Origin of the sequence: Pseudoxanthomonas sp. UC19_8 (assembly GCF_042700505.1) — a bacterium.
Taxonomy (GTDB): Bacteria; Pseudomonadota; Gammaproteobacteria; order Xanthomonadales; family Xanthomonadaceae; genus Pseudoxanthomonas_A; species Pseudoxanthomonas_A winnipegensis.
The window spans coordinates 2501-925246 of the sequence record NZ_CP170559.1 but is presented as its reverse complement, the minus strand read 5'-3'; the positions used below and the strand labels follow the sequence as shown (position 1 = coordinate 925246).

Sequence of the window (922746 nt, the reverse complement as noted above, 5' to 3'; positions counted from 1 at the left end):
CACACCCCGGTCGCTGCCGCTGAACGCGCCACCGAGGGAGATGGAAATGTTCTTTTTCTCACCCACGATCCGCTGGTAGCCCACCGCCAGGGCGCTGCGCCCGTTCTGCGATCCGACGCCCGCGCCCAGCCGGTTGTCGCCCGCCAGTCCGGCCGTGTTCAACGCCATGCCCGCGTAGGCCGCACTCATCGCGCCCATCCTGTCGATCCTCTTGTCGACCTCCCGGAAACGCTGCGAGGCCCAGTCGCGCTCCGCCTGGATGACCTCGTGCATCTGCTGAAGGTTGACGGCGTCGGTGGGCGCCACGCCCGCAGCGACGTTGGAGACCCGGCGTTCGGCACCGCTCGCGCCGACGGAGACTTCTCCCTCGCCTTCCGCGACCGAGCCTTTCCCGATGGCGACCGAGTTCGTTCCGGACGCGCTCGCGCCCTCGCCGATGGCGACCGAGTCCTGACCACCGGCCTGGATCAGTCCTTCGTCTTGCCCGGCAGGCCCGGAGCCGGGCCCTGGAGCCGCGGCGTTCTCGACGGCCTCCATGCGACCGCTCAAGCCGTCGATCCGGCCTTCGAGCAAGGTTTTGACGTCGAAGAGCTGACCGCCGTTCACAGCCTCCATGCTGCCCGCAGCGATCAGGCCCGCACCCACATTGGCGAGCACGGTCCCTCCCATGCCTCCTAATGTCGCCCGGCTCAGCGTGAGATCGTCGTAGGTCAGGACGGCGAGCGGCTTCCCGGAGACCGGATCGAGCGCGCCAGCGGCGCGCAGCTGGGCCATGGTCACGACATCCTCGTCCTTCACGCCGTTGGCCACGCCCGTCAGGCGTCGATAGCCTTCGGCGCCGGCGAGGTCGACTGCCTTGCCCGCACGCTCCGCGCCGACCCTGATGCTGTCCTCGGGCTCGGCCTGCGTGACCAGCCCCAGACCGCCTCCGGTCAGGCTGGAAACCGTATCGACAAGGTGGTTGACACTGGATTCGGCGTGACCCAGGCGTCCATCCATGCGGCCTAGCGCATCCTCTGCGCTGCGCATGCGGACGTTCGTTTCGGCAAGCTGCGAACCATTGACGGCATCGGCGCTGTCGGCGGCCACCTGTCCGGCAGCCACACCGGTCAGCACGCGCGCACCCGCCGTACCGCTGAAGCTCACCCGGTCGCCGCCGCTCACCGCGCCCACCGTCAGGACGTCCCCGGGCGAGAGCTGCTGCACCAGACCGGCGGCGCCGTGGGCCAGGCCATCGAGACGGCTGTTGATCGTGGTGATGCTACTGGTGTTGCTGGTGGTTCGACCGTCCAGATTGGTCAGCGCGGCACCCACACTCGACATCGTCTTGCCGTCCAAGGTGTAGCTCGGCGCCGTCACCGCACCGGTGACCGGATCGACGCTGGCACCGCCGCCCAGGGCGGTGGCCATGCCGTTGGCAATGAGGTTGGTACGGACGACCTGAGCGCTCAGCGAGGCGGCATTCGATGCGACATCGGCCTGGGTCGCAGCAAGCTGCGCGCCGTTGACGGCCTCGGTGCTGTCGGCATCAACCTTGCCGGCCGCGACGCCGGCCAACGTGCGCGCACCGTCGGTGCCGGTGAAGTTCACCTGACCGCCCCCCGTACTCGCACCGACCATCAGCCCCGCACCCGGCGCGGCCTGCTGGACCAGGCCAGAGGTGCCGCTGGCCAGGCCATTGAGCCGGCCGTTGAGGGTCGTGATACTGCTGGTGTTACTGGTGGTTCGACCATCCAGATTGGTCAGCGCGGCCCCGACGCTCGACACTGTCTTGCCATCCACGAGGTAGCTGGGCGCCGTCACCGCACCGGTCACCGGATCGACGCTGGCGCCGCCGCCCAGGGCGGTGGCAATCCCATCGCCCAGGCGAGTCGTGCGGATGGTCTGGACACCAAGCGAGGCGGTGTTCGACGCCACATCGGTCTGGGTGGCGGCAAGCTGGGAGCCGTTGACCGCATCGGTGCTGTCGGCGTCGACCCTGCCGGCCGCGATACCGGCCAGCGTGCGCGTCCCGGTCGTGCCGGCGAAGTTCACTCGATCCCCATCCGTCGCGGCGCCCACCGTCAGCGCCGCGCCGGGCGCAGCCTGTTGGACCAGGCCAGACGTGCCATCAGCCAGGCCGTCGAGACGGCCATTGAGCGTCGTGATGCTGCTGGTGTTACCTGCGGTTCGACCATCCAGATTGGTCAGCGCGGCCCCGACGTTCGACACTGTCTTACCGTCCAAGGTGTAGCTCGGCGCCGTCACCGCACCGGTGACTGGATCGATGCTGGCACCGCCACCCAGGGCGGTGGCGATCCCATCGCCCAACCGCGTCGTGCGGGCGGTCTGGACACCGAGCGAAGCGGCATTGGCGGCCACATCGGCCTTGGTGGCAGCAAGCTGCGCGCCATTGACCACCTCGTCGCTATCGTCCGCAACCTTGCCAGCCGCGATGCCGCTCAGCTTGCGAGAACCCGAAGTGCCGGTGAAGTCCACCCGATCCCCGCCGGTACTCGTACCAACCGTCAACACCGCGTCCTTTGCAGCTTGCTGCACCAGACCGGACGCGCCGCTGGCCAGGCCATCGAGGCGGCCGTTGATCGTCGTGATGCTGCTGGTGTTGCCTGTGGTTCGACCATCCAGGTTGGTCAGTGCAGCCCCAACGCTCGACACCGCCTTGCCGTCCAAGGTGTAGCTCGGCGCCGTCACCGCACCAGTGACCGGATCGATGCTGGCACCGCCGCCCAAAGCGGCGGCCAGGCCATCGGCGGTGGCCGCGGCACGAGCGGCCTGTGCGGTCAGCGAGGCGGCATTCGATGTCACATCGGCCTGGGTGGCGGCCAGTTGCGCGCCGTTGACGGCCTCGCTGCTGTCGGCGTCGACCTTGCCGGCCGCGATACCGGTCAGCGTGCGCGTCCCGGCCGTGCCGGTGAAGTTCACGCGATCGCCATCGGTCTTTGCACCCACCGTCAGCACCGCGCCGGGCGCGGCCTGCTGGACCAGACCGGACGCGCCGCTGGCCAGGCCATCGAGGCGGCCGTTGAGCGTGGTGATACTGCTGGTGTTGCTGATCGTGCGACCGTCCAGGTCGGTCAGGGCCGCTCCGACGTTCGAGACCGTCTTGCCGTCCACGGTGTAACTGGGCAATGTCACCGCGCCGGTCATCGGATCGACGCTGGCGCCGCCGCCCAGAACGGCGGCCAGGCCATCGGCGGTGGTCGTGGCGCGAGCGCTCTGTGCGGTCAGCGAGGCGGTGTTCGACGCCACATCGGCCTGGGTCGCGGCCAGCTGCGCGCCGTTGACAGCCTCATCGCTGTCGGCCGCAACCTTTCCCGCGGCGACGCCGGCGAGCGTGCGCACACCGGACTTCCCGGTGAAGTTCACTCGATCCCCATCGGTCGTAGCGCCCACCGTCAACGCCGCGCCGGGCGCAGTCTGCTGGACCAGGCCGGCCGCGCCGCTGGCCAAGCCGTCGAGCCTGCCGTTGAGCGTGGTGATGCTGCTGGTGTTGCTGGTGGTTCGACCGTCCAGGTTGGTCAGCGCAGCCCCGACGCTTGACACCGTCTTGCCGTCCACGGCGTAACTGGGTGCCGTCACCGCACCGGTGACCGGATCGATGCTGGCGCCGCCGCCCAGGGCGGTGGCCATGCCCTTGGCGATAGTGGTGGTGCGAGTGGACAGAGCGCTCAACGAGGCAGCATTCGACGCCACATCGGCCTGTGTCGCGGCCAGCTGCGCGCCGTTGACGGCTTCGGTGCTGTCGGCGCCGACCTTGCCGGCTGCAACGCCATTGAGCTTGCGAGAACCGGTCATGCCGGTGAAGTCCACGTGGTCCCCGCCTGTGCCCGCCCCGACCGTCAGCACCGCGCCGGGCGCAGCCTGTTGGACCAGACCGGAAGCACCGCTGGCCAGGCCATCGAGACGGCCGTTGATCGTTGTGATGTTGCTGGCGTTGCTGGTGGTTCGACCGTCCAGATTGGTCAGCGCAGCCCCGACGCTCGACACCGTCTTGCCGTCCACGGCGTAACTGGGTGCCGTCACCGCACCGGTGACCGGATCGATGCTGGCGCCGCCGCCCAGGGCGGTGGCGATCCCATCGCCCAGACGCGTCGTACGCCCGGCCTGGGCGCCGAGTGAAGCGGTATTGGTCGCCACCTGCGCGTTGGTCGCGGCCAGCTGCGCGCCGTTGACAGCCTCATCGCTGTCGGCCGCAACCTTTCCCGCGGCGACGCCGGCGAGCGTGCGCATACCGGACTTCCCGGTGAAGTTCACTCGATCCCCATCGGTCGTAGCGCCCACCGTCAGCGCCGCGCCTGGCCCAGCCTGCTGGACCAGGCCAGATGTGCCGCTGGCCAAGCCGTCGAGCCTGCCGTTGATCGTGGTGATGCTGCTGGTGTTGCCGGTCGTACGGCCGTCCAGATTGGTCAGCGCGGTACCCACACTCGACATCGTCTTACCGTCCAAGGTGTAGCTCGGCGCCGTCACCGCACCGGTGAGTGGGTCAACGCTGACGCCGCCGCCCAGCGCGGCCGCGATCCCCTCGCCAAGACGGGTCGTGCGGACAGTCTGGACACCGAGCGCAGTGGCATTGGCGGCCACATCCGCGTTGGTCGCGGCAAGCTGCGAGCCGTTGACCGCATCGGTGCTTGAAGCCGACAACTCCGCTGCCATGACGCCTGTAACACGGTTGTTGCCAAAGCTGGCGGCCGAATCGAAGCTGGTCGCCCCGATAATGCTCACACCGCCATTCCCCTTCAGCACCAATCGCCCATCGCTGTATCCGGCGACCTGCGCACTTGAACGGCCGAAACCGGATCCACCTGTTTCGTCGCCGCTATTGTTGAGCGCGAAGGAGGCGTTGCCCTTGACGCAGTTCAGTGTCGACGGTGCGGCGGAGCCGATGCCAAGCATCTTTCCCGAGCCGCCCGTCGTGCCTGGCGGACACAGCTGAAGCGATCCGTTTCCGTTCGCCTGAGCGAAGGCGGGCCCGGCACTAAGCGCCAACGCGATGAGTCCCAGTGATGACAGTGCCACCGCCGATGTCTGGCCCCGATCGGACCCGTTGGAACCGGAGGCGACGGCCTTGAACAGTAAGGTCACCTGTATTTCTCCATTCTGATTGACGAACCCCGCTCGGCCGCGCCTTGCGACCCCGGGGCCGGCTCATCACCGGAAATAGCCGGGATGCCGGATGAACACCCATGACCTGCGGCATGGATGCGCGCCAGGCGGATGGATTGCGCAAGCTAGTCGTCGTCCGGGCCCGGGGACATCAGGCGATTCCTATTTATCGCCACTCGCGCTACCAGCGACGGACATGACGCCGCGCTTCGCGCATCACCGCTGTGGCGACCGCCTGGGCAGGGCAAGCGCAACTCCATGCGGCAAAGGACTGCAATCCTAAGAAAGCCACGCGCGAACCTATAGCGCGAGCCTGAGCAGATTCCACGCCGCCAGAAGCGCCAGCCCCAGATCCAGCCAGCTCCTCGAACCGATGAAGGAGAAGAGTGCGTACAGCAGGCCGTATCCCCCAAGGACGAGCGCCACCGCGGTGAACCACCCCTCCGCGGAAGACGCCCACACCGACAGCGCCAGCGCCGTCGCGGCGATGCCGCGCAGGATCATGGTCAGCGCAGACGCTGCGCGAAGGCCCGCGGCGCGCCTGGAGAGGTCATTGTTCCGTACCGATTTCATGAGGGACGTGTCCGGTCTGGTGCGACGCCAGCCCCCTGAGGCGTGCATTCGTGTTCGCGTGACTACCCTACGGTCGCCGTCGAGGCGCCGGCAATCGGACGATCCCTAGAACCGCTCCCGATCCTGACATCGCGCGCCAGGGTGGCTGCGGCGGGCGCGGATTCAAGCGGCGATGCGCCAGAAAATCTAGGGATCGTCTGATGGGCCGGATATCGGGGCGGACCTATCCTCGGTCGATGTTCAAGATCCGCGCGCGATTGCTGCGCAGCCTCAAGTTCCCCGCCATCGCCTCGACGCTGCTGCAGCTGCTGACAGGCTGCGCGTTCCTTTGCCTGACGTGCGCCACGGGCCTGTTCCTGCTGGCCAGATTCGCCGACGACGTGTCGATGCACCGCCGGGACATGAACGCGGCCGCATACGAGGCGCAGCTCTACTTCGACCAGCGCGAGGCGTTGTTGCGCTACCTGCGCGACTCCGCGCTTCCAGGCGACCAGATCCGTCCCGTCGCGCTGGGCTATGGCGCCCGCGAGGTCGTCCTGGGCGGAGCGGACGGCGCGCGATTGTTCCTGTCCTGGCGCGCGGAGCACACATTGCGGTATCTGCGCACGCAACTCTTCTTCGTCGATGCGCATGGCGTACATCGCGTGGCCGGCGACGAGATCGAGATCGATCCTGCGCGCATGCCATCGCGGCGGCAGCTCCAGGCGCGCCTGCGTCGGCCCGAAGCCGCCGACCATGTGTACTGGATCCGCCTGGGGGGAGAACGGCCTTGCGCTGGCGCAGCCGGTCCAGGCCGATGGCGAGGCGACCGACTGGCTGTTGCTCGTCCTGGACAGCGCCGCGACGCAGGCCATGCTCGAGGCGGCGGAGATCGGCGACTACGCGCTGATCGACGGCCAAGGCAGGTGCGCGCTCGGCTCACACACGATCCGGAGCGAAGACGCGGGCTGGAGGACGCTGCGTCAACAGGAAGGCGACCACTTCGGAGCGCTGTGGAGCGGCGGTCTTCCGCGCGGCCTGGCCCTGGTGAAGAGCCTGGGCAACGATGGTTGGCGCGTCGTCTACCATCTGCCCCCACGGCTGCTGCTCGACGACCTGTCCGTCCCGTTGCTGGCGTCGGCGTCGATGCTGCTGCTCGCGGGCATCGTCCTTCGGCTGTTGCGGCGTTGCATCGACCGCCAGGCGATCCAACCGGCGCTGCAGCAGCATCGACGTCTGCTGGAGAACCTGGACTTCAGTTCGACGGTGATCGACATGGCGCCCGCCGGCATCTGCGTACTGCAACGCGACGACCGCCGCCTGCTGCTCGCCAATCAGTTGCTGCACGACTGGCTGGGCGAGGATGGCGAGCACAGCGACTGGCGCGCGCCATGGCGTGAACACGCGGGCGAGCACGGCCGTGGTCTGGAATTCACCACACGCGAGGGCCGGCAGCTACAGGTACTGCACGCGGCCTGTCGTTATCAGGGCGAGGACGTGCTGCTCTGCGTGTTCCACGACATCTCCCGGCATCGCCAGGCGCAGGCGGCGCTGTCGTCGGCGCGCCAGGCCGCCGACGCGGCCAATCAGGCCAAGAGCGCGTTCCTGGCCACCATGAGCCATGAGATCAGGACCCCGCTGTACGGCGTGCTCGGCACGCTCGAACTGCTTGGCCGCACTTCGCTGGACGCACAGCAGTCGCAGTACCTGCGCACCATCGGCAGCTCATCGTCGGTCTTGCTCCAGTTGATCAGCGATGTGCTGGACGTGTCCAAGATCGAATCGGGCCAGCTCAGCCTCAAGCCCGCGCCACTTTCGCCGCGCGAACTGACCGAAAGCGTGCTGCGCAGCTTCGCCGCGGCCGCGATCCACAAGGGACTGCATGCCCTCGTCTGCACCGATCCGGCCCTGCCCAGCTGCGTGCTCGGCGATGCCGACCGCATCCGGCAGGTCCTGGGCAACCTGCTCAGCAATGCCATCAAGTTCACCGAGCATGGCCGCGTGGTGCTGCGCGTGCGCCAGGTCCAGCGCGAGGGAGAGTCGAGCGTGTTGGTCTGGCAGGTGACCGACACCGGCGTGGGGATCGCCGCCGAAGAACAGGCCCGGCTGTTCGAGCCCTTCCGCCAGGTTCGCGGCGATAGCAATGCGCAAGGCACGGGCCTGGGCCTGTCCATCAGCGATCGCCTGGTGCGGCTGATGGGTGGAGAACTCCAGGTGGTCAGCGAGCCGGGCCTGGGCAGCAGCTTCAGCGTCCGCCTGCCGCTGCAGGTCCTGGAAGCGGCCGAGGATGGTCCGACGCTGCTGCCCGACCCGCCGATTCTGGTGCGCGGCCGCGACCGCGAACTGGTCGACAGCGCCTGCGGCTGGCTGCGCCGCTGGGGCGCCAACGCACAGCCGTTGCAGGGCGATCCCGCCCTGTTCGACCGCGACGGCGCGATCCTAATGGACGGCGAGGCCGAGATGCCCCTGGCGTGGGCCGGACCGCGCGTGGTGGCTTCGATCGACGGCGGCGACCAGCCCAGCGTCGCCGCCGACGGCAGCCTCGTGGTCACCCTGCACGGCATCACCGCGATCGGCCGGGCGCTGGCCTGCGTCCAGCAGCAACGCGCGACGCTGCCGACGCGCGCGCGCGCCACGCCGGCGCCGCCACTGGGCCTGCGCGTGCTGGCCGTGGAGGACAATCCGATCAACCGGGTGATCCTGGCCGAGCAGCTGCGTGCGCTGGGCTGCGAGGTGGAACTGGCGCAGGACGGCGTGGAGGCGCTGCAACTGTGCCGGGCCCAGTCCTTCGACCTGGTGCTGGCCGACATCAACATGCCGCGCATGGACGGCCATGCGCTGGCCCGCCAGTTGCGCGAGGACGGCAACCCGGTGCCGGTGGTCGGCGTCACCGCCAGCGTCGCCCCCGAGGAGCGAGAGCGCTGCATGGCCAGTGGCATGCAAGGTTACCTCGGCAAACCCATCGATATCGCCCACCTGCGCAAGGCGCTCACCGCCCTGCGCCAAGGAGATCCCGCATGACCCAGCGAGTCCTGATCCTCGAAGACCAGCCATTCCAGCGCGGTTATCTCGCCAACCTGTTCGGCAACCGCGCCGGCGTGCAGGTGGATGCCTGCGAAGACGTGGATGCCGCCATCGCCTTCTGCGCCTGCAGATCCTACGACCTGGTGCTCAGCGACCTGCTGATGCCCGGCCAGGACGGGATCCAGTTCATCCAGGCGCTGGCGGCGCAGTCGCGACCGCCGCGCCTGGCCGTGGTCAGCGCGGCCCCCAGGCGCATGATGACCTCTGCGCGGCTGATGGCCGAATCGCTGGGGCTGGAAGTGATCGGCCTGTTGTCCAAGCCCGTGGCGGAGAACGACGTGGAGGCGCTGTTCCAGGCGCTGGCGCGAGACCGCGTGGCACCAGCGGCGGCCGCGACGGTGGTGGAGCCCGATGCGCAGCAGTTGCGCGAGGCGATGGCCGACGGCAGCCTCACCGCGTGGTTCCAGCCCAAGAAGTCGCTGCAGTCGGGGCGTGTGGTGGCCGCCGAAGCGCTGGTGCGCTGGCGCCATCCGCAGCTGGGGACATTGGCGGCGGGCAGCTTTCTGCCGGCGATCTGCCGTTTCGGGATGGAGGGCGAACTGCTCCGGATGGTGCTCAGGGCCAGCATCGGGGCGCAGGCGCGCTGGCGCGGACATGGCTTCCGGGTGCCGGTCTCGATCAACCTGCCACCGCACCTGCTGGAGCAGGCCGATCTGCCCGATGAACTGCTGGCACTGACCCTGTCCCTGGGCGGTTCGCCCGGGGAGTTGTGCTTCGAGTTGATGGAGAGCAGCACCACCCGGCACGTCAGCGACTTCTACGCAGGCACCTGCCGCCTGCGTATGAAGGGGTTCGGCCTGGCACAGGACGACTTCGGCCAGGGACTGAGTTCGGTCCGCAACTTGGTCAACACGCCTTTCACCGAAGTCAAGATCGACCGTGTGCTCGTCAACGGCTGCGCCCGCGATCCCGCCCTGCACTTGACCCTGTCGACCATCGTCAGCCTGGCCAGGCAGCTGGGCTTGACCATCGTGGCCGAAGGCGTGGAAAGTGATGCCGATCTGGCGGCGCTGAGGCAGCTCGGTTGCAACCAGGTGCAGGGCTTCCTGATCTCTCAGGCGGTCCCTTCGGACGACTTCACCCGCCTGCTGGAGGACGAAGTCCCCCCATGATGCCCCTTGAGGGCGCCTGGCGCCGCTTCAAAGGCGTGCGAAGCCGCCTGGTAAGCGCCGGATTGCCATGCGGCCAAGCGCGATCCATGCTTGCCGTATCCACCCCGTGGCATTGACGATTCGCCTGTGCAAGAACGCTGACAACTTTCCTGCGCCGCCAAGTCGTGCTGCTGCTCCGCCGCTCCGAGACCCGCCATGCCGGCCGAGGCCGCTCCCGTACGCCGACTCGCACGCCGCTCCCTGCGCGTCCACGCCCTGCTGATCGGCGTGGTGGCGCTGGCCACGCTCCAGGCCGGGCTACTGCTGTCCACCGGCACGCAGTTGCTGAACGCAGGAGCGCGACAAGATCGAGTACCACTTCCGTCGCCTCGACGGCACGCTGCGCGAGCAGGAGCGCTTCCTACGCCAATGGCGCTTGCACGATGTCGGCTCGCAGGGCCGACCGGTTGCCGATGCCGGCGCGGCCCGCCAGCGCGGTCCGCTGTTCGCCGATTTCGCCATGATCGAGACACCGGGGTCCGACGCATCGCCTCCGACAGAACTGGGCGATCGCTTCCTGCGCTTCTATGGCACGTTCTGGTCGGCGTCGCACTACCCGCCGCCGCAGTGCCTGCTGGTCGATGGATCCGGCACGCGCGGACTGCTAGCGCCCGTGCAGATGAGCGATGCCGATGCGAGCCAGAACAGTCCTCATCACCTGCGACCGACGATCGCCGAGATCCATCGGGCGATGGAGATCCAGCCCATCCTGAAGCGCGGCGGCATCGTCTGGCTCGCCGTGCCCTGGCGCGACCGGCGGACCCGCCTGCTGGCCATCGCCCATGCGCCTCAGGACGCGCGGCTGTGGGGCGAGGCGGAAGAAGGCTCGCTGGGGGCGTTGGCCTGCATGCTGGATCCCGGTCGCATCGACGACTACCGGCAGGTGTTGGGCGTGCCCGTCTTCCAGCGCCTGTCGCTGTTCGATCCTGACGGCCGGCGGCTGCTTGGGGAAGATGCCGAACTGGGCGGAACAGGCGACACCTGGCAGGCCGGACGCGATGGACTGCGTTTCTCCATGCGCAGCGAGCGTGGTTGGCACGCGGTCTACCAGGTCGGCTGGCGACAGCTCTGGCAGAACCCACAGGGTCCCATCCTGGGGGCGATGCTGGTCGCGCTGGCCCTGGCGCTGGCAGGCGTGCTCATGCTGCGCGGCTACCGGCGATCGGTGATCGAGCCGCTACGCGACAATCACGCCCGCCTGCTGGAAAACGAAGCGTTCATGCGCACCATTCTGGACAAAGCGCCGATCGGGCTGTGTCTACTGCGAAGCGCCGACGGCGAGGTCCTGCTGGACAACCGCCTTGCTCGCCAATGGCTGGGCGAGGCGCATGACGCCGGTGGCTGGTCCGGCCCCTGGCGACGGAGCGCCCTGCAGGCCCAGGCCGCCCTGGCCGGCGACGGGCTGGCCTATACCACACCAGAGGGCCAGCACCTGTTGGTGACGGCGACGTCGGCGCGCTATCGCGGAGAACCGGCCGTGCTGTGCCTGTTCATCGACCTCAGCAGTCAGCGCGAGGCAGAGCGGGTGCAGCAGCAGGCGCGCCTGGCCGCCGACGAGGCCAACCGTGCCAAGAGCCAGTTCCTGGCGACCATGAGCCACGAGATACGCACCCCGTTGTACGGCGTGCTCGGCACCCTCGAACTGTTGGGATTGACGCCGCTCAACGCACGCCAGCAGGACTATCTGGCCACCATCCAGCGCTCGTCCTCGACGCTGATGCAGTTGATCAGCGACATCCTCGACGTGAGCAAGGCCGAGGCAGGGCAACTGAGCCTGGAGCCCAGTCCATTCGACCCTGCGCGATTGACCGAGGATGCGATGGACTCCTACGCCGCCGCCGCGGCGAACAAGGGCCTGCAGTTCTATGCCTGCATCGATGCGGACGTCCCCACCTCCGTCTGCGGCGACGCCGCGCGGATCCGCCAGATCCTCAACAACCTGATCAGCAACGCACTGAAGTTCACCTACAGCGGGCGCGTGGTGGTGCGCGTTTCCGGACGCCGGCAGGACGAGCGCTGCTGGCTGCAGTGGCAGGTCGCCGACACCGGCATCGGCATCGCCGGCGAGCACCAGGCGCACCTGTTCGAACCCTTCTTCCAGGCCAACCCGAGCACCGATGCGGCGCAGGGGACCGGCCTCGGCCTCTCCATCTGCGCGCATCTGGCGGCGCTGATGGAGGGGCGTCTGCGCGTGGTCAGCGAAACCGGCCTGGGAAGCAGCTTCAGTATCGAACTGCCACTGGCGGTGGTGCCACCGGATCCGCAGCGGTCGCCGGCCCAGCATCTACCGGCGGGCGCGCAGATACAGGTTCGTGGCGATGTGCGAGAGCTGGTGCAGTCGCTGTGCGAGCGTCTGCACCAGCGCGGCGCGCACGTCAGCGTGTACCGCGAGGACGCCGCCGCCGGTCCGGCGACGCCGGTGCTGCTGGAGGTGGTCCTGGACGGCCCGCCGCCAGCCTGCCAGGGCGGTCCACGCGTGGTCGCCTGTCCTGAAGGCGGAGTGCGGCCGCAACGGACGGACGACGGGTGGCAGGTAGGCCTGCACCGGCTCGATGCCATCGTAGCGGCGCTGGTGGCCGCCAGCGGCCCGTCGGCGGCGGCCAGCGTCGAAGGCCGCTTGCCCGAACCGCCTCATTTCGGCCTGCAGGTGCTGGTGGCCGAGGACAATCCGATCAACCAGGCGATCCTGCGCGACCAGCTCGAACAGCTCGGGTGCCGCGCCGTGGTCGCCAGCGACGGCAATGAAGCGCTGGGCTACTGGCAGCAGGGCGCGTTCGGCCTGGTGCTGACCGATCTGAACATGCCTGCGCTGGACGGCTATGGCCTCACCCGCGCCCTGCGCGCGCGCGGTGTGGATGTGCCGATCCACGGCGCCACCGCCAATGCCGACCCGGCCGAGCGCCAGCGCTGCCAGGAAGCGGGCATGCAGGGCGTGCTGGTCAAGCCGATCTCCCTGGAAGCGCTGCAGCGCCTGCTGACCCGGATCACGAACGGGAGCACGTCGGCATCGTCGCACCCGGAGAACCCCACGCACTCCCCGCCGGCCCCTGACGATCCCGCGTTGCGGGTGCCCGACAGGACTCGGACGCTGTTCGTGCAGAGCATGCAGGCCGATCTGGACAGCCTGCTTCAGGCGATCGCGGAGGCCAAGCCCGAACGCGTGGTCCAGATGCTGCACCGCATCCGCGGCGCACTGGCCATCGTCGGCGCTCCCGCGTTGGCCGACAGCGGCCTGGAGATCGAAGAGCGTCTCACCCAGGGCGCGGAACTGACCAGCCAGGCGGCCGTGTTGACCGCTTTTCAGCGACGGCTGCGAAAGCTGCTGGATCCGCTGATCGACGATGGCTCCTCCCCTCCGCACACCGGCTCGACACCGCCATGACCACACCGATCCTCATCGCCGATGATCATCCGATCGTCCTTGCAGGCATCCGCGATGTGCTGGCCGGCGAACTCGACCTGGAAGTCGTCGGCGAAGCGGCGGACCCTGCCACGCTGATCGAACTGATGGCGCGAACAAGGCCGCGGGCGGTGATCAGCGACTACAGCATGCCCGGCGACGAGCGCTTCGGCGACGGCATCAAGCTGATCTCGTTCCTGCGCCGCCGCTTCCCGGAAACCCGCCTGCTGGTGCTGACCATGGTCTCCAACCCGTCGCTCGTGTCGGCGATGTATGCCGCGGGCGCCGGAGGCGTCGTGCTCAAGAGCCATGGCCTGGGCAGCCTGGTGCAAGCCCTGCGCGTGGTGCTCGCCGACCGCATCTACCGACCAACAGGACTGTTGCAGGAGGCGGCAAGTGAACCGACCGGGGCCGACGCGGCGCGCGCGCGCCTGTCGCCGCGCGAGCTGGAAGTCATCCGCCTGTTCACGGGCGGCATGAGCGTGGGCGATATCGCGCGGCAGCTTCAGCGCAGCGCCAAGACGGTCAGCACGCAGAAGATCAACGCGATGCGCAAGCTGGGCGTGGACAGCGACCAGGCGCTGATCGCGTACTGCCTGCAGACCTCGCTGTTCGCCTGAGGCCCACCACCAAGGTGCGCTCGCGGGCCGCTGACAGGGCCTGCGGCTGCTTCGGAAAGCGCCCGACTCCTCGGATCGTCACGACTCCAGGGCGGGGCCTGCGTGGGAACCCTCCAAGCGGCGGGCGACGGCCACCCGCTGTCCCATCAGGGCGAAAAAAATCCCGGAAGGAGTCGGGGCCTACCGGGATGCTGTTGAAGCAGGTGTACGCAAGGCTCAGAACGGAATGTCGTCGTCGGCGAAGTCGTCCATCGGCGCCGGCTGCTGGGCCGGGGCCTGGCGACGCGGCTGCTGCTGGCCGCCGCCGTATCCACCACCACCGCCGCCACCGCCGCCGTACTCCTGGCGCGGGGCACGCTGCGGACGGTCGCCGCCACCCATGCCACCGCCGCCTTCGCCGCGGCCGCCGAGCATCTGCATCTCGTTGGCGACGATGTCGGTGGTGTACTTCTCCACGCCGTCCTGGCCGGTGTACTTGTCGTAGCGGATCTCGCCTTCGACGTAGACCTGCGAGCCCTTGCGCAGGTACTCGCCGGCGATCTCGCCGAGCTTGCCGAAGAACACCACGCGGTGCCACTCGGTGCGTTCCTGCTTGTTGCCTTCACGGTCATTGCGCACGCTGGTGGTCGCCAGGCTGATCCGGGTGACGGCCATGCCGCCCTGCGTGTACTTGGTGTCCGGGTCGTTGCCCAGGTTGCCCACCAGGATGACCTTGTTGATGCCGCGTGCCATGAGGATTCGTCCGGTTGCGAAGCGCCCGCCGAATGCGGGCTGCGGACAGTGGATTATAGCCGGCCCGTCCGGTCTACCGGAAAACCCCGCGCCGGCGTGTAGGACATCGCCGACCGGAACTCACCCCGGCCCACCTATAATCGCCGTTCTCCTTGGAACTCCCAGGCCGCATGTTCCGCCGTTCAGCTCCCCTCCGCCGCCCTGGCGCTGCCGCAGATCCAGTCCCTCGCCGCGGCGGACATGGCGGCCATCGACGCCCTCATCCGCCGTCGCCTGGCCTCGGACGTGGTGCTGATCAACCAGATCGCCGACCACATCATCTCCGCCGGCGGCAAGCGCCTGCGGCCGATGCTGGTCGCCCTGGCCGGCCGCGCCTGCGGCGTGGACGCCGGCCCGGAACACCACCAGCTGGCGGCGATCATCGAGTTCATCCACACCTCGACCCTGCTGCACGACGACGTGGTGGACGAATCGGACCTGCGCCGCGGCCGCAGCACCGCCAACGCGCTGTGGGGCAACGCGCCCAGCGTGCTGGTCGGGGACTTCCTGTATTCGCGCAGCTTCCAGCTGATGGTGGAACTGGACCGCATGGCCGTCATGCGCATCCTGGCCGACACCACCAACCGCATCGCCGAGGGCGAGGTGCTGCAGCTGCTGCACGTGCACAACCCCGACACCGACGAGGCCGCCTATCTGCGCGTGATCGAGCGCAAGACCGCGGTGCTGTTCGCCGCCGGCACCCAACTGGGCGCGCTGGCCTCCGGCGCCGATGCCGCCCTGCAGCAGCGCCTGTACGACTACGGCATGCAGCTGGGCTACGCCTTCCAGATCGCCGACGACGTGCTGGACTACACCGCCGACGCAAGCGATCTGGGCAAGAACCTGGGCGACGACCTGGCCGAGGGCAAGGCCACGCTGCCGCTGATCCACGCCATCGCCCATTCCGACGCGACCACCCAGTCGCGCCTGCGCCAGATCGTAGCCGACGGCCAGACCGACGCCATGCCCGAAGTGCTGGCCGCGATCCACGCCACCGGCGGCATCGCCTACAGCCAGCGCCGCGCCACCGAGTACGCCAGCGCCGCCGAGGCCGCGCTGGAAGGCCTGCCGGAAAACGATGCCGTCGCCGCCCTTCGCGGCCTGGCGCGTTACGCGGTCGAGCGCCGCCACTGAGGCCGAGAAGCGAGGCGTGAGCAAGCGCGGCCGCGTGCCCGCGCTCGATCACGCCTCATGCTTCTTCGCTAGTCCCGCTTCGAAAACACCTCCTCGAAGAAGTCCTGCGCCATCCGATAGGCGCGCTTGGCCGCACGCGCATTGTAGACGCAGCCGGGCGGGCTGTTCGCGCCGGGGATGGCGAAGCAGTGCACCGCTCCGCTGAAATCGACGAACTGCCAGTCCGCGCCGGCCGCGTCCATCTCCTTGCGGAAGTCGGCGATGCTCTGGGCCGACACGCCGCGGTCGTCCGCCCCGTTGAGCACCAGCACCGGCGTCTTCGCCGAACCCGGCTTGGCCGGCGTGCTGCCCGGCTCCAGTCCGCCATGGAAGGTGACCACGCCGGCCAGCGCATCGCCGCCGCGCACCAGTTCCAGCACCGTGGTGCCGCCGAAGCAGAAGCCGAAGGCGCCGATCCGCGCCACATCCAGCGGCGCGGCGCCGGCCTGCGCCTTGAGCACCTCCACCGCCTTGCGCACGCGGGCGCGCAGCGCTGGCCGATCGCCCTTGAGGCCACCCGCCAGCTTGCCCGCCTCCTCGGCGTTCTTCGGCCGCACGCCGGTGCCGTAGACATCGGCCACCAGCACCACATAGTCGTCGCCGGCCACTTCACGGGCCCGATCGACCGCCGCATCGGTCACGCCCATCCAGTCCGGCACCATCACCAGGCCCGGACGCCTGGCCTTGCCCGCATCGTCGTAGACCAGCACGCCGGAGAACGCCTGATCGCCGACCTTCCACTGCACCGGCCTGGCCACCTCCTTGGCCGCCGCCGGCAGCGCGGCCCCCAGCAACGTCGTGGCGACCAGCAGCATTGCCGAGAATCTGCCCATGTCCTGCCCCTCCCGTTCGTTTCGGATGCCGGCGAGTGTAGGCCCGCGACCGCATCGGCGATGCAAAGGCGCCCCCCGCATGCACAAGCGGGCCCACCAACCGGGCTCCTCGCCGGAACGCCGATATATGAACCTGCAGACCGCATGAGCTCGGGCCGGAGATTGCACTTCCCCGCCAGCCTCGACCCAGCCAGGCGCAGCTGCCCGGCTCGCTCCGCCATCCCTGGCCGACTCGCCGCCGCGGGCCCGCCCAGGTCGAAGCCCTGCGGCGAATGGATCAGGACTTCTTCCAACTCGAAGGCATCAAGCAGCGCCTTGCCCCCTCCCTTTCGCCGCAGGCGAAGGGGAGGGCCGGGGTGGGGTGCTTTTGCTCTTCGCTTCTGTGGCTCGCCCGGGAAAGCCCCGACCCCTCCCCATCCCTCCCCTGCGCTGCGCGCAAGGGAGGGGGCCTCAAGTCGGCGTCCTCCGGTCACTGATCGCGCTCACTCCTCTCTCCTCTCCTTCGCCTGCACGAAAAGAGAGGAGGTCGAACGACACCGCAAACCGAAGCCCTGTGACCTGACGCGCGCGGCAGCGGGCCGGCGGGCGGTGGCCGCGCCCAGCGAGGCAGGAAGCCGAGCGCCCGAATCAGGGCAGGATGCCCTGATTGAGGGATAAGCGGACGCCGCCCGCCGGACCGCTGCCCCTCCGAAGCCAACACGCCCACCCGCCGCAATCCCGATCTACGACCCAGCAAAAACAAAGGCCGCACTGAAAGCGCGGCCTTTGCCAGAGTCGAAAGCGGCGACAGCGCTTAAGGGCGGCGCGCCAGCGCCTCCACATCCTTGGCCTTGGGCAGCAGATCCTGCTTGGTGACCTTGAACGGACCGATGCTCAGCAGCGGCACCGCCACGATCACCGAGGACACCACCACGATCACCGCACCGACCATATGCGTCTCGGCCAGCCCTTCCATCGAACGGCCGCCATACAGATACAGCGCCAGCGCCGACAGGAAGAACATCACCGCCGTGATCACCGTGCGCGAGAGCGTCTGGTTGATCGAACGGTTGAGCACTTCCAGCGGCTCCACGCGCAGACTGCGGAAGTTCTCGCGCACACGGTCGAAGACCACGATGATGTCGTTGATCGCAAAGCCCATCACCGACAGCAGACCGGCCAGCACCGTCAGATCGAACTCACGGCCCAGCAGCGACATGTAGGCCACCGTCAGGATCAGGTCGAAGAACGCCGTCAGCGAGGCGACCACCGCGAACTTCCACTCGAAGCGGAACGCGATGTAGATCAGGAAGCCCGCCAGCATGAAGATCGTGGCGTACAGACCATTCTTGGCCAGGTCCTTGCCGACCTGCGGACCGACGAACTCACCCGGCTGCACCGTGGCCGGATTAGCGTCGCTGGTGACGACCTTGCGCACCGACTCGGCCACGACCCGGCCCGCGTTCTCGTCGTTGTTGTGCTCGCCATGCGGCTGCAGGCGCACCATCACATCGTTGGCGCTGCCCACGTTCTGCACCTGGGCGTTCTCGAAGCCGTTCTGGTCCAGCAGCGTGCGCAGATGGTCGACGTCGACCGGCTTCTCGAAGTGCGCGCGCACCACGGTGCCGCCGGTGAACTCCAGCGCGTAGTTGAAGCCCTTCAGGCCGATGATGGCCATCGAGGCGATCAGGAGCACCACCATCAGCACCAGCACCGGCTTGCGCGGGCGCATGAAGTCGATCTTGGTGTCGTTGGGAACGATGTGCAGCGGGAAAAGTTTCATGCCACGTTTTTCCTTGAGAAGTCCGCACACGCAGGTGCGGGCTTTTGCGCGGGACGCGCGTACTGGCGCAGGCGCTTGCGAGGGCCTGGCGTCAGATCGCGACCGAGTTGAGCTTCTTGCGGCGACCGTAGATCAGCGTGGCCAGGGCGCGCGAGACGGTGATCGCGGTGAACATCGAGGCGAAGATGCCGATGATCATCGTCAGCGCGAAGCCCTTGAGCGGACCGGTACCGAAGGCGAACAGCGCGATGCCCACGATCAGGCCGGTCAGGTTGGCGTCCAGGATGGTGCCGCTGGCGCGCTCGTAGCCCTCGGCGATGGCCTTCTTGGCCGGCACGCCCAGACGCAGCTCCTCGCGGATGCGCTCGTTGATCAGCACGTTGGCGTCCACCGACAGGCCGACCGACAGCGCCAGACCGGCGAAGCCCGGCAGGGTCATGGTCGCGCCGAAGATGGACATCACCGCCACCACGATCAGCAGGTTGAACAGCAGCGCCACCGAGGTGATCGCGCCGAACACGCGGTAGTAGATGGTGAAGAACACCAGGGTGAACAGGAACGAGTACACCACCGCCTTGATGCCGCGCTCGACGTTCTCCGCGCCCAGGCTGGGGCCGATGACGTATTCCTCGACGAAGCTCATCGGCGCGGCCAGGGAGCCTGCGCGCAGCAGCTTGGCCAGGTTGTCGGCCTCATCCTTGGTCAGGCCGGTGGTCTGGAACTTGTTGCTGAAGACGCCGTTGATGGTCGAGGGCTGCAGCGCCTCCTCGCTCACGCGCACGCTGCGCACCTCCTTGCCATCGACCATCTTCACTTCCGGAATGCGCTCGATGTAGACCACCGCCATGCGCTTGCCGACGTTGACGCTGGTGAAGTCGAACATGCGCTGGCCGGCGACGCTGTTGAGCGTGATGTCCACGGCCGGCTGGCCGTTCTGGTCGACGTTGGAGACCGCGTTGACCATCTGGTCGCCCGAGGCCAGCACGCGCTTGTTGAGCAGGACCGGGCCGCGGTTGTCGCGCAGCTGGTAGAGCTTGGCTTCCGGCGGCACGTTGCCGGTGCGCATGGCCTCCAGCGCGTCGCCTTCGACCACGGCGCGGAACTCGATGGTGGCCGTGGCGCCGATCATGCGCTTGGCCGCGGCGGTGTCCTGCACGCCCGGCAGCTCGACCACGATGCGGTCGCTGCCCTGCTGCTGGATCACCGGCTCGGCCACGCCGAGCTGGTTGACGCGGTTGCGCAGGGTGGCGATGTTCTGCTGGATCGCATCGCCGGAGATGCGGGTCAGCTCGCTCTCGGGCAGGCCGATGACGATGCGCTGGCCCTGCACGTCGTAGGTCAGCGCCGAGGCGCCGACCAGCGCGCCGGAGGCGCTGGCGTTGGCAGGCGCCAGCACCTTCATCAGCGCATCGCGCGCGGCGGTGGCGCTCTGCCCCTCGGCCACGTTGACCACGATGGTGTTGTTGGCGCCGCGCAGCACCGAGTCGACGCGGATCTTGGCGTCGCGCAACGCGACGCGGGCGTCTTCGGCGTAGGCCTCCACGCGCTTGTCCAGCGCGGCCTTCTGGTCCACCTGCAGGGTGAAGTGCACGCCGCCCTGCAGGTCCAGGCCGCGCACCATCGGCTTGGCGCCCAGCCTGGACAGCCAGGCCGGCACGGTCGAGGCCAGGTTCAGCGCCGGGGTGTAGTTCTCGCCCAGCGATTCGCGCAGCGCGTCGTTGGCCTTGGCCTGCGCGTCGGGCGTGGACAGGCGCACCAGCAGGTCGCCGTCGCGCTTCTCGATCTGCTTGGGCGTGATGCCCGCCGCCTTGAGCGTCTCATCGACCTTGGCGCGCAGCGCATCGTCGATGGCCGCGCCGCGACTGGCGGTGATCTGCACCGAAGGATCCTGGGGATAGATGTTAGGCAGCGCATAGATCGCGCTCACCACCAGCACTACCAGGATCAGGACGTATTTCCAGCGGGGAAACTCGAGCATTGCTTGGCACCCGCGCCGAGCAGGCGCGCATTTGGTTGATCGAACCTGTGGCCACCGGCCCCGGATCTCGGGACCGCCGGCACGGCGTTGAACAGCAAGACGGACCGCGCCGGGCGGTCCGTCGGATGAAGCGGGTGTTTCAGACGGCGGACTTCAGAGTGCCCTTGGGCAGCACGTTGCCGACCGCGCCCTTCTGCACCCGCACCTTGACCCCGTCGGCGACTTCGACGGTGACGAAGTTGTCGCCGATCTCGGCCACGGTGCCTGCGATGCCGCCGGAGGTGATCACCTCATCGCCGCGCGAGAGCTTGTCCAGCAGGGCCTTGTGCTCCTTCTGGCGCTTCATCTGCGGGCGGATCATCACGAAGTACATCACCGCGATCAGGACGATCGGGAACACCAGCATCGACAGGCCACCGCCCTGCGGGGCGGGCGCGCCGGCGGCCTGGGCGTGGGCGGCGGGGATCAGGAAATCGAGCAGATTCATGTCAACAAGGTCCATGGTTGGGCCGAAAGCAGCCGGGAATTATGCCATGTGGCCGCCAGCGCGTGGCCGCAAGGCCCGCGTGCGTGCGATTCACCCCAATTCCCCGCATCGTGCCCTGATCGGACAGCGCCGGCGGGCAAAAGTTTCCCCGGCGTGCGCGGTGACAATCCGGTCACCCCGGCACGGCCATCCCGCGCTCCGCATAGAACGCGGCGCGGAAGGCCTGGAACCGCCCCTGCTCGATGGCCTGGCGCATCTGCGCCATGAGCCACTGGTAGTACCACAGGTTGTGCAGGGTGCCGAGCATTGGCCCGAGCATCTCGTTGCAGCGGTCCAGGTGGCGCAGGTAGCTGCGGGTGAAGCCGTTGCGGCAGGCGTAGCAGCCGCAGCCCGGCTCGATCACGTCCAGGTCGTGCTCGTACTTGCTGTTGCGGATGCGCACCGTGCCGAAACGGGTGAAGTAGTGCCCGTTGCGCGCGTTGCGGGTCGGCATGACGCAGTCGAACATGTCCACCCCGCGCGCCACGCCCTCGACCAGATCCTCGGGCCTACCCACGCCCATCAGATAGCGTGGCTTGTCGCCCGGCAGCTGCGGATGCAGATGGTCGAGCATGGCGTTGCGCTCGTCTTCGGTCTCGCCCACCGCGAGCCCGCCGATGGCATAGCCGTCGAAGCCGATGTCCTGCAGCCCCTGGGCCGACTGCGAGCGCAGATCGCCGTGCACGCCGCCCTGGACGATGCCGAACAGCGCCGCGTCGTTGCCCAGCCCATCGTGAGCCTGCCGCGAGCGCCGCGCCCAGCGCAGGGACAGCTCCATCGACTTGTGCACCACCCGCTTGTCGACCGGCTTGCCGTCCACGTTCACCGGCGGGCACTCGTCGAAGATCATCACGATGTCCGAGTCGAGCACGCGCTGGATCTTCATGCTCTCCTCCGGGCCCAGGAACACCTTGGCGCCGTCGGTCGGCGAGGCGAAGGTCACCCCCGCCTCGGTGATCTTGCGCCGGTGCGCCAGCGAGAACACCTGGAAGCCGCCCGAGTCGGTCAGGATCGGCCTGTCCCAGCGCGCAAAGCCATGCAGGCCACCGTGCTGGCCGATGACCTCCAGGCCCGGGCGCAGGTACAGGTGGAAGGTGTTGCCCAGGATGATCTCGGCGCCCAGGTCCTTGATGTGCTCGGGGAACACGCCCTTGACCGAGCCATAGGTGCCCACCGGCATGAACGCCGGGGTCCGCACCGTGCCGCGCGGAAAGCTCAGCTGGCCGCGCCGGGCATTGCCGTCGGTGGCCTTGAGCGTGAAGTCCATGCGGCTCATGCTGACGCCTCCTGCGCCTGCGGGAACAGCAGCATCGCATCGCCGTAAGAGAAGAACCGGTAGCCCTGCGCCACCGCATGCCGGTAGGCCTGCAGGATGCGCGCCTTGCCGGCGAAGGCCGAGACCAGCATCAGCAGCGTGCTCTCGGGCAGATGGAAGTTGGTGATCAGCGCATCGACGCTGGTGATGCGATAGCCGGGGAAAATGAAGATGCGCGTCTCGCCAGCGAAGGGCTGCAGCTGGCCCTCGCGGGTGGCGCTTTCCAGCGCGCGCACGACCGTGGTGCCGACCGCGATCACCCGGCCGCCGGCGGCGCGGGTGCGGCGGATCTGCTGCACCAGTTCGGCGCCGACGTTGAGCCATTCGCTGTGCATGCGGTGCTCGCGCACGTCGTCAACGCGCATGGCCTGGAAGGTGCCCGCGCCCACATGCAGGGTGATGTGGCCGAACTGCACGCCCTGGGCCTTCAGCCGTTCCAGCAGCGCTTCATCGAAATGCAGGCCGGCGGTCGGCGCGGCGACCGCGCCCAGTTCGCGCGCGAACACGGTCTGGTAGCGCTCGTCGTCGTCCTGGCCCGGCTCGCGGGTGATGTACGGCGGCAGCGGCATGCGCCCGGCCTTGAGCAGCCAGCTGTCCAGCGCATCGCCGACCTCGAAGCGCAGCTCGTAGAACTCGCCCTCGCGGCCCAGCACCTCGCAATGGCCGCCGGCGTCCAGCGCGATGCGGCCGCCCGGCTTGGGCGACTTGCTGGCGCCGATCTGCGCATGGGCGCGGTTGTCGGGCAGCAGACGCTCGATCAGGATCTCGACCCGTCCGCCGGTGTCCTTCTGGCCGAACAGCCGCGCCGGGATGACGCGCGTGTCGTTGAATACCAGCAGGTCGCCGGCGCGCAGCTGCTCCGGCAAATCGCGCACGTGCAGGTCGGCCAGCGGCGCATCGCCTGGCGGGACGATCAGCAGACGGCTGGCGGAACGCTCGGGCAGCGGCGCCTGGGCGATCAGCTCGGGCGGCAGGTCATAGTGGAAATCGGACTTCTTCAACGCGGGCAGTCGGTGTCGGGTCAGCCGCGTATTCTAGCGGGCCGGCGAGGCCGGCCCCGCCGTGGCGCAGGCTCGCCCCTGCGAAGGGGGCGCCCGCGCCGGACGCGCTCAACCCATCACCGGGCCCTGGACCACCGGATTGGCGCGCTCCTGCGCCTGCTGGCGCGCGTGCGACTGGGCGAGCTGGTCGGTGGCGAGCTGCCATTGCGCGGTGCTGGCCTCGACCGGGCGCTGCACGGCGCTGGCCACCTCCACCTGCGCCCGCTGCCGGGCTTCGGCCGGGCCATTGGAGGCCTCCACGGCGAAGGCGCGGCTGCCGTCCGGGCTCAGGCCCACCCGATCGATCGAGGACAGATGCGGGCTGGCGGCGGTCAGCGCCGCGGCCAGGCGCTCGCTGCTGCCATCGGGCGCGCGCCCCATGCCCTGATCGATCCGCGCGACCCCGGCGTAGGCCTGCTGGTAGCGGCCGTTGGCCGGGTGGCCCGGGTCACGCATGTCGGGCGGCGGCACCGCGCCAGGCGCGAGCGAGGCGCCGTGCTGGCGATGCTGCTCCCGGCGCGCGGGCTCGCCCGCGGGCAGGGACGGCTCGATGAGTTCGCGGATCCGGTCGACGGCCGGACCGGGGCCTCGGAGCATTTCGCCTGCATCGCCCAACGCGCTCGCGCCGCGGCGAATCGCCCGGACATCGCTCCGGTAGCTTTCGATCATGTGCTCGTGTTCGCGCGCCCGCGTCCGCGCTGCCGGATCGCTCAGCGCCGACACGTCGGGCTTGTAGTTGCCATCGACGTTGAGGAAGTTGTGCATCATGTGCGAGGTATTCACCGACGCCGCGATCGGGTTGTCAGGCGTCAGCGCATCGGCGATGACGCCATCCCGATAGCCGGATACGCGCAACTGCGTGATCTCCGAGGCCTTCGCATAGACGCGGACCCGCCCGTAGTGCGGACTGGCCGAACTGACCACATCGGCCGCCATGACGTGATTGATGAACTTCGGCGTGGCTTCCTCGGGAATCCGCAGTCCCAGGCTTGCGGCGCCATAGGGGTTGAAGGCCTCGCCGCGCAGATCGAAGTGGTGCGCGGTGATCTGCGCGAGCGTGCCGCCGAGGGAGTGGCCCGTGACGGTGACTTCGGGCGCCTTTTCGTGGCGTTTCTTCGCATCCACCTCGGCAAGGTCGAGCGCCCTGCCCGTCAATGCGATCGCGTCGGCAGCCTGCTGGTTCACCCGGCCGAAGACCATGCCGCCGTCAGTTAGCAGGCCATCTCTGAGCGGCTCCCGCGTGAACTCGGTTCCGCGATGCGCCACGATGATTTCGTGCGTATCTTCCCGCTGGAAGATGGTGCCTTGATAGCCCGATGGCTTGTCGACGTAGGCCAGTATCTTGTAATTCGTCCCATCCGGCATGGTGACCGACTTACCCACCAGCGAGGCGATATCGATCTCCTCATTACCCTTCTGATCTCGGCCGTAGCTGAAATCCGCGAGATCGGCGTACTGCTGGCTCTGCATTTTCTTCATTTCGCGTCATCCTTGACTGGCGTAAATGTCACCGTGAACAGATCCTGGTCTTGAACCGACGGACCATAGTCCGATCGGCCACCGCCCGTATCAGGATAATCTTCGACTCCCTCTGCTTCAGGGTATGTAACCCTGTTGAAGTACACGTTCTCGGGCGAGCCGGCCAACAGCTTGTCGTCGGGAATGCTCGGAATGAACAGCGTCTCGGCGTGCGCGCCAGTGGCCTTCATATGCACCCGGAACTGGATCAGCTTCCAGTGGCAGACGCCGCGCCCCGTGTAGTCCTGATCGAGCATCTGGTCGGCGTAGACCGTTCCCACGTACTCGGTTTCGGAGATCTTCTGCAGCGGGATCTCCACGTCGTCGGTCGGCACCGGGGCGGTGCGGCCGCCGGGGTTGTCCTTGGGCGGACTCAGGCATTCCTTGTTGACCACGTCGTACTGCGCCAGCGCCTTCATCCAGGCGAAGGGACCTGGCGCATCCTTGATGGTCATGGTGATGCGGTAAGCATCCTTGGGCGCGGGGTTGCGCGCGGACGCGACGGCGCCGCCGTGTTCGGCAGGCGAGGAGGTCACAGCATTCATATCGGTCCTTGAATCTGAAGGAGAACAGGCCGCCAGGGCAAACAACAGCGCGGGCGCGGCAAGCAAGCGGGGCTGGGTGCGCGTCATGGGGTCCTTCCACGGGGGAATCGGCAAGCCTTGCCGGAATGGTCCCCAGCGCAGGCGGGCCTGTCAAATCGGGATGCAGTGCAAGAAGCGGCGGGGCGATCGAACGCAATCCGGTCGAGTCGCCTCGCTGCGGGTGGCGCAACGAAACGAAATCGCGCGGCAAGCGCCCGCAATCCAGCCCCTCAGCGCTCGAACTTGGTCGACAGCACGATCGAGGAGGTGGTGCGCTCGACGCCCTCGATCGCGCCGATGCGGTCGGTGAGCTCGTCCATCTCACCTACCGTGGGCGCCATGCCGATGGCGATCAGATCGTGCGGGCCGCTGACCGAATGCAGGGCACGCACCTGGGCCATCGCGCGCAGCGCATTGGTCACGGCAACCATCTGCTTGGGCCGCACGGTGATCAGGATGTGGGCGCGGATGTGGCCGTGTTCCACATCATCGCGCAGGCGCACGGTATAGCCGGCGATCACTCCCTGGCGCTCAAGCCGTTCCAGCCGACTCTGCGCGGTGGTGCGCGACACGCCCAGGCGGCGGGCCAGCTCGGCCACCGGCGCGCGCGCGTCCTCGCGCAACAGGGCCAGCAGGGCCTGATCGGGGGCGGATACCGTCATTGTGCGCAGCTCCCTTCGTCGATACGACGAAAAAACCGGTGGATTCGCCAGGATCATACCTGTCGAATCGACGGTCGTTGCTTCAATAATGCAGGCATCCCCGTGTTTCCCTGGCGCCTCGCCCTGCTGCGCTGCGCCACGCCCGCCCGTTCGCCCCAGGAGACCTGCCGATGTCCGTGACCGCTCCCCTCGCCCCGCTGCGCGCCCGCGCCGGCACCCGCCTGACCGAAGGCCTGGACGAGGCCACCCTGGCGCGACTGGCCTCCGGCCATCCTGACCTGGGCCGCGCCATCGCCGCGGCCGCCGCGCAGTTCGCCGCGCTGGAGGACAGCTTCGATGCGCTGCTGGACCTGGACGAGGCCGAACAGGTCGCGCGGGTGCAGGAGGGTTACGTCAACTTCTACGCCGACGATGCGGTCAACCCCTATGTCGCCCTGGCCGCCTGCGGGCCGTGGGTAGTCACGCTGAAGGGCGCGGTGCTCTACGACGCCGGCGGCTACGGCATGATCGGCTTCGGCCATACGCCCGATGCAGTACTGGCGGCCATGGCCCAGCCGCAGGCGATGGCCAACATCATGACGCCCAGCCTGTCGCAGCTGCGCTTCGATGCGGCCCTGCGCGCCGAGATCGGCCACACCCGCGCCGACGGCTGCCCGTACGCGAAGTTCCTGTGCCTGAACTCGGGCTCCGAGTCGGTCGGCCTGGCCGCGCGCATCGCCGACATCAACGCCAAGCTGCTGACCGACCCGGGCGCGCGCCATGCCGGCGCCGCGCTCAAGCGGGTGGTGGTCAAGGGCAGCTTCCATGGCCGCACAGACCGGCCCGGGCTGTATTCGGATTCCAGCCGCAAGACCTATACCCAGCACCTGGCCAGCTATCGCGGCGAGGATTCGGTGATCGCCGTGCCGCCCTACGACGAGGCGGCGCTGCGCAAGGTGTTCGCCGACGCGCAGGCCAACGGCTGGTTCATCGAGGCGGTGTTCCTGGAGCCGGTGATGGGCGAAGGCGACCCGGGCCGCGCGCTGCCGCCGGCCTTCTACGCCGCCGCGCGCGAGCTCACCCGCGTCCACGGCAGCCTGCTGCTGGTCGACTCGATCCAGGCCGGTCTGCGCGCGCATGGCGTGCTGTCGGTGGTGGACTACCCGGGCTTCGAGGGCCTGGAGGCGCCGGACATGGAGACCTATTCCAAGGCGCTCAACGCCGCCCAGTACCCGCTGTCGGTGCTGGCGGTGACCGAGCACGCCGCCCGGTTGTATCGCAAGGGCGTGTACGGCAACACCATGACCAGCAATCCGCGCGCCCTGGAGACCGCCTGCGCCACGCTGGCCCTGCTCACCCCGCAGGTGCGCGAGAACATCCGCACCCGCGGCGCGCAGGCGGTGGCCAAGCTGGAACAGCTCAAGGCCGAGCTGGGCGGGCTGATCACCAATGTGCAGGGCACCGGCCTGCTGTTCTCGTGCGAGCTGGCGCCGCAGTTCAAGTGCTATGGCGCCGGGTCGATCGAGGAGTCGCTGCGCATGCGCGGGCTCAACGTGATCCACGGCGGCGCCAATTCGCTGCGCTTCACCCCGCACTTCCTCATCGACGCCGACGAGTTGGACCTGCTGGTGTCGATGGTCGGCCAGGCCCTGCGCGAAGGATCGCGTCAGCAGCAGGCGCAGGCGGCCTGATCCGCCCAGCCCCATGCAGCAGGAAGGCCCGCGCGAGCGGGCCTTCTTGTTTGGTTCTTCGCCGAAGCAAGTGGTTAGTGAGCGGGCTTCGCCCACCCACCTCGAACGACGGACGGATGGATCGGCGCCTCTTTCGACTTGCGACCCGAAGCCTCTTGACCTGACGCGCGCGGCAGCGGGCCGGCGGGTGGTGGCCGCGACGAGCGAGGCAGGATGCCGAGCGCCCGAATCAGGGCAGGATGCCCTGACTGAGGGACAAGCGGCCACCGCCCGCCGGACCGCTGCCCACTCCGAAGAAAGCCAGTACGACAGGAAGCTAGGACTTGCAGCCCGGCAGCGCCAGGGCCTTGGCGACGTCGCGCCAGTCGAATGCCGCCACCGCCTGGTCGTCGTGCAGCGCATAGAACGCGCCCTGCGGGAAGCGCGCGTCGCCGCGCGCGTCCATCCACACCCCGTCGGTGTTGGCCGTGACCTTCCCGGCGAAGGCGCCCAGATGCCGCAGCGTACTGCGATCGAACACATGGAACAGGCTGCGGTCCTTGAACTGGTCGGTGCCGATCCAGTAGCCGCTGCCGTCCGCGCAGGCCAGCAGCGCGATGCCCTCGGCCTGGGCCTTGTACAGGCCCGCGCCGATGTCGCGGCCGGTGTAGGTGCCATCGGAGAGCCGGTACTCGCGCAGGCGCGTGCCGGTGGGCACGTCCTCCTCGGCCAGCAGCAGGCGGTCGTTGTCCGCGTCGCCATAGACCGACTCGGCGATGCGGATCGCGCCTTCCTGCGCGGTGTCGCCGAAGGTCTGGCGCAGGGTCGCTTGCCACTGCCCGCCTTCGCGGCTGAGCTGGTAGCGACGGAAGCGCTGGCCCAGCTGCGCCAGCGGCGGCACCGTGTCCTCGTCGGCGCCCAGCATGTAGTTATCGCTGACGATGACCTCGATGCCTTCGTCCTTGGGGTGCGCCCACAGGCCGTAGGGTTTCTTGAGCTCCTCGCTGCCGAACACCCCCACCGACTTGAAGTCCGGCAGCGAGAACGCCTGCACGCGGTGGTTGTCGCGTTCGACCACCAGCGCCAAATCGCCCACCACCGACACGCCGTTGGGCCGGTCCAGCTGGCCCGGCGCGGCGCCCTTGCCGGCGACGGTGCGCAGGCGCTTGCCGGTGTCGCCGTCGAACACCACCAGCTCGCCGGTCTTCTTGGCGGTGGTGATGACCCAGCGCGCGCCGTCCGGGGCGGCCCACACCGCCGGCGAATCCAGATTGTCCTGCGGCGTGGCGGCGGTGACGAAGGCCTCGGCCACCACCTGGTGCGGCACCTTGGCCGTGGCCAGCAGCGGATCGCCGGTGCCGGCCTCGTCGGGTTCGCGGTCGCTGGTCGCGGATGTGGCTGGCGGCGCGGACGCCGCGGGCGCTGCGACCGGCGCTCGATCGCAGGCCGACAACAGCGCGCACGCTAGCGCCAACGCGGCCGCGCCTCGCGGGAGATGCACGGCGGCCATCACAGCTTCACCTTCAGGCCGACCGCGAAGCTGCGGCCGTATTCCTCGAACTGCTGGGTATGGGCGCGATCGCCCTGGTAGCGCTCCAGCGGCTTGTCCAGCAGATTGGAGGCATCGAAGAACAGCTGCACGCTATCGCTCAGCTGCACGTCCAGGCCGAAGTCCAGCTGCGTATTGGGCGCCACGTAGATGTCGTACGGCGCCGAGGCGCCGAGCTCGTCCAGGTACGCGCTGCGGTACACCGCCGACACGCGCGCGGACACGCCGTACTTCTCGTAGCCCAGGTAGCCGCTGTACACGTGCCGGGATGCGCGCGGGAGCGTGAAGTCCTCACCCTGGCGCGTGGCCACGCCAGGATCGAAATCGGTGTCCAGCCAGGTGCCGCTGGCGCCGACCAGCAGGCCGTTCCAGCCCTCGGGCAGGAAGTCGAGCTGCTGCTGGTAGTTGAACTCGGCGCCCAGCACCTTGGCGTCATCGCCGTTGATGGCGCGGGTGACGTCGAAGCCGGCATAGGCCGGATCGTTGTTGCTGACCGTGTCGACGATGTAGCCGTCGATCCACTTGCGGAACAGGCCCAATGAGACGATGCCGCTCTGCCCCAGATACTTCTCGAAGGACAGGTCCAGATTGGTCGATTCGTAAGGATCGAGGTCGGGATTGCCCAGCTCGACCCGCCCGTCGTCGCGGTCGATGGTCGCATGCGGCGCGATCTGGCCGAACCCGGGCCGCGAGACGGTCTTGTTCAACGCCGCGCGCAGCGTCCAGCCCTCCCCGCCGTCCCAGCGCAGGTGCAGACCCGGCAGCACGTTGGTGTAGCTGCGGTGGGCCTTCAGCGGCGTGGCGCTGAAGGTCCCGTCGTCCTGGATCTCGATGCTGTTGCCGGTGGCGGTGAAGCTGGTGTTCTCCACGCGCACGCCGGCAATCGCGCGCAGCGCGCCGATGTCCCAGGTGCCCATGGCGTAGGCGGCCAGGATGTCTTCCCTGGAGGTGTAGTCCTCGGCCAGCGCGGCGACGGCGTTGCTGGCCACATCGCCGGCGGCGGCGCTGTAGCCCGCGCCGTTCTGCGCCCAGTAGGCGCGCATGGCCGAGGAACTCAGCGCCTGGCCCAGGCTGTTGTGGCGATGCTCCGGCGCGGCGACCGTCCAGGTGGTCGGGTCGATGGCCGGACCCTTGGACAGCTCGGGCTCGTTCTTGTCCACGTCGCGGTCGCGGAAGCGGCCGAGCAGGCCCAGCTTGTAGCTGGCGTGGTCGCCGTCAAAGCGCGCGTTGATCTTGGCGCCGACTTCCTTGTCGTCCGTGCTGCCCGGCGAGAGCACCCACTTGTTGAAGGCGTAGTTGGCGTTGTCGGCCCAGCGCTCGCTGGAGAAGTCGATGTCCGGCAGGTGATCGGTCTGGTCGATGCTGGCCGTCAGCCCCTTCTTGGCGGCCTTGGTGATCTTGAAGCGGGCCTCCTGCTCGTCGGGCACGCGCTCCTCGGTCTTGGTGTAGCCGACTTGGTAATCCAGCACCGCGCCGCTCAGCCGGTTCTCGCCGCCGAAGCTGGCGGCGGCGGTGTTCTCCTTCTTGGTGCGGAAGCGCACGCGCTTGCTCAGGTCGTCCACCGGCGCCAGGTAGGTGCCGTCGCCCCGGGCCACGACGGTGTCCGGGTCGAAGTCGATGACGGTGTTCTGCCGGGTCTCGGCGTCCTGGTAGTCGCTGTAAAGCGTGCGCAGGTAGTAGCGGTTGTCCGCGTCCGGGCGCCAGTCCAGGTTGAGGTTGGCGCCCCAGCGCTTGCGCTCGATGAAGTACTTGCGCCGCTGCTGCTGGACCATGAACAGTTCTCCGCTGTCCAGCGCGTCGTACTCGCCCTCGGTGTTGTCCGACTCGAACTTGCGGTCCTGGTAGTTCAGGCCCAGCGCCACGCCGAAGGTGTCATCGGCGAAGCGCTCACTGTAGTTGAAGGCGGCCCGCGGGCTGGTGTGCCCGCTGAGCTGCTGGTGGTCGGCCTCGATCCTGCCGCGCACGCTGCGGCCGTCGCGGTCGAAGGCCGAGGCCGATTCGACCTCGATCGCCCCGCCGATCGAATCGCCCGGCATGTCCGGCGTCGGCGACTTGACCACCTTCAGGCGTTCGGTCGAATCGGACGGGATCAGGTCCAGCGGCGTGGCGCGGTTGTCGCTTTCGGTCGTGCCGATGGCGATGCCGTCGATGGTGACGCTGTTGAGCGCCGCGTCCAGGCCGCGCACGACCACGTAGCGGCCCTCGCCCTGGTCGCGCGTCACGCTGACGCCGGGCAGGCGCGAGACCGACTCGGCCACGTTCTGGTCGGGGTAGTCGCCCACGTCGTCCGCGGCGACCGCGTCGAGGATGGCGTTGCTGTCGCGCTTGAGGTCGATCGCGCGCACCTGCGCCTCCAGCTGCGGGCGCACCACCAGCCGGTCCATGGTGGTGGCATCGGCCGCAGGCGCGGCCGCGGCCGGTGCGTCGGCGGCGGGATCGGCCAGCACGGGCGGGGCCGCCAGCGCGGTCAGCGTGAGCGAAATGGCGCAGGCAAGGCGATGGCGCGTCAGCACGGTGTGTCGTTCCCCAACGAACAAAGATGGGGCGGCACGGTATTGCGGCGAGATTTCCGCACCGTGACACGCGCGGCAAAGTGACGGAGCAGTCACTTCCAGCACCCAGCGCCTGGGGGCCCCGACGCGTCCGCGACTGGGCCGGCACGCGGGCGATGCGGCACACTGGTCCGCCCGCCTTCGCTCACTGCCAGACATGAAAACCGTCGAAGTCCGTCACCCCCTGGTCCGCCACAAGATCGGCCTGCTGCGCGATGCGTCCTTGAGCACCAAGGGGTTCCGCGAGCTGGTCACCGAACTGGGCACGCTGCTGGCCTACGAGGCCACCGCCGACCTGCACACCGAGACCGAGACCATGCAGGGCTGGGCCGGCCCGGTGGAGGTGCAGAAGATCGCCGGCGCCAAGATCACCCTGGTGCCGATCCTGCGCGCGGGGCTGGGCATGCTTCCCGGCGTGCTGGCGCTGATCCCGGCCGCGCGCGTGAGCGTGGTCGGCCTGCAGCGCGACGAGGAGACCCTGCAGCCGGTGCCCTACTTCGAACGCCTCACCGGCCGCCTGGAGGAGCGCGATGCGCTGATCCTGGACCCGATGCTGGCCACCGGCGGCACCCTGATCGCCACCATCGACATGCTCAAGCGCGCCGGTGCACGCCGCATCAAGGGCATCTTCCTGGTCGCCGCGCCCGAGGGCCTCAAGGCCCTGGAGGCCGCGCACCCGGACGTGGAGGTCTACACCGCCGCCATCGACGACCATCTCAACGAGAAGGGCTACATCCTGCCCGGCCTGGGCGACGCCGGCGACCGCATCTTCGGCACGCGGGTAGGCTAACCAGGAAGGCTGGAACGGTCTGTGGGAGCCACTGCCCCTCTCGATCAGGCCGCGGCCGCGTTGTAGAGCGGAGCTTGCTCCGCTGCTCTTCGTTCGGTTCCTGGCGAAAACCCCAGCGGAGCAAGCTCCGCTCTACAGGTGGGGGCTGAACGCCGCTCAGCCAGGCTGCGCCATGTCGCAGCGCTGCCACACATCGGCACCGGGGCCGGGCGTAGGATCCGCCCGCGTCACCCATCTTCCTTTTCGGAGAGCCACGCCATGACCCGTTCGATCCTGCTGGCCTGCGCGCTGCTGGCCGGCGCCGTGAGCGCCAACGCCCTTGCCGCGCAGTCCAGTTCCCAGACCCGCATGGCCGAGTGCTCGGCCCAGAACAAGGGCAAGAAGGGCGATGAGTACAAGGCGGCGCAGAAGGCCTGCCTGAGCGCCAAGCCGGCCGCCGCCGCCACGCCGCAGGAGCGCATGAAGTCCTGCAACGCCGACGCCTCGGCCAAGAAGCTCGCCGGCGACGCGCGCAAGACCTTCATGTCCAGCTGTCTCAAGAAGAGCTGAGCGCTCGCGCCCAAGCGGCGCGGACACCGCAGGCGCATCGTCCCGGCAATCGCAGGGACGATGCGAACTCAGTGTGGGAGCAACTGTCTCCTCAAATCTCGCAGCGGCCCGCCTGTAGAGCGCAGCTTGTGGCAATCACCTCTTGGGGACTCCGCTGCTCTTCGTTCGGCTCGTGGGGAAGGCCCCAGCCCCGCCTGTAGAGCGGAGCTTGCTCCGCTGCTCTTCGTTCGGCTCGTGGGGAAGGCCCCAGCCCCGCTTGTAGAGCGGAGCTTGCTCCGCTGCTCTTCGTTCGGCTCGTGGGGAAGGCTCCAGCCCCGCTTGTAGAGCGGAGCTTGCTCCGCTGCTCTTCGTTCGGTTCGTGGGGAAGGCCCCAGCGGAGCAAGCTCCGCTCTACAGGGGGGGGCCAAACAACTCCCATCCATGCAGCTGGGGCTCCCACCGGGAGGGCCCACTGGCGGCTCAGGCCGCCAGCGGCCTGGCGTGGAGCTCGGCCACCTCGTGCGTCGTACCGAAGCGGCCCTGCGCGTCGCGGGTGACCTGGGCCAGGGCGCAGTCGGTGTCGTGGGTGAAGAACAGCCGCACCCCGCGCGCCAGCGCATCGTCCAGGAAGGCGCGCTTCTCGTCGATCAGCAGTTCGGCGTGGCGGTCGTAGCCCATGGTGATCGGCACGTGCACCCAGAAGCGCCCCGGGATCAGGTCGGCGCAGAACGCCACCCCGCCGTGCGCCTGCCCCTGCGCGTCGCGCTGCGGTCCGACGATCTCCGACAGCATCAGCCCCGGCGTGTGGCCGTCGCTGAAGGTGAAGCGCACTGTCTCGCCCAGCGCCCGCGCATGCGGGCCCTCCACCAGCTCCAGCCGGCCGCTGGCCTCCAGCAGCCCGGGCAGCTCGGGGATGAAACTGGCCCGGTCGCGCGGATGCGGCGCCCGCGCCCGCTGCCAGTGCGTCGCACCGACCACGAAGGTCGCCTTGGGAAACAGCAGCGCCGGCGCCTGGCCTTCCTGCCATGGCGCCAGCAGGCCGCCGGCATGGTCGAAGTGCAGGTGGCTCAGCACCACCACATCGATGTCCTCGTGCGAGAAGCCTGCGCGCGCCAGGGAGTCGAGCAGCACATGCTCCGACTCGACCACGCCGTAGCGCTCGCGCAGTTTCGGCTCGAAGAACGCGCCGATGCCGGTCTCGAACAGCACCGTCCTGCCATCGAGGCCCTCGACCAGCAGCGCGCGGCAGGCCAGGGCGATGCGATTGCCCGCATCGGGCTCCACCCAGCGCGCCCACAGCGCGCGCGGCGCGTTGCCGAACATCGCCCCGCCGTCGAGCTTCTGCGAATTGCCCAGGATCGACCAGAGTTTCATGCCTGCCTCCTCCCGAAGGCTGTGTTGCGCGGCGCCTTGCGCGCCGGAAGCGAAGAAGGCGACGCAGCCGCGTCGCCTTCCTCATCGCACGACGTTGCCGATCTTCAGGGCGTCGTCGTGGTCAAAATCTCCGCGGCGCCGACCGGATTGCGCGGGTCGCTGCCGCCGCTGAGGGTGTTGGTCTTGCGATCCCATTCCACCGTCTGTAGGTTGCCCCAGACGTGGCTGGAGCCGCGACCGCCGGCGGCCTCGTCGCCGGGCTGTTCGACCTTGTGGCCCATCGCCTCCAGCGCCTTGATCGTCTCCGGCGAGAAGGTGCCGGTCTCGGCGTCGATGACGTCCGGCAGCCACTGGTGGTGGTAACGCGGCAGCGCGGCGGCCTGCTGCGCGCTCAGCCCATCGTCGTAGCCCAGGATGCCCAGCAGCACCATGGTGATGATGCGGCTGCCGCCCGGCGTGCCCAGCACGATGGTCTTGTCGGCGTTCTCCATGAAGGTGGGCGTCATCGAGCTCAGCGGGCGCTTGCCCGGCTTGGGCGCATTGGCCTCGTAGCCCATCACGCCGAAGGCGTTGGGCGTGCCGGGCTTGAGCGCGAAGTCGTCCATCTCGTCGTTGAGCAGCACGCCGGTGCCCTTGGGAATCAGGCCCGAGCCGTACAGCAGGTTGACCGTCTGGGTCGCGCCGACGCGGTTGCCCTGAGCGTCGATGATCGAGAAGTGCGTGGTCTCGTCGTCTTCCAGCGGCGTCGGGTTGCCCGAGAGCAGGTCGCTGGGCGTGGCCTTGTCCGGGTTGATGGTCGAACGCAGCCCCAGCGCGTAGTCCTTGCTCAGCAGGACCTTCTGCGGAATGGTGGTGAAGTCCGGATCGCCCAGGAAGAAGGTGCGGTCGCGGTAGGCGCGGCGCATGGCCTCGACCACCAGGTGGGCGCGGTGGGCCGGGTCCATCGCCTTGAGGTCGTAGCCCTCGACGATCTGCAGCATCTCGGCCAGCGCGATGCCGCCGGAGGACGGCGGCGGCACGGTGGTGATCTTCCAGCCCTTGTAGTCGAACTGGATCGGCGCGCGCGTCTTGACCTGGTAGCCGGCCAGCTCCTGCGCCGTCCACTGGCCGCCGGCGGCCTTGACCCCGGCCAGCAGCTTCTTGGCCGTCTCGCCCTTGTAGAACCCGTCGCGGCCCTTCTCGGCCAGCAGGGTCAGGGTGTGGGCCAGTTCGGGCTGCTTGAAGATCTCACCGGTCTGGATCGGCTTGCCGCCGCGCAGATAGACCTCGCGCGTGCCTGGGTACTTCTCCATCTCCTTGGCGCGCTGGGCATAGCCGCGGGCCATGCGGTCATAGACCGGGAAGCCCTCGGTGGCGATGCGGATGGCCGGCGCCAGCGACTGCTTGAGCGGCAGCTTGCCGTGCTTCTCGGCCAGTTCCACCAGCGCCGCCGGCAGGCCGGGGATGCCGGCCGACCAGGGGCCGTTGATCGACTTGGACTGGTCGAGCTTGCCGTCCTTGTCCAGGTACTTGTCCGGCGAGGCCGACTCGGGCGCGGTCTCGCGCGCGTCGATCATCGTGTCCTTGCCGGTGGCCGCATCGTGCAGCAGGAAAAAGCCGCCGCCGCCCAGCCCCGAGCTGATCGGCTCGACCACGCCCAGCGTGGAGGACACCGCCACCGCCGCATCGAAGGCATTGCCGCCCTGGCGGATGATCTCCAGTCCGGCCTCGGTGGCCAGCTTGTGGCCCGAGGCGATCGCCGCGCCGGGAGGATGGGTGGCCTGCTGCGCGCTGGCAGCGACCGGCAAGAGGACCGTCAGGGCGACGGCGAACAGGCTCGAACGTTTCACGCGCTCTCCAAAGGGTTGAGGAATCGGATCATTCACCCTGCAGGCGCTGGAGCTTGGCCAGCAGGTCCTCCCGGCTTTCAGGATACGCCGGGTCGGGATCGATGCACTCCACCGGGCACACGACCACGCACTGCGGCTCGTCGAAATGACCCACGCATTCGGTGCAGCGCGCCGGGTCGATGACATAGATCTCCTCGCCCATCGCGATGGCCTGATTGGGACAGGCCGGCTCGCAGACGTCGCAGTTGACGCACAGGGAGTTGATCTTCAGCGACATGGAAGGCGATGGGGCGCGGCGGGCACGCAGCGATGGGGAACCCGCATTATCGCCCAGGTCCGCCCCCAGGCCGCGCCGCGGACCGCAGTGCACCGTCCCGCTGACGACACGCTGGTGCTGCGCCCCTCCCCTTGCGAAGCAGGGGGAGGCCGGGAGGGGGTTGGATCAGGCCGCGGGTTGCCTTAGCCGCAGGCATGCAAAGCAACCACAACAGCAAAAGCTGGATCCCCGCGTGCGCGGGGATGGAGGAGGCGTGCCTCCTCCGGTCATGGCAAAGGCGGCCGTGCTACGCACGGCCGCGCCATGAGGTCACTTGGCTTCGACGAACACGTAATCCGCGCCGGACGGCGCCACCGCCGCCTTGACGCGGTCGTTGTCGGCCGCGGCGCCGACGAACAGCACGCGCGCGCCCTTGAACGAGCCGGCCGAGGCCTTGCCGAAGGCGGCCACGATCAGGTCGGCCATCTTGGCGCTGACCGGCGAGCCGAAGGCCACCATGTTGCCGGAGGTCACGCCGCGCTGGGCGGCGTTGCTGACCTGCTCGGCCAGGCGGTCGTACTTGCCCTGGAAGTCCGGGTCGGTCTCGGCCGGCAGGTAGTACATGATCGGCGGGTTGGAGATGTTGCCCATGTTGCGCGGCACGACGTCCTGCAGGTACTTCTTCCACGCGGCATCGTCGCTGGTGGTCGGCGCGGTCATCGCGGCGGCTTCGGCCGGCTGCGCGGGCGCGTCTTCCTTCTTGCACGCGGCCAGGGTCAGGCTCATGCCCAGGCAGGCGGCCAGGAGCAGGCGGTTGGTGGACTTCATGGTGCAGTCTCCGGTTGGATCGTTCGGTTCAAGGGGCGGGGGAAAGCGAAGCGCGGCGCACGTCCTGCAGCGCCTTGGCGACCGAGGCCGGCACGAAGCCGGACACGTCGCCGCCCAGGCGCGCCACTTCGCGCACCAGGGTCGAGGAAATGAAGCCGTATTGCTCGGCCGGAGTCATGAACAGCGTTTCCACGTCGGGAATCAGATGCCGGTTCATGCTGGCCATCTGGAACTCGTACTCGAAGTCGGACACCGCGCGCAGCCCGCGCAGCAGCACCCGGCCGCCGACCTGGGCGACGAAATCGGCCAGCAGGCTGTCGAAGCCGATCACCTCCACGTGCCGGTGATGGGCCGTGGCGGCGCGCGCCAGTTCCACGCGCTGCTCCAGCGGCAGCGCCGGCCCTTTCTTCTGGCTGGCGGCCACGCCGATGACCAGGCGCTCGAACAGCGGCGCGGCGCGGTCGATCAGGTCGATGTGACCGTTGGTGATCGGATCGAAGGTGCCCGGATAGACCGCCGTCCGGATGGGCGACACGCTCATGCTGCAAAACCCGTGGAAATTCGCGGGCCGAGTGTAGCAGCGCTCCTTTCAGCCCGGCGCACGCGCCAGCGCATAGCGCACCTGGCGGGTCTGGCCCTCGCGGTGCAGGACAAAGCCGGGCGGCAGCGCCGGCGCCTGCTCGAGCGGGGCCTCCAGGTACAGCCAGGCGCCGGGCGCGAGCAGCCGCGGCAGGCGTTCCAGCACGCGCGCATGCAGCCCGTCGGCGAACGGCGGGTCGAGGAAGGCGATCTGGAAGCCGCCATCCGGCTGCCCCTCCAGCCAGGCCAGCGCGTCGCCCTGCACCACCTGGGCGATGTGGTCGGCTTGCAGTCTTGTCACCGTCTGCGCCAGCTGGCGGGCCGCGGCCGGGTCGCGTTCGACCAGCACCGCGCCGGCCGCCCCGCGCGAGAGCGCCTCCAGCCCCAGCGCGCCGGTGCCGGCGAACAGGTCCAGCACCCGCGCCCCGGCCAGCTGGCCGGTCAGCCAGTTGAACAGGGTCTCGCGCACCCGGTCGCTGCTGGGCCGCAGGCCGGCCACGTCCGGCACCGCCAGGCGCGTGTTGCGCCAGCGCCCGCCGACGATGCGCACCTGGCCGGCGCCGGCGTTGCGGGACGAGGGAGGGGGCGGTCGGGACATGGCACGGCGCGGACGACGGGGCTGGCGATGATGGGGAAACCGGGGCCGGAGCGCAATTTCGCCCACTGGCCTTGCTTCTGTAAGAGCCGCCATGGCGGCGATGGGCTCTACCGGTAAAGCCCCATCGCCGCCATGGCGGCTCCCACAAAAGCCGGGCCGTCAATCGCCTGCCCGCCTTGAAATACTCCCCTGCGCCCACACCCGAAGAAGCCATCGGCGGCCGATCAGGCCGGTCCCACCACGGAGCAAGACGACCCATGACCACCGACACCCATCCGGAGACCCACAAGGAAACCCGCGGCTTCCAGACCGAGGTCAAGCAGCTGCTGCAGCTGATGATCCACTCGCTGTACTCCAACAAGGAGATCTTCCTGCGCGAGCTGGTCTCCAACGCCGCCGACGCGGCCGACAAGCTGCGCTTCGAGGCGCTGACCGACGCCTCCCTGCTGGAAGGCGACGGCAGCGACCTGCGCATCCGCATCTCCTTCGACAAGGACGCGCGCACGGTCAACATCGAGGACAACGGCATCGGCATGAGCCGCGAGGAGGCCATCGCGCACCTGGGCACCATCGCCAAGTCCGGCACGGCCGACTTCCTCAAGAACCTCTCCGGCGACCAGAAGAAGGACGCCAACCTGATCGGCCAGTTCGGCGTGGGCTTCTATTCGGCCTTCATCGTGGCCGACCAGGTCGACGTCTACAGCCGCCGCGCCGGCCTGCCGGCCAGCGAGGGCGTGCACTGGTCGTCCAGGGGCGAGGGCGACTTCGAGGTCGCCACGATCGACAAGCCGCAGCGCGGCACCACCATCGTGCTGCACCTGAAGGAGGGCGAGGAAGGCTTCGCCGACGGCTGGCGCCTGCGCGGCATCGTCAAGAAGTACTCCGACCACATCGCCCTGCCGGTCGAACTGCTCAAGGAGCAGCCCGCCCCGGCCGAAGGCGAGGCCCCGGCCGCGCCCGAGTGGGAAGCGGTCAACCGCGCCAGCGCGCTGTGGACCCGACCCAAGTCGGAGGTGACCGACGCCGAGTACCAGGAGTTCTACAAGCACATCGCCCACGACCACGCCGACGCGCTGGCCTGGAGCCACAACAAGGTCGAGGGCAAGCTCGAGTACACCTCGCTGCTGTACACGCCCTCGCGCGCGCCGTATGACCTGTACCACCGCGACGCGGCCAAGGGCCTGAAGCTGTACGTGCAGCGCGTCTACATCATGGACCAGGCCGACCAGTTCCTGCCGCTGTATCTGCGCTTCATCAAGGGCGTGGTGGATTCCTCCGACCTGCCGCTCAACGTCTCGCGCGAGATCCTGCAGAAGGGCCCGGTGATCGACTCGATGAAGTCGGCCCTGACCAAGCGCGCGCTGGACATGCTGGAGAAGCTGGCCAAGGACAAGCCCGAGGACTACGCCAGGTTCTGGAAGGAGTTCGGCCAGGTCCTCAAAGAGGGTCCGTCTGAGGACTACGCCAACCGCGAGAAGATCGCCGGCCTGCTGCGCTTCGCCTCGACCAAGTCCGGCACCGACGCGCAGGACGTGGCGCTGGCCGACTACGTGGCGCGCATGGTCGAAGGCCAGGACAAGCTGTACTACCTGACTGGCGAGAGCTTCGCCGCGGTCAAGGACAGCCCGCACCTGGAGGTGTTCCGCAAGAAGGGCATTGAGGTGCTGCTGCTGACCGACCGCATCGACGAGTGGCTGATGAGCTACCTGACCGAGTTCGACGGCAAGTCCTTCGTCGATGTCGCCCGCGGCGACCTGGACCTGGGCGCGCTGGAGTCCGAGGAGGACAAGAAGGCGCAGGAGCAGATCGCCAAGGACAAGGAGCAGCTGGTCGCGCGCCTGAAGCAGGCGCTGGGCGAGGACGTGTCCGAGGTGCGCGTGTCGCATCGCCTGACCGATTCGCCGGCGATCCTGGCCATCGGCGAGGGCGACTTGGGCCTGCAGATGCGCCAGATCCTGGAAGCCAGCGGGCAGAAGGTGCCCGAGGGCAAGCCGGTGTTCGAGTTCAACCCGGCCCATCCCCTGATCGAGCGCCTGGATGCGGAAAGCGACGAGGAACGCTTCGGCGACCTGAGCCGCGTGCTGTTCGATCAGGCCGCGCTGGCCGCGGGCGACAGCCTCAAGGACCCGGCCGGCTACGTGCGCCGCCTCAACAAGCTTCTGCTCGACCTGTCCCGCTGACCCACCCCAACCCCTCTCCCTCCGGGAGAGGGGTTGGGGTGAGGGTACGGCCAGCCCGCGGCATTCCCCACCTTCATTGCATCCCGTCGCAGCCCGCACACCAGGCCTTCCAGACCCCGGTGTTAGCATCTGCGCCCTCATTTTTCGCATTGCGAAGGCTGCACATGGTCAGTTTCTTCCGCCGCAAGAAGCCGCAGGACGCAGCGTCCGCCCAGGACGGCAGCACCCGCCGCTACAGCGTGGAAGAGCTGGCCGCCGCCTTCCCCGAGGCGCGTCCGGTCACCTCCGATGCCGCCGACGCGGCCGCCGCGCTCGAACAGGCGCGCGAAGTCGCCGACACCCTGCAGGCCGCCGAGCCCACGCCCGCACCGGTCACGCCCGAGCCCCAGCGCTTCGCGCCCGTCGCGCCGGCCCAGCCCGACGTCGTCGTGCCCGGCCCATCGCCACGGCAGCTGATCGATACGCCGGTTCCCGCCGCACCGGTGGCCGACGCGCCCGTCGCGGTCGCCGCCCCGCCCGCGCCGGCTCCCACACCTGCTGCACCGATCGCGCCGCCGCCCGTCGAAGCGCCGGTTCCCGCGCCCGACACCGCGCCCCGCCCCACCTCCATCGACAAGCCCGCCGCCGCCCCCGGCAAGACCGGCTGGCGCGAACGCCTGCGTGGCAGCGCCTTCGCGCGCAGCTTCGGCGGCCTGTTCTCGCGCAACCCCAAGCTCGACGACGACCTGCTCGACGAGATCGAGACCGCGCTGATCACCGCCGACGTCGGCGTGACCGCCACCACGGCCTTGGTCGAGTCCCTGCGCAAGCGCATGAAGGCGCGCGAGTTCGCCGATGCCAACGCGCTGCTGGCCGCCCTGCGCGCCGAGCTGATCGCCATCCTCCGGCCGGTCGCCGTGCCGCTGGCGATCGACCGCGACGCCAAGCCCTTCGTGGTGCTGACCGTGGGCGTCAACGGCGTCGGCAAGACCACCACCATCGGCAAGCTGGCCAAGCGCTTCAAGGACGACGGCTTCAGCCTGATGCTGGCCGCCGGCGACACCTTCCGCGCCGCCGCCGTGGCCCAGCTGCAGGCCTGGGGCGAGCGCAACGGCGTGACGGTCGTGGCCCAGGGCCAGAACGCGGATGCGGCCTCGGTCGCTTTCGACGCGCTGCAGGCCGGCAAGGCGCGCGGCACCCAGGTGCTGATCGCCGACACCGCCGGCCGTCTGCACACCCAGACCGGCCTGATGAACGAGTTGGGCAAGATCCGCCGCGTGCTCGGCAAGGTCGATGCCAGCGCGCCGCACGAGGTGCTGATGGTGATCGACGGCACCACCGGCCAGAACGCGCTCTCGCAGCTGCGCCAGTTCCATGCGGCCGTGGGCGTGACCGGCCTGGTGGTGACCAAGCTCGACGGCACCGCCAAGGGCGGCGTGGTGTTCGCCCTCGCCCGCGAGTTCAACATTCCGATCCGCTACGCCGGCATCGGCGAACGCCCGGAGGACCTGCGCGTCTTCGACGCCGAAGCCTTCGTCGACGCCCTGCTCCCCGAAGCCCTGGGCAGCGCCGCCTAATCGCAGTGCACTTGTAGAGCCGAGCTCGCTCGGCTGGGGCTGTCCGGTAGAACCCCAGCCGAGCAAGCTCGGCTCTACAAACCGCCGCTGAGCGCCAGCATGAGCCAGCCCATCGACACCTTCGCCACTCCGCTCCTGACCTGGTTCGACCAGCACGGCCGCCACGATCTGCCCTGGCAGCATCCGCGCACGCCGTACCGCGTGTGGCTGTCGGAGATCATGCTGCAGCAGACCCAGGTGCGCGTGGTCATTCCGTACTTCGAGCGCTTCCTGCAGGCGTTTCCCACGCTGCCGGACCTGGCCGCCGCAAGCTCGGACGAGGTGATGGCGCAGTGGGCGGGACTTGGCTACTACGCCCGCGCCCGCAACCTGCATGCCGCCGCAAAGCGCTGTGTCGAACTTCACGATGGCGAGCTGCCGCGCGACTTCGAGGCCTTGCATGCCCTGCCCGGCATCGGCCGCAGCACCGCCGGCGCCATCCTCAGCCAGGCCTGGAACGACCGCTTCGCCATCATGGACGGCAACGTCAAGCGCGTGCTGTCGCGCGTGCACGGCATCGCCGGCTGGCCGGGCCTGCCGGCCATCGAGAAGCAGTTGTGGGCGCTGGCGGTCGAACACGTCCAGCACGTGCCGCAGGGTCGGCTGGCCGATTACACCCAGGCGCAGATGGACTTCGGCGCCACGCTGTGCACGCGCGCCAATCCGGAATGCCTGCTGTGCCCGGTCTCGCCGCAGTGCGTCGCCTTCCGCGACGGCCTCACCGAGGCCCTGCCCACGCCCAAGCCCGGCAAGCCGCTGCCCGAGCGCAGCGCGGTGATGCTGATGGCCTTCGACGCGCAGGGCCGTGTGCTGCTGCAGCGCAGGCCACCGGTGGGCATCTGGTCCGGCCTGTGGTCGCTGCCGCAGGCCGACAACACCAACGCCGCGCGCGCCTGGTTCGACGCGCACCTGGCCGGCGACTTCGACGCCGCCGACGAACTGCCCGACACTCCGCACACCTTCACCCATTACCGCCTGCACATGCAGCCGCTGCGCTGGGCGCGCCTGTCGCCGCGCGATGCGGTGGGCGACAATGCGGACCTGCGCTGGGTCGCCCCGGCCGAACTGACCACGCTGGGCCTGCCTGCGCCCATCCGCAAACTCCTGGATGCCTGACATGCCCCGCACCGTGTTCTGCCAGTACGAGAAGAAAGACGCCGAAGGCCTGGACTTCGTACCCTATCCGGGCGAGCTGGGACAGCAGGTGTTCGCCCATATCGGCAAGGCCGGCTGGGCGGCGTGGCTGGCGCACCAGACCATGCTGATCAACGAGAACCGCCTCTCGCCGCGCACGCCCAAGGACCGCGCCTTCCTGGAAGCCGAGCTGCGCAAGTTCCTTTTTGGCGGCGACGCGGAAAAGCCCGCCGGCTACGTCGCGCCAGACCCGCAGGCCTGAGCCTCAGCTGCCGGCGTCGGCGGCCTCGCGTTCGGCCAGCCTCGCCTCGCGCAGCGCCTGTTCCGAGGCGCGGATGGCCTAGGTGTCGAGCCTGCGGATGCTTTGGATCCGGCAGCTGACGTGAAAGCCGGCCGGGCGGTCGATGACCGTCACCCGATCCATGCCCGCCGACACCTGCCCAAGCAGGTTGCTGATCAGGATCGTGGTCGCGTTGTTCAGCCCGTTGCAGCTGTTGCCCAGATCCAGCAGATAGGCCTCGTTGGGGCGGGTCCAGACCGCCACGGCCTCATCCCCCAGCGCGGTCCAGCCGATCAGGCGGTCCGCATTGCTCAGGTCCTTCTGCGGCGCGCCGGCGTGGGCGCGGTACAGCGCCAGGCGCTGGCTGTCGCTCAGCCCGGTGGTGGCGCAGCCGGCCAACAGCAGCGTGGCCGCAAGCGCCAGCGTCGGCAGGGATGTCCATCGGCTCATGGCGGATCTCCTTCTTGCGTGGCGGATGCCAGGGGTCGATCAGAGCGCCGAGCGCGCAAGCGCGCCGTGATGGCCGCCGGTCATGGGTTACCCGCCGGCGGCGTGCCGGCCTGGCGTTCGGCCGCGTTGGCCTGGCGCAGCTGTTTCTGCGCCTGCCGCAGGGCCTTGACGTCCAGCGGCCGGATCTCGGCGATCCGGCACGGCATGCGGAAGCTGTTCTGCAGCCCGCCCAGCACCAGCACGTCGTCGAACTTCGCGTAGACCCGGCCGCCCTGGCTGGTCACGGTGATGGCCGGCGCCGAATCCAGATCGACGCAGCGCCCGGTCAGCTCCAGCAGGTAGGCCTCACTGGGCCGGGCCCACACCGCCAGCGCCGCATCGCCCAGCGGCGACCAGCCGTTGAGCTGGCCGAAGACGGTGAAGCTCTTGACCGGCTCGCCGGCGTGGGCCTGGTACAGCGCCAGTTCCTGCGCATCGGTCAGCCCGGTGGTGGCGCAGCCCGCGCCGAGGGCGGCCAGCAGGCCGGCGGCGAGCAGGCGGGCGAATCGCGGACGTTGCATGCGGCGTCTCCGGTGGCGAACCGTGTCGGGGACAGCGATGATGCACCCGGCCCCGCCGGGTCGGCACGGCCGCGCGGCGACACGTTCAGTGATCAGGCGTCTTGCCGGATCGGGAATCCATCCGTATCATGCGCGCCTCGCTTCGGCTCGGCCGCAAGTGCAGCACTGGCCGGGTAGCTCAGTTGGTAGAGCAAGGGATTGAAAATCCCTGTGTCGGGGGTTCGATTCCCTCCCCGGCCACCATCTAGGTGGCGAAAGTTGTAGCGATTCAATTACTTAGGCCATCCGCGAGGGTGGCCTTTGTCGTTGTACGAACATCAGCACGAAAAAGCCACTTCTGATCGCGCTGATTGTCACGAGTCTCGGTGACTCCCGCTTCGATCAAGCCAATGAGCTTGACTTAGCCCAAAGCGCCGCTCGCTACGCTGATAAGTTGAGCAAACGCGTCTCTTTCAAGAGATGGCGCATGGCCATACTCGCTCCCAGATCCAGGACAAGCCGGCGGGAAGGGAGCCCAGCCTCTTACATGTGTTGTTGTGGACGCCATATTGGCACTACAGCCATCTTGATGCTTATTACGGCCTACTTGGCCTACTTGAATTGGCATGGGCTGCACCCTGCTTGTCAGATGGTCGCAACTTCGAAAGGACGCGGCGAATAAGGCTATAACTGAATGGCCTCAACCATGAGGCGAACTAAAGGAGTAGTGAAATGTTCCTCAGGACCATTGTTATGACCGCCGCTGCCATGGTTGGCTTCGCCGGTGCTGCATCAGCGGCCACTCCAAGTCCAAAATGCGATGGATGTATCCAAGGGTACCGGGACTGCGTCCGTGAATTTGGCGAGTCCGCACCGGTGTGTGTCCGAAAGCAAGCCACCTGCGTGATGATCTGCGAATGGGAAGTGCCGTATGCAAAAGCATTGCCCAAACAGAATCCAGTTTCGCGCGGGCCAGGTTTGAGCCTCTCGGAAATGGCACTGAGCCAGCCTTCGCAGCAGCCCTCAGTCGGCTCCTGATAGCAACGCGCCTTGGTCTCACGACCAAGGCGTTTCATTGAGAGTGGGTCACTCTTTTTCTGACCTAGGACAATGTCCTTGCCATTCAGGCCCTCGGTGCCGGTTTTGGTGTGCGGGTTCTACCCCGAAATCACGGACGGTTGTAAAAGGGCTGAGAACTTCTGGTCTTGCCTGGCGACCCTTCGTCGCATCCTCGGGTTGTGGAACCGCTCGATGTATTCGAACACATCCGCCCTCGCGGCATCGAGCGTTGGGTAGGTCATGCGGTAGACCCGCTCGCGCTTGAGCAGGCCGAAGAAGCCTTCGCACGCGGCGTTGTCACCGCAGTGGCCCACCGCGCTCATCGAGCACACCAAGCCGTTGGCCGCCAGGTAACGCTGGTAGTCGCCGCTTCGGAACTGGCTGCCACGGTCGGAGTGCAGGATCAGTGGATGGCTGCCTTGGCGCTGCCAGACCGCCATCTGCACGGCCCTGATCACCATCTGACGATCCTGACGATGATGCATTGACCACCCCACCACCCGCTGGTCAAACAGGTCCAGCACGATGCACAGATACAGCTTGCCTTGCCGGGTCTTGAGCTCGGTGATGTCGGTGACCCACCTGGTCTCCGGCTCCAACGCGGTGAAGTCCCGCTCCAGCAGGTTGCGCACACCCGGCGGCGTCAGCGCCGGCTTGCCGCGCTGGCCTCGCCGCTTCGGTCGCGGCCAACCCTGCAGGCCATCGGTCGCCATCAGACGCGCCACCCGGTTCAGGCTCGCCGTCTCGCCTTCCTCGGCAAGGTCTTCATGCATCCGGCCGGCGCCCAATGTGCCCCGGCTGTCCTCATGCAACTCACGGATCCGGCCGAGCAAGCGCTGGTTGTCGCGCTCCCGGGCACTGGGCAAGCGCTTACTCCAGTCGTAGTAACCGCTGGCCGAGACCCGCAGGCAACGACACATCAGTCGCACTGGAAACTCATCGCGGCAACGTTCGATCACCTGATACCTCAGGATGATCCCTTGGCAAAGAACGTCGCCGCTTCTCGCAAAAAATCCCGCTCCTTCTTCACCCGGGCCAGCTCGCGCTTGAGCCGCGCCAGTTCCTCGTCCCGGGGCGTCCCGGTGCCACCGAAGGCCACCTGGCCCCGGCTCTGGGCCTCCCGCTTCCAGCGGGTCAGCAATGCATCCCGGATCCCCAGCTCCCGGGCCACCTGGGCACAGCTGACGCCCGGCTGGCTGGCCTGCTCAACCGCACCGCGCTTGAACTCGGTGCTGAACTTCCTTCGCTTCGACATGAACACTCCTCATGGCCTTGATCGGCCTTCTCGTAAGTGTCCGTGAAAACGGGGGTGAACCCTGCTCAGTACCAACCGGCATCGCAGTCCCGACAATGATGGTCCTCATTCGAATCTCTTGTGCGGAAACTATCCCCCGGTGGCTTTAGGCCGTACGGTCGGCTTGGACGCAAATATCCTCACGCTTGGCTCAGTTACCAACGCTCACGAAGGTCAATGCCTTATCGCAGGCACGACGCGCCACTGGCCCTCATAGCACCATAAAAATCCACCTTGGCGAGCTGGTCCCCATCGCTTCACGGATTGAGCCCCCCCCTGACGCCACCGCACATTGGCACACACGCGCCTGGGCGAACCGCTCGACGATAGCTGCCATTCCCTTCTGCAGCCTCAGATCCAAGGGATTTGCCATCTCGCCCTAACACCGTTAGAGTCCGCAGCCTAACGCTGTTAGACGCCACGCCACGCCCATGCGCAGCCCGCTCACCCAGGACCACATTCTCCAAGCGGCGTTTCGCCAGCTCGACGAGGCGGGCATGGAGGGCATCAGCCTGCGCAAGCTGGCGTGCAATCTGGGGATCCGTGCGCCGTCGCTGTATTGGCACTTCAAGAGCAAGCAGGCGCTGATCGATGCGCTGGCCGATGCGCTGATCGCCGAGGTGGCGCGCGACATCCCACAAGGACAGGACTGGCGGACCACGATGCATCAGATCGCAAGCGAGTTCCGCACCGCGTTCAAGGCGCATCGCGATGGCGCGCGCGTGTTCGCGGGCACCTTCCTGGCCACCGAGAACATGCTGCGCGTGGGCGATGCGACCATCGCGGCGCTGATGCAGGCCGGCGCGCCGGTGGCGTTCGCCGCGAGCACGGCGCTGGATTCGGTCTACTACGTCATGGGCTTCGTGATCGAGGAGCAGTCGCTGCCGACCCACCCCGACGCGCTGGAAGGCGTGCAGCAGGCGTTCTTCGAACTGGCCAGGGCGCGCTTCCCGCACTGCTGGGAGGCGCGCGAGGTGCTGGCCGAGCCAAACTTCGACGCGCGCTTCCGCAACGGCATCGACCTGCTCCTGGACGGGGTCGAGCAACAGATCCGCCGGCAATCCGCCGTCTCAACCTGACGCCATCCGGGACCCATCCCGGACCAGCGCTGTTTCCACCAGCCATGTGCGGGCCGACCGGCGCCCAAGCACCAGCCAGCACTCCACCTCTTGCCTCTGGTTCCTCTATGCGTGCGCCACTCCTGCGTTGGTCCCTGCTGTTCGCCGCCCTGCCCCTGTTCGCCGCCTGTGGCGGCGGTGCCAAGGACAAGCCCGTGGAGGGCTCCTCGGCACTCGCCGTTGCGCTGACGCCGGCACGCATCTATCCGCTGGCGCGCAGCGTGATCGTGTCCGGCCCGGTGTCGGCGTATGAGGAGATGCAGCTCGGCGTCGAACTGAGCGGCCAGCGCATCACGCGTCTCAACGTCGATGTCGGCCAGACGGTGAAGCGGGGCCAGGTCCTGCTGGAGCTGGACCATCGAACGCTCGACAGCGAGGTGGCCCAGGCCGATGCCGCCGCCCAGCAGGCCAAGGCCGCGCTGGAACTGGCGCGGGCCAAGCAGACGCGTGGCGAGAAGCTCGCGGCCTCGCAGCTGATCAGCGCCAGCGACCTGGACGAGCTGCGCGCCACCGCGACCCAGGCCCGGGCGCAGCTGGCGACCGCGCGCGCCGCGCTGGACGCGGCGCGGCTGCAGCGCGATTTCGCCGAGCTGCGTGCGCCCGCCGATGGCGTGATCTCCAAGCGGCTGATCCAGCCCGGCCAGGTCGTCGCGGCCGGCAGCGAGCTGCTGCGCCTGATCCGCGACGGCCGCCTGGAATGGCGCGCCGAACTGCCCGAAGCGCAGCTGGCCGACGTGGCCGTCGGCAACCCGGTCGCCCTGACCTATGCCGGCCAGCCGATCGCCGGCCGCGTGCGCGCGGTGACCCCGGGCGTGGATGCGCAGACGCGCACCGGCACGGTGTATGCGGACCTGCCCGCGCCCGGCCCCCTCAAGCCGGGCACCTTCGTCGAAGGCCGCATCCTCACCGGCGATGGCCAGGCGCTGATGGTGCCCAGCGCGGCCATCGTCCAGCGCGACGGCCACAGCTATGTGTTCACGCTCAAGGACAAGGGCAGCGTGGCCCGCCGGCGCGTGCGCACCGGCCAGACCGTGCAGGCCCGCACCGAGATCGTCGAAGGCCTGAAGGACGGCGAGCAGGTCGTGTCCGAGGGCGCGGGCTTCCTCGGCGACGGCGACCGCGTGCGCGTGGTCGAGGCCGGCAAGGGGGCGCGCGCGCCATGAACTTCTCCGCCTGGGCCATCCGCCGGCCGCTGCCGGCGCTGATGCTGTTCTTCGTGCTGTGCGTGGCCGGCCTGTGGGGCTTCCACGCGCTGCCGGTCGCGCGCTTCCCCGACATCGCCTTTCCGATGACCACCGTCACGGTGACCCAGCCGGGCGCCTCGCCCAGCCAGCTGGAGGCCGAGGTCACGCGCAAGGTCGAGGACTCGGTGGCCACGATCAACAACGTCAAGCGCGTGATGTCCACGGTCAGCGAGGGCGTCAGCACCACCAGCATCGAGTTCCAGCTGGAGGCCGATCTCGGCACCGCGCTGGACGATACGCGCGATGCGGTCACCCGCATCCGCACCGACCTGCCGCAGGACATCCAGGAGCCGGTGATCTCCAAGGTCGACATCGGCGGCTCGCTGATGACCTACGCGCTGGTCGCCCCGCAGATGAGCCCGGACGAAGCCAGCTGGTTCGTTGACCGCGAGATCTCGCGCGCGATGTACGGCGTGCCCGGCGTGGCGCGGGTCACGCGCGTGGGCGGCGTCGAGCGTCAGGTGCGCGTGGACCTGGATCCCAACGCCCTGCTCGCCTTCGGCATCACCGCCGGCGCTGTCTCCCAGCAGCTGGCCAAGATCCAGGTCGAACGCGCCGGCGGCAAGGCCGAGCTGGACGGCGCGCAGCAGACCATCCGCACGCTGGGCACGGTCGCCGACGCGCAGGCGCTGCGCGACTACTCGATCAGCCTGCCGGACGGGCGCTCGGTGCGCCTGTCGGCGCTGGCCACGGTCACCGACGCGGCGGCCGACCCCACCCAGGCCGCGCTGCTGGATGGCAAGGAGGTGGTGGCCTTCTCGATGTCGCGCACGCGCGGCTCCAGCGAGGTCAAGGTCGAGGCCGGCGTGCACAAGGCGCTGGACGCGCTCAAGGCGTCCCACCCCGGCGTGGACTTCCGCCTGGTCACCACGGCCATCGACGAGACCCATCGCTCCTACGATTCGTCGATGACCATGCTCTACGAAGGCGCGCTGCTGGCGCTGCTGGTGGTGTGGGCCTTCCTGCGCGACTGGCGCGCGACCTGGGTCTCGGCGCTGGCCCTGCCGCTGTCGATCATCCCGACCTTCGCGGTGATGCACTGGTTCGGCTTCACGCTCAACATCATCACCCTGCTGGCGCTGTCGGTGGTGGTCGGCATCCTGGTCGACGATGCGATCGTGGAGATCGAGAACATCGTGCGTCACCTGCGCATGGGCAAGGCGCCGCTGGAGGCCGCACGCGAGGCCGCCGGCGAGATCGGCAACGCCGTCATCGCCACCTCGCTGACGCTGGCGGCGGTGTTCGTGCCGGTGGCCTTCATGCCGGGCATCGCCGGCAAGTTCTTCCGCGAGTTCGGCTGGACTGCGGCCACCGCGGTGCTGTTCTCGCTGCTGGTCGCGCGCCTGCTCACGCCGATGATGGCCGCCTACCTGCTCAAGCCGCATGGTGAGGAAAAGGGCGAGTCGCGGCTGATGACCTGGTACCTGGGCTGGGTGGACGCGGCGCTGCGCCATCGCGGGCGCACGCTGTGGATCGCGGCCGGGCTGTTCGTGGCCTCGCTGGCGCTGGTGCCGCTGATCCCGGCGACCTTCATCCCGCAGTCCGACCTGGGCCGCAGCAACCTCAGCCTGGAACTGCCGCCGGGCACGCGGCTGGAGGACACCGTGGCCGTGGCCGAACGCGCGCGCGCCCTGCTCAAGGACATGCCCGAGCTCAAGCAGGTCTACACCGCCGTGGGCAGCGTGCTGGACCTGGGCGACCCCTCCACCACCGGCGTGGCCGATCCGCGCAAGGCGACCCTGGTGCTGGATTGGGGCGCGGCCGATACGCGCAAGCGCGACCAGCGCGCGCTGGAGCGCGACGCGCGGGCGCGGCTGGCCGATCTGCCCGGCGTGCGCGTGAGCTATGTCAGTTCCGAACCGGGCAACCTGCTGCAGCTGGTGCTGTCCGGCGACGATCCGCAGCACCTGCAGGACGCCTCGCTGGCGCTGGAACGCGACCTGCGCGACATCCCGGGGCTGGGCAGCGTGACCTCGACCGCCTCGCTGCTGCGCCCGGAGATCCAGATCGTGCCCAACCCGGCGCGGGCGGCGGACCTGGGCGTGTCCACCGCCGACATCGCCGAGGCGGCCCGCATCGCCACGGCGGGCGACTACGAGCAGCGCCTGGCCAAGCTCAACCTGCCCGATCGCCAGGTGCCGATCCGCGTCGGATTCTCGCAGGCCACGCTGTCCAACCCCGCGCTGATCGGCCAGCTGCGCGTGCCCGGCCGCTATGGGTCGGTGCCGCTGGCGGCGGTCGCCGACATCGAGCTGGGCAGCGGCCCCTCGCAGATCTCGCGCTACCAGCGCCAGCGCAACGTGACCCTCACCGCCGAGCTCAACGGCCGGCCGCTGGGCGATGTGATGGAGACGGTGCAGAAGCTGCCCAGCGTGCAGCACCTGCCGCCGGGCGTGAGCTTCCTCAACACCGGCGATGCGGAGGTGTTCGTGGAACTGTTCGTCGGCTTCCTGCTGGCCATGGCCGCCGGCATCGCGTGCATCTACATGGTGCTGTTGCTGCTGTTCAACCACGCGCTGATGCCGCTGACCATCCTGATCGCTGTGCCGCTGTGCGCGGGCGGTGCGTTCGGCGCGCTGCTGCTCACTCAGAACATGCTCTCGCTGCCGGCCCTGATCGGCCTGCTGATGCTGATCGGCATCGCCACCAAGAACTCGATCCTGCTGGTGGATTACGCGGTGATCGCCGAGGACGAACACGGCCTCAGCCAGCACGACGCCCTGATCGATGCCTGCCGCAAGCGCGCCCAGCCGATCATCATGACCACCCTGGCCATGGGCGCGGGCATGATGCCGATCGCGCTGGGCTTCGCTGGCGATTCCAGCTTCCGAGCGCCGATGGCCATCGCCGTGATCGGCGGTCTGGTCACCTCCACCCTGCTGAGCCTGATCGTGATCCCGGCGGCCTTCACCCTGATCGACGACATCGGCGAATGGCTGTCGCGCAAGCTGCGGCGGCGCTCTTCGCATCCGGACGCCAGCGCGGCCTCGCAGCCGGGCGCCTGATGGCGGCGGGCGGCGGGGCGCCGGAGTGGCCCCGCCGCCCGGACTTCGCTTCCCGCGATCGCACTGTCCATCGTCACCCGCTCACCACCAAACTGTGACGGGTTTTTCGCATGAGCGGGCTTACGCTGGAGCCTGGGTTCAACTGCGACGGGGGAACGATTGGAACGCAGGGTCGGGGACTACGAGGTGGTGACCTCGTTTCTGGTGGACACGTCGAATCGCTGCCTGCGCGGCGTGCTGATGGTCTATGGGCCAGACGGCGCGCTGCTGCGCACGATTCCCTCCACCGCCCCGTCCGTGTCGCGCGCGGACATGGAAGAGCGCATGCGCCGCCTGCTGGAGTCCATCGACAACATCTCCCCGGACGGCACCCCGCGCTACCGCTGATCGCCGGCGGCGTGACGCCATCCGGCCCCTTCCGCTACCCGCCTGATCCAGAGACGTGGGCACCCATCAGCGTCTCGCTGTTGGGGCGACGCCCGTGCCGACCGCAATCGCCTTGAAGTCGTGCAGGTGCGCCTCGCGGGCGAGCCCTCGCTGGGCCAAACTGGGCGTCCCCGACGGAGGCCCGCATGTTCCGCATTCCCACCCCGCTGTCCTGCCTGGCATTGCTGGCGCTGTGGCTGCCCGGCTCGTCGCCTGCCGCCGAGCCGGCGCTCTCCTCGGTGCCCGCGCTCGACATCTCCCGTTACGCCGGGCAGTGGCACGAGATCGCCCACCTGCCCAACCGCGTCCAGGAAGATTGCGCAGGCGAGATCACCGCCACCTACACCCTGCGCGCCGCCGGGCACCTGGGAGTGCGCAACGCTTGTATGGGCAAGGACGGCCACCGGATCGTGGCCGACGGCGAGGCGCGCCCGGTCGCCGGCCAGCCCGGCCAGCTGCAGGTGCGCTTCGCGCCCGGCTGGCTGTCCTGGCTGCCGTGGGTGTGGGCGGACTACTGGGTGATCGACCTGGACCCGGACTACACCTGGGCCGTGGTCGGCGAGCCGGGCCGAGACTACTTTTGGATCCTTTCGCGCGAGCCGACCATGGACCGCACACTGTTCGAGGCGATCAAGCTGCGCGCCGGCCAGCTCGGCTACGACCTGTCCGACCTGGTGGTCAGCGCGCCCCTGCGCTGAAGGCCGGCCACCCCCGCGTGTATCCTCGCCCGCGTCCTGATCACGCCGGTTCCTGCCCATGCCCCGTGCCCATCGTTTCCTGCTGCTCCTGCTCTGCGCCATCGCCCTGACCGCCTGCCACCGCGGCCTGGTCAAACGCGTGTCCGAACCGGCCGTCAGCCTGCAGCAGGTGACGGTCGGCACCGACGGGCGCTGGCAGGTCGAACTGCGCCTGCAGAACTACAGCAGCATCCCGATGCGCTTCGAGGACATCGACCTGGCGGTGACCGTCGCCGGCCAGGACGCCGGCCCGCTGCGCGCCACCCCCGGCTACACCATCGGACCCGAGGCGGCCGACGTGGTCGGCGTGAACTTCATCCCCTCGGCCAACGCGCGCATGGCCGTGGCCGGCGCCCTGGCCAGCGGCCAGCCGCTGCCCTACACCCTCAAGGGCACGGTGCGCGCCACGCCCGAGGACCAGAGCGTGCGCAGCTTCGAGCTGGACATGCACAGCAGCCTGAGCGCCGCGCCGGGCCTGGCTGGCGTGCTGCGCTAAGCAGCGGTTCTTCGCTGGGGCGCGGCGAAGCGGTAGAGCGGACTTCGCCAGGCGGCGTGCCTGGCCGGGCGCGGCGCTCGGCTCGGCGATTCCTTCATGGCTGACGCTTGGGAAAGGCCTGACTGCGCCTCCTGCTTCGGTGGAAGCAACTGTCTCCTCAAATCTCGCAGCGGCCTGCCCGTAGAGCGGAGCTTGCTCCGCTGCTCTTTGTTCGGTTCGTGGGGAAGGCCCCAGCGGAGCGAGCTCCGCTCTACAGGTAGGAGCGGGTCGGCGATCCGCGTGGATGTTTCGCATGCCATCGCTGCCGCCGGCCATCCTCGCCGCTCTCCGCGTGCCCAGCTGGGCCGAGGCTCTGCGGTCGGAAGAGTCAGGGCTTCTTACGATCCGAACGCATTAAGCAAGCGCTCTGCCCCTCCCTTTCGCCGAAGGCGAAGGGGAGGGCCGGGGTGGGGTGCTTTTGCTCTTGCTTCGGTGGCTAGACCGGTAAAGCCCCGTCCCCTCCCCATCCCTCCCCTTCGCCTACGGCGAAAGGGAGGGGGCCTCAAGTCGATAACGTTCCGTCACTGATCGCCTTGTGCGCGAGGAAAGGGTTCGAACGCCCTCGCAAACCGAAGTGCTGTGACCTGACGCGCGAGGCAGCGGGCCGGCGGGCAATGGCCGCGCCTAGCGAGGCAGGAGGCCGAGCGCCCGAATCAGGGCAGAACGCCCTGATTGAGGGATAAGCGGCCACTGCCCGCCGGACCGCTGCCCTTCCGAAGCCAACGAGGGCCACTCGCCACAGTCGCCTCTCATAAGAAGCACTCCCAAAAAAACGCCCCGCACTAGGCGGGGCGTTTCGCGCGCCATCCATGGCGCCGCAGTATCGCGTCGCAGGCCCGATCAATCCTCGGTCGGGCGGCTGACGTCCAGGAAGCGCCCCGCCGTGACCGCGTAGGCGCCACGCGTGACCAGGCTGGTCGGGTCGAAGTAGGCGTGCAGCGTCGGCTGCAGATCCGTCGCCCCCTGCGTCACGGTGTAGCGCGCGTTGAGGATGCCGTTGTCCAGCGCCGACTGGACATAGCCACGCAGGCTGGCCGGGATGCTGCCCACGTCCTCGATCGGCAGCTGCTTGCCGTTGTAGGTGACCGACAGCGTGCCATTGAAGTTCACCGCCGTGTCCTGCAGACCCAGCGACTGCACCAGCGAATAGGCCAGCTGCAGCTTGGTGACCTTGTCGGCCGGCTTGAAGTTGCCGCTGACCAGGCCCATCACCCCGGCCTGACTCTGCGACAGGTCACGCAGCACCGCCCCCTTGGCCACCACCGCCTCGGCCGCCGCATAGCTCGGGTCCTTGGTCGACAGTCCGGTGAAGCTGACCTTGCCCGGCGCCGGCAGCGATTGGCGAATACCGGCCCCCATGACCAGATACTGCGCCAGCTCGGCACGGGTCAGCGCATCGTTGGGACGGAAGTTGCCGTTGGACGAACCGTCCATCATGCGGTTGGAGACCGCGTACTCCACCGCACCACGATAGGCGCTGGAAGTCGGCACATCCTTCAGACCGCTGAAGCCGGCGCTGTTGGTGAACTCGATCGTGCCCGAGACCACGCCCGGCGCCGACACACCGTTGGTGACGCGCAGCGGATCGACCGCCACGCCGCCGATCGAGCCGATGCCGCTGACGCTGATCTTCCAGGTGCCCTTCTTGCCCGGTGCGCTCGCCTTGACCGTGCTGCCCAGCACCGGCAGGGCGATGGACGAACCGTAGCGCTCGCCGTCCGGATCGGTCAGCACCAGGGCGGCGGTCGTGCCAGTCATGGTCGCGCTGGCGGTGACCCAGGCCACGTTGTCGCCGACCTCGAAGGTCTGGTACTGCGGCTCGCCCACCGGCGTGAACAGCACCTCGAACGGCTGCGAGCTGCCCGGCGACAGCAGCGCGTTGCTGTTGAAGGTCTTCAGCGAATTGACCGTGCTGCCATAGCCCGAGCGCAGCTTGGCGGCCTCCATCAGCGCGTCGTAGGCATTGACGTAACCGGCGCCGGCCTCCCAATAGGCGCGGCCGGGCATGTTGGTCGCCGTGCGCTCCAGGATGTCCTTGACCTGGGCCGGGGTCAGGTCCGGGTTGGCCTCCAGCATCAGCGCGATGATGCCGGCCACGTGCGGGGTCGCCATCGAGGTACCGCTCATCACCGTGTAGAACGGCAGCTGCGCCGGCGACAGGGCGGCCACGTCGTCCTGCGCGGCCAGCGGCGGCAGCGCGCCGGTCAGCGCGCGGGTGGAGATGATGTCCACGCCCGGCGCGGTGATGGTCGGCTCGTTGAAATAGGTCCACTGCTTGCCGTCGGCCATGGTGAAGGTGCCGCTCTCGCCGCGCTTGCCGCGCGAGGAGAAGCCGGCCAGCGTGCCGTCCTTCTCGCCGGCGGCCACCGAGATCACCCACGGCGCCTGCGCATAGGGATTGTGGGTGTCCTCGCTGGGGCCGTCGTTGCCGGCGGCGAACACGCTGACGATGCCGTGCTTGTACAGCTCGTAGGTGGAGACCGACACCGGATCGGTGGGATCGAACTTGCCCGAGGTGCCCCAGGAGTTGCTGACCACGCGGATCGGGTCCTTGAAGCTGAACTGGTGCACCAGCGCATAGTCCAGGCCACCGACCGCATCGAGGATCAGCAACACCGCGCCCGAGCCGTAGCCGACCAGGCTGGCGCCGGGCGCCACGCCCCGGTAGACGCCATTGGAGTGCCCGCCGGTGCCGCCGACGATGCCGGCGCAGTGCGTGCCGTGGCCCGAGCCCAGATCGGTATTGGGCACGTTCTCCACATAGGTGATCGGCAGCATCGAATCGAACGTGGCCAGGTTGGTGTTGGCCAGCACGTTCTGCACCACGTGCGAGCCGTAGGCCACGTCGGTATTGGTGCCGTCGATGCCCGAGTCGTTGATCACCACGCCCACGCCACGGCCGCTGTAGGGCACCGCACGGCCGAAGTCGCCCGGGTTGTCGTAGGCGCGCGTGACACCGGTGATCTTGTTGGCCTCCACGTCGTAGTACTTCAGCGGCGCGTTGTAGTAGATCGAGGCCACGTCGTCGCGCGCGGCCAGCGCCTTGATCTCGGCCGGCGTGGCCACCGCGCCGGCGATGGGCAGCGCGCGCATCGCCACGCCCTCGGTGATGCCCAGCGCCTTGAGGTCGGCCAGCTGCGAGGCGGTCGGCGCGGTGCTCTGCTTGTAGGTGATGACCACCTGCAGCGGCGCGTCGGCCGCGGCGCTGGTGATCTTGGACTGCAGCTGCGCGTCCAGGCGCGCGGCGGCGTGGGCGGTGGAGAAGGCGCCCATGGCGCCGAGGACTGCACAGACGCTCAGGGAGAGAACGGGGCGGGACAGGGACATGTGCGTGGCTCCGAAAAGTGGGACCCGTAACGGGGTGAGCACACGTTGCCCCCGGGCTCCGGGCACGCCAATCCGGTATTGCCCCCAGCGGCCCTGGGTAAAAACCCTCAGTGACGCGCATCCCTGTTCTTGGCTGGTTATGATCCTGACCACTGGCCCCGCGGGGCCTTCCGCCCGTAGCCGGTCCAGGGCCGGCTGCACGCCATCGACAAGGTTCGCGCCATGACTCGATTCCCGCTGTTCGCATCTCGCCTGCTGCTGGTCGCCGGGTTGCTGCTCTCGGGGGCCGCCGCCGCCCAGATCGTGCCGGTCAACGTGGCCATCGCCGGCGATACCGCCACCGTCGCCATCGGAGCGCCGAACGCACCGCTGGCCGACCTGACCATCAACTTCGACCAGGCCAGCAACCTCAGCGCCGAGAACCTGGGCATCAGCGCCCGGCTGCTGAGCGGGCCGGAACTCGGCGCGCTGACCGCCCGCCTGCCCGGCACCGTGGTCCAGCTGACCCAGCCGCTGCCGCTGCTGATCACGGTCGAACCGCCGGTGGCCGGGGGCTTAAGTTTCAAAAAGCTGGTGCGCGTGGAGCTGCATACCCACGTGCTGCCCTACACCGCCGGCTCGACGCTGCGCCTGTTCAAGGCCCCGCTGGGTGGCGCGTTCCGCGACATCACCGACGAAATCTCCCCCGGCAGCGTGCGCTCGCGCGGCACCACCGACGGGTTCTCGCAGTTCCTGCTGGTCAGCGACCTGCGCCCCACCCACACCGTCGTGGCCGACAAGCTGAGCAAGCTGCGCGAGCTGGTCGATGCCCTGCCGCCGCAGGCCGGCCCGCTGGACGGCTATCTGGACACGATCACCGCCGCGCTGGCCGCCGGCGACTTCACCGCCGCGACCGTGGCGGTGGACAGCTTCCGCGAACGCGTCTCCGCGCAGGCCGGCACCGGCATCCCGCAGGTGTGGAGCGCCGGCGACCATGCCGGCAACCCGGCCGGCGCGCTGCTGGCGGGCGCGGCCACCCTGCGCTTCTCGATCGACTATCAGCGTCTTTACGATCCTTAGAGCGTGTCATGGGCTTTGACGTGAGATGCGTTGGCCATCAGCGGTGCGGAGCCGGTGTCGCGTGGCGCAGCCTTGGCTGGGCGCCAAGGTAAGCCGCGCGGCGCCGGCTCCGTGCCGCTGATGGCCAACCCTCCGGGAAGTCGCCTGGGGCGCGCCGATCCTGTGTTGCGCACCTTGCCCAGGCGGCCAGCCTGGGCGGCGTCGCGCGCCTTGACTCGACGCGCCCCAGGCGGCTTCGCACCCACGTCAAAGCCCATGACACGCTCTTCGGGCGCTTTAGCAGCGCCGCATTGCTTTACGCTCGCGCAATGCCCGCACGCCTGATCGCCTACCTGCCCGATGCGCCCGCGCCTTCGCTGCTGCTGCGCGAAGGCGCGGCCTTGACCATCGGCCGCGCCGAGGGCAACGGCCTGCAGCTCTCCCATCCTTCGGTCTCGCGCAGCCACGCCCGGCTCTGCAGCGACGGGCTGGGCTGGGAGTTGAACGATCTGGGCAGCAAGAACGGCAGCTTCCGCGACAGCCTGCGCGTGGAAGCGCCGGCGCGGCTGGCCGGCGCGGCGTGGCTGCGCTTCGGCGACATCTACGTCGAGTTCACCCCGCTGGGGGACGAGGACGCCGCGCGCGAGGCCGGCCGCGCCCAGGCCCGCCGCACGCGCGCCACCGCCCTCACCCATGGCGTCGGCCAGGCGCTGGATCTGGACGACATGCTCAGCGCCAGCGTCCACGCGGTGACCGAACTGGCCCAGTGCGACCGCGGCTATCTGGTGCTGGCCGGGCAGGAGGCGCCGCGCGTGGCCGCCGCCTGCGGCACGCGCAGTCCGCGCGACTTCGGCGGCAGCACCGGCGCGCTGCAGCGCGCGCTCGAGCAGGGCCTAGGCACCGTGGCCCACGACATCGGCCACCTGCCCTGGCTGTCCACGCGCGAATCGGTGATGGCCTCCGGCATCAGCGCGCTGGCCTGCCTGCCGCTGTGCGACGGCGAGCGGGTGATCGGCGCGCTGTACGCGGACAGCACGCGCCCCGGCGCGGCCATCACCGCCCTGGACATGGAACTGCTGCAGGCCTTCTGCGAACGCTGCGCGCTGTGGCTGGTCGCACGCGGCGCGCGCGACCGCACCGAACACGCCTCGGCCTGATGTCCGACGCGCCCACCGCCACCGGCCTGCACCTGCACGATGTCCTGGCGAGCGGGCAGGTGCTGGCCGGCCGCTTCCGTGTCGAGCGCCTGCTCGGCATGGGCGGCATGGGCATGGTCTATCTGGCCAACGACCTGACCCTGGAGGTCCCGGTCGCCATCAAGGTGCTGCGCCCGGAGCTGGCCGAGCGGCCGCAGGTGTTCGAGCGTTTCCGCCAGGAGCTGCTGCTGGCGCGCCAGGTCTCCAGCCCGCACGTGGTGCGCATCCACGACCTGGCCGAACACCAGGGCCGCTGGCTGATCAGCATGGACTACGTGGCGGGCGAATCGCTCGAGGCCCTGCTCGCACGCGAAGGGCCACTGCCCATCGAACGCGCCCTGTCCATCGCGCGGCAGATCGCGCTGGGCCTGCAGGCCGCGCATGCGCGCGCCGTGGTCCATCGCGATCTCAAGCCGGCCAACGTGCTGCTCGATGCGGAGGGCAATGCCTCGATCAACGATTTCGGCGTCGCCCGCTCGATGGCCAGCAGCGGGTTGACCCGGCACTCGGGCGCCATCGTGGGCACGCCGGACTACCTCTCGCCGGAGCAGGCGCGCGGCGAGACGGTCGACCCGCGCAGCGACCTGTACGCGCTGGGGTTGATCCTGCACGAGATGCTGACCGGGCAGCTGCCCTTCGCCAACGGCACCATGGCCGAGGTGCTGGCTCAGCGCATGCTGCGCACGCCCGAACCGGTCAGCCGCGCCCGCCCGGAGACTCCGCCGTGGGTCGTGCGGCTGGTCGACCGGCTGCTGCGTTCGCAGCCGCGTGCGCGCCTGCAGGACGCGGCGCAGGTGGTGGCCGCCATCGACCGGCGCCATGTGGAACGGGAGGCCCCGGGCTGGCGACGCATCGCGCTGGTGGCGGCCGCGGTGGTCGGCGTGGCGCTGATCGGCTGGGCCGGCTGGTCGTGGCAGTACGCGCGTGCGCCGGCCGCGGCCGCGGCCCCGGTCGTCGCGCCGCTGGCGCGCACGCTGGTGCTGCCGCTGGCCGGCGACCTCGACCCGATCCTGCGCGAAGGTCTCGGCGCCTGGCTGCGCGATGCGCTGGAAGCGCGCACGGCCGTGGTCGATGCGGACCGCACGCTGCAGGCGCTGCGCTCGGTCGACCCGACCGGCCAGGCCAGACCGGACCTGCCCGCCCTGCGCCGCGCGGCCGCCGCGCGCCAGGTGATCGCTCCACGCGTACGGCACGACGCGCAGGGCTGGCGCTTCAGCGCCACGCTGGACGGCGCGGACGGCGCCCCGCGCACGCTGGCAGGCCCGATCGCCGGCACGGCCAGCGCCGCGGCGGCCGGCTGGCTGGCCACGCTGGGCGCGGCGCTCGGCCTCGATCCCACGCCCTGGCCCGCCCCGCCGTCGGACACCGCGCTGCAGGCCTTGGGCCGCGCCGGCATCGCACGCGCGCAGAGCCAGGGCGCGCCGCGCCTGACGGCCCTGACCCAGGCCGCCGATGCCGCGCCGGACGTCCTGCCGCTGCGCCTGGCCCAGGTGCGCGCCGCCGAGGCGATCGGCGAGGACGATCAGGCCGATGCACTGCTGGCACGCCCGTTCGATTCCAGGACCTGGCCGCGCAGTGCGCAGATGCTTACCGCCATGCGCGCCAGCGCCGAGGGCGATGCGGAGGCCGCGCTGACGGCGTGGCAGGCCATCGCCGATGCCAGGCCCGACGATGCCCAGGCCCAGCTCGACCTGGCCCGCGCCCAGGCCGCCGCAGGCCAGGGCGATGCGGCGCGCGCGCGGCTGCTGGCCCTGAGCAAGCGCGACCCGAACGACCCGCGGGTGTGGTTCGAGCTGGGCAAGCAGTCCATCCTCGCCGGCGACGCCGCCAAGGCCGTGGACGACTACCTGCTGCGCGCCCAGCTGCTGTTCCGCCGCGGACGCGATCTGGCCGGCGAGGCCGAGACCGTCAACGCGCTGGGCGTCGGCTACGGCCGCCTGGGCCAGAGCAAGGCCGCCGAGGAGCAGTACACCCGCGCGGTCGAACTGCGCACCCAGGTCGGCAACCGCCGCGGCGTGGCCACCAGCCTGCGCAACCTGGCCGGCATCGCCAGCGTGCGCGGCGACTTCGCCGCCGCCGCCGCCCGCCTCGAGCAGGCGCGCACCCTCTACCAGGCACTGGGCGACCGCGGCGGCCTGGCCGCGACCCACAACGAAGCCGGCCTGCTGGCCGAGGAGCGCGGCGACTATGCGCAGGCGCTGCAGGCCTTCCGCGACGCCCTGCAGGCCTGGCAGCAGGTCGGCAATGCGCGCGGCACCGCGCAGACCTACAACAACATCGGCTTCGCCAACTTCCAGCTCGGCGACTACGACAGTGCCGCTGCTTTTTGGCAGCAGGCCGCCTCGGCCTACCGCGCGCTGGACGATGTCACCGGCCAGGTGCGCATCGAACAGAACCTCGGCCTGCTGGCCACCGCGCGCGGCCAGTGGCAGGACGCGGCCACCCGGCTGCAGTCCGCGCTGCGCACGGCCGAGGCGCACCAGATGTTCGAAGAGGTCGCCGTCACCCGCCGCAACCTGGCCGAGTTGGCCTACTGGCAGGGGCATCTGGCCGAAGGCCTGGCCCAGGCCGACCAGGCGGCGACGCTGTTCGAACAGCGCGACGACCAGCGCGGCCGCGCCGATGTGGCAGTGCTGCGCGCGCAGCTGTGGCTGGCGGCCGGGCAGCCGGCGCGGGCCACGACCGAGCTGGAACAGGACGCCAAGCTGTTCGACGAGGTCTCCGAAGAGCAGCAGGCCGCCCGCGCCCTGCTGCAGGCGCAGCTGGCCAGCCTGCGCGGCGATGCCCGCGGCGCGCACCAGGCGCTGGCCGAGGCCACCCGCCTGGCCGATGCCTCCGGCGTGCGCCTGCTGCAGCTGCAGGCGCGCCTGCAGGGCGCGCACGACGAGGCGGCCCTGGCCGCGCTCGACGACGATATCGCCCGGCTCGGCCATGTCGGCCTGCGCCTGCAGTTCCTGCTGAGCGCGCTGCGCGACGGCGCCGATGCCCAGGTGCAGGCGCGCTATCGCGAGGCGCAGCAGCTGCTGCGCCGGGGCGATGTGCTGTTCGCCGCCGATCTGCATGCCCAGGCCGCGCAGCGCCTGGCGCGGCTCGGCCAGACCGATGCCGCCGCGCGCGCCGAGGCCGCCGCCGACGCCGCGCGGCGCACGCTGCTGGCCGGCCTGCCGGCGCAGGCGGGTGCGCGATGAGCGGCACCGACGACGCCGCGCGCTACCAGGCCCTGCTCGACCGGCTGGAAGCCAACGAGCGCGAGTTCCGCCGGCTGGGCCGCGCGGTGGTCAAGGTGCAGGAGGACGAACGCCGGCGCCTGGCGCGCGAGCTGCACGACGGCGTCGGCCAGAACCTCACCGTGCTCAAGCATCGCCTGGCCCTGCTCGGCACCGCGCTGGGGCCGGCGCAGGCGCCGCTGCGCGCGCAGGTGGAAAGCGCCATCGCGCTGTGCACCCAGACCCTGGAGGACACCCGGCATCTGTCGCGCCTGCTGCGCCCGCCGATCCTGGACGACCTGGGCCTGGAGGCCGCGCTGCGCTGGCTGGCGCGCAGCCAGTCCGAGGCCGGCGGGCCGCAGGTCAGCCTGGAGATCGGCCCGCTGCCGGCCATGGACGACGCGCGCCAGACCCTGCTGTTCCGCGCCGCGCAGGAGTCGCTCAACAACGCGCTCAAGCATGCGCGCTCGCGCTCGATCCTCCTGCGCCTGGTCGCGCACGACGACTGGGCGCACATGCAGATCGTCGACGACGGCGTGGGTTGCGACCCGGCGCTGGCGTTGACCAGCGGCGGCAGCGGGCTGGGCGGCCTGCGCGAGCGCCTGCGCCTGGGCGGCGGCAGTTTCCGGCTGGTGTCCTCGCCCGGCGCCGGAACCTGCGTGCAGGTGCGCGTGCCGCTCTCGGGCGAATGACTCCATCGCCCAATTGACAAATCCGCGTCCGCATACGACAAACGCAGGACATCGGATGTCACGTGCGCCGAACGATTTGGCATCGCTCCCTACCGGTCCCGCATGCCAACAGCTCCGATCCGCGTCCTGCTGGCCGACGACCACACCCTGGTCCGGGAGAGTCTGGCCAGCCTGTTGCAGGCGGCCGGCGGCATCCAGGTCGTGGCCCAGGCCGCCGACGGCGTCGCCGCGGTCGCGGCCGCGCAGACCTGCCAGCCCGACGTGGTGGTGGTGGACATCTCGATGCCCCGGCTCAACGGGATCGACGTGATCCGCCGGCTGCGCAGCGACGTCCCCGAGGCGCGCGTGCTGGTGCTGACCATGCACGAGGAGCACGAATACGTGCTGCACGCCGTGCGCGCCGGCGCCGCCGGCTATCTGCTCAAGGAGGCCGCCACGGCCGAACTGATCGCCGCCGTGCGCAACCTGCACGCCGGCCAGGGTCACTTCAGCCCGCAGGCCGCGCTCGCCCTGGCCGCGCAGATCCAGCAGCCCGGGCGCGAGCTGGACGACCCCTACCAGGCGCTGACCTCACGCGAGCGCGAGGTGTTCCACCTCATCGTCGAGGGCCAGACCACCAAGGAAATCGCCCGGCGCCTGGACATCAGCACCAAGACGGCCGAGAACCACCGCTTCCGCGTGCTGAACAAGCTGTCGGTGCGCAACACGGCCGAACTGGTGCGCTACGCGGTCCGCCACGGCCTGCTGGACTGACGGCGCCGCGTCCCCGCACCGCGCCGGAGCCGCGGGGTCGGCGCCGCTCCATACGCAGTAGTATGCTTGGCGGCCGAAGCGGGCCGGGAGGCGGCCCGCGCCGCCACCAAGAGCATCCGCATGAGCAGCTACCGCGCCCCGTTGAAAGACGTCCGTTTCGCCCTCTACGACGTGCTGGACGTCGAGCCCCTGTTCGCCCGGCTGGGCTTCGCGGACGCCAACGCCGAGCTGATCGACGCGGTGCTGGAGGAGGCTGGCCGCTTCACCACCACCGTACTGGCCCCGCTCAACCGCGTCGGCGACGAGGAAGGCTGCACCCTGTACGCGGCCACCGGCGAGGTCACCACGCCGACCGGCTTCAAGGAGGCTTATGCCCAATTCGCCGAGGGAGGCTGGACCGGCCTGACCGCGGCCACCGAATTCGGCGGCCAGGGCCTGCCGCACACCGTGGGCGTGCCGCTGGGCGAGATGATCAACGCCGCCAACCTGGCCTGGGCAACTTCCCGCTGCTCTCGCACGGGGCGATCGAGGCGCTGAAGTTCCACGGCCAGCCCTGGCAGCAGGAGGTGTTCCTCAAGCCGCTGGTCGAGGGCCGCTGGACCGGCACAATGTGCCTGACCGAACCGCACTGCGGCACCGATCTGGGCCTGCTGCGCACCCGCGCCGAGCCGCTGGGCGATGAGCGCTACGCCATCACCGGCACCAAGATCTTCATCACCGCCGGCGAGCATGACCTGGTCGACAACATCGTCCACCTGGTGCTGGCCAAGCTGCCCGACGCGCCGGCCGGGGCCAAGGGCATCTCGCTGTTCGTGGTGCCCAAGTTCCAGGTCGCCCGCGACGGCACGGTCGGCGCGCGCAACGCACTGCGCTGCGGCTCGATCGAGCACAAGATGGGCATCAAGGGCTCGGTGACCTGCGTGATGAACTTCGATGGCGCCGAGGGCTATCTGGTCGGCCAGCCGCACAAGGGCCTGCAGGCCATGTTCACCATGATGAACACCGCGCGCCTGGGCGTGGGCCTGCAGGGCATCGGCCTGTCCGAGCGCGCCTACCAGAACGCCCTGACCTATGCGCGCGAGCGTCTGCAGACCCGCTCGCTGTCCGGTCCCAAGTTCCCCGACAAGCCGGCCGACCCGATCATCGTCCACCCCGACGTGCGCCGGATGCTGCTGTCGATCAAGGCCCTGACCGAAGGCGCGCGCCTGCTCGCCCTGCACGCCGGCACCCAGGTCGACATCGCCCATCACGCCACCGACCCGGCCGAGCGCGAGCAGGCGGACGTCCTGGCCGGCTTCCTCACCCCGATCTCCAAGGCCTGCCAGACCGAGTGGAGCATCGAGAACACCTACAACGCGCTGCAGTGCTTCGGCGGCCATGGCTACATCCACGAACACGGCATGGAGCAGCTGGCCCGCGATGCGCGCATCACCACCCTCTACGAAGGCACCACCGGCATCCAGTCGCTGGACCTGATCGGGCGCAAGACCGCCGCCAGCGGCGCGGCCGGGCTGAAGCTGTTCCTGGGCCTGATCGAGCAGTTCGCCAGCGCCCACCAGGGCGATGCGGCGGTGGCCGAGTTCCTCGGCCCGCTGCGCGAGAAGGCCGCCGAATGGGGCGCGCTGACCCAGGACGTGCTCAAGCGCGCGGCCGCCAATCCCGAGGAGCTGGGCGCGGCCAGCACCGACTATCTGTTCTATTCGGGCTATGTCGTGCTGGCCTACTGGTGGGCGCGCAGCGTGGTGGCCGCGCAGGCCTCGCAGCACGATGCGGCCTTCAGGCAGGCCAAGCTGGAAACCGCGCGCTTCTACTACGCGCGCATCCTGCCGCGCACGCTGGCCCACGCCGCCGCCATTCGCGCCGGTGCCGACTCGCTGATGGCCATGGACGCGTCACGCTTCGACGCCTGAGGGCATCGCGCCAGCGCGCTCCGGGGAAACTCCGGAGCGCGCTGCGTTGGGGCCAGTACACAATTCGTCATCCATCGGGTATAAGCTGTTTCCCCGATGGAAGCAGACACCGCTCAGCTTCATTCGGACGACTCCGGCAACCCGGTCCTGATCGACGGCGCCCTGCCGGATGCATCGTCCCCGGCCGATGGCCTCCCCGCCTCTCTCTCCGCACTGGCGCGTCCTTCCAGCGTGCGTTTCCTGTCGCTGGATGCGCATGGTCGCGTGCGGGACTGGATCAACTGGCAGGACGCGACCTGCCTGTACGCGCGCGATGCGGTGGCCTGGACCCTGGGCGATCCCTGCCTGACCGTGCGCGGCGGGCTCAACCGCCTGACCGGCCAGCAGAGCTATATCGAGCTGCATCCCATCGTCGCCTCGCGCGGCCATGCGCGCGCGGCCGGGCTCTCGCCCACGCCCGCGCTGACCAACCAGGCGCTGTTCGCACGCGACGACCACCTGTGCCTGTACTGCGGCCAGACCTTCTCGCGCCAGCTGCTGACCCGCGACCACGTGCTGCCGGTGTCCAAGGGCGGACGCGATGTCTGGGAAAACGTGGTCAGCGCCTGCTTCCACTGCAACTCGCGCAAGGCCAACCGCACCCCGCAGCAGGCGCACATGCCGCTGCTGGCCGTGCCCTACCGGCCGAGCTGGATCGAGCACCTGATCCTGTCCAACCGCAACATCCTGGCCGACCAGATGGCCTTCCTGAAGACGCACCTGCCCAAGCGCTCGCGCCTGTCGGCCTGAGGCCGAAGCGGGCCAGCGGGGTCGTACTTCACGCGCCGCGTCCCGGGATGATCCCAGACTGACCGCCTTGCTTGCCCCTCCCTTCCCGGGGGAGGAAAATGCGCAACTGCATTGCCGACGGCCACGATGATCGACGCTACCCGCTATCCCCGCCTGTCAAGGATCGAGACGCCCGCCGACCTGCGCCGCTTCGACGAGGCCGAGCTGACCGCCATCGCCGACGAGCTGCGCGCCTACCTGATCGAGTCGGTCGGCCGCAGCGGTGGCCATTTCGCCGCCGGCCTGGGCGTGATCGAGCTGACCGTCGCCCTGCACTATCTGTACGAGACGCCCAACGACCGCCTGGTCTGGGACGTCGGCCACCAGACCTATCCGCACAAGATCCTCACCGGCCGCCGCGACGCGATCCACACGGTCAAGCAGGCCGATGGCGTGGCGCCGTTCCCCAAGCGCGAGGAATCCGAGTACGACACCTTCGGCGTCGGCCATTCGTCGACCTCGATCTCGGCCGCGCTGGGCATGGCCATCGCCAACGCGCGCGCCGGCAACGGCCGTCGCACGGTGGCGGTGATCGGCGACGGCGCGATGACCGCGGGCATGGCCTTCGAGGCGCTCAACCATGCCGGCGGCATGGAGGAAGAGCCCGACCTGCTGGTGATCCTCAACGACAACCAGATGTCGATCTCCGAAAACGTCGGCGCCTTGACCCAGCTGCTGGGGCGGATGAGCTCCTCGCGCACGCTCAACGCCCTGCGCGAGGGCGGCAAGAAGCTGCTCGGCGACAAGCGCAAGCCCCCGGCGCGCTTCATGCGGCGCTGGGAGGAGCACTGGAAGGGCATGTTCGTGCCGTCCACGCTGTTCGAGCAGATGGGCTTCCACTACACCGGCCCGATCGACGGCCATGACGTGCCGGCGCTGGTGGGCGCGCTGAAGACGCTCAAGGGCCTCAAGGGGCCGCAGCTACTGCACGTGATCACCACCAAGGGCAAGGGCTACGAGCGCGCCGAGGGCGACCAGATCGGCTATCACGCGGTCGGCCCCTTCGACCCGACCAAGGGCCTGCCCACCGTGGCGCCCGCGAAGAAGTCCACCTACACCGACGTCTTCAGCGACTGGCTGTGCGACATGGCCGCCGCCGATCCGCTGCTGCTGGGCATCACCCCGGCCATGCGCGAGGGCTCGGGGCTGGTGCGCTTCTCCAAGGAATTCCCCGATCGCTATTTCGACGTGGCCATCGCCGAACAGCACGCAGTGACGCTGGCTGCGGGCATGGCCTGCGACGGCGCCAAGCCGGTGGTGGCGATCTACTCGACCTTCCTGCAGCGCGCCTACGACCAGCTGGTGCACGATGTGGCGATCCAGCAGCTGGACGTGCTGTTCGCCATCGACCGCGGCGGCGTGGTCGGCCCGGACGGCGCCACGCATGCGGGCAACCTGGACCTGAGCTTCCTGCGCTGCGTGCCGCACATGCTGATCATGGCGCCGGCCGACGAGAACGAATGCCGGCAGATGCTGTCCACCGGCTTCCGCCATCCCGGCCCGACCGCGGTGCGCTATCCGCGCGGCACCGGCCCCGGCGTGGCGGTCGAACCGACCCTGGACACGCTGCCGATCGGCAAGGCGCAGCTGCGCCAGCGCGGCCGGCAGGTCGCGCTGCTGGCCTTCGGCGCCATCGTGCCGGCCGCCGAGCAGGTCGCGCGCGAGCTGGGCCTGACCGTGGTCAACATGCGCTTCATCAAGCCGCTGGACCGCGAGCTGGTGCTGGAACTGGCGCGCAGCCACGACGGCCTGGTGACCCTGGAAGACAACGTGGTGGCCGGCGGCGCGGGCTCGGGCGTGGCCGAACTGCTCAACGCCGAGGGCCTGGTCGTACCGATGCTGCACCTGGGCCTGCCCGATGCCTTCCAGCACCACGCCAGCCGCGAACAGCTGCTGGCCGAAGCCGGGCTGGACGCAGCCGGCATTCGCCGCGCGTTGCTGGCGCGCTGGCCGCAACTGCAGGCCGGCGCGACGCCGCTGACCGCGGCGCGCTGACGCCGCCCTGCCGGGCGCGCGATCGGCGCGCGCCCGGCGACCTCACTGCGCGTCGGGCGCCTCGACCGTGTAGCCGCGCGCCTTGAGCGCGTCGATCAGATTGTTGCGGCCCAGGATCAGGCCCATCGGCAGCAGCGCCACGGTGCCCTGATGCTGGGCCAGCGCCGCCTGGGCCTTCTCCAGCCACAGGTCCAGCGACTGCTGGCGCAGCGTGCTGAGGCCCAGCTTGCGCGCCAGGCCGCTCTCGCTGATCGCCGCCTGGCACACGCCGTACTGGGTCGCCTGCGGGGCGATGCGCAAGGTGTCGATGTCGCCGACCGCCCAGGCGTTGGCCTGGGCGCGCATCGCACCGATCTCGTGCTCGAGCACGTCCAGCGTACGGCTGAAGCAGCTGCGGTCGTCGAGCCCGGTGCGCTGGAATTCGCGGATCGCCGCCTTGGGATCCTCCAGCCTGGCGGTCGCCACCACGGAGGTGACCTTCAGGCCGGCGCGCTTGGCCAGGGTCTGCACCCGCTCGGCCACGATGTTGTCGGTGCTGAGCGCGGCGTCCTTCATCGCCGCCTTGTACAGCTCCAGCGCGGCGAAGATCGGACGGCGCTGCTCGACGCTGCGGTCGCGCCCCAGGTAGCGCGCCTTGAGCGCGCTCCAGCGCGCGTACTCGGACGCCGGAACGACTTCCTGCAGGGTCTGGCCGTCGGGATTCTTGGCCGCCTTGAACAGCGACGGCAGCAGGAACAAGTTGCCGAACATGCCGCGCCCGGTGTCCAGCGACATGCTCGGCGGCAGCAGCAGCTCCTGCGAGCCGGCGATGGCCGATTCCACCTCGGTCGAACGCCAGTCCATGCGCTTGGGCAACGGCGTCAGCGTGCCCAGCACCCACAGCACATGGCCATCGCGGCTGATTTTCCACAGGCCCGGGCCCGGCTGCACGCCCGAGACCGTCATCGGCGCCAGGTCGGTGATCGCAGGCTCGCTGGCCGGCGGCGGCGTCGCCTGCTGCGCGGAGGCAGACAGCACGAATAGCAACAGCGGCGCGACCAGACTCAGGCGCAGCTTGCGCATACAAGGACCTCCTGCAGGGACGCCGGCCGGCGCCGATGGCCGGATCTTACGGGGCGCGCCCGCGTTTCAATCCAGGTCCGGCGCGCCCAGGGCGTGCAAGCGTTCAGCGATCTGCGGCGCGGCATCGAGCAGCGCGAAGCCTTCCCAGACGAAGCCGGGCGCGACGGTGCAGTCCACCAGCGCGTAAGGCGCCTCGGTCCACGCACGCTGCCAGTGCCCCGCCGGGACGACGGCCATCGCGGAAGCATCAGCGCTCAATGCGAGCGTCTGCAGCGTATCGTTCTCCGGATCGAAGATCTGCAGCTGCAGGGGCCCGCCCTGCCGCCAGTGCCAGCCCTCGTCCGCATCGACCCGGTGCCAGCGGCTGCGCTGGCCCCGGCGCAGCAGGAAGTGGATGGCCGTCATGGCCGGGCGCAGGCGCCCGGCGTGCAGCACTTCCAACTGCGAGGCGTGGATGCGCCGGTAGTAGCCGCCTTCGGGATGCGGCGCGAGCTGCAGCGCGGCGATGAGCTGATCGATGTCCTGCGTCATGGCGGCATGCTAGCAGCGGCGCGCATATGCCTCCCCTGCGCCCGGCGCGCGCCGCGACACCTTGCGGCTGCGCTTCACTGCGCGGACAGGGTTGCCTTCAGTCCGCGCGATCGGCCCGCGCCGCGCGCAGGCAGACGCCGAAGAAGGTGAACAGATCCACCGAATACCGCTTGATCAGGCGCCGCGGCTCGTGCAGCAGGCGGTAGGCCCACTCCATGTGCAGCTTCTGCACCCACTGCGGCGCGCGCTTGGCGTTGCCGGAAAGGAAATCCAGCAACGCCCCCACGCCGAAGGCGAGCGGCACCTGCAGCGCGGCGCTGTGCTCGAGGATCCACCGCTCCTGGATCGGATTGCCCAGCGCGACCAGCAGCACGTCCGGCGCCGCGGCGTTGATGGTGTCCACCAGGCCCTCGCCCTGGGCGCGCATCTGCGCATAGCCGTCGCAGACGCCGACGATCTGCTGACCGTGCACGCTCTCCAGCGCGCGTGCGGCGGCCTCGCCGACGCCCGGCTTGCCGCCGAGCAGGAAGAAGCGCAGCGGCCGGCTGCTGGACTGGCACAGGCGCGGGATCAGGTCGGTGCCGTTGAGGTTCTCGGCGAAGCGACGGCGATGCACCAGCATCGCGGCCAGATCCATGCCGATGCCGTCGTTGACGATGGTCACCCCGGCCGCATGCATCTGCGGGCGCAGCGCCTGGCACTCGACGACGAAGTTGGTGTTGGCGAAGAACACCCGCTGGCGATCGCCCAGTTCCAGGGCGCGCAGCAAGGCGGCGGTGAACACCGGCAGGCGCGTGCTGATGACCGGATAGCCGCCCAGAGGCAGGCGCTCGGCCTGTGCATCGAGGTCGTTGGGATGGCTGGGAAAAACGAGCATTCAATCACCGGGGGGAAATGGGCGATGCGTGGCGCACCTCGGATGCGGCCACATCGAAACAGGGATCCGGGCAGGACGTCCGTGTGCGCACTGGGCCCCGGACGGCCGATCCGGCGCCGGGGTCATCCCAATGAACGCAAACCCCTCACGGCGCCGGTCACCCTGTTCAGGCCGTGACGCGGATTTCCGGATAGCGCTCGGGTTCGAGCAGGCGATCGGTGGTCTGCGGCCAGTCCAGGCACTGGCGGTGGCGCACGTGCGGGGCGGCCAGGGCCTGTTCGATGGCCGCGCGGATCGAGCCCGCATCGCCCGGCGTATAGCCGAAGCGCGAGGCGTAGCCGCCGACCACCGCATGCGGGCAGACCGCCGGCAGTCCGAAGAAATCGTACTGCAGCAGCTTCATCGAACTGTCCGCCAGATACGCGGGCACCTGTTCGGAGGCATAGGGCGCGATGCCAAAGCGCGCGTGCTTCATGTAACGCACCACGTCGGTGTGCTTCATCTCGCCGTAGACGATGACGTTGTCGCCATAGTCCGGATCGCGCCCCTGGCCCGAGCCGATCACATGGAAGGTCACCTGCGGGAAGGCATGGCTGGCCTGGGCAATGAAGATCGGATCGAACAGCATCGAGCCCACCGAGACCGCATGGATGCCGGTGTCCGGATAAGGATTGGGATCGCCCAGCTTGTCCAGTCCGGGATCGACGCCATGACCGACGTGATAGACGTTGTGCTGGCTGTTGATCTCCTCGGCCATCACCGGCGATACCAGCGCGATCGCGTCGAGCATGCCGCAGACGTTGTCGAACTCGCGTGTGATGTACTGCGCCACCTCGATCGTGCTCAACCCGTCGGAGGCGCGATACACCAGGCGCGCGTTCGGATTGAGCTGCTTGCACAGGCGGATGAAGGCCACGGCCGTGCCGCTCTCCAGCACGATGACATCCGACTCGCGGATCCACTGCACCAGCTGCGCCGGCGGGCGCGCCGCGTAGGCGCGGAACATCAGGTTCTCGATCGGACGCAGCCACGCGCGCCGGGTATTGAACGGATGCACCAGCGTGCGCCACAGATAGCACTCCACGCCCTTGTGGAGGACGACCTGATTGGCGGTCGCGTCCAGCGGCAAGCGAAGATCTTGCTTGTACTTGGACAGGCGGCTGTAACGCAGGGAGAAGAAGCGCGTGGGGCCGCGCTTGGCCAGCTCGTCGGCGATGAAGTGGATATTGGCGCGTCGCGGGGTGCGGTAGTCGTGAGCGGACAGCACCAGATAGCGCGTCTGCTCTTGGCCCGACCGCGGCTTGGCGGTGGCGGAGGCGGGGATCGTGCGCGCGGTGGCGGAAGGCGAAGCGTCGAGGGCCGGCATGGCAACTCCAGTGGGGGGATGGAGAGCGGATACGGTCGCTACAGCGGCGTGGCCTGCAGCGACAGCAAGCATGTGTCGGCCGCCACATCCAAGTCCGGGTGCTGCGTCGCAAAAATCACGGCCCGGGGCCTGGAATCGGCCGGTCACACCAGCGAGGCTGACCTGCGGCGCGTTCACCGAACATGAGCCAGGAGGCGTTATCGACGCCGAAACTGAACCCGCGCGGCCTTAAATCGAGCGCGAGATGCGAAGTGGGAACTCCATCACGCGGCCGAGCCGCGCCGACGCAGCAGCTCGCGGCTGCTCAGGATCGTGGCCACGTCCCGCCGGAACGCCGGCCACAGCAGGCACACCAAGCCGAACGCCAGCACGATCGCCACGAAGCCGATCGCCAGCTCCAGCACCGGCGTCTGCGCCCAGTGCCGCGCCGCCGCCCACGAGGCCGCGCCGCACAGGCCATAGCCGACCAGCGCCCGCAGCCCGTTATTGAACATCGCCCTGCCCGGCGCCTGGCCGACCCGGGTGACCCAGATCACCGACATCGGCCACATCAGCGCCAGTCCCAGCGCATAGCCGATCGCCACGCCCAGCGCGCCCCAGTGCGATCCGACGCAGGATGCACACGATCAGCAGCGCGCGTGCGATCACCGAGTAGATCAGCTGCGCGCGCATCAGGCCCAGCGACAGGAACACCCAGTAGGTCGCATAGGCCACGACCTGGAACACGCCGCCCAGCGTCAGCACCTGGAAGATCGGCACCGCCCCGCACCACTGCTCGCCCAGGAACAGCCGGATCAGCGGCTCGCCCTGCGCGCAGGCGAAGGCGAAGATGGCCACGATCAGATGGACCATCACCGTCTGCCCGCGCAGCAGGAAGGTCGAATAGCGTTCGCGCTCGTCCTGCAGCTTGGACAGCACCGGCAGGGCCACGGTGGTGGCCGGCGCGTTGATCTGGTTCAGCGGCATCATCAGCAGCTGGAAGGCGCGGTTGTACAGGCCCAGCGCCTCGGCGCCGAGGCGATAGCCGATCAGCACCTGACCGATGTTCTGGCTGGCGTAGCCCAGCGCCTGGGCGGCCATCAGGTTCCAGCCGAAGCTGAGGAAGTGGCGCATCTCCACGCCGCGCTGCGGGCGCCCGGGCAGCCAGCGCGCGGCGACCATCGCGACCAGCAGGCCGACCGCGCCGCCGACCACCTGCTGGATCACCAGCGCCCAATAGCCCAGGCCGGCCAGCGCGGCGATCACCGCCGCGATCAGTCCCAGCGACTGTCCGCCGACATCGCTCAGCGCCAGGCGACCGAACATCAGCTCACGACTCAGATGCGCGCGGTACTGGGTGTTCATGCCGCTGAGCAGGAAGGTCACCGACATGACCTGGCTGACCGCCGCCAGGCGCGGCTCGTGATAGAAGCGCGCGATCCAGCCGGCGCCCGCGAACACCGCCAGGCCCAGCATCAGGCCGATGGCGCTGTTCATCCAGAACAGGTTGTCGCGCTGCGCCTTGGACAGGCTCTTGGCCTGGATCGCGGCCGAGGACAGACCGAAGTCGCGCAGGATCTCGCAGATGCCGACCAGCGCGGTCACCATCGCCATGACGCCGTAGTCTTCCGGGCTCAGCAGGCGCGCCAGCAGGATGATCCCGCCGAACTGCACGACCATGCGCGCGCCCTGCCCGGCCATGGTCTTGGCCGCGCCGGCCGCGGCCCGGCTGCCCAGGCCCGGATGCGACGCGCCCGCGTCCGACTTCACGGCCACCGACACGCCCTCACCGGCTGCGGTCGTCCGCCGCGCGCCGATCGCGCGCGGGGTCGGTGTCGGCAGCCTGCGTCTGGCCACGGCGCTGGCGGAGCGCGGCGAGATAGCTGCGGTAATGCAGCTGCCCGGCCTGCGACCAGTCGCGCCGCGACAGATCGGGCGTCGGCGCGCGGGGCGTGTTACGCGCCTGCGCCATGCCCCACTGGATCACCTGCGCATCCAGCTCGCCCTCGTACATGAAGACCCAGCCAGGCCCGACTTCGGCGGCGACGGCCGCGTTGTTGGCCGTGCGCGGCACCAGCACCGGCCGACCCAACGACAGGGCCAGCAGGAGCGTGCCGGAGTTGTGCATCTCCTTGTAGGGCAGCACGACCAGCTCGGATTCGGACACTTCCAGGGCCAGCGTCGGATCGTCGACGTACTGAAGCAGGGCGCTGACCCGCGGATCGCGTGCGCAGGCCGCCTCCACCAGCGTGCGCATCTGCGGACTGGCCGGGTTGCCCACCACGCGCAGGCTGCAGCCGGGCTCATTGAGGCCGGCCATGGACGTCAGCAGCCCTTCCACGCCCTTGTAGGGCCGGATCAGGCCGAAGTGCAGCAGGCGCCCGGCCACCGGCCTGCCCTGCGGATGCGGAGCGAACCAGTCGACGTAATGGCCATGCAGCGCGGTATCGGTGCCCGGCGCGCGCGGCTCGGTGATCTCGTTGATGCGGATCCAGCGCGAGGTCATGCGGTCCATGCGCCGCAGCAGCCAGCGCTCGACCGCGCCGCCCTGCTCGTGCGGGGCCAGGTTGTGCAGCGTGCGCACGATCGGCGTGCGCAGCACGGTCCAGCGCAGCAGCAGCAGCGCGACGGCGCACTGGCGCAGGGCGCGCCCCAGCGCGGTGGCATGCCGCATCGTGTATTCGGGCCAGTGCAGATGCACCACGTCGTAGCGCGAGAGCATCGCCGTGCGCAGCGACCAGAAGCGCACGCGCACCAGCGGCGACAGGGCCGCCAGCAGCTGCACCAGGTAGGGGTTGGTCTTGGGCGTCGGCGCGTTGAACTGCTGCAGCACGGTCAGCAGCGGCTTGCCGGTGTCGCGCGCCTGCGCGTCCTGGTCGTGCGTCGCCATCACGCGCGCCCCGCCGTGCTAAGCGCGGCGTGATACTCGTCCACGTAGCGTCCCACCACGTGGCGCCAGTGGTAGCGCTGCACGAAGTCCATCGCCGCCTGACGGCGCGTGGCGAATGCCTCTTCGGGCACGGCCGTCAGCGCCTGCGCCGCCTGCGCACCGGCCTTGGAGTCCATCGGGTCGACCAGTACGCCCAGCCCGGATTCCTCCACCAGCCGCCGGAACGGCGGGATATCGCTGAGCACTGGGATCAGTCCAGCGCTCATCGCCTCCACCGGCGCGATGCCGAAGCCCTCGTGCCGCGACAGGCAGACGAAGTACTGCGCACGTTCCAGCAAGGCGGCCAGCTCCGCCTCGGAGGGCGAGGCCACCACCTGCACATGATCGGTCAGCCCGCGCGCGGCGATGTCGCGCGCCAGGCCGTCGGCGGTGAGGTCGTATTCGCGCCCGGCGATGATCAGCTTCCAGTCCGGATCCAGCGCGCGCAGCGCTTCGAACAGCGCCAGCGTCTCCAGCAGCCCCTTGTTGACCGACCAGCGCCCGAAATAGATCAGCGTCCGACCCGGCGTCTGGCTGCCGCGACCGGCGAACTTCTGCACGTCCACGCCGTTCTCGATCACGCGCAGGCGCTTGGGCGCCACCACACGGGAGAACAGGCTGCCGTCGTTCTCGCTGGTCGCCACCACGCGCTGATAGGCGTGGGCCGAAGCGCGCGTGATGCTGGAAAACCACAGCTGCTTGAGCCGCGAGGCATAGCCGGTGTGGAAGAAGCCGCCGTGCGTGGACACGATCATCGGCTTGCGATGCAGCAGCCGGGTCGCGGCCAGGTAGTCGAAGAAGAAATCGATGCCGTGCACATGGACCACGTCCGCCGACCTGATCGCGCCCAGCACGCTCGGCGTGAGCGGATAGCGGCTGGACCCGGACCACGGCAGGCGCCTGACCGGGATCTCGCGATGCGCGGCCTGGGCAGGCAGGCGCACCTCGGGCTCGCTGAAGATGCGATCCAGCGTCACCACTTCCACCTGGTCCTGGCTGTTGTCGCGATGATGCAGGGCGACGTTCAGCACCACGTCTTCCAGCCCGCCGACGGAGGGGTGGAACTGGCGCACCACATGGACGACCTTCATCGCGCGACCTCCGACGATGGCGCCACGGGGGGCCCCATCGCATGCGCCTCCTGCGCAAGACCGGTCGGCGTGCGCCAGGGCACGCCCTTGAGCTGCCACAGCGCACCGCAGACGAACCACCACAGCGCCGCGGACTTGACCGAGAACAGGCTGTTGGACACCAGCAGGCCGACGGAGAACGCCAGCATGAAGAAGTTCTTGAACGCCTGACCGTCCTCGGTCGGCATGTCCAGGCCGAAGGCGTAGGCCAGCAGGAAGAAGCCCACCACCATGATCGACTGCGAGGCGATGAAGTAGGCGATGCCGCTGTCGAAGTACTTGTAGGGCGCGTCGAAATCCAGCCCCATCCAGGCCTCGGCCGGCATCTGCAGCATCGCGTTCACGGTGAGGTAGACGCGGCCCAGCGTGTTGTCCTGGTAGGCGCTCACGCCCGAGATCCAGACGATCGCCGCCGCCCCCAGCAGCACCAGCGGCATGATCAGGAACGAGAGCCGTTGATCCAGGCGTCTGAGAAACGGAGCACTCAGGATCAGCAGGAGACTGGTGCCCACCGCAAGCCGTCCGTCGGTGGCCACGATCAGGAACAGCAGCAGGCCCACCGACAGCGCCACCTGCCCTAAGCGCATCGAGCGCCAGAACGTCAGCAGGATCGCCACGAAGAACACGATGAAATTGCCGGCGGTCACCGGCTCGACGAAGATCGAGGACGCGCGCGGCAGGTTGCTGCCCGGCAGGAAGTTGCGCTCGCCCGGACGCGTCGCGCTGACGAACAGGTTGCTGTCCTCGTTCCAGAAGCCGCCCTCGTCCAGGCCGCGCGTGTTGACGTAATAGCTCTTCGGGTTGACCCAGTCGCCATATAGATCCGGCGCGGCCAGCTCGAAACCGGCCACCAGGCTGATGATGACGGCCATGCGCACGAACAACTTCGGCAGCGAACCGCCGTACGCCGATCCGAGCACCAGGAAGGCGAACGGAATGATCGCGTCGCGAATGAACTTCGCGTCCACCCGCCACTCGATCAGATAGCGGAACAGCAGCACCGCGACGATCACGGTGATCCCGGCGATCAGCGCGACGACCTTGGAGCGCTCCAGGGTCCAGATCCCGATGCCGAAGCAGCCGGCGTAGATCAGCAGCTCGGCGACATAGGTCAGCGCCGGCGAGACCGGCGTGACCTTCGCGTTGACGAAGGCGAGCAGGAAGTTGTAACCGACGGCGAACAGCAGCAGCAGCTCGATCAGCAGATCGCGTTGCCGGTGCGTGGCCCGCGCGTGCGTGGCAGCGCGCACCGGCACGGCCTCATGGGGAACTGCGGCCATGGATCAGTACGCGGTCTTCTGGCCAAGCACACGGACGGCCGTGAGCACGATGATCTTGCAGTCCAGCCACAGCGACCAGCGGCGGATGTAGTCCAGGTCGTACTGCACGCGCTTCTTCATGGTGCGCAGCTCCGGCGTCTCGCCGCGGAAGCCGTTGACCTGCGCCCAGCCGGTGATCCCCGGCTTGACGTAGTGGCGCTGCATGTAGCGGTTGATCAGCTTCTCGTAATGGCTGTTGTGCTGGGCCGCATGCGGGCGCGGCCCGACGATGGACATGCTGCCGCCGAGCACGTTGAAGATCTGCGGCAGCTCGTCGATGCTCGTGCGGCGCAGGAACCCGCCGAAGCGCGTGATGCGCGCATCGCCCTTGGTCGCCTGCTTCACCTCGCCCTTGCCCACGTCCGGCTGGTCGACATACATCGAGCGGAACTTGAGCATGTAGAACTCGCGGCCACCCAGGCCGTTGCGCTTCTGGCGGAAGAACACCGGGCCGGGCGAGCTGAGCTTGACGCCGATCGCCACGGCCAGCAGCAGCGGCCACAGCACCAGCAGCGCGCCGATGGCCACGATCTTGTCCTGCAGCGACTTGGCCACCACGAAGTAGTTGTTGCGGTCCACGCCGCCCTGGCGCAGGTTGATCACCGGCACGTTGCCGATCTGCTCGCCCTGCTGGTTGAGCATGCCGAAGTCGAACAGGTCGGGCACCAGCTTGACCGTGATCGGATAACGGTCCAGCACCTGCAGCAGCGCCTTGATGCGGTCGCGGTCGCCCAGCGGCATGGAGATCCACACCTGCTCGATGGTGTTCTCCTGCAGGTAGCGCTCGAGTTCCTCCGGCGCGGAGATGCCCAGGCACGGCAGACGGCTGGACGCGGCGCTGGGCACCATGTCGTAGCGGCTCTGGAAATAGCCGACCAGCTGCAGACCCACCCAGCTGTTGCGCGACAGATAGTGCTGCAGCTTGAACACCGGCGTGCGCAGGCCGATCACCACCACGCGCTGGGTATCCAGGCCGCTGCTGCGCAGCGCGCTCAGCACGTTGCGCAGGACGGTACGGGAGGCCACCAGGCCGACGAACCCCAGCAGATACCAGGCGCCAAGCCAGCTGCGCGAGACAAACTGCCCCATCTGCACCACCAGCGCATGCACGGCGAACAGCGCGAACACGCCACTCCAGGCCACGCCCAGCACCATTACCTCGCGGCCCAGGCCGCGCCCGCGCCAGCTGCGATACAACGGGAAGGCGGTGAAGCAGATCACCGCATAGAGCAGCGTGGTGCCGATCACGCCGCGGTAGCCCACCGCCGGCAACCAGGTGTCAAACCGCAGCCGATAGGCGATCAGGGCCGCCGCGACCACCACCACGATGTCCGAGACCCGCAGCAAGACATCCGCCGCCGCCGAATACTTGGAAAGCAGACGCGGCGAGGTGCTTGTATCGGTACCGCTACTGAGGTCAGCAAGAAGCATGGCGCTCTCCAATCTGGTGCTTCACTGGCATGGCGCCTAGGCGCGCATGCCGGGAAACGATGCTCGATGTGGTGGACCGTCTGGTTAACGCGCGAAACGCTTGAGAGCGTCCCGGACGTCAGGCCGACGGCCACCACCTCGCACTGGAGCACTGCATGTCCCCCTGTTCACCGAAAACTTCCCGGCGAACAAACCAGTTGCTGCGGTGCAACACTCGCAGAAAGACTGCGAAGGTTCTGTGCACCAGCTCACGGGTCGGGGCTCGAATGCAGGCTCCTCGTCTATTCAGTTTTAATGCGTCGTGTGGGGCTGCGAGCGTCGCAGCGAACCGGCCAGATGCAGCAGCAGCGCGAGCACCAGGCCGAGGAAGAAACCGAACACCAGGCCCAGCGCCAGATTCACCACCAGCCGCGGCGAGCTGGGCGTGCTCGGAATTTCCGCCTTGTCGATGACCGAGATATTGTTGGCCCCGACGTTACCTGCGACGCCGATCTCCTTGAAGCGCTGCAGTAGCGCGTCGTACAGCTGACGGTTGGTGTCCACATCGCGCTTGAGCATGTTGTAGCGGATGCTGCGCTCTTCCAGATCCAGCTGGTCGTGCTTGAGCGCGCTGATACGCTGCTCGGTGAGCTGCTCCTGCTGGGCCGCCGCATCGTATTGCGACTTCAACGAGGCCCGGATGACCGCCACCTCGCGGCGGATCTGCTGGTTGCCCGCGTCGATGCGGCTCTTCAGGCGCTGCATCTCCGGATAGTCGGGCTTGTAGGTGGCCAGCTTCTGGTTGTACTCGGTCTCCATCTCCGATTGCGCTTCGCGCAGGTTCTGGATCAGCGGGCTGGAGACCACCTGCGGCAGGTTCATCCCGTCGCCGGCGCGCGCCTCGTTCCAGGCGGCCTCGGCCTGCAGCTTGGCCGCCTGCGCGGTGGCCAGCATGCCGTTGAGCTCGCTCAGGTTCTGCGCGGGCAGCGAGGGCTGGTTGTCGCCGATCGAGACGATCTGCTGATCGCCCGAGTAGTCCACCAGCGCCCGCTCGGATTCCTCCACCTTGCCGCGCAACTGCTCCAGCCGGTCGGACAGATACTTGACCGCGAAGGTCGAGGCATCGAGCTGGCGCTGCAGGTTGTCGGCGATGAAGGTCGAGGCGTAGGCGTTGGCGACCTGGGCCGAGAGCGCCGGGTCGGGCGAGCTGAAGTGGACCTTGGCCAGACGCGAGTTGCGCACCGGCTCCACGTCCAGCCCGGCCAGCACGTTGTCGGTCAGCGCACGTTCGACCGCCTCCTGCTGCCGCTTGCGCACCGTGGCCTTGTCGCCCTCGGCGCCGTCGGCGGCCTGCGCGGCGACCTTCTCGGCCAGCTCCTTGTAGGCGGGATGCTCGGCCAGATGGGTCGTGCGGATGACCTGCTGGGCCAGCGAACGGCTGCGCAGCAGCTCGTACTGCGTGTCGTAGAAGTCGCGGTCCATCGGCGACTCGGCCGGCATCAGGTTCTCGATGTTGACCACATTCATCGCGTCGCGATTGATCTGCAACGTGGTGGTGGCCTGGTACTTGGGCGTCATCAGCAGCGTGACCACCAGCACCAGGGCGGCCACGGCCAGCGTCACGCCCGCGATCAGCCAGCGGCGGGTGGTGATGGCGTGCCAGTACTCCAGCAGGGTGACGTCGGCGTGTCTTGCGTTGAGATGACCGGAGTGGTGGTCGACCGTACTCATCGATAAGCCCTGAAAACCATGACGAAGGGGGTCAGCTCAAGCACGGTGCGCAGGAGCAGGCGTGCGTCGGAGCGATAGACCACGACGATGTCGCCTCCGTAGATTTCCGGATCGGGGTTGGCGCCCTTCTCGATCTCGGTCAGATCGAAGCGCGCGATCATCTTCTGCCCGCCGATCTCGCGGAACACCACCACGTTCTTGCGGCTGGCCAGATCGCTCACGCCCTGCGCCTCGGCCAGGGCCTGCTGCAGGGTCAGCTGCGTGGCGCCGTTGAGCGGATAATTGCCCGGCTTGGACACCGCGCCGGACACGGTGATGCGCTGGCTGGTGAACTCCTGGATCAGCACCGAGACCTGCGGGTCCTGCAGGAAGCGGGCGCCGTAGCGCTGGGTGATCTCGCCCTCCAGCTCGCTGCGCGTCAGCCCGGCCGCCTTGAGGTTGCCGATCAGCGGCAGCGAGATCATGCCCTCGTTGTCCACGCGCACCTGGCGCTCGAGATCCTCGATCTGGAAGACCTTGATCTCGATCAGATCGCCGGCACCGATGCGGTACTCCGGCGTTTCCTTCAGCTCGCCCAGCGGATCAGGGGCCGGCAGCGAGGTCGCGACCTCCTTGGGCACGGAATTGCAGCTGGTCAGAAACAGCACGCACGCCAGCGCGAGCCATGCCAACAAACTTCGAACAGAGGGCGATGAGGCCATAAAACGGTCGTCTACCTTTGGGTTGGGGGGAGGCCCGCGGGTGCCCAACCGGACGGGTGTTCCGGTGTGGCGAGAGTTTCGTGACGTGGTCCGACGATGTGACCTGTCGAACTCAAGGTCACCAGCCGAATGTGAATACGGCCTGCGATCGACTATCGCATAGCGATGCGTCGGCCTCCAGACTGACATCCCAACGAACGATGCCCCCAGTCACGAACCGCGTGCCGGCCTCCCCGGCGCATTTCCTGTCGTTTCCCGGCAAAACCCTTTGCTGCTGCTGCTTTGCACAAATGGGATAACGCGGGTCGTGCGCGACACCGGACAGACTTTTGTGACAGAGCGCGCGTCTGCGGCTTCAGGTCGCAGTTACTCCATGCTCAGCTAGCTCAAGGCGGTTTAACGCCATGGGCCGCGAGGCAAGTAAATCGAGTGGGCATGGCCACAGCGCAGAAACGCAAAACGCCCGGAAGGCCGGGCGTTTGTCTGGAACTCCACTGCGATTGGTCGGGACGGCCGGATTTGAACCGACGACCCTCTGCCCCCCAGGCAGATGCGCTACCAGGCTGCGCTACGCCCCGACGTCGCAAAGAACTTCACCCACCGTCGCGGTGGGCCGCGCATCATACCGGATTCATCCGCGGGCGGGCACCCCACCGCGCTCCTTCGATGGCGTAAGCCGCGGCTGCGCCTTCAGCGGCGCAGCAGCTGCAGGACTTCTTCCAGCTCCAGGCGCACCTGACGCACGATCTGGTTGCTCAGGGCCGATTCCTGCTTGGCGCCCTCGCCTTCCAGGCGCAGGCGCGCGCCGCCGATCGTATAGCCCTGTTCGTAGAGCAGGCCGCGGATCTGGCGGACCATCAGCACGTCGTGGCGCTGGTAGTAGCGCCGGTTGCCGCGGCGCTTGACCGGCTCCAGGCTGGGGAACTCGGTCTCCCAGTAGCGCAGCACGTGCGGCTTGACGTCGCACAGCTCGGACACCTCACCGATGGTGAAGTAGCGCTTGGCCGGGATCGGCGGCAATTCCTTGTTGCTGCCGGGATCAAGCATTCGGGTTGCCTCCTGCGTACGCCTCGACGCGTTCCTTGAGTTTCTGGCCCGGGCGGAAGGTGACCACGGTGCGGGCGGAGATCGGGATCTCCTCGCCGGTCTTGGGGTTGCGGCCCGGGCGCTGGTTCTTGCGCCGCAGGTCGAAATTGCCGAAGCCGGACAGCTTGACCTGGCGCCCCTGTTCCAGGGCGTCACGCAGCACGTCGAAGTACGCGTCGACGAATTCCTTGGCCTCGCGCTTGTTCAGACCGACTTCGTCGAACAGGCGTTCGGCCATCTCCGCTTTGGTCAATGCCATTGGTATTTCCCCGAGAGCCTCATCCGCGGATGCGGGCGCCGTGTTCATGCGCCAGGGCGGCCACCGTTGCGGCGACCACCTCGTCCACATCGCGATCATTCAATGTGCGCGTGTTGTCCTGCAAAATCAAGCCCATAGCGAGGCTCTTTTGACCGGTTTCGACCCCGGCGCCGACGTAGCGGTCGAACAGCAGCACCTGCCTGAGCAGCGGGCCGGTCGCCTGCCGCACGGTGCGCTCCAAGGTAGCGAAGGGCACCGCCTCGGCCACGGTGAAGGCCAGGTCGCGGCGCACCGACGGAAAGCGCGAGAGCTCGCCCGCACGCGGGATCTGGCGCTGGACCAGCGGCGCCAGGTCCAGTTCGAACGCCAGCACCGGCAGATCCAGGTCCAGCGCCTTGAGCAGGCGCGGATGCAGCTGCCCGATCCAGCCGATGACCCGCCCCTCGCGCAGCACCCGCGCCGAACGACCCGGATGGCCGAAGCCCTCGCTCGCCGGCTCGAACGTCAGCGCCGCGCCCGACGCCGCCGCCGCCAGGCTCTCCAGGTCGCCCTTGAGATCGTGGAAATCCACCGCGCGCGCCGGCACGCCCCACTGCTCGGCATGCGCGTCGCCGCAGACCGCGGCGGCGATGCGCAGCGTCTCGCGCGGCGCCTCGCCCTGCCCGGCCGCGGCGAACACGTTGCCCAGCTCGAACAGGCGGATCCGGCTGGTCTGGCGCGCCGCATTGCGCTGCAGGGCGGCGACCAGACCGGGCAACAGGGAGGTGCGCATCACGCCCAGCTCGCTGCTGAGCGGATTGGCCAGCGGCACCGCGCCTTCGGTCAGCCCCCAGCGCGCCAGCAGTTGGGCGTCGACGAAGGCGAAGTTGACCGTCTCCAGCAGGTCGCGCGCGGCCAGCTGGCGGCGCACGGTGGCCTGGTCCAGCCGGGTCTCGCTGTCGGCGGCGATGCGGGTGGCGCCGCCGGGCAGCGTGGCTGGGATGCGGTCGTAGCCGTGGATGCGGGCCAGTTCCTCGATCAGGTCTTCTTCGATGGCGATGTCGAAGCGCCGGCTGGGCGCGACCACCGACCAGCCGGCGTCGGTGGCATCGACCCGCATGCCCAGCGCGCGCAGGATGCGCTCGATTTCGGCGTCCGGGATCTCCAGACCGAGCACGCGCGCCACGCGGGCGCGGCGCAGGGCGATCGGCGCCGGCGCGGGCAGATGCTGATCCAGCGCCGCCTGCACGACCGGGCCGGGCTGGCCACCGGCCAGCTCGACGATCAGACGCGTGGCGACCTCGATGGCCTGCGGCGCCAGCGCCGGATCGACGCCGCGCTCGTAGCGATGCGAGGCATCGGTATGCAGGCCCAGGCGCCGGCCCCGGCCGATGATGGCGGCCGGCGCGAAGTAGGCCGACTCCAGGAACACGCTGCGCGTGGCGCCGGAGACCTTGGTGTCCTGCCCGCCCATGATGCCGGCTAGCGCGACCGGACGATCGGCATCGGTGATCACCAGGAAGCCATCGTCCAGCGCCGCGGTGCGGCCATCGAGCAGCTGCAGCGACTCGCCGCTGCGGCCGTGGCGCACGCCGACCGGACCGGTCAGCAGGTCGCGGTCGAAGGCATGCATCGGCTGGCCCAGTTCCAGCATCACGTACTGGGTGATGTCCACCAGCAGCGACACCGGGCGCACGCCGCTGCGGCGCAGGCGCTCGGCCATCCAGATCGGCGTGACGCGGGTCGGATCGACGCCCTCGATGACGCGACCGCAGTAGCGCGGCGCATCGGCGCCGGCGTCCAGCGTCACCTGCAGCGCATGCTCGTGCACGGCGGGCACCGGCGTGGCGTCGAAGGGCACCACGTCGCTGCCGCTGGCGGCGGCCACGTCGAAGGCGATGCCGCGCACGCTGAAGCAGTCGGCGCGGTTGGGCGTCAGCTTGATCTCGATGCTGGCATCGGGCAGGCCCAGGTAGTCGGCGATCGGCGTCCCCAGCGGCGCATCGTCCGGCAGCTCGAGCAGGCCGGAGGCGTCGGCATCCACGCCCAGCTCCTTGGCCGAGCAGAGCATGCCGTTGGAGTCCACGCCGCGCAGCTTGGCGGCTTTGATGGAGATCTCACCCAGCCTGGCGCCGACCATCGCCAGCGGCGCGACCAGTCCGGGGCGCGCATTGGGCGCGCCGCACACGATCTGCAGGCGCTCGCCGGCGCCGGCATCGACCTGACAGACCTGCAGACGGTCGGCTTCCGGATGGCGGGCGCAATCGACGATGCGCGCCACCACCACCTTGTCCAGGCCTTCGCCCAGCGCGGTGACGTCCTCGACCTCCAGGCCGATGGCGGTCAGCGTCGCCGACAGTTCCTCGCGCGTGGCGCCGGTGGGGACGTGGCTGCGCAGCCAGTTTTCGCTGAATTTCATAGGGACTGGGAATGAGGAATGAGGAATGGGGAATCGGAGGCGCGAACTACTGGGGCGGAGACGGTGAGGGGGACTGGCATTTGCTCTTTTCCATTCCCGATTCCCGTTTCCCGACTCCCAGCCTCAGGCGAACTGCCTGAGGAACCGCACATCGTTCTCGAAGAACGCGCGCAGATCGCTCACGCCGTAGCGCAGCATCGCGAAGCGCTCCACGCCCATGCCGAAGGCGAAGCCGGTGTAGCGCTCCGGGTCGATGCCCACGCTGCGCAGCACGTTCGGGTGGACCATGCCGCAGCCCAGCACCTCCAGCCAGCGCGTGCTGCCGTCGGGCTGCTGCCAGGCGATGTCCACTTCCGCGCCGGGTTCGACGAAGGGGAAGTAGCTGGGGCGGAAGCGCATCTCGAAATCGCGCTCGAAGAAGGCCCGCACGAACTCGCTCAAGGTGCCCTTGAGGTCGGCGAAGGTCGAATGCTCGTCCACCAGCAGGCCCTCGCACTGGTGGAACATGGGCGAATGGGTCTGGTCGCTGTCGCTGCGATACACCTTGCCCAGCGCGATCATGCGCAGCGGCGGGGCGTGTTCGCCCATGTAGCGCACCTGCACGCCGGAGGTGTGGGTGCGCAGCAGGCGGCCATCGCCGAAATAGAAGGTGTCGTGCATGGCGCGCGCCGGATGGTGCGGCGGGAAGTTCAGCGCCTCGAAGTTGTGCCAGTCGTCCTCGATCTCCGGGCCGTCGGCCAGCTCGTAGCCCAGCCGGCCGAAGATCTCGGCGATGCGCTCGATGGTGCGGCTGATCGGATGCAGGCCACCGCGCGTGCCGTCGCGGCCCGGCAGGGTCACGTCGATCGCCTCGCCGGCCAGGCGCGCGTCGAGCGCGGCGTCCTCCAGCACGGTCTTGCGTTCGGACAGCGCCTGGGCGATGGCGTCGCGCGCGCGGTTGATGGCTTCGCCGGCGGCCTTGCGCTGGTCGGCCGGCAGCGTGCCGAGCGCCTTGAGCTGGGCGGTGACCTGGCCGTTCTTGCCCAGCAGCGCCACGCGCAGGGATTCGACCGCATCGGGCGCGGTGGCGGCGGCGATGTCGGCCAGCGCCTGCGCGGTGAGGGTTTCGATTTGGCTCATCGGTCCTTGGAGGTCCTGGTAGGAGTCCGGCGGCGACCCGGCTCACGCCTTCGGGTCGCCCAAAACAAAATGGGGAAGGACTCGCGCCCTTCCCCATGCATGCAATGCTGTTTCCGCCGAAGCACCGCACACGGCGGCCACTTCGATGGATCGACACTTATGCCGCGAGCGCGCCCTTGGCCTTTTCAGCCAGCGCCGCAAAACCGGCGGCGTCGTGGACGGCGATGTCGGCCAGGACCTTGCGGTCCAGGGTGATGCCAGCCTTCAGCAGGCCGTTCATGAAACGGCTGTAGCTCAGACCGTTGATGCGGGCCGCCGCGTTGATGCGGGTGATCCACAGCGAACGGAAGTTGCGCTTCTTCTGCTTGCGGCCGATGTAGGCGTACTGCTGGGCCTTGATGACGGCCTGCTTGGCGACGCGGAACACCTTGCGGCGCGCGTTGTAGTAGCCCTTGGCCTGGCTGATGATCTTCTTGTGACGGCGACGTGCGGTCACACCACGCTTGACTCGTGCCATGGTCTAGTTCCTCAGAGGTAGGGCAGCATGCGGTTCAGACGGCCGGAATCTTCGGCGCGAATGATGTTCGTCGCACGAAGACCACGCTTCCGCTTGGTCGCCTTCTTGGTGAGGATGTGGCTACGGTTGGCGTGGCCAGCCTTGAACTTGCCGGAGGCGGTCTTGCGGAAACGCTTCGCCGCCGCCCGGTGGGTCTTGATCTTGGGCATTGCTAGATCCTTGTGGGTTTCGATAACTGGTCTGGGCGGTGGCCTACGCCACGCTTTCCGTCCTGCCCCAACCGGCTGGTAAGTCGCTGATCCGAAAGCGGATCCGCGACAGGTTCCTATGGCTTTTTAGGCCGCCCGGCGATAAACCGGGCCGCGCATCATACATGGCCGGCGATTTCCTTGCAAATCAGCAGGTTCGCAAAGGGCCAGTTTGATGAACCGGGCGCGGGCCCGGTCAGGCGGCTTGCGCCACACGGCGCCCGCGAAGGGGCGCCAGGGCAGGCTTACTGCTTCTTCTTCGGCGCGATCATCATGACCATCTGCCGGCCTTCCAGGCGCGGACGGGACTCGATGATGATGTCCTCGCCCAGGTCGCGCTCGATGCGCGAGGCCATCTCGCGCCCCAGCTCCTGGTGGCTCATTTCACGGCCACGGAAGCGGATGTTGACCTTGACCTTGTCGCCCTCTTCCAGGAAACGGCGCATGTTGCGCAGCTTGATCTGGTAGTCGCCCTCGTCGGTGACGGGGCGGAACTTGAGTTCCTTGATCTCGACCTGCTTGGTCTTCTTCTTGGCCTCGTTGGCCTTCTTCTGGGCTTCGAACTTGAACTTGCCGAAGTCCATGATCTTGCACACCGGCGGATCGGCCTGCGGCTGGATCTCGACCAGGTCCAGACCCTCGTCCTCGGCCATGGACAGCGCCTCGTCGCGCGAGAGCACGCCGATCATTTCGCCGTCGCTGCCGATCACGCGCACGCGCGGGACGCGGATCTCCTGGTTCTTGCGGTTTTGCTTGTTATCGGGGGTACTGATGTTGCAGTCTCCGTGATGGAATGGGGCCGGCACCCCTGACGTGCCGGTTCCTTAAGGTCAGGCCGCTTGCTCGGCCGCGAGGCGTTCGGCGAAGGCCTGGACCGACATTGTGCCCAAATCCTCGCCTGCGCGCGTGCGCACGGCCACGGCGCCATTGTCCCTCTCGCGGTCTCCGACCACCAGCAGATACGGCACCCGCTGCAGCGTGTGTTCGCGGATCTTATAGCCGATCTTTTCGTTCCGCAAATCCGAAACCACGCGGAAACCTTGATTTGAAAGGGTTTTCGCCACCTGCTCGACGTACGGCGCCTGGGCGTCGGTGATGTTGGCGACCACCGCCTGGACCGGGGCCAGCCAGGCCGGGAAGGCCCCGGCGTGGTGCTCGATCAGGATGCCGATGAAGCGCTCCATCGAGCCGACGATGGCCCGGTGCAGCATGACCGGGTGCCGTTTCTGGCTGTTTTCGTCCACGTACTCGGCGCCCAGGCGGCCGGGCATCATGAAATCGACCTGCATCGTGCCCAGCTGCCAGGTGCGGCCGATGGCGTCGCGCAGGTGGTACTCGATCTTGGGGCCGTAGAAGGCGCCCTCGCCCGGCAGCTCCTGCCATTCCACCCCGCAGCTGCGCAGGGCCGAACGCAGCGCGTCCTCGGCCTTGTCCCAGGTGGCGTCGTCGCCCAGGCGGGATTCGGGGCGCAGGGCGATCTTGATCTGGATGTCCTCGAAACCGAAGTCGGCGTACACCTTCAGCGCCTGCTGGTGGAAGGCGGTGACCTCGGCCTCGATCTGCGCCTCGGTGCAGAAGATGTGGCCGTCGTCCTGGGTGAAGCCGCGCACGCGCAGGATGCCGTGCAGCGCGCCGGAGGGCTCGTTGCGGTGGCAGGCGCCGAACTCGCCGTAGCGGATCGGCAGGTCGCGGTAGCTGTGCAGGCCCTGGTTGAACACCTGGACGTGGCCCGGGCAGTTCATCGGCTTGACCGCGTAGGTGCGCTTCTCCGACTCGGTGAAGAACATGTTCTCCTTGTAGTTGTCCCAGTGGCCCGACTTCTGCCACAGCGACACGTCCAGGATCTGCGGACAGCGCACCTCGCCGTAGCCGCTCTCGCGGTAGACCCGGCGCATGTACTGCTCGACCACCTGCCACAGCGCCCAGCCCTTGGGATGCCAGAACACCAGGCCCGGGCCCTCTTCCTGCAGGTGGAACAGGTCCTGCTGCTTGCCGATGCGGCGGTGATCGCGCTTCTCGGCTTCCTCGATGCGCTGGATGTAGGCGTCCAGCTGCTTCTTGTCGGCCCAGGCCGTGCCGTAGATGCGCTGCAGCTGTTCGTTCTTGGCATCGCCGCGCCAGTAGGCGCCGGAGATCCGGGTCAGCTTGAAGGCCTTGAGGAAGCGCGTGTTGGGCACGTGCGGGCCGCGGCACATGTCCACGTATTCCTGGTGGTAGTACATGCCCATGGCCTGGATGTCCTCGGGCATGTCCTCGATCAGGCGCAGCTTGTAGTCCTCGCCGCGGGCCTTGAAGATTTCGATCACCTCGGCGCGCGGGGTCATGCGCTTGATCACGTCGTAGTCCTGCGCGATCAGCTCGGCCATGCGCGCCTCGATGGCGGCCATGTCCTCGGGCGTGAAGGGGCGCTCGGAATAGATGTCGTAGTAGAAGCCCTCGGCGATCACCGGGCCGATGACCATCTTCACGTCCGGGTAGAGCTGCTTGACCGCATGGCCGACCAGATGCGCGGCGGAGTGGCGGATGATCTCCACGCCCTCCTCGTCCTTGGGCGTGATGATGCGCAGGGTCGCGTCGTGGTCGATGACGTCGCTGGCATCGACCAGCACGCCGTCCACGGCGCCGGCGACGGTGGCCTTGGCCAGGCCCGCGCCGATCGACTGGGCGACCTGCATGACGGAAACGGGGGCATCGAACTGACGGCGGCTGCCATCGGGGAGCGTGATCGTAATCATGGGCTTTTCAGGGGCTTGGGGCCGCGCCGACGACCGGGCGTCGGGGGGCGAGGACATCTGGGGACGGGTCTGCGCAAACACAAAGGGCGCCACACGGGCGCCCTTGCAGGTGACCATGTGCGTGGATCAGCGGTGGGCGGTGGTAGTGCTCATGTCGCACGCTCGGCCGGCGCGGGGCGCGGGCCACCTGGACTCATCGTCGAAACGGACCTGCATGGTAGCGCAAAGCCCGCCGCCGCGGGCAACGAGGCCCGCGGACGCCGCCGCTATACTGCCGGCCCACCCGCCCGCCCGCGCCCGCCCGTGTCCCCCGAACCCGTCGTCGCCGAACTGATCGAACTGCTCAGCCTGGAGCGCCTGGAGGAGAACCTCTTCCGCGGCCAAAGCCGGGACATCGGCACCAAGTACGTGTTCGGCGGCCAGGTGCTGGGCCAGGCCCTGTCGGCGGCGCAGGCCACGGTCGACCCGGCCGCCCAGCGCCGTGCGCACTCGCTGCACGCATACTTCCTGCGCGCCGGCGATGTGGAGGCGCCGATCGTCTACGACGTGGACCGCACCCGCGACGGCGGCAGCTTCTCGGTGCGCCGGGTCACGGCGATCCAGCACGGCAAGGTGATCTTCTTCTGCGCCGCGTCCTTCCAGGGCGACGAGCCCGGGGTCGAGCACCAGCCGGAGATGCCGCAGGTGCCGGCGCCGGAAGACATCGACGAGCAGCCCTCGGTGCCGCCGCAGGTGATGGCCACCCTGCCGCCCAAGGTGCAGCGCTGGCTCAACCGGCTGGGGCCGTTCGAGTTCCGCCACGTGCAGCCGCGCAACGAGCTGGACCCGCAGCGCCTGCCGCCGCGGCAGCAGTTCTGGTTCCGGCTGTCCGAGCGGGTCGGCGACTCGCCCGAGCTGCACCGCACGCTGCTGGCCTATGCCTCGGACTACCAACTGCTGGGCACGGCCAACTTCCCGCACGACATCAGCTACTACCAGCCGAATGTGCAGATGGCCTCGCTGGACCATGCGATCTGGTTCCATCGCCCGTTCCGCGCCGACGACTGGCTGCTGTACGCCATCGACAGCCCGACCATGCAGAACGCGCGCGGCATGGCGCGCGGGCTGATCTTCGACCGTGCCGGTCGGCTGGTGGCCAGCACCGCGCAGGAGGGCCTGATCCGCGTGGTTCCCAGCGCCGGCGATGCGGCCCACGTGCCGGCCAAGGAATAAGGCAGCCCCGTGCGCCAGATCTTCACCAGCCAGCGCGTGGAAACCGTCGAGGGCGTGGCCCAGCTGCTCGAGCAGGCCGGCATCGCCACCTACATCAGCAACGGCCGCTCCTATCACGGCCGGCGCGGCAGCCAGTTCAAGTATTCCGAGCCCACGCCCAAGGCCAAGCAGCCCACCGTGTGGGTGCGCCATGCCGACGACCAGCTGCGCGCGCGCGAACTGCTGCGCGCCCAGGGCCTGCTGGAGACCACCCGCCCCGGCGTGGCGCAGCCGCTGGCCTTCGCCGAGCCGGACCAGGATGTCCACAACAAGCGTCGCTGGGCGCTGCGCATCCGCCTGGTGCTGCTGGCGCTGATCGTGGCCGCGGCGGCGTTCACCTTCCTGCACCACCGTGCCCTGCGCCAGCAGGCGCACGCAGAAGCGCAAGCGGCCGCCGCCGCGCAGGCGGCCGCCCGCCAGGCACGCACGCCGCAGGACGATGGGCTGAAGGACGACGAGCAGCGCGTGCGCATCCCGATGCTGCCGCCGGCTTCGCCGCCGCGCTGATCCGGTCACATCCGCCGGGCCGGCGCGTCATGGAACGAGGATTTCGACCGGAAGCCTTGCCATGCACGCCCTGACCCTGGATGCCACGCTGCACCACGAACTGCCCGCCGCCCGGCGCGGCGACAAGGCCGCCTACGGCCGGATCGTGTCGGCCTGCCAGAACACGATCACCGCCATCGCCCTGTCGATCACGCGCGATGTGGCGGCCAGCGAGGACATCGCCCAGGAGGCTTTCCTGCGCGCCTGGCAGCGGCTGGACCGGCTGAAGAACCACGACAGCTTCCTGCCGTGGCTGCGGCAGATCACCCGCAATCTGGCCCGCGACCACCTGCGGGCGCGCAAGCACGCCGCCATGACCGGGCAGGACGCCGAACTGGCCATCGCCATCGCCGCCGACCCCGCGCCCGAACCCGGCGAGCGGCTGCTGGTCACCGAACAGGAGACCGCCGCGCTGGAACTCATCGACGCCCTGCCCGCCGAGAGCCGCGAGACGCTGCTGCTGTACTACCGTGAGGGCCAGAGCTCGCAACAGGTCGCCGCGCTGCTGGGCTTGTCCGATGCCGCCGTGCGAAAGCGCCTGTCGCGGGCGCGCGAGCAGGTGCGCAGCGAGCTGCTGGCGCGCTTCGGCGAATTCGCGCGCGGCTCGGCGCCGGCGGCGGCCTTCGCCCTGGTCGTGACCAGCGCGCTGACGGTCGGCACGCCGCCGGCCGCGGCGGCCACCGCGCTGGGGCTGGCCGGGTCGGTCGGCGCCAAGTCCGTGGGCAAGCTGCTGCTGGGCGGCCTGGGCAGCATCGGGATCGGCGCGGCCGGCGCGGGCCTGGGCGTCTGGCTGGGCCTCAAGCGCAACCTGCGCGGCGCCCTGGATGAGCGCGAGCGCACGCAGCTCAAGCGCAGCGCGGCGCTGAGCGCGCTGCTTTCGCTGGCCTTCGTCCTGGGCATGCTCGCCTATGCGTCCTGGGGCCATGGCTGGCTGGTGCCGCTGCTGCTGACGCTGGGACTGTTCGGCGGCGTCAGCTACCTGGGGCTGGTGGTCGAGCCGCGCATCAAGGCGCGGCGCCATGCCGTGGAAGCGCAGCGCGATCCGGTCAAGGCCGCGCGCGATCGCCGCCGCGAACGCTGGATGGCCTGGGCCGGCTTCGTGCTGGGCATGGCGCTGGGCGGCGGCGGCCTGGTCTGGGGGATGATGGCCAGCGGTCGCCTGCCGTTCTGAGGCAGGAGCGCCGGGGAAGGACCGCGCCATGCGTCAAGGCGTGGTCGTCCTGAAAAACAGAACCCCGCGCCGTTACCGGCGCGGGGCTGCTTGAACCGCAATCGACCGGTTACGACTTGGCCGGTGCGTCGGCCGGCGGCGGCGGGGGCGGCGGCACACCATCCGGGCCACCGCGATGCCCACGCGGACCGCGCTCGTCGCCCGGACCATGCATCGGGCGGTCCGGCTTGGCCGCGTCGAACTCGGCCTTGCTCAACAGGCCGTCCTTGTTGGCGTCTGCCTTGGCGAACCATTCGTCACGACGCTGCTTGATCTTCTGTTCGAAGTCGGCCTTGTCGACGAACCCATCCTTGTTGACGTCCATTTCCGCGAAGCGGGCGGCGAACTTGGGATCGGCCTTGGCTTCGGCGGCGCTGATGCGGCCGTCGTGGTTGGTATCCAGCCTGGACAGCCAGCCATCGGGGCCCGGGCCGTGGCCGCGTTCACCGCGCGGCGGGCGCGGCAACTCGTCGCGGCTCAGGAAGCCGTCCTTGTTCTTGTCCAGGGCGTCGAACTGCTTGGCCAGCCAAGGGTTGGCGGCGGCTTCGGCACGGCTGATCTTGCCGTCCTGGTTGGTGTCCAGGGCCTTGGGCGACGGGGGCGGCGGCGGGGGCGGTGTGCCGGCGTCCTGGCCAGCGGCCCAGGCCGTGCCGGCGCCCAGCGCAGCGACGATGGAAAACGCGATCAGGGTCTTGCGCATGCGTGCTTCCTTCCAGTGTCGTGGCAACGTGCCACTGGCAAGGAGAACGCCGCATCGCGGCCCGCGTTGACCCCAGGCAAGGGCGCATTAAGACGGCGGACAGCCGCGTCAAGACGAGGCGCCGACCAGCGGCGATGGCGGCGGCGGGCGGCAGGTCGTCTGCCCGCGCCCCGACGCGGGCCCGATCTCACATGGCGGGACGGCGAGGGCACAGTATGCTGCGGCCATGCCGATGCCCCTGCCCCATCCGCTCTGCACCGCCGCGCCGCCGCGGCGCGCGTGCGGCGCGCGGGGAGAAGGAGGCGCGGCATGATGGGCAGCGGCGCCCTGCCGCCGCGCGACGACGTGCGGCTGTTCCATACCGGCGAACATGCCTGCGGCTACTGGCCCGAGCGCACGGCGCGCGACCTGGTGCTCGACCCGCGCGATCCGCGCCTGCCGATGTTCTACCCGACCGCGCTGTCGTGGGGCTTCCGCCGCTCCGGCGATCTGGTCTATCGCCCGCATTGCCATGGCTGTCGCGCATGCGTGCCGGTGCGTATCCCGGTGGCGCATTTCACGCCAGACCGCAGCCAGCGTCGCTGCGCGGCGCGCAATGCGGGGGTGGAGGCGCGGGTGGTGCCCGCCCAGCGCAGCGAGGAGCATCTGGCCCTGTACCAGCGCTACCTCACCAGCCGCCACGTCGGTGGGGGCATGGACGATCACGGCGCGAACGAGTTCGAACAGTTCCCGGTCGGACGCTGGTCGCAGACGCGCTTCCTGGAACTGCGCGAGGACGGCCGGCTGATCGCGGTGGCCGTCACCGACCTGGTGCCCGGCGCGCTGTCGGCGGTGTACACCTTCTTCGACCCGGACCTGGCCGCACGCAGCCTGGGCACGCTGGCGATCCTGCGCCAGATCGACTGGGCCCGACGCGACCTGCGCACGCATCTGTACCTGGGCTACTGGATCGATGGCCACCGCAAGATGGCCTACAAGCGCCGGTTCGCGCCGCTGGAAGCTTTCGACGGGCGCACTTGGGACCGCATCGAGGATGTGGCGGGCTAGCCGCTGACCCGCCCAGTCGTCGTTCCCGCGAAAGCGGGAACCCAAGGACGTTGGCGCTTACGTGCGAAAGTCGCTGGAGTCCCGCCTTCGCGGGAATGACGGGCGTTGAAGGCTAGCCAGGCGCCGGGTGTCATCTGCGGCGCATAGAATCCTGCGATGCGACTGACTTCCCTGCTCTGCCTGATGGCCCTGTCCACGCTTGCCGGCTGCGCGCACGATGCCGCCGTGCCGCCCACCCCCTCTGCCCCGCTGCGTGTGGCGACCTACAACACCTCGCTGTATTCGGACCAGGCCGGCGGGCTGATCGCCGAACTGGAAGGCGACAGCGCACACGCGCGCAAGATCGCCGCGGTGCTGCAGGTCGTGCGGCCCGATCTGGTGCTGCTCAACGAGTTCGACTACGACCCGGCGCAGCGCGCGGCCGACCTGTTCCAGCATCGTTTCCTCGAAGTCGCCCAGCCCGGCGGCGGCGCGCCGCTGCGCTATCCCTACCGCTATCTGGCCGAGGTCAACACCGGCGTGCCCAGTGGCCTGGACCTGGACAACGATGGCCAGGTCGGTGGACCGGGACGCGCGGGCGGCAACGATGCCTGGGGCTATGGCCTGCATCCGGGGCAATACGGGATGCTGGTGCTTTCAAAGTATCCGATCGATGCGGATGCGGTGCGCAGCTTCCGCCTGCTGAAGTGGTCACAGGTGCCCGGCGCCGCCAATCCGATCGATCCGCGCAACGGCAAGCCCTGGTATTCGGCCGTGGCCTGGCCGCAGCTGCGGCTGTCGTCCAAGTCGCATTGGGACGTGCCGGTGCGCACACCGGGCGGCGTGGTCCACTTTCTGGTCTCGCATCCGACTCCGCCGGTGTTCGACGGGCCGGAGGACCGCAACGGCGCGCGCAATGCGCAGGAAATCGCGCTGTGGCGTCATTACCTGGACAACGCGCCTGGCGCCGCCTGGCTGTGCGACGACGCCGGCCGCTGCGGCGGGCTGGAGGCGGACACGCGGTTCGTCATCGCCGGCGATCTCAACAACGACCCGGTCGACGGCGACGGCCACCACGAGTCCATCGTCGAACTGCTCGAACATACGCGCGTGCTGCGCCATCCCACGCCGACCAGCGCCGGCGGCGAGGCGACCGCGCGCGCCTATGCCGCCAAGGGCATCGCCCATCGCGGCGCCCCGGCCCAGGTCACCGGCGACTTCGGCCCCAAGGCCGGCGCGATGCGGCTGGACTACGTGCTGCCGTCGGTAAGTTTCTCGTACCTGGGCGGCGGCGTGTTCTGGCCCGCCAGCGACGATCCGCACGCGGCCATCGCCGATGGCAGCGACCATCACCTGGTGTGGGCGGATATCCAGATGTAACCCCGAAGTACCGCTGACCCGCTTGGCAGGTCAGCGGGTGATGTCACCACCCTTCCAGCCTATGACTAACTGGTGTGACATGCATTGGCGCACCAATAGCAACCATTGATCCTGTCTGATGGATAGCGGCGCTTGGCTTCAGCAACCGCGCCCTGGCAGCCAGCATGCCATCCAAGGTCGATTTGATTTGAGGCAGCCGGCATATAGAGACAACCGTTAGTGACGTTGTGAACCTCATGATCGCCGTTGGCTTGGGCGTTTCTGTTGAGAACAAAGTTTGGCACTGTGGCATCCTCGTTCAGGTTCGCGGGCGGTTCCGCGCAACTGCTGTGTAATGCAGCCTGATGGCGCCGCATCTCACAAACTGCGACACCTCCCCACGCTCCTGACGAGCCGGAAATCCGACCTCAATAACTAGATTGTCCGAGCCGCTTCGCGGCGATCAGCGACGCCGGTAAAGCCCATCGCCGCTGAAGCGGCTCCCACATGAGTTCGCAGCGAGGCGCGAGCTACTCCAGCGTGATCTCGATCGCCGCCGCAGCCTCGCGCGCCTTGGCGCGGGCGGCGTCGATGTCGGCGCCGCGGGCCAAGGTGACGCCGACGCGACGCTGGCCCTCCACGCGCGGTTTGCCGAACAGGCGCAGCGCGGTGTCGGGCGCGGCCAGGGCGGCCTCGACGTGGGCGAACACCGGCACGCCGTGGCCTTGAGCCAGCATCGCGCACGAGGCCGAAGGCGCGACGGTCGCAATCGTCTCGCCATCGCCCGCGCCAACCGGCAGGCCGAGGATGGCGCGCGCGTGCAAGGCGAACTCGCTCAGGTCCTGCGACGCCAGCGTCACCAGACCGGTGTCGTGCGGGCGCGGGGACACCTCGGAGAACCACACCGCATCGCCCTTGACGAACAGCTCCACGCCGAACAGCCCGCGCCCGCCCAGGTCGTCGGTCACCGCGCGGGCGATCTGCTGGGCGCGCGCCAGCGCGGCCGCGCTCATCGGCTGCGGCTGCCAGCTCTCGCGGTAGTCGCCGTCCTTCTGCCAGTGGCCGATCGGCGCGCAGAAGCTGGTGCCGCCGGCATGGCGCACGGTCAGCAGGGTGATCTCGTAATCGAAGTCGATGAAGCCCTCGACGATGCAGCGACCGGCGCCGGCGCGACCGCCGGTCTGCGCGTAGTCCCAGGCCGGGGCGATGTCGGCCTCGCTGCGCAGCGTGCTCTGGCCCTTGCCCGAGGAGGACATCAGCGGCTTGACCACGCACGGCAGACCGATGGCCGCGACCGCGGCGAGATAGTCCTCGCGCGTGTCGACGAAGCGGTACGGCGAGGTCGGCAGGCCCAACGTCTCGGCCGCCAGGCGGCGAATGCCTTCGCGGTCCATGGTCAGGCGCGCGGCGCGCGCGGTCGGGATCACCTGCAGACCGTCGGCTTCCAGCTCGACCAGGGTCGGGGTGTGGATGGCCTCGATCTCCGGCACCACCAGATGCGGCCGCTCCTGCGCGATCAGCGCGCGAAGCGCGGCCGGGTCGAGCATGTCCAGCACATGGCTGCGGTGGGCGACCTGCATGGCCGGCGCGTCGGCATAGCGGTCGGCGGCGATGACCTCCACGCCGAAGCGCTGCAGCTCGATGGCCACCTCCTTGCCCAGTTCGCCCGAGCCGAGCAGCAGGACGCGGGTGGCGGAAGGCGAGCGCGGCGTGCCGAGCGTGGTCATGGGCGGCGGATCCAGGCAGAAGGGGCGGCCATTCTAGCCAGCCCGTCTCTCCGTCCCCGGCCCGCCTGCGCCGACGGACGGCGCCTGCAGGACGATATCAATTTGATATCTTTCTCTCGACATCCGAGGACACCGCCATGAAAGAACAACCCGTCCGTTCCCTGCCCGGCCTTCCCTTTCTGCTAGTGCTACTGGTGCTGCTGGCCGGCGCGGTGTGGCTGTTCGCCACCGGCCTGGGCCCCGACCCGGACGGCGCCGGCGTGGCCTCGGCGGCGCGGGTAGTGGTGGCCATCGTGCTGGCCGCGGCGCTGCTGTTCTGCCTGATCGGCCTGTACACGCTGCAGCCCAACCAGGCGGCGGTGATCAGCCTGTTCGGCAAGTACGTGGGCACCGACAAGCAGTCCGGCCTGCGCTGGAACAACCCCTTCTACGCCAAGAAGAAGGTCTCCCTGCGCGTGCGCAACTTCGAGAGCGGCCGGCTGAAGGTCAACGAGCTGGACGGCTCGCCCATCGAGATCGCCGCGGTCATCGTCTGGCAGGTCAGCGTGGCCTCCGAGGCGGTCTACAACGTGGACGACTACGAGAGCTTCGTGCACATCCAGTCCGAGGCGGCGCTGCGCGCGATGGCCACCAGCCATCCCTACGACCAGCACGAGGACGGCCAGGTCTCGCTGCGCAGCCATCCGGCCGAGATCAGCGAGCAGCTCAAGCACCACCTGGACGAGCGCCTGACCCAGGCCGGCGTGGACGTGATCGAGGCGCGCATCAGCCATCTGGCCTACGCGCCGGAGATCGCCCAGGCCATGCTGCAGCGCCAGCAGGCCAACGCGGTCATCGCCGCGCGCACGCGCATCGTCGCCGGCGCCGTGGGCATGGTCGAAATGGCCCTGGCCGAGCTGGAAAAGAGCGGCACCGTGCAGCTGGACGAGGAGCGTCGCGCCGCGATGGTCAGCAACCTGCTGGTGGTGCTGTGCGGCGATCGGGCCACCCAGCCCATCGTCAACGCCGGCAGCTTGTACTGAGCAACGCCAGTGCCTGCCCACGTCTCCGCAGCCGTCCTCGTCGCCTCGATCGTCGTGTTCGTCGTCCAGCGTGGGCGCCGGAACCAGGACGGCTGAACCCGCATGGCAGAGAAGAAGGCCTACCCGCTGCGCATCAGCGCCGAGGTGCTCGCCGCGGCCCAGAAGTGGGCCGACGACGACCTGCGTTCGCTCAACGCGCAGATCGAGTACCTGCTGCGCGACGCGCTGCGCAAGGCCGGCCGCCTGCCCAAACCCCCGATCCCCGATCCACAGGAAGACGACGCATGAGCACCGACCGCCGCTGGAGCTATCTCACCGTGGAAGTGAAGCCCAGCCTGCTGGGCGCCCTGAAGACCGAGCTGGTCCAGGAGGAACTCACCAGGCAGGGCAACCAGGGCTGGGAGCTGGTCAACCTGATCGTGCCGGCGCCGGCGCAGCCGGTGGTGCTGGTCTTCAAGCGTCCGCAATGAACGCCGCCCCCGCACCGGCCGCGCCGCGCGGCGTGGACGATCTCAAGCTCGCCGCGGTCTGGGGCGTGCTCGCCGCGCTAGCGGTGGTGGCGCTGATGCCTTATCTGGCGCAGACCATGCCCGAGCGCTTCGCCAGGCTGCCGGTGCCGCTGGGGCTGGTCATGGTGCTGCAGGCGCTGCAGACCGTGGTGCTCATCGGCGCGATGGCCTGGCTGGGCCTGCGCATGGGCCACCGCGTCGGCCTGGGCAGCCCGGTGCTGCGCGCCTGGCTGGTCGATCACACCCCGCTGGACTGGACGCGGCTGCGCCCGGCGACCAGCGCCCTGCTGGGCCTGGGCGCGGGCCTGGCGATCGTGGCGCTCTCGCCGCTGTCCGATCGCTGGCTGCCGCCGATGGCGCATCCCCCGGCGCACATCGGCGCGCAGGCCTCGGCCATCAACGGCGCGCTGGCGTCGTTCTATGGCGGGATCGCCGAGGAACTGCAGCTGCGCCTGTTCCTGATGACCCTGTTGGTCTGGGGCGTGGCGCGCCTGCGTCGCGCCGTGCCCGGTGCCGGCGTGTACTGGGCGGCGATCCTCGTCGCGGCGCTGCTGTTCGGCGCCGGCCACCTGCCGACGGCCGCCCAGGTCTGGGGTCTCACGCCCGGCGTGGTGGCGCGCACCCTGCTGCTCAACGGCGTGGGTGGGATCGTGTTCGGCTGGCTGTACTGGCGGCGCGGACTGGAGATGGCGATGCTCGGCCACTTCTGCGCCGACCTGGTCCTGCACGTGGCCATGCCGCTCATCGGCCTGGTGCGGCCATGACATCGCACGCACGATCGCATGCGGCGGGCGCGGCGCCGGCCCTCACGCCGCCGCCCGGCAGCGCGCGGCTCTGGCTGTTCGTGCTGGTGGTCGGCCTGCCGCTGCTGCTCAGCGCCGCAGCGCTGGCGATCGCGCCTCTGACGGGTCGGGCGACCCCGCAGCCGGCCGGTGGCGTCCTCGGCGCCATCGCCCTCCAACTGGCGTCGGTGGCGATGTTGACCGTGCCGCTGTGGGCCGCGCTGGACTGGGCGCTGCGCCGGCAGGCGCTGCGCATCGACCACGGCGAACTGGACGTGCGCAGCACCTTCTTCCGCAGCCGCGTGGCCCTGGCGCAGCTGCAGCTGGCGCAGGCGCGCGTGATCGACCTGGACGAACACCTCGAACTGCGCCCGCAGCTCAAGACCCGCGGCTATTCCCTGCCCGGACTGCGCAGCGGCTGGTACCGGCTGCGCAACAAGCGCAAGGCCTTCGTCGCCACCGCCGACAGCCGCCACGTGCTGTGGCTGCCCACCGCGGCCGGCCACGCGCTGCTGCTGGACGTGCGCGATCCGCACGGGCTGCTGGCGCTGCTGCACGAGCGCTGCGGGCACGCACGCTAGAGTGGCGCGCATGTCTGCTCACCCCCTGCCCCAAACCGGCCTGCTGCTCAACACCGCCGAGGTGGAACTGTGGCCGGCGCCGCTGCTGCGCGCGCGCGCCAACGCCGATGCGCGCGTGCTGGCCCGCGCCTCGCGCGTCCTGCGGCGCAAGGACGACGGTCGCTATCTGGCCGCCGTGGTACCCGAGGGCCTGGTCGGCCTGTTGCCCGGCTGGAGCCGCACGCCGGGCATCGACGAGGCGCTGGACCGCCTGGAGGCCATCGAGCAGGCGCGCCCCCTGCCCGGCGCCGGCGAGGCGGACCTGCCCCTCACCGGCTTGCGCAGACGCCTGGACCGCCTGGGCCTGGACGCCGACGACTATGCTGCGCGCACCGGCCTGGAGCTGATCGCCGAACCGGCCACGCTCTGGCTGGCCGGGCGTGATCGCTATGACCGTCCGCTCTGGCTGACCCGCGCGGCCGGCCGTGCGTGGCGCGCCATGCAGACCGCGGCATGGGAGGACCAGGTGCGGCTGGACGCGATCTCCGGCTATCGCAGCCATGCTTACCAACTGGGCATCTTCGAGCGCAAGCGCGCGCGCGGGCAGACGGTCGAGCAGATCCTCACCGTCAACGCCGCCCCCGGCTACAGCGAACACCATGCTGGCACCGCGCTGGACATCGGCACGCCCGGCGAGGCGCCGGCCGAGGAATCCTTCGAACGAACGCCCGCCTTCGCCTGGCTGGGCGCGCATGCCGGCCGCTTCGGCTTCGCCATGAGCTATCCGCGCGACAACCCGCACGGCATCGTCTACGAGCCCTGGCACTGGCGGCACCAGGGCTGAGGGCCGACACCCGGCGCGGCGCCCTCAGCGCCGCAGCACGTCCACCGCCCAGAGCAGCCAGGCCAGCATCATCGCCACCCCGCCTGCCGGTGCCAGCCCACTGCTAACCCCGGCCAGATGGTGCGCGGCGATGCTGCCGGAAAACAGCAGCGTGCCGACCAGCAGCAGGCGCAGCGCCCACTGGCCCAGCGCGCGCCGGGCGCGCGGCGCCAGGGCCGCCAGCGCGATGCCATGGCCGAAGCCGTACAGGCAGGCGCTCTGCAGCGCGGCCTGCGCCTTGGCGTCGGTCACGCCGTGGGCGGCGTAGGCGGCCAGGCCGATGGACAGCGCGCACAGCACCGCGCCGATGGCCGCCAGCGGTGAGGGAACGGGCGAACGAAGCAGGATCATGCGACACCCCTGTCGAAGGCGCGGCCAAGCCGGCCGCAAATGAAAACGCCGCGCCTTCGGGATGCGAAGGCGCGGCGCGTGGACATCGAAGCGGGCGCCCGTCAGGCGCCGGCGATCAGTACTTGATCGCCCAATAGATGTCGTAGGTGGAGCTCTCGTCGGTGAACGACTTGTCCACGCCGCTGTTCCAGGTCTCGTACGGACGGTCGGTCATGGCATGGCCGTTGGTCAGCGCCCAGGCACGCAGGCCGTTGCGGGCGGCGTCCAGCTCGGACATGTAGCCGGTGTACTTGGCGGTGGCGGCCTGGTGCGCATCGGTGTGCACGTAGGTCACCGGGGTCCCGGCGGTCTTCACCTGCAGCTGCGCCGCATCGCCCGCCGGCGCCGGCGTCGCCGCGGCGGCATCGTCGGTCTTGGCGTCGTCGGCCTTGGCCGCGCCGCCCTTCTTGCGGACCGGCTGGACCACGTCGAAGGTGTAGGTCTGCGTGGCCAGTTCCGTGGTGACGATGCGGAACGGACCGGCGGGCTCCAGGTCGTTGGCGTCCATCACGCGCTTGATCCACTCCTGGTTGGCCAGGATCGACTTCTTGATCGCGTCGTTGCTGCGCTCGATGCTGCCGGCGTTGACCACCAGCAGGTTCTCGGCGGGCACCTCGGTGATCTTCAGGTCGGTCAGCTTGGTCCCCTCGACGCGATAGTCAAAGTTGGGGATGGTCGCCAGGTTGGACGAGAGCTTGGCCAGGCCGGCATCGAGCGAGTCGCCGATCTGGCTCTTGATGTACATGCCCAGGAAGCGGCCGTAGAGGTTCCAGCCGTAGTCCACGTCATAGGACTGGCTGATGCGCACGTTGCGGTTGTTGCGGCCGGTCGGGGTCAGGTTGATCTCCGAGGACTTGTTGCTGCCCGGGGTCTGGTCGACGATCGCATAGACCACCTTGGCCGGGCCGCCGCCAGCGGGCGGGGCCTGGCTGTCGGTGATTTCCCAGCTGCCGCTCTTCCAGGCGCTGGCCACGTCCGAGGTGAACTCGACCTTGGCGCCCTTGCCGACGTTGCCATCGGCACCGCCGGAATACTTCAGGTGGGCCGGGTCACCCGGCAGCATCAGGCTCCAATCCTTGAGGCGCCGCACGTTGTTCACCGTGTCGTACACGATGGTCATCTTGCGGTTGCTTTCCACGCTTCCTTCGAGGTGCCGATGGGACGGCAGGACCACGCCGATGACCAGGAACAGCGCCAATACCAGCGCCAGGGCGATCAAGAACTCGAGCAAACGGGTCATTCAGCGGTCTCCGGGGCCGGTGAGAGGCCATGGGGGGTTAAGGAACAAGTCAGTCCTGAATCGTAGCAGGCTTGGATCGAGACGGTCAGCCGAAAAATGCACCGGAATCATTGCCTTCTGCCGCGAGAACGAAGTCTTAACAGACCAAGGGCATACCAGCTGGAGTGTGAGCGCTGTCGAAGGGCGCCTGTGTGGTGTGGTGGCGCGGTCGGAGACTGGCCCTGTGGGAGCAACTGTCTCCTCAAATCCCGCAGCGGCCTGCCTGTAGAGCGGAGCTCGCTCCGCTGCTCTTCGTTCGGTTCTTGGGGACGGCCCCAGCGGAGCAAGCTCCGCTCTACAGGTGGGCGCCATGGCGGCGAAGGGCTTTGTCGGGAAAGCTTCTTCGGCGCCATGGCGGCTCCCGCGGGGGATTGGTGCGGGGTCATGCTCTTTTGCGGACCTGCCAACTCAAGGCGAAGGCCGGAGCTGAATGGGCGCGCCTGCGTGCCAAGAGGCTGGATAGAACGGCTAACAAGAAAAGCCGTCGTTCCCGCGAACGAGGGAATCTATGGACCCTCACGCGGTAGAGCCCCGAAGTCCCTGGATTCCCGCGTTCGCGGGAATGACGGTGGCGTGGGATGTCGGCGGCGTTGAGGGAAAGACCCGTTAGCCCCTCGGCCTCAGACCAGCTGCAGCTCGAAGGCCTTCAGCACCGCCCGGGTGCGGTCGCGCACGCCGAGCTTGGACAGGATGTTGGAGACGTGGTTTTTGATCGTGCCCTCGGCCACGCCCAGCGAATTGGCGATCTCCTTGTTGGAGAAGCCCGAGGCCATCAGGCGCAGGATCTCGGTTTCGCGGTCGGTCAGCGGGTCCGGGCGGTCCAGGCTGACGAACTCGTTGCGCATGTGCTCCAGGCCCGAGAGCAGGCGCTGGGTCACCGCCGGCTGCACCAGCGAGCCGCCCTCGGCCACGGTGCGGATGGCGCCGACCAGCTGTTCCAGCGAGACATCCTTGAGCAGATAGCCCTTGGCGCCGGCCTTGAGCCCGGCCAGCACCAGCTGGTCGTCGTCGAAGGTGGTCAGGATGATCGAGGGCGGCAGCTGGCCGGCGCGGGCCAGCGCCTGCAGCGCCTCCAGCCCGGACATCACCGGCATGCGCATGTCCATCAGGACCACGTCGGGTCGGACCTGCGGGATCAGCTCGACCGCCTGACGGCCGTCGGCGGCCTCGCCGACGACCTCGATGCCGTCGTCCAGGGCCAGCAGCGAACGGATGCCCTGGCGGACCAGGTTCTGGTCGTCGACCAGGCAGACGCGGATCATGGAAGTTCTCCGGAAGAAATCAGGGGCGCCGAGGCCGGCGTCAGCGGGCCGGACAGCAGCGGATCGTCGCTGGCCGCCGGCAGGCGCAGGGCCAGGCGGAAGCCCGCCCCCGGCGCGGTGTCCAGCTGCAGCTGGCCGCCATACTGACGCAGGCGCTCGCGCATGCCGCGCAGGCCGTTGCCGCCGATCAGCTCGGCCGCGCCGCGGCCGTCGTCGCGCGCGTCCATCACCAGCTCGGCGCCCTCGCGCCGGCAGCGGATCCACAGATTGCGCGCCGCGGCATGGCGCACGGCGTTGGTGATGATCTCCTGGGCGCAGCGCAGCAGCACGTGGGCGCGCTCGGGATCCTCCAGGGTCAACGGCTCGTGCAGGTCCAGATGGATGTGCAGCGAGGGCACGTGCTCGGCCAGCGGGCGCAGGGTGGCGGCCAGGTCGATCGAGCCGGACTCGCGCAGCTGGCTGACCGCCTCGCGCACGTCGTTGAGCAGCAACCGCGCCAGGGTGTGCGCCTGGCGCACATGCTCCTGCGCGCGGCCCTCGGTGATGTGGCTGGCCACTTCCAGGTTGAGGCTGAGCGCGGTGAGGTGGTGGCCGAGCAGGTCGTGCAGCTCGCGCGAGATGCGGGTGCGCTCGTTGACGCGCGCGCTCTCGGTCAGCAGCACGCGGGTAGCGCGCAGCTCGGCGTTGAGCCGGCGCTGCTCCTCGCGCGCCTGGGCCTGCTGCCGGGCCACATAGGCGGTGACCAGCACGAAGGCGGCGAAGCCCACATAGAAGGAGGACTGGAACACCGACTCCCAGAAGTTGAAGTCGTCCAGCGCCATGAACGAGGGCACCAGCGGCACGTGGGCGAACATCAGCCACAGCACCGCCCAGCGCAGCTCCAGCATCCACGGCAGCACGCCGGCCACCACCGCCAGCAGCAGCGCGCCCAGGCCGGTGCGGGTATAGAAGCCCACCGCCACGGCCGAGGAGATCATCACCAGCAGCAACAGCACGCTGGACAGGCTGTGATGCTGCGGCGGGCGCTCGTGCAGGGTGCGGGTGGCCAGCCAGTAGCACAGGCCGAAGGCCAGATAGGCCAGCAGCGACATCGGCACGTTCAGGCTGGCGCCCTCGGCCCCGCGCGAGGGCGGCAGGAACCAGGCGTTGAGCACGATGGGAATGCCGACCAGCGCCCAGGTGTAGAGCCCGGCGGCACGCAACAGGCGGGTGTGGGCGATTCGTCCGAGCATGGCGGCATCTTACGGGCGTGCCGCGACCCGCGACCCGGCCTGAAGTCATGCCTGCGCGCATCCGACCTGCCGCAGCGGCCAGCCACCCATGCGATAATCGGCCCGCCCCGGCGGTGTCGGGCGCAGTTTTCCCCCGGAGTTGAAGCCCGATGTCCATCGTCATCCGCGACGTGCGCGAGCGCGAGCTGGATTCCGTCCTGGCCCTGAACAACAACGCTGGTCTGGCGATCCTGCCGCTGGACAGCGCCCGTGTGCACGAGTTCTACGAGCGCGCCGAGTATTTCCGCGTCGCCGAGCGCGATGGCAACCTGGCCGGCTTCCTGGTCGGCTTCGGCGCCGGCCAAGAGCACGACAGCAGCAACTACCGCTGGTTCCAGGAGCGCTATCCGGCCTTCTTCTATATCGACCGCATCGTGGTGGCCAGCCGCCGCCGCGGCGGCGGCGTGGGCCGGGCCTTCTATGCCGACGTGCAGAGCTATGCCGAGCTGCGCTACCCGCAGCTGGCCTGCGAGGTGTTCCTGGACCACGGCGCCGACTCGGCGCTGCTGTTCCATGGCAGCTTCGGCTTCCGCGAGGTCGGCCAGCACGTCATGGCCGGCGTCAAGGTCCGCGCCAGCATGCTGATGAAGGAGTTGTGCAGCTATCCCTGGGTGCTGGAGACCTACGGCGGCAAGCTGCCGCAGACCCCGTGGACGCGTACCCGCGCCTTCACCCCCGCCGGCGCGCAGGGGGCGAGCAACGCATGAGCAGCCCGTCCCCCACCACCCCCAACTACGAGCAGGCCGGCGAACTGAAGATCGGCCAGGTCGGCATCGCCAACCTGCGCGTGCGCACGCTGGACGTGGCCGCGCTGGTGCGCGAGATGCGCGAGCGTGTGGACCGCGCGCCCAAGCTGTTCGGCCGCGCCGCGGTGATCGTGGATTTCGGCGGCCTGATCCAGGCCCCTGACCTGACCACCGCCCGGGCGCTGGTCGACGGCCTGGCCGGCGCCGGCGTGCTGCCGGTGGCCCTGGCCTACGGCACGGCCGAGATAGAAGCGCTGGCCGAGCAGCTCGGCCTGCCGCTGCTGGCCAAGTTCCGCGCCCAGTACGAGCGCAGCGAACCGGTCCAGGCCGCGCCGCCGCCTCCGCCTCCCCCGCCCGCCCCGGAGCCGCCCAAGCCCAAGGCCGTCGCGCAGCCCGGCATGGTGCTCAAGACCGCGGTGCGCTCGGGCCAGCAGATCTATGCCGAGCAGCGCGACCTGACCGTGCTGACTTCGGTCGGCGCCGGCGCCGAGGTCATCGCCGACGGCTCTATCCACATCTACGGCCCGCTGCGCGGGCGCGCGCTGGCCGGTGCCCAGGGCAACGAGGACGCGCGCATCTTCTGCAGCGCCTTCCACGCCGAACTGGTCGCCGTGGCCGGCCACTACAAGGTGCTGGACGACGTCCCGCGCGCGCTGCACGGCAAGCCCGTGCAGGTGTGGCTGGAAGACGGACAGCTGAACATCGCCGCGCAGACCTAGCGCGGCAAAGATGGCCCCTCACCGGGCCGTTCCCGCAACATGGCAACGCTCCACCGCATTTCACATTCCAGGAGAACACCATTGGCTGAGATCATCGTCGTCACGTCCGGCAAGGGCGGCGTAGGCAAGACCACCACCAGCGCCAGCCTGGCCGTCGGCCTGGCCCGGCGCGGCAAGAAGGTCGCCGTCATCGACTTCGACGTGGGTCTGCGCAACCTGGACCTGATCATGGGCTGCGAGCGCCGCGTGGTGTACGACTTCATCAACGTCACCCAGGGCGAGGCCTCGCTCAAGCAGGCGCTGATCAAGGACAAGCGTTTCGACACGCTGTATGTGCTGGCCGCCTCGCAGACCCGGGACAAGGACGCCCTGACCACCGAAGGCGTGGAGAAGGTGCTCAAGGACCTGGACGCCGACGGCTTCGACTTCGTGGTCTGCGACTCGCCGGCCGGCATCGAGAAGGGCGCCTTCCTGGCGATGTACTTCGCCGACAAGGCGATCGTGGTGGTCAATCCGGAAGTGTCCTCGGTGCGCGACTCCGACCGCATCTTGGGCCTGCTGGATTCCAAGACCCGCAAGGCCGAACAGGGCGGCACGCTCAAGCCCAACCTGCTGCTGACGCGCTACAACCCGGCGCGCGTTGAGACCGGCGAAATGCTCTCGATCAAGGACGTGGAAGAGGTCCTGGGCCTGAAGACCATCGGCGTGATCCCCGAGTCGGGCGATGTGCTCAACGCCTCCAACAAGGGCGAGCCGGTGATCCTGGATCTGGAATCCCCGGCCGGCCAGGCCTACGACGATGCGGTGGCGCGCCTGCTGGGCGAAGACCGCCCGATGCGCTTCACCACAACGGAGAAGAAGGGCTTCTTCAGCAAGCTGTTCGGAGGTTGAGCATGGGCATGTTCGATTTCCTCAAGGCCAAGAAGAACACCGCCGAGACGGCCAAGAACCGTCTGCAGATCATCATCGCCCAGGAGCGCACCCAGCGCGGCGGGCCGGACTATCTGCCGCTGCTGCAGCGCGAGCTGCTGGAAGTGATCAAGAAGTACGTCAACATCGACGCCGACGCGGTCAAGGTCGACCTGCTCAAGGAAGGCGATCACGACGTGCTGGACATCTCGGTGGCCCTGCCCGAAGGCAAGGCCTGATCCAACCCGGCGCGGGCCGCCATGCCCGCGCCTTGCGCACAAGCACCGCCCCCATGTCGTCCCCGCACAACGCCCTGCCCGCTTCCGATTCCGCCCCGCCGCCCGGCAGCGAGGCGGCCATGGCCACGGTGCTGCGCGTGGACGCGCTGCCGTTCGACACGCTGGCCGCGCTGCTGGCGCGCTTCGACCTGGTGCTGCACCGGGTGCCCGACGGCGTGCCGATCCCGGGCAGCTTCTGGGGCGATCCGGAGGCCGGGGTGATCGCGCACAACGTCTACGTGCGCGGCGACACGCCGGTGCATTCGCTGCTGCACGAGGCCTGTCATCTGATCGTGCTCACGCCCGAGGCCCGCGCACTGGTGCACACCGATGCCACCGATTCGGACATCGAGGAAGACGCCACCTGCTACCTGCAGGTGGTGCTGGCCGACGAGCTGCCCGGCGTGGGCCGCGCGCGGCTGATGGCCGACATGGACGCGTGGGGCTATTCGTTCCGCATGGGCTCCACCGCCGGCTGGATGCAGCACGACGCCGAGGACGCGCGCCGCTGGCTGGCCCAGCGCGGCCTGCCGCACTGACGGCGCGCGGCTTCGACGACCCACTTCTTCGCGTTCAGGGACGCGCATGGACACCACTGCCGCTCCCAGGCCCGGACAGGCCTGGAACCACATGATCGTGATCGGCCGCGGCGCCAACCGCGTGTGCGTGATCGACCGGCGCGACACGCGCCAGTGCCTGAAATTCATGCTGCCGCCGGCGCAGCGCACGCGCGTGGGCCTGCGCCAGCGGCTGGCGCGCTGGCGCGCGCAGCGCAAGCCCGCGCGCGATGAGAACCACGCCGAGCTGCGCGCCTGGCTGCAGCTGTCCGCACGCATCCCGGCCGAGGATCTGGCGCCGCATCTGGCCACCGTGCTGGGCATGTTCCGCACCGTCTACGGCCAGGCCCTGTGCTGCCAGCGGGTGACCCTGCCCGAGGGCGGCGACGCGCCCAGCCTGTATGCGCTGCTATTCGAGGCACCGCGCTATCCGGCCGCGACCCTGTGCGCGGCGGTGAGCGTGTTCGAGCAGTGGCTGCTGCGCCATCGCATCCCGCTGTTCGACCTCAACGCCGGCAACCTGCTGGTGCTGCCCGACGGGGACGGCGTGCGCCTGGTCTGCGTGGACGCCAAGTCGGTGGTGGCCGGCAAGGAGATCGTGCCGTTCTCGCGCTGGGTCGGCGCGCTGGGCCGGCGCAAGATCCGCCGCCGCGCCGAGCGCCTGCGCGCGCGCATCCGCGCCGCCCTGCCCGACCCCGGCGCGCCCGCAAGCGCGCCATGAGCCGTGCTTGCGGCGCCTGGTCGGCTTCTCTAGCCTGCGGGTTCACCGCCTGAAGCAAAGGAAGCGCTCCGTGCCGCCACGCCACCTCGTGTTCGCCCTGGGCGCCGTGTCGCTGCTGGCCCTGGCCGGCTGCGGTTCGGACCAGCCGCCGGCCGGTGGGATCCACGCCGCGCCCGAGGGCGAGACCGCGCAGGCCTTCGTCGCGCGCGTCAACGCCGGCCTGCGCGAGAGCGCGCCGGAGGTGAGCGCGGCGCAGTGGCTGTCCTCGACCTACATCAATCCGGACAGCCAGCGCCTGGCCGCCAAGGCCAACGAGCGCGCGCTGACCCAGCTCAATGCCTGGATCGCGCAGTCGCGACGCTTCGAGGGCCAGCACATAGCGCCCTCCGATGCGCGCGCCATCCACCTGCTCAAGCTGATGAGCGCCATGCCCGCGCCGCAGGACCCGGCCAAGCTGGCGCGTCTGACCCAGCTGTCGACCGAGCTGGAAGGCATGTACGGCGCCGGCAAGGCCTGCACCGGCGACGGCCCGACGCGCAACTGCCGCAGCCTGGGCGAGCTGGAACAGGTGCTGGCCCACAGCCGCGACTACGACGCCCAGCTGCAGGCCTGGAGCGGCTGGCACGACGCGGCCACGCCGATGCGGGCGCGCTATGGGCAGTTCGTCGACCTGATCAACGAGGGCGCGCGCGATATGGGCTTCGCCGATGCCGGCGAGCAGTGGCGCAGCGGCTACGACATGGCCCCGGGCGAGATCGCCGCGCAGACCGATCGCCTGTGGAACCAGGTCAAGCCGCTGTACCAGCAGCTGCACTGCTACGCGCGCACCCGGCTGGAGGCGCGCTACGGCATGCGCGGCCAGGTCGACGGCGGCCTGCTGCCGGCGCATCTGATGGGCAATATGTGGCAGCAGGACTGGAGCAACCTGTGGGACCTGCTGCAGCCCTATCCCGAGGCCGACGCGCTGGACATCACCGGCGCGCTGCAGGCGCGCAACGATGCGCAGTACGAACGCACCCTGACCGACGCCGGCCTGGACACCACCGACCCGTTCGAATCCGCGCGCGATGCGGCCTACGGCGCGCAGCTGCGCGCCCTGGGCCACGCGCCCGACGCTAACGAACGCGAGCGCCTGAGCCGCAGCGCCTACGATGCGGCCATCGCGCGCCTGGGCGACCTGCGCCGCGACGCGGACCTGGCCAGCGCCAAGGACATGGCCCGGCGCGCGCAGGACTTCTACACCTCGCTGGGCATGCCGCCGCTGCCAGAGAGCTACTGGACCCGCGCGCAATTCATCAAGCCGCGCGACCGCGAGGTGGTCTGCCACGCCAGCGCCTGGGACATGGACATGGCCGGCGACGTGCGCACCAAGATGTGCATACGGCCCGACGAGGACAGCTTCACCACGCTCTACCACGAGCTGGGGCACCTGTATTACGACCTGGCCTACAACCAGCAGCCGCCGGTGTTCCAGGCCGGCGCCAACGACGGCTTCCACGAGGCCATCGGCGACACCATCGTGCTGGCGATGACGCCCCGCTACCTGGCCTCGATCGGCCTGGTGCGCGAGGCGACGCAGGACGAACCGGCGCTGGTCAACGCGCAGATGCGCATGGCGCTGAGCAAGGTGGCCTTCCTGCCGTTCGGGCTGATGATCGACCGCTGGCGCTGGGGCGTGTTCGACGGCTCGATCAAGCCGGACCACTACAACCGCGCCTGGTGGCAGCTCAAGGCGCAGTACCAAGGCGTGGCCCCGGCCACGCCGCGCGGCGAGGAGTACTTCGACGCCGGCGCCAAGTACCACGTGCCGGCCAACACGCCGTACACGCGCTACTTCATGGCGGCGATCCTGCAGTTCCAGTTCTACAAGGCGCTGTGCGATGCCGCCGGCCACACCGGCCCGCTCAACCAGTGCAGCTTCTACGGCAACAAGGTCGCCGGGCAGAAGTTCTGGGCGATGCTGAGCCAGGGCGCCAGCCAGCCCTGGCCGCAGACGCTCAAGGCGCTGACCGGCAGCGAGACGATGGACGCCGGCCCGATGCTGGAATACTTCCAGCCCCTGCAGGCCTGGCTCAAGCAGCAGAACGAGGGGCGCAGCTGCGGCTGGCAGGTGCCGGCGGCCGCTGCGGCCGACACCGCGGGCTGAAGCCGCTAGAAACCGGCCTCGTCGGCCAGCAGCGCCCAGCGCTCGTGGTCCTGCCAGATGCCGTCGATGCGCAGATAGCGCGGCGAGAAGCCTTCCAGGCGGAAGCCGGCGCCGCGGGCCAGCGCGATCGAGGCGGCGTTGCCGGGCTGGATGTTGGCCTCGAGGCGATGCAGGCCGACCTCGCCGAACAGATGCGCGGCCACCTGCGGCAGCGCCTCGCGCATCAGGCCGCGCCCGGCGCAGGGCACGCAGGCGTAATAGCCCAGGTAGGCGCTGAGCAGGTTGCCGCGGCTGATCTGGCTGGCGTTGAACACCCCGACGATGGCGCCGCCGTCGCGTTCGCGCGCGATCAGGCTCACGTAGTCATCGGCCAGGGTGCGGGCGAACCAGGCCTCGAACCCGGCCTGGTCCAGGCAGGGCGACACCCAGGGACGATGCAAGGCCACGCTGGCACGGTGCGCGGCGATCAGCGCGGTCGCATCGGTGCGCAACAGCGGCCGCACGCCGACGCGCGAGGCGGAAACGGCCATGCGGCTCAGTGGGTCTCCGGCTCGCCCTGCAGGCCGGCCACCAGCTGCTGGCGGAACTGGTCGAAGCTCAGGCCCTGGCCGGCGGCCTCGGCATGGGCGGCATGCTTGAGATCGTCCGAATAGACCAGGCGCACGTTGGTGCCGGCGCGGTCGTGCAGTTCGGCCGCGCGCAGGATCAGCGCCAGCACGTGCGCGGCGCTGTCCGATTCGCCGGCGATGCGCCCGTCCATGCCCAGCACCCACTGCCCGTCGCGGCGCACGATCCCGGCCAGCAGCTGCTTGTCGTCGTCGCGCAGCTCGGCATGCGGTTCGATCGGCGAGGCCGCGCCAAGGCCGGCGGCGGCCTGGTTGCGGGCCCGCTGCTCGCGGCGCTTGCGCGCATCGCGCCGCTGCTTGGAGGTGATCGACATGGCATCGGCCCGGGACGATAAGGGGCCGATAGGGTACCGCGGCGGGGTCTGGCCCGGGTCTGCCGACAGGCTCTGGGACGCCATGGGAAGTGCCCGAACCGTCGTTCCCGCGAAGGCGGGAACCCGGAACTTCGAGGGTTAGGCGTCGTGTCTCGATGACGACAGGGTTCGCCCCAAGAAACGGCAGGGCACGCTCGTAAGAACGAGCCCGTTCCGCTTCCCGCCCTAAGCCGCCTTCGCCGGCGCCAGCGCCTCGGCGGCCAGCCGATACGAATGCTTGCGCGCCCCGTGGTCGTAGATGTTGGCGACGATGATCAGCTCGTCCGGGCGGTGGCGATCGATGAAGGCCTCCAACCCCTCGCGCACGGTCGCCGGCGCGCCGACCACGCTGCAGGCGAGCGCGCGCTCGACCCCGGCCTTCTCGTGCGGCTGCCAGTAGGCCTCGATATCGTCGATCGGCGGCGGGATCTTGCCCGGCCGGCCGCGGCGCAGGTTGACGAAGGCCTGCTGGGCGGTGGTGAACAGCCGGCGCGCCTCCTCGTCGGTGTTGGCGGCGATCACGTTGAGGCCGAGGGCGGCATAAGGCTGCTGCAGATGGCGCGAGGGCCGGAAGTCGCGGTGATACACCGCCAGCGCCTGGTCCATCGCATCGGGCGCGAAGTGAGAGGCGAAGGCGAACGGCAGCCCCAGCTGCGCGGCCAGGGTGGCACTGAACAGGCTCGAGCCCAGCAGCCACACCGGCACGTCCAGGCCGGCGCCGGGCACGGCCTGCACCAGCTGTCCGGGCTCGGCCGGGGCGAAGTAGCGCAGCAGCTCGGTCACATCGGCCGGGAACTGGTCGGCGCTGTCGAAGTAGCGGCGCAGCGCGCGGGCGGTGGGCTGGTCGGTGCCCGGCGCGCGGCCTAGCCCCAGGTCGATGCGTCCGGGATACAGCGAGGCCAGCGTGCCGAACTGTTCGGCCACCTGCAGCGGTGCGTGGTTGGGCAGCATCACCCCGCCCGAGCCGACCCGGATGGTCGAGGTGCCGCCGGCGACATAGCCGATCAGCACCGCGGTGGCGGCGCTGGCGATGCCGGGCATGTTGTGGTGCTCGGCCAGCCAGTAGCGGGTATAGCCCAGGCCTTCGGCGTGGCGGGCCAGATCCAGCACGTTGGCGAAGGCCTGGCTCGGCGTGCTGCCCTCGCACACCGGGGCCAGGTCCAGGACCGAATAGGGAATGATCGGGGAAGAGGTACTCATGCCCTTGGAGATGGGGCCAGGGCGCCCGGCTTCCAGCCCTGCCGGTGCGATGCTGTATTCAGCTCAGCAGGTCGTACGGCCCGCCCTGGGCCAGCGCGCGCTGGTAGGCGGGCCTGGCGTGGATGCGCTGGATGAAGCCCGCCAGCAGCGGATGGCCCTCGAAGCCGTAGCGCGCCTGCGCGGCCTCCAGCGGGAAGCTCATCTGCACGTCGGCGGCGCTGAAATCCTCGCCGGCGAACCAGGCGTGGCGGCCCAGCTCCTGCTCCAGATAGTCCAGATGCAGCTTGATCTGCGGGCGGGCGAAGCCGGCCATCGCCTTGTCGGCGATGCCACGGGCGATGGGCTTGGCGAAGAACGGCATCGGCGCGCTGCGGATCCGGCTCAGCACCAGGGTGATCAGCAGCGGCGGCATCAGCGAGCCCTCCGCATAGTGCAGCCAGTAGCGGTAGCGCAGGTGGGCATCGGTGCCCGGGGTCGGCGCGAAGGCGCGGGCCACGTCGTAGCGCTCGACCAGGTATTCGATGATCGCCCCGGATTCGGCCAGCAGCCGTCCCTCGTCCTCGATCAGCGGCGACTTGCCCAGCGGGTGGATCCTGCGCAGTTCCGGCGGCGCCAGCATCGTGCGCGGATCGCGCTGATAGCGGACCACGGTGTAGTCGAGGCCCAGTTCCTCCAGCAGCCACAGCACGCGCTGGGAGCGGGAATTGTTGAGGTGATGGACGGTGATCATGAACGGGAGGCTTCCAGGGCGGGCAGTCGGTCAGGATAGCCTCGGACCCCGCTGCATCGCGTCGTCGTCAATTTGAGTATCGTGTCACCCTGGAATCAGGGGGCTGGTCACGGATGGGTTGGTTCAACGGTCGGGTCGATGACCTGGCTCCGGAGCAGCGCAGCGCGCTCATCGAGCAGCAGCAGCGCGAATCCGGGCGCTATGTCGAAGTGCTGTTCGTGGCGACGCCGCTGGTGTTCGTCATCAGCGGCATGCGCGACCTGCTGACCGGACAACCCGACGCCTGGCGGCTGATGGCCGTGCGCGGCGCCACCGCGGTGGCGGTCCTGATCATCGGCTGGGTCGTACGGATGCGCGGGCTGCGCTCGGACACGGCCGGAAGCCTGGCGGTGCTGGGCGTGCTGATCGCCAGCGGCGCGCTGGCCTACAGCGTCACCCTCGACCCGCACGGCCTGGGCCTGGCCCATGTGGTCCTGCTGCTGATGGCCATGCACGCCCTGCCGCTGAGCCTGCGCCTGCGCGATGCCATCGGCATGGGCGCGGCGCTGCTGCTGCCGTCGCTGGCGATGCTGGTGCTGGTGCACGCCTCGCTGGCGAGCTGGCTCCCCGACCTGGCCCTGCTCGTGCTGGGCATCGGCGCGGGCCTGATGCTGCGCCGGCGGCGCCTGGACATCGCCCTGGAGCTGTTCGAACTGCGCAGCAAGCTGGAGCTGCGCGTGGACATGGACATGCTGACCGGCCTGCTCAACCGCGAGGGCTGGTTCCGCGCCGCGCGGGTGGCGTTCACACTGACCCGCGATGCGCGCCGGCCGATGACCCTGGCCTACCTGGACCTGGATCACTTCAAGCGCATCAACGACGAGCTGGGCCACGACGCCGGCGACCGCGCGCTGGCGCTGGTGGCCGACGCGATGCGCCGCTACGCGCGCCGCCAAGACATCGTCGGGCGCCTGGGCGGCGAGGAATTCGTGCTGCTGATGCCGGGCCTGCCCGAGATGCAGGCCGTGCGCCAGATCCAGGACCTGTGCGAGGCGGTGCGGCGGATCGAGTTCGGCCGCAGCATCACCTTCAGCGCCGGCCTCAGCCAGGTGCGCACCACCGACCGGCTGGAGGACACCATGCGCCGCGCCGACCACGCCCTGCTGCAGGCCAAGCGCGACGGCCGCGACCGGGTGCTGCGCGCGCCGGCCAACTAGGCCTAGCCGGCCGCGACAGGGCGCAGATCCGGCGTCAGCGCCAGGCGGTCGTCGAACACGAAGCAGGCGCCGTCGTAATGCCGCCCGCCGACCTGCTCGAAGTAACCCAGGATGCCGCCCTCCAGCTGCAGGACGTTGGCCATGCCGGTGTCGTGCATCCACAGCGCGGCCTTCTCGCAGCGCACCCCGCCCGTGCAGAAGCTCACCACCGTCGCGTCGGCCAGCGCCGCGCGGTGCGGCGCCAGCGCCTCGGGCAGCTGGGTGAAGTCTGTGATCGGCAGGGTCAGCGCGCCGGCGAAGGTGCCGTGGCCGACCTCCTCTTCGTTGCGGGTATCGAGCAGCCGCACCGGCTTGCCCGCGTCGTCGTGGCCCTGGTCCAGCCAGCGCGCCAGCGTCTGCGGCGTCACCGCCGGGGCGCGGTCGCGGCCCAACGGTTCGCTGCCGGGATGACGGAAGGTGATGATCTCCGGCTTGACCTTGGCCTTGAGCCGGGCGAAGGGCACCGCCTCGCTCCAGCTCTCCTTGATGACGATCTGCGCCAGGCCCGGCTCGGCGCGCAGCGCCTGGACGAAGTCGCGCACCGCCGGCGCCTGCCCGGCCAGGAACACGTTCAGCCCCTCCGGCGCGACCAGCAGCGTGCCGCGCAGGTCGGCGGCCTGCGCGCGCGCCAGCAGCGCATCGGCCAGGGCCTGCGGGTCGTCGATGGCGACGAAGTGATAGGCGGCGATGTTGAGGATCATGCCGGCCATTTTACGGGGGCTCAGCGCAGCAGCCACCACGGCAGCGCCAGGGTCAGCGCCAGGATCGCGACGATCGCCAGCAGCATCCCGGCCACGTACAGCGGCCGCGCGCGCAGCTGGCGGGCGAAGGTGTCGGCGGTGCCGTCCTGCTGCGCCTGCTGGCGCGCCTCCCGGGCCCGTTCGCCACGCTCGGCCTGGTACTCGGCCATCAACGCCTTGGCGCGCGGCAGGTCCGCATCGTCCTTCAGCCAGATGCCGCCATGGCTGATGCCCCAGCTGCTGGGCGCGGTCTCGTAGAAGGCGATGCCCGCGCGCGTGAGCCATGCGCGCACCTCGCCGGCTTCATCGTCGGGCACGTTGCGCAGGTTGAGCAGGAGCTTGGCCATGCGCACAGGATAGCGGGCTGCTAACGTGGCGCGCCTTCTCACCTCTACAGGAGCGCACGATGCGCCGATGGATTCCTCTGGCCCTGACCCTGGCGCTGGCCGCCTGCACGCCGCCGCGCCCACCGATCGAACTGCACGGCGGCGTGGACACGCTGCAGGTGCATGAGATCAGCGTCGGCCAGGGCGCGCAGGCCAAGCCAGGCGACAACGTCAGCGTGCACTACACCGGCTGGATCTACGACGACACCAAGCCGGACAGGCACGGGCCGAAGTTCGACAGCTCCATCGATCGCGGCACGCCCTTCACCTTCCCGCTCGGCGGCGGCCAGGTCATCAAGGGCTGGGACCAGGGCGTGGCGGGGATGAAGGTCGGCGGCAAGCGCACGCTGATGATCCCGGCCGCGCTGGGCTATGGCGACGAGGGCGCCGGCGGCGTCATCCCGCCGGGCGCCTCGCTGGTGTTCGATGTGGAGTTGCTGGACGTCAAGGCGCCGTAGGCACCCAGCGCTTGGTGGGAGCCGCCATGGCGGCGCTGGAGCTTTCCCGGTAAAGCCTCATCGCCGCCATGGCGGCTCCCACATGAAAAGCCTAGTAAGCACCTGCTTTTCGTGGCGGCCGCCCCTGCGGCCTTCTCGGCCTATGGCGGATCCCACCTGTAGAGCGGAGCTTGCTCCGCTGTGGCTTCCCGACGATCCGTCCGAAACGCAGCGGAGCAAGCTCCGCTCTACAGAGTGGCTGCGACTCGATCTGAGAGACTGTTGCTCCCACATAAGGCCTATTGCGCCTTCGTCGCCTTCACCGGCTTCAGCGCCAGATCCTGGAAATCGAAGCTGAAGTCGGTCAGCGGCGAGATCGGCTCCATGCCGGCGCTGGTGATCTGGCCGTCGGCATCCAGCTGGAAGGTGAGGAAGGTATCGGCGTTGAGCCAGCGCTCGCGCCAGCGCACCACGAAGGTGTCGTGCTGCCAGTGGCTGAGCTCGCCGACCAGCTGCGGCGTCTTGGTGAAGCGGATCACCAGCTTGCCGTTCTCCTGCGCGATCACGATGTCGCCATACCAGGCATCGCGATAGGTCTGCGCGTAGCGGGCCAGCGGCAGCGAGGGCTTGGAGCTGGCGTCGCGCGCGGCCTGGTGCTTGGCCCAGCTTTCGTCGGCATCGCCGTGCGACTTGGCCACGGCCTTGGCGTAGGCGGCGTTCCAGTCGGTCTTCGGCGCGTCCAGGTAGGCGTCCAGCGCGCGCAGGGTGACCGCGTTGAAGGCGGCGCCGACCTCCTGGTTGGTCAGCACGATCACGCCCAGCTTCTCCTGCGGGACCAGGGTGATGCGCGAGACCATGCCCGGCCAGCCGCCGGTGTGCCAGACCAGCTTGCGGCCGCGATAGTCCGAGAGCATCCAGCCCTCGCCATAGCCGAAGTAGTTGGGCTTGACCGCGGCCAGCTCCGGTACCGAGGGCTCGGACACCGGGATGGGCGTGAGCATGGTCCACATGTCGGCCTGGCGCTTGGCGCTGAACAGGCGCTTGGCGCTTTCGCCCTCTCCGGAGATCACCCCGCCGTTGAGCTGGGCGATCACCCACTTGGACAGGTCGTGCACGCTGGAATAGATCCCGCCGGCGCCGCCGACATTGGACCAGGTCATGCGCGGCGCGGGCACCAGCCGGGTGAAATCCTCCTTGGAATGCCCGGTGGCCACATCGTCGCCGGGCTTGAGGTCGTCGCTGTTGTAGACCGTGTCGTCCATGCCCAGCGGCTTGAAGAAGCGCTGCTGCAGGAACTGCTTGTACGGCATGCCCGAGGCCTGCTCGATCACCAGCTGCGCCACGCCGAACAGGATGTTGTCGTAGGCGTACTGATAGCGGAACCCGCCCTTGATCGGCACGTCCTTGAGCCGCTGTGCGACCTCCTGGTTGGTGTAGGTGGTCGTCGGCCAATACAGCAGGTCGCCGGCGCCCAGCGACAGGCCGCTGCGATGGGCCAGCAGGTCGCGGATGCGCAGCTCGTGGGTGACCATGGGATCGGACATGCGGAACCACGGCAGGTGGTCGATGACGCGATCGTCCAGGCTCAGCTTGCCCTCGTCGGCGATCATGGCGATGGAGGCGGAGGTGAAGGCCTTGGTGTTGGAGGCGATCGCGAACAGCGTCCTGGCGTCCACCTTCTCCGGCTTGCCCAGCTCGCGCAGGCCGTAGCCGCGCTCGAGCACCACCTGCCCGTCCTTGACGATGGCCACCGCAATGCCGGGCACATCGAAGGTCTCGCGCGTCTTGTCGACATAGGCGTCGAAGTCCACCAGCTGCGCCGGCGGCGGCTCGACGGACAGCGCCTGCCCGGAAGAGGCGGCGCCCAGCAGGCCAGCAGTCAACAGCGCCCCCGCAAGGGTCGGCATCACGCGCATCGAAGTTCCCCGGTTGGAAAGAGACAGCCTCGCACGATAGCCGCCGCGCGCGACGACGTGGCCTGCCATCGGTCATGCGCGCGGCCCTTCATAATGGCGCGATGTCCCAAGCTCGCTCCCCTGCTCCCACCCTGGCCGTGATCGGCGGCGGCCCGGCCGGCCTGATGGCGGCCCAGACCGCGCGGGAGGCAGGCCTGGAAGTGGCGGTCTACGAGGCCAAGGGCTCGGTCGGGCGCAAGTTCCTGATCGCCGGCAAGGGCGGCATGAACCTCACCCATTCCGAGCCGCGCCCGCAGTTCGATGCCCGCTATTTCGAGCGCGCCGCGCAGGTCGGCGCCTGGCTGGACGACTTCGATGCCGATGCGCTGCGCGCCTGGGCGCGCGGACTGGGCGTGGACACCTTCGTCGGCAGTTCCGGGCGCGTGTTCCCCAGCGACATGAAGGCCGCGCCGCTGCTGCGCGCCTGGGTGCGCCGGCTCAAGGACCAGGGCGTGCGCTTCCACGTCCAGCATCGCTGGACCGGCTGGGAAGCGGACGGGGCGCTGCGCTTCGACACGCCGCAGGGCCCGCTGCGGGTAGCGACCGATGCGACGGTGCTGGCCCTGGGCGGGGCGAGCTGGCCGCAGCTGGGCTCGGACGGCGCCTGGCAGCCGTGGCTGGCCGCGCGCGGCGTGGATGTGGCGCTGCTCAAACCCGCCAACTGCGGCTTCGACATCGCCTTCAGCGCGCACATGCGCCCGCACGCCGGCGCGCCGCTCAAGCCGGTGGTGGCGCACTGGCGCGACGCGGACGGCGCGGCGCACGCGCTGCAGGGCGAATGCGTGCTCACCGAGACCGGCATCGAAGGCAGCCTGATCTACGCCCTCGCCCCGGCCCTGCGCGAGGCGATCGCGCACGAGGGCCAGGCCACGCTCGAACTCGACCTGGCGCCGGGCCGCGACCTGCCGCGCCTGATCGCCGAGCTGTCGCGGCCGCGCAAGGGCCGCTCGGTGGGCGAACACCTGCGCCGGGCCGTGGGCATCGAGGGCGCCAAGGCCGCGCTGGTGTTCGAGACCGTCACCGGTGCCGCCCGTCAGGACGCCACCGCATTGGCCCAGGCGATCCACCGCCTGCCGCTGACGCTGCTGCGCCCGCGCCCGGTGACCGAGGTCATCAGCAGCGCCGGCGGCGTGCGTCTGGAGGCGCTGGACGCGCAGGCGATGCTGCAGGCGGTGCCGGGCACGTTCTGCGCCGGCGAGATGCTGGATTGGGAAGCCCCGACCGGTGGCTATCTGCTCACCGCGTGTTTCGCCTCGGGCCACCGCGCCGGCATGGGCGCGGCAGCCTGGGCGAAAGGTCGTCGCGTCGGGGACTGACGACCGTATTGGTCGTCCGCGAGGGCCGGAAGGAAGTCTTGCTTCAACCCCGGCGGTCGCGGAACGTGGGCGCATGATGCGCAGCCAAGTGTTCAAGTCCGGTGACGCGGACCGGTCGTGAACATGACAGATCGCGTGTGCGGTGCAGCAAAGCCTGCAGTGGCGCGGGCTGCGCCGATGAACGTTCGCGGGTGACGATGTTGATGTGGTTAGGCGCGGCCAACCAAAGCGCGCCGCGGACTGATCCAACCCCTTCCCGGCCTCCCCCTGCTGCGCAAGAGGAGGAGCTGAGCGCGGGCGCCAAGCGTCGTGGCGAGGCCTGACTCAGCGCGTCGCGCGCCGCAGGTTCGCGCGCGCGGCCGCGTCCAGGCGCGCGTGGAAGAAATCGCTGAGATAAATGCGCTCGCGCTGCAGCAGATCCTTGAGGAACTGCTTGCGCTTGCGACGGAAGATGAAGCCCGGCACCACGCCCGCGTATTCGCTGGCGATGCCGCGGTCGTAGGCGTCGAAGACCTCTGGCGCCGCGCCCAGGATCGCCATGTCGCAGTCCAGGAACAGCGCCGCCTCGGCATCCACATCGCCGGGCGAGAGGGTGCCATGGCGCGCGGTGAGTTCGATCAGCTCGACCACGCGGGCCGCGTCCACGCCCGGCTGCGGCCACTGTTCGAGATGGGCCTGCGCCAGCTGCGCCGAGCGCGCCTCGTTGTCGCCGCGCCCGGCCACATAGATCGCGTCGTGGTACAGCGCGGCCCACTGCACCTCGCCCGGCAGGCGCCAGCCGGGCCCCTGCGCGACCGCGTCGACCTGGCGCAGCACCTCCTGCACGTGGCCGATGGAGTGATAGGCGCGCGGCGGCGTGGCATAGGCCTGTTCGAGCGCCTGACGCTGCGCCGGCGGCAGCTGCGCGAGGATCGGGTGCATGGCGGACTCCTGTGTGGCGGCAGCCTACACCGCCGGTGTGCGGTGGTTGCGCATGCGGCGGGTTGGCTCGTGAAGGCTATAAAGACCGTCGCTCCCGCGAAAGCGGGAGCCCAGCGACTTTCGCGCGGAGGAACCAAGGCACTGGGTTCCCGCTCTCGCGGGAACGACGGTAGAAGTTTTTCGCGCAGCCTGACGCGCTGTCCACTGCCGTCTTCTTACCGCACTCTTCTTACCGCCCGCTTCTTGCTCCCCGCCGCCTGTTGCCTGATCGACCTCAGGCATCCGCACCGCGGCTCAGCCCGGCGCGTGCTCCTGACCAGTCGCCGGCGGCGCCGCATCGACAATCCGCACATCCTGCGGCGTGACCAGCGCGATCTGCGCATCGGCCAGGGCCTGCAGCAGCTGGAAGAACAGGTCGCTGCGCGTGCCATAGGTCGCGCGCGGGCTGGGCACGTAGGCGAAGCTGTTGATGGCGATCATGCCGCCGGCGATCGAGTCGATGAACACCGACGGCGCCGGCTCGGCCAGCACGTTCTCGTGCACGGCGTACAGGTCCAGCAGCATCGTGCGCACCGCGGCCACGTCGGTGCCCAGCGGCACCGAGAACTGCAGCTGCACGCGGCCCAGCGGGCCGGCCATGGTCATGTTGCGGATGGTCTTGGTGATCAGGTCCGAGTTGGGCACGATCAGCGTGGAGCGGTCGGACACCTGGATCTCGGTGGAGCGCACGTTGATGCGGCGCACGTCGCCCTCGGCATCGCCGATGCGCACCCAGTCGCCGATCTTCACCGGACGCTCGGCCATCAGGATCAGCCCGGAGATGAAGTTCTGAGTGATCGCCTGCAGGCCGAAGCCGATGCCCACCGACAGCGCGCTGGCCACGATCGCCAGCTTGGTCATGTCCAGGCCCAGGGTCACCAGTACACACAGCGCGACCACGGTGATGCCCAGGTAGCGCATCACCGCGGCCACCGAGGCGCGCGTGCTCAGCTCCAGCTCGGTGCTCGGCAGGTAGGTGCGCACCAGCCAGCGGTGCGCGGCCTTGACCAGGGCCAGGCCGATCAGCGCCACCAGCACCGCGCGCAGCACATCCCAGGGCTGCAGCGGCAGGCCGCTGGCTGTCCACGCCTTGCGCGCCTGCACGATCCAGTCGGTGATGCTGGTGAAGTTGGCGCCGTAAGGCACCAGCAGCGCGCCGATCACCATCAGCACCAGCCACAGTCGCGCCACCGCCGCGGTCAGCACGGCGGCCTGCTCCATGTGGCTGGAGCGCAACCCCAGGCCCACGCTGGCGGCCTTGCCGAAGCGGCTGTCGGGCTTGAACAGCCACTGCGACAGGTCGTCGGCGAACATCATCAGCAGCCCGCCGGCGCCGCAGACCACCACGGCCCAGATGATCTGCTGGGTCGCGGCGCGGGCGAAGTTGACGTAGCCCAGCACCGCGCCGACCAGGGCCGCGGCGACCACCAGCTGCGCCAGCAGCGAGATCAGCACCACCACGCCGGAGCGGCGCTGCGGCACGGCCGGCGCGGTGGCCTCGCCGCCTTCGACCGCGGCCTCGACCGGCCCGCGGTGGATGCGCAGCAGGCTTACCAGCATGGCGATCACCAGCGCCACGAACACCAGCGCGATCACCCCATCCACGCCCACCCCGGTCACCGGATTGGTGCGCGCCACGCGGTTGAGCGCGGTCAGCATCCCGCTCAGCCACACCGCCACCGAGGTCAGCCAGGCATAGCGGCCCAGCTTGACCGCCGTGTCGTCGTCGAACGGCAGCAGGCGCCACGACGGCTGGCGCGGCAGCAGCAGCGCCGCGCTGGTGGCGCCGACGAAGGCGGAGAAGAAGGTCACCCGAACCACCGCGTCGGCCAGGCCGTCCAGGTCCTCGGGGATGGCCTGGATCGCGCGCAGCGTATCGATCAGCACCCAGGCCGCGATCGTCGGCAGCGCCGTGCCCAGTACCAGCGTCCAGACCGCCAGCGCCGAGCGCCGCAGGCGCCCGCCCGGCGTGCGTTGAATCACATAGCGCTGGCCGACCCAGCGCAGCGCCAGCGCACCGGGCAGAAGGATCAACAGCGCGATCGCGATGCCGGTGGCCAGCGGCGCGGTGCCATGGGTGGCCACGCCCTGCTGGAGCGCCTGCGTGAGGTCCTGGCCGACCGCGCGCAGGCGCTGCAGGTCGTCGGGCCGGGCCTGGGCCATCTGCCGCCACAGGGTCGGCGAGAGCGGCGAGGCGACGCGGGCGAACAGCTGCTCGCTTAGCTGGCGCGCACGCGCCTTCTCGATGGCATCGCCCAGCTGCTGGGCCTCGACCGAGAGCAGCTTGGCGCGCTTGATCGCCCCGTCCAGGCGGTCGTGGCTGGCCTGCAGCTGCTTGCGCTCGGCGGCGATGTCGCTGGCCTCGCGCGTGCCCGGCGCCAAGTCGCCCAGCTGCTTGAGGCGCTCGTCGATCTCGTCCAACTGCGGCTGCAGGGCAAGGGCCTGGGCATCAGCCTGACGCTGGGCGTCGGCCACCTGCAGGCCCAGCGCGTGCAGGTTCTCGGGGACCTGCTCGTCCTTGGACTGGTCCTGCAGCGTGCTCAGCGCATCGTCGATCTGCTGCAAGGCCTCATCGACGCTGGGCGCCGGCGCGGCCGGCCCCTGCGCCAGCGCCTGGCCGGCGGCCAGGACCAGCAGCGCACTCAGCAGCCACAGCCGCCGGGCGGCACGCGAAACGGAATGGAAGGACACGATCACGACACGGACAACGCGTGGACGCCACGCACCGGCGCCGATGATAAGTCAGCGCCCGTCGCCGGCCCGGCGGCGCGTGCCGCCGGCTTTCACCACCGGCTCAGGCGCCGGCCAGGACGTGGCCGACCAGGGCCTGGTAATCGGGCCCGATCGGCTCGGCGTGGGCCGGGCGCAGCAGCAGGTCGGCCAGGGCCGGTGGCACCCCGATCGGGCCGACTAGCGGCTCGACCACGCTTTCGAACTTGGCCGGGTGCGCCGTGGCGGCCACCGCCCAGTCGCCGCCCTCGCCCTGGTTGCGCAGGTCCTCGAGCACCTTCACCGCCGTGGCCGTATGCGGGCAGAACACCTCGCCGAAGTGCCGATAGCGGCGCGCGATTACCAGCCGGATCGCGTCGTCGTCCACGCTGGCCGAGGCGAAGGCCGCGCGCAGCGCCGCGTCGTCGCCGCGATACAGCCAGCGCAGGCGCTCGAAGTTGCTCGGCGCCCCCACGTCCATGGCGTTGGCGATGGTCGCCACACTGGGCTGTGGCGCGTACTCGCCGCCGTCGAAATAGTCCGGCAGCACATGATTGGCGTTGGTCGCCAGCACGATGCGGCCGATCGGCACGCCCATCGCCCGCGCCAGGATCGCGGCCATCGCATTGCCGAGGTTGCCGGTGGGGATGACGAAGTTCAGCGTGTTGCCGCTGCGGGCGTGGTGGCCGAGCGCGGCGTGGGCGTAGTAGCTCATCTGCGGCAGCAGGCGCCCCAGGCTGATCGAATTGGCCGAACTCAGCGGCGCGCGCGCCTGCAGCTGTGCGTCGTTCAAGGCGCGCTTGACCAGCGCCTGGCAGTCGTCGAACGAGCCGGCCACGCGCAGGGCGGTGATGTTGTCGCCGAAGCAGCCCAGCTGATGCGCCTGGCGCGGCGAGACGCGCCCGTCCGGATACAGCACGATCACGCGCAGGTTGGGCTGGCGATGGAAGGCGGCGGCCACCGCCGCGCCGGTATCGCCGGAGGTCGCCACCAGGATAGTCAGCGGCGGCTCCTGCGCGCCGCGCAGGCGGGTCAGGCACTGCGCCAGGAAGCGCGCGCCGAAGTCCTTGAACGCCGCGGTCGGGCCATGGAACAGCTCCAGCACATGGTCGTTCGGCGTGGCCAGCGGCAACAGGGGCGCGGGGAAGTCGAAGGCCGCCTCGCAGATGTCCGGCAAGGCGCCCTCCAGGCCGTCGCCCTCGAAGAACGGCTGCAGCAGCGTGGCGGCAGTGCCGGCCAGCGACTCGCCGGCGGCCAGCGCGCGCACCGGCGGCAGGGCCTGGGGCACGTACAGGCCGCCATCGGGCGCCAGGCCGGCGGCGATGGCCGCGCTCAGCGAAGCGGCGGGCGAGGCGTTGCGGGTGGAAACGAAGTGCATGGGTGAGGTTTTCCGAAAAGCTGGGGGATTGGCGATGGATGCGGTTGTTTCTGTGTGGGAGCCGCCATGGCGGCGATGGGCTCTACCGGTAAAGCCTTATCGCCGCCATGGCGGCTCCCACAGGCAAGCAGATGATTTTCTGGAGTGCCAACAAGAAGGTCAGAGCACGCGCGCCCCCGGCGCGGCGATGCGCGAGACCCAGGCCTGCGAGGTGAAGCCGGCCTGTTCGAAGGCCGCCTGCACCGCCGGCGCCGCGGCCTGCGCCTCGGCGCGCGTCTCGAACCAGCCGAAGATGCTCGGGCCGGCACCGGAGATGCTCGCCCCCATCGCCCCGCCGGCGAGCATCGCCGCCTTGGCCGCGTCGAAGCCGCCGATCAGCGGCGCGCGGCGCGGTTCGACCAGCACATCGGCCAGGCCGGCGCGCACCAGGGTGGCATCGCCTTGATAGCAGCCGGCCAGGACCAGGGCCAGATTGGCGCTCTGGTGGACGAAGTCCTTCAGCTCGTACGCGCCGGCCAGCGCGGCGCGCGCGCGGCGCGTCTCCAGCACCGCATCGGGATGCACCAGCAGGCTGTGCCAGCCCTGCGGCACCGGCACGCTGGCCAGATGCTCGGCCGTGGCCAGCACCAGTCCGCCCAGCAGCATCGGCCCCAGGTTGTCGCCATGCTGACCACCGCTGGCCACCGCCTCGCCGACCAGGGTGAACGGGTACAGCGCCTGCGGGCTCAGCGGTTCGTCGAGCAAGGCATTGGCCGCGACCACCGCGGCCACACAGGAGGCGGCCGAACCGCCCATGCCCGAACCCAGCGCGATGCCCTTGTCGATCTCCGCCTCGAAGCCGAACGGCAGCTCCAGCGCCTCGCGCATCGCGATCAAGGCCGCGCCCGCCGTATTGGCCGGTGCATCCAGCGACAGGTCGAGCGTGGTGCCGCGGATGGCGGCGATCCGCACCACAGGCTCCTCGATGCGGCGCACGGTGACCGTATCGCCCGGGCCTTCGATCACATGGCCCAGGATGTCGAAGCCGACCCCGACATTGCCGACCGAGGCCGGCGAGAACGCGCGTGCCTCCCGCCTCACAGGCGCGCCCCCTGCCCCGCCGCCACGCGCAGCACATCGGCGAACACGCCGGCCGCGGTCACTTCCGGGCCCGCGCCGGGGCCCTGCACGATCAGCGGGTTGTCGCAGTAGCGACGCGTGGTGAACTGCACGACGTTGTCGGTCTGGCGCAGGTTGGCGAAGGCATGGTCGGCGGGCAGCTCGACCAGGCCGACGCTGGCACCGTCCTGGTCCAGTCGCGCAACGTAGCGCAGCACCTTGCCGGCCGCCTTCGCCGCGGCCAGGCGCTGGGCGAAGTCGGCGTCCACCTCGTCCAGTCGCGCCATGAAGTCCTCCACGCTGGCCTGGCGCAGCGCCTGCGGCACCAGGCTCTCGATGCGCACGTCTTCCAGCGACAGCGCACGGCCGGCCTCGCGCGCCAGGATCACCAGCTTGCGGCCGACATCGGTGCCGGACAGGTCGTCGCGCGGATCCGGCTCGGTATAGCCCATCGCCCGCGCCTGCCGGACCAGTTCGGAGAACGGCACGCTGCCGTCGAAGCGGTTGAACAGCCAGGCCAGCGTGCCGGAGAAGATGCCTTCGATGCTGGTCACCGCATCGCCGGTGTCCACCAGGTCGCGCAGCGTGGTGATCACCGGCAGGCCGGCGCCCACGGTGGCCTCGTAGCGGAAGCGCGCCCCGCTGGCGGCCGCGGCCTCGGCGATGGCCTCGAAGCGCTGCAGCGAGCCCGAACCGGCCTGCTTGTTCGGCGTGACCACGTGGATGCCGGCGGCCAGCCAACCGGCGTAGCGATCAGCCACGGCCGGGCTGGCCGAGCAGTCCACGATCACCGTATGCGGGAGGTGCGAGGCCAGCAGGTGTTCGGTGAAGCGGTCCAGGTCCAGCGGCTCGCGCGCCTGGGCGAAGACGCCGCGCCAGTCGTCCTCGATGCTGCGTTCGGCCAGCAGCATGCGGTGCGAGGAGGCGATCGCGCGCAGGCGCAGGTCGACATTGGCCTTGCCCAGCAGCTGCGGCTGCGCCGCGCGCAGCTGATCCAGCAGCGCGCCGCCGACATGGCCCGGCCCGATCACGCCGACCGCGAAGGTCTGCGGCGAGAGCCAGAAGCCGGCGTGCGCCGCGCGCAGCGCCTTGGTCGCATCGCTGCTGGCGATGGCCACCGAGATGTTGCGCTCCGACGAGCCCTGGGCGATGGCCAGGATGTTGACCCGCGCGCGGCCCAGCGATTCAAACAACCGCGCCGCCACGCCCGGCAGGCCGGCCATGCCGTCGCCCACCGCGGCCAGCACGCTGACCCCGTCGGTGAGCTGCACGCGCTGGATCTGGCCGATCGCCAGCTCGTGGGCGAAGGCGGTGAGCAGGGCGGTGCGCGCACGCGCGGCATCGACCGCCTTGACCACGCAGCAGATCGAATGCTCCGAGGAGCCCTGCGAGATCATCACCACCGACACGCGCTCGGCACGCAGCGCCGAGAACACGCGCTCGGCCGTGCCCGGCACGCCGATCAGGCCGGTGCCTTCCAGGTTGACCACCGCCAGGTCGGGCGAGAGCGTCAGGCCCTTGACCGGGCCGGCCGCGTCCTTGCGCGCGGTGATGCGCGTGCCCGGATGCTCGGGCTGGAAGGTGTTGCGGATGATGATCGGCAGGCCGCGCTCGATCGCCGGCGACATGGTCTGCGGATGCACGACCTTGGCGCCGAAATAGGCCAGTTCGCAGGCCTCGTCGTAGCTGAGCGATTCCAGCTGCACCGCCTCGGGCACCACGCGCGGATCGGCCGAGAGCACGCCGTCCACGTCGGTCCAGATATGCAGCTCGGCGGCGTTGAACAGCGCGGCGAAGATCGCCCCGGAGTAGTCGCTGCCGTTGCGGCCCAACGTGGTGATGCGGTTGGCGCGGTCGCGCGCGACGAAGCCGGTCACCACCACGCGCCGGGCCGGGTGGCTGGCACGCCACTGCGCCAGGCGCTGGGCGCTGGTCTCCCAGTCCACGTCCACGCCCAGCTCGCCGCGATCGACCACCAGCACCTCGCGCGCATCGAGCACCGCGCAGTCCTGGCCGCGGCTGCGCAGGTGGTCGCCCAGCAGCCGCGCCGAATACACCTCGCCCAGGCCCTGCACGCGTTCGAGCACCTCGCGCGGCAGCTCGCCGATCACCGACAGCGCCTGCAGCACCTCGGCCAGCGTGTCGAACTGCCCGTCCAGCCATTCCACCGTCGCGCCGGAATCCTCGCCCAGCAGCGCCACGGCCGCGCCGCGATGGCGCGCGCGCAGCTCGTGCCAGCGCTCGCGCCAGTCGGCCAGGTTGCCGGCCGCACGCCCAGCCAGGTCGATCAGCGCATCGGTCACGCCCTTCATCGCCGAGACCACGGTGACCTGCTCGTCCTCATCGCGCGCCAGCAGCAGGTCGGCCACGTGGCGGTAGCGCGTGGCATCGGCCACGGAGGTGCCGCCGAACTTGTGGGCGACGGTTTTCAGCGGTTGGGCGGATGCAGCGGGCGACGACATGGAGACCTCGGGTGGGGAGAAGGCCTCGCGCGCATCAGGATGTGGGGCTCCCGCATCCTGATCCGGGTGCGGGGCGGTGTTTGCGAAGAACCTACGCTTGCACGGCCACCAGCACCCGGGTCCGGGTGATCGTGGTGGTGGTAATCGTGCCGATGCCCGCCGCGCCCGCGACGAAGCCCGCGCAAGTTGCGCTGGCGGTCACGGCAGGGGTGGGCAGGTGCGTCATGGGCGGCTAATGAACCGCATGCACCGCAAGCCTGTCAAGCGCTGTGAAACAAGGCATCTCATGGTTTCACGCGCAACTTCGAAGGCCGGCACGGCGCTGGTGAAATTTTCGCCACGCTTGGCTGCACGATGGTGACCCCGGCCCGATTCGAACGGGCGACCTTCCCCTTAGGAGGGGCAAAGGTCTGCCCAAAAACCGCTTAGGGCCTGTTATTTTTAGATCGGTTGGGACACTTCTGGGACAAATCGTCCCGGACGGTGGCGGCCCCGGCGGGGTTCGAACCCACAACCTCACCCTTAGGAGGGGTGCGCGCTATCCAGTTGTGCCACGGGGCCATATCTCAACCGATCACGGGAATAGGATACCTGTTGCCATGTCCAAGGCCAAACAAACCAGCGCAGTTCCGGGCGTTTACTACCGTGAAGATGGGCAACCCCGATGGGAAGTGAAGGTCCGATGGACCGACAAGAAAGGCAATAGACACCACCTGCGTACCGTCCGCTATCCGGTCAATCCCAAGGCGCAGACCGGCGATGTTGACCACATCACCAGGGCCCGCCTGGACGCCGAAGCCTACGCAACGCGCGAACGACAGCACATCAAGACCTACGGCAAGCCTCATGCCGCCCGCGCCGACGCCTGGACGCTGCGCGCCCTGCTGCAACGCTACCTGGAAGACCTGGACGCCGGGCAAATCAGGCACAAGGCGATCAGGACCGAGCGAAGCGCCATTAGAACCATGCTGGGCCTGGGCAAGGGCCAGAACGCCAAAGGCTTTCCGCACCTGACCGACAAATGGGTGGGCGACCTCGAATACACAGATTTCGTCGGCACCCAGCCGCACTCGCTCCAACAAAAACTGAAAGACCGCGAAGGAAACCCAGCCGGAGCCGGAGCGTTGAAGCGTCTGCTGACGGTCGTTCGTGGTGTCTTCGTTCGCGCACAGAACGACTGGCAGATCGAACTGGTCAATCCCCTTCAATCCATCAAGGGCTTGCCCGTCAGCGACGAGCGCGAGCGCGTCATCACAGACACGGAATGGGAGAAGATCACGAAGGAGCTGAAACAGCACGAGCAGGGGACGCAAGACGCCATCGTATTCGCCCGGTTCACCGCTGCCCGCCGCTCCGAAGTGGTCAAACTCGACTGGCCGGACATTGATTTCAGCCGCAAGACTGCGCGCCTGCGCGAAACGAAGTCGCGTGCGGGCAAGGTCGTCGAGCGCGTCATCCCGCTGCCCGCTGCCGCCCTATCCATTCTCGTTCGGCGCGCCCAGCCGCAAGGAAGCAAGCGAACGAAGTCCGCAGAACAGTTGGCCGGAATCGAGAGGGAGGGGCCAGTTTTCACCTCGGACCAAGGCGAACGCCTGCGCGCAGACACCATCACTCAGGCCTGGTCGCGCGCTTGCGACCGGGCTGGCGTGAAGGGCGCGCGCTTCCATGATCTGCGCCACACCCGTATCACGGAACTCGGTCGCTTCCTCTCTGCTGCCGAGGCCGCGCGTGTATCGGGGCATACCGACCTCGCCACATTCTTCCGCTACTTCAATCCTGACCCAGCCGAAACGGGCCGGAAGATCGACGCAATGGAGCAAGGCCAGAGAGGCGACGCGAACGCCATTCGCGCCGCCGCGAAGGCATTGGCCGCCCTTCCTCCCGACGATTTTGCCGCCGCGATCGCTGCCGCTATCGAAATGCGAGGCAGGAGCGTGGCGGGCAGATAGCCCTCCCCCCGCACATTGTCGGCAGTCACTGGCCGACAATGTGCCCTCTCGCAGCCCTGGCCGCGCCAGCGGCAGGGCGCAGAGAGGCCGCCCGGCCCGTTGCCGCGTCCAGCGGCGACGGGAAAGCGGGAGCGACCGGGCGACGGCTCCGCGCCAGCGGAGCCGCTGGGCTGATGGCGGGAGCCGCCAGCCTGTCGCCGGCTTGCCCGGCGACGCGGGGTGGTTAGGGTGTCTCGATGGAGAGGGACAACCCACCGCCCCGCCTGCCCGACAACCTCCGCCAGCGGTTCGCCGCCGTGCTGGCCGACGCCCATGCCCGCGCCCAAGCCGAAGGGCTGCGCCTGCGCCAGCCTGTTGGCGTGGCGATGGATCGGGCCGTGCGGGCGGTACTGGACGAAGCCGCCAGCAGCGGGGCCAATCCTTCCCCCGCCACCGTCGCGGCGTACCGGCGCGACCATGCCCGGCTGTGGGCGGCAGGTGCGACGCCGCTGGAAGCGGCCAGCACCCGCGCCCACTTCGACCGACTCCGGTCGGCCTGCCGGTGGGCAGAAGCCGAAGAACTCGCACGGCTCCGGTCCCTGGCCGAAGTCGCCAGGAAGGCCAAGGACATGCCCGCCATGCGCGAGTTCACCCGGCAGGCGTTCGAGCGAGCGGTCGTGTTCCACGCCTTGTACCTTGACCCCGACCGCCCCACTTGGGCGGACAAGGCCGCCGCCCTGCGGGCGGCAGGCCAACGCCCGGCCAGCAAGAGCAAGCGCCGCGCCGGGCGCGTGGCCCTGACTCCCGACCAACTCATGGTGGCCTTCGGCAATCAGCGCGGGCGCTGTAAGCGTGTGGAGTTGTTCGCCGCTGTGTTCGCGGTCTTCGGCATACGCCCCGCCGAACTGGCGCGTGGCGTGCGACTGGAAGTTATGCCGGATGGGCTGCGCCTTCATGTTGCCGGGGCCAAGGTGGACGCGGTGCGCGGCCAGCCGCAACGCGTGCTGTCGGTTGCACCCACCCGCCTGGGCCTGTCGAAAATGGCCGTTGGCCTGCTGACGCTCGCGGCGGCGCAGGATGGCGGGCGGCTCCAAGCCAGCCCCGCCGATATCGTTGCCGTGCGTCGCGCCATGCGTAAGGCGCAACCGGGCCTGTCACCCTATGCGTATCGCCATGCCCGCGCCAGCGACGCGAAAGCGACGCAAGGGCGCGAAGGTGTCGCGGCATGGCTGGGCCACTCGAATGACAGAACGCAACAACACTACGGCCATGCGCGAAGCGGGCGCGGCGCTGTCGCGGTGAAAGCGGCAACCGCAACGCGTCCCGTTCGACATACCAAGACGCTGCCGCCCACTACCGCCCAGCGATTCGCAAAGATCGCGGCGCGGTTGGCCGAACGCCTACCAGCGCAAGCGGCAACGCCTGCGCCGCGTAGTCCTCGACCGCGCTGGTAGTCAGCGCAACCGGCGTTTCGCGCGGGATTTCGGACGCGGACGCAGGCCAATGAAGGCGTCCTCATCGCCGCCATCCTTCCACCAGTTCTCACCCTCCTGCTGGGCCTTGTTGAACTCTTTCACATTGACGCGCGTCCGGCGCGTTCCTGGCGCGGGCGGCTCCTGCGCTTTGGGCGCTGCTAGTGACTTCTCCATTTCGCGGAGAAGTGCGCGAAGTAGCGCCTGGGTGGTGGTCTTGCTCTCGTCGGCCATTGGAATGCCTCGCTGTGGAGGCATTCACTGATAACCGACGATGGCGCAGGCGCAAGTGCGGAGGTCTCACCGCTCACCGGAGACGATGTATGCGCCGCGCCGCTGCCCACACATGACGCGCCATCGAAGCGGCACTTATTCCGTGCAGGAATATGTTTCGATTTGCGAAGAAATAAATATCCCCACACAAACAAACATTTACGGGACGCGCGGCTTTTCCCATCTCTCCATCTCAAATCTAAATCTCTCTGTATTAGGGGCGTCTCCACTGGACAGCGTTGGAATATCCGTTATCGGTCACCCACCTTCACAACGCCCCCAGTGCCATGCCCCTCGATACTGCCATTGCCGAGATTAGCGACGCGATCCACACCGTACAGGAGCGAGACGACCTCCCCGGCGAGATCAATGTGTACGTGTCCAAGAAGCGCAAGAGGATCGACCCCATCAACGCGTTTGCGCTCTGCTTCACCGGCTCGCTGTCCGCGATCATCCTGGACAAGAAGCTGTCGCCGACGGCGATCGCGTTGCTGCTCCTGCTACTCGACCTGGCGAAGTACGGAAACCTCGTTTCCGTCAACCAGAAAGGTCTGGCTGCGCGACTGAAAGTCAAACAGCCTGCGATCTCGAAGGCCCTGTCGAAACTCGTGGACGCGGCAATCATTATCGAACTGCCGGAGGGGCAGTTCTTCAACCCGCAACTCATCACGCGCCAGGGGCTGGATACCGTTGCACGCAATCACCCCGCAGCGGTCATCGCTGGGATAGAAGCCTTGCGCAGTATCGGCATGAAGCCGAACTGGAAGCCGCATAGTCCATGAGGCGGATACATCGTATCCGCAAGCAAGAAGACGACAGCAAAAACATATTTTATTCGATTGATGAACGCATTTTCCGACCAGACAATGGTCACTCACCCCACACAGGATAAGCGCATGGAAAAGATCACGATTGAACACCTCAACGCCTTGGCCGCAGACATTGCCGCAGAGATCAGCAAGAAGCGCGGCGCACCCACTGAGGTCCACATTCACAAGCAGATTTCGCACCGCTCCATCTGTCTCGGCAAGTTTGGCGCTCATCCCCTGGTAGTGGGCAAGACGCCGAGCGAACTCCACGCACGCGGCAGCGCGTATCTGGACGGCCTGCGGTTCCAGTGATGGCTACTGTTGTCGGTCCAGCGCCAGCCTGGTAAACGCTCCGACATCAAACAACCACGCCTGCTGTTCCGCGTTGTAGGTGTCATGTAGCCCGCGCGGGACCACCAGTTGGAGGTGCTTAGCCTTCATCTCGGAAGTCTGGTTCGCGCTGATGGCCGTTTCGAGGGTAAGCAGGTGCTTTTCCTCGATCCGGTCAGCCTCAGCCAGCACCTGCCGCCAGCGATCTTTACAGGTGCTCTTTACTGCCAGCATGGAAAGCCGCGCTGCCGGGAACGCGGCGTTGTGATACTCATCCTGGCCGGGAAACAGGAAATCGGGCTTGCTCTTGTTCTCGGTAACAGCCGTCCGCTTGTAGCGCAGCCCCAGGGATGTGAATACAACCTCCATGTGGTTTTCCAGCGCGAGGCCAACACGGCTCTTTCGCCGGTTCTGTACAGACAGCGAAAACCGGATGAAGTCCTCCGTTGCCTGATCTCCTGTGAAACCGGCTTGTAGGCGCTCGGCGATCAGATGGCGTTCAAGCGTGCGAAACAGGATTTCCTCCCGCTCCATCCATGCGAGCAACACTCCATCAGGGTCGTCGCGGACGTCTAGATCTTTCAGTGTGCTGCGTGCGTACCCGGAGAAGTCGATTGTTCGGGGGAACCGTCCACCAAAGCGGGCCAGCATCTCGTCAAGGAACGTCTCTGCGCGTTCTTCAACCTCCACCCCAATGCTTTCCAAGATGATCGCCGCCGCGAAGCCGACTCGATCCTGCTCGGTTTCCAGCTCGGAGCGCACGGAGAACTTCGGAAACAGTTCATCTCCGGAGAACCCGAACAGCCATGCCATCTGGTTCGCCACGCTGGAACCATTCTCGGCAACCACTACCAGAAGACCCGGATCAGTGTCGCCGTCATCCACCTTGCGGCGCTTGGCGATCAGCAGTAGATCGCCCTCGCTCGCCATCTGCGATACCTGCGTGTCGGGGAAGTAGAAGCGGTACTCCGACCGGGTGGGGTGTGCTGCGCGTGCGTCGTAAAGCGTAAGCGTCGCGTCCTCAACGATTGGCTCGTCATGGTCATCGTTGAGGTAGATGTATCGGGCTGGATAGCGCGTCTTCTCCGAGGGTCGCCCCAGAAAGTTCAGCATAGCCAACGTGGCGTTGAACTCATGCTGGTGCGAGCGCGTCGGGTCGATTTCGACTGCCGCAAGGCGCTTTATTGCCACACCTTCAAAGTATTCGGAAAGGTAGCCTCGTTTCATCTCACCCCCTGATTTCGCACGCAACCCTGTCAGAGTCAATCCATTCTGCGAGTATCACGCCCACGTCCACATACTGCCGCAGCGCGCACTCCCACACGATACCAACACGCCATCCATCTGCACGCAACTCCGACTGGTGCTTAGTATCGTTGGCGCGGTTGCGATTGATCTTGGCCTGCCAGAACTCTGGCCGGGTTTTCGGCCATCGAAACAGCGGACAGTCATGCCCGTGCCAGAAGCAGCCGTGAACAAAAATCACAGCGCGGTGCTTCGGCAGTACGATATCGGGGCGACCCGGCAGATCCCGCACATGAAGCCGATAGCGGAAGCCGCGCGCGTGTAGGGCGCGGCGTACAATCCATTCTGGCCGGGTGTTCTTGCCGCGTATGCCAGACATCATCCGGCTTCGTACATCAGGCGGCACAATGTCCGCCATACAATCAGGCAGCGTTCGCCATCAGCGGATGTTGAACTGCGCCGCCTTCGTCCTTGGCTTTGAGGTAGGCAATGCGCGGGGCCATTATCTTTGCGACCGCCTCGATCATAGGCACACAGACACTGTTGCCGAACTGGCGGTATGCCTGTGTATCGCTCACGACAATCTGGAAATCGTCAGGGAAGCCCATCAGGCGTGCGCATTCACGCGGTGTCAGCCGCCGCGGCCGCTTACCTTTGCCACGATGGATCAGGATTTCGCTTCCGTCCTTGTAGTAGCGAGCGGACAGTGTGCGGGTGTGGTGATCCACGCCAGGCTTCACCAGCCCGAACCCGAAGCCATTGCCTGCTGCCTGGTGCTTGGCCGCATAGTCTTGTAGGTACTGCCACAGCCGGGCCGTTAGCGTGTATTTCGGCGACACCTTGGCCTGCGGTCCAGTGGTGTAGTGGCCTTCGGCCCGTTCTGTTCCGTCTTCGGGGTGAAGGATGGAACAGATATCCGGCCCTAGTTCAGGCAGCCGCAGATCATCCCAGGTGAAATCTGTATCTTCGCGGAAGCCAACGATGAGAATGCGTTCGCGGTGCTGTGGCACGAAGTGCTTCGCGTCGATCACGCGGGCGAATACCTTGTAGCCAAGTTTGTTTTCCAGCGTGTCCATGATGACGCGGAACGTGTTTCCCTTGTCGTGGCTTTTCAGGTTCTTCACATTTTCGAGCAGGAATGCCTTCGGGCGTTTCTCGCGGATAATGCGCTCGATGTCGAAGAACAGCGTGCCCTGCGTCGTACATTCAAAGCCATGCGCCCGGCCCAAGGCATTCTTCTTGCTTACGCCTGCGATGGAGAAGGGCTGGCATGGGAAGCCGGCCAGCAGCACATCGTGGTCAGGGATATCCTTCGCCTCCACCTTGGTGATATCACCGGCAAACTCGTGTCCTTCGCCGAAGTTGTGCTGATAGGTCTTTTTCGACCACTCATTCCATTCACTGGTGAACACGCATGTGCCACCAGCACGTTCAAACCCCATGCGAATGCCGCCGATCCCGGCGAACAGGTCAATGAAGGTGAAATCGTTACTGCGGGGTTCGCCGGGCTGGTTCATTCGCAAAATCTCTTGTAACGCCGGAGCGATCATCTGAGGGCAACGGGTTTCGCCGCGCTCCCAGCGTGAGATGGTCTTGGCGGTCGTGGACAGGAGGCCGGCCAGCGTCTCCTGGGTCATTTTTCTTTTCCGGGCCAGCCGCAGCAGAGCCAACGCGTCGCTCTGGGACATACCTGCCTCCCTGGGAACTTTACCGGACATTCTGTCCGATATTGTTCCCACCGGCAAGGCCGACAGGCACCCCTGCCACCACCCGGAACGGGAGGTTGGCAGGGGGCCGTCGCAGGGGCTGCGACTACCAGGCTGCCGAAGGGGTGGGCTAGACCCACCCCCGCGCGGCAAGGCTGACGCAGGTTTCGGCGACCACGATGTGGTCCAGCACCCGGACGTCCACCAGCGCCAGCGACTGCTTCAAGCGGGCAGTCAACGCCCGGTCGGCTGCGGACGGTTCCGGGTTCCCGGACGGGTGGTTGTGGCAGAGGATCAGGGCGGCAGCGTTGTGTGCCAGCGCGGCCTTGACGATTTCGCGCGGGTGGACTTCGGCACCGTCCACGGTACCGCGGGCCAGCGGCTCCACCGCAATGATCCGGTGACGCGCGTCGAGGAACACGACATGGAACTCCTCGTGTTCCAGCCCGCCCAGACGCATGCGGAGGAAGTCAGCGGCCTGCATGGGGTCGGTGATGGCTCCAAGCCGTTCCAGCCGGCGGCGCAGGATCGCTTCGGCCTGCGCAAGGATCGTGTCGTCGTTGGCCCGGTACTCGGCGCGGGTGTCTTGTGCTTCGCGTTGACGCATTGGTGTTCTCCCCGGCAGCACCATGCCGCCGTGGGCCACCCCGACGCCGAGCGGCCAGCGCCCGGCGCACCCGCAGGGGCGCAACACCGTGGAGCAGCGAACGCTTGCGCCGGACGCAGCGCGGCGTCTACTGGCCCACTGCTAGGAGGCATGGTGCTGCCGGGGACTACTGCGCCCACGCGTGAGCACAGCACAAGACACGCGCGCCGATTGCCAAGCACTACGGACTACATTCGCCGTTGCTCCTCGCTGCTTGCCGCTGGCGTGCGCCTATTGCCGGCCAGACTGCTTGCCGCAACGGCGGTAAGGCCACCCCGACGCCGGGCTGCGTCATGCCTCTTCAACACATTACAGACAGCAACGTAGCCTGCCGCAATGGCAACGTCGTAAGCAGTGTCACCATCGTCCGTCTTTGCGTCCACATTCGCGCCACGATCAAGCAAGAACTCGACCATATCGGCGCGCCCCATTGCCGCGTGAACCAGCAAAGGCGTTCCGCCATACGCGGCCTCCCTGGCTTCAATATCAGCGCCGCGCAACAGCAGCAGCCTCGCAACGCCCACATTGGCATTATGGAGTGGGGTAAATCCCGCAGTGTCCCGTGCACTCGCGTCTGCTTTCGCGTCAAGCAGCACCTTGGCAACACTGTCCGGCAGATCATGCCAGAACAACAGTGAGCGCATGAAGTTGCCGCGCTCCGGGCTATCCGGGTTGACGCCTGACAACAGACAGGCTCGCAGCGGTTTCAAATCGCCGGTGATGGCGGCGATGAGCGCCGCTGCGAACAGAGCGTTGAAGTCGTTGCGCGGCTTGCGGAGTTTTGATTTGGGCATGGCACGCTCCAGTAGTTGAGATGGGTTGAAAACACAGTCGTTCCGGGGATGAAACACAACCCGGAGACTGGCCATCTCCTGAAACGGCAGAGCGTGATATGCCTCTCCGCTACCTTTTCACCTCGTCCAGCCGATACACAGGCTGCGGCGCGTGCCACTCGATATATTGGGTGAAACCGTCGCTGCCGGCTGGCCTCCTGGCCCACCGCGAAGCGAAGTGTAGCGCAGCCTACCTCCTGCGGTGGACGTATCAGCCACCGCCCGGTTATGGAATCGACAGGCTATGGCTGGACCAGCGCAAGCCGTTGAAAATCAAAGCCCGCCACCCTTCGACGGCGCATCAGGAATCATGCGCTCGCCAAGGTGGGGCAAGCCCATCAGGCGCGCCCGACGCTCCCGCGCCCGTTCCAGGGCGCGGGCCTGATTGCCTTCGTCGCGCATGGTCTGGGCTTGCTCGTCGAGTTCACGCGCTTCATCGCCGAAACCCAAACCGCGAAACACCTGCGACCAAAACACGGCTTCCCGAATGAAGGTCAGGCGCGGTCCGATAGCCGATCTCCGCCGTCCCGTTTTTGACGGCGCGGCGGTGGTGCTTGTGGATGGCACCACCGGCGTAGCGACCGGCTTTGGATCAACGATTTCGCCTAACGCGTCCAAGGGCAGTTGCCAGTGTCCGTCGATCTTGCGGGCACCCGGATAGCGACCGGTCTTCATTCCTTCCCTGACACGCTGGACAACACCGCGCGTGTCGCGTCCCTTCAACACCAGCGCGACCTCATCAGCCCTCAACGCATACCGCCCAGGGAAGATTTCGCGCAGTTTTTCAAGGGTTTCCGTTGCCATGAGAATCCTGGGACAAATCTGGGACAAGCGGGTGATGTTTCGGGGTGTTTTCCGGTGTATTCGCCCTACCGGGAAACCCCTAAAAACTGGCCGAAAAGCGCTTATTTCCTGCGGTCCAAGCCTGAACGCACTAAGAACAAGACCCTTAGGAGGGGGACGCTCTATCCAGCTGAGCTACGGGGCCATGCGCGGGGAGCGATTGTACCGGCTGGACGCGGGCTGCGGGCCGCGGGTCACAGCGGCAGGTAGAGCGTCATGGCCGCCGAGGCCGTGCGGCGAAAGCCGAAGCCCTCGTAGAACGCCGCGGCGCGCGCGTCCTTGGCGTCGACGACCATCACGCGCACGCCCAGCGTGGAGCGCACCGACAGGGCGAGATTGACCGCATGGCCGAGTAGCAGCTGGCCGTGGCCACGCCCCTGCTCGGCCTGCGCCACCGCCAGCCGGCACAGGCGGATCGCCGGCACCGGATAGGCGGGCAGACGCTCGCGATCGGCCGGCTTCAGTTCGGTCAGATGCAGCTGCGCGGCCGACAGCGCGCAGTAGCCGAGCAACCGCGCGGGGGCGGCATCGTCGATCAGGACATGGGTGGTGGCGATGCCATCGCGCTGGTGCTGCCCCGCGCGCTGGCGCAGGTAGTCATCCAGCGCCGCCACGCCGCAGCTGAAGCCGTCGCGGTCGTGCCGCTTGCCGTCCAGGACGGCGAAAGCCAGCGCCACGGATCAGCGCTTGGCCACGCGCGCCGCGGCGTCCATCGCCTTCTTCAGGCGTGCGTTGGGGCGCAGCGGTGCATCGAGCGCCTCCAGGAAGTGGCGCGATTCGGTCCTGGACAGGGTCACGACCGCGTCGGCCGCGATGGCGGCATCGGCCTCGCGCAGCACGGCGTCGCGCACGAAGGATGACACCGGCATGCCGCGCAGCGCGGCGGCGCGGGCGATGCGTTCCTTGTCGTGCGTTGCGAGACGCAGATCCAGACGGGCGGGTGAGACGCTCATGACAGGGCTCCTGTACTTGTACGGAAGTATACCGTACGACCGGTCTGCGCGTGGATCGCAGTTCAGGGCGCATCCGTGGCCATAACCGGGCCTTAGTCCTATATCGAACGTCCCGGCCCGGCTGCCCACCCAGGCGAACGGCCACGCGCTCGACGCCGCGGCCGCCGGTCACCCCGCGGACAGCCCGCCCACACCGCGCGTGCTACGTTGCCCGGCCTGTTTGAACGGGCGAGGAGCGGCGGCGTCATGTGTCCGAGCAAGGTGGCCGAAGGCGCGGCGCGGGGCTGGCTGGTGCCGATCGGCGGGGCCGAGGACAAGGGGCGCGATGCGCGCATCCTGCGCCGCTTCGTGGCGCTGGCCGGGGGCAAGGCGGCACGGATCGCGGTGATCCCCACGGCCAGCCAGTCGCGCGAGGCCGGGCCGCGCTACGAACAGCTGTTCGACGAACTCGGTGCGCGCCAGGTGGAGGTGCTGGACTTCGGCACCCGCCGCGACGGCCAGGACCGTGCGCGGCTGGCGCGGATCGAGCAGGCCAGCGCGATCTTCTTCACCGGCGGCAACCAGCTGCGGCTGTCCACGCTGCTGGGCGGCACGCCGGCCGCGCAGCTGATCCGCGCGCGCAACGCGGCCGGGATCCCGGTCGGCGGCACCAGCGCCGGGGCGGCGATCCTGTCCGAGCACATGATCGCCTTCGGCCGCGAAGGCGCGGCGCCGCAGGCCGATTCGGTGCGCCTGGCGCCCGGCCTGGGGCTGACCAACCGCTTCGTGATCGACCAGCACTTCCGCCAGCGCGACCGGCTGGGCCGGCTGCTGGCGGCGCTGGCCTACAACCCCTTCGCCATCGGCATCGGCCTGGACGAGGACACCGCCGCCTTCATCGGCCCGGACAACACGCTGGAAGTGGAAGGCTCCGGCGCGGTCACGGTGGTCGATGCGGGCGAGCTGGAGTTCTCGTCCATGGCCGAGGCCAGCGAGCGCGACCCGGTGTGCATGCTCGGCCTGAAGATGCATCTGCTGCTGGCCGGGGCCACCTACAACCTGGCCACGCGCACGGCCTCGCCCGGCACGCTGGCGCGGGAGCCGGCATGAGCCGGTCCCTGCGCATCGTCGAACGCGCGGTCTATCTGGGCCCCTCGATCTACGCGCACGAGCCGGTGATCCGGCTGGACCTGGACCCGGGCGATCTGCGCGACTGGCCCAGCGGCCGGCTGGGGCCGGACTTCGCCGAGGCGCTGCTGGCCGCCCTGCCCGGCCTGGCCACGCACGGCGACTTCGCCCAGCACCTACGCGCGGGCGATGGCCTGCCGCTGAGCGAGGTCCTGCAGCACATGGCGCTGGCGGTGCAGGCCATGGCCGGCGAGGACGTGCGCTTCGGCGCCACCCTGCTCGGCGAGGACGCGCCGCCGGGCCTGGACCGGGTGGTCTACGCCTACACCCAGCGCGAGGAAGGCCTGGCCGCCGGCGAACTGGCCCTGCGCCTGCTCACCTCGCTGCTGCCCGCGCCCCTGCGCGGCGACACGGCACCGGACGATGGCTGGAGCTGGGACGCAGCCAAGGTCGACTACATCCTCTATGCCCAGCGGCGCGCACTGGGCCCGTCCACCGCCGCGCTGGTCGCCGCGGCGCAGGCGCGCGGGATCCCGTGGCTGAGGCTGGACACCCATTCGCTGATCCAGTTCGGCCACGGCCGCTATCAGCAGCGCATCCAGGCCACGCTGACCGGGCGCACGCCGCATCTGGCGGTCGAGCTGGCCAGCGACAAGGAGGCCACCAATCACCTGCTGGCCGGACTGGGGCTGCCGGTGCCGCAGCAGCGTCTGGTCACCACGCTGGAAGGCGCGGTGCGCGCCGCGCGCGCGCTGGGCGGCCCGGTGGTCACCAAGCCTTACAACGGCAACCACGGCCGCGGCATCAGTATCGACCTGTCCACGCCGGAGGAGATCGCCGCCGGCTTCGAGGCCGCGCGGGAACACGCGCGCTCGGTGATCGTGGAGACCTACATCGCCGGCGACGACCACCGCCTGCTGGTGGTGGACGGCGCGCTGGTCGCCGCCACCCGGCGCACGCCCGGGCATGTGGTCGGCGATGGCGTGGCCGACATCGCCGAGCTGGTCGATCGGGTCAACGCCGATCCGCGCCGCGGCATCGGCCACGAGAAGGTGCTGACCCAGCTGGAGCTGGACGAGCAGGCCGACGCCATGCTCGAACGCGTCGGCTACGGCCACTTCAGCGTGCCGGCGGCCGGCGAGGTGGTGTACCTGCGCGCCACGGCCAATCTGTCCACCGGCGGCACCGCCACTGACGTCACCGACCTGATCCACCCCGACAACCGCGACATGGCCGTGCGCGCGGTGCGCGCGATCGGCCTGGACGTGGCCGGCGTGGACTTCATCAGCCCGGACATCGCGCGCAGCCATCGCGAGGTGGGCGGGGCGATCTGCGAGGTCAACGCCGCGCCCGGCCTGCGCATGCACGTGGCGCCCAGCGAGGGCCGCCCGCGCGATGCGGCCGGGCCGGTGCTGGACATGCTGTTCCCGCCCGGCACGCCATCGCGCGTGCCGATCGCCGCGCTGACCGGCACCAACGGCAAGACCACCACCGTGCGCATGCTGGCGCACATCGCCAAGATGGCCGGCCACGTGCCGGGCATGACCAGCACCGACGGGGTGTACATCGACGGCCAGCGCACCGTCGAGGGCGACATGACCGGCCCGCTCGCCGCGCGCATGGTGCTGGGCGATCCGCAGATCGACATCGCCCTGCTTGAGACCGCACGCGGCGGCCTGCTGCGCGCCGGGCTGGGCGTGCCGGAGGTGGACGTGGGCGCGGTGCTCAACGTCGCCGCCGACCATCTTGGCGCGCGTGGCGTGGACACGCTGGCGCAGCTGGCGCGGGTCAAGCGCATCGTGGTGGAGGTGGCGCGCGACTGCGCGGTGCTCAACGCCGACGACCCGCTGGTGCTGCGCATGTCCGCCTACACGCAGGCGCGCAACGTCTGCTACGTCACCGCCAACCCTTCCCATGGGCTGGTGCGTGCGCATATCCGCGCCGGCGGCCGCGCCTGCGCGCTGGAGGACGGCGTCAACGGCCAGATGATCACGCTCTACGACAAGGGCGCGCATCTGCCGCTGCTGTGGACGCATCTGATCCCGGCCACGCTGGAGGGCCGCGCCACGCACAACGTGTCCAACGCGATGTTCGCCGCGGCGATGGCCTTCGCGCTGGGGCTCAGGCTCGAGGCGATCCGCCAGGGCCTGCGCACCTTCGACACCACCTTCTTCCAGTCGCCAGGAAGGCTCAACCTGTTCGAGGAACATCCCTTCAAGGTGCTGATGGACTACGCGCACAACGCGCACGCCGCGGCGACCATGACCGACCTGGCGCGGCGCATGGACGTGGACGGCCGGCGCATCGTGGTGCTGAGCGCGCCGGGCGATCGCCGCGACACCGACATCGACGCGGTCGCCCGCGCGGTGGCCGGGCAGTTCGACCACTACATCCTGCGCCGCGACGACGCGCTGCGCGGACGCGGCGAGGACGAGGTGCCGCAGCGCCTGGCCCGCGCCTTGCGCGCGGCGGGCGTGGACGCGGAGGCCATCGAACTGATTCCCGACGAACAGCAGGCGGTGGACGCCGCGCTGCGCATGGGCCGGCCGGACGACCTGGTGCTGATCTTCGCCGACCAGCTCAGCCGCACCTGGAAACAGATCACCAAGTTCCGCGCCGAGGGCAGCGCCGCGCCTTCGCCCGTGCTGCGGAGCACGCACGCGCAGGACGACGAGGAGACGCCCGACGCACTGCCCGAAGGCGTGGTGCAGGACGCGCGGGGCCTGGTGTTCCGCCGCGAGACCGACTGAGCCGCGCCATGCAGGCCCTGCCCTATCGACACGCGCGTCGGTTGACCGGTCCCAATGTCTACTTCGCCGACACCGGCACGGCGCTGGAAAGCGCGGCCGGGCAGGCGTTCGACCTGGACGCGCTGCGGCGCTGGGACGCGCTGGTGCGCGAGGCCGTGGCGCTGCTGGGCTGGCCGGCCGGCGCGCGCTATCGGCATCGCCATGCCAGCGGCGCCACCCTCGCCTTCTCCGCGCCGCTGGATCAGCTGCACACCGCCACCGCGCTCAACATCTGGGCTTGGTGGATCGCCAGCAACAGTCCGGCCGAGCCGCTGCACGCGCCCGGCGATGCGGCCACCTGGGACATCGCGCTGGCCACGCGCACGCTGCAGGCCAGCGCCGCGGCCGAGGCACGGCCGACCCTGCTCGCGCTGCAGCGCAAGGCGCGCGCCCGTGCCCTGCCCTTCCTGCTGGACGAGGACGAGCTGACGCTGGGCAGCGGCAGCGGCGCGCGCAGCTGGTTCGTCGACGAACTGCCCGACCCGGCACACGTGCCCTGGCCGCGCCTGCATCGCATCCCGGGCGCGCTGGTGACCGGCTCCAACGGCAAGACCACCACCACGCGCCTGCTGGCCGCGCTATGCCAGGCGCATGTCGGGGACACCGCGTACAGCTGCACCGACGGCGTGTTCTTCCAGGGCCAGGCGCTGGACAGCGGCGACTTCTCCGGGCCGGCCGGCGCGCGCGAGGCGCTGCGCCAGGGGCAGGCCCGCGCCGCCGTGCTGGAGACCGCGCGCGGCGGCCTGCTGCGCCACGGCTTGGCGATCGAACAGGCCGATGTGGCGGTGGTGACCAACGTGGCGCACGACCACTTCGGCGAGTTCGGCGTGCATGACCTGCACATGCTGGCGCAGGTCAAGCTCAGCGTGGCCCGCGCGGTGGGCGTGGGCGCGCACCTGGTACTCAATGCGGACGATGCGTTCCTGCGCACGCAGTCCACCGCGCTGTCGTGTCCGCTGGCGTGGTTCGCGCTGGATTTCGACCAGCCGCTGCTGCGGCTGCATCGCGCGCTCGGCAAGCCGACCTGCGGCGTGCGCGAGGCGCATCTGTGGCTGGCGCTGGCGGGCATCGAACACGACCTCGGCCCCACCGCCGCGATGCCGCTGAGCCTGGGCGATCGCGCGCGCTACAACCTGGGCAACCTGGCGGCGGGCGCTCTGGCCGGCGCCCTGCTGGGTATCGCGCCGGGGACCATTGCGCGGGTGCTTGCCTGCTTCGGGCAGGACCCGGACGACAATCCCGGGAGGCTGCAGCAGTGGATGTTCGGCAGCACGCGCGTGGTCGTGGACTATGCGCACAATCCTGAGGGCCTGCGCAGCTTGCTCGATGCGCTCGACGCTTCGCGACGCGACGGCCGGCTGGGGCTGCTGCTGGGCCACGCCGGCAATCGCCAGGACGAGGATCTGCGCGCGGTCGCGCATGTCGCGGCGGCATACGCGCCGGAGCGGGTGATTCTCAAGGAGCTGCCGGGTTATGCCCGCGGTCGTGATGCCGATTCGGTACCGGCGCTGATGCATGCGCAGCTGCTGGCCGATGGCCTGGATCCGCAACGCGTGCAGCTGCGGGCAGATGAGGTGCAGGCCGCGCGCAGCCTGCTCGCCTGGGCCAGTGAAGGCGACTTGCTGGTGCTGCCTGTGCACGAGCTGGCCAATCGCGCGCAAGTGGTGGCGCTGCTGGATGAGATGGCCGCTTCGGGGTGGCGGGCGGGGGCGCCGGTGCCAGAGCAGGCGCTGGATCGAGTCGGGTAGAAGGACGGTCCAGCAACTGCGCATCTCGGACTCGCCGGTCTCGCTGATTGATCGATTGATCGAGCAGCAGAGTGTGAAGCTGCGGCTTTGCCCATTGCCGTGCATAGCAAGTTGAGGCCGGAAGTAGGTTGCGCCAGCCGAGCATGGCGCGAAGAGCACCCATCCCCAGCCCTCCCCTTCGCTTCGCGAAAGGGAGGGGGCCGATCATGCGATCGGCAAGGACTACTGGGCAGTGTTGCTGTCCGCTTGATTCGCGAGCAGCAGTGCCGATCGTCGATCTTAGGAATGACGGGCTGTGCTTCTGCTCCCTCCCTTTGGCCGCAGGCCAAGGGGAGGGCTGGGGAGGGGTTGCTCCGTTGCCGTTGCCGTTGCCGTTGCCGTTGCCGTTGCCGTTGCCGTTGCCGTTGCCGCTGCTGTCGCTGCTGTCGCTGCTGTCGCAAATGCTCTCGCTGCCACGCTCCTGCACGAACGAGCGAACCAGCGCCAAAAAAGCAGCCAACCAAACCCCATATCTGGCTAACCGTCATCGCCCCCGCACGGCCACCGGCATGCCATCCTGATGCCCTCATGAACCCTGCCCCGCAGTTCTGGCGCGATCCGGCGATGCCGCATGTCGAGAGCAGGCGTGCGTGGCAGAGCCGCGCCTGTTACCGGCCGCATAGCCATCCGACCTTTTCCATCGGCGCGGTCGATGAGGGCACCAGCGTCTTTACCGGCGCGGCCGAGGGGCCGGTCGTGCTGCAGCCGGGCTCGCTGGTGCTGGTCCCGCCTGCGCGCGTGCATGCCTGCAATCCTGCGCCGGGCAGCGCCTGGAGCTACCAGATGCTGCATCTGGATGCGCGCTGGCTGCAGCGCGTGCTGCAGGCGCAGCGGCCGCAGGCGCAGGCACTGGAGCGCGCGCCGATCCGGGTGAGCGCTGAGCCTGCGCACTACCAGGCCTTCTGCCGGCTCAACGCGCTGCTGTTTTCCGCAGCCTCGATCCAGGAGAAGGAGGCCGCCCTCCTCGCCTTCGTCGCACGCTTCTGCCGCCTGCCGGCACAACGCGTCTTCCCGCCGCGGGAAGCCGGCGCGAGCCGCCAGCGGCTGCGGCCGGTGCTGGACGCGTTGCACCAGGCGGGCGCCGAGATACGCTCGCTGCAGGAGCTGGCGGACATGGCGGGCCTGAGCCGCTACCAGATGATCCGCCTGTTCCGCGCCGCGACCGGCCTCACCCCGCATGCCTGGCAGTTGAACCAGGCGATCAACCAGGCGCGCACGCGCCTGCAGGCAGGCGACGCGTTGGCCGACGTCGCCGCCGATCTCGGCTTTGCCGATCAGAGCCATTTCCAACGGATCTTCAAGGCCCATACCGGCACCACGCCGGGCCGCTACCGGGACTGATCCCGGCGCAATTTCGTTCAAGACGCGCGCCGTCGGCATGCACAGACTCGGATGTCCTTCGAGCACCGATGTCCGCATGCAGCAGTTCCTGATCATCGCCGCGGCCCACTTCCTGGCGCTGCTCTCGCCCGGCCCCGACTTCTTCCTGGTCGCGCGCACCTCGCTGCGCGCCGGCTGGCGGCTGGCCAGCGGCGCCTGCGTAGGAATCGCCGTGGCCAACGGCGTCTTCATCCTAATCGCCTTCGCCGGCCTGTCGGCCTTGCGCCCGGGCAGCGCGCTGTTCGTCGGCCTTCAGCTGATCGGCTGTCTGTATCTGCTGTATCTGGGCTGGCTGTTCCTTGTCCATGCCGGCAGAAGCGACCTGCAGGTGATGGACGGCGTCCAGGCGCCGCGCAGCGCGGCGGCCGGCGCGGCGTCCTGGCTGCGCGCGATGGGCATGGGCTTTCTGTCCGGCATCCTCAATCCGAAGAACGCCCGGTTCTACGCCAGCCTGGCGGCGATGCTGACCGGGGCGCAGACCAGCGCAGGCTGGAAGCTGTTTTACGGCGTGTGGATGTTCAGCGTGGTCCTGCTGTGGGACCTGCTGGTGGCCATGTGCATCGGCAATGCGGCGGTGCTGCGCCGCTTCGCGCGGGCGCTGCCGTGGCTGGAGCGGGTCTCCGGCGCGGTGCTGATCCTGTTCGCGCTCGGGGTCATCGTCATGCTCGTCGTGCGCTGAATCCCGACCGGCGCGTCCATGCCCAAGCATGGCGCGCGTCGGCCCGGTCCAGCGGACTGCGCGCCGCGTCGCCAGGACGCGACGCGCGGCCGTCTTACTCCTCGATCACGTCCTTGCGCGGCAGCGGCGCGTCGCGCATCGCCGCCTGGTAGGCGAAGGTGGCGATGATCGCGGCGGCCTGCTGCAGGTCGGCGGGAACGGCGTGGTCGTAGGTGTCCAGATCGCTGTGGTGGACCTGGGTGCCGTAGTCCAGCCGGTCCTGCACGAACTGGAAGCCCGGCAGGCCCACGCGGTCGAACGGGATGTGGTCGGTGCTGCCGGTGTTGCGGCTGGTGACGATGCTCGCGCCGATGTCCTCGAACGGCGCCAGCCAGGCCTTGAAGATCGGCATCACCGCCTGGTTTTCCTGCGCGTAGATGCCGCGGATGCGGCCTGAGCCGTTGTCCAGGTTGAAGTAGGCCGACAGCTTGCCCCAGTCCTTGGTCTTCTGCAGCGGGCCGGTCGGCGTGCGCAGCGAGGACGGCAGTTCCTTCTGCGCCGGGTCGGTCGGCTCGGGATAGCGGGCGAAATGGCGCGAGACGTAGTCGGTCGAGCCGATCAGGCCCTGCTCCTCGCCGCTCCACAGCGCCACGCGGATGGTGCGCTTGGGTTTGGCGCCGACCGCCTTGAGGATGCGCATGGCCTCCATCATCACCGCCACGCCGGCGCCGTTGTCCGAGGCGCCGGTGCCGGCGTGCCAGGAGTCCATGTGCGCGCCCAGCATCACCACCTCGTCGGCCTTGCCGCTGCCCTTGAGCTCGGCGATGGTGTTGTAGCCCGGGTCGTTGCCCTGGCTGGTGAAGCGCGCATCGGAGCGCACGCGCAGGCGCACGGTGTCCTTGCGCTCCAGCGCGCGCATCAGCGGGTTGTAGTGCTCGGCGGCGACCACCAGTTCGGGCACGCCGACCGGCTCGCCGGCCTTGCGCGAACCGCCGCCGCCCACGCGCAGGATGCCGTCGTCCCAGCCGGAGATGCTCAGCGCGGCCAGCGCGCCTTCGTCGATCAGGAACTGGTTGGTGGCCTTGGCCAGCTCGGTGCGCTCGCGGTATTCCTTCAGGCGCTTGTCGCGCGCGGCCTTGTCGGTGGGCGCGGGGATGGCGAAGTCCAGCAGCTCGTGCAGGCCGGCCTCGTCATAGCGCTTGGAGGCGGCCTCGGTGTTGGGCTTGTACGGACGCGCCTCGCTGAGCAGCACGATCTTGCCGCGCAGCTTGCCCTTGTACTTGTCCAGGTCGGCCTTGGTCTTGAGGTTGAGCGCGATGGCCTCGCCCTCGACCGTGCCGTTGGTCGCCGGCGTCCAGGCCTTGGGCACGGCGTGCAGCGGTGCGGCGCGCGGGCTGAGCAGCTCCAGGCTGGCGCTGCTGAACTCCCAGCCGCGGCCGAAGTCGTCGAAGGCCTCGTCGTGGACGTTGCTCAGGCCCCACTCGGTGAATTTCTCCCGGGTCCAGGCATTGGCGCGGCCCATGGCCGGCGAATTGGTCAGGCGCGGACCGATCTGCTCGGTCAGGTACTGCAGCGTGTCGGCCACCTGCGAGCGATGGAAGGCTTCCTGCCGGATCTTGCCGACCATCGCCAGGTCCACCGTTTCCTCGGCCTGGGTCGCGAAGGCCATCCCCAGCCCCGCGACCAGCGCCGCCCATTTCATCCGCCTCATGCCTGCTTCCCCATCTGCGTTGTTGAAGGTTGTGTCGTGCAACCTACCGAGTCTGCCAGCGCGTTGTGCGCCTGCAGCAGGCCACAGGTCATGGCCGCCGATGACAAACCTGTCAGGCCAGCGGCGTCAGCCGGGCGCGGCGCAGCGCCGGGGCGTCCTGGCCGGGCCAGTCGCGGTCCACCGCCACCTGCGCGCGGGCCGCGCTGGCCTGCAGCGCCGCGAAATCCAGCTCGCCGATCGCCCAGATCTGCTCACCTTCCGTCTGCGCGATCACGCCGTCGGCGGGCAGGTCCACATCCATCGGCGCGAACAGCGCGGCCTCGCCCGTGTTCTCGTCCAGCGCCGGGCTCCACGGCGCGCTGCCGGCGGTCACCGACTGGGCGACGAACAGGCGGTTCTCCAGCGCGCGCGCCAGGCAGCCCACGCGCACGCGGGTGGCGCCGGCAGCCGTATCGGTGCAGCTGGGCACCACCAGCAGACGCGCGCCGGCCTGCTGCTGGGCACGCACCGGCAGCGGGAACTCGGCGTCGTAGCAGATCGCGATGCCGGCGCGGATCTCGTCGGCGGCGAACACGCGCAGGTCGTCGCCGCCTTCGATCACCTGGGCGTTCTTCTCGAAACCGGTGAGCTGCAGCTTGTCCTGCCAGCCGCGGCGCCCGTCCGGGGTGAACCAGTGCGCGCGGTTGCGATAGCGTCCGTTGCCCACTGCGGTGAGGAAGCTGCCGGCGATCACGTGCAGGCCCATGCGTTGGGCCAGCGTGGCGTAGAGATGCAGGAACGCCTCGGCGTACTGCTGGGTCGCTTCCAGCGAGGCCAGCAGGTCGGCGCTGATGGCCACCGGGAAGGTCGCGGCCAGCTCCAGCGACAGGTATTCGGGCAGCACGGCGATGCGCGCGCCGGCGTCGGCGGCCTGCTGGAGCAGATGCACCTGCTTCTCGGCGAAGGCATCGAAATCGCGCGGCTGGCCGATCGGGTACTTGGCGACGGCGACCCTCATGCCCGCCCCTCCAGCGCACGGGTCCAGAAGGTCAGCGTGTGCGCGACCTCGCCGTGCCCGGCCTCGCGCCAGGGCAGACGCAGCTGCAGCCCGTCGCGGCGCGTGTAGCCGCGCTTGCGCCAGAACGCGTCGTTGTCGCGATGCCCGGCCGGGCGGCGCGGATCGGTCAGGTCGCGATCCACCGCGCAGAAGGCGGTCGTGTCGAACCCGCCCAGCGCGCGTGCATGGGCCTCGCGCGCATCGAAGAAGGCATGGCCGATGCCGCGCCCGCGCCACTGCGGCAGCAGCACGGACTCGCCGAAGTAGAAGACGCGGCTCGCATCCAGACCCTGGGCAATGAACGGCGCGGAGAAGGCCTCGGTGTCGTCCAGCAGCGGCAGGCCGGTGGAAGCACCGATGACCTCCTCGCCCGCCAGCGCCAGCACGAACACGCTGCGCGGCGAGCGCGCATAGGCGGCCAGGTAGTCGCACTCGTAGGCGTGGCTGCCCTGGTACAGGTAGGGCCAGTGCGCGAACACGGCGATGCGCAGGCGCGCCACATCGTCCAGGTAGGGCGCGATCTCGGCGCCGCGCACCACCGCGATGCGGTGCGCGGGCAAGGCGGAAGCAAGCGAGGTCATGGGCCTAATTTACCGCACCCCGCCGTGCGCTTCCGCCACAGCAGGACCGCGATGCCCTGCTCCGGCACCAGCGCCAGCCACGCGGCGCGATCGCACCGCGCACTGAGCCACACCAGCCCGCCCTGCACGCCGCGCAGGCAGCGCCACGGGCGCCAGGCCGGCAGCTGCGGGCGACGCGGCCAAAGCGCCGCGTTCAGCAGCTCGGTCGGCCGCTCGCGCAGCGCCTGCGCGGTCGCCTGGGCCAGTTCGAACACCAGCGCACCACCCACGCCGCGCCGCAGCGGCGGCAGCGGCGGCCCGTCCGGTCCGGCCCGCAGCCCGCACACCGACAGCGCCGCCGGCAGACGGCGCGCCGCGTGGCGCACCGCGCGTCCGTGCAGGAGCATCAGCGCAGCTCCGTGGACAGCGCATACCAGTCGATCCTGCGCGTGATCCACATGATGGCCGCCAGGATGGCGAACAGCAGCAGCGAGCCCATCAGCAGCGCGTTGTCCTCGGACATCAGCAGGCCGTACAGCGCGCCGTACAGCGCGGTCAGCGCCAGGGCGAACCCGCCCGCCAGCCAGGGGCTGCGCAGAACGCCTGCGAGGTACACGAACTGCACGCCGATGCAGGCCCCGGCCGCGATCAGATACGCCAGCCAGAACGCGATGTGCTCGGACAGGCTGAACAGCAGCAGGAAGAACATCGCCAGCGCCAGGCCCACCAGCAGGTATTGCAGCGGATGGATCCGCATGCGCCGCACCAGTTCCAGCAGGCCGAAGCCGACGAAGGTCAGCAGCACGAACAGCAGCCCGTACTTGCAGGCGCGATCGGCCAGCGTATACGCGTCGACCGGATCGACCAGCTCCACACGCAGGGCGTCCAGCGCGGCCCCGTCTTCGGACTGCAGCTGCTGCAGCTGGGCCTGCGCCTGGCTGGCCAGCGAGGACACCGCCCACTGCGCATCGAAGCCGCGCGCGCCGACCGTGCGCTGCACGGGCAGGAAGTCGCCGCCGAAGGCCGGATGCGGCCACGGCGAGGCCAGCCGCACGCGGCTGTCGTCGGCCACCGGCACCACCTCCAGCGCCTGCGTGCCGGCCAGCGCGAAGGCCAGCGTCACGCTGCGTCCCGGCACGCGCCCATCCACCACCTCCGGCAGGAGCGCGCTGACGCCGGCCAGGGGTGCGTTGAAGGCGCGCGTGCCGGGCTGCAGGCGCAGGGCCGCGCCATCGACGCGCAGGCTCGGCGCGCCCTGCAGACCGCGCACATCGCGCAGGCCCAGCACCAGGTAGGGCGTGCCATAACGACGCACCACCCCGGCCGGCGCCGGCGGCAGCGCGGTGGAGAACTGCGCCGACAGCTGCCCGTCCCAGACGTAGGTCGGCACATCGAACAGCCCGACCCTGCGCGTCTGCGGCCGCAGCTGGCCGCCGACCTGCAGCGACAGCGGCGCCTGCAGCAGCGTGCCTTCGCTGCGCACCTGCCGCGTGCGCGCCTGGCCGGTGGCATCGGTCCACGCCTGCTCGCGCACATCGACATAGGGCAGCGCGCGCAGCGGCCCGACCAGCCGCTGCGCGCCGGCGCTGCTGCGCGCCACGCGCTTGACGGCCTGTTCGCGGTAGGCGGTGCGCTCGGCGATCAGGCTGCGGGTCATGCTCAGGGGAATCAGCAGCGCCAGCACCAGCGCGCCGACGATGGCGAAACGCGACAACAGCTTCAGGGATTTCATGCACGGCTCCGGCCGGTGGTCGATGCCGGACAGGCTGCGCGGGCCATGTGGGGCGCGGTTGAGCGGTGCTTGAAGCCAATGTGAAGTCCGCCGGCGGGCTGCTCGCGTTGATCGGGATGACAGGTCGCGCCGACTAGACTGACGGCTCCGTCAGTTTCAACCGGAGCGTCGCCTTGGACTTCACCACCGTGCACTGGGCCACGCACGATTCGCGCCTGCTGCTGTGCGCCCTGGCCGGCATCGTCTGCATCGTCGCCCTGATCAGCCTGCTCCGGCTGCCGCCGTTCCTGTCGATCCTGGTCGGCAGCTTCGTGGCCGGGCTGGGCATCGGGCTGCCGCCCGAACAGCTGGCCAAGTCCTTCAGCACCGGCGCCGGCCACCTGCTGGGCGACGCCGGCCTGATCATCGCCCTGGGCGCCATGCTGGGGGCGATGCTGGCCGATACCAGCGCGGCCGACCGCATCGCCTCGACCCTGCTCGGCATCGGCAAGGGCAAGGCGCTGCCCTGGGTGATGGCGCTGGTGGCGATGGTGATCGGCCTGCCGCTGTTCTTCGAGGTCGGCCTGGTGATGATGGTGCCGATCATCTTCGTCATGGCGCGCCGCGCGCAGCAGCCGCTGCTGCGCATCGCCGTCCCGGCACTGGCCGGCATGACCACCCTGCACGCGCTGATGCCGCCGCACCCCGGCCCGCTGATCGCGGTCAGCACGCTGCATGCGGACCTGGGGCTGACGATGCTGTTCGGCTTCCTCATCGCGGTGCCGGCGGTGATCCTGGCCGGCCCGCTGTACGGGATCTGGCTGTCGCGGCGCATGGACATCGCCGTGCCGGCCAAGATGGAGGCGCTGTTCTCCGCGCGCGAGGCGCCGGCGCATCCGCCCGGCTTCGCCGCGAGCCTGTCGATCATCCTGCTGCCGGTGGTGCTGATGCTCGGCGCCACGCTGGCCAAGATCGCCCTGCCGCCGGACGCGCCGGCTGCCACGGCGCTGCGCTTCCTGGGCGAACCGATGGTAGCCCTGGCCCTGGCGGTGCTGGCCGCGGTGGCGCTGCTGGGCTGGGGCGGCGGGCTGGGACGCGCGCGGGTCAACCAGGTGCTGCTCAAGAGCCTGCCGCCGATCGCCGCGCTGCTGCTGACCATCGGCGCCGGCGGCGGCCTGAAGCAGGTGCTGCTGGATGCCGGCATCAGCGACACCATCGCCAAGGTCGCCCAGGGCGCGCACCTGCCCTATCTGCTGCTGGCCTGGCTGATCGCGGTGGCGCTGCGCCAGGCGACCGGCTCGGCCACGGTGGCCACGACCACCACCGCCGGCATCCTGGCGCCGCTGGTCGCGCACCTGCCGCCCACGCAGGGCGCGCTGATCGCGCTGGCCATCGGCGCCGGCTCGGTGTTCTTCTGCCACGTCAACGACGCCGGCTTCTGGATGGTGCGCGAGTACTTCGATCTCAAGCTCAAGCAGACGGTGATGGTGTGGTCGGTGCTGCAGACCATCGTCTCGCTGGTCGGACTGGCCGGCACCGCGCTGCTGTGGCGCCTGCTGGCGTGATCGCAGGGGCTTTGCAGGACACGCGCTAGGCTTTGCCCTATGACTGAACCGCTGACCGGCCCGGCCGACGATCCCCGCCGCATCCGCCTGCGCCGCATGAAGCTGGCCGCGTTCGGCCTGCTGGTGCTGATGCTGGCCGGCTTCGGCTTGAGCCATGCGATGGGGCTGCGCGGCGGCTGGGCATGGCTGGCCGCGTTCTGCGAGGCGGCGGCGGTGGGCGCGATGGCGGACTGGTTCGCGGTGGTGGCGCTGTTCCGCCGGCCGCTGGGCCTGCCGATCCCGCACACGGCGATCGTGCCGCGCGGCAAGGCGCGGCTGGCCGACAGCCTGGCGGTCTTCGTGCGCGACCACTTCCTGGCGCCCGAGGCGCTGCTGGAGAAGCTGCGCGCGTTCGACCCGGCCGCGCGCCTGGGCCAGTGGCTGGCCGAACCGGCGCAGGCGAAGCTGCTGGCCGGCATGGCGCGCGGCTGGGCGCTGCAGGCGCTGGACCTGCTGGACGAGAGCGCCGTGCGCGCGGCGATCCAGCGCTTCGTGATCGCCCGCCTGCGCGGCTGGAACGCCGCCGGCACCGCCGGCCAGGTGCTGGGCCTGCTCACCGCCGACGGCCGCCACCAGGCACTGCTGGACGCCGCGCTCAAGCGCATCGCCCGCTGGCTGGACGACCCGGCGCTCAAGGCCCGCGCCTCGGCGCTGATCGTGCGCTACGCGCGGCGCGAATGGCCCAAGCTGATGGGCACGGTGGACCTGATAAAGCCGGTGGACGAGATCGGCGACGCCCTGGCCCAGCGCATCGCCGCCGCGGCGCTGGAGGAGCTGCAGACCGTGCTGTCCACGCCTGGCCATCCGCTGCGCCAGGACTACGAGGCCTGGCTGTCGCGCTACGTGCAGCGCCTGCGCGAGGACCCGGCGCTGGTGGAGCGCGTGGAGCAGATCAAGCAGGACCTGATCGACCACCCGGCCGTGCAGGACTACGTGCGCGGGCTGTGGGACCAGGTCCATGCCGCCCTGCGCGCGGACCTGGAGAACCCCGACTCGCGCCTGGCCGCGCACCTGGAGCGCCTGCTGCAGACCCTGGGCGAGGCGCTGGGCCGCGACGCCTCGCTGCGCGAGGCGCTCAACGCCCACCTCACCACCGCCGCCGAGAGCCTCACCACCCGCCTGCGCAGCGGCGTCACCCACCACATCGCCCAGACCATGAAGGGCTGGGACGAACGCCAGCTGGTGGACGTGCTGGAACTGGCCGTCGGCCGCGACCTGCAGTACATCCGCTTCAACGGCACGATCGTGGGCGGGCTGATCGGGCTGGTACTGCATGCGGTGGTGGTGTTCTGGGGCTAGCCCGAGCGGGCGCGGAACGGGCTTCTGGCGACACGCAGCGCTCGCGCGTCAACGCGTTTCACTCCGCCCGCGCGTGCCCTCCACACCTCGCCCCCCCTGCCTTGTGGCACTGTGCGCCCCGCCGCCGGCGCTTCAGCCTGCGCAGTCCTTTTTTGACCGGAGCCTTGCCCATGCGTCGTCTGACCCGTTCCGTGCTGGCCCTCGCGCTGGCCAGCGCCTGCTGCGGCGCCTCCGCCGCCGACGAGGCCGTGCCCACCGGGCGCCTGCCCACCTGGGCCCAGCCGCAGGAATACGCGCTGGACCTGAAGATCGACCCCGCCCAGGACAGCTTCAGCGGTACCACCACGATCAAGGTCAAGCTGACCCAGGCCAGCGACCACCTGTGGATCGACGGCAAGGAGCTCAAGGTCGGCAAGGTCACCGTGACCGACGCCGACGGCAAGGCCGCCGCGGCCAAGTACACCGTGGCCGACGCGCAGGCCGGCGTGGCCCGCATCGATTTCGGCAAGACCCTGCAGCCGCAGGAACTGACCCTGTCCATCGCCTACACCGCGCCGTTCAACCAGGCGCTGGAAGGCCTGTACAAGGTCACCTACGAAGGCAAGCCGTATGCGATGACGCAGATGGAGCCGATCAGCGCGCGCTTCGCCTTCCCCAGCTTCGATGAGCCGGCGTTCAAGACGCCCTACGACATCAAGCTGACCATCCCGGCCGACCTGCAGGCCGTGGCCAATACCGCCCAGGTGCAGGAGGCGCCCACGACCACCAGCAAGCGCTGGAAGACGCTGACCTTCGCCCGCACGCTGCCGCTGCCGACCTATCTGGTCGCCTTCGCCGTGGGCCCGTGGGACATCGTCGACGGCCCGGGCATCACCGCCACGCCGCAGCGCGCTGGCACCCTGCTGCTGCGCGGCGTGGCGCCCAACGGCAAGGGCCCGCGCATGAAGATCGCGCTGGATTCCACGCCGGTGATCATCCACACGCTGGAGGACTACTACGACTTCGGCTATCCCTTCGACAAGCTCGACCAGCTGGCCGCGCCGGACTTCTCCGCCGGTGCGATGGAGAACGCCGGCCTGGTGACCTACCGCGACTATCTGCTGCTGCTCGACAAGGATTCGGCCACCAGCTACAAGCGCTCGTCCTTCAACGTGATCGCCCATGAGCTGGCCCACCAGTGGACCGGCGATACGGTGACCATGTCCTGGTGGAACGACCTGTGGCTCAACGAGTCCTTCGCCACCTGGATGCAGCAGAAGGTCACCATGAAGGTGCATCCGGAATACCGCGCCGACCTGGACCGCGTGCAGGGCGCGCAGGGCGCGATGTCCGGCGATGCGCTGGTGGCCACGCGCAAGATGCGCCAGGAGATCACCGGCAACGGCGACATCGAGAACGCCTTCGACGGCATCACCTACCAGAAGGGCGCCGCGGTGCTGGGCATGTTCGAGGCCTATGTGGGCGAGGACACCTTCCGCACCGGCATGCGCCAGTACATCCAGCGGCACAAGTTCGGCAACGCCACCGCCGACGACCTGGTCAGCGCCATCGCCACCGCCGCCGGCAAGGGGCCGGAGTTCACCGCCGCGTTCAACAGCTTCCTCGACCAGCCCGGCGTGCCCTATGTGCATACCGAGGTCACCGACGCCAAGGGCCAGGTGGTGCTCAAGCTGACCCAGCGGCGCTACCTGCCGCTGGGCAGCACCGGCGATTCGGCCAAGACCTGGGGCGTGCCGGTGTGCGTGCGCTACCAGACCAGCGCCGGCAGCGACAAGGCCTGCACCCTGCTGTCGGCCGCCAGCGGCACCCTGGCCCTGCCGGGCGCGAAGCAGGGCGGCTGGGTGATGCCCAACGCCGGCGCCGCCGGCTACTACCGCATCGGCCTGGATGCCAAGGCGCTCAAGACGCTCACCGCCGATGTGGCCCAGCTCACCGATGCCGAGCAGCTGGCCTACGGCGACGGCGTCAGCGCCGCCTTCGACCTGGGCGAGTTGAACCCGGCCCAGCTGCTGGCCGCGCTCAAGCCGCTGACCGCCTCCAAAGTCTCCGAGGTCGCGACCGTGCCCACCGAACACGTGGGCTGGCTGTACGGCCGCCTGGCCAGGACCGACGCCCAGCGCGCGGCACTGACCCAGTGGGCCGAGGAGGCCTATCTGCCGCGCATGCAGCAGTTGGGCTATGTGCGCAAGGACGGCGAGGAAGGCAGCGATGCGCTCGAGCGCGCCGAACTCGCCGGCTTCCTGGCCCTGACCATGAAGGTGCCGGCCGCGCGCGCCGAGCTGCTCAAGCAGGGCGATGCAGTGCTGGCCGGCGGCAAGACGCTGGCCTTCGACCAGGCCAACCCCGACCTGCTCGCCGCCGCGCTGTCGGTGAGCGTGCAGGAGCACGGCGCTCCAGCCGTGGACCAGCTAATGGCCGCGCTGCCCGGCGTGATCGATCCGGCCCACCGCAACGCCATGCTCTCGGCGCTCAGCCGCACCGAGGACCCGGCGCTGGCCGCCAAGGTGCGCAGCTTCGGCCTGGGCAAGGACGTCAAGGTCGGGGAGATGCGCTACCTGCTGACCGCCGGCAAGCACGCCACCGTGGCCGATCGCGACACGCAGTGGAGCTGGTTCACCCAGAACTACGACGCCATCCACGCGCGCATCGGCGCCTTCGCCGGCGGCTCGCTGCCGCGCATGGCCTCGGCCGGCGCCTGCACCCCGGCCGAGTCGGACCGCCTGCAGGCGTTCTTCGAGCCGCGCCTGAAGGACCTGCCCGGCGCCATCCGCGGCCTGCAGCAGGCGCGCGAGAGCATCGCCCTGTGCGCCGCCCTCACCGCCAAGCAGGACCCGGTGACGCTGGTGAAGTAAGCGCCAGCGCTCGCTGCAGCACCTGGACGCCGCCGCAGGAAACTGCGGCGGTTTCTTTTTGGGCGCTTTGCCGAACTGCGGATATCGATGAGTGCGGCTTTGGTGAGCGGACTTCGCCCACCAGCCTCGACCCGGCCAAGTGCAACTTCTCGGCTCGGTTTCCACTGATAGCCGGCGCTTGGATGGTAAAAGATTGACCGCGCCTAATGCTTCCGGTGGGAGCCGCCCTTGTGGCCTTTTCGGCCATGGCGGCTCCCACGGGATTCCGCGAGGACTATGTGCACCCGTACACCAGCCTGGCCCGCGCTGTGTCACGCCCTGCCGGGGCGAGGCCGTGCGATCGAAAAGAACAGGATTTCTTTCGATCCAAAGGCGTTGGGTGAGCGCTCTGCCCCCTCCCTTTCGCCGCAGGCGAAGGGGAGGGCCGGGGTGGGGTGCTTTTGCTCTTCGCTTCGGTGGCTTGCCCGGGAAAGCCCCGCCCCCTCCCCATCCCTCCCCTGCGCTGCGCGCAAGGGAGGGGGCGCAAACCGAAGTCCTGTGACCTGACGCGCGAGGCAGCGGGCCGGCGGGCGGTGGCCGCGCCTAGCGAGGCAGGAGGCCGAGCGCCCGAATCAGGGCAGGATGCCCTGATTGAGGGACAAGCGGCCGCCGCCCGCCGGACCGCTGCCCCTTTCGAGGCCGACACGCTTCTGCCTTGCGCCCACCCAAGCCGCAGAAGAAACCTTTTCGCAGGCAATCGAACGCTGCGGGATGCTTCGCAGTCCGGGGGTAATCGATTCAAACCGAGAAGTCGGATTCAGAAAGCTGAGCAATGACAGTGGACACCTCAGACCCAACCATCCGCCCGTGCCCCGCTCGGCGGCTTGTGGCACAGTCCGCGGGCTCGCAATCACCCCTGATAGGAAGGAAAGCCCGATGAAAAGGATCCTGTTGAGCCTGACCCTCTGCCTGCTGGCCGGCACGGCGCTGGCGGCCGGCAGCGTGCGTTTCGGCAACAAGCTGGTCAGCACCGGCGACAGCGCCGGCAAGGTGACCCAGGTGGCCGGCAAGCCCGACCGCGTGATTCCGCTGCAGAACGAGTACAGCGCCAATATCGGCGAGCGCTGGGAGTACGACCAGTCGCAGAAGACCATCCAGATCATCTTCAAGGATGGCCGGGTGACTGATATCCAGGAGATCTACAACTAATCACCCCGCATCGCAGCGGCCGACGCTGCGATCGCCCGTGAATCTCGCCCCGGCCCCGGTCGAGGCCCGCCGCTTGTGTCCCACCTCGCGGGAGGCTGCGCCCCGCGCCGGTTGTCCGGCCTCCACCACAGGCGAATAATCCGCGTGTTGCGGTGCGCAACTCCCGCGCGCACCGGCCCTTCGACGCGTGTTCACCGCCGCCAGGCTCGCCTGCCGGGACCGTGAGGCCGCGTCGGTCAGGACCCGATCGCTGTGACTGCTGCTTCCCAGGCCCGGCCGCCCGCGCCGGCGCGCCCGCCCCGCAAGACGCCCGACTACCGGGTCATCTCGCTGATCCTGGCCTGCGCCATCTTCATGGAGCAGCTGGACGCCACCGTGCTGGCCACCGCGCTGCCGGCGATGGCGCGCGACTTCGGCGCCAGCGCCCCGGCGATGAGCATCGCCATGACCAGCTACCTGCTGGCGCTGGCGATCGGCATCCCCGCTTCGGGCGCGATGGCCGACCGCTTCGGCGCGCGGCGGGTGTTCAGCGCCTCGATCGTGGTGTTCGTCGCCGGCTCGGTGCTGTGCTCGCTGGCCACCAGCGTGCCGACCATGGTGGCCGCGCGCCTGCTGCAGGGCGCGGGCGGGTCGATGATGGCCCCGCTCGGCCGGCTGATCCTGCTGCGCACGGTCGAGCGCAGGCATCTGGTCTCGGCCATGTCCTGGACGCTGGTGCCGGCCTTCCTGGGGCCCTTGCTGGGGCCGCCGCTGGGCGGCCTGCTGGTGACGCACGCCAGCTGGCATTGGATCTTCTACATCAACGTGCCGATCGGGATCCTGGGCTTCGTGCTGGTGCGCGCGGTGATCCCTTACATCGAGGCGGCCGACGAACCCCGGCCGTTCGACCTGCCGGGCTTCGTGCTGTGCGGGCTGTGCCTGGGCTGCGGCCTGTTCGGCCTGGAAAGCGTGGGCCAGCCGGGGAACCTGATCACCGGCCTGGCGCTGATGGCGGTCAGCGCCTCGGCGGCGGCCGGCTACCTGTGGCACGCGCGGCGCGCGGACGCGCCGCTGCTGGACCTGGACGTGCTGAAGATCGACTCGTTCCGGCTCTCGGTGATCGGCGGCTCGCTGATGCGCATCACCCAGGGCGCGCAGCCGTTCCTGCTGCCGCTGCTGTTCCAGCTGGGCTTCGGCTACAGCGCCGCGCACGCCGGCCGGCTGGTGCTGGCCACCGCGCTGGGCGCGCTGCTGATGCGCCTGTGCACCCCGATGCTGCTGCGCCGGGTCGGCTATCGCAACGGCCTGCTCGCCAACGGCGTGCTGTCCAGCCTGGGCTATGCGGTGTGCGCGCTGTTCCGTCCGGGCTGGCCGGACTGGTTGATGTTCGTGCTGCTGGTGGGCTGCGGGGCGTTCATGTCCTTCCAGTTCGCCGCCTACAACACGGTGGCCTACGAGGCGGTGCCCACGCGCCGCATGAGCCACGCCTCCAGCCTCTACAGCACGCTGCAGCAGCTGATGCTCTCAGTTGGCGTGTGCGTGGGTGCGCTGGCGCTGAAGACCGCCATCGCCGTCGGCGGCCATGGCAGCGCGCAGCTGGGCGACTTCTCGGCGGCCTTCGTGCTGGTGACGCTGATCTCGCTGTCCTCGACCTGGTGGCATCTGAAGTTCAGCCACGACGTCGGCGCCGAGCTGTCCGGGCATCGCGCCCGCGCGACGGCCTGACTCACACCGCGACCTGGCGCTTCCCCAGATACAGCGCCAGGCCGACGTTGACCAGGGCCACCAGCGCCACGTAGTGCGCCGGCGCCAGCGCCCCCACACGCGCGGCCAGGTAGGCGATCAGCGGCGGCGTCACCGCCCCGGCGATGGCATAGGCCAGGTTGTAGGACAGGGCGAGGCCGGTGAAGCGCACCGGTGCGGGGAAGGCCGCGGTCATCACCCCTGGCGCGACGCCGGACACACCGGCGGTGAAGCCGGCCAGCGCGTACAGCGGCAGGAAGTAACGCCCGCCGTGGGCCAGGTCGAGATACAGCAGGTAGACGCCCACCATCAACGCCAGCGAGGACACCGCCAGCGCCGGCGCGCGGCCGATCCGGTCCGACAGCAACCCGGTCCACAGGCAGCCGACGATCAGGCAGACCGAGGCCAGCACGCTGCCTTCGCTGGCCCGCGCCGCCGAGATGCCGAACGAGGACTGCACCAGCGTCGGCGTCATCAGGATCACCACCACGATGGCCGCGGTCAGCGCCCAGGTCGCCCCCATCGACACCAGCACACCGCCGCGATGCTCGCGCAGTACGTCGCGGATCGGCAGCTTGGCCAGCCCCTTGCGCGCGCGCATCTGCGCGAACACCGGTGTCTCGTCCAGCCAGCGGCGCAGCCACACCGAGACGAAGCCGAACACGCCGCCGATCAGGAACGGAATGCGCCAGGCGTAATCCAGCAGCTGCGCCGGGGTGAACCAGTGCGCCATCGCCGAGGCGGCCAGCGCGCCGAGCAGCAGGCCCAGGCTCAGCCCCGCCGACAGCGTGCCGATCGCGAAGCCCACCTTGCCGGCGGGCGCGTGCTCGGCCACGAACACCCACGCCCCCGGCATCTCGCCGCCGATGGCCAGGCCCTGGGTCAGGCGCATCACCAGCAACAGCAGCGGCGCGGCGATGCCGATCTGCGCATAGGTCGGCAGCAGGCCGATGCACAGCGTCGGCAGCGCCATCAGGAACACGCTGAAGGCGAACAGCCGCTTGCGCCCGATGCGGTCGCCGAAGTGCGCCATCAGCACGCCGCCGATCGGCCGCACCAGGTAGCCGGCGGCGAAGATCGCGAAGGTCTGCAGCTGCTGCAGCCACGCCGGCATCTCCGGCGGAAAGAACAGCGCGCCCAGGGTCTTGGCGAAGAACACGAAGACCACGAAGTCGTAGAACTCCAGCGCCCCGCCGAGCGCGGACAGCGACAGGACCTTGGCATCGTTGCGCAGCGGCGCGGCGGCGGTGGACATGGCAGGGACGCTCGGGCGAAAGGCGGCACACGATAACGGGCCCGCCGCCCGGATGCGCGAAGCGGCTTACTCGACCGCCGGACGCTTCCACAGGTACAGCGCCAGGCCGACGTTGACCAGGGCCACCAGCGCCACGTAATGCGCCGGCGCCAGCGCGCCCACGCGCGCGGCCAGGTAGGCGATCAACGGCGGCGTCGCCGCACCGGCGATGGCATAGGCCAGGTTGTAGGACAGCGCCAGGCCGGTGTAGCGCACCGAGGCCGGGAACGACGCCACCATGATCGCCGGGGTCACGCCCGCCACGCCAGCGGTGAAGCCGGCGAAGGCGTACAGCGGCAGGAAGTGCGCGCCGCCGCGGGCCAGATCGAAGTACAGCAGATACACGCCGACCAGCAGCGCCAGCGAGGCCACCAGCAGCGCCGGCGCGCGGCCGATGCGGTCGCTCAGCACGCCGTTCCACACGCAGCCGATCACCAGGCAGATCGCGGCCAGCACATTGCCCTCGCTGGCCAGCGCCGGCGCGATGCCGAACGAGGACTGCACCAGCGTGGGCGTCATCAGGATCACCACCACGATGCCGGCGGTCAGGGCCCAGGTCACGCCCATCGACACCAGCACGCCGCCGCGGTGGTCGCGCAGCACGTCGCGGATCGGCAGCCTGGCCAGCGCCTTGCGCGCGCGCATCTGCGCGAACACCGGTGTCTCGTCCAGCCAGCGGCGCAGCCACACCGAGATGAAACCGAACACGCCGCCGATCAGGAACGGGATGCGCCAGGCGTGATCCAGCAGCTGCGCCGGGGTGAACCAATGCGCCATCGCCGAGGCCATCAGCGAGCCCATCAGGGTGCCGACATTGATGCCGGCCGACAGGCTGGCCACGGCGAAGCCGACCTTGCGCACCGGCGCATGCTCGGCCACGAACACCCACGCCCCCGGCATCTCGCCGCCGATCGCCAGGCCCTGCAGCAGGCGCAGCAACAGCAGCAGCAGCGGCGCGACGATGCCGACCTGCGCATAGGTCGGCAGCAGGCCGATGCACAGCGTCGGCAGCGCCATCAGGAACACGCTGAAGGCGAACAAGCGCTTGCGCCCGATGCGATCGCCGAAGTGCGCCATCATCACCCCGCCGATCGGCCGCACCAGATAGCCGGCGGCGAAGATGCCGAAGGTCTGCACCTGCTGCAGCCAGGCCGGCATCTCGGCCGGGAAGAACAGCGCGCCCAGGGTCTTGGCGAAGAACACGAAGACCACGAAGTCGTAGAACTCCAGCGCCCCGCCCAACGCGGACAGCGACAGGACCTTGGCATCGTTGCGCAACGGCGCGGTGGGAGCGGGCATCGGGCGGGCGTAGCGGAGGGGGCCGCACACCATAGCGGCCCAACGCCGCGCCTGCGCGCGTGCAGTGATGCGTCAGCCGGATGCAGCTTTCCGCACGCCCCGCCTCAGTCTTGCCGGGCCAGACCGGCGGCCAGCACCTCGAAGATCCGCGGCGCGCCGCACTGGGCCACGTTGAAGCGCATGCAGTCCTCGGCGCGCTGGGCCGGGCTGAAGGCGTTGCCCGGCGCCAGCACCACGCCATGGGCCAGGCCGTGCTGGGCCAGCGGCGCGGCCAGCCGCCCCTGCGGCAAACGGCACCAGAGGAACATCCCGGCGTCCGGCACATGCCACGGCACGATGCCCAGCGGCGCCAGCCGTTCGATCACCCGGCGCCGCTCGACCGCCAGGCGCAGACGCAGACGCTCGATATGACGCCGGTAGCCGCCATCGGTGAGCGCGGCCAGCAGCACCTCCGAGGCCAGCCGCCCGCCGCCGAAACTGGTCGCCACCCGCAGGTCGGCCAGGTCGTCGATCCAGTCCGCGCGCGCGGCGATGTAGCCGCAGCGCATCGACGCCGACAGCGTCTTGGAGAAGCTGCCGACGTGGATCACGCGCGCCAGGCCATCGAACGCCGCCAGCCGCGCGGCCGGCGTGGTTTCGAAGTCGGCGAAGATGTCGTCCTCCACGATCCACGTCCCGGCCTGCTCGGCCAGCTTGAGCACCTGGTGCGCGATGCGCGGGGCGAGCGTGGCGCCGGTCGGGTTATGCAGGCCGGAATTGGTGATGTACAGCCGCGGCGCGTGGGTGCGCAGCACCTCGGCGAAGGCCTCCAGCGCCGGCCCCTCCGGCGTGTAGGGCACGCTCACCACCTGCACGCGATGCGCGCGCAGCAGCGCGTGGAAGTTGAAATAGCAGGGGTCGTCGACCAGCACCGTGTCGCCCGGCTCCAGCAGGAAGCGGCACACCAGATCCAGCGCCTGAGTGCCCGACTCGACCAGCAGCACCTGCTCGGGGCGCGCGGCGATGCCGGCGCCGACCATGCGCCGCGCCAGCAGCACGCGCAGCGCCGCCAGGCCGAGCGGGCTGCCGTAGTCGCACAGCGTGGCGGCGTCGCCGCGCGCGACCTGGCGCAGCGCGCGGCGCATGCTGGCCTCGGGCATCCACGACGGCGGCAGCCAGCCGCAGCCGGGCTTGAGCACGCTCGGGTCGGCCTCCAGCGATTGCCGCGACAGCCACAGCGGATCGACCTGGTGATCCAGCCGCGGCCCCAGGCCCGACAGCGCCAGCGGCGCGACCGGCCCCTGCACATAGAAACCCGAGCCGGCGCGTGGCTGCACCAGGCCTTCGGCCGCCAGCCGCTCGTAGGCCTCGACCACGGTGGACACCGACACGCCGAGCCGGCGCGCCTGCTCGCGCACCGAGGGCAGCCGCGCCCCGGGCGGATAGGTGCGCGCGGCGATGCCCTGCCTGACGGCCTCGATCACCTGGTCGATCCGGATTGCCTGCCGCGCCATGTCCCAACCGTTCTGGTCAAAAAGGAAAACAGTTCCCGCGGATCGTACTGGATTGTGTCTGGGTCGCCCGGCGCGGCGCTGGCCTACTGGCCCGCCCTCCCCAAGACAAGACAAGACGAGACGAGACGATGGACGACAGCACGCGCGGCTGGATCAACGGCGGGATCGGCGTGGCGATCTTTGCCGGATCGCTGCCGGCCACGCGGATCGCGGTGGCCGGCTTCACCCCGGTATTCCTGACCTGCGCGCGCGCCAGCATCGCCGCCGCGCTCGCCGTGGCGCTGCTGATGCTGCTGCGCCAGTCGCGGCCGCAGCGCCAGCAGCTGGCCAGCCTGGCGGTGGTGGCGCTGGGCGTGGTGGTCGGCTTTCCGCTGCTGACCGCGCTGGCGCTGCAGCAGGTGACCTCGGCCCATTCCCTCGTGTTCGTGGGCCTGCTGCCACTGTGCACGGCGATCTTCGGCGTGCTGCGCGGGGGCGACCGGCCGCGGCCGGCGTTCTGGGCGTTCTCGCTGCTGGGCAGCGCGCTGGTGGTCGGCTACGCCGCCATGGGCGGGCTGCAGGCCTCGCTGCGCGGCGACCTGCTGATGCTGGCGGCGGTGCTGGTCTGCGGCCTGGGCTATGCCGAAGGCGCGCGGCTGTCGCGCCGGCTCGGCGGCTGGCAGGTGATCAGCTGGGCCCTGGTGCTCGCGCTACCGCTGATGCTGCCGCTGGCCTGGCTGTCGCGTCCGGACAGCCTGGCGTCTGTCACCCCGCCGGCCTGGCTGGGGCTGGGCTACGTGTCGCTCTTCAGCATGCTGATCGGCTTCATCTTCTGGTATCGCGGACTGGCCCAGGGCGGCGTGGCCGCGGTCGGGCAGATCCAGCTGCTGCAACCGTTCCTGGGCCTGGCGCTGGCCGCCGGCCTGCTGCACGAGCCGGTGCGCGCGAGCATGCTGTGGATCATGGCCGGCGCGGCGATCTGCGTGGCCGGCGCGCGCCGGTTCGCGCACTGACCGGCCGGCGGGCGATCAGGCCCGCGTGAGGCGCCAGGCGCGGTGGATGCGGGCGTTGCGCTCGAAGTCCGGGCCGATGGTGCTGGCGCTGATCTCCTCGCACACCGCGAACTCCACCACCGCCGCCTCGTCCAGCCTGAAGCGGCGGAAGTTGTTGGAGAAATACAGCACCCCGCCCTGCGCCAGCCGCGCCACCGCCGCGCGCAGCAGGCGCACGTGGTCGCGCTGCACGTCGAAGTCCTCGGCGCGCGCGGAGTTGGAGAAGGTCGGCGGGTCGCAGAAGATCAGCTCGTACTGGCCGCGGTCGGCCTCCAGCCAGGCCAGCACGTCGGCCTGCACCAGCTGGTGCCGGGCGCCGCCCAGGCCATTCTCGCGCAGGTTCTCGGCGCACCATTCCAGATAGGTCGCCGATAGGTCGACGCTGGTGGTGCTGCTGGCGCCGGCCACCGCCGCCTCCACGCTGGCCACGCCGGTATAGCTGAAGAGGTTGAGGAAGCGCCGGCCGCGCGCCTGGGCGGCCATCTGTCCGCGCAGCGGACGGTGGTCCAGGAACAGCCCGGTGTCCAGGTAGTCGAACAGGTTCACGCGCAGCCGCGCGCCGTGCTCGCGCACGACGATGAACTCGCCCTGCTGGCCCATGCGTCCGTACTTGCTGCCGCCCTTGCCGCGCGCGCGCGACTTGATCGCCACCTGCTCGCGCGGCACCTCGAACACCGCACGCACCGCCGAGAGCAGTTCGTTGAAACGACGCTGCACGTCGGCCTCGGGGATGCTGGCCGGCGCGGCGTATTCCTGCACGTGCAGGAAAGTGCGCTGCGCGCCCTCGGCCTCGGTGTAGACGTCCACCGCCGCGGCGTATTCGGGCAGGTCGGCGTCGTAGGCGCGGTAGCAGCTCACGTCCTCGCGCTGGCGCCAGGCCTTGAGCTTCTTGAGGTTCTTGCGCAGCCGGTTGGCGACCATCTGGGCGCCGTCGTTCAACTCCGGTGGCGCGTCGGGCACCACGCGCTGCGGCGGCGCGATCGGGTCGACGAAGATCAGCGCGCACTCAATGGCGCCGTTGAACAGCTGGTACTTCTTCTGCGCGCGCAGGCCGGTGGCCATGGCCAGATCGGCGCTGCCGCACAGCAGGCTGGCGCGCCAGTCGGGCACGGCCTGGCGCAGGCCATCGCCCAGCGCGCGGTAGAGCGCGGCGTCGGCCGCCAGGCGTTCGTCGTAGGGCGGGTTGCACACCACCACGCCGCGGCGGATCGGCGGCGCCGACAGCTGCGCCACGTCGCTCACGCCGAAGGCGATGGCGTCCTCGACGCCGGCCTCGCGCGCGCTGGCGCGGGCGGCCTCGATGGCGCGCGGATCGATGTCGCTGCCGAAGGCGACCTGGCCCAGTTTGGCGCGACCGGCCGCTTCGCGCGTGCGCGCCTGGTCCAGCAGCACGCGCCACTGCTCGGCATCGAAGCCCAGCCAGCGCGACGGCGGCAGGCTGCCGTGGCGCTGCAGGCCCGGCGCCACGTCGGCGGCCATCAGCACGCCTTCGATCAGCAGCGTGCCGCTGCCGCACATCGGGTCGAGCAGGCCGCCCCCGCCGGCGTAGGACTGCAGCCAGCCGCCGCGCAGCAGCACGGCGGCGGCCAGGTTCTCCTTCAGCGGCGCCTCGTTGCGCACCTGGCGCCAGCCGCGCCGGTGCAGCGGCCCACCGCCCAGGTCGATCGACACCGTCGCCCGGCCCTTGCGCAGCGAGAAGTTGATGCGCACGTCCGGCTCGTCCACGTCCACCGACGGCCGTTCGAAGCCTTCGGCGCGCAGATGATCGACGATGGCGTCCTTGATCCGCTGCGCGGCGAAGCGCGCATGCGTGATCGCCTCGCCGGACACGTGCGCGTCCACCGCCAAGGTCAACTCGGAGGTCAGGTGCCGCGTCCACGGCAGCGCGAAGATGCCGTCGTACAGCGCGTCCTGGTCGGGGCATTCGAACTCGCCGATCGGCCACAGCACGCGGCTGGCCAGGCGCGACCACAGCACCGCGCGCTGCGCATCGTGCAGCGTGCCCTCGGCGTTGACGCCCGAGACGGTGGCCGTGGCCTTGGCCGCACCCAGCGCGGTCAGCTCGTCGACCAGCAGGTACTCCAGGCCCTTGGCGCAGGAAACGTAGAACTTCATAAAAAGCCAGGCGTGAGTGAAGAGGGGTGAGGCATGAGTGAGATCGAGCGCGAGGGAGGTAAAGAAGACTGTTGCCGTTGCTCGCTCCTCACTGCGCTCCGCTCACTCCCGCCTAGAGCCCGGCCAGCAACTCGCCGAATGCGGACGCGGCCGCGTCGACGTGGTTGGCCAGGCGGTGGTCGTCGTTGACCAGCAGCAGGCGGGCGCGGCGGGCCTGGGCCCAGTCGATGACGTTGCGGGCGGGGATCAGCTCGTCGTCCCAGCCGTGGATGACCGACAGCGGCACCTGCGCCGCGTCCAGCGCGGGCATCGGCCCCAGCGCGGTCGGCGGCGCCATCAGGAACAGGCCGTGCACCGGCACCTGCAGCGACACCTGGGCCGAGGTATAGGCGCCGAGGCTGGAGCCGACCAGCACCAGCGGCCCCTTGCGTGCGGCGGCCTCGGCCAGCGTGCGCAGGCGCGCCAGGCGCGCGCCGACGTCGCCGAGCTGGCTCAGGTCGCTGCGCGCGTCCAGGTCGGTGAAGTCCGGCCGCTCGCTGGTCCAGCCGGCGGCCTGGGCGACCTGCGCCAGCGCGGTGACCTTGGTCGCGTCCGGCCCGCTCTCAAAGCCGTGCGAGAGGATGACGTGGCCGCGGATCACAGCGGCACCACCGCGTCGCCCACCGCGAAGCTGCCGCCTTCGATGATGCGCGCGCACAGGCCGCCATGGCCGCGCATGGCGTTGTAGCCGCCCGCGCCCAGCGCGTCCTCCATGCGCGAGCACGGATCGCACGGCTCGGTGCCTTCCAGCACCACGCTGCCGATGCGGAAGCGGCGCTCCTTCAGCGCGATCAGCGGCAGGCCGCGCACCACCACATTGCGCCGCAGGGTGGCCGCCTGCACCGCGTCCAGCCCGGCCAGCGTGGCGATCACCGGCAGATGCTCGGCCTGGATCAGGGTCAGTCCGCGCTTGCCGCTGCCGCCCTTGTAGCGATCGCCTTCCAGCCCGCCGCCGGTGCTGGCCTGGACGCGCGCGACCGCCTGCATCGGCACATCGCGCGCCGGGCGCAGCCCGATCCATTCCACCGTGCCCGGGCGCGGCAGGGTGGCCATGAGCCTGGCCAGGGGGGAATCGGGATTGAGCGGCATGCGGATCGGACGCGACAGGCGGCGCCTGGCGCCGGGGACGCGCAGTTTACCCCGCCCTCGCCCGCGGCCCGCCGTGTAGCATCGGCGCCCATGCCCGATGCCTTGCCGATCACCGCCGATCCCCTGCCCTACCAGGACCTGCTGGAGGCGCGGCCGCTGGACCGGATCGACCTGGTGGTCATCCACTGCACCGAGCTGCCGGACCTGGCCACCGCGCGCCACTATGGCGAACAGCCGCGCTATGCCTCGGGCACCGGCAACAGCGGGCACTGGTACATCGACCGCGACGGCGGCGTGCAGCAGTGGATCGCGCCCGAACGCGTCGCCCACCATGTGCGTGGCCTCAACGCGCGCAGCGTCGGCATCGAACTGGTCAACCGCGGGCGCTACCCGCACTGGCTGCACGCCGACCACCAGGCGATGGACGAGCCCTATCCCGACGCCCAGATCGAGGCCTTGCTTGCCCTGCTCGACCGGCTGCGGCAGACGCTGCCGGCCCTGCGCTGGATCGCCGGACACGAGGATCTGGACACCGCCCAGGTGCCCGCCGAGGACGCCCCCACGCGGCTGGTCGCACGCAAGCGCGACCCGGGACCGCTGTTCCCGTGGGAACGCGTCCTGGCGCGCGCGGGGCTGGAGCGGTTGGTGCCCTGAGCGATGGGCGGTGGCGTTGCGGTTGCGCTTCGCGCTGCGAACCCGACGCTCGTCATCCCCGCGAACGCGGGGATCCAGGGACTTTCGCGCAGGCCGCGAAACGTCCATGGGTCCCCGTTTCCGCGGGAACGACGGTAGGAAGATTCGCTCGAGGCTTCGCGCCGCAAACTCAACAGCCGTCATCCCCGCGAACGCGGGGATCCAGCGACTTCCGTGCAGGCCACCGCAAAGTCCCTGGGTTCCCGCGTTCGCGGGAACGACGGTAGAAGGATTCGCTCGCGGCTTGGCGCCGCGAACCCAACAGCCGTCATCCCCGCGAACGCGGGGATCCAGGGACTTCCGCGCAGGTCGCGCAACGTCCATGGGTTCCCGCTTTCGCGGGAACGACGCTAGGGAGATTGTTGTGGCGCCAATGCCGCTTCGCTGCCCGACCCGACTCAGCCCTGCGCCACGCGCCGCGCCCATTGCACGATCTGCGCCGCCTGCAGCGCGCCCGACTGCCGGCCGAGCTCGCGCCCGTGCAGGAACACCGCCATCGTCGGAATGCTGCGGATGGAAAAGCGCGCGCCCAGCGCCGGCTGCGCCTCGGTATCGACCTTGGCCAGGCGCATGCGCGGCTCCAGCTGCTTGGCGGCGGCCTCGAACTGCGGCGCCATCACCCGGCACGGCCCGCACCACGGCGCCCAGAAATCCACCAGCAGCGGCAGATCGCTGTCGCGCGCATGCAGGTCGAACGTGCCGGCGTCCAGCGCCAGCGGATGCCCGGTGAACAAGGCCTGGTGGCAGCGCCCGCAGGTCGGCGCCTCGCCCAGGCGCTCGGCCGGCACGCGGTTGCGTGCCTGGCAGTGCGGGCAGGCGATCAGCAGCGGCGCGCTCACAACACCGCCTCGGTCGGCGCCTGGCCCAGCAGCAGCTGGCCCTGCGCGTCGCGCACCTCGACCTGCACATCGATGCCCTGGCGCACGCTCTGGGTCACGGTGCAGAAGTCCTCGAAGGTCGCCAGCACGCGCTCCAGATGCGCATAATCCGCGCTGCCTTCGGGCAGCTGCAGCGTCGCCAGGGCGCGCGGCAGGCGCAGCCGGCCGTCGGCGTTGCGCTCGGCGACCGCGCTGATCGAGGCACGCAGTCGGCCCGGCGCGTTCTTGTACTTGCGCAGCGCGAACAGCAGGCTGGCCGAGAGGCAGTTGACGATCGCGGCCAGCAGCAGATGCGAGGGCCGCGGCCCCTGGTCATGGCCCAACGGCGCGCCTTCGTCGGACAGCACGTCGGGCGCATCGAGGCCTTCGAAGTGGAGCCGGAACACGAAGTCCTGCTCCTGCTCCAGCACGACGGTGATCGGGGTGGCGGTGCTCATGGCGGGCCTCGCCTGGCGATGCGGGAGGCCAGCCTACTCCGCTCACCGGGTGACCGACGCGCAGCCGGGCGAACGCTCCGTCGCATGCGCTCTCACCTCCGGCGCGACCGTGGCGCGCGATACTCCGCGCACATGCCCGATCGAGAGACATCCTCGCGATGACACGCCTGCTCCCCCGCCTGCTGCGCGCAGGCCTGGTCCTGTTCGCCGCCACCGCCGCGCTGGCCGCGCAGGCGGCCGCCCCCGCGCCGGTCACCGTGTTCGCCGCCGCCAGCCTGAAGGAATCGATGGACCAGGCCGCCGCGCTCTACCAGAAGACCACCGGCACGCCGGTCACCGTGTCCTACGCGGCCAGCTCGACGCTGGCGCGCCAGATCGAACAGGGCGCACCGGCCGACGTGTTCGTCTCGGCCGACCTGGAATGGATGGACTATCTGCAGCAGCGCGCGCTGATCGACCCGGCCAGCCGCCGCAACCTGCTCGGCAACACCCTGGTGCTGGTCGCGCCCAAGGCCAGCACCGCGCAGGTCAGGCTCACCCAGCCCGGCGCGCTGGACAAGGCGCTGGGCGATGGCCGCCTGGCGGTCGGCCAGGTCAACGCCGTGCCCGCCGGCAAGTACGCCAAGGCGGCGCTGACCTCGCTGCGGCTGTGGGACGGCGTGGAGGGCCGGCTGGCCGAATCGGACAGCGTGCGCTCGGCGCTGCTGCTGGTCTCGCGCGGCGAGTCGCCGCTGGGCATCGTCTACGGCTCCGACGCGGCGGCCGATGCCAACGTGCGCGTGGTCGATACCTTCCCCGCCTCCAGCCATCCGGCCATCGTCTATCCGGTGGCCACGCTCAAGGCCGGCACCGCGCCGGCGCGTGCGGCCTTCGTGCAGTGGCTGGGCACCGCGCCGGCGCAGGCGATCTTCCGCCAGCATGGCTTCACGGTCCTGCCGTAACGCGTGTTCGGTTTCTCGCCCGAAGAACTCACCGCCATCGCCCTGAGCCTGAAGGTGGCGGCCGTGGCCGCCGTCTGCAGCCTGCCGGCGGCCATCGCCGTGGCCTGGCTGCTGGCGCGCCGACGCTTCCCCGGGCGGGCGCTGCTCGACGCGCTGGTGCATCTGCCGCTGGTGCTGCCGCCGGTGGTGGTGGGCTATGCGCTGCTGGTGACGCTGGGCACGCGCGGGGCGATCGGGGCCTGGCTGCTGGAGCACGTCGGCCTGCGCTTCGCCTTCCGCTGGACCGGCGCAGCGGTGGCCTGCGCCGTCATGGGCTTCCCGCTGATGGTGCGCGCCATCCGCCTGTCGATCGAGCAGGTCGACCGCCGCCTGGAGCACGCCGCCGCGACCCTGGGCGCGCCGCCGTGGAAGGTGTTCGCCACCATCACCCTGCCCCTGGCCTGGCCCGGGCTGGTGGCCGGCGCGGTGCTGGCCTTCGCCAAGGCCCTGGGAGAGTTCGGCGCCACCATCACCTTCGTCTCCAACATCCCCGGCCAGACGCAGACCATGTCCGCCGCCATCTACGGCCTGCTGCAGGTGCCCGGCGCCGAGGCCGGCATCTGGCGCCTGGCGGCGGTGTCGGTGTGCATCTCGCTGGCCGCGCTGGTGCTGTCCGAGTGGCTGGTGCGCCGCCAGCGCGGGCGCGAGACCGAGGTGCTGTGATGCTGGATGCGGACCTGCAGCTGCAGCGCGACCCGTTCACCCGCCATGTGCGCATCCACAGCGATGCGCGCCTGCTGGCGCTGGCCGGGCCTTCCGGCGCGGGCAAGACCAGCGTGCTCAACGCCATCGCCGGGCTGCTGCGACCCGTGGCCGGGCGCATCGTGGTCGATGGGACGGTGCTGTTCGACAGCGCGCGCGGCATCGACGTGCCGGTGCACCGGCGCCGCATCGGCTATGTGTTCCAGGATGCGCGCCTGTTTCCGCACCTGGATGTGCGCGGCAACCTGCGCTACGGTACGCACGGGCGCAGCGCCGGTGCGCGCTTCGGCTTCGAGGCGGTGGTCGAGCTGCTGGGCATCGGCCCGCTGCTGCAGCGGCGGCCGCGCAACCTCTCCGGCGGCGAGGCCCAGCGCGTGGCGATCGGCCGCGCCCTACTGTCGCAGCCGGCCCTGCTGCTGCTGGACGAACCGCTGTCCGCCCTGGACCCCGCGCGGCGCGGCGAACTGATCCCCTATCTGCGCGGCGTGCGCACCGAACTGCAGCTGCCCATGCTCTACGTCAGCCACCAGCCCGACGAGGTGCAGCAGCTGGCCGATGCGGTGCACGTGCTGGACTGACACGCCGTGAACGGCCGGCGCGGTGCAATGGCGGTCCGCTGTCGCTGTGCAAGGCCCCGCATGAAAACGCCCACCAAAGAGGACTTCCCCGTACACCAGGTGCGGCGCTTCCTCGAGCCCGGGCCGGTGGTGCTGGTCAGCAGCGCGCACGCCGGCGCACGCGACATCATGACCATGGGCTGGCACATGATGGTGGAGTTCTCGCCCTCGCTGCTGGCCTGCGTGATCGCCAACGGCAACCGCAGCTTCGAGCTGGTGCGCGCCAGCCGCCAGTGCGTGATCAATCTGCCGACCGAGGCGCTGCTGGACACGGTGGTGCGCATCGGCAACTGCAGCGGCAACGAGGTCGACAAGTTCGAGGCCTTCGGCCTGACCGCGCAGCCGGCCAGCCAGGTCCAGGCGCCACTGATCGCCGAGTGCCACGCCAGCTTCGAGTGCCGCCTGCACGATGACCGCCTGGTGGAACGGCACAACCTGTTCGTCTGGGAAGTCGTCAAGGCGCACGTGGCGCCGACGCCGAAGATCCCGCGCACCGTGCACTATCGCGGCGACGGCAAGTTCATGGTGTCCGGCCCCGAACGCTCGCGCCGCGGCCTGTTCAAGCCGGAGATGCTCTAGCTGCGCACGAGATCGCCTGTGGGAACCGCACTTGTGGCCTTTTTGGCCAATGGCGGCGATGAGGCGTTCCCGGTAAAGCCCCTCGCCGCCATGGCGGCTACCACCTGTAGAGCGGAGCTCGCTCCGCTGGGGCCTTCCCCACGAACCGAACGAAGCGCAGCGCAGTCCCCAAGAGGGGATTGCCACAAGCTCCGCGCTACAGACGGTCGGCTGCTGGAGTTAAGGAGACCAGTTGCTCCCACCCAGCCGCACAAAGACGGTCACCGCCCTCCCACACCGCCTCGCTCCACACGCACGCGCCCCTGTTCCACCTCGAAGGTGAAGGCATACAGCAGCGTCACCGGCACCGGCTCGACCGACTGCGCGCCATCGCAGCGCTCCGGATCGGCCGGCGGATGCTCGGCGCTAAAGTGGCAGACGGCGGCCGGCTCGAAGCGCCATTGCCGCACCTGGGCCAGCATCGCCTGCACCAGATCGGCATTGTCCGGCTGCGCGCCGGCGGCGCATTCGGCGCGGTCGGCGAGCGGCTCGGCACGCAGCACCTCGCCGCGCGCATCGAGGATCACGCGCGCGCAGACCGTGGTTGGTGCCATCGTCTGCCGCGGTGAGTCGGCGGGCAGCGCGGGGTTGTCGGCCCGCACCGGCTGCGGCATGCGGAACACCTCGGTCGGCGCCAGCGCATAGCGCTCGATCTTGCCGGCGCCGTCGCCGCCTTCCGGCGTCAGCATGCGCTGATCGACATTGGCATTGCGGACCAGGGTGTCCTCCGCCGGGTCGAGCGGATGCGTGGCGCAGGCGGAGAGCAGCAGCGTCGCCGCGGAAATCGTGGCGAAGTGCAGAGGCCACGATGGGGCTCCGCTGGTAAGGCCCCGATCGCCGCCTTGGCGGCTCCCACGACAGCGGGTGGGCCGGAGGCTGTTGGGGTGCGTGCTCATCGGCGGCCCGCCATGAAGCCCGCGGGCGCCGGGCGGGTCTCGAATGCGACGGTGGCGGCATCCACGCCCTGGCGCTGCAGCACCCACTTCAGATTGGACTTCGCGACGGTCTTCATCACTTCCCGCTCCAGCGCGGTCGGCTTGCGAGCCGTATCCAGGCGCACGCGGGAAACACCACCATCGGCTGCGACATCGGCCAGCACGCGCCCACGATCAACGGACTCATGCGAGCCGGCAGGCGCTGACGCGACGCCTTGGTGCGACGCAGAGGGCGCGGATGGCTCATCCAGATCGAAGTCGATCGGCACGCGCATGCGATGGGCGACCGGTCGCCCCTGCTCCAGGACCGGCTTGAACTTCCACTTGCGGACCGCTTCCACCGAGACGGCGTCGAACACGCCCGCAGGCCTGGATTCTTCCACCTGCACGTCCTGCACCGAACCGTCGGCCGCCACATCGACCAGCATCACCACACGCCCGGAAATGCCGTTGTTCGCGGCATCTTTGGGATAGCGCGGCGGCGCATGCTGGGAATAGTCGAAGGGCGATGGCTCTTCCGCTTGCGCCTGCTCAGGCGCAGGCGCCGCCTGCTTGCGCGATACCGGCGTTGCCGCCGCAGCGCGACGGGCAGGGACATCCAGCGCGCGCACCCGCACCGACAACGCCACATCGTGCGGGGCACCCTGCACCGGGCTTGTCGTCAGCTTGAGCGAGGCCGTTTCGCCAAGGCGCGCGATCAGCAGCACCGGCCCGGTCATGTCGGCACCGTCCCGCAACAGCCGGGCATGCACCTTGGCTTGGCCAGGGGCGTCGGGCTCGACGCTCAGCTCGCCGCTCCAGCGGTGTCCGGCCTGGGTGTCGATGGCAAACGCGAACGGCACACCGGCCGCGCTGTGCATCTCCAGCGCGTGGCGCTCGCCGTCCACCTCGATCTGCAGGTTCGCGCCGTACTGCGCGGCGGTGGGCGCCGCCGCATGCGCCGACGGCGCAGCGGCCGGCTGCTGCGCCCAGGCTACATAGCCACCGCCGGCGAACAGCGCCAGCAGCAGGACAGCGGACAGACGCGTCTGCCAACGACGGGGACTGGGACGTTTCAGCATGGCGATCCGCTCCTTGATCGGGTGTGTGTGCCAGTGGCAGCCCACCGGCAGGGCAAAAACATCCAGCTGCGTCTTCAACATGGCCTGCGCATACGCCCGCCGCGCCCTCGGATGCAGTCGCAGCACGCGCGCGTCGCAGGCCAGCTCCTGGTCCTGCCGATAGCGCGCCACCGCCCAGTGCAGCAGCGGGTTGAACCAGTAGGCGCAGCGCAGCAGCGCCACCAGCGCATTGCAGGGCAGATCGCCGCGGGCGATGTGCTGGCGCTCGTGCGCCACCACCAGGGCGCGTTCGTCCGCGTCGTAGCGATGCAGGAAATCCGCCGGCAGCACGATGCGCGGGCGCAGCACGCCGGTCACCGCCGGCAGCCCCGCGCTGATCGCGGCCACGCGCACGCCGTGGGCATGGACGCGCAGCCGGCCGAGCCGGTGCAGGAATCTGCGCTGCTGCCACAGCTGCAGGCCGGCCATCGCCAAAGCGCCGGTCAGCCAGAGCACGAGCAGCACGGGCATCCACGGCACAGCCGCATCCGCAGGCGCGACGGCGACGGACTGCACGCCGCCGACCCGCACGGCCATCGGCATCAGCGCCATCGAACGCACCGGCGCCGGCAGCAGCACGGCGATCAAGGCCACGGGCGCCAATGCCCACAGCGCGTAAGCGGCCCCGGCGCCGAAGGCGGCGCGCATCGGTCGGCGCAGCAACAGCACCACCACCAGCGCGGCGCTGGTGGCCAGCGTCGTCTCGCCCAGCCACGCCATCAACTCACTGCTCATCGTCCAGCTCCTGGACCAGGCGCTTGAGCTCGGCGATGTCCTGCGCCGAGAGCTTGCCGCGCTGCGAGAAATGCGCCACCAGCGGCGCCACGCGCCCGCCGAACACCCGCTCCAGCAGGCCCTCGCTCTGCTGCTGCACCCAGGCCTGGCGCGTGAGCACCGGCGAGTAGAGATAGCGCCGCCCTTCCTTGGCCGCCTGGATCGCGCCCTTGTTGAGCAGGCGGTTGAGCAGGGTCTTGATGGTCGGCTCGGCCCAGTCGTTGCGGCTGGCCAGCGCGGCGACCACCTCGTCGGCGCCCAGCGGGCTGCGCTCCCACAGCACTTCCATCACCACTGCCTCGGCCTCGCTGATCGCCATGTCGTTTACGCCTGTAATTTTTATTGAAATTACGCGCGTAATCGAACCACTGTCAAGCGTCTCGGGCGACACCCGACGAACGGCGATGTGCATGGACCTGAAACGCGAAAGCGCCGGACCAGCCGGCGCTTTCGCGGACAGGAGGCGGACCGACCGCGTCGGCCGAATCAGCTCAGAAGCGCCATTCCAGGCTGGCCGTGGTGTTGCGCGGCGCGCCGTAGTAGCCGATCTGGTAAAGGCTGCCGATGTACTTGCGGTCGGTGATGTTGCGCGCATTGACGCGCAGGGTGAGGTCGCGGGTGATCTCCCAGCCGACGAAGGCATCGAGCACGGTGTGCGCGTCCTGGCTGACCGTATAGCCGGTATAGCTGTCCGGGCCGGAGACGGTCTTGTCCTGCCAGCGGCCGCTGAGGCCGAAGGACAGCGCGCTGTAGCTGGGCAGGCGCGCGCTGATGGCCAGGTTGGCCGTGTTGCGCGGCACCCAGGGATAGGTGTCATCGCCCTGCTCGCCATCCATCTTCAGGTGCGTATAGCCGAACACCAGGTCGAGGTAGTCGTTGACCTTGCCGGTGACCTCCAGCTCGACGCCCTTGGATTCCACGTCGGAAGGCTCGTAGTAGTAGTTGCCGCTGGCCGGGTCCAGCCCGCGGTAGACCGCCAGGCCATCCTGCTTGGCATCGAACACCGCCAGCGTGGTCAGCAGGCGCTGGTCCAGCCAGTTGGCCTTGACGCCGACCTCGTAGTTCTTGCCCTTGGTCGGCGGCAGGTAGTTCTGGTTGATGTCCTGCTGGTCCTGCGGCTGGTAGATGTCCGAATAGCTGACATAGCCCAGCACATCCGGGGTGAAGTCCCAGGTCAGGCCGGCATAGGGGCTGGTATGGCTGTCGCTCTGCTCGAAGTACGCCCCGCCGGCCAGGCCGTTGCGCGAGAACGAGGTGTAGTTGAAGCCCAGCACCGTCTTCAGGCGTTCGGTCAACGAGACATGCGTGGCGCCATAGGCGCGCTTGATGTGCTGGTTGAGCGAGTCCTGAGGCGCCGGCGCGTCCCAGAGCGGCTCGGGCACGACATCACCGGCATAGGGGAAGCCCGGCAGCGCGCCGAAGCCGGACAGCGCCGACCAGTAATGCCCACCGCTTTCGCTCTGGGCCAGGCTGAAGCCCAGCATCGCCTCCTGCGGACGACCGAACAGCGCGTAGGTCCCGTTGAGTTCGACCGTGCCCAGGTTGGCGGTGACCTTGTCGCGCCCCTTGTACGGCCAGCCGTTCAGGCCTTCGCCGGTGACCGGATCCAGGCCGGTCGTGGTGTAGGCGAAGAACAGCTGATCGTCCTCGGTGCTGCGCCGGTAGTTGTAGGCCACCTTCAGCTTCCAGTCCGGGCTGAGCTGCTGGGCGTACTCGACGAAGCCGGTCTGGTTGTTGGTGTTCCAGTAGGTCCAGTCCTGGGTGGTGGAGGCGCTGCGCGGCCAGCCGATCTGGCCGCCGCCGACGGTGTTGAAGGTCAGCGCGCCCCACATGTTGCCGGTGCTGTTGGCCTGCTGCCACGAGTAGCCCGCGGTCAGCGTGCCGTTCTCGCCGATCTGGCCGTCGACCACGCCGTAGAGGAAGGTGCGCTCCTTGTCGTAGTCGCGCAGGTAAGAGCCGCCGTCCTCGTGCGCGGCGACCACGCGCACCGCCCAGCTGCCGTCGGTGGTGATCGGCGAGGAGTAGTCCACCTGCTCGCGCCTGGTGTTCCACGCGCCGTAGCTGATCCCGACCGAGCCCTGCTCGTCGTTGGTCGGCCGCTTGCGCACGTAGTTGATCGTGCCGGCCGCATTGCCCACGCCGGTCAGCAGGCCGTTGGCGCCGCGGATCACCTCGATCTTGTCGTAGCCGTAGGAATCCATCGCACCGGTGACGATGCCCCAGCCGTTGGGCAGGCCGATGCCGTCGATCTGCGTGTTCTCGATCTCGAAGCCGCGCGAGAGATAGTTGGTGCGGTTGGTCTCCCACTCCTCCACCTGGATGCCGGTCGCCAGGCGCAGCGCATCGTTGAGCGTGTTGGCGCCGAAGGCGTCCATCTGCTCGCGGCTGATGACGCTGATCGACTGCGGCGTGTCCTTGATCGCCAGGTCCAGGTTGGTGGCGCCGTTGCTGACGCGCTGCGCGCGCTGGGAGACCACCAGGATCTTGTCAAGGTCCTGGGCCTGGTCGGCATCGGCCGGACCACCCTGCGTCTGAGCCTGCGCGGACAGCGCCAGGGCCAGGCCCGCGGCCAGGACGGAACAGCGCGGCAGCGGCCGGCGGGGAAGGCGAAGGGAGGCGCGGGCGAAAGGCATGGGGACGATCCGATGGCTGAGGCAGGACGCACCGGGCCGGGCGTCGTGCCAGCCGGGGCGAGAAGGGGTTGGGCGCGCAGGCGGGCGAGCGGCTGGCCGGCGCGGGCCGGGGCCGCGTCCATGGCGGCGCCCGGGATGACAGTATCTTAATGAAAACCATTCGCATTTTACAGCGCGCCGTGGCAGGCACTGCCTGGACAGCCCGGCACACGGTCCTGCACGGCCGCTCGGCTACCCTCGTCCCACCGCGATCCGATGTCCCTGCATGCCCCAACACCTCGCCGAACTGTCCGATGCCGTCGATCTGATCCTGCAGCGCGTGCCCGGCCCGCTGCGCGTCGCCGCGCCGCTGGGCATCGGCAAGCCGCATCGCCTGCTCAACGCGCTCTACGCGCGCATCGAACGCGACCCGTCCCGTCCGCTGCTGCTGTTGACCGCGCTGTCGCTGGATCCGCCCGCGCCGAAGGGCGACGGGCTGGAGGCACGCTTCTTCAAGCCGTTCGGCGCGCGCCACTTCGGCGAGGACTTCCCGCGGCTGCGCTATGTGCAGGCACTCAAGGCCGACGCCCTGCCGGCGCATATCCAGGTCGAGGAGTTCTACATGCAGTCCGGCGCGCTGCTGCACTCGCGGCAGATGCAGCGCCGCTACGTCAGCCTCAACTACACCCACGCCGCCGACGGCGTGGCCCAGCGCGCGCCGAACGTGATCGTGCAGAAGGTCGCGCGCGACCCGCAGGCCCGGCCCGGTGATCCGGTGCGCCTGTCGCTGTCGTGCAACAACGACACCACCCAGGACACGCTGGAGGCGATCGCGCGCCGCGGCCTGCCGCGCCCGTTGCTGGTGGCCGAGGTCGATCCGCAGCTGCCGTGGATCGGCGGCACGGCCAGCGTGGCCGAGACCTTCTTCGACGTGGTGATCGACCCGCCCGGGCCGTATCCGGCCTTGTTCGCCCTGCCGCGCCAGCCGGTCAGCGACACCGATTACGCCATTGGGCTGTACGCCAGCACCCTGGTGCGCGACGGCGGCACGCTGCAGATCGGTATCGGCACGCTGGCCGATGCCCTCAGCCACGCGCTGGTGCTGCGTCACACCGACAACGCCGCCTATCGCCGCGCGCTCCACGCCCTGGACCCGGAGCTGGTGCATCACCCGGCGGTGATCGAGAGCGGCGGCATGGCGCCGTTTCAGATCGGCCTGTACGGCTGCAGCGAGATGCTCAACGAGGGCTTCCGCCTGCTGGTGCAGCGCGGGGTGATCAAGCGCCGGGTGCTGGACGATGCGGCGCTGATGCAGCGCCTGGCCGAGGGCCGCGCCGACGCGCAGGACCATGCGCGCCTGCGGGCCGAGGGCGAGTACCTGCACGGCGCCTTCTACCTGGGCTCGCCTGAGTTCTATGACTGGCTGCGCAACCTGGACCACGACCAGCGCCGCGGCATCGGCATGCTGCGCATCAGCCAGATCAACCAGCTCTACGGCGGCCACGAGGCGCTGGAGCGCCTGCAGCGCGTGCAGGCGCGCTTCTTCAACAGCTGCATGATGGCCACCGCGCTGGGCGCGGCGGTGTCCGACGGGCTGGACGATGGCCGCGTGGTGTCGGGCGTGGGTGGGCAGCACGACTTCGTCAGCATGGCCCACGCCCTGCACGATGCGCGCAGCGTGCTGATGCTGCGCGCCGTGCGCGGCGAAGGCGAGCGCGTCGAATCCAACCTGCGCTGGAACTACGGCCACACCACCATCGCCCGCCATCTGCGCGATGTGTTCGTGGACGAGTACGGCATCGCCGACCTGCGCGCGCAAAGCGACGAGGACTGCATCATCGCCATGGCCGGCATCGCCGATGCGCGCTTCGCCGCGCCGCTGCTGGAACAGGCCAAGGCCGCCGGCAAGCTGCGGCGCGATTTCAGCGCGCCGGCGCACTGGCAGCGCAACACGCCGCAGCGCCTGGCGCAGGCCCTGGCGCCGTTCCGCCGCGATGGCACCCTGCCCGACTATCCGCTGGGCAGCGACTTCACCGACACCGAGCAACGCCTGGTGCGCGCCCTGACCTGGCTGAAGGCCGGCACCGGCACGCGCGGCGGCAAGCTGCGCACGGTGGCCCGCGCGGTGTTCTCGCGCACGCCGGTCGATGCGATCGCGCTGCGGCGCATGGACCTTGAGGCACCGCGCGGCATCGGCGAGCACTTGATGGCGCGTCTGCTGCGCCTGGCACTGGCACAGACCGCCTGACGGCGGACGACCTCACACGCAGCCGACGCCAGCGCTACGCGAACGCGCCGAATGCGCGTCCGCATGGAGGCCAAGCGTGCCTACCCTGCGCCGCCCGCGGGAAACCTCAGCGCTTGCCTTCGGCCGCGTCGGCCGCCGTAAGGATGATGTCGGCCAGATGCGCGTAGTCGCCGTCGAAGTGGTGGCCGCCGGTCAACGCCTGCACGCGCAGATGGCCCGGCGGGACCTTGCTGCACACCTGCTCGTCGTCGCCTTCGCCATAGACGCAGAAGTTCTGCGCGGCCTTGAGCTTGAGGATCTCCGGCATGGTCGGTATGGCGTCGGCCACGTCGTCGCTCATCCAGTTGGTGACGTGGAACTCGAACGCGGCGTTGTTGCTCAGCGCCAGGTACACGGCCTGCAGGAGCTGGGCGCGCGTGTCCGGCGCCAGCCGGTTGACCGCGAACGGCAGCACGTCGGCGCCCTGCGAATAGCCGATCAGCATCACCTTGGCCTTGCCCCAGTGCGCGCCGTAGTAGCGGATGATGCGATCCAGGTCGCTGGCCAGGCCCTGCGGCGTGCGCTTCTTCCAGAAGTAGCGCAGCGAGTCGAAGCCCACCACCGGGATGCCCTTGGCCGCCAGCGCCTTGGCCACTTCGCGTCCAGGCCGGCCCAGCCGCCGTCGCCGCTGAGCAGGATGGCGTAGGTGTCGCTGCGGGCGCCGCCGGTGGCCGCAACCTCATTCAGGGGCAGGCCGGACAGGTCCTGCGGCGGCGGCGGCGGCAAGGTCGCCACCTGCTCGCGCGCCAGCATGTGCGCGGCGGTGGTCAGCGCGGCGCGGCGTACCGCGGCCTGATCGCCGCCGGTCGCCAGCTGCACGAACGAGGAGCCCTTGACCTGCGCGGCGAAGGGCTTGGCGTCGAAGCCCTTCTTCGGCCCGTCGGTGTCCAGGGTCAGCCAGGGCACGGCCAGCTTGTTGCGCGCCGGCACCAGGGTAGTGGTCGCCCCGCGCGCGGGCAGGGTGTCGAAGATGTTGCCCTTGCCCTCGCAGGGCACCCGGCCCAGGTCCAGCGCAGGGGTGAAATCCAGGGTCAGCGCGCCGGCGAAGATTCCCGGATCGCCCGCCGCGACCATGGCATAGGCGATGGCCGCGCCACTGCCCTCGCCGATCAGCAGCGGCGCACGGTAGCCCGGCAGCTGCGCATAGCCCTGCAGATAGTGCGAGAGATTCTCCAGGTCGCCATCGGGGAATACGCAGCCCTTGCCGTCGCCGGTGAACTGCCGACGCATCTGCGGCGTATCGATGCCGGCCACGAAGGTGCCGTTGGCGGCCAGCGCCTGCGCATCGGCGTCCATGGTCGCGTTCCAGCCGCCGTCGCCGGAGAGCATCAGCACCACCTGCTTGAGCGGGCCGACCGGCCGGTACAGCGCCACGTCGCGGAAATTGCCGTGCGAGATGCGCTCGGGCGTGGGACGGGGCTGCTGCGCGGCCAGCGGCAACGCACAGGCCAACAGCAGCAGACAGCTTGCCAGACGGATCATTTGCGGATGACTCCCTTGTAGCCACCGCTGATCAGCGCGGCGACATCGCCCATCACCAGCAGCGGGGCCATGCCGCCTGGAGCGGCCAGGTAGCGGGCTTCCCACTGCGGATCGAATTTTTCCTTGAAGGCGCGCAGCCCCCGGAAGTTGTAGAAGTGCTCGCCGTGGGCGAACAACAGGCGCCCGATGCGATGCCAGCGCGGCGCCAGCGCGTGTCCGGCCATGCCCGACAGCGGCGCCATGCCCAGGCCGAAGCGCACGTACCCGGCCTGGGCGAAATGCAGCATCAGCTTGGAGAACAGGAAATCCATCGTGCCGTTGGGTGCCTCTTCCAACTGGCGCATCAGGTCGATGCTGGCCTCCTGCTGCACATCGGTCACCAGCAGCGAGGCGAAGGCGATCACCTTGCCCTCGCGTCGCACCACCGCCACCGGATTGCGCACCATGTAGGCATCGTCGAAGGCGCCGACCGAGAAGCGCTTCTCGGCGGTGTTGTGCTTGGCCAGCCACGCATCGGAGACCGCGCGCAGCTCGGGCAGGATCGTGGCCACCTCGTCGCGCTCGACCAGGCTGAAGCTCAGGCCCTCGCGCTCGCTGCGGTTGACACCGTTGCGCAGGTTGCCGCGACGCTTGCCCTGCAGGCTGAAGCCGGCCAGCGGCACCCAGGCGTATTCGCCCAGCTTGAACAGGCGCAGGCCCGCGTCCAGGTACAGCGGCAGCGCGTCCGGGCGCACCTGGTAGAAGCAGCCGCGCGCGCCCGATTCGCGGGCGCGTTCGAGGAAGCGCCAGACCAGCTCGGGCCAGGCCTCGCGCGGGCCGACCGGATCGAACAGCGCCACCCAAGACTTGCCCTTGCGTCCGAACATCACGAACGCATCGCCCTTCTCGGAGAACAGCAGCGGCTTGTCGCCGGTCAGCGCCAGCGCCGCGTCGGCCGAAGGTTGGCGACGCAGGATCTCCTGGGCGCGCGCCAGTTCCTCGGCGCTGGGCAGCGGCAGCGGCGGCGCCGGCGGGCGCAGCAGCTGGCGCAGCGCCAGCACCAGGGCCAGGATCGACACGCCGACCATCGCGCGCAGCGAGCGCGGCGCGTTGCCGTCGAACTCGAACTGCCACCACAGACGGTTGGCGTAGGCCACATCGCGATAGACGAAGAACAGCAGCGCGGTCACCGCCACGCACACCACCACCATCGCCAGCAGCCAGCCGCCGCTGAAGGGCACGGCCAGCAGCGAGGCCTTGCGCGTGAACTGCTTGCGCGAGAGCAGCAGGACCGCCATCAGGCTGCCCAGGATCAGCGATTCGTCCACCGCCAGGCCCTTGGGCAGGGCCAGCACCAGCGCGGCCAGGGTCAGGCCCACCGCCGCCCACCAGGCCGCGTCCAGCCGGCGCAGCAGCGCGCGCGCGACGAACAGCATGGCCACGCCGGCGATCGAGCTGAGGAAGTGCGAGGCCTCCACCAGCATCAGCGGCACGTGCATCGCCAGCAGGGCGGTGGCCTGGTCGGTGGCCGGGGTCACGCCCGAGACCAGCAGCATGATCGCCACCACCGCGGTGAAGGCGGCCAGCAGATGCGGCGCCAGCCCGACCACCGCGCGGCCGACCGGCGCGGCCGGGCTGAGGCGCAGCTCGTGCACGGCCAGCACGACCATGGCCAGCAGCAGCGGCAGCACGTAATAGATCAGCCGATACAGCACCAGCGCGCCGGCCAGCTGGTCCGAGGGCACCGTGCCCTTCAGCGCCAGCAACATCACCGCCTCGAACACGCCCAGGCCGCCGGGCACGTGGCTGATCACGCCCAGCACCATGGCCGCGGCATAGAAGCCGACGAAGGCCGGGAAGCCGATCGCCCCGTCCGGCAGCAGGAACCACATCACCGCGGCCGAGGCGACGATGTCCACCACCGACACGCCCAGCTGCTGCCAGGCCATGCTCGGCGCCGGCAGGCGGATGCGGATCGGGCCGAGCCTGAACTCACCGCGCCGGCAGGCCCACATCAGCGCGCCGGCCAGGGCCAATGCCCCGATGGCCAGCGCCTGCAGCACCCACACCGGCATATGCGCCAGCGGCGCCAGCTCGCGCGCGTCCAGCAGCACACCGCCTGCACCGACCACGCTGATGCCCAGGCCGAAGGCCAGGGCGTTGAAGGCGATCGCCCGGGTGATCAGGCCGGCCTCCACGCCCGCCGCGCCGTACAGGCGCAGGCGCACCGCGCCACCAGTGAACACGCCCAGCCCGATCATGTTGCTCAAGGCATAGGCGATGAACGCGGTCTTGGCGACCACGCGGTACGGCACGCGCGCGCCGGCATAGCGCAGCGCCGAGGCGTCGTAGCCGGTCAGCGAGAAGAAGCTCAGCGCGGTGGCCGCCAGCGCCAGGCCCAGCTTCCAGCCCGGCACGCCGCGCACCGAGGCGACCACGCCGTCGTAGGTGATCTGCCGCGACAGGTCGACGAAGGCATCCACCACCAGCGCGGCCACGATCAGCGCGGCCAGCCCCAGCAGCCAGGGGCGGGCACGCTGCAAGCGCGGCAGCCAGGTGTCCACGAAGGCACCACGGGCGCGCAGCTGCGACAGGGTCATGCGACGTCCAGAACGGGGCGGCGGGAAAGCCGCGCATGATGCGCGTGCGGGCGCGAGCGCCGCAAGCCGTCGGGAAATGCCGGTGTCATACCTCGATCCATCGTCGCGCCAGTCAGCGTCCAGTCGGGATTTTCACACGGATGCCCCATACCGCGTGCGCATGGTGCGGCCATTCCCATGACTGGAGGGTTGCATGACCCGTGCCGTATCGCTACTTCCCAGCCTGCTCGCGCTGGCCCTGATCGCCCCGCTGCAAGCGCACGCCTTCCAGGCCAGCGCGCCGGCCGCCAGCACGCCCGCCGCCACGACGCCCGACACACCGGATGCGGCGCGCGCCAACGATGCGGCCACGGTCGACGGCGCCTCGGGCCTGCTGCGCCTGCAGGTGCTGCTGGACCGCGCGCACTTCTCCCCGGGCGAGATCGACGGGCAGGCTGGCTCGAACCAGCAGCGCGCCCTGCGCGGCTACCAGGCCGCCCATGGCCTGCCGATCACCGGCCAGCCCGATGAGGCGACCTGGCAGGCCTTGAACGCCGACACCAAGCCGGTCGTCGCCAGTTACACGCTGACCGCCGAGGACGTGGCCGGCCCGTTCGTGCAGATCCCCAAGCAGATCGCCAAGCAGGCCGGCCTGGACGCGCTGGGCTATACCTCGCTGGTCGAGGCGCTGGGCGAGCGCTTCCACGTCGGGCCACAGACGCTGCAGCAGCTCAACCCCGGCCTGGACTTCGCCACGGCCAAGGCCGGCACCGTGGTCAAGGTGACCAATGTGCTCGGCGCCGCGCCGCTGGCCAAGGCCGCGCGCGTGGTGGTGGACAAGTCCGACTCCACGCTGCGGCTGCTGGACGATCAGGGCAAGGTGTATGCGCAGTTCCCGGTGACCTCCGGCAGCGCGCACGATCCGCTGCCGATCGGCCAGTGGAAGATCCTCGGCATCTCGCGCAACCCAACCTATCACTACAACCCCAAGCTGTTCTGGGACGCGAAGAAGGGCGACAAGAAGGCCACCATCGCCGCCGGCCCCAACAACCCGGTAGGCCTGGTCTGGATCGACCTGTCCAAGGACCACTATGGCCTGCACGGCACGCCCGAGCCGCGCAACGTGGGCAAGACCCAGTCCCACGGCTGCGTGCGCCTGACCAACTGGGACGTGCTGCAAGTCGCAGACGCGGTGGATGCCAGCGTGCCGGTGACCTTCCAGGAGTGAGGCCATGAGATTCCTGCTGACGCTGTTGCTGGGTATCGTCATCGGCGCGGTCGGCCTGCGCCTGGTCGAACGCACGCACGCCCTGCGCGCGGTCGGGCTGGACGTGCAACCCACCTCCACCCCGGGCACGGCCGCCGCGGCGGTCGACGCCGCGGTCGCCCGGACCGCGCCGACCACGCCGGCCCTGCAGATGGTCGGCGACGTGCAGCCCACCCGCGTGGCGGTCGAGCCGGTCTCGCCGCAGGCGCCGGTAGGCGATGACACCGACTCACCCGCCATGCCGGCGGTGGCGCCGCAGCTGCGCGCGCCGGACGCCGGCCAGGGTCTGCTGGTGCCGGTGCAGGGCGTGGAACGCAGCGCGCTGCGCGACACCTTCACCGACGCGCGCAGCGCCGGACGCGTGCACGATGCGATCGACATCATGGCCCCGACCGGCACGCCGGTGCTGGCCGTGGCCGACGGCACGGTGGAGAAGCTGTTCGACAGCAAGCGCGGCGGGCTGACGATCTACCAGTTCGAACCGAGCGGCCGGCTGGCCTATTACTACGCGCACCTCCAGCGCCACGCCGACGGCCTGCAGGAGAAGCAGCCCATCAAGCGCGGCCAGGTGATCGGCTATGTCGGCAGCACCGGCAACGCCAGCCCCGACGCGCCACACCTGCACTTCGCCATCTTCCAGCTGGGACCGGAAAAGCAGTGGTGGAAGGGCACTGCGGTCAATCCCTACCCGGTGCTGCACGACGGCGCGCCTGTGCCCTGAGCAGGATTCCCGCGCACCACTCAGGAAGCTCTTTATCAGAGTGCGGAACCGGCAAAAGCCAACCGCTTCGCGCACCAACCTCGACCGGCCGGGCACGGCTCCCCGGGGTCGGTCCGCCTTTCTGGCGGACTCGCCGCCGCGGGCCATCCTAGTGCCCGCTCTCCGCGCGCCCGGCCGGATCGAGGCTCTGCGAAGGGATGGATCGGGACTTCTTTTGACTTTCGACCCGAAGTCTCTTCGCCCGACGCGCGAGGCAGCGGTTCGGCGGGCGGGGGCCGCGCCTAGCGAGGCAGGACGCCGAGCGCCCGAGTCAGGGCAGGATGCCCTGATCGAGGGATAAGCGGCCCCCGCCCGCCGGACCGCTGCCCCTCCGAAGCTCGAACGCCTAAATGCCTCTCTCCTCACGCGAGAGATAGACCAAGAAAAAGCCGGGCAATGCCCGGCTTCTTCATGGACACGGCGATGGCGAAGGAGTTCAGCCCTCGACCACGCTCTGCGCCGCTTCGACCACGTGGTCGGCGGTGAAGCCGAAGTACGGGAACAGCTTCTCCGCCGGCGCCGACTCGCCGAAGCTGGTCATGCCCACGATGGTGCCATCCAGGCCCACGTACTTGAACCAGAAGTCGGTCGAGGCCGCTTCCACCGCCACGCGGGCGCGGATCGAGCGCGGCAGCACCGACTCACGGTAGGCCTCGTCTTGGCGATCGAACACGTTGGTGCACGGCATCGACACCAGGCGCGTCGGGATGCCCGCGGCCTGCAGCTTCTCGCGCGCTTCCGAGGCGATGCCCACTTCCGAACCGGTGGCGATCAGGATCACCTTGGCGGTGCCGCCGTCGGCCTCGGCCAGCACGTAGCCGCCGCGGTAGATGCCCTCGATCTCGGCCTTGCCGCGCGGCTGGGGCTTCAGATTCTGGCGGCTGAAGATCAGGCAGCTCGGGCCGTCCTGACGGGCGAGCGCCGCCTTCCAGCTGGCCGCCGTCTCGGCCGCGTCGCACGGACGCCAGACATCGTTGTGCGGGATCAGACGCAGACTGGCCAGATGCTCGACCGGCTGGTGCGTCGGGCCGTCCTCGCCAAGCCCGATCGAATCGTGCGTATAGACGTGCAGCACATGGCTGCGCATCAGCGCGCTCATGCGCAGCGCATTGCGGGCGTAGTCGCTGAAGGTCAGGAAGGTGGCATCGAACGGAATGAAGCCCCCGTGCTGGGCGATGCCGTTGGCGATGGCCGACATGCCGAACTCACGCACACCGTAGTGCACGTAGTTGGCGTCCGGGTCGTCGCCGACCGCGGTCTTGGCGTTCTTCCACAGGGTCAGGTTGGACGGCGCCAGGTCGGCCGAACCGCCGACGATTTCCGGCAGCAGGCCGGTGTAGAACTCGATCGCCTGCTGCGAGGCCTTGCGCGAGGCGATCTCCGGCATGTCGGCCTGGACCTTGGCAATGTAGGCATCGGCCTTGGCCAGGAAGTCGTCCGGCAGCTTGGCGTGCGAGCGGCGCGCCAGCTCGGCGGCCTGGTCCGGGTACTGCTTGGCGTACTTGTCGAACAACTGCTCCCATTCGGCCTGGCGCAGGCTGCCCGTACCGGTGGCGCGCCAGCCGTCGTAGATCTCCTTAGGGATCTCGAAGGCCGGGTACGGCCAGTCCAGCGCCTTGCGCGTGGCCTCCACCTCGTCCTTGCCCAGCGCCGAGCCGTGGCTGGACTCCTTGCCGGCCTTGTTCGGCGAGCCGAAGCCGATCGTGGTCTTGCACGCGATCAGGGTCGGCTTGTCGGTGACCTCCAGCGCCTCGTCGATGGCGGCCTTGATGGCGTCGGCGTCCTGGCCGTCGATCGGGCCGATGGTGTGCCAGCCGTAGGCGCGAAAGCGCGCCGGGGTGTCGTCGGTGAACCAGCCGTCGGTCTCGCCGTCGATGGAGATGTGGTTGTCATCCCAGAAGGCCACCAGCTTGCCCAGGCCCAGCGTGCCGGCCAGCGAGGCGGCTTCGTGCGAGATGCCTTCCATCATGCAGCCATCGCCCATGAACACCCAGGTGCGGTGGTCCACGACCTGGTACTCGGGGCGGTTGTAGTGCTGGGCCAGCAGTTTCTCGGCCAGGGCGAAGCCGACCGCATTGGCGAAGCCCTGCCCCAGCGGACCGGTGGTGGTCTCGATGCCGGGGGTGATGTGGCTTTCCGGATGGCCCGGGGTCTTGGAGTGCAGCTGGCGGAAGTTCTTCAGCTCTTCGATCGGCAGGTCGTAGCCGGTCAGGTGCAGCAGCGCGTACTGCAGCATCGAGCCGTGGCCGTTGGACAGCACAAAGCGGTCGCGGTTGAACCACTTGGGGTTGTTGGGGTTGTGGCGCAGGTAGTCGTTCCACAACACCTCGGCGATGTCGGCCATGCCCATGGGCATGCCGGGATGGCCGGAATTGGCGGCCTGCACCGCATCGGCGGCGAGGAAACGGATGGCGTTGGCGAGCTGACGGCGGGTCGGAGCGGACATGTCAGGGACTGGGGCGAAAGCGGCGCGTGAGGCACCAGGGACGCCTATTGTCCCATGAGGCACGGTTCGGAACGAGTGAGGCGGGGGGCGCAGCGGAGTGAGAAGCGAGTGAAAGCCCGGTCCGGGCGACTTCCAAGCCTCAACGCATGCGTTCGGCCTCAAGCCTCGCCTTTCCAGGCGGCGGCGCCTCGACGCCAGCAGCCGGCCCGCTTCGCTCAGGCCGCTGCGCTTACTCCTCGCCCTTAGCCACCAGCGTGGCCAGCACCAGGTCGCCCGTCGTATTGAGCGTGGTCCGGCACATGTCCAGGAAACGGTCCACGCCCAGGATGATGCCGATGCCTTCCGGCGGCACGCCGACCATGCCGCAGATCAGCGCCACCACCGGCAGCGAGCCGGCCGGCACGCCGGCGGTGCCGACCCCGCCCAGGATGCAGACGAACATCACCGTCAGCTGCTGCAGCAGGGTCAGCTCGACGCCGAAGAACTGCGCCAGGAACAGCACCGTGATGCCCTCGAACAGCGCCGTGCCGTTCTGGTTGGCGGTGGCGCCCACGGTCAACACGAAGCGCGAGACCTTGCGCGGCAGTCGCAGGTTGTCCTCGGCCACGCGCAGCGAGGTCGGCAGGGTCGCGTTGGACGAGGCGGTGGAGAAGGACAGCACCATGACCTCGCGCACCGCGCCGAACCACTTGACCGGCGACCAGCCGGCCCACTTCAGCAGCGCCGAATACACCACGAACATGTGGATCGCCAGCGCCAGCACCACCACGCCGACATACGCCCCCAGCCGGATCAGCAGCTCCCAGCCGAACAACGCAGCCAGGTTGAACATGAAACAGAACACCGCATAAGGCGCCAGCCGGATCACCAGGGTGATCAGGGTCATGGAGATCTCGAACAGGCCCTCGACCGCGTTGCGGAACGCATCGGTCTTGTCGCTGCGGGTCAGCACCACGCCCACCCCGACCATCAGCGCGAAGAACATCACGCCCATGAAATTGCCGCCCGCCGCCGCGGTGACCACGTTGGCCGGCACCAGCGAGAGCAGCATGCCGGCCCCGCCCGGCGCCTCCTTGCCCTTGCTGATGATCGAGTCGGCGCGCTCGGCGCCGGCGGCCAGCATCTGCTGGGCGGTGGCCGGGTCGGTGCCGGCGCCGGGCTTGAGCAGGTTGACCAGCACCAAGCCCAGCACCACCGCGATCCCCGACGCCAGCACCGTGAAGCCCAGCGTGCGCCAGCCGATGCGCCCCAGCGCGCGCACGTCGCCCATTTCCGAGATGCCCACCACCAGCGCCGAGAACAGCAGCGGCAGCACCAGCATGAAGATCAGGTTGAGGAACAGCTTGCCCGCCGGGTCGGTCACCGCGGTGACCTGCTTCACCCAGCCGGCGTCCGCGCCGACGGTGGCGTGCACGATCAGGCCCAGCGTCAGGCCGAGCACGAAGCCGATCATCATCTTCCAATGCAAGGGCAGCTTGGACTTGCCGGAAGCAGCGTCGGTCATGCGTGGAATCCTAGGGTTAGAGGGCAAACGGCCACTCTAGCAAGGCCCCGCGCCCGCCTGCGACGGCAGGGAAAGAGAATGACCGAACTGACAGCCAGGCGGCGCCCGGCCGTACGACCCGCTCAGCGCCGCGGATACAGCGGCGCCAGCGCCTCGCCCTGCGCGGATGGGCCCGCCGGCACGCGCCAAGTCGGCCCGCTGGCGAAGGCCTGACGCAGCAGCGCACGCGCCTGGGCGCCATCGCCGTCGGCCCAGCGTGCGCGGCGCAGCGCGTCGATCGCCTGCCGCTGCGCCGGATCGGCCAGTTGGGCGGAGACCGCATCCAGATCCCGCGCCGGCGGCGCGGCCATGCCGATCAGGATCTCGCCGACTTCGTCCAGCGTGCCGGTGTCCAGCGCGCGGCGCAGGTCCGGCAGGCCGTTGCGCGCCCGCGACGCCGGGGCCGCCGTGACGGCGCCCGCCGCGCGGGCCGGCGCCGACGCGGGCGCACGCCGCGGCCGGCGCAGGAACCACACCAGCGTGCCCAGCCACAGCAGGCCGAACGCCGCGGTCAGCGCGATCCACGGCCACAGGCGGCCTGCCATCGATTCGACACCGACGGCCGTGGCCGGCAGCGCGCCGTCGCTGGGCGCCTGCGGCGCAGCGACCTCCGCGGCCGGCGTGGGCGCGGGCAGGGTCGCGTTGGCGAAGCTGCCAGACCCGGCGGCGACCTCTAGCTGCATGTCCGGCAGCGCCGCGGTCCTGGCCGCATCGGCCTTGACGTCCCACCAGTCCAGCTTGATGCCGGGCAGCGTCAGCCGGCCGGCGCCATTGGGCACGATCGAATAGCGCCGGGTGATCTTCACCACCGGCGTGGCGCCATCGAAGCTGTCCTCGTACTGCGCCGGCTCGGCGAACACCTGCGCGCCGTCCACGTTCGGCGTGGGCAGGTCCGGCAGCTGCGCACGGGTGGCGCCGCGCGCCACCGCCTCGACCACGAAGCTGCTGGCCTGGCCGGCCTTGAGCTCGCGCGGCGCGCTGGCATAGCGCAGGCGCAGGTCGGCCAGCGGCAGCCACGGCTGCGGGGCGTTGGCCGGCTGCGGCTGCACGTGCAGAGTCAGGGCCTGACCGAACGCGCTCAGCTCGCTGCGCTGGCCCATGCCGAGCATGCTGTCGAAGAAGCCGCCACCGCCGGCGGCGCGGCCGATGAAGCGCGCGGCCGGCAGCTGCAGGTCGCCGCTGCGGTCGGGCACCAGCAGGAAGTGGCGTTCGACCACGTTGTAGCGACGCCCGTTGACCTCGCGCGTGGACTGCACGTCCTCGCCCACGCGCTGCAGCGAGGTGCCCTGCGGCGCGTCGAGGTCCAGTTGCCCGGAGACCAGCGGCACCGCATAGAACAGGCGCAGGGTCACGCCGACGGTCTGCTGCACGTAAGGCGTGGGGTCGTCGACCTGGGTCTCGACATAGGCGTTGCTGCTGCCGGGCTGGGCGACGGGCGCATCGGTGACGCGCAGGCCCAGCGCGGGCGTGCGCTGGCCGTTGACCTCCAGCGCCGGCACGGTCAGCTCGCCGGTGCGGCGCGGCTGCAGGGTGATGGCCAGCACGACCGAGCGCGAGATGCGGCCGTTGACCATCTGCATCTGGCGGCTGGAGGAGGTGTCGACCACCGAGAAGTCGCGCTGCAGCGGGCTCAGGTCGGGCTGGCCGATGTCCTGGTCGCTTTCGATGCTCAGCACCACCGGCTGGCCCATCGCCGTGCGCGAGCGGTCCAGCCAGGCGCGCGTCTGCGCCAGCGCGGGCAGCGTCCAGGCCAGCAGGACCAGCGCCAGCCATACGGTCCCGACGAACCGCGAGGCCGCGCGCCTGCGCTGCGGCGATGTGGAGGCGGCCGGTTGCATCATTGTCCTTCCCTCTGGCGACGCTGGTACTCGAGCTGGAACTTGGCGCGCAGCAGGCCACCCGGATCGTCCGGCACGCGCCGCAGCCAGGCTTCGGTGGCCTGGCGCTGCTCGCGCTCGGCCGCGGTTTCCGGCTTGGCCTGGGTCGGCTTCTGCTGCGCGCCCTGGCCGGTCTGCTGCTGCATGGCCTGCTGCATGCGTTCGCGCTGGGCCGCGTCGGCGGCCTGCTGCTCGCGCTGCTGTTCGGCGGCCGACTTGGGTGGCTCGGACTTGGCGTCGCCGGAGGAGCCCTTTGCGCCCTTGTCCGCGTCCTGCTTGTCCTGCTGCTTGCCCTGCTGCTGCTTGTCTTGCTGCTGCGAGTCCTGCTGATCCTGGCCCGGCTTGTCGTCCTGCTTGCCGCCGGACGACTGCTGCTGGCCAGACTTCTGTTCAGGGGGCTGCTTGCCCTGGTCGCCGCCCTGCCCGCCCTGACCACCGGCCGGCGGCTGCCGCTTGCGCGCGGCCTCGACCGCGGCGCGGTTGGCGATGGCGTCTTCCATCCCCGGCTGGCGCTGCAGCGCCTTGTCGTAGGCGGCGATCGCCTCGTCGTACTTGCCCTGCTTGGCCAGCGCGTTGCCGAGGTTGTACAGCCCGTCGGCCGAGGCCAGGCCGGAGAAGTCCTTGGTGGCCGCGGCGTAGTCGCCGCCGCGGTAGGCCTTGGCGCCCTGCTCGATCCGGTCCTGGGCCTGCTGATCGGCGCGCTTCCACCAGTCCATCGCCTGCGCGGGCTGGGCCATCGGCAGCACCACGCACAGCGCCAGCGCGGCCAGCACGCCGCCGCGGCGGAACGCCAGCAGCACCAGCAGCATCAGCGCCGGCAGCAGCCAGTAGCCCTGATCCAGCCAGGCGCTGCCCTTTTCGCCGCGGGCGGCGCTGGCGTCTTCGGCCTGCGGATCGAGCACGCCCAGCGCGCGCAGGTCGGCATCGTCGGTGCGCAGCACCTCAAAGCGCCCGCCGCCGGCCGTCGCCAGCCGCTGCAGCGAGGCCGCATCCAGCTGGGCGCGGCCGAACTGGCCATCGGCCTGACGATAGGCCGCCCCCGCGGAGGTTCCCAGGCCCAGCACCGAGACGCTGAAGCCGGCGTCGCGGGCGCGCTTGGCGGCACTGTCGGCAGCCGGATCGGCGTGATCGGTCAGCAGCAGGATCTGGCCGCGGTCGAACCCGGCGCGCTGCAGCAGCGCTTCGGACCAGAGGATCGCCCGACGCGCATCGCTGCCGTCCACCGGCATGATCGCCGGGTCCAGCGCGTCCAGGAACAGCGCCACGTTGGCCGCATCGTCGGTCAGCGGCGCCACGGTGAACGGCTCGCCCGCGTAGGCCACCAGCGCGACCTGACCGCCGACGCGTTCGCGCAGCAGCGTGGCCAGCTTGGCGCGGGCCTGCAGCAGGCGCGAGGGCGGCAGGTCGTTGGCGGCGATCGAGCCCGACAGGTCCAGCGCCACCACCAGCGGCGCGCGGGTCTGCCACAGCGGCTGTTCGCTGCGCTGCCAGCTCGGGCCGGCCAGGGCCAGCGTCGCCAGCACCCAGGCCAGCACGATGCCGACCAATCCGAGCACCTGGGCGCGGCCGCCGCCGACCTGCAGATGCACCAGCAGATGCTGATCGACCAGGCCGCGCCACGCGTTGGCGCGCTGCTGGCGTCGCCGCCACAGCCACCACAGTCCGGGCAGCGCGATCAGGGCCAGCAGCCACCACGGCCGCAGGAAATGGAAATCCGCCATGGCCTGCACCAACGCACTCATGCCCGCAGCCCTCGCCAGGCCAGCGCCAGCACGCCCAGGCCCAGCGCGAACGCCAGCGGCACCGGATAGCGCTCGATGCGTGGCTGCACCGCGCGCCCCGGGCGCGAGATCGGCTCGATCTTGTCCAGCTCCGAATAGATGCCGGCCAGCTCCTGCGTGTCGCGGGCGCGGAAGAAGCGCCCGCCGGTGGCCTGGGCGATGCGGCGCAGGCCGTCCTCGTCGATATCGTCCTGGCCCTGCAGCCCCAAGCGCATGCCGAACACCGACAGTCCCCCGCCGCCGCCGAAGGCGATGGTGTGGATGCGCACGCCTTCGCGCGCGGCCAGTTCGGCCGCCTTGTCGGGATCCAGCGCGCCGGCATTGCTGACGCCGTCGGTGAGCAGGATCAGCACGCGCTGGCCCTTGGGCTGGGCGGCCAGGCGCTTGACCGCCAGGCCGATGGCGTCGCCGATGGCCGTTTCGCGCCCGGCCAGCCCGCTGACCGTGTCGCGCAGCTGATCGCGCACCGAATCGCGGTCCAGCGTCAGCGGCGCCACCGCATAGGCGCGGTTGCCGAACACCAGCAGGCCGACGCGGTCGCCCACGCGGCGGTCGAGGAAGTCGGCCAGCACCGCCTTGGCCGCGGTGAGCCGGTCGACCGGGGTGCCGCCCAGCTCCATGTCGGTCTCGCGCATGCTGCCGGACAGGTCGACAGCCAGCATCAGATCGCGTCCGGTCTGGGGCGGCGTGACCGCCTCGCCCAGCTGCTGCGGCCGCGCGGCCGCCGCGCACAGCAGCAGCCAGGCAAGCGCGGCCAGCCAGTTGATGCCGAAGCGCCGCGCGGTGGCCGCGCTGACGGCGATGCCGTCCAGCGCGTCGCCATAAGGCACGCGCAGCGCCGGCGACTGGCTGCGCACCGCCGGCAGCAGCCAGGTCACCAGCCACGGCAGCGGCAGCGCCAGCCACATCCACGGCCAGGCGAAGCCGCCGAAGAGCAGCCTGACATCGTGCATCCACTGCGCCAGGAGGCTCATCGCCGGCCCTCCATCAGCTGCACGAAGCGCGTCGCGGCCAGCGCGCGCAGCGCCTGCATCTGTCGCGGATCCACGCGCGGGCGATAGCCACCGTCGAGCAGCAGCGCACCCACATCTTTGCTGAAGGCATGTCCCTTCGGACCATCAGGAACTGCAGCCAGGCCGCGCCCTGCAAGCGGTCGGCGCGTGGATCGACCCGGCGCGCGGCCCGGCGCAGCAGCTGCGAGGCGGCCGCGACCTGCTCCGGCGGCGGCAGCGCGCTGGAGCACTCGGCTTCGAACAGCCGCAGCCAGCGCGCGCGCCGCCGGCGACGCCGCGCGCGCCACAGCAGCGGCACCGCCACCAGCACCGCGACGGCCAGCAGCACCAGCCACCAGCCGGGCGCCGGCGGCCACCAGGCCGGCGCCGGCGGCACGTGCACATCGCGCAGCACCAGGGGCGCGGGCGCGCTCATGCGGTCGCCGGAGCGGTGGCGCGCGCCAGCAGCGGCAGCCACGCATCGCTGGGCGCATCGGCGCGCAGCGCCATGGCACGTACGCCGCGGGTGGGCAGCAGCGCCAGCGCGGCATGCAGGGGCTGGACGAATTCCCGGCCCCAGCGCTGTCGCTGCGCGGTATTGGCCAGGTCCAGTTCGACCCGATGCTCGCCGCTCTGGAACGGCAGCGACGCCCGCGGCGGCGCCTGCTCCAGCGCATCGGTCATCAGCAGCACGATGACCTCGCAGCGCGCCGCCAGCGACGGCCAGCGCAGCTCGGGGATCTGCGCCACGCTGCGCGGATCGGCCAGCACCACCAGCCGCGAGCCGGGGCGCAGCACGCGCTGGGCGTGCTCAAGCGCCACGGCCAGGCCCCGGTCGTCGTCCGGCGGCTGCGCATACCAGCGGGTCAGCGCGTCGAGCGTGCGCAGCGCGCCGCGCGTGCCCGAGGCCGGTGGCAGGGACGGCTCGCGCCCGGCCCCGCGCAGGACCGCCACGCGATCGCCGTCGGCCACCGCGGCCCAGGCCGCCAACGCGCCGGCGCGCGCGGCCTGCACCGACTTGAAGCGCACGCGCGTGCCGAAGTACAGCGTCGGCGCGGTATCGGCCACGATCAGCGTCAGCCGCTCGCGTTCGGCCTGGAACAGTTTGGTGTGCGGCTTGCCGCTGCGCGCGGTCAGGCGCCAGTCGATATGACGCGCGTCGTCGCCGGCGACGTACTCGCGCGACTCGGCATATTCCATGCCGCGCCCGCGCAGCGGCGAGGCGGCCGGGCCGCTGAGATGGTGGCTGCCGCGACGCGCGGCCGGGCGCCGCTGCGCCAGCGCACGCAGCTGCACCAGTTCGGCCAGCGTGGGGCGCAAGCCGTCACCGCCGGGACCGGGGACCGGGGACCCGGGACCCGGGGTCGCCGCATCGGAAAATCCCCGGCGCCTGTGTTTGCTTTCCCTGGTCCCCGGTCCCCGGTCCCCGGTCCCGGCTCTCACGGCAGGGGCACCCGTTCGATCAGGGCCTCGACCAGCCGACCGCCGTCCCAGCCTTCGGCCGTGGCCTCGTAGCTGGGCAGCACACGATGGCGCAGCACGTCGCCGGCCACGGCCCGCACGTCCTCCGGGGTGACGAAGTCGCGCCCGGCCAGCCAGGCATGCGCACGCGCGCAGCGCTCCAGCGCGATCGAACCGCGCGGGCTGGCGCCCCGCGGCGATGCGTCGGCCCAAGGCGGCGTCATAGCGCGCGGCATCTCGCGAGGCGAGCACCAGCTCGATCAGATAGCGCTCCAGCGCCGGCGCCATGTGCAGGTCCAACACTTCGCGCCGCGCCGCGAACACATCTTCCAGCGGCATCTGCTGCAGCGGCTCGGCCACCGGCGCCAACGCATCGCGGGCGCGCTCGCGCGCCAGGCGCAGGATCTCCGACTCGGCCGCCGCTTCGGGATAGCCGATCTTCACGTGCATCAGAAAACGGTCCAGCTGCGCCTCGGGCAACGGGAAGGTGCCCTCCTGCTCGATCGGGTTCTGCGTGGCCATGACCAGGAACAGCGAGGGCAGCGGATAGGTGTGTCGGCCCACCGTGACCTGGCGTTCGCCCATGGCCTCCAGCAGCGCCGACTGCACCTTGGCCGGCGCACGGTTGATCTCGTCGGCCAGCAGGATCGGATGGAAGATCGGCCCGGCCTGGAACTCGAAGCGCCCATCCTGCGGCCTCCATACCTCGGTCCCGGTCAGATCGGCCGGCAGTAGGTCGGGCGTGAACTGCACGCGCGCGAAGCCGGCTTCCATGCGCGCGGCCAGCGCACGCACCGCCATGGTCTTGGCCAGGCCGGGCGCGCCTTCGACCAGCAGATGGCCGTCGGCCAGCAGCGCGATCAACAACCGGTCCACCAGCAGCTGCTGTCCCACGATGGTTGCCGACAGCGAGCCGCGCAGCGCCATGAAGGCCTCGCGCAGGCGGCCATCGGGCGCAGGCGCGACGGGCGGCGCGGATGACTGGAGGTTTTGGGACTGTTCCATTACGGGCTCTCATGGTCGAGATCAGGCGCGTCGTTTCGACCGGGCCTCATCGAAAGGGTTCCGCGTCCCACCTTACCTTGGGCCTCGCGTTCAGCGAAGCGCCATCATCGGCCGGGCGGCGCAGCTGCCGTCCCCACTTGTGAGTGCGCACAAGACACCAACGCGAAAACGGGGCCGATCGGCCCCGTCTTCCTCTTCACTTGGTCCGCGCTTACTGGCGGACCGCGATCACCTTCGGCGTCACGAAGATCAGCAGCTCGGCCTTGTTCTTTTCCTTGCCCTGCTTCTTGAACAGGTTACCCAGGAAGGGGATGTCGGCCAGGAACGGAACCTTCGAAACGGATGCGCGATCGGTGAACTCATATACACCACCGATGACGACGGTCTGACCATCTTCGACCAGCACGGCGGTATTGATCTCACGGCGGTTGAGCGTCGGCACCGTGCCGTATCCGGCCAGCGTAATGTACTCAGCCACATCGTCCTTCTTGACGAACATGTTCAGGAAGATGCGTCCGTCATGGGTGATGGTCGGCGTGACCTTCAACTCCAGCAGCGCTTCCTTGAACTGCACATTGGGCGTGGCCGCAGTACCCGCCGTGCCACCAGTGATCGTGACATAGCCGATTTCCGTACCCTGCTTGATGTCGCCTTCACGCTGGTTGGCCGTGATGATGCGCGGGTTGGAGACCACCTCGCCGCGGCCTTCTTCCTGCAGCGCCGACAACTCCAGATCAAGGTTGAAGTTCGTGCCCAGCAAAGTGTAAGCAATGCTGCTGGCAGTCCCATTCGTGAACGTCCCCGCCGGCATATTCACGTTCAGCCCCGTCGGGAACAGATGAGAGGGCAGCGTTGTGCTCGTACCAGAGTTGGCGAGCTCATTCCGTTGCTGCGCCGAGGTGTTCAGATAATTGACGTTACTGTCCAGGGATCCACTAAGGATTCCTCTTCCGGTACCGCCGATGACGCCAAAGCGAGCACCGAGGTCGCGCGCGAACGTGTCGCTTGCCACCACGATGCGCGCCTCGATCAACACCTGATCCACCGGTCGATCGATCACGGCGATCAGCTCGCGCATCGACGCGACCTTCTTCGGGATGTCGCTGATCATCAGCGTATTGGTGCGCTCGTCGGCGACAAGACGACCACGCGAGGAGAGAAAGCCGTTCTCCTGAGTGCTCTGGCCGCTGCCACCACCGTTCTGACTGCCGATGCCCTTGGCCTCAGTCAGCGCCTTATAAATCTCAGTCGCGCTGTGGTAGTTGATCTGCACGTAGTCGGTGATCAGATCCTCGCGATTCTCGATCGCGATGCGCGCGTCTTCCTTGTCCTGCTCGAACTTGGCCAGCTCGGGCTGCGGCGCCACCCAGACCACGTTGCCGTCGCGGCGCTTGTCGAGACCCTTGGCGCGCAGGACGATATCCAGCGCCTGATCCCACGGCACATTGACCAGGCGCAGGGTCACGCTGCCCTGGACGGTGTCGGAGGCGACGATGTTGAGGTTGGACTCCTCGGCGATCAGCTGCAGGACGGTGCGCACCGGCACGTCCTGGAAGTTGAAGGTCACCGGCTTGCCCACATACGGCTTGACCCCGCCAGCGGCCAGCTGCGAGGCGCCGGTGCCCTGGGCCGCGGCGCCCATTGCGGGCTTGCCGGACTTCTGGCTGATTTCGACCACGTACTGGTCTTCTGTCTGGTAGGCCAGCGACTCCACGGTCCCGCGGGTGTCGAGCACCAGCTGCGCGCCCTTGCCCGAGGCATGCGCGTCGATGCGCTGCACCGGCGTGGCGAAGTCGGTGACGTTCATCGGCCTCTGCAGGGAGGCCGGCAGGGTGACGTTGGCAATGTCGATGATGACCTTGCCGTTGTCGGTGCGCAGATCCGGCACCGCGCCCTTGCGGTCGAACTTGAGGATCAGGCGCCCGGCGCCGTCCTCGCTGCGACGGAAGTCGACGTCGGACACCTGGACCGGCGCGGCCTGGGCGGCGCCAGCCGGCGCCGCGGCGGCCGCCAGCACGGGCGCGCTGCCCGAGGCGAGCGCGATCGCCAGCACCAGTGCACCCCACCGGTGGGCGGCCAGTCGCCGCAGGGGACGCAGGCCATGAGCGTTGGAAGCGGTCATCGTGTATCCCCTAATCATTGGTCTAGCGTCACGGCCGCCGGACGCTCCAGCCAGCCACCGGCGCCGTCAGACACCAGTTCTACGAGGTTGATGCGGTCGGGCTGGACATCGGTGATGCGCCCATCGTTCTGCCCCAGGTAGGCACCGGGCGAGACGCGATAGGTCACCTTGTCCGGCGCCATCACCAGCCCGACGATGTTTGAACCGCTGCCGATGGTGCCGACCATCTTCAGGCTGTCCAGCGGGTACTGCTCCAGCGTTTCCTTGCGCCGGTTCGGATCCGGTCGCAGGCCGCTGCCGGCATCGGACGTCGTCCAGGCGGTGCTGAACGGATCGCGCAGATTCTGTGCCGCGTACTCGAAGGTCTCGAACTGCTGCATCACCGGCAGCGGCTCCAGCGGCGGCGCCGGACGGGCACGCACGTCGTTGACCCAGTTCTGCAGATTCGGCGCATCGCCGGGTGTACTGGTGATGCTGCGCGAGCAGCCGGCCAGCGCCGACAGGGCCAGACCTGCGAGCAGGAGACGGGAACGAGCGGAAGGGATCCGGGTCATGGCGTGGCCCCAGCAGGTTGCGTGCCAGCCGCCGCCGCAGCCTTCTCCTGCGCGGCGGTCTCTTCCTCGTCGAGGTAGCGATAGGTCTTGACCGTACCCGACAGCTCGAGATTGCCGTTGGCGATGCCCTGCTTGGGATCCACCGGCTGCAGGGAGATGTCGTGCATGGTCAGGATGACCACGCGCGGCAGCGACGCCACGCCGCTGACGAAGGCGCCGAACTGGTGATAGCTGCCGACCATGCGCAAGGCGATCGGCTTCTCGGCGTAGAACTCCTTTTGGGACTCTTCGCCGGGCTGGAACAGCTCGTTGGTCAGTCCGCTGGACAGCGCGGTCTGCGAAATGTCGACAATGAGGTCGGGCATCTCGGTCTTGCTGGGCAGCTGGCGCAGCATCTGCTGCAGCACCTGCTCCATCTGCGCCAGCTGCTGCTTGAGCGGCTGCAGATTGGCGGCGCGGCCGGCCTTCTGCTCGAACTCCGAGCGCAGGGTGGCCTCCTGACTCTCCAGCCCTTCCAGCTCCTCGGCCTGCCCGCGGAACACGAGCAGATAGGCCAGGATCAGCACCAGGGCACCTAGCAGCACGCAGAACCCGATCTTGTAGTTCCGCGGCCAGCCGCCGATGTTGTTGAAGTCCAGCTCGCTGATCTTGATCTTCTTCTGGCTCATGACGCCGGGCTCCCCGGGTCTGCGGCGGCGTGGTGGCCTGCGGCGGCTGACTGGTCGCCGGCGTCGCGGCACCGGCCGGAGCGGCGGCGGGCGCGGTCGCCGGATCAGCCGCGGGCGCGGCGCCGGGATCGGCCGGATTCGCCAGTTCGACCTTGAGGCTGAACATGTAAGGCAGCGCCCGTCCGACCACCGAGATTGGCGCGCTTTGGCCCTGGCCCTGGCCTTCGGCGGCCTTGGCCTCGATCACCGACAGGTCCGGCTTGGTCATCCAGCCCGAGCCTTCGAGGTTGCGCATGTAGGTACTGACCCGCGCATTGGACTGCGAGCGCCCCTGCAATGTGAGGACATTGCCTTCCTGTTTGATGCTGGTCAGCACCACGCCGTCAGGAATGGTGCGCACCAGCGAGTCGAACAGGTGCACCATCTGCGAGCGGTTGGCCTGCAGCTCCTCGATGACCTTCTTGCGGGCCAGCAGGCGGTCTTTCTGCTTGTCCAGCGCATTGATCTCGGTGATCTGAACGTCGACCTTGGCGATCTCGCCCTGCAGGAAGGCGTTGCGTTCGTTCTGGCCGTCGATCTGGCCGTTGTAGTAGAACCAGATGAAGAGCGCCAGCAGCACCGAGATGGCCGCGGCCACGCCCAGCATGCCGTAGAACTCTTTCTGGCGTTGCGCGCGGCGCTCGGCGCGCCACGGGAGCAAGTTGATCTTTGCCATCAGTCGAAGCTCCGCAGCGCCAGGCCGGTGGCGATCATCAACGCCGGCGCGTCCTGGGCCAGCGCATGCGCCTGCACCTTCGGACCCAGCGTCATCTGCGCCAGCGGATTGGCCACGATGGTCGGCACGCCGAGCTGCTCCTCGACCATTTCCGGAAGGCCGGCCAGGGCGGCACAGCCGCCGGCCAGCACGATCTGGTCGACGCGGTTGAATTCGCTGCCGGCATAGAAGAACTGCAGCAGGCGGCTGACCTGCTGGACCGTGGCTTCCTTGAACGGCTCGAGCACTTCGATCTCGTAGCTTTCCGGCAGGCCGCCCTGGCGCTTGGCCATGCCGGCCTCCTCGTAGGTGAGCCCGTAGCGGCGCATCACCTCGTCGGTCAGCTGCTTGCCGCCGAAGACCTGCTCGCGGCTGTAGAGGCTGCGGCCGCTGCGGATGACGTTGAGCGTGGTCATGGTCGCGCCGATGTCCACCAGCGCGACCACGCCGTCATGCGGGACCGGCAGCTCGCCCGCCAGCAGGGCGAAGGCGTTTTCGACCGCGAAGGCCTCCACGTCCATCACCTTGGCGGTCAGCCCGCCCAGCTCAAGCGCGGACTGGCGCAGCTCGACGTTCTCCGAACGCGAGGCGGCCAGCAGGACCTGGACCATCTCCGGGTTGCCGGGCATGGGGCCCAGGACCCTCGAAGTCCAGATTCACTTCCTCGATCGGATACGGGATGTAGTTGACCGCCTCGAGCTCGATCTGGGCTTCCAGGTCGTCCTCGTCCAGATCGGCGGGCATGGGAATGATCTTGGTGATCACCGCCGAACCGGCCACGGCCGCGGCGGCGTTCTTGACCTTGGTGCCGGCGCGGGTCACGGCGCGGCGGATCGCCTCGCCCACCGCCTCGACCTCAACGATGTTCTTCTCGACCACCGCGTTGGGAGGCAGCGGCTCGACGGCGTAATGCTCGACGCGGAAGCGGTTTCCCACGCGCGTGAGCTGGAGCAGCTTGACCGCAGTCGAGCTGATATCCACGCCGAGCAGCGCAGATTGGCTTTTTGGGATGAGCCCCACGGTGTATCCCCTTCCGACCGGAAAACCACAACGGGCTAGTTCAGCCAGCCCTCACATTAGTAATGAATTTTTTACAACTTGCAAGGACCACAAGGCCTCCCGTGACGGGTTGCCGCTTTTTGCTAAGGATTTCCCCCAAGTACTTGTTTCCCCCCAGGAAGCCGGTCCCCGCTTCCGACTCATCTATACTCCGGCGCCACGAATTGTGCAATCGGAAGTCTCCCGATGTCCCGTTTCCGCCGCCTGCTCCGCTGGGCGCTGCTGTTATGCCTGGCTGGCGCCCTGGTGGGAGCCGTCGTCCTGGGCTTCTTCTACTACTCCATCTCCTCCAAACTGCCTTCGATCCAGTCGCTGCGCGACGTGCAGCTGCAGGAGCCGATGTACGTCTACGCCAATGACGGCAGCCTGATCGGAATCTTTGGCGAGACCCGTCGCTACCCGGTCGACATCAGCAAGGTGCCGGTCAACGTCCAGCGCGCGTTCGTGGCCGCGGAGGACTCGAACTTCTACGAACATGGCGGCATCGACCCGACCGGCATCTCGCGTGCGGTCTGGCAGACGCTGACCAAGGACGGTCGCGTGGCCGGCGGCAGCACCATCACCCAACAGGTGGCGCGCCAGTTCTTCCTGAGCAACGAGTACAGCTACACCCGCAAGCTGGCCGAAATGATGCTGGCCATGCGCATCGAGCGGATGCTCACCAAGGACCAGATCCTGGAGCTGTACCTCAACAAGAGTTTCTTCGGCAACCGCTCCTACGGTGTGGCCGCGGCGGCGGAGTTCTACTACGGCAAGACGCTGGACCAGCTGACCCTGGGCGAGGCGGCCACGCTGGTGAGCTCGCTGAAGTTCCCCTCCAGCGGCAATCCGATCAGCAACCCGGAGCGCAACCACCAGCGCAGCGTCTACGTGATCGACCGGATGCTGGAAGACCACTACATCAGCGCGAGCGAGGCGGCCGCGGCCAAGGCCGAGCAGCCGCACGCCGCGCCGCACGAGCGTCCGATCGACGTCTATGCGCCGTACGTGGCTGAGATGGTCCGCCAGGAAATGGTGGCCAAGTTCGGCGGCGAGGTACTGGACAAGGGCTACCACGTCACCACCACGGTCGATCCGGTGCTGCAGCCGGCCGCCGACCAGGCGGTGCGGACGGGCCTGGCGACCTACGATCATCGTCACGGCTGGCGCGGCGCGGAGAAACATTTCGAGGTGACCGGCGATGCGGACGCCGAGTCGCTGGCCGCGCACCTGGCCGGAATCGTGTCCGAGGGCGGGCTGGATCCGGTGATCGTCGCCTCCACCAGCGGCGACACCGCCACGGTGGTGACCCGCGACGCGCAGCAGATCGTGCTTGGCCCCAGCGCCAGCCGCTGGACCGGCAAGACGCCCGGCCGCCTGCTGCAGCGGGGCGATCTGGTCCGTGTCGGCGCCGAGCGCAAGGACAAGGACGCCGAGGACAAGACCAAGCCCGCGACCGAGGCCAAGCCCGAGTACGTCTACACGCTGGACCAGCTGCCGCAGGCGCAGTCGGCGCTGGTGTCGCTGGACGCCAACAGTGGCGCGATCCGCGCGCTGGTCGGCGGCTTCAGCTTCGCGGCCAACAAGTTCAACCGCGCCACCCAGGCGCGGCGCCAGCCGGGCTCGAGCTTCAAGCCGTTCCTGTATTCGGCCGCGTTCGAGAAGGGCTTCAACCCGCTGTCGATCGTGCTGGACGCACCGGTGGTGTTCCGCGACCGGCGCGGCCATGTCTGGCGTCCGGGCAACGACGACGGCAAGTTCGACGGCCCCATGCGCCTGCGCGAGGCGCTGGTGAAGTCCAAGAACCTGGTCTCGGTGCGGCTGCTGGATGCGATCGGCGTGGATTTCGCACGCAAGTTCATCGCCCAGTTCGGCTTCGACGAGGCCGAGCTGCCGCCCAATCTGTCCATGGCGCTGGGCTCGGCCTCGCTGACGCCGATGTCGGTGGCGCGCGGCTATGCGGTGCTGGCCAACGGCGGCTCGCTGGTCACGCCCTGGCTGATCGACGAGGTCAAGGACCGCGACGGCAAGGTCGTGTTCAAGGAAAACCCGGCCGTGGCCTGCCGCAGCTGCGGCCGTCACGGCGCCAACGCGCCGGCGCCCAGCCAGGTGGTGGACGGCTTCAACTTCGGCCCGGCCCAGGACACGCAGGCCAAGGCCGAACCGCTGGCGACCTCCAAGGCCGAGCCGGCCGACGAGCAGGCGCCGCCGCCGGGCACCAACGTGGCGCCGCGCGCCATCGACGAACGCACCGCCTACCAGCTGGTCTCGATGATGCGCGATGTGGTCCAGCGCGGCACCGGCACGGCCGCGAAGGTGCTCGGCCGCGCGGACACGGCCGGCAAGACCGGCTCGACCAACGACCACCGCGATGCATGGTTCTCCGGCTTCGCCGGGCCGTACGTGACCACGGTGTGGGTCGGCAAGGACAACTTCCGCTCGCTGGGCTACCGCGAGTACGGCGGCAAGGCCGCGCTGCCGATCTGGATCGATTACATGCGCGTGGCCCTGAAGGACAAGCCGATCACGCCCAATGACCCGCCCGAGGGCATGGTCCAGGTCAGCCGCAACGGCGCGACCGAGTGGATCAAGGTCGAGGACCTGGAGCGGATGCAGGGCGAGGACAGCCTGCAGGATCAGAACGCGACCGACGAGGCGGCGTTCGATATCTTCTGAGGCAGGGTTGGGCGAGCGCGGAGGAAGCGAGCAGCGAGCGAAGGTGAAGGCGCACGGCCAGTCACTTCCCACTCACTCCTCGCTGCTCCACACTCAGGCCACAAAACCCGAGGGGTCCGCCATGCATCACGCTCGCCAGCACGCGCAGACCCAGACCGCGGAACGGCGCCGTCGCCTGGCCCACGAGGCCGCGCGGCTGATTGCCGAGAGCGGCATCCGCGACTACCGCCAGGCCAAGCTCAAGGCGGCCAGCCGGCTGGGCATCTCCGACGATGCCTCGCTGCCGCGCAACCGCGAGATCGAAGAGGCGCTGCGCGAGTACCAGCGCCTGTTCGCCGGCCCCGATCACGCCGGCATGCTGCGGGCGCGACGCGAGGCGGCGCTGCAGGCGATGGAATTCTTCGCAGGCTTCGCCCCGCGTCTGGTGGGTCCGGTCCTGGACGGCACGGCCGATGCCCAGTCGCCGGTGCAGCTGCATCTGCACAGCGACGACGAGGACGCGGTGGCGCGTTTCCTGGAAGACCACCGCATCCCGGCCGACGCGCGCGTGCGCCGGCTGCGCATGGACCGCCAGCGCCATGCCGATGTCACCGTGTGGGTCTTCGCCGCCGACGGGATCAGCTTCGACATCGCCGTGCTGCCACGCCAGGCGCTGCGCCAGGCGCCGCTGTCGGTGGTGGACGAGGCGCCGATGGACCGCGCCTCGGCCGCCCAGGTGGCGGCACTGCTGGCGCGCGAAGAGATCGCCGGCTACGAGGCCGGCTGAAGCCGGGCGGGCCGCCCCGCTATACTTGCCGGCTCCTTCGATTCCCTGCGCGCCCGCCCGGGCGCGACGACCATGTCCGATGTGTCCCGCGAAGCCGCGCGCCGCCGCACCTTCGCCATCATTTCCCACCCCGACGCCGGCAAGACCACGCTGACCGAGAAGCTGCTGCTGTTCGGCGGCGCGATCCAGATGGCCGGCAGCGTCAAGGGCCGCAAGGCCGCGCGCCATGCCACTTCGGACTGGATGGCGCTGGAAAAGGAGCGCGGCATTTCGGTCACCTCCTCGGTGATGCAGTTCCCCTACGAGGACAAGATCGTCAACCTGCTCGACACGCCGGGCCATGCCGACTTCGGCGAGGACACCTACCGCGTGCTGACCGCGGTGGACTCGGCGCTGATGGTCATCGACGTGGCCAAGGGCGTGGAGGAGCGCACGATCAAGCTGATGGAGGTGTGCCGCCTGCGCGACACGCCGATTATGACCTTCATCAACAAGCTCGATCGCGAGGGCAAGGACCCGATCGAACTGCTGGACGAAGTGGAGACCGTGCTGGGTATCCAATGCGCGCCGGTGACCTGGCCGATCGGCATGGGCCAGCGCCTGAAGGGTGTGGTCCACCTGCTCACCGGCGAGGTGCACCTGTACGAACCCGGTCGCAACTTCACCCGCCAGGATTCGACCATCTTCGCCTCGCTCGACGCGCACGGCCTGGCCGAGAAGATCGGCGAGAAGATGCTCGCCGACCTGCGCGAGGAGCTGGAGCTGGTGCAGGGCGCCAGCCACGGCTTCGACCCGCAGGCGTACCTGGCCGGCCAGCAGACGCCGGTGTTCTTCGGCTCGGGCGTGAACAACTTCGGCGTGCAGCCGCTGCTGGACTTCTTCGTCGAGCACGCGCCGTCGCCGCAGCCGCGCGCCACCACCGGCCGCGAGGTCGAACCCACCGAGAGCAAGCTGACCGGCTTCGTGTTCAAGATCCAGGCGAACATGGACCCGCAGCACCGCGACCGCGTGGCGTTCATGCGCGTGTGCTCGGGCCGGTTCTCGGCCGGCATGAAGGCCTTCCACGTGCGCAGCGGCAAGGAGCAGAAGCTGGCCAACGCGCTGACCTTCATGGCCTCCGACCGCGAGATCGCGGCCGAGGCCTATCCGGGCGATGTGATCGGTATCCACAACCACGGCACGATCTCCATCGGCGACACCTTCACCGAAGGCGAAAGCCTGAGCTTCACCGGCATTCCCAACTTCGCCCCGGAACTGTTCCGCCGCGCGCGCCTGCGCGATCCGCTCAAGCTCAAGCAGCTGCAGAAGGGCCTGGCGCAGCTGAGCGAGGAAGGCGCCACGCAGTTCTTCCGCCCGCTGATGAGCAACGACCTGATCCTGGGGGCCGTGGGCGTACTGCAGTTCGACGTGGTCGCCTATCGCCTGAAGGACGAATACGGCGTCGATGCGATCTTCGAGCCGGTCGGCGTGACCACCGCGCGCTGGGTGCATTGCGACAACCCGAAGAAGCTGGAGGAGTTCCGCGAGAAGAACGCGATGAACCTCGGCATCGACGCGGCCGGCGAGCTGGTCTACCTGGCGCCGACCCGGGTCAACCTGCAGCTGGCGCAGGAACGCGCGCCGGACGTGCGCTTCTCGGCCACCCGCGAACACGCCCACGCGCTGGACGCGGGCTGAGCCCAGCCCGCGGCGCGCGTTCGGATTTGCTGAATCCGTCCCGGTCGGCGGGCGTCACCGCGACTGCTGCGACGCACCACGCTCATCGCGGTGCGATAAAGTTGCCAGCATGGCTCTGCAGGCGCATCCCGAGACCAATCTGCGTGACGAGATCGCCAGCGCCCTGACCCATGGGTTGGGCGCGGTGGCGGCGCTGGCCGGCGGCGCGGTGCTGATCACCCTGAGCGCGCTGTACGGCGACGCCTGGCAGCTGGGGACGGCGATCGTCTTCAGCAGCACCTTGCTGCTGCTCTACGTGGCCTCCACGCTGTACCACGCCATCCAGCACCCGATGGCCAAGGCGCGGCTGCAGATCTTCGACCACTGCGCGATCTATCTGCTGATCGCCGGCACCTACACCCCGTTCACGCTGATCGGGCTGCGCGGGCCATGGGGCTGGGGCCTGTTTGCGGCGATCTGGACCATCGCCGTGATCGGCGTAGTGTTCAAGCTGTTCTACACCGGGCGCTTCAAGCTGCTGTCGACCATCGTCTACGTGGTCATGGGCTGGCTGGTGGTGGTCGCGATCGAGCCGCTGCTCAAATCGGTCGATGCCTTCACGCTGGGCTGGCTGCTGGCCGGCGGTCTGTTCTACACGCTGGGCACCTACTTCTACCAGCGCGATTCGGTGCGCTATTTCCACGCGATCTGGCACCTGTTCGTGCTCGCCGGCAGCGTCTGCCACTTCATCGCCGTCACCGGTCAGGTGCTGGTGCCGCGCCTGCATCACGGCGGCTGACACCGCCTGCGCGTGACGGAGCCGGCGGCACGTTCTTCGCGGAACGTGAACACCCGGCTTGCCGATAGTAGGGCCTATGACGCCCGCAGATACCACGCCGCGCCCGTTCGTTCGCGCCCATCCCGTGCTGACCGCACTGGGAATCGTCGCAGTGCTGATCGTGCTGCTGATCATCTTCTGGGACTGGAACTGGTTCAAAGGGCCGGTCGAGCGCGCGGTGTCGGCCAAGACCGGGCGCGCCTTCCACATCGACGGCAACCTGGACGTGGATCTGGGCCGGATCAGCACCATCCGCGCCGACGGCCTGCGCCTCGCCAATGCGGACTGGGCGCTCAAGACCGCCCCGGAAATGGCGACCGTCCAGCACCTGGAGCTGGACCTGGACGTGCCGCAACTGCTGTTCCATCGCAACGTCTCGCTGCCCGCGATCCGCATCACCCAGCCCGTCGTCGAGCTGCAGAATCGCACCACCGCGCAGGGCGGCGGCAATTGGAACTTCAAGCGCGACGAGCCCTCGCAGGACGGCGGCATGGACGTGCGCTTCGGCGCGGTGATCGTCGATGCGCTGCGCCTGCACTACCTCGACCCGCCCAACAAGACCGACCTGCGTGTGCAGGCCAGCAGCGGCAAGCCGGACGCGCAGTACCGCGCGCCGCCGATCGACCTCACCGGCGCGGGCCGCTGGGGCGCCAACGCTTTCACGCTGAAAGGAAGGATCCAGTCGCCGCTTGATCTCACCCAGACCGAGCGCCCGTACCGCATCGACCTCAACGCCGCCGCCGGTGCCACCAAGGCACACGCACGCGGCACGTTGATCGATCCGCTGCATCTGGGCGGCTTCGACCTGCGCATGGCGCTGTCCGGCCAGGACCTGGCCGACCTGTATCCGCTGATCGGCGTGGCCCTGCCGGAAACGCCGCCCTACGCGATCGACGGCACCCTGACCCGCGCAGGCAATGTCTGGCATTACGACAAGTTCGCCGGCAAGGTCGGCGACAGCGATCTGGGCGGTTCGGCGGCAGTCACCGTCGGCGGACCGCGGCTGAAGCTGGACGCCGATCTGGTGTCCAAGCGCCTGGATTTCGACGACCTGGCCGGCTTCATCAATGCGCCCTCCAAGGGCGGACCGGCCGAGACGCGCAGCGCCAAGCAGGAAGCGCAGGCCGCCAAGCTCGCCGCCAGCCCGCGCGTGCTGCCGCAGGAGCGCTACAACCTGTCCAAGCTGCGCGCGATGGATGCGGACGTGCGCCTGAAGGCGACCCGCATCAACGCGCCCAAGCTGCCGATCGACGACATGGATGCGCACCTGCTGCTCGACGACGGATTGCTGCAGCTGCAGCCGCTGAACTTCGGCGTGGCCGGCGGCGATATCCGCTCCAACATCCGCATGGACGCGCGCCAGCCCTTGATCCGCACCCGCGCCCAGATCGCGGTGCGCACGCTCAACCTGGGCCAGCTGTTTCCGAGCGTCAAACTCACCCAGGACGCGATCGGACGCATCGGCGGCGGAATCGATATCGACACCACCGGCAACTCGATCGCCGAGATGGCGGCCAACGCCAATGGCCAGTTGGGCGTGGGCATGGGCAAGGGGCATCTGCCGCAGCTGCTGGTCGAGCTGGCCGGCCTGGATGTGACCCAGTCGCTGGGCTATCTGTTCGACCGCAACAAGCAGGTGCCGATCCGCTGCGCGTTCGCAGATTTCGGCATCAAGGACGGCCTGATGCAGACCCGCGCGATGGCCTTCGACACCACCGACACGCTCGTGCTCGGCGAGGGCACCATCAACCTGAAGGACGAGTCGCTGGACCTGGTGCTGCGGCCGCGGCCGAAGGACCGCAGCATCCTGAGCTTCCGCACGCCGCTGGATATCGGCGGCACCTTCAAGGATCCCTCGTTCCGCCCCGACCTCAAGAAGCTGGGGCTGCGCGGCGCGGTAGCCCTGGCGCTGGGCAGCATCGCACCGCCGGCCGCGCTGCTGGCGACCCTGGATCTGGGCGGTGGCGAGGACGCCAACTGCGGCGGCCAGTACGCCAAGTAAGCCTCCCCGTCATTCCTGCGAACGCGGGAATGACGGGGACTTCGACGCTATTGCAGGAACGCCAACGATCCCTGCCCTTGCGCAACAGACACCGCCAACCTCAATCGACCGACTGACGCCGAGCCGTCGCCTCCGCTGCCGGCGTGAACCCCTGCCGCGCCGGACGCCACTGATCGATCAGATACAGCGGCCGCTGCTTGGATTCCTCGTACAGCCGGCCCAGATATTCCCCGATCAGCCCCAGCGCAATCAGCTGCGTCCCGCCCAGGAACAGCACCACCGTCATCAGGCTCGGCCAGCCCGCCACCGGGTCGCCGTGCAGCATCGCGCGGGCCACGATGACCACGGCGAAGACGAACGCCATCGCCGCCACTAGCAGCCCCAGGTAGGTCGCCACCCGCAGCGGCGCGGTCGAGAAACTGGTGATGCCCTCGAGGGCGAAGTTCCACAGCTTCCAAGCGCCGAACTTGCTGTGCCCGGCGATGCGCGCCTCGCGGTGATAAGGCACGGCCAGCTGCGAGTAACCCACCCAGCCGAACAGCCCCTTCATGAAGCGATGCCGCTCGCGCAGCTGCCTGAGCGCGCCCAGCGCGCGCGGCGAGAGCAGGCGGAAATCGCCGGTATCGGCCGGAATCGGCGTCTTGGACAGGCGTCCGATCACGCGATAGAAGCCATGCGCGGTCAGGCGCTTGAGCCAGCTCTCGCCGTCGCGCTCCACGCGTGTGCCGAACACGTTGTCATGGCCCTCGCGCCAGGCGGCGACGAACTGCGGGATCAGCTCCGGCGGGTCCTGGCCGTCGGCATCGAGGATCAACACCGCGCTGTCCTCGGCGACCTGGTCCAGGCCGGCGGTCAGCGCCGCTTCCTTGCCGAAGTTGCGCGACAGGCGCAGCAGCTCGACCAGCGGGTCCTGCTCGGCCAGGCGCTGCATCACCGACCAGGTCGCATCGGTACTGCCATCGTCGATGTACAGCACGCGTCCGGTGACTCCGTCCAGCCGATCGAGCACCGCGCGCAGGCGCGGATGCAGACGCGGCAGGGCCTCCTGCTCGTTGCGCGCGGCGACCACCACAGTCAACAGGTCGAAGGCCATGGTCACTCCAGGGATTCAAGATAGTTGGTGCCGCCGATCTGGCGGACCTGACGCTGGATCCAGCCGGCGCGGCGAGCTACATAGGGCCCCGGCCGCGCGGCGTCATAGTTGCGCGGCGCCGGCAGCACCGCCGCCAACTGCGCCGCCTGCTGGGCGCTGAGCCGCGAGGCATCGGTCCGCCAGAAGCTGCGCGCCGCCGCCTGCGCGCCGTACACGCCGTCGCCGAACTCGGCGATGTTGGCGTAAACCTCCAGGATCCGGCGCTTGGGCCAGAACAGCTCGATCAGCACCGTGTACCAGGCCTCGATACCCTTGCGCACATAGCTGCGCCCGGACCACAGGAACAGGTTCTTGGCCACCTGCTGGCTGATCGTGCTGGCGCCGCGCACGCGGCCGCCGCGCTCGTTGTGGGCGCGCGCCTTCTCGATGGCCTGCAGGTCGAAGCCGTCGTGATCGGCGAAGCGCTGGTCCTCGGCGGCGACCATCGACAGCGGCAGCGCGGGCGCGATCCGCTCCAGGTCGCGCCATTCGTAGACCGGATGGAAGCGCCAGTCGCCTTCGCCCCAGGCCTCCAGCTGCCGTGCCACCATGAACGCGGAGAGCGGCGGGTCGACGAAGCGCAGCACCATCACCTGCAGCGCCGAGGCGGCGGCGATCAGGAACGGCAGCGCCAGTACCCAGCGCAACCAGCGACGGCGGCGGGAGACAGCAGGCTTGGCGTCGATGGCGGAAATCCTCGGCTGGCGGCGATGAAGCGCGATGATGTTACCTGTTCACCCCCCTCTTCCCGCAGGCCACGCGTGGGCGGGCGCTTGGAAAACGGCCGCCGCGACCGCATTGAAGGGGACCCAGGGCGGCCGGGCTGCGTCGCCATTCCCACTTCTTCCTGGATTCACCTGTGACCGCATCCGCCGACACCACCGACCTGCGCACCCGCTTCCTGTTGCCGGAGGCCGGCGTGCGCGGCGTGGCCGTGCGCCTGCGCCAGACCTGGGCCGAACTGCTCGAACCGGCCGACTATCCGCCGCAGGCCCGCGACCTGCTCGGCAAGGCCATCGCCGCCGCCGCGCTGTTCACCGGTCACATCAAGATCGAGGGACGCCTGTCCGTCCAGCTGCGCGCCAGCCGCGGCCTGCGCACCTTGTTCGCAGAGTGCACCGCCGCAGGCACGGTCCGCGGCATCGTCCAGCTGGGCGAGGCCGGCGATGCGCCGGCCGATCTCACCGCCCTGGGCCAGGATGCCCTGCTCGCCATCACCATCGAGAATCCGGGCCTCGACCCGCGCCAGCCGCAGCGCTACCAGAGCCTGGTCGAGCTGGGCACGCCGACGCTGGACGCCGCGTTCGAAGGCTACTTCCGCAATTCCGAGCAGCTGCCGACGCGCCTGCTGCTGGCCGCCGACGGCGAACAGGTCGCCGGCCTGATGCTGCAGAAGCTGCCCGGCGACGAAGGCGACGCCGACGGCTGGAACCGCGCCGGCCTGCTGTTCGACACCCTCGGCCGCGAGGAACTGCTGGGGACCGCCTCCACCGCCCTGCTGCACCGCCTGTTCCATGAGGAATCGGTATCGGTGCTGGACCAACGGCCCGTGCGCTTCGGCTGCTCCTGCTCGCGCGAGCGGGTGGAAAGCATGCTGGTTTCGCTGGGACGCGAGGAAGCGGAGGCCGCCGCCGAGACCGGGCAGGCCGAGGTCCGCTGCGAATTCTGCGGGCGCACCTACCAGTTCACGCCGGCGCAGATCGACGCGCTGTTCGAGCCCACGCCGATGGTGGCGAGCAGCTCGGAACGGCTGCAGTGAACCGGGCGGCAGCGCACGATTTCACGTTATCTTGGCTTGTTAAATAAACATAAATCAGTTAGCTTGAGGATGTCGGGAGGGGAACTTCATCCCGCTCTGCTGGTCCAAGCCGAACCATGCGCCTGCGTACTTCTCGAACGCTGCTTTCCCTGATGCTCGCCGTGTCCACGGCCGGGACGGGTGCGCTCGCACAGACGCGCGCCAATTCGACCACGATGCTGCCGGTGTGGAACAGCAACGGCCAGGTCGAAGGCGCCCTGATCCTGGAGCCGACCGACGAAGCCGCCGCCGGCGCCCGCTGGCGCATGGGCCGCAACACGCTCAGCGCCGCCTTCGGCCTGGATGCCGGCGAATCGCTCGGTTTGCTGTGCAACAACCGCAATGGCATCGGCAGCAGCATCAGCAGCCTGATCACCTACTGCAATGTCGCCCGTCTGGACGACGACGGCCAGAACAACGGCCAGCACCTCAGCGCTACCACCAGCCTCAGCCGCCCCGGCGGCAAGGTGGGCCTGAGCCTGGGCAGCGGTCACGACACCCTGCCCGCCTGGATGACCGGCAACGGCGTGTCGCCGGGCCGCTTCGAGCAGAACGACCTGGCCGTGTTCGGCCAGAAGAACCTGGGCCGCGAAGGCTTCGTTACCATCGGCGGCACCGTGGCGCACGCCAAGCTGGTGCCTGCCTCCGAGCTGACCAGCATCCCCGATCAGTGGACCAGCCGGAGCCTCAGCCTCGGCGGCGGCTACGGCGCCTTCAGCGGCAGCATCATCGGCCGCGTCGTGGACGCCCCCGGTCAGCCGGGCAAGTGGGAAGGCCTGGGTGTCGGCGTGACCTGGCGCACTCCGTGGAGCGGCCAGCTCACCGTCGGTGCCGAGAACATCGTCACCAGCGGCAAGAATCCCTTCGCTCCCAACTCGCCCATCGGCGACGACGGCACCGTGCCTTACGTGCGTTACGAGCAGGATCTGTAAGGGCGCAAAGCCAGCACGAAAGACAGCCTCTGAAAATGGCGCCGCTTCGGCGCCATTTTGCCGTCTCGTGCGGGGCGAGTGCGGGATCAGCGCAACGTGCGAACCGTTATTCCAGCCGCAGCTCGGCGTCGCCGGAGAAGGTCTCCAGGGTGATCTCGCCTTCGCCGTTGCCGTAGCGGTTGTCGAAGGAGCGGCCGGGGCCGTATTCGGGTTTTTCGATCCTGGCACCGGTGGCCTTGAGGCTGCCGCTGAAGGTCTCGCCGCTGACGTGGGCGGACAGATCCTTCGGTGCCACCAGCAGCACGCTGCCGCTGACGCTGGACAGCGAGAGCTTGCCGTTGCGGGCCAGGGCGGTGGACACGCGCGTGCTGCCGCTGACGCTGTTGGTGGACAGCTCGCGCAGGCGCTCTTCCTTGACCGCGACCTGGATGCTGCCCGACACCGTTTCGACCTCGACTTCGCCGCTGAGCCGGCCACGCAGATCGACCGCGCCGCTGACGGTCTGCAGATCGACCTGGCTGCTGTTGACCGTGGCGGTGACCGAGCCGCTGACCGTATTGATCGAGACCTCGCGCGGGGCAGCGGCCACCCGTACCTCGCCGCTGACGCTGTTGATCGACAGCTCGTCGGACGCCACGCCGGACACGTCGATATCGGCCGACACCGAGTGCAGCTCCAGCGAGGCCCGCACCGGCACGGTCAGCTGCAGGTCGGTCGGGCCGGAGGACTTGCCGCCCCAGCCGCCGTCCTTCGGATAGCGCACCTTGATGTCGAGCGAGCCGCCGCCGTCGGCATCGATGTCGAGCTTCTCCACGCCATCGCCGAGCGTGCCGCGCAGTTGGACTTCGTTGCGATCCCAGGTGCGCACCTGGATGCGGCCCTTGAGATTGTCCACTTCGACCTTGCCGCGCGCATCCAGCGGCAGGGTCTGGTTGATCGGCGTGCCGGCCTGGACGGCGGCGCTGCCCAGGAGCAGGGCGAGGAAGACGAGGTGTCGCATGATCGGGGCCTCTAGCTCAGGGCCGCGCGGCGGGTCAGCGCCAGGCGGCGGTCATAGGTGTAACGCAGGGTCTGCAGCAGCTGGGCCGAGCGCGGGTTGTGGTCGATCGCTTCCAGCACCTGGCTGGCGCTGCGATCGAGATCCTCCAGCGCCGGCTGCAGCGCCACCGGCATCGGCGCGCCCTGCATCCGCTCCAGCGCGATCTGGTAATCGCGCGTCATGCGCACGGCCTCGGCACGCAGCGGGGCGTGGCTGGGCGCCCGCGGTGGCGTCTGCGCCAGCGACGGCGTCGGCGCCGAGGACGCGGGATGCAGACCGGACTGCAGGCGCCAGCCGATCACCGCCACCAGCGCCAGCGCGGCGGCCAGGGCGAAGGGCTGCCAGCGCCGCGTGCGTTGTCTGCGCGGCGCGGCATGCGTTGGCGGCTCGGCGCTGCGCGGTTCCAGGCGTGCGGCGATATCGGGCCAGAGGTCGCATTCGGGGGCCGCGTCCTGGCGCAGGGTGCGCAGGGCGAAGCGGAGATCATCGTCGTGTTGTTCGTTCATTGGTGTGCCTCCAGACGGACCCGCAGCAACTGCCTGGCGCGGTGCAGCTGCGCCTTGGAACTGCCGACGGCCATGCCCAGTGATGCGGAGATTTCCTCGTGTTTCCAGCCTTCCACGTCGTGCAGGACCAGCACGGCGCGGGCGCGTGGCGGCAAGGTGCCGATCGCGCGCTCCAGGTCCATGCGCAGGGCCGGTCCCTGCTCGCGCGGGTCGAGCATCGCCGCGTCGTCGCCGTCGACCTCCTCTTCCCAGCGTGGACCTGCGCGCCGGCTGCGCAGTTCCATCAACGCGGTATTGACCGCCATGCGGTGCAGCCAGGTCGACAGCGCGCTTTCGAAGCGGAACTCGGGCAGCGCGCGCCACACCCGCACGAAGGTCTCCTGGGTCAGGTCCTCGGCGCGGGCGCCGTGGCCGCCGACCAGACGCACGATCACGCCGTGCACCTTGCCCACGTGTCGTCGGTAGAGCTGCTCGAAGGCGCGGGTATCGCCGGCGGCGGCGGCGCGCGCCTGTTCGACGTCCACTTCGGTGGCGTCGGTGGCGAGCGGGTCGGTGGCGAAGGTCACGGCCGAGGTCAGCATGCCAGTTCGGATGCGCGCTGCGGCGGGAAGGTTTAAGGCCGTCGCGGACTAATTGGGGATCAGCGCGGCGATCATGTGGTTGACGTAATCCTCGAACTCCTCGTGCTGCATGCGCGGCTGGTGCAGCTGCAGGGACAGCTGCAGGAAGCCGACGTAGGCCGCATAGGCCAGGCGCGCGCGGTGCTGGGCGTCGGTGCGGCTCATGCCGGCCTGACGGAACGAGGCGATCAGGTAGTCCAGACGGCGCTGGGACACGCGCTGGATGACCGGCGCGACCGCCGGATGGTCCAGCGCCTTGAGCAGCTCACTATAAATAATGTGCGACTTGGCCTCGTGCGCGACCAGCAGGAACAGCTGGCGGAGGCGCTCGCGCGGGTCGGGCACGGCCTCCAGGCTGCCGAACACGCTCTCCTGCTCGACCATCTCCCAGCGCTCCAGCGCGGCCTGCAGCAAGGTGTCGCGCGAGGGGAAATGCCAATAAAAGCTGCCCTTGGTCACACCCAGGCGCCGCGCCAACGGTTCGACGGCGACCGCGGCCACGCCCTGCTCGGCGACCATGTCCAGCGCGGCCTGGGCCCAGTCGTCGGCGCTCAAACGGGCCGAGCGCGAGGCGGGAACGGGGCGTGGCGAAGGCGCTGGCGTGTTCATCGCCGCATTTAACCATACGCATGAGCATGCAGCGGTACGTTTGCTGCAATGCATCATTTTCTTTTGTTGAATCAAACGCTTGTATGGATTGACGGCGCTCGAAACACACGCCCATACTTGTGCGTATGGTTGACACCCGCTCTCCGCTCGACGCCCCTGGATCGGCCGCCACGCGCGCGGTCGACCTCGTCGGCGCCTGCGGCATCCTCTTGGCCGGCACGGCCTACCTGCCCCCGGCAGGCGCGCTGGCGGACCAGGCGTCCGTGCTCTATACCCATGGCTTCGGCCAGACCCGCGGCGCCTGGCAGCGCACCGGCCTGCGCCTGGCCGCGCAGGGGCATGCGGGCCTGGCCTACGACGCGCGCGGCCACGGCGATTCGCAGCGTAATCCGCAGGATGTGGCCTACGACGGGGCGCAGTTCGTCGACGACCTGATCATCGTCGCCGGCGAACAGGCCGAGCCGCCGGTGCTGGTCGGTGCTTCGATGGGCGGCCTGTTCGGGCTGCTGGCCGAAAGTCGCTGGCCCGGGCTGTTCTCGGCCGTGGTGCTGGTGGACGTCACCCCGCACTGGGACGAGGCCGGGCTGGCGCGCGTGCTGCAGTTCGTCACCGCGTTTCCCGACGGCTTCGACTCGCTCGAGCATGCCGCCGATGTGGTGGCCGGCTACCTGCCGCACCGGCGTGCCCGCAAGACGCCCGACGAACTGGCCGCGCTGCTGCATGCAGGCGAGGACGGCCGCTGGCACTGGCACTGGGATCGGCGCCTGGTCGACGACCTGGTGCGCGACAGCGCCCGCCATCAGGACGACATCGCCGCGGCGGCGCGCCGCGTGCGCTGCCCGGTGCTGCTGATCAGCGGCGGCCGCAGCGAGCTGGTCTCCGAAGACAACGTGCGCACCTTCCAGGCGCTGGTGCCGCACGCGCAGCACGTCCAGGTTCCCAATGTCGGCCACATGCTGGCCGGCGACGACAACGATGCATTCACCGCGGTGGTGCTCGACTACCTGGGCACGCTGGCGCGCGCCCGGCACCCCCGCTCCTTCAATACCGCTTTCGATTCCGCTTCCGGAGCACGCTCATGAGCATCCTGGTCCCGTTCCTCGCCGTCCTGCTGGCCGGCGCGATCGCCGCCTATCACCGCATGCGCCTGGCCACGTGGGCCGCGATCAGCGGCTGCGCCCTGGTCGCGTGCTGGCTGCTCGGCGCCAGCGCCACGGCATGCATCGTGGCCGCGGTCATCGTCGCGGCGATCACCCTGCCGCTGCTGCTGCCGGCCTCGCGCAAGGCGCTGGTCAGCGCGCCGATGATGAAGTTCTTCCGCAAGGTGCTGCCGCCGCTGTCGCAGACCGAGCGCATCGCGCTGGAGACCGGTTCGGTGGGCTTCGAGGGCGAGCTGTTCACCGGCGATCCGGACTGGAACAAGCTGCTCAACTATCCCAAGCCGCAGCTCACCGCCGAGGAGCAGGCCTTCCTGGATGGCCCGGTCGAGGAGCTGTGCCGGATGGTCAACGACTGGGAGATCACCCACGTCCACGCCGACCTGCCGCCCGAGCTGTGGGACTTCATCAAGAAGAACAAGTTCTTCGGCATGATCATTCCCAAGCAGTACGGCGGCCTGGGGTTCTCGGCACTGGCTCACCACAAGGTGATCCAGAAGCTGGCCTCCATCTCCAGCGTGGTCAGCTCCACGGTCGGCGTGCCCAACTCGCTGGGCCCGGGCGAGCTGCTCAACCACTACGGCACCCAGGAGCAGAAGGACTATTACCTGCCGCGCCTGGCCGTGGGCGAGGAAGTGCCGTGCTTCGGCCTGACCGGGCCGTTCGCCGGCTCCGATGCGACCTCCATCCCCGACTACGGCATCGTCTGCAAGGGCGAGTGGAACGGCGCCAACGTGCTGGGCCTGAAGCTCACCTTCGAGAAGCGCTACATCACCCTGGCGCCGGTGGCCACGCTGATCGGCCTGGCCTTCCGCATGTACGACCCCGATGGTCTGCTGGGCGACACCAAGGACATCGGCATCACCCTGGCGCTGCTGCCGCGCGACACCGAGGGCGTAGAGATCGGCCGTCGCCACTTCCCGCTCAACTCGCCGTTCCAGAACGGCCCGATCCACGGCAGGGAAGTCTTCATCCCGCTCAGTCAGCTGATCGGCGGTGCCGACATGGCCGGCAAAGGCTGGAACATGCTCAACGAGTGCCTGGCCGTGGGCCGCTCGATCACCCTGCCCTCCACCGCCAGCGGCGGCGCCAAGGCCGGCGCGGTGGTCACCGGCGCCTATGCCCGCATCCGCAAGCAGTTCGGCCTGTCGGTCGGCCGCTTCGAGGGCGTCGAGGAAGCCCTGGCCCGCATCGGTGGCAAGGCCTACATCATCAGCGCGCTGTCGCAGGCCACGGCCGCGGCGGTGGACCGCGGCGACGTGCCGTCGGTGCCGTCGGCCATCGCCAAGTACCACTGCACCAGCATGAGCCGCGAGTGCATCGCCGACATGATGGATGTGATCGGCGGCAAGGGCATCATCCTGGGCCCGCGCAACTTCGCCGGCCGCAGCTGGCAGGCCTCGCCGGTGGCCATCACCGTGGAAGGCGCCAACATCATGACCCGCAGCCTGCTGATCTTCGGCCAGGGCGCGATCCTGTGCCATCCGTGGGTGATGAAGGAGATGAAGGCCGCGCAGGATCCGGACCGCGCCGCGGGCCTGGACGCCTTCGATCGCAGCCTGTTCGGCCATATCGGCTTCGGCATCTCCAACGCGGTGCGTTCGTTCTGGTTCGGCCTGACCGCCTCGCGCATCGGCGCCGCCCCGGGCGACGCCTACACCAAGCGCTTCTTCCGCAAGCTGGACCGCTACTCGGCCAACCTGGCGCTGATGGCCGACATCTCGATGATGACGCTGGGCGGCAAGCTGAAGTTCAAGGAGTCGCTGTCCGGCCGCCTGGGCGATGTGCTCAGCCACATCTACATGACCAGCGCCATGCTCAAGCGCTATCACGACGAGGGCGCGCCGCAGGCCGAGCAGCCGCTGCTGGCCTGGGCCTTCCACAACAGCGTGCACGAGATCGAGCTGGCGCTGTCGGCGGCGCTGCGCAACTTCCCGATTCGTCCGATCGGCTGGCTGATGTGGGCGCTGATCTTCCCCTGGGGCCGCCGCGCCGAGGCGCCGGGCGATCGCCTGGGCCATCGCGTGGCCGCGCTGCTGATGACGCCCAATGCCGCGCGCGATCAACTGGCCCGCGGCGTGTTCCTGACCCCGTGCGAGAACAACCCGGGCGGCCGCATCGCCAGCTATCTGGCCAAGGCCGTGGCCGCCGAGCCGGTCGAGCGCAAGTTCATCAAGGCGCTCAAGACCAAGGGCATCGAGGCGCTGGACTTCCCGGCGCAGCTGGACGAGGCCGTGCGCGAGGGCCTGATCACCGCCGAGGAGCGCGTGCAGCTGGAGGAGCTGCGTGCGATCACGATGGACACCATCAGCGTGGACGACTTCGACACCGAGGAACTGCGCTCGGCCGGCTACCGCCAGCAGGTGCGACAGGCCGACGCGCGCGAAGCCGCCTGAGTTTCCCGCCTTTTTTCGTTGCCCAAGACGGCGGACCTCGGTCCGCCGTTGTCTTGTCCGGAGTCGCCTCACATGGCCGCACCTCTCCTGGCGTTGCATCGCCGCCTGCAGCGCTGGCCCGCAGGCGGCTGGCTGTTCTCGCGCGCGGTGTGCTTCAAGGCGCCCTACTTCGGCAGCATCGCCCCGCGCATCACCCTGCTGGAAGTCGGACGCTGCGAGGCGCGCATCGCCGACCGTCGCCGCGTGCACAACCACATCGGCACGGTGCATGCCATCGCCCTGTGCAACCTGGCCGAGCTCACCGCCGGCCTGATGACCGACGCCAGCATCCCCGCCTCGATGCGCTGGATTCCCCAGGGCATGTCGGTGCGCTATCTGAAGAAGGCGGTCGGCCCGCAGCAGGCGGTGGCCACGCCGGCCGCGCCGATACGCGAGGCGACGGAGGGTTATGCGCTGCCGGTGGACGTGGCCGTGCGCGATGCCGCTGGTGACACCGTGTTCACCGCGCAGGTGGACATGTGGGTCTCGCCGAAGCCGGCGCGCGCGCCGCGCTCATAGGCCGGCGAACAGACAGATCAGCGCCAGCGCCGCCGGCGCGGCCTGGATCCACAGGATGCGCCGGCTCACCGTCGCCGCCCCGAAGGCACCGGCCACCACCACGCACGCCAGGAAGAACGCCACCACGCGACCGTCGCGCAGCAGCAGCCCGCCCCACAGCAGGCCGGCGGCGAGGAAGCCGTTGTAGAGCCCCTGGTTGGCGGCCAACACGCGCGTTGTCTGCGCCTTCTCCGGCGACATGCGGAAAGTCTTGAGCCCGAGCGGGCGCGTCCACAGCGCCATCTCCAGCACCAGGAACCACAGGTGCAGCAGCGCGACCAAGACGGTCAGGACGAGGGCGATGGCAGGCATGGTTCCATCCGGTCGGTGAGCAGGCGCGCAGTGTGCCGCGTGCGCGGCCGGGAAGCACGCGTCCGGCTCAGCGCGGTGCGGCCGGCTCGTCGATCTGTTCCACGCGCCTCCACAGGCGCCAGCCGATGCCGGCCGCGGCGAAGGCGGCCAGCGCACTGACCGCGGCGAAGCCGCCGATGGTCATCCCAACCGACTTCAGCCCGTTCATGCCGGTGGCAATGGCCACATCGCCGAAGCGCCACACCGCGGTGTCCACCGCGTTCTGGCCCTTGTAGCGCACGTTGCGCGGCACGCGGGTGTAGAGGCTGTGGCGCGCCGGCTCGGCCATGCCGTAGGCCAGTCCGCGGCTCACCACCAGCGCCAGCACCGTGGGCGCGACCGGGCCGATCAGCACCGGCAGCACGAACAGCGGCGCATGCGGATTGGACGAGCACACCACCAGCAGCAGCACCGCGATGCTGATCACCGACCACAGCAGGATCAGCGTGCCCGGTCCGCGCCTGGGCAGCAGCCAGCGGGTGATGGTCAGCTGCACGATCACCGTGAGCAGGTTGCCGGCCAGATCCACGTCGGCATGGAAGCGCGTGCGCGCCACCGCATCGGCGAAGGTCGCGCCGGAGTAATCGACCAACAGGGCGTAGTTGACCGTGCCGATGCCGTCGGCCAGCAGCAGCAGGATCGCCATGCCGCGCATGAAGGGGTCGGCGAAGATCTGCTTCAGGCCGTCCCACATGCTGCCGCCGAGCGCGGCCTCGTGCCCGTCTTCGTGCCGGCGCGCGCCATGCGCGCTGGCCCAGCGGCCCAGCAGCACCACGCACACGGTCGACACGCCAAGCAGCGCCGCCGACACCAGCAGCAGCGGCGCCACGCCGAGCATCTGCACCAGCGAGCGCGTCAGCATCGGCCCGGCCAGCGCGCCCAGCGTGCCGGCCACCGCGATGATGGGAAACAGACGCCGGGACTGCGCCAGGCTCCAGATGTCGGACATGAAGATCCAGAATACCGACACCACGAACAGATTGAACACGCTCACCCAGACGAAGAACACCATGCCCAGCGCACGCGGGCTTAGCAGGCCGACCGAGGTAAAGGCCGGGATGAAGGCCAGCTGGCAGACGATGAAGAACAGATACACCAGCGGCACCAGCCGCCGCCTCGGCCAGCGCGAGGCCAGCCCGGCGAACACCGGCGTCAGCAGCAGGGTGGCGATGAAGGTCGCCAGATAAAACGAGGGCAGCTGGGTCGAACCCACGGCCGCGGACAGCTGCTCGCGGACCGGGCGCACCACGTAGTAGGCGGCCAGCACACAGAAGAAGCACACGAAGGACAGCGCGAGCGCCCGACCCTCTCCCCCTTCGATCCGGTGGGGCTTGTGCGTGACCACGGGCGGCAACTCCGGCGCGTTCGATTGCCGCGCACGGTAGCCGATGCACTGCAACATCGCCAGCGCGCAGGCGCGGATCGCTAGGCGGCCCGCGGCGCCTCGCTGCGCGTGGCCAGCCAGACGCCGATCGCCGCGCAGGCGAATCCCGCGCCCTTGAGCCAGGTCAGGTGCTCGCCCAGGGTGAGGTGGCCGAACACCGCAGTCACCGGCGGCATCAGGAAGAACAGCGCGGCGACCCGGGTCGCCGCACCGCGCCGGATCAGCAGGAACAGCAGGGCGAAGCCGCCGATCGAATTGACCAGCACCAGCCACGCCAGGGCGCCGTGGAAGGCCAGGCTGTCGTCGAAGCGAAAGCCCTCGAGCAGCGCGAACGGCAGCAGCACCAGCGCGGCGACGGCATTCTGCACGGTCAGACCCAGGCGCATGTCCAGGTGCGCGGCGTGACGCTTCTGGTAGAGCGTGCCGGCCGTGATGCCCACCAGCCCCAGTGCCAGCATCGCCCAGGCCTTCAGCGGCGTGGCGCCATCGACGCGGTCGGCCACCACCAGCGCCACGCCGAGCAAGCCCAGGGCCATGCCGAACCAGCGCCAGGCGCCCAGCCGTTCGCTGCCGTCCAGGGTGGCCACCAGCGCCACCAGCAGCGGCATGGCGCCGATCACCAGGGCCGACACGCCGGCGTTGGCGCCCCACTGGAAGGCCACGTAGACCGCGCCGAAGTGCAGGGCCAGCATCAGTACGCCGGTGGCCGCGCTGTGCAGCAGGTCCACGCGCCGGCAGCGCCCCACCCGCCCGATCAGGGCCAGCGCACCGAACACGAGCGCGGCGATGCCGAAGCGCAGCGTCAGCGAGGTCAGCGGCGCGGCGTGGGCGACGGCGACCTTGCCGGCGATATAGCCGGTGCACCACACCAGCACGAACCCGATCCCCAGCAGCGCATCGCGGCCGGAACTTGGCGGGGTGTCGGGGGCTGGCGCGGCCATGTCCGGGCATGATCGCCCGCACCTTGCAGCGCCGTCATTACCGCTTTGGTCGCGTTGCAAGCCGCTGAACAGGGCGCGCGGAGGGCGTGGCGCGCTGTTCAAAAAGATCAATGGGATGAACGAGATGGCCGGCCAATCTCCGGCCGTTTGTGCATTTCTCGACATGAGCGTTATGATCCAAAACACGCCAGATCACGCGGGCATCTCGCACATGAAAAACCTCAGGGGGCGCCATCGTGCGCGATCGCTGACGATGACCTTGTTGGCCGCGCTGCTGCCGCTGGCCGTGTCCTCCACTGCACAGACGCCGACCCTGCCCGCACAGCTGGCGACGGTCACCATGAGCGGCGCCGCCGAAGGCGCGACACAAGCCGCCGCCTGGCGCGCCGCGCCGGCGCCCTACGAATCTCCCACCAAGCCCTTGCCGTATCGCACCGCGCTGTCGCCCAGCGATGTGCGTCCGGTCGCGCCGGGCTTCGACGTCGCCGCGTTCGAGGCACTGGCCAAGGACCTGACCGTGGGCCAGCGCGTCCCGGGGCTGGCCATGGCCGTGGTCCAGGACGGCCGCATCATCAGCGCCAAGGGGTATGGCGTGACCGATGTGCGCAACCCGCGTCCGATCGATGCGCATACCGTCTTCCGTCTGGCCTCGCTGTCCAAGGCCTTCGCCGGCACGATGGCCGGGCTGCTGGTCAACGACGGCGTGATCCGCTGGGACAGCAAGGTCGCCGACTATGTGCCCAGCTTCCGTCTGATCGATCCGGTCGCCACGCGTGAGGTCACCGTGGCCGACGTGCTCAGCCACCGCACCGGGCTGCGCTGGCACAACGCCTTCGATAACGACATCGAGGGCAACGCGGACTACTACACTGTCTCGCAGAAGCTGGCCACCGCGCCGCTGGGCTGCCGCCCGGGGCAGTGCTACGAGTATCAGAACGTCGCCTTCAGCCTGATCGGCGATGTGGTCTTCGCCGCCACGGGCAGCTTCTACGATCAGGCCGTGGACCGGCGGATCTTCAAGCCTCTGGGCATGAACGACGCCAGCATCGGCCTGGCCGGCATCGAGAACAGCCCGAGCTGGGCCAAGCCGCACGTGCGTGCGCGCAGTGGCTGGGCTTCGATCAATCCCAAGCCGACCTATTACCGTCTGGCGCCGGCCGCCGGCGTCAATGCCAGCGCCAGCGACATGGCGCAGTGGCTGCTGGCGCAGCTGGGCCACCGTCCGGACGTGCTGCCGGCGCCGCTGCTGGCCACGCTGCATGCGCCGCTGATCAGCACGCCGGGCGAGATGCGCGCCGGTTGGCGCGGTGCGCGCGTGGAGTCGGCCAGCTATGCGCTGGCCTGGCGCGTGCTGGATTACTCGGGTCAGCAGGTCGTGTTCCATGCCGGTGCGGTGGAGGGCTATCGCGGCCTGGTCGCGCTGGTGCCGGGGCGCGACTTCGGCGTGGCGATCCTGTGGAACAGCAACAGTCCGCTGCCTTCCGGCCTGCTGCCTACCGTATTGGATACCGCGCTGGGTCTGTCGCCGCAGCGCTGGCTGGACACCGACATGGCCAAGCAGCTGCTGCTGGCGCAGACCAATGGTCATCCGCTGCCGCAGGCCATGCACGCCACCTCCGACGACAACGTCAGCGACGACGACGAGGCCGGCGCGGCTTCGAGCAAGGCCGTGGCTGCGCCGCACTGATCTGCCAACCGGCGAACATCAGCCAAGAACGACGCCGGGCTTTGCCCGGCGTTTTTCGTTGGGAGGTCCCCCCGGCCTCGGATGCGTGGTTGCCGCAGTTCGCGCTGGACGGGTCCCGGGCTGCTGCCCGTGCGGCATGCGCCTTCGCAGTGCCGCTCACCGCGGCAGCGTCTGTTCGAACGGGTGCCCGGCCGACTGGCGCAAGTAGCCCCCGGAATCAAGACAAGAGGGTCTCTCGGTCGAGGGATCGCGGCGCGCGCGTTTCGGCTTCGCAGGGGCAGCGGTCCGTTGGACGGCGATAAAACAGTCCTTGCGAAAATCCCTTGGGAGCCGCCCTTCTGGCCGTTTGGGCCAATGGCGGCGATGGGGCTTTACCGGCGATGCCTCATCGCGCTTCACGCATTTCCTGGTAGTGCCTCATCGCCACCATTGCGGCTCCCCCTGTAGAGCGGAGCTTGCTCCGCTGCTCTTAGTTCGGTTCGTGGGGAAGGCCCCAGCGGAGCAAGCTCCGCTCTACAAGGAGGCCGCGGCTGATCTGAGAGACAGTGGTTCCCACGGGATCCGGCAAGCTCATTCCTTTTCCATCCGAGCGTCAGCCAGGGAGGATGACCAACCGAGTGGGTGCGCTCGGCTGGGCGAGGCCGGTCGGCGAATGGATGGGCCAAGACCGCATGCAGGTCGTGAGGCGCTTGACGCCCCATGCTCGGCGGGGAACAAAAAAGCCCGGCAACTGCCGGGCTTGATTGCGAACCGGGCCATGCCGAAACGGCGCGACCCGTCGCTTCGCTCAGTCCGTGCCCGGCGCCGGCACCGAAGGGCTCGGCGCAGCCGGCTGCGCTGCCGGAGCGGTGGCCGGTGTCGGCGGCAGCTCCAGGGCGGGATTGCCCTGCTGTTGCTGCAGCTGTTCGATGCGGCGGGTTAGCGCTTCCAGTTCGGTGTTGGTGGCGCGCAGGTCGCTGCTCAGGCTCACGGCCTGCTGCTTGTTCTGCTGCAGGGCGTTGCTGACCTGCAGGGCCTGCTGGCGCTGCTGCTCGACTTCGGCCTGGAGTCCCTGCAGGCGCTTCTGGTTCAGTTCGACCATGCGCTCGGTGTAGCGCTTGCCGGCCTCCAGGCGCACGGTGTCGATATAGACCTGGGAGAGCTGGTTGGTCTGGTCGACGAAGGTCTTGTAGACCTGCTCGGCCTGCTCGACCGAACTGGTGCGGATCACGCGCCAGAACTGCTTGTCGCGGAACAGGGTGACGTAATAGTTGAGCGAGTCGGCATGGAACAGCAGGCTGGCGCCGTAGTTGCCGTTGTAGGTGGTGCGCAGCTCGGTCAGCGAGCCGGCGTCCATCAGGTGGCGCAGCTCCTCGGCGGTGTTGCCGATGCTGGGCTCGGCCACTTCGGCGGTCTGCTCGGGCGGCGGGGCCTGCTTGGTCCGCGTGGCGGCAGGCAGCGGCGCACAGGCCGTGGAGATCAGCACGATCGCCGCGCCGAACCAGATCCTTGACATGCTCCCCCGATGAATCATCCGTCTTGCCCCGACTTCTCTGGCGTGATCGCCCCCCTGCGTTGCGCAGGGCATACGGTCGGGATGTTAGCACGCGGCTTTCGCGGGCCGCAGGGCGCGGGCGCTACTTTGTTCCTGCGCCTGGCAGGCCGATGCCGTGGTCGGCGATGCGCGGGCCGGGCCGGGTGTCGCGTGCGGCGCCGGGGTGGCGCCCTAAAAAAAAACACTTCCTTCCCCGCTGGGCAACCGGGGAAGGAAGCTGCAGTCAGAACGACAGCGCGCGGCGATGTCGCCGCGATACTTCTCGTTAGATCAGCGGCGCCGGGGTTGCCGGCAGAGCGACCGGAGCGGCCTTCTTCTTGGTCGCCTTCTTGGCCGGCGACTTCTTGGCAGCCTTCTTGGCCGGAGCCTTCTTGGCAGCCTTCTTCGCCGGAGCCTTCTTGGCGGCCTTCTTGGCGACCTTCTTCGCCGGGGCCTTCTTGGCGGCCTTCTTCGCGACCTTCTTGGCAGCCTTCTTCACGACCTTCTTCGCCGGGGCCTTCTTAGCGACCTTCTTGGCGGCCTTCTTGGCGACCTTCTTTACAGCCTTCTTGGCGGCCGCTTTCTTGGCGACCTTCTTGACGGCCTTTTTGGCCGGCTTCTTCGCAGCTTTCTTCGTTGCCATGTGATGGCTCCTCGTCAGTGATTACTTTGGATGAAACATCCGTTGCTAAGCCCAGTACTCAAAACGCCGCGGGAGTCGGACCCGCATGCAGCCGCCGACGCGCCATGCGCGCTGGGGCGGATCTGTTGCGACGCCGGCCGGGGCCGACGTCGTGCACCCGTCAAAGCAAAGACACCTGCGGCGACTGCGGCGCAGGTGTCGATGCGGATCGGGGTTCGAATTTCTTCAGGGGAAGCGAAGCCTTCGACCATCCTGCCGGGGGTACGGGCGGGCGACCTTGCCGTTGTGGGTTTCGTCGCGATGACCGACTCGCTTGATTTGCATAGCGCCTGTGCGCGTTGGGGCGAAACCTAATCACGGTTTTTTCTAGTGTCAATGGTTTTTCAGAAAAATTTCTCATGTGTTTTGAAGCGCGTCATCGCCTTGCCGCGCCGGCCTGCCGAGCCGATGGCGTTCGAGCCGATGGCGCGGCGACACGCGCGCGACAAGGCATGTCGAGCAGAGTGCTTTTTTTATGCAGTTTGCTGCGTGCGTCGCGCGTGGCGCGACCGCCGACGCATGCGCTTGGACGCGCGTGCCGATGGTGGCGTCGAAGGTGTCGCGCAGTTGAATCGCACCTGATTCCGAAGGCGCTCGCGGCATGTGTTTTCGCGTCGCACAAGCTGCCTCGCGCGCCAACTGCGCAAACTTTTTCCAAGCGAGCGACGTGCTGCGCATCCCGATCGCACGCCATGTCGATGCAGGCGAGCGTCTCGACGACACGAACATCACGCCGCGATGGCACCGGATCGGACCCATAAAAAACGCCGCGTCCAGGACGCGGCGTTGGTCTTGCGTGCGACGCCGGCACCGAGCCGGCGCGCATGGATCACTCTTCGTCTTCTTCCAGCTGCTCGGCGTAGTCGTCCGGGCCGAGCAGGTCGTTGAGCTCGTCGGCGTCGCTGATCTCGACCACGAACAGCCAGCCTTCGCCGTAGGCGTCCTCGTTGATGGTCTCCGGCTTGTCGGCCAGCGCCTCGTTGACCTCGACGACGGTGCCCGAGACCGGGCTGTAGACGTCCGAGGCGGCCTTGACGGACTCGACCACCGCGCAGGCGTTGCCGGCGGTGACCGCATCGCCCACGTTGGGCAGCTCGACGTAGACCAGGTCGCCCAGCAGCCCTTGGGCATGGTCGGAAATACCGACGGTGACGCGGCCATTGCCTTCGACACGCGCCCACTCGTGGGACTTGAGGAATTTCAGATCACCAGGGATCTCGCTCATGAGGATGCTCCGGCCGGTTGGGCGCGATGGTTGGGAATGGCGCAAGTCTAACGAAAGGCCGCCGCGACTTGTCACCCGGCGCGGTACGGCGCGCGGCCGCTGCGCAGGGCGTCGTCGAGCAGATCGATCCGGTCCTGGCCCCAGAACGGCTCGCCGTCGCGCACGTAACCAGGCAGGCCAGGGAGGCCGGCATCGATCGCGGCGCGGGTGTTGTCCTGGTGGGTCGCATGGGTCTGGGGCGCGTCGGCCAGCGCGAGCACCGCCTCGGCATCGAAGCCGTGCGCGGACAGCAGCGCTGCCAGCGTCGCGCGATCGGCCAGGTCCTGCTCGTTGGCCCACAGCGCGGCGAACGCGTCGGCCATGTAGGCCTGCGGATCGTGGCCCTGCGCGATCAGCGCGATCACCGTGCGATCGGCCAGGGCGATATCGCAGGGGTAGAACCTCGGCCGCAGGTTCAGCGGCAGGCCGCGCTGCTCGCGCACGCGCTGCAGCTCGATCAGACGGTAGGCCTGGCGCACCGGCGGACGCTGCGCCAGCGGCAGGGCGCCGACCTCGCCGAACAGATCGAAGATCCGCACCGGCCGCGTGCGCACGACCGCGCCGTGGCGCGCGGCCATGTCCAGGAACGCCCGATGTCCGAGGTAGGACCAGGGCGAAAGCAGGGTGACGAAGTAGTCCAGTTGCTCGGCCATGGTCGCGACCTGCCTTTAGACCAGGACGCCGGGCTGCGGCTGCCCGTCGCGGACGAAGGGGAACTTGACCACGCGCACCGGCACCTCGCGGCCGCGGATGTCCACGCGCACCTCACCCGGCTCGCCGCTGGGGACGCGGGCGAAGGCGATGGCCTTGCCCAGAGTCGGCGAGAAGGTGCCGGACAGGATCTCGCCCTCGCCCTGCGCGGTGAGCACCTTCTGGCCGTGGCGCAGCACGCCCTTCTCGTCCATCACCAGGCCGATCAGCTGGCGCGGCGGGCCCTGCAGGTGCTGGGCCTCGAGCACCTCGCGGCCGACGAACTCGCGGCCCTCATCCAACGCCACGGTCCAGCCCATCGCTGCCTCGTAGGGCGAGACGGTCTCGTCCATGTCCTGGCCGTAGAGATTCATGCCGGCCTCCAGACGCAGCGTGTCGCGCGCGCCCAGGCCGGCCGGCTTGACCCCGGCTTCCAGCAGCGCGTCCCAGAACGCCACGGCGCGCTCGGCCGGCAGCACGATCTCGAAGCCGTCCTCACCGGTGTAGCCGGTGCGGGCGAGGAACAGTTCCACCCCGGCGCTGCTGACCGCATCCAGCGCGGCGAAGCGCGCCAGCTTGTCGGCCGCCTCGCGATCCTCCTCGCGCAGCAGGCCAATGACCTTGGCGCGCGCGTTCGGGCCCTGCACGGCGATCATCGCCAGCTCGGGGCGCTCGATCACCTCCACGCCATAGGCGGCGGCCTGCTTGTTGATCCAGGCCAGGTCCTTCTCGCGGGTGGCGGCGTTGACCACCAGGCGGAAGAAGGCGTCCTCCAGGAAATACACGATCAGGTCGTCGATCACCCCGCCGTTGGCGTCGAGCATCGCGGTGTACAGCGCCTTGCCCGGCTTCTTGAGCTTGTCCACCGAGTTGGCGACCAGGTAGCGCAGGAACTCGCGCACGCGCGGTCCGCGCAGGTCGACCACGGTCATGTGGCTGACGTCGAACATGCCGGCGTCACGGCGCACGGCGTGGTGTTCCTCGATCTGCGAGCCGTAGCTGATCGGCATGTCCCAGCCGCCGAAATCGACCATCTTGGCGCCGAGCGCGCGGTGGCTGTCGTTGAGGATCGTCTTCTGGGTCATGGGCTGGTCCTTACAAAGAGGCCGGCATTATCCCAGAACCTCGCCGCCCCGCGGCCGTGACCCAGGCCACGGCCGCGCCGGTCAGGCCGCTTCCACCTGCAGGGTCATGCCGTCGGTGGACACCACGCGCACCGCCGCGCCGGCCGGCAGGTCGGGGCCTGCCACGCTCCAGTAAGTGTCGGCGAGCTGGATGCGGCCGCGGCCGCGCACGATGGGCTGCTCGAGCACCGCCGTCTGGCCGACCAGCTGTTCGGCGCGCCGGTTGAGCAGGGGCTTGTCGCTGATCTGCGCACGGGCGCGGAACCAGCGCCGGTACACCAGCACCGAGGCGATGGCGAACACCGCGAACAGCGCCGCCTGCGGCAGCACCTCCAGCCCGGGCGCGATCAGCATCACCAGCACCATCGCCGTGGCGGCGAAGCCCAGCCACATCAGCGAGGCGCCGGGCACCAGCGCCTCGGCGGCGAACAGCACCAGCGCCAGGCCTGCCCAGAACGCCAGGCGCAGGGTCGCCGCGTCAAACGCCGGCACGCGGCACCTTCGGCGGCATGGCCGGCGGACGCGGGCCGTCCTCGCCCAGCGCCTGGCGCGCCAGCTGCGCGATGCCGCCGAGCGAGCCGATCATGCCCGAGGCCTCCATCGGCATCAGCACGAACTTCTGGTTGGGCGCGGTGGCCAGCTCCTTGAATGCCTCCACGTACTTCTGCGCCACGAAGTAGTTGATCGCCTGCACATCGCCGTCGGCGATGGCCTGGGACACCAGGGTGGTGGCCTTGGCCTCCGCCTCGGCCAGGCGCTCGCGCGCCTCGGCCTCGCGGTAGGCCGCCTCGCGCTTGCCTTCGGCCTCGAGGATGGCGCTCTGCTTCTCGCCCTCGGCGCGCAGGATCTCCGACTGGCGCGCGCCCTCGGCTTCCAGGATCGAGGCGCGCTTGTCGCGCTCGGCCTTCATCTGCCGGGCCATCGAATCGACCAGGTCGCGCGGCGGCTGGATGTCCTTGATCTCGATGCGGTTGACCTTGACGCCCCACGGGCTGGTGGCGTGGTCGACAACGCCCAGCAGGCGCGCGTTTATGGTCTCGCGGTTGCTGAGCGACTCGTCCAGGTCCATCGAACCGATGACGGTGCGGATGTTGGTCTGCACCAGCGCGATCATCGCCTGGTCCAGGTTGGACACCTCATAGGCCGCCTTGGCCGCGTCCAGCACCTGAAGAACACCACCCCGTCCACCTTCACCACCGCGTTGTCCTTGGTGATGACTTCCTGCGAGGGCACGTCGAAGACCTGCTCCATCATGTTGACCTTGCGGCCCACGCCCTGCATGTAGGGAATCAGGATGTGCAGGCCCGGACTCAGGGTGTTGGTGTACTTGCCGAACTGCTCGACCGTGTACTCGAAGCCCTGCGGCACCACGCGCACACCCTTGAACAGCGTGACCACGACGAAGACCACGATCAACGCGGCCAGGATCATTCCCGTTCCCATTGCACTCCCCTTGCCTGTCGCCCGAGGCGGGCGCTCCCGAGCACGATTATAGGGTCGGGCCTGCGGGATGCGCCGCCGTGCGGGGCGGCCGCCGCACCTTCATCGATCGGCGGGCGCCGGCGCGGCTTCCACGTACCTGGCGAACACCGCATCGGTGTCGGCGGCCTTGACCTTGCCGCCGTGCACCAGGGTGTCGGCCTGCTCGAACAGCGGCATCACCATCGCCATGCCATCGAGCTTGGTCTTCAGGTGCAGCCCCGGCGGCGCGTTCAGGAATCCGGTCCAGCGCGCACGCACGCCGGCCCAGAAGTCGCTAGTCGCCTTCCAGTAGGCGTAGGCCGGCGCGAAGTCGACCTGGCTGTCGCGGCGATAGTCGTCGAAGCCGAACTCACGCGCGATCTCCACCTGGCGGCCGTCGGGCCTGCGCAGCACCTTGGTGTTGAACTGCTCGTGGCTCCAGCCGTTGGGCGTGATGGTGTGGCGGTTGACCACGCGCAGGGCGTTGTAGTCGCTGCGGCGGGTGTACTCGCGGCGCGGCAGCGGGCGCCAGCTCTCGTCGCTGGTCCAGGTCGCCACCTCGCCGCTGTAGGTCCAGCGCCCGGTGCCGCAGTAGCGCGGCGCGTCGCTGACCTCGTACACGCACTGGGTCCAGGCGCCGGCGGTCTCCTGCGGCGACAGCGCGCGCACGGTCCAGGTCTGGTCGGCGCTGAACTCGAAGCGCCGCGGTGCCTGGTAGACCCAGTCCTCGCGCCAGTGCTTGGTGACGTGGCCGCTCTTGCCGTCGACCAGCAGGTGCTGCAGCACCACCCGCGTGGGCGTGTCCTCGACCACGACCACCGCCTCGTCGGCGCTGCTGCGCATCGCCGCGGCGCGCTCGTAGCCGGGCTGCAGCAGCACGGTCTCGTCGAAGGCGAAGTCCACCGCGAACTCGCCGGCGATCTTCAGGATGGCCGCATGGTCGCGCACCGGATCGGCGGATTGCGCGTGCGCGGGTGCGAGCACGGCGAGGGCCGCGAGCGCGGCGATGGGCAGGCGACAGGACATGGAAGGCTTTCCTTTGACTTGGGACAGAGGCTGGAACCCGCCAGGCGCGGGTGTCGTGCGGCGGTGTGCGAGGCGCATGCGCAGGCTCACCATTCCACCGTCAGGCTGGCCGAGACGGTGCGGCCCGGACTGGTGTAGCGATCCAGCGTCGCGCTGCTGGCCAGCGTGCCCACCGGCACGTCGCCCGGGCTGAAGTACTTGCGGTCGCCCAGGTTGAACACGCCCAGGTTCACCCGCGCGCCGGGGGCGAAGTTCCAGTGCGCCAGCAGATCGGCCACGCCGTAACCGGGCGCGCGGAAGTAGGTCGCGTCGGACACCCGGTCCTTGCGCCGGGCGAACGAACCGGCCAGCTCCACGCCCCAGGTCGGCGCGTCGTAGATCAGGCCGAGCGTGCCGGTCAGCGGATCGATCGTGTCCAGCGGCACATCGGCGGTCAGGTCCTGCCCGTGCGACCAGGCCGCGGCCGCGCGCAGCGACCAGCCGCTCCAGCCGGCCAGCGCGCCCAGGTCGATGCCGCCCTTGAACTCGCCGCCATAGATGCGCGCCCGGGACACGTTGCGCGACTGGAACACCATCAGGCCCTGCGCGTTGTAGCCCACGAAGCCCTGCGATTCGATGAAGTCGTGGTAGTCGTTGCGATAGCCGGTCAGCGCGGCGTACACCGCCGGGCCGGTGTAGCGCAGGCCCAGCTCGAAGCCGTTGCTGGTCTCCGGCTTGAGGTCCGGGTTGGGGATGGCGGTGTAGCCGAACTGCAGATTGGTGAAGCCCAGGTTGGCGTCGTTGTAGGGCGGCGCGCGGAAGCCGCGCGCGTAGCCGCCGTACAGCGACCAGTCGCCGGCGAACTTCCACACCGCGCCCAGCTTGGGCGAGACGCTGGTCTTGCTCAGGCCGGTCACGGCCACGCCCGGGTTGTCCTCGACGAAGATGGCGTCGGGCTTCGGGTCCAGGTCGTAATGGTCCACGCGCACCGCCGGCACCAGGCTGAAGCGCTGGCCGAAGGCCATCTCGTCCTGGACGTACAGGGCCGAGGTGGTGGTATCGGTGATCGGGAAGTCGCGCACCGGGAAGACGTCCGGAGACATCACATTGGTGCTGGTGCCGTTGGCGTAGGTCACCCGGCCATCGCGTTCCTGTTCGGTGCGCGTGCGCTGCAGGTCCAGACCGTAGCGCAAGGTATGGACCACGCTGCCGGCGTCGATGGTCTTGAGTAGGTTGGCCTGCACGCCGATCTCGCGCTGCTCGAAGTCGAAGCGCCGATCGCGGCGATGCTGGCCCAGGCTGGCGGTGGTGCGCAGCTCGTGGGTGTCCTGCGTGGTCTGGCTGTCCTGCCAGTAGACCTGCCAGTCCAGGCTGTCGGCCAGCGCCCAGTCGAGCGCGTCCAGTTCCTGGGCCAGGGCCACGCGTTCGCGCGACTGGTGGTCGTCGCCGCGCAGATCCAGGGTGGTGGCGCGGGTCGAGGCGGTGTAGCCGCGCGAGGTGAGCACGTTGGTGTCGGTGTCGTCGCGGTTGCCCTCCACCGTCAGGCGCAGGCGGTTGGTCTGCGACGGTGCGTAGACCAGCTTGGTCAGCACGCTGGTGCCGTTACGATCCTGCGGATTGGGCGCGGTGCGGGTGTTCGCCGCGGTGCCGACCGGCGCCAGGCTGCGATCGTGCCCCATGTTCTCCTGCGCCTGTCCCTGGCGATGGCTGACCGCGGCCAGCCCGCTCCAGCGCGCTCCGCCGAAGGCCGCCGTGGCGCCGGCGAACAGGCCGTTCCAGTCGCCCGCATAGCCGAACTTGAGGCCGAAGTAGGCGTCCTTGCCCGCCTTCAGATAATCCGAAGGGTCCTTGGTGACGAAGGCGACCACGCCGCCCAGCGCGTCGGAGCCGTACAGCGCGCTGGCCGGCCCGCGCAGGATCTCCACGCGCTTGACCGTGTCCAGGTCGACGAAATTGCGGTTGGCATTGGAATAGCTGCCGATGGCGAACGCGTCGGGCACGCGGATGCCGTCGGTGAGGATCTGCACGCGGTTGGCCTCCAGCCCGCGGATGCGGAAACCGCCCAGGCCGAAGCGCCCGAAGCTGGAGGTCACCGATACGCCGGGTTCGTAACGCACCAGATCCTTGATGTCGAAGACCAGGGTCTGGTCCAGACGCTGGCGCTCGATCACATCCACGGTGTTGGGCACGTCGGACACCGCGCGCTGGCTGCGGGTGGCGGTGACCTGCAGCGGATCGAAGTCGTGCGTGGGCAGCGCATCGCCGGCAGCGCCCGGCGGAGTGACGGAGGAATCGGCGGCGCGCGCCGGGGACGCCAGCGCGCAGACGAGCGCACAGGCAAGCAGGGAAACACGGAACGTCGGCATGACAGGTCCTTTGCAAGGTGACCCGGCAGGCTGGCGCGACCGTGCACGGTCGAGGCTGGCGCCCAGGAGGAGGAGGAAGACGCGGTGACGCAGGGCCACCGCAGGGTGAGGTTCAACAGGGAAGCGCCGGTCGCGGCGATCCCGACTTGGCGATGTCGCCTCGGCCAGGCGCAGGCGCCCGGGCTTCAGTCGGCCGCGCGCGCCTCAAGCAAGCGCGGCCCGGCGCGGTCGCGCCCGTCCCAGGCAGGCGGCGCACGCCATCGGACGAGGCGAGCCAGTGGCATACATAAGGGTAATGCGCGCGAAGTCATCGACTGGCTTTCAGGTCGGGCCTGAACACATAGTCGGCCAGGTCGCCATGCGCCGCACCGACGCCCACCGACTGCAGCGCGGCCTGCGCGCAGCAGCAGTCGTCCCAGGCGGCCAGTTCGGCGCCCTCGGCGTGCACGATCTCGCGCGTGGCTGCCGCGCCCAGCGCGGAGACCGGCGTCAGGCTGGCGGCCAGCACCGCCTGCGCGCCGGCGGCGGCCAGGGCATGCAGGCGCACCGGACACGCGCGCCACTGTTCGCCGGTCAGGCGCCGGGCCAGGCGCTGCCACAGCCGCTCGCTCACCCCGCGCCCATGCGGGTTGCCGGCCGCATGCGCCGGCAGGCGCGCACTGAGCTGGTCCCAGGCCAGGAAGTCACTGTCCGGCAGCAGGCACAGCCGCCAGCAGCAGACGCCGTCGCGGTCGAAGAACAGCAGGCTCTCGCGCAGCCCGTCGCTTTCCACGCCGGATTGGATCGCCGCGCGCACCGCCTGGTTCCAGCCGGCCAGCTCGCTGCCCTGCTGGGCGCGATACAGGCACAGCACGGTGCCCAGCGCGGCCAGCTGCTGCGGCAGCGGCAGCGAGCGGGTCGCATCGGCGCGCGCGGTCGGCGCAATCGTGTCGAGGGTCATGACCGGCTCCTGGGGGCGGATGGCGTCAGGCAGGTGCACCGGCGGCGACAGCGGCCCGCGCGCGGCGATGGTGAGAGAGGGAGAGCCATCGCCGCGCGCGAACTGGCCGCTGCCGCCCGGTGCGGGCGCGAACACGGCAGCGGGCGCTCCATCGCCCGCCAAACCAAGACTTACTTGGTCAGGATCAGCTTGTCGTTGCTGGTATGGCGCAGGCGATACACGCGGTCGCCGTGCTGGATCAGGATCTCGCGGCGGCCCTTGAGCAGGGCTTCGCTGTTGAGGGTCTCGGCCGGGGGCACCACGCGCGGGCTGCGCTCGGCGGCGCGCGTGTCGGCGTGGGGGAAGGCGATGGTGTTGGCGGACATGGGGCAGCTCCTGTGTGGTTCGCTGTGGATGATAATCATTCTCATTGAAGAGTCAAATGGTCCTGATTGAATTTTTCGATGGTCATCGCGCTTCCGATTCTTTATCTGCGCACGCGCCAAGGCGGCGCAGGATGCACGGGGCCCATGGCAGACTCGTCGCTGTCGGATCGAGCAAGGACACGGCGTGAGCCCGCGTGGTCGCTTCAACCTGGTGATGGGCGTGCTGGTCCTGGCGGCCGTGGGATTCGGTGTCTGGCGCTGGCGGCGGCAGGCCGACGAGGCGGCCGCACTGTCGGCGCGGATCGCCGCGCAGACCGCGCAGGCGCAGCGCGCCTTCGCCGCGCGCAATGATCCGGCCGGCGCGACGCCCCCGCGCACCGACGCGCTCGCCGCCTCCGCCCTGCCCCCCTGGGGCGAGCCGCTCGGCGCCAATCTGCAGGCCGTCCTGCGCCGGGCCGATGCCGGCGAGGCGGCGGCCGCCTGCCGGATCGCGGTGGAACTGATGCTGTGCGCCGCGCCCCCGCCCGCCGATGCCGGCCGCGACCGCTGCCAGGGCGTGGACGCCGCGCTGCGCGGCAAGGCCGCGTTCTATCTGCGCAAGGCGGCGCTGGCCGGCAACCGCGACGCCCTGCTGCGCTACGCCGCCGGCCCCTTCCCGCAGGCGGCCCAGGCCCAGGACCACGAGCGCTACCTGCAGGACCCGGGCTTCGCCGACTGGTATGGCGAGGCCGTGCCGATGCTGCAGCGTGCGCTGCAGGCCGGCGATCCGCGCGCGGCGCTGCTGCTGGCCAACGCCTACAGCGACGATCAGGGCCTGCTCGACGCGCGCGTGCCGGACGATCCGGCGCTGGCCTATCGCTACCGGCTGCTGCTGTCCTACCTGAAGGCCGGCCCGGCGCCGGACGCCTCGACCCTGGCCCTGCGCCAGCGCGTGGACGCCGAACGCCAGGCGCAGCGGCTGTTCCGCGAGGCCTTCGGCAGCCGGGCGCTGGCCGCGCCGGTGTCCGTCGACCTGGAACTGCGGCCCGACGATCCGGCCGCCGCGCCCTGCCAGTAGCACCGGGCGGGGCGCCCGCGCGAACCGTGCCCGTCGCGTCCCATCCCCTGCCACCCGGCGCCCGCGCGGCGGTCTTTCGCGCCCCCTCGCCTTGCCGCGCCCGTCCCCCTCACTTAGGCTGCATCGCTTCGACGTCGCGTGGTCTTGGGGATCGCAATGCTGGAAGGTGTATCGCGGGCCGCGTTCGGCCTGTTCGGGCTGGTCGTGCTGCTGGGCATCACCTGGCTGTTTTCCAACAACAAGCGCGCGGTGGACTGGCGCCTGGTGGTGACCGGCGTGGCGCTGCAGATCGGCTTCGCCGCGCTGGTGCTGCTGGTGCCCGGCGGGCGCGATGTCTTCGACTGGCTGGGCAAGGTGTTCGTGAAGGTGCTGAGCTTCGTCGGCGAAGGCTCCAACTTCATCTTCGGCAGCCTGATGGACGTGCCCAAGGCGGGCTTCATCTTCGCCTTCCAGGTGCTGCCCACCATCATCTTCTTCTCCGCGCTGATGGGCGTGCTCTACCACCTGGGCGTGATGCAGGCGGTGGTGCGGGCGATGGCCTGGGCGATCACCAAGGTGATGCGCGTGTCCGGCGCGGAAACCACCAGCGTCTGCGCCAGCGTGTTCATCGGCCAGACCGAGGCGCCGCTGACCGTGCGCCCGTACATCCCGCGGATGACCGAGTCGGAGCTGATCACGATGATGATCGGCGGCATGGCCCACATCGCCGGCGGCGTGCTGGCGGCCTACGTGGGCATGCTGGGCAATGGCGATCCGGTGCAGCAGGCCTTCTACGCCAAGCACCTGCTGGCGGCCTCGATCATGGCCGCGCCGGCCACGCTGGTGGTGTCCAAGATCCTGATCCCCGAGACCGGCACGCCGCTGACCCGCGGCACGGTCAAGATGGAAGTGGAGAAGACCACCAGCAACGTCATCGATGCGGCGGCGGCCGGCGCCGGCGACGGCCTGCGCCTGGCGCTGAACATCGGCGCGATGCTGCTGGCCTTCATCGCGCTGATCGCCCTGCTCAACGCGCCGCTGACCTGGTTCGGCGAATGGAGCGGCCTGGCCGCCGCGATCGGCCGGCCGACCAACCTGGCCACGATCCTGGGCTATGTGCTGGCGCCGGTGGCCTGGGTGATCGGCACGCCATGGGTGGACGCGACCACGGTCGGCTCGCTGATCGGACAGAAGGTGGTGATCAACGAATTCGTCGCCTATACCGAGCTGGCGCGCATCGTGAACGGCCAGGTGCCCGGCGTGTCGCTCAGCGCCGACGGCAGCCTGATCGCCACCTACGCGCTGTGCGGCTTCGCCAACTTCAGCTCGATCGCGATCCAGATCGGCGGCATCGGCGGCCTGGCCCCGGAGCGCCGCGCGGACCTGGCGCGCTTCGGCCTGCGCGCGGTGCTGGGCGGCTCGATCGCCACGTTCATGACCGCCACCATCGCCGGCGTGCTGAGCCACTTCAGCTGAACCAAGCCGCCGCGCGCGCTGTCCGCGCGCGCCTCGTTCAGCATTGCTGACGCCGCTCGCCGCTAGGCCTGTGCCGCGCTGCGGCATACTGACGCCCCCCGACGGCGGCTTTGCGGCCGCCGTTTTTATGTTGAATTCGAAGAAGAGATGTCTATGAGTTCTGTCGTTGTCGTCGGCTCGTTCAATGTCGACCACGTCTGGCGCTGCGATGCGCTGCCCACCGCCGGCGCCACCATCGCCGGGCGCTACAGTTCCGGCCCCGGCGGCAAGGGCTTCAACCAGGCCATCGCGGCGGCGCGCGCGGGCGCGGCGACCACGTTCGTGTGCGCGCTGGGCGGCGATGTCGGCGGTGCGATGGCGCGCGGCCTGGCCGAGCAGGACGGCGTGCAGGTCGTCGCCGAAGCCAGCGACGAACCCACCGGCACCGGCGGCATCTATGTGGACAACCACGGTCGCAACACCATCGTGATCGGCCCCGGCGCCAACTTCACCTTGAGCCCCGGCTTCATCGCCCAGCAGCAGCCGCTGCTGGCCGGCGCGCAGGTGGTGCTGGCGCAGCTGGAGTCGCCGCTGGAGAGCATCGAGGCGGCGCTGACCAGCGCACGCGCCGCGGGCGTGACCACCATCCTCAACCCCGCCCCGGCCAACGCGGTGGCCAGCATCGCGCTGCTGCGCCAGAGCGACATCCTGACGCCCAACGAGACCGAGTTCGCCGCCCTGCTGGGCCGCCATGTCGGCCAGCGCATGGAAGGCGACGATGTGGCCGCGCTGGACGGCAACACGCTGCACGGCCTGTGCCGCCAGCTGCTGCCCGGCGGCACGGTGGTCATCACCCTGGGCGCGGTCGGCGCCTTCGTCTCGCACGAGGACGAGCATCTGCGCGGCGACGCGCAGGCCTATTACCGCGTGGCGGCCGACACCGCGCAGACGGTGGACACCACCGGCGCGGGCGATGCCTTCAACGGCGCGCTGGCCGCCTCGCTGGCGCATGCGCCGCAGGCCGCGTTCAACCTGCACGTGCGCTTCGCCAACCGCTTCGCCGCCCGCTCGACCGAGAGCGAGGGCGCCGCGGTGTCGATGCCGCGGCTGACGCCGGAAAGCTAAGGAGTGAGTGGAGAGGAGGCGTGAGTAACAGCACGCACTCCTGCCGCCCTCCGCTCATCCCTCACTTCTCTTCGCTCACCTCCTCGCCCCTCGCCCATGCACATCGGCCCCTACAAGATCGAACCGCCGCTGATCCTGGCGCCGATGGCCGGGGTCACCGACAAGCCGTTCCGGCAACTGTGCAAGCGGCTGGGCGCGGGCCTGGCCGTGTCGGAGATGACCATCTCCGATCCGCGCTTCTGGAGCACCGACAAGTCGCTGCGGCGCATGGACCACGAGGGCGAGCCGGCGCCGGTCAGCGTGCAGATCGCCGGCACCGAGCCCGCGCAGCTGGCCGAGGCCGCGCGCTACAACGTCGACCACGGCGCGCAGATCATCGACATCAACATGGGCTGCCCGGCCAAGAAGGTGTGCAACGCCTGGGCCGGTTCGGCGCTGATGCGCGATGAGGCGCTGGTCGCGCGCATCGTCGCTGCGGTGGTCCAGGCCGTGGACGTACCGGTGACGCTGAAGATCCGCACCGGCTGGGACGCCGAGCACCGCAACGCGCCGACCATCGCCCGCATCGCCCAGGACGCCGGCATCGCCGCCCTGGCCGTGCACGGGCGCACGCGCGATCAGCAGTACACCGGCGTGGCCGAGTACGACACCATCGCCGCGATCAAGGCCGCGCTGGACATCCCGGTGTTCGCCAACGGCGACATCGACTCCCCGCGCAAGGCCGCACAGGTGCTGCGCGACACCGGGGCCGACGCGGTCCTGGTCGGCCGCGCCGCGCAGGGACGGCCGTGGATCTTCCGCGAGATCGCCCACTACCTGGCCACCAGCGAGGAACTGCCGCCCCCCACGATCGGCGAGGTGCGCGACATCCTGCTCGGTCATCTGCAGGCCCTGCACGAGTTCTACGGCGAGCCGCAGGGCGTGCGCATCGCGCGCAAGCACCTGGGCTGGTACGCCAAGGACCGCCCGGAGAACGCCGCCTTCCGCGCGGTGGTCAACCGCGCCGAGAGCGCCGAGGAGCAGTTGCGCCTGACGCGCGACTACTTCGACGCGCTGGAGGCCGGCGTGGCGGTGTCGTTCGCCGACGCCGCCTGAGCCTGCGGCCCGAGGATCAGCGCCCGCAGCGGCGTGTCGTCCTCCTGCCAGGTGCGCTGCCACACCGCGCCGATCAATCGCCTGAAGCCGTCAACGCCTGAAATCGGCAGCGGCGCCTGGATCTGTTGCGGCGCCATCGCCTGCCAGTCCTGGTCGCGCAGCTCGGCCACGGCGAAATTGAAGGTGTAGTCCGGATCCAGGCCCATGCGCAGGTCCGACAGCACCAGCCGCCCGTCCTGCACCTGGGCGCGCATGAAGCCGTGGTTGAACCAGTCCAGCCGCGTCACCGCCGGGATGCCGATCCGCATCGCCTGCGCCAGCGCCTGGGTGTTGGAGGGATGGCCGCGGAACACCATCGGCCCCCGATCGAACACCGAGCGTTCGGCATCGACATAGCCGGACGGCGTCACCGCCACCACCCGCCACAGCAGGGTGGAGAACGGCATCGGCGTGGAGAAGCGCGGCGCATCGTCCAACCCCATCGCCGCCAGGGTGCGCTCGGCCTCGCGATCGACCCTCGCTTTGGCCAGGCCGGCCACGCCCAGCACGCCGGCGGCCAGCACCAGGCCGGCGATCGCGCCGCGCTGGCCCAGCGGCTTGCGCGGCACGCACCAGGCGATGACGCAGCCCAGCAGCAGCCACAGAGTGAAGGCCGGTTCGATGATGAAGAACAGCGACCACATCGTCGGCGGCACATCCAGCGGCCACAGCAGCGAGGTTCCGTAGACCGTGCAGGCATCCATCAGCGGATGGCTGAGCAGGCAGGCCTGGATCAGCCAGAACCAGCGCGCCGGCGCCGAATTGACCCGGGTGCCACGCACCCGGCACACCCACCACACCAGCGCGCCGATCAGCGGCAGCACGAACACCGGATGCAGGAAGCTGCGATGCCAGGTCATCAGCATCACCGGATCGTCGGTGAACCGGGGCAGCAGCAGCACGTCCAGGTCCGGCAAGGTGTTGAGCGCCGCGCCGGCCAGGATGGCGGCCCGGCGCTGACCCGCCGGGGCGAGGGCCGCGCCGATGGCGCCGCCAAGCAGAAGATGAGTGACCGAATCCATGCCCCATCATGCCTGCTTGGTAGGGGCTGCGGGCTCTATGTGCCGCCGCTTCCATGCGGAGCCGCCAGCGGGCGATCGCGCCGTGCATTGCATTGCACGAGCGGCCCGATGGGATTGCCGATCAAGCCGCCCTGCCCGGATGCCACGCACGCACGGCCCGGTCCCTTGGCTCCAGGCCCAACGCATGCCGATGCCCGCGATCAACACCGGCCGAAGCGCCTTACTCCAGGCTCGGATTGCGCACCGGCCGCCAGTTGGCCGGAAGACGATCGCCTTCGCTGGCCTTGACCAGCGCGCGCAGCTGCAGGCCGATGGGATCGTCTGGCGCAAGCTGATCGGCCCCGCCCGCCCAGGCCTTGCGCGCACCGGCGACATCGCCCAGCCGCGCCACCGGCCGCGCTCGACGTAGCAGCCGGTGGCGAACGGCACCGCCTCGAGGATCTCCGCGCAGCGCGTGGCCACCTGCCGCCAGTCGGGCGAGGGCGTGCGATAGACCTCCTTGAGCACCTCGCGATACAGGCCGCGCACGCGCAGGCGCTTGTCGTCCATCCGGCCCTGCCAGATGCCCAGTACGCCGATCCGCCCCACCTGGTGCAGGTTGCGCATGGTGACGGCCGGGTTCCAGTTGTACTCGGGCTCGGGAATGGTGCTGCTCAACCGCATCACGAACAGACCGGCGTAGCGCCCGGCGAGATTGGTGTCGTCCACGCTCTCCACGTATTCGCGCAGCGGCGAGCCGCTGCCGCGCACCCATTCGGGCATGTACATATAACTGTTGTAGAGCGTGGTTCCCGGCGGCTGGTGCGTCTGCATCCAGCGGCTGATCTCGGGCAGGCGCTGGCCCAGGTCCACGCCTTCATCGGAGAAGTTGCGCCAGCCGTCCGCGCTGCCGCCGCCCAGCTCGTTGAAGTACTCCCACAGCCGCGGCTCGCGTGCGGTCATCACCAGCGCCAGCGCGGTGGGCGCGAAGGCCAGCGGCAGCAGCCAGCGCCGCCGTACCGACACCGAGGCACGCCAGGCCAGCGCGCCGGCCAACGTGGCCAGCGGCAGGAACAGCGGCAGCGCGTGGCGCGCACCGGCATAGGTGCCGCGCGAGCCGAGCAGGCTGGCCCAGTACGCCGCGCCGAGCGCGCCCATGGTCAGCAGCAGGTGCTTCTGCCCGCTCGACAGCGGCGCGCGCCACAGCGCCAGCAGGCCCAGCAGCGCGCCGGCCAGCAGCGGCAGCGGCAGCTTGGCCGCCAGCTCGCCGGGCCAGAAGAACCACGGCGGCGCGCCCTTGAAGTCGTGGCCGAACAGCTTGTGCTCGCGCTGGCCGCGGCCTTCCACGCCGGCGCGCAGCGTGTCGGCCATGCCCCACAGATAGGCACGCGGCAGCAGGCGGGCGTCGTCCAGCGCATGCAGCACCCGGCGCTGCACGGGCGAGGCCAGGTCGTCGATCTTGGGCGCCATCGGCCGGTTGAAGGCGTCGCTGCCGTCGCGCCCGGCATGGAAGCGGAATCCGTACAGCGACCACAGCACGGCCACCGCGACCAGGGCGGCCAGTGCGACCGCCGCCCACCGCGCCAGCAGGGTCGCGCCGCGCTCGTGCGCGCCGGGCAGCGCGTCCCGACGGCTGCGCCAGTGCCGCCAGGCCGCGGCCAGCAGCAGCGCCACGCCGATGCCGGCCACAGCGCCGGGCGCCGAGTGCTTGGACCCGAGCGCCAGCCCCGCCGACAGCGCGAAGGCCAGCCAGGCCGGCCAGCGCCAGGTGCTGGCCAGCCAGGCCGCGCTGGCCGCGCTCATGCCCAGGGCGAGGGCCACCGGCAGGTCGGTCATCAGCACCGGCAGGTGCGCGCCGACCGTGGGATCCACCGCCAGCCAGGCCAGCAGCCCGGCCGCCCACCACAGGCCCGCCACCTTCCACACCAGCAGCGCCAGCGCGGCCAACAGGAGCAGGTTGAGCGCGAACATCGCCACGCGGATGTGATGCTGGGAATCGGCCGGCGCGTTGTCCAGGTAGGCCATGGACTGGGTGTAGATGCGCTCGTCGTCCTTTTCGTGCAGCTCGCGCAGCGGCGGCAGCACTACCGAGGCAGGCGCCAGCCAGCCGGTCCACAGCTTGGCCAGCGGCGGATGCTCGGGATTGATCCGGTAGTCGCCGAGCCGCGCGTAGGACACACCGGCGGCGTAGTGGTAGGGCTCGTCGAGGGTCAGGCCATCGCGGGCGGTGCCGACCATGGCGCGCGCCAGCGCCAACGCCAGCAGGGCCGCGATCAGCAGCAGTCCGGGGAATGATGCGCGCAGTCTTGGCTCCATGCCCAGCACACGCAGCCCACGCCGCCACCCGGACAGGCGCAGCGCGGAACGAAAGCGCGGCTACATCGAGCGCGCGCTCAGGCCGCCTGCGGCAGCGCCGGCTCGTCCGGCACCAGGCGCAGGCGCGCCGGCAGTTCGCTCAGCACCTGGCCGGCGTGGGACACCAGCTGCAGGCTGCCGTCGGCGGTCTCGCACAGCGCGGTGAGGCTCTCGACCCAGTCGCCATCGTTGGCGTACACCAGGCCGTCGCGGCGCATCAGCGCGGCGCGATGGATGTGGCCGCAGACGATGCCGTCCAGGCCGCGCCGGCGCGCGTCGGCCAGGCCGGCCTCGACGAAGCGGGCGATATAGCGCTCGGCCGCCGCGCTCTTGCGCTTGAGGTATTCGGCCAGGGACCAGTAGCGCAGGCCAAAGCGCCGCCGCATCCGGTTGACCAGCTTGTTGCCGGTGAGGATGCGGTAGTACAGCCAGTCGCCGAACTGCTCCTGCAGCCCGCCGAAGTGCGTCGCCGCGTCGTAGTCGTCGCCGTGCACCACCAGCAGGCGGCGGCCGTCGGCGGTGGTGTGGATCACGCGGCGGCGCACCTGCATGGCCGGCAGCATCAGCCCGCAAAAACGGCGCGCGGCGCGGTCGTGGTTGCCGGGCACGTAGATCAGCTCGGTGCCGTTGCGCGCCAGCGCGTGCAGCGCCTCGACCACGCGCTGGTGGGCCGCGTCCCAACGCGCGCGGCGCCGCGACATCCACCACAGATCGACGATGTCGCCGACCAGATAGAGCTGCCTGCACTTGAGCCGGGTCAGGAAGTCGGCGAACTCGGCGGCATGGCAATGGGTGGAACCCAGGTGCACATCGGAGACGAACACGGCGCGGTTCATGCGGCTTGCTCCTGCGTGGGGGTGTGCAGATAACGCTGGCGCTTGCGCGTGTGCATGCGCTCCAGGTCCAGTTCGATCAGCCCGTCGACGCAGCCGGCGAAGTCGGCGTCCACGCCGAAGGCCAGAAAGCGCGCGCCGCCCGGTTCGCACAGCTCGGTGTACTGGCGGAACAGCATCGGCACCTGGGCGCCGAGCGCGGCGAGGTTCTCGCGCAGCACGGCGAAGGCCGCCTGCGCATCCAGCGTCTCGAACGCCGCCGGCACCGCCTGCAGCACGAAGGGATGGCGCGCGGTGGCGCCAGCGTCCTGGCCGTGGAAGCGCTGGTAATAGGCCACGATCTGCTCGCGCGCGGCCTGCGGCAGCGCCGCGCTCATCGACACCGCGCCGAACAGATAGCGCACCTGCGGATGCGCCACCAGGTAAGCGCCGATGCCCTGCCACAGCTGGTCGATGCTGCGGCTGTTCCAGTAGTCGGGCGCGACGAAGCTGCGGCCCAGCTCCATGCCCTGGGCGATGCGCGGCAGCGCGCCCTCGGACCAGTCGAACAGGCTGGCCGTGTACAACCCGGCCAACCCACGCCTGGCCAGCACCTGCGCCCCGCGCGCCACGCGGTAGGCGCCGGCGACCGCGCCGGCCTCCTCGTCCCACAGCACGATGTGGTCGTACCAGGTGTCGTAGTCGTCCACGTCCAGCGCCCGGCCCGTGCCCTCGCCCACCTTGCGGAAGGTCAGCTCGCGCAGGCGGCCGATCTCGCGCAGCAGCGGCGAGTCGGCGGCGAGCGGCCCGGCGACGATGCGCCGGCCCTCGCTGGTGCGGCCGAAGCTCGGCAGCGCCGCGATCGCCGCGCGCAGCTGCGCCACCGGCACCGGCGCGACCAGCGCGGCCGGCGATTCGGCCCCGGCATCGGCGCGGCTGCCGAGCGCGTACAGCGCGCGCCGCAGCTGGCGCAGCACGGTGGTCTCGTCGGCGTGCGTGGCCAGGGCCTGCGCCTGGCCCACGTACAGGCGCAGCGGCTGCTGGCGGCGCGCGAACATCTCGCGCGGCAGCAGCACCGTGCCGGCCGGCTTGAACACCGCCGAGGCGCCGTAGAACAGCGCCGAGTTGCGTGCCTGCACGCGCACCGGCAGCACCTGGGCGCCGCTGGCCCGGGCGAAGCGCACGAAGCCCGGCCGCCAGCGCGTATCGCGCACGCCCAGTGGCGACAGGCGCGACACCTCGCCGGCCGGAAACACGATCACGCACTGCCCGGCATCCAGCGCCGCGCGCACCGCGCGCAGGCTGCCGGCGGCCGAACTGCCGCCGAACACGCGCACCGGCAGCAGCAGCGGGCGCAGCGACGCGATGTGGGTCAGCACCTCGTTGGCGACGATGCGCACGTCGCGCCGCACCTGGCCGACCAGATGCAGCAGCGCCATCGCATCGCGCGCGCCGGAAGGATGGTTGGCGAGCACCAGCAGCGGGCCGCTGGCGGGAATGCGCGCCAGGGCCTGCGCATCGAAGCTGCCGTCCAGCTGCAGGAAGCCTTGCGCGGCGGCGACGAAGTCCCAGGGCGTGCTGTCCCGGTGCGCATTCAGGAATGCCAGCGCCTGGTCCAGTCCGGACCAGTGCCCGTAGCGGCGCAGCAGCGGCCGGGTCAGCAGGCCACGGCGGCCGCCGAACCAGCGCGGATAACGTTCGAGCAGGGTGTCTTCCAGAGGGCGCATGGTCGGGTCCCATCCCGGTCAGCGGCGGATCTGGAACGCCAGACTGGGCCGCGATGGCGTCAGCCGCGTTGCACGCGTGCGGCACTGCGATGACACCGCCCGGCCGCAGGCCGGGGCGCGGAAAGTAACGTCCCGGCAACACCGGGCACGCCACCATGCGCGGCCGGCGCCGCGCGTGTATCATGCGCGGCCATCTTTTCATCCGAATCAAAGGATATAAGCCTGATGTCCAGCTACCTGTTCACTTCCGAATCGGTCTCCGAGGGCCATCCGGACAAGATCGCAGACCAGATCTCCGACGCCGTCCTGGACGCGATCCTGGCCCAGGACAAGCGCGCCCGCGTGGCCTGCGAGACGCTGGTCAAGACCGGCGTGGCGATCGTGGCCGGCGAAGTGACCACCAGCGCCTGGATCGACCTGGAAGCCCTGACCCGCAAGGTCATCCTGGACATCGGCTACAACAGCTCCGAGGTCGGCTTCGACGGCGAGACCTGCGGCGTGCTCAACCTGATCGGCAAGCAGTCGCCGGACATCAACCAGGGCGTGGACCGCAAGAAGCCCGAGGAACAGGGCGCAGGCGACCAGGGCCTGATGTTCGGCTATGCCACCAACGAGACCGACAGCTACATGCCGGCGGCGATCCACCTCTCGCACCGGCTGGTCGAGCGCCAGGCGCAGATCCGCAAGAAGAAGAACTCGCCGCTGTCCTGGCTGCGCCCCGACGCCAAGTCGCAGGTCACCCTGCGCTACGAGGACGGCGTGGCCACGGCCATCGACGCGGTGGTCCTGTCGACCCAGCACGATCCGGGCATCAAGCAGAAGGACCTGATCGAGGCCGTGCGCGAGGAGATCATCAAGCCGGTGCTGCCGTCCAAGTGGCTGCACAAGGGCACCAAGTTCCACATCAACCCGACCGGCAAGTTCATCATCGGCGGCCCCGTGGGCGACTGCGGCCTGACCGGGCGCAAGATCATCGTCGACACCTACGGCGGCTGGGCCCGCCACGGTGGTGGCGCGTTCTCGGGCAAGGATCCGTCCAAGGTCGACCGCTCGGCCGCCTACGCCGCGCGCTACGTGGCCAAGAACGTGGTCGCCGCCGGCCTGGCCGACCGCTGCGAGGTGCAGGTCTCCTACGCCATCGGCGTGGCCGAGCCGACCTCGATCTCGGTCACCACCTTCGGCACCGGCAAGATCGCCGACGAGAAGATCGAGAAACTGATCCGCAAGCATTTCGACCTGCGCCCGTACGGCATCATCCAGATGCTCGACCTGATCCACCCGATGTACCAGCCGACCGCCTCCTACGGTCACTTCGGCCGCAAGCCGAAGGAATTCACCTACACCGACGGCGCCGGCACGCAGCACACCGCCACCGCCTTCTCGTGGGAGAAGACCGACAAGGCCGACGCCCTGCGCGCCGATGCCAAGCTGAAGTAAGCCTGCCGCGCGCCCGCGCCGCAAACTGCAGAAAGGCCGCTGAAACGCGGCCTTTTTGTTTCTTGGTCCTTCGCCGAGATCCTGGCCGCTGCAAAAGCGGACGTCGCCGCCCAGCCGCGATCCGGCCGGGCGCGGCTCCTCGGCTCGATCCGCCAACGACAGCGGACGCCGGGATGAAAAGGATGGACAGCGCTGCATGCTCTTGTGGGAGCAACTGTCTCTCAAATCTAGCAGCCGCCCGTCTGTAGAGCGGAGTTTGCTCCGCTGCTCTTCGTTCGGTCGTAGGGAGAGCCCCAGCGGAGCAAGCTCCGCTCTACAAGTGGGAGGCATGGCGGCTCCCACATGGGATCAGCACCGACCGGTGGAAGCCCCACTGTGGATGGATCAGGACGTCTTCCAACTCGAAGGCATCGAGCAGCGCTCTGCCCTCTCCCTTTCGCCGCAGGCGAAGGGGAGCTCGAAGTCGCGAGCTAGCGACTGAGGGGGTGGGGTGCTTTTGCTCTTCGCTTCGGTAGCTCGACCGGGAAAGCCCCGACCCCTCCCCATCCCTCCCCTGCGCTGCGCGCAAGGGAGGGGGCCTCAAGTCGATGATTTCCTGTCACCGATCGCGTGATGCGCGAGGGGGGGCGAACGCCCCCGCAAACCGAAGCCTTATGACTCGACGCGTGCAGCAGCGGTCCGGCGGGCGGGGGCCGCGCCTAGCGAGGCAGGATGCCGAGCGCCCGAATCAGGGCAGGATGCCCTGATTGAGGGATAAGCGGCCCCCGCCCGCCGGACCGCTGCCCTTCCGAAGCCGGAAGCCCCCCCCCCGCCGAAGCTGAAACGCTCAGCTTCAACGCTATCTCAGAATCGCGAGAAGAACCTGTGTTTGGTGCTCCGAGCGAAAGTCCCTGGGTTCCCGCGTTCGCGGGAACGACGGTAGGGGATACAACGCGGGGCGATGACCCTATCAAGGGGCAGCGAACACCGCCCGACGGATCGCTGCCCAGTCAAAGCAAGAGCGCCCAGACGCGAAGATCAGCAGTCCAAACAACCTGCCGCGCACCAAACGCAGCCTCGCCCTCAACCGATCATCTGATCCGCCAGCGCGCCCACGCGCGCCAGCACCGCGTCGCGCTGATCCGAATCGACCCGGGCGCCTTGCAGCAGCGCCACCAGCACCCACGGCGTGCCGCCCGTGAGCGGCCACAGCACCGCCAGATCGTTGCGCGTGTCGCGGCCGTTGTTGCCCGTCTTGTCGCCCACGCGCCAGCGCGTGCCCAGGCCGGCGCGCAGACAGTCGTCGCCGGTCTGGTTGTCGATCAGCCAGTCCGCGTACTGCGCACGCGACGCCTTGGACAGGCCATCGCCCACCGCGAAGCGCGCCAGGCTGGCGGCCACCGCCGCAGGGCTGGTGGTGTCGCGCGGATCGTCGGGTGCGAAGTTGTTCATCTCCGGCTCGTAGCGATCGCTGCGGGTCACCGCGTCGCCCTGCTTGCGCAGGAACGCCGTCAGCGCCGGCGGCCCACCGGCCCGCGCCAGCAGCAGATTGGCCGCCGTGTTGTCGCTGTTGGTGACGGCCGCGCGGCAGAGATCGCGCACGGTGAGGTCCTTGCCCACGTGCCGCTCCGATTCCGGCGCCCAGGACAGCAGCTGCGCCTGGCGGATCGGGAGGCGCTCATCCAGCGACAGCGCCCCGGCGTCGGCCAGGCTGAGGACGTGCGCGGCCAACAGCGCCTTGAAGGTGCTGCACATCGGGAAGCGCTCGTCCTGGCGGCGACCCAGGCAGCGGCCGGTGCCCACCTCCAGCAGGGTCACGCCCAACCGTCCCCCGCTGACCTGTTCCAGCGCAGCCAGATCCTTGGCGCCAGCGATCGCGGCGGCCACACCGCCCTGACCCTTCGCGGCGGTAGGTGCTACCGGCGCGGCAGCGGCCGCCGCCCAAGGCGCGGCGAAGGCGGTGAGCAGCGCGGTCCCGCTGCGCTGGAGGAATCGACGACGGTCAGACATGGCGGCACTCCGAACGGTTGGGTCCCAGGATTATTGGAAGGCAGCCCTGCGGCCACCAGCGCGAAGTTTCAGGGGCAGCCATAAGCTGGATCGATGGCTTGGGCTACAGTGCCCGGCGCACGACGCCCCGCCGGCGTGCCTGCATCCTCTCCCTCCCGTACGGCCGTCATGCTCCGATCCGCCCTGCCGCTCAATGCCTTGCGCGCCTTCGAGGCCGCCGCACGCCACCTGAACTTCACCCGCGCCGCGCTGGAGCTGCACATCAGCCAAGCCGCGCTTAGCCATCAGATCCGTGTATTGGAATCGCGCCTGCAGGTGGTGCTGTTCCATCGCCTGGCGCGCGGCGTGGCGCTGACCGACGAGGGCGCGGCGCTGTACCCGATGCTCAACGAAAGCTTCGACCGCATCGCCGCCACGCTGGATCGCTTCACCGATGGCCGCTATCGCGAGACCTTGAACGTGGGCGTGGTCGGCACCTTCGCCATCGGCTGGCTGCTGCCGCGCCTGGCGCAGTTCGGCGCGGCGCATCCGGCCATCGACCTGCGACTGCAGACCCACAACAACCGCGTCGATCTGGCCGGCGAGGGGCTGGAGCTGACGATCCGCTTCGGCGAGGGCGACTGGCCCGGCCAGCACAGCACCCCGGTGATGGCGGTGCGCTTCGCCCCGCTGTGCGCCCCGGCCCTGGCCAGGACCCTGCACCGCCCGGAGGACCTGGCCGCGCACACGCTGCTGCGCACCTATCGGCAGGACGAATGGTCGCGCTGGTGCGCGGCGGCCGGCATCGCGCCGCTGGATGCGCGCGGGCCGGTGTTCGACACGTCGCTGGCGATGGCCGCGGCCGCCACCGCGGGCGCCGGCGTGGCGCTGCTGCCGGTCGAGCTGTTCCAGCAGGCGCTGGACAGCGGCCAGCTCGTGCGGCCGTTCGATCTGCACATCGCGCTGGGCCGCTACTGGCTCACCCGGCTGCGCTCGCGGCCAGAGAGCCCGGCCGCGCAGCAGTTCCGGCGCTGGCTCGAACAGCGCGTGGCGCAGGACGCAGCTGCTGCGGACTGACGCCCCGGCTCAGGCCGCGTCGTCGTACAGCGCCATCCAGGCGGCCTCGGCCTTGGCCAGGTCGCCGGCGGCCTGCTCGCGCTGGCGGCCGAGCGCGGCCAGCCGGCTGCCGTCGGCGGCATTGGCCGGGTCGGCCAGCTGCGCATCGATCGCGGCCACGGCCGCTTCCAGCTGCGCCACCTTGTCTTCGGCCGCTTTGAGCTTGTGCGGGTTCGGCGGCTTCTTCTGCACCAGCGGCGGGGTCGGCGGCGGTGGCGTGGGCGCGGCCTGGGCCAGCTTCTGCTTGGTGCCCTGCGCGGCCGGGCGCGTGCGCAGCCAGGCGGCGTAGTCGTCCAGGTCGCCGGAGAACGGTTCGACCACGCCGTCGGCCACGCGCCAGAAGGTGTCGCAGACCAGGCCGATCAGATGGCGATCGTGGCTGACCATCACGATGGCGCCTTCGAAGATGCTCAGCGCTTCGGCCAGCGCCTCGCGCATCTCAAGATCCAGATGGTTGGTCGGCTCGTCGAGCAGCAGCACGTTGGGCTGCTGCCAGGCGATCAGCGCCAGCGCCAGGCGCGCGCGCTCGCCGCCGGAGAAACCATCGACCACCTCGAAGGCGCGATCGCCGGGGAAGTTCCACTTGCCCAGGAAGTCGCGGAACGACTGGGTGGACGCATCCGGGGAGATCTCGCGGAAGTGGTCGATGGGCGACTGCCCCTCGTGCAGCGACTCGACCGTGTGCTGGGCGAAGTAGCCGATGCACAGGTCAGGGTGCGCACTGCGCTCGCCATGCACCGGCGCCAGTTCGCCGACCAGGGTCTTGACCAGGGTGGACTTGCCCGCGCCGTTGGGGCCGAGCAGGCCGATGCGGTCGCCCGCCTCCAGGCCGAAGCCGACCTTGTGCAGAATCACCGTGTCCTCGCCGTAGCCGGCCTCGACATGGTTGAGGCGGATCAGCGAGTACGGCAGGCGCGCCGGCGCGGCGAACTCGATGCGGAACTCGCGCTCGGCACGCACCGCCTCGGTGCCGGCCATCTTGGCGAGGCGCTTGATGCGGCTCTGCGCCTGGCTGGCCTTGCTGGCCTGGGCCTTGAAGCGGTCGATGAAGCTTTGCAGATGCGCGCGCTCGGCCTCGGCCTTCTCGTGCTGGATCTGCTGCTGGCGCAGGTGCTCGGTGCGCTGGCGTTCGAAGTCGGTATACCCGCCGACGTAGAGCTTGGCCCCGCCGCCATGCAGGTGCAGGGTGTGGGTGGCCACGTTGTCCAGGAACTCGCGGTCGTGGCTGATCAGCAGCAGCGTGCCGGGATACTTCAGCAGCCACTGCTCCAGCCAGAACACCGCGTCCAGGTCGAGGTGGTTGGTCGGTTCGTCCAGCAGCAGCAGATCGCTCGGCATCATCAGCGCGCGCGCCAGGTTGAGGCGCACGCGCCAGCCGCCGGAGAAGTCCTTGACCGCGCGCTGGTGGGTGTCGGCCGGAAAGCCCAGGCCGTGCAGCAGCTTGCCGGCGCGCGCCTGGGCGTCGTAGCCGCCGACTTCCTCCATGCGGATGTGCACGGCGGCCACCGCTTCCCAGTCCTCGGCGGCCATGGCGTCGGCCTCGGCCTTGAGCACGGCGGCCACTTCGGTGTCGCCGCCCAGCACGAAGTCCAGCGCCGCATCCGGCAGGGCCGGCGTCTCCTGCGCCACGCTGGCGATGCGCACCTTGCCGGGCAGCTCGACATCGCCCTTGTCGGCCTCCAGCTCGCCCTTCACCGCGGCGAACAGGCTGGACTTGCCGGTGCCGTTGCGCCCGACCACGCCGACCCGGTAGCCGGCGTGCATGGCCAGGTCGACATTGGACAACAGCAGGCGTTCGCCGCGACGGAGGGCGAAATTACGCAACGAAATCATGGGGGTTTTCCGAAATAACCGAAGGGCATGAGGAGATGAGGACCCTTCCTGCGACGTCATTCTAACGTTAACGAATACTTGACTCGGAGCCCGTGCGGGGCGCCGCAACCACGGATTTTCCGGCGCGCGGCGCGCACGGCCAAAGCGATTTCAGCCGAAACCGGGTTTGACACATCAGTTAGAAAAGCGTTAATTCGAAAGTGCATCGCGACCTCGCCCCCTGTTCAGGTGACGAGCCCTCCCCCAGCGATGCGAGCCTTTATTACCGGAGTTGCATAGATGAACCGCAAGACCAGTCCCCTCGCCGCCGCCGTGGCTCTCGCCCTGGCCGCCGCCCCCGCCTTCGCCCAGGACGCCGCCTCTTCGGCGCCCGTCAAAGCCAGCACGCTGGATACCGTGATCGTCACCGGTACGCATGTGGCCGACCGCACCGTGGCCGAATCCCAGTCGCCGATCGACATCATCTCGCCCGAGACCCTGCAGGCCACCGGCACCACCGAACTGGCCACCGCGCTCTCGCGCGCCCTGCCCTCGCTCAACTTCCCGCGCCCGGCGCTGGTGGACGGCACCAGCGGCGTGCGCCCGGCGCAGCTGCGCGGGCTCTCGCCCGACCAGGTGCTGGTGCTGGTCAACGGCAAGCGCTACCACAGCTCGGCCGCGATCAACCTCAACGGCAGCATCGGCCGCGGCTCCTCGGCGGTGGACCTCAACAGCATTCCGGTCGCGGCCATCGAGCGCGTGGAAGTGCTGCGCGACGGCGCCTCGGCGCAGTACGGCTCGGACGCCATCGCCGGCGTGGTCAACATCGTGCTCAAGGGCGCCGGCAACGGCGGCAGCCTGGCGGTGAACTACGGCAAGTACGCCAAGGGCGATGGTGAGCAGTACCAGCTCTCCGGCGATGCGGGCGTGGGCTTCGCCGACGGTCGCGGCAAGCTGCACGTGGCCGGCCAGGTCGGCTACCAGGATCCGACCAACCGCTCCGGCGCCTACGCCGGCAGCACGCCCAACACCGGCAACTTCCCCTCGGTGGGCCAGAAGGCCTTCGTGATCGGCGACCCGGACGTGAACGCCGGCGCGGTGTCGGCCAACACCAGCTTCGACTTCAGCGACCACCTCAGCGCCTACGCCACGGCGATCGCTAGCAACCGCGACATCGACTCCTACGCCTTCTACCGCTCGAAGAACCACAACAACCAGAGCGCGCTGCTGGCGCAGTTCTATCCGGACGGCTACGTGCCGGTGATCAACCAGTACTCCAAGGACCGCTCGCTGATCGCCGGGCTCAAGGGCAGCACCGACGGCGGCTTCACCTGGGACGTCAGCTACAACTACGGCTACAACAAGATCGACTACCACACCCGCAACACCATCAACTACACGCTCGGCGCGGCCAGCCCGACCAGCTTCTACGATGGTGCGCTGGAGTACACCCAGAACATCTTCAACGCCGACTTCACCCAGGCGCTGGACTGGGGCCTGGCCTATCCGGTGACCTGGTCCTTCGGCGCCGAGTACCGCGGCGAGAAGTGGAACCAGTCGCCGGGCGAGTACGGCTCCTACGCCAATGCGGGCCAGGGCATCGCCGGCTCCCAATCCGGCGCGCAGGGCTTCGGCGGCTTCACCCCCGCCAATGCCGTGCATGCCGACCGCCACAGCTACGCGGTCTACACCGGGCTGGAAGCCGACTTCACCGACAAGTTCTCCGCTGGCCTGACCGGTCGCTACGAGGACTACTCGGACTTCGGCAGCAAGGTCTCCGGCAAGCTGTCGGCGCGCTACGCCTTCACCGACCGCGTCGCCCTGCGCGCCACGGCGTCCAACGGCTTCCGCGCCCCGTCGCTGGCCCAGCAGAGCTTCCAGGCCATCTCCAGCACGATCAACAACGGCGTGTTCTTCCAGTCCGGCACCTTCCCGGCCGACACCGCCGTGGCCCAGGCCCTGGGCGCCAAGCCGCTCAAGGCCGAGACCTCGACCTCCTACAGCGTGGGCCTGGTGCTGCAGCCGACCGATGCGTTCTCGCTGACGGTCGACGCCTACCAGATCAAGATCGACGACCGCATCCTGCTGTCCTCCAACGTCAACACCACCCCGGCCGCGCGCGCGCTGCTGACCAGCCTGGGCCAGGACCAGGTGACCCAGTTCCGCTACTTCACCAACGCCGCCGACACCCGCACCCGCGGCGTGGACGTGGTGGGCACCTATGCAATCCCGTTCGCCACCAGCGGCCTGGACCTGACCGCCAGCTACAGCTACGGCAAGACCGAGGTGACCCGCCTGGACGCCTCGCCGGCCGTGCTGACCGGCCTGGGCATCACCACCGGCCTGGTCGGGCGCGACGAGATCGGCCGACTGGAAGACAGCTTCCCCAAGAGCAAGGCGATCGTCGGCGGCACCTGGCATAGCGACCACTGGAGCGTGGGCCTGACCGGCACGCGCTATGGCAGCGTCACCGTGCGCAACTCGACCACGCCGGCCAACGACCAGACCTTCGACGCCAAGTGGCTGGTCGACGTCAACGCCAGCTACAAGCCGACCTCGCAGTGGACGCTGACTGTGGGCGCGGACAACGTGCTGGACACCTATCCGCAGGAAAACACCTACGCCAACTCGACCAGCGGCGTGTTCCCGTACAGCAACTACTCGCCGTTCGGCTTCAACGGCGCCTACGTGTACGGCCGCATCGCCTACACCTGGTAAGCCGCTCCAGCGTCATCGCGTGAACCAAGAGCCCCGGTCGATCTGGCCGGGGCTTTTTTTTGCGCCCAGGCACGAGGTTGGTGAGCCCACTCCGCTTACCGCCTCGATTCGGCTGGGCGCGGCTCCTCGGCTCGCCAGCTCTCCTGGCTCAGCCTGGGACCGGAGAGCATTGAGACTCCGCACCCTGCCTGGTGGGAGCCGCCTTGGCGGCGATGGGGCTTTCCCGGTAAAGCCTAATCGCGACTCAGACATGCCCGGTAGAGCCTCATCGCCGCCATGGCGGCTCCCACGATGGGGTCCGACAACGCATCTGTCGTCGGCATTCCGCAAGGACGCATCGCACCCACGCACCGTCGCGAGCCATCATGGCCCGCTTTCCGCATGGCCCGATCGGGTCGAGCCTTGGGGCAGATGGATCGAGACTTCCTTCAACCCGAAGCCCTTCAACCAAACGCGCGCAGCAGCGGGCCGGCGGGCGGTGGCCGCGCCTAGCGAGGCAGGAAGCCGAGCGCCCGAGTCAGGGCAGGATGCCCTGACCGAGGGACAAGCGGACACCGCCCGCCGGACCGCTGCCCACCCGAAGCCAAAACAACAACCACGCGCCGCGATGCCTCAATCAGGCAAAGAACGCTTTTTGTTCTTCGACGGAACTAGAACACCCGGCCCCTGGAACGACGAGGCCGGAACATTGCAGCACTGAGCTCCAAATGCGAATGACGCTGCAAGTAGCAGATCGGTCAAAAGCCAGACTCAAGCACCGCCACCAGGGCACGCATCGCTCTTAGACTCTCGACATGCCCCACCTGCCAGAACCCCTGACCGCTTCCGAAGACCACGCCGAATTTCGGAACGTGGCCGGCCGGCCGGGCGCCGAGCTCTACCGCGCAAGCATCGTGCAGCACGCCTTCGAGCCGCACACGCACCAGGCGTACGGACTGGGCATCATCGAGACCGGCGTCGAACGGTTCCGCTATCGCGGTGCCGATCACCTCGCCACCCCACAGTCCCTCGTCCTGATGCACCCCGACGTACCGCATACCGGCCGCGCGGAAACCGCAGGCGGCTGGCGCTACCGCATGCTGTATCTGGATCCGAGCCTGGTCAGCGCGCTCAGCGGCGAAGCGCACTGGTGGTTCGGCGACGTGGTGGAATCGCGCCATCCCGAACTCGCGCAGCACCTGACCTCCCTGCACCAGCACCTGTGGCAATGCAGCGATGCCCTGCAGGCCGATGGCCTGCTGCTGGGATTCATCGCCAGCCTGCGCCCCCTGGCGCGTACCGCCACGCGCGAACTCCGCGATGGCGCCACCGCACGCCTCGCGCCCGTGATCGACGCCATGCGCGCCGCGCTGCACGAGCCGCTGGCGCTGGCCGACCTGGCCGCCGTGGCGAACCTGAGCCCCTTCCACTTCCTGCGCAAGTTCAAGGCGCAATACCACCTCACCCCCCACCAGATGCTGATGGCCTTGCGCCTGGCCGAAGCCAAGCGCCTGCTGGCCCGCGGCGTGCGCCCGGCCGATGTCGCCGCGGCCACCGGCCTGACCGACCAGGCCCACCTGACCCGCGCCTTCGCACGCCGCTACGGCGTCACCCCGGCGCGCTATCAACGCCAGATCCGCTGAACCCTCCACCCCACCGCAAGCGCAAGCTGGTACAAGACGGCGGCCGCGCCCACGCGCCACCCTGCGACCTGACGTGACGGCATCGGCATCGCAGGGGAACACCGACCATGGGCGCAGGCGTGGCATTTGCCTTGATGGCAGGCTTGATGTCGGGCCTGGTCTTCGTCGGGCCGCTGCTGCTGCCCGAGTACCCGCCCATCCTCCACACCCTGGGCCGCTACCTGGCGTTCGGCTTGATCACGCTGCCGCTGGCCTGGTGGGACCGCGCCGAACTGCGGCGACTCACGCGCGCCGATTGGACCGAAGCGCTCAAACTCTCGGTGGTCGGCAACTTCCTGTACTACCTGTGTCTTTCCAGCGCCATCCAGCGCGCCGGCGCGCCCTTGCCGACCATGATCATCGGCACCCTGCCCGTGGTCATCGCCATCGCCGCCAACCTGCGCAACCACGCCCGCGACGGGCGTCTGCCCTGGCCCCGCCTCGCCCCCGCCCTGTTGGTGATCCTGGCCGGCATCGCCTGCGTCAACCAGGTCGAGATGGCCGCACTCGCCCACGCCTCCCCGACCCAGCGCAGCCGCTACCTGTGGGGCGCGATCCTCGCGGTCGGCGCCGTCGCCTGCTGGACCTGGTATCCCCTGCGCAACGGCGACTGGATGCGCTCCCATCCCAACCGCAAGGCGCGCGCCTGGGCCACGGCCCAGGGCCTGGCGACCCTGCCGATCGCCCTACTCGGCTATGCGGCCTATCTGGCCTGGCGCTACGCAACGGCGAGCGCGGCGGCCGATGTGGCGCCGCTGGGTCCTCGCCCCTGGGCCTTCGTCGGCCTCATGGGCGCGATCGGGCTGCTGTCTTCCTGGGCCGGCACGCTGTGCTGGAATGCCGCCAGCCAACGCCTGCCCACCGCGCTGGTGGGCCAGCTCATCGTGTTCGAGACCCTGGCCGCCCTGCTCTACGCCTTCTTGCTGCGCGGCACTTGGCCCGGCGGCGTGATGCTGCTCGGGATCGGGCTGCTGATCGCGGGCGTGCTGGTGGCCGTGCGTATCCGGCCCGAAATTCATCCCTAGCGGGCTGTGCGGTGGCGGTTGACACCGCCTCGGCGTTTCGCGCGTGATCGCCAAGTCCCTGGATAGTCAGACATGCGTCTGCCGAAAGACACTTCCCGCTTTCGCGGGAATGACGGTGGTTGGGGGAGGGTGACGCCGAGCGGGGCGCGCGGCCACCACAAGATCGCATCGGCATGAAGCGAACGGCGATGGGCGTAAGGTCGGGGCATCGCAGCTGTCGGTTCGGTCATGAGCGATAGGCTGCATGAACCGTTCGGTCATTTTCGATTTGCGCAGCCTGTTCATGCTGAGCCAAACTCCACGGCTCGCAATACCAAGGACGCCCATGCATCACGACACCAGCCTGATCGACATCATCGCCGTCGGCCTGGCCGTGGCCTTCGTGTTGGGCGCGCTGGCCAACAAGCTCAAGCTCTCGCCGCTGGTGGGCTACCTGGTGGCCGGCATGATCGTCGGGCCGTTCACCCCCGGCTTCGTCGCCAACCAGGACCTGGCCACGCAGCTGTCCGAGCTGGGCGTGATGCTGCTGATGTTCGGCGTGGGCCTGCACTTCTCGCTCGAAGACCTGATGTCGGTCAAGAAGATCGCCATCCCCGGCGCGGTCGTGCAGATCACCGTGGCCACGCTGCTGGGCTTCGGCCTGGCCTGGTGGATGGGCTGGAACCCGATGCAGGGCTTCGTCTTCGGCCTGGCGCTGTCGGTGGCCAGTACCGTGGTGCTGCTGCGGGCGATGGAGGAGCGGCGCATGCTCGACACCAGCCGCGGCCGCATCGCGGTGGGCTGGCTGATCGTGGAGGACCTGGCCATGGTCCTGGCGCTGGTGCTGCTGCCGGCGCTGGCCGGCGCGCTGGGCGAAGGCGAGGCCGGCGCCCGGGCCGGCGGCGGGGCGTGGATGGAGATCGCCAAGGCGATGGGCGCCACGCTGCTGCAGGTGGCCGCGTTCGTGGCGGTGATGCTGCTGGTCGGGCGCCGGGTGATCCCCTGGACGCTGGAGCGCGTCGCGGCGACCGGCTCGCGCGAGCTGTTCACCCTGTCGGTGCTGGCGATCGCGCTGGGCGTGGCCTTCGGCTCGGCCAAGCTGTTCGGCGTGAGCTTCGCCCTGGGCGCGTTCTTCGCCGGCATGCTGCTCGAACGAGTCCGAGCTGAGCCACAAGGCGGCCAACGATTCGCTGCCGCTGCGCGATGCGTTCGCGGTACTGTTCTTCGTCTCGGTCGGCATGCTGTTCGACCCGACCATCGTGGTGAAGTACCCGCTGCAGGTGCTGGCCACCTTCCTGATCATCGTGGTCGGCAAGTCGCTGGCCGCCTATGCAATCGTGCGCAGCTTCGGCTATCCCAAGGGCACGGCGCTGACCATCTCGGCCAGCCTGGCGCAGATCGGCGAGTTCTCCTTCATCCTGGCCGGCCTGGGCCTGGCCCTGAAGATCCTGCCGCAGGAGGGCCACGACCTGATCCTGGCCGGCGCGCTGCTGTCGATCGTGGCCAACCCCTTCCTGTTCACCGCGCTGGACCGCTGGCTGCGGCGCCATCCGCAGGACGCCCCCGGCATCCCGGCGGTCGAGCCCGAGCCCCTGCCCGGCCCGCCGCTGCGCGCCGGCGAGCACGCCATCGTGATCGGCTACGGCCGGGTCGGCAGCAACCTGGTGCACGTGCTGCACGAGCGCGGCGTGCCGGTGGTGGTGATCGACGACAGCCGCGACAACGTCGACAAGGCGCATGCGGCCGGCATTGCCGCCATCCGCGGCAGCGCCGCGGCCGATGCGGTGCTGGCCGAGGCCCAGCCGGACAAGGCGCGCATCGCGGTGCTGGCCATCCCGCAACCGCTGGAGGCCGGCGAGGCCATCGCCAAGCTGCGCGCGCTCAATCCCGAGCTGACCGTGCTGGCGCGCGCGCACAGCGAGGCCGAGGTCGAACACCTGCTCGAACACGGCGCCGATGCCGCCGTGCTGGCCGAGCGCGAACTGGCGTTCTCGCTGGCCGAGATGATCATGGCCATGCCGCCCTACCGCCAGGGCCGCCCGCCCGCTGCCGAGCCGGCCGCAACGTCTGCCTGAGGCGGCCGCACACCCGCCCCGGCGCCGCGGGCCGGATCAGCAGCGGACCCGCTCGCCCTCCAGCGCCGGCACGCCCTGCGCACCGTGTGCCGGCACCGGCGCATGCGCCTCGTGCTGCACCGGCACCGGCCGATAGTGCGCATCGAAGGCCACGTCCCCCGGTGTCCAGCCGGCGCGGCAGCGCACCGCGCCCCAGAAGCGCTTGAGCGTCTCCCACTGCATCGCCACCAGGCCCAGCTCGTTGTCGCGGTCGACCATCGGGTCGGCCACGCCGGTGGGCCGCACCGGCTCGCCGTAGAGCGCGGTGCCGAACAGCACGTCCCACACCGCTAGCACCTGGCCGAAGTTGCAGTTGTGCAGATAGGGCCGCTGCGGATCGACGACCATGTGGTGCAGGCGGTGGAAGGTGGGATCCACCAGCACCTTGCCCAGCACCGGGCCGAAGCCGATGCGCACGTTGGCGTGGGAGAAGTTCTGCACCAGCTCGCCCAGCAGCATCATCCAGGCGAACTCGTCGGCGCGGATGCCGAAGGCCACGCCCACCCCGGCCAGCACGAAGGACTGCAGTGCGCCATCCAGGTAATGGCTGCGGTCGTTGGCCCAGCAGCTGAGCTGGCGCTGGCTGTGGTGCATGGAATGCATCGCCCACCACCACGGCATCCAGTGCTGCACGCGGTGCATCCAGTAGTAGGTGAAGTCGTAGACCACGTAGTAGCCGACGAACAGCACCGCAGGATGGCGGTCCAGCCAGGGCCAGGCGTCGCGCAGGCCGTGCCCGGCAGTGCCGGCATCCGCGCCGCCGCCGGCCAGGTTGGCCAGCGGCGTCAGCACCAGGAACGAGAACAGCGGGAACACCCCGACCAGCATCACCCAGGTGTAGTGGAAGTCGATCCGCGCCAGCCGCCGATCTTCCCAGCGCTCGGCCGGCCACAGGCTCTCCAGCGGGCGGAAGACCAGGCCGATGATCGCCAGCTGCAGCGCGGCGATCAGCAGCGAGGCGGCGATGTCGTGCGGGTTGTCGCTGAGGCCACGCAGGTGCAGCGCGTCCAGCAGCGGCGCTATGGCATGCCGCGAGAGCAGGTCGACCAGCGTGGACCAGGCATGGGCGACGGACGACACCAGGGCGAAACCAGACATGCGAAGACGGCGAAGAGGGGCACGAGGCCGGCCCTCACAGCATCACGCCGCTGGCTTTCGCCAAGCTGTCCTCGACGGCTGGGGCCGTCGGGGATTGGGGATTTGGGATTGGGGATTGGTCAGAGCGGGCGAGGCCGGGATCGAAGGACCGCTCCTGCGAATCCCCGATCCCGAATCCCCGATCCCGCCCCCAGGATCACGCCTTGCTGAAGACCAGCTGCCCGCCCTGGGCGTCGACCTGGATGGTATCGCCGCTGACGAACTCGCCGGACAGGATCCTCGAAGCCAGCGGGTTCTCCAGCTGCGCCTGGATCGCGCGGCGCAGCGGACGCGCGCCGTAGACCGGGTCGAAGCCGACGTTGCCGAGCAGCTCGAAGGCCTTGTCCGACACCTCCAGCTTCAGCCCGCGCTCGGCCAGGCGCCTCTCCAGCCCGCTCATCTGGATGCGCGCGATCTGCTTGATCTGCGCCTTGTCCAGCGGGTGGAACACGACGATGTCGTCCAGCCGGTTGATGAACTCCGGGCGGAAGTGCGCCTGCACCACGCCCATCACCGCCGCCTTCATCTGCGTATAGGCCTCCGGCGAGTCGTCGCCGGACAGCTCCTGGATCTGGTGCGAGCCCAGGTTGGAGGTCATCACGATGACGGTGTTGCGGAAGTCCACGGTGCGGCCCTGACCGTCGGTCAGGCGGCCGTCGTCGAGCACCTGCAGCAGGATGTTGAACACGTCCGGATGGGCCTTCTCGACCTCGTCCAGCAGGATCAGCGAGTACGGCCGGCGGCGCACGGCCTCGGTCAGGTAACCGCCTTCCTCATAGCCCACGTAGCCCGGAGGCGCGCCGACCAGCCGCGCCACGGCGTGCTTCTCCATGAACTCGCTCATGTCGATGCGCACCATGGCATCGGAGCTGTCGAACAGGAACTCGGCCAGCGCCTTGCACAGCTCGGTCTTGCCCACGCCGGTCGGCCCCAGGAACAGGAACGAGCCGCTGGGCTTGTCCGGATCGGCCAGGCCGGCGCGCGAGCGGCGCACCGCGTCGGACACCACGCGGATGGCCTCTTCCTGGCCGACCACGCGCTGGTGCAGCACGTCCTCCATGCGCAGCAGCTTCTCGCGCTCGCCCTCGAGCATGCGGTTGACCGGAATGCCGGTCCAGCGGCTGACCACCTCGGCGATCTCCTCGGCGGTGACGCGGTCCTGCACCAGCTTGAACTCGGTGTGCTCGGCCTCGGCGGCGGCGGCCAGCTGCTTCTCCAGCTGCGGCAGCACGCCGTACTGGATCTCGCTCATCTTGGCGTAGTCCTGGCGGCGCTGTGCGGCTTCCAGGTCAAGCTTGGCCTGTTCGATCTGCTCCTTGATCTTGGTCGTGCCCTGCAGGGCGGCCTTCTCCGACTTCCAGATCTCTTCCAGATCGGAGAACTCGCGCTCCAGCGCCTCGATGTCGCTCTCCAGATCGGCCAGGCGCTTGCGCGAGGCCTCGTCCTTCTCCTTCTTGAGCATCTCGCGCTGGATCTTGAGCTGGATCAGCCGGCGCTCCATGCGGTCCAGCTCCTCCGGCTTGGAGTCGATCTCCATGCGGATGCGGCTGGCCGCCTCGTCCATCAGGTCGATGGCCTTGTCGGGCAGCTGGCGGTCGGTGATGTAGCGGTGCGAGAGCGTGGCGGCCGCGACGATGGCCGGGTCGGTGATCTCCACGCCATGGTGCAGCGCATAGCGCTCCTTGAGCCCGCGCAGGATGGCGATGGTGTCCTCGACGCTGGGCTCGCCCACGTACACCTTCTGGAAGCGGCGCTCCAGCGCGGCGTCCTTCTCGATGTACTTGCGGTACTCGTCCAGCGTGGTGGCGCCGATGCAGTGCAGCTCGCCGCGCGCCAGCGCCGGCTTGAGCATGTTGCCCGCATCCATCGCGCCGTCGGCCTTGCCGGCGCCGACCATGGTGTGCAGCTCATCGATGAACAGGATGATCTGGCCCTCGCTCTTGGCCAGGTCGTTGAGTACGCCCTTCAAGCGCTCCTCGAACTCGCCACGGAACTTGGCGCCGGCGATCAGCGCGCCCATGTCCAGGCTCAGCACGCGCTTGTTGCGCAGGTTCTCGGGCACCTCGCCGTTGACGATGCGCTGGGCCAGGCCCTCGACGATGGCGGTCTTGCCCACGCCGGGCTCGCCGATCAGCACCGGATTGTTCTTGGTACGGCGCTGCAGGACCTGGATGGTGCGACGCACTTCCTCGTCGCGGCCGATCACCGGATCGAGCTTGCCGGATTCGGCGCGCGCGGTCAGGTCGATGGTGTACTTCTCCAGCGCCTGGCGCTGGTCCTCGGCGTTCTCGCTCTGCACGCTTTCCCCGCCGCGGATCTTCTCGATGGCCGCGCTGATGCGGGCCTTGTCGGCGCCGGCGTTGCGCAGGATCAGGCCGAGCGGGCCGTTGTCCTCGACCGCGGCCAGCACGAACCACTCGCTGGCGATGAAGGCATCGCCATGCTGCTGGGCGAGCTTGTCGGTGACGTTCAACAGGCGGCTGAGGTCGTTACCGACCGACAGGTTGCCGGCTTGCCCGGTGACCTTGGGCAGCGCGTCGAGCGCCTCGCCCAGCCGCTCGCGCAGCAGCGGCACGTTGACGCCGGCCTGCTGCAGCAGGGCCTTGGTGCTGCCGCCGGTCTGGTCGATCAGCGCCACCATCAGGTGCACCGGCTCGATGAAGTTGTTGTCGCGGCCGACGGCCAGCGACTGCGCATCCGCCAGGGCCTGCTGAAAGCGCGAAGTCAGCTTGTCCATTCGCATGGGAACATCCTCGAAGAAAGGGGGCCGGCGATACCGGCAATGTCTTCCACATGGCGTTCAGCCAGCGTGTTTCAAGGGGTGGTGAGACGCAGCGCTCAGGCGCTGCATAATTCCCGCCGATGCCTGCGCCCGCGCCCTGGTTCGTCTATCTGCTCGAATGCCGCAACGGCAGCTACTACTGCGGCATCACCACCGACGTAGCCGCGCGCTTCGCCGCCCATCAGCAGGGCCGCGGCGCGCGCTATACCCGCGCCCATCCGCCGCTGCGCATCCTGGCCAGCCGCGCCTACCCCGACCGCGCCAGCGCCGCGCGCGCCGAATGGCAGGTCAAGCAGCTGCCACGCGCCCGCAAGCAGGCCTGGCTGACGGAAGCCTAGCCCCGCGTCATGACACGCAAGCGCACGGCAGGCCGGCGATCGGCGCATGCCTTCGCGCAAAACCGCTGCTGCGGCGCAATAGCAGGCTTTGGATCGATCTAATCTCTGACTTTCCCAGGGCGTCGCAGGCGCTCCCAACTGCGTTGTGGGTCACACATCGACGCAGGCGGCGGGCCGCAACCGTTTTCCGCGAATTGACGACGCCCACCGCCCTGCCGAGCGTCGGCGTCCCCCGCCTTCGTCAACCAGGAGCTGGACCATGCACCGCACGACCCGTCTCTCGCTCTGCCTGCTGCTCGCTGCGCTCGCCCCGCTGTTCCCCAGCCAGGCCCGTGCCGACTCCGCCATCTACGGCGGCGGCCCGTTCTACTCCGGCGGCACCACCGTCATCGACGATCTGCGCGCCTCGGGCTTCACCACCGTCATGCTCTGGAGCGTGCACGTCCAGTCCAACGGCGACCTGTACCTCAACGACAAGCTGATCGTGTCCAACGGCGGCTACGTGGGCGACAGCGGCTGGCCCAGCCGCCTGACCCGCCTCAGGACCGCGCCGACCTCGGTGACGCGCATCGAGCTGTCCGTCGGCTCGGCGGGCGCCACCGATTTCGAGAACATCAAAGCGCTCATCAACAGCCAGGGCACCGGGTCCGACAGCATCCTGTACCGCAACTTCCAGGCGCTGAAGAACGCCACCGGCGCCAACGCCGTCAACTTCGACGACGAGTCGGCCTACGACCTGGCCTCGGCCACCGCCTTCGGCAAGATGCTCTACGACAGCCTGGGCCTGGCGATCACCTTCGCGCCGTATACGCAGGTGACGTTCTGGAAGACGCTCAAGGCCAACCTGGGCGATCGGGTCGACGGGGTCTATCTGCAGGTCTACGACGGCGGCGCCGGCAACGATCCCAAGTCGCGTCCGACAGCCTGGGCATCACCGTCGATCCGGGCTTGTGGAGCCGACACGGCAGCAACTGCGCCAGCGGCGACAGCCCGGCCAGCGTCAACAGTCGCATGAGTGCCTGGAAGTCCTCGGCCGGCATCGCCGGCGGCTTCATCTGGCTCTACGACGATATCCAGGCCTGCGCCGCGCAGGGCACCGCGGCCGACTATGCGGGCGCCATCAACCAGGCGGTGAGCAGCGGAGCCGGCACCGTCTCGCCGAACCTGGCCTATGCCAAGACCGCCACCGGAAGCAGCGCCTGCAACGCCAGCGAGACGCCGGCCAAGGCGGTCAACGGCAGCGTCTCGGGCGGCACCAGCGACAAGTTCTGTTCCCTGGTCAGCGGCGCGTGGCTGCGGGTCGACCTGGGCAGCGCCAAGAGCATCAAGCGCGTGATCGTGCGACACGCCGGCGCCGGCGGCGAGAACACCGCGTTGAACACCCGCGCCTACACGCTGCAGGTGTCCTCCGACGCCAGCACCTGGTCCACCGTGGCCAGCGCCAGCGGCAACACCGCCAACGTCAGCACGCACGACGTCAACCCGGTCACGGCGCGCTACGTGCAGCTCAAGATCAACACGCCGACGCAGAACGGCGACCCGGCCACGCGCATCTACGAGTTGGAGGTCTACTGAGGGCTGCGGCGACGCCGGCGCCCGGCGATTGGCCGGGCGCTGGTGTGCGGGACTCAGGGGCGCACGCCGACGATCCGCGACAGTTGGGCAACGCGGCGAACCGCACCCGGCGCGCATCACGCCTCCCTCGCCACGGCTCGACTAGCCTGACGCGTTCCCCCGGACGCGGAGCGCGCGATGCATTACGAGCTGTACTACTGGAGCGGCATTCAGGGGCGCGGCGAGTTCGTGCGGCTGGCGCTGGAAGATGCCGGCGCCGACTACACCGACGTGGTCCGCGAACAGGGCGATGCGGCGATGGAGCCGTTCCTGTCCGGCCAGCAGGATGGCGCGCGGCCGTTCGCGCCGCCCTTCCTCAAGGCCGGGCGCCTGGTGCTGGCCCAGGTGAGCGCGATCCTGCATTACCTGGGCCCGACGCTGGAGCTGGTGCCCGAGGCCGAGTCGCGCCGCCTGCAGGCGCTGCAGCTGCAGCTGACCATCGCCGACCTGGTCGCCGAGGTGCACGACACCCACCACCCCATCGCCTCCTCGCTGTATTACCAGGACCAGCAGGCCGAGGCGCAGCGGCGCGCCGCGGACCTGCGCGCGCAGCGCCTGCCCAAGTTCCTGGGCTACTTCGAACAGGTGCTCGCGCAGGCCGATGGCCGGCATGCGCTGCGCCAGCATTCCTACGTCGACCTGTCGCTGTTCCAGCTGATGAGCGGGCTGCAGTACATGTTCCCGCGGCGCATGGCCGCGCTGGCGCCGGAGCTGCCGCTGCTGCACGGCCTGCAGGAGCGCGTGGCGCAGCGCCCGCGCATCGCGGCCTATCTGGCCTCCGAGCGGCGGCTGCCGTTCAACACCAACGGCATCTTCCGCCACTACCCGGAGCTGGACGCGGCCTGAGACGCCCTGCCCTTCGTTTTCGGGCAGGCCTAGTCCATGCGCGTCAGCGCGGTGCGGATGGCCCGCAACTGTTGCTTCACCGCGGCCTCCTGCTGCGGGCCCAGACGCACCAGCGCCTTCTGCCCCACCGACAGGCGTTCCAGCGCCGGATCGGTGAAGCGCAGGCGGCCCTTGCCGTCGGGTTCGACGCTCAGCGGCCCGCTGGGATCCGGCGCCTGCAGCAGATGGTCGATCACCTCCACCAGGCGGTCGTTGAAGTAGGCATTGGGTTTGCCCAGTTCCAGGTAGGCCTGCTGGAACAGCGGATAAAAGCGCCGATACGCCTGCACCAGCGTGGCAGGGTCGGCATGGGTGAAGGCCGCGACATACGGCGCATAGCGCTGCGCATTGGCCGGATCGATCTCCATCGCCGTCTCGCCTTCCCTGACCTGCAGCGTGCCTTCGACCGGCTTCACCGCCAGCGCATTGCGCGTGAGGCTGGGCTGGGTGAGGTTGTCGATCATCACCACCAGGCGCTGGATCAGATGCTCGCGCAGCACGACGCCGAGCGCCGCGTCGTTGCCGAACGCGCCGGACAAGGCCTGCCAAGCCGCGTCGTCGCTGGCGGCCAGCGCCGGCAGCGCGGCATCGGCCGCATCGCCGGGCACCGGATGCTGGATGGCCGGGGCGGCCTGGGGCTGGGATCCGGCGGGCGGCGTCGAGGCGGCCGGGCCTTGCGGCTGCGCTGCGGTCGCCGCGTCGGTGTCAGGGGCTGACTGCGGCGCCTCGCGCTGGCCGAACAGCCACCAGCCCGCGGCGGCGACCAGGACCACGACGATGACCCAGGGCCAGCGCGGCGTCGAAGAAGGAGGTGACGGCATCAGGCGCGACGCCTCTGTTGCGAAGGGAGACCGGTGTGACCGCCTGCCTGCGGAAGCGGTTCCCCATCGGCATCTGCCGCTTGGCCACGAGTCAGGTCCAGGCCTGCCGCGATGGCCTGCGCCGCGGCAGGCGCCAGGTCAGGCCGGCGCCTTGGCCTGGGCCGCCGGCAACGCCGCCAGCACCTGCGCCGGCGTGATCGGCAGATGCCGCACCCGCGCGCCGACCGCACGGAAGATGGCGTTGCCGATCGCCGGCGCCACCACCGTGGTGGCCGGCTCGCCCAGGCCGACGGCGGCCTGGGTGCTGGCGACGAACTCGATCTGCAGCTCCGGCACGTCGGCCATGCGCAGCGGCGTGTAGGCGTTGAGGTTGTGGTCGCGCACCTGGCCGTTCTCGAAGGTCGTGCCCTCGTACAGCGCCATGCTCAGGCCCCACAGGCAGGCGCCCTCGGTCTGGGCGAGCGCGCCGTCGGGATGGACCACGGTGCCGCAGTCGGTCACCACCCAAAGCTTCTCCACCTTGACCTCGCCGCTGGCGCGATCGACATGGACCCGCGCGGCGCACGCCACCCAGGTGGGCATGTCGCGCTCCTGGCCGAACGAGGTGGCCAGGCCCAGCCCGGTGTCCGTCGGCAAGGCCTGTCCCCAGCCGCAGAGGCCGGCCAGGTGACGCAGCACGCCGGCCTGGCGGCTGGCGCCGCCGACCGCGTTGGGCGCGCTGCCGGCGTTGTCGCCGGCGCCGTCGAGCAGGCCCAGGCGGAACTGCAGCGGATCGGTGCCCAGCGCGTGCGCCGCCTCGTCCATGAAGCTCTCCAGCGCCCAGTTGGTCCAGCCCGGTCCGACCGACCGCAGCCAGCCAGGGCGGAAGGCGCGATTGGCCAGATCGTTGGTGATCGCCCGCACCCGGTGCGCGCCGACCGTGTACCAGTGGTCGGCCCCGGAGATGGCGAACGGATCGTAGGCCACGCCGTTCTTGGCCTTGGGCATCAGCGCCGGCGCCATTACCTGGGTCGGCCAGCCCGCGCAGGCATCGTGCTGCATCGCCAGCACCTTGCCCTGCGCATCGAAGCCCATGCGCAGGCGCTGCAGCGAAGGCGAGCGGAACGAATCGAAGCGCGCATCGTCGGGCCGGGCGAAGGTCAGCTTGACCGGCTTGCCCAGCGCCTTGGCCGCCAGCGCCGCGGGCACCGCGTAGTCGCCGTTGAGGCGACGGCCGAAGCCGCCGCCCAGCAGATAGGTGCGCAGGACCACCTTGTCCTCGCCCACGCCCAGCGCCTTGGCCAGGGTGGGCAGGATCAGCGACTGCCACTGATTGCCGGTGTGGATCTCCCACACGCCGTCCTTGAGCAGCGCCGTGGCATTGAGCGGTTCGAGCTGGAAGTGCAGCACGCTGGCGGTGGTGTAATCGGCCTGGACCGTCCGCACGGCCTTGGCGAAGGCGTCCTCGACCGGCCCTTCCACGACCCACGCGCCGGCCTTGGCATCGTCGATCAGGCCGGCGGCATGGGCCTGCAGGTCCTGCTCGGACACCTTGGCGGTGTCGTCGCTGGTCCACTGCACCTTCAACAGCGCCGCCGCCTGAAAGGCGGTCCAGGTGGAATCGGCCACCGCCAGCACCCAGCCAGGCACCGTGCCCGAGGGGTCGTCCAGGACCAGATGGCCCTGGTAGCCCTTGAGCTGCTTGGCGGCCGAATCGTCCACCGAGGCGACCTTGGAGCCGTTGCGCGTGGGCGGCACGACCGGCGCGGCATGGACCATGCCCTCGATGCGCGCATCGATGCCGTACACCCCCTTGCCATCGGTCTTGCCGGGGATGTCCAGCGCCCGGGTGTCCACACCGACCAGCCGGCGCTGGTCCGGCGGCTTGATCGGCAGGGCCTTGAGCGCCTCGGCGCTCCAGCTGCGCCGCAGATCGCCGCGCTGGACGATCTCGGCATAGCCGATCGATCGTCCGCCGCCGCTGACCACGCTGTTGCGTGCGCTCAGTTGCGCGACGGGCACGTGCAGCAGCTTGGACGCCTCCTCGATTAGGGTGATGCGCCCGGCCGCGCCGGCCTGGCTGAGCTGCGGAAAGCTCTGCCACACCGACCAGCTGCCGCCGGTGACCATCAGGCCCCACTTGGGATCGCTGTCCACGTGCTCGACCTGGACCTTGGCCCAGTCCGCCTCCAGCTCGTCGGCCAGGATGCGGGCCAGCGCGGTGCCGACGTGCTGCCCCATCTCGGCGCGGATCACATGCACCGTCACCGTGCCGTCGGGCGCCAGGTGGAACCACAGGTCCGGGTCGTAGCCGCCTTCGGCGACCACCTGCTGCGCCTGTTCGGGCAGGCACACCGCGGCGCGCGCGAAGGCCATGACAAAGCCGGTGCCGGCCGCGCCGATCAGGAAACTGCGGCGGCTCAGGCGCAGCCCGCGCGGCGGGGTCATCTCATTCATGGCCGGCCTCGCTGGCGGGAGCGGCCTGGGCCTGCGCGGCCTGCAGCTGGCCGGCGGCCAGCTTGATCGCCTTGCGGATGCGCACGTAGGCCATGCACCGGCACAGGCTGCCGGCCATCACCGCGTTGATCTGCGCGTCGGTGGGATCGGGGAAGTCGGCCAGCAGGGTCGCGGCCTGCATGATCTGGCCGGGCTGGCAGTAGCCGCACTGCGGCGCCTGGGCCTCCACCCAGGCCTGCTGCAGCACGTGCTGACCGTCCGGCGACAGGCCCTCGATGGTGGTCACCTGCTGCCCGGCGACCGCCCCGACCGGGGTGATGCACGAGCGGATGGCGCGGCCGTTGACGTGCACCGTGCAGGCGCCGCACATGCCGATGCCGCAGCCGAACTTGGCACCGGTCAGATGCAGCTGATCGCGGATCACCCACAGCAGCGGGGTGTCGTCCTGGGCATCCACTTCGACCGGCGCACCGTTGACGAAGAGCTGGGTCATCTCACTGGTCTCCGGTGGTGCCGGCCTGCGGGCCGGGCGGTGTCTTGGCGTGCAGTTCGGCGACGCGTTGCTCCAGGTCCGGCCACGGCGGACGGTCGGTGCGGGTGCGGCGCAGCCACGCCGCCAGCGCGACGATCTGCGCATCGCTGAAGGTGTGCGCGAACCCGGGCATCAGCACGCCGGCCTGCCCCTCCTGCGTGCCGATGCCATGCAGCAACACCTGGATCAAGGTGTCGGGCTCGTCGGCGGTGAGCGCGTTGTTGAAGCCCAGCTCGGGCCGCGCCAGCTGCGGATGGGGCGCGGTGTTGTAGTGGCACGAGGCGCAGGCGGCGTTGTACAGGTTGGCGGCCTGATCCAGCTGGTGCGCGGGGCTGAGCGCGTCGCCGGCCATGGCTTTCTCCAGCACGCCGACGGACGGTGCGGCGGTCTGGCCGCGGGTGCCGAAGCGCTCGGCATAGTAGGCAGCGATGGCCTGCACGTCCTCGTCGGACAGCGCCGACAGCCCGTGATGCACGACCGGCGACATCGGCCCGGCGGCGCTGCCGTGCAGCGCGGTGGCGCCGGTGCGCAGGTAGGTGTACAGCTCGTCCTGCGTCCAGGGCACCGGCGCGTGGTTGGTCGCATTGAGCGGCGGCGCGTACCAGCCGTCGATGCGCGCGCCGTCGTAACGCGCAGCGCCGGTCTTCTCCGCACCCAGCGCATTGCGCGGGCTGTGGCAGGCCGAACAATGCGCCAGCCCCTCGGCCAGATAAGCGCCACGATTCCACTGCGCGTCCTTGCCGGTGACCGGGCCGTACTGGCCGTGGCGGAAGAACAGCAGCTTCCAGCCGGCCTGCAGCGCGCGCCAGTTCAAGGGGAAGGGCAGCTCGTTCTCGCGCTTCTCCTGGTGCACCGGCGGGCGGGTCATCAGGAAGGCATACAGCGCATGCAGGTCCTCGTCGCTGACCAGCTCGAAATGCTGGTAAGGGAAGGCCGGGAACAGCTGCGCGCCATCCCGGGCCAAGCCCTGGCGCATGGCCCGCACGAAGGCCGCCTGCGACCAGCGCCCGATGCCGGTGTCCGGATCGGGCGTGATGTTGCTGGAGTAGAGCGTGCCGAACGCGGTCTCCATCGGGTAGTTGCCCGCGTACGGCGCGCCGCCCTTGGCGGTATGGCAGGTGGCGCAGTAGCCGGCGCCGGCCAGCACCTGGCCACGCTGCACCAGCTCGGCCGGGAAGCTGGCCGCGGCCGGCGGCGCGATGGGGTCGATGGAAGGTCGCCAGGCCAGCAGCCAGAGGCCGACCACCGCCAGGACCAGCAATCCCAGCACACCCAGGGCAAGTCGCTTCAACATCGCCGATCCCGCAATGAAGACAGCCGCCAGTCCTCTTCCGGGTCGCTACGGTGGCGGCGGCTGCCGTAGCGATTGGAGTGTAACCCTGCTTCCGCTCGAAGGGGATCTGGTCCGAATCCGGCCATGCCGCCCGGCAGGAGTGCCGGGCTGTTGAAGCTCAACGCCCCTGCAGGAACGGCAGGGCCGCTTCGAGGAAGCGCTGCGGCTGTTCGACCGCCGGCGCGTGGCCGGCCTGATCGATCGTCACCAAGCGCGCATGCGGGATCCAGGCCGCAAAGTCCTTGCCGTTGGCCGGAGGCACCAGCCGATCCTGCGCGCCCCAGACCACCAGCACCGGCAGGTCGAGCCGCGCCAGCGCGGCCTGGTCGAGGAACACGCTGGCATCGGCGCCCAGGCCCTGGCGGAAGCTGTCCTGGGTGTACTGGCTGCCCTCGGCCAGGCGCATGGCGAAGGCCTGTTCGGCGATCTGCGCGGTGACCTTGTTCGGGTCGTGGAAGACGAACCGCGCCAGGCCCTCGCGCGTGCCGGCGATGGACAGCGGCGGCCACGACGCCGGCCCGCCGGACTTGCCGGGGATGGGCTTCATCGAGGGATGGCCGCCGGCGTCGACCAGGATCAGGCGCGTGGGCATGGGCAGGCCGGACTCGCTGGCGCGCACGGTGTAGAGGCCGGCGATCCAGCCGCCGAGCGATTCGCCGGCCAGGGAAAACTCCTGCACGTCGCGGTCGCGCAGGAACCCGCCCAGCATGTCCACCCAGGTGGTCACGCCATAGGCGATCGACGGCTTGGCCGACTGGCCGAAGCCGAGCTGATCCGGCGCCAGCACGCGGTAGTGCTTGGCCAGTTCGAGGATTACCGCGCCCCAGTCAAAGCCGGCGTTGCTGCCCAGACCGTGCAGCAGCACCAGGGTCGGGCCGCTGCCCACGTCGTAGTAGCGGAGGGTCTGGCCATAGACCGTGGTGTGCTTCATCGGCGGCAGGCCGGTCCACCACGGCGCGGGGTCCGGCGGCGCGGCCTGCGCGGTCGCGGCGGTGACCAGGCACAGCAGGGCAAGCAGGGTCACACGCTGCAGGCAGCGGACCATCGGGGAGGCGGGCGTCATCGGGAGCTCACGGCACGGGGGGAGAAGCGGCGATGGTCGAAGGCGCCGCGAACGCCCGTCAAGGGCCGCCGCCGTGCCCTTCCCTTCAGGGCGCCGGACGCCGCTGCAGCGCCAGCAAGCCCATCAACGCCGCCAGCGCCAGGTAGGCACCGGTGAACTGCCAGCAGATCGTCGCGGCCAGGCCCTCGAGTTGCCAGGGCACATAGATGCCGCCGCTGGGAATCACCGAGTGGATCACGCCGAACAGCGTGAACACCGCCGCCACCAGCCAGAACGCCGCCGCGCGCCGCAGCACGCCGTCGATCATCGCCACCACCGCGCCGGTCCACAGCATCGCGGTGATGATGAAGCCGTTACCCAGCACCGCGATCACCGCCATCTCCGGCAGGCCGTGGCCATCGAGCGTGCTGGCCATCGCGGCAAAGGCATCCGGCGCGATCCAGCCATGCGCCTTGATCAGCAGCAGATAGGCCACCGACGGCAGGAAGCCCAGCACCATCGCGCCGGCATGCCGCTGCGGCGTGGCCTGGAAGGCCTGGGTGGTGATGTCGATGGCCACATACACGATGATCGGCGAGAGCACCGCCAGCGGCAGCCACTGCACCAGCATCGAGACGATGCCCAGCATGCCGCCGATGCCGATGAACAAGCCGGTGAGCAGCGTGTAGCCGCTGCGCGCGCCCATGTGCTTGTAGGCCGGCTGGCCGATGTAGGGCGTGGTCTGCGCCACGCCGCCGCACACGCCCGCCACCAGCGTGGCGATGGCCTCGACCAGCAGGATGTCGCGGGTGCGGTAGTCGTCGCCCGCCGCGCGCGCGCTCTCGGACACGTTGATGCCGCCGACCACCATCAGCAGGCCGAACGGCAGCAGCAGCGGCAGATACGGCACCGCGTAGGAGAGCCCCTGCACGAAGCCCAGCGACGGCCACGGCAGCGCGATGTGCGGCGCCACCAGCGCCGGCAGCTGGAAGCCCGGCGCCCCCAGCCCCGCCAGGCCGAGCGCGTAATACAGCACCGTGCCGACGACGAAGGCCACCAGCACCCCGGGCAGGCGGATCGGCAGCCGACCCTTGGCGATCAGCACGTACAGCAGCAGGCCGAGGGTGAGCAGGCCGACCACGGGCGACTTGAGCGTCTCCAGCAGCGGCAGCAGGCCCATCAGCACCAGCGCGATGCCGGCGATCGAGCCAAGCAGCGCCGCACGCGGCAGCGCGCGCGTGACCGCCTCGCCGAAGAAGGACAGCACCAGCTTGAACAGCCCCATCACCACCAGCGCGCCCATGCCCAGCTGCCAGGTGGCGATCGCCGCGGCGTCCGGCGCCATGCCACCGCTCTTGAAGCCGACGAAGGCCGGGCCCAGCACCAGCAGCGCCATGCCGATGCTGGTCGGCGCATCCAGGCCCAGCGGCATGGCGGTGACGTCCTCGCGCCCGGTGCGCTGCGCCAGCCGGCGCGCCATCACCGTATAGGCCAGGTTGCCGACCAGCACGCCGAAGGCGGTGCCGGGGAACATGCGCCCGAACACCACCTCGGCCGGGAACTGGAAGATCCCCACCAGTGCCATGGCGATGAAGCCCAGGATCGACAGGTTGTCGACGACCAGGCCGAAGAAGCCGTTGAGATCGCCGGCGACGAACCAGCGCGGGCGCACCTGCGCCGGCGAAGCGGATGAGGACATGCGGGAGGGCCAAGCGTGGGGACCGCGCGATGGTACGACGCCCGCGCGCCCCTGACAGCGCGATGCCATGCACAAAGCGTCCTGCCCGAGTCGGTGGGAGCAACTGTCTACCAGACCAAGTCGCGACCTCCTTGTAGAGCGGAGCTTGTGGCAATCCCCTCTTGGGGACTTCGCTGCTCTTCGTTCGGTTCGTGGGGAAGCCTCAGCGGAGCAAGCTCCGCTCTACAGGTCGGCCCCGTGCGGGGCGACTACTTCTTGTTGAGGAAGTTGGTGGTCAGCAGTTCCTTGACGTCGCCCAGGCGCCCGCTCAGCACGGCCTTGGCCGCATACAGCGCGGTGCCGGCCACCTGCCCGGCCTCGATCTGCGGCGGCATGACCAGCTCGGTCGGGCTGGTGTGGACGTCCAGCAGCGCCGGGCCGGGATGGGCCAGGAAGTCGCGCACCGCCTGCTCCAGGTCGGCGCTGCGGGTCACGGTGCGGCCGTAGTAGCCGATCACCTCGGCCAGGCGGCCGAAGTCCGGGTTCTTCAGATCGGTGTAGTTGTCCAGCAGCCCTTCGACCTTCTGCTCCAGCTCGACGAAATTGAGCGAGCTGTTGTTGTAGACCACCACCTTGATCGGCAGGTCTTCCTGGATGGCGGTGAGCAGATCGCCCAGCAGCATCGCGATCCCGCCATCGCCGGACAGCGAGATCACCTGCCGCTGCGGGAAGGCCTTCTGCAGGCCCAGCGCCTGCGGCATCGCATTGGCCATCGTGCCGTGTAGCAGGCTGGGCAGCGTGCGGCGCCGGCCGTTGACGCGGATATGGCGCAGCACCCACACCATCGGCGAGCCGCCGTCGGCGGTGAACAGCGCATCGTCATTGGCGTACCGGTCCAGCAGCGCGGTCAGGTGCTGGGGATGGATAAGCTCGCCCTCGCCCGGCTGCTCCTCCTCGGCGCGCTTGGCCATGGCCTTGTCGCGGTGGGCGATGCACTCGTCCAGGAAGCCGCTGTCCTCGCGCTGGGCCAGCAACGGCAGCAGCGCCTCCAGGGTCGGGCCGATGTCGCCGACCACGCCCAGATCGATCGGATGGCGCCGGCCCAGATGGCTGCCGTCCCGATCCACCTGCACGATCGTGGCCTTGTCCGGATAGAACTGGCCCCAAGCGAAGTCCGCGCCGAGCAGCAGCAGCGTGTCGCAGGCCATCAGCGTGTGATAACCGGACTCGATGCCGAAGATGCCGGTCATGCCCATGTTGTAGGGGTTGTCGTATTCGACGAAGTCCTTGGCGCGCGAGGTGTGCGCGATCGGCGCCTTGAGCCGTGCGCCCAGCGCGACCAGCGCATCGTGTGCGCCCTCACAGCCGGCGCCGGCGTAGATGCCGATCCTGGTGCCGCGGTCGAGCAGCTCCGCCATGCGATGCAACTCGCCTTCGTTGGGCCGCAGCACCGGCGCGGCGTGATGCACGGCGAAGGGCACGTCGTGCTTGACCTGCGCCTGGCTGATGTCGGCCGGCAGGATCACCACCGCCACGCCGCGTCGGCTGATCGCCGCCTGGCAGGCCAGCGCGACCACGCGCCGCGCCTGCTCCGGGCTGTGCACCTGCTCGCAGAACACGCTGCAGCTGCCGTAGACCGCCTTGAAGTCCACCTCCTGCGGGAACTCCATGCCCAACTCGGGCGTGACGATCTGGCTGGCGATCAGCACCATCGGCGCGCGGTTGCGGTTGCTCTCGAACACCCCGTTGATGAAGTGCAGGCTGCCCGGCCCGCACGAGCCCGCGCAGGCGGTCAGCTGGCCGCTGATCAGTGAGTCGGCACCGGCGGCGAAGGCGCCGGCCTCCTCGTGGCGCATGTGCACCCACTGGATCGAACTGCGGTGGATGGCGTCGGTGACATGGTTGAGGGTGTCGCCGACGATGCCGTAGCAATGCCGAACGCCCGCCGCCTCCAGGGTCTCGACGACGATCTCTGCAACGCGCTTGCTCATGGGGATGACCTTCGAACGTGGGGTCCTGGAGGCTAGCCAGCGCGCGGTGAGGCTCACGTGCGCTTCGTGCGACGTTCGATTGCAGCGCGGCGTCGCGCGCCGCGAAGGTACGCCTCGCGTGCGTTGGTGCGCGCTGGTGATCGATGCAGGCGCCAGGGGCTTTCGCCCTCCGCATGAGAGGCGCTGCTTTCCCGCTTTCGCGGGCACGACAAGGAAAGGTTTTCCCGCGGCTTGGCGCTGCGAACTCAACGCTCGTCATCCCCGCGAACGCGGGGATCCATGGACATCCATGCAGGCCCCGCGTTGCTACGGCGCGCCTCCACACGACGCACAAGACCTGCGCCAAAGCGAAAAGTCGGACACGCACGGCCCGCTTCCGACGGCTTCAACTCACCGCACCGACGGTTTCGGCCGCAACCACCGTCAATCGCGCTGAAACGTAGACGAGACGGTCTTTCTGTCGATTTTGTCAGTGGGTTGTGAAACCGATTACAGAATGGTAAAAAACGCTTGGCGGACGCGCTCCGCCAGGGGATTCCTCGTAGTCGCAGTGCCCGTTCGCCACGTCCGCACAGGACGCGTTGCCGTGGCCGCAGTTCTTGCCATCCGCGATCCGCATGTCTCATTGGTCCTCCCGGCCGGTGCGGACGCGCTCAACCACGCCCCGGAGACCCGATCCATGTCGTTTTCCCGCTCCCTCCTGTTCCACGCCCTGGCGGCCGCGCTCGCGCTGTCGGCCAGCCCCTCGGCCTTCGCCCAATCCACGACCGGCACGCTGTACGGCCAGGCCGAGGCCGGCAGCACCATCCGCATCCAGAGCGCCACCGGCACCACCCGCGAGATCCAGGTCGGTGCCGATGGCCAGTACCGCAGCCCGGCCCTGCCGGTAGGCGAATACACCCTGAGCGCGGTCCGCGACGGCCAGCCGCTCGGCGCCGACGCCCACGTGCTGGTAAAGGTCGGCGTGGCCTCGGAAGTGTCCTTCGCCGCGCCCGCGGCGGCGGCAGGCGCCACCAACCTGGGCGCCGTCAAGGTGTCGGCCTCGGCGGTGCCGAGCATCGACGCCTCGGCGGTGGACTCGCGCACGGTCATCACCGCCAGCCAGCTGGCGCGCCTGCCGCTGGCCCGCAACGCCGAGGACATCGCCAAGCTGGCGCCGGGCGTGGTCGCCAACAGCGGCGGCTTCCACAGCGACACGGGCAAGGAGCTGGTGAGCTTCGGCGGCTCCTCGCCGACCGAGAACGCCTACTACATCAACGGCTTCAACACGACCGACCCGCTCAACACCGCCGGCGGCCTGACCCTGCCCTACGGCGCCATCGACCAGCAGGAGATCTACACCGGCGGCTACAGCGCGCAGTTCGGCCGCTCCGACGGCGGCGTGATCAACGCGGTCGGCAAGCACGGCACCAACCAGTGGCACTACGGCGCGCAGGTGCTGTGGCAGCCCGACTGGGGCCGGGCCGAGGCCAAGAATTCCCACTACGCCAACGGCCTGCCCGATTCGCCGCTGGCCGGCGACCTGTATCACTACAACGGCGCCAACCGCACCGACAGTTACACCGTCTCGGCCTACGCCGGCGGCCCGATCATCCGCGACCGGCTGTTCTTCTTCGCCGCCGGCGAGTTCCAGCGCGACTGGACCGATTCCACCAACACGCTGGACAGCGGCGGCAACTACGTCAGCCAGACCAGCAAGATGCCGCGCGCCTACGTCAAGCTCAACTGGAACATCAACGACAACAACCTGCTGGAGCTGACCGGCGTGCGTGATCGGCTGGATAGCTCCAGCAACGTCTACGGCTACGACTACAAGACCCTGACGCGCAGCGGCTTTCTGTACGCCAATGGCGACAGCCAGTACGGCGGCGACATGTGGGTGGCCCGCTACACCGGCTACCTGACCGACACGCTCACCCTCTCGGCCACCTACGGCGAGATGGACACCAAGATGTACAACGCGCAGCCGCCCAACTACGACCCCACCCTGGTGCGCGTGGACAACTGGACCTACCAGAACCCGGCGCTCAACGGCGGCACGCCGCGCTACAACAACCAGATCCAGGGCGACATCAGCGAGCCGGACCGCGGCAACCACTCCAGCAACCTGCGCGTGGACCTGGCCTGGACCCTGGGCAACCACACCCTCAGCGCGGGTATCGACAACATCCGTTCGCAGGCCCTGGACCAGGGTGGCCATGCGCCGGGCCCGGGATATGTCTGGTCCTACCAGCGCGCCGACGATCCCAGCCTGCCGCTGGACGCCTCGCACGGCATCGGCCCGGTCGCCGGCTTCCCCAACGGCGCGGCGGGCTACTACGTGCAGCGCAACACCTGGAGCGGCATCACCACCATCAGCTCCTCGCAGAAGGCGCAGTACATCGAGGACAAGTGGCAGGTGGCCGACAACCTGCTGCTGAGCATCGGCCTGCGCAACGACCAGTTCACCAACTTCAACTCCGACGGCGTGCCGTACATCCGTCAGACCAAGCCGCAGTGGGCGCCGCGCCTGGGCGCGGCCTGGGACGTGCACGGCGATTCGAGCTTCAAGGTCTACGCCAACGCCGGACGCTACTACCTGGGCCTGCCGCTCAACCCCGGCCTGATCGTCGCCGCCGGCTTCTACAACACCACCCACCTGTACACCTACTCGGGCATCGCCGCCGATGGCTCGCCCACCGGGCTGACCGATATCTCCGGCGAGTACTCGGCGCTCAACCAGTTCGGACAGGCGCCCGATCCCAAGACCGCCACCGCGCGCACGCTGGAGCCGGAATACCAGGACGAGTTCATCCTCGGCTTCGAACACACGCTGGGCGATGCCTGGGTGTGGGGCCTGAAGAGCACCTACCGCAATCTGCGCAACGCGATCGACGACTTCTGCTCGATGTCGCAGGTCGCCGCCGCGGCCAATGCGGCCGGGCACGATGTGGCCAACTTCAACACCTGCTACCTGATCAATCCCGGCCGCACCAACGTCTTCACCATGATCGATGGCGACGGCTCGTACTTCGACTTCCCGATGAGCATGCAGGACCTGGGCTTCAAGCAGAAGCTGATCCGCAAGTACTACGGCCTGGAGGCGGTGCTCGAGCATCCGGTCGCCGACAACTGGTACGGCAAGGCCAGCTATGTGTTCTCGCGCAGCTACGGCAACACCGAGGGCCAGGTGCGTTCGGATGCCAGCCAGGGCGGCACCTCCACCAGCTACGACTGGGACAACTGGACGATCATGGAGAACGCCAACGGGCCGCAGAACAACGACCACACCCACCAGCTCAAGCTCTACGGCTACTACACCTTCTCGCCGGAGTGGCTGGTGTCGGCCAACTTCGCGGCCGTGTCGGGCACGCCGCGCCACTGCCTGAGCTTCTACGGTCAGCAGCAGCTCGATCCACTGGGCTATGGCAGCGTCTACCACTTCTGCAACGGTGAACCCTCGCCTCCGGGCAAGCAGGGCCGCATGCCGTGGATGACCCAGCTGGACCTGGGCGTGACCTGGACGCCGGACTTCGGCGATCACCGCCTGGCCTTCACCGGCAGCATCTTCAACGTGCTCGACAGCCAGGTCGCGCTGCAGCGCTACGCCTTCGCCCAGACCACGCCCAGCACCGACGCCAGTCCCAACAACCCGCTGTTCCAGACCGTCACCATCCGCCAGCCACCGCGCTCGATCCGGCTGTCGGTGTCCTACGACTTCTGACGTGGGGCCTGGTGCAGGCGGGCGATGTCCTCGCCCGCCTGCACCGATGCTTCAAAGCGGCAAGTGCAGGAACTGGTTGAAATCGCTGGCGACATAGTCGCCAAACGCCGGCCCTTTGCTGAAACCACGCTTGCGATACAGGGCCAGCGCCGGCTCGAAGGCCTCGCCCGACCCGGTTTCCAGGCTCAGCCGGCGCAGGCCGCGGGCCTTCGCCACCTCGATGATGTGGTCCACCACGGCGGCCGCCGCGCCCTGGCGCAGATGGTCCGGATGGGTGCGCATGGACTTGAGCTCGCCGGTGCCCTCGCCCCAGTCCTTGAGCGCGCCGATGGCGACCAGCGCCTGCCCACGCCAGGCGCTCCACACCGTCATGCCCGGCGCCTGCAGGCCGCTCAGATCCAGCGCGAACACGCTGCCCGGCGGCGAATTGGCGTGCATCTGGCGCAGGTGGTACTCCAGCAGCGCGCGGATCTGTGCGCCGCTCAGATCGTCGATGCGGATCTGGAAAGGCGACGCGCTCAGAACGACACCTCCACCGGCTGACGCGACCACAGCACCGACTGGTGGCCGGTGGCCTGCTTCCACGCCAGGCGGATGGCCTCGATGTCGGCACGGCGCTGCGGCGTGTCCTCGTGCAGGATCACCAGCACCTTGGTCTTCAGCCGCTCCGGCGCCGCGGCGCCGCGGAACAGCCACTGGCCGTAGCCATCCAGCACGGTCAAGCCATCCGGGAAGCGCGCGGTGACCTCCTTGTCGAGGAAGGCGCGCCACTGCGCCTCGCTGATCGGCTGATCCTCGTGCCGCCCGCCCGGCCCTTCCTCTACGCCCACGCCGAAGTACAGCTCGCTGCGCACCCAGCCGCTGGCCTGCGCCGGCCGCAAGGCATCGCCCTGCAGGGTGGCGCTGACGGCGGCGGGCGCGGGGTGCGAAGGCGCGACGCTGGCACAGGCGCTCAAGGTGAACAGAACGGCGATCAACGGGGCACGCAGCGGCATCGGCAAGGTCTCGGTAGGGGCGGAAACAGGCAAGGAGAACACGATCGAGGGGCCGACGTGACCCGGTGGCGGATAACCGCCGGGCATGAGCTCATGCCGCACGGCACCGAGCCACGGCTCGCGCGCCGCCTTTACGTCAAGTTAATATATCGCTTCATCCGGATGGATGCAGCAATCCTTGCCGACCCCAGTCGCCGCCACGGCCGGCGCGACCGGTCGCGACCGTTATCGCTTCAGGAGAGAACCGCCATGTCGTCCCCGTTCGTCAGGCCGCTGAGCCTGGCCATCGCCCTGGCCCTGTCGGCCCCCGCCTTCGCCCAGGACGCCGCCCCGGCCACCGCCACCAACCTGGACACGGTGATCGTCACCGGCACCCGCGCCAGCAACCGCACGGTGCTCGAGTCCACCGCGCCGGTGGATGTGCTCACCGCCGAGGACATCCGCAAGGCCGGCGTGGTCAATGGCGAACTGGGCAGCGCGCTGCAGGCGCTGCTGCCCTCGTTCAACTTTCCGCGTCAGTCCAACTCCGGCGGCGCCGACCACGTGCGCGCCGCGCAGCTGCGCGGGCTCTCGCCCGACCAGGTGCTGGTGCTGGTCAACGGCAAGCGCCGCCATACCTCGGCCCTGGTCAACACCGACAGCAAGATCGGCAAGGGCACCACGCCGGTCGATTTCAATGCCATCGCGATCAGCGCGATCAAGCGCATCGAGGTGCTGCGCGACGGCGCCGGCGCGCAATACGGCTCGGACGCGGTGGCCGGGGTGATCAACGTGATCCTGGACGACGATCCGGACGCTGGCGCGATCGAGGCCAGCTTCGGCGCCAACCACACCGATGTCGAACCGATCCATCGCGAGATCACCGATGGCCAGACCAGCTTCTTCAGCGCCAAGGTCGGCGATCGCATCGGCGAGGACGGCTTCTTCAAGCTGGGCGTGGAACTGAAGAACCGCGAAGGCACCAACCGCGCCGGCTTCGACCAGATTCCCTTCTTCGAGGAGCAGACGCCGGACAACCTGGCCCTGGCCGGCAAGCGCAACTACGTGCTGGGCGACGGCAAGTCCAAGGACCTCAACGCCTGGATCAACGCGGCGGTGCCGTTCGGCGCCACCTCCGAGTTCTACGCCTTCGGCACCTTCAACCAGCGCGACACGCAGGGCGCCAACTACTTCCGCTATCCCGACAGCGTGGCCAACTGGAAGCAGGTCTACCCGCGCGGCTACCGGCCGGTGTCGCTGGGCGAAAACCGCGACGCGCAGGCCGTGGCCGGCGCGCGCGGCCAGTGGGGAGACTGGGCCTACGACGCCAGCCTGGACTACGGGCATAACGACTTCACCTACCGGCTGAAGGATTCGCTCAACGCCTCGCTCGGCCCGGGCAGCCCCACGCGCTTCAAGACCGGCGACTACGCCTTCGACCAGACCGTGGCCAACCTGGACCTGAGCCGGGTGTTCGAGGCCGGCACGGCCACGCATACGCTCGGCACGGGCGTGGAGTTCCGCCGCGAGCGCTACGAGACCGGCGCCGGCGACCCGGCCAGCTACGCGGCCGGCCCCTATACCGACCGCCCGACCGGCTCGCAGGCCGGCGGCGGCCTGACCCCGCAGGACGTGGCCGACCTGTCGCGCAACGTCGCCAGCGCCTATGCCTCGCTGTCCAGCCAGTTCGGCGAGCACTTCTCCACCGACATCGCCGGCCGCTACGAGCACTACCAGGACTTCGGCGGCCAGTGGACCGGCAAGCTGGCCGCGCGCTACGAGTTCGTGCCCGCCTTCGCCGTGCGCGCGGCGGTGTCCAACAACTTCCGCGCGCCCTCGCTGAGCCAGATCGGCTACGAGGCCACCTCCACCGGCTACGACGCCGCCGGCCGCCTGGTGCAGGGCCGGCTGCTGTCGGTCAACAACCCCATCGCCCAGGCGCTGGGCGCCCAGCCGCTCAAGCCGGAGAAGTCGCACAACTACAGCCTGGGCTTCACCAGCCGCATCGGCAGCCAGTTCGATGTATCGCTGGACTTCTTCCAGATCGACATCGACGACCGCGTCGCGCTGTCCGAGGACATCACCGGCGATGCGCTGACCGATTTCGTGCAGGACCGCTTCGGCGTGGGCGGCGTGCAGAGCGCCAGCTTCTTCGTCAACGCCGCCGACACCCGCACCCGCGGCGCCGAACTGGTCAGCAACTGGCGCCAGTCCATCGGCGATGGCCAGCTGCTGCTGACCGGCACCTGGAGCTACGCCAAGACCGAGTTGAAGCATCTGGTCGCCACGCCGGGCCAGCTGCTCGCGCTGGACCCGGACTACGTGCTGTTCGGCGTGGAAGAGAGCAATACGCTGACCGAGGCCACGCCGCGCACGCGCGCCGCCCTGGCGGCGAGCTGGACCGACGACAAGTGGTCGCTCACCTCGCGCCTGAGCCGTTACGGCAAGGCCACGCGGGTTTTCGACTTCGGCGACGGCTTTGTTCCGCGCCAGACCTACAGCGCCGAGTACCAGCTGGATGCGGAAGTCGAATACCGCATTACGCCGCAGTGGAGCATCGCCCTGGGCGGGCAGAATCTGCTCGACCAGTATCCGGACCGCTCGATCCCGGATATCGCCTACTTCGGCAACCTGCCCTACGACGTGCTCTCGCCGATCGGCAGCAACGGCGCGTACTACTACGGGCGGGTGCGCTTCACCTTCTGAAGCCGCTTTCAATCCAGGAAGCGGTCGCGCTGCTCGGGGCTGGGCACGGTGCAGGTGGCGCCGGCCCAGCGCCGGCGGTTGCGGGCGACCCAGCGATAGACGCGGTCGCGCGCGCCGCGCGGTACGGCGCGCATGGCCGTGGCCAGTAACGGCCAGCCGCCGCCGAGGCCACCGAGCACGCGCGCGATGGCGTCGGTCTCGACGTGGGCGCCGTCGCGGTCGACCAGCAGGAACGAGGACGGGTCGTGCGGGTCCAGGCCGTGCTCGGCCAGCAGGGCCGCGCCGGTGCGGCCCTGCATGGCGGCGAAGCGATAGCGCGCGTCGCGATCGTGGCGCAGCAGGAAACGCACCCAGCCGTTGCACATGGCGCATGCGCCGTCGAACACGATGATCGCCGCGCCCCGCGTCTCGGCGGCGGGATCGCCGCCGGGGGGCACAGCCGCGCTCATGTCGGCGCCCGCCACACCAAGGTGGCCATGCGTCCGCTGCGGCGGTCGCGGCGATGCGAGAAGAAGCGCTGCGGATCGCCAATGGTGCACAGCGTGCCGCCGTGCACGTCGGTCACGCCGACCGCGGCCAGGCGGCGGCGCGCCAGCGCGTACAGGTCCACGCGCCAGTGGCCGGGGCGGGTCGCGACGAAGGCCGCGGCGGCGCCGGGGTCGGTCGCGGTGAACGCGTCGAACACGTCCTGGCCGATCTCATAGGCCTCCGGCCCCGCCGCCGGCCCCAGCCAAGCGCGCATGCGGCCGGCCGGGGTGCGCATTGCGGCGACGGTGCGCTCCAGCACGCCGTCGGCCAGCCCGCGCCAGCCGGCGTGGGCGGCGGCCACTTCGCTGCCGTCGGCCGCGGCGAACACCACTGGCAGGCAGTCGGCGGTGAGGATGGCCAGCACGACGCCGGGAGCGTCGGTGACGGCGGCGTCGCCTTCCGGTTCATCGCCCTGCGCGCGCGGCGCGCCGAGCGGTGTCTCGAAGCGCGCCACGCCGGTGCCGTGCACCTGACGCAGCCAGTGAGGCAGCGACGGCAGGCCGGCCAGGGTCGCCAGCTCGGCGCGGTTGGCCTCCACCTGCGCGGGATCGTCGCCCGCGGCGGCGCTGCGGTTGCCCAGGTTGAAGGTGTTGAACGGCGCAGCCGAGCCGCCGGCGCCGAAGCGCAGCGTCACCAGCGCGCGCACGCCGGGCGGCGCGGGCCAGTGCGCGGGCAGCAGGGCGCTCACTTGCCTTTGTGCGCGGCCACGTCGTCGCGCAGGGCCGCCATCAGCGCCAGCAGGTCGGCCGGGACCGGCGCGCTGGTGCGCACCGGCTCGCCGCTGGTCGGGTGGCTGAACTCCAGCGTCTCGGCGTGCAGCGCCTGGCGGCGGAAGCCGCGCAGCTGCGCGTTGAGTGCCTCGCTGGCCCCGCGCGGCAGGCGCAGCGGGCCGCCGTAGAGCGGATCGCCGACGATGGGAAAGCGCAGATGCGCCATGTGCACACGGATCTGGTGGGTACGGCCGGTCTCCAGCCGGCACTCGACCGCGGTATGGCCGCGGAAGCGTTCGCGCAGGCGCACGTGAGTGACCGCATCGCGCCCGTCCTCGCGCACGGCCATCTTCAGCCGGTCGCGCGGATGGCGGTCGATCGGCGCATCGACGGTCGCGCCGGACACCATCGCGCCGACCACCACCGCCAGGTACTGCCGATGCACCTGCCGCGCCGAAAGCTGCGCCACCAGCGAGGTGTGCGCCGGCAGGGTCTTGGCCACGACCATGACCCCGGAGGTGTCCTTGTCCAGGCGATGGACGATGCCGGCGCGCGGCAGCGCGGCCAGCGACGGGTCGCGGAACAGCAGGGCATTGACCAGAGTGCCGGTCGGGTTGCCGGCGCCGGGGTGGACCACCAGCCCGGCCGGCTTGTCCAGCACCAGGACCTCGCTGTCCTCGTACAGCACCTGCAGGGGGATGTCCTCGGGCTGGGCGTGGGTCTGGGTGTCCAGCACGGCGTCCAGCGTGGCGACCTGGCCGGGGGTGACCGGGTCGCGCGGGCGCACCACCTCCCCATCCAGGCGCGCGTCGCCGGACTTGATCCATTCGGACAGGCGCGAGCGGGAAAACTCGGGGAACAGCTCGGCCAGCACCGCGTCGAAGCGGCGCCCGGCCGCGTGCGTGGGCACCTGGGCGCTGCGCGGGCCCTGTGTGGCGGTGGCGTCCAGGGGGGCGTCGTCGTCGGCTACGGCAGTCATCCGGTCAAGCGGTTCCAGTGAAGAAGTTGGCCGGAATTCATGGCCCGGCAGCCGCCTAGGCTATCATCGCCTCCTCGTTTCCCCGATGCGGCCCGTCCGCCAGCCCATGTCCCAGCGTTTCGCAGCCCCGTCCGCCCGCGCCACCGTCCGCGTCCTGCTCCTGCTCCTGGTGGTGGCCCTCACGGCCACAGGCTGCGGCCACAACAAGAAGGACAAGGCGATCGACTCCCGCCCGGTCGAGGCCATCTACACCGAAGCCCACACCGACATGACCCGCGGCAATTGGTCTGGTGCGGAGAAGCAGTTTAAGGCGCTCATAGCTCAGTATCCCTACGGTCCATACACCGAGCAGGCGCAGATGGAACTGGCCTATGCGCAGTACAAATCGGGCAAACTGGAGGAAGCCGTATCGAGCATCGACCGGTTCCTGACCACTTATCCAACCCAGCGCAATGTGCCTTATGTGCGCTACCTGCGCGGTCTGGTTAATTCCAACCGCGACACGGTGTTCCTGCAGAAGGTCTGGAGCCTGGACTCCAGCCGCCGCGACCTGTCCACCCCAATGCAGGCTTACAGCGATTTCAATCTGGTCTCCGAGCGCTACCCCAACAGCCGCTACGCCGCCGACGCGCGCGTGCGCATGCTCGAGCTGCGCAACACCTTCGCCCGCCACGAGATGGACGCCGGGCTGTACTACCTGCACCGCGGCGCGTACACCGCCGCCGTGGGCCGCGCCAAGTACATCCTGGAGACCCTGCCGCAGAGCGAGTACCAGTACGACGCCGTCGCTCTGCTGGGCGAGGCCTATACCCGCCTGGGCAACAAGCAGCTGGCCGACGACGCCCGCCGCGTGCTGCAGATGAACGACCCGCAGCACCCCTGGCTGGCCGGCAAGTGGCCGGACTTCCCGAGCACCATGCGCAAGCTCAACCCCTTCGCCGGCGAGAAGTCGGCGCTGGACAACGAGCGCGAAGATGCGCACTGAGCGAAGCGGATCGCTGCGGGATGAAAGGGGCCTTTGAGGCCCCTTCTCTTTGTGGGTGGCAGGAGGCGCCGACAGGAACGGGAGTCCGACAGAAGGCGCTGAGCCGGCTTCTCTGGCGTTCGGCACCAAAGTCCCTGGGCTCCCGCTTTCGCGGGAGCGACGATGGACAGGGGAGCGAGAGTGATGATCGACGCGCCCCCAACACCTCAGCGCTACGACCGCGTGTGGAATCCAGCATCGCGCCGCGGTGCTGGGCCGCGTGCGCGCCACGCCCTAAGCTGAGGCGACTCTTCCGCTCCCAAGGTCCGTACGTGTCCTCACCTCATGTCCTGCATTACAGCGCGTTCACCGATCGGCCCGAGGGCGGCAATCCTGCCGGTGTCGTGCTCGATGCCTCGGGCATGGCGACGGCGGACATGCAGGCGCTGGCCACGCGGCTGGGCTATTCCGAATCGATCTTCGTCCAGCCGGGCGAGGCGGGCGCGTTCGACGTGCGCTACTTCAGTCCGCTGGACGAGGTGCCGTTCTGCGGCCACGCCACCATCGCCGGCGCGGTCGCGCTGGCCGAGCGCGATGGCCCGGGCACGCTGCGCTTCCGCACCCGCGCCGGCCTGGTCGAGGTGGTCACCGCACGCGAGGACGCCGGCATCGGCGCGACCCTGACCAGCGTCGCCCCGCACGTGCTGCCCGCGCTGCCGCCGGGCCTGCTCGACCAGGCCCTGACCCGGCTGCGCTGGAGCGCCGACGAGCTGGACCCGGCGCTGCCGCCGGCCATCGCCTACGCCGGCGCGCGCCACCTGATCCTGGCCGCCGCCACGCGCGAGCGGCTGGCGCGGCTGGACTACGACTTCGCCGGGCTCAAGGCGCTGACGCAGGCGCACGAACTGACCACGCTGGCGCTGGTCTGGCGCGTCTCGGAGTGCGAATTCGCCGCGCGCAATCCCTTCCCCAGCGGCGGCGTGGTCGAGGATCCGGCCACCGGCGCGGCCGCGGCGGCCTTCGGCGCCTACCTGCGCGCGCTCGGCGCGGTCCAGGCGCCGACCGACCTCCACATCGTGCAGGGCGAGGACATGGGCCGACCGAGCCAGCTGCGGGTGCACATCCCGGCGGCGGGTCCGATCCGGGTGAGCGGCCGCGCCGTGCCGATTCCGGCGCCGGCTCAGGCCGGGTAGCGGTTGCTGATCGGGTAGCGGCGCTCGCGGCCGAAGGCGCGCAGGGAGACCTTGGGGCCGGGGGCGGCCTGCTGGCGCTTCCATTCGTTGACCCGCACCAGACGCAGCATGCGGTGGACGGTGTCGGCGTCGAAGCCGGCGGCGATGATCTCCTCGCGCGACTGCTCCAGATCGACATAGCGCAGCAGGATCGCGTCGAGCACGTCGTAGGGCGGCAGCGAGTCCTGGTCGAGCTGGTTCTCGCGCAGCTCGGCCGAGGGCGGGCGGTCGATCACCGCCGGCGGGATCACCGGCGCGCCGCCCACGGTGTTGCGCCAGCGCGACAGCGCGAAGACCTCGGTCTTGTACAGGTCCTTGATCGGCGCATAGCCGCCGCACATGTCGCCGTAGATGGTGGCGTAGCCGACCGCGTACTCGCTCTTGTTGCCGGTGGTCAGCAGCAGCCCGCCGAACTTGTTGGACAGGGCCATCATGATCGCCCCACGCGCGCGCGACTGCAGGTTCTCCTCGGTGGTGTCGACCGGGTGGCCTTCGAACAACGGACCCAGCGCCTCCAGGTAGCCCTTGAACGGCGCCTCGATCGCCACGGTCTCCATGCGCACGCCCAGCGCGCGGCACTGTTCCTCGGCCAGCGAGTTGGACAGCCCGGCGGTGTAGCGCGAGGGCATGCGCACGGCGGTGACGTTGCCGGCGCCCAGCGCATCGACCGCCAGCGCCAGCACCATCGCCGAGTCGATGCCGCCGGACAGCCCCACCCAGACCTTGCTGAAGCCGTTCTTGCCACAGTAGTCGGCGATGCCGCGCACCACCGCGCGCCAGGCCAGCCCATCGCGGCTCTCGTCGCCCTCGTCGCGCCACAGCACCGGCGAGAACACGCGCGAGGCGGCGTCGTAATCGGCCACCAGCCACTGCTCGGCGAAGGCCACCGCCGCCGGCGAGATCTCGCCGTTGCCGCTGGCCACCACCGAGGCGCCGTCGAACACCAGCGCGTCCTGGCCGCCGACCACGTTGAGATAGGCCAGCGCCACGCCGGTCTCGGCCACGCGCTGGGCCAGCAGCGCATCGCGCTGGGCGTGCTTGCCGTGCTCGAACGGCGAAGCGTTGGGCACCAGCACCAGCTGCGCGCCGGCGCGCGCGGTGTCGGCCAGCGGTTCGGCGAACCACAGGTCCTCGCAGATCACCACGCCCACCGGCACGCCCTTGACCTCGAACACGCAGCTGCCGCCGTCGGGATCGACGTGGAAGTAGCGGCGCTCGTCGAAGACGTTGTAGTTGGGCAGCTCGCGCTTGCGATACGTCGCCTCGATGCGGCCATCGCGCAGCACGCTGGCGGCGTTGTAGAGCACGCTGCCGGCGCTCTCGGGCCAGCCCACCACCGCGACGATGCCGGTCGCGGCCTGGGCGACCTGGGCCAGCGCGCGGTGGCAGTCGGCCAGGAACGAGGGCCGCATCAGCAGGTCCTCCGGCGGATAGCCGCTCAGCGCCAGCTCGGGGAACAGCACCACGTCGGCGCCGTATTCGTCGCGGGCGATGGCGATCTGCTCGATGATGCGCCGGGTATTGCCCGCCACGTCGCCGACCGGATAGTCGAACTGGGCCATGGCGATGCGAAGCGTTGCGGGCATGGGTCACCTGATGCGATGCGGGACAGACCCGCGCATTATTTCAGAAGCGCCCGGTCGGCCTATGCGAACGACGCACCGGGTGCGACCGTCGGTGAAGTCGGACCTCGTCGGTCAAGCCTCATCGTCGCCCAGGCGGATCACGCTGTGTAGAGCGGAGCTTGCTCCGCTGGGGCTTTCCCGAAGACCCGATCGAAACGCAGCGGAGCAAGCTCCGCTCTACGAGGAGGCGGCGGCTTGATCAATCCACTGCCGTGCCTTTGCTCGGTGGGAGCCGGCATGCCGGCGATGGGCTTTCCCGAGCCTCCTCCCTCAAATTCCGCACCGGCTCCCCAACCAGCGCTTCGCTCACTTGCCGAAGAACGCCGCCACATCGGCCACTTCGCGGGTCCGCGCGAACGGCGGCAGCGATTGCATGAACACCCGGCCATAGGCCTTGCCGGACAGGCGCGGGTCGCACAGCACCAGCACGCCGCGGTCGGTCTCGCTGCGGATCAGCCGGCCCACGCCCTGCTTGAGCGCGATCACCGCCTGCGGCAGCTGTTCGTCGCGGAAGGGATTGCCGCCGGCGTTGCGGATCGCCTCCAGCCGCGCCTCGAACACCGGGTCGTCCGGCGCGGCGAAGGGCAGCTTGTCGATGGCGACCACGCTCAAGGCCTCGCCGACCACATCCACGCCTTCGCGGAAGCTGGCCGAGCCCAGCAGCACGCCATTGCCCGATTCGCGGAAGCGCTGCAGCAGCGTGGCGCGCGGCGCCTGGCCCTGCACGAACAACGGCCAGGGCGCGTCGCGCAGCGCCTCGGCGGCCTCGCGCAGCGCGCGATGCGAGGCGAACAGCAGGAAGGCGCGCCCGTCCGAGGCATGCAGCACCGGCAGCAGCGCGGCGACCAGCGCCGTGCCATAGCCGCGCGCATTGGGATCGGGCAGCCTCGGCGGCTGATAGCACAGCGCCTGGCGCGGCCAGTCGAACGGGCTGGGCTGCAGCAGCGTGTGCGGATCGTCCAGGCCCAGGCGCAGGGCGATGTGGTCGAAGCCACCGCCCACCGTCAGCGTGGCCGAGGTGAACACCCACGCCGCATGCGAGGCCTGCCGGTGCTGGCGCAGTGGCCCTGATACATCCAGCGGCGTGCGCTGACAGCGGAAGCCGCGCGGGGTCAGTTCGTACCAGAACACATCGGTCGAGGCGTCATGCGGCGCGTCGTCCGGCGCCAGCGACAGGTCGTCGAGGTCCGCCGGGGGCACATCGGCATGGCGCAGCTGGGCTTGCGGCCCGTTCGCCGAGGGATCGCCGAGCCAGCGCAACAGCCGCCCCTCGATATCGTGGCAGCGCGCGTTGCAGGCGTCCAGGCCGGGCGTGGTGTCGGCCAGCGGCGCCAGCGCGCGGGCCAGGTCCTCCAGCGCCACGACCAGGGCGTCGAAGCCCTCGCGCACCGGCGCGCTGCCCAGCGCGCGCTCGCGCGTGCCGCGCGGCGGCAGGAACTCCATCGCCGCACGCAGCTCGCGCAGGGTCTGCTCCGCCGCGGCCACCGGCGGCTGCAGCGGCGCCAGCGCGCCGGGCGCCTGGCGCGCCTCGATCAGGACATCGCGCAGCAGCTCCTGCAGCGGGCGCAGGCCGAAGCCTTCGCCGAAGAAGTTCGCCGCCAGCTCCGGCAGCTGATGCGCCTCGTGGATCACGAAGGCCTGCGCGCCCGGCAGGATCTCGCCGAAGCCCTCCTGCTTGAGCGCCAGGTCGGCCAGCAGCAGGTGATGGTTGACCACCACCACGTCGGCCGCCTGCGCGCGCTGGCGCGCCTGGACCACGAAGCAGTCGTCCCAGAACGGGCATTCGGTGCCCAGGCAGTTGTCCACGGTCGAGGTGACCATGGGCAGCAGCGGCGAATCCTCGGGCAGCGATTCGAGCTCGGCCATGTCGCCGTAGCGGGTGCGCCCGCTCCACACCACGATGCGCTGAAACTGGTCGGCCTGCTCGCGCGAGACGAAGCGCGGCTCGCCGCGCGCCTGCGCCAGCCGGTAGCGGCACAGATAGTTGGCGCGCCCCTTGAGCAGCGCCGCGCTGTGGCCCACGCCCAGCGCGGCGCGCACGCGCGGCAGGTCGCGGTGGAACAGCTGGTCCTGCAGCGCGCGGGTGCCGGTGGACAGGATCGCCTTCAGACCGGACAGCAGCACCGGCACCAGGTAGGCGTAGGTCTTGCCGGTGCCGGTGCCGGCCTCGGCCAGCAGGGTCTCGCGCGCATCCAGCGTATCGGCGATGGCCCCGGTGAGGGCCAGCTGCGCCTGGCGCGGGACGAAGTTCTCGAGGCGCTGGGCCAGGGCGCCGCCCTCGCCCAGCGCCTCGCAGCTGGCCTGCGACAGCTGCGCCATCAGCGCGCCGCGCGGCGGCGACCGGCGCCGCTCACATCCGGTCGAAGCCGGCCACGGTGCAGGCCGCGATCTGGGCGTGCGCCGAGGCGGCGTTCTGCGTCTGCCCGCGGGCGATCTGCGACTGCTCGATGGTCGACCAGTGGCGCCGGCACAGCGGGCCGGTCTTCGAGCCCAGCGACAAGGCCTTGCGCGCCAGGGTCTCGGCACGCTCCCAGTCGCCCAGGGCCAGGGCCACCTCGGCCCGCTCCTGCAGCACGGCCGGGTCGTCCGGGCTGATCAGCAGGGCCTGGTTGAGCGCCTCGGCCGAGGCCTGCCAGTCGCGGCGGCGCTGGGCGGCGACCGAGGCCTCGCGCAGGTCCTCGACCTGCGGGTCGCGGATCGGCTGCACGTCCAGCTCGCGGTCGTCGGTCTTGGCCACGGCCAGCACGGCGTTCAGCGCCTGGGTCGGGGTCAGGCGCGGCGGCGCCGGGGCGGCCGGCGGCGGCGGCGGTTCGGTCACGCAGGCGGCCAGCGGCAGCAGCAGCGCGCAGGCCAGGGCAAGACGGCAGGGACGGGTCATAGCGGGCTCGTGGACGGCGGCGGCGGGGTCGGGGTCGGCAGTTCGCGGGCCGGGGCTTCTGGCTCCTCCTTGGGCGGCAGGCCGAACCAGCGGCGCCAGCCGCCGGACTGTTCCTCCGGCGTGGAGAACTGCTGGCAGGCCTGGTACGGCGGCGCATGGCCGGCCACGAACGGGAAGCGGCGCGCGCCCGGGCAGCTGGCGTCGGTGGCGGCCGAATCGGCCACCCACTGCCAGTCCAGGCCCTGGCTGGAGACCTGCAGCGGGGCGCTGGGCAGGCGCGAGAAGATGCCCGACCAGACCTTCATCGCGCCGGTGGCGCCATACAGGCCGGTCTCCAGGTTCTGGTCGTTGCCCATCCACACCACGGCCAGGTGATCGCCGGTGTAGCCGGCGAACCAGCTGTCGCGGCCGTCGTTGCTGGTGCCGGTCTTGCCGGCCGGCGACAGCCGGCCCAGGCCGTCGCTGAGCAGCTGGCGGCCGGTGCCGTCGGTGACCACCGCCTGCAGCGCCACGGTGACCAGGTGGGCGGCGATCGAATCGCCCTCCTGCGCCTTGGCCGGGGTCTTGTCGTAGCGGTTGAGCACCCGGCCCTGGGCGTCGATCACGCCGCGCACGGCGTGCAGTGGCTGGATCTGCCCGCCGGAGGCCAGGAACTGGTAGGCCTGCGCCATCGCATACGGGCTCTGGTCGGTCGCGCCCAGGATCAGCGAGGGGTTGGGCTCGGCCTCGACGCCGGCCAGCACCTTGAGCAGGTCGGCCACGCGCTGCGGGTCGACCTTCAGGCCCACGCGCACGGTCGCCTGATTGTAGGAATGGGCCAGCGCATCGATCAGCCGCACCCGGCCGTGGCTGCGGTTGTCGGAGTTGGACGGGCTCCAGCTCCGGCCACGGCCCAGCGGCACGGTGATCGGCTCATCGTCCACCCAGCTGGCCAGCGACCAGGTGTCCGGCTGCGAGAGCGCCAGCAGGTAGACGAAGGGCTTGATGATCGAGCCGACCTGGCGCTGGGCCTCGACCGCGCGATTGAAGCCCGGCACGGCCACGTCGCGGTTGCCGATCACCGCCAGCACGTCGCCGTTGTGCGTGTCGGTCAGCACCAGGCCGGCCTGCAGCGGCGGGCGCTTGCCCTTCTGCAGCTGGTCGATGGTGCGCTTGACCGCGCCTTCGGCGTAGGCCTGGGCCGAGGGCGACATGCCGGTCATCACGGTCAGGCCGGCGCCCTGCAGGGCGTCGGACGGATAGTCGTGGGCCAGCTGGCGGCGCACCAGGTCCACATAGGCCGGGAAGCGGTTGGCCGCGGTGATGCCCGGGTCGGTGGTCACGCCCAGCGGGGCCTTCACCGCGCGGTCGAATTCCTTCTGGTCGATCAGCCTGGTCGCCAGCATGCGGCGCAGGGCCAGGTCGCGGCGCTCGCGGGCGCGCTCGGGATGGCGGCGCGGATCGTAGTAGGACGGGCCTTTGACGATGCCGATCAGCAGCGCCATCTGCTCGGTGGACAGGCTGTCCAGATCGCGGCCGAACCAGAACTCCGAGGCCGCCGACACGCCGTGGATCGCCTGGCTGCCGCGCTGGCCCCAATACACCTGGTTGAAGTAGGCCTCCAGGATGGTGCGCTTGTCGTAGCGCGCCTCCAGGATCAGCGCGTACAGGATCTCGTTGAACTTGCGGCCCACGGTCTGCTCGCGGCCGATGCCGAGCAGGCCGCTGCGGGCCAGCTGCTGGGTCAGCGTGCTGGCGCCCTGGCGCACCTGGCCGCCGCTGCTGACGAACTCCCAGCCCGCGCGCGCGATGCCGGACAGGTCGATGCCATGGTGGGTGGCGAAGTCGCGGTCCTCGACCGCCTGCAGGCCGGTGACCAGCAGTTCGGGCACGTCCTCCAGCCGCACCAGCCGGCGCTCTTCCTGCTGCTGGCCGTAGAGGGTGGCGATGCGCGCCGGGTCCAGCCGCGCCGAGCGGATATTGCGGCCGCGGGCCAGGTCGCGCAGGCCCTGCACCTCGCCCGCCGACAGCGTCACCTGGATGCGCGTGGCCGGGATGATGTAGTCCACGTCGGTGAAGCCGCGGCTGGCGATGGTGAAGCGGTTGCCGTCGCGCGCATAGGTGCCGGGCAGCTGGCCCTTGCCGTCATCCTGGTAGGAGGCCGCGTCCAGCTCGGTCTTGAGCGTGGCCGCGTCCAGCGCCTCGCCCTCGGCCAGCGGCAACGGGCGGCCGTAGACGCGGGTGGGGATCTGCCACTGCAGCGCGCCGAAGCGCTGGCTGACCTGGTGGTTCAGGTAGGCCACGTACGGAATCATGAAGCCCAGCCCCAGCCCCAGCAGCGCCAACACGGCGGTGATCAGGCGGTTGCGCCAGGCCGGGGGGGCCGTCGTGGCCTCGTCGTGCTCGTCGTCGTACGCCTCGTCGGCGTCGTAATCGTTGCGGGCCACAGGTGGTGCGACAATGAAAAGGACAGGAGAGTCTAGCGCAGGCCCGCACGCGGCCGGCCGCGCGGCCTTCCGCCCGATCAGCCGGAGTTGAGTTCTGATGAGGATGTTGTGGGATGAGGCGCGCTTTGCCTGGACGCGCGCGGCCTCCACCCTGCGGCGCGTCATCGCCAGCGCGCGCAGCCGCGGCCTGGCCCCGACCGCCCGCCGCGCCTGGCAGCGCCTGACCGGCGCCCTGAACCGCCCCGCCCCCGCCCGGCCGCTGTGGCTGCCGGCCTCGCAGCCGTTCTCGCCCTTCGCCGTGCCGGCCTCCGAGGCGCCGCTGGCCAGCCTGATCATCCCGGTCTACGGCCAGCTGCAGATGACCCTGGACTGCCTGCGCGCGCTGGCCGCCCGGCCGCCGGCGCTGCCGGTGGAGATCATCGTGGTCGACGACGGCTCGCCCGACGACACCGCCGCCTGCCTGCCGCGGGTGCAGGGCCTGCGCTACCACCTGCGCCCGCGCAACGGCGGCTTCATCGCCGCCTGCAACGACGGCGCGGCGCTGGCGCGCGGGCGCTACCTGGTCTTCCTCAACAACGACACCCTGCCCCAGCCCGGCTGGCTGGAGGCGCTGCTGGGCACCTTCGATACCCATCCGGGCACCGGGCTGGCCGGGGCGAAGCTGGTCTATCCGGACGGCCGCCTGCAGGAGGCCGGCGGCGTGGTGTTCGCCGATGGCTCGGCCTGGAACTACGGCCGCTTCGACTCGCCCGACGACCCGCGCTATGACTATGTTCGCGAAGCCGATTACCTCTCCGGCGCCGCAGTGGCGATCCCGCGCGCGCTGTTCGAACAGGTCGGCGGCTTCGACACCCGCTACGCGCCGGCCTATTACGAGGACACCGACCTGGCCTTCGCCGTGCGCGCGGCCGGCCGACGCGTGCTGTACCAGCCGGCCTCGGTGGTCGTGCACCGCGAAGGCGCGACCGCCGGCAACGACACCGGCAGCGGCATCAAGGCCTACCAGGTGCGCAACGCCGCCGTGTTCGCCGACAAGTGGCAGGCCACGCTGCAGGCCCATCCGACCCAGCGCAGCGAACCCTCTCCGGCCAGCCTGCACGCGCACCAGCGCCAGGTGCTGCTGATCGATTCGATGACGCCGCGGCCGGACCGCGACTCGGCCTCGCTGCGCCTGGTCAACCTGATCGCGCTGCTGCAGGAGGAAGGCGCGCACGTGGTGTTCGTCGCCGCCGACCTGGCCCATGTGCCGGGTTATACGCAGGCGCTGCAGGCCATGGGCGTGGAGGTCTGGTACGCGCCGTTCGCCACTGCCCTGCCGCGTTTCCTGCGCCAGCACGGCGCGCGCTTCGCCACGGCGATGGTCTGCCGTCACTACGTGGCCGACGCGGTGGTACCGCTGCTGCGCACGCATGCGCCGCAGGCCAAGGTGGTGTTCGACACCGTGGACCTGCACTACCTGCGCGAGCAGCGCGGCGCGCAGACCGGCGGCGATGCGGCCATGCTGCGCCAGGCGCAGGCCACCCAGAACGCGCGAACTGGCGGTGATGGCCGCGGCCGACACCACCGTGGTGGTCAGCCCGGTCGAGGCCGAGGAACTGGCGCGCGTGGCGCCGCAGGTGCGCGTGGAGATCCTGTCCAACCTGCATCGCCCGGCCACGCCCGGCGGTGCGTTCGAGGACCGCGCCGATCTGCTGTTCGTCGGCGGCTTCCACCACCCGCCCAATGTCGATGCGGTGGTGTGGTTCGGCGAGCAGGTGCTGCCGCTGATCCTGGCGCGCGCCCCACGCCTGCGCCTGCACGTGGTGGGCATGGACCCGCCGCCGCAGGTGCGGCGCCTGGCCGGCGCCCATCTCATCGTCCACGGCCACGTGCCCGACCTGCAGCCGCTGCTGGACGCCAGCCGCATCGCGCTGGCGCCGCTGCGCTTCGGCGCCGGGGTCAAGGGCAAGGTCAACCAGGCCATGGCCCACGGCCTGCCGGTGGTGGCGACGTCGATCGCGGTCGAAGGCATGCACCTGCGCGACGGGCTGGATGTGCTGGTGGCCGACACGCCCCAGGCCTTCGCCGACGCCGTGCTGCGCCTGGACAGCGACGCCGCGCTATGGCGCCAGCTCTCCGAAAACGGCCTGGACAATGTGCGCCGGCACTTCTCGCTCGACGCGGCACGCGCGACGGTGAGGCGGCTGTTCCTGGAGCAGGAGTGAGGGGAGATGAGTGAGTGAGCGAATGCAGGCGCTCGCTTCCGCTCACGCCTCACTCCTCTTCGCTCACTCCTCTTCGCTCACTCCTCCATCAGCCGCGCCAGCGCCTCATACGCCACGCGCACCGTCTCCGGGCCGTGCAGGCGTTCGAGACGGCGGACGACGAAGTGACCGCGGGCCATGCTCTGGAAGTGGTCGGTGAACACGGCGTTGACCGTCGCCCCGCCCAGCGCGCCCAGCACCGGCATCCACTGCGCGGCGGCCTTCTCGCTGACCTGGATCGAGTAGCGCTCGGCGATGGCCTTGACCAGGCCGACCAGCACCGGCGCGCCTTCCTTCTGCAGGCCGTGGCGGGCCACGTGCGTGGCCGCGTCGGCGACCATGCGGCTCATCGCCTCGCGCGCGGCGTAATAGCCGACCTCGGCCGCGTCGTCGGCCGAGGACGGGCCGCCCATCGCCAGCACGCGCACGCATTCCAGGCGCACGGCCGGGTCGTTGAGGTCGGCGCCCTCGCTGCGGGCGATATCGGCGATGGAGCGCAGCATGATCGTGGTGGTCAGCGGCAGCTCGATCGCCAGCGCGGTCAGGCCGAACGCGCCGCCGAAGGCGCCGGTGGCCGAGGTCGCGCCCAGGTGCCACCAGTCCGAGGACTTGCGCGCGCCCTCGGCCGGCACGCGCGTGTCCAGCGTGGTCAGCGACAGGCGCAGGGCCGCGCCGATGGCTTTGCGCGTGGCCGCGGCGATCAGCGCATGGGCCCGGCGCGGCAGGAAGCCGACCAGCCGCTCCACCGGCGCGCCGACCAGATTGGCCACGCGCGCGCCGAAGCTGGGGTGCTCGAGCCTGCGCACGGCCTGGCGCAGCTGTTCGAGCTCATGCGGGCCGAGCGTGCCGGCCTGGCCTGCCGGGATGAGTTCGCCGACCAGCGGCTGTGCGCGGGCCATGCTCAGCCGCCTCCGGCGCGGGCGTGGGCAATGCGCGCGGCGAAGTCGGCCAGCCCCGGCGCGCTGCGGTCCAGGCCGCGGGCGCGCTGCAGGGCCTCGCTGGCCACGCCCAGCTCGCCGGCGCCCAGGCGCTCGCTGCCGATGTCGATCCAGCGCATCGCCAGCTGCCGGCGCGCCGCCGCCAGGCTGGCATCGCCCGGCGCCATGGCCTGCCATGCATCCAGGCAGGTCTGCGCGGCGCGCACGCGGTTGGCGGCCAGCGCGCGGCTCACGCAGCCCTGCACGTTGGGCAGCAGGCGTTGCGCGGCGCGGCGCACGGCCGCGTCGTCCGGCGCCAGCGCCTGGGCGGCGCGCAGCTTGTCGTAGGCGCTTTCGCCCGGCGGGTCGACCCAGTCGCCGCGGGCCTGGGCGCGCTCGGCCTCTTCCAGCAGGGCGATCACGCGGCGCTGGCGCTGCGGCGAGGGCGGCGCGGCGTGCTCCATCCGCGCCTGGCTGCGCTGGGCGCGCTCGATCGCGCGCGTGGCCTCGGCCACGGCCGCCGACTGCGGCGCCAGCGCGCGGGCCTGGGCCAGCGCGGCGCGCGCCTGCTCGAAATCGAAATCCGCCGCCTGCCGCTCTGCGTCCTCGGCGTAGGCCCGGGCGACCTGCTGCACGCCGCTCGTGGCGGCGGCATCGCCGGGCGCGGCGGCGAGGACGGCGCGGTAGCGCTCCAGCGCCGCGTCCAAGCGGCCGCGGCGCAGATCGGCCTCGGCTTGGCGACGCTGATCGTCCAGCGCGCGCGCCAGCTGCGCGCGCGCGGCCGGCAGGTCGAAGTGGCCGGCGTCGAAGCCGCGCACCTGCTCGATCAGCTGCGCGCCCTGGGCCAGTTCCCCGGCCGCTAGTTCACGGCGCGCCTGCTGCAGCTGGTCGGACAGCAGATCCTCGCGGCCCTCCAGCGCGGTGGTGTTGTCCGGCTGCAGCGCCAGCACGCGCTGGAACAGCGGCAGCGCGGCATCGTCGCCACCGACGATGCGCCCGGCCGCACGCGCGGCCACGGCCTGGGCCAGCAGCGTGCCGATGCCGGCGGCGCGGGCCTCGCGCTGGCGCAGTTCGGCCGCGATCGCGTCGGCGTCGGCGCGCGGCACCTGCAGCTGGCGGGCCAAGTCCAGCGCCGCGCCCGCACCTGCGAGGTCGACTGCGGCCAGCGCGGCACGCGCCTGGCCGATCGCGGCGCGACCGACGCGGGCCAGGCCGTCGCGCGCCTCGCTGCGGTCGTTGTCCAGCGCCAGCGCGGCCTCGAAGCGCTGGCGCGCGCCGCTGCCGTCCGGCGCGCTCAGCCGGCCCTGCTTGAGCGCCGCTTCGCCCTGGTCGAGCAAGGCCTGCACGCGCGTGCCTTGCCAGAGCCGATCGGCGATCGGCTGGCGCAGCGCCACCGCCGCGACCAGCAGCGCGAGCACGGCCGCACCGAGGATCCACGGCCAGCGCCGCGTCTGGCGCTGCACCGGCAGCGGGCGCACGCGATCTGGCTCGCCTGGCGTGGCCTGCCAGTCGATGCGCGGTTCGATCCTGCCGTCAGGCAATCGGTCGTGCGGCTCCATCACGCGCGGCAGTATCCGCCAGCCAACGTGACAAGCCGTTCCCTATGCTGAACGGCAGATTTGCAGGAGAAACCGGGGCACCGGGATCCACTGTCATTTCCGCGAGCGCGCTGGATCCAATGCCTCTCGCGCTGCGTGCACAAGGCTGGGGTTCCGGCGTCCACGGGAACGACGATTGAAGCGTGATCTGCCCCTCCCCTTGCCCGCACAGCGGGCAGGGGAGGCTGGGAGGGGGTGCTTTTCGCGCGGTGCCTGAAGTGCAGAAGCAAGAGCACCCCTCCCCCTCAGTCGCTCGCCGCGACTTCGAGCTCCCCTTCGTGCTGCGCACGAAAGGGAGGGGGCCAAAAGCTGCGGCGGAGGCCACTGCGCGGCGCGGACAACCGAAGACGCGCTTTGCTGTGTGGCAAGAACGCGCTTTGAAAGCCGCGCTCAACCGGCCCGGCGCGCGTCCTGCACACCGGGCAACGCGTCCAGCTTGCCGAGCAGGGTGGACAGCTGCCCGTAGTCGGAGACCTTCAGCCGCAGCCGGAAGCGGATCCTGCCGGCGCCGCCGGCGCTGTCGCTGTGGATATCCAGCACGTGCGCATCCTCCTGGGCGATCAGCGTGGTGATGTCCTTGAGCAGCCACTTGCGGTCGATGGCGCTGATCAGCGCATCGACCTCGTAGCCGCCACCGGCCACGCCCCACTCCACCGGCAGCACGCGCTGCGGATGCTGGGCGGCCAGCCGGCGCAGCGCGGCGCAGTCGCGCCGATGCACGGTGACACCGCGGCCGCGGGTGAGGTAGCCAACGATGGGTTCGCCGGCCACCGGCTGGCAGCACTTGGCCAGCTGCACCAGCAGATTGCCCACGCCCTGCACGGTGAAGCGCGACTTGTCCGCGCCGGGCGCGCGCTGCACCGGGCGGCGGATCGGATTCTGCGGCGGCAGCGGGCCGTCGCCGGCCTGCGCACGCTGCTCTTCCTGCAGCGCACGGGCGACCTGGCTGGGGCCGGTGTCGCCCAGGGCCACCTGGATGTACAGCTCCTCGGCGCTCTCGGCGCGGAACTTGCGCAGCGCCGGCCCCAGGTCCAGCTGGTGCAGATGCAGGCGCTTGAGCTCGCGCTCCAGCAGCTCCTTGCCGGCGGCGATGTTGCCGGCGCGGTCGAGCTTGTGGAAATACGCGCGCACCTTGTCGCGCGAACGCGCGCTGGCCAGAAAGCCGTTGGCCGGCAACAGCCAGTCGCGCTTGGGCTCGCCGGTCTTGGCGGTCATGATCTCCACGCGGTCGCCGCTGCGCAGCACGTGGCCCAGCGGCACGATGCGGCCGTTGACCTTGGCCCCGCGCGTGCGGTGCCCGACCATGGTGTGCACGTGGTAGGCGAAATCCAGCACCGTGCCGCCGCGCGGCAGGTCGATCACCTCGCCCTTGGGCGTGAGCGTATAGATGCGGTCCTCGGCCAGCTCGGCGGCGAACTCCCCGCCCAGCGCGGCCTCCGCCTTGGCCGTATCGCCCGCCTCGCTGTCGCCGGCATGCTCCAGCAGCCGGCGCATCCAGGCGATCTTGCGGTCGAAGGCGGCATCGCCGCCGCCCTCCTTGTAGCGCCAGTGCGCGGCCACGCCCAGCTCGGCCTGGGCGTGCATCTCGTGGGTGCGGATCTGCACCTCCAGCGCGCGCCCTTCCGGGCCGATCACGGCGGTGTGCAGCGAGCGGTAGTCGTTGGCCTTGGGCCGGGCGATGTAGTCGTCGAACTCCGACGGGATCGGCGTCCACAGCGCATGCACCACGCCCAGCGCCGCGTAGCACTGGGCCACGTCGCTGACCGCGATGCGCACCGCACGCAGGTCGAACAGCTCGTCCAGCGCCACCTGCTTGCGCTGCATCTTCTTCCAGATGCTGTAGATGTGCTTGGGCCGGCCGCTGACCTCGGCGGCGATGTGGTGCGCGGCCAGGGTCTGCCGCAGGGTCGCCTTGACCTGCTCGATGTAGCGCTCGCGCCCGCCGCGCTTGTCGTCCAGCTGCGCGGCGATGGAGCGGTAGGTGTCCGGCTGCAGGTAGCGGAAGGAGAGATCTTCCAGCTCCCACTTCAGCTGCCAGATGCCGAGTCGGTTGGCCAGCGGCGCATGGATGTCGCGGGTCAGCAGGGCCAGCTCGCGGCGCTGGTCGGCCGGCAGCGTCGCGGCCGCGCGCATGCGCGCCAGCTGCCGCGCCAGCAGGATCGGCACCACGCGCAGGTCGTGGACCATGGCCAGCAGCAGCCGGCGCAGGCCTTCGGTATTGCGCGCCGAGGCCGGCTCGGCATGCAGCGCCCAGACCTGCGCGGCGGCGGCCTGGCCATCCAGCAGCGCCGGCAGGCCGGGATGGCGCGTGCGCAGCGTCCCCAGCAGCGCCGGCTGCAGGCCCGGCAGGCCGAACAGCAGGGCCGCGCCCAGCACCTCGGCGTCGGCGGACAGCCCGGCCAGGGTGGCCAGGGTGTTGGCCAGCACCGGCCACGGATCGGGCATGCCGTCCTGCGCGCCGGGCTGGGCCAGGGCGGGCTCGACCTGGTCGCGCAGGCCGGCGGGCAGCACGGACAGGGCGGCGTCGGAGGCGGACAGCGGCAGCGTCGGTGAAGCGGACATCAGGCGTGCACCATCACACGGTGGGGATCGAAGGGTACGACTACACTAACGGCCTGCCCCTCGTTGAAGAACACCCATGCCGCGCACACACCGTGCGATCCGCCCCCGGCGCACCGCGCATCCCTGCGCCGCGCCGGTCTGCGCGTACACAGGCAGGGAACGTTCGCGTGCGTATTGATGCAAGGCCTCGCCGATAGGCTGCAGCCGCTGGCGCGCTGGTGCGGCGTGCAGGCGCACCGTCCGCTGGACTGGCTGCGCCGCCAGTTCCGCGCCAGCGACCTGTGGTTCATCGGCCTGGCCGCGCTGGTCGGGCTGATCGCCGCGGCGCTGACCGTCCTGCAGAGCGGCATGGCCCATCGCCTGCAGGCCTGGCTGTACGGCCTGGCGCCGGACCAGCGCCTGAGCATGCTCGACCATGTCAGCCTCAGCCAGCTGCTGGTGCTGCCGCTGGGCGGCCTGCTGGTCGGGCTGGTGACGCTCATCGCGCGGCGACGCAAGCGCGCGCTGATCGACTCGGTCGAAGCCAACGCCCTGCACGGCGGCCGCATGTCGATGCGCGACAACCTGATCGTCGCCGCGCAGACGCTGCTGTCCAACGGCTTCGGCGCCTCGGTCGGGCTGGAGGCCACCTACACCCAGATGGGCTCGGGCGCCGGTTCGCAGCTGGGCCGCATCCTGCGCGTGCGCCGCACCGACATGCGCACCCTGGTCGGCGCCGGCGCGGCCGGGGCGATCGCCGCGGCCTTCGGCGCGCCGCTGGCCGGGGCGTTCTACGCCTTCGAGATCGTCATCGGCGCCTACGTGCCCTCGGCGCTGGCGCCGGTGGCCGCCGCCGCGCTGGCCGGGGCGTTCATGGCCGACACGCTGGGCGCGTCGGCCTATACGCTGCCGGCGGCCACCGCCTACCAGCTCGAGCCGCGCGACTACGCCATCTACATCGCCCTGGGGCTGACCTGCGCGCTGATCGGCATCGCGGTGATGCGGCTGGTGGCCGGGATCGAACGCGGCGTCGGCAAGATCCAGCTGCCGATCTGGGGCCGGCCGGTGATCGGCGGCCTGCTGCTGATCCCGCTGGCGCTGGTCTCGCCGCAGGTACTGTCCTCCGGTCACGGCGCGCTGCACCTGGACATCGGCGGGGACAACACCTTGCAGCTGCTGGCCACGCTGCTGGTGCTCAAGTGCCTGGCCTCGGGCATCTGCCTGGGTTTCGGCTTCCGCGGCGGCCTGTTCTTCGCCTCGCTGTTCATGGGCTCGCTGGTCGGCGCGTTCTTCGCGGTGGGCATGAACCAGCTGGTCCAGGCCTCGGTGGTGGACGTCACCGGCGCGGCGCTGGTGGGCATGGCGGCCCTGGCCGCGGCCATCGTCGGCGCGCCGATGACCATGGCCATGCTGATCCTGGAGGGCACCCACGATTTCGTGCTGACCACCGCGGTGATGGTGGCGGTGCTGGTGGCCAACACGGTGGTGCGCCAGGCCTTCGGCTATTCGTTCTCGACCTGGCGCCTGCACCTGCGCGGGGAAAGCATCCGCAGCGCGCGCGACGTGGGCTGGGTGCGCAACCTGTCGGCCGGCAAGATGATGCGCAAGGACGCCAACCACACCTTGCAGGACACCAGCGTGGCCGAGTTCCGCCGCCGCTTCCCGCTGGGTTCGACCCAGCGCGTGGTGCTGGAGGACGAGCGCGGCCACTACGCCGGGCTGGTGCCCCTGTCGACGGTCTACGCCGACCGCGTGCGCGAGGACGCCACCGTGGCGCAGTACGCCCAGCACCGCGACACCGCGCTGACCGCCGACACCGACATCGTCTCGATCATGAAGGTCTTCGACGCCACCCAGGCCGACGAACTGGCCGTGGTCGACGACGAGCGCAAGGTGCTCGGCGTGCTGTCCGAGAATTTCGTGCGCAAGCGCTACGCCGAGGAGCTGGAGAAGCGGCAGCGCGAGCTGATGGGCGAGCGCGTCAGCGGAGATGAGTGATCCCTGGGCGCTGCCGCGCCTCTGCCCCTCCCCTTGCCCGCGCAGCGGGCAGGGGGAGGCTGGGAGGGGGGCCTTTCGCGGAGCGCCTGAAAAGCCAAAGCAACAGCACCCCTCCCCAGCCCTCCCCTTCGCTACGCGAAAGGGAGGGAGCGAGTCAGCGCCCCTGGAGGGCGGCCACGCGCTGGGCCAGTTTCTTCGGGCTGACGCCGCTGCGGGCGCCCAGCTCCTGGGCGAAGAGCGACACGCGCAGTTCCTCCAGGTCCCAGCGCAGCGCCTGCCAGTCGTCCGAGGCGGCGCGGCCCAGCGCGGCGGCATCCTCGAGCGCCTGCATGAACGGCACCAGCTCCAGCATGCGCTGCTGGTCGCGGGTCGGATCGCGCTTGGCCCGCTCGGCGCGCAGCTTCATCGCCTTGAGATAGCGCGGGAACTGGGCCAGCGCCGGCGCCGGCGTGTCGCGCAGGAAGCCCGGATGCACCAGCGCGGCCAGCTGGGCGGTCAGATCGTCCAGGTTGCCGCGCGCCCAGCCCATCAGCGGCGCCTCCAGCTCGGGCTTGAGCTCGGCCACGCCGGCCAGGATCGCCTCGGCCAGCTTGAGCCGCTCCATCGCCTCGCCGAACAGCGCCTTGCCGGCCGCATCGCGGCGCTGGGCGAAGCTGCCCGGGTCGCGGATCTCGCCCAGGCCCTCGGCCAGCACCGCGTTCAGGGCCGCATCGACGATGTCGCCGCGCAGGCGCTCCTGGGATTCGATGGCCGCATACAGCAGCCCGGTCTTGGGCGAGACCGGCAGCTGCTTGCGCGCCTGCTTGACCTTGTCGGCCAGCGCCAACTCCAGCAGGCGCCGCACGCCGCGCGGATGCGCCGCGGCCGCCTGCGCGCGGTCGGCGAAGATGCGCAGCGCGGCGCTGTCGCCCTCGTCCACCAGCGCCGGATACGCCGGCACGCCGGCTTCGCCGGGCACCTGCAGCGGGATCGGGTCGTGCGGGAAGGCGTGCAGGCCCTCGCTGGCCAGCGCACGCCCGGCGCGCGCGGCGAAGGCATGGCCGGCCTGCGTGCCGAAGCGCTCGCGCAGCGCCTCCAGATCGCGCGAAGACGCCAGGACCTTGCCCTGCTCGTCGCGCAGCCGCAGGTGCATGCGCAGATGCGGCTCCAGCGCGGCCTCGTCGAAATCCAGCGCGCTCACCGCCACGCCGGTGGCCTTGGCCAGGAAGCGCGCCAGCTCACCGCGCAGGTCGTCGCCGGAGGGCTTGCGATGCGCCTCGAAGAACGCGCGGCCGAAGTCCGGCGCCGGCACGAAGTTGCGCCGCTGCGCCTTGGGCAGCGTGCGGATCAGCGCGGCCGCCTTCTCCGCGACGAAGCCCGGCGCCAGCCACGACAGCCGCGCCGCATCCAGGGCGTTCAACAGGTGCAGCGGCACCTCGAGGGTGACGCCGTCGTCCTCCGCGCCCGGCTCGAAGGTGTAGTGCAGCGGCAGGCGCGCATCGCCCAGCGCGAAGTACTTCGGATAGCGATCGGCCTCGCTGCCCTCGCCCGGCAGCAGGTCGGCCAGCGACCAGCGCAGGCCGCCGCGCTTGTCGTCGGGCAGCGTCTTCCACCAGGCGTCCAGGCCTGCGGCCGAATGCAGTTCGCCCGGGATGCGGTCCAGATACCAGCGCGCCTGCCAGTCCTCGTCGGCGACGATGCCGGCGCGGCGCAGCTTGGCCTCTTCCTCGTGCGCGGCGGCCAGCACCTTGCCGTTGTCGGCGACGAACGAGGCGCGCGTGTTGATCTCGCCCGGCACCAGGCCCTGGCGCACGAACAGTTCATGCGCCTCCTGCGGCGCGATGCGGCCGTAGTGCACAGGCTTCTTCGGCGCCAGCACCAGGCCGAACAGGCTGATCTGCTCGGAGGCCAGCACCTGCCCCTGCGCGCGCGACCAGTGCGGGTCGAAATGCTTGCGCGCAAGCAGCTGGGGCACCTCGGCGATGACCCAGTCCGGCTCGATCGCCGCGTTGGTCAGGCCCCACACGCGCTGGGTGTCCAGCAGCGTGGCGGTCAGCACCCAGGCCGGCGGCTTCTTGGCCAGGGCCGAGCCGGGGAACAGATGGAACCGGCGCTGGCGCGGGGCCAGGAAATCGCCCTTCTCGGTGCGATGCCCGACCTGGGTCGGCAGGCCGGCGATCAGCGCGCGGTGCAGCGACTGGTAGGCCGCGCTGCGCTCACGCTCGCTGATCCGCGGCGCGCTGTCGTCCTGTGCCGCGGGCGAAGGCGCGGCCTGGGCCGGCGCTGCGCCCGGCGGCGAGGCCTTGCCCTCGCGCGCCAGGCGCGCGGCGCGATGCAGTTCGCCGCGCGTGGGGCGCGAGGCGGACTTGCCGTCCTGCCCGACCGGCGCGGCGGGCGAGCCGGCAAGCAGCGCCTGCATTAACCGCGCATCGTCGCTCTGCTGCGGCCCTCCCTGGCGCGACATCACTGCACCCGGAACGTCCGGCCCGTCCATCCCTGGACGGGCGTTCGCCAGCGCACGCGCCAGTGGCGCGTCAGCGCGCTGGCTCACCCAGCCCAGTTCCTCGCACAGCACCCGCAGCTGACGATGCAGCTCGCGCCACTCGCGCATGCGCAGGAAGCCCAGGAAGTGGCGCCCGCACCAGTCGCGCAGCTTGGACTGGGTCAGCTCCCCGTGCGCCTGCGCATAGCCGTCCCACAGCCGCAGGATGCCGACGAACTCCGAGCGCGCATCGGCGAACTTGGCATGCGCGTTGTCGGCCGCCTCGCGCGCCTCGGGCGGGCGCTCGCGCGGATCCTGGATCCCCAGGAACGCGGCGATCACCAGCATCGGCCGCAGGCAGCCGTGCGCCTGCGCGGCGACCAGCATGCGCGCCAGCTTCACGTCCACCGGCAGGCGCGCCATGCGCCGGCCGACCTCGGTCAGCTTGCGCAGGCCGTGGCGGTCGGCCTCGGTGACCGCGCCCAGCTCGACCAGCTGCTGCCAGCCATCGGCGATGGCGCGCTCGTCCGGCGCCTCCAGGAACGGGAAATCCTCGATCCGACCCAAGCCCAGCTGCAGCATGCGCAGGATCACGCCGGCCAGCGAGGAACGCCGGATCTCCGGGTCGGTATAGCGCGGACGCGCCTCGAAATCGGCCTGCGCGTACAGGCGCACGCAGATGCCTTCGGCCACGCGCCCGCAGCGGCCCATGCGCTGGTTGGCGCTGGCCTGGCTGACCGGCTCGATGTGCAGGCGGTCCAGCTTCTGCCGCGGGCTGTAGCGCTTGACCCGCGCCAGGCCGGGATCGACCACGTAGCGGATGCGCGGCACGGTCAGCGAGGTCTCGGCCACGTTGGTGGCCAGCACGATGCGCCGCTGCGCGCCGGGATTGAACACCGCGTCCTGGTCCTTAGCCGACAGCCGCGCGTACAGCGGCAGCACCTCGGTGTGGCGGTACTTGCGCCGCTCCAGCGCCTGGTGCGCATCGCGGATCTCGCGCTCGCCCGGCAGGAAGATCAACACGTCGCCGCGCGCGTCCTCGCGGGTGATCTCGTCGACCGCCGCGACGATCGCCTCGTTGACGGTGAGGTCGGGAGTGGGGATTCGGGAGTCGGGATTGGCGGAAGCACGGGATGTCGAGCGCTCGCGGCCATCCGCGGTCTCCAATCCCGAATCCCCGCGCTCCACTCCCGGCTCCTCCAGCGGCCGATAGCGCACTTCCACCGGGAAGGTGCGCCCTTCCACGCTGACCACTGGCGCGTCGTCGAAGTGCGCGGCGAAGCGCGCCGTGTCGATGGTCGCGGAGGTGACGATGACCTTCAGGTCGCGGCGCTTGCGCAGCAGCTGCTTCAGATACCCCAGCAGGAAGTCGATATTGAGGCTGCGCTCATGCGCCTCGTCGACGATGATCGTGTCGTAGTTCGACAGCCAGCGGTCGCTGGCGATCTCCGCCAACAGGATGCCGTCGGTCATGAACTTGATGCGCGTGTCGTCGCCGACGTTGTCGTTGAAGCGCACCTGGTAGCCGACCGCGCCGCCCATGGGCACCTGCAGCTCCTCGGCCACGCGCCGGGCCACCGCGCGCGCGGCGATGCGGCGCGGCTGGGTGCAGCCGATCATCCCGGCCGCGCCGCGCCCGGCCGCCAGGCACAGCTTGGGCAGCTGGGTGGTCTTGCCCGAGCCGGTCTCGCCGGCGATCACCACGACCTGGTGCTGGCGGATCAGCTCGACGATCCGCTCGCCCTCGCGCGCGATCGGCAGCGCCTGGTCCAGCGTCACCGCCGGCAGGTTGGCCGCACGCGCCTGGCAGGCGGCCACCGACTCGGCCAGCGCCTGGCCGAAGCGCGCGCGCAGCTGCGCGTCCTCCGGCGCGGCCTTCCAGCGCGACCACAGGCCGTGCAGGCGGCCACGGTCGCGGCTCAGCGCGCCATCGATGGCGCGCCGCGCGGCGTCGGGCTGGGTGGGAAGCGGGGCGATTGAAGCCATGAATCGTTCTGCGTGAATCTTTTGATTACCAATCTTCATCTGCGGCGTTTATTGTGACGCATCGCCACTGATGAGGAGTTGCACATGGCCAAGACCAAGACCAAACCCGCCACCAAGAAGAAGGGCACGCCGCTGGCCGCCGCCGCGCCGAGCGCCCCGCGTGTGGATATCGGGATCAGTCCGGCCGATCGCAAGGACATCGCCGCCGCCCTGTCGCACTACCTGGCCGACGCGTACACGCTGTACCTGAAGACCCATAACTTCCACTGGAACGTGACCGGGCCGATGTTCAACTCGCTGCACCTGATGTTCGAGACCCAGTACACCGAACAGTGGGGCGCGCTGGACGAAGTCGCCGAGCGCATCCGCGCCCTGGGCTACAACGCGCCGGGTTCGTACCGCGAGTTCGTCGCGCTCAGCTCCATCCCCGAGGAGGCCGGCCTGTCCGACAGCGCCGACTGGAAGGAGATGGTGCGCCAGCTGGTGGTCGGCAACGAGGCGGTCTGCCGCACCGCGCGCCAGACGCTGAAGACCGCCGAGAACGGCAGCGACGACCCGACCGTGGACCTGATGACCCAGCGCCTGAACACCCACGAGAAGTATGCGTGGATGCTGCGGTCGCTGCTGCAGTAATCCCTTCGGGACTTCGTCCCTGCGGGCTTATCCCAAGGTTTCGCCTTTGGCGAAACCTTGGGCCCCTGCTCACTCGTCGGCCAGATCCCCGCGCCTTCGGCGCGCCCCCTTGACTCAAGGGGGCTCTCCACCAGGGGGGTCGGCTGGGCACTGAAGCAAGGCGGCGTCCGGGGGAGCATCGGAGATTTCCGACGTGATTTGTAGTCGATGCCCGGCCCTGCGCCGGGCATTGCGCATCTGGGGGATGAGACCGCGGCCCGGTATCCTGTACGCATGCAGGAACGTGCGCTAGAAATCCTCCACCGGGTGTTCGGACACCCTCGTTTTCCGCGGCGAGCAGGCCGCCATCGTCGAGCACCTGGCCAGCGGCCACGACGCCCTGGTGCTGATGCCCACCGGCGGCGGCAAGTCGCTGTGCTACCAGGTGCCGGCGCTGCTGCGCGAGGGCACGGCGATCGTGGTCTCGCCGCTGATCGCGCTGATGCAGGACCAGGTCGAGGCGCTGCGCCAGCTGGGCGTGCGCGCCGAGTTCCTCAACTCCTCGCTCGAGGCCCAGGCCGCCCAGCAGGTCGAGCGCGACCTGCTGTCCGGCGAGTTGGATCTGCTGTACGTGGCACCCGAGCGGCTGCTGACCCCGCGCTTCCTGTCGCTGCTCGATCGCGCGCGGGTGAGCCTGTTCGCCATCGACGAGGCGCACTGCGTGTCGCAGTGGGGCCACGACTTCCGCCCCGAGTACCGCCAGCTCACCGTGCTGCACGAGCGCTGGCCGCAGGTGCCGCGCATCGCGCTGACCGCCACGGCCGATCCGCCGACCCAGGCCGAGATCGCCGAGCGCCTGCAGCTGGAGGACGCGTGCCGCTTCGTCAGCTCCTTCGACCGGCCCAACATCCGCTACACCGTGGTGCAGAAGGACAACGGCCGCCGCCAGCTGCTGGACTTCCTGGAGGACCACAAGGGCCAGGCCGGCATCGTCTACTGCATGTCGCGCAAGAAGGTCGAGCAGACCGCCGAGTTCCTGCGCGAGAAGGGCTTCGACGCCCTGCCCTACCACGCCGGCCTGGATGCGCGGCTGCGCGCCGAGAACCAGCGCCGCTTTCTGCGCGAGGACGGCATCGTCATGTGCGCGACCATCGCCTTCGGCATGGGCATCGACAAGCCGGACGTACGCTTCGTCGCCCACACCGACCTGCCCAAGTCGCTGGAGGGCTACTACCAGGAAACCGGCCGCGCCGGCCGCGACGGCGAGCCCGCCCAGGCCTGGCTGGCCTATGGCCTGGGCGATGTGGTGCTGCTCAAGCAGATGATCGAACAGGGCGAGGCCGCCGAGGAGCGCAAGCGCCTGGAGCGGCGCAAGCTCGACCAGCTGCTGGGCTACTGCGAATCGATGCAGTGCCGGCGCCAGGTGCTGCTGGCCGGCTTCGGCGAGACCTATCCGCAGCCCTGCGGCAACTGCGACAACTGCCTGACCCCGGCCGCGACCTGGGACGCGACCGAGGCCGCGCGCAAGGCGCTGAGCTGCGTGTACCGCACCGGCCAGCGCTTCGGCGCGGCGCATCTGATCGACGTGCTGCGCGGCGCCGACACCGAGCGCATCCGCCAGCTCGGCCACGATCAGCTCACCACCTATGGCATCGGCAGCGATCTCGATGCGGCGACCTGGCGCGGCGTGTTCCGCCAGCTGGTGGCCGCCAGCGTGCTGGAGGTCGACGCCGAAGGCCACGGCAGCCTGCGCCTGACGCCCTCGGCCAAGCCGGTCCTGCAAGGCCAGCAGACCCTGCTGCTGCGCAAGGATTCGCCCAAGCTGCGCCAGCGCAGCGGCGGCACCAGCCCGGCCGCCGCCGAGGTCCCCGAGACCGACCAGCCGCTGTTCCAGGCCCTGCGCCGCCTGCGCGCGCAGCTGGCCAAGGAGCAGAACGTGCCGGCCTACGTCATCTTCCACGACGCCACGCTGCGCAACATCGCCCAGCAGCGCCCGACCGACCTGCGCGCCCTGGCGCGCGTGGGCGGCGTGGGCGGCAGCAAGCTGGACCGCTATGGCCCGGCGCTGATCGACGTGGTCCGCGAGGCGGGCTGACGCCCGCCCCTCCCTTCACCGACCCGGACTGCCCCCATGAGCGGCTACTGCGCCATCGCCCCCGGCCACCCGATCCACGGCAACTACCACGACACCGAATACGGCTTTCCGCAGCGCGAGGAGTCGGTGCTGTTCGAGCGCCTGCTGCTGGAGATCAACCAGGCCGGCCTGAGCTGGGAGACCATCCTGCGCAAGCGCGCGGCGTTCCGCGCCGCCTACAGCGACTTCGACGTGGACCGGGTCGCCGCCTACGGCGAGGCCGACATCGCGCGGCTGCTCGCCGACGCCGGCATCATCCGCAACCGCCTCAAGGTGCTGGCCGCGATCCACAACGCCCAGGTCATCCAGACCCTGCGCGCCTCGCACGGCAGCTTCGCCGCCTGGCTGGACGCGCACCACCCGCTGGAGAAGGCGGACTGGGTGAAGCTGTTCAAGCGGACCTTCCGCTTCACCGGCGGCGAGATCACCGGCGAATTCCTGATGAGCCTGGGCTACCTGCCCGGCGCACACCACGAAGGCTGCCCGGCGTTCGCCGCGGCGGCCAGGCACAAGCCGGCGTGGATGCAGGCGAGCAAGCCACTGAGGTCGGCGAAGACGAAGAAGTAGCGCCAGCGCCTCCTCACTTGTCCCTAGCCCCACTCCCCGCGGACACGGGCACTTCATCGTTCGCTCTACTCCCTGCAAATGCGCGAATCTCGCGGTTCGCGCTACTCCGTCGCTCTCACGGATGCGGGACGTCGTCGCCCTTGCTACTCCGTCATTCCCGCGAGCACTTGAACCTCTTCGTTCACTCCATTCCGTCATTCCCGCGAAAGCGGGACTCCAGGGACTTTGCGCTTTTCGCTTTTGCTGCTGCTTTTCCAGCCGCTTAAGGCAGGACGAAGAGACAGGACGGAACACGCGGAGCCGACCGATATCGCTGACGCGACGGCCCGCGCATCGATACGTTGTGTGCCGGGGAATGGACATGAACCCCTGCAAATCCCACGGCGCGTGGTAAGCCGTCTCGAGGGCAGCGCATGGCGCCCGGGGACCGGCTAAGTCACTCGATCAAAAACCTGAAAAGCAACGTCCCTGGATTCCCGCGTTCGCGGGAATGACGACTCAGAGATTCAAGCAACCTATCACTGAGCTGCACATCCGGCGCTCGCTCAAGCCCCGCGTCAAACGCCCATGTACCGATGCGGCCGATGGTTGAACATCAGCACCAGGCTCAGCACCACCGCGCCCAGCGCCGAATACAGCACCTTAGACGGCGCCAGCGTAAAGCAGGCCACGCCCATCAGCACCGCATCGAAGGTCATCTGCACCTTGCCCGCGCTGATGCCGCGCGTGCGCTGCAGGTAGACGGCCAGGATGCCCACGCCGCCCAGGCTGGCGTGGTGGCGGATGAAGAACAGGATGCCCATGCCGACCAGCGCGCCACCGACCAGCGCCGAGTACAGCGGCGTCATCTGCTCGTACGGCGCCCAGTGCGGCAGCAGGTCGGTGAGCACGCCGCAGGCGCCGACCGCCACGAAGGTCTTGAGGGTGAACTCCCAGCCCATGCGCCGCACCGAGAGCCAGTAGAACGGCAGGTTCACCAGCACGAACATCAGACCGAAGTTCCAGCCGAAGGCGTAATGCGCCAGGAAGGCCACGCCCGCCATGCCGCCGATCATCAGCCCACCCTTGGCGAACACCGCCAGCCCCAGCGACGCGGTCAGCGTGGCCAGCACCATGCCCTGCACGTCTTCGGCCACGGAGTGGTGGAACGCCCGATCGTCGACCACCGTGCCTTCCGAATCCGGCGGAGGCGTCAGCGGCCCCGAGGTGACCACCACGCCCGGCGGCGAATGATCGGCGCCGCCATCGTCCAGGCCGATCTCCTGCGCAGGCGTATCGAGGGCAGAAGCTTCGGAAGGCGGCTTGGCAGGTGTCACGGCGGGCGGCAGCAGGGAGGGGGGCGCGTGTAGTTTAACGGGCCCAGCCCCAACTTTCGTTACGCCGAAACCTCTTAGCTCATATCCTGCGGCGCCGACTTACCTGCCCTAGTTCGCTGTAAATCTTGTTACGAAAGGCAAGCCGATAAAGCAAGCGCCGTTGAAGCGCCGACATGACCCAAAAAGATTTAATCAAACATAATTTTCCACATGTTCTTCCAGGTTATCAAAAACCTAATGGCGCTGGACAAAGCTGCCTTTCAGAGCGGTAGACGGCTCGCTTAGCTGATCGTTGAAGGCCTTGCGGATCAGTTCGAGCGACTCTTCCCTGTTAGAAGAGTATCCCTCCTCTAAAGCATTAGCGATGTGTCGCGCTGCATCCGCCAGAATTCGCCCCCAAGCTTTCTCTTCTTGAACATTTCCGGCTTCACGATACATTCCAATCTTTAGCGAAGTGTGGAGACCCTTGTTAGCTATCCAAACCCTCATCATTTCAACAGAATCTTCGTCTAACAAGGCCGCTTCTGGAATAGGACGCTCGTTCATAGATGTTTTACCTCACATGATGGGTGGCGGGATATCACGATCCTTCCATTTATCCGGCGCCACTTCGTTACGTTTGTTGTCTAGATTGTCTTTTCCACCACGCTCATTCATGGCCTTCTGCTCTTTATTCTGCCTATCGGTACGATCGCCCTTTTTGTACCGATCAACCTTCTCCGCTCCGACTCTATCGCGTCCGTCCTTAGCTGTGGCAGCACGCTTGTCTAGATCATCAGCAGACCCGACATAATCCTTACCCGACCCTGTCTTCGCACCACTGACACAGTAAATACACCCCTCGTCACTTTCCGCAGTGCCAGGTTCTACTTTATTATTCTCGTCCGAGGCCTCGTTTTTTTGGCTGCGATTAACTGCATACTACATCAAACGCGAAAAATATACTGCCTGAACATGGATTGTGTCTATAATCGCCTCCCCAAGCGAATGACTGACTCCCACACAACGAGTCTCGTCGCACGTTACTGAACGCCCATCTGGATCAGTGAACTTATAGGGATTATTGTTTGCGTATCGGTATGCATTGAACTGCTCGAACGGCTCCTTCAGCGCCGTTATTGGATCGCGCGAGTAGAAGATCCCGAGCATCGGGTCGTAATACCGCTGCTGCATATAATTCAAGCCGGTATTAGAATCCTGAACATGCCCTGTGAATCCTGGACCATCCTGTGCCGGTCGGTTCAGCAATGCCCCGTAGGGCGCGTACTCACTACGCTCGACAACATTGCCGCTCGCATCAGTAACGGCTATGGGCGTGCCCAACGCATCGGTGTGAATGTACTCAACTGTCTGTGCGCTGGCGATACCGGACAGCTGAATCCAGAACCAGATCGCGAGGAAAACTCTGACGCCGGTCTTCATAAAACCTCCTTGTAGTAATAGCTCAGCGCGCCTCGGCGACCTCGACGCCGTCCAGGCCCTGGGCCAGGGTGCGGGCGTCGCCGCCCTGGGCCAGCTTGATGCGCAGGCGCACCTCGTTCTGCGAGTCGGCGTAGCGCAGGGCGTCCTCGTAGGAGATCTCGCCGGCCTGGTACAGCTCGAACAGGCTCTGGTCGAAGGTCTTCATGCCCAGGTTGGTGGACTCCTTCATCACTTCCTTGAGCTTGTGGATCTCGCCGTCGCGGATGTAGTCCTGGATCAGCGGCGTGCCCAGCATGATCTCCATCGCCACCCGGCGCGCCTTGCCGTCGGGGGTCGGCACCAGCTGCTGGGCGACCACGCCCTTGAGGTTGAGCGAGAGGTCCATCAGCAGCTGGCTGCGGCGGTCCTCGGGGAAGAAGTTGATGATGCGGTCCATCGCCTGGTTGGCGTTGTTGGCGTGCAGGGTGCACAGCACCAGGTGGCCGGTCTCGGCGAAGGAGATGGCGTGGTCCATGCCCTCGCGGGTGCGCACCTCACCGATCATGATCACGTCCGGCGCCTGGCGCAGCGTGTTCTTCAGCGCGTTCTCCCAGCTGTCGGTGTCGATGCCAACCTCGCGCTGGGTGATGATGCAGCCCTCGTGCTTGTGCACGAATTCGATCGGGTCCTCGATGGTAATGATGTGACCGGTCGAGTTCTGGTTGCGGTAGCCGATCATCGCCGCCAGCGAGGTCGACTTGCCGGTGCCGGTGGCGCCGACGAAGATGATGATGCCGCGCTTGGTCATCGCCAGGGTCTTGATGACCGGCGGCAGGTTGAGCTCATCGACGCTGGGGATCTTGGTCTCGATCCGGCGCAGCACCATACCCACCTGGTTGCGCTGGTAGAAGCAGCTCACGCGGAAGCGGCCCACGCCGGCCACGCCGATGGCGAAGTTGCACTCGTGGGTCTTCTCGAACTCCTCGCGCTGGGCGGGGGTCATGACGTTGAGCACCAGGTCGCGCGACTGCTGCGGCGTCAGCGGCGTCTGCGTGATCGGAGTGAGCTTGCCATGCACCTTGATCGACGGCGGCATGCCCGAGGTGATGAACAGATCCGACGCCTTCTGATGCGCCATCAGCTTGAGGAACGAGGTGAAGTCGATGGCGCTCATGCGTGCTCCTTCGGAGCTGGGAATCGGGAATGGAGAATCGGGAATCGCGGCTGCGGGCACCACGGGAGCGGAAAGCGCGGGATGGCGGCCTGCCCCATTCCCGATTCCCTACTCCCGATTCCCGGCCTTACTCGAACAACCGCTTGTCCTTGGCGTATTCCTTGGCCTGGTGGCGCGTGATCTGGCTGCGCTTGACCAGGTCCTGCAGGTGCTGGTCCAGGGTCATCATGCCGTACTGCTGGCCGGTCTGGATGGCCGAGTACATCTGCGCGACCTTGTCCTCGCGGATCAGGTTGCGGATGGCCGGGGTGCCGACCATGATTTCCCAGGCGGCGGTGCGGCCGCCGCCGACCTTCTTCAGCAGCGCCTGGCTGATTACCGCGCGCAGCGATTCGGACAGCATCGAGCGCACCATCGGCTTCTCGCCGGCGGGGAACACGTCGATGATGCGGTCGATGGTCTTGGCCGCCGAGCTGGTGTGCAGGGTGCCGAACACCAGGTGGCCGGTTTCCGCGGCGGTCAGCGCCAGGCGGATGGTCTCCAGGTCGCGCAACTCGCCGACCAGGATGTAGTCGGGGTCCTCGCGCAGCGCCGAGCGCAGCGCTTCGTTGAAGCCGTGCGTGTCGCGGTGCACCTCGCGCTGGTTGATCAGGCACTTCTGCGAGGTGTGGACGAATTCGATCGGGTCCTCGACGGTGAGGATATGGCCGTATTCGCTCTTGTTGATGTAGTCGATCATCGCCGCCAGCGTGGTCGACTTGCCCGAGCCGGTCGGCCCGGTCACCAGGATCAGGCCCTGCGGCTGCTGCACCATCTCGCGGAACAGCGGCGGGCAGGCCAGGTCCTCCAGGGTCAGCACCTCGGACGGGATGGTGCGGAACACCGCGCCGGCGCCGCGGTTCTGGTTGAAGGCGTTGACGCGGAAGCGCGCCAGCGAGGGGATCTCGAAGGAGAAGTCGACCTCAAGGAATTCCTCGTAATCGCGGCGCTGCTTGTCCGACATGATGTCGTAGACCAGCGCGTGGACCTGCTTGTGGTCCAGGGCGGGGATGTTGATGCGGCGCACGTCGCCATCCACGCGGATCATCGGCGGCAGCCCGGCGGACAGATGCAGGTCCGAGGCCTTGTTCTTGACCGAGAAGGCCAGTAGTTCGGCGATATCCATGCGTCTGGTTTGCCCCTGTGGAAAGTGTTGCGAACTGGAACCCTACATCCCCGAAAGGCAGTATAGCGCCCTTCCCGACACTGCCAACGGGCCTGTTTACCGTGCTTTCCGAGCGTCTGAGCGACACCCTGAACAGGCTGCGGAACGCAGCAGACGCGGCCAAGCGGCCCATGCCCACGCTGGTGGCCGTGTCCAAGTTTCATCCGGCGCAGGCGGTGGCCGAGTTGGCCGCCGCGGGCCAGCGCGTGTTCGGCGAGAACTATGTGCAGGAGGCGCAGGCCAAGCGGGCCGAGCTGTCCGCGCTGGCGCTGGAGTGGCATCTGATCGGCCATCTGCAGTCCAACAAGGCGGCCCTGGCGGCCGAGCTGTTCGACTGGGTGCAGACGGTGGACCGGCCCAAGCTGGTCGCGGCCCTGGCGGCGGCGCGGTCGCCGCAGCGCGGGCCGCTCAACGTGCTGATCCAGGTCAACATCGACGATGAATCCAGCAAGCATGGCTGTGCGCCCGAAGCAGTCGAGTCGCTGGCCGAGGCGATCGCCGCGCAGCCGCGGCTGGCGCTGCGCGGGCTGATGGCGATCCCGGCGCCGCACGAGGATCCGGCGCTGCGGCGGGCCGCGTTCGTGCGCATGAAGCAGCTGTTCGATGCGCTGGCGGCGCGCCACGTCGGCGTGGATACGCTGTCGATGGGGATGAGCGAGGACTGCGCGCTGGCCGTGGCCGAGGGCGCGACCATGGTGCGGGTAGGCACCGCCCTGTTCGGCGCGCGGCCGGTCAAAGCCTGACGCTTGGTGGGAGCCACTGTCTCTCACGTCTCGCAGCGGCCTGCCTGTAGAGCGGAGCTTGCTCCGCTGGGGCCTTCCCACGAACCGAACGAAGAGCAGCGGAGCGAGCTCCGCTCTACAGGTAGGAGCCGCCCTCGTGGCCTTTTTGGCCAATGGCGGCGCGAGGCTCTACCGGGAAAGCCTCATCGCCGCCATGGCGGCTCCCACAGGAGCAAGGCGAAGCGACTACATGAATGCGCCACGCCTTGCCGCAGTTCTCGCAGCGGCCTGCGTGTAGAGCGGAGCTTGCTCCGCTGGGGCCTTCCCACGAACCGAGCGAAGAGCAGCGGAGCAAGCTCCGCTCTACAGGTGGGGGCCGCCCTCGTGGCCTTTTTGGCCAATGACGGCGCGAGGCTCTACCGGGAAAGCCCCATCGCCGCCATGGCGGCTCCCACGGGGGGGAAGAGGCTTCAAAGAGGAAAGAGACTCCTAAAAGGAGCCTCCACATCGGTGCGCCGGGAACGGCGATAATCCGGGCGATCCTTCACCGCACCGGGCATCAGGCCGCCATGACCGTATCGAGTTCCGAATCCGCAGCGCCGGCCGTCGACACGGTCGCCTTCATCGGTGGCGGCAACATGGCGCGCAGTCTGATCGGCGGGCTGATCGCGCGCGGGGCGGCGCCGGCCAGCATCCGCGTGGCCGAGCCGGTGGCCGAGCTGCGCGAGGGCCTGGCCCGGCAGTTCGGCGTGCAGGTGTTCGCGGAGGCCGGCGAGGCCGTGCAGGGCGCCTCGCTGTGGCTGTTCGCGGTCAAGCCGCAGGTGATGCGCGGGGTGTGCGAAGGCCTGGCCGCTGCGGCGCAGTCGGCCAGGCCGCTGGTGGTCTCGATCGCCGCCGGCATCACCGCCGCGCAGCTCTCGCGCTGGCTGGGTGGCGAGGTCGCGGTGGTGCGCGCCATGCCCAACACGCCGGCGATGCTGGGGGCGGGCGTGACCGGCCTGTTCGCCACGCCGCAGGTCGACGACGCCGGACGTGCGCGCACCGATGCCCTGCTCTCCAGCGCCGGCCCGACCGTGTGGATCGACACCGAGGCGCAGATGGATGCGGTCACCGCCGTGTCCGGCAGCGGGCCGGCCTATGTGTTCCTGCTGGCCGAGGCGATGGAGGCGGCGGGCATCGCCCAGGGTTTGCCGGCCGAAGCGGCGCGTGCGCTGACGCTGCAGACCGTGCTCGGCGCGGCGCGCATGCTGACCGAGGCAGGCGAACCGCCGGCCGAACTGCGCCGGCGCGTGACCTCGCCCAACGGCACCACCCAGGCCGCGATCGAGACCTTCCAGGCCGGTGGCTTCGAGGCGCTGACCGCGCAGGCCATCGCCGCGGCCGCGCAGCGCGGCGGCGAACTGTCGGCGGCCAACGACTGATCGCCATGCCGGCGCGTCTGCCCTCGCGCTTGGTCCTGCAGCTGGCGAGCCTGCTGGCGCTGGCCGCGTGTTCGGGCGGGCAGGCGCCACAGCGGGTGCAGCCGGTGGCGCCGGTGGACAGCGTGCGCACGCTGGGCGCGCTGCAGGTGCGCTACAACGCCCTGCCCAGCCTGGCCTTGCCCGAATCGGCGGCCCAGGCCTACGGGCTGGACCGCGGCGCCGGCCGGGCGCTGGTGATCGTGGCGCTGCGGCAGCGACAGGGCGACGACGAGGTGCCGGTCCAGGGCCGCGTGCGCGGCGTGGCGGTGGATCTGTCCGGCCGTCGCCAGCCGATCACCTTCAAGCCGGTGCGGACCGGCGATGCGGTCGATCAGGTCGGCAGCGTGGAGATCAGCCCGCGCGACACGCTGCGCTTCGAACTGGACGTGGCCAGCGACATCGGCGGCGGCCCGCTGCGCTTCGAACGCAGTTTCTGAAGCGCCCTCGAAGGCGGCCCTACTCCACCTGCCACCGCTGCGGGCCAGCGCCCTGGGCGCCCAGCGCATCGCCCGGATTGCTCAGCCGGCAGCGACGCAGGGACAGGCAGCCGCAGCCGATGCAGTCGGTAAGCTGGTCGCGCAGCTGGTGCAGGGCGAGGATGCGCTGATCCAGCTCGTGCTTCCAGGCGGCCGACATGCGCGCCCACTCGGCCCGGGTCGGCGTGCGCGATTCGGGCAACGCGTCGAAGGCGCGCCGCACCGATTCCAGCGGCACGCCCACGCGCTGGGCCACGCGGATCACCGCCAGACGCCGCAGCACATCGCGCCGGTAGCGCCGCTGGTTGCCGGCGGTGCGCAGGCTGCGGATCAATCCCTTCTTCTCGTAGAAGTGCAGCGCCGACACCGCCATGCCGCTGCGCTGGGCCACCTCGCCAACCGCCAGTTCCTGCATGGCTTGACCTCAAGCAAAGTTGAGGTTGCATGCTGCCGTCCCCGCCGCCGCCAGGCAAGCGTGTCCGCCGCGGCGCCTGAAGAGCAAAGTTCGCATGAATGCTTCCGTTTCGACTTCCACGCCCGAGCAGGGCATCGCCGTCACTTCGGTCCTGGCGCCGCGCTACCGGGCCACCACGCTGGGCATGGTCGCGCTGGTCTCGCTCAGCGCCTTCGAGGCCCTGGCCATCGCCGCGGCGATGCCGACGGTGGCCACGGCGCTGAACGGCCTGCCGCTGTATGCCTTCGCCTTCGGCAGCACGCTGGCCACCAGCGTGGTCGGCATGACCGTGGCCGGGCGCTGGTGCGACCGGCGCGGCCCGGCCGGTGCGCTGTGGGGCGGGCTGGCCTGCTTCGTCGTGGGCCTGCTGCTGGCCGGGTTGGCGATCGGCATGCCGATGCTGATCGCCGGGCGCCTGGTGCAGGGCCTGGGCGCCGGCGCGCTGTCGGTATCGCTGTACGTGCTGGTCGGCCGGCAGTATCCGCAGGCGCTGCGGCCGAAGATCTTCGCGGCGTTCTCCGCGGGCTGGGTGGTGCCCTCGCTGATCGGTCCGGCCTTGAGCGGGCTGGTGGTCGAGCACCTGGGCTGGCGCTGGGTGTTCCTGGCGGTACCGGTGCTGGCGCTTCCGGCGGCCTGGCTGCTGCGGCCCGCGCTGGCGGCCCTGCCCGCGCCGACGCAGGCGAGCGCGCCGGGACATGCGATCGTCTGGGCCATCGGCGCGGCGATCGGCGTATGCGCGCTGTCCGTGGCCGCCCACCTGCCGGGCGCGCGCGCCGCGCTGGTGCTGCTGCCCGCCCTGGCGCTGCTGCTGGTCAGCGTCTGGCGGCTGCTGCCGCGCGGCACGCTGCGCGGGGCGCGCGGGCTGGCCAGCGTGATCGGCCTGCGCGGCGTGGCCGCGGCGGCGTTCTTCGGCAGCGAGGCCTTCCTGCCGCTGGTGCTGGGCCAGGCCCACGGCCTGTCGCCCAGCCGGGCCGGCATCGCGCTGAGCGTGGGCGCGCTGGGCTGGTTCTGCGGTTCGTGGTTCCAGGGTCACCAGACGCGCCTGCGTCGCCAGACCCTGGTGCGCGCCGGCTGCGCGCTGCTGGCGATCGGCGTGGCCACCACCGTCGCCGTGGCCTGGCCGGCGCTGCCGGTCCTGGTGCCGATCCTCGGCTGGGCCTGCACCGGACTGGGCATGGGCCTGCTCTACGCCAGCCTGTCGGTGCTGACCCTGGCGCTGTCGCCGCCGGCCGAACAGGGCCGCAACAGCGCCGCGCTGCAGCTGTGCGAAGCGGTGACGGTGGCCACCACGCTGACCATCGGCGGAGCGGTGTTCGCCGCCCTGCTGGCGCGCGCGCCGCTGCTGGCGCATGCGACGCCGTTCGCGCTGTCGCTGGGTTGCGCGGGCCTGGCGCTGTGGCTGGCGCGCCGCACCGCCGCCTGAGCGTCAGCGCGTTCGGCGGCTCCAGGCCTGGATGATCGCGGCGATCGCCTGCACGCCATCGGTCAGCGCGGCCGGGCCGGGCTGCAGGATCAGCGGCGACTTGATCTCGTGCAGCTGGCCCTCGCGCACCGCCGGGATCGCCTCCCAGCCGGGCCGCGCGGCCACCTGCTCGGGGCGAAAGCGCTTGCCGCACCAAGAGCCCAGGATGAGGTCCGGCGCCGCGGCGATCACCGGCGCGCCATCGGCCAGGATGCGGCCCTTGGCCAGCGGCTCGCGCGACAGCGCCGGGAAGGCGTCGCGGCCGCCGGCGATCTCGATCAGCTCGGCCACCCACTGGATGCCGGTGATCAGGGGCTGGTCCCATTCCTCGAAGTACACAATCGGCTGCTGCGGCAGCGACGCGGCCAGCGCCCGGATGTCATCGAGGCCGCGCTCGAGCGCGTCGGCATACGCCTCGGCGCGCGCCGCGCAGCCGACCAGCGCGCCCAGCCGGCGCACGTAATCGACGATGCCCGCCACGCTGCGATGGTTGGCGATCCACACCTCCACGCCGGCCTTGACCAGGGCAGCGGCGATCTCGGCCTGGATGTCGGAGAAGCCGATCGCCAGGTCCGGCTTGAGCGCCAGGATCTTGTCGAGGTTGGCGCTGGTGAACGCGGCGACCTTGGGCTTCTCGCGCCGCGCCTGCGGCGGGCGCACGGTGAAGCCGCTGATGCCGACGATGCGCGCCGATTCGCCCAGCGCGTACAGCGTCTCGCAGGGCTCCTCGGTGAGGCAGACGATGCGGCGCGGGCCGATCGCCATCAGGCCTCGTCGTCCAGCGCCATGCGGAAGTACACCACGCGCTCGGTCTCGGCGAAGCCGCACGCGGCATGCGCGCGCTGCGCGGCCACATTGTCCAGCGCGGTGTCGGAGGCCAGCTCGGTACAGCCCTGCGCCTGCGCCCAGTGCCGCACCGCCGACAGCAGCGCGCGCCCGACGCCCTGGCCGCGCCAGTCCGCATTGACGTACCAGCCCTCCAGGAAGGCCACCGGCGAGCTGTCGGTGCCGTTGACGTAGTCGTTGCGCAGCGCGGCCTCGGCGAAGCCGACCGCCGTGCCGTCCGCGGCGAAGGCCAGGAAGTTGCCGGCCTCGGCGCGCTGCAGCGCCTCGGCCACGTGCGCGCGGGCGTCCAGGGTCCTGGTCGGGCCACAGCTCGCCCTGCAGGCTGGCCCAGGCGCGCAGGTCCTGCGCGCCGGCCGCGCGGATCGAGAACGCGGCGCTCAAGGCAGCGGCAACAGGACGGTCGGCCGGCGCACCGGCAGGCGCCGCAGGCGGGCGATCAAGGAAACAGCATCCGCTTGGACCAGTGGCCGTCCGGCGCGCGCTCGTAGCGCCAGCGCTCGTGCAGGCGGAACCTGGCGCCGTACCAGAACTCGAAGCTGTCCGGCACCACGCGAAACCCGGTCCAGCCGTCCGGACGCGGCACCGGGCCGCCTTCGAACTCGGCCTCGACCTGGGCCAGGCGATCGTGGAATTCGGCCGCGTCCTTCAGCGTGTGCGACTGCGCCGAGGCCCAGGCGCCGAGCTGGCTCTCGCGCGGACGCGTGGCGAAGTAGGCATCGGCCTCGGCATCGGTGACCAGCTGCACCGCGCCTTCGATGCGCACCTGGATGCCGGCCTCGCGCAGCGTGCGCCACAGCAGCAGCAGCGCCGCGCGCGGATTGGCCTGCAGCTCGCGGCCCTTCTGGCTGTCCAGGTGGCTGTAGAACACCAGGCCGCGCGCGTCGTGCGCCTTGAGCAGCACGGTGCGCAGCGAGGGCTGGCCGTCCAGCGTGGCGGTGGCCACGCTCATGGCGTTGTACTCGGGCTCGGTGCCGCTCTGGCGGGCTTCTTCGTACAGGGCCGAAAAGGTATTCAGGGCTTCGGCGTACAGATCGACTTGCACTTCGCTCATCTGGTTGGATACGGCAGCGGCCCGCGGGCGGTGCGCTATTGTCGCCCGATGACGCATCCCACGCACGGCTTCCCCGATTCGCTGGTGTCCGCGGCGCTGCGCAGCGCGCGCGCGCTGCCGCAGGCGGTGCCGGTCTGGGGCCTGTCGGCGCTGCAGGGCACCGGCAAGTCCACGCTCGCCGCGCAGTTAGCGCAGGCCGCGCAGCGCGAAGGCCTGCGCAGCGCGGTGCTGTCGCTGGACGACTTCTACCTGACCCGCGCCGCGCGCCAGGCCCTGGCGCGCCAGGTGCACCCGCTGCTGGTCACCCGCGGCCCGCCGGGCACCCACGACCTGCCGCTGGCCCTGCACACGCTGCAGGCCCTGCGCGAAGGCCGCCCGGTGGCGCTGCCACGCTTCGACAAGCTGGCCGACGACCGCGCGGCCGAATCGACCTGGCCGCGGCTGGACGGGCCGGTGGATCTGGTGATCTTCGAGGGCTGGTGCCTGGGCACACCGGCCCAGGCGCAGGCCGCCCTGGTGGCGCCGATCAACGCGCTGGAGCGCGACGAGGACCGCGACGCCACCTGGCGCAGCCACTGCAACGCCGCGCTGGCGCGCGACTACCCGGCGCTGTGGCGGACCTGCGACACGCTGTGGTTCCTGCAGCCGCCGGGCTTCGAGCATGTCGTGGACTGGCGCTGGCAGGCCGAGGAAGGCCTAAAGGCCGAAGAGGGCCTGCAGGCCGAGCATCCCGAGCGCAGCGCCATGACCCGCCCGCAGCTGGAGCGCTTCGTCCAGCACTACGAGCGCGTCAGCCGCCAGGCGCTGCGCACCCTGCCGACGCTGGCCGACCACGTGGTCCGCGTGGACGCGCAGCGGCGGGTGATCGCCGGCTGAAGCCGCAGTTTCGCCTGCAACGGCCGTGGCCGGCGCGCGCGAGGCGCCAGTATCATCCGGAGCGATGAATCCCGCCCCCAACCTCGTGATGGTCGGCCCGATGGGCGCCGGCAAGACCTCGATCGGCCGCCGCATCGCCGAACGCTTCGGCCTGCGCTTCGTCGATGCCGACCACGCCGTGGTCGAGGCCGCCGGGTCGAGCATCCCGGAGATCTTCGAGCACGAGGGCGAGGCCGGATTCCGCGCCCGCGAACGCGCGGCGCTGGCGCAGCTGCTGGCCGGCGAAGGCCAGGTCGTGGCCAGCGGCGGCGGGGCGGTACTCGATGCGGGCAACCGCGCGCTGATGCAGGCGCGCGGCTTCGTCATCTACCTGCGCGTCGACGTGGAGACCCAGCTGCGGCGCGTGGCCCGCGACCGCAACCGCCCGCTGCTGCAGAACGTCGACCGCCGCCAGGTGCTCACCGACCTGATCGCCGTGCGCGATCCCCTCTACCGCCAGGTCGCCGACCTGGTGCTCGACGCAGACCGCCTCACGCCGGGCGAAGCCACCGCCGCCCTGGTCGGGCGGCTGGCGCGCGACTGGCAACCCACCGGAGCTTCCACCGCATGACCCCCGCCACCCAGACCGTCCACGTCGGCGGCGACGCGCCCTACGCCATCCACATCGGCCCCAGCCTGCTGCGCGCGGGCAAGGCGCTGGCCCAGCACGTGCGCGGCCGCCATGCGCTGCTGGTCAGCGATACCCACGTGGCGCCGCTGTACGCCGACGCGGTGGCGCAGGCGCTGAGCGAGGCGCGCCCGGACCTGCAGTTGGCGCGCTTCGTGCTGCCGGCCGGCGAGGAGTCCAAGACGCTGACCCACTTCGGCGCGGCCATCGAGGCGCTGGCCGAACTGGGGGCCACCCGCGATGCCTGCGTGTTCGCCCTCGGCGGCGGCGTGGTCGGCGACCTGGCTGGCTTCGCCGCGGCCTGCTGGATGCGCGGGGTGGACGTGGTCCAGCTGCCGACCACGCTGCTGTCGATGGTCGATTCCTCGGTGGGCGGCAAGACCGCGGTGGACATCCCGCAGGGCAAGAACCTGGTCGGCGCCTTCCATCCGCCGCGCGCGGTGTTCGCCGACACCACGGCGCTGACCACGCTGCCGCCGCGCGAACTGCGTGCCGGCCTGGCCGAGGTGGTCAAGTACGGCGCGCTGGGCGATCCGCTGTTCTTCGAATGGCTGGAGGCCGAGCACACCGCGCTGCTCGATGGCGATGCCGGTGCGCTAGCCACCGCCATCGCACGCAGCTGCGAGGCCAAGGCCGCGATCGTGGCGCGCGATCCGCTGGAAAAGGGCGAGCGCGCCCTGCTCAACCTGGGCCACACCTTCGGCCATGCGATCGAGACCGAACAGGGCTACGGCGGCGTAGCCAACGACAACCTCAACCACGGCGAGGCGGTGGCCGTGGGCATGGTGCTGGCCGCGCGGCTCTCGGCCAGGCTGGGCATGAGCGAGGCCGCCGACACCGAGCGCCTGATCGCGCTGCTCACCGCCTGCGGCCTGCCCACCGAGATCCCGCCCGGCCTGTCGCCGCAGGCCCTGCTGGCGCGCATGCGCCTGGACAAGAAGAACATCGCCGGCCGCCTGCGCCTGGTGCTGTGGCGCGGCATCGGCAAGGCCGAGGTGGTGCCCGACGTGGACGAGGCCCAGGTGCTACCGGTGCTGGCCGGCATGGGCTGAAGCTAGGCCGCGCCGCTAGACACTGCCCTCGCGCTCGATCACCAGGATCCGCGCCGCGCCCTGCGGATGGGCGACGTGCTCGGTGCCTTCCGGCGCGTGGAAGACATCGCCGGCTTCCAGCAGCGCGGTCCGCTCGGCGCCGTCCTGGCGCCAGTGCATCCGCACGCGTCCGTCGAGCACGGCGAAGACCTCCTGCCCGTCGTTGACGTGCCAGACATAGGGCTGGTCGGTCCAGTGCAGGCGCACGCCGACACCGTCGAGCCGCGCGATCGGCAAGGCCTCCCAGGCGCGCGTTCCGGTGAAGTCGCGGCTGCGGATCACCGTCGGCGTCGGCTGGGACGTACCGGCCCGCGCGCGCTGATGGGAGCTCAGCACATTGTCCGGCTGCAGCGCCTGGCCGGCCTGCAGCGCCGCGATCCAGGCGTCGGTGCTCACCACGGCGGCGAAGTTGCTGTGGAAGACCACGCTGAAGACGCGATGGATCTCCTCGGCGCTGGCCTGACCGGCGGCGTTGGCGTACGCCAGCGCGCCGCTGGCATCGCCGAGCACTTCCACGCGCAGGCCGCGATGGAAGGCCTCGAAGACGCTGGACGCGTTGCAGTTGTGGGTCATGTAGCCGACCACCGTCACGGTATCGATGTCGCGCGCGGCCAGCCACGCGGCCAGGTCGGTGCCGGTAAACACGCTGGGATGCGCCTTGAGGAGGTGGTGATCGCGCGGGCGTGCCGCCACGTCCGGATGCAGCGCCCAGGTATCGCTGCCATCGGCGAACACCGGCGCTTCGGCCGCCATGGTGTGCTGGAACACGACCACCGGCACCCCCTGCGCGCGGGCGACATCGATGGCGCGGACGATGTTGGGCAGCGATGCGGACACCGGCGGGTGGGCGATGCGCAGCGGGCCGGTGAAGTATTCGTTCTGGACGTCGATGACCAGTAGGGCGCGACGGGGAGCAGGCATGGCGGCAGCCTTTCGTTGAAGAAGGCGGCCAGTCTGGGCATCGGTCGCGGGGTCGACGAGTGGCCCGATGTGCGACTTTCGATAGAATCGGGCCATGTCGCCGCATCGCATCGCCGTGGTCGCCTTCGACCGCATCAGTCCCTTCCACCTGGCCGTGCCGTGCCAGGTGTTCGAGTCGCGCGCGGAGCCGGACCTGCCCGCCTTCGAACTGCGCGTCTGTGCGGCCGAGCCCGGTCCGCTGCGCACCGATGCCGGCTTCAGCGTGCAGCCGGCCCACGGACTGGAGGGACTGGACGGCGCGGACACGGTGATCGTCCCCTCCTGGCGCGATCGGGACGAACCGGCGCCGGCGGTGCTGACCGACGCGCTGTGCCGCGCTCACGCCGCCGGTGCGCAGCTGGTGGGGCTGTGCCTGGGCACCTTCGTGCTGGCCGATGCCGGGCTGCTCGACGGCCGCCCGGCCACCACGCACTGGGCCGCGCTGGAGACCTTCGCCCGGCGCCATCCGCAGGTGCGGCTGCAGCCGGATGTGCTGTACGTGGATGAAGGCGACGTGCTGACCTCGGCCGGCACCGTGGCCGGCATCGACTGCTGCCTGCATCTGGTGCGCCGCCTGCACGGCGCCGAGGTCGCCAACCGCATCGCGCGGCGGCTGGTGGTCGCGCCGCATCGCCAGGGCGGGCAGACCCAGTACATCGAGCAGCCGTTGCCCACCGACCCGGGCGATGCACGGCTGGCGCAGGTGCTCGAATGGGCCATGACCCACCTGGACCAGCGCCTGGACGTGGACGCGCTGGCCGCGCGCGCGCTGATGAGCCGGCGCACCTTCACCCGGCGATTCCGCCAGGCGACCGGCGCCAGCCTCGGCGACTGGCTGGCGCACCAGCGCCTGGCGCGCGCGCAGCGGCTGCTGGAAACCAGCGACCTGGCGCTGGATCGCGTCGCGGCCGAGGCGGGATTCGGCAGCGCCATCTCGCTGCGCCAGCGCTTCGCCGCGACGCTCGGCACGTCGCCCTCGGCCTATCGGCGCAGCTTTCGCGGTTGAACCATCGCTGCCGGTGAGCCCAGACGCTTCATGCGGTTGGGCCGGCCGCAGCCAAGGCTGGCCGGCGACCTCCGGATCAGCCGGCCTGACCCAGGCGCGCGCGCAGGCGCGCGATCTGGCCCTGGCTCAGGCCGATGGTCTTCAGATAGCCCTCCGCACCGCCGTACTGGCGCGTCAGGGTCGCCAGGAACAGCGCCATGTTCTGCGGCGCGGTCCCGGCCATGCCGGCCAGCTTGCGACCCAGCTCGGGATGGGCCTGGATCGCGCTCATGAGCTGCGCATTCATCGCGCTGTCCTTCGGCTGGCCCTCCAGGTAATGGGCCGAGATGGCGTAGTTGTGCACGATGTCGTCGTGCGGCACCCTGGCCAAGTCCAGCAACAGGGCCGCGATCACTCCGGTGCGGTCCTTGCCGGCGGTGCAGTGGAACAGCACCGTGCCCTGCTCCTGCGCGGCGATCCGGGTGAAGACCTGGCGGAACTGCGGCTGATTGCGGCCCAACCACTGCACATAGGCCTCGCCCAGCGAATCGGGGAAGCTGCTCATCAACTGGGCCAGGTCGATCTTCTCCACGCCCATCAGCGAGATGCGCTGATAGTCGAAGCGCGGATCGTTGGCGAGCAGGTCGGGCGACTGCGCCTGCTCGTCGGCGGTGCGCAGGTCGATATCCAGGCGCACGCCAGCCTTGGCCAGCGCGTCGCGGTCGGCGGCCGTCGCGCGCCCCAGGTCGGCGGTGCGCAGGAACGCGTCCGCCGGGATCGGGCCGTCGCGCCCCTGCAGGCCGGCGAAGCTGCGGGCGTTCCAGACGCCCTGCAGCGGCACCACGCGCCGCGCGTCGTCGGGCAGCGGCTGCACGTTGCCGGTCTTGGCCGCCACGGACGGAGTCGGCGCCGGCGGGGCCGGTGCGGCGGCAGTGGAACGGGCCGGTTGCTGGCTCGCGCAGGCGCACAGCAGCGCCAGCGCCAGGACCAGCGGGAAATGGGAAGGCTTCATCTGCGAAACTCCGATGGATCAGAAGTGGACGGTCACGTCGAGGCCGAACGTGCGCGGATCGTTGAAGATGCCGGTCTGGCCGAGCGCGGCGCTGTTGAGCTTGTAGAACAGGTGCTGCTCGTCGAGCAGGTTGCGCGACCACAGCGAGAACTCCGCCGTCGCGCCACCCGAGCCCATCGGCACGTCCACCAGCGCGACGCGCGCGTTGACCACGGTGGAGCGGTCGGTGAGCGTCTGGTCGTACTCGGAGGTGTAGAAGCCGTCGGACCAGTTGCCGTCCAGGTGGAACTTCAGCGCCGAGGCGTTGGCCAGCGGCACCAGGTAGTCCACCGCCAGGCTGCTGGCGTTCTTCGGCGCCAGCAGCGGCTGCACCGTCACCTGCACGCCGGCGCCGAACGGGTCGACGGTGCGCAGCGCGTCGATGTCGGTATAGGCATGGCTCAGGCGCAGGGTCAGGTTCTCCACCGGCATCAGCGAGAACTCCAGCTCCGCGCCGCGCGACTGGACCTTGCCCAGCGCGTTGGTGGTCACTGCGGTCGTGCGCGTGACACCGCTGTTGGGATCGAACGGCAGGGTGAAGTCCACCTGCTTGTGCTCGACCGTGGCATCGAACAGCGCCAGGTTGAACCGGGCGCGGCTGTCCCAGAACTGCGACTTCAGGCCCAGCTCGTAGGCGGTGACTTCTTCCGGATCGAAGGCGGTGTAATTGGTCGAGCGCGAATTGGCGCCGCCGGCCTTGAAGCCGGTGCTGTACTTGGCGTAGACCATCGCCTGCGCGCCAAGGTCGTAGGCGATGTTGACCATCGGATCGAACCGGCTCCAGGCATCGTCGAAGCGCAGCCCCGTGCTGGCGCCGTTGACGATGTACAGCCGGCCGTTCTTGTCGTCGCGGGTGAAACGGCCACCGGCGGTCAGATGCAGGCGCTCCAGCGACGCGGGCGTCCAGGTCGCCTGGCCGAACAGGCCCAGGCTGTCGGTCCAGGCCTTGCTCGCGCGGTCGATGGTCACCTTGCGCAGGTCCAGCGGATTGGTCGCCGGATTGAGCGTGTAGCTGTTGCCGCCGGGTCCCCACACCAGCATGTTCGGGGTCTGCGCGTTGTCGCCGGCGGCCTCGTGGTAGTAGAACGCGCCGGCCAGATACTCCACCTGCGCGGTATTGCCGATCAGCTGGAACTCTTGGCTGTACTGGTGCTGGTAGACCTGCGCCAGGCTGTAGCGCGCGAACGGCCGGCCCGCGCCCGAATAGGTGGAGATCGCGTCGATCAGGCCCATGTCGAACTGGCCCTGCTCCAGCTCCCGGTAGGAGCTGATCGACTTCAGCGTCAGCGCGTCGCTCAGGTCCCAGCTGAGGTTGAGCAGGTGGCCATCGGTGCGGCCGACATTGGGCCGCTGCGGGCCGCCGAGGATCGCGCTGTCGCGCCGGTCGGTGCTGGCGCCGGCCTTCTGCAGCGGGCTGGCATAGGGGCCGGCGACCAGCAGTTGGGTGTGGTACGGCGTGGTGGCGTCGTACGCATTGTCGTAGGCGTAGAGCGCGGAGAATCCCGCACTGGGCTGCCACAGCGCGCTCAACCGCCCACCGCGCTTGGAGTAGGCGTTGAAATCCTTCTGGCCCGGCATCGGATTGTCGGTGGTGCCGTCGCGCTTGGCCTGCACCGCGTCGAGCTTGAAGCTCACCTCGCCGACCTTGGGCAGGTCCAGGTGCAGCCCGGTGTTGTAGCCGCCGTAGTTGGACACCCCGGCGGTGACGTTGCCGCCAAGCTCGCCGGTGGGCTGGCGGGTCACGATGCTGATCGCGCCGCCCTCGGTGTTGCGGCCGAACAGCGTGCCCTGCGGGCCCTTGAGCACCTCGATGCGCTCCACGTCGTAGAGCATGGCGCCCAGGCCCTGCGAGCGGCCGAGGAACACGCCATCGACATAGACGCCCACGCCCGCGTCGCGCGCCGGCTGGTTGGCATCGGCGGCCGCGCCGATGCCGCGGATGCCGATGTTCAGCGCCGAGCTGCGCGTGGCGAAGGGCGTGACCCGCAACGAGGGAATCGCGCCGTCGGCCAGGTTGCCCAGCGAGATGATCTTGCGGTCCTTCAGGGCCTCGGCATCGGCGACCGAGACCGAGATCGGCGTCTGCTGCAGGTTGGTGACGCGCTTCTGCGCGGTGACCACCACCTGGTCCAGCTCGACCGCCTCGCGGCTATCGCCGGAGGCGCCGGGAGCCGGGCCCTGGGTGGAGGCATCCTGATGCTGGGCCAGCGACAGCGAAGGCAACAAGGCGGCAAGAGAGAGCGCGAGCGCCTGCGGACGCAGGGCACGGGAACGTGGCGTGGGAGGCATGAGGGTGGGGATGGGGTGGCGGGAAGCGGACGCAGTCTGTGTGCCGGCGATGACAAATGAATGACCGTTCATTCCGTTTCGAATGGACTAACATCGCGGCCTTGTGGCACCCCCGACCAGCCCGATGCCTCCGCAACGCTCCGCCGCGCTCGACCCCACCGTCCCGCTCAACGCGCGCGCCCAAGCCCAGCGCGAACGCATCCTCGACGCCGCCCAGCGCTGCTTCATCGCCCGCGGCTTCCACGCCGCCTCGGTCAGCGACATCGCCACCGAGGCCGGCATCAGTCAGGGGCTGATGTACCGCTACTTCGACAACAAGCGGGCGATGATCCTGGCGCTGATCGAGCGCCAGCTGCGTTCGGACCAGGAGGGCATGCGGGCCACGCCGCTGTCGGCCAACATCGTCGAGGAGCTGCTGGAGATCCACCGGCTGTGGACGCGCGGCGAGGCGATCGCCGGCGGGGACGCGAGCATCGCCAGCGTGGCGCTGTACGTGGAGATCACCGCCGAGGCGCAGCGCGACCCGGTGGTGGCCCAGGTCCTGCAACGCCACGACCGCCTCACCACCCAGACCGTCTGCGACTGGCTGCGCCAGCACGATCTGTCGCGCGGCGCGCCGATCGACGAAGCCGACCTGCAGCGGCGCACCCTGCTGATGCGCACCGTGGTCGAAGGCCTGGCGATGCGCGCGGCGCGCGACCCGGACATCGCGCCGGACACCGTGCGCGCCATGCTGGCCGGCACCATGGCGCAGGTGCTGGGCGGCTGAGGCCGGAGCAACGGTCTCAGATCAAGCTGCGGCCTCCCTGTAGAGCGGAGCTTGCTCCGCTGGGGCTTTTCCATGATCCGGCCGAAACGCGGCGGAGCAAGCTCCGCTCTACAGGTGGGAGCCGCGACGCGGGCCTTCCCCCGCGCTGCGATAAACTCGCTTCATGCGCGTCCTTCTCCAGCAACACCCCAGCGTGGGCCAGACGCCCCGCTACCTGCAGCTGACCCTGCAGCCGGACCTGTTCGGCGGCTGGGAGCTGCTGCGCGAGGCCGGCCAGGTCGGGGGGCGTGGGCAGCTGCGACGCGAGCAGTTCATGGCCCAGGCCGAGGCCACCGCCGCGTTCGAGAAGCTGCGCGACACGCACATCAAGCGCGGCTATCAGGTGATGTTCGTGCACGGCTTCGAGGCGCCGCGCGCCTAGCCATGCAGCCGGTCCTCGACACGGAGCGCCTGCGGCTGCGTCCGTACCGGCCTTCGGACGCGGCCGACGTGCAGCGCCTGGCCGGCGACGCGCGCGTGGCCGACACCACGGCCAATATTCCTCACCCCTACCCCGACGGCGCGGCGCAGGCCTGGATCGCCGGGCTGGCGCCGGCGCTGGCCGCCGGCACGCGCATCGCCTACGCGATCACGCTGCGCCAGGACGGTGCCCTGATCGGCACGGTCGATCTGCACGAGATGTCCCGCACCCACGCGCGGGCGATGCTGGGCTACTGGATCGGCGTGCCGTACTGGGGCCAGGGCTATGCCACCGAAGCGACGCGCCGCCTGATCGATCATGGCCACGCCGCGCACGGCATCAGCCGCATCGGCGGCGCCTGCCTGGCGCGCAATCCGGCCTCGGCGCGGGTCATGGAGAAGGCCGGCCTGCGCCTGGAAGGCCGCCTGGTGGCACACGAATGCAAGCATGGGGTCTTCGAGGACCTGCTGCTGTACGGCCTGATCCTGCCCGGCCGCGTCCCCGCGCCCTCACCCGCCTGATTCCCTCTCTTTACGGAAGACCTGCCTTGTCCCTGCCGCCGCTCAAGAACGACCGCCTGCTGCGCGCCCTGCGCCGCCAGCCCACCGATCGCACGCCCGTGTGGCTGATGCGCCAGGCCGGGCGCTACCTGCCCGAGTACCGCGCCACGCGGGCGCGCGCCGGCAGTTTCTTAGGGATGGCCAAGCACCCGGAGATCGCCTGCGAGGTCACGCTGCAGCCGCTGGCGCGCTTCGAGCTGGACGCGGCGATCCTGTTCTCCGACATCCTCACCATCCCCGATGCGATGGGGCTGGAGCTGTACTTCGTCGAAGGCGAAGGCCCCAAGTTCCGCCATACCGTGCGCAGCGCCGACGAGGTCGCGCGCCTGGGCGTGCCGGACATGGAGACCGAGCTGCGCTACGTCATGGACGCGGTGCGCCTGATCCGCCGCGAGCTGGACGGCCGCGTGCCGCTGATCGGCTTTTCCGGCAGCCCGTGGACGCTGGCCTGCTACATGGTCGAAGGCGGCGGCAGCAAGGACTTCGCCCGGATCAAGGCGATGGCGCTCAACGACCCGGACACGCTGCACGCCCTGCTCAAGGTCAACACCGATGCGGTGATCGCCTACCTGGCCGCCCAGCACGCGGCCGGCGCGCAGGCGCTGCAGGTGTTCGACACCTGGGGGGGCGTGCTGAGCCCGGCCATGTACCGCGAGTTCTCCCTGCCCTACCTGCAGCGCATCGCCGCCGAGCTGGAGCGCGGACACGGCGCCGAGCGCGCGCCGCTGATCCTGTTCGGCAAGGGCAACGCCGCGCACCTGGAGGCGCTGGCCGCCAGCGGCACCGAGGCGGTCGGCGTGGACTGGCTGGTGGAACTGGAGGAAGCCGCGCGCCGCACCGCCGGCACGGTGGCGCTGCAGGGCAACCTCGACCCGGCGGTGCTGTACGGCTCGCCCGCGGCGATCGACGTGCAGGTCAAGCGCGTGCTGGACAGCTACGCCGCCGGCAACGGCGGGTCGCGCGATGGCCACGTCTTCAACCTCGGCCACGGCATGTCGCCGGACATGAACCCCGATCACGTCACCGCACTGGTCCAGGCCGTGCATCGGCACAGCGCGCGCTGACGCGCGACAGCCTGGCGCGCGACTTCGCGCGCCAGGTTTCAGCCGCGGGCCATCGTCGCCTGGCGCTCCTGCTGCTGCGCCGGATCCTGCGGCTGCGTCATCGTCAGCAACTGGGCGCCGGTCTGCTGCGCCTGCGGCGCCGGCTGACGCAGATCCACGCCGGCGCGCTGGCCCGGCTGATCGCCCGCCAGCCACAGGGTCTGGTCGTGGACGCCGACCTGCCGCAAGCGCTCGACCGTGATGCCTTCCTGGCGCGCCAGCAGCGTGGCGCGGGCGAGATGGTCTTCGCTCACGCCGGCCGGGGCGCGGTCCCGGATCGCGGCGAAGAGCGGCGTATCGGGATGGCCGGCATGGCCCAGCTGCGGCGGCGAGGCCGCCGCGGTGTTGAAGTCGACCTTCGGTGCGGCCGGCGATGGCGCGCCCGGGGCGGGCGCCCGCGGTCCCTGCACCGCGGCGCCTTCCAGCTGCCCGGGCAGCGGCGAGAACGACAGCGGCCGTCCGCGCGCCTCTTCGCCCGAGCGCAGCGCGACGGTGTACAGGGTCGAAGGCAGGCCGGCCAGCGTGCTGGGGTTGTGGATCAGGTCGACGGCGAAGCGTTCCGGCGTGCGCTGGCCGCCCTGGGGCGTCGGCTCGGCCAGCAGGCGGATCACATCGTTGCCGCCGGTGCGCGCGATGTTCTGGTTGGCACGCTGGGTCTGCGCCTGCAGCCCCGCCATCTCCTGCTCGGTGAAGCGCAAGGTGGCCTCCTGGCCGGCCTTGAACGGCGTCGCGCCCTCGCGTCCGTAGACCGCGTTGAGCTGACCGGCCTGGGTGGCGTCCGGGGTGAAGCGATAGCGATAGCTGCGCTCGCCCGGCGTGCCGTCGGCGGCGAAGGACTGGTCGATCCGAAGGCTGACATCGTGCTCGCGGTAGCGCAGCGTGCGCGAGACCTCGGCGCTGCCGTCGCCGTGCACGGTGCGCACGGCCTGGCCGCTGTTGACGCCGGTCGATAGCGAGGTCGAGCGTGCGCCCAGGCCAAGATCGACCTTGCCTTCCGAACGCAGGTCCAGGCGCGAGACCGTGCTGACCTCGGACAGCCCGGGCGCATCGCGTTCGGGCATGACGCCGGAGCGCATGAAGGCGTCGTAGGCCTGGCGGCCCTGCGGATTGGACAGATCGAACTGCGCGGTGTGCAGCGTGCCACCGGACACATGATCCTCCCGTCCGAGCATGGCGCTGGCCGGGCCGAGCTTCAGGCCGACGCCGTGGTAGGCCTCCACCGCCTCGCGCGGACCGGCCACGACGCGCACGCGCTGGCCTTCCAGCGCCTCGATCGAGACCTGGACGCCCTGCTCCTGCCCCACACGATCCCGGGTGGCCAGCTGCCGCAGCCGGGTGCCGACCTCGACGCTGCCGGTGTGCGCCGCGTCCATGCTGATGCGCGTGCCCACCGGCATCGACGCCGGGTCGAAGGGATTGATCGAACGCGGGTCGATCTCGCGCGCGGCACGCTCGGGCACCGCGGCCTCGAACCTGACCGTGCCGCCCTCCTGCACGCGGGCGTCGACGCCGAAGCCGCGCGCCGCCGCGTTGCCTTGGACGAAACCGCTCAGGCGGCCTTCCAGCGTGTAGCGCACCTGGCCCTCGGCGTGGGTGATCGCGCCTTCGACCCTGGCATCGAGCCCGGCCTTGAGGTGTTCGCCGCCGGCGCGCAGCTGGCCTTCGGCCTGCGCACCGTGTTCGGTCAGCCGGCCATCGAGTTTGCCGGTGAGCGCAGTCGGCGGCGGATCGGCACGGACAGCAGACACGGGCGGCGTGGAGGACTCATCCATGACGAGGGCTCGGCAGCGGATCGGGGGCGCGATGCTACCAAGCGCTGTACCGGGTCCTCGCCGAAGCACGCGCAAACCTAGACGGAATGCTCACCAGCACAGCTCACCGGCACAGCGCCGCGATCGCCTCCTCGAGCAGGTCGCCGGTGACCGGCTTGCGCAGGAAGCCGTCGAAGCCGGCGGCGCGCGCCAGCGGTTCTGCCTCGGCGTCGGCGCGGGCCGTGACTGCCAGCAGCGGCAGGTCCAGGCCCTGGGCGCGCAGCTGGGTGGCCAGGGCCAGGCCATCCAGGCCGGGCAGGTCGAGGTCGAGCAGGGCGATGTCGAAGCGCTCCACGCGCGCCTCGGTCAGGGCCGCCAGCCCGTGCGCCACCGCACGCACGCGGTGGCCGCGTGTCTGCAGCAGGCCGCTGATGACCGCGGCGACGGTGGGGTCGTCCTCGACCAGCAGCACGGACAGCGGCTGCACCTGCCGCGCGTGGCGATCGCGCACCGCCGGCACGAGTGTATCCGCCGCGGCCGGCAGCGGCAGGTACGCCAGGAACCGCGTGCCCTGCCCCGGCGCGCTGTCCACCGTGATCCGCCCGCCCATGGCCTGGGCCAGCTCCTGGCAGATCGCCAGGCCCAGGCCGCTGCCACCGTAGCGCGCGGTGGTGCGTGCGCCTTCGGCCTGCTCGAAGCGCTGGAACAGCCGCGTCTGCTGTTCGGCGCTCATGCCCGGCCCGGTATCGCTGACGATAAGCACCACACCCGCCTCCGCCGCCTGCACGTGCAGCGCGACGCGGCCGCGCGCGGTGAACTTGACCGCATTGCCCAGCAGGTTCATCGCGATCTGGCGCACGCGCAGCGGATCGCCGCGCAGCGCGCGCGGCACGTCCGCGTCCACCTGCCAGTCGAAGGCCAGGCCCTTGCGCTCGGCGTTGGGTGCGATGAGGGCGGCGACCTCGCCGAGCAGTTCGCGCAGGTCGAAGTCCTGCACGTCCAGCGCCAGCCGTCCGGCCTCGATGCGGGCCAGGTCCAGCGCGTCGTTGACCAGACGCAGCAGATGCGTGCCGGCCTTCTGGATCGCCGCCACATAGCCGCGTTGGTTGGCGTCCAGCGGCGTGGCGGCGAGCAGTTCGCTCATGCCCAGCACGCCGGTCATCGGCGTGCGCACCTCATGGCCCAGCGTGGCCAGGAAGTGGGTCTTGGCCTGCGAGGCCTGTTCGGCCAGCACGCGCCTGTGCTGGGCCATCTGCCATGCGCTGCGCCGCTGCACGCGACGCCGATACGCCCAGGCGCCGGCCAGCAGCAGGCACAGCCCCAGCAGCGAGAGCGCGAGCAGGCCGGGCACGCTGCGCCACCACGGCGGGGCCACGCTGAAATGCAAGCGATGCACGGCCGAGGCGTTGCCGCTGGCGTCGAAGCCCTGCAGCGCCAGCGTGTAGTCGCCCGGCGCCAGCGCGGAGAGCACGCGATCGCCGCTGGCGCCCTGATCGACCCAGTCCGGATCCAGGCCGAGCAGGCGCGAGCGGTAGCGGCTGCCGGCCACATCGTCGAAGGCCAGCAGCCGCACGCCCACGCGCAGCTCGCGATCGTCCGGCCGCAGGCGCGGCGTCGACGCGGGCAGCGCTTCGATGCGGCCCTCGCGCACGACCGTGGGCGGCCGCAGCAGCAGCGGCGGCGAGATCGCGGTGCGGTCGGGTGTGGCCGGGTCGATCAGCACCAGCGCGCCATCGCTGGTGGTCGAGGCCAGCACGCCGCTTTCGAGGCGGTACAGGCATTTTTCGAGGAACTCCTGGCTGCTCAGTCCGTCGCGCACGCCGAAGGTGCGCACCACGACGCGCTGCGGATCGGACACGTCCACGCGCAGCAGGCCGCGCTGGGTGGCCAGCCACAGCCGGCCCTGGCCGTCGCGCTGCATGCCGTTGGCGGTCACGTTGGGCAGACCGGCCTCGATGCGGCGCGACAGCTGCCAGCGTCCCTCGTGCCATTGCCAGCGTTCCAGTTCCCCGATGCGGAACACCCACAGCGCCTGCGCCGATTCGGGCACGAAGCCGGATACCTCCAGCGCGCCGTCCGGCCCGTCCACCGGCAGCAGGCGCCGCGTGGCCGACTCCCAGCGCAGCAGGCCGGTGCCGCTGGCGATCCAGGGTTCGCCATCGGGCCCCAGGCGCAGCTGCTGGAAGGCCAGTTCGTGGCCGGTGACGGGATGCCGGGCGAATGCATCCAGGACCTCGCCGCTGCGGCCATCGCGACGCTGCACCGCGCCCGGCGTGCCCAGCCACAGATCGCCGCGCGCATCCTCCAGCAGGGTCTCGGGCGCGAACGCCACCTGCCCGGCGCTGTGCAGCGGCCAGTCGCGGCGCGCGCCGGTGGCCAGATCCAGCCGCACCAGGACGGCCGGGCGCACGCCCAGCCACAGCGCGCCGCGCCGGTCCTGCACCGCGCTGGTCAGGCCCAGATGCAGCGGGTCGATGCCGCGGAAGGCGGTCACCGTCACCGCGCCGCTGCGGCTGTCGACCTGCTCCAGGGTGCCGGCCGCGTCGGTCTGCCACAGCACGCCGTGGCGGCCGGGAGCCACGCTGCAGTAGGGACTGATCGAGGTGCCCTTGGCCGCCGGCAGCACGGCCATGCGCCGCCAGTCCGGGCGCAGATACGCCAGGCCCTTGCCGACCACGCCCATCCACAGTCCACCGCCGGCCACCGCCTGGAAGCTGGTGACGAAGTGGCGGTCGAACAGTCCGTCGCGATCGCGCACCCACTGCGGCGCCCGCGCGCCATGCGTCAGCCACAGGCCGTTGGCGGTGCCGAGCCAGGACTCGCCGTCGCCCGCATCGGCGACGGCGAGGATCTGATTGGCGCCCTCGAACATCGCCGACCACGCCGGCGTGCGCCAGACCTCGTCGCGGCCCAGGACGCGCGGCCCGGCGCGGGTGCCGGCCCACAGCGTGTCGCCGACGCGGGTCAGCGAGAGCACGGCCAGCGCGCCGGGGCCGCCTGCGGGCAGCGCGTGGAGTCGGCCGGCCTGCACGTAGGCCAGCCCGGCTTCGGTGCCGACCCAGAGCCGGCCGCGCGCATCGACGGCCAGGCTGGTGACCACATCCGAGGGCAGCACGCCGCCGGTGTTGGCGTGGTCGAAGCGGGTCAGCGCGCCGTCGGCGTCGATGCGGTACAGGCCGCCGCCGTTGGTGCCGAACCAGACGTGATCGTCCAGGCCGGCGATCGCGTACACGTCGTCGCTGCGCATCTGCGGGTACTGCGCGCGGCGGTAGTGGCGGAAGCCGCGGCGTCCGGCGTCGAGCACGCTCAGGCCGGCGCTGGCCACCCAGACCTGGTCATGCGGATCGACATACAGCGCCTGCTGCAAGTTACCGGCCACCGAGGCGGGGTCGCGCGGGTCGTGCTGCCAGACGGTGAACTCGGTGCCGTCGAAGCGCGCCAGTCCGTCGTAGGTGGTCAGCCACAGATAGCCGGTGCGATCGGTGGCCAGGGCGGTGATCGAGGTCGAGGGCAAGCCTTCAGCGGTGGCAGTCAGGCGGAACGCGGGCCGCTGCGGCACCTGCGCGTGGGCCTTCGCCACGGCGCAGCACAGCGCCAGCGTCCAGAGCACACGGCGCAGCCCCTCGCACCGGCATTCCATGCTTCGGCTCACTCCATCGATGTCCCCGGTTCATCCTCGCAACGCGCATCGGCGTGTGCAAGCGCCGGTGCGATTCGGATGTGGCCAAAAATGTGTTTTCTCTCGATTAGGGGACAGCGGTGCCTGTGCGCTGGATCGCGGCGCCTTGGGCGGTCTGGCTTCGGAAGGGCGGCGGTCCGGCGGGCGATGTCCGCTTTTCCCTCAATCAGGGCATCCTGCCCTGATTCGGGCGCTCGGCTTCCTGCCTCGCTCATCGCGGCCACCGCCCGCCGGCCCGCTGCCGCGCGCGTCAACTCAAAGGACTCCGGGTCGAAGAAGTCCTGATCTTTCTTGGCGCAGAGCGCCGCCCCCCTGTGGGAGCCGCCATGGCGGCGATGGGGCTTTACCGGGAAGGCCTCATCGCCGCCATGGCGGCTCCCATCCGTAGAGCGGAGCTTGCTCCGCTGCTCTTCGTTCAGTTCATGAGCAAGGCCCCAGCGGAGCAAGCTCCGCTCTACAGATAGGCCGCTGCGAGATTTGAGGAGACAGTTGCTCCCACCAAGCCGTGAGGCGCGGCCGATCTTTTCGCATCGCGGAAGTCGCTGGGTTCCCGCGTTCGCGGGAACCACGACCCGCGGCCAGCGCTACTCCTTGCGCAGATTGGCTGCCGCGCGCGCGGCAGTCATCGCGGCGGCCAGCAGTTCGCCGGTCACCGGCTTGCGCAGGAAGGCGTCGAAGCCGGCCTCACGCGCCTGCACTTCGGCCTGCGCATCGGCGCGTGCGGTCACCGCCAGCAGCGGCTGGGCGAAGCCCTGGCGGCGCAGTTCGCGCGCCAGCGCCAGTCCGTCCATGCCGGGCAGGTCCAGATCGAGCAGGGCGATATCGACCGGCGCCAGCGCCAGTTCGGTCAGCGCGGCCAGGCCATGCGGCACGGCGCGCACGCGGTGGCCGCGGGCCTGCAGCAGGCCGACGATCACCTCGGCGATGGTGGCGTCGTCCTCGACCAGCAGCACCGACAGCGGCACGTCGCCGGCGTCGGCCTGGACCACGCCGGTCGCATCGCCCTGCGCCACCGGTAGCGGCAGGTCGACCACGAAGCGCGTGCCCTCGCCCGGGGTGCTCTCCACCGCGATGCCGCCGCCCATCGCCGCGGCCAGCTCCTGGCTGATCGCCAGCCCCAGGCCGCTGCCGCCGTAGCGCGTGTGCGCACCGTCGCCCTGCTCGAAGCGCCGGAACAGCCGCGCCTGCTGCTCGGCGTTGATGCCCGGTCCGGTGTCGCTGACCACCAGGCGCAGGCCCTGCCCGTCCAGCGGCAGCGCCTGCAGGCGGACCTGCCCGCGCTCGGTGAACTTGACCGCGTTGCTCAGCAGGTTGAGCAGGATCTGGCGCACGCGCACCGCATCGCCGCGCAGCGCGGCCGGCAGCCGCGGATCGATCTCGCTGGTGAAGGTCAGGCCGCGCCGTTCGGCCATCGGCGCGGTCAGCGCGACCACTTCGTCCAGCAGTTCGCGCAGGTCGAAGTCCTGCTGATCCAGCTCCAGGCGGCCGGCCTCGATGCGCGCCAGGTCCAGCGCGTCGTTGACCAGCCGCAGCAGGTGGCGACCGGCGTTCTGGATCGAGCGGATGTAGCGGTGCTGGCGCTCGTCCAGCTTGGTGGCCAGCAGCAGTTCGCTCATGCCCAGCACGCCGGTCATCGGCGTGCGCACCTCGTGGCCGAGCGTGGCCAGGAACTGGGTCTTGGCCTGCGAAGCCTGCTCGGCCACGCTGCGCCGGTGCTGGGCCATCTGCCATTCGGTGCGGCGGCGCAGGCGCCGGCGGTAGGCGTGCATCCACCAGGCGATCAGCACGATCAGCAGGCCGACCATGCAGGCCACGCCCCACGGGCTCTGCCACCACGGCGGGGCCACGCGGAAACGCAGTGTCTTGACCTGCGACCACACGCTGTCGCTGCTGCGGCCCTGCACTTCCAGCGCGTAGCGGCCCGGCGGCAGGCGCGAGAAGATGCGCTCGCCGGTGTTGCCCACCTCGACCCAACCCGGGTCGTAGCCGCTGAGGCGGAAGCGATAGGTAGTGCCCTCGGCGCCGGTGAAGGACAGCAGACGCGCGATCACGTGCAGGTCGCGGTCCTCGCTGTCCAGCAGCGGATGGCCGACATGGGTCAGGTCGAGGCCGCGATCGCCGCGGCGCACGCCGACGAATTCGAACTGCAGGTCCGGCCGCCGCGCCGAGGGCACCAGCCGCGCCGGGTCGAACAGCACCAGGCCATCGGGCGTGGCCATCGACAGCTGGCCACTGACGGCCTGGACCAGGGTGCCGTGGCGGATCTCGGGGTTCGGCAGGCCGTCGCGCACGCTGTAGGTGCGCACCGTGCCCTGGATCGGATCGACCCGCGCCAGGCCGCGGCTGGAGATGGTCCACACCACGCCGCGCGCGTCCACGCGCATCCCGGTCGGGGCGATGGACGGGAAATCCTGCGCGATGCCGATCGACTGCCGCCAGCGCAGGCGATGGCCATCCCAGGCGTAATGGTCCAGCTGGCCCATGCGCCCGGTCCACAGGCTGCCGTCGGCGGCCAGGTCCAGCGAGAACACGGGCTGATCCGGCGCGCCGGGCACGGCGGCCAGGCGCCCACGCGCGGCATCCAGGTCAGCACGCCCTGGTTGGTGGCCAGCCACAGGCGCTGGTCGGCGTCGCAGCGCATCTGCTGCACGACCAGGCCGGAGGGATAGTCGGCGGTGCCGCGTTCCAGATTGCGCAGCACATGGCCCTGCTCGTCGCGCAGCTGCAGGCCGGCCGAGTTGGTGCTGATCCACAGCTGCGCGCCGCAGCGGCGCAGTTCGACGATGCCGCCGGGCAGCGGCTTGTCGCGGGCATCGTCCACGGTCCACTCGCGCCGCTGGCGGGTGGCCGGGTCGTAGCGCAGCAGCTTGTCGATCAGCCCGACCCAGACCCGACCCTGGCTGTCCTCCTCCACCGACTGCGGCCAGTTGACCGGATCCAGCGGCTGGATGTGCTGCTCCACCCGGCCGGTCGCCGGATCCAGCCAGTCCAGCGCGCCGCGGGTGCCGACCAGCCACAGCCCGCCGCGTCTGGACGGCGCCTGCGCCAGCACGAACGGGTTGGTCATGGTGCTCGGGTCGCTGGCGTCGTTGGTGAGCACGGCGAACTGGCGCCAGTTGGCCGGCAGATGCCACAGCCCCGCGTTGAGGCTGGCGAACCACAGGCCGCCGTCGCGGTCCTCGTAGCCGCCCATCCAGTTGGGCTTGACCACGCCGCGCGCCGAGACGCTGTACAGCGGCACGTTGCGCACCGTGCCGTCGGCGGCCTTGTAGCCCATGCCGGCGGCGGTATCGAGCCAGTAGGTGCCGGCGATGTCGCGCAGCATGGTCTGCAGGATCGGGATGTGGGTGACCGGCCGCCACGGGTCGCGCACCCAGCTGCCGTCGGGCTTGCGCAGCGACACGCCGCGGCTGGTCGCCACCCACAGGCTGCCGTCGGCCTCGACCGTGAGGCGGTTGATCGTGGGCGAAGGCAGCGCCGTCGATGGCACGCGTTCGAAGTCGTGCCCGGTCCAGCGCGCCAGGCCGCTGCGCGTGCCCACCCACAGGCTGCCGTCCGGCGTCACCGCCATGTGCACCACATCGCGCCCGGACAGCGCGCGCGGGTCGTCGGGCCTGGCCCGGTAGAGCTCGAAGCGCCCGTCCGGCAGGCGCCGGGTCAGCCCGCCGGCCGAGGTGCCGAACCACAGGCTGCCATCCGGCGTGGCCGAGATGCACCAGATGGAATTGCTGCGCAGCTGCGGGGTGTTGGCGCGGTTGTAGAAGCGGAAGTTGCGGCGATCGGCGTCGAAGACCGCCACGCCCTCGTTCTCGGTGCCGATCCACAGCTGGTTGCGCGCATCGACGTACAGCGCCCACAGCTGGTTGTCCCTGAGCCCGTGCTCCATCCGCCAGATGCGGAAGCCGCGCCCGTCATAGCGCGCCAGGCCGTCGCTGCTGGCCATCCACAGATAGCCTAGGTGGTCCTCGGCGAAGGCGGTGATGGTGGCGCTGGGCAGGCCGTCGGCCACGCCCATCTGCCGCGGCTGCGGGGTCAGCGGGACAAGCGCGCCCGCCAGCCCGCTCCAGGCCAGCAGGCTCCACAACACGATCGCGCGTCCCCACATCCGGATCTCTTCCTTCACCCGCCTGCGCGCGCCATCACGACCCGCCTGCGGGCCATCGTGCAGGCCCGTGGCCGGCGCTGGCAACTGCGCGCGCCGCGGGTCCGGCCTGAACGCCATTGCGCGCCGCGCAATGGAATGTTGCCGCAGGGCCCGAAGCGCGCGACCGGCGGCATGCCTAGAATCCCCCCATGCCCAACCCATCCCGCCTCCGCACGCTGCGCTCGCGCCTCTGCCTGCTCGCCGCCCTGGCCATGCCGGGCGCCGCCTGGGCCACCAGCGAGACCTACCAGCTCGATCCGGTCCACACCCGGGTGCTGTTCTCCGTCTCGCACGCCGGCTTCTCGCAGGCGATGGGCACGGTCTCGGGCAGCACCGGGCTGATCGAAGTCGACCCCGACGACTGGAGCCGCGCGCGCGTGCAGGTCAGCGTGCCGCTGGAGCGCGCCGATCTGGGCGATGCGGCCTGGAACAAGGCCGTGGCCGCCTCCAACCTGCTCGACGTCAAGGACCATCCGCGCGCCGAGTTCGTCTCCACCCGGGTCATGCCGCGCGGCGGCGACCACTTCGACGTGGTCGGCCAGCTGACCCTGCACGGCGTCACCCGCGAGGTCACCCTGGCGGTGACCTTCAACCAGCTCAAGCGCCATCCGCTGCCGCCGTTCCGGCGCACGGTGGGCTTCTCGGCCACCACCACGCTCAGCCGCGCGGCCTTCGGCATCGATGCCTGGCCCTCGGTGATCGGCGATGCGGTGCAGCTGAACCTGCAGGTGGAGGCCACGCGCACGCGCGAGGCGCTCGAACCCGCCGCCGCCACGCCCGCCGACCCCACCTCCCCGTCCACGCCCGCCCAGGAACCCGCCACGCCATGACCCGAGCCAACGCCCAACGCTGGGGCGCCGTCAGCCAGACCCTGCACTGGCTGATCCTGCTGTTGCTGCTGGTGCTTTGCGTGGTCGGCCTGACCATGGGCGACCTGCCGCGCACGCCCAAGTACTTCTGGGTCTATACCGCGCACAAGTCGCTGGGCATCACCGTGCTGGTGCTGGTGGCGCTGCGCCTGGCCTGGCGCCTGTACGCCGGCGCGCCGCCGCCGGTGCCGGGCACGCCGCGCTGGCAGCACGCCATCGCCACGCTGACCCACGTGCTGCTGTATGGGGTGATGTTCGCCATGCCGCTGTCGGGCTGGCTGTACGACTCGGCCAGCGGGCTGCGGCCGTTCAAGTTCTTCGGCCTGTTCGAGATGCCCAAGCTGGTCGCGCCCGACGAACACCTGCGCCACCTGGCCCATTCGGCGCACGAATGGGGCCTGTACGTGCTGATCGTGCTGGTGGCGCTGCACGCCGGCGCGGCGTTCTACCACCACCTGTTCCAGGGCGACGCCACGCTCGCCCGCATGCTGCCGCGCGGCTGGTTGCGCGTGTCGGCCCAACCGAAGGATGCATGACATGTCCCGCCATTTCCTCAGCCCCGCCCTGACCGCCGCCGCCCTGGTGGCCGCCTTCGTCGCCGCCCCGGCCCGCGCCGCCACCTACGTGCAGGCGCCCGGCTCGACGCTGGTGTTCGCCAGCAGCTACGACGGGGAGACCTTCACCGGCAAGTTCGGCAAGTTCGACACCAAGGTCAGCTTCGATCCGGCACACCCGGAGTTGGGCACGATCGACGTCACCATCGGCCTGGCCGGCACCAGCAGCGGCAACGGCGACCGCGACTCGACCCTGGCCAGCGCGGACTTCTTCGACGTGGGCAAGTTCGCCCAGGCCACCTACAAGGCCAAGGGCTTCAAGTCGCTGGGCGGCGATCGCTACAGCACCGACGGCGTGCTGACCCTGCGTGGGGTCTCCAAGCCGGTGACGCTGACCTTCGTGTGGACGCCGGGCGCGCAGCCCACGCTGGCCGGCAAGGCCACGGTCAAGCGCCTGGACTTCGGCGTCGGCGGCGGCGACTGGAAAGACACCAAGACCATCCCCGACGCGGTGGCCATCAGCACCAAGGTCGTGCTCAAGCCCGGCAGCTGAGCGGCGAGGGATTGGTGGGAGCAGCCACGGCGGCGATGAAGCTTTCCCGTTAAAGCCCTATCGCCGCCGTGGCGGCTCCCACCTGTAGAGCGGAGCTCGCTCCGCTGGGGCCTTCCCCACGAACCGAACGAAGCGCAGCGAAGTCCCCAAGAGGAGATCGCCGCAAGCTCCGCGCTACAGGCAGGCCGCTGCAAGATTTGAAGAGACTGTGGCTCCCACAATGCGGGGAAGCACTAGGCCAGAGGTGCGCATGACTTCCCGGCCATGCGGGGCCGGCGCGCGCGGCGCATCGTGCCGGCACTTTCCTTGCCAGGCCTTCGAGCATGCGTGCGCCCCTGATCGCGATGTTGCTGTCCGCCGCGCTGTCCCTGCCCACGGCCGCCGCGCCGTCCGCCCTGCCGGCCACGCCGGAAGACGCCCTGCGCCAGTACCAGCAGGCCGAACTCGACTTCGACCTGGACCGACTGCGCCAGGTGCTGGATGCCTCGTTCGTCGAGATCAGTCCGCTGGGCCAGGTGGACGAGCACGACGCCGTGCTCTCGTTCTACGCGCCGGACAAGAAGGTCGCCGCGCCGCCGGTGACAATGGACGAGGTGGTCGTGCGCGCGCATGGCGACGCCGCGGTGCTCTCGGCACAGCTGCACTACGTGGTCGGCGAGCGCGCGATGGCGATGCGCCTGGGCGCCACCGCCAAACGCACGCCGCAGGGCTGGGTGCTGGTGTCCGCGCAGTACACGCCGATCAAGGCGAATACGCCGCCGCCAGTGCACTGAGTTTGCCGGGCCCTCAGCGCGCCAGGAAGGCGCGCACCGCTTCGATGGTGAAGGGCCAGTCCAGTTCGGCCTGCGAGCGCGCGTCGCGCAGCACCGGCACGCGCAGGCCGTAGCGCGCCTCCAGCGCGGCATCGTCGTCGATGAACACGCTGGCCGGCTCCGGCACGCGCGCGGCGGCCAGCACGGCCAGGGCCGCATCGCACAGGTGGCAGTCGTCGCGCTGGTAGAGCAGCAGGTCGGTCATGCGGGCGTGGCGGGCAGGCGAGCGGCTGAGTTAACCCGCGCGAAGATGCCGCGTCGAGTGTCGGCCGCGGCGTGGTTCCTGGGCGCATCCGGCGACGGGCGTGAATATCGAAATTAAGTGCAGTAAGGCTGGCCTACAATGCATTTCGAGCCCGCATCCCTGCCGATAATTTCGATTTTATGGACGCCGCCGTTACCGGCACCCTGGCCAGCCGCATCCACCAGCAGCTGCGGCACGACATCGTGCGCGGCCGGCTCAAGGCCGCCGCCAAGCTGAAGCTGGCCGAGCTGCAGCAGCGCTACGGCATCGGCCTGGCGCCCCTGCGCGAGGCGCTTGCGCGCCTGTGCGGCGAGCAGCTGGTGGTCAGCGCGGACCAGCGCGGCTTCTGGGTGGCGCCGCTGTCGCTGCAGGAGCTGGACGACATCGCCAAGGTGCGCGTGCTGGTGGTGGACGAGGCGATGAACGACTCCATCCTGCACGGCGATGCGGCCTGGGAGGCGCAGGTGGTCCAAGCGCTGGACGCGCTGGCGGCGATCGAACGCGACCTCTCCGGCAGCACCACCCAGCCGCCGGGCGATGTGCTGGACGAACTGGAGGCGCGCAACTTCGCCTTCCACCGCGCCCTGCTCGGCGCCTGCCGCTCGCCCTGGCTGCTGCGCCTGCAGGACATGTTCTATCACCAGGCCGAGCGCTACCGGTACGCCGCGCTGCCGCGCGCGCGCGACAAGCGCTTCTCGCTGGACGAGCACATGGCCATCGCCGATGCGGCCCTGGCGCGCAACGTGATCAAGGCCTGCCGCCTGCACGACGAACACATGGCCCGCACCCACGCCAGCGTGCGCGCGGCGCTGGCCCGCCACCTGCAGCCCGATGCGCCAGCGCCGCAGGCGCGCGCCTCGCGCTGACCTCATCAACGCAACCCCTGCCTGGAATCCACCGTGGCCGTCAGTACCTTCGACCTGTTCAAGATCGGCATCGGGCCGAGCTCCTCCCACACCGTCGGGCCGATGCGCGCGGCCGAGCGCTTCGTGCACCGCTGGCTGCTCGATCCGGGCCAGCTGGCGCGTACCGCGCGGCTGCGCGCCGAGGTGTTCGGCTCGCTGGCGCTGACCGGCCGCGGCCACGGCACCGACAAGGCCGTGCTGCTGGGCCTGGAAGGCCACCGCCCGAACCTGATCGACCCGGACATCATCCCCGCCACCCTGGCGCGCATCCGCGGCGAGAAGCGCATCCGGCTGATGGGCGAGCACGCCATCGACTTCGACGAGAAGCGCGACCTGGTGATGAACAAGCGCCAGAAGCTGCCGTTCCACACCAATGGCATGCGCTTCTCCGCCTTCGATGCCGCCGACAACGTGATCGCCACGCGCGACTACTACTCGGTCGGCGGCGGCTTCGTGGTCAATGCCGACGAGGCCGCCGAGGACCGCATCGTCGCCGACGAGACCGCCCTGCCGCATCCCTTCGCCAGCGGCGATGCGCTGATCGCGCGCAGCAACGAGACCGGCCTGTCCATCGCCCAGCTGATGTTCGAGAACGAGCAGGTCTGGCGCAGCCCGGAGGAGATCCGCGAGGGCCTGCGCGAGCTCTGGAGCGCCATGCAGTCCTGCGTGGCGCGCGGCATCCGCCAGGAAGGCACCCTGCCCGGCGGCCTGCACGTGGGCCGGCGCGCGCCGGCGCTGTACCGCGAGCTGTCCTCCAAGCCCGAGGCGGCCATGCGCGATCCGCTGACCACGCTGGACTGGGTCAACCTGTACGCCCTGGCGGTCAACGAGGAGAACGCCGCCGGCGGGCGCGTGGTCACCGCGCCCACCAACGGCGCGGCCGGCATCATCCCGGCGGTGCTGCATTACTTCGACCGCTTCTGCGCCGGGGCCGACGAGGCGCGCGTGTTCGACTTCCTGCTGACCGCCGCGGCGGTGGGCATCCTCTACAAGGAGAACGCCTCGATCTCCGGCGCCGAGGTCGGCTGCCAGGGCGAGGTCGGCGTGGCCTGTTCGATGGCCGCCGCCGGCCTGACCGCGGCGCTGGGCGGCAACACCAGCCAGATCGAGAACGCCGCCGAGATCGGCATGGAACACAACCTGGGCCTGACCTGCGACCCGATCGGCGGCCTGGTGCAGATCCCCTGCATCGAGCGCAACGCGATGGGCGCGGTCAAGGCGATCAACGCCAGCCGCATGGCCATGCGCGGCGACGGCAAGCACAAGGTCAGCCTGGACAAGGTGATCCGCACCATGCGCGACACCGGGCGCGACATGCGCGACAAGTACAAGGAAACCAGCCGCGGCGGCCTGGCGGTGAACGTCATCGAGTGCTGACCGGCGCGGGGACGCGCCGTCGCTGATGCGTTCCCGGCTGGCGCTCGCGCCTGTCATCCAGTGCGTCCCGCGGACTGGGACACGCCGGCACGCCTGCGCGAGGTCCTCACTGCGGCCTCGCCCGGGCCTGCCTACGCTGCGCCTCTCGTCCCTCCACTGGAGTCGCGCATGCCGCGTTCGTTCCTGGCCCTGTGCCTGGCCGCCCTGGCCGCGCCCGCCCTCGCCCAGCAGCAGCCCGCCTACGGCCCGCGCCTGGAAGGCTTCGACTATCCGCATCCGGTCCAGCGCTACGCCTTCAGCGCGCAGCAGCAGGACCTGGAAATGGTCTACATGGACGTGGCGCCGACCGGCCAGGCCAACGGCCAGACCGCCGTGCTGCTGCATGGCAAGAACTTCTGCGCCGCCACCTGGGAGGACACCATCGTGGCCCTGGCTAGGTCCGGCTATCGGGTGATCGCGCCGGACCAGGTGGGCTTCTGCAAGTCGTCCAAGCCGCGCCATTACCAGTTCTCGCTGGCCGGGCTGGCCGACAACACCCATGCATTGCTGACCAGTCTGGGCATCGACAAGGCGGTGATCGTCGGTCACTCGATGGGCGGCATGCTGGCGATCCGCTATGCGCTGATGTTCCCTGGCGAGGTCAGCCACCTGGCGCTGGTCGACCCGCTCGGCCTGGAGGACTGGAAGGCCGTCGGCGTGCCCTACCAGAGCGTGGACCAGTGGTATGCCGGCGAGCTGAAGACCAGCTTCGAGAGCATCAAGCAGTACCAGCTGGACGTGTACTACGCTGGCACCTGGAAGCCAGCCTTCGAGCGTTGGGCACGCATGCAGGCCGGCCTCTACGCCGGCGCCGGCAAGGAGATCAACGCCTGGGACCAGGCGCTGACCTACGACATGGTCTACAACCAGCCGGTGGTCTACGAGCTGCCCAGGATCGCCGTGCCTACCACCTTGTTCATCGGCCTCAAGGACCGCACCGCGATCGGCAAGGGCAAGGCGCCGCCGCAGATCCGCGCCACGCTGGGCAACTATCCGGTGCTGGGCAAGCGCGCGGCCGCGGCGATCCCGGGCGCGAAGCTGATCGAGTTCGACGACCTGGGGCACTCGCCGCAGGTGCAGGATCCGGCGCGGTTCAATGCGGCGCTGCTGAAGGCGCTGGCGCCATGACGAGCGTGCGCCGCGTCGCATTTCTCGATGTCTGGGCGCGAATCCGAAGCGAAGTCACAGTTTCGCCCGCGAAGTTGGCACGCCCCATGCGCGATCCCTCCCCATGCATTCCAACCAATGCCAGGGGACAGGCCGTGCTACCCGATTCCATGACCGCAAGATGCTTCTGCTGCGACCAAAAACTGTATTTCGCGCCAGATTCTGACGCGGGCCGTGTGATCGAACGCTACGGCATCGTGGTGTGCGCCACGTGCTTCGAAAGCAGCGCCAGCGGCTGGAGCGCCGAGCACGAGCCCCGCGTGCTGCAGCAGCTGCAGCTCAGCCGCCTGGCGCCGCCGGCGCGCAACGCCCACGGGCTGCTGCCGCGCGACTGACGCGCGCAGCCATGACGCATCGCGAAGGCGCAAGGAAGGCGGCGATGCGCGGAACGTTCGCGCCGAAGCGCGGTATCGCGCGCATGCCGTCCCTGTCCGCCCGATACGCCAACGAACAACGGACAGCATGCAATCGCTGACCGCCTGAGGCCGCCGGCACCAACGTCACGCGGCCAGTGAGGCCCGACCCGGCAACACGGCCAACACATCGTCCAGCAGCGCCGCGGCGGTGACCTCGGCGCCGGCGCCCGGCCCCTGGATCAACAGCGGCTGCTGCGCATAGCGATCACTGTGGATCGCCACGCGATTATCGGTCCCGGCACCACCGCACAGCGCATGTCCCGCGGGCAGGGCCTGCAGCGACACGCTGGCGCCGCGCGCATCGAAACGTCCGACGAACCGCAGCTGCGCGCCTTCTGCACGTGCAGCGTGTAGGCGCTCTTCCAGCGGCGCATCCAGCGTGTCCAGCAGCGCATCGACCTGCGCGTCGGACGCGCTGGCCAGCACCTGCGGCACCAATGACTCGACCCGCACATCGCCGACCTGCAGCGGCACGCCGGCCGCGCGCGCCAGGATCAGCAGCTTGCGGCGCACGTCCTCGCCGGACAGGTCGATGCGCGGATCCGGTTCGGTGAAACCGGCCTCGCGCGCCTGGCGCACGCAGGCCGAGAACGGCGTGCGGCCGTCGAAGCTGTGGAACAGGAAGGCCAGCGAGCCCGACAGCACGCCCTCGACCGAGGCGATCGCATCGCCCCCGGCGACCAGCGCGCGCAGGCTGCGCAGCAGCGGCAGCCCGGCGCCGACCGTGGCGCTGTCGCCGTAGCACGCCGCGCCCTCGCGCGCGGCCTCGGCGATCGCCTGGGCGCGCAGCAGATCGGCGCCGCGGCCGAGCTTGTTGGCGGTCACCACGTGCACGCCGCGGCCCAGCCATTCGGCGTGGCGCAGCGCGATGGCATCGCTGGCGGTGGCGTCGATGACGATGTCGCCGGCGTCCAGCGCATCGGCCTCGGCCCAGGGCGGCACGATGCGCGCATTGGCCGGTGCGGCGCGCAGCTGCGCCAGGCCCTCGTGCAGATCGCCCTCGCCTTCGACCACGCCGCGCGAGTTGGCGATCCAGGCGAACGCCGGCAGCGCCACGCCGCGCGCCTGCAGGCGCTGATAGCGGCCCACCAGGGCACTGCCGACCACCCCGGTGCCCAGCAGCGCCAGACGCGGCGCGCGGCGCGTGCCCAGGCGGATCACCGCGCTCATGCGTCGACCGTTTTCCGGCTTGCCTGGGCGATCACCGCCTGGGCGCGGGCCAGGCCGGCGCGCAGGTCGGCGACCAGGTCCTCGGCCAGCTCGATGCCCACCGACAGGCGCAGCAGGCCGTCGGAGATGCCGGCCTTGGCGCGCGCTTCCGGGGTCATCGCCGCGTGGGTCATGGTGGCCGGGTGCGCGACCAGGCTCTCCACGCCGCCCAGCGACTCGGCCAGGGTGAAGTAGCGCAGGCCGTCGACGAAGGCGCGCACCGCCGCCTCGCCGCCGTCCAGCTCGAAGGAGATCATCGCGCCGAAGCCCTTCTGCTGGCGTGCGGCCAGCGCATGGCCCGGATGCGAGGCCAGGCCCGGGTAGTAGACCTTGGCCACGGCCGCATGGCCGTCGAGCGCGGCGACGATGGCCGACGCGTTCTCCTGGTGCACGCGCAGGCGCGCGTCCAGCGTGCGCAGGCCGCGCAGGGTCAGGAAGGCGTCGAACGGCGAGCCGGTCAGCCCCAGCGCATTGGCCCACCACACCAGCTGCTGGTGCAGCTCGGCCTCGCGCGCGATCACCGCGCCGCCGACCACATCGCTGTGGCCGTTGACGTACTTGGTGGTCGAATGCAGCACCAGGTCGGCGCCGAACTCGATCGGCCGCTGCAGCGCCGGCGACAGGAAGGTGTTGTCCACCACCACCTTGGCCCCGGCCTTGTGCGCGGCCTCGATGACCAGGCGCAGGTCGGTGATGCGCAGCAGCGGGTTGGACGGGGTCTCGATCAGCACCAGCTTGGGCGAGGCCGCCAGCGCCTCGCCCAGCGACACCGGATTGGTCAGGTCGGCGGTGATCAGCTCGAAGTGGCCTTTGGCCGCCAGCGCGTTGAACAGGCGCCAGCTGCCGCCGTAGGCATCGTGCGGCACCACCAGCTTGTCGCCCGGCTGCAGCAGCGCGTTGAGCACCAGGTTGATCGCGCCCATGCCGGTGGAGGTGATCACCCCGCCCGCGCCGCCTTCCAGCTCGGCCAGCGCCTCGCCCAGCAGGTCGCGCGTGGGATTGCCGCTGCGCGTGTAGTCGTACTGGCGCTTGTTGCCGAAGCCGTCGAAGGAGAAGTTGGACGACAGCACGATCGGCGGGGTCACCGCGCCGTAGGCGGTGTCGCGATCGATGCCGGCGCGCACGGCGGCGGTGGCGGCGCTGCAGGGAATGGCGTCGTGGGAGGAATGGCTCACGGGGTGTCTCCGGTGGGGCGAAGGGCGGTGGCGAGGATCGCGTCGATGCGGTCGGTTTCTTTCAGGAAGGCGTCGTGGCCGTAGGGCGAGCGCAGCACGCGCAGGCTGCCGCGCTTGCCCAGCCCTTCGACCAGGGTGACCAGGTCGGCCAGCGGCACCAGGCGGTCGCCCTCGACGGCCACCACCAGGGTGGGCACGGCGATGGTCGAGGGGTCGATGCGGTGCAGGTCGATGGATTCGGACAGGCGCAGGAAGGCGGTGACCGGCGTGCGCGCGACGTAGGTCGCGCCGGCGGCGTCCAGGTAGTCCTCGGCCGCCACGCGCACGCGGCCGTTGACCAGCTCGGGCGCGGCGTCGAAGCGCTCGCCGAACTCCTCGGGCGTGCGGTAGCTCAGCATCGCGAACTGGCGCGCCAGCGACAGGCCCTGCTGGTCGGCGCACTGCAGCTGGCCCAGCGCCACCGCGTGGCGCTGCAGCGCGCGCCAGGCCGAGGCGAACGGATGCGGGCGATGCGCGCCGCTGACCGCGACCAGGCGCTCGACGCGCTGCGGATGCCGCGCGGCCAGGTGCTGGCCGACCAGCGCGCCGTAGGAGTAGCCGACGAAGGCGCGCAGCGCGGCGATGTCCAGCGCATCGAGCAGCGCGACGATGGCATCGGCCTGGTCGGCCGGATCGATCGGCGCGTCGAGCTGGCCGTCGGCGCCGATGAAGTCGAAGGACAGGATGCGCACGCGCGCCGGATCCAGCGTGCGGCCGGCGCGGACCAGATCGTTGGCCCAGCCGTTCTCGGGGAACTGCGCGCTGGCGGCGACGTGGCGGTGCGCGGAGATGCCGCCGGCCACGAACACCACCGGCGCGCCGGCCGGGCCGTGCAGTTCGTAGCGCAGGCTCAGCGTGCGCGCGCCGGCGTGGCGCAGGGCCAGGGCCACCGGCAGTTCGCCGCGGATCGCGGCCACGGCGCTGACCTGCGCACCGGCACAACAGGCATCGACGTCGGGGGATTCGGGGAGGGCGGCGGCGTTCACGAGGCTCATGGCGGATCCGGGAAGGAGCGGCCATCGAGCTTTCGCGGGGAAGCTCGCGTTCGTCGTGCGCGTCGAACGGCCATGCCGTCGATGCATCGTACGAACCATCTTTCGGTCTAAACGCGTAGGCGTCGCCGCAGGATTTGGCACCGACCACGAGGCGCTTGCGCGGCCCGCTGGCTGCCCCGGCTTCAAAGGGCCTGTCCCTCTGCCGGTCTCGATGGTGGGCGCAGGTTGCCAGCGCCGGAAGCGGTTGTCAATCGCTCCATCGCGATGGAGCGATGCTTCCACCTGAAACCGCCTTCCGCCTGCCGCATGGACGCGGTCTGCGCGGAGCGCTCGCGCATAATCGCCGCCCATGAACCGCGCCCCCCTGCTCCTGCTCGCCGGCCTGCTGCTGGCCGGCTGCACCAGCCTGCCCCGCCCCGCCCCTGGCCCGACCCCGGAGACCGTGCTGAAGGCGCCCGCGCCCGACGCGGTGGTGAGCGAGGCCTGGATCTCCGAACCGCTGCCCCAGGCAGAGCTGGACTCGCTGGCGGTCTGGCCGACCGAGGACGGCGGCGCCTGGGTGATCGTCACCGCCAAGGCCAGCAACCAGCTGATCGTGTTCGATGCCGACAGCGGCAAGCGCCTGCGCACGGTCGGCGGGCCGGGCGCGGGGCCAAGCCAGTTCGGGCGGCCTAACGGCATCGCGGTGTGGGGCGATACGGTGTTCGTGGCCGAGCGCGACAACCACCGCGTGCAGGCGCTGTCGCTGCCGGATTTGAAGACGCGCGGCTTCATCGGCGCCGACACGCTCAAGGTGCCCTACGGGCTGTGGCTGCGCGAGACCGCGCCGGACCTGCTCGAGCTGCTGGTCACCGACAGCTTCATGGCCGATTTCCGCACCGGGCAGCTGCCGCCGCGCGAGCAGATGGACCAGCGCGTGCGCCGCTTCGAGGTGGACCTGCAGCCCGACGGCGGCCTGCAGGTGCGTGCGGCCGGCAGCTTCGGCGATACCGGCCAGGCCGGCATGCTGCGCATGGTCGAATCGATCGCCGGCGATCCGGCGCACGACCGCCTGCTGATCGCCGACGAGGACCGGCGCGTGGGCTCGACCTTCCGCGATTACACGCTCGAAGGCCGGTTCCGCGGCGCCAGCCTGCCGGTGTTCCTGGCCGATGCCGAGGGCATCGCGCTGTGGGACTGCGATCTGGACGACGGCTGGTGGATCGCGGCCGACCAGCTCACCCCGACGCTGTTCCGGGTCTATCGCCGCGACACGCTGGCGCCGGTGGGCACCTTCACCGGCAAGGTCGTGGCGCAGACCGATGGCGAGGCGCTCTACGCGGCGGGCACGACGCGCTTCCCGGACGGCGCGCTGTTTGTGCAGCACGACAACCAGGCCATCGCCGCCTTCGACCTGCGCGATATCGCCCGCGCCCTGCGCCTGCGCGGCAGCTGCCTGCCGTGATCCGGCGCGCGGCGTGCGGCGTCGCGCTGGCCCTGCTCCTGCCGGGCCCGACGCGCGCCGCGCTGCCGTGGTGGAACACGGTCCGCCCCGCGCCTCAGGCCGCCGCGCAGGCGCGTACGACGTCCGCTGTAGACGGAAACCCGCAAGCGCCCGCCGCGAGCCGTGACCCCGCGGATGGCCCCCTCGCCCGCGTGCACCTCGAACGCACGCCCACGCGCACCCTGGCCTGGGTCGAGAACCCGCTGCCCGGGCCGGTCCAGGTGCAGCTGGACGCGCTGCGCCTGCGCGGCGTGGTCGCCTCGCCCGCGCTGCCGGTACGCAAGCTGCTGCCCGCGCACGGACGCGCCCTGGTCGCCACGCTGATCGTGGCCGATCCCCAGGCCGGCAGCGATTTCCAGCTCAAGCTCGACGCGGTCCCCGGCGATCCGCAGGCGCGGCCGCTGCAGGCGACGTATCGGCTGCCGTTCGACGCGCCGGTGCGCGTGGACCAGGGGCCCGGCGGGCACTTCAGTCACGACGATGCGGAGAACGCCGACGCGCTGGACTTCGCCCTGCCCGAGGGCACGCCGATCCTGGCCGCGCGCGCGGGCGTGGTGCTGCAGGTGCAGGACGGGTTCGAACACGGCGGGCCGCAGCGCGAGGCCTTGCGCGGGCGCAGCAACTTCATCCGCATCCTGCACGCCGACGGCAGCATGGCCCTCTACGCCCACCTCAAGCCCGAAGGCATCCTGGTGCGTCCAGGCGAGTCGGTCGCCGCCGGTCAGCGTATCGGGCTGTCCGGCAACACCGGCTTTTCCTCCGCCCCGCACCTGCACTTCGTGGTCCAGATCAACGCCGGCATGCGCCTGGTCTCGGTGCCGGCGCGCCTGGTTGGACCCTTGGGAGAACTGCACCTGGCCCATTGACCCGTTCAGGTGGCGTTGACTGCAGGATTTACTACATAAGTGTAATATTAGCTTGTGAACAGAATCCCTCCCGCCACCAGCCGCTTCGATGCGACCGAACAGGGGCTGGCCGCCACCAGCCGCCGCCACCCCGGCTTTCCGCGCCCCGCCGCCACGGTGGTGCGCCTGGTCAAGCTGCTCTACAAGCTCACCACCGATCACGGCAACGAGTCCATGCGTGAGCACGGCCTCACCTACGCCGAGTACAACGTGCTGATGATGATCGAGGCCAGCCCGGACGGTGCGATCAACCCCTCGCAGATCGCCGATGCGACCAGCGAGAAGTCGGCCAACATCACCCGCCTGACCCAGCAGCTGGTCGACAAGGGCCTGGTCGAACGCGAGCCCAGCCCGCACGACCGGCGCATGTGGCTGCTGCGCCTGACCGAGGCCGGGCGCGCACGCGTGACCGCCCTCATCCCCGACATCAGCGCCGTGCTGCTGGCCTATACGCGGCATCTCCAGGCCGATCAGCTGGAGCAGCTCAAGCTGCTGCTGGCCAAGCTGCTGCGTGGCGTGGAGGAGGCCCAGTGAGCGCCACGCCCGCCGCCGCGAGCCCCGCAAAGGTGCCGCTGTTCACGCAGGTGCGCGAGGTGCTGCGCGGCGAGGGCCCGGCCTGGCTGTTCGTGTTCAAGGTGCTGCTGTCGATGTATCTGGCGGCGTGGATCGCCATGCGCATGGGCTTCGCCTCGCCCTCGACCTCGATGGTCACCGTGATCGTGCTGATGAACCGGCAGAGCGGCATGGTCCTGGCCAAGTCGTTCTACCGCGCGCTGGGCACGATCGTGGGCAGCATCGCGGCGGTGACCATCACCGCGCTGTTCCCGCAGCAGCCGGTGCTGTTCCTGCTGGCGCTGTCGCTGTGGGTGGGGATGTGCGCCGGCGGCGCGCTCGCGTTCCGCAACTTCCGCTCGTACGGCTTCGTGCTGTCCGGCTATACCGTGGCGATCATCGCCCTGCCGGCGGTCAATACGCCGATGCACGTGTTCGACCTGGCCATCGCGCGCCTGACCGAGGTGCTGCTCGGCATCCTGGTCAGCGCGGTGGTGTTCGACGTGGTGTTCCCGGTGCGTCTGCGCAACAGCTTGCGCACCACGGCGACCACGCTGATGGACAGCTTCCTGGACTTCGTCCGCGACGGCACGCGCGGGACGATCCCGCGCGCGCAGATCGAGCAGGCGCATCTGCGCTTCGTGCGCCAGAGCATGGCGCTGGAGGACCTGCGCGCCTCGGTGGTGTTCGAGGACCCGGAGGCGCGCGTGCGCAGCCGGCGCATGCGTCTGCTCAACCAGCGCTTCATGGCCGCTTCCACGCGCTTCCAGTCGCTGCATCATTTGATGAACCGGCTGCAGCAGCGCGATCGCGACGACCCGGTCTTCGCCGCGCTGCTGCAGCTGTATCGCCCGCTCGGCGATGCGCTGGCCGAGCGCGCCGCCGGCGCCGACTACGCGCGGCTCAGCGATCGCCTGGAGGCGGCGTACGAGGCGCAGCCGGCGCGCGCGACCGCGCTGCGCGCCAGCCTGGCCGCGCCGCTGCTGGACGACTTCGACACCGGCGCCTCGCTGCTGCGGCGCCTGACCGGCGAACTGCGCGACCTCACCCACACCGCCGCCGCCCTGCAACAGCCGGGCGTGAGCGCGCCGCTGCGCCGCGCCAACGAGCAGATACGCTTCCACTACGCCACCGACCGGGTCGCGGTGGCGGTGACCGTGGCGCGCAGCTTCCTGGTCACCTTCGTGCTGGGCCTGGCCTGGATGCAGAGCGGCTGGACCAGCGGCGCCGGCGCCATGGCCAACGTGATCGCCTTCACCGCGATCCTGGCCTCCGGCGCCAATGCGCATATCGCGGCGGCGCAGACCACCAAGGGCATCTTCCTGGGCCTGCTGTCGGCCTTCCTCTGCTTCACCCTGGTGCTGCCGCGCATCGACAGCTTCGGCATGCTGGTGCTGGGCAGCGCGCCGTTCTTCATGGTGGCCGTCTACCTGTCGACCCGGCCCACGCTGTTCGGCCTCAGTCTGGGCATGTGCCTGGGCAGCGTCGTGGGTCTGGGCCTGGGCCTTGCGCCCAACCTGGATACCTCCAGTTTCATCAACGGCGCGGTGGCCTTGGGGATCGGCGCCCTGCTGGCGATGCTGGCCTTCCAGCTGATCCCCTCGGTGATCGGCACACCGGGGCAGCGCCGCCGCCTGCTGATCGAACTGCGCCGCCAGGTCACGCTGGCCGCGCGCGCACCGCTGAGCGGACTGGCGCCGCGCTTCGAGAGCGTCAGCCGCGACCTGTTCCTACAGGTGGTCAACCACACCCAGCAGGGCAGCGACGAATCGCGCACCCTGCTGGCCTGGGCGCTGTCGGTGCATGAGACCGGCCGCACCCTGATCGAGCTGCGCCACGACAGCATCGACGCCGCCGTGCCGCCGTCCATCGAGGCGCATATCGACGCCGCCGTTGCCGCCATCGGCCGCCTGTACGAACACCTCTCGCCGGCCGACCACGACGCCGCGCTGGCGCACCTGGACGCCGCGCTGAACCAGACCCTCATCGAAGGCGCCGTGCCGCCGTCGCTGCAGCCGGTGCGCGAGCACCTGCACCTGCTGCGCAGCGCGCTGCGCGATGCCGACTCGGTGCTGGCCGGCGCCGCCGGCCGCACCCCTGCCCCGGAGCCTGCCCGTGCTACCTCCTGAAATCTCCATCGGCGGCGTCTACGTCCCCGGCCTGCTGGTGCTGGCCTCCGCCCTGTTCGTGGTGTTCTGGCTGCTCGACGGTCTGGCCGCCCGCGCCGGCCTGTATCGCTACGCCTGGCATCCGCCGCTGTTCCGCCTGGCCGTGTACGTGTGCGTGTTCGGGCTGCTCGGCCTGCTGTTGCTGAACTGAACCCGCCAACGCCCGGACCCGCGCAGCAAGCGCCACGCCCCCTATCCAACCCCCTTCAACCCCAACCGCCATGAACACCCAATCCCTGATCCGCACCGCGCTGACCACTCTCGTCGTGCTGGCCGCCGCCCTGGTCGGCTACGCGCTGTGGAAGCACTACATGTATTCGCCGTGGACGCGCGACGGCCGCATCCGCGCCGAGATCGTGCGCATCGCCCCGGACGTGTCCGGCCTGGTGGCCGAGGTCGACGTGCAGGACAACCAGGCCGTGAAGGCCGGCGATGTCCTGTTCCGCATCGACCCGCGCCGCTTCGAACTGGCCGTCGCCCAGGCCCAGGCCGACCTGGCCGCCGCGCAGGCCGCCGCGCGCGCCGCCGGCGCCAACATCTCCGCCGCCGCGGCCAGCACCGCCGCCAGCCAGGCCGACTACCAGAAGTACGCGGCCCAGGCCCAGCGCCGCGAGGCCGCCGCCGCGGTGATCTCGGCCGAGGCCCGCGCCGACGCCAGCGCCACCGCGCGCGCCGCGCAGGCCGCGGTCGAGCAGGCCCGCGCCAACCGCAACGCCGCCACCGCCTCCCAGTCCAAGGCACTTGCCGCGGTCGAACAGGCCCAGGCCGCACTGGACCTGGCCCAGCTCAACCTGGAGCGCGCCACCGTGCGCGCCGCCGCCAACGGCTACATCACCAACCTCAACGTGCGCGTGGGCGACTACGCCAGCGCCGGCGCGGCGCGCATGGCGCTGGTGCGCAGCGACACGATGTGGGTCTACGGCTACTTCGAGGAAACCAAGCTGCCGCACATCCGCCCGGGCGACCGCGCCGACATCCGCCTGATGAGCGGCGGCCACGCCTTGCGCGGCACCGTCGAAGGCATCGCCCGCGGCATCACCGACGCCGACAACCCCACCAGCAGCAGCGACCTGCTGGCCACCGTCAGCCCGACCTTCAACTGGATCCGCCTGGCCCAGCGCGTGCCGGTGCGCGTGCGCATCGACCCGGCCAGTGTGCCGAAGGACACCCTCCTGGCCGCCGGCATGACCGCCTCGGTCACCGTGCATCCGGGCACGCACGCGCGGGACTGAGCCGCGCCGGCACCGCGCCCGCGAGGCACGTCTGAAGCGCCAACGACGCCATGGCGGCTCCTGCAACGCCCACCTCACGCGTCAATGCGTTCGCAGCACATCGCAATCCGGGCTCGGCAGGAGCAACCGTCTCCTCAAATCTTGCGGCAGCCTGCCTGTAGAGCGGAGCTTGCTCCGCTGCTCTTCGTTCGGTTCGTATGGGAAGGCCCCAGCGGAGCAAGCTCCGCTCTACAGGCTCCTGCTCGCTAGGCGCGGGCACCGCCCGCCGGCCCGCTGCCTCGCGCGTCAGGTCAGAAGGCTTCGGTCTGAGCCCGCTCCCTTCCGCCGCAGGCGAAGGAGAGGGTGCAGAGCGCTTGGCTCAGTGCCTTCGAGCTGGAAGGAGTCCTGCGCTATTCGTCGCAGCGCCCCGAGGCAAAAAAAAGCCCCGCAACCGCGGGGCTTCTTCTCACACGATCCCAAAGACCGATCAGGCCTTCGGGTAGTCGCGGCTCGGCGAACCGACGTAGATCTGGCGCGGACGGCCGATGCGCGCGTCCGGGTCGACCTGCTGTTCCAGCCAGTGCGACACCCAGCCCGGCGTGCGGCCGATGGCGAACAGCACGGTGAACATCTCGGTGGGGATGTTCAGCGCCTTGTAGATGATGCCGCTGTAGAAGTCCACGTTGGGATACAGCTTGCGCTCGACGAAGTAATCGTCCTTCAGCGCGGCCTCTTCCAGCTTCATCGCCACTTCCAGCAGCGGATCGTTGACGCCCAACTCGCCCAGCACCTTGTGGGTCATCTCGCGGATGATCTTGGCGCGCGGGTCGAAGTTCTTGTACACGCGATGGCCGAAGCCCATCAGGCGGAACGGGTCGTTCTTGTCCTTGGCGCGCTCGACCGCCTTGGCGACATTCTTGGCATCGCCGATCTCGGCCAGCTGCTTGAGCACCGCCTCGTTGGCGCCGCCGTGCGCCGGGCCCCACAGCGCGGTGATGCCCGCGGCGACCGAGGCGTAGGGATTGGCGCCGGTGGAGCCGACCAGACGCACGGTCGAGGTCGAAGCGTTCTGCTCGTGGTCGGCGTGCAGGATGAACAGCAGATCCATCGCCTTGGCCACGACCGGGCTGAGCTCCAGGTCCTCGCTCGGCACCTCGAACATCATGTGCAGGAAGCGCTCGACGTAGCCCAGGTTGTTGCGCGGATAGCGGATCGGCTGACCCAGCGCGTAGCGGTGCGCCGCGGCGGCCAGGGTCGGCATCTTGGCGATCAGGCGGATCGCCGCCAGACGGCGCTGCTCGGGATCGTTGAGATCCAGGGTGTCGTGATAGAACGCCGACAGCGAAGCCACCGAGGCGGCCAGCATGGCCATCGGATGGGCGTCGTAGTGGAAGCCCTTGAGGAAGCTCTTGAGCGACTCGTGCATCATCGTGTGATGCGTCACTTCGTGCTCGAACTTGGCCAGTTCGTCCTTGGACGGCAGCTCACCGTTCATGAGCAGGTAGGAGACCTCGGTGAAGCTGGAATGGGCGGCCAGCTGCTCGATCGGGTAGCCGCGGTACAGCAGCACGCCCTTGTCGCCATCGATGTAGGTGATGGCCGACTTGCAGGCGGCGGTGGCGCCGAAGCCGGGATCGTAGGTGAAGAGACCCGTTTCCTTGGTCAGCTTGGAGATGTCGACGCAATCGTTGCCAAGCGTGGGTTTCAGTACAGGCAGAGTCGCCGATTTGTCGGCGGCGCTCAGCGTGGCCTGGTCAAGTTCGGACACAGTGCACTCCTTCGTGGGGAAGCGCCAAAGCCTGTCGGCCGTGGCGCGTAGACAGGATCCGCGACGACTGGAAACCTAGCCGCGCAGTCCGAGGATTATCGCATACGGCCCGGTATCGAGGGCCGTGACGGACCGTTCCCGTCAGACCAAAGGATGATGCCGCCCGGCGCCGGGGCGCACACGCGAAAACGGCCGTGTCCCGCGAGGGACACAGCCGTCATTCGAACCGCTCAGGAATCGCGTTCGATCAGCGCGCGTAGCGCTTCTGGAACTTGTCGATGCGGCCGCCGGTGTCCATGACCTTGTGCTTGCCCGTGTAGAACGGGTGCGAGGCGGAGGACACTTCGACCTTGACCAGCGGGTATTCGTTGCCGTCTTCCCACTTGATCGTTTCCTTGCTGGCAAGGGTCGAGCGGGTCAGGATCTTGAAGTCGGAGGTGACATCGTGGAAGACGACGTCGCGGTACTGCGGATGGATGTCGGCCTTCATGGCGGGCACCAGATGTCGAAAAGGTGAGCCGCGCATTGTAGCGGCCCACCCCACCCCGTGCAAGACCTGGCTTACACGGCGGCCAGGGCCGCCTCGACCAGCGCCTCGAACCGCGCCTGGTCGTAGCGCAGCAGCAGCCGGGCGTTGTCCGGCCGGCCGGTCTGGCGGTTCCAGTCGGTGACGGTGGCGCCCCGGGTTAGGGTGCCGGCCAGTTCGACCGCCAGCGGGCGCTCGACCAGCTCGGTGGCGCCGTCCGGATGCAGGGCCAGGGCCATGGCCAGCGCATCGGCGCTATGCCAGTGATCGCCGCGGCGATCGGCCGACCAAAGCCGCGTCTGGCGCGAGATGGTCTCGTAGAAGGCCGCGCGCGGCGACGGCGCGGCCAGCCACTGCTCCACCCGGCGGTGGTGCAGCCCGTGGGCCAGCGTGGCCTCCCAGTCGGCCACGTCGAATTGCGGGAAGGCCTGGAACACCAGGTGCGCCGCCTCCGGGTCGAAGGCCACGTTGAACTCCGCCGCCGGGGTCAGGTTGCCGTGCGCCGACGCAGCCCCGCCCATCACCACCAACCGCGCCACACGCTGCGGCAGGGACGGATCGAGTTTCAGCGCCACCGCCACGTTGGTCAGCGGGCCCAGGGTGACCAGCAGCAGGCGGCCGGCGTACTCGTGCGACAGGCGCAGGATCGCCAGCGCGGCGTGCTCGGCCTGGGCGCCATGCGCCGCCGGCGTATAGCCGGTATCGCCGAAGCCATCCAGGCCATGCACATCGGCCGCGTCGGGCGAGGGATGCAGCAGCGGTGCGGCGCAGCCGGCGAACACCGGCACCTCGCTGCGGCCGGCGACCTCGCACAGCTTGAGCGCATTGCGCACGGTGTGCTGCAGGCCGACGTTGCCGGCGGCGATGGTCAGGCCGACCACGTCGTGGGCGGTGTCGTTGAAGGCCATCAACAGCGCGAGCGCGTCATCCACGCCCGGGTCGGTATCGATGAGAAGCGGAATCTTCGCGGTCATGCTCCGGGAGCTCTCATGGAACGGTCGCCAAGTCTGACATAGCGGGGAGCCGGGGGAGAGAAGCCAGCGGTGAGTGGAGAGGAGTGATGAGCGAGCAAAAGCGGCGCCCGCTCGCGCCTCACTCCTCCGCGCTCACGCCTGCCAGCGCCTCAGGCGCTGGCGTAACGCGCGGCGCCGCCGATCCAGCGTGCGATCAGCCGATCGGCCAGCGCCGGGTCGGTGTCGAGCAGGCGGTCGGCCAGCGCGTGCACCTGCGGCAGCAGGCCCGCATCGCGCGCCAGGTCGGCCACGCGGAAGGCGGCCAGGCCGGTCTGGCGCGTGCCGAGCAGTTCGCCCGGGCCGCGCAGCTCCAGGTCCTTCTCGGCGATGAGGAAGCCATCGTTGGTCTGGCGCATCGTGTCCAGGCGCTCGCGCGCCATCTGCGACAGCGGCGCCTGATAGAGCAGTACGCACGAGGAGGCCGTCGCACCGCGGCCGACGCGCCCGCGCAGCTGGTGCAGCTGCGCCAGGCCCAGGCGCTCGGCGTTCTCGATCACCATCAGCGAGGCGTTGGGCACGTCCACGCCCACTTCGATCACCGTGGTGGCCACCAGCAGGTCGCACTCGCCCTGCTTGAAGGCGCGCATGACCGCCTGCTTCTCGGCCGGCTTCATGCGGCCGTGCACCAGCGCCACGCGCGCCTGCGGCAGCGCCGCGGTCAGCTGCTCGAAAGTGGTCTGCGCGGCCTGCGCCTCGAAGCGCAGCCCCGGGCCGGCGCTGCCGGCCTGCGCCTTGGCGTCGTCGTCGGCCTCTTCGATCAGCGTACACACCCAGTAGACCTGCCGGCCTTCGGCGCAGGCCACGCGGATGCGCTCGATCAGCTCGGGGCGACGCTCGGCGCTGAGCACGATGGTCTGCACCGGCGTGCGGCCCGGCGGCAGTTCGTCGATGGCCGAGACGTCCAGATCGGCATAGGCGGCCATGGCCAGCGTGCGCGGGATCGGCGTGGCGGTCATGACCAGCTGGTGTGGAGACAGACGCCGATCGATCGCCTGATCACCCTCCCTGGTGCCTTGCCGCTCGCCATCCCTGGCTCGCCCGGACGGCACCTGCGGCGCCGCCCGCCCCTTGTCGCGCAGCGCCAGGCGCTGGTGCACGCCGAAGCGGTGCTGCTCGTCGACGATGGCCAGGGCCAGGTCGTGGAAGGCCACCGCTTCCTGCATCAGCGCATGCGTGCCGACCACGACCTGGGCCGCGCCGCTGGCGACGTCTTCGAGCACCTTGGCGCGCGCCTTGCCGGTGACCTTGCCGGCCAGCCAGGCCACGCGCACGCCCAGCGGCTCGAGCCAGCCGCGCAGGTTGGCCAGGTGCTGTTCGGCCAGCAGCTCGGTCGGCGCGGCCAGCGCGACCTGCTTGCCGGATTCGACCGCCAGCATCGCCGCCAGCGCCGCGACCACCGTCTTGCCGCTCCCGACATCGCCTTGCACCAGGCGCAGCATCGGCCGCGGCTGGGCCAGGTCGGCGCGGATCTGCGCGAACACCCGCTGCTGCGCACGGGTCAGTTTGAACGGCAGGGTCTTGAGCAGCTTGGCCACCAGCGCGCCCTTGCCCGCCAACGCATGCGCGCCATGCTGCTGCAGGGCGATGCGCTGGCGCCGCAGGCTGAGGTGATGGGCCAGCAATTCCTCCAGCGCCAGACGCCGCTGCGCGGGATGCGTGCCGGCCGACAGCGCCGCCACATCGGCATCGCGCGCCGGGCGGTGCATGGTCAGCAGCGCCTCGCGCAGGGATGGCAGGGCCTGTCCGTCGGGCAGGCGCTGCTGGCGCAGCAGCGGTTCGGGCAGCAGTTCCAGCGCGGCCTGGTCCGGCAGGCGATCCAGCGCCTGGGAGATCAGCTTGCGCAGCACCGCCGGCCCGACGCCTTCGATGGCCGGATACACCGGCTCCAGCGTCTCGCCCAGCGGCGTATCGCCCTGCGCGTCCAGCAGCCGGTAGCTGGGATGGATGATCTCCAGGCCCTGCTGGCCCTGGCGCGGAACGCCATACACGCGCAGCCGCGCACCGACGGCGAACTGTGCCACCTGCGCCGCGCGGAAATGGAAGAAGCGCAGCACCAGCGTGGCGCGCGACGCATCGCCGATCGCCACCCGCAGCACCGGGCGGTAGCGGAAGCCGCGTTCGACCGCCTCGATGGTGCCCTCCACCTGCGCCGCCACGCCGGGCTGCAGGCGCGCGATCGGCGTCAGGCAGGTGCGGTCCTCATAGCGCAGCGGCAGCAGCAGCCACAGGTCCTGCAGCGTCAGCAGGCCGCGCGCGGCGAGTTTTTCGGCCAGCTTGGGGCCGGCGCCGCTGAGCCCGACGATGGGCTGGTGGAAGGCAGGCTCCAGGCTGCGGACGGCGGGCATCGTGGGGCCGGTCATAGGCCGCTAGGATGCCGGCCGTCCTGCGCGATTGCTACTTCAGATCGACGCATGCGCACGTCGGACAACGCCGCATGCAGGCCCGATCACGCGCCAAGCACCATCACCGCGTCGACCTCGAACAGCGCGCCCTTGGGCAGGCCGGAGACCTCGATGGTCGAACGGGCCGGGAACGGCGCGCTGAAGTACTCCTGCATCACCGCATTGACCGCGGCGAACTGGCTCAGGTCGGTCAGGTACAGGCCCAGGCGCACCATGTCGCCCAGCGAGCCGCCCGCGGCCTCGGCCACGGCCTTGAGGTTGTCGAACGAACGCCGCGCCTGCGCGGTGATGTCGCCCTCGACCAGGTTGCCGGTGGCCGGATCCAGCGGAATCTGGCCGGAGAAGTACACCGTGTCGCCGGCACGCACGGCCTGCGAATACGGGCCGATCGCGGCCGGCGCGTGGTCGGTGTGGATGATCTGCTTGGTCATGGGGAGTGGTTCCGGGGAAATGGCTGCGTATTTTAGCTGCGGGGATTCGGGATTCGGGATGCCGGCCGCGCCGTGAGCCGTGAGCCGTGAGCCGTGAGCCGTGAGCCGTGAGCCGGAAGCAGCATCACCGGAACCATTGAACGCCCCCTCCCTTGCGAAGCAGGGGAGGGGCGAAAAGCCTGGGGCTCGAAGAACGTGAGTCGGCAGCTCCTCCGCAGCTTTGTTTGCAGGCACAAGCGCCGCACCTTCGCATCGACAGGGGACGCGCATCCCGAATCCCGAATCCCCGCCCCACCCACTACGCCCGCCGAACCCCCAGCACCGTCTGCAGCCGCCGCAGGCGCCGCATCACTTCAGCCAGATGGTTGCGATCGCGCACCTGGATGTTGAAGCGCAGTACCGCGGCGTTGATGTCGCGTTCCAGGTACTCCACGCGCTCGATGTTGGACTGGCTCTGCGCCACCGCGGCGGCCACCTGGGCCAGCACGCCGGTGCGGTTCTCCACTTCGATCAGCAGGCTGGCGTCGTAGTCGCCGCTCACGCCCGGGTCCCGAGTCGATCGCCACCCAGCGATCCGGCGACTTGCGGAACTCGGCCACGTTGGGACAGTCCAGGCGGTGCACCACGATGCCCTTGCCGGCGGTGTGGAAGCCCATGATCTCGTCGCCCGGGATCGGCTGGCAGCAGTTGGCGAAGCTGATCACGCCGCGCTCGCCGCCGGTGATCAGGATCTTCTCCTGCGAATGCTTGGAATGCCCGCCGCTGCGCAGGTCGGCGAAGGCCATCATCGCCTGCGCGGCCTGGGCCGGCATCCAGTTGCCCAGCGCCACGTCCTCCAGCAGCGCCTCCAGTCGCGGGTACTTGTGCTCGATCAGGAAGCTCTCCAGCCGCTGCGCCGGCAGGCGGTCCAGCGAGCTGTCCAGGTCCTCCAGCGCGCGATCGAGCATGCGGTGGCCCAGCTGCACCGCATCCTCGTGGCCGAGCTGCTTGAGCTGGTGGCGGATGGCGGTGCGCGCCTTGGAGGTCACCACGAACTCCAGCCACTGCGGCTTGGGCGCGGCCGACTTGGCGGTGATGATCTCCACGCTCTGGCCGCTGGTGAGTTTGGTGCGCAGCGGCACCAGCTTCTTGTCAACGCGCGAGGCCACCGCCGCGTTGCCCACGTCGGTGTGCACCGCATAGGCGAAATCCAGCGCGGTGGAATTGCGCGGCAGCGACAGGATCTTGCCCTTGGGCGTAAACAGATAGACCTCGTCGGGGAACAGGTCGACCTTGACGTTGTCCAGGAACTCCAGCGACGAGCCGGCCGAGCGCTGGTTCTCGATCAGCTCGGAAATCCAGGCATGGGCGCGGCTCTGCGCGCTGTTGGGCATCTGCGTGCCGAACTTGTAGGTCCAGTGCGCGGCGATGCCGCGCTCGGCCACCAGGTCCATCTCCTCGGTCCGGATCTGCACCTCGATCGGCGAGCCGTACGGACCGAACAGCACCGTGTGCAGCGACTGGTAGCCATTGGCCTTGGGGATCGCGATGAAGTCGCGGAAGCGCCCGTCCAGCGGCTTGAACTGCCCATGCGCCGCGCCGAGGGCGTGGTACACGTCCGGCACGCTGGTCACCACCACGCGGAAGCCGAACACGTCCATCACCTGGTCGAAGCTTTTGCCCTCGCTGCGCATCTTGGTGTAGATGCTCCAGGCGGTCTTGACCCGGCTCACCAGGCGATGGGCGATGCCCTCGCGGGTCAGGCTCTGGGTCAGCTGGGTCTCGATCTGCGCCAGCGCCTCGCGGCGCATCACCGGCTGGCTCTGGATGTGCTTGCGGATGATCGCGTGGCGCCAGGGATACATGGCGGCGAAGCTCAGGTCCTGCAGCTCCGATTTGACCAGGCTCATGCCCAGGCGCTGGGCGATGGGCGCGTAGATGTCCAGCGTCTCGCGCGCGATGCGGCTGCGCGCCTCGGCGCTCTGCGCGCCCAGCGTGCGCATGTTGTGCAGGCGGTCGGCGAGCTTGATCATGATCACGCGCAGGTCGCGCGACATGGCCAGCAGCATCTTGCGGAACGACTCGGCCGCCGCTTCCTTGCGGTCGCGGAACTTGAGCTTGTCCAGCTTGGTCACGCCATCGACCAGCTCGGCCACCGCCTCGCCGAACTCGCCGGCGATCTCCTCGCGGGTCAGCGGCGTGTCCTCGATGGTGTCGTGCAGGACCGCGGCGATCAGCGTCTCCACGTCCATGCCCAGCTCGGCCAGCACCTGGGCCACGGCCACCGGATGGGTGATGTAGGGCTCGCCGGACTTGCGCGTCTGGCCCTCGTGCGCGGCCGCGCCGACCTGCCAGGCCCGGCGCAGCAGCGGCAACTGATCGGCGGGCAGATAGCTGGCGGCCGCCTCGAAGCGACGCACGTACTCGGGTACGTCGTCCTCGTGCGGCGGTGCGGGTTGGATGGCTTTGCTGGAACGCCCGGGAGTCATGCGCGAAGCCTATGCCAGCGGCCCGGTCGCAGCAATGCACCATGGGCGCGCATGCGCTGCATCACACGGGTTCATGCAGCGCGCGTTCCAGCCAACGGCACCCGCTCGCGCCTGCGCGCGAACCGGCACCGGAAACGACAACGGCCCGCCATGGGCGGGCCGCTGCATCAGGCCAGAACGCCGATGGGCTTTTAGTCGTCGCCCTTGGACATGTCGTCGTCGGCGACCACTTCGGCGGCGGCCCACTCCAGCGCCTCGCGCTCGGCGCGCTCGCGCTCGGCCTTCTCGACGCGGTCGATCAGGTCGTTGTCGACCTTGCGCGCGGCGATCTCGCGCAGCGCCAGCACGGTCGGCTTGTCGTCGGTCTCGTTGTCGATGGTGGCCTCGACGCCGTTGGCCAGCTGGCGGGCGCGCTTGGCGGCCATCATGACCAGCTCGAAACGGTTGTCGACGACTTCCAGGCAATCTTCTACGGTGATGCGGGCCATGTGGGCTCCTGGCGGCCATCCACCGGACAGGTGGGCCGCGCGACTAGCGGAAAGGGACCGGGAATTCTAGGGATCGCCGACCCCAATTGCAATCCACGCCTTTCAAATCAACTGGTTAGGCCACTGAACCGGGCGTTCAGCGCCTCGGCAGGTGCCGCGGAACCCGTGCCTGCAGCAGCGCGATCAACATCGGATCCATGAAATCGTAGTCGTCCGGGATGTCCAGGCAGGCCACGCGGACGTCTCCCAGATGCGGGCGGAACTTCTGCGACAGGCGTGCGCGCTGCGCCTTTTCCATCACCAGCACCAGATCGGCCCAGGCCAGCAGCTCCAGCGTCAGCGGGTTCTCAGCGTCGTGGTTCAGGCCGGCCGAGGCGACCTCGATGCCCGGCCAGCCGGCGAACACCTGCTCGGCCGTCGGGCTGCGCAGGCGGTTCTGGCTGCAGACGAACAGGACGTTCAAGCGTGCGCGATCACTGCGCCAGCAGCGCCTCGATCAAGGCACGATGTTCGGCGGCCTGGCGCTCGCGGCGCAGGCGGCTGGCGGTGAAGATGGCGCACATCTCCTCCACCGCGGTGTCGAAGACTTCGTTGACGATCACGTAGTCGAACTCGCCGTAGTGCGACATCTCCTCGCGCGCGGCAGCCAGGCGCTGGGCGATGACGTCCTCGCTGTCCTGCCCGCGCTTGCGCATGCGCTCCTCCAGCGCGTCGCGCGAGGGCGGCAGGATGAACACGCTCACCGCCTCGGGTACCTTCTCGCGCACCTGGCGCGCGCCCTGCCAGTCGATCTCCAGCAGCACGTCTTGGCCGGCAGCCAGCTGTGGCTCGACCGACTGGCGCGCGCTGCCCTTCCAGTCGCCGTGCACGCGGGCGTACTCGAAGAACTCGCCGGCATCGATCATCGCCTGGAACTGCGCCTCGCTGACGAAGTGGTAGTGCTGGGCATGGCGCTCGCCCGGGCGCGGCGCGCGCGAGGTGAACGAGATCGACAGGCTGATGCGCGGGTCGCGCGCCAGCGTGGCGTTGACGATGCTGCTCTTTCCGGCGCCCGACGGGGCCGCGACGATGTACAGGGTGCCGCGCATGGCGATGGCCTTAGCTGCCGCGACGAGGCGCGACGGTCGGAAAAGGCGCGCAAGTCTAGCAAAGACGCCGCGCGGCGCAGCCACTCCCGCGCAGGGCGCCTGCTCCACCAGCGGATGTCGGCGCTTGGCCCGGCATCGCCGCTTGATCGAGCACCACCCTCATCGAAACCCATCCTGTGCTCCTTCCCCGTCCCGCCGATGGAAGCTCCCGTCTTCGTCCTCTTCTTCCCGACGCCGCGGACGAAGGCATGGGAAAGCCTCCACCGGACCGGCGGAACCCCGTCGCGCAAGGAGGTCCGGGGCGGGCGGCCGGGGCGATCGCTGCACGGCGCCAGGACGCGTACATCCCGGCACGCGCCGGCGACCGGCTGCGGCTACACTGCGCCTGCGCATGACTTCCGATTCCGCTGCCGCCGCCCTGCGCATTGTGTTGCTGGAGGACGATCCGATCCTGCGCGAGCGCATCCTGGTCCCCGGCCTGCGCCGTTTCGGCTTCGTCGTCGACGGCTGCGGCACCGGCGCGGAACTGCAACAGCGGCTTGAACGCGAGGGCGCGGAGATTGTGGTGCTGGACGTCGGCCTGCCCGACACCGACGGCTTCACCCTGGCCGGCACCCTGCGCCAGCAGTCTCCGGACCTGGGCATCGTCATGCTGACCAGCCTGGGCCAGACCGAGGACCGCATCCGCGGGCTGACCGGGGGCGCTGACGCGTATCTGTCCAAACCGGTGGAACTGGACCTGCTGGCCGCGACCCTGCACAGCCTGGCCCGACGGGTGAGCGGGCGCCCGCCCGCGGCCCCGGCGCGCGGGCGCTGGCAGGTGAGCGAGGACGGCTGGTGCCTGCTGTCCCCGTCCGGCGCCGCCGCGGCGCTGACCGGCAGCGAACGCCGCCTGTGCCTGCGCCTGCTGGAACAGCCGGGCCTGCTGGTGGCGCGCGAGGCGCTGATCGGCGCCCTCACCGACCGCGTCCACGACTTCGACGCGCATCGCCTGGATTCGATGGTGCACCGCCTGCGCAGCAAGGTGCAGCGCCGCTGCGGCGAGCCGTTGCCGCTGGCCGCCGTGCACGGCCATGGCTACATCCTCGATCCGTCCGGCTGAGCATCCGCCGGCGCTTCGGCGGCCGGCAGCACGATGCGGAAGCGAGTGCCCATGCCCACGGCGCTGTGCACCTGGATCCGGCCACCGGCGCGCATCACCAGGTCGCGCACCACCGCCAGGCCCAGGCCGGTGCCGCGGTCGGCGGGCTTGGTGCTGTAGAACGGTTCGAACACCTGCGCGGCCACCTCCTCCGGCATGCCGTGGCCATCGTCGGCAACCTCGATCACGACGCTGTCCTCCTCGCTGGACACGGCGATGTCGAAGTGGCCGCGGTCGGCGATCGCGTCGCGGCTGTTGGACGCCAGGTTCAACAGCATCAGGTCGAACTGGCTGCGCTCGAAACGGATCGGCGCCGGCGCCGCCGGCAGCGTGCAGCGCAGCACGATCCGCGCTTCCAGCAGCTGCCGCAGCATCGGCTGCAGCGCGTCCACCGCGGCCGCGGCGTCGAAGCGTTCGACGTGCTCGGCCTCGCGGCGGCTGAAGCGCAGCAGACGGCGCACGATGGTCATGCCGCGCTCGGAGGACTGCTCCACCGCCGCCAGGCTGTCCTCCAGCTGCGCGATGCGCTGGGCGTCGCTGACGGGCTCGTCGTCGTGGCGCGCGGCCGCGAAGCCGGACATCACCGCCAGGATGTTGTTGAAGTCGTGGGCCAGGCCGCTGGCCATGCGCTCGGTGATCTCGCGCTTCTGCGCGTGGATCAACTGGGTCTGCGCGCGTTCGCGTTCGTGCATCTCCTGCTGCAGGCGCTGGCCGCGCGCATTGGATTCGCGCAGGCTCTCGCGCAAAGCCTCGGTGGTGCGGTCAAGCAGTAGCGCCACCAGCAGGTAACTGAACAGCACCGGCAGCACATTGAAGAACGAGCGCGCATCGGCGGGCAGGAGCAGCGCGTCGCGGGCCACACCGACGCAGAGCGTCAGCAGCAGGCCCACCAGGGTCATCCACAGCGCGCGGCGCCCCAGGACCAGGCCGGCCAGGATCAGCGCCAGGATCTGCGCCAACTGGTCCGGCAACTGCCGCTGGAAGCCGTGGATCGCGGCGTTGACCAGCAGCGAGCCGAGCATCGCCCCGAGCAGCAGGCGCACGCCGCCGCGCAACGCGCCCTGGCGCACGCGCACGAAACCGATCCCCGCGCATACCCCGATCAGCAGGCTCATCCCCAGCGAAACGACCATGCCCGGCGGCACCGCCTGCCCGCGCAGCTGCGGCCAGGCCAGCACCAGCGCGATCACGATCGTGGCGGGAATGGTCACCGCCAGGAACAGCAGCAGCAGCTGGATCACGCGCGCATTGCGCCGATCGACCTCGTCCAGCAGCGGCGCGCGGCCCAGCCATTCCCAGAACGCCTTCATGCCGCGGTGCCGAACCCGTTCAGTGAGAATCCGATGATGATCGTGCGAGAACTTGCGGGTGACAAGCCGGTGACGGCCCGCCTAAGTTCGCCTCACGGAGCGCGCCTGGGGACGACGGCGCGGCTTCCAGACCACTGCCAACCGATGCGGAGGCGCACACGCGCCGCCGATGTCGCCTTCTGCCCCGACGTTTTCCAGCCCGAGATCGCCATGAACGAATGCACCTGTCTGCGCGGCGCCGCCGCCCGCCATCCGACTCTCCGCACCTGCAGCACCCTGGCCCTGGCCTGCGCGCTGGGCCTGGCATCGACGGCCATGGCGCGGACCCCCGCCGCCACGGCGACCGTGCCGGCCGGCACGGTCCAACCCGCCGCCGGCAGCAACGCCACGGCCAGCGCCGTCGGCGTCGGTCCGACCGCGGTCCCTTATGACCCCAGCTTCTACTTCCAGGCCACCGGCAGCGACCAGAGCGACGCCGGCGCCTATGCCGAGGGCGAAGAGGCGCTGGCCGCCGGCGAAGCCGCCTCGGCGGTCGGCACCGGCGCCATCGCGCTTGGTGCCGGCGCCGTCGGCTACGCCAACCAGGCCCTGGCCACTGGCCATAACAGCCTGGCTACCGAGGTCTCCACCACCGCCGTCGGCGGCATGCTCGACCTGGACTTCTCCTATCAGCCCAACGGCGTGGTGGTGCTGCAGCAGACCTCGGCCACCGGCCTGGCCGCGACCGCGCTGGGCGCCGGTGCGCAGGCCAGCGGCGAGTACAACGTGGCCGCCGGTGCCGGCGCGATCGCCAGCGACCGCTCCAGCGTCGCCGTCGGCGGCATCGTCGATGTGGGCGAGGAAATGAATCCCGGTTTCGGCGTGGAAGGCATCCAGCTGCAGGCCACCCAGGCCACCGGCCCGCTGTCCACCGCGCTGGGCGGCGGGGCGCTGGCCACCGCCTACAGCTCGACCGCAGTGGGCGCCCTGGCCGAGGCCAGTGCCAACCGCACCGTGGCCGTGGGCACCACCGCGGTGGCCAACCAGTACGCCGCCGTGGCGGTGGGCGCGCAGAGCCAGGCCATCGCCGAGTGGGCGACCGCCTTCGGCAACGGTGCGCGCGCCTGGGGCACCCACGCGGTGGCCATCGGCCCTCAGGCCTACGTGCAGAGCGACGATGGCACCGCGCTCGGCAATGCCGCCTTCGCCGGCGGCGTCGGCGCCACCGCGCTGGGCAACGGCTCCTGGGCCGGCGGCACCCGCAGCCTGGCCATCGGCGCGGCGATGGTGTGGAACGGCAACTTCTTCCTCGACACCCCGGTGATGTTCTACGACAGCATCGCCATGGGCACCCTCGCCGATGTGTTCGGCGACCGTTCGGTCGCGATCGGCCCGGATGCGCGGGTCGGCAACTCGCAGTTCGTCAACGACCAGCAGATCATCACCAACAACAGCGTGGCGCTGGGCGCCGGCTCGGTCAACGAACGCGACAACACCGTGTCCATCGGCGCGGCCGGCGCCGAACGCCAGCTCACCAACCTGGCCGCCGGCACCATGGACACCGATGCGGTCAACCTGGCGCAGCTGCGCAAGGTCGCCGCGGCGTTCGGCGGCGGCAGCACGATCGACGCCGACGGCAACCTGATCGGCGGCGACTATCTGGTGCAGGGCGCGCACTACGGCGACCTGGGCTCGGCGATGGGCGCCATCGACACCGCCCTGACCGGGTTCGACAGCCGCATCAACACCATCGCCACTTCCGGTGGCGGGCGTGGCGTCAGCGTCGGCAGCGGCGACACGACCTCGCCCAGCACCGGCGCCGGCACCAACGCGGTGGCCGTGGGCGCCGGTGCCACCGCCAATGGCGACAACGGGCTGGCGCTGGGCGCGCAGGCGCTGGCCTACGGCCCCAACGACACCGCCGTCGGCGCCAATGCGCGCGTCAACGCCGACGGCAGCACCGCGGTCGGCGCCAACGCCAGCGTCGCGGCGGTAGCGACCAACGCGGTGGCGGTGGGCGAAAGCGCCAGCGCCTCGGCCGCGTCCGCCACCGCGCTCGGCCAGGGCGCCTCGGCCAGCGCCGCCAACGCGGTCGCGCTGGGCCAGGGCGCGGTCGCCGACCGCGCCAACACGGTCTCGGTGGGCAGCGCCGGCAACGAGCGCCAGATCGCCAACGTCGCCGCCGGCAGCGCCGGCACCGACGCGGTCAACGTGACGCAGATGCGCGCCGGCGACAGCGCCACCCTGAGCAGCGCCAACGCCTACACCAACACCCGCATCACCGCGCTGGACGACAACTTCAACCAGCTGCGCACCGAAACCGAGCATCGCCTGGACGGCATGGACCGGCGCATGGACAAGCTCGGCGCGATGAGCGCGGCGATGCTCAACATGGCGGTCAACGCCGCCGGCACGCAGAGCCCGCGCGGGCGCGTCTCGGTCGGCGCCGGCTTCCAGGGCGGGCAGCAGGCGCTGTCGGTCGGCTACGCCCGCAAGATCGGCGAGCGCGCCTCGTTGAGCCTGGGCGGCGCCTTCAGCAGCGGCGAGTCCTCGGCCGGCATCGGCCTGGGCATGGACCTGTGACGTCCCGCGGCGGCGCGTGCGCCGTCGCCTTCTCCCCTCTCACTTCTCTTTCCAGGATCCGCAGATGATGTCTTCCAATACGCTCGCCGCCGCCCTCGCCGCCGTGCTGTTCGCCGGTGGCGCGCAGGCGGCCTCCCCCACCATCGGCCTGGGCGGCGTGCGCGGCCCGGCGCCGCAATCGGCCCCGGCCACCGAGCTGGGCCAGCGCTTCATCGTCAAGACCCGTGCCAGCGGCACGCAGGCGCGCAGCCTGCTGGCCACCACCCTGAGCAGCGCGGTGGCGCGCAGCGGCATGCAGCGCGCCCTGATCACCAACAGCGGACTGACCCTGCGCAGCGCGGTCAGCGCCAGGGTGCTGCGCGACATGGCGGTGCCGGGCTGGCACGTGGTGCAGACTTCGCGCGCCTTGAGCGACAGCGAGCGCGCCGCCTTCGTCGCCGAACTCAAGGCCGATCCGTCGGTGCTGTCGGTGCAGGTCGACCGCCTGTACCAGCGCCTGGACGAGGCCAGCGTGCGCGGGCCCGCGTTCACGGCGGCCGCCGCCTCCACCACGCCCAACGATCCGGCCTACGGCCGGCTGCAGTGGAACTTCCACGACGCGGTCGGCGGGGTCAACGCCGAGCAGGGCTGGACCCGCTCCACCGGCCAGGGCGTGGTGGTGGCGGTGGTCGATACCGGCGTGGTCCGGGACAACCCCGACCTGGCCGCCAACGTCCTGCCCGGCTACGACATGATCACCGACCGCCGCGTCTCGCGCCGCGACAGCGACGGCCGCGTGCCGGGCGGCTACGACCTGGGCGACTGGGTGGAAGCCAACTACTGCACCGCGCTCGGCGCATCCGGCAACGCGCCCGAACCCAGTTCGTGGCACGGCAGCCATGTCTCCGGCACCATCGCCCAGGTCACCAACAACAACCTGGCCACCGCCGGCCTGGCCTACGACGCCAGGATCCTGCCGGTGCGCGTGCTCGGTTCCTGCGGCGGGTTCGGCAGCGACATCGCCGACGGCATGCTGTGGGCCGCGGGCCTGCCGGTGGATGGCCTGCCGACCAATCCGAATCCGGCCGAAGTCATCAACATGAGCCTGGGCAGCAGCGGCCCGGACAGCTGCCCGGCGCTCTACCAGGACGCGATCGACCAGATCAACGCCAAGGGCACCATCGTCGTGGTCGCCGCAGGCAACTCCGACGCCGATGCCGGCACCTACACCATGTCCTCGTGCAACGGCGTCATCAGCGTCGGCGCCTCGCGCATCAACGGCGGCCGCGCCAGCTATTCCAACTACGGCACCCGCGTGGACCTCGCCGCGCCGGGAGGCGGCGGCGACATCGACGGCAATCCTGGCGGCTACATCTTCCAGGTGATCAACGGCGGCACACAGGGTCCGACCGGCGACTGGCAGATCGGCGGCATGGCCGGCACCTCGATGGCCTCTCCGCACGTGGCCGCGGCGGTGGCGATGGTGCAGAGCGTGGCCACCACCCCGTTCACCTGGAGCGGCATGCGCGACCTGCTGCGCGCCAGCGCGCGGCCGTTCCCGGTGGCGATCCCCAGCAGCACCCCGATCGGCGCGGGCATCCTGGATGTGGACATGCTGCTGCAGATGGCCACCACGCCGCCGTGCCAGCCCTCGGACAGCAGCTGCGTGCCGCCGACCAAGACGCTGACCAACAAGGTGGAGATGCGCGGCCTCAGCAGCCAGGGCGGCGATGCGCTGTACAGCTTCCAGGCCGCGGCCGGCACGTCGGTCAGCTTCATGACCTTCGGCGGCACCGGCAACGTGGCGATGTACGTGGCGGCGGGCAGGACGCCGACTGCCAGCAGCTACGACGCCCGTTCCACCCGCGCCGGCAGCACCACCCAGACCGTGCGCGTCACCCCTTCCGGCACCACGACCTACTACGTGCGCCTGAGCGGCAGCTACAGCGGCCTGACCCTGGTCGGGCGGCAGTAAGGCCGGCCCGTGCGGCGACGGTCGCGACCGTCGCCGCACGGGCATCAGCGAAGACGTTGTTCGCCATGGAGGGCGGCAGCCGCACAAGCCGGCCTGGTGAGGACAGGCTGAGCGTGCGCAGGTCACCGCTTTGCGGTGTTGACGCGCCCCCGGCGTTCCGCGGGGGGCGCTACGGACGGTGCCGTCTTGGTGAAGCTACTCCAGGTTCTGCACCTGCTCGCGGATCTGGTCGATCAGCACCTTCAGTTCGACGGCGATGTTGGTGGTGCGCACATCCACCGACTTGGAGCCCAGGGTGTTGGCCTCGCGGTTGAACTCCTGCAGCAGGAAATCCAGGCGCCGGCCGACGGCGGCCTCGCCCTTCAGCACGCGGCGGATCTCCTTGATGTGGCTGTCCAGGCGATCCAGCTCCTCGTCCACGTCCAGCTTTTGCAGGGACAGCACCAGCTCCTGCTCCAGGCGCCCGGGGTCGGCCGGCTGGGCCAGGTCGGCCAGGCGCGCCTCGAGCTTCTGGCGCTGGCCGGCGCGGATCTGCGGCATCAGCGTGCGCGCCTGCGCGGCGAGCGCGGCGATGGCGTCCACGCGCTCGGCGATGGTCTGGGCCAGCTGATGGCCTTCGCGCTCGCGCGCGGCCACGAACTGGTCCAGCAACCGCTCCAGCAGCGCCAGCGCCGCGCCCTGCAGCGCCTCGGCATCCAGCGCCCGGCTGCGCAGCACGCCGGGGAACTGCAGCAGCTCGGTCAGGCTGGTGCGCAGGCCGGGAAAGCGGATGGCCAGCTGCGTGTTCACCGCCACCAGTTCGTCGACCATGGTCTGGTCCAGGTGCAGGCCGCCCTCGCCTTCGGCCGTGCGCAGGCGCAGCACCAGGTCGAGCTTGCCGCGGGCCACCCGCGCGGCCACGCGCTCGCGCAGCGCCGGTTCGAGCGCGCGCAGCTCGTCGGGCAGGCGCAGGCTCAGTTCCAGGAACCGGTGGTTGACCGCACGCAGTTCGGCGCTGAGCGCGCCGCCGTCCACGGGCTGTTCGACGGTGGCGTAGGCGGTCATGGAACGGATCACGGCGGGGCTTTTCCGGAGGGCGAAGAGGGCGTGGATGGTACCCTAGGGTGCCTGGCCGGCCGGTCTCCAGATCGCCGCCCCTCCTCAAGCAGGCATCCCACGCATGACGTTTTCCCGCCCCAGTGGTCGCACCGCCGACCAGCTCCGCCCCGTGTCCATCCAGCGCGGTTTCACCCGCCATGCCGAGGGCTCGGTGCTGGTGTCCTTCGGCGACACGCGCGTGCTGTGCACCGCCTCGGTGGACAACAAGGTGCCGGCCTTCCTGCGCGGCAAGGGCGAGGGCTGGGTGACGGCCGAATACGGCATGCTGCCGCGCTCCACGCATACCCGCTCGGACCGCGAGGCCGCGCGCGGCAAGCAGGGCGGGCGCACGCTGGAGATCCAGCGCCTGATCGGCCGTGCGCTGCGCGCCTGCGTGGACCGCGGCGCGCTGGGCGAACGCACCATCACCCTGGACTGCGACGTGCTGCAGGCCGATGGCGGCACGCGCACGGCGGCCATCACCGGCGCCTACGTGGCCCTGGTCGATGCGATCAACGGGCTCAAGGCACGGCGCGAGATCAAGCGCGACCCGATCTTCGGCGCGATCGCCGCGGTGTCGGTGGGCATCTACAAGGGCGTGCCGGTGCTGGACCTGGACTATGCCGAGGACAGCGACTGCGACACCGACATGAACGTGGTGATGAACGACGGCGGCGGCTTCATCGAGGTGCAGGGCACGGCCGAGGGCCATGCCTTCCGCCGCGAGGAGATGGACGCGCTGCTCGGCCTGGCCCAGGCCGGCATCGCCCAGCTGGTGCAGGCCCAGCGCGACGCGCTCGCCCAGCCGTGACCCGACGCATCGCCCTGACCACGCTGGTGGTGGCCGACTACGACGAGGCGATCGCCTGGTACACCGGCAAGCTGGGCTTCGCCCTGCTCGAAGACCTCAACCAGGGCCACAAGCGCTGGGTGGTGGTTGGCCCAAGCGACCAGCGCGCCGCGGCCCTGCTGCTGGCCCGCGCGAGCGACGAGCAACAGCGCCAGCGCATCGGCGACCAGACCGGCGGGCGCGTGGGCTTCTTCCTGCACACCGACGACTTCTGGCGCGACCACGCCGCCATGACCGCGGCCGGCGTGGAATTCCTGGAACGCCCGCGCGAGGAGGCCTATGCCACCGTCGCGGTGTTCCGCGACCTGTATGGCAACACCTGGGATCTGCTGGAGCCGAAATGATCAAGCGCCTTGTCCTGGCCAGCGGCAATGCCGGCAAGCTGGACGAATTCGCCGCGATGCTGGCGCACCTGCCCTACGAGGTGGTGCCGCAGAAGCAGCTCGGCGTGGAGGACGTGCCCGAGACCGGCCTGACCTTCGTCGAGAACGCTCTGATCAAGGCGCGCCACGCCGCCGCGGTCACCGGGCTGCCGGCGCTGGCCGACGACTCCGGTCTGATCGTCGATGCGCTGGGCGGCGCGCCCGGCCTGTACAGCGCGCGCTACGCCGGCCAGCCCACCAGCGACGCAGCCAATAACGCCAAGCTGCTGGAGGCGATGCGCGACGTGCCCGACGATCAGCGTCGCGCGCGCTTCTACGCGGTGATCGTGCTGCTGCGTCATCCCGAGGATCCGCAGCCGCTGATCGCCGAGGGCGCGTGGGAAGGCCAGATCACCCGCGAGCTGCGCGGCAACGGCGGCTTCGGCTACAACCCGCTGTTCCTGGATCCGGACCACGGCCTGACCGCGGCCGAGATGGACACCGCGTTGAAGAACCGGCTGAGCCATCGCGCCCGCGCGCTGGAAGCGCTCGGCCAGCGTTTGACCACGCTGTTCTGACACCGCCAAGCCTGGCCCGACCCGATGCTTCCCGTGGCACCCCCTGTCGATGCTGCCGACGCCCGGCCCGATGACGCGCGGCTGTTCGATCCGCTGCACGCGGCCCAGCCCGCGGACGTGAAGCTGATCCCGCCGCCGCTGTCGCTCTATGTGCATCTGCCCTGGTGCGTGCGCAAGTGCCCGTACTGCGACTTCAACTCGCACCAGGGCAGCGGCGCGCTGCCCTTCGATGCCTACATCGACGCGCTGATCCGCGACCTGGACCAGGACCTGCCGCTGGTCTGGGGCCGCACGATCCACAGCGTGTTCTTCGGCGGCGGCACGCCCAGCCTGTTCCCGGCCGAGCACATCGACCGCTTCCTGCAGGCGGCCAGCGCCCGGCTGCGCTTCGCGCCCGAGTGCGAGGTGACCCTGGAGACCAACCCGGGCACGGCCGAGCACGACCGCTTCGGCGCCTATCGCGCCGCGGGCGTGAACCGGCTGAGCTTCGGCATCCAGAGCTTCGACGATGGCTGCCTGCAGCGGTTGGGCCGCATCCACGACAGCGCCCAAGCGGAAGCCGCGGTCAAGCTGGCCCAGGACGCCGGTCTGGACAATCTCAACCTGGACCTGATGTACGCCCTGCCCGGCCAGTCGCTGGCGATGGCGCTGCACGATCTGGAGCGCGCCTTCGCCCTGCAGCCGGCGCACGTGTCGCACTACCAGCTCACGCTGGAGCCCAACACGATGTTCTTCGCCAGGCCGCCGCAGGGCATCCCGGAGGAGGACGACGCCTACGACATGCAGGAGGCCTGCCAGGCGGCGCTGGCCGACGCCGGCTATGCGCACTACGAGGTCAGCGCCTACGCCCGCCCGGGACGGCAGTGCGCGCACAACCTCAACTACTGGCGCTACGGCGACTATGTGGGCATCGGCGCCGGCGCGCACGGCAAGATCGGTTCCGGCGCGGGGCAGCGCATCCTGCGCCGCTGGAAGGTCAAGCATCCGGCCACGTATCTGGCCAGCGCAGGCACGCCGGCCGGCATCGGCGGCGACGACGAGATCGCCCCGGCGCGGCGCCCGTTCGAGTACATGCTCAACCTGCTGCGGCTCAAGGAAGGCTTCGCCCTGCGCGACTTCCAGGTGCGCACCGGGCTGCCGGCCGCGCATCTGGCCACGCCACTGGCCCAGGCGCAGGCCAACGGCTGGCTGCGGGTCGAGGACGGGCGCGTGGTGCCCACGCCGCTGGGGCTGCGCTTTGCCAACGACGTGATGGCGCTGTTCCTGGAAGGCTAGGCGCACCGCTTTCGCGCGTCCCCATCGCGCGCGCTGTCGCTTGGTGGGAGCACCTGTCTCTCGGATCAAGCCGCGGCCTCCTTGTAGAGCGGAGCTTGCTCCGCTGGGGCCTTCCCCACCAACCGAACGAAGAGCAGCGGAGCGAGCTCCGCTCTACAGGTGGGAGCCGCCATGGCGGCTCCCACGAGGCGCAGAACTCAGCGCCGCGATGACCGGCTGCGGCGCATCCCGCCGGCCAGGCCAAGACCCCTCGCGGTGCGGCCATTGTCGGCCTTCGATGGCGTTGTGTTACAAAACCGCCGCAAAGCGCATGACCGCACGGGAACCCGATGGTCGCTCCAGGGGCTGCTTCACCGATCTTGACCGCCACCGACACGCTGGCTTCGGCCGCGTTGCCCGTGCGCGTGCGCCGGATCCTGGAGGCCTTGCTGGCCCAGCTGCAGCAGGCGCTGTTCCTGGGCGTGGAATCCAGCCTGGACGCGCTGGAGCAGGAGCTGTTCCTCAGCGCCAACCGCGCCCGCAGCAACGAGACGCAGACCAGCTACCTGTCGCACCTGCAGCACCTGCGCCGCGACCGCGCCAAGGTCCTGCCGGCGCTGCTGGCGCGGCTGGAGGCCGAGCTGGCCGCCCTGCGCAGCCCGCCCCAGCTCCCTCAGGCCGTCGAACAACCGCCCGCGCTGTTGACCCTGGTCGAGGACGCGGTCATCGACCAGAACATCGTCCTGGAGGAGATCGCGCGCCGCCACAGCCATCGCCACCAGCAGGCGCTGCACCTGCTGTCCCAGCGCTTCGGGGTGCTGGCCGGCAGCCCGGCGCTGGACGAGGCGCGCCAGCCGCTGTCGCCGCACTCGCTGTGCCAGGCCCTGCGCGTGGGCGCGGCCACGCTGGAGGTGGACCTGACCTCTCAGCTGCAGCTGTACCGCCTGTTCGAGCAGCACGTGATGTCCGGCTATGGCGAGCTGCTCGAACAGATCGCCCAGACCCTGGGCCGCCAGGGCGTGCTGCCGGGGCTGGGGTTCGCCCCGCAGCGCGCCCGCACGCCGGCCGCACGCAGCGCGTCCGACCCCGCACCGGCCCCGCCGGCATCCAAGACCGGCCTGCCGCCGGTGGAGCTGCCCGGCTGGGTCCGCCCCGGTCAGGCCCGGCGTTCGACCGCGCCGGTGGTGAGCTTCGCCTCGCTGCAGCGGCTGCTGTCGGCCAGCCACGCCCGCGCCAGCGCGCCCCCGCCGGCGGCCAAGGACGCCGGCCTGCTGCCTGCCTGGATGAAGCCCGGCGCCTCGCACCCCGCGCCCCCGTCGCTCACCTCGCCGGGCCCGGCTGCGGGCGGCGCCAACACCACCCCGCCCTCGGCCGGTGCACCGCACACGGGCGGCTTCGGCGCGGCCAGCGAGGCGTCGCTGCCCACCGCGCACGTGCTCAGCACGCTGCAGACCCTGCAGCTGCAGGTCGCGCAGGGCCAGGTGCCGAGCACGCCGCTGGCGCTGGAGGACATCCGCGAGCGCGTCCTGGCCGGCCTGCGCCGCCTGCACGGCCCGCAGGCCGAGCTGGCGCGCGAGGATGCCGACACCTTCGAACTGCTGGACCTGCTGTATCGGCAGATCGGCCGCGAGGTCCGCCGCGGCCCGGCCTCGGACATGCTCGGCCAGCTGCAGGTGCCGGTGGTGCAGGCCGCGCTGAACGACCGCGCCTTCTTCCTGAGCCCGCAGCATCCGGCGCGCGAACTGCTCAATGCCGTGGCCGAGTCCGGCGCCAACTGGCTGGGCGAGGACGACACCGACCCGGTCCTGCTGGCCAAGCTCAAGGCGGCCGTGTCCAAGGTGCTGACCGAATACACCGGCGACGAGGCCGTGTTCGCCCAGGCCCACCGCGACGTGCAGGACCACTTCCAGACGGCCGCGCGCAAGGCCGAGGTGGCCGAACGCCGGCTGGTGGAGGCCGCGCGCGGGCGCGACCGCCTGGAGAACGCCAAGACCGCCGCCGCCGACAGCATCGACCAGGCCCTGGGCGCGCGGCCGATCCCGCCCTTCGTGCAGGCCCTGCTGTCGCAGGCCTGGGCCGACGTGCTGACCCTGATCCGCCTGCGCCACGGCGATGACTCGGACGAATGGCAGGAAGTCTCAGCGCTGACCACGCGCATCGCCGATGCGGTGACCGGGCAGGACACGCCCGAGCCCGCGCTGCCGACGCAGATCGAGCAGGCCCTGGTCAAGGTCGGCTACCACAGCGACGAGGCCGCGGTGATCGCCCGGCGCCTGGCCAACGCGCCCGAGCCCGAGCTGCCCGGCGAGCCGGCGCTGAAGCTGCAGGCCAAGGTCGCCGCCGCCGCGCAGGTCGCCCCGCGCCGGCCCGCGCCGCTGCCGCGCTCGCCGGCCGAACAGGCCAGCTACGAATCGCTGCGGCGGCTGCCGTTCGGCACCTGGTTCGAATTCGTGCAGAACCAGCAGGGCGACCTGCGCCGGCTGCGCCTGTCCTGGTACAACCCGACCAGCGGCCACGCGCTGTTCGTCAGCGCGCGCGGGCAGAAGGTCGGCGAGCACACGCTGGACAGCGTCGCGCGGCTGATGGCCATCGACCAGGCGCGCCCGGTCAGCGAAGAGCACGGCAGCCTGCTCGACCGGGCCTGGCAGGCCGCCCTGGCCAAGCTGCGCGACCTGGCCGGCATGGAGGCCGCATGAGCATCACCGAAGCGCGCCGCGCCCAGCGCCGCAGCCCCGACGGCGCCATCGCCGTCACCGACACCATGACCGGCCAGCTGGTCGGCCGCGTCGGCAACCTGTCCGAGGCCGGCATGCTGCTGGTGGCCGACACGCCGGTGCGCGAGGACGCGCTGTACCAGCTGCAGTTCTCGCTGCCGGTCGGCTCTACCGGCCGGGAGACCGATATCGACGTCGGCGCGCACCTGCTGTGGACCGGCGCGGCGCACACCCCCGGCCAGTCGCTGGCCGGCCTGCGCTTCCTCACCGTCTCGGCCGAGCACCTGTCCGCGCTGCGCGACTGGATCGAACGCTAGCGCACTCGCACGCCGACGCGCGGCCGTTGGATTGGCAGTACTACGCCGCTTCATCGTCGTTCCCGCTTTCGCGGGAACGACGATACGGAGGACTTGTTGCTGCTACGGCGAGCCTACCAACTCGCCAAAGACCAATCCCCGCTCCGCGCGATGCACTCAAAGTTCGTCATCCCCGCGAACGCGGGGATCCAGGGACTTCCGAGCAGATCGCGCAACGTCCATGGATTCCCGCTTTCGCGGAAATGACGGTAGAGAGGTCCTGCTGCTGGTGAGGCGCGGGCCTGGAGCCCACCGGTTCGCCGAAGGCCAATCCCGCGGCGCGCGATGCACGCAAAGCACGTCATCCCCGCGAACTCGGGAACGACGGTTTTTGGGCTAGGCGTTTCGACGCCAAGCGCCATCAGGCGCTGCGGACGCACAGCCCCGCGTGCAACACACCGCGACAAGAGCCCCGCACCAGGCGGCGGGTAAACTTCGCGACTCTTCACCGCAACGAGCCGCCGCCATGTCCCTGCCCGATCCCGCCCCGCGCTACGCCGCCCATCTGGACACGCTCAAGGCGCGCGCGGACGAGGCGCTGGCGCGCGGCGGCCTGGACCATCTGGTCATTCCCAGCGGCCGCCTGCACTACCAGCACGCCGACGATCTGAACTACCCCTTCTACGTCAATCCGCAGTTCAAGGCCTGGCTGCCGCTGACGCGCGTGCCCGACAGCTGGATCGTGTACACGCCTGGCCAGCGCCCGCGCCTGACCTTCCTGCAGCCGCGCGACTACTGGCACGTGGTGCCGGCCGCGCCGAGCGGCTGGTGGGTCGCGCACTTCGACATCGACATCATCCGCACCGCCGACCAGGCCGCCGCGCTGCTGCCCAAGGACACCGCGCGCTGCGCGATCCTGGGCGAGGCGCACAGCGCGCTGGGCGCCTATGTGCCCAACAATCCCGAGGCAGTGGTCGACTACCTGGCCTATCACCGCGCCTACAAGACGCCGTACGAGATCGCGCTGATGCGCCAGGCGCAGACGCTGGCCGTGCGCGGGCATCGCGCGGCCGAGGCGGCCTTCCGCGCCGGCGCCAGCGAGTTCGACATCCACATGGCCTATTGCGCCGCGGTCGGCCAGGACGCGACCGAGCTGCCCTACGGCAACATCATCGGCCTCAACGAACACGCCGCCGTGCTGCACTACACCGAGTTGGAGCGCGTGGCGCCCGCGCAGTCGCGCAGCTTCCTGATCGACGCCGGCGCCAGCGCCGCCGGCTACGCCAGCGACATCACCCGCACCTACGCGGCCGACCCGGGCAGCGAGTTCCACGCCATGATCCAGGCGCTGGACGCGGCCCAGATCCGCATGGGCCAGGCCGTGGCGCCGGGCGTGGACTACAGGCAGCTGCACCTGGACGCGCACCTGGCGCTGATGGGCATCCTCAAGGACTTCGGCGTCATCACCGTCTCGCCCGAGGCGGCGGTTGCCAGCGGGCTGTCGGCGACCTTCTTCCCGCATGGCCTGGGCCACGCGATCGGCCTGCAGGTGCACGACGTGGCCGGCTTCGCGGCCTCCGACCGCGGCGGGCGCATCGAGCGTCCGGAAGGTCACCCTTACCTGCGCCTGACCCGCGTGCTGGAGCCGGGCATGGTGGTCACCATCGAGCCGGGCCTGTACTTCATCGACATGCTGCTGGACGACGCCAGGGCCGCCGGCCACGGCGAGGCGATCGACTGGGACCGCGTGGCGCAGTTCAAGCCCTATGGCGGCATCCGCATCGAGGATGAGGTGCTGTGCACCGACACCGGCGCCGACAACCTCACCCGCCCGGCATTTGCGGAGCGCTGATGTGGATGGGAGCCGCCATGGCGGCGATGGAGCTTTCCCGGTAGAGCCCCTCGCCTCCATGGCGGCTCCCACGTGTAGAGCGGAGCTTGCTCCGCTGCTCTTCGGTCAGTTCGTGAGAAAGGCCCCGGCGGAGCAAGCTTCGCTCTACAGATAGGCCGCTGTGAGATTTGAGCCGCTTCAACCTCATCGGCGCTGCGCGCCAGCGTGGCAATGAGGCTTTACGTGGAGCGCCCTTCGCCGCCGTGGCGGATTCCACCTGTAGCGCGGAGCTTGTGGCAATCCCCTCTTGGGGACTTCGCTGCTCTTCGGTCAGTTCATGAGAAAGGCCCCAGCGGAGCAAGCTCCGCTCTACAGATAGGCCGCTGCGAGATTGAGGAGGCAGTGGCTTCCCCGAATCTCAACCGCCGCTGGCCATCACCGCTTCGATCTCGTCGGCGCTGCGCGCCAGCGCGGCGGTGAGCACGCGGTGGCCGTCGGCGGTGATGGCCACGTTGTCCTCGGTGCGGATGCCGATGCCGCGCCACTTGGCCTCCACGCTGGTGTCGTCGGGCGAGATGTACAGCCCCGGCTCGATGGTGAACACCATGCCCGGCTCGAGCAGGCGCGACTCGCCCTGCAGGCGGTAGTCGCCCACGTCGTGCACGTCCAGGCCCAGCCAGTGGCCGGTCTTGTGCCGGTAGAAACGCTTGTAGCTGCCCTCGGCGATGCACGTCTCCAGCTTGCCCTTGAGCAGGCCCAGCTGCAGCAGCCCCTCGGTCAGCACTTCCACCGCCGCCTCGTGGCCGGCCTCGTAGGGCACGCCCGGGCGCGCCTGCGCCAGCGCGGCGGCCTGCGCGGCGCCGACCAGGTCGTGCAGCTGACGCTGCGGCTTGCTGAAGCGCCCGTCCACCGGGAAGGTGCGGGTGATGTCGGCGGCGTAGTTGCGGTACTCGGCACCGGCGTCGATCAGCACCAGCTCGCCCGCCCTGACCTGCGCGTTGTTGGCCACGTAATGCAGGATGCAGGCATTGGCGCCGGCGCCGACGATGCTGCCGTAGGCCGGCCAGGCGTCGCTGGCGCGGAACACGCATTCGATCACCGCCTGCAGCTGGTACTCGCGCACGCCGGCATGGGCGCCGCGCATGGCGGCCAGGTGCGCGTCGATGCTGATCTCGGCGGCGCGCTGCATCAGCTTGAGTTCGTCGGCGGACTTGAACAGCCGCTGCTCGTGCAGCAGATGGCCCAGCTCGAGGAACTCGTGCGGCGGCTGCGCGCCGCCGCGCGCCTGGGCGCGCACCTGGTTGACCCAGCCGATCAGCTTGAGGTCGAACTCGGTGTCGCGGCCGAAGTGGTAGTACACCCGCGAGCGGCCTTCCAGCATGCCCGGCAGGATCTCGTCCATGTCCTCGATCGGATAGGCATCGTCCATGCCGTAGCCGTCCACCGCGCCCTGCTGGCCGATGCGCGGGCCGTCGTAGACCTCGCGCGCCGGGTCGCGGTCGCGGTTGAACAGGATCACCTCGCCGTGGCGGCGGCCGGGGATCAGCACCAGCACCGCCCCCCGGCTCGGGGTAGCCGGTGAGATACCAGAAATCCGAATCCTGCCGGTACGGATAGTGCGTGTCGTGGCTGCGCACGCGCTCGGGCGCGGCCGGCAGCACCAGGATGGCGTCCTCGCCGGCCATGCGCATGAGGGCCTTGCGCCGGCGCGCGAATTCGGCCGCGCCGATGCCGGTGGCCGCGCGCATCAGTTCAGGCTTTTGCGATGGCGCGGCGCCAGCACGCAGTCGCCGTGCAGCAGCAGCACGGCCACGCGCACGAATTCCTCGATCTCGGCCAGCGCGTCCTCGTCCTCTTCGCCCTCGCCCAGCTCGGGGCTGGCCTGGGCCAGCTTGCCCAGGTCGGCCAGCGCCTCGGCGCCGTCGTCGGACAGCGGCGCATCGCCGACCGCGGCCAGGCCGAAGCCGCCCAGGAACGCCCGGCACCAGTCGAACAGCGCCTGCGCGCGTTCCTCCAGGCCGGCGGCGGGATCGGGCAGCAGCAGGTCAAAGCCGAAGCCGCGGTCCTCCAACTGGGTGGCGGTGGTGGTGCGCAGCGTGTCCAGCGCGCTGTCGGCCGGCGGCGTCGGCAGCGCCGGGTCGGCCAGTACGCGGGCCGGCCAGTCCTGCGCATTGGCGCCGCCGCCGGCCAGCCAGCCGCACAGCGCGCCGTGGAGTTCGTAAGGGCTGGCGCCGAGGGCCAGCGCGCGCGCGGCCTGGCCGACGTCCTCGGGAGTGGGCAGGCTCATGGGGTCACCTGCGCACGGTCTGACTTGAAAAACGGATGCATCGAACAAGTGTAAATCGAAAGCCCGCAGCGCCGCTTGTTGTGTGACGGCGCTCACGCCTACACTGCCGGGCAGCGCCTGTCCTGGCCGCCGCGGCGGAGCCGTTCCCACGTGATGCCACCGTCCTCCCTGCCCTTCCTGCTTGGCGCTGGCGCCGCTTCGACATCGTTGTCATCGATGTGGATAGCGCTGGCGGCGCTGGTGCTGCTGGGCGTGATCGCGGTCGGCACGCGCGCGCTGTGGCGGCCGTACCTGCCCGGCCGCCGTGCGCACGTATCGACCGCGCCGGAGAGCGAGGATCCGCTCAAGCTGGCGCTGTGGGCCTCGGGCGAGGTGTTCTGGGACTACGACCTGATCGGCCGCCGCCTGCATCGCATGCGCGCCGACGAGCAGTCTCCCGCCAGCCACACCATCGTCATGCTCACCCGCATCGGCGAGATGCCCGCGGTGCATCCGCACGACCTGCCGCTGGTGACCCAGCGCCTGCGCAGCCACCTGCGCGGGCAGGAACCGTTGTTCATGTCCGAACACCGCATGGACCTGCGCGGCGACGGCGACTGGATCTGGGTCCGCGCGCGCGGCCGGGTGGTCGAGCGCGATGCCCATGGCCGCGCCCTGCGCCTGGCCGGCACCGCGCGCGACATCACCGCCAGCCGCCGCGCCGAATACGAGCATCGCGTGGCCAGCGAGGTGATGCGCAGCATGAGCGAGGCGGTGGCCGTGCTCGATGCCGACTACCGCTTCATCACCGTCAACCCGTCCTTCAGCCGCATGACCGGCTACGACGGCGCCGAAGTGGCCGGACAGCCGCTGTCGCTGCTGGACAGCCGGCAGAAGCTGGGCGACAGCGCCTCGCGCATGAGCCAGCAGCTGGCGCGCGAGGGCCGCTGGTCCGGCGAGGCCTGGAAGGTGCGCAAGGACGGCGAGGAGATCCTGTGCCGCATCGAGACCAACGTGGTGCCCGACGGCAGCGGGCAGCGCCCGATGGTGGTGCTGGTGCTGGGCGACATCACCGAGCAGAAGCGCGCCGAGCAGGAGCTGCGCTACCTGGCCAACTACGACACCCTGACCAGCCTGCCCAACCGCTCGCTGCTGTCCGAGCGGCTCTCGCGCGCGGTGGTGCGCGCGCGCCGCGAGAAGGGCCGCGTGGCGGTGCTGTTCATCGACCTGGACCGCTTCAAGGACATCAACGACTCGCTGGGCCACGCCACCGGCGATCGCATCCTGCGCGCGGCCGCCGCGCGCGTGCAGCAGACCGTCGGCGCCCAGCACACCGTGGCCCGGCTCAGCGGCGATGAGTTCACCGTGGTACTGGAAGGCATCGCCGCCCCGGTCGATGCCGAGCGCGTGGCCGAGCGCATCATCCAGGCCTTCACCCAGCCGCTGTCCTTCGGCGACCGGCTGGAGCTGGCGGTCTCGCCCTCGATCGGCATCAGCCTCTACCCCGAGCACGCCCAGGTCCCGACCGAGCTGCTCAAGCACGCCGACACGGCCATGTACCAGGCCAAGGCCGCCGGCCGCCACACCTGGGCGGTGTATTCGGAGGTGATGGACGAGAAGACCCGCCACCGCGCCATCCTGTCCAGCGCGCTGCGCCGGGCGCTGGAGCGCCACGAGCTGCGCGTGGTCTACCAGCCGCGCCTGTCGCTGCATCGCGAGCGCATCACCGGCACCGAGGCGCTGCTGCGCTGGGAAAGCCGCGAACTGGGCGAGATCTCGCCCAGCCTGTTCATCCCGCTGGCCGAGGAGAGCGGCCTGATCGTGGAGATCGGCATCTGGGCGCTGCGCCAGGCCTGCCAGACCCTGCGCGCCTGGCACGAGGCCGGCCTGACCCATCTGAGCGTGGCGGTCAACGTCTCGGCCCTGCAGCTGCAGCGCGGCGACCTGGCCGATGTGGTCGCCCGCGTGCTGGCCGAGGCCGGCGTCAACCCCTCGCGGCTGGAGCTGGAACTGACCGAAAGCGTGCTGATGGCCAACCCCGAGCAGAGCAGCAGCGTGCTGGAGGCCTGCCGCGCACTGGGCGTGTCGATCGCGATCGACGATTTCGGCACCGGCTATTCCTCGCTGGCCTATCTCAAGCGCCTGCCGCTGACCACGCTGAAGATCGACCAGACCTTCGTGCGCGACCTGGACCAGAACCTCGAGGACGAGGCCATCACCAGCGCCATCATCGCCCTGGCCCAGTCGCTCTCGCTCAAGGTGGTGGCCGAGGGGGTGGAGACCGCAGCGCAGCTGGCCTTCCTGCGCCAGCGCGGCTGCGACGAGGTCCAGGGCCACTACGTCGCCCGGGCGATGGAACGCCTGCAGTGCCTGGAATTCCTGCGCGACTACGCCCCCGATCCGGACCTGCGCGCCAGCGCCTGAACCCAGGCCTGCATCGCGCGCCCGTTTGCAGCTTGACCGGCCGCCGGCCCCGTGCCTAAGGTGCCGGCATGAATCCGCCCGATGCCATCGAACAGCTGCGCGCCCTGGCCTCGCGCCTGCAGGAGCTGGGCGAGCGCTGCCAGCGGCTGACGGAGGAGAACCGCAGCCTGCGCGTGCAGCAGGAGCAGCTGAGCAGCGAGCGCTCGCAGCTGCTGGCCAAGAACGAACTGGCGCGTTCGCGCGTGGAGGCGATGATCACCCGCCTGCGCTCGCTGGAGCAGCACACGTGAGCAGCAGCGAGCCGGTCAACGTCCATATCCTGGATCGCGAATACACCATCGGCGTCGAGCCGGGCGAGCGCGGCAGCCTGATGGCCGCGGCCAAGCTGCTGGACACGCGCATGCGCGAGGTGCGCGGCGCGCACCGCATGGCCTCGGCCGATCGCATCGCGGTGCTGGCCGCGCTGAACCTGGCGCACGAACTGCAGCAGCTGCGCGACCAGCAGGCCGCGCAGGACAGCGAACTCACGCGCACCCTGGCCGACCTGCACCGCCGCCTGGACGGCTGGCTCGAACCGCGCTGACGCGGGTGCCAGGTGGGAGAAGCCATGGCGGCTCTCGCAAAAAGTCGTCAGTAGCCCGGTGACGCAGTGATAGTTCCTGCCCTCCGCAGTTCGGCCTGTCGTCCTCGTCATTCCATCCCGCTCTTGTGGGAGCAACTGTCTCCTCAACTCTAGCGGCCGCCTGTCTGTAGAGCGGAGCTTGCTCCGCTGGGGCCTTCCCCACGAACGGAACGAAGAGCAGCGGAGCAAGCTCCGCTCTACAGGTGAGAGCCATCGCCAGACGCAGTTCTGTCTGTCGTCCTCGTCATTTCCACGCAGGACTGGGAGCCGCTCTTGGGGCGATGAGGCCTTCGCAATCAGCATTCACCTCTGCATCGCAGCGCGCACGATGCCATGCGTCATCCACACATCCGCTGCACCTCCACCACCGCGCACTGAACCGCGCCGACGAACGGCCTAGGCAAACCTCGACGCATCGCTATACTGGCCACGCATCCTCTGCTGTGATCGACAGCGTGCAAAACATTCGCCTTGTCCCTTAATGACGACCGCGGGGCAGCAACGGAAGCCGGGAGCGCAAGTCCGCCTTGTAGCGGGAAGCCCGATGGCCCCCAAGCTGTCCCACTTGAACCCCGGGTTCAAGGTCGTTTCGCCGCATCGCCATTGGCGGAGGATGTCTTCAATCTTCTAGAATGCCGCGCCCTGCACCAGGACGCGGCATTCTTTTTTCATGAGCGATAGCGACGCCCTGCCCGCCCTGCGCGCGCGCCTGCGCGAACGCCGCCGCGCCTTGCCCGCCGCCACGCGCATCGCCGGCGCCGAGGCCCTGGCCGCGCGGCTGCTGGCGCTGCCGTTCCTGCCCGAGCGCGGCTATGTCGCCGGCTACTGGGCCACCGATGGCGAGATCGGCCTGCACGCCTTCCAGCTCAAGCTGCCCGCCGGCCTGGTGTACTGCCTGCCGGTGCTGCATGGCGAGGAGCTGCGCTTCGCGCCGTGGCGCGCGGGCGATGGCCTGGTGACCAACCGCTTCGGCATTCCCGAACCCGACGTGGCGCCGTCCTCGGCGCTGGAACCCGAACAGATGGCGCTGGTGGTGATGCCGCTGGTGGGCTTCGACGCCAGCGGCCACCGGCTGGGCATGGGCGGGGGCTGGTACGACCGCAGCTTCGCCATGCGCACCGCGAGCGCGCCGCCGCCGTGGCTGGTGGGCGTGGGCTTCGAGACCCAGCGCACGTCCCTGCCGCCGCCGCGCGCCTGGGACGTGCGTCCCGACGCGATCTGCACCGAATCCTCCACGCTCCTCCTGGAACCGCGATGACCGCCCGCCGCCGCTACTGGCTGATGAAGTCCGAACCGGACGACTTCTCCATCGATGACCTGGGGCGCGTGGGCACCGAGCCGTGGACCGGCGTGCGCAACTACCAGGCGCGCAACTTCATGAAGGCCATGCAGGTCGGCGACGGCGTGCTGTTCTACCACTCCAACGCCGAGGTGCCGGGCATCTACGGCGTGGCCGAGGTGGCGACCCCGGCCTATCCCGATCCGACCCAGTTCGACAGAAAGTCCAAGTACTACGACCCCAAGTCCGATCCGGCGCAGCCGCGCTGGGAGCTGGTGGACGTCAAGTACGTGCGCCATCTCAAGCACGGCGTCAGCCTGGCGCAGATCCGCGAACACGCCGATGCGCTGGGCGAGGACTTCGCCCTGATCCGCAAGGGCACGCGCCTGTCGGTGCTGCCGGTGACGGCGGCGCAGTGGAAGCTGCTGCTGTCGTTGGAGCAGGAGTGAGCGCCAAGAAGTGAGGCATGAGCGAAAGCTCGCCTCTCACGCTCATCGCCTCCGCTCCTGCCTTTTCTCACTCCTCACTCCTCTCCACTCACATCTGCCCTCATGACCGAAGCCAAGCGCCTGGCCGCCGAAAAAGCCATGGATTACCTCGAAGACGGCATGATCGTCGGTGTCGGCACCGGTTCGACCGTGGCCTACTTCATCGACGCGCTCGGCCGCGACCCGTCGCGCATCAAGGGCGCGGTGTCCAGCTCCGAGCAGAGCACCGCGCGGCTGAAGGCGCACGGCATCGAGGTGCTGGACCTCAACCACACCGGCACGCTGTCGCTGTATGTGGACGGCGCCGACGAGTGCGATCCGCACAAGTGCCTGATCAAGGGCGGCGGCGCGGCGCTGACGCGCGAGAAGATCATCGCCCAGGCCAGCGCGCGCTTCGTGTGCATCGTCGACCCGTCCAAGCAGGTGCCGGTGCTGGGCCGCTTCCCGCTGCCGGTGGAAGTGATCCCGATGGCGCGTAGCCTGGTGGCGCGCGAGATCCTGGCCCTGACCGGCGGCCAGCCGGTCTGGCGCGACGGGGTGGTCACCGACAACGGCAACGTGGTGCTGGACGTGCACAACCTGTCGATCACCGACCCGGTGGCGATGGAGACCGCGCTCAACCAGATCCCGGGTGTGGTCAGCGTCGGCCTGTTCGCGCGCCGCCGCGCCGATGTGGTCATCGTCGGCGGCGAGCCGCCGCAGGTGCTGTAAAGCCAGGCCACTCCTCCGTGTAGAGCGGAGCTTGCTCCGCTGGGGCTTTCCCGCGAACCAAACGAAGAGCAGCGGAGCAAGCTCCGCTCTACGTTGCGGGCCTTTTCCCCCGCGAACCGAATGAAGAGCAGCGGAGCGAGCTCCGCTCTACAAGGGGGCGCGGACTGATCGGAAGCGCCGGTGGCTCCCCGAGGCTTCGTCAGACGCGCTTGCGGCGGCCGCGGCGCTTGGCGGCGTGGCGCTGGCCCAGCACGCGCACCAGTTCCTGCACCAGCGCCTTCTCCTCCGGCTCCAGCAGCGCCAGGCCCTCGACCAGGGTGCGCTCCTCCGGGCTGCCCACGTGCCAGGCCGCACGCGGCTCCTGCACGCGCAGCTTGCCGCCCTTGCCGCCGAAGGCCAGCTCGGCGGCCTCCATGTTCAGCGCCTCGGCCAGGCCCTCGATCTGCTCCAGCCGGGGCATGTGCTTGCCGTTGCGCCAGTTGGAGACGGTCTGGGTGGTCACCGCGATGCCGTGACGGCCGAACAGCTTGAGCAGCTCGCCGTCGCTGAGCCCCGAACGACCCGAGGTCTCCAGGGCCTTGTTGAAACGGCTGGCGAAGCCTTGCCGTCTGCGCGCGATATCCATGCCACGACGGTAGCGAGGCCGGAGTCTGCAACTTGCGCATCTGACTTTCAAATAAAGTAAAGTTATGCTTTAGACAAGCCAGACTCCCCGCCCCGCACGGGCCTGTGCTTCATCCAGGCCCCGATGCGCGCGGAACCGCACCGACAGGATGTCGCATGCACCACAGCTCGCCCTACGCCGCCGTCGAAGCCTCCTATCGCTGGATCGACTATCGCCTGGCCTACGCGCAGGTGCTGGAACGGCACGGCGATCCGCCGGCCTGCCTGCTGGAGCTGTTCGTGTTCCGCGTCTGGCTGGCGCAGTTCGCGCTGCTGCGGGTGCTGGGCGGCGCGCCGCCCGCGCGCCAGGCCACGCCGCGGCCGCCGTGGTGGCTGCTGTCCAAGCAGGCCGAGGCCACCGGGGTCACCCGGGACGCGGCGCACGCGGGGCTGGCCGCGCTGCTGGAGCAGCGCTTCGGCCAGTACGACGCCGCTGCGCGCGCCGGGACGCCGGACGATCCGCTCGGCCTGGAGGCCGCGGCTGCCACGCTGGCCGGCCAGCTCTTCGGCCAGCCCGACCCGTCCGTCGTCGATGCGCTGGCGCGCCGTGCGCGCGGCCAGTACGCCGGCATCGCCCAGGCCTACGACGCGGAGCGACCGGACGCGCGGTGACGGCCGCCGGCCGCGGCGCACTTGACCTGCCCGGGGCCTTGCACGAAGGTGCGCGCTCCCGAACACGCCACGGCTGTCCGCATGTCTCTTCGCCTCGTCCTGCTCACCGCGCTCCTGCTGATCTGCACCACCGGCTGCGCGCGCACGCCCTGGGTGGAGCTGGCCGGACAGCGCTACCAGGTCGAGATCGCCGATCAGGAAGGCGAGCGCCAGCGCGGGCTGATGTTCCGCGACGAGCTGGCCGCCGATCACGGCATGCTGTTCATCCACGACGACGAGCAGCCGCTGTCGTACTGGATGAAGAACACCCACATCCCGCTGGACATCCTCTATTTCGACCACGACCTCAAGCTGGTCGGCCAGCAGCGCGACGTGCCGCCGTGCAGCGCCGGCAACGCCTGCCCGTCCTACCCCAGCAAGGCCCCGGCGCTGTACGTGCTGGAGCTCAACGCGGGCCAGGCGGCCAAGCTCGGCGTCAAGGACGGCGATACGCTGAAAGTGGACCCCAAGGTCGAGCTGAAAGCCCAGCCCAACTAGGCGACATCGCGCCACGCGGACGGGCTTGATAAGCCGCGCGAATGCCTGCAGTCTGTGGGCATGGGGGATCGACTGACACTGCCGGAATGGGGTTCGTTGGCCAGCCAGGCCGACGATGCGCTGCCGCTGCTGGGCACCGCGCTGCTGATCGCGCGCGATGAATACCCGCAGCTGGACGCCGACCTCTACGACACTCTGGTGCAGAGCCACGCCGAGCATCTGCGCCGGGAGATCGACCTGATCGCCTCCTGGCCGCTGAAGATGGCGGCGATCAATCGGCACCTGTTCGAGGAGCTGGGCTACGCCGGCGACCACGACGAGTACTACGACCCGCGCAACAGCTACCTCAACGAGGTGTTCGAGCGGCGCCTGGGCAATCCGATCTCGCTGGCGGTGGTGCAGATCGAGGTGGCGCGCCGGCTGGGCGTGCCGCTGGACGGGGTGTCCTTCCCCGGGCACTTCCTGGTGCGCCTGCCGGTGGACGACGGCATCCTGGTGATGGACCCGTTCAACGGCGGCCGGCCGCTGGGCGCCGACGAGCTGCGCGAGCGCGCCAAGCCGCACCTGGGCGGCGATGTGCCCGACGACAATGCGCTGCTGCAGATCCTGGACCCGGCCTCGCACCGGGCGATCCTGGTGCGCGTGCTGCGCAACCTGCACGGGGTCTACGCCGAGCGCGACCAATGGGACCGCGCCGCGCGCAGCGCCGACCGCGTGCTCAAGCTGGTGCCCGACCAGCCCGACGCCCTGCGCGATCGCGGCCTGGCCTATCTCAGGCTCGACTACGCCCGCGGCGCGCAGGCCGACCTGTCGCGCTATCTGCAGGTGGCGCCGAAGGCGCAGGATGCCGACGCGATCCGCGAGCGGCTGATCGAGCTCCATGCCGGGCGTTCGCGGACGCATTGAGGCTTGAGGCTGCCGGTTCGAGGCAAGCCGGATCTGGCCTCGCCCCGAGCGCCGGCAGCCATGGGATGGCGCTGCCGGAGTCGCGGCCTCCTCCGCTCACGCCGCGCCCTCCTTGTAGAGCGGAGCTTGCTCCGCTGCGCTTGGCCGGATCATTGGCAAGCCCCGTAGAGCGGAGCTTGCTCCGCTGCGCTTAGCCGGATCATTGGCAAGCCCCCCCGTAGAGCGGAGCTTGCTCCGCTGCGCTTGATCGGATCATTGGCAAACCACCCGTAGAGCGGAGCTCGCTCCGCTGCGCTTCGTTGGGTTCGTGGGCAAGGCCCCAGCGGAGCAAGCTCCGCTCTACAGGGCGTCCGCCGAAGGCGGCTGATGTCTTCTGGCGCGGTTAGCGCGGGCGCAGGTCCGGCGCGACCATCTCCATCGTGCGGGCCAGGGCGCCGCGGCCGCGCTCGACCAGCAGGCGGCCGGCCTGGGCCATCTGCGCGCGCCGCGGCGCGTCGGCCAGCAGGGCTTCCAGCAGCGTGCCGACCTCCTCGGCATTGCGGCCGATCTCCAGCGCGCCGGCCTCCTGCAGGCGGCGCGAGATCTCCACGAAGTTGTGCAGGTGCGGGCCGGTGACCATCGCGGTGCCGACCGCGGCCGGCTCGAGCAGGTTGTGGCCGCCGATGGCCTGCAGGCTGCCGCCGACGAAGGCCACCTGCGCGCAGGCGTAGAAGCCCATCAGCTCGCCCAGCGTGTCGAGCACGAACACCGCATCGCCCGCACGCGGCCAGCCGGCGAGGCTGCGCCGGCCGACCCGCCAGCCGGCGGCCTGGGCCAGCTCGGCCACGCGCCCGAAGCGCTCGGGATGGCGCGGCGCCCACAGCAGCAGCAGGTCGGGGAAGCGCGCCAGCAGCCGGCGGTGGATGGCCACCACCTGGGCTTCCTCGTCCGGATGGGTGCTGGCGGCGATCCACACAGGCCGCGCGCCGACCTGGCGGCCGAACTGCGCCACCAGCGCGTCCAGGCCCTGCGGCACGGCGATGTCGAACTTGAGGTTGCCGGTGTCGACGATGGCCTCGGGCGGCGCGCCCAGGCGCACGAAGCGCTTGCCGTCGGCGACGGACTGGGCGCCGATGCGGTGCACGCTGGCCACCACGCGGCGGATCAGCGGCGCCAGCACGCGGTAGCCGCGCAGCGAGCGCGCCGACAGCCGCGCGTTGAGGATGTAGCTGCGGATGCCGCGGTCGCGGCAGCCCAGCAGCAGGTTGGGCCACAGTTCGGTTTCCATCACCAGGGCCACGCCGGGCTGGAAGTGCGCCAGGAAGCGGCCGACCGCGCCGGGCAGGTCGTAGGGCGCGTAGACGTGCAGCACCGCATCGCCCCATAGCGCGCGCACACGGTCCGAGCCGGTCGGGGTGATGGTGGTGATCAGCAGCTTCAGATGCGGATGGTCGCGGCGCAGGGCGTCGACCACCGGCGCGGCGGCGTTGACCTCGCCCACCGAGACCGCGTGCACCCACACGTCCACGTCGTGCGGCGCCCCGCTCCAGGCGGCGTAGCGTTCGCCCCAGCGTTGGAAATAGCCCGGCACGCGGAACCCGCGCCAGATCAGGTGGTAGACCGTGGCCGGCGTCAGCACGTAGAGCACGGCCGAATACAGGGCACGCAACCATGTTTCGGTCAGGTCACGACGCATCGGGCGCAAGGATACGAGAAAGGACGCGGCACGGGGATCCAGCGCCGCCCGGCCTACAATGGCGGCCATGACCGACCGTTCCGCGCAGGCCGCACCGCGCCAGGCCACGCCCTTCGACCCCGGCCCGGCGCCGCTGGCGCCCTCCACCTGGCCCACCTGGCTGGGGATCGGCCTGGCCGCGCTGGCCGCGCGCCTGCCCTGGGGCCTGCAGCGCAGGCTCGGCAAGCCGCTGGGGCGGCTGCTCAAAGTCGTCCTGGGCGCGCGCCGCAAGGTCGCCGCGCGCAACCTGGAGCTGTGCTTCCCCGAGCTGGATGCGGCGGCGCGCGCGCGGCTGCTGGACGAGGTGTTCACCGCGCTGGGCGTGGGCCTGTTCGAGTTCGCGCGCGCCTGGTGGGGCGATGTGGCGCCGATGCGCCGCGACCTGCGCGTGGAAGGTCTGGAGCATCTGCAGGCCGCGCAGGCCGGCGGGCGCGGGGTGATCGTGATCTCCGGCCACTTCACCACGCTGGAGCTCTCCGCGCGGCTGATGTGCGACTACGCGCCGCTGGCCGGCATGTATCGCCCGCACGCCACCGGGGCGATGGAATGGGCGGTCAAGCGCGGCCGGCTGCGCTATGCCACGGCGATGTTCGGCCGCGAGGAGCTGCGCCCGGCGCTCAAGCACCTCAAGCAGGGCGGGCTGCTGTGGTTCGCGCCGGACCAGGACACGCGCCGGGGCGAGAGCGTGTTCGTGCCGTTCTTCGGCCGGCCGGCCTATAGCCTGACTTCGACGCATCAGCTGGCGCGGCTGTCGGGCGCGGCGGTGATCGCCTTCGCCCATGAGCGCCGGCCCGATGGCGGCTATACGCTGCGGCTGTCGCCGGCGTTCGAGGACTTCCCGTCCAAGGACGCCACCGCCGACACGGCGCGGGTGATGGCGGCGATCGAGGCGATGATCCGCGTGGTGCCGGCGCAGTACCTGTGGATCCATCGGCGCTTCAAGCGCCAGCCTGAGGGGCGCGGCGCGCTGTATCGGTGAGGCGGGAGTGAGTGGAGAGGCGTGAGGCGTGAGCGAAAGCCGCTCCTGCTCACGCCTCATGCCTCACGCCTCTGCGCTCACTCCTCGCTCCAAGGCAGGACCAGGCGCGTGCGTCCGGGGCCGATGCGGCGTTCGAGCGTGGGCGGTGGGGCATTGCCGCCCAGCTGGCGCCAGGTCAGGTCGAAGGCCTGGCCATGGTTGTCCAGCTCCAGCACGGCGCGGTGCGCTTCGCGCCGCCAGGCCAGGTCGACCGTGCCGCCGTCGGCGCCCACGCGCACGCCCTGCACGCGCAGCCAGTCCCATTCGGCCGGCGGCTGCGGCGCGAAGGCGAGCCGCCGCCGCGCGCCGTCCACTTCCAGGCCCAGTAGCCCGCCGATGGCGGCCGACAGGAAGGAGGCCGAGGACCAGGTCTGCTCGGGCACCGACTCGCGCTGCGGCACGAAGGCCGCGCCCGACTGCACCTCGTGCATGTGCCCGGGCGCGTCCTGCGCCGCCCAGGGCACCAGCCGCTGCCACAGGTCCGCCGCCTGCGCGCCGCGGCCGGCGCGCCACATCGCCTCGGCCGCGCCAGCGCTGCCCAGGCCCCAGACGCTGCCGCGCGAATAGGCTTGCGGCTCGTAGTCCGGCGCGCTCGCCGGCTTGCTGCGCAGGCCCCAGTCGGTGAGCACGTCCGGCGTGGCCAGCTGCGCGAAGATGGCCGCGGCCTCCTGGGGAGTGGCCGCGCCGCTGCCGATGGCGGCCAGGTCCGCGCCGCTGAAGCGCTCGCCCGGGCGCCCGTCGCGGTGGAAGCCGCTGATCCACTGCCCCGCCGGGTCGCGGTAGCGCGCGCGGATGGCAGCGCGGGCGCGCACGGCGTCGGCGCGCGCCTGCGCGGCCAGGGCCGCCTCGCCCTGCGTGTCGGCCATCGCCGCCATCGCCTGCGCCGCGTCCACCCAGGCCGCCGAGAGGGTCAGCTCGTCGGTCAGGGCGTCCTGCTCGTTGCCGCTCATCTTGCCGGCCGGCACGCGCGGCAGGCCGTCGCCGGCATCGACCAGCCCCCGGCAGTAGCGCCACGCCGCCAGCAGCTGCGGCCAGTGCGCGCGCAGGAAGGCGTCATCGCCACTGGCCCGCGCGTACTCGGCGGTGACGCTCAGGAAGTCGAAGGCGATGTCCACGTGCGCGTACATGTGCGGGTAGTCGCGCACCCACTGCAGGAAGCCCGCGCTCTGCGACAGTTCGTGCCACAGCATGCCGTTGTCCGGATGCTGGTAGCGCAGCTCGAACGCCAGCTGCGCCGCCGCGCGCTCGAACTGCCCGCTGGCGATCAGGGCGCGCGTGGTCACCAGCCCGTCGCCGCCGAAGTACCAGGCGTACTGCGGCCGCCGCGCGCCGTGCGAGGGCCCGTAGCCGGCGACCAGGCCGCAGCCCAGCCGCGGGTTGCACGACCAGGCCTGTTCCAGCGCCACCTGCGCCCAGCGCAGCGCGCGGTCGGCCTGGGCATCGGGCGTGGCGATGCGCAGGCGCGTGGCCTGCGCGTAGCGCGCCGCATCCGCCGCGGACGGCGCCTCGGGCGCCTCGAGCAGCGCGGCCGCCGTGCCGTACAAGTCTTCGTCGCGCTCGCCCTGCGCGGCGAGGGCCAGCGTGGCGCAGCGGGCGCGACCGCAGGCGGTCGGCAGCAGGTCCAGGAACAGCGGCTGGCCGAAGGCGCTGCCGCGGCGGTCGTTGTTGGGCACGCTGTGCGCGCCGGCCTGCGGCGAGGCCACCAGCGCGCGGAAGGCGCCGCTGGGCTCCTGCAGGAGCAGCCCCTTGGCGGCATCGTCCCAGCCGAATTCCTGCCCGCCGATGCCCGCCGGCCACATCAGGTTGAGCGAGGGCACCAGGTGCACGCGGATGCGCAGCGTGGGTGGCGCCTGCTCCACCCGCAGCCGCACGCGCACGCCGGGCAGCGTGTCGCGCGCCTCGATCCGCTCGGACACGCGCAGCCCCGGCGCCGCGTAGACGCGGGTCAGGCCGAAGGGATCGACCGTGGCCGCGGCCGGCGCGTCGGCGGCCTCCCAGCGCGTGCCGTCGCCGCGCAGGAATTCCAGCCGATAGCCCGATGCGATCTGCACCGGGAAACTCCACACCTCCAGCCCATCGCTGCCGTAGCCGCCGGCGAAGCCGCGCAGGCCGTGCGCGGCCAGGTAGCGCTCCTGCACGGGCGCCGTGACGGTCCAGGACGGCACGCCTGCGTCGTCGCGCGGCGCCGCGGCGTCTGCCTGCGTCGCCGCCCTGCTCCCCTCTGCCAGCAGGCAGACCGTCGCGGCCATGCTCAACACAACCGCGGACACGCTGCGCAGCGCCATGCTCGACCCCCGGGAGCGACGCGCGATTGTGGCCCGGCCGCCAGGTGTGACGCCCGCCGCGCCGCATCATTGGGCAGGCGTGAGCGCAGAGGAGTGAGGAATGAGTAAAGGCGGCGCTCGCTCACTCCTCGTCAGTAAGGCGAAGCCTCCCCCGCCGGGCGCGTCTTGAAGCGCCGGTGCCACCACAGATACTGCGCCGGATGCGCGCGGATCACCGCTTCCAGCTCGCGCATGTAGCGCGCGGCGAAGGCGCTCGGGTCGGATGCGTCGGCCTGCGGCCAGGGCGCATCCACGCGCACGCGGTAGCGGCCATCGGCCAGGCGCTGGCACCAGTACGGCACGATCGCCACGCCGGCGCGGCGCGCCAGCTCGGGGGTGGTGGTGAGCGTGGCGGCCTGCACGCCGAAGAACGGCACGAAGGCGCTGTTGTAGGTGAAGTTCTGGTCGGCCAGGTAGACCATGCGCGCGCCGCCGGACAGCGCGCGCAGCAGACCGCGCACGTCCTTCTTGCCGACCACATGGGCGAACACCCGCCGGCGCCCGTCCTGCATCAGCCGCTCGCCGCAGGAACCGCCGGTGCGCCGGACCATGCACGACATCGGCGCGCCCAGCGCCTCGCCCAGCAGGCGCGCGCCCAGGTCGACATTGGGGAAGTGCGCGGTCAGCAGCAGCACGCCGCGGCCCTGCGCCTGCGCGGCGCGCAAGTGCTCCAGGCCCTCGACCTCGAACAGCCCGGCCAAGGCGCTGGAGGGCGCGTACCAGGCGCGGATCATCTCCAGCAGGCCGATCACGCTGTCGCGCGTATTGGCGCGCACCAGCGCCTCGCGCGCGGCTGCGTCCAGCTGCGGGAAGCACAGCGCCAGATTGATCCGCGCGATGCGCCGGCGCGAGGCCAGCAGCGGCGTCAGCAGCCAGGCCAGCGCGCGGCCCAGCGCCAGCACGCGCCGCTGCGGCCAGGCCGCCACGCGCCGGCACAGCCAGCGCAGCGGACCCAGGCCGGGGCAGCGCGGCTCAGGCCGCGGCGGCATCGTGGCGCGCCAGCAGGCTGCCGGCGTACAGCGCGGCCAGCAGCAGCGTCAGCCCGCCCCAGAAGGTCGAGTAGAAGGCCAGGTGCGTGTTCAACGGGAACACCGTCACCGCCAGCGCCAGCATCGCCGGCCGCGCGCGATCGCGCGCCTCCGGCGTGGCGAAGCGCCAGGCGCGCCAGGCCAGCGCCGCGCCGGACAGCCACAGCAGCAGGCCGATCACGCCGGTCTCGGCCAGGATCTCCAGCACGATCTGGTGCGCGTGCAGCGCAGGGCCGTGGCCCCAGGCCGGCGCCACGCTCGGCGTGGGATCGCAGGCCGGGAAGACATCGCGGAAGTTGCGCACGCCCACGCCGTTGATCGGGTGCTCGCCGATCATGCAGCCGGCGGCCTGCCAGATGCGCCCGCGCCCTGACAGCGCGGTGTCCACGCCGGCCTCGTCGCCGGCGAAGGCCGCGGTGGTCAGCTGCACGCGCTTGGCCAGCTTGGGCGAGGCCACTGCCATCACCGCCAGCAGCACCGCGGCGGTGGCGAACACGCCCAGCAGCGGCTTCCAGCCCAGCAGCCGCCAGCCGGAGAACACCAGCACCAGCGCATAGGTGATCCAGGCCGCGCGCGCGCCGGCCAGCAGGACCACCACGCCGATGGCCGCCGCGGCCAGCAGCCAGCCGCCCATGCCGAAGCGACGCCCGGCCGCGAACAGGCCGAACGGCGACAGGCTGGCCAGCACCAGGCCGAGCTTGAGGTTGCACGGCCCCAGGAACCCGCTGAGCCGGTCCACCGCCTCGACCTCGGCCGCCGAACACATCGGATGGCCGCTGAAGGCCTGCTTGAGCGCATCGATGCCGAAGAACAGCGGACTGGTGCCCACCGCCACCTGCACCAGCGCATCCAGCGTCCAGATCGCCACGATGATGGCCAGCCCGCCGAAGGTGATCCGCCGGCCGCGCTCGTTGGCCACCGCCGAGGCCACCAGCCACAGGAAGGGCAGATAGCGCAGGTCGGTGGCGGCCTCGCCCCAGGCGCGGCCATGGTCGACCGCGTCGAAGGCGGAGATGAATTCCGGCACCCAGTAGGCGCAGAACATCACGCTGGTCAGCGCCCAGGCCTCGTTGCTGAGCAGGCGATCGCCGCCGCGGAAGCGGTGCAGGGCCAGCTGCACCAGCGCGGCCAGCGCGCCCAGCGCCAGCACCGCTTCGGCATAGCCCGGCGCCGGCCACAGCGCGACGAACAGCAGGATCCAGGCCGGCGCCCAGCGCCAGCCGTCCGCGCGCGGGGCAAGTCGGGGCGTCGGGGCGGGGGTGGTCATGGGGCGGTGAGTTCCTGGTAGAGCGCCAGCGTGGCGCGCTGCATCGCGGCCAGCGTGTAGGGCATGGTAGCCGGCGGCGCCGGCGGTGCGGCCAGCAGCGCGCGCGCGGCGGCGGCCAGCGCCTGCGCATCGAACGGTGCCACGGCGCCGGAGGGCTGCAGTTCGCCCAGCAGTTCGCCCACCCCGCCGTGCGCCCAGCCCAGCACCGGGCGCCCGACCGAGAGGGCCTCGATCACGGTGCGGCCGAACGACTCGGGCTTGCGCGAGAGCTGCAGCACCAGGTCGCTGGCGGCATAGGCGTCGGCGATGCGCGCGGTGACCTCGGTGAAGGCGACCGCCTGGGCGATGCCCAGCTGCGCCGCCAGGGCTTCCAGCTCGGCCACGTAGTCCTCGCGGCCGGGCTCGCGCGCGCCGGGCAGCCACAGGCGCGCGTCCAGGCCGTCGGCGCGCAGCGCGGCCAGCAATTGCAGGCCGTCGCCATGGCCCTTGAGCCGCGTGCCGCGCCCGGGCAGCAGCAGCAGCGGGCCGTCGCCGGCCAGCTGCGGGAACTGCTCGGCGGCCCAGGCGCGCATCGGCGCATCAGGCCACGGCGCGCGTGGGAATTGCGTCGGATCCAGGCCGCGCGGGATCACCCGCAGGCGCGCCGGATCGGTCCTGGGGTAGTGCTGCAGCACGTAGCGGCGCACGGTGTCGGACACGCAGATCACGCGTTCGCCGCGGGTCATGATGGCGCTGTAGGCGCCGGGCGAATTGAGCCCGTGCACCGTGGTGACCAGGTGCGGGCGCGCGGCGCGCGGCATGCCGCGCAGCGCGCCCCAGCCGATCCAGGCCGGCAGACGCGAGCGCGCGTGGACGATGTCGGGGCGCTCGCGCTCGAACAGCGCGCGCAGCGTGCGCACATGGCGCAGCGTGCCCAGCGCCTTGCGGCCGATGTCCAGCGTGACATGGGTGGCGCCGCTGGCTTCCAGCGCCGGCACCAGGCGCCCGCCGGCGGAGACCACGAGGGCGCGATGGCCGGCCGCGACCAGCGCGGCGGCGATTTCCAGGGTGGAGCGCTCGACGCCGCCGGCGTGCAGTGCCGGCAGCAGCTGCACCACCGTCAGCCGGCGCGTGCCCGGCTCAGTCGGCAAGGACGAAGTGCGAACCGCAGTACGGGCAGTCGGCCTCGCGGTTGGGCGCGTCCTCGATGGGCAGGTAGACGCGCGGATGCGAGTTCCACAGCGCCATCGACGGCAGCGGGCAGCTCAGCGGCAGGTCCGCGCGGGTGACGGTGTAGCGCTTTTCGGCATTGGCCGGCGCGGTGGCGGGTTGGCTCATGGCGGGGTACTCGAACGCAGACCGTGAAGGGCGAGGATTCTAGCAGGGGGCTTGCCCCGTCTTTGTGGGAGCCGCCCAGGCGGCGATGGCTTTCACTTGCAAAGCCCCCTCGCCGCCGTAGACCAAAAGGCCACAGGGCCCGCTCCCCCTGTAGAGCGGAGCTTGCTCAGCTGCATTTCGGCCGGATCATCGGGAAAGCCCCAGCGGAGCAAGCTCCGCTCTACAGGGCGGTGGCGACTTGATCGGAAAAGCGCGTTGTTCCCACAGGCTTGGCCGGCCTCTCAGCGCGCGGCCAGCCAGTCGCGCAGGGCGGCTTCCAGGCGGGTGAGGCCTTCGGCCAGTTCCTCGTCGGTGAGGTTGAGCGCCGGCACGAAGCGCAGCACGTCCGGGCCGGCCTGCAGCAGCAACAGGCCGTGCGCGGCGCAGGCGTCGAGGATGGCCGCGGCCTGGCCGGCGTACTGCGGGCGCAGCACCGCGCCCAGCATCAGCCCGCGGCCGCGCACCTCGGCGAACAGCTGCAGCTCGCCGTCCAGGCGGGCCAGCGCCGCCTGCAGCGCCTGCGACTGGCGCACGACATTGGCCGCGATCTGCGGCGAGCCCAGCTTGGCCAACGCCACGCGCGCCACCGCCGCGCCCAGCGGATTGCCGCCGAAGGTGGTGCCGTGCGCGCCGAACTGCATCACCTCGGCCACCTTCGGCCCCACCAGCATCGCGCCGATCGGGAAGCCGCCGCCCAGGGCCTTGGCCAGGGTCACGATGTCCGGCGTCACCCCATCCTGCCAGTGCGCGAACAGCTCACCGGTGCGGCCCATGCCGCACTGGATCTCGTCCAGCACCAGCAGGGCGTCGTGCTGGCGGCACAGCGCCTCGGCGCCCTTCAGATAGCCCGGCGCGGCCGGCAGCACGCCGCCCTCGCCCTGCACCGGCTCGAGCATCACCGCGGCCACGTCACCGCCGGCCATCGCCGCTTCCAGCTGGGCCAGGTCGTTGAAGTCCACGTAGCGGAAGCCGCCGGGCAGCGGCTCGTAGCCTTCCTGGTACTTGGGCTGGGCGGTGGCGGTGACCGTGGCCAGCGTGCGGCCGTGGAAGCTGCCGCGGAAGGTGACGATCACGCGCCGCTCGGGCGCGCGCCCCTGCCCGGCCGCCCACTTGCGCACCAGCTTGATCGCCGCCTCGTTGGCCTCGGCGCCGGAGTTGCACAGGAAGGCGCGGGTGGCGAAGCGCGAGGCCTCCACCAGCTCCTGCGCCAGGCGCAGCGGCGGCTCGCTGTAGAAGATGTTGCTGGTGTGCCAGAGCTTGCCGGCCTGTTCGATCAGCGCGGCGGTGAGGTCCGGGTCGTGGTGGCCCAGGCCGCACACGGCGATGCCGGCCGCCAGGTCGATGTACTCGCGGCCTTCGGTGTCCCACACGTGCGCACCCTGGCCTCGCTCCAGCACCAGTTCGCGCTGGCGGTACACGCTGAGCGTGTACTGCTTGGCGGAGGCGATGAGGTCAGAAGCGGCGGTCATGGCGATCGGTCCTGCGTGCGGAGGGGATGAGCGGGGCATTGTCGCCGATCGCCTGGTGGTGCGTGTAGGGTCACTGCGATGACTGGCGTTGCATCGGTAAAGCCCATCGCCGCCATTGGCCGAAAAGGCCACAAGGGCGCACTGTAGAGCGGAGCTTGCTCCGCTGCCTTTCGTTCGGTTCGTCGGGACGGCCCCAGCGGAGCAAGCTCCGCTCTACAGGGGGGAGCCGCCCTTGTGGCCTTTTCGGCCAATGGCGGCGAGCGGCTTTACCGGGAAGCGCCCACCGGCGCCGAACACCCAGGCCGCTTGGCATTGGGCCGGATCTCGCTGTCCGCGCGCATCGGCGGATCGCAGAACAGCTGCGGCGTGCTGACCGTGTCCTGGCGCTGCAGCGTCCCGTCGCGCCAGTCCTGGACGCCGAAGCGGTCCACCGCGCCCTGCCCCGGCGCGGCCGGCAGCAGCGTCACCACCTCGCGCTTGCCCAGCGTGCCCGCGGGCATCGCCACCAGCGGCCCGGGGTCGGCCGGCGTGGCGCCGGGCGCGGCCGCCGGCACCACGTAGAACACGAAGCCATCCTCCACCGGTTGCCAGCCGGTCGAGCGACGCCGCGCGCGCTCGAAGGTCTGCATCACCACCCGCGCCGGCGCGATGCCCGGCGCGCGCGCCAGGTCCTGCGCCAGCAGCGGTGCGGACTTCTTGTCCAGGTCGTGCACGGCCCAGGCCAGCAGCGGGCAGGCGCCGCTGCCGGCCTGCTGCGCGCGCGCCGCCAGCAACGCCGTCAGCTCCGGCACGCGGTGGCGGCCGACCAGCTCGTTGGGCATCCACGCGCGCAGCTGCATCCCGGCCGGTGCGTAGTGGCCGAAGAACTGGCGCTCGGCGAAGGCCCGGTACTGCGGCGTGGGCGGACCGAACTTGTAGGGATGCATCACCGGGATCTGCTGCCCCGCGCAGCCGGGCATGCCCGCGACGAACTGCGCGCCGCTGCGCCAGGGCTCGTTGCGTTCGACGAAGCGCCCGCTGCACATCCACAGCCCGCTGGCCACGGCCACCACCAGCAGCGCGGCGGCGAGCTGGCCGCCGCGCCCGGACAGGCGCGGGCCGGCCGCCTCGTACAGCCAGGCCAGCAGCGCGCACAGGAACGGCAGGGTGATCAGCACATTGCGCGCCGAGTACGACGGGGCGACCAGGCAGCTGACCAGCACGCCGCTGGCGATCACGCCGAGCAGCACGAACAGCGCCAGCCGCGCCGCGTGGCGGCCTCCGTCCGGCACGCGCGCGCCCAGGCTGCCGCGGCCGCCGCGCCAGCGCTGCCACAGCGCGGCCACGATCAGCGCGGTCAGCGCCCAGCTCGCGCCGGCCGCGGCCAGGTGCTTGCGCGCGATGCGCGTCTGCGACCAGAAGAAGTGCACATCGGCGCGGTACCAGGTCTTGTCCACGTCCTGCTGCGTGGTATGCAGCAGCAGCCAGGTGTAGCCACCGACCACGGCCAGGATCAGCAGCCCGGCCAGGATCACCGGCACGCGCAGGCGCGGCACCGGCAGCAGCCAGACCAGCACCATGCCGGTGAGCAGCAGCAGGTAGAAATGCATCAGGCTGCCGGCCAGGCCCAGCGCGAACAGCGCGGCGAACGCGCCCCACGGGAAGGCGCCGGTCGCCGGCGTGCGTTCGCGCAGGCGCAGCGTCAGGCCCATCAGCGCGGCGGCGATCAGGATCGCCGCGCCATAGCTGCGTGCGTTCTGCGACTGTTCGAACCAGAACGTGGACACCGCCGCCAGCGCCAGGGCGAAGCCCAGCGCCGCCGGACTGAAGCGCCGCCACAGCACGCGCGCGGTCAGCGCCAGCGCCAGCACCGCGCACAGCGCGCTGGACAGGCGCAGCCAGACCTCCGACAGCCCGCCCAGCCGGCTCCAGCCATACAGCAGCATGTAGTACAGCGGCGGATGCACGTCGGTCAGCGCGCGCCGCCAGACGCCGGCCAGGCCGTCGCCTCCGCCGATCACGTAGACGGTGAACAGCTCATCGGCCCAGTAGTTGCTGCGCGCCAGCCCAACGAAGGCGAACACGCAGGCCACCAGCGCGATGGCGGCATAGGCCGGTGCCGGCCAGCGCAGGCGACGCTGCGCCACGGAAGAAGACATCATTCGGCGATACCGGCAAAGGACGAAAGACACGGCCCGCCCGCGCCCTCGACCCGGGCCAGCGCGCGTCGGCCGGCGGCGATGATACGGCCAGCCCGGCGCGGCGCCGAGCCCCGCGCGGCACGCGAAAGAGCCCAGCGACCTCCACAAGGACACGCCAAGGCACCAGGTTCCCGCTTTCGCGGGGCCTTTGAAAAACATTGCTGATTGCCGCGTTGGACTGATAAAGGCGCCGTGGAGGTCACGACGATTGCGCCTTGGTGGCTGCCAGTTGATCGGGAAAGCCTCGACCCCTCCCCCTCAATCGCTACCCGCGATTTCGAGCTCCCCTGCGCTGTGCGCAAGGGAGGGGGCAGTAGGTTGCTTGCTGTGCCACCGCCTACTGGTCTTGGCCCCCTCCCTTTCGCCGAAGGCGAAGGGGAGGGTTGGGGTGGGGTGCTTTTGCTTCTGGCTTTGCTCTAGATCGGTACGTTCAGCCGATGAAAGCAACTCGAACGCAGTCGAGGGGAGTTCTGCAAAGGTCCCCTTTCGCGGCAACGGCGGATCTGTGCCTCCAACTGGACGGCGCGCGTCCTGCCAGCGCACACGGCGCAGGCACTGCGGGCCGAAGCCCGCGACGCTGGCCGGCGCCGCGGGAGAAGCCGGCTTACCAGGTGCCGGTATTGGCCATCGAGGCCCAGGGCTCGGCCGGGGCCAGGGGCTTGCCCTTCTGCAGCAGCTCGATGGAGATCAGGTCCGGGCTGCGCACGAACGCCATGTAGCCATCGCGCGGCGGGCGGTTGATGGTGACGCCCAGCGACTGCAGGTGGGCGCAGGCGGCGTAGATGTCATCCACCTCGAAGGCCAGGTGGCCGAAGTTGCGGGCGCTGCCGTAGTCCTCGACGCTGCCATCCTCGGCCGGCCAGTTGTAGGTCAGCTCGACCTCGGCCTCCGGGTTCTCCGGGGCGCCGAAGTAGACCAGCGTGTAGCGCCCTTCAGGGCTGTCCTTGCGGCGGGTCTCGCGCAGGCCCAGCCCTTCGGTGAAGAACTTGGCGGTGGCGTCCAGGTCGCGGACGCGGAGCATGGCGTGCAGATATTTCATGGTGTTGAACAACTCGAGAGGGGGAAAGAGGCGCCAGCGGGCCTGAGGGCCGGTCAGTCCAGGAACAGGTCCGGCAGCAACGGCTGGGTGGGGTCGATGGCGTAGCCGGACAAGTCGTGGATGCCGGCCTGGGCCAGCACCTGATCGTCGATCAGGAACTGGCCGGTGCAGTCCGTCGCGCGGCGGGTCAGCACGGCATGGGCGGCGTCGCCCATGATCGCAGGCGAGCGCCCGTTGGCCAGCGACACGCCGGGGATCATGTTCAACGCGTCGGTGGCGATCAGCGTGCGCGGCCACAGGCCGTTGACCGCCACGCCCTGCGGGCCGAACTCGGCCGCCAGACCCAGCGTGACCAGACTCATGCCCATCTTGGCCAGCGTGTAGCCGGTGTGCGGGCCCCACCACTTGGGATCCAGCGACGGCGGCGGACACAGGGTGAGGATGTGCGGATTGGGCGCCTGCAGCAGGTGCGGCAGGCAGGCCTGCGCGCACAGGAAGCTGCCGCGCGCGTTGACCTGCTGCATCAGGTCGAAACGCTTCATCGGCGTCTCCAGCGTGCCGCGCAGCCAGATCGCACTGGCGTTGTTGACGAGGATGTCGATGCCGCCGAAGGTGTCGACCGTGGCCGCCACCGCCGCGCGCACCTGATCCTCCTCGCGGATGTCGCACTGCAGGGCCAGGCCGCTTCCGCCGGCCTCGTTCACCGCCTGGGCCGCGCTGTGGATGGTGCCGGGCAGCTTGGGATTGGGCACCGAGGACTTGGCGGCGATGGCCACGTTGGCGCCGTCGCGCGCGGCGCGCAGCGCGATGGCCAGGCCGATGCCGCGCGAGCCGCCGGTGATGAAAAGAGTCTTGCCTGACAGAGTCGTCATGCGCGAGCGCCAATGGCGCGACCGGGCCGGTCGCCGCGCAAGTTTAAGTGCCAGGCCCGCACAGGGCGGCATGCGCGGCAGGCGAGGACCGGGCGCCGCACGCGGGCGCCGTTCACTTCGCGCTCCTGCGCGCCCGCGCCGGGCACCTATAATTTCGCCGATGGACTCCTGGTTCGACGGCCTGCTCGACTGGATCGCCGCGCATCCGGTCGCCGCCGGCGCGGTGGTCTTCCTCATTGCCCTGTGCGATTCGCTGATCGTGCTGGGCGCGATCGTGCCCGCGCTGCCGCTGCTGATCGGCGTGGGCGTGGTGATCGGGCTGGGAGAACTGTCCGGCCCCTATGCGGTGGTGTGCGCGGCGCTGGGCGCCTTCGTCGGCGACGGGGTGAGCTTCTGGGTGGGCCGGCGCTGGGGCACGCAGCTGCGCGCGCACTGGCCCTTCAGCAAGTACCCGCAGCTGCTCGAGCGCGGCGAGCGCCTGTTCCACCGCAACAGCCTCAAGGCGATCTTCATCGCGCGCTATGTCGGGCCGATCCGGCCGTTCGTGCCGGCGGTGGCCGGCATGCTGCACATGCCGCTCAAGCGCTATCTGCCGGCCAGCGCCGCCGCCGGCCTGTCCTGGGCGGTGCTGTTCCTGCTGCCGGGCTGGATGCTGGGCCAGGCCTACGACGCGGTCGCCGCGGTCGCCGGTCGCCTGGCGGTGGTGGTGGGCCTGCTGCTGGTGGTGCTGGGCGTGATCTGGGCGGCGGTGCTGTACAGCTACCGCTGGTTCGCCGCGCATGCCGATGCGCTACTCGCGCGCGGCCTGGCCTGGTCGCGCGCGCATCCGGTGCTGGGGCGCCATTCGGTGGCGCTGTTCGATCCCCCGGCGCCGCGAGACGGTGTCGCTGGCGGTGCTGGCGGTGGCGCTGCTGGCCCTGGCCTCGGGTGCTGTTCGCCTTCCTGGTGGTGGTGCTGGGCCATGGCGAGCCGCTGGGCGTGGACCTGGCGCTGTACGAACTCATGCACAGCCTGCGCAACCCGCTGGCCGACCGCCCGCTGGCGGCGATCGCGGCGATCGGCGATGCCGACGTGCTGGCGCCGGCCTGGCTGGCGGTGCTGGGCTACCTGGCCTGGCGCAAGCGCTGGCTGGCGGTGGGCCACTGGGTGGCGGCGATCGTCTTCGGCGTGGCCCTGACCGGCTGGCTGGGCGTGGTGGTGGACATTCCCAAGCCGCCGGTGGTGGCAGGGGGCTTCGGCTTCCCGTCCAAGGCGGTGACCATGAGCACGATCATCTTCGGCTTCTTCGCCGTGCTGATCTCGCGCGAGCTGCCGGGCCGCGACCGCGCCTGGCCGTACGTGGTCGCCGGCGTGGTGGTCAGCACGATCGGCTTCGCCCGCATCTACCTTGGCGCGCACTGGCTCAGCGATGTGGTCGGCGGCACCCTGCTGGGCGTGGTGTGGGTGCTGATCCTGGGCGTGGCTTACCGCAGCCGGGTGCGGCGCTCGCTGTGGGTCAAGCCGCTGGCCTGGCTGTTCTACGGCGTGTTCGTGCTGGCCGCGCTGTGGCACGGGCCGCGCGCGGTGGATCGCATGCTGGCGCTGTTCGATGCGCCCATCGCCTCGGTCGCCCGGCCCTTGCCGGACTGGTGGAAGGACGACTGGCGCAAGCTGCCGGCCACGCGCAACGAGTTCGATGACGCCCAGCGCTGGCCGCTGGACGTGCAGGTCGCCGGCCCGCTGCAGCCGCTGGTGCGCCATCTGGAAGACCAGGGCTGGCGCCTGCAGCCGCAGGCCGGCTGGGAGCGCGCGCTGCAGCTGCTGGACAGCGACCTGCCGCCGGAACGCCATCCGGTGTTGCCGGCGACGCTGGACACGCGCGCCGAGAGCCTGCTGATGCTCAAGCCCGGCCCGCGCGCCGACCAGCAGTACGCGCTGCGCCTGTGGGCCAGCCCGATCGCGCTGCAGCCAGGCCAGGTGCCGCTGTGGATAGGCGGCGCGCAGACGCTGCGCCACCAGACCCTGTTCGGGCTGGTCGGCATGTGGCGGCCGCTGCCCGACGCCGACGCCTCGCTGGACCAGGTGCGCGATTCGGTGCGCGGCCTGCCGCAGGCGATGGCGCCGCATCCGTCCTCCGGCCTGCCGGTGCTGCGCCTGCGCACCGATCAGCTGCCGCTGGAACACGCCCCGCCCGCGCAGCTGCCGCCGGTGCGGGCGCGCTGAGGCTCGCGGCGCGGGTGCGATGCCCGCTGCGGGTGACCGGCCGTTCGGACGGTCGCCGTCCATCACCCGTCGTTCCCGCGAAAGCGGGGTTCCAGTGCCTTGGTTGTCGTCGGGAAAGCCACTGGGTTCCCGCCTGCGCGGGAACGACGGTAGAGCGTTTGTCGCGGCTAACGACGGCGGAGCGTGTGTCGCGGCGTTAGCCGACGAAGGCGCTAGGCCATCAGCGCCAGCAGATGATCCAGGCGCGCATGCGGATCGTCTTCCTGCAGCACGGCCAGGCGCTGGGCGTCGCTGAGCGGCAGCAGTTCGGCCAGGCGCCAGCCCACCCAGGCGGCGCTGTCCAGGTCGGCGGCGGTCATGCCGGGCGGGGTCGCGCCGGCCTTCTCGAAGATCTTCTCCAGCACCGTGGCCAGCAGGCCGTGCTCGGGGCGCAGTTCGTCGTCGTCCTCGGGCGGGCACCAGTCCACCTCGCCCACCACCAGCCCGTTGTCGCGCACCCGCGTGCGCTGCACGTGGAAGCGCCGGCCGCCGCGCAGGCGCAGGGTCAGCAGGCCGTCGCTGCCGGTGCCGAAGTCCTCGATGGTCGCCTCGGTGCCATAGGCCGCCGGCGTCGCGGGGGCGCCGGCCTCGCCGCCCTGCAGGATCAGGCACACGCCGAAGCCGCGCCCGCTGCGCCCGCATTCCCGGATCAGGTCCAGGTAGCGACGCTCGAACACCCGCAGCCCCAGCCCCGCCCCGGGCAGCAGCACGGTGTTGAGCGGGAACAGGGGAAGCGTCTCGGTCGCGGGCATGGCCGGGAGTGTAGGCAGAGCGGAGGTGAAGAGCGGTGAGCGAAGCGAAGTGCGCAACGGCCAGGGTGTACAGGCCCGGCTTTCGCTCACTCCTGCTGCAAGGACGCCAGGAAGCGCCGCGGCGCCCCGTCGAAGCCGCCGTTGGACATGAACACCACATGGTCGCCCTCGCGCACCAGCGTGCCCAGCGCGGCGATCAGCGCATCGCTGTCGGGCACCGCACGCGCCTGGCCGCGGACGGCGGCGATCACCTTGCCGGCGTCCCAGGCCAGCTCGGGCCGGTGCAGGAACACCACCGCATCGGCGCCATCCAGCGACGGCGCCAGCGCCTGCGCATGCGCGCCCAGCCGCATCGAATTGCTGCGCGGCTCCATCGCCACCACGATGCGCGCCGCGCCGACCTTCGCACGCAGGCCCTCGAGCGTGGTGGCGATGGCCGTGGGGTGATGGGCGAAATCGTCGTACACGGTGACGCCGCGCGACTGGCCGATCACCTCCAGCCGGCGCTTGACGCTGCGGAACGCGGCCAGGGCCGGCATCACGCCGGCGATGTCCACACCCACGGCGTTGGCGGCGGCCAGCGCCGCCAGGCCGTTGAGCACGTTGTGCCGGCCGACCAGCGGCCAATGCACCTGGCCCACTTCCACCCCATGCCGCAACACGGCGAAGGCGCTGCCGTCGGCCTCGATCAGGCGCGCGCTCCAGTCCAGCGAAGCATCGAAGCCGAAGCGTTCCACCGGCGTCCAGCAGCCCATCGCCAGCACCTCGTCCAGGCGCGCATCGGCGCCGTTGACGATCAGCCGGCCGTTGCCCGGCACGGTGCGCACCAGATGATGGAACTGGCGCTGGATCGCGGCCACGTCGGGGAAGATGTCGGCGTGGTCGTACTCGAGGTTGTTGAGGATCGCCACGCGTGGCCGGTAATGCACGAACTTGCTGCGCTTGTCGAAGAAGGCGGTGTCGTACTCGTCGGCTTCGACCACGAAGAGCGGCGCGTCGGCATCCGGCGCCGGATCGCCGTGGTCCGGCGCGGCGCCGGATGCGCGCGCGGCGAGCGAGCCTCCCAGCCGCGCCGACACGCCGAAGTCCTCGGCCACCCCGCCGATCAGGAAGCCCGGCGCGCGCCCGGCGGCCTCCAGCAGATAGGCCAGGATGGTGGTGGTGGTGGTCTTGCCATGCGTGCCGGCCACGGCCAGCGTGGTGCGCCCCGGCAGCACCGCCTCGCTCAGCCACTGCGCGCCGGAGGTGTAGGCGAGGCCGGCGTCGAGCACCGCCTCCACCGCGGCGTTGCCGCGCGAAAGCGCGTTGCCGATGATCACCGCATCGCAGTCCGGCGAGATGTTGGCAGGCAGATAGCCCTGCGCCAGCGCGATGCCCAGCCGCTCCAGCTGCGTGGACATGGGCGGATAGATCGCCTGGTCGCTGCCTTCGACGGTGTGGCCCAGCTCGCGCGCCAGCGCCGCCACGCCGCCCATGAAGGTGCCGGCGATGCCGAGGATGTGCAGTTTGCTCATCGTTGCAGCAGGAGTGAGGGGAAAGAGCGAGGAGTGAGCGGGAGGAGCAAGAAGCGAGAAGCGAGCCAATCCGGCGGCGGTTGCCTCTGCTCGGTCTTCACTCCTGCGCGCTCACTCCTGGCTTTCGACTATCGCTTGGCCAGCGCCTCGGTCAGCCGCTGGGTAACTTCGTCCAGCTCGCCCACGCCGTCGACCACGGTCAGGCGGCCCTGCTGCTTGTAGAAGTCGATCACCGGCGCGGTGCTGTCCGCGTAGACCTGCAGGCGCTTGCGTACCGACTCGGGGTTGTCGTCCGCGCGGCCCTCGGCCTGGGCGCGGCCGGCGATGCGCTCGACCAGCAGCTCGGTCGGCACGTCCAGCTGCACGGCAGCGTCCATCGGCTGGCCGATGCGGGCCAGCAGCTGGTTCAGCGCGTCGGCCTGGGCCAGGTTGCGCGGATAGCCGTCCAGGATGAAACCGTTGGCGACGTCGGGCTGGGACAGGCGCGATTCGAGCATGCCCAGCAGGATCTCGTCGGAGACCAGGTTGCCGGCATCCATCACCGCCTTGGCCTGCTTGCCGAGCTCGGTGCCGGCCGCCACCTGCGCACGCAGCAGGTCGCCGGTGGAGATGTGCGGGACCTTGAAGTGGTCCTTCAGGCGCGTGGCCTGCGTGCCCTTGCCCGAACCGGGCGGTCCCAGAAGAACCAGTCGCATCGTGTCACTCCAGCATTCAATGAGGAAACCTGTGAGGCCGGAGCGGGCAGCCAGCACGGCGGCGGCGCCGACGCGACCGGCGCATCGATATGGGAAGCTTACCCCATCCGGTCCAGACCCCAGGAAAGACGATGGCGGCTTCCACCCTGTTGTACGCGCAGTCCGGCGGTGTGACCGCCGTGATCAATGCCACCGCCGCCGGCGTCATCGGCGAGGCCAGGCGGCACAAGGTCAAGGTCCTGGCGGCGCGCAACGGCATCCTCGGCGCCCTGCGCGAGGAGCTGATCGACACCTCGAAGGAATCGGCCGCGGCGATCGCCGCGCTGGCGCATACGCCGGGCGGCGCGTTCGGCTCGTGCCGGGTCAAGCTCAAGTCGCTGGAGGCCGACCGCGCCCGATACGAGCGCCTGCTGGAGGTGCTCAAGGCCCATGGCGTGCGCTGGTTCCTCTACAACGGCGGCAACGACTCGGCCGATACCGCGTGGAAGGTCTCCCAGCTGGCCCAGGCCTTCGGCTATCCGTTGACCTGCGTGGGCGTGCCCAAGACCATCGACAACGACCTGGCGGTCACCGACACCTGCCCCGGCTTCGGCTCGGCGGCCAAGTACACCGCCGTGTCGGTGCGCGAATGCGCGCTGGACGTGGCGGCGATGGCCGAGACCTCGACCAAGGTCTTCGTCTACGAGGCCATGGGCCGCCACGCCGGCTGGCTGGCGGCGGCCGCGGGCCTGGCCGGCACCGGCCCGGACCAGGCGCCGCACCTGATCCTGTTCCCCGAGCGCGCCTACGACGAGGCCGCCTTCCTGGCCCAGGTGGACAAGGTGGTCAAGCGCGTCGGCTATTGCGTGGTCGTGGCCAGCGAAGGCATCCGCAGCGCCGACGGCCGTTTCGTCGCCGACGCCGGCGGCGGCACCGATGCCTTCGGCCATGCCCAGCTGGGCGGCGTGGCCTCGTATCTGGCCGGCAAGGTCAAGGCCGCGCTGGGCTACAAAGTGCACTGGGCACTGCCGGACTACCTGCAGCGCTCGGCCCGCCACATCGCCTCCAAGACCGACTGGGATCAGGCCCAGGCCGTGGGCAAGGCGGCGGTGCAGTACGCCCTGGCCGGGCACAACGCGGTCATGCCGGTGATCGTGCGCGGCGCCGATGCGCCCTACCGCTGGAAGATCGCCCCGGCGCCGCTGTCCAAGGTCGCCAACCACGAGAAGACCATGCCGGCCGGCTTCATCCGCAAGGACGGCTTCGGCATCACCGAGCGCGCGCGCCGCTACCTCTCGCCGCTGATCCAGGGCGAGGCGCCGCTGCCCTACGGCCGCGACGGCCTGCCCAAGTACGTGGAACTCAAGAACGTGGCGGTGAAGCAGAAACTGCCCGCCTGGGAAGGCTGAGGCCGCGCATTCCCGGCGGAGGCCAGAGCATCGCGCTTACCGGCAGGGCTTGCCCTCGATCTCCAGCTTGGCCGCGTAGGCCGGCAGCGCGGCCAGCTTGCCGGCCTGGGCCTGGGCCTTGGCGTCCTGCAGGTAGAGGCGGGCGCGCTCCTGGCCGTCGAGCTTGAGCGCCTGCCCGGCCGGCTTGCGCCACACCTGCACCACCGCCTGCTGGCCGGCGCAGCTGGCCGAGGGCACCTTGATGATGTCGTTGAGCTTCCAGCCCTTGACCTCGCTGGGCTGGACCTTGTCGTAGTCCATGAACATCGCGCGCGCCTGGCAGACGCTGCTGGTGCGCACCAGGTTCATCGCATAGGGCTGGGCGGCCTCGCCGGTGAAGCGGCCTTCGATGCGGGTACAGGCCTCGGGGATCTGGCGCAGCGTATGCAGCACGCCGTTGGCCTGGGGGGTGCCGACCGGGCGCTGGATCTCCGGCGCCTGCTGGGCCAGCGCCGTCAGCGGCAGGCACAGCAGGCCGGCCAGGACCAGGCGGGAAGCGGATGCGGACATGGGCAGGTCCTTTCTAAGGGGAGGGAAACGGCGGGCAGGCTGGCACGCGCTGGCTGAACACCGGATCGCTTCGCCCGTCACCGTGTCCATACCGTGCTGAACCGAATGCGCCAAGGCGTGACCTGTGTCATGGCGGGCTCGCGTTCCACTAGGCGCGCGGACTCCGTCACGTTATGTCATCCCGGCGAGATGGAGGACGCGCAACGTTCCCGCCGTGCGTGTTTGAGGGTATTCGCGTTTTGAAGATTGTGATGCTGACCGTCCACGAGGCCACTTCGGCGCGCAAGGTGGACTTTCACTTCTGGACCGAGTCGCTGGCGCGGCAGGGGCATGCGGTGGACTTCGTGACCGTGGGCCTGAGCCCGCTGACCCGGCTCAAGCCGCAGGCGCGCCGGTTCCAGGGGCCGTTCAACGCCTGGCGCCAGGTCGGGCCCGGCGTGCGCAAGTACCTGTGGCGGCCGGTGCTGCATCCGCTGTCGCTGGGGCGCCCGGCGTTGGACGCGATCACCCGGCCGCTGTTCTCGCTCTACCCGGCCATGCTCACGCGCACGCTGTTGCGGGGCATCGCCGATGCCGAGGTGTTCGTCGTGGAGAACGGCGCCGGCCTGTGCCTGGTGCCGGCCCTGGCGCGGCGGTTCCCGCAGGCGCGCTTCATCTACAGCGTGTGCGATCGCATCGCCACGCTCAAGTACCACCCGCTGATCCTGGACGCCGAGCGCGAGGCGCTGCCGCACTTCAGCCTGGTGCGCGTGCCGGCCGAGGTGATGGTGGCCGACTACCCGCACGTGCCCCACGTGCACTACATCCCGCACGGCATCGACAAGGCGCTGTTCGACACCCCGCGGCCCTCGCCCTACCCGGCCGGCACGCGCAACGTGGTCAGCGTGGGCGACATGCTGTTCGACGACCACGCCGTGGACTGCATGGCGCGCGCCGAGCCGCAGGTGCGCTTCCACCTGTTCGGCAAGGGCGCGCGGCTGCAGGCGCCGCCGCCCAACGTGGTCGAGCACGGCGAGCAGCCCTTCGATGCGATCGTGCCCTACCTGCAGCATGCCGATGCCGGACTGGCGCCGTACCGGCCGGCGCTCAATGCCGACTACCTGAGCCAGTCGAGCATGAAGATGCTGCAGTACACCTATTGCCGGGTACCGATCGTGGCGCCGGACTTCGCCGCGCGCGGCGTGCACACCTCGGCCTACACGCCCGGCGTGGAGGGCAGCATCGTGGCGGCGCTGCGCCGCGCCCTGGCCTACGATCGCGCCGGCATCGACAACAGCGGCGTGCTGGACTGGGACGGGGTGACCGGACGCATGCTGGCCCTGGGCCTGGCATCGACCGCCGAGGCCGGCGCCACGCCGCCGGCACCGGCCCGATCGCACTCCACTGCCCAGCGGCGCGCCGACGCCTGAGCGCGCCATCACGCATCGCGCGGCACTGCATCATCGCGCCGAGCGCGCGCAGGCCTACACTGCCCCACAACGGGCACCGGTCGATCGACGCCCGTCCTCGGCGCCGGGCGTGTCGATGCGCGCGGCGAACCGTCCATCTGCCTTGGGAGGGGTCATGTTGGAACACTACGGTCTTGCGCTGGCGCTGGCATGCGCGGCAATCGCCATCCTGTACGGAATCGTCTCGTCGCGCTGGGTGCTCTCGCGCCCGGCCGGCAACGCGCGCATGCAGCAGATCGCTGCGGCCGTGCAGGAGGGCGCGCGCGCCTATCTCAACCGCCAGTACCTGACCATCGCCATCGCCGGCGCGGTCCTGTTCGTGCTGGTCGGCGTCTTCCTCAGCTGGCCGACCGCGATCGGCTTCGCCCTGGGCGCGGTGCTGTCGGGCGCGGCCGGCTACATCGGCATGAATGTCTCGGTGCGGGCCAACGTGCGCACCGCGGAGGCCGCGCGCCACGGCATGGGCCCGGCGATGGACGTGGCCTTCCGCGGCGGGGCGATCACCGGGATGCTGGTGGTGGGCCTGGGCCTGCTGGGCGTGGCCGGCTACTGGGCGCTGCTGACCCAGGTGCTGCGGGTGCCGACCGAACAGGCGCTGCATGCGCTGGTCGGGCTGGCCTTCGGCTCGTCGCTGATCTCGATCTTCGCGCGCCTGGGCGGCGGCATCTTCACCAAGGGCGCGGACGTGGGCGCCGACCTGGTGGGCAAGGTCGAGGCCGGCATCCCCGAGGACGATCCGCGCAACCCGGCGGTGATCGCCGACAACGTCGGCGACAACGTGGGCGACTGCGCCGGCATGGCCGCCGACCTGTTCGAGACCTACGCGGTCACGGTGATCGCGACCATGCTGCTGGGCGGGCTGATGGCCGCGCAGGCCGGCGCGAACGCAATCCTCTACCCGCTGGTGCTGGGCGGGGTGTCGATCATCGCCTCGATCATCGGCGCGCTGTTCGTGCGGGTGAAGGCCGGCGGCTCGATCATGGGCGCGCTGTACAAGGGCGTGATCGTCTCGGCGGTGCTGGCGGCGATCGCCTTCTACCCCATCACCACCGCCCTGATGCGCGACTCGGCCATCGGCGCCCTGCCGCTGTACGGCTGCGCCCTGATCGGGCTGGTCCTGACCGGCGCGATCGTGTGGATCACCGAGTACTACACCGGCACCCAGTACAAGCCGGTGCAGCACGTCGCGCAGGCCTCCACCACCGGCCATGGCACCAACATCATCGCCGGCCTGGGCGTGTCGATGAAATCCACCGCCCTGCCCGTGGTCGCCGTGTGCCTGGCGATCTGGGGCGCGCACGCGCTCGGCGGCCTGTACGGCATCGCCATCGCCGCCACGGCGATGCTGTCGATGGCCGGCATGATCGTCGCCCTCGACGCCTACGGCCCGATCACCGACAACGCCGGCGGCATCGCCGAGATGGCCGAGCTGCCGGCCGAGGTCCGTGCGGTCACCGACCCGCTCGACGCGGTCGGCAACACCACCAAGGCGGTGACCAAGGGCTATGCGATCGGCTCGGCGGCGCTGGCCGCGCTGGTGCTGTTCGCCGACTACACCCACAACCTGGCCGCCGCGCACCCCGGATCGGCCTACAGCTTCGACCTGTCCGATCACCGCGTGATCATCGGCCTGCTGATCGGCGGCCTGATTCCCTATCTGTTCGGCGCCATGGCCATGGAAGCGGTGGGCCGCGCCGCCGGCAGCGTGGTGGAGGAAGTGCGGCGCCAGTTCCGCGAGATCCCCGGGATCATGGACGGCAGCGGCAAGCCGCAGTACCACGCCGCGGTCGACCTGCTCACCCGCGCGGCCATCCGCGAGATGATCGTGCCCTCGCTGCTGCCGGTGGTGGTGCCGATCATCGTCGGCCTGGTGCTGGGCGCGCAGGCGCTGGGCGGCCTGCTGATCGGCACCATCGTCACCGGCCTGTTCGTGGCCATCTCGATGACCACCGGCGGCGGCGCCTGGGACAACGCCAAGAAGTACATCGAGGACGGGCACTTCGGCGGCAAGGGCAGCGAGGCGCACAAGGCCGCGGTCACCGGCGACACCGTCGGCGACCCCTACAAGGACACCGCGGGCCCGGCGATCAATCCGCTGATCAAGATCATCAACATCGTCGCACTGCTCATCATCCCGCTGCTGGGCTGAGCCCGCGCCCCGATGGCGCCGACGCCTTGGCAGCCCCTTGCCGGGCGTTGGCGCTGCGTTGCAGCACCGCTGCGCTAGAATGCGGCCCACTTTCGATCACCTCAAAGCATTGGAGCAGCGCATGGGCCTGGGCAGCGTCCCCACCGGCAAGAATCCGCCGGACGAGATCAACGTCATCATCGAGATCCCCAAGGATTCCGAGCCGGTGAAGTACGAAGTGGACAAGGAATCCGGCGCGATCTTCGTCGACCGCATCCTGTCCACGCCGATGCGCTACCCCTGCAACTACGGCTACGTGCCGCACACCCTGTGCGGCGACGGCGACCCGGCCGACGTGCTGGTGGTGCTGCCCCTGCCGCTGGTGCCCGGCTCGGTCATCCGCTGCCGCCCGGTCGGCGTGCTGCGCATGAGCGACGAGGCCGGCAGCGACGAGAAGCTGCTGGCCGTCCCGGTGGAGAAGGTCTTCAGCGGCTACTCGCACATCAACGACATCGCCCAGGTCAGCGGCCACTGGCTGGAGCGCATCGGCCACTTCTTCGAGCACTACAAGGACCTGGAGAAGGGCAAGTGGGTCAAGATCGACGGGTGGGGCGGCGCCGACGAGGCCAAGAAGATCCTGCTGGACGCCATCGCGCGCGACGCAGGCCACGACAAGGCCTGATCCAGGCCAGCCGTCGTCACGAAAGGCGCCCGCTAGGGCGCCTTTTTTGTGTGTCCCTCGCCCTAGCGCGAGGCCGTCGAGTGGACTTCGCCAAGCCGCCTCGCCCCTCCCTTTCGCCGCAGGCGAAGGGGAGCTCGAAGTCGCGAACCAGCGACTGAGAGGAGGGATGCTTTTGCTCTTGCTTCGGTGGCTTGACCGGGAAAGCCCCGACCCCTCCCCATCCCTCCCCTGCGCTGCGCGCAAGGGAGGGGGCACAAACCGAAGCCCTATTACCTGACGCGCGCGGCAGCGGGCCGGCGGGCGGGGGCCGCGCCTAGCGAGGCAGGACGCCGAGCGCCCGAATCAGGGCAGGATGCCCTGATTGAGGGAAAAGCGACCCCCGCCCGCCGGACCGCTGCCCTTCCGAAGCCGGAAGCACTGCTCTGCCGAAGCCGCGACGCACACCCGCCGCAACCTAGAACGGAAGAACGGCTCAGCCGTGGAAGGAAGCTTCCAGCGCGCGCTGCGGTATATCGCCCAGGACAGGCTGCAGACGCGCGGCATGCGGACGCCAGCGCTCCGCCGAGGACGGGCTGGCCGGCGGCTGCGCGCGCGGCAGGGTCTGGCCTAGTTCGAGGTTCCATTCCAGCCCGGCGAAGCCCACCACGCGCTGCATCTCCCCGTCGGGATCTGCCAGCAGCCGGTCCAGGTCCAGCCCCAGCCAGCGCTCGGGCGGAAGCTGCGCCAGATCGTCGAGCAGCACCCGCATGATCCCCGACCACTGACCCGCGACCACAGCCTCCAGCGGCAGACCTGACAGCGCCTGCCAGCCCGGCGGCCGCGCCAGCGTCCACGCCGGCCCCTCCCAGCCCGGCAGCACACCCGCGTCCTGCATGCGGCCCTCCTCCCAAGCGCGCAACAGACTGCCCAGCGCGTCATGCGGCTCGCGATGGACGAACACGAAGCGCGCATCGGGGAACGCCTGCGCCAGGAACGGCACCCGCAGCGCATCGCGCGCGTCCGCACGCAGCAGGCGCACCGTGCCGCCGGCGGCCGGCACCGGCTTGCCATCGTGACCGCGCAAGCCGCGCGCCAGACGCTCGCGCACCCGGCGCACCGTGTCCTCGACCGCATCGCCCGCCAGCAGGCGATGACTGAAGTCGGCCCGCTGCGGCGCCGCCAGGCGCTGGATGCCGTCGATCGCCCGACGCGCCTCGTCGCCAGCGGCATACAGACCCGGCGCCCGCGCCAGCGTGCGCGCCACCAGACCCGCGCCCGAACACGGCGCCGCCACCACGAACAACGGCTGCCGCAGGCGCGTGGGCGGCGAGCGCGGCTTCGGCGTGGCGACCGCGGGCGCCCCGGTCGGCGGCGCCTCGGATTTCCGCGCGCCTCCCCGGCGCAGCCCATCCTCCTCCGCCACCGCCACGTCCAGCACCTGCGCCTGCAGCGCCGGCCACAGGCCGATGCCGTTGCGCAGCACCAACTGTTCGACGCCCAGCTGCTGGCAGGCCTGCGCGGTGGAGGCCAGCAGCGCCCGATACGCCGGCCTGCCGGCCGCCTCGGCTCCATGCCGCGCCCACAGCGCATGCCAGTGCCGCGACAGGCGCAGCAGCAAGGCCTGCAGGCCGGCCAGACGCGGATGCGGCACGGCCTCGTTCAACAGGAACATCAGATGCTCGCGCAGCTCCCAGGGCGTCATCACCTGCGGCGCGCCATGCGCCTCCAGCGCCAGCGCCACACGCTGGTCGGGCGCCGGGGTCAGCTGCAGCGGCTGCCAGGGCTCGCGCTCGGCGCGGCCCGGCGTGCGGCCGCGGGTCAGCAGCTCCCATAAGCGCTCGCCTCCGACGGTGTCGGCTACCAGATGCAGGCACGGCCCCTGCGCCGGGCCGGCGAAGCGATGCGGACGCCAGGTATCGAACACCCAGGCCGTGCCCGGCGCCAGGTGCGCGACCTCGTCGCCGCACTCGAGCAGCACGTCCGGCGGACTCGCCAGCGGCAGGTGGAGGCGCAGGCGCTCGCGGTGGTAGTAGTCCACCGCGACCTCGGCCGCGTACTGCCGCCCGACCGCGATGCGCTGCAGGAACACCTGGCCCAGGTCGCGCCCAGCCCGGCCAGCGTCTGCTGCAGCAGCGGCATCTGCCGCAGGAACGGCGTGGCACGCATCGGGCCGGACAGCGACCCGCTGGCCGCATCGCCGCCGCTGCTGACCAGCCGCAGCCGCTCGCCGCCGTCGGCGCAGCGCTGCCAGTGCCTGTCCGCCACGGCCGTCGCCTCGTGCAGCAGCGGCCCGGGATCGAACAGGACCGGGAGCTGGATGAAGGGAACCTGCAGTTTCATGCGGTGCGCGGACGAGGCCTGGCCAAAGCCGCGCATCGTAGCGCGTGGGTCAACCCTCGGGCCGGTCGTCGCGCTGCGCGCGCACGCGCAGGGTGGTCAGCGCGATCAGGCGCGAGACCACCAGCGCGATGTACATCACCCCGGCGAACTGCTCGAGCATGACCAGCGCGCGCGCCTGCGGCAGCACCGGCACGATGTCGCTCAGGCCCACCGCCGAGAGCACACTGAAGCTCAGATACAGCAGCTCCATCCAGCTGCGCGCACCGCTGGTCACGCCGTTGGCGCTGAAGCTGCCCGGGTACCACTGCTGGCACACCGAGAAGGCGAAGGCGAACGCCCACGCCAGCAGGGTGAAGGTGGCGCCGGCGGCGAACAGCTCGTCGCTGGTGACGCGGTGGTCGTCCAGCATGTAGCCGATCAGGCTGGCGGCCGTATAGAAGTACAGCAGGCATTCCATGGCCTGGGCGAAGGTCACCAGCCCCGGCAGCTGCCGGGTCACCCCGAGCAGCGAGCAGGCCACCGAAGGCAGCGCCAGCAGCCAGGCGATCCAGTTGACCGCCGGGCTGCGGTTGACGACCCACAGCGCCAGGGCCAGCACCAGGATGCCGAACGCCCCCAGCAGCGCCTGGCCGGTGCGGGTGTCGTTCATGGCCGGGTAGAGCAGCACCCCGGCCAGCTGGACGACCAGCAGCATGGCCGAGGGGTGTCGACGCAGGAAATGGAGGTCCAGGCGCATGGGGCGATCTTGCAGTGCGGGATCGCATCGTAATCACCTCCCTGTCGGGGCCGTCAAAAAGATGAAATCCCCCTTAACAGGTCTGAAAAATAACAAACACGTCACTGATTAGCTGGCTTTTAGTTTTGATGCCATTAATTTCTGACGATCCGTGACAAATTACGTGAATTGCGACACACATCGCCACGCTTGGGACGAACTAGCTCGTTAAGTTCCCGTTCGCGCGCCGTTGGACGTCCGTTACGCGGCCGCGCGCATTGCCCGCGCCCTACCCCCGTCTCCGCATCCCGCGGGCCGGTCCGGAGGGGCGCTTTTGCCTTGATGCATTTATTGGGAAGCCACATTCACATGAGCCACAGAAATCGTCACCACGGCTTGCGCCGCACCGCCCTGGCCCTCGTGCTCGGCGCCGCGCTGGCGCAGGGCGCTGCCTACGCGCAGAGCACCGCCGGCAACATCGCCGGTACCGCGCCGGCCGTCGCCGGCCAGACCGTGCAGATCACCAGTTCCGCCTCCGGCGTGTCGCGTCAGGTGCCGGTCGATGCCAACGGCCGCTTCCGCATTCCCGCCCTGCCCACCGGCACCTACACGGTCACCCTGACCGGCGCCGACGGCACCGCCTCCAGCCAGACCGTCACCGTCGTGGCCGGCCAGACGGTCAACGCCGAGTTCGCCGATGCGAGCAGCGGCGGCGCGGCCAAGAGCCTGGACACGGTCGTCGTGCGCGGCATGAAGAACGTCAACGGCATCGACCTATCCAGCGTCGAGTCGCGCACCACCTTCACCGCCGAGCAGCTCAACGCGCTGCCGGTGCCGCGTGACATCACCAGCGTCTCGCTGCTGACTCCGGGCACGGTCAAGAGCTCGGGCTACTTCGGCAACGCCTCCTTCGGCGGCGCCTCGGCGGCCGAGAACAGCTACTACGTCAACGGCTTCAACATCACCAACCTCTACGACAGCCTGTCCTTCTCGGAAGTCCCCTTCCAGGCGATCGACCAGCTGGACGTGCAGACCGGCGGCTACGGCGCGCAGTACGGCTTCTCCACCGGCGGCGTGACCAGCGTCAACGTCAAGCGCGGCACCAACGAATGGCACGGCGGCCTGAGCTGGACCAGCGTGCCCGACAGCCTGCGCGCCAGCGTGCCCAACGTCTATCGCAACAGCGACGACCAGATCTTCCGCAGCTACCACAACAACTACAACGCCTCCAACACCTACACCGGCTGGATCGGTGGTCCGCTGATCAAGGACAAGCTGTTCGTGTTCGCGCTGGCCGAGTTCGACAAGAGCAACACCACCTCCTACGGTGCGCGCTCGGACGTGCAGACCGAGCTGGACGCCGACGGCAATCCGACCCTGTCGCCCTCCACGGCCTCGCGCTCCACCACCGCGCAGGACTATGAGTCCAAGACGCCGTACTGGCTGGTCAAGCTGGACTGGTACCTCAACGACGCCAACCACCTCGAGTACACCGGCTTCGACAACGGCAGCCGCTACACCTACGACTACTACAACGCCGCCTACGGCGCCGACGATCATCCGGCCAAGACCGACTACAACGGCCAGCTGGTCGGCAAGAGCGGCGGCCAGACCGACATCTTCAAGTGGACCAGCTACTTGACCGACAACCTGACCATGGCGCTGCAGTACGGTCAGATGCGCAACAAGGATTCGCAGTTCACCATCAGCCCTGACGGCAAGCACAGCTCGTACGACGGCAACGTCTTCGGCCCCATCGGCGACTGCCCGTACGTGATCGACCAGACCGGCACGAAGATCGGCTGCGCCGTGGCCCAGAGCGTGGGCATGGAAGGCGGCAAGAACTCCCGCGACAGCTACAAGGCCGACTTCGAGTGGCAGCTGGGCGACCACAAGGTGGCCTTCGGCTACAGCGATGAGCAGTGGAAGTCGACCTCGGGCACGGCCTACTCCTCGGGCGGCTACTGGCGCCTGTACGACGGCTATGCGCGCCTGATCAACTTCCGCACCGGCGGCGGCGTCAAGATCGACCAGAAGTCCTGGTACCTGCAGGACAACTGGCAGATCACCGACAACTTCATGCTGTACGGCGGTATCCGCAACGACTCGTTCGACAACAAGAACAGCTCGGGCACCACCTTCGTCAAGCAGGACGACATCTGGCAGCCGCGTCTGGGCTTCTCGTGGGATGTGGCCGGCAACGGCGACAGCAAGCTGTTCGGTTCGCTGGGCCGCTACTCGCTGCCGATCGCGGCCAACGTCGCCCTGCGCGCCGCCAGCGCCTCGTTCTATACCGTCAACTACTACACCTATGACGGCATCGATCCGGTCAGCGGCGCGCCGCTGAACACCGCGCCCTTCCGCGGCGGCTCGGCCGACTACGTCATCAACGGCGAGAACGGTGTCGCGCCGGATCCGAAGGCCGTGGCCAGCAAGGGCCTGAAGCCCTACACGCAGGACGAGGCCATCCTGGGTTACCAGCAGCTGCTGCACTCGGACAACAGCTTCGTCGACGGCTGGACGCTGGGGGCCAAGGCCACCTACCGTCGCATCAATCAGGCCATCGACGACACCTGCGATGTGCGTGCGATCTACAACGCCGCCCAGGCGCAGGGCTACGACGTGGCCGGTCACTGGGCTGACCAGTGGACGATTCCGGACGGTCTGCCGGGCTGCTACCTGTACAACCCGGGCGAAGACCTGAACATCACGCTGGATGTCGATGGCGACGGCAAGGCCGACAACATCCACGTCGATGGCAGCGCCTTGGGTCCCAAGGCCAAGCGTTACTACAAGGCGTTGACCCTGAGCGCGGAGAAGGCCACCGACAAGTGGTACGCCAGCATCAACTACACCTGGTCCAAGCTCAGCGGCAACTACGAGGGTCTGGTCAAGAGCACCAACGGCCAGTCCGACACCGGCACGACCTCGGACTTCGACTTCGCCGAGATCATGTACGGCGCCGATGGCTATCTGTTCAACGACCATCGCCACACGCTGAAGGCGTACGGTGCGTACAACTTCACCGACGAGTGGTCGATGGGTGTTGATCTGCAGGTCCAGTCGGGCGCGCCAATCAGCTGCCTGGGTGGCGGTACCGGCACCTTCGGCACCGAGTACGGCTACGGCGGCGTGTTCCACTACTGCAACGGCGAGATCGCCAAGCAGGGCACCGCTGGCCGCACGCCGTGGACCTGGGCCGTCAACCCGAACGTGGTCTACAAGCCGCAGTGGGCCAATGGCCTGAGCCTGCAGATGTCGGTGCTGAATCTGTTCAACTCGGTCAAGCCGCTGCAGGTGTACGAGACCAAGGAAGACACCCAGTACGGCGAGACCTACAACAGCTACAAGCTGGGCAAGTACTACACCACTCCGCGCTATGTGCGCTTCCAGGTGCAGTACGACTTCTAAGCGGTTTGATCGGGCGTCGGTCTGAGCCCGTCTAGAAGTTGCAAGACAGACCCCGCCGGGCGACCGGCGGGGTCTTTTGTTTTGTGCTTTCTTCAGGTGCACGAGGGGGACGCCTTGCGGCTTCGGAGGGACAGCGGTCCGGGGGGGCGGGGGCGCTTTCCCCTCAATCAGGGCATCGCGCCCTGATTCGGGCGCTCGGCTTCCTGCCTCGCCAGGCGCGGCCTCCACCCGCCGGCCCGCTACCGCGCGCGTCACGTCTTGAGGCTTCGGCTCGAGAATCAAAAGAGGTGTTGGCCCATCTACCGCAGCGCCTCGAACTGGCCAAGTGCGGCGGAGAGCGGTCTGGGATGGTCCGGGGTGCGCACGGGTGCGATTCAATCCATGGGGAATGCCAACCCGATCCGCTGTGGGAGACGCCATGGCGCCGAAATGGCTGTAGAGCGGAGCTTGCTCCGCTGCGTTTCGATCAGATCATCGGCAAGCCCCAGCGGAGCAAGCTCCGCTCTACAAGGAGGACGCGACGTGATCGGAAGAGACAGCTGCTCCCGCAGAAGCTAGAGCGGGCGCGGCCGCATTCACGCGCCTGCGGGTTTGCGCTATCGTTTTGGCGGGGATAGACGCCCGGCATGGGCGACAACACGACAAGGGGCGACGATGAAGGCATGGAAGCGGGCCATGGTGGCCGCGGTGGTGGCCTGTGCATGTGCGCAGGCCGGGGCGGAGGCGCCGGTGCCGGTGGAGGCGTTCGCGCAGGCGAGCAAGCTGTCCGGCCCGATGCTCTCGCCGGACGGCAAGTATCTGGCGGCCTCGGTCGATCTGGACCATGGCATGTCGGCGCTGGCGGTGTACCGTCTGTCGGACATGGTGCAGACGGCGCTGCTGAAGTTTCCGCGCTATGAGCTGGCCACCCAGGTGCAATGGGTCAGCAACACGCGGCTGGTGATCGCCAAGGGCCGCAAGGTCGGCACCCTGGAGAAGCCGCGACCCAACGGCGAGGTGATCGCCAGCAATTTCGACGGCAGCGGGCAGAAGTACATCTACGGCTACGAGCAGCGCGCAGCCAGGTCGACGCTCGACCGCGGCTTCGGCTACATCGAAGGCGTGCCGGAGATCCCCAACGGCCATTTCTACTTGCGCCAGCTCTCGCTCGAAGCGCGGCGCTCGATGCTCTACGACGTGGACACCGAGAAGGTCACCTTCCGCCTGATCGCCGACATCGGCGTGCCGGACCTGGACTTCGTGCTCGACCACACCGGCAAGCCGCGCTTCGCCATCGGCACCGACGATGACGACAAGCCGCTGCTGTACCGGGCCGGCGACGACGGCGCGTGGCTGCCCATGCCCACCAGCGAGGCCGAGCTGTGGCAGCCGTTCGCCTTCAGCCCCGACGATCGTCAGCTCTATGCCTTGCGCAGCCGCAAGGGTGGGCCGGCCGAACTGGTGCGCAGCGATGCCCAGGGCGGCAACCTGCAGGTCCTGGCGCGCGACAGCTTCGCCAGCGTCAGCGATCTGCAGTGGACCCATGCGCCGTCGGTGCCGTTCGCCGCGCAGGCCGGGCGCGGGCCGAGCCACTTCACCTATTTCGACACCGACTCGCCCGACGCGCAGTTGCATCAGGCGCTGACCACGGCGCTGCCGGGCAAGCATGTGGAGTTCGTCAACCAGAGCCAGGACGGCCAGGTCGTGCTGCTGTTCATCGACAGCGACCGCGACCCCGGCGCGTGGTATCTGCTCAATCGCAGCGACAACAAGCTGCGCCGCCTGCTGACCCCGCGCGAGGGCATCGACCCGGCGCGGATGGGCGAGCGGCGCGTGCAGCGCTTCACCGCCAGCGACGGCCTGCCCCTGGAGGCGATCGTCACCGTGCCCGCGGGCGTGCGCGATCCCAAGGCGCTGCCGATGGTGCTGCTGCCGCACGGCGGCCCGCACGGCATCCGCGACGACTGGGAGTTCGATACCGACGCGCAGTTCCTGGCCAGCCGCGGCTACCTGGTGCTGCAGGTCAACTATCGCGGCAGCGGCGGGCGCGGCGCGGCTTTCATGGAGGCCGGTTATCTGAAGTGGGGCACGCGCATCCAGGACGATCTGCTCGACGGCGTGCGCTGGGCCATCGCCCAGGGCATGGCCGATCCCAAGCGCGTATGCGTCTACGGCGGCAGCTTCGGCGGCTACTCGGCGATGATGACGGTGGCGCGCGCGCCCGGGATGTTCCAGTGCGCGGTCGGCTTGGCCGGCATCTACGACCTGGACATGATGTACAGCAAGGGCGACATCAAGCGCACCGATTCGGGCCGTCACTACCTGCAGCGGGTGATCGGGCGCGATGCGGCCGAGCTGGCCGCCAACTCGCCGGTCACCCTGGCCGGCAAGATCACCGTGCCGGTGCTGCTGGCGCATGGCGAGGACGACGAGCGTGCGCCCTTCGCCCAGGCCAAGGCGATGCGCGCCGCGCTCACCGCCGCCGGCCATCCGCCGCAGTGGATGGCGGTGCCCAACGAGGGCCATGGCTTCTACAACGAGGCCAATTCGATCGCCTTCTTCAATCAGCTGCAGGCCTTCCTGGATGCGCATATCGGGGATGGGGCGCACTAAGCGACGCTGGGAGAAGGCTTCCGTCGTGGTTTAGAGGGCGCGAGGTGGGTGGCGCCCATGCGCGGGCGCGACGTCCATGGATTCCCGCTTTCGCGGGAATGACGGAGGGGGTTGTCTGCCCTGAAGCCTGCCTGGGCCGTGAGGCACGCCAGGCGGGTCGGTGCGGCGACCGCAATGCACGGTGCAGTGCATCGCTACGTGCCGATCACCGCCGCGGCTGTACCGTGCACCGCTTTTCGCGGCGGCCGCCGGGCGCGCCGCATGAACGGAGCTGGCCGTGGTCTACAGGATTTCGCTGTTCATCGTCATCGCGCTGGTGCTCGCCGCCGGCGTCGCGCCCGATGCGTTCAATGCGGTGATGCAGGCGGCGTTGAAGCAGACCATCGGCGCGGCCGGCTCGCTGTATCTGCTGGTGGTGTTCGCCGCGCTGGTGTTCCTGCTGTTCCTGTGCGTGGGCCGCTTCGCCGACCTGCGCATCGGCGGCGAGGATGCGCAGCCGCAGTTCTCCAACGCCAGCTGGCTGTCGATGCTGTTCGCCGCGGGCATGGGCATCGGCCTGGTGTTCTGGGGCGCGGCCGAGCCGCTGTCGCATTTCATCACCCCGCCCGAGGGGCTGCAGCCGCGCAGCATGGACGCCGCGCGCGCGGCGATGCGCTACGCCTTCTTCCACTGGGGGCTGCATCCGTGGTCGGTGTACGCGCTGATCGGCCTGGCGATGGCCTGGTTCCAGTTCAACCGCGGCGGACGTGGGCTGATCAGCGACCTGCTCGAACCGGTGCTCGGCCGCCGGCATGAGGGCTGGATCGGCCACGCGGTCAATATCGCCGCGGTGGTGGCCACCACCATCGGCGTGGCCACCACGCTGGGCTTCGGCACCATCCAGATCGCCGCGGGCCTGGAGCGGGTGTTCGGCATCCACGCCTCCGCGCCGGTGCAGCTGACCGTCATCGCGGTGTCCTTCGTGCTGTACATGGCCTCCAGCGTCACCGGCGTGGAGCGCGGCATCAAATGGCTGTCCAACTTCAACGTCGGCCTGGCCGCGCTGCTGCTGGCCTTCGTGCTGGTGCTGGGGCCGACCAGCTTCATCTTCGACACCTTCACCACCACCCTGGGCAGCTATCTCAACAGCCTGGTCAACATGAGCCTGCGCATGTCGCCGTTCTCGCGTTCGACCTGGGTGGCGACCTGGACGATCTTCTACTGGGCCTGGTGGATCGCCTGGGCGCCGTTCGTGGGCGCGTTCATCGCGCGGGTGTCCTACGGCCGGCGCATCCGCGAGTTCGTGTTCGGCGTGGTGCTGGCGCCGAGCCTGCTGGGCTTCCTGTGGTTCTCCACCTTCGGCGGCGCGGCGCTGTGGGCGCAGCTGTTCGGCCATGTCGATCTGGCCGCGGCGCTGGCGCAGGGCTACGAGACGGTCCTGTTCGCGATGTTCGACAGCCTGCCGCTGTCCTGGCTGCTGTCCGGCCTGGCGCTGCTGCTGTTGTCGATCTTCTTCGTCACCTCGGCCGACTCGGCCGTACTGGTGCTGGCCAGCATGTCCTACGACAAGGCGCAGGACCCGCCGCTGTCGCGCAAGATCGTCTGGGGCTCGGCCATCGCCCTGATCGCCGCGACCTTGCTGCTGGTCGGCGGCCTGGAGGCGCTGCAGGCGATGATCACCGTGGCCGCCCTGCCCTTCGCCCTGCTGATGGTGCTGGTGATCGTCGCGCTGTACCGTGCGCTGGACCAGGAGTACCAGGACCAGCAGCGCCGCCTGCAGCGCGACCGCCGGGCCATCGCGCAGTGGCTGGAGCGCGAGCGGGAGCGGTGAGGCCCGCCGGTGCTGCGTCACGGTTTCTGGCGCAACGAAATCCGCGCTTGACAGCCCCGCGCCGGGCATGGTTTTCTGCCGGCCTGATGAACGCCTTCCGTCCGATCACGACCGCCCAGCAGACCGCGCACGCCGCGGCCTCGCTCCTCGTGCTCGTACTTATTCACTCGCCTCACGGTGCGGGACGGACGGTCGTGTAAGCAGCAAGCACACGAAACCCTGACGAAACCCCGCACTGCGAAGTGCGGGGTTTCGTGCTTTCAGCCCTTTCAAAAGTTTCAACCCCAACTTTCAGCCAGACAGGAACGCCGCCCATGACCGCTTCGACCTCCAACCTCCCCCAGCCCACCATCGCCATCGTCGGCTACGGCAGCCAGGGCCGCGCCCATGCGATGAACCTGCGCGAGTCGGGCTTCGATGTGACGGTCGGCCTGCGTCCGGGCGGCCCAACCGAAGCCAAGGCCAAGGCCGACGGCTTCCTGGTCAAGTCGCCGGCCGAGGCGGTCAAGGACGCCGACCTGGTCGCCGTGCTGACCCCGGACATGGTGCAGAAGCAGCTGTACAACGAGGTGCTGGCGCCGAACATGAAGCCCGGCGCGGTGCTGCTGTTCGCCCACGGCCTGAACGTGCACTTCGGCATGATCGCCCCGCGCGAGGACCTGGACGTGGTCCTGGTCGCGCCCAAGGGCCCGGGCGCGCTGGTGCGCCGCGAATACGAGATCGGCCGCGGCGTACCGTGCATCTACGCGGTCTACCAGGATAAGTCGGGCAAGGCCGAGCAGTACGCGCTGGCCTACGCCGCCGGCCTGGGCGGCGCGCGCGCCAACATCATCAAGACCACCTTCAAGGAAGAGACCGAGACCGATCTGTTCGGCGAGCAGGCCGTGCTGTGCGGCGGCGCGTCCTCGCTGGTGCAGGCCGGCTTCGAGACGCTGGTGGAAGCCGGCTACCAGCCGGAGATCGCCTACTACGAAGTGCTGCACGAGCTGAAGCTGATCGTGGACCTGTTCTACGAAGGCGGCATTACCCGCATGCTGGAGTTCATTTCCGAGACCGCGCAGTACGGCGACTACGTCAGCGGCCCGCGCGTGATCGATGGCTCGACCAAGGCGCGCATGAAGGAGGTCCTGACCGACATCCAGGACGGCACCTTCACCAAGAACTGGGTGGCCGAGTACGAAGCGGGCCTGCCGAACTACAAGAAGTTCAAGCAGGCCGACCTGGAGCACCCGATCGAAGTGGTCGGCAAGCAGCTGCGCGCCAAGATGGTGTGGCTGGCCGACAACGCCCCCAAGCCCGCAGCGCAACCACAGGCCGCCGCCGCATGAACGCACCGACCGCCACTGCCCCACGCAATGGCGCCCGCTGGATCGCCCACGCCCTGGAAACCGAGGGCGTGGACACGATCTTCGGCTATCCCGGCGGGACCATCATGCCGTTCTACGACGCGCTGGTGGACTCGGCGCTCAAGCACATCCTGGTGCGCCACGAGCAGGGCGCGGCGCTGGCCGCCAACGGCTACGCGCGCGCCTCCGGCAAGGTCGGCGTGTGCGTGGCCACCTCCGGCCCGGGCGCGTCGAACCTGATCACCGGCATCGCCGATGCGATGCTCGATTCGGTGCCGATGGTGTGCCTGACCGGCCAGGTCGCCACGCCGCTGATCGGCACCGACGCCTTCCAGGAGCTGGACGTGTTCGGCATGACCATGCCGATCGTCAAGCACAGCTTCCTGGTGCGTCGGGTCGAGGATCTGCCGCGGGTGTTCGCCGAGGCCTTCCGCATCGCGCGTGAGGGCCGCCCCGGTCCGGTCCTGATCGACCTGCCCAAGGACGTGCAGATCAACGACGCCTCGCACCTGCCCGACCACGTGCCAGCGGCGGTCGCGCCGCCCCCGGCGCCGTCCGAAGCAGCCATCGCCGAGGCGCTGGCGGCCATCGCCGGCGCCGAGAAGCCGGTGGTCTACGGCGGCGGCGGCATCGCGCTGGGCAATGCGGTCGAGGCGTTCCGCCAGTTCGTCGAGGCCAGCGGCATCCCGACCGTGCTGACCCTGCGCGGCCTGGGCGCGCTGCCGGCCAACCACGGCAACTACCTGGGCATGCTGGGCATGCACGGCACCCGCGCGGCCAACATGGCCGTGCAGGAAAGCGATCTGCTGATCGTGGTCGGCGCGCGCTTCGACGACCGCGCCACCGGCAAGCTGGCCGAGTTCGCCCCGTTCGCCCGCGTCATCCACCTGGACGCCGACGCCTACGAGATCTCCAAGCTGCGCACGGCCGACATCGCCATTCCCGGCGATCTGGCCAGCGGCCTGCGCGCGCTGAGCGGCGCACGCAGCGCCTGCTACGCATGGAAGGCCAAGTGCGCGGCCAACCGCGAGCGCTTCGGCTTCCGCTACGACGCCCCGGGCACGGACATCTACGCCCCGGCGCTGCTGAAGCGGCTGAGCGAGGTCGCCCCGGCCGACGCGATCATCACCAGCGATGTCGGCCAGCACCAGATGTGGGTGGCGCAGCACTGCAAGTTCAACCATCCGCGCCACCATCTGACCAGCGGCGCGCTGGGCACGATGGGCTTCGGCCTGCCGGCGGCGATGGGCGCGCAGTTCGCCTGCCCGGAGCGGACCGTCGTCCTGGTCAACGGCGATGGCGGCTTCATGATGAACGTGCAGGAGCTGGTCACCATCGCGCGCTGCAAGCTGCCGGTGAAGATCGTGCTGCTGGACAACTCCGCGCTGGGCATGGTGCGCCAGTGGCAGGAGCTGTTCTTCGCCGAGCGCTATAGCGAGATCGACCTCTCCGACAACCCGGACTTCGCCGCGCTGGCCCGCGTGTTCGGCATCCCGGCCCGGCACATCGCCGCGCGCGAGCAGGTCGACGACGCCCTGGCCGAGCTGCTGGCCACGCCCGGCCCGGCGCTGCTGCACGTGAGCATCGACATCAAGGCCAACGTCTGGCCGCTGGTGCCGCCCAACCACGCCAACAGCTCGATGCTGGAATCCAACCCCGCCAAAGCCGCACCGGAGCCCAAGTCCCATGCAATACCGGCTTGATCTGATCGTGAGCCCGGCCGAGGGCGCCCTGGTGCGCGTGATCGGCATGGTCGAGCGCCGCGGCTTCGCCCCGCGCGCGGTGCATGCCGTGCCGCGCGCCGATGGCCGCTGGGAGCTGGGCATGCACATCGAGGGCACCCGTCCGATGGAGACCCTGCGCCATCAGTTGGAGAAGGTGTACGACTGCGAGTCGGTCGCCATCTGCATCGACCCGCCGGCCACGGCCGTGACCGGGGTGGCGGCATGATCCTCGCCCTCGCCCTTTCCGTCCCGTTGGCGCCGCGCCCCGCACGCCGCGCCGCACGCCGCATCGCCTTCCAGACCCCGCGCCGTCCCACGGCCATCCGCACGGCCGTCGCCGTAGAGGATCCCTTCGTATGAACACCGCCGTATCCACCGACACCGTCCGAATTTTCGACACCACCCTGCGCGATGGCGAGCAGTCCCCGGGCTGCAGCATGTCCCCGCAGCAGAAGGTGGTCATGGCCCGCGCCCTGGCCGAGCTGGGCGTGGACATCATCGAGACCGGCTTCCCGGCCAGCTCCGAATCCGACCGCCAGGCCATGGCGCTGATCGGCCGCGAGGTGCGCACGCCGACCCTGGCGGTGCTGTCGCGCTGCCTGGCCGGCGACATCGAGATCTCCGCCCGCGCGCTGGAAGCGGCCGCCAACCCGCGCCTGCACGTCTTTTTGTCCACCAGCCCGCTGCACCGCGAGCACAAGCTGCGCATGAGCAAGGAGCAGGTGCTCGAGTCGGTGCACCGGCACGTGACCCTGGCGCGCGGCTATATCGATGACGTGGAGTTCTCCGCCGAAGACGCCACCCGCACTGAGATCGACTACCTGATCGAGGTCGCGCGCACCGCCATCGCCGCCGGCGCGCGGACCATCAACCTGCCCGATACCGTCGGCTTCACCACCCCGGAGGAGATCGGCGACATGTTCCGCCGCGTGATCGCCGGCGTGGCCGACATCAGCGGCGCCGACAAGGTGATCTTCAGCGCGCACTGCCACAACGACCTGGGCCTGGCCGTGGCCAACTCGTTGGCCGCCGCCGAGGCCGGCGCGCGCCAGATCGAGGGCAGCATCAACGGCATCGGCGAGCGCGCGGGCAACTGCGCCATCGAGGAGATCGCCATGGCGCTGAAGGTCCGCAACGCGTTCTATGGCTTGGACACCGGCATCCAGACCCCGCGCATCGTGCCGACCTCGCAGCTGCTGCAGCGCCTGATCGGCATGCCGGTCCAGCGCAACAAGGCGGTGGTCGGCACCAATGCCTTCGCCCACGAGTCGGGCATCCATCAGCACGGCATGCTGCGCCACCGCGGCACCTACGAGATCATGCGGCCGCAGGACGTGGGCTGGCCGGACACGCAGATGGTGCTGGGCCGCCACAGCGGCCGCGCCGCGGTCGATGCGCGCCTGCGCGCGCTGGGCTATCTGCTGGAAGAGGACGAGCTGAAGCTGGTGTTCGAGCAGTTCAAGGGCCTGTGCGAGCGTCAGCGCGTGGTCGGCGATGCCGACCTGCAGATGCTGATGCAGGACGCCGCGGTCAGCGACGGCTATCGCCTGGCCTCGATGACCATCTCCGATGTCGGCGGCCGCGCCAACGCGCTGGTCGAACTGTCCGATCCGGAAGGCAACCGCGTGGCCGAGACGGCGCAGGGCAATGGCCCGGTCGACGCGCTGTTCGGCGCGCTCTCGGCCGCCACCGGCGTCAAGCTGGAGCTGGACAGCTACCAGGTGCACAGCGTGGGCATCGGCGCCGACGCGCGCGGCGAGGCCAGCCTGTCGGTCCGCGCCGACGGCCTGGAATACGAAGGCACCGGCACGTCCAAGGACATCATCGAGGCCAGCGCGCTGGCCTGGCTGGACGTGGCCAACCGCCTGCTGCGCCAGCGCCAGCACGCCCCGGCGCCGAGCGAAGCCGCCGCGGCATGAACCCGGCCACCCACCCCGCCGCCGCCGCGGCAGGCAGGCCGCCGGATGCGGCCCGCTACGCGCGCAACGCCGGCTTCGTCCCGGCGCTGGGCGCCTCGGTGTCGGCGCTGCTCGATGCCCGGCCCGGCGAGCGCATCCTCGACCTGGGCTGCGGCGACGGCGTGCTGACCGCGCAGCTGGTCCAGGCCGGTGCGGACGTGGTGGGTGTGGATGCCTCGCCCGAGCTGGTCGCCGCCGCCCTCGAACGCGGCATCGATGCGCACGTGATGGACGGGCATGCCCTGACCTTCGAGGGCAACTTCGATGCGGTCTTCAGCAACGCCGCGCTGCACTGGATGCGCCAGCCCGACGCGGTGCTGGCCGGCGTGCGGCGCGCGCTCAAGCCCGGCGGGCGCTTCGTCGCCGAGTTCGGCGGCCATGGCAACGTGGCGGCGATCACCACCGCGCTGCGCGCGGCGCTGCGGGCCAACGGCGCCGGCGCGCCGGCCTTCGCCTGGTTCTTCCCCACGGCCGAGGAGTACGCCGCGCGGCTGGCCCAGCATGGCTTCGAGGTCGTGCAGATCGCGCTGATCCCGCGCCCGACGCCGCTGCCCACCGGCATCGCCGGCTGGCTGCAGACCTTCGCCGATCCCTTCCTGGGCGGCCTCGACGCCGACACCCGCAGCCGCGTGCTGGCCGACACCGAGGCGCTGCTGCGCCCGGCGCTGTGCGATGCCGCCGGCCAGTGGCACGCCGATTACGTGCGCCTGCGCTTCAGCGCGCGCCGCTCCCCGACCCCGCATTCAACGCAAGGCCATCCGCAATGAGTTCCGCCCCCCGTACGTTGTTCGACAAGCTGTGGGACGCGCATGTCGTGGTCCCCGAAAGCGACACCGCGCCCGCCGTGCTGTACATCGACCTGCACCTGATCCACGAGGTCACCTCGCCGCAGGCCTTCACCGAGCTGCGCGCGCGCGGCCTGGCGCCGCGCCGCCCGGACCGGACCAAGGCCACGATGGACCATTCCACGCCGACCCTGCCGGCCGGCGCCGACGGCCGCCTGCCCTACTACACCGCCGCGGCCGAGAAGCAGGTACAGACGCTGGAAGCCAACTGCGCGCAGTACGGCATCGAGCTGTTCGACATGGGTTCGGCCAACCGCGGCATCGTCCACGTCATCGCCCCCGAGCAGGGCTTCACCCAGCCCGGCATGACCATCGTCTGCGGCGACAGCCACACCTCCACGCACGGCGCGTTCGGCGCGCTGGCCTTCGGCATCGGCACCAGCGAGGTCGGCCACGTGCTGGCCACCCAGTGCCTGCTGCAGCGCAAGCCGCGCACCATGTCGATCACCGTCGACGGGCCGCTGGCCCCGGGCGTGGGCGCCAAGGACGTGGTGCTGCACATCATCGGGGTGATCGGGGTCAACGGCGGCACCGGCCACGTGCTGGAGTTCCGCGGCTCGACCATCGAGGCGATGGACATGGAGCAGCGCATGACCCTGTGCAACATGTCCATCGAGGCCGGCGCGCGCGCCGGCATGGTCGCGCCCGACCAGATCACCTTCGACTATGTCGCGGCCACCCCGCGTGGGCCCAAGGGCGCCGACTTGGACGCCGCGGTCGCCTACTGGAAGACCCTGCGCAGCGATGCGGGCGCGCGTTTCGATGCCGAAGTGGTGATCGACGCGGCCGACATCCGCCCGACCCTGACCTGGGGCACGCACCCGGGCACGGCGATCGCGGTCGATGCGGCCATCCCCGCCGCCAACGACGCGGCCGCGCAGAAGGGCCTGGACTACATGGGCTTCCATGCGGGCGAGCGCGTGGAAGGCGCCAAGGTCGACGTGGTGTTCGTCGGCTCGTGCACCAACGGCCGCCTGCGCGACATGCGCGAGGTCGCCCGCGTGCTGGCCGGGCGCAAGGTCGCCGAGGGCGTGCGCATGCTGGTGGTGCCGGGCTCGGAGATCGTCAAGCGCCAGGCCGAGGCCGAGGGCATCGACGCCATCGTGCGCGCCGCCGGTGCGCAGTGGCGCGAGCCGGGCTGCTCGATGTGCATCGCCATGAACGGCGATCTGGTGGCGCCGGGCGAGCTGGCCGTGTCCACCTCCAACCGCAATTTCGAGGGCCGCCAGGGCCCCGGCTCGCGTACCCTGCTCGCCTCGCCGCTGAGCGCGGCCTGGGCCGCGGTCAACGGCCGGGTCAGCGATGTGCGTGATCTGTTCGCAGCAACCAAATCCAAGGAAGTGGCCTGATGCCCAGTCCCGAATCCAACCAGGCCGCGCACGTGGCCTTCACCGCCACGGTGGCCAGCGCGCTGGCCCGCAGCGTGCGCGACACGCCGCTGCGCCCGCGCCAGGACGCGCCCGCGCCCGAGGCGCTGCCCGCCGCCGAGGTCACCGACGTGCCGGCCGATTTCGCGCTGGGCGGCAGCGAGGAGGCCGCGTGATGGCAGGTATCCGCACCATCACCTCTAGGGCCGTCGTGCTGCGTTCGACCAACATCGACACCGACCAGATCATTCCGGCGCGCTTCTTGTCCACCACAGAGCGCGCCGGCCTGGGCCGCAACGCCTTCAACGACTGGCGCTGGAAGGCCGACGGCACGCCCAATCCGGACTTCGCCTTCAACCAGCCGCACAACGCCGGGCGTTCGATCCTGCTGGCCGGGCGCAACTTCGGCTGCGGCTCCTCGCGCGAGCACGCGCCCTGGGCGCTGACCGACTTAGGCCTGCAGGCCGTGGTGTCCAGCGAGATCGCCGACATCTTCCGCGGCAACAGCCTCAAGAACGGCCTGCTGCCGGTGGTGCTGGCCGAGGCCGACGTGCAGACGCTGATGGAGCGTCCCGACGACGAGCTGACCATCGATGTGGCCGCGCGCGAGCTGCGCACGCCCGACGGGCGCGTCTATGCGTTCCCGCTGGACGGCTTCTCGCAGACCTGCCTGCTCGAAGGCGTCGACCAGCTGGGCTATCTGCTGGCCCGCGCCCCCGACATCGCCCGCTACGAGGCCGCCCATGCACGCTGACATCGTCGTCCTGCCCGGCGACGGCATCGGCCCGGAAGTGGCCGCCGCGGCCGTCGCCGTCCTCAAGGCCGTGGCCCAACAGCACGGCCACGACTTCAGCTTCGCCGAGCACGACATCGGCGGCATCGCCATCGACCGCCACGGGGTGCCGCTGCCCGAGGCCACCACCCTCGCCTGCCAGCAGGCCGACGCGGTGCTGCTGGGCGCGGTCGGCGGGCCCAAGTGGTCCGACCCCAACGCCAAGATCCGGCCCGAACAGGGCCTGCTGGCGATCCGCAAGGCGCTGGGCCTGTTCGCCAACCTGCGCCCGGTGCGGCCGCATCCGGCCGCGCTGGACGCCTCGCCGATCAAGCCGCACCTGCTGGCCGGCGTGGACATCGTGGTGGTGCGCGAGCTGACCGGCGGCATCTATTTCGGCGACAAGACCCGCACCGCCGAAGCGGCCAGCGATCTGTGCAGCTATTCGGTGGCCGAGGTGGAGCGGGTGCTGCGCAGCGCCTTCGGCCTGGCCCGCGCGCGCCGCGGCAAGGTCACCTCGGTGGACAAGGCCAACGTGCTGGAGACCTCGCGCCTGTGGCGCGAGGTGGCCGCGCGGGTCGGCCGCGAGGAGTTCCCGGACATCGCCCTGGAGCACCAGCTGGTCGATTCGATGGCCATGCACCTGCTGTCCAAGCCGCGCGAGTACGACGTGATCGTCACCGAGAACATGTTCGGCGACATCCTCACCGACGAGGCCTCGATGCTGGCCGGCTCGCTGGGCCTGCTGCCGTCGGCCTCGCTCGGCCAGAGCCGGGTCGGCCTGTACGAGCCGATCCATGGCTCGGCCCCGGACATCGCCGGCAAGGGCATCGCCAACCCCTACGCCACCATCCTCTCGGCCGCGCTGCTGCTGCGCCATTCGCTCGGGCTGGAAGCCGAGGCCCAGCGCATCGAGCAGGCCGTGGACGCCGCCCTGGACGCGCGCGCCTTCACCGCCGACCTGGCCGGCCCCGGCCAGGCGCTGAGCACCGCGCAGGCGACCGAGGCCGTGCTGGCCCAGCTCGAACGCCAGCCGGCCGGCCTGCGCGCCTGATCCCCGTCCCGGGGCCGGTCCCGCAGGACCCCGGGGCAGTCGGGCAAGCTGACGCAACGATGACGGGCGCGGCCGCGACGGCGCGCCCGGACTGTAAATATCGAACCGTCTAGTCTAGTATTGCGCGATGGTCCCGCAGGCTCCGCTCCCCGTGTCTTCCGACTCCTCCCGCAGCACGACGCCGTCAGGCCCGGGCCGTCCCAAGGACCTGGCCAAGCGCGCGGCGATCCTCGAGGCGGCCAAGGCGCTGTTCGCGCGCGAGGGCTTCGCCGGCGTCAGCATGGACCGCATCGCGGCCGAGGCCGGCGTGTCCAAGCTGACCGTCTACAGCCATTTCGGCGACAAGGAGTCGCTGTTCTCCGAGGCGATCCGCAACCTGTGCGAAGAGCTGCTACCCGATGCCACCTTCAAGGTGCAGGGCGATGTCGGCGTGCGCGCGCAGCTGCGGCAGATCGCCGAAGGCTTCTTCGCCATGGTCACCAGCGAGCAGGCGATCAACACCCACCGCATGCTGCTGGCCAGCACCCAGGCCGACGAGCACCTGCGCCAGATCTTCTGGGAGTCCGGCCCCAAGCGCACCCACGACATCTTCGCCGGGCTGCTGCGCGAACAGGTCGCGCAGGGGCACCCTGGACATCGAGGACATCGACGTGGCCGCCCGCCAGTTCTTCACCCTGCTCAAGGGCGAGATCTACGGCCGCATGATGTGCGGCCTGCTGGGTCGGCTGGAAGCGGGCGAGATCGACCGACACCTGGATAACACGGTGGACATGTTCCTGCGCGCCTATGCCCGCCGCTGAACCCGAGCCGCCACGGCCCGGCCATGACTTCCGGTCCGGTGACTTCCGGCACTGCGCCCACCCCGGGTGCGGCGGCGATGCTCAGCACGCCTGCCGTGCCGCGCGCCGCTAGAATGCCCGCCCCGGCACAACGACACGCCCCCCGAGCACGCCCATGACGATCAACTACGCCCAAGCCCGCGAAAACATGGTGGAACAGCAGATCCGTCCCTGGGACGTGCTGGAACCCCGCGTCCTGGACACGCTGGCCACCCTGCCGCGCGAGGCCTTCGTGCCGCCGGCGCACCGCGCGGTGGCCTATGCCGATCTGGAACTGCCGCTGGGCCACGGCCAGCGCATGATGAAGCCGGTGGTCGAAGGCCGCGTCCTGCAGGCGCTGGACGTGCAGCCCGGCGAGGACGTGCTGGAAATCGGCACAGGCAGCGGCTTCCTCACCGCCTGCCTGGCCGCGCTGGGCCGCGAAGTGGTCAGCCTGGAGCTGCACCCCGAGCTGGCCGCCTTCGCCCAGGCCAACCTGCAGGCCGCGGGGCTGGGCAGCAACGTGCGCATCGAGACCGCCGACGCGCTGGCCTGGACCACCGACCGCAAGTTCGACGCGGTCTGCATCACCGCCGCGGTGGACACCCTGCCGCTGGGCTTCATGGAACTGGTGCGTCCGGGCGGACGCCTGTTCGTGGTGCGCGGCCGCTCGCCGGCCATGGAAGCGGTGCTGGTGCACAACGACACCAGCGGCGCCCGCATCGAATCGTTGTTCGAGACCGATGCGCTGGGTTATCTGGTCGGCGCCGCGCCGGTCCCTGCGTTCGTCTTCTAAGCGCTTGGCACAAACTTTCAAGGAATTCCCACGATGAGCCGTCTCCCCCTCGTTCTCGCCGTCGCGCTGGCGCTGCCCTCGGCCGCCTCGGCCACCGACCTGATGCAGACCTATGAAATGGCCCGCAACGGCGACCCGACCCTGGCCCAGGCCGAAGCCGCGCGCCTGTCGCAGAAGGAGGGGGTGGTCCAGGCCCGCGCCACGCTGCTGCCGCAGGTCAACGGCACCGCCTCGCTCGGGCGCTCCAGTTCCAAGGTCACCCATGGCGGCGAGTGGATCGACAGCCCGCGCTCGCGCGACTACGCCGTGACGGTGAACCAGAGCCTGATCAACTTCGGCGACTACGCCCGGGTCAACTCGCAGCGCGCGCTGAGCCAGGCGGCGGATTTCGACCTGGATTCGGCCAACGACTCGCTGATCACGCGCACCTCGGCGGCCTACTTCAACGTGCTGATCGCGATCGAGACGCTGGCCTCGGCCGAGGCCGCGCAGGCCGCGTTCCAGAAGCAGTTCGACTACGCGCAGAAGCGTCTGGACGTGGGTTTGGCCCCGATCACCGACGTGCACGAAGCCCGCGCCTCCTACGACAGCGCGCGCGCCACGGTCATCACCCAGCGCAACGCGCTCAAGGACGCCTACGAGGCCCTGACCGAGATCACCGGCCAGCCGGTGACCAACCTGCGCGGCCTGCCGGACGACTTCAAGCCGCAGCTGCCCTCGCAGTACAGCGCCGATGGCTGGGTCGACACCGCGCTGGCGCAGAATCCGCAGCTGAAGTCGCTGCAGCTGCAGGTGCAGTCGGCCGACTCCGGCATCAGCGCCGCGCGCGCCGGCCATCTGCCGACCCTGAGCCTGAGCGGCAGCTACGGCCGCAGCGCCAACTGGGGCGGCGACTCGGACACCGGCACGGACGGTTCGCGCCGCGGCGAGTACGATTCGCGCTCGATCGGCCTGACCCTGAACGTGCCGATCTTCTCCGGTGGCGCGACCCAGTCCCAGGTGCGCCAGGCCGTCGCCCAGCGGGATTCGGCCCAGGATGCCTTCGAACAGCAGCGCCGCGCGGTGGTGCGCAACACGCGCAACGCCTACCAGGTGCTGGAAGCGGGCATCAGCGAGATCGAGGCCCGCCGCTCGGCCGTGGTCTCCGCGCGCAGCGCCTACGACGCCTCGCAGGTCGGCCTGGAAGTGGGCACCCGCACCGTGCTGGACGTGCTGACCAACCAGAACAACCTGGTCTCCGCACAGCAGCAGTACTCGCTGGCCAAGTACAACTTCCTGCAGAACCGCCTGCTGCTGGAGGCCGCCGCCGGCACGCTGGACGCGGCCGACCTGCAGGACGTCAACGCCCTGCTCAGCGCCGATGCCAATACCCGCCTGAGCGACGACGACGTCAAGGCGATCGGCGTGCCCAAGGCGCAGTAAGCGTCCCGCATCGACGCAAGCAAGGACGGCCGCGCAAGCGGCCGTCGTGCTTTACGGGCTCAGGCCGCGTGTGTGGCCGCCTGCACGTGGGCGCTGGCGCCCTCGGCCTGCGGAAACCACAGGCTCATGACCGTGCCACGCCCAAGCGCTGTATCGACATCGATGAAGCCGCCGCTGTGGCGCATCAGCGCATAGACCTGCGCCAGGCCCAGGCCGGTGCCCTGCCCCTCGGGCTTGGTGGTGAAGTAGGGCTCGAACAGCCGCGACAGCGTGGCCTGGTCCATGCCCGTGCCGGTGTCGGCCACCGACAGCACCACGTACTGGCCGCTGGCGCGCGAGGGCGTGGCGCCATCGCTGGCGATGGACTGGTGCGAGAACGACACGGTGATCTGGCCGCGGTTCTGGCAGGCGTCGCGGGCGTTGATGCACAGGTTCATCACCGCCTGGCCGATAGCGTGCGGATCGCCCTGGGTGATCAACGCCTGCGGCGCCGGTTCGACCACCAGCACCATGTCCGGGCCCAGCGACTGGCGCATCAGCTCGGCCATGGAGGTGGCCACCTCGCGCAGGTCCAGCGCCTCGAAGCGCGGCGGATGCCGGCGCGAGAACGCCAGCAGCCGGCGCGCCAGCATCGAGGCATGGTGCAGCGCCTCCTGCCCGCGCCCGAGCAGCTTGCGCTGCAGCGGGGTCAGCTGTTCGGGCGTGTCGGTGACCACGCTGATGGCCGCCACGGCGGTCTGCAGCATGTTGTTGAAGTCGTGGGCGATGCCGGCCACCAGCTGGCCGACCGCCTCGCCCTTCTGCGCCTGCAGCGAGGCCAGCTCGGCCGAATCGCGCGCGCGCTCGGCCAGGCTGCGCGCGGCCTCGGCGATGTCCACCTGCCCGCGCAGCGCCTCGGCCGCATGGCGCTCGGCCTCGGCCTGCTCCTGGGTCTGGGTGAGCGAGGATTCCAGGAAGTCGGCGTGGCGCGCGGTCACCAGCTCGCGCAGCTCGGCGCCCTGCAGCTGCGAGGTCAGGCTCTCGTTGATCAGGCGCAGCGCGTGCTCGGAGCGCAGGCGATCGGTGACGTCGCGGCACATGGCCAGCAGCAGCACCGGCTGGCCGCGGTCCAGGGCCAGCGGGCTGAGGATCACCGACCAGACCCGTTCCTGGTCGCGCAGGGTCTGGATGGCGCCCTGGAACTCGTTTCGCTGGCCCACGCAGGCCAGGCGCACGGCCTCGCGGGCGATCGCCCGCATCGCCGGCGTCCACAGGTCGTGCCAGTGCCGGCCGACCACATCGTGACGGCCGTAGGCCTCCAGCAGCTCCAGCCCGCGCTGGTTGACCGAGACCACGCGGCCGCCGCCATCGAGTTCGAAAATGCTGTCGCCGGACAGCTCGACGATCTGACGGTAGTGGTCTCGCGAAAAAGCTGGCATGGGAACTCCGCAACGCTTCCCGCCGTAACTGCTGCGGCGGGCACGACCCCAGCCTAGCCGAGGTCACCCCCCTTTCACAGCGCTGTGACGATGATTCGCCCTACTTGTGTCTTTAGGTTCTCCGCGTCACATGGCTCCTATCCCAATGATCCTCATCGTCGAGGATGACGCGGGTGCGCGCGAGATCGCGGCCCTGATCCTCGAAGCCGAGGGCTATCAGGTCACGCAAGCCAACGGCGGCAACCAGGCGCTGCAGCTGCTGGAGAGCGGCGCCGCCTTCGATCTGGTCTTCAGCGACATCAACATGCCCGGCGGCATGGACGGCATCCAGCTGGCCCGGCGCGTGGCCGATCTGGATGCGCAGATCCCGGTAGTGCTGACCTCCGGCCATGCCGAGGGCTCGTTCCGCGACTTCCCGACCAACGCCCGGTTCCTGCCCAAGCCGTACAACCGGCAGGCCTTGCTGGGCATGCTGCGCCAGCAGCTGGCGCGCTAGCCCGCCGGGCGCCCTTCATCCAATCTCCGCCAGGTCTGGGGCAAGATTCGCTAGAGAAGACGTTGGCGCCGGGACGGCGTGAGTCGCAATCACACCACCGCGCGCGCCCGGGAGGGGGGCCACCGGGAATGAGCATGTCCGACCCACCACGCCGGCGATGGCTGCCCGAGTTGCTGCGCGCATTCGTGCTGGCCGTGTGCCTGTTGTTCGCCGGGGCCGAGTACTGGCATGGGCTGGAGACCCGGCGCGAGGCGACCGAACAGATCTATTCGGACGCGGGCAACCTGGCGCGTTCGGTCAGCCAGCATGCCGGGGATTCGATGCTGGTGGCCGACGGCGTGCTGTCCGGCATCGTCGAGAACCTGCGCATCGAGGGGGCCACGCCGCGCGACCTGGCCCGGCTGGACGATTATCTGCGCGAAGAGGCCAGCCGCTCGGGCCGCATCCATGGCCTGTTCGTCTACGACGCGCAGGGCCGCTGGATCGCCTCGTCGCTGGACCACCTGCCGCCCAACATGAACAACTCCGACCGGGCCTACTTCAAGCATCACCAGGCGGTGGACGACACCTTGCCGTGGGTGGGCCCGCCGGTGCGCAGCCGCTCGGACAACCAGTGGATCCTCACCGTCAGCCGCCGCTACAACGATGCGCGCGGGCAGTTCGCCGGCGTGGTGCTGGCGAGCATCCGCTCGGCGTATTTCGCCGAGCACTACCGCGGCTTCGACGTCGGCCGACATGGCGCCATCACCCTGCTCGACGATGCGGGGCTGGTCTGCGCGCGCTCGCCCGAACTCAATGCCGTCGGTCAGGACTTCTCGCACAGCGACCTGTTCGCGCGGCTGCGCGGCGCGCCGGCCGGTTCGCTGGCCTACGTGTCGCCGTTGGACCACACCCGGCGGATCAGCGGCTTCCAGCACGTCGAGGGCTTCCCGCTGATCGCCGTGGCGGCGCTGTCCGAGGACGAGGCCCTGGCCGCCTGGCGCGGCTCGGTGCGCACCCACGCGCTGCTGACGCTGTTCACCGTGGTGCTGCTGGCCGGCCTGGGCGAGTGGCTGCGTCGCCAGCTGCTGGCGCGCCAGGCGGCGCAGGACCAGCTCGAGACGCTGGTGCGTACCGACGCCCTGACCGGCCTGGCCAACCGCCGCGCCCTGGACGAGACGCTGGCCGACGCATGGGCCCGCGCGCGCCGCGAGGGCACGCCGCTGGGGCTGCTGCTGGCCGATCTGGACCACTTCAAGAACTTCAACGACACCTATGGCCACCAGGCCGGCGACGTCTGTCTCACCCGGGTGGCGCAGGTGCTCAAGCAGAGCGCGCGGCGACAGGGCGATCTGGCCGCGCGCTATGGCGGCGAGGAGCTGGCCCTGGTCCTGCCCGGCTGCGATGCCGACGCCCTGCGCGCGATGGGCGAGGCCGTGTGCCGCAACGTGCGCGCGCTGAAGATTCCGCACGCCGAGAGCTACAGCGCCAGCGTGGTCACCATCAGCGTCGGCGCGGTGGCGCTGTGGCCGAGCCGCATGGGCGAGGACGAAGGCCCGGCCACCTTGATCCATCTGGCCGACCTGGCCCTTTACGACGCCAAGGCCGGCGGCCGCAATCGCATGGTGATGCGCTCATGAGCCGGCGCGTGGAAGCGACATCGCGAACACAAGCACGGGCCACAGGCGCGCCGGGCGGCCGGCGCTAACATCGGCCGCGATGACCACGCCTCGGCCTGCCTCGACCGACGCCCCCCTCGCACTGCACGGCCTGGTCCTGGCCGGCGGCGCGAGCCGGCGTATGGGCCGCGACAAGGCGGCGCTGGTCTACGAGACACGGCCACAGCTTGAGGTCGCCTTCTCCCTGCTGCAGGCGCAGGTACAGCGCTGTCTGGTATCGGTGCGCGCCGACCAGCAGGACGACCCGCTGCGGGCGCGCTTCCCGCAGCTGCTCGATCGGCATCACGCCATCGGCCCGGCCGCCGGCCTGCTCGCCGCGCACGCGTCAGCGCCCCAGGCCCCGTGGCTGGTCATCGCCTGCGACCTGCCGGGGCTCGAGGCGGCCACGCTGCAGCGGCTGACCGCGGCCTTCGTCCCGGGCGACGGTGCGGTGGCCTTCCGCAGCGCCGGCGACGGCCTGCCCGAGCCGCTGTGCGCGCTCTGGGCACCGCCCGCGCTGCAGCGCCTGCGCCGCCAGGTCGAGGGCGGACACTTCGGTGTGCGCCGCGCACTGGATGCCGACGACGTGCGCCTGCTCGCGCCGCAGGCGGCGCAGGTGCTGGACAACGCCAACACGCCCGAGGACCTGGCGCGGCTGCGCGGCGAGGTGCGGCATGGCTGATCCCTGCGCGGGCGAAGGCCTGCTGTCCTACGAAGCCGCGCTTGCCCGGCTGATCGCCTCGGCCGGCGCGCTGCCGGCCGAAGCCTGCGCCACCGACCAGGCGGCCGGGCGCGTGCTGGCCGAAGCGGTGCGCGCGCAGGCGGCGCTGCCGCCGTTCGACAACGCCGCCATGGACGGTTACGCGCTGCATAGCGATGGCCAGGCCATCGCCGCCGGCAGCGTGTGGCCGATCGCCGGGCGCGTGGTCGCCGGCGACGCGCCGCCGCAGGCGCCGGCCGCGGCCTGGGAGATCATGACCGGCGCGGCGCTACCGCCCGGCGCGGACAGCGTGGTGCCCTACGAGCGCACCGAACGCCTGGACGCGGCGCGCATGCGCGTCCTGGAAGACCTCGCACCGGCGCGCCACATCCGCCGCGCCGGCAGCGACCTGCAGCCCGGCGACCCGATCGCCACGGCCGGCACGCCGGTCGATGCCACGCTGCGGATGTTGCTGACCGCGGCGGGGATCGGGCAGGTCCAGGTCAGGCGCGCGCCGCGCGTGGCGATCCTGTCTACGGGCGACGAACTGATCACCGATGCGGACGCCCCGCTGCGGCCGGGCCAGATCCGCGCCAGCAACGGCCCCTTCCTGCAGACCGCGCTGACCGAGCTCGGCGCGCGCGTGCTGGCCTGCCGCACCCTGGGCGACGACCCGGCGCAGTTCGCCGCCGCGCTGGCCGAGGTCACGGTCGAGGCCGATCTGGTGCTGACCACCGGCGCGGTCTCGGCCGGCGTGCACGACTTCGTTCCGGCCGCGCTGGGCAAGGCCGGTGCGCAACTGCTGTTCCAGGGCGTGGCCATCCGTCCGGGCAAACCGCTGCTGGCCGCGCGCCTGGCGCAGGGCCCGCTCCTGCTGGGGCTGCCGGGCAATCCGGTCGCCACCGTGCTGGGATTTCGCTTCTTCGCCGTGCCTCTGCTGCGGCACTGGCTGGGTAGGCCGCCCGAACGACCGCTGCTGGCCCGCCTTGCCGAACCGGTGCGCGGGCGCGGGGCGTTGCGCGGCTTTCTCAAGGCGCGCGTCAGCCACGACGAGGACGGCACGCTGCGCGTGCGCGTCCTGGCAGGCCAGGAGTCCTTCCGCATCGCCTCGTTGCTACAGGCCAACGCCTGGGCGACGCTGGCGCCCGGCGCCGACGCGCTACCCGCCGGCGCACGCGTGGAGGTCTATCCGCGCGATCCCGACGGCGGCTGGCGCTTCGACTGAGCACCGCTCCGGCGGTGCGCAGCACCCGCCCTCAGGCCGCGGCGCTGACCTTGACCGGCACCGACTTGTAGGTCGGCGTGCCGGACTGCCGGTCGTAGCTCTCCAGCGGCACCAGGCAATTGCCTTCCGGGTAGTACATCGCCGCGCAGCCGCGCGGGATGTCATAGGCCACCGCAGTGAAGCCACGCACGGTGTGGTCCTCGCCGTTCGCGCCGGGCAGGCGCGAGGCCACGTCGATCAGATCGCCCTGTTCCAGCCCCAGCATGGCCAGGTCTTCGGCGTTGAGGAACACCACGTCGCGCCGCCCGTGCACGCCGCGGTAGCGATCGCTCAGGCCGTAGAGGGTGGTGTTGTACTGGTCGTGCGCGCGCAGCGTCGTCAGGGTCAGCAGGCCTGGCTGCGCCACCGGCGCGTCCTCGGCCAGCCCTTCGACGACCAGGAACTGCGCCTTCTTGCCCGGCCCGCCCCAGTCACGCACCGAGGCGCCGACGGGCAGGCGGAACCCACCCCGGGGTGCGGATGCGCTGGTTGTAGTCGCGGAAGATCGGGAACACCGCCTCGATCCCGTCGCGGATGCGGTCGTAGTCCTCGACCAGCCACGCCCAGTCGACCTGGCTCTGCGGCAGCAGCGCACGGGCCATGCCGGCGATGATCGCCGGCTCCGAGCGCAGCTGCTGCGACGCCGGCGTCAGGCTGCCCTGCGAGGCATGCACCATCGACATCGAATCCTCCACCGTCACCGACTGCGGGCCGCTGGCCTGCTCGTCGCGCTCGGTGCGGCCCAGGCACGGCAGCAGGAAGGTCTCCCTGGCCGGGATCAGATGCGAGCGGTTGGGCTTGGTGGCGATATGCACCGCCAGGTCCAGCGAACGCATCGCGGCGAAGCAGGCCTGCGGATCGGGCATGGCCACGGCCAGGTTGCCGCCCAGCGCGACGAAGGCCTTGGAGCGGCCGTCGCGGATGGCCTTCATCGCCTCTACCGCATCGTGCCCATGGCGCAGCGGGAAGGAGAACCCGTACTTGGCCTGGATGCCGTCGAGCAGCGCCTGGGTGGGCTTCTCGGTGATGCCGACCGTGCGGTCGCCCTGCACGTTGGAGTGGCCACGGATCGGCGCGATGCCGGCGCCGGGCTTGCCCATGTTGCCGCGCAGGAGCAGCAGGTCGGCCATCAGATGCACGTTCTGCGTGCCCCGCAGGTGCTGGGTCATGCCCATGCCGTAGCACAGGATCACGCGCTCGGCCTTGGCATAGACCTGGGCCGCGGCCTCGATGTCGGCGCGCGGCAGGCCCGAGGCCTGCACGATGTCCTCCCAGCGCGTGGCCTCGATGTCCGCGCGCAGCGCCTCGAAGCCCTCGGTGTGCTCGGCGATGAAGGCGCGGTCGAGCAGGCCCGTGCCGCCGGCGGCGAGATCGTCCGCATCAGCCTGCAGCAGCCACTTCATCATGCCCTTGAGCATGGCCGCGTCGCCGCCGACCTTGACCTGGTAGTAAGCCTGGGCGATCTGCGTGCCGTGGTTGGTCAGCATCTCGGTCGGATGCTGCGGCGAGACGAAGCGCTCTAGGCCGCGCTCCTTGAGCGGATTGACCGCGACGATCGGCACGCCGCGCTTGGCCAGCGCCCGCAGCGTGGTGAGCATGCGCGGATGATTGGTGCCCGGGTTGTGTCCGAAGCTGAAGAGCGCGTCGCAGTGATCGAAGTCCTCCAGCGTCACCGTGCCCTTGCCCACGCCGATGGACTGCGGCAGGCCCACGCTGGTGGCCTCGTGGCACATGTTGGAGCAGTCGGGGAAGTTGTTGGTGCCGAACTCGCGCACCATCAGCTGGTACAGGAACGCGGCTTCGTTCGACGCGCGCCCCGAGGTATAGAACTCGGCCATGTCCGGCGAAGGCAGCGCACGCAGCGCGCGACCGATGCGCTCGAACGCCTCGTCCCAGCCGATCGGCACGTAGCGGTCGCTCCGTTGGTCGTAGACCATCGGCTCGGTCAGGCGACCGGCGTCCTCGAGCTGGTGGTCGTTCCACGCCCATAGCTCGCTGACACGGTGCCGGGCGAAGAACTCGGGGGTCGCGCGCTTGGCGGTGGCCTCCCAGCTGACCGCCTTGGCGCCGTTCTCGCAGAACTCGAAGGACGAGGTATGCGCCGGATCGGGCCAGGCGCAGCCCGGACAGTCGAAGCCATCGGGCTGGTTGACCCGGCGCAGCGCCGAGGTCTCGCGCGGCACGTCCATCTGATCCTTCAGCGCCTTGGCCACCGCGCGCAGCGCGCCCCAGCCGCCCGCGGCGGCCTCGTAGTCCTCGACGCCGGGGACGTTCGGTTCATCGCTGGCCATGACGCACACCTGCCGCTTTGGGTCGGGCGCTCATGATGCCTCTAACGCACTGCACGTTGCGTGCAGATGCCAATGCCGGTTCAGTTGACGCCAAACACCTGCCAGCCTGCCTCTCTACCAAGCCTCTACCGCGTCGGATGGCCGGACCAATTTACGAATGCGTCCAGATGCAAGGAGCGAAGCGAACCTGCATGGCGCCGGCACAATGGAAGCGACATCCGGACAGCCGTGTATCAAGGAAGTTCCGCAAGCACACAGGATGCGGGACGCGAAGGCCACCTCGATGTCTCTCAGCCACCGGCCGCAGCTTCAAGAGATCAACAACTCACCACAGGCCTTCTTACCGTCATCAAATTTCGCAACCCTTTGAAAGAGCGCTATCGGGCATTGGCTTCCCACGAAAACGAGTGCCGTACATCTGGCGCGCGCGAACGTCCTCTCGTGCAAGATCGGCCGCAGTCATCGTGATCGCCAACACTTCAGCGTCATACGCGTAACGCGCGCTCTGGTCAGGATCCAATGATCCCATCTGAAGCAAGCGCGCCAGTGCATATTTCTCAGCGATCGAGTATCCAATCAGCATTGTTATTCCATGCTCTGACTGCCCAGCATCGAAAGCTGCTATGGCGCTACGCCAGTCGCCGCGCATGATGCCTTGATCCGCGTATCTTTTCGCATTCGCCTTGTACGCTCGCGCGAGCGCCACATACTCAGCCGAAGGATCGACCGGGGTGCCCCATGACGCCTCAATAAAGCAGGTTGCGGCACGAAGATCTCCGGCATCGGCCAGCTTCGCAGACACGTCATACACGGCACGCAAAAGCTCAGCGTAGGCTGGTCCTCTATATTTCTCGCATGCTTGATCACCTTCTTCCACGATCGCCTTGTTCCTGATCAGACGCTCCTGCTCGCTTACCGGAAGCATCTCCATCGCGGCGGGGTTGTTCAATCCAAAATCGGGATCGTTTTTCCTCCGCTCCATGAGGGCCCCGAACTGGAAGTAGGTGATACACCTGCGTACGAGATCGTACCTGCCATGAAGGTCTGCCGACGGCAGCGCCCCTTGTGTCGGCATCACAGACTTCCCGATAGCCAACGAGACGCCCTGATCTCGCGAGACCTCGGAAAAATCACGTGTGATGGATGCCCGTTCATCGCGATGGTTTGACGCGACCAAGCCGACGAATAGCAATGCCATGGCTGCAGAAAGCAGAGCAATCAGCTGTCTCCTCACTTTCATTGCGCCACTTTCTCCTTTGGCTTTTAGCCTGGCCGTCATGCGCAAGCGGCCAGCCAACTGAATACCCCTATGGCGGCGGTGCGGCGCAGGTCCGCGCAATGAACTGCTCGTGCGGCGGCATCGCGGCGACGCAGTTGTCCAGGACCTGGGCGACGCGACCGACGAACTGCTGGATCTGCGGCTCGGGGATGGCCGCCAGCAGGGGATGCTCCCGCTGCGGCACGATGCCCTGCCCGAGCAGTACCTGGACCCAGCTGCTGGTGGAGAAGAACTCCTCGCCATTGCGGTGATAGCGCCCGCTGCCGGCGAACAGTTCTATGACCTGCTGCAGCGAATCGGGAATCGCCATGGAGGCGCAATGCCGCCAGAAGGCGCTGTCGTCGCGCTCGGTGGCCTTGTAGTGCAGGATCAGGAAGTCGCGGATGCGGTCCCATTCGAACACGGTCGTCTCGTTGTAGCGCTGCAGCAGGGCCGGATCGAAGGTCTTGTCGGGGAAGACATCGAGCAGGCGCAGCACCGCGTTGTGGACCAGCAGGATGCTGGTGGACTCCAGCGGCTCCATGAAGCCGCTGGCCAGCCCCATCGCCACCACGTTGCGCTCCCAGAAGCGCGCGCGCCGCCCGGTCGCGAAGCGCAGCAGGCGCGGCTCGGCCCGCGCCGGACCTTCCAGGCTGGACATCAGCTGTTCGGTGGCGGTCGCGTCGTCCATGAAGGCGCTGCTGTAGACATGGCCGTTGCCGACGCGATGCTGCAGCGGAATATGCCACTGCCAACCCGCCGTCCGTGCGGTCGAGCGGGTGAAAGGCTCGGGCGGCCCGGCCGGCGCGCAGGGCACGGCCACGGCGCGATCGCAGGGAAGCCAGTGGCTCCAGTCCACCCACGGCACCTGCAGGGCCTCACCCAACAGCAGGCTGCGGAAGCCGGAGCAATCGATGAACAGGTCGCCCTCGATACGGCGACCATCGGCCAGCACGATGGCCTCGACGAATCCATCCTGCGCGCGCAGCGTCGCCTCGACCACGCGTCCCTCCACGCGGACCACGCCCTGGCGCTCGGCCCGCTCGCGCAGATAGCCGGCATAGAGCGTGGCGTCGAAGTGGTAGGCATAGGCGATCTCGGCCAGCGGAGAGCCCGCCGGCGCATCGGCGGGCGCGGTCATGAAGCGCCCCTGCCGGGCCGCCAGGTTCTGCAGGACGTAGCGCCCGATATCGGCGTCGGCCCGCCCCGCGCGGACTTCGTGCAGCCAGAGCTGATGGAAGGCCAGCGGCCCCATGTCGTAGCCGACCGCCCCGAAGCCGTGCATGTAGGCATCTCCATGCCGGCGCCAGTCGCGGAACTCGATCCCGAGCTTGAACGTGCCCTGCGTGCGCCGGACGAACTCGCCCTCCTCCAGCCCCAGGACCTGCCGGTTGAAGTAGCGCACGTTCGGCACGGTGGCCTCGCCCACGCCGACGATGCCGATCTCCTCAGATTCCACCAGCTGGACCCGGCAATGGGGCAGATGGCGGATCAAGGCCGCGGCGGCCGACCAACCGGCCGCGCCGCCGCCGACCACCACGATGCTGGCGATGCTCTCTGATACCACGTGCGCGCTCCCCATGTCCTCACAAGACAAGGCCCGCTTGCGCGGGCCCGTCCTTACTTCGATGCCAACACTAGCGCACTTACCAGATCACGCGCGCACTCAGGAACACCGTCCGCGGCGAGGTGTAGCTGACCGCGGTGTTGGTGTCGTTGTAGGTGACCACCGGCGAATACACGCCGCCCGAGCCGTAGTTGATGAAGTAGCTGCTCAGGTTGTCCCAGTTGAAGACATTGATCACGTCGGCGCGCACCTGCACGGTGACGTTCTCGGTGACGTGCATGTCCTTCGACGCGGACAGGTCGAACTGGCGGGTGCCGAAGATCGGGCCGCCCACCAGGAACTTCTGGCCAGGCAGATCCTTCAGCGCCGACACATAAGCCGGCCCGGGCGCCGCACCCCAGGCGTCGGGCGTGACCGCGACATTGAGGGGCTGGGTCGTGGCCAGGGTCAGCTTGCCGGACAGGCTGATTTCCCACGGCAGGTCGTAGGTGCCGGTCAGCACCAGGCGGTGCTTGGGCACCGACTGCAGGCTGATGTACGGGTAGTCGTGGATGGTCGCCGCGTCGAACGAGTAGTGCTCGTCGCCGCCGCGGTTGCCCTTGGCATCGGAGAACGTGTACGCCGCCGAGAAGGCCCAGCCCGATTCCTTGGTATACGGCTTGTCGGCCGACAGCAGCACCTGCTTGGTCTTGGTCTCGATGCCGTTGTCGCCCAGGATGATCGTGCCCAGGCCTTCGGCGTTGTGGCCCCAGGGCTGGCTGCCGTTCTGCCAGAAGCTGCCGTCCGGGTAGCGCGAGCCCAGGGTGAAGGCGAAACCGTCCTTGCTGTGCACATAGGCCAGCGTGGCCGAGGTGTTCCAGTCGCCCATCTGGTGGCGCAGACCCAGCGAGAACTGGTCCGAATACGGCGTCTTGAGGTCGTTGTTGAGCATGTCGACCTCGGTGCCGGTGCGCGAGGTCGGGTCGACCACCAGGCCGAGACGGCATCGATGCCGGACAGGTAGGACGGATTCCAGTTCACGCACTGCTGCGGTACCAGGGTGGTGCATGCCCCGGACTCGATGAACTTGACCGTGTACTGCGACAGCGCGCCCTTGACCTGCTCCAGGCCCAGGTAGTCGTAGAGGTTGCGGTCGTAGCTGCGGCCGGCGCCACCGAACATGACCCAGCGCTGGTCGGCGTTGAAGTCATACGAGAAGCCCAGGCGCGGGGCGATGTCGCCCTTCTGCGCCTTGCGGTTCTTGCCGGTGCTGATGTAGTCGTTCATGTCCACGCCGCCCTTGGCCATCGTCTGGGCGAAGGTCTGGCCGGCCGGTGCATTGGGATCCTGCGAATTGATCGCGTCGATGACGGCCTGCGGCGTCTGGAAATCCGTATACGAGGGCACCTTCTCGTAATCCCAGCGCACGCCCAGGTTCAGCTGCAGCTTGTCGTTGACGTCCCAGTCGTCCTGGATGTACAGGCCGATCTGCTTGTCCTTGGTCGTGACCGACGGCGAGAAGCCCTCGTAAGGCTGGTTGAAGATGACCTGATACGGGATCGCGGCAGTGCCGGCCCCATCGGTCACCGCGTAATAGAACGCCGGATTGACGACCGAGTTCTCGCTCTGGGTCAGCTCTACGTCCTTGTACTTGACGCCCATCTTGATGACATGGTCGCCGTTCCAGCTGAAGCTGTTGAACGTCAGGTCGTCCTGGAACGCCGGTCCCTTCTGGCCCTTGCGCTGGATCGACAGACCCGAGGTCGCGTCGTCGAAGATCAGCACGCGGTCCTGATTCTGCCCGGCCGTGTAGACGCTCTGCCTGCCGATGGTCTTGGCGGTGGGGTTGAACAGCACGTCCTCGTAGGTCACGCGCGCTTCGTTGAAGAAGCCCTCGCCGTAGTGCTCCCACTTCAGGTCGTAGCGGTCTTCCTTGTTGTTGTTGATCTTGGCCGCCAGCGCGGTGGTGTTGCCGCCGATCGTGTCGATGCTGTCCTCACGACGCACCTTGGCGGTCAGCTCCAGGCGATCGTTGTCGCCGATCTCCCAGTCGATCTTGCCGAAGTACAGGTCTTCCTTGAACGGACGCGTGATCGGGCCGTACTTGGCCTGCACCGACGCCGGCAGGTCATCGGAATAGTTCAACAAGTTGTTGTCGACCACCGCGACCGGGTCGGCCGGGATCTCGAAGCCCTTGCCTTCGTAGGAAACGAAGAAGTGCATCTTGTCCTGGATGATCGGACCGCCCAGCGCGAAGCCGTACTCGTTCTGGTGGGTCTTCTGCTTGCCGCCGGTGGACTGCTCCTCGGCCGGGGTCGGCTTGCGCCAGTCGGAGTTGGTCATGCGACCGAACACTTCGCCGTGGAACTCGTTGGTGCCCGACTTGGTCGCCGCCACGATCGCCGCCGAACCGACCTGGTCGAATTCGGCCTTGTAGTTGGACGTGATGACCTTGTACTCGCCGATGGCCAGCTGCGGGAACGGGTTGCCCGCGCTCTGCTGCTGACCGGACACGCCGCCGAACAGGTAGCTCTTCTGGCCCACGCCGTCGATGTAGACGTTGACCGCCGAGGTCTGCTGCGCGCCGCCGCGGATATCGCTATGGCCCGAGGAGTCGGTGGTGAACTGCATGCCCGGCACGGTGTCGGCGAACTCGAGGAAGTTGCGCGTCAGCTGCGGGACCGAGTTGATCTGCTGCAGCGACACGTTGGTGCCGACCTCGGAGGTCTTGACCTCCTGCAGCGGCGGCGCCTTGACGCGCACCGTGTCCAGCTCCTTGGCGTCGCCGGCCGGCGCCGCGTCCGCGGCCTGCATGTCCAGGCTGACCGAGGTGGCCACGGCCAGGGTGACGGTTCTTTCAACGCCGCCGGCCTGGATCTTGTAGGTGCCCGGCGGCAGGCCGACCAGGGCGTAGCTACCGTCGGCGCTGGCGGTCACGCGACGGCTCAGGCCGGTGGCGGTGTTGGTGGCGGTGACGTCCGCGCCGCTTTCGGCCTTGCCGCGCAGCGTGGCGTTGGACGACTGCGCGAACGCAGGTACCGAGGCGACCATGCAGCCGGCCAGCGCGATGGCCAGGATGCTGCGGGATGGGGAGCGGGAGATGGCGTGCTTATTCTTCATGACGTTGCCCTCCTTAGGGCAGTCGGATCGCGTGTTTTTCTTGTGGGACGTGTCGTGCGGGAAAGCGGGAAGAAGACAGCGGCTGGACGGAGGGGTCAGGCCATGCGGCGCTCCGGGGTGGCACTGGAGTCGCGCACGACCAGGTGCGGGATCAGCGGGGCAGTATCGACCGGCGTGCCGGACTCGCCGCCCAGGGCCGGGTGCTGCAGCAGCAGATGCAGGGCGCGCGCGCCCAGGCTGGCGATGTCCACGCGCATGGTGGTCAGCGCCGGGTTGACGTAGCGCGCCATCGGCACGTCGTCGAAGCCGGCCACCGCGATGTCCTCGGGCACGCGCAGGCCGGCCTTGCGCAGGGCGAACAGGCAGCCCAGCGCGGTCATGTCGTTGGCCGCGAACACCGCATCGGGGCGCTCGCCGGCGGCGAAGGCCTCGCCCGCGGCATAGCCGGAGGCCTCGTCGAAGTTGCCCTGCACCACCCAGGGTTCGGCCGCATCGGCGACCGTGGCCAGTGCCTCGCAGTAGCCGCGCAGGCGCTCGCGGGCATCGAAGTTGTCCTCCGGCCCGGCGATGAAGGCGATGCGGCGATGGCCGACGTCCAGCAAGTGCCGGGTCATGGCGAAGGCGCCGCCGTGGTTGTCCACGTTGAGCACGGCCGCGCGCGGGCTGCCGGCGCAGTTCATCAGCACCGCCGGCACGTCCGGCGCCAGGGCCTCGTCCAGGGATTCGACGCTGCCCAGGAACGGCGACATCACCAGCACGCCGTCCACCCGCCCGGGCGTGGCGCGCAGCGCATCGCGCTGCTCGGCCAGGCTGCCGTGGCAGCTGGAGACCAGCAGGTGCAGGCCGCGTTCGCGCGCGGCGTGATCGATGCCGCGCATCAGCTCGGAGAAGAACTCGCCGTACAGGTCGGGCAGGACCACGCCGATGGTGTGGGTGCGGCGGCTGCTCAGCGCGCGGGCGGCATGGTGCGGGCTGTAGCGCAGCTCACTGGCGACCTGCAGGATGCGGGCCCGCACCTCGTCGGCGACGTACTGGCGCCCGTTGAGGGCACGCGACACGGTGGCCACGGACACCTCGGCGGCGCGGGCGACGTCCTTGATCGTGACGTTCATCGACGCGACGTGCCGGCGGTGACACACAGGGAACGACCGCCCGTCCGGGACCCGGCGGCCCGCTGCAGTGCAGCATCAACTTGGTGCGTGGCGTGCGGATTGGCTGTGGCGTTTGGCACTGGAAGCTCTCCTCTTCCGGGCCTCAGGTTCGTTGGCGGGCGGCACCGTATCAGGAGTTGCAACCGCTTACATGCTGCGCCGCAAGATGCACATCCGGGCCCGGATGTGTCATTGCGCACCACACGGGTGCGCATGCACCAAATAACGGATTCTTAAGGGTTTCGGGTCGGAGGCCGGTCTGGGGTTTTGCGCAGTTGCCGGAGTGGACCCTGTGGCTGTGCCGCGCCGTCCTCGCCAACTGCGCAAAAAATCGGGGGTCGCCAGCGGACAGTGCATGTCCCTTTTTGGCCCTGACGCGGTCATCCGGGCGCCATCGGGCGCGACATCGCGCCGGCCCTGGGGTCCGCCGGCTTGATCATCGGCGCGGCCGCGCTAGGATGGCCGGGCCGCTGGGGAGCGGCCCTGCAGGGGGAACCATGCCGATCCAACGCGAACTCGTACAGGAACGTGTGTCCACGGCCGCCACGCAGCTGGCTGGCTTCGCGCGCAGCAGCCGCGACGATCAGCGCACCTGGGCGATCAAGCTGCTGGCTGCCGCCACCCGCGACCTGCCGCCGGGCGAACGCGCCGCCGTGCAGGCCGGCTTCTGCGAGGTCATGCGGATGTTCGAGCTGGCCGAGACGCGATAGCCGGTCTGCCTGCCCTGGCGGTAGCCGGGCGATGGAAGTCCGCGCGGGCATAGAGAGAGACCCGCGCTCAGCAACTGGACTTGACGATGTCATCCCCGCGAACGCGGGGATTCAGGGACGTTCGTCCGGATCGCGCGACGTCCACGGGCTCCCGCCTTCGCGGGAGCGACGATTCCGATGATCCGCCGTGCGCCGAAGAGCGCGCTCGATATGGCAGACCTATCTCGTCATCCCGCGAACGCGAGGATCCAGCGACTTCATTCGTCCTGTGCGCAAGGCACTGGATCCCCGCGTTCGCGGGGATGACGACGTGGAGGCCTGAAAGGTGGCGAGCTTCGAGGCTTGGAAGAGGGTGATATTTGAAGCTTGGAGATGACGAGCTTCGGGACCTGGACTATGGCGAGGTTCGAAGCGCGAAAGACCGCAAGACGTGACGCGCGCCGAACCGCCGAAGCGTGCGCCGCGCTCAGTCAGACGCCGACGCCGTAGACGCCACGCGCGCGGCGGATCCGGCCGGGGCATCGAGATATTCGCGACGCACACGCTTGAGGCCGCACAGCAGCGCATAGGGACTGGTGCTGCAGGTCTCGGCGATCCGGGCCGCGGTGGGCGATGCGCCCCAGAAGGTCACGCGGCTGCCGACATCGGCGCCGGGCAGATCGGTGATGTCCACGGTCAGCATGTCCATCGACACGCGCCCGATCACGCGCGTGCGCTGGCCATCGACCAGCACCGGCGTGCCGTTGGGCGCCCGCTGCGGATAACCGTCGGCGTAGCCCATCGCGGCCACGCCGATGCGCATCGGCGCAGGGGCGGTGAAGCGCGCGCCATAGCCGACCGACTCGCCGGCCGGCAGGTCGCGCACGGCGATCAGCGCCGATTCCAGCTGCATCACCGGCCGCAACGGATGCGCCGGCCCCGCGTCCAGCGCGAACGGGCTGGCGCCATAAAGCATCAGCCCGGGGCGCACCCAGTCGCTGCGGATGCCGGGCCAGCCCAGCAGCGCCGGTGAGTTGTTGAAGCTGGTCGGCCCGGCGAAATCGGCCGTGGCCTGTTCGAACACGCGCCGCTGGACTTCGCTGAAGTCGCTGTCCAGCTCGTCGGCGCGCGCCAGGTGGCTCATCGCCACCACCGAGGCGATCTTCGGATCGCGCTGCAGCGCGGCCAGCGCCTCGGCGAACTGCGCCGGCGACAGGCCGAGGCGGTGCATGCCGCTGTCCAGCTTCAGCCACACGTGCAGCGGCTGCCGCGGGCTGTAGCGCGCCAGCGCCTGCAGCTGCCAGGGCGAGGCCACCGCGGTCCACAGCCGGTGGCGATCGATCAGCGGCAGCTCGTCCGCCTCTAGGACGCCTTCCAGCAGCAGGATCGGCGTCTCGATGCCGGCCTCGCGCAGCTCGATGGCCTCCTCCAGGCAGGCCACGCCGAAGGCGTCGGCGATGCCGGTCAGCGCGCGTGCGCAGCGCACCGCGCCGTGGCCGTAGGCGTCGGCCTTGACCACCGCCACCGCCTTGCCGCCGCCCAGACGCTTGGCCAGCAGGTAGTTGTCCTGCAGCGCGCCCAGGTCGATCAGTGCACGGGCCGGGCGCATCAGGCGGCCGCGCCGCAGGCGGCGCTGTTGCGGTAACGGGACATGTCCAGGCCTTCGGTGTCGATCGCCGGCGCGTGGCCCGCCATCAGGTCGGCCAGGTAGCGGCCCGAGCCGCACGCCATGGTCCACCCCAGCGTGCCGTGCCCGGTGTTGGTGTAGAGATTGTCCAGCGGCGTGGCCCCGACCACGGGCGTGCCGTCCGGCGTGGCCGGGCGCAGCCCGGTCCAGAACTGCGCCTGCTCCAGCGCGCCGCCCTGCGGATACAGGTCGCGCACGACCAGCTCCAGCGTCTCGCGGCGCTGCGGATTGAGCACGTGGTCGTAGCCGGCCACCTCGGCCATGCCGCCCACGCGGATGCGCGCATCGAAGCGGGTCACGGCGACCTTGTAGCTCTCGTCCAGGATCGTGGACACCGGCGACATCGCCGGCTCAAGGATCGGCAGGGTCAGCGAATAGCCCTTGAGCGGGTACACCGGCAGGTCCAGGCCCAGCGGCGCCAGCAGCCGCGGCGACTCGCTGCCCAGGGCCAGCACGTAGCGGTCGGCGGTCTCCAGCCGGCCGTCCAGGCGCACGCCGGTGATGCGGCGGCCGTCGGCCTCGATCGCCTCGATGCGCGTGTCGTAGCGGAACTCCACCCCGGCCTCGCGCGCCATCGCCTCCAGCCGCCGGGTGAACAGGTGACAGTCGCCGGTCTGGTCGTTGGGCAGGCGCAGCGCGCCGACCAGGGCCACCGGCGCGGCGGCCAGCGCCGGCTCGTAGCGGGCGATGCCGGCCGGGTCGAGCAGTTCATAAGGCACGCCGTACTCGTCCAGCACCGCCACGTCCTTGGCCGCGCCGTCCAGCTGGGCCTGGGTGCGGAACAGCTGGAGGGTGCCCAGACGCCGACCCTCGTAGGCGATGCCGGTGGCGGCGACCAGTTCGTCCAGGCAGTCGCGGCTGTATTCGGACAGGCGCACCATGCGCGCCTTGTTGCGCGCGTAGTGCGCGCTCGTGCAGTTGGCCATCATCTGCAGCAGCCAGCTGTACTGGCGCGGGTCCAGGCCGGGCTTGATCGCCAGCGGCGCATGCTTCTGGAACAGCCACTTGAAGGCCTTGGCCGGCACGCCCGGCGCGGCCCACGGCGAGGCATAGCCCGGCGAGATCTGCCCGGCATTGGCGAAGCTGGTCTCCAGGGCCGGGCCGAGCTGGCGATCGACCACGCACACCTCGAACCCGGCCTGGGCCAGGTACCACGCGGTGGTCGTGCCGATCACGCCACTTCCCATCACCAGCACACGCATGGCCTCACCTTGTCGTTCGTCAGGCCCATCGCGGCCAGCGGAGAAAACCTTACCCGAACCCCTCCGGCAGATTGGCCGCGTTCGCCACCCCTGCGCGGTGAAAGCTTGAGGTCTGGCGCGGTTGCGCGGCACATGCTGCCGCGCTCATTCGGGAAGGAAGCTCTTGGCGCGAGAATTATCGACGATTTTCCGAAGAATTTCCGCATCTACCGTGCAGCAGATCCTGCCGACCCCCACCCCAACCGCGGCTCAACGCGGCGCTCAGGCCAAGGACTTCACCGACACCTCGCCACGCAGGATCGGCGACTTGATCACGATGTAGGAGAAGTACTTGCTGATGCCGATGTGCCGATCCAGCAGGCCTTCGACCAGCGACTGGTAGTGGGCCACATCGCGCACCACGAACTTGAGCAGGTAGTCGAAGCCGCCGCTGACCAGGTGGCATTCGGTCAGCTCCTCCACGCTGCGCAGGCCGGCCTCGAAGGTGTCGAAGTCCTCGCGCCGATGGTTGTCCAGGGTCACCGAGGTATAGACCACCTGCACGCGGAACAGCTTGGCCAGATCGAGCCGCGCGCCGTAGCCGGCGATGTAGCCGGCGCGCTCCAGGCGCTTGACCCGCGCCAGGCACGGGCTGGGCGACAGGCCAACCCGGTCGGCCAGGTCGGCGTTGGTGATCCGGCCCTGGCGCTGCAGCTCGGCCAGGATGTTCAGATCGATGCGGTCCAGCCGCGGCAGGCGATCGATCACGCGCGCACCCGCTGCACGCCTGCCCCAGCTCGGCCATCGAGTCGAAGACAGGGGCCGTGCGAGTCGACCGGGGGGTCGTCACAGTCGAAGCGCAGCACGGCGGAGTCGGTCAGGCGCATGGCCGGCGTGGATCCCGGGGAGGAAGGGCGTCCGGCACGGCGACGCCGAGGCAGCGCCACGTCCCGCGGACGGAGGGCGCCCATTGTGCCGTCTCGGCAGGTTCTGCCGCACCTGCGGAGGCGCGCGGCGATCGCGACTCGGGCGTCAGTCGGCGTCCGGGGCCCGGCCCAGGTCGGCTTGGTCCTGCTCGATCTGGCGCCGCTGCTGCAGCTGCTCGGCGACCATGCGCTCGGCCTTGGCGAAGGCGGCCTCGGCATCGGCCACGTGCAGCTCGTCGTCGCCGTACAGCTCGGGCGGCAGATCGTCGATCTGCAATGACTTGATCATGGTCTTGCCGTCGTGGCTCCAGATCTCCACGCGGAACGGCGTGTCCTCGACCGTGCCGGACCGCCAGTGCTTGCGGGGTTCTTCCATCGGAGCACACCTTGGGGGACTTCAGTACGGCCAGCCTGCACGCGCGGCCGTGAGCGCGCCATCAGCGCGCGCGGCCGGCTGCAACCAAACCATCGTCCGACCGTCACATCGGCGACGCACGCGCTCGCCATCCTGTGCCCGCAGGTCCGGCGCGGTGCGTGATCGACGGCCAGGACCTGAGCGAGGCGACAGACGGATTAGCCGGGAGTGCCGTCCAGAGCAAAACTCCGGCAGTTGGTGCGCGATCCTTTCCGCGTCGCGGAAGCCGCAAGGCTCCCAAGATCGCGCGAGCCAATCCCCAAGACGCCCCGGCCCCTCTCTCTGCCGGGGCGTTTTACTGTGCGCCGACGCGTCGCGGCCAGGGCGCTGCGGTCATGCGGCACGGCGCGGGCGGCTGCTACGCTCGCGCCGTGCGGCCGTGGCCGCCTCGCTGCCCTCTTCTTCTTCCGATCCTGCCATGCCTGCATTCCGCTGTTGTTCCGCAGTCCACGCAACGTCCTGCTCCCGCACGCGGGTGCGCGCATGAGTCTGGCGCCCTGGCTGCTGGCGGCCGCGGCCAGCACGGCGGGCTTCACCACGCCGCACCTGGCCACCACACCGCCGCCGCATGCGGTGCAGTTCGACGGCAGGACGTATGTCGATCAAGGCCTGGTTGCCGCCGGGCGCGTGCCGGCCGGCACCCTGGACTTCATGGGCGACACGCTGGGGTCGTTCTCCTCGCTGGGCGTGCAGGCCGGCCAGTGGCGGCATACGCGCGATGGCTACGAGGGCGTGCTGTGGACCCTGCCCGACCGCGGCCGCAACGATCCGGACGCCGGCCTGTTCTACGACTACGCCAGCCGGCTCGAACGCCTGCGCATGACGCTGCGCCTGCCGCGCGCGGGCCAGCCAGCCGGCGAGACGCTGACCCTGGTGCCCGATGGCGGGCTGACGCTGCGCGACTTCGAAGGCCAGCCCTTCACCGGTGCCGACCCCGGCGCGCACACCGTGGTGCAGGGTGGCTTCACCCTGCCCTCACCGGCCAGCGGACCGGGCGCGGGCAGGATCTCGCTCGATGCCGAGTCGCTGCAGTTCACCGCCGACGGGCACTTCTACATCGGCGACGAGTACACGGCCAACGTCTATTACTTCGACCCGGCCGGCCGCCTGCGCGGGGTGATCGAGCCGCCGCCGGCGATCGCGCCGCGCCGCGACGGGCTGCCCGCGTTCGGCTCGCTGCAGGCGCCGCAGCACGGGCGTCGCAACAACCAGGGCATCGAGGGCCTGGGCCTGTCGCCCGATGGCACGCGCCTGTTCGTGGCGCTGCAGAGCGCGCTGGTGCAGGACACCGCCGCAGGCGAACACGCCGGCCGCCGCGACACGCGCGTGCTGGTCTACGACGTCTCCGGGCACGCACTGCCGAAGCGGCCGATCGGCCACTACGTGGTGCAGCTGCCGATCTACACGCACAAGGGCAACGGCAAGCCCGCCGACCGCACCGCGGCGCAGAGCGAACTGCGCGTGCTGGACGACAGCCGCTTCCTGCTGCTGGCCCGCGACGGCGCCGGGCTGGGCGCGGACAAGCCCGAGCCGGTCGTCTACAAGTCGATCCTGCTGGTCGATACCGCCGGGGCCAGCAATCTGGCCGGCTCGCGCTACGAGCGCGGCGACACCTCGCTGCTGGCCTCGCCCGCGTCCACGGCGCTCAAGCCCGGCATCAAGCCCATGCGCTGGACCGAGCTGATCAACCTGCTCGACCCGGACCGGCTGGCGCAGGTCGGCCTGGACCTCGACGTCGCCGCGGGCCCACACCCCGGCCTGATGTCGGAGAAGTGGGAATCCATGGCGCTGCTGCCGGCGCTGGACCCGGCGCGACCGGACGACTGGCTGCTGCTGGTCGGCAACGACAACGACTTCATCGCCCGCCGCTGCGTGATGCAGGGCCACGGCTGCGATTCGGCCTTCGACAACGACAACCGCGTGCTGGTCTACCGGCTCACCCTGCCCGGGCCTGCCAAGCCGCGCGGCAAGCATCGACCGCGCTAAGCCGGCGCCATCGACGCGGCGACCGCCATGACGGCGGCGCCTCGTTCGATGTGCAGGTAAGCATCGGTGGCGCGCTGTGATAGCGGCGCGCCACCCTGTTCGCGGCATCGGCCACCACCGGCCCGCGCGTGCTCAGAACGTGTACTTGACCGTGGTCTGCACGCGGCCCAGTTCGCCCTCGGCATCGTTGCCCAGATCGCGCCGCGCCCAGCTCAGCTCGGCGCCCACGTCCAGCCGCGGGAACGGCGAGTAGATCAGGTTCACGCGCCAGGACTGGGTGCGCTCGGTGGCCTGCACGCCGACCGCCCGCTCGTCCACGGCGATGTAGGCGGCCGAATAGGCCAGCGTGCTGCGCAGGTTGGCGGTCCAGTTGTGGCGCCACGCGGCGAAGCCCGCATAGCCGTCCTGCGCCTTGATCCGGCCGGCGGTGTCGATGTAGCCATCGGGGATCAGGCCGAAGCCGATGTAACGCCCCAGCCCGGGCCCGCCGCTGACCGTGTACTGCAGCAGGTCCTTCGGCCCGGCCTTGATCGAGCCGGCCACGCTCAGGCCGAAGCCGGAGGTGCTGTCGTCGGCCGTGCGCAGCTGCCGGGCCAGCGCCGCCACGGTGAAGTGGCCCCAGTCGCCCTTGGTCGTCCAGCGCGCGGTGAGGTCGGGCAGATCGTTCTCGCCGGAGCTGACCTGGGTCGGGCTGCGGTTCTGGTACCAGGTCTGCGGGTTCTCCAGCGAGAAGGACCAGTTGCCGGTGGTGTAGCGGATCTGCGCCTGGCGCGCGAACAGCGTGCCGTCGACGATGCCGACGAAGTCCACCGTCTCCGGCAGCGAGCCCAGGTCCATCAGATTGGTCCAGGTCTGGCCGGCCAGCCAGTGGTTCCACTGCACGTAGGCGTGGCGCAGCGTGGGCGGATAGCCGTTGGAGAACTTCTCGTTGCCCACGTTGTTGTTGCCGCCGCCGAAGAAGTCGAACTCGACATAGCCCTTGAGCTTGTCGCCGGCGTCGGTGACGCGGTCCACGCCGAACCACACCCGCGAGAACTGCGCATGGAAGTCGGCGTACTGCTTGCCGGGGCCGGCATCCACCGGCGTGGCCGCCGGGAAGTAGAACAGCCGCCCCGGCGTGCTGTCGGCGATCGGGCCATCGCTGGTCCAGGTCGAGAGCATGTCCAGCTTGATGAAGCCGCCGAAGCTGAAGTGGCTGTCGCCGCCGGCGACGAGGGCGGTGTTCTGGATCGGCGCCTTGCCCGGCGCGGTGGCCGGGGCCACGGTGCCGGCCGCGGTGGCCGAGGTCAGCGCCGGCGGCAGCGCGCCGCTGGCCTGCACGCCTGGCCCCTTGAGCGGCGGTGCGCCTGGCGCGGTGGCCTCCGCCAGGCGGGTGCGGGCATCGACCAACTGGGTCTGCTGCTGCTCGACCATCTGCTTGAGCGCGAGGACTTCGCTTTCCAGCTGGGCGATGCGCGCGTCCTGGCGCGCATCGGTGGTGTCCTGCGCCTGGCCAGGCCCGGCGCGCAGAGGGCAAGAGCGAGCGCGCAGGCCAGAGTGGCGCGACGCGGCGTGACGATGGATGACGGCATGTGGTTCTCCCCAAACCAGGTGTGATGAAGCACGGGCGCGACCCGGCAGCGGACGCGCGATGACAGGCGTGCGGCAAGACGTCCCCGTCGCGCCGCGCACGGAACGGGACGGGCCAAGACAACGTGCGGTGGGCTCAGCGCGGCTGTTCGACGCCCACCAGCAGACGCGGGCGCCGCCACGCCAGCAGCAGATGCGCGGCCAGGCCGAACACCAGGCTCCAGAAGGCCGCGCCCAGCCCCAGCAGCGACATGCCCGAGGCGCCGACGATGAAGGTCACCAGCGCCGCGTCGCGCTCGCGCGGCGCGGCCAGCGCGGTGCTGAGCGCGTGGGCGATGCTCGGAAACAGCGCCAGCCCGGCCAGCGTGGCGACCAGCTCCTTGGGCAAGGTGGAGAACAGCGCCACCACGGTGCCGGCGACGCTGCCCAGCAGCAGGTAGGCCAGCGCGCCCGAGACCCCGGCCACGTAGCGCCGCTCGGCGCGCGGATGCGCCTCCGGTCCGGTGCACAGCGCGGCGGTGACCGCGCCGGGGTTGAGGCCATGGCAGCCGAACGGCGCCAGCAGCGCCGAGGCCGCGCCCGACCACACCAGCAGCGTGCTGGCCGCCGGCCGCGCATAGCCGGCCGTGCGCAGCACGGCGATACCCGGCAGGAACTGCCCGGTCAGCGCCACCACCAGCAGCGGCAGGCCCAGGCCGACGATGGCCTGCCACTCGAAGCGCGGCGCGACCCACACCGGCGCGGTCAACGTCAGCGTCGGCAGTGGCCCCTGCAGCTGCCCGCACAGCGCCGCCACCAGCACGCCGGTGACCAGCACCGCCATCACCGCATAAGGCGCGAACCAGCGCCGGCCGATGAAGAACGCCGCGAACATCGCCAGCACCAGCCACACCTGCGCGGCCATGCCGACGAAGGCCTTGGTGGCGAAGCCGAACAGCACCCCGGCCAGCATCGCCGCGGTGATCGCCGGCGGCAGCCGCGCCACGATCCGGTCGAAGGCGCCGGACAGCCCGATGACCAGCAGCAGCGCGCTGGCCACCAGGTAGGCGCCGATCGCCACCGCGTAGTCGACCGTGGGCAACAGGCTGACCAGCAGCACCGAGCCGGGAATCGACCAGGCGATCACCACCGGCACGCGATGGCGCAGGCTCAGCACGATCCCCAGCACGCCGCTGCCGATGCAGATGGCCCAGACCCACGAGGCCAGCAGCGGCGCCGGCAGCCCGGCCGCGGCCTGGACCACGATCACCAGCGGCCCGGCGAAGGAGATCAGCGTGGCCACCATCCCGGCCAGGACCGCCGACAGGGAGGCATCGCGACCGAGCTGGCGCAGCGCCGCGCGCATGGTCAGGGCGCGTCGGCCACGGCCACGCGGGGCGCGGCGGCCGCCGGCTGGCTGGCCAGCGCGTAGACCAGGGTCGCCAGCGTGGCCACCGCCGCAGGGATGGCGAAGATCAGGAAGTTCTGCTGCAGCGGCAGCTCCCTGGCTAGCAGTACGCCGCCCAGCGTCGGCCCGACGATCGCGCCGATGCGGCCCACGCCCGAGGCCCAGCCCAGGCCGGTGGAGCGGATCGACAGCTCGTAGAGCTGGGCCACGCTGGCATAGAGCAGGATCTGCGTGCCGATGGTGGCCGCGCCGGCGACGAAGACCAGCGTGAACAGCGCCACCACCGGCAGGTTGAAGCCGATCAGCGCGATGGACAGCGTGGCCGCGACGAAGAACGCCACCACCACCCGCGGCAGGCCGAAGCGGTCGCCCAGGCGCCCGCCCAGGATCGCGCCGACCATGCCGCCGAAGTTGAGCGAGAACAGCGTCAGCAGGCTGGCCTTCTCCGCGTAGCCGGCCTCCTGCATGACCTTGGGCAGCCACGAGCTGAGCAGGAAGACCAACAGCAGGCAGCAGAAGAACGCCGTCCACAGCATCAGCGTGCGCAGCGCGCGGCCGCCGCGGAACAGCTCGGCCACCGACGCCGTCGCACCGCTCGGTGCGTCGTAGACCAGCACGTCCTGTGGCCCCAGCGGCGTGGCGCCGGGCAGACGCGCGTGGATGGCGCGCGCCTGCGCCTGCTCGCCCCGCCGGATCAGGAAGCCCAGCGACTCGGGCAGCTTCCACCACACCAGCGGCAGGAACAGCAGCGGCAGCACCGCGATCCAGAACATCGGGCGCCAGCCCAGGTTGGGAATCATCCAGATGCCCAGCCCGGCCGAGACCATGCCGCCGACCGAGTAGCCGCTGAACATCAGCGCCACCATCGTGCCGCGCAGCCGCTTGGGCGAGTACTCGTTGACCAGCGCCACCGCGTTGGGCATCAGCCCGCCGCAGCCCATGCCGGCGAAGAAGCGCGCCACCTTGAACTGGGTCGGGTCTTGGGCGAAGCCGGTCAGCAGCGTGGCCACGGTGAACAGCAGGAAGCTGATCACCACCCCCTTCTTGCGGCCGAAGCGGTCGGCCAGCGAGCCGAAGATCAGCGCGCCGAACATCATCCCGAACAGCGCCCAGGCCTGCAGCACGCCGGCCTCGGGCTTGGTCAGTCCCCATTCCTTGATCAGCGTCGGCAGCACCGTGCCGGCGATGAACACGTCGTAGCCATCCACCACCAGCAGCAGCCCGCACAGGGCCACCACCGTCCACTGCAGCCGGCCGAAGCGGCCGCGTTCGATTGCCTGGTTCACGTCGACGCTGTGCATGTCTCCTCCCTTGCGAAGACCGATGACACTGCTGGTTGACCGCGCTGGCCTGCCGATGGGCAGGCGCGTCGCGGCGTTGATGGCGTCGCGGCCTGCGTCCCCTCAGGCCGCGACGGTGTTGATGGCCTGGCGCGCCTGTTCCACCTCGGCGTCCAGGTCGTGGTTCCAGATCCAGTCGAAGCGCGAGGCCAGCGTGGCGCCCAGCGCCGCGTCGTCGCTGCCGACCCTGGGATCGCGCAGTTCGTAGAGCTCGCCGGCCTCCCACGAGGTGCGCTGCACCCGGCATGCGCGCGGCCTGCGGATCGTGTTGTAGGCCTCCAGCAGCGCCGGCAGCTGCGCCCGCATCAGCGCGGGGTCGGACAGCAGCCGGGCGAAGAAGTAGGCGTCTTCCAGCCCCTGGCCAGCGCCGGCGCCCTGGTGCGGCAGCATGGCGTGGGCGGCATCGCCGATCAGCGCCAGGCGGCCGTGCACGTAGCGCGACAGCTGCGCCCCCTCGTGCAGCGCCCAATGCGTGGGCGCGTCGATGCATTCGAGCAGCGTGCGCGCGGCGATGCCCCAGTGCGCATAGGCCTCGAGCATCTCGCGGCGACTGGCCTCGCGTACCCAGGGCTGGCCCTGCGGCCACTGCGGGTCCGGATCGCTGCGGTCGGACACGAAGGCCACCACGTTGATCAGCCGCCCCTGCTTGACCGGGAAGGTCAGGATGTGGGCGTCCAGCCCCAGGATCATCTGCGGCACATCGACCAGATGCGTGTCCACACCGGCGGCGATGAAGGCCCGGCGCAGCCGCTCGCTCTCGATCATGCCGCGGTAGGCGCAGGTGCCGGTGAAGCGCGGCGCCACCGGCGCCTGCCCCAGCGGCCGCAGCACCTCGGCGCGCAGCGCCGACTTGATGCCGTCGGCGGCGATCAGCAGATCGCCCTCGTAATGGCTGCCGTCGGCGAAGTGCACGCGGGCTGCGTCGTCGCCCTGCTCCACGCCGACCGCGCGCTTGTCGAAGGCGGTCATCCCCAGCGGCAGGCGCGTGGCCAGCGCGTCCAGGAAATCGGCGCGATGCACCGACGACTGCCCGACCCCGGGCGCGCGCGTGGCGCCGAGCAGGCGCGCATCCTCGCCGCGCCGCCATTCGAACCACACATCGCCATGCGGCGCCGGCGTGCGGTCGGCCAGCTCGGCGTAGGCCTCGCCCATGCCCAGGCCCTGGATCGCGCGCACCGCGTTGGGGCCGAAGGACACGCCGGCGCCGATCTCGCCGAAGGCGCGCGCCGACTCGAACAGGCGCACCTCCAGATGCGACCGGCGCGCCAGCCCCAGCGCCAGGCCCACGCCGGCGATGCCACCGCCGACAATGCCGATGCGCAGCGGCGCCGATGCGCTCATGGCCGGCCTCCGTGCGCGGGCTCGATCGGCGGCATGAGGTATCCGGTGGTGTACGTGTGGTGCGCGTGCATGTTCCCTCCCAGGTCGTGCGTGGCGTGGATGCGGTCGTTGGCGTGCGATGCTTCAGCCGGTGTCGCCACCGGCCACCGGCAGGATCGAGCCGGTGATGTAGGAGGCCTCGCGCGAGGCCAGGAACAGGATCGGCGCGACCTGCTCGTCCACGGTCGCGTAGCGCTTGAGGAAGGTGGAGGCGGTGACCTGCTCGACCGCCTGCGCCATCCACGCCTGCTCCTGCGCGCTGTCGCCTTCGGCATTGCGCGGCACCCGGCGCGGCGGCGCGGCGGTGCCGCCCGGCGCGGTGGCGACCACGCGGATGTGGTGTTCCCCCAGTTCCATGGCCAGCGACTGGGTCAGCGCATTGATGCCGCCCTTGGCCGCCGAGTACGGCACGCGGTGGATGCCGCGGGTGGCGTTGGAGGAGACGTTGACGATGGTGCCGCCGCCGCGCGCCAGCAGGTGCGGCAGCACCGCGTGGCAGCCGTACAGCGTGGGCATCAGCGAGCGGCGGATCTCCGCGTCGATCTGCGCCGGCTCGAAGGCCGCGTACGGCCGCATGCGGATCGCGCCGCCGACGTTGTTGACCAGGATGTCGATGCCGCCGAAGTGGCGCGCGGCGAAGTCCATCGCCGCCTGCGCGCCCGCATGGGTCTCCAGGTCGGCGTTGAAGCCCACCGCCTGCGGCCCGATCGCCGCGGCGACCTCGTCCACGAAGTCCGCGCGGTCCACCAGCACCACCTGCGCGCCCTCGGCCGCGGCGCGCTGCGCCACGCCCTGGCCGATGCCCTGCGCGGCCCCGGTCACCACCATCACCTGCCCGGCGAAGCGTCCGCTCACGCGGCCAGGTCCTGCGGCGCGCTGGCCGGCGCGTTGGGCGTGAATTTCTCGTAGTAGAAGTTGGCAGGCGTCAGCGCGACCGCGCTGAAGTGGTTGCGCACCGCATCGACCATCGGCGGCGGGCCGCACAGGTAGACGTCCACCTCGCCGGCGTGCAGCGCCTCGGGCGGCAAATGGTCGGTGACGTAGCCCAGCTTGGGATGGTGCGAGGCGGGATCGACCACGCAAGTGGTGAAGCTGAAGAAGTCCAGCCGCTCGGCGAAGCGCTGCAGCTGCTCCACCAGCACCAGGTCCGCGCCGCGGGTGACGCCATACATCAGATGCACAGGATGCGCGCTGCCGGTCTGCGCGAGCTGGGCCAGCATCGACAGGAAGGGCGCCAGGCCGGTGCCGCCGGCCAGCATCAGCACCGGCCGCGTCACCGCGCGCAGGTAGAAGCTGCCCAGCGGGCCGGTCAGCTCCAGCACCTTGCCCGGGCTGGCGCTGTCCAGGTAGCCGCTCATCAGCCCGCCGGGCACGCGCTTGATCAGGAACGACGGCGTGTCCGAGCCCGGCGGCGAGCTGAAGGAATACGAGCGCGTCTGCCCGCCGCTGCCGGGCACGGCGATGTTGACGTACTGGCCGGGCAGGAACGCCGGTGCACCCTCCAGCGCCTCCAGCTTCAGTTCCAGCGCGGCGTCCGCATGCGGCACCACGTCCACCACCGCAGCCTTGAAGCGGGAGGTGCCGGTCTTGCAGGCCGCCGAGGTCGTCGGCACGGCGATCGTGCAGTCGCTGGACGGCACCATCTGGCAGGTCAGCACCAGGCCGGCGGCGGCCTCGTCGGCGCTCAGCGCATCGTCGATGTAGTCCTCGCCCAGGTCGTAGGCGCCGGCCTCGGCGCGGCACTTGCAGGTGCCGCACACGCCGTCCGAGCAGTCCATCGGCAGGTTGACCTTGGCGCGGAACGCGGCGTCCAGCACCTTCTCGCCGGGATTGCAGTCGATGAAGCGGGTGACGCCGTCCTCGAAGTTCAACGCGATGCGGTAGCTCATGGTGTCCTCCTTCGCGCCCGGCTCAGACGTGGTAGATGTCGATGACCTGGCGGATGTAGTCGTTCTTCAGCACGATCTTCTTGTCGGCGATCAGATAGCCGCCGCCTTCGCGGCGCAGCGTCGCGTAGCAGGTGCCGAAGAAGTGGTCGGTGACCTTGTAGCGGTGGTTGAGCGTGTGGAAGTTGTAGCGCACGTCCACCTCGTCGCCGCGCTCGGCGAGCACCTCGATGTTGGTCGTGTTGTGACCGGTGCGCGGCTCGGGCGTGGACGCGCTGGAGCGCTCGGTCTTGATGCGGAACACGCGGTCTTCCAGGCCGTCGCGGCTGGGGTAATAGATCAGCGAGATCTGCGACTGCGGGTCCTCGGTCAGCCGGTCGTCGTCGTCCCAGGCCGGCATCCAGTAGGTGACGTCCTCGGCGTACAGCGTCAGCCACTCGTCCCACTGGCGATCGTCGAGCAGGCGCGCCTCGCGATACAGGAAGGCCGCGATGGTGGCGATGTCATGACTCACGCGGCCGCTCCATCATCCTGGCGCGCCAGCGCGCGGCGCATGGCCTGCGCCCAGTACGCGTGCTGACGCACGAACAGGCCCTCGTCCTCGCTGCGGCCGCCGGACAGCAGCGGCTGCATGCCCATCTTCCTGGCGTTCTCGTCCGGCCCCTCCACCCACAGCGGCGCGCCGCGGCTGAGGTCGTTCCACAGGGCCGCCGTACCGGCATAGCCCTGCTGGCAGGCGCGGAATTCCTCCAGGTCGTCGGCCGTGCCCATGCCCGAGACGTTGAAGAAATCCTCGTACTGGCGGATGCGTGTGGCGCGTTCTTCGGCGCTCTCGCCCTTGACGCCGAAGCAGTAGATGGTGATCTCGGTCTTGTCCACGCTGATCGGGCGGGCCACGCGGATCTGCGTGGAGAACTGGTCCATCAGATAGACGTTGGGATACAGGCACAGGTTGCGCGTCTGCCGGGTGATGAACTCGGCGCGCTCGGCGCCCACGCGCCGGGCGATCTCCTCGCGGTGCGCCCACACCGGCCGCACCTCGGGGTTGAGCGACTGGGTCCACAGCAGGATGTGGCCGTGCTCGAAACCGTAGACGCCGCCGATGCTCTTGCTCCAGCCGTTGGCGTCCACCGCCTTGGTGCCGGTCTCCTTGCGCCGGCCCATGGTGGCCGAGTAGTTCCAGTGCACCGAGCTGACGTGATAGCCGTCGGCGCCGTTCTCCATCTGCAGCTTCCAGTTGCCGTCGTAGATGTAGGACGAGCTGCCGCGCAGCACCTCCAGGCCCTCGGGCGCCTGATCGACGATCTGGTCGATGATCACCCGCGTCTGGCCCAGATGCTCCTCCAGCGGCAGCACGTCCTCGGACAGGCTGCCGAACAGGAAGCCGCGATAGCTGGCGAAGCGCGGCACGCGCTTGAGATCGTGCGAGCCGCCCTCGCCGAACTGCGGTGGATACTGGGTGGTCTTCTCGTCCTTGACCTTGAGCAGCTTGCCGGTGTTGCTGAAGGTCCAGCCGTGGAAGGGACAGGTGAAGCTGCCCTTGTTGCCGTGCTTGCGCCGGCACAGCATCGCGCCGCGGTGCGCGCAGGCGTTGATCACCGCGTGCAGCTCGCCGGTCTTGTCGCGGGTGATCACCACCGGCTGGCGGCCGATGTAGGTGGTGAAGTAGTCGTTGTTGTTCGGGATCTGGCTCTCGTGCGCCAGATACACCCAGTTCGACTCGAACAGGGCCTTCATCTCCAGCTCGAACAGCTCCGGGTCGGTGAAGATGTCGCGCCGGCAGCGGAAGACGCCGGCCTGCGGATCGTCCTGCAGCGCGGTGGCCAGCAGCTGCTCGACGTCGTGGGTGGGTTCGATGATCGCGGACATGCAGGGTCCTCCCGTTCGAGGATGGCAAGGGCGCCGCGCGCATGCGCGCGGGGCCGAAGGCTTGAAAGGCGCGCGGGCGGCGCGTCCGGCGGCGCCCGCGGGTGGTGCTCAGGCGGCGGCGCGCAGCCGGTGGACGGCCTGGACGTCCTTGCCCGCTTCCAGCGGCAGCAGGTCGAAGTCGAACTCGATGTCCTGGTAGGTCTCGACCTCGAAGCCCAGCGCCTTGCCGCCCTCGCCGGTCTTCACCGGCGGCACCAGGCCATCGCGCGTGGCGAAGGCGAAGTCGTCCCACAGCAGCGGATCGCCGTCGATGTTGAACTGCGTGGTCAGCCTGCGGTGATCGTCGCCGCTGACGAAGAAGTGCACGTGCGCGGGACGGTTGCCGTGCCGCGCCAGACGGTTGAGCAGCTGCTGGGTCGCGCCCTGCGGCGGGCAGCCGTAGCCCACCGGCATGCGGGTCAGGAACTCGTAGCGCCCGTCCGGCCCGGTCTTGACCGTGCCGCGCAGGTTGAACTCGGTCTGCGCCCCGGTCGGATCGAAGTGCGAATAGAAGCCTTTGGAATTGGCATGCCAGCACTCCACCAGCGCCCCGGCCAGCGGCGCGCCGTCCTGGCCGCGCACCACGCCGTGGATGCGCAGTGGGCCGGCGTCCGGATCGGGATCGCGGTCGATGCGCGCGCTGCGCACCGTGACCGGGGCGCCGGCCACGTACAGCGGGCCCTCGATCGTGCGCGGCGTGCCGCCGCTGATCCCGGCCAGGCGATCCTCCTCGTCCAGGCGCATGTCGATGTAGTGCTCCAGGCCGATGCCGGCGGCCAGCAGCGCCGCCTCGTTGTCCTGGCCGAGCTTGTTGAGATAGTTGATGCCGGCCCAGATCTCGTCCGGGGTCAGGTCCAGGTCCTCGATGGCCTTGAACAGGTCCGACAGGATGCGGTGCAGGACCTGCTTGGTCCGGGCATCGCCGTCCTGGCCGTCCAGATTGGCCACAGTGCGCAGGAAATCCTGCACGTCCTGGCTGGCGAAGATGCTGACGCTCATGCGATGTCTCCTCTTGGTGGCGAAGGCTGCCTTGTGACGTTCCCTCCCAGGGAGCGCACGCGGGAATGCGAAATTTCTAGCGGTCGTCCTCGTGCAGCGAGGACGGATGGCGGCACAGCGGCATCACCGCAATGTCCATGTAGGGGAACAGCGGCAGGGACAGCAGCAGCTCGTGCAGCTGCGCCGGGCTGTCCACATCGAAGATCGACACGTTCGAGTACTGGCCGACGATGCGCCAGATGTGGGGCCACTGGCCGCTGCGCTGCAGCTCCTGGAAGCGTGCCTTCTCGGTCGCCTTGAGCTCGGCCGCGCGGGCCGGGTCCATGTCCAGCGGCAGCTTCACGTCCATGCGTACGTGGAAGAGCATGGCTCAGCCCTCCGTACCGGTGGGCGCGACCGTGGTGCGGCTGCGGTCGCGGCGGAATGCGGCGATGCGCTCCTCATCCAGGGCGATCCCTAAGCCCGGCGCGCTGGGCACCTCCAGATGGAAGTCGCGGTAGACCAGCGGCGCGGCCAGGATCTCCTCGGTCAGCAGCAGCGGCCCGAACAGCTCGGTGCCCCATTGCAGGCGCGGGAAGGTGGCGAACACGTGCGCGGCGGCGATCGTGCCCACGCCGCCTTCGAGCATGGTGCCGCCGTAGAGCTCGATGCCGGCCGCATCGGCGATGGCGCCGACCTTCTGCGCGGCGAGCAGGCCGCCGGACTGCTCGGTCTTGACCGCGAACACGTCCGCACCGCCCATCCTGGCCAGTTCGAACGCGCTGTCCGGGCCGGTCAGCACCTCGTCGGCCATCAGCGCGATGGGGAAGCGGCGCATCAGCCGGGTCAGGGCCGCGGCCGAGGCCACCGGCTGTTCGACCAGCTCGCAGCCGGCATCGGCCAGCGCCGGCAGCGCGCGCACCGCCTCGGTCTCGCTCCAGGCCATGTTGACGTCCACGCGCACGCTGGCGGCATCGCCCAGGGCGCGCTTGATCGCGGCCACGTGCGCCACGTCCTCGGCCACCGGCTTGCGCCCGATCTTGAGCTTGAACACGTTGTGCCGGCGCGCGGCCAGCATCGCCTCGGCCTCGGCGATGTCCCGGGCGGTGTCGCCCGAGGCCAGCGTCCAGGCCACGCCCAGGCGGTCGCGCACGCGTCCGCCCAGCAGCTCGGACAGCGGCAGACCCACGCGCTTGCCCTGCGCGTCCAGCAGCGCGGTCTCGACGGCGCACTTGGCGAAGTGGTTGCCCTTGACCAGCTTGCCCACGCGCGCCATCAGCGCCTGCACGCGGCGCGCATCGCTGCCCAGCAGGACCGGCGCGACATAGGTGTCGATGGCCAGCTTCATGCCTTCGGGGCTCTCGGCGCCATAGGCCAGGCCGGCGATGGTGGTGCCCTCGCCCAGCCCGACCACGCCGTCGCTGCAGTGCAGGCGGACCAGCATCAGCGTCTGGCCGCTCATGGTCGCCACCGACAGGCGGTGCGGCCGGATGGTGGGCAGATCGATCAGCAGCGTCTCCACCCGCTCGATCGTCGCGGCGGAGGTGGGGACGGGAGACAGGGTGCGCGGTTCCATGGGGTGGATTCTTGGGACCGACCGCGCGCCGCGTCCAAGACATGTTTGATCTGGATCGATACCCTGAAGGTATGATCTAGGCCTAGAGCCGCGATTCTTCTGCTTTATTGCGCCGCATCATTACCTTTCCGTCATGGCCAAACTTTGGTCGAATGCCCATGGACCTGCGCCAGCTCAAGTACTTCGTGACCGTCGCCCGCGAGCGCAACTTCACCCGCGCCGCCGAACTGCTGCATATCGCCCAGCCGCCGCTGAGCCGCCAGATCCAGCAGCTGGAAGAGGACCTGGGCGTGACCCTGATCGTGCGCAGCAGCCGCCCCATCCGCCTCACCGACGCCGGCCGGCTGTTCTACGAGGAGGCCCAGCAGGTGCTGGGCCGCGTGGAGCAGATGAAGGACGCCGCGCGCCGCGTCGGCCATGGCCAGCGCCGGGTGATCAACATCGGCTTCGTCGCCTCCACGCTCTACGGCGGCCTGCCCACCGTGGTGCGCCGCCTGCGCCAGGCGCTGCCCGACACCGACGTGCGGCTGGTGGAGCTGATGTCCGGCCAGCAGGTCGAGGCGCTCAAGAGCGGCCGCATCGACATCGGCTTCGGCCGCCTGCGCACCAGCGACACCAGCGTCGAGCGCCTGGTGCTGCGCGAGGAGCGGCTGGTGGTGGCGATCCCGCCCGCCTTTCCCCTGGCAGGCGACGACGCGCCGCTGTCGCCGGCCGAGCTGAAGGGGCAGAAGCTGATCGTCTACCCCAGCGATCCGCGCCCCAGCTTCGCCGACCACGTGCTCTCGCTGCTGCGCGACCACGGCGTGCGCCCGCCCGAGGTGCAGGAGGTGCGCGAGCTGCAGACCGCCCTGGGCTTGGTCGCGGCCGAGACCGGCATCTGCCTGATCCCCGCCTCGGCGCGGCTGCAGCGCTCGGACCTGCACTACCGGCTGGTCGACGACGAGCGCGCGACCTCGCCCATCATCCTCAGCTACCGCCACCACGAGGATGAGGCGCTGATCGGCCTGCTCAAGCGCCTGATCCGCGAGATGTACGCCGAGAAGCCCGCCTGGCTGGATGTGTCCTACAACCGGCTGCATGCGCCTTGATGCATAGAAGCAAGGTCTTGCAGCAGCCTGCCTGTAGAGCGGAGCTTGCTCCGCTGCTCTTCGTTCAGTTCGCGGGAAAGGCCCCAGCGGAGCAAGCTCCGCTCTACAGGGAGGAGCCCACCGAGCCGATCAGTTCGGGCTCGCCGGCGCCGGCCCCACCACATCGGCGACGCTGCTCACGCGCAGCGCCGCCTTGAGCGCGGCAGGGTCCACGCTGGAAGCGACCCGCACCACCACCGGCTCGCCCGGCAGCAGGGTCAGCGCGTTGTCCGAGACCTGCGCATCCAGCGCGCCGAAGTCGATCCAGGCCATGCGCGCCAGCTGCGGCGAGGACAGCTCCAGCCGCAGGCCGCTATCGTCCTGCATCCAGCGCGCCTGCACCTTCGCCCGCGGCCAGGCCAGCGCATAGGCCGGCTTGAAGTACACCACCTGGCGTGCGTCCGGTTCGCCGGCAACCTGCAGCTCGAACACCGCCACCGTGCGCGCCGGATCGGCCTGCCCCAGCAGCTGCGCGTCGCTGTAGCGGGCCACCTGCGTGGCCGACAGCGGCGCCAGCGTCAGCGTGCGGCGCTCCTCGCGCAGCACCTTGCCATCCAGATCCATCACCCGCAGGCGCAGGGTGCCGGTGCGCGGCGTGGTGCGGTCGGAGATCGCGCTCACTTCGGTCTCGCCCTGCGCGCGCAGCGCCGCCACCGTCACCGGTGCGAAGAAGCGCCGCGCCTGGAACTGCAGCGCCTTCCAGCGCCCGAACCAATCGACCGAGGACCATGACGCGCCCGGCCAGACATCGTTGAGCTGCCAGTACAGCGAACCCATCGTGTGCGGCCGACTGGCGCGGTGATGCAGCGCGGCCAGCGCGATGCCCTCGGCCTGCATCGCCTGGCTGGCCTGGACGAAGCTGGGGAAGTCGCGCGGCTGGCCGAACTCCATCGCGATGTAGTGCAGCAGGCGGGTATTGCCCTCGCCGGCCATGAACTTCTGGTGCGCACGGATCACCGGCGTGTCGACGCCCTGCTCGGCCTTGGTGGCGAACGCGTCGATGGTGCGCAGCGCGGGCCAGGCCTGCAGCCCGTACTCGGACATGAAGCGCGGGGTGATGTCGAGATAGGCGGTCGGCGGCCGGGCCGGGTTGCCCCACACCTCCCAGTAGTGCATGTCGCCGCTGGAGGGGATGTTGGCCTGCTCGGCCAGGTCGTCGCTGGGCGAGCTGGCCCAGTAGGCGATGCCGCCGCCTTCGCGCGCCACGACCTCGCGCAGGTCGGTGCCGAACAGCTGCACATAGCCCTCCCAGACGCGCTGGGCGAAGGCCGGATCGGCCTCCTTCAGCGTCTTGCCCTGGCCCAGGACTTCCACGCGGTCTCCTCCTCGTTGTTGCCGCACCACAGCACCAGCGAGGGATGGTTGCGCAGGCGGATCACCTGCTGGCGCGCCTCCTCGACCACGTTGGCGCGGAAGGCCGGATCGTAGGCCGGCTGCATGCCGCCGCCGAACATGAAGTCCTGCCACACCAGCAGGCCCAGCTCGTCGGCGATGTCGAAGAAATCGTCGCTCTCGTAGTAACCGCCGCCCCAGTTGCGGACCATGTTCATGTTGGCGTCCACCGCCGCCTGCAGCACGCGCCGCAGCTGCGCATGCTTCACCCTGGGCACGAACATGTCGAAGGGAATGACGTTGGCGCCCTTGGCGAACACCGGGATGCCGTTGATCACGAATTCGAAGCTGCGGCCGCCGGCGTCTGCCTCGCGGCGCAGCTCGACGCTGCGCAGGCCGGTGCGGCGCGTGACCTGCGCCACGCCATGGCCCTGGTCATCGAGCAGCTCGAGCGTATAGCGGTACAGCGGCTGTGCGCCGTAGCCGGCCGGGTACCAGCGCGCCGGCCGCGCCACCTGCACCGGCAGGGCGAGCTGCGCCTGGCCTGCCGCCAGCGCGACGCGCTGCTGCGCGGCCAGCGTGCGCGTGCCGTCCGGCGCGGTCTGCCACAGCCTCGCCTGGTAGTCGCCGGCGCGCTGCACCTCCAGCGTGGCCTGCGCGGTGAGCCTGGCGACCTGCTCGCTGACCTGGTCCTGGCGCAGGTGCAGGTCGGCCACCCGCAGCGTGTCCCAGCTCTCCAGCCGCACCGGCTGCCACACGCCGGCGGTGACATAGCGCGGACCCCAGTCCCAACCGTAGTGGTAACCGGGCTTGCGCACGAAGTTGGCCGTCATCGCATCGCGCGGCTCATCGCCGTAGGGCGAGGGATAGTTGCCGGCGATCTTGACCGGCATCGCCTGCACCTTGGGCAGCAGCGTGGCGATCGGCGAGCGCAGCACCACGCGCAGCTCGTTGCCGGCGGCGCGCAGCCGGCCGGTGACCGGCACCCGCCACTGGCGGAAGGCGTTGTCGGCCTGCAGCACGCGCGTGCCGTTGAGCGTCACCTCGGCGAAGGTGTCCAGCCCGTCGAACACCAGCTCGGTGTGCCCGGCCTGGCGCGCGGCCGCATCGGCGTCGAACACCAGGCGGTATTCCCAGTCGCCCAGGCCGATCCACTGCAGCCCGGCCTCCGGCGCGCCGACGTACGGGTCGGCGATCAGGCCGGCCTTGAACAGATCGGTATGCACCGTGCCCGGCACCTGCGCCGCCTGCCACGCGGTGAACCGCGGATGCGCCGCGGCCTGCGCGCTGCCAGGCAACAGGCGCAGCTGCCAGTGGCCCGTGGCGCCCAGGTCCTGCACGTTCATGGCCTGCAGGGGCGCGACGACCAGCCACAGCAACACGGCCAGCCAGGCACGCGACCACCGCAGCCCGGGCCGGGCGCTCGCCATCACACGTTCGATCATGGTGCTTCCGCCTTCCAGTAACGATCCAAGAACTGTTGGTGGGTCGGCATCGCCGCCACCGCTTCGGCCAAACGCTCGCGCGTGCCTTCGACGTAGCGGGCCAGCGCCTCCTGCGGCATGTCGTCCACGATCGGATGGTAGCCACGCGGCACGATGCCCTGGCCCAGCATCACCTGCACCCAGCTGGGCAGCGCGAAGAAATCCTCGCCGTTGCGGAAGTAGCGCCCGTCGGCGGCGAACAGCTCCATCGCCTCGCGCAGGCTCTCCGGGACCTGCATCGTCCGGCAGTCGCGCCAGAATGGCGTGTCCTCGCGCGTGGTGGCGTGGTAGTGCAGGATCAGGAAATCGCGCACGCGTTCGTATTCGAACGCCGACTCGCGGTTGTAGCGCTGCGCCAGCAGCGGATCGAAGTCGCGCGTAGGGAATAACGCCAGCAGCCGGCTGATGCCGGACTGGGCCAGGTACAGGCTGGTCGATTCCAGCGGCTCCAGGAACCCGGCCGCCAGCCCCAGCGCCACCACATTGCCTTGCCAGAACCTGCGGCGCATGCCGGTGGTGAAGCGCAGCTGGCGCGGCTGTCCCTGCGGCGCGCCATCCAGATGTCCCAGCAGCGTGGCGGCGGCCTGGTCGTCGTCCACATACGCGCTGGAATACACGTAGCCGTTGCCGGTGCGGTGCTGCAGCGGGATGCGCCACTGCCAGCCGGCGCCGCGCGCGGTGGCGCGCGTGTACGGCGCGATCGGCCCGCTGCGCGCACACGGCACGGCCAGCGCGCGATCGCAGCGCAGCCACTGCGACCAATCGATGTAGCCGGCCTGCAGGGTCTGCTCGATCAACAGGCCAACGAAGCCCGAACAATCGACGAACAGCTCCCCCTCCACCTGCTGCCCGCCGTCCAGCGTGAGCGAGGTCACGTGGCCGGTCTCGGGATGCTGGTGCACCTGCACGATGCGGCCTTCGATGCGCTCCACGCCACGCGCCTCGGACACCTGGCGCAGGTACTGCGCGTAGAGCCCGGCATCGAAGTGATAGGCGTAGGCGATATCGGCCAGCGGCGAACCGGCCGGCGCATTCGCCACGCCCGGCACGAAGCGCTCCAGCGGCGCCATCACCGTCTGCAGCGAATACGCCCCGATCGGTTCCGCGCGCCCGGCCAGGAACTGCTTGAGCCAGAACTGGTGGAACGGCAGCGGCCCCTTGGACTGGCCGATCGTGCCGAAGCCGTGCACATAGCGCTCGCCGATCCGCCCCCAGTCCTCGAAGGCGATGCCCAGCTTGGCCGTGGCCTGCGTGCGCTGGGCGAACTCGCGCTCGTCCAGGCCCAACACCTGCGCGTTGAAGGTGCGCATATGCGGCACGCTGGCCTCGCCCACGCCGACGATGCCGATCTGTTCGGACTCCACCAGGCGCACGCGCGCCTGCCGGCCCAGGTACGTGGCCAGCGCCGCGGCGGCCATCCAGCCGGCGCTGCCGCCGCCGACCACCACCACGCTGCCGATGCGGTTGTCACCCATGCATGTATCCGTTGGTGATGCTGTAGACACTGTTCCGCATCATGCTCGAAGAAGAGGTTTCTTCGCCGGAGTACGGCGACATGCGCTTGCTGACGACATGCGCGGGCCGGTGAGCGGACTTCGCCGACCAGTCTCGCCCCGGTCAGGCGCGGCTCCTCGGCTCGGTCCGCAATCTACGGCGGACTCGCCGCCGCGTTCCATCCTGGCCCGCTCTCCGCGCGCCCGACCGGGTCGAGGCTCTGCAACGAATAGATCAGGACTTCTTAAAACTCGAAGGCATCGAGCAAGCGCTCTGCCCCCTCCCTTTCGCCGCAGGCGAAGGGGAGGGTCGGCGGGGTGGGGTGCTGTTGCTGTTGCTTTTGTTTCTGTGGCTTGCCCGGTAAAGCCCCAACCCCTCCCCATCCCTCCCCTGCGCTGCGCGCAAGGGAGGGCGCTCAAACCGAAGCCCTCTAACCCGACGCACGAGGCAGCGGGCCGGCGGGCGGTGGCAGCGACGAGCGAGGCAGGAGCCGAGCGCCCGAATCAGGGCAGGATGCCCTGATTGAGGGAAAAGCGGACACCGCCCGCCGGACCGCTGCCCTTCCGAAGCCGGAGAATCCGCCCTCCGAAGGAAGCCGCACCGCCCCCAACCAAGATGCCTCAATCCGGAGAAAACCAAAAAAAGCCCCGCGCCCCGGGGAGAGGCGCGGGGAGTCCCGCATCAGAACTTGTAGGTCAGGCCCAGGAACGCGATCCGACCGGCATAGCCGTTGGAGTTGAAGCGCGCCTTGGTGTCGTTGCCCAGGTAGGTGCGCGTCTCTTCCTTGGTCAGGTTGAGGATCGAAGCGGTCAGGCTGAAGGCCGGCGTGAAGTTGTAGGCCGCGTTGAGGTCGATCTGCTGATACGGCTCCTCGTACACGTTCAGACCGCTGACCAGCCCGTCGACCACCTGGCCGCGCCGGTTGTAGGACGCGCGCAGCAGCAGCTTCTCGGTTTCGTAGAACACCGTCAGGTTGGTCTGGTTCTTGGCGCTGCCCACCAGCGGCGACTTGCCGATCTCGGTGCCGTCCTCCAGCGTGACCGGTGCCTCGTTGGTCTTGTTGTAGGTGTAGTTGAACTGCAGACCCAGGCCGAAATCAAAGGTGTGCTGCGCATAGACCTCCACGCCCTCGGACACCGCGTCGCGGCCGCTGGCGGTGGTGGAGTAGTTCTGCACCACCACGCTCTGCCCGCCGATGTTCTGGGTGACGTCCTGGACCACCGGCAGCAGGAAGTTGCTCACGTCCTTGCGGAACAGGCCGACGCCGGCGACCGAACCCGGATGGAAGTACCACTCCAGCCCTAAGTCGTACTGGTTGGCCTTGTAGGGCTCCAGCGCCTTGTTGCTGCCCGAGCCGTACCAGCCGGTCACGTCGCCGCCGCCGATCAGGCGCCGGTCGTTGACGTATTCCTGGCTGTAGTACTGCAGGCCGCCAGGCGCGGCGATGTCGCCGTAGCTCGGGCGTGCCATCACCTTGGACGCCGCGCCGCGCAACACCAGGTTGTCGGTCAGGTCGTAGGCGATGTTGAAGCTCGGCAGGCGGTCCACGTAGCTGCGGTCCAGCGAGCTGACCACGAACGAGGAGATGTGGCCGCTGGCCGGGTTGGTCTGGCTGTCCGGCAGCGTGGTGAAGCCGCTGACGCAGCCCGAACCCGCCGGTGCGCCGGCCGCCGGCAGGTTGCCCGGCAGGCAGGGTGCGGGATTGCCGGCCGCATCGTCGAAGAAGTAGTCGTTGTAGTAATCGACCCGGTCGGTGGAGTCGGCATGCTGGTCGGTGTGCACCAGGCGCAGGCCGATGTTGCCGCGCAGGCGCTCGGTGCGGAAGTTGGCCTGCAGATAGGCCGAATAGATCTTCTCGCCGACGTTGAAGACGAAGTTGTCTTCCTGCCGGGTCTGCATCGGCCCGTAGGTCTTGTTGAGATAGTCGATGTAGGCCGGGTAGTTGATCGCCGGGAAGGCGTTGGTGTTGAACGCACCGGCGATGTTGCCGATCTGCTCCGGATACAGGAACTGCGACTGGAACACCGAGGCGGCCGGATCGCAGCCGTTCTGGAAGCGGCTGTCGTAGTCGGACGGATCGGCGCCCTGGCAGACCCAGTAGTTGTTGCCTGTGCTGCGACGCGTGCCGCCGTCGCGGTACTTCATGCCGAACTGGATCGAATCGAGCACGCTGCCGGTCTCGCCGCGCCAGGTGAAGTCGCTCTGCGCGAACTTCTGCCAGGTGCTGTTGCGCGTCCACGACGAGCCGGTCGAGCCCAGGTCGATCTCGCCGATGCCGTTGCGCAGGTTGTTCATCAGCTCGGGCGAGACCTGCAGCGAGGGCGTGCCGGTCAGATCCCAGGCGGTGTAGTAGTTGCCCAGCGTGTAGGCGCCGGTGCCGTTGACCGTGGTGCCGTTGCTGCCGGCCGTGGTGGGCAGGCGCGGCTTGACCGGCATGGTCATCTGCACCTGCGGGCCGCCATCGGCCCAGGTGCGGCCGGCCTTGACCGCGATGTCCAGCCGCTCGCTGGTCCAGGCCAGCTCGAAGTCGGCCATCTGCGAACGCGCCTTCTCGCGGTTGTACGAACCGGTCAGCCACGGCGTGGGGATGGTGCAATCGTCAGGGCCCCAGCCGCCGGGCCGCATGCCGCCGGCCGCGGCGGCCGCCTCGCTGCAGTAGTAGGTCTTGTTCGGGTGCACGCTGTACTGGGCGCCGGTGACCACGGTGCCGCTCGGATCCATGGTCAGCCCGTCCAGCAGGCGCCCGCCCGGCCAATTGCCGTCGCCCGAATAGCGGGCCAGGTTCCACTCCGGCACCGACAAGGTGTTGGTCTGCGAGTTCCGGTCCATGTCGAACCGGAAGTAGTTGGCGGTGAAGGTCAGATCGTCGGTCGGCTTGAACTGCAGGGTGATCTGCCCGCCCTTGCGCTCGCGCTCCTCCTTCTCCGACTTGAAGTTCACGACGTTGGGCATCATGAAATTCGTGTAGTACTTGCCGTTCTGGTCGTAGAAGCCCGACTCGCCCCACCAGTAGCTGTCGAAGTTGGAGGGCTTGCCGTTGACGTCGGTGGCCGGGTGGGCCTCGTTGTCGTCGCTGTACCAGTTCCAGGCGCTGGTATCCACGCCCAGGGTGCGCACGGTGCGCTTCTGCTGGGTGTAGCCGACGAACACGCCGAAGCGGTCGTCCTTGTCGTGCCAGGAGTAGGAGCCGGAGAACTGACCGTCGGTCTTCTTGGTCGTGTCGGCCCAGGTGCCTTCGGCCGAGACGAAGCCGCTGTTGGCTTCCTGCTCCAGCGGACGGCGCGTGTGCAGGATCACCGTGCCGCCGATGCCGCCCTCGTCCAGGCGCGCCTCGGGCGTCTTGAACAGCTCGGCGCTGGAGAGCATGTTCGACGGCAGCAGCGTGTAGTTGAACGAGCGCGTGGGATCGCCGTTGGTCTCGGCGCTGGCCACGTAGTTGCCGTTGAGCTCGGTCAGGGTCAGCTCGGAGGACAGGCCGCGCACGCTGACGTTCTTACCCTCGCCACCGTCGCGGGTGATGATCACGCCGGGCACGCGCTGCAGCGCGTCGGCCACGTTCTTGTCGGGGAACTTGCCCACGTCCTCGGCGGTGACCACTTCGACCACCGCATTGGCCTCACGCTTCTGATCCAGGCTCTGCTCGATCGAATAGCGGTAGCCGGTGACGGTGACCTTGTCCAGGTCGGTCGCCTGCTGCGGTGCGCCGGTCTGGGACGCATCGGTCTGCGGCACGTTGGCCGGGGCGGCATTGGCGGGCGCGGGCGTGGCGGCCTGCTGGGCCCAGCCCGGCGCGGATGCCGCCGCGCAGCTGGCGGCGATGGCAAGCGCCAGCAGCTGGCGCTTGGGGAATGAGCTGTCGTTCATTGCGTCTCTCTCTCGTTGAATGAACTTCACGACGATGCGGTGGCGTGTACCAGGCGGTCGCATCCACGACGGGGCAGCCAGGCCTGGCGATGGCCCGTTCATGAAACCCGCATTTGGATCGATCTAACTGGCGCGGCGTAGAAATATCACGCCGCTTCCGAAAAGGCATGCTGCCCTGCAGCGAACACCGGACAGGCGCGCGATCTGAAAACGCTGCCACGTCCGTGGCGCGTGGGTTTCGCCTGAGAGGCGTGCATCGCGCGCATGTCGCGCAAGCCCGGCGGTGGCGCCGAAGTTCCCTGTGGGAGCAACCGTCCCTCAGATCGAATCGCAGCCACCTTGTAGAGCGGAGCTTGCTCCGCTGGGGGCTTCCCGACGATCCGACCGAAACGCAGCGGAGCAAGCTCCGCTCTACAAGTGGGAGCCGTCCTTGTGGCCTTTTGGCCAATGGCGGCGACGGGGTTCTACAGGTAGAGCCTCATCGCCGCCATGGCGGCTCCCACCAAGCGCATCGCGCAGCGATTGTCCTCTCCACAAGTGCGGAACGCTGTGCAAGTGCATCCGCTACGGGTGGATGCGCAGCGCGCGGGCACGGCTGCCGTCGGCGCGAAGAAACCACTTCGCGCGCATTGCGATCGTTGTAGGCAACGCACATCGCCAATGGCGATCCCGTACACCCCGCTTCAGCGCCGCGCCTTCGCCTTGCCGTAGGTACTCGCACGCTGGGTCAGCAACGCTGGCACGACACTGGTGCGGCGGGCCATGCCCGGGTGGGCGGCGCGTTCGACCACCATCGCCGCGGCCTGGCGGCCGCGCTCGCGCGGATCGGTGCTGATGGTGGTCAGCGGCGGCACGCCCACCGCCGCCTCGGGAATATCGTCGAAGCCGGTCACCGCGAAGTCCACGCCCGGCTGGCGCCCCTCGCGCACCAGGCCGAGCATCAGCCCCAGCGCGACCGCGTCGTTGTAGCAGACCGCCGCGGTGGGCGTGGCGCCATCGGCGAACAGCAGGCCGGCGCGGGCGTTGCCTTCCAGACGCGTGGGCGCGGTCTCGATCATCCAGGCATCGGGCACCTCCAGCCCCGCCGCCGCCATGGCCTCGCGATAGCCGGCGCGGCGCTGGCGGCACGAGCTCGAGTCGGCATGCCCGCCATAGAAGGCGATGCGGCGGTGCCCCTGCGCCAGCAGCAGTTCGGTCGCCGCGCGCGCGCCGGCGCGGTTGTCCAGGCCGATGAAATCGTAGAGGAAGCCCTTGGACGCGCTGCCGGCCACCTCGCGGTTGAACACCAGCAGCGGCGTGTGCCGGCCGATCACCGTCTCCAGGTCGGCGAAGGCGCTGCCCTCGGCCGGCGAGAGGATCACCCCGGCCGGGTTGTGCTCCATCAGCGAGCCCAGCACCTGGCGCTGGCGCTGCGCCGATTCGCCGCTGCTGCCCAGCAGGGTGACATAGCCCTTGGCGCCCAGCGCCTCGTCCACGCCCGCGGCGAACTCGGCGAAGAACGGGTTGGCCAGGTCGTTGACCACCAGCGCCACCGCGGTGGACACGCGCTGGCGCAGGTTGGCCGCCGCGCGGTTGTAGACGTAGCCCTGGCGGCGCATCTCGGCCTCGACGCGCTCGCGCGTGTCGGCATGCACCAGTGGACTGCTGCGCAGGACGAGCGACACGGTGGCGCGCGACACCCCGCAGGCATGGGCGATGTCGTTGAGCGTGATCCTGCGGGGGGTATCGGCCATGTGTCGCATGCCCTGGGCCTGGCTGGAACGGCCCAGCACCGGCCATGCTGCGCGATGGCCGGTGCCGGCCGCAAGTCGCCGCGTCGGTGGCGCGGCGTCAGGCATGGCGATGGTGTCGTCGCCATGGCGGCCCTACGGCATGCCGCGCGCTGGATCCATGTGCGTCCGCAGCATCGACGCGGTGCATCCTTCGACGCGATCGCCGGTTTTCGCAGGCGTGGCTGACATTTGCGTCGCCTATGGCCGAATCGGCTTGAAATGTCGATTTGGATCGTTCTAAATCGGGTCGACGCCTGGCTGGCTCCGCCGCCGCGGCGCGCCGCCATTGCACCGATCACGAGGGAAGCACGATGGACCACCCCGCCCGCGCGCCGCTGTCGGCCGCCACCCCCCACGCGCGCCGCCGCGCCCTGCTGCGCCATGGCCGCCGCGCCGTCTGCGTGGCCCTGCTGCTGGCGCTGCCGGTCACCGGCACGCTGGCGCGCGCCGCCGACGACGACCTGGCCGCGCAGGTCAACACCTTCATCGGCACGCGCGATGAGGGCAACACCTTCCCCGGCGCCGCCGCGCCGTTCGGCATGATCCAGGTCAGCCCGATCGGCTCGCACTACGCCGGCTGGCGCGATGGCGACGAGCGCATCCGCGGCTTCGGCCATTCCTTCATCTCCGGCGCCGGCTGCTGGGAACAGGGCGGCCAGGTCTCGGTGCTGCCGGTGACCGGCCGCATCGGCCCCGGCGGTGACTTCGATACGTCCAAGAACGACGTCTTCGACCAGACCAAGTACGGCGCGCGCTACACGCAGGCCGGTTCGACCGGCCAGGCCGGCGACTACCGCGTGCGCCTGACCGACTACGGCGGCATCGAGGTAGAGACCACCGCCCTGACCCGCGCCTCGGGCGAGCGCTACACCTACCCGGCCTCCGCCGGCGAAGGCCACGTGCTGATCAACGTCGGCCAGGCCAACCAGAAGCATCGGGTGATCGGCAGCCAGGTGCATGTGGTCGGCGATCGCGTGGTCGAGGGCAAGATCACCACGCTGAGCTTCTGCGGAGGGCATCAGTACGCGACCTGGTTCCGCATCGAGTACGACCGCCCGTTCAAGGCCTTCGGCGTGTGGGGCCAGGCCGGCGGCACGCCGGGCGCGCGCGACAGCATGGAAAGCGAGTACGAGCCGCTCAACGGCGCCTGGGTCAGCTTCGACACCAGCAAGAACAAGCAGGTCACCGCGATCACCTCGATCTCGCACGTCGATGCCGAGGGCGCGCGCGTCAACCTGCGCAGCGAGGGCATGCAGGGCGGCAAGCTGCGCGCCTTCGAGCCGATGCGCCGCGACGCGCGTGCGCTGTGGCAGCAGGCGCTGTCTAAGATCCGCATCGACGGCGGCAGCAAGGACGACCGCGCCGTGTTCTACACCGCGCTTTACCACGCGCTGCTGCAGCCGATGACCGGCAACGACGCCGACGGCCGCTACCGCGGCTACGACGACGCCATCCACGAGGCCAAGGACTGGACCTATTACGAGTTCTTCTCGCTATGGGACACCTACCGCTCGCAGAACCAGCTGCTGGCGCTGATCGAGCCGCAGCGCGCGCGCGACATCGGCCGTTCGCTGCTGGCCATCGACGCGCAGGGCGGCTGGCTGCCGCGCTGGGGCTACGCCAACTTCGACACCAACACCATGACCGGCGATCCGGTCACGCCCTTCCTGGTGGACCTGTGGCGCTACGGCGCGCTCAAGGGCCTGGAGCCGCAGGCCTGGGCCGCGCTGCGCAAGAACGCCTGGGGCGTGCCGCCGCTGGCCTCGCGCCACGAGGGCCGCGCGGGCAATGTGAACTATTTGCGCAACGGCTTCGTGTTCTTCGACCGCACCTTCCCGGCCAAGGGCATGGACGTGGATCCGCAGAACGGCGGCTCGGCCACGCTGGAGTACGCGCTGGGCGACTGCGCGCTGTCGCTGATGGCTGACAGGCTGGGCCATGGCGACGACGCGGCCGCGCTGCGCACGCGCGGCGGCAACTGGCACAAGGTCTGGGATGCGGACCTGCACGAGCGGGCCTCGGGCTACCAGGGCTTCCCGCGTCCGCGCCTGGCCGATGGCCAGTGGTTCACCCCACCCACCGGCACCTACGACCCGCGCTCGCACTACGGCTTCCATGAAGGCACGGCGTGGCAGTACCAGTGGCTGGTGCCGCAGGACATCCCGGGCCTGGCCACGGCGATGGGCGGACGCGAGGCGATGGGCAAGCGGCTGGACGACTTCTTCGCCTACGACCAGCTCGTGGCCGATCCGCAGGGCGCGGCGCGCAAGGCCTGGGTCGGCGGGCCCTATAGCTACTACGGCCAGTACCGCTACAACCCCAACAACGAGCCGACCATGCACGTGCCGGCGCTGTACAGCCTGATCGGCCAGCCGTGGAAGACGGCCACGGTGCTGTCCTCGGTGCAGACCTTGTTCACCAACGCGCCCAACGGCGTGACCGGCAACGACGATCTGGGCACGATGTCGGCGTTCTATCTGTTCAGCACGCTGGGCTTCTCGCCGCTGATGCCGGGCACCGGCCAGATGCTGCTGCATCCGCCGCGCTTCATCCGCGCGCGCATCGACCTGGGCAACGGCCGCACCCTGACCGTGCGCGGCAATGCCGCACCGCAGGCCGGCCCGCGCTACGTGCAGGGCGTGCGCTTCAACGGCAAGCCGCAGTCGGCGGTGTGGATGGACGTGGACGCGCTCAAGCAGGGCGGCACGTTGGACTACACCCTGGGCACGCAGCCCGACCCGCAGGGCTGGGGCACCGCGGCCGACGCCGCGCCGGCGGCGGCCTGCCCGGTCTAAGAGCGCTGGCCGTCTCGAAGCGGCGCGCGTTTTGCCCCCTCCCTTTGGCCGAAGGCCAAGGGGAGGGATGGGGAGGGGTTGCTCTTCGCGGCAAAGGCAAAGGCAAGAGCAACCCCCTCCCAACCTCCCCCTTCGCTGCGCGAAAGGGGAGGGGCGGATTTCGCCTTCGCGGGGATAACGCTAGAGATTTTTAGCGGCTGCGGTTAGCGGCCCTTGGACACCGCAGCGCTTACGCCTTAGGCGGGGCGGTCGAGCCGCGCAGCATCAGTTCGAAGGTCAGCGTCTGCTGCAGCGGTACGTCGGCCGCGGCCAGGATGTCCAGCAGCAGCTGTACCGCGCGCACGCCGATCTCGCGCATGGGCTGGGCCACGGTGGTCAGCGGCGGGGTGAGATAGCGCGAAGAGGCCAGGTCGTCGAAACCGACCACCGAGAGGTCGCGCGGCACGCGCAGGCCGCGTTCGCGGCAGGCCGCCAGCACGCCCAGCGCCGACTGGTCGCTGAAGCAGAACGCCGCGGTCGGCGCATCGTCGGTGCCCAGCCAGGCGCTGGCCGCGGCATGCCCCGATTCCACCGAGAAGTCCCCCGGCACCAGGCGCAGCTGGCGCACCCGGCCACGCGCCTTGGCCGCCGCGCGCACGCCCTGCAGGCGCTGCTGGTGCAGCGGATTGTCCGGCGGACCGCCGACCACGGCGATGCGCGCGTGGCCCAGCGCATAGAGATGCTCCATCGCCGCGCGCGCGGCCGCGGCGTTGTCGATGTGCACGCTGGGGATGCCCAGCGCCGGATCGAACTCGCAGCCGTTGACCACCGGTGCCGCGGCGCCCAGCTGCTTGACGATCTGCCGCGCGGTCGGCGGCAGCCGGTGGCCGAGCACGATCAGCCCATCGGCCTCGTTCCGGCGCAGCATCTGCGCGTAGCGTTCCTCGCGCGCCGGCTGCTGCTGGGTATCGCCCAGCAGCACCGCATAGCCGGCCGCCTGCGCGGCGTCCTCGGCGCCCTGCAGGATCTGGGCGAAGAACGGGTTGGCGATGTCCGGCACGGTGACCAGGATCTTGCCGGTGCGCTGGGTCTTGAGCGTGCGCGCGGCCGCGTTGGGCACATAGCCCAGCGTGGCCACGGCGCGCTCGATGCGCGCACGCGTTTCCGGCAGCACCTTCTCCGGCCGCGACAGCGCGCGCGAGACCGTGCCGGCCGAAACGCCCGCGTGCTTGGCAATGTCGTAGATGGTCGGCATGGGGCAAGCGTGTCACGTCCTTGGTGGCCATGGCTATGCCGCGGGCAGCGGCGCCCAGGCAGGCGCGGCCTTGCGGTGCAATGCACAACGTGCGCGGCCACGACGCCATGCTAGGATCGTGCAATCGATTGCATCAAGAACGCAAAGCATGCGAACGCTCAAGGGCCCGGCGCTGTTCCTGGCGCAGTTCATTGGCGACACCGCGCCATTCAACCGGTTGGACACGCTGGCGCAATGGGCCGCAGGCCTGGGGTACCGCGGCGTGCAGGTGCCGACCAGCGCACCACACATCTTCGACCTGGCCAAGGCCGCCGAGAGCCAGGACTACTGCGACGATCTGGCCGGCATGCTGGCCGGCCACGGCGTGCAGATCACCGAGCTGTCGACCCATCTGCAGGGCCAGCTGGTCGCGGTGCATCCGGCCTACGACACGCTGTTCGACGGCTTCGCGCCGGAATCGCTGCGCGGCAACCCGCCCGCGCGCCAGGCCTGGGCGGTCGAACAACTCAAGCTGGCGGCCAAGGCCAGCCAGCGCCTGGGCCTGAAGGCGCACGCCAGCTTCTCCGGCGCCCTGGCCTGGCCGTACTTCTACCCCTGGCCGCAGCGTCCGGCCGGTCTGGTCGATGAGGCCTTCGCCGAACTCGGTCGCCGCTGGCGGCCGATCCTGGATGCGTTCGACGCCTGCGATGTGGACCTGTGCTTCGAGATCCACCCGGGCGAGGATCTGCACGACGGCGCCACCTTCGAGCGCTTCCTCGAGGTGGTCGACCATCACCCGCGCGCCAAGATCCTCTACGACCCCAGCCACCTGCTGCTGCAGCAGATGGACTACCTGGGCTTCATCGACCGCTACCACGCGCGCATCGGCATCTTCCACGTCAAGGACGCCGAGTTCCGCCCCAGCGCGCGCAGCGGCGTGTACGCCGGCTACCAGGACTGGATCGACCGGCCCGGGCGGTTCCGCTCGCTGGGCGATGGGCAGATCGACTTCAAGGCGATCTTCTCCAAGTTCGCCCAGTACGATTTCCCCGGATGGGCGGTGCTGGAATGGGAGTGCTGCCTCAAGCACCCCGAGGACGGCGCGCGCGAAGGCGCACCCTTCATCCGCGACCACATCATCCGCGTGACCGAACACGCCTTCGACGATTTCGCCGACAGCGGCGCCAGCCCGGAAGCGCTGCGCGGTTTGCTGGGGCTCTAAGACACCACTGACCTGGGAGGGGAAGTCATGACGTCCATCCTGTCGCGCCTCGGCGCGATGATGTTCCTGCAGTTCTTCATCTGGGGCGCGTGGTTCGTGACCCTGGGCACCTATCTGGTGCAGGGCCCGCTGCAGGCCAGCGCGGGCCAGGTCGCCACGGCCTTCCTGAGCCAGTCCATCGGCGCGATCGTGGCGCCCTTCCTGGTGGGCCTGATCGCCGACCGCTACTTCGCCGCCCAGCGCATCCTGGCCGTGCTGCACCTGGCCGGGGCGGCGCTGATGTGGGGCGCCTCGGTGGCCACCACGTTCGACACCTTCGCCGCCTGCGTGATGGGCTACATGCTGCTGTTCATGCCCACCCTGGCGCTGGCCAACAGCATCGCCATGCGCCACATGCAGGTGCCGGAGAAGCAGTTCCCGCCGGTGCGCGTGGCCGGCAGCGTCGGCTGGATCGTGGCCGGCGTGCTGATCGGCTGGCTGGGCTGGGAACAGGCCCATCGCCTGGAGCTGACCTTCCGCATGGCCGCGCTGGCCTCGGCGCTGCTGGGCCTGTATGCCTTCACCCTGCCCCACACCCCGCCGCTGGAGCAGCAGCGCAACGCCAGCCTGGGCAAGATGATCGGCCTGGATGCGCTGGGGCTGCTGAAGTCGCGCTCGTACCTGGTGTTCTTCCTGGCCTCGATCGCCATCTGCATCCCGCTGTCGTTCTACTACAACTTCACCAATCCCTATCTCAACGACCTGGGCGTGCGCGGCGCGGCCGGGCTGCAGTCGCTGGGCCAGGTGTCCGAAGTGCTGCTGATGCTGGCCATGCCGTTCCTGTTCGCGCGGCTGGGGGTCAAGACCATGCTGGCGCTGGGCATGGCCGCCTGGGTGGCACGCTATGCGCTGTTCGCCTACGGCGATGCCGGCGGCGGCTTCGCGCTGCTGGTGATCGGCATCGTGCTGCACGGCATCTGCTACGACTTCTTCTTCGTCACCGGGCAGATCTACACCGACGCCCATGCCGGTCCGGCTTTCCGCAGCAGCGCGCAGGGCTTCATCACCCTGGCCACCTATGGCGTGGGCATGCTGATCGGCACCTTCCTGTCCGGCGCGGTGGTCGAGCACTACACCACCGCCGCGGGGCGCGACTGGCAGAGCATCTGGCTGTTCCCGGCCGGCGTGGCGCTGGTGGTGCTGATCGCCTTCCTACTGCTGTTCCGCGATCGGCCGGCCAAGGCCGCCGTCGCCTCGGCCACGCATTGAGGAGCGCCACCGCATGAGCCCGCTTGGCATCGTCATCGTCGGCACCGGCATGATCGGCGCGGTACATCGCCGCGCCGCGCTGCTGGCCGGCGCGCAGGTCCGCGGCGTGGTCGGCTCCTCGCCCGCCCGCGGCGGGGAGGCCGCGCGCGCCTGGAATCTGCCGCGCGCGTACCGCGACCTGGACGAGGCCCTGGCCGATCCGCAGGTGCAGGTGGTGCACGTCTGTACGCCCAACCACCTGCACCGGCCGATGGCGCAGGCCGCACTGGAATCCGGCCGCCACGTGATCTGCGAAAAGCCGCTGGCCACCACGCTGGACGACGCCGAGGCGCTGGCCGATCTGGCCGCTGCCACGGGCCTGGTGGCCACCGTGCCCTTCGTCTATCGCTACCACCCGGTGGTGCGCGAGGCGCGCGCCCGCATCGCCGACGGCGAGCTGGGCCCGCTGCGCCTGATCCACGGCAGCTATCTGCAGGACTGGCTGCTGGATCCGGCCAGCAACAACTGGCGCGTGGACCCTAAGCTGGGCGGCGCATCGCGCGCCTTCGCCGACATCGGCTCGCACTGGTGCGACCTGGTGGAATGGGTCGGCGGCGAGCGCTTCGCCGAGGTCAGCGCGGCCTTCGAGACCGTCATCGCCGAGCGCGGAGCGAGCACCGGCGAGAGCTTCGCCACGCCGGCCGCCGGCGGTGCGCTGCAGGCGGTGTCCAGTGAGGACGTGGCTGCGGCCCTGTTCAAGACCACGCGCGGCACGCTGGCCACGCTGACAGTGAGCCAGGTCTCGGCCGGGCGGCACAACCGGCTGTGGTTCGAGATCGACGGCGCCAAGGCCGCCGTGGCCTTCGACCAGGAAGACTGCGAGCGCCTGTGGATCGGCCGACCCGACCAGCGCGAGGAGATCTTCGTGCGCGGCCCGGGCGCGGGCAGCGCCGAGCAGCGCCGGCTCTCCTCGCTGCCGCCCGGCCATGCGCAGGGCTATGCGCAGTGTTTCGAGGCCTTCGTCGCCGACACCTACCGCGCCATCGCCGGGCAGACGCCCGAAGGCCTGCCGACCTTCGCCGACGGCCTGCGCTCGGCGCGCATCGTCGAGGGCGTGATCGCCTCGGCGCGCACGCGCGCCTGGACATCCATCGACGCGTGACCACGCGCCGCCATCCTCGATCGTCGAATCTCCGGGAGGACCTATGACGCTCACCCTGCCCCGCCGCCTTGCCGCCACCGCCCTGCTGCTCTGCGCAGCGCTTCCCGCGCTGGCCAAGGAGCGCACCGCCGCGCAGCTGCCCATCGCCGTGCAGATGTACTCGCTGCGCAACATCCCCTCGCTGGAAGACCGCCTCAAGCTGGTCCACGACGCCGGCATCACCGCGGTGGAAACCGTGGGCACGCAGGACACCACCGCGCCGCAGCTCAAGGCGCTGCTGAACAAGTACGGGATCATCGTCACCTCCTCGCACGTGCCGCTGGCCGAGCTGCGCAAGGATCTGCCCGGCGTGGTCGCCTTCAACAAGGCCATCGGCAACCGCGTGCTGGTGGTGCCTTATCTGGACGATGCCGACCGGCCCAAGGACGCCGCGGGCTGGACCGCGCTGGGCAAGTCGCTGGGCCAGCTGGCGACCACGCTCAAGGCACAGGGCATGACCCTGGCCTATCACAACCACAACTTCGAGTTCGTCCGCTTCGGCGACAAGACCGGCCTGGAGCTGCTGCTCGAGGGCGCCGGCCCGGCGCTGAAGTCCGAGCTGGACCTGGCCTGGGTGGCGCGTTCGGGCAACGATCCGGTGGTCTACCTGGGCAAGCTCAAGGGCCGTCTGTACGCGGTGCACGCCAAGGACAATGCGCCGGAAGGCCAGGCCGCCGACGAGAGCGGCTTCGCCGCGGTCGGCCACGGCGTGCTGAACTGGAAGGCGATCCTGCCCGCCGCCGATCGCGCCGGGGTCAAGTGGTACATCATCGAGCACGACAACCCGCGCGACCCGGCCGCCGTGGTCAAGGCCGGCGCGGCCTATCTGGTCGAACATCTGCCGGCGGATGTGAAGCGCTGAGGCGCGGTACGCAGGCACAGGACCGGAACGACGGCGCCTTCGGGCGCCGTCGTTCTTTGCAGGTCGTGTTCATCACGGCCTCTGATGCCTTTCACCTCGCGCCATTTCTGTAGAGCGGAGCTTGCTCCGCTGCGCTTCGGCCGTCATCGGGAAAGCCCCAGCGGAGCAAGCTCCGCTCTACAGGTGGGAGCAGGCCGCCGAGCAGATCAGCCTAGGCCGTCACTGGCCGCGGCCAGGAGCGGCACCACGATGTCGCTGACGGGGGTCGGGATGCCGTGGGCGCGGCCGCGGCGGGCGATGACGCCGTTGCGGATGTCCCATTCCAGCGGCCTGCCGGCCTGGCGGTCCCTGAGGATGGAGGTCCCCAGATCGGGCGGCGAGGACTGGAACTGGTCCAGGATCGCCTGCGGCACCTCGTCGCCAAGCGCAGCGCCCTCGGCCCGCGCCACGGCGAGGCCTTCGCGCAGATACGCCAGCGCGAGTCCGGCGATGTCCGGGCGGGCGAACATGCCGGAGCGGCGCTGCGCCAGCGCCATGAGGCCGGCCACCGCGTTCTGCAGCAGCTTGCGCCAGGCCACGGTAGGAAAGTCGGCGACCAGCTCGATGGCGCAACGGGTGCCGCGCAGCGCCTCGGCGACGACGCCGGCATCGGGCGTGTCCGGCAGGGTGAGGCGCGCCGGCGCACGCAGGCGGACGCTGCCATCGGCCTGCGCCTGTGCGGGAAACCACACGACCGCGGGCACGATCCGTCCCTGCGGGCAGTACGGCGCGAGCGAGTCGACCTGCTCGACACCGTTCTGCAGCGCGCACACCACCGTGCGCGGGCCGCCCAGCGCCGCGAGCCACGGCGCCGCTGCCGCGTTCTGCGTCGCCTTCAACGCCAGGAAGACCAGGTCGACCCTGCGATCGCACCGCGCGGGGTCGGTCAGCACCGGCCCAGGAACGCCGATGCGGCGATCGCCGTCCTGCAGCCAGAGCTGATCGCGGGCCGTGCGGCCGCACAGCAGGGGCGTGCGGCCGACCTCGTGCAGCATCGCCGCGACCGTGGTGCCGATGGCGCCGGGGCCGACGACTGCGACGGTAATGTCGGAAGGATTGGACTGCCTGTACATCGCGCACCTGTTGCTTGGTGGGAAGGGCTTGCCTACGCGCCAGTCGCGCGGGCCGAGTCGGATATGTAACATATTCCAAATTAGCAAGAAGAAAGGTAACTCCGTTACGCAAGCCGAAGGTCGGCTCGGCCAATGGCTCGGCAGCATCCAGGCGCGCTGCGGCGATCTCGCCGCGAGCGAGGCCAAGGTCGCCGCGCTGCTGCTGGCCGATCCGCTGTTCGTGGGCGCCAGCACCACCGCGGAGGTCGCCGCACGCGCCGGCGTGTCGCCGCCGAGCGTGGTGCGCGCCGCGCGGGCGATCGGCTTTGCCGGCTTCACCGAGCTCAAGCTCGAGATCGCGCGCGCCCGCGGCACCGCCGGCTTCTTCGCGCCTCCCGCCGCGCTCGCCGCCGATGCGCCGCTGGCCGCCGTGCTGGAGGCCTCCATCCGCGCGGGCACCGATGCGCTGACCGCGCTCGGCGGCGCGGTGGAGCCGGCGGCGCTGAGCCAGGCGGTCGGCGTCCTGCACGCCGCGCGCCAGGTCATCGTCTTCGGCGCCGGGCCTTCGGCGACGGTGGCCGCCGATGCGGTCTTCCGCCTGCGCGCGATCGGCGTCACCACCATCGGCATCGCGGATCATCTGTCGGCGATGATCGCGGTGCGCCTGCTCGGCTCGGGCGATGCCGTGATCGCCGTGAGCTCGACGGGGCGCACCGCCACCACGCTCGCCATCGCCGATGCGGCCGCCTCCGCGGGCGCCTCGCTCATCGCCATCAGCAACCAGTACGGCACGCCGCTGGCGACGCTGGCCGATATCGCGCTGGTCGTCGGCGGGCCACCACTACCGGCGCAGATGGCCGCGGCGGGCAGCCGGCTGGCCCAGCTGGTCGTCATCGATGCGCTTGTCGCCGCGCTCGCGCTGCGCGATCCGGCGCGCACGCGCCGCGCGGAGCGGGCGGGGATCGATCTGCCCGACCTGTCCTGATGTCGCCCGGCACGGTCGCGATGGTCCTCGGCGCGGCCGGGGCGCACGCGGTATGGAACCTCGCCTCCAAGTCCAAGCGCGGTGACGCCTTCCTGTTCGTGTGGGCCTATACCTGGGCATCCACGTTGCTGTTCGTCCCGTTCGGCATTGCGATGGCGATCCGCGAGCAGCAGCCCTTCGATACGCGGCTGGTCGTGGCATCCGTCCTCTCGGCAGGCCTGCACACGGCGTATTCGCTGACGCTGCAGGCCGGCTACGACCGCGCCGCGCTGGGCGTGGTGTATCCGGTGGCGCGCGCGACCGGGCCCATGCTGACGATGGGCTTCGCAGTATTGGTGCTGGGCGAACGCCTGACGCCGGTGGCGGTGCTGGGCGCGCTGCTCATCGTCGCCGGCATCCTCGTCGTCATCGGCAATCCCTTCCGCACAGGGAGCCGGCATGCGCTGCCGGGGATGCTCTGGGGCGCCGCGACCGGGGCCGCGATCGCGGCCTACACGCTCTGGGACAGCTACGCGGTCACCACCTGGCGCCTGGCGCCGGCGAGCTACTACGCCGGCACCCTCCTGCTGCAGGGCCTGATCATGACGCCGCTGGCGCTGCGCCGCAGGCAGCGGCTGGCGGCGACCCTGCGCAGCGACGCCAGGCCGATCCTGGTGGTGGCGCTGTTCTCGCCGCTGGCCTACCTGCTGGTGCTCACCGCCATGCAGCGCGCACCGGTGGCGCTGGTCGCGCCGCTGCGCGAGTCATCCATCGTCATCGGCGCCCTGCTCGCCTGCTGGCTGTTCGGCGAAGACCATCTCGCGCGCCGCGTCGCCGGCGCGGTCGTCGTCCTGGCTGGCATTGCGGCGATCGGCTTCTGAAGCGATGCCTCTATTGGAGCAACTGTCTCAGATCGAGTCGCTCCCTCCCTGTAGAGCGGAGCTCGCTCCGCTGCTCTTCGCCCGGATCGTCGGGAAAGCCCCAGCGGAGCAAGCTCCGCTCTACGGATGAGTGCAATGCCGCCGCTGGCGAGTCAAACCGGCTACAGCTCCCGCACCCAGATGTTGCGGTAGCTCACCTTGGCGTTGTGGTCCTGCAGGAAGATCGGCGCGCAGCCATGCGGTGCGTAGGACGGAGCGCCGATGTACTCGGTCTTGCCCGCGATCACCGTGTCGTTCTGCACCAGCACGCCGTTATGCAGCACGGTGATGCGCGCCGGCGCGGTCAGGCCGCCGCCCTGCGAGAAGCGCGGCGCGGTCCAGATCACGTCGTAGGTCTGCCACTGGCCCGGCGCGCGCGAGGCGTTGACCAGCGGGATGGCCTGCTTGTAGATCGAACCGGCCTGGCCGTTGGAATACGTCGCGCTCTGGTAGCTGTCCAGCACCTGCAGCTCGTAGCGGTCCTGCAGGAAGACGCCGCTGTTGCCGCGGTTCTGCCCTTCCAGGCCCTTGGTCTCGGTCGGCGTACGCCATTCCACATGCAGCTGCACATCGCAGAAACTCTTCTTGCTGCGGATGCCCTTGCTGCCCGGCACCACGGTGACCGCGCCATCGGCCACGCTCCAGCCCGGCTTGCCGCCGTCCTCGCCCTCCCAGGCCGACAGGTCCCTGCCGTCGAACAGCACCACCGCATCCGACGGTGCCGCGCCTACCGGCGTGGCCACAGCCGCCGGCACCGGCTTCCACACCTCGGTCTTGGCCGGGTCGCCCTGCGTCTGCTGCGCACACGCCGGCACGGCGGCCAGCGCACAGGCCAGCATCGCGATCGCTTGCTTGCTCATCTTGTTCTCCCTTGGGCGATGCCGTGGCATCGCGCGTTGTTGGCCTTCAGGTCGCCCAGGCCGGGGTGCCCGGCTCGTAGGGCAGATCGCCGTCGAAGCGGCCCGGCACCGGCACGTAGCGCAGCACCTTGGTCGCGCCCACCTCGGAGGTGAAGAAGCCGAACAGCACCAGCTGCTTGATCATGGTGAAGTAATGCGGCGGGATCGCCGCGCTGTCGGCGCCCTCGTCGTCGGCCTTTTTCGGATCGGGGCTGGCGGCCCGGGCCTCGGCGGCGAGCTTGTCCAGCAGCTCGGCGCGCTGGGCCGGCTTGAGCGCCAGGAAGCCGCCCTTGGCCCGCTTGTCCAGATCGGCCAGGCCGGCGCGGAACACCGCCTGCTGCTGCGGGTCGTAGCAATCGGTCACGAAGCGGGCCATGAACACCCCCACGCCCGCATCCTTGGCGCCGGGCGTGTCGGTGCGCGGCAGGATGGTCTCGGCGATCTCGTCCAGCAGCGCCACCTGCGTCTTGGAGAAGGCGTTGTTGGCCGGCGGCACCGGCAGCTGGGCCTGGCCGAACACCACCGAGGGCAGGCCGATCATGGCCATGCCGGTGGCGGCGGTGATCATCTTGAGCAGTTCGCGTCGTTGCATTACAGGTTCCCCGCCTTGAGTTCGCGCACGGCATGGTCGGCCGCGCGTGCGGTCAGCGCCATGTAGGTCAGCGATGGATTCACGCAGGCCGCCGAGGTCATGCACGCCCCGTCGGTCACGAACACGTTGGGCGCATCCCAGACCTGGTTGTGCATGTTCAGCACCGAGGTCTTGCGGTCGCGGCCCATGCGCGCGGTGCCCATCTCGTGGATGCCCATGCCCGGCGCGTAGTCGCTCTCGTAGACCTCCACGTCCTTGACGCCGGCGGCCTCGAGCATCTCGGCCGCGTCGGCGCCCATGTCCTTGCGCATGGCGTGCTCGTTCTCGCGCAGGGACACGTCCATCGCCAGCACCGGCAGGCCCCACTTGTCCTTGACGTTGCGGTTCAGGCTGATGGTGTTGTCGTGGTAGGGCAGGATCTCGCCGAAGGCGGTCATGCCGATGCGCCATTCGCCCGGCACGGTCAGCGCCTGCTTGAGGTCGGCGCCGATGTTGAGCTCGGCGATGTCGCGCGACCAGCCGGTGCGGCTGGCGCCGCCCTGGTAGCCGAAGCCGCGCACGTAGTCGCGCCGCTCCTCGCCCAGATTGCGGAAGCGCGGGATGTAGAAGCCGCACGGCCGGCGCCCGTAGTAGTACTTGTCCTCATAGCCATCCACCCGGCCCGAAGCGCCGACGCGGAAGTGATGGTCCATGACGTTGTGGCCCAGCTCGCCGGAGGACGAGCCCAGCCCGCCTTCCCACACATCGGTGGCCGAGTTCATCAGCAGCCAGGTCGAGTTGAACGCCGAGGCGTTGAGGAACACCACCTTGGCCGTGTAGACATAGGTCTGCCCGGTCTCCGCGTCGATGATCTCCACGCCCTTGGCGCGCTTGCGGTCCTTGTCGTACAGCACTTCCTTGACGATGGAGAACGGCCGCAGCGTCAGGTTGCCGGTGGCCATCGCCGCCGGCAGCGTGGCCGACTGCGTGGAGAAATACGCGCCGAACGGACAGCCCAGGATGCACTTGTTGCGGTACTGGCAGTTGACCCGGCCCTGCTCGGGCTTGGGCTGGGTGATGTTGGCCGTGCGCGAGTGGATCATGTGGCGCGTGCCGCCAAAGGCCTTCTTCAGGCGCGCGGCCACGTCCTGCTCGACGATGTTCAGCGGGATCGGCGGCAGGAACTGCCCGTCGGGCAGCACGTCCAGCCCCTCGGTCGTGCCGGCGATGCCGGCGAAGCGCTCGACATGGTCGTACCAAGGCGCGATGTCGGCGTAGCGGATCGGCCAGTCCACCGCGATGCCCTCCTTCGCGTTGGCGCCGAAGTCGATGTCGGACAGGCGATAGCTCTGCCGTCCCCACATCAGCGAGCGTCCGCCCACGTGGTAACCGCGGAACCAGTCGAAGCGCTTGGTCTCGGTGTAGGGGCAGTCCTTCTCGTCGGCCCACATGCCGTAGGTGCTTTCCGAGAGCGGATAGTCGCGCTTGAGGACCGGATGATCGGCCTTCATCTGCTGGGTCGGCGTGTCATGATGCGGATAGTCCCAGGCCTCCTTGCCCGCGTTGACGTAGTCCTTGATGTGCTCGATGTTGCGGCCGCGCTCGAGCATCAGGACCTTCAGGCCGCGCTCGGTCAGCTCCTTGGCGGCCCAGCCGCCGCTGATGCCGGAGCCGACGACGATCGCGTCGTAGTGGTTGTCTGCCATGGGTGACTGCTTCCCTCGGTGGATAGTGGGTCTCTCACACGTCGCACAGGGCGATGGCCTGGCGCAGCGCGTCGATCGGGTCGGTATGGGCGGCGCTGAATTCGTGCGCCACGTAGCCGCCAAAGCCGGTGTCGCGGATGGCGCGGCAGATGGCGGCGTAGTTGAGCTCCTGGGTGTCGTCCAGCTCATGCCGTCCGGGCACGCCGGCGGTATGGTAGTGGACGAAGTATTCATGGTTGCGACGGATGCTCGCGATGATGTCGCCTTCCATGATCTGCATGTGATAGATGTCGAACAGCAGGCCGAAATTGGGCGAGCCGATGCGCTTGCACAGCTCCACGCCCCAGGCCGAGTGGTCGCACAGATAGTCGGCGTGGTCCACGCGCGAGTTCAGCAATTCCATCACCAGCACCACCCCGCGCTTCTCGGCATGGCCCAGCACCCGCTTGAGCCCGACTTCGGCATTGCGCATGCCCTGCAGTGGGTCCATGCCGTTGCGGTTGCCGGAGAAACAGATCAGGTTGCGATAGCCCGCGTCGGCGACCAGGTCGATATGGCGCGTGTAGCGCGCGACCAGCTCGTCATGGAACTCGGTGCCGGCGAAGCCCTGCTTCAGGCTGATCTCCGCCCCATTGCACATCGGGCTGTCGATGCCGTGCGCCTTCAGCACCGGCCACTCCTCCGGCCCGACCAGATCGATGGCCGACAGGCCCACCTGCTTCACCGTTACGCACAGCTGGTCGATGGGCTGCTGGAACAGCCAGCGCGCCACCGACTGCTTCAGCCGGCCCTTGGGCGCGGACGGCGCCGTCGCAGGGGCCGCGGCCCACGCAGGAAGCAACGCGGAGGAGGCGAGCCCGACGCTGCCCAGCACGCCCATGCGCAGCAGATCGCGGCGGGTGGGACCGGTGTTCATGCGGGGCGCTCCTGCGTCATCGCGCGCGCCTGGGGCGAGCCCCGGCCATGCAGCAGCGAGAGGGCAACGGCCACAGGCCTCAGCCTGTGTGTTGACACAGCGGGCTGGGCACTGGAACGAGAAAAAAAGCATCCCTGCCACGGAGAAGGTTCACCCTCCGCGTAGATCCAACCCAAGCCCTGCGCACTGTCGCTTCGTGCCATCGCCTCGGCCTCCCAACCGGACATGACGCCGCATGAGCCTCCCCATGCAATCGATTGCACGATAGCAGCCGCGGTGCTGATTGCAAGCTGCAAACCCGCATTCGCGCGTGTTGCGCAGCAGCAATGACGATGCGCAAAGCGGCCCGGCCCGGCCTGCCGCAGCGCAAGTGCCGGACATCGACTGGATGTGTCAGATGTGACAAAGAAGCCGGGCGGCGACTGGGACGCTGGACCTCCGGCGTCTTCGCTTTTCCTACAGCATCTGACGCACTTGAGCACCGCACACGGAGACGTAATCCATGCAAAGGACCCGTCCCGCCTGCCGACACTCGTGCTCCACACAGCGCTCGATCGCAACCTGCGCCAGAACGCAGCTCGCCCAGACGCGGTCTACCTCACTTCCCCCAACCGCATCGACGCGAGCGCCCCGGACGCTACAATGCCCGCCCCGCAGCGGGCCTATAGCTCAACGGTTAGAGCAGAGGACTCATAATCCTTTGGTTCCAGGTTCGAATCCTGGTGGGCCCACCAGGTTCAAGTGACAGGAAGTCCTGTCTGCTGCCGAGACCGCCCACAGTAATGGCTTTGGCTCTTGGCCGGTCAAAGGAACCCCGTGAAGCGGGGTATCGCAATGCGTCAGCACGGGGCCAAGCCCGCATTGTCCCGGGCCGCGCCACTCATCCCCTGACAAATGGCTGCACGAGGCCAGGATCGCTGATAGAACGAGCGAGTTCTGTGCCAAGGTGGAACCGCGCAGCTCGAAGCGCGCATGCTGTCGTCAACGTCATTACGGGGATGGTCAGCAAGGCGGCACAATGCCCAGACAGACGATGTTGTAGATACCAGAATCAGCCAATGCTTATCAGGCAGGCCTTTCTGCGACGAGCGTCCGCCTGTCCTGGCGGGATCGGCGGATCCGATGCTGTCATGCACCGCGGAGATTCACGCAGGGGCGGGATTTTCGGGGGAGCAAGGACGACCAGGACAAGCCATGAGCACAAACGAGATCAACGATACCTTGATGCCCTGTCCCTGCTGTGGACATCGGACGATTGGCGAGTCGGGCGGATATGAGATTTGTGATGTGTGCAATTGGGAGGATGACCCGGTTCAGTCGGAGCATCCGGACCTCGCCGGCGGTGCCAACAAATTGAGCCTCCATCAGGCCAGAGCCCAGTGGCAATCCGGCAGCGTGGAAAAGTAAGGACTGGAAGCCCTTCCTGGAGGACCGATGCGCCATCTCAACGACCTGGACGTCAGAACCAATCTTGCCGCTGGCCGCGAGGTCGAGCAGTTGCTGCCTGAGCGCCATGAGCGGGATCAACGCGTGATCCGCTATATCTCCATCGAACGCCCTGGCCCGGATTGCTGGAAGGTCCGCCTCTGCGAGGTGTTCGACAACGGCACCCCTGACTTCATCGATCTCTATGAGTTCGAGGCGGCCGACCCGGATCTTCCGTTCGGAGACGAATGGACATTCGACTCCATCGAGCGCGCCATGGCGTTCGCGAGGGACGCGCTTGGCGCCAGCCACAACCGCTACGTGAATCGAGGGGTCGTCCAAGACGAGTACAGGGAGCGCTACCACCCGGCGTGGGTGGCTTCTCCTTTTCCGCCCCTCACGCCTGGGACCTGAAAAGCAGACCGATCGACGTTGATGGGCCGGACCGGCAAAGGGAGTTCGAATGATCTACAAGTTCACGGCGGAAGTCGTTTCGGTCGAGGAAGACGACGACTGCGTGGTGGTTGGGCTGGCCGATGACGCCGCTGCGCCCTCGCGTCACCTGATCCTGCAGAACGCAAAGGCCTACGACGAACAGGACAGGCATCTGCAGATGGATCATGTCCACCTGGAAATCGGCGGAGGATCCGAATCCTGCTACGGGGGCTTGGAGCAGGTGTCCCTGCTTGGCGACGTCCTTGCGCTTTCGCTTTCTGCCGAGACGCGAGGCAGGCTCGGCATCACGGAGGGCATCGAGATCCTGCTGGCGACGCGGGAGCAGCGTGGACGGCTTGAGCAAGCGCTCGAGCAAATGTGTGCCGCGGAGGCGATCCCATTTGTCCGAAGCAAGTCCAGCCACCAACCGGGGGGCAAGGAAGCAAGCTCAGAGGGAAAGCCGGCATGAGGCTGAGTATCACGTCGGTTTCCGACTGGCGGGCACGGCTGGGGAGAATCACGCACCACTATGACTACGCGATCGCCAGGTCCGCGCGCCTTTCCTATGGCACCGAAGTCACCGGCGTCGCCCTGCTCCTGATGTGCAGCGGCGACTCGGCGGACCTCAAGCGAAGGGTGCGCTTCCGGCGTAAGGACGCCGTGTTCTACACCGACATCATGCTGGATCTGTCGGTCATCATCCCGCTCTCGATGAAGGACAAGATGCGCTATGTGTCCCGCGAGATCCTTGAACAGTTGTTCGGGCAGTTGAGCGGCCGGACATTCAAGGATTTCGATTACAAGCGCTTCCTGCGCGATCTGAAGCGGTGGTTTAAACGGATCGATGACCGCTACGACGGCCACACGTCCGGACCTTGGCACTACGCTTCGGGCGAATGAGTTTCGGCGCTTGCGCGAACAGCCGGACGGTGAGCCGAGCAACCACCCGCAAGTGCCTGACGCGAGCGATCCGGTCTCAGGAATGTCGATCCAGAGCCTGGGCCAAACCTTCAGCCATGCGCTTGGCGAGCGAGCGCTGCAGCGGCACGTAGTTCTCCATGTCCGTGGCCTCGGAGAATTCGCCCGACCACAGCAGGCGCCCCTCCCCTTCGTCGAGCAGGGTCAGGACGACCACGGTCTGCTGAGCTGTCTGCCGCACGCTGACGCGAGCATGCAGTTCGGCATGCTGGCTGTCCGAGACCACGCTGTAGCCGGCGGGCAGGCTGTGACTGACTTGGGCCAGGAGACTCTCGCGCAGGCCAGTATTGAAGTGCGGGAACAGCACGTACTCGCATAGGCCCTGCGCGGGCTCGATGGCGATGCGCTGCTCCGGCCGCGAGAGCAGGCCGGAGGCCCATGCCCAGGCCGCCCCGCCGACCGCCAGCGCTGCGGTCAGGCCGATGGCCAACACCGGCCTGAAGAGGCGGCGCGCCGGAGGCGGCGGTTGCATACCGTCGATGAGCGCGCCGACGAAACGATAGCCGGCGCGGGGCCGCGTCTGGATGTAGCGCGGCGCGTCGGCATCGTCCTCCAGCAGCGTGCGGATGCGGCGAATGCAGGTATTGAGGGCCGCGTCTCCGCCGGTTCCCGCACGCGGCCAGAACCGGTCCAGCAGTTCCTGTCGCGGCACTACCCGGTCCGCGTTCTGAATGAGATGACAGAGGACCTCGACCACCTGAGGTGGAGCGTCCAGCTGCACATCCTCCCGGAAGATCTGCAGGGCGGTCGGGTCCAGCCTGAAATGGTCGAAACGCAGCGACATCCCAATCTCCCCGAACCCTTCGAAATCCCCGCCGTTACGTCATGTCAGCAGAAGTCATGACATGTCATTCGACCATTCTCGCAGAGCGCCGCACGCTTGTCCGGGATCTCTGCGGGCCTGTCGGGGCGACAACCCTAACCCCTTCGCAGACCCGCCTCCCGTACTCCCATCCATGTTCAGGAATGCTCGCATGCGCTCATCCCTTCCCCTCTTCTTATGCCTGGTCGCGATCCTTGCCGGGATGAGTGTCCAGGCGCAGGGCCGAACCGACAAGGGTGGAGGTCAGGGTGCTCGCGCGCGGCGCCAAGTTCCTCGGCGGCTACGCCGCCTCCACCCGCGTCGTCCTGACCGACGCCGAGACCGGTCAGGTCCTGGCGCAAGGCCAGACGTCGGGGACGACCGGCGATACCCAGCGGATCATGGGCGGGTCGAGTCCTCCGGACGGGGAGCGCTCCACCAAGGACTCGGCCGCCTTTCGCGCCACGCTCGACATTGATCGTCCCCGCCGCGTGACCCTGAGCGTGACCGGCCCGCTTGGCCAGCCCCAGGCCACCACCACGGCCACCAGCACCCAATGGATTCTCCCGGGACACGACCTCACCGCCGGCGACGGATGGCTGATGGAACTGCCCGGCCTGATCGTCAACCTGACCCAGCCCGTCGCCTACCAGAGGATCAAGGCGGGGACGACCGTCCCCTTGCGGGCGGGCGTCACGATGCTCTGCGGCTGCGCGCTCTCCGAGAACGGCCCCTGGCCCGCGAGCGACGTTGAGGTCGAAGCCTACGTCACAGTCGACGGCGCAACGCTCGACAAGGTGGGGCTTCGGTTCGATCCCGAGAGCGCGATGTTCGACGCGAAGCTTCCCGCTACCGCGCCTGGCCTGTACGAAGTGGAAGTGCGCGCCTGGATGGGCAAGCGCAACAATGCGGGCGTTGCGCGGACCGCCTTCTTTGTCCACTGACCGTCCTTCCAGTTCACGGACGCCACTATCCCGGACCGATAACAGAGGCAGTTTCTGCATGCGATGCATGGTGTCGTTCAAGCGTCTGGCGGTGATGCTGCTCGCAGCCGTACTGCCAGTTCCTTTTTGCGTGTTTGCGGAGGACGCGCTGCCCCAAGCGCTGGCGCGGCAGATGGCCGTTAACGGGGAACGCTACGGCATCCCTGGTCAGGCGTTGCTGGTGGCGCACGATGGCCAGGTGCTCTTTCGGGGTGCGCAGGGCGAGTCCGACGTACGAACTCACGAACGCCTGACGAGCGATTTCGTGTTCCCCGTCTATTCCTTGAGCAAGCTCTTCGTCAGCACCCTGATCATGCAGCTGGTGGAACAGGGAAAAGTGGAACTGGACGCCCCGGCGAGCGCCTACCTGCCCGGCCTGCCGGCGCGCTGGAAGGCGATCCCGGTGCGCGACTTCCTCGACCATACTTCAGGCGTGCCGGATTACTTCGACTCACGTCAAGGCAAGGGCGCCGCAGCGGAGACGGTGTTTCCGCCCGAACTGCGCACGGTGTTCGCATCGTTGGCCGACATGCCACTGCAGTTTCCGCCCGGGACCGAATCCCGTTACACGCAGACGAACTACCTCGTACTGGCGGCGTTGCTGGCCAGGCATTACGGTAAACCCTATCCGCAGGTGGCGCAGGAACGCATCATCCGCAGGCTCCATCTGCGGCACACCTGGCTCGGCACGACCGCGCCGCCGAAGCAGCGGGTGGTCACGTCCTACGTCGGCAGGGATGGAAGTCTGGAAGCAGAGCAGGATCTCGCGTGGCCCGCTTACGCCTACGGCCATGCCGCGTTGTACACCTCGCTGGACGACCTCGCCCGATTTCTGAAGGCCATGACTTCGGGCAAGCTGGTGAGCAAGGCTACGCTGCAGCGGCTCTGGCAACCTCGGATCCTGCCTGACGGACGGCGCGGTTGGTTCGCTGCCGGTTGGGAATACGGAGAGAGCGGCGCGTACCGACAGGTCGGCCATGACGGTGGTACGCGCGTTCGCGTCCGCATCCTCTTCGAGGGTACGCTGGACGGCGAGGTCTACACCTTCGTCTACCTGACCAATGGCAGCGCGAAGAATGTCTGGTCGCGCATGCTGGTGGACAGCGCGATGGCAGTGGTGGCGCCGGACAAGTTTCCCGTGGCGGCCTTGTCCGAATCCATGGTGCGCTACGCATTGCGGCCACAGGCGGAAGGCGATGCACTGGCGCAAGCCAAGTCGATCCGCGAAGGCACCACGCTCGACGATGCGACGCTGGAGCGAACCATCAATAGCGCCGGCTACACCATCCGGGAAAACCTGGGCATCGATCCTGCGCTGCGCGTATTCGCGCTCAACACCGTGCTCTTCCCCGATTCGGCGAACGCCTGGGACAGTCTGGCCGAAGCGCACGCGGCGAGGGGCGATGCGGAGATGGCCAAGGCGCTGTACGAAAAGGCACGCGCGCTTTCGACCAGGCCAGGCGAGCCTTGAGCATCAGCGGGCGACCCCTTCAATTTAGTTGTACTATACAACTGAATGGAGATGCCCATGCCCACCCCTCACCCCCTTGTTGAAGAACTGCGGGCCGTGTCCCGCGCCATGGTCCGCACGCTCGGTTTCATGGGGGGCGACTTCGCCGGGACCGATCTGTCTCCCTCCGCGGTGCATGCCCTGATCGAGATCGAGCAGCACGGCGGAACGCTGACGGCGCGCGATCTGGGCGAGCGTCTGCGCCTGGAGAAGTCCAGCGTGAGCCGTATGCTGCGCAAGCTGGTGGCTTCGGGCGAGGTGCGGGAAACGACCGGCGCGGAAGACGGGCGCGTCAAGCGGCTGGCCCTGACCGCGCGCGGCCGGCGGCGGGTGGCGGGCATCCACGCGTTCGCGCGGGCCCAGGTGACTGGCGCCCTGGAGCACCTCGGACCGGGCGAGGATCGCGCGGTGCTCGAGGGCATGCGCCTCTATGCCGCTGCGCTGGCACGCGCGGGCCACGGCGCACCTCCGGGTGCCCCGCAACCGCCGCGCCCGGGGCCCGAGGTGAACGTGCACTGCGGCTACCGCCCCGGACTGATCGCACGCATTACCGAAATGCATGCGCGCTTCTATGCGCGCGAGGCGGGCTTCGGCCAGCGGTTCGAGTCCATGGTGGCGGGCGGACTGGCGGAGTTCTGCGGGCGCCTGGACGCCCGGGCACCGTCGCCCAACGCCGTGTGGACGGCCGACGTGGACGAACGGATCGTGGGTGCGGTGGCCATCGACGGCGAAGATCTCGGGCCGACCGTCGCCCACCTGCGCTGGTTCATCGTGGATGACGGGGTGCGCGGCGGCGGTATCGGCCGCCGCCTGCTGACCGAGGCGCTCACGTTCGTGGACGCCCGGCCGGCCTTCGCCGAAACGCACCTGTGGACCTTCGATGGCCTGCAGGCCGCGCGACGCCTGTACGAAACGCACGGCTTTACCTGCGTGGAGCAGCGACCGGGAAGCCAATGGGGGCGGGAGGTGTTGGAGCAGCATTTCGTGCGCAAGCGCCCATAGCGCGGTCGCCCGAGCTTCGCCCGCTCCCGCCGGTCAGCCGGCTATCGACCATGACAACAGGTCACGCAGCAGCGGATGCCCGAGCGTTCGCATCAACTCCGTGGTGGCGTTCGTTGCATGCCGCCGAAAGCAGGCATGTCGTGGCGCAGGCCACACCGCCTTCAACGCTCACCGTCGGATCCGGCGACCAACGCCTGCGCAAGAAACAGAGCGGTCAGGCTGCCAGGCGTTTCAGCCACTGCGCGCGGGGAGCCTGCCACCACGATGCGGCCGCCGGCAGCGCCCGCACCCGGTCCCACGTCGATCACCCAGTCGGCCTGGGCCACCGCACGCATATCGTGCTCGATCATCACCACGGTATTGCCGGCGTCGACCAGGCGCTGCAGCTGCACCAGCAAGCGGTCGACATCCGACGCATGCAGCCCGGTGGTCGGCTCGTCGAGCACATACAGGCTGCGTCCGCGCTGGCTGCGCTGAAGCTCGGTCGCCAGCTTGATGCGCTGCGCCTCGCCCCCGGAAAGCTCGGTCGCCGGCTGCCCCAGGCGCAGATAGCCCAGTCCGATGTCGCGCAGCAGTTGCAGGGGCCGCGCCACGGCGTCTTCCCCGCTGAAGAACGCGCCAGCTTCGTCCACGGTCATCTGCAGGACCTCGGCGATGTTGCGTCCGTTCCATCGCACCTTCAGCGTCGCCTCGTTGTAGCGTGCGCCGTGGCACGTCGGGCACGGCGCATACACGCTGGGCATGAACAGCAGTTCCACGCTGACGAAGCCTTCGCCCTCGCAGGTCTCGCAGCGCCCCTTGGCAACGTTGAACGAGAACCGTCCGGCGTCGTAGCGGCGGCGCCGCGCATCGGGCGTGGCGGCGAACAGCTTGCGCACATGGTCGAACAGGCCGGTGTAGGTGGCCAGATTCGAGCGCGGCGTGCGCCCGATCGGCTTCTGGTCGACCTGCACCAGCCGTTGCAGGGCGTCCACGTCGCCCGCCAGATGGCCGCCGGTCGCTTCGATCACCGCAGGCCCTTCGCTGGTGCCGCTGTCGGCGTCGTCTTCCGGCTCGTGGCCCAGGTGCAGCAGTAGCAGCTCCGGCAGGGCCTGCGCGACGAGGCTGGACTTGCCGGAGCCGGAGATCCCCGTGACGGCAGTCAGCACACCCAGCGGAACACGCGCATCCACGCCACGCAGGTTGTGGCGGTGGATGCCCTGCATCTCCAGCCAGCCGGTCGCTTCGCGTGCCTGGCTGGCCGGCGTGGGAATTTCACCGAACAGGTAGCGCGCGGTGCGCGACTGGGCGATCTTGCGCAGGCCATCCGGCTGTCCGCTGTAGAGCACGTGGCCGCCCTGCTCCCCGGCATCCGGCCCGACATCCACCAGCCATTGCGCACGGCGCATCAGGTCCAGGTCGTGCTCCACCACGAACACCGAGTTGCCCGCGTCACGCAGCCGATCGAGCGCGTCGTACAAGGCCTGGCTGTCGGAGGGGTGCAGCCCGGCCGAGGGCTCGTCGAGCACGTACACGACGCCGAACAGCAGTGAGCTCAGCTGTGTCGCCAGCCGCAATCGCTGCAACTCGCCGGCCGAGAGCGTCGGCGTGGCGCGGTCCAGCGTCAGGTAGCCGAGACCCAGCCCGCGCAGTTGGCGCAGGCGTGCCACCACGCTGCCGGCCAGGCGCTGCGCGGCAAGGCGCTTTTCTGCCGACAGCGCGGAGGTGCGCCGCACGTCGGGCGATACCGCATGCGTCGCACGGCCGGAAGCCGCGCGCCTGGCACGGTCGCGCCGGGTCGCCTCCCTGTCCGTCCCCGCCCCGGCCGCATGGGCGCCGAAGTCGCCTTGGGCAATCGGTTCGAGCAGGGCCGCCAGGTGGTCCAGCGGCATCTGCAGGAAGGCACCGATGTCCACGCCGGCAAAGGTAACCGACAGCGCTTCGGGCTTGAGCCGCTTCCCGTGGCAGCTGGGGCACAGCTTGCCCTCCATGAAACGGGACACGCGCTTTCGCATCAGCGCGCTCTGGGTGTTGGCGAAGGTGTGCAGCACATACCGCCGGGCGCCGGTGAAAGTGCCCATGTAGCTCGGCTCCAGCTTGCGCTTGAGCGCGGCGCGGGTCTCGGCAGGCGTGAAGCCCGCATACACCGGCACCGTCGGCGTTTCCTCGGTGAACAGGATCCAGTCGCGGTCCTTCTTCGGCAGGTCCTTCCACGGCCGGTCGACGTCGTAGCCCATGCTGACCAAAATGTCGCGCAGGTTCTGGCCTTGCCAGGCCGGTGGCCACGAGGCGATCGCACGCTCGCGGATGGACAGCGAGGGATCGGGGACCATGATCGTCTCGGTCACCTCGTACACGTGGCCCAGGCCGTGACAGGTGGGGCATGCCCCCTGCGGCGTGTTGGGCGAGAAGTCCTCGGCATACAGCATCGGCTGGCCGGCCGGATAGGCGCCTGCACGCGAGTACATCATCCGCACCAGACTGGACAGGGTGGTCACACTGCCCACCGAGGAACGCGCGTTGCTGGCGCCTCGCTGCTGCTGCAGCGCCACTGCGGGCGGCAGGCCTTCGATCGCATCGACGTCCGGCACGCCTGCCTGATCGATCAGACGCCGCGCATAGGGGGCCACGGACTCGAAGTAGCGTCGCTGGGCCTCGGCATAGAGGGTGCCGAAGGCGAGCGAAGACTTCCCGGAGCCGGAGACCCCCGAGAACACCACCAGCGCGTTGCGCGGAATGGAAACATCCACATCCTTGAGGTTGTTCTCGCGCGCACCGCGTACCTGGACGAAGCCGCTGGCGGCGGTCGTAGGAGGGGGTTCAACGCGAGAAGAGCCTGGCATGTCCTGATCCTGTGGTGCATGAGGGAGCGATGGGCCGACTACGAGCCGAGTCGGTCAAGGGGCCGGGCTTGGCGACTGTGCGCCATCGAGCGAGGAGCCAGCGCGAGCCCGGTCACGCCCTGGGCCAGCCTTGCTTCGCTTTCGGCAGCACCCAGCCTGTCGCGGGCCCGCGCGGCGTTGGACGCCATCTTCGAGCGCCTGCGGGTCGGCAGGGTCAACGCCCTAGCAGGACATCGACACCATGCGGCGGCGCAGCCGACTCACCTGCCTCTCCTGTGGTGCATTTTTCAGGGTCATGCATGAAGGGCTGGTGTGTAAGGCGACTCCGGCACGGCTGCGGCGCTCGCGCATGCAGCTCAAAGCAATACGTCGCCCTGCCTCAGCCTCTGCGTAGCGAGGGCTCGCCATAGCCGGACATCGTCGCTTTGAATCAGCCTGGGAGGAAGGCCGAGCGCGCGTTTCACGCGGTGGGGCTGTCGATCCTCATGGTCATGATTTCGTAGTCCGAAGGACTGAAGCCGTTCTTCTGGTAAGCACGGATCGCCGCCGAGTTTTCTCGATGGACATACAGGCGGAGCTCAAGGGCCTTCGCGCTGACGGCTTCCTTCCGCACCTCCTCGAGCATGAGCCTGATGAGTCCACGCCCGCGGGAGTTCGGTTCGATGAACATGCTCTGGATCCACCAGTAGTGTCCGGCGTTCCAGTCGCTCCACTCCTTGACGACGGAAACGTTGCCTATCACGGCGCCCGCGTCCTCCATGACCCAGTAGGTCGCATAGGCATTGTCCTGCAACGCCTTGAGGACACCCTCGCGGACATTCCCGCCGATTTCCGATCCCTCCGCATCCGCGGCTTCCGCAATCGTGAACTCAACAAGCTTTTCCAGATCCTCGACAGTCGCACGGCGGACGCGAAGGCGCATCGATCTCTATTCCTTGGAAGACAAGACAGGTTCACCACGAGGCGGCCCCGGCATGAACGGCGGGCGCTTGCGCAGAATCGCACGTCGCATTCATGCGCGTGCGAGCTGGCGAGCCGCGATGCGCAGCCCCCCGAAGATCGCCTCCGGACATCACGCTATTCGAGCGGACTTGATATGTTGAGCGGGCGGCGCAAAGCGATGGCGTGCGGCGCCGGATGCGTCGGTCCGCAGAGCGGTTTTCAACGAGACAATCGGCTCCCGGCCCGCGTCAAATCAGAGCAACGCATTGTCCTGCCCCAGCGTCGGCGCGGCGAATGGTTCGGGCCCGGGGGTGCGGCCGTAGACGATGGGGCGGGTGACGTTCTGGTACTTGCCAACCACGGGATGGGCGACCTCGCCGATCATCTGCTCGGCATGCACCTGCGGGTGCTGGAACATGTCCTCGATCTTGCGGGCGGCCGCGCATGGCACGGCGTCGCCGAAGATCTCCTCCCACTGCATGGCGGTATGGGTCTGCAGGGCTTCGTGCAGGCGCGGCAGGATCTCGCCGGCGTGCTGGGCGCGCAGCTTGACGCTGGCATAGCGCGGATCGTCGGCCAGGGCGTCCAGGCCGGTGAGTCGGCACAGGGCCTGCCAGAAGCGCGCGGTATTGGCCGAGAGGTAGAGGTATCCCTCCTTGGCCGGATGGATGCCGGTCACGCCACCGGAGCGCATGTCGCGGCCGATATCCAGCGCCTCGCCCTCGACCCAGACCAGCCTGGCCGACTGCATGGTCAGCGCGGCGCGCAGCAGCGAGACGCCGACGAACTGGCCCACGCCGCTGCGCTCGCGTTCGTACAAGGCGGCGGTCACGCCCGAGGCGACCAGGGCCGCGGCGTAGTAGTCCACCACCGAGCCGTAGATGATCTCCGGTGGACCGCTGCGCTTGCCCTGCAGGGCGCACATGCCGGTCATGGCCTGCAGCACCTGGTCGTAGCCGGCCTTCTCGCGCATCGGCCCGCGCTCGCCGTAGCCGGAGACCGCGCAGTACACCAGCCGCGGGTTGAAGGCCGACAGCCGTTCGAAATCGATGCCCAGGCGCGCCGGCACGCTGGGGCGGAAGTTGTGGACCAGCACGTCGGCCTCGCGCACCAGACGCAGCAGTTGCGCGTGCTGCGCCTGATCCTTGAGGTCCAGCACGATGCCGCGCTTGCTGCGATTGACGCCGAGGAAGGCGCGGCTCTCGCTGGGCAGGGTCGAGGGATACTGCCGCAGGTTGTCGCCGGCCGGCGGTTCGACCTTGAGCACGGTCGCGCCCTGGTCGGCGAGCAGGGTGCAGCCGTAGGGGCCGGCGATGTAGGCGCTGAGGTCGAGCACCCTGACGCCCGTCAGCGGTCCTGGCGGACCATCGCGATGGATCTGGTCGAACAGCGAGGTCGTGGCCATCGATGAATGCGCTTGCATGGATCCCATGGGGGAAGTGTGTGGCGCCAGGGCAATGCGATACAGGCCGTCAGCCTAGGTTCTGGACCGACAATTTGTTGGCGAAGTCGTCCCATCCTCCGCGGTCAGCGGCAGGCGGAACCAGGTGGCATGCCAACTGCCGTCGCGGCGATCGCCGACGCGCCAGAAGGGGGACAGCCGTCTGATGCCGCCGGGCAGCGCCAGCGCGATCTCCGCGCCTGGCGCGCCGGCCGGATCGAGCTGCGTGTCGAGCGAGGCGTTCGACAGCGGCAGGTCGGGCGCAGGACTGTCGCCTTCGGCCAGGGCCGTGGCATAGGCCAACGGCCCCCACGACACCGCCACGTAATCGTGGCGCAGCACCTCCTGCGCCACGGGCGATCCGTCGGGGGCACGCGATTCCTGCACGTTGCGGTTGCTGCGCCGCTGCAGCTGCGGCCGTGCGCTGAAAGCGATCTCGATGCGCGTGCCGATCCGCCACTGACGTTGCAGCCGCACGTAGCCATCGTCGTCGGCGCGCGCGTCATGGGGTTCGCCATCGATGCGGACCTGCATGGGTGCACTCCACGCGGGCTGTCGCAGGGCAAGCACGAAGGTCGAGGAGTGGGCCGGCTGCAGCGTCAGCTCGACCTGCATCGGCACCTCATCCTGCCCTTGCTGGGCGATGCGCAGGCCGGGCGCGGGCCCGTCTTCGAAGACGACCTCGCCCGGGACGAAGAGATTGACGCGCACGTCCCGCGCACTGGTCGCGTACGCCAGCATCGGCAGCTCTTCCATCGCCATCGCGCCGCTGGACTTGCAGCAGCGCCAGTAAGTGGTGTGCGTCCGGCGGCCGTTGCCGAAGCTGTAGTAGCACCAGTCCTGCCCGTCGGCCGCCATCGCGCCGAGCAGGTCGTTGAGCGCGGTGAGCTCGATCGCATCGGCATAGCCGGCGTGGCCGGTCCAGGCCAGCAGCTCGCGGGTGAACTGCAGCCAGGCCAGGGTGGAACAGGTCTCGACATACCCCTGCGGATCGAACACGAACGGCGGGTTGAAGCACTCGCGCGAGCGTAGCCCTGCCCCGCCCCATGGCCCGCCGCCCAGGCTCAGATGATGGTCGTGCACGTTGGCCCACAGCCGCTCCAGCGCAGGCAGCAACGACGCATCGCCGGTGGCGCGCGCCAGCTTGGCCAGCGCCGCGGCATTCCACAGCAGCTGGTAGGCCTTGCCCGTGCCGATCTCGGACGCGTCCACGCCCGCCAGCAGGCGCTGGACCAGGGCCAGCGGCGGGTTGTGGTCGGCCTGTTCGACGATGCGCTGGGCCAGCTCGAGGAACTGCGGGTCGTCGGTGACCAGGAACAGCTCCACTGCGCCATCCAGCAGCACCGTGGCCGACATGCCGAAGTGATTGCCGCAGGTGGTGATGTCCAGCCCGCCCTCGACGAAGGCGGCATGGCAGAGCCGGCCGATGGCCCGTGCGGCCTCCAGATGCGCGGGCCTGCCGCCCAGCCGCCATGCTTCGATCAGGCCCAGCACCAGATAGGCATGCGTCCACACGTCCCAGGTGCGCAGCGCCGGCGCGCCGTCCCAGCTCCAGGGGCGCGGCGGCTGCGGCACGGTGAAGCGCCGCTCGGGCGCGCAGGTGCCCAGATAGCCATCGGCGCGCTGGATGGCGGCGAGATGATCGGCCACCTCCAGCACCCGCGCGCGCAGCACGTCGTCGCCCTGGTGGGCGGCCGCGCGGGCCGCGGCGATCAGCCATTTGCCGGCGTGCTCGCCGTACCAGTCGCCTTCGTGGTTGCCCTCGGCGCGGGCGGGATCGAACAGCGCGATCGCCGGGCTGTGCGCATCCACGATGAAGTGTGACAGCCGCCCCTTGCGGCTGGCCTCGATGGCCTCGCCGAGCACACCGCCCAGCCGCACCCGCCCGGCCGAAGGAAAGCGCAGCACGGCGCTCATGCGGCATCCACCACGCAGCGGAAGCCGATATAGGCCGAGCGATCCCGGCATGGCGCCATCAGCAGATACTTGCCGTGCTCGTCCAGGCGCAGCGCCTGCGGGAAGTACCAGTGCGAGGTCTGCGGCCGGTAGCGGCTGCCGCCGCGCAGCACCGCCGCGCGCGTGTGCGCATCCACGTATTCGTCGGTCCACTGCCAGACGTTGCCGACCAGGTCGAGCACGCCGAACGGGCTGGCGCCGGCGGGGTGCGCGGTCACGTCGGCCGGCCCGGCGGCCTGCGGCCCGTACTGCGGCGCCGGCACGGCCGAATCGTCCCAGGTCTCGCCCCACGGGTAGGCGCGACCATCGTCGCCCTGCGCGGCGTACTGCCACTCCCACTCGCGCGGCAGGCGCTTGCCGGCCCAGGCCGCATACGCGCGCGCGTCCTCCAGCGAGATCCACACCACCGGCTGCTGCTCGCTGCCGGCCACCGGCGCACCTTCGTGCCAGTGATGCAGGAAGCGATGCGCATCGGCCGGCGCATAGCCGCTGGCGTCGATGAACGCCTTGAACTGCGCATTGGTCACCGGCGTGCGATCGATATGGAAGGCGCGCATCCGCAGACGTTCGCGGTGGAAGCGGCGTGCGCTGTCCTCCCAGGGATACTGCACGTCCACACCGTCCCAGACCCCGCCTTCGACCTCGATGCCGCCCACGGCGAAGACGAACTCGCCCGCGGGGATGGTCACCATGCCGGCCGGCGGCTGCGCCGCGGGCGCCGTCGCGGGCACGTCCACGCACTGCTGCGGCAGGGCGCGCCACTGCGCCGAGCACTGCCCCAGCGGCGTGGCGGCGTGCTGGCGCATCCGGGCGAGGAAGTCTTCCAGCGTCGGCTCGTCCATCCCCTCATCCAGGGCCAGGACCGCGCCGAAGCCCAGCGCCTCCAGCTCCAGGTTGAGATAGGCGCCGCCCTCGCGCAGCAGCGGCGTCAGCTCGCTGCCGTTCCACAGGTCGAAGTAGCGCGTGCCCGGCGCATGCTCGATGCGCAGCAGCTCACCGCGCAGCGGCGACTCCAGTCGGTTGACCAGCGTCCACAGCGCGCGCCCCTGGCCAGGGAAGCGGCTGGCGAACAGGCCGCGCAGCAGCGTGGGCCAGTACGGCTCCCAGTCCATGGACACGAACAGCGGCGCGAACTGGCGCTGGATCGCGGCGATGCGGCGCAGCGTCTGCGCATCGCGCTCGGTCAGCCCGTTCCAGATGCCCCACACGTTCTCCCAGGCGTTGTAGCCGATGCCGTTGAAGAAGATGTACTGCAGGTCGTGGCGGCGATCGCGGCCCCAGCGGTTCTCGTAGTTGATCATGTGGCGCGGCTCGAGCCACTTGAACTTGGCCAGCGGCGGCACGAATTCGTTCGGCGCCTTCTTGCCCCAGCTCTGCACGTTCCAGACCAGCTGCTCCTCGGCGCTGATGGTGGACTCGGGCTGCAGCACCACCGGACGGCCCCGCGCCAGGCAGGCATCGAAGAAGGCGCGCGGCACCCCGTTGTAGGTATCGCCGTTGATGCCGTCGGCGCCGACCGCATCGACGATGCGCGCGATGGCCTCCCAGTGCGGCCCCTCCGGCGCGCGGGTGCCGTGGTCCCAGGGCATGGTGGGCAGGAAGACCCGCACCCCGCGCCGGTGGAAGGCCTCCACCACCGCGCGCAGCCCGTCGAGCCCGCCCGGCAGATCGGCCGCCATGTCGAACTGGTTGCGGTCGTCGATGCCGATGTTGGGGTAGATGTACCAGACCAGGACGCTGTCGATGCCGCCGAAGCGCGCCTCCAGATCGTCCAGGTAGCGATCGACCGTGTAGCACCCGCGCTGCGGATCGTAGAAGTAGCGATCCTCGACCATCATCTGCGCATGGACGAAGTTGCGCTGCGCCCATTGCAGTTCCGGCCTGCGGTAGTTGGCATCATCGAAGCCGATGCGCACCAGATGCTCGCGCCGCCAGTCGCGCAGCTCGGTCAGCCAGTCGCGCCAGGCCGGCGCGGTCTGGATCTTCCACTGGCCGATATCGGCGAAGGGCCAGCCCGGCGCCTTGCCCGGCGAGGGCAGATAGCGCCCGGTGGTGACGTGGGAGAACTTGAACTCGGTGCGCACGGGCTCGCGCTGGGGGGCGTCTTGGTCGGACATCAGCAGGTCGGTTGGAGAAGAGGACAATGCGCCAGGCCAGCATAGTCGGCCAGCGCAGAGACGGCCGCGGCGGCGGCCGGGGGCGCATCGCGCAGGAAGGCCTCGACCTCGGCGCAGGTCGGGACGCCGGACTGGGCGCCCACGCGCGTGCAGGCCAGGGCCGAGACCGCGCAGGCGCGGCGCAGCGCGGCAGTGAGCGTCGCGCCATCGGCCAGGCCGGCGGTCAGCGCGCCGCAGAACGCATCGCCCGCGCCGGTCGTGTCCACTGCCTGCACGGCGAAGGCCGGCTGCAGCGCGACCCGTCCGCCGGACCAGGCATAGCAGCCGCGTGCGCCCAGCGTCACCACCACGCAGGCGACCGGCAGCGCCGCGAGCTTGTCGGCCGTGGGCGCATCGGCGCGAACGCCTGCATGCCCGGCCAGCAGGTCGAGCTCGCCCTCGTTGACCACCAGCACGTCCAGCCTGCGCAGCAGGTCGTCGGGCAAAGCGCACGCCGGGGCGGCGTTGAGCACGACCCTGACGCCGGCCGCGTGCGCCGCCTCGGCCCAGCCGCACACGGCCGCCAAGGGCACTTCCAGCTGCATGAGCAGGAAGGCCACGTCCGCCAGCGGCGGCAGGTCGTCCCTGGTCAAGACGTGATTGGCGCCAGGGGCGACGATGATCGCGTTCTCGCCATCGCCGGCCAGGCACACCAGCGCCGTGCCGGTGGCGCGATCGCGCGCCGGCACCACGTGCAGGGCGACGCCGGCCTGCTCCAGCGCGGCCCGCACCGGCACGGCGAAGCCGTCCTCGCCCAGCGCCAGCAGCATGCGCGTCCGCACGCCACCGGCGCGCGCGCAGGCGACGGCCTGGTTGGCTCCCTTGCCGCCGGGGAAGGTCTGCAGGTCCTGGCCGAGCACGGTCTCGCCGGGCACGGGCACGTGATCGGCCTGCACCACGAAATCGAGATTGGCCGAGCCGGCCACCAGCACGACGGGTCTCATGGCAACGCCTGATAGACGAGGTTGTAGAACGGCGTCGCCAGCTTGGGCAGATCGCCCGGACGATCGGCGGGCAGGTATTGCAGCAGCAGCACCGCGACCAGATGCGCCTTGCGATCCACCGTGAAATAGGTCGAGGCCGCGCCGGACCAGCCGAACTGGCCGACGCTGCCCAGCCGCCCGCGCGCGGCCGGGTCTGTGACCACATAGCCGCCCAGCCCGAAGCCCTCACCGGGGATGAGGCCCTTCACCGGTGGATCGAAGCCGCCCAGCTGATCGCGCATCATCAGCTCGACCGTCTTGCGCGAGAGCACGCGCACGCCGCCGGATGCGCCGTCGTTGAGCAGCATCCGCGCGAATCGCAGGTAATCGCCCGCCGTCGAATACAGGCCACCGGCCGCGCTGTCGTAGGCGCGAAGCCGCGCACCGGGCTGGCGTGCGCTCGGCGTGTCGGCGATGCGCAGCGCGCCATGATCGTCCAGCGTCGGCAGATCCACGATCCGGCCGCGCTGCGCCGCTGGCACCTCGAACCCGGTGTCCCGCATGCCCAGCGGCCCGAGCACATGCGCCTGGAGATAGTGCGAGAACGTCTCGCCGCTGACCACTTCCACCACACGCGCCAGCAGCTCGGTGTTGGCGCCTTCGTAATGAAATTCGGTTCCCGGCTGGGCGGCCAGCGGGACTTTGGCCAAGCGGTCGGCGACATCGGTCAGGTCGCGCGCCTGCTCCACCCCGGCCTGCTCGAGCAGGCCCGTGGCCACCGGATAACGGGTGGCATCGGCCGCAAGTCCGCTGGTATGGGTCAGCAGATGGCGCAGCGTGATCGCGCGGCGCGCCGGCGCCAGGCGCGGCTGAGCGAGGTCGCCGCCGACCACCACCTGCGTCTGCGCGAAGGCGGGCAGATAGCGGCTCACGGGATCGTCCAACGCCAGCTTGCCCTGCTCCATCAAGGTCAGCACCGCCACCGCGGCCACGGGCTTGGTCATGGAATAGATGCGGAAGATCGCATCGGCCCGCATCGGCTGGGTGCGCGCCAGATCGCGATGGCCGTACGCCCCCTGGAACACCGGCTTGCCATCGACCTCGACCATGGCCACCGCGCCGGGATAGCCGGCAGCGGACGTGGACTGCGTCAGGAACGCATCCAGCCGCTGCCAGCGATCCTCGGCCTGGAGCACCAGCGGCACCAGACACAGCCAGGCCGCCAGGACCGATCGCGCCCAGAATCGACCACGATCCTGCGCGCGTTGCGCCCGTCCGCCCCGCCGCCGCACACCGGCGGGTCGCGCACGTCGCACCTTATCGGCCTGGCCGGCCATGGCCCTTGCTCCCTGTACGAAACGACGTTCCCGCATCCGCTTAGAAGGTGTAGTTGTAGGTCAGCGAGACCACGCGTCCGCGGCCTGCCCAGTAGTTCTGGTAACCGGCCAGCTGCGACCAGCTCAGGATGTAGTACTTGTTGAACAGGTTCTCCACACCCAGTGTGAACTTGCCGATCCGGCCGGCGTCGTAGTTCACGCCCAGGTCCCACAGGGTGTAGCCGGTGGTGCGCTCGTCGTAGGTGAACCTGCGCCCGTCGAAGGGCCGGGTGTCCTCGCCGCTGATGTGCCGATCCAGCAGCTTGGTCGCACCCAGGGTGGCGTCGGCATTGGGCAGGAACTTCCAAACGGCCGAGGCGCCGATCTTGTCGGGACTGAGGTCGAGGATGCCCATCGGCTTGGTCAGCGGACCGGCGCCGTAGCGGCCCAGCGCATCGGAGCCCCAGAACGCGGTCTTGCCGCGGATCCGCGAATACAGCCCGGTCAGCTTGAAGGTGTCGGTGAAGTTCCATTCGCCGCTGAGCTCGATGCCCTTGATGTCGGTGGGCACGCGACTCATGATGAAATCGCTGGTGTTCGGATCGATCTGCAGCGACACGCCCAGGTCGGACTTGGAGTGGTACCAGGTGCCGTTGAGCGCCCCGCGCTCCCCGCGCCAGTTGAAGCCCACATCGACGTTGCTGACGATGACCGCCTGCAGGTCGAGGATGCCCTGGACCGACTGCCCCGGGTAGTTGACGTTGCGCAGCGGGATGCCGACGTTGGGCAGCGTGAAGCCCTTGCTGTAGGCGCTGAAGATCGACCACTGGTCGTTGACGCGCCAGATCGCGCCGAAGTTGGGCAGGCTGGCGGTGTAGTCCAGCTTGCCGCCCTGCACGAATACGCTGTTGCGATAGGCGGTGGTGGTGTAGCTGTCGATCTTCAGCGTGCCGTCCTCGCGCCGGTAGCCGCCGCTCAGGGTCAGCGGGCCGATGTCCCAGGACAGCTGCGCATAGGGCGCGGTGCTCTTGTAGTCCATCGGCGGCACCCACACGCGATTGGTCAGCGCCAGGCGCTGCTGGGCCCGGTCCTCGACCAGGTCCACGCCGGTGTGCAGCTCGAGCCCGGAGACGTCGAACAGCGCAGAGCGCGTCCACGAGGTGCGCAGGCCCTTCTTGTTCGACACGATCTCGGACTGGTCGTAGATGCGCTTGGACTCGTCGAAGCCCGGACCGACCTTGACCAGCTGCTTGTCGTCGCCGTTCTCCGGCAGATAGCGCATGGCCTGGTCGGCCTTGTAGCCCACCAGATCCAGCCGGCCGCCGAAGAAGTCCTGGTGGGTGTACTGCAGGCTGTACTGCTCGAAGTCGTTGAAGGCGTCCTTGGAGCCGAAGATCTGCCCCTTCACCGAGGTGTTGGGATACGGCGTGGCGCACGGCGGCGAATCGGTGGGGCCGCGGCAGCCCAGCACCTGGATCCACTCGCCCTTGCCCTCGATCTTGAAGCGGCTGTAGGTGGCCTGCAGGCGCTGCTCGCCGTCCTCGCCGAAGTTGTAGCCGCCCTTGAGGTAAACATTGCGCGACTCCGAATCGGCCAGCGAGCCGCTGGTGTTCATGCCCACGGTGCGGCCCTTGCCGTCGTAGGCGATGCCGCGATCCAGATACGACACCGCGCCGATGAAGTCGTAGCTGTCCTGCTTCAGGCCGTAGGTCAGCCCCAGCTTGTAGCCATCGCTGTCCGAATGCCCCTGGGTCAGATAGCGCGCGGTGAAGGTGGTCTCGCTGCCGATCTTGTCGGGCACCTTGGAGATGTAGTTGATCACGCCACCGGTGGCGCCGATGCCCTCGGAGGCGGACGGGCCGTTGATCACCTCGATCCGGCCCACGATCCCCATGTCGGTGAAGGTGCCGTTGCGCGTGCCCTCGCGCAGCGGCGAGCCCTGCGGGATGCCGTCGAACAGGCGCAGCGGAATGCGCCCGCGCAGCGTCTCGCCGGTATTGCTCATCGCCTGCGAGGACTCGGAATAGCCGGGCACGGTCCGCGCCAGGACCGCGGTCGCATCCTCGGTCACCGCCAGCGTCTGGGCGACCTCCTGCGGGGAAATCACCGAGATCGCACCCGGGATCTTGTCGACCGCCTTGGGCGCCCGCGTGCCGGTCACGATCATCCTGTCCAGATCCTTGGCCTTGGTCGCGCGCGCATCCTGCGGGTTCTGTTCGGTTGCACCTTGCGCGGCGGCGGCCTGGGCCTGCTGCGCGCGCACGCTGGCGCTCACGGCGGCGGCCAGCACAAACACCCCGAGTGTCACGGGCATCTTCTTCATGTGTCGATCTCATGGACTTTGGCGAAAGCGGGCGCACGCGCAGGTGGCCGCAACGGATGCTTGCTGGGCAGCGACGAGACTGCCCGTGTGGCGCGTTCCTCCCAGACGCGCCTGCCGGACCATGCAATCAGCGTAGAAGGGCCCTGGAGGGGAAGGAAGCGCAGCGGACTTTGTTCAAACCGCAGCTTTTGTTGCTTACGCGTGCAACGCCGCCGTGCCGCCCGTCATTCGGCGGGCTGCGCCGCCTGCGCCCTGGACCGGCACTCGCGCAGCAGGGCGTTGACCAGGCGCAGGCGCACCGAGGAGCGCGACCACACCACGCCGATGCGCCGCGAGACGTCGGCATCGGGCAGCGGGATGCGCGCCAGGCGCAGGCCTTCGGGCCAGGGGCGCGCCCAGTCCGGCACCAGCGACACGCCAAGGCCGCGATCGACCATCACCGCGATCGCGTTGAGCGCGTTGAGCTCGAAGCGCTCCTTGGGCACGATGCCGTGCCGGCGCAGGTAGTCGTCGGCCTGGCGCCCGCCCCACTGGTGGCGGTCGTAACGGATCAGCGGCTGGGTGGCCAGCAGCGCATGCGGATCCTGGTCGGCCAGCTGCGCCGGCGCCAGCACGATCAGCGGCTCCTCGCGCACCAGCAGCCAGTCGCAGGTCTTGGGCAGCTCGAACGGCGCCTCCAGCACCATGGCCGCGTCCAGCTCGCCCGATTCGACCGCGCGATACAGGTCGGCCGAATAGCCCGGCTTGATGAAGACGTTGATCTGCGGGAAGGCCGAGACCATGCAGGTCAGCACGTCCGGCAGCATGCCCGCCAGCGCGGTCGGGCAGGCGCCCAGTCGCAGCTCGCCGCTGATGTCGCCCTCGTGCGCCACCGAGCGCAGGTCCGAGACGTTGCGCAGCAGGTCGCGGGCGCGTTCCAGGATGCGCGCGCCGGCCTCGGTCAGGGTCACGGTGCGTCCGGCCCGCGCCAGCAGGCCGGTGCCGAGTTCGCGTTCCAGCGTGCGCAGCTGCTGGGCCACCGCGGCCGGGCTGATGTCCAGATCGCGCGCGGCCGCCGCCATGGAGCCACGGTCGGCGACCGTGACGAACGTCTTCAGGAATTGCGTGTCCACATCAGCCCCCAGCCCGGGGCATGAGATTACACAGCGGCGCGGCCCGGCTCATTCTGCATCGCGGTAGATCGTCAGCCCCTTGAGCGAGCGCTGCGGCGCCGGGAAGCACAGGCTGGCCAGGTAGCCGATCACGATGCTCAGCAGGATCGAGATGGCCAAGTAGAAGTACGGATGAACCAGGTCGAGCCACCACGCCACGAAGGTGAGCACGATGCTGCAACCGATGCCGATCGCCACGCCCGGCGAGTTGGCCCGGCGCGTGAACATGCCCAGCGTGTACGAGCCGGCGAAGCCGCCGCCCAGCAGCCCGGCCAGCTCGATGGACACATCGAACAGCGAGTGGATGTCGTAACGCGACATCAGCAGCGCCAGGCCGATGCCCACCAGGCCCACCACCACCGTGGTGATCTCGGCGAACAGCACGCTGCGGCGCTGATCGGGCGCCTTGACCAGCCGCTCGTAGAAGTCCACCGAGACCAGCGTGGCGACCGAGTTCATGATCGAGGACAGCGTGGCCATGGCGGCGGCGAAGATGCCGGCCACGATCAGCCCGGTCACCCCGGTCGGCAGTTCGGCGGCGATGAACAAGGGGAAGGTGGCGTCGATCGGCAGCGTCGGGTTGAGCCGCTCCGGATGCGCCTTGTAATAGACGAACAGCGCGGTGCCGATGGAATAGAACACCAGCCCGCCAGGGATCATGATCGCGGCGAAGGCCCAGATCGAACGCCCCGCCTCCTTGTCCGAGGGCGTGGACAGCGTGCGCTGCATCAGCACCTGATCCTTCGGGAAGGTCAGCACCACGTCGAACAGCACCAGGAAGATGAAGCCCCACACCGTCGCCTTGGTCAGGTCGAAGCTGAAATCGAAGGTCTTCATCTTCTGGTTGGCGGTGGCCACATCCCAGAACTCCGGCGCCCCGCCCGGGATGTGCCAGATGATGAAGCCGATGGCGAAGATCGCCCCGCCCATCTTGACGATGACCTGGACCACGTCGGTCCAGATCACCGCCTTCATGCCGCCCATGGCGGTGTAGATGATGGTGAACACCCCCATCAGCACCACGCTCAGGGCCACGCTGATGCCGGTGATGGTGGCGATGGCCAGCGCCGGCAGGAACAGGATCACGCTCATCCGCGCGCCGACCTGCATGGCGATGCACAGCGCGCTGGCCAGCATGCGGATCGCCGGATGGAAGCGCGTCTCCAGATAGGAGAACACCGACATCAGGTTGAGCCGCCGCAGCAGCGGCACGATCCACACCGCCACGAACATCAGCCCGACCACCGCGATCAGGTTGTTGGTCATGTACTGCCAGTTGGTCTCGAACGCCTTGGCCGGGATGGCGATGAAGCTGATCGAACTGGTGTTGGTCGCGTACAGGCTGATGCCCGCGGCCCAGAACGGGATCGAGCGGCCGCCGACGAAGAAGTCCGAGGTCGACTGCCGCCGCTCGCGCAGATAGAAGTAGCCGCCGATGCCGATGACCAGCGCCAGGTAGAACACGATCACCGCCCAGTCCTGCCACTTGAGCAGGTACTTGCCAGATTCGATCGCGGCGGCTTCGATGCGGCCGGAGGCATCGAGCCGAGGCCAGGCCATTGCCCAGCCTGGCGGCCTGGACCGGGCGGTCCGCGCCGGGCAGGGGCATCGAGTTCCAGGCGTGGGTGATGGTGTGGAAGGTGCGCAGATCGGGCTGGCCCTTCACCAGGAACATCAGATGCGCCTGACCCAGCGGCTGCGCCGAGCCCGGCACGAGGGCGCCGGGCAAGGCGCCCAGCGACTGCCAGCCGGCTTCCGAGGACCAGGAGAACAGCGTCGGCGCCGTCGGCTGGCCCGCGGCCAGATACAGCCTGGAACCGCGCGCCATCAGCCCCTGCACGCCTCCGCCGCCGGGCCATGCGGGCAGGCGATGCCAACCGCCGTCGTCCTCCTGGAGCACGTGCGGCTGGTTGGAGGCGTCGAGCCCGACCAGGGTCAGCAGCCCGTTGTCGAAGGCCACGCGTGCGCTGCGCAGCGCGACGGGCGGGGGCGGAAGAGATGTGGCTTCCACGATCGCGTCGTTGCTCAGCCGCGCCGCGGTCAGCGTCAGCTCGCCGTTCCCCGCATCCGAGAGCAGCCAGACCCGGTTCCCGTCGCTGGCGAGGGCTTGTACCCGCGCGGCATCGATCGGCAGCGCCCAGCGCAGCGGGCGCCACGCGTTTGCGCCTGCCCCGAGTCGCGACACTTGACCGGCCTGGAACGCCAGCAGCGAATCGCCGACCGCTTCGAGCCGGGTCTCCTTCGCTGCGGGCAGCGGCGGGAGGTGCGTGGCCGACAGGCCGACCAGATTGGACGCGGCGGCCGGAAGCGACACGCACAGCAGCCACAGCAGGACCAGCGCGACAGATCGGATGGGGCGCGCACCAGACAGTGATCGAGAGAGGCGCTGGCTCATCGGGATGCCTCCGCCTCGGCGCGACCCGCGGCCACCAGCGCCCGCGCCCTGGCCAGGTAAGGCGCGTCCACCATGCGTCCATCGACGAGGAAGGCGCCATGCCCGCGCACCTGCGCCGCGGCCGCGGCCTCGACCACGCGCCGCGCATGCGCCAGCGCGTCCTGGTCCACCGAGAAGACCTGGTGCGCCAGGGCGACCTGGCGCGGATGGATGCAGCTCTTGCCGCTGAAGCCCAGCGCGCGGGCCAGTGTGGCCTCGGCCAGGAAGCCCGCCTCATCGGCGACATCGGGCCAGGCCCCGTCGTACGCGGCGATGCCGGCCCGCGCCGCGGCCATGCGCACGGCGAACATCGCCGCATGGACATTGGCCGGCGTCCTGGCGATGGCGAACGGCGCGAACAGATCGCCCAGCCCCAGCTGCAGCCCGGCCACCCGCGGATGCGCCGCGGCCAGCGCCGCGGCATTGGCCAGCCCGGCCGGCGTCTCGATGTTGACCAGCAGGCCGATCGGCGCCGCGACGCCGTTGGCCTGTTCGGCCGCGGCCAGGCGCTCGGCGACGGCGCTGACGGTCTGGGCATGCTCGAGCTTGGGCACGTTGATCATCGCGACGCCGGCGATCGCCAGCGCCTGCAGGTCCTGGGAGAAGTACGGCGAATCGTAGGCGTTGATCCGCACGATGATGCACTTGCCCGCCGCCTGCCCCGGCGCCAGCCCGCGCAGATACGCCGCCAGGTCCTCCCGCGCCCGGTCCTTGCCCTCCACCGGCACGGCATCCTCCAGATCGAAGGAGACCGCATCGGCCTGGCCCGCCATCGCCTTGGCGAACAGCTCCGGGCGCCCCCCCGGCACGAACAGCTTGCTCCGCATCCCGGGCTCATTCCCTGACAGACCAACCATGGGCGAGTCTGCTGGACGCCCCGCACACGAGCAGCCGCCCCCGACTTCGTTCAGAAGAAAGGGTTTGTAGCGGGACGCCGCGCGGCAGGGGCAGGCACGGGCAGCCCGCGGAGTCATCAGCACGCCAGCGTTGCGTGACCGCGCAAAGAAGAAGGGACCAGGTCCAGCGCGCTCATGCCTTGCGCTTCATCGCCGTTTCGCTGGCTGCTGCCTGCGATCCACAGCGGACTTCAGGCCACCGGGGAACGCAGCCGGCGCCGCTCCCGGGCATAGCCGCTCGGCGGGCGCCCGACATGGCGGGCGAAGGCGGTGCTGAACGTACTCGCCGACGAATAGCCCACGCGCTCGGCCACCTGCTCCATTCCCAGCTCCTGACGGTCGAGCATGTCCTTGGCGATCGCCATCCGCCAGGCGATCAGGTATTCCATGGGCGGCATGCCCACGGCGCGTGTGAAGCGCTGGAAATAGGCCGATCTGGACAGGGCGGCGACCTGGGCCAGCTGCTCCACCGTCCAGGCGCGCGCCGGCTCGCGGTGCATCTCGCGGATCGAGCGGGCCAGACGCTCGTCCGCCAGGCCACGGAGCAGCCCCGCCGGCGCGCCGGCGCCTGGCGCCGCGCGCAGGGCTTCGATCAGCAGCACCTCGACCAGCCGGGTCAGGATGAGGTCGCGCCCTGCCCTCGTCTGCATGGCTTCCTCGCGGACGAGCCGCACCAGCACGCCGAGTCGATCCTCGCCGCGGACGTGGATGACCGGTGGCAGCAGCGTCACCAGCAGGGCCGTGTCGGGCGACTCGAAGACGAAGTAGCCGCCCAGCATGCGCACGTCGGGCTCCCCTTCGAGGGCGCCATGGCGCAGCTCCAGGTCCTGGGCCGCGAGGGCGGCGGGGTCGACCAGCTGCGGCTCGACGGGCACGAAGCCGGACAGGATGAACCCCGGCGTCGCGGGCAGGAACACGAAATCGCCTGCCTGCAGATGCAAGGGATCGGCGCCATCGACCGTCAGCAGGCACGCGCCATCGGTCACCACACAAAAGCCCGGGTGCCCGAAGGGCGCGTAGCGGACGCCCCAGCGGCCGGCGCCGGAAATGCGCTTGCCCATGACCCGCGCGGGCCTGAGCAGGGTGATCAGTTCGGCGAGGGGATCGGTCATGACAGGACTATAGCCAATGTTTCATGGATTTCACGGCATCGTCAGTCGTGCGGCGCGGGCCTAACGTGGTCGCACCTGACCACCACGGAGTTCCCCGCAATGAAGACCGTCCTGATCACCGGCAGTTCCTCCGGCTACGGGCTGGAAACCGCCCGCTACTTCCACGACCACGGCTGGCAGGTCGTGGCCACCATGCGCCGTCCGAGTTCCGACCTGCTGCCCGCGTCCGAGCGCATCAGGCTGGTCGCCCTGGATGTCACCGACGCCGACAGCATCGCGCGCGCGGTCGCCGAGGCCGGCCCGATCGATGCGCTGGTCAACAACGCGGGTATCGGCGTCGTCGGTGCCTTCGAGGCCACGTCCATGCGCACGGTGCGCGAAGTGTTCGAGACCAATACGTTCGGCACGATGGCGATGGTGCAGGCGGTGATTCCGCAGATGCGTGCGCGCCGTGCGGGCACGATCGTGAACGTCACCTCGAGCGTCACCCTGGCCAGCATGCCGCTGGCCGCCGCCTACACGGGCAGCAAGACCGCGGTCGAAGGCTTCACCGGTTCGCTGGCGCACGAACTGGGCGCGTTCGGCATCCGGGTCAAGCTGGTCGAGCCCGGCTACGGCCCGACCACGCGGTTCGCCGAGAACGGCGCCGGGCGCATGCACGGCCTCATTCCGGACGCCTATGCGGACTATGCGCGCCCGATCTTCGAGGCCTTCTCCCGGCCGCAGGCGACCACGCGCCCCGAGGACGTTGCCGAGGCCGTCTGGCGGGCCGTGCACGACGGCTCGGACCAGCTCCATTTCCCCGCGGGCGCCGATGCCATCGCCCTGGCAGGACCGCGGTGAAACGCGTCCGCATGACCGCGCGGCCTCAAGGACGGCCACCACACGGGGCGCCGGTCCACATGTAACCCATCAGGCTTCGTGGCATCCGTCATCCCGCTGCGCAGGCCGGTCATGCCTTTAGGCGGCCAGCACGGTGAAGCCGGCGTCGGTGATCACGTGCTTGATCGCATCGACGTCGATGCCGGCCTCGTCGAAATCGACGGCGACCTGCTTGGTCTCCAGCACGATCTGCGTGGCCTGCACGCCGTCGGTGCCTTCCAGCACGCGCTTGAGGCGGCCGGAGCAGCCTCCGCACTTCATGCCGTCTACGGTCAGTTCGATATGCATCTTGGGCTTTCCTTGGGTGTGGGAAGTGGGACTTCGAAGCGGGCCGGCCCGGGCGATCCGATCATTTCGGACGCCAGCGGTTGAGCAGCAGCGAGTTGCTCACCACCGAGATCGAGCTCATCGCCATCGCCGCGCCGGCGATGACCGGATTGAGCAGGCCGAAGGCGGCCAGCGGGATGCCGAGCACGTTGTAGAAGAAGGCGAAGAACAGGTTCTGGCGGATCTTGCGCAGCGTGGCGCCGGACAGGTCGATGGCGGTGGCCACGTGGCGCAGGTCGCCCTTGACCAGCACCACGTCGGCCGCCTCGATGGCGATGTCCGAACCGGCGCCGATGGCCAGGCTCACATCGGCCGCCGCCAGCGCCGGCGCGTCGTTGATGCCGTCGCCGACCATGCCCACGTGCCCGCCCTGCGCCTGCTGCAGGCGCCTGACCTCATCGGCCTTGTGCTGCGGCAGCACTTCGGCGAAGTAGCGCGCGATCCCGGCCTGGCGCGCGATCGCCTCGGCGGTGTGGCGGTTGTCGCCGGTCATCATCACCACGTCCACGCCCATGGCCTGCAGCCGGCGCACGGCCTCGCGCGAGGTGTCGCGCAGCTGGTCGGCGATGGCGATGAAGCCGGCGGTCACGCCGTCCACCGCGATGCCGACCACGGTCTTGCCCTGCGCCTGCACGGCCTGGGCGCGGGCTTCCAGCGCGGCGCTGGTGCGGGCCTGCTCGGCGGCCAGCCAGGCCGGCGAGCCCAGGATCGCCTGGCGCCCGTCGATCACGCCGCGCACGCCCTTGCCCGGGATCGTCTCGAAGTCGGTCACGCCCGCCGCCTGCACGCCGGCCGCCTCGGCGGCCTTTACGATCGCCCTGGCCAGCGGATGCTCCGAGCCGGCCTCCAGGCTGGCCGCCAGGCGCAGCAGCGCGTCGCGTTCGGTCTCCGCGCTGGGCAGCAGGTCGGTCACCTGCGGCTTGCCTTCGGTCAGGGTGCCGGTCTTGTCGACCACCAGGGTCTTGAGCGCGCGGGCGCGTTCGAGCACCTCGGCGTTGCGGATCAGGATGCCGGCGCGCGCGCCCATGCCGGTGCCGACCATGATCGCCGTCGGCGTGGCCAGACCCAGCGAGCACGGACAGGCGATCACCAGCACCGCGACAGCGTGCACCAACGCGACGGAGAAGCTGCCGGTGACCAGCCAGGTGATGGCCAGGGTCAGCGCGGCGATGGCCACGACGACGGGCACGAAGATGCCGGCGATCCGGTCGACTAGGTGCTGGATCGGCGCCTTGGAGCCCTGCGCCTCGTCGACCATGCGGATGATCTGGGCCAGCATGGTGTCCGCGCCGATACCGGTGGCGCGCGCGCGCAGCATGCCGTACTGGTTGACCGTGGCGGCGAACAGCCGGCTGCCGGGCTCCTTGTTCACCGGCATCGACTCGCCCGAGAGCATCGCCTCGTCCACGCTGGAGGTGCCGCTGAGCACTTCGCCGTCCACCGGCACGCTCTCGCCCGCGGCGACCACGAACACATCGCCCACCACCAGGCTGCCGGCATCGACCTCGACCAGCTTGCCGTCGCGTTCGACCTTGGCGGTCTTGGGCTTGAGGTTGAGCAGCGCGCGGATCGCCGAGGAGGTCTTGCGCTTGGCGCGCGCCTCCAGCAGGCGTCCGAGCAGGATCAGGGTGATGATCGAGGCGCTGGCCTCGAAGTACACATGCTGGCCCGGCAGATCCAGCACCGTCACCACCACGCTGTAGAGATAGGCCATGGACGTGCCCAGCGCCACGAGCACGTCCATGTTGGCCGTGCCGCTGCGCAGTGACTTGAAGGCCGCCTTGTAGAAGCGCGCGCCGATCCAGAACTGCACCGGCGTGGCCAGCACCAGCTGCAGCCAGCGCGGCAGCAGTTCGGCGTGGTGGCCGCCCAGCGCGTGGCCCAGGTCGGCGAAGTCGAACATGGTGAACATCTGCGCGAACAGCGGCAGGGTCAGCACCACCGAGGCCACGAACATCCAGACCTGGCGGCGCCAGGCCGCGCGTTCGCCGGCCTCGCGCGCGGCCATCTCGGCCTCGCCGATCTCGCGTACCTCGCTCGCGCCGAAGCCCGCCTTGCCGATGCGCTCGACGATCTGCGCCACGTCGACCACGCCCGGGGTGTATTCCACCCGCGCCTTGGCCGAGGCGAAGTTGACGTTGTCGGCGATCACGCCGGGCGTCTTGGCCAGCACGCCTTCGATGCCGGCCGCGCAGGCGGCGCAGCTCATGCCGGTGATCTCCAGCGCCACGGTCTGCGGCGGCACCGAGAAGCCGGCCTTGTCCAGCGTCTCCACCAGGGCCTGCGGCTGGACCTGGGTGCGGTCGTACTGCAGCTGCACGCGTTCGCTGGCGAAGTTGACCGTCGCCTTGACGCCCGGATGCTTGTTGAGCAGCTTCTCGATCGTGGTCGCGCACGCCGCGCAGGTCATACCGCGGACCGGGAAGTTCAACGTGGTGGCTGCCGCCTGACTCATGAATCGTGTTTCCTGTCTTTGAGATCCGCGCCGCAGCACGAGGCCGGCGCGGGCGAAGGCGCGGCCGCCGCATCGTTCGCCTCGGGCGGCGCGCCGTGGATGCTGGAGAGGATCGGGCAGCCTTCCGGCTCGCCGCAGCCGGGGCAGGCGTCGATCAGCCGCGCCAGGGCGTCGCGCATCTCGGTGAGCTGGGCGATGCGCACGTTCAACTCCTGCAGGCGCCGGCTGGCGCGCTGCTTGACGCCTTCCACGCCGTTGACCCGATCGGATTCGAGCGCCAGCAGCTCGCGGATCTCCTCCAGGCTGAAGCCCAGCTCCTTGGCGCGCAGGATGAAGCGCATGCGCTCGACCGACTGCGTGTCGTATTCGCGATAGCCCGAGGCGCGGCGATAGGCGGGCGAGAGCAGCCCCTCGCGCTCGTAGTAGCGGATCGTGTCGATCGCCACCCCGGACTGCTGGGCCAGCACGCCGATCGTGAAGTGGGAACGTGGCGGTGTGGAGTTCATGAGGTGGACCCTAAGACTTGGACCTAAGTCCAGAGTCAACGTGATTGTTGCATTGCGAGATGGACATTCATTATTTGTTCATTCCACAAACGACGATGCGTCGTGCACGGCCTTGTGGAGTGGGCTCCAGGGTTCTGTCCTATCTGGGGCCACGCGCGGCGGTTGGCTTGCCCGTGCGGATCTCTTGGTTATCCTGCAGCCATTCCTCGCTGCTTCCGCATCCGCCTTGTCGCTGCCGTCCGCCCTCCTGCGCCTGCTGCTGTGCACGATCCTGCTGCTGAATGGCGCAGGCGATGCCGCGGCGCGCGCCTGGGCGCAGGCGGCGGCGAATGCGCACGGGCCGGCCGCATCGTCGGCATCGCGCGGCCATGAGGCGCACGCGTCGATGCAGCATCGGCCCGGCCACGCGCAGGCCGATTGCCAGATGCACCCGCGCGCCGCGCCGGCCTGCGGGCAGGCGATGGAGGGCGCGCACCAGAAGCATGGCGAGCACTGCTGCGCCTCGTCCGAATGCCACTGCGCCGCGGCCTCGCAGGTCATCGTGCCGGCGCTGCCGACCCTGGTGCACCCGCACGCGCCCGCCAGCCGCACGCTGGCCTTCGACGCGAGCACGCGCGGCGCGCCCGCCGTGCCGCCGCTGATGCGTCCCCCGATCCGCTAGCGCCCCGCTCGGCCGCGTCAGTCGCGGCCTGGATCGCAGTCGCAGCCCGGCCCTGGCCTGGCGCGCTGCGCCTGCACTTCGTGCCGCATCGGCACGGCTCTCGATCGAGGCGTCTATGCCATCACGCTTTTTCTCCGGGCCCGATCGGGTCCCGGACCCTTCCCGCCGTACCTTCGTCACCGGCCTGGCGCTGGGCGGCGCCACGCTCGGCCTCGGGCTGGCGCGGGTACCCGCCTTCGCCCAGGACCGCCTTGCGACCGCCAACGAACTGCGCGGCACCGAATTCGACCTGGCCATCGGCGCGAGCCGCGTCAACTTCACCGGCCGCGAGCGGCCGGCGATCACCGTCAACGGCCGCCTGCCCGCCCCGCTGCTGCGCTGGCGCGAAGGCGACACGGTCACCATCCGCGTCAGCAATCGCCTGGCCGCCGGCACGCAGACCTCGGTGCACTGGCATGGCCTGCTGCTGCCGGCCAACATGGATGGCGTGCCGGGCCTGAGCTTCGACGGCATCTATCCTGGCGAGGCCTATCTGTACCGCTTCAAGCTGCGCCAGTCGGGCACCTACTGGTACCACAGCCATTCGCTGCATCAGGAACAGGCCGGGCTGTACGGGCCGATCGTCATCGAGCCGGCCACGCCGCCGCCCTACCACTACGACCGCGAGCACGTGCTGCTGCTGTCGGACTGGACCGACCTGGATCCGGCCGCGCTGTTCCGGCGGCTCAAGAAGATGCCGTCCTACGACAACTACTACCAGCGCACGGTGGGCGACTTCGTGCGCGATGCGCGGCGCGACGGGCTCTCTGCCACGCTGGCCGACCGCGGCATGTGGGGCCGGATGCGGATGACGCCCAGCGACCTGTCCGACGTCAACGGCCACACCTACACCTATCTGATGAACGGCACGACGCCGGCGGCCAACTGGAGCGGCGAGTTCCGCCCGGGCGAGAAGGTGCTGCTGCGCTTCATCAACGCCGCCAACATGACCTATTTCGACATCCGCATCCCGGGCCTGAAGATGACCGTGGTCGCGGTGGACGGGCAGTACGTCCATCCGGTCAGCGTGGACGAGTTCCGCATGGCCGTGGCAGAGACGGTGGACGTGATCGTCGAGCCGCGCGGCCAGGACGCCTATACCGTCTTCGCCCAGGACATGGGCCGCACCGGCTATGCGCGCGGCACGCTGACCACCCGCATCGGGCTGGAGGCGCCGATTCCCGCGCTCGATCCGCGCCCGCTGCTGAGCATGGGCGACATGGGCCACGACATGGGCGCGATGGGCGGCATGGACCATGGCGCGGCCGGACACGACATGGCGGGCATGGACCATGCGGCGATGGGGCACGGCGACATGGCCGGCATGGATCACTCGGCCATGGGCCATGGCGGCATGGCCGGGATGGATCACGGCGCGATGGGCCATGGCGCCGGCGGCATGCCCGCGCATCCGGCCAGCGAGACCCGCAATCCGCTGGTGGACATGCAGTCGATGGCCACCGCGCCCAAGCTGGACGACCCCGGCATCGGCCTGCGCGACAACGGCCGCAAGGTGCTGACCTATGCCGACCTGCGCAGCGTGTTCGACGATCCCGACGGGCGCGACCCCGGCCGCGAGATCGAGCTGCACCTGACCGGCAACATGGAGAAGTTCGCCTGGTCGTTCAACGGCATCCCGTTCGCCAGCGCCGAGCCGCTGCGGCTCAACTACGGCGAGCGCGTGCGCATCGTGCTGGTCAACGACACCATGATGCAGCACCCCATCCATCTGCATGGCATGTGGAGCGATGTGGAGGATGCGCAGGGCCGGTTCCAGGTGCGCAAGCACACCGTGGACATGCCGCCGGGCACGCGCCGCAGCTATCGCGTGCGCGCCGACGCGCTGGGCCGCTGGGCCTACCACTGCCACCTGCTCTACCACATGGACGGCGGCATGATGCGCGAAGTGCGGGTGGAGGAATGAGCATGCAGACCTTGCCCCGCACCGCAGTGGGCATTGCCCTGGGCCTGCTCGTTTCGTCGCCGGCGCTGGCCGGGCAGACCGCCGCGGAGACACCGCAGGCCACCTGCAAGAAGGCCGCGCAAGCGCAAGCCAATGGACAGCCTTCGTCCCCGCCATGCCCGCACAGGCCGAAGCAGCACGCCTCGTCCATGGGAGGCGCTGCGATGGATCACTCCGCGATGGATCACTCCGCGATAGACCACTCGGCGATGGACCAATCCGCGATGGACCAATCCGCGATGGATCACTCCACGATGGACCATTCGGCGATGGACCATTCGGCGATGGATCACGGCGGATCGCAGCAACCGCGCGAGCCCATTCCGGTCCTGACCGACGCAGACCGCGCGGCCGCCTTCCCGCAGCTCTCGTACGCCTCCATGGCGCATGGCCCGACGCTCAACTGGCTGGTGCAGCTGGATCGTCTGGAAGCGTGGAACGCCAGCGACGCGCACGGCCAGGCCTGGGAGGCCAGCAGCTGGATCGGCGGCGACGTGAATCGCCTGTGGCTGCGCAGCGAAGGCGAGCGCAGCGCGGGACGCACCGAATCGGCCGACCTGGAAGTGCTCTACGGCCGCAGCATCACGCCCTGGTGGGATCTGGTCGCCGGCGTGCGCCAGGACTTCCGCCCGCGCGACGGGCGCACCTGGGCCGCGCTCGGCGTGCAGGGTCTGGCGCCGTACAAGTTCGAGGTCGCCGCCACGGCGTATCTGGGCAGCTCGGGCCAGCTCGGCGCGCGCCTGGAGGCCGAGTACGAACTGCTGCTCACCAACCGCCTGATCCTGCAGCCGCGCGTCGAGGCCGACCTGTCGGCCAAGGACGATCCGCGCACCGGGCAGGGCAGCGGGCTCAACAGTGTCGAGGCCGGCCTGCGCCTGCGCTACGAGGTCACCCGCCGCTTCGCGCCCTACATCGGCGTGAACCACACCCGCTACTTCGGCGGCAGCGCCGACGCGGCCGACCACCCGCGCGAGACCGCGCTGGTGGCCGGCGTGCGCGTGTGGTTCTGAGGTTCCTTTTCTTCTCCCACCCCAAGAGGCTCTCCATGAAACATCCGTTCTTCGCTGTCTCCCTGGTCTGCGCCGGTCTGCTTTCCGGCGCCGCCGGGCCGGTCCGCAGGCGCACCCGCACGGCGACCACGCCGCGGCCGCGCCGGCCCAGGGCGAGTTCGCCGCGCTGGACAGGAACCACGACGGCTTCATCGACAAGGCCGAGCTGCCCAAGGACCATCCGCTGGCGCCGCATTTCGGCATGATCGACATGGACCGCGACGGCAAGCTCAGCCCGGCCGAATACGACGCCGGCCTGAAGATGCTGCGCTGACCTCAGCGCAGTTCAAGGCAAGCCCGGCGCGTCGGAACGCATGAGCGACGCGCCGGGCCCGCCATCACGCGCACACGAATCCTCGCCGCGCGGCTACAGCGCGATCCGCTCCAGCGAGATGATCCCGCGCTGCAGGGCGATGGTGACCGCATGCGTGCGATCGCGCGCGCCGAGCTTGGCCATCAGGCTCTTCATGTGCGCCTTGACGGTCTGTTCGGAGATCGACAGGCGCTGGCCGATGGCCTTGTTGGTCAGCCCGCTGGCGGCCGCCGACAGGACCACAGTCTCGCGCTGGGACAGCCCGTCGTCGGCCACGTGGCAGGCGATGCCCTCGGCGATGTGCATCGGCATGCGCGGGCGCTGGCCGGCGAAGACCGCGCGGATGGTGTCCAGCAGATCGTGGCGCAGCATGTCCTTGAGCAGATAGCCGGCCGCGCCGGCCTGCAGCGCGCGCACCGCACGCGCATCGCCGCTGTAGGTGGTCAGCACCAGGATGCGCGCACGCGGATCGTGCCGGCGCAGCCGCTCGATGGCTTCCACGCCGTCCATGCCGGGCATCTGCAGATCCATCAGCACCACATCGGGCGCCAGCTGCGCGTAACGCTCCAGGGCCTGGTGGCCGTCGCCGGCCTCGCCCAGCAGGTGCATGTCCGGCTGCGCCTCGAGCATGGCGCGCAGGCCGTCGCGCAACAGCGGGTGATCGTCCACCACCAGCACGCCGATCTGCGATTGCATCACGCGTCCTCCTGCGAAGCCCGGCGCAGGCGCTGCCACCAGCGCGTCCGTGCCACAGCGTAGGCGCGCGCGGCCGGGACAGAAAGGGCGATCTCCGTGCCCATCCGCGGCGCCGACCACACCTGCAGCGTGCCGCCGATGCGGGCGGCGCGCTCGCGCATGCCGCGCAGGCCGAAGTGCGCGCGCCTGGCCTGCGCGTCGGCCGGCATGCCCACGCCGTCGTCGCGCACGCGCAGGTGCAGCGCCTCGCGGCCGTAGCCGATCTCCACTTCGATGGCCTTGGCCTGGGCGTGGCGCAGCGCATTGGTCAGCGCCTCGCGCCCGATCAGGAACGCCTCCTCGGCCACGCAGGTCGGCAGCGCGCGCGGCTGGCCTTCGATCAGCAGGCGCAGGCTGGGCGCCGGACCGTCGGCCAGGCGCTTGCCGACCGCCGCCAGGCGCGCGCCCAGCTCGATGCGGGTGTCCTCGCCGCGCAGGCCGACCACCCGCTCGCGCCCCTCGCGCAGGGTGGATTCGGCCAGCTCCAGGGCGTGCTCGACCTCGTGCCGCACCGGCTCGGTGTGCGGCAGCCGCTGGTTGGCCGCATGCAGCCGCAGCACCAGGCCCTGCATGCCCTGCAGCAAGGTGTCGTGCAGGTCGCGGGCGATGCGTTCGCGCTCGCCATGGCGTTCTTCCATGCGCGCGCGCCAGCGCGCGGCCAGGGCGCGGCTGCGCAGGACGATGACCGCGGCGATCGCCAGCGCCAGCAGCACCAGCATCGCCACGCGGAACAGCCCGGTCTGCGTCCATGCGGGGCGGATGGCGAAGCCGGCCTGGACCGGCACGCTCCACACGCCGTCCTCGTTGGCGGCCATGACCTCGAAGCGATAGCGCCCCGGCTGCAGGTTGGCGTAGCGCACCTGCGCCAGCTCGCCCATCTCGCGCCAGTGCGCATCCACCCCCTCCAGGCGGACCCGGTAGCGCACCCGGTCCGGGCGCGCGAGGCTGGCGGCGGAGTAGTCCAGCTCCAGCTCGCGCGTGCGCTTGGGCAGGACCAGCCCGTCGACCAGCGGCTGCCGGCCCTGGCCCGAGACCACCTCGCCCAGGCGGACCTGCGGCGCGACGCGGTTGCGCGCAATGGCGTTCACGTCCAGCCAGGCCAGGCCCTGGTTGCTCGCCATCCACAGCAGCCCATCCTGGCCCAGCGCCAAGGTCGGCACGGCATTGGCCTGCAGCGCGACGCCGGGCAGGCCGTCGATCGCGTCGAAGGCGCGGGCCTGATCCAGCGGCAGGCCGGTGGCGGCGCTGCGCCGCAGGTCGTCGGGCCAGACGCGCACCAGCCCCCGGATGCCGTACAGCCACAGATCGCCTTCGCCCTGGCGCACGATGCCGCTGATGCCGAGCAGCAGGTCCTCGCGCAATCCGCGCACGCGGGCATGGCCGCCCGCCGCGTCGGCCAGCGCCAGGCCTTCCTCGCCGGCGACCAGGGTCAGCGCGTCGTCGCGATACAGCCCGGTGATCGGCCCGACGCCGGCCTGCGACACCGGCACCGGGCCCTGCGCCTTGTCCTCCAACACGGCGACGCCGCCGTCCGGGTAGCCGACCAGCAGCGCGCCGCGCGCGTCCACCTGCAGGGTCGAACAACGCCGCTCCGGCAGGCGCGTCTCGCGCACCCAGCCGCCGCCGGCATTGCGCAGCACGCCGCCCGCGGTCGCGCACACCCACACGGCCTGCGCGGACTGGATCAGGGCCGAGACCTCGCCCGGCCCTGCGTCGGACGGCGCTGCGGCCATCGCGGCCGGATGCGGCGAACGCACGATCCGGCCGCCTTGCCAGCGCCAGACCGACGCGGCGTCCTGCGCCGGCATCGGGCGCTGCCCCGCGCCCAGGGCCGCCAGACGGGCGCGATCCAACGGCCAGACGGTGCCGGCCTCGCCATAGGCGCGCACCTGCTGCCCCGGCAGCGTCATCAACGTGTCCGGCGCATCGCGCCCCGGCCAGGCCAGGCGATGGATCAGATGCCGGCGAAACCGCGACAGGCCCAGATTGGTGCCGACCCAGACATCGCCCTCCAGGTCTTCCAGCACCGGCGAGGCGTAGGTCGAGGGCAGGCCCTGGCCGATATCGAAGCGTTCGATGCGCGGCCTGGCGCCGGCGCGTTCCCAGCGCAGCCGCACGATCCCGCCGCCGCCCAGCACGCTGCCCCACAGGCTGCCATCGCGCTGGAAGGCGAAGCGCTGCAGGCGCAGCTGCGGCAGGGCGCGCCGCTGCCGCGCGTCTTCCGGCAGCAGCCCGGCGCGGTCGGCCACCGGCCATAGGCCGTGCCGGCGATCGGCCACCCACACCGTGCCGTCCGGCGCCTGCGCCAGGGTCGCGTAACGGCTCAGCGGCACGCCGGCGTCGAGGAACCGCTGCCCTGCGCGCGGCAGATACAGCAGGCGATCGGCCGTGGCCACCCACAGCGCGCCGCCCGCGTCGCACAGCACCCAGTAGGCCTCGGCCGCGGCGAAGCTCTGCCCGGCCTGCGGCGCGCGCCAGCGCTGGCCGTCGAACCAGCGCAGGCCATCGCCATTGGCCACCCACCAACGCCCCTGCCCGTCGCGCGCCATCGAGAACGCGATCCCCGACGGCAGGCCCTGCTCGGGGCCGTAGCGCTGCAGCGTCTGGCCGTGCAGATGAAAGACACCGGCATCGTAGGTGCCCGCCCAGACGCCGCCAGCGCCGTCGTCCTTGAGCACCGTGAGGTTGTTGGAGGGGAAGGCCTGCCCCGGCGGCGGCGGGGTGCGCATGAAGCGCTGGCCATCGAAGCGGTAGAGCCCGCTGCCGGTGCCCAGCCACAGGGCCCGGTCGCTGCCCTGGAACATGTCCCAGATATCGGCCGGCGCGCCGCGTTCGAGCGTCCAGCTGCTGTGGTCGAACCCGGACAGCGCCGCGTCCGGGAGCGCGTCTTCGGCGTGCGCGACGCGCGGCCACAGCCAGGCCAGGACCAGCCACGCCGAGCACGCGCGGATGATCCAGCTCCCTCGGTGTCCCTGCACGCCGGCGCCCCTCATGGATCGATTGTGTCAGGACAGGGGGGCGCGCTGACGCCTCTTTCGGGGGATGCGCAGCGCGCCGGGCCATGCGCCCATCGCCGGCGGAGGTGGCCATGCAGCGACTGTTCTCGATGTTCCCCGACAGCGGCCCCGGCGTGGGCCTGCTGATGCTGCGCGTGGCGCTGGCGATGGCGCTGTGGCAGTCGCGCACGGTCGGCAGCACGGCGTGGACCGGTGTGGCACTGGCGGGCGGCCTGCTGCTGATCTGCGGCTGGCTCACGCCGCTGGCGCTGCTGCTCGCCTGCGTGCACGCGCTGGCGCACCTGGCCGTCGATCAGGCGCCGACCCTGCTGCTCATCGCCGGCCTGGCCTTGCTGGGCCCCGGCGCGTACTCGCTGGACGCACGGCGCTTCGGCCGCCGCGTCGTCTACCACGACGCCGCGTCCCCCGAAAGAGGGAGCGACGGCCGCCACCAATGAGGGTAGGCGGCCCTGTGTCGCTGGCGACACGATGGCCTTCGCCCCACCGCGCCTGACCGGGCGGCATTCCCGCCGAAGGAGCCCTTCGCATGTCGCACGACCCGCACGATCCAATGACGTTCACGCGTCGCCAGACCCTCCAGGCCGGTGCCGCCCTGATCGCCACCGCCGTCCTGCCGGCCGTGGCCCTGCCACGACCGACGCCCTCGACCGCACAAGGAAATCCGCCCATGACCAGCAGCTACGTCCAGACCAAAGACGGCGTCCAGATCTTCTACAAGGACTGGGGCCCGAAGAACGCCCAGCCCATCGTGTTCCACCACGGTTGGCCGTTGTCCTCGGACGACTGGGACGCACAGATGATGTTCTTCGTCCAGCACGGCTACCGCGTGGTCGCCCATGACCGGCGCGGTCACGGCCGCTCGGCCCAGGTCAGCGAAGGCCACGACATGGACCACTACGCCGCCGACGCCTCGGCCGTGGCCGAGCACCTGGACCTGCGCAACGCCGTGCATATCGGCCACTCCACCGGCGGCGGCGAGGTGGCGCGCTACGTGGCCAGGTTCGGCCAGCCGCAGGGCCGCGTGGCCAAGGCCGTGCTGGTGAGCGCCGTGCCGCCGCTGATGCTCAAGACGCCGACCAGTCCGGAAGGCCTGCCGCTGGAGGTGTTCGACGGCTTCCGCAACAGCACCGCCGGCAACCGCGCCCAGTTCTTCCTCGACGTGGCCGCAGGCCCGTTCTACGGCTTCAACCGGCCCGATGCGAAGGTTTATCCGGGCGTGGTCCAGAACTGGTGGCGTCAGGGGATGATGGGCAGCGCCAAGGCCCACGTCGATGGCGTCAAGGCCTTCTCCGAGACCGACCAGACCGAGGACCTCAAGGCCATCACCGTGCCGACCCTGGTCCTGCACGGCGACGACGACCAGGTGGTGCCGATCCAGGCCTCGGCGCTGAAGTCGATCAAGCTGCTCAGGAACGGCACGCTCAAGGTCTACAAGGGCTACCCGCACGGCATGCTGACCACGCACGCCGACGTCATCAATCCGGACCTGCTGGACTTCGTCAAGAGCTGAGCCAACGCGCGCAGCGTCGGCGCAGAAACGAAGGTGGGAGAGTGGAACTGAGGGAGTGGGGCCGGGAGTCGGAGCGAGTCGAGGTGTGAGCCGGCATGCCGGCGATGAAGCTTTCCCGGCAAAGCCCCTCTCCGCCATGGCGGCTCCCGTCTGTAGAGCGGAGCTTGCTCCGCTGGGGCCTTCCCCATGAACCGAACGAAAAGCAGCGGAGCAAGCTCCGCTCTACAGGCACGTCGCTGCGAGACTTGAGGAGACAGTTGCCCCCACGCTCTTTCCCACACCCGCACAAGCGCGCGACGCGACACGTCGCTTCATCAGGAGAAATCGTCGATGGCACAGGCTCCCAATCCCACCGTCGTCCTGGTACACGGCGCCTGGGCCGACGCCTCCAGCTGGCGCGTCGTCATCGCGCGGCTGCTGCGCGCGCGGCTGAACGTGGTCGCCGTGCAGAACCCCACCACATCGCTGGCCGACGACGTCGCGGCCACCCGCCGCACGCTCCAGGCCATCGACGGCCCGGTCGTCCTGGTCGGGCACAGCTGGGGCGGCACGGTCATCACCGAGGCCGGCAACGACCCCCAAGGTGCGCGCCCTGGTCTACGTGGCGGCCTTCGCGCCCGATGCCGGCGAATCGACCGGGGATCAGGTGGGCCAGCACCCGCCGCCGCCCGGGCTGGGCGGCGTCGTGCCGTTCGGCGACGGGTTCCTCAAGATGGGCGAGACCAGCTGGATCGCCAACGTCGCCCAGGACCTGCCCGAGGAAGAAGCCCGCACGCTCGCCGTCGTGCAGACGCCGCTGGCGCTGACGACCTTCAACGACAGGATCGGCCATCCGGCCTGGCGCGACCGACCGAACTGGTACGTCGTGTCCAGTCAGGACCGGGCGGTCAGCGTCGATCTGCAGCGCGCGTTGGCCACGCGTCTACAGGCCCGCACCACCGAACTGCTCGCCAGCCACATGTCGCTGCTGTCCATGCCGGACGCAGTGGCCGAGGTCATCGCGCAGGCGGTAGCCGCCGTTTCCAGTCAGGACGCCTAGGCGTTCTGGTCGAGTGCCACCGGCCTGCCGGAGCAGGCCGATGGGATGGGTGAACGCGCGCGTCGCGCTCAGCCCTTCTGGATGAACTCCAGCAGGTCGGCGTTGACCGGATCGGCATGCGTGGTCGGCACGCCGTGCGGGGCGCCCTTGTAGGTCTTCAGTGTGCCGTTGCGCACCAGCTTGGCCGACAACACGCCCGAATCGGCGTACGGCACCACCTGGTCGTCGTCGCCGTGGATCACCAGCACCGGCACGGTGATGGCCTTGAGATCCTCGGTGAAATCGGTCTGCGAGAACGCGACCACGCCGTCGTAATGCGCCTTGGCGCCGCCCATCATGCCCTGGCGCCACCAGTTGTGGATCACCGCGTCCACGGGCTTGGCGCCCGGCCGGTTGTAGCCATAGAACGGGCCGGCCGGCACGTCGTGATAGAACTGCGGGCGGTTGGTGGCGACCTGCTTCTGGAAGTCGTCGAAGACCTCCTTGGGCGTGCCGCCCGGATTGCTCGCGGTCTTGACCATCAGCGGCGGCACCGCGCTGATCAGCACCGCATGGGCGACCTTGTCCTGGCCGTGGCGCGCGATGTAGCGCACCACCTCGCCGCCGCCCGTGGAATGGCCCACGTGCGTCGCCTTGCTGATGCCCAGATGCTCGACCACCGCCGCGACATCGTCGGCGTAATGGTCCATGTCGTGTCCGTCCCAGACCTGCGCCGAGCGCCCGTGGCCGCGCCGGTCGTGGGCGACCACGCGGAAGCCCTTGGCGAGGAAAAACATCATCTGCGCGTCCCAGTCGTCCGAGGACAGCGGCCAGCCGTGGTGGAAGAAGATGACCTGCCCGTCGCGCGGGCCCCAGTCCTTGTAGAAGATCTCCACGCCGTCTTTGGTCGTGACTGTCGGCATACGCTTGTCTCCTCGCTGATGGTGGATGTGATGGGACCGGCGGCTATCGCGAATGCGCTCGGCAGGGCGCGTCACGGGAAGGCAAGCCACTGTCCGGTGGATCGTTCGTCGGCATGCACTGCCTCGGGATCCGCCACTGCTTGGGGACCCGCATCTACTGGCCCATTAGATACAACCGCCGTGTTCGGATGGCGTCGCCGCTTCGTCAAGAACAGGTGGAGGCTCTTGCATTAAAGGCAGCGCAGCTCCGCGCCGGAACGCATCGTTGGCGGCCCGCCGGGCTGTTGTTCAAAGACGCGGCAATCACCGCCGACGGTGGGCGCGACGCTCGCCTGCCTCACCTTGCGCTGCACGCACTCCTGCGCGCGGCTGCCGGCGATGGGCGAGCGACGAGGTGGCCCTGCCGTGTCTCAGACGCGATCGGAGTTCTGCCAGCCAGCCGCTGGCCCGATCGCTGCGGAAACGATCAGTTCGCTTCCGCAGCGGCCTCGGCTTCGGCCTCGATGCGCTGGCGCAGGCGGCCGGCGCGGACCAGAATGGCGGGCGGCCGCGTTTCTTCGGGGATGCTGAGCAGCTTGAGCCGGCGCAGCGCCTGCCCCGGTCCACGCGCCGAGGTCAGTGCCACGATCGGGATCGACAGCACCAGGCCGGCGATCACCGGCGACATCCACAGCGCCAGCGAAGGCGAGACGAAGTACGCCGCCGCGCCCATCAGCACGCCGAACACCGACAGCCCGCCGTAGCGGCGCACCAGCAGGCCCCACGGCATCGAGCCGTCGTCGCGGCGCTGCGCGTCCCAGCCCGAGTCCTTGCCGGCCAGCACCTCGGCCACGCCGCGCGACTGCACGTACATCACGATCGGCGCCATCAGCGCGGCCAGCACGCTCTCGATCACGATGCTCACGATCATGCGGAACCAACCGCCGCAGCCGCGCCGCACCTTGCGGTCGGCCAGCACCGCCAGGTATCCCATCACCTTGGGCGCGAACAGCGCGAACATCGTCGCCTCGAACACGTACAGGATCCGGTCCGGGTCGAGCGAGCGCCAGTAGCTCACCGGCGAAAAATGCGCCAGGTCCGACAGGCTCAGCAGCGTGCCGGCCTGCTCCAGCGGGATGGCGATGCCGATCAGCATCATCATCGCCCACATCGGCGCGGTCAGGTAATGGCCGATGCCGATCATGAAGTGGGTGCGGCTGATCCAGTGCAGCCCGCGCGTGGGCAGGATGCCCACGTGCTGCAGGTTGCCCTGGCACCAGCGCCGGTCGCGCACCAGCAGGTCGGTCAGCGAGGGCGGGCCCTCCTCGAAGCTGCCGCCCAGCGCCGGCGTCATGTGGCAGGCCCAGCCGCCGCGACGGATCAGCGCCGCCTCGACGAAGTCGTGGCTGAGCACGTGGCCCTTGAACGGGCGCACGCCGCCGAGCTTGGGCAGGCCGGCATGGTCGGCGAAGGCCTGGGTACGGATGACCGCGTTGTGGCCCCAGTAGTTGCTCTCGGTGCCGTGCCACCAGGCCACCCCGTGCGCGATCACCGGGCCGTAGACGCGCCCGGCGAACTGCTGCATGCGCGCGAACAGCGTGCTGCCGTTGACGATCAGCGGCAGCGACTGGATCAGCCCCACGTCCGGGTGGGTCTCCATGCCCCAGGCCAGGCGCACGATGGTGTCGCCGGTCATCAGGCTGTCGGCGTCCAGGATCAGCATCTGCGGATAAGCCGCGCCGAAGCGCCGCACCCACTCGGCGATGTTGCCGGCCTTGCGCTCGGCGTTGTCGGCGCGGTGGCGGTAGTAGAGGTTGGGCGCGCCGCCCAGGCGCTCGCGCAGGCGATGGAACTCCTCCACCTCGTCCATGCGGATCGGCCCGCGTGTGGTGTCGGAGAGGATGAAGAAATCGAAGCGGTCGATATGCCCGGTCTCGCGCACCGACTCGTAGATCGCCTGCAGGCCGGCCATCAGCCGCTGCGGCTCCTCGTTGTAGGTGGGCATCAGCAGCGCGGTGCGCACGGTCGGCGTGGGCAGCGGATCTTCCGGCCGCAGCCCCAGACGGCGGCGGCGGCGCGTGACGATCAGCAGGAAGCCGGCCAGCGCGCTGCAGAAGGACAGCGACACCCAGGCGAACAGCAGCGCGAACAGGGTCAGGAACAGCCCCTCGAGCAGGTTGATGCCATCGGTCGCCATCACCCGGAACATCTGGTACAGGCCGGCCAGGGTGATCGCCAGGGTCCCGCCGAAGATGTAGAGGCGGCGCAGCGCCATGTTCGGCGGCGCCGAGGGCATGGGCGGGCTGCGCAGCTTGCCGGTGCGCAGCGACTGCTGCGGCATCTCCAGAGGCGCCGGCGGCGGCAGCAGTTCGTAGGCGAAGGCCTGCTCGTCGATGACGTGCTCGGGATAGGGCACGCGGATGGGTTCGGCGATCTTCATTCGGTACGACGCGCGGGGCCTGGCTGCGGGAGGGGAATCACGCGCGCGATCGCCACGCTGGCGTGCAGGCGCAGCGGAAGGAACACGACAGGGTCGGACGCGGGGACATGCGCAGAAGAATACAGGCGCTGGCGCGCTTGGCGAATCCGATCCACCGGCGAAAGCGACTCAGGCCGCGGCGCGGACGGGGGGCGTTGCGGGAAGACCGCGATGGAGACACCGCAGTCGGCGGCGTTGGCACGCACGCAGACTCCTTGTTGGGGGGACAAGAATGCCGATGCTAGACGATGGAACGTTAGGGTTTTGGCGGACGGCTCGCGCGCCGCCGCCGCAGAACGCGACAGGCCCGCAGATGGCGGGCCTGTCGTGGATCGCGTCGCAGGGCCTGGACGGTCCCGCGCCTGGCCTGGATCAGTCGATGTCCAGGAAGCTGCGCAGCGTCTCCGAACGCGAGGGATGACGCAGCTTGCGCAGCGCCTTGGCCTCGATCTGCCGGATGCGCTCGCGGGTGACGTCGAACTGCTTGCCGACCTCTTCCAGGGTGTGGTCGGTGTTCATGTCGATGCCGAAGCGCATGCGCAGCACCTTGGCCTCGCGCGGGGTCAGCCCGGCCAGCACGTCGCGCACCGTTTCCATCAGGTTGATGTTGGTGGTGTTCTCGATCGGGGACTCCACGTTGGTGTCCTCGATGAAGTCGCCCAGGTGCGAGTCCTCGTCGTCGCCGATCGGGGTCTCCATGGAGATCGGCTCCTTGGCGATCTTCATGACCTTGCGGATCTTGTCCTCGGGCATGTCCATCTCCTTGGCCAGCTCCTCCGGCGTGGCCTCGCGGCCGTACTGCTGGAGCATCTGGCGCGAGATGCGGTTGAGCTTGTTGATCGTCTCGATCATGTGCACCGGGATGCGGATGGTGCGCGCCTGGTCGGCGATCGAGCGGGTGATCGCCTGGCGGATCCACCAGGTAGCGTAGGTCGAGAACTTGTAGCCGCGGCGGTATTCGAACTTGTCCACCGCCTTCATCAGGCCGATGTTGCCCTCCTGAATCAGGTCCAGGAACTGCAGGCCGCGGTTGGTGTACTTCTTGGCGATGGAGATCACCAGGCGCAGGTTGGCCTCGACCATTTCCTTCTTGGCCTTGCGCGCCTTGGCCTCGCCGTAGGCCATCTGCCGGCTGATGTCCTTCAGGTCGGCCAGGGTCAGGTACATCGCCTGCTCCACCTCGATGGTGGCCTGCTGCTGGGCGATGATCTGGTCCTTGACCTCACGCAGGCCCGAGGACCACTTCTGCTTGCGCTTGAGCGCCTCGTCGACCCACTCCAGGTTGGTCTGGTTGCCTTCCCAGGAGCGGATGAAGTCCTTGCGCGGCATCTTGGCGGTGACCGTGGACAGGTGCAGCACGCGGCGCTCCTGGTCCTTGATCTGCTGCAGGACGTCGCGCACGTGCTTGACCAGGTTGTCGGTCAGGGCCAGCGGCAGCTTCAGGGTGACGAACACCTCGGCCATCTCGGCGCGCAGCTTGGCGCCGGTCTTGCTGTCGGCGCCGCTCTTGGCATAGCCCTTCTTGAACTTGGCCATGGCGGCGGCCATCACTTCCATGCGGCGCGCCACTTCCTCCGGGTCCGGACCGGTCGGGCCGGCTTCCTCTTCGGCGCCGCCCTCTTCGTCCTCATCCTCGTCGTCGGTGTCGGCATCGGCATCGGCATCGCTGACGTCGGCCGCCTCGACCGCGGGGGCCTCCGGCTCTTCGACGATGTCGTTGAAGCCCACGACCACCTCGGCCAGGCGCTTCTTGCCGGCCTTGTGCAGCTCGTAGTCCTCCAGGACCATGTCCACGATCGACGGCAGCAGGCCCAGCGAGGCCTGCACCTGGCCCAGGCCTTCCTCGATGCGCTTGGCGATGGCGATCTCGCCCTCGCGGGTCAGCAGCTCGACCGTGCCCATCTCGCGCATGTACATGCGCACCGGGGTCGGTGGTGCGGCCACCCTCGGTGTCCAGCGAGGTCAGCGCGGCGGCGGCTTCCTCGGCGGCGGTCTCGTCGACCTCGCGGTTGCCGCTGGCCTCGCCGGCCAGCAGCAGGGTCTCGGCATCCGGCGCCACTTCATGGACCTGGATGCCCATGCCGTTGATCATGCCGATGATGTCTTCGATCTGCTCCGGATCGACCATGTCGTCAGGCAGGTGATCGTTGACCTCGGCATAGGTCAGGTAGCCTTGTTCAAGGCCCTTGCTGATCAGCAGCTTGATGTCGGATGCCTGGGCAGGACGTTCGTTGGCCATGAGTGCTTGCGCCGCCTAAAAGAAAGGTCTGGAGAACCACGTATTATACCGCGCCTGGCTGCAAATAGTTCACCAGCCAGGTCACCGCGCCGCCGCGCGCCCCTATCCCGGGGCCGCGAGATTTGACGCTTTCGCGTCTTGAAACATTTGCAGCAGCTCAGGGCCGCAGCAGGAAAGTCACCGGGCCGTCGTTGACCAGGTCCACCACCATATGGGCGCCGAAACGCCCGGTTTCCACCCCCCCGTGCCGCGCCCGGCAGACCTCCACCAGCCGGTTGAAGCCGCGTTCAGCCTCTTCCGGCGGGGCGGCGGTGGTGAAGCTGGGCCGCATGCCCGAGGCCGTATCGGCCGCCAGGGTGAACTGGCTGACCAGCAGCAGGCCGCCGCCGGTGTCGGTCAGCGAGCGGTTCATCCGCCCGGCGTCGTCGGCGAAGACCCGGTAGCCCAGCAGGCGCTGGGCCATGCGCTGGATCTGCGCCTCGCCGTCGCCCGGCTCCAGCCCGACCAGGGCCAGCAGCCCGGGGCCGATCGCGCCGACGGTCTGGCCGTCCACCGTCACGCTGGCGCGGGTCACGCGCTGGATCAGCGACAACATCGGCTTGGGACTCCTTGGGGCACCGGTCTCGGCCGCCCAAGGTGCGGACGGGGGCCGGGCTTTGCAATCCCCGCCCGGTTGACACCGCCGATAGACTGGGACGATGAAGCCGCACCTGCTGGCCGCTGGCACCTACCGCGCCGCCGCCGCCCTCACCTCCCTGCCCTGGCCGCTGCTGCGCCGCCTCGCCGATGCCCTGGCCTCGACCTGGGGCCGACTGGACGCGCGCGAGAGCCGGGTGGCCCGCCGCAACCTGGAGCTGGCCTATCCCGAGCTGCTGCCCAGCCAGCGCGCCGATCTGCACCGGCGCATCCTGCGCGGCACCGCGCGCCAGGCGCTGGAGACGCTGCGCTTCTGGACCCGGCCGCACGCGCGGAACCTGGACGAGCACCTGCGCCAGCGCCACGGCCAGGACCTGTACGACGCGGCGCTCAAGTCCGGCCGCGGGGTGATCGTGGCCGCGCCGCATTTCGGCAACTGGGAGCTGCTGAACCAGTGGCTTGCCTCGCGCGGGGACATCGCCATCGTCTACAAGCCGCCGGCCTCGGCCGCCGGCGACGCCTTCCTGCAGCGCGTGCGCGGGGCGGAGAACATCCGCCAGGTGCGTGCCGAGGGCCCGGCCGTGCGCCAGCTGTTCAAGGTCCTCAAGGAAGGCGGCGCGGTCGGCATCCTGCCCGACCAGCAGCCCAAGGCCGGCGACGGCGTGTTCGTGCCGTTCTTCGGCGTGCCGGCGCTGACCATGACCCTGGTCAACCGACTGGCCGAGCGCACCGGCGCGATCGTGCTGCTGGGCTGGTGCGAGCGCGTGGGCAGCGGGCTGGACTTCGCCCTGCACGTCGAGCCGACCCCGCCGGGCATCGGCGACGCGGACCCGGTGGCGGGCACGGCGCTGCTCAACGCGCAGATCGAGCGCGTGGCCCGGCGCGACCCGGCCCAGTACCAGTGGACCTACAAGCGCTACACGCTGCGCCCGCCGGGCAGCGGGCAGAGCGACCCGTACTGGACCGCCAGGCACCCGCACTGACGGCCCGGACCCGCATCGTTCCGCTGGCGTGGCCGCCGCCGCGCGGCGGATCGGCGAAAATGCCTGTCCGGGCCGCCTTCGCCCCATCGCACGCCGCCCCCGTTCCTCGCCCCGCCGCTGATTCCGACCGCCATGACCGCTTCCCACCTCCACCTCGCCCTGTTCGGCCATCCCGCCGCCGTGGCGTGCGAGCGGGCGGCCGCCGAGCTGCGCGCGGGCCGGCCGCTGCGCGTGGTCGATGCGCAGGGCGGGCAGACCGCCGTGCTGGCGGTGGACACCGCGTCCCCGGACAGCTTCCACGGCTTCCTGGAGGTCAGCGGCGGGCGGGCAACGCTGTCGATCGGGCCGATCCGCGCCGGCGTGCTCGGCCTGGACGCGCCGCAAGGGGCGCGCCTGGCGCTGGACGGGCGCTTCGATCAGCTCGCCGACCTGAGCTATCTGCCGGCCCAGCCGCACGGCGAGGCCTGGCAACCTGCCAACGCGCGCGATGCCGCCGGGCTGCAGCTCGCGCGCCTGGGGCTGCTGCTGCCGGCGCTGGTGGTGCACGACCTGGACACGCAGGACGGTCCGTTCGACGCCTGTCTGGCCATCAACCTGGACCAGGTCGAGGCCGGCCAGGCCGACGCCGGGCAGGACTGGGAGGAAGTCGCCAGCACCCGCGTGCCGCTGCGCGGGCTGGGCGATGCCCGCTTCGTGGTGTTCCGCGGCGGGGTGGCCCAGCGCGACCAAGTGGCGATCATCGTCGGCACCCCGGACTTCAGCCGACCGGTGCCGGTGCGGGTGCATTCCTCGTGCCTGACCGGCGACCTGTTCGGCTCGCTCAAGTGCGACTGCGGCGACCAGCTGCGCAACGGCCTGGCCAAGCTGGCCGAGCTGGGCGGCGGCGTGCTGCTGTACCTGGACCAGGAAGGCCGCGGCACCGGCATCGCCGCCAAGATGCGCGCCTACGGCTATCAGCATCTGGGCCTGGACACCATCGATGCCGACGCGCTGCTGGGCTTCGGCCCGGACGAGCGTCGCTACGGCACCGCGGCGGCCATGCTGCGCGGCCTGGGCGTGCATCAGGTGCGGCTGCTGAGCAACAACCCGTCCAAGGTCGAGCGCCTGCGGGGGGTCGGCGTGGAAGTGGTCGAACGCCTGCCGGTCACCGGCCGCATCACCACCGACAACGAGCAGTACCTGCGCACCAAGGCCGCGCGCGCCGGGCACGCGCTGGACGTGGACGCGCTGCTGTCTTCGCTGTCCTGATTGCTGGCGGCTTTCAGGATCGTCATCCTCGCGAAAAGCGGGGATCCAGTGCTTTGGGAAGTTGTGCGTAAAGTCCATGGGTTCCCGCTTTCGCGGGAACGACGGTGGGGAGTGCGCGGGTCGCGCAAGCGGCGAAGACGCCGGGGCCGAGGGCGCGACACCGGTTCGAGGTGTCCTGAGACGGCCTCGCGCTCACCTCCGGGGCCACCGCACGCTCTAGACTCGGCGGCGCTTAGCTCCCGCCCTTCCCGTCCAGGCTCCGCGTGTCGTCCTCGCCTCCGCTTCCCGAAACTGTTCCGCCACCCGCACCCGCCACCGCGCTGCCCGATGGCTGGCAGGCGCTGCCGCCGCGCGGCGCCGGGCTGGCCGCGCTCGGCGCCTTCATCGGCACGCTGGTGGCCGGCGCCTTCGCCCTGGGCGTGGCCTGGCTGTCCGCGCCGGGCCTGACGCCCTGGTTGGACGAGGGCGCGATCGCGGTCGCGGTGATCGCGCTGGGCGCGGCGGTGATCGCCTATCGCCGCCATCGCTTCATCCGCTGGCGGCTGGACGCGCAGGGCTTCGCGCTGATGCAGGGCCGGCTGTGGCGCAGCGAGACCCATGTGCCGATTTCGCGCGTACAGCACCTGGATGTGCGCCGCGGCCCGCTGGATCGCGCCGCGCGGCTGGCCACGCTGGTGGTGCACACCGCCGGCACGCGGCTGAACGCGGTCTCGGTGTCCGGGCTGGACCAGCGCGATGCCGAACGCCTGCGCGAGCGCCTGGCGCACCAGCTCGACCGCGACGACGACGCGCTGTGAGCGCGCCGCCTGACGCCATGCAGCGCGGTCCGCGCGACCAGCGCCTGCATCCGTGGTCGTGGCTGTTCGTGCTGCTCCAGCAGCTCAAGCAGTTCCTGCTGCCGCTGCTCGTGCTGGTGGTGTTCGGGGGCGGGCGCGATGGCGACTCGGACCGCTACAACCATGTCGCCACGCTGGTGGTGATGGCGATCCTGGTCGGCACCTCGCTGCTGCGCTATCTGACCTACCGCTACCGCATCGGCGCCGATGGCCTGAGCATCCGCAGCGGCCTGCTCAACCGCAGCCGGCGCGAGATTCCCTTCGCCCGCATCCACAACGTGGCGGTGCATCAGAGCCTGCTGCACCGGCTGTTCGGCGTGGCCGAGCTGCGCCTGGAGTCGGCCGGCGGCAGCAAGCCGGAAGCGCAGATGCGCGTGCTGCGGCTGGACCAGGCGCTGGCGCTGGAGTCGCTGGTGCGCCATCGCGGCCAGGCCGGCGCCGAGGCCGTGCCCGAGGCGCAGGACGGCAACACCCTGCTGACCCTGGGCGCGGGCGAGATCGTGCGCCTGGGCCTGATCTCCAACCGCGGCATGATCGCGATGGCGGCCACGGCCGGCGCGCTGTACCAGCTGTTCCCGCAGCGCGTGGTCGCCGATGCGATCGAACGCTACGGCCGGCAGGCGTTCGGCTTCGCCAGCCATCTGCACCTGGGCTGGCTGACCTGGCTGCTGACCGCGACCAGCGTGCTGCTGCTGGCGCTGGCGCTGCTGCGGGCGCTATCGATCGCGCTGGCGGCGCTGCAGTACCACGGCTTCCGCCTGAGCGAAGCGCAGCAGCGCCTGACCGTCGAACGCGGCCTGCTGGCGCGCGTGCGCTCCAGCGCTGCGCGGCGCCGGATCCAGTCCTGGACGCTGCGCGAGGGTGTGCTGCATCGCTGCTTCGGGCGGCGCAGCCTGGACATCGACACCGCCGTGGTCGGCAGCTCGAACGAACAGGATCGCGCGATCCGCGAACTGGTGCCGCTGGCCACGCCGGAGCGCTGCGACGCCCTGCTGCAGCACCTGCTGCCCGACGCGCAGTGGCCACCGGTGCAGTGGCATGCGATGCCGGTCGGGCAATGGTGGCGGCTGTGCCTGTGGCCGGCGTTCTGGCTGATCGTCCTGGCCGCGGCGCTGTGGCCGCTACTGGATGTGCTGGCGCTGGTGGTGCTGGCGTGGTGGCCGTGGTCGGCGTTCAAGGCGCGCCGGCAGATGCAGCGCATGGCCTGGAGCGTGGACACCCGCCTGGTGGCCGTGCGCGGCGGCTGGTGGACGCGCTGGTGGCGCTTCGCCGAGGTCGACAAGCTGCAGGCGCTGCGCCTGAGCCGCTCGCCGCTGGACCGCCGCTGCGGCACGGCCACGCTGCTGCTCGATTCGGCCGGCGCCGCCCACCAGGGACCGCGCCTGGAGCTGCGCCTGATGCCGCTGCACCAGGCCCGCGCCCTGCACGATCAACTCACCGCCACCCTGGCACGGCGCCGGCTGCGCTGGTAAGGAAGCCATCGCTTGGCAGGGTGGGAGCAACTGTCTCCTCAAATCTCGTAGCAGCCTGCCTGTAGAGCGGAGCTTGTGGCAATCCCCTTTTGGGGACTCCGCTGCTCTTCGTTCGGCTCGCGGAGGAAGGCCCCAGCGGAGCAAGCTCCGCTCTACAGGTGGGTCAGGGCCGGGCGCCTGGGCCCCAGTAGCCCAGGTCCTTGCGGATCTGCAGGGCGCGCAGGCGTGCGGCGAAGGGCTTGGGCCTGAGCACGCCCAGCTCGCCGGCGATGAAGTCCTCGGTCGCGGCGATCACCCGCTCGGCGCTGAAGCCATCGCGATCGGGATGGATCGAATCGGCATAGCGCACGATCGCCTCCATCAGCGCCGGCGACGGCTGCAGCGCGCGCTCCAGCTGCGCCGGCAGCTGCGCCGGATCGTCGAAATCCAGCATGTGCGGCTTGGGCGCGCGATTGCGCAGGGTCACCACCGGTTTGTGCTGGACGACGAACTCCGAGACGATCGAGGAGGTGTCCGACACCAGCACATCGGCCGCGCGCTGGGCCGCCATCACCTGCTCGGGCTCGACGAAGGCGGCGTTGGTCCCGGCCAGCGCGCGGTAGCGATCGAACAGCGCCGGCGGACACTTGGGATGCAGGGTCAGCAGCCAGTAGCGCTGCCCGCGCGCGATGTCGGCGGCGATCTGTTCGATCAGCACCGGCGCGGCGCTCAGGCGTTCGGTGAAGGTCGAGCCGAACAGGATCACCGGCCGCTCGCCCGCCGGCGCGCGCAGCGCGGCGCTGGCGCCGCCATCGTCGCGGAACAGCGGATCGAGCTTGGGCCAGCCGGTCTGGGCCACGGCGAAGTGGCCTTCGCGCTCGGCCAGCGCGCGGAACGGCGCGGTGGTGGCCGGCCCCTGCGTGCAATACAGGTCGAACAGCCCACGCACGCGGAAGTGCCCGCGCCCCTCGGCCCGCTTCTCCACGTTGAAACCATGGAACAGCTGCACCTTGGCGCCGGCCACGAACGGCGGCACCCAGTTGGCCGCGCTGAACACCGCGCGCGGGCGCAGCGCCACGGCGGCCTTCAGATCGACCGGGCGCACGTACGCCGCCACCTGCGTCTCCAGCCCGCGCGCGTTGCCCTCGAACCACGCGTGGACCTGTTGGCCGGACGCGTGCAGCGCCTGGGCCAGAGGCGCCAGAATAGGCAGGGCGTACCGTTCGGTCGCAAACAGCAGGAAGTCGGCCATGAGCGTGCTATGTCCTTGACGTCGCTACACGACCCGCGGCCGCGCATTTCGGCCTGCATTATCACGTTCAACGAAGCCGACCGCATCGGCGACTGCCTGGACTCGCTGGCCTTCTGCGACGAGTGCGTGGTGGTGGACTCGCATTCGACCGATGCCACGGTCGCCATCGCCCAGGCCCGCGGCGCGCGCGTGCTGCTGCGCGACTTCGAGGGCTATCGCAGCCAGAAGGACTTCGCGGTGCGCAGCGCCGCGCACGACTGGGTGCTGTGCCTGGATGCGGACGAGCGCGTGGACGCGAAGCTGCGCGCGGCGATCGAGGCCGCGCGCGAGGGCGGCTTCGCCGGCGCGACGGGCTATCGCTTCAACCGGCTGTCCGATTACTTCGGCCGCTTCCTGCGTCACGGCAACGCCTATCCGGACCGGGTGCTGCGGCTGTTCGACCGCCGGCGCGGCGGCTGGCGCGGTCAGCGCGAGATCCACGAAGCCGCCAGCGTCGAGGGCCCGGTCCGCACGCTGGCCGGCGACCTGATCCACTACCCGTACCGCTCGCTGGAGCAGCAGCTGGCCAAGACCCAGCGCTACGCGCAGATGATGGCCGAGCACGAGTTCGCCCGAGGCAAGCGCGCCTCGCTGGCCAAGCTGGTGGTGTCGCCGGCGTGGCGCTTCTGGCGCGGCTATGTGTTCCGGCTCGGCTTCCTGGACGGCTGGCGCGGCCTGGTCTACGCCTACGTGCGCGCCAACTACGTGCGGCAGAAGGCGATCATGCTGTGGCTGCTGCAGCACGGGCAGCCGGTGGGGAAGCAGAAGTGAGTGCAGAGCAGTGAGGAAGGGCAAACGCTCACTTCTCACTCCTCTCCACGCACGCCTCGCCCCTAGCCCTTCCGCGGATCCTCGCGCAGGCTGAATCCCAGCAGGATGCCGACCAGCGTCAGATAGGCGCCGCCGCTGAGCTGGTGGGCCCACATCGACTGGCTCAGCCCGCACAGCACGAAGGACACCACCGTCATCAGCCCGGCCAGCGCGGCGCTGCGCGAGCGGCGCGGGAACGGCCGCACCCGCAGCTGGCGCACGAACAGCCAGGCCGGCACGCCGTACAGCGCCAGCAGCGCGACGATGCCGGGAATGCCCATGGTCGCGCCCCATTCGGGGAAGTCGCTGTGCGCGTGGTCCAGGTCGCACCAGCTCAGCGGCTCGGGCGGCTGGCACTCGGGCGAGGCCAGCACCACGCGTTCGAAATGCCCCACGCCCACGCCGGTCCAGGGCTGGCGCTGCAGCTCGTCCACGGCCATGCCGATCAGCTCGATGCGCGCCCCGGAGGACGAATCCGCATCACCCACCGCATAGCGCTGGATGTCGCCGCGCAGTTCCTCCACCCGCTCGCTGACATGCGGCAGCAGCGCGGCCAGGGCCACGACCGCCAGCCCCGCCAGCGCCAGGAATTCCCAGCGTCGCGCCTTGCCGCCGTTGGCGCGCGAGATCAGCGCGATCACCAGCACCAGCACCGCCGCCGGCCAGGCCCCGCGCGTGCCGCTCAGCACCACCGTCACCAGGCCGGCGCAGGTGGCCGCGATGGTCAGCAGCAGCCGCCCGGACGGCCGCAGGAACACCACCAGCCCCATCAGCAGCACCGTCAGGTCGCCGAAGGTGATGGCGTTGATCCAGCCATCGGATCGGGCCACGTCCTGCCACAGCTGGACCAGCGCCACCGCGCAGGCGCCGAACAGGCCCAGCACCGCGCCGCTCCACAGCGCCGCGCGCGGCGGCGCCAGGCCGATCACCAGCAGCATGGCCAGCGGCATCACCAGCACGCGCCCGCGGTTGCCGGCCTCGCTCCAACGGTCGTGGTGGATCAGCGTCGAGGTGCTCACCACCAGGGCGACCAGCGCCACGGCCAGGAGCATCCACAGCAGCGGCCGGCCGGCATCCAGGCGCGCCGCCCAGATCCGGTCCGGCGCCAGCAGCACCGCCAGCAGCGTGCACACCGCCGCCGGCAACAGGCCGAGGGGCGTGGCGATCAGGCAGAACGGCAGCAGCACCAGGGCCAGCGTGTACAGCGCGCGCGCGGCCCGCAGCCGCGGCGAGGCGGGAAAGGGCTGGAACCGCAGCGATGTCCGCTCAGGCGCGTTCGGCATCGGGCCCATGTACGCCAGTCATCCACAACATCGCGTTACTCACCCTGGGCCTCGACCTGCGCCTTGCGCGCCGAATCGTCGAACGGAATCTCCGGCGAGGCCGGACAGCCCGTGCGCGCGGCCATCGGCACCAGCCACCAGCCGCGGCGACCGGCCTGCCCCGCGTGCCGGGCCACGCCGCGGTCGATGCAGGCCGGCAGGGCGATGTCCTGAACCAGCAGCCAGCGCCGCTGCGGCGCCTGCGCCTGCCAGGCCAGGCCCTCGCGCAGCTGGTCCTTCCACAGCCTGCGGAAGCCGAAGGTGGTGGTGTTGGACTGGCTCATGAGCAGGTTCTGCTCCTTCCAGGCCACCAGGCCCAGCTCGGCCTGCGGACCGATGGCCTGGGCCACCTCGCGCATCACTCCGCGCGCGGAGCTGGAATCGTTGAGCAGCGGGCACACCACCATCCCGTACAGCACCCAGGTCGCGCCCAGCGTCGAGCACATCGCCACCGCCGGCCGTCGCCAGAACGCCAGCAGGCTGCCCAGGCCCCAGGTGCCGATCGCCACCAGGACCCAGGCCAGGGCGTGGGTCGCGGCCTGGTCCAGGTCGCGGTCGCGATGCAGGCCGCGTTCGAAAGAGGGCTCGCCGGTCAGCATCGCGATGCCCATCCCCAGCGTGGCCAGCACCAGCACCGCGGTGAACGCATGCAGCACCACGCGCACGTCGCGCCGCCGTAGCAGGCCCGGCAGCAGCGGCGCCAGCGCCAGGCACAGCATCGGCAGCGCCGGCATGATGTAGACGTCGCGTTTGCCGTGCGGGATGGAGAAGAACACCATCACGATCAGCCACCACGCCAGCGGCACCAGATAGCGCGGATCGTGGCGCAGGCGCAGGCGCCGCGCCCACGGCGCGATCGCCCAGGGCAGCGCCAGGATGGTCGGCGCCCACATCAGCAGCACCTGCAGGAAGTACCACCACGGCTGCGGGTGGTCCCAGGAGCGCGCGTAGCGCTTGGCGGTCTGCCGCAGCAGGATGTCGTTGAGATAGGCGCGGTGCTCCGGATCGCCCGACAGCAGCACCGTGGCCACCATCGGCACCAGCCAGATCGACACCGCCACCAGGAAGGCCAGCGGTCCCAGCCAGAAGCGCCGGTCGCCGGCCCACACCTTGACCCCGGGCCAGCCGCGGGCCGAGACCACCGCCGCCGGCACGATGCTCAGCAACGCCAGGAAGCCCACTCCCTTGGTGATCGTGCCCAGGCCGGCGAAGAACCAGCCCAGCACCCACATCTTCCAGTCCGGCCCCTTGAGCAGATGCCGCAGCAGGCCGTAGTTGGCCAGCGTGATCATGCCCAGCACCAGCGCGTCGATCTGCGCGCGCTTGGCCTGATAGGTGAACTGGAAGGCGAACAGCAGCGCCCAGCCCGCGTACAGCCCGACCTTGCGCGTCCACAGCCGCTGGCCCAGGTCCTTGACGCACCAGATCGCGCCCAGCGTAGCCAGCAGCGAGGGCATCAGGAAGGCCACGCGCCAGTTGCCGGTGAGCAGGAAGAACAGCCCCTCCAGCCACATCAGCATCGGCGGCTTGTCCGAGTACAGCTCCACGCCGCGATGCGGGAACAGCCAGTCGCCGCTCTCCACCATGTGCTTGGCGACCAGCGTGAAGCGCGGCTCGTCGGCCGGCCACGGATCGCGCAGGCCGATGCCCGCACCGATGACCAGCAAGGCGGTGATGAACAGCAACCAGGTATCGAGCGAGCGGGTCTTGGCGTAAGTCATGGGACGCATGGCGCGGGATGATAGCGAGGCGATGTCGGAACGCCGTGGTGAGGCGACGCGCGCCGTCGGCTCAGGCGGCGGCCTTGCGCAGACGGGCATAGAAGAAGCCATCCATGCCGTCCTCGCCGGTCAGGCGCTGGCGCCCGCCGCCGCTGGGGTGGCCCAAGGCTTCACCCGGATCGTCCAACTGCGCGGCGTCGTGACGCGCGAGGAAGGCCTCGATCTGCTCGGCGTTCTCCGCGGCCAGCAGCGAGCAGGTCGCATACACCAGCGTGCCGCCCGGCGCGAGCACCGCCCAGGCCGCGTCCAGCAGGCGCGCCTGCAGCGCGGTCAGCGCGGCGAGGTCCTCGGGCCGGCGATGCAGCAGCACGTCGGGTTGGCGGCGCACGATGCCGGTGGCCGAGCACGGCGCGTCCAGCAGCACGGCATCGAACGGCACCCCGTCCCACCAGCCGCTCGGATCGCTGGCGTCGGCCGCCTTGAGCGTGGCCGTCGCGCCGACCCGCTGCAGGGTCTGTTCGACCCGGCGCAGGCGGCGCGCATCCACATCGAGCGCCGTCAGCCGCAGGCCCGGCTGGCGTTCGAGCAGATGCGCGGCCTTGCCGCCGGGCGCGGCGCAGGCGTCCAGCACCCGCGCCTGGTCGGCCAGGGCGAACAGATCGGCGACCTGCTGGGCCGAGCCGTCCTGGACCGACACCACGCCCGAGTCGAAGCCCGGCAGGCCGCCGACGGCGGTCGATTCGGCCAGCCGCAGGCCGTCGGACAAGGCGGCGACGGTCTCGGCCTGGATCCCGGCCTCGGCCAGCTGCGTGCGATAGGCGTCGCGGTCGCTCACGCGCCGGTTGACCCGCAGCCACAGCGGCGCGGCCTGCGCGCTGGCGGCGAAGAGCACATCGGCCTGCGCCGGCCAATCGGTGCGGATGCGCTGCTGCAGCCATTGCGGCCAGGCCGCCGACGCATCGGCGGCCGGCACGCCTTCGCGCTGGGCGCGGCGCAGCAGCGCGTTGACCATGCCGGCCTGGTGCGGCCGGCCCAGCGTGCGCGCCGCCTCGACCGTGGCCGACAGCGCCGCGTGCGCCGGCAGCTGCAGCGCGTCGAGCTGGGCCAGGCCGGCCAGCAGCAGCGCGCGCAGTTCGTTGTCCTTGGCCTGCAGCGGGCGGGGCATCCAGCCGCTCAGCGCCGCGTTGTAGGCCGTGCGCCGGCGCAGCGCGGCGAAGCAGATCGCCTCGAGCAGCGCGCGATCGCGCGGATCGGCCAGCTGCGGCAGCGCGGTGGCCAGCTCGGCCTTGAGCGAGCGGCCGCGATGCAGCACCGCGTCCAGCACGCGGGCGGCCGTGACCCGCACCACCACGCCGGCCTGACTGCTCATGCGCCGGACAGATCGCGGCGCGCGTTGAGGTAGTCGGCGGCGGTGATCGCCTTGCCGCCCTCGCGCTGGACCACGCGCAGGCGCAGCGCACCCTGACCACAAGCGATGTCCAGCCCCTGGCGGGTGGCGGCCAGCAGCGTGCCGGGCGCGGCGTTATGGGCCAGGTCGATGGCGATGGCGCCGTGGATGCGCAGGCGTTCGCCGGCCACCTGGCCTTCCGCGATCGGCCAGGGCACGAAGGCGCGCACCTTGCGCGCCAGCACCTGCGCCGGCTGGGTCCAGTCCAGCCGCGCCTCGGCCTTGTCCAGCTTGTGCGCGTAGGTGACCCCTTCCGCGGGCTGCGGCCGCGGCACCGGACGCATATCGGCGCGCAGCAGGCCCAGGCCGTCGGCCAGCACCTGCCCGCCCAGCTCGGCCAGGCGGTCGTGCAGCTGGCCGCCGGTGTCGGTCTCGGAGATCGGCGTGGACAGCGACAGCAGCACCGGCCCGGTGTCCAGGCCGGCCTCCATCTGCATCAGGCACACGCCGCTCTCGGTGTCGCCGGCCTCGATGGCGCGCTGGATCGGCGCGGCGCCGCGCCAGCGCGGCAGCAGCGAGGCGTGCACGTTCCAGCAGCCGTAGCGCGGGATCTCCAGCACGGCCTTAGGCAGGATCAGGCCGTAGGCGACCACCACCATCACATCCGGCGCCATCAGCCGCAGCGCGGCCTGGGTCTCGGGGTTGCGCAGCGTCTCGGGCTGCAGCACCGGGATGCCGCGCTTGATCGCCTCGAGCTTGACCGGCGAGGCGGTCAGCCCGCGCCCGCGCCCGGCGGGGACGGTCGGGCTGGGTGTAGACGGCGACCACTTCGTTGTGGCGCACGGCCGCGCGCAGCGACGGCACGGCGAAATCCGGCGTGCCGGCAAAGACGATTTTCATGCGGAGGGGCGCAACTTTGGGTTCGGAGCGAAAAACGGGGGACGCCTGCGTGGCTGATGCGTCGGCAGGGCCGACCGGCCGGGTCTCAGGTCCGAAGACCCGCGCCCCGGCCTCACCTCATGCCGCATTCCGTCGCGCCTTGGCCAGCTTCTTCTTGACCATCTCGCGCTTGAGCGGGGACAGGTAATCGACGAACAGCTTGCCGTCCAGGTGGTCCATCTCGTGCTGGATGCACACCGCCAGCAGGCCGTCCACGCGCAGCTGCTGCGCCGCGCCGGTGCGGTCGAGGAACTTCACCGTGATCGCATCGGCGCGGGTCACGTCGGCGAAGATCCCGGGCACCGACAGGCAGCCCTCCTGGTAGACCTGCTCGCCGGCCTTGTCCAGGATCTCCGGGTTGATGAACACCTGCGGGGCGTTCTTCTCCTCGCTCACGTCGATGACCATGAAGCGCTGGTGCACGTCCACCTGACTGGCGGCCAGGCCGATGCCCGGCGCCTCGTACATGGTCTCGAACATGTCGTCGAGCAGGGTCTGGAACGCCGGTTCGGCGATCTGCTCCGCGCGTACGGGCACCGCCTTGGTGCGCAGGCGCGGATCGGGGAATTCGAGGATGGGCAACTGGGCCATGGCGAGCACCTGGTGGGGAGGCCGGGATGCGGTCCGGCGACGGACCGCACATTGTAGGGCTTGTCCTCCGGCACCGGATAGGCCGCGTCGGGCCCGCAGGGCAGTCGAGCGCAGCGCATGACGCGGGACGGACCGTTGCGCATTTCACAGCGCGCCTCTCGAACGTGGCCGTCCTGCCGACTCAACCCGAAGGGCCACCCCTGGACAGGCCTGTGACGACGTCATTGCTCGGTCGTGGACCCAAGTCCACTTCCTCGCGCTTCCTTGTCCCGGGCGCGCCCGAGGGCGGCGCGCCCCACCCGCCGCCAGAGGACAAGCCCCCGCGCAGCGGACCCCCACCATCGCTTGCGTCGGCGGGCTTTTTCTGGACTATAGTGGCGACCACCTGTAGGGGAATCAGGTACATACCGCCATGTTCAAACAATGCCGCACAGCTGTGGCTGTCGCGTTCCTGACCCTTGCCGCCTTCGCCACGGCCCAAGAATTCGCCGGCAACCACCCCGACACCTACGTGGTGCGCAAGGGCGACACGCTGTGGGATATCTCGGCGCGCTTCCTCAAGAAGCCCTGGCTCTGGCCGGAGATCTGGCAGGCCAACCCGCAGATCGCCAACCCGCACCTGATCTATCCGGGCGATGTGATCAGCCTGGCCTATCTGGACCGCGTGGCCCAGGCCCAGGTCAAGCCCGGGCCGCGCCAGGACGCGCCGATCACCGGCGTGCCGCTGTCGGACATCGAGCCCTTCCTGCGCCACCTGCGCGTGGTCGACAGCATCGACGATCTGCCCTACATCGCCGGTCTGCAGGACGACCGCCTGCGCGCCTTCGGCGGCCAGGACGTCTACGCCGTCGACCTGGAAGCCCCGCAGGTCGGCCAGCGCTACGCCGTGGTGCGGCCGACCAAGTACTACGACGAGCCCAAGCCCAGCACCGACCTGGACTACCGCGGCGAGCGCACGCTCGGCGAGGGCAACCTGTGGAAGGAGTTCCAGGCCCCCAACGACAACGACGACTTCCTCGGCTACGAGCTGGAGCAGATGGCCATCGGCACCGTCACCGCGGTCGATCCCGAGGGCAACGCCACCACGCTGCATCTGGAAGGCAATGGTCGCGAGGTCCGCGCCGGCGATCGCCTGATCCCGGTCGAGGCCCAGCCCTTCGACCTGCAGTTCTTCCCGCATCCGCCGCGCACCCCGCTGGTGGACGGCAAGGTGCGCATCATGTCGATCTCCGACACGCTGTCCTACGGCGGCGCGCACGACGTGGTCGCCCTGTCCGGCGGCAGCCGCGAAGGCCTGGACAACGGCACGGTGCTGTCGGTGTGGCGTCCGGGCAGCTACAAGCTCGACCCGTTCAAGGGCTCGACCTCGCGCATCGCCGAGACCAAGAAGCCCGGCCAGGGCCGCAACAAGCTGCCCGACCAGTACACCGCGCACGTGATGATCTTCAAGACCTATGAGAAGGTCAGCTACGGCCTGATCATGGAAGGCTCGGCGCCCTCGCGCGTGGGCTACTTCCTGCGCGACCCGGACGCCGGCATGCCGAACACGGCCACCGCCAGCGTCGACTGATCCGACTTTTCCTACGCAGCATCACGACGGCGCCCGAGGGCGCCGTCGTCGTTTCCTGGGCCACGCTGGCGGCCATGGACGATGAAGACACCCGCGCCTGGCTGGCCCTGGTGCTGGCCGGCGGCGCCACCGCGCCACGCCGGCAGCTGGTCGAGACCCATGGCAGCGCCGCCGCCGCGCTGGCCGCCGGGCCTGCGGCCTGGAGCCAGGCCGGGCTGGAGGCCAAGCGCTGCGCGCGCCTGGCCGCCCCCTGCGCCGCGGCCCTGGCGCGCTGCCTGGCCTGGCTGGCCGGGCCGCGGCGGTGCCTGCTGCACTGGGGGCATGCCGACTACCCGCCGCTGCTGGCGCAGACGGCCTCGCCGCCGCTGGCACTGTTCGTCGAGGGCGATGCGGACCTGCTCTGGCACCCCGGCGTGGCGGTGGTCGGCAGCCGCGCGCCCACCGCCGGAGGCCGCGACAACGCCGCCGACTTCGCCCGTGCGCTGGCCTCGGCCGGCTGGGCGGTGCTCAGCGGCATGGCCGCCGGCATCGACGCCGCCGCGCACGAGGCCGCGCTGGCGCTGGCCGATGGGCGCACGGTGGCGGTGGTCGGCACCGGGCCGGACCTGGCCTATCCGGCTGGCCACGCCCGCCTGCGCGCGCGCCTGGCCGAGCGCGGCGCGGTGGTCAGCGAGTTCCCGCCCGGCACGCGGGCACGGGCGCCGCACTTCCCCAGCCGCAACCGGGTCCTGGCCGGGCTGGCGCTGGGCACCGTGGTGATCGAGGCGGCCGAGCGTTCAGGCGCGCTGATCACCGCCCGCCTGGCGGCCGAGGCCGGACGCGAGGTCTTCGCCCTGCCCGGCTCGATCCACAACCCGATGGCGCGCGGCTGCCATCGCCTGATCCGCGACGGGGCGACCCTGATCGAGCACCCCCGGGAAATCCTCGAAGGCCTGGCCCAGGCCGCCGGCGACCTGGCCAGGGGCCTTGCGGCACCCGCCGGCCGCCCCCATCCAGGGGACGATCCCGCCAGGACGCACCCAGACCCCGACTACCAGCGCTTGTGGGAAGCGCTTGGCCACGACCCAACCGGTATGGATCAACTCGTCGCGCGGACCCGATTGACGACCGCTGAAGTGTCCTCCATGCTGCTGGTCATGGAACTGGATGGGCAGGTGGCGGTCGAACATGGCCGTTACGCACGCAGATCGTAGTTTTCCCACCTCCACAGTGCTTTTGAGCACAGGCCGAGGGCAATGAAAGAGAGCATCCTGGACGTCCTGCTATACCTGTTCGAACATTACTTCACCGAAGACGCCGATCCGGTCCGCGACCGCGACTCCCTCCAGAACGGCCTGATCCAGGCCGGTTTCAGCCCCACCGAAATCAATAAAGCCTTCGACTGGCTCGATGCGCTGGCCGAGCAGCGGCCCAGCGCCGGCGAGCCGCGCGTGGACGGCCCGATCCGCATCTTCCACGGCCTCGAGCTGGAGAAGCTGGACGTGGAAGGCCGCGGCTTCCTGATGTTCCTCGAGCAGCACGGCATCCTGGACGCCGACCAGCGCGAGCTGGTGCTGGACCGCGCCATGGCGCTGGACCAGGACGAACTGGATCTGGACGACCTCAAGTGGGTCGTGCTGATGGTGCTGTTCAACCAGCCGGGGTCGGAAGCGGCCTACGCCTGGATGGAGACCCAGATGTTCGCCGACGAGCCGGAGCCGGTGCACTGACCGATCAACCGGCCTGCGCCCAGGCGCAGGCCGCGCAGGGACGCGGGGAGAATCGATGAGTCAGTGGTATTACCGGCACGAGGCCCGGACCGAGGGTCCGGTGCCGACCGAGGACATCCTGCGTCTGCTGCGCGACGGGACGCTCGGCCAGCAATCGCTGCTATGGCGCGAAGGTCTGGCCCAATGGCAGCCGCTGTCGACCCTGCGGCCCGAGTTGGGCCTGGGTCCTGCGCTTCCGCCCGCCCCTCCGCCGCTGGCGGCCGCGTCCTCAGCCCAGCGCACGCCCGCCCGGCGCGGCCTGTCCGGCTGCGCGATCGCCGCGATCGTCGCGCTGGCCTGCCTTGCGCCGATCGCCGTCCTGGCCGCCATCGCGTTCCCCGCTTATCAGGACTACCTCACCCGATCGGTGATCGCCCAGGCCCTGAGCGAGGCGGCACCGGTACAGGCGCAGGTCCAGCAGGCCATCGCCCAGGCGCCGTCGGGGTCCTGTCCGGCCAATGGCCAGCCGCCTTTCCGCGCACCTGGCGGTTACGCAGGGCGCGCGGTCTCGGCGATCACGATCGGCAAGTTCCCCGCCAGCGGCGCCTGCGGGCTGGAGATCGTCCTGCGCAGGCCCGGACAGGCGCGCCTGGACGGCAAACGGATCTGGCTGGAAGCCGATGGCGCGGGCGGCTGGCGCTGCCGCTCGGAACTGCCGGGCCGCCAGCTGCCGGCCCAGTGCCGCGCCGGCGGGCGCTAGCGCCCCTCCCGGGCAGGGCCTGGGTTCGCCCACCCGCCTGGGTTAACGTGGCGCCCGGGGAATTGGAAGCAACACGGGGATCGCATGTCGAACTGGTACTACGCAGACCGTGACCGCCAGCGTCACGGCCCGATGGACGCGGCCGCGCTGGCCCAGGCCTTCAACGCCGGCCGCATCGGCCAGGACGCCCTGGTCTGGCGCGAAGGGCTGCCCGACTGGCAGCCGCTGGGCCGGCACGCGGCCGAGCTGGGCCTGCTGGGCGACGCGCCGGTCGCGCCGCCGCCGGCGGATCCAGCCCCGTTCGCCACCGAATCGGTCGCGCCCGCCGCCGCCGACTGGCGCTCGGCCGTACCAGGCGCCACGGTCGAACCGGCCTCGCCCTACGCCGCCCCGCGCGCCACCATCGCCCGCGAGCAGAACGTGGTCGACGGCGGCGAGATCGTCTACGCCGGCTTCCTCAAACGCTTTGCCGCCTCGATGCTGGACGGCCTGATCGTCGGCGCGGTGATGTTCGCGGTGCTGATGATCGTGGTGGTGGCCATGGGCGTCGGAGGCAACCTGTTCTCCGACATGCAGGCCGGGCGCGCGCCGATGCTGGGCGTGACCTTCGTCCTGCTGTTCTACCTGGTGCCCTTCCTCGTGCAGGCGGCCTATTTCACCCTGATGCACGCCTCCGGCAGCCAGGCCACGCTGGGCAAGCTGGCGGTGGGCATCAAGGTGGTGCGCTCCAACGGCGAGCGCATTTCGGTGCTGCGCAGCTTCGGCCGGTTCGCCGGGCTGGTGCTGCTGGGCGCGGTGACCTGCAACCTGACCCTGCTGGCCTCGGCCATCATGAGCGGCATCACCGCGCGCAAGCAGGGCCTGCACGACATGATGAGCGACACCCTGGTGGTGGACCGCTGGGCCTTCACCGCCCACCCCGAACGCCAGCGCCGCGAGCTGGGCGCGGTGACCATCACCATGCTGGTCCTGGCCGGTCTGGTGCTGCTCGGCTACGTGGCCATCGTGGTGTTCGCGGGCATCGGTGCGGCCATGAGCCACCGGTGAGCCGCGACCGGGCCGGCTTGACAGCCGGACCATGGCCGTGATTCCACTATAAAAAGCCACAAGCTGAACGCCCGGGGCCGAAAGGACCGGGCGTCGCCTTCTGTCCTCCCCCGATCTGCCCCACACTCGCCGCCCCGCACGGCCCGCATCGAACCTCCCCAGCCAATGCCCAAGCACCTGCTCATCGTCGAGTCGCCCGCCAAGGCCAAGACGATCAACAAATACCTCGGCAAGGACTTCACCGTCCTGGCCAGCTACGGGCACGTGCGCGACCTGGTGCCCAAGGAGGGCGCGGTCGATCCGGACAACGGCTTCGCCATGCGCTACGAGACGATCGAGAAGAACGAGAAGCACGTCGACGCGATCGCCAAGGCGGCCAAGACGGCCGACGACATCTATCTGGCGACCGACCCGGACCGCGAGGGCGAGGCGATCAGCTGGCACATCGCCGAGATCCTGAAGGAACGCAACCTGGTCCAGGGCAAGCCCATGCACCGGGTGGTATTCACCGAGATCACGCCGCGCGCGATCAAGGAGGCCATGACCAAGCCGCGCAGCATCGCCGCCGACCTGGTCGATGCGCAGCAGGCGCGCCGCGCGCTGGACTACCTGGTGGGCTTCAACCTCTCGCCGGTGCTGTGGCGCAAGGTGCAGCGCGGCCTGTCGGCCGGCCGCGTGCAGAGCCCGGCGCTGCGCATGATCGTCGAGCGCGAGGAGGAGATCGAAGCCTTCGTCGCCCGCGAGTACTGGTCCATCGCCGCCGAGTGCGCGCATCCCAGCCAGCATTTCAGCGCCAAGCTGGTGAAGCTGGACGGGCAGAAGTTCGAACAGTTCACCGTCACCGACGGCGACACGGCCGAGGCCGCGCGGCTGCGCATCCAGCAGGCCGCGCAGGGCTCGCTGCATGTCACCGACGTGGCGAGCAAGGAGCGCAAGCGTCGCCCCGCCCCGCCGTTCACCACCTCGACCCTGCAGCAGGAGGCCTCGCGCAAGCTGGGCTTCACCACGCGCAAGACCATGCAGGTGGCGCAGAAGCTGTACGAGGGCGTGGCCATCGGCGAGGAAGGCACGGTCGGCCTGATCTCCTACATGCGTACCGACTCGGTGAACCTCTCGCAGGACGCGCTGGACGAGATCCGCGACGTCATCGCCCGCGACTACGGCACCGCCTCGCTGCCGGACAAGCCCAACACCTACCAGACCAAGTCCAAGAACGCCCAGGAAGCGCACGAAGCCGTGCGCCCGACCTCGGCCCTGCGCACGCCCGCGCAGGTCTCCCGCTACCTGTCCGACGACGAGCGCCGCCTGTACGAGCTGATCTGGAAGCGCGCGGTGGCCTGCCAGATGATCCCGGCCACGCTCAACACGGTCAGCGTCGAGCTGGCCGCCGGCAGCCAGCACGCCTTCCGCGCCAGCGGCACCACCGTGGTGGTGCCCGGCTTTCTGGCCGTGTACGAGGAAGGCAAGGACACCAAGAGCGCCGAGGACGAGGACGAAGGCCGCAAGCTGCCGGCGATGAAGCCGGGCGACACAGTGCCGCTGGACCGCATCAACGCCGAGCAGCACTTCACCCAGCCGCCGCCGCGCTTCACCGAAGCGGCGCTGGTCAAGGCGCTGGAGGAATACGGCATCGGCCGTCCCTCCACCTATGCCTCGATCATCCAGACCCTGATCTTCCGCAAGTACGTGGAGATGGAAGGCCGCAGCTTCCGGCCTTCCGACGTCGGCCGCGCGGTCAGCAAGTTCCTGTCCGGGCACTTCACCCGCTACGTGGACTACGACTTCACCGCCAAGATGGAAGACGAGCTGGATGCGGTCAGCCGCGGCGAGGAGGACTGGGTGCCGCTGATGACGCGCTTCTGGGAGCCCTTCATCCAGCTGGTGGACGAGAAGAAGGAATCGGTCGACCGCGCCGAGGCCAGCGGCGCGCGCGAGCTGGGCACCGATCCCAAGACCGGCAAGCCGGTCAGCGTGCGGCTGGGCCGGTTCGGGCCGTACGCGGCCATCGGCAGCACCGCCGAGGACGCCGAGGAGAAGCCCAAGTTCGCCTCGCTGCGCCCGGGCCAGTCGATGCACACCATCACCCTGGACGAGGCGCTGGAGCTGTTCCTGATGCCGCGCGCGCTGGGCCAGGACAAGGGCGAGGACGTCAGCGTCGGCATCGGCCGCTTCGGCCCGTTCGCCCGGCGCGGCAACACCTATGCCTCGCTGAAGAAGGAAGACGACCCGTACACGATCGACCTGGCCCGCGCGGTGTTCCTGATCGAGGAGAAGGAAGAGATCGCGCGCAACCGGATCATCAAGGAGTTCGACGGCAGCGACATCCAGGTGCTCAACGGCCGCTTCGGCCCGTACATCTCCGACGGCAAGCTCAACGGCAAGATCCCCAAGGATCGCGAGCCGGCGTCGCTGACGCTGGACGAGGTGGTCAAGCTGCTGGAAGAGACCGGCAAGCCGGTGCGCAAGGGCTTCGGCGCGAAGAAGACCGCGGCCAAGGCGCCCGCCAAGAGCGCCAAGGCCGCGAAGGAACCTGCGGCGAAGAAAGCCGCCAAGAAGGCGCCTGCAAAGAAAGCCGCCAAAAAGGCGGTGAAAAAGGTCGCCGCCCAGCCCGAACCGGCCGTGTCGATGCTCTCGTCCAAGGCCATGCCGGTCTCGGGCAAGAAGACCGTGATCAAGAAGAAGCCGGCCGACGACGCGGCACCGTTCTGACGCCATGCCGGTCTCGACCCTGTCCCTGGACGCCGCCGTCGCGCTGCTGCGCGAGGGTGGTGTGCTGGCCTATCCCACCGAAGGCGTGTGGGGCCTGGGCTGCGACCCGCTGTCGCAGCCGGCCGTGATGCGCCTGCTGGCGATCAAGCAGCGCAGCGTCGACAAGGGCCTGATCCTGATCGCCGCCGAGCGCGACCAGCTCGCCCCGCTGCTGGACTGGGACGCGCTGCCGGCCGCGCGCCAGGCCGCGGTGCTCGACAGCTGGCCCGGCGCCAACACCTGGATCGTGCCGGCCTCGCCGCAGGCGCCGCGCTGGGTCACCGGCGTGCACAGCGGCATCGCCGTGCGCGTCACCGCCCATCCGCAGGTGATCGCGCTGTGCAACGCCTTCGGCGGGCCGCTGGTGTCCACCAGCGCCAACCTGGCCGGCGAGCCGTCGGTGCGCCGGTTCGAGGATCTCGACCTGCGCCTGCTGGCGCGCGTGGACGGCGTGCTGGAAGGCCGCACCGGCGGCCTGGATCGCCCCAGCGTGATCCGCGACGCGCGTACCGGCCAGGTGCTGCGGGACTGAACCGTCACCCCGGCGAGGCTTCCCGCCCCGCAGGCCAGCGCGCAAGATGCGCGCATGTCGCGCCCACCGCTGCCGCCGCTGTTGCTCGTGCTCGCCGCCCTGGCGGCGAGTGAGGCGCGCGCGGCCGATCCGGTCACGATCTACCGCTGCGTGGGCCGCGACGGCACGGTGACGCTGAGCGACGCCAAGTGTCCGCCGGGCCAGCGCCAGGAAGTGCGCGAGATGCTGCGCCCGCAGGATCCACCGCCGGTGCCGGCCTCGCCCACGGCCCCGGCTTCGCCAGCCCGCCCCGCCGCCCCACCGGCACCGGCGCAGGTGGTGATCTATCGCACCCCGCCGCGGCCGATGTACCTGTGCACCAGCGACGATGGACGCACCTACACCAGCGACAATGGCGACGGAAATCCGCGCCTGGTGCCGCTGTGGTCGCTGGGCTACCCCGGCGGCGGCTGGGGCCCGCCCGGCCATCATCGACCCGGCGGACCGGTGGTGGTCGGCAACACCTGGGTGCGCGACGCCTGTCACCAGCTGCCGCAGGCCGAGGTCTGCGACCGGCTGCGCGACCGGCGCTACGAGATCCAGCGCCAGTACCACAGCGCGCTGCAGAGCGAGCGGCACGCGCTGGACAAAGAACAGCGCGGTCTCGACGCGCGCCTGGACAACGATTGCGGAGCAGGTTGATGGCAGTGAGGAACTGGGCGCGCGTCGCCCTGGCGGCGACGGCGCTGGGCCTGGCGTGGCCGCTGCTGGCGCAGACCACGATCTACCGCTGCACCGATGCCAAGGGCGAGATGACGGTGCAGAACGCGCCGTGCCCGGCCGGGACCAAGGAAGACAAGCGCCAGGTCGGCGAGGTGGCGAGCCGACCGCTGCCATCTTCGCTGCGCAACGCGCCCGCGCCTGCGGCCGCATCGACGGTGCCGCCCGCGCGCAGCGTCGAGGCCGCGCCGGCCGCGTTGCCTGCTTCTTCCGGCCCCCCCCCTGCGCAGCTGCACCTGAGCGCCACCCCGGATCCGACCGTGACGCCGCCCGCGCCGACCGGGCCGGCGACGACGATCTACCGCTGCACCGATGCCACCGGCGCGCTGACCGTCCAGAACAGCCCCTGCCCAGCCGGCAGCAAGACCGACAAGCGCGCCGTGCAGGGCGTGGCCAGCATGCCGCTGCCCGGCAACAGGCCCGCTGCCGCCGCAGCGACGCCGGCGACCGCGGTGCCGGCGGCACAGGCGGCGGCGCCAACAGCGCCGCAGACCGCTCCATTCGCTGCGCCGGCGGCGGCGCGCCAGGGCGGCGAGCGCGCACGCGATTCGGCCATCGTTCCGGCGGCCGACGACACGCAGGTGCTGCAGACGATTCCCGGCATGACGCTGATCCAGGACCCGACCCTGCACAAGGACGATGCAGCCGCCGACGCGCTGGCCGGTCGCCAGACGCCGCAGGCCAACCAGGCCGCGGCCGGGCTGGTCACCGGCTCGGCGCCGCCGATCCTGTTCCAGTGCACCACCTACGACAGCGGCACCTACCTGACCGAGGAGGCCAATCCGCAGTCGCGCTGCGCGCCGCTGAACACGGTCGGCCTGGACGGCAACCCGGCCGGCGGCGCAGGCCGGGCCTGCGAGGTGATCCACGACGTCTGCGCCCGCGTGCCCGACCAGCGCCTGTGCGCGGCCTGGAACAAGCGCCTGGGCGAGGCCGAAGTGGCCTGGCGCTACGCCAAGCCCGAGAACCAGGCCGACAGGAAGGCCGACTACGACCGCGTGCAGCGCATCGTCACCGACGCGCATTGCAGGTGAGACGCGCGGCGGGCGAGGAAGAGCGGGCAAGCGCGGATCGGAACGGCGAAGAAGACCCGTCATTTCCGCGAAAGCGGGAAGTGCGTTTCGGCAGGCGCATGTCTGACCATCCAGCGGCTTTCATGCGCAGGGCCGACGTCCATGGATTCCCGCTTTCGCGGGAATGACGGTGGAAGGTTGGCGGAGGCTCGGCGATTGGACCGCGCTTCAAGGCACGGCCCACTGTTTGCAGCGAGGCCTCAGCCTTGCGCCTTGTCGCTGATCAGCTGCACCACGCTGGAGAAGTCCAGGCCGCCGCGGCCGGCCTGTTTGTTCATGGCGTAGAGGTTGCGCGCCAGTTCGCCCAGCGGGATGGTCGCGCCCACGCCCATGGCCGCTTCCACGGCCAGGCCCAGGTCCTTGAGCATCAGGTCGTTGCCGAAGCCGCCGCTGTAGCCGCGCGAGGCCGGTGCGTTCTCCAGCACGCCCGGCCACGGGTTGCAGACCTCGGTGGCCCAGCTGCGCCCGGTGCTGACCGCCATCATCTGCGAGAGCACCTTCGGGTCCAGCCCGTGCGCCACGCCCAGGCCGATGGCCTCGCCGGTCACCGCCATGATCACGCCCAGGGCCATGTTGTTGCACAGCTTGGCGACCTGGCCGGCGCCGCTGGCGCCGACATGGAAAATGTTCTTGCCCATCGCCTGCAGCACGGGGCGGGCGCGTTCGAGCACCTGCGCCTCGCCGCCGACGATGAAGGTCAGCGTGCCGGCCTGGGCGCCGGCGGTGCCGCCGGACACCGGCGCGTCGAGCATCGCCAGGCCGCGCGCGGCCGCGGCCTGGGCGACCTTGCGCGCGCTTGCCGGGGCGATGGTGCTGCAGTCGATCACCAGTGCGCCAGCGGGGATCTTTTCGAGCAGCCCGCCGTCGCCCAGGTACAGGCCTTCGACATGCCGACTGGCCGGCAGCATCGAGATCACCACCTCGGCCCCGTCCAGCGTGTCGAGGGCCGAGGCGGCGGCGTGGGCGCCGGCGGCCTTGGCCGCCTCCAGCGCCGCGGGCGCCAGGTCGAACACCGACAGCGTGTGCCCGGCCTTGACCAGGTTGGCGGCCATCGGCCCGCCCATGTTGCCCAGACCGATGAAGGCGATATGTGACATTGGTGAGGCCCTCCCGGGGCGTAGTGATAACGATGCGTTGTAGAGCCGAGCTCGCTCGGCTGGGGCTTTCCCGGCAGAGCCGGAGCCGGGCAAGCTTCGCTGGTGCTCTCCCGGTAGAGCCCCAGCCGAGCGAGCTCGGCTCTACAGGGTATTCATGCGAGGTCGGCGAGCGGATGCGCCTCGGCGGGCCAGGGCGAGATGAGGAAGCCCTGCGCCCATTGCGTGTCGGCCTGGGCCAGGGTGGCCGGGTTCCAGCGCGGCTTGCGGTCCTTGTCGATCAGCAGCGCGCGGATGCCTTCGGCGAAGTCGCCATGGGCGGCCACATGCAGGGCGGCGATGCATTCCAGGCGGAAGGTGTCGGCCAGGCTCAGGTCGGCGGCGCGGCGCTGCAGTTCCCAGGCCAGGCGCGCCGAGCCCGGCGCACCGGCGGCCAGCGTGGCCTTCGCGGTCTGCAGCCACGGATCGTCGTCGCTGGAGGCGGCGCCGATGGCGGCCACCACCTGCTCCAGCGAACCGGCGCCGACCAGGGCCTCGACCTGTTCGGCATGCGACTGCAGCGGCCCGGGCGGCGCCGCCATGGACATGCCGGCCAGCAGCCTGGTCAGCGCGGCGCGGTTGGCCGCAGGCGCCTCGTCCCAGGGCTGCGCGACCAGCGCGTCGAGCAGCGCGGCGTGCCGGCCGCTGTCGATGCACACATCGGCCAGGCCCGCGTAGATCGCATCGCCGGCGTTGAGCGGCGCGCCGGTCAGCGCCAGGAACAGGCCCGCCCCGCGCGGCACGCGCGCCAGCAGCCAGCTGCCGCCAACATCGGGGAACAGGCCGATGCCGATCTCCGGCATGGCCAGCCGCGAGCGCTCGGTGACCACGCGGTGGCTGGCGCCCGACATCAGGCCGATGCCGCCGCCCATCACGATGCCATGGCCCCAGCACAGCAGCGGCTTGGGATAGGTGTGGATGAAATAGTCCAGGCGGTATTCCTCTTCGAAGAACGCCGCCGCGTACGCGTTGGAGGTGATGTCCTCGCTGCCGCCATCGCGATACTCGCGCATGCTGCGGTACAGGCCGTGCAGGTCGCCGCCGGCGCAGAAGGCCTTCTCGCCCGCGCCCTGCAGCACCACGCAGGCGATGGCGGCGTCCTCGGCCCAGGCGCGCAGCTGCGCGTCCAGCAGGCGCGTCATCTCCAGCGACAGGCCGTTGAGCGTCTTGGGCGCGTTGAGCGTGGCGATGCCGATGCGCTTGCCGCCTGCGCCCTCGCGGGTCTCGAACAGCACCGGCGCCTCGACCACCGAGTCGTGCGGATTCATGCGTTGGTCCATTGCGGCGCGCGCTTCTCGAGGAACGCGTTGACGCCCTCGGCCTGGTCGGCGGTGTCGAACAGATCGACGAAGGCCTCGCGTTCGGCCACCAGCGCCGCGGCGAAGCTGCCGCTGCGCGTGGCCTGCACCAGCGCCTTGCATGCGGCCACGCTGGTCGGGCTCTGGCGGCCCGCGCTGCGCGCCCAGTCCAGAGCACGTGCGCGGCCCTCTCCCCGCGGCACCACCTCTTCGACCAGGCCGATGCGCAGCGCGGTGGCCGCATCGACGCGCTCGCCGAGCAGGATCATGCGCTTGGCCCAGCCCTCCCCGACCAGCCGCGGCAGCGCCTGTGTGCCTCCCGCACACGGCAGCAGGCCGACGGCCGCCTCGGGGAGGGCGAGCTGCGCGTGCTCCTCGGCGATACGCAGATCGCAGGCCAGCGCGCACTCCAGCCCGCCGCCCATGGCATAGCCGTTGATCGCGGCGATGGACACGCCCCGGAACGCGGCCAGCGCCTCGAAGGCCTGGCCGAAGCGGCGCGCCGCCTCCCGCGCGGCCGCCTTGTCACCGGAGGCGAACTGCTTCAGATCGGCGCCGGCCGAGAAGAACTTCTCGCCCTCGCCGGTGATCACCAGCGCGTAGATGTCGCGGTCGGCGTTGAGCGCGGCGATGAGGTCGCGCAGCGCGGCCAGGCTGTGCACGGTCCAGGTATTGGCCGGCGGGTTGGACAGGGTGACGAGGGCGACATGGCCGTCGGCCTGGACCTTGAGCCCGGTGTGCTCGGTGTCGCGCCAGCTCATCGTAGCGCCTCGTCGCTGCTCAGCAGGTGCCGCGAGATGATCACGCGCATGATCTCGTTGGTGCCCTCCAGGATCTGGTGCACGCGGCAATCGCGCAGCAGGCGCTCGACCGGGTACTCGCGGATGTAGCCGTAACCGCCGTGCAGCTGCAGCGCGTCGTTGCAGACCGAGAAGCCCGCATCGGTGGCGAAGCGCTTGGCCATCGCGCACCACACGGTCTTGTCCGGCGCGTCGGCGTCGAGCTTGCGCGCGGCGGTGTGGACCATCTGGCGTGCGGCGACCAGCTCGGTGGCCATGTCGGCCAGCTTGAACTGCAGGGCCTGGAACTCGCCCAGCTTCTTGCCGAACTGGCTGCGCTCGCCCAGATAGCGGCGCGCCGCATCCAGCGCGCCCTGGGCCGCGCCCAGCGAGCACGCGGCGATGTTGATGCGCCCACCGTCCAGCGCCTTCATCGCCAGGCGGAAGCCGTCGCCCTCCTGGCCCAGCAGGTTGGCGGCCGGCACGCGCACGCCCTGGAAGGTGATGCCGCGCGTGGGCTGGCTGTTCCAGCCCATCTTCTCTTCCTTGCGGCCGTAGCTGATGCCTTCCGCATCGGCCGGCACGACGAAGGCGCTGATGCCGCGCGCGCCGGGCTCGCCGGTGCGCGCCATCACCACCAGCACGTCGGTGGCGCCGGCGCCGGAGATGAAGGCCTTGGCGCCGTCGAGCACGTAGTGGTCGCCCTCGCGCACGGCGCGGGTCTTGAGCGAGGCCGCATCCGAGCCCGCGCCCGGTTCGGTCAGGCAGTAGGAGGCCAGCTTCTCGCCGGCGACCAGCCCCGGGCACCAGGCATCGCGCACGGCCGGGGTGGCGTTGCTGGCGATCAGCCAGGTGGCCATGTTGTGGATGGTGATGAAGGCGGAGGTCGAGGGATCGACGCTGGCCAGCTCCTCGAACACCACCGCCGCATCCAGCCGCGACAGCCCCAGCCCGCCGACGGCCTCGGGCGAGTACAGGCCGCAGAAGCCCAGCTCGCCGGCCTTGGCGATGGCCTCGCGCGGGAAGATGCATTCGGCGTCCCAGTGCGCGGCGTGCGGGGCGAATTCCTTGTCGGCGAAGTCGCGCGCGGCCTCGCGGAAGGCCTGCTGCTCCTCGGTGAGTTCGGCCGCGTCGTGCGGGAGTTTCATGACTGCGTTCATGGCATCGCCCTTGTGCGAAGGCTCACTTGAGACTGATCGTGGTGTTGACGCCGTGGCTGAGCGTGTCGTCGTCGAACCAGCGCGCGGTCACCGTCTTGGTCTGGGTGTAGAACAGCACCACCTGCTTGCCGTACGGACCCAGGTCGCCCAGCTTGGAAGCGCGCGAACCGGTGAAGGAGAACAGCGGCACCGGCACCGGGATCGGCACGTTGATGCCGACCTGGCCCACGTCGATGTCTTCCTGGAAGCGGCGCGCGGCCGCGCCGGACTGGGTGAACACCGCGGTGCCGTTGCCGTTGGGGTTGGCGTTGACGAAGGCGATGGCCTCATCGAGCGTGTCGACCTCCACGATCACCAGCACCGGCCCGAAGATCTCCTCGTCGTAGATGCGCATGCCCGGCTTGACGCCGGAGAAGATGGTCGGGCCGACGAAGTTGCCCTGCGCGTGGCCCTCGACCTGCGGCTTGCGGCCGTCCAGTTCGAGCTTGGCGCCCTGTGCGATGCCCGACTCGATCAGCGATTCCACGCGCGAGCACGCGGCAGTGGAGATCAGCGGGCCCACGTCCACGCCGCTGGCGTTGCCCGGACCCACCTTCAGCGTCTTGGCCTTCTCGACCAGGTCGGGGATCCAGTCGCGCGCCGCGCCGACCACCACCATCGTCGAGGCGGCCATGCAGCGCTGGCCGGCCGCGCCGAACGCAGCGCCCGCCATCGCATTGAGCGTCTGCTCCTTGTTGGCATCAGGCAGGACGACGGCGTGGTTCTTGGCGCCCATCATGCACTGCACGCGCTTGCCGGCCAGCGAGGCGCGGTTGTAGACATGCGTGCCGACCCTGGTCGAGCCGACGAAGGACACCGCCTTGATGTCGGGGTGATCGCAGATGGCGTTGACCACCTCCTCGCCGCCGTGGACGACGTTGAGCACGCCCTTGGGGATGCCGGCCTCCAGCGCCAGTTCGACCAGGCGCATGGTCACCATCGGGTCCTGTTCGGAGGGCTTGAGGATGAAGGTATTGCCGGTGGCGATGGCCATCGGGAACATCCACAGCGGGATCATCGCCGGGAAGTTGAACGGGGTGATGCCGGCGCACACGCCCAGCGGCTGCATGAGCGTGTAGGTGTCCACGCCGTTGGCCACGTTGTTGGCCAGCTCGCCCAGCTGCAGGTTGCCGATGGCCGCGGCGTGTTCGACCACCTCCAGGCCGCGGAACACGTCGCCCTCGGCATCGGGCAGGGTCTTGCCCTGCTCGGCGGTGAGGATCGCCGCCAGCTCGCCCATGTGCTCGCGGATCAGCTGCTGGTACTTGAGGAAGATGCGCGCGCGGGTGCCGATGGGCGTCCTGCGCCAGGTCTTGAAGGCCTCCTTGGCGGCGGCCACGGCGCGGTCCACCTCGTCCACGGTGGCGAAGGGCACCTGCCCCAGCACTTCCTGCGTGGCCGGATTGACGATGTCCTTCCAGGTGGAAGTGCGCGATTCGACGAAGGCACCGTCGATCAGCAGGGCGACGCGTGGGAGCTCGGCGTTCATGGGGCGGCCTTTCAGGCGATGGCGAATGACAGGATTCGCATCTTTCGCAAGATCGGGGCCGATTTCAGCCCCAATTCTGCTTAATCCGGCCAATGACCGGGCGGATTTCTGCGAAGATTGCGAAGATGAGCCCCCACCGCCGCCTCGAACTCGGCCTGCGCCTGCAGCGCCTGCGCCAGCGCCACGGCCTGTCCCAGGCCCAGCTGGCCCAGGCGCTGGGCCTGTCACCCAGCTATCTGAACCAGATCGAGCGCAACAAGCGCCCGCTGACCCCGGCCGTGCAGCAGCGCCTGCGCCAGGTCCTGCAGGACACCGCCGGCCTGTTCGACGCCGACGACCCGGCCGCGCTGATCGACCCGCTGCACGAGACCCTGGTCGCGCTGGACCGGCCTGGCGTGACCACGGCCGAGCTGCGCGCCCTGGCCGGCAACCTGCCCCAGGTCGCCCATGCGCTGCTGGACCTGCACCGCGAGCATCGCGCGCTGCGCGAGCGCGCCGCGGCGCTGGAGCTGCAGATCGGCGATGCGACCTCCGGCGCGCCGGCCCTGCTGCCGCCCGGCGACCAGGTGCGCGATTACTTCAACCGCCTGCGCAACCACATCCCCGAGCTGGACACGCTGGCCGAGGGCCTGTTCGACGAACTGGGCCTGGTGCCCGGCCACACCGCGCCGCGCCTGCGCCAGCGCCTGGCCGACCGCCACGGCGTGCTGGTCGAGGTCCACGGCGGCGGCCAGATCAAGCGCCGCCTGGACACGGCCGCGCGCGTGCTGCACCTGCCCGACTACCTGCGCCCGGGCCAGCAGGCCTTCCAGATGGCCGCCGAACTGGTGCTGCTGGAACACCCCGGCCTGATCGCCGCGCTGACCGCGCGCGCCGGTTTCGATGACGCCGAGCGCGTGGCGCTGGCGCGCATCGGCTTGTCCAACTACTTCGCCGGCGCGCTGGTGATGCCCTACGGCGAGTTCCTGCGCAGCGCCGAGCAGAGCCGCTACGACATCGAATGGCTGGCGCACCGCTTCGGCGTGGGCTTCGAGGCGGTGTGCCATCGCCTGTCCACGCTGCAGCGCGAGGGCGCGCCGGGCCTGCCGATCTTCTTCATGCGCGTGGATCGCGCCGGCAACGTGTCCAAGCGCCATTCGTCCACCGACTTCCACTTCTCCCAGGTCGGCGGCTCCTGCCCGCTGTGGATCGTGTACGAGGCCTTCAACCAGCCCGGACGCGTGCTGACCCAGGTCACCCGCCTGCCCGATGGCCGCCGCCACTTCTGGCTGGCCCGGCAGGTCAGCACCGGCCCGGTCGGCTACGGCCAGCCGCGCAAGACCTTCGCCGTTACGGTGGGCTGCGACCTGCGCCACGCCGAGCGCCTGGTCTACGCGCGCGGCATCGACATCCGCCCCGAATCGGCCGTGCCCATCGGCCCGGGCTGCCGCACCTGCGAGTGGAGCGACTGCCTGCAGCGCGCCTTCCCCGCGCTGCCGCAGCTGGGTGCGGTGGCGCGCTGAAGGGTGGCCGCCCGAGCGTGCCGCCGCGGGGCACGGGCAGCGCATTGCTGACGGATCGGCCAGGATGCCCGCGGAAGTGACTTCCGGCAGACGCGGCGGCGATGCCGTGGCTGAGACGCTCGCGGCTCCAACAGGGAGGTTCCGCATGTACTTGCGCAAGACGCTGCTCACGCTGCTGACCGTGTCGCTTGCTGGCGGCCCGCTGTGTCTGGCCGACGCGCGCGCCGCCGAGCGCAGCGCCGAACCTGCCGCCCAGGCGACCTCGATCGATGCGGCGATCGAGCAGCAGATGCGCGACGGCGGGCTGGTCGGCGTGGGGGCCGCGGTCATCGTGGACGGCAAGGTGGCCTGGCGCGGCGCCTACGGGCTGGCCGACCGCGAGAGCGGGCGTCCGTTCACCACCGCGACCGTCATGAACATCGCGTCCATCAGCAAGACCGTCGTGGGCGCGGCGATGATGCGCGCGCAGGAGGAGGGCAAGCTCAGCGTCGACGCGGACATCGATGGCTACCTGCCGTTCCAGGTGCGCAACCCGCGCCATCCCGACATCCCGATCACGCTGCGCCAGATCGCCACGCACACCTCCAGCATCACCGATCGCTGGGACGTGTATGCCGCGAGCTACCACTTCGGCCGCAATGCGCCGCAGCCGCTGGGCGACTTCCTGCGCGGCTACTTCGTGCCGGGCGGCGCCGACTACAGCGCTGAGAACTACAACGCCTCCGCGCCCGGCACCGAGCGCGACTACTCCAACATCGGCGCCGGGCTGGCCGGTTACATCATCGAGCGCACCACCGGCCAGCCGCTGGATCGCTACACCGAGGACCGCATCTTCCGCCCGCTCGGCATGGACAGCACCCACTGGCGTCTCCAACCGCGCGATCTGCGCGAGGGCGCCACGCTGTACCTGTCGCAGGACGGCATCGCCGTCGCGCTGCAGCCCTACACCGGCACGACCTGGCCCGATGGCGGCCTGCGCACCTCGGTCGACGACCTGTCCAAGTTCTTCATCGCCCTGCTCAGCGGCGGCCAGGCCAACGGTGCGCGCATCCTGAAGCCGTCCTCGGTGGATGAAATGCTGCGCCTGCAGTTCACGGCCGAACACAAGCCGGCCAATGTCGACATCGCCGAGAAGAACTCCGGCCTGTTCTGGCAGACCAAGTTCAACACCCGGTACGTGGGCCACGGCGGCAGCGACCCCGGCCTGAAGACCGAGATGCTGGCCACGCCCGATCTGCGGACCGGCATCGTGTTCTTCACCAACACCGCCGGCCAGGACACCGAGAAGGCGTATGTGGCCATCCTCAAGCTGCTGTTCGCCCACGCTCAGGCGCTGAGCGCATCGGGCGCGGCGCGTTAGCGCGCGGCTGAAGGGCGGCGTCCGGATGAGTTGAAAGCGCTCGTCAACCGCCTGCGCTGGGCTAAGCTGCCGCCTCGCTCCTCGACCGTCCATCCGATGCAGTTAATGCCCGCCTCCACCCTGCGCCCGGCTTTCGCGCTGCTGCTGGCGCTCTTCGCCCTGCCCGCCTGCGCGCGGGTGCCGGTGTATGGCGTCAAGGCGGTCAAGACGTATCCGCACGACACGCAGGCCTTCACCGAGGGGCTGTTCTATCTGGATGGCGCGCTGTACGAGAGCACCGGCGAGCTGGGCGAGTCGGTGGTGCGCAAGGTGGAGCTGGCCACCGGCAAGGTGCTGCAGGAGGCGGCGCTGCCGCCGCAATACTTCGGCGAGGGCATCGTCGCGCACGACGGCAAGCTGCTGCAGCTGACCTGGCGCAGCGGCGTGGGCGCGATCCGCGACCTGGCGACCTTGGACATCGTCGGCAGCTTCCGCTATCCGGGCGAAGGCTGGGCGCTGACCCGCGATGAGACGCATCTGTACATGAGCGACGGCACGCCGGTCATCCGCGTGCTCGATCCGGACACCTTGCAGCAGACCGGCAGCATCACCGTCACCGTCGAGGGCAAGCCGCTGCAGCGCGTCAACGAGCTGGAATGGATCAAGGGCCAGCTGTGGGCCAACGTGTGGATGACCGATCGCATCGCGCGCATCGATCCGGCCACCGGCGCGGTGGTGGGCTGGGTCGACCTCAAGGGCCTGTTCGATTACCGCAAGCTGCCCGACCCGAACGACGACGTGCCCAACGGCATCGCCTACGACGCGCAGGGCGACCGCATCTTCGTCACCGGCAAGCGCTGGCCCAAGCTGTTCGAGATCAAGCTGACCGGGCCGCGCTGAGCGCCCGCGCCCCACAGACCATGCACACCTTCGACCTGTTTCCCTACATCTTCGCCGGGCTGCGCCTGCGCGCGCTGCGCCTGGACGATCTGGACGCCTTCCACGCCTATCGCCGCGATCCGGCGGTGGCCCGCTTCCAGGGCTGGCCGCCGATGGACCGCCCGGCCTGCGAGGCCTTCCTGCGCGAGCAGGCCGGACACGACGTCCTGGTGCCCGATGGCTGGCGGCAGCTGGCGCTTGCGCGCGCGCAGGACGACGCGCTGATCGGCGATGTCGGAGTGTGGCTGTCGGCCGATGCCACGCAGGCCGAGTTCGGACTGAGCATCACGCCGGACGCGCAGGGACAGGGCCATGGCACGGCCTGCGTCCGCGGCCTGCTGGAACGGCTCGCCTGCCTCCCGTCCCTGGTGGAGATCCATGCCGCCAGCGACCTGCGCAATCTGCCCTGCCTGGCGCTGCTGCAGCGGGCAGGCATGACGCCCTCGCACCGGCGCGAGGACGAATACAAGGGCGAATGGTGCGTCGAGCAGGTCTTCGTCACCCGGCTGGATCCGCATCGCCACGCCCCGGAAGTCACCGCGCCGCGCGGACTGAGCGTGACGGCAAGCTAGCCAAGTAAGACCCCTAGGTGGGAGCCACCGCCTCTTCCGATCAAGTCGCACCCCCCCTTTGTAGAGCGGAGCTTGCTCCGCTGCCCTTCGTTCAGTTCGCGGGAAAGCCCTAGCGGAGCAAGCTCCGCTCTACTGATCGCGTCGCGGCCTCCTTTTGTAGAGCGGAGCTTGTGGCAATCCTCGCTTGGGGACTCCCCTGCCTTTGGACCGGATCATCGGGAAAGCCCCAGCGGAGCAAGCTCCGCTCTACCGATCACGCGCACCGCAGCAGGCTTGCGCACCTCGACCACGCGCGTCGGCACCCACGGGCCGCCCCACCACATGCGCCAGCCCAGGCTGCGGCGCGTGGCGGTCACGCCGTGGGTGGCGAGCCTGGCCACGTAGTCCTCGGTCTTGTTGATGTCGGCCAGCAGCAGCACGCCGCCGAGGCGCAGCACGCGCCAGGCCTCGTCGATGGCCTGCGCGCGGCCCTCGCGTGTGGCGATGTTGTGGATGGCCACATTGGAGACCACCGCATCGAAGCTGGCATCGGCGAACGGCAGGCGGCGCATGTCGGCGGTGTGCAGCTCCACGCGCGCGGCCACGCCCTCGGCTTCGGCATTGGCCAGCGCGGCCGCCATGGCGTTGCCCGACTGGTCCTTGCTGCTCCAGATGTCCACGCCCACCGCGCGACCGCGCGGCAGGTGGCGCGCGACATCCAGCAGCACCATGCCGCGGCCGCAGCCCAGGTCCAGCACCCGCTCGTCGCCGCGCCACGGCTGCGCGGCCAGCAGGCGCTGCCAGACGCAGGAACTTGCCGCGCCGCGTGGTGTGCAGATACAGCCCGGCCATCAGCGTCAGGATGATGGCGCTCCCCCACCACTGCGGCGCCACGAACACCGCGACGGCCGCACAGGCCACGGCGCCTGCGAGCATGCCGAGCGGGGCATAGGGCGCGTCGATGCCGTAGCGACCGGCGCGAAGCGATGCGGACATGGGCGTGTTCTCCGAAAGGGGCGGCGCCATCGTGCGCGTGCGCCGGCACGCCCTCCAGTGACAGCTGTCATTGCGTTGGAGTGCAGGCTGGCACGGGCTGGCTCGAATCAGCTCCTGCCCCCTCCAGTGCGGCCAAGACCCCCGGCTGTGCGAGTCCAGCAGGGTGCGGACAGGCCGCGGCGGCCATGAGGCCTTGCCGGCGCGCCTCCCCGGTGCGCCGGCACCTCCCAGGCGGGCCCGTCCGGGTCCGCCGGGCCGGCCGTGTAAAATCGCCGTCTTTTTCAGTGCGCCCACCGCGCCCCTCCATGGCCAAACCCCGACAACACGGGCCTGTCCCCGGCCCGGCCTTCGTGCGCCTGCTCGCGCGGCTGGGCCAGGTCGCCGTGCCGGCCCCGCCGCCGGCGCTGCCCGAGCGGCTGGCGCAGTGGGTGGACTGGAACCGCGCGGTCGCCCTGTCGCGGGCGCTGGACGGCGCGCCGCCGCCGGCCGCCGACGGCCCGCGCTTCGACGCCGCCGAGGCCGACGCCTGCCATGCCCAGCGCGCGGCCCTGGCCGCGGCGATCCGCGAGGACCGCGAGCTGGCCGCGGCCATCCAGCGGCGCCTGGACAAGGCTGCCGGCGAAGGCATAAGCCTGGACCTGGCCGTGGACTTCGCCGTGTTCCGCCAACGCTACCTGGCCCACCAGCGGGCCATGCTGGCCACCACCGGCCTGCTGCGCGGCCGCCTGCGCGACATGCTCGGCCACGGCCCGGCGGCGCTGGCGCGGCTGGCCGAGGTCGACGCGGTGATGGAATCGACCCTGAGCCCGCGTGAGCAGACCGCGCTGGCCGCGGCCCCGGCGCTGCTGGAACAGCACTTCCTGCGCCTGCGCCCGGCCGAGGCCGACGCCGTCCCGGCCAGCGCCATCCCAACCGACGCCGGGCAGATGCCTGCCTGGCTGCAGACCTTCGCCCAGGACATGCAGCGCGCGCTGCTGGCCGAGCTGGACCTGCGCTTCCAACCGATCGATGCGCTGCTCGCGGCGCTCACGCCTTCGTTGATGCCTTCATGCCAAGAACCGTCCTGAACCTGATCGTCTTCCTCCTGGGCCTGCTCGCCGTGGCCTGGGTCGGCGCCGGCTACCTCGGCAACAACGCGCTGGGCGTGGCCGTGTCGCTGGTGATCGCCGCCTGTTACATCGCCGGCGCGATCGAGCTCCACCGCTACCGCCAGGCCACGCGCACGCTGGAGCTGGCCCTGGCCGAGGACCCCACCGCGGCCTCCGGCGTGGCGGCCTGGCTGGAACGGCTCGCCCCCAGCCTGCGCCAGCCGGTGCGGCTGCGCATCGAAGGTGCGCGCGTGGCCCTGCCGGCGCCGACGCTGACGCCGTACCTGACCGGCCTGCTGGTGCTGCTGGGCATGCTCGGCACGCTGCTGGGCATGATGGCCACGCTGCGCGGCACCGGCCTGGCGCTGGAGAGCGCGATCGACCTGCAGGCCATGCGCGGCTCGCTGGCCGCGCCGGTGAAGGGCCTGGGCTTCGCCTTCGGCACCTCGATCGCCGGCGTGGCGACCTCGGCGATGCTGGGCCTGCTCTCGGCGCTGTGCCGGCGCGAGCGCCTGGAGGCCGTGCAGCGGCTGGATGCGGCCATCGCCACCACGCTGCATCCGCACTCGCGCGCGCATCGGCAGGAGGAGGCCTTCCGCCTGCAGCAGGCGCAGACCGCGCTGATGCCGCAGCTGATCGAGCAGCTCGGCGCGCTGATGCAGACCATCCAGACCCACAGCAGCACCACCCACGCGCAGCTGGTCGAACGCCACGAGGTCCTGCATGCCCGGACCGAGGCGGCGCACGTGCAGCTGAGCGAGGTGCTGGCCCGCGCGCTGGCCGCCAGCGTCGCCGACAGCGCGCAGGCGGTGAACGCCGCGCTGCAGCCGGTGGTCGAACGCACCCTCACCGGCCTGACGCGCGACGCGCAGACGCTGCAGGCCAGCGTGCGCGAGGCGGTGCAGCAGCAGCTCGACGCGCTGGACAAGGGCTTCGCCGGCGCCACCAGCGCGGCCCGCGACGCCTGGACCGCCGCGCTCGATGCGCAGCGCCAGGCCCACGCCGCGCAGGTCGAGGCCCTGCAGCAGGCGTTGGACGGCGCCGGCCAGGCCCTGTCCACGCACGCCACGCGCACGGTCGAGGCCATCGGCGCGCGCCTGGACGGCACCGCGCAGCAGCTCGACACACAGTGGACCCAGGCCCTGGCCCAGCAGCGCGAGCTGCACGCGGCCCAGGCCGCGCAGCACGCGCAGGCGCTGGAGCAGGCCGGGGCCGCGTTCCAGACCCACGCCGCCGCGCTGCTGGACCACGCCCGCCAGGCGCAGGCGCAGCTGCACGACACGCTGACCGCCCAGGCCGAACGCGGCGGCGCGCAGCTCGAGGCGGCCAGCGCCGCGTTCGCGTGGCATAGCGCGCAGGCGGCCAGCGCCTTCGACACGCACGCCGGCGCCGTGGCGCGCAGCGCCGAGGACACTCAGCAGCAGCTGCGCGAGGCCCTGGCCCAGCAGGCCGAGCAGCACGCGCATCAGCTGCGCGAGGCGGCCGCGGCCTTCGACCAGCACACCGCCACCGTGGCGCAGACGCTGACCCGCTCGCACAGCGCGCTGCAGGACGCGCTGGCCGCCCAGGACGAGCAGCGCCTGGCCGCCTGGTCCGAGGCGCTCGCCTCGACCCATCAGGCGCTGCGCGAGGAATGGCGACAGGCCGGCGCCGAGACCGCGCAGCGCCAGCAGGCCATCTGCGACACCCTGGCGCAGACCGCCGAGGCGATCACCGGCCAGGCGCAGACGCATGCGCAGGAGACCATCGCCCAGATCACGCGCCTGGTCGATGCCGCCGCCGAGGCGCCGCGCGCGGCGGCCGAGGTCATCGCCGAACTGCGCCAGAAGCTCTCCGATTCCATGGTGCGCGACACCGAGCTGCTGGCCGAACGCAACCAGCTGATGTCCACGCTGGACACGCTGCTGGACGCGGTCAACCACGCCTCCACCGAGCAGCGCGGCGCGATCGACGCCCTGGTCTCCACCTCGGCGCAGCTGCTGGAACGCGTCGGCACGCGCTTCACCGACCACGTCGAGGCGCAGACCGGCAAGCTGGAACAGGCCGCCGCGCAGGTCGGCGCCAGCGCCACCGAAGTGGCCAGCCTGGGCGATGCCTTCGGCGCGGCGGTGGCCCAGTTCGGCCAGGCCAACGCGGAACTGACCGAGCGCCTGCATGGCATCGAACAGGCGCTGGACAAGTCGCTGGCGCGCAGCGATGAGCAGCTGGCCTACTACGTGGCCCAGGCGCGCGAAGTGATCGACCTGAGCCTGCTCTCGCAGCGCCAGATCATCGAGGACCTGCGCCAGCTGGGCGACGCCAAGAGCGCGGCGGCATGAGTGGGGAGATCGAGCTGGACGAAGGCGCCGGCACGCCGGTGTGGGCGGCGTTCGGCGATCTGATGTCGGTGCTGCTGGGCGCCTTCGTGCTGATCCTGGTCGGCGTGATCGCCGTGCAGCTGCAGCTGTCGAGCAAGCTGGACGAAGAGGCGCACCGGCGCCAGGCGCTGGAGCAGGCGCTGGCCGGTCCGCTGGCTGCCGGCCGCGTGACCCTCGTCGATGGCCGCATCGGCATCCGCGGCAACGTGCTGTTCGCGCTCAACTCCGACCAGCTGCAACCGGAGGGGCGCGAGGTACTGCACAGCCTGGCCGCGCCGCTGCGCCAGTACCTGCACGCGCGCGACGAGGTGCTGATGGTCAGCGGCTTCACCGACGACCGCCCGATCCACGACGACAACCTGCGCTACGCCGACAACTGGGAGCTGTCCGCCCAGCGCGCGCTGACGGTGACGCGCACGCTGATCGCCGAGGGCGTGCCGGCGTCCTCCGTGTTCGCCGCCGCGTTCGGCTCCGAACAGCCGGTAGCCTCCAACGACGACGCCGAGGGCCGCGCGCGCAACCGCCGCGTGGAGATCGCGCCGATGCCGCGCCCGTCCAAGACCGCCGCGACGCCCTGACGTGCAGGCGGCGCTGGGCCAACTGGAACGCTGGCGCGCGCAGGGCGCCGACCGCATCGACCCGGTGCGCTTCGCCCTGCTCGACGCCCTGGCCGCGCGCACCCAGGCGCAGACCGGCGCGACCCGTGCATTGCTGGAAGCGCGCCTGGCTGCGCTGCTGGCCGAGTACCGCACGCGCGTCGAGCAGGCCCGGGCGCGCAAGCGCAGAACGTCCCGCCAGGCCGTGAGCGTGGCCAGCCCGCTGGCCGAACTGCTCGATGCCTTGCATGCCGGCGCGCAGCAGCGATTCGACGCGCGCGATGAGGCGCATGCTGCGCCTGCTCCGCTTGCGCCCTCCGGCCCGACGTCCGCGCAGGATCACCACCATCGCCAGCCAGGCCAGTCCCGGGCACACGCCTCCACCGCGCGTGAGGCCACGGGGGCAATGCGGCCTGCCGCGGCGTCCTATCCGCAGCTGCCGGCGCTGGACGAGTTCCAGCGCCTGTGGGAAGAGGTGCGCACGGCGCGCCAGCTGCGCCAGTCGCTGGAGCCGGCGCCGGAAGATTCGGGTCCGCTGAACTCGCACCTGCTGGTGCACCGCGCCCTGACGCTGATGCACGACACCGCGCCTGGCTATCTGCAGCACTTCCTTGGCTACGTCGATGCGCTGTCGTGGATGGCCCAGCTGCAGGGCGGCACCGACCCCGAGGCCGACACCCCCCGCCTTCCCAGCGGCGCCAAGCCGCCCAAATCCTCTCGCAGCCGCGCCCGCAAAAAGCCCGCCTAGGCTTCTGCCCCCTCCCTTTCGCGCAGCGAAGGGGGAGCTCGAAGTCGCGGCTAGCGACTGAGGGGTGGGGTGCTTTTGCTGCTGCTTCTCGCCGTCGGCAGAAACAACAGCAACATCAAAAGCCAACCCCTCCCCAGCCCTCCCCTGCTTCGCAAGGGAGGGGGCGGATTCGCGCGAACGGAATGGTTTGCCCGCCAGCTCAACTCCAGGCTTTTGTCTTGATTTGGCTTTTGCGCAGATCGGCCAGTGCCTGCACCAGCTTCTGTCTGAGTGCGTCTTGGCTTTGGCTTCTGCCCCCTCCCTTTCGCGAAGCGAAGGGGAGCTCGAAGTCGCGGCTAGCGACTGAGGGGGTGGGGTGCGTTTGCTGTGGCTTCTCGCTGCAGGCAACCGCAAACGCAACAACAAAAGCCAACCCCTCCCCCTCAGTCGCTAGCCGCGACTTCGAGCTCCCCTGCTTCGCAAGGGAGGGGGCTGAGCGCTGCGAACGTAGGGATTCGCGAGCGCTGGTCAGAAGCCGCTGCAGCCGAAGCCGCCGTCGACGTCCAGGCAGACGCCGGTGATGTAGGCCGCCGTCGGCAGGCACAGGAAGGCGATCGCGCCGGCCACCTCCTCCGCTTCGCCCAGGCGCTGCAGCGGCGTGCGCGCCAGCACGCGCTCGTGCTGCGCCGGCGAAGCCAGGCGCGCGGCGGTGCGGGGCGTGCGGATGGCCCAGGGCGCGACCGCGTTGACGCGGATGCCGTCCTGCGCCCATTCCACCGCCAGGCTGCGCGTCATCTGGTGCAGCGCAGCCTTGGCCATGCCCTCGACCGTGGCGCCGCGCACCGCGCGCAGGCCGCTGGCCGCGCCCACGTTGACGATGCTGCTGGCCGGGTGCCGCGCCAGCAGCGGCTGCGCATAGCGGCACAGTTCGAAGGCGGAGAACAGCCCGGTTTCGAACACCGCCCGCCAGGTCGCCTCGTCCAGATCCAGCAGGCTGCCGTTGGCCCCGGCGCCGACGGCGTTGACCAGGATGTGCAGCCCCTCGCCCTGGTCCTCGACCCAGTCCAGCAGCGCACGCCGCTCCTCGTCGTCGGCCACGTCGGCGGCGAAGCCCTCGATCATCCGCTCCGGGTGGGCATCGGTGAGCTCGTCGCGCGCGGCCTCCAGCGCGTCGGCGTCACGCGCGACCAGCAGCACGTCGGCGCCGAGCGCGAGCAGTTCGGCCGCGGCGGCCAGGCCGATGCCGGCGCTGGCGCCGGTCACCAGGGCGAGCTGTCCTTCCAGGCGCCAGCGGTGGGGATGGGACATCGCGTTCTCCTTCAGCGCACCAGGGCCATGCCGATCGATGCCGGCGCGGTCGGTGCGAACCCGAACTGCGCATAGAGCCGATGCGCCTGGCCATCGGCGATCAGACTGACATAGGCACTGGCCGGCACCTGCAGGCGCAAGTAGTCAGCGATCGCGGCCATGATGCGTTTACCCAGGCCCTGTCCCTGATGCGCCGGCAGCACGGCGATGTCGACGACCTGGTAAAAGCAGCCGCCGTCGCCGATCACGCGCCCCATGCCCACCGGCTCACCGTCGCACAGCACCTGCACGGCGAAGCAGGACTGGGGCAGCCCCTTGGCCGCGGCTTCTTCGGTCTTCGCGCTCAGCCCCGCGCCGACGCGCAGCGCGCGGTAGACCGCGACGGTCGGGACGGCTTCGATCAGCGTGTAGCGAGGGGGCATGGCGCGCTCGGCGATGGCGTCGGCGTAGGATAGCCACGCATCCCTCGCGAGGCAGCCGCCATGTCCGCATCCCTGTGCCTTCGCTTGCTGTGCGCCGCCTGCCTGGGCGCGCTCGCGGCCTGCAGCCCGCCGGCCGCGCCGCAGCCGGACAAACCGCCCACGCCGCAGAGCACCGCCGCGGTCCAGGCCCTGCACCGGCCGCTGGACCAGGCCAAGGCCGTCGAGGGCCAGCTGCAGCAGGCCAAGGACGCGCAGGACAAGCAGATCGAGGCCGCCGAAGGCCAGTGACGCGTCAGCCCTGTTCGGCGCGCTGCAGCGCCTGCAGCGCCCACTCGCCCAGCAGGCGACGGCCGGGGTTGTCGCCGGCCATCCATTCCTCGGGCGTGAACAAGTCGAACAACCCCACCTTGATCAACGTGGGCACCGCCAGCTCCAGTTCCCGCTCGACCTCGCCGCGCTCGCCGGCGTTGTAGCGCACGACGTTCTGCAGCATCGCGCCCACGGTGCCGGTCTGGACCCGGCTGCCGTCCTTCAGGCGGACGCTGGGAAGGGATTCTCCCTCCGCCACGATCCGGTGATTGGCCTGGGCAAGGTCGCGGCTGTCGAAATCGGTCGTCTTCATGGCATCTCCTTTCACAGCCCGCAGAAGCAATACGCCAGCTCGCTGACCGGCTTGCCGCCAGGTTTGCGCTCCAGCGCGTCCTGCACGAACTTCAGCTGCTCGGCGGTGTGCGGCGCAGCCTTGAGCAGCAGGCTCTGGCCAGGTCCGAACGGCCCACCAGCGCCTGGCCCATCGGGCTGCCGGCCGCATTGGCCAGGAACTGCTCGAACGGCGACAGCTCCTTCTCCACGTACTGCACCCGGTACTTGTCGGCCGCGCCCAGCTTGGCGCGCGCGGCGGCATCGGCGATGGCGTCCTTCAGCCCACCCATCTGATCGACCAGGCCGCGTTCCATGGCCTGCTGGCCGGTCCACACGCGGCCACGGGCGATCTGGTCGATCTGCTCTACGCTCTTGTGGCGCGCGGCGGCCACCCGGCCGGTGAAGTCGGCATAGCCCTTGTTGATGACCGACTGGATCATCTGGCTCACCTGCGGATCCATCGGCTTGGTCGGGTCGAACGCGCCGGCGAAGGGCGTGGTGCCCACGCCATCGGTATGCACGCCGATCTTGCCCAGCGCACGGGTGAAGTTGGGCACCAGGCCGAAGATGCCGATCGAGCCGCTGATGGTCGAAGGATCGGCATAGATGCGGTCGGCATTCATGCTGATCCAGTAGCCGCCCGAGGCAGCCAGGTCGCCCATCGACACTACCACCGGCTTGCCGGCGGCCTGCAGCGCGACCACCTCGCGGCGGATCTGCTCGGAGGCGAACACCTCGCCGCCGGGCGAATCCACGCGCAGCACCACGGCCTTGACCTTGTCGTCCTCGCGCGCGGTGCGCAGCAGGGCCGAGGTGCTCTCCCCGCCGATTCGGCCGGCCGGCTGATCGCCGGAGCTGATCTCGCCGGAGGCCACCACCACGGCCACCTGCGGGCGCTCGTCCAGCGCGGCCGGCTTGGCGGGCAGCTGCGCCAGGTACTGCTCCAGCGTGACGTGGCGGAAGCCCAGGCCGGACTTGTCGGCGTCGTCCTCATCGGCCACGCCGCGTTCGATCAGCAGCTGCTGCACGTCCTGCCAGGTCTTCAGCCCGTCGACCAGCTTCTGCTGCAGGGCGACCTTGGCCAGGTCGCCGCCGGTGGCGGTCACCTCGGCCGGCAGGTTGGTCACCCCGGCGCTCACCGCCTCGGGCGAGAGCTTGCGCGCCTTGCCGACGTCGGCCAGGTAGCGGCCCCACACATCGTTCATCCAGAACAGGTCGGCTTCCTTGGCGTCGGGCGAGGCCGCGTCCAGGATGTAGGGCTCGGCGGCGGACTTGTACTCGCCCACGCGGAACAGGTGCACGTCCACGCCCAGCTTGTCCTGCAGGCCTTCGCGGAAGTACTGGCGGTAGCGGCCCAGGCCGGTGATCTCCACGCTGCCCATCGGGTCCAGATAGACCTCGTTGGCCTGCGCGGCCAGCAGGTACTGGCCCTGGCTCATGTTCTCGCTGAAGGCCAGGATCTGCTTGCCCGAGGCGCGCAGGTCGGCCAGCGCGGCGGCGACCTCGCGCAGCGAGGCATAGCCGCTGGCCCGCAGCTTGTCGAAATCGACGAAGACCCGCTCGATCCTGCGGTCGGTCTTGGCCACCTCCAGCGCGCGCAGCAGGTCGCGCAGCTGCACCTCGCCGCCGGCCTGGCCGAAGGCCTTGGACAGCGCGCGGCTGGCCGGGTCGGACGAGTACTGCTCCACCAGCGCCGCGTCGGGGGCGATCACCAGCGTGGTGCGGTCCTGCAGCGGCTTGGGGCCACCGCCCTTGGCCAGGGCCACGATCACCAGCACCCCGATCAGGAACAGCAGGCCGAAGAAGACCAGGTTGAAGATCAGCCGTCGGGTGAAATTCATCACGTCCCACAGGCCGATGAAGAATCGGCTGATCGGATCGCGGCGGACGGGTTGGTTCATGGGCGCTGGGGGCTCGTTCGACAAACGGTGCATCAGCTTAGTCGCAGCCGCGCCGCCGCGGCATGCCCCACACGTCACGGCACGGCTGTTCAGCCGGCCGGCCCCGCCTTCAGACCAGGCGCGCGGTGCTCCGGCGCAGGCGCAGGGCCATCATCACCGCCGCGGCCGTCAGGCCGATGGTCAGGCCGACCCACATCCCGCGCGGACCGTAGCCCAGCCCCAGGCCCAGCGTCGCGCCGGCCGGCATGCCGACGCCCCAATAGGCCAGCGCCGCCAGCAGCATCGGCACGCGCGTGTCCTTGAGCCCGCGCAGCGCGCCGGCCGACATCACCTGGATGCCGTCGGGGAACTGGAAGATCGCCGCCAGCACCAGCAGGCTGCCGGCCAGCGCGGCCACGGCCAGATCGTCGGTATAAATGCCCACGATCTGGTTGTGGAACAGGGCCAGCACCAGCGCCGAACAGGTCTGCGTGCCCAGCACGATGGCGTAGCCGGCGCGCACCGCGCGGCGCACGCCGTGCGCGTCGCGCCGGCCCAGCGCATGGCCCACGCGCACCGTGGTCGCCTCGGCCAGCGCCATCGGCACCATGAAGCAGATCGCCGAGAGGTTGATCGCGATCTGGTGCGCCGCCGCCGGCACCGCGCCCAGGCGCGCGATCAGCAGCGCGGTGCTGATGAACAGCCCGCCCTCCATCAGCACCGTCACCCCGATCGGCAGGCCGGTGCGCAGCAGCGGGGCGATCTGCGCCCAGCGCGGCGGTTCGAAACGCGCGAACAGCCCCAGCGGGGCGAAGCGCCTGGAGCGCGCCAGATAGGCGAGGAACAGCAGCGACTGCGCCCACATCATCACCGCCGAGGCGATGCCCAGCCCGCCGGCGCCCAGTTCCGGCAGGCCCCAGGCACCGAAGGCCAGCCCGTAGCCCAGCGGCGCCAGCAGGAACAGCCCGCCGAAGCCCAGCACCATCGTCGGCAGCGTCCAGTGCATGCCCTCGCTCAGGTTGCGCATGCACAGGTAGGCGGCCATCGCCGGCATGCCCCAGCGGATGCCGTGCAGGAAGTCGCGCGCGCCCGGGACGATCTCCGGCGCGATGCCCATCGGCGCCAGCGCGTGCGGGATCAGGCTCAGGAACACGAACATCGCCAGACCCAGCCCCGCCGCCAGCCACAGCGCCTGGCGGAACAGCGGGCCGATGCGGTCGTGCTCGCCGGCGCCGTCGTGGTGCGACACCGATGCGGCCAGCGCCACCAGCGTGCCGATCGGCACCATCAGCGGCAGCCACATCAGCGCGGTGCCGGTGGTGACGGCGGCCAGGGTGGCGGTGCCGTGGTGGCCGGCGATGACGTTGTCGACAAAGCCGACCAGGCCGGCCGAGACATGGCCGATGACCAGCGGCAGCGCCAGGCGGCCGGTGCTGCGCATCTCGTGCGCAAGGCCCGGCGCGGGCAAGGAAGGGGCGGACATGGAAACACGCACAGCGGCTGCGATCGCGCGCGGGATGGGCGCTGGCATCGGGCCGGGAAGGGCCGCTATCTTACCGGCCGACCTTGGGGAAAGGGGCGCCGCTTCGATGACCACACAGCCCGGCGGACACACGTCCGCCGCTTGCGACAACTGCGCCACTCCGCTTGCCGGCCATTACTGCCATGCCTGCGGCCAGCCGGCGCACAACCCGCTGCGCAGCTTCGGCCATGCGGTGGAGGAGGTGTTCGAGTCGTTCTGGCACCTGGACGGGCGCATCGTGCGCACGCTGCGCGAGCTGATCGTCCCGGGGCGTTTGCCGGTGCGCTTCCTGCGCGGCCACCGCGCGCCGTATGTGCCTCCGCTGCGGCTGTTCGTGGTGCTGAGCGTGCTGACCTTCTTCGTGGCCCAGTACGCGGTGCATGTGGACGGCGGCAAGGAGATCGGCTCGATGCTGCGCGGCGTGCAGGACGGCGCCTGGGAGCGGCCCGAGCTGATCGCCGATCCGGGCCAGTTCGGCGCGCAGACCACGGTCGCGGCGGTGGAGGCCAGCCGCGACGAGAAGCTCGCCGCCCTGCGCGAGGCCAGGACCCAGGTCGCCGCCGATTCCATCGCCGCCCGGGCCATGACCATGGGCGAACGCAAGCTGCGCGCCGATGCGCAGGCGCGCCTGCATCAGCTCGACCCGAGCCAGCCGGCCACGCTCGCGCCCGAGGCAGGCGCAGCGGAGCACGCGCAAAGCACCCGCGAGCCCGAAGCACCCGAGCCGGCCAGCCGCACCACGAACGAACAGATCCACATCGACGCCCTGCCCGGCTTCGCCAACCGCTGGCTCAATGCCAAGGTCGAGCGCGCCCGGCTCAATCTGCAGCGCTACAGCGACGATCCGGGCGAGTTCGTGCACGTCTTCCTGGCCGCGATCCCCAGTGCGCTGTTCGTGCTGGTGCCGGCCTTCGCGCTGCTGCTGAAGCTGTGCTACCTGGGCAGCGGACGCGGCTATCTGGAGCATCTGGTGGTCGGCCTCTACAGCCACGCCTTCCTGGTGCTCGCGCTGCTGGCGATGTTCGTGCTGATGCTGATCGGCGACGCCCTGCCCGCCAGCGCCGGCTGGCTGGCGCGGACCCTGGGCGTGCTGCGCGTGCTGCTGGCGCTGTGGCTGCCGGTCTATCTGTGGCTGACCCAGCGCCGCGTCTACGGCGAAGCGTGGTGGCTGACCACGCTCAAGTACGGGGTGATCGGCGTGCTGTATTTCATCCTGGTGGGCATGTTCTCGCTGGTGCCGATGTTCTCCAGCATCACCCACTGAGGCCTGCCATCCATCCTTGGGGCAGGCGCGCCGCTTTAGTGGCGCAGCCGCTCCTGCAGCCACTGCCCGCGACCGGCGGGGTCGGCGGCGATGAGCGCCTGGCGCAGGGCATCGCGGTCCTGCGGCGGCGTGCGCTGGGCCAGCACGGCCAGATCGGCGCGCTGCGGCGCGGTCAGCTGGCGCAGCACCGCGCGCATCGGCGCGATCTCCGCCTGCGGCATGTAGGCCAGCAGCGGCTGCAGGCGGGCGAAGTCGGCGCCGAGGTCGGGCCCGAGGCGCCAGCCGGCCTGTTCGCTCTGGTCCAGTTGCCCGAACCGGGTCAGCAGCGCCTGCTGCTGCGCCGGCGGCAGCGTGGCCAGGGTCGCGGCGGCTTGCTGCAGCCGGCTGCGGGTGGCCGGGTCCAGGGCCAGCCAGTCGGCGTACTCGGCCCGGCGCCTGGCGCGCTCCAGCGGCGGCAGACGGTCCCAGGCGACCATGCGGTCGGCGAAGGCGTGCCGCGCCGGCGTGCTCAGCGCCGCCAGGCGCGCGGCGCGCGCGGCCTGGATCGCCGGCGTGAGCGCCTGCTCGTCGCTCGCCTGGGCCAGCAGCACCGAGGTCGCCAGGCCCAGCACGGCCGCCACGGCCAGGGCCACGAGGGGCTTACTGCGCCGCATCGCGAGCCTCCGCAGGGGCGTTCATGGCCTCGGCGGCCTCGCGCTGACGGTCCTGTGGCGCGGCCGCGTACCAGGCCAGGAACCCGGCCCGCTGCGCCAGCGCCAGCCCTTGCGGGTCCATCAGCGCGTCGAAATCCGGATGGGTCAGCACCGCCTCGGCCTGGCTGAAACGCTTGTCGGCCTCGTCGTCGCGCGACAGCGGCTCGACCTGCACCTGGGCCTCGTCGCGCAGCGGCTGGGCGCCGTCCCCGCCGCCCTGGGCGCCGACGGTCGCCGGCGCGGCCAGCCGGCCTTGGTGCAGGTACCACCAGCCACCGGCGATGGCGGCCAGCACCAGCAGGACGGCGGCGGCAATCAGCACCTGGCGCCAGGGGAAAGGACGCCTTGCGGCCGCCGCGCGCGGGCGGCGCGGCGCGGGCGACGGAGACGGCGCCTGGACCGGCTCGGGCGCGACCCTGGCCGGCGCCGGCTCGGGCACGTCCGGTGCCAGGGCCTCGCGCAGCCGGCTCAGATGGGCCAGGCGCTCGGGCGAGAGCGCGCGCAGATGCTGCTGGATCGCCTCGGCCAGCGCGCGCCAGGCGGCCGCGTCGGGCTGGCCGGCCTCGTCGCGCGGGCAGGCGCGGGTCAGCGCGCCGCGATAGCCGACCTGGTTGATCCCCATGACGGCGGCCGCGTCCTCCTCGTCCAGGCCGGCGGCCAGGCGCAGCAGCAGGGCCAGGCGGTCGCTGTCGGACAGGTCGGCCAGCCAGTCCATCTCCTGCGGCCAGCGCGCCTCGGGGTGGGCCTGGCGCAGCGGCGGGGCCGAGGCCAGCAGCGACCAGAAGCCGCGCGGCCACTCGGCCATCGGCTGCTCGCTGGCGTACTGGCCGAAGGCGCGCAGGGCCGCGGCCATGGCGATCTCGCCGGTCTCGCGGCGGCCGCACTGCAGCTCGGCCAGGACGATGCCGCGGCGTTCGACGCCGCGCAGGAAGGCTGAGAGCGCGGCGGGGACATCGGCGGGCATATTCAAGTCAGGATCGGTCGGCGGCGGCGTGTGACATACGCATGATAGGCGGCGATGGTCCGGTTGGGTTCGTCAACAAAACCCTTGACATTGGCCAAACATTCAAATTTCCCGGGATTCTTCAGGGCTTGACGAATCGATGGTTGTGCACAGCATCCAAAGCGGCGTCATCCGGGCCCTTCGGCCGCCTACACAATGGCCCACTTTTCGCCTGTTCCACGCTCAAGTGATTGATTTTAATTGACTAATTGGCCTTGGCGTTTTTTTCACCAATATGACGCCCGCCCAGAAAAGACGGCTGATTTGGCGTGGAGCAGCGGCGTGATGCACAGCCTTATCCACAGGCGGTGTGGATAAGGCGGTTTTCCCATGTGTGTCGGCCAGTTGCGTGGGTTTCGTCACCTGGCAGACAGGTTCCTGCCGCAACTGCACAACCAGAGGTGCGATGTGACCGGTGCCCTACACTTGCCCGCGATGTCCGCCCTGTTGCTCCGCGTCGCCTTGCCCGTTCCCCTGCGGCAGGCCTTCGATTACCTGCCGCCCCCCGGCCACGCCGTCGGCCAGGACGATGTCGGCCGGCGGGTGCGCGTGCCGTTCGGCAATCGCGAACTGGTCGGTGTGGTGGCCGAGGTGGTCGCCGCCGGCGCCGCCCCGGGCGAGCTGCGCACCGCGCTGGCCGTGCTGGATCCGGCTCCGCTGCTGGCCGGCGAGCTGGCGCGCTCGTTGCAGTGGCTGGCCGCCTACACCCACGCCCCGCTGGGCGAGGTGCTGGCCACCGCCCTGCCCGGCCCTCTGCGCCACGGCGAGCCGCTGCCGGTGCGCGAGGCCTGGGGCTGGCGCCTGACCGAGGCCGGCATGACCGCGCTGGACCGCCTGCGCGCCGGCAGCCAGCCGCGCCTGCTGGCCGAGCGCCTGCGCGGCGAAGGCCTGGCCGAATGGCAGCTCGACGACCTCCACCCCGGCTGGCGCACCGCCGCGCGCAGCCTGCAGCAGCGCGGCCTGGCCGAGCGTGTCGCCCAGCCGCCGCGCAGCCGCGCACGCGATCCCCAGCCCGGCCCGGTGCTCAATGACGAACAGCAGGCGGCGGTAGCCGCCATCCCCGCGCAGGGCTTCGCCCCGATCCTGCTGGAGGGCGTGACCGGCTCGGGCAAGACCGAGGTCTATCTGCACGCCATCGCCGCCTGCCTGGCGCGCGGCCGGCAGGCGCTGGTGCTGGTGCCGGAGATCGGCCTGACCCCGCAGACACTGGCGCGCTTCCGCGCGCGGCTGGGCGTGGAGGTGTACGCGCTGCATTCGGGCCTGGCCGACGGCGAACGCGCGCTGACATGGGCCGCCTGCCTGCGCGGCGAGGCCCGCGTCGTGGTGGGCACGCGCTCGGCGGTGTTCGTGCCGCTGCCCGAGGCCGGGCTGATCGTCATCGACGAGGAGCACGACGGCAGCTACAAGCAGCTGGACGGCATCCGCTACCACGCCCGCGACTTCGCCCTGGTGCGCGGCAAGGCGCTGGACGTGCCGGTGGTCCTGGGCAGCGCCACGCCCTCGCTGGAGACCCTGCACAACGCCGAGGCCGGCCGCTACGCGCATCTGCGCCTGTCCACGCGCGCCGGCGCGGCCAAGGCGCCCAGCGTGCGCGTGGTCGACGTGCGCAAGCGCCCGCTGGCCGCGGGCCTGTCGCCCGACACGCTTGCGGCCATCGCCACGCAGCTGCAGGCCGGCGGCCAGGTGCTGGTGTTCAAGAACCGCCGCGGCTACGCGCCGGTGCTGCTGTGCCACGACTGCGGCTGGAGCGCGCACTGCCATCGCTGCGACGCGCCGATGACGGTGCACGCCGCCGGCCGTCGCCTGCAGTGCCACCACTGCGGCCATCGCCAGAGCGCGCCGCTGGCCTGCCCGGACTGCGGCGGGCTGGCGCTGCAGCCGCAGGGCGTGGGCACCGAGCGGCTGGAGGAACTGCTGGCCGATACCTTTTCCCAGGTGCCGGTGCTGCGCATCGACCGCTCCACGACCCAGCGCAAGGACGCGCTGGAGCAGGCCTTCGCCACGCTCGGCGACGGGCCCGGCATCCTGGTCGGCACGCAGATCCTGGCCAAGGGCCACGACCTGCCGCTGCTGACGCTGGTGGTGGTGGTCGGCGTGGACGAGGGCCTGTTCTCGGCCGATTTCCGCGCCGGCGAGAAGCTCGCCCAGTTGCTGATCCAGGTCGCCGGCCGTGCCGGGCGCGCCGCGCGCCCCGGCCAGGTGTGGCTGCAGACCCACCATCCCGGTCATCCGCTGCTGGAGACGCTGCTGTCCGGCGGCTATCGCGCCTTCGCCCAGGCCGAGCTGGCCCAGCGCGAGGAGGCAGGCTTCCCGCCGTTCGCGCACCTGGCGATGTTCCGCGCCGAGGCCAAGAAGATCGAGCACGTCCAGGCCTTCCTGCGCGCGGTGCGCGCGGCGCTGGCGCAGGCCGATGCCGGCCTGGAGCTGCACGGCCCGATGCCGGCGCCGATGCCGCGCCGGGCCGGCTTCCAGCGCATGCAGCTGCTGCTCTCCTCGGCCCAGCGCCCGCGCCTGCACGCGGCGCTGCAGGCGGCGCTGGCGCAGGTCGAGGCGCTGCCCGAAGCCCGGCGCGTGCGCTGGTCGCTGGATGTGGATCCGACGGATCTGTATTGAGTGGGGCGGTGGCGTTGGGTTGCAAGGACGAAAGGTCGGGGTTTCCGGCGTTCGGGGCGAAACGCCCCCGATTCCCGCGTTCGCGGGAATGACGGTGGGGAGGGTTGTTGTGAGGTTCGGTGATCGCGCCGCCTCTGGCGGCGTATCCGGCGCCGTATTAGCAAGAAGTTGAATTGACTTCAGCGCCAGGCCGACCCGGCTGTGACAGGATGGGGCGTGCGGTGCCTCATGGGCACCCGTCTCTTCCCCCGTTTCCAAGTCTGTTGCTCATGTCTGTTTCAACACACCATCTGGTCATCGTCGGCGGCGGGTTCGCCGGCCTGTGGGCCGCGCGCGCGCTCGACGACGCCCCCGTGCGCATCACCCTGATCGACCGTCACAACCACCACCTGTTCCAGCCGCTGCTGTACCAGGTGGCCACCGCCGGCCTGTCCGCGCCGGACATCGCCGCGCCGCTGCGCCACATCCTGCGCGACCAGCGCAACGTCGAGGTGCAGCTGGGCGAGGTCACCCGCCTGCTGCCCGACGCGCACACCATCGAGCTGGCCGACGGCACCAGCCTGCGCTACGACACGCTGGTGCTGGCCACCGGCGCCGGCCATGCCTACTTCGGCAACGACGCCTGGGCCGAGCACGCGCCGGGCCTGAAGACGCTGGACGACGCCCTGCGCCTGCGCCGCGAGATGCTGGTGGCCTTCGAACGTGCCGAGGCCGAGCCCGACACGGCCAAGCGCGCGGCCTGGCTGCACTTCGCCATCGTCGGCGGCGGCCCGACCGGGGTCGAGTTGGCCGGCACCCTGGCCGAGATCGCCCGGCACACGCTCAAGCACGAGTTCCGCCATATCGATCCGACCCAGGCGCGGGTGCGCCTGATCGAGGCCGGCCCGCGCGTGCTGCCGTCCTTCCCCGAGGACCTCACCGACAAGGCGCGCGCGCAGCTGGAGAAGCTGGGCGTGGAGGTCTGCACTGGCGCGCCGGTGACCCACATCGACGAACACGGCTACACGCTGGGCGGGCAGACCTTCGCCGCGCGCACGGTGGTGTGGGCCGCCGGCGTGGCCGCCTCGCCGCTGGCGCGCAGCCTGGGCGTGCCGCTAGACCGCGCCGGACGCGTGCTGGTGCGGCCGGACCTGAGCGTGCCGGGCCATCCGGACATCTTCGTCGGCGGCGACCTGGCCGCCGTCACCCAGACCGACGGCAAGCCCGTGCCCGGCGTGGCGCCGGCGGCCAAGCAGATGGGCCGCTACATCGCCAAGAGCCTGCGCCTGCGCCTGGCCGGCAAGCCGGTGACGCCGTTCAAGTACAGCGACTACGGCAACCTGGCCACGATCGGCCGCATGGCGGCGATCGTGCACGTGGGCCGGTTCAAGCTGTCCGGGCCGCTGGCCTGGTGGTTCTGGCTGGCCGCGCACGTGTACTTCCTGATCGGCTTCCGCAACCGCTTCGTGGTGCTGGTCAACTGGGCCATGGCGTACTGGAGCTACCAGCGCGCGGCCCGCATCATCTTCGGCCAGGCCCCGCGCGAGACCGTGCCCGACCACGCCGTGCAGGACCTCGCGCCGGAACCGCGCCGCGCGGCGGACTGAGCTGCGCATCGGCCCGCTTAGCGCGGGCCGATGCGTGTCATCAACTCCGCGGCAAGAACCCACCTATCGTCGTTCCCGCGAAAGCGGGAACCTATGGACGTTCGCTCAGCAAGCCCCCAAGGCGCTGGGTTCCCGCGTTCGCGGGAACGACGACGTTGAGTTCTGTGCGGCTTGCGGGCGCCGGCTGAAGCCGGGATGCGACGCGATCACGCACCAGATCCCCGCCTCTGCGGAAACGACGCGCGCTGGAAGTGGCGCACCCCTCCCTACGGCGCGCCAGCAAAATCCATCGCCTGCTGCAGCGAAGCACCCAGCGTCTGCCCATGCGAGAGCCCCGGCAGGATCTTCTGCTCCACCGTGAGCCCGGGCACCTTGCGCAGCTGCGCGGCCAGCGTGTCCGGCGCATCGGCGGGCAGCTGCATCCGCGCCGCCTGCATCGCCTGGCTGCGCGCCGCGTCGGCGGCCCGCGGCGCGGCGCGTTCCTGCGCGCCGCGGCCGTTGAGCATCAGCAGGGCGGCCGGCGCCGGCAGTGCCTTAGCCTGGAAGCGCGCGGCTTCCTCAAGAATCTGGCCGCTGCCCCACCACAGCGAGGCGTCCACCGCGACATAGCGGTCGAACGCCTGCGGCCGGGTGAACAACGCATGCAGCGCGAACAGCCCGCCGTAGGAATGTCCCCACAGCGTCTGCCGTGCCGGGTCCAACGCCACTAGCCGGGCCACGGCCGGACGCACCTGATCGACGATCAGCGCGAGGAACGCATCGGCGCCGCCGCTGCGCCGGCCCAGCGCGTCCTCCTGCGCGCCATCGGCCGGCGTCGGCGTGTAGTCGTAGGAACGCGCGGCGCTGTCGATGCGCAGGTCGTTGTCGGTGGCGATGAAGACCAGCACCGGCGCATGCCCGCCGACCCGCTGCCGATCGAGCGCGGCCTCGTCCAGTTCCATCAGCGCCGCGTTGCCGTCGAGCAGATACAGCGCGGGGAAGCCGCCGGCCGGCGCCGGCGTCTTCGGCACGGCCACGCGCACGCGGTAATGGCGCTGACCATCGGCCGAGACGAACCTGAGCACATGGAAGGCGTACGCGCGCGAACCGGTGTCGGCCAGCGTCGGCCCGGTGGTGCGGCTCAGATCGGGCTGGGCCCGCGCCGGCGCGGCAGCGAACATGAGCAGCAGCAGGCCGCCCAGGCAGGAAGCGAGCGCGCGCATCAGAAGCCGAACCGCAGGCTGGCCCAGTACGCGCGACCGGGTTCGTTATAGGTCTGCGCGCCGGCGCTGCTGGCGCGGCTGCCTTCGCGGAAGAGGCGCTTGTCGGCCAGGTTGTTCACGCCCAGGCCGAGGCTGACATCGCGCGTGATCCGGTAGCGCAGGCTGGTGCTCCACAGCTGGTAGGCGCCGAGCGAGTCGCACACCGGCAGCCCGGCCGCGCCGCAGATCGCCTCGTTGTTGCGGTCCAGCCGCGCCTGCTCCTGCTTGCCGTAGAAGGTGGCCATCAGCGCGAAGGACAGGCGCTGGGTCGCGCGCCAGTCCAGGGTCGAGTTGAGCGTGTACTTGGGGATCACCGACAGCGGCTGGCCGGTGGCCTCGTTCTTGTTGTCGATCATCCACGTCAGGTTGGTGTCCCAGCTCAGCGTCTGGCCGCGATCGCCGAGCAGCGGCAGCTTCAGATTGCCCTCCACGCCCTGCACCAGCGCCTTGGAGGCATTGACCCACTGATAGACGAAGGCCCGGCCCGGCGTCTGGTAGTAGTCGCTGTAGCCGGCCACGATCTTGTTGTCGTAGTCGTTGTGGAAGTAGGTCAGCGAGGCGTGGTAGCCGGTGTCGGGCAGCCACTCGATGCCGATCTCCTTGTTGATGCTGGTCTCCGGATCCAGGTCCGCGCTGCCCTGGATGTAGCAGCCGCCGGTGCCGACGCCGACGTAGTAGCTCGGGCAGCCGTTGCCGCGCGTGTAGTAGAGGTAATTCGGGTTGGCCTGGTACAGGTTGGGCGCCTTGAACGCGCGCGCCACGCCGCCCTTGATCAGCCAGTCCGGCGCCAGCCTGTACTGCACATTGAGGCTGGGGCTGAGTTCGTTGCCGAACGCGCTGTGGTGATCGAAACGCAGGCCAGGCGTCAGGGTCAGCCGCTCGGTGGCATAGAGGTTGTCCTCGACGAACACCGCACTGACCTGCTCGGCGGTCTTGCCGTTGCGGCCGCTCGGGTCGATGCCGACCACACCGGGGGCCGTCTGCGAGACCGAGTACGGATCGTCCAGCCGGCTCTTGCGGTACTCGAATCCCACCGTCCAGATGTTGTCCACGCCGCCGAGCAGGGTCGGCACGTTGATCTCGCCGTCGGCGGCGACGTCGCGCAGGGTCGAACGGGTCCACACCGGCGTGGTCGACAGCGAACCCTCCGGTCCGCCGGCCAGGCCTTCGGCGATGCGGTCGTTGTCGGTCTGCGCATAGGACACCGTCAGGCGCGAGGTGCCGAAGTCCCACTTGCCGCGATGGGTCAGCGCCGCATCGCGGCGGGTCATCACATTGGTCTCGTCGCCGACCTTGCTGACCACGGTGGCGTTGGAGTTGTTGAGATATTCGCCGGCGAAGATGTTGCCCTGGCGGCTGTAGCCGGACTCCACCTCGACCACCTGCGCGTCGCTGGCGTCCCAGCGCAGCAGGCCGTTGATGTCCTTGTTGCGCACGCCCTCGCGGCCGGCGGCGGCGACGCCGCTGCGGGAATGCGCGCTGTTGATGTCCGGCGCATCGGCATCGGTCTTGTTGAGGTTGCCGTACAGGCGGAAGGACAGATCGCGCGCCAGCGGTCCGCTCAGGGTGAACCCGGCGCGCTGGCTGCCGCCCTCGTCGCTGTGCTCGGGCACCAGGCCGTAGAGCGTCATGCTGCCCGACAGGTCGCCGGTGGGACGCTTGGTGATGATGTTGACCACGCCGCCGGCCGCACCGGAGCCGTAGCGCGCCGCGGCCGGGCCGCGCAGCACTTCGATGCGCTCGACCGCCTCGGCCGGCACCCAGTTGGTATCGCCGCGGCTGTTGCGTTCGCCGGCCACACCCATCCGCACCGAATCGCGCGCGCTCACGCGGCGGCCGTCGATCAGGATCAGCGTATTCTCCGGCCCCATGCCGCGCAGGTCGATCTGGCGGTTGTTGCCGTAGGCGCCCGAGGCGCTGTTGCCGGTCAGGTTGACGCCCGGCATGGTCCGCAGGAGGTCGGACAGGTCGTTGGCCGGCGGCCGGCGCTCGATGTCCTCGCGGGTGATGATCGAGGTGCCCAGCGCCTGCTTGGCGATCTGCTCGGCGGTGACGTGCAGCGTGTCCAGGGTGGTGTCGGCGTCCTGGTCGGTCTCGGCCTGCTGCGCATGGGCAGGCAGGGAACTGGCCAGCGCGGCCAGCAGGGCCAGGCGCAGGGGACGGAAAACAGGCGCACGGAGCGTGCGACGCGCAGCAGGAGTCATCTCTAACAGCCTCGGTCAGGGGTAATGCCCTGGCGACGGCTGGGGCGAATCTGGCAAAGCCGCACACCACCGATCACGCCCGCGAGGCGGGCATGTGCAGGACGAGGACGGACTTGGCGTGTCGCCGCGCGCGGCGGCGACCGGATGCGCGGCAGCTTAGCAAATGAGAATGAATCTTGAAATTGCGATTACACGATTGTCAGGGCTGACTGCGACGTCCTAATCCTGGCCGTTGCCCGCCGACACAACAAGCGAGTCCTTCGGCTGGCCGCGCAGCCGATGCACTTCCTCCGCCGACCCGCCTCGACCCGACCGATAGCAGTTTGCGCGGTCGTGCGAGATCTCCCTCTCTTGCACGCAGCGCAGGGGAAGAATAGGGAGGGGTCGGGGCCTTCGGGGGGCAAGCCACAGAAGCGAAGAGCAAGAGCACCCCACCCCGCCCTCCCCTTCGCCTGCGGCGAAAGGGAGGGGGCAGAGCGCTTACACCTTTGAATCGAAGCTCTATGACTCAACGCGCGAGGCGGCGGGCCGGCGGGCGGTGGCCGCGCCTAGCGAGGCAGGATGCCGAGCGCCTTAAGTCAGGGCAGGATGCCCTGATTGAGGGAAAAGCGGACGCCGCCCGCCGGACCGCTGCCCACCCGAAGTCAGCACCCTCAATCACCGAGCGAGCCCGATTCGGCGAAGCACCACAAAAAAAGCCCCGCCAGGAGCGGGGCTCTTCGATCATCGAGGCGTTGGCCTCAATCAGGCGGTAAACAGCGCCTTCATCTTCTTCAGCGCGTTGGCTTCGATCTGGCGGATGCGCTCGGCCGAGACGCCGTACTCGTCGGCCAGCTCCTGCAGCGTCACCTTGGCGTCGGCGTCCAGCCAGCGGCGGGCGATGATGTCGCGCGAGCGCTGGTCGAGGTTGGCCATGCCTTCGCGCAGCAGCTCAAGCTGGTTGTCCTCGCTGTCGGCGCGCTCGTAGGCCTGCGAGGGGTCTTCCTCGTTGGCCATCAGATAGGCGGCCGGCGACGGCGGGGCGTGATCGTCGTCCTCGTCGGACGGGGCATCGAAGCCGATGTCACGACCGGACAGGCGCGACTCCATCTCCACCACTTCGCGCTCGGAGACGTTGAGGTCCTTGGCCACGGCGCTGACTTCGGCCGCGTTCATCCAGCCCAGGCGGGTCTTGGACTTGCGCAGGTTGAAGAACAGCTTGCGCTGCGCCTTGGTCGTGGCGACCTTGACGATGCGCCAGTTCTTGAGGATGAACTCGTGCATCTCGGCACGGATCCAGTGCACCGCGAAGGACACCAGGCGCACGCCCATGTCCGGATCGAAGCGCTTGACGGCCTTCATCAGGCCGATGTTGCCTTCCTGGATCAGGTCGCCCAGCGGCAGGCCGTAGCCGCTGTAGCCGCGGGCGACGTGCACGACGAAGCGCAGGTGCGAGTGCACCAGTTCGCGCGCGGCGTCGAGGTCGTCCTCGTCGCGGAAACGGTGGGCCAGCGCCTGCTCCTCGTCGACCGTGAGCACCGGGATCTGGTGCACGGCGCCGATGTAGGCGTCCAGCGAGCCAAGCGGGCTGGGAATCGGGAGGTTGTTGGCCACCAGGGCGGTGGCAGCGGAGGTCTGGGTCATGGCAGCGATTTTAGCAATGTGGGGGTTGGACTGCTAAGGCGCGGGATGGTTCCCTTCGTTCTACCAAGGGAACAATTACCGCGACATCTGTTGCATTGCATTCATTTTTGGAAATCCGTTCACGTCTGCCGCCAGGTCCTTGGCCATCAACCACTTAGCGCATCCAACAGCATTCGCGACGCTGTCAGAGCATGACATGCGGTCCGTCAGCGCGCCGTTCAAGAGGCCGGAAGGTCGCTTCGCCTCATGCCAACGTCGCAGGCGGGACGCGCGAGGCTGGAAACGGCTTCAGAAGTCGAACAGGTCGGAGAGAAAGCCCTCCTTTTTGCGCTTGCGACCATAGCCATCGTGGCCTGTGTCGCGGTGGCGGCGATCGTGGTCATGCCGCGGGTAGGCACGCGCCCCGTAGGCGGCGGCCGGCGGCGGAGGCGGCGCGGCGACCTGGCGCGCGGGCGGCTCCGGGCTGGCCCGGTCGATCAGCTTGTCCAGCTCGCCCCGGTCCAGCCAGATCCCGCGGCACTGCGGGCAGTAGTCGATCTCGATGCCCTGACGTTCGGACATCATCAGCGCGGTGGTCTTGCAGACGGGGCAGTCCATGGTGGGCATCGGCTAGGGAGAGTGACCTGGAGCCTGTGCGGGCCGGATTGAAGCCGTGCTGAAACCGGCCGCGGCCTGTCCGCATGGTCACCGCCGCGACAGCGCGCGGTCGGTTTGGCCTCGGCGGGCACCGCGGTTGCGCGCGGCGCGGTGCAGACATGCATCGCCTGACGCGCTCGTTATCATGCGCGCCCCCCTTCCTGCAGTGCCGTCCAGGCAATCGGAGCGCATATGAGCAAGCAACCCATTGGCGTGGTCGGCATGGCGGTCATGGGCCGCAACCTGGCACTGAACATCGCCAGCCGCGGACACAAGGTCTCGATCTTCAACCGCAGCCGCGAGAAGACCGACGAGGTGATGGCCGAACATCCGGACGCCGGCCTGGTGCCGAGCTATACGCTGGCCGAGTTCGTCGAATCGCTGGAAACCCCGCGCCGCATCCTGCTGATGGTCAAGGCCGGCGCCGGAACCGATGCGGTCATCGCCGAACTCAAGCCGCTGCTGGCCAAGGGCGACGTGCTGATCGACGGCGGCAACACCTTCTTCCAGGACACGCGCCGGCGCAACGAGGAGCTGGCCCAGGCCGGCCTGCACTTCATCGGCACCGGCGTGTCCGGCGGCGAGGAAGGCGCGCTCAAGGGACCCTCGATCATGCCCGGCGGTCCGAAGGACGCCTACGACCTGGTCGCCCCGATTCTCAACGAGATTGCGGCCAAGGCCGAGGACGGCACGCCGTGCGTGGCCTACATCGGCCCGGACGGCGCCGGCCACTACGTCAAGATGGTCCACAACGGCATCGAGTACGGCGACATGCAGCTGATCGCCGAGAGCTATGCCGTGCTCAAGCACGTGCTCGGCCTGTCCAACGCCGAGCTGGCCGACACCTACGCGCAGTGGAACCAGGGCGAGCTGGACAGCTACCTGATCGAGATCACCGCCACGATCCTGCGCAAGCGCGACGATCGCGGCGAGGGCGATCTGGTCGACAAGGTGCTCGACCGCGCCGCGCAGAAGGGCACGGGCAAGTGGACCAGCCAGAGCGCGCTGGACCTGGGCACGCCGCTGCCGTTGATCACCGAGTCGGTGTTCGCCCGCGTGCTGTCGGCGCTGAAGGACGAGCGCGTGGCCGCCGCCAGGATCCTGGCCGGGCCGGATGCGCCCGCGTTCGACGGCGATCGCGCGGCCTTCGTCGAGGCGGTGCGCAAGGCGCTGTACCTGAGCAAGATCGTGTCCTATGCGCAGGGCTTCGCGCAGATGCGCGCGGCCTCGGACGAATACGGCTGGGACCTGCAGTACGGCCAGATCGCCAGCATCTTCCGCGCCGGCTGCATCATCCGTGCGCGCTTCCTGCAGAAGATCACCGACGCCTACGCGGCCGACGCCAAGCTGGCCAACCTGCTGCTGGCGCCGTACTTCCAGAAGATCGCCGCCGACTATCAGGGCGCGCTGCGCGAGGTGGTGGCCAAGGCGGTCAAGGCCGGCATCCCGGTGCCGTGCTTCGCCTCGGCCATCGCCTACTACGACGGCTACCGCAGCGCGCGCCTGCCGGCCAACCTGATCCAGGCCCAGCGCGACTTCTTCGGCGCGCACACCTTCGAGCGCGTCGATGCGCCGGGCAGCTTCCACGCCAGCTGGGGCGCGTGATCGGCGCGCCGGTGCGGCGGGCCGGAAATGTGTGATCCAGTTCAATAAATCGCGGACTGCCTGCCGGAGGTAGGCCTTCGCCTTGCGACTTTCGCCGCGTTTCGCGCGGCGCGCGTTTGCCGGACCATGACGCCCGTCGCGCTGCCTGCTCCGGTCCCATGCCCCTGTCCCGTCTGTTGCCTCCCGCCTTCCGCCTGCTGCTTGCACGTCATCGCCAGGCGCGCATGCTGCTCCTGCTGCTCATCGGCCTGCCGCTGGCGCAGGCCTTCGCCGCCGCGCCGGCCACGCTGAAGGTGATGAGTTTCAACGTGCGCACGCCGGCGGACACCAACGAGAACCGCTGGGAGAACCGCCGCGACCTGCTCGCGCGCGTGGTCACCGAGCAGGCGCCGGACGTGATGGGCACCCAGGAGCTGGTCAAGCGCCAGGCCGACGATCTGGCCGCGCGCCTGCCGCAGTACGCCTGGTTCGGCCAGGGCCGGCGCGGCGGCGACGAAGACGAGCACATGGGCGTGTTCTATCGCAAGGACGCGCTCAAGGTGCTGGATTCGGGCAACTTCTGGCTGTCCGATACGCCGGAGGTGCCGGGCAGCATCAGCTGGGGCCATCCGCTGCCGCGCATGGTGACCTGGGCGCGCTTCGAGCGGATCGCCGATGGGCGCACCTTCGTGCTCTACAACACCCACTTCCCCTACCGCGACCAGGACGAGGCCGCGCGGGTGAAGTGCGCGCAGCTGATCGCGCAGCGGCTCAAGGCGCTGCCGGCCGACGAGCCGATCGTGCTGACCGGCGACTTCAACACCACCCCGGATTCCGCGCCGCACGCCACCCTGACCGCGCTGCTGCACGACAGCTGGGAAACGGCGCCCTCGCGCAGCGGGCCGGACCGCACGTTCCACGACTTCACCGGCACGCCGGACAAGCGCATCGACTGGATCCTCTACCGCGGCCTGCAGCCGCTGACGGTGGCCACGCTGACCGACCACGACGGCGCCCGCTATCCGTCCGATCACTTCCCGGTGGTGGCGACCTTCGCCTTCCCGGCGCGGGCCGCCGCCAAGCCCTGAGCGAAGCCCGGCCGGCCTGACCGGGCCGGCTCGCATGCGGATCGCACGCCGGACTGCAGATCGGCTGGCGCCAGCCGATACCATGGTCGTCCGCCGCGTGGCGGCGCTTATTGCCAAGCCCATGACCTCCGACCTGGCGTCGCGTCTTCCCCGGCTGCTGTGCCTGGTCCTGCTGTTGGTCCTCGGGCTGGCCGCCTGCGCGCCGGCGTCGCAGCCGCGGGCCTTCGTGGTGTCCGGCCAGCCGGCGCTGGCCGAGGAACACATCGATCCCTGCCGCCACCAGCACCGCCCCGGCCATGTGCGCATTCCGCTGGCGCCGCCGGTCGGCGGCTGGCCGGGCACGCCGCAGGCGGCGCTGGCGATGAACATCTACCAGGGCCAGGTGGAGATCCGCCACGGCACGCGCGAGCGCTGCGGCACGCCGCTGGACGCGCGCACGCTGGACTCGCGCTTCCGCACCGGCATGGGCACGGTGCTGGTGCCGCCGCGCGGCAACCTGCAGCCGATCGAGGTCGAGTTCGACCAGGCGGCGCTGCCGCTGTGGCGGCCGATCGTGATGCTGGGCGAACCGGCCGTGGTGCAGCGCCAGGACACGCTGCGCTTCTCGATGCGGGTGGCCTGCCTGGCGGTGGTGCTGTCGCTGGTGCTGTCCTGCCTGCTCACCTTCATCGCCACGCGCGAGCGCGCCTTCCTGTCCGCGGCGATCGGCGCGGTGACCTTCGCGCTGTGGATCTCCCTGCTGTCCGGGCTGTGGACCTATCCGCGGCCCTGGCTGCCGCTGGACGAGGCGTTGGCGCTGCGGCTGATCGCCGCCCTGCCGACGGCGATGATCGGCCTGACCCTGCGCATGCTGCGCGATCCGGGCAAGGCCTCTTCGCGCGTGTATCGGCTCGCCGGCGTGGTCTCGGTGGCGTTCCTGCTGCTGTCGGCGGTGGTGCTGGTGCTGCCCGAGGCGGCCCTGCGGACCATCTGGCTGCTCGATGGCGTCGGCTTCGTGGCGCTGTGCGTGCTGCTGGCCGCACGCGCGGTGCTGGCACTGGTCCGCCGACAACCCGGCGGGATGATCACGCTGGCATGCCTGGCGCCACTGCTGCTCGCCACCGGGCTTGAGCTGTTCGCGCCTACCCTTCTGGCGTTGTGGGAAGTGGAGACGCTGATGGTGACCGGCGTCTGGCTCGGCCTGACCGCCAGCATGGCCTTGACCCTGCGCCTGGGCAGCCTGCGCCAGCAACGCGATCAGATGCGCCTGCTGGCGCAGACCGACGCGCTGACCGGGCTGCCCAACCGCCGGGCGGCGCTGGAACGGCTGGCCCAGGCGCGCGCCGGCGCCCAGCAGGAGGGCCGGCTGCTGACGGTGTGCTTCCTGGACATCGACCACTTCAAGGACATCAACGACCGCTACGGCCATGACGTGGGCGACCGCGTGCTGGAGCGCGTGGCCGCGACCCTGCGCGCGGTGTTCCGTGGCCAGGACTATGTCGCGCGGATGGGCGGCGAGGAGTTCCTGGTCATGCTGCCCGACGCCGAGCCGGCGCATGCCCTGCGGCGCATCGACGCGCTGCGCGAACCGCTCGATGCGATCGCCCGGGATCTGGGACTGCCCGAGCTGCGCGTCACGCTCAGCACCGGCATCACCGGGCTGCTGCCGCAGGACCGCGACACGCGCGGCCTGCTGCAGCGCGCCGACGCGGCCATGTATGCCGCCAAGCGCGCCGGGCGCGATCGGGCGACGCTGGCGGAGGTCGGCTAGGCGCCGCCGACTGCGCCGCCACGGCGGCGTGCCTCGCTTGACCTGGCAGGCAGTCGCGCGGCGGCGGTCGCGGGTTGCCGTGAGGCTCGCGTGCTCGTCCGAGCCTCGCCCGCTGGCCGGATGGCGACCGCTGGCGGAGGTGCCGAAGGGGCAGATCGAGGGTGGCGAAGCGACCGACGCAAAAAACGGCGGGTGGGACGCGATTCAGCGCCTATGTCGCGAACGTCGGCCAACGTCGCATGATGGTGTCGCGTCGAAGTGAAGTCTGGATGACGGTTCGGGCTCCGGCGGGGTTCGTGAGAATTCCTGAACAGGCTGGTCGGTCGCGGTCTGTACCGTGGTCGCCAGCGCTCAACACAAGGAGAGTGCAATGGCTTTTTTCCATCTCTATGGACGCAATACCGAACGGCTGTACTTCGTCACCTCGGGCGACGACACCATCTGCGTGACGGCCGATGGCACGGCGTCGCTGTGCCACGACGCCGACCTGCTGACCATGCGCTGCGCGCCGGTGTCGCATCTGGAAGACAACCCGGTCGCGCTGGCCGCGTGCCGCGCCGCGGTCGCCTACGCCAAGGCCAACGGGCTGGAGATCGACGCATCCGACGCGTTCTACGAATGAGCGCGACACGGCGTGTGCTGTCCTGGCCGTCAGCGGCGTGACGGGCCCGCCGCGGTGGCGGTGCTAAAACCTTGGGTCGACTTCAACCGCAGCCGGAGCGCTCCCATGGAAACGCAGGAACTCTTCCGCGGCCGCCTGATCGACCACCTGCATCTGGTCGTGCGCGACCTGCATGCCAGCCAGGACTTCTACGGCGCCGTGCTCGGCGCGCTGGGCATCCCCATCGGCGGCACCGGGCCGGGCTTCTTCTGGGCGGACGAGCTGTTCGTCTCCAGCGCCGACAGCCCGGCGGCCACCGGCGAACACACCGGACGCCACCACCTGGCCTTTCAGGCGCGCGATACTGCCATGGTCGATGCCTTCCACAAGGTCGCCCTGGCCCACGGCGGCCGCGACCACGGCGCGCCCGGGCTGAGGCCTTATCACCCGGGGTATTACGCGGCCTTCGTCCTCGACCCCGATGGCAACAACATCGAGGCGGTCTTCCACGGCCCGGCCGAACGCAGCGCCGAGGCGGTGCGGATCACTTTTCCGCAATGAGCTCGACCCGGAACGGCAGGTTGGCGGTGGCCGCGTGTCCCTGGCCATCGCGGACCTCGACGAACAGCCGGTAGTTGCCGGGCGCCTGCGGTGCGACCAGGCGCATCGCGCCATTGGCCGTGTCGCTGATGGCCACATCGACCTGGGCGGGGACGGTTTCCGGATCGCCGCCGACGCTGGTGGCCTGACTCTCGCGCAGGACGGTCCAGCGATAGTCCAGGGCATCGCCATCAGGATCCTGCGCGGGCGCCGACGCGGTACGCGCGCTGCCCGGCGCCAGAGTGACGCTGGCGCGCGCGCCCTGCCCGTCGATGGTCGGCGCCTGGATCGACGGCGCACGGTTGCGCGGCCAGTGGCCGGTCCACAGCCACTGCAAGGTGTCCACCGCCGACGTGGTGGTGCCGTCCGGCAGGAACAGGCCATACCAGGTCGGCGTGCGCTCCTGCTTCTGCCCCCACAGGAACACGAACGACCCCAGCCCCTGGCGCTTGTCGGCCTGGATGACCCGGCGGTAGCGCTGCGCCAGCAGCCGCGCCTTGTCGCTGGACGTGTCCTCGATCGGCGCGCCCCAGGCGGTGAGCGGGCTCTCCCAATGGCCGGTCGGTCCCCATTCGGTGACGAGATAAGGGCCGGTCCACTGGCTCTGGCGAAGCTTCTCCGGCAGCCGGTCGAGGTCGCCGTAGAGCTGGATGCCGATCAGGTCCAGCGCGGGCGCGCGCGCCTTGATCGCCTCGACCAGCGGCTTGTCCAGGCCCGCCACGGTGGTCATCACCGGATGATTCGGATCGAGCCGGTGAATCATGTCGGCCAGCGCGCCCACGGCGTTCCAGACGCGCGGGTTGGTCGATTCCAGGTTCAGCTCGTTGCCGACCACCCACATCAGCACGGCGGGATGGTCCTTCCAGGCGAGCACCTCGCCGCGGATGCGCGCGCGCTGTGCCTCCACGGCGCCGGCGTCGTCGTAATCGAATCCATGCCGCTCGCGCGCGACCTCGATGCCCATCGCCACCCTCAGGCCCTTGGCCTGCGCGTGGTCCAGCATCGCCTTCACCCGGGCGGTGTCGGCGCCGGTCTGCCAGGTGCGGAAGGCATTGCCGCCACGCGCGGCCAGCGCATCCTGCTCGCGCGCGTCGCCGCGCATGCCGGCGCCGCGGACGTAGAACGGTTGGCCATCCACCAGCAACACGAAGCCTTCCGGCCGCTCGACGATCCGCACCTGCGCCGGCCGTTCGGCCCGCGCCTGGGCCTGCGCCAGCGGCACACTCGCCAGCAACAGCGCCAGCACCCACCCCCTGCCTACCCGCATGCCCCGCTCCTCAGTGCAGGCACCGCACGCCATGCGGCGTGGGCGCATTCGAATCGGTGGGGGATGGCGATGATGCCACGTCGGGTGCGGGCCGAAGCGGCGATCGGATCACGCCATCGTCAGCACGACCTTGCCCAGATGCTGGCCGGCTTCGAGATAGGCATGCGCCTGCGCGGCCTGCTCCAGCGGGAAGGTGCGGTCGACCAGCACCTTCACCTGGCCCTGCGCGATCCACGGCCAGACGCGGCGCTCGATCTCGGTGGCCAGGCGGCCTTTCTCTTCCGCGCTGCGCGGGCGCAGGGTCGAGCCGGTCAGCACGGCCTGACGGCGCATCAGCTCCATGATCGGCACTTCCAGCGTGCCGCCGCCCTGGGCGGCGATGTAGACGATGCGGCCGCGCGGGTTGAGCACCGCCAGCGTATCGGCGAACACGCTGGCGCCGACCATGTCCAGCGACACATCGATGCCGCCGGCCGCCTTGGCCGCCTCGACGAACGAACCGGCGCGCGTGTCCACCGCGATGTCGGCGCCCAGCGTGCGCGCCTGCGCGGCCTTGTCCGCACCGCGCGCGGTGGCCAGCACCTGCGCGCCGGCGGCCTTGGCCATCTGGATCGCCATCACGCCGATGCCCGAGGTGGCTCCGTGCAGCAGCAGCCGTTCGCCGGCCTTGAGCTGGCCATGCTCGAACACATTGGCGAACACGGTGAACACCGTCTCCGGCAGCGCCGCGGCATGGACGAAGTCGCAGCCTTCCGGCAGCGGCAGCACCTGACGCGCGTCCACCGCCACGTACTGCGCATAGCCGCCGCCGGCCAGCAGCGCGCAGACGCGGTCCCCCGGCTGCCAGCGGCCGGCGCCGGTGACGACCTCGCCGGCCACTTCCAGCCCCAGCGTCTCCGGCGCGCCGGGCGGCGGCGGATAGTGGCCCTGACGCTGCAGCAGATCCGGCCGGTTGATGCCGGCGGCATGCACACGGATCAGCACCTGGCCTTCGCCCGCCACCGGGCGCGGCACCTGCACCGGATGCAGCGCGTCGGCTGCGCCCTTGCCGTCGCGAATGGCGATGGCGGTCATCGTGGAATCGGGCATGCAGGCACCTGTGCGGAATCGGGGGGCGGCCATGCTAAGCCCGCGGCGGCGACGGGCGCGTCTGCGCGATGGGACGCTGCATCGTGTCTGGCGCACCGGCTTGTGAGCCGCGCTCGCGGCCGCGTATGGTGAGGCCCGGGGAGGACCCGACGGCGTGCGCATGCTGCCCTGGCTATATCTGTTGATCCACGCGGCGGCGATGTGGGCCCTGCCCGCCCACGCCGAGACCGTGTCGTTCGCGTTTCTGCTCGGCGCGCCGCTGCTGGCCGCGGCCATCTGCCTGTGGCGCAGCCGCGGCAATGCGGCGGCCAGCGGATGGATCGCGCTGGCGATCGCGCTGCTGCTGTGGGCCGGCGGCATGGCCGTCAACATGCTGCAGACCGCGGTGCTGGACAGCACCTCGTCCACCTCTGGCGCCAGCGTCCTGCTGTACGTGCTCTACGGGGTGCCGCTGACCTTCGCCCTGGCCAGTCATCAGGGCGAAGCGTGGCCGGTGCGCCTGCTCGATGCGCTGATGGCGATCGCGCTGGGACTGCTGTTCTTCGTCCATACCTTCACCTTCGCCACCCTGAGCGGCGCCAGCGAAGACGGGCTGAACCGGCTCGCGCTGATGCTCGACGCGGAGAACGCCTTCATCGCCGTCTTCTCGGTGCTGCGCTGGCTGGCCAGCGGCACCGCCGCGCAGCGCCACTTCCATGGCAGCCAGGCCGCCTACGCCTGGGTCTATCTGGGCGTGGCGGCCTGCATCAACCACGGCGAGCCCCCGGACGACCGCTTCGGCGTGTGGTGGGACGTGCTGATCGACGTGCCGTTCCTGCTGCTGGTGTCGCTGGCGCTGCGTCCGGTGACCGATGCGCGGCCCGGCTGGCAGCTGCCGCGGCTGGCCTCGATCGTGCGCGCCGGCAGCCCCTTGCTGCTGCCGATCAGCGTGCTGGCCACCTCGGCGATGATCCTCGGCCGGCATCCGCAATGGGCGATCGGCGGCTTCGTGTTCGCACTGCTGGGCTATGGCGCGCGCAGCGTGCTGCTGCAGCTGCGCGCCATGACCGAACGCGAGGAGCTGCATGCGCTGGCGCGCGTGGACACGCTGACCGGGCTGGCCAACCGCCGCGAGTTCGATGCCGCCCTGAGCCGCGAATGGCAACGCGCGCGCCGCTCCGGCGAGCCGCTGGCGCTGCTGATGATCGACATCGACCATTTCAAGCGCCTCAACGATGCCTTCGGCCACCAGGTCGGCGATGCCCATCTGCGCGCGGTCGCGCAGACCCTGGCCGCCGGCTGCACGCGCGCGCTGGACGTGGTGGCGCGCTATGGCGGCGAGGAGTTCGCGGTGATCCTGCCGTCCACCGATGCGCAGGCCGCCCAGGCCATGGCCGAGGCGCTGCGCGCCGCGGTCGAACAGCGCAGATTGAACGCGCCCGAGCCGGGGCCCTACGTCACCGTCAGCGTCGGGGTCGGCGCGGCATGGCAGGTCGAGGGCCCGGATCCCGCGCCGCTGCTGGAAGCGACCGATGCGGCGCTGTACGACGCCAAGCGTGCCGGTCGCAATCGGCTGGCGTTCCGGGCGCTGGGGCCGCTTTCGGGGCCTGTGCCTGTGGGTCAGGGGTGACGGGCGCCGTTGTCCAGGGGAACCGGGAGCTCGTGGGTCCCACGCTCGGTGCGAACGTCCATGGGTTCCCGCGCTCGCGGGAACGACGGGGGTTGGACCGGTGGCCTCGCTGTTGCGGCCGAGGCGAGTGACGAGCGGGTCCGCGCGAGGACGTAAAATGCGCGATTGCCGCACACGCGGCGTTGCTGCCGAGCCCCACCCATGATCACCAACGACGTCCTGCGCAGCGTGCGCTACATGCTGGATCTGAGCGAGCCCAAGCTCATCGAGATCGCACAGCTGGCCGACCCGGCCTTCTCCATCGACCGCGCCCAGCTGCAGGCCGCGCTGAAGAAGGAGGACGAGGAAGGCTTCGCGCCGTGTAGCGATGCGCTGCTGGCGCACGTGCTGGACGGGCTGATCGTGCAGTTCCGCGGCCGCGACGAGAGCCAGCCGCTGCGCCCGGTGGAGACGCGGGTGACCAACAACCTGGTGCTGAAGAAGCTGCGCGTGGCCTTCCAGCTCAAGGACGTGGACATGCATGCGATCTTCGAGGCCGCCGGCTTCCCGGTGTCCAAGCCGGAGCTCTCGGCGCTGTTCCGCCAGCCGGACCACAAGAACTACCGCCCCTGCGGCGACCAGCTGCTGCGCGCCTTCCTCAAGGGCCTGACGCTGCGCCTGCGCGGCGCCTGAGTGCTCTCGCGCCGGGGCTGCCGGCGCGCCTTTCCCCTGTCCGAGCCTGCCGATGCCACGTTCCCTGATCGCCCGTGTGGTGTTGCCCTGCCTGACCGCCCTGGCAGGTCTGACCAGCCTCTGCGCGAGCGCCGCGACGCCGGCTCCGGCGCCGGCGCCGATCCAGGTCAAGGTGTTCGTGGCGGCGATGTTCGAGATCGGCGCCAACAGCGGCGACCGCGCCGGCGAGTTCCAGCACTGGTACGAACGCTACTGGGCCGACGCCAAACCCATCGCCGTGCCCGGCGCCCTGAATCCGGTCTACTGCAATGCCGAGGGCGTGTGCGGCGCGGTGCTGGGCATGGGCAAGGTCAACAGCGCCGCCTCGATGCAGGCGATCCTGCTCAATCCCGCGTTCGACTTCTCCCATAGCTATTACCTGCTGACCGGCGTCGGCGGCACGCCGCCGCAGCGCGGCACCATCGGCGAGGTCAACTGGGCCAGCTGGCTGGTGGACTACGACCTGGGGCATCGCTGGGCGCCGGAGGAGAACACGCCCGGCGCGCCGACCTTCATGCCGCGCAAGGGCTACGAGGCCTACCGCGTATTCCATCTCAACCCGGCGCTAGTGGGCTGGGCAATGCAGCTGTCGCAGGGCGTGCCGCTGGCCGATTCCGATGCGGCGCGGGCGTATCGCCTGCGCTATCCCGACGCGGCCGCGCGGCGCGCGCCGTTCGTGGGCACCGGCACGCACATGACCGGCGACACCTTCTTCCATGGCCCCGGCCTGTCGCGGCAGGCGCAGTACATCGCCAAACTCTACGGCGCCGACGACTACGTCATCACCGAGATGGAGGCGGCCGCGCTGACGCTGGTGATCCAGCGCACGCACGGCACCGATCGCATCCTCAGCCTGCGCGGCGCGGTCAATTTCGACCAGGGCAATCCGCGCGAGACCACGCTGCAGCACCTGGACCCCGCGCCGGGCGAGACCGCCGGCGGCTTCCCCGAGACCGTGCGCAACATCGAGGCCGTCGGCGCGCGCGTGGTCGACCACATCGTCGCGCACTGGCCGCAGTGGCAGGACGGCGTGCCAGCGCGCTGAGGCTTCAGCGCGCCGGCGTGAAGCGCAGTGTCTTCAGGTCGAACGCCTTGCCTTCGGAGCGGATGCGCAAGGTGTTGGTGCCCGGCTGCAGCGCCAGCCCCCGGAACACGCCGGCGGCCTGCGCGGCCGGCTGCGCATCGCCGTTGAGCACCAGCGCCACCTTGCCGGCGCCCTGCATGTCCAGCGCCAGGTCGTAGCGGCCGGCAACGGCGACGGTGAAGGTGTACTGCAGCCATTCGCCGGCCTGCAGGCCGGCCACGTGCAGCTGCCCGTCGCGATCGCGGCCCAGGTCGATGCCATCGTTGCGGTAGGCCATCAGCGCATTCCAGACCAGGCCGCCGGGCTCGCTCGATTCGTTGGCCGGCGTGCGGCCGTGATAGGCCACCCCGTCCGGTCCCAGATCGAAGTCCACGGCGGACCAGGCACCGCCGGCGGCCTCGACGAGGTGCGGTTTGAACGGCCGCGCCCGGTCCGAATGCGGCGCGCGCAGCAGCGCATCGACCACATCGGGATGCTGCAGGTTGTTGGCGAAGGCCACATCGTGCGTGGCCAACTGCATCAGCGCCGCCTCGGCCGCCTGCGCCGAGGGCTTGGGGCCCGTGCCGTTCCAGTAGGCCAGCAGGGCCTCGTAGCCGGGATTGGGCACGATCTGCAGCGGGTTGTTGTAGCGGATCTTCTTCAGCGGCCACCAGCTCCAGCCGATGCCCTGGCCCTCGGCCAGCGCCACGGTGCGGGTGTACCAGTCGTTGGAGTTCTCGCCGGTCTCGCCCAGCCACAGCGGGATCCGATGCCGATCACGCAACGCCAGCATCCTGGCGATGCTGGCGCGGTCGGGCGTGTCCCAGTACTTGTGGAAGCTCAGCACCAGGTTGTCGTCCCACAGGCCCGCATCGAGCACGCCGGCGTAGTTGCTGCCCCAGCAGTTGCCCTCCAGCACGATCATGTGGCGCGGATCGATGCGGCGGATCGCGCGCGTGGTGCGTTCGAGCAGCGCGCGCAGCGGCGCGTTGCCGGTCTCCTTGCAGCCGTGCACGTCGGCGCGATCGGTGAAGCCCCAGTTCGGCTCGTTGATCAGGTCGTAGGCGGCGACCGCCGGCTCGTCCTTGTAGCGGCGCGCCAGCTGCTCCCAGAGCGCGACCAGCTTGTCCTGCGCGGCCGGGTCCTCCCACAGTGAGGGCTTGGACGGGTCGCGGTCGGCGATGCTGAGGTCGTTGCCCTGCCCGCCCGGCGCGGCGTGCAGGTCCAGGATCACCACCATGCCATTGGCCTTGGTCCAGGCGATCAGCGCGTCGGTGCGCCGGAAGCCGTCCTCGATCCAGGTCTGCCGGCCTTTGACCGGCTCGTCCTCGACCGGCAGCGTGTACAGCGCGTAATGCATCGGCAGGCGGATCGAGTTGAAGCCCAACGCCCCCATCGCGTCGATGTCGGCCTTGGTGGTGTGGTGGTCCAGCCACGCGGTGTAGAAGGCCTGGGTCTTGTCCTGACCGATCACCTCGGCGATGTGCTGGCGGATCACGCGCTGGGCGCCGAACTTGGGCAGCTCCAGCATGTAGCCCTCCTGCAGCATCCAGCCGCCCAGGCCCATGCCGCGCAGGATCACCGGCTTGCCGTCCTCATCGACGATCTGCGTGCCCTGCGCGCGCAGGAACCCGCGCGGCTGCGCGTGGACGGCAGGAGCGGCCAGCAGCGCCAGCAGGGCGGCCAGCACGAGGGCACGGGACAGCGACATGGATGGCTCGCGAATCTTTTCGGGACCGGCAAGCCTAAGCCGGGCGGCGGGCAGTCGCTGCGTGCAGTGCAACATCGAATAGGCCAGCCGTCCCGCTACGCAACCCAGAGCGCCCGACAGCTCAGGCGTCTCCGCCGCTGGCAGAGCAGCCGCGACCCCTGCCTCACTTCTTGCCGGAAGCGTCCTCGGACTTGGCGGCGCGCAGCTGCTCGATCATCTCGGACTGCAGTTTCTGGATCCGCGGCATCAGCAACTGCATCCGCTGCTGGATCAGGACCATCGAATTCTTCATCAGCCCTGGCATCTTCTTCAGCATGCTCTGCCCTGCGGGCGAGCGATAGAAAGCGAGCATCCCATCGACATCGGCCTGGCTGAAGCTCTCGGTGTAGAGGCGGATGTACTCCGGCTCCATGACGTCATAGCGCATCTGTTCCAGCATGACATCGACCATCTGCTTGCTGGTCTTGTCGACGATGGCGCGCTGAGCGTCGTTGAGCACCTGCCCCTGGACTGCGTGCTGCATGCTCTGCCCAATGGTGGCCCGGACCTGGTCTTCCATGGACCGCATCATCGTGCGCACATCGGTGACCTGCAGCAGTTCCCTGACCGAGGCTTCGCTTGCGGGTGTTTCTGCGGCGGGCGCGGCAACAGCGACCGCGTACAGCAGCGCGGCGGCGAAAATGGACTTCAACATGCAGGACGTCCCTGTCTTCGTTTGCACGTCCGCCCGATGCGGACATCGCAACCCTATTCTGCGCGATGGCCGGGCCAGGGCAAAGCGCCAGTAAACGCTTCCACTTCAAACACTTGCATGTGTCATCGCTGTTGTCATGCAGCAAGACCCGGCAAAAACGACGCCGTTCTTCATGCGCTGCGAACGCGTGGCTGTGACAGAGCCCGCGGATTCGCACATGGCTGAAAACAGGCTTTGACAGCGCTGTCATACGCGGAGGAGCGTCGGCGCTGGCCCCGCCGCGGAGGCGGTCGCGCCATCATCCAAAGGGAGATAGACCATGCGCTCATTCCGTGCCCTGGCGGTGTCGTCCGCCGTGATCCTCAGCGCCGCGTGTGCCAGCTACACACCGGCGGTGCAGGCCCAGACGCTGGTGTGGGAAGACAACTTCGACGGCACCGCCATCGATGGCAACAAATGGACCTATGACGTCGGCACCGGCTGCCAGATCGGCAACTGCGGCTGGGGCAATGCCGAACTGGAGTACTACACCAGCCGTCCGGAGAACGCGCGCGTGGAGAACGGCCATCTGGTGATCGAGGCCCGGCGCGAGGACTTCGGCGGCATGCCCTTCACCTCGGCGCGGCTGAAGACCGAGGGCCGCATGCACTTCAAGTACGGCACGCTGGAAGCGCGGATCAAGATCCCGCAGGTGGGCAATGGCCTGTGGCCGGCCTACTGGATGCTGGGCGCGGTCGGCGTGTGGCCGGCGCGCGGCGAGATCGACATGATGGAGGCCGGCTCGGCCCAGGCCATCGCCGACGGCATGGCCAACCGCCGCGTCGGCGCCGCGGTGCACTGGGACTACAACGGCTCGCAGGCCGACTACGGCAGCGACTACAACAGCCCGGTCGATCTGCAGAACGATTTCCACACCTACCGGCTGACCTGGGATGCGAACTACATCCGCATGTCCATCGACGGGCAGCAGTACTTCGAGTTCGCGATCTCCGACATCCAGGGCGCCTCGCTGCAGGAGTTCCACGCCCAGCAGTTCCTGCTGCTCAACCTGGCCGTCGGCGGCAACTACCCGGGCATCCACGACGTGGCCGGCATCACCGCGCCCATCCCCGGCAAGATGGAAGTGGACTACATCCGCCTGTACCAGGACACGCCCGGGTCGGAGCTGTACATCGGCGCGGACCACGCCGCCCCGGCCGGCACCTTCGGCCTGTTCTCCGAGCGCGCGGGCCTGAGCGGCCAGCTGGACTACGGCAACGGCACCGACCTGTACCTGTGGAACAACCTGACGCCCAACAACGGCGCGGCCTATGAGGGCAGCCAGGTGATGTCGTATCACGCCGCGGCCAACAACTGGTACGGGCTGGGGATCAGCAGCGGCTTCAAGAACTTCAGCAACTACGCCGGCGGCTCGCTCAGGTTCCAGATGAAGACCAACGCCACCGGCACCTTCAAGATCGGCATCAACACCTCCTTCGGCGACAGCTGGGTGGACTTCGTCAACGGCGGCAACAGCTACGGGCTGGTGCGCGACGGCAACTGGCACCAGGTGACGATTCCCTTCAGCGCTTTCTACGACCTGGACCTGACCGCGGTGAAGCAGCCCTTCATGGTGGTGTCCGATCCGCCGCCGGCGGATGTGGATTTCGCCATCGATGATGTGGTGTATCGGAGTCCGTAGGGGGCGGACCTGACTGTCGTTCTTGGGGGGACGGCCTGGGTGCTGGCTCTTCCGGTCAACGTCCATGGGTTCCCGCGTTCGCGGGAACGACGATAGGGAGTTTGTCCGTGGCGCAAGGTTTGCGGCGGCGCGGGGCGGGGTGGGAGCGCTAGGATGCGGGGCCACCCCACCACGCCGCCGCCATGCCCTTGCCCCGCTCGATCCGCAGGCCCCGATACGCCCTCGTCCTGACCGCCAGCCTGCTCGCTTCAGGGCTGGCGGCGTCCACCGCCCTGGCCGCGCCCGATGCAGGCGAACGCGCCCGCTGGCAGCAGCATGCCGCGCAGGTGGAGATCACCCGCGACACCTGGGGCATCGCCCACGTGCACGGCAAGACCGATGCCGACGCGGTGTTCGGCATGATCTACGCGCAGGCCGAGGACGACTTCAACCGCATCGAGACCAACTACCTGGTCAACCTGGGCCGGCTGGCTGAGGTCGAAGGCGAGACGATGCTGTGGCAGGACCTGCGCCAGCGGCTCTACTACGATCCGGCGCGACTGCAGGCCGACTACCAGGCCAGCCCGGCCTGGCTGCAGACGCTGATGCAAGCCTGGGCCGACGGGCTCAACGCCTACCTGGCCGCGCACCCGCAGGTGAAGCCGCGGCTGTTGACCCACTTCGAGCCGTGGATGGCGCTGAGCTTCAGCGAAGGCAGCATCGGCGGCGACATCGAGCGGATCGCGCTGAGCCAGCTGCAGGCCTTCCACGAGCGCAAGCCGGTGGCGATGACGCTGCTGGAACGCGAACCGCAGCTGCGCCTGCCCAGCGGCTCCAACGGCATCGCCATCGCGCCCTCGCACAGCGCCGACGGGCGCGCGCTGCTGCTGATCAATCCGCACACCAGCTACTTCTTCCGCTCCGAGCTGCAGATGCGCAGCGACGAGGGGCTGAACGCCTATGGCGCGGTGACCTGGGGGCAGTTCTTCGTCTATCAGGGCTTCAACCGTCATGCCGGCTGGATGCACACCAGCAGCGGCGTGGACAACGTCGACGAGTTCGTCGAGACGCTGGCGCCCTGCGCCGACGGCAGCCCCTGCTACCGGGATGGCCAGACGCTGCGGCCGCTGCAGCAGCGCCAGGTCACCCTGTCCTACCGCACCGCGGCCGGCGGCCAGGCGCAGCGCAGCTTCACCGTCTGGGCCACGCACCACGGGCCGATCGTGCGCGCGCAGGACGCCACGCACTGGGTGGCCTTCGCCATGATGGACCGGCCGGTGGCGGCGCTGCAGCAGTCGTTCCTGCGCACCAAGGCGGGCGGCTTCGCCGACTTCATGAAGGTCGCCGCGCTGCAGGCCAACTCGTCCAACGACACGCTCTATGCCGATGCCGATGGCACCACGGCCTATCTGCATCCGCAGTTCGTGCCGATCCGCCATGCGCACGTGGACTACCGCAAGCCGGTGGACGGCAGCGACCCGGCCACCGCCTGGGACGGCCTGCATGCGCTGGACACGCTGCCGCAGGTGGTCAACCCGCGCAACGGCTGGGTCTACAACTCCAACAACTGGCCGTGGAGCGCGGCCGGCGCCGACAGCCCCAACGCCAACGATTTCCCGCGCTACATGGACCAGGCCGGCGAGAACGCGCGCGCGCCGCATGCCATCGCCGTGCTCAGCGCGCGGCCGACCTTCACCCCGCAGCAGCTGATCGAGGCGGCCTACGACCCGTGGCTGCCGGCCTTCGACACGCTGCTGCCGCTGCTGCAGCACGACTACGCCGGCCTGCCCGACGGCGATGCGCGCAAGGCCGCCCTCGCCGGCCCCATGGCCGCGCTGGCCGGCTGGGACCGTCGCTGGGGACTGGACTCGGTGCCGACCACGCTGGCGGTGACCTGGGCCGATGCGCTGCTCAAGGAGATCACCCCGCTGGCGCGCGAACGCGATCGCGGCGGCGTCGATGCGATGGCCACCCTGGCCACGCCCGAACAGCGCCTGGCGGTGCTGCAGGCCGTGGTCGACCAGCTGCAGCGCGACTTCGGCCGCTGGCAGGTGCCCTGGGGCGAGATCAACCGTTACCAGCGCAACGATGGCGCCATCGTGCAGACCTTCGACGATGCCAAGCCGAGCCTGCCGGTGCCGTTCACGACCTCGCGCTGGGGTTCGCTGGCCAGCGCCGAGTCGCGCACCTATCCCGGCACGCGCCTGCGCTACACCACCTCGGGCAACAGCTTCGTGGCGGTGGTGGCCTTCGGCGCCGACGGGCCGCAGGCCTGGGCGGTGAGCGTGGGCGGGGAAAGCGGCGATCCGGCCTCGCCCCACTTCGCCGACCAGGCCCCGCTGCATACCACCGGCCGGCTGCGGCCGGTGTGGTTCACCGAGGCCGATGTCGCCGCTCATGCCGAACGCCGCTATCGTCCCGAGGTGCCGCAGGGCTGAGCTGCGCGCGGCACGCCCGCACTGCCTTCGTTGGAAAGCTCGCCACCTTCAACCCTAGGGGATCTTCATGCTGCACCGTCTTGCAGTCGCCGGCTCGCTGGCGCTGGCTTTCAGTGCCTGTGCGCCTGGTACACAGGCGCGCGATGCGTCGGCGGACACGCCGGCACCGCACCGCTTCGTCCGTATCACCCTGCCGGCCGGCGCGGCGCCGACCTCGGGCCGGCTGCTGGTGTTCGCCAGCGACCCCGCCTCGGTGCGAGCCGCGTCCAGGAACGGCCAGATCACCGCGGTCGACGGCAATCCGTCCGCGCCGCATTCGGTGTTCATCGCCGCGCAGGAAGTGACGCACCTGGAAGGCGGCGGCAGCGTGGACATGGATCTGGACCAGATCGCCTTCCCGGCGCCGTTCTCCACCCTGTCCGGCGACTACCTCGTGCAGGCCGTGCTGGATGTCGACCACAGCTACAACTACACCGGCCGCAGCGGCGGCGATCTGATCAGCGCGGTCACGCCGGTGAAGCTGACCCAGGGCAAGCCCTTGCCCAGCCTGTCGCTGGCGCAGACGGTGCCGCACACTTCCGACCCCTGGGCACTGTCGCCGCGCCTGCCCGAGGCCGCGCGCGCCGCGCTGCCGCAGGCCAGGGCGCACAGCTTCGACGCCTCGATGACCAGCCCGGTGCTGAGCGCCTTCTGGGGCCGCGACATCCGGCTGCGCGCCCGCGTACTGGTGCCGCCCGGCTACGACGCCGACGCCGCCATGCGCTATCCCACCGTGTACGTGACCCACGGCTTCACCGGCAACTACGACGCCTTCGCCGACAGCATCGTGACCACCTGGGACGCGATGGCGCGCCAGCAGATGCCGGCGATGATCTGGGTCTATCTGGAAGAAGCCGTCCCCAGCGGCACGCACGAGTTCGCCGACTCGGTCAACAACGGTCCATGGGGCACGGCGCTGACCGAGGAACTCATCCCCGCGCTGGAAAAGCAGTACCGCATGGACGCCAAGCCCTCCGGCCGCTTCCTCACCGGTCACTCGTCCGGCGGCTGGGCCACGCTGTGGCTGCAGACGCGTTATCCGAAGCTGTTCGGCGGCACCTGGTCGACCTCGCCGGACCCCACCGACTTCCACGACTTCACCGGCGTGGATCTCTATGCCCCGAACGCCAACATGTATCGCCTGCCCAATGGCAGCGTGGCCCCGATGGCGCGCGAGGCGGGCAAGGTCGTGGCGACGGCCGAGGATCTGATCAAGATCGAGCGCGTGCTGGGTCCCTACGGCGGGCAGCTGGCCTCTTACGAATCGGTGTTCTCCCCGCGTGGCGTCGATGGCGCGCCGATGCCGCTGTTCGACCGCGACACCGGCCAGGTCGATCCCAAGGTCGCCGCGTACTGGACGGCGCACTACGACATCGCCGCGCGCCTGGCCGCGCAGTGGCCGCAGCTGGCGCCCGACCTGGACGGCAAGATCCACGTGATCGTCGGCACCGCCGACACGTTCTACCTGGACGGCCCGACACGCAGGCTCAAGGCGGTGCTGGATCGCCTGCACGCCAAGAGCGATGTCCGTTTCCGCGAAGGCCGCACCCACTTCGACCTGTACCAGGACGGCGAAGACGAGGACGCCCTGCTCAAGCAGATGACCCGGGAAATGTACGCGGTGGCCCGGCCGGGCCAGTAGGCCGCCAGCGCGCGACGATGGCACGCCACCGGCCGGCTGCGGCCAGTGCGGTGCACCGGGGCCGACGTCGCCGCGCACGCCGAACGCCGAACGCCGAACGCCGCGATCGTCCCGAGATGGCGCAGGGCTGAGCGATGGACGAAACACCTACACTGCGCATCTCGAGCGCGCGTCATCCAACCTGGGGGCTTCCATGCTGCACCGTCTTGTAACCGCCACCGCCCTGGCGCTGGCCTTCAGTGCCTATGGGCCGTCCCTGCAGGCGCAGGCTGCATCGGCGACGACGCCCGCGCCGCATCGCTTCGTCCAGGTGACGCTGCCGGCCGGTGCCGCGCCGACCTCCGGGCGGCTGTTGGTGTTCGCCACCGAGGCCAAGGCGGCGCAAGCCGCCGCCAAGGACGGGCAGGTCACCTCGATCGACACCAGCCCGTTCTCGCCCAAGTCGGTGTCCATCGCCGCGCAGGAGGTGACGCATCTGGAAGGGGGCGCAAGCGTGCAGGTGGACCTGGACCAGATCGCCTTCCCGGCGCCGTTCTCCACGCTGGCCGATGGCGACTACCTCGTGCAGGCCGTGCTGGATGTCGACCACAGCTACAACTACACCGGCCGCAACGGCGGCGACCTGGTCAGCGCCGTCACGCCGGTGACGCTGGGCAAGGGCAAGCCGCTGCCGAGTCTGTCGCTGACGCAGACGCTGCCGACCAAGTCCGACCCGTGGGCGCTGTCGCCGCGCGTTCCCGAGGCGGTGCGCGCCGCGCTGCCGCAAGCCAAGGCGCACAGCTTCGACGCTTCGATGACCAGCCCGGCGCTGAGCGCCTTCTGGGGCCGCGACATCCAGTTGCGCGCCCGCGTACTGGTGCCCCCCGGCTACGACGCCAAGGCGGCCACGCGCTATCCCACCGTGTATGTGACCCATGGCTTCACCGGCGACTACGACAGCTTCGCCGGTAGCATCGTGACCACCTGGGACGCCATGGCGCGCCAACAGATGCCGGCGATGATCTGGGTGTTCCTGGATCAGGCCACGCCGACCGGCACGCATGAGTTCGCCGACTCGGTCAACAACGGCCCGTGGGGCACGGCCCTGACCGAGGAACTCATCCCGGCGCTGGAAAAGCAGTACCGCATGGACGGCAAGCCCTCCGGCCGCTTCCTCACCGGGCACTCGTCCGGTGGCTGGGCCACGCTGTGGCTGCAGACGCGCTACCCGAAACTGTTCGGCGGCACCTGGTCGACCTCGCCGGATCCGAGCGACTTCCACGACTTCACCGGCGTGGATCTCTACGCGCCGAACGCCAACATGTACCGCCGGCCCGACGGCAGCGCCGTGCCGCTGGTGCGCGATGCGGGCAATGTCATCGCCACCGCGGAGACCTTCATCAAGCTCGAACGCGTGCTGGGTCCGTACGGCGGGCAGATGGCCTCGTTCGAATGGGTGTTCTCGCCGCGCGGCGTCGACGGCGCACCGATGCCGATGTTCGACCGCGACACCGGCCAGGTCGACCCCAAGGTCGTGGCCTACTGGAAAGCGCATTACGACATCGCCGCACGCGTGGCCGCGCAGTGGCCGCAACTGAGGCCCGACCTGGACGGCAAGATCCACGTGATCGTCGGCACCGCCGACACGTTCTATCTGGACGGCGCGGCGCACAAGTTCCAGGCCGTGCTCGACGGTCTGCACGCCAGGAGCGACTTCCGTTTCCTGGACGGCCGCACCCACTTCGACCTGTACAAGCAGGGCGAGGACAACAACGCCCTGCTGAAGCAGATCGCCAGGGAAATGTACGCGGTGGCGCGGCCGGGCAAGTAGGCCGCCAGCGCTAGACGATGGCGCGGGCGCGCGGCGCGCCATCGGTCCTCCGGCGATGGCGTGCACGGGACATTGCCGCGTGAGCGGTGATGATCGCTCTCCCCATTGCCAGCAGGCCGCGCCCATGTCCGACCGTATCCTCGTGTTCTATGGTTCCTATCGCAGCGACCGCATGGGCATCCGCCTGGCCGAGTACGCGGTGCGCACGCTCAACGCGCGTGGTGCGCAGGCCGAGCTGATCGATGCCAAGGCGGTCGATCTGCCGATGCTGGACCGCATGTACAAGGAATATCCCAAGGGCGAGGCGCCGCCGGCGATGGAGGCGCTGGCCGAGAAGATCCGCACGGCCGATGGTTTCGTGTTCGTCACCGGCGAGTACAACTGGGGCCTGCAGCCGGGGCTGAAGAACCTCACCGACCATTTCCTCGAGGAATGGTTCTGGCGCCCGGCCGGCATCGTCAGCTACTCGGCCGGCCGCCTGTCCGGCGCGCACGCCAGTTTCGCCTGGCACGGCACGCTCACGGAGATGGGCATGGTGGTGATCTCCAGCACCGTCACCGTCGGTCCGATCGGCAAGACGCTGGATGCGGACGGCCAGCCGATCGAGGAGGCCGGCAAGTCGCTGGAAAGGAGCTTCGCGCGCTTCGCCGACGATCTGGCCTGGTGGACCGAGGCCGCGCGCACCCAGCGCGCCAGACACAAGCCGCCGTACTGACCACGTCCCCTGCAGGCCCCCTTTTGCGTGTTCTGGCATGTCCTGCCTGCTGGAATCCGCCATGCGCGCCCTCCTGGTCCTGGTCCTGTGCCTGCTCCTGTTCCCCCTGCTCTCCGCCTCCGCGGCCGAGCCACGGATCGTCCAGCTCAGCGGCTCGGACGGGACCATGCTCGCGCTACGCGAGGACGGCACGGTCGTGGGCTGGGGCGAGTTCAAGGACGGGCAACTGGGGGCCAATCCGCACCAGTACGGCAGCACGCGCTGGGCGCGTCCGACGGCGATTGCGCTGCCGGCCCGCATCCGTGAGATCGCCGGCGGCGGCGAGAACGGCTATGCGCTGACCGAGGACGGCCGTGTCGCTGGCCGGGGGGCGCGGGCGTGGGGCTGGGCGGCGGGACCGGCAGCGGCGTTGTCCAGGTATCGCTGCTTCCGGTGCGCCACCTCTATGGCCGGGAAGGCACCGCCATCGCCCTGCTCGAAGACGGCACGCTGCGCGCCTGGGGCCGGCGCGAAGAAGGCAAGATCGGCGACGGCCTGGCCAACAAGCGCTGGGGCGAGGCCAGCCCGCCCGCGCTGACGCCGGTGCGCGTACCCGGCGCCACCGACATCACCCAGGTCGCAATGGGCTTGACGCACACGCTGGCGCTGCGCCGCGACGGCACGGTGCTGTCCTGGGGCAGCAACCGCTATGGGCAGTTGGGCCGGCAGCCGGTGCAGGAGCCCGCGCTGGACCTGCCCGCCGCCGTCGATGGTCTGAACGAGGTGGTCGCGATCGCCGCCGGCGCCTACACCTCGATGGCCATCCGGCGCGACGGCACGCTGCTCGCGTGGGGCAGCCGCGGCAACTACATGCTCGGCGACGGGCTCCGGGACGATCCGCCGGAGCGCTTCTCCGTGACGCCACTGCCGGTGCCCGGCGTGCGGGGACCCAAGGCGGTGCAGCTGTCCATGTACAACGCCATCGCCCAGTTCGAGGACGGCAGCGCGATGGGCTGGGGCAATACCGACTGGGGCAGCCTGGGCCTGGGCCAGAAGACCGGCTACGTGAAGCAGCCCAAGCGCCTGACCGTGCGCGACATCGCCCTGGTGTTCTCGCTGCATTACGGCACCTATCTGGTCAAGCGCGATGGCAGCACCTGGTACGCCGGCCATGGTGGCAAGGACGAATGGCAGTCCCCGGTGCTCACCCAGGCCACCTTCGTGCCGATCTCGCTGGCCCCGTAACGCGGCCGACGCGGCGGCTTCATCCGATCTGAGCGACCGGGCCGCTAGCCTCCCCGTTCCACCGTCATACAAGGAGACATCGCGATGGGCCTCTTCTCCAGCATCGTCAACAAGATCTTCGGCCACGCCTCGCCGCAGGCCACCACCGCGGCCACGCCGAGCGCCACGGCCAAGCCCGAAGTGGTCATCGTCGACGGCAGCGAAGCCACCGCCGGCATCGCCCCGCCCGCACGGACGCCTGCGCCCGCGACGCCGGCCGAGCCGGTCGATGTCGCCGCCGTGTTGACCGACATCGCCGCGCGCAAGGGCGGCAAGAGCGACTGGCAGCACTCCATCGTCGACCTGCTCAAGCTGCTCGACCTGGACTCCAGCCTGACCGCCCGCAAGGAGCTGGCCGAAGAGCTGAACGTCCACGCCGGCGAGGCCGGCAGCGCCGAGCAGAACATCGCCCTGCACAAGGCGGTGATGAAGAAGCTGGCCGAGAACGGCGGCAAGGTGCCGGCCGAGCTGAGAGACTGATCCCGCACCGGGCCGCCTGCGGGCGGCCTCGCACGCCTCGAACCGCGCGCCATCCCTGCGATGGCGCGCGGTTTTTTCGTTCAGATCGTCCGCGACGCCGGCGCCGGCTGGCGCTCCAGGCGCAGGAAGCGCGCGGCGTTGTTGTAGAAGATGTCGCGCTTCTGGCCGTCGTCCAGGAATGGCGCGCGGCGCACGGTGTCGATGGACGCGCCGATCGAGGCAGGCCAGGCCGGGCTGCCCGAGCCGAACATCACCTGGTCGCCCAGGCCGGCCTCGAGGATCGCCTGCAGGTCGCGATAGAACGCCGGGCGTTCCTGACCGGCGACCAGCTGGCCCACGTCCAGGTACACCTGCGGATGGGCATCGAGCACGGCCAGCAGGGCCTCGGAGAGCGGCTGCGCCCCGTGCACCGGGTCCAGGCGCAGCTGCGGATGCCGCGCCAGCAGGCGCTGCAAGGCCTCCAACTCGGCGCCGGTCGCGGCGTGGCTGGCCGCGGCGCCGTCCTGGCGGCCCAGGTGCAGACCGACTGGCAGGTCCACGCGCGTGGCCAGCTGCCACAGCGGTTCCATGCGCGGATCGTCCAGCGCCATCTCTGCCGCCGGGCGGCGCAGGCCGAGCAGGGTCAGCTGGCCGCTGGCGCGCAGCGCCTGGACCCGCGCCTCGGTCGCCGCGTCGATGCGCAGCGGGTCCAGCGCCAGGTGGCCGGGCGCGCGCGCTTCGGACGCCGGCATGGCCTGGCCGCCGTCCTGCACGGCGGCCAGGCCGATCACGTTATAGCGGCGCAGCTGGGCCTGGGTATGCCAGTGCACGGCGGCGGCATCGGGCGCCGCACAGCTCCCGCCCGTTTCGAGACAGGGCGCAGGCGCGGCGCCCGGCGCCGGCAGGGCGTGCAGGTGCATGTCGAGGATCAGCGGCCCGCGCTCGGGCTCGGCCACGGCCACCCAGGCCATGCTGGCCACCAGCAGGCACAGCAGCCCTGGCATCAGCAGACGGCCCTGCAGGACGCTCAGGACGAGCATCAGGATTCGAAGTTGCATACGCGTTTCCCCAAACGGTAGGCACGGGCGCCCCGGGAGGGGTCGCAAAGGCGCCAGGCTTCCCAGTCAACGTGGACTGCGGAGCGCGCCGGACAGCCTCCGGCGCAGGGGGCTAGTCTAGAACGGTCCGCAGGCCTTCGTCGTTTCTGCGGAAGCGGAAAGCCGGCGCCTGGCGCGCTGGAAGGCCAAAGTCCCTGGATTCCCGCGTTCGCGGGAATGACGGTGGAGGGATTTCAGCGTCGGTCGGTGACGCGCGTCGTCTGCGCCCGGAGCGCGCCTTAGACTGCCTCGCCCCTCTCCCAAACGAACGCTGCTTATGCCCTGGCTCATCGCCAAGTACGCCGTCACCGCGCTGATCGTCGTGGTCGTGTCCGAAGCGGCCAAGCGCAGCGACCGGCTCGGCGGCCTGCTCGCCGCGCTGCCGCTGGTCACGCTGCTGGCTCTGGTCTGGCTGCAGCTGGAGCGACAGCCGGCGGAGAAGATCGCCAACCACGCCTGGTACACCTTCTGGTACGTGGTGCCGACGCTGCCGATGTTCCTCGCCTTCCCCCTGCTGCTGCCGCGGCTGGGCTTCTGGTGGACGCTGGGCGCCAGCGCGGCGCTGACCGTGGTGTGCTTCTGGCTGTTCGCCCTGGTGGTGCGGCCGTTCGGGATCCAGCTGCTGCCGTAAGCAAGGCCCGCAATCCGCCCTGCTCACGCTTGTGCAGGTCTGCTCACAAGACCTAACGCTCCAACGCATCCAAACACTTGCTCACGCCGGTGCCACGGGTGGTTAACGGCGCGGCTTGCACCGTCGTTCCCACAGCAACGGCCGCACGTCGCGGCCGGACACGGGAGATGCAAGTGAGCAAGGCCAATGACAAGTACGACCCGACCGTCGATGAGACCGTCGCCAATCCGAACCGCGATCCCATCACCGGCACGCCCGGCGCGCATCCGGTCGGCGTGGGCGTTGGTGGCGTGGTCGGTGGCGCCGCGGTCGGCGCGGCGGCCGGTTCGGTCTTGGGACCGATCGGCACCCTGATCGGCGCTGCGGTGGGCGTGGTCGCCGGTGGCGCCGTCGGCAAGGGCGTGGCCGAGAAGCTCGACCCGACCGTCGAGGCAGACTACTGGCGCGCCGCGCACAAGCACCGCCCCTACTACGATCCGGCCAAGGACTTCGATCGCGACTACGCCAGCGTCTACGGCTACGGCCTGCAGGCGCGCGAGGCCGAGCCCGGCCGCAGCTGGGAGGAACGCGAGGCCGAGCTGGAACGCGAATGGCCGCGCAACCGCGGCACCTCCACGCTGGAATGGGAGCAGGCCCGCCCCGCCGCGCGCGATGCCTGGGAGCGCGCCGACCGCAGCCATTTGGCCTATGCCGACAGCGACGAGCGCTTCCGCACGCACTTCGAACGTGCGCCGTATCGCGGCCCGGAGCACCAGTACGAGGACTTCGTGCCGGCCTACCGCTATGGCACGCGCTCGCGTTTCAGCAGCGACTTCGGCGGGCGCATGTGGGACGACACCGTCGCCGACGAGCTGCGCCTGGGCTGGAACAGCGCGCGCGGCAGCTCGCGCCTGGACTGGGACGAGGCCAAGGGCGCGGTGCGCGATGCCTATCTGTCCGACGAGCCCTTCGACGGCGGACGCCGCGGCTGAGTCCAATCCGACACACTGAAGACACGACAGGGCGCCGCGTGGCGCCCTGTCGCTTTGTCGCAACTCACACCAGCTGCAGATCCTTCGGCTTGGCGCCGGGGAAGACCTGCTCGAGCTGGGTGCCGCTCAAGCCCCACATGCGCTGCAGCAGGCCGCCGAACAGCTCGCGGTAATTGGTCAGCACCGGATAGTCGCGGTTCTGCAGCAGGTTGGCCTGCGCCACGTCCACCTGCGGCCCGGCGATGCGCCCGCCTTTGACGCCGCCGCCCAGCACCCAGTACGTGGTGCCGTGACCATGGTCGGTGCCCTTGTCGCCGTTCTCGCGGAAGGTGCGGCCGAACTCGCTCAGCACCACCACCACCGTGTCGTTCCAGTCGTCGCCCAGCGCATCGGCATAGGCCGCCAGGCCCTGGCCGAGGTTCTTGAGGTTGTTGGCCAGCTGGCCATCGGTGCTGCCCTGGTTGACGTGCGTGTCCCAGCCGCCGACATCGACGAAGCCCAGCCGGTACTTGTCGCGCATCAGCACGGCCATGCGCCGGGTCTCGTCGGCGAAGCTGCGCGCGCTGGCGGCGCCGCGGCTGGCCTGCATCATCTCCTGCTGCAGCGCCTGGCTGACCTGCTGGCGCAGGGCCAGGCCATCGCGCGCCGCGCTGGCCAACTGCGTGCCCTGGTACATGCCGGCCAGGATGTCGGACTGGCGCGGGTCGAACACCGGCTTGGCATCGTTGCGCAGCGACAGGTTGGGGATCTCGCCGGCGCCCTGGAAACTCAGCGGCAGCGAGTCGGTGAAGGCGATCGCCGGCACGCCGGTCATCACCGCCGACAGCCGCGCCAGGAAGCCGGAGCGGTAGTCGTGGCGGTCGGCGCCGGCCTCGCCCGATTCGATGTCGTCCTGGGTCTCGAAGTGACTGCGCGACAGGTCGTCGGTGCCGGCGAACGGCACGAACGCCAGCTGCTTCCTCTGCCACAGCGGCAGCAGGCTGTCGCGCAGCACCGGGTTGAGGCCCCAGTGCGCGTCCAGCGCGATGGCGCTCTTGTCGTTGGCCGGGTCGGGCCTGGCGATGGCCAGGGTGGGACGCGCGTCGTAGTAGAAATCGCTGGCCACCGGCACCAGCAGGTTGTTGCAGTCGTAGCCGCCGCGCAGGAAGACCACCAGCATCCGGCTGCGATCCTTCGGCGGAGCGGCGAACAGCCGCCCGGACCAGCCCAGGCTGCCGCTGGCGGCGGCGGTCAGTGCGCTGGCGATGAGGAAATCACGACGTTTCATGGGAACACCCTCGTGCAGGGATGTAGGGATCAGCGGTAGTTGAAGTCGGGAGACGCCAGCAGGAAGGCGTTCCACTCCTGCTGCGAACGTGCCTTGGCCAGCGCCTCGCGCGTGGCCGGCGCCAGCGTCGGCTCGATCGCGGCATAGAACAGCCGCGAGGCCGGCATCGGGAAGCCGCCCTGCTGCTCGGCCTTGCCATCGGCCTTGGCCGGCGTGAACAGCCGCGCATCGCCACCACCGATGGCGCGGGCGATCTCGAAGCGCTTGGCCATCTGGCCCGAGCTGTTCCACGCGTCGGAGGCCAGCGGCCAGCCGTCGGGCGTGATCCGGCCGAAGCTCTGCTCGCCCAGCTGCCCCAGCCAGCCCACCAGCGGCGCCGGGTTGGCGATCACCTGGCCGTCGTAGGCGAAGCGGATCGAGGACACCAGGTAGCGGTACGGATCCTTGAACTTGCGCTGGCCGGCATCGGCGAACTCGCGCGAGCTCACCATCACCTCCATCACTTTGGCGATGTCGCCATCGCTGCGCAGGAAGGCCTTGGCCATCCTGTCCACCAGCGCCGGCGGCGGTGTATCGGCGACGAAGTACTGCGCCAGCTGGCTGGAGATGAAGTGCGCGCACGCCGGCTGGCGGGTGATCAGCTCCACCGCGCTGCGCACCTCGTCGAAGCCGCCGCCGGCGATGCGCTGGCCCAGCAGGGTCTTGTCGCCCTCCTGATGGCGCGCCGGGTTGAACTCGAACGCGCCCTCGCGCAGGTACTGGGCCTGCTGGGCCGGCTTGAGCTTGGGAGGGCCGTCGCGATCGGGCGGCGCGATGCCCACGCCGGTCAGCACCAGCGCCAGCTGCTGCACATCGTGCTGGGTATAGCCGGCGTCCACGCCGAGCGTGTGCAGCTCCATCAGCTCGCGCGCGTAGTTCTCGTTGACCTTGCCCTTGGCGTTCTGCGCGTTGTCCAGGTAGTCCAGCATGGCCGGGCTCTTGAGCGTGGCCAGCACCAGGTCGGAGAAGTGACCCAGCGCGTTGGGGCGGATGGCCCGATCGACGTAGTCGCCCAGCACCCAACCCACGCGCGCCTTGTCGGCCTGCACGCTGAAGTGGTTGAGCCAGAACCACACCAGCTGCTCGCGCAGCTGATCCGGGTCGTAGACCGCACGCAGCAGCTCGGCCTGGCGCACCTGCTGCACGTTCTGGTTCTTCTGTTCCTGCAGCGCCTTCTTCGCGGCGGCCTTGGCGTCGCCGTCGGGCATGGCGTTGATCTCCTTCTGCCGCGCCGCCAGCTGCGTCAGCGCCGCCGGCGCCGACACGTTCAGACCTTCGTAGCTCTGCAGCTGCGCCTGCACCGCCGTCGGCAGATTGGTATCGCCCGCATCGGGATGCAGCTGCGCGCGCAGGTAGTCGCGCTGGCCCTGCTGGCCGAGTGCGGCCACGCTCGCGCTGTCCAGGCCGAACTGCACCCGCTCCAGCCAGCGCAGCTGGTCCGGGGTCGGGCTGGCATCGCGCGCGGCGGCCGGCAGCGCGCACAGGCCGGCCGCGGCCAACAGGCCAAGTGACAACGCGCTTCGACGCGCACGGGAGAGCAGAGCATCAGACGGGGTTGCAGGCGGGTGCATCGACCACCTCCGGGCGTTGCGGGCCATGTGCGCCGCGTGAAAACCCTAGCCCTGGCGTCTTGCACGCGGGTTAAGCAATTGTCGGAATGCGACCGCGCGGGGGGCACGGATTCAGACGTGGCGCGATGTGGCGCCGCGTGGCAACGGACGTCGCCTGGGAGGCCGCGAAACGCGGCGTTGGCGGATGCTGCGACCGTGCCACGGTTGGCGTCCGAAGGGAAGCCAGCGCCGGAAGCGCATGCCATGGCCATGCGCTCGGGAGGCGACGACGCGGTTCGCGCCAACGCGCCTCAACGCACCGTGGCGACTGCCGCGCTCAGGCCTTGCCTACATCCACCCACTGCGCCTGCACCAGTTCGGCCAGGCGCGTCGGCGCCAGGCAGACGGCGCTGTTGGGCGAGCCGGCGGCCGGATACACCAAGGCATGCGCCTGCAGGGAGACATCGCAGCAGATGCGCGCCGGTCCGGCCAGGCCGAACGGGCACACACCGCCGACCGGATGCCCGGTCAGCGCCAGGGTCTGCTCCGGCGGCAGCATGCGCGGCTTGGTGCCGAAGGCGGCCTTGAACTTCTGGTTGTCCAGCCGCGCATCGCCGGCCATGACCAGCAGCAACAGCGCATCGTCCAGCCCCAAGGCGAGGGTCTTGGCGATCTGCCCCGGCGTCACGCCCAGCGCTTCGGCGGCCATCGCCACGGTGGCCGTGCTCTGCGCGTGTTCGATCACCTCCACCTCGGGCGCGTGCTGCTGAAAGAAGGCGCGGACGGAGGCGATCGACACGGCGTGCTCCTTGAAGGCAGGAAGGAAGGCGGGCTTCGCGGCGGGCACCGGGACACGATGACGCCGACGCCTTATTCTGCCTGCCTGCGCCGCCGTTGCGCGAAGCCACGCGCGGCCGCCGTTCCCTCGCCCAGAGAGCCCCATGTCCGCCCACACCCTCGTGCGCTGCACGCACGACCAGCACGCCGCCGCGATCCTGGACATCTTCAACGATGCCATCCTCCACTCCACCGCGCTGTACGAGTACGCGGTGCGCACGCCGGCGACGATGACGGCCTGGTTCAAGGCCAAGGGCGATGGCGGTTTCCCGGTGATCGGCGTGGAGGACGCGCACGGCAAGCTGCTGGCCTTCGGCAGCTACGGCACCTTCCGCGCGTTCCCGGCCTACAAGTATTCGGTCGAGCACTCGGTGTACGTGCATCCCGACCACCGCGGCCAGGGCCTCGGGCGGGTGGTGGTGCAGGCGCTGATCGAGGCCGCACGCGCGCAGGGCCTGCACGCGATGATCGGCGGCATCGACGCCAGCAACACCGCCAGCGTGACCCTGCACGAACGCCTCGGGCTTCCGCCATGTCGGCACGCTGCCTCAGGTGGGCTTCAAGTTCGGCCGCTGGCTGGATTTGGCCTTCTACCAGTTGCTGCTGGAAACACCCGCGCAGCCGGTCGACGGCTGAGCGCGCTCCCAATGCCGGCGGCGCGACGGACCCCTACGCAGCCAGGCCTGGCAGTAAGGCCGGATCCACCGACCTGATCACGAGCGGCGCGCCCACCTTTGGTGCGCCCCCGGCGAACCGGCGCGTGATGCGTGCCGCATGGCCTGTCCCCGCGCCGTTTTGCGCATTCCCGGGACACGCACGCCACCGGAACGCCCATGTCCAGCCACCGCCTCCTGCCCGCCGCCCTCGCCGCCTGCCTGCTGCTGACCCTGCCCACCCGCGCCGCCGCGCCGGCCGCACCGATCCAGGTCTTCATCGACGTGGACACCCACAGGATGGCCGGCATGCCCGACATGGGCGCGCTCGGACGCTTCGCCGGCATGCTGGGCGGCAAGCAGGACCTGGGCTATCCCGACGCGCGTTCGGCCGGGGCGAGTGGGCTGTACTTCGACATCGCCCTGCACAACACCCTGGCGCCCGGCCTGCCCGCGCAGCAGGCGATCCCGACCGGCCTGGGCCTGGGCGATGCCCTGCCGCTGCTGCCGCCCACGCGGGCCACCCTGCCCGAGTCGCAGGGCGGCCAGCAGGTGGAAGGCGCCGAGGTCCGCATGCTGGTGTACTGGGGCTGCGGCGCGGCTATCCGCCCCGGCCAGCCGCGCGTGATCCAGGTGCGCATGCGCAACGGCATGCCCGAGGCCAGCGGCACGATCGAGGCGCGCCGCGCGCCCGACCGCGACGTGCGGCCCGACCCCAGCTATGCGCTATGGCCCAACCAGAAGGCGCGCAAGCGCGCCGAGCGTGGCGCCTCGCTGCAGGGCGAGCACCGCATCACCGGCCAGGGCGTGCCGGAGTCGCTGAAGTTCACCCTGGGCCCGCAGGCCGACTTCATGCCCGACATCGCCCTGCAGCAGCAGGGCGCGCCGGCCGACGGCATCGTCCTGAGCTGGCAGCCGGTAGCGCGCGCCGGCGCCTACTTCATCAACGTCATGGCCAAGCAGGGCAACGACATGGTGCTGTGGAGCAGCGCGGAAGTGCCGGACATGGGCAGCGGACTGATGGACTTCCTGCCCGGCGGCAGCCTGGAGCGCTGGGTCAAGGAGAAGGTGCTGCTGGGCGCGGAGACCACGCGCTGCCAGATCCCCAAGGGCATCCTCAAGGACGGCGGCGAGACCGGCGCGGGGCTGCTGTCGATGATCGCCTACGGCCCCGAAACCAATCTGGTCTGGCCGCCCAGGCCGGCCGACCCCAAGCAGCCCTGGACGCCGGAGTGGAACGTGCGCGTGCGCACCAAGTCCACCGCCAGCGCCATGCTGGGCATGGACCTCAGCGGCGCGGGCCAGGACCCGCAGTCGCCGGCCAGCGACCCGAACCAGCCCGCGGAGAAGGAGAGCACCGGCAAGAAGCTGCTGCGCGGCCTGTTGAAGGGCCTCTGACGCCAGCGTCGAACCGACCAGCCGCGCACGCGGCGCGGCTGGCGGCATGACGGCCGATGCTGCGCTCGTTCGTTTCCCGACCGCCCGCTTCGCTCATCCCAGCGCCTGCGGGTTGAGCTGCCACACCGCGTAATTGAGCGCACTGGCGAAAGTGACCCACGCCAGATACGGCAGCAGCAGCAAGCCTGCCAGCGGCCGCGCACGCCAGAACATCACCACCGTGACCACGATCAGCACCCACAGCACGACGATGTCCAGCATCGCCGCCGCGCCCAGGTGCCAGCCGAAGAACAGCCAGCTCCATAGCGCATTGAGCGCCAGCTGCGCCACGAACACGGTCAGCGCCCGCCGCTGCGCGGCCCAGCCGCCGCGTCGCCAGACCAGCCACGCCGCGATGCCCATCAGCACATACAGCACGCTCCACACCGGCCCGAACACCGCCGCCGGCGGCGCCCAGGACGGCTGCGCCAGCGTGGCGTAGAACGTCGCCGCCTGCACCGACGCCGCAGCCCCGATGGCGCCGGCGACCAACACCAGCAGCAGCCAGCCGACCAGCCCCAGCGCCTGGCGCTTTCCGGAAACCCCTTGCATCCCACACCTCGTACGCGATCGATATCGCGCGGCACTCTAGCGGTGCGGCGGCGTAGGCCGTGTCACGACCGGCGATGCTCGGCAGCGCCGGATCGCGAGGGCAACCCTAGTCCGCATCGAGCTTGGCAAGCACTTCGCCCATCACCTGCCGGGTGACCTTCTCGGCCGAGTGGTAGCCGTGCAGCGCCGAGTTCTTCCACGACCCGCTCGCGATCAGCGTGCCGGAGGAGGCGTTGTAGATCTGGATATCCAGCGAACGCAGGTACATCGCCATGTCCCAGCGCCAATTGTCCGTATAGCGGACCACGACATCGGTGCCCGCTTCGCGCACTTCGGGTCCGGCCTTGACCTGGATCCCGTGCGCCATGAGCTCCTGCTGGACATGGGCATCCATATCCGCCGAGTTGCCGCCATGCAGAACCACATACGCCGACCTGACCACGGTCTGATGCCCTGGGTTCACCACCACGCGGTTGTGCGTCGCACAGCCGGCCAGCGTCGTCGCCACCGCAAGTACGGCGACCATCGTCCATCGATTCACGCGAGTCCCCTTTCGATGCCACGCTCCTGTGGCCGCTGGAGTCTGCGCGCTGCCGATCCGCAAGATCAACCTTTCGCCTGTCGACGGATCACCGCGCCGACCGGGCCGCGCTCTTGATGTCAGCCCCGCTCCAGCACCACATGCAGCGCCGCGTCCGAGGCGCGGAAGCTGGTGCAGCGATAACCGGACACCGTCAGGTCCACACCGTCGAACAGGCGCTCGCCCGAGCCCAGCAGCGTCGGCGCGATGGCCAGATGCAGCTGGTCGATCAAGCCGGCCTGCAGATACTGGCGAACGGTGTCGGCGCCGCCGCCGATGCGGATATCGCGCGGGCCGGCCGCCTCGCGCGCCAGGCGCAGCGCCTCATGGATGCCGCCGGTGACGAAGTGGAAGACCGTGCCGCCCTGCATCGGCAGGCTGGGCCGCGCGTGGTGAGTCAGCACGAACACCGGCACGTGGTGCGGCGGATCGTCGCCCCACCAGCCGCGCCAGTCCGCGTCGCCCCAGTCGCCACGGATGGGCCCGAACATGTTGCGCCCGATGATCCAGGCGCCGAGGTTTTCGAACCCGCGCGCGGCGATCTCGTCGTCCAGCCCCGTGCTGCCGCCTTCCTTGCCGAACAGCGTCTGCATGAAGGTACGCGTCCCCCGCAGCCACCGATGCAGATCCTGCGCGCCCTCGCCCATCGGCGCCTCCAGGCGCTGACCCGGCCCCGCGGCGAAGCCGTCCAGGGACAGGGTGAAACCTTCGACACGGACCTTCGACATCGCCAGCCTCCCAGACGCGCTAGAGGGAGCATCTTCCCTCAACCGCGCGCCGATGGCCCGCTGCGGTGCGCGAACCAGGCCACGGTGTGCCGCGACGCCGGCGGCGGATGCATTGGGTCCTGCTTTTACGCTTACGGTTCCGCGACGGGAATGGCCGGAAAAGCCGCAGCCTCCCTGTAAGTCGGCGCACGATCGTTGGCCCTTGCCTGCGGAAGTCGCTGGGTTCCCGCGTTCGCGGGAACGACGATTCGGGTCTTTCGGGGGCGTATCGGTGCGATGCCGCCGGTGAGCGGCGACGCCGGGACCACCTTTCCCAAGGTGGCGTCGCAGGAGCTTCAACGTCGATTGCCCCTCCAACGCAGCGCCATGGCGGCGCCGCGCTCCGAACGGCGTAACCCCAGAGGCCTCCCGGCACCGATGCGCCGTCACCGCGCGCGGTTTCCCCGACGCCACGCCCCGCGGACCCCATCCATGCATCGGCACTCCCCCGGCCGTTCCTGTTGTGCCCTGCTGTGCGCGCTGCTGATCTGCGCGCAGGCCCACGCCACCCCTGACCAGGCCGCCGCCATGACCGGCGACTGGGGCGGCGTGCGCCAGGACTGGGCCACGCGCGGTGTCGCGCCGCGCGGCGATTACATCGGCGAGGCCGTGGACGTCATCGACAACGGCGACGGGGCCAGCGGCGCGCGCTATGCGCAGCAGCTGCGCGTCGGCCTGGACCTGGCCATGGATCGGCTGGCCGGCTGGCGCGGCGGGGCGTTCCACCTCACGCTCAACGATCGCCGCGGCCGCAGCGCCTCGGCCGATCTGGTGGGCAACCGCTTCGCCCTGCAGCAGGTCTATGGCGGCACCTACACGCGGCTGAGCGAGGTCAGCTTCGACTACGGCTCCGCCGGCGGCGGCTATCTCAAGCTGGGCTTCTACGCGATGGGCAGCCACTTCGGGCTGCTGGCCGCGGGCAACAGCTTCCTCAACTCGGCGTTGTGCGCGCACCCGCTGTCGATGACCGGCAACAGCGGCTGGTACAACTACCCGGTGGCGCGCTGGGGCGCCGAGGCCGGCTGGCCGCTGGCCGCGCGCGTGGTCCTGCGCGGCGGCTGGTTCCAGGTCAATCCGCAGCTGCGCGGCAACAACGTGCACACCGCCTTCCGCCCCTTCGCCAGCGGCACGACCGGCTCGCTGTTCGTGCTCGAACTGGCCTGGACGCCGGGTGCTGGCGGCCCCCACGCCGGCAGCTACCAGGTCGGCGCCTACGCCGACACCTCCCGCGCCAGACGGCTGGGCACCGCGGCCAGCGTCAGCGGGCGCGACGGCGTGTGGCTGCTTGGCGAGCAGAAGCTCAGCGCCGAGACCGCCGACCCCACGCGCGGACTCACCGTCTTCGGCGAGTACATGCAGACCGACCAGGCGACTTCGCCCCTGCGGCACTGGCGCGTGGCGGGCCTCTACTACCAGGGCATCGGCACCCGCAGCCAGGACCGCCTGGCGCTGGGCTACGCCAGCGCCAAGGTCAACGGCGCCCTGCGCGCGGCGCAGCGCGTCGCACTGGCCGACACCGGCGTGCCCAGCGATTCACCGCTCTATCAGCTCACCGATGCCGAACGCCTGTACGAGCTGGCCTACACCGCCCAGCTCAGGCTCTGGCTGACGCTGCGCCCGGACCTGCAGTACATCGTCGATCCGGGCACCTTCAGCTACAGGCGCGCGGGTGATGCGCTGGCGGTGGGGCTGCAGGTCCGGACGACGTTTTAGGGCGCATCGAGGACGCCGAAGCGCGAACGGACAACCAGCTTTCGAAGATCCGTCATTCCCGCGAACGCGGGAATCCAGCGCCTTTGTGGCTCCCCCGCGAAAGTCCCTGGGTTCCCGCTTTCGCGGGAACGACGGTGGTGCGTGATGGGAGTGGCTCCAGATTCAACGCCTTCGGTAAGAGAAAAGCCCGTCATTCCCGCGCACGCGGGAATCCAGCGCCTTGGAGGCTCTCCCGCGAAAGTCCCTGGGTTCCCGCTTTCGCGGGAACGACGGTGGTGCGTGATGGGAGTGGCTCCAAATTCAACGCCTTCGGTAAGCCAAAAGTCCGTCATTCCCGCGCACGTGGGAATCCATGGACTTTGACGCTTCCGCGTGAGAGTCGCTGGGCTCGCTTTTGCGGGAACGACGGTGGTGAGTTACTTGCGTGGCTGCAGGTTCAAAGGCTTCGGCGATCTGACAGCGACAGCCGATGTCCAGTAGCGGAGCCTTTTGTGTGCCGACCTCGGCCACCGCGAGCCACCGCCAGCCGCACTCCGAACACCTTCACTCCGCAGCGTCACCACCGCCGGTATGCACCAGACTCTGGTGCAGCGCACGGGCCACCGCCAGATCCTCCTCATCGTCGAAGTACACCGCCATCTGCACCTGGCTGTCCCCGGCGAAGGCATGGCCGTAATAGCCCGGCCTGCGCGCATCGTCCGGGTCGTCCACTTCCTCGGCCAGGCGATAGGCGTAGAAGCGGATATCGCCGATCTGCGCCTGCTCGATGTCGTGCGCCTCCGGCGACTGATGCTGACGCACATCGTCCAGGCGCGCCTCGATACTGGCCCCGCCGTCGTTGTGCCAGATCGTCATCCACACCGTGACGCGCTCGTTCCACAGCACCAGGTCGCCGTCCTCGATGCGCCGGTTGTAGGGCGCGTCCAGCGTGATCGCCCAGTCCGGCGTGAGCGGGTAACGGCCTTCAACGACAGGGAAGTCGGGATGGAGGGGCATGGCAAAACCTTGGTTGGTGCGAACGATAGAAGACTAGCCTACCCGCCCGGCTGTGCTCGATGTCTGCAGAGCGAGCTGGCGAGCACGCGCGGCACGCGCGTACTGCTGCCCCCGGTAGGCCCATAGCGGGTCACGCCGTGTCAGCCGAAACGTCGGCAGGCGCGTCTTTCCGCAAGCACGGGCGCTGACCACGCGGCTCGGAACCCAGCCGCTGCACCATGCGCGAACGCAACGCGCAAACCCACTTCGCACCACGCCCAAGGCGACGACGCCCCCGCAAGCCGCCTTTCATTCCGCAAACAACAGCGGCGGCCGAGGCCGCCGCTGCTTCCCACCGATCGCGGTGCGCGCGCGTCAGTGCAAGCGCATCGCCCCGGCCATCCGGCCAACGGCCTGCGGCAGACGCGGCGCGGCCTGCACGTCGTGACGCAACGCCAGGACGGACCCCTCGCCATACGTGAGCCGGACTTCCCGCACCGACGCGGGGCCGCCGCCCGGCGCCAGCGGCTGCGCCGCGATCTCCGTGAGCAGGTCCGCCATCTCGCTGGCCTGGTTGAAGATCGCGAAGCCCAGCATCGACACGCTGCCCTCCGCATAGTCGGCCGCCTGCTCGGCGAACACCGCATCGCCGAAGGCCTTGATGCCCGAGACCAGCAGCTGCAGGGCGTCCAGCTGCGCCAGCGTCGCCCCGAAGGCCAGGCGCGGGCCCTGCGCCTGCGTCGCCTCGTCCGCTGCGTACGGCGCGGCGGCTTCGGCCGCCGCCAGCGCCGCGCCGGCCTGCGCCGGGCGCGACATCCGCAGCAGCACCGCCTCCACCTGCCCGGCCAACTGGTCCAGGCTGCAGGCCAGCTCGGCCGCGCCCACGCCGGGCGCCTGCTTCCGCTTGCGGCCGGGGCGGGGCTGCGCCAGCCGCGCCAGCAGCCGCAGCTGGTGGCCGACCTGCATCAGCAGGTGCTGGCTGTCCTCGGGCAGCGCGCCGCCCGTCGTGTTCCGATCATCGAAGAGATGGTCCGTCATCGTTATTGCTCCTTGGCATCGCGAGGTGACCGCCCGCCATGCCCGGCGGACGGAGGTAAAGGAGACTCAAGCACCGCAGCGCGCCGGCAGGCGCATGCGCCTTGCGGGGGCGGTCATGGCCACCCTGCCGATGCCGCCATCGCATCGGGTGCCCCTGCCGGGACTGCAGGCACCGGGACACCAGGTTCAAGGGCGGGCAGCGCGCGCTGAGGCGTTTCCAGGCTCCTCGAAACCGACGTTGCTCCGCCCCGTGGCCGGTGTCAACACCACGCGGGGCGGCTTCCGCGCGCGCCTCGGTCGCACCCATCCAGGCGGCAGCCGACGGAAGCCAGCCACGCTCAGGGCGCGGCGTTTTGCTCGCCGTGCAGCCTGCGCGCGGCCTCGACGTACTTGGCGGCCTTGGGGTTGTCGGCGTTCCAGCGCGGCGCCTTCGGGTCGTTGGCGATGGTCCACACGGCCAGGGCGACGGTGCGGTCGATGGCGGCCATGTTGGCGTAGTCGATCTTGTCCCAGGTGTCGGCCGGGCCGTGGTAGTCGGGGAAGGCGTAGGCCACGCTGATGGTGTGCGCCGGCACGCCCAGGTCGGCCAGCGCCTGGTTGTCGCTGAAGGCGAAGTAGCGGTCGCTGTTGACCGGGTGCTTGGTCATGCGGATGCCGGTGGCCTCGCCCGCCTTGCGCAGCACATCGGCCACTTGCGAGTAGTCCGCGCCGGTGATCGCGGCCGCGCGCACCTGCGGGCCCTCGCTGTCGTCGGTGCGGCCGACCTGCTCCAGGTTGATATTGGCCACCGTGTCGGCCACCGGCACCAGCGGATGCGCGCCGTAATAGCGCGAGCCCACCAGCCCGTGCTCCTCGCCGAACACCGTCATGAACACGATGCTGCGCTTGGGCCGCACCTGCTGCGCGGCGAAGGCGCGCGCCAGCGCGATCACCGAGACCGTGCCGCTGCCATCGTCGTTGGCCCCGTTGAAGATCGGGTCATCGCCCTTGTCCTTGCGGATGCCCAGGTGATCGTAATGCGCCGTGACCAGCACATAGGTCTTGCTCAACACCGGATCCGAACCGCGCAGCACGCCCACCACGTTGCGCACGATCAACCGCTCGGGCGCATCGGCGAACCTGGCCCGCTCCTTCTCCGGCGCGATCTGGCGCCAGTCCGCGGTCTGGAAATACCCGTCATCCCCCAGCGGTTCCAGCCCCGCCCCGCGGAACTGCGCGGCGATGTACTCGGCCGCCAGATCCAGCCCCCGCGACGGCGTGCCCCGCCCCTCCAGCGCATCGGACGCCAGGAAGGACAGATCCCCGCGCATCGCGTCGGCGGAGATGCTGGCGAGCAGGCTGGCCTGCGGCTGCGGCAGCTGGGGTTCTTTGGCTTGGGCGATGCCCGTGACAAGTGCGGCCGACAGCAGCGCGATGCGCAAGGTTGTATAGATCGTCATCCTGCTCCCCCTGGTGATTGGGGCAGAAGTCTAGCCCGCTCGCACGCGCGCTGCGCCGGCGCTTCAAGGATGGAGACGGCGACCATCGTTACAACCGGCTCCGCGCCTCAGCTACCCCATTTCACTGGCATGGCTCGCACGCATCACCCCTCTGAGACGGGCGGGCTATCGCGCCGTTTTCCTGCTACAGGTCCACTTCCTCATATTCGGCAAGAGCTCAAACCCATCCAAGTCACTGCGGCTGCGAGGAACTCGACCTGGATCTCTGAAGCTGCTGCCGAAGCACGGCCTCAGGCTCCATCCGCACAGCCGTCAGGCATCGGGTTCCGGTGGCATCGAAGAACAGCGTCACGGCAGAGCCGCCGGTGAAGTAGGCGTAGCCGATCGTCGGTGCCGGGTCGTCCGGCGGCGAAGTCCAGACCACGTCCCTCAGTTGAAGATGCTCGCGCACGAATTCCCGATGCACGCACGCACCGCTGAAACGCATCACCAGATCGGTGTCTTCCGCGCCCGCAGGGCCGATTGAGGAGGACACCTTCACCGGGCCCACGCTGGTATCCCCCATGAGGGTGCGGCCGTCCACCACGGCTTCGTTGCGGACCTGCGTCTTGGCACGCAAATCGGCCTCCAAGAGGCCACGGCCCGCCGCTCGACTCTGGGCGAGGTTGTCGATCAGGGCCAGGACGGCCTGCTGTGAAGCCTCAGGCGCCTGGGCGACCGGCGTCGCGGCGTTGACCACTGCGCAAGCGAGGGAGCCGACCGCCAACGCACAAGCAAACGGGACAAGCTTGGATGTCTTCATGATCTCACCACGGATAGTTGGCATCGTAGTAGTCCCCATTCGCTTGGGTATATGTCTTACCCGTCGAATTGGTGTTGTTGTCGCAGAATGTCTGGCCGATCTCCTGGAGGCTCTTACCGCTAGCGAGCATGGACAGCATCGTCGATTCGTTCTGAGCGATCAGCGGAATGACGATCGATCCCGAAGTCGCGCCAGAAATCTCGCCCCTCACCACACCATTGTTCGACACCGCGTTCGCCTCCCAGACGCACATTTTGGTGATGTACTGGTCGCGCGTCAGCGGAGCCGAAATGTCCGGAATGCCGGCCACGTGGTGACCAAGCTCATGGGAGAGATAGCCGAGGGTGCGATACAGGCCAACGGTATCGAAGGAGTCGCATGAGTATGGCGGCACATAAATGATCTTCGTCGCCGGGTCGTACCTGGGAGGGTTCCCGTAAAAACGGCCAGCGGTATGGGCCGCCACCTGGGAGCGGAGCGTCGAAGAAGCCTCTCCGATCCCGTCGATGCAGTAGCCCAGGCCGGTGTTCATGGTCTGAGCCGACGCGAGGGGCGAGAACAGATAAAGCAGCACCAAGAGACAGAGCGCTCTGGTCATTTCACGTGCTCCTTGTGGTCAAAGCTTCCTAAGGAGCATCGTTTTTGAAAGCAGACTGCAAGTCAATCCAGAAAGCGCATGCCGTTCACTAATGGCGCAACCTGTCACGCACTTAACAGGCATTACTCCTACAAGCGCCTCGCATCAGCCGATCTACGAACAACATCAGGGATCAGCTCATGTTCGCGAAAACACGAGTTCCGCCCATCGCCTGCGTGGGAAGCCGTACTCTGACCAAGATTCCGAAAATTCGTCCAAGCTAACGCCGCTCCGCGGCTCGGCATAACTCAGGCCTGAGGTGGCATGGGAGAAGCGTCATTGCCAAGCACGCCAAAGACAGACCTGGCAGTTCTCGGGCTATTGGCAGCCTTGGCAGCCGCTGCGTTCTTGTTTGGAGATGCCCTGGGTCTTCTGGTGTTCGCCGCGCTTCTTGTTGCGCTACTGGTGCAGTGCATCCGGCTTGCCTTCTCGCGCGGCAGGAGCGAAACACTCAAAAAGCTTTGGGATGCGGTCAAGGACGCCTTCTGGGGCATCGGCTGAGCAACACACCCCTTTCAGGGATCAAATTCGGGGCCGGAGCGCAGTTTCATGTGCGCGAGAACAAGAGCCCACCTGCCGGCTGCGCGGGAAAACAGCACTCTGCCCCTGCGGTACTCCCGTCACGTTGTGGATTGGAAAAATCGCCGATGCAGGTGGTACGCGAGCCTTCGTGCCGTGCTTAACCCTGCAGCTTCGCCTTCAACGCCATCACGGTGGCCTGCCATGCATCGGCTTCGTCCGCCTCTTCCCACAGCTCGCGCAGCTCGGACTGCTCACCGACGATCCGGTCGAGCGCCTGGTTGGCCTGCTTGATGAGGTCCGGGCTCACCTCCGGTGCGATCCGGGCCAGCCACTCGGTCAGTTCTTCTTCCTCCTGAGCGGCGGCCGTCGGCCGGCCGGCGGCGGCGGCGACCACTTCGGCCGCCGCGATGCCCAGGCACGCCTCGGGCGCCTCCAGGTAATCCTCGGCTGCGAGCACGGCGGCCAGTGCGTCACTGACCAGGCTCAGATCAGCAACATCAGTGAGGTCAGCCATGAAGTCAGCCGCGTCGTCATTCTCAAACGATCCATTGCCCCAAGTGCCCACGATGATCTCCTTGCATGTGATGCGTTGATGGAAGGCCAGGCCCCGCCCGACCCCGTGGATCCCAAGGCAGGCACTGTAGCGTTGCTTTCTTTCGGAAGGCAGTCCGGCGGCGTCATTGAGCAACTCCGCAAGCTGCAAGGCTTCAGCTTTGCTCAATGTCAGTGGACTGCAGGGTCGAGTACAGCTTGCCCCACCGTTTGGCTGGATAGCGCCATTGATCGATCCCGGTGGCCTCGCAACCCAGACCGGCCAACCACGGGACAAAGCCGACTGGAGCATTGATCAGTAGCAGGATATCCAGCCGACAGCGCTCCACAAAAAAGGGGTCAGAGTGCAGTTCACTGTTACGCAAGCACGAGCCTGATCCCCTCGCTTACGAGCAAAACTGCACTCTGACCCATATTGTCGGTTTCCCTCTTCCTAGGAACCCCCATGCCTCCAGCATCGGAGGTCAATAGAGCTTGTCCGTCACCTTTGCTGATCCGCTTTCCGTTATAACGACAAACTTGCGCTTGACCACACCAGACGTGAAGCCCGCTGATAGCACAAGATAGACGGCGCTCCCGCCGAGCTCTGGGTCACCGTCCGCATACGTCGTCTGGACACCATTCACCCAGAAGCCTTTCAGCTGACTCAGCTGAGAAGGATTGAGGACGAAGCTTTTTCCAAAGGCATGAATACTCAAGCTCGTAATGCCGGTATGTGCCTGAGTCCCTGTGACATCCACAGGACCGGGCTCGCCGATCCCATCCGACTTGAGAGCGAACTTGGCGAAGCCAAGCATGCCCTCTTCCGTCGCTCTCGCCGGAGCCGCGAGCATCGCGAGCGCGAACAGTAAGAGCAGAAGACGAGATAGATGCACTACGGCCACCTCACTAGTCGTTGGCGAAAAACAAGGAAATGCACTGCGCCCGCCGATCCTTAAACTGCACTCTGACCCCTAATTTCCGTAGCAGGATATCCAGCCGACAGCGCTTGCTAAAAGAGGAGTCAAAGTGCAATTTCGCTGTCACGAAAGCACGAGCCAGATCCCGTCGCTTACGAGCAAAACTGCACTCTGACCCCTATTGTCGCTTTACGGCCCCCTCACCAGTCCTTTAGCGAAAGCCAAGGAACTGCACTCTGCTCTCTGCTGCCTCCTTGAGGCTGCACTCTGACCTTTGTTTCGGACCCGATTTCGTTTTGCCAACTCAATTACCAGATTATTGCCCTACGATTTCTTTTTACCCACCGATCTCGTTACCTGTACAACTTTATTTTTTAATCTTTTTAAGGCACCCACCAACGCAGTGTCTGCAAGACCCGATCCAGATGCCAATTTAATTTGTGCATACAACTCGCCGCGTGCCAACTTAGGCGTCATGGATTTACCGATACTCTGAACATTTACCAGCGCACCGGTAAACCACCTTATTCCATCAATGTCGGGAATCTTTACGATCGCCAAGATCAGAGGAAGCACATCCGACGAACCAGTTGGCGTGCCTAGCCACGCACTTAGCGCCGGGGACGCCGCAACCCAGTAGTCTTTACCCAAAGAAGCTGACGCGGATTTGATTCGATCGGACTCGTCACGCCCAATACTGAGTGAGGCACTTTTTCGGATGGTCTTAGAGAATGCAGCGACGAGCTCAGGCTTCCAAACTGTAGTCGCTTTCTTTTCCGCCTTCAATTCCAGTTCCGCGCGGACTAAATCTGCGTTGCTTGTTAAATTGAAAGCCGGCTTGTTGTCTAGAGCTTCTATACAGCACCGAGCGCGCCAAGAAAAATTCGTTACATCTTCTAGCCACTCCCTAGATGTAACGCCTTCGAGAGCGTTGTATATACTATTTACAAGGCCTTCAGCAACCGAGATGTTGCGAGACGCAACCAGAATTTTCGTGCGCCATCTCCACGCCTGGACAGAGGTAGAAATGGCATCGATTAAATCATCTTCATTATATGTATGGAGACACGCTCTCACACATTTATCAAAGAAAGCCAGCGACCATTCCTTGTTTGCATGATAACCTCCAGAGGACAACTTATCTACATTAATCACGGCCGAACTAGCATCGCCTTCGATAATTATTCCAGCAGGAAATACGGCTAATTCATTGGCCCATTGAACCAAGATACCCCTGAATGACTCGTCAGCAACAGCCTTTTCGAATACCTGGATCGCACAATAGTCGTCTGAAAGTAGCTCTTTCAAGGCCTTATTCAGTGCAGGCACACTGGCTGGATTTTCACTGAACGCGAGAATGCCCAGGTGTTTGAACATGTCTCGAGCGGAGAATTCCGATTCGCACGACCAGGAGATCATAAATACCATCGCCAGCTTGGCTGCAGCATGATATCTATGATTAGCAATTAAACGCTCCACTAGCTTGGGGGAAGCGGAATATGAAACCGAGTCAATTTTTAAAGACGGCGGCCTCGCCCCCTCACGAAGGCACGCTAGTAATTTATCTAATATCCCATCAAAATATTCAATGGACTGGTCTGTCTCAACAAGCTCATAACCGGCTAAAGCTTCAAATATAATTTGCGCCGGCTCTCCCTTGGCAATAAATGACCACGTTATTAGCAAATCATCAATGCCAGCAAATTTTCCCGTAGATATTTCTGATGAAATATACCTATTTGTTCCTTCAACTCCATCGAGAGGTGTCAGCAATTGCCACAGTTGCTCATCAGTACCATCAAACAAATCGAGAAACTTCGCGAATCCCAGACCGGTAAGTGCGACCGTAGCCTCGCGTTTGTAAAACAAAAATTTATCTCTTACCCCCTCATTTAACAGCAATCTTGAAAGATTTTCTCTGTAGACAGCGGCTGTCACACCACTTTCCTGAATGCGCTTTGCCTGGGAAGGCGACAATTTATTACCTATAACTTGAGCCGCAAGTTGAGCAAGTCTCTCGCTCGGGAACATAGAGAGCACGTCCTCAAGAAGCTCAGAAGAGCCATTTATGACCAGTGATTCAGAGGGCTCACGGTTAAGAATTATATAAACAAAATTTTCCAGTGATTCTTGTAGCTGGCGAATACCGGTCGATATCTCGACGTCCTTTATAGCGAGCGAAATGAGTTCTTCATCTCTGAGAGACGCAATAATGCAACGAAGTTCTTCAATCGCTACATCTATGCTCTCTTCAGCTATTGCGTCACTCCGATCTGCCATAATCTGCCGTAAAATATGAGCAAAGCTTTGATGGCGCGACAAATTGAGCGAGATCGTAGCAACATCCCTCTTCTCGAGTGCCTGGACGGCCAATGGCCGTTGTAGAAGTTCAAGCGCATCCGCTTCATCACCGGTGTTGAAGTATATCCTGGCGTATGCCGCCTTCAAATCGAACGCGGATAATCGCTTCGCAACAACACTAGGAATTTCGCTGCTCGCTAAGTCGGAAAACCTCGACTCGACATTATCTAATATATACGCAGCACCAACATATATCGGATATTGCCCACTCCATTGCTCCACAAAAACAGCAAGCTGATTTACAAAAAGGACCAACTCTCGCGGAGTTGGAAGTTGGACTGGCCCCATCTTGGCTAGCAAAAGATCCGCGACTTGCTCAATCTCGCTCTCGCCCAGGTCTGGGAGCGAAGATAACATCATGTTGCGAAGAAACGGACGCCATTTCTTGAGTATTGGGGGAGGAAGCCTGAATCGCGCCTGAAATATTTTATCTAAAAAGGCACCTTCAAATTTTGCCCGTCCCTTTGTGCCGTCTGAAATTTCGGCCTGAGAATCAATCGGAACAACCACCCACAGTTTTTGATACCAAGGCCTATTAGAGAATTGCGGAATATCTACAAAGGACTGAAGCAGCGCCCAGATATTCGAAATTTCCGCAGCATCAAGCCGGTCCAAATTATCTATAACTAGCACTAGCTTCCTATCCCCGCGGCTACTAAGCGCAGCCGCGAGCACGTCGCCGAAGACCCTCTGAAACTCGATCGTTGATTGGTCTCCCTGTTCGGTGATCGAGGTACGCTCGACCGTGGTCTGCTTATTAAGGATCGCTCCAAAGTAATCGAACCGAGGCGTACCTTTTATCTTGGCGTAGATGGCACCTCCAACCCACGAGGCAGGAATAAGGAGAGATATACTCAGCCCTGTCCAGAAGTTGAGGGTCGCCCACCAATTTACGTGAAGTGTCTGCTGGTTGAGTATTGCCTCAACACCCTTGGCTAACAGCGATAGTCCACCGGGAAAGACTAACAAAGAGATCGCGAGAAGTAGCCCAAATTTTGTAAGTTGCGGCGATGTAGTTTTCTCAGACTCCCGTCTTTTCCCAGAGAGCATGTCCAGTTCTGCACGCCATAGGGCAGTATTGCTAAGCCAACCTTTCTCAGTCAGGAAATCTATAAGTGAAGTGAGGAATGCTCTACGTAATGGATCGCCAACATGCATCCAAGCGTCGTACTGATGGATTAAAGTTCCGTTTGACTCGCATTTTTCAGAAAGCATCTTTATGACGGAAGATTTTCCAGATCCCCAACGCCCCTCAAGCGCGATCGTTTTTCCGCCTTCACTATTTCTGATCAAGCGCTCCATACTCGTTGCTACACGCTCATGCACGCCGAGTTCGTCGTTACTTGATGCGGCATCAGATCTAAGCTGAGCCGACCGTCTTCCTCTAGACTCATAAGCGCTGGAGCTTTCTAAAGTGACCACTTAAACCTCCATGTAAAAAGGCAGATCCATTGATCTGCCCTTGCTGATTTTCTGAACTTTAGTAGTTCAACCGCACTTCGAATACCCACAATTCAAACACGTCTGACACCCATCCATAATCACCATGGCCTTGGTGTTGCACTTGTGGCACATGCTGGCCGAGGGCGGGAAGCTGGCGCCGTCGCCGGTGACTTCGATGTCCTCGACGTGGTCGGCGGTGCTGTTAGGGATGAGGGGGGTGGCGGAGGCAGGAGCAGAATCAAGAGCGCCCCCTCCCCGGCCCTCCCCTTCGCTGCGCGAAAGGGAGGGGGTGGGCGCCTCGCTGCGCTTGGTGCTGGGGGTTACGTCAGTGTTTTTTTTTGAGCGGTCTTCGTACTGCTTGCGCTTTTCGGCCAGGATCGCCTTCTGGTGCTCGGACATTTCCGGGTCGTGGATCAGGCCGATGGACTTCATGTGCTCCTCGACGATGGCGCCGAGTTCGGCGACCAGCGAGGGCATGTAGACGCCGCCGGCCTTGAAGTAGCCGCCGCGCGGGTCGAACACGGCCTTCATCTCGTCCACCAGGAAGGTCACGTCGCCGCCCTTGCGGAACACCGCCGACATGATGCGCGTCAGCGCGACGATCCACTGGAAGTGCTCCATCGACTTGGAGTTGATGAAGATCTCGAACGGGCGGCGGTGCTCGTGCTCGGTGCCGGCGTTGAGGACGATGTCGTTGATGGTCACGTACATGGCGTGCTCGACCATGGGCGATTTGATCTTGTAGGTGCTGCCGACCAGCACGTCGGGGCGCTCGATGCGCTCGTGCATCTGGATGACTTCGGCCACGGGCAGCTCGGCCTCGGCGGTGGCGCGGCTGACGGACTCGGCGGGCACCGGCGCGGCGGCCTGGCGCGCCTTGTCTTCCGGGGTGAGCACGCTGTAGCCCTTGATTTTCTTGTCGATCTTGACGGCCATGGCCTTGGGTCCTGGATGCGGTACTGCGTTGAGGTGGGAGGACACCGCCGTGCGCCAGTGAGGCGCGCTCAGGCGGCGTGCCCTGGCCGGTGCGCGGCCAGGGCGGTGCTGCGGGTTACTTCGTTTTCTTGGCGACTTTCTTGACGGCTTTCTTCACTGCTTTCTTGGCGGGCGCCTTCTTGGCGACGGCTTTCTTGGCCGGCGCTTTCTTCAGTGCTGCTTTCTTGACGGCCTTTTTGACCGCAACCTTCTTGGCGGCGGCCTTCTTCACCGCTGGCTTGGCGGCGAGCCGCTTGGCCGGCGCCTTCTTGACCACCTTTTTTACCGCTTTCTTCGCCGCGACCTTCTTGCCCACGCCCTTGGCCTTCAGCGCGGCGGCCTCGGCCTTGGCGGTGGCGCTGGCGGCGACCAGCTTCTGCTTGGTGCTGGCCACGGTCTTCTTGACGGCCTTGGTGACCTTGCTGGTGCGCTTGGTCACGGCCTTCCTGGCCTTGTCCAGGGCCTTGCTGGCGGACTTCTTCGCCGTGGCCGCGCGCTTGGCGACGGTGTCGGCGGCCTGCGAAGCGGCCTCGGCCACGGTGGTGGCGAGTTCGCTGGTCTTTTCCTTCACGCTTTCGGCGGCTTCGGAAAGCGTCGCCGAGATTTCCGTTCCTGTGCTCATGTGCCCCTCCATCAGGGCTCGTAGGGGTGCCAAGACGATGCCAGTGCAGCCGCGTGTTACGGGTGTCCATCCTGCGCCGTGCTGCCCGCGACGCAGGGGTCTTCCAGCATCGCGCATGCCGGTGTGGGCCGGCGCGCGCGGCGCTCAGAACTTGCCGTAATACCCTTCCTTGAGCGCGTCGAACAGGTTGGCGGCGGTGTGCATCTCGCCGTCGTATTCGATCTGCTCGTTGCCCTTGACCTCGACGAAGGAGCCGTCCTCCAGCTCGAAGCGGTAGGTGGTGTTCTCCAGGTCCGCCTCCTTGACCAGCACGCCCTGGAAGGCGGCCGGGTTGAAGCGGAAGGTGGTGCAGCCCTTCAGGCCCTGCTGGTGGGCGTAGCGGTAGATGTCCTTGAACTGCTCGTACGGATAGTCCGTGGGTACGTTGGCGGTCTTGGAGATCGAGCTGTCCACCCACTTCTGCGCGGCGGCCTGCACGTCGACATGCTCCTTGGGGCTGATGTCGTCTGCGGCGATGAAGTAGTCCGGCAGCTTGGCCTGGGCATCCTCGGAGAACGGCATGGCCTTGGGATTGACCAGCTCGCGGTAGGCCAGCAGCTCGTAGGAGAACACGTCCACCTTCTCCTTGGACTTCTTGCCCTCGCGGATCACGTTGCGGCTGTAGTGGTGGGCGAAGGAGGGCTCGATGCCGTTGGAGGCGTTGTTGGCCAGGCTCAGCGAGATGGTGCCGGTTGGGGCGATGGAGCTGTGGTGGGTGAAGCGCGCGCCGACTTCGGCCAGCTCGTCCACCAGCTCGGGCGCGACCGAGGCCACGCGCTGCATGTAGCGGCTGTACTTGGCGTGCAGCACCTTGCCTTCGATCTGCTGGCCGACGCGCCAGCCGTCGCGCTCCATCTCCGGGCGCTGGCGCAGCATCGCCGGGGTCACCTCGAAGCGCTCCTCCATGATCGGGGCGGCGCCCTTCTCCTTGGCCAGGCCTAAGCCGGTTTCCCAGCCGGCCACGGCCATGTCGCGGGCGATCTGCTCGGTGAACTCGCACGAGTCGGCACTGCCGTACTTCATGCGCAGCATGGTCAGGGTGGAGCCCAGGCCCAGGAAGCCCATGCCGTGGCGGCGCTTGCGCAGGATCTCGTTGCGCTGCTGCTCCAGCGGCAGGCCGTTGACCTCGACCACGTTGTCGAGCATGCGGGTGAACACACGCACGACTTCCTTGTATTCCTCCCAGTCGAAGCGCGCCTGTTCGGTGAACGGGTCGCGCACGAAGGTGGTCAGGTTGATCGAGCCCAGCAGGCAGGCGCCGTAAGGCGGAAGCGGCTGCTCGCCGCAGGGGTTGGTCGCGCGGATGTTCTCGCACCACCAGTTGTTGTTCATCTCGTTGACGCGGTCGATCAGGATGAAGCCCGGCTCGGCGTAGTCGTAGGTGGACACCATGATCATGTCCCACAGGTGGCGGGCGCGGATGTGCCCGTACACCTTGCAGGCCACCAGGCCGTCGTCGCGCTGCACGTACTGGTCGGCGTTGGGCCACTCGCGCCAGACCACCTTGGCCGCGTCGGTCAGGTCGATGTCGCCCTGTTCCTTCTGGTTGACCGGGAACACCAGCGGCCAGTCGGCATCGTCCTCCACCGCCTGCATGAAGCCGTCGGTGATCAGCAACGACAGGTTGAACTGGCGCAGGCGGCCGTCCTCGCGCTTGGCGCGGATGAAGTCCTTCACGTCCGGATGCGACACGTCGAAGGTGCCCATCTGCGCGCCGCGGCGCCCGCCGGCGCTGGACACGGTGAAGCACATCTTGTCGAAGATATCCATGAAGGACATCGGGCCGGAGGTGTAGGCGCCGGCGCCGGCGACGAAGGCGCCCTTGGGCCGCAGCGTGGAGAACTCGTAGCCGATGCCGCAGCCGGCCTTGAGAGTCAGGCCGGCCTCGTGGACCTTCTCCAGGATGCCGTCCATCGAGTCGGTGATGGTGCCCGAGACGGTGCAGTTGATCGTGCTGGTGGCCGGCTTGTGTTCCAGCGCGCCGGCGTTGGAGGTGATGCGCCCGGCCGGGATGGCGCCGCGGCGCAGCGCCCAGACGAAGCGCTCGTACCAGTAGGCGCGCTTCTCGGCGGTCGGCTCGGCGTCGGCCAGGGCGCGGGCCACGCGCTGGTAGGTGCCGTCGATGTCGGCATCGATGGCCACGCCGGCCTTGCTCTTCAGGCGGTACTTCTTGTCCCAGATGTCCTGGGACGCGGGCTGCATCGGGATGACGCGGGCCGCTTCTGCTTTCTTGACCGCCTCAAGGCGCACCGTGCTCATGGATTGGAGCTCTCCGTCATGGATGAAAGGCGCGCACGCCAGCTTAGGCGCGCGCACGAGATGGATGAAATTTCGGTCAGCTGCGGCGTGTGCGCACGCATGCCCGGGCAAGGCACTGAAGCGTCGGACAGATTGTGGTGACGGTCCGGCCTGGACCGCCTGCACACCTGATGCATGCGCCGCTTCCCCACTGGCGCCGGGAAACCCAAGCCAAACCCTATGGCTTGGGGCCATTGCGCGGACACCTCGCTACATCTTGGGGCCGCAAGCCATGGAAAGTAGTCCCGCCCCCGAGGGCTGTCAACCACGCGTCACGCAGTTTGCGTGGAACGCTCGGGTCCACCTTCCATGGAACCCGCGCCGCGCCTGCGCGGGCCGATTTCATTGCCGGTTTAGGCGCCGCTGATCACACTCGTTCAGGTTGCCGGGGTTGGTGAGGACAGGCGCGTTGCCGCGATGCCGCACGCCCCCGGGCGCCTCTTTCCATGCCGATCGCCACCGACCCGTATGCGCCCACTGCCGACCCTGCTGTCCCTGACCGCCGCCGCTGCCTTCGGCGGCTTCGTCGCCCTTGGCCTGTACCAGACCTTCGACCATCCCGCGCTGGCGCGCGAGGACGGGCCGCCGTCCTCGGCAATCCTGCCGGCCGCCGCCGCGGGCGCGGCGCTGCCGGCCGCGGTGGAAGGCCAGGCGGTGCCCTCGCTGGCGCCGATGCTCAAGCGCGTCACCCCGGCGGTGGTGAGCGTCTACAGCCGCCAGACCGTACGCGTGGCCAGCCCGCTGGGGCCGTTCGCCAACGACCCGGTGTTCCGCCGGCTGTTCGGCATCCCCAACATGCCGCAGGAGCGAGTGCAGCGGGCGCTGGGCTCGGGCGTGATCATCGACGCCCAGCGCGGCCTGGTGCTCACCAACCACCACGTGGTGGAGAACGCCGACGGCGTGTCGGTGACCCTGAGCGACGGGCGCACGGTGGAGGCCGAGTTCCTCGGCTCGGACCCGGACACCGACGTGGCCCTGATCCGCATCCCGCCCAAGGACCTGACCCAGATCCCGCTGGGCGACAGCGACAAGTTGCAGGTCGGCGATTTCGTCGTCGCGGTCGGCAACCCCTACGGCCTTGGACAGACGGTGACCTCGGGCATCGTCTCGGCGGTGGGCCGCAGCGGCATCCCGGTGGCCGGCTACCAGAACTTCATCCAGACCGATGCCTCGATCAACCCGGGCAACTCCGGCGGCGCGCTGGTCAACCTGCAGGGCCAGCTGGTCGGCATCAACACCGCCAGCTTCAATCCTTCCGGCTCGATGGCCGGCAACATCGGTCTAGGGTTCGCCATCCCGATCGACCTGGCGCGCAACATCGCCGAGCAGCTCTATACCAACAAGGGCGTGGTCAAGCGCGGCACGCTGGGCGTGACCACGCAGGACGTCGATCAGCGCCTGGCCACGGCGCTGGGCCTGGATACGCCGCGTGGTGCGCTGGTGACCGGCGTGTATCCCGGTTCGGGCGCGGCCGCCGCAGGGCTCAAGCCCGGTGACGTGGTGCTGCAGGCCAACAACCAGCGCATCGACAACAGCGCGGCGCTGCACAACTTCGAAGGCCTGCAGGGCGTGGGCAGCCAGGTCACCTTGGACATCCGCCGCGACGGCAAGCCGCTCAGCCTGCGCGTGGGCCTGAAGGAACAGCAGCGCGACCTGCCCGGCGCGCAGCTGGACCCGCGCCTGTCCGGGGCGACCTTCAACGAGGTCGACGAGGCCCTGCGCCAGACCCTGCGCGCCAACGGCGTGGGCGGCGGCGTGCAGGTCGGCCAGGTGCAGCCGCGCAGCCGCGCCTGGACCAACGGGCTGCGCAGCGGCGATGTGATCATCGAGGGCAGCAACGGCCGCTTCGCCGACCTGCCCAGCTTCCGCAGCAGTTTCGCCAAGCCGCCGCAGCAGCTGGTGCTGCGCGTGCTGCGCGACGGCGAGGACGGCACGCTGCTGATGCGCTGAATGCCGGCCGTCCCGTCACGTGCCGCATGCGGCGCGCTGACGGGGCATTCATGCGGCCCTGGGGTAGGCTCGACCATCTGCTGTCCCACCCGTTCAAGGAGCCATGCCATGTCCGACGCTGCCAACAAGATGAAGTCCTCCCTCGGTGAGGCCGGGGAACACCTGAAGTCCGCCGCCTCGGCCGCCAGCGATGCGGTCGAGGGCGCCGCCTCGGTCGCCGGCGACGAGCTGCGCCTTGGTAAGGCCACGGCCAAGGCCGAGCTGTCCGACGGCGCGCTGGCCGGCCTGAGCGCGGCCGAATTCGGCGGCGAAGCCGCCCGCGAGCAGATGGATGCGCTGATGGATAAGGGCCGCGATCTGATCGACAGCGCCGCCGAACTGATCCGCGAGCGTCCGCTGGCCTCCTTCGGCATCGCCCTGGCCGCCGGCTGGGTCATCGCCAAGCTGGGACGCAGCAGCGATTGATCGCCCGCACGACTGCGACACCGGAGCCGGCGTGAGCGCACCCGACCACGACGCCGCCCCCGGCGACGACGCAACGCCCTCGCTGGACGAGAGCCTGCGGCGCGTCGGCAAGGCCGGCAGGGACAGCCTGTCCTCGGCGGTAGCCACCGCCAAATCGCTGCGCCGGCTGGTCCTGGCCGACTTCGCCCTGGCCCGCGCCTCGCTGGCGCGGGCGATGGTGTGGATGTCGGTGGCCGCCGCGTTCGGTGTGTCCAGCTGGCTGCTGCTAATGGGCGCGCTGATCGCCCTGCTGCAGCGGCTGGGGCTGTCCTGGCTCGGCGCGCTGTCGGTGGCCGCGGGCCTGAGCCTGGCGATCACCGCGCTGGGCGTGTGGCAGACGCTGCGCTATTTCGGCTTCAGCCGGATGGAGGCCACCCGGCGCCAGCTCAAGGCCATGGGCCTGGGCGACGACGATGAGGAAGAAGCCGGGCCGGAGGCGCGCTCGGCCGCCGAGCAGCTGTGCGCCCAGCAAGGAGGCACGCCATGAAGTTCGCTCACCTGCGCCATCGCGTGGACCGCGCCGAGGCGCTGGTCGAGCATCGCCGCGCCCAAACCCTGGCCGATGCCGATGCCCTGGTCGGGCACTGGAAGCGCGGCTGGACGCCATGGCGCATCGTGCTGGCCGGCCTGGGGCTGGGCTTCGTGATCGGCCAGACCCGGCCGATGCGCGCGGTCGGGGCGACCAAGTGGCTGCGCTCGGTGAGCGCGATCTCCGGCATGTTCACCTCGCTGCAGGCGGCCATGGCCGCCTGGCAGGCCGATCAGGCCGCGGACAAGGCGCACGATGCGGCCGGCAGCGCGCAGTCGGCGGCCGGGGCCACCCATCAGGCCGCCGCCGCGGCGGGTGCGGCGGCCGCGACCACCGGCGCGGACGACGCGGCGCGGCTGGCGCAGGGCAACACCACGGCGCGGGCGGCCGGGCTGGCCACCGCCGACGGCGGGCCGGCGCCGAACGCGGCGCGCGGCGTGTCATCCTATGGCCGCGCCGCCGAGGCGCGCGGTGAGACCAAGGCCTGGGCGGCGCAGGCGCCGCGCCCGGCCGAAGCGGCCACCGACGTTTCCGAACGCTAACGCCAGCCGCCGCATGTCCACCTCCGAAGCCGATCTCTCGCCGGCGCCCACGCCCCTGCCCGTCAAACCGGCGCCGCCGCGCCCGCGCGGGCCGCTGTCGCTGGTGATCCTGGCCTTCCTGGCCTGCGGCTACACGCTGTGGCTGGCGCAGGCGGTGATCCTGCCGGTGCTGCTGGCGGTGTTCCTGGCGCTGGTCGGCAACCCGCTGCTGCGCGGCCTGCAGCGGCTGTACGTGCCGCGCTTCCTCGGTGCGCTGCTGGTGCTGCTGCTGGGCCTGGCCGCGGCCGGGGCGCTGGCCTACCAGATGGTGCCGCCGGCCGCGGCCTGGGCCAAGGCGGCCCCGCGCGAGCTGCGCCAGCTCGCGCCCAAGCTGCATGAGCTGACCAAGCCGGTCTACGACGCCAACCAGGCGGCCGAGAACTTCGCCCGCGCCGCCGCCGGCGACACCGGCCGGCGCCCGCAGGTGATGCGCACCGCCGACGATCCGTACCGCACCCTGACCGCCACCCCGCGCATGATCGCCTCGGTGCTGGCGGTGGTGCTGCTGACGTTCTTCTTCATGGTCTATGGCCAGCCGCTGCAGCGCCATGCCGTGGCGCTGATGCCGCGGCGTCAGCAGCAGAAGCTGACCGTGGGCATCCTGCAGTCCATCGAGCGCGCGGTCTCGCGCTATGTGCTGACCATCAGCCTGATCAACTGTGTGGTGGGCCTGCTGTTCGCCGGCGCGCTGATGCTGCTGAAGTTCCCGCTGGCCGATGCGCTGCTGTGGGGCACGATGGTGGCGATCCTCAACTTCGCGCCCTACGTGGGCCCGCTGATCGGCATCGTGATGATGCTGGTGGTGGGCCTGACCACCTTCGACGATGCCTGGCCCTCGCTGCTGCCGGCGGCGATCTACCTGGGGCTGCACACGCTGGAGGGCCAGGTGGTCACGCCGATCGTGCTGGGCCGGCAGATGCGTCTGTCGCCGCTGATCCTGATCCTGTCGCTGATGGTGTTCGGTTCGCTGTGGGGGATCGTGGGGCTGTTGTTGGCGGTGCCGATGCTGGTGTGCATCAAGCTGGTGTTGGCGCGGGTGCAGGGGATGGAGGGGTGGGCGCGGCTGATGGAGTAGATCAGCCGTTGCTGGTGCTGCTGTTGTTGCACTGCTGTTGCACCTGCCGTTGCCCTTGCTGTTGCTGTGCTTCGGCTGTTGCTTCCCCTGTCTGAGCCGTAAAGCGAGCCGAGCATCGCAGGAAGACGGGGCCGAAGAGTCGCCCTGTTTGAGCGAAGCGAGTTTGGGCGACGTGCCCCGTCTTCCGAGAAGCGCAGGGGACCGCCGCGCAGCGGCGGCTCGCGTCCCGGCGAGAAGCGGTTTTGGCTACTTTTGACAAGACAAAAGTAGCTCGCGCGGCGAAGCCGTGCGAAAGCTTTGCTTTTAAGAAGCGATTGCGCGACGCTCAAGTTTTGCTTGCAAATTTAAAGCAAGACTTGTCAGGAGCTGGCGCTGGAACTTGTAGGACGAAAGCAGCGCGCCTGCGGCGCGCCAAGTGCAGAGCTTTCGCGCCTGCGGCGCGACTTCCTTTTGTCTTGTCAAAAGGAAGCAAAACCGCTTCTCGCCGGGACGCACGCCGATGCTGCGCATCGGTCCCCTGCGCTCCTCGCGAAGCAGGGCACGGCGCCCAAACTCGCTTCGCTCAAACAGGGCGCCTCTTCGGCCCTGCTTCGCTGCGGTGCTCGGCGTGCTTTACGGCTCAGACAGGTAGAGCAACAGCAACAGCAACAACAACAACAACAACAAGGCAACAGCCCGGCAACGGCAACGGCGGGCTGCGCCCCTCAAGGCAGGCGCCACAGCCCACAGGCTAAAATGCCCCCATGACCTTCGACATCCGCGCCATCACCCTCGACCTGGACGACACCCTGTGGCCGTTCGCCCCGATCGGTGAGCGCATCGAACGCAAACTGCACGCCTGGCTGGAAACCCACAGCCCCGCCACCGCACGCCAGTTCCCGATCGAGGCCATGCGCGAGCTGCGTACCCAGGTCACCGCCGACAACCCGCACCTGATCCACGACCTCTCGGCGCTGCGCAAGCTGACCCTGGAACACGCCCTGCGCCACAGCGGGGCCGACCTGGCGCTGCTCGATCCCGCGTTCGAGATCTTCTATGCCGAGCGCAACCGGGTCGAGTGCTATCCCGACGCCGTCGAGGCGCTGACGCGGATCGCCGCGCGCGTGCCGGTGGCGGCGCTGACCAACGGCAATGCCGATCTGGCGCGCTGCGGGCTGGATCAGCACTTCGTGTTCCAGTTGGGCGCGCGCGAACACGGCGCGGCCAAGCCGGAGGCGAGCATCTTCCACGCCGCCTGCGTGCGCCTGGCGCTGCCGCCCGAACAGGTGCTGCACGTGGGCGACCACGCGGTAATGGACGCGGCCGGCGCCATGCGCGCGGGCCTGCGCGCGGCCTGGCTCAACCGCGAGGGCGCGCCCTGGCCGCTGCACGAGCCGCGGCCGGACCTCGAATTTTCCACGCTCACCGCGCTGGCCGACTGGCTCGACGCACATCTGGACGACAAGGACTCCGCCGCCGCATGAGTGCTCCCGCCTTTCTCGACGCCCGCACCGACCAGGTGCGCCCGCTGCATGTGCTGCAGCGCGAGCAGTTCGGCGGCTGGTGCGCACGGCAGCCGCCGGCGGTGGCCGCGTGGCTGCAGGCGCAGGGCTTCAGCGCCGCGCCCGGCACGCTGGCGCTGCTGCCGGGCGAGGCCGGTGTGGCCGGTGCGGTGATGGGCATCGCCGACGCGGGCGATCCGCTGTCCTACGGCCACGCGCCGATGGGCCTGCCGGCCGGCAGCGCCTGGGAGGTGGTGAGCGCGCTCTCGGCCGACGCGCGCGCGGCGCTGGAACTGGGCTGGGGCCTGGGCGCCTATCGCTTCGATCGCTACAAGGCCGCCACACGCGCGCCGGCCCGGCTGCTGCGCGAAGCGGTCGATGCGCGCACCGACGCCCTGCTGGCGGCCTGCCTGCGCGTGCGCGACCTGGTCAACACGCCGACCCAGGACATGGGCCCGGACGAGCTGGAAGCGGTCGTGCGCCAGATCGGCGCCGAGCATGGCGCGCAGGTCGAGGCGATCACCGGCGATGCGCTGCTGGCGCGGAACTTCCCCGCGATCCACGCGGTCGGCCGCGCCTCGCACCGCGCCCCGCGCCTGATCGCGCTGCGCTGGGGTGCCGAAGACGCGCCGAAGGTGTCGCTGGTCGGCAAGGGCGTGTGCTTCGACACCGGCGGGCTGGACCTCAAGCCGGCCGACGGCATGCGCAACATGAAGAAGGACATGGGCGGCGCGGCGCACGCGATCGCGCTGGCCGAGCTGGTCATGCGCCAGCGCCTGCCGGTGCGCCTGACCCTGCTGGTACCGGCGGTGGAGAACGCGATCGGTCCCGATGCGTTCCGCCCTGGCGAGATCATCGCCACGCGCACCGGGGTGAGCGTGGAGATCGACAACACCGACGCCGAAGGCCGCGTGATCCTGGGCGATGCGCTGGCCCATGCCGGCGAGGACACGCCCGAGGTGCTGCTGGACTTCGCCACGCTCACCGGCGCGGCGCGCATCGCGCTGGGGCCCGAGCTGCCGGTGCTGTTCTCCAACGACGACGCGCTGGCCAACGCCTGGCTGGCCGCCGGCGAGCGCACGCGCGATCCGCTGTGGCGCCTGCCGCTGTGGCGGCCGTACCTGCGCTATCTGACCAGCCACGTGGCCGATCTGGCCAACGCCGGCTCGCGCATGGCCGGTGCGGTGACCGCGGCGCTGTATCTGGAGCGCTTCGTCCCGGCCGGCACGCCGTGGGCGCATCTGGACGTGTACGCCTGGAACGACAACGATCGCCCCGGCCGCCCCGCCGGCGGCGAGGCGATGGCGCTGCGCGCGGCCTTCGAGATGCTGCGCAGCCGCTACGCGCCGTGAGCGCCGCACCTGCCACGGTGCTGGTACTGCCGGGCTGGCAGGATTCCGGCCCGGCGCATTGGCAGTCGCAGTGGCAGGCCGCGCACCCGGACTGGAAGCGCGTGCAGCAACGCGACTGGATGTCGCCCAGGCGCGCGGAGTGGATCGCTACGCTGGATGCTCTGGCGCAGGCCACGCAGGGCCCGCTGGTGCTGCTGGCACACAGCCTGGGGTGCATCGCCGTGGCGCACTGGGCCGCCGCGCGACCGGCCGCGGCCACGCGCGTGCGCCATGCCCTGCTGGTGGCCCCGCCCGATGTCGAGCGCGCCGATCTGCCCGCCGCGCTGGCCGACTTCGCACCCGCGCCAAGCGCGGCCCTGCCCTTCCCCGCCACGCTGGCGGCCAGCCACGACGATCCCTATTGCGGCTTCGAACGCGCCCGTGCGCTGGCCGATGCCTGGGCATGCGCGCTGTGGGACGTCGGCCCGGCGGGCCACATCAATGTCCAGGCCGGCTACGGGCCATGGCCGCAGGGCCTGGCGCGATTCCAGCGCATGTGCGTGGGCTGAGGCCCACACGCCGGCGGCGGCGGTAAGGATCGCCGCGCCAGGCCTCTACAAGCCCGTCGCCGCTGTCGCTACACTTGCGCGCGCTGCCGGCGGCGCTTAGCCGCCCGGCCAGACGCAGGCCGCCGGTGCGTTCCGTGCCGGTGGTCGCGACCTCGCCAGCTCCGCCTTCGCACATCACGCCGCGGCCCCTGTGGGCCGACCCCGGCGATCGTCAAGTCCAGCCAGCTCTTCCGCCCATCGCCCGACGCACGGGGTTGCCCGGCGTCGGCCATCTGTTCCACGGAGAGACTGCCATGACTGCGATTCCCCCCACCGGCACGCGCCGCGCGCTGCCGCCCACCCTGCTCGCCCTTGCCTGCCTGTCCGCGCTCCCGGCGCTGCTGGCGGCCCCGCCCGCGGCCGCCGACGACGACGACGCGCGGGTCACCACGCTGGACAAGCTCCAGGTCAAGGGCGAGCGCGCCCCGGACTACACGGTGAAGACCACCGCCGCCGGCACCGGCCTGGACCTGGGCCTGCGCCAGATCCCGCAGTCGGTCAGCGTGGTGACCCAGCAGCGCATCGAAGACCAGAACCTGCAGACCATCGGCGAGGTGCTGGGCAATGTCGCCGGCGTGACCAACAGGCAGGTCGACAGCGAGCGCAACCAGTTCTATGCGCGCGGCTTCGACATCGACAACTTCCAGTTCGACGGCATCCCCACCACGATGGAGCAGGGCTGGAACTACAGCGATGCCTCGATGGACACCGCGCTGTACCAGCGCGTGGAGATCGTGCGCGGCGCCGCCGGCCTGCTCACCGGCACGGGCAATCCCTCGGCCTCGGTCAACCTGATCCGCAAGCATGCCGACAGCAACACGCTTACCGGCAGCGTGACGGTGGGCGGCGACAGTTTCGGCAGCACCCGGGCCACGGTGGACGTGACCACGCCCCTCAACGCCAGCGGCACCGTGCGGGCGCGGGCGGTGGGCAACTACACCGACCGCGACTTCAACCTCGCGCGCTACACGCAGGAAAAGACCCTGGGCTATGCGGTGCTCGACGCCGACCTGGGCGCCTCCACGCGACTCAGCGTGGGCTACGACTGGCAGCGGAAGAACGCCGACGATGTGACCTGGGGCGGCTTTCCGGTGCTGTATGCCGACGGCACCCGGACCCGCTGGCCGCGCACGTTCAACGCCGGCGCCGACTGGGCCTACTGGAACACGACCAGCAAGCGCGCCTTCGCCAGCCTGCGGCAGGGCTTCGACAACGGCTGGTCGCTCAGGCTCAACGCCACCCACGACCGCAGCGACGGGGACAGCAAGCTGTTCTACCCCTACTACACGATCTACGGACTGGACCGCAGCAGCGGCGGCGGCGTCATCCCCTATGGGGGCTGGTACATCATCCACCGCAAGGTCGAAGGCCTCGATGCCGCCGCCGACGGCCCGTTCGCGCTGTTCGGCCGCGAACATCAGCTGATGTTCGGCATCAGCTGGAACCGCCGCCGCTATCTCAACACCGGCACCTACGACTTCAATGCCCGCATCCTGCTGCCCGACTACCTCGACTGGGACGGCAGCCAGGCGCGCGAGCCGAACTGGAAGGCCCTGCAGGTCTCCGGGCGCGGCACGATCACCCAGAAGTCCGGCTATGCCGCGGTCCGCTGGTCGCTGGCCGACCCGCTGTCGCTGATCACCGGCGCGCGCTACACCCACTGGACCAGCGCCGGCGAGTACAACGACACGCGCAGCAAGACCATCCCCTATGCGGGCCTGGTGTGGGACATCGACCCGACCTGGTCGGCCTATGCCAGCTATACCGGCATCTTCAATCCGCAGACCGCGCGCGATGCGCAGAACCGCTTCCTGGCGCCGAAGCTGGGCAAGAGCTACGAGCTGGGCGTGAAGGCGGGCTGGTTCGAGGACGCGCTCACCGCCTCGCTGGCGGTCTACCGCACCGCGCAGGACAACTTCCCGGTCTCCACCGGCCTGTACAACACCGCGGGCAATGCGATCTCGCTGCCGGCGGACGTGGTCAGCCGCGGCTACGAACTGGAGGTCAACGGCCGTCTGGCGGCGGGCTGGAACGCGACCTTCGGCGTCTCGCGCAACCTGATGCGCAATGCCCACGACGACAGCACGCCGGTGCCCTACCTGCCCACGACCACGCTCAAGCTGTTCACCAGCTATACCGCCCAGGGCGGTCCGCTGGACGGCCTGACCGTGGGCGGCGGGGTGAACTGGCAGAACCGCATCTACAACGATCGGGTGGTCTACATCACCGTGCCGGTGGCCCGCTCGGCGCGCATCGACCAGGGCGCCTACGCGCTGCTGAGCCTGTTCGGCCGCTATCGGATCACCCAGGCGGTGGCCGTGCAGTTGAACCTGGACAACGTGCTGGACAAGCGCTACGTCACCCAGATCGCGTCCGCCTATGGCGGCTGGGGTGCGCCGCGCAGCGGCACGCTTAGCCTGACCTGGGCGTTCTGACCCGGGCGGCCGTGCGCACCGTGACAGGGTGCGCACGGCCAAATCGGCGCTGCAGCCAGCCCCTGCCGGGCCATGCGCGAGGCCTGGAGATGGCTGCCTTCGTTGAGCTTGCTGATCGCCTGGACCAGGCCTCCCGGCTCAGCTCGGGGGATGGCGCAAGCCGCCGTGGCACGCGGCTTGAGTGGGAGCAGATGTCTCCCCAGATCTCCCAACAGCCTGCCTGTAGAGCGGAGCTTGCTCCGCTGCTCTTCGTTCGGTTCGTGGAGGAAGGCCCCAGCGGAGCGAGCTCCGCTCTACAGGTGGGAGCAGATGTCTCCACATATCTCCCAACAGCCTGGGTGTAGAGCGGAGCTTGTGGCAATCCCCTCTTGGGGACTCCGCTGCGCTTCGTTCGGTTCGTAGAGGAAGGCCCCAGCGGAGCGAGCTCCGCTCTACAGATGTGAGCCGCCCACAGGAGCAGGCTCACACCCGAGGCAGCGCTCCGGCCGAGCGGACGGCACGCGGGTCGTGGCTGCTTTCGACGCGGTTGCGGCCCTGCGCCTTGGCGCGGTACAGGGCCTGGTCGGCGCTGCGCAGCAGGGCCTCGGGCTCCTGGCCGTCGTGCGGGAAGCAGGCCAGGCCGATCGACACCGTCACCGGCGGCAGGTCCTTGCCCAGATGCGGCACGCGCATGGCCTCGACCGCGGCGCGGATCTGCTCGGCGCGCTCGGCCGCGGCCTGCGGCGTGGACTCGGGCAGGATCAGGGTGAACTCCTCGCCGCCATAGCGGCAGGCGATGTCCTCCTGCCGCGACAGTTGCTGCAGCAGCCGGCCGAAGCCGGCCAGCAGCGCGTCGCCGCCCGGGTGGCCGTGGGTGTCGTTGAAGCGCTTGAAGTGATCCAGGTCCAGCATCATCAGCGCCAGCGGCAGGCCGCGGCGCGCGCAGCGCGCCAGTTCGCGCGCCAGCGATTCTTCCAGATAGCGGCGGTTGAACAGGCCGGTCAGCGGCTCGCGGATGGACTGGATGCGCAGGCGTTCCTGCAGCTCCAGGTTGGACAGCGCCATGGCCAGCTGCTCGGCCGCGGTCTCGATCAGCTGCACGCGCGCCAGGAAGGCGTCGTCGTCCGCGGAGACATACAGGAACCCCAGCTGCTGGCCCTGCGCCATGAGCGGGATGCAGGCGGTGGCGCCGGTGTCGCCCTCGATATGGTGGCAGCGCAGTGTGCCCGGACCCTGCACCAGCTGCGGTTGGCCGCGGCGCAGCGCCCAGCAATCATCAGGCGTCAGCATCGCCGCGCTGGCCGCGCTCGGCGTGCCCCAGCCGCCCATCGCCTCGGCGTAGTCCTGCGAGGCGCGGATGCGATAGATGCTGCCGCCGGTGCCCGGCATCAGCTGCGTCATGACCTCGCAGGTCAAGGCCAGCGCCTCCTCCGCGCGCACGCAGCTCTGCAGCATGCTGGCGAAGTGGCTGAGCACGCGCAGGTCGCCGCTGGTGTGCTCCAGCTCGGCCACGGTGGCCTCCAGGCGCGCGTTGCTCTGCTGGATCCGGCGCTCGGCGCGGCGGCGGCCGCGGATCTCGCGCACCATCAGCGCATAGACCATGGCGATGACCAGGATGCCGATCGGGATGCCGGCGATCGCCAGGATGCGCAGCAGCGTGGCGCTCTCGTCGCTGGAGGCGGCGCGTTCGACCAGCAGCGCGCGCTCGGCGTCGCCCATCGTCCGCGCCTGGCGGCGGATGGCATCGGAGGTCAGACGCGCCTGCGTGTCGATCGTCGCCTGCGCGGCGGCCAGGCCCTGCTGCTGGTAGATCCGCACCACCGCGTCGGTCTGACGCAGGCGCTGGTCGATCAGCGTGCGCAGCTGGGTGACGCGCTGCTCCTGCGGGCCGTTGTCGCGCACCAGCGCGCCGAGCGCGGCGAACAGCTGCGGAATCTGTTCCTTGCCGGCCTGGTAATCGGCCAGGTAACCGACCTGGCCGGTCAGCAGATAGCCGCGTTCGGCCGATTCGGCCTCGCGCAGGCGCGCCTCGATCTCATCGATGCGCGCCATCACCTCGTGGGTGTGCGAGACCCAGCGCGCATCGGTGGCGAAGCGGTCGGCGCCGCGCAGGATGCCCCAGCCGATCAGGACGAAGATCATGGCCGCCAGCAGCGGGCCGATCTGGTTGACGAGGCGGTTCTTGGACAGCATGCGCGGCGTGGGCGGGACGACGCGCCATGGTAGCGGGCAGGCGCGATGCGATTGCGTGCAAAAGGCTTACGCGCGTCGCAGTTTTCGATTCGCGCGCAGGCGCCAGGCCCGTCGCGCTTGGGCGCTCAAAGCCAGCCCTTCTGCCGCGCCACGCGGAAGGCTTCGATGCGGTTGCCCACGCCGAGCTTGCTGATCGCCTCGGACAGGTAGTTGCGCACGGTGCCGTGCGAGAGATGCAGTTGCCTGGCGATGTCGGTGGCGCTGGCGCCGTCGCCGGCCAGGCGCAGCACCTGGCGCTCGCGCTCGTTGAGCGGATCGCGCTCGGACCAGGCTTCCAGCGCCAGCTCCGGGGCGATGGCGCGGCCGCCGCGATGCACGCTGCGCAGCGCCTCGGCCAGGTGTTCGGGCGGCGCGTCCTTGAGCAGGTAGCCGGCCACGCCGGCGTCCAGCGCGCGGCGCAGGAAGCCGGGCCGGGCGAAGGTGGTGACGATCACCACGCGCGTGGCCAGGCCGTGGCGCTGCACGCGCTGGGCCAGCTCCAGGCCGGACAGGCCGGGCATCTCGATGTCGGTGACCAGCACGTCGGGCGAGAGCCGCTGCAGGGCGCGCCAGGCGGCTTCGCCGTCGGCGGCCGCTTCGAGCACCTCGATGTCGTCCTCCAGCCCGAGCAGCGCGGCCAGCGCGCCGCGCACCATGGCCTGGTCTTCGGCCAGCAGGACGCGGATCACGGCAGAGGGAGCTGGGTGGGCATGGCGTGATTCTATATGGGGAAGCTTCATCGCCGCCGCTGCGGCGCCCCCCCTGTAGAGCGGAGCTTGCTCCGCTGAGGCTTTCCCGATCGATCCCGGCCAAAAGCAGCGGAGCAAGCTCCGCTCTACAAGAAGGCCGCGAGCTGGAACGGAGCTTGCTTCGATGGGGCTTTCCCGATTGATCCGGCCAAAAGCAGCGGAGCAAGCTCCGCTCTACAGGGGGGATGCGATTTGATTTGAAGAGACCGTTGCGGCCACGGTGGAGTCTTCGGCGAGTGCGGGGGAGGCGCAGGGCACGTGCGCCAGCACGGTGGTGCCGTGGCCGCGCACGCTGTCCACCTGCAGCGTGCCGCCGAGGGCCTGCACGCGGGCGCGCATGCCGTCCAGGCCGTTGCCCGGCACCAGCGCGCCGCCGCGACCGTCGTCGTGGATGCGCAGCGTCAGCGCCTGGTCCAGCGCGGCCACCGCGATGCGCACCGTGCGCGCCTGCGCGTGGCGCTGCACGTTGGTCACCGCCTCGCGCAGGACCATGGCGAAGGCGGTCTCCACCGCCGGCGGCAGCGGCGTGCCGTCGACGCGGTAGTCCATCGTGATGCCGTCGGTCTCCAGCAACAGCTTGGCCGAGGCCAGCTCGGCGGCCAGCTGCGCCGAGCGGATGCCGCTGACCGCGCGCCGCACCTGGGCCAGCGCCTCGCGCGAGACGCGGCTGACTTCGTCCATCTCCACGCGCGCGGCGCGCGGATCGCGCTCGATCAGGCGCGCGGCCAGGTCGGACTTCAGCGCCACCAGCGACAGGGTGTGGCCGAGCAGGTCGTGCAGGTCACGGCCGATGCGTTCGCGCTCGGCCACCGCGGCCAGGCGGCGGACCTCCTCGTGGCTCAGGCGCAGGGCCGAGTCCTTGCGCTGGTTGATCTGCTGCACCGCGATCACCAGCCCGGTGCCGATGGTGGAAATGGGCAGCCACAGCAGGATCTGCCAGGGGTAGCCGACCGCCAGCGCGCACGTCAGGAACGCGGCGTTGAGCACCAGCATGATCCCCAGGTAGCGCACGAACGCGTGCCGTCCCTCCACCCGCAGCGTCAGGCAGCCGAAGATGAAATAGCTGATGGCCGAGGGATACACCGGACACAGCGCCGCGGCCATCGCCACCATGCCCAGCGCCGCGATGTTCGCCCGCCGGCGCGGCCACACGATCGTCAGCGTGTACAGCAGCACGAACAGCGGATACGACACCAGCGTGCACAGCCACCAGGTCGCGGTGAAGCCGTTGCGCTCGAACACCGGCACCACGAACACCCAGGCCGACCAGATCAGGTGGACCGCCTCGGTCCACGGCGACTTGCCCTGCGCGATCTGGGCGGCGGCGTGCGAGCCAGGCGCGGGCCGCAGCCATGCGGGAACGGAAAAGATCATGGCGTCGGATCCTGGGCGAAGCCACGATCTTGCCACCACAGGCGCCGGGACTTCATGCGCGACGCAGCCGGCGCCGGGCGAGCGCGAGGCACACCGCCGTGAACGCGGCCAGCACGCCCGCGTGGACCAGCACCGCGCCGCCGGCATCCTGTCCCACCACCCGCAGCGCCAGCTGGCCCAGATGCCAGGCCGGCCACAGCGGTGCGAACTTGGTAAAGAAGCCCGGCAGCATCGACAGCGGCAGCCACAGGCCGGACAGCAGCGACATCGGCAGGTAGATCATGTTGACCACCGCCGGGGCGCCGCTGCCGCCGACCAGGGCGCCGACCAGCAGCCCCAGCGCGCAGAATGGCAGCACGCCCAGCACGTCCACCGTCAGCAGGGCGGCCACCTGCGCGGGCGTCAGCTGCACGCCGCCCAGCACGGTGCCGGCGATCAGCAGCAGCACGCCGACGCACAGCGCGAAGACCATGGCCATGAGCATGCGCGCGGCCAGCGGCGCGCCCGGCGGCACCGGAAGCGCGCGCTTGAGGGTGAGCAGGCCGCGTTCGCGGTCCAGCGCCAGGCTGACGCCGAAGCCGAACAGGCCCGGCCCCATCACCCCGAACACGCTGTAGCTGGCCATCAGATAGCGCTTGGCCTCGGCATGGCCATGATTGAGCAGCACACCGAACAGCAGATAGAACATCAGCGGAAACAGCAGCGTGGGCAGCACGAAGGAGCGCGTGCGCAGCAGCCGCAGCGCCTCGAAGCGCGCCTCGTTGGCATACAGCCGCAGCGTGGACGGCGCGGTGGCGGTGATGGCGTTCATGCGGCCTCCCGGCCTTGGGTGATGGCGAGGAAGGCGTCGGCCAGGCCGGCGCGGCGCACTTCCAGTTCGTCCAGCTGCGGATCGGCGGCGAGCAGGCGCGCGACGATGGGCTCGGCCGGTTCGGCCTGGATCTCCAGGACCTGCCCGTCGTAGCGCACCGCGTGCACGCCGGGCCAACGGGCGATCTCCGCCGCCGGCACCTGGGTGCGGGCGCGGATGCAGCGCTGCAGCACGCGGCCGCGCAGCTCGGCCACGCTGCCGCGCGCGACGATGTGCCCGGCCTGCAGCACCGCGACCTCGTCGGCGAGCGCCTCGGCCTCCTCCAGGTAGTGGGTGGTCAGCAGCACGGCGCAGCCGGCCGCGGCGCGGGCGCGGATCGCCGCCCACAGCTGGCGCCGCGCCTGGATGTCCAGGCCGGTGGCGGGCTCGTCCAGGAACAGCACCTCGGGCCGGCCGCAGATGGCCAGGGCGAACTGCACGCGCCGCTGTTGCCCGCCCGACAGCCGGCCGTAGCGGCGCGGCAGCAGGCCGTCCAGGCCGGCGATGGCCACGCAGTCGGCCACGCTCAGCGGGCAGGCGTAGTAGCCGCGCGTCTGCGCGATCAGCTCGCCGACGGTGAGCGTGTCGGGCAAGGCGGCGCTCTGCAGCATCACGCCGACCCGGCGCCGCGCGCTCAGTTCCTCGGGGTCGTGTCCGAACAGCAGCGCCTGCCCGGCGTCGGGCCGCTGCAGGCCCAGCAGCAGGGCCACGCTGGTGCTCTTGCCGGCGCCGTTGGGGCCGAGCAGCGCCAGCACCTGGCCGGGCCGCAGCGCCAGATCGACGCCGTCGAGCGCGACCAGCGCGCCATAGCGGGCATGCGCGCCGAGCAGCGCCGCGGGTGCCGGTGAAGCCGGATCGAGAGGAATGACGGGCATGGGACGTATCAGCCATTACCGGAAGGTGCGGTTAGCCTGCGCCGTCATGCGCGGGTCCGGCAGTGGCGTCGATCAGCCATTGCGGATGACAGCTGTCACTGGCCGCAGGGCCCACGCGCCGCGCATGCTGCGCCCCGACCGCAGGCAGGTTGTGACTTCCGGCAACTTGGTACGAATCACCCGGTCTGGTCACACTTGCGCCTCAACGACGTCATCGATGGATCCATGAACGCCTCAGCCGAACTGCTCAAGGAGCTGCGCATCGATCGCAGCAAGGCCCCGCCGCCGGCGCCCTCGCGCAAGGGTGTGTGGATCGCGGTAGTCGTCGTGCTGGTGTTGCTGGTGCTGGCGGCGGCCGCGTGGTTCGCGCTCGGCCGGGCCAAGCCGGTGCAGGTGCGCACGGCCACGGTCGCGGCGATGACCGGCGGCGCCGACGCGCCGGCCTCGGTGCTGGACGCCACCGGCTATGTGGTCGCGCGGCGCACGGCCACCGTCTCGGCGCAGATCACCGGCCGGGTCGAGGAGGTGATGATCGAGGAAGGCCAGCGCGTGGAGGCCGGCCAGATCCTGGCGCGCCTGGACCCGATCAACGCCGATGCCGAAAAGCGCCTGGCGCAGTCCCAGCTCTCCTCCTCGCAGAGCCAGGTGCAGAACGTGCAGGCGCAGCTGACCCGGGCCGAGGCCGAGGCCCGGCGCCTGGATGCGCTGGTGAACCAGCAGCTGGTCTCGCGCTCGCAGTACGACCAGCAGGTCGCCGAGCGCGATGCGCTGCGCGCCCAGCTGGAGACCGCGCGCCGCAACGTGCAGGTCGCCCGCGACCAGCTGAAGATCTCCAGCATCGGCAAGGACTACACCGTGGTGCGCGCGCCCTTCGCCGGGGTGATCACCGCCAAGGCGGCCCAGCCCGGCGAGATCGTCTCGCCGCTGTCGGCCGGCGGCGGTTTCACCCGCACCGGCATCGGCACCATCGTGGACATGGATTCGCTGGAGGTCGAGGTGGACGTGGGCGAGGCCTACATCGGCCGCGTGCAGCCCAAGATGCCGGTGGTGGCCACGCTCAACGCCTATCCAGACTGGAAGATCCCGGCCGAGGTGATCGCCGTGATCCCCACCGCCGACCGCGGCAAGGCCACGGTCAAGGTGCGCATCGCGCTGAAGGTCAAGGACCCGCGCATCGTGCCGGAGATGGGCGTCAACGTGAGCTTCCTGGAGGCCGCGCCCAAGGCCGACGCACCGGCGCCGCAGGGCGTGCGCGTGCCGGCCGCGGCGGTGGTGGAGCGCGATGGCGTACCGGTGGCCTTCGTCGTCGAGGGCGACAAGGTCCAGCGCCGCACGCTCAAGCCCGGCCAGACGCTGGCCAGCGAGCGCCAGATCCTCGACGGCCTGCGCGCCGGCGAGCAGGTGGTGCTCGATCCACCGGCCACGCTCAAGGACGGCGACAGCGTCGCGGTCGGCGATGGTGCACCGGCGTCCTGAGGTCTTCGAGTTTCAGGCGGCGGGCGATGTCGAACCCCGCCGCGCACGACCGTCGTTGCAATCGAGCAAGACCGGCGCAGCAGGCGCCGGACCGCACGCGAAGGGCGCCACGCGCCTTGCGCCTGTTTCCTTTTGCCCGGGCCTTGGCCCGCATCCACACGAGGCATCGTCATGACGTCCCTGGTTTCGATCCGCAACCTCACCAAGACCTACCAGCGCGGCCCGGAAAAGGTGCACGTGCTGCACGGCCTGGACCTGGACATCACCGCCGGCGACTTCGTCGCGCTGATGGGGCCGTCCGGCTCGGGCAAGACCACCCTGCTCAATCTGATCGGCGGGCTGGATTCGCCGACCTCGGGCGAGATCCAGATCGAGGGCGAGCACATCGAGCGGCTCAGCGGCGGCCAGCTGGCCAACTGGCGCAGCCGGCACGTGGGCTTCGTGTTCCAGTTCTACAACCTGATGCCGATGCTCACCGCGCAGAAGAACGTCGAGCTGCCGCTGCTGCTGACCGACCTGTCGGCCGCCGACCGCAAGCGCCGCGCGCAGATCGCCCTGACCCTGGTGGGCCTGGCCGAGCGCCGCGACCATCGCCCCAACGAGCTCTCCGGCGGCCAGCAGCAGCGCGTGGCCATCGCCCGGGCCATCGTCTCCGACCCGACCTTCCTGATCTGCGACGAACCCACCGGCGATCTGGACCGCGCCTCGGCCGAGGAAGTGCTGACCCTGCTGCAGCTGCTCAATCGCGACCACGGCAAGACCATCATCATGGTCACCCACGATCCCAAGGCCGCCGAGTACGCCACCCATACGGTGCACCTGGACAAGGGCGAGCTGGCCGATGCGGTCGAGCATTGAGCGATGAAACCCGGCGTGGGCCGTGCGCGAACGCAATCGCGCGCCGAGGCCCGCGCCGCGCGACGCCTCCACGCGCTTCTCCCTTAGTCCTCCTCGCCTCACGAGGTCCGTCATGAAATATCTCTCCCTGGTCTGGGCGCAGCTGTTCCGCAGCAAGACGCGCACCTTCCTGACCCTGCTCAGCGTGGTCGCCGCGTTCCTGCTGTACGGGATGCTCGACTCGGTACGCGTGGCGTTCAATTCCGGCGGCTCGGTCGATGGCGCCAACCGCCTGATCGTCGCCTCGCGCCTGTCCATCACCCAGACCCTGCCGCTCAACCTGGAGCAGAAGATCAAGCAGGTCCAGGGGGTCAAGGACGTGACCTATGCGATGTGGTTCGGCGGCATCTACCGCGACCCGAAGGACTTCTTCCCCAACTTCTCGGTCGCGCCCAACTACTTCGACCTCTACCCCAACCTGCAGCTGCCGCCCGAGCAGCTCAAGGCCTTCCAGAGCACGCGTACCGGCGCGGTGGTGGGCGAGACGCTGGCCAACAAGTTCGGCTGGAAGCTCGGCGACACCATCCCGCTGCAGGCCACCATCTTCCCGCGCGGCGGCAGCAACGACTGGCCGCTGCAGCTGGTGGGCATCTTCCGCGCCAAGGACCGCAGCACGGCGGCCAACGAGGAGAACCAGCTGGTGATGAACTGGAAGTACTTCGATGAGTCCAACGACTACATCAAGAGCCAGGTCAGCTGGTACACGGTCACGCTCCACAACCCGGACGACGCCTCGCGCGTGGCCCAGGCCATCGATGCGCTGTCGATGAACTCCGACCACGAGACCAAGTCGCAGACCGAGTCGTCCTGGCAGCAGGCCTTCGTCAAGCAGTTCGCCGACATCGGCCTGATCGTCACCTCGATCATGGGCGCGGTGTTCTTCACCCTGCTGCTGCTGACCGGCAACACCATGGCCCAGGCCGTGCGCGAGCGCGTGCCGGAGCTGGCCACGCTCAAGACGCTGGGCTTCCAGGACCGCACGATGCTGTGGCTGGTGCTGGTCGAATCGCTGCTGCTGATCGGCCTGGGCGGGGCGATCGGCCTGGGGCTGGCGGCGGGCATCCTGCCGGCGCTGGCGGCCAAGGCCGGCGGCATGCTGCCGGCGCGCGTGCCCGGCCAGACCTGGGCCGTCGGCGCGGGCCTGGTGGTGGTGATCGGGCTGGTGGTGGGCGTGCTGCCGGCGCTACGCGCCAGCCGCCTGAAGATCGTCGATGCACTGGCCGGCCGCTGAAGGAGCGCACGCATGAAACGCAAGCAAGGGTTGTGGAATGCGCTGACCATCGGCGCACTGGTGGTGGCCATCGGCGTCTGGGTGGCGCTGCCGTGGTTTCTCGTGTTGGCGCTCGCGGCGCTGCTGGGGCTGTGGCTGGGGCTGACCCGCACCGGCCGCCTGGCGCTGCAGGCCACGCGCATCGGCGTGGCCAGCCTGCCCCAGCGCTGGGGCGCGGCCTCGGTGATCGTGGTCGGCATCGCCGGCGTGGTCGCGGTGCTGGTGGCGATGCTGGCGATGGGCAACGGCTTCCAGGCCCAGCTCAACGGCACCGGCGATGAGACCAGCGCCATCGTGCTGCGCGGCGGCTCGCAGGCCGAGGCCAACTCGGTCATCACCCGCGACCAGCTGCCGCTGATCGGCCGCCTGCCCGGCATCGCGCGCGATGCCAACGGCCGGCCGCTGGTCTCGGCCGAGCTGTCGCAGGTGGTCGCGCTGCCGTCCAAGTCCGATGGTTCGGACACCAATGTGCAGGTGCGCGGCGTGGGCGAGGAGGCCTGGGCCGTGCACGAGCGCATGCGGATCATCCAGGGCCGGCGCTTCAAGCCGGGCATGCGCGAGCTGGTGGTCGGCCAGGGCGCGCTGCATCAGTTCGGTGGACTCTCGGTCGGCCAGCCGCTGAAGCTGGGCAACCAGCAGTGGCAGGTGGTCGGCGTGTTCGCCTCCGGCGATGCGCACGACTCGGAGCTGTGGGCCGATGCGGAAACCCTGGCCAGCGCCTACAACCGCCGCGCCTACCAGTCGGTGACCGTCAGGACCGAGGGCAAGGCCGGCTTCGAGCAGTTCAGGGCCGCCATGGCTGGCGATCCGCGCCTGAAGCTGGACGTGGAGACCACGCGCGCCTACTACGCCAAGCAGGGCGGCGGCCTCAACAAGCTGCTGACCATCCTGGGCACGGTGATCGGCGCGATCATGGCGGTGGGCGCGGTGTTCGGCGCGCTCAATACGATGTATGCGGCGGTGGCCGCCCGCGCCCGCGAGATCGCCACCATGCGCGCGATCGGGTTCCGTGGCCTGCCGGTGGTGACAGCGGTGATGCTGGAAACCATGCTGCTGGCGCTGCTGGGCGGGTTGCTGGGCGGCGCGCTGGCGTGGCTGCTGTTCAACAACTACAGCGTGTCCACGCTGGGGCAGAACTTCAGCCAGGTGGTGTTCCAGTTCAAGGTCTCCGCGCCGCTGCTGTGGAGCGGGCTGAAGTGGGCGCTGGCGATCGGGCTGGTGGGCGGGTTGTTCCCGGCCCTGCGCGCGGCACGCCTGCCGATCACCCAGGCGCTGCGCGAGGTCTGAGGGCTGCTTCCGCCACGAGCGCTTGGATGCGGTGAGGTCACCGCCAGCGCAGCGGAAGGTGTGGCGTGGCGTCGCCGGCGGTCTGGCCATCGACGCCTGCAGTCGATCGGACACGGCGGTCACCGCGCATCGTCGTCGCGGTGACCGCCTAACCGCACGCAAGCCGCCTGTCTGAACCCACGACAGCTGTCATGCGAATGTCATGCCGGTGCGATAGCGCGCCGGCCGGCGGCGGCGCTAGGCTGCGCCGCCGTTCGCTGTCTTCCCCACGCCGATGTCCCGCCTGCTTGTGCTGGTGCTCGCCTGCTGCGTCTGGCTGGTCGCCTGCATCCCGCCCAACTCGACCTCGCTCAGCACCCGCATCGTCGCGCCCGGTGGCGTGTCGCCGTTGCTGGATGCTCCGCGCATCGAGGGGCTGATGGCGCGTCTGCCCACCCGCAGCGGCAAGCTGCCGGGGCAAGGCGGCCTGCCGATCTACTGGCGCGCGCTGGACCCGGGCGACTACCGGCTGGACTACCGCTACACCGGCAACCCGGACGGCAGCGCGCTGCAGCAGGTGGCCTTCGACGTGGACTTCGTGCGGCCGCAGGCGCCGGCCGTCCCGCGCGGCACGGTGGTGCTGCTGCACGGCTGGATGATGGACGGCGACTCGCTGATGCCCTGGGCGCTGCAGCTGGCCCAGGCCGGCTACCGCACCGTCACCCTAGACCTGCGCAACCACGGCCGTTCCGGCAGCGGGCCGGCCGGCTACGGCACGCGCGAAGGGCAGGACGTGGCACGCGTGGTCGCGCAGCTGCGCCAACGCGGCGAGATCGCCGGCCCGCTGTACCTGTTCGGCGTGTCCTACGGCGCGGCCACGGCGATCTTCGCCGCGCACGACCTGGGCACCCAGGTGGCCGGCGTGGTGGCGATGGAATCCTTCGCCAATGCCGGCCGCGGCATCCGCGACATGGTCCCGCACATGCTGGCCGCGCGGCCGGACACGTGGAAGTCCGCCGCGACCACGCTGATCGCGCAGGCCACCTACGGCCGGCAGAACCTCGACGCGGTGATCGCCGCGGCCGACGCGCAGCTGGGGCTCAACCTGGACGATGTCGACGTGGCCGGCGCCCTGCGTGCCACGCCGGCCTGCGTGCTGATCGTCCATGGCGCCAACGACCACCACATCCCGGTCGCGCACGGCCGCATGCTCGCCGCCGCCGCGCCACGCGACCGTTATCTGGAAGTGCCGGGCGAAACCCATCTGAGCCTGCCGATGCGCCTGGACCGGCTGGCGCCGACGGTGGACGCCTGGTTCGCCGCCACCGCCACCCCGGCCTCGCGCTGCCCCGTGCCCGAGGCGCTGACCCCGCCGCTGCCGACCGAGACACTGACGGCGCAGCGCTGAAGGCGAAAAGCCGAAGGCCGCTGCGGGGGCGATGAGGCCTTCCGATCACGCCGCATCACTGTCTGCCCAGCAAGGCCAGTTGCGAGGCGAAAACCCTGCATCGCCTGAGCCGCCCTTTTGGCCTTTTCGGCCAATGGCGGCGATGGGCTCTACCGGCAAAGCACTTCGCCGCCGCGGGCCAAAAAGCCATAAGGACGGCTCCCACCTGTAGAGCGGAGCTTGCTCCGCTGCTCTTCGTTCAGTTCGTGGAAAAGCCCCAGCGGAGCAAGCTCCGCTCTACATGTAGGCCGCCGCGAGATTCGAGGAGACGGTTGCTCCCCCAAGAAGCGGCTACTCGCTCGTGGACGGCAGTGGATCGATCAGGCCGCGGGCGGTCGCCGTGACCAGGTCCGCCGGCGTGTCCAGGTCCAACTCCAGCTCCGGCGCCGCAAGCCGGCCGACCGTCTCGGGCGTCAGCGCGTTGAGCAGCTCGCGCAGGCCGGCATCGCCCTGCGGCTGGGCCTGCGCCAGGCGCGCCAGCGTGACCACCGCGGGGATGCCGATACGCGCGCCGTGCACCGTGCCGGCGCAGCCCGAGTCGGCCCGCGCGGCGGCCTCGAGCAGCGCCTGGAGATGCGCGGCCTCCAGCGCCGGCTGATCGCAGGCCAGCAGCAGCACGCGCGTGGCGCCGCGCGCGTCGATCGCCAGCGCATCGCGCGCGGCGCGCACGCTGGCGGCCAGGCCTTCGCGCCACTGGCGGTTCATGACGGTCTCCACGTCGGCGGCGCGCACCGCGGCGCTGACCTGGGTCGCGCGCGCGCCGACCACCACCAGCAGGCGCAGGGGCGCGGTGGCACGGGCCAGGCGCACGGCGCGGCGGACCAGCGGTTCACCCGCGCGCGGCAGCAGCTGCTTGACGCGGCCCAGGCGCCGGCTGCCGCCGGCGGCCAGCACCACGGCGATGTGGTCGCTCACGCCGTGCGGCCGTGATGCCAGGCCTGCAGCTGCGCGGCGATACTCAGCGCGATGGCCTGTGCGCCGCGCCCGCCCAGGTCCAGCCCCACCGGCGAACGCAGCCGCGGGGCCAGCGCCTGGCGCGCCACCGGCGGCAACAGGCGGAACAGGTCCTGCTGCCGCCGCACCGGCCCGAGCAGGCCGACGAAGGGGATATCGGTCGCGGCCAGCGCTTCGAGCGCTTCGCGATCCAGTTCGAAGTTGTGGTGCATGACCAGCGCGGCGTCGGCCCCGGCCGAAGCCGGCAGCGTCAGCGCCTCGGCAGGCGCCAGGGGCTGCAGCGCATCGGCGCCGACGGCATGCGCGTCGCCCGGCTGCCAGCGCGGGCGGCGTTCGACCAGGGTCGTGGTCCAGCCGATCTCGCGCAGCAGCGGCAGCAGCAGCGGCGTCTCCGGGCCGGCGCCCAGCACCAGCACCTGCGGCGGCGCCTGGAACAGCAGCCCGATGCCGGCGGCCAGCCCGCCCGGCGCAGGCGCGCAGGGCAGCGTCCAGCGCTGCGCGCCCAGCGTGAGGGTCAGCTGATCGAGCTTGTGCGTCTGCAGCCGCAGCGTCTGATCCTGGCCGCCGCGCCAGGCGGCGATCGCGGTCTCCAGCCCCGGCAGCAGCGCGAGCGGCAGCAGCGTCAGCTGCAGGCGGCCGCGGCAGCCGATCGCCGAGCCGGACAGCAGGTCCTCGTCTTCGCGGGTGTCCAGTTCCAGCCAGTCGGCCGCGCCGTGCTCGATCGCCGCCAGCGCGCGCACCTGGATCTCAGGCTCCAGGCAACCGCCGCTGAGCCAGCCGACCTGGCCACCGTGGGTATCGAACAGCGCCATCGCGCCGGCACGCACATAGGTCGAGCCGTCGGTGTCCACCACCAGCGCCAGTGCCGCATGCGCGGGGTCGGCGCCGGCGGCGGCGTCCAGCACCGCGCGCTGGACGTCGGCGATCTTCGGCGGGGCGGTCACGTCGTCCTTCATGGCGGCCATGGTCGCGCCTGCGGGCTGACGGGGTCGTGAGGCCATCAGCCGCGCCGGCGTCCGCGCCACAGGCTGTCGCCGACGAACACGCCCAGCGCCGCCCAGATCAGGGCGAAACCCAGGGCCCGCTCCAGCCCGAACGGCTCGCCGAACACCAGCACGCCCAGCAGCAGCTGCAGGGTCGGCGCGATGTACTGCAGCAGCCCGACCAGCGACAGCGGGATGCGCCGCACGCCGTAGGCGAAGCCCAGCAGCGGCAGCGCGGTGACCGCCCCGGCCAGCACCAGCAGCAGGTCGGTGCCCAGGCTCCAGTCGTGTACGAAGGCGCCGCCGTGCCCGGCCTCGCCCCAGGCCACCAGCGCCAGCGCCGGCACGAACAGGTACACGCTCTCCATGCCCAGTCCCGACACCGCATCGACCTGCACCAGCTTGCGCAGCAGGCCATAGGCGCCGAAGCTCAGGGCCAGGCCTAGCGCGATCCAGGGCGCGCGCCCGGCCTGCCAGGTCAGCCAGGCCACGCCGGCGGCCGCGACCGCCACCGCGATCCACTGCAGCCGCGTCAGCCGCTCGCGCAGCACCAGCACACCCAGCAGCACATTGACCAGCGGGTTGATGAAGTAGCCCAGGCTGGCCTCGACCACATGGCCGTTGTTGACCGACCAGATGTACAGCCCCCAGTTGCAGCTGATCAGCACCGAGGTCAGCGCCAGGGTGGCGCGTGCGCGCGGCTGGGCGGCGATCCGCCGCAGCCAGGCGCCGCGCTCGCGCAGGCACAGCCAGCCGACCACCAGCACGGCGCTCCAGACCACGCGGTGGGCGATGATCTGCAGCGACGGCACATGCTGCAGCAGCCGCCAGTACAGCGGGAACAGGCCCCACACCACGAACGCACCGACCGTGGCGGCCACGCCGCGCCGGTCCAGCATCGGCGCCGCCGCACTCATTTGCGCCGCACCTTGGCCAGCGTGATCACCACCACACCGACCACGATCACCGCCATCGCGCCCAGGTCGTGCGCGGTGAAGCGCTCATGCGCCAGCCACGCGCCCAGCGCTACGGCGATGACCGGATTGACGTAGGCATAGCTGCCGGCCAGCGCCGGGCGCACGTGATGCAGCAGCCAGACATAGGCGGTGAAGGCGATGACCGAGCCGAACAGCGCCAGGTAGACCACCGCCAGCACGCCCTCCAGCGGCGGCACGGCGTGCAGGCGTTCGCCGCGCAGCCAGCCGGCCAGCATGATCAACGTGCCCCCGCACAGCATCTGCCCGGCGGCGGCCATGAAGGGCGACGGCAGGTCGCGCCCGCGCGACCACACCGAGCCGAAGGCCCAGGCCATCGGCGCCAGCAGCAGGCAGACCAGCCCCTGCGGACTGGCGGTGAGCGTGCCGCCGGCGTTGAGCCACACCACCCCGGCGAAGCCCAGCATCAGGCCGAGCCACTCGATGCGCGTGGCGCGCTGGCCGCGCAGCAGGCCGAACAGCCCCATCCACACCGGCACCGAGGCCACCGCCACCGCCGCCAGGCCCGAGGACACCGTGGTCTCTGCCAGCACGACCAGCGCATTGCCCATGCCCAGCAGCAGCGCGCCCATGATGACCAGGTTCTTCCACTGCGCGCGCGTCGGCGCGGCCACCCCGCGTAGGCGCAGCACGCCCAACAGCAGCGCGCCGGCGACCACGAAACGCAGGCCCGAGGTCACCAGCAGCGGCGGCACGCCGTGCTCCAGGGCGATGCGGATCCCCAGATAGGTCGAACCCCAGACCACGTAGACCAGCAGCAGCGCGGCCGGCACGGCCAGGCCGCCGGTGCGCGGAGACGTGGCGGCGTGCATCGGGGAAGACATGGGGGTTCACCACAGCGCGGGGCCGCACAGTCTAGGGCCTGCCCCGCGCCTGGCTACACCCGCACCGGTGGAATCCGACGTTGCGGGCGCTCGCCCGGGCCCCAAACGACACGGGCGCCCCAAGGCGCCCGCATCCGATCATCGTCCGGCGGCCACCAACCCAAAGCTTCCGGAAATCTCCTACCGCCGTTACCGCGAACGCGGGAATGCCGGCTCCCCCCTGTAGAGCGGAGCTCGCTCCGCTGGGGCCTTCCCCACGAACTGAACGAAGAGCAGCGGAGCGAGCTCCGCTCTACAGGCAGACCGCTGCGAGATTTAAGGAGACAGCTGCTCCCGCCCGTGGCGACGCCCTCAATCCGCCCAGCTGCCCGACTTGGTCGACACCGGCAACACCTGCGCCGAGAGCTGCTTGTCCTGGCCCAGCACGCCGATCGCATCGCCCAGGATCGCGGCCGATTCGTGCAGCAGCGGATCGGGACGCTTGTCGGCCAGCTTCTCGCGCGCGGCATCCTTGACGATGTCGCGCTCGCTCGCGCCCAGGCCGTCGTCGGCCAGGTCGCCGGCCAGCGGGTCCAGCGGCATGCCCAGCTTCTTGCGTTCTTCCTGGCGCGACTTGCGCTGGGCTTCCTGGCGATCGCGCTCGGCCAGGCGTTCGGCCTCGTTGAGCGTCACGTACTTCTTGGCCTTCTCGGCGCGGAACTGGGCCACGTCCTCGGACCACCACTGGTATTCCAGGTCGTTCTTGACGCGTGCGTCGTGCAGGGCCTCCAGCTTCGGCAGCAGCGGGGCGAAGTTGCCGTACTGGGTGTGGCTGACCGGCGCGATCTTGGTCCAAGGCAGCGCGTTGTCGTAGGTGTCCTCGCCGTACTCGGTTGCATCGATGCTGGCCGGGAAGGCGATGTCCGGCACCACGCCCTTGTGCTGGGTGCTGCCGCCGGCCACGCGGAAGAACTGGGCGATGGTCAGCTTCAGCTGGCCGAAGCGCTTGCCGCCCTCGTTGGCCGGCCAGCGGTCCAGGTCGACCAGGTTCTGCACGGTGCCCTTGCCGAAGCTGGTCTCACCGATCACCAGGCCGCGGCCGTAGTCCTGGATGGCGCCGGCGAAGATCTCCGAGGCCGAGGCCGAGCCGCGGTTGATCAGCACCGCCAGCGGCCCGTCCCAGGACACGCCCGGAGTGGTGTCGCCGCTGACCGACACGCGGCCGCCGGATTCGCGCACCTGCACCACGGGACCCTGGTCGATGAACAGCCCGGTCAGATCGACTGCCTCGTCCAGCGAACCGCCGCCGTTGTTGCGCAGGTCCATCACCACCCCGTCGATGTGCTGGCCCTTGAAGCCGTCCAGCAGCTTGCGCACGTCGCGCGTGGCCGAGGTGTAGTTGTTCGGATCGCGGCGACGGCCCTCGAAGTCCTGATAGAACGCCGGCAGCTTGATCACGCCGATGCGCCGCTCCGGCGTGGTACCCGAGGCCGGCAGCGTCACGATCTCGCTCTTGGCGGCCTGCTCGGCCAGCTGCACCTTGTCGCGCACGATGGTCACCGTGCTGTGCGGGCCGTCCATGCCCGCCTCCGGCGCGATGAACTCCAGGCGCACGCGGGTGCCCTTCTTGCCGCGGATCAGATCGACCACATCGTCGGTGCGCCAGCCGATCACGTCGGTGAAGGCGCCATCGCTGCCCTGGGCCACGCCGACGATGCGCGCACCGGGCTGCAGCTTCTTGGACAGGTCGGCCGGGCCGCCCGGGACGATCTCGCGGATCACCACCGTGTCGTCCTGACGCTGCAGCACCGCGCCGATGCCTTCCAGCGACAGCGACATCTGCTGGTTGAACTGCTCGGCCGTCTTGGGCGTGAAGTAATCGGTATGCGGATCCACCGCCGAGGTATAGGCGTTGAGGAAGGTCTGGAACACGTCCTCGCTGTCCAGCTCGTCCACGCTGCGCTGGATGTTGGCGTAGCGCTTGTCCAGCGTCTGGGCGATGGCGTCGGGCTTCTTGCCGGCCATCTTCAGCCGCAGCCAGTCGTTCATCACCGACTTGCGCCAGATCGCGTCGAGCTCGGCGCTGTCCTTGGCCCACGGCGCCTTCTCGCGGTCGTACTCCCAGCGCTCGTGGGTGGTGAAATCGAAGTCCGGCTTCTTCAGCAGGCTGCGCGCATAGGCCACCCGCTCGCCGACGCGCTGGCGGTAGACCTGGAAGATGTCGTAGGCCGGCGAGAGCTGGCCGCTCTTGATCGCATCGTCCAGCCGCGTGGACAGCGGCATGAAGCCCTCGATGTCCTTGGCGGTGAAGAACTGCTTGCCGCCGTCCAGCGCATCCAGGTAGCGCTTGTAGACGTCCTGGGACAGCGCATCGTCCAGCGCGCGCGGGCGGTAGGCGTAGCGGCTGTCGGAGAGCAGGCCGTAGACCAGCTTGGAGGTGGTGGACTGGTCGGCGGTCGGCCCCATCGGCACCACGCTGGTGCTGGCCGGCTTGCCGGGTGTCGCGTCAGGCCGCGCCAGCAGCGCCACCGGGGCGGTCAGGGCCAGGGCCAGCAGGGTCAGGGTGAGCTTGGCTTTCATTCGATGGACTCGCGGCCGCGGGGCCGGTGGAAGCGTGTGGGGAAAGATGCGTGGAACGTTGACAACGCCACAGTGCCGAAAGTTGCGCGGGCTGTCACGCACGATGCGCGCCTAGGGGGGAGGCGGTTCCGCAATGTGAACGCGCCCGCACAAGGCGCCCATACGACACCGCCGCCAGGCTTAAGGGCCAGGCGGCGGGACAGGGTGCTGCGCAGGTCGGGGCTGGGGCGCGGATCAGGCGGCCACGCCCGCGCCGGCGGCCTGCTGGTCGGCGTGATAGGACGAGCGCACCATCGGGCCCGAAGCGACGTGGCTGAAGCCCAGCTCGTAACCATAGACCTCCAGGGCCTTGTAGTCCTCCGGCGTCCAGTAGCGCAGCACCGGGTGGTGGTGCGGGGTGGGCTGCAGGTACTGGCCGATGGTGATCATGTCCACCTCGTGCGCGCGCAGGTCGCGCATGGTGGCCTGGATCTGCTCGAAGGTCTCGCCCAGGCCGAGCATGATGCCGGACTTGGTCGGGATCTCCGGGTGCTGGGCCTTGAACTGCTTGAGCAGGGTCAGCGACCACTGGTAGTCCGCGCCCGGACGGACGTTGCGGTACAGGTCCGGCACGGTCTCGATGTTGTGGTTGAAAACGTCCGGCGGATTGGTCGCCAGGATCTCCAGCGCGCGCTCCATGCGTCCCTTGCCGCGGAAGTCGGGCGTCAGGATCTCGATGCGGGTGCCCGGCGACTTCTCGCGGATCGCGCCGATGCAGTCGACGAAATGCTGGGCACCGCCGTCGCGCAGGTCGTCGCGGTCCACGCTGGTGACCACCACGTACTTCAGCCCCATGTCGGCCACGGTATTGCCCAGGCTGGCCGGCTCATTGGCATCGGGCGGCTTCGGCCGGCCGTGGGCCACGTCGCAGAACGAGCAACGGCGGGTGCAGACCTCGCCCAGGATCATGAAGGTCGCCGTGCCGTGGCCGAAGCACTCATGGATGTTCGGGCAGCTGGCCTCCTCGCAGACGGTGACCAGGCGGTTCTCGCGCAGCTTGGCCTTGAGGTTGGCCACGGCGTTGCCCGAGGGGATGCGCACGCGGATCCAGGAGGGCTTGCGCAGCACCGGCGCGTCGGCGAACTGCACCGGCGAGCGGCCGATCTTGTCGCCGCCCAGCTGCTTGGCGCCGGTCTCCAGTGAGGCGGCGGCGGTGGGCGCAGTGACGACCTGCAACGGGATCTGGCGGGGAGCGGGCGTGTCCATGGCGTCATTCTATCGCCTCGGGCCCCGCCCCCGCCGCCGCGCGCGTCCCGCCCCACGGAACGCAGCAATGCGATGTGGGAGCCGGGAGGTGGTAGGAGGTGGTAGGAGGTGGGAAGTGGGAGCTGCCAAGGCGGCGATGAGGCTCCACCGACGATACCCATCGCCGCCATTGCCCCAAAAGCCGCAAAGGCATTGCGCTCCCTCGGGGACTGTTCTCCCGGTCAAGAATCTCGGCCTGTGGGCGTTTCGACTTCGGAGGGGCAGCGGTCCAGCGGGCGGCATCCGCTGATCCCTCAATCAGGGCATCCTGCCCTGATTCGGGCGCTCGGCATCCTGCCTCGCGCGTCGCGGCCCCCGCCCGCCGGCCCGCTGTCCCGCGCGTCAGGTCACAGGGCTTCGGTTTGCGCCCCCTTGCGCGCAGCGCAGGGGAGGGATGGGGAGGGGTCGGGGCTTTACCGGGCGAGCCACAGAAGCAGGAGCAAAAGCCCCCTCCCCGGCCCTCCCCTTCGCCTGCGGCGAAAGGAAAGGGGCAAGGCGCTGCTTGACGCCTTCGAGTCGAAAGAAGTCCCGATCCATGAGCCGAGGAGCCGGGCCGGCCGGGTCGAGGTTGCTCGCCGAAGTCGGCTCTATCGACCACGCGACCCGGAAAACAGGCAATAAAAAGCCCGAAACAGCTTGCGCCAGTTCCGGGCCTGCTCCCTCCCCCACGTCGGGATGCGGGTCAATCCTGCGCCCCCCGCGAGGACATTGCACGCTGCAGTGCAAAACGAACGCCTGCTGCAAGCTGAACCTCAATCCAGATAGCCCGGCTGGGCCTCGTACCAGCGCTTGGCGCCCAGCACATGGAAGGTATGGGCGCCGTTGCGCAGCTCCACCGCCGCGCCCAGCACGCCCCAGCGCGCGTAGAGATCGCCCTGGGCCTTGTCGCGGCCCTGCAGGCGGAAGCGCCCGACCAGGTCGAAGCGGTCGTTGCGCGCGTCGATATCGTCCAGCACCAGGTCGTGCTGGCGCCAGCGCACGCGCGTGGACGCCCGCACCGTGCCGGCATCGACCAGCTTGACCATCCAGCCCGGGTAATCGCGATCCTGCGAGAACAGGTCCAGCAGGAAGCCCACGTCCTTCATCTGCGTGGACACCGTGCCCTGCACCGCCAGTCGCTCGTCAGCCACGTCCATCTGCGCGCGCGGCAGCGACACGTTGGCCCACCAGCCGCTGCGGCTCAGCCCGGCATGGGCGAAGCTGATGTTCTTCAGCGCGACCGTGCTGCCATCGACGGCGAACCGCTGGCGCTGCAGGTCGGCGCGCTTGAGCCGCAGGTCCACGTCCACATCGCCGCGCATCGCCAGCCCCGCCGCCCGCACCTGGGCCGCGCGCGCGGCGATGCGCACCTGGCCGTTGCCCGCCTGGCCGGCCGCATCCAGCGCCAGCTGACCGGTCAGCGTGCCCGAGCCTCCGTCGAAGCGCAGATGGTCATTGGGCAAGAAGCGGTTGTACGCCCGCAGGTCCGGCACCTGCGCATTGGTGAAGGTCGCCTGCGCCTTGAGCGACTCGCGCGCCTTGGCCAGGTCGGCGTCGCTGTCGGTATGGAGCTTGAGGTCCTTGCCGCGGATGTAGGGCCGCTTGAGCTGGTCGATCGCGGCGACGCTGTAGTCGGTCAGCGCCACGTCCACGCGCGAGCGCGGCCGCCCGCCCTCGCCGGCTTCCAGCCGCGCCTTGGCGCTGCCGGTGCCGGTCACGCGCTGGGCCACTACATCGGCCTGCGCCTGCACGTGCGGGATCTCCAGGTGGCTGCCCACGGCCAGCACGCCGTGGTCCAGCGTGACATCGCCCTGCACCCGCCCGGCGCCGTCCAGCGACAGCCAGGGCACGTTGACGAACAGCGAGGTGACCCACTTGAGCGAACTGAACTGCCATTGCCCGGCCAGCCGCCCGGACGTGCGCGGCAGCAGCGTGCGCGGCTGCTCGAACGGGATCCGCGTGCCATCGGCGCGCAGGTCCGCGTCGAGCGCCAGCACGCCGTCGGTCTGCGGCGGCATGTTGGCCTTCAGATGCAGGTCGCGGTCGACCGAGAGCTGGGCGGTCAGCGTGCTGCGATGCACCTGCCCGTGCACATCGGTGATCACCACCGGCATGCGCCAGGACAGCACGCCGCCCGGGGCCAGTTCGGCCCGCACCAGCTTCAGCGCCCCCTGCACGCGGCCCTGGCCGGGCTGCAGGGTCAGTTCGAGCTTGCCCGCGTCGCTCTGCCGGGCCGCCAGCGCCGGCGTGCCGCCGGCCACGTCGAGCGCGATGCGCATGCGCCGCAGCTTCTGGATGCCCTTGGCCTGGGCGCGCGTGGTCGGCGTCATCGCGAATTCGCTGCCCAGCGTGGCGTCCTCCAGCAGCGCGACCTGGCCATAGCCCAGGCGCAGATGTTCGAAGTGCGCGGTGGAGGGCAGCAGCTCGGCCGGGCCGCCGCGCAGGCGCTTGGTGAAGCCCACCTTGGCCTTGCCCTGCCCCTCCAGCGTCAAGGGCCCGAGCGTGCCGCCGCGCACGCTGTCGCTGGTGATGGCCGGGAAGTTGAGCAGCCAGCCCCCCGGGCGCACCGGCGGCGGCGGGATCTCCTGCGCCACGCTGGCGATCTGCCCGGTCACCTCGGTGGCGCGTACGCGCGGCACATAGACTTCCTTGTGCACCAGGTTGAGCAGCGAGATGTGCCCGGCCACGCGATCGGCCTGCATGGTCCACACCACGCGCCCGACATGGCCGCGCAGCGACACCTTCCACAGCACGATCTCGCCCGGCCACCAGGTCAGCGCCGGGCCCCAGTGCATGGCGAACTTCTCCGGCTTGCGGTTGACGCTCCACGGCCCCAGCGGCGTGTTGAGGTAGAGGTTGCCGGCGACCAGATAGGCCGCGTAGCAGCCCAGCAGCAGCCAGGCCAGGCGCCGCATCCAGCGGCGCAGGGGGGATGGACGGCGCTGGGCCGTCGCGGCGTCGGAAGCATTCATCGGGCCAAGCATGCCCGACGCGTGTGTTCAGGACGTATGCGCGGCCCGGCGCAGCCACCGGGCCGCGCGCGGTCATGCGGCCTGCGCGATCCGCCGGGCGCGACGCGCCCGCACGCCGGCGGCCAGGCGTTCGAGTACGGCCACCGAATCGTCCCAGCCGATGCAGCCGTCGGTGATGCTCTGGCCATAGGTCAGCGGCTGACCCTCGATCAGGTCCTGGCGGCCGCCCACCAGATGGCTTTCCACCATCACCCCGACGATGCGCTCCTCGCCGGCGGCCAGCTGGGCCACCAGATCCTCGACGACCTTGGGCTGGTTCTCCGGTTTCTTGCCGCTGTTGGCGTGGCTGGCATCGATCATCAGGCGCGGCGCCGGGCCGTTGTGCGCCAGCACCTCGCTGGCGGCCTGCACGCTGGCCGCATCGAAGTTGGGCACCTTGCCGCCGCGCAGGATCACGTGGCAGTCCGGGTTGCCGGTGGTCGAGGCGATCGCCGACTGGCCGTGCTTGGTCACGGCCAGGAAATGATGCGGATGCGAGGCCGCGCCGACCGCGTCGACCGCGATCTTCACATCGCCGCTGGTGCCGTTCTTGAAGCCCACCGGGCAGGACAGGCCGCTGGCCATCTCGCGGTGGATCTGGCTCTCGGTGGTGCGCGCGCCGATCGCGCCCCAGGCCACCAGGTCGGAGATGTACTGCGGCGAGATCACGTCCAGGTACTCGCAGCCGGCCGGCAGGCCGAGCAGGTTGATCTCGCGCAGCAGGCTGCGCGCGGTGGCCAGGCCCTCGTTGATGCGGAAGCTGCCGTCCAGCCGCGGGTCGTTGATCAGGCCCTTCCAGCCCACCGTGGTGCGCGGCTTCTCGAAGTACACGCGCATGATGATTTCCAGTTCGCCGCCCAGCGCATCGCGCAGCGGGCGCAGCCGGCGCGCGTAGTCCATCGCCGCGGCCGGGTCGTGGATCGAGCAGGGGCCGATCACCACCGCCAGACGGTCGTCGCGGCCGTGCAGGATCTCGTGCAGCGCCGCGCGCGCGGCGGCGACGGTGTCGGAGGCGACGTCATCGCAGGGAAACTCCGTCATCAGCTCGGCCGGGGTATGCAGGGGCTCGATCTTGCGGATGCGCAGGTCGGAAGTGAGCGGGGCCATCTTGAAGTCTCGTGTCGTCGGATCGGTGGGGTACGTGGACCGCCGGGCTGGCAACAAAAAAGCCGCCAGGGTTGCTGGCGGCTTTCGGGATGCGTCTGAAGGGTTTCTTCAGGGTGAACGCGCTCCTTCCTCCGCCTGTGGCTTCGGAAACCAAAAGTAATAGCGGGCGCGGGGTGCGTTCATGGGCAGCATTGATACCACGGCTTTTGCGCCGGCGCGACTGTTTCATCGGCAACTCAGGCAATGCGCGATCGGGCCGATCCTTCGCCACATGATTCAATGCCGCCCATGCCTGCCCCGCCCCGACTGGAAGACCTGCGCCGCTACGCGGTCGCGCGCAGCCTGTTCACCCCGACCACGCTGGCCGGCGCGATCGCGAAGCTGGGCTTCGTCCAGGCCGATCCGATCCGCGCCCCGGCACGCGCGCAGGACCTGATCCTGCGCCATCGGGTCAAGGACTACCGCGCCGGCGACCTGGAGCGCCGCTACGCGCGGCTGCAGGTGGAAGAGGACTTCCTGGTCAACTACGGCTTCCTGCCGCGCCCCCTGCTGGCACTGCTGCATCCGCGCCAGGTCAAGGCCGCCTGGGACGCGCAGACCCGGCGACGGGCCAACGCGGTGTTGGCCTTCGTGCGCGCGCACGGCGCGGTGCATCCGCGCCAGGTCGAGCAGCACTTCGCCCATGGCCGCGTGCGCAACTACTGGGGCGGCTCGAGCAATGCCACCACCCAGCTGCTCGACGGCCTGCATTACCGCGGCCTGCTGCGGGTCAAGCGGCGCGACAGCGGCACGCGGGTCTACGAGGCCGTGGCCCATGCGCCGGCGGACGACGCGCCGGCCGCCCGCGCCGAACGCGCCGCGGCGCTGCTCGACCTGGTGGTGCGCAAGTACGCGCCGCTGCCCGCCGCCAGCCTGGGCTACCCTGGCGCGCCTGCTCGGCGGCGGCGCGCCGCATCTGAGCGACGAACTGCGCGATGCCCTGCGCCTGGCGCGCGAGCGCCTGGCCCAGGTGCGCATCGACGGCACCGACTGGTACTGGCCCGCCGACGAACATCCGCGAGCGCGCCGTTATCGCTTCGACGAGCAGCTACGCCTGCTGGCGCCCTTCGACCCCATCGTCTGGGACCGGCGCCGCTTCAGCCTGTTCTGGGACTGGACCTACAAGTTCGAGGCCTACACCCCCGCGGCCCGGCGCCAGTTCGGCTACTACGCCTTGCCGATGCTCTGGCGCGGGCAGGTGATCGGCTGGGCGAACCTGACCTGGCGCGAGGGCCAGTTGGAGGCCGCGACCGGCTATGCGGCGGGCGCGGCGCCCAGCGACGCGGCCTTCGCTCAGGCGCTGGACGAGGAGCTGGCACGCATGCGGCAATTCCTCGCACCGCGCTGAGGTCGCCAAGCCACGCGCGGAGCGCGGTCGACGCCGGAAACGAAAAGACCCCGCCTCGCGGCGGGGTCCTTGTCGTACAGCAGCAGCGGTGAGGCTGCGCGGCGGACTTAGAAGTCCATGCCGCCCATGCCACCCATGCCACCGCCCGGCGGCATCGCCGGCTCTTCCTTCTTCGGCGACTCGGCCACCATGGCTTCGGTGGTGATCATCAGGCCGGCGATGGACGCGGCGTTCTGCAGCGCGGTGCGGGTCACCTTGGTCGGATCCAGGATGCCGAACTCGACCATGTCGCCGAACTCGCCGTTGGCGGCGTTGTAGCCGAAATTGCCCGAACCGTCCTTGACCTTGTTGACGATCACGGAGGGCTCTTCACCGGCGTTGGTGACGATCTCGCGCAGCGGGGCTTCCATGGCGCGCAGGGCGATCTGGATGCCGTGGTTCTGGTCTTCGTTGATGCCCTTGATCTCGCCGATGTTGGCCTTGGCGCGGATCAGCGCGACGCCGCCGCCCGGGACCACGCCTTCTTCCACCGCAGCGCGCGTGGCGTGCAGGGCGTCTTCGACGCGGGCCTTCTTTTCCTTCATCTCGATCTCGGTGGAGGCACCGACCTTGATCACGGCCACGCCGCCGGCCAGCTTGGCCACGCGCTCCTGCAGCTTCTCGCGGTCGTAGTCCGAGGAGGTCTCCTCGATCTGCGCCTTGATCTGCTTGATGCGCGACTCGATGCCCGCGGTGTCGCCGGCGCCGTCGATGATGGTGGTGTTCTCCTTGGAGACCTGCACCTTCTTGGCGCGGCCCAGATCCTTGATCGTGGCCTTCTCCAGCGACAGGCCCACTTCCTCGGAGATCACGGTGCCGCCGGTCAGCACGGCCATGTCTTCCAGCATCGCCTTGCGACGGTCGCCGAAGCCCGGCGCCTTGACGGCCACGACCTTGACGATGCCGCGGATGGTGTTGACCACCAGGGTCGCCAGGGCCTCGCCCTCGACTTCCTCGGCCACGATCAGCAGCGGCTTGCCGGCCTTGGCCACGCCCTCGAGGACGGGCAGCAGGTCACGCACGTTGGAGATCTTCTTGTCGTGCAGCAGGATGAACGGGTCGTCCAGGTCGGCCGACTGGCTCTGCTGGTTGTTGATGAAGTACGGCGAGAGGTAGCCGCGGTCGAACTGCATGCCCTCGACCACGTCCAGCTCGTTCTCCAGGCCCGAGCCTTCCTCGACGGTGATCACGCCTTCCTTGCCGACCTTCTTCATCGCCTCGGCGATGATGTTGCCGATCGACTCGTCCGAGTTGGCCGAGATCGTGCCGACCTGGGCGATGGCCTTGTCGTCGGCGGTGGGCTTGGAGATGTTCTTCAGCTCGGCGACGGCGGCGGTCACGGCCTTGTCGATGCCGCGCTTGAGGTCCATCGGGTTCATGCCGGCGGCGACGGCCTTCATGCCTTCGCGGATGAAGGCCTGGGCCAGCACGGTGGCGGTGGTGGTGCCGTCACCGGCGTTGTCGGAGGTCTTGGAAGCGACTTCCTTGACCATCTGCGCGCCCATGTTCTCGAACTTGTCGGCCAGTTCGATCTCCTTGGCGACGGACACGCCGTCCTTGGTGATCGTCGGGGCGCCGTAGCTCTTCTCCAGCACGACGTTGCGGCCCTTCGGGCCCAGGGTGGCCTTGACGGCATTGGCGAGCACGTTCACGCCGCGCACCATGCGCGAGCGGGCGTCTTCACCGAAACGAATGTCCTTGGCAGCCATTGCGTATTACCTCGATTGTTCTTGGATGATGGGAATGAGAGAAAGCGGACGTCGCGCCGGCCTTAGCCGATGGTCGCGAAAATGTCGTCTTCCTTCACCACCAGGTACTCGGTGCCGTCCAGCTTCACTTCCGTGCCGCTGTACTTGCCGAACAGGACCTTGTCGCCGACCTTGACCTGCGGGGCGCGCACCGAACCGTTGTCCAGGATCTTGCCGGCGCCGACGGCGACGACCTCACCCTTGATCGGCTTCTCGGTGGCCGAGTCGGGGATCACGATGCCGCCCGCGGACAGCTTTTCTTCTTCCATACGCTTGATGACCACGCGGTCGAACAGCGGCTTGATGTTGCTCATGTCAATCCTCTTAAGTGATTGATTGGACTAGGAAAGGGCCGGCGATGTTAGCACTCGTCCATGACGAGTGCCAGCACACCGGGAACGCCAAGACCCAGCGCCAGGACGGCTCGGGGGGCTGACAGGGCAGATGGGGCGCTCGGGCGGGCCTTTCAAGGCGGCCGGCGAGAATTTCTTGCGGAGGCGCCTGCGGCAGACGGGGCGATTCGCTACCGCCCAAAAAAGAAGCGCACGCATGTGCGGCATGCGTGCGCTTCATAGGGAATGGTTGTGGAATCCGATTCCGTCGCGCCTTGACGTGCGCCAACTCCCCCCGCCGACGTCCTGTCAGTGCCAGCGTCCTGCCGGCAGGCATAGAGATACCAATGCGGTTGGGCGAAGCCAAGCCTGTAGCCGACCTAAACGCAGGAAAACTAGTGAGCACAAGGCGCGCAATCCCGCCGAAACCCTTTGTTAGCGCGCTATGGAAAACTTTTGGTTACCAAAAGCGCACCACGTATGCCTATTTTTGGTCACTACGTTAGTATCACTATCCTTTTCCATTCCGATCCGTGGAACGTTTGGCTATGGTCACAAAAGTTTCTGGATGGCGATCGCCACGGAGAGGTTTGATGGATGCACCCGAGCGAGTCCGCATGGCGCGGCGCCTTGCCGGTCTCTCGCAAAGTCAGTTGGCAGAATCCGTCGGGGTGCAGCGCAGCGCCGTGAGCCATTGGGAGTCTCCCAAGGGCAAGAGTCCCAGTGTCTCGCACCTGCGTGAAGTAGCGCTGGCGACGGGCACGCAGTTCGAGTGGCTGGCCACCGGCCGCGGCGCGATGACGCTCTCGCGCGAGGTGGAACTGGATTCGATCGCCACCGCCGAGGCCATCCTGGTCGAGGACCCGCTGGAGTTCCGCCTGGTGCGCGCCTTTCGCGAGGCGCCGCTAAAGGCGCGCCTGTCGTTGCTGGAAGTGATGGAAACCCTGGCCCTGCAGCGCACCGGGCGCCCCCGCACCCGCAGTCCCGGCCGCCCGGGCGGCGACGCGCGCGGCGGCTGAGCGATCCGGCCCGGCCCGCGGCGCGCGGGCGGCGATCGACCTCAGGCCCGGTGCCGGGAAGGCCCAGACACCGGATCGGCGGCAAGCCCACGCCCCTTGCAACACAGTGGCGCCGCCTGCGGGACCGGCCGCTCCGCTAAGCTTGGCCGCATGTCGCTGATCTCCCGTCTGGCCCGTCCGCTGGCCCTGCTCGCCCTGCTCGTCCCCACCCTGCCGGCCACGGCGGCCGACCCGTCCGAGCTGCTGCCGGTCGACCAGGCCTTCGTGCTGGGCGCCCAGGGCAAGCCGGACGGCATCGTCCTGCACTGGAAGATCGCCGACGGCTATTACCTGTACCGGCAGCGGATCTCGGTGGAGGCGCAGGGCGGCGGGTTCACGGCCGGCGCGCTGCAGCTGCCGGACGGGGACAAGCACGTCGACGAGTTCTTCGGGCCGGTGGAGACCTACCGCAAGCAGCTCGATGCGCTTCTGCCGGGCAAGGCCACGACCGCTGGCCAGGTCACGCTGAAGGTGCGCTACCAGGGCTGCGCCGATGCCGGGCTGTGCTATCCGCCGCAGACCCGCACGCTGCAGGTGGCGGTTCCGGCCGCCGCGGCGTCCGGCGCCGGCACGGGGCTGGGCCTGCCGCTCGGCGGCGCCTCGGCCGGGGGATCGACGCTGCTGGGCACGCAGGCCGCCGTGCCGGGCGCCACCGATGCTGCCCCCCTGCCCGAGGCGCAGGCCTTCGCCTTCGAGGCCATCGCCGACGGCGGCAATCAGCTGCTGCTGCGCTTCACCCCGGCCAAGGGCTATTACCTGTACCGCGACCGCACCCAGCTAGCGCTGCACGGCGCCGAGGGGCTGTCGCTGGGCGCGCCGCGCTGGCCGCCGGGCAAGGCCCATCGCGACGAGCACTTCGGCGAGGTCACGGTGTACTTCGACCAGGTCGAGGTGCCGGTGCCGGTGATCCGCGACCGCGCCGACGCGGCCAAGGCCACGCTGGAGGTCACCTTCCAGGGCTGCCAGACCGATGGCATCTGCTATCCGCCGATGACCCGCCAGGTCGCGCTTGCGCTGCCGGCCGGCACGGTGACGCCGCCCGAGGCGCGCGCCGTCGCGCTGGCCGCGCCGGTGGCGCTGGAAGCCGGCACCGCTGCCCCGGCGGCAACGCCACCGGCTCCGGCCGAGGTGCCGCGTTCGACCCCGCCGCCGGAGGCGCTGGCGCGCGCCGACCAGGGCGCCGGCGGCGCGTCCGGCTGGGCGCTGGCCCTGGTCGCGGCCTTGCTCGGCGGGCTGATCCTCAACGTGATGCCGTGCGTGCTGCCGGTGCTCTCGCTCAAGGCTTTGTCCCTGGCCGAGAGCGGACGCGGCCGGGCGCGGGCCGGCGCCCTGGCCTATACCGCCGGCGTGCTGCTGAGCTTCCTGCTGGTCGGCGGCGTCGCGCTGGCCCTGCGCGCCACCGGGCAGGCGCTGGGCTGGGGCTTCCAGCTGCAGCAGCCGCTGGTCACCGGCGCGCTGGCCTATCTGATGTTCGCCGTGGGCCTGAGCCTGTCGGGCGTGTTCGCCGTCGGCTACGGGCTGGCCGGTGTCGGCCGCGGGCTGACCGAGCGCGGCGGGCTGTCCGGCGATTTCTTCACCGGCGTGCTGGCGGTGGTGGTGGCCAGCCCGTGCACGGCGCCGTTCATGGGCTCGGCGCTGACCTTCGCCTTCGCCGCGCCCGTGCCGGTCGCGCTGGCGGTGTTCGCGCTGCTGGGCCTGGGCCTGGCACTGCCGTTCCTGCTGATCGGGCTGGTGCCGGCGCTGGCCGCGCGGCTGCCGCGCCCGGGCGCGTGGATGGACACGCTCAAGCAGGTGCTGGCCTTCCCGATGTATCTGACCGCGGTGTGGATGCTGTGGGTGCTGGGCAAGCAGCGCGGCATCGACGCGGTCGGCCTGGCCCTGGTCGGCCTGGTGGTGCTGGCGCTGGGGCTGTGGGCGTTCCAGCGCGTGCGCTTCCAGACCGCGCCGCTGCGGCGCGGCCTGGCGGTGGTGGTGCTGATCGCCTCACTGGTGCCGCTGGTGCTGCTGCACCGGCTGCCGGCCGCGAGCACGCCCGCGGCCACCGCGGCGGCCGACGGGATCGAGCCCTATTCGCCGCAGCGCCTGGACGCGCTGCGCAAACAGGGCCAGGTGGTCTTCGTCGACATGACCGCCGACTGGTGCGTGACCTGCAAGGCCAACGAGAAGGCCGTGCTGTCGGGGGATGACTTCAAGCAGGCGATGCAGTCGGCCGGCGCGGTGCTGATGCGCGGCGACTGGACCAATGTCGATCCGCAGATCACCGCCTTCCTGCAGGCGCACAAGGCGGTGGGCGTGCCGCTGTACGTGGTGTTTCCGAAGAGCGGCGGCGAGGGCGAGGTGCTGCCCACCGTGCTGACCACGCCGATGGTGCGCGACGCCCTGCAGCGGGCCTCGGCACGGTGAGCGCCCGGGTGGTGCTGGTGGCCGTGGCCGCCGGCGTGCTCGGCGTCGCCGCCGGGTGGTGGTGGCAGGGCGCCGGTTCGCGGCGCCCTGCCACCGAAGCACCTTCCCCTGCTCCCGCCACCCCCACGGTGCCGATGGCCGCGGTCGGCGAGGCGATGCCTGCCCTCGTCCTGCCCGATCCGCACGGCAAGTCCGTCGATCTGGCGCAGCTGGCCGGCGGCCGGCCGCTGCTGATCAACGCCTGGGCCAGCTGGTGCGCGCCCTGCGTCAAGGAGATGCCGGAGCTCGACCGCTTCGCCGCGGCCCAGGGCGCGCGCGGCGTGCAGGTGGTCGGCCTGGCACTGGACAGCGCGCAGAACGTGCAGCAGTTCCTGCAGCGCGTGCCGGTGCGCTATGCGCTGGTGCTGGACACGCCCGGCCCGGCCGATGCCAGCGTCCGGCTGGGCAACCGGGCCGGCGTGCTGCCCTACAGCGTGCTGGTCGGCGCCGATGGGCGCATCCTGCGGCAGAAGGTCGGGCCCTTCGCCGACGGCGAGATCGAGCGCTGGATCGGCGCTGCGGCGCCGGCGGCCGCGCAAATTCAAACGCGCGATTAAATCGCCGCAAAGTTCGGCGAACTGGACAGCATTGCCAGCTTCCTCCAGACTGCCGCCTCCTCGCGGAGCGCGCCATGGCCGACCAGCAGCATCGATCCCTTCGCCGCGCAGCCTGGCCCCGCGTCTGCACGCCGGCGGCCACGGCCGCACCAGCGCGCGCCTGCCGCGCCTGATCCGCGCCCCCGGCCCATCCGCCGGGCCCGCCACCTCCTCCTTATCGCGTTCAACCACCGAGGCCTTTCATGGACCTGCGCAAGATCAAGAAACTCATCGACCTGCTGGAAGAATCCAATCTCGCCGAAATCGAGATCAAGGAAGGCGAGGAGTCCGTCCGACTGGCCCGCGTGCCCAAGGGCGGCTACGCCGCACCCGCCGCCGCGCCGGTGAGCTATGCCGCCGCGCCCGCGCCGGCCGAGGCCAAGGCCATGCCGATGAGCTCGCCCACCGAGGCCTCCACCGGCGGTGCGGCCAAGCCCGCCAGCGGCCTGCCCGAGGGCCACGTGCTGCGCTCGCCGATGGTCGGCACCTTCTACACCTCCCCGGCCCCGGACAAGCCGGCCTTCGTCACCGTCGGCCAGCAGGTCAAGGCCGGCGAGACGCTGGCCATCATCGAGGCGATGAAAATGTTCAACCCGATCGAGGCCGACCAGTCCGGCACCATCGTCGCGGTCATGTGCGAGAGCGGCCAGCCGGTGGAGTTCGATCAGCCGCTGTTTGTTATTGGCTAAAGACAGGGATTGGGGAATGGAGAATGGGGAATCGTCAAAGCGACCGCACGAGCGGCTCGACGTTTGGCGCGACTCCATGGATCTGGTGGAACGCATCTACCGACTCTCCGAAGCGTTTCCGGCCACGGAACGCTTCGGGCTGACGGCGCAGCTGCGCCGCGCAGCGGTGAGCATCCCCGCCAACATCGCCGAAGGCGCGGCGCGCCGCTCCACTCCCGAATACCTGCGCTTCCTGTCGATCGCGCGCGGCTCGCTGTCCGAGGCCAGCACGCATCTGCAGATCGCACACCGGCTCGACTACACCTCCGATGCCGCCTCACTGGACGGGTTGATCGACACGATCTTCGCCAAGTTGACCGCATTGATGAATGCCTTAGGCAAGCGCGGAGATTGACGATGCAGACCGTCCTCCATTCCCGATTCTCCATTCCCAATTCCCGGCCTTCCCATGCTCGATAAAGTCGTCATCGCCAACCGTGGCGAGATCGCGCTGCGCATCCTGCGCGCGTGCCAAACCCTGGGCATCCGCACGGTCGCGGTCCACTCCACCGTCGATCGCAACCTCAAGCACGTGGCCATGGCCGACGAGTCGGTGTGCATCGGCCCGGCGCCCTCGGCCGAGAGCTACCTCAACATCCCGCGCCTGATCGCCGCGGCCGAGGTCACCGACGCCCAGGCCATCCATCCCGGCTACGGCTTCCTGTCGGAGAACGCCGACTTCGCCGAGCGCGTGGAGGAGTCCGGCTTCATCTTCATCGGCCCCAAGGCCGACACCATCCGCCTGATGGGCGACAAGGTCGAGGCCATCCGCGCGATGAAGTCCGCCGGCGTGCCCTGCGTGCCGGGCTCGGGCGGCCCGCTCGGCGATGACATCGTGACCAACACCAAGATCGCCCGCGAGATCGGCTATCCGGTGATCATCAAGGCGGCCGGCGGTGGCGGCGGGCGCGGCATGCGCGTGGTGCATGCCGAAGGCGCGCTGAAGTCCTCCATCGAGACCACCAAGGCCGAGGCCAAGGCGGCCTTCGGCAACGGCGAGGTCTACATGGAGAAGTACCTGGAGAATCCGCGCCACGTGGAGATCCAGGTGCTGGCCGACGGCCAGGGCAACGCCATCCATCTGGGCGAGCGCGACTGCTCGATGCAGCGCCGCCACCAGAAGGTGGTCGAGGAAGCCCCGGCGCCGGGCATCACCCCGGCGCTGCGCGACGAGATCGGCAAGGTCTGCGTGGATGCGTGCATCCGCATCGGCTATCGCGGCGCAGGCACGTTCGAGTTCCTGTTCGAGGACGGGCGCTTCTACTTCATCGAAATGAACACCCGCATCCAGGTCGAGCATCCGGTCACCGAGATGGTCACCGGCATCGACCTGGTGTGCGAGCAGCTCAAGATCGCCGCCGGCCAGAAACTGTCGATCAAGCAGAGCGACATCGTCTTGAACGGCCACGCCATCGAGTGCCGCATCAATGCCGAGGACCCGGAGACCTTCATGCCGCATCCGGGCCTGATCCAGCACTTCCATCCGCCGGGTGGCCCCGGCGTGCGCGTGGACACGCACATCTACGAGGGCTACCGCGTGCCGCCGAACTACGACTCGATGATCGGCAAGCTGATCGTGCACGGCCCCGACCGCGAGACGGCCATCGCGCGCATGCGCGTGGCCCTGAGCGAGACGGTGGTCGAAGGCATCCGCACCAACATCCCGCTGCAGCAGCGGATCATGCGCGACAAGGGCTTCCAGGCCGGCGGCCAGAACATCCACTACCTGGAAAAGCGCCTGGCCGAGCGCAAGACCAAGGCGATCTCGCTGACCTGATCGGGTCAGCGCATTGTCTGGAAGAAGGATATTCGCCGGAGCGCGGGGCCGATAACACGGACTCCGCCCACCAGCGTCGACCCGACCGGGCGCGGCTGCTCGGCTCAGCCCTCGATGGCTCGCTCCTGGAAAGGATCGACCCCGCGTGATGCGCTGCTGTGGGAGCGCCTGTCTCCTCAAATCCAGCAACGACCTGCCTGTAGAGCGGAGCTTGCTCCGCTGCTCTTGGTTCGGTTCGTGGGAAAGCCCCAGCGGAGCGAGCTCCGCTCTACGAACTCTTCGTTTCTGTGACTTGCCCGGGAAAGCCCCAACCCCTCCCATCCCTCCCCTGCGCTGCGCGCAAGGGAGGGGGCCTCAAGTCGATACCTTCCCGTCACTGATCGCGTTGTGCGCGAGGAAGGGTTCGAGCGCCCCCGCAAACCGAAGTCCTGTGACATGACGCGTGCGGCAGCGGGCCGGCGGGCGGGGGCCGCGCCTAGCGAGGCAGGAGCCGAGCGCCCGAATCAGTGCAGAATGCCCTGATTGAGGGATCAGCGGCCCCCGCCCGCCGGACCGCTGCCCTTCCGAAGCCACAAACGCCCTCCCCCCACAGCGCTCCTCAAAAACGGGAAGGACCAAGAAAAAGGCCGGCATCAAGCCGGCCTTTTCGTCTCCGCGCATACCGAAATAAGCGCGATACCGAGACGCTCAGTGCTTGGCCGGCGCCGGCTGCGCGGTCCCCGGCAGCGGCTCGGTGCCGAGCGCCGAGCTGGGGCTGACCACCATCACCGTCTCGGTCGAGCCATCCGGCCAGACGATCTGGAAGGTCGAACCCGGCTGCAGCGAAGAGAACGGCATCCCGCTCTGTGCCCGGTAGAGCGCGGCGATCTCGGCCGCGCCGGCACGGCGCGTGTCGCGTTCGGAGGTCACCGACGTCAGCTGGATCTTGGACAGACCGCGGTAGCGCTCCTCGGCCGTGTCGAGGATCACGATCCCGACCGCACCGACGGTATAGGCCACGAACAGCACGGCCCAGCCCCAGGTGCGCACGCCTTTCAGAAAACGCCGCTGCTTCATCTTGCTTCTCCTTGCCTGGTCGACTGCACCAGACGATTGACCATCGTGTCGATCGTGTCGGCGCCCTGGCGCGGCACGGCCGCGTCCATCACGAACGCCGGGAAATCCTGATTGGCATCGCGCGAGCAGATGCCGCCGTTGGCGCAATAGCGCGTCATCAGCGCGCTGCGCGGCCCGCACGCCAGCCCCAGCCTGCAGGCGGCCAGCTGCCAGGCCAGCTCGGCGAAGGACGTGCCGGCCACCATGTCCTGATAGGTGTCATCGCCGCTGGCCGCCGCGCCCAGCGCGCCGGACAGCGCCAGATAGGCCTGCGGATCGCCCGCATCCAGCACACGCTGGACCAGCGCGCGCTTGTACGCCGCCGAAGGCTCCAGCGGCTGGCCCAAGGCCAGCAGCGAGGCCTCGGCCGCCAGCTGCCCGCCGCGCGCGGCCTGCCGGCGCGCCGCGACGATGCGGTCGCGGCTGACGCCGTCGGCCGGCGAATAACCGCTGCAGCGCGAACCCATGCGCGCGCGCGCCTGCGCCATCGCCGCGCCGGCCTGACCGGCCAGGCCGGCGATGGCGCGGGTATCGGCGTCGAAGGCCTGCGGATCCTGCGCATAGCCGGCGCAGTACTCGTCGACCTGGCTGGCGACCCAGCGCGCCTGCACGTCGCCGGCGTCGGCCGCGACCTGCAGACGCTGGCGGTAGTCGTGCAGGTCCGGGACCTGTTCGAACGCGGCGGACAGATCGGCCGGCAGACCGTGCAGCGGAATCGACGTCCCGCGCCGGGCCTGCTCCAGCGCCGACAGCGCCACGACCGGCAGGCTGTGCAGCGGCGCCTGCGTACCGGCATCGGCCTCCAGCGCCGCATGCCGCGCACCGCGCGTGGCGGTCATCGCCCACGCCAGCGCCGCCGCCAGGGCCAGCCCGGCAGCGCAACGCATTGCAGTGCTGCGAAACACCAGATGCCTCATCGTCGAGACGACACGCGCGGGAAGCCAGAAAAGAGGCGTGACCGCCACCGGCGCAGGGCGCGGCGGGTCACGGCGGCCGGCAGTCTAGCCCATGCCCGGCGCCGGGTCCTCGCCCAGGCGCGGCAGAGCGGACCTGCGTCCCGGTTCTGGGCCTGTCCGAGGGCAATGGTCTAGCATGCCCGGCCCCCTTGCCCGCCTGACACGCCCATGCCATTCCTCGAACTCTCCGTCCCCTGCAGCGAGGCCCGCCAGCCACGCTACGAGACCGCGCTGGAGGACCTGGGCGCGCTCGCCGTGACCCTGGTCGATGCCGACGCCGAGACCAGCAACGAGCGCGCGATCCTGGAACCGGGCGTGGGCCAGACGCCGCTGTGGGAGGCGCTGGTGCTGACCGCGCTGTTCCCCGAGGAGACCGACGCCCTGGCCCTGCTGGCGGCGCTGGAGGCCTTCGATCCGGGGCTGGACTGGACCCAGGCGAGTTTCCGCATCGTCGCCGACCAGGACTGGGAACGCGCGTGGCTGGACCAGTTCCAGCCGATGGTCTTCGGCGCGCGCACCTGGATCGTGCCGTGGAACCATGACCTGCCCGAGGCCGCCCAGGCCGCCGACGCGGCCGTGGTCCGGCTGGACCCGGGGCTGGCCTTCGGCTCGGGCACGCACCCGACCACCGCGCTGTGCCTGCAGTGGCTGGACGCGCTGGCCGGCGAAGGGCGGCTGCAGGACCAGACCGTGCTCGACTTCGGCTGCGGCTCGGGGATCCTGGCGCTGGCCGCGCTGAAGCTGGGCGCCGAAGGCGCGGTGGGCGTGGACAACGACCCGCAGGCGCTGATCGCCACCCACGACAACGCCGAGCGCAACGCGGTGCAGGCGCGGCTGCAGGTGTTCCTGCCGGCCGACGAGCCGGCGCGCACCTATCCGGTGGTGGTGGCCAACATCCTGGCCTCGGCGCTGGATGCGCTGGCCGATACGCTGGCCGCGCGCGTGGCACCGGGCGGACGCCTTGCCATGAGCGGCATCCTGCACGGCCAGGAGGAGGAACTGCTGCAGCGCTACGCGCCGTGGTTCACCGAGCTGCGCGCCACCCGGATGGAGGACTGGATGCGCATCGACGGCGTGCGCCGCACCGGGGCCGCGCCGGCCTGAACATGCTTGAATAAGGCGATGAGCGCCTGCCCGCACTGCCACCTGCCGCTGCCGACCGAGCCGGGCAGCGGCGCGTGGCCGGCGCATTGCCCGCGCTGCGGCCAGGCGCTGGGCGAGGCGCCCCGAGCGGCCAGCATCGCCAGCCTGCTGCGCGCGCCGCCGCAGGGCGAGGTGGGCCACTTCACCCGGCCCGCGCCGTCTTCCGACCCGCCCGCCGCGCCGGCCGCGCCCGCTGCCGAAGCGCCGCGCGCCGTTCCCGAACACCTCCCCACAGAACCTCCGGCGGCCGCGCAGGCCGCCGTCGTGCAAGACCCTTCGATGATCGATCCCGACTCCCGCGATTCCACCGCCACCGAGGCACCGACCGCCGACACGCCGCAGGCCGCCCCGAGCTTCCTGCGCACTGCGGCGCCGGTGGCGCGGCCTCCGGTGCCGGGCTGGCAGTGGGCGATCCTGGCCGCGCTGGGCGCGCTGCTGGCGCTGCAGCTGCTGGTGGCCGATCGCGCGCGCCTGGCCCAGGACGCGGCCTGGCGCCCGACCCTGGAGCGACTGTGCGGTGCGCTGCGCTGCACGCTGCCGGCGTGGCAGCAGCCGCGCGACTACACCATGCTGACCCGCGACGTGCAGCCGATGGCCGATGCCGCCGGCATGCTGCGCGTGCGCGCCACCTTCCGCAACGACGCGCCTTGGCCGCAGCCCTGGCCGGCGATCGTCCTGTCGCTGTCCGATGCCGACGGCCGCGTGACCGGCGCACGCGCGCTGCTGCCCAGCGATTACCTCGAGCCTGGCCTGCGCGGGACAACGCTGGCCCCGGGCCAGAGCGGCCAGATGACCGTACCGGTGCGTGAACCGGACGGCGGCGCGGTTGCCTTCGCCTTCGAATTTCGCTGAACACGCGAAGAAGCGACGCAGCGCGCGTGCGCCCGCCGCGGCCACGCGCTAGACTCGCTCCCCCGCCGCGCTCCGCCTCGCGTGTCGAACGCCGGCCGGGTTCATTTCGATGCGACAAACATCCGGGGATGCCTTGAACGCCACGACCCGCCAGGACTCCAGTCGTGGCACGCCAAAGTCGCCGTTGCGCGAACACGTTGCCCAGTCGGTGCGCCGCTACCTGCGCGACCTCAACGGCTGCGAGGCCGACGACGTCTACGAGATCGTGCTGCGCGAGATGGAAATCCCGCTGTTCGTCGAAGTGCTCAACCATTGCGAAGGCAACCAGAGCCGCGCCGCGGCCCTGCTGGGCATCCATCGCGCCACGCTGCGCAAGAAGCTCAAGGACTACGGGCTGACCTGAGCGGTCGGTGGCCCATCGACATCCGGCGCGGCGCAGCACGCGCACGCTTTCGCTGACGATCCACATCGTGCGCATCCGGACGCGCGCCTGGCGCACCACGCGCCCCACGCTGCGCACGGCGCAACAAGCAACAAACACGTCACACCCGCACTGCGAAGCCGGCCAGAAAGCGAACGGTCGAGCGGATCGCTGACCTGCATCTCTTGCGAACAGGCACCGCGCACACGGCGGAGCCAGCGGTGGCCAGCAACGCGCCGTCGCCATGGCAGGAGCGCCTGCCACGACAGGCCGGCGGCATAAACTCTCGCCGAGGCAGGTTCCCGAACCCGATGGACAGGCAGAGGCATCCGACATGATCGACCACACCGGCATCGCCGTCAGCGACTACGAGAGAAGCAAGGCGTTCTACACCCAGGCGCTCGCGCCCCTGGGCTACCGCCTGCTCATGGAAGTGAGCGCGGAACTGACGGGCAGCCACGACATGGCCGGCTTCGGGGAGCCGCCCAAGACCGACTTCTGGATCAGCAGCGGCGGCCCCAACCGGCCGGCGATCCACATCGCGTTCCGGGCCGCCGACCGCGCGGCGGTCGATGCCTTCCATGCCGCGGCCCTGGCGGCAGGCGGCATCGACAACGGGGGCCCGGGCGTGCGGCCGCACTACCACCCCCACTACTACGGCGCCTTCGTGCGCGACCCGGACGGCCACAACATCGAAGCGGTCTGCCACTCGGCACCCGCCTGATCACCCGCGCGCTGCGGGGCATGGACTGCGAAGCCACTGCCTGGCAGCGGCGCGAGCCGGGACAGCCCGGCGGCAGCCACGGGCCGCGGGGCTCTACAATATCGCCCCCGCGTCGCTTCCCACTCCTGACCATGTCTTCCGATCTGCTGCCCGTGCGCCGGGCCCTGCTGTCCGTTTCCGACAAGACCGGCCTGCTCGAGCTGGCCCGTGCGCTGGCCGCGCGCGGCGTCGAACTGCTCTCCACCGGCGGCACCGCCAAGGCGATCCGCGACGCCGGCCTGCCGGTCAAGGACGTGTCCGAGGTCACCGGCTTCCCCGAGATGATGGACGGCCGGGTCAAGACGCTGCATCCGCTGGTGCACGGCGGCCTGCTGGGCCGCGCCGGCCTCGACGATGCGGTGATGGCGCAGCACGGCATCGCCCCGATCGATCTGCTGGTGCTCAACCTCTATCCGTTCGAGGCGGTCACCTCCAAGGCCGACTGCACGCTGGCCGACGCGGTGGAGAACATCGACATCGGCGGCCCGGCGATGCTGCGCAGCGCGGCCAAGAACTTCGCGCGCGTGGCCGTGGCGACCTCGCCGGACCAGTACGCCGAACTGCTGGCCGAGCTGGACGCCCACGACGGCCAGCTCTCGGCGGCCAAGCGCTTCGCGCTGTCGGTGGCCGCGTTCAACCGCGTGGCGCAGTACGACGCGGCGATCAGCAACTACCTGTCCTCGTGCGTGGGACCTTCCGCGGAGGCCGGCACCGCCGCACGCGGACAGGCCATGGAGGCCGCGCCGGAGCGTTCGCTGTTCTCCGCGCAGGCCAACGGCAACTTCGTCAAGGTGATGGACCTGCGCTACGGCGAGAACCCGCACCAGCGCGCCGCCTTCTACCGCGACCTGTATCCGGCGCCCGGCTCGCTGGCCACCTTCGCCCAGCTGCAGGGCAAGGAGCTGAGCTACAACAACATCGCCGACAGCGACGCGGCCTGGGAATGCGTGCGCCAGTTCGACGCGCCGGCCTGCGTGATCGTCAAGCACGCCAACCCCTGCGGCGTGGCCGTGGGCGCAGGCACCGGCGATGCCTACGAGCTGGCCTATGCGACAGATCCGACCAGCGCCTTCGGCGGCATCATCGCCTTCAACCGCACGCTGGACGCGGCCACGGCCAAGGTGATCCTGGACCGCCAGTTCGTCGAGGTGCTGATCGCGCCGGACTACGAGCAGGGCGCGCTGGACTACGCCACCAAGAAGGCCAACGTGCGCGTGCTGCGCATCCCGCTGGCGCCGCCTTCGCCGCATTTCATCGACACCAAGCGCATCGGCTCGGGCATGTTGATGCAGACCGCCGACGACCGCGTGGTGACCCGCGACGAGCTGAAGGTGGTGACCCAGCTGGCGCCGACCGAGGCGCAGTTCGAGGACCTGCTGTTCGCGTGGAAGGTGGCCAAGTTCGTCAAGTCCAACGCCATCGTCTACGCCAAGGACCACCGCACGATCGGCGTCGGCGCCGGGCAGATGAGCCGGGTGTACTCGGCGCGCATCGCCGGCATCAAGGCGCAGGACGCCGGCCTGGTGGTGGAGGGTTCGGTGATGGCCAGCGATGCGTTCTTCCCGTTCCGCGACGGCATCGACGCCGCCGCGCAGGCCGGCATCAAGGCGGTGATCCAGCCCGGCGGCTCGATGCGCGACGGCGAGGTGATCGCCGCGGCCGACGAGCACGGCATCGCGATGGTGTTCACCGGCGTGCGGCACTTCCGGCACTGAGAAGCCGGGATTGGGGATTCGGGATTGGGGATTCGCAACAGCGAAGCCCCTTCCAGACCCACGATCCCGCCTCTGCTTCTAACGAATCCCCAATCCCGAATCCCCAATCCCAGCCCCCCAATGAAAATCCTCGTCATCGGCTCCGGCGGCCGCGAACACGCCCTGGCCTGGAAGCTGGCCCAGTCCGCCCGTGTCAGTGAGGTGCTGGTCGCGCCGGGCAATGCCGGCACCGCGACCGAGCGCGGCTGCCGCAACGTGCCGGTCAAGGTCACCGACATCGAAGGGCTGCTCAAGCTCGCGCAGGACGAAGGCGTGGCGCTGACCGTGGTCGGGCCGGAAGTGCCGCTGGTGCTCGGCGTGGTCGATGCGTTTCGCGCCGCGGGTCTGCGCATCTTCGGGCCGAGCGCGGCCGCCGCGCAGTTGGAAGGCAGCAAGGCCTTCGCCAAGGACTTTCTCGCCCGCCACGGCATCCCGACCGCGTTCTACCAGGTGCATACCGACGTGGACGCGGCGCTGGCTTATGTGCGCGACAAGGGCGCGCCGATCGTGATCAAGGCCGACGGCCTGGCCGCGGGCAAGGGTGTGATCGTGGCGATGACGCTGGAGGAGGCCGAGGCCGCCGTGCGCGACATGCTCAGCGGCAACGCCTTCGGGCAGGCCGGCGCGCGCGTGGTGATCGAGGAGTTCCTCGACGGCGAGGAGGCCAGCTTCATCTCGATGGTCGACGGGCGCACCGCGCTGCCGATGGCCACCAGCCAGGACCACAAGCGCGTGGGCGACGGCGACACCGGCCCCAACACCGGCGGCATGGGCGCCTACTCGCCCGCGCCGGTGGTGACGCCGCAGGTGCACGAGCGCGTGATGCGCGAGGTGGTCGAGCCGACCGTGGCCGGCATGATCGCCGACGGCGTGCCGTTCACCGGTTTCCTCTATGCCGGGCTGATGATCGACGCCAGCGGCGCGCCGAAAGTGATCGAGTTCAACGTGCGCTTCGGCGACCCGGAGACCCAGCCGGTGATGCTTCGTCTGCAGTCCGACCTGGTGGAGCTGGTCGAGGCCGCGATCGACGGCCGCCTCGACGAGGTCCAGGCGCAGTGGGACCCGCGGCCCTCGCTGGGCGTGGTGATCGCCGCCCGCCGGTACCCGGACACGCCGGTCACCGGCGAGGTCATCGAAGGCCTGGACGCGGTGCCGGCCAGCGCCAAGGTCTTCCACGCCGGCACCGCGCTGGACGCCGACGGCCGCGTGGTCAGCGCCGGCGGCCGCGTGCTGTGCGTGGCCGCGCTGGGTGAGCGCGTCGCGCAGGCGCAGGCCAACGCCTATGCCGGCGTGGACAAAGTCGGCTTCGAGCACGCCTTCCACCGCCGCGACATCGGCTGGCGCGCGATCGCGCGCGAGCAGGACTGAGCGCCGGCGTCTTCAGCGCGATGCGTTGAACGAAACGCGCCCTGCCGGGCGCGTTTCTTTTTGCGGCTCGCCAGCGCCGGCTCAATGGGCATGCGCCGATCTGGCGGCTGCGCATCGATCACCTGATCGACAAGCCCGCCGGCTCCTGCGTGCATCGGCGTGCCCCGCGCCCGCCCGCTGAGTCCGTGTCTGGACTCGAACGGACGCGGGATGCCGCTAGGCCCACGCGCGCCGGCCACGTTGCGTTGCATCGGCTTGCGGCACACTGGCGTCTCGTCCGTCCCGGTGCGCCTGCTCCCTTCGCATGTCCTCGTCCTTCGAATCCCGCCTCGGCCGCCTCTGGGCCCACGAGAAAGCCAGCTACGGGCTGCGGGTGTTCATCGCGCTGTCGGTGGCCATGGGCCTGTGCTGGTACCACGACCGGCTGCTGTGGATCCCGCCGCTGTTCCTGGGGATCATCGCCAGCGCCCTGGCCGAGACCGACGACAACTGGCTGGGCCGGACCAAGTCGGTGCTGCTGTCGCTGCTGTGCTTCGTGCTGGCCGCCAGCGCGGTCAAGCTGCTGTTCCCGCATCCGCTGCTGTTCGTGATCAGCCTGGCGCTGGCGACCTTCGCCCTGACCCTGCTCGGTGCGCTGGGCGAGCGCTATGCCTCCATCGCCACCGGCACGGTCAGCCTGTCGATCTACGCGATGATCGGCATGGACCATGGCATCAACCCCGCGCCGGCGCACACCGCGGCCAGCTGGCAGGGCACCGGGCTGCTGCTGCTCGGCGCGGCCTGGTACGGGCTGCTGTCGATCCTGTGGACGGTGCTGTTCGCCAACCGCCCGGTGCGCGAGCGGCTGGCGCGGCTGTTCTGGGAGCTGGGCCGCTTCCTGCGCCTGAAGGCCGACCTGTTCGAGCCGGTGCGCGAGGTCGACGTCAACGCGCGCCGGCTGGCGCTGGCCCAGCAGAACGCGCGCGTGGTCGAGGCGCTCAACGGCGCCAAGACCGCGATCCTGGCGCGCTTCGGACGCTCGGGCCGGCCCGGCGTGCAGTCGGGCCTGTACTTCCGCCTGTACTACATGGCGCAGGACTTCCACGAGCGCGCCAGCTCCTCGCACTACCCCTACGAGGCGCTGACCGAGGCCTTCTTCCACAGCGACGTGCTGTACCGCTGCCAGCGCCTGCTGGCGCTGCAGGGCAAGGCCTGCGCCGCGCTGGGCGTGGCGATCCGCATGCGCACGCCGTTCGAGTACGGTGAGCAGACGCGCATCGCCACGGCGGACCTGCGCGAGTCGCTGGCCTTCCTGCGCGACCAGCACAACCCGCGCTGGAACCGCCTGCTCGGCTCGCTGGAACTGCTGGGCACCAACCTGCAGACCATCGAGCGGCGGCTGTCGGAAACCGCCCTGTCCGACACCACCAGCGAAGGCATCGACACGCGCCTGCGCGACGCCTCGCCGCATACGCTGCGCGAGATGGGCGCGCGCCTGGTGGCGCAGCTGACGCCCAAGTCGCTGCTGTTCCGCCACGGGCTGCGCATGGCCATCGCGCTGGCCGTGGGCTACGGGGTGATGCGCGCGATCCATCCCGACCACGGCTTCTGGATCCTGCTGACCACCGCCTTCGTCTGCCGGCCCAGCTACGGCGCCACGCGCCTGCGGCTGGTGCAGCGCATCGCCGGCACGCTGGTCGGCTTGGGCGCCACCTGGGCGCTGATGCAGCTGTTCCCCGGCACCGAGCTGCAGCTGCTGATCGCGCTGGCCGGCGCGCTGGTGTTCTTCGTCACCCGCACCGACCGCTACATGATCGCCACCGCGGCGATCACGGTCATGGCGCTGCTGTGCTTCAACCTGCTGGGCGACGGCTTCCTGCTGATCTGGCCGCGCCTGCTGGATACGGTGATCGGCTGCGCGATCGCCGCGGCGGCCTCGTTCCTGATCCTGCCCGACTGGCAGGGCCGGCGCCTGCACCTGGTGATGGCCGCGGTGGTGCAGGCCTGCACCCGCTACCTGGACGAGGTACTGGCGCAGTACCGCGGCCGCGGCAACGACGATCTGGCCTATCGCATCGCCCGGCGCGACATGCACAACGCCGACGCGGCGCTGTCGGCGGCGCTGGCCAACATGGTGCGCGAGCCGGGCTATCTGCGCCGCAACCTGGATGCGGGCTTCCGCTTCCTGGCGCTGTCCAACACGCTGCTGGGCTATCTCTCCGCGCTGGGCGCGCACCGCGCCACGCTGCCACCGCACGCCGACGACGCGCTCATCGACCAGGCCGGTCAGCGCCTGCACGACGCGCTGAGCCAGGCGGCGAGCGCGCTATCCGCGCGTCAGCCGCCGCCGGCCGACCTGGACGCCGGCGTGGCCGAGCTGGCCGACACGCTCGAACAGATGCCCGAGGACATCGAGGACAAGCAGCGCCTGCTGCGCACCCAGCTGGCCCTGATCCTGCGCTTGCTGCCCAAGCTGCGCGCCGCCGCCGACGAGGTGATCCGCGGCCCGGTGTCCGAGCCCAGCACATCCGGCGCCAGCGCGGCGCCAGCCTGAGAGCAACCGCTCCCCATCCCTCCCTTCGCTTCGCGAAAGGGGACGGGGCAGAGCTTGGTGGGAACCGCCATGGCGGCTCCCACAAGAGCGCTTCAGCGATAAAGCGCGCTCGACCTTACCGCGCCACCCTGCAGCGCACACATCCCGAATCCCCAATCCCGAATCCCCGCTCCACCCCAATCCCCGCTTCCCCAACCCCACCACGATGGCCTAGGCTGCGCCCCAGCTCTCGCACGGAATCGCGCATGTCCTCGGGCCACAACCAGTTCGCGCTGCTCAAGCAGCGCCGGTTCCTGCCGTTCTTCGCCGTCCAGTGCTTCGGCGCCTTCAACGACAACGTGTACCGGCAGGCCATCATCGGCCTGCTGTTCTACCTGGGCATCGACGCCCAGCAGCGCACGCTGTACACCAATCTGGCGCCGGCGCTGTTCATCCTGCCGTACTTCCTGTTCTCCTCCATCGCCGGGCAGATCGCCGAGAAGCTGGAGAAGCAGCGGCTGATCGTGATCACCACCACGATGGAGATCTGCATCATGACGCTGGCCGCGGTCGGCTTCCTGACGCAGAACCTGCCCGTGCTGCTGGTGGCGCTGTTCTGCACCGGCACGCAGTCCACGCTGTTCGGCCCGGTCAAGTATTCGATCCTGCCCTCGGTGCTCAAGCCCGAGGAGCTCACCGGCGGCAATGGCCTGGTCGAGATGGGCACCTCGCTGTCGATCCTGGTGGGCATGATCTTCGGCGGGCTGATCTTCCAGATCGCCGGCACGCATGGGCCGGTGACCGCGGCCACGGCGGTGATCGTGTTCGCGGTGGCCGGCAACCTGGTCGCGCGCAAGGTGCCGCGCGTGGAAGCCGGCGCGCCGGACCTCAAGCTCAACTGGAACCTGCTGGGCGAATCGCTGACCATCATGCGTCTGGCGCGCAAGCAGCTGGCGGTGCGCAACGCGATCCTGGGCGTGTCCTGGTTCTGGTTCATCGGCACGGTGCTGACCGCGCAACTGCCGACCTATGCCGAGGTCAACCTGGGCGGCACGCCCTCGCTGTACATCTTCGCCCTGGCGCTGTTCTCCATCGGCACCGGCACCGGCTCGCTGCTGTGCGAGAAGCTTTCCGGCCGCGTGGTGGAGATCGGCCTGGTGCCGCTGGGCGCGTTCGGCATCACCGCCTTCATGCTCGACCTGTACTTCGCCCGGCCGGGCGCGGCCACGCAGAGCGGGCTGAGCGTGATGCAGTTCCTGCAGGCGCACGGCGGCTGGCGCATCTGCATGGACCTGGTCGGCATCGGCCTGTTCACCGGCTTCTTCGTGGTGCCGCTGTTCGCGCTGATCCAGAGCCGCACGCCGCGCAGCGAGCTCTCGCGCGTGATCGCCGGGGTCAACATCCAGAACTCGCTGTTCATCGTCATCGCCGCGGTCCTGGGCGTGGCGGTGCAGCGCTTCCTGGGCTGGTCGATCCCGCAGGTGTTCCTGGCCCTGGCCATCGCCAACGCCGTGGTGGCGATCTGGATCTTCTCGATCGTGCCCGAGTTCCTGATGCGCTTCCTGAGCTGGGTGATGGTGCGCGCGCTGTACCGCCTGCGCCTGCACGGCATCGAGCGCCACCTGCCCGACGAGGGCCCGGCGCTGATCGTGTGCAACCACGTCAGCTACATGGACGCGCTGATCCTCTCGGCCGCGATCCCGCGCCCGGTGCGCTTCGTCATGTACTACAAGATCTTCAACATCCCGGTGATGCGCTGGATCTTCCGCAACGCCAAGGCGATCCCGATCGCCGGCGCGCGCGAGAACCCCGCGCTGATGCAGGAGGCCTTCGAACAGATCGATGCGGCGCTGGCCGACGGCCAGCTGGTGGGCATCTTCCCCGAGGGCGCGCTGACCAAGGACGGGCAGATGGCCGCGTTCAAGTCCGGCGTGGAGAAGATCCTCGAACGCCGCCCGGTGCCGGTGGTGCCAATGGCGCTGCGCGGCATGTGGACCAGCATGTGGTCGCATCGCGACTCGCGCCTGCACCGCATGCGCCTGCCGCGCCGCTTCCGTGCGCATATCGAAGTGGTCGCCGGCGCACCGATGCCCGCCGACAGCAGCGCCGAGCAGCTCGAAGCCCGCGTACGCGCACTGCGCGGCGATGCGGCCTGAAGCACAGCGGGTTCGCAGGATCACAACGCTGGACTAGACTCCAGCCACCAACCCTTGGGGAGATGAGTAGATGAGCACGATTCCGCCGCCGCCCGGCCCGCCGACGCCGCCGTCCGATCCGCCGCCGTATACGCCGCCGCCCTACACCCCGCCGCCGCAGGCCGCCGCGCCGGGCCCGGTGCCCAATCACCTGGTGTGGGCGATCCTGGCCACGGTCTTCAGCCTGTGCCTGTGCTGCGGCATCCCGGGCCTGATCACCGGCATCGTGGCGATCGTGTTCGCCGCCAAGGTCAACAGCCTGCTGGCCGCGGGCGACTTCGCCGGTGCCCAGCGCGCCTCGCAGACGGCCAAGACCTGGTGCATCGTGACCACGGTGTTCGCCGCGATCGGCATCGTGCTGATGATCTACAACTTCGCCAGCGGCCATGCGATGGCCAACTACGAGCTGATGATGCAGCAGATCCGGGCGCAGGCCGGCCAGTGATCGCACTGACGCGCCCGCGCGTCCTCCTGTTGGCGGCGACCGTTCCATTGGTCGCCGCCGGCGCGCTGGTACTGCGGGTGGTCGATCCCAACCAGCCGGGCAATCTGCTGCCTCGCTGTGTCTTCCACGGCCTCACCGGGCTGTGGTGTCCGGGCTGCGGCATGACCCGCGCGCTGCACGCCCTGCTGCAGGGCGATCTGCCCACCGCCCTGCACATGAATCCGCTGGGCATGCTGATGTTGCCGCTGCTGCCGATGATGCTGTTCTGGTCGTGGGGCTGGCAGCCGCGCGTACTGCGGCCGCTCATGCGCTGGGCGATGGATCCGCGGGTGTGGCTGGTGGTGATTCCCGCCTATTGGCTGCTGCGCAATCTGCCGTGGTTTCCCTTCACGCTGCTGGCGCCGCCGGCTTGAGTGCTGGCACGGGCTGAGCGCTGACATTGCCTGAGGTCAGCGCGAGCAAGCGCTCACCCCGTTCGGATGCCTGCGCCGTTCGCGGAAATCCTTCTTCTCGTCATCCCCGCGAACGCGGGGATCCAGGGGACGTTCGTCCAGACCGCACCACGTCCATGGGCTCCCGCTTTCGCGGGAGCGACGGTTTTTTGTGATCTACCTTAAGCCGGCACGCGGAATCGAGCTGGCCAACGTGTCGCAGCAGCCGGGCGTTCGCTGAAGCGCGGCATGCCGCGCAAGCCATCGCGCTTCGATTATCCGCCCGCACCGCCGTCCATGGCGCGGCTTGGCTGCCTTGCGGATCGTCCGGCCCGGCCATCCCTGGCCGGGCGTTCGCTGAAGCGCGGCGTGCCGCGCAAGCCATCGCACTTCGATTAGCCACCGCACCGCCGTCCATGGCGCGGCTTGGCTGCCTTACGGGTTGTCCGGCCCGGCCATCCCTGGCCGGGCGTTCGCTGAAGCGCGGCATGCCGCGCTTCAGCTCACCCACCCCGCGATCACCAGCAAGGCCATCACCGCCAGCCACAGCAGCAGGATGCGCCAGACCAGGCTCATCGCGTCGCGCAGTTCGGGCATGTCGCGCAGCTGCGGCGGCGGTGGCACGCCGTCGTCCAGATAGTCCTGCACTTCCTCGGCGACTTCGGCGCTGACGCTGGCGCGCGCGGCCGCGCCGAGGAAGCCGGTGTCCAGCCGCCAGCGATTGCCACCTGCGCCACGCCAGGCCTGGAACACCGTGTCGAAGTTGCCCATCAGCGCCATCGACAGCGTCATCAGCTGCGCGACCGGCCAGTCCAGCAGGGTCAGCAGCCGCGCGGCGCCGGCGCGGTGCGCCTCGGGCAGGGTGTCGGCCGCCGGGCCGCGCGCGGACAGGGCGCACAGCCGGTACAGCACCGCGCCGGCGGGGCCGAGCAGCGCGAACCAGAACACCACCGAGAACCAGCGCGTCAGCGCCGCACGGAACACCGCCTCGACCAGGCCCGGCGCGTCGTCGCTGTCGGGCCCCAGCTCGGCCATCGCCAGGCGCTGCCCGGCGGCCTCCTCGGCCTCGAGCACCGCGCGCACGTCGGCATCCAGGTCGCGCGGACCCCAGGCCCAGACCAGCACCGCCACGCCGAAGACCAGACCCAGCAGGCCCAGCAACGGCGCATGCAGCCAGGCCTGCACCACGATCACCAGCAGCAGCCAGGGCGCGATCGCCAGCGCGGCGCCGGCCGGACCGGTCCACAGCCCGCTGCCGCCCAGCCGCACCTGCAGCCAGTGCAGCCAGCGCGCGTACAGATCGTGGCGCCGGTACGCGCTCACCGCATGCGGCGCCAGCTGGCCCAGCACCACCGCCACCACGACCGCTACCAGCGTGATCGACATTTCGAAGGCTCCCTTGCGTGGCGCCGATTCTAGAGCGATCGACGCCGAGCGGCTCAGGCCGTCATCTTGCGGTGCCAGTGCGCGATCAGCGCACGGGCGATGGACAGCGGCGGCGACAGGAGCAGCTCGCCCTCGCCGCGCAGCGCCGCGCCGACCTCGTCCACGCTGCACCAGCGCGCGTCCTCCAGCTCGCCGTTGACGCGCGGTTCGTCGGGCTCGGCATCGGCCTCGAAGCCCAGCATCAGGGCGCCGGGGAACGGCCACGGCTGCGAACCGAGATAGCGCGCGGCGCGCACCCGCACCTGGGTCTCTTCCAGCACCTCGCGGGCCACGGTCTGCTCCAGGCTCTCGCCCGGCTCGACGAAACCGGCGACCACCGAATAGCGCTGCGCCGGCCACGCCGCCTGGCGCCCCAGCAGCAGCCGCGTGCCGTCGCTGACGGCCACGATCACCGCCGGATCCACGCGCGGGTAGTGCTCGGCGCGGCACTGCAGGCAGCGCGCGATATAGCCGGCGCGGCGCAGTTCGAGCCGGCCGCCGCAGACGGTGCAGAACCGCGTACGCCGCTGCCAGTGCAGCAGCGCGCGCGCCTGGGCGAAGGCGGTCGAATCGGCATGCGCCCAGTCGCTGGCAGCTTGGCGCAGCTCCATCCGGCCCGGCGCCTGGAAGGCGACCACGTCGGCCGAGATGGCGAACCACGCCACCTCTCCGCGCAGCCCCAGGAATGTCGCCACGCCCGGCCCGCCGCCCAGCTGCTCGCCGGTGGGCGCCAGCAGCTCGCCGTGGCGATCGGCGTAGGCCAACCCGTCGGCGTCGATCACCAGCACCCGCGCCTGCGGCCACAGCGCGGCCAGCGCGCGCGCGTCGTCGCGCAGCGCATCGGCGCGGTCCAATGGCTCGGCCACGAACGAAAAACCGGACAAGGGTCCGGTCTGAAGAGGCAACGGCGTGCGTGCGCCGCCCGCGTCGGCCGGCATCACATGCTGAAGCTGCTGCCGCAGCCGCAGGTGGTCTTGGCGTTGGGGTTGCGGATCACGAACTGCGCGCCGGTCAGGCTCTCGGTGTAGTCCACCTCGGCGCCCATCAGATACTGCAGGCTGAGCGGATCGACCAGCAGGGTGACCTCGTCGGTGCGCACGGCCACGTCGTCCTCGGCGCGGTTTTCGTCGAACTCGAAGCCGTACTGGAACCCCGAGCAGCCGCCGCCCTCGATGTACACGCGCAGCGCCAGGTCGGCATTGCCTTCCTCGGCGATCAGCTCGCGCACCTTGGCCGCGGCGGCATGGGTGAAGTTGAGCGGACGCTCCAGCGACTGGTAGTCCGGCGCCGGGGTCGCATTGGGCAGGGAGACGAGCGTGCTCATGACGGCAAGGATGGGGCCAGGACGATGTCAGTTCAACCCGCAGGCTGGGCCGCATCGTCCTGCACGCCGGCGGCCTGCGCCCAGGTGAAGGACTGGTCCACGCGCTCGCTGTTGTCCGGCTGCAGGCGCGCGGTGACGCGCAGCGGCTTGAAGTCCGGCGGCAGCACGATCTCGCCCTCGATCTGCTGGAAATACTTGAACGAATAGGCCATCCCATCGGCCTGCGGCTGCTGGCGCAGCCGCCCCCAGTCCAGCGTCTCCAGCTTGCCCGCGCGCGTGCCCTCCACGCTCAGCTGCAGGCGGCCGCGGTTGACCGCGCCGCGGTTGAGGTTCTGGGTGAGCGTGGCGGTGAAGTGCCAGGCCTGGTCGGTCTGCGGCTGCAGCTTGAGCTCGTGCACCGCCAGGCCGCGCCGCTGCGCGGTGGCGCCGACGAAGCGCTCGTAGAAGGCCACGTCCGCGCGCAGGCCGGCGATCTGTTCCTCGCGGTCGCTCAGCGTGGCCTGCAGGTCGCGGTTGGCCTCGCGGCTGATCTGGTCCGAGCGCGAGAGCGTGGCGACCTGCTGTTCGAGGTCATGCACGCGGCCCTGCGTGGCCTGCCATTGCGCCGCCGTCGGCGCCTGTCGCGCGCCCGGGGCGAACACCGTCCACAGGCCCCAGGCACCGAAGCCCAGCGCGAGCACCAGCACGCCCAGCAGCGCATACACCGTCAGCCGCGCGCCGCGGCTGACGGGCAGCAGATGCGGGCCTTCGGACGCCGGGCGCGGCGCGCCGTTGGGCGGTTCGTTCGCAGACATGGGGCCAGCTTAGTCGGCCCGTTATGAACAGGGCCGAGGCTCGCCTGCGCGGCCTAGGCGTTGGCGGCTTCCGGCAGCGCGTCCAGCTGTGCCGGCACGGGCGCTGCGGCTTGGGCCGCCTCGCCCTCGCTCAGATGCATCAGCTGACCCACCAGCACCGCGCCGGCGCGCATCTCCACCACCTTGTAGTGGATGTTGCCGCTGACCCGCGCCCTGGGCGCCAGCTCCACGCGCTCGGTGGCGCACACGTCGCCTTCGATGCGGCCGTTGACGATCACCACCGGCACATCGACCACGCCCTCGATCAGGCCCGCCTCGCCCAGCGTCAGCGTGGCCGGCTGGCCGGGCGCGGCGAAGACCCGGCCGTGGATGCGGCCCTCCACCACCAGCCCGCCGCTGAACTGCAGATCGCCATGCAGCACGACCTGCGCGCCGATGAGGGTGTCGACGGCCTGGCCGTCGTGCCAGCTGCTCTTCTTCTTCAACATGGACGCTCCGTGGGAGGAAGGGGACTGCGGTCAGCCGCGGGCCGGGGCCCAGTCGAACGCGCGCTCGACCGGCGCCCGCCCGGGCGCCTGCAGGGTCACGCGCACGCGCTGCGGGGTGAAGCCGGCCGGCAGCACGATGCGCCCGGACAGCTCCTGGAAATAGCGGAAGGAGAACGCCTGCGGCGCGGACTCGCCGCCGGTGTGCAGCTGCGCCCAGTCCAGCGTCTCGTGGCGGCCGGCGCGCACCCCGTCCACCGCCAGCTGCATCTGCCCGGTGCTGATCGCATCGCGGTCCAGGGTCTGGGTCAGCACGATCCGGTAGCCGAAGGCCCCGTCGCCCTGGGCGGCGAACCTGGAGGAGAACACCGTCAGGTCCGTGCGCTGGGCGGTCGGGCCGGCCAGGCGTGCGTAGAAGGCCAGGTCGCTGCGCAGATCGTTGATCTGGGTCTCGCGCTGGGCCAGGGTGTCCTGCAGGTCCAGGTTGGCCGCGCGACTGATGCGGTCGGACTGCTCCAGCACCACCATCCGGCGGCGCAGCTCGGCGACCTCGCGGCTGGACTGGCGCTCGGCGGCCTCGGCGCTGGCCGCGCGCTGGCGCAGCTGGTCCAGGCCGGCCGGGCGCGTCAGCCACAGGACGGCGGCGGCGACCAGCGCCAGCGAGGCGAGCCAGCCCAGGACCAGCAGGAGCCGCCACGGCAGGCGGCGGCCCTGGCGGCCGCGGACGATGCGGTACTGCGGAATGGTGGAGTGCATGGCGGACACGGCGTTGGCAAGGAAGGCCAGCACGGTCCACGCACCGCCCCCGCGCGCCTGCACGGACGCGGCCCCGGCGGGACCTATACTGGCGATGACCCGACGGGACGCGCGCTCCCCTCCCGTCGCCCCCAGTCTAGAGCGTGTTGGCCATGACCGAAGCACATCTGTTCGTGATCGGGATCCTGCTGGCCTGGATGGCGGGCATCCGCGCCTACCTGACCGTGTTCGGCATCGGCCTGGCCGGGCTGCTGGGCTGGGTCGATCTGCCGCCGGCGCTGCAGGCCACCCAGTCGTGGTGGGTGCTGGGCACCTCCGGCGCCTTGGCGGTGGCCGAGTTCTTCGCCGACAAGATCCCCGGCGTGGATTCGGTCTGGGACCTGCTGCAGACCCTGGCGCGGGTGCCGGCCGGCGCCTTCCTGGCCGCCGCGACGCTCTCGCCCGACGGTCACCTGGGCACCGGGGCGCTGGCGGCCGGCGCCGGCGTGGCGCTAACCAGCCACCTGCTCAAGGCCGGCTCGCGCGCCCTGCTCAACACCTCGCCCGAGCCGGTCAGCAACTGGACCGCCTCGCTCGCCGAGGACGTGGTGGTGACCGGCGGCCTGGCCCTGGCGCTGGCCCATCCCTGGCTGGCGCTGTCGGTGGCGGTGGTGCTGAGCCTGACCATCGCCCTGGTGCTGGGATGGATCGCCCGCGCGGTGTGGCGACGCCTGCGACCCCGCTCATCACCCACGGCCGCATCGCGGCCGTAAGCGGGTCGAGAACCCGTTTTAACGGCAGTCCGTCGCATAATGGACATCAGTCACGCCGGAAAGCCCGATGCCCGCACCGCCGTCCCCCACGTCTTCGTCCTCTTCTTCTCCGCGCCCGCTGGTGCGCGCCGAGATGCCGCCGCCGAACTACTGGCGGCGCTGGACCGACGACGTGCCGGCCCTCTCCGCCAGCGCCGAAGCAGAGTCCGATAACGGCGCTGGCGCCGGCCTGCCCGGCGGCGCGGGCGCGCCCCCGGCCGCCGGCGCGGCGGAGGGCGAAGGCGGTCCGGCCGAATCGCCGTATCGCGTGCTGATCGTCGAGGACGACCGCCCGCAGGCGCTGTTCGCCCAGAGCGTGCTGCACGGCGCGGGCATGCTGGCCGAAGTGGAGATGGAGGCCGACAAGGTCATCGACAGCATCCAGCGCTTCGTGCCGGACCTGCTGCTGATGGACCTGCACATGCCCGGCCAGGACGGCATGTCGCTGACGATGGCCATCCGCGAGCGCCCCGAGTACCTGGACCTGCCGATCGTCTTCCTCACCGGCGATCCGGATCCGGAACGCCAGTACGACGCGCTGGACAGCGGCGCCGACGACTTCCTGAACAAGCCGATCCGCCCGCGCCACCTGATCGCCGCGGTGTCCAACCGCATCCGCCGCATGCGCCAGCGCCTGCCGGTGCAGGTGCTGACCAGCGCCGCGCCCGAGGTCAACCAGACCCCGCTGGACGTCAATCCGGAGACCGGCCTGCACACCCGCGCGTACGTCCAGCAGCAGCTGGCCTCGGCGCTGGAGGAACACGCCGACGGCGGCCTGTTCTTCATCGAGATCGCCGGCGCCCTGGGTCTGCGCGACCGTTACGGCTATGCCGCCTTCGAGCAGCTGATGTCGCAGGCCGCGCGCCAGCTGTCCGGCTTCGCCGCGCCGCATCCGCTGGCGCGCCTGAACGACAACAGCTTCCTGACCGTGGCCCGCGGCCTGCCGCGTGAGGCCTTGGAAGGCTTCGCCCGTTCGCTGCACGACCAGCTGGCCAAGGTGTCGCTGCCGGTGCGCGCCAGCGAGACCATCCAGCTGCGCGCGATCATCGGTTACTCCGAGCTGGCCCTGGGCTTCGCCGACCGCGATGCGGCGCTGGAGGCGGTCGAGCACGCCGCCGTGGCCGCGCGCAGCCAGCCCGGCCACGTCGCCGCGCACGTGCCGGCGCCCTCGGCCAGCGAACAGGCCCGCGCCTCGCTGGCCGACACCACGCTGGAACTGCTGTTCCAGCCGATCGTGTCGGTGGCCGGCGGCGACCAGGCCCAGTTCCAGGTGCTCATGCGCCTGCGCCAGGCCGACGGCACGCTGCTGCCGGCCGCCCAGGTCGTGCCGGCGGCCGAGCTGTCCGGCGACATCGTCGACCTGGACCGCCAGATCATCGCCCGCGCGCTGGACCTGATCGCCAAGCGCAAGGTCGAGGGCGCCGAGCTGCGTCTGTTCGTGTCGCAGTCGCCGCTGACCCTGAACCGCCCTGGCGCGGCCGACTGGCTGATCGGCGAGATCCGCCGCCGCGGCATCGAGCCGTCCTCGCTGGTGATGGACCTGCGCCTGTCCGACGCGCTGATCCACACCGTGGCGCTGCGCGATTTCTGCCAGGCCCCGATGCAGGCCGGCGTGCAGTTCTGCCTGAGCCAGTTCGAGCCCGGCACCGATGCCGAGGCGCTGCTCTCGCTGTTGCCGCTGAGCTATCTGCGCGTCTCCAGCCGTTTCGCCGGCGCGCACAAGGACGCCGCGCTGCGCGGCCAGCTGCGCGCCACCATCGACCTGGCGCACCGCCAGAACCTGCTGGTGATCGGCCAGCAGATCGAGGACCCGCAGGCCGCCGCGGCCATGTGGATGGGTGGCGTCGACTTCATCCAGGGCAACCCTGGTGCAGGGCGTCGGCGAGGACCTGGGCTTCGACTTCCATAACGCGGTGCTGTAGTGGTCGCCGCGCCAGGACGTGCTGCACTGATGTCCTGGCTGGCCGCTGCCGCGGCCATGCTGCTGCTGGTCTCGCTGTGGCTGGACCTGTCCATGGTGCCCGGCCCGTGGCTGCTGGTGGCTTTTTCCTCGGGCATGGCCGCCCTGCTGGCCACCGTGGCCACGCTGGTGCTGCTGCATGCGGTCGCGCGCCACATCGAGGCCGCCGACGCGCGCGCGGCCATCGCCGAGTCCGAGCGCCAGATGGCCCAGCGCGAGGTCGAGCGCCTGGGCCGCGTCGAGGGTGAGCTGATCAAGGCCAAGCAGGCGGCCGAATCGGCGGTGCTGGCCAAGGGCGAGTTCCTGGCCACGATGAGCCACGAGATCCGCACCCCGCTCAACGGCATCGTGCCGATGCTCGAACTGCTCTCGCGCTCGGCCCTGGCGCCGGACCAGCGCCAGCTGCTGCTGACCGCCACCGCTTCCTCGCAGACCCTGCTGCGCATCGTCGACGACATCCTGGACTACTCCAAGCTGGAGGCGAACAAGCTCGAGCTGGAGAACACCGCCTTCAACCTGCGCGAGGTGCTCGAGCAGGTCATGCAGCTGATGCAGCGCCCGGCCGAGAGCCGCGGCCTGCGCCTGGGCCTGCAGCTGGACCCGACCGTGCGCCTGTCGGTGCGCGGCGATCCGCTGCGCCTGCGCCAGGTGCTGACCAACCTGATCGGCAACGCCATCAAATTCACCGAGCGCGGCTCGGTGACGCTGGTCGCCCGGCGCCTGGGCGAGACCGGCGCCCAGCACCTGCTGCGCTTCGAGGTCCGCGACACCGGCATCGGCATCGACCCCGAAGCGCAGGCACGGCTGTTCAGTCCCTTCAGCCAGGCCGATGCGTCGACCACCCGCATCTTCGGCGGCACCGGCCTGGGGCTGGCCATCTGCAAGCGCATCGTCGGCTTGATGGGCGGGCGCATCGCGGTGGTGTCCGAGCTGGGGCGCGGGTCGACGTTCTGGTTCGAGATCCCGCTGCTCAAGGCGCTGGGCGACCTGCCCGCGCCGGCGCGCCCGGCGCAGGCGCGCGTGCTGCTGGTCAGCGCCGACGGCCGGCTGCGCTCGCGCCTGTCCAACCTGGTGCCGCAGTGGAACGCCTCCCTGCAGTGCGTGGAGACCGTGCAGGAGGCGCTGGAACGGCTGCGCGCCAACACCGCGGGCTTCCACACCGTGGTGGCCGATCTCAGCCCGAGCATGCGCAGCAGCGCCCGCGCCCTGCACCGCGTGATCGGCCGCCTCGCCCAGGAGACCGGCACCCAGCTGGTCTGGCTCTACGGCGACGAGCCGGTGCCCGAGGAGCTGCGCGTCGGCGCGACCTCGCTGCCGCGCCTGGCGCATGAATCGGACCTGCGCGCGCTGCTGAGCACCATCCCCAAGCCCCCCACTGCACCGGCCAACGCGCCGGTCCATGTCGAGCAGCCGCTGCCCCTGCCCGAACCGGAGCCGTTCGCCGGCGCCGGACCCGCCGCCGACGCTTCGCAGCCCATCGCCGTGGACGGCCGCCGCGTGCTGCTGGTCGAGGACAACCCGGTCAATCTGGCGGTGGCCGAGAAGATGCTCGAGTCGCTGGGCTTCCGCGCCGACCACGCCCACAACGGCGTGATGGCGCTGGAGAAGATGGAGCGCACCCGCTACCCGCTGGTGCTGATGGACTGCCAGATGCCGCTGCTGGACGGCTATACCGCCACGCGCCGCTGGCGCGAGCGCGAGGCCGAGCGCGGCCAGCCGCGCCTGCCGATCGTGGCCATGACCGCCAACGCCATGGCCGGCGACCGCCAGCGCTGCCTGGACGCCGGCATGGACGACTACCTGTCCAAGCCGGTCTCGCGCGCGCTGCTGGAGGAATGCCTGGTGCGCTGGCTGCCGCCGGTCGGCGAAGCCTCGGATTCGGACACCCCGAGCAGCGAGCCCAGTGTGGGCGCGCGCTCCGCGGTCCCAGTGTCAGAGGGCGACCCCGTGTCCGCCGCGCCTCCGTCGCCCGCGCCGCCGCCCAGCGCGCCTGCGCTGGGCATCCCGGTCGCGCTGGACACCGCGCTGCTGGACGAACTCGTCGAGTTCACCGGCCCGGACACCGGCCGCATCATCCAGGTCTTCCTCGAGGACGCGCCGCGGCTGATCGCCGAGCTGGAGGCCGCCTCGGCCGCGCCCGACCTGGAAGCCATGCGCGCGGCGGCGCATTCGCTCAAGTCCTCCAGCGCCAATCTCGGCGCGCTGGCACTGTCGGCCGCGGCCAAGCGGATCGAACTGGGCGCGCGCGAGGCGCGCCTGGAGCGCCCGGCCGTGGCGGTGGCGTTGGTGATCGCCGAGTTCGCGCGCGCCCGGGTGGCGCTGCAGGACTATCTGGCGCGCCTGGAGGGCGCGCCGGCCGCGGCTCAGTCGTCGAGCTTGGTCAACAGATAGTTGGGCTCGCCGATCCGGCCGATCAGGTCCAGCTGGGTTTCCAGCCAGTCCACGTGCTCTTCCTCCGAATCGAGGATGTCCACCAGCAGCTGGCGGCTGACGTAATCGCCCACCGTCTCGCAGTAGGCCACGCCCTCGCGCAGTACCGGCAGCGCCTCCAGCTCCAGCGCCAGATCGCACTCCAGCATCTCGCGCGGGTTCTCGCCTACTCGCAGTTTGCCCAGCGCCTGGAAGTTCGGCAGGCCTTCGAGGAACAGGATGCGGTCGGCCAGCTTGTCCGCATGCTTCATCTCGTCGATGGATTCCTTGTACTCGTACTCGGCCAGTTCCTTCAGGCCCCAGTGCTTGAGCATCTTGGCGTGCAGGAAGTACTGGTTGATCGCGGTCAGCTCGTTGTAGAGGACCTTGTTGAGGAACTCGATGACCTTGGCGTCGCCCTTCATCGTCATATCCATGCGCAGAGAATCGACGCGCAGGATAGCGGCCGGCACGGGACCGTGAGGAAACGCGAATCGTGATCAGTCCCGCGCGCTGCGCGGGCGGTGCGCCCCTAGGCCGCGTTGGCCAGGGCGGCGCCCAGCAGCGGCAGCGGGAAATCCACGCTGGCGTGGTGCGCATCGAGCAGGTCGGCGGCCATGTCCAGGCAGCTGCCGCAGGTGCTGCCGGCGCCGGTGCGCATGGTCAGTTCGGACACGGTCCTGCAGCCGTTGGCGGCAGCTTCGCGGATCTGGTGGTCGGTGACCCCGTTGCAGATGCAGACGTACACGGCGATGGCGGGACGGCGGCGGGCCGGACCGGCCCGATGCCATTCAATCGCGGATGCGAATGATTGTCAATTTGCAGGCGTGCCCGGGCCTGAACCCTCGCGCCGCCGGCCGGCCCGGGCGCGCGGACGCTGAGAACTGCGCGCCTGGCCTTCGCCCGGCCGCCGCTCCTGGCGCTGCTGCGGCACGGCCTGCGCGCCGGCCACGACCCGCGCCATCGGCGCCAGATGCCCCAGCGCCCGTGCGTACACGCCGCGCTTGAACATCACCACGTGCTCCATCGGGTACCAGAAGTCGACCCAGCGCCAGTGGTCGAACTCGGGCGTATCGGTCACGTCCAGGCGCACGTGGCGCTCTTCGCCGACCAGGCGCAGCAGGAACCAGACCTGCTTCTGGCCGATGCAGACATGCCGCTCGTTGCGGCGCACCGCGCGCGGCGGCAGCCGGTAGCGCAGCCAGCCGGGCGTGGCGCCGAGGATCTCGACGTGTTCGGGCAGCAGCCCGGTCTCCTCGCGCAGTTCGCGGTACATGGCTTCCACCGGCGTCTCGTCGGTGTTCATCCCGCCCTGCGGGAACTGCCAGCCGTCGCGGCGCACGCGGCGCGCCCAGAAGACCTTGCCTTCCGGATGCATGAGCACGATGCCGACGTTGGGTCGGTAACCGTCCGGATCGATCACGACGCGGACTCCTGAAAATCTACTGGGTCCGAATGTGCCACGCCCCGGCCGCTGCCTCAACCCGCCGCGCATCGATTGACAAGCCGCGGGCCGATGCCCAGAATTGCCGGTTCTTCGCGCGGCTATGTAGCTCAGCCGGTTAGAGCACAGCACTCATAATGCTGGGGTCGGTGGTTCGAGTCCACCCATAGCCACCAGATTTCCCTTGTGGAATCAGCGCGTTAGGAAGAACCCGCCCATCGGCGGGTTTTTTGTTTGGCGACGCCGATGCGAGGGGGACAACCTGCTTCGGCAAGGTCGCCTCCGCATCGAAGATCAGGGCCGCGCTCGATGGCTTCGCCAGAGCCTCCAGGCCTGTCGCGCCCTGCGTCCGCGGCTCAAGCCTGCGCTTTCTGCTGCTGATCGAACCGCGCGCTGGCGGCGTCGAGTTCGCTGCCATGTTCGAGCGCCCAGGCGCATAACGCCTCGAACGGTTCGCGCAAGGCGTGTCCCTGGGGCGTGATCGCATATTCGACGCCGACGGGCGAGGTCGGCAGCACGGTTCTTGTCACCAGCCCGTTGCGTTCCAGGCGCTTCAACGCGTCGGCCAGCGCCTTGTGGGTGATGCCATCGAGTCGACGCTTGATTTCGTTGAAGCGCGAGGGCTTTGGGCAGATCACGATCAGGATCAGGATCAGGATCGTCCACTTGTCCGCGATCTTGTCGAGCACGGGCCGGATCTGCGCCATCTGGGACAGCACCCTGCAGGACTGCGCGGCCAGTTCGGTATCGCCATGTATATCTACGCTACTCATGGTGCGTTCTTGATACCAGATTTACTACGTATACCTTAGCGCGCATCTCTTCCTGGGCAAGGCATGCGTGATGAATCGGATGGCGAACAAGGTCGCATTGGTCGTGGGCGGCGCGAAGGGCATCGGCTTGGCCATCGCGACGCGTCTGGCGGCGGAGGGGGCCAAGGTGTTCATCACAGGCCGCGCGCGGGATCAGGTGGAGGCCGCCGTCTCCGTCATCGGCCATGACGCCCAGGGGCTGGTCGCCGATGCAAGCACGCGTGAGGACCTGGATCGTGCGATCGCTGCGGTGCGGGAGCGCTGTGGGTCTCTGGACGCGCTGGTGCTGAATGCCGGTATCAGCGAGCCCGCGGCGCTGGGCGATGTCACCCAGGATCACTTCGATCGACACTTCGCGGTCAATGTGAGAGGCGCGCTGTATGGCCTGCAGGCCGCCGTCGACACGCTGCGATCGGGTGCGGCAGTGGTCCTGGTGGGCTCGGTCGCCAGTTCGCTCGGCATCGCCAACTACGGCACCTATGCGGCGACCAAGGCGGCGCTGCGTTCCTATGCGCGGACCTGGGCGGCCGAGCTCGCGCCGCGCGGCATCCGCATCAACGTCGTGGCGCCGGGCCCCACGGACACCGAGATGATGGCGCGCGTGCCGGACGAGGTGCGCGCGTCGATCGTCGCGCCCATTCTGCTGGGGCGGATGGCCAAGCCGGAGGAAGTGGCTTCGGCGGCGCTGTTCCTGCTCAGCGATGAGGCGAGCTTCATCACCGGCGTGGAACTGTTCGTGGACGGGGGCATGGGACAGGTCTAGGTCGAAGACTTGGCCGGCGCGTAGGATCCGCTTTCCCCACCGTGGGCGCAGGGCGGTGCGGTTCGGAACTGTCCGCGTCTCGCAACACGCCAAGTGTTAGCTGCGACCTGCCCAAGCGTCACACACCGCGTTATCGGCTCTTTCTCACCGTCGGTGCCAGGCGCGGATCACGCCGGCGCTGGAGTGGCAACAGACCGAGCCCGATCGATGCGCCCGAGCTGTGGGTTTCGCTTGTCAGTTCGGAACGCGCCTGCCGGACCACCTCGAGATAGTCGTCGTAGGCCACTAGGAACTCGCGCCAGCGCTTCACGTACTGACGCTTCTCGGCGGACTCCAGCGCAGCGAGCGAATAGCGCAGCTTCTCCAGGTAACGGTGCACGCATCCGGCGACTTGCCGCACGTCTTCCCGCGTGTCGGACCCTCCGGCTTCATAGAGTCCTACCACGACGTCGATGCCCTCGCGCGCCGCCGCTTCCACCGCGCAGGCAGCGTGACGTACCAGGACGCGTCTTGCCAGTTCGATCATGGGGGCGTGCTCCAGGATGGGACGAGCCCATGCTGCTGATCGGACGAGGCAGGCACCTTGATCCAGATCAACCCGCGGCGTTCAGTAATTCGTATTTCAATCGCTTCTCCAGCGGCCTTCTTTGATTTGAATCAATGAGGCACCGCCTTGCCAGGTCGATGCTGCGTGCGCACCCGCAGACCAAGAGCTGGGAGGGCACATGGTCGAGATCCTCGTCGCGCTCACCAACACCGCGGGTGACCAGGCGGCCATGGCCCATGCCGCGGCTCTCGTCGAAGGGCGAAGCGGGCATCTCACTCTCGTGCAGCCGGTCGAACTCCCCGGGGCCGCGATGGGCGCGCTGGGCAGCGACCCGATTACGCGCATGCAGCCTGCGGTCATGCAGGCCTTGCGCGATATGGAGAGCAACATGCGTTCGCTGCGCTCGGCCGCAGCCAGGCTGCGCGTTCCCTACGACATCGAGGCCGAGGACGGGAGCAAGGACATTCCGTTGAACGCGATCGCCCAGCGCGCTCAGTTGTTCGATTTCGCCGCGGTGGCCTGCGGTGGGGAACGGCGTTCACAGCGGCGCAAGCAGCACGCGACGTTCTCCGCCATCGCGTTCGGCTCGGGCCGGCCGGTGCTGGCCGTCCCGGCCACGATGCCCTTGCCGGCGCCCTTGCGCCACGCAGTGCTGGCCTGGAATGGCGCGCAGGAATCGGCGCGGGCCATCCATGACTTCTGCGCGCTGGTGCCCTGCGATCGCGCGTCGATCGTCGCGGTCGCCCCGAGCGGCCGGACCAGCGAGGCCGGTCATCTGCTTGCCGAGTTCCTGGTGCGCAAGGGCCGGCGCGCGGCCTTCCACGAGGCCCAGGCGCAGGGCCGCCCGATCAGCGATGTCCTGACCGACTACGCCCTCGAGGCCGGAGCGGACCTTCTGGTGTGCGGCGCCTACGGACATTCCAGGGCCAGGGAATGGATGCTGGGCGGCACCACGCGCGATCTGCTCGACCGCTCCCACATTCCGGTGTTCTTCTCCAGATAAGGCGACGACCATGCAAGCCGCTGCGTCCACCCCTACAGACAGCGCGACCTGGTCTGGATCGATTCGCGACCTGCGGCATGTGGTCTTCCGCGACGGCACCGACGCCGACGCAGCCGCTGTCCGGTCCGTGATCGAGGACGCAGGGCAGCAGCGTGAGGCCCCGTGGATGCTGGGCGGGATCCCGTCGCGATGCCCGCACCGCGACGGCGATACGGCAGGCGCGGCCGACACGGCGCAGACGTCAAGCCTGATCGCCGAGACGCGGATCGATGGCCGGGACGTGGCCGTCGGCATCGCACGCTTCCGGATCGTCGCCAACCGACGGCGCTGCGAGTGCTGCCTTCTGGTCAAGCCTGACTGGCGGCGGCAAGGCCTCGAGGAGATGCTGATGGCGCTGCTGATCGCCAAGGCGCGCAGCGCCGGACTCAGGCGACTCATCGCCTTCGCCGACGCGCAGGACGACGCAGTGAATACGCTCTCGCACGGACTCGGCATGCGCACGCATCGCCTCGGCAGTCGCCCCGACGATCTGCTGCACACCCTGGATCTGTGCGATCGAACCCACCCGAGGAGACGAACATGTTGAAGAACATCCTGGTTCCTCTGACCGACACCGCGGGAGACAACGACGCGCTTTCGGTCGCCATCAAGCTCGCTCAGTCTTACGAGGCACAGGTGCGCGCGGCGGAGATCTGCGATCTTCCCTTGCCCACCGAGGGCCCGTGGGATCTGATACCGACCCAGGCGTTGACGGCGGCGGAGACCGCCGTGCGCAGTCTGGCCCGCAACCGCGCCGAGCTGGTGCGTGGGCGCGTGGCCGGGTATGCCAACCACGTGAGCGTGGAAGTGTGGGAAGCCAATACTGATTACCCGTCCGCCGTCGCGGCCCTGCTGGCGCAGGCGGCGGACCTGTGCGTGCTTCCCGGCTGGGCCGGGCTGGCCAAGCCGGCCCCGCAGCTGAAACGCTTCTTCAATGCGGTGCTGTTCCAGTCCGGTACGCCCATCCTGCTCGTCCCGCCGCGCTGCAAGCATCCGCTTCCCCCTGAACGCGCGTTGGTCGCGTGGAACGGCTCTCCCAACGCCAGGCGGGCGCTGAGCGGCGCGCTTCCGCTCCTGCGACGCGCAGAGCAGGTGCATGTCGTCGAAATCGATCCGCCGCTGGAGGGTCTGCGCGCGGACGAGGCCCTGCGACAGGCGCTTGGCGATCATCTCGAGCGACACGGCATCGAGACCGCATTCGCGACGCTCCGCAGCAAAGCGAGCAGTTGCAGCGAGGTGTTGCTCTCCCATGCCAGGAAGGTCGATGCGCAGCTGCTCGTCATGGGGGGCTACGGCCATTCCAGGCTGCGGGAATGGTCGCTTGGCGGCATGACCCGCGACGTGCTGGCGGCCAGTGCGCTCCCTGTGCTGGTGGCCCATTAGCGGGCAGCGTCACGAAGATGACCTCCTCCATGGCGATGACCGCGGCCGACCTGGCGTCCAGACGGCGCGTCCGCGTCAGGCAGTGCGTCGGCTATGGATGCCTGGGGGTGTACGGGCTCGCCTCGTTGCTCGCCAGCGTCCACCCCTGGCACCCGCGCGACTGGCTGCTCGAGAACCTGCTGGTTTTCCTGTCGCTCCCCTGCCTGATCTGGCTGCAGCGAGGCCGCGCTTGGGGCATCGGCACCAATGCGGCGCTGCTCGCCTTCTTCCTGCTGCACAGCATCGGGGCGCATTACACCTATGCGCAGGTGCCCTACCGGCAGCTCGCGCATGCCCTGTTCCAGCTGCCGCTCGATCCGGCGGACACGGTTGGCCGCAATCACTACGATCGCCTCGTGCACTTCATGTACGGCCTGCTGGTACAGCCCGCGGTCCGCACGCTGCTCCGCGCGATCCCCATGAAGGCCTGGATCCGCGAGCTGGCCTGCATCCAGTGCATCGTCGCGACCTCCGCGCTCTACGAGCTGATCGAGTGGGCGGCCGTGCTGATCGCCGCCCCGGATCTGGGCGCGGCCTATCTGGGAACGCAGGGCGATGTCTGGGACGCGCACAAGGACATGCTTCTCGCACTCATTGGCGCCTGCCTGAACTCCGCTCTGTACCTGGGTGGGAGGATGGTTCAAGCAAGGACGGCAGGCAGGCGCCGACACGCCCCTCCTAAGGACCTGCCATGACGACCGAGCCGATCGGTGCCGATCGCTATCTCTGCCCGGACTTTCCGGTAACAAGGTGCGCGCTGCGCGATGGCCGCATGCTCACCATCCGGCCGCTCGGCGTTCGCGATGGGGACGCGGAAGTCGCCTTCCTGCGCGCGCTCTTTCCGGCACCCAGCAGGAATCGTCTCCTGGGGCTGCCGATTTACCTAGACGCTTCCATGGCCCCGGATCTGCTCGATGCCGACGGTGTGAGTCGCGTGGTGCTCGGCGGCTTCGTGGGCGACCGCCTCTGTGGCGTGGCCCAGTACGGCGTCGACGGCCCGGACAGGACCTGCTGCGAGATCGCGACGGTGGTGGACGCCGCCTTCCATGGCTCGGGACTTGCCGAGGCGCTGCTGGAGCAACTGATCCACCTCGCCAAGGCCCGGGGTCTCCACCACCTGTATGCCCTGGAGCTTGCCGAGGACCACGAGGCGGCGCGCCTGCTGCACTGGTTCGGCTTCAAGTCCAGCCCGGTGCCCGGCGATGCGACGCTGCTCAGATTCTGTCGGCCCGCAGATCCCGGCACCTGATGCGGCGGTCGTTGGCCGGGCCCGGCTACAGGGTGAGCGCTCCGGCGTGCCGGTCATCGAGCGCCGCCCGGGCGACCTCAAGAATGCCTGGGCTGCGATGTGGGCCATCAGATCGGAAGCACGCAGACAAAGGACTACGCAGAGTGCCCTCGACGGCGCTTCGTACAGCGATGGACAGCCCTGCGGTCCGTCGGAGGTCCCGCGTGCGCCACGCCGTGTTGCGCCGCAACGCCCGCCTGTCGGTCAATGTGTCGCGCGCCGGCCGAAGGCGCGGGCCGGACATGAATGGACAGCGCTGACGTCAGCGCATGTCCCGTTCGCGCCACGCTGTGCTGCGCCGCAGCGCTCGCCTTCCCGGCACCCGCCTTCGCATTCGATAGCAGCAAAATCAAAAGAGCGCGAATTGCGGGCGAATTCGCCTGTTCGCGCGTATGACAGCGTAGGACATCGCGGCGCCGTGAGCGCCGTTTCCTTGGTCAATTTGACACCTTTGTCAGGGCGTCCCTACCGTGCCGCGCATCGCGTGCGCGATGGGCGGTTGCCGGCTGCAGGAGGGGCGCTGGCAAGGAACGCAGACAGCGTCGCGCATGCGTGTCCGTGCTGTCTTTAAGAACGTCGTGGAACTACATTCTCCGGGGAGGGGAACCATGCAACGCATCTGGTTGACGCGCTATGCGCTCTCGGCGGCGATCGCCGCCAGTCTCAACGCCACCGCCTTCGCGCAGGAAGCCGCGACCGCTCCACAGAACCCGACGCCGGCCCCGGCGTCCAAGGACAACGCCACCACGCTGGACACCGTGGTGGTCTCCGGTACCGCCCAGGCCGGCGGTGTGAAGAAGCTGGAGGCCAGCTTCAACATCGTCACGGCCAATGCCGAGCAGATCAAGCAGGCCAATCCCAAGAGTACGGCCGATCTGCTGAAGATCTCGCCGGGCATGTGGCCGGAAAGCAGCGGCGGCCAGACCGGCGCCAACATCGAGATCGCCGGCTTCCCCGGCGGCGGCGATGCGCCCTACTTCTCCACCCTGCTGATGGGCTCGCCGCTGTACGGCATGCCGACGCTGTCGTTCTTCGAGACGACCTCGATGTTCCGCCTGGACGACACGATCGAAGCCGTGGAGATCCTGCAGGGCGGCCCCTCGGTGGTGTTCGCCGATGGGCAGATGGGCGCCTCGGCCAACTTCTTCCTCAAGACCGGCACCGACGTGCCTTCCGGCAGCATCGGTGTGACCTACGGCAATGAGGGACTGTGGCGGCTGGATGGCTTCTCCGGCTTCAAGCTGGCCGACAGCTGGTACGGCAGCGTGGGCGGCTTCTGGCGCGAATCCGACGGTGTGCGCGACCCGCAGTTCAAGGCCGACAAGGGCGGCCAGCTGACCGCCACGCTGTCGCACGAGACCGATGCGGGCAAGTTCACCCTGTACAGCCGCTACCTCAACGACAAGAACCAGTTCATCACCCCGATCCCGCTGATCCAGCGTGGCACCGACAGCTTCAGCGCCTATCCGGGCTTCGACCCGCTGAAGGACACGTACTACAGCAAGGCCATGCAGCACGTATACCTGCCCAGCTATCCCAACGGCGGCACCAACGCCGACCTGGCCGACGGGCGCGGCGCGAAGATGTTCTTCCTGGGCGGCAACTTCGACTATCAGCTGGAGAACGGCTGGTCGATCAGCGACCGCTTCCTGTTCGATGAAGGCGACATGGACACCAATGCGCTGTTCTCGGGCAACAACCCGGCCAGCCTGGCGGACATGCTGTACAACCCGAACACGCCCGGCGGCTTCAACCTGCCGGCCGGCTCGGCCACGGCGACCTACACCACCGGCGGCGCGGTACCGCTGGACCAGAGCGTGATCCAGCAGGGCTGGTGGCACATCCACAAGCACCTGAAGAGCTTCAACAACGACTTCCGCCTGAGTCGCGAACTGTTCGAAGGCAACACCCTGACCATCGGCCTGTACTACGCGCACTACTCGATGGCCGACAAGTGGTCGCTGGGCAACCAGATGCTGATGACCAACACGCCCAACGCCACGCCGATCGCGGTCACCTACGTCGACGGCGGGCAGACCTACTACCGCACCGATGGCCAGGGCTTCGCCGATTTCGGCGGCTATCACATCGCCCAGCGCGGCAGCGCCACCAACAAGGCGATCTACGTGTCCGACTCGTGGCGCGTGGGCCAGTGGCTGCTGGACCTGTCCGGACGTCTTGAGAACCAGGACGCCAAGAGCGATGTGTGCAACATGACCAACCAGGACCTGGATGGCAATCCGCGCACGCTGTACGACAACGCCGTGCCCGTGTGCAACGGCACCTACGCGCACAACGAGTACGAAAAGACCCATCCCTCGTGGACGGCCGGCGCCAACTACAGCTTCAACGAGCACACCTCGGCCTACGGACGCGTCAACACCGGCGGGCACTTCCTGGACTTCGACAACGGCATCCGCGGGACCACCAACGACAACTACCCGCCGCTGCAGAAGATCCGCAACTACGAAGTCGGCTTCAAGTACCAGTCGCCGCTGGTGTACGTGGACCTGAGCGCCTACCACCGCGTCTTCACCGGCCTGCAGTACCAGCCGACCGACGGCCTAGGCACGCCGGTGGGCAGCCCGCAGATCTACGGCTCCAAGTCCAACGGCGTGAACCTGATGGGCGCGCTGACCCCGGTGGAGAACCTGCGCCTGCAGGTGGTGGCCAACTACCTGGACGGCGAGTACACCGACTACAACGCCTGCTTCCAGTACACCGACATCAACGGCCAGGCGGCGTGCGCGCCGATCGAAGGCAAGCAGCTGCAGCGTCAGCCGAAGTTCCGCGGCATGTTCACGCCAAGCTACCGCTTCGTGACTGCCTGGGGCGACATCCTGCCGTACGTCACCTACACCTATGTGGGCGACCATACGCAGGATCAGTCGGGGCTGCAGCAGCTGGGCTCGTACCACACGGTGGACTTCGGCGTGACCAGCAACATCGGCGATCACTGGCAGTTGAACCTGCGCGGCACCAACATGACCAACGAGCTGGGGCTGACCGAGTCGAACTCGCGCATCTTCGGCAACGCGGCCAGTGCCGGCGGCGTGCTGCTGGCCCGTCCGCTGGAGGGTCGCGAGGTCAACTTCCAGGCCAAGTACCTGTGGTGATCCGCAGGCGCGCCGTCTGGTGACACGACAGGCCACGCACAGGACAACGCCCGGGATCTGCCCGGGCGTTGTCGTTGATGACTTCTTGAAAGGAACGAGCACATGCACCAGCCTTCGCGCCGTCCACGGCCATCGACCGCGCCACGCCTGCGGGCCGCATTGGGCAGGGCTTGGCGAGGCCTGGCGATCGCCGGCCTGCTGACCGCGCTCGCCCCGTCCGCGGCCAGCGCGCAGGCGCTGCAATTCCGCATCGACGAGGGCAGCACCACCAACGCTTTCTATCAACACGGGCCGGTGGCGGCGCATGTGCTGGCCACCAGCGGCACGCGCCCGCGCCTGCTGGTCGCGTTCCCGGCCGGCAACAGCGGCGTGGCGGTGTGGTTCGCGCCGACCACGACACCGGTGCAATGGACGCTGCAATCGGTGCAGAAGCAGGCGCCGAGCGACGATCCGGCGATGCACGGCATCGTGGCCGAGCTCGAACTGCGCGGCGGTCCGCTGACGCTGGACAAGGCGGCGCTGGGCAGCATTCGCGTGCTGCGCGATGTGCAGCTGGGCCAGCCCATCCCCGCGCAGGTGGCCACCGAGGCGAAGGTCGCCGCGCAGAGCGTCAGCTGGGCGCGTCGCCGGCTCGACGATGCGCCGGGCTACCGCGTCACGCTGGAAATCACCCAGGGTCGCGTCGTCTCCCGGGCCGGCGCGATCACGCTGGAACCGGCGCGCGCCGGCGGCATCGTGCACCTGCGCCTGCTCGCCTCGACCGGCGAGACGCCGCTGACGCCGCTCGCCAGCGGCCAGCTGCTCAACGCCCAGGCCGCGTCCGATGCGCGCATGCGCAACGCGCTGCAGTTCCTGAGCTATCGCGAGAAGTTCCTCGCCGGCTCGTGGCGCTTCGACACCTACTTCGGCCGCGACACGCTGATGTCCACGCGCCTGCTGATGCCCGTGCTGCAGCCCACGGCGGTCGAAGCCGGCCTGGGCGCGGTGCTGGCGCGCCTGTCGCCACAGGGCGAAGTCGCGCACGAGGAGGACATCGGCGAGTTCGCGATCCTGCGCCACCTGGCCGGCGACGGCACGCGCTCGGACGCGCCGATCTACGACTACGGCATGATCGACGGCGACTACATGCTGGCGCCGGTGATGGCGGCCTGGCTGGTCGAGGAGCCGCGCGGCCAGGCCCGGGCCCGCGCGTTCCTCGCCGCCCGCAACGACCTGCAGCACAGCAGCAACGCCCAAGCGCTGCTGCGCAACCTGCTGCACGTCGCACGCAACAGTGAGGCCTTCGCCGCGGCGCCAACCTTCGATCATCTGCTGGCGCTCAAGCCCGGGCGCATGACCGGCCAGTGGCGCGACAGCGAGGAAGGCCTGGGACGCGGCCGCTACCCCTACGATGTCAACGTGGTCTGGATGCCGGCCGCGCTGCGCGCGATTGGCGCCTTCGTCGACAGCGGCCTGCTGGACGGCGTCGCCAGCGACGCGCAGCGCCAGGCCCTGCGCGCGGCCGCGGCACGCGCCGATGCCTGGGAACGTCAGGCGCGGGCGCTGTTCGAAGTGCGCCTGGATGCCACGCAGGCCGACGCCGCGCTGCGCGCCTATGCGCAGCAGCTCGGCGTGCCGGTCGAGCCGGCCCTGGCCTCGCTCGCCGGCGCCGGGCTGGCGTTCCCGGCGCTGTCGCTGGACGCGGACGGGCGCGCCGTGCCGGTGCTGCATTCGGATGTGGGCTTCGGGCTGCTGTTCGGCCGGCCCGATCCGGACACGCTGGCGCGCGACGTGGCCGCGGTGATGCGCCCCTTCCCCGCCGGGCTGATCACCGACGTGGGCATGGTGGTCGCCAACCCGGCCTTCGCCGACCAGGCGGCCTGGGGTCGTCTCGGGGCCGCAGGCCTACCACGGCACCGTGGTGTGGGCCTGGCAGCAGGCGGTGATGCTGGCGGGGCTGCGCCGCCAGCTGGCGCGCGACGACCTGCCCGCACCCGTGCGCGCCCAGCTGCAGCATGCGCAGGCGCGGTTGCAGCAGCTGATCAAGGCCGCCGGCGAGGTGCGCACCTCCGAGCTGTGGTCCTGGCGCTGGGAACAGGGGCGCTATCGCATCGAGCCCTTCGGCGCACAGGGCGCGCACGAGGACGAATCCAACGCCGCACAGCTGTGGAGCACGGTGTTCCTGGCGGACCCGGGCACGCACGAGTAAACGAGTCCGGCGCCGCATACGTCCGGCCGGCGACCGACCGGAGGACAGGTGCTTTGTTTGAGTGCGGATCGCGAATCAGTTGACGGCATGAGAGGCGGATCGTCGAGCGGGCTTCGCCCACCAGCCTCGACCCGGCCGGGCGCCGATCCTCGGCTAGCCTCCATGGCCGATTCCTGGAATTGACCGAGGCTGGCGCCTCGGTGGGAGCCGCCACGGGGGCGATGAGGCTCTATCGGTAAAGTCCCATCGCCGCCGTTGGCCGAAAAGGCCGCAAGGGCGGCTCCCACGGGGATTGCGTCGGTCATCCGCGAGGACCACGCGCGCCCGCGCGTCGTCGCCAGACATCTAGTCCGCTCTGCCCCACGCCCGGTCGGCGCGAGGCTCGTTGCGTGGAAAGATCGGAACTCCTTACAACTCGCAGGCATCGAGCAAGCGCTCTGCCCCCTCCCCTTCGCCGAAGGCGAAGGGGAGGGATGGGGAGGGGTCGGGGGCTTTCCCGGGCAAGCCACAGAAGCAAGAGCAAAAGCACCCCACCCCGGCCCTCCCCTTCGCCTGCGGCGAAAGGAAGGGGGCCTCAAACCGAAGTCGTGTGACTTGACGCGCGAGGCAGCGGGCCGGCGGGCGGTGGCCGCGCCTAGCGAGGCAGGATGCCGAGCGCCCGAATCAGGGCAGGACGCCCTGATTGAGGGAAAAGCGGACACCGCCCGCCGGACCGCTGCCCATCCGAAGCCGCAATGCCCAAGCGCCGCAGTGCCGCAGCGCCTCGATCAGGAGAAACCAAAAGAAAGCCCGCCTCACGGCGGGCTTCGCTTCATCGAGCGCGGAGGATCAGCGCTTGCGCGCGTCCTCGCGCATTTCGAACCACATGCCGTTGAGGATGGCGAAGAAGCAGGCCAGGCTCACGCCGAGGATCCAGGAGAAGTACCACATCGTCGTTGCTCCTAAGGTTGAGCGCCGTCAGTAGGCGTTGGGGTTGCGGGTCAGGGCGTCGTCGCCGACCTTGCCGCGCAGCACGCGGTAGACCCAGGCGGTGTAGGCCAGGATGATCGGCAGGAACACCGCCGTGGCCAGCAGCATGATGAACAGCGTCATGTGACTGGACGAGGCATCCCACAGGGTCAGGCTGGAACGCGGATCCAGCGAGGACGGCAGCATGAAGGGAAACACCGCCACGCCCTCCGTCAGGATGATCGCCGCGATGCCCACCGCCGAGGCCAGGAACGAGGGCACCTCGCGCCCGGCCCGCAGCAGCGCCGCGCAGGCCAGGAAGGCGGCCACGCCCAGCACTGGGAAGATCCAGGTCCACGGCATGGCGTGGTAGTTGCTCATCCAGGCCCCGGCGGCCACCTCCACCTGCTTGGCCAGCGGATTGGACGGGCCGGCGTGATCGAGCGCGCCGACGAGCTGATAGCCCTTGACGCCCAGCGCCAGCCACACGCCGGCCAGTGCGAACAGCACCGCCGTGGCCAGCGCGCTCAGGCTGCCCAGGCGACGGGCGCGGGCCTGGATCTCGCCGCTGGTCTTGATCACCAGCATGCCCGCGCCGTGCGTGGCCAGCATCGCCACGCTGACCAGGCCGCACAGCACCGGGAAGGGCATCAGCAGACCGAACAGATCGCCTTCGTAGATCGTGCGCAGCGATTCGTCGAAGCGGAACGGCGCGCCGACCAGCACGTTGCCCATGGCCACACCGAACACCAGCGCCGGCACCAGCCCGGCGGCGAACAGCACCCAGTCCCAGGTCGCGCGCCAGGCGGGCTTGTCCAACTTGCTGCGGAACTTGAAGCCGACCGGCCGCAGGATCAGCGCCATCAGGATCAGGATCATCGCCAGGTAAAAGCCGGAGAAGCTGACCGCATACAGCGCCGGGAACGCGGCGAAGATCGCGCCGCCGCCCAGGATCAGCCACACCTGGTTGCCTTCCCACACCGGGCCGACCACGTTGATGACCAGCCGGCGCTCCTGGTCGGTGCGCGCCACGCCGGGCAGCAGCGTGGCCACGCCCAGGTCGAAGCCATCCATGACCGCAAATCCGATCAGCAGGATGCCCAGCAGCAGCCACCAGATGAAGCGCAGGGTTTCGTAATTAAGCGGAATCGTGTCCATGAGGTGGCCTTCAGGCGTTGACGGCGGCGAGCGGGGTGCCGGTGGTGTCGGGCTGACGCCCACCGGAGACTTCGGTGGGGCCCTTGAGGATGGTCTTGCGCAGCAGGTAGATCTCGATCACCGCCAGCGTGGTGTAGAGGCCGACGAAAACGCCCAGGCTGATCAGGATCTGGTGCAGCTTCAGACCCGAGGCGGCGAAGAAGGTCGGCAGCACACCATCGATGATCCAGGGCTGGCGACCGTACTCGGCCACGATCCAGCCGGCCTCGATCGCCACCCACGGCAGCAGCAGCGTCCAGAAGGCGAGCTTCAGGAACCAGCGCTTCTCATGCAGCGTGTGCTTGCTGGCGTACCAGAAGGCCAGGGCGAAGAAGCCGATGAAGTAGAAGCCCAGCCCGGCCATCGCGCGGAACAGCCAAAACAGCGGCGCCACGCGCGGCACGGTGTCGAAGGCGGCCTGATCGATCTGCGCGTCGGTGGCGTTGGCGATGTCGTCGCGATAGCGCTTGAGCAGCAGGCCGTGGCCCAGATCGCCCCAGTGCGCATCGAAGGTGGCGCGCGCGGCGGCGTCGTTCCTGTCCGCGCGCAGGGCCTGCAGGGCCGCATAGGCCTGCTGGCCGCTGCGGATGCGTTCCTTGGCCCGTTCGACCAGCGGCAGGATGCCAGGCATCTGCGTGTTGAACGAGCGCGTGCCGATCAGGCCCATCACCCAGGGGATGTGGATCTGCGCGCTGTTGCTGTGCGTGTCCTGGTCGGGAATGGCGAAGACGTTGAAGCCGGCTGGCGCGGGCTCGGTTTCCCACATGGCCTCGATCGCGGCCAGCTTCATCTTCTGGTTCTCGCCGGCGATGTAGCCGCTCTCATCGCCCAGCACCACTACGCTCAAAGACGCGGCCAGACCGAAGCTGGCGGCCACGGCCATCGAGCGCTTGGCGAACTCCAGGTGACGCCCGCGCAGCAGGTACCAGGCGCTGATCGCCATCACGAACACCGCTCCGCACACGTAGCCGGCGCTGACGGTGTGCACGAACTTGGCCTGCGCCACCGGGTTGAACAGCACCGCGGCGAAGTCGGTGACCTCCATGCGCATGGTCTCCGGATTGAACTTCGCCCCGACCGGGTATTGCATCCAGCCGTTGGCGATCAGGATCCACAGCGCCGACAGGTTCGAGCCCAGCGCCACCAGCCAGGTGACCACCAGGTGCTGGACCTTGGACAGCTTGTCCCAGCCGAAGAAGAACAGGCCGATGAAGGTCGCCTCCAGGAAGAAGGCCATCAGCCCCTCGATGGCCAGCGGCGCGCCGAAGATGTCGCCGACGTACTGGCTGTAGTAGGACCAGTTGGTGCCGAACTGGAACTCCATGACGATGCCGGTCGCCACGCCCATGGCGAAGTTGATGCCGAACAGCGTGCCCCAGAACAGGGTCATGCGCCGCCACACATCGCGCCCGGTCATCACATAGACGCTTTCCATGATGGCGATGAGGAAGGACAGCCCCAGCGTCAATGGGACGAACAGGAAGTGGTACAGCGCAGTCAGGGCGAACTGCAGCCTGCTGAGTTCAACGACGGTCATGTCGGGCATGGCACGAGCAGCTGTTTGGGAGATTGCCGACAGCTTGCGCGCCTGGCCCGGATTCAACCTTGATCTGGATCAACGCCCTTCCAGGAGGCGTGGCGCAGAATGGACGCCATGTTGGTCGCGCCCACCGCAGACGCCCCCCTGACCCTCGAGACCCTGGTCGCACCGGTCCGCGGCCGCCTGCGCCTGGCCGGCCTGGCCACTTCGGCCAGCGGGGTGCTGCTGATCGCGCAGGCCGGCCTGATCGCGCTGCTGGCCCAGCACGTCCTGGCCGAACACCGGCCCATGCAGACCCTGTGGTGGCCGCTGGTCGCCCTGTTGGGCGTCGGCCTGGCGCGCGCCGGGCTGGCCTGGGCGGCCCGCACGTTGGCCGACGATGCGGTGCAGGCGCTGCGCCATGGCCTGCGCCTGGGCGTGTTCGCGCGGATGCAGGCGCGCGGCCCGCTGTGGCTGCGGCGCCAGCGTAGCGGCGCGCTGAGCGAGCTGACCGGCACGCACATCGATGCGCTGGACGGCTATGTCGGCGGCTTCCTGCTGGCGCGCATGGAAATGGTGTGGGTGCCGCTGGCGCTGCTGGCCGCGGTGTTCTGCGTGGATCGCGTGGTCGGCACGGTGCTGCTGCTCACCCTGCCGCTGATCCCGGTATTCATGGCGCTGGTGGGCTGGGGCGCGCAGGCCGCCAGCGACCGCCAGCTGCAGGCCATGGCGCGCATGGGCGCGCATTTCGCCGACCGCCTGCGCGGGCTGGGGCTGATCCGCCTGTACGGCCAGGCCTCCGCCACGCTGGCCGGCATCGCGCAGGCCGCGCAGGGCGTGCGCGAGGGCAGCCTGAAGGTGCTGCGCATCGCCTTTCTGTCCTCGGCGGTGCTGGAGTTCTTCGCCTCGATGGGCGTGGCGATGGTGGCCCTGTACCTGGGCCTGACCTATCTGGGCATGCTCGACCTGCGCAGCGCGCCGCTGGACCTGGCCGCCGGCCTGTTCTGCCTGCTGCTGGCGCCGGAGGTCTACGCCCCGCTGCGCCGGCTGGCCGCCCACTACCACGACCGCGCCGGCGCGCTGGCCGCGCTGGACGGCATCAACCGCGCGCTGGCCGTGGACGACGCGGCACCCGCCCCGCCGCCGCACGCCGACGCCAGGCCGGCGCCCACCCTCGCCCCGGCGCTGCTGCGCGTGCGCGACCTGCGCCTGCGCCATGCCGGTGCCGCGCGCGCCGCGGTGCAGGGCCTGTCCTTCGACCTGGCCCCGGGCCAGCACCTGGCCCTGGCCGGCCCCAGCGGCTGCGGCAAGAGCACCCTGCTCGAGGCCCTGGCCGGCTGGCTGCCGCCGGAGGCGGGCCTGATCCAGCACGCCCCCGGCCTGCGCATCGGCTACGCGCCGCAGCGCCCGCATCTGTTCGCCGGGACGATCGCCGACAACCTGCGCATCGGCGCGCCGCAGGCCAGCCCCGCGCAGTTGCAGGCCGCCGCCGAGGCCGCGCAGGTGCTGCACTTCGCCCGCGCGCTGCCCGATGGCCTGGACACACGCATCGGCGAGGGCGGCTTCGGCCTGTCCGGCGGCCAGGCCCGGCGCGTGGCATTGGCCCGCGCCCTGCTGCAGGACCCGCAACTGCTGCTGCTCGACGAGCCCACCGCCTTCCTCGACGCCGACACCGAGACTGCGCTGCTCGAGGCGCTGCTGCGCTTCGGCCAGGGCCGCGCCCTGCTGGTGGCCACGCACAGCGCGGCCGTGATCGAGCGCCTGGGCCAGGTGCTGTGGCTGGGCGATGACCGCACGCCGGGCGTACGGAGGGCGGCATGAACGCCTTGCTGGCCCGGCACCGCCGCGGCGTCGCGCTGACCCTGGCCCTGATGACGCTCACCGCGCTGGCCGGCACCGCGCTGCTCGGCCTGGCCGGGCACTTCCTCACCGCCGCCTCGCTGGCCGGCGTGGGGGCGCTGGGGTTCAACCTGTTCGGGCCGTCGGCCGGCATCCGCGGCCTGACCTTCATCCGCATCCTGTCGCGCTACTTCGAGAAACTGATCGGCCACGACGTGACCCTGCGCATCGGCGCGGACCTGCGCACCGGCTTCTTCCGCCGCGCCCTGCCGCTGGCGCCGCTGCAGCTGGGCCACCTGCGCACCGGCGAACTGCTGGGCCAACTGGTCGGCGACATCGAACGCGTCGAAGGCGGCCTGGTGCGCGCGCTCGGTCCGCTGGTCGCGCTGGGCACACTGATGGTGCTGGCCTGCGTGGTCATGGCCTGCGTGCTGCCGCTGGCCGGGCTGGTCCTGCTGCTGGCGTGCGCGCTGCTGGGCCTCGGCCTGCCCTGGCTGACCGCGCGCGGCGCACAGACGCAGGAGCAGGCCCGCGCGCAGGCCCGCGCCGCGCTGCGCGCCGAGGTGCTGGATGGCCTGGACGGCGCGACCGACCTGGCCGCCCTGCACGCCAGCGCTACCTGGGCCGCACGCATCGACGCGCGCAGCACGCACTTCGAACGGCTCGAACGCCAGCGCAAGCGCGTGCTCGCGCTGGGCACCCTGGGCCATGGCGCGATCAGCGCGGTGACCCTGGTGCTGGTGCTGGGCCTGCTGCTGCAGGCGGTCGGCACCGGCGCGCTGGGCTCGCCGGCGGCCGCCGGCCTGTTCTTCATGACCGTGGCCCTGCTGGAAGCCAGCGCGGGCGCCGCCCTGGCCTGGCGCGAACGCCACGCCGCCGCCACCGCCGCGCAGCGGCTGGAGGCCACCCTCGCCCCCGCCCCGCAGGTGGCCGATCCCGAAGCGCCGCAGGCCGTGCCCGCCACCGGCGCGCTGGAGCTGGACCAGGTCGCCTTCCGCTGGCCCGGCGCCGCCGCGCCCGTGTTGCGGCAGGTGCAGCTGCGCATCGCGCCGGGCACGCGCGTGGCCATCGGCGGCGACAGCGGCGCGGGCAAGAGCTCGCTGCTGGCGCTGCTGCTGCGGCTGGTCGATCCCACCGAAGGTACGTTGCGCTACGGCGGCCAGGAACTGCGCAGCTTCGCCCTGGCCGACTGGCATCGCCACATCGCCTGGCTGCCGCAGGAGGCGCCGGTCTTCGCCGGCAGCGTGCGCGAGAACCTGCAGCTGGGCGCACCGGAAGCCGACGAGGCGCGCCTGTGGCAGGCGCTGGCGCAGGTGCGCCTGGACGATCTGGTGCGCGCGCTGCCCGGCCAGCTCGACGGCTGGGTCGGCGAACATGGCCGCACCCTGTCGGCCGGCCAGGCCCGGCGCCTGGCCCTGTCACGCGCGCTGCTGCGCGATGCGCCGATCCTGCTGCTGGACGAACCCACCGAAGGCCTGGACGTGGACACCGCCCAGGCCCTGCTCGCCGACCTGGCCCAGGCCAGCGCCGGCCGCACCGTCATCGTGATCACCCACGACGCCCTGCCCACCGGCTGGGCCGACCTGAGCTTGCAGCTGCGCGATCAAGGCCTCATTACTGATCACCACGACAGATGAATGGTCCCGGGTCGGACGTCCGGTAAGCCCGGCGGACGTCCGTACGGACACGTCGGCCGATGAGGCGCGTGCGCATTCAACAACTTGGAGATGGCACGGTCTGTGGTTGATCGTTTCCTCTGGTTGCCGAAGGAAACACCGCATGCACAAGTTCCGTTTGCTGCTCCTTGGGCTGGCGGTGATCGCACAGTCCGCCCATGCCGGCGAAGACTGGCGTGGCCAGGCCGACCGGATCATGTCGACAATTCCGGCTGCGGGTCCCGGCGCCAGCGTCCTGATCGCCCAGGATGGCCGCACGCTCTATTCGAGTGCACGCGGCATGGCCAGCGTCGAACTCGGCACCCCGCTCGCGCCCGACAGCGTGTTCCGCATCGGCTCGCTGACCAAGACCGTGACCGCAGCGACGGTCCTGCGGTTGTCCGAGCTCGGGCGACTGGATCTGGACGCGCCCGTGTCGAAGGTACTGCCGGATTTCGCCTACGCCTCCCGGATCACCGCGCGCCAGTTGCTGTCACACACCTCAGGGGTCAGCGATGCATGGAACGCTCCGCTGACCGATGTCCTGGACACACCCAAACGGTTACGGCTGATCGGCGATACGCCCCTGGATTTCGCGCCAGGGACGGACTGGCGCTACAGCAACTCCGGTTACATGGTCCTGGGCGCGATGGTCGAACGGATCACCGGCCAACCCTGGCAGGACGCGGAGAAGCAGCTGGTGCTCGCGCCTGCCGGAGCGACGAGCATGTCCTACTACGACGATGCGGCTGTGGTGCCGCGCCTTGTCACCGGCTACACCGTCGACGACGCAGGTGCCTTGGCGCGCCCTGCGCCGTATTCGATCACCGGCCCCGGGGCGGCCGGCGGACTCGTGTCGGACGCCTCGGGGGTCGCCCTGCTGCTGCACGCCATCGGCACGCACGCCGCTTCGGGCGCCTCGGAGTTCGCCCTGATGTCCACGCCCACGCGGATCGGGACCACGGAAGTGCCCTACGGGCTGGGCATGGTGCCGGGCAGCCTCCAGGGCGAACGCATCGTCGAGCACAGCGGCGGCATCGAAGGCTACCTGGCCCATTACGTCTATGTCCCCGCCCGGGACACGGCGGTGGTCGTGCTCGAGAATTCCGACGCACCCGCAGTGCCGGCGCGCTCCCTAGCGCGTAGGTTGACCGCATTGGCCATTGGCAAGCCGTATCGCGTGTTCGCTCAGGCCGACTGGCCCCCAGATCGACTCACGGCGCTCGCAGGCAGCTATGTCATCCAGGGCGCAGGCCTCCACACGATCGAGATCAGGCAGGGCGCGGCCTGGATCCGCCGCGACGATGGTCCGGCCAAGCGGCTGCAAACGGCGGTCGACGATACGCTGATCTATGCCGGCGACGGCATCGATTATCTGCGAGCCGTTCGTGATGCGCGGGGTCGCGTGACCGCGCTCGACTTCCACGTCGATGGCGCAGATGCCGGGCGACGTGAACCACGGGTCCCGAGCAAGGCACCCTGAGCCCGCGTTTAAGTCCGGGCAACGGCCGATGCGCGCAGCTGCGCTAGAGTCGGAGTCCGTACCCCCACACGTTCGGCCATGTACGACCCCGCACGCAGCAAGCTCGACGAGAAGATCTGCGCGCTGATCTGCCCGATCTCGGCGGCCATGGTCGGCGTGTGCCTGACCGGAGTCGGCCTGCTGCACGTGGCGACGGCGGTGAATCAGAAGGCGACCCTGGCCGACGACCTGCTGGCCTGGGACGCGGTGATCTTCCTGATCGCCACGCTGGTGTCCTACTTCGGGCTGCGCACCGGTACGCGCAACCACCGGCTCGAACAGGTGGCCGACGTGGCCTTCATCGTGGCGATGGTGGTACTCACCGGCGGCGGCCTGTACATCACCTACAGCATCAGTCCCTAGGGACCGCGCGGACGCCTCAGGCGGCGGCCGCCAACGCCTCGAGTCTGTCGCGGTCGAGCAGGCGCACGGTGTGCGGCTCGGGCGTGGCGATCAGCGCGTCGGTGCGCAGGCGGGTGAAGCAGCGGCTGACCGTTTCGATGGTCAGGCCCAGGTAGTCGGCGATGTCGGTGCGCGTCATCGGCAGTTCGACCACGGCATCGTCCAGGCCCTGGCGCGCGCGGCGCGCGGCCATGTCCACCAGGAAGCCGGCCAGGCGCTCGGGCGGGGTCATCCGCGCCAGCGCCATCAGCTTGTCGCGCGTGGCGTCCAGCTCGATGCAGGCGCGCTCCATCAGCTCGTGCTCCAGGCCCGGATAGGTCTGGCACAGCTGGCGCATGCCGGGCTGGGAGACCGCGCACAGGCTGGCGTCGGTGATCGCCTCGATGGTGTGCCGGTAATGGCTGGCGCCGGAGAAGCCGATGTAGTCGCCCTGCATCAGGAACCCGGCCACCAGCCGGCGGCCGTCGGCCAGCGTGCGGGTGCGGCGCAGGGCGCCGCTCTGCACGGTGAAGACGTAGCGCCGCGGCTCGCCTTCGCGCGCCAGCAACTCGCCGGCGCGCAGATGGGTGTCGCCGGTCATCGCCTCCAGCGCCTTGGCCTGATCGGGCGGCAGCGCGGTGCACACGGCGAGATGGCGCACCAGGCAGACGCGGCAGCCGTGGCCCTCCACGCTGGTCTGGCCGGGGTCGGTGGGATTGCGTTGGATGCGCAGGCTCATGGTCGGATCGGCCGCTCTGCCTTAACTGAGGCTGCATGATACGCCCCTGGTGCTGGGGGCCGGGTTGGCCCATGGGAAAGCCTCATCGCCGCCATGGCGGCCCCCCACCCGTAGAGCGGAGCTTGCTCCGCTGGGGCTTTCCCATGATCCGGCCCTTGTAGAGCGGAGCTTGCTCCGCTGGGGCTTTCCCCTGATCCGGCCTTTGTAGAGCGGAGCTTGCTCCGCTGGGGCCTTCCCATGATCCGGCCGAAAAGCAGCGGAGCAAGCTCCGCTCTACAAGGGCCGTGACGTGGTCGGAGGCGGCAATGGCGCTCGTCAGAAGCGCCGCGGTGCGGGGGCGGGCGCGGGGCGGGGCCACGGGCAGGCCTGGAATCTGCTACCATCGACGCGCTTCGCTAGCGGCAGTCGTGTTTCCCTTGACGGGACCAGCGGCGCGGCCCGGGCCCTACGCCCGCCTCGCCCCCCCTTCCTTCCGACGCCTTTTCGCTTCGCAAAGACGGTTCGCGCCAGTGTCGGCACGGGCCGCCCATCCAGTTACTCGCAGCGCGGTTCGGGAACGCTTCGGGCAACACACGCTTCTCCTCGCGTTGGCTTGCGTGGCCGGCGGCGCTTTCGCGTCGCACGGATCAGGCAGGGGCCGCGCGGCGTGGGCGTCCATCCGGAGTTTTCTCATGTCGTTTGAATCCCTGGGGCTTGCCCCGTTCCTGCTGCGCGCGCTGACCGAGCAGGGTTATGAACATCCCACCCCGATCCAGGAGCAGGCGATCCCGCCGGCGCTGGAAGGCCGCGACCTGCTGGCCGGCGCGCAGACCGGCACCGGCAAGACCGCCGCCTTCGGTCTGCCGCTGCTGCAGCACCTGGGTACGTCCTCGCAGGAAGTCACCCGCGGCCCGCGCCGGCCGCGCGCGCTGGTGCTGACCCCGACCCGCGAGCTGGCCACGCAGGTCTTCGAGAGCCTGCGCGACTACAGCAAGTACCTGCGCATCCCGGCCGCGACCATCTACGGCGGCGTGGGCATGGGCCCGCAGCTGGACGCGCTGCGTCGTGGCGTGGACCTGGTCATCGCCTGCCCGGGCCGCCTGCTCGACCACATCGAGCGCCGCAGCGTGGACCTGTCGGGCATCGAGATCCTGGTGCTGGACGAGGCCGACCGCATGCTCGACATGGGCTTTCTGCCCTCGATCAAGCGCATCCTGGCCAAGCTGCCCAAGCAGGACCGGCAGACGCTGCTGTTCTCGGCCACCTTCGCCGAGCCGATCAAGGCGCTGGCGCGCGAGTTCATGGTCGACCCGCTGGAAATCCAGGTCACACCGAAGAACACCGTGGCCGACACCATCGCCCACCGCGTGCACCCGGTGGACAGCGCGCGCAAGCGCGAGCTGCTGCTGCACCTGCTGGCGGCCGACACGCGCGTGCAGACGCTGGTGTTCGCCAAGACCAAGCACGGCAGCGACAAGCTGGCCACTTTCCTGGAGAAGTCCGGCATCCAGACCGCGGCGATCCACGGCAACAAGAGCCAGGCCCAGCGCCTGCGCGCGCTGCGCGATTTCAAGGCCGGCAAGATCAACGTGCTGGTGGCCACCGACATCGCCGCGCGCGGCATCGATATCGACCAGCTGCCCAAGGTGATCAACTTCGACCTGCCGATGGTGGCCGAGGACTACGTGCACCGCATCGGCCGCACCGGCCGCAATGGCTCCACCGGCGAGGCGGTGTCGCTGGTCGCGCAGGAAGACGCCAAGCTGCTGCGCCAGATCGTGCGCCTGCTCGGCCGCGACGTGGAGATCCGCGATGTGGAGGGCTTCGTGCCGCAGCATCCGATCCGCTGGGGCAACAGCGCGCCGGGCAAGGCCGAGCAGCCGTCGGGCACCCGTCCGCCGCGCCGTCACGGCCGCCGCCCGCACGGCGACGCCCCGCGCCAGGCGCAGCCTCACGCCCACGCCGGCCCGAAGAAGCACGGCAGCGGCAGCGCGCCCAACAACGGCGGCCGCCGCGACGGCGGTCGGCGCCAGAGCGCGCCGCGCGCCGCGCACTAAGCCGCCATCGGGGACGCGCCGCAGGCCGGCGCGTCTCCTTTCCTTCACCGCCGACGCCCACGCGCCGGCCCCGGACTGCCCGCCATGGACATCTTCAAGGTCTTCACTTTCGAGGCCGCGCACCGGCTGCCGAACGTGCCCGAGGGGCACAAGTGCGCCCGCCTGCACGGCCATTCCTTCCGCGTCGAACTGCATCTGACCGGCCCGCTGGATCCGCACACCGGCTGGGTGATGGACTTCGCCGACGTCAAGGCGGCCTTCAAGCCGCTCTACGAACGGCTCGATCACCACTACCTCAACGACATCGAGGGCCTGGACAACCCGACCAGCGAGCGCATCGCCGAGTGGATCTGGGACCACCTCAAGCCGGCCCTGCCGATGCTGAGCCAGGTCGTGGTCCACGAGACCTGCACGGCCGGCAGCCGCTATCGCGGACCGCGCGCGGACTGACGCCGAGGCGCGTCATCGACCCGCGGCCGACCGTTCGTCGGTCGTGATGACGGGGATGTTGCATCGCACCAAGTCCGGCGTTATGCTGCGTCGCAACAGCAGTTCTCGCGCCGGCGCATCGCGCCACGCAACCCCCATTTGTGTGGGTCCCTCCCCCCGCACAAATCCAGGCCCGACAGGTCCCTCCCCCTGTCGGGCCTTTTTTTGTCTCTGCCGCCAGGATGCAGGGCCGGGAAACACGCTTCGCCGACCGCCCTTCGCTCTGCTCGTGCTCCGTGGGAGCCTGTAGAGCGGAGCTTGCTCCGCTGGGGCCCTCCTACGAACCGAACGAAGAGCAGCGGAGCAAGCTCCGCTCTACAGATTGAGGAGACAGTCGCTCCCACGGAGATGGGAATCCGATCGCGCGCCCGCCACGGGCCCGAACGGTCGAGGCTCCCCAGTGAACCAAGCAGGACCTCTTTCGACCGAAGCCGATCATCTCGACGCGCGCGGCAGCGGGCCGGCGGGCGGTGGCCGCGCCTAGCGAGGCAGGAAGCCGAGCGCCCGAATCAGGGCATGAAGCCCTGATTGAGGGAAAAGCGGACACCGCCCGCCGGACCGCTGCCCAACCGAAGCCAGAACGCGCACGCCCCCGCGACCCTCGATCGCAAGAACCGAGCTTTCCGTGCCGCGCGCACCGGGGACATAGCGTTTCCTGCACAACCATGGCCGGTCTGCGCGCCATGCGTCGTAGAATCCACGACATGTCATTCGCGACCCAGACCCTCTCCGGGACCAAGCCCGAGCAATACGCGCAGCTGCTGGAGCAGGCGCGCGGCCTGATGTACGGGGAAACCGACCGCATCGCCAACGCCGCCAACCTCGCCGCGCTGCTCTACCACGCACTGCCCGGCTTCAACTGGGCCGGCTTCTATTTCTTCGATGGCACCGAGCTGGTGGTCGGGCCGTTCCAGGGCCTGCCGGCGTGCGTGCGCATCGCCCTGGACAAGGGCGTGTGCGGCGCGGCGGCCAGCACCCGCCAGACCCAGCGCGTCCACGACGTGGAAGCCTTCCCCGGCCATATCGCCTGCGACGCGGCCTCGCGTTCGGAGCTGGTGGTGCCGCTGGTGAAGGACGGCGCCCTGATCGGCGTGCTGGACATCGACAGCCCCCAGGTGGGCCGCTTCGACGAAGACGACCAGCGCGGCCTGGAAGCCATCGCCGCGGCCTTCGTGGACGCCCTGGCGTGAGCACCACGCAGCTGCGCAACATCGGCCCCAAGTCCGCTGCGTGGCTGCGCCAGGTCGGCCTGCGCACCGAAGAGGACCTGCGCGCGGCCGGTCCCGTAGAAGCCTTCATGCGCATCAAGCGCGCCGGCTTCCGCCCCAGCCTCAACCTGCTCTACGCCCTGGAAGGCGCCCTGCTGGGCTGCCACTGGCAGGACGTGCCCGACGCCCGCCGCCAGCAGATGGTGGCCGAGGTCGAGGTTGCCGCCGCCGCACTGCCCGCCCCGCGCGGCCGCCCCGCCGCCGCACCGGTGACCACCACCCGCCACGACGAGGAAGGCGGCGCCGCGCCCACGTTCGATTTCTTCGACAGCCCCGGCCGCGACAGCGACTGAGCGCCGCGCCAGGCGCCGGATCGCGTACAATCCGCGCCGCTTTCAGGTGACCTGCCGCGCATCCATCGCGTCCAGGTTGAAACGGGAAGCCGGTGAGCCCCGCCACGGGACGAATCCGGCGCTGCCCCCGCAACGGTAAGCGAGCCATGCCAACGCATCGGCCACTGCGTGCCCTAGCGCACGCGGGAAGGCGCGACGGCGGAAGGAGTGCCTTCCAGCTCGCAAGCCCGGAGACCGGCCTGAGCAGCACGGGTTCGTACCGAACCCACCACCGGTTGCGATGCGGAGGGCGTCGCGCGTGCCGCGCCCACGCCTTGCCGTGCGCGCTGTCCGCTGTGTTGCCTTCCGTCGCCGCGACTTTCCTGCCTTGCACGTGCGAGGCGCGCGACGGAGTTCCCCACATGAAGACCACCCTGCTCTGCCTGGCCATCGGCCTGAGCCTTTCCGCCACCGCCCTGGCGCGGCCCGCCGACGACGCGACCGATCTGGACCAGATCAGCGTCACCGCCACGCGCACCGAAGTCGCCGTCCAGGACAGTCTCGTCCCCGTGCAGGTCATCTCGCGCGAGGAGATCGAGCGCAGCCAGGCGACCTCGCTGCCCGAGCTGCTGGCCGGCCGCGCCGGCATCAACATCGCCAACCAGGGCGGGCCGGGCAAGCTGACCAGCGTGTTCCTGCGCGGCAGCGAATCGGATCACGTGCTGGTGCTGGTGGACGGCGTGCGCATCGGCTCGGTCACCGCAGGACTGGCCGCGTTCCAGGACCTGCCGGTGTCGCAGATCGAGCGCATCGAGATCGTGCGCGGCCCGCGCTCGAGCCTGTACGGCTCCGAAGCCATCGGCGGCGTCATCCAGATCTTCACCCGCAGCGGCGGCAAGGGCCTGACCACCTACGCCCAGGCCGGCTTCGGCAGCCATGGCCTGCGCGACCACAGCGCCGGCTTCAGCTATCGCGGCGAACGCGGCTGGCTGTCGGCCAACGGCGGCTATCAGGACACCGATGGCATCAACGCCTGCCGCGGCACCGCCGGCGATGCGGCCCATCCCTTCGGCGCCGGCTGCTACGCCGACGAGCCGGACCGCGACGGCTACCGCAACACCTCCTTCGGCCTGCGCGCCGGGATCGACGTCACCGACACGCTGGCGCTGGAGGGCAACTTCCTCAACGCCGACAGCTACAACGAATACGACGGCACCCTGTTCGGCGGCAACGAGGCCAAGAGCCTGCAGCGCGTGGCCGGCGGCAAGCTGCGCTGGAACCCGAGCGAAGCGTTCCAGCTGACCGTGCAGGCCGGCCGCAACGACGATGAGGCCGACAACTACTTCGCCGATGCCGATACCGGCACGCGCAGCTTCGTCAGCACCTTCGACACCCGCCGCGACACCGCCTCGGCGCAGGGCGACTACCGCTTCGCCGAAGGCCAGACCTTCACCCTGGGCGTGGACTGGTTGAACGACCGCGTCACCAGCACCACGCCCTACGACATCGACGCGCGCGACAACACCGGCGTGTTCGCCGAGTACCAAGGCAGCTTCGGCGCGCACGCGCTGCAGGCCTCGGTGCGCAACGACGACAACGAACAGTTCGGCTCGCACACCACCGGCAGCCTGGGCTATGGCTTCGGCTTCGGCAACGGCTTCAAGTTCACCGCCAACGCGGGCACCGGCTTCAAGGCGCCCAACTTCAACGACCTGTATTACCCGGGCTTCAGCAATCCGAACCTCAAGCCGGAGAAGAGCAAGTCGCTCAATCTGGGCCTGGCACAGTACGGTCAGGGCTGGAACTGGACCTTCAACGCCTACGAGACCCGCATCGAGGACCTGATCGGCTACGACACGGCCTTCAACATCGTCAATGTGGACAAGGCCAGGATCCGCGGCGCCGAGCTGACCGGCTTCGTCACCCTGGCCGGGCTGGACATCAACGCCCAGCTCAGCCACGCCGACGCGCGCGACGACGGCGACGGCGCCAACCACGACAAGTGGCTGGCGCGCCGCGCACGCGACACCGCGCGACTGGACCTGGACTATGCGATCGGCGACTTCCGCCTGGGCCTGACCGGCAACGCCGCCGGCAAGCGCTACGACAACGCGGCCAACACCGAGCGCCTGGCCGGCTACGGCACGATGGACGTGCGCCTGGAGTACGCCCTGTCACGCGACTGGACCCTGCTGGCCAAGGCCGCCAACGTGTTCGATAAGGATTACGAGACCGTCCAGTGGTACAACCAGCCCGGCCGCGAGTACACCGTCAGCGTGCGCTGGCAGGCCAAGCAGTAAGCCTTCGCCCAGGAAGGTTTGCAGAGAAAAGCCGGCGCGTTGCGCCGGCTTTTTTTATGCCACCGCCAGCAGCCGGTGCAGCGCCATGCCCGCCAGCATGGCCGGCACGAACCACAGCGCTTCGCCGATGCCGGCGCCGAGGCCAACCAGCGCGGGGCCGGGGCAGTAGCCGGCCAGGCCCCAGCCGGCGCCGAACAGCGCGGCGCCCAGCAACAGCGGACGATCGATCGCGCGTGCGGCCGGCAGCGAGAACGACGGCGCGCACACCGGTGCCCGACGTCGCCGGATCAACGGAAACAGCGCGCCGCTGGTCAGCACCGCGCCGCCCAGGACGAACAGCAGACGCGGATCCCAGCGCCCGGCGACATCCAGGAAGCCCAGCACGCGCTGCGGATCGGTCATGCCCGAGACCACCAGGCCGACGCCGAACAGCGCGCCACAGGCCGCCGCGGCCCAGACCTGCCGATTCATGGCCCCCTCCATACATGCCGCACCAGGAAGGTCACGGCCATCGCCGCGACCATGAACACCGCCACGGCGGCCAGCGAGCGACGCGAATGCAGCGCCAGCCCACAGACGCCGTGACCACTGGTGCACCCATTGCCCATGCGTGTGCCGACCCCGACCAGCAGGCCGGCCACGACGAGCAGCCACGGCGGAAAGCCGGCGCGCGTGGGCTGTGCGGATGGCAGCGCGTGCAGCGCCAGACCCCCCATGCAGATCAGCCCCGCCAGGAAGGCCAGCCGCCAGGCCAGGCCCTCGCCGGGCGCCAGCAGCGCGCGCCCGGCGATGCCGCTGACGCCGGCGATGCGCCCGGTCAGCCACAGCAGCGCGCTGGCCGACAGGCCGATCAGCACGCCGCCGGCCAGTGCGCCGCTCCACTCCAGGCTCATTGCACGCCCAGCCGATTGAGCGGCAGGCGCAGATAGGCCACCCCGTCCGCCTCGGCAGGCGGCATACGACCGCCGCGGATGTTCACCTGCAGGGCCGGCAGCAGCAGGCGCGGCACCGGCAGGACCGCATCGCGCGCGCGGCGGCGGGCGACGAAGTCGGCCTCGCTCGCGCCCTGGCCGACATGCAGGTTGTGCGCACGCTGCTCGGCGACAGTGACCTCGACCTTCGGCGCGGCGCCCTGCGCCGGATAGTCGTGGCACAGGAACAGACGCGTGTCCTCCGGCAACGCCAGCAGGCGCTGGATCGAGGCGTACAGCTGCGCCGCATCGCCGCCGGGGAAATCGGTGCGCGCCGTGCCCGAGGCCGGCGCGAACAGCGTGTCGCCGATGAAGGCCGCATCGCCGATCACATAGCTCAGGCTGTCCTCCGTGTGGCCCGGCGTGGCGAGCACGCGCACGGTCAGCGCGCCCACCTGCAGCGCGTCGCCGTCGTCGAGCAGACGGTCGAACTGGCGTCCATCGGCCACGAACTCATCGCCCAGGCCGAACAGCGCCTTGAAGCGCACCTGGATGCCGACGATGCCGCGACCGATGGCGATCCCCGCGCCGAGCGCATCGCGCAGATAGCCGGCCGCGCTGAGATGGTCGGCGTGGGCGTGGGTCTCCAGGATCCACAGCACGTCCAGCCCCTGTTCGCGCACCCAGGCCAGCAGCGCGTCGGCCGAGGCGGTGGAGGTGCGCGCGGCGTTGGCGTCGTAATCCAGCAGCGGATCGATCACCACCGCCGCCGGACTGTGCGGATCGCGCACGACATAGGTGAGCGTGCCGGTGGCCGGATCGTGGAAGGGTTGGACCTGCGGCGAGGAAGATGCCGGTGACATCCGAAACTCCCGTTGCGCCATATTTTAGATTTGTCTAAATTAGACGCATCGAAAACGAAAGGTCAAGCCCATGCCCGCCCGCCTGCCCTCGCCTGCGCTGGATGCCGCCGCGATGGCCAGCCACGCCCAGGCCGCGAGCGCGCTGCTGAAGGCGCTGGCGCATCCGGCGCGGCTGCGCGTGCTGTGCCGGCTGGTGGAGGGCGAGGCTTCGGTGGGCGAACTGCAGGCCAAGAGCGCCCTGTCGATGTCGGCGCTGAGCCAGCACCTGGCAGTGCTGCGCCAGGCCGAGCTGGTGGACACCCGACGCGAGGCCCAGACCATCTTCTACCGCCTGCTCGACAGCCCGGCGCTGGGCGTGATGCAGGCGCTGCATGCGGCCTATTGCGTGCCTGTCGGGAAAAAAACGCAGCGCCCGCGCCGGCGCTGAACCCTCAGCGCAGCGCGAGCAGTTCGGGGAAGGTGTCGAGCACCGCGACCGCGCCGGCGGCGTCGAGGTCGTACTGCTTGCGATAACCGTAGCGCAGCAGCACCAGCGGCACGCCCGCGTTGTGCGCGGCCAGCGCATCGCTTTCCGAATCGCCCACCATCAGGCTCTTGCCGGGCTCCACGCCGAACTGCCGGGCCAGGTGCCACAGCGGCTCGGGCGCCGGCTTGCGCTGGGCCAGCGTGTCGCCGCCGACGATGCCATCGAACAGGCCCAGCACGCCGCGCGCCTCCAGCAGCGGGCGCACGAACTGCTCGGGCTTGTTGGTGCACACCGCCAGCCGCACGCCCTGCCCGTGCAGCGCCGCCAGCGTGTCGGCCACGCCCGGATAGAGCTGGCCATCCAGCGCGGTATCGCCGTAGTGCTTGAGGAAGCCGGGCATTACCGCATCGATGTCGGCATCGCTGCCGGCCGCGCGCATGGCGTAGGTGATCAGCTGGCGCGAGCCCTCGCCGATCCAGTTGGTGATCTGCGCCAGGTCGAAGGTCCGCAGCTTCCAGTCGGTCAGCGTGCGGTTGACCGCCTCGGCGATGTCCGGCGCGCTGTCCACCAGCGTGCCGTCCAGGTCGAAGATCACCAGCGGGTAGGGAAAGGACAACGGCATGCTCCGAAGCGAAGTGGAAGCGGCAGTCTAGCCGCGGTCGGTGACCCCGGCATGGGGCGTCAGCGCTTCGAGCACCCGGCAATCGGCGATGCGACCACCCGGACAGGCGCCGATCATGCGCTGCAACTCGCCCTCCAGCGCCTGCAGATCGCGTAGCTTGCGGGCGATGTCGTCCAGGTGCGCGCGCACCACGTCATCGACCGTGGCGCAGTCGTGTTCGCCGTCGATGGCGAAGCCGAGCAGCTCGCGGATCTGTTCGATCGAGAACCCCAGCTCTCGCGCGCGCCGCACGAAACCCAGGCGCTGCGCGGCGGCGGCATCGTAATGACGGTAGTTGCCTCCCGAACGTGGCGGCGCGGCCAGCAGGCCGATCTTTTCGTAATAGCGGATGGTTTCGGCCTTGGTGCCGGTGCGCGCGGCCAGCTGGCCGATGGTGAACGCAGTCGTCATGGCTTGACCCTCGAGTGGCTACAGGGTTGATAAAGGCAAGCCCCGCGACTTTCAAGCCCAACCCACGTCATGGAACACTGTTGCAGCCACAAGCGCCACACCCTGGAAGTCCTCGCCCGCCAGGCCGCGCAACGCCGCGTACTGGTCGTCGTGATGCTGGTCAACGCGACGATGTTCGTCTTGGAGTTCGGTGCCGGCGTCATCGCGCGCTCCAGCGCGCTGCAAGCCGATGCGGTGGACATGCTGGGCGACGCGGTGGTCTATGCGCTGAGCCTGTACGCAGTGAACCGCGGCGCACGTTGGGAAGCCGGCGCGGCATTGACCAAGGGCCTGCTGATCCTGGCGTTCTTCGTTTTCATCGTCGTCGAGTCGATCGCCAAGCTGGTCCATGGCGTGCCGCCGTCCAGCGGGCTGATGCTGGCCTTCGGGGCGCTGGCGCTGGTCGCCAACGGCGCCTGCCTGGCGCTGCTGTGGCGTTTCCGAAGCCTCAACCTCAACATGAGTAGTACCTTCGAGTGCTCGCGCAACGATGTGATCGCCAACGTCGGCGTACTGCTGGCTGCGGGCGCAGTGGCGCTCACCGGCTCGGGCTGGCCGGACGTCGTGGTGGGTGCGGTGATCGCGCTGCTGTTCCTGCGCTCTGCACTGCGCGTGATCGGCGAAGCCTGGCCATCCTGGCGCAGTGCCGGCGCCGCTTGAGCGGCAGCAGGCCGTCCCTGGCCTGATTGCCGATCATCGTCAGGCTGCGGCGCGCCGATGCGCCCAGCGATACAGCAGCGGCAGCACCAGCAGGGTCAGCAGCGTCGAGGACACGATGCCGCCGATCACCACCGTGGCCAGCGGCCGCTGCACCTCGCTGCCAGCGCCGGTGTTGAACGCCATCGGCACGAAGCCCAGGCAGGCCACCAGCGCGGTCATCAGCACCGGGCGCAGGCGGCCGAGCGCGCCCTCGCGCACGGCCTGGGCCAGCGCCACGCCGCGCGCACGCAGATCGCGTACGAAGCTCACCAGCACCAGCCCGTTGAGCACGGCCACGCCGGACAGCGCGATGAAGCCGATGCCCGCCGAGATCGACAGCGGCAGCCCGCGCATTGCCAGCGCCAGCACGCCGCCGGTAAGCGCCAGCGGCACCCCGGTAAACACCACCGCCGCGTCGCGCGCATTGCCGAAGGCCCAGAAAAGCAGCGCGAAGATCAGCGCCAGCGTCGCCGGCACCACGATCGCCAGTCGTCGGCTGGCCGATGCCAACTGTTCGAAGCTGCCGCCGTAGCTGATCCAGTAGCCGGTCGGCAGCTCGACCCGCGCATCGACCGCCTCGCGCAGACGCTGCACGAAGCTGCCCAGGTCGCCCTGGCGCACGTTGGCGGTGACGACGATGCGGCGCTTGCCGTCCTGGCGGTTGATCTGGCTGGGACCTTCGCTGATCTCCAGGCGCGCCAGCTCGCGCAGCGGCACCGTGCGCGGCGCGGCGCCCGTGCGTGGCGTGTTCCAGCCACCGACGCGGCCGGCCTCGTCGGCGGCGTCGCCGGCCAGCGCCGGTGCCAGCGAGATCGGCAGGTCGGCCAGCGCGGCCGGGTCGCCGCGCAGCGCCTCGGGCAGGCGCACGACGATGTCGAAGCGGCGATCGCCCTCGAACAGCTGGCCGGCCACCTCGCCGCCGATCGCCGTGGCCACCGTATCCTGTACGTCGCCGGCGTTGAGCCCGTAGCCGGCCAGCGCGGCGCGATCGGGCAGCACGGAAAGCAGCGGCAGGCCTTCGGTCTCCTCCAGGCGCACGTCGGCCGCGCCCGGCACGCCGCGGGCCACGGCCTCGATGCGCGCGCCGACCTGGCGCAGCGTGTCCAGATCGTCGCCGTACAGCGCGACGGCCACGTCGGCGCGCACGCCGGAGAGCAGCTCGTTCATGCGCATCTGGATCGGCTGGGTGAACTCGTAGTTGTTGCCCGGCAGCGCCTGCACCGCGGCTTGGATCTGGCCGATCAACGCGTCCTTGGACTTGCGCGGATCGGGCCACTGCGCGCGGTCCTTGAGCATGATGAAGGTATCGGCCACCGAGGGCGGCATCGGGTCGGAGGCGACCTCCGGCGTGCCGATCCTGGAGAACACGCGCGCCACCTCTGGGAAGGCCAGCACCCGCCTCTCCAACCGCTGCTGCATGTCCACCGACTGGCTCAGGGAAGTGCCGGGAATGCGCATGGCGTGCATGGCGATATCGCCTTCGTCCAGCTGCGGCACGAACTCGCTGCCCAGCCGCGTGGCCAGCGCACCGCACAGCGCCACCAGGGCGAGCGCGGCGAGGGCGACCACGCGCGCATGGCGCAGGCTGGCGTCCAGCAGCGGCACGTAGCCTCGCCGCAGCCAGCCCATGACCCGGTTCTCGCCGGTGCGCACGCGTCCCCCCAGCCACAGCGCGATGGCGGCCGGCACGAAGGTGAGCGAGAGCAGCATCGCCCCGCTCAGCGCCAGCACCACGGTGATGGCCATGGGGTGGAACATTTTTCCCTCCACGCCGGTGAGCGCGAAGATCGGCAGATAGACCGCGGTGATGATGCCCAGGCCGAACAGGCTGGGCCGGATCACCTCGGCGCTGGCGCGCGCGGTTTCCTCGAAGCGCTCCTCGTCGGTGAGCACGCGGCCCAGCTCGCGTTGGCGCAGGCCGAAGCGGTGCAGGCAGTGCTCGATGATGATCACCCCGCCATCGACGATCAGGCCGAAGTCCAGCGCGCCCAGGCTCATCAGGTTGGCCGACACGCCGCCGCGGGCCATGCCGGTCAGGGTGAACAGCATCGCCAGCGGGATCACCGCGGCGGTGATCAGCGCCGCGCGCAGATTGCCCAGCAGCGCGAACAGCACCACGATCACCAGCAGCGCGCCCTCGACCAGGTTCCTGGCGACCGTGGCGATGGTGCGCTCGACCAGCGCGGTGCGGTCGTAGGTGGGCGTGGCGGTGACGCCGGGCGGCAGGCTGCGCTGGGCGACCTCGAGCTGCTCGGCCGCCGCGCGCGCCACGCTGCGGCTGTTGGCGCCGACCAGCATCATCACCGTGCCCAGCACCACCTCGTGCCCGTCCTGGGTGGCGGCGCCGCTGCGCAGCTCCGGTCCCTCGGCGACCCGGGCGACGTCGTGGACGTGGATCGGCACGCCCTCGCGCCGCGCCAGCACGATGTCGCCCAGTTGGTCGATGCCCTCGACCTGGCCGGGGATGCGCACCAGCAGCTGCTGGCCGTTGCGCTCGATGTAGCCGGCGCCGACATTGCGGTTGTTGACGCGCAGCGCCTGCACGACGTCCTCCAGCGTCAGACCGAGCGCGCGCAGCTGCGCCGGATCGGGCGTGACGTGGATCTGCCGCGCGTGACCACCGATGGTGTTGACCTCCGTCACGCCGGGCACGGTCCGCAGCTGCGGGCGGATCACCCAGTCCTGCAGCGTGCGCAGATCGGTGGCGGTGTAGCGGCTGCCATCGGGCTTGCGCGCGTCGGGCGCGGCGTCGACGGTGTAGGCGAAGATCTCGCCCAGGCCGGTGGCGATGGGCCCCAGCTGCGGATCCAGGCCCTCGGGCAGCTGCGCACGCACCTGCTGCAGGCGTTCGGCGACCTGCTGGCGGGCGAAGTACAGGTCGGTGCCATCGACGAAGGACACGGTCACCTGCGAGAGCCCATAGCGCGACAGCGAGCGCGTGCGCTCCAACCCGGGCAGTCCTGCCATGGCCGTCTCCACCGGGAAGGTGATGCGCTGCTCGGCCTCCTGCGGTGCGTAGCCGGGCGCGGCGGTGTTGATCTGCACCTGGACGTTGGTGATGTCCGGCGTGGCGTCGATGGGAAGCTTGGTGAAACTCCAGGCGCCGACGGCGATGAGCACGCCGGTCAGCGCCAGGACCAGCCAGCGGTGGGCGATGCTGAGGCGCAGGATGGACTCAAGCATGGGGGCGCCCTCCTGGGACCGTGTTGGTCATGCCTCGTGCGACAGACGCCATCGCCTGCATCGGCGTCATCTGCGCGCATGCGGGACGCCCGTGATATGGCGATGTCGTCCCGTCGAGCGCGAAGGCGCTGGATTGCCGCGTGCGCGGGAAAGACGGGGATGGCCAAGCGTTCGGCCTGGCGTGGACGGCAGCCTCAATGCGCATGGCCGGCCCCCGCCTTGCCGAGATCGGCCTTGACCACGTAGCTCTGCTCGACCACGACCTGCTCGCCCGGCTTCAGCCCGGAGAGCACGGCCGCCTGGATCGCGTCGCGCTGGCCCAGTTCGACCGCGCGGGCGACGTAGCGGTCCTGGCCCTCGCGCACGAACACTACCTGCCGCCCCTCCAGCGTCTGCAGCGCGGCCAGCGGCACCACCAGCGCCGCCGGCGTGGTGGCCACCACGATGCGCGCCTTCACCGCCGCGCCCGGGCGCCACAGGCCGTCGTCGTTGCGCAGCAGCGCGCGCGCCACGGTGCTCTGGCTGGCCGTGGCCGTGCCGGGCAGCACGCGTTCGAGCGTGGTGCGGGTGCTGACGCCATCGGTCATCCGGGTCACGGTGACCGGTACGCCGGCGGTGATGTGCTGGGTGTCGCTGCCGAAGACATGCAGGTCCACCCACAGCGTGGACAGGTCGGCGATCTCGAACAGCGCGGCGCCCTCGCCCACCACCCCGCCCAGCTGCGCGCTGCGCGCGGTGATCACGCCGCCGATCGGCGCACTGACGGTGTAGGGGGTCAGGCTGAGATTGCTTTCGATGCTGGCCAGCGCCTGCCCGGCGCGCACGCGATCGCCGACGTTGGCGCGCAGGCTGCGCACCGGGCCGGGGAAGCGCGCGGTGGCCTGGGCGATGCGGCCATCGACCGGCGTCAGCACGCCCTGCACCTCGTGCGCGTCGGCGATGGTGCCCGGCCCGGCCGGGGCGACGCGGATGCCGGCTTCGCGCGCGATGTCCGCGGGGATCACCGTGCTGTCGGCCTCGGCGTCCTCCTGCGCACCTTGCGGCGTATCGGCGTGTTCGTCGCGGGTGGCGGTTTGCGCGTGATCGTCCGTCGCGACGGCCGGCGTCGCGTCCTTGCCACAGGCGGCCAGCAGCAGCGTGCCGAACAGCAGCAGACAGCGCGCGAGGCGGGAATACGTGTTCATGGGCTGATCTCCTGCGCAGCGTGGGGCGCCACCACCGGTTGCCCGGTCAGGCGCTGCAGTTCGATGAGGGCGGTCTGGGCCTGCGCTGCGGCGTCGAGCTGGCGCCGCAGCGCCTCCACGCGCTGGGCCTGCAGCTGCGCCCATTCCAGGTAGCTGATGGCGCCGGCGCGCCAGGCGCGTTCGGCAGCGCGTTCGGCCTGCTGCAGGCGCGGCAGCACGTCGCGCGCCAGGCGCTGTGTCTCCAGTTGCGCGGTCAGGTAGCGACCGTGCGCCTCGGCCAGCGTCGCATGCAGCTGCAGCAGCACCGCGTCGCGCTGCAGCGTGCTGACCGCGAGCTCGGCCTGGGCCGCGCGGATCTCCGGCTCGGCGCGCCGCGCGCCGCCCAGCGGCAGGCTGAAGCCCGCCACCAGCGCGGTGTCGCCCGCGTCCTGCAGGCGGCGCACGCCCAGCTGCCATTGCACATCGGCGCTGCGCGCACTGGTGGCCAGGCGCAGCTGCGCCTCGTTCACGCGCGCCTGGCCGGCGACGATGGCCAGCTCCGGCGTGCGTTCGAGGAGGCGGCTCAGGGCGTCGAAGGGTTCCAGCTGCGGCAGGGCCTCCAGATCGCCGCTGACCGCGTCGAAGTCGGCCTCGCGCTGGCCCCATAGCGTGGCCAGCTGGCGGCGCGCGGCCTGGCCGGCGGCCAGCGCGCGGTCGCGGTCCAGTTCGGCCTGGGCCAGCTGCGCCTGTGCGGTCAGCAGCACCGACTCGGGCGAGGCGCCGGCCTGCAGCCGCGCCTGCGCCGCCTGCACGGCGCGCCGGCGCTGGTCGATGTCCAGCTGCGCGATGGCCAGCGCGCGCTGGGCCAGGGCGATGGCCTGGTAGCGCTGGGCGACCTGGGCCATTACGTCCAGGCGGGCGGCCTCGCGCCGCGGCGCCAGCGCGTCCAGGTTGGCCTGGGCCAGCGCGCGGCGCGCGTCGAGCTTGCCGCCGCGTTCGAGCACGCCGGACAGCGAGACGGTCAGCTCGGCGCTGTCGAAGGCGCGGGTCTGGCCGCTGCCCAGCGCGTTCTCCAGTTCCACGCCGAGGCTGGTCGCCGGCGCCAGCGCGGCGGCGTCACGGCGCGCCTCCAGCACGGGCCGCTCGCCGTCGATCAGGCGCAGCTGGGGATGGGTATCGGACACGCGCCGCAGCGCCTCGTCCAGGCTCAGGGGAGCCGGCGGCCGGTCCTGCGCCAACGCGCAGGGCACGGCCGCGAAGGCGGCCAATGCCGCCAGTCGCAACCACATGGGGGAATCTCCGAAAGGGCGATGACGAATCCCCGCGGCGCAGCCTTCACGGGCGCCGCGGGCGAGGGATCGTCAGGCCGCGATCGGCGGACGCAGCGCCAGGCTCGGGGTGTGGGAACGCGCGGGCAGGTCCGCACGCGCCTGCGGGGCCGCACGCACCGCCGCCATCGGCAGCAGCGCGAACTGCGAGGGGATCGCGGTCAGGTGGCCGCAGCAATGCGCCGCATGCATCAGCGCATGCAGCAGATCGCCCGCATCGTCGGCATCGTCCGCATCGGCGGCCAGCGCGTGTTCGTCGGCCTGATGCAGGTGCGCGGCGCTGCCGCGCGTGGCTTCATGCAGATCGCCCACCGCCGCCAGCACCGGATTGGCCAGCACCGCCAGTAGCAGCACGGCCAGCGCCGGCAGGCGCAGCCAGGACAGGCAGCGAGGGACGATGCGCAACGACATGGGCGCCGATGCTAGTGCGCGCGCCGCGCGTTAAACAATCACATGGCCGGTTTGTCATCGCCCGCGGGCGCCAGATCGTGGTCGAACAGCGCGCCCTGCACCACCACCTCCTCGCGCTCGCGAAAGCCCGACAGGCCCACGCCGACCAGGCGGTAGCGCGTGTCGGCGGGCAGGTCCACGCGTTCGCGCAGGGCCAGCGCGATGCGGGTGAAGGCTTCCAGCGAGGCCGGCGGCGCCTCGGGCGTGAAACTGCGGGTGAGGATGCGGAACTGCGCGGTCTTCAGCTTGAGCACCACGGTATGGCCGATGCGCGGAGTCTTGCGCGTGGCCGCCCACGCCTTGGCCGCCATGCGCACGATCGGTTCGTCCAGCTCCTCCAGCGGCACGTCCACGGCGAAAGTGTCCTCGGCCGAGATCGACTGCACCGGTTGGTCCGGCTCCACCGGGCGCTCGTCGATGCCACGCGCGCGCCGGTGCAGCGCCGCGCCGAAGCGACCGAAGCGCAGGCTGAGCTCCTCCAGCGAGCACGCGCGCAGCTCGCCGACCGTGGTGATGCCCAGCTCGGCCAGCTTCTGCTCGGCGACCTTGCCCACGCCGGGGATGCGCCCGACCGGCAGCGGCGTCAGGAAGGCCTCGACCTGCGCCGGCTTGATCACGTACTGGCCGTTGGGCTTGTTCCAGTCCGAGGCGATCTTGGCCAGGAACTTGTTGGGCGCGATGCCCGCCGAGGCGGTCAGTTGCGTGGTCTCGAAGATCTGCGCGCGGATCGCCTGCGCGGTGGCCGTGGCGCTGGGCGAGGCGATCTTGGGGTCGGTCACGTCCAGGTAGGCCTCGTCCAGCGACAGCGGCTCGACCAGATCGGTGTGGGCCAGGAAGATCTCGCGCACCTGCCGCGAGACGGCCTTGTAGCGGGTGAAGTCGGGCGGCACGAAGACCGCATCCGGGCACAGCCGCTCGGCGCGCACCGCCGGCATGGCCGAGCGCACGCCGAACACGCGCGCCTCGTAGCTGGCCGCGCACACCACCGAGCGCGCGCCGCGCCAGGCCACCACCACGGGCTTGCCGCGCAGGGACGGGTCGTCGCGCTGTTCGACCGATGCGTAGAAGGCATCCATGTCAATGTGGAGGATCTTGCGCATGGGACGCGCAGTATCGCGCGCGGGGTCGCGGTGAGCGAGACGGCCGTGCTCAGAACGGCTAACGCAATCCGTCATTCCTGCGAAGGAGGGAATCCAGCGACTTGGCTTCTGCCTGTGTGCAGCGGTAGATGTTCGTTTAACAGTGATGGCTTGTGAGGCGGCTCTCACCGTCGCTAATTCACTGCTTTTGGGGTGGTGGCGAAGCAACGGCAAGAGCTTTCGTGCCGCTTCGCGGCCCGACCTACTTTCTTTGCTCGTGCAAAGAAAGGTAGGCAAAGGAAACACGCCCGGGCGACACGCCTGCGCTGCGCGCAGGTCCGCTGCGGGCCGAGGGATTTTCCGAAGGGACATCCTGTCCCCTCGAAAAACGCCGCACATCCATGTGCGGCGCCCCCGTATCAAGTCCGGGGCAGGCTCTGCGGGTCTTGTCCTCGGCCCTCCGCCGTGCCTCACGGGGGGTTTGAAACCACCAGCAAAAGCGAGGAGCGAAGCGCCAAGTCCATGGATTCCCGCTTTCGCGGGAAAGACGGGCCGATCGGCGAACTTTGCCGGTGAAGGCATCAGACTCTGCACACCCAAAGCCAAAGAAAAAGGCCGGATCCTTTTCTGGATCCAGCCTCTCCGGAAAACCAACAACAGATCCGAAGATCGACCGCGCGCGATCAGTCCTTCGGCATCTGCAGGTCGTACTGCGCCGGCGGCGTGCCGCCGGCCAGGTAGCGCACGAAGTAATCCCAGCGACGGCGCGCGACGTAGGCCGTCATCGCCCCATAGCCGTGGCGGGCGTTGGGGATCATCAGCATGTCGAAGTCCTTGTTGGCCTTCATCAGCGCGTCGGCCACCAGCAGGGTCAGGTACGGCGGCACGTTGTCGTCCAGCGTGCCGTGCACCAGCATCAGATGGCCCTTGAGGTTGCCGGCCAGCGACTGGTTGGCCTGGGCGTCGTAGTTGCTCTTGCCGTCCTTGCCGACGATCAGCTCGCCCTGGTAGCGCTCGGCCCAGTCGTCCTCGTAGCCGCGGTTGTCGTGGTTGCCGCTCTCCGACCAGGCCACCTTGAACAGGTCCGGGTAGCGCAGGATCGCCGCGGTGGAGGCGTTGCCGCCGCCCGAATGGCCCCAGATGCCGGCGCGCGACAGGTCGATCCACGGATAGCGCGCGGCCAGTTCCTTCATGCCGGCCACCTGGTCGGGCAGCGTGTTGTCGGCCATGTCGGCGTACCAGGTGTCGTGGAACGACTTGGAGCGCCACGGCGTGCCCATGCCGTCGATGGCCACCACGATGAAGCCCAGTTCGGCCAGCGACTGGTTGTCGCCGTGCGCGGCCAGGAAGCTGCGCCCGCGCACCGAGCCGGTCTGCGGACCGGGATAGATGTAGTTGACGATCGGGTACTTCTTGGACGGATCGAAGTTGGACGGCTTGAACATGATCCCGTACAGGTCGGTCTTGCCGTCGCGCGCCTTGACCGTGAACGGCTCCGGCGGCACCCAGCCGGCGGCCTTCAGACGGGTGATGTCGGCCTTGGCGATCTGGGCCACGTCCTTGCCGTCGGCCGCGCTGCGCAGCACGGTCACCGGCGGCACGGTGGTGGTCGAGTACGCATCGACGAACAGCTTGCCGTCGGGCGACAGCGCCACGGTGTGGTCGGACGCCTCGGGCGTGAGCAGGGTCGGCGCGCCGCCGTCCAGGCTGACCTTCCAGAACTGCTGGTAATACGGATTCAGGCCTGCGGTGCGGCCGACGCCGCGGAACCACACCGTGCGCGTGGCCGGATCGACCTTGAGCATCTCGGTGACGTTGCCCTCACCGGTGGTGATGGCGTGCTTGAGCTTGCCGGTGGTCAGGTCGTACAGGTACAGCTGGCCCCAGTCGGAGCGCTCGGAGAACCACACCGCCTCGTTGCTGGCCGGCAGATAGGCCAAGTTGGCCGCGCCGTTGCCGCTCTCGTACTGGGTCTTGACGTGTTCGGAGAACACGGTGCGCACCGCGCCGGTGGCCGCGTCGGCGATGCGGAACCAGGCGTCCTTGTGGAAGCGCGAGGTCGACACGAAGGCCACGGTCTTGCTGTCCGGCGCCCACTTCACATCGTCCCAGCCGCCGTCCGGGCCGCAGCTGATGTCGTCGCACAGCGTGGAGCGGTGCTGGTCCGGCTCCATCTTCAGGCGCGTGACCTGGCGGGTGGGCACATCGATGATCACCCGCTCGATCATGGTCACGTGCTTGTCGCCGGGCAGCGGGTACTTCCACGCCTCCAGCTTGGGCGCGCCGACCTTGGTGCTGACCAGGTACATGTCGCTGGTCTTGCGCTGATCCTGCTGGAAGGTGGCGATCTTGCGCGAATCCGGCGACCACTCGACGATGGCGCTGTCGGTGTGCTTCCAGCCGGCGTTGTCGGTGGCGTAGCCGTAGTCCTTGACGCCATCGGTGGTCAGCTGGGTCTCCTTGCCTGTGGCCAGGTCGCGCACCCACAGGTTCCAGTCGCGGATGAAGGCCTCGGACTTCTTGTCCGGCGACAGGGCGCCGGGCTCGGCGTCCTGCTTGGCGTAGACCTTGGCGCACTTGGCGCTGGCGTCGCAGACCACCTCGGTGCCGCGCATGGCGAAGCGGTAGTGGCCGTCGGCGGTCAGAGCGATGCCGCGGATGCCCAGCTTGTCGGCCTTGATCGGCTTGTCCTTGGTCTCCAGCAGCGTGTTGAGCGAGGCGGCCAGCGCCTTGGCGTCGAACAGCGGCGCGGTGGTCCCGGTGGCCGTGTCGGTCTGCAGCAGGCGGTCGCCGCTGGCGTCGTGGTCGGTATAGACGAAGTGCGTGTCGTCCAGCCAGGTCACGCGGGTGACGGCGTGGTCGACCAGCGGCTGGGCGAACATCAGCGTGCCGGCGCGGGCGTAGTCGGCGGCCGACACGGTCGGCGTCTGCGCCCAGGCGCCGGCCGCGCACGCGGCCAGGGCCAAGGCACCGAGCAGGCGCGGGGCGGTGGATTTCAGGAGCATGCGGATCCCCAGGCAATCAGGTGAAGCGCGCAGGGCACCAGCCCGGCCACGCACGGACCGGTGATCCTACCGCCCCGGCGGTCCGCCCTCCCCTGCCGAAGGTCCTACGCCCGGCGCGGGCGCCGGCTCAGGCGGCCTGGATGCTGGGCGCTTCGCCGCGGATCAGGCGCGCGGCCTGCTGCAGGCTGTAGGGCTTCTGGATGAACTGCACGCCCGGCGGCAGCTCGGGCAGCTGGTGGCGGGCATGGCCGGAGGCCAGCACGATGCGCACCTGCGGCCAGCGCTGGGCCACGCGCATGCTCAGCTCGGCGCCGCTCATCTGGCCGGGCATGTAGACGTCGGTGAACAGCACGTCGACCTGCGGCCCTTCGGCCAGCAGCTCCAGCGCCGCAGCGGCGTCGGCCAGCGTGACCACCTCCATGCCCATCTGCACGAACACGTCGGACATCAGCTCGCGCAGGTCGGCCTGATCTTCGACAAAGAGAATGCGCAGCGGCTTGGACATGGGAATAACACCGGGAAGGGAGCGAAAGAAGCGGGACGGCACGACCCGGCAGCATGACACAGCGTCGCCCGCCGGAACGCGCAGCGAGGCGATGAGGCGGGCACAGGCATTCTTCGAAGTCGCCATGTGAAGGCCGCGTGGAGGCCGCGCGGCGGCGCAGACGCTGCACGTGATCTGCGCGTGATCTCGGCTACCATCGGGGGTCTTTTTTTCCAGCCGTACGCGCACCATGCAAATCTCCAACACCTCGCGGGACGCCTGGATCTGGGCCGCCGCGGCCGGCCTGCTGATCCTTACTCTGGGCCTGGAGCTGGTGACGCCGCTGGGCTATGCGGTCTGGCTGGTCCATTTCTTCGCCGTGGCGATCACCAACTTCCAGTCGCGCCCGCGCGTGCCGCTGCTGGTGGCGGTGCTGGCCTGCGTGCTGGTGGCGATCGGCTTCCAGGTGGCCCCGGCCAGCACCAACTCCTCGTTCTCGGCGGTCAATCGCACCTTCGGCGGCCTGTGCTTCCTGGGCATGGGCATGATCACCATGCAAGGCATCCGCGCGCGCATGTCCGCCCAGCGTGCGCTGTGGCTGCAGGAGCGCCAGACCGCGGTGGCCGCGGCCGTGCAGGGCGACCTGTCGCCGCAGGAGCTGGCCCAGCACGCGCTGGGCGCGCTGTGCCAGGCCACCGGTGCGCACGTCGGCGCGCTGTACCGCCTGCTCGGCGAGCGCCTGGTGCTGAGTGGCGGCATCGCGCTGCCGGCCGGCATGGCCAGCGAGATTCCCGCCAGCGAGGGCCAGCTGGGCGAAGCGGTGCGCCTGAAGCAGGTCCGCCAGCTGCGCGCCGTCGATGCTTCGCACGTGCAGATCCAGACCGGCCTGGGCCGCAGCGCGCCGGGCGAGCTGATGCTGGCGCCGGTCACCGCCGATGGCCGCGTGGTCGGCGCGATCGAACTGGGCCGCAGCGGCGTGGCCCACAGCGACGGCCGCGCCCTGGCCCTGCTGGAGCGCTGCATGGACATCATCGGCGTGGCCCTGCGCACTGCGCAGCTGCGCGCCGATCTGGTCGAGCTGTTGGAGCAGACCCAGCGCCAGAGCGAGGAGCTGCAGGCCCAGCAGGAAGAGCTGCGCGTGGCCAACGAGGAGCTGGAGGAGCAGAGCCGCAGCCTGCAGCAGTCCCAGGCCAACCTGGAGCAGCAGCAGGCCGAGCTGGAACAGATCAACGTGCACCTGGAAGAGCGCACCCACGAGCTGGAAGAGCAGCGCCGCTCGCTGCTGGCCGCGCAGGACGAGCTGGTGCGCAGCGGCAAGGAGCTGGAGGCCGCCTCGCAGTACAAGTCCGAGTTCCTGGCCAACATGTCCCACGAGCTGCGCACCCCGCTGAACAGCTCGCTGATCCTGGCCAAGCTGCTGGCCGACAACCGCGAGGGCACGCTCAGCGCCGAGCAGATCAAGTACGCCCAGGCCATCCACTCGTCCAACAACGACCTGCTGGCGCTGATCAACGACATCCTGGACCTGTCCAAGATCGAGGCCGGCCAGGTCGAGCTGTCCGAGGACAACATCGCCGTGGCGCCGCTGCTGGTGCGCCTGCGCGAGACCTTCGAGCCGCTGGCCGCGCAGAAGGCGCTGGGGCTGGACATCCGCGCCGAGCCCGGCGCGCCGGAGCGGCTGACCATCGATGCCCAGCGTCTGCAGCAGGTGCTCAAGAACCTGCTGGCCAACGCGGTCAAGTTCACCGAGCACGGCCACGTCGCCCTGGTCGTGCAGGGGCATGGCGTGGGCCGGGTGCGCTTCGTGGTCAGCGACACCGGCATCGGCATCGCCAAGGCGCAGACCGGGGTGATCTTCGAGGCCTTCCGCCAAGCCGATGGCAGCACCCAGCGCCGCTTCGGCGGCACCGGCCTGGGGCTGTCGATCTCGCGCGATCTGGCCCAGCGCATGGGCGGCACCATCACCGTGGACAGCGAGCCCGGCCGCGGCAGCACCTTCATCCTGGAGCTGCCGGTGGAGGGCGCGCCGCAGACGCCCGACACGCCGGTGACGCCGCGCGGGCCCGAGCCTGCCGTGCGTGCGGCCGCGACGCCCGCGCCCGCTGCGCCGGCGCCCGCCCCGGCCGCGAGCGCCACGCCAGCGCCGGCACCGAGCGCGTTCGACGACCGCGACCGCCGCACCCGCCCCGGCCGCGCGATCCTGGCGGTGGAGGACGACGCCGCCTTCGCCCAGGCGCTGGTCGAGCTGGCCCACGACATGGACTTCGACTGCGTGGTGGCCGGCTCGGCGCAGGAGGCCATCGCCCTGGCGCCGCAGATCCAGCCCAGCGGCGTGCTGCTGGACGTCGGCCTGCCCGACATCTCCGGCCTGAGCGTGCTCGAACAGCTCAAGCGCGACCCGGCCACGCGCCACATCCCGGTGCACGTGATGTCCGCGCAGGAGCGCGCGCAGGTCTCGCTGGAACTGGGCGCGGTGGGCTTCCTGCTCAAGCCGGCCACGCGCGAGCGGCTGGTGGCGGCGATCCGCCAGCTGGAGCAGACCAGCGAGCGCAACATGCGCCGCCTGCTGATCGTCGAGGACGACCGCAACCTGCGCGAGAACCTGCGCCGCCTGCTCGCCCACGAGGGCCTGGACATCACCGCGGTGGGCAGCATCGCCGAGGCGATGGAACAGCTGGCCGCGGTGACCTTCGACTGCATGGTCACCGACCTGGCGCTGCCCGACGGCAGCGGCTACGACCTGCTCGAGCGCATGGGCGAGCGCGAGTCCGGCGCGTTCCCGCCGGTGATCGTCTACACCGGCCGCGCGCTGACCCGCGAGGAAGAACAGCGCCTGCGCCGCTATTCCAAGAGCATCATCATCAAGGGCGCGCGCTCGCCGGAGCGGCTGCTGGACGAGGTGACCCTGTTCCTGCACAGCGTCGAGGCCTCGCTGCCCAGCGACCAGCAGCGCCTGCTGCGCGAGGCGCGCAAGCGCGACGCGGTACTGGACGGGCGTACGATCCTGCTGGCCGAGGACGACGTGCGCAACATCTTCGCCCTGTCCAGCGTGCTCGAGCCGCTCGGGGTGAAGCTGGAGATCGCGCGCAACGGCCGCGAGGCGGTCGAGCGCCTGGAGCAGGACAAGGAGGTGGACCTGGTGCTGATGGACATCATGATGCCGGAGATGGACGGGCTGACCGCGATGCGGCACATCCGCAAGCAGCGCCGCCACCAGCACCTGCCGATCATCGCCCTGACCGCCAAGGCCATGGCCGACGATCGCGAGCGCTGCCTGGAGGCCGGCGCCAACGACTACATCGCCAAGCCCATCGATGTGGACAAGCTGGTCTCGCTGTGCCGGGTGTGGTGCTCGCGGCAGTGAACGAGGCCGAGCTGTTCGATCTGGAGCTGTCGCTGCTGCTGGAGGCGATCTACCGGCGCTACCACTACGACTTCCGCCAGTACGCCATGTCCTCGCTGCGCCGGCGCGTGCGCCATGCGATGTCGCGGCTGGACTGCGACACGGTGGCGCAGCTGCAGCACCGGCTGCTGCACGACCCGGCGCTGTTCGCCCAGTCGCTGCAGTACTTCACCGTGCAGGTCTCGGAGATGTTCCGCGACCCGGCCTACTTCGCCGCGCTGCGCGCGCAGGTGCTGCCGGTGCTGCGCACCTATCCCTCGATCAAGCTGTGGGTGGCCGGCTGCAGCACCGGCGAGGAGGTCTGGTCGCTGGCGATCCTGCTGCGCGAGGAAGGCCTGCTGGAGCGCACGATCCTCTACGCCACCGACATCAACACCGAGGCGCTGGCCCAGGCCGAGGCCGGCATCTTTCCGATCGAGCGGCTGGCGTTGTTCAGCCGCAACTATCTGGACGCCGGCGGCAGCGGCTCGCTGGCCGACTACTACACCACCGCCTACAACGGGGCGGTGTTCGACCGCAGCCTGCGCCGCAACGTGGTCTTCGCCGACCACAGCCTGGCCACCGACACGGTGTTCTCCGAAGTGCACCTGGTGTCGTGCCGCAACGTGCTGATCTATTTCAACCGCGCCCTGCAGGACCGCGCGATCGGGCTGTTCCAGGAGGCGCTGGTGCATCGCGGCTTCCTTGGCCTGGGCAGCAAGGAGTCGCTGCAGTTCGGGCCGCATGCCGGCGCGTTCGAGGTGGTCAGCCGCGAGCAGCGCCTGTACCGGAAGGCCGCATGAAGCTGCCCAGCGGCCACGACCTGGATGCCATCGTCATCGGCGCCTCGGCCGGCGGCGTGATGGCGCTGCAGACGCTGCTGGCCAGCCTGCCGGCCACGCTGAGCCAGCCGGTGCTGATCGTGCTGCACCTGCCGCGCGACCGGCCCAGCAAGGTGGCGCAGATCGTCGGCGCGCACTGCGCGCTGGAGGTGGACGAGGCGCAGGACAAGCAGCCGCTGCGCGCCGGCCAGGTGCTGATCGCCCCGCCGGACTATCACCTGCTGGTCGAGGACGCCGGCCATGTGGCGCTATCGCTGGACGAGCCGGTGCTGTTCTCGCGACCGGCGATCGACCCGCTGTTCGAGACCGCCGCCGAGGTCTTCGGCCCGCGCCTGCTGGCGATCCTGCTCACCGGCGCCAGCAGCGACGGCAGCGAGGGCGTGGCCGCGGTGCGCCGCGCCGGCGGCACCGCCTGGATCCAGACCCCGGCCGATGCGTCCTCACCGCTGATGCCCGCCTCGGCCCTGGCCCGCGCCGGTGCGGACGCCGTTCTTTCCCTGGCAGAACTCTGCCACCACCTCTCGGCCCTTTCTCGATGAATCTCAATCTCACGCCCCAGGACGCGCCGACCGGCGAGCCGATCAACCTGCTGATCGTCGACGACGTCCAGGAGAACCTGATCGCGATGGAGGCGCTGCTGCGCCGCGCCGATCTCAACATCCTGTGCGCCTCTTCCGGCGCGCAGGCGCTGGAGCTGCTGCTGACCCACGAGGTCGCCCTGGCGCTGCTGGACGTGCACATGCCGGAGATGGACGGCTTTGCCCTGGCCGAGCTGATGCGCGGTTCGCAGCGCACCCGGCAGGTGCCGATCATCTTCCTCACCGCCTCGCCCAACGATCCGCTGCGCGCGTTCAAGGGCTACGAGGCCGGCGCCGTGGACTTCCTGCACAAGCCGATCGAGACGCACGTGATCCTGGGCAAAGTGCAGATCTTCGTCGAGCTCTACGAACAGCGCCGCCTGCTGGCGCGCCGCAACGCCGAGCTGGAACGCGCGCTGGAGCTCAACGAGACCATGACCGCGGTGCTCACCCACGACCTGCGCACGCCGCTGTCGGTGGTGCTGCTGTGCGCGGAGAAGCTGGGCGTAGAGCTGCCGCCGGACGCCTCGGCGCAGCGCACGCTGGGCTTCCTGGAAAGCAGCGGACGGCGCATGGCGCGCATGGTCGAGCAACTGCTGGACTTCTCGCGCATCCGCACCCGCGGCCTGCGCATGAGCTTCGTCGCCCAGGACCTGCAGCCGCTGACCGTCGGCGCCGTGGAGGAATTCCGCCAGACCAAGCCCGGCAGCGTGCTGCGCCTGACCTGCACCGGCGATCTGGTGGCCGACGTCGACGCCGACCGCTACGCCCAGATCCTCTCCAACCTGCTGGGCAATGCGCTCGAGCACGGCGGCGGCGAGCCGGTCGAGGTGAGCCTGGACGGCAGCGAGAACGCGCACGTGCGGCTGATGGTGAGCAATGTCGGCGCGATTTCCGACGAGCTGCTGCCGCGGCTGTTCGAGCCGTTCAAGGGCCGCTTCAGCGCCAGCAGCGGCCTGGGCCTGGGCCTGTACATCGCCGACCAGTTCGTGCGCGCCCACGGCGGCCTGCTCAGCGCGCGCAACGCCGACGGCAAGGTCGTGATGGAAGCCCTGCTCTCGCGCCGCAACCGCTGAAAACGCGCCTTCAGGCCGCCGGCAGCGGCCGCAGGCACAGCCAGATCGCCGCCCAGTGCGCCAGCGCACCGCCCAGCACATGGGCGTGCCACAGCGCGCGGTTGTAGACCATCGACTTGCGCACGTAGAAGCCCACGCCGATGGTGTAGATCAGACCACCGGCGGCGATCAGCCACAGCACCGCCGTCGGCAGCCCGGCCACCATCGGCTTGATCGCGGCCATGCCGACCCAGCCCAGCAGCAGATAGATCGCCACCCAGAAGCCCTTGCCCAGTCCCGGCAGGCACAGCTTGGCGAACACGCCGAACAGCGCCACGCCCCAGACCACGCCGATCATCGACCAGCGCCAGGCGCCGGACAGCGCCAGCACCAGCAGCGGCGTGTAGGAGCCGGCGATCATCACGAAGATGCCGGCGTGATCGAGCTTGCGCAGCACCGGCTGCCGCGCGGGCGCGGCGAAGTTGTACGCCGCCGAGCAGGCGAACATCACCAGCAGCCCCAGCGCGTAGACGCAGGTGGCCAGCAGCAACGCCTCGTTGGCCGCCGCGCGCCAGAGCATGGCCGCGCCGCCGCCGATGGCCAGCGCCAGCCCGGCGACGTGGACGATCAGGTCGGCGCGACGCGCGCCAGCGGTCTGGTAATGCGGTACGGAAGACGAGGACGCGGACACGGGCGGATCGATGCAACGTGGGGATCGACAGGATACGCGCATGCGGATGAGGCAAGCCGCGGGGCGGCGTTTTGCGCGTTGTAGGCCTTGCCGCAGAAGCCCCATCGCCGCCATGGCGGCTCCCACGGAGGGATCCGCACCCTCTCTTTCGTGCAGCGAAGGGGAGTTCGAGGTCGCGGCTAGCGACTGAGGGAAGGGGTCTGTCTCAGCTTGCGGCGCACTGTTTGGGGCGCGCGCGCTTTCTTAAGAAGTTCCGAAGCCGTCATTCCCGCGAACGCGGGAATCCAGTGCCTTTGATGCACCGTGCGAAAGTCCCTGGGTTCCCGCTTTCGCGGGAACGACGGTAGTGGGGCTATCGGCGAGGCCAGGTCGCTCTATTTCGCTGCGAAGCCCCATCGCCGCCATTGGCCGAAAAGGCCACAAGGGCGGCTCCCACCTGTAGAGCGGAGCTCGCTCCGCTGGGGCCGTCCCCACGCACCGAACGAAGCGCAGCGAAGTCCCCAAGAGGGGATCGCCACAAGCTCCGCTCTACGAGAAGGCCGCGGCTTGAACTGAGAGACGGTTGCTCCCACATCAAGCGCAAGACCTCCCTGCCCTCAAGCCGCCATCCCGCTATGCCGCAGCAGCGCGTCGATGCGCGGTTCGCGGCCGCGGAAGGCGGTGAAGTTCTCCAGCGCGCTGCGGCTGCCGCCGCGCGAGAGGATCTCGGCGCGGAAGCGCGCGCCGGTGGCGGCCAGCTGATCGGGCGCTTCCTCGAAGGCCGCATAGGCATCGGCGCTGAGCACCTCGGCCCACTTGTAGCTGTAGTAGCCCGCGCCATAGCCACCGGCGAAGATATGGCTGAAGGCGTGCGGGAAGCGGCCCCACTTCGGCGCGCGGTTGACCGCCACCTCGTCGCGGATGCGCTCGAGCAGGTCCATCACCCCTTCCGTGGAAGGATCGAAGGCGCTGTGCAGCTCCATGTCGAACAGCGCGAACTCAAGCTGGCGCACGGTCTGCATGCCGCTCTGGAAGTTGCGCGCGGCCACCATCTTGTCGAACAGCGCGCGCGGCAGCGGCTCACCCGTCTCCGCGTGACGGGTCATGCCCTGCACGCGCGACCACTCCCAGCAGAAGTTCTCCATGAACTGGCTGGGCAGCTCCACCGCATCCCACTCCACGCCGTTGATGCCCGCCACCGACAGCTCGCCCACTTCGGTCAGCAGCTGGTGCAGGCCATGGCCCATCTCGTGGAACAGGGTGATCACGTCGCTGTGGGTGAAGGTGGCAGGCCCGCCCTCCACGCCCTTGCCGAAGTTGCACACCAGGTAGACGAGGGGCGTCTGCTCGCCGTCGGCGCGATGGCGGCGGTTGCGGCAGTCGTCCATCCACGCACCGCCGCGCTTGCCCTCGCGCGCATACAGGTCCAGGTAGAACTGCCCCACCAGCGCGCCATCGGCGTCCTGCAGGCGGTAGAAGCGCACGTCCGGATGCCACACCGGCGCGGTGTCGGGCAGCACGTCCACGCCGTACAGCGCCTTGATCACGCCGAACAGCCCCTCCAGCACCGCGTCCTCAGTGAAGTACTGCTTCACGTCCTGCGCCGAGAAGCTGTAGCGCGCCTGCTTGAGCTTCTCGCTGACGTAGGCCAGGTCCCAGGGCTCGACCGTCTCCAGGCCCAGCTCGTCGCGGGCGAAGGCCTCCAGTTCGGCGCGGTCCTGCTTGGCATACGGCAGCGCACGCGCGCCCAAGTCGCGCAGGAAGGCCAGCACTTCGGCCGGGCTGCCCGCCATCTTGGTCGCCAGCGAGTACTCGGCATAGGAGGCGAAGCCCAGCAGCCGCGCCAGCTCGGCGCGCAGGGCCAGGATGCGGTCGATCAGCGGCGAGTTGTCCAGCTTCTCCTCGCCGGCCTCCGAGGCGCGTACCGCGTAGGCGCGGTAGAGCGTCTCGCGCAGCGCACGGTCGTCGGCATAGGTCTGCACCGGCAGATAGCATGGCATCTGCAGGGTGAACTTCCAGCCCGGTTCGTCGTCGGCCTTGGCCGCGGCGCGGCAGGCGGCGATCACATCGGCCGGCAGCCCGGACAGGTGCTGCTTGTCCTTGATCCAGAATTCCCACTCGTCGGTGGCATCGAGCACGTTCTCGGAGAACCTGGCCGACAGGCTGGCCAGCTCCTCGCGCACCGCGGCGAAGCGCGCCTTGGCCTCGTCCGGCAGCTCGGCGCCGCCCAGGCGGAAGTCGCGCAGCGCGTTGTTCAGGGTCCGGGCGCGCGCCGCGTCCAGCGTGGTGAGGTCGGTGGCCTCGGCCAGCGCGCGGTACTGCGAGAACAGCGCCAGGTTCTGCCCCAGCGCGCTGCCGAAGCGCGTGATCCTGGGCAGGTTGTCGTTGTAGGCCTTGCGCAGCGCCGGCGAGTTCAGCACGCCCTGCAGGTGGTTGACCAGGCCCAGGCGCGCCACAGCCGCTCGGTCGCATCGTCCAGCGGCACCACGAAGCCGTCCCAGGTCACCGGGCTGACCGTCTCGGCCTGCTTCACCGCGGCCTCGGCCTGGGCCAGCAGCGTGTCGATGGCCGGGCCGACGTGCTCGGGTTTGATGGCGTCGAACCTGGGCAGGCCGGAGAAATCGAGCAGCGGATTCATGATGGAACACTCCGAAAACGTGGGGCAGGCGGTCGATCTTGGGGCGCGCCTGCCGTCGGGCAAGCGCGAGAACGCGATGATACGGCGCGACCGCGACCTTCGCCGCCTTCGCGGCCGCCGCTGGGCTGGGATTAAGATGACGACCTGACACACCGTGCCAAGCGCCGCGCCCGTCCATGACCCTGACGCCCGACAAGTCCAGTTCCCGCCGGCGCGTCCCGATGTACGAGGAGGTCGCCGACACGCTGCGGCAGAAGATCTACGACTACGCATTGCCGCCTGGCGACTGGATCGACGAGCCCGCCCTGGCCCAGGAGCTGGGCATCAGCCGCACCCCGCTGCGCGAGAGCCTCAAGCTGCTGGCCGCCGAAGGCCTGGTGCAGATCGAACCCGGCCGCGGCGCGCGCGTGACCCGGCTGACGCTGGAAGACCTCAACGAGCTGTTCCCGATCATGGCGATGCTGGAGGGCCGCTGCGCCTACGAGGCGGTGCGCAAGATCGACGCCGACGGCCTGGCGCGGCTGGAATCGCTGCACGCGGCGATGGAGGCGGCCGCCGAGCGCGGCGACATGGCCGAGTTCTACCGCAACAACTACCTCATCCACGAAGCCGTGCAGGAACACGCCGGCAACCCGTGGCTGATCCGCGTCACCCATGACCTGCACCGCATCCTCAAGATGCATCGCGGCCGCCAGCTGCTCACGCCGGGGCGCATGGCGATGTCGCTGAGCGAACACCGCGAGCTGATGGCCTGCTTCCGCAACGGCGATGCCGCCGAGGCCGAACGCACCATGCACCGCCACCTGCTCAGTCAGGGCGAGGCCCTGGCCAAGTACGTCGCCTCGGGCGGCAAGCTCAACGTGCCGGCGCCACTGCCGCGCGGACGCAAGAGCGGCGAGTGAGTGGAGCGGAGTGAGACGTGAGCGCGGAGCGATCGGCACTCCGCCTTCTTTTGGTCCGAGCAACGCGCTCTCCCGATCGCATCGCGTCCCCCTTGTAGAGCGGAGCTTGCTCCGCTGCCCTTCGTTCAATTCACGCGAAAGGCCCCAGCGGAGCTTGCTCCGCTGCCCTTCGTTCGGTTCGCGGGGAAGGCCCCAGCGGAGCAAGCTCCGCTCTACCGGGTGGCGCCATTACAGCCAGCCCGGCACCACGAACACCAGCCACGCGGCCAGCGGTCCCAGCGCGACCACCAGGCCGCTGTAGACGCGGAAGCGGCGGAACAGCTTCTCGCGTTCGTCCGGCGCGGCCGAGGCCACCACCAGCGCGCCATTGGTCGAGAACGGACTGACGTCGACGATGGTCGAGGACACGGCCAGCGCGCAGATCACGCCGGCCGGGGCCAGATGCCCCTGCAGCAGGAACGGCACCGCCAGCGGAATGGTCGCGCCCAGCACCGCCGCCGAGGAGGCGAATGCCGACACGATGCCGCCGACGTAGCACACCAGCAGCGCGCCCAGCAGCGGAATGCCGATATGCGACACGCCGTTGCCGATGAAGTCGACCGCGCCCGCCTTCTGCAGCACCTCGATGTAGGTGACCACGCCGGCGATCAGCAGCACGGTGGACCAGCTGATGCTCTCCACCGCGCCCTTCTGCGCGTTGGGCGAGAGCAGCGCCAGCAGCACCGCCACGGTCATCGACACCAGGCCGACGTTGAGGCTGTAGATCAGCGAGGCCACGCCCAGGCCCACCAGGCCGATCAGGGTGAACACATGGTCGCGCTTGATCGACACGGCCTCCAGCGCGACCGGATTGATCGACAAGGTGCCGCCGCCCGGGGTGACCAGCGCGCCATGGCCCTCGATGGCGAAGCTGCGCGGCGAGGCCTCGTTGAGCGGCACGGCCTCGGACTCGGCCCGCGAAGGCTCGTGGCGCTTGAGCAGCGCCAGCCCGCCGAACGCGAAGAAGCAGATGATCGCCATGGCCAGGTTGAAGCCCAGGCTGGTCAGGAACACCGACATCTCGCTGACCGGCAGGCCGGCCTTCTCCACCACCTTGTTGGTGATGCCGCCATAGACGCTGATCGGCGAGAAGCCGCCGGCCTGCGCGCCGTGGATGACCAGCAGCCCCATCAGCAGCGGATTGATCCGGTACTGCTTGGCGAAGCGCAGCGCGACCGGGCCGATGATCGCCACCGCCGCCGGCCCCAGCGCGCCGAAGGCGGTCAGCAGCGCGGTGACCAGGAACATCACCCACGGGATCGCCACCAGCTTGCCGCGCACCGCCTTGACCGCCCAGTGGATCAGCAGGTCGATGGTGCCGTTCTTCTGCGCGATGGCGAACAGGTAGGTGATCCCGACCAGGGTCAGGAACAGGTCGCCGGGGAAACCGCCCAGCACCGCCTTGGCGTCCATGCCCAGCCAGATCCCCCCGACGATGAAGGCCAGGGCGAAGGCCACCGCGCCCATGTTGATGGGCAGCGCCGTGGCCACGACGAACATGATCACCAAGCCGATGATCGTGATGATTTGCGGACTCATGCGCCCTCCCTAAGACACGTGATATCGCGACTGCGTCGAGTGGCGGCCCGCCACCCAAGGGTCCTGCTTCAGTGCATCGCCTGGCGCTCCAGGGCGCTGACGACCCAGTCCACGACGCCCTCCAGCGTCTGGAATTCCTCCACCGCGCGCGCCTCGCAGTCCGGATGCGCCTGGCGCGCCATCCGCGCCAGGGCGCTGCCCGGACCGATCTCCAGCAGCACGCGCGCGCCGCGCTCGATCGCCTGCGCCATCACCCCGTGCCACTCCACCGGCTGGGCGAGCTGGCGCGACAGGCTGCGGACGACGTCCTCGCGCGAGGCGATGCGATGGCCATCGATGCCGGCCAGCACATCCAGAGCGGGCGCCCGCACGGCGGCGTCCTGCAGCGTCCTTGCGAACGCATCGGCCGCCTGCGCCAGCCACGGCGTGTGCGCGGGCACGTGTACCGGCAAGCGCAGCGTGCGCGCGCCGAGGGCTTCGGCCTCGCGCTGGACGGCCTGCAGGCCGGCCGCACGACCGCCCAGCACGAAGTGGTCCTCACCGTTGACGATCGCCACGGCGACCGCGCAGGCCTCGCACAGGCGCTCGATGCGCCGGCGCGACAGGCCGATCACCGCCAGCAGTCCGCCGTCGGCGGGACTGGCCGCGTCCATGCAGGCCGCACGCGCCCGCGACAGGCTCAGGCAAACCTGCGGCGTCACGCTGCCGGCCACGCCATGGGCGGCCAGCTCGCCCACGCTGTAGCCGAGCACCAGACCCGGCGACGGCAGGCGCGCGCGCAGCGCCGCCCAGGTCGCCAGCGTGGCCGCGCACACCAGCGGCTGGGCGATCGCGTTGTCGAAGCGCGCCTGCCCGGCGGCCAGCGCCTCGGGCGCTTCCTGCAGGACGTCGGCTGCGTAGCGGAGGATGGGTTCGGCGGCCGCATCGCCCTGCACCCGCGCGAACATCGCCGGATGCTGGCCGCCCTGCCCCGGACACAGCAGCGCCAGGCTCATGCGCGCGCCTGCCGGTCGAGGAATAGGGTGCAGGCGAGCAGATCGGCGCTGCCGCCGGGGCTCAGGCGGCGCGCGACGAAGGCCTCGCCCACCGTCTCCAGCTGCGCTTCCCAGTCGGGCTGCCACACGCTGCCCCGGGCGAGGAAGGCACGCGCCTGACATTGCGCGAAGCGCAGCCCTTCGGCGCCGCCGCGGTGGAGCAGGTTGAGGTCGTCGACCCGCGCCACCAGCGTCATCAGCACGTGCGCATGCGCGGCCGTGGGCGCGTGCCCGGCCTGCTGCGCGTCCCGCAGCGCCGGCAGCGCGACCTCGCGCAGCAGCGGGAAGCCCTCCGCGGCCTGTTCGCGCACCCCCGCGACGCGGTGCGCGCGCCGCATGCGCTGGCCGGGGCTGTCGGGGTCGAGCGGTGCGGTCTCGAGTGCGGCACGCCAGTCGCTGACCGCGTGGCAGACTGCCTCGGCGGCAACGGGTCCGCGCTCGATGCGGCGCAGCCGCGCCGCCGCGGCGGTCAGCAGGCCGAGGCTGAAGATCGCACCGCGATGGGTATTGATGCCGTCGGTGGCGCGCAGCATCGCGTCCTCGGCCTGCAGGCCAAGGCGGCGCAGCGCATCGAATGGCGCCTGCGCCAGGCCGGCCTGCGCGATCGCTTCGAAGTAGCCGCGCAGCGCGGCCAGGCTGCGCCAGAAGGTGCGCGCATCCATGTCGGCGTGGCTGCCGGGATCGCTTGGGGTCACCAGGCCGGGCTTGGGCGCCAGCGCCAGTTCGGCATGCAGGCTGGCGATGGCGAGTCGGCCCAGGCGCGCCGCCTCGGCGCGGTCCTGCGGCCGTGGCACGCAGGCAGGCCGCGGCTCGTGCGCGCTCAAGCGGCCACCTGCTGTGCCGCGAACAGGTCCGCGCGTGCGACCAGGCGCGCGTCATCCTCGGTCTTGACCAGCAGCCGCGGCGCGCCGCCTGCGTATTCGCGCCAGCTCACCGCGCGCCCGTCGGGCAGACGCAGCTCGCCATCGGCACGACGGCGATGGCGCCGCTCCCAGTCGTCCAGCATGCCGACGATGGCATCGACCTGCGCGGCGGAATCGATCTCCCAGAGCAGGTCCAGATCCGACGTTCTCGTGCACGTACGCCAGGCCGGTCAGCGTCTGCCAGCAGAAGGCACCGAACACGCGCGGCACCAGGTCGAGCGCATGCGCCCGATGCGCCAGCGCCACTAGCGCCGGTCGCCATGCCGCCGGCGCGCCTGCGATGCTTTGCTCCAATGCCGGCGGCGGTGCGATGCGCCGGATGTCCGCGGCCGCGGCGCGCACGGCCAGCCGCTGCTTGCCTTCGGCCGGCGGCAGCGGCACGCCCAGGTGCAGCGGGTCGGCCGGCGTCGCCGCCGGGCGTCGCGCCACGATGGCCGGATGGCCTTGTTCGAACCAGGCACGCACGCGCGCGGCCTGCCCCGGCGCGACCGCGTGCGCGGCCTGCGGCGGCAGCCAGACCAGCGTGTGGCGGCGCAGCGGCTCAGGCATCGCCGGCGGCCACCATCGCCGACACGTCCGCCGCCAGCGTGCGCCCGCCCCGGCGCGCGCCCAGCGCGCGCCGGGTGTCGCCCTCGCGCGGCGCCTGGAGCGCATCGACCAGGGCCTGGGCCAGATCGCCGCGCCAGATCGCGCGCACGGCGCCCATCGCCACGTAGTTCTCCACGCCCGGCGCGAACACCGGCGAGCTGCGCGACAGCGCCTGCAGCTTCTCCAACGGCTGCTTGGTCACGCGCGCCATCGCGCGCAGGTCCATCACCCGCACCTGCGCCTCGGGCAGGGCGTAGACCGCATCGGCCATCATGCCGAAGGACAGGAAGCCGCCGCTCACCGACTCGCCATAGACCAGCGACACCAGCGCCGCGCCGCGGCGGCGCGCCAGGTCCAACGCTTTGGCCAGGTGGGCGAAGTAGCCGTTGATGCCCAGTAGCTCATCGCGGCGCGAGAGCCGTTGGCCGGCGGTGTCGACCAGCATCACGATCGGCCGTTCCGGGTGCGCCTTGGTGCTGGCGATGACGGTAGCGGCCAGGGCCAGGGCATGGTCGACGCCGACCTCGAGCCGGTTGGCGGTGCCGATGACGGTGACCTCGCCGAGCGCGGTGCTCGCCGTGCCGGTGAGCACGTCGTCGCGCTGGTCGATGCGGTGTCCCAGCGGGAACAGCCGGTCCAGCAGTTCGCTCAGTACCATGGCATCCTCCGGCCGCGCGTGGCCTCCAGGAAGGCGGCGGTGTCCAGCAGCGGCAAGGCCTGCGGCTGCGCGACGCCCAGCGCCTCCCAGACCTGCAGCCCGTCGCGGCAATCGCCGAACGCCTCGATGCGCTGCGCCAGACGCGCGTGCTCGCCCTCCAGGGCCTGCAGCAGCTGCGCGTCATCGTCGGCCGGGCGCAGCCGATCCAGTACCTCGAGCGCGGCCTGCGCGAACGCGTCGATGCGGTCGGCGACCAGCTGCGCCGCCTCGCCCAGCAGCACGCGATGCTTGCCGCCGGTGACCCGCCACACCAGGGCGCGGTCGCGCGCATCGAATTCCTCGACGCCGCGCACCGTCTCGATCACCTCCGGACCCGACAGCGACAGCCGCCCCTCCTCGGACATCAGCACGGCGCTGCAGCAGCGCGCGACGATGCCCATGCCGCCGAAGGCGCCGTTGCCGCTGCCGATCAGCGCCAGCACCGGCACGCCGGCCGCGCGCGTGGCCAACGTGGCGCGCATGATTTCCGAGATCGCGATCAGCCCGGCGTTGGCCTCGTGCAGGCGCACGCCGCCGGTGTCGAGCAGCAGCAGCACCGCCGCGGGCCCGACCCGCTGCGCGCGCTCCAGCAGCCCGACCAGCTTGGCGCCGTGCACCTCGCCGACGCCGCCGCCCATGAACTGGCCCTGCTGCGCGGCGATCAGCACCCGGCTTCCCCGCAGCGTCCCCTCGCCCACGACGATGCCGTCGTCGAACTCGCCCGGCTGATCCAGCTGCGCCAGGTGCGGGCTGGTGATGCGCCGGCGCGGGCCGAGGAACTCGACGAAACTGCCCGGGTCGAGCAAGCCGGCGATGCGCTCGCGCGCGTCGGCCTCGTAGAAGCTGCGCGCGGTGCTCATGCGGCCGGCTCCTGCAGCGTTTCCACCGCCTGGTCGAGGCGCAGGCTGACCACCGCCGGCGTCGCGCCGACGTCGTTGATCCAGATGCGCACATCCTTGAACGGATGCCGCGCGGCGAAGTCGTCCAGCACGGCCTGCCAGATCTCGCCGAAACCGCGCGCGGCGGTGACGATCTCGATCTCCATCGCGCCCTCCAGCGCGGCCGGCTCGATCATGACTTCCAGGTTGCCCGAGGCGACCACGCCGACCAGCACGTGGTCGCGTGTGCCGGTGGGCGCGATGCGTCCGTCGTAGCGGTAGCGCAGGGTTTCCATGGCGTGCCCCTTACCAGTTGCGGAAGCGCTTGGGCGGGTCGTACAGGCCGCCGGACCAGCGCACCAGGTCCTTGACCGTGCGCGCGGCCAGCAGGTCGCGCGTGGCATCGCGCGAGCGGATGCCCAGGTCGTCGGGACGTCTGATCACGCCGCGGTCGCGCAGGTTCTCGACCATGCGCCGGTCGCGGCCCAGGCCGACCGCGGTGTAGCCGGCCACGCCGCGGATCGCCTGTTCGCGCTCCTCCGGCGTGCGGCACAGCAGCAGGTTGGCGATGCCTTCCTCGGTCAGCACGTGGCTGACGTCGTCGCCGTAGATCATCACCGGCGGCAGGTCCAGCCCCGCGCGCTCGGCCAGCTCCCAGGCATCGAGTCTGTCGACGAACGCCGGGGCCATGTGCTCGCGGAAGGTCTCCACCATCTGCACCACCAGCTTGCGCCCGCGCGGCATCTCGCCGGGCCTGGCCGCTTCGCGCCCGGCCTTGAGCCAGGCCGGGCTGGCGTGGCGCCGGCCGCGCGCGTCCGAGCCCATGTTGGGCGCGCCGCCGAACCCGGCGATGCGGTCGCGCGTGGCGGTCGAGCTGTTGCCGGCCAGGTCGATCTGCAGGGTCGAGCCGATGAACATGTCGCAGGCATACAGCCCGGCGGTCTGCGAGAACGCGCGATTGGAGCGCATCGAGCCGTCCGCGCCGACGAAGAACACGTCCGGGCGCGCGGCGATGTAGTCCTCCATGCCCAGCTCCGAGCCGAAGGAGTGGACCGACTTGACGAAGCCCGACTCGATCGCCGGGATCAGCGCCGGATGCGGGTTGAGCGCCCAGTGCTGGCAGATCCTGCCCTTCAGCCCCAGCGATTCGGCATAGGTCGGCAGCAGCAGTTCGATCGCCGCGGTGTCGAAGCCGATGCCGTGGTTGAGGCGGTTGACGCCGTACTCGGCGTAGATGCCCTTGATGGCCATCATCGCCATGAGTACCTGCACCTCGCTGATCTGGGCCGGGTCGCGGGTGAACAGCGGCTCGATGTAATTCGGCCTGGGCGCGTGGGTGACGAAGTTCACCCAGTCGGCCGGGATATCCACGCGCGGCAGCGTGTCCAGGATCTGGTTGACCTGGGCGATGACGATGCCGCCACCGAAGGCGGTGGCCTCCACGATCGCGGGAGTGTCCTCGGTGTTCGGGCCGGTGTAGAGATTGCCGTGGCGATCGGCCGCATGCGCGGCGATCAGCGCCACGCGCGGGGTCAGGTCGATGAAGTAGCGGCCGAACAGTTCCAGGTAGGTGTGGATGGCGCCGAGTTCCAGCCGGCCCTCGCCCAGCAGCCGCGCCAGGCGCACCGACTGCGGACCGGAGAAGGAGAAGTCCAGCTTCCTGGCGATGCCCTTCTCGAACACGTCCAGGTGCGAGGGCAGCGACAGCACCGACTGCACCATGTGCAGGTCGTGCACGCGCGCCGGATCGACCCGGGTCAGGCACTCGGCCAGGAAGTCGGCCTGCTTCTGGTTGTTGCCTTCCAGGCAGACCCGGTCGCCGGGCCGCAGCACGGCCTCCAGCAGAGGCACCACGTCCTGGCTGCGCACCAGGCGGCCCCTGGCCAGCTTGGCCGCGGCCTGCAGGCGCAGGCTCCGGTCGGTGCTCAAGGTGTTCCAGTCCGCCATCGCGTCACCAGGAATTACTCTGTAATTACAGAGTAATCATTCTGCACCCGGCCTGCATGCGGCGGCGCAGCAGCTGGCCGAAATTCCAGCCAGCGCTGCCGAAACCCCTTTTATCGCAAGGACTTGCCTGAGCCCTGGCCGACTGTCGGGCGGCCCTGCTGCCGTCAATCCGCCCGCTCAGCCCGCGGCCGTGGCCAATGCGGGCAGCGCGCCGCCGGCCACCGCCGCGGCAATGGCCGCATCGCTGTCGGCGGTGTCGATGCCGCAGCGCGCGTACCAGGCCGGGTCGTAATAGCTGTGCGCGTAGCGGTCGCCGGCATCGCACAGGATGGTGACAATGGAGCCGCGGCGACCGGCCCGGCACATCGCGTGGGCGGCGTGCAGCACGCCGACCAGGTTGGTGCCGGTGGAGCCGCCCACGCGCCTGCCCAGGGTCGCGCTGGCCCAGCGCATCGCCGCCAGGCTCAGGGCATCGGGCACCTTGACCATCGCATCGATGCAGGCCGGCACGAAGCTCGGCTCCACCCGCGGCCGGCCGATGCCCTCGATGCGCGAGCCGCAGTGGTGCAGGCGCGCCGGATCGCCCGTCCCGCCCAGCGCATCGCGGTAGTAGTCGAAGAACACCGAGTGCTCCGGATCCACGCACAGGATGCGCGTGGCATGCCGGCGGTAGCGCACGTAGCGGCCCAGCGTGGCGCCGGTGCCGCCGGTGCCGGGGCTGCACACGATCCATTCCGGGATCGGATGCGGCTCGGCCGCCATCTGCTTGAAGATCGACTCGGCGATGTTGTTGTTCGCCCGCCAGTCGGTCGCGCGCTCGGCGTAGGTGAACTGGTCCATGAAGTGACCGCCGTGCTCGCGCGCCAGGCGCTCGGACTCGGCGTTGATCGCCCCGGCCTGCTCGACCAGATGGCACTGGCCGCCGTAGAAGGTGATCGCGGCGATCTTCTCCGGCGAAGTGCTGGCCGGCATCACCGCGATGAAGGGCAGGCCCAGCAGCCGCGCGAAGTAGGCCTCGGACACCGCGGTCGAACCGCTGGAGGCCTCGATCACCGGCGCGCCCTCGCGCAGCCAGCCGTTGGCCAGCGCGTACAGGAACAGCGAGCGCGCCAGCCGGTGCTTGAGGCTGCCGGTGGGATGGCTGGACTCGTCCTTCAGGTACAGGTCGATGCCGGGATAGCCAGGCAGCTCCAGCGGGATCAGATGGGTGTCGGCCGAGCGGTTGAAGTCGGCCTCGATCTTGTGGATGGCGGCAGCCACCCAGTCACGCTGCGACATGGGCGCGGAGTACTGGAAAGAAGGCGATCCATTCTAGCCCCTGTGTTCCCCCACGCCTAAGCGCGACGCACGCCACCCGCCGCAACGCGAATCACGGCACCACGATGTCGGAGGCCAGCATCGGCGTGTACCTGGGCAGGCGGCGTGCCCGGGTGGCCTGTTCGAAGTCGTAGCCGTAGCCGAGCAGCCGCGCCTCGCTGAAGGCCGGTCCGAGAAAGGAGACGCTCACCGGCAGCCCGTTCGGCGTCATCCCCGCCGGCACCACCAGGTCGGGATAGCCGGACAGGTTGGCCAGGTCGAAGGCGGTGTCGCCCGGCTTCACCGGCTGCGGGTTGGCCGGCGGCTGGATCGGCGAGGCCGCGGTGGGCACGCTGAGGTAGACGATGGCGTCGAGCCGATATTTCTCCAGCATCGCATCGAGGCTCGCCTTCACCAGCGCCATGCCCTGCTGCCTGGCGGTCAGATAGACCGGATCGTCCAGCGCCAGCGCGACCGTGTTGGTGTAGCGGAACCCGTAGGCCTTCTGCGGACTGGGGTAACCGGTCCTGGGATCGCTGGCCAGGCGCGCGAGATCGTCGAGGGACTTGGGATAGCGCGGCGCGGTGGTCTTCAGGTAGTCGGCGATCTGCGCCTTGAACTCGGACTGGGTGATGGTGAAGTAGAGATCGTCCTTGGCGTCCAGCAGATAGCGCGGATAGTGGAAGTCCACCGTCTCGGCCCCCAACCCGCGCAGCGCCTGTACGGCCTGCTCGAACACCGCATCGACGCCGGCGTCGCGGCCGCCGAAGTCGCGGGCGATGCCGATGCGCGCGCCCTTGAGCGCGCCCTGGCGCAGGGAAGCGGCATAGTCGCGCTCCACGCGGCCCTGGCTGCGCGAGGTCATCGCATCGTCCGGATCCACCCCGGCCATGACGTTCAGCGCGACGGCGATGTCGGCCACGCTGCGCGCCATCGGCCCGGCGGTATCCAGCGACAGGGCCAGCGGCACGATGCCGTCGCGCGAGAGCAGGCCGTTGGTCGGCTTCAGGCCGACGATGCCATTGACCGAGGAAGGCCCGCGCACCGAGCTGCGCGTGTCGGTGCCCAGGCCGAACTGCGCGAACGCCGCCGCGATGGCCGCGCCCGTGCCGCCGCTGGAGCCGGACGGGCCGTAGTCCAGCGCATGCGGATTGCGCGTCTGCCCGCCCAGGCTGCTGTAGCCATTGGGCACCGCCCCGGCCTTGAGCACCGCCGGATCCCTGGACCCGCCGACGCTGCCACCGCCGGCGGCGAACTCGCTGAGGTTGACCTTGGCCAGCACGATCGCGCCGGCCGCGCGCAGGCGCTTGACGATGAAGGCATCGTCCGGCGGCAGGCTGCCGGCCAGCAGCGACGAGCCGGCAGTGGTCGGCAGGTCGAAGGTGTCGATGTTGTCCTTCAGCACCACCGGGATGCCGTGCAGCGGGCCCCGCACATGGCCTGCCTTGCGCTCACGGTCCAGCCGTCGCGCCTCGCGCAGTGCCTTGGGGTTCAACGCGATCACCGCGTTGATGGTCGGGCCCTGCTTGTCGTAGGCCGCGATCCGCGCCAGGTAGGCGCGCACCAGGGTCTCGGAGGTCAAGGCGCCATCGGCCATCGCGGCCTCCAGCTGGGTCACCGTGGCGGTTTCCAGGTCAAGCGGCGCGGCGGCGAGGGCCGGTGTGGTCAGCGCCAGCGTGAACCACAGCAGCGCGCGGCGCAGGGGGTGCAGCGTCATGGCGAGTCCTCTATGGCGAAAAGGTGCGGCGGGCCTGCGGACGCCGGCGTTCAACGCCCGACCACATCGGTGGGCAACGACGGCGTGTACCGGGGCAGCACGATCGCGTGCGCGGACTGCTCGAAGTCGTAGGCGTAGCCGAGCAGCCGGCCCTCGCTCCAGGCCCGGCCGAAGAAGGACAGCGTCACCGGCAGGCCGTCGGGCGTCATGCCGGCCGGCACGATCACATCCGGGAAGCCGGTCTGGTTGGCCAGCATCGCCGGGCCCAGGCGACGCGCGCCGCCGCCGGGAGCGCGATCCTCGCCGATCTGCGCGGCCGGCGAGGGCACGCTGGGATAGACCATCGCATCGAGCCGATGCTGGGCGAACAGGCCCTCGATCACCGCGGTGGTCAGCGCCAGGCCCTGCTGCCGGGCCGCCTGATAGATCGGGTCGTCGATCGATGGCGCCTGGTCCATCTTGGCCAGGCTGTCGCGCTTCCACGGGCTGGTGTAGGCGGTCTTCGGGTCGCGCGCCTCGGCCACCAGCTCGGTCAGGGTGCGCGGGAAGCCGGGCCGCAGCGTCTTGAGGTAATCGGCGATCTGCGCCTTGAACTCGACGTCGATCATCATCCGGTGCATCGGCCCCATCTCCTCGATCAGGAATTCCGGCAGCCGGACCTCATCGACCACGGTCGCGCCCAGCGCCTGCAGCCGCAGGATCGCCTGCTCCATCACGAAGTCGGTCCTGGCGCTCTGGCCGAAGAAGTCGCGCATCACGCCGATGCGCGCGCCCTTCAGGCTGCCTTTGACCAGGAAGCGGGTGTAGTCGGTCTGCGCGTGGCCGGCGCTGGCGGCCGTGGCCGGGTCGGCCGCATCGACGCCGGTCATCGCGCCCAGGCCCAGGGCCACGTCCTCGATGTTGCGCCCCATCGGGCCGCCGGTGTCGAAGGACAGCGCCAGCGGGATGATGCCGTCGCGGCTGAGCAGGCCGCGGGTCGGCTTGATCCCGGCGATGCCGTTGGCCGAGGACGGGTTGCGGATCGAGCCGGCGGTGTCGCTGCCCAGGCCGAACTGCGCGAAGGCCGCGGCGATGCCGGCGCCGGTGCCGCCGCTGGAGCCGGACGGACCCCGCGTCGGATCGTGCGGGTTGTGGGTCTGCCCGCCGAGCGAGCTGTAGCCGTTGGGCGCGCCGCCGCCGTAGGCGAACTCGTGCAGGTTGACCTTGGCCAGGAACACCGCGCCGGCCTCGCGCAGCTTCCTCACCACGAAGGCATCGTCCGGCGGGATGGAGTCCTTGAGCATCTGCGAGCCGCCGCTGGTGGGCAGGTCGAAGGTGTCGAAGTTGTCCTTGAGCAGCACCGGGATGCCATGCAGCGGCCCGCGCACCTTGCCGGCACGGCGCTCGGCATCCAGCCGGCGCGCCTGCTCCAGCGCATGCGGGTTGAGCGTGATCACCGCGTTGATCGTCGGCCCCTGCTTGTCGTAGGCCTCGATGCGCTTGAGATAGGCCGCGGTGAGCTGTTCGGAGGTGAGCGTGCCATCGCGCATCTGCGCGGCGACCTGGGGGATCGTGGCGGTGGTGATGTCCAGCGCCCAGGCCGGCCCGACCAGGCCGGCCAGCAGCAGCACGCCGGCCAGCAGCAGGGGATGACGCGCATGGGCGCGGGAGGCGGTGACCTGCATGGACGGATCCTGTGGCGATCGAGCGGCGGTGACGGGCGGGACGGGCTCAGTACTCGAACCGTTCCCCCGGCAGCGCGGGCGTGGTGGACGGAGAGATGCGGTGGTGAGTGGCCTGCTCGTAGCCATAGGCGTAGGCCAGCAGGCGCGGCTCGCTATAGGCCGGGCCGAGGAAGGAGATCGTCACCGGCAGGCCATCGGCGGTCGCCCCGGCCGGCACGATCACGTCGGGGAACTGGGCCACGTTGGCGATGTTGGTCAGGGAGGGCGAGCGCGGGCGCTCGACGATCTCCGGGGTCTTCGGATCGATCAGCTCCGGGCGCGCCGGGCGCGTGGGATAGACCAGCGCATCGAGCCGATGCTCCTGGATCAGCGACAGCACCGCGCCCTGCACCGCCTTCATCCCGTACTGCTTGGCGTAGGTGTAGCCGATGCTGGTGGTCGGCGGCGTCTGGCCCAGCGCCAGGAAGCGCTTGAACACGCTTGGATGCGGCTTGAACTCGCCCTGCGGCGCGGTCAGCTTCAAGCCCCGCTCGGCCAGCTCGGTGATGGTCCTGGGAAAGCCCGGGCGCAGGGTGCCCAGATAGTCCAGGTAGTTGTCCTTGACCTCGGCGCGGATGGGGTTGGACACGCCGGTGCGCGCCAGCGCCATCTCCGGATAGTGCAGGTCGTCGACCAGCACCGCGCCGAGCTGCTCGAGCTCCTTCAGGCTGGCCTGGAACACCCGGTCCACTTCCGGATCGGTCCCGGTCAGATCGCGGATGACGCCCAGGCGCACGCCCTTGAGCGACTGCTTGTCCAGGAACCGGGTGTAGTCGTGGAAGAACAGCCCGGCGCTGGTGCTGGTCAGCGGATCCTTCGGGTCCACGCCGGTCATGAAGCCCAGCGCCAGCGCCGCGTCGTACACCGTGCGCGCCATCGGCCCGCCGGTGTCGAAGCTCAGCACGCAGGGCATGATCCCGCTGCGCGAGACCAGGCCGGTGGTCGGCTTGATGCCGACCACGCCGTTGGCGAAGGACGGGCCGCGGATGGAGCCGCCGGTGTCCGAGCCCAGTCCCAGCGGCGCGTACCAGGCGGCCAGGCCCGCACCGGTGCCGCCGCTGGAGCCGTTCGGGATGCGCCGCGGATCGTGCGGGTTGCGGGTCTGGCCCAGGCGCGAGGAGAAGCCGACGCCGCCGTGGGCGAACTCGTCCATGTTGACCTTGGCCAGGATGATCGCGCCGGCCTGGCGCAGCTGGCGGATGGTGGGCGCGTCCTGGTAGGGCACCGACTTGGCCAGCACGAAACTGCCGCCGCTGGTCGGCATGTCGGCGGTGTCGTAGTTGTCCTTGGCCAGGATCGGGATGCCGTGCAGCGGCGAGCGCCGGCCCTGCTGGCGGAACTCGCGGTCCAGCGCGCGCGCCGTCTCCAGCGCACGCGGGTTGAGGGTGATCACCGCGTTCAATCCCGGCCCCTGCTTGTCGTAGGCCTGGATGCGCGCCTGGTACAGCTGCACCAGCCGCTCGTAGGTCAGCGCGCCGGCGTCGACCGCGGCCTGGATGTCCTGCACGCTCGCCGTTTCCAGGTCGAAGGTCGCCGCGGCGGCGCGGGCGGTCGGATAGAGCAGCAGGCCCAGGGACAGGGCCAGCGTCAGCAGAGGCTTCATGGGCGGGTCTCCACGGCAGACGGAAGGACGATCAGTAAGTGATGACGTCGCTGGGCAGGGCCGGCGTGTAGCGCGGCAGCTGCCGGGCGTGGGTGGCCTGCTCGAAGTCGTAGCCATAGCCCAGCAGCTTCGGTTCGCTCCAGGCCGGGCCGAAGAACGAGACCGTCACCGGCAGGCCTTCCGGGGTCATGCCCGCCGGCACGATCAGGTCCGGATAGCCGGTCTGGTTGGCGAAGCTCGTCGCCGAACGCGGCCGCCCCTTGCCCAGCAGGGTGGTCGGGTCCAGGTCGATCCGCGTGGCCGGCTTGGGCGAGGTGGGATACACGATCGCGTCCAGCCGGTACTTCTCGAACAAGGCGTCGATGCCGGCCTTGATCGCCGCCATCTCCTGATGCTTCAGCGCCAGGTACGAGGGGTCGTCCAGGTCCAGCGCCAGGCCGGCGGTGTACTTGAGCGCGAATGCCTTCTGCGGGCTGCGGTAGCCGGTGGCCGGATCGTTGGCCTTGGCCACGACCTCGTCGAAGGAACGCGGAAAGCCCGGCTTGAGCGTGTGCAGGTAATCGGTGAGCTGCGCCTTGAACTCCGAGGCGACCAGCAGGTTGTAGTTGGGGCCCTGGGACGCGAGCAGGTACTGCGGGTAGCGCACGTCCACCACGCTGGCGCCCAGCGACTTCAGCGTCGCGATGGCGCGCTCGACCACCGCGTCCACACCGGCGTCCTGGCCCATGAAGTCGCGGGCGATGCCGATACGCGCGCCCTTGAGCGCGCCGCGCTTCAGGTCGGGCGTGTAGTCGTGTTTCAGGTATGCCGCGCTGGGCGCGGTGGCCGGATCGGCCGGATCCACGCCGGTCATGGTGCCCAGCGCCACCGCCACGTCGTAGACGCTGCGCGCCATCGGCCCGCCGGTGTCGTAGGACAGCGCGAGCGGCACGATGCCATCGCGGCTCATCAGGCCGCGGGTCGGCTTCAGCCCGGCGATGCCGTTGACCGAGGACGGGCCGCGCACCGATCCGCCGGTGTCGGTGCCCAGGCCGAACTGCGCGAACGTCGCGGCGATGGACGCGCCGGTGCCGCCGCTGGAGCCGGACGGGCCGCGGGTGGGATCGTGCGGGTTGCGGGTCTGCCCGCCCATCGAGCTGAAGCCATTGGGCACCGAGCCCTTGCGCACCGTGTCCTGATCGTCCGCGCCGCTGACGCTGCCGCCGCTGCCGGCGAACTCGGACAGGTTGACCTTGGCCACGATCACCGCGCCGGCCTCGCGCAGCTTCTTCACCACGAAGGCATCGTCCGGCGGCAGGGAGCCTGCCAGCAGCTGCGAGCCCGCCGTGGTCGGCAGATCGAAGGTGTCGAAGTTGTCCTTCAGCACCACCGGCACGCCGTGCAGGGGACCGCGCGTGGTGCCGCGCTTGCGCTCGGCATCCAGCGCCCTGGCCTCATCCAGCGCGCGCGGGTTGAGGGTGATCACCGCGTTGATCATCGGGCCGCGCTTGTCGTAGGCGCGGATCCGTTCCAGGTAGGCGGCGACCACCTGTTCCGAACGCAAGCCCTGGCCGTAGGCCTGCTGCAGGTCGGCGATGGAGGCGGTCTTGATGTCGAGCGTTTCCGCCTGTGCGGCGGCGATGCCCAGCGCGGCGATGAGCGGGAAGGCGATGCGGACGCGCAAGGCCTTCATGGACAGAAGCGGAGCGTGCGGGGTCATGACGGGTGGCCTGTCGAAAGGGAGAGCCGCGCCACCGGCGCGGTGGCGGGCATGCGGGGAGAGGCAGGCGCACGGATCGCCAGGTCGCAGGGCGGCCTGACCCATGCGCGCTGTCGGGCGCGGTCAGAAGTCGTAGCGGGCGGTCAGCTCGACCCGGCGCGGTGGCATCACCGAGACCAGGCCGGGCGCGGTGTCGGTGTTGCGCGCCCGGAAGTACAGCTCGTCGAAGATGTTGTAGCCGTTCACCTTCAGGTTCCAGTCGCCCAGCTTGTAGGTGACGGCCAGGTTGAACACCGTCGCCGACGGCAGCCGCAGGGTCTTGAGGCGGTCGGCCCAGACCGAGCTCCAGTAGGTGCCGCCGAAGACCACGCCGAACCCGCTGTCGAAGTCGTAGGCCGCGTTGAAGCCGTACTGGCTCTCCGGATTGCCGGTGCGGTCCATGTAGTTGGCCAGCACGCTGCTCGGCACGGTGATGATCGTGCGCCCGCCGTAGAGGAAGGCATCGGCCGGGTAGACCACCTTGCCGGTCGTCGGATCGACCACGTCCTTGAAGCCGAGCTGGGAGGCGCTGAGCATGTAGGTGGTGGTCGAGTTGAACAGGTACTTGGCCTTCTGGAAGTTGACGTAGCCGGACAGGTAGAAGCGGTTGATCGGCATCCACTTGATCTCGCCTTCCCAGCCCCGGGTCACGGTGCTGGAGACTTCCGCGCCCAGGGTCACGTCCACGTTGCTGGTGACGTCGGTGCGGGTCTGCTTGTAGTGCGAGGCGGTGAAGGCCAGCCGGCCGTCGAACAGGTCCGCCTTGAGGCCCTGCTCCTGCAGGTCGGCGCTGCCGATATGGCCGCCCGGCGAGGTGATGGTCGAGCGGTCGAGGCCGTTGTTGGAGGTGTCCAGCGTCACGCTGGACTTGGCGTAGGTGATGTAAGGCCGCAGCCCCCAGGGCAGCTGCTGGGACAGGCTGACGCTCCAGGAGGCGCCGCCGTCCCAGCCCTGGGCGGACTGCTCGGGCAGATAGCTGTTGACGTAGCGGATGCTGCCGTCGGGGTTGTAGTAGGCGAAGCTCGCGTTCTCGTTGAAGCGGTAGAAGTCCCAGGCCTTGGCGTGCGAGACGTCGTAGCGCGCGCCCAGCAGCAGGTTGGTGCCGCGCAGGAAGCCGGTGTCCTTCTGGAACATGTCCACGTCGAACATCACGCCCAGGCCGATCTCGTTGAACCAGCTCTGGCGATCGGTGGTGGACGGCGCGCCGGTCTGCACGCTGGCATCGTCCAGCTGGTTCCAGAACAAGGTGTTGGGCACGGCGATGCCATCGCCGTACATCACGTCCTGGCGCCAGTCGTAGTCGCCGCCGGAGGAGCGGATCTTGCTGCGCGTCTCGCGGTAGTTGAGCGAGGCCAGGCTGTTGACGCGCAGCCAGGCGGGCAGCCAGCGGTCGGGAATGCGATAGGTGGTGGTGACCTTCTCCTCCCACACGCGCACGTCCTGCTTCTCGCCGTAGGGCAGCTGCGAGTTCTTGAACGAGTCCAGGCGGTCGTAGAACGACTGGATCTTCATCGTGAAGTCCGGATGCGTGTCGTAGATCAGGTCCGCGTAGTACATGTTGGAGTCGGCATCCTGCAGCCGCTCGTAGGAGCCGTTGCGGAAGTAGTCCACGTCGCTGTAGCCGGTCGTGGCCGGATCGAGCACGAAGCCGATCGGCAGATAGCCCGAGGTCGGCAGCACGCCGCCGACGCCCTGGGCCAGCAGCAGCTGCGAGACCGGATCGTTGGCGCCGCGGGACGACAGATAGCTGTACATCGACTGCGGGATGCCGCCGATCTTCGGGAAGTTGCCGACATCGCAGTAGTTGGCCCCGCACCTGGGCCAGGTGAAGCCCTGGTACAGGGACCGGTTGTTGGTGCCCACCCTGCCCCGGATCGGCGAGGCCAGGTTGCGCTCGGTCAGGCCGATCGCGCCGTCGCCGTTGAGGTCCAGCTGCGCCAGCGGCATGCCGCTGACGTACTGGCCGCTGTCGATCAGGGCCTGGCTCACCCGGTTCATGTAGGCGCCCTGGGTCTTGGAGTTCTGGAACTGCCCGCCCATCTCCAGGCGGAACGGGCCGGCCACATCGTCCAGGCTGATCGAGCTCTGCAGGATCTTCTGCCTGACCGTGACCTGGTCGATGTAGGAGTCCGAATCCTCCATCAGCCCATAGACGTAGTAGCCGCCCCTGCGCTCGCCCACCGACATCGGCCCGCCGATGCCCGCCGAGCTCTCGGCGCGGTCGAAGCTGCCGGTGATGGCCTGCACGAACCCTTCCGGCTTCTCCAGATAGGCGCCGTTGGCGGCGCGGCCGGACTTGGGCACCAGGTTGGTGTAGCCGCCGATCTTGCCCATGCCGTAGATCGGCGAAGGCGGGCCCTTGACCACCTCGATCGAATCCATCGCCGACAGATTGGTGCGCGTATGTCCCTGCATGTTGAGCCGCTTCATGCCGCGGAAGAACATGTCCGCCGGAATGCCGCGCACGTTGATGCCGCCCTGCAGGCCGTAGCGGGTGGTGGTGAAGGTGCCCGGCACCGCGCGGGTCAGGTCGTCGACGCTGTTGATGCCGAGCAGATCGATCTGGGTGGAGTCGATGAAGGACACCGTGCGCGGCGTATCCAGCAGGGTCTTGTCGAATCCGGTGGACGACGCGCTGCGTTCCTCCAGCGGCGAACCGCCGGCCACGCCGGTGACGCTGACCGAGTCCAGCGTATTGACCTTCTTCTCCGAGGACGGCTTGTCGGTCTCGGACTGGGAGAGCGCCACGGTCGGCACCCACATCAAGAGCAACAGACTGCGCACGGCGAGCTTGAGCAGCGGACAGCGTTCCGCCTTGATCGAAAGACGATGCATGGGTGAGGTTCCGGGAAGGGGGCGCATGACGCCGGCCGAGCGGATCCGCATCGGCAGCGCATCCAGTCAGACGCTGCGCTGCGGCATGCCCCCTACCTTGCGCGAGAAAAAAATCTCCACATGTCGATCACGATGATCTCGGGACGAGTGGATCGCGCCGATTTCGAAGAGAACCGTCATTCCCGCGAACGCGGGAACGACGGTGAAGGTCTGCAGACGCACGCCACGGTGCATTCCCCACTCCTCGAGACACCACACACCGACTCGCACGCTACGCAACGCATCGCGCGCACATGGCAGGTAGGGTCCGCCGGATCGTTGGCGTCTTCCTTCATGCATGCAGCGACTGCATGCCGACACAGCGGGGGATTCGGGTGGCCATCGGTCCGGGGAGACGCCTTTGAGCGCGCACAGCGATGCCAGATCGTTCGGGAAAGGCCCGCGTGCGGCGTCCGTGCGCGCGCAGCCGGCCCGCACTGCGGGCAGCTGGATCCTCGGGCCATCCCGCGACCTGCTCTTCATCGTCGCCGCGCCGGTGCTGGTGCTGGTGCTGGCCACGGCGCTGTTCGGCTGGCAGGGCGCGGCGCGGGCCACCTCGCTGATCCTGGTGACCCATGTGGTGATGACGGTGGCCCATCACCTGCCGACCTTCATCCGCATCTACGGCGACGTCGAGTTGTTCCGCCGTCACCGCTGGACCTTCCTGCTGGCGCCGGTGATTCCGTTCCTGGGCGCGCTGTCGGCGCTGACCTATCTCAACGCCCGCGGCGATCCGGTCGAGAACGTTCTGTATCTGTTCCTGCTGCTCACGCTATGGGATCCGTGGCATTTCCTGATGCAGCACTACGGCTTCACCCGCCTCTACGACCGCGGCGGCAACGCGCCGCCGCCGCTGGCCGCGCGCATGGACTTGGTGCTGTCGGTCGGCTGCTTCGTCGCCATCATGCTGCTGTGCGGGGACTGGCTACCCGACCTGCTGGAAGACCTGTACCGAGTCGCCGGCCTGCCGCTGATCCTGGCCTTGCCCGATGCGCTGCCGCAGGCGCTGGTGCGCGCGGGCCTGACGCTGGGCGGCGTGTCGATCGCGGCCTATGCGGGCTACCTCGTGTACTGCCGGCACAAGGGCTGGCGGATCAGCCGGATCAAGCTCGCGCTGTGCCTGAGCTTCTTTGCGGTGATGTATCTGGCCTACACGCCCAATGCCTGGATCCAGGCGCTGGCGCCGGGCTGGAGCTTCAAGGTCGGCTTCGCCGTGGTCGGCATCGTCCACATGACCCAGTACCTGGCCATCGTCTGGCACTACAACCGCAACCTGGCCCGGCGACCGGGCCGCGCACGCGGCGGCGTGTTCGCGCGCGCCTTCGCGCGCGGCGGGTTGGCCATCGCGCTGGTCTACACCGTGCTCTGCCTGGGCTACGGCGCCGCGCTGTCCGGCCAGCATGCCTCGCGCGGGTGGATGACGCTGCTGCTGGCGCTGGGCTTCACCTCGACCCTGCTGCACTACTACTTCGACGGCTTCATCTGGAAGCTGCGCCACCGCCAGAACCAGGAGAATCTGCTGACCGCAGGCGAGGCCGCGAGCCCGTCGTCGGAAGGCGCGCGTTCGTGGTGGACCCACGGCGCCGCACGCGGCCCCGGCACGGTGCTGGCCAGGCACGCGCTCTACTTCGGCGTGCCGATGCTGCTGCTGACGATCGGCGCGGCCCGCGTCTGGCGCGCGCCGATGGCGCCCTACACCGCGCACATGGTGCAGGCGCAATGGCTGGCCGGACAGGGCGACGCGGCCGGGGCCGTGCGCGCGGCGCGGCAGGCCCTGGCCGCCATGGACGCGCAGTATCCGCTGGCATCGAAGCTCGCCGCCCTGCAGCCGAGCGCCTCGCGCCAAGCGGCGCTGGCCTTCCTGCTGCACGATCGCGCCCGCTACCGGCAGATGCTGCTGCCCACCCTGGACGCGAGACCGATCACCCAGGCGCAGCTTCACGCCTACGCCCAGGCGGTGGCCGATGCGGCCGACCGGCTGGAGCACGCCCTGGCGCTGCGCGGCAGCCCCGCCCACGAAGGCCGCGAACGGATGACCGCGGACGACGTGCGTCGCGTCGTCGCCGAATGGCGCGCCGAGGCGCGCGCCCTGCAGCCGGGCCACGCCTGATGACCCCGCCCCGCACACGCCCCTTCCCTTGCGCCTTGTTCTGGAGACCGGATGACATGCAGCTCCGCATCGCCCTGTTCCTGATCCTCGTGCTGTGCGGCGCCTGGCTCTCGCCAGCGGCGTGCGCCGCCACGTCCCTGCCCCGGATCCGCCTGTTCACCACCGGCGGCACCATCCAGAGCCTGGGCTCGGACCGGCAGAAGCTCATGGAGTACGACAGCGGCAAGGTCGGCCCGAAGGAGCTGATCGCCGACCTGCCCGAGCTGCACGACATCGCCGACCTGAGCTACACCGAGGTCGCCAACGTCGGCTCGCCGTCGATGAACACCGAACTGCTGCTCAAGCTCGCCCAGGAGGTCAACGCCTGGCTCGCCCAGCCCGATTCCGACGGCGCGGTGATCACCCACGGCACCGCCACGCTGGAGGAGACCGCCTACTTCCTCAGCCTGGTGATCCACTCGGACAAGCCGACGGTGGTGGTCGGCGCGATGCGCCCGTTCTCCGCGGTCAGCCGCGATGGGCCGTTCAATCTCTACAACGCGGTGCGGGTGGCCGCCGCGCCGGCCTCGCGTGCGATGGGCGTGCTGATCGTGCTCAACGACCAGATCGGCGCCGCGCGCGACACGACCAAGGGCAACACCTACCGGGTAGACACCTTCGTGGCGCGCGACGTCGGCCCGCTCGGCTACGCCGATTCGGACCGCATCGTCTATTACCGCCGCCCGCTGTATCGCCACACCGCACGCTCGGAGTTCGATGTGTCCGGGCTGAAGGAACTGCCGCGCGTGGACGTCAGCTACATCTACCAGGACGGCGACGGCACGGCCGTGGACGCCTTCGTCGCGGCCGGCGCCAAGGGCATCGTCCTGACCGGCGGCGTCGGCGAGGCCGGCAAGCGCGCCCGCGCCAAGGGCGTGCTGCTGGTGATGAGCGACCGCAAGGGGTCCGGGCGGGTCATGACCAGCGCCCGCGCGGCCGCCGACGGGCTGATTACCGCGGACAACCTGCCGCCGCACAAGGCCCGGATCCTGCTGCGCCTGGCCCTGACCCGAACCACGGATCCGGCCGAGATCCAACGCATCTTCAACGAATACTGACCCTGGGAGGCACTAAGGCATGACAGTCGACAAGACGTGGTGGGCCTGGCCGCTGGCCCTGCTGCTGGGCGCAGCCAGCGCCCAGGAGATTCCCCGCAACATCCCCATGCCACCGGCGCCGGCGGCGCCAGAAGCGCTGCCCACCGTGGTGCTGATGTCCTACGGCGGCACCATCGCCAGCCGCGGCACGCCGCGCCTGAACATCACCAACTACGGCGGCAAGGGCGTGCCGCGCGTGGATCCGCAGGACTGGCTCGACGACTTGCCCGAGCTGAAGAACGTGGCCAACATCGTGCTGGACGACCAGCGCGGCCCGCCCGACGCGCCGCAGGCGGTCTACGCCGACCAGGTCCGCATCGCCGCGCGGATGAATGCGCTGGCGCGCGACCCGAGCGTCCACGGCATCGTGCTGACCCACGGCACCAACTCCATGGCCGAGACCGCCTACTACCTCGACCTGGTGGTGAAGACCGACAAGCCCATCGTCCTGGTCGGCTCGCAGCGGCCGTGGACGGGACTGTCCGGCGACGGCCCGCGCAATCTCTACGACGCGGTGCGCGTGGCGGCCAGCGACCAGGCCCGCGGCAAGGGCGTGCTGCAGGTGATGAATCAGCTGATCAATCCGGCGCGCGACGTCAACAAGGGCAGCGCCTACCGGGTCAACGCCTTCCAGGGCATCGACGTCGGCGCGATCGGCTTCGCCGACCCGGACAAGGTGGTGTTCCTGCGCGAACCGCTGCGGCGGCACACCGTGAACTCCGAATTCGCCGGGCGGGACTACCCGAAACTGCCGGTGGTGGAGATCGCCTATGCCTACCGCGATGCGCCCGGCTACCCGATCGATGCGATGGTCGCCCATGGCGCCAAGGGCATCGTCGTGGACGGCACCGGTGCCGGCTCGCCGACCGCCTCGCAGATCGAGGCCATCAAGCGCGCGCAGGCCAAGGGCGTGGTGGTGGTCGCCACCGCACGCACCCGCGGCGGGCGCGTCCAGGACACGCCGCGCCGGCGCGAGGCCGACATCGTCCCCGGCGACAACCTGACGCCGGAGAAGGCCCGCATCCTGCTCCAGCTCGCCCTGAGCAAGACCCGCGACACCGCCGAAATCAAGAGGATTTTCGATGAATACTGACCCGCTCCGTGCGCTCGGGCTGGCGCTGCTCGGGCTGCTGCTGTGCAGCGCCAGCGGCCTGGCGCCGGCGGCCGCGCCGGCCGACGCGCAGGCCCCGGCCTACGACCACCACGTGCGGCTGACGCCGCAGAACGCGGTGATCGGCAACTTCCCGGCGCAGAAGGCGCCGATCCTGACCATCGACAGCGGCCAGACCGTGCGCATCGATGGCGGCGGCGGCAACCGCTGGGGCGACAAGCCGCCCCAGCAATGGCTGCGCGAGCAGGGCCTGCAGCTGGATGCCGAGCAGGCGCAGGCGATCGACGAGGTGGCCGCGGTGCTGGCGCAGACGCAGCGCCAGCCCGGCTTCCCGAGCGGGCACCTGCTGGTCGGGCCGATCGCCGTCCGCGGCGCGATGCCGGGCGATGTGCTGGAGGTGCAGATCCTGTCGGTGACGCCACGCATTCCCTACGGCGTGGTCAGCATGGCGCCCGGCCGCGGTGGCCTGCCGGAGGACGTCAGGGAAGCGTACGCGAAGGTGGTGCCGCTGGACCTTGTGCGGAAGGTCGGCCGCTTCGAGCCGGGCATCGAGGTGCCCCTGGCTCCCTTCAACGGCGTGATGGGCGTGCTGCCGCCGGCGCAGGAGGGCGCCAACCGGGCCAGCGGCCCGCCCGGGGCGTTCGGCGGCAACCTGGACTGCAAGGAGCTGGTCGCCGGCAGCAAGCTGCTGCTGCCGGTGTTCCATCCGGGCGCGCTGTTCTTCACCGGCGACTCGCACGCCGCGCAGGGCGACGGCGAGGTCACCATCACCGCCATCGAGACCGCCAACACCACGGTGCTGCGCTTCGTGCTGCACAAGGGCATGGGCCTGACCATGCCGCGCGCGGAGACCCCGAGCCACTACATCGCCTTCGGACTGGACCCCGATCTGGACCTGGCCATGCAACAGGCCATCCGCCAGACCAACGCCTTCCTGCGGCAGGAGAAGGGCCTGGACTTCCAGCGCGCCTTCGCCCTGGCCAGCATCGGCATCGACTTCCGGGTGACGCAGGTGGTGGACGGGGTCAAGGGCATCCACGCGATGATCCCCAAGCGCCTATTCGTCGACGCCCCGCCGAAGTGACACCGCGCGGCGCCGGCCGCGCGCCGGCGCCGCGCGCTCAGAAGTTCCGCCTGACGCTCAACAGCCAGTTGGCCTCGGGCATGGCGGTCAGAGTGACATCGCCCAGCCGATCGCCGGTCTTGGCGCGGTAGTAGCGCGCGTCGAACACGTTGCGGCCATCGAGCTGGACCTGCCAAGCGCCGCGCGTCCACTGCACGCCGACGTTGAACACATAGGCCTGCGGCAGCCTCACCACCTTCAGGCGGCTGGCATAGGTGGGCGAGAAGTAGTTGCCGCCGAACAGGAACTTGAGCCCTGCGCCGCTGGAGAGCTGCAGGTTGAAGCCCATCTGCCGGTTCGGCGTGCCCTGCTTCTCCTCGTATTCGCGCATGCCCGCGGGCAGCACGAGGATGGCGCGCCCGCCGTACAGGAACGCCTCGGCCGGATAGACCACCTTGCCGGTGGCCGGGTCCACCACGTCTGCGAAGCCCAGCGTGCGCGCATCGACCACGATGCCGATGCTGTAGTTGGGGTCGAACACCGTCTTCTCGTGCGCGGCGTAGAACGAGGCGGAGAAGTGCGGGCTCGGCGTCCACGCCAGCTCCAGCTCCCAGCCCCGGGTCATGGTCGAGGTGGCGTCCGCGGCCACGCTCACGTCGGTCGGCGAATGGATCCCGCTGCGCTGCTGGCGGTAGACGGCCGCGCTGAAGAACAGGTCGCCCGACAGCGGCGCGCCCTTGATGCCCGCCTCGAACAGGGTGGACTGGCCGATATGGCCGGCCTCGACCACCGCCCGGTCGATGATGTTGTCGTTGCCGTCCAGCACCACGCTCGCCCGCGCCGCGGTGAGATAGAGGTGCAGGTTGCCCGGCAAGCTGCGGGTGAGGCTGGCGCTCCACGATGCGCCCGCATCCCAGGCGCTGGCGCGCCGGTCGCGAGTGGCGAGCACGCCGGGGTTGGCCGAGGTGCCGCCGCCGACATCGGTCGTACCGGCGTACTCCACCGTGCTGGCCCGCGACACGTCCAGGCGCGCACCCAGCAGCAGGCGGGTGTGCGGCGACAGCTCCAGGTCCAGCAGCGCGCCGGTGCCCAGCTCCAGCAGCCGCGTGCGCTCGTCGTAGGTCACCGGATAGCCACCGGACTGGATGTCGCTGTTCTCCAGGCAGTTGGTGAAGGTCGCATTGGGCGTCATGCCGTTCCTGCCGTTGTCCCAGCTGGACGCCATCACATCGGTGCGATGCGTGGAGAAGTCCCCGGTGCACTGCCGCGTATGCGCATCGGTGTAGCGGAGATTGGTGGAGACCATGAAGCTGCGCTCCAGCCCCGACGCCGAGCGCATGCGCCGGGTGAGGGTGAACTTGTCCTCCAGGACCCACGGCGTCTGCTCGGTTCCGAACGGCTGGTTGGAACTCTTGTACTGGCGCATGACGTCGGTGAACAGCTGGTTCTTCATCGTGGCATCCGGATCGGCATCGTCGATCAGGTCCACGTAGGCGGTGTACAGGTCGGCGCGCAGGTCGCGCTCGTAGGCGGCGAAGCGGCGCCGGTCCAGCGTGTCGTAGGACACCGTGCTCGGGTCCAGGGCGAAGCCGGCCGGCACCGCGCCCCTGGCCGGCCGCGGCCCGCCGATACCCTGCCCGCGCAGCAACCCGGTCGGGTCGGCCTCCGGATGCGCGACCAGGTAGTCGTACATCGTGCGCGGAATGCCCGGGATGGTGGGGAACTGGCTCAGCAGCAGCCGATGGCCCTGCGCGTCGGTCGGCCAGGCCCAGGCCTGTCGCAGGGGCTGATTGTTCGGCCCCAGCGCGCCGGACACCGGGGAGGCGGTATTCAGTTCCTTGAGGCCGATGGCCTGGCTCCCGTCCAGATCCAGATTGACCAGCGGCGTTCCGCGCACATAGGTGCCATCGTCGATCAGCGCCTGGGTCACCCGCCCCAGGAGCGCGCCGGCCGTGCGCGAGGCCTGCAGGTTCAGTCCGGTTTCCAGCCGGAACCTGCCGAACATGGGTTCCACACTCAGCGCGCCCTGGAACACCTTGATGTCCAGCGGCACGTTGCGCGCATAGCTGTTGGAGTCCACCACGCTGCCGTAGAGGTCGTAGCTGGCGCTGCGTTCGCCCAACCGCAGCGGGCCGCCGACGTCGAAGCTGGCCTCCCTGTGCTGGTAGCTGCCCAGCGTCGCCTCCAGCCAGCCCCGCGTCGCCTCGTCGCCGACGGGCCCTGCGCGGCTGGCGCGTGGCACCATGTTGATGTAGCCGCCGATCCGGCCCATGCCGTAAATGGGCGATGGCGGGCCTCGCACGATCTCGATGCTGCTGGCCGCCGACAGCAGCGAGGGCGTATGCCCCTGCAGGTTCAGACGCTTCATGCCGCGGAAGAAGATGTCGCCCGGCACGCCGCGGATGTCGATGCCGCCCTGGATGCCGAAGCGGGTCGGGGTGAACGTGCCGGGCGCGACCCTGGCCAGATCGTCGATGGCCGACACGGCGTTGTCGTCGAGGCTTTCCTCCTGCACCAGAGTCACCGCGCGCGGCGTCTCGATCAGGCGCTTGTTGATCCCCAGGGCGAAGCTGCTGTGCAGGTTGGACCAGCGTGGCTGCGGCAGGGCCAGCGCCTCCACCGAATCCATCAGCGGGATATGCGACTGCGCCGCGTCTTCGGCGCCAGGCGCGCGAGGAGCGGAGGCGTCCGGCGAGGACTCCGCGTCCGGCACGACCGCGACCGCGCCGGCGGTGACCCGCTTCCAGCGCATGCCGCTGCCCTGCAGCAGGCTGTCCAGCGCCTGCTCGGCCGACATCCGGCCCGCGACCACCGGCGCGCGTTTGCGTTCCAGCCACTCCAGCGAATAGACGACCTGCAGCCCGCTCTGTTCGCTGAAACGATCCAGGGCATCGGCCAGGGCGCCGGGCGGGATGCGGAAGTCGAACGCACGCGCCCGCTCCGCTTCGGACCAGACACGGTCCGAGGCCATCGATGCCGAGGGCTGGGCGAGGACGGTGGCGCCGGCGAACACGGCCAGGCAACCGGACAGGCCGGACAGCTTCACAATTCCGCGAGCAAGCCGCCTTGCAGGCAAGAAGGGCATTTTCGGCGTCGATATGAGAGGGGACTAACTGGCCGCTCCGCGGAACTCCCACTTCCTCCATCCCGCTTGAACGATACTGCATTGCACAAAAAAACGAATCCTCTCCACGCATGTCCGCCCGCACACACGCAGGCAATCTCGCGTGCATGGCGTGGCGCCGCGCACGGCGCAGCGGCGGCGCGCGCATCCGGCCGCATCCGGCATCGAGGGCCGGTCGCCGCGCAGCCCCTGCACGCGGCCCTGCCGGGCCCCTGGAACATCGCGATCGCGGCGGCATCGCCCTCCCCGGGCGACCCTGTTTTCTTCCATCACAACAGCAGGACGCGCGGAGCCGCGGCAGGCCCGGCCCGCCGCGCGCTTTCGCGGGTCTGCGTCAGCGCATGCGCGTGCGTTCGAGGATCAGGATCCGGTCCTTCTCCCTGACCGTGCGGATCGGGAGAATGGAGGCGAACGCGGCGACCGTGGTGTCGCTGTCGTTGGCCTGGAAGTTCCCGCTGATCCTGAGCGTGGACAGCCCAGGCTCGGCCAGCACGACCGGGATGCGTGCGTAGCGGTTGATCTCGTGCACGGCCTCGTCCAGGGGCGTGTCGCGGAACAGCAGGCGCCCCCGCGACCAACTGGTGGCCACGTCCACGTCGGCGCGCTCCCTGTGCCAGGCCGTGCGTCCCATCCGGCGGCAGCAGCAGGCGCTCACCCGGGCGCAGGCGCTGCCAGGTGGCGGCCGATCCCACCCCGCCTTCCACGCGCACCGAGCCTTCGCTCAGGGTCACCGCGATCAGGGCAGCGCGACGATCGACCTGGAACCGGGTCCCCAACGCGACGGTCCTGTAGCCATCCGCGTCCACCTCGAACGGGCGGTCGCGATCGTGGGCCACCGCGAACAGCGCGCGTCCGGCCAGCAGCGCGATGCGGCGTTCGGAGCGGCTATAGGCCACCTGCACGCGCGTGCCGACATCCAGGTCGATGCGCGAGCCATCCGGCAGGTCGATCCTGCGCGGCGCATCGGTGGCGGCATAGGTCGTCTGCGGGTCGGCGCCGCCCAGCGCCGGTCGCCATTGCACGGCGGCCACGACGGCCGCGCAGGCGGCCAGCGCCACGAGCGTCCACGTCGTCCGGGCCAGGCGGCGATGCGCGCCCCCGACGGGCTGCTCGGCCTGCGCGACCAGCCGCGCCATCTGCGGATCGCAGCGGCCCAGTTCGGCCACCCCGTCGGCCAGCAGCTGCGCGGCCGCGAACGCGTCGGCGTGCGCCGGATCGCGCTCGAGCCAGGCCTGCAGTGCGGCGCGCTCCTGTTCGGTCTGCGCGCCGGACCACTGCCTGGCGGCGTGTCTTGCCGCGTCCTGCAGCAGCTTCTCTTCGTCTCTAGTGTCCACTGATCGTTCCATTCTGTTTGGCCACCCTGCTCATGCACACGGCAAGGGCATGGCTGATGTGTTTTTCCACCATCTTCACGGAGATCCCGCAGTGCCTGGCGATCTCGGGGTAGGTCATGCCCCTGGCGCGGCTGAGCAGGAACACCGTGCGGCACTTGAGCGGAAGCTCCTCGATCGTCTGTTGCACGATCGACAGTTCCTGCTTGGCCTGGACGTGCTGCTCCGAGGACGGGGTCTGCGCGGTCAGTTCGAAATCATCGATGTTGCATTGATGGGAAACATGCCGGACCCGTTCGCTGCGCTTGAGGTCGTTGGCGACGTTGATGGCGATCCGGAACAGCATCGAGGTGGGCGAGCGCAGCGCCGTCGAGCCGTTGTACTGGAGCATCCTGATGTAGGTCTCCTGCACGACATCGTGGGCATCCTCCGGACATCGCAGCCGGCTTCGCAGGAACTGGATCAGCGAGACATGGCTGGTCCGCACCAGCGCGTCGACATCCAGCGGTACCTCGTCCAACGCGCACACGGTGTCCTCTTCCTCGACGGTGAAAACCTCTTCGGAGATCTTGCTCATTGAGTGATTCGCCACATGCCCGAACTCAAGCATCTCTTGAGAAGAACGCAGACCACCTCCCCTCGGACAGACGTCCGTTTCCGCCGACCCCCTACCTCAACGCGCGAAGAAAGTTCGTCCGCCGAAGACGACGCACGCCGGCGGCCGGCAAGGCAGCGCCGGCCGCGAGCGTCCGTGTTCGGGGAAAGCCGGCCTGTCCGTGGGACGGGCGGAAGCGCAGTGCTCTACGGCGTCGGCCGCCATCGTGTCGCGCGCGACGGGGCCTGAACCTTAGATTCCCGGGAATGGCGCGGCGACGCAAGCGGCGCAGCGTGGCTGATGCGCGCCGGGCGGCCTGGGGGTCGCGGCAGTGCCTGGCCTCGCAGCCGAGCCGTGGACCGGACCCGGGCGCGGCGAGACGGGAGAATCTGCGGCGCGACCGCAGCGCAGCCGAGTCAGGCCAGCAGCGGGCAGCCGTCGGGCAGGTGCATGCGCAGGCGGCCAGGCACGCAGTCCACGCGGAAGTGGCGCGAGGTCTCCGGCTCGCCGTCCAGGTTGAGCGTGATCGGCTCGGCCACATCGATCTCGACCCACGGCAGACGCGCACGCACGGCGGCCTGCTCCAGCGCCGCGCGCTTGCCGCCGGTGATCAGCGTGCCCAGCGTGGCGGCGAAGGCGCCGGTCAGCTCGGGGACGATGGTCAGCTCCAGCAGGCCGTCGTCGACCAGCGCGTCCGGGCACAGCGCCTGGCCGCCGCCGGCCTGGCGGCCGTTGCCCAGCCCCAGCGCGATGAAGCTGCCCTCCCAGGCGAAGTCGGGCCCGCGGAAGCGCGCCCGCATCGGCTCGACCCGGCCCAGTCGCGACAGGCCGGTGACCACATAGGCCAGGCCGCCGAGCACGCGCTTCATCGCCTCGTCGGTCTCCACCGTGACCTGGGTGCCGAAGCCGCCGGTGGCCATGTTGGCGCACCAGTGCGGGCCGTGGTCTGCGGTGACGCGCAGCAGGTCGATGGGACGCGCCGGCGCCGCGGCGATCAGCGCCAGCGCGGCCTGCGGCTCGAGCGGCAGCTCGGCGGCGGTGGCGAAGTCGTTGGCCGTGCCCAGCGGCAGAAGGGCCAGCGCGGGCAGCGCGTCGGCGTCCTCGTCGCGATGGGCCAGGGTGGTGGCGACCTCGCTGAGCGTGCCGTCGCCGCCGCCGGCGATCACCGTGTCCACGCCGTCGGCGATGGCCTCGGTGACGTAGCGCTCGGCGTCGCCGCTCTCCCAGGTCACGCGCACGTCCAGCCGCGCGCCGCGCTCGCGCGCCTGCGTCACCGCGGCGCGCACCGCATCGTTGCCGGCGGCCTTGCCGTTGAGGATCAGACACCAGCGCGGCTGGGACATGGGGAGGGCAACAGACGTGGGGTGGCGCAGGCTAGCAGTCGCCGCGGCCTCCGGCTGTCATGTTCCCGTCAGATACGGCGCGTAGCGTGGAAGGCCATAGCAGGGACGACGGAGGGAGGCAGGATCAGCCTCCAGTCTTCGCGGGAACCGCGCCGGGGCGACTCGACGCGGTTCTTTTTTTGTGTGCCGCCATAGGGCGGCATCTCCGGTTTGCGGGAGCAACTGCCTCCTCACATCCCGCCGCGGTCTTCCTGTAGAGCGGAGCTCGCTCCGCTGCCCTTCGTCCGGTTCGTGGGAAGGCCCCGGTGAAAGGTTTGTGGGAAAGCCCCAGCGGAGTCCCCAAGAGGGGACTGCCACAAGCTCCGCTCTACGGCCGCAGGAACTTCAGGTCCGACGGCGCCGCCACCTCCACGGTCTGCAGCGTCTTGCCGAGCTTGCCGGTGTGCGGGTCGCGCGCCAGCACCACGATCCGGTTGGCGCCCTGCACGGCGATCAGCAGGAAGCGCCCGGACGGATCGATGGCAAACTCGCGCGCCTGCCGGCCCTCGGTGGCGCGGCGCTGGATCAGCGTCAGCCCGCCATCGGCGCCGACCGCGAACACGGCCAGATGATCGTCGCCACCGCGATTGATCGCATACAGGAAGCGCCCGTCCGCCGACAGGTGCAGCGCGCCGCCGCCGTTGCCGCCGGTGAAGCCGGGCGCGAACAGGTTCACCACCTCGCGCAGCCGCAGCGCGCCCTGCGCGTCGACGTCCAGCACCGCCACCTGCCCGGCCATCTCCAGGGTCAGGTAGGCGTGCCGGCCGCTGGCGTCGAAGGTCAGGTGCCGCGGCCCGCTGCCAGGCGGCAGCGCCAGGAACGGGGTGGGCGCGGGCTGCAGCGGCCGTTCGGCGTTGGCCTGCGGCGCATAGCGGTAGGCGTACACGCGATCGCCGCCCAGGTCGGAGGCATAGGCGGTCGCGCCGTCGGGCGAGAAGCCGACCCAGTGCACATGCGACGAGCGCTGGCGCTCGGGGTCCACGTGACTGGCCTGGTAGGTCAGCAGCTGGGTGACCGGCTGCAGCCGGCCCTGCGCATCGATCGGCAGGACCGCCAGCGACCCACCCGGATGCGTGTCGACCGAATAGTTGGCCACCAGCAGATAGCGCCCGTCCGGCGTCAGGCTGGCGTGGGTGGGATGGTCGCCGAGCGTGGAGACCTGGCCCTGCAGCGTCAGCCGATGCTGCGCGTCCAGCGTCAGCACCCCGGCGCGGCCGACCGTGTCGCGCGCGCCCGGCCCGTTCTCGCTGACGGTGTAGACGCGCGTCTGGTCGGGCGCGAGCACCAGCCAGGACGGATTGTCCAGGCGCAGCGTCTGCCAAGGCTGCGCGTCCAGCCGGCCGCTGGCGGTATCGAAGCGGTAGGCATACAGCCCCGGCGAGCCGCTGTCGGTATACGAACCGACCAGCAGGTCCACCGACGCGGGCGCCGCCACCGCAGCCAGCGGCAGCGCGGCGATCGCCAGCATCGTGGCCTTGAGCAGATTGAACATGTGCGCCCCTTTAGCCCTGTGCGAAGTCGGTCAGCGCCTGGCCATCCAGGCGATAGATGGTCCATTCGTCCATCGGCCGCGCGCCCACGGCGCGGTAGAAGTCGATCGCCGGCTGGTTCCAGTCCAGCACCGACCACTCGAAGCGCCCGCAGTCCTTCTCCACCGCCAGCCGCGCCAGGTGGCGCAGCAGGGCCAGGCCGGCACCCTGGCCGCGCGCCTGCGGCCGCACGAACAGGTCCTCCAGATAGAGGCCGTTGCGCCCTTTCCAGGTGGAGTAGTTGAAGAAGTACACCGCAAAGCCCAGCGCCACGCCGTCCTGCTCGCAGAGCACGCAATAGGCGGTGGCGCCCGCGTCGAACAGCGTGCGCCCCAGGTCGGCCTCGGTGGCCTGGACCGCGTGCGGTTCGCGCTCGTACTCGGCCAGCGCGCGGATCAGCTCCAGGATCAGCGGGATGTCCTCGCGCGTGGCGCTGCGGATGGACAGGCTCACTTCGCCCCCGCCACGGCCGCGCGCATCTGCGAGATCACCTGCGCATAGTCCGGGGCGTTGAAGATCGCCGAGCCGGCGACGAAGGTATCGGCGCCGGCGGCGGCGATCTGGCCGATGTTGTCCACCTTCACCCCGCCGTCGATCTCCAGATGGATCCTGCGGCCGCTGGCGTCGATGCGCTCGCGCACCGCGCGCAGCTTGTCCAGCGCCGAGGGAATGAAGGCCTGCCCGCCGAAGCCCGGGTTGACCGACATCAGCAGCACCAGGTCCACCTCGTCCAGCACCCAGTCCAGCACGTCCAGCGAGGTGGCCGGATTGAGCACCACGCCGGCGGTGCAGCCGTGCGACTTGATCAGCTGGATCGTGCGGTGCACGTGGCGGCTGGCCTCGGGATGGAAGCTGATGTGGCTGGCGCCGGCCTTGGCGAAGTCCGGCACGACGCGGTCCACCGGCTCGACCATCAGGTGCACGTCGATCGGCGCGGTCACCCCGTACTTGCGCAGCGCCTCGCACACCATCGGGCCGATGGTCAGGTTGGGCACGTAGTGGTTGTCCATCACGTCGAAATGGATCCAGTCGGCGCCGGCGGCGAGCACGGCGTCGACCTCGGCGCCAAGCCGGGCGAAGTCGGCCGACAGGATGGACGGGGAAATGATGCAGTTGGACATGGCGGTCTGCCGGAAGAGGAAGGAGGTCAGGCGGCGCGCTTGCGGCGCAGCGTCTTGATGCGGTCGTAGGCGGCGTTGAGCTCGCGTGCGCGGGCCTCGGCGCGGGCGCGCAGCTCGGGCGCGGCGCCGGCCAGGCGGTCGGGGTGGTACTGGGAGATCAGGCGGCGGTAGGCCTGGTCGACTTCCGCATCGCTGGCGTCGCCGGTCAGGTCGAAGGCGCGGTACGGGTTGTCCCGCGACAGCTGGAACCAGTCCCGGTCGAAGGCATGGCCCAGCAGCAGTCCCACCAGGGCGCCGAACACCGGATTGGGGCGGAACAGCAGCGCGCCGGCGATGCCGCCCAGCAGTTTTCCGTACCAGCGATTCATCGGGAGGTCGGGCCTGCGGTGGGGAGGGAAGCGACATTTTACGGTAGGCGGGTCGTGCATCTCGCGCTTTGCGCGCAGGCGCGTACACTACGCGGCCCGCCGCCGCCTTAACCGGCGCGCCGGCACACGCAGCGAGCGGGGTTTCGAGCGCCTTTCGCCTCACGCCAGGAGTGCTGTGTGCCCACCACGCTGTTGCAAGCCGATCTGCCCGGTCTGACCCTGCGCCATCGCGGCAAGGTCCGCGACGTCTTCGACATCCCACGCGAACGCCTGCCGGCCAACGCCGCGCCCGGCGACTATCTGCTGATCGTCGCCACCGACCGCCTCTCCGCCTTCGACGTGGTCCTGCCCGACCCGATCCCCGGCAAGGGCGAGATGCTGTGCCAGATCTCCAACTTCTGGTTCGACAAGACCGCCCACCTGATGCCCAACCACCTGACCGGCATCGAGGTCGCCGACGTCCTGCCCGAGGGCGTGGACCCGGCGCTGTACGCGCGCCGCGCGGTGGTCACGCGCAAGCTCAAGCCGGTGCCGGTGGAGGCCATCGCCCGCGGCTATCTGATCGGCAGCGGCTGGAAGGACTACCAGCGCACCGGCAAGATCAGCGGCATCGAGCTGCCCGACGGCCTGCAGCAGGCGCAGAAGCTGCGCGAGCCGATCTTCACCCCCTCGACCAAGGCCGCGGTCGGCGACCACGACGAGAACATCGACTTCGACGCCATGGTCAAGACCGTCGGCGGCGACCTGGCCGAACGCGTGCGCGATGCGACCCTGCGCATCTACAGCTTCGCGGCCGAATACGCCGCCTCGCGCGGCATCCTGCTGGCCGACACCAAGTTCGAGTTCGGCACCGATGCCGACGGCCGCCTGTACATCATGGACGAGATGCTGACGCCGGATTCCTCGCGCTACTGGCCGGCCGACGAGTACCAGGTCGGCCTCAGCCCGCCCAGCTACGACAAGCAGATCGTGCGCGACTACCTGGAGACGCTGGACTGGGGCAAGACCGCGCCGGGCCCGGTGCTGCCGCCGGAAGTGATCGAGCGCACCCGCGCCCGCTACGCCGAGGCCCTGCTCAAGCTGGCCGACATCCGCCTGGATTGAACGGCGCCAAGCACCCCGCGCGCGACGCGGGGTGCGCTTCACAAACCTGGCCGCAGACGCCGGGTATCCTCCGGCCCGATGACGCGCCCTGCCCGGGGCGCCTTGTTTGCGATCAGGAGGATCCAGTGGTCTTCACCCGCACGCTCGTGCCCGTGTCCGCGCTGATTCTGGCGCTCGCCGCCTGCAAGCCGCAGGCGCCCGCCCCTGCTGCCGCGCCTGTCCCCGCTGCGCCAGCCGCGTCCGCCGCGGCCCCGGCCACCTGCCCCGACGCGGACTTCGACCACTTCGTACAGCGCTTCAGCGCCGACATCGCGGTCCAGGAAAAGGCCACGGCCGATCCGTTGACGATGATCCAGCTCGATCCGAACGCCCAGCCCGAACCCGCGCCGGTGACCCGCCAGGTCCCGCTGGCCGAGGTCGAATGGCCGGTGATTCCCGACCTGGAGGCGGCCCGCAGCGGCGGACGCGAGGTCGTGGTCTCCGACGAGGCCGGCGGACGCAAGGTGCTGGTGCGCACGCCGGACAGCGGCGACCAGCAGGTCTATTACTTCGCCCAGCGGTCCTGCTGGACCCTGGTGAAGGTGGACGACCAGTCGCTTTGAGTCGATGAATCGCTCGGACGCGCCATGACAGAGGAGATCGGCCCGCTGGGCTTCGAACAGTTCGACCCGCATGCCGGATGCCGCTGACCGTATGGCCTGCCTTCCCGTGACTCACACCGCCAAGGAGGTGACCTGATGCGCCCCGCCCGCTCCATCCTGCCCGCCTTGGGCCTCACCCTGGTGCTGGCCGCCTGCGGCGGCAAGACGTCTTCCACGGACCAGACCGCCGGCACGCCGGTACAGGCCTCGGCTCCCTCACCCTCTCCCGCTTCGACCGAAGCGGCCGCACAAGGACAGAACGGCATGATCAAGGAATGCCCAGGCGCACGCCTGCACCTGGACGCGTTGCCTCGCCAGGACGGCGCCGCCTCCACCAAGACCCAGGTCGAGCTGGAACGCGACGGGCAGCGTCAGACCCTGGCCGCGCCCCCCGAGATGAGCGACTACACCGCGGTGGGCCTGGGCTGCGCCGAAGACGGCAAGGGCGGCGCCTACTTCGTCGTGCAATACGGCGAACTGCCTTATGGCTGCGAGTTCTGCGAGTGGTTCTTCCTCTACGACGCCCAGGGCCGGCTGCTGAATCACGCGACTCCGCCGCTGCATGAGGAAGACGGCCAGCAGAGCCCGAACAACGATGAATACCAACACAAGCTCGAGGAGCTGGGACTCAAGCACCCGGAGGTGGTGCCCTACCCGTCCTGAGCTAAGGAAAGCTCACGCACCGCCATCCGGCAGCGCGTGGCCAACGCAGTACGCAGTACATGGAGCAGTACCCCTCCCAAGGAAGAATCCGTCTCATAGAAAGGAACGCACGACATGACCGACGACACGATCTACACCGAGATGGTGCAGCCCCGCGGGGCCGCCTATCGCAGCGACAGGATCAAGCCCTGGAGCCACTACCGCGAACCCATCGACGCCGGCGATGGCCGTCTGCACGGCGAGTCGCGCCGATGGGGCGATGCCACTCCGCAGACCCAGTCCAGGGTGATCGACAACCTGATCGACGCCTCGCGCGAGGCCGGGCTGTCATCGCGCGAGACGGCCTATGTGCTGGCCATCGCCCGGGTCGAATCCGGCTTCAACCCGGATGCGGCCGCGGGGACCACCTCCGCGTCCGGGCTTGGCCAGTTCATCGACCGCACCGGTGGCCAGTACGGGCTCAACAACGCCAACCGCTTCGACGTGCGGACCCAGTCGCAGGCGCTGGTGCAGCACTTCATCGACAATCGGGACCTGGCGCGCAGCCGCGGCCACGGTGAGGACTACATCTACAAGTACCACCACGACGGCCCCAGCAAGGACTATGGCGGTCTTGGCTTGTCCCAGCGCGAGGTGGCGCCCTACCTGGACCGTTACGAGCGCTTCGTCGAACAGCGCCTGTCGCAGACCCAGACCCAGGGACACGCGCCGACGCATGCGACGCCCTCGCCCGCCTCCCACGCGCAAGGCCACGGCGGCTTCCAGCAGACGATGGAGCGCATGCTGCCGGGCCAGGGCGGTCAAGACCGCCACATCACGGGCAACTTCGGTGAGCATCGTGGCAAGGGGCCGCATGGCGGCACCGACTTCAACTACGAGGGCGGCCAGGCCGGCCGCAACCTGCGGCATCCGACCGTCCATTCGCCCATCGACGGCACGGTGACCTTCTCCGGCGGCCAGTACGGCACGGTGAAGATCCGCGACGCGCAGGGCAACTCGCACGAGATCCTGCATCTGGATTCGCGCTCGGTGAAGGAAGGCCAGGTCGTGCGCGCCGGCGATCCGATCGGCACGATGGGCGGGCGCGGACCCGAAGGCGCCGGTCAATATGCCCAGCACGTGCACTACCAGCTGCGCGATCCGCAGGGCCATCTGATCAGCCCGCAGACGTTCTGGGATCGCCATGCGCCGGCGCAGACCACGTCCGCGCCGACCTCGACCGCGGCACCGCATCGTGGCGCCGGCGCCGAGGTGCTCCAGCACGGCGATCACGGCCCGAACGTGCGCGCCCTGCAGCAGCAGCTCAACACGCTGGGCGTGCGGGACGAGCATGGGCGGCGGTTGGCCGAGGACGGCAAGTTCGGCACGCATACGCAGGCGGCGGTGGAGCGGCTGCAGCGCACGCACGGGATCGCGGTGGATGGCGAGGTCGGGCCGGACACGCGCCGGGCGTTGGCGGCACGACCGGCGATCGCGACGCCCGGGCTGACCAGGCCTCGCATCCGGACCACCGGCTGTATACGGCCATCCGTGCCCAAGTGCCGGCGCCTTATTCGAACGAGCTGGCCGCGCATATCACCGTGCAGGCCAAGCAGCACGGCATCGATACCCCGGAGAAGGTCGGCGGGGTGGCGGTGCAGGACGGCAAGGCTTACGTCGTGGGGACCACGCCGGGCTTCCGCGCCACGGTCGATCTGGCGCAGCCGCCGAGCTTCGAGCACAGCAGTCAGCAGTTGCTGGCGCAGCAGCGGGCGGCTCCGGTCGTCGAGCCGACGCCGGTGGTGGCGATGCAGCGGTGATGGGTTGAGGGTGTGGGAGGGGTTGGTGAGGCGGCCTTCGGTTGGGGCCGCGCTTAGCTGAGGCAACCCCCTCCCAGCCTCCCCCTGCTGCGCAAGGGGAGGGGCCGAAGCGCCGCGCTTTCGTAAGAAGGCGCGGCGCTTCTGTTTGCGTTCGCGTCGATTTCGCGGCGCAGCATGCCGCCCGCTGGGTGCGGCGGCGGGCGGCGGGCTATGCTGTCGGTCTTCCTGGAGGGACCCGATGCAGCACGTCGACGCGCAACGTCCGATCGATCGGTGGTTCGCGAACTACTCGCAAGACCACCGCAATCTCACCAACCAGGCGATCCACGTCGTCGCGGTGCCGGCGATCCTGTGGTCGGTGATCGCGCTGCTGTGGTGCATCCCGGTGCAGGCCACCTGGTTCCGCGGCGGGGTGTGGGCGGGCCTGGCGATGTTCTGCGCGTGGATGTATTACAACCGGCTCTCGCGGTCGATCGGCTACGGGATGTTCGTGGTGTTCTTCACCATGGGCTGCGTGTGCCGGCTGATCAGCCAGCGCGCGGGCACCGAGGTGCTGCTGTGGAGCGCGGCGAGCGTGTTCGTGGTGGCCTGGATCGCGCAGTTCGTCGGCCACAAGATCGAGGGCCGCAAGCCCAGCTTCCTCACCGACCTGTCCTACCTGCTGATCGGCCCGATCTGGGTGCTTGCCAAGTTCTACCGGAAGATGGGCTGGCGCTACTGACCCAGCATCGCCGCGGTCGGCGCGAAGCCGCGCGGCGCATAGCCGAAGTCCCGCCGCGCGGGCGCGGCGTCGAACACCAGGTCCTGGCGCATGCGCGCCACCGCAGCGGGGTTGAGCGAACGCGCCACGCCCAGCGCCTGCGCCGTACGCACCGCCAGGGCGAACAGCGGCGGCGGCAGTTCCAGCAGCCGCGCCGGCGGTGACATCGCCGCCAGCGTGCGCGCCACCATCTCGCGATAGATCAGCGTCTCGCCGCCGGGCAGCGCGTAGGCCTGGCCGGCGCTGGCCGCCGCGTCGCAGGCGGCCAGCGCCGCATCGGCCAGATCATCCACGTGCACCGGCTGGCGCAGGCCGCCGGTGAGGCCGCGCGGCAGCGGGAAGCAGCGCAGCTGCCGCGCCAGCGCCGCGATCCGGGTCAGCGAGGCATCGCGACCGGCGCCGTAGACCAGCGTGGGCCGCAGCAGGGTGGCCTGCGCGCCGCGCGCGGCGGCCGCGGCGAACACCGCGGCCTCGGCATCGCGCAGGCGCGCGGCCAGGTCGCGCTCATGCGCGTCGACGGAAGTCTGCTTGGTGCCCAGGCTGGTCGAACCGAAGGCCACCACGCGCGGCGCGATCAGCGCGCTGCCGGCATACCAGCGCGCGAAGTGGTCCAGCGGCCCGGCGCTGAAGATCGCATCGACACGATCGGGCAGTGCGGGCATCGTCGCCAGGTCGCCGGCCAGCCACTGCACGCGCTCACGCGCCGGCTGCCCGTGGCGCGAGACCGCCAACACCGACCAGCCGCGCGCGACCAGTCGGACCAGCAGCGCCTGACCGATCTGGCCGCTGCCGCCCAGCACCAGGGCGACGCGGGCGGGGGAAGACGACGCGGCGGCAGCGACAGACCCAGTCATCCGCACAGGATAGGCCAGCACGCCGCACTCGCGTCGCCGCGCGCACTCCGGCGACGCGAGGGCCTGTCGGTCCCCTGCAGATCGCGCCGCAAGGGCGGCTCTTCGGATTGGCGCTGCAAGGCCGCCTTCTTCTCCAGCGCGGCTTGAGCCCACCTTCGCGAGGGCTGGACTCCATCGGCCACTCAGGCCTACGCCACGCGACGCAAACCTGCCGGCCTTGCAGCACCAACGCCGCCTGCCCGGGGATCGATCGCAGGTCCTGGCTGACCACGATGACCCGACAGTCAGCGGCCCGCTCACGCCGCCGCTGTTATCGTGATGGCCTGCTCGCGAATGGCTGCATTCCCTGCATGCCCCACCTTCTCCTTCCCCTGCTCGCCCTGCCCTTCGTCATGGCGGCGATCGTGGCCGCGGCCCGTCGCCTGCCGCGCACGGCGCTGGCGTGGCTGGCCGCGCTGGCGCCGCTGGGCGGCCTGGCGCTGCTGGCGGCGATGACACCGGCCATCCTCGATGGGCAAGTGCTGCACGACCGGCACGCCTGGCTGCCGCGCATCGGCCTGGAGTTCACGCTGCGCGTGGACGGCTTCGCCTGGATGTTCGCGCTGCTGGTGCTGGCCATCGGCGCGCTGGTGGTGATGTATGCGCGCTATTACCTCAGCGAGCGCGACTCGGTGCCGCGTTTCCTGGCCTTCCTGCTGTTGTTCATGGGCGCGATGCTGGGCGTGGTGGTGTCCGGCAACCTGTTGCTGCTGTGCGTGTTCTGGGAACTGACCAGCCTGACCTCGTTCCTGCTGATCGGCTTCTGGACGCATCGCAAGGACGCGCGCGAAGGCGCGCGCATGGCGCTGGTGGTAACCGGCGGTGGCGGCCTGGCGCTGCTGGGCGGCGTGCTGCTGATCGGCCGCATCGTCGGCAGCTTCGACCTGGACACGGTGCTGGGCGCCGGCGACACGCTGCGCGCCAGTGCGCTGTATCCGTGGGCGCTGTTCCTGGTGCTGGGCGGCATCCTGACCAAGAGCGCGCAGTTCCCGTTCCACTTCTGGCTGCCGCAGGCCATGGCCGCGCCGACGCCGGTCTCGGCCTATCTGCATTCGGCCACGATGGTGAAGGCCGGCGTGTTCCTGCTGGCGCGCCTGCATCCGGCGCTGGCGGGGACGGACCTGTTCTTCTACACGGTCAGCACCATCGGCGCGGTCACCCTGCTGCTGGGCGCGTGGTATGCGATCTTCCAGCACGATCTGAAGGGCCTGCTGGCGTATTCGACCATCTCGCACCTGGGCCTGATCACGATGCTGTTCGGCCTGTCCACGCCGCTGGCGGTGGTGGCCGGCGTGTTCCACATCCTCAACCATGCGGTGTTCAAGGCCTCGCTGTTCATGGCCGCCGGCATCATCGACCACGAGACCGGCACGCGCGACATCCGCCGGCTGGGCGGGCTGCGCCGGCTGATGCCCTTCACCAGCACGCTGGCGATCGTGGCCTCGCTGTCGATGGCCGGCATCCCGCTGCTCAACGGCTTTCTGTCCAAGGAAATGTTCTTCGCCGCGGCGCTGGAGACCCCGGCGCCGGCGCCGATGCGCGTGTTCACCGGCGTGGCCGCGCTGCTGGCCGGTGTGCTGGGCGTGGCCTACAGCCTGCGCTTCGTGTACGAGACCTTCTTCGGCGACGGTCCGCGCGACCTGGAGGTCACCCCGCACGAGCCGCCGCGCTGGATGAAGATCCCCGTCGAAGTGCTGGTGGTGCTGTGCGTGGCGGTGGGCATCTTCCCGGCGCTGACCGTGGCGCGGCTGCTGCACGCCGGCGTCTCCGCCATCCTGGGCCCGGCCACGCCCGACTACAGCCTGGCGGTGTGGCACGGCCTGAACTGGCCGCTGGCGATGAGCCTGGCCGGCGTGGTCGGCGGCGTGGCGCTGTACCTGGGGCTGGCGCGGTTGCTGGATCTGCATGCGGTGGTGACCCGGGCGATCGGGCGCGACCTGTTCAAGCGGCATCTTGAGCTGCTGTTCGTCGCGGGCAACCGCATCAGCACGCGCCTGGCCAACAACAGCCTGCAGCGCAGCCTGCTGATGCTGGTGCTGGTGGCCATCGCCGCTGCCGCGGTGCCGCTGTGGCGCGACGGCCTGGCGCTGTCGCTGGCCGGGGTGCAGCCGCTGCCGCTGCTGGGCGCGCTGGTGTGGGTGGTGATGATCGCCGCCGCGCTCGGCGCGGTGCGCCTGCATCGCCAGCGCCTGCTGGCAGCGATCGTGCTGAGCGCAAGCGGGCTGATGATCAGCCTGACCTTCGTGCTGCTGTCGGCGCCGGACCTGGCCCTGACCCAGCTGCTGGTGGAGATGGTGACCCTGGTGCTGATGATGCTGGCGCTGAACTACCTGCCCGAGACCAGCCCGCCCGAAGCGTCCCGCTGGCGCAAGTGGCGCGATGCGCTGATCGCCTGCGCGGCGGGCGCGGGCCTGGCGGTGCTGGCCTACGCGATGATGACCCGGCCCGCGGACACCGTCGCCGGCGAGCTGCTGACGCGCGCCCTGCCGGAGGCCTACGGACGCAACGTGGTCAACGTGACGCTGGTGGATTTCCGCGGCTTCGACACCTTCGGCGAGATCACCGTGTTCGCCATCGCCGCGCTGGTGGTGCATGCCTGCCTGCGCCGCGCGCGCATGGCGCCCGAGCGCCTGATCGCCGGCGACCCGGTGCAGCTGCCGGTGCCGGCCGACCTGACCCAGATCCTGTTCCCGCTGATCCTGACCGTGTCGATCTTCCTGTTCCTGCGCGGCCACAACGCGCCCGGCGGCGGCTTCATCGCCGGACTGGTGCTGGCCGTGCCACTGCTGATGCAGTACGTCATCCAGGGCGCGGCCTCGGTCGAGTCGCGCTTCGGCTTCGACTACATCCGCCTGATCGGGCTCGGCCTGGTGCTGGCGGTGCTGAGCGGCCTGGCGTCGCTGCTGTTCGGCGTGCCCTTCCTCACCAGCGGCCACCTGGACCTGCAGCTGCCACTGATCGAGCATGTGCCGCTGGCCAGTGCGCTGGGCTTCGATACCGGGGTGTATCTGGTGGTGTTCGGCGGGGCGATGCTGATGCTCTCGATGCTGGGCACCATCCGCGGTTCGAGCCGCCGCCGCGCCCAGCGCAAGCCGCTGGACCCGGATCGCCGCTCGCCCAGCACCGGAGGCCGCGCCTGATGGAACTCGCCCTGGCCAGCGCCATCGGCATCCTCGCCGCCGCCGGCATCTGGCTGATGCTGCGCGCGCGCACCTTCGATGTGATCCTGGGCCTGACCCTGCTGTCCTATGCCACCAACCTGCTGATCTTCGCCGGCGGGCGGCTGCGGCCGGGCCAGCCGCCTGTGCTGGTGGACGGCCAGCCGGCCGACCTGGCGCACTACACCGATCCGCTGCCGCAGGCGCTGGTGCTGACCGCGATCGTGATCGCCTTCGCCATGACCGCGGTCAGCCTGGTGTTGGCCATGCGCAGCCGCGCCGACAACCACAGCGATCATGTCGATGCGCACGATGCCGCGCCCGAGCCGCCGGCCGCGCCGCCGCGGGAGCCGGGCGCATGAGCCATCTGTTGCTGTGGCCGATCGTGCTGCCGCTGCTGGGCGCGGCGCTGGCGCTGTTCCTCGAACACCGGCGCTTCGGCTGGGCGGCGCGGCGCTGGGCGGCGTGGGGGATGCTGGCACTGCAGGGCGTGGCGGTGGCGGCCGTGGTCGCGCGCGTGGCCGGCGGCGAGGTGGTCGCCTACCTGCTCGGCGACTGGCCGGCGCGGCTGGGCATCGCGCTGATGGCCGACCGGCTGTCGGGCTGGATGCTGGCGGTGACCTGGCTGCTGGGCGTGGCCTGCCTGCTGCACGCCTGCGGCGGCTGGGACCGGCGCGCGCCGCATTTCCATGCCTTCTTCCAGCTGCAGCTGATGGGGCTCAACGGTGCCTTCCTCACCGGCGATGTGTTCAACCTGTTCGTATTCTTCGAGGTGATGCTCAGCGCCAGCTACGGCCTGCTGGCCAGCGGCGGGCGCGGGCTGCGCCTGCGCGGCTCGTTCCACTACGTGGCCTTCAACGTCGCCGCCTCGGCGGTGTTCCTGATCGCGCTGGGGCTGATCTACGGGCTGTTGGGTTCGCTCAACATGGCCGAGCTCTCCGCGCGCATCGGCCAGGTGCCGCCGGCGCAGGCCGGGCTGGTCAAGGCCGCCTTCGGCCTGCTGCTGGTGGTGTTCTGCGCCAAGGCCGCGCTGCTGCCGCTGTACTTGTGGCTGCCGGAGACCTATGCGCGCGCGCCGGCGGCGGTGGCGGCGCTGTTCGCGGTGATGACCAAGGTCGGCCTGTACGCGGTGCTGCGGGTCAGCACCCTGCTGCTGGGCGCGCAGGCCGGGCTGCTGGCCGGCTTCGCCCGCCCCGCGCTGCTGTGGCTGGGCGCCGGCACGCTGCTGGTGGCCGCGCTGGGCGTGCTGGGCTCGGCACGGCTGCGGCTGATGATCGGCTATCTGGTGATCTGGTCGGCGGCCACGCTGTTCGTGGCCTTCGCCCTGGGCCAGGCGCAGACCCTCGGCGCGGGGCTGTACTACCTGGCGCACAGCACCTTCGTGGCGGCCGCGCTGTTCCTGATCGCCGACCTGATCCGCCGCCGTCGCGGCACGGCCGGCGACGACAAGTCGATCATCGCCGCCCTGCCCGGACGCGCGGTGCCGGGCACGCTGTTCCTGATCGCCGCGGTCTCGGCCGCGGGCCTGCCGCCGCTGTCGGGCTTTCTGGCCAAGGCCGCGCTGCTCTCGGCGGTGCCGCCGGCGCAGACGCCGCTGGTGTGGACCGTGGTGCTGCTCTCCAGCCTGCTGGTGATCATCGGCCTCAGCCGCGCCGGCGTGCGCCTGTTCTGGCGCCTGCCCGCGCAGGTGGAGCAGGCCGAATGCGAACAGCCCGTGCCCGCCCGCGCCCGGCCGCAGGAGACCTGGGCCACGGTGCTGCTGCTGGCCTTCGGCGTGGCGATGACGGCCTTCGCCGCGCCGCTGATGCGCTACACCGACGCGACCGGGCAACAGCTGCTGGACGCGGCCGGCTATACCGACCAGCTGCGCGCGGCGCCGTCCGTGCTGAGGGCGCCGTGATGGGCACGCGCCTGCTGCGCTGGCTGACCCCGTCCTGGCCGCTGAGCCTGTGCGTGATCGCGTTCTGGCTGCTGATGACCGACAGCTACAGCGCGGCCCAGTTCGCACTGGCCCTGCTGCTGGGCTGGCTGATCCCGCGCTTCGCCGCGCGCCTGGACCGCGAGTACGCGCGCATCGGCTCGCTGCGGCCGGTGCCGCGCATGCTGTGCGTGGTGGCCTGGGACATCCTGCGCTCCAACGTGATCGTCGCCATGCAGGTGCTCGGCCCCGAGCGCCGGCTGCATCCGGGCTTCATCTGGATCCCGCTGGACATCCAGAACCTGCACGGCATCGCCGCGCTGACCAGCATGATCACCCTGACCCCCGGCACGGTCTCGGCCGCGCTGACCGACGACCGCCGCTACCTGCTCGTCCACATGCTGGACATGCGCAGCGCGCAGGACGCGATCGACAACATCAAGACCCGCTACGAAAAACCGCTGATGGAGATCTTTCCATGACCGCACATCTGTTCTTCGAGCACACCATCGTGGCCTGCCTGGTGGCCATCGGCGTGTCCGCGCTGCTGTGCCTGTGGCGCCTGCTGCGCGGGCCCACGGTGGCCGACCGCATCCTGGCGCTGGACACGCTGTCGGTGACCTTCATCGCGGCGCTGATGCTGCTGGGCATGCATCTGGACAGCCCGGTCTACTTCGAGGCGGCACTGGTGGTGGCGATGCTGGGCTTCAGCAGCACGGTGGTGCTGTGCAAGTTCGTGCTGCGCCGGGACGTGTTCGAATGATCGACCTCTTCCGCGTGCTGCTGGCGCTGGTGCTGATCGCCGGCACGGCCTTCATCCTGATCGGCGCGCTGGGCCTGGTGCGGCTGTCGGACTTCTTCCGGCGCGTGCATGCGCCCACGCTGGGCAGCACGCTGGGCGTGGGCTGCGTGCTGATCGCCTCGGTCGGCTATCACCTGGTGCTGGGCCAGGACCCGCAGCCGCGCGAGCTGCTGATCACCGCGTTCCTGTTCATCACCGCGCCGATCAGCGCGCACCTGATGAGCAAGGCGGCGCTGTCGCTGATGACCCATGCCCGGCCGGTGCCGCCGAAGGACACGCGGATCTCGCCGCAGGTTACCCGGCCCCAAGCGCCGCAGGATGAGGACGAAGACGCGCCGCGCTGATCAGCGCAGCCAGGCCAGTTCCAGCGCCACCCAGGCGCAGAAGGCCAGCAGCAGCACGGCCGCCTCGCCGCGGCTGACGCGCGCATCGCCGCGGAGCATCGGCACCAGCACGATGGCCAGAACGATGGCCGCGGGCAGCTCCAGCTTCACGAACGAGGCCGGCAGCGCTAGCGGCGCGATCAGCGCCATGCCGCCCACCACCAGCAGCAGATTGCACACGCTGGAGCCGATCACGTGGCCCAGCACCATGTCGCCCTGCCCGCGACGCGCGGCGGCGATGGCCGCGGCGATCTCCGGCAGCGCCGTGCCGATCGCCACCGGCAGCAGGCCGGCCATCAGCGGGGTCAGGCCCAGCGCCGGGGCCAGGGTGCCCATCGAGACCACCACATCGCGCGCGCCGTAGCCCAGCAGCACAACGCCGATCAGCAACCGCAGCAGGTTGAGCCAGGTGACGGTGCGGGTGGCGGCGTAGGCCACCACCGGCGCGCGCACCTCGGGCGTCTCGGCGCGCCCGCGCACGATCACCTTCACCACGACCAGCACGAAGCCGAGCAGCAGCAGGCCGCCCTCGAGCCGGTTCAGGCGCCCGTCCAGGCCGAACACCATCACCAGCAGCGAGGCGATCACCAGCACCCACAGCAGCGGGGTGAGCAGGCGCAGGCGCACCTGCACACTGGCGAACAGGGCCGCCAGCGGCAGGGTCAGGCCCAGATTGACCAGATTGCTGCCGACCGCATTGCCCAGCGCCAGCGACGGCGTGCCGCGCAGCAGCGCCGCGCCGTTGACGAACAGCTCCGGCAGCGAGGTGCCGAAGGCCAGCAGCAACAGCCCGGCGGTGAACGGCGACAGCCCGGCCCGCTGCGCGATGCCCGACACGCCCTTGACCAGCGTGTCGCCGCCCAGCGCCAGCAGCACCAGGCCCAGCACGAATAAACCCCAGCCCTCGACCATCGCACCGCCCCGCTCGGATGAGTGAGGGGATTCTAGGGCCTGCCATCGATTCGCGTGTAGGCCGCCGGGAAACAGCGGGCAGGCGTCGGAACACGCACAAGGCCAAAGGCGCCGGATTCCCGCCTTCGCGGGAACGACGGTGGGCGCGCGCGGTCGCCCAGGCTCAGCCCGCGCCGGCCATCGCGCGCAGGCCGATGCCGACCAGATAGGCCAGCACCGTGCCGGTGGCATAGCCCAGCGTGCCCAGCAGCGCGCCGACCGGGGCCAGCGCCGGATGGAACACCGCCGCCACCACCGGCGCCGAGGCCGGCCCGCCGATATTGCTCTGCGAGCCGATGGCGAAATAGAAGAACGGCACCCTCAGCAGCCGGCCCAGCAGCCACAGCAGCACGATGTGCACGGCGATCCACAGCACGCCCAGCACGAACAGCCAAGGCCGGCCCAGCAGCGCGGCGATGTCCATCTGCATGCCGATGCAGGCGATCAGCACGTACAGCAGCAGCGTGCCGATCTTCGAGGCGCCGGCGCCGTCGAGCTGGCGCGCGCGGGTGAAGCTCAGCGCCAGCCCGGCGAAGGTGGCCAGCAGCACCACCCACACATACGGCGAATCAGGCTGGCCGCATGCGCCCACGGATACGGCGCGAACAGGCCCGCCAGCGGCGGCGATACCGCGTGCGCCAGGCCGACCACGCCGAAGGCCAGGCCGATGATCAGCATGTAGTCGGTCAGCGTGGGGATGCGCGCGTGTTGGGCGCTGTAGTCGGCCAGGCGAGCCTTGAGCGCGTCGATGGCCGAGGTGTCGGCGCCCGAGCGCGCATCGATGGCCTTGGCGCGCCCGGCCAGGAAGATCAGCACCGCCATCCACACATAGCCCACGCCGACATCGAGCACCACGAACTGGCCGAAGGTGGTCTCGTCGACCTGGAAGATCTCCTTCATCGCGACCATGTTGGCGCCGCCGCCGATCCAGCTGCCGGCCAGCGCCGCCATGCCGCCCCAGGTGTCGCCGGCGGTGGTCGCCGGATGCGCGTGCTGCATCACCCAGAAGGCGAAGAACGCGCCGAGCATGATGCTGAAGGACGAACCGAAGTACATCGCCAGCAGCTTCCAGCCCAGCCCCATGACCGCCTTGAGGTCGATGGTCAGGGTCAGCAGCACCAGCGCGGCCGGCAGCAGCACACGGCTGGCGACCGGGTTGTAGAGCTGGCTGCCGGCACCGTCGATCACGCCGAGCGAGTTGAAGATGCCGGGGATGAAATAGCACAGCAGCAGCGGCGGCACGATGCCGTAGAACTTCTGCCAGAAGCCCTTGAGCGAGGCGGTCCAGAACACGAACGCCAGCGTGGCGGCGATCAGGCCGAACAGCACGATGTCGGACTGGATCAGGGCGGTGTGGGTCTCAGACATGAAGCGATTCCAGCGGCCGCGCAGGCCGGTCGAAGTAAGGTGGGAGCCGCCACGGCGGCGATGAGGCCTTCCCGGAGAGCCCATCGCCGCCATTGGCCGAAAAGGCCACAAGAGCGGCTCCCACCTGTAGAGCGGAGCTTGCTCCGCTGGGGCTTTCCCGATAGATCCGGCCGAAGAGCAGCGGAGCAAGCTCCGCTCTACATCCGACAGACAGCTGCTCGCACAAGTCAGCGCACCGGCACGTCGAACTGCACGTCGGGCGAGGGCTCCGGCTTGAAGGTGTAATGCCACCACTCCCCGGGATAGTTGGCGAAGCCGCGCTGCGCCATCGCCTCGACCAGGCGTTTGCGGTTGGCGCGCTGCGCCTCGCTCAGGCCCGGCGCATCGGTATGCGCGCGCGGATCGAAGAAGTCGAACGGCGTGCCCATGTCCAGCTCGGTACAGGCCTCGTCCTGGCAGCGCACCAGGGTCAGGTCCACCGTCGCGCCGCGGCTGTGGCCGGAGACCTCGGCCACATAGCCATCGGGGATGATCCGGGTCTTGTCCAGCGCCGGATAGGACTCGGCCTTCATCGTCTGGTCGGGCAGATCGGCGGCCCAGCGCATGAAGGCCTGCACCGCACGCACAGGGCGATAGCAGTCGAACAGCTTCAGGCCCAGGCCCTGCGCGCGCAGGTCGGCCTGCACCTGCGCCAGCGCCTGCGCCACCGGCGCCAGCAGCAGGCACTTCGGCGCCTCGTAGCCCTCCACCGGCTTGCCGGTGAAGTTGTGCGCGCCGGCGTAGCGGATGTCGCGCCGCACGTCCGGCGCCAGCGTGGTCACATCGACCAGCCCGGCCTGCGCGGCGGTGGTGGCCGGCGAGGTGCGCACCGGCTCGGCGGCGTGCGCCGCGCTGGAGGCGGCCAGCGCCAGCAGGAAGGGGAGAACACGCCTCACGGCGCATCCTCCTGCGCGTCCTTCGCCGGAGGCGGCAGGGTCAGGTCATGCAGGATGCGCAGGTCTTCCTCATCGAACGTGCGCCCCTCCAGGCCGCGGAAATGATGGCGGAAGGACTGGACCGCATCCCCGCGGTTGTCCAGCGGATAGCCCAGCGTGGCCATCGCCAGCCACGGGTCGAAACCGGCCGGCGCCGGCGGCGCATCGGCGCGCGGCCACACGCCGAAGCCCGCCTGCGCCAGCCGCTTCCACGGGAACAGCGGACCCGGATCGACCTTGCGCCCCGGTGCCATGTCCTCGTGGCCGATGATCGCCGTGCGCGGGATGTGGTGGCGCCGGCACAGGTCGTCCAGCAACAGCAGCAGGCTGTCGACCTGCGCATCGGCGAAGGGCGACTGGCCATCGTTGTCCAGCTCGATGCCGATCGAGGCGGAGTTGACGTCGTTGATCGTGCCCCAGTGGCCCGCGCCGGCATGCCAGGCGCGGCGGTCGTCGCTGACCAGCTGGTAGCGCTTGCCGTCTGCGCCGATCAGATAGTGCGCGCTGACCGGACCTGCGCTGTTGGCGGTCTTGAGGGTCTTCAGGCTCTCGGCGACCGAGTCCTCGCTGGTGAAGTGGATGACGATCAGGATCGGCCCGCGCGCATTCTGATTCGGCGAGGGCTCCCACTGCGCCAGCGGATTCTTCGGCGGCAGGCCGGCGCAGGCCGACAGCAGCAGCGCGGCCAGCAGCAGCATGGCCGCGCGCAATGGCAGGTTCGGAATGGAATGCATCGACGGGCCCTGGTTCATGGATCGGCTGCGCCCCGCTGCGCCGGGCACGCGGCCACGCGCTGGAAGTGCAGGTCCTGATAGTCGTAGCTGAAATCGGCGTCCGGGTCGATTGACTTCAGCGTCAGCGTGGTCTTGCCGTCGGCCTGGGCGAAGTCCAGCCACGGCTCGGCATCGACGCTGGCATCGTCCCAGTCCACCAGCCAGCGCCCGTGCGAGACCAGCACCGGCCCGCGCATCAGCGGCGAGCGCGCGGCGCGGAACACGACGCCCTGGCCCTGTGGGCACAGGCTCACCTGGCCGAACCACGGATCGCGATACACGCCCTGCCAGCGCGCGAACTGCGCCGCCGGGGCGGGCTTGCGGTCCGAGGTGTCCGGCAACTGCGGGTGCGTGGCGTTCGCGGCCGCCTTGGCGCGCGCCTGTTCCAGCAGGCCCGCGTAGTGATCGACATCCAGCCCGGCGCCGGGGCGGGTGTAGTGCTTGGTCAGCGCCTCGGTCAATGCGGTGCGCGCGGCCTCGCCGTCGCCGTTGATCAGCACCACGAAGCCGATCTTGCGGTCCGGCAGCAGCGTCACCGAGGAATACATGCCCATCAGCGTGCCGGTATGCGCCACGCGCCACTGACCGTCCACATCCGAGAGCCGCCAGCCGTAGCCATAGCCGTACAGATGCGTGCCGTCCCAGTCGCGCAGCTGCGCCCCGATCGGCATCGGCGTATGCAGCGTCCACAGCGCGGTGCGCTGCTGGGCCGAGAGCCAGGGATGGGCCGCATCGGGCGCCAGCCACATCGCGATCCAGGTGGTCAGGTCGCGCACGCTGCAGCGGATGCCGCCGGCGGACATGGACGGGTTGTCCGGAATGGTCCGGCCATCGGCGCGCACCACCAGGTTGCGCCCGTCCTGGACCATGTGCGGCTGGGCCAGGTTGCCCACCGCATCGCGATCGAACGCGCCGACCTGGCAGCGGGTCATGCCCAGCGGGCCGAACAGCTCCTGCCGCACCAGCTGGTCGTAGGGCTTGCCGCCGGCCTTGGCCGCCACTTCGCCGGCGACCACGTACATCAGGTTGTCGTAGGCGTAGTGCGCGCGGAAGCTGTGCGTGGGCTGCAGATAGGCCAGCCCGGCGATGATGTCGGCGCGGGTGAAGTCGTTGGGCTCAGGCCACAGCATCAGATCGCCCGCCCCCAGCCCCAGCCCGCTGTTATGAATCAGCAGATCCCGCACCTGGAAGTTGCGCGTGACCCAGGGATCGGCCATGCGGAACTGCGGCAGGTACTTGGTGACCGGGTCGTCCCATTTGAGCTTGCCCTGATCCACCAGCCGCGCCAGCACGCCGGTGGTCATGGCCTTGGTGTTGGAGGCGATCTTGAACAGCGTGTCGGCGTCGATCTTCTCCCCACTGCCGGCACGCGTCTCGCCCGCCGTGCGCAGGTAGACCACCTTGCCGTCCTCGACCACGCCCACCGCAAGGCCAGGCAGCCGGTAACGCGCCATGGCCTGGTCGAACAGCGTGTCGAAGGACGCCTGCGCCGGCGCATCGGCCGCCGCCGACGGCCCCGATGCGAGCAGCAGCCCTGCCAGGGCCAGCGCCTTGCCTGTGTGCTTGAACATGCCGTTCCCGTCGCGATGGACGGCCCGTGCGCGACGGGCCGCCCGCGCACCTGCCGTCAGAAGTTCCAGGTCACCACCAACTGCGTCCAGCGCGGCTCCTGCCAGACCGTGCCCTCGCCAAAATACGGCATCGGCGTGCCCGGTGCGCTCTCGTAGCGCGAATGCACGTTGATCACCGTCTGCCGGTTGAGCAGGTTGTACACCGACAGCCGCGCCTTCAGGTCGATGCCTTCCACCGGCAGGGTCCAGGTCACGTTGGCGCCCAGGTTGTAGACCCAGGGCATGCGGCCGAAGGCGCCGCGCTCGGTGTACACCAGCTGGCGCGTGCGCCAGTCGCCGCAGTTGGCCGTGCACAGCCAGCCCGAACCGCCGCCGCTGTACTCGCCCGGCCCACCGGCCGCGCGGCTGTCGTTGGGCCAGACCACGCCGAAGGCGGTGATCGGCCCGCCCGAGTGCGCCGCCAGCGTCGCGCCGAAGCTCCACATGTCGTTGAGCTTGAAGCCGCCGCGCAGCTTGACCTGGTGGCGGTAGTCGTTGAACAGCACGCCGTAGCGCTCGTTGACCGCCGGATGGTCGTAGTACTGCACCAGGTTGGTGTCGTTGTAGCCGGTGTCCGAGTTCACCGGGCCCTCGATGTTGCCCTCGCTGCGCGCATAGATGTAGCTGGCGTTGAAGAACCACTTGTCGTCCCAGGCGCGGTCGATCTGGAACTCGGCCGCCTTGTAGGTGCGCCGCGGCTTCTTGTAGCCCATGATCGCGCCGCTGCCGCCGGCCTTGTAGCCGTCCTTCGACGAATCGAAGCTCACCCAGTCCTCGGTGGTCGGGCACCACAGCGTGGTCTTCTCGCCCCGGGTTGATGATCGGCCAGTCGCCCGAGTACCAGGGGCAGCCGGCGACATGGTTGATGCGCGCATCCTCGACCGCGCGGGTCATCTTGCGATAGGTCAGGTTGACGCCATAGGACCAGGCCGCGCTGATGGCCTGCTGGAAGCCCAGGATATATTCGTCCTGGTAGACCTGCTTGATGTTTTTAGCCACCGTGGTGCGCAGGTCGCTGGGCGCCGGCGCGTTGCCGTCGGTATTGACCGGGCCGATCTGCGCGCCGAGGTTGGGCAGCAGGTACGGCGCGCCGGTGACCGGGTGGCGCTGCTCGGACCAGCCGTCGAGCGCGTAGTAGGTGTGCTCGTCGGTGGTGCCGCCGCCGAAGTAATCGGTGAGCTTGTTGGTCAGCGGGATGTAGTAGCGGCCCGCGTTGCCGAACAGCTTGGTCGTGCCGTCGCCGCGCATGTCCCAGCTGAAGCCCACGCGCGGGGACACCATGTCGGAGAAGTCGGCCTTGGCGAAGGTCGCGCCCGAGGCCAGCAGCGTGTTCTCGAACTTGTCCGCACGCACGCCCAGATTGAGCAGGATGTTGGGGGTGACGTTCCAGTTGTCCTCCACGTAGATCGCCTGCGCCTTGGCCCGCACCGGCGCGCCGGTGAGGTAGTAGCGCGCATCGACGATGGCGTTGACGCCGGCCGGCACCACCCCGCCGCCCGGCAGCACGCTGCCCGGCGTGGTCGCCTGCACCTGATAGCTGCGGCCATCGCCCGGATAGACCCGGGCGCTGGTGGAATCCATGATTTCCTGGTCGGCGCCGAAGCGCAGCAGGTGATCGCCCAGGGTCCACTCGAAGTCCAGGCGCGCCGCCTTGCGCTCGTCCTGCCGGCTGTTGATGCTGGAGTTGCTCGGATGGCAGCCTTCCTGCGTGGTCCTGGGCCCGAAGGCCGCGGTATAGCTGCCAGAACGCGTGACGATGCTGCATGCCGCGTCCAGCGGGCTGCCGCTGTCCTCGCTGCGCTTGTTCACCCCGTACAGGGCCTTGGCCACGAAGTTGTCGCCGAAGTGGCCGGTATAGGTCAGCGACCAGTTGTTGCCGCCGGTGGCCGCATTGCTGCTGCCCACCCACGCGCCGCGCGTGCCGCTGTCCCAGTCGTAGCCATAGGCGTCGGTGACCGTGTCGGCCTTGTCGGAGAAGGCCAGCAGTTCCAGCAGATGATCGTCGGTGATGCGCCAGTCGAGCTTGCCGCCCCAGAAGTCGTTGTCGCCCTTGGTGTAGAAGGCCTGGGTGGTGTCGATGTCGCGCGGCTGGCTGTCGCGGATCTCGTACATGCCGAAGAAGAACAGCTTGTCGCGGATCAGCGGGCCGGAGGCCCAGACATTGGTCTTGTAGAACGAGCTGGCGTCGCGGCTGGTGCGGTCGCGTTCGTCCAGGGTGCCGTCGTGGTGGAAGTGGTCCTGCTTCGACGCGGCCCAGGCCGAGGGCTCGGCGGTGAACTCCACGCCGGCGCGGAAGGTGTTGTCGCCCGAGCGGGTCACCGCATTGATGACGCCGCCGGTGCTGCGGCCGAACTCGGCCGAGTAGCCGCCGGTCTTGACCTGCACTTCCTGGAAGAAGCCGAACGGCACCGAGGAGAAGCCCTGGCGCCGATATGGATCGGTCACGTCCAGGCCGTTGATGTAGACCGCGTTCTCGGCCACCGACGAACCGCCGAAGGTCAGCCCGCCGAAGGTCGCGCCCGAGGACACCACGCCCGGCGCCAGCAGCGCCACCGCGCTGAGGTTCTGGTCCACCGGCAGGCGCGAGAGCTCCTGGCGGCTGATGTTGAACGAGGTCTCGGTGGAATGGACATCGACCTGGTTGATCACCTTGGCGCCGACCACGCGCACGCCATCGAGCGTGACCGCACCGGCATCGCCCAGGTTGACCGTGGTGGTGCCACCCAGCGGCACGCTCACCTCCAGCGGCGCGCCGGCGCCGCCACCGGCGTGTTCGACCACCAGGCGGTACTCGCCCACCGGCAGCTGCGCCAGGCGGTACTGGCCATCGCCGCCGACGGTGACCGTGCGCGTCAGGCCGGTGGCCTGGTGCGTCAGGGTGATCGTGTCGCCGACGGCGGCGCGGCCGGCGATGGCGCCGGTCGTGCTCTGCGCCATGGCCGGCGCCATCGCGCCCAGGCACGCGCCCAGGGCCACACACAACGCGACGCGCTTGTACTGCTTGGCTTTCATCCTGCTCTCTCCTTCAGGTGAAATGGTGGGGAAGATCGAAAGGGCTCAGGGCGCCTGCGTGAGCGGCGCCACATGCCACTTGAAGTCGTAGTTCCACTGGTCGTAGTAGAGGTTGCCGCCGCGCCACTCGGCCTCGCCGCGCTGCGAGTCCACATCGTCCGAGCGCCACGCCGCCTTGGGCTGGGCGAACCCCACCGACCAGTCGTCGTTGAAGGCCATGCGGTAGGCGTCGAGCCCGCCGAAGTAGAAGTCGCGCTCGGCCGGGTCGGCGCTGTCCAGCGCCCCGGTGGTCACGTCCATCGGCACCCAGCCATAAGGCGCCAGGTACAGCCAGCCCCAGTCGTGGATGTTGTCGTAGCCCACCGCATCGTCGGAGAACACCCAGCCGCTCTGCCAGCGCGCGGGGATGCCGTTCAGGCGCAGCAGCGCGATCAGCAGCAGCGTCTGCTGGCCGCAGTCGGCATGACCGGCGCGCAGGGCGTAGTCGGAAAGGTTGCTGATGGTCGAGTACTCGCGCGCCCCGGCCCACGGGATCTGGTCCACCGCGGCGAACAGCTTGCGCGCGATGCGGTACGGGTTGGTCTCATCGCCCACCACCTGCCTGGAGAACGCGCGCAACTGCGGGGTGAACACCACATGCGGCGGACGCTCGGCCAGGAACGGCTTCAGCGCCGCGTCGCTTGGGGTGGCCACCACCTTGGCCGGGTCGATGGCGAAGTGGCGCGCATACACGGTCACCGCGTAATGCACGGCAAAGCGGGTGGGCTGGCCCTTGCGCGCGGTGGCCTCCAGGTAGGCGGTGCGCTGCGGCGCCTCGGTCCCGGCCACGCGCGCGCCGGCCGGCGTGCTGTCCAGGAACACGATGTCCTCCTGCTGGCCAGGGATGGCGCGTGGATAGGGAATCCACGCGCGGATGGTTTCGCCATCGGGCACCGCATCGGCCTTGACCGTCAGGGACTGGGTCACCTCGATGCGGCGCGGCGCCACGCTGGTGCGGCCGCTGGCCCTGGCCTCGCGCAGCACTTCGCGGTGATGGTCGTTGAGGCGCTCGTTGGGGCCCTCGGCGGGCGCACGCGGCTGCGCGCGACGCGACGCGGCCTGGCTGCTCAGCAGGAACAGGTTGGACGGGGCGCGCTTGAACCACCAGCGCTGGCCGTCGATGTCCATGTGCTCGATCAGGCCCTGCGCGTCCCAGGCGTCGAACTCGTCCTGGCGCAGGTCCGGGATCGCCTGCTGCACCCTGGCGAAGGCGGCGGCGCGATCCAGGCTGAAATCCAGGCGGATGCGGCGCATCCGCTCGCGCTGGTCGAGCAACGCCTGGCGCGTGGCCGCGTCCAGCGTGGCATCGGCCAGGGCCTGATCGATGCCGGCCTGCGCCTGCCGGAACTGGCCGCAGTCCACCTGCGCGATCACTTCGGGCACCATCGCAGGGGACGTGGCCGTGCGCGCGCCCAGCGGCGCGGTCGCCAGGACCAGGCACAGCAGGGCACCGCGCGCCAGGCGGGTGGCCAAGGAAGAACCGGGGCAGGTCGAGGCGTCCACGTCGAGGCGGTCGTCGGGTAGCGGCGGAGGGCGACACGATTAGCACGTGGGTCGCGCTTGGTCAATAATTTATTCTTGCATTTCAGATCAATAGGAATAATTATTTTTCTTCATCGATTCCGGAGCGACACCCCATGACGCGCCCGCCCTCCCCGGCCCACGCCCTGCGCGCGGCCGCCTGCTGCGCCCTGCTGTCGCTGCTGGCCATCGGCTCGCTGGCCGCGCGCGTGCCGGTGCCGCAGGTGGCGATCGACCCGGTCACCGGCGTGGTCGGCGTCGATCCGCCCAAGCTCACCGCCGCCTACTGGATCGCCAGGCAGCCCCAGCCCGACCGCGTGCTGCTGGACCGCGCCGGCATCGCCGCGCAGAACGCGCGCATGCGCCGCGACGACCCGGCCATCCACGACCTGCGCGCCCTGCCTGCGCAACTGCCCAGGGCGCAGGTGGTCGAGGCGATCCAGGCGCTGTCGGCGCGGCCCACGCGCACGCTGTACGGCCTCGACGGCCAGGCGCTGGACGCCGCCGCGCTGGACGCGCTGCAGGCCAGCCTGGCGCTGGACGCCGTGCCCGCCGCCACGCCGCTGCGCTACGGCCTGGTCACCCATCGCGCAGACCTGCGCACCTTCCCGACCGCGCAGCGCGTCTTCAGCAGCCTGGACGATCACGACATCGACCGCTTCCAGGAAAGCGCGCTGTTCCCCGGCGATGCGGTGGCCGTGCTGCACGAGAGCCGCGACGGGCAGTGGCTGTTCGTCACCTCCGAGCGCTACAGCGCCTGGATCGAGAAGCGCTTCGTCGGCCTGGGCAGCGCGCAGCAGGTGTTCGACTACGGCGCCCGCGGCCCGTATCGCGTGGTCACCGGCGCCACCGCCACCACGGTGTTCACGCCCGAACAGCCGCAGGTCTCGCAGCTGCAGCTGGACATGGGCGTGCGCGTGCCGGTGCTGGCCGACTGGGCGCCGACCCAGCCGGTCAACGGCCAGCTGCCCTACACCGCCTGGGTGATCCAGCTGCCGATCCGCAACGCCGACGGCACGCTGGCGCTGGTGCCGGCGCTGCTGCCGCGCACGGCCGACACGGCGGCCGACTACCTGCCGCTGACCCCCCGCAACTTCATCGCCCAGGCCTTCAAGTTCCTGGGCGAGCGCTACGGCTGGGGCCATGCCTACGATGCGCGCGACTGCAGCGGCTTCACCTCCGAGGTCTACCGCAGCTTCGGCGTGCTGCTGCCGCGCAATACCTCGCAGCAGGCGGTCAGCCCGGCGCTGGACCGCATCGCCTTCGCCCCCGACGACCCCGACGCCAAGCGCCTGACCGCCGTCAGGCAGCTCGCGCTCGGCGACCTGGTCTACATCCCCGGTCACGTCATGGTGGTGCTGGGCCATGCCAACGGCCTGGCCTACGTCATCCACGACACCGCAGGCGGCGGCTGGGCCGGCGCCGACGGCAGGCGCGTGGCCGGCCACCTCAACGGCGTGTCGGTCACCCCGCTCGAACCCATGCTGGCCAGCGACACCGCCAGCTATGTCGACCGCATCACCAACATCCAGCGCATCCGCCCGAAAGCCCAAGAATGAAGATCACCCACATCGAGCTGGGCATGCTGCGCGTGCCGCTGAAGACCCCGTTCAAGACCGCGCTGCGCACCGTGGACACGGTCGAGGACGTGATCGTGCTGATCCGCACCGACAGCGGCCACATCGGCCACGGCGAGGCCGCCGCCACCGCGGTGATCACCGGCGACACGCATGGCTCGATCATCGAGGCCATCCGCCATTTCATCGCCCCGCGCCTGATCGGCCAGGACATCGCCAACCTCAACCATCTGACCGCGCTGGTGCAGTCTTCGATGGAGCGCAACACCAGCGCCAAGGCCGCGGTGGAGATCGCCCTCTACGACCTGTGGGCGCAGCGCTACGGTGCGCCGCTGTACCAGCTGCTGGGCGGCGGCGATCCGGTGATCACCACCGACATCACCATCAGCGTGGACTACATCGACAAGATGGTGGCCGATTCGCTGTCCGCGCTGGAGCGCGGCTTCGAATCGCTGAAGATCAAGGTCGGCAAGGACATCGGCCTGGACATCGAGCGGGTCAAGGCGATCCATGCCGCGGTCGAGGGCCGCGCCCTGCTGCGCCTGGACGCCAACCAGGGCTGGACCGCCAAGCAGGCGGTCTACGCCATGGGCAAGCTCGAGGACGCCGGCGTGGTGCTGGAACTGCTCGAACAGCCGGTCAAGGCCGCCGACATCGACGGCCTCAAGTACGTCACCGAGCGGGTCAACACGCCGGTGATGGCCGACGAGAGCGTGTTCGCCCCGCAGCAGGTGTTCGACCTGATCCAGCGCCGCGCCGCCGACATCATCAACATCAAGCTGATGAAGACCGGCGGGCTGTCCAACGCCATCCGCATCGCCGACATCGCCGCGCTGTACGGGGTGGACTGCATGATCGGCTGCATGATCGAGTCCTCGATCAGCGTGGCCGCGGCGGTGCATCTGGCGGTGGCCAAGGCCAATGTGATCACCAAGATCGATCTGGACGGGCCCTCGCTGGGCCAGTTCAACCCGGTGGTGGGCGGGGTGCTGTTCGACGAATCGGAGATCAGCATCCCGGATGCGCCGGGGCTGGGCATCCGCGAGATCCAGGGGCTGGAGCTGCTCGCGCCGTGAGGCACATGCGCCTTCTCCGGAACGCCACGCGTCCTTACGGCCATCATCCCCGCGAAGGCGCAGATCCAGCGCCTTTGCCTCTCCTGCACGCAAGTCACTGGGTCCCCGCGTGCGCGGGGACGACGGGAGGCGCTTCTGCTTCTGCTTCTGCCGTTGCCGTTGCTTGTGCTTTTCCGGGCCCCCTCCGCAGCGGCGGGACCGGCGGGGAAACACCCGAAGGGCGCCGCGCATGGATGCGCGGCGTTCGCGGCAGGGGCAGGATGCCCCTTCCGCGAATCCCCGCCGGTCACGCGGACCCGGCGCGCGTAGCGCGGCGGGCGCGAGGACGGGGTGTGCTTTCTTTTGGTTACTTTTCTTTGCACAAGCAAAGAAAAGTGACTCGCGCCCGACAGGGCGAGAAACGCTTTGGCCGTTGCCCCTGCTTTGGCAGTTGCTCCTTCTTTGAACAGAAGCTGCAACACCCACAAGCACTCTCTCTCGATCTGACGAGAGCGAACCGCGCAACGCGCAAACACGTGCGCGTTCTCCTTGGCTCCAAGCGGCACTCCACCAACACGGAGCAGCATGTAACAGCAAAGGCTTTCGCGCCCCTCCGGGGCACGACCTACCTTTCTTTGCTTGTGCAAAGAAAGGTAGGCCAAAGAAAGCACACCCCAGTCCTCGCGCCCGCCGCGCCTGCGGCGCGCCGGGTCCGCGCTGCCGACGGGAATTTCCGGACGGGGCATCCTGCCCCGACCGGAAACGCCGCGCATCCATGCGCGGCGCCCCTGCGGGGTTTGACCCGTCGGCATCGCCGCTGCGGAGGGGATCGGAAAGAGCACAACGGCAACAGCAACGGCCGCAGCAACAGCAACAGCAACGGCAACAGCTTGTGCAGGGGCGCCCGCTGATGCCCCCCCTGCTCAAGATCCGCGCCGAACGCGAGCGCATGTCCGCCATCGAACGACGCATCGCCGACTACATCCTCGACAACGCCCACCTGCTGCGCGACTACTCCTCCCAGCAGCTGGCCAGCGCGCTGGGCATCAGCCAGTCCTCGGTGGTGAAGTTCAGCCAGAAGCTCGGCTTCCGCGGCTATCCGGATCTGAAGTACTCGGTGGGTCAGGCCATCGCGCGCGGCGATGGCGGCCAGCCGGCGGATCCGACCGCGCCCGAAGACCGCGGCGATGCCTACACCCGGCTGGAAGACAGCCTGCGTCGCAGCAAGGCCGCGGCCGAGGAAGAGACGCGCCTGCTCAACCCGCGCGCGCGCATCGAGCAGATCGTCGCGCGCATCGACCAGGCGCAGAAGGTGTTCGTGTGCGGCCTGGGCGACGACGGGCTGTTCGCGCGCGAGTTCGCCATGCGCCTGTCGCTGCTGGGCGTGCTGACCGTGCACCACGCCGATGCGATCCTGATGATGACCAACGTCTCGGCCGCGCGGCCGGGCGATGTGCTGATCCTGCTGTCCGAGTTCGGCCAGGTGCCGCAGCTGTCGCAGATCTCGCGCCAGTTCCAGGACGCCGGCGGCATGGTGGTGTCCATCACCCGCCACACCGCCAACCCGCTGCGCGCGCATGCCGATGCGGCGCTGGTGGTGTCCGCGCACGATCCGGCCCCGCACATCGCCCAGCTGCTGTACCGTTGTTCGCTGCAGTCCCTGCTGGACTTCGTGTTCGTGCTGCTGTGCCAGACCAATCCCGACCGCGAGCGCCAGCTGGCGGTCAACCTGGAGCGCGTCCAGCACCTGCTCGACGCCTGACCCCACTGCCCTGCGGAGCGTCCATGTCCCTGCGCTTGCCCCACTTCCTGCTGTGCACGCTGCTGGTCCTGGCCACGTCGCCGGCCCTGGCCAAAGACACCTCCACCCCGGCCGCGATGGCCCAGGCGCAACAGCTGGTGGTGGTCACCACCGGCGGCTGGGACGACACCCAGGGCCGGCTGCAGACCTTCGAACGCGATGGAGCGGGCTGGAAGCCGGCGGCGCCGGCCTTCGCCGTGGCGATCGGCAAGCAGGGCAGCGCCTGGGGCGAAGGCCTGTTCCCCGCCCAGCACCAAGGTCCGCGCAAGCGCGAGGGCGATGGCCGCAGCCCGGCGGGGATCTACGGCATCGGCGAGGCCTTCGGCTATGCGCCCTCGGTCGATACCAAGCTCACCTACCAGCAGATGCAGGCCTCGAGCTGGTGCGTGGACGTGCCGGACTCGCCGCTCTACAACCGGATCGTCGACGAACGCCAGGTCGGCGCGCAGGCCGTCAAGGGCGCCAGCGAGCGCATGCGGCTGGATCTGCACAACGATGGCGATCCGCGCTACGCCCGCGGCTTCGTGATCGAACACAACGCCAAGGCCACGCCGGGCGCCGGCAGCTGCATCTTCGCCCACCTGTGGCGCAAGCCCGGCGAGGCGACCGCCGGCTGCACGGCCATGGCGCCGGCCAGCATGGAAGCGCTGCAGGCCTGGCTGGACCCGGCGCGCCGGCCGCTGTTCGTGCTGCTGCCACGGCCCGAGTACCAGCGTCTGCAACGCGCCTGGTCGCTGCCGCCGCTGCCCGCGGGCGCGCAGCCGTGAGCGCGTCGCCCACGCCCGCGCAGGGCACCCTGGTCCGCGCGGTCAGCCGCTGGCAGATCGTCGGGCTGTCGATCAACGATGTCATCGGCAGCGGCATCTACCTGCTGCCCGCGGCCACGGTCGCGCTGATGGGGCCCTTGAGCCTGTGGGCGGTGCTGCTGGCCGGCGTGGCGGTGGCGCTGCTGGTGCTGTGCTACGCGCAGGCGGCGAGCTACTTCGACCAGCCCGGCGGCAGCTATCTCTACGCCCGCGAGGCCTTCGGCCGCTACGCGGGCTTCCAGGTCGGCTGGATGATCTGGCTCACGCGCATCAGCTCGGCCGCGGCGCTGGGCAACGGCCTGGCCGATGCGGTCTCGCGCTTCTGGCCGGCGGCCGCCAGCGGCGCCGGGCGCCTGGTGGTGGTGATCGGCTCGCTGGGCCTGCTGACCGCGATCAACGTGATCGGCGTGCGCTCGGCCGCGCGTACCGGCGTGGCGCTGGTGATCGGCAAGCTGGTGCCGCTGCTGCTGTTCGTCATCGTCGGCCTGTTCTACATGGACTGGTCGCTGGCCTTCGCCGGCACCGCGCCGGACCTGCACGACCTGCCCAACCTGGGCCAGGCGGCCTTGCTGCTGCTGTTCGCCTACGCCGGCTTCGAGAACATCCCGGCCGCCGCCGGCGAGTTCCGCAACCCGCGCCGCGACGTGCCCTTCGCCCTGATCACCATGATCGCGCTGGTGACGCTGATCTACGCCGCGGTGCAGGTGGTGGCGATGGGCACCCTGCCCGGCCTGGCCCAGTCGGCCACGCCGCTGGCCGATGCGGCCGCGCGCTTCGGTGGCGAGGGCCTGGCGCTGGTGCTGACCGTCGGCGCGGTGATCTCGATCCTGGGCACCACCAGCAACACGGTGATGCTGGGACCGCGCTTCCTGTTCGCGCTGGCGCAGGACGGCTTCGGGCCGAAGTTCCTGGCGGGCGTGCATCCGCGCTTCCGCACGCCGGCCGCGGCGATCATCGTGCAGGGCGTGCTGTCGGTGGCGCTGGCGCTGTCGGGCTCGTTCGAGAAGCTCGCCCTGCTGTCGATGGTGACCCGCCTGCTGGCCTACATCGGCACCGCGGCGGCGGTGCTGGTGCTGGCGCGCAAGCATCGCGACAACCCCAATGCCCTGCGCCTGCCCGGCGGCCCGCTGATCCCCGTGCTGGCGCTGCTGCTCACCCTGGGCCTGCTGTGCAGCGCCAGCCTGTCCAACCTGCTGGCGGTCGGCGTGGCGATGGTGGTGGGCACGCTGATCTACCTGTTCCCCCGCAAAGCCTGAGGGGAACCCCACCTGTAGAGCGGAGCTTGCTCCGCTGTGGCTTTCCCGATGACTGGGTCGAAAGGCAGCGGGGCTTGCTCCGCTGGGGCTTTCCCGATGATCGGGTCGAAAGGCAGCGGAGCAAGCTCCGCTCTACAAGGTGGGCGCGCCCCGATCAGGAGGGACAATGGCCCCCACAGACACACCTACCCGCACGCCGCGTTACGCACAGCCTTCGACGTAGTCGATCTGCGGCGGCAGGCCCACGCGCCAGCTGGTGACCACGCCGTCGGCGCCGGTCTCGAAGACCAGCTTCGCCCCGCCCTGCCCGTCCACGCTGAGGTACTTGCCGCCTTCGACGTACTTGTGCGGCATCGACTGCAGCTTGTCGCCGTACAGCGCGCGCAGCGCGGCCTCGTCCATGCCGACCTTGCCGCCGCCGGGCGCGACTTCCTTGGAGGTGGTCACGTCGTAGCGGACGAAGTGATCGCCCTCGATCATGAAGGCCACGTCGGCCTTGTCGGTGGCCCACCTGGGCGTGAGCTGATAGCAGGCGCCGCCCTCGGAAGGCGTGCTGCTGTTGAGTTCGCCGCCCCAGGCCTGGCGCGCGGCGTCGGCGGTGCTGCCCAGCTTCAGATCGCCATAGCCCTGCCAGGTGGCCGGCACCTCGGCCTGCGGGTCCGCTTCGCCCGTCGCGGGTGGCGGCGACGCCTGCGCCGGCGTGGAGGCGGCCGGCTCGGACGCAGCCGGCGTGCTGGGCTGCGGCGTGTCGGCCGGCTTGCACGCGGCCAGGGTGAGGGCCAGCGCGGCAGTCAGGGGCAGCAGGGATTTCATGCAGGCGGGCTCCTCGAAGGCGGATATCGGTCCGCCCCAGCCTAGCGGGCGCCGGTGAATCTCACGCAAACCCGGACCGCGCCCGCACTTGCGCACATGCACGCCACCGGTGTCACCGCCTCTTCATGGGCACCACGCAGGCTGCGCGCGCCTTCCTCCGAGCCGCCTTCGCATGCGCCCGCGCAAGACCGACCAGGCCCACGCCGCCCTGCAGACCCATCGCGCGGGCCTGGACATGCGCCAGCGGCGCGTGCTGATCCTGGCCGATGGCCAGCGCAGCCTGGAGGCGCTGACCGCGATGCTGGGCGCCGACACGCCGCTACACGTGGCCGCGCTGATCCGGGCCGGCTACCTCGACCTGGCCGAAGAAGCCGCCCCGCCGCCGCGGCCTGCACACACGCCGGCGGCGCCCACTATGCCCGCGCCCACCGCCACGCCCGCGCCTGCGGCCCACCGACGCTCGATGGTGGCCGCGCGCCTGTACCTGCTCGGCATGCTCGAACTGCAGCGCCACCCCGACGCCCTGCGCCTGCACGCCCAACTGCAGCGCGCCGCCGACGATGACCTGGCGGTCCAGACCATGCGCGAGGCACTGCAACTGCTGCCAGCGCTGACCTCGGCCGGCTACGTGCAGCGCATCGCCGACCGCCTGCGCGAGGTGCTGCCCGAAGACCACCTGCACGCGCTGGAGACGCCGACGCCTCTGCCCCCGACAGGCCTCAGCCCGGCGGCTGGAAGTTGCGCTTCAGCCCCGCCCAGCACTGCTGGTAGTCGCGCTGGCGGTGCGCGGCCTCCATCGCCTGACGCGTGGGCCGCAGCACCGCCCGCGTCTCGAACATGAAGGCCATCGTGTCGGCGATCACGTCCGGCCTGGACAGGTCCGCATGCGAGGCCTTCTCGAACGTGGCCGCATCCGGCCCGTGTCCGGTCATGCCGTTGTGCAGCGAGGCCCCGCCCGGCGCGAAGCCTTCGGCCTTGGCGTCGTAGGCGCCGTGCACCAGGCCCATGAACTCGCTGGCCACGTTGCGATGGAACCACGGCGGGCGGAAGGTGTCCTGCGCCACCAGCCAGCGCGGCGGGAAGATCACGAAGTCCAGGTTGGCCGTGCCCGGCGTGTCGCTGGGCGAGGTCAGCACGGTGAAGATCGACGGATCGGGATGATCGAAGCTGATCGAGCCGATCGCGTTGAAGCGGCGCAGGTCGTAGCGGTACGGCGCCCCGTTGCCATGCCAGGCGACCACGTCCAGCGGGCTGTGGCCGATGGGCGCGCGCCACAGATGGCCCTGGAACTTGGCGATCAGCTCGAAGTCGCCCTCGACATCCTCGTAGGCGGCCACCGGCGTTTCGAAATCGCGCGAATTGGCCAGGCCGTTGGACCCGATCGGCCCCAGCTCGGGCAGGCGCAGCGGCGCGCCGAAGTTCTCGCACACATAGCCGCGCGCCTGGCCGTCGGGCAGCGTCACCGCGAAGCGCACGCCGCGCGGGATCACCGCGATCTGCTGCGGCTCCAGCTCGATCACGCCGAACTCGGTGGCCAGCCGCAGCCGGCCCAGCTGCGGCACGATCAGCAGCTCGGCGTCGGCATCGTAGAACCAGCGCCCCGCCATATCGCGGTTGGCCGCGTACAGATGGATGCCCACCCCGTGCTGCGCCTCGGCCGCGCCGTTGCCGGCCATGGTCAGCAGGCCTTCGACGAAGTCGGTCGGCGCCTCGGGCAGCGGCAGCGGCGACCAGCGCAGCTGGTCCGGGCTCACCGGCCCTTGGCCGAAGCCGTTGTGGAAGTCAGGCGCCTGCTCGAACAACGCGAAACCGCCATGCATCGCCGCCGGCCGGATCCGGTACAACCAGCTGCGCCGGTTCTGCCCGCGCGGCGCGGTGAACGCCGTGCCCGACAGCTGCTCGGCATACAGCCCGAAGGCCACCCGCTGCGGCGAATTGCGCCCCACCGGCAGCGCCCCGGCGATCGCCTCGCTGGCGAACGCGTTGCCGAAGCCGGTCATGTACTGCGTCGCACTCATGGACTCGCCCACCTTGTTTGCCTCTCGCAGCGCACTAAAGCCCCTCTCCCCCCGGGAGAGGGGTTGGGGTGAGGGTACGGTGGCAGGCGATGTTCCAGATCGCCTCAACCACCGCTTCGATCTGCGTCAGCACTTCGTTATCCCAGTACCGCACGACCCGCCACCCTTGCGACTCCAGAAATTTGGTGCGCATGGCATCGCTCTGCTCCGAATGCTGACCGCCATCGAGTTCAACGATGAGTTTCAGTTCGACGCAGCAGAAATCCGCGATGTACGGAGGAATCGGATGCTGCCGCCGGAACTTCAGACCTTTCAGTTGGCCACCGCGAAGATGCCGCCAGAGCAAGCGCTCGGCATCGGTCATTTCGCGGCGCAGGGCGCGTGCGTGGCGCAACGTCCGTGTTGGCAGCGGCGGCTTAACTTGTCCCTTCATTGGCAGACGTCCTGTCTGTGAGCCTGGAAGGAGCATAGCGCTGATCATCATGGCCACTTCGCCTAACCCTCACCCCAACCCCTCTCCCGGAGGGAGAGGGGCTTTGAGCCCTACAGCACGCCGCGCCGCATCTGGTCGCGTTCGATGCTCTCGAACAGCGCCTTGAAGTTGCCTTCGCCGAAGCCGTCGTTGCCCTTGCGCTGGATGATCTCGAAGAAGATCGGGCCGATCGCGTTCTGGGTGAAGATCTGCAGCAGCTTGCGCTTGCCGGTCTCCGGATCGGCGTCGATCAGGATCTTGTTGCGCGCCAGGCGCTCGACGTCCTCGCCGTGGTCCGGAATACGCTGGTCGATCACCTCGAAATAGGTGTCCGGCGTGTCCAGGAAGTCCACGCCCGCCGCGCGCATCTGCTCGACCGTGGCATAGATGTCGTCGGTGAAGCAGGCGATGTGCTGGATGCCCTCGCCCTTGTAGGCATCCAGATACTCGTTGATCTGCGACTTGGGGTCCGACGATTCGTTGAGCGGGATGCGCACCATGCCGTCCGGCGCGGTCATCGCCTTGGACAGCAGGCCGGTCTTGGCGCCCTTGATGTCGAAGTAACGGATCTCGCGGAAGTTGAACAGCCGCTCGTAGTAGTCGGCCCACTGCGCCATGTTGCCCGGGTAGAGGTTATGGGTCAGGTGGTCGATGAAGGTCAGGCCGAAGCCCTTGGGCATGCGCTCGACGTCCGGCAGCCATTCGTAGTCCGGATCGTGGATGGTGCCGCTGCTGTCGTAGCGGTCGACGATGTAGAGCATGCAGCCGCCGATGCCCTTGATCACCGGCGCGGCCACGGCCTTGGTCAGCTCGCGCGGGCCGATCTGCTCGGCGCCGTTCTTCAGCGCCTGCACACGCGCCCATTCGGCCAGCTTGTTGACCCGGATGGCGAAGCCGCAGGCGCTCGGCCCGTGCTGGGCGGCGAAGTCGGCCGCGAACGAATCCGGGTCCTCGTTGATCAGGAAGGTGCAGTCGTTCTGCCGATAGGTGCTGATGGCCCGGGTCTGGTGCCGCGCCACCTGGGTGAAGCCGAGCTTGCGGAAGTAGTCGTGCAGCTGGCCGCCCTGGCCGGCGGGGGCGGCGAATTCGACGAATTCGAAGCCGTCGATGCCCATTGGGTTGTCGAACGTGGCAACCTGCGACTTGGTCTGCGGGGCCTGGATGGAGGGCTGGGCGCTCACGGACATTTCTCCCACCTTGCAAAGGACTTGGCGACAGCATAGTTTCATCTGAAACAAGCTGACAAGCCGCACCGCACCATGAAGCAGCCCGACCCATTGCCACCGGCCCAGCCGCTGACCCTGCAGCTGGAAACCTTCGTCCCCTACCAGCTGAGCGTGCTGTCCAACCGCGTCAGCCAGGCCATTTCCGCCGAGTACTACCGCCGCTTCGGCCTGGTGATGACCGAGTGGCGCACGATGTGCGTGCTCGGCCGCTATCCCGGCCTGTCCGCCGGCGAGGTGGCCGAGCAGACTGCGATGGACAAGGTGGCGGTCAGCCGCGCGGTGGCGCGCCTGCTCGAACGCGGCCTGGTCAGCCGCGACATCCATGGCGACGACCGCCGCCGCTCGGTGCTGGCGCTGTCGGAGAAGGGCCGCGACCTGCACGACACCGTGGCGCCGCTGGTGCTCGAATGCGAGCGCCGCCTGCTCTCGGTCCTCGACGAGGCCGAAGTCGCCCAGCTGCACACGCTGATGCAGCGCCTCGCCGGCAGCGGCATGGACAACCTGCTGGCCGGGCTGAAGGACGCCCCGGTCAGCCCGGTGTCCTCGGCCGACCGCAACCCGCCGCTGGGCTGAGCGCGCGGCAAAGCCGAGAAGAAAACGCCGCGGTCTTCCGCGGCGTTTTTCGTTTCAGAGGGCGCCGCGTGCGCCCCGGGGTCCTGATCGCACGCTCACGGCCCGCAGCGGGTGTAGTCGAAGTCGATGCGCGTGGGTTTCCCATCCGGGCCCGCGCCTGCGATCCAGGCATTCAGGCGCTCGCCCTGGCGCCGATACTCGATCGTGTTGGGGAAATCGTGCGCGGGATTCTCGAACCGGATCCACCCCGGGCCGCTGGCCACCATGGGGAACACGGTCGCCGCGACGCCGTTGGGCTGGACGCGCATGGCCAGCCCCGCGCCATCGCGCGCGATGCGCATGAACTCGAACGACTGCGTCGTATCGCCCTTGCTGGTGCGCGACAGCCCGATCAGCTCGCCGCCCACCGGCGCCAGCCAGGCTTCCTCGATGATGCGCCCCGCCTCGCCCCCGCACCAGCGGCCGGACAGCCACCCCAGGTCCGGCTCGGCGGCCTGCGCCGCGCCCACGCACATCGCCAACCCGATCGCCAGCATCGCCTTCGCCATCCGCATGTCGCACCCCTTCAAGGAAGATGCGGCGACCTTAGCGACGGCGCCGCGGCGATGCTTGTAAAAACACGCACAAGCCTGTTCGATGCCTGGCCATGGACTACGCCGAACACATGCCGCCGCCGGCGCTGCGCCGCTACGTGGACTGCCTGTGGGTCCTGCGCGACGACGCGCCCGATGCGGCCGTCCAGACCGTCTATCCGGATGGCCGCTGCGAACTGCTGGCCGAACTGGGCGTGCCCCTGCGCTTCCACGGCGCCGACGGACAGCTGCGCGCGGACCAGGCGTTCTGCTTCGCCGCCCAGCAGCTGGGGCCCATCCGCCTGCAGGCCACCGGCCCGGTGCATTGCATCGGCGTGCGCCTGACCGCCGCCGCCAGCGCCCTGGTGGCCGGCGCGCGACTGCCGACCCTGCGCGAACAGGCCCCCGATCTGTACACGCTGGACGCCGCGTTCGCGGCCCGCTTCGAGCAGGCAGCCCGCGCCAGCGCGCGCGCGGGGACGCAGCAGCCGCTGTGGGATCTGCTGCAGGTTCAGTGCGCCGGCTTCGCCGTGGACGCGCTGGCCGAACAGGCCGCCGCGCTGCTGGACGCCACCGAGGGCGATGTGCGCATGGCCGCGCTCGCCGATCGCCTGGGCGTCGCGATGCGCACGCTGCAGGCGCGCTTCCTCGCGGCGGTCGGCCTGACGCCGAAGGAGTACGCCCGGGTGCGCCGGCTGCAGGCCCTGCTGCGCACGCTGGATGGCGATGCCGCGCCCATCGCCGAGGCCGCGGCGCGCCACGGCTACAGCGACCAGGCGCATGCCACCCACGACCTGGCCCGGCTCACCGGCATGACGCCGGCGCGGCTGGTGCGCGCCCTGCGTGGCGATCGCGGCGGCGCCGATGCGGTGCGGCTGGCGGCCGCCTTCGTCCGCGGGCACGCCAGCGCCTGAAGCACACCGCCTCTCGCGCCACGCGCAGCAGCCCCTTGGGCGTCGCCGCGCGAGCGCGGTGCCGCGGCTTACTTCACGCCGTGCATCAGCTTGTTGACCAGCGGGGCGATCAGGAACAGCGTCACGCCGAAGCCGGTGAGGATCCAGAAGCCCACCGTGTAGGCGTGCTGGGCCGAGGCCACGGTCATGCCGCCCTCGCCGCTGACCAGCCCGGCGAAGATGCCCGAGAGGTTGTTGCCGATGCCGGTGGACAGGAACCAGCCGCCCATGCCGAAGCCGACCAGCCGCACCGGCGCCAGCTTGGTCACCATCGACAGGCCGATCGGCGACAGGCACAGCTCACCCACCGACTGCAGCACGTAGACCATGAACAAGGTCCAGAACGGGATCTTGCCCGCGTCGCTGACCAGCGTGGACAGGGCGAACATCAGCAGCAGGAAGGCCGAGCCGTTGAACAGCAGTCCCAGGCCGAACTTGCGCGGGATCGAGGGATTGAAGCGCCCCAGGCGCACCCACAGCCAGGCGATGAGCGGCGCCAGGGTGATGATGGCGATCGAGTTGACCGACTGGAACCACGCCGTCGGGAAGGTCCAATCGCCGAAGCGGCGGTTGACGATCTCGTCGGCCAGGAAGGTGAAGCTGCTGCCGGCCTGTTCGAAGAAGCACCAGAACAGCACGTTGAACAGGAAGATGATCAGCATGGCGATTACGCGGTCGCGCTGGACCTTGCCCTCGCGCACGCCTTCGACCAGCAACAGCACCGCCAGCGCGATGAACATCACGCCCAGCACCCAGGCCAGCGCGTTGGCGCCCATGGCCAGCAGGAAGTACACCACAGGCACGGCGACCACGCAGCCCACCGCCACCAGCCAGGTGCGGCCCATGCCCTGGGCGTCGGCCGGCGGCGCGCCGATGCCGCCCAGGCCGCGGCGACCGATGTAGAACCACACCAGCGACACCAGCATGCCCACGCCCGAGGCGATGAACACCATCTTGTAGGACGGCATGGCCTGGGTGCCGAACACCTGCTCGGCCAGGTACCTGGGTCAGCACCGGGGCGATCATCGCGCCGATGTTGATGCCCATGTAGAAGATGGTGAAGCCCGAATCGCGCCGCTCGTCCTTCAGCCCATAGAGCTTGCCGACCATGGTCGAGATGTTCGGCTTGAACAGGCCGTTGCCGACGATGATGGTCGACAGGCCGAGCTGGAACACCTGGTGGTGGGGCACCGAGATCAGGAACAGGCCGGCGGCCATCACCACCGCGCCGAGCAGGATCGAGCGCTGGTAGCCGATCACCCGGTCGGCGATGTAGCCGCCGAAGATCGCCGCCGCGTAGACCAGCGCCAGGTAGGCGCCGTAGGTGCGGCTGGCATCGGCCTGGCCCGAGGCATCGCCGCCGAAGAACTGCGCCACGATGTACAGCACCAGCGCCCAGCGGATGCCGTAGAAGGCGAAGCGCTCCCAGAACTCGGTCATGAACAGCATCCACAGCGGTCGCGGATGCCCCATCAGGTTGTCGAACTTCGGCGGTTCGCCATTCGCCGGCGGCGCGGGCTCGAGCGTGGACCAGTTGGACTGGGCGGTCATGCGTCAGATTCCCCTCTTGAATCGTGCGTAGACAAAAAAACGCCCCGCGCGGGGGACGGCGCAGGATCGCCGCAGCCGGGCTTTGCGTCAAATGAAACCAATCCCGCCGGATTCAGGCTGACGGGGTTGTCAGCCCCACCACCGTGCGCACCTGGAACAGCTCCGGGAAGAACTCCAGCTCCAGGGCCTGCTTGAGAAAGCCCACGCCCGAGGAGCCGCCGGTGCCGCGCTTGAAGCCGATCACCCGCATCACCGTGCGCATGTGGCGGAAGCGCCACAGCTGGAACTGGGTCTCCAGGTCGACGAAGTCCTCGGCCAGCGAATACTCGCGCCAGTAGCGGTCGGTGTCGGCATAGATGCGTTCGAACATCGGCAGCAGCGCCTCGTCGCGCACGTGCGCATGGCGGAAGTCGCGCTCCAGGTGCTGCACCGGCACCGCATGGCCGAAGCGCGCCAGATAGCGCAGAAACTCCTCGTACAGGCTCGGCGCCTCCAGCGCGGCGGCCAGCGCGCGCTGACCGGCCGGATCGTGCGAGAACACCTTGAGCATCGCCGCGTTCTTGTTGCCCAGCATGAACTCCAGCTGCCGGTACTGCAGCGACTGGAAGCCCGACGACGGGCCCAGCACGTCGCGGAAGCCCATGTATTCCGACGGCGTCAGCGTCTCCAGCACCGACCACTGCTCGGTCAGCTGGCGCAGCACCTGCTTGGCGCGCGCCAGCACCTTGCGCGTCTGCCAGACCTCGTCGCGCCGCAGGTGGCCGATGGCCGCGCTCAGCTCGTGGATCATCAGCTTCATCCACAGCTCGGAGACCTGGTGCTGGACGATGAACAGCATCTCGTCGTGGTGCGGCGGCTCGGACAGCGGCTGCTGCGCCGCGAGCAGCTGGTCCAGGCGCAGATAGCCGCCGTAGGTGGTGCGACCGGCCAGATCGGTATGGATGCCGTCTTCCAGCGGCCGCTGGTTGTCCTGGATCTGCATGTCTTCGGCCATCCCGAGGGGAGCGGCATGGTAGCCGCTCGCGCCGCCGGGCATGGCCGGATGCCGGCGTGTCGCGGCCGATGGCTGTCATGCAATTTACTCAGGGTTCGTTCATAGTCGGGGAATGGGCCGGGGGCAAACCGGCCTCGTCCCCCGAAGCCTTGCCATGGAGAAGCCGTCGATGACGACGCGTTGGTCGCGCCTGCTGGCGCTTGCGATGTTGGGACTGGGCAGCGCGCAGATCGCGCAGGCCCAGGTGGTGATCAGCCAGGTCTACGGCGGCGGCGGCAACAGCGGCGCCACCTACACCAACGACTTCATCGAGCTGCACAACACCGGCACCGCGGCGGTGGACCTGTCCGGCTACAGCGTGCAGTACGCCAGCGCCACCGGCACCAGCTGGGCGGTCACCGCGCTGAGTGGCAGCCTGCCCGCGGGCGGCTACTACCTGGTGCAGGAGGCCAAGGGCAGCGGCGGCAGCACCGCCCTGCCCACGCCGGACGCCAGCGGCGGCATCGCCATGTCCGGCACCGCCGGCAAGGTCGCCTTGGTGGCCAGCGCCACCGCGCTCAGCGGCGCCTGCCCGAGCGGCGCGGTGGACCTGGTCGGCTTCGGCGGCAACGCCAGCTGCTATGAGGGCAGCGGCCCCACGCCGGCACCCAGCAACACATTGGCGGTGCTGCGCGCGGGCGATGGCTGCACCGACGGCAACGACAACGCCACCGACTTCGCCACCGGCGCGCCCAATCCGCGCAACCGCGCCAGCGCCGCGAGCATCTGCGGCGCGGCCGGCACGCCGGTGCTGTCCATCGCCGATGCCTCGGGCGATGAGGGCGCCGGCCCGCTGGTGTTCACCCTGACCCTGAGCCAGCCGGCGCCGTCCGGCGGCATCGGCGTGGACTACACCACCGCCGACGGCACCGCCACCGCCGGCAGCGACTACGTCGCCGGCAGCGGCCGCGTCACCCTCGCCGCGGGGCAGACCAGCGCCACGGTCGCCGTCACCCTCATCGACGACAGCGTCACCGAGGCCGACGAGACCTTCAGCCTGACCCTGTCCAACCTGTCCGGCGCGGCGCTGCTGGGCACGGCCAAGGCCACCGGCACCATCGTCAACGACGATCTGTCGCTGACCGCCATCCACGACATCCAGGGCGCGGGCATCGAGTCGCCGCGCAAGGGCGCGCTGGTCTACACCACCGGCATCGTCACCGCGGTCAAGAACGTCGGCTTCTGGATCCAGACGCCCGACGCCGAGGTCGACAGCGACCCGGCCACCTCCGAGGGCCTGTACGTCTACACCGGCAGCACGCGCCCGGCCGCGGCCGTGGTCGGCAACCTGGTGCGCGTGTCCGGCACCGTGCAGGAATACGTGCCCAGCGCCGATCCCTACCAGCGCCCGCTGACCGAGCTCAGCGGCGGCGTCACCGCCACGCTGCTGGCCAGCGGCCAGGCGCTGCCGGCGCCGATCGCGCTGAACGCCTCCATGCTCACCGCCGGCGGCGGCCTGGACCAGCTGGAGCGCTTCGAAGGCATGCGCGTGACCGTGCCGCAGCTGCGCGTGGTCGGCCCGACCGGCGGCTTCACCAACGAGGTCAACGCCACCGGCACCACCGACGGCCAGTTCTACGCCGTGATCGGCGACACCGCGCGCCCGTTCCGCGAGCCGGGCATCGAGGCGCCCACGCCGGTCTCCGGCGCCATCCCGCAGTGGGACGGCAATCCGGAAATCCTGACCATCGACAGCGACACGCTGGGCGGCGCCAGCACCGCGCTGGACCTGGCCACCGGCGCGGTGGTCAGCGGCCTGACCGGCCCGCTGGACTACAGCTATCGCCACTACGTGATCGTGCGCGACCCGAGCGTGGCGGTGGACACCGTCGCCGGCCCGGGGCCGACGCCGGCGCGCGCGCCCAACGCCAACGAGTTCACCGTGGCCGGCTACAACATGGAGCGCTTCTTCGACACCACCGCCGACGGCAACGGCGCGCCGACGCTGACGCCCTCGGCCTTCGCCAACCGCCTGTCCAAGGCCTCGGTCGCCATCCGCGACTATCTGCACCTGCCCGACATCCTGGCGGTGGTGGAGATGGAGAACCTGGCCACGCTGCAGAAGGTGGCCGACAAGGTCAACGCCGACGCGGTGGCGCAGGGCCTGGCCGATCCGCAGTACGTGCCCTACCTGAAGGAAGGCAACGATGTGGGCGGCATCGACGTGGGCTTCCTGCGTCAAGACCGCCACGGTCGGCGCCAGCGTGGCGCGCGTGGAGGTCTCAGGCGTGACCCAGTACGGCAAGGACACCACCTGGACCGAGCCCTCCGGCGCCACCAGCCTGCTCAACGACCGCCCGCCGCTGGCGCTGGATGCGGTGGTGCACTGGGCCGACGGCCGCAGCTTCCCGATCACCGTGATCGCCGTGCATCAGCGCTCGCTCAACGGCGCCGACACGCTCGACGCCGCCGGTGAGCGCGTGCGCGCCAAGCGCCAGGCGCAGGCGGTGTTCCTGGCCGACCTGATCCAGGGCCTGCAGACCGACAATCCGGAGCGGCGCATCACCGTGCTGGGCGACTTCAACGCCTTCCAGTTCAACGACGGCTACGTCGATGCGCTGGGCACCATCACCGGGCTGCCCAGCCCCGATGCGCAGACCCTGGTGCCCGGCGACGGCGCCGACCTGGTCAATCCGGACCTGACCAACCTGGGCGAACTGCTCGCCGCCGGCCAGAACTACTCCTACACCTTCGGCGGCAGCGCGCAGACGCTGGACCATGTGCTGGTCAACGACGCGCTGGTGCTGGCCACCACCGCCTTTGGCATGGACCACGCGCGCATCAACGCCGATTTCCCGGAAGTGGCGCGCAACGATGCGACCTCGCCGGCCCGCCTGTCCGACCACGATCCGGTGGTGGCCTACTTCGAACTGGCGCCCAAGGCCGACTTGGCGATCGCCGCCACGGCCGACGCCGCCAGCGTCGTCGCCGGCCAGCCACTGCACTACACGGTGAACGTGCGCAACAACGGGCCCGAAGGCGCCAACGCCCCGGGCGTGGGCTTCTCGCTGGCCGGCGCGCTGCCGGACATGACGGTCGTCGCGCCGAGTGGCTGGAGCTGCGATGCGGCGCAGGTGGCCGACGGCATGACCTCGGTGGCCTGCAACAGCGCCACGCTGGACAACGCCGCAACGGCCGACTTCAGCGTCAGCGCGACCTCGGTGGCCAGCCAGTCCGGTACCGGCGTCACCCTGGCCGTGGCCGCGACCTCGCAGACCTTCGACCCGGACAGCAGCAACAACCAGGCCGTGGCCCAGGTGCAGGTGACCGCGCCGCCGACCGCCGATGTGTCGGTGTCCGTCGAAGGCCCGGCCAGCATCCGCGCCCCGCAGTTCTACACGCGCTATGTGGTGCATGTGGCCAACGCCGGCCAGCCGGCGGCCAATGCGCAGGTGCTGATCGAAGGCAATACGCTGAACGTGCTGACGCTGATCGATCCGCCGCGCGGCTGGAGCTGCCGGCGCGAGGGCTCGCTGCGCAATACCCAGCTGCGCTGCGTCACGCGCACGCCGCTGGCCGATGGCGCGCAGGCGGCGTTCCCGCTGTGGGTGACCACGGGCACGGCGCGGCGCGGATCCACGGTCAAGGTCGACGCGCGGGTGTCCACCGCCTCGACCGAGCGCGACACGTCCAACAACGGCACACGGTTTTCCACCGCGGTCAGGTAAGCGGGACGACACATCCCGGCAAAAACCCACGCGGCCCTTGATGGGCCGCGTTTTTTTGCGTGAAACGGGGTGAACGGGAACCGGTTGCTGCTGCGCTGCATGAAGGAAAAGCCGCACCGGGTCATTACCATGGCGCGGCTATGATGAAGTCCTCATTCCGCAAGACCGACGATGCCATGTCCCTGGCAGCCAGTTTCCAGATCGAATTCCTGCAGTACCTCAACCCCGACGGCACTTCCAACGGGCGCCCCCTGCCCGAACTGGCCAAGGACACCGGCCGGCTGGTCGAGCTGTTCAAGCAGATGCTGTTCGTGCGCGTGTTCGACACCAAGTCCATCGCGCTGCAGCGCACCGGCAAGCTGGGCACCTATGCCTCGTGCCTGGGCCACGAGGCCACGCACGTGGGCATCGGCGCGTCCATGCGCCCGCAGGACGTGTTCGCGCCCAGCTATCGCGAGTACGGCGCGCAGTTCATGCGCGGGGTGAAGCCGCGCGAGGTGCTGTTGTACTGGGGCGGCGACGAGCGCGGCAACGATTTCGAAGTCCCGCGCCAGGACTTCTCCTGGTCGGTGCCGATCTCCACCCAGTGCCTGCACGCGGCCGGCGCGGCGCTGGCGTTCAAGCTGCGCGGCGAAGACCGCGTGGCGGTGAGCACCTGCGGCGACGGCGGCTCGTCCAAGACCGATTTCTACGCCGCGCTCAATTCGGCCGGCGCCTACCAGCTGCCGCTGGTGCTGGGCGTGGTCAACAACGGCTGGGCCATCTCGGTCCCGCGCTCGGCGCAGACCGGTGCGCAAACTCTGGCACAGAAGGGCCTGGCCGGCGGCCTGTTCTGCCTGCAGGTGGACGGCAACGACCTGATCGCCGTGCTCGATGCGATGGACCAGGCCATGCAGCGCGCGCGCAGCGGCCAGGGCGGCACGGTGCTGGAGTTCGTCACCTATCGCCTGTCCGACCACACCACCGCCGACGATGCCCGCCGCTACCGCGACGAGGCCGAGGTCAAGGCCGCCTGGGAACGCGACCCGATCCCGCGCATGCGCGCCTGGCTGACCGCGCAGGGCCTGTGGGACGAGGAACAGGAAAGCGCCTGGAAGGCGCAGTGCGGGCAGCGCGTGGACGAAGAGGTCAACGCGTATCTGGCCACCCCGGTGCAGCCGGTGGAGGCGATGTTCGATTACCTCTACGCCGACCCGCCGCCGGAACTGCTGAAGCAGCGCGCCGACGCCATCGCCCGGGAGCAGCGCCATGGATGAGCACAAGCCGATGCCCGCGCACGAAGCGACCAGCGAGACCCACGCGATGCCGACCGTCGAGACCCCGGCGGCCACGCCGATCACCCTGATCGAAGCCATCACCCAGGCCCTGCGCCTGGGAAATCACCCACGATCCCACCGTAGTGGTGCTGGGCGAGGACGTGGGCGTCAACGGCGGCGTGTTCCGCGCCACCGCCGGCCTGCAGAAGCGCTTCGGCGCCCAGCGCATCCTGGACACGCCGCTGGACGAGACCACCATCGCCGGCCTGAGCGTGGGCATGGCTGCGCAGGGCCTCAAGCCGGTGGCCGAGGCGCAGTTCGACGGCTTCGTCTACCCGATGGTCGACCACCTGGTCTGCCACGCCGCACGCCTGCGCTACCGCACGCGTGGGCGCCTGCACTGCCCGATGGTGCTGCGCGTGCCGTGGGGCGGCGGCATCCGCGCGCCCGAGCACCACTCCGAGGCCAACGAATCCATCTTCACCAACGTGCCCGGCCTGCGCGTGGTCATGCCGTCCTCGCCGCAGCGCGCCTACGGCCTGCTGCTGGCGGCGATCCGCGACCCGGATCCGGTGATCTACATGGAGCCCAAGCGCATCTACCGCCAGTACAAGGAGCGCGTGCCCGACGACGGCGAGGCGCTGCCGCTGGACGTGTGCTTCGTCCTGCGCGACGGCTCGGATGTGACACTGGTGAGCTGGGGCGCGCAGGTCAAGGAAGCGCTGGAGGCGGCCGATCAGCTCGCCGCCGAGGGCATCAGCGCCGAGGTGATCGACGTGGCCACGCTGACCCCGCTGGACTTCGACACCATCGCCGAGTCGGTGGCCAAGACCGGGCGCTGCGTGATCGTGCATGAGGCGCCGCGCACGGCGGGCTTCGGCGCGGAGATCGCCGCGCGCCTGGCCGAGGAATGCATGTACGACCTGCTCGCCCCGGTCGAACGCGTCACCGGGCCGGACACGCACATGCCGCTGTTCCGCCTGGAGATGAAGTACATGCCCAGCGCCCAGCGCGTGGTCGAGGCGGCCAAGCGCACGCTGGCACGCGGCTGACATGCGGCGCGCGCGCGGTGCTGACCCGCCACCGCGCGCCCGACCGCGTGCCGGTGCGCGTGGCCCAGGGCGAGCGCGCGGTGCTGGGCGAGCACGACCACGAGTGGCCCGACTTCGTCTGGGCCACCCTGGCCCAGGGCCTGGGCGGCTGGATGCCGGCCGATGTGTTCCGCATCGACGAGGCCGGCGCCACGGCCCAGCAGGACTACGACACGCGCGAACTCGACGCCGACCCGGGCGATGTGATCACGCTGGAACGCCAACACGCCGGCTGGTGGTGGGCGCACGATGCACAGGGACGCAGCGGCTGGATCCCGGACCGCGCGGTCGAATTGATTCAAGAGAACGGGTCCTACTGATGCGATGGGGACCAGCCACGCCGCACTTGAGTGCGTGCAGGGCAACGAAGAACGTGAGGAATTTATGCCAACCAATGACCGAGTGACGCCTCGCCGCGCGCACTCAAGCGCAGCCCTCCGGGTTGCCGTGTCCGGCCGCCAGCTGGCCGCGCGCGGCTTGAACAGGCACCCAGCCTCGGGCGAACCATGGTTCGCCCACTGCGCCGCGCACGACCACCTGGCGACCGGACACGACAACGTGGCTGGTCCCCATCACATCAGTAGGACCCGACCATGACCGAGAGCAAGACCTTCCACCTCCCCGACCTGGGCGAGGGCCTGCCCGATGCGACCATCGTGGAATGGTTCGTCAAGGAGGGCGACGTGGTGCGCCTGGACGAACCGCTGGTGTCGATGGAGACGGCCAAGGCCGTGGTCGAGGTGCCTTCGCCGGTGTCGGGCAAGGTGCTCAAGCTGGCCGGCGCCGCCGGCGAGGTGGTGGTGACCGGCGCGATGCTGGCCCAGTTCGAACCCGATCCCAACCTGCCCCAGCGCGCCGAAGGCCAGGACACCGGCCATCACCACGGCCCGCCCAAGCCCGCCGCGCCTGCCAAGCCGGCGCCGGCCCCCACACCGACGCCGGCCGTGGAAAGCTTCGACCACGAGCGCGACGATGCCGGCACGGTGGTCGGCGCGATGCAGTCCTCCGACGCGGTCCAGGCCGAGGCCGCGATCGCCATGGGTGGCGTCAAGGCGATGCCGGCGGTGCGCGCGATGGCGCGCAAGCTGGGCGTGGACCTGACGCGCGTGCGCGCCACCGGCGCCGAGGGCGTGGTCACCATGGCCGACGTCAAGCAGGCCGCCGCCGATGCTTCGCTGTTGCTCCCCGCTCCCACCGCGAGTGCGGCCGGGGGTGCGAGTGCGGCGGCCAGAGCGGGTGCCGCACGTCCCGAACCCTCATCCCAGGGGGAGCGGGGCTCGGACCGCGCGCGCACCGCGCTGTCGGCCAGCGGCAAGCCGATGCGTACCTCGCCCCCGGGCAGCGGCGCCAGCGGCCAGCCCGAGCCGCTCAAGGGCGTGCGTCGCAACATGGCGCGGGTCATGGCCGACGCGCACGCCAAGGTCGTGGCGACCACGCTCAACGACGACGCCGACATCCAGGCCTCGGGCGCCGGGCCAGGACGTCACCGCGCGCCTGGTGCGCGGCCTCGTCGCCGCCTGCCGCGCGGTGCCGGCGATGAACGCCTGGTTCGACGGCGAGGCGCTGACCCGGACCCTGCACCCACACGTGGACGTGGGCATCGCGGTGGACACCGACGACGGCCTGTTCGTGCCCGCCCTGCGCAATGCCGACATCCTGGACGCGCGCGGCGTGCGCGAAGGCGTCAACCGCCTGCGCACCCAGGTGCAGGAGCGCTCGATCCCGGCCAGCGAGCTGACTGGCTACACCATCTCGCTGTCCAACTTCGGCATGTTCGCCGGCCGCTACGCCACCCCGATCGTGGTGCCGCCATGCGTGGCCATCGTCGCGGCCGGGCGCGCGCGCTTCCAGATGACACCGGTGATGGGCGGCTTCGAATCGCACAAGGTCATCCCGCTGTCGGTGACCTTCGACCATCGCGCCTGCACCGGCGGCGAAGCCGCCCGCTTCCTGCGCGCGCTGATCGACGACCTGGCGCTGGCTGACTGATCCACGGCGCCAGGCGATATCGCCCAGGCCGCGACGGGCGTCCTGGCCTGGGCGCGCATGCACCTCAGCGGATGGACGATGGCGGCGGTGGCGCCCCAGAATGCCGCCACCGATCCACGTGCAATGACGCCGGATGTCATCAGGCCCGTCCTGTTCCATCCGCCCCTCAGGACGCCCCATCGTGAACATGAAGCTCAAGCTGGAATTCCCACCGACGCCGGAATTCGCCGAACGGCACGCCGCCAACATCGTCGCTGCCACCAAGGACGTGGACGGGACCGTCCTGGATTACAGCCTGGACTCCTTGCACCACGTCGACCGCATCCTGCAGCAGATGCACGACGACGGCCTGCCCGCCGACCGCATTCCCTCCACGCTGTTCCGCTTCGGCTGCTACATCGGCGAGGTCGCCCTACGCGAGCATCCTGCCGCCTGGGTCGATCCGGCGCGCTTCGTGCCCGAATCCTCGCTGTCGTTCTTCCCTTTCATCGTGCTGCGCTTCCCGAACCAGGCCATCTGGGCGCCGATCAACCTGGCTTTCCAGAAAGTGGAGTTGGGCGAGCAGAAGAGCGTGCATTTCTCGTGCGTGGCGCAGCTGGACTCGGTACTCAAGCCGGCGTGAGCTGATCGCGAGACGTGCAGGCGCAGGTGGGAGGCATCCACCGATGGCCTGCTGCGACGCTGGCGAACGCTGAGAGGGACCCATCGCGCGCGGATGCGATCGCCCACAGAGATGCGGCCGCAAGTCCGTGGCCTTCGCCCTGTCGCCCCCATCCAACAGTGCGCGCTGGCGGCCTTGGCCCCGGTTGGTGCCGGGACGTTGCACGCGTGCGTCTTGCCAGGTCAGACTCGCCCCCTGCCTCTCACGGAAGATCCCATGCAGCTTCGCGCACTCCTGCTCCTCGCCTGCGGCGCCCTGGCCTGCGGCGGCGCCGCGGCCCAGTCCAAGGCCGACACTTCGCTGGCCGCGCTGTACCAGGCCGACCAGGCCGAACGCAGCCAAGTGCGGACCCTGACCGATCCAGTCGCGCTGAAATCCGCCGCCAAGGCGATGGCCGAGCACGACGCACAGCGCCGCGAACAGGTGCGCGCGATGATCCGGGCCGGCACGCTGCGCAGCGCCGACGACTACCGCATGGCCGCCACCATCTTCCAGCACGGCCTGACCGGCGATGACTACGCCCTGGCGCATGCGCTGGCGACGCTGGGCGCCACCCTGGCGCCGGACGATGCGCAGCTGCGCTGGCTGGCGGCGGCCACGACCGATCGCTGGCTGCTCTCGCGGCAACCCGAGCAGTGGTACGGCACCCAGCCCGTCTGCGATGCGCGCGCAACGCCGCCCACCTGCACGCTGGCGGTGCGCGAGGGCGCGGTCAGCGACCAGGAGCGCGCGGCCGCCGGCATCGCCCCGCTGGCCCAGCTGCGGGCGGAAAACGCCGCACGCGAACAGGCGCTGCGCAAGCGCCTGCCCTGATCGCCCTCGCGCCGACGCGCGCGGAGCAAGGCGCGCTGCTCGAACGTGTCCGCACCCAAAGCGATCAGCAGAGCCGCTTCGAGCCTGCTGCGTCTTCGACCTGAAAGACCTGACAAGACCGTCGTTCCCGCGAAAGCGGGAACCCATGGACGTCAGTGCTTGGCTTCAAATCTCCTGAGTTCCCGCTCTCACGGGAACCACAGCAGGGGCGTAACGATTGGCCCGAGGCGCGAAACGTCCAGGCGGCGCGTGCCACAGCGCTCGACGCGCCTCGACGCGCCTCGCCGCAACCAGCGCTCGCCGTCAGGCGACCTCAGTCGCCGTCGTACAGATCCTCGCCCGCATCCGCGGCAGCGGCACCATCGCGCCCGCGCGGCCGCGCATTGCGGTTGCCCGGCTTGCGCAGCAGCTCGACATAGAACTGCACGGCACCGGCCGCGACATGCTGGTCGATGGCGCGGATGAGTTCGGTCAGCGGCAGCGGCTGCGCGCCCGCCTCGTCCTGGCCGAAGCGCGCATCGAAGTCCCAGATGTCCGCGCCGGCCGGCAAGGGCTTGCGGCGCTCGCGCTTGAGGTACTTGCGGATGTCGTGCTTGGCCGCCTCCAGCAGGCGCTCGGGATGCCGGCCTTCGATATCCAGGTGGTAGGTCTTGCGCATGGCGTGGTCCACGGGAGGGCCGGGCATTGTGAGGCCACCACGGGCCATTGCGCGAATGCCGCGCTTCATCGCCACCGCCCCGGTGCTCACCGGCACAGGCGCATCATGGGCGTTTTCGAACAGGAGCACGAGGCGATGAACACTTCCAGCCTGCAGGGTCTGCGCGTGCTGGTGGCCGGCGGCAGCCGCGGCATCGGCCTGGCCATCGCGCAGGGCTGCGCCGCGGCCGGCGCCCGGCTGTCGATCTGCGCACGCGGCCAGGCGCCGCTGCAGGCCGCGGTGGCCGATCTCTCCCGGCATGGCCTGGCCGTGCACGCCCTGCCTTGCGACCTGTCCGATCCCGCGCAGATCGCAGCCTGGATCGAGGCCGCGGCCGGCGCGCTCGGCGGCATCGACGTGCTGATCAACAACGCCTCCGGCTACGGTCACGGCAGCGACGACGCCAGCTGGCAGGCCGGCTTCGACGTCGACCTGATGTCCGCCGTGCGCAGCACGCGCCTGGCGCTGCCGCATCTACGCCGCAGCGCCTCCCCGAGCATCCTCAACATCTCCTCGATCAACGGCCAGGTGCCCACGCCGCGCGCGGCCGCCTACTCCACCGCCAAGGCGGCGCTGAACTACTACACGCTGACCCTGGCCACCGAACTGGCGCGCGAGAAGATCCGCGTCAACGCCATCGCGCCGGGCTCCATCGAGTTTCCCGGCGGCCTGTGGGCGCAGCGCCGCACCCAGGAGCCGGCGCTGTACGCGCGCATCCGCGAGCGCATCCCGTTCGGCGAGTTCGGTGCGGTGGAGGACATCGCCAACGCCGCCGTCTTCCTGGCCTCGCCCGCGGCGCGCTGGATCACCGGCCAGATCCTGGCCGTCGACGGCGGCCAGTCGCTGAGCGCTTAGCTACGCGTACTTATCCTTCGATCGCGCGGACGACCGCGATCAGCAACAGTCCCGCGCCTGTGATCGACAACAGTCGCGAGGCCAAGGGCATGCGCGGCACCAGGCCCTGGGCGAAGGCTTCATGAATCTGCCCCAGGCGCATGTTCAACAGCCCCCGCCGTCGATCTAGTGGGCGCTCGATCCAGAGCGACGCAGCGAAGCACGCCAGCGCAGCAGGCTGCAGCGCGCCGGTGGTCCGTACGCCCAATATGCCCAGCACCATCAATGTCCCGACCACCGCGATGGCCATCCAGAAGGCCGCCACATCGGAACCGCGCGCCAGACCCCATCGCGCGCGCCAACCTGTCATCTGCCTGCCCTTGGTCATCCTTGGGTTCCCTTGATCCGACAAGGCTCGATCCTGCCCACATGAAGTCGCCGCCAGGTGTCACTGCCGCCACGGCTTGCAACACTCACCGCCGCTCCCGATCCAACCAGCAGGCCAGCCCCTGCGCGTTGAGTTCGATGTCCATCGCCAGCGCGCGTTCGATCTGCGCATCCTCGAGCGGCACCTGCGCCGCGCGGGCGCGCTGCAGGTACAGCGTCGACAGGGCCTCGAGCAGCTTCGCGTGGCGGTCCGGCTTGCCGTCGGCATCGCGGCCCAGGGCCTCCATCGCATTGATCTGCTCGTATAGATCCTGCGCCAGCTTCTCGACCTCGGCGTAGCTGGAGCCGACGCGGTCGTAGTGGGTCAGATACATGCCCTGCGGCTCGTAGGCGAGCATCCGCGCGATCGACTGCTTCAGCGCTTCGGGCTCGAACTGCACCGGCGAACTGGTCGGCAGGATGAAGGGCCCCTGCGGGCCGTCCAGCTCCCGATAGGACAGGCCGAAGGTGTCGCCGGTGAACCAGCACGCACTGCGCGCATCCCAGACGCAGTAGTGATGCCGGGCGTGGCCCGGCGTATCCAGGCACAGCAGCGGACGACCGTTGTGGTCGACCACATGGCCGTCCTCGGCCACCACCACACGCGACTCCGGCACCGGCTGCACCTGGCCGTAGCTGCGCTCGATCTCCTCGGCGCCGTACACCGCGGTGGCGCCGGCGATGATGCGCGAGGGATCGATCAGGTGCGGCGCCGCGCGCGGATGCGCGACGACCCGGGCGTTGGGCAGATGCTGCAGCAGCAGGCCGGCACCGCCGGCGTGGTCCAGATGGATGTGCGTGACCAGCAGCCAGTCGATGTCGGCCGGCGTCAGCCCGGCCCGCGCGATCGCCTGCAGCAGCAGCGGCACCGAATGGTTGGTGCCGCAATCGACGAACGCGCCGCGCCCGTGTTCGACGATGAGATAACACGCGTCGAAGTGGTCGCGCTGGAAGGCGGTGTCGACCGTGTGGATGCCGTGCTGGCTCATGGCGTGCGCGCCGTATCGAGAAGGATGCGGCGATTCTAGGCAGCGCCACGTGCACGCACGATGCGGCCTTGGTCGCAAGGTCCTAGCGCGCGCTAGGCCTGCGCAGCGGCCTCGCGCAGCGCGGCCAGCGCGGCCAGCACTTCGTCGGCGGGAACGCGCAGCTCGACATCGGCCGCCGGCAGCGCGTCGGCGGAGCTCGCCTCCTTCATCGCCGCCACGCGCAGCCCCGCATCGCGCGGCGCGTCGAAGCCGCGGCTCTGCACCAGCACCTGGCCCTGCGCATCGGAGAGCTTGAAGTAGAACTTGCCGTCGGCCTCGCGGTACTGCTTGAACACCGGCAAGGACGCCTTCGGCGCCGTCTGCGCCTGCACCGTGCTCACTGAGGACAGGTCGCGCAGGCCGATCGCATCGCGCAGCTCGCCCAGGAACGGCGTGGCGTACTTCGCCCGCAGCCGCTGCGCGCCGTCGCGCAGGATCTCCTCGATGCGCGCCGGCTTGGCGATCAGCGTCTCGTAGCGCTCGCGCAGCGGCGCGACCTCGCGCTCGACGCGCTCGAACAGGCGCTGCTTGGCATCGCCCCAGCCGATGCCCTCGGCATAGGCCTGGGCGAAGTCGGCCGTTTCCTCGGCCGAGGCGAAGGCCTGGTAGAGCTGGAACAGCGGCGAGCCCTCGGTGTCCTTGGCCTCGCCCGGCGCGCGCGAATCGGTGAGGATGGAGAAGATCAGCTTCTTCAGCTCGGCCGGCGGCGCGAACAGCGGGATCGTGTTGCCATAGCTCTTGCTCATCTTGCGGCCATCCAGGCCGGGCAAGGTGGCGACGTGATCGTCGATCAGCGCCTCGGGCAGGGTGAAGTACTCGCGGCCATAGACGTGGTTGAAGCGCTGGCCGAAATCGCGCGCCATCTCGATGTGCTGGATCTGGTCGCGCCCCACCGGCACCTGATGCGCGTTGAACAGCAGGATGTCGGCGGCCATCAGCACCGGATACATGAACAGGCCCGCGGTCACGCCCGCATCCGGGTCCTCGCCGTCGGCCACGTTCCTGTCCACCGCCGCCTTGTAGGCATGGGCACGGTTGAGGATGCCCTTGCCGGCCACGCAGGTCAGGAACCAGGTCAGCTCGGAGATCTCGGGGATGTCGCTCTGCCGGTAGAACCACACCTTGTCCGGCTCCAGCCCGGCGGCCAGCCAGGTCGCGGCGATCTCCAGCGTCGAGCGCTGCGTGCGCGCCGGGTCCTGCGCCTTGATCAGGCTGTGCAGGTCGGCCAGGAAGTAGAAGCTCTCCGTGTCGGCGGCGCGGCTGGCGGCGATGGCCGGGCGGACCGCGCCCACGTAGTTGCCCAGGTGGGGCGTGCCGGAAGTGGTGATGCCGGTCAGGACGCGGGTGCTCATGCGAAGGCGGGGCGGTGGCAAGCGGGCCGTCCAGTTTACCCGCCCGCGGCGACTGCCCGGCCTAAGCGGCGGCCTGCCCGTCGCATGTGCCAACACGGCCGCAGACGACAACGGGCCCGCGAGGGGCCCGTTGCCTGATCACGCTGCGCCTGCGAAAGATCAGTGGCGCTCGTCCAGCGAACGCTCGAAGGCGTTCACTTCCTTCTGTGCGCGGTCGCGGTCCCAGCCGTAGCGCTCCTGCAGCTTGCCGGCCAGGTACTCGGCGTTGCCCTCGGCCACGTCGAACACGTCGTCGGTCAGGTCGCCCCACTTGGCCTGGGCCTTGCCTTTGAGCTGCTTCCAGTTGCCGGCGATGATGTCCTTGTTCATGCGTTCACCTCATGGTTTCAACACGGCGGATCGATGCCGTGCGGGCAGCCTGCCCGGCCGCGTGTTGCGCGCGCATGAGCCGCGCGTGGAGGGGGCGTTAGCGCACCGCGCCTGTCGCACCTGTCACCGGCGCGCACGAACAAAGAAGCCGGCTTGCGCCGGCTTCTTCGTTGAATCATTTGAACGCTGCAGCGGGATTACTTGGTCCCGGTGCCGCCGGTCTTGTCGGCGGAATCTTCCATCTTGCTGCCGACCTTCTGGACGTCCTTGCCGGCGCCCTTGACGGTGTTGCAGGCAGCCAGCGAACCGGCGAAGAAAACGGACAGCACCAGCAGGCAGATCGTGCGCTTCATTGGGAATTCTCCGAAGTTGGTTTCCCGGCTTTCCCCTTTGGAAAACCTTGATGTGAAGGCTGCCGAGCGCCTCGTCGAAACTGCGTGAACACGCTGAACAGCGGTCAGCTTCGGTTGCACAAGGCGCCGGTTCGGCCTTGCGGGAGATGGTGCCGCTTGTCCGAATCGAACGGACGACCTACCGCTTACAAGGCGGTTGCTCTACCTGCTGAGCTAAAGCGGCGATGACGCGTCGCGGCGCATTCTAGCCGTTGGCGCGTGCGCAGTCCTGCGCCACGGCGCGCGCGGCCCCGGCCTGGCCCTGCAGCGCGGTCGCCGGCGCGCTGGCGCGCACGTCGAGCCACCACTGCACCGGGCCCTCGGGACCGACCGCCTCCATGCGCGCATCGAAGCCGGCCGCCTCCAGGTCGCGCTGGCGGCGCTGGGCGGCCTCGCGCGTGCTGTAGCGGCCCAGCGCCACGCCCGAGGACGGCCCGTTGGAGATCACCATCAGGTCGTCGAAGCCGGCGGCCGTGATCCGCCGGGCCATGTCCTCGGCCGCGGCGCGATCGGCGAACGGCGCCATCACCGAGTAGGCGCGGGCCGGCTGGTTCTGGCTGCGCAGCCTGGCCGACGCGGGCGCCGGCTTGAGCCGGCCCTGGGCGGCGCGCGCCTCGGCCTCGCTGTCGAACGGACCCAGCGCCGTGCAGGCCAGCGGCGCCGGCTTCGGCGGCGGTTCCGGCGCAGGCGCAGGCGCGGGCGCGGCGACGGGCGCCGGCTTGGGCGGCGCGACCGGCTTGGCCTGCGGCGTCGGCGTCGCGGGCACGGCCGTGCTCGGCTTGGCCTCGACCAGCTGCGGCGACGGCGGCGCCTCGACCGCCGGGCGGCTGGCCGCGGCGCGACGCGCCTGGGCCAGCTGCTGCGGGGTCGGCGTCTCCAGCAAGGGCAGGCCATCGACCTGCGCGGTCGTCACCGGCGCCGGCGACGACGGCGCCATCAGCCACCACGCGGCGACGCCGAGGTTGAGGACGACCAGCAACAGGATCAGGGCACGGATCAGCATGGCGCAGGATTCTATCGGGCCGGCACGGCGCAGACCCCGGCCCACACGGCCAGGCCCTCCAGCACCAGGCTGTCGATGCGCTGCGCCTGCGGCAGCAGCGCCGCCAACGGGGCGCTGCCGCCGCCATGCAGCAGCAGCGACGGCGTCTGGCCCAGGCGCTGGGCCCCCTGCGCCAGGCTGCGTTCGATCAGGGCCACGGCCGCACCGTCGCAGCCGGAGGTCAGCGCGTCGACCGTCTCGCTGGCGAACTCGTCGAACACCCCGCCCTCGGCCGGCAGCTGCGCGGCGGCCCGGTGCAGGGCCTGCCGCATCAGCTGCGGCGACGGCGCGATGCGCCCGCCCAGGTGCGTCCCGTCGGCGGCGACCAGATCGATCGTCACCGCTGTGCCCACGCCGGCTACCAGCCATGGCCCGGCGCCGCGCGCGCGCGCGCCGAGCATGGCCAGGAACCGATCCACGCCCAGCCGCGCCGGTTCGGCATAGGCCACGCGCAGACCGGCCAGCTGCGCCTGGGTGCGTGCCAGCGAGACAAGCCGAAAGCGTTCCTGCAGGACTTCCAGCACGCCGGCAGTCAGGGCCGGCGCCGCGACGCTGGCCAGGCAGGCCGACGCGCCATACGCAGGCAGCTGCGCGCGCAGCTGGTCCAGCAGGGCGCCGCGTCCGTGATCCAGCGCGATCACCGCGCCGATCCGGCCGTCGGCCTGCAGCGGCGCGGCCTTGAGCCGGGTATTGCCCAGATCGAGCAGCCAGCGCTGCGGCATCGCCTCCCGACTCATGCCGCGCGCACGCTGACTTCGCCGGCGTGGAAGACGCGCAGGCCCTGCGCGGTCGCCACGCGCAGCGCGCCGTCCTCGGCGATGCCCTCGGCGGTGCCGACCACATTGCCCTCGTCCAGCTTCAGCGTCACCGCGCGTCCGCGCAGCGCATCCAGCGCGGCATAGCGCGACAGGAACGGCGCCAGCCCCTCGCTGTCGAACAGCGCCAGCGCCGGCAGCAGCTGCGCCAGCACCGCCGCCGCCACCGCCTGGCGCGCGGGCGGCGTCGGCAGCGCGCCCGCCAGGTCGATCCAGGGCTGGTCGATCGCCTCGCCCTGCACCTGCGGCATGCGCACATTGAGCCCGATCCCGACCACGGCGCGGACCGGGCCGCCGGCCTCGCCGCCGCCCTCGACCAGCAGGCCGCCGAGCTTGCGCCCGTCGACCGCCAGATCGTTGGGCCACTTCAGGCCTACCTGGGCCAGGCCCAGCGCGCGCAGCGCCTCGGCCACCGCCACGCCGGCCACCAGGCTCAGCCCGCCCAGCCGGGCCAGGCCGCCGCTGTAGCGCCGGGCCACCGACAGATAGATGTGCGCGGCCAGGGGCGAGGCCCAGCTGCGTCCGCGGCGGCCGCGACCGCCGGTCTGGCGCTCGGCCAGCAGCACGGCGCAGCCGTAGTCCGGGCTGGTGCGGCGCAGGAGCTCGCTGTTGGTGGAATCCAGGCTCCAGGCCACCTCCAGCTGCGCGATCAGGGCGAGTGCCTGGGCCGGCAGCGCCGCGCGCAGGGCGTCGGCGTCCAGCAGTTCGAGCGGTCCCTGCAGCGCGTAGCCCTGACCGGCGCTGCCGGCGATGGCGATGCCGGCCTCGCGCAAGGCCTGGACCCGCTTCCAGATGGCGGTCCGGGTCAGCCCGGTCTCCTGCGCCAGCAGGTCGCCCGACACCGGCCCCTGCATCAGGCGCGACAGGAGCTGGCGCTCGCGCTCGGCGGACGCGGGAGACTGAACAGGGAGGGCGGTCATCAGGCCGCCATTATGGGGAGGGCCGGCGGACGCTGTCATGGCGTACAGGAAGTCAAAAGCGCGTTATGATCGGGTTTCGCCGCTGTGTGCCCCGCCCCGGAGTCTTCCGATGCTTCGCGCCTGCCTTGCCGTTGTGCTGCTGTCCTGCGTCGCCTCGCCCGTGCTGGCCCAGAACGGGCGCACTGCCGTGGCCGCGACCGCACCGGCAGCGTCGGGCAATCGCGCCGGCGAGTCCACCACCGGCGCGACGGCGGACAAGAGCAGTCCGGCGTCCGGCTATGGCCACGCCGCCGCACCGGCGACCAGCCAGGGCGGCGGTGGCGACGACGAAGGCGTGCTGCGCCTGCGCGCGCCCAAGTGGAACAGCTTCCTGCCCGGGATGTTCCGCTGATCCAGCCGCTGTTGCGCTGGCTGCGTGGCCAGCCGCCCTCCCTCGACGACACCCTCTGGCAGCAGGCCAGCGACGGCCTGCCGTGGGTCCGTGGCCTGCAGCCGTCCCAGCGCGAGACGCTGCGCGCCCTGGCGGCGCGCTTCCTCCATCAGAAGACGATCACGGCGCTGGGCGGCCTGGAGCTGGACGAGCATGCACGCGTGCAGCTGGCCGCGCTGTGCTGCCTGCCGCTGCTGGAGTTCGGCATCGGCGGGCTGCGCGGCTGGTCGCAGCTGATCGTATATCCCGAGGCGTTCCGCGTGCAGCGCAGCCACGTCGATGCGGCCGGCGTGCTGCACGAGTGGGAAGACGAACTGGCCGGCGAATCCTGGGACAGCGGCCCGCTGATCCTGTCCTGGGCCGACGTCCAGGCCGATATCGAAGACCCGGCCGCCGGCTATTGCGTGGCCGTGCACGAAATGGCGCACAAGCTCGACGGCCTCAACGGCGTGCTCGACGGCAGCCCGCCCCTGCCCGGCAGCTGGCAGCGCGCCTGGGCCAAGGACTTCCAGCAGCACTACGACGCCCTGTGCCTGCGCGTGGACGCCGGCAAGCGCACCCGCATCGACGGCTATGCGGCCGAGTCGCCGGAGGAATTCTTCGCCGTGGTCAGCGAATACCACTTCTCCGCTCCGCAGGTCTTGCGTGAGGCAATGCCGGAAGTCGCCGAACACTTGGTCAGGCTGTACGGCGCGCCGCCGGCGATGTTCTAGCGGCGCGGCGCGGCGGCGGGATTCGGGATTCGGGATTCGGGATTCGGGATTCGGGATTCGGGATTCGGGATTCGGGATTCGGGAGTCGGGATTCGGGATTCGGGATTCGGGATTCGGGATTCGGGAATCGGGAATCGGGAATCGGGAATCGATCAGGAGCTTGCGGCCTCGAACTTCGCTTATGAAGGTTGTTGCGTCGAGAGCGGTAGCACAGCAAAAACCCGTCATCCCCGCGAACGCGGGGACCCATGGACGTCCGTCCAGGTCGCGCAAGGTCCATGGGTTCCCGCTTTCGCGACGGTAGGAAGTTGCCCGCGGCTCCTGATGTCCAACTCCGGCGCCTGCTCGGCGGCGAACAAGGAGGGTCAAAGTCGAAGAAGGACGTTATTTCCCACGCTACCTGCGCATCTGAAGCCGACTCACAGCCCCTCAGGCAGCTTCACCTCGAACCGCGCGCCGCCCAGCTCCTGCGATCGGCTGACGGTCAGTTCGCCGCGATAGCCGCGCACCAGGTCCTGCACGATCGACAGGCCGATGCCGTGGCCCTGCACGCGCTCGTCGCCGCGCACGCCGCGCTGCAGGATGTTGGCCACATTGTCCTCGGCGATGCCCGGGCCATCGTCGTCCACCGCCAGCAGCAGGCCAGCGCGACGATTGCCGGCCGAGTTGATCGGCGCGACGGTCAGCAGCACGCGCGAGCGCGCCCACTTGAACGCGTTCTCCAGCAGATTGCCCATCAGCTCCTGCAGGTCGCCCACTTCGCCGTGGAAGCGCGCGGACGGATCGATCTCGAACTCGCAGATCACGCCCTTGGCCGCATAGACCTTCTCCAGCCCGCGCACGATCTGGTCGGCATGCGGCTCGATGTCCACCGGCGCCGAGAACAGCTTGTGGCCGGTGGAGGCCGCGCGCGCCAGCTGATAGGACACCAGATCGTTCATGCGCTTGAGCTGGACGTTGAGCTCCTCGCGCAGCGCATTGGCGTGCACGCCGTCGTCGAGCTGCGCGCGCAGCACCGCCAGCGGGGTCTTCAGGCTATGCGCCAGGTCGGCCAGCGTGTTGCGCTGACGCTCCAGGTTCTCGCGCTCGGAATCGATGAAGGCGTTGATGCTCTCGGTCAGCGGCTCCAGCTCGCGCGGATGGTGCTCGGTCATGCCCTTGGCTTCACCGCGCTGGACCCGCTTGAGCTCGTTGATCACGCGCTGCAGCGGGCGCAGGCTCCAGTTGAGGATCAGCCCCTGCAGCAGCAGCAGCACCACGCCCGCGCTGCCCAGATAGACCCACAGCGCATGGCGGAAGGTCTGCAGCTGCGAGTCGAGCACCTGCGTGTCTTCGAGCACGTAGATCGAATAGGAAAACTCGCTCTTGGGCCCGCGCGCGGCCCACACCGTGCCCAGGCCGAAGCGATAGATCGCGCCGTCACGCCCGTCCAGCTGGACCATGTCCAGCGGGCCCTCGAAGACCTTGTCGTTGGGCTTGAGCATCTTGCCCTGCGGCAGATACGGGCCCAGGGTCGAATCCGACCCCCAGCCGGCCTCCGGATTGGGCAGCACGATCTGCGCGTACAGCCCGCTGCCGGGCTGACCGAAGCGCGGATCGATCACCGTCGCCGCATCCGATGGATTGATCAGCGACCCGTCGCGGGCGAAGTCCACCTTGTTGGCGAACGAATACGCATAGCCTTCCAGCCGCCGCTGCAGGTTGTCCTCGGCCGTGGTGACGAAGGCGCGGTCCAGCGCCACGCCGGCCAGCGCGAGGAAGGCCACCAGGCCCACGCTGGCGGCAAGCAGCTGGCGCGCCCGCAGCGAGCGCGGGCGCCACCGGACGATGCGTTCGCGCCCTGCCGCCGGGGCCTGCGCGGAAGGCGCGGCCCCGGGCATCAGCCCTCGTTGCGCGGGATGGCGAAGCGGTAGCCGCGGCCGCGCACGGTTTCGATCGGCTTGAGCGCGCCGTCGGGATCTAGCTTCTTGCGCAGGCGGCCGATGAAGACCTCCAGCACGTTGGAGTCGCGGTCGAAGTCCTGCTGGTAGATGTGCTCGGTCAGGTCGGCTTTCGAGACCAGCTCGCCGGCGTGCATCATCAGATACTCGAGGACCTTGTACTCGTAGCTGGTCAGATCGACATTGCTGCCGTTGACGCTGACCGTTTGCGCGGCCAGGTCCAGCGCGACCGGACCGCACTCCAGCGTGGGCTTGCTCCAGCCGGCGGCGCGGCGCAGCAGCGCGTTGACGCGGGCGAGCAGCTCCTCGACGTGGAAGGGCTTGACCAGGTAGTCGTCGGCGCCCTGCTTGAGGCCCTCGACCTTGTCCTGCCAGCTCGAACGCGCGGTCAGGATCAGCACCGGGAACTTCTTGCCCTCGTCGCGCAGCGCCTTGATCAGCTCCATGCCCGACATCTTGGGCAGGCCCAGGTCGATGATGCCCACGTCGAACGGCACCTCGCGGCCCATGTACAGGCCTTCCTCGCCGTCCTGCGCGGCATCGACGGCAAAGCCTTCGCGCTTCAAGCGAGCGGCCAGGGTTTCACGCAGCGGAGCTTCGTCTTCGACCAGCAGAATGCGCATGGAGTCTTCCTAACTGAAATGGGGACGTTGCTGAGTATCGGGTGGCAAGCTGAACGGCTCGCCATGCCGTTCAGCTTACGGGCGAGGGGGGTTAGGCCCGCGTGGACGCATCGGCGGGAAGTCGCCCCGTCCCGGACCAGGATCGCCGCGACGCGTATCGCGCCGGCTCATCGAATCGCTGTCCATGTAGCGCACGCGCCCGTCCTGGTCCATCACCTTGACCCGCATGATGTCGCGGCCGTCGAACTGCACGCGCTCGGCACCCAGCACACGCCCGCCGCTCTCGGCCTGGGCGCGGCGCACCGCGTCGGCCGCGTCCAGGCGGCCACCCGGGCCACGCTGGAGGACCGGGGCGATGCCCGGATCGACCTGCGCCCACGCCACAGACGTCGCGCCGAGCAGGAGCACGGCGGTTAAAAGGGCATCTAGAGCGCGTGAGCTGGTCATAACGGAATCGTAACGGCTATTCGCGCGGTGGGATGAACCGCGACCGACACTCCGGTGGCGAGGAAGGGGCCAGTCTTGGGGCGCCGCGGTGAATCCGTTCTGAATTTTCTGAACGGGGATGCGGACTCGTTCAGGCGCCGGGCCGGATCAGAAAAGCTCGCCCACACAGCATCTTAGCGAGCCGCCAGCGGCCTCGATGGCGGGCAGCGGCACGGACCGCGGCTCCAGACCGGCGGCCTCCAGCGCCGCCAGCGTCGCCGGGCGCAGCGCCCGGTGCGCGCTGCGGCTCATCCACACCGAATCGGGCCTCAGGCTGATCGCATTGCCGGCGAAGGCCTGCTGCTCGGCCGCGTCCAGCCCGATCACATGCGGACCGTACAGCGCCTGCAGCACCGCCAGCAGCGGTGCCGGGTCGGCGAAGCCGGCGGGGCTGACCAGCACGGCGCGGCCGGCCAGCAGCGCCAGGACCACGTTGGTGTGGTACTCGCCCAACGCCAGGTCGACCAGCAGCGTGGCCCGCAGGCCGAAGGCGGCGTGCATCAGCGCCGCGCCCTGTGCGTCGCAGCGTTCGGACAGCCCGCAGATGGCCAGGCCGCGCGCGCGGTCGATCACCAGCGATCCGGTCAGCTCGCACGGATGCGACTGGATCGAGAGGTCTTCCAGCGCATAACCGAGCACGTCGGTGAAGAAGGCCCGGATGTCGCCGCGCGCGGCCTCGCGCTGGCGCACCGGATGACGCATGCGCCCGATGATCGCGCGGCCCGGCACGGTGGCGAAGACGTTGTTGGGAAACAGCGCATCGGGCGTGGCCGCATCGCCGGCGAAGGCGATCACCGGCAGCTGCGCCGACAGCGCCTGATGCAGGGCGCGGTGCTCGGCCAGTGCCGCGGCCGCGTCGAAGCCCTCGCTCGCCATGTAGACATTGTCGCGGGCCGATTCCTCCGCACGGGCAAAGCCATCGGGCGACACCAGGAAAACGCCCCGCGCCGTGGCGGTGCCCCAGTCCGGCGCGAGCGTGCGCGCCAGAGCGAGGAAGGCCTGTGGATCGCGCGTGATCACCGGCGCACCGGCCTCAGGCGGCGGCGGTTAGCGGGGCGCCGGTGGCGGCCAGCGCGCGTTCGACCAGCGACCAATCGGCGCCGGGGCGGTGCGCACCTTCGCTCAGGATCTGGCGGAACTGGCGCCCGCCCGGCTGGCCGGCATACAGGCCCAGCACGTGGCGGGTGATGTGCTTGAGCGCGACGCCACGCGCCAGGGCCGCCTCGACATAGGGACGCAGCGCGCGCAGTAGTTCCTCGCGCGGGCGCACCTGCGTGCCGGCCAGCTGCGCATCGGCGCGATGCAGCAGATAGGGATCGTGATAGGCCGCGCGCCCCAGCATCACCGCATCGACCTGCGTCAGGTGCATGGCGATCGCCTCCAGGTCGGCGATGCCGCCATTGAGCGAGATCGTCAGCTGCGGACGCTCGCGCTTGAGCCGGTAGGCCCACTCGTAGCGCAACGGCGGGATCTCGCGGTTCTCCTTGGGCGACAGGCCATCGAGCCAGGCCTTGCGCGCGTGGACGATGAAGGTGTCGCAGCCGGTCGCGGCGACCGTGTCGATGAAGCCGGCGAAGTGCGCGTAGTCCTCCAGCTCGTCCACGCCCAGCCGGCACTTGACCGTGACCGGGATCGACACCGCCGTGCGCATGGCGGCGATGCACTCGGCCACCAGCGCCGGCTCCTTCATCAGGCAGGCACCGAAGCGCCCGGCCTGCACCCGGTCGGAGGGACAGCCGACATTGAGGTTGACCTCGTCGTAGCCGTAGTCCTGCCCGATGCGCGCGGCCGCGGCCAGCCGCTCGGGCTCGCTGCCGCCCAGCTGCAGCGCCACCGGATGCTCGGAGGCGTCATAGCCGAGCAGCCGCTCCCGATCGCCCTGCAGCACCGCATTGGCATGGACCATCTCGGTATAGAGCAAGGCGCCCGGCGCCAGCACCCGATGGAACGCCCGACAATGGCGGTCGGTCCAGTCCATCATGGGCGCTACGGACAGCTTGGGGGCGACAGTCGCGGCGTGATCCTGCGGAGGCGTGGTGGGCGCGTTCATTTCGCCTGCAATTCTAGGCTATCGACGTGAGCGGCCAGACTTGCGCCGCTCAGTCCAGCGGCCGGGCCCAGTGTGCGTAGCTGGTGCGCAGCAGCGTGCGCACGGTGCGATAGGGGATCGGCTTGCCCTTGCCGGTCAGGCGCTGGGCGACGCCCTGCCAGCCGTCGCTGTCGTCCTGGGTGCGGGCGCGCACCACGGTGCGGCAGGGCTGGGCCAGCGCCTTGGCCAGGGCGCAGGCGTAGTACACGTCGCCGGGCGCCCAGTTGGGCTGCTGCCCCAGTGCGACGACGTAGGCACGCGGCGCATCCAGGTAGCGCGCGATCTCGTCGACGAAGGCGTCGGGATAGCGCGGCGCGTAGGCGCCCAGGTCGCGCAGCCGCGCATCGATCCAGGCATCGCCGGTGTCCGGGGCGTAGGCCGGCGTCGACGGGGAAGCGGCCTGCTGCGCCGTCGCAGGCACGGCCGCCACCGCCAGCAGGGCAGCCGCGCAGACCAGCGCGCGCCAGTTCATGGCGCTTCGAGGCCGGACTCGATCCGGGCCAGCGCGCCGGGCAGTTCGCGCGCGTCCTGCACCTGGAGCAGGCGCGGGGTGTTTTCGGCCAGGTCGTGCTCGGCCTCGTGCGCCCAGGTCACGTGATACGGCATGTGGATGCCCCAGCCGCCCAGGCCCACCACCGGCGCGATATCCGAGCGCAGCGAGTTGCCGATCATGGCGAAGCGCTCGGGCCGCACGTCCAGTTCGTCGAGCACGCGCTGGTAGGTGGGCGTGTCCTTCTCCGACACCACCTCGATGCGGTGGAACAGGTCCGACAGCCCGCACTTGACGATCTTGGCTTCCTGATGGAACAGGTCGCCCTTGGTGATCAGCACGATGCGGTGGCGCGCGGCGATGGCTTCCACGGCCGGACGGATGCCGTCGATCAGTTCCACCGGATGATCCAGCGTGGCCCGACCGATGGCGATGATGTCCTGCACGTGCTGGGTGCTGATGCGCTGTGCGGTCAGCTCGATGGCCGCCTCGATCATCGACAGGGTCATGCCTTTGACGCCGTAGCCGAACACGCGCAGATTGCGCCGCTCGACCGCCAGCAGATGCTGCTGGGTACGGCGGTCGCCCAGGTCGATGTAGTGGCCGATGATCTGCTCGAACGCGGCCTCGGCCGCGCGGTAGTAGTCCTCGCTCTTCCACAGCGTGTCGTCGCCGTCGAAGCCGACCCAGTCGATCCGTGGCATGGCCACTCCTGTGAGACGTGAGCTGCACAGGATAGCGATGCCCAAGCAAAACGGGCGACCCGCAAGGGTCGCCCGTTCTGTTCGCCTGGGCCCGGCCGACGAGATGCCGGCCGGACTTGCGGTCGCCTGGGATCAGGCAGCCGGCTTGCTCTCCGGCGGCGTGGTCGTCTCGGCCGGGGCGGTGGTCTCGGCGGGCATGGTGGTCTCGGCCGGAGCCGAAGTCTCGGCCGGGGCGGTCGACTCGACCGGCGGGGTGGTGGTCTCGGCCGGGGCGGTGGATTCGACCGGAGTCGAGGCCGCCGGGGCGGTTTCGTCGGCCTTCGGGCCGCAGGCGGTCAGGGCGAGGGTGGCGGCCAGGGCGGCCGAGGCCAGCAGCGTGTTGCGGATCTTCATCAGAAAACTCCTTGGGTGCGGGACGCCGTGCGCGGATGCCGCGCGGACGCGAGGGGGTGGGCAGAACAGGTAAGGTGCGACCAGGCACCCGTGAAGGCGGCGCCTCTCGCGCATGAAACGCCGTCTTCACGCCGCGGTCAAGCGGAAAACGCGACAGCGTGCGGATTCTCGCCCGGCAGGGCCTGGACGATGGGTCCGCTTATCGGCCAGGAGTCGGTTCGCCGGCGCCGGGCCCGTAGTGCTGGGTCACGAAGGCTTTGTACTCGTCCAGCGACACGGCGCCATCGGCATTGGCATCGACCTGGTCGAACACCTGCGACAGTCCGGCGTTGCCGGCCGCCTCGGCCTTGCTGATGGAGCCATCATGGTTGGCATCCAGATCGTCCCAACGCTGCTGGCGCTGGTCAGGTGCCGGAGATGCGGCGGCGGCCGGCGCCGGTGTGGGCTGCTGCGACTGCGCCAATGCAGGCGCGACCAGGACGCTGCTGGACAGCAGCACCAGCGGGAACGCGTGGAATCGAAGACGCTTCATGCACGGGCACCTCTTTTGCATCGGAGACATGCGCCGTAGCACGGCACATGGCGCACACCCTGCGCGGGACGGCATGAACTCCACCGGTGCGACGAACCCACGACCAACGCGCCGTTAACCCGCCACGCCGCGATCAGCGTTAGGCCCGTCGTTAGCGAAGCGTGGGCATAACGTCAGGCTGGCGTTGATCGCGTGACCGAGTCCGCGCGCTGTGCGCCTCGACGCGGCTCAAGCGGCGTTGCGCGCCGAGGAACGCGCGCTGAATCCCAGGCGCGACAGCACCACGCCGACCACCGCCCCGATGGCCTCCAGGGCCACACGCGTCCCCAGCGCGTCGGGATCGTGGATGCGCTGCAGGGCCAAGCGCGCGTACACCGGGGACTCCAGCTTGACCACGCCCAGCGAGAACAGATGCCAGGCGTCGATGCCCGCGCCGATCGCCACGGCGATCACGCAGCTCCAGCCGATGGCGTGAGAATGGTGCAGCCCGGTGCGCGCAGCGATGGCATGCCAGACCGCGTACACCAGCAGGCCGATGACGAAAGCAATGGCACCGGCTTCCAGGGCGCCAAGCAGGCCGAAATGCAGCGGCAGATTCATGGGGTGGGGACGCGGTACGGGACTGGAGTCACTGTAGCAGCGCCAGGCGGCCGGTCAGGCGTCGTTCTCCGCGCGCGCGGCGATCTGCGCATCGCCTGCTTCGTCCAGGCGCAGGGCGATGGCGATCGGGCGGCAGCACACCTGGCAGTCCTCGATGTAGTCGGCATCGCCGGCCGAGGCGTCCACGGCGATCTCCAAGGGCTCGCCGCAGTACGGGCAGTGGATCAGCTGGAAGTCGAGCATCTGGCGTGGCTCAGGACACGGTGGGCGGCGGTGGTGGGGCGACCGGCGCATGCTCACGCAGCGTGCGCATGCGCAGCCACAGCCCGCCCACGTGCACCAGCGAGTACATCACCAGCGCCGCGGCCATGCCCAGCGTCAACGGACTGGCCTGCGAGCCGGCCATGGCGGCGCCGCCGGCGAAGGCGCCGCTGGCCCAGCGAAACGCCAGCCGCCCCAGCAGCAGGACCATCAGCAGCGCGCCGATCCAGGGATTGGGCGTGTACCAACCCTGCCCGTCGCGCCATTCGCTGTGCGTGTGCCGCAGCGCCAGCAGGCCCAGCCCGGCGCCGGCCAGGGCGCCCAGCACCAGCCCCGGCGCCACGTGCGGAATCAGGAAACCCAGCACGATCAGCAGCACCGTGACCAGCGCCAGCATCCCCAGGCGGATCCCCGCGCGCACCGGTCGCCAGGGCTGGCGCCCGAAGCTGCGGCGGATGCGCCGGTAGTACAGGAAGGCGATCGCCACCATGGGCAGGTACGGCGTCAGCGGCGACACGGCGTGGGCGGGCATGGGCGAGATTCCTGGCGAGGGCAGGACGCAGCGTGGAACCCGGGGACCTGCCGCGCAAGATGCCAAGTGTCACTTCTTGCGCGTGGGCGGCTGGCGCGACGGCGCCGGTGACGAACCGGTCAGCCTGACGCGGCCTGAACAACTGCGCGCCGGCCAGCGGTTACAACCGCGATTCCGCGCCTCAGCGCACTTCGAGAGCTTCGCGCCATGCCGCTTCCCCATCGTCTGCGCCTGGCCCTGCTGCCCACCCTGCTGGCGGTGGCCGCCTGCAGCGGCGCGGCCGCGCCCGAGGCGGCCTCCGGCGCCCTGCCCTTCACCGCCACGCCGGTGCACCGCTTCGACGAGCCCTGGGCAATGGCCTTCCTGCCGGATGGTCGCCTGCTGGTGACCGAGAAGCGCGGCCAGCTGCAGCTGTTCGACTTCAAGACCGGCAAGGCCACCCGGATTTCCGGCGTGCCCGAGGTCGCTTATGGCGGCCAGGGCGGGTTCGGCGACGTGCTGCCGCACCCGCAGTTCGCGCAGAACCACTGGGTGTATCTGAGCTATGCGGAGGCCGGCGAAGGCGACACCCGCGGCGCCGCGGTCGCGCGCGCCAAGCTGGTGCTAGACGCGGCCGGCGGCGGTGCGCTGCAGGACCTGCAGGTGATCTGGCGCCAGGTGCCCAAGGTCAGCGGCCAGGGGCATTACGGGCACCGGCTGGCGTTCGACCGCGACGGCAAGCTGTGGATCAGCTCCAGCGAACGGCAGAAGTTCGACCCGGCCCAGGACATGGCCAGCAACCTGGGCAAGATCATCCGGCTCAACGACGACGGCAGCGTGCCGCCGGACAATCCCTTCGCCGCCCAGGGCGGCGTGGCCGCGCAGGTCTGGTCGCTGGGCCACCGCAACATCCTGGGCCTGGCCTTCGACGCGCAGGGCCGGCTGTGGGAGCACGAGATGGGGCCCAAGGGCGGCGACGAGCTCAACTTGGTCGAGCGCGGCGCCAACTACGGCTATCCGATCGTCTCCAACGGCGACCACTACGACGGGCGCCCGATCCCGGACCACGCCACGCGCCCGGAGTTCGCCGCGCCCAAGATCACCTGGACGCCGGTGATCTCGCCGGCGGGCTTCGTGATCTATTCGGGCCGCCTGTTCCCGGACTGGAAGGGCGACGGTTTCATCGGCGGGCTCTCCTCGCAGGCGCTGGTGCGGGTGGAGTTCAACGGCACGCAGGCGCGCGAGGCCGCGCGCTATGACATGGGCCAGCGCATCCGTGAGATCGAGCAGGGGCCGGACGGCGCCTTGTACCTGCTGGAAGACGGCGAGGACGCCGGCGCCGGACACCTGATCAGGCTCACCCCGAAGGCGTGAGCCCGGCGGCAGGCGCGGGCCGCGGCACCGCGTCGGCCGGGCGCAGCGGCGCGGTGCCCAGCGCCTGCCGATAGCGCGCCAGCAGCGCCTCGACCTTGTCGACATAGGCGCGCGTCTCCGCGTAAGGCGGCACGCCGTCGTAGCGTTCCACCGCACCGACGCCGGCGTTGTAGGCGGCCAGCGCGCGTGTGCGGTCGCCGTCGTAGCGGCGCAGCAGCCAGCGCAGGTGACGCGCGCCGGCGGCGATGGACTGCTCGGGCGAGAACGGATCGGCCACCCCATAATCGCGCTGGGTGCCCGGCAGCAGCTGCATCACGCCCTGTGCGCCCTTGGGCGACACCGCGGCGGCATCGAAGCCGCTTTCGGCATGGGCGATGGCGCGCAGCAGCGCATCCTCGACCTGATTGCGCCTGGCCGCGGCGGCGAACAGCTTGGGCCAGGCATCCAGCCTGGGCGTGCCGACCTGGCCCAGGCCGGCGTGCGCCGGCTCGCCCGGCGGCGTGGCCACGGTGAAGCGTAGGTACGGCACCGCACCGGGCAGCTTGCGCGTGCCGTAGACCTTGACCCCGTCCTGCTCGCGCTCGTACAGGGTGCCGCTGAAGACGCCCATGCGCCCCCACAGGTCCGGCGTCTGCACGGCGTTGTCGTCCAGTTGCACCGCCTCGCACCTGGAGCCCGGCTCAGGCGCGGTGGACAGGCTCAGCGTACCCTCGCGCACGCAGCGATAGACCGTGCGCGCCAGCGCCGGCGGCGAGACGATCAGGCACAGCAGGAGCAGGGCGAGCGCGCGCATGGCGCGCGAGTATGGCCAGTGCGCGTCAGCGGTGCGTGTTGGCCGGGGCGTCGGCCTGCCCCAGCCGTCTTTCCCGCGAACGCGGGAACCCAGCGCGTTGGGGGCTTCTCTGGGGACACCTCCCGGTTCCCGCGGGAAGCGGGAACCCCGGGCTCGAACCGCGCTTACTCCTTGGTGATGCGATGCCCGCCGAAGCCGTTGCGCATCGCCGCCAGCAGCTTGTCGGCGAAGGAGTCCTTCTCGCGCGAGCGCAGGCGCTCGAGCAGGGACAGGGTGATCACCGGCGCGGACACGTCCAGGTCCAGCGCCTCCTTGGCGGTCCAGCGGCCCTCGCCGGAGTCCTCCACGTAGGGCGCGATGCCGGCCATGGTCGGGTTCTGCTTCAGCGCATCGGCGGTCAGGTCCAGTAGCCAGGAGCGCACCACCGAGCCGGTCTGCCAGATCTGCGCGACCTGGTGCAGATCGAGTTTGAAATCGGCCTTGCGCTCGAGGATGGCGAAGCCCTCGGCATAGGCCTGCATCATCCCGTACTCGACACCGTTGTGGACCATCTTGGTGAAGTGGCCGGCGCCGGTCGGGCCGACATGGCCCCAGCCGGTGGTCGGCGACGGCGCAAGCGTCTCGAAGATCGGCTTGAGCAGGGCCAGCGCGTCGTCGGCGCCGCCGACCATCATGCTGTAGCCCTCGGTCAGGCCCCACACGCCGCCGCTGGTGCCGCAGTCGACGTAGTGCAGGCCGGCCTCCTGCAGGCGCTGGGCGCGGCGCAGGGTGTCCTGGTAGAACGAGTTGCCGCCGTCGATGACGATGTCGCCCTTGGCCAGCAGCGGCAGCAGCGTGTCCAGGGTGTCGTCGACGATCTTGCCGGCCGGCACCATCAGCCAGACCACGCGCGGCGCGGACAGGCCGGCGACCAGCGCCTGGAGCGACTCGGCCGGGGTGATGCCCTGGGCGGCGACGCGCTGGCGCGCCTCGGGCGATGGATCGAAGCCGCTGACCGTATGGCCGCCCTGCGCCAGCCGCTGCGCCATGTTGGCCCCCATCCTGCCCAGTCCGACCATACCCAGTTCCATCAGCGTGTCCTCTTTCGATGCCAGGCGCGTATGCGCGAAGTCGACAAGGATAGGTCGCCTCCGTGAGCGGCGGGTATGCGGACGATGGCAGGGCCCGCACCGCATCGTTGCAGTGGCGGGCGGAAGGTGGCGCGGCGTGGCGTGCGTGGCGTCGATCTGCCCCCTCCCTTTGGCCGCAGGCCAAGGGGAGGGCTGGGGAGGGGTGCTCTTCGGAAGGCAAAAGCAAAAGCCCCCCCTCCCAACCTCCCCCTTCGCTGCGCGAAAAGGGGAGGAGCCTCAGTAGCGCCCGGACCTGATGTCAGTCGCGCACCAGCGTGACGTAGGCGCCGCTGCCGATGACCTGGAAGGTCTCGTTGTCCACGCGCCGCACTGGCGAGCCGTCGTCCAGCGCGTAGCGGTCGTGCGGATGGCCGGCGTCGGTGCCGCCGGCTGGCGCAGGGAGAATGCGCACGCGGCGGCGCTCGCCGGTGCTGTCCTGCGTGACGAAATAGCGGGTGTCCATCGTGTCGTCCCTCCCGAGGCTGTCGATGTGAGGCACGAGCCTAGGCCCGCCCGGATGAAGATCGGCTGCATGACCCAGGTGCGGCGCGGCAAGATCCGGGCAACCGGGACACCGAGCCCACAATCTCGTGACGGCCCAGCGTCTTCCCCCAGTCGGACGCCACAGGACACGGCCTGAAACGACAAAGGCCGCCCGAAGGCGGCCTGGCCGGTCGACCCACGCAGCCGGCGCGGTCAGAGCGCGTCGGGCGCCTGCGAGGGCGTCGTGGCCGGCGCCGTCGACTGCGGCACCAGGGTGCCGTCGGCCGGCTTGGCCTCGCTCGCCGGGACCGGGATGGACTCGCCCACCGGCTGCGGCTGCAGGGGCTGCGGGGCCGGCGGCGGGGTCTCGGCCGGCTTGGCCGCGGCGTCGGGCTTGGGCTTCTTCGGCGGCGGGGGCGGCAGGTAGCGCTCGACCAGGGCGAAGAACGAGCGGTAGAAGGTGGGCTGCTGCACGGTCAGGCTGGCCACGCGCACCAGCGAGTCGTCGGTGCTGCCGAAGGGCAGCGACAGCGAGCCCAGCGCGGTGCCCACGCTGGCCGAGGTATTGGACTTGCGCAGGTTGTAGCGGTCCTGGGTGGCGCTGGCGAACACCCACGACTCGCCCGAGGCCTGGGCCACGCACGAGACGCGGATGGCGACCTGTTCGTGCACTTCCGGCTCGGGCTGGAAGTTCTTGTTGGCCTCCACCGTGGAGGCGTCCGAGCGGCTGACCACGTAGCCCTGGCTCAGCAGCGCGCGACGCGAGGCCTCACAGACCTGCTCGGGCGAGCGGTCGAAGGTGCGCGAGTAGGTGCCGTCCGAATCGAAGTTCTCCTTGGCCAGCATCTCGCCCTTCTTCTCGAACGGCATATGGCCGCAGCCGGCCAGCAGCAGGACAGCGGTCAGAGGGACGAGGGAGAACAGGCGATTGGGCATGGGGACCGGCCGGACGTGCTGATGGAAACCCTTGAAGGATAACCCCGACGCGCGAAATCGGTTTCATCCCTCCCTGCGACCCGCTCAGTCGGCGTTCGGCCCGGGCGCGCGCGTCGCACGGCGCCATCACGAGACGCCACCTACCCTGCCGGCAGATCTGGACAGGAGGCATCCCCATGCAGGTGCTGATCACCGGCGGCAGCGGCTTCATCGGCCAGGCCCTGTGCCCGGCGCTGCTGGCCCGCGGCTGGCAGGTCAGCGTGGTCTCGCGCGACCTGCAGGCGGCGGCCGAGGTGCTGCCGCAGGGCGTGCGCCTGCTGGCCGACATCGAAGGCGCCGGCGGCGCCGATGCGGTGATCAACCTGGCCGGCGCGCCGCTGGCCGGGCAGCGCTGGACCGAGCGCTACAAGCAGCAGCTGCGCGAATCGCGCCTGCGTACCACCGAGGCGCTGCTGGCTTGGATGCAGGGCCTGACCGTGCGCCCGGCGGTGCTGGTCTCCGGCTCGGCCATCGGCTACTACGGGCCGCGCGACGACACCCCGCTGACCGAAACCGACCCGCCTGGCGAGGATTTCGGCGCGCACCTGGCGGCCGACTGGGAGGCCGCGGCCTGGCCGGCCCAGCAGCTCGGCGTGCGTACGGTCTGCCTGCGCACCGGCGTGGTCCTGGACGGCGGCGGCGGCGCACTGCAGCAGCTGCTGACGCCGTACCGGCTGGGCCTGGGCGGGCCGATCGGCAGCGGCGAGCAGTGGTTCAGCTGGATCCAGCGCGAGGACCTGGTGCGCCTGATCGTGTGGCTGATCGAACAGGACACGCTGGAGGGCCCGGTCAACGGCACCGCGCCCGAACCGGTGCGGCAGCGCGACTTCGCCGCCGCGCTGGGCCGCGCCTTGCACCGCCCCACCCTGCTGCCCACCCCCGGCTTCGCACTGAAGGCGGCGTTCGGCGAAATGGGCCAGATGCTGATAGACGGTCAGCGCGTGATCCCGGCCCGCGCCCAGGGCCAGGGCTTCCAGTTCCTCTATCCCACCCTCGACGACGCGCTGGCGCGCAGCCTGGAGCGCGAGGCCTGAGTCAGCCCTCCGCCGCGGGCGTCAGCAGCGCGCGCAGTTGCGCGGCGCGTGCGGCGATGGCGGCGCGCTGGTCCCCGTCCAGCCGCTCCAGGCTGCGCCATTGCAGCGCCGCACGGGGATGGTCGGCGAAGCGCCGCGCGTGGCGCAGCAGGAAGTCCCAGTACAAGGTGGTGAACGGACAGGCATCCTCGCCGCTGGCCGCGCCCGGGTCGTAGCGGCAGCCCTGGCAGTAGTTGGACATGCGCTGGATGTAACGGCCCGAGGCGGCATAGGGCTTGGACACCATGCGTCCGCCATCGGCGAACTGGCTCATGCCCAGCGTATTGGGCAGCTCCACCCATTCGACCGCATCGACATAGACCGCCAGATACCAGGCGTGGATCTGCGCAGGCGCGACGCCGAGCATGAGCGCGAACGCACCGGTCACCATCAGCCGCTGGATGTGATGGGCATAGCCCAGCTGCAGGGTCTGCTGCAGCGTCTGGCGCATGCACACCATGTGCGTTCGCCCGTCCCAATAGAAGGCCGGCAGCGGCTGCCGCGCGTCCAGCGCGTTGTCCTGGGCGAAAGCCGGCATGCGCAGCCAGTACACCCCGCGCACGAACTCGCGCCATCCGATCACCTGGCGCACGAAGCCTTCCACCGCCTCGATCGGCGCATGGCCGTCGCGCCAGGCGCGCACCGCCGCCTCGACCACCACGCGTGGGGAGAGCAGCTTGAGGTTCATCGCCGCCGACAGCAGCGCATGGAACAGCCACGGCTGATCGGTCCACATCGCATCCTGGTAGCGGCCGAACTGCGGCAGGCGCAGCGCGACGAAGTCGTCCAGCGCCTGCCGCGCCTGCGCCGGGGTGAGCGGCCAGTCGAAGCGCGACAGGTCGCCGGGCCGGTCGCCGAAGCGCGCGCGCACCAGCGCGATCACCTCGCCGGTCACCGCATCGGGCGGGAAGGCGGGCGGCGCCGGCAGCGGCGGCGGCCCGGCCTTGCCGAAGGACTTGCGGTTGTCCGCGTCGAAGTTCCAGCGCCCGGCCACCGGCTGCGCGCCGTCCATCAGCACCTGCTCGCGGCGGCGGATCCAGCGGTAGAAGTGCTCCATGCGCAGCTCGCGCCGGCCGCGCGCCCAGTCGGCGAAGTCGGCCGGATCGCAGAAGAAATGCAGGTCCGGCCGCTCGCTCCAGCCGAGGCCGGCCTCGGCCACCACCCGCGGCAGCGACTGCGCCAGGCGCCATTCGCCCGGCCTGACGGCGACGACCTTCTCCGGCCGCAGCGCGGCCAGGTCGTGCGCCAGCGCCTCTTCGAGCGTGGCGAAGTCGTGGCGGTCCAGCGCGCGGTATTCGACGCGCCAGCCGCGCGCCCGCAGCGCATCGCGGAAGTGGCGCATGGCCGCCAGGAACAGCGCGATGCGCGGCTGGGTGCTCCACACATGCGAGGCCTCGTGCGCCACTTCGGCCATCCACACCGCGTCGCGGTCCGGGTCGAAGTCGTGCAGCGCGGCCGAGTCGGGGTCGAGCTGGTCGCCCAGCACCACCACCAGATGGCGCAGGCCAGGGCTCGCGCTCACAGGCTTCAGTCCGCGCGCTCGGCGGCGGCGGCGCTGTCCTGTTCGACCGCCATCAGCGCAAGCGAGCGGCCCAGCGCGGTCCAGGCCGCGCCGGCCGGCACCGCGCGCGCGTTGCTGCGGCCGCTGGTGTCGATCTGCACGCGCCAGTGCTCGCCCTCGACCGTGGGCAGATGGAACACCACGTCCTCGGGGTTGGCGTTGAGCAGCATCAGCAGGGTCACGTTGGCCGCCACCTGACGCAGGCCGCTGGCCGGCGCGCGGCCGTCCAGGCGCATCATCAACGCACGCGCCTGCGGGTTGTGCCAGTCCTCCTCGGCCATCTCGGTGCCGTCCGGGGACATCCAGGTCACGTCCTTGATGCCCAGCTCCTCGTCGAACTTGCCGTCGAAGAAACGCGCGCGGTGCAGCAGCGGATAGCGCCGGCGCAGCGCGGTCAGGCGCTGCACGAAGCGGGTCAGCTCCGCGCCATCCGGAGAGGTTGCGGCCGCCCAGTCCAGCCAGCTGATCGCGTTGTCCTGGCAGTAGGCGTTGTTGTTGCCTCCCTGGGTGCGGCCGAACTCATCGCCGGCCTGCAGCATCGGCGTGCCCTGCGACAGCAGCAGCGTCGCCAGCAGGTTGCGCTGCTGGCGCGCGCGCACCGCGTTGATCTGCGCGTCGTCGGTGGGTCCCTCGACGCCGTAGTTGCACGACAGGTTGTTGTCGGTGCCGTCGCGGTTGTCCTCGCCGTTGGCTTCGTTGTGCTTCTCGTTGTAGCTGACCAGGTCGCGCAGGGTGAAGCCGTCGTGGGCGGTGACGAAGTTCACCGAGGCGCCGGGCCGGCGGCCGCGGCGGTTGAACAGGTCGGCGCTGCCGGTCAGGCGCGTGGCCAGCTCGGAAAGCTTGCCTTCGTCGCCGCGCCAGAACGCGCGCACGTTGTCGCGGAACTTGTCGTTCCACTCCACCCAGCCCGGCGGGAAGCCGCCGACCTGGTAGCCGCCGGGGCCGACGTCCCAGGGCTCGGCGATCAGCTTGACCTGGCTCAGCAGCGGATCCTGCCGGCACGCGGCGAGGAAGCCGCTGGAAGGGTCGAAGCCGTGTCGCTCGCGCCCCAAAATCGTGGCCAGGTCGAAGCGGAAGCCGTCCACGTGCATCTCGGCGACCCAGTAGCGCAGCGAATCCATCACCATGCGCAGCGCGCCGGCGTTGGTCAGGTCGAAGGTGTTCCCGGTGCCGGTGTCGTTGATGTAGTAGCGGCGGTCGTCGGCCAGGCGGTAGTAGCTGGCGTTGTCGATGCCCTTGAACGACAGCGTCGGCCCCATCTGGTTGCCTTCGGCGGTGTGGTTGTAGACCACATCCAGCAGCACCTCCAGCCCGGCGTGATGCAGGCGCGCGACCATCTGCTTGAACTCGTGCACCGAGCCGGTGGCCATGTAGCGCGAGTGCGGGGCGAAGAAGCCCAGCGTGTTGTAGCCCCAATAGTTGGACAGGTCCTGCTCGAGCAGGTGCTGGTCGTCGGCGAAGGCGTGGACGGGCAGCAGTTCGACCGCGGTCACGCCCAGGCCCTGAATGTACTCGACCAGCTCGTCGTTCTTCAGCGCCGAGAAGGTGCCGCGCAGATTCTCGTCCACGCCCGGGTGGGTCATGCTCAGGCCACGGATATGGGCCTCGTAGATCACCGTGCGCTGCCAGGGCGTGAGCAGGCGCTTGTCGTTGCCCCAGGTGAAGGCCGGATCGATCACCGCGCACTTGGGCATGTAGCCGGCGCTGTCGCGGCGGTCGAAGGACAGGTCCTTGTCCTTGTGGCCCACCGTGTAGCCGAACAGGTGCGGCGCCCACTTGGGCTCGCCCACGATCTGCTTGGCGTACGGGTCCAGCAGCAGCTTGTACGGGTTGAAGCGATGGCCGGCGTCGGGCGCGTAGGGTCCGTGCACGCGATAGCCGTAGAGCTGGCCGGGCCGCGCGTCGGGCAGGTAGCCGTGCCAAATCTCGTCGGTGTATTCGGGCAGCACGATGCGCTCGGCCTCGCGCCCGCGCTCGTCGAACAGGCACAGCTCCACGCGCGTGGCGTTGGCCGAATACAGGGCGAAGTTCACGCCCAGCCCGTCCCAGGTGGCCCCCAGCGGGAAGGGCCGGCCCTCGCGGATGCGCGAGCGGCGGACCGGGCGACGCTTGTCCTGGGCGCGGGCCGGCCGGGTGCGGGGGGGCGCGAGGGTCACGGCGTGTCAGCGTCCTCGGATCGGGGCGTCAGGGTCGAGCCGCTCTGCTCGGCCACGCGCGATTCGGCATCGGCCAGGCGTTCGGCCATGGCCCAGTGTCGCGCGGACTGGCCGTCGGGGCGACCCTCGGCTTCCCAGATCTCGTGAGCCAGCTGTTCGATACGGAGCCTGCGGGCATTGGGGTCCATGGCGAAACGTCATTCAGGGGCGACCAGCACGGCCACCGGGGCATGGGCGAACAACTCGGACAGCGCGATGCGTCCCGAGGGTATCTGCAGCACGCGCCCATCGGGCAGGCTGTGCCAGGTGCCATCGGGAACGGGCAGCGCCCCATCCTGCCACCAGTCTGCCGGCAGCTGCGGCACGGCGGCGTCGACGAGTCCCTCGGCCACCAGCCGCGGCACCGCGACCACCAGGCGCTGGCCCTCGTGCTGGCGGCGGAAGGCCAGCACCTGCCCGGCGCGCGGCCCCTCGGCGTGCAGCACGCGGTAGTCGCCGCGGGCGAACAGCTCGGGCAGCCGCGCCCGCAGCTGCAGCAGCAGCGCGACCAGGCGCGCCTTGGCCTGGCCGCTGCGCCAGTCCTGCAGCAGCGCGGCCCAGGAGGCCTCGTCGGCCAGCCAGCGGCGGCGCAGGTCGAAGTCCACCGGCCGACGGTTGTCCGGATCGACCAGCGACAGGTCCCAGCCCTCGGTGCCCTGGTAGAGATCGGGCACGCCGGGCGCGGTCAGCCGCAGCGTGGTCTGGGCCAGGCCGTTGACCGCGCCGGCCGCGCCGATCGACTGCGCGGCGCCGTGCAGGGCGGTGCGCAGTGCCTTGCCTTCGGGTGCGACCAGGGCCAGGTCGAGCAGCGCGCGTGCGGCGGTCTCGTAGGCTTCGTTGGGCTCGGTCCAGGTGCTGTGCAGCTTGGCCTCGCGCAGGGCCTTGGTCTGCCACTGGGCCACGCGCTCGGCGAAGGCCGCCAGACCGTCGGCATCGTCCAGGCCCAGTTCCAGCGGCCAGGCGCCGACCAACGTCTGCCACAGCATCAGCGCATCGCCCGGCGAACAGGCATCCGCGCCGATCCGCGCGCCCGCCAGCGCGTTGAAGGTCTGCACCTGCTCGGCCCACCACGGCGCGCGGCCGCTCAGCACCGCCAGGCGCATGCGCACGTCTTCGCCGCGCTTGTGATCGTGGGTGGCGGTGGCGAGCATCGCGCGCTGGTGCCCGGCGGCATGCGCCTGGACGCTGGTATGGAAGACCTGCGGATCGGTCGCCAGATGCTGCGGATGCGAGCCGACCTCGTTGCGCGAGAGCAGCACGCCGTGGCGATAGAAGGCCGTGTCCTCCACCGACTTGGCATTGAGCGGCGCGGACAGCTGCTCCAGCCGCCGGCGCAGCACGCGACGCAGGCTGCGCTGCACGTTGGGCGTATCGGGGTCGTCGTGCATCCAGCGCTGCAGCGCGTCGATGGCGGCCTGCACGCGCGGATTGGCCTGTTCGCGCGCGGCCTGCGCGGCGCGCGCGAACAGCGCCGCATCGCCCTCGTCCAGCCCGTCGTTGCCGGCATAGGTGCGGTACACGGGGAAGCGCCGCATCACCGCGGTCAGCGCCTTGCCCATCATCTGCGGGCTGAACTCGCGGCAGATCGGGTCCAGGTGCGCGCAGGCCACCGCGGCCTGCTGGGCGCGGGTGAACTCGGCCTGCAGCGAGGCGTCCAGGATCTCGCCACGCGCCTGGAATTCCTCCTGCGCAAAGTCCCCGCTGCGCCCGCTGACACGCTGCCACAGCGCGGTGAGCGCCGCCTCGCCGTCCGCGTCGTGCAGCACGCCGGAGACCTGGTCCATGAAGTCGTAGCCGGTGGTGCCCTGCACCGGCCAGTCGCGCGGCAGGGTCTCGCCGGGCGCCAGGATCTTCTCCACCAGCAGGGTCACCTTGCCCGGGCGCAGGCCACGCTTGCGCCCGGCCTTGTCGACCTGCGCGCGCAGCCGGCGCAGGTAGCCCCGCGGATCGGCCAGGCCGTCGACATGGTCCAGGCGCAGGCCATCGAGCACGCCCTCGGCGATCAGCCGCAGCGGCAGCGCGTGCACGGCAGCGAACACGTCCGGCCGCTCCACGCGGATGGCCGCCAAGGACGTGATGTCGAAGAAGCGCCGGTAGTTGACCATGTCGTTGCCGACCGCCCACCACGCCAGCCGGTAGGACTGGCGTTCGAGCAGCCGGTGCAGCGTGCTCTCCCCGCGCGCGGTGCCCTGGCTGATGCGCCAGGCCCAGTCGCGGCGCAGCGCCAGATCCGCAGGGACCGCCGCGCCGTCCACGCGCACCGGGAAGCAGGCGTCGTGGTGTTCCAGCTGCAGCTCGCCGGCCGCGGACACGCCCAGCTTGAGCGCGCCTTCGGCCAGCGCCTGCGCGTAGGGCCGGTCCAGCACCGGCAGCCAGAGCTTGCCGTCGTGGCCGGGGCTGCGCCAGTCGATGTCGAACCAGTCGGCATGCTTGCTGCGGCGGCCGTGCTTGAGTACGTCCCACCACCACGGATTGGTCGCATGGGCGGCCATGTGGTTGGGCACGATGTCCAGCAGCAGGCCCATGTCGTGCGCGCGCACCGCCGCGTGCAGCGCCATCAGCCCCTGCTCGCCCCCCAGCTCGGGATTGACGCGGGTCGGGTCGGTAACGTCGTAGCCATGGGTCGAGCCGGCCACGGCCGTGCCGATCGGCGACAGATAGAGATGGCTCACGCCCAGCTGCGCGTAGTACGGCACCTGCGCGGCGGCATCGTGCAGGGTGAAGCCTTCATGCAGCTGCAGGCGCGCGGTGGCGCGTAACTCGGTCATGGCGTCCCCTCGCCGCGTGCGGTGGCGAACGCGGCCAGCGCCGCATCCAGGTGTGGCGTGTCCTGCGGCAGGCGCCGCGACCAGTTGGGATGGCCTTCGACCACGCCGGGCAGATTGGGCTGTTCCTCCAGGCCCAGCGCGTCCTCGGCCGGCAGCAGCGCCAGCGGCGCCGGGCTGTGCGCGGCGAAGGCCAGCCAGCTGGCCAGCGTCTGGCCATCGCCGCCGTCGGCGCGCACCTGCGCCTGCAGGCGCGCGACGTCCTGGCTGCGCTGGGCGTCTTCGGCGGCGCGGTCGATCCGGCCGCCGGTGCCCAGCCGTTCGCGCCAGTCCAGGTCGCGGCCGATGCGCCAGCCGGCCAGGGTCGGCAGGTCGTGCGTGGTCGTGGTGGCCACCGCGGAGCGGCGCCACTGCGCCGGCGGCAGGAAGGCGCCGTCCGCGTCGCGGGTGAACATCAGCACATCGATGCCCAGCACGCCGTGCGCGGCCAGCACCTCGCGCAGGCCATCGGGCACCACGCCCAGGTCCTCGCCGATCACGACGCAGCGCTGGCGCCAGGATTCCAGCGCCAGCAGCCGCAGCAGGTCCTCGAAGGGATAGCGCAGATACACGCCGTCGCCGGCCCTGCCGCCGTCGGGCAGCACCCACAGCCGCAGCAGCCCGAGGATGTGGTCGATGCGCACGCCGCCACGCTGGCGCATCACCGCACGCAGCAGCGCGATGAAGGGCGCGAAGCCGCTGGCGCGCAGGCCGGCCGGCGAATAGCTGCCGATGCCCCAGGCCTGGCCGTCGGCGTTGAAGGCATCTGGCGGCGCGCCCAGCACCAGGCCGTGCAGCACCGCCTGCGGCCACGCCGCGGCCTCGGCGCCGTGCGGATCGAAGCCCACCGCCAGGTCGCTGATCAGGCCCAGGCGCATGCCCGCCGCACGGGCCTGCCGCTGCACGTCCTGCCAGCTGCGCGCGGCCAGCCACTGCGCATAGCGGTGCAGGCCGGGATCGCCGTCGCCGGCATCGGCCGCGGCGAAGGTCACGTGCTGCTCCAACGCCGGCCCGCCGTCCGCGATGAAGGCCTGCAGATCCGCCTGCAGCGCCTCGGGCAAGGCCTGCTCGCGCAGCGCGCGCAGCCAGGCCCACTTGGCCTGCGCACCGTCGTGCCAGTCGACCAGCGGGGCCGCGTTCAACTGGGCCAGGCGCGCCTCGAGCCCGGCCGCCTGCAGGGCCTGCCACGCCAACGCCTCGCCCAGCACCAGCGCCGGTGCGGCATACAGTGGATCGAAGAAGCGCCGGTCGCTGGGCGAATACGGACTGTAGTGGCGCTGCAGCGGCCGCGCGGCATGGATCGGGCTCAGCGCCAGCGCATCGCCGCCGGCCGCGCCCACGCGCCGCGCCCAGTCCAGCGCGCCCTGCGCATCGCCGATGGAGGCATCCAGCGGCGTGCGCGCCGAATAGACCTGCAGCCCCACGCCCCAGGCGCGCGGCTGCGCCACCCCGCAGGCATCGGCCACCGACCAGCAGCGCGTGGGCGCGATGGCCAGCGCGATGCCGTCTTCGCCGGCGCCTTCGCACAGCACGCGGTAGTAGCCGGGCACCGCGACAGGGCCGAGCGCGCCCTGCTCGTCGAACCGGCCTTCCTGGGCCTGGCCGTGCTCATCGAGCAGCTTATACGCGGCGCCCGGCCGGCCCTCGACGGCCACCGGCGTATCGACCACCGCGGTCCGCAGCGCCGGCCGGCCCTGCATGGCTTCCAGCCGGCGCTGGCTGTCGGCGCACTGCGCCGGCGTGGCGCAGGGCAGCTCCATCGCCTCGAGCACGGCGCGCAGCGTCGTATCGGCCACCGTGCGCGGCTGGCTGGCCACGTCGACCCAGTCGACCAGCAGGCCGGCGGCGTCCGCCAGCGCATGCAGCGCGTCGGCGCTCATGCCTGCGCGTCCTGCCACCACGCGCGCAAGGAGTTCGGGCCCAAGGCATCGCTGTCGGCATCGGCGCCTTCGGCATGCAGCAGACGCGCGCCGGCAGGCACGGGCACGGTCAGCGGCGCGGCGCCCAGGTTGAATTCCACCTGCAGCACCGCCGTGCCCAGCTGCCAGCGCGCGACGATCGCGCCCGGCGCCAGCACCTGCGCGCCCAGCGCGCGCGCCTGATCCAGATGCGGCACCAGCTGCGTGGCGCGCACCTGCAGCAGCTGCGCGAACCATGCGGCGAACGCCGCGCCCTCGCCGCGCAGCGACTCGCCGATGTCCACCCTGGACACCTCGAAGGTCTGCACCGCATTGGGGTCCGGGATGCTCGCCCGCACCGCCGGATTGGCGAACGCGGCGAACTGCGCGAACTCGCGCCGCCGGCCCTCGCGCACCGCCTCGTCCAGCGGCGCCTGGTAATCGGTGAAGAACTGGAACGGCTGCCGCGCGCCCCAGGGCTCGCCCATGAAGAACAGCGGGATCATCGGCGTCAGCGCGGTCAGCGCCAGCGCCACGCGCAGCGCCGACGGGGCGACCTGGGTGATCAGGCGATCGCCCATCGCGCGGTTGCCGATCTGGTCGTGGTTCTGCGCGAACACCACGAACTTGGTCGGCGGCAGATGGCCGGACGGCTCGCCGCGCACATGGCCGCGCGGATCGGGCTGGCCCTGGTAGGCGAAGCCCTCGCCCAGCACGCGCGCCAGGTGCCCGCTGGCATCGTCGGCGAAGGCGGCGTAATAGCCCTCGTCCTCGCCGATCAGCAGCACGTGCAGGGCATTGTGGAAGTCGTCGTCCCACTGCGCGGTGTAGCCGTCGGCCAGGCGGAAGGCCTGGTTGGCCTCGTTCTCCAGCACCAGGTGCACGTGGCGGCCTTCGGCCACGCTGGCGACGATGGCCTGGCGCAGGGTCTCCAGAAAATCGTTGGGCACAATCGCGTGCACCGCATCCAGACGCAGGCCGTCGAAGCGGTATTCGTGCAGCCACATCAGCGCGTTGTCGATGAAGTAGCGCTGCACCGCCTCCTGGCGGAAGTCGATGGCCGGGCCCCACGGCGTGTGCGCATCGGCGTTGAAGAAGGTCTCGGCGTACTGGTGCAGGTAGTTGCCGTCCGGGCCGAAGTGGTTGTAGACCGCGTCCAGCAGCACCATCAGGCCGTGGCCGTGGGCCGCGTCGATCAGCGCCTTGAGTTCGTCAGGGCTGCCGTAGGCCGCCGCCGGCGCGTACGGCAGCACGCCGTCATAGCCCCAGTTGCGCATGCCGGGGAAGGCGTTGAGCGGCATCAGCTCAATAGCGGTAATGCCCAGCTCGACCAGGCGCGGCAGCTGCGCCATCACCCCGGCGTAGCCGCCGCTGGTGCCGACGTGCAGCTCGTAGAGTACCGCCTCGCGCCAGGGCCGGCCCTGCCAGTCCGCGTGCTGCCAGACATAGGCCTCGGCATCGACCACGACGCTGGGGCCGTGCACACCCTCGGGCTGCCAGCGCGAGGCCGGGTCCGGTACCGGCTCGGCATCGTCGATGCGATAGCGGTAGCGCGTGCCCGGAGGCAGCGGCAACACCGTATCGAAGCTGCCGTCGTCGCGGCGCGTCAGCGGCTGCGACGCCTGCCCTTCCACCTCCAGCCGCACCTGGTGCGCGTCCGGCGCCCACAGCCGGAACCGCGTCTGCCCGTCGGCGCATGCGACCGCGCCGAGCCACGAACTGCCCGGATGCTCCCCCTGGCCCGGCATCAGACGGCTCGCAGCCAGATGGTGGAAAGCGGGGGCAACGCCAGCGAGAGCGACTGCGCATGCCCGTGCATGGGCACCGGCTCGGTGCTCACCGCCCCGGCGTTGCCGACGTTGGAGCCACCGTAGTGACCGCTGTCGGTATTGAGGATCTCGCGCCACTGACCGGCACGCGGCACACCGACGCGATAGCCATAGCGCGGCATCGGGGTGAAGTTGCTGACCGCCAGCACCGGCGCGCCGTCGCCATCGCGATCGAAGCGGACGAAGGCGAACACGCTGTTGGCATGGTCATCGCCCACCGACCAGTCGAAGCCCTCAGGCATGTGGTCGTTGCGATACAGCGCCGGCTCGGCGCACAGCAGGCGGTTGAGGTCGCCCACCAGCTGCGCCAGGCCGTGATGCTCGTGCTGCTGCATCAGCCCCCAGTCCAGCTGCGTGTCGTGGTTCCACTCCGACCACTGGCCGAACTCGCCGCCCATGAAGAGCAGCTTGCGGCCCGGATGGGCCCACATGAAGCCGAAGTACGCGCGCAGGTTGGCGAAGCGCTGCCAGGCATCGCCCGGCATGCGCGTGAGCAGCGAGCCCTTGCCGTGCACCACTTCATCGTGCGAGAGCGGCAGCACGAAGCGTTCGGAGAACGCATAGACCATGCCGAAGGTCATCTCGCTGTGGTGATGCTTGCGGTGGATGGGATCGCGCTTCATGTACTCGAGCGTGTCGTGCATCCAGCCCATGTTCCACTTGTGGGTGAAGCCCAGGCCGCCGTGCTCCGGCGGCTGCGTCACCCCGCCCCAGGCGGTGGACTCCTCGGCGATCATCATCACGCCGGGGAAGCGGCGGCCGACCTCGCCGTTGAGCCGGCGGATGAACTCCACCGCCTCCAGGTTCTCGCGACCGCCGTGCTGGTTGGGCACCCACTCGCCCTCGCTGCGGCTGTAGTCGCGGTAGAGCATCGAGGCCACCGCGTCCACGCGCAGGCCGTCGATGTGATAGCGCTCGATCCACTCCAGCGCGCTGCCGACCAGATAGGCCGAGACCTCGTGCCGCCCGTAGTTGTAGATCAGGGTGTTCCAGTCCTTGTGGAAGCCCTCCTTGGGATCGGCATGCTCGTACAGCGCGGTGCCGTCGAAGCGCTGCAGGCCATGCGCGTCGTTGGGGAAATGCGCGCTGACCCAGTCCAGGATCACGCCGATGCCGGCGTTGTGGCAGGCATCGACGAAGCGGGCGAAGCCTTCCGGGCTGCCATAGCGCGCGGTCGGCGCGTACATGCCCAGCGGCTGATAGCCCCAGGAACCGCCGAAGGGATACTCGGTGATCGGCAGCAGTTCGATATGGGTGAAGCCCAGCCACTGCACGTATGGGATCAGCGCATCGGCCAGCTCGTCCCAGTTCATGTGGCGGCCGTCCTCGCGCAGGCGCCAGGAACCGGCGTGCAGCTCGTAGATCGAGATCGGCTCGGGCGTGGTCGCGCGGGCCGCGCGACGCGCCATCCACTCCACGTCGGTCCAGGCGAAGGCTTCGGCCTCGGGAACCACCGAGGCGGTGGCCGGCGGCAGTTCGCACTGGCGGGCCATCGGGTCGGCCTTGTGCGGCAGGCGGGTGCCGTCGGCCGCGGTGATCTCGTACTTGTAGCGCATGCCCGGCACGATGCCGGGCAGGAACAGCTCCCACACCCCGCCGTCGTGGCGCAGGCGCATCGGATGACGGCGCCCGTCCCAGCCGTTGAAGTCGCCGACCACCGACACGCGCCGCGCATTGGGCGCCCACACCGCGAAGCGCACCCCGTCCACGCCCTCGTGGGTCACGCGGTGCGCGCCCAGCGCCAGCCGCGCCGACTCGCCATCGCCGGAGACGATGCCGTGCAGCCATTCCTGCTGCAGCGCCGGGCCGAAGCGATAGGGATCCTCGATCTCCTCCAGCGCCTCGGGCCAAGCGATGCGCAGGCGGTAGGCCATCTGCGTGGGCAGCTCGGCCTCGAACAGGCCGGCCGGATGCACGCAGCGCATCAGCGCCACGACCTTGCCCTGCGCATTGAGCACGGCCATGGCCTCGGCGCCCTGCGTCATCGCCACGATCCGCATCCCGCCGCTGCCCGTGGCGCGCGGGCCAAGCAGGGCGAACGGATCGCCGTCGTGGCCATCGACCAGCGCCTGCAGCCGCGGGTCGAGCGGCGCATCGGCGCGTGTCTGCGAAGCATCGCCTTCGCCGGCGGTGATCACCTTGGCCCTCTGCCCGGCCCGGTCGGACTCACTCATGCCAGCGCCGCGGTGCGGTCGTAGAGGGCCAGATACTTGCTGCCCGCCACGTCCCAGCCGCTGGGCTTGAGCATGGCCGCGCGGCGCATGGCCTGAATCAGGCCCGGCAGGCGGAAGGTGCGGAAGGCGCGCGCCAAGCAGCGACGCAGCGCGTCGGCCGACGGCTCCTGGAACAGAAATCCGGTCACGCCATCGTCCACCGTGTCGATCAGCCCGCCGGTGGCGTGGGCGATGGGCAGGCTACCGAAGCGCTGGGCATACATCTGGCTCAGACCGCAAGGTTCAAATCGGGAAGGCATCAACAGGAAATCCGAGCCGGCGAACATGCGCCGAGCCAATTGTTCCTCGAAGCCGATGAAGGCGCCGACATGACCGGGGTAGCGGCGCGTCAGCGCCAGCACGCTCTGCTCGATCTGCGGCTCGCCGCCGCCAATCACCACGATCTGCCCGCCGGCGGCGACGATCTGCGGGGCGACCTCGCAGATCAGGTCCAGGCCTTTCTGGTGGACCAGGCGCGAGACCACGGCGAACAGCGGGCCGTCGCGCTCGGGCAGGCCGAACTCGCGCCGGACCTGGCTCGCGTTGGCCTTGCGGCCGGCCCAGTCGTGCAGGTTGAAGTGCGCCTGCAGATGGTTGTCGGTGCTCGGGTCCCAGCTGGCGTCGATGCCGTTGAGGATGCCGGTCAGGCCGCCGGCCGCGGCGCGGCGCGCCAGCAGCCGGTCCAGGCCGCAGCCCATCGCCGGCAGAGTGATCTGCGCGGCATAGCTGACGCTGACGGTGTTGACGTGCGCGGCATGCACGATGCCGCCGCGCAGGAAGGACATCTGGCCGTAGAACTCCAGGTCCGCGCGCGCCGCCTCGGGGATGCCGAGCAGCGGCGCCACCGCGTGCGGGAACAGGCCCTGGTAGGCCAGGTTGTGGATGGTCAGCAGGCACGGCGTGCTGCCGCCGGACCACTTCACATAGGCCGAGGCCAGCGCGCACGGCCAGTCGTTGAGGTGCAGCAGGTCCGGCGCCCAGTCCAGGCCGGCGCGGCCGCCGGCGATCTCGGCCGCGGCATGCGAGAGCGTGGCGAAGCGCACGGCATTGTCTTCCCACTCCGCGCCCCAGGCTGGACACGTAGGGCGAGCCTTCGCGTTCGAACAGCTCCGGGCAGATCAGCACATAGACGGGCAAGCCATCGTCCAGCGTGGTGTAGCCCAGCGCGCAGGCCGGCAGACCGGCCTTGGGCGCGATCCGGCCGACCATCTGCAGCTTGCCGGCCTTGGCGCGCACGTCGCGGTAGCCGGGAATCAGCACGCGCGCGTCGTAGCGGTGGCGTAGCGCGCGCGGCAGCGAGGCGGCGACATCGCCCAGCCCGCCGGCCTTGATGAAGTCGGCCATCTCCGAGGTGACGAACAGCGACGTGCGGCGCGGCGAGACGCCCGAGCGCACCGTGTCGGGATCGTTAGCCGCGCGCGGCGCGAACCGGCCGCGCGCATCGCGGGCGCGCAGGGCTTCCTGCGACAGCGGCAGCGCGGCGCGGGGTGAAGGCTTCAGGGGACGCGGGGACTCGGGCAGCACAGACGCAGACATGGGGGATCGAACATCCGTCGCAGGAACGAAAGAGGAGAAAGACGGAACAGCAACAGCGAAACGAGCGCGGAGCGAAGAACCGCCGCAGGCCATTGAGCGACCGGCGACGTGACGCGGGTGAGAGGGAGCGGCGCGGCGGACAAGGGGCCCGTGGGGCGCTGCTCGAATCGAATCTACGAACGCCGCGATAAAAGACGTGTGAACCAAATGCCACGATTTGATGACAGCCGTCAAGCCGCGCGGCGCCGCTTTTTCCGGCGTTCGAGGGTCGGCTCGGACGAGCGGTCGCCGAAGCGGCGCGCACAGAGGATTGGCGAGAATTTGACCATCCCACCATGCGCCGGCGGATGGTGGCCGCGTCGTGGCCCGTGTCGCGCGCCTGGGTGACGGGCGGGTCACATTCGCCCGGACACCGCGACAGCGCGCGCCTGGGCCACGCGCGTGCGACACAAGGCGCCACGCCCGTCGCCTCTGGTGCCGGACGGCGCGATGCACCTTCCCGGGTCCGGCGGACTAGGTCAGCGCTCAGGGAGGTTGTTGGCGCGCGACAGGCAGCCAGGCATCCGATGCGACGGCGGCCGCCTGTACAGCACCGCTGTCAGACGACGACCTCATTCCGGACGTCCACCATCCCGCGGCCTGACGCGAGGCGACGCTGGCGCCGCCGCCATCGGGTTGGTCACAATCGGATTGGAACGTTCCCAGGAGCCGCAGGATGTCGCAGCGCTGCACCACCTTCTATCTCGAGATGACCTCGCCGGACGCGCTGCGCGAGAAGCCGCAGCGGCCCGACCTGCAGATCGTCGAGTGCGAAGTCCCGCAACCCGAGCTCAACCGCTTCCTCTACAGGCTGGTCGGCAAGGACTGGAACTGGAGCGACATGAACCGCTGGAGCGAGGCCGACTGGCGCGCGCTGGTGGAGCAGGACAGCCACCGCACCTGGGTGGCTTATCACCGCGGCGCCATCGCCGGCTATTACGAGCTGTATCGCCCGGACGGGCGCAACGCCGAGATCCGCTACTTCGGCCTGGCCGGCGCGTTCCTGGGGCACGGCTTCGGCGGGCCGCTGCTGAGCCACGCCATCCGCGCCGCCTGGGACTGGCCCGGCACCGAACGCGTCTGGGTCCATACCTGCACCCTCGACCACCCGGCCGCCCTGGCCAACTACCAGGCGCGCGGGCTGCGGATCTACAAGGAAGAACACGCGCCGCTTTGAGCCCGTCCAAACGGGGCCGGCGTGCCCCCTGATCGCCTGACTCCAGCCGCGGCGCCTAGGCCGGCACCCACGGGAACAGCCCAGGACCACCGGTCGCAAGGCGCGGAAGGCCGCGCGCAGGCGCGCGGCGGGCCGAGTGCCAAGGGCCGCAGGTGACGCCCAGCGCGGCGCGAACCGGGGGCGTCATCCGGGGAAGGGGCGAGTTTGGTCCCTGCCGACGGGCCTTTCGTCGCCGATTCCGTGGACTGGTCGCGTCCGGGCTGGCGCTCCGGGAGGCGCTGGGTATGCTCGGCCGCAACAGCTTTTCCAGGGGTCGGCACCGTGCTTCCGCGATTCTTCTTCTTCGTTCGTGTCGTGGGCGCGTGGCTGCTGACGCTGGCCATCGCCTTCCCGCTGTGGGCGGCGTTCTTCCACCAGTTCCAGGCGCCGCCGGGGGTGATCTTCTGGCTGCTGGCGATCGGGCTGCTGGTCTCGGCGATCATCCGCGTGATCGATCACCTGCACCGCGTGCGCGGCATGGCCGGCGAACTGGACGCGGCGACCCTGTCCAACCGCCAGCGCCGCGTGGTCGACCTGCCGATGGAAGCCGATGCCGCCTTCGCCCTGCTGGAAGGCGCGGTGCGCGAGCTGCCACGCATCACCGCGCTGCAGATCGTCCACGACAGCCTGCGCATCCAGGGCCAGGTGCCACGCCCGGGCTTCGAGCCGCAGCGCAGGATCGCCTGGTACAACCTGCCGGCGCTGTGCGCGATCAAGCGCGACGAGGTCCTGATCACCATCATGCCGGGCGAGGGCACCTGTCGCGCCAGCCTGCGTTGCGAACCCGATGCCGGTGCCTGGCGCGACCTGTACACCGTGGACAAGGGCGTCAACTACGAGCACATCGAGTCGCTGACCCGCGCCATCTCCCGGCGCGTGGCCGAGCGCCGACGCGCCGAACAGGCCGCCGCCGCGCACAACGCCACCGAGAAGGAACTCACCCAGGCGCGCCTGAACCTGCTGCAGGCGCAGGTGGAGCCGCATTTCCTCTACAACACGCTGGCCAATGCGCAGGTGCTGGCGGCCACCGACCCGCCGCGCGCCGAGCAGATGCTGGGGCATCTGATCCAGTATCTGCGCCGCTCGCTGCCGCGCGAGGAAAACGCGATGTCGCCGCTGGGCGAGGAGCTGGAGCGCACCCGCGCCTACCTGGAGATCCTCAAGATCCGCATGGGCGCACGCCTGGACCCGCGCATCGAGGTGCCCGACGTGCTCAATGGCGTGCCGCTGCCGTCGATGATGCTGCAGACCCTGGTGGAGAACGCCATCAAGCACGGCCTGGAGCCCAAGCCCGGCGGCGGCACGCTGTGGATCATGGCGCGCAGCATCGACGAGGGCATCGCGGTGACCGTGGCCGATGACGGCCTGGGCCTCGGCGGCGCGCACAACAGCGGCACCGGCATCGGCCTGACCAACCTGCGCGAACGCCTGCGCCTGATCTACGGCCCTGCGGCCAGTTTCTCGCTGACCTCCAACTTCCCCGCCGGTGTGGCCGCGACGCTGGTGCTGCCGCGCCCGCAGCCGGTCCGCGTGCCGCCCTCGCCGGCACCGGCCGCGCCGCCGCCGCTGCCGGCCGCACAGGCGTCCGCCGGAGCCGACGCGCATGGCTGAGTGCGTGGTCGCCGAAGACGAGGACCTGCTGCGCGCCGCGCTGGTCGCGCAGCTGCGCCAGGCGTGGCCACAGCTGGGCATCGGCGCCGAATGCAGCGATGGCGCCAGCGCGCTGGAAGCCATCGCCGAGCGCCAGCCGGACGTGGCCTTCCTCGACATCCGCATGCCGGGCCTGACCGGCATCGAGGTGGCGCGCGCGGTCGCCGATGCCAGCCCGCGCACGCAGGTCGTGTTCGTCACCGCCTACGACCAGTACGCGGTGGAAGCCTTCGAACACGGCGCGGTCGATTACCTGCTCAAGCCGGTCACGCGCGAACGCCTGGACGCCACGGTGCAGCGCCTGCAGGCGCGCACGCAGCCCTCGGCACCGGATGTGGCCGTGCTGGATGCGCTGCTGCAGCGGCTCGCACCGAGCGCGCGCCCCGCCGCCGCGCCGCTGGCGTGGGTGACGGCCAGCACCGGGCGCGAGACGCGGCTCATCCTGATCGAGGACGTCGCCTATTTCCGTGCCGACCACAAGTACACCGTGGTGATGACCGCGCAGGGCGAGGCGCTGCTGCGCACGCCGCTGCGCGAGCTGCTGGGCGCGCTGGATCCGGCGGCGTTCAAGCAGATCCACCGCTCCACCATCGTCAATCTCAAGGCCGTGGCCTCGGTGATCCGCGACGACACCGGCAAGGGCCAGTTGAAGCTGCGCAACCGCCCGGAACTGCTGACCGTCAGTCAGCCGTTCATGGGTTTGTTCAAGGGCATGTAGCACGTCGCCGCGCGGCCGGTCTCGGGCGGCGCGACGACGGTTTCGCATCCTGGCCGTGCGGGACGGCCAGCCCCGGCCTGCCTGCGTGCCGGCCCACCGATCACATGACAAGGAGCGCGCCATGCGCCTGTTGACCTCGATCCTCTACTGCATGCTTGCGCTGTTCGGCTGCCACGACGGCAGCAGCAGCACGTCCATCACGCGCAGCCAGCGCGACGGCGTGGATACGCTGTTCAGCCGGACCACGCGCGCGGCCGGCTCGGCGACGTTCCAGTGCGTGCGCAGCGCCAGTGGACGCTGCCATTACCAGCTGTTCGAGGAGACCTGTCGCGTCGGCACCGACGACAAGCGCGCTTGCGCACGCACCCCGGTGGACCAGTTCAGCCTGGGCGCGGGCGAGCAGCGCGTGGTCCAGGGCCTGGACATGCAGGTGAACGAATGCGTGCAGGCCGAAGCGCCCGGCCCGGGCACGCGCTGCGCGGGTTGAACGGGCACGCGGTGCCGCCAGTCCGGCGGCACTGCACCCGCCATGCTCAGAACGTGGTGCCGATCGCCATCACCACGTTGTCGTGATCGGCCAGCACGTCGTAGGGGTTGTCGCCCAGGTAGTTGGTGTAGGCCACCGAGGCGAAGGCGTTGCCGGCGAACTTGGCCGCCAGCCCCAGCGAGACCGTCTTGCGGTCCTGCACCAGGGTGGCGTCCACCGCGTAGCCGTGCACGTCCTGGCCCAGGTCAGGCTGGGCGACAGCGTGGTGCTGCCCACCGCGTAGTTGAGCTGACCGCGCACACGGTAGCCCCAGGCCATCTTGGTGAAGTAGCCCTTGTTCACGCAGCCCTGCGGGTTCTGCACCGCGCCGCAGCTGCCGTCGAAGCCCTGCGGCGAATAGCCCCAGGCGAAGCCACGGCCATAGCGCGCGACATCCAGCCCGGGCAGGTCCACGTGCTGCCAGGCCGCCTCGCCGACGATGACGCCGCTGCTGGCGCCCAGTACTGGGCCCAGCGTGCGCGTGACCGAGGCCTGCGCCTGCCACTTGTCGAAGCGGTCGTAGCCCTTGAGCAGGAAGCCCGGATCCTGGCCAGCGGTGCGCCCACCGACCGGCCCGCCGTTGCGGGTCAACGCGGCGAACATGTCGGCGGTGTTGATCTGCACCGGCAGGTCCTGCGTGAAGCTGACCTCGCCGGCGAACTTCCACGCCCCGGCCTTGTGCGAGGCCGACAGGCCCATCAGGGTGAGGTCCTCCGGGTACTCCCACGACTCGGTGATCGTGGACAGGCGCTGGGACAGCTGCGCGTAGGCCAGCGGCACGCCGTCGGCCGTCATGCGCGCGACCAGGGTCGGATCGGCGTTGGCCATGTTCGGCGTGGTGGCGTTGAGGATCGGCAGGCGCGAGTTGTAGCGCATCCAGTACAGGCCCAGGTCGGTGGCGATGGGCTTGATCGTGTAGTGCGCGGCCACGCCGTACTGGCCGCTGTCCTTGCCCTCGATGTCGCGCCCGCGCGGCAGGTAGGCGCCGACGGCGTTCATGTAGCCATCGCTCAGCCACTGCTCCGCACCCGGCGAATAGGCGTTGATCGGGTAATACGCATTGGACTGCAGGCCCGAACAGCCGTTGTCGATGCCGATGTCCGCGCCGGACCAGAACGTGCCGCACGGATCCAGCTCGGTCGGGCGCCACTTCCACTGGTAGAAGGCCTCCACCGACACGCCGTTGTCGAAGCTGAGCTTGTTCCACCACAGCTCCACCGGCAGCTGGGCCTCGGTGGCCGGGTCGGTGCCGGGGCGGCGCAGCGTGGTGTAGTCGTAGGGATTGACCTGGTTGACGCCCTGGAAGAACACCCCCTCACCCCACTTCACCCGCTGCTTGCCCAGGCGCGAATCCCACGTGGTGGATTCGCCCAGTTTGAAGCGGCCGTAGACATAGGCATCCAACAGCATCGCCCCGGAGAACTGGTTGGACTGGGAGAAGTCGTGGTCGCTCAGCGGCGCATTGCCCTTGAAGCCGCTGGGCTGGTTGCCCTGCGGCACGTCGTTGTCCTTCAGCGCGGTGTCGTACCAGGCGCGGCCACTGACGGCCACGCCGAGGTTGCGCCACTTCAGGTCGACCGCGGTGCTGAGCTTGAACAGCGAGGAATACGCATCGCCGGCACCGTAGTTGAGGTTGCCGTCGTCCGCGGTATCGGCGCCATCGCCGCCCTTGGCCACGCCGTCGGACCGGAAGCCCTTGCCGACCAGGTGCTCCGAACGGCCGGTCGTGCGCACGCCCATGCCGTAGGTCGCGCGCGTGGTCCAGGTCCCGGTGACCTCCCCGTCGGCGAGCTTGAATTCGGCCGCATGCAGGGGCGCGGCGATGGCGGTGGCCAGCAGGCACAGCACCGGCACGCGGCGGCGCGTGCGGGAGCGGGCGTTCGAGAGCGTCATGCGCGTTACCGATCCGTTAAAAACGGCGTGCTTTATAACACCGAAGACAGGCGCTGCCGCGCATGGTTGCAGCGGTGACCAACCCGCGGCCGGCACGCGCCCGGATCAGCCCGCCAGTTGCGCGGCCTCGATCACATGGCGCCCGGGACGCGCATTCAAGGCCGCATCGACCAGCGCCGCGGCGACGCCTTCGGCGGGGCTGGGCCGGAAGCGGCGCGGCAGTACTGGCGAGAGGGCGTGCAGGGCCAGGCCGGCCAGGCGTTCGCCGGTGCGGCGCTGCGCGCGCTCGCCCTCGATCAGGCCGGGGCGCACCAGGGTCAGCGAGGTGTAGCCCAACGCCTCCAGGTCGCGCTCCACCTCGCCCTTGACCCGGGTGTAGAAGAAGCGCGAGGCGACATCGGCGCCGGTCGCCGAATTCAGCGCATAGGCCAGCGCCCCGCCGGACAGCGCATGGCGCGCGATCGCCACCGGATAGTCGTGGTCCACCCGCCTGAATGCCGCGCGCGAACCGGCCTGGCGCATCGTCGTACCCAGCGCGCAGATCACGCTGTCCACCCGCCACCAGTCCGCATCGGCCGGCAGCGCGTCGAAATCCACCACCGGATTGAACAGGCGGGCGTGGGTCATCGGCAGCGGGCGGCGGGTCGGCGCCACCACCCGCGTGACCCGGTCGTCGAGCAGCAGCTGCGAGAGCGTCAGGCCGCCCACCAGCCCGGTCGCACCCGCCAACAGCACCTGCGTCATCGGGTGCGCCCTGCCCTGGGCCGGCTCAGGCATTGACGTCCACCACCACACGCCCGCGCACCTTGCCGGCGAACAGGTCGTCGGCCACCTGCGGCACCTCGGCCAGCGCCACCTGCCTGGTGACCGACGCCAGCAAGGCCGGATCCAGATCGCGGGCCAGACGCTGCCAGGCGGTTTCGCGCAGCGCCTGCGGCGCATCGACCGAGTTGATGCCCGCCAGGGTGACGTTGCGCAGGATGAACGGCGCCACCGTCGTCGGCAGGTCCATGCCCTGGGCCAGCCCGCAGGCGGTGACCGTGCCACGCTCGCGGGTCTGCGCCAGCACGTTGGCCAGGGTGTGGCTGCCGACGCTGTCCACCGCGCCGGCCCAGCGCGCCTTCTGCAGCGGCTTGCCGGGCTCACCCAGCGGGCCGCGTTCGATCACTTCGGCCGCGCCCAGCGCCTTGAGATGGTCGGCCTCGGCCATGCGCCCGGTCGAGGCGACCACGCGATAGCCCAGCTTGCCCAGCACGGCGATGGCGACCGAACCCACGCCGCCATTGGCGCCGGTGACCAGCACCTCACCCGCATCGGGGGTCAGGCCGTTGTGCTCCAGCGCCAGCACGCTGAGCATTGCCGTGTAGCCTGCGGTGCCGATCGCCATCGCCTGGCGCGTGTCGAAGGCGTCCGGCACGCGCACCAGCCAGTCGCCCGGCACCCGCGCGCGCTGGGCGAAACCGCCGTGGTGGGTCTGGCTCAGTCCCCAGCCGTTGACCAGCACCGCATCCCCGGGCTTGAAGCCGGCATGCGCCGACGCGAGCACACGCCCGGCCAGATCGATACCGGCAATCAACGGGAACACCTGCATGATCGGCGCCCGGCCTGTCACCGCCAGTGCGTCCTTGTAATTCACCGTGGAGTACTCGACCGCGACGGTGACATCGCCCTCCATCAGATCGCCGTCTTCCAGCGTCACCAGCTCCGGCTGTACCGCGCCGTCGCGCTTGTTCACCAGCAAGGCCTTGAATGCCATGACCCATCCTCCGACCGAAACAGGGCCCCATGCTAGCCAGCGCGGCGTGAGCAAGGAATTGGTCAGCCGCGTACCGCGCTCGCTAGAATCCCTGCATTGCACGAAGCAATGCCATCGCCAGACCGCCCACATGCCAGGATCGGCGCCGCTCGCCACCGCCTTCGCCTCCCCCTCGACGCCGCACGGTCGCGTGCACCTGCTGTGGCCGGGGCTGGCCCTGGCCAGCCTGGCGACCTTCGTCGCCGTGACCATCGTGGTCCACCTGCTGCGCTCGGATCTGGATGCGGTGCGCAATCAGATGAGCCTGTATCTGATCGGGCCCTGGGGCCATCTGCTCCAATCCGCCTACTGCGTGCTCAGCGTCGGCATGCTGGCGCTGATCTTCGGGCTGCGCGGGAGCCTGCATCCGCGCGCACGCGGCCGGATGCCGATGGCGCTGTTCGTGACCGCCGCGCTGGCCCTGTGCATCACCGCCTATGCATGGATGGACATGCCCGGCGCGCACACCACCGTACAGGGGCGCATCCACGTGGGCGCGGCGAGCACGGCCTTCGTCTGCGCCACGGTCGGCCTGATGTGGCAGGCCCACGACTTTCGCCACGATGCCTACTGGCGGGCGCACCGGCGCTGGGCGCTGCCGTGGGCGGCGCTGTGCTTCCTGGCGATCTGGGCCATGGCCTGGTGCCCCCTGCCGCTGACCGGACTGGGACAGAAGTCGGTGATCGTGCTGATCCTGGGCTGGCTGATGGCCGTGTCGCTGTGCCTGGTGCGCCGCGGGCGCGGCGCCGGCACCGCCTGACCGAAAGCCTTCAGTGCGCGGCGGACTTGCCGCGCAGCTTGCCGACCAGCTGCACCACGCCCAGTACGATCGCGCCGGCCAGCACGCCGATCAGGGCGTTGTAGAGCATGCCCGCCACGCTGGCGGCCACCCCGCTCAGGCTCAGGCCTTCGATGAGGTGATGCAGCGGGCCGATGTTGTGCACCAGGATGCCGCCGCCGACCAGAAACATCGCGATGGTGCCGGCGATGGACAGGAACTTCATCAGCAACGGCGCGGCCACCAATAGGCCACGGCCGATCGATGCCAGCGCGGCGCCCTTGCGCGAGAGCCACAGGCCCAGGTCGTCCAGCTTCACGATCGCCCCGACCAGGCCGTACACGCCTACGGTCATCAGCAGCGCGATCAGCGCCAGCACGATCACCTCCTCGACGAAGGTCGGCGGCGGCGTACGCTCGCTCAGCACGCCCAGCGAGAGCACGATGATCTCGGCCGAGAGGATGAAATCGGTCCGCACCGCGCCCTTGATCTTGTCCTTCTCGAACGCGACCACGTCCACGCGCTCATCGGCCAGGGCGCGCGCCTCCTGCGCGTGATGCGCGGCGTCCTCGTCCTTCGAATGCAGGAACTTGTGCGCCAGCTTCTCCACGCCTTCGAAGCACAGGTAGGCGCCACCGATCATCATCAGATAAGGGATCGCCACTGGCAGCCAGACGCTGATCGCCAGCGCCACCGGCACCAGGATCGCCTTGTTCAGCAGCGAGCCCTTGGCCACCGCCCACACCACCGGCAGTTCGCGGTTGGCCTTGACCCCGGTGACCTGCTGGGCGTTGAGCGCCAGGTCGTCGCCGAGCACACCGGCGGTCTTCTTCGCGGCGACCTTGGTCATCACCGCCACGTCGTCGAGCATGGTGGCGATATCGTCGAGCAGGGTGAACAGGCTGGCTCCGGCCATTGTGCGGGTCGTCCTGAAGAGGGGGACGGGCATTGTGCATGCCCCCCCATGTCTGCGCACCTGACTCACGCGTCATGTCCTAGGCTCGCAAGGCCCTCCCGCACAGGACCGACGCATGCAGCAGTTCCTCGGCGCACCGCGCGCCATCGTCGCCGACCTCCTCAACGCCACTGCGCAGCTGATGCCGCTGCGGATGAGCGCACCCGATTCGGGCATGCGCATCGTGCTGCAGGCCGAGCCCGACGCCGCGAAGGTGGCGGTGCTCTCCGGCGGCGGCTCCGGCCACGAACCCGCCCATGCCGGCTTCGTCGGCCCGGGCATGTTGACCGGCGCCATCGCCGGCGACCTGTTCGCCTCGCCCGGTGTCGAAGCGGTCCTGGCCGCGATCCACACCTGCCGCCAGGCGCCCGGCGTGCTGCTGGTGATCAAGAACTACACCGGTGATCGGCTCAACTTCGGCCTGGCCGCCGAACGTGCGCGCGCCGAAGGCATCGACGTGGCCACCGTGCTGGTGCGCGACGACATCGCCCTGCCTGACGCCGCCCAGCCGCGTGGCCTGGCCGGCACGGTGCTGGTGCACAAGTATGTCGGGCATCTGGCGGCGCAGGGCGTGGCGCTGGCGCAGATCGCCGAACGCGGGCAGGCCTTCGCCGACCGTCTGCTGTCGCTGGGCATGGCGCTCTCCAGCGCCACCGTGCCCGGCCAGCACCAGGGCAAGCGCTCGCCCGAACTCGGCCTGGGCATCCATAACGAACCGGGCGCGCGCAAGGTCGATCCGCAGTCGCTGCAGGATGCGCTGGACCTGGTGCTCTCGCCGTTGCTGGAGGCCGCTGACGCCCGCCTGGGCGCCGACGCGCCGCTGGTGGTGTTGCTCAACGACCTGGGCGGCTGCTCCACGCAGGAGCTCGGCAGCCTGGCCAATGGCGTGATCGCCCGCATCGGCCTGGAACGCATCGCCGTGATGGTGCGACCGGCGGCGCTGATGACCTCGATGGACATGCACGGCTTCTCGATCACCCTGGGCCCGGCCGACGCCGACGTGCTCGAGGCCCTGCGCGCGCCGGTCGAAACGCTGGCCTGGCCCGGCGTCTCAACGCCGCGACCGGTGACCTACTTCGAACCCGAGCGCCCCCAATCCGAACATGCCCCCGGCAGCGGCCATCGCGATGCCAGGCGCGCCAATGCACTGAAGCAGGCCGCGCAGACCCTGCTGGCAGCCAAGGAAGAACTGGATGCACTCGATGCCAAGGTCGGCGACGGCGACGCCGGATCAACCTTCGCCCAAGGCGCCGCCGCCGTGCTCGCGGCGCTGGAGACCGACACGCTGAGCACCGGCGAACAGGCGCGCCTGGCGCAGGAACTGGCAGCCCTGATCGAACACAGCATGGGCGGCTCCAGCGGCGTGCTGCTGTCGATCATGCTCACCGCCGCCGCGCAGGCGCTGGCGGAAGCCGCGTCCTGGCCCGAGGCGCTGGAGCGCGGCATCGCCCGCATGCAGGAGACCGGCGGCGCCCGCCAGGGCGATCGCACCATGCTCGACGCCCTCATCCCCGCCGTCGCCGCGTTGCGCGAACGGCCCGGCGACCTGCAAGCCGCCGCGGCTGCGGCCCGCGAGGGCGCAGCCGCCACGGCGACGATGCAGAAGGCCCAAGCCGGCCGCTCGGCCTCTGTGCGTGCCGAAGCGCTGGAAGGCGTGGTCGACCCCGGTGCGGAAGCGGTGACACGTGCCTTCGAGGCGTTCGCGCAGGCGGCGACCTCAGCGCGCAGCGCTTGATCCGTGAGGCCTGCCGATTCGGGCGCATAGGCCGCAGCGCTGCATCTGCGACGTTCGTACCGCTGACCGCAGCCTCAGCGCCCACGCCAGGTCCATAACGCAGAACGGCCGGGCAATGCCCGGCCGTTCTGTTGGTCTCACGAAGCGCTGCGGATCAGCGGCGGACGCACTGCTTCTCCACGACGCGATCGCCGTGATCGATCTGGTGGTTGCCCTGGATCGTGCGACCGGCCGCACCGCCGGCGATGGCGCCGCCGACCGTGGCCAGCTTCTTGCCGTTGCCGCCGCCGATCTGGTTACCCAGCAGACCACCCACCACGGCGCCCGTGGCGGTGCCCAGGATGCGGTTGGAGTCCTTGCTGTTCTTACGGACCTCAACGTTCTTGCAGACCACGCGCGTGCCGTCGTTGAAACGACGGCCCTCGTCCTGCGGCCCGTAGCGCTGGGCCATGGCCGAGGTGGCGATCCCCAGCAGACCAGCGCACACCATCAGGCGGGAAGCATGGATGTGGGACTTCTTCATGGCGAACCTCGCTTGCGTAACGATATGTGCGGCCATGAAGCCACCCGGCATTGCAATCTCCGGTGAAAAACAGGCGACCTGGCGCCACGTGTTTAACCGCTGGACTGCAGCGTATGTATCGGGTGAGTGTGACCATGAGATAACCCTGGCTCCCACGGCCTGTCAGTCCGGCTCAGGGCGAGCGCTACGCCTCGCGAAGCCCGGCTCAGAAGCGCTTTACCCAAGGCGCTTAATGCCACCTTCGAGTTGAACGTGCCCTTGTAATACCGGGTTCCGTTGCATTGCCACATGGCTTCGTGCGGCCGATGCAGGCTCTGCATCGGATGTTGACGGCCTTTCGCAACACATTGCCGTCCTTCCGCTTCCATCCGATCCGCCCGCATCGAACGCGCGGGCGTATTGCCTGGCTCTTCGGATTGCGCCCAATGCCGCGCAGCGGTTTTTCTTTTTCTTGACGCAAAAGAAGACCCCCTCAGATCGTTGGATCTGAGGGGGTCTCGGGGTAAGACCCTGGCGATGACCTACTCTTGCATGGCTTAAGCCACACTACCATCGGCGCAGCTGCGTTTCACTTCCGAGTTCGGGATGGGATCGGGTGGGACCACAGCGCTAATTTCACCAGGGAGACGGTTGGAGCGTCGCCATCCGATACAGCTGGATCAGGCGCTCAGTCTCGCGTAGTTACTTGTGATGTAGAGAGCGATTAGTGAGCATCGACGTGCGTCGAGGCTAAGGTGGTCTTCGCTAGGGCGAAGCCACTTGAGGTTATATGGTCAAGCCACACGGATCATTAGTATCAGTTAGCTCAACGCCTTACAGCGCTTACACACCTGACCTATCAACCACCTAGTCTTGATGGTTCCTTTAGGGGACTTGTGTCCCGGGAGATCTCATCTTGAGGCGCGCTTCCCGCTTAGATGCTTTCAGCGGTTATCGCTTCCGAACATAGCTACCCGGCAGTGCCACTGGCGTGACAACCGGAACACCAGAGGTTCGTCCACTCCGGTCCTCTCGTACTAGGAGCAGCCCCTCTCAAATCTCCAACGCCCATGGCAGATAGGGACCGAACTGTCTCACGACGTTCTGAACCCAGCTCGCGTACCACTTTAAATGGCGAACAGCCATACCCTTGGGACCGACTACAGCCCCAGGATGTGATGAGCCGACATCGAGGTGCCAAACACCGCCGTCGATATGAACTCTTGGGCGGTATCAGCCTGTTATCCCCGGAGTACCTTTTATCCGTTGAGCGATGGCCCTTCCATACAGAACCACCGGATCACTAAGACCTACTTTCGTACCTGCTTGATCCGTCGATCTTGCAGTCAAGCACGCTTATGCCTTTGCACACAGTGCGCGATGTCCGACCGCGCTGAGCGTACCTTCGTGCTCCTCCGTTACTCTTTGGGAGGAGACCGCCCCAGTCAAACTACCCACCATACATGGTCCCCGATCCGGATAACGGACCTAGGTTAGAACGTCAAGCACATCAGGGTGGTATTTCAAGGTTGGCTCCACTGCAGCTAGCGCCACAGTTTCATAGCCTCCCACCTATCCTACACAGACGAACTCAACGTTCAATGTAAAGCTATAGTAAAGGTTCACGGGGTCTTTCCGTCTTGCCACGGGAACGCTGCATCTTCACAGCGATTTCAATTTCACTGAGTCTCGGGTGGAGACAGCGCCGCTGTCGTTACGCCATTCGTGCAGGTCGGAACTTACCCGACAAGGAATTTCGCTACCTTAGGACCGTTATAGTTACGGCCGCCGTTTACTGGGGCTTCGATCAAGAGCTTCGCCTTGCGGCTGACCCCATCAATTAACCTTCCAGCACCGGGCAGGCGTCACACCCTATACGTCCACTTTCGTGTTTGCAGAGTGCTGTGTTTTTGATAAACAGTCGCAGCGGCCTGGTCACTTCGGCCTCCCCCAGCTATTCACCAGAAGAGGCGCACCTTCTCCCGAAGTTACGGTGCTATTTTGCCTAGTTCCTTCACCCGAGTTCTCTCAAGCGCCTGAGAATTCTCATCCTACCCACCTGTGTCGGTTTACGGTACGGTCTGCGTAAGCTGAAGCTTAGGAGCTTTTCCTGGAAGCGTGATATCAGCAGCTTCGCCCTAAAGGGCTGGTCCTTCGTCTCAACGTTGCTCCCCCGGATTTGCCAAAGGGAACCGCCTCAACGCTCTCACCAGGACAACCAACGCCTGGCCTGCCTAACCTTCTCCGTCCCTCCATCGCACTTACGCGAGGTGCAGGAATATTAACCTGCTTCCCATCGACTACGGCTTTCGCCCTCGCCTTAGGGACCGACTAACCCTGCGTCGATTAACGTTGCGCAAGGAAACCTTGGGCTTTCGGCGTGCGGGCTTTTCACCCGCATTATCGTTACTCATGTCAGCATTCGCACTTCCGATACCTCCAGCGGACTTCTCAATCCACCTTCGCAGGCTTACGGAACGCTCCTCTACCGCGCATCACTTGCGTGATGCACCCCAAGCTTCGGTTTCGTGCTTAGCCCCGTTAAATCTTCCGCGCAGACCGACTCGACCAGTGAGCTATTACGCTTTCTTTAAAGGGTGGCTGCTTCTAAGCCAACCTCCTGGCTGTCTGTGCCTTTCCACATCGTTTTCCACTTAGCACGAAATTTGGGACCTTAGCTGTGGGTCTGGGTTGTTTCCCTTTTCACGACGGACGTTAGCACCCGCCGTGTGTCTCCCATACAGTCCGTCTTGGTATTCGGAGTTTGCAATGGTTTGCTAATCCGCGATGGACCGCTAGCCATAACAGTGCTCTACCCCCAAGAGGATACATATGAGGCGCTACCTAAATAGCTTTCGAGGAGAACCAGCTATCTCCGGGTTCGATTAGCTTTTCACTCCTAATCACAGCTCATCCCCGTCTTTTGCAACAGACGTGGGTTCGGGCCTCCAGTACCTGTTACGGCACCTTCACCCTGGCCATGACTAGATCACCCGGTTTCGGGTCTACTGCCCGCGACTATGCGCCCTTATCAGACTCGGTTTCCCTTCGCCTCCCCTACACGGTTAAGCTTGCCACGAACAGTAAGTCGCTGACCCATTATACAAAAGGTACGCAGTCACCCCTTGCGAGGCTCCTACTGCTTGTACGCACACGGTTTCAGGATCTATTTCACTCCCCTCTCCGGGGTTCTTTTCGCCTTTCCCTCACGGTACTGGTTCACTATCGGTCGGTCAGGAGTATTTAGCCTTGGAGGATGGTCCCCCCATGTTCAGACAGGGTTTCTCGTGCCCCGCCCTACTCGTCTTCACTGATATGGCCCTTTCAAATACAGGGCTGTCACCTTCTATGGCCAGTCTTTCCAGACTGTTCTTCTAAAACCATATCAGCTTAAGGGCTGTTCCCCGTTCGCTCGTCACTACTCAGGGAATCTCGGTTGATTTCTTTTCCTCCGGTTACTTAGATATTTCAGTTCACCGGGTTTGCCTCCAGCAGCTATGGATTCACTGCAGGATACTGCCGAAGCAGTGGGTTTCCCCATTCGGACATTGCGGGATCAATGCTTGTTGCCAGCTCCCCCACACTTTTCGCAGGCTGCCACGTCCTTCATCGCCTCTGACCGCCAAGGCATCCACCGTGTGCGCTTATTCGCTTGACCATATAACCTCAAGTTGCCTC

At 69.9% G+C, this 922746-nt stretch carries 734 protein-coding genes, 7 tRNA genes, 2 rRNA genes, 1 other RNA gene, 38 pseudogenes and 2 riboswitches (1 of these 784 running past the window's edge); of the genes and pseudogenes, 350 read left to right on the top strand and 432 right to left on the bottom strand.

The features are described 5' to 3' along the window. The 3 genes from ACFJIT_RS03925 to ACFJIT_RS03915 form a co-directional block, all read right to left on the bottom strand. A protein-coding gene (locus ACFJIT_RS03925; RefSeq protein ID WP_379655106.1) for a YadA-like family protein crosses the window boundary here: on the bottom strand, positions 1–5082 show its 5' portion. 27 nt of this gene lie to the left of the window's left edge; the window shows 5082 of its 5109 coding nt (coding positions 1–5082); it begins with the start codon at positions 5080–5082; the stop codon falls past the left edge of the window. Positions 5083–5403: 321 nt separating this feature from the next. Then, complete coding sequence (locus ACFJIT_RS03920) at positions 5404–5607, bottom strand: hypothetical protein (RefSeq protein WP_379655105.1); 204 nt, start codon at positions 5605–5607, stop codon at positions 5404–5406. Positions 5608–5738: 131 nt separating this feature from the next. Further along, positions 5739–6308: a hypothetical protein gene (locus ACFJIT_RS03915; RefSeq protein WP_379655104.1), complete on the bottom strand. Its 570-nt coding sequence runs from the start codon at positions 6306–6308 to the stop codon at positions 5739–5741. Here ACFJIT_RS03915 and ACFJIT_RS03910 point away from each other — a divergent pair. The 4 genes from ACFJIT_RS03910 (at position 6307) to ACFJIT_RS03895 (ending at position 13910) form a co-directional block, all read left to right on the top strand. Further along, positions 6307–8676 (top strand): ATP-binding protein, encoded by a 2370-nt coding sequence (locus ACFJIT_RS03910; protein WP_379655103.1) that lies wholly within the window; start codon positions 6307–6309, stop codon positions 8674–8676. The genes ACFJIT_RS03915 and ACFJIT_RS03910 overlap by 2 nt on opposite strands. Beyond that, positions 8673–9851 carry an EAL domain-containing protein gene (locus ACFJIT_RS03905; RefSeq protein ID WP_379655102.1) on the top strand — a complete coding sequence of 393 codons (1179 nt, stop codon included), beginning with the start codon at positions 8673–8675 and terminating at the stop codon, positions 9849–9851. The genes ACFJIT_RS03910 and ACFJIT_RS03905 overlap by 4 nt, the downstream gene beginning before the upstream one ends. 415 nt (positions 9852–10266) lie before the next feature. Further along, positions 10267–13272 carry an ATP-binding protein gene (locus tag ACFJIT_RS03900; RefSeq protein WP_379655101.1) on the top strand — a complete coding sequence of 1002 codons (3006 nt, stop codon included), beginning with the start codon at positions 10267–10269 and terminating at the stop codon, positions 13270–13272. Beyond that, positions 13269–13910 carry a response regulator gene (locus ACFJIT_RS03895; RefSeq protein WP_379655100.1) on the top strand — a complete coding sequence of 214 codons (642 nt, stop codon included), beginning with the start codon at positions 13269–13271 and terminating at the stop codon, positions 13908–13910. The genes ACFJIT_RS03900 and ACFJIT_RS03895 overlap by 4 nt, the downstream gene beginning before the upstream one ends. A 216-nt stretch (positions 13911–14126) precedes the next feature. Here the strand turns inward: ACFJIT_RS03895 and ACFJIT_RS03890 are convergent, their stop codons facing one another. Next, positions 14127–14642, bottom strand: coding sequence for a single-stranded DNA-binding protein (locus tag ACFJIT_RS03890; protein ID WP_379655099.1), 516 nt, complete (start codon positions 14640–14642; stop codon positions 14127–14129). Positions 14643–14843: 201 nt separating this feature from the next. Between ACFJIT_RS03890 and ACFJIT_RS03885 the strand changes: the two genes are divergently transcribed. Then, on the top strand, positions 14844–15815 hold the full coding sequence (locus ACFJIT_RS03885) for a polyprenyl synthetase family protein (RefSeq protein WP_379655707.1): 972 nt from the start codon (positions 14844–14846) through the stop codon (positions 15813–15815). A 68-nt stretch (positions 15816–15883) separates the two neighbouring features. Here ACFJIT_RS03885 and ACFJIT_RS03880 read toward each other — a convergent pair whose 3' ends face one another. From ACFJIT_RS03880 to ACFJIT_RS03840, 9 genes are all read right to left on the bottom strand, one after another. After that, positions 15884–16687, bottom strand: coding sequence for a dienelactone hydrolase family protein (locus ACFJIT_RS03880; RefSeq protein WP_379655098.1), 804 nt, complete (start codon positions 16685–16687; stop codon positions 15884–15886). A 793-nt stretch (positions 16688–17480) separates the two neighbouring features. Then, positions 17481–18449, bottom strand: coding sequence for a protein translocase subunit SecF (gene secF, locus ACFJIT_RS03875; RefSeq protein ID WP_379655097.1), 969 nt, complete (start codon positions 18447–18449; stop codon positions 17481–17483). A 91-nt stretch (positions 18450–18540) separates the two neighbouring features. Beyond that, positions 18541–20427 carry a protein translocase subunit SecD gene (gene secD / locus ACFJIT_RS03870; protein WP_130535600.1) on the bottom strand — a complete coding sequence of 629 codons (1887 nt, stop codon included), beginning with the start codon at positions 20425–20427 and terminating at the stop codon, positions 18541–18543. 139 nt (positions 20428–20566) lie between these two features. Continuing rightward, the gene (gene yajC / locus ACFJIT_RS03865) at positions 20567–20914 is read right to left on the bottom strand and encodes a preprotein translocase subunit YajC (protein ID WP_130521110.1); all 348 of its coding nucleotides are present in this window, start codon (positions 20912–20914) and stop codon (positions 20567–20569) included. Between the two features lie 172 nt (positions 20915–21086). Then, entirely contained in the window at positions 21087–22229 is a 1143-nt protein-coding gene (gene tgt, locus ACFJIT_RS03860; RefSeq protein ID WP_130561786.1) for a tRNA guanosine(34) transglycosylase Tgt, read from the bottom strand. Continuing rightward, complete coding sequence (queA, locus tag ACFJIT_RS03855; protein WP_286574951.1) at positions 22226–23269, bottom strand: tRNA preQ1(34) S-adenosylmethionine ribosyltransferase-isomerase QueA; 1044 nt, start codon at positions 23267–23269, stop codon at positions 22226–22228. Before queA ends, tgt begins: the two co-directional genes overlap by 4 nt. Before the next feature lie 108 nt (positions 23270–23377). Continuing rightward, a complete protein-coding gene (locus tag ACFJIT_RS03850; RefSeq protein ID WP_130561788.1) occupies positions 23378–24787 on the bottom strand; it encodes an XVIPCD domain-containing protein in 1410 nt (469 codons plus the stop codon). Further along, positions 24784–25458, bottom strand: coding sequence for a hypothetical protein (locus ACFJIT_RS03845; protein ID WP_130561789.1), 675 nt, complete (start codon positions 25456–25458; stop codon positions 24784–24786). Before ACFJIT_RS03845 ends, ACFJIT_RS03850 begins: the two co-directional genes overlap by 4 nt. Before the next feature lie 182 nt (positions 25459–25640). Further along, a complete protein-coding gene (locus tag ACFJIT_RS03840) occupies positions 25641–26072 on the bottom strand; it encodes an Lrp/AsnC family transcriptional regulator (RefSeq protein ID WP_130521121.1) in 432 nt (143 codons plus the stop codon). Positions 26073–26242: 170 nt separating this feature from the next. Between ACFJIT_RS03840 and ACFJIT_RS03835 the strand changes: the two genes are divergently transcribed. After that, positions 26243–27742: an aminotransferase class III-fold pyridoxal phosphate-dependent enzyme gene (locus tag ACFJIT_RS03835; RefSeq protein ID WP_379655096.1), complete on the top strand. Its 1500-nt coding sequence runs from the start codon at positions 26243–26245 to the stop codon at positions 27740–27742. Positions 27743–28058: 316 nt separating this feature from the next. On the opposite strand, the gene ACFJIT_RS03830 is transcribed toward ACFJIT_RS03835, so the two are convergent. Further along, the gene (locus ACFJIT_RS03830) at positions 28059–29231 is read right to left on the bottom strand and encodes a phytase (RefSeq protein WP_379655095.1); all 1173 of its coding nucleotides are present in this window, start codon (positions 29229–29231) and stop codon (positions 28059–28061) included. Further along, entirely contained in the window at positions 29231–31783 is a 2553-nt protein-coding gene (locus ACFJIT_RS03825; protein WP_379655094.1) for a TonB-dependent receptor, read from the bottom strand. Before ACFJIT_RS03825 ends, ACFJIT_RS03830 begins: the two co-directional genes overlap by 1 nt. Before the next feature lie 196 nt (positions 31784–31979). On the opposite strand from ACFJIT_RS03825, the gene upp reads away from it, so the two are divergent. Together upp and ACFJIT_RS03815 are read left to right on the top strand one after the other, a co-directional pair. Beyond that, complete coding sequence (gene upp, locus ACFJIT_RS03820; RefSeq protein WP_130521125.1) at positions 31980–32612, top strand: uracil phosphoribosyltransferase; 633 nt, start codon at positions 31980–31982, stop codon at positions 32610–32612. A 258-nt stretch (positions 32613–32870) separates the two neighbouring features. After that, positions 32871–33161, top strand: a complete 291-nt coding sequence (locus tag ACFJIT_RS03815) for a PsiF family protein (RefSeq protein ID WP_379655093.1) — start codon at positions 32871–32873, stop codon at positions 33159–33161. Between the two features lie 459 nt (positions 33162–33620). Here the strand turns inward: ACFJIT_RS03815 and ACFJIT_RS03810 are convergent, their stop codons facing one another. The 6 genes from ACFJIT_RS03810 to rsmD form a co-directional block, all read right to left on the bottom strand. Beyond that, positions 33621–34514: an MBL fold metallo-hydrolase gene (locus ACFJIT_RS03810; RefSeq protein ID WP_379655092.1), complete on the bottom strand. Its 894-nt coding sequence runs from the start codon at positions 34512–34514 to the stop codon at positions 33621–33623. 104 nt (positions 34515–34618) lie between these two features. Further along, positions 34619–36328, bottom strand: a complete 1710-nt coding sequence (ggt, locus tag ACFJIT_RS03805) for a gamma-glutamyltransferase (protein WP_379655706.1) — start codon at positions 36326–36328, stop codon at positions 34619–34621. A 43-nt stretch (positions 36329–36371) separates the two neighbouring features. After that, positions 36372–36620, bottom strand: a complete 249-nt coding sequence (locus ACFJIT_RS03800) for a YfhL family 4Fe-4S dicluster ferredoxin (protein ID WP_130521133.1) — start codon at positions 36618–36620, stop codon at positions 36372–36374. Between the two features lie 309 nt (positions 36621–36929). After that, complete coding sequence (locus tag ACFJIT_RS03795; RefSeq protein ID WP_379655091.1) at positions 36930–37427, bottom strand: hypothetical protein; 498 nt, start codon at positions 37425–37427, stop codon at positions 36930–36932. A gap of 28 nt (positions 37428–37455) precedes the next feature. Then, on the bottom strand, positions 37456–37968 hold the full coding sequence (gene coaD, locus ACFJIT_RS03790; RefSeq protein WP_379655090.1) for a pantetheine-phosphate adenylyltransferase: 513 nt from the start codon (positions 37966–37968) through the stop codon (positions 37456–37458). 48 nt (positions 37969–38016) lie between these two features. Then, positions 38017–38604 (bottom strand): 16S rRNA (guanine(966)-N(2))-methyltransferase RsmD, encoded by a 588-nt coding sequence (gene rsmD / locus ACFJIT_RS03785; RefSeq protein ID WP_379655089.1) that lies wholly within the window; start codon positions 38602–38604, stop codon positions 38017–38019. A 257-nt stretch (positions 38605–38861) separates the two neighbouring features. On the opposite strand from rsmD, the gene htpG reads away from it, so the two are divergent. From htpG to ACFJIT_RS03765, 4 genes are all read left to right on the top strand, one after another. Next, positions 38862–40784, top strand: coding sequence for a molecular chaperone HtpG (gene htpG, locus ACFJIT_RS03780; protein WP_379655088.1), 1923 nt, complete (start codon positions 38862–38864; stop codon positions 40782–40784). A 164-nt stretch (positions 40785–40948) separates the two neighbouring features. Then, positions 40949–42340, top strand: a complete 1392-nt coding sequence (ftsY, locus tag ACFJIT_RS03775) for a signal recognition particle-docking protein FtsY (RefSeq protein WP_379655087.1) — start codon at positions 40949–40951, stop codon at positions 42338–42340. A 99-nt stretch (positions 42341–42439) separates the two neighbouring features. Then, positions 42440–43495 (top strand): A/G-specific adenine glycosylase, encoded by a 1056-nt coding sequence (gene mutY, locus ACFJIT_RS03770; protein WP_379655086.1) that lies wholly within the window; start codon positions 42440–42442, stop codon positions 43493–43495. 1 nt (position 43496) lies between these two features. After that, positions 43497–43775, top strand: coding sequence for an oxidative damage protection protein (locus tag ACFJIT_RS03765; RefSeq protein ID WP_130521168.1), 279 nt, complete (start codon positions 43497–43499; stop codon positions 43773–43775). 3 nt (positions 43776–43778) lie between these two features. Here the strand turns inward: ACFJIT_RS03765 and ACFJIT_RS03760 are convergent. Together ACFJIT_RS03760 and ACFJIT_RS03755 are read right to left on the bottom strand one after the other, a co-directional pair. Next, a pseudogene (locus ACFJIT_RS03760) lies at positions 43779–44243 on the bottom strand (DUF6491 family protein). An 80-nt stretch (positions 44244–44323) separates the two neighbouring features. Further along, entirely contained in the window at positions 44324–44803 is a 480-nt protein-coding gene (locus ACFJIT_RS03755; RefSeq protein WP_379655085.1) for a DUF6491 family protein, read from the bottom strand. 167 nt (positions 44804–44970) lie between these two features. Between ACFJIT_RS03755 and ACFJIT_RS03750 the strand changes: the two genes are divergently transcribed. Further along, positions 44971–45046, top strand: a tRNA-Phe gene (locus ACFJIT_RS03750). An 893-nt stretch (positions 45047–45939) separates the two neighbouring features. On the opposite strand, the gene ACFJIT_RS03745 is transcribed toward ACFJIT_RS03750, so the two are convergent. Then, a protein-coding gene (locus tag ACFJIT_RS03745; RefSeq protein ID WP_087944427.1) for an IS3-like element ISStma5 family transposase occupies positions 45940–47096 on the bottom strand; the annotation gives its coding sequence in 2 pieces (ribosomal slippage) (positions 45940–46856 and positions 46856–47096; 1158 coding nt in all). A 470-nt stretch (positions 47097–47566) separates the two neighbouring features. On the opposite strand from ACFJIT_RS03745, the gene ACFJIT_RS03740 reads away from it, so the two are divergent. The 6 genes from ACFJIT_RS03740 (at position 47567) to ACFJIT_RS03715 (ending at position 54161) form a co-directional block, all read left to right on the top strand. After that, positions 47567–48214 (top strand): TetR/AcrR family transcriptional regulator C-terminal domain-containing protein, encoded by a 648-nt coding sequence (locus ACFJIT_RS03740; protein WP_379655084.1) that lies wholly within the window; start codon positions 47567–47569, stop codon positions 48212–48214. Between the two features lie 107 nt (positions 48215–48321). After that, positions 48322–49416: an efflux RND transporter periplasmic adaptor subunit gene (locus tag ACFJIT_RS03735; protein ID WP_379655083.1), complete on the top strand. Its 1095-nt coding sequence runs from the start codon at positions 48322–48324 to the stop codon at positions 49414–49416. Next, a complete protein-coding gene (locus ACFJIT_RS03730) occupies positions 49413–52502 on the top strand; it encodes an efflux RND transporter permease subunit (protein ID WP_379655082.1) in 3090 nt (1029 codons plus the stop codon). The genes ACFJIT_RS03735 and ACFJIT_RS03730 overlap by 4 nt, the downstream gene beginning before the upstream one ends. Positions 52503–52661: 159 nt before the next feature. Then, complete coding sequence (locus ACFJIT_RS03725) at positions 52662–52889, top strand: hypothetical protein (protein ID WP_379655081.1); 228 nt, start codon at positions 52662–52664, stop codon at positions 52887–52889. Positions 52890–53074: 185 nt separating this feature from the next. Further along, positions 53075–53626, top strand: a complete 552-nt coding sequence (locus tag ACFJIT_RS03720; RefSeq protein ID WP_379655080.1) for a lipocalin family protein — start codon at positions 53075–53077, stop codon at positions 53624–53626. Between the two features lie 58 nt (positions 53627–53684). Further along, on the top strand, positions 53685–54161 hold the full coding sequence (locus ACFJIT_RS03715) for an LEA type 2 family protein (RefSeq protein WP_379655079.1): 477 nt from the start codon (positions 53685–53687) through the stop codon (positions 54159–54161). An 879-nt stretch (positions 54162–55040) separates the two neighbouring features. On the opposite strand, the gene ACFJIT_RS03710 is transcribed toward ACFJIT_RS03715, so the two are convergent. Then, positions 55041–57527: a S8 family serine peptidase gene (locus ACFJIT_RS03710; RefSeq protein ID WP_379655078.1), complete on the bottom strand. Its 2487-nt coding sequence runs from the start codon at positions 57525–57527 to the stop codon at positions 55041–55043. Positions 57528–57749: 222 nt separating this feature from the next. Between ACFJIT_RS03710 and ACFJIT_RS03705 the strand changes: the two genes are divergently transcribed. The 8 genes and pseudogenes from ACFJIT_RS03705 (at position 57750) to dxs (ending at position 69145) form a co-directional block, all read left to right on the top strand. Beyond that, positions 57750–58586, top strand: a complete 837-nt coding sequence (locus ACFJIT_RS03705) for a DUF6689 family protein (RefSeq protein ID WP_379655077.1) — start codon at positions 57750–57752, stop codon at positions 58584–58586. A 308-nt stretch (positions 58587–58894) separates the two neighbouring features. Then, the gene (locus ACFJIT_RS03700) at positions 58895–59722 is read left to right on the top strand and encodes an FHA domain-containing protein (protein ID WP_379655076.1); all 828 of its coding nucleotides are present in this window, start codon (positions 58895–58897) and stop codon (positions 59720–59722) included. Beyond that, entirely contained in the window at positions 59722–62949 is a 3228-nt protein-coding gene (locus tag ACFJIT_RS03695; RefSeq protein WP_379655075.1) for a protein kinase, read from the top strand. Before ACFJIT_RS03700 ends, ACFJIT_RS03695 begins: the two co-directional genes overlap by 1 nt. Next, positions 62946–63659 (top strand): sensor histidine kinase, encoded by a 714-nt coding sequence (locus ACFJIT_RS03690; protein ID WP_130517568.1) that lies wholly within the window; start codon positions 62946–62948, stop codon positions 63657–63659. Before ACFJIT_RS03695 ends, ACFJIT_RS03690 begins: the two co-directional genes overlap by 4 nt. A gap of 102 nt (positions 63660–63761) precedes the next feature. Next, positions 63762–64412 (top strand): response regulator transcription factor, encoded by a 651-nt coding sequence (locus ACFJIT_RS03685; protein WP_130517566.1) that lies wholly within the window; start codon positions 63762–63764, stop codon positions 64410–64412. 120 nt (positions 64413–64532) lie between these two features. Beyond that, positions 64533–66322, top strand: a pseudogene (locus ACFJIT_RS03680) (acyl-CoA dehydrogenase C-terminal domain-containing protein). Between the two features lie 96 nt (positions 66323–66418). After that, positions 66419–67111 (top strand): HNH endonuclease, encoded by a 693-nt coding sequence (locus tag ACFJIT_RS03675; protein ID WP_379655074.1) that lies wholly within the window; start codon positions 66419–66421, stop codon positions 67109–67111. Between the two features lie 126 nt (positions 67112–67237). Continuing rightward, positions 67238–69145, top strand: coding sequence for a 1-deoxy-D-xylulose-5-phosphate synthase (gene dxs / locus ACFJIT_RS03670; RefSeq protein ID WP_379655073.1), 1908 nt, complete (start codon positions 67238–67240; stop codon positions 69143–69145). Positions 69146–69187: 42 nt separating this feature from the next. Here dxs and ACFJIT_RS03665 read toward each other — a convergent pair whose 3' ends face one another. The 20 genes and pseudogenes from ACFJIT_RS03665 to thrS all read right to left on the bottom strand — a co-directional run bounded on the left by ACFJIT_RS03665 (position 69188) and on the right by thrS (position 90542). Then, positions 69188–70207 carry a TraB/GumN family protein gene (locus tag ACFJIT_RS03665; RefSeq protein WP_379655072.1) on the bottom strand — a complete coding sequence of 340 codons (1020 nt, stop codon included), beginning with the start codon at positions 70205–70207 and terminating at the stop codon, positions 69188–69190. A 66-nt stretch (positions 70208–70273) separates the two neighbouring features. Beyond that, entirely contained in the window at positions 70274–70738 is a 465-nt protein-coding gene (locus tag ACFJIT_RS03660; protein WP_130517560.1) for a cupin domain-containing protein, read from the bottom strand. 97 nt (positions 70739–70835) lie between these two features. Continuing rightward, complete coding sequence (locus ACFJIT_RS03655; protein WP_379655071.1) at positions 70836–71615, bottom strand: WecB/TagA/CpsF family glycosyltransferase; 780 nt, start codon at positions 71613–71615, stop codon at positions 70836–70838. A gap of 166 nt (positions 71616–71781) precedes the next feature. Next, positions 71782–72981, bottom strand: a complete 1200-nt coding sequence (locus ACFJIT_RS03650; RefSeq protein ID WP_379655070.1) for a glycosyltransferase family 1 protein — start codon at positions 72979–72981, stop codon at positions 71782–71784. A 263-nt stretch (positions 72982–73244) separates the two neighbouring features. Continuing rightward, positions 73245–74661, bottom strand: a pseudogene (locus tag ACFJIT_RS03645) (lipopolysaccharide biosynthesis protein). Positions 74662–74746: 85 nt separating this feature from the next. Next, the gene (locus ACFJIT_RS03640) at positions 74747–75850 is read right to left on the bottom strand and encodes a GDP-mannose--glycolipid 4-beta-D-mannosyltransferase (protein WP_379655069.1); all 1104 of its coding nucleotides are present in this window, start codon (positions 75848–75850) and stop codon (positions 74747–74749) included. Further along, entirely contained in the window at positions 75850–76980 is a 1131-nt protein-coding gene (locus ACFJIT_RS03635; protein ID WP_379655068.1) for a glycosyltransferase family 4 protein, read from the bottom strand. The genes ACFJIT_RS03640 and ACFJIT_RS03635 overlap by 1 nt, the downstream gene beginning before the upstream one ends. Next, positions 76977–78299: a polysaccharide biosynthesis protein GumE gene (locus ACFJIT_RS03630; RefSeq protein ID WP_379655067.1), complete on the bottom strand. Its 1323-nt coding sequence runs from the start codon at positions 78297–78299 to the stop codon at positions 76977–76979. The genes ACFJIT_RS03635 and ACFJIT_RS03630 overlap by 4 nt, the downstream gene beginning before the upstream one ends. Before the next feature lie 3 nt (positions 78300–78302). Further along, positions 78303–79769: an undecaprenyl-phosphate glucose phosphotransferase gene (locus tag ACFJIT_RS03625; RefSeq protein ID WP_130524814.1), complete on the bottom strand. Its 1467-nt coding sequence runs from the start codon at positions 79767–79769 to the stop codon at positions 78303–78305. A 291-nt stretch (positions 79770–80060) separates the two neighbouring features. Beyond that, positions 80061–81479, bottom strand: a complete 1419-nt coding sequence (locus tag ACFJIT_RS03620) for a GumC family protein (protein ID WP_130531832.1) — start codon at positions 81477–81479, stop codon at positions 80061–80063. After that, entirely contained in the window at positions 81476–82180 is a 705-nt protein-coding gene (locus ACFJIT_RS03615; RefSeq protein ID WP_130517554.1) for a polysaccharide biosynthesis/export family protein, read from the bottom strand. The genes ACFJIT_RS03620 and ACFJIT_RS03615 overlap by 4 nt, the downstream gene beginning before the upstream one ends. Positions 82181–82681: 501 nt before the next feature. Further along, positions 82682–82758 (bottom strand) — tRNA-Pro (locus ACFJIT_RS03610). A 112-nt stretch (positions 82759–82870) separates the two neighbouring features. Next, positions 82871–83227 carry a MerR family transcriptional regulator gene (locus tag ACFJIT_RS03605; RefSeq protein WP_093136322.1) on the bottom strand — a complete coding sequence of 119 codons (357 nt, stop codon included), beginning with the start codon at positions 83225–83227 and terminating at the stop codon, positions 82871–82873. Then, the gene (locus tag ACFJIT_RS03600; RefSeq protein ID WP_093136318.1) at positions 83220–83525 is read right to left on the bottom strand and encodes an integration host factor subunit alpha; all 306 of its coding nucleotides are present in this window, start codon (positions 83523–83525) and stop codon (positions 83220–83222) included. The genes ACFJIT_RS03605 and ACFJIT_RS03600 overlap by 8 nt, the downstream gene beginning before the upstream one ends. 19 nt (positions 83526–83544) lie before the next feature. Then, entirely contained in the window at positions 83545–85923 is a 2379-nt protein-coding gene (gene pheT, locus ACFJIT_RS03595; protein WP_379655066.1) for a phenylalanine--tRNA ligase subunit beta, read from the bottom strand. A 123-nt stretch (positions 85924–86046) separates the two neighbouring features. Then, complete coding sequence (gene pheS, locus ACFJIT_RS03590) at positions 86047–87042, bottom strand: phenylalanine--tRNA ligase subunit alpha (protein WP_286574986.1); 996 nt, start codon at positions 87040–87042, stop codon at positions 86047–86049. Positions 87043–87199: 157 nt separating this feature from the next. Continuing rightward, entirely contained in the window at positions 87200–87559 is a 360-nt protein-coding gene (rplT, locus tag ACFJIT_RS03585; protein ID WP_130517550.1) for a 50S ribosomal protein L20, read from the bottom strand. 11 nt (positions 87560–87570) lie between these two features. Then, positions 87571–87768, bottom strand: coding sequence for a 50S ribosomal protein L35 (rpmI, locus tag ACFJIT_RS03580; protein WP_014160066.1), 198 nt, complete (start codon positions 87766–87768; stop codon positions 87571–87573). A gap of 284 nt (positions 87769–88052) precedes the next feature. After that, positions 88053–88580: a translation initiation factor IF-3 gene (infC, locus tag ACFJIT_RS03575; RefSeq protein WP_224096549.1), complete on the bottom strand. Its 528-nt coding sequence runs from the start codon at positions 88578–88580 to the stop codon at positions 88053–88055. A gap of 57 nt (positions 88581–88637) precedes the next feature. Then, positions 88638–90542, bottom strand: a complete 1905-nt coding sequence (gene thrS / locus ACFJIT_RS03570; RefSeq protein ID WP_130517546.1) for a threonine--tRNA ligase — start codon at positions 90540–90542, stop codon at positions 88638–88640. Between the two features lie 303 nt (positions 90543–90845). On the opposite strand from thrS, the gene ACFJIT_RS03565 reads away from it, so the two are divergent. From ACFJIT_RS03565 to ACFJIT_RS03555, 3 genes are all read left to right on the top strand, one after another. Then, positions 90846–91754: an acyl-CoA thioesterase gene (locus ACFJIT_RS03565; protein WP_379655065.1), complete on the top strand. Its 909-nt coding sequence runs from the start codon at positions 90846–90848 to the stop codon at positions 91752–91754. 9 nt (positions 91755–91763) lie between these two features. Further along, positions 91764–92300, top strand: coding sequence for a hypothetical protein (locus ACFJIT_RS03560; RefSeq protein ID WP_379655064.1), 537 nt, complete (start codon positions 91764–91766; stop codon positions 92298–92300). Positions 92301–92361: 61 nt separating this feature from the next. Then, positions 92362–93510, top strand: a complete 1149-nt coding sequence (locus ACFJIT_RS03555) for an RNA polymerase sigma factor (RefSeq protein WP_379655063.1) — start codon at positions 92362–92364, stop codon at positions 93508–93510. A gap of 109 nt (positions 93511–93619) precedes the next feature. On the opposite strand, the gene ACFJIT_RS03550 is transcribed toward ACFJIT_RS03555, so the two are convergent. Further along, entirely contained in the window at positions 93620–94249 is a 630-nt protein-coding gene (locus tag ACFJIT_RS03550; protein WP_379655062.1) for an EF-hand domain-containing protein, read from the bottom strand. Positions 94250–94561: 312 nt separating this feature from the next. Here ACFJIT_RS03550 and ACFJIT_RS03545 point away from each other — a divergent pair, with 312 nt between their 5' ends. Further along, positions 94562–95296, top strand: coding sequence for an arginyltransferase (locus ACFJIT_RS03545; protein ID WP_379655705.1), 735 nt, complete (start codon positions 94562–94564; stop codon positions 95294–95296). 183 nt (positions 95297–95479) lie between these two features. Beyond that, complete coding sequence (locus ACFJIT_RS03540; RefSeq protein ID WP_379655704.1) at positions 95480–96655, top strand: endonuclease/exonuclease/phosphatase family protein; 1176 nt, start codon at positions 95480–95482, stop codon at positions 96653–96655. Between the two features lie 509 nt (positions 96656–97164). Here ACFJIT_RS03540 and purT read toward each other — a convergent pair. Beyond that, positions 97165–98361 carry a formate-dependent phosphoribosylglycinamide formyltransferase gene (gene purT, locus ACFJIT_RS03535; RefSeq protein ID WP_379655061.1) on the bottom strand — a complete coding sequence of 399 codons (1197 nt, stop codon included), beginning with the start codon at positions 98359–98361 and terminating at the stop codon, positions 97165–97167. A 137-nt stretch (positions 98362–98498) separates the two neighbouring features. On the opposite strand from purT, the gene ACFJIT_RS03530 reads away from it, so the two are divergent. The 6 genes from ACFJIT_RS03530 (at position 98499) to ACFJIT_RS03505 (ending at position 102078) form a co-directional block, all read left to right on the top strand. Further along, a complete protein-coding gene (locus ACFJIT_RS03530; protein ID WP_130528579.1) occupies positions 98499–99383 on the top strand; it encodes an SPFH domain-containing protein in 885 nt (294 codons plus the stop codon). 102 nt (positions 99384–99485) lie between these two features. Continuing rightward, on the top strand, positions 99486–99671 hold the full coding sequence (locus tag ACFJIT_RS03525) for an Arc family DNA binding domain-containing protein (protein WP_130528578.1): 186 nt from the start codon (positions 99486–99488) through the stop codon (positions 99669–99671). Continuing rightward, positions 99668–99853, top strand: coding sequence for a DUF4177 domain-containing protein (locus ACFJIT_RS03520; protein WP_130517522.1), 186 nt, complete (start codon positions 99668–99670; stop codon positions 99851–99853). Before ACFJIT_RS03525 ends, ACFJIT_RS03520 begins: the two co-directional genes overlap by 4 nt. After that, a complete protein-coding gene (locus ACFJIT_RS03515; protein WP_379655060.1) occupies positions 99850–100656 on the top strand; it encodes a CPBP family intramembrane glutamic endopeptidase in 807 nt (268 codons plus the stop codon). The genes ACFJIT_RS03520 and ACFJIT_RS03515 overlap by 4 nt, the downstream gene beginning before the upstream one ends. Beyond that, on the top strand, positions 100653–101255 hold the full coding sequence (locus tag ACFJIT_RS03510; protein ID WP_379655059.1) for a hypothetical protein: 603 nt from the start codon (positions 100653–100655) through the stop codon (positions 101253–101255). Before ACFJIT_RS03515 ends, ACFJIT_RS03510 begins: the two co-directional genes overlap by 4 nt. Positions 101256–101265: 10 nt before the next feature. After that, positions 101266–102078, top strand: coding sequence for a M15 family metallopeptidase (locus tag ACFJIT_RS03505; RefSeq protein WP_379655058.1), 813 nt, complete (start codon positions 101266–101268; stop codon positions 102076–102078). Between the two features lie 24 nt (positions 102079–102102). Here ACFJIT_RS03505 and ACFJIT_RS03500 read toward each other — a convergent pair whose 3' ends face one another. From ACFJIT_RS03500 to ACFJIT_RS03485, 4 genes are all read right to left on the bottom strand, one after another. Then, the gene (locus ACFJIT_RS03500) at positions 102103–102468 is read right to left on the bottom strand and encodes a DUF423 domain-containing protein (RefSeq protein ID WP_379655057.1); all 366 of its coding nucleotides are present in this window, start codon (positions 102466–102468) and stop codon (positions 102103–102105) included. Positions 102469–102583: 115 nt separating this feature from the next. Then, positions 102584–103747, bottom strand: a complete 1164-nt coding sequence (locus ACFJIT_RS03495; RefSeq protein ID WP_130517512.1) for a polyketide cyclase — start codon at positions 103745–103747, stop codon at positions 102584–102586. Between the two features lie 659 nt (positions 103748–104406). Continuing rightward, the gene (locus ACFJIT_RS03490; RefSeq protein WP_130517510.1) at positions 104407–105048 is read right to left on the bottom strand and encodes a response regulator transcription factor; all 642 of its coding nucleotides are present in this window, start codon (positions 105046–105048) and stop codon (positions 104407–104409) included. Then, on the bottom strand, positions 105045–106280 hold the full coding sequence (locus ACFJIT_RS03485) for a sensor histidine kinase (protein ID WP_130517508.1): 1236 nt from the start codon (positions 106278–106280) through the stop codon (positions 105045–105047). The genes ACFJIT_RS03490 and ACFJIT_RS03485 overlap by 4 nt, the downstream gene beginning before the upstream one ends. Positions 106281–106429: 149 nt before the next feature. Here ACFJIT_RS03485 and ACFJIT_RS03480 point away from each other — a divergent pair, with 149 nt between their 5' ends. The 7 genes from ACFJIT_RS03480 (at position 106430) to ACFJIT_RS03450 (ending at position 112395) form a co-directional block, all read left to right on the top strand. Further along, the gene (locus tag ACFJIT_RS03480; RefSeq protein WP_130517506.1) at positions 106430–107026 is read left to right on the top strand and encodes a GNAT family N-acetyltransferase; all 597 of its coding nucleotides are present in this window, start codon (positions 106430–106432) and stop codon (positions 107024–107026) included. After that, a complete protein-coding gene (minC, locus tag ACFJIT_RS03475; protein WP_379655056.1) occupies positions 107023–107784 on the top strand; it encodes a septum site-determining protein MinC in 762 nt (253 codons plus the stop codon). Before ACFJIT_RS03480 ends, minC begins: the two co-directional genes overlap by 4 nt. An 81-nt stretch (positions 107785–107865) precedes the next feature. Next, positions 107866–108675, top strand: coding sequence for a septum site-determining protein MinD (gene minD, locus ACFJIT_RS03470; RefSeq protein WP_130517502.1), 810 nt, complete (start codon positions 107866–107868; stop codon positions 108673–108675). Between the two features lie 2 nt (positions 108676–108677). Continuing rightward, the gene (gene minE / locus ACFJIT_RS03465) at positions 108678–108932 is read left to right on the top strand and encodes a cell division topological specificity factor MinE (protein ID WP_130517500.1); all 255 of its coding nucleotides are present in this window, start codon (positions 108678–108680) and stop codon (positions 108930–108932) included. A gap of 53 nt (positions 108933–108985) precedes the next feature. Continuing rightward, entirely contained in the window at positions 108986–109510 is a 525-nt protein-coding gene (locus tag ACFJIT_RS03460) for a hypothetical protein (RefSeq protein ID WP_131660755.1), read from the top strand. A gap of 46 nt (positions 109511–109556) precedes the next feature. After that, the gene (locus ACFJIT_RS03455; RefSeq protein WP_379655055.1) at positions 109557–110249 is read left to right on the top strand and encodes a YrbL family protein; all 693 of its coding nucleotides are present in this window, start codon (positions 109557–109559) and stop codon (positions 110247–110249) included. 70 nt (positions 110250–110319) lie between these two features. Then, positions 110320–112395: a M2 family metallopeptidase gene (locus tag ACFJIT_RS03450; RefSeq protein WP_379655054.1), complete on the top strand. Its 2076-nt coding sequence runs from the start codon at positions 110320–110322 to the stop codon at positions 112393–112395. A gap of 5 nt (positions 112396–112400) precedes the next feature. Here the strand turns inward: ACFJIT_RS03450 and ACFJIT_RS03445 are convergent, their stop codons facing one another. The 4 genes from ACFJIT_RS03445 to ACFJIT_RS03430 form a co-directional block, all read right to left on the bottom strand. Further along, complete coding sequence (locus ACFJIT_RS03445; RefSeq protein WP_379655053.1) at positions 112401–112925, bottom strand: GNAT family N-acetyltransferase; 525 nt, start codon at positions 112923–112925, stop codon at positions 112401–112403. 5 nt (positions 112926–112930) lie between these two features. Next, entirely contained in the window at positions 112931–113335 is a 405-nt protein-coding gene (locus ACFJIT_RS03440; protein WP_130517490.1) for a hypothetical protein, read from the bottom strand. Between the two features lie 225 nt (positions 113336–113560). Further along, positions 113561–114556 carry an LLM class flavin-dependent oxidoreductase gene (locus ACFJIT_RS03435; protein WP_379655703.1) on the bottom strand — a complete coding sequence of 332 codons (996 nt, stop codon included), beginning with the start codon at positions 114554–114556 and terminating at the stop codon, positions 113561–113563. Positions 114557–114632: 76 nt separating this feature from the next. Next, positions 114633–115304, bottom strand: coding sequence for a glutathione S-transferase (locus ACFJIT_RS03430; protein WP_130524837.1), 672 nt, complete (start codon positions 115302–115304; stop codon positions 114633–114635). 113 nt (positions 115305–115417) lie between these two features. On the opposite strand from ACFJIT_RS03430, the gene ACFJIT_RS03425 reads away from it, so the two are divergent. Then, the gene (locus tag ACFJIT_RS03425) at positions 115418–116500 is read left to right on the top strand and encodes a GGDEF domain-containing protein (RefSeq protein ID WP_379655052.1); all 1083 of its coding nucleotides are present in this window, start codon (positions 115418–115420) and stop codon (positions 116498–116500) included. 2 nt (positions 116501–116502) lie between these two features. Here the strand turns inward: ACFJIT_RS03425 and ACFJIT_RS03420 are convergent, their stop codons facing one another. Together ACFJIT_RS03420 and ACFJIT_RS03415 are read right to left on the bottom strand one after the other, a co-directional pair. Continuing rightward, on the bottom strand, positions 116503–117240 hold the full coding sequence (locus ACFJIT_RS03420; RefSeq protein ID WP_340648689.1) for a sulfurtransferase: 738 nt from the start codon (positions 117238–117240) through the stop codon (positions 116503–116505). A 20-nt stretch (positions 117241–117260) separates the two neighbouring features. After that, positions 117261–117626: a DUF6164 family protein gene (locus ACFJIT_RS03415; protein ID WP_379655051.1), complete on the bottom strand. Its 366-nt coding sequence runs from the start codon at positions 117624–117626 to the stop codon at positions 117261–117263. 59 nt (positions 117627–117685) lie between these two features. On the opposite strand from ACFJIT_RS03415, the gene ACFJIT_RS03410 reads away from it, so the two are divergent. Then, complete coding sequence (locus ACFJIT_RS03410) at positions 117686–118123, top strand: FKBP-type peptidyl-prolyl cis-trans isomerase (RefSeq protein ID WP_379655050.1); 438 nt, start codon at positions 117686–117688, stop codon at positions 118121–118123. Positions 118124–118401: 278 nt separating this feature from the next. Here ACFJIT_RS03410 and ACFJIT_RS03405 read toward each other — a convergent pair whose 3' ends face one another. Further along, positions 118402–120009 (bottom strand): serine hydrolase, encoded by a 1608-nt coding sequence (locus ACFJIT_RS03405; protein ID WP_379655049.1) that lies wholly within the window; start codon positions 120007–120009, stop codon positions 118402–118404. A 110-nt stretch (positions 120010–120119) separates the two neighbouring features. On the opposite strand from ACFJIT_RS03405, the gene ACFJIT_RS03400 reads away from it, so the two are divergent. Further along, positions 120120–121373, top strand: coding sequence for a TIGR03862 family flavoprotein (locus ACFJIT_RS03400; protein ID WP_379655048.1), 1254 nt, complete (start codon positions 120120–120122; stop codon positions 121371–121373). A 324-nt stretch (positions 121374–121697) separates the two neighbouring features. Here the strand turns inward: ACFJIT_RS03400 and ACFJIT_RS03395 are convergent, their stop codons facing one another. The 8 genes from ACFJIT_RS03395 to ACFJIT_RS03360 form a co-directional block, all read right to left on the bottom strand. Next, a complete protein-coding gene (locus ACFJIT_RS03395) occupies positions 121698–122294 on the bottom strand; it encodes a hypothetical protein (RefSeq protein ID WP_379655047.1) in 597 nt (198 codons plus the stop codon). Between the two features lie 294 nt (positions 122295–122588). Continuing rightward, a complete protein-coding gene (locus ACFJIT_RS03390) occupies positions 122589–125030 on the bottom strand; it encodes a DUF3772 domain-containing protein (RefSeq protein ID WP_379655046.1) in 2442 nt (813 codons plus the stop codon). 97 nt (positions 125031–125127) lie between these two features. Continuing rightward, positions 125128–126420 (bottom strand): threonine synthase, encoded by a 1293-nt coding sequence (gene thrC / locus ACFJIT_RS03385; protein ID WP_379655045.1) that lies wholly within the window; start codon positions 126418–126420, stop codon positions 125128–125130. A gap of 159 nt (positions 126421–126579) precedes the next feature. Then, the gene (locus ACFJIT_RS03380; RefSeq protein ID WP_379655044.1) at positions 126580–127500 is read right to left on the bottom strand and encodes a homoserine kinase; all 921 of its coding nucleotides are present in this window, start codon (positions 127498–127500) and stop codon (positions 126580–126582) included. Beyond that, positions 127497–129980, bottom strand: coding sequence for a bifunctional aspartate kinase/homoserine dehydrogenase I (gene thrA, locus ACFJIT_RS03375; protein WP_130517468.1), 2484 nt, complete (start codon positions 129978–129980; stop codon positions 127497–127499). The genes ACFJIT_RS03380 and thrA overlap by 4 nt, the downstream gene beginning before the upstream one ends. Positions 129981–130071: 91 nt before the next feature. After that, positions 130072–130206, bottom strand: coding sequence for a hypothetical protein (locus ACFJIT_RS03370; RefSeq protein ID WP_267899560.1), 135 nt, complete (start codon positions 130204–130206; stop codon positions 130072–130074). 129 nt (positions 130207–130335) lie between these two features. Next, a tRNA-Arg gene (locus ACFJIT_RS03365) sits at positions 130336–130413 on the bottom strand. Positions 130414–130464: 51 nt separating this feature from the next. Next, positions 130465–130541: transfer RNA gene (locus ACFJIT_RS03360), tRNA-Arg, on the bottom strand. A 38-nt stretch (positions 130542–130579) separates the two neighbouring features. Here ACFJIT_RS03360 and ACFJIT_RS03355 point away from each other — a divergent pair. Continuing rightward, positions 130580–131929 (top strand): tyrosine-type recombinase/integrase, encoded by a 1350-nt coding sequence (locus tag ACFJIT_RS03355; RefSeq protein ID WP_379655043.1) that lies wholly within the window; start codon positions 130580–130582, stop codon positions 131927–131929. Positions 131930–132165: 236 nt separating this feature from the next. Beyond that, complete coding sequence (locus ACFJIT_RS03350; protein ID WP_379655042.1) at positions 132166–133362, top strand: hypothetical protein; 1197 nt, start codon at positions 132166–132168, stop codon at positions 133360–133362. Here ACFJIT_RS03350 and ACFJIT_RS03345 read toward each other — a convergent pair whose 3' ends face one another. Continuing rightward, positions 133363–133614, bottom strand: coding sequence for a hypothetical protein (locus ACFJIT_RS03345; protein ID WP_379655041.1), 252 nt, complete (start codon positions 133612–133614; stop codon positions 133363–133365). A gap of 326 nt (positions 133615–133940) precedes the next feature. On the opposite strand from ACFJIT_RS03345, the gene ACFJIT_RS03340 reads away from it, so the two are divergent. Together ACFJIT_RS03340 and ACFJIT_RS03335 are read left to right on the top strand one after the other, a co-directional pair. Continuing rightward, positions 133941–134435 carry a hypothetical protein gene (locus ACFJIT_RS03340; protein WP_379655040.1) on the top strand — a complete coding sequence of 165 codons (495 nt, stop codon included), beginning with the start codon at positions 133941–133943 and terminating at the stop codon, positions 134433–134435. 114 nt (positions 134436–134549) lie between these two features. After that, the gene (locus ACFJIT_RS03335; RefSeq protein WP_379655039.1) at positions 134550–134774 is read left to right on the top strand and encodes a hypothetical protein; all 225 of its coding nucleotides are present in this window, start codon (positions 134550–134552) and stop codon (positions 134772–134774) included. Between the two features lie 3 nt (positions 134775–134777). On the opposite strand, the gene ACFJIT_RS03330 is transcribed toward ACFJIT_RS03335, so the two are convergent. From ACFJIT_RS03330 to ACFJIT_RS03295, 8 genes are all read right to left on the bottom strand, one after another. After that, a complete protein-coding gene (locus tag ACFJIT_RS03330; RefSeq protein ID WP_379655038.1) occupies positions 134778–136019 on the bottom strand; it encodes a type II restriction endonuclease in 1242 nt (413 codons plus the stop codon). 1 nt (position 136020) lies between these two features. Further along, positions 136021–136416, bottom strand: a complete 396-nt coding sequence (locus ACFJIT_RS03325) for a very short patch repair endonuclease (RefSeq protein WP_379655037.1) — start codon at positions 136414–136416, stop codon at positions 136021–136023. Positions 136417–136459: 43 nt separating this feature from the next. After that, complete coding sequence (dcm, locus tag ACFJIT_RS03320; RefSeq protein ID WP_379655036.1) at positions 136460–137725, bottom strand: DNA (cytosine-5-)-methyltransferase; 1266 nt, start codon at positions 137723–137725, stop codon at positions 136460–136462. A gap of 148 nt (positions 137726–137873) precedes the next feature. Further along, complete coding sequence (locus ACFJIT_RS03315) at positions 137874–138350, bottom strand: RadC family protein (protein WP_379655035.1); 477 nt, start codon at positions 138348–138350, stop codon at positions 137874–137876. A gap of 227 nt (positions 138351–138577) precedes the next feature. After that, entirely contained in the window at positions 138578–139183 is a 606-nt protein-coding gene (locus ACFJIT_RS03310) for an ankyrin repeat domain-containing protein (protein ID WP_379655034.1), read from the bottom strand. Between the two features lie 312 nt (positions 139184–139495). Further along, the gene (locus tag ACFJIT_RS03305; RefSeq protein WP_379655033.1) at positions 139496–140026 is read right to left on the bottom strand and encodes a hypothetical protein; all 531 of its coding nucleotides are present in this window, start codon (positions 140024–140026) and stop codon (positions 139496–139498) included. 233 nt (positions 140027–140259) lie between these two features. Next, positions 140260–140742 (bottom strand): GNAT family N-acetyltransferase, encoded by a 483-nt coding sequence (locus ACFJIT_RS03300; RefSeq protein WP_379655032.1) that lies wholly within the window; start codon positions 140740–140742, stop codon positions 140260–140262. Between the two features lie 3 nt (positions 140743–140745). After that, positions 140746–141018 carry a DUF1778 domain-containing protein gene (locus tag ACFJIT_RS03295; RefSeq protein WP_130528559.1) on the bottom strand — a complete coding sequence of 91 codons (273 nt, stop codon included), beginning with the start codon at positions 141016–141018 and terminating at the stop codon, positions 140746–140748. Positions 141019–141264: 246 nt separating this feature from the next. On the opposite strand from ACFJIT_RS03295, the gene ACFJIT_RS03290 reads away from it, so the two are divergent. From ACFJIT_RS03290 to ACFJIT_RS03265, 6 genes are all read left to right on the top strand, one after another. Beyond that, positions 141265–142107 (top strand): cyanophycinase, encoded by an 843-nt coding sequence (locus tag ACFJIT_RS03290; RefSeq protein WP_130535534.1) that lies wholly within the window; start codon positions 141265–141267, stop codon positions 142105–142107. Continuing rightward, a complete protein-coding gene (cphA, locus tag ACFJIT_RS03285; RefSeq protein ID WP_379655031.1) occupies positions 142104–144875 on the top strand; it encodes a cyanophycin synthetase in 2772 nt (923 codons plus the stop codon). Before ACFJIT_RS03290 ends, cphA begins: the two co-directional genes overlap by 4 nt. An 8-nt stretch (positions 144876–144883) precedes the next feature. Next, positions 144884–146662 carry a Mur ligase family protein gene (locus ACFJIT_RS03280; protein WP_379655030.1) on the top strand — a complete coding sequence of 593 codons (1779 nt, stop codon included), beginning with the start codon at positions 144884–144886 and terminating at the stop codon, positions 146660–146662. Between the two features lie 263 nt (positions 146663–146925). Then, positions 146926–147222: a hypothetical protein gene (locus ACFJIT_RS03275; RefSeq protein ID WP_379655029.1), complete on the top strand. Its 297-nt coding sequence runs from the start codon at positions 146926–146928 to the stop codon at positions 147220–147222. Positions 147223–147229: 7 nt separating this feature from the next. After that, complete coding sequence (locus ACFJIT_RS03270; RefSeq protein WP_379655028.1) at positions 147230–148042, top strand: helix-turn-helix domain-containing protein; 813 nt, start codon at positions 147230–147232, stop codon at positions 148040–148042. Positions 148043–148118: 76 nt separating this feature from the next. Further along, positions 148119–148760: a LysE family translocator gene (locus tag ACFJIT_RS03265; RefSeq protein WP_379655027.1), complete on the top strand. Its 642-nt coding sequence runs from the start codon at positions 148119–148121 to the stop codon at positions 148758–148760. A gap of 94 nt (positions 148761–148854) precedes the next feature. Here the strand turns inward: ACFJIT_RS03265 and ACFJIT_RS03260 are convergent, their stop codons facing one another. The 5 genes from ACFJIT_RS03260 to creD all read right to left on the bottom strand — a co-directional run bounded on the left by ACFJIT_RS03260 (position 148855) and on the right by creD (position 153778). Continuing rightward, complete coding sequence (locus ACFJIT_RS03260; protein WP_379655702.1) at positions 148855–150441, bottom strand: M20/M25/M40 family metallo-hydrolase; 1587 nt, start codon at positions 150439–150441, stop codon at positions 148855–148857. A 121-nt stretch (positions 150442–150562) separates the two neighbouring features. Next, positions 150563–151447: a carbon-nitrogen hydrolase family protein gene (locus tag ACFJIT_RS03255; RefSeq protein WP_379655026.1), complete on the bottom strand. Its 885-nt coding sequence runs from the start codon at positions 151445–151447 to the stop codon at positions 150563–150565. After that, positions 151444–152067, bottom strand: coding sequence for a GNAT family N-acetyltransferase (locus tag ACFJIT_RS03250; protein ID WP_379655025.1), 624 nt, complete (start codon positions 152065–152067; stop codon positions 151444–151446). Before ACFJIT_RS03250 ends, ACFJIT_RS03255 begins: the two co-directional genes overlap by 4 nt. Continuing rightward, a complete protein-coding gene (locus ACFJIT_RS03245) occupies positions 152064–152453 on the bottom strand; it encodes a hypothetical protein (RefSeq protein ID WP_379655024.1) in 390 nt (129 codons plus the stop codon). The genes ACFJIT_RS03250 and ACFJIT_RS03245 overlap by 4 nt, the downstream gene beginning before the upstream one ends. Next, entirely contained in the window at positions 152453–153778 is a 1326-nt protein-coding gene (gene creD, locus ACFJIT_RS03240; RefSeq protein WP_379655023.1) for a cell envelope integrity protein CreD, read from the bottom strand. Before creD ends, ACFJIT_RS03245 begins: the two co-directional genes overlap by 1 nt. A gap of 173 nt (positions 153779–153951) precedes the next feature. On the opposite strand from creD, the gene ACFJIT_RS03235 reads away from it, so the two are divergent. The 5 genes from ACFJIT_RS03235 to ACFJIT_RS03215 all read left to right on the top strand — a co-directional run bounded on the left by ACFJIT_RS03235 (position 153952) and on the right by ACFJIT_RS03215 (position 162404). Further along, positions 153952–155322, top strand: a complete 1371-nt coding sequence (locus ACFJIT_RS03235; protein WP_379655022.1) for a gluconate:H+ symporter — start codon at positions 153952–153954, stop codon at positions 155320–155322. Positions 155323–155361: 39 nt separating this feature from the next. After that, a complete protein-coding gene (locus ACFJIT_RS03230; protein WP_379655021.1) occupies positions 155362–156660 on the top strand; it encodes a DUF445 domain-containing protein in 1299 nt (432 codons plus the stop codon). 170 nt (positions 156661–156830) lie between these two features. Beyond that, the gene (locus ACFJIT_RS03225) at positions 156831–159512 is read left to right on the top strand and encodes a M1 family metallopeptidase (RefSeq protein ID WP_379655020.1); all 2682 of its coding nucleotides are present in this window, start codon (positions 156831–156833) and stop codon (positions 159510–159512) included. 915 nt (positions 159513–160427) lie between these two features. Then, positions 160428–160700, top strand: coding sequence for a DUF2845 domain-containing protein (locus tag ACFJIT_RS03220; RefSeq protein WP_379655019.1), 273 nt, complete (start codon positions 160428–160430; stop codon positions 160698–160700). A 252-nt stretch (positions 160701–160952) separates the two neighbouring features. Further along, positions 160953–162404 (top strand): MFS transporter, encoded by a 1452-nt coding sequence (locus ACFJIT_RS03215; protein ID WP_130561577.1) that lies wholly within the window; start codon positions 160953–160955, stop codon positions 162402–162404. Between the two features lies 1 nt (position 162405). Here ACFJIT_RS03215 and ACFJIT_RS03210 read toward each other — a convergent pair whose 3' ends face one another. The 3 genes from ACFJIT_RS03210 to ACFJIT_RS03200 form a co-directional block, all read right to left on the bottom strand. Continuing rightward, positions 162406–163677 (bottom strand): MFS transporter, encoded by a 1272-nt coding sequence (locus ACFJIT_RS03210; RefSeq protein ID WP_130561576.1) that lies wholly within the window; start codon positions 163675–163677, stop codon positions 162406–162408. A 66-nt stretch (positions 163678–163743) separates the two neighbouring features. Continuing rightward, positions 163744–165015, bottom strand: a complete 1272-nt coding sequence (locus ACFJIT_RS03205; protein ID WP_130561575.1) for an MFS transporter — start codon at positions 165013–165015, stop codon at positions 163744–163746. 104 nt (positions 165016–165119) lie between these two features. After that, positions 165120–166508, bottom strand: coding sequence for a PLP-dependent aminotransferase family protein (locus ACFJIT_RS03200; protein ID WP_379655018.1), 1389 nt, complete (start codon positions 166506–166508; stop codon positions 165120–165122). A gap of 128 nt (positions 166509–166636) precedes the next feature. Here ACFJIT_RS03200 and ACFJIT_RS03195 point away from each other — a divergent pair, with 128 nt between their 5' ends. Beyond that, positions 166637–167500: a DMT family transporter gene (locus ACFJIT_RS03195; protein WP_379655017.1), complete on the top strand. Its 864-nt coding sequence runs from the start codon at positions 166637–166639 to the stop codon at positions 167498–167500. A 15-nt stretch (positions 167501–167515) separates the two neighbouring features. Here ACFJIT_RS03195 and rlmKL read toward each other — a convergent pair whose 3' ends face one another. The 3 genes from rlmKL to ACFJIT_RS03180 form a co-directional block, all read right to left on the bottom strand. Continuing rightward, complete coding sequence (rlmKL, locus tag ACFJIT_RS03190; protein ID WP_379655016.1) at positions 167516–169654, bottom strand: bifunctional 23S rRNA (guanine(2069)-N(7))-methyltransferase RlmK/23S rRNA (guanine(2445)-N(2))-methyltransferase RlmL; 2139 nt, start codon at positions 169652–169654, stop codon at positions 167516–167518. A 112-nt stretch (positions 169655–169766) separates the two neighbouring features. Continuing rightward, the gene (locus ACFJIT_RS03185) at positions 169767–170294 is read right to left on the bottom strand and encodes a YqiA/YcfP family alpha/beta fold hydrolase (protein ID WP_379655015.1); all 528 of its coding nucleotides are present in this window, start codon (positions 170292–170294) and stop codon (positions 169767–169769) included. Further along, positions 170291–170782: an MOSC domain-containing protein gene (locus ACFJIT_RS03180; RefSeq protein ID WP_130517426.1), complete on the bottom strand. Its 492-nt coding sequence runs from the start codon at positions 170780–170782 to the stop codon at positions 170291–170293. The genes ACFJIT_RS03185 and ACFJIT_RS03180 overlap by 4 nt, the downstream gene beginning before the upstream one ends. Positions 170783–170872: 90 nt before the next feature. On the opposite strand from ACFJIT_RS03180, the gene ACFJIT_RS03175 reads away from it, so the two are divergent. Continuing rightward, entirely contained in the window at positions 170873–171436 is a 564-nt protein-coding gene (locus ACFJIT_RS03175) for an N-acetylmuramoyl-L-alanine amidase (RefSeq protein WP_379655014.1), read from the top strand. Positions 171437–171873: 437 nt separating this feature from the next. Here ACFJIT_RS03175 and trxC read toward each other — a convergent pair whose 3' ends face one another. Then, positions 171874–172314 carry a thioredoxin TrxC gene (gene trxC, locus ACFJIT_RS03170; RefSeq protein ID WP_379655013.1) on the bottom strand — a complete coding sequence of 147 codons (441 nt, stop codon included), beginning with the start codon at positions 172312–172314 and terminating at the stop codon, positions 171874–171876. Continuing rightward, entirely contained in the window at positions 172311–172790 is a 480-nt protein-coding gene (locus ACFJIT_RS03165; RefSeq protein WP_379655012.1) for an OsmC family protein, read from the bottom strand. Before ACFJIT_RS03165 ends, trxC begins: the two co-directional genes overlap by 4 nt. 158 nt (positions 172791–172948) lie before the next feature. On the opposite strand from ACFJIT_RS03165, the gene modA reads away from it, so the two are divergent. The 4 genes from modA to ACFJIT_RS03145 are packed head-to-tail and all read left to right on the top strand — an operon-like array spanning position 172949 to position 175668. Then, on the top strand, positions 172949–173731 hold the full coding sequence (gene modA / locus ACFJIT_RS03160) for a molybdate ABC transporter substrate-binding protein (protein WP_379655011.1): 783 nt from the start codon (positions 172949–172951) through the stop codon (positions 173729–173731). Between the two features lie 3 nt (positions 173732–173734). Next, positions 173735–174433, top strand: coding sequence for a molybdate ABC transporter permease subunit (gene modB / locus ACFJIT_RS03155; RefSeq protein WP_379655010.1), 699 nt, complete (start codon positions 173735–173737; stop codon positions 174431–174433). After that, positions 174433–175050 (top strand): ATP-binding cassette domain-containing protein, encoded by a 618-nt coding sequence (locus ACFJIT_RS03150; protein ID WP_379655009.1) that lies wholly within the window; start codon positions 174433–174435, stop codon positions 175048–175050. Before modB ends, ACFJIT_RS03150 begins: the two co-directional genes overlap by 1 nt. Before the next feature lie 60 nt (positions 175051–175110). Continuing rightward, positions 175111–175668, top strand: coding sequence for a flavin reductase family protein (locus ACFJIT_RS03145; protein WP_131660413.1), 558 nt, complete (start codon positions 175111–175113; stop codon positions 175666–175668). Positions 175669–175928: 260 nt separating this feature from the next. Here the strand turns inward: ACFJIT_RS03145 and ACFJIT_RS03140 are convergent, their stop codons facing one another. The 4 genes from ACFJIT_RS03140 to ACFJIT_RS03125 form a co-directional block, all read right to left on the bottom strand. Continuing rightward, entirely contained in the window at positions 175929–176603 is a 675-nt protein-coding gene (locus ACFJIT_RS03140; protein ID WP_379655008.1) for a hypothetical protein, read from the bottom strand. Then, complete coding sequence (locus ACFJIT_RS03135) at positions 176600–178462, bottom strand: TonB family protein (RefSeq protein WP_379655007.1); 1863 nt, start codon at positions 178460–178462, stop codon at positions 176600–176602. The genes ACFJIT_RS03140 and ACFJIT_RS03135 overlap by 4 nt, the downstream gene beginning before the upstream one ends. A 4-nt stretch (positions 178463–178466) precedes the next feature. Further along, positions 178467–178835 (bottom strand): BlaI/MecI/CopY family transcriptional regulator, encoded by a 369-nt coding sequence (locus ACFJIT_RS03130; protein ID WP_130517408.1) that lies wholly within the window; start codon positions 178833–178835, stop codon positions 178467–178469. A gap of 172 nt (positions 178836–179007) precedes the next feature. Continuing rightward, positions 179008–181149 (bottom strand): TonB-dependent siderophore receptor, encoded by a 2142-nt coding sequence (locus ACFJIT_RS03125; RefSeq protein ID WP_379655006.1) that lies wholly within the window; start codon positions 181147–181149, stop codon positions 179008–179010. A 265-nt stretch (positions 181150–181414) separates the two neighbouring features. Here ACFJIT_RS03125 and ACFJIT_RS03120 point away from each other — a divergent pair, with 265 nt between their 5' ends. Then, positions 181415–183376, top strand: a complete 1962-nt coding sequence (locus ACFJIT_RS03120; protein ID WP_379655005.1) for an acetyl-CoA hydrolase/transferase C-terminal domain-containing protein — start codon at positions 181415–181417, stop codon at positions 183374–183376. A 106-nt stretch (positions 183377–183482) separates the two neighbouring features. On the opposite strand, the gene ACFJIT_RS03115 is transcribed toward ACFJIT_RS03120, so the two are convergent. From ACFJIT_RS03115 to mprF, 3 genes are read right to left on the bottom strand one after another with little or no spacing between them, the layout of a single operon-like run. Further along, positions 183483–183974, bottom strand: a complete 492-nt coding sequence (locus ACFJIT_RS03115; RefSeq protein ID WP_379655701.1) for an AcvB/VirJ family lysyl-phosphatidylglycerol hydrolase — start codon at positions 183972–183974, stop codon at positions 183483–183485. Next, positions 183860–184897: a hypothetical protein gene (locus ACFJIT_RS03110; RefSeq protein WP_379655004.1), complete on the bottom strand. Its 1038-nt coding sequence runs from the start codon at positions 184895–184897 to the stop codon at positions 183860–183862. Before ACFJIT_RS03110 ends, ACFJIT_RS03115 begins: the two co-directional genes overlap by 115 nt. After that, positions 184894–187476, bottom strand: coding sequence for a bifunctional lysylphosphatidylglycerol flippase/synthetase MprF (gene mprF, locus ACFJIT_RS03105; RefSeq protein ID WP_379655003.1), 2583 nt, complete (start codon positions 187474–187476; stop codon positions 184894–184896). Before mprF ends, ACFJIT_RS03110 begins: the two co-directional genes overlap by 4 nt. 193 nt (positions 187477–187669) lie before the next feature. Here mprF and ACFJIT_RS03100 point away from each other — a divergent pair, with 193 nt between their 5' ends. Together ACFJIT_RS03100 and ACFJIT_RS03095 are read left to right on the top strand one after the other, a co-directional pair. Then, positions 187670–188683, top strand: coding sequence for a L,D-transpeptidase family protein (locus tag ACFJIT_RS03100; protein WP_379655002.1), 1014 nt, complete (start codon positions 187670–187672; stop codon positions 188681–188683). A gap of 4 nt (positions 188684–188687) precedes the next feature. Beyond that, positions 188688–189443, top strand: coding sequence for a M23 family metallopeptidase (locus ACFJIT_RS03095; protein ID WP_379655001.1), 756 nt, complete (start codon positions 188688–188690; stop codon positions 189441–189443). 475 nt (positions 189444–189918) lie between these two features. Here ACFJIT_RS03095 and tkt read toward each other — a convergent pair whose 3' ends face one another. The 13 genes and pseudogenes from tkt to ACFJIT_RS03030 form a co-directional block, all read right to left on the bottom strand. Next, positions 189919–191928: a transketolase gene (tkt, locus tag ACFJIT_RS03090; protein WP_379655000.1), complete on the bottom strand. Its 2010-nt coding sequence runs from the start codon at positions 191926–191928 to the stop codon at positions 189919–189921. A 229-nt stretch (positions 191929–192157) separates the two neighbouring features. Next, complete coding sequence (locus tag ACFJIT_RS03085; RefSeq protein ID WP_379654999.1) at positions 192158–193432, bottom strand: dicarboxylate/amino acid:cation symporter; 1275 nt, start codon at positions 193430–193432, stop codon at positions 192158–192160. 122 nt (positions 193433–193554) lie between these two features. Continuing rightward, positions 193555–195312 (bottom strand): BatD family protein, encoded by a 1758-nt coding sequence (locus ACFJIT_RS03080; RefSeq protein ID WP_379654998.1) that lies wholly within the window; start codon positions 195310–195312, stop codon positions 193555–193557. Continuing rightward, positions 195309–197090: a VWA domain-containing protein gene (locus ACFJIT_RS03075; RefSeq protein ID WP_379654997.1), complete on the bottom strand. Its 1782-nt coding sequence runs from the start codon at positions 197088–197090 to the stop codon at positions 195309–195311. The genes ACFJIT_RS03080 and ACFJIT_RS03075 overlap by 4 nt, the downstream gene beginning before the upstream one ends. Continuing rightward, positions 197087–198103 carry a vWA domain-containing protein gene (locus ACFJIT_RS03070; RefSeq protein WP_379654996.1) on the bottom strand — a complete coding sequence of 339 codons (1017 nt, stop codon included), beginning with the start codon at positions 198101–198103 and terminating at the stop codon, positions 197087–197089. The genes ACFJIT_RS03075 and ACFJIT_RS03070 overlap by 4 nt, the downstream gene beginning before the upstream one ends. Then, positions 198100–198557: pseudogene (locus tag ACFJIT_RS03065) on the bottom strand (DUF4381 family protein). The gene ACFJIT_RS03070 and the pseudogene ACFJIT_RS03065 overlap by 4 nt, the downstream one beginning before the upstream one ends. Further along, a complete protein-coding gene (locus ACFJIT_RS03060) occupies positions 198554–199564 on the bottom strand; it encodes a DUF58 domain-containing protein (RefSeq protein ID WP_379654995.1) in 1011 nt (336 codons plus the stop codon). Before ACFJIT_RS03060 ends, ACFJIT_RS03065 begins: the two are co-directional and overlap by 4 nt. Next, positions 199561–200587: pseudogene (locus tag ACFJIT_RS03055) on the bottom strand (AAA family ATPase). Before ACFJIT_RS03055 ends, ACFJIT_RS03060 begins: the two are co-directional and overlap by 4 nt. A gap of 211 nt (positions 200588–200798) precedes the next feature. After that, the gene (locus ACFJIT_RS03050; RefSeq protein ID WP_379654994.1) at positions 200799–202709 is read right to left on the bottom strand and encodes a type IV pilus secretin PilQ; all 1911 of its coding nucleotides are present in this window, start codon (positions 202707–202709) and stop codon (positions 200799–200801) included. Positions 202710–202723: 14 nt separating this feature from the next. Continuing rightward, positions 202724–203263, bottom strand: coding sequence for a pilus assembly protein PilP (locus ACFJIT_RS03045; RefSeq protein WP_130524889.1), 540 nt, complete (start codon positions 203261–203263; stop codon positions 202724–202726). Next, on the bottom strand, positions 203260–203931 hold the full coding sequence (locus ACFJIT_RS03040) for a type 4a pilus biogenesis protein PilO (protein WP_130535259.1): 672 nt from the start codon (positions 203929–203931) through the stop codon (positions 203260–203262). The genes ACFJIT_RS03045 and ACFJIT_RS03040 overlap by 4 nt, the downstream gene beginning before the upstream one ends. Then, positions 203918–204646 (bottom strand): annotated as a pseudogene (locus ACFJIT_RS03035) (PilN domain-containing protein); the annotation flags it as partial. The gene ACFJIT_RS03040 and the pseudogene ACFJIT_RS03035, both read right to left, overlap by 14 nt. Beyond that, positions 204646–205705 (bottom strand): annotated as a pseudogene (locus ACFJIT_RS03030) (pilus assembly protein PilM). The pseudogenes ACFJIT_RS03030 and ACFJIT_RS03035, both read right to left, overlap by 1 nt. Positions 205706–205930: 225 nt before the next feature. Here ACFJIT_RS03030 and ACFJIT_RS03025 point away from each other — a divergent pair. From ACFJIT_RS03025 to ACFJIT_RS03005, 5 genes are all read left to right on the top strand, one after another. Continuing rightward, positions 205931–208399 (top strand): penicillin-binding protein 1A, encoded by a 2469-nt coding sequence (locus ACFJIT_RS03025; RefSeq protein WP_379654993.1) that lies wholly within the window; start codon positions 205931–205933, stop codon positions 208397–208399. A 121-nt stretch (positions 208400–208520) separates the two neighbouring features. Beyond that, positions 208521–209165 carry a hypothetical protein gene (locus ACFJIT_RS03020; protein WP_286575090.1) on the top strand — a complete coding sequence of 215 codons (645 nt, stop codon included), beginning with the start codon at positions 208521–208523 and terminating at the stop codon, positions 209163–209165. Between the two features lie 72 nt (positions 209166–209237). After that, positions 209238–210842 (top strand): peptide chain release factor 3, encoded by a 1605-nt coding sequence (locus ACFJIT_RS03015; protein WP_379654992.1) that lies wholly within the window; start codon positions 209238–209240, stop codon positions 210840–210842. 109 nt (positions 210843–210951) lie between these two features. After that, positions 210952–211620 (top strand): hemolysin III family protein, encoded by a 669-nt coding sequence (locus ACFJIT_RS03010; RefSeq protein WP_130528514.1) that lies wholly within the window; start codon positions 210952–210954, stop codon positions 211618–211620. 76 nt (positions 211621–211696) lie between these two features. After that, on the top strand, positions 211697–213661 hold the full coding sequence (locus ACFJIT_RS03005; protein ID WP_379654991.1) for an AsmA family protein: 1965 nt from the start codon (positions 211697–211699) through the stop codon (positions 213659–213661). A gap of 100 nt (positions 213662–213761) precedes the next feature. Here ACFJIT_RS03005 and ACFJIT_RS03000 read toward each other — a convergent pair whose 3' ends face one another. Both ACFJIT_RS03000 and mtgA read right to left on the bottom strand, forming a co-directional pair. After that, positions 213762–214754: a glycosyltransferase family 2 protein gene (locus ACFJIT_RS03000; RefSeq protein WP_306990915.1), complete on the bottom strand. Its 993-nt coding sequence runs from the start codon at positions 214752–214754 to the stop codon at positions 213762–213764. A gap of 2 nt (positions 214755–214756) precedes the next feature. Next, complete coding sequence (mtgA, locus tag ACFJIT_RS02995; RefSeq protein WP_379655700.1) at positions 214757–215488, bottom strand: monofunctional biosynthetic peptidoglycan transglycosylase; 732 nt, start codon at positions 215486–215488, stop codon at positions 214757–214759. Between the two features lie 164 nt (positions 215489–215652). Between mtgA and ACFJIT_RS02990 the strand changes: the two genes are divergently transcribed. Together ACFJIT_RS02990 and ACFJIT_RS02985 are read left to right on the top strand one after the other, a co-directional pair. Then, positions 215653–216552: an Hsp33 family molecular chaperone HslO gene (locus ACFJIT_RS02990; RefSeq protein WP_130528511.1), complete on the top strand. Its 900-nt coding sequence runs from the start codon at positions 215653–215655 to the stop codon at positions 216550–216552. 152 nt (positions 216553–216704) lie between these two features. Then, positions 216705–217523, top strand: a complete 819-nt coding sequence (locus tag ACFJIT_RS02985) for a hypothetical protein (RefSeq protein WP_130517666.1) — start codon at positions 216705–216707, stop codon at positions 217521–217523. Positions 217524–217629: 106 nt separating this feature from the next. On the opposite strand, the gene ACFJIT_RS02980 is transcribed toward ACFJIT_RS02985, so the two are convergent. From ACFJIT_RS02980 to ACFJIT_RS02965, 4 genes are read right to left on the bottom strand one after another with little or no spacing between them, the layout of a single operon-like run. Beyond that, complete coding sequence (locus tag ACFJIT_RS02980) at positions 217630–218523, bottom strand: DUF4097 family beta strand repeat-containing protein (RefSeq protein ID WP_379654990.1); 894 nt, start codon at positions 218521–218523, stop codon at positions 217630–217632. 11 nt (positions 218524–218534) lie between these two features. Continuing rightward, complete coding sequence (locus ACFJIT_RS02975) at positions 218535–219068, bottom strand: hypothetical protein (protein WP_379654989.1); 534 nt, start codon at positions 219066–219068, stop codon at positions 218535–218537. Further along, positions 219065–219649 (bottom strand): RNA polymerase sigma factor, encoded by a 585-nt coding sequence (locus tag ACFJIT_RS02970; RefSeq protein ID WP_379654988.1) that lies wholly within the window; start codon positions 219647–219649, stop codon positions 219065–219067. The genes ACFJIT_RS02975 and ACFJIT_RS02970 overlap by 4 nt, the downstream gene beginning before the upstream one ends. A gap of 48 nt (positions 219650–219697) precedes the next feature. Beyond that, on the bottom strand, positions 219698–220297 hold the full coding sequence (locus tag ACFJIT_RS02965) for a TetR/AcrR family transcriptional regulator (RefSeq protein WP_130517351.1): 600 nt from the start codon (positions 220295–220297) through the stop codon (positions 219698–219700). A 125-nt stretch (positions 220298–220422) separates the two neighbouring features. Here ACFJIT_RS02965 and ACFJIT_RS02960 point away from each other — a divergent pair, with 125 nt between their 5' ends. The 3 genes from ACFJIT_RS02960 to ACFJIT_RS02950 all read left to right on the top strand — a co-directional run bounded on the left by ACFJIT_RS02960 (position 220423) and on the right by ACFJIT_RS02950 (position 224408). Then, entirely contained in the window at positions 220423–221379 is a 957-nt protein-coding gene (locus tag ACFJIT_RS02960) for an alpha/beta fold hydrolase (RefSeq protein WP_379654987.1), read from the top strand. Further along, positions 221376–223850 (top strand): acyl-CoA dehydrogenase, encoded by a 2475-nt coding sequence (locus ACFJIT_RS02955; RefSeq protein ID WP_379654986.1) that lies wholly within the window; start codon positions 221376–221378, stop codon positions 223848–223850. The genes ACFJIT_RS02960 and ACFJIT_RS02955 overlap by 4 nt, the downstream gene beginning before the upstream one ends. 72 nt (positions 223851–223922) lie before the next feature. Further along, entirely contained in the window at positions 223923–224408 is a 486-nt protein-coding gene (locus tag ACFJIT_RS02950; RefSeq protein ID WP_379654985.1) for a hotdog fold domain-containing protein, read from the top strand. Here ACFJIT_RS02950 and ACFJIT_RS02945 read toward each other — a convergent pair. The 3 genes from ACFJIT_RS02945 to ACFJIT_RS02935 form a co-directional block, all read right to left on the bottom strand. Beyond that, positions 224403–224759, bottom strand: coding sequence for a DUF1304 domain-containing protein (locus tag ACFJIT_RS02945; protein WP_130528504.1), 357 nt, complete (start codon positions 224757–224759; stop codon positions 224403–224405). The two genes, ACFJIT_RS02950 and ACFJIT_RS02945, sit on opposite strands and share 6 nt — an antisense overlap. 67 nt (positions 224760–224826) lie before the next feature. Then, positions 224827–226143 carry an NTP/NDP exchange transporter gene (locus tag ACFJIT_RS02940; RefSeq protein ID WP_379654984.1) on the bottom strand — a complete coding sequence of 439 codons (1317 nt, stop codon included), beginning with the start codon at positions 226141–226143 and terminating at the stop codon, positions 224827–224829. An 80-nt stretch (positions 226144–226223) separates the two neighbouring features. Continuing rightward, positions 226224–227123, bottom strand: a complete 900-nt coding sequence (locus tag ACFJIT_RS02935; RefSeq protein ID WP_379654983.1) for a DMT family transporter — start codon at positions 227121–227123, stop codon at positions 226224–226226. Positions 227124–227334: 211 nt separating this feature from the next. Between ACFJIT_RS02935 and ACFJIT_RS02930 the strand changes: the two genes are divergently transcribed. After that, positions 227335–228810 carry a serine hydrolase domain-containing protein gene (locus ACFJIT_RS02930; RefSeq protein WP_379654982.1) on the top strand — a complete coding sequence of 492 codons (1476 nt, stop codon included), beginning with the start codon at positions 227335–227337 and terminating at the stop codon, positions 228808–228810. A 787-nt stretch (positions 228811–229597) separates the two neighbouring features. On the opposite strand, the gene ACFJIT_RS02925 is transcribed toward ACFJIT_RS02930, so the two are convergent. The 12 genes and pseudogenes from ACFJIT_RS02925 to hemP form a co-directional block, all read right to left on the bottom strand. Then, the gene (locus ACFJIT_RS02925; RefSeq protein ID WP_235871647.1) at positions 229598–230305 is read right to left on the bottom strand and encodes a DUF2968 domain-containing protein; all 708 of its coding nucleotides are present in this window, start codon (positions 230303–230305) and stop codon (positions 229598–229600) included. A 304-nt stretch (positions 230306–230609) separates the two neighbouring features. Further along, positions 230610–230966, bottom strand: a complete 357-nt coding sequence (locus ACFJIT_RS02920; protein WP_130517333.1) for a histidine biosynthesis protein HisIE — start codon at positions 230964–230966, stop codon at positions 230610–230612. A 396-nt stretch (positions 230967–231362) separates the two neighbouring features. Continuing rightward, positions 231363–231737, bottom strand: a complete 375-nt coding sequence (locus ACFJIT_RS02915; RefSeq protein WP_379654981.1) for a hypothetical protein — start codon at positions 231735–231737, stop codon at positions 231363–231365. Between the two features lie 97 nt (positions 231738–231834). Then, the gene (gene gcvH, locus ACFJIT_RS02910) at positions 231835–232230 is read right to left on the bottom strand and encodes a glycine cleavage system protein GcvH (RefSeq protein ID WP_130517329.1); all 396 of its coding nucleotides are present in this window, start codon (positions 232228–232230) and stop codon (positions 231835–231837) included. A 71-nt stretch (positions 232231–232301) separates the two neighbouring features. Beyond that, positions 232302–232922: a 2-hydroxychromene-2-carboxylate isomerase gene (locus ACFJIT_RS02905; protein WP_379654980.1), complete on the bottom strand. Its 621-nt coding sequence runs from the start codon at positions 232920–232922 to the stop codon at positions 232302–232304. Positions 232923–232937: 15 nt separating this feature from the next. Then, complete coding sequence (gene gcvT, locus ACFJIT_RS02900; protein ID WP_131660445.1) at positions 232938–234044, bottom strand: glycine cleavage system aminomethyltransferase GcvT; 1107 nt, start codon at positions 234042–234044, stop codon at positions 232938–232940. Between the two features lie 81 nt (positions 234045–234125). Next, the gene (locus ACFJIT_RS02895) at positions 234126–234575 is read right to left on the bottom strand and encodes an NfeD family protein (RefSeq protein WP_235872861.1); all 450 of its coding nucleotides are present in this window, start codon (positions 234573–234575) and stop codon (positions 234126–234128) included. Then, positions 234562–235526 (bottom strand): annotated as a pseudogene (locus tag ACFJIT_RS02890) (SPFH domain-containing protein). The gene ACFJIT_RS02895 and the pseudogene ACFJIT_RS02890 overlap by 14 nt, the downstream one beginning before the upstream one ends. 99 nt (positions 235527–235625) lie before the next feature. After that, positions 235626–236570: a DUF6607 family protein gene (locus ACFJIT_RS02885; RefSeq protein ID WP_379654979.1), complete on the bottom strand. Its 945-nt coding sequence runs from the start codon at positions 236568–236570 to the stop codon at positions 235626–235628. A gap of 86 nt (positions 236571–236656) precedes the next feature. Next, positions 236657–238915 carry a TonB-dependent hemoglobin/transferrin/lactoferrin family receptor gene (locus ACFJIT_RS02880; RefSeq protein ID WP_379654978.1) on the bottom strand — a complete coding sequence of 753 codons (2259 nt, stop codon included), beginning with the start codon at positions 238913–238915 and terminating at the stop codon, positions 236657–236659. A gap of 307 nt (positions 238916–239222) precedes the next feature. Then, positions 239223–239855 carry a Hemin transport protein gene (locus tag ACFJIT_RS02875; RefSeq protein WP_379655699.1) on the bottom strand — a complete coding sequence of 211 codons (633 nt, stop codon included), beginning with the start codon at positions 239853–239855 and terminating at the stop codon, positions 239223–239225. A 170-nt stretch (positions 239856–240025) separates the two neighbouring features. Continuing rightward, the gene (hemP, locus tag ACFJIT_RS02870) at positions 240026–240220 is read right to left on the bottom strand and encodes a hemin uptake protein HemP (protein WP_165394674.1); all 195 of its coding nucleotides are present in this window, start codon (positions 240218–240220) and stop codon (positions 240026–240028) included. A gap of 184 nt (positions 240221–240404) precedes the next feature. Here hemP and ACFJIT_RS02865 point away from each other — a divergent pair, with 184 nt between their 5' ends. The 4 genes from ACFJIT_RS02865 (at position 240405) to dusB (ending at position 244931) form a co-directional block, all read left to right on the top strand. Beyond that, complete coding sequence (locus ACFJIT_RS02865) at positions 240405–241277, top strand: hypothetical protein (protein ID WP_379654977.1); 873 nt, start codon at positions 240405–240407, stop codon at positions 241275–241277. Positions 241278–241433: 156 nt separating this feature from the next. After that, the gene (locus tag ACFJIT_RS02860; protein WP_130517310.1) at positions 241434–242732 is read left to right on the top strand and encodes a NupC/NupG family nucleoside CNT transporter; all 1299 of its coding nucleotides are present in this window, start codon (positions 241434–241436) and stop codon (positions 242730–242732) included. 153 nt (positions 242733–242885) lie between these two features. Continuing rightward, positions 242886–243836, top strand: coding sequence for a ribokinase (locus tag ACFJIT_RS02855; RefSeq protein ID WP_379654976.1), 951 nt, complete (start codon positions 242886–242888; stop codon positions 243834–243836). 96 nt (positions 243837–243932) lie between these two features. After that, positions 243933–244931 carry a tRNA dihydrouridine synthase DusB gene (gene dusB / locus ACFJIT_RS02850; RefSeq protein ID WP_379654975.1) on the top strand — a complete coding sequence of 333 codons (999 nt, stop codon included), beginning with the start codon at positions 243933–243935 and terminating at the stop codon, positions 244929–244931. Here the strand turns inward: dusB and ACFJIT_RS02845 are convergent. The 4 genes from ACFJIT_RS02845 to ACFJIT_RS02830 form a co-directional block, all read right to left on the bottom strand. Then, positions 244877–245992: a metal-dependent hydrolase gene (locus tag ACFJIT_RS02845; protein WP_379654974.1), complete on the bottom strand. Its 1116-nt coding sequence runs from the start codon at positions 245990–245992 to the stop codon at positions 244877–244879. The two genes, dusB and ACFJIT_RS02845, sit on opposite strands and share 55 nt — an antisense overlap. 6 nt (positions 245993–245998) lie before the next feature. Next, the gene (locus ACFJIT_RS02840; RefSeq protein ID WP_379654973.1) at positions 245999–248287 is read right to left on the bottom strand and encodes a hypothetical protein; all 2289 of its coding nucleotides are present in this window, start codon (positions 248285–248287) and stop codon (positions 245999–246001) included. Between the two features lie 77 nt (positions 248288–248364). Further along, complete coding sequence (locus ACFJIT_RS02835) at positions 248365–249162, bottom strand: UDP-2,3-diacylglucosamine diphosphatase (protein ID WP_130524925.1); 798 nt, start codon at positions 249160–249162, stop codon at positions 248365–248367. Next, positions 249159–250865 carry a GNAT family N-acyltransferase gene (locus ACFJIT_RS02830; RefSeq protein WP_379654972.1) on the bottom strand — a complete coding sequence of 569 codons (1707 nt, stop codon included), beginning with the start codon at positions 250863–250865 and terminating at the stop codon, positions 249159–249161. The genes ACFJIT_RS02835 and ACFJIT_RS02830 overlap by 4 nt, the downstream gene beginning before the upstream one ends. A 225-nt stretch (positions 250866–251090) precedes the next feature. On the opposite strand from ACFJIT_RS02830, the gene metK reads away from it, so the two are divergent. Beyond that, positions 251091–252302, top strand: a complete 1212-nt coding sequence (gene metK / locus ACFJIT_RS02825; RefSeq protein WP_130517268.1) for a methionine adenosyltransferase — start codon at positions 251091–251093, stop codon at positions 252300–252302. A 1062-nt stretch (positions 252303–253364) separates the two neighbouring features. Here metK and bla read toward each other — a convergent pair. Continuing rightward, positions 253365–254291, bottom strand: coding sequence for a class A beta-lactamase (bla, locus tag ACFJIT_RS02820; RefSeq protein WP_379654971.1), 927 nt, complete (start codon positions 254289–254291; stop codon positions 253365–253367). Between the two features lie 168 nt (positions 254292–254459). On the opposite strand from bla, the gene ACFJIT_RS02815 reads away from it, so the two are divergent. After that, positions 254460–255347 (top strand): LysR family transcriptional regulator, encoded by an 888-nt coding sequence (locus tag ACFJIT_RS02815; RefSeq protein ID WP_379654970.1) that lies wholly within the window; start codon positions 254460–254462, stop codon positions 255345–255347. A gap of 9 nt (positions 255348–255356) precedes the next feature. Here the strand turns inward: ACFJIT_RS02815 and ACFJIT_RS02810 are convergent, their stop codons facing one another. Beyond that, complete coding sequence (locus ACFJIT_RS02810) at positions 255357–257219, bottom strand: ABC-F family ATP-binding cassette domain-containing protein (RefSeq protein ID WP_130517261.1); 1863 nt, start codon at positions 257217–257219, stop codon at positions 255357–255359. A 279-nt stretch (positions 257220–257498) separates the two neighbouring features. Between ACFJIT_RS02810 and ACFJIT_RS02805 the strand changes: the two genes are divergently transcribed. The 4 genes and pseudogenes from ACFJIT_RS02805 (at position 257499) to ybaL (ending at position 264656) form a co-directional block, all read left to right on the top strand. Next, positions 257499–259916 carry a TonB-dependent receptor plug domain-containing protein gene (locus ACFJIT_RS02805; protein WP_379654969.1) on the top strand — a complete coding sequence of 806 codons (2418 nt, stop codon included), beginning with the start codon at positions 257499–257501 and terminating at the stop codon, positions 259914–259916. A 794-nt stretch (positions 259917–260710) separates the two neighbouring features. Beyond that, the gene (locus ACFJIT_RS02800) at positions 260711–261538 is read left to right on the top strand and encodes an AraC family transcriptional regulator (RefSeq protein ID WP_379654968.1); all 828 of its coding nucleotides are present in this window, start codon (positions 260711–260713) and stop codon (positions 261536–261538) included. A gap of 107 nt (positions 261539–261645) precedes the next feature. Then, positions 261646–262602: a DMT family transporter gene (locus tag ACFJIT_RS02795; protein ID WP_379654967.1), complete on the top strand. Its 957-nt coding sequence runs from the start codon at positions 261646–261648 to the stop codon at positions 262600–262602. 325 nt (positions 262603–262927) lie between these two features. Next, positions 262928–264656: pseudogene (gene ybaL / locus ACFJIT_RS02790) on the top strand (YbaL family putative K(+) efflux transporter). Positions 264657–264692: 36 nt separating this feature from the next. Here the strand turns inward: ybaL and ACFJIT_RS02785 are convergent. Together ACFJIT_RS02785 and clpB are read right to left on the bottom strand one after the other, a co-directional pair. Then, positions 264693–265793: a sterol desaturase family protein gene (locus tag ACFJIT_RS02785; protein ID WP_379654966.1), complete on the bottom strand. Its 1101-nt coding sequence runs from the start codon at positions 265791–265793 to the stop codon at positions 264693–264695. A 196-nt stretch (positions 265794–265989) separates the two neighbouring features. Beyond that, complete coding sequence (gene clpB, locus ACFJIT_RS02780) at positions 265990–268575, bottom strand: ATP-dependent chaperone ClpB (protein WP_379654965.1); 2586 nt, start codon at positions 268573–268575, stop codon at positions 265990–265992. 119 nt (positions 268576–268694) lie between these two features. Here clpB and ACFJIT_RS02775 point away from each other — a divergent pair, with 119 nt between their 5' ends. The 4 genes from ACFJIT_RS02775 (at position 268695) to ACFJIT_RS02760 (ending at position 271412) form a co-directional block, all read left to right on the top strand. After that, on the top strand, positions 268695–268952 hold the full coding sequence (locus tag ACFJIT_RS02775; RefSeq protein ID WP_130517249.1) for a GIY-YIG nuclease family protein: 258 nt from the start codon (positions 268695–268697) through the stop codon (positions 268950–268952). A gap of 259 nt (positions 268953–269211) precedes the next feature. Then, complete coding sequence (locus ACFJIT_RS02770; RefSeq protein ID WP_379654964.1) at positions 269212–269967, top strand: hypothetical protein; 756 nt, start codon at positions 269212–269214, stop codon at positions 269965–269967. Continuing rightward, on the top strand, positions 269964–270527 hold the full coding sequence (locus ACFJIT_RS02765; RefSeq protein WP_379654963.1) for a discoidin domain-containing protein: 564 nt from the start codon (positions 269964–269966) through the stop codon (positions 270525–270527). The genes ACFJIT_RS02770 and ACFJIT_RS02765 overlap by 4 nt, the downstream gene beginning before the upstream one ends. Positions 270528–270704: 177 nt before the next feature. Continuing rightward, positions 270705–271412: a glutathione S-transferase gene (locus ACFJIT_RS02760; protein WP_130535219.1), complete on the top strand. Its 708-nt coding sequence runs from the start codon at positions 270705–270707 to the stop codon at positions 271410–271412. Between the two features lie 29 nt (positions 271413–271441). Here ACFJIT_RS02760 and ACFJIT_RS02755 read toward each other — a convergent pair whose 3' ends face one another. From ACFJIT_RS02755 to ACFJIT_RS02725, 7 genes are all read right to left on the bottom strand, one after another. Continuing rightward, complete coding sequence (locus ACFJIT_RS02755) at positions 271442–272272, bottom strand: DUF3014 domain-containing protein (protein WP_379654962.1); 831 nt, start codon at positions 272270–272272, stop codon at positions 271442–271444. 138 nt (positions 272273–272410) lie between these two features. Beyond that, on the bottom strand, positions 272411–274708 hold the full coding sequence (locus ACFJIT_RS02750) for a molybdopterin cofactor-binding domain-containing protein (protein ID WP_379654961.1): 2298 nt from the start codon (positions 274706–274708) through the stop codon (positions 272411–272413). Continuing rightward, positions 274701–275201, bottom strand: a complete 501-nt coding sequence (locus ACFJIT_RS02745) for a (2Fe-2S)-binding protein (RefSeq protein WP_379654960.1) — start codon at positions 275199–275201, stop codon at positions 274701–274703. Before ACFJIT_RS02745 ends, ACFJIT_RS02750 begins: the two co-directional genes overlap by 8 nt. Before the next feature lies 1 nt (position 275202). Then, positions 275203–276534: a c-type cytochrome gene (locus ACFJIT_RS02740; RefSeq protein ID WP_379654959.1), complete on the bottom strand. Its 1332-nt coding sequence runs from the start codon at positions 276532–276534 to the stop codon at positions 275203–275205. A gap of 157 nt (positions 276535–276691) precedes the next feature. Then, the gene (locus ACFJIT_RS02735) at positions 276692–277636 is read right to left on the bottom strand and encodes an alpha/beta fold hydrolase (RefSeq protein ID WP_379654958.1); all 945 of its coding nucleotides are present in this window, start codon (positions 277634–277636) and stop codon (positions 276692–276694) included. An 85-nt stretch (positions 277637–277721) separates the two neighbouring features. Then, a complete protein-coding gene (locus ACFJIT_RS02730) occupies positions 277722–279314 on the bottom strand; it encodes a hypothetical protein (RefSeq protein ID WP_379654957.1) in 1593 nt (530 codons plus the stop codon). Positions 279315–279562: 248 nt separating this feature from the next. After that, positions 279563–281284, bottom strand: a complete 1722-nt coding sequence (locus tag ACFJIT_RS02725; RefSeq protein WP_379654956.1) for a thiamine pyrophosphate-dependent enzyme — start codon at positions 281282–281284, stop codon at positions 279563–279565. Positions 281285–281963: 679 nt separating this feature from the next. Between ACFJIT_RS02725 and ACFJIT_RS02720 the strand changes: the two genes are divergently transcribed. After that, entirely contained in the window at positions 281964–284987 is a 3024-nt protein-coding gene (locus ACFJIT_RS02720) for a TonB-dependent receptor domain-containing protein (RefSeq protein WP_379654955.1), read from the top strand. Positions 284988–285038: 51 nt separating this feature from the next. Here the strand turns inward: ACFJIT_RS02720 and ACFJIT_RS02715 are convergent, their stop codons facing one another. Together ACFJIT_RS02715 and ACFJIT_RS02710 are read right to left on the bottom strand one after the other, a co-directional pair. Next, complete coding sequence (locus ACFJIT_RS02715) at positions 285039–285539, bottom strand: GNAT family N-acetyltransferase (protein ID WP_379654954.1); 501 nt, start codon at positions 285537–285539, stop codon at positions 285039–285041. Next, entirely contained in the window at positions 285506–285982 is a 477-nt protein-coding gene (locus tag ACFJIT_RS02710; RefSeq protein ID WP_379654953.1) for a DUF3574 domain-containing protein, read from the bottom strand. The genes ACFJIT_RS02715 and ACFJIT_RS02710 overlap by 34 nt, the downstream gene beginning before the upstream one ends. 249 nt (positions 285983–286231) lie before the next feature. On the opposite strand from ACFJIT_RS02710, the gene ACFJIT_RS02705 reads away from it, so the two are divergent. Then, positions 286232–288667, top strand: coding sequence for a TonB-dependent receptor plug domain-containing protein (locus ACFJIT_RS02705; RefSeq protein ID WP_379654952.1), 2436 nt, complete (start codon positions 286232–286234; stop codon positions 288665–288667). Positions 288668–288675: 8 nt separating this feature from the next. Here the strand turns inward: ACFJIT_RS02705 and ACFJIT_RS02700 are convergent, their stop codons facing one another. The 3 genes from ACFJIT_RS02700 to rluD are packed head-to-tail and all read right to left on the bottom strand — an operon-like array spanning position 288676 to position 290884. Then, positions 288676–289131 (bottom strand): thiol-disulfide oxidoreductase DCC family protein, encoded by a 456-nt coding sequence (locus ACFJIT_RS02700; protein ID WP_379654951.1) that lies wholly within the window; start codon positions 289129–289131, stop codon positions 288676–288678. After that, entirely contained in the window at positions 289113–289883 is a 771-nt protein-coding gene (gene pgeF, locus ACFJIT_RS02695; protein WP_379654950.1) for a peptidoglycan editing factor PgeF, read from the bottom strand. Before pgeF ends, ACFJIT_RS02700 begins: the two co-directional genes overlap by 19 nt. After that, positions 289880–290884, bottom strand: a complete 1005-nt coding sequence (gene rluD, locus ACFJIT_RS02690; protein WP_379654949.1) for a 23S rRNA pseudouridine(1911/1915/1917) synthase RluD — start codon at positions 290882–290884, stop codon at positions 289880–289882. The genes pgeF and rluD overlap by 4 nt, the downstream gene beginning before the upstream one ends. A 106-nt stretch (positions 290885–290990) precedes the next feature. On the opposite strand from rluD, the gene ACFJIT_RS02685 reads away from it, so the two are divergent. Together ACFJIT_RS02685 and ACFJIT_RS02680 are read left to right on the top strand one after the other, a co-directional pair. Beyond that, positions 290991–291869: an outer membrane protein assembly factor BamD gene (locus ACFJIT_RS02685; RefSeq protein WP_379654948.1), complete on the top strand. Its 879-nt coding sequence runs from the start codon at positions 290991–290993 to the stop codon at positions 291867–291869. Between the two features lie 311 nt (positions 291870–292180). After that, positions 292181–293041: a PhzF family phenazine biosynthesis protein gene (locus tag ACFJIT_RS02680; RefSeq protein ID WP_379654947.1), complete on the top strand. Its 861-nt coding sequence runs from the start codon at positions 292181–292183 to the stop codon at positions 293039–293041. On the opposite strand, the gene ACFJIT_RS02675 is transcribed toward ACFJIT_RS02680, so the two are convergent. The 4 genes from ACFJIT_RS02675 to mrcB all read right to left on the bottom strand — a co-directional run bounded on the left by ACFJIT_RS02675 (position 293029) and on the right by mrcB (position 300009). Then, complete coding sequence (locus tag ACFJIT_RS02675) at positions 293029–294666, bottom strand: NAD+ synthase (RefSeq protein WP_286575152.1); 1638 nt, start codon at positions 294664–294666, stop codon at positions 293029–293031. The genes ACFJIT_RS02680 and ACFJIT_RS02675 overlap by 13 nt on opposite strands. 345 nt (positions 294667–295011) lie before the next feature. Further along, positions 295012–297024, bottom strand: a complete 2013-nt coding sequence (locus ACFJIT_RS02670) for an ATP-dependent DNA helicase (protein WP_379654946.1) — start codon at positions 297022–297024, stop codon at positions 295012–295014. A gap of 31 nt (positions 297025–297055) precedes the next feature. Next, positions 297056–297583, bottom strand: coding sequence for a tetratricopeptide repeat protein (locus ACFJIT_RS02665; protein WP_379654945.1), 528 nt, complete (start codon positions 297581–297583; stop codon positions 297056–297058). Continuing rightward, positions 297580–300009, bottom strand: a complete 2430-nt coding sequence (gene mrcB, locus ACFJIT_RS02660; protein ID WP_379654944.1) for a penicillin-binding protein 1B — start codon at positions 300007–300009, stop codon at positions 297580–297582. Before mrcB ends, ACFJIT_RS02665 begins: the two co-directional genes overlap by 4 nt. Before the next feature lie 97 nt (positions 300010–300106). Here mrcB and ACFJIT_RS02655 point away from each other — a divergent pair. Then, a pseudogene (locus ACFJIT_RS02655) lies at positions 300107–302213 on the top strand (glycosyltransferase). A 77-nt stretch (positions 302214–302290) separates the two neighbouring features. Here the strand turns inward: ACFJIT_RS02655 and ACFJIT_RS02650 are convergent. The 3 genes from ACFJIT_RS02650 to ACFJIT_RS02640 all read right to left on the bottom strand — a co-directional run bounded on the left by ACFJIT_RS02650 (position 302291) and on the right by ACFJIT_RS02640 (position 307329). After that, positions 302291–303151 (bottom strand): EcsC family protein, encoded by an 861-nt coding sequence (locus ACFJIT_RS02650; RefSeq protein ID WP_130524947.1) that lies wholly within the window; start codon positions 303149–303151, stop codon positions 302291–302293. Between the two features lie 2 nt (positions 303152–303153). Next, complete coding sequence (locus ACFJIT_RS02645; RefSeq protein WP_379654943.1) at positions 303154–304728, bottom strand: hypothetical protein; 1575 nt, start codon at positions 304726–304728, stop codon at positions 303154–303156. Positions 304729–305157: 429 nt separating this feature from the next. Further along, positions 305158–307329 (bottom strand): RelA/SpoT family protein, encoded by a 2172-nt coding sequence (locus ACFJIT_RS02640; RefSeq protein ID WP_379654942.1) that lies wholly within the window; start codon positions 307327–307329, stop codon positions 305158–305160. Positions 307330–307506: 177 nt separating this feature from the next. Here ACFJIT_RS02640 and ACFJIT_RS02635 point away from each other — a divergent pair, with 177 nt between their 5' ends. Then, a complete protein-coding gene (locus ACFJIT_RS02635; RefSeq protein WP_306990802.1) occupies positions 307507–309306 on the top strand; it encodes a chloride channel protein in 1800 nt (599 codons plus the stop codon). 154 nt (positions 309307–309460) lie between these two features. Here ACFJIT_RS02635 and hrpA read toward each other — a convergent pair whose 3' ends face one another. Beyond that, positions 309461–313753, bottom strand: coding sequence for an ATP-dependent RNA helicase HrpA (gene hrpA, locus ACFJIT_RS02630; protein WP_379654941.1), 4293 nt, complete (start codon positions 313751–313753; stop codon positions 309461–309463). An 84-nt stretch (positions 313754–313837) separates the two neighbouring features. Between hrpA and ACFJIT_RS02625 the strand changes: the two genes are divergently transcribed. From ACFJIT_RS02625 to ACFJIT_RS02615, 3 genes and pseudogenes are all read left to right on the top strand, one after another. Further along, a complete protein-coding gene (locus ACFJIT_RS02625; RefSeq protein WP_130517195.1) occupies positions 313838–314386 on the top strand; it encodes a Dps family protein in 549 nt (182 codons plus the stop codon). Between the two features lie 273 nt (positions 314387–314659). Beyond that, positions 314660–316460, top strand: a pseudogene (gene recQ, locus ACFJIT_RS02620) (DNA helicase RecQ). A gap of 36 nt (positions 316461–316496) precedes the next feature. After that, entirely contained in the window at positions 316497–317066 is a 570-nt protein-coding gene (locus ACFJIT_RS02615; RefSeq protein ID WP_379654940.1) for a DNA-3-methyladenine glycosylase I, read from the top strand. A gap of 557 nt (positions 317067–317623) precedes the next feature. On the opposite strand, the gene ACFJIT_RS02610 is transcribed toward ACFJIT_RS02615, so the two are convergent. From ACFJIT_RS02610 to ACFJIT_RS02590, 5 genes are all read right to left on the bottom strand, one after another. Continuing rightward, positions 317624–318319 carry a YitT family protein gene (locus ACFJIT_RS02610; protein ID WP_379655698.1) on the bottom strand — a complete coding sequence of 232 codons (696 nt, stop codon included), beginning with the start codon at positions 318317–318319 and terminating at the stop codon, positions 317624–317626. A 297-nt stretch (positions 318320–318616) separates the two neighbouring features. After that, positions 318617–318928 carry a DUF5076 domain-containing protein gene (locus tag ACFJIT_RS02605; RefSeq protein ID WP_379654939.1) on the bottom strand — a complete coding sequence of 104 codons (312 nt, stop codon included), beginning with the start codon at positions 318926–318928 and terminating at the stop codon, positions 318617–318619. Positions 318929–319303: 375 nt separating this feature from the next. Next, a complete protein-coding gene (locus ACFJIT_RS02600; RefSeq protein WP_379654938.1) occupies positions 319304–319804 on the bottom strand; it encodes an RHS repeat domain-containing protein in 501 nt (166 codons plus the stop codon). Positions 319805–319826: 22 nt separating this feature from the next. Further along, positions 319827–320957, bottom strand: a complete 1131-nt coding sequence (locus tag ACFJIT_RS02595) for a PilT/PilU family type 4a pilus ATPase (RefSeq protein ID WP_130517187.1) — start codon at positions 320955–320957, stop codon at positions 319827–319829. Between the two features lie 127 nt (positions 320958–321084). Continuing rightward, positions 321085–322122 carry a type IV pilus twitching motility protein PilT gene (locus ACFJIT_RS02590; RefSeq protein ID WP_130517185.1) on the bottom strand — a complete coding sequence of 346 codons (1038 nt, stop codon included), beginning with the start codon at positions 322120–322122 and terminating at the stop codon, positions 321085–321087. Positions 322123–322223: 101 nt separating this feature from the next. On the opposite strand from ACFJIT_RS02590, the gene ACFJIT_RS02585 reads away from it, so the two are divergent. The 3 genes from ACFJIT_RS02585 to ACFJIT_RS02575 all read left to right on the top strand — a co-directional run bounded on the left by ACFJIT_RS02585 (position 322224) and on the right by ACFJIT_RS02575 (position 324780). Continuing rightward, positions 322224–322904, top strand: a complete 681-nt coding sequence (locus tag ACFJIT_RS02585) for a YggS family pyridoxal phosphate-dependent enzyme (RefSeq protein WP_379654937.1) — start codon at positions 322224–322226, stop codon at positions 322902–322904. A gap of 548 nt (positions 322905–323452) precedes the next feature. Further along, the gene (gene proC, locus ACFJIT_RS02580) at positions 323453–324304 is read left to right on the top strand and encodes a pyrroline-5-carboxylate reductase (RefSeq protein ID WP_379654936.1); all 852 of its coding nucleotides are present in this window, start codon (positions 323453–323455) and stop codon (positions 324302–324304) included. A 5-nt stretch (positions 324305–324309) separates the two neighbouring features. Beyond that, positions 324310–324780, top strand: coding sequence for a DUF4426 domain-containing protein (locus ACFJIT_RS02575; RefSeq protein WP_379654935.1), 471 nt, complete (start codon positions 324310–324312; stop codon positions 324778–324780). Between the two features lie 19 nt (positions 324781–324799). On the opposite strand, the gene soxR is transcribed toward ACFJIT_RS02575, so the two are convergent. After that, positions 324800–325234, bottom strand: a complete 435-nt coding sequence (soxR, locus tag ACFJIT_RS02570) for a redox-sensitive transcriptional activator SoxR (RefSeq protein ID WP_379654934.1) — start codon at positions 325232–325234, stop codon at positions 324800–324802. 94 nt (positions 325235–325328) lie between these two features. Between soxR and ACFJIT_RS02565 the strand changes: the two genes are divergently transcribed. After that, positions 325329–326696: an MFS transporter gene (locus tag ACFJIT_RS02565; RefSeq protein WP_379654933.1), complete on the top strand. Its 1368-nt coding sequence runs from the start codon at positions 325329–325331 to the stop codon at positions 326694–326696. A 3-nt stretch (positions 326697–326699) separates the two neighbouring features. Here ACFJIT_RS02565 and ACFJIT_RS02560 read toward each other — a convergent pair whose 3' ends face one another. From ACFJIT_RS02560 to pdxH, 3 genes and pseudogenes are all read right to left on the bottom strand, one after another. Continuing rightward, positions 326700–327494: an ABC transporter substrate-binding protein gene (locus tag ACFJIT_RS02560; protein WP_379655697.1), complete on the bottom strand. Its 795-nt coding sequence runs from the start codon at positions 327492–327494 to the stop codon at positions 326700–326702. 5 nt (positions 327495–327499) lie between these two features. Then, positions 327500–327962 (bottom strand): annotated as a pseudogene (aac(6'), locus tag ACFJIT_RS02555) (aminoglycoside 6'-N-acetyltransferase). A 55-nt stretch (positions 327963–328017) separates the two neighbouring features. Continuing rightward, positions 328018–328632 (bottom strand): pyridoxamine 5'-phosphate oxidase, encoded by a 615-nt coding sequence (pdxH, locus tag ACFJIT_RS02550; RefSeq protein ID WP_379654932.1) that lies wholly within the window; start codon positions 328630–328632, stop codon positions 328018–328020. A gap of 48 nt (positions 328633–328680) precedes the next feature. Here pdxH and ACFJIT_RS02545 point away from each other — a divergent pair, with 48 nt between their 5' ends. From ACFJIT_RS02545 to aroB, 3 genes are all read left to right on the top strand, one after another. Then, positions 328681–329508 carry a kinase gene (locus ACFJIT_RS02545; RefSeq protein ID WP_379654931.1) on the top strand — a complete coding sequence of 276 codons (828 nt, stop codon included), beginning with the start codon at positions 328681–328683 and terminating at the stop codon, positions 329506–329508. 64 nt (positions 329509–329572) lie between these two features. Next, positions 329573–330118, top strand: coding sequence for a shikimate kinase (locus ACFJIT_RS02540; RefSeq protein WP_379654930.1), 546 nt, complete (start codon positions 329573–329575; stop codon positions 330116–330118). Continuing rightward, positions 330115–331227, top strand: a complete 1113-nt coding sequence (gene aroB / locus ACFJIT_RS02535) for a 3-dehydroquinate synthase (RefSeq protein WP_379654929.1) — start codon at positions 330115–330117, stop codon at positions 331225–331227. The genes ACFJIT_RS02540 and aroB overlap by 4 nt, the downstream gene beginning before the upstream one ends. Before the next feature lie 15 nt (positions 331228–331242). Here the strand turns inward: aroB and ACFJIT_RS02530 are convergent, their stop codons facing one another. Then, a complete protein-coding gene (locus ACFJIT_RS02530; RefSeq protein WP_379654928.1) occupies positions 331243–332187 on the bottom strand; it encodes an isochorismatase family protein in 945 nt (314 codons plus the stop codon). A 94-nt stretch (positions 332188–332281) separates the two neighbouring features. Here ACFJIT_RS02530 and ACFJIT_RS02525 point away from each other — a divergent pair, with 94 nt between their 5' ends. Further along, the gene (locus tag ACFJIT_RS02525) at positions 332282–333232 is read left to right on the top strand and encodes a helix-turn-helix domain-containing protein (protein ID WP_379654927.1); all 951 of its coding nucleotides are present in this window, start codon (positions 332282–332284) and stop codon (positions 333230–333232) included. Between the two features lie 76 nt (positions 333233–333308). Here ACFJIT_RS02525 and ACFJIT_RS02520 read toward each other — a convergent pair whose 3' ends face one another. Together ACFJIT_RS02520 and ACFJIT_RS02515 are read right to left on the bottom strand one after the other, a co-directional pair. After that, positions 333309–334223 carry a tyrosine-protein phosphatase gene (locus ACFJIT_RS02520; RefSeq protein WP_379654926.1) on the bottom strand — a complete coding sequence of 305 codons (915 nt, stop codon included), beginning with the start codon at positions 334221–334223 and terminating at the stop codon, positions 333309–333311. A gap of 18 nt (positions 334224–334241) precedes the next feature. Then, complete coding sequence (locus ACFJIT_RS02515; RefSeq protein WP_379654925.1) at positions 334242–336488, bottom strand: TonB-dependent receptor; 2247 nt, start codon at positions 336486–336488, stop codon at positions 334242–334244. A 187-nt stretch (positions 336489–336675) separates the two neighbouring features. Between ACFJIT_RS02515 and ACFJIT_RS02510 the strand changes: the two genes are divergently transcribed. The 4 genes from ACFJIT_RS02510 to hemE all read left to right on the top strand — a co-directional run bounded on the left by ACFJIT_RS02510 (position 336676) and on the right by hemE (position 339404). After that, complete coding sequence (locus tag ACFJIT_RS02510) at positions 336676–337320, top strand: TetR/AcrR family transcriptional regulator (RefSeq protein WP_379654924.1); 645 nt, start codon at positions 336676–336678, stop codon at positions 337318–337320. Between the two features lie 163 nt (positions 337321–337483). Then, positions 337484–337741 (top strand): WGR domain-containing protein, encoded by a 258-nt coding sequence (locus tag ACFJIT_RS02505; RefSeq protein WP_130517162.1) that lies wholly within the window; start codon positions 337484–337486, stop codon positions 337739–337741. 2 nt (positions 337742–337743) lie between these two features. Further along, positions 337744–338301: a GNAT family N-acetyltransferase gene (locus ACFJIT_RS02500; RefSeq protein ID WP_379654923.1), complete on the top strand. Its 558-nt coding sequence runs from the start codon at positions 337744–337746 to the stop codon at positions 338299–338301. Positions 338302–338333: 32 nt separating this feature from the next. Continuing rightward, positions 338334–339404: a uroporphyrinogen decarboxylase gene (hemE, locus tag ACFJIT_RS02495; RefSeq protein WP_130517649.1), complete on the top strand. Its 1071-nt coding sequence runs from the start codon at positions 338334–338336 to the stop codon at positions 339402–339404. A gap of 38 nt (positions 339405–339442) precedes the next feature. On the opposite strand, the gene ACFJIT_RS02490 is transcribed toward hemE, so the two are convergent. From ACFJIT_RS02490 to ACFJIT_RS02480, 3 genes and pseudogenes are all read right to left on the bottom strand, one after another. Then, positions 339443–341191: a hypothetical protein gene (locus ACFJIT_RS02490; RefSeq protein WP_379654922.1), complete on the bottom strand. Its 1749-nt coding sequence runs from the start codon at positions 341189–341191 to the stop codon at positions 339443–339445. A 127-nt stretch (positions 341192–341318) separates the two neighbouring features. Then, positions 341319–344834 (bottom strand): ATP-binding protein, encoded by a 3516-nt coding sequence (locus ACFJIT_RS02485; protein ID WP_379654921.1) that lies wholly within the window; start codon positions 344832–344834, stop codon positions 341319–341321. 623 nt (positions 344835–345457) lie between these two features. Then, a pseudogene (locus ACFJIT_RS02480) lies at positions 345458–348978 on the bottom strand (two-component regulator propeller domain-containing protein). A 188-nt stretch (positions 348979–349166) separates the two neighbouring features. Between ACFJIT_RS02480 and ACFJIT_RS02475 the strand changes: the two are divergent. The 4 genes from ACFJIT_RS02475 (at position 349167) to ACFJIT_RS02460 (ending at position 351766) form a co-directional block, all read left to right on the top strand. After that, entirely contained in the window at positions 349167–349847 is a 681-nt protein-coding gene (locus ACFJIT_RS02475) for a YceI family protein (RefSeq protein WP_379654920.1), read from the top strand. Continuing rightward, the gene (locus ACFJIT_RS02470; protein WP_130524258.1) at positions 349844–350422 is read left to right on the top strand and encodes a cytochrome b; all 579 of its coding nucleotides are present in this window, start codon (positions 349844–349846) and stop codon (positions 350420–350422) included. The genes ACFJIT_RS02475 and ACFJIT_RS02470 overlap by 4 nt, the downstream gene beginning before the upstream one ends. A 1-nt stretch (position 350423) precedes the next feature. Further along, complete coding sequence (locus ACFJIT_RS02465; protein WP_130524259.1) at positions 350424–350993, top strand: YceI family protein; 570 nt, start codon at positions 350424–350426, stop codon at positions 350991–350993. 323 nt (positions 350994–351316) lie between these two features. Then, on the top strand, positions 351317–351766 hold the full coding sequence (locus ACFJIT_RS02460) for a nuclear transport factor 2 family protein (protein ID WP_379654919.1): 450 nt from the start codon (positions 351317–351319) through the stop codon (positions 351764–351766). 13 nt (positions 351767–351779) lie between these two features. On the opposite strand, the gene ACFJIT_RS02455 is transcribed toward ACFJIT_RS02460, so the two are convergent. Continuing rightward, on the bottom strand, positions 351780–352010 hold the full coding sequence (locus ACFJIT_RS02455; protein WP_130524261.1) for a glutaredoxin family protein: 231 nt from the start codon (positions 352008–352010) through the stop codon (positions 351780–351782). 179 nt (positions 352011–352189) lie between these two features. Here ACFJIT_RS02455 and ACFJIT_RS02450 point away from each other — a divergent pair, with 179 nt between their 5' ends. The 4 genes from ACFJIT_RS02450 (at position 352190) to ACFJIT_RS02435 (ending at position 355872) form a co-directional block, all read left to right on the top strand. Then, a complete protein-coding gene (locus tag ACFJIT_RS02450; protein ID WP_130561528.1) occupies positions 352190–352915 on the top strand; it encodes a GntR family transcriptional regulator in 726 nt (241 codons plus the stop codon). Positions 352916–352948: 33 nt separating this feature from the next. Next, entirely contained in the window at positions 352949–354331 is a 1383-nt protein-coding gene (locus ACFJIT_RS02445; protein WP_130561527.1) for an L-serine ammonia-lyase, read from the top strand. A gap of 168 nt (positions 354332–354499) precedes the next feature. After that, positions 354500–355498: an alpha/beta fold hydrolase gene (locus ACFJIT_RS02440; RefSeq protein WP_130561526.1), complete on the top strand. Its 999-nt coding sequence runs from the start codon at positions 354500–354502 to the stop codon at positions 355496–355498. 215 nt (positions 355499–355713) lie between these two features. Next, complete coding sequence (locus ACFJIT_RS02435; RefSeq protein ID WP_165394628.1) at positions 355714–355872, top strand: hypothetical protein; 159 nt, start codon at positions 355714–355716, stop codon at positions 355870–355872. A gap of 165 nt (positions 355873–356037) precedes the next feature. Here ACFJIT_RS02435 and ACFJIT_RS02430 read toward each other — a convergent pair whose 3' ends face one another. From ACFJIT_RS02430 to ACFJIT_RS02420, 3 genes are read right to left on the bottom strand one after another with little or no spacing between them, the layout of a single operon-like run. After that, on the bottom strand, positions 356038–357123 hold the full coding sequence (locus ACFJIT_RS02430) for a homoserine dehydrogenase (RefSeq protein WP_379654918.1): 1086 nt from the start codon (positions 357121–357123) through the stop codon (positions 356038–356040). Continuing rightward, positions 357120–358337 (bottom strand): O-succinylhomoserine (thiol)-lyase, encoded by a 1218-nt coding sequence (locus ACFJIT_RS02425; protein ID WP_130528431.1) that lies wholly within the window; start codon positions 358335–358337, stop codon positions 357120–357122. Before ACFJIT_RS02425 ends, ACFJIT_RS02430 begins: the two co-directional genes overlap by 4 nt. After that, positions 358334–359371, bottom strand: coding sequence for a homoserine O-succinyltransferase (locus ACFJIT_RS02420; protein WP_379654917.1), 1038 nt, complete (start codon positions 359369–359371; stop codon positions 358334–358336). The genes ACFJIT_RS02425 and ACFJIT_RS02420 overlap by 4 nt, the downstream gene beginning before the upstream one ends. Before the next feature lie 92 nt (positions 359372–359463). Beyond that, a riboswitch (SAM riboswitch) is annotated at positions 359464–359589 on the bottom strand. 131 nt (positions 359590–359720) lie between these two features. On the opposite strand from ACFJIT_RS02420, the gene ACFJIT_RS02415 reads away from it, so the two are divergent. From ACFJIT_RS02415 to ACFJIT_RS02390, 6 genes are all read left to right on the top strand, one after another. Next, on the top strand, positions 359721–360815 hold the full coding sequence (locus ACFJIT_RS02415) for a phytase (protein ID WP_379654916.1): 1095 nt from the start codon (positions 359721–359723) through the stop codon (positions 360813–360815). Positions 360816–360841: 26 nt separating this feature from the next. Then, positions 360842–361720, top strand: a complete 879-nt coding sequence (locus ACFJIT_RS02410) for a M23 family metallopeptidase (RefSeq protein WP_379655696.1) — start codon at positions 360842–360844, stop codon at positions 361718–361720. A 54-nt stretch (positions 361721–361774) separates the two neighbouring features. Then, a complete protein-coding gene (locus ACFJIT_RS02405) occupies positions 361775–362293 on the top strand; it encodes a MarR family winged helix-turn-helix transcriptional regulator (RefSeq protein ID WP_379654915.1) in 519 nt (172 codons plus the stop codon). After that, positions 362290–364440, top strand: a complete 2151-nt coding sequence (locus ACFJIT_RS02400; RefSeq protein ID WP_379654914.1) for an FUSC family protein — start codon at positions 362290–362292, stop codon at positions 364438–364440. The genes ACFJIT_RS02405 and ACFJIT_RS02400 overlap by 4 nt, the downstream gene beginning before the upstream one ends. Then, on the top strand, positions 364427–364630 hold the full coding sequence (locus ACFJIT_RS02395; RefSeq protein ID WP_228257865.1) for a DUF1656 domain-containing protein: 204 nt from the start codon (positions 364427–364429) through the stop codon (positions 364628–364630). Before ACFJIT_RS02400 ends, ACFJIT_RS02395 begins: the two co-directional genes overlap by 14 nt. 70 nt (positions 364631–364700) lie before the next feature. Next, complete coding sequence (locus ACFJIT_RS02390) at positions 364701–365711, top strand: biotin/lipoyl-binding protein (protein WP_379654913.1); 1011 nt, start codon at positions 364701–364703, stop codon at positions 365709–365711. Between the two features lie 466 nt (positions 365712–366177). Here the strand turns inward: ACFJIT_RS02390 and ACFJIT_RS02385 are convergent, their stop codons facing one another. The 9 genes and pseudogenes from ACFJIT_RS02385 to gmk form a co-directional block, all read right to left on the bottom strand. Beyond that, a complete protein-coding gene (locus ACFJIT_RS02385; protein WP_379654912.1) occupies positions 366178–367458 on the bottom strand; it encodes a citrate synthase in 1281 nt (426 codons plus the stop codon). Between the two features lie 247 nt (positions 367459–367705). Then, positions 367706–367948, bottom strand: a complete 243-nt coding sequence (locus ACFJIT_RS02380; protein ID WP_130517121.1) for a type B 50S ribosomal protein L31 — start codon at positions 367946–367948, stop codon at positions 367706–367708. 71 nt (positions 367949–368019) lie between these two features. Then, entirely contained in the window at positions 368020–368958 is a 939-nt protein-coding gene (locus tag ACFJIT_RS02375) for a nucleoside hydrolase (RefSeq protein WP_379654911.1), read from the bottom strand. A 149-nt stretch (positions 368959–369107) separates the two neighbouring features. Then, positions 369108–371342, bottom strand: coding sequence for an ATP-dependent DNA helicase RecG (gene recG, locus ACFJIT_RS02370; RefSeq protein WP_379654910.1), 2235 nt, complete (start codon positions 371340–371342; stop codon positions 369108–369110). Between the two features lie 101 nt (positions 371343–371443). Continuing rightward, entirely contained in the window at positions 371444–371830 is a 387-nt protein-coding gene (locus ACFJIT_RS02365; RefSeq protein WP_130517115.1) for a RidA family protein, read from the bottom strand. A 298-nt stretch (positions 371831–372128) separates the two neighbouring features. Then, positions 372129–374298 (bottom strand): annotated as a pseudogene (locus ACFJIT_RS02360) (RelA/SpoT family protein). A 191-nt stretch (positions 374299–374489) separates the two neighbouring features. Next, entirely contained in the window at positions 374490–374786 is a 297-nt protein-coding gene (gene rpoZ / locus ACFJIT_RS02355; protein WP_130517111.1) for a DNA-directed RNA polymerase subunit omega, read from the bottom strand. 136 nt (positions 374787–374922) lie between these two features. Continuing rightward, a complete protein-coding gene (locus ACFJIT_RS02350) occupies positions 374923–375249 on the bottom strand; it encodes a low molecular weight protein tyrosine phosphatase family protein (RefSeq protein WP_379654909.1) in 327 nt (108 codons plus the stop codon). A 10-nt stretch (positions 375250–375259) separates the two neighbouring features. Then, positions 375260–375874: a guanylate kinase gene (gene gmk / locus ACFJIT_RS02345; RefSeq protein ID WP_130517109.1), complete on the bottom strand. Its 615-nt coding sequence runs from the start codon at positions 375872–375874 to the stop codon at positions 375260–375262. A 391-nt stretch (positions 375875–376265) separates the two neighbouring features. On the opposite strand from gmk, the gene ACFJIT_RS02340 reads away from it, so the two are divergent. Beyond that, positions 376266–376976, top strand: a complete 711-nt coding sequence (locus ACFJIT_RS02340; RefSeq protein ID WP_379654908.1) for a response regulator transcription factor — start codon at positions 376266–376268, stop codon at positions 376974–376976. On the opposite strand, the gene ACFJIT_RS02335 is transcribed toward ACFJIT_RS02340, so the two are convergent. Then, positions 376952–378325 (bottom strand): sensor histidine kinase, encoded by a 1374-nt coding sequence (locus ACFJIT_RS02335; protein ID WP_379654907.1) that lies wholly within the window; start codon positions 378323–378325, stop codon positions 376952–376954. The genes ACFJIT_RS02340 and ACFJIT_RS02335 overlap by 25 nt on opposite strands. A 210-nt stretch (positions 378326–378535) precedes the next feature. On the opposite strand from ACFJIT_RS02335, the gene ACFJIT_RS02330 reads away from it, so the two are divergent. Then, positions 378536–380887 (top strand): YadA family autotransporter adhesin, encoded by a 2352-nt coding sequence (locus ACFJIT_RS02330; protein WP_379654906.1) that lies wholly within the window; start codon positions 378536–378538, stop codon positions 380885–380887. A gap of 64 nt (positions 380888–380951) precedes the next feature. Continuing rightward, positions 380952–382841 carry a S8 family peptidase gene (locus tag ACFJIT_RS02325; RefSeq protein ID WP_379654905.1) on the top strand — a complete coding sequence of 630 codons (1890 nt, stop codon included), beginning with the start codon at positions 380952–380954 and terminating at the stop codon, positions 382839–382841. A gap of 195 nt (positions 382842–383036) precedes the next feature. On the opposite strand, the gene ACFJIT_RS02320 is transcribed toward ACFJIT_RS02325, so the two are convergent. Beyond that, positions 383037–383897 (bottom strand): YicC/YloC family endoribonuclease, encoded by an 861-nt coding sequence (locus ACFJIT_RS02320; RefSeq protein WP_379654904.1) that lies wholly within the window; start codon positions 383895–383897, stop codon positions 383037–383039. A 103-nt stretch (positions 383898–384000) separates the two neighbouring features. Here ACFJIT_RS02320 and rph point away from each other — a divergent pair, with 103 nt between their 5' ends. From rph to pepQ, 7 genes are all read left to right on the top strand, one after another. Beyond that, on the top strand, positions 384001–384729 hold the full coding sequence (gene rph, locus ACFJIT_RS02315; RefSeq protein ID WP_130517090.1) for a ribonuclease PH: 729 nt from the start codon (positions 384001–384003) through the stop codon (positions 384727–384729). Continuing rightward, positions 384726–385112, top strand: coding sequence for a VOC family protein (locus ACFJIT_RS02310; protein ID WP_379654903.1), 387 nt, complete (start codon positions 384726–384728; stop codon positions 385110–385112). The genes rph and ACFJIT_RS02310 overlap by 4 nt, the downstream gene beginning before the upstream one ends. Further along, positions 385112–385708: an RdgB/HAM1 family non-canonical purine NTP pyrophosphatase gene (rdgB, locus tag ACFJIT_RS02305; protein WP_337053956.1), complete on the top strand. Its 597-nt coding sequence runs from the start codon at positions 385112–385114 to the stop codon at positions 385706–385708. The genes ACFJIT_RS02310 and rdgB overlap by 1 nt, the downstream gene beginning before the upstream one ends. Positions 385709–385825: 117 nt before the next feature. Continuing rightward, positions 385826–386983 (top strand): radical SAM family heme chaperone HemW, encoded by a 1158-nt coding sequence (gene hemW, locus ACFJIT_RS02300; protein ID WP_379655695.1) that lies wholly within the window; start codon positions 385826–385828, stop codon positions 386981–386983. Between the two features lie 359 nt (positions 386984–387342). Then, positions 387343–389658 carry a DUF1631 domain-containing protein gene (locus ACFJIT_RS02295; protein ID WP_379654902.1) on the top strand — a complete coding sequence of 772 codons (2316 nt, stop codon included), beginning with the start codon at positions 387343–387345 and terminating at the stop codon, positions 389656–389658. Then, positions 389655–389993: a PilZ domain-containing protein gene (locus ACFJIT_RS02290; protein WP_130517082.1), complete on the top strand. Its 339-nt coding sequence runs from the start codon at positions 389655–389657 to the stop codon at positions 389991–389993. Before ACFJIT_RS02295 ends, ACFJIT_RS02290 begins: the two co-directional genes overlap by 4 nt. Before the next feature lie 505 nt (positions 389994–390498). Then, positions 390499–391824: a Xaa-Pro dipeptidase gene (pepQ, locus tag ACFJIT_RS02285; protein ID WP_379654901.1), complete on the top strand. Its 1326-nt coding sequence runs from the start codon at positions 390499–390501 to the stop codon at positions 391822–391824. Positions 391825–392221: 397 nt separating this feature from the next. On the opposite strand, the pseudogene ACFJIT_RS02280 reads toward pepQ, so the two are convergent. Together ACFJIT_RS02280 and ACFJIT_RS02275 are read right to left on the bottom strand one after the other, a co-directional pair. Continuing rightward, a pseudogene (locus ACFJIT_RS02280) lies at positions 392222–393551 on the bottom strand (aminopeptidase P N-terminal domain-containing protein). Continuing rightward, positions 393551–394090, bottom strand: a complete 540-nt coding sequence (locus ACFJIT_RS02275; protein WP_379654900.1) for a UPF0149 family protein — start codon at positions 394088–394090, stop codon at positions 393551–393553. The pseudogene ACFJIT_RS02280 and the gene ACFJIT_RS02275 overlap by 1 nt, the downstream one beginning before the upstream one ends. Positions 394091–394243: 153 nt before the next feature. Here ACFJIT_RS02275 and ACFJIT_RS02270 point away from each other — a divergent pair, with 153 nt between their 5' ends. The 7 genes from ACFJIT_RS02270 (at position 394244) to rpiA (ending at position 399593) form a co-directional block, all read left to right on the top strand. Then, positions 394244–396493 (top strand): putative bifunctional diguanylate cyclase/phosphodiesterase, encoded by a 2250-nt coding sequence (locus ACFJIT_RS02270; RefSeq protein WP_379654899.1) that lies wholly within the window; start codon positions 394244–394246, stop codon positions 396491–396493. Positions 396494–396561: 68 nt separating this feature from the next. Continuing rightward, a complete protein-coding gene (locus ACFJIT_RS02265; protein ID WP_130517071.1) occupies positions 396562–396783 on the top strand; it encodes a TIGR02449 family protein in 222 nt (73 codons plus the stop codon). Further along, positions 396780–397076: a cell division protein ZapA gene (locus ACFJIT_RS02260; protein WP_130517069.1), complete on the top strand. Its 297-nt coding sequence runs from the start codon at positions 396780–396782 to the stop codon at positions 397074–397076. The genes ACFJIT_RS02265 and ACFJIT_RS02260 overlap by 4 nt, the downstream gene beginning before the upstream one ends. A 471-nt stretch (positions 397077–397547) precedes the next feature. Then, positions 397548–397732, top strand: a non-coding RNA gene (gene ssrS, locus ACFJIT_RS02255) — 6S RNA. Between the two features lie 53 nt (positions 397733–397785). Continuing rightward, complete coding sequence (locus tag ACFJIT_RS02250) at positions 397786–398373, top strand: 5-formyltetrahydrofolate cyclo-ligase (protein ID WP_379654898.1); 588 nt, start codon at positions 397786–397788, stop codon at positions 398371–398373. Next, the gene (locus ACFJIT_RS02245) at positions 398370–398843 is read left to right on the top strand and encodes an EVE domain-containing protein (RefSeq protein ID WP_130528404.1); all 474 of its coding nucleotides are present in this window, start codon (positions 398370–398372) and stop codon (positions 398841–398843) included. The genes ACFJIT_RS02250 and ACFJIT_RS02245 overlap by 4 nt, the downstream gene beginning before the upstream one ends. 102 nt (positions 398844–398945) lie before the next feature. Beyond that, positions 398946–399593, top strand: a complete 648-nt coding sequence (rpiA, locus tag ACFJIT_RS02240; protein ID WP_130517063.1) for a ribose-5-phosphate isomerase RpiA — start codon at positions 398946–398948, stop codon at positions 399591–399593. A 199-nt stretch (positions 399594–399792) separates the two neighbouring features. Here rpiA and ACFJIT_RS02235 read toward each other — a convergent pair whose 3' ends face one another. Further along, positions 399793–400218, bottom strand: a complete 426-nt coding sequence (locus ACFJIT_RS02235; RefSeq protein ID WP_306995955.1) for a helix-turn-helix domain-containing protein — start codon at positions 400216–400218, stop codon at positions 399793–399795. A gap of 155 nt (positions 400219–400373) precedes the next feature. On the opposite strand from ACFJIT_RS02235, the gene ACFJIT_RS02230 reads away from it, so the two are divergent. From ACFJIT_RS02230 to ACFJIT_RS02220, 3 genes are all read left to right on the top strand, one after another. Next, positions 400374–400868, top strand: a complete 495-nt coding sequence (locus ACFJIT_RS02230; RefSeq protein ID WP_379654897.1) for a hypothetical protein — start codon at positions 400374–400376, stop codon at positions 400866–400868. 81 nt (positions 400869–400949) lie between these two features. Then, a complete protein-coding gene (locus ACFJIT_RS02225) occupies positions 400950–401405 on the top strand; it encodes a DUF192 domain-containing protein (RefSeq protein WP_379654896.1) in 456 nt (151 codons plus the stop codon). A 60-nt stretch (positions 401406–401465) separates the two neighbouring features. Further along, on the top strand, positions 401466–402311 hold the full coding sequence (locus ACFJIT_RS02220) for a SirB1 family protein (RefSeq protein ID WP_379654895.1): 846 nt from the start codon (positions 401466–401468) through the stop codon (positions 402309–402311). Positions 402312–402693: 382 nt separating this feature from the next. Here ACFJIT_RS02220 and waaA read toward each other — a convergent pair whose 3' ends face one another. Next, the gene (waaA, locus tag ACFJIT_RS02215) at positions 402694–403986 is read right to left on the bottom strand and encodes a lipid IV(A) 3-deoxy-D-manno-octulosonic acid transferase (RefSeq protein WP_379654894.1); all 1293 of its coding nucleotides are present in this window, start codon (positions 403984–403986) and stop codon (positions 402694–402696) included. A gap of 67 nt (positions 403987–404053) precedes the next feature. On the opposite strand from waaA, the gene lpxL reads away from it, so the two are divergent. Beyond that, positions 404054–405004 carry an LpxL/LpxP family Kdo(2)-lipid IV(A) lauroyl/palmitoleoyl acyltransferase gene (lpxL, locus tag ACFJIT_RS02210; protein WP_130517051.1) on the top strand — a complete coding sequence of 317 codons (951 nt, stop codon included), beginning with the start codon at positions 404054–404056 and terminating at the stop codon, positions 405002–405004. 77 nt (positions 405005–405081) lie between these two features. Here lpxL and ACFJIT_RS02205 read toward each other — a convergent pair whose 3' ends face one another. The 9 genes from ACFJIT_RS02205 to ACFJIT_RS02165 all read right to left on the bottom strand — a co-directional run bounded on the left by ACFJIT_RS02205 (position 405082) and on the right by ACFJIT_RS02165 (position 416578). Then, a complete protein-coding gene (locus tag ACFJIT_RS02205) occupies positions 405082–407208 on the bottom strand; it encodes a hypothetical protein (protein WP_379654893.1) in 2127 nt (708 codons plus the stop codon). 251 nt (positions 407209–407459) lie between these two features. Continuing rightward, entirely contained in the window at positions 407460–408356 is an 897-nt protein-coding gene (locus ACFJIT_RS02200; protein WP_340648559.1) for a lysophospholipid acyltransferase family protein, read from the bottom strand. Next, positions 408340–409662, bottom strand: coding sequence for an O-antigen ligase (locus ACFJIT_RS02195; protein WP_131658993.1), 1323 nt, complete (start codon positions 409660–409662; stop codon positions 408340–408342). Before ACFJIT_RS02195 ends, ACFJIT_RS02200 begins: the two co-directional genes overlap by 17 nt. Then, positions 409659–410792, bottom strand: a complete 1134-nt coding sequence (locus ACFJIT_RS02190) for a glycosyltransferase family 4 protein (protein WP_379654892.1) — start codon at positions 410790–410792, stop codon at positions 409659–409661. Before ACFJIT_RS02190 ends, ACFJIT_RS02195 begins: the two co-directional genes overlap by 4 nt. Continuing rightward, positions 410782–410979 carry a zinc-finger domain-containing protein gene (locus ACFJIT_RS02185; RefSeq protein WP_130517041.1) on the bottom strand — a complete coding sequence of 66 codons (198 nt, stop codon included), beginning with the start codon at positions 410977–410979 and terminating at the stop codon, positions 410782–410784. The genes ACFJIT_RS02190 and ACFJIT_RS02185 overlap by 11 nt, the downstream gene beginning before the upstream one ends. Before the next feature lie 281 nt (positions 410980–411260). Continuing rightward, complete coding sequence (locus ACFJIT_RS02180) at positions 411261–412487, bottom strand: acetylornithine transaminase (protein WP_379654891.1); 1227 nt, start codon at positions 412485–412487, stop codon at positions 411261–411263. Positions 412488–412753: 266 nt separating this feature from the next. Further along, positions 412754–414628, bottom strand: a complete 1875-nt coding sequence (locus ACFJIT_RS02175) for a hypothetical protein (RefSeq protein ID WP_379654890.1) — start codon at positions 414626–414628, stop codon at positions 412754–412756. A 643-nt stretch (positions 414629–415271) separates the two neighbouring features. Then, positions 415272–415706 carry a VOC family protein gene (locus ACFJIT_RS02170; protein WP_130517035.1) on the bottom strand — a complete coding sequence of 145 codons (435 nt, stop codon included), beginning with the start codon at positions 415704–415706 and terminating at the stop codon, positions 415272–415274. A gap of 53 nt (positions 415707–415759) precedes the next feature. Then, positions 415760–416578, bottom strand: a complete 819-nt coding sequence (locus tag ACFJIT_RS02165) for an SDR family oxidoreductase (RefSeq protein WP_379654889.1) — start codon at positions 416576–416578, stop codon at positions 415760–415762. 160 nt (positions 416579–416738) lie between these two features. Between ACFJIT_RS02165 and ACFJIT_RS02160 the strand changes: the two are divergent. Next, positions 416739–418780 (top strand): annotated as a pseudogene (locus ACFJIT_RS02160) (VTT domain-containing protein). A gap of 212 nt (positions 418781–418992) precedes the next feature. Here the strand turns inward: ACFJIT_RS02160 and ACFJIT_RS02155 are convergent. The 3 genes from ACFJIT_RS02155 to ACFJIT_RS02145 form a co-directional block, all read right to left on the bottom strand. Further along, on the bottom strand, positions 418993–419589 hold the full coding sequence (locus ACFJIT_RS02155) for an LON peptidase substrate-binding domain-containing protein (RefSeq protein ID WP_379655694.1): 597 nt from the start codon (positions 419587–419589) through the stop codon (positions 418993–418995). Positions 419590–419657: 68 nt separating this feature from the next. Then, the gene (gene mpl, locus ACFJIT_RS02150) at positions 419658–421085 is read right to left on the bottom strand and encodes a UDP-N-acetylmuramate:L-alanyl-gamma-D-glutamyl-meso-diaminopimelate ligase (RefSeq protein WP_379654888.1); all 1428 of its coding nucleotides are present in this window, start codon (positions 421083–421085) and stop codon (positions 419658–419660) included. 128 nt (positions 421086–421213) lie between these two features. After that, on the bottom strand, positions 421214–421780 hold the full coding sequence (locus ACFJIT_RS02145; protein WP_379654887.1) for an adenylate kinase: 567 nt from the start codon (positions 421778–421780) through the stop codon (positions 421214–421216). 131 nt (positions 421781–421911) lie between these two features. Here ACFJIT_RS02145 and ACFJIT_RS02140 point away from each other — a divergent pair, with 131 nt between their 5' ends. Beyond that, positions 421912–423168, top strand: a complete 1257-nt coding sequence (locus tag ACFJIT_RS02140; RefSeq protein WP_130561522.1) for a 6-phosphofructokinase — start codon at positions 421912–421914, stop codon at positions 423166–423168. Positions 423169–423204: 36 nt separating this feature from the next. Here ACFJIT_RS02140 and ACFJIT_RS02135 read toward each other — a convergent pair whose 3' ends face one another. Continuing rightward, the gene (locus ACFJIT_RS02135; RefSeq protein ID WP_379654886.1) at positions 423205–423717 is read right to left on the bottom strand and encodes a hypothetical protein; all 513 of its coding nucleotides are present in this window, start codon (positions 423715–423717) and stop codon (positions 423205–423207) included. Between the two features lie 251 nt (positions 423718–423968). On the opposite strand from ACFJIT_RS02135, the gene ACFJIT_RS02130 reads away from it, so the two are divergent. From ACFJIT_RS02130 to ppa, 3 genes are all read left to right on the top strand, one after another. After that, complete coding sequence (locus tag ACFJIT_RS02130; protein ID WP_379654885.1) at positions 423969–425126, top strand: hypothetical protein; 1158 nt, start codon at positions 423969–423971, stop codon at positions 425124–425126. 154 nt (positions 425127–425280) lie between these two features. Further along, positions 425281–427314 (top strand): sodium-translocating pyrophosphatase, encoded by a 2034-nt coding sequence (locus tag ACFJIT_RS02125; protein WP_379654884.1) that lies wholly within the window; start codon positions 425281–425283, stop codon positions 427312–427314. A gap of 121 nt (positions 427315–427435) precedes the next feature. Continuing rightward, positions 427436–427975, top strand: a complete 540-nt coding sequence (gene ppa / locus ACFJIT_RS02120) for an inorganic diphosphatase (RefSeq protein WP_130517015.1) — start codon at positions 427436–427438, stop codon at positions 427973–427975. Between the two features lie 472 nt (positions 427976–428447). On the opposite strand, the gene ACFJIT_RS02115 is transcribed toward ppa, so the two are convergent. Continuing rightward, entirely contained in the window at positions 428448–430043 is a 1596-nt protein-coding gene (locus ACFJIT_RS02115; protein ID WP_379654883.1) for a sulfotransferase, read from the bottom strand. A gap of 300 nt (positions 430044–430343) precedes the next feature. Continuing rightward, complete coding sequence (locus ACFJIT_RS02110) at positions 430344–431030, bottom strand: ion channel (RefSeq protein WP_131659004.1); 687 nt, start codon at positions 431028–431030, stop codon at positions 430344–430346. 348 nt (positions 431031–431378) lie between these two features. Between ACFJIT_RS02110 and ACFJIT_RS02105 the strand changes: the two genes are divergently transcribed. The 15 genes and pseudogenes from ACFJIT_RS02105 to ACFJIT_RS02035 all read left to right on the top strand — a co-directional run bounded on the left by ACFJIT_RS02105 (position 431379) and on the right by ACFJIT_RS02035 (position 450924). Further along, on the top strand, positions 431379–434420 hold the full coding sequence (locus ACFJIT_RS02105; RefSeq protein ID WP_379654882.1) for a carboxypeptidase regulatory-like domain-containing protein: 3042 nt from the start codon (positions 431379–431381) through the stop codon (positions 434418–434420). A 654-nt stretch (positions 434421–435074) separates the two neighbouring features. Then, positions 435075–437012, top strand: coding sequence for a prolyl oligopeptidase family serine peptidase (locus ACFJIT_RS02100; protein WP_379654881.1), 1938 nt, complete (start codon positions 435075–435077; stop codon positions 437010–437012). A gap of 277 nt (positions 437013–437289) precedes the next feature. After that, positions 437290–438822, top strand: a complete 1533-nt coding sequence (locus tag ACFJIT_RS02095) for a BCCT family transporter (RefSeq protein WP_130517004.1) — start codon at positions 437290–437292, stop codon at positions 438820–438822. A gap of 314 nt (positions 438823–439136) precedes the next feature. Continuing rightward, positions 439137–440150 (top strand): ketol-acid reductoisomerase, encoded by a 1014-nt coding sequence (ilvC, locus tag ACFJIT_RS02090; protein ID WP_379654880.1) that lies wholly within the window; start codon positions 439137–439139, stop codon positions 440148–440150. Further along, positions 440147–441871, top strand: a complete 1725-nt coding sequence (gene ilvG / locus ACFJIT_RS02085; protein WP_379654879.1) for an acetolactate synthase 2 catalytic subunit — start codon at positions 440147–440149, stop codon at positions 441869–441871. The genes ilvC and ilvG overlap by 4 nt, the downstream gene beginning before the upstream one ends. Continuing rightward, positions 441855–442118 (top strand): ACT domain-containing protein, encoded by a 264-nt coding sequence (locus ACFJIT_RS02080; protein ID WP_130535661.1) that lies wholly within the window; start codon positions 441855–441857, stop codon positions 442116–442118. Before ilvG ends, ACFJIT_RS02080 begins: the two co-directional genes overlap by 17 nt. 130 nt (positions 442119–442248) lie before the next feature. Beyond that, positions 442249–443811: a 2-isopropylmalate synthase gene (locus tag ACFJIT_RS02075; RefSeq protein WP_379654878.1), complete on the top strand. Its 1563-nt coding sequence runs from the start codon at positions 442249–442251 to the stop codon at positions 443809–443811. Further along, complete coding sequence (locus ACFJIT_RS02070; protein WP_379654877.1) at positions 443808–444617, top strand: class I SAM-dependent methyltransferase; 810 nt, start codon at positions 443808–443810, stop codon at positions 444615–444617. Before ACFJIT_RS02075 ends, ACFJIT_RS02070 begins: the two co-directional genes overlap by 4 nt. After that, positions 444614–446044, top strand: a complete 1431-nt coding sequence (gene leuC, locus ACFJIT_RS02065; protein WP_379654876.1) for a 3-isopropylmalate dehydratase large subunit — start codon at positions 444614–444616, stop codon at positions 446042–446044. Before ACFJIT_RS02070 ends, leuC begins: the two co-directional genes overlap by 4 nt. Beyond that, entirely contained in the window at positions 446044–446238 is a 195-nt protein-coding gene (locus tag ACFJIT_RS02060) for a hypothetical protein (RefSeq protein ID WP_130528374.1), read from the top strand. The genes leuC and ACFJIT_RS02060 overlap by 1 nt, the downstream gene beginning before the upstream one ends. Then, entirely contained in the window at positions 446238–446816 is a 579-nt protein-coding gene (leuD, locus tag ACFJIT_RS02055; RefSeq protein WP_379654875.1) for a 3-isopropylmalate dehydratase small subunit, read from the top strand. The genes ACFJIT_RS02060 and leuD overlap by 1 nt, the downstream gene beginning before the upstream one ends. After that, positions 446806–447888, top strand: coding sequence for a 3-isopropylmalate dehydrogenase (gene leuB, locus ACFJIT_RS02050; protein WP_130554002.1), 1083 nt, complete (start codon positions 446806–446808; stop codon positions 447886–447888). Before leuD ends, leuB begins: the two co-directional genes overlap by 11 nt. Positions 447889–448015: 127 nt before the next feature. Further along, positions 448016–448688: pseudogene (locus ACFJIT_RS02045) on the top strand (TetR/AcrR family transcriptional regulator). A gap of 154 nt (positions 448689–448842) precedes the next feature. Further along, complete coding sequence (locus ACFJIT_RS02040; protein ID WP_130516983.1) at positions 448843–449502, top strand: protein-L-isoaspartate O-methyltransferase; 660 nt, start codon at positions 448843–448845, stop codon at positions 449500–449502. Between the two features lie 33 nt (positions 449503–449535). Next, positions 449536–450924: a TolC family outer membrane protein gene (locus ACFJIT_RS02035; protein ID WP_286575240.1), complete on the top strand. Its 1389-nt coding sequence runs from the start codon at positions 449536–449538 to the stop codon at positions 450922–450924. Positions 450925–450983: 59 nt separating this feature from the next. Here ACFJIT_RS02035 and ACFJIT_RS02030 read toward each other — a convergent pair whose 3' ends face one another. Continuing rightward, on the bottom strand, positions 450984–452342 hold the full coding sequence (locus ACFJIT_RS02030; protein WP_379654874.1) for an ATP-binding protein: 1359 nt from the start codon (positions 452340–452342) through the stop codon (positions 450984–450986). 145 nt (positions 452343–452487) lie between these two features. On the opposite strand from ACFJIT_RS02030, the gene ACFJIT_RS02025 reads away from it, so the two are divergent. From ACFJIT_RS02025 to glp, 4 genes are all read left to right on the top strand, one after another. Next, complete coding sequence (locus ACFJIT_RS02025) at positions 452488–452838, top strand: response regulator (RefSeq protein ID WP_306995906.1); 351 nt, start codon at positions 452488–452490, stop codon at positions 452836–452838. 134 nt (positions 452839–452972) lie between these two features. Next, positions 452973–454457 (top strand): diguanylate cyclase domain-containing protein, encoded by a 1485-nt coding sequence (locus ACFJIT_RS02020; protein ID WP_379654873.1) that lies wholly within the window; start codon positions 452973–452975, stop codon positions 454455–454457. A 79-nt stretch (positions 454458–454536) separates the two neighbouring features. Next, a complete protein-coding gene (locus ACFJIT_RS02015; protein ID WP_379654872.1) occupies positions 454537–455157 on the top strand; it encodes an NTP transferase domain-containing protein in 621 nt (206 codons plus the stop codon). After that, entirely contained in the window at positions 455150–456400 is a 1251-nt protein-coding gene (gene glp / locus ACFJIT_RS02010; RefSeq protein ID WP_379654871.1) for a gephyrin-like molybdotransferase Glp, read from the top strand. The genes ACFJIT_RS02015 and glp overlap by 8 nt, the downstream gene beginning before the upstream one ends. A 31-nt stretch (positions 456401–456431) precedes the next feature. Here the strand turns inward: glp and ACFJIT_RS02005 are convergent, their stop codons facing one another. From ACFJIT_RS02005 to ACFJIT_RS01980, 6 genes and pseudogenes are all read right to left on the bottom strand, one after another. Continuing rightward, the gene (locus ACFJIT_RS02005) at positions 456432–456878 is read right to left on the bottom strand and encodes a molybdopterin dinucleotide binding domain-containing protein (RefSeq protein ID WP_379654870.1); all 447 of its coding nucleotides are present in this window, start codon (positions 456876–456878) and stop codon (positions 456432–456434) included. Beyond that, positions 456871–458730: an FdhF/YdeP family oxidoreductase gene (locus ACFJIT_RS02000; RefSeq protein WP_379654869.1), complete on the bottom strand. Its 1860-nt coding sequence runs from the start codon at positions 458728–458730 to the stop codon at positions 456871–456873. The genes ACFJIT_RS02005 and ACFJIT_RS02000 overlap by 8 nt, the downstream gene beginning before the upstream one ends. Before the next feature lie 349 nt (positions 458731–459079). Continuing rightward, positions 459080–460027: a hypothetical protein gene (locus tag ACFJIT_RS01995; protein ID WP_379654868.1), complete on the bottom strand. Its 948-nt coding sequence runs from the start codon at positions 460025–460027 to the stop codon at positions 459080–459082. A gap of 10 nt (positions 460028–460037) precedes the next feature. Further along, on the bottom strand, positions 460038–461555 hold the full coding sequence (locus ACFJIT_RS01990; RefSeq protein WP_379654867.1) for a tryptophan halogenase family protein: 1518 nt from the start codon (positions 461553–461555) through the stop codon (positions 460038–460040). A gap of 79 nt (positions 461556–461634) precedes the next feature. After that, a pseudogene (locus ACFJIT_RS01985) lies at positions 461635–464654 on the bottom strand (TonB-dependent receptor domain-containing protein). Positions 464655–464749: 95 nt separating this feature from the next. Next, on the bottom strand, positions 464750–465766 hold the full coding sequence (locus ACFJIT_RS01980; RefSeq protein ID WP_130524315.1) for a LacI family DNA-binding transcriptional regulator: 1017 nt from the start codon (positions 465764–465766) through the stop codon (positions 464750–464752). A 536-nt stretch (positions 465767–466302) separates the two neighbouring features. Here ACFJIT_RS01980 and ACFJIT_RS01975 point away from each other — a divergent pair. Continuing rightward, complete coding sequence (locus ACFJIT_RS01975; RefSeq protein WP_130516958.1) at positions 466303–466515, top strand: hypothetical protein; 213 nt, start codon at positions 466303–466305, stop codon at positions 466513–466515. A gap of 466 nt (positions 466516–466981) precedes the next feature. On the opposite strand, the gene alr is transcribed toward ACFJIT_RS01975, so the two are convergent. From alr to ACFJIT_RS01955, 4 genes are all read right to left on the bottom strand, one after another. Beyond that, positions 466982–468103: an alanine racemase gene (gene alr, locus ACFJIT_RS01970; RefSeq protein ID WP_379654866.1), complete on the bottom strand. Its 1122-nt coding sequence runs from the start codon at positions 468101–468103 to the stop codon at positions 466982–466984. Next, positions 468103–469383: a D-amino acid dehydrogenase gene (locus tag ACFJIT_RS01965; RefSeq protein ID WP_379654865.1), complete on the bottom strand. Its 1281-nt coding sequence runs from the start codon at positions 469381–469383 to the stop codon at positions 468103–468105. The genes alr and ACFJIT_RS01965 overlap by 1 nt, the downstream gene beginning before the upstream one ends. Before the next feature lie 261 nt (positions 469384–469644). Beyond that, positions 469645–470127, bottom strand: coding sequence for an Lrp/AsnC family transcriptional regulator (locus tag ACFJIT_RS01960; RefSeq protein WP_205954359.1), 483 nt, complete (start codon positions 470125–470127; stop codon positions 469645–469647). Positions 470128–470394: 267 nt separating this feature from the next. Then, positions 470395–470664, bottom strand: coding sequence for a hypothetical protein (locus ACFJIT_RS01955; RefSeq protein ID WP_130524319.1), 270 nt, complete (start codon positions 470662–470664; stop codon positions 470395–470397). 522 nt (positions 470665–471186) lie between these two features. Between ACFJIT_RS01955 and ACFJIT_RS01950 the strand changes: the two genes are divergently transcribed. After that, entirely contained in the window at positions 471187–472689 is a 1503-nt protein-coding gene (locus ACFJIT_RS01950) for an esterase-like activity of phytase family protein (RefSeq protein WP_379654864.1), read from the top strand. A 132-nt stretch (positions 472690–472821) separates the two neighbouring features. Here ACFJIT_RS01950 and ACFJIT_RS01945 read toward each other — a convergent pair whose 3' ends face one another. From ACFJIT_RS01945 to ACFJIT_RS01895, 11 genes are all read right to left on the bottom strand, one after another. Continuing rightward, the gene (locus ACFJIT_RS01945; RefSeq protein ID WP_379654863.1) at positions 472822–474102 is read right to left on the bottom strand and encodes a DcaP family trimeric outer membrane transporter; all 1281 of its coding nucleotides are present in this window, start codon (positions 474100–474102) and stop codon (positions 472822–472824) included. A gap of 292 nt (positions 474103–474394) precedes the next feature. Next, positions 474395–475603: a benzoate/H(+) symporter BenE family transporter gene (locus tag ACFJIT_RS01940; RefSeq protein WP_379654862.1), complete on the bottom strand. Its 1209-nt coding sequence runs from the start codon at positions 475601–475603 to the stop codon at positions 474395–474397. A 2-nt stretch (positions 475604–475605) separates the two neighbouring features. Further along, on the bottom strand, positions 475606–476946 hold the full coding sequence (locus ACFJIT_RS01935; protein WP_379654861.1) for an MFS transporter: 1341 nt from the start codon (positions 476944–476946) through the stop codon (positions 475606–475608). Positions 476947–477048: 102 nt separating this feature from the next. After that, positions 477049–478326 carry a salicylate 1-monooxygenase gene (gene salA / locus ACFJIT_RS01930; RefSeq protein ID WP_379654860.1) on the bottom strand — a complete coding sequence of 426 codons (1278 nt, stop codon included), beginning with the start codon at positions 478324–478326 and terminating at the stop codon, positions 477049–477051. Between the two features lie 123 nt (positions 478327–478449). Beyond that, positions 478450–479220: a benzoate diol dehydrogenase BenD gene (gene benD, locus ACFJIT_RS01925; RefSeq protein WP_130528353.1), complete on the bottom strand. Its 771-nt coding sequence runs from the start codon at positions 479218–479220 to the stop codon at positions 478450–478452. Further along, a complete protein-coding gene (gene benC, locus ACFJIT_RS01920) occupies positions 479217–480254 on the bottom strand; it encodes a benzoate 1,2-dioxygenase electron transfer component BenC (protein WP_379654859.1) in 1038 nt (345 codons plus the stop codon). Before benC ends, benD begins: the two co-directional genes overlap by 4 nt. Positions 480255–480276: 22 nt before the next feature. After that, on the bottom strand, positions 480277–480765 hold the full coding sequence (gene benB / locus ACFJIT_RS01915; protein WP_130561874.1) for a benzoate 1,2-dioxygenase small subunit: 489 nt from the start codon (positions 480763–480765) through the stop codon (positions 480277–480279). Beyond that, positions 480762–482120 (bottom strand): Rieske 2Fe-2S domain-containing protein, encoded by a 1359-nt coding sequence (locus ACFJIT_RS01910; RefSeq protein WP_131659026.1) that lies wholly within the window; start codon positions 482118–482120, stop codon positions 480762–480764. The genes benB and ACFJIT_RS01910 overlap by 4 nt, the downstream gene beginning before the upstream one ends. A gap of 108 nt (positions 482121–482228) precedes the next feature. After that, positions 482229–483158, bottom strand: a complete 930-nt coding sequence (gene catA, locus ACFJIT_RS01905; RefSeq protein ID WP_379654858.1) for a catechol 1,2-dioxygenase — start codon at positions 483156–483158, stop codon at positions 482229–482231. 76 nt (positions 483159–483234) lie between these two features. Then, positions 483235–483525, bottom strand: a complete 291-nt coding sequence (gene catC / locus ACFJIT_RS01900; RefSeq protein WP_379654857.1) for a muconolactone Delta-isomerase — start codon at positions 483523–483525, stop codon at positions 483235–483237. A 3-nt stretch (positions 483526–483528) separates the two neighbouring features. Beyond that, positions 483529–484713, bottom strand: coding sequence for a muconate/chloromuconate family cycloisomerase (locus tag ACFJIT_RS01895; protein ID WP_379654856.1), 1185 nt, complete (start codon positions 484711–484713; stop codon positions 483529–483531). A gap of 158 nt (positions 484714–484871) precedes the next feature. Here ACFJIT_RS01895 and ACFJIT_RS01890 point away from each other — a divergent pair, with 158 nt between their 5' ends. Then, entirely contained in the window at positions 484872–485801 is a 930-nt protein-coding gene (locus ACFJIT_RS01890) for a LysR family transcriptional regulator (RefSeq protein WP_130524331.1), read from the top strand. A 129-nt stretch (positions 485802–485930) separates the two neighbouring features. Here ACFJIT_RS01890 and ACFJIT_RS01885 read toward each other — a convergent pair. The 4 genes and pseudogenes from ACFJIT_RS01885 to ACFJIT_RS01870 all read right to left on the bottom strand — a co-directional run bounded on the left by ACFJIT_RS01885 (position 485931) and on the right by ACFJIT_RS01870 (position 495756). Next, a pseudogene (locus ACFJIT_RS01885) lies at positions 485931–488602 on the bottom strand (glycoside hydrolase family 2 protein). An 11-nt stretch (positions 488603–488613) separates the two neighbouring features. Next, entirely contained in the window at positions 488614–490131 is a 1518-nt protein-coding gene (locus ACFJIT_RS01880; protein WP_379654855.1) for a tryptophan halogenase family protein, read from the bottom strand. Between the two features lie 700 nt (positions 490132–490831). Then, entirely contained in the window at positions 490832–494014 is a 3183-nt protein-coding gene (locus tag ACFJIT_RS01875) for a TonB-dependent receptor (protein ID WP_379654854.1), read from the bottom strand. Between the two features lie 683 nt (positions 494015–494697). Continuing rightward, the gene (locus tag ACFJIT_RS01870) at positions 494698–495756 is read right to left on the bottom strand and encodes a LacI family DNA-binding transcriptional regulator (RefSeq protein WP_379655693.1); all 1059 of its coding nucleotides are present in this window, start codon (positions 495754–495756) and stop codon (positions 494698–494700) included. A gap of 341 nt (positions 495757–496097) precedes the next feature. Between ACFJIT_RS01870 and ACFJIT_RS01865 the strand changes: the two genes are divergently transcribed. Beyond that, entirely contained in the window at positions 496098–498581 is a 2484-nt protein-coding gene (locus ACFJIT_RS01865) for a GH92 family glycosyl hydrolase (RefSeq protein WP_379654853.1), read from the top strand. A gap of 229 nt (positions 498582–498810) precedes the next feature. Here ACFJIT_RS01865 and ACFJIT_RS01860 read toward each other — a convergent pair whose 3' ends face one another. Beyond that, the gene (locus ACFJIT_RS01860; protein WP_379654852.1) at positions 498811–499815 is read right to left on the bottom strand and encodes a LacI family DNA-binding transcriptional regulator; all 1005 of its coding nucleotides are present in this window, start codon (positions 499813–499815) and stop codon (positions 498811–498813) included. Positions 499816–499963: 148 nt separating this feature from the next. Here ACFJIT_RS01860 and ACFJIT_RS01855 point away from each other — a divergent pair, with 148 nt between their 5' ends. From ACFJIT_RS01855 to ACFJIT_RS01840, 4 genes are read left to right on the top strand one after another with little or no spacing between them, the layout of a single operon-like run. Then, a complete protein-coding gene (locus tag ACFJIT_RS01855; RefSeq protein WP_130516915.1) occupies positions 499964–501016 on the top strand; it encodes a sugar phosphate isomerase/epimerase in 1053 nt (350 codons plus the stop codon). A gap of 27 nt (positions 501017–501043) precedes the next feature. Then, entirely contained in the window at positions 501044–502264 is a 1221-nt protein-coding gene (locus tag ACFJIT_RS01850; RefSeq protein ID WP_130516913.1) for a nucleoside permease, read from the top strand. A 13-nt stretch (positions 502265–502277) separates the two neighbouring features. Then, the gene (locus ACFJIT_RS01845; protein WP_379654851.1) at positions 502278–503405 is read left to right on the top strand and encodes a Gfo/Idh/MocA family protein; all 1128 of its coding nucleotides are present in this window, start codon (positions 502278–502280) and stop codon (positions 503403–503405) included. A gap of 43 nt (positions 503406–503448) precedes the next feature. Beyond that, positions 503449–504306 (top strand): sugar phosphate isomerase/epimerase family protein, encoded by an 858-nt coding sequence (locus ACFJIT_RS01840; protein WP_379654850.1) that lies wholly within the window; start codon positions 503449–503451, stop codon positions 504304–504306. 206 nt (positions 504307–504512) lie between these two features. On the opposite strand, the gene ACFJIT_RS01835 is transcribed toward ACFJIT_RS01840, so the two are convergent. Further along, positions 504513–505340 (bottom strand): oxidoreductase, encoded by an 828-nt coding sequence (locus tag ACFJIT_RS01835; RefSeq protein ID WP_379654849.1) that lies wholly within the window; start codon positions 505338–505340, stop codon positions 504513–504515. 19 nt (positions 505341–505359) lie between these two features. On the opposite strand from ACFJIT_RS01835, the gene ACFJIT_RS01830 reads away from it, so the two are divergent. Continuing rightward, the gene (locus tag ACFJIT_RS01830) at positions 505360–506382 is read left to right on the top strand and encodes a MurR/RpiR family transcriptional regulator (protein ID WP_379655692.1); all 1023 of its coding nucleotides are present in this window, start codon (positions 505360–505362) and stop codon (positions 506380–506382) included. Continuing rightward, complete coding sequence (locus ACFJIT_RS01825; RefSeq protein WP_379654848.1) at positions 506382–507242, top strand: DMT family transporter; 861 nt, start codon at positions 506382–506384, stop codon at positions 507240–507242. The genes ACFJIT_RS01830 and ACFJIT_RS01825 overlap by 1 nt, the downstream gene beginning before the upstream one ends. Before the next feature lie 161 nt (positions 507243–507403). Here ACFJIT_RS01825 and ACFJIT_RS01820 read toward each other — a convergent pair whose 3' ends face one another. Genes ACFJIT_RS01820 through ACFJIT_RS01805 form a run of 4 tightly spaced genes read right to left on the bottom strand, consistent with a single transcriptional unit; the run spans position 507404 to position 511373 of the window. Then, positions 507404–508141, bottom strand: coding sequence for a DUF1080 domain-containing protein (locus ACFJIT_RS01820; protein ID WP_379654847.1), 738 nt, complete (start codon positions 508139–508141; stop codon positions 507404–507406). Between the two features lie 46 nt (positions 508142–508187). Then, the gene (locus tag ACFJIT_RS01815) at positions 508188–508772 is read right to left on the bottom strand and encodes a gluconate 2-dehydrogenase subunit 3 family protein (protein ID WP_379654846.1); all 585 of its coding nucleotides are present in this window, start codon (positions 508770–508772) and stop codon (positions 508188–508190) included. Continuing rightward, entirely contained in the window at positions 508772–510457 is a 1686-nt protein-coding gene (locus tag ACFJIT_RS01810; protein WP_130528336.1) for a GMC oxidoreductase, read from the bottom strand. The genes ACFJIT_RS01815 and ACFJIT_RS01810 overlap by 1 nt, the downstream gene beginning before the upstream one ends. A 34-nt stretch (positions 510458–510491) precedes the next feature. Next, positions 510492–511373, bottom strand: a complete 882-nt coding sequence (locus tag ACFJIT_RS01805) for a hydroxypyruvate isomerase family protein (RefSeq protein ID WP_379654845.1) — start codon at positions 511371–511373, stop codon at positions 510492–510494. A gap of 658 nt (positions 511374–512031) precedes the next feature. Between ACFJIT_RS01805 and ACFJIT_RS01800 the strand changes: the two genes are divergently transcribed. The 5 genes from ACFJIT_RS01800 to ACFJIT_RS01780 all read left to right on the top strand — a co-directional run bounded on the left by ACFJIT_RS01800 (position 512032) and on the right by ACFJIT_RS01780 (position 514133). Beyond that, positions 512032–512107: transfer RNA gene (locus ACFJIT_RS01800), tRNA-Ile, on the top strand. A gap of 238 nt (positions 512108–512345) precedes the next feature. After that, positions 512346–512780 carry a CPCC family cysteine-rich protein gene (locus ACFJIT_RS01795; protein WP_379654844.1) on the top strand — a complete coding sequence of 145 codons (435 nt, stop codon included), beginning with the start codon at positions 512346–512348 and terminating at the stop codon, positions 512778–512780. Positions 512781–512807: 27 nt separating this feature from the next. Then, positions 512808–513212: a hypothetical protein gene (locus ACFJIT_RS01790; RefSeq protein WP_379654843.1), complete on the top strand. Its 405-nt coding sequence runs from the start codon at positions 512808–512810 to the stop codon at positions 513210–513212. A 49-nt stretch (positions 513213–513261) separates the two neighbouring features. After that, complete coding sequence (locus ACFJIT_RS01785; RefSeq protein ID WP_379654842.1) at positions 513262–513702, top strand: Imm10 family immunity protein; 441 nt, start codon at positions 513262–513264, stop codon at positions 513700–513702. Further along, entirely contained in the window at positions 513699–514133 is a 435-nt protein-coding gene (locus ACFJIT_RS01780; RefSeq protein WP_379654841.1) for a hypothetical protein, read from the top strand. Before ACFJIT_RS01785 ends, ACFJIT_RS01780 begins: the two co-directional genes overlap by 4 nt. 76 nt (positions 514134–514209) lie before the next feature. Here ACFJIT_RS01780 and ACFJIT_RS01775 read toward each other — a convergent pair whose 3' ends face one another. Next, positions 514210–514995, bottom strand: coding sequence for a transcriptional regulator (locus ACFJIT_RS01775; protein ID WP_379654840.1), 786 nt, complete (start codon positions 514993–514995; stop codon positions 514210–514212). Positions 514996–515282: 287 nt separating this feature from the next. Between ACFJIT_RS01775 and ACFJIT_RS01770 the strand changes: the two genes are divergently transcribed. From ACFJIT_RS01770 to ACFJIT_RS01760, 3 genes are all read left to right on the top strand, one after another. Then, positions 515283–515957: a hypothetical protein gene (locus ACFJIT_RS01770; protein WP_379654839.1), complete on the top strand. Its 675-nt coding sequence runs from the start codon at positions 515283–515285 to the stop codon at positions 515955–515957. 67 nt (positions 515958–516024) lie between these two features. Further along, the gene (locus ACFJIT_RS01765; RefSeq protein ID WP_379654838.1) at positions 516025–517467 is read left to right on the top strand and encodes a serine hydrolase; all 1443 of its coding nucleotides are present in this window, start codon (positions 516025–516027) and stop codon (positions 517465–517467) included. 57 nt (positions 517468–517524) lie between these two features. Then, complete coding sequence (locus tag ACFJIT_RS01760) at positions 517525–518508, top strand: GNAT family N-acetyltransferase (protein ID WP_379654837.1); 984 nt, start codon at positions 517525–517527, stop codon at positions 518506–518508. 161 nt (positions 518509–518669) lie between these two features. Here ACFJIT_RS01760 and ACFJIT_RS01755 read toward each other — a convergent pair whose 3' ends face one another. From ACFJIT_RS01755 to ACFJIT_RS01700, 12 genes are all read right to left on the bottom strand, one after another. After that, the gene (locus ACFJIT_RS01755; protein ID WP_379654836.1) at positions 518670–521330 is read right to left on the bottom strand and encodes an excinuclease ABC subunit A; all 2661 of its coding nucleotides are present in this window, start codon (positions 521328–521330) and stop codon (positions 518670–518672) included. 460 nt (positions 521331–521790) lie between these two features. Beyond that, positions 521791–522252: a GNAT family N-acetyltransferase gene (locus tag ACFJIT_RS01750; RefSeq protein WP_379654835.1), complete on the bottom strand. Its 462-nt coding sequence runs from the start codon at positions 522250–522252 to the stop codon at positions 521791–521793. 273 nt (positions 522253–522525) lie between these two features. Further along, entirely contained in the window at positions 522526–523704 is a 1179-nt protein-coding gene (locus tag ACFJIT_RS01745) for a CoA transferase (RefSeq protein WP_379654834.1), read from the bottom strand. A 45-nt stretch (positions 523705–523749) separates the two neighbouring features. Next, positions 523750–525630: a beta-L-arabinofuranosidase domain-containing protein gene (locus ACFJIT_RS01740; RefSeq protein WP_379654833.1), complete on the bottom strand. Its 1881-nt coding sequence runs from the start codon at positions 525628–525630 to the stop codon at positions 523750–523752. Then, positions 525627–527786: an SUMF1/EgtB/PvdO family nonheme iron enzyme gene (locus tag ACFJIT_RS01735; protein ID WP_379654832.1), complete on the bottom strand. Its 2160-nt coding sequence runs from the start codon at positions 527784–527786 to the stop codon at positions 525627–525629. The genes ACFJIT_RS01740 and ACFJIT_RS01735 overlap by 4 nt, the downstream gene beginning before the upstream one ends. Next, positions 527786–528769 carry a ribokinase gene (locus ACFJIT_RS01730; RefSeq protein WP_379654831.1) on the bottom strand — a complete coding sequence of 328 codons (984 nt, stop codon included), beginning with the start codon at positions 528767–528769 and terminating at the stop codon, positions 527786–527788. The genes ACFJIT_RS01735 and ACFJIT_RS01730 overlap by 1 nt, the downstream gene beginning before the upstream one ends. After that, positions 528766–529953 (bottom strand): serine hydrolase domain-containing protein, encoded by a 1188-nt coding sequence (locus tag ACFJIT_RS01725; RefSeq protein WP_379654830.1) that lies wholly within the window; start codon positions 529951–529953, stop codon positions 528766–528768. The genes ACFJIT_RS01730 and ACFJIT_RS01725 overlap by 4 nt, the downstream gene beginning before the upstream one ends. A gap of 172 nt (positions 529954–530125) precedes the next feature. Then, on the bottom strand, positions 530126–532387 hold the full coding sequence (locus ACFJIT_RS01720; protein WP_130528329.1) for a TonB-dependent receptor: 2262 nt from the start codon (positions 532385–532387) through the stop codon (positions 530126–530128). Between the two features lie 224 nt (positions 532388–532611). Next, positions 532612–533499, bottom strand: coding sequence for a LysR family transcriptional regulator (locus tag ACFJIT_RS01715; RefSeq protein WP_130524368.1), 888 nt, complete (start codon positions 533497–533499; stop codon positions 532612–532614). Positions 533500–533547: 48 nt separating this feature from the next. Continuing rightward, the gene (locus ACFJIT_RS01710; protein ID WP_379654829.1) at positions 533548–535098 is read right to left on the bottom strand and encodes a sodium:solute symporter; all 1551 of its coding nucleotides are present in this window, start codon (positions 535096–535098) and stop codon (positions 533548–533550) included. Positions 535099–535929: 831 nt separating this feature from the next. Next, positions 535930–536799 carry an HpcH/HpaI aldolase/citrate lyase family protein gene (locus ACFJIT_RS01705; protein WP_379654828.1) on the bottom strand — a complete coding sequence of 290 codons (870 nt, stop codon included), beginning with the start codon at positions 536797–536799 and terminating at the stop codon, positions 535930–535932. 260 nt (positions 536800–537059) lie between these two features. Beyond that, positions 537060–537980 (bottom strand): cupin domain-containing protein, encoded by a 921-nt coding sequence (locus ACFJIT_RS01700; protein ID WP_379654827.1) that lies wholly within the window; start codon positions 537978–537980, stop codon positions 537060–537062. Between the two features lie 99 nt (positions 537981–538079). On the opposite strand from ACFJIT_RS01700, the gene ACFJIT_RS01695 reads away from it, so the two are divergent. After that, positions 538080–538823, top strand: coding sequence for an SDR family oxidoreductase (locus ACFJIT_RS01695; protein ID WP_379654826.1), 744 nt, complete (start codon positions 538080–538082; stop codon positions 538821–538823). Between the two features lie 117 nt (positions 538824–538940). On the opposite strand, the gene ACFJIT_RS01690 is transcribed toward ACFJIT_RS01695, so the two are convergent. The 3 genes from ACFJIT_RS01690 to ACFJIT_RS01680 form a co-directional block, all read right to left on the bottom strand. Continuing rightward, a complete protein-coding gene (locus tag ACFJIT_RS01690) occupies positions 538941–539150 on the bottom strand; it encodes a heavy-metal-associated domain-containing protein (protein ID WP_234852709.1) in 210 nt (69 codons plus the stop codon). 61 nt (positions 539151–539211) lie between these two features. After that, entirely contained in the window at positions 539212–541644 is a 2433-nt protein-coding gene (locus tag ACFJIT_RS01685; RefSeq protein ID WP_379654825.1) for a heavy metal translocating P-type ATPase, read from the bottom strand. Further along, complete coding sequence (locus ACFJIT_RS01680) at positions 541641–542150, bottom strand: heavy metal-responsive transcriptional regulator (RefSeq protein WP_130528318.1); 510 nt, start codon at positions 542148–542150, stop codon at positions 541641–541643. The genes ACFJIT_RS01685 and ACFJIT_RS01680 overlap by 4 nt, the downstream gene beginning before the upstream one ends. 226 nt (positions 542151–542376) lie before the next feature. On the opposite strand from ACFJIT_RS01680, the gene ACFJIT_RS01675 reads away from it, so the two are divergent. From ACFJIT_RS01675 to ACFJIT_RS01660, 4 genes are all read left to right on the top strand, one after another. Then, entirely contained in the window at positions 542377–542811 is a 435-nt protein-coding gene (locus ACFJIT_RS01675; protein WP_379654824.1) for a CopL family metal-binding regulatory protein, read from the top strand. 115 nt (positions 542812–542926) lie between these two features. Further along, positions 542927–544774, top strand: coding sequence for a copper resistance system multicopper oxidase (locus tag ACFJIT_RS01670; protein WP_379654823.1), 1848 nt, complete (start codon positions 542927–542929; stop codon positions 544772–544774). Positions 544775–544776: 2 nt separating this feature from the next. Then, on the top strand, positions 544777–545823 hold the full coding sequence (locus ACFJIT_RS01665; protein ID WP_379654822.1) for a copper resistance protein B: 1047 nt from the start codon (positions 544777–544779) through the stop codon (positions 545821–545823). A gap of 67 nt (positions 545824–545890) precedes the next feature. Further along, the gene (locus ACFJIT_RS01660) at positions 545891–546136 is read left to right on the top strand and encodes a hypothetical protein (RefSeq protein ID WP_379655691.1); all 246 of its coding nucleotides are present in this window, start codon (positions 545891–545893) and stop codon (positions 546134–546136) included. A gap of 93 nt (positions 546137–546229) precedes the next feature. Here the strand turns inward: ACFJIT_RS01660 and ACFJIT_RS01655 are convergent, their stop codons facing one another. Next, complete coding sequence (locus ACFJIT_RS01655; protein WP_379654821.1) at positions 546230–546871, bottom strand: response regulator; 642 nt, start codon at positions 546869–546871, stop codon at positions 546230–546232. Continuing rightward, a complete protein-coding gene (locus ACFJIT_RS01650) occupies positions 546871–549903 on the bottom strand; it encodes an ATP-binding protein (protein ID WP_379654820.1) in 3033 nt (1010 codons plus the stop codon). The genes ACFJIT_RS01655 and ACFJIT_RS01650 overlap by 1 nt, the downstream gene beginning before the upstream one ends. 95 nt (positions 549904–549998) lie before the next feature. Here ACFJIT_RS01650 and ACFJIT_RS01645 point away from each other — a divergent pair, with 95 nt between their 5' ends. From ACFJIT_RS01645 to ACFJIT_RS01635, 3 genes and pseudogenes are all read left to right on the top strand, one after another. Further along, positions 549999–550364: a hypothetical protein gene (locus tag ACFJIT_RS01645; RefSeq protein WP_379654819.1), complete on the top strand. Its 366-nt coding sequence runs from the start codon at positions 549999–550001 to the stop codon at positions 550362–550364. A gap of 230 nt (positions 550365–550594) precedes the next feature. Beyond that, positions 550595–551437, top strand: coding sequence for an alpha/beta fold hydrolase (locus ACFJIT_RS01640; RefSeq protein WP_379655690.1), 843 nt, complete (start codon positions 550595–550597; stop codon positions 551435–551437). A 330-nt stretch (positions 551438–551767) separates the two neighbouring features. Next, a pseudogene (locus ACFJIT_RS01635) lies at positions 551768–552476 on the top strand (alpha/beta fold hydrolase). 68 nt (positions 552477–552544) lie between these two features. Here ACFJIT_RS01635 and ACFJIT_RS01630 read toward each other — a convergent pair. From ACFJIT_RS01630 to dtd, 4 genes and pseudogenes are all read right to left on the bottom strand, one after another. Further along, positions 552545–553378 carry an alpha/beta fold hydrolase gene (locus ACFJIT_RS01630; protein ID WP_379654818.1) on the bottom strand — a complete coding sequence of 278 codons (834 nt, stop codon included), beginning with the start codon at positions 553376–553378 and terminating at the stop codon, positions 552545–552547. Positions 553379–553844: 466 nt separating this feature from the next. Further along, entirely contained in the window at positions 553845–555797 is a 1953-nt protein-coding gene (gene mdoH / locus ACFJIT_RS01625) for a glucans biosynthesis glucosyltransferase MdoH (protein WP_130516861.1), read from the bottom strand. Between the two features lie 411 nt (positions 555798–556208). Then, a pseudogene (gene rpoD / locus ACFJIT_RS01620) lies at positions 556209–558075 on the bottom strand (RNA polymerase sigma factor RpoD). 157 nt (positions 558076–558232) lie between these two features. Then, on the bottom strand, positions 558233–558670 hold the full coding sequence (gene dtd, locus ACFJIT_RS01615; protein WP_130516857.1) for a D-aminoacyl-tRNA deacylase: 438 nt from the start codon (positions 558668–558670) through the stop codon (positions 558233–558235). A 103-nt stretch (positions 558671–558773) separates the two neighbouring features. Here dtd and ACFJIT_RS01610 point away from each other — a divergent pair, with 103 nt between their 5' ends. The 4 genes from ACFJIT_RS01610 (at position 558774) to ACFJIT_RS01595 (ending at position 563250) form a co-directional block, all read left to right on the top strand. Continuing rightward, entirely contained in the window at positions 558774–559694 is a 921-nt protein-coding gene (locus ACFJIT_RS01610) for a lauroyl acyltransferase (protein WP_379654817.1), read from the top strand. A 132-nt stretch (positions 559695–559826) separates the two neighbouring features. Then, a complete protein-coding gene (ribA, locus tag ACFJIT_RS01605) occupies positions 559827–560942 on the top strand; it encodes a GTP cyclohydrolase II RibA (RefSeq protein WP_379654816.1) in 1116 nt (371 codons plus the stop codon). Between the two features lie 263 nt (positions 560943–561205). Further along, on the top strand, positions 561206–561739 hold the full coding sequence (locus ACFJIT_RS01600; RefSeq protein ID WP_379654815.1) for a PH domain-containing protein: 534 nt from the start codon (positions 561206–561208) through the stop codon (positions 561737–561739). A gap of 17 nt (positions 561740–561756) precedes the next feature. Further along, on the top strand, positions 561757–563250 hold the full coding sequence (locus tag ACFJIT_RS01595; protein ID WP_379655689.1) for a PH domain-containing protein: 1494 nt from the start codon (positions 561757–561759) through the stop codon (positions 563248–563250). A gap of 163 nt (positions 563251–563413) precedes the next feature. On the opposite strand, the gene ACFJIT_RS01590 is transcribed toward ACFJIT_RS01595, so the two are convergent. After that, the gene (locus ACFJIT_RS01590; protein WP_379654814.1) at positions 563414–564481 is read right to left on the bottom strand and encodes a CDP-glycerol glycerophosphotransferase family protein; all 1068 of its coding nucleotides are present in this window, start codon (positions 564479–564481) and stop codon (positions 563414–563416) included. 9 nt (positions 564482–564490) lie between these two features. Between ACFJIT_RS01590 and ACFJIT_RS01585 the strand changes: the two genes are divergently transcribed. After that, entirely contained in the window at positions 564491–565291 is an 801-nt protein-coding gene (locus tag ACFJIT_RS01585) for a glycosyltransferase family 2 protein (RefSeq protein ID WP_379654813.1), read from the top strand. Positions 565292–565353: 62 nt separating this feature from the next. On the opposite strand, the gene ACFJIT_RS01580 is transcribed toward ACFJIT_RS01585, so the two are convergent. The 5 genes and pseudogenes from ACFJIT_RS01580 to def all read right to left on the bottom strand — a co-directional run bounded on the left by ACFJIT_RS01580 (position 565354) and on the right by def (position 571290). Beyond that, positions 565354–566613 (bottom strand): O-antigen ligase family protein, encoded by a 1260-nt coding sequence (locus tag ACFJIT_RS01580; protein ID WP_379654812.1) that lies wholly within the window; start codon positions 566611–566613, stop codon positions 565354–565356. A gap of 35 nt (positions 566614–566648) precedes the next feature. Then, positions 566649–568373 carry an ArnT family glycosyltransferase gene (locus ACFJIT_RS01575; protein ID WP_379655688.1) on the bottom strand — a complete coding sequence of 575 codons (1725 nt, stop codon included), beginning with the start codon at positions 568371–568373 and terminating at the stop codon, positions 566649–566651. Positions 568374–568443: 70 nt separating this feature from the next. Further along, a complete protein-coding gene (gene rsmB, locus ACFJIT_RS01570; RefSeq protein ID WP_379654811.1) occupies positions 568444–569742 on the bottom strand; it encodes a 16S rRNA (cytosine(967)-C(5))-methyltransferase RsmB in 1299 nt (432 codons plus the stop codon). Beyond that, positions 569739–570660 (bottom strand): annotated as a pseudogene (gene fmt / locus ACFJIT_RS01565) (methionyl-tRNA formyltransferase). The gene rsmB and the pseudogene fmt overlap by 4 nt, the downstream one beginning before the upstream one ends. 117 nt (positions 570661–570777) lie before the next feature. Continuing rightward, entirely contained in the window at positions 570778–571290 is a 513-nt protein-coding gene (gene def, locus ACFJIT_RS01560; protein ID WP_130535085.1) for a peptide deformylase, read from the bottom strand. 412 nt (positions 571291–571702) lie between these two features. Between def and ACFJIT_RS01555 the strand changes: the two genes are divergently transcribed. The 9 genes from ACFJIT_RS01555 to ACFJIT_RS01515 all read left to right on the top strand — a co-directional run bounded on the left by ACFJIT_RS01555 (position 571703) and on the right by ACFJIT_RS01515 (position 581428). Continuing rightward, entirely contained in the window at positions 571703–572860 is a 1158-nt protein-coding gene (locus ACFJIT_RS01555; RefSeq protein ID WP_130516835.1) for a LysM peptidoglycan-binding domain-containing protein, read from the top strand. A 74-nt stretch (positions 572861–572934) separates the two neighbouring features. Continuing rightward, positions 572935–574053 carry a DNA-processing protein DprA gene (gene dprA, locus ACFJIT_RS01550; protein ID WP_379654810.1) on the top strand — a complete coding sequence of 373 codons (1119 nt, stop codon included), beginning with the start codon at positions 572935–572937 and terminating at the stop codon, positions 574051–574053. 42 nt (positions 574054–574095) lie between these two features. Then, positions 574096–574569 (top strand): DUF494 family protein, encoded by a 474-nt coding sequence (locus ACFJIT_RS01545; RefSeq protein ID WP_130516831.1) that lies wholly within the window; start codon positions 574096–574098, stop codon positions 574567–574569. 55 nt (positions 574570–574624) lie between these two features. Further along, positions 574625–575308, top strand: coding sequence for a GYF domain-containing protein (locus ACFJIT_RS01540; protein WP_379654809.1), 684 nt, complete (start codon positions 574625–574627; stop codon positions 575306–575308). Between the two features lie 84 nt (positions 575309–575392). Then, positions 575393–576355, top strand: coding sequence for an RDD family protein (locus ACFJIT_RS01535; RefSeq protein WP_379654808.1), 963 nt, complete (start codon positions 575393–575395; stop codon positions 576353–576355). A gap of 165 nt (positions 576356–576520) precedes the next feature. Then, positions 576521–579064, top strand: coding sequence for a DNA topoisomerase I (locus ACFJIT_RS01530; protein WP_130528296.1), 2544 nt, complete (start codon positions 576521–576523; stop codon positions 579062–579064). Positions 579065–579068: 4 nt separating this feature from the next. Next, positions 579069–579635, top strand: coding sequence for a Sua5/YciO/YrdC/YwlC family protein (locus ACFJIT_RS01525; protein ID WP_130524406.1), 567 nt, complete (start codon positions 579069–579071; stop codon positions 579633–579635). Positions 579636–579689: 54 nt separating this feature from the next. Further along, positions 579690–580316 carry a DUF4124 domain-containing protein gene (locus ACFJIT_RS01520; RefSeq protein ID WP_379654807.1) on the top strand — a complete coding sequence of 209 codons (627 nt, stop codon included), beginning with the start codon at positions 579690–579692 and terminating at the stop codon, positions 580314–580316. Next, a complete protein-coding gene (locus tag ACFJIT_RS01515; protein WP_379654806.1) occupies positions 580316–581428 on the top strand; it encodes a DUF4124 domain-containing protein in 1113 nt (370 codons plus the stop codon). Before ACFJIT_RS01520 ends, ACFJIT_RS01515 begins: the two co-directional genes overlap by 1 nt. Positions 581429–581667: 239 nt before the next feature. On the opposite strand, the gene mmsB is transcribed toward ACFJIT_RS01515, so the two are convergent. The 5 genes from mmsB to ACFJIT_RS01490 form a co-directional block, all read right to left on the bottom strand. Next, the gene (gene mmsB / locus ACFJIT_RS01510) at positions 581668–582564 is read right to left on the bottom strand and encodes a 3-hydroxyisobutyrate dehydrogenase (RefSeq protein WP_379654805.1); all 897 of its coding nucleotides are present in this window, start codon (positions 582562–582564) and stop codon (positions 581668–581670) included. A gap of 152 nt (positions 582565–582716) precedes the next feature. Then, positions 582717–583868, bottom strand: coding sequence for an enoyl-CoA hydratase/isomerase family protein (locus ACFJIT_RS01505; RefSeq protein ID WP_379654804.1), 1152 nt, complete (start codon positions 583866–583868; stop codon positions 582717–582719). Then, positions 583865–584659: an enoyl-CoA hydratase gene (locus tag ACFJIT_RS01500; protein ID WP_379654803.1), complete on the bottom strand. Its 795-nt coding sequence runs from the start codon at positions 584657–584659 to the stop codon at positions 583865–583867. The genes ACFJIT_RS01505 and ACFJIT_RS01500 overlap by 4 nt, the downstream gene beginning before the upstream one ends. Further along, positions 584656–585837, bottom strand: coding sequence for an acyl-CoA dehydrogenase family protein (locus ACFJIT_RS01495; protein WP_130516811.1), 1182 nt, complete (start codon positions 585835–585837; stop codon positions 584656–584658). The genes ACFJIT_RS01500 and ACFJIT_RS01495 overlap by 4 nt, the downstream gene beginning before the upstream one ends. Positions 585838–585859: 22 nt before the next feature. Further along, positions 585860–587365, bottom strand: coding sequence for a CoA-acylating methylmalonate-semialdehyde dehydrogenase (locus ACFJIT_RS01490; RefSeq protein WP_379654802.1), 1506 nt, complete (start codon positions 587363–587365; stop codon positions 585860–585862). Between the two features lie 125 nt (positions 587366–587490). Between ACFJIT_RS01490 and ACFJIT_RS01485 the strand changes: the two genes are divergently transcribed. From ACFJIT_RS01485 to ACFJIT_RS01470, 4 genes are all read left to right on the top strand, one after another. After that, positions 587491–588867, top strand: a complete 1377-nt coding sequence (locus ACFJIT_RS01485; RefSeq protein WP_205953502.1) for a short-chain fatty acyl-CoA regulator family protein — start codon at positions 587491–587493, stop codon at positions 588865–588867. Between the two features lie 145 nt (positions 588868–589012). Then, a complete protein-coding gene (locus ACFJIT_RS01480) occupies positions 589013–590227 on the top strand; it encodes a serine hydrolase domain-containing protein (protein WP_379654801.1) in 1215 nt (404 codons plus the stop codon). Positions 590228–590332: 105 nt separating this feature from the next. Then, positions 590333–591106, top strand: a complete 774-nt coding sequence (locus tag ACFJIT_RS01475; protein WP_379654800.1) for a glutaminyl-peptide cyclotransferase — start codon at positions 590333–590335, stop codon at positions 591104–591106. Between the two features lie 20 nt (positions 591107–591126). Then, a complete protein-coding gene (locus ACFJIT_RS01470) occupies positions 591127–591717 on the top strand; it encodes a GNAT family N-acetyltransferase (protein WP_379654799.1) in 591 nt (196 codons plus the stop codon). A 212-nt stretch (positions 591718–591929) separates the two neighbouring features. On the opposite strand, the gene ACFJIT_RS01465 is transcribed toward ACFJIT_RS01470, so the two are convergent. Then, on the bottom strand, positions 591930–592487 hold the full coding sequence (locus ACFJIT_RS01465) for a class I SAM-dependent methyltransferase (protein WP_379655687.1): 558 nt from the start codon (positions 592485–592487) through the stop codon (positions 591930–591932). Between the two features lie 510 nt (positions 592488–592997). Between ACFJIT_RS01465 and ACFJIT_RS01460 the strand changes: the two genes are divergently transcribed. The 4 genes from ACFJIT_RS01460 to ACFJIT_RS01445 are packed head-to-tail and all read left to right on the top strand — an operon-like array spanning position 592998 to position 597481. Further along, positions 592998–593759: a DUF3348 family protein gene (locus tag ACFJIT_RS01460; RefSeq protein ID WP_379654798.1), complete on the top strand. Its 762-nt coding sequence runs from the start codon at positions 592998–593000 to the stop codon at positions 593757–593759. Next, complete coding sequence (locus ACFJIT_RS01455) at positions 593741–596098, top strand: DUF802 domain-containing protein (protein WP_379654797.1); 2358 nt, start codon at positions 593741–593743, stop codon at positions 596096–596098. Before ACFJIT_RS01460 ends, ACFJIT_RS01455 begins: the two co-directional genes overlap by 19 nt. Then, positions 596095–596715: an OmpA family protein gene (locus tag ACFJIT_RS01450; protein ID WP_379654796.1), complete on the top strand. Its 621-nt coding sequence runs from the start codon at positions 596095–596097 to the stop codon at positions 596713–596715. Before ACFJIT_RS01455 ends, ACFJIT_RS01450 begins: the two co-directional genes overlap by 4 nt. 1 nt (position 596716) lies before the next feature. Beyond that, complete coding sequence (locus ACFJIT_RS01445) at positions 596717–597481, top strand: DUF2894 domain-containing protein (protein WP_379654795.1); 765 nt, start codon at positions 596717–596719, stop codon at positions 597479–597481. 507 nt (positions 597482–597988) lie between these two features. Here ACFJIT_RS01445 and ACFJIT_RS01440 read toward each other — a convergent pair. Both ACFJIT_RS01440 and ACFJIT_RS01435 read right to left on the bottom strand, forming a co-directional pair. Next, positions 597989–598768 (bottom strand): SDR family oxidoreductase, encoded by a 780-nt coding sequence (locus tag ACFJIT_RS01440; RefSeq protein ID WP_379654794.1) that lies wholly within the window; start codon positions 598766–598768, stop codon positions 597989–597991. Positions 598769–598779: 11 nt separating this feature from the next. Further along, positions 598780–599190, bottom strand: coding sequence for a GNAT family N-acetyltransferase (locus ACFJIT_RS01435; RefSeq protein WP_379654793.1), 411 nt, complete (start codon positions 599188–599190; stop codon positions 598780–598782). A 60-nt stretch (positions 599191–599250) separates the two neighbouring features. Between ACFJIT_RS01435 and ACFJIT_RS01430 the strand changes: the two genes are divergently transcribed. Next, positions 599251–599478 carry a hypothetical protein gene (locus tag ACFJIT_RS01430; RefSeq protein WP_379654792.1) on the top strand — a complete coding sequence of 76 codons (228 nt, stop codon included), beginning with the start codon at positions 599251–599253 and terminating at the stop codon, positions 599476–599478. Between the two features lie 4 nt (positions 599479–599482). Here ACFJIT_RS01430 and ACFJIT_RS01425 read toward each other — a convergent pair whose 3' ends face one another. The 3 genes and pseudogenes from ACFJIT_RS01425 to ACFJIT_RS01415 all read right to left on the bottom strand — a co-directional run bounded on the left by ACFJIT_RS01425 (position 599483) and on the right by ACFJIT_RS01415 (position 603195). Next, positions 599483–599812: a hypothetical protein gene (locus ACFJIT_RS01425; protein WP_306995740.1), complete on the bottom strand. Its 330-nt coding sequence runs from the start codon at positions 599810–599812 to the stop codon at positions 599483–599485. 11 nt (positions 599813–599823) lie between these two features. Continuing rightward, positions 599824–601733, bottom strand: a pseudogene (gene sppA, locus ACFJIT_RS01420) (signal peptide peptidase SppA). Positions 601734–601842: 109 nt separating this feature from the next. Next, positions 601843–603195 carry an MATE family efflux transporter gene (locus ACFJIT_RS01415; RefSeq protein ID WP_379654791.1) on the bottom strand — a complete coding sequence of 451 codons (1353 nt, stop codon included), beginning with the start codon at positions 603193–603195 and terminating at the stop codon, positions 601843–601845. Between the two features lie 106 nt (positions 603196–603301). Here ACFJIT_RS01415 and ACFJIT_RS01410 point away from each other — a divergent pair, with 106 nt between their 5' ends. Beyond that, positions 603302–604498: a DUF3667 domain-containing protein gene (locus ACFJIT_RS01410; protein ID WP_379654790.1), complete on the top strand. Its 1197-nt coding sequence runs from the start codon at positions 603302–603304 to the stop codon at positions 604496–604498. Between the two features lie 35 nt (positions 604499–604533). On the opposite strand, the gene ACFJIT_RS01405 is transcribed toward ACFJIT_RS01410, so the two are convergent. Further along, positions 604534–605130 (bottom strand): DUF3106 domain-containing protein, encoded by a 597-nt coding sequence (locus ACFJIT_RS01405; RefSeq protein ID WP_379654789.1) that lies wholly within the window; start codon positions 605128–605130, stop codon positions 604534–604536. A gap of 7 nt (positions 605131–605137) precedes the next feature. Then, a complete protein-coding gene (locus ACFJIT_RS01400) occupies positions 605138–606154 on the bottom strand; it encodes a hypothetical protein (protein WP_379655686.1) in 1017 nt (338 codons plus the stop codon). A gap of 474 nt (positions 606155–606628) precedes the next feature. On the opposite strand from ACFJIT_RS01400, the gene ACFJIT_RS01395 reads away from it, so the two are divergent. Continuing rightward, positions 606629–608806 (top strand): primosomal protein N', encoded by a 2178-nt coding sequence (locus ACFJIT_RS01395; protein ID WP_379654788.1) that lies wholly within the window; start codon positions 606629–606631, stop codon positions 608804–608806. Positions 608807–609075: 269 nt separating this feature from the next. Beyond that, complete coding sequence (locus ACFJIT_RS01390; RefSeq protein ID WP_379654787.1) at positions 609076–610392, top strand: NAD(P)/FAD-dependent oxidoreductase; 1317 nt, start codon at positions 609076–609078, stop codon at positions 610390–610392. 266 nt (positions 610393–610658) lie between these two features. On the opposite strand, the gene ACFJIT_RS01385 is transcribed toward ACFJIT_RS01390, so the two are convergent. The 4 genes from ACFJIT_RS01385 to ACFJIT_RS01370 all read right to left on the bottom strand — a co-directional run bounded on the left by ACFJIT_RS01385 (position 610659) and on the right by ACFJIT_RS01370 (position 616057). After that, the gene (locus tag ACFJIT_RS01385) at positions 610659–611594 is read right to left on the bottom strand and encodes an alpha/beta hydrolase (RefSeq protein WP_379654786.1); all 936 of its coding nucleotides are present in this window, start codon (positions 611592–611594) and stop codon (positions 610659–610661) included. Beyond that, positions 611594–613837 (bottom strand): TonB-dependent siderophore receptor, encoded by a 2244-nt coding sequence (locus ACFJIT_RS01380; RefSeq protein ID WP_379654785.1) that lies wholly within the window; start codon positions 613835–613837, stop codon positions 611594–611596. The genes ACFJIT_RS01385 and ACFJIT_RS01380 overlap by 1 nt, the downstream gene beginning before the upstream one ends. 744 nt (positions 613838–614581) lie before the next feature. Next, a complete protein-coding gene (rpoH, locus tag ACFJIT_RS01375) occupies positions 614582–615460 on the bottom strand; it encodes an RNA polymerase sigma factor RpoH (protein ID WP_130516770.1) in 879 nt (292 codons plus the stop codon). A gap of 288 nt (positions 615461–615748) precedes the next feature. Next, on the bottom strand, positions 615749–616057 hold the full coding sequence (locus tag ACFJIT_RS01370; RefSeq protein WP_337054648.1) for a zf-TFIIB domain-containing protein: 309 nt from the start codon (positions 616055–616057) through the stop codon (positions 615749–615751). Positions 616058–616288: 231 nt separating this feature from the next. Here ACFJIT_RS01370 and gndA point away from each other — a divergent pair, with 231 nt between their 5' ends. The 5 genes from gndA to ACFJIT_RS01345 all read left to right on the top strand — a co-directional run bounded on the left by gndA (position 616289) and on the right by ACFJIT_RS01345 (position 621680). Continuing rightward, positions 616289–617701 carry an NADP-dependent phosphogluconate dehydrogenase gene (gndA, locus tag ACFJIT_RS01365; protein WP_379654784.1) on the top strand — a complete coding sequence of 471 codons (1413 nt, stop codon included), beginning with the start codon at positions 616289–616291 and terminating at the stop codon, positions 617699–617701. A 164-nt stretch (positions 617702–617865) separates the two neighbouring features. Continuing rightward, on the top strand, positions 617866–618768 hold the full coding sequence (locus tag ACFJIT_RS01360) for an endonuclease/exonuclease/phosphatase family protein (protein ID WP_379655685.1): 903 nt from the start codon (positions 617866–617868) through the stop codon (positions 618766–618768). Between the two features lie 121 nt (positions 618769–618889). Next, positions 618890–620518: a GGDEF domain-containing protein gene (locus tag ACFJIT_RS01355; RefSeq protein WP_379654783.1), complete on the top strand. Its 1629-nt coding sequence runs from the start codon at positions 618890–618892 to the stop codon at positions 620516–620518. 370 nt (positions 620519–620888) lie between these two features. Beyond that, positions 620889–621140: a hypothetical protein gene (locus ACFJIT_RS01350; protein WP_130516760.1), complete on the top strand. Its 252-nt coding sequence runs from the start codon at positions 620889–620891 to the stop codon at positions 621138–621140. Between the two features lie 105 nt (positions 621141–621245). Continuing rightward, entirely contained in the window at positions 621246–621680 is a 435-nt protein-coding gene (locus ACFJIT_RS01345; protein WP_379654782.1) for a VOC family protein, read from the top strand. Here ACFJIT_RS01345 and ACFJIT_RS01340 read toward each other — a convergent pair. Further along, positions 621664–622986 (bottom strand): glycoside hydrolase family 2 TIM barrel-domain containing protein, encoded by a 1323-nt coding sequence (locus tag ACFJIT_RS01340; protein WP_379654781.1) that lies wholly within the window; start codon positions 622984–622986, stop codon positions 621664–621666. The two genes, ACFJIT_RS01345 and ACFJIT_RS01340, sit on opposite strands and share 17 nt — an antisense overlap. 108 nt (positions 622987–623094) lie before the next feature. Beyond that, complete coding sequence (locus ACFJIT_RS01335; protein ID WP_379654780.1) at positions 623095–624075, bottom strand: NAD(P)H-quinone oxidoreductase; 981 nt, start codon at positions 624073–624075, stop codon at positions 623095–623097. A gap of 160 nt (positions 624076–624235) precedes the next feature. On the opposite strand from ACFJIT_RS01335, the gene ACFJIT_RS01330 reads away from it, so the two are divergent. From ACFJIT_RS01330 to ACFJIT_RS01320, 3 genes are all read left to right on the top strand, one after another. Further along, a complete protein-coding gene (locus ACFJIT_RS01330) occupies positions 624236–625684 on the top strand; it encodes a GGDEF domain-containing protein (protein WP_379655684.1) in 1449 nt (482 codons plus the stop codon). A gap of 201 nt (positions 625685–625885) precedes the next feature. Further along, positions 625886–626356, top strand: coding sequence for a DUF1456 family protein (locus ACFJIT_RS01325; RefSeq protein WP_130516751.1), 471 nt, complete (start codon positions 625886–625888; stop codon positions 626354–626356). Positions 626357–626408: 52 nt separating this feature from the next. Continuing rightward, on the top strand, positions 626409–627440 hold the full coding sequence (locus ACFJIT_RS01320) for a purine-nucleoside phosphorylase (RefSeq protein WP_379654779.1): 1032 nt from the start codon (positions 626409–626411) through the stop codon (positions 627438–627440). Between the two features lie 4 nt (positions 627441–627444). Here ACFJIT_RS01320 and ACFJIT_RS01315 read toward each other — a convergent pair whose 3' ends face one another. After that, positions 627445–629169, bottom strand: a complete 1725-nt coding sequence (locus tag ACFJIT_RS01315; protein WP_379654778.1) for a cellulase family glycosylhydrolase — start codon at positions 629167–629169, stop codon at positions 627445–627447. A gap of 163 nt (positions 629170–629332) precedes the next feature. Continuing rightward, positions 629333–629863: a DUF2059 domain-containing protein gene (locus ACFJIT_RS01310; RefSeq protein ID WP_130516745.1), complete on the bottom strand. Its 531-nt coding sequence runs from the start codon at positions 629861–629863 to the stop codon at positions 629333–629335. Between the two features lie 319 nt (positions 629864–630182). Here ACFJIT_RS01310 and ACFJIT_RS01305 point away from each other — a divergent pair, with 319 nt between their 5' ends. The 8 genes and pseudogenes from ACFJIT_RS01305 to ACFJIT_RS01270 all read left to right on the top strand — a co-directional run bounded on the left by ACFJIT_RS01305 (position 630183) and on the right by ACFJIT_RS01270 (position 639910). Beyond that, positions 630183–631544 (top strand): family 16 glycosylhydrolase, encoded by a 1362-nt coding sequence (locus ACFJIT_RS01305; protein ID WP_379654777.1) that lies wholly within the window; start codon positions 630183–630185, stop codon positions 631542–631544. Between the two features lie 182 nt (positions 631545–631726). Further along, positions 631727–633961 (top strand): penicillin acylase family protein, encoded by a 2235-nt coding sequence (locus tag ACFJIT_RS01300; protein ID WP_379654776.1) that lies wholly within the window; start codon positions 631727–631729, stop codon positions 633959–633961. A gap of 67 nt (positions 633962–634028) precedes the next feature. Continuing rightward, a complete protein-coding gene (locus ACFJIT_RS01295) occupies positions 634029–635642 on the top strand; it encodes an alpha/beta hydrolase (RefSeq protein ID WP_379654775.1) in 1614 nt (537 codons plus the stop codon). 193 nt (positions 635643–635835) lie between these two features. Next, complete coding sequence (locus ACFJIT_RS01290) at positions 635836–637452, top strand: alpha/beta hydrolase (RefSeq protein ID WP_379654774.1); 1617 nt, start codon at positions 635836–635838, stop codon at positions 637450–637452. A gap of 124 nt (positions 637453–637576) precedes the next feature. Further along, positions 637577–638167, top strand: a complete 591-nt coding sequence (locus tag ACFJIT_RS01285; protein ID WP_379654773.1) for an NADPH-dependent FMN reductase — start codon at positions 637577–637579, stop codon at positions 638165–638167. Positions 638168–638204: 37 nt separating this feature from the next. Continuing rightward, a pseudogene (locus ACFJIT_RS01280) lies at positions 638205–638381 on the top strand (RCC1-like domain-containing protein); the annotation flags it as partial. 218 nt (positions 638382–638599) lie between these two features. Then, positions 638600–639391, top strand: a complete 792-nt coding sequence (locus tag ACFJIT_RS01275; RefSeq protein ID WP_379654772.1) for an RCC1 domain-containing protein — start codon at positions 638600–638602, stop codon at positions 639389–639391. Positions 639392–639475: 84 nt separating this feature from the next. Further along, positions 639476–639910, top strand: coding sequence for a DUF3597 domain-containing protein (locus tag ACFJIT_RS01270; RefSeq protein ID WP_379654771.1), 435 nt, complete (start codon positions 639476–639478; stop codon positions 639908–639910). Positions 639911–639990: 80 nt separating this feature from the next. On the opposite strand, the gene ACFJIT_RS01265 is transcribed toward ACFJIT_RS01270, so the two are convergent. Then, positions 639991–640947, bottom strand: coding sequence for an amidohydrolase family protein (locus ACFJIT_RS01265; RefSeq protein ID WP_379654770.1), 957 nt, complete (start codon positions 640945–640947; stop codon positions 639991–639993). A 316-nt stretch (positions 640948–641263) separates the two neighbouring features. On the opposite strand from ACFJIT_RS01265, the gene ACFJIT_RS01260 reads away from it, so the two are divergent. Both ACFJIT_RS01260 and ACFJIT_RS01255 read left to right on the top strand, forming a co-directional pair. After that, positions 641264–641617, top strand: a complete 354-nt coding sequence (locus ACFJIT_RS01260) for a DUF3147 family protein (protein ID WP_379654769.1) — start codon at positions 641264–641266, stop codon at positions 641615–641617. A 173-nt stretch (positions 641618–641790) separates the two neighbouring features. After that, the gene (locus tag ACFJIT_RS01255) at positions 641791–642588 is read left to right on the top strand and encodes a hypothetical protein (RefSeq protein ID WP_286575446.1); all 798 of its coding nucleotides are present in this window, start codon (positions 641791–641793) and stop codon (positions 642586–642588) included. A 64-nt stretch (positions 642589–642652) separates the two neighbouring features. Here ACFJIT_RS01255 and ACFJIT_RS01250 read toward each other — a convergent pair whose 3' ends face one another. From ACFJIT_RS01250 to ACFJIT_RS01240, 3 genes are all read right to left on the bottom strand, one after another. Further along, positions 642653–643855: a DUF1501 domain-containing protein gene (locus tag ACFJIT_RS01250; RefSeq protein WP_379654768.1), complete on the bottom strand. Its 1203-nt coding sequence runs from the start codon at positions 643853–643855 to the stop codon at positions 642653–642655. A 29-nt stretch (positions 643856–643884) separates the two neighbouring features. Continuing rightward, on the bottom strand, positions 643885–645465 hold the full coding sequence (locus tag ACFJIT_RS01245; RefSeq protein ID WP_379654767.1) for a DUF1800 domain-containing protein: 1581 nt from the start codon (positions 645463–645465) through the stop codon (positions 643885–643887). A gap of 316 nt (positions 645466–645781) precedes the next feature. Beyond that, on the bottom strand, positions 645782–646243 hold the full coding sequence (locus tag ACFJIT_RS01240) for a YbaK/EbsC family protein (RefSeq protein WP_130528251.1): 462 nt from the start codon (positions 646241–646243) through the stop codon (positions 645782–645784). 142 nt (positions 646244–646385) lie between these two features. Here ACFJIT_RS01240 and ACFJIT_RS01235 point away from each other — a divergent pair. Beyond that, positions 646386–646917 (top strand): annotated as a pseudogene (locus tag ACFJIT_RS01235) (GNAT family N-acetyltransferase). 197 nt (positions 646918–647114) lie between these two features. Further along, entirely contained in the window at positions 647115–648332 is a 1218-nt protein-coding gene (locus ACFJIT_RS01230) for a hypothetical protein (protein WP_379654766.1), read from the top strand. A 93-nt stretch (positions 648333–648425) separates the two neighbouring features. On the opposite strand, the gene ACFJIT_RS01225 is transcribed toward ACFJIT_RS01230, so the two are convergent. The 3 genes from ACFJIT_RS01225 to ACFJIT_RS01215 form a co-directional block, all read right to left on the bottom strand. Then, a complete protein-coding gene (locus ACFJIT_RS01225) occupies positions 648426–648923 on the bottom strand; it encodes a TspO/MBR family protein (protein ID WP_379654765.1) in 498 nt (165 codons plus the stop codon). A 106-nt stretch (positions 648924–649029) separates the two neighbouring features. Further along, a complete protein-coding gene (locus tag ACFJIT_RS01220) occupies positions 649030–649449 on the bottom strand; it encodes a hypothetical protein (RefSeq protein ID WP_379654764.1) in 420 nt (139 codons plus the stop codon). Between the two features lie 134 nt (positions 649450–649583). Further along, positions 649584–650231 (bottom strand): dihydrofolate reductase family protein, encoded by a 648-nt coding sequence (locus ACFJIT_RS01215; protein ID WP_379654763.1) that lies wholly within the window; start codon positions 650229–650231, stop codon positions 649584–649586. A gap of 471 nt (positions 650232–650702) precedes the next feature. Between ACFJIT_RS01215 and ACFJIT_RS01210 the strand changes: the two genes are divergently transcribed. Then, a complete protein-coding gene (locus ACFJIT_RS01210; RefSeq protein ID WP_379654762.1) occupies positions 650703–651983 on the top strand; it encodes a carbohydrate porin in 1281 nt (426 codons plus the stop codon). Positions 651984–652526: 543 nt separating this feature from the next. Here ACFJIT_RS01210 and ACFJIT_RS01205 read toward each other — a convergent pair. The 5 genes from ACFJIT_RS01205 to ACFJIT_RS01185 all read right to left on the bottom strand — a co-directional run bounded on the left by ACFJIT_RS01205 (position 652527) and on the right by ACFJIT_RS01185 (position 656835). Further along, positions 652527–652979: a hypothetical protein gene (locus ACFJIT_RS01205; RefSeq protein ID WP_379654761.1), complete on the bottom strand. Its 453-nt coding sequence runs from the start codon at positions 652977–652979 to the stop codon at positions 652527–652529. Between the two features lie 354 nt (positions 652980–653333). Next, complete coding sequence (locus tag ACFJIT_RS01200) at positions 653334–653996, bottom strand: XAC0095 family protein (RefSeq protein ID WP_379654760.1); 663 nt, start codon at positions 653994–653996, stop codon at positions 653334–653336. 338 nt (positions 653997–654334) lie between these two features. After that, positions 654335–655435, bottom strand: a complete 1101-nt coding sequence (locus ACFJIT_RS01195; protein WP_379654759.1) for a M28 family peptidase — start codon at positions 655433–655435, stop codon at positions 654335–654337. 232 nt (positions 655436–655667) lie between these two features. Further along, the gene (locus ACFJIT_RS01190; RefSeq protein ID WP_379654758.1) at positions 655668–656237 is read right to left on the bottom strand and encodes a hypothetical protein; all 570 of its coding nucleotides are present in this window, start codon (positions 656235–656237) and stop codon (positions 655668–655670) included. A gap of 4 nt (positions 656238–656241) precedes the next feature. Continuing rightward, positions 656242–656835, bottom strand: a complete 594-nt coding sequence (locus ACFJIT_RS01185) for a hypothetical protein (protein WP_130516696.1) — start codon at positions 656833–656835, stop codon at positions 656242–656244. A 303-nt stretch (positions 656836–657138) separates the two neighbouring features. On the opposite strand from ACFJIT_RS01185, the gene ACFJIT_RS01180 reads away from it, so the two are divergent. Then, positions 657139–657375: a hypothetical protein gene (locus ACFJIT_RS01180; RefSeq protein ID WP_379654757.1), complete on the top strand. Its 237-nt coding sequence runs from the start codon at positions 657139–657141 to the stop codon at positions 657373–657375. Between the two features lie 178 nt (positions 657376–657553). On the opposite strand, the gene ACFJIT_RS01175 is transcribed toward ACFJIT_RS01180, so the two are convergent. The 7 genes and pseudogenes from ACFJIT_RS01175 to ACFJIT_RS01145 form a co-directional block, all read right to left on the bottom strand. Beyond that, the gene (locus tag ACFJIT_RS01175) at positions 657554–658117 is read right to left on the bottom strand and encodes a DUF4259 domain-containing protein (protein WP_379654756.1); all 564 of its coding nucleotides are present in this window, start codon (positions 658115–658117) and stop codon (positions 657554–657556) included. A 10-nt stretch (positions 658118–658127) separates the two neighbouring features. Then, positions 658128–658265, bottom strand: a pseudogene (locus tag ACFJIT_RS01170) (IS4 family transposase); the annotation flags it as partial. Between the two features lie 147 nt (positions 658266–658412). Continuing rightward, a complete protein-coding gene (locus ACFJIT_RS01165; RefSeq protein ID WP_379654755.1) occupies positions 658413–658745 on the bottom strand; it encodes a hypothetical protein in 333 nt (110 codons plus the stop codon). A 426-nt stretch (positions 658746–659171) separates the two neighbouring features. Further along, the gene (locus tag ACFJIT_RS01160; protein ID WP_379654754.1) at positions 659172–662630 is read right to left on the bottom strand and encodes a P-loop NTPase fold protein; all 3459 of its coding nucleotides are present in this window, start codon (positions 662628–662630) and stop codon (positions 659172–659174) included. A 66-nt stretch (positions 662631–662696) separates the two neighbouring features. Next, positions 662697–663587, bottom strand: a complete 891-nt coding sequence (locus ACFJIT_RS01155; protein ID WP_379654753.1) for an NrdJb — start codon at positions 663585–663587, stop codon at positions 662697–662699. Positions 663588–663702: 115 nt separating this feature from the next. Further along, on the bottom strand, positions 663703–664248 hold the full coding sequence (locus ACFJIT_RS01150; RefSeq protein WP_379654752.1) for a hypothetical protein: 546 nt from the start codon (positions 664246–664248) through the stop codon (positions 663703–663705). Positions 664249–664392: 144 nt separating this feature from the next. Then, the gene (locus ACFJIT_RS01145; RefSeq protein ID WP_379654751.1) at positions 664393–666546 is read right to left on the bottom strand and encodes an adenosylcobalamin-dependent ribonucleoside-diphosphate reductase; all 2154 of its coding nucleotides are present in this window, start codon (positions 666544–666546) and stop codon (positions 664393–664395) included. Between the two features lie 507 nt (positions 666547–667053). Here ACFJIT_RS01145 and ACFJIT_RS01140 point away from each other — a divergent pair. The 5 genes from ACFJIT_RS01140 to ACFJIT_RS01120 all read left to right on the top strand — a co-directional run bounded on the left by ACFJIT_RS01140 (position 667054) and on the right by ACFJIT_RS01120 (position 671224). Continuing rightward, a complete protein-coding gene (locus ACFJIT_RS01140; RefSeq protein WP_130535007.1) occupies positions 667054–668535 on the top strand; it encodes a Do family serine endopeptidase in 1482 nt (493 codons plus the stop codon). Between the two features lie 108 nt (positions 668536–668643). Next, on the top strand, positions 668644–669000 hold the full coding sequence (locus tag ACFJIT_RS01135) for a hypothetical protein (RefSeq protein ID WP_379654750.1): 357 nt from the start codon (positions 668644–668646) through the stop codon (positions 668998–669000). Positions 669001–669031: 31 nt separating this feature from the next. Next, a complete protein-coding gene (locus ACFJIT_RS01130; protein WP_379654749.1) occupies positions 669032–669526 on the top strand; it encodes a phage holin family protein in 495 nt (164 codons plus the stop codon). Continuing rightward, positions 669523–670110, top strand: a complete 588-nt coding sequence (locus ACFJIT_RS01125) for a hypothetical protein (RefSeq protein ID WP_379654748.1) — start codon at positions 669523–669525, stop codon at positions 670108–670110. The genes ACFJIT_RS01130 and ACFJIT_RS01125 overlap by 4 nt, the downstream gene beginning before the upstream one ends. A gap of 13 nt (positions 670111–670123) precedes the next feature. Then, the gene (locus ACFJIT_RS01120; RefSeq protein ID WP_130516669.1) at positions 670124–671224 is read left to right on the top strand and encodes an AI-2E family transporter; all 1101 of its coding nucleotides are present in this window, start codon (positions 670124–670126) and stop codon (positions 671222–671224) included. Between the two features lie 303 nt (positions 671225–671527). On the opposite strand, the gene ACFJIT_RS01115 is transcribed toward ACFJIT_RS01120, so the two are convergent. Further along, positions 671528–671734: a hypothetical protein gene (locus ACFJIT_RS01115; protein ID WP_379654747.1), complete on the bottom strand. Its 207-nt coding sequence runs from the start codon at positions 671732–671734 to the stop codon at positions 671528–671530. Positions 671735–671967: 233 nt separating this feature from the next. On the opposite strand from ACFJIT_RS01115, the gene ACFJIT_RS01110 reads away from it, so the two are divergent. The 4 genes from ACFJIT_RS01110 (at position 671968) to fhuE (ending at position 677079) form a co-directional block, all read left to right on the top strand. Further along, positions 671968–672687, top strand: a complete 720-nt coding sequence (locus tag ACFJIT_RS01110) for an HAD family hydrolase (protein WP_379654746.1) — start codon at positions 671968–671970, stop codon at positions 672685–672687. Next, positions 672684–674057: a leucyl aminopeptidase family protein gene (locus tag ACFJIT_RS01105; RefSeq protein WP_379654745.1), complete on the top strand. Its 1374-nt coding sequence runs from the start codon at positions 672684–672686 to the stop codon at positions 674055–674057. The genes ACFJIT_RS01110 and ACFJIT_RS01105 overlap by 4 nt, the downstream gene beginning before the upstream one ends. Next, positions 674054–674605: an RBBP9/YdeN family alpha/beta hydrolase gene (locus ACFJIT_RS01100; RefSeq protein ID WP_379654744.1), complete on the top strand. Its 552-nt coding sequence runs from the start codon at positions 674054–674056 to the stop codon at positions 674603–674605. Before ACFJIT_RS01105 ends, ACFJIT_RS01100 begins: the two co-directional genes overlap by 4 nt. Before the next feature lie 293 nt (positions 674606–674898). Further along, complete coding sequence (gene fhuE, locus ACFJIT_RS01095) at positions 674899–677079, top strand: ferric-rhodotorulic acid/ferric-coprogen receptor FhuE (RefSeq protein ID WP_379654743.1); 2181 nt, start codon at positions 674899–674901, stop codon at positions 677077–677079. Positions 677080–677541: 462 nt separating this feature from the next. Here the strand turns inward: fhuE and ACFJIT_RS01090 are convergent, their stop codons facing one another. From ACFJIT_RS01090 to ACFJIT_RS01070, 5 genes are all read right to left on the bottom strand, one after another. Continuing rightward, positions 677542–679251: a diguanylate cyclase gene (locus tag ACFJIT_RS01090; RefSeq protein WP_379654742.1), complete on the bottom strand. Its 1710-nt coding sequence runs from the start codon at positions 679249–679251 to the stop codon at positions 677542–677544. Positions 679252–679376: 125 nt separating this feature from the next. Then, on the bottom strand, positions 679377–679979 hold the full coding sequence (locus ACFJIT_RS01085; RefSeq protein ID WP_379654741.1) for a response regulator transcription factor: 603 nt from the start codon (positions 679977–679979) through the stop codon (positions 679377–679379). Positions 679980–680213: 234 nt separating this feature from the next. Further along, a complete protein-coding gene (locus tag ACFJIT_RS01080; RefSeq protein WP_379654740.1) occupies positions 680214–681413 on the bottom strand; it encodes a sensor histidine kinase in 1200 nt (399 codons plus the stop codon). A 52-nt stretch (positions 681414–681465) separates the two neighbouring features. Beyond that, the gene (locus tag ACFJIT_RS01075; RefSeq protein WP_379654739.1) at positions 681466–682224 is read right to left on the bottom strand and encodes an ABC transporter permease; all 759 of its coding nucleotides are present in this window, start codon (positions 682222–682224) and stop codon (positions 681466–681468) included. Further along, the gene (locus ACFJIT_RS01070; protein ID WP_379654738.1) at positions 682221–683138 is read right to left on the bottom strand and encodes an ABC transporter ATP-binding protein; all 918 of its coding nucleotides are present in this window, start codon (positions 683136–683138) and stop codon (positions 682221–682223) included. The genes ACFJIT_RS01075 and ACFJIT_RS01070 overlap by 4 nt, the downstream gene beginning before the upstream one ends. A 225-nt stretch (positions 683139–683363) precedes the next feature. On the opposite strand from ACFJIT_RS01070, the gene ACFJIT_RS01065 reads away from it, so the two are divergent. The 5 genes from ACFJIT_RS01065 (at position 683364) to ACFJIT_RS01045 (ending at position 689455) form a co-directional block, all read left to right on the top strand. After that, positions 683364–684614 carry an efflux RND transporter periplasmic adaptor subunit gene (locus ACFJIT_RS01065; RefSeq protein ID WP_379654737.1) on the top strand — a complete coding sequence of 417 codons (1251 nt, stop codon included), beginning with the start codon at positions 683364–683366 and terminating at the stop codon, positions 684612–684614. A 171-nt stretch (positions 684615–684785) separates the two neighbouring features. Then, entirely contained in the window at positions 684786–685472 is a 687-nt protein-coding gene (locus tag ACFJIT_RS01060) for an ABC transporter ATP-binding protein (RefSeq protein WP_379654736.1), read from the top strand. Positions 685473–685584: 112 nt separating this feature from the next. After that, positions 685585–686742, top strand: coding sequence for an ABC transporter permease (locus tag ACFJIT_RS01055; protein ID WP_379654735.1), 1158 nt, complete (start codon positions 685585–685587; stop codon positions 686740–686742). Between the two features lie 12 nt (positions 686743–686754). Then, positions 686755–688068, top strand: a complete 1314-nt coding sequence (locus ACFJIT_RS01050; protein ID WP_130524482.1) for an ABC transporter permease — start codon at positions 686755–686757, stop codon at positions 688066–688068. Between the two features lie 274 nt (positions 688069–688342). Then, entirely contained in the window at positions 688343–689455 is a 1113-nt protein-coding gene (locus ACFJIT_RS01045; protein WP_379654734.1) for an alpha/beta hydrolase, read from the top strand. Positions 689456–689785: 330 nt separating this feature from the next. Here the strand turns inward: ACFJIT_RS01045 and ACFJIT_RS01040 are convergent, their stop codons facing one another. From ACFJIT_RS01040 to ACFJIT_RS01005, 8 genes are all read right to left on the bottom strand, one after another. Beyond that, on the bottom strand, positions 689786–690409 hold the full coding sequence (locus tag ACFJIT_RS01040; RefSeq protein ID WP_379654733.1) for an NTP transferase domain-containing protein: 624 nt from the start codon (positions 690407–690409) through the stop codon (positions 689786–689788). Continuing rightward, positions 690406–691413 carry an XdhC family protein gene (locus ACFJIT_RS01035; protein ID WP_379654732.1) on the bottom strand — a complete coding sequence of 336 codons (1008 nt, stop codon included), beginning with the start codon at positions 691411–691413 and terminating at the stop codon, positions 690406–690408. The genes ACFJIT_RS01040 and ACFJIT_RS01035 overlap by 4 nt, the downstream gene beginning before the upstream one ends. Before the next feature lie 35 nt (positions 691414–691448). After that, positions 691449–692348 carry an EamA family transporter RarD gene (gene rarD / locus ACFJIT_RS01030; RefSeq protein ID WP_379654731.1) on the bottom strand — a complete coding sequence of 300 codons (900 nt, stop codon included), beginning with the start codon at positions 692346–692348 and terminating at the stop codon, positions 691449–691451. Then, on the bottom strand, positions 692345–693238 hold the full coding sequence (gene yedA, locus ACFJIT_RS01025; protein WP_379655683.1) for a drug/metabolite exporter YedA: 894 nt from the start codon (positions 693236–693238) through the stop codon (positions 692345–692347). The genes rarD and yedA overlap by 4 nt, the downstream gene beginning before the upstream one ends. Positions 693239–693601: 363 nt before the next feature. After that, complete coding sequence (locus ACFJIT_RS01020) at positions 693602–695809, bottom strand: carboxy terminal-processing peptidase (RefSeq protein WP_379654730.1); 2208 nt, start codon at positions 695807–695809, stop codon at positions 693602–693604. 234 nt (positions 695810–696043) lie between these two features. After that, positions 696044–697054 (bottom strand): lipoyl synthase, encoded by a 1011-nt coding sequence (gene lipA, locus ACFJIT_RS01015; protein WP_130516636.1) that lies wholly within the window; start codon positions 697052–697054, stop codon positions 696044–696046. 791 nt (positions 697055–697845) lie between these two features. Further along, positions 697846–700044 (bottom strand): hypothetical protein, encoded by a 2199-nt coding sequence (locus ACFJIT_RS01010; RefSeq protein ID WP_379654729.1) that lies wholly within the window; start codon positions 700042–700044, stop codon positions 697846–697848. 72 nt (positions 700045–700116) lie between these two features. Further along, positions 700117–701190: a 3-deoxy-7-phosphoheptulonate synthase gene (locus tag ACFJIT_RS01005; RefSeq protein ID WP_379654728.1), complete on the bottom strand. Its 1074-nt coding sequence runs from the start codon at positions 701188–701190 to the stop codon at positions 700117–700119. 288 nt (positions 701191–701478) lie between these two features. On the opposite strand from ACFJIT_RS01005, the pseudogene ACFJIT_RS01000 reads away from it, so the two are divergent. Further along, positions 701479–702577, top strand: a pseudogene (locus tag ACFJIT_RS01000) (DNA glycosylase AlkZ-like family protein). Positions 702578–702684: 107 nt separating this feature from the next. Here ACFJIT_RS01000 and groL read toward each other — a convergent pair. Together groL and groES are read right to left on the bottom strand one after the other, a co-directional pair. After that, positions 702685–704325, bottom strand: a complete 1641-nt coding sequence (gene groL / locus ACFJIT_RS00995) for a chaperonin GroEL (RefSeq protein ID WP_130516578.1) — start codon at positions 704323–704325, stop codon at positions 702685–702687. A 62-nt stretch (positions 704326–704387) separates the two neighbouring features. Continuing rightward, a complete protein-coding gene (groES, locus tag ACFJIT_RS00990; protein ID WP_130516576.1) occupies positions 704388–704678 on the bottom strand; it encodes a co-chaperone GroES in 291 nt (96 codons plus the stop codon). Positions 704679–705289: 611 nt separating this feature from the next. Here groES and ACFJIT_RS00985 point away from each other — a divergent pair. The 6 genes from ACFJIT_RS00985 to accC all read left to right on the top strand — a co-directional run bounded on the left by ACFJIT_RS00985 (position 705290) and on the right by accC (position 711297). Beyond that, a complete protein-coding gene (locus ACFJIT_RS00985) occupies positions 705290–705715 on the top strand; it encodes a helix-turn-helix transcriptional regulator (protein ID WP_165424424.1) in 426 nt (141 codons plus the stop codon). A 150-nt stretch (positions 705716–705865) separates the two neighbouring features. Beyond that, positions 705866–708157 (top strand): protein-disulfide reductase DsbD family protein, encoded by a 2292-nt coding sequence (locus ACFJIT_RS00980; RefSeq protein ID WP_379654727.1) that lies wholly within the window; start codon positions 705866–705868, stop codon positions 708155–708157. After that, the gene (locus ACFJIT_RS00975) at positions 708154–708753 is read left to right on the top strand and encodes a TlpA family protein disulfide reductase (protein WP_379654726.1); all 600 of its coding nucleotides are present in this window, start codon (positions 708154–708156) and stop codon (positions 708751–708753) included. The genes ACFJIT_RS00980 and ACFJIT_RS00975 overlap by 4 nt, the downstream gene beginning before the upstream one ends. 242 nt (positions 708754–708995) lie before the next feature. Continuing rightward, positions 708996–709481, top strand: coding sequence for an acetyl-CoA carboxylase biotin carboxyl carrier protein (accB, locus tag ACFJIT_RS00970; protein ID WP_130516571.1), 486 nt, complete (start codon positions 708996–708998; stop codon positions 709479–709481). A 76-nt stretch (positions 709482–709557) separates the two neighbouring features. Further along, the gene (locus ACFJIT_RS00965; protein WP_379654725.1) at positions 709558–709875 is read left to right on the top strand and encodes a four helix bundle protein; all 318 of its coding nucleotides are present in this window, start codon (positions 709558–709560) and stop codon (positions 709873–709875) included. 54 nt (positions 709876–709929) lie between these two features. Continuing rightward, a complete protein-coding gene (gene accC, locus ACFJIT_RS00960; protein WP_130516567.1) occupies positions 709930–711297 on the top strand; it encodes an acetyl-CoA carboxylase biotin carboxylase subunit in 1368 nt (455 codons plus the stop codon). A 687-nt stretch (positions 711298–711984) separates the two neighbouring features. Here accC and ACFJIT_RS00955 read toward each other — a convergent pair. Both ACFJIT_RS00955 and ACFJIT_RS00950 read right to left on the bottom strand, forming a co-directional pair. Next, positions 711985–712353 (bottom strand): hypothetical protein, encoded by a 369-nt coding sequence (locus ACFJIT_RS00955; RefSeq protein WP_286575510.1) that lies wholly within the window; start codon positions 712351–712353, stop codon positions 711985–711987. After that, on the bottom strand, positions 712350–713279 hold the full coding sequence (locus ACFJIT_RS00950) for a hypothetical protein (RefSeq protein ID WP_379654724.1): 930 nt from the start codon (positions 713277–713279) through the stop codon (positions 712350–712352). The genes ACFJIT_RS00955 and ACFJIT_RS00950 overlap by 4 nt, the downstream gene beginning before the upstream one ends. A gap of 237 nt (positions 713280–713516) precedes the next feature. On the opposite strand from ACFJIT_RS00950, the gene prmA reads away from it, so the two are divergent. From prmA to ACFJIT_RS00900, 10 genes are all read left to right on the top strand, one after another. After that, complete coding sequence (gene prmA / locus ACFJIT_RS00945; protein WP_379654723.1) at positions 713517–714452, top strand: 50S ribosomal protein L11 methyltransferase; 936 nt, start codon at positions 713517–713519, stop codon at positions 714450–714452. Positions 714453–714470: 18 nt separating this feature from the next. Next, the gene (locus ACFJIT_RS00940; protein WP_379654722.1) at positions 714471–715343 is read left to right on the top strand and encodes a DUF3426 domain-containing protein; all 873 of its coding nucleotides are present in this window, start codon (positions 714471–714473) and stop codon (positions 715341–715343) included. Between the two features lie 133 nt (positions 715344–715476). Next, positions 715477–715746, top strand: coding sequence for a DNA-binding transcriptional regulator Fis (gene fis, locus ACFJIT_RS00935; protein ID WP_130516561.1), 270 nt, complete (start codon positions 715477–715479; stop codon positions 715744–715746). Between the two features lie 352 nt (positions 715747–716098). Further along, entirely contained in the window at positions 716099–716488 is a 390-nt protein-coding gene (locus ACFJIT_RS00930; protein ID WP_130528207.1) for a VOC family protein, read from the top strand. A 131-nt stretch (positions 716489–716619) separates the two neighbouring features. After that, positions 716620–718242, top strand: coding sequence for a bifunctional phosphoribosylaminoimidazolecarboxamide formyltransferase/IMP cyclohydrolase (gene purH / locus ACFJIT_RS00925; protein ID WP_379654721.1), 1623 nt, complete (start codon positions 716620–716622; stop codon positions 718240–718242). Between the two features lie 120 nt (positions 718243–718362). Continuing rightward, positions 718363–719649 (top strand): phosphoribosylamine--glycine ligase, encoded by a 1287-nt coding sequence (gene purD / locus ACFJIT_RS00920; protein WP_379654720.1) that lies wholly within the window; start codon positions 718363–718365, stop codon positions 719647–719649. Between the two features lie 304 nt (positions 719650–719953). Further along, positions 719954–722182: a YccS family putative transporter gene (gene yccS / locus ACFJIT_RS00915; protein WP_379654719.1), complete on the top strand. Its 2229-nt coding sequence runs from the start codon at positions 719954–719956 to the stop codon at positions 722180–722182. A gap of 245 nt (positions 722183–722427) precedes the next feature. Next, complete coding sequence (locus tag ACFJIT_RS00910; RefSeq protein WP_379654718.1) at positions 722428–724317, top strand: MFS transporter; 1890 nt, start codon at positions 722428–722430, stop codon at positions 724315–724317. A 70-nt stretch (positions 724318–724387) separates the two neighbouring features. Beyond that, positions 724388–724801 (top strand): CD225/dispanin family protein, encoded by a 414-nt coding sequence (locus ACFJIT_RS00905; protein ID WP_130516549.1) that lies wholly within the window; start codon positions 724388–724390, stop codon positions 724799–724801. Beyond that, positions 724798–725214: a DUF2752 domain-containing protein gene (locus ACFJIT_RS00900; protein WP_379654717.1), complete on the top strand. Its 417-nt coding sequence runs from the start codon at positions 724798–724800 to the stop codon at positions 725212–725214. Before ACFJIT_RS00905 ends, ACFJIT_RS00900 begins: the two co-directional genes overlap by 4 nt. A 516-nt stretch (positions 725215–725730) precedes the next feature. Here ACFJIT_RS00900 and ACFJIT_RS00895 read toward each other — a convergent pair. The 6 genes from ACFJIT_RS00895 to ACFJIT_RS00870 are packed head-to-tail and all read right to left on the bottom strand — an operon-like array spanning position 725731 to position 730016. Further along, on the bottom strand, positions 725731–726618 hold the full coding sequence (locus tag ACFJIT_RS00895; protein WP_379654716.1) for a hypothetical protein: 888 nt from the start codon (positions 726616–726618) through the stop codon (positions 725731–725733). A 53-nt stretch (positions 726619–726671) separates the two neighbouring features. Beyond that, positions 726672–727595, bottom strand: coding sequence for an NAD(+) diphosphatase (gene nudC / locus ACFJIT_RS00890; RefSeq protein WP_379654715.1), 924 nt, complete (start codon positions 727593–727595; stop codon positions 726672–726674). Then, entirely contained in the window at positions 727595–727981 is a 387-nt protein-coding gene (gene erpA, locus ACFJIT_RS00885; protein WP_130516543.1) for an iron-sulfur cluster insertion protein ErpA, read from the bottom strand. The genes nudC and erpA overlap by 1 nt, the downstream gene beginning before the upstream one ends. A 32-nt stretch (positions 727982–728013) precedes the next feature. Next, a complete protein-coding gene (locus ACFJIT_RS00880; RefSeq protein ID WP_379654714.1) occupies positions 728014–728775 on the bottom strand; it encodes a DUF6776 family protein in 762 nt (253 codons plus the stop codon). Positions 728776–728828: 53 nt separating this feature from the next. Then, entirely contained in the window at positions 728829–729263 is a 435-nt protein-coding gene (locus tag ACFJIT_RS00875) for a polymer-forming cytoskeletal protein (protein ID WP_379654713.1), read from the bottom strand. A 30-nt stretch (positions 729264–729293) separates the two neighbouring features. After that, positions 729294–730016, bottom strand: coding sequence for a DUF6776 family protein (locus tag ACFJIT_RS00870; RefSeq protein WP_130516539.1), 723 nt, complete (start codon positions 730014–730016; stop codon positions 729294–729296). A gap of 152 nt (positions 730017–730168) precedes the next feature. Between ACFJIT_RS00870 and ACFJIT_RS00865 the strand changes: the two genes are divergently transcribed. The 3 genes and pseudogenes from ACFJIT_RS00865 (at position 730169) to ACFJIT_RS00855 (ending at position 735158) form a co-directional block, all read left to right on the top strand. After that, on the top strand, positions 730169–730768 hold the full coding sequence (locus ACFJIT_RS00865; protein ID WP_379654712.1) for a DUF4126 domain-containing protein: 600 nt from the start codon (positions 730169–730171) through the stop codon (positions 730766–730768). Positions 730769–730835: 67 nt separating this feature from the next. Beyond that, a pseudogene (locus ACFJIT_RS00860) lies at positions 730836–732729 on the top strand (EAL domain-containing protein). Between the two features lie 29 nt (positions 732730–732758). After that, a complete protein-coding gene (locus ACFJIT_RS00855) occupies positions 732759–735158 on the top strand; it encodes an ATP-binding protein (protein ID WP_379654711.1) in 2400 nt (799 codons plus the stop codon). Here the strand turns inward: ACFJIT_RS00855 and bfr are convergent. The 3 genes from bfr to ACFJIT_RS00840 form a co-directional block, all read right to left on the bottom strand. Continuing rightward, a complete protein-coding gene (bfr, locus tag ACFJIT_RS00850; RefSeq protein WP_130528693.1) occupies positions 735131–735601 on the bottom strand; it encodes a bacterioferritin in 471 nt (156 codons plus the stop codon). The genes ACFJIT_RS00855 and bfr overlap by 28 nt on opposite strands. A 107-nt stretch (positions 735602–735708) precedes the next feature. Next, entirely contained in the window at positions 735709–735924 is a 216-nt protein-coding gene (locus tag ACFJIT_RS00845) for a bacterioferritin-associated ferredoxin (protein ID WP_379654710.1), read from the bottom strand. A gap of 66 nt (positions 735925–735990) precedes the next feature. After that, positions 735991–736599 carry an RNA pyrophosphohydrolase gene (locus ACFJIT_RS00840; protein WP_130516528.1) on the bottom strand — a complete coding sequence of 203 codons (609 nt, stop codon included), beginning with the start codon at positions 736597–736599 and terminating at the stop codon, positions 735991–735993. Positions 736600–736719: 120 nt separating this feature from the next. Here ACFJIT_RS00840 and ACFJIT_RS00835 point away from each other — a divergent pair. Further along, positions 736720–736796: transfer RNA gene (locus tag ACFJIT_RS00835), tRNA-Met, on the top strand. A 180-nt stretch (positions 736797–736976) separates the two neighbouring features. On the opposite strand, the gene ACFJIT_RS00830 is transcribed toward ACFJIT_RS00835, so the two are convergent. Further along, entirely contained in the window at positions 736977–737393 is a 417-nt protein-coding gene (locus ACFJIT_RS00830; protein ID WP_379654709.1) for a winged helix-turn-helix transcriptional regulator, read from the bottom strand. A 79-nt stretch (positions 737394–737472) separates the two neighbouring features. On the opposite strand from ACFJIT_RS00830, the gene ACFJIT_RS00825 reads away from it, so the two are divergent. Next, positions 737473–738195: an SDR family NAD(P)-dependent oxidoreductase gene (locus ACFJIT_RS00825; RefSeq protein ID WP_379654708.1), complete on the top strand. Its 723-nt coding sequence runs from the start codon at positions 737473–737475 to the stop codon at positions 738193–738195. Positions 738196–738325: 130 nt separating this feature from the next. Here ACFJIT_RS00825 and ACFJIT_RS00820 read toward each other — a convergent pair whose 3' ends face one another. Beyond that, positions 738326–738721: a hypothetical protein gene (locus tag ACFJIT_RS00820; protein ID WP_379654707.1), complete on the bottom strand. Its 396-nt coding sequence runs from the start codon at positions 738719–738721 to the stop codon at positions 738326–738328. A 199-nt stretch (positions 738722–738920) separates the two neighbouring features. Between ACFJIT_RS00820 and ACFJIT_RS00815 the strand changes: the two genes are divergently transcribed. The 7 genes from ACFJIT_RS00815 to ACFJIT_RS00785 all read left to right on the top strand — a co-directional run bounded on the left by ACFJIT_RS00815 (position 738921) and on the right by ACFJIT_RS00785 (position 747881). After that, positions 738921–739745 (top strand): universal stress protein, encoded by an 825-nt coding sequence (locus ACFJIT_RS00815; RefSeq protein ID WP_379654706.1) that lies wholly within the window; start codon positions 738921–738923, stop codon positions 739743–739745. 10 nt (positions 739746–739755) lie between these two features. Then, positions 739756–740331 carry a GNAT family N-acetyltransferase gene (locus ACFJIT_RS00810; protein ID WP_379654705.1) on the top strand — a complete coding sequence of 192 codons (576 nt, stop codon included), beginning with the start codon at positions 739756–739758 and terminating at the stop codon, positions 740329–740331. Next, positions 740325–741167: a universal stress protein gene (locus tag ACFJIT_RS00805; RefSeq protein WP_379654704.1), complete on the top strand. Its 843-nt coding sequence runs from the start codon at positions 740325–740327 to the stop codon at positions 741165–741167. The genes ACFJIT_RS00810 and ACFJIT_RS00805 overlap by 7 nt, the downstream gene beginning before the upstream one ends. 29 nt (positions 741168–741196) lie before the next feature. Continuing rightward, the gene (locus ACFJIT_RS00800; protein WP_379654703.1) at positions 741197–741901 is read left to right on the top strand and encodes a DUF2238 domain-containing protein; all 705 of its coding nucleotides are present in this window, start codon (positions 741197–741199) and stop codon (positions 741899–741901) included. After that, positions 741898–742455 carry a GNAT family N-acetyltransferase gene (locus ACFJIT_RS00795; RefSeq protein ID WP_379654702.1) on the top strand — a complete coding sequence of 186 codons (558 nt, stop codon included), beginning with the start codon at positions 741898–741900 and terminating at the stop codon, positions 742453–742455. The genes ACFJIT_RS00800 and ACFJIT_RS00795 overlap by 4 nt, the downstream gene beginning before the upstream one ends. Positions 742456–743102: 647 nt before the next feature. Continuing rightward, positions 743103–745610, top strand: a complete 2508-nt coding sequence (locus tag ACFJIT_RS00790; protein ID WP_379654701.1) for a TonB-dependent receptor — start codon at positions 743103–743105, stop codon at positions 745608–745610. Positions 745611–745712: 102 nt separating this feature from the next. Continuing rightward, positions 745713–747881 (top strand): hypothetical protein, encoded by a 2169-nt coding sequence (locus ACFJIT_RS00785; protein ID WP_379654700.1) that lies wholly within the window; start codon positions 745713–745715, stop codon positions 747879–747881. Between the two features lie 745 nt (positions 747882–748626). Here the strand turns inward: ACFJIT_RS00785 and cydX are convergent. Genes cydX through ACFJIT_RS00770 form a run of 3 tightly spaced genes read right to left on the bottom strand, consistent with a single transcriptional unit; the run spans position 748627 to position 751489 of the window. Continuing rightward, positions 748627–748728 carry a cytochrome bd-I oxidase subunit CydX gene (cydX, locus tag ACFJIT_RS00780; RefSeq protein WP_130516512.1) on the bottom strand — a complete coding sequence of 34 codons (102 nt, stop codon included), beginning with the start codon at positions 748726–748728 and terminating at the stop codon, positions 748627–748629. Positions 748729–748755: 27 nt separating this feature from the next. After that, positions 748756–749904, bottom strand: coding sequence for a cytochrome d ubiquinol oxidase subunit II (gene cydB / locus ACFJIT_RS00775; RefSeq protein ID WP_379654699.1), 1149 nt, complete (start codon positions 749902–749904; stop codon positions 748756–748758). 10 nt (positions 749905–749914) lie between these two features. Further along, positions 749915–751489 carry a cytochrome ubiquinol oxidase subunit I gene (locus tag ACFJIT_RS00770; RefSeq protein WP_379654698.1) on the bottom strand — a complete coding sequence of 525 codons (1575 nt, stop codon included), beginning with the start codon at positions 751487–751489 and terminating at the stop codon, positions 749915–749917. 108 nt (positions 751490–751597) lie between these two features. Here ACFJIT_RS00770 and cydD point away from each other — a divergent pair, with 108 nt between their 5' ends. The 4 genes from cydD (at position 751598) to ACFJIT_RS00750 (ending at position 756841) form a co-directional block, all read left to right on the top strand. Continuing rightward, complete coding sequence (gene cydD / locus ACFJIT_RS00765; RefSeq protein WP_379654697.1) at positions 751598–753283, top strand: thiol reductant ABC exporter subunit CydD; 1686 nt, start codon at positions 751598–751600, stop codon at positions 753281–753283. Then, positions 753280–754938 carry a thiol reductant ABC exporter subunit CydC gene (gene cydC, locus ACFJIT_RS00760; RefSeq protein WP_379654696.1) on the top strand — a complete coding sequence of 553 codons (1659 nt, stop codon included), beginning with the start codon at positions 753280–753282 and terminating at the stop codon, positions 754936–754938. Before cydD ends, cydC begins: the two co-directional genes overlap by 4 nt. A gap of 142 nt (positions 754939–755080) precedes the next feature. Beyond that, the gene (locus tag ACFJIT_RS00755; protein WP_379654695.1) at positions 755081–756439 is read left to right on the top strand and encodes a serine hydrolase domain-containing protein; all 1359 of its coding nucleotides are present in this window, start codon (positions 755081–755083) and stop codon (positions 756437–756439) included. A gap of 78 nt (positions 756440–756517) precedes the next feature. Beyond that, a complete protein-coding gene (locus tag ACFJIT_RS00750) occupies positions 756518–756841 on the top strand; it encodes a hypothetical protein (RefSeq protein WP_130516501.1) in 324 nt (107 codons plus the stop codon). Between the two features lie 16 nt (positions 756842–756857). Here the strand turns inward: ACFJIT_RS00750 and ACFJIT_RS00745 are convergent, their stop codons facing one another. Beyond that, positions 756858–757598, bottom strand: coding sequence for a Crp/Fnr family transcriptional regulator (locus tag ACFJIT_RS00745; protein ID WP_379654694.1), 741 nt, complete (start codon positions 757596–757598; stop codon positions 756858–756860). A gap of 671 nt (positions 757599–758269) precedes the next feature. On the opposite strand from ACFJIT_RS00745, the gene ACFJIT_RS00740 reads away from it, so the two are divergent. The 5 genes from ACFJIT_RS00740 (at position 758270) to btuB (ending at position 763963) form a co-directional block, all read left to right on the top strand. Next, entirely contained in the window at positions 758270–759634 is a 1365-nt protein-coding gene (locus ACFJIT_RS00740) for a DEAD/DEAH box helicase (RefSeq protein WP_379654693.1), read from the top strand. A gap of 84 nt (positions 759635–759718) precedes the next feature. Further along, entirely contained in the window at positions 759719–760084 is a 366-nt protein-coding gene (queD, locus tag ACFJIT_RS00735) for a 6-carboxytetrahydropterin synthase QueD (RefSeq protein WP_130516495.1), read from the top strand. Between the two features lie 743 nt (positions 760085–760827). Next, entirely contained in the window at positions 760828–761313 is a 486-nt protein-coding gene (locus tag ACFJIT_RS00730; RefSeq protein ID WP_130524992.1) for a GAF domain-containing protein, read from the top strand. Continuing rightward, positions 761310–761684 carry a TfoX/Sxy family protein gene (locus ACFJIT_RS00725; RefSeq protein WP_306995534.1) on the top strand — a complete coding sequence of 125 codons (375 nt, stop codon included), beginning with the start codon at positions 761310–761312 and terminating at the stop codon, positions 761682–761684. Before ACFJIT_RS00730 ends, ACFJIT_RS00725 begins: the two co-directional genes overlap by 4 nt. A gap of 27 nt (positions 761685–761711) precedes the next feature. After that, positions 761712–761942: riboswitch (cobalamin riboswitch) on the top strand. A 143-nt stretch (positions 761943–762085) separates the two neighbouring features. Then, positions 762086–763963 carry a TonB-dependent vitamin B12 receptor gene (btuB, locus tag ACFJIT_RS00720; protein WP_379654692.1) on the top strand — a complete coding sequence of 626 codons (1878 nt, stop codon included), beginning with the start codon at positions 762086–762088 and terminating at the stop codon, positions 763961–763963. Between the two features lie 54 nt (positions 763964–764017). Here the strand turns inward: btuB and ACFJIT_RS00715 are convergent, their stop codons facing one another. The 3 genes from ACFJIT_RS00715 to ACFJIT_RS00705 are packed head-to-tail and all read right to left on the bottom strand — an operon-like array spanning position 764018 to position 765737. Further along, positions 764018–764434 carry a DUF6691 family protein gene (locus ACFJIT_RS00715; protein ID WP_379654691.1) on the bottom strand — a complete coding sequence of 139 codons (417 nt, stop codon included), beginning with the start codon at positions 764432–764434 and terminating at the stop codon, positions 764018–764020. Next, entirely contained in the window at positions 764431–764856 is a 426-nt protein-coding gene (locus tag ACFJIT_RS00710) for a YeeE/YedE family protein (protein ID WP_379654690.1), read from the bottom strand. Before ACFJIT_RS00710 ends, ACFJIT_RS00715 begins: the two co-directional genes overlap by 4 nt. After that, the gene (locus ACFJIT_RS00705; protein ID WP_379654689.1) at positions 764853–765737 is read right to left on the bottom strand and encodes an MBL fold metallo-hydrolase; all 885 of its coding nucleotides are present in this window, start codon (positions 765735–765737) and stop codon (positions 764853–764855) included. The genes ACFJIT_RS00710 and ACFJIT_RS00705 overlap by 4 nt, the downstream gene beginning before the upstream one ends. A 70-nt stretch (positions 765738–765807) precedes the next feature. Between ACFJIT_RS00705 and ACFJIT_RS00700 the strand changes: the two genes are divergently transcribed. Next, positions 765808–766164, top strand: a complete 357-nt coding sequence (locus ACFJIT_RS00700; RefSeq protein ID WP_379654688.1) for a metalloregulator ArsR/SmtB family transcription factor — start codon at positions 765808–765810, stop codon at positions 766162–766164. Between the two features lie 4 nt (positions 766165–766168). On the opposite strand, the gene gph is transcribed toward ACFJIT_RS00700, so the two are convergent. Continuing rightward, positions 766169–766825 (bottom strand): phosphoglycolate phosphatase, encoded by a 657-nt coding sequence (gene gph, locus ACFJIT_RS00695; RefSeq protein ID WP_379654687.1) that lies wholly within the window; start codon positions 766823–766825, stop codon positions 766169–766171. Positions 766826–766852: 27 nt separating this feature from the next. Beyond that, entirely contained in the window at positions 766853–767275 is a 423-nt protein-coding gene (locus ACFJIT_RS00690; RefSeq protein ID WP_379654686.1) for a helix-turn-helix domain-containing protein, read from the bottom strand. A gap of 69 nt (positions 767276–767344) precedes the next feature. Here ACFJIT_RS00690 and ACFJIT_RS00685 point away from each other — a divergent pair, with 69 nt between their 5' ends. Further along, positions 767345–767974 (top strand): cation transporter, encoded by a 630-nt coding sequence (locus ACFJIT_RS00685; protein ID WP_379654685.1) that lies wholly within the window; start codon positions 767345–767347, stop codon positions 767972–767974. A 39-nt stretch (positions 767975–768013) separates the two neighbouring features. On the opposite strand, the gene ACFJIT_RS00680 is transcribed toward ACFJIT_RS00685, so the two are convergent. The 7 genes from ACFJIT_RS00680 to ACFJIT_RS00650 all read right to left on the bottom strand — a co-directional run bounded on the left by ACFJIT_RS00680 (position 768014) and on the right by ACFJIT_RS00650 (position 778726). Then, positions 768014–771196 (bottom strand): efflux RND transporter permease subunit, encoded by a 3183-nt coding sequence (locus ACFJIT_RS00680; protein ID WP_379654684.1) that lies wholly within the window; start codon positions 771194–771196, stop codon positions 768014–768016. 194 nt (positions 771197–771390) lie between these two features. Beyond that, a complete protein-coding gene (locus tag ACFJIT_RS00675) occupies positions 771391–772380 on the bottom strand; it encodes an efflux RND transporter periplasmic adaptor subunit (protein ID WP_379654683.1) in 990 nt (329 codons plus the stop codon). Continuing rightward, a complete protein-coding gene (locus ACFJIT_RS00670) occupies positions 772377–773648 on the bottom strand; it encodes a TolC family protein (protein ID WP_379654682.1) in 1272 nt (423 codons plus the stop codon). Before ACFJIT_RS00670 ends, ACFJIT_RS00675 begins: the two co-directional genes overlap by 4 nt. A 72-nt stretch (positions 773649–773720) precedes the next feature. Then, positions 773721–774098, bottom strand: a complete 378-nt coding sequence (locus tag ACFJIT_RS00665) for a hypothetical protein (protein ID WP_130516474.1) — start codon at positions 774096–774098, stop codon at positions 773721–773723. Positions 774099–774136: 38 nt separating this feature from the next. Further along, on the bottom strand, positions 774137–775237 hold the full coding sequence (dinB, locus tag ACFJIT_RS00660) for a DNA polymerase IV (protein WP_379654681.1): 1101 nt from the start codon (positions 775235–775237) through the stop codon (positions 774137–774139). A 662-nt stretch (positions 775238–775899) separates the two neighbouring features. Beyond that, on the bottom strand, positions 775900–778221 hold the full coding sequence (locus tag ACFJIT_RS00655; RefSeq protein ID WP_379654680.1) for a DPP IV N-terminal domain-containing protein: 2322 nt from the start codon (positions 778219–778221) through the stop codon (positions 775900–775902). Between the two features lie 127 nt (positions 778222–778348). Continuing rightward, positions 778349–778726: a response regulator gene (locus tag ACFJIT_RS00650; RefSeq protein WP_130516465.1), complete on the bottom strand. Its 378-nt coding sequence runs from the start codon at positions 778724–778726 to the stop codon at positions 778349–778351. 229 nt (positions 778727–778955) lie between these two features. Here ACFJIT_RS00650 and ACFJIT_RS00645 point away from each other — a divergent pair, with 229 nt between their 5' ends. The 4 genes from ACFJIT_RS00645 to ACFJIT_RS00630 are packed head-to-tail and all read left to right on the top strand — an operon-like array spanning position 778956 to position 784583. Further along, entirely contained in the window at positions 778956–782069 is a 3114-nt protein-coding gene (locus ACFJIT_RS00645; RefSeq protein ID WP_379654679.1) for a response regulator, read from the top strand. Continuing rightward, entirely contained in the window at positions 782042–782890 is an 849-nt protein-coding gene (locus ACFJIT_RS00640; protein ID WP_286575556.1) for a protein-glutamate O-methyltransferase CheR, read from the top strand. The genes ACFJIT_RS00645 and ACFJIT_RS00640 overlap by 28 nt, the downstream gene beginning before the upstream one ends. Beyond that, complete coding sequence (locus ACFJIT_RS00635; protein WP_130525007.1) at positions 782887–783468, top strand: chemotaxis protein CheB; 582 nt, start codon at positions 782887–782889, stop codon at positions 783466–783468. Before ACFJIT_RS00640 ends, ACFJIT_RS00635 begins: the two co-directional genes overlap by 4 nt. After that, positions 783465–784583: a response regulator gene (locus ACFJIT_RS00630; RefSeq protein WP_379654678.1), complete on the top strand. Its 1119-nt coding sequence runs from the start codon at positions 783465–783467 to the stop codon at positions 784581–784583. The genes ACFJIT_RS00635 and ACFJIT_RS00630 overlap by 4 nt, the downstream gene beginning before the upstream one ends. A 10-nt stretch (positions 784584–784593) precedes the next feature. Here the strand turns inward: ACFJIT_RS00630 and ACFJIT_RS00625 are convergent, their stop codons facing one another. Next, positions 784594–785295 (bottom strand): hemolysin III family protein, encoded by a 702-nt coding sequence (locus ACFJIT_RS00625; protein ID WP_379654677.1) that lies wholly within the window; start codon positions 785293–785295, stop codon positions 784594–784596. Between the two features lie 554 nt (positions 785296–785849). Continuing rightward, a pseudogene (locus ACFJIT_RS00620) lies at positions 785850–787873 on the bottom strand (M3 family metallopeptidase). Positions 787874–788046: 173 nt separating this feature from the next. On the opposite strand from ACFJIT_RS00620, the gene ACFJIT_RS00615 reads away from it, so the two are divergent. Then, positions 788047–788772 (top strand): GntR family transcriptional regulator, encoded by a 726-nt coding sequence (locus tag ACFJIT_RS00615; RefSeq protein ID WP_379654676.1) that lies wholly within the window; start codon positions 788047–788049, stop codon positions 788770–788772. Positions 788773–789000: 228 nt separating this feature from the next. Here the strand turns inward: ACFJIT_RS00615 and ACFJIT_RS00610 are convergent, their stop codons facing one another. From ACFJIT_RS00610 to ACFJIT_RS00540, 15 genes and pseudogenes are all read right to left on the bottom strand, one after another. After that, positions 789001–790350 (bottom strand): SLC13 family permease, encoded by a 1350-nt coding sequence (locus tag ACFJIT_RS00610; protein WP_379654675.1) that lies wholly within the window; start codon positions 790348–790350, stop codon positions 789001–789003. Between the two features lie 68 nt (positions 790351–790418). Beyond that, entirely contained in the window at positions 790419–791345 is a 927-nt protein-coding gene (gene mdcH, locus ACFJIT_RS00605; protein WP_379654674.1) for a malonate decarboxylase subunit epsilon, read from the bottom strand. Then, positions 791342–792208 carry a triphosphoribosyl-dephospho-CoA synthase MdcB gene (mdcB, locus tag ACFJIT_RS00600; protein WP_379654673.1) on the bottom strand — a complete coding sequence of 289 codons (867 nt, stop codon included), beginning with the start codon at positions 792206–792208 and terminating at the stop codon, positions 791342–791344. The genes mdcH and mdcB overlap by 4 nt, the downstream gene beginning before the upstream one ends. After that, positions 792205–792856 (bottom strand): annotated as a pseudogene (gene mdcG, locus ACFJIT_RS00595) (malonate decarboxylase holo-[acyl-carrier-protein] synthase). Before mdcG ends, mdcB begins: the two are co-directional and overlap by 4 nt. Further along, entirely contained in the window at positions 792849–793553 is a 705-nt protein-coding gene (gene mdcE / locus ACFJIT_RS00590) for a biotin-independent malonate decarboxylase subunit gamma (RefSeq protein ID WP_379654672.1), read from the bottom strand. Before mdcE ends, mdcG begins: the two are co-directional and overlap by 8 nt. Next, on the bottom strand, positions 793544–794452 hold the full coding sequence (locus ACFJIT_RS00585) for a biotin-independent malonate decarboxylase subunit beta (protein WP_379654671.1): 909 nt from the start codon (positions 794450–794452) through the stop codon (positions 793544–793546). The genes mdcE and ACFJIT_RS00585 overlap by 10 nt, the downstream gene beginning before the upstream one ends. Further along, the gene (mdcC, locus tag ACFJIT_RS00580; RefSeq protein WP_379654670.1) at positions 794449–794766 is read right to left on the bottom strand and encodes a malonate decarboxylase acyl carrier protein; all 318 of its coding nucleotides are present in this window, start codon (positions 794764–794766) and stop codon (positions 794449–794451) included. The genes ACFJIT_RS00585 and mdcC overlap by 4 nt, the downstream gene beginning before the upstream one ends. Positions 794767–794776: 10 nt before the next feature. Next, complete coding sequence (gene mdcA / locus ACFJIT_RS00575; protein ID WP_379654669.1) at positions 794777–796417, bottom strand: malonate decarboxylase subunit alpha; 1641 nt, start codon at positions 796415–796417, stop codon at positions 794777–794779. 177 nt (positions 796418–796594) lie between these two features. After that, positions 796595–797695 carry a PLP-dependent cysteine synthase family protein gene (locus tag ACFJIT_RS00570; protein ID WP_379654668.1) on the bottom strand — a complete coding sequence of 367 codons (1101 nt, stop codon included), beginning with the start codon at positions 797693–797695 and terminating at the stop codon, positions 796595–796597. Between the two features lie 91 nt (positions 797696–797786). Beyond that, positions 797787–799430, bottom strand: coding sequence for an amidase family protein (locus ACFJIT_RS00565; RefSeq protein WP_379654667.1), 1644 nt, complete (start codon positions 799428–799430; stop codon positions 797787–797789). Positions 799431–799480: 50 nt separating this feature from the next. Beyond that, positions 799481–801094 (bottom strand): amidase family protein, encoded by a 1614-nt coding sequence (locus ACFJIT_RS00560; protein WP_379654666.1) that lies wholly within the window; start codon positions 801092–801094, stop codon positions 799481–799483. 46 nt (positions 801095–801140) lie between these two features. Beyond that, positions 801141–802736, bottom strand: coding sequence for an amidase (locus ACFJIT_RS00555; protein ID WP_379654665.1), 1596 nt, complete (start codon positions 802734–802736; stop codon positions 801141–801143). A 31-nt stretch (positions 802737–802767) separates the two neighbouring features. After that, positions 802768–804408 (bottom strand): amidase family protein, encoded by a 1641-nt coding sequence (locus ACFJIT_RS00550; protein WP_379654664.1) that lies wholly within the window; start codon positions 804406–804408, stop codon positions 802768–802770. 150 nt (positions 804409–804558) lie between these two features. Continuing rightward, positions 804559–807309, bottom strand: coding sequence for a TonB-dependent siderophore receptor (locus tag ACFJIT_RS00545; protein WP_379654663.1), 2751 nt, complete (start codon positions 807307–807309; stop codon positions 804559–804561). A 66-nt stretch (positions 807310–807375) separates the two neighbouring features. Beyond that, positions 807376–807531: a hypothetical protein gene (locus ACFJIT_RS00540; protein WP_379654662.1), complete on the bottom strand. Its 156-nt coding sequence runs from the start codon at positions 807529–807531 to the stop codon at positions 807376–807378. Positions 807532–807763: 232 nt separating this feature from the next. On the opposite strand from ACFJIT_RS00540, the gene ACFJIT_RS00535 reads away from it, so the two are divergent. The 4 genes from ACFJIT_RS00535 to ACFJIT_RS00520 are packed head-to-tail and all read left to right on the top strand — an operon-like array spanning position 807764 to position 812789. After that, positions 807764–809458, top strand: a complete 1695-nt coding sequence (locus ACFJIT_RS00535; RefSeq protein WP_379654661.1) for a hypothetical protein — start codon at positions 807764–807766, stop codon at positions 809456–809458. Between the two features lie 56 nt (positions 809459–809514). Then, positions 809515–810555, top strand: a complete 1041-nt coding sequence (locus ACFJIT_RS00530; protein ID WP_379654660.1) for a type II asparaginase — start codon at positions 809515–809517, stop codon at positions 810553–810555. 19 nt (positions 810556–810574) lie between these two features. Next, a complete protein-coding gene (locus ACFJIT_RS00525; protein WP_379654659.1) occupies positions 810575–811687 on the top strand; it encodes an asparaginase in 1113 nt (370 codons plus the stop codon). Then, positions 811677–812789, top strand: coding sequence for an acetamidase/formamidase family protein (locus ACFJIT_RS00520; protein WP_379654658.1), 1113 nt, complete (start codon positions 811677–811679; stop codon positions 812787–812789). Before ACFJIT_RS00525 ends, ACFJIT_RS00520 begins: the two co-directional genes overlap by 11 nt. Before the next feature lie 37 nt (positions 812790–812826). On the opposite strand, the gene ACFJIT_RS00515 is transcribed toward ACFJIT_RS00520, so the two are convergent. The 9 genes and pseudogenes from ACFJIT_RS00515 to ACFJIT_RS00475 all read right to left on the bottom strand — a co-directional run bounded on the left by ACFJIT_RS00515 (position 812827) and on the right by ACFJIT_RS00475 (position 822218). Next, positions 812827–815814, bottom strand: a complete 2988-nt coding sequence (locus ACFJIT_RS00515) for a TonB-dependent receptor plug domain-containing protein (RefSeq protein ID WP_379654657.1) — start codon at positions 815812–815814, stop codon at positions 812827–812829. 412 nt (positions 815815–816226) lie between these two features. Beyond that, positions 816227–816487, bottom strand: coding sequence for a FecR domain-containing protein (locus ACFJIT_RS00510; RefSeq protein WP_379655810.1), 261 nt, complete (start codon positions 816485–816487; stop codon positions 816227–816229). A 169-nt stretch (positions 816488–816656) separates the two neighbouring features. Next, positions 816657–817238: pseudogene (locus tag ACFJIT_RS00505) on the bottom strand (FecR domain-containing protein); the annotation flags it as partial. Then, positions 817216–817800: an RNA polymerase sigma factor gene (locus ACFJIT_RS00500; protein ID WP_379654656.1), complete on the bottom strand. Its 585-nt coding sequence runs from the start codon at positions 817798–817800 to the stop codon at positions 817216–817218. The gene ACFJIT_RS00500 and the pseudogene ACFJIT_RS00505, both read right to left, overlap by 23 nt. Positions 817801–818234: 434 nt before the next feature. Beyond that, on the bottom strand, positions 818235–819161 hold the full coding sequence (gene yegS / locus ACFJIT_RS00495) for a lipid kinase YegS (RefSeq protein WP_379654655.1): 927 nt from the start codon (positions 819159–819161) through the stop codon (positions 818235–818237). A gap of 367 nt (positions 819162–819528) precedes the next feature. Beyond that, complete coding sequence (locus ACFJIT_RS00490; protein ID WP_379654654.1) at positions 819529–820692, bottom strand: lactonase family protein; 1164 nt, start codon at positions 820690–820692, stop codon at positions 819529–819531. Between the two features lie 10 nt (positions 820693–820702). Next, complete coding sequence (locus tag ACFJIT_RS00485; RefSeq protein ID WP_130528152.1) at positions 820703–821182, bottom strand: GNAT family N-acetyltransferase; 480 nt, start codon at positions 821180–821182, stop codon at positions 820703–820705. Continuing rightward, positions 821179–821850, bottom strand: coding sequence for a ribulose-phosphate 3-epimerase (gene rpe / locus ACFJIT_RS00480; protein ID WP_130525034.1), 672 nt, complete (start codon positions 821848–821850; stop codon positions 821179–821181). Before rpe ends, ACFJIT_RS00485 begins: the two co-directional genes overlap by 4 nt. A 26-nt stretch (positions 821851–821876) precedes the next feature. Then, positions 821877–822218 carry a DnaJ domain-containing protein gene (locus ACFJIT_RS00475; protein WP_379654653.1) on the bottom strand — a complete coding sequence of 114 codons (342 nt, stop codon included), beginning with the start codon at positions 822216–822218 and terminating at the stop codon, positions 821877–821879. Positions 822219–822395: 177 nt separating this feature from the next. On the opposite strand from ACFJIT_RS00475, the gene ACFJIT_RS00470 reads away from it, so the two are divergent. The 5 genes from ACFJIT_RS00470 to ACFJIT_RS00450 all read left to right on the top strand — a co-directional run bounded on the left by ACFJIT_RS00470 (position 822396) and on the right by ACFJIT_RS00450 (position 827146). Further along, positions 822396–823322 carry a phosphoribosylaminoimidazolesuccinocarboxamide synthase gene (locus ACFJIT_RS00470; RefSeq protein ID WP_130525035.1) on the top strand — a complete coding sequence of 309 codons (927 nt, stop codon included), beginning with the start codon at positions 822396–822398 and terminating at the stop codon, positions 823320–823322. A gap of 161 nt (positions 823323–823483) precedes the next feature. After that, positions 823484–823924 (top strand): hypothetical protein, encoded by a 441-nt coding sequence (locus ACFJIT_RS00465; RefSeq protein ID WP_379655682.1) that lies wholly within the window; start codon positions 823484–823486, stop codon positions 823922–823924. A gap of 135 nt (positions 823925–824059) precedes the next feature. After that, on the top strand, positions 824060–824626 hold the full coding sequence (locus tag ACFJIT_RS00460; RefSeq protein WP_379654652.1) for a hypothetical protein: 567 nt from the start codon (positions 824060–824062) through the stop codon (positions 824624–824626). Positions 824627–824740: 114 nt separating this feature from the next. Next, positions 824741–826486, top strand: a complete 1746-nt coding sequence (locus tag ACFJIT_RS00455; RefSeq protein WP_379654651.1) for a peptidoglycan-binding protein — start codon at positions 824741–824743, stop codon at positions 826484–826486. Positions 826487–826663: 177 nt separating this feature from the next. After that, positions 826664–827146: a DUF962 domain-containing protein gene (locus ACFJIT_RS00450; RefSeq protein ID WP_130528149.1), complete on the top strand. Its 483-nt coding sequence runs from the start codon at positions 826664–826666 to the stop codon at positions 827144–827146. On the opposite strand, the gene ACFJIT_RS00445 is transcribed toward ACFJIT_RS00450, so the two are convergent. Beyond that, positions 827140–828039 (bottom strand): NAD-dependent epimerase/dehydratase family protein, encoded by a 900-nt coding sequence (locus tag ACFJIT_RS00445; protein ID WP_379654650.1) that lies wholly within the window; start codon positions 828037–828039, stop codon positions 827140–827142. The genes ACFJIT_RS00450 and ACFJIT_RS00445 overlap by 7 nt on opposite strands. 350 nt (positions 828040–828389) lie before the next feature. On the opposite strand from ACFJIT_RS00445, the gene ACFJIT_RS00440 reads away from it, so the two are divergent. Genes ACFJIT_RS00440 through ACFJIT_RS00415 form a run of 6 tightly spaced genes read left to right on the top strand, consistent with a single transcriptional unit; the run spans position 828390 to position 834300 of the window. Next, positions 828390–831218 (top strand): monovalent cation/H+ antiporter subunit A, encoded by a 2829-nt coding sequence (locus tag ACFJIT_RS00440; RefSeq protein WP_379654649.1) that lies wholly within the window; start codon positions 828390–828392, stop codon positions 831216–831218. Then, positions 831218–831598 carry a Na+/H+ antiporter subunit C gene (locus ACFJIT_RS00435; RefSeq protein WP_130525040.1) on the top strand — a complete coding sequence of 127 codons (381 nt, stop codon included), beginning with the start codon at positions 831218–831220 and terminating at the stop codon, positions 831596–831598. Before ACFJIT_RS00440 ends, ACFJIT_RS00435 begins: the two co-directional genes overlap by 1 nt. Next, positions 831595–833136 (top strand): monovalent cation/H+ antiporter subunit D, encoded by a 1542-nt coding sequence (locus ACFJIT_RS00430; RefSeq protein ID WP_379654648.1) that lies wholly within the window; start codon positions 831595–831597, stop codon positions 833134–833136. Before ACFJIT_RS00435 ends, ACFJIT_RS00430 begins: the two co-directional genes overlap by 4 nt. Further along, positions 833136–833636: a Na+/H+ antiporter subunit E gene (locus ACFJIT_RS00425; RefSeq protein WP_130535785.1), complete on the top strand. Its 501-nt coding sequence runs from the start codon at positions 833136–833138 to the stop codon at positions 833634–833636. The genes ACFJIT_RS00430 and ACFJIT_RS00425 overlap by 1 nt, the downstream gene beginning before the upstream one ends. Beyond that, positions 833633–833917: a K+/H+ antiporter subunit F gene (locus tag ACFJIT_RS00420; protein WP_130516400.1), complete on the top strand. Its 285-nt coding sequence runs from the start codon at positions 833633–833635 to the stop codon at positions 833915–833917. The genes ACFJIT_RS00425 and ACFJIT_RS00420 overlap by 4 nt, the downstream gene beginning before the upstream one ends. Beyond that, positions 833914–834300, top strand: coding sequence for a Na+/H+ antiporter subunit G (locus tag ACFJIT_RS00415; protein WP_379654647.1), 387 nt, complete (start codon positions 833914–833916; stop codon positions 834298–834300). The genes ACFJIT_RS00420 and ACFJIT_RS00415 overlap by 4 nt, the downstream gene beginning before the upstream one ends. Here the strand turns inward: ACFJIT_RS00415 and ACFJIT_RS00410 are convergent, their stop codons facing one another. The 6 genes and pseudogenes from ACFJIT_RS00410 to ACFJIT_RS00385 all read right to left on the bottom strand — a co-directional run bounded on the left by ACFJIT_RS00410 (position 834301) and on the right by ACFJIT_RS00385 (position 844452). Further along, positions 834301–835251, bottom strand: coding sequence for a sodium:calcium antiporter (locus tag ACFJIT_RS00410; RefSeq protein WP_379654646.1), 951 nt, complete (start codon positions 835249–835251; stop codon positions 834301–834303). It lies immediately after the preceding gene. Between the two features lie 163 nt (positions 835252–835414). Continuing rightward, positions 835415–836658, bottom strand: a pseudogene (locus tag ACFJIT_RS00405) (DUF819 domain-containing protein). A 227-nt stretch (positions 836659–836885) separates the two neighbouring features. After that, positions 836886–837593 (bottom strand): M15 family metallopeptidase, encoded by a 708-nt coding sequence (locus ACFJIT_RS00400; protein WP_379654645.1) that lies wholly within the window; start codon positions 837591–837593, stop codon positions 836886–836888. After that, positions 837590–838366: an N-acetylmuramoyl-L-alanine amidase gene (locus ACFJIT_RS00395; RefSeq protein WP_379654644.1), complete on the bottom strand. Its 777-nt coding sequence runs from the start codon at positions 838364–838366 to the stop codon at positions 837590–837592. Before ACFJIT_RS00395 ends, ACFJIT_RS00400 begins: the two co-directional genes overlap by 4 nt. A 14-nt stretch (positions 838367–838380) precedes the next feature. After that, complete coding sequence (locus ACFJIT_RS00390) at positions 838381–843027, bottom strand: TonB-dependent receptor domain-containing protein (RefSeq protein ID WP_379654643.1); 4647 nt, start codon at positions 843025–843027, stop codon at positions 838381–838383. A 45-nt stretch (positions 843028–843072) separates the two neighbouring features. Continuing rightward, positions 843073–844452, bottom strand: coding sequence for a transglutaminase-like domain-containing protein (locus ACFJIT_RS00385; RefSeq protein WP_379655681.1), 1380 nt, complete (start codon positions 844450–844452; stop codon positions 843073–843075). A gap of 251 nt (positions 844453–844703) precedes the next feature. Between ACFJIT_RS00385 and ACFJIT_RS00380 the strand changes: the two genes are divergently transcribed. The 5 genes from ACFJIT_RS00380 (at position 844704) to ACFJIT_RS00360 (ending at position 851082) form a co-directional block, all read left to right on the top strand. Next, entirely contained in the window at positions 844704–846146 is a 1443-nt protein-coding gene (locus ACFJIT_RS00380) for an SH3 domain-containing protein (protein WP_379654642.1), read from the top strand. Continuing rightward, positions 846143–847240 carry a dipeptide epimerase gene (locus tag ACFJIT_RS00375; RefSeq protein ID WP_379654641.1) on the top strand — a complete coding sequence of 366 codons (1098 nt, stop codon included), beginning with the start codon at positions 846143–846145 and terminating at the stop codon, positions 847238–847240. The genes ACFJIT_RS00380 and ACFJIT_RS00375 overlap by 4 nt, the downstream gene beginning before the upstream one ends. 889 nt (positions 847241–848129) lie before the next feature. Further along, entirely contained in the window at positions 848130–848981 is an 852-nt protein-coding gene (locus ACFJIT_RS00370; protein WP_379654640.1) for a MurR/RpiR family transcriptional regulator, read from the top strand. 23 nt (positions 848982–849004) lie between these two features. Beyond that, positions 849005–849787, top strand: coding sequence for a L,D-transpeptidase (locus ACFJIT_RS00365; RefSeq protein WP_379654639.1), 783 nt, complete (start codon positions 849005–849007; stop codon positions 849785–849787). Further along, positions 849784–851082, top strand: coding sequence for an APC family permease (locus tag ACFJIT_RS00360; protein WP_379654638.1), 1299 nt, complete (start codon positions 849784–849786; stop codon positions 851080–851082). Before ACFJIT_RS00365 ends, ACFJIT_RS00360 begins: the two co-directional genes overlap by 4 nt. 201 nt (positions 851083–851283) lie before the next feature. On the opposite strand, the gene ACFJIT_RS00355 is transcribed toward ACFJIT_RS00360, so the two are convergent. The 4 genes from ACFJIT_RS00355 to hppD all read right to left on the bottom strand — a co-directional run bounded on the left by ACFJIT_RS00355 (position 851284) and on the right by hppD (position 855566). Next, on the bottom strand, positions 851284–851895 hold the full coding sequence (locus ACFJIT_RS00355; RefSeq protein WP_379654637.1) for a lectin: 612 nt from the start codon (positions 851893–851895) through the stop codon (positions 851284–851286). 719 nt (positions 851896–852614) lie between these two features. Next, positions 852615–853913 carry a homogentisate 1,2-dioxygenase gene (hmgA, locus tag ACFJIT_RS00350; protein ID WP_379654636.1) on the bottom strand — a complete coding sequence of 433 codons (1299 nt, stop codon included), beginning with the start codon at positions 853911–853913 and terminating at the stop codon, positions 852615–852617. A gap of 34 nt (positions 853914–853947) precedes the next feature. Further along, a complete protein-coding gene (locus ACFJIT_RS00345) occupies positions 853948–854346 on the bottom strand; it encodes an endonuclease domain-containing protein (RefSeq protein ID WP_379654635.1) in 399 nt (132 codons plus the stop codon). A 110-nt stretch (positions 854347–854456) separates the two neighbouring features. Further along, positions 854457–855566 carry a 4-hydroxyphenylpyruvate dioxygenase gene (gene hppD, locus ACFJIT_RS00340; RefSeq protein ID WP_379654634.1) on the bottom strand — a complete coding sequence of 370 codons (1110 nt, stop codon included), beginning with the start codon at positions 855564–855566 and terminating at the stop codon, positions 854457–854459. Between the two features lie 78 nt (positions 855567–855644). On the opposite strand from hppD, the gene ACFJIT_RS00335 reads away from it, so the two are divergent. After that, complete coding sequence (locus tag ACFJIT_RS00335) at positions 855645–856184, top strand: MarR family winged helix-turn-helix transcriptional regulator (RefSeq protein WP_130516372.1); 540 nt, start codon at positions 855645–855647, stop codon at positions 856182–856184. A 95-nt stretch (positions 856185–856279) separates the two neighbouring features. Here the strand turns inward: ACFJIT_RS00335 and ACFJIT_RS00330 are convergent, their stop codons facing one another. Further along, positions 856280–856738 (bottom strand): DUF6265 family protein, encoded by a 459-nt coding sequence (locus ACFJIT_RS00330; RefSeq protein ID WP_379654633.1) that lies wholly within the window; start codon positions 856736–856738, stop codon positions 856280–856282. Positions 856739–856830: 92 nt separating this feature from the next. Here ACFJIT_RS00330 and ACFJIT_RS00325 point away from each other — a divergent pair, with 92 nt between their 5' ends. Then, positions 856831–857670 carry a helix-turn-helix domain-containing protein gene (locus ACFJIT_RS00325; protein WP_379654632.1) on the top strand — a complete coding sequence of 280 codons (840 nt, stop codon included), beginning with the start codon at positions 856831–856833 and terminating at the stop codon, positions 857668–857670. Positions 857671–857738: 68 nt separating this feature from the next. Here the strand turns inward: ACFJIT_RS00325 and ACFJIT_RS00320 are convergent. Both ACFJIT_RS00320 and ACFJIT_RS00315 read right to left on the bottom strand, forming a co-directional pair. Then, positions 857739–859260 (bottom strand): annotated as a pseudogene (locus ACFJIT_RS00320) (peptide MFS transporter). 112 nt (positions 859261–859372) lie between these two features. Continuing rightward, positions 859373–860242, bottom strand: a complete 870-nt coding sequence (locus ACFJIT_RS00315) for a tryptophan 2,3-dioxygenase (RefSeq protein ID WP_379655680.1) — start codon at positions 860240–860242, stop codon at positions 859373–859375. Between the two features lie 181 nt (positions 860243–860423). Between ACFJIT_RS00315 and ACFJIT_RS00310 the strand changes: the two are divergent. The 7 genes and pseudogenes from ACFJIT_RS00310 (at position 860424) to ACFJIT_RS00280 (ending at position 869771) form a co-directional block, all read left to right on the top strand. Continuing rightward, positions 860424–863961: pseudogene (locus tag ACFJIT_RS00310) on the top strand (Calx-beta domain-containing protein). Positions 863962–864137: 176 nt separating this feature from the next. Beyond that, complete coding sequence (pdhA, locus tag ACFJIT_RS00305) at positions 864138–865217, top strand: pyruvate dehydrogenase (acetyl-transferring) E1 component subunit alpha (RefSeq protein WP_286577777.1); 1080 nt, start codon at positions 864138–864140, stop codon at positions 865215–865217. 46 nt (positions 865218–865263) lie between these two features. Next, a pseudogene (locus tag ACFJIT_RS00300) lies at positions 865264–866269 on the top strand (alpha-ketoacid dehydrogenase subunit beta). Between the two features lie 17 nt (positions 866270–866286). Further along, the gene (locus ACFJIT_RS00295) at positions 866287–866628 is read left to right on the top strand and encodes an SH3 domain-containing protein (RefSeq protein ID WP_379654631.1); all 342 of its coding nucleotides are present in this window, start codon (positions 866287–866289) and stop codon (positions 866626–866628) included. A gap of 273 nt (positions 866629–866901) precedes the next feature. Next, a pseudogene (locus ACFJIT_RS00290) lies at positions 866902–868297 on the top strand (dihydrolipoamide acetyltransferase family protein). Between the two features lie 181 nt (positions 868298–868478). Next, the gene (locus ACFJIT_RS00285; RefSeq protein ID WP_306995422.1) at positions 868479–868919 is read left to right on the top strand and encodes a hypothetical protein; all 441 of its coding nucleotides are present in this window, start codon (positions 868479–868481) and stop codon (positions 868917–868919) included. Positions 868920–869174: 255 nt separating this feature from the next. Then, positions 869175–869771 carry a hypothetical protein gene (locus tag ACFJIT_RS00280; protein ID WP_379654630.1) on the top strand — a complete coding sequence of 199 codons (597 nt, stop codon included), beginning with the start codon at positions 869175–869177 and terminating at the stop codon, positions 869769–869771. Between the two features lie 313 nt (positions 869772–870084). Here the strand turns inward: ACFJIT_RS00280 and ACFJIT_RS00275 are convergent, their stop codons facing one another. Further along, positions 870085–870429, bottom strand: coding sequence for a DUF6172 family protein (locus ACFJIT_RS00275; RefSeq protein ID WP_130517582.1), 345 nt, complete (start codon positions 870427–870429; stop codon positions 870085–870087). Between the two features lie 135 nt (positions 870430–870564). On the opposite strand from ACFJIT_RS00275, the gene ACFJIT_RS00270 reads away from it, so the two are divergent. Continuing rightward, complete coding sequence (locus ACFJIT_RS00270) at positions 870565–871323, top strand: SDR family NAD(P)-dependent oxidoreductase (protein ID WP_379654629.1); 759 nt, start codon at positions 870565–870567, stop codon at positions 871321–871323. Positions 871324–871333: 10 nt separating this feature from the next. On the opposite strand, the gene ACFJIT_RS00265 is transcribed toward ACFJIT_RS00270, so the two are convergent. The 9 genes from ACFJIT_RS00265 to birA form a co-directional block, all read right to left on the bottom strand. Further along, the gene (locus tag ACFJIT_RS00265) at positions 871334–871690 is read right to left on the bottom strand and encodes a hypothetical protein (protein WP_379654628.1); all 357 of its coding nucleotides are present in this window, start codon (positions 871688–871690) and stop codon (positions 871334–871336) included. 85 nt (positions 871691–871775) lie between these two features. Beyond that, positions 871776–872717, bottom strand: a complete 942-nt coding sequence (locus ACFJIT_RS00260; RefSeq protein ID WP_130525064.1) for an MBL fold metallo-hydrolase — start codon at positions 872715–872717, stop codon at positions 871776–871778. Positions 872718–872809: 92 nt separating this feature from the next. Then, a complete protein-coding gene (locus ACFJIT_RS00255; protein WP_379654627.1) occupies positions 872810–874108 on the bottom strand; it encodes a tryptophan--tRNA ligase in 1299 nt (432 codons plus the stop codon). A 159-nt stretch (positions 874109–874267) separates the two neighbouring features. Continuing rightward, positions 874268–874477, bottom strand: a complete 210-nt coding sequence (locus ACFJIT_RS00250; protein ID WP_130516345.1) for a CsbD family protein — start codon at positions 874475–874477, stop codon at positions 874268–874270. Between the two features lie 197 nt (positions 874478–874674). After that, positions 874675–874830, bottom strand: coding sequence for an entericidin A/B family lipoprotein (locus ACFJIT_RS00245; RefSeq protein ID WP_130516342.1), 156 nt, complete (start codon positions 874828–874830; stop codon positions 874675–874677). A 147-nt stretch (positions 874831–874977) separates the two neighbouring features. Continuing rightward, positions 874978–875053, bottom strand: a tRNA-Thr gene (locus ACFJIT_RS00240). Between the two features lie 21 nt (positions 875054–875074). Beyond that, positions 875075–875872: an SPOR domain-containing protein gene (locus ACFJIT_RS00235; protein WP_379654626.1), complete on the bottom strand. Its 798-nt coding sequence runs from the start codon at positions 875870–875872 to the stop codon at positions 875075–875077. A gap of 11 nt (positions 875873–875883) precedes the next feature. Then, positions 875884–876648 (bottom strand): type III pantothenate kinase, encoded by a 765-nt coding sequence (locus ACFJIT_RS00230; RefSeq protein WP_379654625.1) that lies wholly within the window; start codon positions 876646–876648, stop codon positions 875884–875886. Next, the gene (gene birA, locus ACFJIT_RS00225) at positions 876645–877646 is read right to left on the bottom strand and encodes a bifunctional biotin--[acetyl-CoA-carboxylase] ligase/biotin operon repressor BirA (protein ID WP_379654624.1); all 1002 of its coding nucleotides are present in this window, start codon (positions 877644–877646) and stop codon (positions 876645–876647) included. Before birA ends, ACFJIT_RS00230 begins: the two co-directional genes overlap by 4 nt. Positions 877647–877755: 109 nt before the next feature. Between birA and ACFJIT_RS00220 the strand changes: the two genes are divergently transcribed. Beyond that, a complete protein-coding gene (locus ACFJIT_RS00220; protein ID WP_130516336.1) occupies positions 877756–878037 on the top strand; it encodes a hypothetical protein in 282 nt (93 codons plus the stop codon). Then, complete coding sequence (locus ACFJIT_RS00215) at positions 878004–878789, top strand: zinc-dependent peptidase (RefSeq protein ID WP_379654623.1); 786 nt, start codon at positions 878004–878006, stop codon at positions 878787–878789. Before ACFJIT_RS00220 ends, ACFJIT_RS00215 begins: the two co-directional genes overlap by 34 nt. A 419-nt stretch (positions 878790–879208) precedes the next feature. On the opposite strand, the gene ACFJIT_RS00210 is transcribed toward ACFJIT_RS00215, so the two are convergent. The 12 genes from ACFJIT_RS00210 to ACFJIT_RS00155 form a co-directional block, all read right to left on the bottom strand. Beyond that, positions 879209–880669 carry a sensor histidine kinase gene (locus tag ACFJIT_RS00210; protein WP_130525069.1) on the bottom strand — a complete coding sequence of 487 codons (1461 nt, stop codon included), beginning with the start codon at positions 880667–880669 and terminating at the stop codon, positions 879209–879211. Beyond that, positions 880669–881352: a response regulator transcription factor gene (locus ACFJIT_RS00205; protein ID WP_130516330.1), complete on the bottom strand. Its 684-nt coding sequence runs from the start codon at positions 881350–881352 to the stop codon at positions 880669–880671. Before ACFJIT_RS00205 ends, ACFJIT_RS00210 begins: the two co-directional genes overlap by 1 nt. A 75-nt stretch (positions 881353–881427) precedes the next feature. Beyond that, the gene (locus tag ACFJIT_RS00200; RefSeq protein ID WP_379654622.1) at positions 881428–881799 is read right to left on the bottom strand and encodes a PepSY domain-containing protein; all 372 of its coding nucleotides are present in this window, start codon (positions 881797–881799) and stop codon (positions 881428–881430) included. 147 nt (positions 881800–881946) lie between these two features. Then, positions 881947–882858 (bottom strand): arginine deiminase-related protein, encoded by a 912-nt coding sequence (locus ACFJIT_RS00195; protein ID WP_379654621.1) that lies wholly within the window; start codon positions 882856–882858, stop codon positions 881947–881949. A 13-nt stretch (positions 882859–882871) separates the two neighbouring features. Continuing rightward, positions 882872–883888 carry a tRNA dihydrouridine(20/20a) synthase DusA gene (gene dusA / locus ACFJIT_RS00190; RefSeq protein ID WP_379654620.1) on the bottom strand — a complete coding sequence of 339 codons (1017 nt, stop codon included), beginning with the start codon at positions 883886–883888 and terminating at the stop codon, positions 882872–882874. 49 nt (positions 883889–883937) lie between these two features. Next, entirely contained in the window at positions 883938–884399 is a 462-nt protein-coding gene (locus ACFJIT_RS00185) for a hypothetical protein (RefSeq protein WP_379654619.1), read from the bottom strand. Then, the gene (locus ACFJIT_RS00180; protein WP_130516316.1) at positions 884396–885121 is read right to left on the bottom strand and encodes an HAD family hydrolase; all 726 of its coding nucleotides are present in this window, start codon (positions 885119–885121) and stop codon (positions 884396–884398) included. Before ACFJIT_RS00180 ends, ACFJIT_RS00185 begins: the two co-directional genes overlap by 4 nt. Before the next feature lie 132 nt (positions 885122–885253). Next, on the bottom strand, positions 885254–885514 hold the full coding sequence (locus tag ACFJIT_RS00175; RefSeq protein ID WP_130516314.1) for a hypothetical protein: 261 nt from the start codon (positions 885512–885514) through the stop codon (positions 885254–885256). A gap of 199 nt (positions 885515–885713) precedes the next feature. After that, positions 885714–886046, bottom strand: coding sequence for an EF-hand domain-containing protein (locus ACFJIT_RS00170; RefSeq protein WP_379654618.1), 333 nt, complete (start codon positions 886044–886046; stop codon positions 885714–885716). Positions 886047–886274: 228 nt separating this feature from the next. Further along, positions 886275–886646, bottom strand: a complete 372-nt coding sequence (locus ACFJIT_RS00165) for a hypothetical protein (RefSeq protein ID WP_306995357.1) — start codon at positions 886644–886646, stop codon at positions 886275–886277. A gap of 54 nt (positions 886647–886700) precedes the next feature. Continuing rightward, a complete protein-coding gene (locus ACFJIT_RS00160) occupies positions 886701–886889 on the bottom strand; it encodes a CPXCG motif-containing cysteine-rich protein (protein WP_379654617.1) in 189 nt (62 codons plus the stop codon). 10 nt (positions 886890–886899) lie between these two features. Further along, the gene (locus ACFJIT_RS00155) at positions 886900–887439 is read right to left on the bottom strand and encodes a hypothetical protein (protein WP_130525093.1); all 540 of its coding nucleotides are present in this window, start codon (positions 887437–887439) and stop codon (positions 886900–886902) included. A 207-nt stretch (positions 887440–887646) separates the two neighbouring features. Between ACFJIT_RS00155 and ACFJIT_RS00150 the strand changes: the two genes are divergently transcribed. Continuing rightward, the gene (locus tag ACFJIT_RS00150; protein WP_379654616.1) at positions 887647–888792 is read left to right on the top strand and encodes a PQQ-dependent sugar dehydrogenase; all 1146 of its coding nucleotides are present in this window, start codon (positions 887647–887649) and stop codon (positions 888790–888792) included. On the opposite strand, the gene ACFJIT_RS00145 is transcribed toward ACFJIT_RS00150, so the two are convergent. The 4 genes from ACFJIT_RS00145 to ACFJIT_RS00130 all read right to left on the bottom strand — a co-directional run bounded on the left by ACFJIT_RS00145 (position 888776) and on the right by ACFJIT_RS00130 (position 892113). Further along, positions 888776–889585, bottom strand: a complete 810-nt coding sequence (locus ACFJIT_RS00145; protein ID WP_306995351.1) for a lytic transglycosylase domain-containing protein — start codon at positions 889583–889585, stop codon at positions 888776–888778. The genes ACFJIT_RS00150 and ACFJIT_RS00145 overlap by 17 nt on opposite strands. Before the next feature lie 164 nt (positions 889586–889749). Continuing rightward, complete coding sequence (gnd, locus tag ACFJIT_RS00140) at positions 889750–890655, bottom strand: phosphogluconate dehydrogenase (NAD(+)-dependent, decarboxylating) (RefSeq protein WP_286575612.1); 906 nt, start codon at positions 890653–890655, stop codon at positions 889750–889752. Between the two features lie 298 nt (positions 890656–890953). Then, positions 890954–891157 (bottom strand): hypothetical protein, encoded by a 204-nt coding sequence (locus ACFJIT_RS00135; protein WP_130516298.1) that lies wholly within the window; start codon positions 891155–891157, stop codon positions 890954–890956. Between the two features lie 233 nt (positions 891158–891390). Further along, positions 891391–892113: a DUF2242 domain-containing protein gene (locus ACFJIT_RS00130; protein WP_379654615.1), complete on the bottom strand. Its 723-nt coding sequence runs from the start codon at positions 892111–892113 to the stop codon at positions 891391–891393. A 176-nt stretch (positions 892114–892289) separates the two neighbouring features. Between ACFJIT_RS00130 and ACFJIT_RS00125 the strand changes: the two genes are divergently transcribed. Next, entirely contained in the window at positions 892290–893186 is an 897-nt protein-coding gene (locus ACFJIT_RS00125; RefSeq protein ID WP_379654614.1) for a TIGR01777 family oxidoreductase, read from the top strand. Between the two features lies 1 nt (position 893187). Here ACFJIT_RS00125 and ACFJIT_RS00120 read toward each other — a convergent pair whose 3' ends face one another. The 8 genes and pseudogenes from ACFJIT_RS00120 to glgA all read right to left on the bottom strand — a co-directional run bounded on the left by ACFJIT_RS00120 (position 893188) and on the right by glgA (position 907225). Continuing rightward, on the bottom strand, positions 893188–894747 hold the full coding sequence (locus ACFJIT_RS00120) for a cryptochrome/photolyase family protein (RefSeq protein ID WP_379654613.1): 1560 nt from the start codon (positions 894745–894747) through the stop codon (positions 893188–893190). Positions 894748–894752: 5 nt separating this feature from the next. Further along, a complete protein-coding gene (glgX, locus tag ACFJIT_RS00115; RefSeq protein WP_379654612.1) occupies positions 894753–896942 on the bottom strand; it encodes a glycogen debranching protein GlgX in 2190 nt (729 codons plus the stop codon). Then, positions 896939–897130 carry a DUF2934 domain-containing protein gene (locus ACFJIT_RS00110; RefSeq protein WP_130516288.1) on the bottom strand — a complete coding sequence of 64 codons (192 nt, stop codon included), beginning with the start codon at positions 897128–897130 and terminating at the stop codon, positions 896939–896941. The genes glgX and ACFJIT_RS00110 overlap by 4 nt, the downstream gene beginning before the upstream one ends. A 9-nt stretch (positions 897131–897139) precedes the next feature. Next, positions 897140–899749, bottom strand: a complete 2610-nt coding sequence (gene treY / locus ACFJIT_RS00105; RefSeq protein ID WP_379654611.1) for a malto-oligosyltrehalose synthase — start codon at positions 899747–899749, stop codon at positions 897140–897142. Then, positions 899746–901665: a 4-alpha-glucanotransferase gene (locus ACFJIT_RS00100; RefSeq protein ID WP_379654610.1), complete on the bottom strand. Its 1920-nt coding sequence runs from the start codon at positions 901663–901665 to the stop codon at positions 899746–899748. The genes treY and ACFJIT_RS00100 overlap by 4 nt, the downstream gene beginning before the upstream one ends. Beyond that, the gene (gene treZ, locus ACFJIT_RS00095; RefSeq protein WP_379654609.1) at positions 901662–903431 is read right to left on the bottom strand and encodes a malto-oligosyltrehalose trehalohydrolase; all 1770 of its coding nucleotides are present in this window, start codon (positions 903429–903431) and stop codon (positions 901662–901664) included. The genes ACFJIT_RS00100 and treZ overlap by 4 nt, the downstream gene beginning before the upstream one ends. Beyond that, complete coding sequence (gene glgB / locus ACFJIT_RS00090; protein ID WP_379654608.1) at positions 903431–905686, bottom strand: 1,4-alpha-glucan branching protein GlgB; 2256 nt, start codon at positions 905684–905686, stop codon at positions 903431–903433. The genes treZ and glgB overlap by 1 nt, the downstream gene beginning before the upstream one ends. Continuing rightward, positions 905683–907225, bottom strand: a pseudogene (gene glgA, locus ACFJIT_RS00085) (glycogen synthase GlgA). The gene glgB and the pseudogene glgA overlap by 4 nt, the downstream one beginning before the upstream one ends. Before the next feature lie 751 nt (positions 907226–907976). On the opposite strand from glgA, the gene ACFJIT_RS00080 reads away from it, so the two are divergent. The 4 genes from ACFJIT_RS00080 to ACFJIT_RS00065 all read left to right on the top strand — a co-directional run bounded on the left by ACFJIT_RS00080 (position 907977) and on the right by ACFJIT_RS00065 (position 911371). Further along, positions 907977–908477: a GNAT family N-acetyltransferase gene (locus ACFJIT_RS00080; RefSeq protein WP_379654607.1), complete on the top strand. Its 501-nt coding sequence runs from the start codon at positions 907977–907979 to the stop codon at positions 908475–908477. Positions 908478–908798: 321 nt separating this feature from the next. Continuing rightward, a complete protein-coding gene (locus tag ACFJIT_RS00075) occupies positions 908799–910127 on the top strand; it encodes a sensor histidine kinase (RefSeq protein WP_379654606.1) in 1329 nt (442 codons plus the stop codon). Continuing rightward, positions 910120–910884, top strand: coding sequence for a LytR/AlgR family response regulator transcription factor (locus tag ACFJIT_RS00070; protein WP_379654605.1), 765 nt, complete (start codon positions 910120–910122; stop codon positions 910882–910884). Before ACFJIT_RS00075 ends, ACFJIT_RS00070 begins: the two co-directional genes overlap by 8 nt. Before the next feature lie 121 nt (positions 910885–911005). Further along, a complete protein-coding gene (locus tag ACFJIT_RS00065; RefSeq protein ID WP_379654604.1) occupies positions 911006–911371 on the top strand; it encodes a hypothetical protein in 366 nt (121 codons plus the stop codon). Positions 911372–911417: 46 nt separating this feature from the next. Here ACFJIT_RS00065 and ACFJIT_RS00060 read toward each other — a convergent pair. From ACFJIT_RS00060 to ACFJIT_RS00050, 3 genes and pseudogenes are all read right to left on the bottom strand, one after another. Then, positions 911418–913303, bottom strand: a pseudogene (locus ACFJIT_RS00060) (DUF1302 domain-containing protein). 105 nt (positions 913304–913408) lie between these two features. After that, on the bottom strand, positions 913409–914047 hold the full coding sequence (locus ACFJIT_RS00055) for an NAD-dependent dehydratase (RefSeq protein WP_379654603.1): 639 nt from the start codon (positions 914045–914047) through the stop codon (positions 913409–913411). 25 nt (positions 914048–914072) lie between these two features. After that, positions 914073–915059, bottom strand: coding sequence for an MDR family oxidoreductase (locus ACFJIT_RS00050; protein ID WP_130535717.1), 987 nt, complete (start codon positions 915057–915059; stop codon positions 914073–914075). 130 nt (positions 915060–915189) lie between these two features. Between ACFJIT_RS00050 and ACFJIT_RS00045 the strand changes: the two genes are divergently transcribed. Beyond that, complete coding sequence (locus ACFJIT_RS00045) at positions 915190–915858, top strand: DUF998 domain-containing protein (RefSeq protein WP_379654602.1); 669 nt, start codon at positions 915190–915192, stop codon at positions 915856–915858. A gap of 10 nt (positions 915859–915868) precedes the next feature. Here the strand turns inward: ACFJIT_RS00045 and ACFJIT_RS00040 are convergent, their stop codons facing one another. Beyond that, the gene (locus tag ACFJIT_RS00040; RefSeq protein WP_379654601.1) at positions 915869–916792 is read right to left on the bottom strand and encodes a DUF808 domain-containing protein; all 924 of its coding nucleotides are present in this window, start codon (positions 916790–916792) and stop codon (positions 915869–915871) included. A gap of 115 nt (positions 916793–916907) precedes the next feature. On the opposite strand from ACFJIT_RS00040, the gene ACFJIT_RS00035 reads away from it, so the two are divergent. Beyond that, entirely contained in the window at positions 916908–918566 is a 1659-nt protein-coding gene (locus ACFJIT_RS00035) for a dihydroxyacetone kinase subunit DhaK (RefSeq protein ID WP_379654600.1), read from the top strand. A gap of 154 nt (positions 918567–918720) precedes the next feature. Here ACFJIT_RS00035 and ACFJIT_RS00030 read toward each other — a convergent pair whose 3' ends face one another. From ACFJIT_RS00030 to ACFJIT_RS00020, 3 genes are all read right to left on the bottom strand, one after another. After that, entirely contained in the window at positions 918721–919089 is a 369-nt protein-coding gene (locus ACFJIT_RS00030) for a glycine zipper 2TM domain-containing protein (protein WP_130516257.1), read from the bottom strand. Positions 919090–919597: 508 nt separating this feature from the next. Next, positions 919598–919712 (bottom strand): 5S ribosomal RNA (rrf, locus tag ACFJIT_RS00025). A gap of 146 nt (positions 919713–919858) precedes the next feature. Then, a 23S ribosomal RNA gene (locus ACFJIT_RS00020) occupies positions 919859–922726 on the bottom strand. Positions 922727–922746: the final 20 nt, after the last annotated feature.

Coding starts and splice junctions, on each gene's coding strand:
- ACFJIT_RS03920 (WP_379655105.1), bottom strand. CDS start 5,607: ATGATCCTGCGCGGCATCGCCGCGACGGCGCTGGCGCTGTCGGTGTGG.
- ACFJIT_RS03910 (WP_379655103.1), top strand. CDS start 6,307: ATGGCGTACATCGCGTGGCCGGCGACGAGATCGAGATCGATCCTGCGC.
- ACFJIT_RS03915 (WP_379655104.1), bottom strand. CDS start 6,308: ATGCGCATCGACGAAGAAGAGTTGCGTGCGCAGATACCGCAATGTGTG.
- ACFJIT_RS03905 (WP_379655102.1), top strand. CDS start 8,673: ATGACCCAGCGAGTCCTGATCCTCGAAGACCAGCCATTCCAGCGCGGT.
- ACFJIT_RS03895 (WP_379655100.1), top strand. CDS start 13,269: ATGACCACACCGATCCTCATCGCCGATGATCATCCGATCGTCCTTGCA.
- ACFJIT_RS03890 (WP_379655099.1), bottom strand. CDS start 14,642: ATGGCACGCGGCATCAACAAGGTCATCCTGGTGGGCAACCTGGGCAAC.
- ACFJIT_RS03880 (WP_379655098.1), bottom strand. CDS start 16,687: ATGGGCAGATTCTCGGCAATGCTGCTGGTCGCCACGACGTTGCTGGGG.
- secF (WP_379655097.1), bottom strand. CDS start 18,449: ATGAAACTTTTCCCGCTGCACATCGTTCCCAACGACACCAAGATCGAC.
- secD (WP_130535600.1), bottom strand. CDS start 20,427: ATGCTCGAGTTTCCCCGCTGGAAATACGTCCTGATCCTGGTAGTGCTG.
- yajC (WP_130521110.1), bottom strand. CDS start 20,914: ATGAATCTGCTCGATTTCCTGATCCCCGCCGCCCACGCCCAGGCCGCC.
- tgt (WP_130561786.1), bottom strand. CDS start 22,229: ATGAGCCGCATGGACTTCACGCTCAAGGCCACCGACGGCAATGCCCGG.
- ACFJIT_RS03850 (WP_130561788.1), bottom strand. CDS start 24,787: ATGAAGAAAATGCAGAGCCAGCAGTACGCCGATCTCGCGGATTTCAGC.
- ACFJIT_RS03845 (WP_130561789.1), bottom strand. CDS start 25,458: ATGACGCGCACCCAGCCCCGCTTGCTTGCCGCGCCCGCGCTGTTGTTT.
- ACFJIT_RS03840 (WP_130521121.1), bottom strand. CDS start 26,072: ATGACGGTATCCGCCCCCGATCAGGCCCTGCTGGCCCTGTTGCGCGAG.
- ACFJIT_RS03835 (WP_379655096.1), top strand. CDS start 26,243: ATGTCCGTGACCGCTCCCCTCGCCCCGCTGCGCGCCCGCGCCGGCACC.
- ACFJIT_RS03830 (WP_379655095.1), bottom strand. CDS start 29,231: ATGGCCGCCGTGCATCTCCCGCGAGGCGCGGCCGCGTTGGCGCTAGCG.
- upp (WP_130521125.1), top strand. CDS start 31,980: ATGAAAACCGTCGAAGTCCGTCACCCCCTGGTCCGCCACAAGATCGGC.
- ACFJIT_RS03815 (WP_379655093.1), top strand. CDS start 32,871: ATGACCCGTTCGATCCTGCTGGCCTGCGCGCTGCTGGCCGGCGCCGTG.
- ACFJIT_RS03810 (WP_379655092.1), bottom strand. CDS start 34,514: ATGAAACTCTGGTCGATCCTGGGCAATTCGCAGAAGCTCGACGGCGGG.
- ACFJIT_RS03800 (WP_130521133.1), bottom strand. CDS start 36,620: ATGTCGCTGAAGATCAACTCCCTGTGCGTCAACTGCGACGTCTGCGAG.
- ACFJIT_RS03795 (WP_379655091.1), bottom strand. CDS start 37,427: ATGAAGTCCACCAACCGCCTGCTCCTGGCCGCCTGCCTGGGCATGAGC.
- coaD (WP_379655090.1), bottom strand. CDS start 37,968: ATGAGCGTGTCGCCCATCCGGACGGCGGTCTATCCGGGCACCTTCGAT.
- rsmD (WP_379655089.1), bottom strand. CDS start 38,604: ATGTCCCGACCGCCCCCTCCCTCGTCCCGCAACGCCGGCGCCGGCCAG.
- htpG (WP_379655088.1), top strand. CDS start 38,862: ATGACCACCGACACCCATCCGGAGACCCACAAGGAAACCCGCGGCTTC.
- ftsY (WP_379655087.1), top strand. CDS start 40,949: ATGGTCAGTTTCTTCCGCCGCAAGAAGCCGCAGGACGCAGCGTCCGCC.
- mutY (WP_379655086.1), top strand. CDS start 42,440: ATGAGCCAGCCCATCGACACCTTCGCCACTCCGCTCCTGACCTGGTTC.
- ACFJIT_RS03765 (WP_130521168.1), top strand. CDS start 43,497: ATGCCCCGCACCGTGTTCTGCCAGTACGAGAAGAAAGACGCCGAAGGC.
- ACFJIT_RS03755 (WP_379655085.1), bottom strand. CDS start 44,803: ATGCAACGTCCGCGATTCGCCCGCCTGCTCGCCGCCGGCCTGCTGGCC.
- ACFJIT_RS03740 (WP_379655084.1), top strand. CDS start 47,567: ATGCGCAGCCCGCTCACCCAGGACCACATTCTCCAAGCGGCGTTTCGC.
- ACFJIT_RS03735 (WP_379655083.1), top strand. CDS start 48,322: ATGCGTGCGCCACTCCTGCGTTGGTCCCTGCTGTTCGCCGCCCTGCCC.
- ACFJIT_RS03730 (WP_379655082.1), top strand. CDS start 49,413: ATGAACTTCTCCGCCTGGGCCATCCGCCGGCCGCTGCCGGCGCTGATG.
- ACFJIT_RS03720 (WP_379655080.1), top strand. CDS start 53,075: ATGTTCCGCATTCCCACCCCGCTGTCCTGCCTGGCATTGCTGGCGCTG.
- ACFJIT_RS03715 (WP_379655079.1), top strand. CDS start 53,685: ATGCCCCGTGCCCATCGTTTCCTGCTGCTCCTGCTCTGCGCCATCGCC.
- ACFJIT_RS03710 (WP_379655078.1), bottom strand. CDS start 57,527: ATGTCCCTGTCCCGCCCCGTTCTCTCCCTGAGCGTCTGTGCAGTCCTC.
- ACFJIT_RS03705 (WP_379655077.1), top strand. CDS start 57,750: ATGACTCGATTCCCGCTGTTCGCATCTCGCCTGCTGCTGGTCGCCGGG.
- ACFJIT_RS03700 (WP_379655076.1), top strand. CDS start 58,895: ATGCCCGCACGCCTGATCGCCTACCTGCCCGATGCGCCCGCGCCTTCG.
- ACFJIT_RS03695 (WP_379655075.1), top strand. CDS start 59,722: ATGTCCGACGCGCCCACCGCCACCGGCCTGCACCTGCACGATGTCCTG.
- ACFJIT_RS03690 (WP_130517568.1), top strand. CDS start 62,946: ATGAGCGGCACCGACGACGCCGCGCGCTACCAGGCCCTGCTCGACCGG.
- ACFJIT_RS03685 (WP_130517566.1), top strand. CDS start 63,762: ATGCCAACAGCTCCGATCCGCGTCCTGCTGGCCGACGACCACACCCTG.
- ACFJIT_RS03675 (WP_379655074.1), top strand. CDS start 66,419: ATGGAAGCAGACACCGCTCAGCTTCATTCGGACGACTCCGGCAACCCG.
- dxs (WP_379655073.1), top strand. CDS start 67,238: ATGATCGACGCTACCCGCTATCCCCGCCTGTCAAGGATCGAGACGCCC.
- ACFJIT_RS03665 (WP_379655072.1), bottom strand. CDS start 70,207: ATGCGCAAGCTGCGCCTGAGTCTGGTCGCGCCGCTGTTGCTATTCGTG.
- ACFJIT_RS03660 (WP_130517560.1), bottom strand. CDS start 70,738: ATGACGCAGGACATCGATCAGCTCATCGCCGCGCTGCAGCTCGCGCCG.
- ACFJIT_RS03655 (WP_379655071.1), bottom strand. CDS start 71,615: ATGCTCGTTTTTCCCAGCCATCCCAACGACCTCGATGCACAGGCCGAG.
- ACFJIT_RS03650 (WP_379655070.1), bottom strand. CDS start 72,981: ATGCCGGCCCTCGACGCTTCGCCTTCCGCCACCGCGCGCACGATCCCC.
- ACFJIT_RS03640 (WP_379655069.1), bottom strand. CDS start 75,850: ATGGCGACGCACGACCAGGACGCGCAGGCGCGCGACACCGGCAAGCCG.
- ACFJIT_RS03635 (WP_379655068.1), bottom strand. CDS start 76,980: ATGAAGGTCGTCCATGTGGTGCGCCAGTTCCACCCCTCCGTCGGCGGG.
- ACFJIT_RS03630 (WP_379655067.1), bottom strand. CDS start 78,299: ATGGCCGCAGTTCCCCATGAGGCCGTGCCGGTGCGCGCTGCCACGCAC.
- ACFJIT_RS03625 (WP_130524814.1), bottom strand. CDS start 79,769: ATGCTTCTTGCTGACCTCAGTAGCGGTACCGATACAAGCACCTCGCCG.
- ACFJIT_RS03620 (WP_130531832.1), bottom strand. CDS start 81,479: ATGAGTACGGTCGACCACCACTCCGGTCATCTCAACGCAAGACACGCC.
- ACFJIT_RS03615 (WP_130517554.1), bottom strand. CDS start 82,180: ATGGCCTCATCGCCCTCTGTTCGAAGTTTGTTGGCATGGCTCGCGCTG.
- ACFJIT_RS03605 (WP_093136322.1), bottom strand. CDS start 83,227: ATGCTTGATCCCGGCAGCAACAAGGAATTGCCGCCGATCCCGGCCAAG.
- ACFJIT_RS03600 (WP_093136318.1), bottom strand. CDS start 83,525: ATGGCATTGACCAAAGCGGAGATGGCCGAACGCCTGTTCGACGAAGTC.
- pheT (WP_379655066.1), bottom strand. CDS start 85,923: ATGAAATTCAGCGAAAACTGGCTGCGCAGCCACGTCCCCACCGGCGCC.
- pheS (WP_286574986.1), bottom strand. CDS start 87,042: ATGAGCCAAATCGAAACCCTCACCGCGCAGGCGCTGGCCGACATCGCC.
- rplT (WP_130517550.1), bottom strand. CDS start 87,559: ATGGCACGAGTCAAGCGTGGTGTGACCGCACGTCGCCGTCACAAGAAG.
- rpmI (WP_014160066.1), bottom strand. CDS start 87,768: ATGCCCAAGATCAAGACCCACCGGGCGGCGGCGAAGCGTTTCCGCAAG.
- thrS (WP_130517546.1), bottom strand. CDS start 90,542: ATGATTACGATCACGCTCCCCGATGGCAGCCGCCGTCAGTTCGATGCC.
- ACFJIT_RS03555 (WP_379655063.1), top strand. CDS start 92,362: ATGCACGCCCTGACCCTGGATGCCACGCTGCACCACGAACTGCCCGCC.
- ACFJIT_RS03550 (WP_379655062.1), bottom strand. CDS start 94,249: ATGCGCAAGACCCTGATCGCGTTTTCCATCGTCGCTGCGCTGGGCGCC.
- ACFJIT_RS03545 (WP_379655705.1), top strand. CDS start 94,562: ATGGGCAGCGGCGCCCTGCCGCCGCGCGACGACGTGCGGCTGTTCCAT.
- ACFJIT_RS03540 (WP_379655704.1), top strand. CDS start 95,480: ATGGCCCTGTCCACGCTTGCCGGCTGCGCGCACGATGCCGCCGTGCCG.
- purT (WP_379655061.1), bottom strand. CDS start 98,361: ATGACCACGCTCGGCACGCCGCGCTCGCCTTCCGCCACCCGCGTCCTG.
- ACFJIT_RS03530 (WP_130528579.1), top strand. CDS start 98,499: ATGAAAGAACAACCCGTCCGTTCCCTGCCCGGCCTTCCCTTTCTGCTA.
- ACFJIT_RS03525 (WP_130528578.1), top strand. CDS start 99,486: ATGGCAGAGAAGAAGGCCTACCCGCTGCGCATCAGCGCCGAGGTGCTC.
- ACFJIT_RS03520 (WP_130517522.1), top strand. CDS start 99,668: ATGAGCACCGACCGCCGCTGGAGCTATCTCACCGTGGAAGTGAAGCCC.
- ACFJIT_RS03515 (WP_379655060.1), top strand. CDS start 99,850: ATGAACGCCGCCCCCGCACCGGCCGCGCCGCGCGGCGTGGACGATCTC.
- ACFJIT_RS03510 (WP_379655059.1), top strand. CDS start 100,653: ATGACATCGCACGCACGATCGCATGCGGCGGGCGCGGCGCCGGCCCTC.
- ACFJIT_RS03505 (WP_379655058.1), top strand. CDS start 101,266: ATGTCTGCTCACCCCCTGCCCCAAACCGGCCTGCTGCTCAACACCGCC.
- ACFJIT_RS03500 (WP_379655057.1), bottom strand. CDS start 102,468: ATGATCCTGCTTCGTTCGCCCGTTCCCTCACCGCTGGCGGCCATCGGC.
- ACFJIT_RS03495 (WP_130517512.1), bottom strand. CDS start 103,747: ATGACCCGTTTGCTCGAGTTCTTGATCGCCCTGGCGCTGGTATTGGCG.
- ACFJIT_RS03490 (WP_130517510.1), bottom strand. CDS start 105,048: ATGATCCGCGTCTGCCTGGTCGACGACCAGAACCTGGTCCGCCAGGGC.
- ACFJIT_RS03485 (WP_130517508.1), bottom strand. CDS start 106,280: ATGCTCGGACGAATCGCCCACACCCGCCTGTTGCGTGCCGCCGGGCTC.
- ACFJIT_RS03480 (WP_130517506.1), top strand. CDS start 106,430: ATGTCCATCGTCATCCGCGACGTGCGCGAGCGCGAGCTGGATTCCGTC.
- minC (WP_379655056.1), top strand. CDS start 107,023: ATGAGCAGCCCGTCCCCCACCACCCCCAACTACGAGCAGGCCGGCGAA.
- minE (WP_130517500.1), top strand. CDS start 108,678: ATGGGCATGTTCGATTTCCTCAAGGCCAAGAAGAACACCGCCGAGACG.
- ACFJIT_RS03460 (WP_131660755.1), top strand. CDS start 108,986: ATGTCGTCCCCGCACAACGCCCTGCCCGCTTCCGATTCCGCCCCGCCG.
- ACFJIT_RS03455 (WP_379655055.1), top strand. CDS start 109,557: ATGGACACCACTGCCGCTCCCAGGCCCGGACAGGCCTGGAACCACATG.
- ACFJIT_RS03445 (WP_379655053.1), bottom strand. CDS start 112,925: ATGGCCGTTTCCGCCTCGCGCGTCGGCGTGCGGCCGCTGTTGCGCACC.
- ACFJIT_RS03440 (WP_130517490.1), bottom strand. CDS start 113,335: ATGTCGATCACCTCCAAGCAGCGGCGCGATGCGCGCAAGCGCCGCGAG.
- ACFJIT_RS03430 (WP_130524837.1), bottom strand. CDS start 115,304: ATGATCACCGTCCATCACCTCAACAATTCCCGCTCCCAGCGCGTGCTG.
- ACFJIT_RS03425 (WP_379655052.1), top strand. CDS start 115,418: ATGGGTTGGTTCAACGGTCGGGTCGATGACCTGGCTCCGGAGCAGCGC.
- ACFJIT_RS03420 (WP_340648689.1), bottom strand. CDS start 117,240: ATGATCCTCAACATCGCCGCCTATCACTTCGTCGCCATCGACGACCCG.
- ACFJIT_RS03415 (WP_379655051.1), bottom strand. CDS start 117,626: ATGGCCAAGCTCCTGCTCAACCTGCGCAACGTGCCCGACGATGAAGCC.
- ACFJIT_RS03410 (WP_379655050.1), top strand. CDS start 117,686: ATGCGCCGATGGATTCCTCTGGCCCTGACCCTGGCGCTGGCCGCCTGC.
- ACFJIT_RS03405 (WP_379655049.1), bottom strand. CDS start 120,009: ATGCCGACCCTTGCGGGGGCGCTGTTGACTGCTGGCCTGCTGGGCGCC.
- ACFJIT_RS03400 (WP_379655048.1), top strand. CDS start 120,120: ATGTCCCAAGCTCGCTCCCCTGCTCCCACCCTGGCCGTGATCGGCGGC.
- ACFJIT_RS03395 (WP_379655047.1), bottom strand. CDS start 122,294: ATGCACCCGATCCTCGCGCAGCTGCCGCCGGCGCAGCGTCAGGCGCTC.
- thrC (WP_379655045.1), bottom strand. CDS start 126,420: ATGCACTTCGTTTCCACCCGCAACGCCTCGCCCGCCGCTTCGCTGAGC.
- thrA (WP_130517468.1), bottom strand. CDS start 129,980: ATGTCGTCGCCCGCTGCATCCGCCCAACCGCTGAAAACCGTCGCCCAC.
- ACFJIT_RS03370 (WP_267899560.1), bottom strand. CDS start 130,206: ATGACGCACCTGCCCACCCCTGCCGTGACCGCCAGCGCAACTTGCGCG.
- ACFJIT_RS03355 (WP_379655043.1), top strand. CDS start 130,580: ATGTCCAAGGCCAAACAAACCAGCGCAGTTCCGGGCGTTTACTACCGT.
- ACFJIT_RS03350 (WP_379655042.1), top strand. CDS start 132,166: ATGGAGAGGGACAACCCACCGCCCCGCCTGCCCGACAACCTCCGCCAG.
- ACFJIT_RS03345 (WP_379655041.1), bottom strand. CDS start 133,614: ATGGCCGACGAGAGCAAGACCACCACCCAGGCGCTACTTCGCGCACTT.
- ACFJIT_RS03340 (WP_379655040.1), top strand. CDS start 133,941: ATGCCCCTCGATACTGCCATTGCCGAGATTAGCGACGCGATCCACACC.
- ACFJIT_RS03335 (WP_379655039.1), top strand. CDS start 134,550: ATGGAAAAGATCACGATTGAACACCTCAACGCCTTGGCCGCAGACATT.
- ACFJIT_RS03330 (WP_379655038.1), bottom strand. CDS start 136,019: ATGAAACGAGGCTACCTTTCCGAATACTTTGAAGGTGTGGCAATAAAG.
- ACFJIT_RS03325 (WP_379655037.1), bottom strand. CDS start 136,416: ATGTCTGGCATACGCGGCAAGAACACCCGGCCAGAATGGATTGTACGC.
- dcm (WP_379655036.1), bottom strand. CDS start 137,725: ATGTCCCAGAGCGACGCGTTGGCTCTGCTGCGGCTGGCCCGGAAAAGA.
- ACFJIT_RS03315 (WP_379655035.1), bottom strand. CDS start 138,350: ATGCGTCAACGCGAAGCACAAGACACCCGCGCCGAGTACCGGGCCAAC.
- ACFJIT_RS03310 (WP_379655034.1), bottom strand. CDS start 139,183: ATGCCCAAATCAAAACTCCGCAAGCCGCGCAACGACTTCAACGCTCTG.
- ACFJIT_RS03305 (WP_379655033.1), bottom strand. CDS start 140,026: ATGGCAACGGAAACCCTTGAAAAACTGCGCGAAATCTTCCCTGGGCGG.
- ACFJIT_RS03295 (WP_130528559.1), bottom strand. CDS start 141,018: ATGAGCGTCTCACCCGCCCGTCTGGATCTGCGTCTCGCAACGCACGAC.
- ACFJIT_RS03290 (WP_130535534.1), top strand. CDS start 141,265: ATGTGTCCGAGCAAGGTGGCCGAAGGCGCGGCGCGGGGCTGGCTGGTG.
- cphA (WP_379655031.1), top strand. CDS start 142,104: ATGAGCCGGTCCCTGCGCATCGTCGAACGCGCGGTCTATCTGGGCCCC.
- ACFJIT_RS03280 (WP_379655030.1), top strand. CDS start 144,884: ATGCAGGCCCTGCCCTATCGACACGCGCGTCGGTTGACCGGTCCCAAT.
- ACFJIT_RS03270 (WP_379655028.1), top strand. CDS start 147,230: ATGAACCCTGCCCCGCAGTTCTGGCGCGATCCGGCGATGCCGCATGTC.
- ACFJIT_RS03265 (WP_379655027.1), top strand. CDS start 148,119: ATGCAGCAGTTCCTGATCATCGCCGCGGCCCACTTCCTGGCGCTGCTC.
- ACFJIT_RS03260 (WP_379655702.1), bottom strand. CDS start 150,441: ATGAAATGGGCGGCGCTGGTCGCGGGGCTGGGGATGGCCTTCGCGACC.
- ACFJIT_RS03255 (WP_379655026.1), bottom strand. CDS start 151,447: ATGAGGGTCGCCGTCGCCAAGTACCCGATCGGCCAGCCGCGCGATTTC.
- ACFJIT_RS03250 (WP_379655025.1), bottom strand. CDS start 152,067: ATGACCTCGCTTGCTTCCGCCTTGCCCGCGCACCGCATCGCGGTGGTG.
- ACFJIT_RS03245 (WP_379655024.1), bottom strand. CDS start 152,453: ATGCTCCTGCACGGACGCGCGGTGCGCCACGCGGCGCGCCGTCTGCCG.
- creD (WP_379655023.1), bottom strand. CDS start 153,778: ATGAAATCCCTGAAGCTGTTGTCGCGTTTCGCCATCGTCGGCGCGCTG.
- ACFJIT_RS03230 (WP_379655021.1), top strand. CDS start 155,362: ATGACTGAACCGCTGACCGGCCCGGCCGACGATCCCCGCCGCATCCGC.
- ACFJIT_RS03225 (WP_379655020.1), top strand. CDS start 156,831: ATGCGTCGTCTGACCCGTTCCGTGCTGGCCCTCGCGCTGGCCAGCGCC.
- ACFJIT_RS03220 (WP_379655019.1), top strand. CDS start 160,428: ATGAAAAGGATCCTGTTGAGCCTGACCCTCTGCCTGCTGGCCGGCACG.
- ACFJIT_RS03210 (WP_130561576.1), bottom strand. CDS start 163,677: ATGTCCACCGCCGCCGCGCCGCTGCGCAACGATGCCAAGGTCCTGTCG.
- ACFJIT_RS03205 (WP_130561575.1), bottom strand. CDS start 165,015: ATGCCCGCTCCCACCGCGCCGTTGCGCAACGATGCCAAGGTCCTGTCG.
- ACFJIT_RS03200 (WP_379655018.1), bottom strand. CDS start 166,508: ATGGCGCGGCAGGCAATCCGGATCGACCAGGTGATCGAGGCCGTCAGG.
- ACFJIT_RS03195 (WP_379655017.1), top strand. CDS start 166,637: ATGGACGACAGCACGCGCGGCTGGATCAACGGCGGGATCGGCGTGGCG.
- rlmKL (WP_379655016.1), bottom strand. CDS start 169,654: ATGAAGTTCTACGTTTCCTGCGCCAAGGGCCTGGAGTACCTGCTGGTC.
- ACFJIT_RS03180 (WP_130517426.1), bottom strand. CDS start 170,782: ATGCCGCTCAATCCCGATTCCCCCCTGGCCAGGCTCATGGCCACCCTG.
- ACFJIT_RS03175 (WP_379655014.1), top strand. CDS start 170,873: ATGCCCGATGCCTTGCCGATCACCGCCGATCCCCTGCCCTACCAGGAC.
- ACFJIT_RS03165 (WP_379655012.1), bottom strand. CDS start 172,790: ATGAGCACCGCCACCCCGATCACCGTCGTGCTGGAGCAGGAGCAGGAC.
- modA (WP_379655011.1), top strand. CDS start 172,949: ATGACACGCCTGCTCCCCCGCCTGCTGCGCGCAGGCCTGGTCCTGTTC.
- ACFJIT_RS03150 (WP_379655009.1), top strand. CDS start 174,433: ATGCTGGATGCGGACCTGCAGCTGCAGCGCGACCCGTTCACCCGCCAT.
- ACFJIT_RS03145 (WP_131660413.1), top strand. CDS start 175,111: ATGAAAACGCCCACCAAAGAGGACTTCCCCGTACACCAGGTGCGGCGC.
- ACFJIT_RS03140 (WP_379655008.1), bottom strand. CDS start 176,603: ATGAGCACGCACCCCAACAGCCTCCGGCCCACCCGCTGTCGTGGGAGC.
- ACFJIT_RS03135 (WP_379655007.1), bottom strand. CDS start 178,462: ATGGCGTGGCTGGGCGAGACGACGCTGGCCACCAGCGCCGCGCTGGTG.
- ACFJIT_RS03130 (WP_130517408.1), bottom strand. CDS start 178,835: ATGGCGATCAGCGAGGCCGAGGCAGTGGTGATGGAAGTGCTGTGGGAG.
- ACFJIT_RS03125 (WP_379655006.1), bottom strand. CDS start 181,149: ATGCCTTTCGCCCGCGCCTCCCTTCGCCTTCCCCGCCGGCCGCTGCCG.
- ACFJIT_RS03120 (WP_379655005.1), top strand. CDS start 181,415: ATGCCCCAACACCTCGCCGAACTGTCCGATGCCGTCGATCTGATCCTG.
- ACFJIT_RS03110 (WP_379655004.1), bottom strand. CDS start 184,897: ATGATCCGTCTGGCAAGCTGTCTGCTGCTGTTGGCCTGTGCGTTGCCG.
- mprF (WP_379655003.1), bottom strand. CDS start 187,476: ATGACCCTGTCGCAGCTGCGCGCCCGTGGTGCCTTCGTGGACACCTGG.
- ACFJIT_RS03100 (WP_379655002.1), top strand. CDS start 187,670: ATGACCCGTGCCGTATCGCTACTTCCCAGCCTGCTCGCGCTGGCCCTG.
- ACFJIT_RS03095 (WP_379655001.1), top strand. CDS start 188,688: ATGAGATTCCTGCTGACGCTGTTGCTGGGTATCGTCATCGGCGCGGTC.
- tkt (WP_379655000.1), bottom strand. CDS start 191,928: ATGTCCGCTCCGACCCGCCGTCAGCTCGCCAACGCCATCCGTTTCCTC.
- ACFJIT_RS03085 (WP_379654999.1), bottom strand. CDS start 193,432: ATGACCGACGCTGCTTCCGGCAAGTCCAAGCTGCCCTTGCATTGGAAG.
- ACFJIT_RS03080 (WP_379654998.1), bottom strand. CDS start 195,312: ATGATGCAACCGGCCGCCTCCACATCGCCGCAGCGCAGGCGCGCGGCC.
- ACFJIT_RS03075 (WP_379654997.1), bottom strand. CDS start 197,090: ATGAGTGCGTTGGTGCAGGCCATGGCGGATTTCCATTTCCTGCGGCCG.
- ACFJIT_RS03070 (WP_379654996.1), bottom strand. CDS start 198,103: ATGAGCCTCCTGGCGCAGTGGATGCACGATGTCAGGCTGCTCTTCGGC.
- ACFJIT_RS03050 (WP_379654994.1), bottom strand. CDS start 202,709: ATGACCGCTTCCAACGCTCATGGCCTGCGTCCCCTGCGGCGACTGGCC.
- ACFJIT_RS03045 (WP_130524889.1), bottom strand. CDS start 203,263: ATGACCCGGATCCCTTCCGCTCGTTCCCGTCTCCTGCTCGCAGGTCTG.
- ACFJIT_RS03040 (WP_130535259.1), bottom strand. CDS start 203,931: ATGAGCCAGAAGAAGATCAAGATCAGCGAGCTGGACTTCAACAACATC.
- ACFJIT_RS03025 (WP_379654993.1), top strand. CDS start 205,931: ATGTCCCGTTTCCGCCGCCTGCTCCGCTGGGCGCTGCTGTTATGCCTG.
- ACFJIT_RS03020 (WP_286575090.1), top strand. CDS start 208,521: ATGCATCACGCTCGCCAGCACGCGCAGACCCAGACCGCGGAACGGCGC.
- ACFJIT_RS03015 (WP_379654992.1), top strand. CDS start 209,238: ATGTCCGATGTGTCCCGCGAAGCCGCGCGCCGCCGCACCTTCGCCATC.
- ACFJIT_RS03010 (WP_130528514.1), top strand. CDS start 210,952: ATGGCTCTGCAGGCGCATCCCGAGACCAATCTGCGTGACGAGATCGCC.
- ACFJIT_RS03005 (WP_379654991.1), top strand. CDS start 211,697: ATGACGCCCGCAGATACCACGCCGCGCCCGTTCGTTCGCGCCCATCCC.
- ACFJIT_RS03000 (WP_306990915.1), bottom strand. CDS start 214,754: ATGGCCTTCGACCTGTTGACTGTGGTGGTCGCCGCGCGCAACGAGCAG.
- ACFJIT_RS02985 (WP_130517666.1), top strand. CDS start 216,705: ATGCTCGCCGTGTCCACGGCCGGGACGGGTGCGCTCGCACAGACGCGC.
- ACFJIT_RS02980 (WP_379654990.1), bottom strand. CDS start 218,523: ATGCGACACCTCGTCTTCCTCGCCCTGCTCCTGGGCAGCGCCGCCGTC.
- ACFJIT_RS02975 (WP_379654989.1), bottom strand. CDS start 219,068: ATGAACGAACAACACGACGATGATCTCCGCTTCGCCCTGCGCACCCTG.
- ACFJIT_RS02970 (WP_379654988.1), bottom strand. CDS start 219,649: ATGCTGACCTCGGCCGTGACCTTCGCCACCGACCCGCTCGCCACCGAC.
- ACFJIT_RS02965 (WP_130517351.1), bottom strand. CDS start 220,297: ATGAACACGCCAGCGCCTTCGCCACGCCCCGTTCCCGCCTCGCGCTCG.
- ACFJIT_RS02960 (WP_379654987.1), top strand. CDS start 220,423: ATGGTTGACACCCGCTCTCCGCTCGACGCCCCTGGATCGGCCGCCACG.
- ACFJIT_RS02955 (WP_379654986.1), top strand. CDS start 221,376: ATGAGCATCCTGGTCCCGTTCCTCGCCGTCCTGCTGGCCGGCGCGATC.
- ACFJIT_RS02950 (WP_379654985.1), top strand. CDS start 223,923: ATGGCCGCACCTCTCCTGGCGTTGCATCGCCGCCTGCAGCGCTGGCCC.
- ACFJIT_RS02945 (WP_130528504.1), bottom strand. CDS start 224,759: ATGCCTGCCATCGCCCTCGTCCTGACCGTCTTGGTCGCGCTGCTGCAC.
- ACFJIT_RS02935 (WP_379654983.1), bottom strand. CDS start 227,123: ATGGCCGCGCCAGCCCCCGACACCCCGCCAAGTTCCGGCCGCGATGCG.
- ACFJIT_RS02930 (WP_379654982.1), top strand. CDS start 227,335: ATGAAAAACCTCAGGGGGCGCCATCGTGCGCGATCGCTGACGATGACC.
- ACFJIT_RS02925 (WP_235871647.1), bottom strand. CDS start 230,305: ATGTCAAGGATCTGGTTCGGCGCGGCGATCGTGCTGATCTCCACGGCC.
- ACFJIT_RS02920 (WP_130517333.1), bottom strand. CDS start 230,966: ATGGCAACGAAGAAAGCTGCGAAGAAGCCGGCCAAAAAGGCCGTCAAG.
- gcvH (WP_130517329.1), bottom strand. CDS start 232,230: ATGAGCGAGATCCCTGGTGATCTGAAATTCCTCAAGTCCCACGAGTGG.
- ACFJIT_RS02905 (WP_379654980.1), bottom strand. CDS start 232,922: ATGGCCGAGCAACTGGACTACTTCGTCACCCTGCTTTCGCCCTGGTCC.
- gcvT (WP_131660445.1), bottom strand. CDS start 234,044: ATGACCCAGAAGACGATCCTCAACGACAGCCACCGCGCGCTCGGCGCC.
- ACFJIT_RS02885 (WP_379654979.1), bottom strand. CDS start 236,570: ATGTCCTGTCGCCTGCCCATCGCCGCGCTCGCGGCCCTCGCCGTGCTC.
- ACFJIT_RS02880 (WP_379654978.1), bottom strand. CDS start 238,915: ATGCCGACGTTCCGTGTTTCCCTGCTTGCCTGTGCGCTCGTCTGCGCG.
- ACFJIT_RS02875 (WP_379655699.1), bottom strand. CDS start 239,855: ATGACCCTCGACACGATTGCGCCGACCGCGCGCGCCGATGCGACCCGC.
- hemP (WP_165394674.1), bottom strand. CDS start 240,220: ATGTCCGCCAACACCATCGCCTTCCCCCACGCCGACACGCGCGCCGCC.
- ACFJIT_RS02860 (WP_130517310.1), top strand. CDS start 241,434: ATGCTGGAAGGTGTATCGCGGGCCGCGTTCGGCCTGTTCGGGCTGGTC.
- ACFJIT_RS02855 (WP_379654976.1), top strand. CDS start 242,886: ATGAGTTCTGTCGTTGTCGTCGGCTCGTTCAATGTCGACCACGTCTGG.
- dusB (WP_379654975.1), top strand. CDS start 243,933: ATGCACATCGGCCCCTACAAGATCGAACCGCCGCTGATCCTGGCGCCG.
- ACFJIT_RS02845 (WP_379654974.1), bottom strand. CDS start 245,992: ATGGATTCGGTCACTCATCTTCTGCTTGGCGGCGCCATCGGCGCGGCC.
- ACFJIT_RS02840 (WP_379654973.1), bottom strand. CDS start 248,287: ATGGAGCCAAGACTGCGCGCATCATTCCCCGGACTGCTGCTGATCGCG.
- ACFJIT_RS02835 (WP_130524925.1), bottom strand. CDS start 249,162: ATGAACCGCGCCGTGTTCGTCTCCGATGTGCACCTGGGTTCCACCCAT.
- ACFJIT_RS02830 (WP_379654972.1), bottom strand. CDS start 250,865: ATGCGCCCTCTGGAAGACACCCTGCTCGAACGTTATCCGCGCTGGTTC.
- metK (WP_130517268.1), top strand. CDS start 251,091: ATGTCCAGCTACCTGTTCACTTCCGAATCGGTCTCCGAGGGCCATCCG.
- bla (WP_379654971.1), bottom strand. CDS start 254,291: ATGTCTGACCGTCGTCGATTCCTCCAGCGCAGCGGGACCGCGCTGCTC.
- ACFJIT_RS02815 (WP_379654970.1), top strand. CDS start 254,460: ATGCTCCGATCCGCCCTGCCGCTCAATGCCTTGCGCGCCTTCGAGGCC.
- ACFJIT_RS02810 (WP_130517261.1), bottom strand. CDS start 257,219: ATGATTTCGTTGCGTAATTTCGCCCTCCGTCGCGGCGAACGCCTGCTG.
- ACFJIT_RS02805 (WP_379654969.1), top strand. CDS start 257,499: ATGAACCGCAAGACCAGTCCCCTCGCCGCCGCCGTGGCTCTCGCCCTG.
- ACFJIT_RS02800 (WP_379654968.1), top strand. CDS start 260,711: ATGCCCCACCTGCCAGAACCCCTGACCGCTTCCGAAGACCACGCCGAA.
- ACFJIT_RS02795 (WP_379654967.1), top strand. CDS start 261,646: ATGGGCGCAGGCGTGGCATTTGCCTTGATGGCAGGCTTGATGTCGGGC.
- ACFJIT_RS02785 (WP_379654966.1), bottom strand. CDS start 265,793: ATGTCTGGTTTCGCCCTGGTGTCGTCCGTCGCCCATGCCTGGTCCACG.
- clpB (WP_379654965.1), bottom strand. CDS start 268,575: ATGCGAATGGACAAGCTGACTTCGCGCTTTCAGCAGGCCCTGGCGGAT.
- ACFJIT_RS02775 (WP_130517249.1), top strand. CDS start 268,695: ATGCCTGCGCCCGCGCCCTGGTTCGTCTATCTGCTCGAATGCCGCAAC.
- ACFJIT_RS02770 (WP_379654964.1), top strand. CDS start 269,212: ATGCACCGCACGACCCGTCTCTCGCTCTGCCTGCTGCTCGCTGCGCTC.
- ACFJIT_RS02765 (WP_379654963.1), top strand. CDS start 269,964: ATGAGTGCCTGGAAGTCCTCGGCCGGCATCGCCGGCGGCTTCATCTGG.
- ACFJIT_RS02760 (WP_130535219.1), top strand. CDS start 270,705: ATGCATTACGAGCTGTACTACTGGAGCGGCATTCAGGGGCGCGGCGAG.
- ACFJIT_RS02755 (WP_379654962.1), bottom strand. CDS start 272,272: ATGCCGTCACCTCCTTCTTCGACGCCGCGCTGGCCCTGGGTCATCGTC.
- ACFJIT_RS02750 (WP_379654961.1), bottom strand. CDS start 274,708: ATGAATGAGATGACCCCGCCGCGCGGGCTGCGCCTGAGCCGCCGCAGT.
- ACFJIT_RS02745 (WP_379654960.1), bottom strand. CDS start 275,201: ATGACCCAGCTCTTCGTCAACGGTGCGCCGGTCGAAGTGGATGCCCAG.
- ACFJIT_RS02740 (WP_379654959.1), bottom strand. CDS start 276,534: ATGTTGAAGCGACTTGCCCTGGGTGTGCTGGGATTGCTGGTCCTGGCG.
- ACFJIT_RS02735 (WP_379654958.1), bottom strand. CDS start 277,636: ATGACGCCCGCCTCCCCGATGGTCCGCTGCCTGCAGCGTGTGACCCTG.
- ACFJIT_RS02730 (WP_379654957.1), bottom strand. CDS start 279,314: ATGTCCTCATCCGCTTCGCCGGCGCAGGTGCGCCCGCGCTGGTTCGTC.
- ACFJIT_RS02725 (WP_379654956.1), bottom strand. CDS start 281,284: ATGAGCAAGCGCGTTGCAGAGATCGTCGTCGAGACCCTGGAGGCGGCG.
- ACFJIT_RS02720 (WP_379654955.1), top strand. CDS start 281,964: ATGTCGTTTTCCCGCTCCCTCCTGTTCCACGCCCTGGCGGCCGCGCTC.
- ACFJIT_RS02710 (WP_379654953.1), bottom strand. CDS start 285,982: ATGCCGCTGCGTGCCCCGTTGATCGCCGTTCTGTTCACCTTGAGCGCC.
- ACFJIT_RS02705 (WP_379654952.1), top strand. CDS start 286,232: ATGTCGTCCCCGTTCGTCAGGCCGCTGAGCCTGGCCATCGCCCTGGCC.
- rluD (WP_379654949.1), bottom strand. CDS start 290,884: ATGACTGCCGTAGCCGACGACGACGCCCCCCTGGACGCCACCGCCACA.
- ACFJIT_RS02685 (WP_379654948.1), top strand. CDS start 290,991: ATGTCCCAGCGTTTCGCAGCCCCGTCCGCCCGCGCCACCGTCCGCGTC.
- ACFJIT_RS02675 (WP_286575152.1), bottom strand. CDS start 294,666: ATGCCCGCAACGCTTCGCATCGCCATGGCCCAGTTCGACTATCCGGTC.
- ACFJIT_RS02670 (WP_379654946.1), bottom strand. CDS start 297,024: ATGGCGCAGCTGTCGCAGGCCAGCTGCGAGGCGCTGGGCGAGGGCGGC.
- ACFJIT_RS02665 (WP_379654945.1), bottom strand. CDS start 297,583: ATGACCCGTCCCTGCCGTCTTGCCCTGGCCTGCGCGCTGCTGCTGCCG.
- ACFJIT_RS02650 (WP_130524947.1), bottom strand. CDS start 303,151: ATGGCCCGCGCACAGCCGCTGGTCGGCGAACTCATCCCGGCAGGCCAG.
- ACFJIT_RS02645 (WP_379654943.1), bottom strand. CDS start 304,728: ATGGAGCCGCACGACCGATTGCCTGACGGCAGGATCGAACCGCGCATC.
- ACFJIT_RS02640 (WP_379654942.1), bottom strand. CDS start 307,329: ATGTCCGCTTCACCGACGCTGCCGCTGTCCGCCTCCGACGCCGCCCTG.
- ACFJIT_RS02635 (WP_306990802.1), top strand. CDS start 307,507: ATGCAAGGCCTCGCCGATAGGCTGCAGCCGCTGGCGCGCTGGTGCGGC.
- hrpA (WP_379654941.1), bottom strand. CDS start 313,753: ATGGCTTCAATCGCCCCGCTTCCCACCCAGCCCGACGCCGCGCGGCGC.
- ACFJIT_RS02625 (WP_130517195.1), top strand. CDS start 313,838: ATGGCCAAGACCAAGACCAAACCCGCCACCAAGAAGAAGGGCACGCCG.
- ACFJIT_RS02615 (WP_379654940.1), top strand. CDS start 316,497: ATGAGCGGCTACTGCGCCATCGCCCCCGGCCACCCGATCCACGGCAAC.
- ACFJIT_RS02605 (WP_379654939.1), bottom strand. CDS start 318,928: ATGAACGAGCGTCCTATTCCAGAAGCGGCCTTGTTAGACGAAGATTCT.
- ACFJIT_RS02600 (WP_379654938.1), bottom strand. CDS start 319,804: ATGAAGACCGGCGTCAGAGTTTTCCTCGCGATCTGGTTCTGGATTCAG.
- ACFJIT_RS02595 (WP_130517187.1), bottom strand. CDS start 320,957: ATGAGCGCCATCGACTTCACCTCGTTCCTCAAGCTGATGGCGCATCAG.
- ACFJIT_RS02590 (WP_130517185.1), bottom strand. CDS start 322,122: ATGGATATCGCCGAACTACTGGCCTTCTCGGTCAAGAACAAGGCCTCG.
- proC (WP_379654936.1), top strand. CDS start 323,453: ATGACCGTATCGAGTTCCGAATCCGCAGCGCCGGCCGTCGACACGGTC.
- ACFJIT_RS02575 (WP_379654935.1), top strand. CDS start 324,310: ATGCCGGCGCGTCTGCCCTCGCGCTTGGTCCTGCAGCTGGCGAGCCTG.
- soxR (WP_379654934.1), bottom strand. CDS start 325,234: ATGCAGGAACTGGCGGTTGGCGAGGTGGCCCAGCGCAGCGGCATGGCG.
- ACFJIT_RS02565 (WP_379654933.1), top strand. CDS start 325,329: ATGAATGCTTCCGTTTCGACTTCCACGCCCGAGCAGGGCATCGCCGTC.
- pdxH (WP_379654932.1), bottom strand. CDS start 328,632: ATGAGCGAAGTGCAAGTCGATCTGTACGCCGAAGCCCTGAATACCTTT.
- ACFJIT_RS02545 (WP_379654931.1), top strand. CDS start 328,681: ATGACGCATCCCACGCACGGCTTCCCCGATTCGCTGGTGTCCGCGGCG.
- ACFJIT_RS02540 (WP_379654930.1), top strand. CDS start 329,573: ATGAATCCCGCCCCCAACCTCGTGATGGTCGGCCCGATGGGCGCCGGC.
- aroB (WP_379654929.1), top strand. CDS start 330,115: ATGACCCCCGCCACCCAGACCGTCCACGTCGGCGGCGACGCGCCCTAC.
- ACFJIT_RS02530 (WP_379654928.1), bottom strand. CDS start 332,187: ATGCCTGCTCCCCGTCGCGCCCTACTGGTCATCGACGTCCAGAACGAA.
- ACFJIT_RS02525 (WP_379654927.1), top strand. CDS start 332,282: ATGTCGCCGCATCGCATCGCCGTGGTCGCCTTCGACCGCATCAGTCCC.
- ACFJIT_RS02520 (WP_379654926.1), bottom strand. CDS start 334,223: ATGAAGCCTTCCCATTTCCCGCTGGTCCTGGCGCTGGCGCTGCTGTGC.
- ACFJIT_RS02510 (WP_379654924.1), top strand. CDS start 336,676: ATGCCTCCGCAACGCTCCGCCGCGCTCGACCCCACCGTCCCGCTCAAC.
- ACFJIT_RS02505 (WP_130517162.1), top strand. CDS start 337,484: ATGCGCGTCCTTCTCCAGCAACACCCCAGCGTGGGCCAGACGCCCCGC.
- ACFJIT_RS02500 (WP_379654923.1), top strand. CDS start 337,744: ATGCAGCCGGTCCTCGACACGGAGCGCCTGCGGCTGCGTCCGTACCGG.
- ACFJIT_RS02485 (WP_379654921.1), bottom strand. CDS start 344,834: ATGGAATGCCGGTGCGAGGGGCTGCGCCGTGTGCTCTGGACGCTGGCG.
- ACFJIT_RS02475 (WP_379654920.1), top strand. CDS start 349,167: ATGCCCAACCCATCCCGCCTCCGCACGCTGCGCTCGCGCCTCTGCCTG.
- ACFJIT_RS02470 (WP_130524258.1), top strand. CDS start 349,844: ATGACCCGAGCCAACGCCCAACGCTGGGGCGCCGTCAGCCAGACCCTG.
- ACFJIT_RS02465 (WP_130524259.1), top strand. CDS start 350,424: ATGTCCCGCCATTTCCTCAGCCCCGCCCTGACCGCCGCCGCCCTGGTG.
- ACFJIT_RS02460 (WP_379654919.1), top strand. CDS start 351,317: ATGCGTGCGCCCCTGATCGCGATGTTGCTGTCCGCCGCGCTGTCCCTG.
- ACFJIT_RS02455 (WP_130524261.1), bottom strand. CDS start 352,010: ATGACCGACCTGCTGCTCTACCAGCGCGACGACTGCCACCTGTGCGAT.
- ACFJIT_RS02450 (WP_130561528.1), top strand. CDS start 352,190: ATGGACGCCGCCGTTACCGGCACCCTGGCCAGCCGCATCCACCAGCAG.
- ACFJIT_RS02440 (WP_130561526.1), top strand. CDS start 354,500: ATGCCGCGTTCGTTCCTGGCCCTGTGCCTGGCCGCCCTGGCCGCGCCC.
- ACFJIT_RS02430 (WP_379654918.1), bottom strand. CDS start 357,123: ATGAGCGCGGTGATCCGCCTGGGCACGCGCCGCGCGCCGCGTCTGGCG.
- ACFJIT_RS02420 (WP_379654917.1), bottom strand. CDS start 359,371: ATGAGCCTCGTGAACGCCGCCGCCCTCCCCGAATCCCCCGACGTCGAT.
- ACFJIT_RS02415 (WP_379654916.1), top strand. CDS start 359,721: ATGAACCGCGCCCCCCTGCTCCTGCTCGCCGGCCTGCTGCTGGCCGGC.
- ACFJIT_RS02390 (WP_379654913.1), top strand. CDS start 364,701: ATGAACACCCAATCCCTGATCCGCACCGCGCTGACCACTCTCGTCGTG.
- ACFJIT_RS02380 (WP_130517121.1), bottom strand. CDS start 367,948: ATGAAGGCCGACATCCATCCGCAGTACCGCGACGTCGTCTTCCACGAT.
- ACFJIT_RS02375 (WP_379654911.1), bottom strand. CDS start 368,958: ATGACCGCGAAGATTCCGCTTCTCATCGATACCGACCCGGGCGTGGAT.
- recG (WP_379654910.1), bottom strand. CDS start 371,342: ATGCCCGCCGTCCGCAGCCTGGAGCCTGCCTTCCACCAGCCCATCGTC.
- ACFJIT_RS02365 (WP_130517115.1), bottom strand. CDS start 371,830: ATGACCAAGCAGATCATCCACACCGACCACGCGCCGGCCGCGATCGGC.
- rpoZ (WP_130517111.1), bottom strand. CDS start 374,786: ATGGCCCGCATCACCGTAGAAGATTGCCTGGAAGTCGTCGACAACCGT.
- gmk (WP_130517109.1), bottom strand. CDS start 375,874: ATGCGCGGCACCCTGTACATCGTCGCGGCCCCGTCGGGCGCCGGAAAG.
- ACFJIT_RS02340 (WP_379654908.1), top strand. CDS start 376,266: ATGACTTCCGATTCCGCTGCCGCCGCCCTGCGCATTGTGTTGCTGGAG.
- ACFJIT_RS02335 (WP_379654907.1), bottom strand. CDS start 378,325: ATGAAGGCGTTCTGGGAATGGCTGGGCCGCGCGCCGCTGCTGGACGAG.
- ACFJIT_RS02330 (WP_379654906.1), top strand. CDS start 378,536: ATGAACGAATGCACCTGTCTGCGCGGCGCCGCCGCCCGCCATCCGACT.
- ACFJIT_RS02325 (WP_379654905.1), top strand. CDS start 380,952: ATGATGTCTTCCAATACGCTCGCCGCCGCCCTCGCCGCCGTGCTGTTC.
- rph (WP_130517090.1), top strand. CDS start 384,001: ATGACGTTTTCCCGCCCCAGTGGTCGCACCGCCGACCAGCTCCGCCCC.
- ACFJIT_RS02290 (WP_130517082.1), top strand. CDS start 389,655: ATGAGCATCACCGAAGCGCGCCGCGCCCAGCGCCGCAGCCCCGACGGC.
- pepQ (WP_379654901.1), top strand. CDS start 390,499: ATGTCCCTGCCCGATCCCGCCCCGCGCTACGCCGCCCATCTGGACACG.
- ACFJIT_RS02275 (WP_379654900.1), bottom strand. CDS start 394,090: ATGAGCCTGCCCACTCCCGAGGACGTCGGCCAGGCCGCGCGCGCGCTG.
- ACFJIT_RS02270 (WP_379654899.1), top strand. CDS start 394,244: ATGCCACCGTCCTCCCTGCCCTTCCTGCTTGGCGCTGGCGCCGCTTCG.
- ACFJIT_RS02265 (WP_130517071.1), top strand. CDS start 396,562: ATGAATCCGCCCGATGCCATCGAACAGCTGCGCGCCCTGGCCTCGCGC.
- ACFJIT_RS02250 (WP_379654898.1), top strand. CDS start 397,786: ATGAGCGATAGCGACGCCCTGCCCGCCCTGCGCGCGCGCCTGCGCGAA.
- ACFJIT_RS02245 (WP_130528404.1), top strand. CDS start 398,370: ATGACCGCCCGCCGCCGCTACTGGCTGATGAAGTCCGAACCGGACGAC.
- rpiA (WP_130517063.1), top strand. CDS start 398,946: ATGACCGAAGCCAAGCGCCTGGCCGCCGAAAAAGCCATGGATTACCTC.
- ACFJIT_RS02235 (WP_306995955.1), bottom strand. CDS start 400,218: ATGGATATCGCGCGCAGACGGCAAGGCTTCGCCAGCCGTTTCAACAAG.
- ACFJIT_RS02230 (WP_379654897.1), top strand. CDS start 400,374: ATGCACCACAGCTCGCCCTACGCCGCCGTCGAAGCCTCCTATCGCTGG.
- ACFJIT_RS02225 (WP_379654896.1), top strand. CDS start 400,950: ATGTCTCTTCGCCTCGTCCTGCTCACCGCGCTCCTGCTGATCTGCACC.
- ACFJIT_RS02220 (WP_379654895.1), top strand. CDS start 401,466: ATGGGGGATCGACTGACACTGCCGGAATGGGGTTCGTTGGCCAGCCAG.
- waaA (WP_379654894.1), bottom strand. CDS start 403,986: ATGCGTCGTGACCTGACCGAAACATGGTTGCGTGCCCTGTATTCGGCC.
- lpxL (WP_130517051.1), top strand. CDS start 404,054: ATGACCGACCGTTCCGCGCAGGCCGCACCGCGCCAGGCCACGCCCTTC.
- ACFJIT_RS02200 (WP_340648559.1), bottom strand. CDS start 408,356: ATGCCGCCGCGGCCTGAGCCGCGCTGCCCCGGCCTGGGTCCGCTGCGC.
- ACFJIT_RS02195 (WP_131658993.1), bottom strand. CDS start 409,662: ATGACCACCCCCGCCCCGACGCCCCGACTTGCCCCGCGCGCGGACGGC.
- ACFJIT_RS02185 (WP_130517041.1), bottom strand. CDS start 410,979: ATGAGCCAACCCGCCACCGCGCCGGCCAATGCCGAAAAGCGCTACACC.
- ACFJIT_RS02180 (WP_379654891.1), bottom strand. CDS start 412,487: ATGACCGCCGCTTCTGACCTCATCGCCTCCGCCAAGCAGTACACGCTC.
- ACFJIT_RS02175 (WP_379654890.1), bottom strand. CDS start 414,628: ATGATGTCTTCTTCCGTGGCGCAGCGTCGCCTGCGCTGGCCGGCACCG.
- ACFJIT_RS02170 (WP_130517035.1), bottom strand. CDS start 415,706: ATGAAATATCTGCACGCCATGCTCCGCGTCCGCGACCTGGACGCCACC.
- ACFJIT_RS02165 (WP_379654889.1), bottom strand. CDS start 416,578: ATGACGACTCTGTCAGGCAAGACTCTTTTCATCACCGGCGGCTCGCGC.
- mpl (WP_379654888.1), bottom strand. CDS start 421,085: ATGAGCAAACTGCACATCCTCGGCATCGCCGGCACCTTCATGGGCGGC.
- ACFJIT_RS02145 (WP_379654887.1), bottom strand. CDS start 421,780: ATGCGACTGGTTCTTCTGGGACCGCCCGGTTCGGGCAAGGGCACGCAG.
- ACFJIT_RS02140 (WP_130561522.1), top strand. CDS start 421,912: ATGGCGGCTTCCACCCTGTTGTACGCGCAGTCCGGCGGTGTGACCGCC.
- ACFJIT_RS02135 (WP_379654886.1), bottom strand. CDS start 423,717: ATGTCCGCATCCGCTTCCCGCCTGGTCCTGGCCGGCCTGCTGTGCCTG.
- ACFJIT_RS02130 (WP_379654885.1), top strand. CDS start 423,969: ATGCTGACCGTCCACGAGGCCACTTCGGCGCGCAAGGTGGACTTTCAC.
- ACFJIT_RS02125 (WP_379654884.1), top strand. CDS start 425,281: ATGTTGGAACACTACGGTCTTGCGCTGGCGCTGGCATGCGCGGCAATC.
- ppa (WP_130517015.1), top strand. CDS start 427,436: ATGGGCCTGGGCAGCGTCCCCACCGGCAAGAATCCGCCGGACGAGATC.
- ACFJIT_RS02110 (WP_131659004.1), bottom strand. CDS start 431,030: ATGCGCCTGGACCTCCATTTCCTGCGTCGACACCCCTCGGCCATGCTG.
- ACFJIT_RS02105 (WP_379654882.1), top strand. CDS start 431,379: ATGAGCCACAGAAATCGTCACCACGGCTTGCGCCGCACCGCCCTGGCC.
- ACFJIT_RS02100 (WP_379654881.1), top strand. CDS start 435,075: ATGAAGGCATGGAAGCGGGCCATGGTGGCCGCGGTGGTGGCCTGTGCA.
- ilvC (WP_379654880.1), top strand. CDS start 439,137: ATGACCGCTTCGACCTCCAACCTCCCCCAGCCCACCATCGCCATCGTC.
- ilvG (WP_379654879.1), top strand. CDS start 440,147: ATGAACGCACCGACCGCCACTGCCCCACGCAATGGCGCCCGCTGGATC.
- ACFJIT_RS02080 (WP_130535661.1), top strand. CDS start 441,855: ATGCAATACCGGCTTGATCTGATCGTGAGCCCGGCCGAGGGCGCCCTG.
- ACFJIT_RS02075 (WP_379654878.1), top strand. CDS start 442,249: ATGAACACCGCCGTATCCACCGACACCGTCCGAATTTTCGACACCACC.
- ACFJIT_RS02070 (WP_379654877.1), top strand. CDS start 443,808: ATGAACCCGGCCACCCACCCCGCCGCCGCCGCGGCAGGCAGGCCGCCG.
- leuC (WP_379654876.1), top strand. CDS start 444,614: ATGAGTTCCGCCCCCCGTACGTTGTTCGACAAGCTGTGGGACGCGCAT.
- ACFJIT_RS02060 (WP_130528374.1), top strand. CDS start 446,044: ATGCCCAGTCCCGAATCCAACCAGGCCGCGCACGTGGCCTTCACCGCC.
- leuD (WP_379654875.1), top strand. CDS start 446,238: ATGGCAGGTATCCGCACCATCACCTCTAGGGCCGTCGTGCTGCGTTCG.
- leuB (WP_130554002.1), top strand. CDS start 446,806: ATGCACGCTGACATCGTCGTCCTGCCCGGCGACGGCATCGGCCCGGAA.
- ACFJIT_RS02040 (WP_130516983.1), top strand. CDS start 448,843: ATGACGATCAACTACGCCCAAGCCCGCGAAAACATGGTGGAACAGCAG.
- ACFJIT_RS02035 (WP_286575240.1), top strand. CDS start 449,536: ATGAGCCGTCTCCCCCTCGTTCTCGCCGTCGCGCTGGCGCTGCCCTCG.
- ACFJIT_RS02030 (WP_379654874.1), bottom strand. CDS start 452,342: ATGCCAGCTTTTTCGCGAGACCACTACCGTCAGATCGTCGAGCTGTCC.
- ACFJIT_RS02025 (WP_306995906.1), top strand. CDS start 452,488: ATGATCCTCATCGTCGAGGATGACGCGGGTGCGCGCGAGATCGCGGCC.
- ACFJIT_RS02020 (WP_379654873.1), top strand. CDS start 452,973: ATGTCCGACCCACCACGCCGGCGATGGCTGCCCGAGTTGCTGCGCGCA.
- ACFJIT_RS02015 (WP_379654872.1), top strand. CDS start 454,537: ATGACCACGCCTCGGCCTGCCTCGACCGACGCCCCCCTCGCACTGCAC.
- glp (WP_379654871.1), top strand. CDS start 455,150: ATGGCTGATCCCTGCGCGGGCGAAGGCCTGCTGTCCTACGAAGCCGCG.
- ACFJIT_RS02000 (WP_379654869.1), bottom strand. CDS start 458,730: ATGGCCAGCGATGAACCGAACGTCCCCGGCGTCGAGGACTACGAGGCC.
- ACFJIT_RS01980 (WP_130524315.1), bottom strand. CDS start 465,766: ATGAACGTCACGATCAAGGACGTCGCCCGCGCCGCCGAGGTGTCCGTG.
- ACFJIT_RS01975 (WP_130516958.1), top strand. CDS start 466,303: ATGCCGATCCAACGCGAACTCGTACAGGAACGTGTGTCCACGGCCGCC.
- alr (WP_379654866.1), bottom strand. CDS start 468,103: ATGCGCCCGGCCCGTGCACTGATCGACCTGGGCGCGCTGCAGGACAAC.
- ACFJIT_RS01965 (WP_379654865.1), bottom strand. CDS start 469,383: ATGCGTGTGCTGGTGATGGGAAGTGGCGTGATCGGCACGACCACCGCG.
- ACFJIT_RS01955 (WP_130524319.1), bottom strand. CDS start 470,664: ATGGAAGAACCCCGCAAGCACTGGCGGTCCGGCACGGTCGAGGACACG.
- ACFJIT_RS01950 (WP_379654864.1), top strand. CDS start 471,187: ATGAGTCTGGCGCCCTGGCTGCTGGCGGCCGCGGCCAGCACGGCGGGC.
- ACFJIT_RS01945 (WP_379654863.1), bottom strand. CDS start 474,102: ATGGTCGAGCAGCAGCAGACCCAGTTGGTCGATGCCCGCACCCGCCTG.
- ACFJIT_RS01940 (WP_379654862.1), bottom strand. CDS start 475,603: ATGCGCGCGGCGCTGCGCCAGCTCGGTCGCGATGCCTCCCTGTCGGCG.
- ACFJIT_RS01935 (WP_379654861.1), bottom strand. CDS start 476,946: ATGCACAGCGTCGACGTGAACCAGGCAATCGAACGCGGCCGCTTCGGC.
- salA (WP_379654860.1), bottom strand. CDS start 478,326: ATGAGCGCATCGGCGCCGCTGCGCATCGGCATTGTCGGCGGTGGCATC.
- benC (WP_379654859.1), bottom strand. CDS start 480,254: ATGAGCTACCGCATCGCGTTGAACTTCGAGGACGGCGTCACCCGCTTC.
- ACFJIT_RS01910 (WP_131659026.1), bottom strand. CDS start 482,120: ATGTCCGCGATCATCGAACCCACCCACGACGTCGAGCAGCTGCTGGCC.
- catA (WP_379654858.1), bottom strand. CDS start 483,158: ATGAGCGTCAGCATCTTCGCCAGCCAGGACGTGCAGGATTTCCTGCGC.
- catC (WP_379654857.1), bottom strand. CDS start 483,525: ATGCTCTTCCACGTACGCATGGACGTGAAGCTGCCGCTGGACATGGAC.
- ACFJIT_RS01895 (WP_379654856.1), bottom strand. CDS start 484,713: ATGGAACCGCGCACCCTGTCTCCCGTCCCCACCTCCGCCGCGACGATC.
- ACFJIT_RS01890 (WP_130524331.1), top strand. CDS start 484,872: ATGGACCTGCGCCAGCTCAAGTACTTCGTGACCGTCGCCCGCGAGCGC.
- ACFJIT_RS01880 (WP_379654855.1), bottom strand. CDS start 490,131: ATGGGTGACAACCGCATCGGCAGCGTGGTGGTGGTCGGCGGCGGCAGC.
- ACFJIT_RS01875 (WP_379654854.1), bottom strand. CDS start 494,014: ATGAACGACAGCTCATTCCCCAAGCGCCAGCTGCTGGCGCTTGCCATC.
- ACFJIT_RS01870 (WP_379655693.1), bottom strand. CDS start 495,756: ATGCGACACATGGCCGATACCCCCCGCAGGATCACGCTCAACGACATC.
- ACFJIT_RS01865 (WP_379654853.1), top strand. CDS start 496,098: ATGGACCACCCCGCCCGCGCGCCGCTGTCGGCCGCCACCCCCCACGCG.
- ACFJIT_RS01860 (WP_379654852.1), bottom strand. CDS start 499,815: ATGCCGACCATCTACGACATTGCCAAGCACGCGGGCGTTTCGGCCGGC.
- ACFJIT_RS01855 (WP_130516915.1), top strand. CDS start 499,964: ATGCGAACGCTCAAGGGCCCGGCGCTGTTCCTGGCGCAGTTCATTGGC.
- ACFJIT_RS01850 (WP_130516913.1), top strand. CDS start 501,044: ATGACGTCCATCCTGTCGCGCCTCGGCGCGATGATGTTCCTGCAGTTC.
- ACFJIT_RS01845 (WP_379654851.1), top strand. CDS start 502,278: ATGAGCCCGCTTGGCATCGTCATCGTCGGCACCGGCATGATCGGCGCG.
- ACFJIT_RS01840 (WP_379654850.1), top strand. CDS start 503,449: ATGACGCTCACCCTGCCCCGCCGCCTTGCCGCCACCGCCCTGCTGCTC.
- ACFJIT_RS01835 (WP_379654849.1), bottom strand. CDS start 505,340: ATGCTGCACGAGGTCGGCCGCACGCCCCTGCTGTGCGGCCGCACGGCC.
- ACFJIT_RS01830 (WP_379655692.1), top strand. CDS start 505,360: ATGGCGCCGGGGCCGACGACTGCGACGGTAATGTCGGAAGGATTGGAC.
- ACFJIT_RS01825 (WP_379654848.1), top strand. CDS start 506,382: ATGTCGCCCGGCACGGTCGCGATGGTCCTCGGCGCGGCCGGGGCGCAC.
- ACFJIT_RS01820 (WP_379654847.1), bottom strand. CDS start 508,141: ATGAGCAAGCAAGCGATCGCGATGCTGGCCTGTGCGCTGGCCGCCGTG.
- ACFJIT_RS01815 (WP_379654846.1), bottom strand. CDS start 508,772: ATGCAACGACGCGAACTGCTCAAGATGATCACCGCCGCCACCGGCATG.
- ACFJIT_RS01810 (WP_130528336.1), bottom strand. CDS start 510,457: ATGGCAGACAACCACTACGACGCGATCGTCGTCGGCTCCGGCATCAGC.
- ACFJIT_RS01805 (WP_379654845.1), bottom strand. CDS start 511,373: ATGAACACCGGTCCCACCCGCCGCGATCTGCTGCGCATGGGCGTGCTG.
- ACFJIT_RS01795 (WP_379654844.1), top strand. CDS start 512,346: ATGCTGTCGTCAACGTCATTACGGGGATGGTCAGCAAGGCGGCACAAT.
- ACFJIT_RS01790 (WP_379654843.1), top strand. CDS start 512,808: ATGCGCCATCTCAACGACCTGGACGTCAGAACCAATCTTGCCGCTGGC.
- ACFJIT_RS01785 (WP_379654842.1), top strand. CDS start 513,262: ATGATCTACAAGTTCACGGCGGAAGTCGTTTCGGTCGAGGAAGACGAC.
- ACFJIT_RS01780 (WP_379654841.1), top strand. CDS start 513,699: ATGAGGCTGAGTATCACGTCGGTTTCCGACTGGCGGGCACGGCTGGGG.
- ACFJIT_RS01775 (WP_379654840.1), bottom strand. CDS start 514,995: ATGTCGCTGCGTTTCGACCATTTCAGGCTGGACCCGACCGCCCTGCAG.
- ACFJIT_RS01765 (WP_379654838.1), top strand. CDS start 516,025: ATGGTGTCGTTCAAGCGTCTGGCGGTGATGCTGCTCGCAGCCGTACTG.
- ACFJIT_RS01760 (WP_379654837.1), top strand. CDS start 517,525: ATGCCCACCCCTCACCCCCTTGTTGAAGAACTGCGGGCCGTGTCCCGC.
- ACFJIT_RS01755 (WP_379654836.1), bottom strand. CDS start 521,330: ATGCCAGGCTCTTCTCGCGTTGAACCCCCTCCTACGACCGCCGCCAGC.
- ACFJIT_RS01750 (WP_379654835.1), bottom strand. CDS start 522,252: ATGCGCCTTCGCGTCCGCCGTGCGACTGTCGAGGATCTGGAAAAGCTT.
- ACFJIT_RS01745 (WP_379654834.1), bottom strand. CDS start 523,704: ATGGGATCCATGCAAGCGCATTCATCGATGGCCACGACCTCGCTGTTC.
- ACFJIT_RS01740 (WP_379654833.1), bottom strand. CDS start 525,630: ATGAGCGCCGTGCTGCGCTTTCCTTCGGCCGGGCGGGTGCGGCTGGGC.
- ACFJIT_RS01735 (WP_379654832.1), bottom strand. CDS start 527,786: ATGTCCGACCAAGACGCCCCCCAGCGCGAGCCCGTGCGCACCGAGTTC.
- ACFJIT_RS01730 (WP_379654831.1), bottom strand. CDS start 528,769: ATGAGACCCGTCGTGCTGGTGGCCGGCTCGGCCAATCTCGATTTCGTG.
- ACFJIT_RS01720 (WP_130528329.1), bottom strand. CDS start 532,387: ATGAAGAAGATGCCCGTGACACTCGGGGTGTTTGTGCTGGCCGCCGCC.
- ACFJIT_RS01710 (WP_379654829.1), bottom strand. CDS start 535,098: ATGGCCTGGCCTCGGCTCGATGCCTCCGGCCGCATCGAAGCCGCCGCG.
- ACFJIT_RS01705 (WP_379654828.1), bottom strand. CDS start 536,799: ATGCGGAGCAAGCTGTTCGTGCCGGGGGGGCGCCCGGAGCTGTTCGCC.
- ACFJIT_RS01700 (WP_379654827.1), bottom strand. CDS start 537,980: ATGACCGATCCCCTCGCCGAACTGATCACCCTGCTCAGGCCCGCGCGG.
- ACFJIT_RS01695 (WP_379654826.1), top strand. CDS start 538,080: ATGAAGACCGTCCTGATCACCGGCAGTTCCTCCGGCTACGGGCTGGAA.
- ACFJIT_RS01690 (WP_234852709.1), bottom strand. CDS start 539,150: ATGCATATCGAACTGACCGTAGACGGCATGAAGTGCGGAGGCTGCTCC.
- ACFJIT_RS01685 (WP_379654825.1), bottom strand. CDS start 541,644: ATGAGTCAGGCGGCAGCCACCACGTTGAACTTCCCGGTCCGCGGTATG.
- ACFJIT_RS01680 (WP_130528318.1), bottom strand. CDS start 542,150: ATGAACTCCACACCGCCACGTTCCCACTTCACGATCGGCGTGCTGGCC.
- ACFJIT_RS01670 (WP_379654823.1), top strand. CDS start 542,927: ATGCCATCACGCTTTTTCTCCGGGCCCGATCGGGTCCCGGACCCTTCC.
- ACFJIT_RS01665 (WP_379654822.1), top strand. CDS start 544,777: ATGCAGACCTTGCCCCGCACCGCAGTGGGCATTGCCCTGGGCCTGCTC.
- ACFJIT_RS01655 (WP_379654821.1), bottom strand. CDS start 546,871: ATGCAATCGCAGATCGGCGTGCTGGTGGTGGACGATCACCCGCTGTTG.
- ACFJIT_RS01650 (WP_379654820.1), bottom strand. CDS start 549,903: ATGAGGGGCGCCGGCGTGCAGGGACACCGAGGGAGCTGGATCATCCGC.
- ACFJIT_RS01645 (WP_379654819.1), top strand. CDS start 549,999: ATGCAGCGACTGTTCTCGATGTTCCCCGACAGCGGCCCCGGCGTGGGC.
- ACFJIT_RS01640 (WP_379655690.1), top strand. CDS start 550,595: ATGACCAGCAGCTACGTCCAGACCAAAGACGGCGTCCAGATCTTCTAC.
- ACFJIT_RS01630 (WP_379654818.1), bottom strand. CDS start 553,378: ATGCCGACAGTCACGACCAAAGACGGCGTGGAGATCTTCTACAAGGAC.
- mdoH (WP_130516861.1), bottom strand. CDS start 555,797: ATGAAGATCGCCGAACCCATCCGCGTGCCCTATCCCGAGCACGTCATC.
- dtd (WP_130516857.1), bottom strand. CDS start 558,670: ATGTTGTCGCTGATCCAGCGCGTGACCCGCGCCAGCGTGACGGTGGAC.
- ACFJIT_RS01610 (WP_379654817.1), top strand. CDS start 558,774: ATGAAGCCGCACCTGCTGGCCGCTGGCACCTACCGCGCCGCCGCCGCC.
- ribA (WP_379654816.1), top strand. CDS start 559,827: ATGACCGCTTCCCACCTCCACCTCGCCCTGTTCGGCCATCCCGCCGCC.
- ACFJIT_RS01595 (WP_379655689.1), top strand. CDS start 561,757: ATGCAGCGCGGTCCGCGCGACCAGCGCCTGCATCCGTGGTCGTGGCTG.
- ACFJIT_RS01590 (WP_379654814.1), bottom strand. CDS start 564,481: ATGGCCGACTTCCTGCTGTTTGCGACCGAACGGTACGCCCTGCCTATT.
- ACFJIT_RS01585 (WP_379654813.1), top strand. CDS start 564,491: ATGTCCTTGACGTCGCTACACGACCCGCGGCCGCGCATTTCGGCCTGC.
- ACFJIT_RS01580 (WP_379654812.1), bottom strand. CDS start 566,613: ATGCCGAACGCGCCTGAGCGGACATCGCTGCGGTTCCAGCCCTTTCCC.
- ACFJIT_RS01575 (WP_379655688.1), bottom strand. CDS start 568,373: ATGACTTACGCCAAGACCCGCTCGCTCGATACCTGGTTGCTGTTCATC.
- rsmB (WP_379654811.1), bottom strand. CDS start 569,742: ATGAGCAGTCAGGCCGGCGTGGTGGTGCGGGTCACGGCCGCCCGCGTG.
- def (WP_130535085.1), bottom strand. CDS start 571,290: ATGGCCCAGTTGCCCATCCTCGAATTCCCCGATCCGCGCCTGCGCACC.
- ACFJIT_RS01555 (WP_130516835.1), top strand. CDS start 571,703: ATGTTCAAACAATGCCGCACAGCTGTGGCTGTCGCGTTCCTGACCCTT.
- dprA (WP_379654810.1), top strand. CDS start 572,935: ATGGACGATGAAGACACCCGCGCCTGGCTGGCCCTGGTGCTGGCCGGC.
- ACFJIT_RS01545 (WP_130516831.1), top strand. CDS start 574,096: ATGAAAGAGAGCATCCTGGACGTCCTGCTATACCTGTTCGAACATTAC.
- ACFJIT_RS01540 (WP_379654809.1), top strand. CDS start 574,625: ATGAGTCAGTGGTATTACCGGCACGAGGCCCGGACCGAGGGTCCGGTG.
- ACFJIT_RS01535 (WP_379654808.1), top strand. CDS start 575,393: ATGTCGAACTGGTACTACGCAGACCGTGACCGCCAGCGTCACGGCCCG.
- ACFJIT_RS01530 (WP_130528296.1), top strand. CDS start 576,521: ATGCCCAAGCACCTGCTCATCGTCGAGTCGCCCGCCAAGGCCAAGACG.
- ACFJIT_RS01525 (WP_130524406.1), top strand. CDS start 579,069: ATGCCGGTCTCGACCCTGTCCCTGGACGCCGCCGTCGCGCTGCTGCGC.
- ACFJIT_RS01520 (WP_379654807.1), top strand. CDS start 579,690: ATGTCGCGCCCACCGCTGCCGCCGCTGTTGCTCGTGCTCGCCGCCCTG.
- ACFJIT_RS01515 (WP_379654806.1), top strand. CDS start 580,316: ATGGCAGTGAGGAACTGGGCGCGCGTCGCCCTGGCGGCGACGGCGCTG.
- mmsB (WP_379654805.1), bottom strand. CDS start 582,564: ATGTCACATATCGCCTTCATCGGTCTGGGCAACATGGGCGGGCCGATG.
- ACFJIT_RS01505 (WP_379654804.1), bottom strand. CDS start 583,868: ATGAATCCGCACGACTCGGTGGTCGAGGCGCCGGTGCTGTTCGAGACC.
- ACFJIT_RS01500 (WP_379654803.1), bottom strand. CDS start 584,659: ATGAGCTGGCGCGACACCGAGCACACCGGGCTCAAGGTCCAGGCCGAC.
- ACFJIT_RS01495 (WP_130516811.1), bottom strand. CDS start 585,837: ATGAACGCAGTCATGAAACTCCCGCACGACGCGGCCGAACTCACCGAG.
- ACFJIT_RS01490 (WP_379654802.1), bottom strand. CDS start 587,365: ATGAACGCCGAGCTCCCACGCGTCGCCCTGCTGATCGACGGTGCCTTC.
- ACFJIT_RS01485 (WP_205953502.1), top strand. CDS start 587,491: ATGAGCCCCCACCGCCGCCTCGAACTCGGCCTGCGCCTGCAGCGCCTG.
- ACFJIT_RS01480 (WP_379654801.1), top strand. CDS start 589,013: ATGTACTTGCGCAAGACGCTGCTCACGCTGCTGACCGTGTCGCTTGCT.
- ACFJIT_RS01475 (WP_379654800.1), top strand. CDS start 590,333: ATGCCCGCCTCCACCCTGCGCCCGGCTTTCGCGCTGCTGCTGGCGCTC.
- ACFJIT_RS01470 (WP_379654799.1), top strand. CDS start 591,127: ATGCACACCTTCGACCTGTTTCCCTACATCTTCGCCGGGCTGCGCCTG.
- ACFJIT_RS01460 (WP_379654798.1), top strand. CDS start 592,998: ATGGCCAAACCCCGACAACACGGGCCTGTCCCCGGCCCGGCCTTCGTG.
- ACFJIT_RS01455 (WP_379654797.1), top strand. CDS start 593,741: ATGCCAAGAACCGTCCTGAACCTGATCGTCTTCCTCCTGGGCCTGCTC.
- ACFJIT_RS01450 (WP_379654796.1), top strand. CDS start 596,095: ATGAGTGGGGAGATCGAGCTGGACGAAGGCGCCGGCACGCCGGTGTGG.
- ACFJIT_RS01440 (WP_379654794.1), bottom strand. CDS start 598,768: ATGTCCCATCCCCACCGCTGGCGCCTGGAAGGACAGCTCGCCCTGGTG.
- ACFJIT_RS01435 (WP_379654793.1), bottom strand. CDS start 599,190: ATGCCCCCTCGCTACACGCTGATCGAAGCCGTCCCGACCGTCGCGGTC.
- ACFJIT_RS01430 (WP_379654792.1), top strand. CDS start 599,251: ATGTCCGCATCCCTGTGCCTTCGCTTGCTGTGCGCCGCCTGCCTGGGC.
- ACFJIT_RS01425 (WP_306995740.1), bottom strand. CDS start 599,812: ATGAAGACGACCGATTTCGACAGCCGCGACCTTGCCCAGGCCAATCAC.
- ACFJIT_RS01415 (WP_379654791.1), bottom strand. CDS start 603,195: ATGTCCGCCCCTTCCTTGCCCGCGCCGGGCCTTGCGCACGAGATGCGC.
- ACFJIT_RS01410 (WP_379654790.1), top strand. CDS start 603,302: ATGACCACACAGCCCGGCGGACACACGTCCGCCGCTTGCGACAACTGC.
- ACFJIT_RS01400 (WP_379655686.1), bottom strand. CDS start 606,154: ATGCCCGCCGATGTCCCCGCCGCGCTCTCAGCCTTCCTGCGCGGCGTC.
- ACFJIT_RS01395 (WP_379654788.1), top strand. CDS start 606,629: ATGTCCGCCCTGTTGCTCCGCGTCGCCTTGCCCGTTCCCCTGCGGCAG.
- ACFJIT_RS01390 (WP_379654787.1), top strand. CDS start 609,076: ATGTCTGTTTCAACACACCATCTGGTCATCGTCGGCGGCGGGTTCGCC.
- ACFJIT_RS01385 (WP_379654786.1), bottom strand. CDS start 611,594: ATGCGCGCGCTCGCTTCCTGCCTGGGCGGCCTGCTGCTGCTCATGTTC.
- ACFJIT_RS01380 (WP_379654785.1), bottom strand. CDS start 613,837: ATGACTCCTGCTGCGCGTCGCACGCTCCGTGCGCCTGTTTTCCGTCCC.
- rpoH (WP_130516770.1), bottom strand. CDS start 615,460: ATGACCCAGACCTCCGCTGCCACCGCCCTGGTGGCCAACAACCTCCCG.
- ACFJIT_RS01370 (WP_337054648.1), bottom strand. CDS start 616,057: ATGGACTGCCCCGTCTGCAAGACCACCGCGCTGATGATGTCCGAACGT.
- gndA (WP_379654784.1), top strand. CDS start 616,289: ATGAGCAAGCAACCCATTGGCGTGGTCGGCATGGCGGTCATGGGCCGC.
- ACFJIT_RS01355 (WP_379654783.1), top strand. CDS start 618,890: ATGACCTCCGACCTGGCGTCGCGTCTTCCCCGGCTGCTGTGCCTGGTC.
- ACFJIT_RS01350 (WP_130516760.1), top strand. CDS start 620,889: ATGGCTTTTTTCCATCTCTATGGACGCAATACCGAACGGCTGTACTTC.
- ACFJIT_RS01345 (WP_379654782.1), top strand. CDS start 621,246: ATGGAAACGCAGGAACTCTTCCGCGGCCGCCTGATCGACCACCTGCAT.
- ACFJIT_RS01340 (WP_379654781.1), bottom strand. CDS start 622,986: ATGCGGGTAGGCAGGGGGTGGGTGCTGGCGCTGTTGCTGGCGAGTGTG.
- ACFJIT_RS01335 (WP_379654780.1), bottom strand. CDS start 624,075: ATGCCCGATTCCACGATGACCGCCATCGCCATTCGCGACGGCAAGGGC.
- ACFJIT_RS01330 (WP_379655684.1), top strand. CDS start 624,236: ATGCTGCCCTGGCTATATCTGTTGATCCACGCGGCGGCGATGTGGGCC.
- ACFJIT_RS01325 (WP_130516751.1), top strand. CDS start 625,886: ATGATCACCAACGACGTCCTGCGCAGCGTGCGCTACATGCTGGATCTG.
- ACFJIT_RS01320 (WP_379654779.1), top strand. CDS start 626,409: ATGCCACGTTCCCTGATCGCCCGTGTGGTGTTGCCCTGCCTGACCGCC.
- ACFJIT_RS01315 (WP_379654778.1), bottom strand. CDS start 629,169: ATGTCGCTGTCCCGTGCCCTCGTGCTGGCCGCCCTGCTGGCGCTGCTG.
- ACFJIT_RS01310 (WP_130516745.1), bottom strand. CDS start 629,863: ATGTTGAAGTCCATTTTCGCCGCCGCGCTGCTGTACGCGGTCGCTGTT.
- ACFJIT_RS01305 (WP_379654777.1), top strand. CDS start 630,183: ATGCGCTCATTCCGTGCCCTGGCGGTGTCGTCCGCCGTGATCCTCAGC.
- ACFJIT_RS01300 (WP_379654776.1), top strand. CDS start 631,727: ATGCCCTTGCCCCGCTCGATCCGCAGGCCCCGATACGCCCTCGTCCTG.
- ACFJIT_RS01295 (WP_379654775.1), top strand. CDS start 634,029: ATGCTGCACCGTCTTGCAGTCGCCGGCTCGCTGGCGCTGGCTTTCAGT.
- ACFJIT_RS01290 (WP_379654774.1), top strand. CDS start 635,836: ATGCTGCACCGTCTTGTAACCGCCACCGCCCTGGCGCTGGCCTTCAGT.
- ACFJIT_RS01285 (WP_379654773.1), top strand. CDS start 637,577: ATGTCCGACCGTATCCTCGTGTTCTATGGTTCCTATCGCAGCGACCGC.
- ACFJIT_RS01270 (WP_379654771.1), top strand. CDS start 639,476: ATGGGCCTCTTCTCCAGCATCGTCAACAAGATCTTCGGCCACGCCTCG.
- ACFJIT_RS01265 (WP_379654770.1), bottom strand. CDS start 640,947: ATGCAACTTCGAATCCTGATGCTCGTCCTGAGCGTCCTGCAGGGCCGT.
- ACFJIT_RS01260 (WP_379654769.1), top strand. CDS start 641,264: ATGCCCTGGCTCATCGCCAAGTACGCCGTCACCGCGCTGATCGTCGTG.
- ACFJIT_RS01250 (WP_379654768.1), bottom strand. CDS start 643,855: ATGAAACGTCGTGATTTCCTCATCGCCAGCGCACTGACCGCCGCCGCC.
- ACFJIT_RS01245 (WP_379654767.1), bottom strand. CDS start 645,465: ATGCACCCGCCTGCAACCCCGTCTGATGCTCTGCTCTCCCGTGCGCGT.
- ACFJIT_RS01230 (WP_379654766.1), top strand. CDS start 647,115: ATGTCCAGCCACCGCCTCCTGCCCGCCGCCCTCGCCGCCTGCCTGCTG.
- ACFJIT_RS01225 (WP_379654765.1), bottom strand. CDS start 648,923: ATGCAAGGGGTTTCCGGAAAGCGCCAGGCGCTGGGGCTGGTCGGCTGG.
- ACFJIT_RS01220 (WP_379654764.1), bottom strand. CDS start 649,449: ATGGTCGCCGTACTTGCGGTGGCGACGACGCTGGCCGGCTGTGCGACG.
- ACFJIT_RS01215 (WP_379654763.1), bottom strand. CDS start 650,231: ATGTCGAAGGTCCGTGTCGAAGGTTTCACCCTGTCCCTGGACGGCTTC.
- ACFJIT_RS01210 (WP_379654762.1), top strand. CDS start 650,703: ATGCATCGGCACTCCCCCGGCCGTTCCTGTTGTGCCCTGCTGTGCGCG.
- ACFJIT_RS01205 (WP_379654761.1), bottom strand. CDS start 652,979: ATGCCCCTCCATCCCGACTTCCCTGTCGTTGAAGGCCGTTACCCGCTC.
- ACFJIT_RS01200 (WP_379654760.1), bottom strand. CDS start 653,996: ATGACGGACCATCTCTTCGATGATCGGAACACGACGGGCGGCGCGCTG.
- ACFJIT_RS01195 (WP_379654759.1), bottom strand. CDS start 655,435: ATGACGATCTATACAACCTTGCGCATCGCGCTGCTGTCGGCCGCACTT.
- ACFJIT_RS01190 (WP_379654758.1), bottom strand. CDS start 656,237: ATGAAGACATCCAAGCTTGTCCCGTTTGCTTGTGCGTTGGCGGTCGGC.
- ACFJIT_RS01185 (WP_130516696.1), bottom strand. CDS start 656,835: ATGACCAGAGCGCTCTGTCTCTTGGTGCTGCTTTATCTGTTCTCGCCC.
- ACFJIT_RS01180 (WP_379654757.1), top strand. CDS start 657,139: ATGGGAGAAGCGTCATTGCCAAGCACGCCAAAGACAGACCTGGCAGTT.
- ACFJIT_RS01165 (WP_379654755.1), bottom strand. CDS start 658,745: ATGCTTGGCTTCGCCAAGTTCGCTCTCAAGTCGGATGGGATCGGCGAG.
- ACFJIT_RS01155 (WP_379654753.1), bottom strand. CDS start 663,587: ATGGCCGTCAAGATCGACAAGAAAATCAAGGGCTACAGCGTGCTCACC.
- ACFJIT_RS01150 (WP_379654752.1), bottom strand. CDS start 664,248: ATGAGCACAGGAACGGAAATCTCGGCGACGCTTTCCGAAGCCGCCGAA.
- ACFJIT_RS01145 (WP_379654751.1), bottom strand. CDS start 666,546: ATGAGCACGGTGCGCCTTGAGGCGGTCAAGAAAGCAGAAGCGGCCCGC.
- ACFJIT_RS01140 (WP_130535007.1), top strand. CDS start 667,054: ATGCGCCCACTGCCGACCCTGCTGTCCCTGACCGCCGCCGCTGCCTTC.
- ACFJIT_RS01135 (WP_379654750.1), top strand. CDS start 668,644: ATGTCCGACGCTGCCAACAAGATGAAGTCCTCCCTCGGTGAGGCCGGG.
- ACFJIT_RS01125 (WP_379654748.1), top strand. CDS start 669,523: ATGAAGTTCGCTCACCTGCGCCATCGCGTGGACCGCGCCGAGGCGCTG.
- ACFJIT_RS01120 (WP_130516669.1), top strand. CDS start 670,124: ATGTCCACCTCCGAAGCCGATCTCTCGCCGGCGCCCACGCCCCTGCCC.
- ACFJIT_RS01115 (WP_379654747.1), bottom strand. CDS start 671,734: ATGCGCAGCATCGGCGTGCGTCCCGGCGAGAAGCGGTTTTGCTTCCTT.
- ACFJIT_RS01110 (WP_379654746.1), top strand. CDS start 671,968: ATGACCTTCGACATCCGCGCCATCACCCTCGACCTGGACGACACCCTG.
- ACFJIT_RS01105 (WP_379654745.1), top strand. CDS start 672,684: ATGAGTGCTCCCGCCTTTCTCGACGCCCGCACCGACCAGGTGCGCCCG.
- fhuE (WP_379654743.1), top strand. CDS start 674,899: ATGACTGCGATTCCCCCCACCGGCACGCGCCGCGCGCTGCCGCCCACC.
- ACFJIT_RS01090 (WP_379654742.1), bottom strand. CDS start 679,251: ATGCTGTCCAAGAACCGCCTCGTCAACCAGATCGGCCCGCTGCTGGCG.
- ACFJIT_RS01080 (WP_379654740.1), bottom strand. CDS start 681,413: ATGATCTTTTCCGTTCCCGCATGGCTGCGGCCCGCGCCTGGCTCGCAC.
- ACFJIT_RS01075 (WP_379654739.1), bottom strand. CDS start 682,224: ATGAACGCCATCACCGCCACCGCGCCGTCCACGCTGCGGCTGTATGCC.
- ACFJIT_RS01070 (WP_379654738.1), bottom strand. CDS start 683,138: ATGCCCGTCATTCCTCTCGATCCGGCTTCACCGGCACCCGCGGCGCTG.
- ACFJIT_RS01065 (WP_379654737.1), top strand. CDS start 683,364: ATGAACGCCTCAGCCGAACTGCTCAAGGAGCTGCGCATCGATCGCAGC.
- ACFJIT_RS01060 (WP_379654736.1), top strand. CDS start 684,786: ATGACGTCCCTGGTTTCGATCCGCAACCTCACCAAGACCTACCAGCGC.
- ACFJIT_RS01055 (WP_379654735.1), top strand. CDS start 685,585: ATGAAATATCTCTCCCTGGTCTGGGCGCAGCTGTTCCGCAGCAAGACG.
- ACFJIT_RS01050 (WP_130524482.1), top strand. CDS start 686,755: ATGAAACGCAAGCAAGGGTTGTGGAATGCGCTGACCATCGGCGCACTG.
- ACFJIT_RS01045 (WP_379654734.1), top strand. CDS start 688,343: ATGTCCCGCCTGCTTGTGCTGGTGCTCGCCTGCTGCGTCTGGCTGGTC.
- ACFJIT_RS01035 (WP_379654732.1), bottom strand. CDS start 691,413: ATGGCCGCCATGAAGGACGACGTGACCGCCCCGCCGAAGATCGCCGAC.
- rarD (WP_379654731.1), bottom strand. CDS start 692,348: ATGAGTGCGGCGGCGCCGATGCTGGACCGGCGCGGCGTGGCCGCCACG.
- yedA (WP_379655683.1), bottom strand. CDS start 693,238: ATGCACGCCGCCACGTCTCCGCGCACCGGCGGCCTGGCCGTGCCGGCC.
- ACFJIT_RS01020 (WP_379654730.1), bottom strand. CDS start 695,809: ATGAAAGCCAAGCTCACCCTGACCCTGCTGGCCCTGGCCCTGACCGCC.
- lipA (WP_130516636.1), bottom strand. CDS start 697,054: ATGGACACGCCCGCTCCCCGCCAGATCCCGTTGCAGGTCGTCACTGCG.
- ACFJIT_RS01010 (WP_379654729.1), bottom strand. CDS start 700,044: ATGAATGCTTCCGACGCCGCGACGGCCCAGCGCCGTCCATCCCCCCTG.
- ACFJIT_RS01005 (WP_379654728.1), bottom strand. CDS start 701,190: ATGGCCCCGCTCACTTCCGACCTGCGCATCCGCAAGATCGAGCCCCTG.
- groL (WP_130516578.1), bottom strand. CDS start 704,325: ATGGCTGCCAAGGACATTCGTTTCGGTGAAGACGCCCGCTCGCGCATG.
- groES (WP_130516576.1), bottom strand. CDS start 704,678: ATGAGCAACATCAAGCCGCTGTTCGACCGCGTGGTCATCAAGCGTATG.
- ACFJIT_RS00985 (WP_165424424.1), top strand. CDS start 705,290: ATGGATGCACCCGAGCGAGTCCGCATGGCGCGGCGCCTTGCCGGTCTC.
- ACFJIT_RS00980 (WP_379654727.1), top strand. CDS start 705,866: ATGTCGCTGATCTCCCGTCTGGCCCGTCCGCTGGCCCTGCTCGCCCTG.
- accB (WP_130516571.1), top strand. CDS start 708,996: ATGGACCTGCGCAAGATCAAGAAACTCATCGACCTGCTGGAAGAATCC.
- ACFJIT_RS00965 (WP_379654725.1), top strand. CDS start 709,558: ATGGATCTGGTGGAACGCATCTACCGACTCTCCGAAGCGTTTCCGGCC.
- accC (WP_130516567.1), top strand. CDS start 709,930: ATGCTCGATAAAGTCGTCATCGCCAACCGTGGCGAGATCGCGCTGCGC.
- ACFJIT_RS00955 (WP_286575510.1), bottom strand. CDS start 712,353: ATGAAGCAGCGGCGTTTTCTGAAAGGCGTGCGCACCTGGGGCTGGGCC.
- ACFJIT_RS00950 (WP_379654724.1), bottom strand. CDS start 713,279: ATGCGTTGCGCTGCCGGGCTGGCCCTGGCGGCGGCGCTGGCGTGGGCG.
- prmA (WP_379654723.1), top strand. CDS start 713,517: ATGCCATTCCTCGAACTCTCCGTCCCCTGCAGCGAGGCCCGCCAGCCA.
- ACFJIT_RS00940 (WP_379654722.1), top strand. CDS start 714,471: ATGAGCGCCTGCCCGCACTGCCACCTGCCGCTGCCGACCGAGCCGGGC.
- ACFJIT_RS00930 (WP_130528207.1), top strand. CDS start 716,099: ATGATCGACCACACCGGCATCGCCGTCAGCGACTACGAGAGAAGCAAG.
- purH (WP_379654721.1), top strand. CDS start 716,620: ATGTCTTCCGATCTGCTGCCCGTGCGCCGGGCCCTGCTGTCCGTTTCC.
- purD (WP_379654720.1), top strand. CDS start 718,363: ATGAAAATCCTCGTCATCGGCTCCGGCGGCCGCGAACACGCCCTGGCC.
- yccS (WP_379654719.1), top strand. CDS start 719,954: ATGTCCTCGTCCTTCGAATCCCGCCTCGGCCGCCTCTGGGCCCACGAG.
- ACFJIT_RS00910 (WP_379654718.1), top strand. CDS start 722,428: ATGTCCTCGGGCCACAACCAGTTCGCGCTGCTCAAGCAGCGCCGGTTC.
- ACFJIT_RS00905 (WP_130516549.1), top strand. CDS start 724,388: ATGAGCACGATTCCGCCGCCGCCCGGCCCGCCGACGCCGCCGTCCGAT.
- ACFJIT_RS00895 (WP_379654716.1), bottom strand. CDS start 726,618: ATGTCGATCACGCTGGTAGCGGTCGTGGTGGCGGTGGTGCTGGGCCAG.
- nudC (WP_379654715.1), bottom strand. CDS start 727,595: ATGCCGGCCGACGCGGGCGGCGCACGCACGCCGTTGCCTCTTCAGACC.
- erpA (WP_130516543.1), bottom strand. CDS start 727,981: ATGAGCACGCTCGTCTCCCTGCCCAATGCGACCCCGGCGCCGGACTAC.
- ACFJIT_RS00880 (WP_379654714.1), bottom strand. CDS start 728,775: ATGTCTGCGAACGAACCGCCCAACGGCGCGCCGCGCCCGGCGTCCGAA.
- ACFJIT_RS00875 (WP_379654713.1), bottom strand. CDS start 729,263: ATGTTGAAGAAGAAGAGCAGCTGGCACGACGGCCAGGCCGTCGACACC.
- ACFJIT_RS00870 (WP_130516539.1), bottom strand. CDS start 730,016: ATGCACTCCACCATTCCGCAGTACCGCATCGTCCGCGGCCGCCAGGGC.
- ACFJIT_RS00865 (WP_379654712.1), top strand. CDS start 730,169: ATGACCGAAGCACATCTGTTCGTGATCGGGATCCTGCTGGCCTGGATG.
- ACFJIT_RS00855 (WP_379654711.1), top strand. CDS start 732,759: ATGTCCTGGCTGGCCGCTGCCGCGGCCATGCTGCTGCTGGTCTCGCTG.
- bfr (WP_130528693.1), bottom strand. CDS start 735,601: ATGAAGGGCGACGCCAAGGTCATCGAGTTCCTCAACAAGGTCCTCTAC.
- ACFJIT_RS00830 (WP_379654709.1), bottom strand. CDS start 737,393: ATGAGTAGCGTAGATATACATGGCGATACCGAACTGGCCGCGCAGTCC.
- ACFJIT_RS00825 (WP_379654708.1), top strand. CDS start 737,473: ATGGCGAACAAGGTCGCATTGGTCGTGGGCGGCGCGAAGGGCATCGGC.
- ACFJIT_RS00820 (WP_379654707.1), bottom strand. CDS start 738,721: ATGATCGAACTGGCAAGACGCGTCCTGGTACGTCACGCTGCCTGCGCG.
- ACFJIT_RS00815 (WP_379654706.1), top strand. CDS start 738,921: ATGGTCGAGATCCTCGTCGCGCTCACCAACACCGCGGGTGACCAGGCG.
- ACFJIT_RS00810 (WP_379654705.1), top strand. CDS start 739,756: ATGCAAGCCGCTGCGTCCACCCCTACAGACAGCGCGACCTGGTCTGGA.
- ACFJIT_RS00805 (WP_379654704.1), top strand. CDS start 740,325: ATGTTGAAGAACATCCTGGTTCCTCTGACCGACACCGCGGGAGACAAC.
- ACFJIT_RS00800 (WP_379654703.1), top strand. CDS start 741,197: ATGGCGATGACCGCGGCCGACCTGGCGTCCAGACGGCGCGTCCGCGTC.
- ACFJIT_RS00795 (WP_379654702.1), top strand. CDS start 741,898: ATGACGACCGAGCCGATCGGTGCCGATCGCTATCTCTGCCCGGACTTT.
- ACFJIT_RS00790 (WP_379654701.1), top strand. CDS start 743,103: ATGCAACGCATCTGGTTGACGCGCTATGCGCTCTCGGCGGCGATCGCC.
- ACFJIT_RS00785 (WP_379654700.1), top strand. CDS start 745,713: ATGCACCAGCCTTCGCGCCGTCCACGGCCATCGACCGCGCCACGCCTG.
- cydX (WP_130516512.1), bottom strand. CDS start 748,728: ATGTGGTACTTCTCCTGGATCCTCGGCGTGAGCCTGGCCTGCTTCTTC.
- cydB (WP_379654699.1), bottom strand. CDS start 749,904: ATGGACACGATTCCGCTTAATTACGAAACCCTGCGCTTCATCTGGTGG.
- ACFJIT_RS00770 (WP_379654698.1), bottom strand. CDS start 751,489: ATGCCCGACATGACCGTCGTTGAACTCAGCAGGCTGCAGTTCGCCCTG.
- cydD (WP_379654697.1), top strand. CDS start 751,598: ATGTTGGTCGCGCCCACCGCAGACGCCCCCCTGACCCTCGAGACCCTG.
- cydC (WP_379654696.1), top strand. CDS start 753,280: ATGAACGCCTTGCTGGCCCGGCACCGCCGCGGCGTCGCGCTGACCCTG.
- ACFJIT_RS00755 (WP_379654695.1), top strand. CDS start 755,081: ATGCACAAGTTCCGTTTGCTGCTCCTTGGGCTGGCGGTGATCGCACAG.
- ACFJIT_RS00750 (WP_130516501.1), top strand. CDS start 756,518: ATGTACGACCCCGCACGCAGCAAGCTCGACGAGAAGATCTGCGCGCTG.
- ACFJIT_RS00745 (WP_379654694.1), bottom strand. CDS start 757,598: ATGAGCCTGCGCATCCAACGCAATCCCACCGACCCCGGCCAGACCAGC.
- ACFJIT_RS00740 (WP_379654693.1), top strand. CDS start 758,270: ATGTCGTTTGAATCCCTGGGGCTTGCCCCGTTCCTGCTGCGCGCGCTG.
- queD (WP_130516495.1), top strand. CDS start 759,719: ATGGACATCTTCAAGGTCTTCACTTTCGAGGCCGCGCACCGGCTGCCG.
- ACFJIT_RS00730 (WP_130524992.1), top strand. CDS start 760,828: ATGTCATTCGCGACCCAGACCCTCTCCGGGACCAAGCCCGAGCAATAC.
- btuB (WP_379654692.1), top strand. CDS start 762,086: ATGAAGACCACCCTGCTCTGCCTGGCCATCGGCCTGAGCCTTTCCGCC.
- ACFJIT_RS00715 (WP_379654691.1), bottom strand. CDS start 764,434: ATGAATCGGCAGGTCTGGGCCGCGGCGGCCTGTGGCGCGCTGTTCGGC.
- ACFJIT_RS00710 (WP_379654690.1), bottom strand. CDS start 764,856: ATGAGCCTGGAGTGGAGCGGCGCACTGGCCGGCGGCGTGCTGATCGGC.
- ACFJIT_RS00705 (WP_379654689.1), bottom strand. CDS start 765,737: ATGTCACCGGCATCTTCCTCGCCGCAGGTCCAACCCTTCCACGATCCG.
- ACFJIT_RS00700 (WP_379654688.1), top strand. CDS start 765,808: ATGCCCGCCCGCCTGCCCTCGCCTGCGCTGGATGCCGCCGCGATGGCC.
- gph (WP_379654687.1), bottom strand. CDS start 766,825: ATGCCGTTGTCCTTTCCCTACCCGCTGGTGATCTTCGACCTGGACGGC.
- ACFJIT_RS00690 (WP_379654686.1), bottom strand. CDS start 767,275: ATGACGACTGCGTTCACCATCGGCCAGCTGGCCGCGCGCACCGGCACC.
- ACFJIT_RS00685 (WP_379654685.1), top strand. CDS start 767,345: ATGGAACACTGTTGCAGCCACAAGCGCCACACCCTGGAAGTCCTCGCC.
- ACFJIT_RS00680 (WP_379654684.1), bottom strand. CDS start 771,196: ATGCTTGAGTCCATCCTGCGCCTCAGCATCGCCCACCGCTGGCTGGTC.
- ACFJIT_RS00675 (WP_379654683.1), bottom strand. CDS start 772,380: ATGAACACGTATTCCCGCCTCGCGCGCTGTCTGCTGCTGTTCGGCACG.
- ACFJIT_RS00670 (WP_379654682.1), bottom strand. CDS start 773,648: ATGTGGTTGCGACTGGCGGCATTGGCCGCCTTCGCGGCCGTGCCCTGC.
- ACFJIT_RS00665 (WP_130516474.1), bottom strand. CDS start 774,098: ATGTCGTTGCGCATCGTCCCTCGCTGCCTGTCCTGGCTGCGCCTGCCG.
- dinB (WP_379654681.1), bottom strand. CDS start 775,237: ATGCGCAAGATCCTCCACATTGACATGGATGCCTTCTACGCATCGGTC.
- ACFJIT_RS00655 (WP_379654680.1), bottom strand. CDS start 778,221: ATGCTCCTGAAATCCACCGCCCCGCGCCTGCTCGGTGCCTTGGCCCTG.
- ACFJIT_RS00650 (WP_130516465.1), bottom strand. CDS start 778,726: ATGTCCAAGCCGCTGCGCATTCTCTTTGTCGAAGATCAGGCCGACCTG.
- ACFJIT_RS00645 (WP_379654679.1), top strand. CDS start 778,956: ATGCAAATCTCCAACACCTCGCGGGACGCCTGGATCTGGGCCGCCGCG.
- ACFJIT_RS00635 (WP_130525007.1), top strand. CDS start 782,887: ATGAAGCTGCCCAGCGGCCACGACCTGGATGCCATCGTCATCGGCGCC.
- ACFJIT_RS00630 (WP_379654678.1), top strand. CDS start 783,465: ATGAATCTCAATCTCACGCCCCAGGACGCGCCGACCGGCGAGCCGATC.
- ACFJIT_RS00625 (WP_379654677.1), bottom strand. CDS start 785,295: ATGCGCGTATCCTGTCGATCCCCACGTTGCATCGATCCGCCCGTGTCC.
- ACFJIT_RS00615 (WP_379654676.1), top strand. CDS start 788,047: ATGACCCTGACGCCCGACAAGTCCAGTTCCCGCCGGCGCGTCCCGATG.
- ACFJIT_RS00610 (WP_379654675.1), bottom strand. CDS start 790,350: ATGAGTCCGCAAATCATCACGATCATCGGCTTGGTGATCATGTTCGTC.
- mdcH (WP_379654674.1), bottom strand. CDS start 791,345: ATGAGCCTGGCGCTGCTGTGTCCGGGGCAGGGCGGCCAGCATCCGGCG.
- mdcE (WP_379654672.1), bottom strand. CDS start 793,553: ATGGTACTGAGCGAACTGCTGGACCGGCTGTTCCCGCTGGGACACCGC.
- ACFJIT_RS00585 (WP_379654671.1), bottom strand. CDS start 794,452: ATGAGCACCGCGCGCAGCTTCTACGAGGCCGACGCGCGCGAGCGCATC.
- mdcC (WP_379654670.1), bottom strand. CDS start 794,766: ATGGAAACCCTGCGCTACCGCTACGACGGACGCATCGCGCCCACCGGC.
- mdcA (WP_379654669.1), bottom strand. CDS start 796,417: ATGGCGGACTGGAACACCTTGAGCACCGACCGGAGCCTGCGCCTGCAG.
- ACFJIT_RS00570 (WP_379654668.1), bottom strand. CDS start 797,695: ATGTCGCAGCGTGACTGGGTGGCTGCCGCCATCCACAAGATCGAGGCC.
- ACFJIT_RS00565 (WP_379654667.1), bottom strand. CDS start 799,430: ATGACGCTGCACCCCCTGCGCCGCGCGCTGCTGTGGTTCACGCTGGCG.
- ACFJIT_RS00560 (WP_379654666.1), bottom strand. CDS start 801,094: ATGCAGGTCACCGCCTCCCGCGCCCATGCGCGTCATCCCCTGCTGCTG.
- ACFJIT_RS00555 (WP_379654665.1), bottom strand. CDS start 802,736: ATGAAGCCTCTGCTGACGCTGGCCCTGTCCCTGGGCCTGCTGCTCTAT.
- ACFJIT_RS00550 (WP_379654664.1), bottom strand. CDS start 804,408: ATGAAGGCCTTGCGCGTCCGCATCGCCTTCCCGCTCATCGCCGCGCTG.
- ACFJIT_RS00545 (WP_379654663.1), bottom strand. CDS start 807,309: ATGCATCGTCTTTCGATCAAGGCGGAACGCTGTCCGCTGCTCAAGCTC.
- ACFJIT_RS00530 (WP_379654660.1), top strand. CDS start 809,515: ATGCAGCTCCGCATCGCCCTGTTCCTGATCCTCGTGCTGTGCGGCGCC.
- ACFJIT_RS00525 (WP_379654659.1), top strand. CDS start 810,575: ATGACAGTCGACAAGACGTGGTGGGCCTGGCCGCTGGCCCTGCTGCTG.
- ACFJIT_RS00520 (WP_379654658.1), top strand. CDS start 811,677: ATGAATACTGACCCGCTCCGTGCGCTCGGGCTGGCGCTGCTCGGGCTG.
- ACFJIT_RS00500 (WP_379654656.1), bottom strand. CDS start 817,800: ATGAGCAAGATCTCCGAAGAGGTTTTCACCGTCGAGGAAGAGGACACC.
- yegS (WP_379654655.1), bottom strand. CDS start 819,161: ATGTCCCAGCCGCGCTGGTGTCTGATCCTCAACGGCAAGGCCGCCGGC.
- ACFJIT_RS00490 (WP_379654654.1), bottom strand. CDS start 820,692: ATGTTCAATCTGCTCAAGGCCACGATGCTGGCGATCGCCGCGCTGCCG.
- rpe (WP_130525034.1), bottom strand. CDS start 821,850: ATGTCCAACTGCATCATTTCCCCGTCCATCCTGTCGGCCGACTTCGCC.
- ACFJIT_RS00475 (WP_379654653.1), bottom strand. CDS start 822,218: ATGAATCGCTGGTACGGAAAACTGCTGGGCGGCATCGCCGGCGCGCTG.
- ACFJIT_RS00460 (WP_379654652.1), top strand. CDS start 824,060: ATGCGCCCCGCCCGCTCCATCCTGCCCGCCTTGGGCCTCACCCTGGTG.
- ACFJIT_RS00455 (WP_379654651.1), top strand. CDS start 824,741: ATGACCGACGACACGATCTACACCGAGATGGTGCAGCCCCGCGGGGCC.
- ACFJIT_RS00450 (WP_130528149.1), top strand. CDS start 826,664: ATGCAGCACGTCGACGCGCAACGTCCGATCGATCGGTGGTTCGCGAAC.
- ACFJIT_RS00445 (WP_379654650.1), bottom strand. CDS start 828,039: ATGACTGGGTCTGTCGCTGCCGCCGCGTCGTCTTCCCCCGCCCGCGTC.
- ACFJIT_RS00440 (WP_379654649.1), top strand. CDS start 828,390: ATGCCCCACCTTCTCCTTCCCCTGCTCGCCCTGCCCTTCGTCATGGCG.
- ACFJIT_RS00435 (WP_130525040.1), top strand. CDS start 831,218: ATGGAACTCGCCCTGGCCAGCGCCATCGGCATCCTCGCCGCCGCCGGC.
- ACFJIT_RS00430 (WP_379654648.1), top strand. CDS start 831,595: ATGAGCCATCTGTTGCTGTGGCCGATCGTGCTGCCGCTGCTGGGCGCG.
- ACFJIT_RS00425 (WP_130535785.1), top strand. CDS start 833,136: ATGGGCACGCGCCTGCTGCGCTGGCTGACCCCGTCCTGGCCGCTGAGC.
- ACFJIT_RS00420 (WP_130516400.1), top strand. CDS start 833,633: ATGACCGCACATCTGTTCTTCGAGCACACCATCGTGGCCTGCCTGGTG.
- ACFJIT_RS00415 (WP_379654647.1), top strand. CDS start 833,914: ATGATCGACCTCTTCCGCGTGCTGCTGGCGCTGGTGCTGATCGCCGGC.
- ACFJIT_RS00410 (WP_379654646.1), bottom strand. CDS start 835,251: ATGGTCGAGGGCTGGGGTTTATTCGTGCTGGGCCTGGTGCTGCTGGCG.
- ACFJIT_RS00395 (WP_379654644.1), bottom strand. CDS start 838,366: ATGCATTCCATTCCGAACCTGCCATTGCGCGCGGCCATGCTGCTGCTG.
- ACFJIT_RS00390 (WP_379654643.1), bottom strand. CDS start 843,027: ATGAAAGCCAAGCAGTACAAGCGCGTCGCGTTGTGTGTGGCCCTGGGC.
- ACFJIT_RS00385 (WP_379655681.1), bottom strand. CDS start 844,452: ATGGTGCCCGAAGTGATCGCGCAGGTGGACTGCGGCCAGTTCCGGCAG.
- ACFJIT_RS00380 (WP_379654642.1), top strand. CDS start 844,704: ATGACGCGCCCGCCCTCCCCGGCCCACGCCCTGCGCGCGGCCGCCTGC.
- ACFJIT_RS00375 (WP_379654641.1), top strand. CDS start 846,143: ATGAAGATCACCCACATCGAGCTGGGCATGCTGCGCGTGCCGCTGAAG.
- ACFJIT_RS00370 (WP_379654640.1), top strand. CDS start 848,130: ATGCCCCCCCTGCTCAAGATCCGCGCCGAACGCGAGCGCATGTCCGCC.
- ACFJIT_RS00365 (WP_379654639.1), top strand. CDS start 849,005: ATGTCCCTGCGCTTGCCCCACTTCCTGCTGTGCACGCTGCTGGTCCTG.
- ACFJIT_RS00355 (WP_379654637.1), bottom strand. CDS start 851,895: ATGAAATCCCTGCTGCCCCTGACTGCCGCGCTGGCCCTCACCCTGGCC.
- hmgA (WP_379654636.1), bottom strand. CDS start 853,913: ATGAGTGCGACGCAGTACATGACCGGCTTCGGCAACGCGTTCGCCAGC.
- ACFJIT_RS00345 (WP_379654635.1), bottom strand. CDS start 854,346: ATGAAGGGACAAGTTAAGCCGCCGCTGCCAACACGGACGTTGCGCCAC.
- ACFJIT_RS00335 (WP_130516372.1), top strand. CDS start 855,645: ATGAAGCAGCCCGACCCATTGCCACCGGCCCAGCCGCTGACCCTGCAG.
- ACFJIT_RS00330 (WP_379654633.1), bottom strand. CDS start 856,738: ATGCGGATGGCGAAGGCGATGCTGGCGATCGGGTTGGCGATGTGCGTG.
- ACFJIT_RS00325 (WP_379654632.1), top strand. CDS start 856,831: ATGGACTACGCCGAACACATGCCGCCGCCGGCGCTGCGCCGCTACGTG.
- ACFJIT_RS00315 (WP_379655680.1), bottom strand. CDS start 860,242: ATGCAGATCCAGGACAACCAGCGGCCGCTGGAAGACGGCATCCATACC.
- pdhA (WP_286577777.1), top strand. CDS start 864,138: ATGTCCCTGGCAGCCAGTTTCCAGATCGAATTCCTGCAGTACCTCAAC.
- ACFJIT_RS00280 (WP_379654630.1), top strand. CDS start 869,175: ATGCAGCTTCGCGCACTCCTGCTCCTCGCCTGCGGCGCCCTGGCCTGC.
- ACFJIT_RS00275 (WP_130517582.1), bottom strand. CDS start 870,429: ATGCGCAAGACCTACCACCTGGATATCGAAGGCCGGCATCCCGAGCGC.
- ACFJIT_RS00270 (WP_379654629.1), top strand. CDS start 870,565: ATGAACACTTCCAGCCTGCAGGGTCTGCGCGTGCTGGTGGCCGGCGGC.
- ACFJIT_RS00265 (WP_379654628.1), bottom strand. CDS start 871,690: ATGACCAAGGGCAGGCAGATGACAGGTTGGCGCGCGCGATGGGGTCTG.
- ACFJIT_RS00260 (WP_130525064.1), bottom strand. CDS start 872,717: ATGAGCCAGCACGGCATCCACACGGTCGACACCGCCTTCCAGCGCGAC.
- ACFJIT_RS00255 (WP_379654627.1), bottom strand. CDS start 874,108: ATGAGCACCCGCGTCCTGACCGGCATCACCACTTCCGGCACGCCCCAC.
- ACFJIT_RS00250 (WP_130516345.1), bottom strand. CDS start 874,477: ATGAACAAGGACATCATCGCCGGCAACTGGAAGCAGCTCAAAGGCAAG.
- ACFJIT_RS00245 (WP_130516342.1), bottom strand. CDS start 874,830: ATGAAGCGCACGATCTGCCTGCTGGTGCTGTCCGTTTTCTTCGCCGGT.
- ACFJIT_RS00235 (WP_379654626.1), bottom strand. CDS start 875,872: ATGCTGATCCGTGCCCTGATCCTGTTGCTGGTCGTCCTCAACCTCGGC.
- ACFJIT_RS00230 (WP_379654625.1), bottom strand. CDS start 876,648: ATGAGTCGGGAGGCGATGCCGCAGCGCTGGCTGCTCGATCTGGGCAAT.
- birA (WP_379654624.1), bottom strand. CDS start 877,646: ATGACCGCCCTCCCTGTTCAGTCTCCCGCGTCCGCCGAGCGCGAGCGC.
- ACFJIT_RS00220 (WP_130516336.1), top strand. CDS start 877,756: ATGCTTCGCGCCTGCCTTGCCGTTGTGCTGCTGTCCTGCGTCGCCTCG.
- ACFJIT_RS00210 (WP_130525069.1), bottom strand. CDS start 880,669: ATGCCCGGGGCCGCGCCTTCCGCGCAGGCCCCGGCGGCAGGGCGCGAA.
- ACFJIT_RS00205 (WP_130516330.1), bottom strand. CDS start 881,352: ATGCGCATTCTGCTGGTCGAAGACGAAGCTCCGCTGCGTGAAACCCTG.
- ACFJIT_RS00200 (WP_379654622.1), bottom strand. CDS start 881,799: ATGACCAGCTCACGCGCTCTAGATGCCCTTTTAACCGCCGTGCTCCTG.
- dusA (WP_379654620.1), bottom strand. CDS start 883,888: ATGAACGCGCCCACCACGCCTCCGCAGGATCACGCCGCGACTGTCGCC.
- ACFJIT_RS00185 (WP_379654619.1), bottom strand. CDS start 884,399: ATGAACTGGCGCGCGCTGGTCTGCGCGGCTGCCCTGCTGGCGGTGGCG.
- ACFJIT_RS00180 (WP_130516316.1), bottom strand. CDS start 885,121: ATGCCACGGATCGACTGGGTCGGCTTCGACGGCGACGACACGCTGTGG.
- ACFJIT_RS00175 (WP_130516314.1), bottom strand. CDS start 885,514: ATGAAGATCCGCAACACGCTGCTGGCCTCGGCCGCCCTGGCCGCCACC.
- ACFJIT_RS00170 (WP_379654618.1), bottom strand. CDS start 886,046: ATGAAGCGTCTTCGATTCCACGCGTTCCCGCTGGTGCTGCTGTCCAGC.
- ACFJIT_RS00165 (WP_306995357.1), bottom strand. CDS start 886,646: ATGAATCTGCCGCTGCATTTCGGCCTGCTTGGCGCCCTGGAAGCCGGT.
- ACFJIT_RS00160 (WP_379654617.1), bottom strand. CDS start 886,889: ATGCTCGACTTCCAGCTGATCCACTGCCCGTACTGCGGCGAGCCCTTG.
- ACFJIT_RS00155 (WP_130525093.1), bottom strand. CDS start 887,439: ATGCCCGCCCACGCCGTGTCGCCGCTGACGCCGTACCTGCCCATGGTG.
- ACFJIT_RS00150 (WP_379654616.1), top strand. CDS start 887,647: ATGCCGCTTCCCCATCGTCTGCGCCTGGCCCTGCTGCCCACCCTGCTG.
- ACFJIT_RS00145 (WP_306995351.1), bottom strand. CDS start 889,585: ATGCGCGCGCTCGCCCTGCTCCTGCTGTGCCTGATCGTCTCGCCGCCG.
- gnd (WP_286575612.1), bottom strand. CDS start 890,655: ATGGAACTGGGTATGGTCGGACTGGGCAGGATGGGGGCCAACATGGCG.
- ACFJIT_RS00135 (WP_130516298.1), bottom strand. CDS start 891,157: ATGGACACCCGCTATTTCGTCACGCAGGACAGCACCGGCGAGCGCCGC.
- ACFJIT_RS00130 (WP_379654615.1), bottom strand. CDS start 892,113: ATGCCCAATCGCCTGTTCTCCCTCGTCCCTCTGACCGCTGTCCTGCTG.
- ACFJIT_RS00125 (WP_379654614.1), top strand. CDS start 892,290: ATGCAGGTGCTGATCACCGGCGGCAGCGGCTTCATCGGCCAGGCCCTG.
- ACFJIT_RS00110 (WP_130516288.1), bottom strand. CDS start 897,130: ATGGACCCCAATGCCCGCAGGCTCCGTATCGAACAGCTGGCTCACGAG.
- treY (WP_379654611.1), bottom strand. CDS start 899,749: ATGACCGAGTTACGCGCCACCGCGCGCCTGCAGCTGCATGAAGGCTTC.
- ACFJIT_RS00100 (WP_379654610.1), bottom strand. CDS start 901,665: ATGAGCGCCGACGCGCTGCATGCGCTGGCGGACGCCGCCGGCCTGCTG.
- treZ (WP_379654609.1), bottom strand. CDS start 903,431: ATGCCGGGCCAGGGGGAGCATCCGGGCAGTTCGTGGCTCGGCGCGGTC.
- glgB (WP_379654608.1), bottom strand. CDS start 905,686: ATGAGTGAGTCCGACCGGGCCGGGCAGAGGGCCAAGGTGATCACCGCC.
- ACFJIT_RS00080 (WP_379654607.1), top strand. CDS start 907,977: ATGTCGCAGCGCTGCACCACCTTCTATCTCGAGATGACCTCGCCGGAC.
- ACFJIT_RS00070 (WP_379654605.1), top strand. CDS start 910,120: ATGGCTGAGTGCGTGGTCGCCGAAGACGAGGACCTGCTGCGCGCCGCG.
- ACFJIT_RS00065 (WP_379654604.1), top strand. CDS start 911,006: ATGCGCCTGTTGACCTCGATCCTCTACTGCATGCTTGCGCTGTTCGGC.
- ACFJIT_RS00055 (WP_379654603.1), bottom strand. CDS start 914,047: ATGACGCAGGTGCTGTTGGCGGGTGCGACCGGGCTGGTGGGCGGCCTG.
- ACFJIT_RS00050 (WP_130535717.1), bottom strand. CDS start 915,059: ATGGCATTCAAGGCCTTGCTGGTGAACAAGCGCGACGGCGCGGTACAG.
- ACFJIT_RS00045 (WP_379654602.1), top strand. CDS start 915,190: ATGCCAGGATCGGCGCCGCTCGCCACCGCCTTCGCCTCCCCCTCGACG.
- ACFJIT_RS00040 (WP_379654601.1), bottom strand. CDS start 916,792: ATGGCCGGAGCCAGCCTGTTCACCCTGCTCGACGATATCGCCACCATG.
- ACFJIT_RS00035 (WP_379654600.1), top strand. CDS start 916,908: ATGCAGCAGTTCCTCGGCGCACCGCGCGCCATCGTCGCCGACCTCCTC.
- ACFJIT_RS00030 (WP_130516257.1), bottom strand. CDS start 919,089: ATGAAGAAGTCCCACATCCATGCTTCCCGCCTGATGGTGTGCGCTGGT.